This window comes from Neoasaia chiangmaiensis, assembly GCF_002005465.1.
Classification (GTDB): Bacteria; Pseudomonadota; Alphaproteobacteria; order Acetobacterales; family Acetobacteraceae; genus Neoasaia; species Neoasaia chiangmaiensis.
In genome coordinates, this window is the sequence record NZ_CP014691.1 from 1,207,968 (window position 1) to 1,987,500 (window position 779,533).

The following is a 779,533-nucleotide window of genomic DNA, read 5'->3' on the forward strand; positions in this document are numbered from 1 at the left end:
ACGCGCTCGGGGTAGAATTCCTCCAGCGCCTCAAGCTTCTCGCCCGTGCCGACCAGCTTGATCGGCGCGCCCGTCACGGCGCGCATCGACAGCGCCGCGCCACCGCGGGCATCGCCATCCATGCGGCTCATCACCACGCCGGTGATGCCGACCGCGTCATTGAAGTGCTGCGCCGTGTTGACGGCGTCCTGCCCGGTCATGGCATCCACGACCAGCAGGGTCTCGACCGGGTTGGTCGCGGCGCGCACGTCGCGCACCTCCTGCATCAACGCCTCGTCGATGGACAGACGACCGGCCGTGTCGAGGATGACGACGTCATACCCCTCGCGACGCCCCGTCTCCAACGCGCGCCTGGCGATCTCAACCGGCTGCTGGCCGGGCACGATCGGCAGGGAACCCACCCCGGTGCGCTCGGCCAGTTGCTGCAACTGCAACTGAGCGGCGGGGCGCTGCACGTCCAGCGATGCCAGCAGGACGCGCTTGCGCTCCCGCTGACCCAACCGCAGCGCGATCTTGCCCGAAGTCGTCGTCTTGCCGGAACCCTGCAGGCCAACCATCAGGATCGGCACGGGCGGCGCGGCATTCAGATTGAGCGGCACGGACCCGGCGCCGCCCAGCGCGTCGATCAGCGCATCGTTGACAATCTTCGCAACGGCCTGACCGGGCGAGATGCTATCCAGCACCTCATGCCCGACGGCCCGCTCGCGCACCTTGTTGACGAAGTCCCGCACGACCGGCAGCGCCACGTCCGCATCCAGCATCGCCAGACGGACCTCGCGCATCGCCTCCGTGACATCGGCTTCCGACAGCTTTCCGCGTTTGGAAAGACCCTCGAAAACACCGGACAGCTTACCTGAAAGCGAGTCGAACAAAGGAAACCCTAATCCCAAATGGAAACGCGCCACTGCGCGAGCCTTCGCGATGTGGCGTGTTCTGATCCGGCGGTCTGCCTATGAGACGCAAGACGATAAGTCAAGTCATATCGTCCCACGCCACATCAAAGGGCCAGAGGGCGTCGCTCAGTCGGGCTGCGGTGCGTCCACGTCGTCATGCGGCGGTTTCAGCAGGTCATGAATCTGCTGCTCCAGACCTTCCAGCTTGGCATGCGTGGCACGCGCCTGCGCCAGTTGTTGCGGCGTCAGGATATCATGCACCTGAATTGCATCGTCGATACTGGCCTGCTCAGCCTGCGCACGCAGCGCATCTTTCTGCTGGAACAGCGCAGTCAGCCTTGCGCGATCGACGGTGCCGTCAGCCATCAGCACCGCCGCGATCTGATCGTCGAGATCACGCTCACGATGCCATGACGCACGCATGTCACCATGATGCGATTTCCATAACGCATGCAGTTTCTCGCGCTGCTGCTTGGTCAGATCGATCCCCGCCAGCATCGGCATCATCATGCGCCCATGCGGGCCGTGCATTTCATGCGGCGGCGGTGCAACATCCTGTCCATGGGCAGCAGCCAGAAAAGCCGGAGCCGCTGCAAGCATGAGTGCGAAAAGGGTTTTCCTCGACATCGTTTCTCTCGTCCCAGATTGGATCGAACAGCCACACCGGGCTGCCTCCAGCGCAATATGGCAGCATCCACAGGAAGAAAATCGGGCGTTCGCGATACGAAATGTGAGGCATGTTTCTCTCGGGCGACACTTTAGTGACATCTCGAGAGTTGACGAATGCGGCTCCAGCAGCGCAAATGCGCGCGAACCGCCCGACGGTTCATGGAGAGGTGGCCGAGTGGTTTAAGGCAGCGGTCTTGAAAACCGCCGTAGGTGCAAGCCTACCGTGGGTTCGAATCCCACCCTCTCCGCCAATAACAGCACTGCAATTCAATTCCGACGCCGCAATAAACTGATGCCGATTGTAACAACCGCATTCAGTCAAAAGTTGCCGGCTCGACGACCCAGGGACCGCGCCTTCGGTCGTCCCTTCTATGCCTTGGCTGATGCAAGGAATGGCGCCAGGGCGCCCGCCAGATTCGGCAATGTGAGCGTTTGCAGCCAGATACGGCCCGGGCCGGTCAGTCTGGCCAGAAAAAATCCATCGCCACCGAACAGCTTGTTCCGGATACCCGGCAGCATCGTGATATCGAACTGAACGCTTTCCTCGAACATCCCGACATGTCCCGGATGTACATCGATTTGCTCACCAGGCGCGAGATCGTGCATCACGACCTCTCCGCCCAATTCGGTCCAGAACGTCCCATATCCACTGACGCGCTGGAGACGAAAACCATCGCCACCGAACAGCCCCGCGCCCAGTCTGCGCTGAAACCCCAGCTCGAGCTTGACGCCATCGGTCCCGGCGATGAAACCGTGGCGGTGTACGAGATAGCTGCGATGGCCGTCCAATGTATGTTCGTGAATATGACCCGGCATCTTCGCGGCAAACGCCAGCAGACCGGGCGCGCCCTCGGCCACATATTCAGTCATGAACAGGCCGCCACCGGCCAGTGCGCGGGAGACCGCACCCAGAATACCACTATTGCCGGCGCCCGACATCGTGGTGTGGAGCGTTATATGCGGACTTTTCCAAGAGAGTTCGCCAGTTTCGGCGACCAGACGCTCACCGGGCTGTAGCCAGACACGCAGCACCGGTAAAATACCACCGTCGATCTTGGTCTCCATGCGCGCCTCCCAAGGATATGCCCCCCGGAAGTCTCACATGGAACAATACAAAACCGCAACGGCATTCGCGCCTTGCGGATCAGGCGACGCGACGCGCACCTGAACGGCGATTGCCACCACCCGGCGCACCCGGCGGCCGGCCGTTGCCACGCGGGCCGTTGCGCTGACCGACCGGCAGACCACCGCGACCGCCACGCCCCCGGCCACCGCCACCACCCAGAACGGGCGGACGCAGGGTCGAGTTCTGGGCTGCCTCGGAATGATACGGATGATCGGTCACGACGGCGACCGGCTTGCCGATCGTCTTTTCAATGTCGCGCAACCATGCCCGCTGCTCGGGATCGCAGAGCGACACCGCCCAGCCTTCACGTCCCGCACGTGCCGTCCGGCCGATGCGATGCACATAACTTTCCGGCACGTTGGGCAGGTCATAATTGAAAACATGGCTGACATCGTCCACGTCGATGCCACGCGCCGCGATATCGGTTGCCACGAGCACCTTCACGGAGCCATCGCGGAAGCCCTTCATGGCGCGCTCGCGTGCACCCTGCGACTTGTTGCCGTGGATCGCTTCGGAGACGATGCCGTTCTTGTTGAGGAATTCCGAAACCTTGTTGGCCTCGTGCTTCATCAGGGTGAAGACCACGGCCCGCACAACCTTGGGGTTATCCACGAGCAGCAGCGTCGCGGCCTTCTTGTTCTCGGACTCGACGAACATGACCGCCTGCCGGATGCGATCCACCGTCGAGGACGGCGGCGTCACCTCCACCTTGGCCGGATCGCGCAATAGCGAATGCGCCAGATCCTCGATGGATTTCGGCATCGTGGCCGAGAAGAGCAGCGTCTGACGCTCCTTCGGCAACAATGCGACGATCCGGCGGATATCGCGCACGAAACCCATGTCGAGCATGCGGTCGGCTTCGTCGAGGACAAGGATTTCCAGACCGGACAGGTCGATGTGACCCTGCCCGATCAGATCGAGCAGACGCCCGGGCGCCGCCGTCAGCACGTCCACGCCATGACGCATGGCATCGACCTGCCGGCCCTGCCCCACACCACCGAAAATCACGGCATGCTTCAGCTTCATGTGCCGCGCGTAGGCCTTGAAGCTGTCGTCAATCTGGGCAGCGAGTTCACGCGTCGGAGCCAGCACAAGGGCGCGCGCCCCTTTCGCCGGCGCGCGGCGCGGATTGTTGAGCAGATGGTTCAGGATCGGCAGCGCAAAGGCCGCCGTCTTGCCTGTGCCGGTCTGTGCAAGACCCAGAAGATCGCGCCCCTCCAGCAGATAGGGGATCGATCCGGCCTGAATCGGCGTGGGCGTCGTGTAGCCTTCTTCGGCCAACGCGCGCTGGATCGGCTCGGCGAGCTTCAGTTCGGCAAAAGTCGTCGTCATATAAAGGGGGCGCCTCCTCGGGGGCGAGATAATCGACCGATATCGGCGGGTCTCGACCAGAACCGATTCAAGCGTCGCGTGATGGAACATAACCCCGCAGCGTCAGCAAAACCGAACTTCGGCCCTGCCTGCCGTTGCGATCACGGTCCCGACGCACAAACGTGTCGTCGAACGCCATCCACGGCATCGCCTTTCGCGCATCTGAACGGATTCGATCCATTCCGACGCGCGTCAGGGTTGGGAGCGCCACGATATAGGTGGCGCGGTATGCAACCGCAAGGCTTTTCCGCCAGCAGTTGCGGTCGGTCAGGCAAAACGATCGCGCAGGACGACTTCATCATAGGGCAGACGGGCGCCGTGCGGCGGCGGCGGTTCCGATCCCTTGCCGATGGCGACGAACATGACGATCTCATGATCTTCCGGCAGATTGATGATCTCGCCGACCTTCTTGAAATCGAAACCATCCATCGGACAGGTCTGTAATCCGTGCGCGGCAGCCGCGAGCATGATGGCATAGGCCGCCATGCCGCAGGAGCGGATGCCTTCGTCGCGCTGCAACTGCTCATTACCGTCGTAGAAGTGCTGGATCATGCCGACATACTTGTCCTGCATCTCCTTCGGCACGCCGGCCCAATAGCGCGAGGTATCGCGCTTCCACGCCTTAAAATCGGCGCAGAGGACGATCAGCGCCGCGCTCTCTTCCACCTGCGGCTGGTTCCAGGCCGCGGCCCTGATCTTCGCGCGCTGCTCGGCATCCTGCACGACGACGAATCGCCAATGCTGCACGTTGAAGGCTGTCGGCGCCGATTTCGCGGCCTCGAGAATGGCGCGCAATTCATCTTCCGGAATCTTGTATGAAGCATCGAAACGCTTGGTGGCACGACGCTCCTTCATCGCCTGCAGAATCTCGGTCATGTCGGCTGTCCTTCTGATTGTTCCATGGAAGTCGTACGATGTAATCGCGCCAGAAGCAACGCACCGTCCACGGAATCGCCGCACGGTGGCCGCAAAAGATGCTGCCACCGCACAGAAAGATAAGGCTCCAGCACCGGTCCAAGGCCACCCAGCAGGCATAGCGGAAGGCTCGCAAACGCCGCAGGCTTCAACAGCGCCGTGGCGTGAGCCTCGATTTCCGCCGCCGCCGCACGCATGATTGCCTGCGCATGCCCGCTGCCTCGTGCAGCGCTCGAGACGACCAATGGCGCCAGGGCGGCAAACTCTGCCGCACGGCGGCCGATAGCCCAGGCCATGGGGTCGCCTTCCGCCGCCAACGCCTGACGAACGCCCTCAGTCAGTGCATCGGGCTGAATCCGCTCATCATGCGCCTGAAGCATCGCGCTGACCGCCTGCCGCCCGATCCACGCGCCACTGCCTTCATCGCCCTGCGGGAAACCCCAGCCGCCGACGCGGCGCGTCAGCCTCGTCCCATTCGGATCATGCGACAGTGCAAAACCCACCGAGCCGGTGCCGATGGCGACAATCGCTCCGTCCGCGCCGCCATGGGCGCCAAGGCAACTGGTATGCGCGTCCGTCACCAGTGCCATCTCGGGCATATCGTCAGGTCGGGCAGACAGGAACCTCCCCCGCGCATCGGCCGCTTCCGTTCCCGCCAGACCCGCCGCACACCACAACCGTGCCGAAGCCGGCAACTCAGCGCGCAGCGGCGCGAAGGCCTGCCGCAACGAACGCCATGCCAGCACGGGCTCGACCGCGATATTCGCGCCGCCGCCACTTCCCTGCCCCACCAGTTCCCCTGCCAGCGTCGTCACGCGGACGCGGGTGCCCGTTCCCCCGCCATCGAAGCCGACGAGAAACTCCGTCATGCGTCGCGTCGCCGCAGAAGAAACAGGGCCTGTTCACCGAAGAGATTGGCCAGCCGGATAGAGCGGCGCCACGGCGCACGATCGCCAACCTCGTCGATCGCCAGCCAGCGGTCGACGACATATCCCTCCTCCTGGCAAAGCGCGAGGAAGTCCCGGATCGTGCAGGGGTGGATATTCGGGGTCTCATACCATTGCGTATGCCACACGGCGGTCATCGGCATCCGCCCGGACGTCAACAGCTGTAGGCGCAAACGCCAGTGCCCGAAATTCGGGAACGAGATTACGGCATGCCGCCCGATGCGCAACATCTGCCGCAGCACTTCGCGGGGCCTTTCCACGGCCTGCAACGTGCGCTGAAGGACCACATAATCGAAAGCATTGTCCGGATAGTGCGCCAGATCATGATCGGCATCGCCATGCATGACCGGCAAGCCATGCGCCACGGAACGCGTGACCTCCCGCATATCGATTTCGATACCGCGCGCGTCGCAACCGCGCGTCCGGAAAAGATAGTCGATCAGCGCACCATCGCCGCTGCCGACGTCCAGGACCCGTGTACGTGGCGCAATCATGCCCGCGATGAGCTTCTGGTCGAGACGCATCAGTGGGCCGCCTTCAATCCGGCATGCTCGGCCGCACCATTGATGAACCCCCGCACCGTCCGATCCAGGTCGGGCTCGTCGAGCAGAAAAGCGTCATGCCCACGATCGCTCTCGATCTCGACAAAGGACACGTTGACACCCGCGCGATTCAGGGCGCGCGCCATCAAACGCGATTGCGAGGTCGGGAACAGCCAGTCGGAACTGAACGACACGACGCAGAAGCGTGTCGCCACACCACGAAACGGTGCGGACAGGTCACCCTCATGTTCCGCGCTCAGATCGAAATAGTCCATGGCCCGCGTGATGGTCAGATAGGAATTGGCATCGAAACGCCGCACGAAACTCGACCCCTGATGACGAAGATAGCTTTCGACCTCGAACATCTCGCCGAACAGCGACGCCGTCCCGATAGTGCCGCCGGGCGTGCTTCCCGCCGATGCCTTGGGATCGCGCCTGACCCGACGTCCGAATTTGCGCGTCAATGCCTCTTCAGAAAGATAGGTGATGTGCGCCATCATGCGCGCCACGGCCAGCCCCCGCGCCGGGACAGCGTCATGCGCCCAGTAGCGCCCCGCATGCCATTCCGGATCGGCGAAAATGGCCTGTCGGCTGACTTCGTTGAACGCGATGTTCTGTGCCGAATGAAACGGAGCCGTTGCGATCGGCATGGCGGCGAAGACGCGTTCCGGATAGGTGGCGACCCATTCCAGCACCTGCATGCCGCCCATCGAACCGCCGATGGCCGCGAACAGACGCTCGATGCCGAAATGATCGAGCAGCAATGCCTGCGCCCTGACCATGTCCCGAATGGTGATGGGCGGAAACTCCGTTCCCCACGGCTCTCCCCTGGGGCCGATCGAACGCGGGCCGGTCGATCCCATGCAACCGCCCAGCACATTGATACAGATGACATGGAACCGATCCGTATCGATGGGCAGGCCAGGCCCCACCATGCGGCTCCACCAGCCCGGCTTGCCCGTCAGAGGATGCGTATCGCCCAGATACTGATCCCCGGTCAGGGCATGGCAGACGAGGATGGCGTTGTCGCGCGCCGCGGAAAGCGTACCATAGGTCCGATAGGCAATGTCCAACGGTGCCAGATGCTGGCCGCATTCGAGCAGCAGACCCTGTTCAAGCCTGAGAATCCCGGGGCGATTGGACGCTTCCTCATAGGGAAAGCGTGTGAGTGTGACGTGCTGCATTGCCATCCCGATCGGAAGTCCCGGCCGACGGCATGACCGGACGCCGCTTCCTATGGCACCGCTACGCCGCATTCGCAACGTGGACCAGGCGCACTGAACGGTCCCATGCTCCAAGACGTCGCGTTTGTTAACGGAAAAATAACGTCTTGGAAGAAAGTTTCTATTTCGTTAATGTATCAGTGACATGGCAAGTATTCTTCAGCGTCTTGGGCATTCCGGCTTGTTCGACGCGGCCTTTTACCTGACACGCAACCCCGATCTGCGTTCGCTGGGCACAGGCGCCCTTGCCCACTATCACCACCACGGCTGGCGCGAAGGGCGCAAACCCAACCCTTATTTCGATCCCGGCTGGTATCTTTCCCAAAACCGCGATGTGTCAGGCGATCCGCTGCTGCATTACGTCTGCCATGGCGAGCGCGAGGGCCGACGGCCAATCGCATGGTTCGACCCGGCCTGGTACGCGCGACAACATTGCGTCCCGGAAAACATGCTGGCCCTGGCGCATTATCTCGCCAATCGCCACCGGGCGGACATCCGCCCCCTGCCGGAATTCGATCCCGCCTTCTACCTGCGAACATATCCGGACGTCGCCGCCTCGGGTCTGGACCCGCTCGAACACTATATGATCCAAGGGTTCCGCGAGGTTCGACGCCCGTTCGAAGGGTTCGATCCCATCTTCTACCGGACGCGCTACCTGCGGCACGCGCCGGACACCAATCCGCTGCTGCATTTCATCGAACACCGCACGCGCCCTGGCGTCCATCCCGCCCTCCCGGAAGAAGAAACAACCATCCCGCGCGAGGTGCGACGCCGCACCCTGCCGGGACCGTTTTTCGAGGAGCGTCGCCCGCTTCCCGACAGCGCCATCCGGCGCGCCCGAGTGCTGGCTTATTATCTGCCGCAGTTCCACGCCAACCCCGAAAACGATCGCTGGTGGGGCAAGGGCTTCACGGAATGGACCAACGTGGCGCGCGGCATGCCGCGCTTTGCGGATCATTACCAGCCACGCGTGCCGCGCGATCTCGGCCATTACACGCTGGACGACCCCGACATCCTCGCGCGTCAGGCGCAGATGGCACATGAAGCCGGAATCGAAGGCTTCGTTTTCTATTTCTACTGGTTCAATGGCGCACGCCTGCTGGATGGTCCGCTGGAACTGCTTCTGGCCAACCCCACCATCGACATGCCGTTCTGCCTCATGTGGGCGAATGAAAACTGGAGCCGCCGCTGGGACGGGTCGGACAACGATATCCTGATCGCGCAGGACTATCGACCGGAAGACGATGCCGACCTCGTCGATTGCCTGGCGAGACACATGGCGGACCGACGCTACATCCGTATCGGCAGCCGACCGCTGCTGATGATCTACCGACCCGGCACGATCCCCGATCCGGTCACCAGCATCGGGCGCTGGCGCAACCTGTTCCGCGAACGGCATGGCGAAGACCCCATTTTCATCATGGGGCAGGCATTCAAGGACAACGACCCCCGTGCTTTCGGCATGGACGGCGCCATCGAATTTCCACCGCACAAGTTGCTGGACAGCTCCCCGCTCATCAACGAACGGCTGCATGTCCTGGACGATGACTTCACGGCCCAGGTCTACGATTATGGCGAGGCCGTCGATCAGGCCCTTGCCGCCCCGACGCCTGACTTCCCGCTGATCCGCACTGCCGCGCCATCGTGGGATAACGATGCCCGGCGGCAGGGGCATGGCCTCGTCCTGCACGGCTCGACGCCGCCGCTTTACGAACGCTGGCTGGCCGGGCTGGTGGAGCGCGCGCGCCGTGCCCCGTTCTTCGGCGAGCCGATCGTGTGCATCAATGCCTGGAACGAATGGGCGGAAGGCGCCTATCTCGAACCCGACCAGCATTTCGGCGCCGCCTATCTGAACGCCACCGCACGCGCCAGCACAGGCTTCGAGCATGCAAGGCGAAACGGCCGACTTCTGCTTGTGGGCCACGATGCCTTCCCGGCTGGCGCGCAAGCGCTTCTGCTGGCGATCGGGCGCCAGCTCAAGGCGCAGCATGGGGTCGATATCCTCTTCGTGCTGCTCGACGACGGCGCAATGATCGAGCGCTACCGTGCCGTCGCGCCGACGGAGATCCTGACGGCCGGCAAGGTGGCGACGCGACAGCGCCTGCAGGCGCTGCGTCAGGACGGCTATACCAGCGCCCTCGTCAACAGCGCCGCCTCGACGCCCTTCGCCGCCGACCTGCATGCGGCCGGAATCGACTTCACGCTCCTTCAGCACGAACTGCCCAATCTGCTGCGGCAACGCAATCTGCAGGCATCATTGGCGCATGCCTGCCAACTGGCACGCGACGTCATCGTTCCCGCCGCGTCCCTCATCGATCCCAGAATACCCGTCACCCCGACGATCCTGCCGCAGGGCCTTTACACGCCGGCTGTCTTCAGCCCCTCGTCGCGCGATGCGAAACGCGCCGGATTGGGTCTGGGCACACGTGACAGACTGATCGTCGGTGCCGGCTATGCCGATATGCGCAAGGGCTTCGACCTGTTCCTGCAACTCTGGCAACGTCTGCATGTCAGCGGCGCTACAGGTGCGCGTAATGTCGGCGCGACGCATTTCCTATGGATCGGAGATATCGATCCCAGTCTGCGCGAGGGGCTTGATCCCGATATCAGCCTGGCCATTTCGCTGGGCACCTTCCATATGCCGGGCCATTGCCCCGACATAACGCCCTATCTATGCGCAGCAGACGCTTTCGCGCTCACCTCCCGCGAAGATCCCTACCCATCGGTCGTGCTCGAAGCCCTGGCCACCGGCCTTCCATGCAGCACCTTCGCCCGCAGCGGCGGCATCCCGCAACTGTTGCAGCTTATCCTCACAGAAGGCGACGCCGGTCATGCCGTCGTACCCCAGGGCGATCTCTCCGCCATGGCACGCGCGATCATGACGGCCGCGCGAATCTCGGCATCGCGCGCCAGTAGTGAGCGCCGGCTGATCGGCCGCCGACATGCCGACAGGTTTTCGTTTCCCGCCTACGTCGAAACACTTCATCAATACCTTGCGCCGAAAACACCACGCCTTTCCATCGTCGTGCTGTCTTATAATTATGCGCGCTATCTGGCAGGACGCCTTGCCTCCATCTTCACGCAGCACGTCCCGGTTCTGGAAATCATCGTGCTGGACGATGCCTCGACAGACGACAGCGTGGCCGTTGCGCGTCAGGTCAGCAAGGAATGGCAACGCACCATCCGCATCGTCGCCGGCCGCCACAATTCCGGCTCCGTCTTCTCGCAATGGCGCCGCGCCGTCGAACGGGCGCGCGGCGACTGGATCTGGATTGCGGAAGCGGACGATCTCTCCGAACCGAGCCACATGGCAACGCTCCTCGCGGCTCTCGAACAGGCGCCTACAGCCGTCATGGCGTTCTGCGACAGCCGCTCGATCAATGAGGACGGCGCACCCGTCAGCAGCAGCTACAAGCCCTATTATGCCGAAAGCGTCGGCAGCCGCCTCGAACGCGACAGCCTGCACAAGGGACGCGCCTTCGTGCGTGAATGCCTGGGCGAACGGAATCTGATCATGAATGTGAGCAGCGCCATCTTTGCCCGCAAACCACTGCGCGCGGCACTGGCGCGCTGTCAGGACGAACTGGCCGAACTGAAAGTCGCAGGCGACTGGCGGCTGTATGTCGAATTGCTGGATCAGCCCAGGGCAGACGTCGTGTACGTCGCGGATGCCCTCAACATCCACCGTCGCCATGCATCCTCAGCCACCCATTCACTGGCGCTTGAACGTCATCTGGCGGAGATCGTCCGTATTCAGGACGTTATTGCCGCGCGGTTCGGTCAGGAGGACGATCTTCGCATGCGTCAGCATGCGTACCGCCGCGCCCTCATTCGACAATTCGGCCTGGGTCCGAGATCGATTGCCGCTGAGTAACGCCGCGGCATCCCGAAGGGGCGGCAACGGGTCGGCTGGCACCAGACCACGATATCGATGCGGCGACCGGCACGATCGACACCCCGCATCAAGAAACACCGCCTGACGAGGAGGAAAACGATACGCCAATAAAATTACCGCTCTTCATTTCAGATCGCGAATTGTGCCATTCTGACTTGCGGAAAGAAGCCATACAGATGCACATTCCGGCAATATAAGATGAACAATACAAGAACATAAAAACACCGAATCAGCAAAAAACTTTCAGTATCCTTGCTTGAATAGATCGTGAAATCATAGTTAATTAGCATTACACATCTGTGTTTTCTCAACGTGTGCCGGCAGGCGCATCGTCATAACATCCAATCAACAAGTCACGGGGAGCCTGCTCCGCCGTCTTCTGAGAAGGATGATATCGATGCGCTTCAAGAATTTTTTCTTCGCCGCCATTCTGGGTCTGGCGACGGTCGCCGCCTCCCCGAACACCCACTCCGACGCGAAGACACAGACCACCAAGGTCGCCAGCCTTCGTCAGTGGCCCGCCCCCAACGCAACCCGCGTCGCAAGCCTCCGCCAGTGGCCCGCCCCTAACGCAATCCGCGTCGCAAGCCTCCGCCAGTGGCCCGCTCCTAACGCAATCCGCGTCGCAAGCCTCCGCCAGTGGCCCGCTCCTAACGCAACCCGCGTCGCAAGCCTCCGCCAGTGGCCCGCCCCCAACGCAACCCGCGTCGCAAGCCTCCGCCAGTGGCCCGCCCCTAACGCAATCCGCGTCGCAAGCCTCCGCCAGTGGCCCGCCCCTAACGCAATCCGCGTCGCAAGCCTCCGCCAGTGGCCCGCTCCTAACGCAATCCGCGTCGCAAGCCTCCGCCAGTGGCCCGCTCCTAACGCAATCCGCGTCGCAAGCCTCCGCCAGTGGCCCGCCCCTAACGCAATCCGCGTCGCAAGCCTCCGCCAGTGGCCCGCTCCTAACGCAATCCGCGTCGCAAGCCTCCGCCAGTGGCCCGCTCCTAACGCAACCCGCGTCGCCTAACGCCAGTAATTTTTCAGAACAAACTGTTCTTCCGACACCATTGAGATGTTACAATCTCTATTATTGGGGTCAGCCACCGAACATTGCGTATTTCTTAGAATTAGCGCAGTATATCGCCAATGCGACGCTGCGCTCACATATTGCCATTGTTTGGCCTGATATTGATTGCGGCATGGGTATTTCCCAGCGTTGCCCAAACCATTTTGCCTCGTTTCTATACAAGCGCCAATGGAATCTCCGACCAGGAGATCCATTCCATATCCCAGCTTCATGATGGCCGCCTCCTCATCGGGTCGGAAAACGGATTCTCCATCTGGAATGGCTACAAATCCGTAAATATCGACAACTCGAACAATCCCAGATTGCGAGGCTTCGCTTTATGGTCGCTTGTCGACGATCACGATACTGTCTTCGTATCATACCTCAAACAAATTGCCGTTTTCCGACCTGCCTCCAGCCTGTCCACGTTCAGGAATTACAAGCTGGCATGGATCGGCCCCAGACTGAACGCCCAGTTTCCTCGCCAGGCGACCTTCTGGAAAGATGGCGTCATTATTGCTGGTGATAACAAACTTCTGTTCCTGAAACCTTACGGCGATAGTTACCGTCTGGAAGATGCGAATATCTCAAGTGGCCTGAAAACCGAATCCATACAGGACACGTCGGCAATATATACCGATACGCGGGAAGTATGGGTGGGCGGCCATCATGGTCGCTTTTGCGTGTTATCCTCCAATCTGCCGAAATGTTATGGTGTCATGAACGGTCTTCCCGACGAACGGGTCGATGACATCAACCAGCTCAGCCCGGGCATCGCTCAAATCAGAACAGTAAATCATCTGATTACACTGGACACGATGACAGGCCGTTCCACGAGCCATCGGCTGGAGTTCACACCCAAAAGCCTTGCCAATCTTGGCAATTTTCTAAACCTCTCTCCCAATGGACAAGGTGCATTCGTTACACAAATTGCCGGCGGCATTGCATCGGTTTCCCACAATCAGATCACCTACGAGCGTCTGTCTCTGGAACTATCATCGATCTTTCTCGGCCGGAGCTTCATTGACCGGCAACAAAACCTTTGGCTGGGAACGATTGGCAGAGGCCTTATCCGGGCTGTGGGTTTTCAGAGCATTACGAAATACGCAAAATCCACGGGCTTGTCCGGCAACAACATATGGCAGGTTTTACCAACAGATCACGATCTGGCATGGGTCGCCTCCGATGGCGGACTGGACTTGCTTGACTATAAAAATCAGCATTTCCTTAGACATTACGATATCTCATCTTATGCACTTACGATGGATCATTCGAACCATTTATGGTCCTCTACCGATCTTGATACAGTATTTTCTATCGACACAAAAAGCCTGCGCGAAAGAAGTTATCGGGTGTCAAACGTAAACCAGATACTTGTTTCAAAAAACAATACCATATGGTTTCTTACGCAAGAGGGAATATTTTCCCTCAACCCGGACAATTTTTCAACACATGATCCTCAACCGGAAATTTCCGGATCGGCCCCCAGCGGCATTTTTTCCGCAGACAATATCTTCTGGGTCATCATCAACGATCGAATTTACTACCGGCTGGACGACGGCATCTTCCGTAAACTCGATCTCCCTTGGCCAAAGCAGAACTTCCAACCGACAGCTCTCAGCATGTGTGGTAAAAATATTTTATGCGTCGGCGGCCAAGGCGGTTTGTTTCGGATAAAATATGAGAAGAATGTTTCTCGCGTCGTATCGATCGATGCATTCGAGGCGTTTCGATCCAGCACAATATACAGCCTTCTTACCGATCGCCGGCATTGGCTCTGGGCTGGCACGGAGCACGGCCTGTCCGTTTTCAACGGCACGGATTGGGTAACCGTCACGACAGCCGACGGATTGGCCGCCAATGACCTGAACCAGAACGCCCTTGCCGAAGGACCGGACGGCACGATCTGGGCCGGCACATCGAACGGCCTGTCTCATATCCTGCATCCTGACGATCTGTTTCATAAGCGCAATTTGCAGCCGTTCATCGATGCTGTCCAAATCGGCAACACAGATTATGCCGGGCAGCGAATCCCCTATCGATCGGCGCCCCTCACTTTTCATTTCGGCACACTGGATTTTCGGGACGACCTCGGCATTCATTTTCAATATCGGCTGGATGGGATCGACAACAACTGGATCGACACAGAAGGCAGCACCGCACGCTACCCGAACGTCCCTTCCGGCACCCACCGATTCGCCGTGCGGGCGATCAATGCCGACAAGCATCAAATCTCGACGCCCGTTTACTTCACTGTCATTATGGATGTTCCGATGTGGCGGTCCATACCCGTCATCCTGCTCTACGTTCTGATGGCCGTGGTCGTGGGATACGGCATCCAGAACTGGCGCCTCGATTACATTCTGCGCCAGACACACATCCTGGAACGCCGCGTGGCCGAACAAACGGCGGAACTGGCGCGACAGGCCAGAACCGACAGCCTCACCGGCCTGTTCAACCGTGGCGCCATCCAGGAAAAGCTGCAGGAACTCAAAAACGGCATACACTTGCGCAAGCATGTCTACATCATGCTGCTCGACATCGATTTCTTCAAACAGATCAATGACGTCCACGGCCATGTCGCAGGAGACGAAGTTCTGGTGGAATTCGCGCATCGCCTGACCGGCAGTCTACTGGCACATGGCGAGTATGCCGGTCGCTATGGTGGCGAAGAGTTTCTTCTCGTCCTGCTCTGCGCGCCGTCTCTCATCCAAAATCGCATCAAGACCATTCGCCAGGCCGTGACAACAGATATGTTTCCGGTGACTGGCGCGCTTATCAACGTGACTTTCAGCGCCGGCGTCACGCGCCTCGACCCCGGCGAAGACTGGCCGACAGCCATGAAACGCGCCGATCAGGCCCTGTATGCCGTTAAACACAGTGGGCGAAACGACACTTTTTTCGCGACCGAGTAGAACCTGCGCAACTCTTACAGCCGCAAACCTGACTGGACGCCGTATGACACAGCCGCCGGATCGCCATATCGTAAGGTGACGACTGCCCTTTCCCGGCAGTCGAAGACTTGTGGAAATCAGCATGACGACACTGATCCTGAAACCCGTCTCTCCAGCCGAACGATCGCAATGGATCGACGCATTTCATGCCGCCGACCCCACGCTGACCATCATCGACTGGGACGATCCATCGGTCCCTCCCGAGACAGTCGACTACGCATTCGCATGGCAACCGGAAGGCCGCCGAATCGCCGCCATGCCCAACCTTCGTGCCGTCATCAGCCCGGCGGCCGGGCTGGATCATATCCTGCGCGACCCCGCCTTCCCCCGTGACATGCCGCTCTATCGCATGGGCACGCAGGAGACCGTCGATCAGATGGGCGATTACGTATGCTGGGCAGCCCTGACACTCGTTCGGGACGCATGGCGATGGGCCGAAGCCCAGGCACGGCAGGAATGGTCGCCATGGCTCAATCAGACACGAACCGCCGCGACGACGACCGTGGGCGTCATGGGCCTTGGCGAACTGGGCCGCGCCACGGCGCTACGTCTCAAGGCGTTGGGGTTTCAGGTATGTGGCTGGGCGCGCAGCGCGCATCATATCGACGGTGTGGATACATTCGCCGGTGACGACGCCTTCATTCCCTTCCTGAACCGGACCGATATCCTTGTGAGTCTGCTGCCCGCCACATCACAGACCGCCGGCATTCTCGGAAAGAAGACATTTGCCCATCTACGCCCACAAGCGTCGATCATCAGCGTCGGGCGCGGAAGCCAGCTGATCGCCCAGGATCTCGTGGATGCGATTAACAGTAACGTTCTCCGTGGCGCCGTTCTCGACGTCGTTCCACAGGAACCGCTCCCGCAGGATTCCCCGCTCTGGACATGCCGCGGCGTAACGATCTCGCCGCATATGGCATCCGAGGCATCATACAGGGATCGTGCGGCTTATGCCGTATCCGTCATCCATCAGATTGAAGCGGGAAAACAGCCTGCGTTGCGCTACGATCCGGCGAAAGGTTACTGAGCCACACAGGCAGCGATATCCCGCGCCAACGCGTCGACGCGCGCTTCCTCCGCATCCCATGCGAACATGAAGCGCGCCGCACCCCCGATGAACTCATAGAACAGCCACCCGCGCTCGCGCAGCCGCAAAGCCGCCTGCGGCGGGATGGAGACGAACACCGCATTCGCCTCCACAGGGAAAACCAGCCGAATGTCGGGAATTCCAGCCAGCGCTTGGGCCAGCCGCGTTGCCGCCGCATTGGCATGGCGCGCATAATCCAGCCACACGCCATCCCGCAGCATGCCAACCCACGGCGCAGCCAGAAACCGCATCTTGGAAGCCAGTTGACCTGCCTGTTTACAACGATAGTCGAAACCTTCGGCCAACGTGCGGTCGAAGAAAATCACCGCCTCGCCGATTCCCATGCCACCCTTGGTGCCGCCGCAACACAGAACATCGACGCCGGCACGCCAGGTCATGTCCGCCGGGCGACATCCCAGCGCCGCAATGGCGTTTGCAAAGCGCGCGCCATCCATATGGAGCTTCAAGCCGAGATCGCGGCATGTGGCACTGATCGCGCGGATTTCATCGAGGCTGTAGAGTATGCCCGTCTCGGTCGGCTGCGTGATCGTCACGACCGCCGGGCGCGGAAAATGAATATCGCTGCGCCCCGTCGCCATGGCGCGGATCGCTTCCGGCGTCAGCTTGCCGCTGCCATCGGTGCGGATCGTCAATAGCTTGGCACCGTTCGAGAAGAACTCCGGCGCGCCGCATTCATCCGTCTCGATATGGGCCAGATCGGCCGCGATGATGCTTTCATACGAACGGCATAAACTGGCGAGCGCCAGGGAATTCGCGGCCGTGCCGTTGAAGACGAAGAACACCTCCGCATCGTGCTCGAAGGCTGCACGGAGTGCATCCGATGCCCGCAACGTCCATTCGTCCTGACCATAGGCGACGACCGACCCCGTATTGGCTTCCTGCATCGCTGCCCAGGCCGCCGGACAGATTCCCGCATAATTGTCGCTGGCGAATTGCTGCCCGCTCATGACGCCCCCTCTGGCACACATGCCTGTCCGTAATCATCCAGTACGTCGGCAATGGCCACCAGAACCATGGACCGCGCATGACGAGGGATGTGGCCCAGACGCACGCGTTCGTAAAGACGCGGCAGAAATTGACTCAGCAAGGGGTCCGGCAGTCCCGTCTCGGCCAGCCTGACGAACAGGGCCTCGATCGCGGCACGCGCAGCCGGGCGCGCCCAGTAATAACGAATACGATCGCTGTAACTGTAATGCCGAAGAAACGGTGCGCGCGCCGCGTCGTAATGCGCCTGCCAATATGACGGATCAGCCGCCATTTCCGCTTCCATCACCGCACGCAGGCGCTTTTCTCCCGGCGCCAGCACATCCGCAATCGCATCCAGGCCATACAGCGCCTCACGCATGGCGAATGTCAGGGCGGGACCAACTTTCAGGATCGCAAAACCATCTTCCACCAGACGCCGCAACCCGGCGACCGTCTGGTAATCGGTCGAATGCGCCTCAAAGGCGAGACCCGGCAGATCGTCCAGCGCCCCGATCAGACCGACGGCTTTTTCGGGGTGATAGAACACGACATCTTCCGCGCCGAACTCCACGCCGGGTTGCACCACCAACGCCAGAACACGCCGCCAGACATCTTCCGAAAGAACACGCGCGAACACCGCATGCGTGACGCCCGCCGTCTGTCGCGCCGCCTGCGGCGCCGTCGGGGCAAGATGATCCAGCGCCTCCAGCGCACCGCCCGGCACCGGCACTTCGGTACCGACGATATAGACCGCCTGCCCCGGTGCGACGGCTTCCGCACGCGCGGCCAACGCCGCCGCGCGCTCGGCGACGATCTCGTCCGCCAGAGCTGAAGGCTCCCCGGCGCACCCCATGCTGGCATCCAGATGCAGCTTCACGAAGCCGGCCGCCGCATAGGCTTCGATCATCGCCCCGGCACAGGCCATGGCCTCATCGGCAGGCAGATGCCGCCACGGATTCGGCCCCAGATGATCGCCACCGAGGATGATCCGTTCGCGCGGGCAGCCCACCTGACCGGCAATCGACCAGACCAGATCGCGAAAATCCACCGGCGTCATGCCGGTATAGCCGCCTTCCTGATTGACCTGATTGCATGTCGCCTCGATGAGCACCCATCCGCCGTCCCGCGCCGCCCGCCCGAGAGCCGCCTCCAGCACCAGCGGATGCGCCGAACAGACCGATGCGATGCCGCGCCGCCCACCCGGCGCCACGGCAGGATCATGCACCCCGCGGGCAAGAGACAACAGATGCGAGAGTGCGTCAGGCAACGGTCACGACCTTCGTCAGATGACGCGGCGCCAGAGTGTCGAGCCCCTTCATCCGCGCAACATATTCACCCAGCAGTTGCAGAACGGGCAAACAGGTCAACGCGCCCGCCTCCACGTCGCCGCCAACATCGAACGATACCGTTCCGGGACCGCCAAGTCCAAGAACCTTCGCACCCTTGCGTTGCAAGTCCTCGGCCAGCACCGCCTCTTCCTCGCGCGTGTCCGGATGATACATGAACACCACGAGCGAACGCTCGTCGATCAGGCTGATCGGCCCGTGGCGATATTCCAGCGGATGGTGCGCCTCGCTCTGGCTCAGGCTCATTTCCTGCATCTTGAGCGCACCTTCGCGTGCGACGCCGTAGTAGGAGCCGCCGCCGAGGAAGACAAAATGCGACCGCCCCTCGATCAGCCCCGGCAATACCGGATCGACAGCGTTCAGCAGCGCCTCCGCCGCGCGCGTCGTCTCCGGTCCCACCGTCACACCCGCGTAACGCAGTCCCATCAACAGCATGAGGCTGGCCGACGCTGTCATGACGATGCCTTCCTCCGGATGCGTCTCGGCTTCCACCAGACGGTCCGCCTCCCGGCACAAGGCACTACCCGGCGCGCAGGTGAATGCGACAACCGGCGTCCCGGCAGCACGACTGACCCGCGCTGCCGCGACCGTCTCTGTCGACTCGCCGCTGCGGGACAGCGCAACCACTTCCACCGGCGCTTCCAGCGGCACGTAATCACCCCGGCGACGCGTCCATTCGTTGCCCGGCACCGCGCGTGCGAGATGACCATGCGCATTCAGGGCTACGGCAATGGAATCCGCAATATGAACGGACGTCCCGCAGCCCACGACGACCTGCATCCGCTCCGACGATGGCGTTACATCGTTGGGCGCCAGCTTGTTCCACAGCGCAAATTGCTCACGAATTCCCCGTTCCGTCGCGTTCATCGATCCACGTCCTTCCATCAAGAAATGTTCTCGGCGTGCAGGGCCGCGCTCAACCGCGCGATCCATTGCGCATCGACCGCCCAGCCTGCAAGCGTCGCCGCCCGCAAGAGGCCGCCGCCAACCGGTGGCAGCAGCGGCATCGCCGGCGCGCCGAATTCGTCACTCAACCGTGCCAGGATATGCTGGCTCGATAAAACACTGCCGCCATAGCTCCATGACGTGGCGCCATCGCACCGCAGGACACGAAGATGCATGGCCAGCTGATCCGCCGCGGCATCCAGAATGCGTTTCGCCGTCGTGCAGCCTTGCGCCGCCAACCCATCGACACCCTTCGCCAGCGCCGCCACTTCCGCACGTGGCGATGTCAGCCGTGCATACCAGCACAGCAGCGCGCTCATCGGATCCGCAGTATCGCGGGCATCGATCAGCGACAGCAATGCCCGGACGTCCTGCGGCGGAATCGGCGCGCGCCCGTCGATCGCCTGCGACAGGACCGTCAGCATTTCACGCCCGATCCAGCAGGCACTTCCTTCATCACCGAACAAGGCGCCCCAGCCACCAACGCGCGCCTGCGCGCCATCCGCACCGACCCGCCAGGCCATCGAACCAGTTCCGGAAAGCAGCAGTATCCCCGGCTGACCCGCAAAGGCGCCCCGACACGCCATCTCGACATCGTTCATCACGCTCGTCGGCGCCGCGAGCATGGTGTGAACCAGGGCATCCTGCGCGGCCGTATGCTCGGCGTCCTCCCCGTATCCCGGCAGACCCAGCCCCGCAGCCTCAATTCCGTCCAGCAGATTCGTCAGCAACTCCGTCAGAACCGGCCGCCACGACGGGCCATCGAATGGATTGGTCCCCGCCGCGCGTCTGACTTCCGCGATGGTGCCATCCATCCGCGCGACAACCAGCAACGTCTTGGTACCACCACCGTCCACCGCCAGAACCGCTCTGTGCCAGGAAGAGATCATGCGTCGATCATCCCGGCGTCGCCGTCCACATCGACCGGCACACAGGTATGCGCAAGATTGCCTTGCGCCAGGCGGGCAATCCAATCCTCTGCAAGACCGGAATCCGTCACGACATGGGAGACATCTTCCAGCTTGCCGACCCGAAAGGTCGCGTGCTGACCGAATTTGCTACTGTCCATCAGAAGGAATTGCATCGTGGAATGACGAATCATCGCGGCATTCAGACTGGCTTCGTCACTATCCGGCGTCGCGATGCCGCCATCCGGCAACACGGCGCTGGCACCGAGGAAAAGCTGATCGAACCACAGCGCCTCGATACTGCGCTCGGCCAGCGGCCCCACGATACTCCGGTTCTCGTTCCGGATCCGCCCCGCCAGCAGGGAGATTTGCAGCTTCGGCGTGTCCAGAAGCGCATCGACAATGGCGATGCTGTTCGTGAAGACATTGAGCGGCATGGGCTCCAGCCGCAGACGTCGCGCCAGTTGCAGCACGGTCGTGCCGGAATCGAGAAATACCGACGAATGCGGGCGAATATGCCCATAGGCTGCTTCGGCGATGGCCCGCTTGGCCCGCAGACAATGACTTTCCCGCGCCTCGAAACCAATTTCCTGCCCGCCGGAATCGACGATTTCAGCCCCGCCATGCGTGCGCCGCACGAAACCCTGCTCTTCAAGACGTTGCAGGTCTCGGCGAATTGTCGCAACTGAGCTGTCGACGATCTGTGCCAGTTCATTCACGCCGGTTGCGCCATGACGATAGAGGTAGTGACGTATCTGCGTCAGGCGGTCGGGCTGCATGATTTCTCCCAAGGGAATGAGACGGCAGGAGATTGGCACCGTTTCGCCTCCCCCTCAATTCGGCAACAAAAACGATCATTGTCAAGATTGTTTGTGATCGTTCTTGATTGAAGCGTGGCCACCGTCATCGAGATTATGGAGGCCGTCATCGCCCGAATCGAGGCAGATGAGCCATGATAAGCGCATATATGGATCACATAACTTCACCATCAACGCATAAAAATCCATCATCAGTATCTTTTTTGATCGTTATTGATCGTTTTGGTCTTGCAATTGATATTCCAGCCGTGACTAAGCTGCTGCCATCAATCCGGGAGACCAGTCCATGCGCAAGGCACCCAGCCGTTCGAAGCCCCATTCCTGTCGTTCCGCCCGACTGCTACGTCGCACTGGCGCTACATTGCTTTGTTCGACGATCATGATGCCGCTGGCGCTTGGTGCAGAGCCCACGAACAAACCGTCAGGGCCGAAAGCCACGAGGGCCGGAAATGCCCGTGCCAACCCAGCGGCACCACGGCAGCACGCATCAAGCCCGACCAGCGAAAATATCCAGGTGGTTGGCGGCATCGGCAGTGCCAACGGCGTCACCAATACCACGGCTGGCGGCGGTCTCCTTCCTCCGGAAAAGTCACCTCAGGCACAGCAATCGGTGACACGCGATTTCATTGCGAAGCAGTCGCCCACCAGCAATCCGCTTTCGCTGATCCAGTATATTCCGGGCGTGACACTCTCGAACGCGGACGCGTTCGGCCAGTCCGACCAGAGCAGCTTCTATATGCGCGGCATGACGCAAACATCCGTCGGCTATACGATCAACGGCATCCCCGCCGCCGACATGTCCCATTACACACCTTACACATCCGAAGCGGCTGATACCGAGAACATCCAGAAAATCACGGTCCAGCAGGGTGTCGCCGATATCGCCATGCCCGTCTATAATGCCATTGCAGGCTCGATAAAGGAGACGCTGACCGATCCAGCGGAACATTTTGGCGGCAAGCTTGATCTGAGCTACGGCAATCATCAGGCCGCCCGCGAATTTCTGCGCCTGGACAGTGGCGAGATCGGCCACACCGGCATCAGGACATTCGCGTCCTATTCCTATGGCACACACGCCATGTGGCTCGGCCCAGGCCGCAGCCGCCGCTCACATATCGATTCAATGGCGCTGAAAGAGTGGGGCGAGGGTAACAGCGCACGAATTTTCCTGACATACAATCAGGCGAGCGAACCCTACTTCCTCAGCATCACGATGCCGCAATGGAAGCAATTTGGCCGCTCAGCCGCGTATTACGACCCGACATACACGCCTGGCGATTACAACTACTACAAGCTGAATAGCGAACAATCGCATTCAGTCATCATCGGCGCGCCTTTCACCTTCAATCTTGGCCATGGTCTGACCTTTGAGTCCGCACCGTATTATGTTCACATCCATGGCACGTTCAATAACGGACAGACGCAGGCGGAATATGGCTATAACGGCACGCAACCCACCGGGAATCTCAATCTCCCCGGCGCGGTAGACGGGTATGCCCCCGTCATGGCCATCGACAACTCCAATCAACATGCCGCCGGCTTCAACAACACATTGAGCTGGAAATACGGCCATAACGAATTGAAAGTCGGCTATTGGTACAATTATTATGACCAGACCGAATCTGCGCCCATCACACTGATCGGCGACAACGGCGAAGGCGAAAATTACTGGGGAAAATATCCGATCCGCGGACAAAACGGCGACCCGCTTCTACAGTTCAATATTCACCTTATTCAACAACTGAACTCGCTCTTCGTTTCCGACACCTACAAGGCGCTCAACGATAAACTGATCCTCAATGCCGGGTTCAAATACGTCATGATGTCCTATCATTCGACAAACCTGATTCCGGGTGACCTCTATAACTACGGCCGCAATGACGGGCAGCCTCTGCCGCAGGTCTCCGCCTCCTACCAGATCACGCCGCACGACCAGATTTATCTGGATGCCGCAACCGCGTTCAAGGAACCGCAAGGTATTCTTGTCTACGGAACATACTGGGACGGCTCGTCACCTACCGTCGATCTCGCACATTCAACGAATCTGAAGGCACAATATTCAATTTCGGAGGAAATCGGTTATCGCCATACCGGCCTCGTCAACATCACCGCATCATTCTTCAATTACAACTCGACAAACCGCCAGAGCTCGATCTCCAGCTACATCGGTGGCCGGCTGGTCTCCAACTATATCAATGCGGGTGGCCAGACATCGCGAGGTTTCCAGATTGCCGCAGGCCTGCGTCCCTGGCACGGATTCAGCCCATATGCGTCCTTCCAGTATCTGCACGTCACGACGGACAACAACCTGCCAAGGGGTGCGGATTACATTCGCAGCGCAGGCAAGATCGCGCCTTACAGCCCGAAATATACCGTCAACGTCGGCCTCTCCTATGACAACGGCCATTTCTTCGCCAACGGCTATATGAGCTATGTCAGTTCGCAATATTCAACATACATGGACGATCAGACCATGCCAGGTTATGCGATCGGCAACGTCACGATGGGGTATCGTTTCAAAAAACTCTGGATCGCCAAATATCCGCAGGTGCAGGTGAACGCGATGAACATCACGGATAACAAGTATCTTGCAGCGGGCAATGGTGGACTAAACGCCAGAACAACCAGAGGTGTTTTCGGCTCGACGATTTCGGGCAGTTCGCCCACCTATGTTATCGGCGGCGGCTTCGGACTCATCTTCTCCGTTTCGACAGGTTTCTAAGTTATGAGCATGAGAAGATTCACATCGGGCGTGTTTCTGGCCTCGGTCAGTCTGATGGCGTTTTCGAGCGCGCAGGCCGAGGATTCCACGGTCCTGAACCCTGGCACGCCGGTCGCAAGCCTGACGAATGCACAGCAGAGCTTTGGCAACAGTGCTGTCCGGCTTTCATGGATAAAGCGTGGCTCGAAACTCGTCGAACCGAAATTTACCGATCAGGCACATGGACAGACAATCGCACTGCGTGGGCTGTTCACTGTCAATCTCGCCAATGGAGAAGCCCTGACCAGTGCCGACCTGCCCCTGACACAGGCACCAAGGGTCGAGACGATAACACCCGATGTGAAAGCCTCACGCGCGGCAGACCACCTGCCCGGCCAAGCCGTCACCGCGCGCTTTGCCGATCCGCAAGGCCGCTTCACACTTGTATGGCGTGCGGAGCAACGTGAGGGGTCGCCCTATCTCCGCGAAAGCATTGCCTTGACGCCACGATCGCAGGCTTTGGCGATCAGGAACGTCGCCCTGCTGGAGGCGAACAGCAATGACGGCGAGGTCATCGGCGATGTTCAGGGCTCTCCGGTCTTCATTGATGACAGTTATTTCGGCATTGAAAATCCGCTGTCGGAAAGTCTGGCATTCAATGGCCGAACCCGTCTGACCCTCGCGCAGGCCCTGCCCATTCAGGCCGATCATGCCTTCACGGTCTCCGCTGTCGGCGGCGTCGTGCGCCACGGTCAGATGCGTCGCGATTTCCAGATATACGTGGAGCGCGAGCGTACCCATCCATACCGGCCGTTCCTCAATTATAATTCGTGGTACGACATCGGTTATTTCACCCCTTACACACAAGCGGACGCCGAAAATCGTATCAAGGCTTTTGGTGAGGAACTCGTGCGCCGCCGCGGTGTCGAACTGAATTCCTATCTGTTCGACGATGGGTGGGACGACCGAAGCGGCACCTGGCAGTTCAGCAAGGATTTCCCGCAGGGTTTTCGGCCGCTCTGCCAGCTTGCCTCGTCATACGGTGCTGCACCCGGCGTGTGGCTCTCGCCATGGGGCGGCTATAGCAAACCCAAGGAAATCCGCGTCGCCGCCGGACAAAAGATCGGTCTGGAAACGCGTGATGGTGGCTTCGACCTTTCCGGCCCCAACTATTATGCCGTCTTCCACAAGGCCGTCATGACGCTGCTCCGCGAGGACTGCATCAACCAGTTCAAGTTCGACGGTACGGGCAACGCCAATCAGGTCGCGCCCGACAGTGTCTTCAATAGCGATTTTGACGCCGCAATCCATTTGATCGCCGATATCTATCGCACTAAACCCAATACGTTCATCAACCTCACAACTGGCACGTATCCGTCACCATTCTGGCTGCGGACGGCGGATTCCATCTGGCGGGGCGGTGAAGATGACATGCTGCGCGGGGTCGGAACCAGACGTCAGCGCTGGATCACCTACCGTGATTCCGACACCTATCATAACATCGTCGTCAAAGCCCCGCTCTTCCCGCTCAATTCCCTCATGCTGCATGGCATCATCTACGCGCAGAAAAATCAGCGTCTGAACGACGACCCCGGTCACGATTTCCCCGACGAAGTGCATTCCTTTTTCGGCACCGGCACGGACGAGCAGGAACTCTACATCACGCCCAGCCTGCTGAAACCGGCCGACTGGGATGTCATCGCACAAACCGCGAAATGGGCCCGCGCCAATGCGGACGTGCTGAAGGACAGTCATTGGGTCGGCGGTGATCCGGGCCGTCTGGAACCCTACGGCTGGGCAGCATGGACGCCCCACAAGGCAATCATCACCCTGCGCAATCCGGATCAGACGTCTCGCAATATCCTTATCGAGCCGCGCAAGGTGCTGGAATTGCCGTCCGATGCACCGTCACATTATGCCGTCCATGCACTCTGGGCGAAATCAGCAGCGCCAAAAACCCTGGACGCCGAAACACCCGTCGTCATTCGACTGGCGCCATTCGAAGTCATGACGCTGGAGCTGACGCCGTAAGCCCCGTGCTCTCACGTCGCACCGCCCTGACCCTGGGGCTCTTCGCGCTCGGCGACCGTCTGGTGACATCGACGCAAGCCGCCACACGTCCGTCGGCAGCACGACCAGACGGACGTGCACACCGACTGACGCTGCATCCGGACGGCTTCCGTCTCGATGACGTCCCCTTTCAGATCCGCTCCGGCGAAATGCACCCGGCCCGCATTCCCCGTCGCGAGTGGGCCCATCGCATTGCCATGGCCAAGGCGATGGGCCTTAACACCATCGGTATCTATCTGATCTGGAACACGCTCGAAACGAGCCCGAATGTGTTCGATCTGCATACCGATCGCCGGAACTTCGCTGCTTTCATCCGCCTCTGTCAGGAAGCAGGGCTTTGGGTTTTCCTGCGTCCCGGCCCCTATATTTGCGGTGAGTGGGATTTCGGCGGCTTGCCACCCTACCTCCTCTTCGATGGCGACATCGCCTTACGCACACGCGACCCCGCTTTCCTCAGCGCCTGCGAACGCTATATCGCAACTCTCGCCCCGGTCCTGCGCCCATTCCTGTCCCAGAACGGCGGGCCCATCCTCCTGACGCAGATCGAGAACGAATACGCGTCGTTCGGTGGCGATATCGATTATATGCACTGGACACGCAACGCGTGGGAGCGCCACGGAATTCCGGGGCCTTTCACGATCGCGGACGGCCTGCCGCAACTACGCGAAAAGCGCATATTTCTCCCCGATTGTGCGATCGGCCTGGATGGCGAAAACAATATCGCCGACACCAGAGCGCTTGCGCCCGATGCGCCGTTCTGGATCAGTGAAGCCTATCCTGGCTGGCTCACGCATTGGGGTGAAAAAGCGATGGCACGCGTGGATTTCACCAAGGACTTCCACGCCATCCTGCGCGCCGGCGTCTCTTTCAACCTCTATGTCGTGCATGGCGGGACCAACTTCGGATTCGGCGCAGGCGCAAATGCACATCGCGACGGATCGTCCTTCCAGCCGGTGGTCACCAGCTACGATTACGATGCACCTATCGACGAGGCTGGCCGCCCCACGGCAAAATTCCACGCGCTTCGTGCCGCGTTATTGCAGGCAACCGGCACACCTGCCGCACAAGTGCCGAAACCGCCTGACATGACCGATTTTCAGGCGGTTATTCCCGCACATGTCGGCAGATTGGAAAATCTGCTGCCCCCACCCCTGCACGCGGAGCATCCGGTTTCGCTCGAACGTGGTTTGCGGCAGGGTCACGGCATGGCGCTCTATCGCGTCACGATACCGCCGAACATCGGCGGCATGCTCCGGTTACCTCCCGTTCACGACTACGCACGTATTTTTCTCGACGGCACCGATATCGGCACGATATCGCGCATGGTTCCCAACGATGCCGATACGATGATCCCACCGGCCGGGCATCCTCGTCGGCTGGATATCTGGGTCGATAGCTTTGGCCATATCGGCTATGGCGCTGCACTGGGGGATCGGAAAGGGCTCGATGGCCCTGTCACTCTGGGCAACCATATCCTCCACGACTGGCAAATATTCGGCCTGCCGCTGGGCGACCGTTTTATCGCCCAATGCGCACCATTGTCGCCAGACATAGATGCTCGCGGCTTTCTGTTTCGCGCCTCTTTTGACTTGCGCGCGCCGGGCGGCACATACGTGGATCTCAGTAACTGGAAAAAAGGATATTGCTGGATCAATGGCCATCTTCTGGGACGCTACTGGCATATTGGCCCTCAGCAGCGTCTCTACTGCCCCGCCGAATGGCTAAAGCCCAGCGGCAACGATCTCATGCTTCTGGATTATCATCAGAAAGAGCCCGCTCCGGTCATCGGAAAGACTTCTTTGGAGAACTGAACGCATCTTTCCGGACGGAATTTCCAGTCACCTCTCCGCGCGACATCGTCCAACAAAAAAAGGCCAACATAACGTTGGCCTTTTTTCCTGCATCGCCTCTAAAAATCAGAAGCCGGTAGAGAGCGAAACCAGCGCGGCAAAATTACCGCCCGTGAGATAGACAGGCGATCCTGCCGAAATCGCATTGCCGTAAATGCCGCGCCGCCCCTGCGCCGTCGCCGAGAAACTGCCGGGAGACGAGCGGTAAAGATTATTGCCGATATTGATCAGGTTCAGCTGAATTTTCGGCCCCTTCAGATGCGGCACATGCGGGAAACGATAACCAAGCGAAATATCGGACACGACATAATAGGGAATGCGCTGATCGTTCATGAACGTCGACCATTGCGAACCGACATAGCGAAGGTCGAAATTACCGAAGAAGTGCTTGTTGTCGTCATAGGACAGCCCGACCGAAGCCGTCCAATGCGGCGCCGCGACCATCGTTTTCCCTGCCGTCGGCAGATAATCGATGACGGAAGCGCCCGCTGCGTTTTTCGCGGATACAGGCACGTTGTTATCCAGCGTCGCATGCAGATACTGCGCCGAAACATACGGGCTGAAATGATGCCAGGGCTTCAGTCCCAGTTCGCCCTGAATGCCGCGCGACGTCTCGCCACCGATATTGATCGGCTCGGAAATCAGCATATTGGTATTGGGAATATAGGCGCTCGACGTGACCTGATGGTTCGTCAGGTTCATGTTGAATGCCGAAATCTGGAAATTGATTAACTTTCCGGTATGGCGATAACCGATTTCCTCACCGATCGAGTATTCCGGCTTCAGGCTGCCCGGCTGCTCCACGGCATGGGCGGAATTCGGATCGAAAATCTGGCTATAGGCCTCGACGGATTCCGGCGCGCGGAAAGACGTCGTCCCGTTCAGGTAGATCTGGTCGCGCGGCGTGATCTGATAGCTGGCCGAGAACTGCGGCAGAGGCTCGAAATAATTGCCGACAACCTTGTATGGATCCGCTCCGGGAACATCGTTGGTACCCTGACGCGCCACCATCGCCGCGCGGAAACCGGCGCTCAATGTCAGCTTGTCGTCCAGCAGCTTGAGCGTGTCCGCCAGATAGAGCGCATTCACCTGCTGGACGAAGTTGAGGTTATAGCCGCTCAACAGAGCGCCGCCCGTACCCGGTACGGTGATGCCGTAACGACCATAGGCGTTGGCAGCCTTGCCGGAAGGATCGACCACCGCAAAGGTCGATAGCTCCTCATGCGTCGTATACGAATACCAGTATCCGAACGACAGCGTATTACTCCCTAACGTCCAGTTGAGCGACGCGTTGATCGCACCGGTCTTCTGGTTCCAGGGATCGACACCCGCCGTCGTCAACATGCGCTGGCCGTTGGCACCGACATAGGAATTGGGCTGGTTCAGATCGCCATATTGCATCGTGCCGTAATAACCGCCCGACGCCGGAATATTCTCGCCACCCACCGACGGACCATTCTGATGCACGTAATAAGGCGTGACGTTCAGCGTCAGATTATGGGCAAGCGTGAAATGCATCGGCGCAATCACGTCGAGCGAATTCAGATTGCCGAAATTCAGTTTATAATACGTCGAGTTGCCGGGATAATAGGTCGGGCTATAATTGAAGCCCGTGCCATACTGCTTCCATTGCGCGGCCGTCGGTTCACGCCAGGTCGTCTGCTCCTGGCGGTTATATCCGAAAATCGCGGTGATGGAGTTATCCTCACCCCACTCCTTCACGAACTTCGAATCGATGTGATATCGTTCCGCCCCGCCCGGACCGCGCCAGTTGTTGTTCGACAGATGGGAGAATGATGCAAAGCCGCGAATGCCGGTATTGCCGATATCACCCGTATCGAGACGCAGGAATTCCTTGTTCGCGCTGTGCGTGCCACCCAGCAGGCTCAGATATCCACCGTATTGATGCGACGGATTCATTTCGGTCGCGGAAATCTGTCCACCCACCGCGTTGAACAGTGGCGCATCCAGATCGGGCGATCCCTGGGAGACGGTCACCGAACCAAGATTTTCCGTATCGACGAGCATCGACGTGTACGGCTCATAATTGATCGGATCCGCCAGTGGTGCGCCTTCGAACAGATAGCCGATCTGGCTTTCATTCATGCCGCGCATGGTCAGCGTATCGCCCGCAGTGCCCAGCGGGCTCTGGTTGGCATACACTACACCCGGCAGATTCGCGATCATCGACGAGATGTTGCCGCTTGGCGTCTGCTTGGCGATCCAGTCGCGCGTCACGCCGCTTTGCGAACGCGGCGCGGTCTGACGCGGCATCAAACCGCCACCCGGCGTCGTGTTCGTTACGCCATCGGCATGTCGTGCACTGCCCGACACCGCGATTTCTTCCGTCTGCGGCCCGGCCGGCCCCAACACACCACTCTCATTGCCATTATGCCGACGACGTAACGGCGCCGCAGCGGCATGCCCCTTGCCTTGCGCATGAACCGATTTCGATGACGCTGTCTGTGCTTTCGCCGAGGTAGCGGCCAGACCATTACCTGCCATCAGGGTGGCGCAACATAACAGCAGCCGACGATTCGATATGCGCATGGTTAAATCCCGTCCGTTTATTCAGCATTTGAACAAAATTGATCGCGGCAAACTTGGCCTGCCGAATGGACCGCAGTGGGTCACCTTTGGGTTCGGCAGCAAGCATCTGCAAAAACCTTATGCGGGCCATTACTGGATCGCAATAGTTTATTCCTGAAACAAAGAAATTTTTGTGACGACGCCATCCATGCCATCGCTGCAACCGTAACGAACGTTGCCCAGTCGTCATTTGAGATAATCAAGTCGACGGCCGACCAGTTAATATCTATCGCTGAATTAAGCGCCCTCTCCTATGCAGGATCATCCCGACACGGGTGACCGTGTCACTCGCCATTCCCGTGGAGCTTTTATGAAACTCATCATCACCCCGGATGCCGCCTCCGCCACGCATGTCGCGGCGCATCTGTTGGCCGACACGATTCGACAGCGACCCGATGCGGTTCTGGGACTTGCCACGGGGCGAACGATGGAAGGCGTCTATGCAGCACTGGCCGACATCCATCGCGCGGAAGCACTGTCCTTCTCCGGTATCGCGTCTTTCAACCTGGACGAATATGTCGGCCTGCCGCCGAGCGATCCACGCTCTTACCGACATTATATGCAGACCCATCTCTTCGATCATGTGGATGCCGATGAGCGCCATATTCATGTGCCCAATGGCATCGCAGCGGATTTGAAGACCGAATGCGCGGCCTACGAGGCCGCGATCCGCACGCATGGCGGCATTTCACTGCAATTGCTCGGCATCGGCGATACGGGACATATCGGCTTCAACGAACCGCCCTCGCCCTTCGATACGCGCACCCGCGTGGTGGAACTGGACGCCGCCACCCGTCAGCAGAACGCGGAAATGTTCGGCGGCGACCCCGATGCCGTCCCCAGTGAGGCGATCACCATGGGCGTCGGCACCATCCTGGATGCCAAGCGCCTGCTGATGGTGGCGACCGGCCCCGCCAAGGCCGATATCGTCGCGGCGGCGCTGGAAGGACCGATCACGCCGGATGTCAGCGCGTCGGCCATCCGTCTGCACGGCGATGTCGTCGTCGTATTGGACGAAGCCAGCGCAGGCGCCCTGTCGCCGGAAACCCGCGCTCTCGCGAACGCGGGCTGACCCCCCCCCCCTTTACTTCGAGGCGTTCACCAGCGCCTCGATACCCGGTAGAATCGCGATCATCAGGCCGCTTGGCGGCAGCGTGCTTTTCAGCGATGCGACATGGGTCGCGCAAGCCGCGAACACCGCCTGTTGCTGCGCGATCTGTTGCGCAGCTTTCACGCGCCATGCCTTGTTGTGGTGTCCCTTCTCCATCGCCTCCAGACCCGTCAGCGCCAGAGCCGAAAGCTGCTGCGAGACCGGTATGGCCGCCTGAAGTTGCGGTGTCGTGGCCACGACCTGATACGCGCTGGCATTCGCGGCATAAACATTCAGCATCGCGCGCAAGGGGGCCGCAACGCTCAGGTCGCCGGCCGCGTAACGCGACGCCAGACGATTGAACGCCATGGCGGAGAAACTGTCCGGCTGAGCGATCGCGCCCGGCGCATCCAGCATCTCGTCGCCATTGTTCGCCAGGCGATTCATGGCGTAATTCTGCACCGGAACGGTCGCATCCGTCAGTACCGTCAGCGGCTCGATATTGTCCGGCGTCATACGCGCCACCATGCGCGCCCGATTGCGCGATGCCTCAAGCCCGGTCGCTTCCAGTTCCGCCTGAATGGTCGGCAAACGACGTTCCATATCCGCCACGTCCCGCACGCTTTCCGGCGACCAGTAGCGTTCGGCAATGGCGATCGAACGTGGCCACAGGCGCGCATCCGTCATCTCGTCCGAGACGATCTCACTCCACAACGGTGCCTCGCCACCCAGCACCAGTTTCTTCTGCGCGTCGTCCAGCGGCGGTTCATTCGGGTCGAGCGTGAACGCATCGATCATCGGACCGGCTTTTACGCGGGCCTTCGCGCCCTCTTCCGGTGACAGACCATCCGCCTGCACATCGAACGGGTCGACGGCATAATGCTCCGCCGCCGGACGCAGCAGATCCAGATAATAACCCGACGAAACGACCACCGGATGACCGGCCCGTGTTGCGGAACCGATCCATTTCGATCCACGCCAGGCTTCCACGACCACATCCTTGGGAATCGGCGCTTCGCTGACCTCATCCCAGCCCATCATGATCTTGCCCTGATGGGCGAGAACCTTCTCGACCTCCGCCGTGAACGCCGCCTGCAACGCCGGCGCGTCCGCATAACCGTGCGCCTTCATGTACGCGGCGATCTTCGGATTGGTCGTCCATTGCTTCGACACCACCTCATCTCCACCCGAGTGGAAATAACGGTCGGGGAAGAGCGCTCCCATCTCGGCGTAGAGACCTGCGGCAAAACGCAGGACATCCGGCCGCGTCGGGTCGAACGCTGGATTGTTGAGGTTGAGATGTTGCGAACAGCTTGTGGTCGAACCTCCGCCACTGAACGCCGTCTGGCAGGTCTTCAACCATTCCTTCGTCAAGGGAACCGGTTGCTGCGCCGCCAGTTCCGGATAGGCTTGCAGAACCGACAAGGCATGCCCCGGAATGTCGAACTCCGGCACGATACGGATGCCACGATCCGCCGCATAAGCGACGATCTCGCGAATCTGCGCCTGGGTGTAATACTGATGATGACCGCCGATTTCCTGAAGCTTCGGGTAGCGGTGGCTCTCGACACGGAAACCGGTGCCGTCGCTTAGGTGCCAATGCAGCACGTTGAGCTTTGTCAGTTCCATCGCGTCCAGCTGGCGCTTGACGGTCTCGACCGACACGAAGTGGCGCGACACGTCGAGCATCAGCCCACGCCAGACGAAACGTGGCGCATCATCAATATGGGCATCGGCCAGAGTTACGCCCTGCGGCGTGTGCTGCACCAGTTGCAGCAGCGTTGCCAGACCACGAAGAACACCCGCCGGTCCGTTCGCCGTCAGCGTCACGCCATCCGCGCCGGCGTTCAGCGTGTAATGTTCATGTTCGTGAACGGTGAGGTATTCCGGGTCCCGTCCAACGCGAATATGCAACGCCAGCGGCGCGCCGCCCGCAGCCGATGGGCCCGTCAGTTGGTTCAACCGCGTCTGAAAACGGGCGAGCGCGCGTTTCAGGAGCGGCGTGGGCTTTCCACTGTCCCATACGACCTGCATACCTCCCGCAAGGGGCACACCACCGCCGTCGAACGTCGCGGATTGCGGCATTGGCATCAGATCCGGCGCCGCGCGCGCCGGACTCGCCCCTCCCAGCATCAGCGCCATTGCGGCGCAGGACAGGAACATTGCATATCGGGTTCGTTTCATATTCGATATATCCTTATGAATGATCGTATCTGTCAACGGTGTCGAGCGCAGCGCGAAGGGCCTCAATCACCAGAGGATCGGCCGGCGCACGACTCACACCAAAACCCAGGGCCGCGACGACTGGCGCATATTGCTGAACGGGGCCGCGACAGGACCCGTGCACGGCACCGACCCCCGTCTCCCGCACCAGCGCCACCACGTTCGCCGGATTGACGCCACCACCCGCCATAATTTCGATCCGCCCGGCTGCGGCTTGCGTCAGGGAATGCAGGACAGCGGCCCCTTCCGGTGCCGTCCTGGCACCGCCAGATGTCAGGATGCGCTCGAAACCAAGTTCGATTGCCGTTTCCAACGCCCGCAACGGCTCAGGCACCAGATCGAAAGCCCGGTGCAGCGTCCGCCCCATCGTGCCGCAAGCCGCACTCAGCCGTGCCAGCATGGCGATATCCAGCGTCCCATCGTCCCGGCTGGCCCCCAGCACGACGCCCGCCAGACCCGCCGAGCGCGCCGCGGCAATATCGCCGAGCATGACCGCTTCCTCTTCCGCATCGAACACGAAGTCACCCGCGCGCGGTCGGATCATCGCATAGGCCGGCGTCTCAAGGGTCACCGCCAACCGCATCAGCCCCATGCTGGGCGTCAAACCGCCAACCGCCAACGCCGCACAAAGCTCGACCCGCGCGACGCCCGGCACCTGCGCCGCATGCAAGCTCGCCACATCGTCGACGCACACTTCCAGTTCGATCATGCCTGAGGCTCCAGAGTTCGATGCGACGCCAGCAGCAGGCGCGTGTAGTCTTCACGCGGCGCTGCAAAAAGCGCGACTGTTTCTCCTTGTTCCACGATCCGGCCGCGCCGCAGCACGACCGCCCGATCGCAGAGAACACGCACCACCGCGAGATCATGCGTGATGAACAGGATCGACAACCCCAGATCGTCCCGCAAATCCATCAGCAGGTTCAGGATCTGGGCCTGCACGGAAACATCCAGCGCCGCCGTCGCCTCATCCGCGATCAGCAACGCCGGCTCGACAGCCAAGGCGCGCGCAATGCCGATCCGCGCGCGCTGACCGCCGGAAAAGGCGTGCGGAAGCCGATCGTAGACGGCATCGGACAAGCCTACCCGCGTCAGCAGTTCCGAAACACGCTGCCGACGCAGCGCTTTCGGCACGAGACGATGAATCGCCAGCGGTTCGGCAATCTGCGCGCCGACGGTCATGCGCGGATCGAGACTGGCGAACGGGTCCTGAAAAATCATCTGCACATGCCGTGCGCGACCGACATGCGCCGTGCCCTGATCGAGAACGATCTCTCCCCTCGCCACCGGTGTAAGCCCCACGATGCTGCGCGCAATCGTGCTTTTCCCGGAACCGGATTCGCCGATCAGCCCCACGATTTCGCCACGACCGACACGAAACGAAACGCCGTGAACGATCGGCACCGGGCGAGAGCGCCATAGCGCGCCGCCACGATACGCCACATGCAGATCGCGCACATCCAGAAGCGTCGTCATGGCGCCACCGTCCATTCGTCCGCGCGGCGGCAGGCGACATGACGCATCGCCAGCTGCATCGTCGGAATGGCGGCGACCTCGCATGCCGGTTGCACGGCAACGCAGCGCGACGCAAAGACACAGGATGTCGGGCGCATCCCCGGTGCGGGCACGGCACCCGCCATCACACGCAAACGCCGCCGCCCGCGCGGATCCGCGATCATCCGCGCCGGATCGGGCATGGAAGCCAGCAATCCGCGCGTGTATGGGTGGCGTGGCATTCGCAGAACGTCGTCGATCGGCCCTTCTTCCAGAAGTCGCCCGGCATACAGAACCGCCACCCGATCCGCGATAGCCGCCGCCGCGCCGAAATCATGCGTGATAAACAAGGTGGCGGTGCCGGTTTCCGCCGCCATCTCGCGTATCAGCGTCAGAATGCGCCCCTGAGTGCTGACATCCAGCGCCGTCGTGGGCTCGTCGGCAATCAGGAGTGCCGGGCGGGTGCTCAACGCCATGGCAATCATCACGCGCTGGCGCATGCCGCCCGACAGTTCATGCGGATAGGCACGCCAGCACTGCGCGGGATCGTTGATGCCGGTTCGCGCCAGCAAGGCCTCTCCGGCCTGACGAAGATCGGTTCGGCCCGACCGTTCGGCACGCGCCAGACATTCGCTCAGTTGCCTGCCAATGCGCATCGTCGGATTCAGCGCACTCATCGGTTCCTGAAAAATCATGCCGATGTCGCGACCGCGCCGCGCACGGAACTGCCTTTCCGACAATGTCGCGAGATCGAAACGGTCCTTGCCGTTCGAAAACAGTATCCGTCCCGCCGCAATCGTTCCGCCACGCAACAGGCCCATCACCGTCAACGCCGCGACACTCTTTCCTGAACCTGACTCACCGACGAGCGCCAGCGTCTCGCCGCGGCCGATACGTAGAGAGAGCCCCTCAAGCGCGGCGACTGCGCCGAAATCGACCCGCACCCCTTCCAGTTCGAGAACCGGCGTTCCCGTCATGTCGTGCCAGCGCGCGGCGTCTGCACGAAAACCGTCGGCGACCACGCAAATTCCGCGTCGAACGGGAAACAGGGCCGCCGCGTCTGTCGTCGCGGCAGATGCGCGACATCCTGATTCACCACACCATCCGATAGTGCCATGAGCGAGGGATTGGCCAAGGGCGCCAGATCCGGCGACAGATAGCCCGACTTCACGACCAGAATCCGCGCCGCAGCCGGATCGAGTCCCAGCCGCTGGAAGTCCGAGATGTTGTGATAAGGCCGTCGTCGCGCGGCAAGAACGATCGTGATGCCCCGATGCCGCACGACAGCCTCCCGCTCCGCAGGCTCGGCATGATCCTGCAAATGCACGACGGTGCATTCCAGCGACACGCGCACCCCGGCCGGATCAAGCCGCGCACCGATCGAGAAGGATTGTTGCCCCCCGATGCCAGCTGCAAACGCTTCCACGCAGGCGGCCGGATCGGTGATCGCCGCAACGATGACATCCTGCGCATCCTGCGCGGCCAGGGCGGACAACACATCCGCCCGGTCGCCGACACCGCCGCCGGTCGGGTTGTCGCCCGAATCCGCGATGATGGCCGGTTGCGTTTCCGCTTTCATCGCCCGCACCACGCAGTGCGCAATGCTGCCCGTTTCGCAGCCGAACACGAAATCGTGCCGGGCATTCCAGTACGCTTGCGCCAGTTCGCGCGCCGCCTGCTTCAGGGCCAGCTCATTTGTCCCCGTGATGACGGCGGATGCCGTTGCGCGCGGCTCATCCGCCCAGACGTATCCGACCATCAACGCCGCGTCCCAGATACCCGCCCGAGCATCGTATTCCGGCAGACGCGCGTAGAGGCTTTTCGCCGGCTCGTCCTCCGTGCTCGTCCTTTCGCCCGGCAACAGAACGGGTACCGGCGCCCAGACGATCGCCGGTCGAACACCCTCCTTCAGCGCGTCGACCAGCATATCCACGGCACGCCGCATCGTGCGTTCGACATCGATATGCGGCGCGGTGCGATAGGCCGAGAACATATCGAGCGAATCGATGATCGGCTGACTGACATTTCCGTGCAGGTCATAGCTCGCTGAAACGTAACATTCCGGACCGACAACATTACGCGCCGCAGAGATCCAGTCCACCTCGGCATCGTGCAGCCCCTCGACGAACATGGCGCCGTGCATGGCCAGATAAAGCCCGTCGAGGGGCAGGCTCGCTTGCAACCGTGTCAGGAAATCCGCCTTGAATGCTTCATACACCGCCCGGGAAACAGGGCCGCCCGGCACGGCGCGCGCATGCAGCAGTGGCAGGAAATCCGCATCGAAATCCTGGAGAAATGCGAAATACGGCATCTCCAGCATGTCGCTTCCGCGAAGAATACGGAAATCCTCCTGTTGCATCAGAACCGGATTATATGTGCTGCATTCCGTGTGAATACCGCCGAAGGCAATGCGGAATTTCCTGCTCATGTCCAATCGCTCCCGAACAGATAATGTTGGGCGGCCAGTCCGGCGGCACCCGTGGCGAAACTGTTGGCTTCCGCGCCACGCAATGTCAGCGCCGTCTGGACGCCCGCGCGCCGCAACACATGTGTTTCCATCTCCTGACGCAGCACGCGGCCAAAGACACTTTCCTTCAATGCGGGGTCGAGGATCACCACCACCTGGCTCGGGTCGAACATCTGCACCAGTTGCGCCAGCGCGATGCCCAGCGCCGTCCCGGCACGGTGCAGGATCGCCAGCGCTTCCGGATGGCCGTTGGCCGTCAATGCCACCAGTTCGGCAATATCCGTCGTCAACCCCACCTGCCGCGCCGCGCCGCGGATCGCCTGTAGCGACGAGACCGTCTCCAGACATCCCCGGTTGCCGCACCGGCAGGGCAGCGCGTCCTGCGAGCCGAATGCGATCGGTGAATGGGACAGTTCGCCCGCCCCGCCATGATGCCCACGATGCAGGCGTCCATTGACGATATGCGCGCTTCCGATGCCGTCCCCGACGAAAACCAGACTGAAATCCGGCCGGTCGCCCGTCGGGCCGAAGAGCTGCTCGCCCAGAATCAGGGCATTTGCGTCATTCTCCACAAAAACCGGCAGGCCGGTCAGGGACGACAGGCGCCCGGCCACATCGAGATCCACCCAGCCCAATGCCGCCGACGCCAGACAGACCCGCCGATCGCGCGAGACGAATCCCGGCTGCGCGACCCCGATGCCGGCAATCGGCCCGACATCAGGTCCTGCCTGCGCGCGCACGGTCTCCACCGCCGCCGCCAGTTGCGGAAAACAAATCGCGGGGTCGGCTTCCCGGCGCATCGAATGCTCGGCCAGCACACGACCATGAGGATCGGTGAGGACGACCGTCACCGGGTCCGTCTGCAATGAAATGCCGACGAAGCTTGCCGCGTCACTGCACAGGCCGAGCGTAACCGACGGTCGCCCCTGCCCGAAAACCAGTTCCTGCTCGCGCAGCACACCGCGTGCGATGAGGTCGCGCACCAGAAGCGTGACGCTCGCCTTGCTCAGGGCGAGGTTGCGCGCCAGATCGGTGCGGCTCATCGAACCATGACGGCTCAACGTGCTGAGGATGCGATGATGCCCGGCCGAAAACATGATGGAACCGCCTTGTGCGATGACCATCTTATTTCGTTTGATAAACCAAGTTCATGTCAATAGAACATCATGACGAATTAACAACGAGACCGTATTTTTTATCGTTTCGCGCGTTTTCGCCAACATTCCGTCCAACCGGAGACAATGTGTCGCGACGTCGTCTTTCCTTCAGCGCCGCCCTTGCCGCCACGTGCAAGACCGTCACCGCTTCGGCGGCGACGCTGACCGTCATGCTTGCCGAACCGCCACGCACCATGGACCCGGCCGATCAGAACGCAACCGCCACACGATCCGTCCTGGCGCCGTTCTACGAGAGTCTCGTGGCACAGGATGAACACGGCAATATCCAGCCCGCGCTCGCTACGGCATGGTCATCCTCGCCGGATGGCCGCGTCTGGCGCTTCACGCTTCGCACCGGCGTCTTTTTCCATGACGGCTCAATATGCGACGCGCCGGCCGCGGTCGCATCGCTCAATCGTCTTGTTGCGCCGGATGCGGCTCTCGCGGGGTCCGGCATCTTCCGCAAACTGATTTCCAGCGTGGAACGTGACGGAAACGATATCGTCATCACCCTGCACTCTCCCTATGCGGATCTGCTGCACCTTCTTTCCCAGACACAGGCCGCCATCGTCTCGCCCGTCGCGGCAACCTCGACACTGGCGCGCCATGCCGATGGCACCGGTCCCTATCGTTTCGGCGACTGGCAGGATGGCGAACGCGTGCGCGCGCTGCGCAACGACCGTTACTGGGGCGACAAGGCAAGGCTTGAGAGGATCGACTGGCGCTGGTCGCCGGAACCGTCCGTTCTGAACATGGCGCTGCAAACCGGCGATGCCGATGTCGTCATGCCGCTGGCCCCCGTATTCAGCCACCTGTATCGTGACAGCGATGTCGCACATGTCGACCGGCATCCGGGGGGCACCCAGTTCTGGGTCGCCCTGAACAACCGCCTCCCACCCCTGGACGATGCGCGCGTTCGTCGCGCCCTTGGGCTTGCCATCGATCGCGCGGCTCTCGTCGCTGGCCTTCTGCACGGAAACGGTACACCAGCCTGCCATCCACTGACGCCGGAAACGCCGGGCAACCTGCCCTGCACACCAGCCGACGGTCCCGATCTCCAGCGGGCCGCAGCGCTTCTCCGACAGGCCGGCCATGCCAACGGCTTTCCCGCGACCGTCATCGTGCAGGAGCCGGAGGAACCGATTGCCGAAGCGCTTCAGGCTATGTGGCGACCGCTTGGCATCAAGCTGGCGATCCGGCGTCAGGAAGCCGGCGTCTGGATGCAATCCGCCTTTTCAGGCCCTGCCGAAAAAAGAAAGACCGGTATCGGCATGATTATCTCGTCCTGGTCCGCGCCTTTCGTCGCCGATCTTCAATTGCGACCGCTCTACGCAAGCGCCAACAGCGCACCGGGCGGTGCCAATCTGGGATTTTACGCCAATCATCTGGTGGACGCCGCGATGGATCAGGCGGCCGCAACGCTGGACCCTGCCGAACGCACCGCGATCTATCGCACGATGCAAGGCCAGATCGCGCAGGACGCTCCCTTGTTGCCACTCTATATGCAGGACAATCTCTACGGCGTGCGTCGCAACGTGCACGGCGTCTTTTCGATGCCGGATGGCGAGATCGTCGTCAGCCGCGCCTGGAAAGACGGGCCATGAATACCGTTCTTCGCCGCGCCATGAACCTGCCCGTCATCATGCTGGGCGTTTCCGCCATCGTCTTCATCGCCATTCACGCCCTTCCCGGCGATCCCGCACGCCTGATGGCCGGCCCACAGGCACCGGAGGGCGTCGTCGCGGCCATCCATGAACGCCTCGGCCTCAATCAGTCCCTGCTCCACCAATACGGCCATTTCCTTCGCCACGCCCTTCAGGGCGATTTCGGCCTGTCACTTCGCGATGGCGCGCCCGTCGGTCGCATGATCGCCGGGCGATTGCCCTATTCATTGCTGCTGGGCGGCCTTGCCTATCTTCTGGCGATGGCCGTCGCCATTCCCGGCGGAATCGTGGGTGCGGTCTGCGCCAACCGCTGGCCCGACCACCTGCTGATGGCCATGACCCTCCTTGGCGCATCGCTCGCCAGCTTCTGGGTCGCCCTGATCGGCATGGAAGTCTTTGCCGTGCGCCTGCACTGGCTGCCGCTGATGGGTGCCGGAGACTGGCATCACGTCATCCTGCCCGTTCTCGTGCTTGCCCTGATGCCCTCGGCCCTCATCCTCCGCATGACCCGGACCGGCATGCGCGACATCCTGCGCCAGGACTATATCCGCACGGCGCGCGCCAAGGGCCTGTCGCCCATGACCGTCCTGCTGCGCCACGCCTTGCGCAACGCGATGATCCCCGTCGTGACCGTCGTCTTCCTCAATCTCGGCGGGCTTATCAGCGGTGCGATCGTGACGGAGACGGTCTTCGACTGGCCCGGCATCGGTCGCCTTCTGATCGACGCGGTGCGTTATCGTGATTATCCTACGATTCAGGCGATCACCCTGCTGTCGATCTTCGGCGTGCTGAGCGCCAATCTCCTGGCCGAGGCCATCATCGTCTATCTCGACCCGCGCATGCGGGGTCACAAATGAAGCGTCTGGCAGAATCGCGCTTCTGGCGTCACCACGCCGTCCTGACGATCGGCGTTTTGCTCTGCGCCATCGGTATGGTGCTCGCGGCGTTCGGCCCGCTCGTCCTGGGCGGCGATCCGGCTGCGCAGGATCTTTATCATGTGCTCCAGCCCCCCTCCCGCCTGCATCCCTGCGGCACGGACGCGTTCGGGCGCGACATCCTGCTGCGCCTGATCTATGGCCTGCGACTGACGCTGGGGGAAATTGCCGTCTCCATCGCGCTGGCCGCCGGTCTCGGCATCCCGCTGGGCCTGTTCGCCGGCATGTCCGCGCCGTGGATCGACCGTGGCATCATGGCCGCTTCCGACATCGTCTTCGCTTTCCCGGGCCTTATCCTCGCGCTGCTCGTCGTCAGCCTGCTGGGGCCGGGATTACTGCACGCGCTTTTCGCCATCGCCGCGTTCTCGCTCCCCGTCTATGCGCGGCTGGCGCGCAACCTTGCCGCCGGTCTGCGGCATGCCACCTATATCGAGGCCCTCCATGTCCTCGGCGCCAGCCGAACCCGTATCCTTTTTCACCACATCCTGCGCAACGCCGCCGGCCCGCTGATGGTGCAGATCACACTCAGCGGGGGCACCGTCGTGCTGTCCGCCGCCAGCCTGTCCTTCCTCGGTCTCGGCGCCCAGCCACCGATGCCCGAATGGGGCACGATGATGAGCGATGGCCGCAACACCCTGGGTGCGGCCTTCTGGCCCTGCCTGTTTCCCGGCCTCGCCATTGCGGCAACCGTCATCGGGCTGAACTGCCTTGGCGACGGACTGCGCGAATTTCTGAATGCACGTTCCGAACGATCCTGAGCATGACACCGCAAACCAAGCCCGTCTTCTGCGCCGATATCGGCGGTTCCTTCATCGACTGCGCGATCGTGCGGCATGACGGCACGATCGCCGACCGGCAGAAACTCCCGACCCCGATCCATGACCTGGATATGTTTCTGGCCACGCTGGAAGAGGCGACGGCGATCCATGACGATCTGGATCTGCATATCGCCCTTGCGGGATTGCAGGATCCGGAAAGCGGTATCTGCACCGCCGCCAACATCCCGTGCATCAACGGCGTTCAACTGGCCCGGCGCCTGTCCTCCACGCTCGATCGAACGATCCGGATCGGCAACGACGCCGACTGCTTCGCGCTGGCCGAGGCGCGGATGGGCGCGGGACGCAGCCATCGGAACGTCCTTGGCATCATCCTCGGCACCGGCGTCGGCGGTGGACTCGTGCTGGACGGCCGTCTCATCACCAGCGCCGGCGGCCTGACCGGCGAATGGGGGCATGGTCCGGTCATCCCCCACCTCCCCGGCATGGAATCGCATATCCCGTGCTTTCCATGCGGCTGCGGGCAGTGGGGCTGCATCGACACCATCGGCGGCGCACGCGGGCTGGAACGCCTGCACGCCTGGAACGGCGGGGAGAAGGCAGACAGCCGCGCCATCCTCGCCGCCTGGCGGCAGGGCGATCCGCTCGCGCGCCGCACGATCGAACACTACGTCACATATGTCTCCGCCGCGCTGGCGCTGGCCGTCAATCTCACCGGCGCCACCATCCTGCCGGTGGGCGGCGGCCTCTCGAATGCGCATGACCTGATCGAGGCACTCGACCACGCCACCAAAAAGCGTATCCTTCGTGACGCCGACGCAACATTACTCACGCCGTCCCGACTCGGGAGCGACGCAGGATTGTTGGGAGCGGCTTTTCTATGAAAGAGAACACGACGATGGCCACAACCTACCGCCACGTTGACGGCGACGGCACGGTTCCCGACCGCATCCCCGACGATAGCCTCGTCGGTCCCCACGGCTGGAGCCCACTGCTGATCGCCGCCATGATCTTCTTCGCCATGGGCTTCGTCACATGGCTGAACGGCCCGCTGATCTCGTTCGTCCGCGTTGCGTTTTCGCTGACGGATTTCAACGCCTTCTTCATTCCGCTCGTCTTCTATGTCTCGTATCTGCTCTTCTCCATCCCGGCCTCGATGATCGCGCGCAAGCTCGGTCTCAAGCAGGGGCTGGCGCTGTCGATCGTCGTATCGGCCATCGGCGTCGCGACCTTCGGCCAGTTCATCGCGTGGCGGATCTATGGCGGCGCCCTGACCGGCCTGCTCACCCTCGGCGCAGGCCTCTCGCTGATGCAGGTTGTCATCAACCCGCTCGTCAGCCTGCTCGGCCCGCCAACCCATGCCGCCAAGCGCATCGCGATCATGGGAATCTGCAACAAGTTCGCTGGCATTCTCGCCCCCATCGTTCTGGCGACGCTGGTCATGCACAATATCGGCGGAGTCGCCGCACAGGCCGCCGCCGCAACCGACCCCGCCGTGCGCGAGGGCATCCTCTCGAATTTCGTGCACGCGCTCTACTGGCCGTATCTCGGCATGGCCGCCATGCTGCTGGTCGTCGCGGCCATCGTCGCCGTCTCGTCACTCCCCAATCTCGAGGCGCCGCCGATCCCATCCTTGTCGGGAGAGGCCACGACATCCATCTTCCGCCCGCATCTGGTCTGGGGCTTCATCACGATGTTCCTCTATGTCGGGGCCGAAGTGATGGCGGGCGACGCCATCGGCACCTATGGCCAGGGATTCGGCCTGCCGCTGGACCAGACCAAATTCTTCACCTCGCTCACGCTCGGCGGCATGCTGATCGGCTACATCGCAGGCTTTCTCGTCGTGCCGCGCATCCTGCCGCAGGAACGATATCTCGAGCTCTCCTGCGTCCTTGGAATCGTGCTGACCGCGCTGGCCTTCCTGACACACGGTTACACGTCAGTCCTGTGCGTCGCGCTTCTTGGCGTCGCGAACGCCATGATCATGCCGACAATTTTCCCCATCGCCATTCGCGGCGCGGGCGCGGCAACGCCGCTGGCCTCCGCCCTGCTGGTCATGTCCTACAGCGGCGGCGCGATCATCCCGCAGTTCTATGTCCTGCTGAAGCCCTATCTCGGCTTTCAGGGCATGTTCGCCCTGCTGGTGCTCCCCTGCTATGCCGCAATCCTCGCCTATGCCCGGCGCTACGGTCGCGTCGGCCTGGGACCATTGCCGCTCGAACGGCGATAACGCCAGAACAGCGCGCCAAAGGCCGTCACCGGCACGGCCATCTGCACAGGGCGCAGGCGCGCAAAGAAGCGCGGCGCCTCCCCCCGCCGCGCCGATTGCGTGTCGATCGCGGCGGTCGCGGCATATCCAGCCGTCAGCATAAGCAACGACAGCCGACGAAACGGCACCAGCAATGACAGCATGCCCGGCGCGAAGATCGCCAGCATGCCGCCGATCTCACCGGGCAGCGGGCCGCCTTTCTCGCGGAAACTGTATCCGCGGTGCACGCCGGACAGGAAGCAGAGCAATCCACCACCCCACAAGCGGGTCGCCATGGCGACGCCTCGGCCCGCCCGCCTCGGCAGAAGAGCGCCGAGCAACGCCCCCACGATCATCGGCACCATCGCCAGCCAGCCGAAGAAAAACCCTTCCAACGGCGTGCGCGCCAACCCGTCTTCCGTGCCACGGCTCAGGTGCATTTCTCTGGCAGGCCCGCCCTGAAATGCGTTCGAAGTCCCTATGCCCGTATCGTTCATGCGTCTGGATTTCCTTTTACGCGATGGACTCGCGACAACGCACGATGCGGACCGAACGCTGCCAATCCCTCCCCAGATGACAGCGAGTTTAACGATGCCCGGTTTACAAGCACCTCTCCCGGCGACTAAGAAGCGTTCTTAACAATCACTCGGGATGTCGGATCGATGTACCTCAATGCTCTGCCCAAGGGATGCCATGCGGTGATCGACCACGTGGAACCACGCGGCGCAGCCGACCCCATCACAGCGCGCCTGCTCGAACTGGGCTTCGTTCCCGGCGAACCGGTGCAGATGGTCGCTCATGGCCCGATGGGGGCCGATCCGATCGCCGTTCGCGTCGGCACCACGCGCTTCGCCCTGCGCCGCGACGAAGCCGCCAGAGTGTATCTGCGCGACAACGCCTGATCCTCCATGGACGTTCGTGTCGCCTCGCTTTACGCGGCACTGGTCGGCAATCCGAACTGCGGCAAGACAGCCCTCTTCAACCAACTGACCGGCAGCCGCCAGAAAGTCGCCAACTACGCCGGCGTCACCGTCGAGCGTAAGGAAGGCCGCTTCGTCACGCCCGGCGGCCGGCCGGTGCGGCTGCTCGATCTTCCCGGGGCTTACAGCCTTGCCGCCACCAGCCCGGACGAAGACGTCACACGCGACGTCTGCCTCGGGCGACATCGCACCGAGCCCCGGCCCGAGCTTCTGATCAATGTGGTGGATGCCACCAATCTGCGGCTGCACCTGCGATTCGTGCTGGAATTACGGCAGTTGGGCCTGCCGATGATCCTCGTCGTCAACATGATGGATGAGGCGAAACGGCGTGGCATCTCCGTCGATCTCGATGGTCTCTCCCGTGAATTCGGCATGCCGGTCGTCCCGGCCGTCAGCGTTCGCAAGAACGGCGCGTCAGCATTGCTCGACGTTCTGGACCAGCCCCCGCCTCTGCCCCCGAAACCTTTGGGAGCGGACGTCGAAATTCACGCCGAGGTGCGTCGTCTCCTCGCGGCTTATGTCCAGCATTCGAAGCGCGACGGAGAGCTATTGGCCGATCGGCTGGATCGGTGGTTCCTGCATCCCGTTTTCGGCCCACTGATCCTGCTCGCCGTCCTGTTCGTCATGTTCCAGACGGTATTTTCCTGGGCGCAGCCGGTCATGGACCTGTTGCAGAACGGCGTGGCCACGCTGGGGCAGACGCTCGGCGCGGCCTTGCCGGACGGCGTCCTGCGCAGCCTCCTCGTGGATGGCGTGATCGCCGGCGCGGGCACGGTCATCACCTATCTGCCGCAGATCCTGATCCTGTTCCTGTGGATTTTGGCACTGGAGGAATCGGGCTACCTGCCGCGCGCGGCCTTCCTGCTGGACCGGATCATGGCAACGGCCGGGTTGAGCGGGCGATCCTTCATTCCCCTGCTCTCCAGCTTCGCCTGCGCCATACCCGGCATCATGGCGACGCGCACCATCCAGAACCCGCGCGACCGGCTCGTCACCATTCTCGTCGCGCCGCTCATGACCTGCTCGGCCCGGCTGCCAGTCTATACGCTGCTCATCGGCGCCTTCGTGCCGCACCGGCGGGTCTGGGGCATCTTCGGGCTGCAAGGGCTGGTACTGTTCGGGCTTTATGCCTTCGCCATCGTCAGCGGCCTGATCGTCGCGCGCCTCATGACCCACGGCGTCAAGGCCGCGGAACATCCGCTCCTGCTGGAACTGCCGCCCTACCGGCGTCCTGTCCTGCGCCACCTGGCACTGGGCCTCTGGCAGCGTGCCACCATGTTCCTGTCGCGGGTCGGCACGATCATCGTGACCCTCAACGTCCTGCTCTGGGCGCTTTCCAGCTTCCCGGCACCCCCTCCAGGCGCATCCGGCGCCGCCATCGACTGGAGCCTGGCGGGGCGCATCGGGCACTGGATGATGCCGATCTTCGCGCCGATTGGATTCAACTGGCAGATCTGCGTTTCGCTCATCCCCGGCATGGCGGCACGGGAAGTCGCCGTCAGCGCGCTGGCGACCGTCTATGCCCTGGGCGCGACGGAAGACAATGCGGCCGACAAGCTGGCGCCGCTGCTCTCGGCACAGTGGAGTCTGGCAACCGCGTTCTCGCTTCTGGCATGGTATGTTTTCGCCCCGCAGTGCCTGTCCACACTGGCCGTCATCCGACGCGAGACGAATTCATGGAAGGTCGTCGCGGGAACCGCGGGCTATCTTTTCGCGCTGGCCTATGGCGCGGCACTCGCCACATACCAGATAACACGCATGCTTACCGGAGGCTGATATGATCGAAGTTGTCATTGCCGCCATCATCGTCGCACTCTGCGCCGCCTATTGGGGCGCGCGCCTGTTCCCGAGACAATGGGCATCGCTGCGGGCAACAGCAGGGCTCGCCCCGAAAATGACCGCGGGCAACGCCAATAGCGCCTGTGGCGCCTGCAAGGCCTGCAAAGGCGGAAGCTGCCACTAAGGGCAGCACGCCGCCGTCAGCGGACCACGTTCTGCGGCGCGCTGTTCGTTGGTAGCACCACGCCGGCACGCAGGTAGGGCAGTGCGGTGCCCGGCGTATATCCCGCAGCGGTCCACGTCACCATGCTGGAGGGCGAAACACCCAATGCCTTCCACTGCGCCGCATCCTGCGGCGTGATGCTGTTGCGCTCCAGCATCCGTGCATCTGCATACGAATATCCCTGCTGCCGCCAGAGATCCGTCATGCCTGTAACGTGCATGCGGGTATGATCGATTTCAGGCTGGGAACAGGCTGAGACAAGCAGCGCGCCGGCAAGCGCCAACGGCATCGACAAGCGTATGGTCATGAGGTTCAGTCGCCTTTCATAAGCGACATATCCCCAGCCCGGCGGGTTAATCAATGCTCGTCGGCCAAACAGGCGTGACCAGGCCTCAGAACGTTGCAGGATCGGGACCGATGCGGCCACCGGATGTGTCCATCGCAGCGATCTTGCCCATGTCCTCATCATCGAGACGGAAATCGAACACATCGATATTCTCGTCGATCCGCTTCGGCGTGGCGGATTTCGGTATGACAATCAGGCCACTGTCCAGATGCCAGCGGATCACGACCTGCGCCGCCGTCTTGCCGTGCTTCCCGGCAATCGACGTGATGATCGGGTCGTTCAGCACCTGTCCTTGTCCAAGCGGACTCCAGGATTCCGTGCGGATATCGTGCTTCTCATGGAACGCACACAGTTCGCGCTGCTGGAATCGCGGGTGCAGCTCGACCTGATTGACGACCGGCACGACGCCCGTCTCATCGATGATGCGGGTCAGATGATCCGCCGTGAAATTCGAGACGCCGATCGAGCGGATGCGGCCCTCACGCTGCAGGTCGATCATCGCCTTCCAGCTCTCGACGTAGAGCCCACGTTTCGGCTGCGGCCAATGCATCAGGTAGAGGTCGAGAACATCGCGCTTCAACTTGCGGAGACTGGCCTCGAAAGCACGCTTGGTGGCGTCGTATCCCTGATCGTCGTTCCACAGCTTCGTGGTCACGTAGATATCGGGATGGCCCTCCAGACCGGCGCCGACACCCTCCTCGTTGCGATAGATCATCGCCGTATCGATCGACTGGTATCCGGCTTTCACCGCATGGCGCACGATATCGGCGGTCTCGTCGGCCGGCGTCTGCCAGACACCGAGCCCAAGCTGCGGAATCCGTTTACCGTCATGCAACGTGAGATGCAGCTGCTGCTCATCGCTCAGATCGGTTCCCACGCCAGCTTCGGCCGTCGTGGTGGAATTGTGGAACAGCTTGTCCGTCAGGGTCATGGGAAAATCCCTTTTGGCTTGAGGAGGATTTGCCCGAGGACAAAGGTTCAACGTCTCCGAAGTTCCCCGACGAAACCGTTCGTCACGCCTGCTGCGGGTGTTCGTCGGCCTGTGGCGTCTTGGCATGCCCGCCCTTGATCGCGTCGTCCGAAACCACCTTCGCCGTGACGGCGTCCGGCTGCGGCAGGCCGGAGACCTTGGGTTGACGTCCCATGATACGGTCTTCCAGACCGGCATTCAGCTCCGCGCCGAACAGCACGACATAAGCGCTGACGAAGAACCACATCATGATGGCCGCCACGGCGCCGAGAGGCCCGTACGTCGATCCGTAAGCCGCGAACCGCCCGACATAGAATGAGAAAGCGAGCGACGTGACGACCCAGAAGATCGTCGCCACGATCGAGCCGGGAACGATCCAGCGCCACGCCGCCGGAGCGCGGGAAGGACCATAGCGGTAAAGCAGCGTCACAGCCCCGAACACGAACAGCAGCATCAGCGCCGGGGCGCCCCAGTGGATCAGTGCCGGCACGCCATAGCTCATGAGAAGGCTTGCCGGGTAGGGCAGCGCCCGCAGGCTGCCGAAATGTGCCGGCAGGTAGTCCACGAGCGCCGGCAGCGCGACCATCAAGGCCAGCGTCAGGCATGCGCCCAGAACGGCGATGAAGGTGGTGCCGAGCGCCAGCGCCTGAAAACGGACGAAACTGCGCGCTTCCTCGAGCCCATAGGCGATGTTGAGCGCGGAGAGCACGGATTTGGTGCTGGCCGAGGCCGACCACAGCGCAACGGAGATCGAGAAGATCAGCCCGATCGTCAATGACGAATGCGGCTGGGAGATCAACGTATGAATCTGGTTGCCGATCAGCGTATAGGCCGTGCTCGGCAGAAGATGGCGCAGAACCTCCAGTTGCGGCTCGACGGTTTCGAGGTTGAAAGCAAGACCATAGACCGAGATCAGGGTGCTGATCGCCGGAAAGAGCGACAGCGTCGCATAGAAGGCGCAGCCAGCGGCGGCCAGGGAAACCTGGCTCGTGCCCAGTTCGCTGATCGTCTGCCGGAACACCAGTTTCCATCCCGCCCACGGCATGTGGAAGGGCGTGGCCGCACCCGTCCCCGGCGCATTCGGTCCTAGTTTCTGGGCCTGACGAATCCCTTCCTCATCCCGTTGAAGGCGGGCATCGTCGATCTGCTCCCGAAGTTGCGCGATATCCTTGCCGGACTGGGGGCGCATGGCGTCGGTCAAACGGGAACTCCTCACGAGCAGAACGTAACACGATACTGGATCATCATTACGCAATAGTGTCGGTTTACGTTCCCATAATATAATGCGGCAGACGATGCGACTGCGGCACGCAAATATGAAATTTTCGACGCAGTGAAAAAACCATGTTGCACACACGATGGTTTAGCCCCATATGGCCGCCCACGCAGCAACGCACGTGCCACTGGCCCTCTGTAGGTTACGCAACGACGTCAAGCGTTCTGGCAATCGGGTTGCTCTCATCGCGTCTCGGCGCGGGCAAGACGACCTCGACTTGATCGCCGGTCCGTTCGACCGTTTCGCAACACGCCGCTCCCGTCAGGACGGCCACCGGGAGGAGCGTCATGACTCCAAAGATCGCCCGCTATCTTGCCGAGCAGCAGCCGGCAACGCCTTGCCTCATCGTCGACGTGGACCGCGTCGCCGATCGTTATCATGCGCTGCAGGAGGCAATGCCTCTCGCGCATATCTATTACGCCGTGAAAGCCAATCCGGCACAGGCGATTCTCGAACGCCTCGTCGCACTGGGCTCGTCATTCGACGCCGCCTCCATCGGCGAAGTCCGCATGTGCCTCGATGCCGGTGCTTCGGCGGATCGGGTCTCCTTCGGCAATACGGTCAAGAAGGTCTCGGCCATTCGCGAAGCCTTCGCGCTAGGTGTTGATCTCTTCGTCTTCGATAGCGAAGAGGAACTGGCCAAGCTTGCCGAACACGCACCGGGCGCACGCGTCTATTGCCGTCTCGCCGTCGAGAACGAAGGCGCGGACTGGCCGCTGTCGCGCAAGTTCGGCACCACGCTGGACCATGGCCGCGATCTGATGCTGCGTGCCCGCACACTCGGCCTCGATCCGTACGGCCTGTCGTTCCATGTCGGCAGCCAGCAAACCGACACGGCTGCGTATGAGGCCGCCATCGCGCGCGTCGCCATGCTGTTCACCGATCTTTCGGCAGCGGGGCTGAACCTGCGCATGGTCAATCTGGGCGGTGGTTTCCCCGTTCGTTACCAGAGCGACGTTCCCGAGATCGACCAGTTCGGCCTTGCCATCGGCCATGCCATGACCCGCCACTTCGGCAACGACCTGCCGACGATGCTGATCGAGCCTGGCCGCTTTCTGGTCGGCGACGCCGGCGTTGTCTCGTCGGAAGTCGTGCTCGTCAGCCGTCGCGGCGGCGCCGAGACCGATCCGCGCTGGGTCTATTTGGACATCGGCCGTTTCGGCGGTCTGGCGGAAACGGAAGGTGAAGCCATCCGCTATCGCTTCCAGACGCCGCATGACGGTCAGGCGACCGGCCCGACAGTCGTCGCCGGCCCAAGCTGCGACGGCGTGGACATCATGTATGAGAAGCGCCGCGTAGAACTGCCGATGGCGCTGACATCGGGTGATCGCGTCGAACTGCTTTCGACCGGCGCCTATGTCTCAACCTACTGCTCGACCGGCTTCAACGGTTTCGCACCGCTGTCCGAGCACTATATCTGATACGGCACGCCGGTCTGGCGCAGGCGTATTCGCGCCGCGCCAGACCGTTATCCTCCGTCCCGTAGCAGCCCGACCAGGGACAGCGCGTTCGCGGCCGCCGCGCCGCGCGCCGTATTATCGAAGACGCACCATTGCGCTACTGGCGTTTCCCTGATCTGCCGCGCAAGATTCCCAAGATATTCCTCGCCATACGCCGAATAATAAATCTCCGGCGAACCATGCAGCCGGCGATAGACGAATCCGTCCCAGCCGCCGGGTTGGGCGGCTTCCGGCACGGGCAGCGGATCGGCCATGACGCGGGCAACATGATGACGGGCCAGCAGCGCCGCCGCTTCCGACGTGAACCAACTGGCGTGCCGAGGTTCGCAGACAATCGGTCCCGCGATTATCGTACGGAACTTTGCGAAAAATTCGGCGGCCAGCGCATCCTCGAACGACAGGCTGGGCGGCAATTGCACCAGCAACGGCCCCCGCTTCTCACCCAGACCGTCAACCGCCGCAACGAAATCGGCCATGTCCCGCGCCTCGACCGCCAGACGCGCGACATGCGTCCATGCCTGCGGCACTTTTACGGCGAAACGAAAGCCAGGCGGCACCGTTTCCGCCCAGCGCTCATATGTCGCCCGCCGATGAGGGCGATAGAATGAGGTATTGATTTCAACCGCATCGAACAAGGTGGCATAGCGAGCCAGATGACTCCCGCTCACGGGAAACAGGTCGCGATGATGCGGCGGCACGGCCCACCCCGCGCAACAGATACGAACTGACGTCACCCCTTCTCCCTTTCGATCAAATCGCGCAGAACCCCGATCATCGCAAACACCCTTGCCGGAGACGCCATGCAGCGCCGACAGTTCCTTCTCACGACGCTGGCCGCCGGCATGACGCGTGGCGCGCAGGCGCAGCAACAGGCGGGCGGACCCGGCCAGCGCAATGCCATCACGGACGTCGCCGGCCTGACGGTCGGACAGGCCCAGGACGAGCAGGTGCGCAGCGGTGTCACCGTGATTCTCCCGGACCAGCGCGCGACCGCCGCCGTGGATGTGCGGGGTGGCGGCCCCGGCACGCGTGAGACCGATGCGCTTGCGCCATGGAACCTCGTCCGCAGCGTGGACGCCATCGTGCTTTCCGGCGGCTCCGTATACGGTCTGGCGGCGGCCGATGGCGTGGCGGCATGGCTTGGCGCGCAGGGGCGCGGCTTTGCCCTCGGACACAAGAGCGGCGTTCCCGTATCACCCATCGTGCCGACCGCGATCCTCTACGATCTCGATGATGGCGGAAACAAGAACTGGGGCTTCAATCCGCCCTATCGTGATCTTGGCCTGCGGGCGGTGCGCGATACGCATTCGGATGTGGCGCTCGGCACCGTCGGCGCAGGATACGGCGCCACGGCCGGAAGCCTGAAAGGTGGCATCGGCACCGCATCGTATGTCACGCATGACGGCATCACGGTCGGCGCCATCGTCGCCTGCAACAGCGTCGGCAGCGTCGTCATGCCGGAAACGCGTCGCTTCTGGGCGGCACCATTCGAAATCGGGCGCGAATTCGGCGGCCTGGGCCTTTTGCCCGGCCATGCCGCAGCCGAGGATTGGGGCGATGCGAAGATCAACCCGTCTCCACGCGCCAACACCACGATCGCCTGCATCGCCACCGACGCGGATCTCGACTCCGACGAATGCAAACGCGTGGCGATCATGGCGCAGGACGGGCTGGCCCGTGCCATCCGCCCGGCGCATTCTCCGTTCGATGGCGACACCATCTTCACACTTGCCACGGCAAGGCGCCCCCTGCCATCCGGAGCCCGTGCCCTGCTGACGGCCCGGATCGGCGCGCTGGCCGGCGACGTGTTGGCCCGCGCCATCGCCCGGGCTGTCTACGAAGCCCGCCTCCCGCCGGGGATGGGCGGCAGAAGCTGGTCGATGCTTCGGGATTGAGGGCGGCTAATGCGCGGCCGTCTTCGAGAAGACGTTCATCACCACCACCCCGGCCATGATGAGCGCCATGCCGATCATCGCCGGTGTATCGAGCTTCTGTCCCTGCCAAAGCCAGGCCACCATCGCGATCAGTACGATGCCCACCCCAGACCAGATCGCATAGGCGATGCCCGTCGGAATGTCGCGTAAGGCCAGGGAAAGGAAATAGAATGCCGTGATATAGCCGCACGCCGTGATGAGCGTCGGCCACAGACGGGTGAAGCCCATCGCCTGCTTCAGGAACGAGGTCGCCGTAACCTCCGCCACGATGGCAATCATCAGATAAAGATAGGTCATGATGGCCTTCGCCTGTTGCGTCGCATTCCCTTTACAGTCGGCGGCAACACCTGAATACCGTTTACCTGACCGCCAGATTGCGCCCGACTATGCCACAGGCCATGCCGTGACCCGTCTCATCCTGATCCTGCCCTTCGCATTCCTGCTTGTTCCCCTGCCGTTTCTCGAACGCAGTTCCTGGACGCTTCTGGGCATTCCGGTCGTCCTGCCATGGCTGTTCGCGGCAATCCCGCTCACGAGTTTCTGCCTCTGGCTCGCCTATCGGGTCGGTTCATGATCCTTTCCTTCGCCGTCACGATCGGCCTGTCCGTGTTGCTGGCGCTATCCGCAGGACGCCGGACAACAAATGCCCGCGATTTCTTCGCAGCCGCCGGACGGCTGGGCACGCCCCTCTACTTCCTTCTGGCCGTCGGCGAGACTTACAGCATCGGTTCCCTCCTCGGCTTTCCGGGCGGGATCTACGCAAGAGGCAGCACGCTGGCGCTGTGGTTCGTCGGCTATATCCTGCTGGCCTTCCCCATCGGCTTCATTCTTTATCCGCGCCTGTGGCGCGCCGGTGCGGCCAGCGGCGCGGCAACCCTGCCCGACCTTTTCCGCGCCCATACGGGCAGCATCGCACTGGAACGCGGCGTCGGGGTGCTGCTTCTCGCCGTCCTACTGCCGCTGGGCGCATCGCAATTCATCGGCTTGCAGAATGTCGTGCGCGCCCTGGGATGGCAGCATGAGGCGCCGGCCGCGAGCCTGCTGGCAGCGATCGTCGCGCTCGCCTATGTGGGCCTGGCCGGGTTACGCGCACCGGCACGCGTGGCAGCGCTCAAGGATGCGCTCGTCCTCGGCGCGATCGCCGCCATCGCCATCGCGGCCCTGCTGCACTGGCCGCAAAATCCGACCGCCCCTGTCGCATCGGTTCTGCGCCCGACAGCCAGCCTTTCCAATGACATATTCATCGTCAGCACCATCCTGACCCAATCCATCGGCTTCTGCCTGTCACCACCAACCGTGGCGGCCGTCTTTGCCGCACGAAGCCCCGATGCCTTGCGTCGCGCGCAGATTTTCATGCCGCTTTATATGGCGCTGTTTCCACTTCTGCTGATCGTGGCGACCTTCGCGCTGACACATCAACCGCGTCCCCATGGCGCGGATGAGGCGTTCCTGAGCGTCGCCGCACAGTTATTGCCCGACTGGGGGACAGGACTGGTGCTGGCTGGCACAGCGCTCTCCGCGCTTGTCGTTCTCGCCGGCATCGGACTTGCCCTCGCCGCCATCGTGACGCGCAACATCGTCCCGCACTTGGGCGATAACGCGCAGCGCCGCTGGGGTTTTACCGTGATCGCGGCCTATTTTGCCCTCTCGGCGCTTGGCGCCGCTCATTTCCAGACGCTGCTGACACAGCTCAATACCCTGTTCTACCTGGGCATCGCCCCGATCATTCCGGCCACGCTGGCAATCGCCTGGGGCCGACCGCTTGCCCCCAAACGCATCGGCACCGGCATCGCTGCGGGGCTGATACTCGGCCTGACGCTGCGTTTCGGCGATGTGCCGCTTGCGGGCATGAATCCCGCCTTGCCAGCCCTTCTGCTCAGCGGGCTTGTCACGCTCAGTAAATGAACGAGACATTTCCCAGAAATGTGCGACCTACCGATGGCGTGACGCGATCATTGAACGGGTTCGAATAGTTCAGCCGGTTGGCCAGATCGTCGCGCAATTCCTGGGCGCGTATTCGCAATGTCATCGCCAGTGCCTTTGCGCATGCATCGTACCGCAAGACCCCTTTATGTCATTTTGTGTCTTTCACGCCACACCTGTCCCGCTCTGGGCGATTTTCGCGCTTTCTGCTAGCAACCACGACCTCGCGCCCCTCAGATCAGGACCGACCATGACCGTTTCCCCGATCCAGACCGATGTCGCCATCATCGGCGCTGGCCCGACCGCTCTCTTCGCGGCTTTCGAATGCAACATGCTGAAGCTGCGTTGCGTCCTGATCGACGCGCTCGACAGCATCGGCGGTCAATGCGCGGCGCTTTATCCCGAGAAGCCGATCTACGACATTCCCGCCCACCCCGCGATCGAGGGTGCGGATCTCATCGCCAAACTGGAAGCACAGATCGCCCCGTTCGATGTGCCGCGCCTGCTTGGCCAGCGCGTCGAGAAACTTGCCGGTCGTCGTGGTGACTTCACGCTGGTCACCAGCACCGGCCAGACGATTCAGGCCCGCGCGGTCATCATCGCCGCCGGCGCCGGCGCTTTCGGTCCCAACCGTCCGCCTCTCAGCGGTCTGGATGCCTACGAGAAATCAGGCGCCGTGCAGTATTACGTGCGCAAACGCGCGGATTTCACCGGCAAACGCATCGTCGTGGCGGGCGGCGGCGATTCGGCACTGGACTGGGCGCTGTCGCTCTCGGAAATCGCCGAGACGGTCTATCTTCTGCATCGCCGCCCGCGTTTCCGCGGCGCGCCGGAAACACTGGCGCGCATCGACGCGCAGGTTGCCGCCGGGCGGATCGAAAAAGTCGTCCCCTATCAACTGCATGCCCTGCACGGCGAAGGGGGCAATCTGCATGCGGTGGAGGTCGCGACCCTGGAGGGCGAGACACGCAGACTGGAAGCCGACACCCTCCTGCCCTTCTATGGCCTCTCGACCGATCTCGGCCCGATCGCGACATGGAATCTCGACAGCCATCGCAACGTCATTCCCGTCACGCCGTCCACGATGGAAACGTCCCTCTCCGGCACCTTCGCCATCGGCGACGTCGCGACCTATCCCGGCAAACTCAAGCTGATCCTGCAGGGCTTCAGCGAAGGTGCGATGGCCGCACATGCCATCCATCCGATCGTCCATCCTGACACCGCATTGCATTTCGAATATTCGACCAGCAAGGGCGTGCCGACAGGCGCTTGAGGCATGGCGAACTTTCGGCTTAGTGTCTCCGGCACAATGATCTCACTTCCTATCCTTTCATGAGCGCATCTCGCGACGGCGCCGGCGGCTGGCTGAGCATCGATCTGGGCGCCATCGGCACGAACTACCGTCGATTGCGCGAGCATGTCGGTCCCGCCACGCAAGTCGGTGCGGCCGTCAAGGCCGATGCCTATGGTCTGGGCGTCTCGAAGGTCGCACCGGTCCTGCATCGCGCGGGCTGCCGCAACTTCTTCGTCGCAACCGTCGACGAGGCGCTTGCATTGCGCACCCTGCTGGGACCGGATGCGACGATCTTCCAGTTGAACGGCCCCTTCGCCGGAAGTGAAGCCACGCTGGCCGATGCCGCCATAACGCCCGTTCTGAACAGCCCGGCGCAGATTGCGCTCTGGCGCGCTCTGGCGAAGCGCAGGACGCAGCGCCTGCCCTGTGCCTTGCAGATCGATTCCGGCATGTCGCGCTTCGGCCTGAACGAAGCCGATATCCTCGCACTCGGCAACGATTTTGCCGCTTTCGACGTCAAGCTGGTCATGAGCCATCTGGCCTGCGCCGATGAGCCCGACCATCGCCAGAACACGGCGCAACTGGCGACCTTCCGACGCCTGCGGCCACTTCTGCCTCATGCGCCCTCCAGTCTTGCAGCCTCCAGCGGCATCTATCTCGGCCCGGATTTTCATTTCGATCTCGTGCGCCCCGGCGTGGCCCTGTATGGCGGCAACCCGACACCGGATCGCGCCAATCCCATGCGCGGCACCGTCACGCTGAGCATACGGATGATCCAGGAGCGACGCATCGAGCCCGGCACCGCCGTCGGCTACAGCGCGCGTTTCGTCGCCTCCCGCCACAGCCGCATCGCAACGCTTTCCGCCGGCTATGCGGATGGCCTGCCACGCGCCGCCGGAGGGCGGGCCGTGGCCGTGCATCCCGAGCGCCCGGATGTGCCGTTGCCGATCGTCGGGCGCGTCTCCATGGACTGCCTGGCGCTGGACATCACCGATCTGGGCGAGATGCCCGTGCCACCGGGCACCGCTTTCGAACTAATCGGTCCGCATCGTCCGATCGATGCCGTGGCAGCCGGTCTGGACACCATCAGCTACGAGCTGCTCACATCGCTCGGCCATCGTTATCATCGCGACTATATCGAGAGTATGGAATGAAAATCATCGTCCTGGGAGCCGGCGTCGTCGGCGTTACGACCGCCTGGTACCTCGCCGAACAGGGACACGAAGTTGAAGTCGTGGATCGCCAGCCCGGCGTCGCGCTGGAGACCTCGTTCGCCAATGCCGGTCAGGTCTCGCCTGGCTATTCCACCCCATGGGCGATGCCTGGCCTGCCGCTGAAAGCCATGCGATGGATGCTGAGCAAGCATAGCCCGCTGGTAATTCGCCCGAAGCGGCCAGCCTGCCGATGGCGCGCTTCGTGACGCAGCTCCTCGCCAACTGCACGTCGAAATCCTACGACATCAACAAGGGCCGCATGCTGCGTATCGCGGAATACAGCCGCGATTGCCTCACAGCGCTGCGCCAGCTCACCGGCATCCAGTATGACGGCAGCCAGAACGGCCTGATCCAGCTTTTCCGGACGCAAAAGCAGGTCGATCATGCCCATGAAGACATGCGTCTGCTGTCGGAAAGCAATATTCCCCACGAACTGCTCGATGTCTCCGGCATCCTGAAATACGAGCCCGGCCTGGCCGGCGCACGCCAGCGACTGGCCGGCGGCCTGCGCCTGCCCGGCGACGAAGCCGGGGATGCCTATCTGTTCACGAAGCGCCTCGCTGAAATGGCTGCGGAAAAAGGTGTGACCTTCCGCTTCCACACGCAGATCGAGGCCGTCGAGGCTGCCGCGGACAACATCTACGGCATCCGCACCAGCGCGGGTCGCCTGACGGCCGACGCCTATGTCATGGCATTGGGCAGCTATTCGCCGCGCCTGCTGAAGCCCATCGAACTCGATCTGCCGGTCTATCCGGTCAAGGGCTACTCCCTGACCGCGCCGATCACGGACGAATCGCGCGTTCCGCTCTCCACCGTCAACGATGAAACCTACAAGGTCGCCATCACGCGTCTGGGCGATCGAATCCGCATCGGCGGCACGGCGGAACTCGCCGGCTGGCGCCTGCGCCTGAGCGAAGACCGCCGTGAAACGCTGGAACTATCCTTCTCGGAGATGTTCGGCGGTGCCGACCTGTCGCATGCGCGCTACTGGACCGGGCTGCGCCCGTGCACGCCGGACGGCACGCCGATCGTCGGCCCAGCCGGGCGCTACGGCAACCTCTGGCTGAACACCGGCCACGGCACGTTGGGCTGGACGATGGCTTGCGGCTCCGGGAAGCTTCTGGCCGACCGCATCAGCGGTCGTCGTACGGAAATCCCGGCACTCGACCTCTCGCTCGACCGCTACGCGGCATAAAAAAAGCGGGGCCGCAGTTGCGGCCCCGCTTCTTCCCGAACACTCAGGAAAAGATCAGTTTCCGGACTCGGAAGCCGCAGCGCGCGCCGGCGCCTTCTTGCCATGGTGCTTGTGGTGCTTGTGCTTGTGCTTCTTCGGCGCTTCGCTGGTCGGCGCAGCCGCATCCGGCGTTGCGGTGTCGGGCGTCGCCGCCGGTGCCGGTGCCGGTGCCGTGGTGGAGGGCGCCGGAGCGGTCGGAGCAGTCGGCGCTGCAGCCGGGGCGTCAGGGGACGGCGTCGTCTGCGCGATAGCCGGCGCCGCTGCCGCGAGAGCAAGCGTGGAAACGGCGGCGATCAGGCGGCGGTTGAGGATAGACATCGGGTAATCTCCGAAAACGAAAATAAACTATGGACTGCTGGCGAAACGAGCACGCTCTTTTCCTGACACGCCTACATCCTCGCGCATAGCCAACTGTCGATTACCATCTTTCGATTTACGCGTCGCGCATTAAACTTTCGGGTCACACGCCGAAAGTCGCAGGTTCGTCGTCAAGACGCCCCAATATAAACAAATTCATGTAAAGAGCGCGGCATTGGCACCACCAATGCCGCGCTTGCAATCGAGATCAGACAGCCGCCTTGGACTTTTCCATCCGCTTGCGCTCGTTCGGATCGAGGTAACGCTTGCGGATACGAACGGCGGACGGTGTGACCTCCACCAGTTCGTCGTCCTCGATATACGCGATCGCCTGCTCGAGGTTCATCTTACGCGGCGGCACCAGCAACAGCGCATCGTCCTTGCCGGCCGCGCGGATATTCGTCAGCTTCTTTTCGCGCACGCAGTTCACTTCGAGATCGTTCTCGCGCGAATGCTCGCCAATAATCATCCCGACATAGACCTTCTCGCCCGCATCGATGAACAGCGCGCCACGGTCCTGCAACGAGAACAACGAATACTGCGTCGACGAACCGTCTTCCGATGAGATCAACGAGCCGTTACGGCGGCCTTCGATCACGCCGACATACGGCTGGTAGCCCGCGAACAGGCGGTTCATCAGGCCCGTGCCGCGCGTGTCGGTCAGGAACTCGCCGTGGTAGCCGATCAGCCCGCGCGAGGGGATCAGGAACGTCAGGCGCACCTTGCCGCCACCGGACGGACGCATATCCTGCATCAGCCCCTTGCGCAGGGACATCTTCTCGACGACCACGCCCGAATACGGCTCGTCCACATCGATCAGAACCTCTTCGAACGGCTCTTCGCGCTCACCCGTCTCCGGGTTTTCGCGGAACAGCACGCGCGGGCGGCCGATCGTCAGTTCGAAGCCCTCGCGGCGCATCGTCTCGATCAGCACGCCGAGCTGCAATTCGCCGCGGCCGGCCACTTCGAACGCTTCGCTCTCCGGGCTTTCCGTCACCTGAATGGCGACGTTGCCTTCGGTCTCCTTGAACAGACGATCGCGGATCTGGCGCGACGTCACTTTCTTGCCTTCACGACCACCCAACGGCGAGTCATTGATGCGGAAGGTCATGGACAGCGTCGGCGGATCGACCGGCTGCGATTCCAGCGGCTCGGCCACTTCCGGCGAGGCGATCGTGTCCGGAATGGTCGCTTCCGAGAGACCGGCAACGGCGATGATGTCGCCCGCTTCCGCCTCGTCCACCGGCACGCGGTCCAGCCCGCGGAACGACAGCAGCTTCGTGATACGGCCCGTCTCGACGATCGAGCCATCGCGACGCAGCACGCGCACCGGCATGTTGACGCGCGCACGACCCTGATCCACGCGGCCCGTCAGGATGCGACCCAGGAAGTTGTCGCTCTCGAGAATGGTCGACACCATTGCAAACGGCGCTTCCGAGTCCAGGCCCGGCGTCGGGACATGGCGCAGGACAAGGTCGAACAGCGGCGAGAGGTCCTTCTTCGGTCCGTCCAGCTCCGTGTCGGCCCAGCCCTGACGACCGGAGGCGTAGAGCATCGGGAAGTCGAGCTGCTCCTCATTGGCGTCGAGCGCCGCGAACAGGTCGAAGATTTCCTCATGCACCTCGTCCGGGCGTGCATCGCCACGGTCGATCTTGTTGACGACGACGATCGGGCGGATGCCGCGCTTCAGCGCCTTGCCCAGCACGAACTTCGTCTGCGGGAGCGCGCCCTCGGCAGCGTCCACGAGGATGATCGCGCCATCCACCATGCTCAGGATGCGCTCGACCTCACCGCCGAAATCGGCGTGGCCCGGCGTATCGATGATGTTGATGCGCGTGTCTTTCCATACGACCGACGTGCACTTGGCCAGAATCGTGATACCGCGCTCACGTTCCAGATCGTTGCTGTCCATCGCACGTTCGGCGACGTGCTGATTGTCGCGGAAGGCGCCAGACTGCTTCAGCAGCTGATCGACGAGGGTAGTCTTGCCATGATCGACGTGCGCGATGATGGCGATGTTACGGATTTCCATGCAAGCGGTCCTGTTCGGGCTGGTGCCGAAGGTCATGCCCTGCCGGATCGGATGAACGATGCAGGGTCGGGTTTGACGGGTTGGCCGTCTTCTGCCCGGTTTCCCCGCGCGTTGCAATCAAAGGATGCTGATTACGCGCGTTCACCCGCGTTGAAAGGCGGAAAAAGACGTTCGAAACGATATTCGTCGCTATGCTGGCCCTTGAAGAAGTCGGCATTGCGAACTGTTTCCACCCAATGAAATCCCAGATGGCGCAACAATCCGGCCGACGCGACGTTGCGCGTGTCGACAAGGGCCTCCGCAATCGCGATATCCCCTCGCTTCTGCACGGCCTGCAACATGAGGCTGACGGCACGCCGTCCAACGCCCTGACGCCAGAACGACGGGAAGACGTGATAGCCGATCAGCGCCCGATCGCCCCGTAATGTCGCCTGCGTATAGCCAAGCAGTCCGATCTCGCTACGGATCGCCCAGTTCAGCCACACTTCATGCCCATCCGGGGGGCCACCGCCGGCCAGAAAAGCATACCGCGCCCGGAGAGCCGCGACATCCTCCGGCGGCTCCTCCGCGAGGTAAGTGTAGCCCCGGACATCGCAAAGACCCGGAAACATGCTTTCGGCATGAGACGGTGTCAGCGGCTCGATCACGATCCCCGGAAGCGGACAATCAGGCACGCAACGCGAAGTCGTCTTCAGGACGAGCCCCGATCTGCGTGATGATCGCGCCGGCCGCGCGATTGCCCAGCGCCGCGCAGTATGCCAGATCACGTTCCTTGGTCAATCCAGCCAGGAAACCGGCCGCGAACGCATCGCCCGCGCCAGTAGTGTCCACGACGGTCACCGTATCAGTTGGAACGTCGTGCCGCTTCCCGTCCGCCAGCACGACAGCTCCCTGCGCGCCACGCGTCACGGCGACCAGCTTCGTGTCACGCCCTGCCAGCGTCAGCGCCTCGTCGATATCCGCTGCATCGTAAAGCGCGCGAATCTCGTCCTCGTTGGCGAAGAGGATATCGATGTGACCGGCCACCAGATCGCGGAACGGGGCTTTGTGTCGCCCGACGCAAAATGAGTCGGACAATGTCAGCGCCACCTGCCGTCCCGCGCCGTGCGCCAGTTCCGCCGCATGGACGAAAGCCGCCTGGGCGCGCGGCTTGTCGAACAGATAGCCTTCCATATAGGTGATCGCCGCCGAACGAACGGTTGCCGCATCGACATCCTCCGGCCCGAACTCCGTGCAGATGCCGAGATAGGTGTGCATCGTGCGCTGCCCGTCCGGCGTGACCAGCACGATGCAGCGCGCCGTCGGCACATCCGCATCGGCAACCGGCGCGGACGGATAGGTCAACCCCAGCTCACGCAGATCAACGGCATAGTGACGACCGGCCGCATCGTCCGCCACCTTTCCAAGATAGCCGACCGACGCGCCGAGGCGACGCGCGACCACCGCCGTGTTGGCTGCCGAACCACCGCCCATCACGCGTGATGGCATGATTCCGGCCTCGATGCTGCGCGCCTGTTCGGCATCGATCAACGTCATGCCGCCGGGGGGCGATCCGAGGGAAGCCAGCGCATCATGCGAGACTTCGGCAAGCACATCGACGATGGCATTGCCGATGCAGAGCAGATCAAGCGTCGGCACGGGGGAAACGTTCATGAATTCTCCAGAAAACGGCTGAAAGGTGGCGTTTCGCCATCAAATCAACACGATCATAGGCAACGCAGGGTCCCACGCCAACTCCGCGACGGCAACGGGTTGCGGCTCGTGAAAAAAAGCGTCGGAAAAGCGACGCAAATCACGCGCCTCCGACTTGTCGCCGCCGCGCGGGAGCGTGTAAGCCGGGTTAAGTAGTGTTCGTCGCAGGTACACATGGCACAGGCTGCGACAGCCAGCCGCTTGCGGCGCCCGAACCGCCCACTTTCAGATCGCGCAGCGGGGTTTCCTTGTTCAGAAGACGCAAACCAGAAGACAACGCGACCGGCAACGCCCCGGCTTCAGGTCCCTCGGGTTCGAACGGCCCGAACCCGTCGACGCCGACCGGCAGCGCCAAGTCCCTTTTCCCTGAGCGTCCCGCCAGCGCCGACGCCCAAACCACCCCGACCACTCCGAAGGATACCGCCATGGGTCGCTCCCCGTTCCCGACGCCTCCGACCAACAACCCGCCGGCTGGCGCCCGTCCGAACGCGCCGACCCCGACATCCGCCGCTGCGCCGGGCGCGCCCACGCGTACCGGCGCGGTCGAGCGTCGTACGCTCGTCGTCGGTCGCGGCATCAGCGTCCAGGGCACAGTGCAGGATGCCGAGCGCCTGGTTGTCGAAGGCACGGTCGAAGCCAGCATGATCCATGCGGCAGAACTCTCGGTCGCCCAGGGTGGTGTTTTCCGAGGTGAGATCGAAGTCGAGGACGCCGAACTTGCTGGCACGATCGATGGCACGCTGACGGTTCGCGGTAACCTGACCGTTCGCTCGACCGGCCGCCTGATCGGCAAGACGAAGACGCGTCGCCTGCAGGTCGAGGATGGCGGCCAGATCACGGGCCATCTGGAAATGATTACGGAGGGCGCTGCTCGCCCACCGGCAGGCGAGTCGGTCGTGTCCAGCCGCCCGGCCGTACCGAGCACGGCAGAAACGGCGACCTCCTGATCTGCCATAAAAAGCGCCGGGTTCCCCCCGGCGTTTTTTTATTCCGGGCAGCTGTAGCGAAAAGCGTAACGATGCTTCGCTTCAGCGTCGATCGTCATGGTGCCGGAAAGCCCTTCCAGCCCATCAGTCCCGCTATCGGGGATGACGACGATATTCTGCGTCGGTGCCTGTCGATCCATGAGCCCATCATGACGCAGCAGAAAGCTGCCCCATCGCCCCGCCATCCGGCCCGTGATGCGCTCGATCAACACATAGGCTGCCGAACCTTCCACTGCTGTCCTGACGGCCAGCATCTCTCCGTGGCCCGTTCCCTCCAGAGCGCCATGGAAGGTCTTCTTCACGACAAAGCGCTCGATGCCATCGACTGCAGAAGGTTGCAGCTGCATGTCGATATCGAAGTTTCCTTCGGCCATGTGCACCATGATACGACGCCCCCTCTGATGTCCGAGACAACACATATGGGAACGCAGTCCAGCGGTCCGAAGTTGTCGGTCGGAAGCCCATAATAGCGCAATGGGTTTCCATCCGGACCAGACATCTGTCAGTCTTTCAGGCGCGCCGGTCGAAATCCTGTCGCCACCACATACAATTCGCTCGACTCCTTGCGCGAAGCCGGTGGTTTAACGTGCTTCACGGACGCAAACGCCAGCTTCATGGGCTCCAGCATCTGCTTTTCGGAGCCACCCTGAAACACTTTTGCGACAAATCCGCCACCTTCCGCCAGCACCTGCATGGCAAAGTCGAGCGCGCCTTCCGCCAGCCCCATGATCCGCAGATGGTCGGTCGGCGCATGCCCGGTCGTATTCGGCGCCATGTCCGACAGCACCAGATCCGCCGGTCCGCCCAACAATGCCTTCAACCGGTCGGGCATTTCCGGGTCCGTGAAGTCGCCTTCGACGATCTCCGCCCCTCCCACCGGATCGACTGGCAGAAGATCGACACCCGCCACGTGACTGGCGCCACGCTTGACGGCAACCTGCGCCCATCCGCCCGGCGCGGCACCGAGATCGATGATGCGCATGCCCGGCTTGATTAACTTGAAGCGGTCATCGATCTCGATCAGCTTGAAGGCGGCCCGTGAGCGCCACCCCTGCTTGCGCGCCGCAACGACGTAGGGATCGTTCAACTGCCGGTTCAGCCAGCGTTGCTGCGCGGTCGTGCGCCCTCGCGCCGTTCGGAGGGAAACGGTCTTGTTGCGACCCGCCGCAACGGCGGCGGCGTCGAGCGCCGCATCGTCGCCGCCGGGCGCGGACGTGCTTTTCAGGGCGCGCCCGGGTATGCGCTCGGGCTGTTTGGATGATGGACGACGCGGCGGTTTGTTCTTGCTCATGCGCCCCAGATAGCCGAATTCGCCCCATACACGCCATGCTTCGATGACGGTGGCGTACGCCGCGCGACGTTCGAGGGCGACCGCACATGGCCGATCGTCTCCATCTCACGCGCCATGCGGAACAGAAGCCCATCCCGCAGTCCCCGATCCGCAACCGTGACGGCCTCGACCGGCCAGAGCCGGTGGATGGCCTCGAAGATCGCGCAGCCGGGCAAGACATAATGATTGCGTTCGGACCCTACGCATGGATGCGTCGCCAGCCCGTCGGCACGGAATGCGCGCAGCGTATCGATGGCACCCAGCGCCGCCGCATCCGTCAGGACGATACCGTCGATCGCATGCCGGTTGTAGCGTGGAAGGTTGAGCGCAATACCGGCCAGCGTCGTGACCGTCCCGCTGGTGCCAAGCATGCCGACATTGGACCGGCCGATTTCCCGCCGAATATGATGCACGGCCTCGAAACCATCGAGTTCCGTCATGACATGCCGCACCATCGCCTCGTAATAGGCCGCATGCTCCTCGTCAGATGCGTCCGCAGCGGGCGCCGCAAAGCGCTCGGCCATGGTGATGACGCCCCATGGAATGCTGGTTGTGCCGGTCAATGTCTGGGCGCGGCGCGCGCGGTCGAGACGCAGCCATGCGATTTCGGTCGAGCCGCCGCCAATATCGAACAGGATACCGCGTTCGCGACGGTGATTGTTGGCATGAAGCAGGGCACCGCAACTGTCCATCGCCAGTTCGGCCTCTTCGCGCGGGCTGATGATGGCAATGTCCAGCCCGGTTTCAGCACGAACACGCTGGAGGAAAGCCCGCCCGTTCGCGGCGCGGCGACAGGCTTCCGTCGCAACGCAGCAGATCGCCCGGACCGGCCATTGGCGCAGTCGCGCCGCGCAGACATGCAGGGCACTCATGGTGCGCGCCATGGCGTCGTCGCTCAGCACCCCGGCGCTTTGCAGCCCCTCGCCCAGTCGCACCGTGCGGTTGAAACTGTCCACGACGCGGAAACCGTCGCCGCTGCGCACCGCCACCATCAAACGACAGTTGTTCGTGCCCAGATCGAGCGCCGCGAAACATCCGTTCGCACCGAGCCATTCAGCCCGTTCACGCGATGTCGCGTAACGCGGTGAAGCGTGCGGCTTGCCTTGGGCAAGCATCCGGTTCTCGCAAAAACTCATTTGGCGGCTCTCCCGATGCCCGCCAAGGACACCTTACATTTACACTGTGGAACGCCGCGTTGTTCGTCGCAAGAAGATTATGACAAAACAGTAAAATGATCCCTGTCTTCGTCCGGGATGGAAATGGGGCTTGCATAGCCTGCGTCACGATGCTAATTGCCCGCCACCGCAGAGCTTCTGGCTCTTCCGTCCGGTTTTGGGGGATAGTTTAGCGGTAGAACTACCGGCTCTGACCCGGTCAGCCCTGGTTCGAATCCAGGTCCCCCAGCCAACCGGCAAATCTCACAAAAACCAAAATCGCATTTCAATGCTGTTACGCAATCGCGGCATCATGGCAAGCGTCCTAAAGGTAACCAGGACGCGCATGAATCCGGAATCATACGATAGATCATTACTTAACAGTAATTAGTAATTCTATATCTTTTCGTCATTGTCAGCTTCCGTTTTACCCAGTTACACATCCAACTTGGTTACATTTCGCCAGCAGAGGCCGTCGATTTCCTGCGCGTGCACGTCACGCAACTCTATGGTGGATGGTGGCTGGACGCCGATATCCGGATTCGCGACGCCGAGGCATTGCAATTCATTGCCAGCCAGCAAGCCGGAAACGTGCTCTTCCTGACCGATAACGGCGTCGTACATAACGATTTTTATGGCACGGTCGCCAACAGCGCCATTGGCGCGGATTGCCTGCTATCGCTTTATCGAAACAGCTATCTCCATGCCGGCCTGTTCATTGCCTACAAGACCGGGCCGGGCATCTTCGGGCGTGCCGTCAATCGCCTCGCGCATCGGGCGCTTGGCGGCATAAAGCCTGCCCAATCGATTCGTATCTACGATCATCACGAATTCGATCGTATCATTCACCAGTTCGATACACCCTATAAGTCCCAGTTGCCTTCCTGGCACACCAGTTGAACGCCACTGACGGATGTCATCACATTTTTATTGACCCGCCGATCCAGATGACCCTGAGAACGTTCCCGAACATCATGTCATGCCGGGAACAAACCATCTGATGCCTGATCTGCGTCCATTGCCCCTCCTTGCTGTGGCGACCTCGCTCTTTTCTGCGACAGCCGCCGTGGCGGCGCCGACCGTTTTCGACCATGCGCGGGTCATCGACGGCACGGGACAAGCCGCGCGCCCGGACGTCAGTGTCGTCGTGGACGACGGACGCATCGTCAGCATCGGCGGCCAGGCACCTGCAAACGCGCAGCATATCGACCTCACCGGCAAGACGCTGCTGCCTGCCCTGATCAGCGATCACAGTCACGTCGGTCTGGTATCGGGCACCGGCGCGGCCAGCACGAACTATACACGCGAAAACATCCTGGCCGCGCTGAAGCAATATACGCAATACGGCGTGCTGACCGTCACTGCGCTGGGACTCAACAAATCGCCCCTTTTCGACCAGTTGCGCCATGAACAGCATGCAGGGGCAAATCCCGGCGCGGACCTTTTCGGCGTCGATCAAGGCATCAGCGCACCGAACGGCATCCCGCCCGCCAGCATGGTTCATGGCCTGGGACCGGATCAGATCTATCGCCCGACAACGCCCCTGGAAGCCCGCAAGGACGTCGATCGGATGATCGACGAGGGAACCGATCTCGTGAAGATCTGGGTGGACGATTTCCGTAACGATGTGCCGAACGGCAAGGTCTATCCCAAGCTCAAGCCCATCATCTATCGCGCGGCCATCGATGAAGCCCATAAGCGCCATGTGCGCGTGGCCGTGCATATCCACGATCTGGACGTCGCCAAGGCCGTCGTCGATGCCGGAGCCGATATCGTAGCGCACGGCGTGCGTGACAAGCCGGTGGATCAGGCCTTGATCATGGCCATGAAGCAGCGCGGCACATGGTATATTGCGACGCTGGACCTGGATGAAGCCAACTACCTGTTCGCGGAACACCCGGAATGGCTGAATAATCCGTTCCTGGCCGCCGGCCTCAATCCGGCGCTGCGTGCGCAGTTCGCCAGTTCAGACTGGCGGATCAAGACATTGGCCAAGCCGATCACACCCGCCTCACGTCATGCCCTGTCGATCAATCAACACAATCTGCTGATCCTGCACAAGGCAGGTATCCATATCGGCTTCGGAACGGATTCGGGAGCTGCCCCCACGCGTATTCCCGGCTTTGCCGAGCATCGCGAACTGGCCCTGACGGTTGCGGCAGGACTGACCCCGATGCAGGCGATCACGCTGGCCACAGGCAATGCCGCCGCCCTTTTGCAACTGTCCGATCGTGGCCTGATCGCCCCCGGCAAGCGCGCGGATCTGCTGATCGTCAGAGGTGCGCCGGATCAGGACATCACCGCCATCAATCATATCGATCAGGTATGGCAGCGTGGTATGAAGGTTAGCGGCGCGTTGGGAGAATAACTCCTCTCTTACGACGCTATTCTACCGGTAGAGGAAAAGAAAGATGTCGATATATCGTTTTGCGGCAGTTCTGACGGCTGGTTTTTCCCTTCTGTCGGTGGCCGCCGCCGCACCCATACACAAGAAGACCGCCCCGCCACCTCCAGCACAAGAGCATGCACCGTATCGCGACAAGACGGGCGATAGCTACGTCGACCGGCTGAATGCCGCACAGCTTCCGCAGAACTATAAGGGACCGGTCTATTATGCCGGACAACCGGTGCCGAAATTCCAAGCCGTGCCGCGTGGTCAACTCAACGATCTGCCAAAAGCAACGACTGCGCCCCAAGCCGAAACGCCGCCACATCCATAATCAGGACACATCACCCTCGTGGCGCAAAAGATCGCCGGGCTGACAATCCAGAGCCCGGCAAATCGCCTCCAGAGTCGAAAAGCGAATGGCCTTGGCCTTTCCAGTCTTGAGAATGGAAAGATTGGCAAGCGTCAGGCCGATCCGCTCCGAAAGTGCCGTTAAGGATATGCCGCGCCGTTGCAGTATGTCGTCGAGATCCACGACAATGGCCACGTCAGACGACCTCATCCAGTTCCTGGCGCAATGCCATTCCACGGCGGAACACCCAGGCCATGACGAATGGCAGGACGAGAAGCGCGACATCTCCCGCAAACGGCATATCCGAAGTCACCGGCACATTGCCGATATCGCCGTTCATCGCGTGATATGGCCGTCCCGTGGCGCCGTCCGTAATACCCTCGACGAAACCCAAAAGAAAATCGGGCATCCGACCGACAAGGCCCCAATAGCCGATCAACCGCAGCAGACGTATATTGTCGTGGACGAACACCTCGCTTCGCACACACCGGGCAGCGATTTTGGCGGTCAGGGCGAACATCTGCGCTTCGCAGATATACTCCACGACCAGACATAGTGCCTGCCAGGGAGAGAGAGCTGCACCCCAATGCATCGCCCATCCGAAACGCGCCACCAGCCAGTTCGGCGCCCATGCGTGAAGCATCTCAACGACATGAAATGCTGCCGCCACCCACGCCAATCCAGATGCAGCCTGCAGCACAGGATCGATCAGCTTTATCATATCATACGGATCGTCAGAGGATAATCCCGCTGCCTGTCGTTGCGAATCCTGCATGAGCATCACTCTTTCTGTCCTTCCCATATCGATATTCAATATTATTGATTTTCGATATGTCAACGACCTGTCCTACCTGCGCGTTGACCTGTCTCATGCCGAAAATGCGCGACCGGTCTTGCAGTCGTCGCGCCCAGAGCCTAGCTTATTCGGCCATAAGTGAAGCGAGCCGGGCTGTTCCGGCCGCGAAGTCGGCGCCCGTGCGCGGTGATGAGGTCAAACTCGGACACTGCGCGCGTGGGGCTTATGCGTTTTGGGGACACGTCGTGCAGAAGATTCCGATGACCGCCGGAGGGTTGACCCGCCTCGAGGACGAACTGCGCCGCCTCAAGAGCGACGACCGTCCTGCCGTGATCCGTGCCATCGCCGAAGCACGCGCCCATGGTGATCTCTCGGAAAACGCGGAATACCATGCCGCGCGCGATCGCCAGTCCTTCATCGAGGGTCGTATCCTGGAACTCGAGGAACTGATTTCGACCGCCGAGGTGATCGATCCGTCCACCCTCTCGGGCGATCAGGTGAAGTTCGGCGCCCATGTCGAAGTGGTCGACGAGGAAACCGACAAGGAAAGCGCCTACCAGATCGTCGGCGTTCATGAAGCCGACATCAAGCAGGGCCTGCTGTCGATCTCCTCCCCGCTCGCCAAGTCACTGATCGGCAAAAGCGTCGGCGACAGCGTTGCCGTACCCACGCCGGGCGGCGACAAGACATACGAAATCCTGACCGTCACCTATAAGTAAGACCATGCTCCAGAGAACGACCGAAACGCCGACATTCGCTGACATCGCCGCCGCGCATGCACGAATTGCGCCCCGGATCGTTCGCTCGCCCACCCTGCCGTGCCCGGCGCTTTCGAAGCTGACCGGGGCGGAGATCTGGCTGAAGCTGGAAAATCTGCAGGCCATCGCCTCGTTCAAGGAGCGCGGTGCGGCCAACAAGCTGGCGTTGCTCACGGAAGAAGAGCGTGCCCGCGGCGTGATCGCCGTATCGGCCGGCAACCACGCGCAAGGCGTGGCGCGTCATGCCAGCCTGCTGGGCATCGATGCGACCATCGTCATGCCCCGCTTCACGCCGACCGCCAAGGTGGAACGCACGCGCGGCTGGGGTGCCAATGTCGTGACGGAGGGCGAGGATTTCGCCGCCGCCAGCCTCGTGGCTGAGGAAATCCGCAGGCGCGAGAACCGCGTGCTGGTGCATCCGTTCAACGACCCTGCCGTCATGGCCGGTCAGGGAACGTTCGGCATCGAACTGCTGGAGGATGCACCGGAACTGGACGCCCTCGTCCTGCCGATCGGCGGTGGCGGCCTGATTAGCGGCACGGCGATTGCCGCCGCGCATATGCGTCCCGGCCTCGATATTTACGGCGTGCAGGTGGAGAGCCATGCGTCCCTTTCCGCCTTCCCGCAGGCGCCCGTGGATGTGCGGGGCGGATCGACGATCGCGGAAGGCATTGCCGTCACGACACTTGGCGACCAGTGCTACGAAGCGGCCCGCCCGCACCTGAGCGGCGTGCTGGTCGTGACCGAATTGCAGGTCGAATCGGCCATTGCACTGCTGGCGGAGCATGCCAAACAGGTCAGCGAAGGCGCCGGCGCCGCAGCGCTTGCCGCCGTCATGGCCTATCCGGACATTTTCCAGGGCAAGCGCCTCGCCCTGCCGATCAGCGGGGGCAATATCGGCACGCGCATCCTGGCCAATACGCTGTTGCGTGCCTTGCGTCGGGACGGTCGGCTATTGTCGCTCATCCTCCAGATTCCCGATCGCCCCGGCGTTCTGGCGGATATCGCGACACGCATCGGCAATGCAGGCGGCAACATCATCGAAGTGTCGCATCAGCGGCTTTTCGCCGCACCATCGGTGCAGACGGCCGAACTCGAAATCATGGTCGAGGCACGCGACAGCCGCCATGCGGACGCCATCGAGGCCGATCTGCGCGCCCATTACGTGCTGACGCGCGGCTGAAACCTAGAAATCGGGAGCATTGCTGATCGCAGCGTGCTCTTCCGCCAGATGGGCGTGAAGATCTCCGCCCGCCGCACGCGTCAGTGCCGCATCGGAGATGCCCGCCGCCTGCGCGGCGGTCCGGCACGCCTGCACCGCGCCCGGGATATCCACACCGGGCGCGACCAGTTCATTCTCGATCCAGTTGTCGAGCCACTCCTCGACGTCTTCCGCCGTCATGACGTCACCGCGTCCCGAATAACCTGTCCCCTGCGTCGCCGAGGCCGGGAACGATATAGCCCTTCTCGTTCAGGCCACGATCGATCGCGCAGGTGACGATCTTCACGTCCGGATGTCGTTCGTTCAGGTAGGCCACCCCTTCCGGCGCGGCCAGCAGACAGACGAAGATGATGTATTTCACGCCCGCGGCCTTTACACGGTCGATCGCGGCCGCCGCGCTGTGCCCTGTGGCCAGCATCGGATCCACCACGATGCAGTCGCGGTCGGCCACGTCCTCCGGCAGCTTCATGTAATATTCGATGGCTTCCAGCGTGTCGTGATCGCGGTAAAGTCCGATATGCCCCACACGCGCCGCCGGGACCAGGTCAAGCATTCCGTCCAGAATGCCATTGCCCGCACGCAGGATGGAAATGAAGCAGAGCTTCTTGCCGGACAGCGCCCGGCCTTCCATGCGCTCGATCGGCGTTTCGATCTCGACAGGCTCTGTCGCCAGATCGCGCGTCGCCTCATAGCACATCAGCAGGCTGAGCTCGCGCGTCAGGCGGCGAAATCCGGCGGTGGATGTCGATACCTGACGCAGCCGCGTCAGCTTATGCAGCACCAGCGGATGATCGAGTACAACGGGCGGGGTGGGGACGGTCGTTTCGCTCATGTGCACTTCCTACCGCATTTCCGCCGCTTTTGTCAGGCCGCCTGTATGTCAGGCAGGACGAAAATCGAGCGCCACACCGTTCATGCAATAACGTAGCCCCGTCGGCGCCGGCCCGTCAGGGAAAACATGGCCGAGATGGCCTTCGCAGTTCGCGCAATGCACTTCGGTCCGCACCATGCCCAGAGAGACATCGCGCGTCGTGGCAACCGCGTCGTCCTTCGGTGCCCAGAAGGAGGGCCAGCCACTGCCGCTATCGTATTTCTTGTCGGAATCGAACAGCGGCTCACCGCATCCCGCGCAATGATAAACACCTGGACGCTTTTCATCGTTCAGCGGGCTCGATCCCGGTCGTTCGGTGCCGTGTTCGCGCAAAACCCGCCGCTGCTCCGGCGTCAGGCCGACGCCACAGCCGGTCGTTCCACAATCAACGCTCATAATCCGCCTTCCTTCTCTCTTCCGGCGACATGCCCTGCCCGAATATCTGGTCATGGAATGCGTCTTCGCCAGATCGGCAAGGGAAACTCTTCGCGCAGCGCGCCGTTTCATTTTCACATCCGGTCAAGGGAGAACACAATCATGAGCGCGATGACAGACAAGATTTCCGGTGCGGCCAACAAGGCGACGGGCACCGTCAAGGAAAAGATCGGCAAGGCGACCGACGATACGGACCTGCAGGCCGAAGGCGCGGCACAGCGCCTGAAGGGCAGTGCGCAGAACGTCAAGGGTCAGGCGAAAGACAAGATCAACAAGATCTGATCGATCGTCACGAATCAGCCCCGGCATGGCGGACCCGGTTCGCCACGCCGGGGTTTTGTCGTATAATGCCTTCCTGACTTTGGAAGGCTTTCGACCATGAACGACCAGACCCTCTCCGTGCCGCGCCCTGTCATGCTTGTCATTCTTGACGGCTTCGGCGACAGCGCAGCCGTGGAGGACAATGCCGTCGCGCTGGCGCATACGCCGAATTTCGATCGGCTCTGGGATCGTAGCCCCCACGCCTACCTCCGCACCTGCGGCGAGGATGTCGGTCTTCCCGAAGGCCAGATGGGCAACTCGGAAGTCGGCCACCTGAACATCGGCGCAGGCCGGGTCGTGATGCAGGATCTCCCGCGCATCTCCCGCGCCGCACGCGATGGCTCTCTGGCGCAAAACCCCGCTCTGCTGGATTTCATCGAAACGCTGCGCAAATCGGGCGGTACCTGTCATCTCATGGGCCTCGTATCTCCCGGTGGTGTTCACGCCCATCAGGATCACATTGCGGCGCTGGCCCGTATCGTGACAGCCGCCGGCGTTCCCGTTGCCCTGCACCTTTTCAGCGACGGCCGGGATACCGCGCCCAAATCGGGCGAGGACGCCATCAGGCGGCTTGTTGCAGAGCTGCCGAAAGGCGCAACGATCGCCACGATCAGTGGCCGTTACTATGCCATGGACCGGGACAACCGATGGGAGCGCGTTCGCCTCGCCTACGACGCCCTGACCGAGGGCGCCGGCCCGAAAACGATTGATCCTCTCGCGGTCCTGCCAGAGCATTATGATCGCGACGTGACCGACGAATTCGTTCTTCCCACCGTCATCGGCGACTATTCCGGCATGAAGGACGGCGACGGCATCCTTTCTGCCAATTTCCGTGCCGATCGTATTCGCGAACTGCTGGATGCCCTCCTCCAGCCGGCTTTCGAGGGCTTTACACGGCCACGCCACATCCAGTTCGCCGCCGCCTGCGGCATGACACGCTACAGCGCCGATCTGGCATCGCTGATGAGCGTGCTATTCCCCAAGGAACCGATGATCGACCTTCTCGGCGACGTCGTCTCCCATGCCGGAAAGCGGCAACTCCGTATGGCGGAGACCGAAAAATATCCGCACGTCACCTATTTCCTGAACGGCGGGAAGGAAAAGCTGCTGGAAGGCGAAGAACGCATCCTCGTCCCTTCGCCCAAAGTCGCGACCTACGATCTCCAGCCCGAAATGTCGGCGCCGGAACTCACCGATCGCGCCGTCGAGGCGATCGATAGCGGTCGCTTCGACCTGATCGTGCTGAACTATGCAAATCCGGACATGGTCGGCCACACCGGCGTTCTCGCCGCCGCGGTCAAAGCCTGCGAAGCGGTGGATCAGGGTCTTGGCCGTATCGCCGACGCCATCGGGCGCGCCGGCGGCGCGCTGCTCGTGACAGCCGATCACGGCAATTGCGAAACCATGCGCGATCCCGACACCGGCGGCGTGCATACGGCGCACACGCTGAACCGCGTCCCGGTTCTCCTGGCCGGCAGGCCGGCTGCCACGTTGCACGACGGTCGTCTGGCCGATCTGGCCCCGACACTGCTGTCCCTGCTCGGCCTGCGGCAACCCGAAACCATGACGGGCGTGTCATTGCTCGACGCCTGACCGCGCGCATCCGCCCCATGGCATGGCCGCAACTTGCCGCCGCTCTGGTGCTGGCGGGTACGGCCGTGGCGGCGCCACATCACGCGCACCGCGCCGGATCGCCCGATCGGCACGCCCTCGATGCCGCCCGGAACGCTCACGCCGCCCTGCTACGACGTCAGGCCAATCAGGCGGCATTGATCGACGCCCGTCGCAAGGCCCAGAGGCAAGCGCAGGCCCGCGCCACACAGGATGCCGCGCGCACGCGAAACTTCGCGGCGCAGACGCGCGCGGCCACAGCCGAGCTTTCCGAGACCGAGACACGGATCAGCGCCCTGCAAGACGATATCGCCGCGCTTTCCACGCAGCAGGAGGAACTGCGACGCGACATCCGACACAACGCCGCCATGCTCCGCCCCCTCCTGCCTCTGGCGGAACGGCTTTCCATCGCACCGAGCACCTCGTTGATCGCAGCGCCGATCCCGCCCGATCGCGCCGTCGAAGGCCTGTCGATCATCGCCGGCCTGTCGGTCCTGACGGAACGCGCCGCGGAACGCCTGCACCAGCAACAGACGACTCTCGCGCTGAACGATGCCAGACTTAAGACACAAAACGACGAACTGGCGGCCCTGCGCCAGAAGCAGTCGGCGGAACGCGATGCGGCGGCGCAGCAGACCCGCCTCGCCGCCCGGGCCGAAAAACGCGCCGACGACGCCGTAACGCAGGCGCGCGCCGCCGTGGCCACTGCCACGGCGCAGGCCACGAACCTGCAGGACGCCATCGCCCAGATCGAAAAGACCGAAGCCGACGCGCAGGCCAGACTCGACGCCGAGGCCCGCGCGCTCCAGCAACGTCACGAAACGGCGAAGGCACGACGCGTGCAGGCACAGGCCAATGCGATGAGCACGACCAGCGGTCCCGGTCCGTCACGTGGAAACGGAACAGCCCCCGTCGCGGGACGCATCACCGTCGCCTGGGGCCAGACGACGGAAGCCGGGCCTGCAACGGGCATCACATATGAAACCCCCGGCGGCGCGGCCGTGCATGCGCCGTGTGGCGGCCGCGTGGACTTTGCCGGATCGTTCCGCTCGTTCGGCCAGATGCTGATCCTGGATTGCGGACGGCGCTATCGCTTCGTGGTGGCCGGACTGGGCACGCTTGCCGCCCGGAGCGGTCAGCCGATCACCAGGGGTGGTGCACTCGGGACCATGCCCGGCGGTACGGGGCACCTGTTCCTGCAATTGCGCCAGGGAAGCCAGAGCGTTGACCCACAACCGTTCCTCTAGGATGGTTTTGTGCAACGCTTCGACAGTTTAGAATGCACGCGTTATAGCTTTGCTAACGATCCGCCGCCTACGCTGCGACGACCGACCGGCATGAGGCCGGCGGCGCGTGCGAAGGAGAGGCCGGTTTCGAGGGATGATATTCATGAAGCTCCGCACAGGCCTGCTGCTCGGGACGGCATTCCTGGCCGGCATCACCACCGGTCCGTCGGTCGAACGCATGGCCGGACCGGCAGTCGCGCATCTGCTCGGCAACACAGCCCTGGCGCGCGAGGTGGCCGCCGACAACGACAACCATAGCGAAACACTCCGTCTGCTGACTCTTTTCGGCACGGTTCTCGATCTCGTCCGTGCGGAATATGTCGAGCCCGTGAGCGACAAGGACCTGATCAACAACGCCCTCGACGGCATGGTCAGCAATCTCGACCCGCACAGCTCGTATATGAACGAGAAGCAGTACAAGGACATGCAGGTCCAGATCAGCGGCAAATTCGGCGGTCTCGGCATTCAGGTGCAGGATCAGGACGGGCATGTCCGCGTCGTCTCGCCCATGGTCGGCACGCCGGCATCCCGCGCGGGAATCAAGCCGGGCGATTTCATCACCGAAGTGGACGGCAAGTCGCTCGATGGCATGACGCTCGATCAGGCGGTGACCAAGATGCGTGGCGATCCGGGAACCAAGATCACCCTGACGATCATCCGCGCCAAAGCGCCCAAGCCGCTGAAATTCACCATGACGCGCGAGATCGTCCATATTCAGGTCGTCACCTCGGCGCTTTACGGCAAGACCGGCTACATCCATCTCAACGAATTCGACGACGATACCGAAAGCGGCATGCATGCGGCCTACGACAAGCTGAAGGCACAGGCCGGCGGCAAGCTCGACGGGCTCGTTCTCGACCTGCGTCTCAATCCGGGCGGCAAGCTCGATCAGGCAATCGCCGTCAGCGACGATTTCATCCCCGAGGGCGAGATCGTCTCGATCCGTGGCCGCCATGCCGAGAACAACCATCGCTGGGACGCCAAGGGAACGGACATCACCAACCGTCTGCCGATCGTGGTGCTGATCAATGGCGGGTCGGCATCCGCCAGCGAGATCGTCGCAGGTGCGCTGCAGGATCATCGGCGCGCCGTGCTGCTGGGTGAGAAATCTTTCGGCAAGGGCTCCGTGCAATCCCTGATCCCTGTTCCGGGCAACGGTGCGGTACGCCTGACGACGGCGCGTTATTACACGCCATCCGGCCGTTCCATCCAGGGTCTCGGCATCGCGCCGGACATTCTGGTCAAGGAAAGCAAGGACGATGAGGGCATCGGCTATCGCGAAGCCGATCTGAAGCACATCATCACCAATATCGGCGGCAATCGCAGCAAGGCGCCCGTCCGAACCGATCTGCCGGCCATCGCGTCCTCCATTCCCGATGCGCCGCCGGCAAACTGGCCGAAATTCGACCTCACCAAGCCCAACACCGACTTCCAGTTGCAGGAAGGCCTCCGCGTCGTGCACGCGATGGCGGGACTGCCCCCCGGTGAATTGCCGAACGGCGCGGTCGAGAACAAGACCACGTCCAACGCCCCGTCGCCAACGCATGTCCAACAACACTAGAGGCAACAAACCGCGCCGGCCCGGCTTGCGTTCGGGCCTGCCACGGGCCGGCCGCGCATTGCTGGGATTCTGGGCCGTTGTTCTCCTCGGCGTGGCGGGTGGCGTGGGAACACTGGCCTATCTGGGGCCGCCGCCAAAACCGGCCGTGAAACCGTCGATAGCCATTGCCACGGTGCCCCGGCCCTCGGCCTCACGACCGGTTGCACCTCTGGCACTCCCCCGCCCCATCAAGGGACCGCATCTCGCCATCGTCGTCAGCGGTCTCGGCTATTCCGCCGAACTGACTGAAACAGCCCTGAAAACCCTGCCGTCACAGGTTGGTTTTCTCGTCTCGCCATATATCGCCGACCTGCCAGCACTGATCGAACGCGCGCATCATGCCGGACATGAGGTATTTCTTGATCTTCCCGTTCAGGGACCCGCGCCGGACATGACATCCATCGGACCGCATGGACTTGGCTATGGGAACGGCCCCGCCGAGGATATTGCCGCACTGCAATGGAATCTGGAACGGGCTCCCGGTATCGTCGGCGTTTCCGTTGCCGATCTTGCCCCTCCAGCCGTTGTTTCGGCGCCCGGCTTCGCATCCACACCTGATTTCATGCCAGTCGCCCGCGCCATCGCGGCCCGTGGCCTGATGGTCCTCCTCAACGGAGAGCAGAAATCCGGCCTTTCCCGCGATCTGCGGGCCGATACGCGACTGGAGATGGATGCGGACGCGGAAACGATCGATCACGATCTCTTCACCCTCGCCGACCGCGCCGCTCACGGCGAATTCGTGCTGACCACGACGGACACCATGACACCCGTGGGTCTGACACGTCTTGCCGCATGGCTTTCCAGTCTTCCGGGACGCGGTATCATCCTCGCCGCGCCGAGTGCCATGAGCATGCCGGACCTCTCCACGCCTGACCCATCGACGAATCCCGCATGATCGACCTCTCATCCCTCCCGTATCGACCCAATGTCGGCGCCATGCTGTTCGACGCGCGTGGCCACATTTTTCTTGCCCGCCGGGCGGACCTGCCCGACGGCATCTGGCAATGCCCTCAAGGCGGAATCGACCCCGGCGAGACGCCAGAAGAGGCCGTTCGACGTGAACTCGAAGAGGAAATCGGCACGACAAAAGCCGAAATCCTTGGCGAGTATCCGGAGTGGCTGTCCTATGACCTGCCACCGCACTTGATCGGCAAGGCTCTGGGCGGGCAGTTTCGTGGTCAGACGCAACGCTGGTTCGCCTTGCGTTTCCTGGGCAGTGACAGCGATGTCGTGCTGGATCGCCATCTGCCGGCCGAATTCGACCAGTGGGCGTGGGTCCCGCCAGACGAGATCGCGTCATTCAATCTCGGCTTCAAAAAAATACTCTATGCGACACTCGTCCCGGCGCTTTCGCGAATGGCGTCACCCCTCTGACGCTGGTCAGTCAACCAGTTCGAGCGATTGCGTGCGCACAAGCCGGGCATAGAGCCCGTCCGCCCGCAGAAGTTCGGCATGCGTTCCGGCCTCCACCGCGCACCCCTGACTCATGACGACGATCAGGTTGGCTGCTTTCACCGTCGCCAGACGATGGGCCACGATCAGCGTCGTCCGACCCTGTCGTAGATTGACCAATGCCTGCTGAACCTTGGCCTCGCTTTCGGAATCCAGCGCGCTGGTCGCCTCATCCAGCAGTAGCAGGCGCGGGTCGCGCAGCAATGCCCGCGCCAGGGCCACACGCTGACGTTGCCCCCCGGAAAGCCGCTGCCCGCCGGGTCCGACCAGCGTATCCAGTCCCTGCGGCAGCGTATCGGCAAAATCGACGGCTGCCGCCATCGCCGCAGCCTCGACCTCTTCCCGTGGCGCATCGGGTCGGCCGATACGGATATTGTCCAGCACCGACATGTCGAACAGCGTCGTTTCCTGGCTGACATAGGCAATCGCATCGCGCAGTCCGTCGAGCGTCAGATCGCGCAGGTCGATGCCGTCGAGGAGGATGGCACCGCGCGAGACATCGTGCAGACGTGGCACAAGCGAAAGCGCCGTCGATTTGCCGGCACCGGACGGACCCACCAGCGCCACCGTATATCCCGGCTGCACATCGAAGGAGAGGTCATGCAGACCGATGCGCCCGTCCGGATAGGCGAACCCGACCTTCGAAAACACCAGATGTCCATGCCCCGGCGGCAACGAACGCGCATCGGGACGCTGGGCGACCGCAGGCGGTTCGTCGATCACACCGAAAACACGCTCCAGCCCCCCGAGCCCTTCCTGCAAGGCAGCGTTCAGGGAACCGAGCGACCGTAGGGGGCGGGCCGCGGTCAGCAATGCCGTGATGAACGCCGTAAAATCGCCAAGCGTCGCGCCACCCATCGCGGCACGCCAGCCGGCAAAACCCAGAACCGCGGCGATCGCCGTGCCGCCAAGCACTTCCAGTACAGGATCGACGCGCGCCCTGCCCTTGGCGATGCGAAGGAAAGCATGATGCAGAAGGTCGAGTGACCGATCGACGCGCCGCGCCTCCGACTCTTCCATGCGATAGATGCGCACCTGCCGGGCCAGTGCGAAGCTCTCGTTGAGCAGTGTCGCCGTCATGCCGATCTGTTCCTGCATCCCGCCCGATGCGCGGCGCACGCGCTTGCCGAGGCGCTCGATCGGCACGGCGGCAACGGGATAGAGCACCAGCGCGATCAGGCTCAGTTCCCAGTCGGTGAAGATCATCGCGCCAACAAGCCCGATCACCGTCACCACATCGCCCAGGGCGTTGACGGCGCGGATCATCGCTTCCCGGATCGAGATGGCATCCGTCGTGAAACGTGCCGCCCACTGCGCCGGCGCCTCTTCCTCGATCCGCGCGATGTCGGCCAGGAGCGCATGCCGGAACATCCGCTCCTGAAGATGCCGGATCACCGCCAGCACAAGTCCCTGCACAGCGATCGTCTGCCCATACTGGGAGGCCGCCTTCAGGCTGGTCACGATCACGACGATCGCCGGCACCTGATAAAGGATGCGCGGATCGTGCGCCGCGAACATATCGACCGCCCGCTTGATGACGAGCGGATACAGCGCCGTCAGTCCCGCCGTCGCCACCGTCAGGAAAATGACGGTCATCACGCGGCTCGGCAGGCGCATCACCTCCTCACGCCAGATGCGATGCAGCATGCGCCGACCGCGTGGCGCTGTGGGGTCGATACGGGTCGGGCGTTGCGGTTCGGCGTTCATGCCCGACGTAGTAACGCCGTGCCGATGAGGGGGGAAGAGCAGGCGATGATCGAGTCGCCAGCCTTCAGTCGGGAGAGGCGGCCAGAACGACGTCCAGTTGCCGCAGACAGCCCGCCCGATCAGGCCGACATCCGGCCTCGATCCACCACGCCTCGACCTTCCGCAAAGCCTGCCCGACACCTGGCCCCGGCGTCGCGCCCGCTTTCACGGCATCGCGCCCCGAAAGAGGAAAAACCGGGCGCGGCAGGGCGACAAGCCGGGCGCGCAGATCGGACCACCCGGCATCGGGGCGGGCAAGTTCGTCAGCCTGCGCCAGCCATGTACGGTCAAGCAGGGCTTCGAGATCGGTCCTGGCGCAGGCGCGGCGCAGATCGTCGTCATCGGCACCCGGCATCAGAACATTCGACAAACGCATGGCTGTCAGCCGTGCATTCTGCGCACCGGACAGGCGCAGGATAGACCCCAGATCGGGCGCATCGCATAACGCACCCAGACGCAGCGTACCATCGGCGGGCGGGTCGCAATCCAGCAGCCGCCTGAACCGATCCATATGCAGATGCGCCGCAGGCAGACGGCGGACCAGCACGCCGGCATCCGCCATCGACGTCACGGCATGCACCGCTCGCGGCCCCGCCAGAATGCGCAGCAGTTCGGACGCCACGCGTTCGGCGGAAAGGGCATCGACCAACGATGAGGCGGCAATGATCGCATCAAGCGCGCCGCGATCGGGCCGCGTCGTGCCGAAGCGCGCATCGAAGCGGAAAAAACGGAAAATCCTCAGCGCGTCCTCGGCAATCCGCCTTGCCGGATCACCGACGAAACGCACGCGATGGGCCGCCAGATCGTCCCTTCCACCGAAGAAATCGTGAATCTCGCCGGATCGGTCGAGAGACATGGCATTGATCGTGAAATCGCGTCTGGCCGCGTCTTCTCGCCAGTCCTGCGTCCAGGACACCACGGCATGGCGCCCGTCCGTTCGGTCGTCGCGGCGCAGGGTCGTGATTTCATACGGCCTGCGATCGATGACGGCCGTGACGGTGCCATGCGCCAGCCCGGTCGGCACCACCTTGATGCCCTGCGCCTGCAAGGCCGCCTGCACCATCTCCGGCGGTTCCGGCGTGGCCATGTCGAGATCGTTCACGACGAGTCCGGCCAGCAGATCGCGCACACAGCCACCGACCAGCCGCGCCGCCGGCAGAATGGCCCAGAGGCGATCCAGTCCCTGGCGATCCGGCAGGGCGTCGAGAAGCATCACGGTCGAGAAGAATTCCTGAACTTACGAAAGCCGCGCCAACGGGAAGAAACGGTCCTGACTCCAGACGCCGAGGCACGGACGGCCCTTGCAATGCCCCGGCACGGCCAGGGCGGCAAGTTCGTAATAGACGGGTCGCGTCAACCGCGCGAGAATCGGCCATCGCCCTTCCCCGTCACGAATGCGCAGATAAGGCACCGGCGCGCTGTCCTCGCAGGTCGGGCGATCCCAGTCCACCTCGATGGGATGGTCGGGGCCCGCACAAATCACCTCATCGACATTCGTACGGAAACACAAGGTCTGGCGACGCCCGCATGTGCCGCGGAAATCCAGCTCCACTGCGGTGAAAGGCGCGTCCTCGACCTCGATCGATCCGCACTCCGTCGGCGTCTCCAGCCAGAATACGCCGTCCGGGTCGCGCTGGAGCATGGACGAAAACAGGCAGATCATCGGTTTTCGCCGAACCGGTGAACCGTTGTACAGCCACGTGCCATCGCGCCGTATGAGAAACGGCAGAACGCGCTTACGCATTCGTCTTGACTGTGAATCCGTCCCGGATATCGGAGAAGGCGCCATGCATGGAGCGCAAGCTGGCGCTTTTCGATCGATATCGTCGTTCAATTTTGTCTCCACGACCGATGGAAAATTCCTCTTACCCCCAAGTTGGGTTCGCTTGCGACTTGATGAAACCCCTTAAGCTGTCAGATTGAGGATATGAGCCAGATCGACCCCTTCTCGCCCACCCCCGATGACGACGCCGCACAGGCGGATCGGCTGGCCGGGCAACTGCAACAGATTCACGATGCGATCGCCCGGATCGTCCTGGGACAGCCCCGGGTCATCGAGCAACTTCTCGTGACCGTGCTCTCCGGCGGGCATGCGCTCCTGGTCGGCGCGCCGGGCCTCGGCAAGACGCTGCTGGTCAACACGGCGGCGCGCGTGCTGGGGCTGGACGCCAAACGGGTACAGTTCACGCCAGACCTGATGCCCTCCGACATCACGGGCACGGAGATCCTCGATCAGGACGAATCGGGGCGCCGCGCCTTCCGCTTCGTGCCGGGACCGATCTTCAGCCAGATGCTGCTGGCCGATGAGATCAACCGCGCCAGCCCCCGCACGCAATCGGCGTTGTTGCAGGCCATGCAGGAATACCGGGTGACGCAAAGCGGCGTCGAATATCCTCTGCCGCGCCCCTTCCATGTGCTCGCGACGCAAAATCCCATCGAACAGGAAGGCACTTATCCGCTCCCCGAGGCCCAGCTCGATCGCTTCATGCTGCGCATCCTGCTCGACTTCCCCGAGCGCGACGCCGAACGCCAGATGCTGATCGACACCACTGGCGCACCTCAGGCCGAGGCCACGGCGCTCTTCACGTCACAGGCGCTGATCGAGGCGCAGGCGCTCGTGCGTCGTCTGCCCGTCGGTGAAAAGACGCTCGATGCGATCCTGACACTGGTACGCGGCCTGCGACCGGAGACGGCCGCCAACAAGGAGGTGCGCGACGCCCTCGCCTATGGACCTGGCCCCCGCGCGGCGCAGGCGCTGATGCTCGCCTGTCGCGCCCGCGCCCTGCTGGGCGGTCGGCTGGCCCCCAGCCCGGACGATGTCATCGCCCTGGCCGAGCCGGTACTGGCGCATCGCATGGCGCTGAACTTCAGCGCACGTGCAAGCGACGTCAGCCTCGATGGTTTGATCGGCAGCCTCGCCAGGACGATCGCCTGAGCGTGATGGGCCTCCTCGATCGTTTCCGGGCCGCGGCGGGAATGGGCGCCCGTCCGGACCACGGCGCACCCCTGCGCGCGGCAGAAGGTCTGCTGCCGCCGCTGGTGGTGGACGCCGAGCGCATCGCCCGGCAACTGATGATGGGTGTGCATGGCCAGCGGCGTGCGGGCTCGGGCGAGGATTTCTGGCAATACCGCCCCGCCGATCCGCACGAACCCGCATCGCGCATCGACTGGCGGCAATCCGCGCGCGGCGATGCGCTCTGGGTCCGCGAGCGCGAGGCCGAAGGCACGCAGCAGGTCATGTTCTGGTGCGACCCTTCGGCCTCGATGGACTGGCGCTCCACCTCCGATCATCCGACGAAACGCACACGTGCCCAACTCTGCACCCTGGCCCTGGCAGCGGCCGTTCTGCGTGGCGGCGAACGCGCCGGCCTGATGACCGGCCCCGAATCGGGCCGCCATTTCAGCGGCGCCTATTCCCTGCCCAGACTGGCGCAGGGACTTGAGCATGCCGCCACCGCCCCGACACTGCCGCAGGCCGATCTGCTGCGTGCGCATGGCCAGCTCGTCATCGTCAGCGATTGCCTCTGGCCGCTCGAAAGACTCGATGCAACGCTCCGCGCCCTGAGCGCCCGCCCGGCGCGCACCCAGCTTCTGTGCATTCTGGACCCAGCGGAACTCGATCTGCCCTATCGCGGCCGGGTGAACTTCGAAGGCATGGAACACGACGGGGACATGACGCTTTCCGCCGTGGAAGAGCTGGCCGAGCCCTATCATCGCGCCATGACGACCCATCTCGAAGCGCTGCGCACCCTTGCCGCTGCCCACCGCACGACTCTCACCATCCATCAGACCGATCAAAGTCCCATGCCGGCTCTCCTTGCACTTTATGCACGACTTTCCGGCGGGCGGCTGTCGGCATGATTTTCCTCACCCCGCTGGCCTTGATCGGCCTTCTGGCGTTGCCGCTGATCTGGTGGCTGATCAAGGCCACGCCGCCGCTGCCCCGCACGCAGGTGTTCCCGTCCCTGATGGTGCTGCGTCGTCTCCATCCACGACGGGAAGACACGGTTCGCGCGCCGCTCTGGCTGCTGATCCTGCGCGTGACCGCCGCCGCGCTGCTCATCGTCGGGCTTGCCCAGCCGGTGCATCGTCCGCAAGAGATCGCCGCCGCCGGTCATTCCGGCCGCCTGATCCTGATCCTGGACGATGGATGGAGCGCCGCGCCGCACTGGAGCGAACGCCTGCGCGCCGCACGCGCGCTGGGCGACCGCGCCCTGCAACAGGGGCGGGAGGTAGTGTTGCTGCGCGCCGCACGTGGCGATGACGGCGCGCTGCCCGAACCGCTCGTCACGCGGGATGCCGCGCGCTTCGACGACACGGTCCAGCGTCTGCGCCCCGCGCCCTGGCCGGTCGATCGCCACGCCCTCGTTGCGGCACTGGCACAATTCAAGGCGTCCGGCGACAGTGTCACGATCCTTGCGGACGGTGTCGCGACCTCGGATGATACGGCGCTGCGACAGGCGCTGGACGGCATCGGCCCCGTATCGGACATGCGCTGGCCGGCCTGCGATATCGCCACGCTGGGCGCGACGAGCGGGGACGATCTGCATGTTCGCGTGTCGGCGCTTCCCTGCGGCACACGCCATTTCCAGGTTCGCGCGCGCAATGCGGAAGGCGGCACGCTCGGCGTCTATCCACTCGATCTGCCGGGCGGCGCGGCACAGGCGGAAGCCACGCTTCCCCTGCCGCCCGCGCTGCGCAACCAGACGGCACGCCTCACCTTGTCCAACGACGAAAACGCCGGCAACGGCACCGTCGGTCCGGCAACCATCCGCCTGCTGGACGAAGGCGATCGCCGCAGACCCGTGGGGCTGCTGTCGATGCAGGGGGACGACACGCCGCTGGTCGGGGCCGGCTTCTACCTGAACCATGCCCTTGGCCCGCTGGCGGAACTGCATCAGGGCACCGCACAGCAGTTGCTGACAGGCGCGCTCTCCGTCCTGATCGCGCCCGATGGCACCCTCTCGCAGGACAATACCCGCAAACGCGTCGCCGACTGGGTGCGCAAGGGCGGCGAGTTGATCCGCTTCGCCGGTCCCGCCCTTGCGGCGGATTCCGATACGCCGAATGTTGCCGAACCACTGCTGCCTGTCGCGTTGATGAGCGGCGTTCGCCAGCTGGGCGGTCCGATGTCGTGGGGAACACCGCAGAAGCTGGCGGCCTTCCCCGACGATTCGCCCTTCGCGGGATTGAACGCGCCACCGGAGGTCACGATCTCCCGGCAGGTGCTGGCCAGACCCGCCGCCGATCTGAACGACCACGTCTGGGCACGCCTGACCGACGGCACGCCGCTCGTCACCGCGACATCTTACGGCCATGGCGAGATCGTTCTTTTCCATGTCACCGCCGGTGCCGACTGGTCCAGTCTGCCGCTCTCCGGCCTGTTCCCGGACATGCTTCAACGGTTGATACAGCGCTCGGCAGGCCTGCGTGGCGGCGCGCCCGTCGCGACCCTGGCACCCGCCGCAACGCTCGACGCGGACGGCCTTCTCGGCGCACCGCCATCCGGGGCACGGCCACTGGCCGCCGCCGATTTCAGCAAGACGGTTCCAAGTGCGGAACATCCACCCGGCCTTTATGGTCCACGCGCGCAGCGCCGCGCCCTGAACCTGGGCGACAACATGCCGAACCTGATGCCGGAGCCGCGCCTTGGCACGCCGATCCTGCCGGTCGGCGCGCAGGCGGACCAGCCGATCGGGCCGATCCTGCTGGCAATCGGGCTGGTCCTGCTGTTGCTGGACCTGCTGCTGAGCCTGCGGCGACGCGGCCTGCTGGGTCGGCTGGCGGTGCTGGCGGCGCTGCTGCCGCTGGCCGGGCACGCCGAGACGCAAACGCCCCCTGACGTGCCCCCGGCCGCCCTGCAAACGCGCCTGGCCTATGTCGTCACAGGACACGACGATGTCGACGAGGCATCACGCGAAGGTCTGGCCGGCCTGTCCACATACGCATCCGACCGCTCCTCCGCCCAGCTCGGGCCGCCGGATGCGATACATCCTGGCCAGGACGATCTGGCCTTCTATCCGCTGATCTACTGGCCGGTCACGCCGGATACGCAGGCGGATGCGAAGCGCACGGCAGCGCTCAACTCATTCATGGCGCATGGCGGCATCATCCTCATCGACACGCAGGGCGCCGGTTCCGATCTGGACCCGGACGGCGCACACGAGGCCACGGCGGCCCTCAAGCGCGCGACAGATGGCCTGGCCGTGCCGCCGCTCATGAAACTCGACGATCATCATGTGCTGGGCCACACCTTCTACCTCCTGCACGATTTCCCCGGCCGCGTCGCGGGGCAACCGGTCTGGGTCGCGCGTGGCGGCGATGAGAGCCTCGATGACGTCAGTCCGGTCATCATCGGCGCGGGAGACTGGGCGCATGCCTGGGCCGTGGGCGCCGACGGCAACCATCCCTATGCCGTCATTCCCGGCGGTGACGAGCAGCGCGTGCAGGCCTATCGTTTCGGTGTGAACATCGTCCTCTATGCCCTGACCGGCAACTACAAGGCGGATCAGATGAAGGTGCCCGCCCTTCTGGAACGGATGGGCCAATGAACGTCTGGCATAATGTTGCTTTCGCGCCGTCCCTTCCGGTCTGGGCATTGGCCGCGTTCGGCGTTCTGTCGCTCGGATTCTGTGCCTATGGCCTGATCCGGCGCGCGCCGGGCATGTTCTGGCGTTTCGCCGCCATGCTCGTCCTGCTGTTCTGGCTGAGCGGGCCAAGGCTTCTGCATCCCGTCTTCCGGCCCGTCCCGCAGGACGTGCTGATGGTGGTGGATCATTCCCCCTCGATGGCGCTGCGTAACCGTCAGAGCATCGTGGACGAGACCGCAACCGCGCTTCGGGCCGCCGCCGCGCACCTGCCGGGCATGACCCTGCACACCGTCATCGCGCATGGCGGCGTTGGCCATGGCACGCGTCTGTTCGACGCGCTCGATCAGGCCGATTTGCCCCAGGGACGTTTCAGCGGCGCGATCCTGCTGACCGACGGCATGGACCATGACGTGCCGCAACGCCTGCCGGATCGCTTCCACAGCCCGGACGGCACCGCCCTGCCGCTGCACGTCCTGCTGAGCGGGCGCGGCGAGGAAACGGATCGCCGGCTGCGTATTCTACAGGCTCCGCCCTTCGCGATCGTCGGGCAGAAAGCCACATTGCGCGTGCAGGTGGACGATCTCGGCACGGACGGCCAGCCCCATCAGGCCGTGCTGAGCATCCGCGAGGGGCAATCGCCGCAACACGACGTGCCGGTCACGACCGGACAGCCGCAGGATCTGACCGTCCACATCCGCCAGCCCGGCGAGATGCTGGTCGGGCTCTCCGTCTCCGCGCTGCCGGGCGAGGTATCGGACATCAACAACCGCGATGTCGTGCGCATCAACGGCGTGCGCGACCGTCTTAAGGTTCTGCTGGTTTCCGGCACGCCCAATCAGGGCGAACGCGTCTGGCGCAGTCTGCTGAAAGCGGATCCCTCGGTCGATCTGGTACATTTCACGATCCTGCGGCCACCGGACAAGGATGACGGCACACCGCTTTCCGACCTCGCGCTGATCCCCTTCCCGATCAAGGAGCTGTTCCAGGACAGGATCAGACAGTTCGACCTCATCATCCTGGACGGCTTCCACAACGCCGGCATCCTGCCGCAGGAATACCTCGCCAATATCGCCGATTACGTGCGCGGCGGCGGTGGATTGCTGCTGACAGCGGGGCCGGAATTCGTGGAGGACGGCACGCTTCAGGATACACCGCTCAACACCGTCATGCCGGCCCATGTGCCGGGCGATGGCGTGGTGGTACGCAAATTCCAGCCGCAACTCACGTCACTGGGGCGCCGACACCCTGTCACGGCCGGTCTTCCCGATGCACCGACCGGCCCCGACAACGGCTGGGGACCATGGTACCGCGCCTTGCGCCCCGACCGGCAGCAGGGCGAGACGCTGATGAACGGGCCGGATGCACAGCCGCTGCTGGTGCTCGACCGTGTCGATCGCGGTCGCGTCGCGCTGCTGCTGTCCGACCAGCTATGGCTATGGTCGCGCGGCGAAGGCGGCGGCGGTCCGCAGCCCGAGTTGTTGCGCCGCCTCTCGCATTGGCTGATGAAGGAACCGCAGCTTGAGGAAAACCAGCTTCAGGCCACGATTTCCGACAACCGCCTGCTGATTACCCGGCACACGGCGGCGTCCGTCGTGCCACCCCCCGCACGGATCACGGCACCGGACGGGCACGAGCAGAGCCTGCCGCTGGTCAGGGCGTCGGACGGCGTGTTCACGGCCACCCTGGACGCCAACGGCCCTTACGGCATCTGGACCGTACGCGAGGACGGCCTTACCGCCTTCGCCGCGCCCGCTGTGACCGACCCGATCGAGCGGCGCGATTTGCGCGCGACGGCAAGCCTGCTGGCACCGCTGGCCAAAGCCAGCGGCGGCGGCGTGCAATGGCTGCCGTCAGCCGCCTCTGCGCCCGCCCTGCATCAGGTCACGCCCGGCACGGCACTGACGGGCCGAGACTGGATCGGCTTTCCCCGCCGTGTCGCGCAGGCGAATGCCGAGGCCCGGCCTACCGACCTTTTGCCGGCCTGGGCGGCGATGGCGCTGGCGCTGCTGCTGCTTTTCGTCGGCTGGCGTCGCGAGGGCCGTTGACGACGCGTCTTTTTCCTTTCAAGGGAGAGGAGTCGCGTCTCGCGTCGTCTTCGGCTAAAATCACGTTCATGCGCGTTGCAACACAGCCCCGGGTTCTCATGACCGCTCGTCCGTTTGCATTTCTTCTTCTGACTGCCACTCTCGCGGCGACACCCATGGTGTTCGTGCCGTGGCATGCCGCCCATGCGCAATCGGCCGACGATCAGGAGGCGGAACAGGAAGCCGAAGAGGCCCAGAAGAAGGCCGAAGCGCGCCGCGCCGCCAAGGCCGCCGCACCGCCGACCGCCCTGCCCGGCGCCGAATCGCAGGAACAGGAAAACGGCCACGCCAACGCCGATCTGAACCCGACGGCGGCCCTGTTCGACGCCATCAATCGCGGCAGCCTCGGCGCGGCGAAGGAAGCGCTCAATCGTGGCGCGGACATGAGCGGCAAGAACGTTCTGGACCAGACGCCGCTGGACATGGCGATCGACCTCAACCGCAACGACATCACCTTCCTGCTGCTCTCCATGCGGACCTACAACCCGGATGGCCGTCTCGCGACGACGACGACCCATGGCGCGATCGAGACCGATGAAAACGGCAACGGTCATCTGACGATCAAGGGCAGCGGTCGCCAGAAAGGCGCCGTGGCCGTCGCGGCGGGACCGCGTTACGATACAAATGGCGGCACGCCGCAGCCGGATATCGGCTTCCTCGGTTTCGCCGGGCGGTAACACCGGCGCCAGCCGCTCGAATTTCCGTCTTTTTCTCCGACGCGAAAACCTGAGCGCGCGTCAACCTGCCGCGCGCAACGGGTCGGCTTCCGTCCGCAGGATGTCGATCGGCGTCAACACACCGTCGCGCTCGAAATGCCAGAACGTCCAACCGTTGCAGGACGGCGCATTCGTCAACTGCGCGCCCAGCTTATGGATCGAGCCGCGTTGCGCCCCTGAAACCAGTGTGCCATCGGGCGTCACGGTGGCCCGCAAGCGACGTTGACGATCGAACAGGGTCGTGCCCGCCGGCAGGGCACCCCGTTCCACGAAACTGCCGAACGGAACGCGCGGCGCTTCCCGTTTGGCGGGCGTTATGGCCAGTTGCTCGTCCGGCAGGCGCACTTCACGATCCACACGTTCCTGTGCCGCTGCGATGTAATCGGGATGGCGCTCGATGGCGACAAAGCGGCGCCCCAGCCGCTTGGCCATGGCCGGGGTCGTTCCGCTCCCACAGAACGGATCGAGCACGAGGTCCTCCGGCTGCGTGGAGGCCACCAGCACGCGATGCAGCAGGCTCTCCGGCTTCTGCGTCGGGTGCAGCTTCAGCCCGTGCGCGTTCTTCAGGCGCTCGTTCCCCGTGCAGAGCGGCAGATACCAGTCGGAGCGCATCTGCACGTCGTCGTTGAGGGCCTTCATCGCCTGATAATTGAAACGATACTTGCTCGCCGGTCCCCGCGCCGCCCAGATCAGCGTTTCATGCGCGTTGGTAAAGCGCCGCCCCCGGAAGTTCGGCATCGGATTGGCCTTGCGCCAGACGATGTCGTTGAGAATCCAGAACCCGAGATCCTGCATGATCGCGCCGAGACGAAAAACATTGTGGTAGGAGCCGATCACCCAGATCGTGCCATCCTTGTGCAGTAGACGCCGCGCTTCCGTCAGCCAGTCGCGCGTGAAGCGATCGTAGGTTTCGTAATCCGCGAACTTGTCCCAGGAGTCATCGACGCCATCGACAATGCTTTCATCCGGCCGACGCAACTCCCCTCGCAGTTGCAGATTATACGGCGGATCGGCGAAAATGCAGTCCACCTGCCCGCCGGGCAGCGCGCGCATGGTTTCCACGCATTCGCCACGCAGAATCTGGTCGAAAGGCATGTCGGACGTCACGAGCAGGCAGCCTCCGCGCAGCAGGACAGATAATGACGCACCGGCGCGAAGCCGCGGCGATGATGCGGCGTCACGCCGACATCACGCAGCCCCGCGAGATGCACAGCCGTGCCATATCCGGCGTTGCGTTCCCAGGCATAGGCATCGTGCCGTTGTGCCAGACGTCGCATGGCACGGTCGCGCACGACCTTCGCGACGATCGATGCCGCCGCGATGGAAAGGCTGAGCCTGTCTCCGCCGATGATCGTGACAGCATCGCATGGGAGTTCCGGCGCACGATGACCGTCGACAAGCGCCGTTTTCGGTCGCGTGGGCAACCGCGCCACGGCGCGGCGCATCGCCAGATGGCACGCCTGCCCGATGTTGATCCGCTCGATCTCCGCAACGGAAGCCGCCCCCAGGGCGACCTCCACGTCAGCGGAGTTCAGCAGCGCATCGCAGGCCAGTTCGCGCCGCCGTGCGGTCAGACGTTTGGAGTCGTCGATGAGCGCGGCCAGTTCGGGCGATGGAATCCTGCGGAATATGACCGCCGCCGCCACGACGGGACCAGCCAGCGGGCCGCGTCCGACCTCATCCATGCCGGCGACGGGAACATCGGGAGCTCCATGCGCGGTCTCGTAAGTAAAGTCCGGCATACCACTCCCACCGTCCGACATCACACGCGCCGCAGGGTCGACGCTGTTTCGATCTTCCGAATCGCTTTTGAATCAAAGCGATCGGGAAATCAAATGCCGATTCGCTCGCCGGTGAAAAAAGCCATGCGATGGCGATGACCGGGCGGCGCAACGCATGGCGAACGTCAGCCCGCGATGTCGTCCCCCATCGAACGAGACATCAAACGTCACAAATCTTCCGGGCGCTTTTTGAAGTCCCGCTCAGACTTGCGTTGCACAAAGACAAAAAAACCCGCGCTTTCGCGCGGGTCGCAAAACAGGAAATAACCGGGCGTCGGGGTCGGTTATTTCTTGCGGCGGCTGAAGAAAATCGCGCCAATGATGGTGCCGATGACCGTCGCGATACCCAGCGAGATCAGCGGGCGGTCCTGCACGAAAGCCGTCGCGACTTCCAGCTTGCTTTCCGCATCGTCATACAGATCCGCGAATTCCTGCTGCGCCATGCCGGAAAGCTGATCGACCTTCCCGCTGGCCTGCAGCCCCGCGTCCCCCGTCAGGCCGCCGGCGGCGTCCTTCACCTTGCCCTTGGCTTCGTCCAACAGACCTTCAGCTTTCTTGCCCGTGGTATCGCTCATCATGTTCTCCCTTTTTCAATGGCCCACACGTGGTAATCTGCGAGCCTACGAAACGCAAACGAAGGGCCGGCAAAACGGTTTCCATGCCGTTCCGTCTTCACATTCGCAACAAACCGTCAGTCCTTTGCCATCTGTAACCACGCGTATGAATTCGTTGCGATATCTGAATTAGATTTTAGCTGACGCCATGTGCAGCACCGCCCAGATGTTTTATGAACAAGTCGCAAGGCGCGGCTCATGGCATAGCATCGCGCCAAGTTTCATGGCCCGCGTTGGATGGAAGACTGAACGACATGGATGAGCAGACGGCCCGCCCGCGCGACCGGCAGATCTCGGCCGACGGCGCAGACCGCTCGTCGAATACGACAAGCACGACCCGTCGCTCGCCCCGGCGGCGCCGGATCCTGATCCTGATTGGCATCGTCCTGATCGCCCTTATCCTCTTCGCGCTGCTGCGTCCGCATGCCAGGAACGGAAATGGCACTCACGGCGGCCGCCACGCGGCGAACGCTGCCAATGCGCCGGAACCGGTCGGCGTCGCGACCGTCAACACCGGCGACATGCCTGTTGAACTCACGTTGCTCGGCACGGTGGTGCCGATCACCAACGTTACCGTGCAGGCGCGTGTCAGCGGCCATCTCATGAAGGTCGAATTCACGGAAGGCCAGCACGTCAAGCAAGGCGACGAACTGGAACTGATCGATCCCCGCCCCTACCAGGCGGTCGTCGATCAGTGGGTCGGCACGCTGGCCGCCGATCAGGCGAATCTCGAAAAGGCGCGCATCGACAACCGGCGCTACCAGACGCTGCTCAAGCAGAACTCGACGGCGGCCATGACAGCCGTCGACCAGGCCTATACGGTCAAGCAGCTCGAAGGCACGGTCAAATACGATCAGGGCCAGCTCGATGCCGCCCGGCTCAACCTCTATTATTGCCATGTGCTGGCACCGGTCGGCGGCCGCGTGGGTATCCGTGGGGTCGACATGGGCAACTACGTCACCACCGGATCGACCGATCTGGCGGTCCTGACCCAGATGCAGCCGATTTCGGTGATCTTCACCCTGCCGCAGGACCAGCTGGCCCGCGTGGTCGACAGGTTGCGCGCCGTGCACGAACTGCCCGTCGCCGCATGGAACAGCGCCAACGAGAACAAGATCGCGGAAGGATCGGTGCGTGCGCTGGACAGCCAGATCGATACCTCGACCGGCACGGTTCGCCTGCGTGGTATCTTTGCCAATGAAGACGAGCACCTGTTCCCGAACGAGTTCGTCAATGCCCATCTGCTGGTCGATACTCTCCACAACGTCATGCTCCTGCCCAGCAACGCCCTGCAAACGGGTCCGGACGGGCAGTTCGTCTATGTCGTGCAACCCGACAGCACGGTCGCGGTCCGCAATGTGAAGGTCGGCATCGCCAGCAACGACACGACGGTCATCAATTCCGGCGTGCAGGTCGGCGACCGCGTGGTGACGGACGGCACCAATCATCTGCGTCCGGGCAGCAAGGTCTCGATCCCGCAGGAGAACACCGGCAACACGACCGCAGGATCCGGACAGACCGCGCCGCACAAGCGCGGCGCGCATCGCAACACCAACGGCCAGCAGAGCGAAGGCAATCCGCAGAACGCGCCGAGCGACACCGCGCCCCCGCCCAACGGCAACACGTCGGGCCAGTGATGCTCCTCCACCCAGCCGTTTGCCGCATCGTCCGGAGCCAGCCATGAATCCGTCGCGCATCTTCATCGAGCGCCCGGTCGCCACCAGCCTGCTGATGGTGGCGATCCTCCTGGCGGGCCTGCTGGGTTATCACTTCCTGCCGATCTCGGCCCTGCCGCAGGTGGAATATCCGACGATCACCGTCTCCACCTTCTATCCCGGCGCGGGGCCGGACGTGATGGCGACCTCCGTCACCGCGCCGCTGGAAACGCAGCTGGGGCAGATGGCGGGTCTGGACCAGATGACCTCGCAGTCCTCCGGCGGCGCCTCGGTCATCACGTTGCGCTTCGGCCTCGACATGTCGATGGACATTGCCGAGCAGGAAGTGCAGGCGGCGATCAACGAGTCCAACTCCCTGCTGCCGACCGACCTGCCGGCGCCGCCGATCTACGCCAAGGTCAACCCGGCGGACACGCCCGTGCTCACGCTCGGCATCACGTCACGCACCATGGCGCTGACGGACGTGGAAGACTACGTCAATACCCGCCTGCAACAGAAGCTCAGCCAGATTTCCGGCGTCGGCCTCGTGACGCTCTCGGGCGGCAACCGCAAGGCGATCCGCGTGCGGATCAACATCCCGAAACTGACATCCTACGGCATCGCCATCGACACAGTGCGCACCATCATCGGCACGGTGAACATCAACTCCCCGACCGGGACGTTCGACGGTCCCCACCGTTCGACGACGCTGCGCATCGACGGCCAGATCACCTCCACCGATCAGCTGATGAACCAGGTGATCGCCTATCAGAACAACGGCCCGATCCGCCTGCGCGATGTCGGCGAGGTCGTGCAGGGCCCGGAAGATACGCATCTTGCCGCGTGGTCGAACGACAAGCCCGCGCTCATCCTCAACGTGCAGCGCCAGCCCGGCGCCAACGTGATCTCCGTGGTGGACAGCGTGCTCTCCGCCTTGCCGCAGCTACGGCAGACTCTTCCGCCGGGCATCGAGATCACGCCGCTGACCGATCGCACGACCACGATCCGCGCATCCGTCGCCGACGTGGAATTCGAGCTTGCCATGGCGATGGTGCTCGTCGTGCTGGTGATCTTCGTCTTCCTGCGCAACATCCCGGCGACGATCATTCCCAGCCTCAGCGTGCCGCTGTCGCTGATCGGCACGCTGGCCATCATGTACCTGCTCGGCTTCTCGCTCGACAATCTCTCGCTGATGTCGCTCACCATCGCGACCGGCTTCGTGGTGGACGATGCGATCGTCGTGATCGAGAACATCGCCCGCTACGTGGAAATGGGAGAGGACCGCTATACCGCGGCGCTGAAAGGCTCGCAGGAGATCGGCTTCACCATCATCTCGCTGACGGTATCGCTGATCGCCGTGCTGATCCCCTTGCTCTTCATGAGTGACGTGGTCGGGCGCCTGTTCCACGAATTCGCCATGACGCTGGCCATCACCATCGTGCTGTCGGCCGTCATCTCGATCACACTGGTGCCGATGATGTGCGCCCGCCTGCTGGCCGAGCGTCCGCACGACGAGGAGCACGGCACGCGTTTCCAGCGCTGGTCCGCCGCGATGGAACGCCGGATCGATGCCGTCATCGCGGCCTACGGGCGTGGGCTGGACATCGTGCTGCGCCATCAGACCACCACACTGCTCGTCGCCATCGGCACGCTGGTCCTGACCTTCCTGCTGGCCGTGGTCATCCCGAAAGGTTTCTTCCCGACGCAGGACACCGGCACGATCCAGGGCATCACGGAAATGGCGCAGGCCGTGTCGTTCGAGGGGATGAAGCAGCATCAGCAAGCCGTCGCCACAGCACTCCTGCGCGACCCGGACGTGGCCAGCCTGTCGTCCTTCATCGGCGTGGACGGACAGAACATGACGCTCAACCAGGGGCGTCTCCTGATCAATCTCAAGCCGCTGGAAAAACGCTCCGCCAGCCTGCCGGAAATCCTGGCCCGGCTGAGCGATGAAGGGAACAAGGTCTCCGGCGCGAAACTCTATCTCCAGCCCATCCAGGATCTCTCGCTCGATTCCACGGTTTCCGCCACGCAATACCAGTTCATGCTGGAAAACCCGGATTACGACGCCTTCAAGACCTGGATTCCGAAGTTCATCGCCGCCCTGCAACAGGAGCCGTCGCTGGCCGATGTCACCTCCGACCTGCAGGCGGAAGGACTGGTCGCGCATGTCACGCTCGATCGCGCCAACGGCGCACGCTATTCCATCACGCCCCAGACGATCGACAATCTGCTCTATGACAGCTTCGGCCAGCGCCAGATCTCGACGATCTATACCCAGGCCAGCCAGTACCGCGTGATCCTCGAAGCCGATCCGCGCTTCCAGCACAACATCGGCAGCCTGAACCAGCTTTACCTCCCCGGCATTTCGAGTAGCATGGGCGGTAGCACCTCCGGCCCCACGCGCAGCCCGACTTCCGGCCTCGTGCCACTCAACCAGGTCACGACGCTGACGCGCGGCACCGCGCCGCTGCTGATCACGCATTTCGGCCAGTTCCCCGCCACGACGATCTCCTTCAACGTCACCAACGGCTATTCGCTCGGCACGGCGACCAACGCCATCGAGCGCGTGGAAAAGCAGATCGGCCTGCCGGCGGCGTTCCAGACGGCGTTCGAAGGCACGGCGGCAGCTTTCCGCGGATCGCTGAGCAACGAACTCTATCTCGTCATCGCCGCGCTGGTCGCCGTCTATATCGTGCTGGGAATCCTCTACGAGAGCTTCATCCACCCGATCACCATCCTCTCGACCCTGCCCTCCGCCGCCATCGGCGCGTTGCTGGCGCTGTGGCTGTTCGGCATGGACCTGGACGTGATGGGCATCATCGGCATCGTGCTGCTGATCGGCATCGTGAAGAAAAACGCCATCATGATGATCGACTTCGCGCTGGAAGCCGAACGGCTGGAGGGCCAGGCGCCGCTGGCCGCCATCCGTCAGGCCGCGCTGTTGCGCTTCCGCCCGATCCTGATGACGACGCTCGCGGCTTTCTTCGGCGCGTTGCCGCTCATGCTGGGTCACGGCGTCGGTTCCGAACTGCGCCGGCCGCTCGGCGTGTCGATCGTCGGCGGTCTGCTGCTTTCGCAACTGCTCACCCTGTTCACCACACCCGTCATTTACCTGCTGATGGATGACATCGCGAGCCGCACGCGTCGTGCGCTCGGCATGCGTCCGGCAGCGGCACGCCTTGCGGATCAGGCGGGCGAGTGAATCTCAGCCGCCCCTTCATCCTGCGACCGGTCGCGACCACACTCCTGACCGTCGCGCTGCTGCTCGGCGGCATCCTCGGTTATATCGGGCTGCCGGTCGCCGACCTGCCGGACGTGGACATGCCGGTCATCATGGTGCAGGCGCAGCAATCCGGCGGCTCACCGACGGAAATCGCCAGTACCGTGGCCGAACCGCTGGAGCGCCATCTCGGCGCCATTGCAGGCCTGACGGAAATGACCTCGCAGTCGATGGTCAACCAGGTGCGCATCACATTGCAGTTCGATCTCTCACGCGACGTCAACGGTGCCGCGCGCGATGTCGAGGCGGCTCTTCAAGGCGCGCGCGCGGACCTGCCCTCAAGCCTGCGCACCAATCCGACTTACCAGAAAGCCAATCCCAACGGCGCGCCGATCATGGTGCTGGCCCTGACATCCAAGACCCGGACACCGGCGGCGATGTACGATTTCGCCACCAACGTGCTGCAACAGCAGATGAGCCAGATTCAGGGCGTCGGCGGCATGGAGGTCGGCGGCGGCGCACTGCCTGCGGTGCGCGTGGAGATCAATCCGCTCACGCTCTACAAATACGGAATCAGCTTCGAGGACGTGCGCGCGGCGCTCACCTCCGCCAACGCACACACGCCGAAGGGCTTCATCGAGACCAATGGCCAGCGTTTCATGCTGGACACCAACGATCAGGCCACCAGCGCACAGGCCTATCGCGACCTGATCATCGCCTATCGCAACAGCCGCCCCGTGCGGCTCGCCGACGTGGCTTTCGTGCAGGACAGCGTGGAGAACCTGCGGACGGCCGGCTATTTCAATGGGCAGCGCGCGGTCGTGGCGATGGTCTTCGCGCAGGCCGGGGCCAACGTCGTCAGGACGATCGACCAGATCAAGGCCCGTTTCAGCCTTATTCGGACGGCCCTGCCGCCCGATATCGACCTGCATATCGCCGTCGACCGGTCACAGACGATCCGCGCTGCGCTGAGCGACACCAAACTGACGCTCGTCATCTCCGTCGTGCTGGTCGTGCTGGTCGTGCTCGTCTTTCTGCGCTCCCTGCCGGCCATCATGGTGCCGGCCATCGTCGTACCCACCTCCATCATCGCGACTTTCGGCGCGATGCGGCTGCTGGGCTATCAGCTCGACAACATGTCGCTGATCGCGCTGACCATATCGACCGGCTTCGTGGTGGACGACGCCATCGTCGTGCTGGAAAACGTCACGCGCTATCTGGAGGAAGGCGAACCGCCACTCCGGGCCGCCCTGCACGGCGCGGGCGAGGTGGCTTTCACCGTCATTTCCATCACCGTCTCGCTCATCGCCGTGTTCGTGCCGATTCTGCTGCTGGGCGGCATCGCGGGGCGGCTGTTCCACGAATTCGCCGTCACGATCTCGTTGACCCTTGCGATTTCGATGCTGCTCTCGCTGTCTCTCACGCCAATGATGTGCGCCATCCTGTTGCGGCCGCTCGCACCGGAGGAACGCGATCGCGGCATCGGCGCGCGAATCGAGCACGCCATCGATCACGTCACGAAGGCCTATACGACGTCGCTCGACTGGTCGCTTCGGCATCAGGGGCTGATGGTCCTGTCGCTGCCCGCGACACTCGTGCTGGCCGGCGCCCTTTTCATGAAGATGCCAAAAGGGTTTTTCCCGACCGAGGATACCGGCCTGATGATGGGCCATCTCGTTGGCGACGATTCCAGTTCTTTCGGCCAGATGTCGCAACGTACCGCCGATGCGGCGAAGACCATCGCGGCGGATCGCGATGTCGCCAATGTGGTGGGCTTTGTCGGGGGCCGTCAGGCCAATCAGGCCAATCTCTTTTCATCCCTCAAGGACAAGTCGGGCCGCCATGACGAGGTATCGCAGACCATCCTGCGCATCTCCCGGCATTTCGCCCATCAGGTCGGCGCAAAACTCTATCTGATGGAGCCCGGCGCGGTGCGGGCCGGCGCGCGAGGCGGCAACGCGTCCTATCAATACACGCTACAGGGACCGGACGCGGAAGAACTCTATCAGTGGACGCCGAAGGTCGTCAGCGCCTTCCAGAAATTGCCGGAACTGATGGATGTCTCGTCGGATGTGGAGGAAGGCGGATCGGCGCTGGATGTCAGGCTGATGCGCAACAACGAGTCCCGCGTGCAGATCACGCCGCAGCTCGTCTCCAATATCCTTTACGACGCGTATGGCCAGCGCGCGGCCTCCATCATCTACAAGCCGCTGAACCAGTATCGCGTCATCATGGAAGCCGCGCCCCGTTTCTGGGCGGACCCTGAGACGTTGCAGCAGGTCTGGGTCAGCACATCCGGTGGGACGGCGAGCGGCGCTGCCGCCTCCAACAACATCCGCGTCGTCAACGAGACCAGCACGGGTTCGGCGGCCACGACCGCCTCCACCTCCTCGCAGTCCTATCAGAACCAGATGGCAAACAGCCTGGCCGGTGGCGCCAACGCCTCCAGCGGGTCCGCCGTAACGACCAGCGCCGAGACGATGGTGCCGCTGTCCTTCGTCTCACGCATCACGCCCGGCACGACATCCCTGAGCGTCAACCATCAGGGACAATCCGTGGCGAGCACGATTTCATTCAACCTTCGTCCGGGCATGTCGTTAGGCCCGGCCATCAGCTCGATCAACGCAGCGCTGGTGAAGATGCACCTCCCCGCCGACATCCAGGGCGGTTTCGCCGGCAATGCCGCCCTTTTCCAGAAATCGGTGCAGGATGAGCCGCTGCTTATCCTCGCGGCGCTGGCCGCGGTCTACATCGTTCTCGGCGTCCTGTATGAAAGCCTGATCCACCCGCTGACAATTCTCTCCACCCTGCCCTCCGCGGGCGTCGGTGCGATCCTCGCCCTGCAAATCTGCGGCGAGGAGTTCTCACTGATCGCCATGATCGGCGTCATTCTGCTGATCGGCATCGTGAAGAAGAACGCCATCATGCTGATCGACTTCGCCATTCAGGAACAACGCGCCGGCAAGTCCGCGTTCGACGCCATACGCGAAGCGAGCCGCCTGCGCTTCCGCCCCATCATCATGACGTCGCTGGCGGCGGCTCTCGGGGCGGTGCCGCTTATCATCGGCAGTGGCTACGGCAACGAACTGCGGCGCCCCCTCGGCATCGCGATCCTGGGTGGCCTGTTGGTCAGCCAGGCGCTTACCCTTTATACGACGCCAGCCGTCTTCCTTCTGCTCGAACGCATGGGCGCCGCGATCCGCCGCGGTCTGCACGCCCTGGCCCACCCTTTCCGACGCTCACCACATCAGGATGTCACTTCAGGATGACCGCATCTTTCGCCTCCCGCCCGACGAAACGCGCCATGCTGTTGGGAGCCATCTGCACACCATTCCTGAGCGGATGCTTCATGGTGGGTCCGAACTACCATCGCCCCCATGCCGTGATCTCGGCGCATTTCAAGGAAGCGCCCCAGCCCCCGCCAGGCTGGACAACCGCCCAGCCCGCGATGGCCGAAGCCAACAAGGGAAAATGGTGGGAAATCTATAACGACCCGACCCTGAACCAGCTTGAGGATCAGGTCGCGCTCAACAACCAGAACCTGAAAGGTTACGAAGCACAGTTCCGTCGTGCCGAGGCGTTGATCGACTCGATTCGCGCGCAGCTTTTCCCGACGCTCAGTGGTTCGTTCAGCTTCCAGCGTATTGCGCGTGGTGGCGATTCGACGAGTGCTTCCAGCGGCACTCTTGTCCGCTACAGCAGCCAGGTCACCGAGAACACGTGGAATACAGGACCGACGGCGAACTGGGATCTCGATCTTTGGGGAAAAATCCGGCGGCAGATTCAGGAGCAGGTGACGGCCACCCAGGCAACGGCAGCCGAAGTCGCGAACATGCGGCTGTCTTATCAGGCGCAACTGGCGAACGATTACTTCGAGCTCCGCTATCAGGACAGCTTGCGCAAACTCTATGCGCGCAACGTCATCTACTATCGCCATGCCTATGATATCGTGGAGAACCAGCTCAAGGCCGGGGTTGCCGATCCGGCAACAGCGCTGCAGCAGCGGTATGTTCTGGAATCGGCGGAAGCATCGGAGACGAATGCCGGCGTGCTGCGCGCGCAATATGAGCACGCCATTGCCGTCTTGATCGGTCGCGCACCGGCCGACCTCTCCATCCCGGAAGGCGATCTGACAGACCGGTTACCACCGGTGCCCGTCACCGTCCCGTCCACCCTTCTGCAACGTCGCCCGGATATCGCGCAGGCGGAGCGGGAAATGGAGGAATACAATGCGGAGATCGGCTACGAGATCGCCGCATTCTATCCGGACGTCTCCGTCAGCGCGCAATACGGCTATAGCGGCAATCCGCTCCAGACACTGATTCAGGCCGCCACACGCTATTGGTCCCTTGGCGCATCATCGACCGAGACGCTTTTCTCCGGCGGGTCGCGCACGGCGGCGGTCCGTGAGGCGCGCGCGGATTACGACAATTCCGTCGCCAACTATCGCCAGACGGTACTGACCGCACTTCAGGGCGTGGAGGATAATTTCTCCAACCTGCGTATCCTGCGCCAGCAATACGGCCAGCAGCTTGCGGCGGTAACGACGTCACAGGAAGCCGTACGCGTTGCAATGAATGAATATCTCGCGGGCACGCAGGTCTATACCACCGTCATCAATGCCGAGCAGAGCGCCCTGCAATACGAGCAGACGGCGTTACAGATCCGCGAGCAGCTGGCGCTCTCGCACGTCGACCTGATCGAGAACCTGGGCGGGGGCTGGGATGTCAGCCAGCTTCCCAGCAAAGCCTCCTTGCAGACGAACAATCCGTTCCTTCCAGAATTCCTGCAGAAAACGAAGGAATAAAAAAAAGGGCTCCGAAAGGAGCCCTTTTTTGATGCGGCAAGCCCGATCAGGTTATGGACTTGCCGACGAATACGGCAATCACCAGGAACAGCACGAAAAGTGCGATGGCAATGAAGAACAGGATCTTCGCGATGCCGGCCGATGCAGCCGAAATGCCGGTAAAGCCGAACAAACCCGCAATCAGCGAAATGATGAGAAAGAAGATAGCCAGTTTCAACATGGGATCAGTCCTGGTGTTATGGTGACTGCGTAACGTTCTGAGAACTGCCCGGGTTCATCGGGCACGTCCACGCCCGATGAATATCCCTCCGATGAACGCAGCGACAACCGCCGCAACGGGGCGATCGGCCGTCAGGTCCCGTATCGTTTCCGTCACTTCATGCAGCAGGCGACAAAGGCGCGCATTGGCGTCGTTCAAGGGATTCCAATGGGCATCATCCTGCAAGGGCGTGACCCCCTGCTCCAGTTCCGATCTCAAATCCCCGGTCATTGCGCCAGCCTTCCAACATCTCGTTTAATAAAAAAAGGCTGCCCGGTAAGGCAGCCTTTCCGTCGTTTCATAGCCTGTATGCCAGACGACTTAATGACCGACAGCCGTCACGGTTTCACCGCGTGCGACAGCCTCTTTCGTATAACGCCGTGCTTCCGGCGAGATCGTAATGACCATCGTCATCGCGCCAGCCGACAGATAGATGACCGCAAACGTCCAGATCACACCTTCGAGACCGAAACCGAACACGCTCTCGCAAAGGCCGACAACGGCCGGGCCGACCCACGTGCTGGCGCCCGCGCCCAGCCCCAGGATCGACAGCGCCGCTGCCTTTTCCTTCGGACAGACCTGCGGCATGAGACCCGATAGCGGCACGAAAGCGGCTACCGTTGCCCCATAGAATGCGCCAACCAGCGCAGCCATCAGGAAGTTGCCTGGATACCAGGTCGGCACGTAGTAGAACAGCGGAATGGAGATGAAACCGCCGACGCAACCGAATACTGCCACCACGAAACGGTGACCCAGCGTATCGGCGATCATACCCGACGCCAGATTGAACAGGATGTTGCTGAGGAACACGATCGACAGCAGGTTCAGCCATTGCCCCTGCGTGAAATGCAGATGGTCGACGAAAAACGCTGGCATGATGGCCAGGAACGCGTATTCCGACGACGTATCGATCGTGCGCACGATACCGGCCACGACAGTCTTCGGCTCGCGCCACATGATGCTGATGGACCCGAAGAAAATGTCCTTCGTGTTCACGTGTTCCGGCAACAGACGCTTGGAACCTGTAGGCTCATGCGTGAACAACAGCGCGACGAGACCGCCGATGATGACCAGTCCCAGCGAGCACCAGAACGTCGCCAGTTCGCCGATTTCCGGAATGGCGTAGCGCGCGAACTGTGAGCCAAGCGTCGGCAGACCGGCTGAGAACGAGAACCAGAACCAGCCCGCTGCCGAGCCAAGCATGCTGGCCGGCGTGGCCGCGGCAATCCAGACGAGGAAGCCATAAGCAAACAGCGGGTAAGCGAAACCGCGCAGCGTATAGAAGGTCAGGGAGAGAGTGTAGTTATTGGGTCCCAGGCCAAGTCCGAGGAAACCGACTTCCAGTATCGCCCAGAGCACCAGACCGATCCACATGACCTTCTTGGGTCCGTAGAGATCCGAAAGTGGGCCGGCAAACCACGCGGAAATCATCACCGTGATGCCATAGGTGGTGAACAACAGGTTCACATCGCCTTGCGTGTGGCCATGGTGAAGCATGAAGGTATCGAGATACCCCGCTTCCACACCGTCACCGACCATGAACAAAAGCAATCCGACGAAGCCGAACAGCAATGGGCGGGGAATACCTAGAATATCAGCGATACCTCGTCGCTGAGGGGTCGTTGCCTCGGACAAAGAAGCTCTCCTTGGAAAAGCACGTGTCACGAGCGCCGTCCGACCTCATTGCCGAACCTTGCATGGGATCACGTGATGGCAAGGCCCTACGAGAGTGCTCGGGCCTGTCGATAAGCGCATCGGAACCGCGAAAAACGATTCGACCAACGAGTTGCTTGAAAGCAACCAAACCCGTCAAAAACGACAGAGTTCGTTTCGCGCTCGAGAAATCTTCCCGATCACAAAAGCAGGATCAGGAAAGGAATGTGGACCTTCTATCATCATGGTGACAAAAAAGAAACACAAAGTACAAAAAAAGGGGCTGTCCGATCATCGGACAGCCCCTTTTCCACGATAAGCATCTTTCCCAGGCAATACGGCTTTGTTTCAGCCGTGCTGCCTTTCGAACCGCCAGTTAAGCCGCGAGCGGCTCTTCACCGGTGCGGTTCTGAACCGGACCGCTGTCCTTGCCCTTCGCCTCGACATCACGCTCGACCATCTCAATGACGGCCATGTCGGCGTTGTCGCCATAACGCATGCCAGCCTTCAGAACGCGCGTATAACCACCCGAACGGCCGCTATAACGCTCGGCGATCGCCGAGAACAGCTTCGAGACGATCGTCTCATCGCGAAGCTGCGCGAACGCCTGGCGGCGAGCGTGCAGCGTGCCACGCTTGCCAAGAGTAATCAGCTTCTCGACGACCGGACGAAGCTCTTTCGCTTTCGGCAGGGTCGTCGTGATCTGTTCGTGCTTAATCAAAGCCACGGCCATGTTGCGGAACATGGCGGCGCGGTGGGACGAGGTAACGTTGAGCTTACGCCCAGCTACACCATGACGCATGGTCGTCTTTCCTTCTCAATAGGAGGCTTGGCTCAGAACGTCTCGTCGAGACGCTTGGCTAGTTCCTCAATGTTCTCTGGGGGCCAGGCCGACACGTTCATGCCGAGGGACAGACCCATGGAAGTCAGCACTTCCTTGATTTCGTTCAGCGATTTACGACCGAAGTTCGGCGTCCGCAACATTTCCTGCTCGGACTTCTGAACAAGATCGCCGATATAGACGATATTGTCGTTCTTCAGGCAGTTCGCACTACGGACCGACAGTTCGAGTTCATCGACCTTGCGCAGCAGATTCCGATTGAACGGAAGATCGTCGCGCGGCTCTTCATGACGCACCGGACGCGGTTCGTCGAAGTTGATGAACAGCTGGAGCTGATCCTGAAGAATACGTGCGGCCAGAGCCAGACTATCTTCCGGGGTTACAGCACCGTTGGTTTCGACCGTCAGCAGAAGCTTGTCATAGTCGGTCACCTGCCCAACGCGGGTCTGCTCGACCTTGTAGGAGACGCGACGAACCGGCGAGTAGATCGCATCGATAGGGATAAGCCCGATCGGCGCATCTTCGGGACGGTTCGCAGCGGCAGGCACGTAACCCTTGCCAAGATTGACCGTGAATTCCATGCCCAGCTTCACGCCGTCATCCAGCGTGCAGATGACCAGATCCGGATTCATGATCTCGATATCATGCCCGGCCTGAATCTGGCCGGCGCGCACTTCACCCGGGCCCGTGGCCGTCAGGATCATGCGCTTCGGCCCCTCGCCGTGCATGCGCAGCGCAAGCTGCTTCACGTTCAGGACGATGTCGGTCACGTCTTCCCGAACACCTGCCACCGAGGAGAATTCGTGCAGCACACCGTCAATCTGAATGGCGGTAACAGCCGCGCCTTGCAGCGATGAAAGCAGCACGCGACGAATCGCGTTGCCGAGCGTCATGCCGAAGCCACGCTCCAGCGGCTCGGCAACAACCGTAGCCGTTTGCGACGGCACCGAGCCGGGCTCGACTTCCAGCTTCTCCGGCTTGATGAGGGACTGCCAGTTTTTCTGGAGGACCAATGTCGTGGCCTTTCAAACAACGCATCCCGTCGGAGACCGACGGAACGAAGACCGCCCCGCAGGCGGCCGAACGAAGCCTAGAGGTGCAAGAAGCACCGACGAAAAACCGTAGCGCCGACCAACGGCAGGCGCCACGGATCCGTCAGACGCGACGGCGCTTGCGCGGACGGCAGCCGTTATGCGGAACGGGCGTCATATCGCGGATGGAGGTGATCGAGAAACCCACGGCCTGCAAAGCACGCAGCGCGCTCTCGCGCCCCGAGCCCGGACCGGAGACTTCGATTTCCAGCGTCTCCATGCCATGCTCACGCGCCTTGCGGCCAGCGTCCTCGGCAGCGACCTGCGCCGCATACGGCGTGGACTTGCGCGAGCCCTTGAAGCCCTGCGCGCCGGCGGACGACCAGGCGATCGAATTGCCCTGCGCATCCGAGATGGTGATCATTGTGTTGTTGAACGTGGAAAGCACGTGCGCAACACCGGAGATAATGTTCTTGCGCTCTTTCTTACGGATACGCGGAGCGGCAGCCTTAGCCATTTTGAGGTCGTCCTAAATTTAACGAGAGAGCGAAGATCAGCGTGTCGCTTTCTTCTTACCGGCGATCGCAACAGCCTTGCCCTTGCGGGTGCGCGCATTGGTGTGCGTACGCTGGCCACGAACCGGCAGACCGCGACGATGACGCAGGCCACGATAGCAGCCCAGATCCATCAGACGCTTGATGTTCATCGCCGTCTCACGACGCAGATCGCCTTCAACGCGATATTGCCCGTCGATCAGTTCACGGATCTTCACGATCTCATCGTCGCTGAGTTCGTTGACGCGCTTGGCGTCAGGAATTTCAAGTTTGCTGCAGATCGCTTGCGCGGTCGACGGCCCGATGCCGTAGATGTAGCGCAGGGCGATCAGCACCCGCTTGTTAGTCGGAATATTCACGCCGGCAATACGCGCCACGCCACTCACTCCCTACCTGCCCCGTAGGACAAGCTATTGTTCCCTGGCCCGGCGCATCCGGACCCGTTCCTTACGTCCGATCGTTTGATCGAAAAGAATTCGCCGTTATCGTTTGCGCCGCCCGTCAAACGGTATTCGATCGCAATGCAATGACAGCTGTGTCGAGGGCGCGCAATATACCGGCGAGCCCCCTTGAGTCAAACGAAACAGATCACATTTTCGTGATATGCATAAAAATGACCATTAACTGACCGGCTTGGCGCCAAGCTTCTCAAGATACTGATCGATCGCCGTCGCAACGGACTGAATCGACGCCATGCCATCAATGCGTTCCAAACGCCCTTCATCCTTATAGTAAGGCAGAATCGGCGCGGTCTGCCGCCTGTAGACGGCCAGACGATTGGCGACAGTTTCGCGATTGTCATCCGGACGCCGCGTGAATTCATGGCTTCCACAGACATCGCAGACGTTCGGCTTCTGCGTTGGCTTCAAGGTGTCATGATAGCTTGCGCCGCATTTGGCACACGTGAACCGTCCGGCAATTCGTTCGGTCAGTTCAGCTTCATCCACATCCAGCAACAACACGGCATCTATTTTCATGCCGCGTTTGCGGAGCATCGCATCCAGGGCCTCGGCTTGCGATTCAGTTCTTGGAAAGCCATCCAGAATGAAACCGCGCGCGCAATCCGGACGCTGCACCCGCTTGTCGATCATCGCGACCATCACGTCATCGGGGAGAAAGTCCCCCCGCGCCATGATCTCCTTTGCCTTGAGTCCCAACTCGGACCCGGCGGCCACCTCCGCGCGTAACATATCCCCGGTGGAGATCTGAACGAGTCCATAGCGCGCTTCGAGACGCTTTGCCTGAGTGCCCTTTCCCGCGCCCGGGGGGCCGAGGAGAATGATATTCACGGCGTTCTCCTCCCGCGCGGCATACGGCCTCCCGGCATGCGCTGTCCTGGCGTAGCACCTCGCGCACCACGCCCCCGCTGCTTGCGAATCAGTCCCTGATAGCGATGCGCCACAAGATGAGACTGGATCTGCGTCATCGTATCGATCGTGACGGACACAATGATAATCAGACTGGTGCCGCCAAAATAAAACGGCACATTATAATGGCTGATCAGTATTTGCGGCAGCAGACAGACCAGCACGAGATACAATGCGCCAATCGTGGTCAGTCGCGAAAGAATCCGGTCGAAATAGCTGGCCGTATTCGCCCCCGGTCGAATGCCCGGAATAAAACCACCCTGCTTCCGAAGATTTTCAGCCGTTTCTTCGGGATTGAACGTCACCGCAGCATAAAAATACGAAAAGAACAGGATCATGGCCGCATAAAAAGCCATGTAGAGCGGCTGTCCCTGCCCCAGTTCCTGCCCGAGAAAAGATAGCCAACCCGGCATCGCCTTGTTGTTCATGAAACCAGCGATCGTGACCGGAATCAGCAGAACGGACGACGCAAAGATCGGCGGAATGACGCCAGCCGTATTCACCTTCAACGGCATGTGCGTCGAATCGCCACCAAACATCCGGCTACCCACCTGTCGCTTCGGATATTGAATGACGACGCGTCGCTGCGCCTGCTCCATGAACACGATAAACGCGATCGTCAGGGCCGCAAGCACAAGGAATACGAGGACGAAGAAAGGCGAAAGCGCGCCCGTATATCCGAGTTGGAAAAGACTGGCCAATGCATGCGGCAGGTTCGCTACAATGCCCGCAAAGATGATGAGCGAAATGCCGTTGCCCACACCACGTGCGGTGATCTGTTCACCGAGCCACATCAGGAACATTGTCCCCCCGACGAGGGTCACGACACACGAGACAATAAAGAAAACGCCCGGCGTCACCACAGCGGTAGCGCCGTGGCTGGACATGCTCTCGAGCCCGACAGCAATTCCATAAGCCTGGAAAAGCGCGATCAACACCGTCAGATAGCGCGTGTATTGATTCAGCTTCTTCCGCCCCTGCTCGCCTTCCTTCTTGAGCGTCTCAAGCGAGGGTAACGCAGTCGACAGCAACTGAACGATGATAGAGGCACTGATATAGGGCATGATGTTCAGCGCGAAAACGGTCATACGACCGAGCGCACCGCCGGTGAACATGTCGAACATGCCGAGAATGCCGCCCTGGTGCTGCGCCAGAAGCTGCCCCATGACCGTGGCATCCACGCCGGGAACGGGAATATACGTTCCAAGGCGATAAATGATCAGCGCGCCTAGCGTAAACCAGATGCGCTTTTTCAGTTCCGTCGCTTTCGCAAAAGAACTCACATTAAGATTGGCGGCAAGCTGCTCGGCTGACGAGGCCATTCACCGGTCCTTTCACAAAAACAGCGTCGCCGCGCAGGCGCGGGACGCTGTCCAGGTCAACAATGGCACCCGCAACCGCAAGCACCGTGTCGTATATCGGATTAAGCGTCCGACGCGGCAGCTTCCGCTTTCGGCGCCGTCACTTTAACCGAACCGCCGACTTTCTCAACCGCTGCAATCGCAGCAGCTGAAGCACCGGCAACCTCGATATTGACGCCGTGGGTCAGTTCACCGCCAGCCAGCAGGCGAATACCGACATATTTGCCCGTACCGACCAGCCCAGCCTCGCGAAGTGCTGTTTCCGTCACAGTAGCATCAGCCTTCAGCTTGCCGTCCGCAATGGCGCGATCCAGCTTACCGAGGTTCACCGGCGCGAACTCCTTGCGGAAGATGTTCTTGAAGCCGCGCTTCGGCATACGCCGATACAGCGGCAGCTGACCACCTTCGAAGCCGTTCAGCGACACGCCTTCACGTGCCTTCTGGCCCTTGACGCCCTTACCGGACGTCTTGCCTTTTCCTGAACCGATGCCGCGACCAAGCCGCTTCTTGCGATAACGAGAACCCTCGTTATCGCGCAATTCATTGAGGTTCATATCAATCCTCCACCTGGATGAGGTGGGCAACCTTACGGATCATGCCGCGAACCGAAGGTGTATCCTCCAGCTCACGAACGCTTCCGATGCCGCGAAGGCCAAGGCCTGTCAGCGTCTGCTTCTGATCGGACAAACGACCAATCGCCGACGCGACCTGCTTGACACGCACTGTTTGACGCGTCTCAGACATTGGCCACCTCTGCATTCTCCTCAGCCGGCGCTTCGCGCTTGCCGAAAATCTCGGATGCCTTCTTGCCGCGACGGTTGGCAACCGAACGCGGGCTGGAGCAACGCTCCAGAGCAGCGAAAGTCGCCTTTACCATGTTGTGCGGGTTACGCGTGCCGAGCGACTTCGCCACGACGTCATTGACGCCAAGGGACTCGAACACCGCGCGCATCGGACCGCCGGCGATAATGCCTGTTCCGGCCTCTGCCGCACGGACAACGACCTTGCCCGCGCCGAAATGACCGAACGTGTCATGATGAAGGGTGCGACCCTCCTTCATCGGCACGCGGATCATCGTACGCTTCGCACGCTCGGTCGCCTTGCGGATAGCTTCCGGCACTTCACGCGCCTTGCCCGCACCGTAACCTACGCGACCTTTCTGGTCACCAACAACGACCAGTGCGGCGAAAGCGAAACGACGGCCACCCTTAACAACCTTGGCAACGCGGTTGATCGTTACCAGCTTGTCGACGAGATCGTCCGTTTCACGCTCGCGACCACCACGGCCGCCTTCTCTTGGCTCTCGTGCCATGTGTGATCTCCTTAGAACGAAAGTCCGCCCTCACGGGCAGCCTCTGCCAGGGCCTTGACCCGGCCGTGATACAGATAAGCACCGCGGTCGAACACCACAGCCTCAACACCCGCTGCCTTTGCGCGCTCGGCGATCAGCTTACCAACCGCGCTTGCCGCATCGACGTTCGCACCGGTCTTGCCGCTCTCACGGAGAGACTTTTCCAGTGTCGAAGCGCTTGCCAAAGTGCGACCAACAGCGTCGTCAATCACCTGTGCGTAGATATTCTTGCCCGAGCGGAAGACCGACAAACGCGGCCGGCCACCGCTCTTGCGGCGAAGCTGGAAGCGCAGCCGCTGACGACGACGCTCCTGCATACCATGCTGCGTAGCCATTACTTCTTCTTGCCTTCCTTACGACGCAATACTTCGGTCTCGTAACGCACGCCCTTGCCCTTATACGGCTCAGGCTTACGGAAGCTGCGGATATCCAAAGCCACCTGGCCGACACGCTGCTTGTCGTTACCCTCAACGGTGATCGCCGTCGGACGCGGCGTCGTGATCTTCACGTCAGCCGGAACGGGATAGACGACATCATGCGAGAAGCCGAGGTTCATGACCAGGTTGGAACCCTGCACGCTGGCACGGAAACCCGTTCCCTGAATTTCAAGCGTCTTGCTGAAGCCCTCGGACACACCCTTGATGACATTGGCGACAACGGCGCGCGTCGTTCCCCACATTGTCCAGGAATCACGTGACCGACCACCAACTGGCTTGATCGCGATCTTGCCGTCTTCCACCGTCGCTTCGATATGACGCGACAACGGAATGCTCAGCGAACCACGCTTGCCCTTGGCCGTCAGCGCGCCATTGGCCACAGCCACTTCGACGCCTGCCGGAATCTGAACAGGATATTTACCTACTCGTGACATGACGCTTCCTCAGAACACGCGGCAGAGGACTTCGCCGCCAACATTGGCAGCGCGAGCCTCGATGTCCGACAGGACACCACGCGGAGTGGAGAGGATGGACACGCCAAGACCAGCATAGACCCGCGGCAATTCCTTGATTTTGGAATAGACGCGACGGCCCGGCTTGGAAACGCGATGGATTTCCTTGATGACGGGCTGACCCTCGGAATATTTCAGCTCGATACGCAACTGAGCGACGCCCTTGCGCAGTTCCTCGGTCGAGAAACCACGAATATAGCCTTCGCGACGCAGCGCTTCGAGAACACTGACGCGCAGCTTGGAAGCCGGCGCGACACATGCCGCATGACGCGCACGCTGCGCGTTGCGGATGCGGGTGAGCATATCACCCAACGGATCGGAAAGAGACATCTTGCTTCCGCCTTACCAGCTCGACTTGACCATACCGGGAATCTGACCGGCAGATGCCAGATCACGCAGAGCCACGCGGCTCAGCTTGAACTTCCGATAATTGGCGCGCGGACGACCGGAGAGCTCGCAACGCAGACGCACGCGAACGCGCGAGCCATTGCGCGGGAGTTCCGCCAGTTTAAGCGACGCATCAAAGCGTTCCTCGACGGGAAGGCTACGATCCATAATGATATTTTTCAACGCGGTCCGCTTCGCCTTATCGCGCTGCGCCATATTGGCGCGCTTGGCGTTGCGGTTCACGGCGGAGACTTTTGCCATGCTAAATTTTCTCCCGGAACCTGTCGGGCCAATCCCGACGGTTTTCCAAACAGCGTGTCTATATAGGGAGCCGGCCTCGCTATTGAAAGCGAAAAAGACCGGCTCAACCCACTAAATCAAGCCGCGAACGGCAGATCGAAAGCCTTGAGCAGGGCCTTGGCTTCTTCATCGCTTTTCGCCGTTGTGACGAAAATGATGTCCATACCACGCACCGCGTCGATCTTGTCGTAGTCGATTTCCGGAAAGACGATCTGCTCCTTGATGCCCATGGCAAAGTTGCCACGACCATCGAAGCCCTTGTTCGCCGGCAAACCGCGGAAATCGCGGATACGCGGCATGGCGATCGTCACCAGACGGTCCAGAAATTCATACATACGCGCCCGGCGCAGCGTTACCTTACAGCCGATCGGCAACCCTTCACGGATCTTGAAGCCCGCAATAGCTTTCCGGGCAACCGTCTTGACGGGCTTCTGACCGGAAATGGCGGTCATTTCCGCCACGGCGGCATCAAGCTTCTTCTGGTCGCCGGCAGCTTCGCCCACGCCCATGTTCAGCACGATCTTCTCCAGCTTGGGAACCTGCATCGGGTTCTTGTAGCCGAACTGCTCACGCAGCTGCTCGCGCAATACGTCCTGATAGCGCTGTTGCAGGCGCGGCAGAACGCGTGTCGTCACTTCGCTCATCGTCGCCCCCTTCAGCCTTCGATGACTTCGCCGGTCGCCTTAGCGACGCGAACCTTGCGGCCGTCTTCCAGCTTGCGGAAGCCGACACGTGTCGGCTTGCCGCTTTTGGGATCGACCAACTTCAGATTGGAGATATGGACAGGCATTTCCTTGGAAACGATGCCACCGTCCTGATTCGTCCGACTCGGCTTGGTGTGGCGTTTCGCCACCGCCACGCCACGGACGACGGCCTTCTCCAGTTTCGGCAATACCGAAATCACTTCGCCGCGCGTGCCGCGCGACGAGCCGGAAAGCACCAGAACCTGGTCGCCTTTCTTGATACGCGCAGCCATTATAGCACCTCCGGCGCCAGCGAAATGATCTTCATGAACTTGCGCGCGCGCAGTTCACGGACGACGGGGCCAAAGATACGCGTACCGATTGGCTCCATCGACTTGTTGATCAGTACTGCCGCATTCTTGTCGAAGCGGATGGCACTGCCATCGGGACGACGAACCGGATAGGAGGTGCGAACGATCACCGCCTGGTGAACATCGCCCTTCTTGACCTTGCCGCGGGGGATCGCTTCCTTAACGGATACGACGATCACGTCGCCGACCGAGGCGGTCTTCCGCTTGGAGCCGCCCAGCACCTTGATGCACTGCACCTCACGTGCGCCGGAATTATCGGCGACGTCGAGATTGGTCTCGGGATGGATCATTCCTCAGTCCCCCTTATGCGGAAGCTTGGCCGGCGTCAGCGTCGGGGCCGAGAGCGGCTCCGTTACGCGTGACGACCGTCCAGGTCTTGCGCTTGGAGATCGGCGCGCACTCTTCGATGCGCACCGTGTCTCCGATCTTGCACTCGTTCTGTTCATCATGCGCGGCATATTTTTTCGAACGCCGGATGAATTTCTTATAGAGCGGGTGCATCACGCGACGATCAACAAGAACGGTTACCGTCTTGTCCATCTTGTCACTGGTCACTCGCCCCGTCAGGACGCGCCTTGGCATCGCCCGTCTCCTCTCAGGACTTTGCGGCGGACGTTTTTGCGCCCGCACTGGTCTTCGATTGATGCGCTACCGTCTTGATACGGGCGATGGCACGGCGCAGAACGCGAATGCGTCCCTGCCCCTCCAACTGGCCCGTGGCGGCCTGGAAACGCAGATTAAGCTGCTCGCGCTTCAGGTCGTGAAGAAGCGTCTGCAGTTCATCACCACTCTTCGCGCGCAGGTCAGCGACTTTGTAAGCGTCGGCCATATTACGCCTCCCCGATGCGCGTGATGAACTTGGTCTTGATCGGCAGCTTTGCCGCGCCGAGCGTCAGCGCTTCACGCGCGACTTCCGGTGGCACACCTTCGATCTCGAACAGGATGCGACCCGGCTTGACGCGGGCCACCCAATATTCAGGCGACCCCTTACCTGAGCCCATTCGGACTTCGGCAGGCTTGGTCGACACGGGCAGATCCGGAAAAATCCGAATCCAAACGCGACCGGCACGCTTCATGGCACGCGTAATAGCACGACGCGACGCTTCGATCTGTCGCGCGGTAATACGTTCGGGCTCCAAAGCCTTCAGACCGAACGCGCCGAAGTTCAGCGTCGTCCCGCCCTTGGCCAACCCATGGATTCGGCCCTTATGAGCCTTGCGAAACTTCGTCCGCTTCGGGGAAAGCATGGTCTCGTATCCTTATGCACCTTGCGGCGCTTGTCTCTTCTTCAGCCAGTTGAGTCAGGCGCAGCGATTAACGCTGCGGCGCCTGCTCAGCGGCACGACGGTCTTGCGCCAAAGGATCATGAGCAAGAATCTCGCCCTTGAAGATCCAAACTTTCACACCGCATGTGCCATACGTGGTCTTGGCGGTGGCGATACCGTAATCGATGTCGGCGCGCAATGTATGAAGCGGCACACGACCTTCACGGTACCACTCGATACGCGCGATTTCCGCACCACCAAGACGACCCGAACAGTTAATTCGGATACCCTGGGCGCCGAGACGCATCGCGGACTGAACGGCACGCTTCATGGCACGACGGAATGCAACGCGACGCTCAAGCTGCTGCGCGATGTTTTCGGCAACCAGCGTTGCATCGATTTCCGGCTTGCGGATTTCGACGATGTTCAGCGCGACATCGGTCTTCGCCATGCGGCTCAGATCCTTGCGAAGCGCATCAATGTCCTGACCTTTCTTACCGATCACGACACCAGGACGCGCAGCATAGATCGTCACGCGCGGCTTCTTGGCCGGACGCTCGATAACAACGCGCGACACACCGGCACCCGAAAGCTTGCGACGCAGATAAGCACGCAGCTTCAGGTCTTCATGCAGCAGGCGAGAATAGTCGCTGCCAGCATACCAGCGGCTATCCCACGTGCGGTTTACGCCGAGCCGGAGCCCGATCGGATTGACTTTATGTCCCATATCAGGCTGCCTTCTGCTCTGCTGCGTCCTGAGCCTTGCGGCCCTTCGGCGCCGGCGCTTCGTCCGCGGCGCGCTCGGCGACGACAATCTTCAGATGGCTGAAGAACTTCTCGACGCGCGCCGAACGGCCACGACCACGCGCATGAAAGCGCTTCATGACGATCGACTTGCCAACCTCGGCCGTTTTCACGACCAGCTGATCGACATCGAGCTGGTGGTTGTTCTCGGCGTTGGCCACCGCGCTTTCCAGGGTCTTGCGAACCTGCTGCGCGATACGACGACGCGAGAACGTCAGCGCTGCAATAGCCTTGTCAGCAGGCTGATTGCGAATCATTGCCGCCACGAGATTCAGTTTACGCGGGCTGATACGCATGTTGCGCGCGATCGCCTGCGCTTCCGTGTCCGCGAGCGTGCGGATATGCTTCGGCTTGCTCATGATCAGCCTCGCTTCGACTTCTTGTCGGAAGCATGCCCGGTGAAGGTACGCGTCGGCGAAAACTCACCGAACTTGTGCCCGACCATGTTTTCCGAAACCTGCACGGGCAGGAACTTATGACCATTGTAAACGCCGAACGTCAGGCCGACGAACTGCGGCAGAATCGTGGAACGACGCGACCAGATCTTGATCACCTCATTACGACCCGACGCGCGCGATGCTTCGGCCTTGCCGAACAAGTACCCGTCAACGAACGGGCCCTTCCAGACGGAACGTGCCATCTCTGTTTGCCCCCTTCTTACTTGCCGGTCTTGCGGCGACGGATGATCAGGCTATCCGTCTTCTTGTTAACGCGCGTCTTGTAACCCTTGGTCGGCACGCCCCACGGCGTGACCGGATGACGGCCACCCGAGGATCGACCTTCACCACCACCATGCGGGTGATCGACCGGGTTCATGACGACACCACGGTTGTGCGGGCGACGACCAAGCCAACGGCTACGACCTGCCTTGCCCATGTGCTGGTTCATGTTGTCGGGGTTCGAAACCGCGCCAACCGTCGCCATGCATTCACCACGAACCAGACGAAGTTCACCGGACTGCAACTTGATCTGCGCATAGCCGGCGTCCTTGCCCACCAGCTGGGCATAGGTTCCTGCCGAACGTGCCAGTTTGCCACCGGCGCCCTGCTTCAGTTCGATATTATGCACGATCGTGCCAACCGGCATCGCGGCCAGCGGCATGGCGTTGCCCGGCTTGACGTCCGTGCGTTCACCGGAAACAACACGATCGCCGACCTTCACGCGCTGCGGCGCGAGAATATAGGCCAGTTCGCCGTCGTCATACTTGACCAGTGCGATGAACGCCGTGCGGTTCGGATCATACTCCAAACGCTCGACAGTCGCGCTGACGTCGAACTTGCGACGCTTGAAGTCGACATAACGATAAGACTGCTTGTGCCCGCCGCCGCGGAAGCGCGAAGTCGTGCGGCCGTGATTGTTACGACCGCCTGACTTGTTCTTGCCTTCCGTCAGCGTCTTGACCGGCTTGCCCTTATAGAGCTCGCTACGGTCAATCAGCACGGTGCCGCGGGTGCTCGGCGTCGTGGGATTAAAGTGCTTGAGTGCCATGGTATCCTATCCCGCGTCAGCCCAGCTTTGCGGTCAGGTCAATGGACTGACCTTCAGCAAGCTGCACATACGCCTTCTTGATGTCCGAACGACGACCCGGACGGCCACGGACCATTTTGGTCTTGCCCTTCTGGATCAGCGTATTCACGGACACGACCTTGACGCCGAAAAGCGTCTCAACCGCCACCTTGATCTCCGGCTTGGCTGCATTTGGTGCAACCTTGAAGACCACCTGGTTCTTCTCCGAAAGGGCCGTGGCCTTTTCGGTGATGAGGGGTGCGCGAATGATGTCATACATCGCTTCACGCGACATGCGCTCCGCCTTGCCGCGGCGCGCGAGCACGTTTTCCGCCGTCATGCCAGGCGCTCCTTCAGACCCTCGAGGCCGGCGCGCGTCAGCACGAGCACATCGTGGTTGAGAATGTCGTAAACGTTCGCGCCGATCGTCGGCAGAACGTCGATCTTCGCAATATTGCGCACGGCGCGACCGAAAGCCTCGTCCACGGCACCATCGACAATCAATGCCGACGTCCAGCCCAGCGCACGCAGCTTGTTTGCCGCATCACGCGTCTTGGAGATGCCCGCCGCCGTATCGAGAACGATCAGCTTGCCGTCAGCAGCCTTCTGCGACAGCGCCGAGATCAGTCCCAGGCGACGCACCTTCTTCGGAAGGTCATAACCATGGTCACGAACGACGGGTCCATGCACAACGCCACCGGTCCGGAACTGCGGCGCGCGGAGCGAACCCTGACGCGCTGAGCCCGTGCCCTTCTGCTTGTAGGGCTTCTTGGTCGTGCCGGAGATTTCCCCCATGCCCTTCGTGCGATGCGTTCCGGCGCGACGCTTGGCAAGCTGCCAATGAACGACGCGAGCCATGATATCCGCACGCGGAGCGACCGCGAAAAGTTCCTCTGGCAGCGTCACCGAACCGGCGCTGCCATTATCGAGGGTCTTGATATCGTATTCCATCACCCTCAGTCCTTAACCGGCGGCCGCCGCGGTCGCTGCCGGATACGGCGCATCCGCATGGCGGGCCTTCTTGATCGCATCGCGAATCAGCACAAGGCCGTTCTTCGCGCCCGGAACGGCACCACGCACCATGATGACGTTGCGCTCTTCGTCGACAGCCGCAACCTCAAGGTTCAGCGTCGTGATGCGCTCGTCACCCATGTGACCAGCCATTTTCTTGCCCTTGAATACCTTGCCGGGGTCCTGGCGCTGGCCCGTCGAACCGTGCGAACGGTGACTGATGGAAACGCCATGGCTCGCCTCGAGGCCGGCGAAGTTCCAGCGCTTCATAACGCCGGCAAATCCCTTGCCTTTGCTGGTGCCCGTAACGTCCACCTTCTGCCCGACCACGAAATGGTTGGCCGACAGCTTCGTGCCAGCTTCAAGCACGGCATCTTCCGCCACGCGAAACTCAACGAGGTTCTGCTTCGGCTCCACTTTCGTGCGAGCATAATGGCCACGCATCGGCTTCGTGACATTCTTCACCTTGGCCTTACCAAGACCAAGCTGAACAGCCGTGTAGCCGTCACGCTCCTGGGTACGCGTGTCCACAACCTCGACATTGTCGAGATGCAGCACGGTCACCGGCACGTGGGTGCCATCTTCCTTAAACAGCCGGGTCATACCCAGCTTTCTTGCGATCAATCCGGTACGCATCGTCTGGACCTTAAAGTTTGATCTCGACATCCACGCCAGCGGCGAGGTCGAGCTTCATGAGGGCGTCCACGGTCTGCGGTGTCGGCTCGACAATGTCGAGCAGCCGGCGATGGGTTCGAATTTCGAACTGCTCGCGGCTCTTCTTGTCCACATGTGGGGAACGGTTCACGGTGAACCGTTCGATATGCGTCGGCAGCGGGATCGGACCCCGAACCTGCGCACCCGTACGCTTCGCCGTGTTGACGATCTCCTTGGTGCTGTTGTCCAGCACGCGGTGATCATACGCCTTCAGGCGAATGCGGATGTTCTGGTTGTCCATATTACCAATCGTCCAACTCAAAAAAGGTTCGGGTCTTACCCTGCTTTCCTTCGATGACCCCGAAAGGCGACCCCGGCCGGATCACTCCGACCGGGGCCCGCCAGTTCGGGACTTGTTAACTAATCAGGCGGAAATCGAAGCCACCACGCCGGCGCCGACGGTGCGGCCACCTTCGCGAATAGCGAAACGCAGGCCTTCATCCATGGCGATCGGCGCGATCAGCTCGACGTCCATCGCCACGTTGTCGCCCGGCATCACCATTTCGGTGCCTTCCGGCAGCTGAACAACGCCCGTGACGTCGGTCGTGCGGAAGTAGAACTGCGGACGATAGTTGGTGAAGAACGGCGTGTGACGGCCACCCTCTTCCTTCGTCAGGATGTAAGCCTCAGCCTTGAACTTCTTGTGCGGCGTGATGGAGCCCGGCTTCGCCAGGACCTGACCACGCTCAACGTCTTCACGCTTCGTGCCACGAACCAGCGCACCGATGTTATCACCGGCCTCACCGCGATCGAGCAGCTTGCGGAACATCTCAACACCCGTAACGGTCGTCTTGACGGTGTCCTTCAGGCCGATGATCTCAACTTCGTCACCAACGTTGATCACGCCACGCTCGACGCGACCCGTCACAACCGTGCCACGACCCGAGATCGAGAAAACGTCTTCGATCGGCATCAGGAACGGGCGGTCAACCGGACGCTCCGGCTGCGGGATGTAGGTGTCAACCGCTTCCATCAGTTCGAGCACGCGATCTTCACCGATCGTCGCGTCGCCATCTTCCAGCGTCACGAGAGCCGAACCCTTGACGATGGGGATATCGTCGCCCGGGAACTGATAGGAGGAAAGCAGCTCGCGCACTTCCATCTCGACCAGCTCAAGCAGTTCCGGATCGTCAACCTGATCGACCTTGTTCAGGAACACGACCAGCGCCGGCACGCCAACCTGGCGAGCAAGCAGGATGTGCTCGCGCGTCTGCGGCATCGGGCCGTCAGCGGCCGACACAACGAGGATCGCGCCGTCCATCTGCGCCGCACCCGTGATCATGTTCTTCACGTAGTCAGCATGACCCGGGCAGTCGACGTGAGCATAGTGACGGTTCTTCGTCTCGTACTCGACGTGCGCCGTGGAAATCGTAATGCCACGCGCACGCTCTTCCGGAGCAGCGTCGATCATGTCGTAGGCACGGTAGGTCGCACCGCCCGTCTTTGCCAGCGTCTTGGTGATCGCTGCCGTCAACGAGGTCTTGCCATGGTCAACGTGACCAATGGTGCCGATGTTGCAGTGCGGCTTCGTGCGTTCGAATTTTGCCTTTGCCATCGTTTTTCTCCAATACCCACCGCCGTGAGACGGCGGGGAAGACTACTCATTTTCAATGCCGACCAGCGCCACAACGCTGCCCGGACGCCCGCTAGCCGGTTTTTCTTACCAGCGATAGTGGCTAAATGCTTTATTCGCTTCCGCCATACGATGCGTGTCTTCACGCTTCTTCACAGCAGACCCGCGATTGTTGATCGCGTCGGTCAACTCATTGGACAGACGGTCCTGCATGGTGCTCTCACCGCGCTTGCGCGAGGCATCGATCAACCAGCGGATCGCCAGCGCCTGACGACGCTCCGTACGCACTTCGACGGGCACCTGATAGGTAGCACCACCAACACGACGCGAGCGAACCTCGACGGCCGGCTTCACGTTATCCAGCGCAGCATGGAACATGGCGACGGGGTCTGCGGACGCACCACCACGGCGACGCATCACTTCAAGCGCACCGTAGACGATACCCTCGGCAGTGGACTTTTTTCCATCGTACATCAGGGCGTTCATGAAACGCGTGATAACGATGTCTCCGAATTTCGGATCGGGAAGGATCTCGCGCTTGACGGCGCGATGACGGCGACTCATGCCTAATGTTCCTCTTACTTCGGACGCTTCGCGCCATACAGCGAACGACGCTGACGACGCTTGGCGATGCCCTGCGTGTCGAGCACGCCGCGCAGGATGTGATAACGCACGCCCGGCAAATCCTTGACGCGGCCGCCACGAATCAACACGACGCTGTGCTCTTGCAGATTGTGACCTTCGCCAGGAATGTAGCTCACGACCTCTTGCCCGTTGGTCAGGCGCACCTTGGCAACCTTACGCAGGGCGGAGTTCGGCTTCTTCGGCGTTACCGTATAGACGCGCGTGCAAACACCGCGCTTCTGCGGGCAACCCTGAAGGGCTGGCACCTTGTTCCGCTTCGCGGCAGGCTCGCGCCCCTTGGCAATCAACTGGTTGATGGTCGGCATACGCCCTTCCCGATCCTTGCTCATCCGCGCAACCGGGCAAAACCCGATCGCGACCCACAACAAAATTCGGCGCGCGACCTAACGTCGCCCGCCCGTGACACTTTTATCGCGTATGGCCTTAGCTTCTCCATCGTCGGAAAAGCGGCACCACATGCGCGCATGCTGTCTATATGACGGCCTTTGACGTCTCGTGAGACGGGGGTAGCCGAGGGCGCGGAACCTACGGCCGCTTGGCTGATAAGTCAAGCGCAACTCACAGAGTCGCACCGCCGATTCGCCCCATTTCCCCATTCAAAGACTTGCATACATAAGGGGCGAGGTTTCCCTCACCCCTGCGGCACGACAGATTACTCCGCCGCGTCGCTGATTTCCGGATTGCTCCGGTTGACGCGCTGGCGATCCTGGGACGCCGCCACCGCGCGAAGCTTGTTCATGACGCTTCCTGTCCCGGCCGGGATCAGACGTCCGACAATCACGTTCTCCTTCAGGCCGTTTAGCGTATCGACCTTGCCTGCCGTAGCCGCTTCGGTCAGCACACGCGTCGTTTCCTGGAAGGAGGCCGCCGAGATGAACGACTGGGTCTGCAGCGACGCTTTCGTGATGCCCTGGAGCACCGGCATCCCTTGAGCCGGACGCTCATTGGCCGCAAGCCGCTTGGCGTTCTCGCCCTCGAACTCGATACGATCCACCGTCTCGCCGATCAGGTAGGTCGTGTCGCCCGGCTCGAGGATCTCGATCTTCTGCAGCATCTGGCGAACGATCACCTCGATATGCTTGTCGTTGATCTTCACGCCCTGAAGTCGATAGACGTCCTGAATCTCGTTGACGAGATAGTCAGACAAGGCCTCGACGCCCATGACCTTCAGAATGTCATGCGGGACACGCGGACCGTCCACCAGCGGATCGCCCTTCTGGACGAAGTCGCCTTCCTGCACGGAGACATGCTTGCCCTTCGGGATCAGATAATTCGTCTCTTCGCCGGTCTCATCGTTCTTCACGATAATGCAGCGCTTCGACTTGTAGTCCTTACCGATCTCGATACGGCCGTCAGTCTCGGCGATGATCGCATGGTCTTTCGGACGACGCGCTTCGAACAACTCAGCCACACGCGGCAGACCGCCGGTGATGTCACGCGTCTTCGAACCTTCACGCGGGATGCGTGCCAGAACGTCACCGGCATGCACCACCGTGCCGTTTTCAACCGACAGCAGCGAATCCGGCGACAGGAAGTAACGCGCATCGTTGCCATTGGCGAGCTTGACGACGTTTCCTGCCTCGTCCTTGACCTGCAGCCGCGGACGAAGATCGACGCCCTTTGCGCCCTGCTTGTAGTCGACGACCACCTTCGACGTCAGACCGGTCACCTCGTCCATCCGCTCCACGAGCGTGATGGAGTCGATCAGATCGAGATACTCGATCGTGCCGGCCTGCTCGGTGATGATCGGCAGGGTGTATGGGTCCCACTCGGCCATCTTCAGACCGCGTGCGACGGCCTGCCCTTCCGTCACCATCAGGCGTGCACCGTAAGGCACGCGATAACGCGCACGCTCGGCACCCTTGTCGTCCGTCAGCAGGATTTCGCAGTTACGCGACATCACAACCGGCACGCCTTGCGAATTCTGCACGACGTTACGGTTCTTGATCGTCACCTTGCCGTCACGTGACGCCTCGACCATCGACTGTTCGGCACCACGAGTCGCCGCACCACCGATATGGAACGTACGCATCGTCAGCTGCGTGCCCGGCTCACCGATCGACTGCGCGGCAATGACACCCACGGCTTCACCGATATTGACCGGCGTGCCACGTGCCAGATCGCGACCATAGCAATGCCCGCAAACGCCAACACGGCTGTCGCATGTTAGCACCGAACGGATCAGAACGCTTTCGACGCCCGACTTTTCGATGACTTCCGCTTCGGCCTCTTCCACCAGCGTGTTGCGCGGATAGAGCACGTCCCCAGTGGCTGGGTTGATGATATCCGCCGCAATCGTACGACCCAGAATACGCTCGGAAAGCGACGAGACAACCTCACCGCCGTCCATCACCGCGCGAACGGTCAGGCCACGCTCCGTGCCGCAATCGTTCTCGACGATGATGCAGTCCTGCGCCACGTCAACCAGTCGACGCGTGAGATATCCCGAGTTCGCCGTCTTCAACGCGGTATCGGCCAGGCCCTTACGCGCACCGTGAGTCGAGGTGAAATAGTCGAGGACCGACAGGCCTTCCTTGAAGTTCGCGATGATCGGCTGTTCGATGATTTCGCCCGACGGTTTCGCCATCAGACCGCGCATACCGGCCAGCTGCTTCATCTGCGCCGGCGACCCACGCGCACCGGAATGGCTCATCATCCACACCGAGTTTGTCGGCTTGCCGATAACCTGGCGCGAAATCTCCTTCATCATCGCAGCCTGCACTTCATCCGTGCAGCGCGACCATGCGTCGACCACCTTGTTATAGCGCTCGCCCGCCGTAATCAGACCGTCCTGATACTGCTGCTCGAACTCCTTGATCTCCAAGGCGGTCCGATCGACCAGTTCCTGCTTCTCCTTCGGGATGATCATGTCATCCTTACCGAAGGAAATGCCGGCCTTCGCCGCATGACGGAAGCCGAGGCCCATCAGACGGTCGCAGAAAATCACAGCCTCTTTCTGGCCACAGTGACGATAGACCGCATCGATCACATCCGACACGTTCTTCTTCGTCAGCTGCTTATTGACCAGCGCGAACGGAATCGCGGAATGGCGTGGCAGGATCTGTGCGATCAGCGCGCGGCCCGGCGTCGTCAGCAGAATCTGCCGCACCACCTGACCGTCCTCGCCCTTCGTCTCCAGACGCAGGCGAATCTTGTCATGCAGCTTCAACGAGCCTTCCGTCATCGCCAGCTCGATCTCGGCAACCGACGAATAGGCAGGCGGACCGGCCTTCACGAGACGACCTTCCGCGTCATACTCCGCCACGTCCGGCATCGTATGATACTCCGGCACTTCCAGGCTGAGATAATACAGACCCAGAACAATATCCTGAGAAGGCACGATGATCGGCTTGCCGTTCGCCGGGCTGAGGATGTTGTTGGTCGACATCATCAGCACGCGGGCTTCCAGCTGTGCTTCGAGCGACAGCGGAACATGCACGGCCATCTGATCGCCATCGAAGTCAGCGTTGAACGCGGTGCAGACCAGCGGATGCAGCTGAATGGCCTTGCCTTCGATCAGGACCGGCTCGAACGCCTGGATGCCCAGACGGTGCAAGGTCGGCGCACGGTTAAGCATGACCGGGTGCTCGCGGATCACCTCTTCGAGGATATCCCACACTTCCGGACGCTCTTTCTCCACCATCCGCTTCGCGGCCTTGATGGTGGTCGCATGCCCGTACTTCTCGAGCTTCGAATAGATGAACGGCTTGAACAGTTCGAGCGCCATCTTCTTCGGCAAGCCGCACTGATGCAGCTTCAGTTCCGGGCCGACCACGATCACCGAACGACCCGAATAATCAACGCGCTTGCCGAGCAGGTTCTGACGGAACCGGCCCTGCTTGCCCTTCAGCATGTCGGACAGCGATTTCAGCGGACGCTTGTTGGCGCCCGTGATCGCACGGCCACGACGACCGTTGTCGAACAGCGCATCCACAGCTTCCTGCAACATGCGCTTTTCGTTGCGCACGATGATGTCGGGCGCACGCAGTTCGATCAGCCGCTTCAGGCGGTTGTTACGGTTGATGACGCGACGATACAGGTCGTTCAGGTCGGACGTTGCGAAACGCCCCCCGTCCAACGGCACCAGCGGACGCAGCTCCGGCGGAATGACCGGCACCAGGTCCAGAATCATCCATTCCGGCTTGGAACCGCTCTCCGAAAACGCCTCGATCAGCTTCAGACGCTTGACCAGCTTTTTCCGCTTGGCTTCGGACGTTGCGTCTTTCAGCTCCTGGCGAAGATGCACCTTCTCCGCATCGCAATCGATGCGCGTCAGCACCTTCTTGATCGCCTCGGCACCGATGCCGACCTCGATCCCGTCGTCACCATATTCGTCCATGGCGTCGAGATACTGGTCTTCCGTCAGCAGGCTGAACTGCTTGAGCGGGCTCGTACCGGATTCGAGAACCACGTAGCTCTCGAAATACAGGATCTTCTCCAGATCCTTCAGCGTGAGATCGACCATGAGGCCGATACGGCTGGGCAGCGATTTCAGGAACCAGATATGCGCAACCGGCGAGGCCAGCTCGATATGGCCCATGCGCTCGCGACGGACCTTGGCCAGCGTAACTTCCACACCGCACTTTTCGCAGACAATGCCGCGAAACTTCATGCGCTTGTACTTGCCGCAGAGGCACTCGTAATCCTTGATCGGACCGAAAATGCGTGCGCAGAACAGACCATCACGCTCCGGCTTGAACGTGCGGTAGTTAATCGTCTCCGGCTTCTTGATCTCACCGTAAGACCAGGAACGGATCTGCTCGGACGAGGCGAGCTGAATCTTGATCTGGTCGAAGGACAGGCTCTGCCCCGTCTGACCGAGAATCTTCATGAGTTCGTTCATGCGCCGAAACCCCACTGCGCGGTGCGCCCGGCCGAAGCCGGCGCCGCCGCGTTAGAAATAAACCGAGAGAATGAGCAGAGCGACATGCCTTACGAGCCGCTCTGCTCAAGATCGACGTTCAGGCCGAGAGACTTCAGTTCCTTGATGAGCACGTTGAAGCTCTCCGGAATGCCGGCCTCGAAATCGTCATGCTCACGCACGATGGCCTCATAGACCTTGGTGCGGCCGGATACGTCGTCCGACTTCACCGTCAGCATTTCCTGCAGCGTATACGCCGCACCGTAAGCCTCCAGCGCCCACACTTCCATCTCGCCGAAGCGCTGACCACCGAACTGCGCCTTACCACCCAGCGGCTGCTGCGTGACCAACGAATACGGACCGATCGAACGAGCGTGGATCTTGTCGTCCACGAGATGATGCAGCTTGAGCATGTAGATATAGCCAACGGTCGTCTTGCGCTCGAACGGCTCACCCGTACGACCGTCGATCAACTGCGACTGCCCGGACTTGTCCACGCCGGCCTTGGCCAGCATGTCCTCGATATCCGGGATCGACGCACCATCGAACACCGGCGTCGCGATCGGCACGCCCTTGCGCAGGTTACCGGCCAGCTCCATCAACTGCTCGTTCGGCAGGGTCGCAATATCGCTGGTGTAGATGTCGTCACCATAGACATCCTTCAGACGATCCAGCAGTTCCTGCTTCTTCTCGCCCGTGCGCTGATAATCGTCCGCCAGTCGACCGATATCCTGCCCGAGATTGGCACAGGCCCAGCCCAGATGCGTCTCGAGAATCTGACCGACGTTCATGCGCGACGGCACGCCCAGCGGGTTCAGAACCAGATCCACGGCTGTGCCATCCTCAAGGAACGGCATGTCCTCGACCGGCACGACGCGCGAGACGACACCCTTGTTACCATGACGACCGGCCATCTTGTCGCCCGGCTGCAGCTTACGCTTCACCGCCACGAACACCTTGACCATCTTCATGACGCCCGGCGGCAGTTCGTCGCCACGCTGCAGCTTCTCGACCTTGCTGTCGAAACGCGCCTGGATGCGCCCGACGGCAGCATCGAATTCACGGCGCAGCGTCTCGATCTCGGACATCACGCTGTCATCGGACACGACGATGTTGCGCCATGCACCACGCGGATGCTCCGCCAGCACGTCTTCCGTGATGACCGTGCCGGACTTGATGCCCTTGAAGCCCGCACCCGCCGTCTGATTGAGCAAACGCTCACGCAGACGATTCAGGAAACTGCGCTCCTGGATCGCACGCTCATCGTCCCGATCCTTCGTGAGACGCTCGATCTCGGCGCGCTCGATTGCCATCGCGCGCTCGTCCTTGTCCACGCCACGGCGGGAGAAGACGCGCACGTCAACGATCGTGCCCGTGGTGCCGGGCGGCAACTTCAGCGACGTATCGCGAACGTCGGAAGCCTTTTCACCGAAGATGGCGCGCAGAAGCTTTTCTTCCGGCGTCATCGGGCTTTCACCCTTCGGCGTCACCTTGCCAACCAGAATGTCGCCCGGATTCACTTCCGCGCCGACATAGACGATTCCCGCCTCGTCGAGGTTGCGCAGCGACTCTTCGCCGACATTCGGAATATCGCGCGTGATCTCTTCCTGGCCCAGCTTGGTATCGCGGGCCATGACCTCGAACTCCTCGATATGGATCGAGGTGAAGACGTCATCACGCGCGATCCGCTCGGAAATCAGGATCGAGTCTTCGAAGTTGTAACCGTTCCAGGGCATGAACGCGACCAGCACGTTCCGGCCCAGCGCCAGTTCGCCCAACTCGGTGGACGGACCGTCGGCAATGATATCGCCCGCATGCACGGTATCGCCCACGCGCACCAGCGGACGCTGGTTGATGCAGGTACTCTGGTTGGAACGCATGTATTTACGCAGACGATATATATCGACGCCCTGCGTTGCACCCGCGACATCCGTCGCCCGCACCACGATACGCGCGCCATCGATCTGATCGACGACACCATTGCGCTTGGCGACGATCGTCGCGCCCGAGTCGTGCGCGACGGCTGCTTCCATGCCGGTGCCAACCAGCGGCGCATCGGCACGTACCAGCGGCACGGCCTGACGTTGCATGTTCGAGCCCATCAGCGCGCGGTTGGCGTCATCGTTCTCAAGGAACGGAATCAACGCCGCGGCCACGGAAACAAGCTGCTTCGGCGAAACGTCACATGCCGTGACCTGCTCAGGCGGCACAAGGCGGAAGTCGCCTGAACGACGGACCGACACCAGCTCGTCGGTCAGTTCGCCCGTTTCCTTGTTCTGCTTCGCGTCAGCCTGCGCAACGATCAGCTTGTCCTCTTCCATCGCGGAGAGGTACTTCCAGCCATCCTGCAATACGCCGTCCTTGACCAGGCGATACGGCGTCTCGATGAAGCCGTACTTGTTCACCTTGGCATAGGTCGACAGCGAGTTGATCAGACCGATGTTCGGCCCTTCCGGCGTTTCGATCGGGCAGATACGACCATAATGCGTCGGATGAACGTCACGAACCTCGAAGCCGGCACGCTCACGCGTCAGACCGCCCGGGCCAAGCGCCGAAAGACGACGCTTGTGCGTGACTTCGGAAAGCGGGTTGGTCTGGTCCATGAACTGGCTGAGCTGCGACGAGCCGAAAAACTCGCGCACCGCCGCCGCCGCAGGCTTGGCGTTAATCAGGTCATGCGGCATCACCGTGTCGATATCGACTGAGCCCATGCGCTCACGAATCGCACGCTCCATGCGGAGCAGACCGACACGATACTGGTTTTCCATCAGCTCGCCGACCGAGCGGACACGACGGTTACCGAGGTTATCGATGTCGTCGATCTGGCCGCGACCGTCCTTGAGTTCGCACATGATCTTGACCGTGCGCAGGATGTCCTCCTTGCGCAGGACACGCAGCGTGTCCGGCGCATCGACTTCCAGACGCATGTTCATCTTCACCCGACCGACAGCCGAAAGGTCGTAGCGGTCCGGATCGAAGAACAGACCACGGAACATCGCTTCCGCCGTCTCCGGGGTCGGCGGCTCGCCCGGGCGCATGATGCGGTAGATGTCCACAAGCGCGTCGTCGCGGGACATGTTCTTGTCGACGGCGAGCGTATTGCGAATCCACGGACCATGCTGACCATCGACGGACAGCATCGGCAGTTCGGTGACACCGGCATCTTCCAGCGCGGCCAGACGTGCTTCCGTCAGTTCCTCGCCGGCCTCGGCGTAGATTTCGCCGGTATGCTCGTTGACGAGGTCATGCGCCACGAACCGGCCCAGAAGATCGGCACGACCGACGAGCACGACCCGCGTGTTCTCGGCAATCTTGCGCACGGCGCGCGCCGTCAGCTTGGCATCGGCTTCCGCGACGACCTCACCGGTATCGGCATCGTACAAGGGCTCAAGCAGCTTCAGGCCACGGAACGCCTCAGGATCGAACGGGCGCGCCCAACCCTTCGGCATCCGCGTGAAAGGCACTTCATTGTAGAAGTAGCCGAGGATTTCATCCTGATCCATGCCGCGGATCGGCATCGCATCGACATCGCCACCCTCTTCCGCCTTCGCAGCACGAGCAGCAATCGAATTCTCGCCCTCAAGGGCGTAAAGCAGAGTCGTGACCGGCAGCTTACGCTTGCGATCGATACGCACGTAAATCAGGTCCTTGGCGTCGAACTCGAAGTCGAGCCACGAACCGCGATAGGGAATGACACGCGCGGCAAAGAGATATTTGCCGGAAGAATGCGTCTTGCCCTTGTCGTGATCGAAGAACACGCCGGGGCTGCGATGCATCTGGCTGACGATGACGCGCTCGGTGCCATTGATGATGAACGTGCCATTGTCGGTCATGAGCGGCATGTCGCCCATGTAGACAGGCTGCTCCTTGATGTCGCGGATCGAGCGCGACCCCGTATCCTCGTCCACATCCCAGACGATCAGGCGCAGGATCACCTTCAGCGGCGCGGCGAATGTCAGACCGCGCTGGATGCATTCCTCGACATCGTATTTCGGCTCTTCGAGTTCGTAGGACACGAACTCCAGGCGACCACGCCCGGCAAAATCGTTGATCGGAAAGACCGAGCGGAAAACTTCCTGCAAACCCGCCTGCTGACGGCTATCCGGCGAGACGTTCATCTGTAGGAACGCTTCGTAACTCGCACGCTGCACGTCGATCAGATTGGGCATCGGTGCGACTTCGGGGATGCGCCCGAAGCTCTTGCGAATACGCTTGCGTCCCGTGAACGATTTGGTGATCGCGTTCATCTATCCCTGCCCCTTCGCACCAGACCTTCGGGTCGTCCGCACATGATCTTTCGCAAGACATGTCCGGCCGACCGGAACGACCGGTCGCATTCGACGTTTCCACATTTCAATACGGCTGTCCGACCGGCTATCATAAACCAATCCGCCGCAACGGCAAATCGGGCGGGAACCGTTGCCGACTCCCGCCCTGACCCGCATATTCCACGAAGTCCGGCAATACACGGATGCATTGCCGGACCGGCGGAATTCTTACTTGATTTCGACCTTGGCGCCGTTGTCTTCCAGCACCTTCTTGATCTTCGCCGCGTCGTCCTTGCTGACGCCTTCCTTGACGGTCTTCGGCGCGCCTTCGACCAGGTCCTTGGCTTCCTTCAGGCCCAGGCCCGTGATGCCACGGATTTCCTTAATCACGTTGATCTTCTTGTCGCCAGCGGCGGCGAGAACAACGGTGAACTCGGTCTGCTCTTCAGCCGGTGCGGCAGCAGCGCCCGGCGCAGCGGCAACAGCCGCCACCGGAGCAGCAGCGGAAACGCCCCACTTCTCTTCGAGCAGCTTGGAAAGCTCAGCCGCTTCGAGAACGGTCAAAGCGGATAGTTCGTCAACAATCTTGTTTAGGTCGGCCATGATGATGGTCCCTATATATGCACTGGTTTCTGGTTAACAATCCCGCCCCGCTCACGCGGCACGGTATCGCGTGATAATCAGGCTGCCTCTTCGCCCGTCTTGGCATAGGCGCCAAAAACGCGCGCAAGCTGTCCGGCCGGCGCCTGGACAACGCCTGCGATACGCGTCGCCGGGGTATTGATCATACCCACCAGCTTCGCACGCAGTTCGTCCAGCGACGGCAGTTCGGCCAATGCCCGGATACCATCCGCATTCAGCGTCTGCGCACCCAGGGCGCCACCGAGCACCACCAGCTTGTCGTTCGTCTTGGCGAACTCGACGATCACCTTCGCCACAGCCACAGGCTCATCCGCCCACGCAAGCGCGGTCGGCCCCTTCAGCAGCGGCAGGATGCCGTCGAATTGGGTCCCATCCAGAGCGCGGCTGGCCAGCCGGTTCTTCGCAACCTTATATGTCGCACCCGCCGCGCGAACGCGTCGACGAAGCTCCGTCACATCAGCGACCGTCAAACCCTTATTCTGGGTGACGACCACCATTGACGTGCTGCCGAACACGTTGGCGAGGAATTCGACAAAGGCCCGCTTTTCCGTACGGTCCAAATCCATTCTCCTCGTCAGCCGGAAAACCAAGGTCTTCCAGCCCGGTTACCCATGGCGCATCCCCATCAGGGGAAAACGCCGCTCGCCTGTCCTCGCCCGGAACCCAGTGCTGAGGGGATCTGAACCCCAAAACGCTACGCCCCGTCTGTCGCCCGCGAACGATGCCGTTCCTTAAGAGACTCCATGAAGCCTCACGTGCGGTCTCGGACAGGTTTGGAAGCAGCCGATCGCTCAGCCACCCCTACGCCGCCACGGCCGAAACCGTGACGTCATTTCAAAAAATCAGGCGCCCAGCGTGGTGACGTCGAGACGCAGACCCGGACCCATCGTGGAAGACAGCGCCGCCTTCTTCAGATACGTGCCCTTCGCACCCGACGGACGGGCCTTCTGCACCGCATCGACCAACGCGCGGATGTTCTCTTCCAGCTTGGCCGCATCGAAAGAAGCCTTGCCAACGCCAGCGTGGACGATACCGGCCTTTTCGGCGCGATACTCGACCTGACCCGACTTCGCCGCCGTGATCGCACCCTTGACGTCCATCGTCACGGTGCCGAGACGGGGGTTCGGCATCAGACCACGCGGGCCGAGGATCTTACCCAGACGACCGACCAGCGCCATCATGTCCGGCGTCGCAATGCAACGATCGAACGCGATTTCACCGTTCTGAACCTTTTCGGCCAGATCTTCCGCACCAACGACTTCCGCACCAGCCGCCTGCGCTTCCTCAGCCTTCGCACCACGTGCGAAAACACCGACGCGCAACGTCTTGCCCGTGCCATTCGGCAGGGAGATTAGGCCACGCACCATCTGGTCGGCATGACGCGGATCGATGCCCAGATTCAGCGAGATTTCGACAGTCTCGTCGAACTTCGCCTTCGCATTGCTCTTCACGAGGTTGATCGCCTCGTCCAGGGCATACGGCTTGTTGCGCTCGACGGTCGCGCGCGCAGCGTTCAGACGCTTGTTCTTGGCCATCAGATCAGCCCTCCACCACCGAAATGCCCATCGACTTGGCGGAACCGGCGAGCATGCGCACCGCACCGTCCAGGTCGTTGGCGTTCATGTCCTTGCCCTTCTCCGCGGCGATCTCGCGCAGCTGCGCGATCGTCACCGAACCGACGGCCGCACTCTTGCCGACCGTCTGGCTGCCCTTGGAGATCTTGGCGGCCTTCAGAAGGAAGTAGGTGTTCGGCGGGGTCTTGGTGATGAACGTGAAAGTACGATCCGCATAGGCCGTGATGACCACCGGAATCGGCATGCCGGGCTCGAGGCTCTGCGTCTTGGCGTTGAACTCCTTGCAGAACTGCATGATGTTCAGACCGCGCTGACCGAGCGCCGGACCAACCGGCGGCGACGGATTCGCCTTGCCGGCAGGAATTTGCAACTTGATGTAGCCAACGACTTTCTTGGCCATATCCGGGTCTCCTTATGGTTCGCCCGAACCGCGGTTCTCACGACGATGGGCACCAAAGGTGGCGCCCATACCTCTCCCGCGTTCCGAATTGAGAGGCGGCCCCTTACCGCCCCTGAGAGGGAGCTGTCAAGCCCCCGGCCACCTGCGGCAGCGCATAATTGCCGCCCAGATCGCCATCCGCCGGGGATTCATGTGTCTCGATCCCGCCGGCCGGCAGCGGATGATGCAGCCCCTCGTATTGCAGGGCGTGAATCGGATCGATCGACTTGATGCTGGGCAGTTCGCTGCGATCCCAGCCACCGCCAAGAGCGCGCACAAGACGCACGGTCGCCTGAAGCTGAATCGTCTGCGCCTGCACCTCGTCGATCCGGGCCACCAGCGCCGCCTGCTGTGCGACAACGACGTCGAGATAGTTCGTCAGCCCACCAGTATATAGCGCCATGGTCATGCGCTGCGTGCGCAAGGCCGCGGCCACCGCCTGTGCCTGGCGTTCCTGCTGAACCTTGAACTGGCCCGTCTGGCTCAACCCGTCTTCCACATCCTGGAATGCCGAAAGCACGACGGAACGGTAGTTATCGGCACTCTGGCGATACTGCGACCAGGCCCTTTGCAAGGCGGCGCGCCGCAGGCCACCGGTGAACAGAGGTTCCACGGCCTGCACGCCGTATTGCCACATGGAGTTCGCCAGATTGGCCAGATCGAACCCATTGTTCATGAAGCCGCCGGAGGCGCTGAACGTCACGTCAGGATAGAACGCCGCACGCGACACACCGATCGCCCGGCTCGCCGCTGCCATATTCCGCTCGGCAGCCGCCACGTCCGGACGACGCTCCAGCAATTGCGACGGCAACCCGGCGGCAACGTAAACATTGCCGAATCGCATATTCTGGGACGTTTCCGGAACAACATGGAATGCCGCCGGCACCGTATTGGTCAGAACGGCGATCGCGTGTTCCAGCACCTGCCGCTGCGCGACCGCGTTACTCTGCGACGCCATGGTCGAATAGAGCTGATCTTCCGCGCGCGAGACATCGAGCCCGGCCGCGATCGCACCACTCTGGCGCAGCTTCGTGATCTGCACCGCGGTCTGGTAATAGCGGATCGAGTCGGCATAAACCGCGATCTGGGCATCCAGCCCGCGCAGGCCGATATAGTCCGAGGCGAGTTCTGCCTCCAGGCTCAGCCGCGTATTGGCGTAATCCGCCGCCGAAGCCTGCGCGAGGTTCTTCTGCAACCGCGTGTTGTTACGGATGCGGTCCCAGAAATCCGGCTCCCACGTCGCAGCACCACTATAGAATTCACTCGATTCGTATGTCAGCGCCGTCGATGACGACCGCCACAACCGCGTCAGCGAGCTTTTGTATTTCGCACCCCCCGCGTTACCCGTTACCTGCGGATAGAGCTGGGCTTCGGTTTCACGCGCAATATCACGGGACTGCGTGAACGCTTCCGCCTGTGCCTGAAGGTCAGGATTGACCAGAAGCATGCGCCCCTCCAGCGCGTCCAGTTCCGGATCCTTGAACATCTTCCACCAGTCGCCGTGCGGCGTGCCGTCCGCCGGCCTGCCATCGGTCATGACGCCATGACCACGCCAGCCATTCGGGTAGAGATAGCTCGGCGGGTGATAATCCGGCGCCAGATCGCAGGCACTCAGCGATGCCATCAGCAAAGTGCCGAACGCCGCGCCCGTCCGGCGAAGCGCCCGCCGCCTGCGAACGCGGCGATGCTGCTTATGTTCATGCAAGATCATTGGCGCGCCCCGGCCTCCGGTGACGGACTGTTGTCCTCGGGCATCGCCCGGGTATCGTCATGAGGATTCGGCACGTTCCTGCGCGGCATGGCTGTCGCCTCGTTGTAGCCCGGCGTCGGCGGCTGGACGCGCACCTCCTGCCCTTCAAGCATGTCCGCCGTCGGATTGGCGACGATCTGGTCGTGCGTGGTCACACCGCCCAGAATCTGCACCGTCGTGCCGAAGTTGATGCCGACTTTCACGTCCACCAGATGGACGCGATTGTTAACGATCTCAACCACTTGCATGCCCTGGGCACGGAACAGCAGAGCGTTCTCGGGCAGGATCAGGACGGATGGATCACCCGGCGCCTCGAAATGCGCCGTCGCATAGGAATCGGGCCATAATGTCTGGTCATCGTTACCTACGGTCAATTCCGTCGTCACCGTGCGGGTTGCGGCGTTGAAGGCCTGCGCGGTCGCCAGGAATTCAGCCTGATACTCTTTGCCGGGATATTGCGGCACCGTCAGCTTCGCGCGCAACTTGTCGGAGATCACAGCTGCGTAATCCTGCGGCACGGAGACGAAGACGCGCATGCGATGCATATCGGCAACGGTGAACAGTTCCGATGCACTCCCGCGGGAGTTCACATCACCACCGCCGGCATTCACATAATCGCCGACATTGACCAGGCGCGACGTCACGACACCATCGAACGGCGCCACGATCTTCTTGAAGTTCTCCAGCGCGACGTAACGATCGACTTCATGCTGCGCCTGATCGACCTGCGCCTTCTCCGCCGCCGCGTTGGCCGCCTGAACGTCCACCTCCTGGCGGGATACCGCCTGGGTGCCTTTCAACGCCGCCCAGCGATCCGCCGTAATCACCGCCAGCCGGTAACGGGCCATGACCACATTGTAGTTCGCCTTCGCCGCCTCGTATTGCGCATCGAGGCTCGGCGTATTGATCTCGGCAAGGACGTCGCCCGTTTTCACGTGCGCGCCATAGTCCTTGTACCACATTTTCACGTAGCCGGAGACCTGCGCATAGATCGGCGCCTGATACCACGCCGCCAGATTGGCAGGCAGGTTCAGGTGACGCACCTTCGGCCCCGGCTCAGCCTGGATGAGCGAGACAGTGGGCTTGGACTCTTCATCGGCCTCACTGGTCAGGGCGCTGTAATGCGCACTGCGCTCGACGATGCCCCAGATCGCCAGGATGATGGCGATGGCGACAAGCACCAGCAGGATAAGCCGTGAGCGGCCGCTGCGATGCGGGGTTGGCTGGTGCACCTGGCTCACGCGTGGCCTCCTTCAGCGCCGCTTTCCTGCGGCTTCTTGTAATGCATGATGGCGAAAACACAGGGGACGAACAGCAATGTCGCCACGGTCGCCACGAGTAGTCCGCCAATGACGGCCTTGCCGATCGGCGCATTGTCGGAGTTGCTGATCGACATCGGGATCATGCCGATGATCATCGCCGACGCCGTCATGACGACGGGCCGGATACGCTCGTAACCGGACTCGATCGCCGCCTTGATCACGTCGCCATGCAACTCCAGTCGTTCCCGGGCAAAGGCCACGACCAGAATGGCGTTGGCCGTCGCCGTGCCCATGCACATGATCGCCCCCGTCAGCGCCGGCACCGACAGGGCCGTATGCGTCAGGAACAGGCTCCACGCGATTCCGCCCAGCGCGCCCGGCAGGGCCGTGATGATGACGAACGGATCGAGCCAGGACTGGAAGTTCACGACGATGATCAGATAGACCAGCGTGATGGACATCGCGAGACCAACGATCAACTGCACATACGCGCCGTTCATCGTCGTCGCCTGACCGCGCACCACCAACTGAGAACCATGCGGCAATTCGGACCGCATGCTATTGGCCACCCGCTCGACCTCGCGCGAGACCGTGCCGAGGTCGAGATCCTCGTTCGCGCCATACACATCGAAAACCGGCATGATGTTGTAATGCGCGACTTCCGCCGGCGTGCCGACCTGCTCGATATCCGCCAGCGCGCCCAGCAACTGCGGCCGCGCGTTCGTCGGATTGCCATCACCACGATCGATAGGCACCGTCTCCAGATCGTTCAGCGTCTGCAGATAGTTTGCTGGCGTCTGAACGTCGATCAACTGCGACGTGCCCTGGCGGTTCAGGTAATAGGTCTGCCCGACCTGCGCACTGCCCGACAGCACGACCAGCGCGTTCTGCGCCACGTCCTGCTCGGTGATGCCCGTGCCGAGGGCGAAGCTGCGACGGTTGTTGATCGCCAGCGTCGGCTGCGTCATCGGTTCCTGCACGACGACATCCGTCAGACCCGTGATGCGGCGCATCTTCTGAGCCAGTCGGTTGGCGAAAGCGAAGTTGCCATAAAGGTCGCGCCCGACGATCTGCACGTCGATCGGCGACGGCAGACCGAAGTTCAGGATCTTCGCCGTCAGGTCCGCCGGCTGGAACGTAAACTGCGTTCCGGGGAACGCGTCGATCAGCGCCCGCCGCACCTTGCGACGATATTCCGCCGTGGGGCTTTCGTCGTTCTTGAGCGAGATCGTGAGATCGCAGTCCTCCGTGCCGACGGTCGGCGTCGGGATGAACGCCTGGTTGAGCTGCGAGAACGGCAGACCGCAGTTATCCACGATCGCTTCCACCTGCCCCGGCAGGGTCTCGCGGATCTTCTGGTTCACCAGGCCGGAAATCTTGCCCGATTCCTCGATGCGCGTTCCGATCGGCGCACGCATGTGCATCTGCAACGAGCCGGATTTGATCTCCGGGAAGAAGTCCTGACCGATGAAATACAACAGCCCCATCGAACTGACGGCCGCGATCAGGAACAGGGTCACGAAACGCCCGCGGATCGCGATCAGCCCGATGAGCACCTCCTGATAACGCTCCCGGAAATTCGCGAAACCACGCTCGAAGCCCTGCTGGAAACGCCCGAAGAAGCCCTTCTTCTGCATGTCGTCATGGTTGCGATGCGCCGCCACCTGGGCCGCGAGCATGTAGTTGGCCATCGTCGGCACAAGTGTTCGCGACAGAATGAAGGAGGCGATCATCGCGAAGATGATCGCTTCGGCCATCGGCATGAACAGCCAGCCCGCAACGCCCGTCAGCTCGAACAGCGGCATCCACACGATACAGATACAGGTCGTCGAGACGAAGGTCGGAATGACGATCTGGTTGGCCGCATCGATGATCGCGGTCTCCAGATCCTTGTCCATCTCCAGATGGGCATCGATGTTCTCGATCATGACGGTCGCGTCATCGACGAGAATACCAACGGCCAGCGCCAGGCCACCCAACGTCATGACATTGATCGACTGCCCTGCCAGCCCCAGCCCGATCACGGAGCAGAGAATGGCCAGCGGAATGGACGTCGCCACGATCACCGTCGAGCGCCACGAGCCAAGGAACAGGAGCACCGCGAGGCTGGTCAGCACGGCCGCAATGACCATCTCACGCACGACGTCCTCGACCGAATCCTTCACGAAACTGGACGCGTCCGTCAGGATCTTGATCGAAACACCCTTCGGCAACGTGCTGATGATCTGCGGCAGCAGTTTCTTGACGCCCGCGACCACTTCGAGCGTCGAGGCATTGCCGCTCTTCATGATGACGATCAACACGGCCTGGTGACCCTTCACCAGCACCATGTTCATCTGCGGCGGCCCGCCACGATGCACCCAGGCCACATCGCGCAAATAGACAACGGAATTGCCCACCTGCTTGATCGGCATGTTGTTGAACACATCCACGTCGAGCGGGGCGGCGTTCGTATGCACCATGTAATCCAGCGCACCGATCTTCTGGTCACCGGCAGGCAGAACGATGTTCTGCGTGTTCAACGCCTTGGAGACATCGACCGGCGACAGATTGTGGGCCATCAGCTTGGTCGGATCGATATCCACCATGATGTCCGGCGCCAGACCACCATAAGGGTTCGGGATCGCCGCGCCCGCCACCGACACGAGCTCAGGCCGGATCAGATTGGACGCCATATTGTAGATATCGGAGCCGCTCATGTTCTGCGCGTTGATCTGCAGCGTCAGAACCGGAACGGAAGAGGCATTGTAGGTCAGGATCAACGGCGGCGTCGCACCCGTCGGCATCTGCTTGATGACAGTCTGCGAGACGGACGTGATCTGCGTCTGCGCCACAGCCGTATCCGTGCCCGGCTGAAAGAAGATCTTGACGATACCGCGGCCGTAATACGACTGGCTTTCGATATGTTCGATATTGTTGACCGTCGCGGTCAGTGAGCGTTCGTAATAGTAGACGACGCGACCGGACATATCTTCCGGCATTAGTCCCGTATAGGACCAGACAACCGCAACCACCGGAATGTTGATATTCGGAAAGACGTCAGTCGGCGTCGTGAAGATCGCCCGGATACCGAATATCAGAATAAGAATTGACAGAACGACAAACGTATAAGGCCGCTTTAATGCGGTAACGACAATCTCGTTCATGCCGACTTCCCGACGCGCAGACGCGGGAGATTAGCCGCATGCGCCATGACGCATCGGTTACTTCCAGGAAACATCGCGTAGCCCCTTCCAATCGGGTCCAGCAATACAGCCCCGACCGGAAACGACAAGGAAATTGGAATTTAAGTTTCGATGACGGCGCGGTTCTCGAGACTCGCCCTGTTACAGTGCGTAACGTCCTTCAAGACCCCATCGGCATCCGCCAACGCCTCGACGCCATGCCACGGGAAACCGATCTCGAAGATACAGCCCGGGTTTGTCTCACGCGTGCTCGCCGCCCGGATTGTCAGGCTGGCTGAGTGAAGACGCAGGATCGCCGAAACGAGGCTCAAGCCCAGGCCGCTTCCGGGAATATGACGACTTTTATCCGAACGGTAGAACCGCCCGAGCACCGCCGTCCTCTCACTTTCGGCAATACCGATACCCGTATCGGCGACGCTCAGGACCACGTCACCCTCTCCCGGCGCGGCATGTGCCCCATGGTTGAGATGTGCCGCGATCACCACGGCGCCCCCCGCCTGCGTGAACTTCAATGCATTGTCGATCAGGTTCGCCAGAACCTCGATCAACAAGTCGCGATCACCGAACACGAACAGGCGGTCGCGATCCTGCGTCTCCGACGTCAGGGCAATGCCCTGCGCCTCGGCGATCGGTTCATACAGATCGATGATGTCATCTACGATCATGCCGGCATCGACACGCGCGAAGCCTGCCCGCCGCCGACCGTTTTCGATCTCGCCGATACGCAGCAGTGCCGTGATGACCGAAAAGCACTGATCCAGATCCTGCGTCGCCTGCCCGATGACGCCGTTCAGGTAATCGGTATCGTGCGGCCGCGACGTCGCACGCTCCAGTCGGGCCCGCACGCGTGTCAGCGGCGTGCGCAGATCATGGGCGATGTCGTTCCCCACATCGCGAATCTCGTCCAGCAGGTGCTCAAGCCGGTCCAGCATCCGGTTCACCGATCCGGCCAGCCTTTCCAGATCGTCCCGCTCCCGCGCCACCGGCAGGCGTTCATGCAGATCACCATCCATGATCCGGTCGATGGCTTCGTGCATGATCTTCACGCGTGCCAGCGCGCGGTGGCTCAGGACGATACCGGTCATCAGTGCGAACGCCACGATCGGCAACACTGAAATCCAGACGGCACGGCGGGTCATGTAATGCAGTTCGGTCAACATATGCAGCGAATGCGCCAGCACCAGAACGCGATCGCCGGGCACGCGCACCGCGAGGAAGCGCATCTCGTAAGGTGCGTCTTCCGGCGGCTGCACGCGCAGCTGATGCACCTCCCCATCGATCACCAGACCATCCGGCCACGTCTTGATATCGCCGGCCAGCGGATGGAACCCGGAGTCGAAGAGCCCCGCGCCATTGAGGACGATGCGCAGATTGTCCCGCGCCCGCTCGCGGACCTCGTACTCCAGCCGCGCGGGCGTTTCATGCACCAGAACGTCCGCTTCGCGCTTCAGTAACACCTCCGAACGATGCGCCTCGAAATGCGACAACTGAACGAAGACCAGCACGAATTGCAGCACCATCGCGCCGATCATGGCGCCGACGACCGCCAGTGTCAGACGGAACGTCGCCGTCCGGAAGATATCAGCCCGGAACACGCAACATGAATCCGGCCCCACGAATGCTCTGGATCAACGGCGTCTCATCCGGCGCATCGACCTTGCGCCGCAACTTGCCGATATGGACATCCACGAGATTTGTCTGGGGGATGAACCGGTAATTCCAGACATCCTCAAGCAGCATCGTGCGCGTCAGCACCTGATTGGGCCTGCGCAGGAGATATTCAAGCAGGCGGAACTCGCGTGGCAGCAACTCGATCTCGCGCCCGTCGCGCCGGACGCTTCGATCGATCAGATCCATCTCCAGCGGCCCGACGCGCAACATCGTCGCACGCGTGTCGTTCGGACGACGCATCAGCGCCTCGAGACGCGCCGCCAGTTCGTCCATCGCGAACGGCTTCGTCAGATAGTCGTCACCGCCGGCTTTCAGCCCGCTGACACGATCGTCGACAGCCGACAGCGCGGAGAGGACCAGCACGGGCGTATAGATATTCTGCGCGCGCAGCTTCTCGATGACAGCCAGGCCATCGAGCATCGGCAACATCCGATCGAGGATCATCAGATCGAACGGCTCGCTGGAAGCCGCCTGCAACCCGGCGGTGCCGGTTTCCTCGTGTCGCACGGTGAAGCCGCGCGCCGTCAGCTCCTCGACCACTTCATTGGCGAGGCTCTCGTCGTCTTCCACGAAGAGAATGCGCGGCACCGATACCATCTCAGCCTTCGGCGCGTCCTGCGTGACATCGGTCATCATGAAGGCATGAATGACGAAACGAACGGGAATCCGACACTAAATTCGGTTTAAAGCTCATCGAATACTTCCACCTCCTCGTCCTGCGTGGCCGGTCCGTCGAGGTGACGCAGCTTCCGCCCCAGAACGCGCGTGCGCCGGCGCGCCTCGTCGATCGTGTTGCCCATGGCGCCCGCGCTGCGTGCCAGCTTGTCCAGCACGGCGTCCATGCGCAGCATCTCCTGTCGCGTCAGACCCAGCAGACGCGCAATGGCGTCTGTCCGGTCTTCCAGCGCCAACGTGACATATCCGAGATGAACGGTGCGCAACATCGCCGGAATCAGCGCGGGACTCATGACAATCACACGATGAACACGTCCGATCTCATCAATCAGTCCCGGAATACGCGCGATTTCCGCGTAGAGCCCATCCGTCGGCAGATAAAGCACGGCAAATTCGACGGTAAACGGCGGAAGGATATACTTCTCCGAAACCTTGCGCGCTTCCAGCCGCATGGCACTTTCAAGGCCCCGGCGCGCCGCACGCTCGGCATCCGCGTCCGCCCGCGCCACGGCATCCAGCAGCCGCTCGTAGGCTTCAGTCGGAAATTTGCTGTCGATGGCCAGACGCGGCGGCACAGCGCTGCGCACCGGCATGCGCAACGCGAACTCGACCACCTCTCCACCATCCCCCACGCGAAAATTGTGATCGTAGGCGTCTGGCGGCAGGACGTCGTCGAGAATGGCGCGCAACTGCGCCTCACCCCAGCCACCACGCGTCTTGACGTTGCCGAACAGGCGCTTCAGATCGCCGATCTGCGCCGTCACCGCCGTCACCTCGCCGATCGCCTTCTGCATGGCGGTGAACTGTTCCACAACACGCTGGAAGGATGTCTGCATCTGCCGTTCGACAGCGACGTGCAACTGCTCGTCAACCGATGCGCGTATCCGCTCAAGCTGCTCCGTATTGACGCGGGCCATCTCCCGCAACGCATCCGCCTGCGCCACGCGTGCATCGGCCTGATCCTGCCCCAGGCCACGCGTCAGGACATTGAGGCGATCGGCAATCTCAAGGCGAAACTGATCCAGTCGCCCGGCCAGTGCACGCTCCATCTCGGTCAGGCGCTGGCGTTGATATTCCGCATCCGCGTTCTGATCCGCAGCCGCACGATCCTGCATCGCACCGAGACGCATCAGCAGATCATGCGCACCACGATCGCGGCTGCCGGGCCTCAGCCACGCCGCGATTGCCGCAAGCAGGGACAGAATGGCAATCAGCCAGGCCAGGCCCGTCGTCCAGTCCATCCCCATCATGCTCTCCTCCGCAAACGACGCCTCTATAGGCGCTCCACAAGCGAAGGGCTATGCGGCATCAAGGCTGATGCACATTCCCATAGGACGCCGCACCAATGCCGGGACATGAACACGGATTGCCCAGCGGCACCTGCGTCGGCATCTTGCACGTGTAAATCCCCGCCTTGCAGGTATAGCCATAACCGACAACCTGCATGCCGGGCGGTGTCGGCCCCGGCGCGGCCGTGCCCTCGCACCCGGCCAACGCCCCGGCAACGCCCACCCCGATCACCGCCATGCCGATACCGCGCGCCATACGACCGATCATGTTCCTGTCCTCTTTCAATGATGATTGGCCCAAACGACAAAAACGAGGCCGGGTTCTCCCCCGGCCTCGTTCTAATCTGAAACAAGCAATTTTATGGCATACCATGCTGTGACGCGTTGGCAGGCGTTAGAACGTATCGCGCTGACGACCGCCGATCGCACCGGCAATGGCGGCGATGAACGCCCCGACCATCATCGAGAAACATGTATAAAACGCCAGTTCCGCCGCGGACTTGCGCGCCGTGTCGGCAGCCTGCTTCGCGTGGGCGATCGCATCCTGCTCCTGCGCAATGACCGCATCGACGCGCCGACCGGCTTCGTCACCCGGCACGCCGGCCTGCGCCGAGACCAGTTGCGTCAGATAGTCATAATCCGCTGAATTGAGTGGCCCACTCGCAGCCTTCGCCAAAACCGGTTCCACCAGCATGCGTCGCGCCATGATGCGCCCCGGCTCGGTCTCGGCGCTGGTCTGTGGCGAGCGGAACAGCACATTGAGCGCATAGGCGTCCACATGCGCAGACGCCACATGGTGCGATGCCGCCTGGCTTGCGTTTTTCAGAAGACCCGAGATGCCGCTACCCGCGACAACGACCGTCAGCACGGCTGCCAGAGCCCACGCCGTCAGGCCAGCCGCCGTATCGCGAAAGGTGACCTCCGTTGCGTGGACACCGCTCAGGTTCGGTCGCAGCCGCCCGGCAAGATAACCACCGAAAAAGGACGATACCCACTGCACCACAATCAGCCAAACAGCGGCGATGGCCGTGAAGGTCAGCGCGGTGGGGTTGTTGCCCGCATGTACCGATACGGAGGAGAAACCGAAGCCGACACCCAGCAGTGTCAGCACCACACCCGTCGCCGCCGCGACGACCGCACCGGCAATGACCGCGCCCCATGAAATACCGGCGCGCGGCGCCGCCACCTCACGATCTTCAACAAATCCCGACATGACGGGCGTCCTCAACGGAAGAACAGAAAAATAATGAGGATGATCGGCAACGGCACACCGAGAAGCCAAAGTAGAATAGGCATATATGTAATCTCCTTATCGCAGACGTAACATCCGCTCTGTCGGAAAGTTCATTCCCTATTCAGCAAACGCTCATCCTTGCGCCGCTCTTTCCTGCATCACCCGTTTCCGGGAACAGCGTTGAACAGCGCGGGCGCCTCGATCGGGAAGCGCACCAGCAGATAAGGCGGGACACGCATATCGTGCTTTTCATTGAATGACGGAAGCCGGTTCCACTGGCCGAACGTGCAGTAGATATGATCGTCCGTCGCGAAAATCCCGTCCGGCGACAGGGCGCGTGGATCGCGAATCATCATCTTGAAGCTGCCGTCCGGATCGCGGCGCAGAATGCAGTCATGTTCGTAGTTTGTCGTGTAAAGGCGGCCATGCCTGTCGAAACATAGCCCGTCCGCCGTGCCTTTCTCGCCCTCGTCCCTGACGGCCGCGCCCAGGGCCTCGTCGGTTGCGTTCATGTCCGAAAGCAAATCCACCGGCAGGCTGTAGAGACGCCGACTGGTCAGCGGCGCATAGAAAAGCCGCGTCTGGTCGGGCGTCAGGGCGATGCCGTCGATGCCGCCGGACACCAGCTGAGGGTGATGCGGAATATATTGCCGGGGCTCGCCTTCGACAATCGCCATGAAACCCGAAACCGGTTGCGCCGAAGGATGCGTGGTCAACACACGGCGAACCTTGCCACTGGCGATATCCGCGATCACCAGACCCGGACTGGTCCCGAACGAGGAGTCGGTCACGAAAACCATCCCAGCCCGACCATGCGCCAGGGACACGCGCAGATCGTTCATGTGACTATCCGGCAGGCGAACCGGCGCGTCGAGCAGGATCCTGTGCACGATCCGGTTCGTCTCCGGATCGATACAGACAATCTTGGCTGCGCCGTCGGGAATCGCATGACCGGCCAGCTTGCCATCGTCGATCGCCCAGATCCGCCCTTTCTGATCGAGCGTCATGCCATGGATCGACATCAGACGGTCCGCTGGCGCAGCACCCGATGGCAGGCTCAAGGCGGCCGAGGGATACGGGACGACCTTACCGTCCTTCAGTTCCCCCAGCGTCGCGCCGGGATGATTGACCGCATGCCGCGGGAAACCAACGAAAATCCGGCCGTTCGGCAGCACCACGATCCCGGACGGACCGGGCCCGTCGAAACGCGCCACGACATCGAACGCACCGTAAGGCTCCGTGCCACGATCCTCGTTTCCAGCCGCCCTGGCAGGCGGCACTGTCGCCGCTGCGGCCGCCGGCGTCATGGTGGCCGCTTGAAGAAAGAAACGTCGTTTCATGAACACTCCCGTTTTTCAGGCATCAACACATCATCCGACATAAGCATCGCAGAAACGCATGCGTTCAGTCACGTTTTGTCATGTTGTGCCTAATACGCAACAATGTCGAACAATGACGACCCTACGGACGATCCAGCAGTTGATATGTTATAACATGTGAGAATAAGAGAGCAGCACGATCACCACACAGCAAGTCAGGCCATTCGATGACCTCCTCGCCCTTCTCCCGCCGCGCCACCTACTGGCTTGCCGCTTCCGCGCTCGTTTCCGCCGGATCTGTGCCCTCTTTCGCCAGAGCGCAGACAACCACCACCGATCAGACGGCAACCCCTGCGCTGGCGAGCACGCCACAGAGTGCCCGCTCCGCTTTCGACGGCAACAGCCCGCGCCAGACCGTTTCGGAAGATGCAAAGCCCGGTGAAGAGCATATCGTCGTCAACGCGAAGCTCGACCAGCAGCGCGCCAACCTCCAGCCCCAGACCGGTGCCACGACCTACCGCTTTTCCCGTCGCGATATCGAAACCATTCCCGGCGGCGACAATGCGCCGCTGAACAGTGTCCTGCTGCAAGCACCCGGCGTCGCACAAGACAGCTACGGCCAGCTTCATGTCCGCGGCGATCACAACGAAATCCAGTTCCGGCTGGACGGCGTGGAACTACCCGAAGGGCTATCGGTCTTCGGGCAGGCCCTGATGACACGCTTCGCACATTCGATGTCGTTGACCACGGGCGCCTTGCCGAGCGAATACGGCTTCCTGCAAGCCGGTGTCATCGACATCACGACGAAGAACGGGAGCGCCGATCCCGGTGGCGACGCCTCGATCTATGGTGGCGCGCGCGACTACTTCTTCCCGTCGCTGCAATATGGCGGCCACGCCGGCAAATGGGATTATTTCGCCACTGGCGATTTCGTGCACGATCGCGTGGGCATCGAGAACCCGACGCCGAAATTCAACGCGCTGCACGACCTCAGCAACCAGTATCATTTTCTCGGCCACGCCCGTTACACCGCCGATGCTGACACGCGGATCAGCCTGACGGCCGGCGTGTCGAACGCGGAATATCAGCTACCGAACAATCCCGGACAGCAGCGCCAGTTCGCCAATCCCAACTTCCTGGGCAGTTCTCTGTCGCAGCAGGTCTATGGCAGCGTGGACAGCGACAGCCTGAACGAACGACAGAAGCAGATCACCGATTTCGGCATCCTGTCCCTGCAAAAGGATATCGGCGACAAGATCAGCCTCCAGAGCTCGGCGGTCGTGCGCTACAGTTCCCTTGGATATTCGCCCGACCCGCTGGGCGATCTGGTCTATAATGGCATCGCGCAGCGTGCCCAGCGCTCGGTCTTCTCGACCGGTTCGCAAACCGACGTGACATGGCGGGCGAACGCGCAGCACACCGTGCGCTTCGGCTACCAGATCTATGTCGAGCGCAATATCTCGAAAACCGATTCGACCGTGTATCCGCAAAGCGGCGTCGATGACGACGGCAATCCGGTTTACGATGGCACCACGGCCTCCATCCATGACGGCAATGGCCGGACCGGCTGGCTCTACGGCCTCTATGCCCAGGATGAATGGCGCCCTCTCAAGGGCCTGACCATCAATTACGGCCTGCGCTTCGACGGTGTGGACGAATACACGCATTCCAAACAGGTCAGCCCTCGCCTCAATATCGTTTACCAACCGTGGCACGGCGGCACGTTCCATGGAGGCTATTCGCGCTATTTCACGCCGCCGCCGTTCGAACTGGTCGGGGGCACGTCACTCAACAAATATGCCAATACCTCCGCAGCGCCCGGCACGCTGCAGGACAGCACCGTCAAGGCCGAACGCGATCATTATTTCGATGCCGGCTTCTCGCAGGAGATCCTGCCCGGCTGGCATGCGTCCTTCGACGGCTACATGAAGATCGCTAAAAACCTGATCGACGAAGGACAGTTCGGCTCGCCGATCATTCTTTCCGCCTTCAACTACCGCCGTGGCCAGGTACACGGCTATGAGTTCGCCACGGATTACGAACGCGGTCCGTTCAGTGTCTACGGCAACTTCGCCTGGTCGCGCGCCATCGGCAAGGACATCAACACCGCCCAGTGGAACTTCGATCCAGACGACCTTGCCTATATCCAGCACCGCTGGATCCATCTGGACCACGATCAACGCTGGACCGCGTCCGCTGGCGCAAGCTACACGGCCTTCTACAAGACCGGCCACCCCCTGCGCATCTCCGCGACCATGGTCTACGGCAGTGGATTACGGATGGACTCCGACATCCCGAATGGCGGTTCCATACCGCAATACGAGACATTCAATCTGTCCGCCGTGCAATCGTTTCAGGACCTGTTCCACATTCCGTTCCTCAAACGCACCCAGTTGCGTCTGGACGTCACCAATCTGTTCGACAAGCGCTATGAACTGCGCGATGGCAGCGGTATCGGCGTCGGCGCACCGCAATACGGACTCCGTCGTACGATCCTGACCGGAATTTCGCAACGGTTTTAACGAAAAGGGCGGCCTCGGCCGCCCTTCACCCGTAAGATCCGATCAGCCCGGCGCGCCGGTACCACCCGTAATCCCGAATATCTGGCCCGTGACGTAACTGCTTTCCGTCGTGGCCAGATGCACATAGATCGGCGCGATCTCGGCCGGTTGACCCGGGCGCCCCATCGGCACGGTCGTGCCATACTTCTCCACCGCCGACATCGGCTGGCCACCGCAGACCTGCAACGCCGTCCAGAAAGGTCCGGGCGCCACAGCGTTGACGCGTATGCCCTTCGGCAGAATCTGCTTGGCCAGTCCCTTCGTGAAATTCGCGATACCCGCTTTCGTCAGGGCATAGTCCAGAATGATCTCTCCCGGATTGTAGGCATTGCTCGACGCCGTGTTCACGATGGACGAACCCGGCGGCATATGCGGAATGGCCGCCTTGGTGATCCAGAACAACGCATAGAGGTTGGTCTTCAGCGTCCAGTCGAAATCCTCGGTGGACAGGTCGAGAATGCTCTCGTGATAATGCTGCCGACCGGCACAGTTCACCAGCGCATCCAGACCGCCAAGCTGCGATACGGCATCGGCCACCAGCTTCTGGCAGAATGCTTCTTCACGAATGTCGCCCGGCAATGCGACGGCCTTGCGTCCAGCCTGCCGGATCAGCGCGATGACTTCCCGCGCGTCCTCTTCTTCCTGCGGCAGGTAATTGATCGCCACATCCGCGCCTTCGCGTGCGAAGGCGATCGCCGTGGCGCGGCCCAGACCGGAGTCACCGCCGGTAATCAGCGCCTTGCGCCCTGCCATCTTGCCACTGCCCTTGTAGCTCTTCTCGCCATGATCGGGCCGAGGATGCATCTTGGACGCAAGCCCGGGCCATGGCTGCGGCTGTGCCGGGAAAGGCTCGTGCGGGTAGAGCTTGCGCGGATCGGCAAGCGGCGGCGCATCAGTCGATCCCTGTGACGTCGATTGCGCGCGCGCATTCCCCGCCATTACGCCCGCCAGACCGGCAGCCGCGCCAGCCAGGACACCCCTCCGGGCACCGGATGTCGGCGCGCTGTTCTGTTCCTGATCGCTCATCGTTCGTCCTCCGCGTTTTTCCGAAAGCAGGCACCGCGGCGCCTCTGTCAGAACCTGCAACCCCTGGATCGGAGAACGGTTGCGTATTATGTCTGCTCACGCCTCCGTGACGGAAACGATCGGTTGCATAGCAGCGCGATGTGACGAGCGCACAGCGCCATGTCCGGACTGCCGGTCTGCTTGCAGGCCAGTTCCAGCGCCTGCGTTTCCGCGCAGGCCCGCTGCAACAGCTCGACGGACCATCGATCCAGCGCCCGATTGAACCGCTCGGCCCGTTTGAAGAAGACCGGCGGCTTCAGTTGACGCATCGCATCCGCCCGCGTCTGCCCCTGCGCCATCGCCTGTGAAACCCGCAACAGACGCGTCAGGGCACCCAGACAGGCCCGCGCCACCGCAATCGGGCTGACACCGTCCGCCAGCGCACGCTCCAGCGCCATGTCCGCCACCGCCCGCTCGCCCGCCAGTGCGGCGGAGGTCGCATCCTCGAGGGTGGCGCCCGCCGCATCGCCGATGCAATCCTGCACATCGTCCAGGCTGAGCGTGCCATTCGGGCCGGCATAAAGGATCAGTTTTTCGATTTCGCCGCGCACGGCCACGCGATCCGCACCGAGCTGCCCGGAGAGCCAGCCCAGCGCGTCGCGCTCGATCCGGACACCCGCATCGCGCAGCATGTCGCCAATGGTGGCGGTCAGCGCGCGCCCCTCCTCGGGATAGCACCCGATCGCAGCGGCACGCGGCTCGGCCTCCATCGCCGCGCGCAGCTTGCCGCGCGCCGTCAGGCCGGGCGCCTCGATCACCGTCAGTGTATCCGAATCCAGCGTCAGCGCCCGCTTCAGGACCGGTAACAATGCATCCTGACCGTCCCGAACCCACACAGCCCGCCGACCGCCGATCAGCGATAGAGCGCCGACCTCCTCTTCCAGCCGATCGTGATGTTCCCGGTCCAGGGTCGCGACCCGGAAAGGATCGTCCAGACTCTCCGCCACGGTGCGCACAGCCTGGGCGGCACGCTCGCGGATCAGCCCGATATCGTCACCGTAGAGCAGGATGACACGCCACTTGCCCGCATCGGCCAGCGCCCTGCCCGTTCCGCGCGCGTCGATCTTCATACCGTCACCGGCATGTTATTCGCCGTGGTCGTTCATATCCGTGCGCCCTGTCGCCGCCGCCGGGAAACCGTCCGGCCCGGCCTTCTCATAAGGCTGCCCGTTCGCGTTGGGCATGGCGTTCGGGTCGAAATAACTCGGCACTTCGGCCGCATTGCCGGTCGCCGGCTTGTTGTGCGTGCGGAACCAGACCGCCACCTGCTGGGTAATGTTGGCCGCCAGGGTCTGGGCCACCCGCGTGTCGGTATTCTCCTGATCCAGCGTCTGCGCGAAATATTGCTCGAAGGTCGGGCTATAACCGTCCAGCGTCGAGGCATCGCCTTCCGCCAGCAGGCGGGGCGTCTGTTCGACCGTGAACAGACGCCAGTGCGCAGTGCCGAGTTCACGCGTCCGACCGGACGTGTTGTCGCCGTGAATGTCGATCGCCTGCGCGGAGAACCCGGGCGAGACCTGCAAGGTGTAGCCGTTCGGCTCCCGCGAACTCGCGCCACCCATCGCCTCCTGCAATGCGAGACGCAAAGCCTGCCCCGTCCGTTCAGGGATGTTGGCGACAAACACGTCCTGCATTTGCTGCGCCACTTCCGGCTTGCCGTTGCCCGTCGATCCATAAAGCGGCTGAAAACCGCAGCCGCTGAGGAAGGCCAGTGCGAAAACCGGAAAAAGACGCCGCATCGTTCTCAGCCCGCCACAACAAAGTTGACGATGCGATTCGGCACATGCACGCGCTTGACGATGCGCTTGCCCGCCAGCATCCGCGCCACGTTCGGCTCGGCTTCCGCCAAAGCCAGAACCTCGTCCGCCGCCGCACCCGGCGCGACGTCGATCGTCCCGCGCAACTTGCCCATGATCTGCACGCCCATCGTGATCCGATCCACCGCCAGCCACTGCGCTTCCGCCGTCGGCCAGGCCCGCTCGGTGACAAGCGCACCACCCGGCTCCAGCAGCGCCATCATGTCCTCCGCCAGATGCGGCTGCATCGGCGCACAAAGCAGGCACAGCGTCAGCGCAGCCTCACGACGCGCCGCCGCCAGACCCGGCGCGTCGGACTTCTCCGCTTCCGCCAGCGCCGAGGTCAACTCATGCAGACGGGCGACCGCTACGTTCGGCGTAAAACCTTCCAGCGCCTCTGTCACGGCAGCGATGGTACGATGCGTCACGCGCCGCAGGTCGTCACCACCCTCGCCATGAGCGCTGTCGCCCGCATCCCGCGCCGCGACGGTCGCCACGAGACGGAACAGTCGCTGGCCAAACCGCGCGGCAGCGGCAATGCCCGCTTCCGTCCACTCCATGTCCCGCTCCGGCGGGCTGTCGGACAGAACGAACCAGCGCGCCGTGTCCGCACCGAACCGCTCGATGATCGCGGTGGGCGACACGGTGTTGCGTTTGGATTTGGACATCTTCTCGGAACGACCGACGGTCACCGGTCGTCCGTTATCCCGACGGACGATCCCGTCCGCCGTGCGCTCCACGTCTTCCGGGGCCAGCCAGCCATCGGCATCTCGATAGCTCTCGTGCGTAATCATACCCTGCGTGAACAGGCCGGCAAACGGCTCGTCCACGGCGACATGACCCGTCTCATGCATCGCCCGCGTGAAGAAACGCGCATAGAGCAGATGCAGGATCGCATGCTCCACGCCGCCGATATACTGATCGACCGGCAGCCACGCATTCGCCGCCACCGGGTCCGTCGGGGTACTGACATGCGGCGCGGTGAAACGCGTGAAATACCAGGAACTGTCCACGAAAGTATCGAACGTATCCGTCTCGCGTCGCGCCGGCTTGCCGCATTGCGGACAATCGACATGCTTCCATGTCGGATGATGGTCCAGCGGATTGCCCGGTTTGTCGAACGTCACGTCTTCCGGCAGCACGACGGGCAACTGATCGTCCGGAACCGGCACGGCACCGCAGGTGTCGCAATGCACGACCGGAATCGGACAGCCCCAGTAACGCTGACGCGATATGCCCCAGTCACGCAGGCGCCAGTTGACGACACCACGGCCGACGCCCATGGCCTCCAGCCGATCGATGGCTTCGCGTTTGCCTTCGACAGTGCTCAATCCGTCCAGAAAGCCGGAGTTGAACAGCGTGCCGTCGCCGCTGACCGCCTGCTTGCCGATCGTGAAGGACGCGGGCTCCGCCCCGGGCGGCAGGACGACCGGTTTGACCGGAAGGTCGTATTTGCGTGCGAAATCGAGATCGCGCTGGTCGCCGCACGGACAGCCGAACACCGCGCCGGTGCCGTATTCCATCAGCACGAAATTGGCGATCCAGATCGGCGCGGTCTCATCCGGCGCAAACGGGTTGGCAACCCGCAAACCCGTATCGAAACCCCGTTTCTCTGCCGCCTCGATCGCTTCCTCGGATGTCCCGAGACGTTGGCATTCCACGACAAACGCCTGCGCGTCCAGATTTCCGGCCGCGACCTTCGCCGCCAACGGATGATCCGGCGCAATGGCAACAAAGCTCATGCCGAAAAGCGTATCGGGACGCGTCGTGAACACTTCCACCGAATCCAGATCGGCATCATAGCCCGCTGGCGGAGAGTGCAACGGAAAGCGCACACGCGCCCCTTCGGAGCGCCCGATCCACCGCTCCTGCATCGTCCGGACCCGTGCAGGCCAGCGATCCAGCGCCTGCAGACCGTCGAGCAGCGGTTCGGCGAACTTCGTGATCGCCAGGAACCACTGTGAAAGACGTTTCTTCTCGATCAGCGCGCCAGAACGCCAGCCACGCCCGTCCACCACCTGCTCGTTGGCCAGAACGGTCTGGTCGACCGGATCCCAGTTGACCGACGATTCGCGACGCTCGACCAGACCTTTGCGCCACATTTCGAGAAACAGCTTCTGCTGATGCCCATAGTAGTCGGGCAGACAGGTCGCGATCTCGCGCTCCCAGTCCAGCGAAAAGCCGAGACGTTGCAGCGTGCCGCGCATGGTCGCGATGTTGTCCATCGTCCATTGCCCCGGATGCACGCCACGTTCACGCGCCGCATTCTCCGCCGGCAGACCGAACGCATCCCAGCCCATGGGGTGCATGACCGAGAAGCCGCGCGCGCGCTTGTAACGCGCCACCACGTCACCCAACGTGTAATTGCGCACATGCCCCATGTGGAGTTGCCCCGATGGATAGGGGAACATCTCCAGCACATAATACTTCGGCCGGTCACCAGCCGGATGATCCTCGGCGGCGAAAGCACGCGTGCGCGCCCATTCCGCCTGCCAGCGCGGCTCAGCCTTGGCGAAATCGAAACTGGCCGTGTCTTGTTCGTTCATATCGTCCGTATCGTTGCGCCACCGCGGCGCCCTGTCAGTAGAAAAACGCGCAATCAGTTATCGCTGTGTCCGTTGTCAGCGCGAAGCTGGCGCGCGCGGGAAAGAATACGCGTCGTGATGTCGGAAACCGTGTTGTTGGCCGGCGCGGTATCCACCCATTCGCCGCCCTGGCGAACCTGCCGGAATACCGAGACCCGCAGCGCATCCGACCGCAGACGGCGATCGAGGATATAGGCTGCGATCTTGAAACGTTCGTCCGTGCTGGCCGGTGGCTGATACCAATCCGTCAGGATGACGCCGCCGACCGCATCGGCGGATGCGAACGGCATGAAGGAGAGCGTGTCCAGCGCGCCGCGCCACAGATAGGCATTCACGCCGCCCTGCAACTGGTCGTCACCACCCGTAGCGCTGCGATCAACGCCCATCAGATGGTTACGCGGCGCCGCGAGGCTGCTCGGATCGCGTGAACCACCGCAGGCGCCGAGCAGAAGCAGGGCGGCGAATGGCGCAAAACGAAAGACGGAGGGGAGAGAACCGGTCGGCTGCGAACGAGGCGTCATGTTGTCCCTATAGGCCGGCTGTAGGCGCGTGGCGGAATCCTCTGCCTTCATGAGCGGCCGAGGCTGGTTGGCCGACCTTCATATCCTGCCGGGGCCGCTGCGCCAAGCGCGCCGCGCCGACTGCTGTCAATCGGCGTTCAATCCCGCCTGGCGAAGGCCGGCTGCCAGCCGATCCCGTGCCATGGCGGGAAGATACTGATGCGCACCCATCACCTGCTCGACGGTCAGGCCCGGAATCAACGACAGAAGCTGTTCGCGCGCCATCGTCGTCTCGACCGCCATACCGGAGAAACCAAGCGCCGCGAGGTAATAAACCAGCACCGAGGCACGGCGTGGATACAGGCCCGTAATCATCGAGCCCATCTGGATGGCCGCCTTTTCCTTGCCGCAGAAAAACAGAACCTGAACCATCAGAGGATCGAGCAGCACGCCAACCGGATGCTCGGTGCGCATCCCGGAATATTTTTCAACCCGTTCCACGGCACGCTGCCGGTCGCCCTGGATCATCGCCACGAAGGCCTGCAACATGATGCAGATACCGAATGTTTCGAGCGCTTCAGGCGTGAGCATTTCTTCCATGGCCGCGAGCATCGCCTCCGCCCGCGATATCTGATGGGCGAAGCGACAACTCAGGAAAGCCACCAGAAAGCAGCCCGTTGGATTTTCCGGCCATTGCGCATAACAGGACTGCGCCTCGATAATCGCCTGCTCACCGTCACCTCCCGACGACTGACCGAGATTTTCCGCATATTGCGTATGCAATGCGAGCGCACGCGCCAGCGCGACAAGCGGCTGCTCCGGATCGACGCGCCTTGCCTTGTCCACCAGCGCCACGATCTCCAGCAGCAGCTGACGGTCACCACGCAACAACAGCATCAGCGCCCGTACCGACAGGCCGATAGCCGAGAGATCCTCTGCCGGACGGTGGGCCATCCGTCGCGCCTCGAACAGGAAAACGGCCCATTGGATGCTGGAACATACCGTGCCGAACCGGTGACGAATATCCGTGAAATCGGCCTCATCGCCCTGGGGCAACTCAATCCTGCTGGCCCAGATGATGCTGCCGTTCGGACGCAGGTCCAGGAGCCGGACCAGCAGCTTGCGCCGAACCGTGCCGTCTTCCCCGACCGCGTGCCGAATGATTCCGGTGACGGCGAAATCCACGCCACTGCGCCGCGCGGTATGCATATCATGGCGCGCCGAGGGATCGGGAGGCGTCACGACATTGAACACGTTGAGATTGACCAGCGCGACGCTCAGCGCGTCCAGCATGTCGTCCGCGTATTGCCGATCGTTCCCGGCCGCTTCGATCGGCAGGATCGTCAGGGTGGCGATTCGTCTGCTGACTTCGGGATTGGACATGTGCAGATGATCGGGCATGGCCGAATCATGCAGCAGCATGTCGCCGCCGTGCGAAGCAGGCGCCGGCGTCAACGGCACCGGAGATGCCCCATTGGCGGACGCAGCGCTCGCAGGCGCGGGCATGCGGCGCAGGTTGGCAATCAGGGCCATCGTCGCCGTGCCGGGTGACTGTCCGAGACGGGATTCGAACGTGCGGATGGCCTGTTCCGCGTAGAGAGCGGCCTGGGCATGCTCACCCTTGTATGCAGCCGCCTGCATGCGCGCGCGCCATGCCGCTTCGTTCAGCTCATCCATGTTGAGCAGTCGATCGGCGGCATCAAGAAGGATTTCCGGATCGTTCTGATCGCGCAGGACATTCTCAAGGAGCATCTGGATATGCCGCGAGATCCGCGTGCGCTGTTCATCCAGCCAGATATCGAAGGCCGGGTCGATGCCATTCAGTTCGCTGAGCAACAGGTCGGAAGGCGCGCCAAGCTCCTCGAAAGCCGACAAACCAGCCGTCAGGATACGTTCGGCATCCACCGACGTCAGCACCGGCTTGAGAGACAGCGCATGGCGCTGCACGTCGATGACATCGACACCCAGCGGGCTAAGCGCGTCCAGAAGCCGGTGAATTTCCTGCCTTAGCGAAGCACGCGCCAGATCGTCGGGACGGCGGCTCCAGAGAAGTTCCGACAGCCGCGACCTGTTCACCGGCTTTCGGTCCGCCAGTGCCAGAATCGCCAGAAGTCCTTTTGTTTTGCCACCGATCGGTAAGACACTCTCCCCCATCATCGTCCGCGCTTCCATCGAACCGATCAGACGCAAACGCAACAGGGTGGGATCGGTCTTGGGCAAGCCGCGCCTCCCAAGGTCGAACATGGCGGACACCTCTCTCAAAACAAATCGCGAACTAGAAGATTTTCATGAACTTGTTGCCGCTTCAGAAATCTATATCTCAAAAAAACGTCTGACATGAATGTTCGTGAACTACCCAATATCTGCCATTTTCTGCAAGCTCACAGAACAGTGAAAATGATTTCGCATTAATGTCGGTTAACGACAATTGTCGCTGGCCTAGAGAAGCCAGTCGTCGCATCTAGCGTTTGCAAGGCACTGGCGTTCCGCAGGAATCTATCGTCATAACATCGATGCGCACCATCGCGCTTGCCCCGGACCCTACGATCCGGTAGTGCTAGGGCCACGTGTCCGCGTAGCTCAGCAGGATAGAGCACAGGATTCCTAAGGCACGAATTGGGCGTCATGAAGGAAACTTCATGGTGGATCCACTCAAATTCGGGGAAAGCTGACGGTCGAAGACCCTGCCGATCCCGAGCCAAGCCCGATCCGTCGGGAAGGTGTAGAGACTGAACGGGTGGCGCCTGTCGACCGCAAGCCGGTCCATGGCGAAGAGACAGTCCAGACCACGAACGCATCGCACGATGCGGCGGCGAAAGCCGAAGTGGTATGAATCCTGGGGCCGTGGGTTCGAATCCCGCCGCGGACACCACAAGTCGCCGACTCGGCGCATGACACGTCGTAGATACGAAATCAAAACGAGAGGGTTCCGGACATGCCCGGCGCGAACAGCGCATGCAGCAGGACCAACACGAGAAGAATCGCAATCAGGACGCCGAACAATCGTCCGAACAAACGCAGCGCCACGACGATCAGGGCCAGCAGCAGCAATGCCAGGAGCGCGGTCTGCGCTTCCCCGCCAATGCCAATCCGCATCAGGGCAACGCGCGCGCCATGCTCGATGACGGCAATCGCCGCCACGATCAGACTGAACAAACCAACGATAAGCCCGACGATCAGGTTATAAAGGTGTTGCATATGCGTAATCTATCCGGGGGTTGATGACGATACCAGCCCGTTTCAAAGCATACCCGCCCCGCCTGTCATTCCCCGGACCTGATATCGAGGAGCCTCCGTGCCGAAATTACCCAGCTTTCTTTTCGTCTGCACCGGCAATATCTGCCGCTCTCCCCTTGCCGAAGCCGCAATGCGCAGCGAAGCCACGAGACGCGGCCTCAGCCTCGATATCGATTCGGCGGGAACGGGGTCCTGGCACATCGGCGATCCACCCGATCGTCGCGCCCGCGCCACCGCGCAGCGGCACGGCCTGACGATCGACGCCTATCGCGCCCGGCAGGTCGAGCCGGAGGATTTCGAACGTTTCGACCATATTCTCGCCCTGGACGAGAGCCATCGCCGCGCGCTCCTGCGCCTGGCCCCAGACAGCATACGCCACAAGATCACCCTGCTCCTCGACCATGTACCGAATCGCCGGGGCGAGGAAGTCGACGACCCCTATTACGGTCCGGATTCCGGCTTCGAAGCCACATGGCGCGACGTTGCCGAAGCGTGCCGCCACCTTGCCGCCGCCACGCTGGACGAACGCAACCGGTCGTGACCGGGGATACGCTCAACCTGCCGCGCCATGCCGCAGGGCTGCTCGATGGCGTGCTGACGGAAACATCGCCCGTCAGTGGCGGAGATCTGGCGGAAGTCTGGGCGATCGGCCTGCAGGACGGTCGGCGCGCCATCGTCAAGACCGGCCCCCTGCCCGCCATCGAGGCCGACATGCTGCGCGCCCTGCGACAGGCCGGCGCACCCGCCCCCAACGTTCTGGCAGTCGATGACCGGACGCTTGTGCTGGAGCGCCTGCCGGGCGGCGGCACGCTGCCAGCGGCCTGGTCCGATCTCGGCAGCGTCCTGCGACGCCTGCACGATGCGCCGGTCGCCGCTGCCGCAGGGTATGGCTGGGCAACGGATTTCGCATTCGGCACGCTACCGATCGTCAACGGCTGGCACGCGGACTGGGCCCGCTTCTGGCGCGATCATCGCCTGCTGACCCATGTTCCCCATATTCCGACAACGCTGGCGCATCGGCTGGAAGCGCTCGCCCGACACCTGCCGGACCGCCTGCCGGCGCATCCGCGACCCGTCCTGCTGCATGGCGACCTGTGGAGCGGTAACGTTCTGGTGTCTCAGAAACGGATCAGCGGCCTGATCGATCCTGCCTGCTGCATCGGCGCGGCAGAGGCCGATTTCGCCATGCTGACCCTGTTTGCGCGCCCGGACGCCGCTTTCTGGTCCGCCTACGGAGCATTCGACGCAGGCTGGCGCGAACGGATCGCCATCTACCGGCTTTGGCCGGCGCTGGTTCATCTGCGCCTTTTCGGCGGCAGCTATCACGGCATGGTGAGCAGCCTGCTCGATGCAATTCCGCTGTAATCCCTTTCGTTCGACAAAACATTACCGGCAATTTCGAAGGAAGACCGTTCATGCCTGATCGCACCGAAATCCTGATGATCGACCCCATGCCGGCCCCGATCACACAGCGACTGCAAACCTTCTTCACCACGCATCCTTTCTCCGGCATCGACGAACTGGGCGATCTCGCACCACGCATCCGCGGCGTCACCACAGGCGGTGGCAGCGGCCTGAAGCCGGAGATCATGGCGGCCCTGCCCAATCTCGAGGTGATCTCCGTGAACGGCGTCGGCACGGACGCCATTGATCTCGTGGAGGCAAAACGTCGCGGCATTCGCGTCGCCACGACGCAGGGCGTCCTGACCAACGACGTGGCGGACATGGCGATGGCGCTCATGCTCGACACCCTGCGCGGCATCAGCACCGGCGACCGTTTCGTGCGCGCGGGTCAGTGGGGCAAGCAACCCGTGCCGAATTCCCATACCGTGACCGGCAAAAGACTGGGTATCGCCGGCTTCGGGCAGATCGGTGGCGCAATCGCCACGCGCGCCGCGGCCTTCGGCATGGAGATCGCCTATTTCAACTCCCGCAAGCGCGAGGACAGCCCCTACGTGTTCCACGACAAGCTGGTCGATCTGGCCCGGAACGTGGATGTGCTCGTCCTCGCCGTCTCGGGCGGTCCACGCTCCAAGGGTATCGTCAACCGTGAAGTGCTGGACGCGCTGGGACCGAAAGGCTTCCTGATAAATATCGCACGCGGCAGTGTCGTGGATGAGCCGGAACTGCTCGCCGCCTTGCAGGAGAACCGGATCGCCGGCGCCGGACTGGATGTTTTCGCGCAGGAACCTCACGTGCCGGAAGCGTTCTTCAAGCTCGACAACGCGGTGCTTCAGGCACACCGCGCCAGCGCCACGGTGGAGACGCGGACGGCCATGGGCAATCTGGTGATCGACAATCTCGTCGCCTATTTCAATGGCCAGCCGCTCCTGACACCCGTTATCTGAAATATGCGACAAGTCGGGGTGCCGCGCTCATTCCGCGTGGCGCCCCGAATGATACGGCGTGTACTGCGCATGCTCGATCAGCCACACTCCGCCTTCCCGACGGAGGATGAAGCTGGCGATCATCGACCGATGGATGATCCGGCCCTCAAGCGTCAGGTCGAAAGCGAGCCGGACAGTCACGAGATCGATATGTCCATACGGCACAACGCTCGGCATCGACAGGGCGACGGAGGCAGGCACCTTGCCGCGCGGTTCATAAAACCGCAGCACATCGGCGCGCTTGTCCACATCGCCGACCGGCGATATTTCAGTGTAATCAGACGCCATAAGCAATGCCATTTTGTCAGGCTCGAATGCCACTTCGGCTTGCAGGAACTGATGAACGACATCGATGGCCTGCGAGGGCGCCGGCGTGCCAGCATGCGCCGGTAACGCACAGGCAGATACTGACATCAACCCGGCCAGTTTTTTTCGAATCGCCATGTCTAACCTCCTGACGAAAGACATGACGGGTAACTTTACCGTATCGATGACGCAATGACGCCGGATGACAGTTGCGACACCAGTCCAATGGCCCGCTATCCGGCGTGCGTCAGCCCTTCCAGCAACCGCGCAATCGCTTCCGCACCCGGATCGGGGATGGCACGCAGCTGCTCCTCCGGAACATAGGCCGCCCGCCCGGCGCGGGCCGGCATATCGCGCGTCGCATCCGCGCCTTTCCGGGCAGCGGTCGCCGCGCCACCCAGATCGCCCTTCTGTAGCGCGGCAACCGCCGGGATCAGGGCATCGAGCATGGTGCGATCGCCTTCCGACGCCCCGCCATAGTCCTGCATGCGCCGAACGCCCGCCTGCAACCCGGCGCGCCAGTCGTCCTGCTGACCCGCCGCCGCGAACATGATCGACAGGAGAACGCCGCTGGATCCCCCGGCATTGCGCGCCAGCAACCGCCCGATCGTGGCGCAAAGCTGGCGTGGCGAGGCCAGCGGCAACCGGTCGATATCCTTCAGGACCACACGTGCGGATTCGGCGAATGTCGATCCCGCATCGCCATCGCCGATCCTGGCGTCGAGGGCGTTCAGTTCCTTTTCGTTATCCACCAGTATCTTCGCCCCACGACGGATCAGCGCCTCGACCGTCGGGTTTTTCGATGCCGCATCGATGAAGGTCTCCGGCAACGCCGGCACGGGCTGCGTCCGCACAGCCTCGAAAGCGGCGATGCCCGGCCACGCCGCCGGTTCGACATCTGCCTGCAACGCTTCGGTAAACGCGGCAGTCGCGGGAATGGCGGAAAGCGAGAAGCCGTTCATGTCCAGCGAGGTCATCAAGGGTGCCGGTCCCACCACAAAAGCCAGACGTTGCGCCATATCGGTGCGGGAAACAGCGTCCAGAATCGCCTGCGCCTCGATAACCGGCACGGCACCGAGCAGATTGACCATCAGAACCTGCCGATCACCCGTCAGATGCTCCGCCAGCTTCTCCGCCGCCGCCACCACCAGATCATCCAGCCGCGCCATGTCGATCCGTTCGGCACCGGGCTCGCCATGGATGCCAAGCCCCAGCTCCGCCTCACCGTCCTCAAGCCGCGTTTCGTGCTCCGGGTCGTAGACATTCACATCCGTCAGCGCCAGACCGATCGAGGCCGTCGCGCCGATCGCATCGCGCGCCGTCTGTGTCACCGCCGCCAGAGTCGCCCCTTTTTCCGCCGCGTATCCCGCAACCTTCTGCACCAGCACGGTGCCCGCAATGCCACGTGCATTGCCGCCGCGCTCCAGCGCCACGTCATCCGCGACGATCACGAGCTCCACCTTGTGCCCCAGCGCACGCGCCTGCTCGGCGGCGAGACCGAAGTTAAGCCGGTCGCCCGTGTAGTTCTTGACGACCAGCAGGCACCCCGCCTCCCCCGTCACAGCCAGAATGGCCGCGAGAATCGCATCCACGCCGGGTGACGCGAACAACGCCCCGCAAACGGCAGCCGTCAGCATTCCGCGTCCGACGAACCCCGCATGCGCCGGTTCATGGCCCGAACCGCCGCCCGACACGATCGCAACTTTCGACTTATCCCAGTCGCGACGCAGCACCACATGGATGTTGTCGTGACCTTTCAGCCGACACAGATGCGCTCCGGCCGACGAGCGCAGAAGCCCATCGATGGCTTCCGTCACGATGCTGTCCCGGTGATTGTAGAAACGCTTCATGATGCTCCCCGCTCTGGACACGAAAATATCGTCGACGGGATAAACGCCATGACATCCCCGATCGGCGCGATCACCTTCACGCGACCTGCCCCGCAGCGGCACATTGACCGCCAGTCTGCCACCTGCAATAGTTCGTTACTCTAGCGGAAGAACATGGCGGAACATGCGGCAGACAGACCCGATACGCGTCACGCAGATGACGAAAACCATCGGCGAGCGAAACATCCTCGATCGTGTCGATCTCGATATTCCGCCTGGTGAGATCGTGGCATTGCTGGGACCGAACGGGGCCGGCAAGACGACGCTGATCGGCTGCCTCCTCGGCCTGCTGACGCCCTCCGCCGGCTCGATCACGCTGTGGGGCGAGCCGGTCGCCGAACTCAGCCCCGAAACACGCGCGCGCATCGGTTTCGTGCCACAGGCGCTGACGGGCTTCACATGGTTCCGCGTTCGCGAACTGATGGATTACCTCGCCGCCTACCGTGAACGCCCGAACGACCCGGAAGACCGGGTCTGGGAGGAATGGGCAGCGCTCGATCCCGCCGCACGCGTGAAATCACTGTCAGGCGGCGAACGGCAACGCCTCGCCATCGTCCTTGCCCTGCGGTTCATGCCGGACCTGATCATACTGGACGAGCCGGTCGCCAGCCTCGATCCGCAGGCGCGGCACGACTTCATGCGGCTCCTGCCGGAATATGCGCGCCGTCGCGGCGCCAGCGTGCTGATTTCCTCGCATATCATTTCCGATCTGGAGGATATCTCGGATCGGATCGTCATTCTGCGGCGCGGCCATATCCGCCTCAACATGACCATTCCCGAGATCATGGAATCCATCCGCGTCATCGCCGCACCACCACCCGCCGACTGGCCCGTCGAAATCCTCGCCAGCAACGATGACGGCACGACGTGGGTGCGCGGCTGGCGTTCAGAACTCGACATGGCCGCAGTCGAGCATGGCATGGCCGTCGACACCCCCGATATCGAACGTCTGTTTCTCGCGCTGTCCCGATGAAAGATACGTTGCACGCCTTGCGGCTTTATGCCTCGCCGGTCTTTTTCCGCGAAAACGGATCACTGGTGGGTGCGGGTTTCTATATCGTCCTGCTGGCCCTCCAGACCTTCTCTCATCTGCATGATACAAAGCTGTGGCAGCATGGGCATTTCCATCAGCCTACCACGTTGGCGACATGGTGGTGGCTCGCCCAGCAGATGCTGTTCGCGGGCATCGCCAATCAGTATTGGCGGCAGGTTCGCTCGCCACTGTCGTCGCTCTATCCCAGAATGCTCGCAGCGGAATACAGGGCGATCCTGATCGTGCTCGGTTTCGGCATCGTTGCGATGCTGTTGCCGATGCTGCTCGTCGGCGCACCGGCATTGAACGTCGCGGCGCTGGAGGCCGTTTCGCTGCCCATGACGCTCGGCAGCGATATTGCCGGGCCCAGGGTTCTGCGTTCCCGCATGCGTTGGCTGCGTCTCGCACTGATCATGCTCGTGTTCATCATGTTCATGATTCCAAGCATGCAAGACCGGATTCTGGAAGCACCCTGGTTCGTGGCACTCGGACTTATCGTGCTCGGCGCCACACTGGCCTTCATCGAATTGCAGCATTCTCCCGTGCCCGTCGATACGCCGACGGCGACGGCAGACAGCAAGGCGCGCCAGCAGAAACCGGCGCGAACCATCGGCCACCGCCCGGCCGCAGTGCTACGCGTGCTCAGCTGGCAGCCACCATGGACGAGACGCATGCCGGTCCCACAATCGTTCGACGCCACGGCACCGCTGTTGAGCATGCTGGGTATTATATCGCTGACCGTCGTCTTCATGCTGGGCGCGACAGCGTTCAACGCCGTATCCCACCGTCACTGGCCGCAATGGCACGATGCGCTCAGCGGTGCGCAGAGCGTGCCGCGCTTCATCTGCATGATCAGCGCGATGGGCCTGTCGTCATGGCTGCTGTCCCGGCGCGACTGGCCTTTTCTTTTCGTCCTCGGACCGTTCGGCAATCGCGCGGTCTTTACTCGCCGGCTTTATCGCGCGCACGCGTTCCGCGCCCTGCAGACCGTGACAATCACCGCGCTGCTCTCGACCGGCATCGCCTGCGCATCCGGCATGACACCCCTCTCGCGCCTGCCCGCCGCGACGGCGGCCATTGCCTGCGCGATGCTGGCCGCTGCCTACGTCCCGAGCCTGACGGTCTTCGCCACACGCGCGCCCCGGCCGGGCATCACGCAATTCCTCATCACCATCACCTCGACGATCGGCGTGCAGCTGGCGGTCGCATTCTTCCTCGAAACACACCATGTTCCCGTCTGGAGCTGGGCCATTGCCGCCATGATCGTGCCGTTCTGCATCGCGATCGACCGGCTGGCCCCCGCTGCACTCGCCCGCACCGACTGGCCGATCGAACCTCCGGCGCCATGACACCCACGCCGTTGCGGGTTTAGCGCCTGTAGACGTCCCGCAAGGCCGAGATTGTCCTGTCGACCTGCGCATCCGTTCCGATACTGATACGAATCCAGTTTTCCAGCGGCGTGAAGGCCCGGGCCACCACAATTCCTTGCGTGGCCAGCTGCGCACGCGCCTGCGAGGCTGCAATCGGGCTCTCGAAAAAGACGAAATTCGCCTCGCTCGCCGTATGTGACAGATGCAGATCGTCAAGCGCCTGCGTCAGACGCGTACGACTGGCAGCGATCCGCTCACGGACCGTGCGCACCCAGGCCTGATCCGCCAGCGCGGCACGCGCCGCGTCGATCGCCAGACTACCCAATTCGTGCGGATCGCCGAAGCCGGCATCGCGCAATGCCCGCGCCAGCGGTCGCGGTGCAAGCAAATAGCCGATCGGCAGGCCAGCCAGTCCATAAACCTTGTCCAGCGTCCGGAACACCGCGACATTCGCACCGGCGCGCGTCAGCGACACGGCACTTTGCGCCGCCGAGGAAAACTCCAGGTACGCCTCATCAACGATGACCAGCGTCCGCGTCGAGACATCCCGCAAAAACCGCCTGAAATCGCCCGGCGCGTTGATCGTGCCGCTCGGGTTGTGCGGATTGACCAGATAAAGCGCTTTCGTTTCGGCCGTAACGGCGCGCGCCAACGCCGGTAGATCGTTACGCAGATCGGGCCCCAACGGCACGCCTTTCACCGCCGTGCCAGCCGGACGGCCTGCATCCACGAGCGCGCCGTAACCGGGCGTCGAATAGACGAAATTGCCACCACGCTGCCCCGTCGTCGCCAGAAAGAGACCCAGCGGCGCCAGGATCTCGCCCAGGATCACCTGCTCGGTCGCCACCCCTTCGAGAGCCGCAATCTGCGCGACGAGGTCATCCGCCGCACCGGCATCGCCGTATCGGTTGACCGTGACTGTTGCCCGGCGCAACGCTTCGAGCACCTTCGGTGACGGGCCATAAGGATTTTCGTTCAACGAGGCCTGCACCGGCGTGATCGTTACCGCCGCCGAAGCCGGCAGGACACGACTGGCACCGGCTGCCACTGCAAGCGATGCGAATTGTCGTTTCGTTATCATGACCATCGGGCGTGTCTGCCTATCCTGAATTCCGGGAGATGAACCGCCAGCCGACCGTCAGAGGTCGTAGCTGACCTGTGCGTAATAAAAACCGCCATTGACGCCGATCTGGCTGGCCGACCCGTCATATCGTCCTGAGCCGTAATAACCGTTGACGGCAGGAATGCGCGTCGGGTACCGGTTGAAAAGGTTATTGGCGCCGACGGCGAGATGAAGCCGGTCGATGGGCCGGAAACCCAATTCCAGATTCGTGATCCAGCGTGGATGATTCGTGATCGAATTGAAATTCGTGGTCGAATACGCGTAAGGACCGTCATACCACGTCAACGCGTCCGTTGTCTGACCATATCGTTGCTCATGCAGAACGACATCCCAGCGGCCTGACGACGATTGCCAGCGACCACCGAAAATCAGCCTGTTCTTTGGTGTGCTGCCTGTCAGATAGGCGGCAGTCTGCGCATTCAGATCCGACAGGCCGTTCGCCAACGTATTCACATGCCGGATGGATGTATCGTTCGCGTTGAAGGAAACGTCCCAGTCGATGCGTCCGAACGATTCCCAGCGTGTCGTGTAGGTTGCCGTGATGTCGAGGCCCCGCGTGCGTGTTGCCGCGGCATTGGTGAAGAACGATGCCGAAACGTCATCCGGCGTCAGGCTCGACGATACGGCAATACCTTGCACGCGCAACGCCGCCAGTGCCGCATCGCCGGAAATTCCGGGCCCACTGACGATACGGTCGCGGATATCGATCTGATAGGCGTCCAGGGTCAGATGCAGATGCTCGATCGGCGAATATACCACGCCGGCCGTGATGTTCGTCGCATGCTCCGGCTTCAGCGGCGTGGCACCCAGCAGGCGCGCGGCCGCGGAGTTCGCGGCCAGCGTGCCACTGGCACTTTCCGGCCCCACGGCCAACGCGCTGTAGTACTCGTTGGCAAGGCTTGGCGCACGCGTGCCTGTGCTGAACGTGGCGCGAACCGCCAGATTCCGCGTGATGTCATAACGCGTCGAGGCCTTGCCGTTGAATGTATCGCCGAAATCCGTGTAGTGCTCGTAACGCCCCGCCAGATCCGCCTGCCAGTCGCGGGTCAGATGCGCCGAGAGATCGAGATAGGTGCTGTAGACGACACGCGAATGCGGCCCGGCATTGGATGGCAGAAGCCCCGCCTGCGCCTGGCTGCCGCCGTAGAGATAGGAGGCGGAACTGCCCACGCCGGTGCCGTATGTCTCGAAACGATGCGCAACGCCGGTGGCGATCGTCAGCGGACCAGCCAGCAGCGGAACATGCACATCCCGGCTCAGGTCGAATGTATTGTTGAGCTGCGTCGTGGAATAATCGGCCAGATGCACCGAAAGCGGCGTCGTGCCGGTGGCGGCATACAGACCGAGATTGGCCGTGTTGTTGAGGTTACTGTTGATGTAATCGCCGCCGTAATTCGATGACAAATCCCAGCGCCACCCCAGCAGGTCTTTGCCACGCAGGCCGATCGCAGCGGAGAAATCGTTCTCGGTCGCCGTCTGCTGCGGCGTAAAACCGTTCGGATAATATTCGGGCAGCCGCGTCGGCACGCGATAGACCTGCGCGATTTCGGTGAAACGATGCGCGTATGTTTCGGTCGTATACGCCTCGATTCCGTTGGCGAAGGTATAACCGCCATTGATCGCGAAGTCGTATCGCGTCGTCGCCGGATCGCCGACCACGCGCAACGTATGCGCGTCGGTCCGTTCGTCGATCCCGCTGCGGTTCGTATGATCCTGATGACGATAATCGAAGCTCAGATCGAGAAATCCCGACGACCCGATCTTCAGTCCTTTCTGCGCCCCTGCCTGCGCCACAAAGCCGTCACCCTCATATGTCTGGCCGATCTGGCTCCGCGCCACGCCGCCGTGATCCGAGGATTTGAGGATGATGTTGACGACACCCGCAATCGCGTCGGACCCGTATTGCGCGGCCGCACCATCCTTCAGAACCTCGATATGGTCGATCAGCTCCGGCGCGATCAGGTCGATATCGGTCGGCGTCGCGGAATCCGCGAACCCATCGGTATAGAGATAGGACGAATTATGCCGTCGCTTGCCGTTGACGAGCACAAGTGTCTGGTTCGGATTAAGGCCGCGCAAGCTGATGAAATCCGTCGGCGCCCCATCGAACTGCCCGACGGCTGGCCGCGTCACGGATGGCAACAGTTGCTGCAACGCCGCCGTCACGTTCGTCTGGCCGGTCCGGGCCTGCTCGCTCCCGGTGACGATATCGATCGGCGAAAGGCTGTCGCGCGCCTTCTTGTGGGTCTCGCGCGTTCCGGTCACGATCAGGCTTTCGTTCGTCGTACCGGTATCCGGCGCCGCGATCGCACCGGGCGCGGCATAACAGAAAGGCGTCGCCAAAGCGCAAAATCGCATCAGGGCATACCGTTTCGGCTGGCGCTTCATGACGTGCTTCCACTGCTCCTTTCGAGAACACCACGAAAGGGCGTTGCCGGGCCAATCAACGAATTTCGTTGGTGTTTCGTCTCCTATTCGAAATTAAACCACACTTCAATGGGAATTTTATCTTTCATACTGTATTCTGTCGTCTTTTATGAAAACCACTGCTCATCACGCCTTTTTTTGCCGTCGATCTGTCGCAAGAAATTTGCTGCCTCAGAACGTTTTGCGCCTTACCTTTCCCTTCATGTGCAATAAATCCATTCATCCATGAGCAGTGAGAGCAACGCCGCCGAGGTAGCGAGCGCCCCACCCACCCTTGACTCAAAAGTCCTGAAGATTGCCGCCGTGGTGGTGCTGGGATCGATCATGTCGATCCTGGATACGACCATCATCAATGTGGCCATCCGCGATCTGTCGCAGCATTTCCATGTCGGCATCAACACCACCCAGTGGATCGCCACCGGCTACATGCTCGCCCTGGCCGCCGTCATTCCCCTTACCGGCTGGGCGGCGGACCGTTTCGGCACGAAGCGGCTCTACCTGACCTCCATCGCGCTGTTCCTGGCGGGCTCCGCGCTTTCAGGCGCGGCATGGTCGATGAACACGCTCATCCTCTTCCGCGTGCTACAGGGCCTGGGCGGTGGCATGATCATGCCGGCAGGCATGACGATCCTCTCCCAGGCGGCCGGCGCGCAGCGTATGGGGCGCGTCATGGGCATCGTCGGCGTTCCAATGCTGCTCGGCCCGATCGCAGGGCCGATCCTCGGCGGCTGGCTGGTGGATAACGTCTCATGGCGATGGATCTTCTTCGTCAACCTGCCCATCGGCGCCATCGCGCTGCCGGTCGCCCAATATGTTCTGGCGCCGGACAAGCCAGGGCCGCAGCATAAACTCGACTGGCCCGGCGCCCTGATGCTTTCGCCGGGGCTGGCCGTCTTCGTGTTCGGACTGGCGGAAATCACCGCCGCCGGCTCGCTCGGCAACATAGGCGACGACGCCTGCCTGATCTCGGGCGCGATCCTGATCGTCGGCTTCGTCCTTCACGCCGCCCGACGCACGGATGCCCTCATCGATGTGCGCCTGTTCGCGCGTCGTCCCGTCGCCGCCTCCGCCCTGACGATGTTCCTTTTCGGCATGGCCTTCTTCGGCATGACCCTGCTTCTGCCGCTTTATTTCCAGATCGTCCGGCAACAGACTCCCTTTGGCGCAGGCATGCATCTGGCAGCGCAGGGAATCGGCGCCATGCTCGCCATGCCGCTGGCGGCGCGTCTGACGGACAGTATCGGTGCAGGCCGGATCGTCCTCGCCGGCCTCGGCACGGTGGCCATCGCCATGGCCGTGCTGAGCGACGTCCACGCCGACACGGCGCTCCCCCTGCTGGAAGGCGCCCTCTTCCTCAACGGACTCGGCATGGGCTGCGTCATGATGCCCTGCATGAGCGCCGCGATGGCCCAGCTTCAGCGTCACGAGATCGCCCGGGCCACCAGCGGCCTCAACGTGCTGCAACGCGTCGGCGGTTCGATCGGCACGGCACTGCTGACCGTCATCCTGGCCCATGAAATGACGCGCGCCGGTGCTTCCGCGCATCCCGGCGCCCAGACCGCCCCGACAGCCGACATGCTTCCGGCCATCAGCCACGCCTTCGGCCACACTATCCGCTTTTCACTGGGTGTCATCATCCTTGCCATTCTGGTCGCCATGCGCCTGCCGATGCGAAAAACCACATCGGAGGCGGAACGGCAGTAGACAAAACCGGAACTCTCCCCAAATCTGAAGGCCGCGTCGCGCGTAGAACACCGTGACATCCTCTTCAGACCTGCCGGAACCGATGCCCGATTTTTCTCAACACGCCATCCGCGTCCGTGGCGCGCGCGTTCACAATCTCAAGAATATCGACGCCGATATCCCGCGCGATGCCATGACGGTCATCACCGGCCTGTCGGGTTCCGGCAAGTCGTCGCTGGCATTCGATACGATCTACGCGGAAGGACAGCGGCGCTACGTCGAGAGCCTTTCCGCTTATGCCCGGCAGTTCCTGGAACTTATGGGCAAGCCAGACGTGGACTCGATCGAGGGCCTGTCTCCGGCCATCTCCATCGAACAGAAAACCACGTCGAAGAACCCGCGTTCGACCGTCGGCACGATTACCGAAATCCACGATTACATGCGCCTGCTCTGGGCGCGTGCGGGCGTACCCTACTCCCCCGCGACCGGCCTGCCGATCGAGGCGCAGACGATCAGCCAGATGGTCGACCGCGTCATGGCCATGCCGGAAGGCACGCGATTGATGCTGCTCTCCCCGGTCATCCGCGACCGCAAGGGCGAATACCGCAAGGAACTCGCGGAATTGCAGCGCAAGGGCTTCGCCCGTGTGAAGATCGACGGCGAACTCCACGATATCGCCGAGGCGCCGAACCTCAATCGCAAGCTGCGACACACGGTCGAGGTCGTCATCGACCGTATCGTCGTCAAGGAAGGGATCGAGTCACGTCTGGCCGACAGCTTCGAGACCGCCATCAATCTTTCCGACGGCCTCGCCTATGCCGAGGAGGTCAAACGCGACGGCGACGCCGAACCACCGGCCCATGTCGTGTTCTCCGCCAAGTTCGCCTGCCCCGTTTCCGGCTTCACGCTGGAGGAGATCGAACCGCGCCTGTTCTCCTTCAACGCGCCGATGGGCGCCTGCCCCGTTTGCGACGGCATCGGTACCGAGACGCATTTCGACGCGCATCTGGTCGTACCCAACGAGAAACTCTCCCTCGACGAAGGCGCGATCGCCCCTTGGCAGGATGCCAAGAGCCCCTGGTATGACCAGACGCTGCAAGCCCTCGCCAGGCATTTCGGCGAACGGATGGACACGCCCTGGGCCCGGCTGAAGCCCGCGACACGGGACGCCATCCTCAACGGCACCGAGGATTCGGTGGAGTTCACCTATCGCGATGAGCGTCGCGCCTATTCCATCAGCAAACCCTTCGATGGCGTGCTGAACAATCTGCGCCGCCGCATCGCGGAGACGGACAGCGTCTGGGTGCGCGAGGAACTCTCGCGCTACCAGTCCGCCCATCCATGCCACGCCTGCGGCGGCGCGCGCCTGAAGCCGGAGGCACTGTGCGTCAAGGTCGCCGAGCGCAACATCGCGGAAGCCTCCGACCTGACGATCCGGCGCGCCCTGGAATGGTTCTCGACCGTCGAAGCGACGCTGACGCCGCAGCGCGCCGAAATCGCCCGGCGCATCCTGCGGGAGATCACCGACCGGCTGCATTTCCTCAACGATGTAGGGCTGGACTACCTGACGCTCTCCCGCGGCTCCGCCACGCTGTCAGGCGGCGAAAGCCAGCGCATCCGCCTGGCTTCGCAGATCGGCTCCGGCCTGACGGGCGTGCTCTATGTTCTGGACGAGCCGTCCATCGGCCTGCACCAGCGCGATAACGAACGCCTGCTCGGCACGCTGGATCGTCTCAAGCGCCTCGGCAACACCGTCATCGTCGTGGAACATGACGAGGACGCCATCCGCGCGGCCGACTACCTCATCGACATGGGACCGGGCGCGGGCGCGCGTGGGGGCGAAGTCATTGCCGTCGGCACGCCGGCCGAAGTCGCCAAAAACAAAAAGAGCATCACCGGCGATTACCTCTCGGGCCGCCGCGCCATTCCCGTGCCCGAACAGCGCCGAGCTTTCGACCGCGAACGGGTGCTGACCCTGATCGGCGCGAACGGCAACAACCTGCACGATGTCACCGCACGTTTTCCCCTCGGCTGCTTCATCGCCGTCACCGGCGTTTCGGGCGGCGGCAAATCGACCCTCGTGGTCGATACGCTCTACAAGGCGCTTTCCCGCCAGCTGATGGGTTCCGGACAGACGCCGCTGCCCTATCGCGGCATCGAGGGGATCGAGCATCTCGACAAGATCATCGACATCGATCAGTCGCCCATCGGTCGCACGCCACGCTCCAACCCCGCGACATACACCGATCTGTTCGCGCCGATCCGCGACTGGTTCGCCGAACTGCCGGAGGCCAAGGCGCGCGGCTACAAGCCGGGACGCTTCTCCTTCAACGTCAAGGGTGGTCGTTGCGAGGCCTGCCAGGGCGATGGCGTGCTGAAGATCGAAATGCACTTCCTGCCGGACGTGTTCGTGACGTGCAGCACCTGCAAGGGCCAGCGCTACAACCGCGAGACGCTGGACGTGAAATTCCGGGGCAAGTCCATTGCCGATGTCCTGGCCATGACGGTGGACGAGGCCCTGCCGTTCTTCCACGCCGTGCCGCGCATCCGCGACCGGCTGGCGATCCTGCAACAGGTGGGCCTTGGCTACGTCGCCCTCGGCCAGCAGGCGACGACCCTTTCCGGCGGCGAGGCGCAGCGCGTCAAGCTCTCCAAGGAACTCGCCAAACGCGCGACGGGCCGAACCTTCTACATCCTCGACGAACCCACGACCGGCTTGCATACGGAAGACGTGCGCAAGCTGCTGGAAGTACTGCATGCGCTGGTCGAGCAGGGCAATACCGTGCTGGTGATCGAACACAATCTGGAGGTCATCAAGACGGCGGACTGGCTGATCGACATCGGTCCGGAAGGCGGCGAAGGCGGCGGTCGGATCGTGGCGGAAGGCACCCCGGAAGATATCGTGGCGACACCCGCCAGCTACACGGGGCGCTTCCTCAAGCCGTTGCTTCCCGTCGCCATCGCGGCACCGAAGAAGAAAGCGCGCCGGACGAAGGCCGGCGCCAGGGCGGACGCCTGAGCCAAGGCGTCCGAAAGCCTGACGCGGGCGCACGGCATATGACCGGGCGCCCGCGTCAGGCCTCGATCGGCATGCCTTCCCCGAGGAAGGCGCGGAACTGGTTTTCAACCGGCGCGATGTCGAAGCCCCCGGCCTCCAGCCAGTGGTCGTTGAAATACGTGCCCTGATAACGATCGCCGGAATCGCAGAGCAGCGACACCACCGAACCACGCTCGCCGCGCGCCGCCATGCCCGAGATCACACGGGCGCAAGCCCATGCATTGGTGCCGGTCGAACCGCCACAGGGACGGCCGATCCACGCCGACAGGACGCGTGCCGCCGCCAGACTCTGCACGTCGTCGATCACCTCGCATCGGTCGATCAGCGCGGGCTCGAAAGATGCCTCCACGCGCGGGCGACCGATTCCCTCCACCACGCTGCAACACCGCTCGACATGCCGCACCAGCGGATCGTTCAGATGGCGATGGAACACGGAACTTGCCGGATCGGCGAGGCAGAGCCGGGTGCCATGTCCCCGATAGCGGATATACCGGCCGATCGTGGCCGACGTGCCGCCCGTGCCCGCACCGCAGACGATCCAGCCCGGTATGGGATCGGTTTCCAGCGCCATCTGGCGATAGATGGATTCCGCGATGGAGTTGTTGCCACGCCAGTCCGTCGCGCGCTCGGCATAGGTGAATTGGTCCATGTAGTGGCCGCCAAGTTCTTCGGCCAGACGCAGGCTTTCGTCATGCGCCTGCGCGGCCTCCGCCACCAGATGGCAGCGCCCGCCATGAAAACGAATGGCTTCGAGCTTCTCCGGCGATGTCGAACGCGGCACCACCGCCACGAACGGCAAACCCAGCAAACGCGCCAGATAGGCCTCCGAAACGGCCGTGGACCCGCTGGACGATTCGATGATCGTCGTCTTCGGCCCGACCCAGCCATTGCACAAGGCATAGAGGAACAGCGAACGCGCCAGGCGGTGCTTGAGGCTTCCCGTGGGATGGGTGGACTCATCCTTCAGATAGAAGGATATCCCCGCGAAGCCCGGCAAGGGCACACGCAGCAGATGCGTGTCGGCGGAACGGTTGAAATCCGCCTCGATCTTCTGAACGGCACGATTGACCCAGTCGCGCTCCTGACCCGTCAGCGCAAAGCTTTTTCCACCCACGATTATCCTGCTTTCCCCTGTAACGTTGCCAGAACCAGTCCCGGCGACAGGATCTGCGGCAGAACCTGCCCATCGCCATGCGGCGGGTAATAGACGTAGAGCGGCACGCCGTCACGACCATGCGCGCGCAAATATGCGCCAATCGCCTCGTTCCGGTTCGTCCAGTCGCCTTTCATATACACGACGCCCCTGTCCCTGAACGCCGATTGCACGGCGCCCGTATCCAGCGCCACGCGCTCGTTGACCATGCAGGTGATGCACCAGGCCGCGGTCATGTCGATGAAAACAGGTTTGCCCTGCGCGCGCGCGGCATCCAGACGCGCCGTGGAAAACGGCACGATACCGGCCTGCGCGGTGGTGGCCTGCGTGGCCGGGGGTGCGACCGCATCCGCCGGTCCCGTGGCCACGCGCGACAGCACGACGAACGCCAGCGCAACGGTCACGACCGCCAGCACGCGGGAGAACACCACGCCGCGCGTCGGCCCATCGATCATCGCACGCCGCTGCGCCATGCCGAACAACCACGCGGCGAATCCCAGCGCCACGGCACCGCCGGTCGCCATCGCCACGACATCCGCCCCGCGCTGCAAGCCGGCCACCCAGAGCAGCCATACGCAGGTCGCCAGCAGCGGGAATGCCAGAAACTGCTTCATGACACTCATCCACGCGCCCGGACGCGGCAGACGGGACGCAACCCCCGGAACACCCGCAATCAGCAGATAAGGCGCGGCCAGCCCCAGCCCCATGGCCAGGAAAATCGCAATCCCCGCCCAGGCCGGGCCGCCCAGCGCCGCCGCGATGGCCGCGCCCATAAAGGGCGCGGTGCAGGGCGTGGCCACGACGACCGCCAGCAGGCCGGTCAGCACATCGCCGCCCAGTCCGGATTTCGGCACGATATCCTGCCCGATTCCGCCGGTCGTGATCTCGAAGACACCCAGCAGGTTCAGCGCCATAGCGAACAGCAGCCAGCAGACCGCCACGACGAAAACCGGTGACTGGAACTGAAAGCCCCAGCCCGCCGCCGATCCCGCCGCCCGCAGCACCAGCATAAGTCCGCCCAGCAGCGCGAACGTACCCATCACGCCGCCGGAATAGGCCAGGGCGCTTCGCAGGGCCACCTGCCGCCCCGCGCCGCCCATCTTCGCAACGGACAGCGCCTTCATCGCCAGCACGGGGAACACGCACGGCATCAGGTTGAGGATCAATCCGCCGAGGAAGGCGAACAGCAACATGCGCGGGAGGCTCGTCGCCGGGGCCGCAATCGGAGCCGCAACCGGGGCCGCCGTCGCGGCATGGACCGGGGTCGAAGCCGCGGCACCCGCTCCCGGCCTGGCGTCGATCCAGAGTGAACTGCTCTGGTCGGCGGCATCCTGCAACACGACAATGCCGGACATGTCCCCGTCGTGCTTCACGCCCTGCATCCATTTCAGGTGCAGCGCCAGACGCCCGTCCGTCACCTCGAATTTCTGCGGCGCCACCTGATCGATCACACCTGTCGTGGCAGGCATGAACCACGCCCGCTCCACCGATTGCGGTGACAGGCCCTGCCCCGTCAGGCTCAGCGTCCCGTCCGCCGCGATACTGGCCGCGAAAGGCGAAGGCATGGGGCGCGCGGCGGCGGCGCGGGCGAAAATCGCGCCGTCTTTGCCAACGCCGGGATCGTTCGGCGCAGCGGGCAGCGCCAACGTGAAATCGCCGCTCTCCGGCACGCAGGTCGAGGCGCAGACCAGCCATTCCGCATGCGCCTTGAGCGTCGCGCCCCCATTGCCATGCAATGTCAGGGCCTCCGGCAGCAGGACATCCCCCGTATAGGCATAGGACATGAGCCCGCCTTCGGAGATGCGCACCGGCGTCGGCCAGTCGATCCTTTCCGACTGGCCCCGACCGTCCGCCGTCACTTTCAGGGTGGGCGCCTCACCCGCATCGCCGGGGTTGAGCCAGTAGGTATGCCAGCCCGGCTTGAGCTTCAGGTGCAAGCCCACATGCAAGACCTGACCCGGGCCGATGGCATCGCGGTCCGACACCAGTGTCGCCACGTCGTGATCGGACGTCACGGGCGTGCTTTCGGCCGCATGCGCCGTCCCGCCCCATGCCAGGGGGCACAACGTCAGGGCAGCGAGCGCTCCCGTCAAAAATCCACGCAAGGACATGTTTCCCATCACGACAAAATCCAGTTCCACAAAGCGTCGGCGCCGAAGGTTTGCGCATTCCCGGTCCGTCGCGTCATACACGGATATATGAACGCCACGCCCGCTTCCACCAGTGTCTTCGTTTTGCCGGACCTTCCGGTTACAGCCGCACTTCCCGAATTGGAACGCGCGCTCGCCAGTGGCCGCAACGCCGTGCTGGTCGCGCCGCCCGGTGCCGGCAAGACGACATTGGCACCCCTGTACCTGCTTCAGGCCCCGTGGCGCACGGACGGACGCATCGTCGTCGTCGAACCCCGGCGCGTCGCCGTGCGCTCGGCCGCCCACCGCATGGCCTCGCTGCTGGGCGAGGAAACCGGCGATACCGTCGGCTTCCGCACACGCACGGATTCCGCCGTCTCGGCCAGCACCCGTATCGAGGTGGTGACCGAAGGACTGCTTCTGCGCCGCCTGCTGACCGATCCGCTGCTGGACGGCGTGGCCGCCATCCTGTTCGACGAAGTGCACGAACGATCGCTCGATCTGGACACCGCGCTGGCGTTCGCCCTCGACCTGCAACGCAGCTTCCGCCCCGAACTGCGGCTTGTGGCCATGTCCGCCACGACCGATGGCCGCGCCTTCGCCAGCCTGCTGGATGGCGAACTGATCGAAAGCGAAGGCCGCCAGTATCCGATCGATATCCGCCATGCGAAACGCGATATCGCCGCCCCGCGTGAACTGGCCGACACCATGGCACGCGCCGTTCGGGAGGCTTTCGAAACGGAACAGGGCGATATCCTCGCCTTCCTGCCGGGACTTGCGGAGATACGACGCGCCGAACGCGCCCTGGCCGACCTGCCGGCCCTCGTCCTGCCCCTGCATGGCGAACTCGCCACCACCGAACAGGACCGCGCCCTGCGCCCCGCCGCGCAACGCAAGATCGTGCTCGCGACGTCCATTGCCGAAACGTCGCTGACCGTGCCGGGCGTAAGGGTCGTCGTCGATGGCGGCTTCCATCGCACGCCGCGCTTCGATGCCGGATCGGGCCTGTCCCGACTGGAGACGCGCCGCATCTCGCGTGCCACCGCCACGCAACGCGCAGGCCGTGCGGGACGCGAGGCACCCGGCATTGCCATCCGCCTCTGGACGGAAGCCACGGGGCGCGCCATGGCCCTGCAGGACCCGCCCGAGATCCTGAACGGGGATCTCGGCGGTCATCGACTGGACGTCGCCGCCTGGCGCGCGGCAATGGGTACTCCGCCCGATGCCCTGCCCCTGCTGGACACACCACCCCAGGGGGCCGTTCAGGCCGCCGATGCCCTGCTGCGCGATCTCGGCGCGTTGGACGGTGCGGGGCATATCACGACGACCGGGCAGGCCATGGCCGTACTCGGCGCGCAGCCCCGGTTGGCCGCCATGCTCTGCGCCGCCCGCACAGCCGCCGAACAGGCCACCGCCGCCTGCCTTGCCGCCTTGCTGGAAGAACGCGACCCCCTGCGTCCCCGCCCGGCGCCCGGACAGCGCGCCATCACGCCCCCCGCCGATATCCGGGCGCGATTGGCGCTGATCGCGGGCGACGACCATGCCCCCGACGCAGACCGCGCCAGTCTGGCGCGCATTCGCCAGTCCGCGCAGCGTTATCAGCGACGCCTCCGCCTGAGTGGTCGGCTGGCGCCCGATCCCAATGCGGCCGCGGCCCTGATCGCCGCCGGCTTTCCGGACCGCGTGGCGCAGTCGCGTGGCGAACCGGGGCGTTACCGGCTCGCTGGCGGCGGCAGCGGACGCGTCGCCGCGAACGATCCGCTGGCACGCCATACGCTCCTTGCCGCCGCCGCGCTGCATGTGCGGACCGCCACCGACATCACGCTCGCAGCACCTCTGGACCCGGAGAACCTGCCGCGCGCCCTGATCGACCGTACGACGGAGCAGGTGGAAACGACACTCGACAGCACGACGGGAAGCATCGTCGCCCGCAAGCGCCTGCGCCTCGGCGCGCTCGTCCTGCGCGACCGGAACGTCACATTGGCGCCTGAGGAAGCCGCCACCCTGCTGTTGGCGCAAATCCGCGGCGACATCACCGGCACGCTGGACTGGACCGACGCCGCGCGCCAGTTCCAGGCCCGCCTGCTCCTCGCCCGCCAGCATCTCGATCCGGATATCCCGGACTGCGGAGACGAAAGACTGGCCGCAACGGTCGACGACTGGCTGGCGCCATACCTGTCGGGCATCACACGCCTGACGCAGGTCAAGGCCCTCGATCTCCTGAGCATCCTTCGCGCGCGCGTGCCTTACGACACGCTGATGCAGATCGACCGGACGCTACCGCCGGCGCTGGACACACCGGGCGGGCGCCTGTCCATCGACTACACCGCCGTCACACCCACCGTATCCGCCCGCGCGCAGGCATTCTACGGCATGCGCGAGACGCCCCGACTGGCGCACGGCAAGGTGCCGATCCAGTTCTCCCTGCTATCGCCCGCCGGGCGACCGCAGGCCATCACGCCGGACATCGCGGCCTTCTGGCAGACCGGCTGGCCAGACATGCGACGCGACATGCGGGGTCGCTACCCCAGGCATGACTGGCCGGAGAACCCGGCCGATGCCACACCGCCTCGCCCACGCGGCGCGCGTTGAGGCGGACGACGGCCCTAGCGCGGTGCCTGCGTCGTCGTATCGGGCTGGTTCGGGTTGGCGGTGGTCTGGGTGGTCGTCGTGGTCTGGCTGCCACCGAAAAGATTCAGCGCCTGCATCGGGCTGACGCCGAACCACAAGGCCAGCAGAACGACGATGATGATCCCGACGATACCGATGCGACCGCGCGCATTGCCCAGTGTCGACATCGTCCCGCCGCCCGTGGCGTTGTTGTTGGACAGGTTACGGTTGGGATTGTTCGAACCGGACATCGTTACTCTCCTCATCACCATGCGCCTAAAGACGCGGATCCGAAGTCGAGACGCCATGCCCGGTGAATAGTTGCGCCGGCATCCGAGCGAAGCAGGCGCGACGATATATTCCTTGTGCGATACCGTCAGTGATACTGGCAGGGGGCGCCGATCGTGGGCGGATTGGCGGACTGGATCACCATCAGCGTCACCGGATCGTCGCCGACATTACCCGCATTATGCCCCTTCTTTCCCTTATACGGTCCGCTGGGCATCGGTCTTACGTCCTGATCCTCGCCCAGCAACACATCGCCCTGGTTCAACACGATCTTCTGCCCGTCCATGCTCTGCACCCACCAGCTGCCATGCAGCGGGATGATCCATTGCGGCTTCGGGTCCGGATGCCATGCGCCGTTCCAGTGCGCGGGCTGGACCGTGAACATGATCGTCGCCGTCTGGGGCTTCATCGGATCCTGCCACTGCGGACCGGCAGGCGGCGACATGCTCTTGAGAAAGAAATGCGTCACCTCGCAATCGGCGAGATGGCTGATGCCGTCCTTGTCGGTCCAGAGATGATGATAATGCCGGACCGGATTGGGCGGATCGTCCGCGCGCGCCGCGTGGCCTACGCCTGTCGCAACCAGAAAGCTCAGGAGATACGCGGCGCGTCGTAACATGGGCGGTCGATCCTTCTTGCGGCGGAAAAGCGTGTCATGCCGCTAACGCCGCATATCGGGCGAAGGATCGTTCCCTGACGACAAATTATGTCAACCGCCCTGCAACGCCGCGTTGAGCACGGCCGCCAGACGCACGCCCGCCTGTTCCAGACGAAGCTGCATGATCGGCCAGACGATCGTCGTGTAATCCTGCCCCAGATCCGCACCGTGCCACTGCGGCAAGGCGCCATAAGCCACGCTGCGTGCCAGCGAATGACTTTCGTCGACCCAGTTGATCGTCGCATCGCGCATCTGCTGCGGCGTGAACCCGGCAACCCAGTAGCTCGTCTCGTCGGGTGTGATCTGGCGCGACAGGATGTCGGCTTCTTTCCGCGCCGCCGCGAAATCGATGCTGTAATGCGGCCCGACGTGCAGATCGGCCTGACGATCGATCACGCCCTCATCCCATAGCGCATGCAGGTTCATGTGGCCGTTATGGTCGCTGCCGAAATAGGTCAGCCGGACGTCGTTGCCGCCCTTGTCGTGGTCGTGCTCCGCGGCATGCAGGGGCTGATGCAGATCGCCGATCAGATGCACCACCCATTTCAGTGCCACCAGACGCTGCTGCGGTGACGCATGCACATCCGCGAGAACCGCCTCTTCCATCGGCAGCTTCTCCGTCACGCAATTCGTATCGGGGCAATCGCGTGACTGATCGTAGGCGGGATAGGCGACGTCGATATCCACATAATGCCATTTGAGCGTTTCCGGCATGCCGCCCTTGCTCTTGGGCACATGACCGATCGTATCCGGCCAGGAAGCGACCTGATCCAGACCATGGTTGCCTTCGAGCGCCAGCAAGGCCGTTGCCGCCTTCGCGGCCTCGGGCGTCAGACGATCCTGCGCGATATCAGCGACGATGGCGTGCCCGTACGGCCCCCACGCCCGCGCCTGCGGCACAAGGGCCGAAACGCCGAGACCGAGAAACACGGCCGGAAGAAAACGGGAGCGACGCAGCATCGAGTCATCCATGATAAAATTACACCGGTTTCCGCTGTGTCATTGTTCCGCCGGAATCACAACCGGAATCACAACCGGATGTTACCTGTCACAAAAACTCGATATCCCTGAATCGGCCAGGCGCTTATCCATTGATATGCCATGATTTCCCGAAACGGGAAGCGGCACGGCCTGCCATCATAACCAACCCGTGATGCACCGCTCCGTTGCGCCCTGGCAGCCTCCCAGCGTAGAGGACTCGGCCATCGCCAGAAAGTATTCGGAAAAATAGCTGGCGACGACATGAATAGGGCCGAAGTACGATAATCAACGCCGTCTATTCCATTTCAAGTCAGCCAGTATCGACCAGAACGGCGATTATTGAACACCGACCCTCGACATGCCCGCTCCGACGTCCGCAACCTCAAGGGTCGCCCATATCATGTCCGCATCCAGTCAAGTTCCGCCCTTCAAACCCCGCTACGAAAACTATATCGGTGGCGAATGGCGCGCGCCCGTCGAGGGCCATTATCTCCAGAACCCGTCGCCCATCAACGGGCAGGTTCTCTGCGAAGTGCCATCCTCCACCGCCGCCGATATCGAACTGGCGCTGGACGCCGCCCACAAGGCCAAACATTGCTGGGCCGCGACATCGCCCGCCGATCGCGCCCTCGTGCTGCTCCGCGCGGCCGACCGCATGGAACAGAATCTCGACCTCATCGCCCGTGCGGAAACATGGGACAACGGCAAGCCGATCCGCGAGACACTGAACGCCGATATCCCGCTCGCCATCGACCATTTCCGCTACTTCGCCGGCTGCATGCGTGCGCAGGAAGGGGGCATCAGCGAAATCAACGAAACGACGATCTCCTATCACTTCCATGAACCGTTGGGCGTGGTCGGGCAGATCATTCCCTGGAATTTCCCGATCCTGATGGCCTCGTGGAAGCTCGCCCCCGCGCTGGTGGCCGGCAACTGCGTGGTTCTGAAACCGGCGGAGACAACGCCCGCGAGCATCCTCGTGGTGATGGAACTGATCGGCGATCTCTTTCCGCCCGGCGTCCTGAACATCGTCAACGGTCTGGGCAGGAACGTCGGGGCGGCGCTGTCGAACAGCGATCGTATCGCCAAGATCGCCTTCACGGGCTCCACCGCGACCGGCAAGATGATCGCCCACGCCGCCGCCGAGCACATCATTCCCGCCACGCTCGAACTCGGGGGCAAATCGCCCAACGTCTTCTTCGCCGATGTCATGGACCATGACGACGACTACCTCGACAAGGCGCTGGAAGGCTTCACGATGTTCGCCCTGAACCAGGGCCAGATCTGCTCCTGCCCCAGCCGCGCCATCATCCATGAATCGATCTATGATCGTTTCATGGAGCGTGTCCTGCCCCGCGTGAAGGCGATCCGCCAGGGCAACCCCCTCGATCCCGAGACGATGATGGGCGCGCAGAATTCGAAGATGCAGGAGGACAAGATCCTCGGCTATATCGATATCGGCAATCAGGAAGGCGCCGAACTGCTGATTGGCGGAGCGCGCCCCGATCTCGGCGCGTCCCTGAACGACGGTTTCTATGTCCAGCCGACCGTCTTCAAGGGCAACAACAAGATGCGCATCTTCCAGGAGGAGATCTTCGGCCCGGTGCTGAGCGTCACCACGTTCAGGACCGAGGAAGAGGCCCTGGCCATCGCCAACGACACCGAATACGGCCTTGGCGCCGGCGTCTGGAGCCGTGACGCCAACACCTGCTTCCGCATGGGGCGCGGCATCCAGGCAGGCCGAGTGTGGATTAATTGTTACCATGCCTACCCTGCCCATTCGGCATTTGGCGGGTATAAGAAGTCAGGCATCGGTCGGGAAACCCACAAAATGGTTCTCGACCATTATCAGCAGACCAAAAACATGCTGGTAAGCTACAGCGAGAAGAAGCTCGGCTTTTTCTGAGCGACGTGGCCGGGGCGCGCACCATGCGCCCCCGGACTCAACCGCGTCGCCAGCCGGGAAACGTGGGAGAGTATACGTGTCGCAGAAGTACCGTATCGTGATCGTGGGCGGCGGCGTCGCCGGCCTTGCACTGGCCTCGCGCCTCGGCGACCGGATGGGCAAATCCGGGCAGGCCGAAATCACGCTCGTCGACAAAAGCTTCGCGCACGTCTGGAAACCGATGCTGCATTGCTTCGCGGCAGGCACGGCGCAGAACGAAAACGACCGCATCAGCTTCATGTCGCAGGCCAGCCGCCATCACTTCGAATTCTGGCCCGGCGAGATCACCGCGCTCGACCGCGGCAGCAAGACCCTCACCCTCGCGCCGGTCCTGGCGACGGACGGCAGCGAAGTGCTCGGCGAGCGCACCGTGCATTACGATGCCGTCGTGCTCTCGATCGGCAGCCGTGCGAACGACTTCCGCACGCCGGGTGTTGCCGAGCACTGCCTGTTCATCGACAACCTCGTGGAGGCCAACGGCTTCAACGAGAAGTTCCGCATGGCGCTGCTGCGCGCCTATGCCGATAACGAGGAACTCAACATCTCCATCGTGGGCGGCGGCGCGACCGGCACCCAGCTGGCGGCCGAACTGCACAAGGCGCTGGACCTCGTCTCGCTCTATTCCTTCGGCCAGAAACCGCCGAAGCTGAAGGTGACGCTGCTCGAGGCCGGTCCACGCATTCTCCCCGCCTTCCCCGAAAGCGTGTCGGAAGCCGCGACCAAGCAACTCGAGGCGCTGGACGTCACGGTTCAGGTGAACGCCATGGTCAGCGGCGCGGACGAACACGGCTTCATACTCAAGGACGGCTCCCGCGTGGAAGCCAGCCTGCGCGTCTGGGCGGCTGGCGTGAAGGCACCCGACGTCACCACCCGTTTCGGCGGCCTGACGCTGACGCGCTCCGGGCAGATCGAGGTCCGGCCGACATTACAGACCGTCGAGGACGATGCCATCTTCGCCATGGGCGACTGCGCCTTCATTTCGGAAGCCCCGGTCGCGCCGACGGCCCAGGCCGCCCGCCAGCAGGCACATCATCTGGCGAGACAGATTCCCGGCTGGATCACCGCCAGTCGTCCGCTTCAGCCTTTCGCATTCCACAACAAGGGCGCGATCGTGGCACTCGGCAGCTATAACGGCTGGGGCACCTTCTCCGGCGGCACCGTCTTCGGCGGCGGCTGGCTGCGCGGCCTGTCGGCGCGGCTGGGGCATCTCGCGCTCTATCGCCAGCATCAGTTCGAGATTTACGGGCCGTGGCGCGGCTTCGTGTCCTGCGTGGTCGACTGGCTCGACAACTTCGTACGCCCCTCCGTTCGGCTCGACTAGCCACTTTGTGGTATCGTCCGCACATGACGGACGTTACCACGCCAAGCCTCAGCCGCCGCTTCGCACTCTCCTCCATCGTCGCCCTCGGCGCCGCCGGTCTGGGCGCCGGCGCGCGGGCGGCGGACACCAAACCTTCCACGCCCGAAAAGCCGACGCCCCCACAGGCACCGGACGCGACACACAAGGCCGAGCCGAACGCCTCGCATCCCTCGCCCGCCGATCAGCCGGGCGGCACGTCGCACCCTGTCGTCAAGACGGAAAGCGATATCTTCTATCGTCCCACGATCCATTTCACGCCAACCATCGGCTTCATGAACGACCCCAACGGGCTGGTCTTCGACGGCACGAACTTCCACCTCTACTACCAGTATGACCCCTTCGCGCCTTATGCCGGCCACGTGCACTGGGGCCATGCCACCAGCAACGACCTGCTGCACTGGCAGGACCAGCCGATCGCCATTCCGGAAACCAAGGATGGCGAAGCCTTCACCGGATGCGCGGTCATCGACAGGACCAACGCCTCCGGTCTGTTCGAGAATGCACAGGGCGGCATGGCGGCGCTCTACACCCGCGCCAGCTCGCACAGACAGGCGCAGTATCTCGCCATCAGCCACGATAACGGACAAACCTTTACGGAACACGCGCACAACCCGGTGCTCGATATCGGCAGCAATTCGTTCCGCGACCCGCAGGTCATTTTCCATGAACCCACGAAACAATGGGTCATGGTCGTCGCCAAATCACGCCTGCATCAGATCGCGTTCTATGCCTCGATCGATCTGGCGCACTGGGTCCATCTCAGCGATTTCGGTCCCTCCGGCCTGTTCGGCGTCGACTACGAATGTCCGAACCTGATCGAGGTTCCACTGGAAGGCGGCGGCAGGCGCTGGGTGCTGTTCGTCTCCGTCAATCCGGGCGGACCGACCGGGGGCAGCATCACGCAGTATTTCGTCGGCGAATTCGACGGCACCCGCTTCATTCCGGACGATACGGTCATCGGCCTGACCGACTTCGCCAAGGATGCCTATGCGATGCAGGTCTACAGCAACATGCCGCAGGACGAAGCCGTATCGATCGCGTGGCTCGGCAACTGGCAATACTGTCAGGAACTCCCGACGCAGAGCTGGCGCGGCGCCATGACCTTGCCTCGCACCATGACGTTGAAACGCGATTTCGCCGGCTGGATCAGGCTGGCGCAGACCCCGCGCCATATCGAAACGCTGCGCGGCACGGCCATTCCCTTCGCCACCCGACGCATCGCCGCCGGATCGAGCGCGCAGGTCGCACTGCCGCCCGGCACGGCGATCGAACTCGCCATGAGCGTCACGGTGGACGAACGCCCGCACGACCTGCCGCTCGGCGACAAGGGGCGCACCGGTCGCTTCATCATCGTTTTCGGCAATGAGCAGGGAGAGACGCTGACGATCGGCTTCGATGCATTCTCCGGCCAACTCTGGCTGGATCGCAACGATCTCAAGGGCTTTGCCCAGCCGTTCTTCACCGGGCAGTTCTCGACCGTCCTGAATCCGGACGACCGGCATTTCGACATTCGCGTCATCCTGGATGCATCCACCCTGGAAATCTTCGCCAATGGCGGTCTGAGCGTCGGCACGGCACTGATTTTTCCTGCCGGGCCGCTCGATTTCCTCCGCCTCGAAGCAAGCGGCGCGGCCGCGACCGTCGAAAGCCTGTCGCTCTACCCGTTGAAGAAAACCATGCCGCGCGACACCGCCATCTGACGACTGCCCGCCCTAACGCTGGCTGCGGGCAAGCGCGTTCAACGCCGCAAGCGTCTGATCGAACTGCCCGTTCGCTTCGGCGAAGCGCAGCGGCCGGACGCGCTCGACAAGGATTTCCGCCGGCGTCGGCGTCTGCCCGAGCAGGGTCATCACCTCGTCGATATAGTCCTTCAGCGGCATATAGCCTGAGCGGCTTGCCTGTCCCGGCGTCAGGTCGGTCTGCACGCCGGGCGGCACGAGTTCGATGACCTCGACCTTGCCACGCAGGGCCTCCCGCTGCGCGACGGAATAGAAATGCATCGCCGCCTTCGTGGCGGAATAGGTCGGCGTATCGATCAGCGGCACGAAGGCCAGCCCGGACGTCACGTTGACGATCGCGGCATCGGGCTGTCTGGCCAGATGGTCGGTCAGCGCATTGGACAGGCGGATCGGACCGAGCAGATTGGTCGTGATCGTCGCTTCCGCATCGGCAAGGTCGCGGTGCGTATCCAGCACTTCGAACCGCATCAAACCGGCGTTATTAATCAGCACATTCAGTGCGGGAAAGCCTGCCGTCACGCGGGCCGCGAAGGATGCGATTTCCGCCGCGCTGTCGATGTCGAGCGTGACGGCGTGCATGTTCGCCCGGCCCTCACAGGCCTGTTTCAGCGCCTCCGCCCGACGCCCTGCGACAATCACCGTATTCCCCGCGTCGTGCAGGCGATGCGCCAGAGCCTCGCCGATGCCGGACCCGCCGCCTGTCATCAGAATCGTATTGCCGGATATTTTCATGCTCTTTCCTCCAACAGAAAAACATTGCGAGGCCGAAGGTGGACTGCATGCTTTCCAATAGAAAGAAGGCACCAAAAAGAATTATACTCACCTGAAAGAGAGTGAGATCGGCAACATGAAGTCCTACGATGAGCACGCCACCGCTCAAACACGGGAAATCGCGGAATCAACCCCGCCGGACACAGTCAATCCAAAGGTAGAAGCCCTGGTCACGGACCTGATCGGCCGCGTGGCCGACAAATGGACCATGCTGGTGCTTGAGACACTCGATGCGCACCGCACATTGCGGTTCACGGCGTTGAGTCGCCTCATCCCCGGCATCAGCCAGAAAATGCTGACGCAAACACTGCGCCGCATGGAGCGTGACGGCATGCTGTCAAGAACAGTCCACCCCGTCATTCCGCCGCATGTCGATTATTCCCTGACGGAACTGGGCGGGAGTCTGGGCGCGGCATTCTGTGGAGTCTGGATCTGGGCCGAGGAGAACCTGAGCAGGATCGAGACGGCCCGCGCGGATTTCGACCGGCGCACCGACATAGGCAAGGGCAGTTAGCCGGATTTTGGCGCACACGGGCCGGACGTCAGAACGTCCGGCCCGCGACCGGATCAGCGCGACGCGGCGCCGGTCGTGTTGGCGATGCCTTGCTGGACATTGGTCGCCGCCTGCGAGGTGTCATGTCCTACCGAACTCACGTCCTCGCCGGCACCGCGCGTCGCATTACAGGCCGCCAGAGACAGGCAGGCCGCCGTCATCAGGGCTGCCGACAGGGCCGCGCGCTTTTTCGTCGGACGGTTCACTTCATTGGTGGTCATACCATCGTTCCTTTCGGTTGCTTCGGCGGTATTAACCGCCTGAGAGCCGGGATGGTTGCACGTGCGGGAAGTCCGTCCGCGTCCCGGCGCCGGTTTCCGTTCGCTTCCGTTATGTTCTAGGGTGGCACGGATATCATGAGCCGGAGCCGATCATTGCCCTTTCCGTTGCGCTGTCTTGCGATGGCCTTATTCGTCGCATCCTGCATGTCCATCGCATACGCCGCACCACCGGATATCGGGCAGATCGACCGTCTGGCCGCACGCGTTCAAAAAGAGTTCAACGTCCCCGGCATCGGGATCGGCATCGTGCAGGACGGGCATGTCGTGCTGGCCAGGGGCTATGGCGTGCAGGACGGTCCCGGCAGCCCGCCGGTCGATGCGCGCACGCTGTTCGGCATCGGCTCCAACACGAAAGCCTTTACCGCCGCGGGACTGGGCGTTCTGGTCGATGACGGCAAACTTCACTGGAACGACCGGATGGAGGATGTCCTGCCCGGCTTCCAGCTGGCCGATCCGTGGCTGACGCGGGAATTTCGCGTCAGCGATCTCCTGACCCATCATAGCGGCATGGGCCTGGGCGCGGGAGACCTGCTGCTGTTCTCCCGCAGCAACTTCGCGCGCGCGGAGCTGCTGCCACGCCTGCGCGACATGCCGTTCACCGGGCGCTTCCGGCAGGACTACGCCTACAATAACCTGCTCTACAGCATCGCGGGCGTGACCATCGAACATGTCAGCCACGACAGCTGGGAGCACTTCATCCAGTCGCGGATCATCGATGCCGCCGGGATGCCGCGCTGCACCACACAATCCCCGACCCGGCCGGAACCGGGCTTCGTCACCGGGCATAGCGTCGAGGACGGCGTTCTGCGCGCCACGAAGATCGACCCCCTGATCGCCGCGGCACCCGCCGGCGGCATCGTGTGCAGCATCGACGGCATGAATGTCTGGATGCGCCTGCTGCTGGCCGGCGGCGTGGCACCGAACGGGCAGCGCATCCTTTCCGAAAAAACGCGGGACGACCTCTGGACGCCCCATGCCCTGCTTGATGTGCCGGACAACGCCGTCATGACGGGGACGCATTTCCGCGCTTACGGCTACGGCTGGTTCCTGGAGGATTTTCATGGCGCGAAGCGCGTCTGGCATACCGGCACCGTCTCCGGCATGGTCAGCCTGACATCCATGCTGCCGGAGGCCCATGCCGGCGTGGTGGTCCTCACCAACCAGGAAGATCATGCGGCAACGCAGAGCCTCGCCCTGTCCATCAGCGAGATGCTTCTGGGCGACAAACCCAACGATTGGGTCAAATATTATCGGGACCGGGAAAACCGGGATCAGGCCCGCCCGAAACCGCAATTCCGGTTCGTCACGCTCGATCCTGCGGAACAGCATGCGTTTGTCGGCACCTATCGCGATGCGTGGCGCGGCGATCTCATCGTCGCACAGGATACGGGCGGCCTGCGCCTGACCTTCAGCCGGGCGGACGGACTGACGGGCCGCCTGCAACCGCTGCCGCATGACCTGTTCGTCGTACGCTGGGACAATCGCGCGATGGACGGTTCGGATGATTCATACGTGCAGTTCCATCGCGACACGAGCGGCAAGGTCACGGACATGACACTGCGCGTGGTGGATCACGATTTCAGCTTCGACGTGCAGGACATGCACCCAATCCGGGTGGAAGCCCCCGACAGGAAATGACACGGCACTTTTCGCCTGCGAATATTTACCACAGGGCGTTTTCATGAAGAATCTCCTTCACAAACCGCTTCGTTTCGCCTTCGGACTGTTCTCCCGCGGTCGCGCCGTTTTCTGGCCCGTTCAGACCACGGATCGCATTGCCATCATTGCCACTGTCATATCCATTGCAGCGGCAGGCGCGACGGTCTGGTCCGCCTTCTTTGCGAAGGATCAGGCTTCCTCGGCGCGTATCAGCGCCAAGGCGGCGGCCGACAGCGTGCCCTACGCCCGCGCCTCCGCCGACGCTGCCGTCGAGACGCTTCGACGCTCGGACGAAAATTTGCAGATTTTTCTGGACCTGGACCGCACGCATCCTGCCACCATCGCATATGTGCCGGGCGCCGGGTTCTCGGTGAGCGTTTTTTCCGATGCCGTCATCGTCAATACAGGCGGCACGCCTGCCGTTATCACGGATCGTCTGGTGACGACCTATGCGGGTGCGGCCCAGTACAGCAGTCGGGTCGATATCTTCGATGGCGCGACCGGTCAGCTCTGGCCGAAATTCGCCGTCATCCGCCCCGGCGAACCGGTCCATCTGCGTCTTCGTGGGTGGATACATGCCGATGCGCCGCAATTCGGGAAGCTGATTAATTTCGTCTCAACTCTCTTTCCGGGCGGCGAGACGGCGCCGGGTCAGCAGGATCGGCAATTCGCGTCCCTTGAAGCCCTTCGGGATGAGATCTCCCGGCATGCACCACCGGACGTATCGGAAGCCCTCGACCGGCTTCTCTATGGCCCGGGAATCAACTCCCATTCGCTACCGTCCAGTCCATGGTCGGAAAAAGGCCAGACAGGCTTCAGCCGCATGACGCTTGTCCTGCGCACGGCAGCGTCACGCACCTACAAAAGCACGCCAAGCCTGTTCGCCCTCGGCCCGGACCCGTCAGGCTATATTCCCTGACGTGCGGGAAGGCTCTCCGTCGGGCCATCGCGCCCTTTACTTCGTCTGCGGTGTCGCCTGCATGACGAAATGCAATTCGCCACCCGCCAGAACATCCTTCTGTTGCAGGAAGAACCTCGGCAATGGATGACCGTTGAGCGTAACCGCACCGACATAGGGATGCGCGTCATCCAGATTATCGGCGGTTATCGTGAACGCATGCCCGTTGCCGAGATGCACGACAGCCTTCGAAACGAAGGGACGCCCGACGGCATATTCCCCGCTCGCCGGCGCCACGGGATAAAAACCAAGGGCCGTGAAAATATACCAGGCCGACATCTGACCGAGATCGTCATTTCCCGCCAGCCCATCCGGCCGCAGGGCATATTGCGTCTGCATGATCTGCGTCAGCCGCTGCTGCGTCTTCCATGGCTGACCGGCATAGTCATACAGATAGACAACGTGATGATCCGGCTCGTTGCCATGGGCATACCAACCGATCAGACCGCTGATGTCCTCGACATTCCTGAAGATCGCCGGATCGACCCTGGCATCGAAAAGCGCGTCGATCTTCGCGGTGAACTTCTCCCGACCGCCCATGGCCGTAATCAGGCCGGGAACATCCTGCGGCACATACCATGAATATTGCCAGGCATTGCCTTCCGTATAATCGCTGCCATAGGCCGCCGCGGCGGGATTGAACGGTGTGTGAAACTGGCCGTCCGTGGTGCGCGCCCGCATGAAACCGGTTTTCGAATCCCAGACATGGCGCCAGTTACGGGAGCGCCGCTCGAATTCATCGGCGATGGCCGTCTTGCCCATCGCGCGCGCCATCCGGGCCAGCGCCCAGTCGTCATAGGCGTATTCCAGCGTTTTCGAAGCCCCTTCCGCCTCCTTGTCGATCGGCACGTAACCGATCTTCATGTAATCGGCCAGATCGCCATAGGGACCGTAGGTCGCGCTGCGCACCATCGCCTTCAGCGCGGCATCGGCATCGAAGCCACGCACGCCCGCGAGATAGGCATCCGCGATAATCGGCACGGCGTGATAACCGATCATGCACCACGTCTCGAGCCCCTGATACGCCCATACGGGCAGCAGGCCGAACGGGCTGTCCTGCGCCGAGACCACCAGAGACCGCACGAATTGCGCACTGAGATCGGGACGCAGGATCGCCAGCAGGGGCTGCTGCGCGCGATAGACATCCCATGTCGACCATGTCGAATAGAAATCGAAGCCGTTCGCCTTGTGAACCTCGTAATCGGGGCCACGATAGTCGCCACTGGCATCCGTACTCAGCGTCGGCGCCAGCATGACATGGTACAGTGCCGTGTAGAACTGCGTGCGCTGGTCGGGTGTTCCCTGAACATCGATGACGGAAAGCGCATGCTCCCACGCCGCCTGCGCTTGCGCATGTCGCGCATCGAAATCCCACCCCGCGCCCTCGCGCGTCAGGTTGTCGATCGCATTCGCCTCGCTCACCGGGGAAATCGCCGTCTTGACCAGAAGCGGCGCTTTCAAGGCACCGAAATCGAACACCGCTTCGAGCGCACGACCGTTCTGCGCATCGTGATCGACAGGCTGATAGCCCGGTCCCTTGAAGCCCCTGTAAGGAACGTTCGTCTCCCGATTATACAGCGTGCGCGCCGTCATCGGCTGCGAGAAGCGCATGGCGAAACACAACACGCGCCCCGGCGCCCATCCCCGGGTCATGCGACAGCCGGACACCGTCCCGTCCGCGCCGACATGCAGCCGCGCCCAACTGACCTTGCCGGGATAATCGTAGATGCTCGGCCGCAGATCGAGCAGCACATGCGCCGGCTTTCCCTGCGGAAAGACATAACGATGCCACCCCACGCGCTTTCCAGCCGTCAGTTCCGCCCGGACACCATAATCGTCGAGCGTCACCGCATAATAGCCGGGCTTCTCCACTTCGGTCGCATGCCGGAAACGCGAACGATAACCACTGCCCGGCACAGCGGCGTCGCCCGGCTCCAGCCGCACGTCGCCCGCGATCGGCATCACCAGCACGTCACCCAGGTCGGAATGGCCGGCGCCGGTGAAGTGGGTGTGCGAAAATCCCATGATGGTGGGGTCGCCATACTGATAGCCGGCAGCCCAGGCATACGAATGTCTGAAATCCGTCATCGCCGTATCGGGTGAGAGTTGCACCATGCCGAATGGCACACTCGCGCCCGGATAGGTGTGGCCCGCCCCGCCGGTGCCGATCCGCGGATCGACGGCACCGATCGCGCGCTCATCCGCTTGCGCCGACCCCCCTGAAAGAACCGTCGAACCTGCAAGGATAAAGGCACACAGCGCGTAATATCTCATACGAAAGAACCCGGACTGAAAGAGAAATTCGACACCGGACACCGTTACGGACGATGCCCGAGCCACTCGAATTCGCCGATCTCCACGGCACGGGGATCGCGCGGTGTCCAGCGGTAGAAGCGATGGAGGTGCTGCTCATGGAGCAGAAACGGGCGAAGCTGATGGTTCCACGTGAAACGTTGTCCCGCCCGACGATCGATGACCGTCCAGTGCACGCCATCATCCGAAGCAAGCACATCCCATGCGGATGGCGCCCGCGACGGCGCATCGCTGGACGTCACGGTATAGGCCAGCACTGCCGACGGCGCCGGGAGCGTCAGGCCCAGGCCGCCCGGCGTCAATGTCGCTGCCGTCATCGAGTCATTGTCGAACGCCGTCGCCGGACCCTCGACATGCGCGCCCGCCATGTCCATGAGATCCCCCGCAGGATCGGGCCGCGCATTCCCGGCGGTAAGGGACGGCAGGGCCGCAGCCTCATCGGCACCCCATCGGGACGGGTGCGGCCCCATCACGAAATGCAGCTCTCCACCCCTGGCGATTTCGGCCTGCGAAAGCCACCAATGCGCGATGGGCCGACCATTGAGCGTTACCGACTGGATATAGCGGTTGTCGTCGCTCACGCCCGGCGCGCGTATCGTCAGTATCCTGTCCCGGCCAACAGACAGACGCATCGTCTCGAAGCGCGGCGCGCCGATGGCGTAGGTCGGCGTCCCCATGCGCAGCGGATAAAAACCCGCCGCGCTGAAAATCCACCAGGCCGACATTTCGCCATTGTCCTCATCGCCCGGATAACCCTGGCCGATCGTCGAGCCACGATACAGGCGGTTCATGGCATCGCGGATCTTGTCCTGCGTTTTCCACGGCTGACCGGCATCGTCATACATGTAGAGAATATGATGCGACGGCTGATTGCTATGGCTGTATTGCCCCATGCGAATATCGTGCATCTCGCGCATCTCGTGAATCACGCCGCCATAAGCCCCGACATGATAGTCACCCGGTGTCGTGAAATACGCATCCAGCTTGCGGGCCAGCCCATCGCGCCCGCCATAGAGGTTGGCAAGCCCCCTGCCGTCCTGCACGGGGTCGAAGGCCATCGTCCAGGCATTCGTTTCGGTATAGTCACCACCCCAGGCGAGCGGATCGAACAGGCCCTTCGCCACACGCCACGAACCGTCCGGCCTGCGACCGACGAAAAAGCCGACATCCCGGTCGAAGAGATGAACATAGTCCAGCGCCCGATTGCGCAGATACCAGGCTTCGGCCAGAAAATTCGTGCGCGCCGCGGAACCGGAAGGGGCGTTCGCCGCGAGATCGGCCGCCATTTCTCCCAGCGCGAAATCGTTCAGCGTCGCGGCATTGGACCAGGAAAGCGCCTCGTCCGTATCGGTATCCGTGAAACCGCGATAGGCGGAGCGGGCCAGCCCCTTGCGCCCGACGCCCGGATCGTCCGGCACGACCGTCGCGTCCTTCAGTGCCGCCCGATAAAAATCGGAAACGTCGAAATTCCGCACGCCCTTGCGCCAGGCATCCGCGAAGGCGACATCGGCGCTCGTGCCGGTCATCAGGTCCGCATAGCCGGGCGACGACCAGCGGGCGATCCAGCCCCCTTCCCGATATTGCTGCACGAACCCGTCGATCAGCGATCCGGCCTCATCCGGCGTCAGCAGCGCATAGGCCGGCCATGCCGCACGATATGTGTCCCAGAACCCGTTATTGACGTAGAGCGCCCCCGGTTCGATCCGTGCGCCGGTATGCGTTTCGCCATCCGGACCGACATGCGGCACGAACGGACTGGCATGCACCAGACGTGGCGCTTCAGGCGTACCGACATTTTCATGCGCCGCATTGGGATAGAGATAAAGACGATAAAGATTGCCATAGAGCGTGCGTTGCTCGTCGGCCCCGGCACCTGGAATCGAAACGCGCGACAAACGCGCGTTCCACGCATCCCTGGCGGCATTCGCAACGGCCTCGAAGGTCGCGTGGGGCGGCACTTCCATTTCGAGATTGCGCCGGGCCTGATCGAGGCTGATGAGCGATGTCGCAATCCGAACCTCGACTGGCCTGCCACCGCGCGTATCGAAAGACGCCCAGGCCTGCACGTCGTCACGCTTCTGGCCGGTCAGACGTCCTTGCGCCCTGGCGGGCCGGTCGAACACCAGATGGATGAACATCCGCGTCGCACCGGTTGAAAGACCGCTTGCGACATCCGTATATCCGTCCGCGCCTTGCCCATCCGGTGCGATGACGAAATGGCCGTGGTCATTGATATTATCGAAGGCCAGTTGACCCTCGTCGCCCGGATAACGGAAGCGCATGATCGCGGCATGGTCGGTCGGCGCGATTTCCGCCGTGATCCCGTTTTTCAGCGACACGGCATAACGATAGGGACGTGCCGTTTCGTGCTCGTGATCGAAAGCCGCCGCCCGTGCGGTCCGATCCGCCGAAGGCGGCGGGCCGCCCGGGACCGGCATGATCTGGAATGTCTGGCGATCCCCCATCCACGGGCTCGGTTCGTGGCTCAGCGAAAGCGCCTCAAGGCGCGGCAGGTTATCCGGGCCGTTGCGCTCCTGATACTGGTAAAGCCAGTTGGAATCGCCGCGCGTGACCGGTGTCCAGAAATTGAAGCCATGCGGCACCGCGACGGCCGGAAAATTATTGCCCCGCGAATACCGGCCATTGGCGTTCGTTCCCCGCCGCGTGTCGACCCGGTCGACCGGCGTTCGGGACACGCCGTCATCGTCGTTTCCAAGGGCGATATCATCGAGATAGAAATGATACGCCCCCGTTCCGGGTGCGCCCGAATGAACCTCGATGGCGGCAATCGTCCTGCCTGCCGCTACGGCGCCCAGCGGCACATCGACACGATTCCACTGGTTGGGATAGAGCGCACGTCCATGGCCCTGCCCGTCCGCCGTCAGCGACGCACCGGAGAGGTCGCGCGCGCCAAGGGCGGAGGCCCGGGTGCCGTCGGAAAAGACGACATCGAGCGCAGTGAACGTCGCCGGATCGGTCAGGGAACGCGGATCGGCGACCGGAAAGACCATGTAACTGAAAACACTGCCGGCCTGGACCGTAACGTTTCGCCCGTCCATTGGTCGCGCAATAACGGCCGAGATGGCTTTACCCGCCACATCGAACCGAAGAACGCCTGGACTGGTGAAGCCGCTATCCGGCCGCGCCGTCAGCACCTCGTCTTTCTGCGGACCGGCCACGACCGATGCGTGCCAGCCGACGCCTGACAACGCGCGGAATACATTGAAAGACACGACAGGTGCCGGATTTGCCAGTGCTTGCCGGCATTGCCCTTCCACACTCGCAAGCAGGAAAGGCAACATGACGATCCGGGAAAGGCCGCGTCTCATGGACATCCTTGTTTCACAATCAAACCGGGCACCTCGTCACGCCATAAACAGGCCCTCCAAAAACCAAGCACCGCCCCACAATCCTTGCAACGTCCTTTTTTCCAAAAGGCACGGTCGGGTTCGCTGATATTCCTCCATGAATCCCGTTTTCATCATCTCGCGAAACTGATTACAGTGCCGATATGACATCCAGAACCGCAGCCCTCGCCGCTTTCACCACAGCCCTGACATTCCTCTCGCCCGTAGCGCATGCCGCAACCGGCGATTCAGGCCCCATCGATCCACACCGAATGTCCACCATCATGGAAACCCTCGCCTCGGACGGCTTTCATGGCCGTGCACCGGGCACGATCGGCGAAACCGTGACCGTCCCGTGGCTCATCGAACAATTCAAGGCACTGGGTCTGGAACCGGGTGGCGAAAACGGCGGCTGGACGCAGACCGTCCCCATGCTGCGCACCCAGCCACTGGAACCCGCACGCATCATCGCCACAACCGGCAAACAGACACTCCCCTTCACCTTGCAGAAGGATATTTCGCTCTCGACACGCCTGCCGCAGGCGCGCATCCGCATCGATCACGCGCCCATGGTCTTTGTCGGCTATGGCGTTCACGCGCCGGAACGCCAATGGGACGATTTCAAAGGCGTGGACCTGCACGGGAAGGTCGCGATCTTCCTCGTCAACGATCCGGATTTCGATGCGAAACCGGACGAGCCCGTCGCCGGACGTTTCAAGGGTCGCGCGATGACCTATTACGGCCGATGGACCTATAAATACGAGGAGGCCGCCCGGCAGGGCGCCATCGCCGCGCTGATCGTCCACGATACGCCCAGTGCGTCCTACCCCTGGAGCACGGTCGTCGCCCCCGGGGGTCAGGTCTATGACGTGGAAGGCCATGGCGGCGAAACACCCGTGCCATTGCAGGGCTGGATCGAAGGCAACGCCGCCGCCAGACTCTTCGCACAGGCCGGGCTCGACCTTGCCGCATTGCGCACGCAGGCGCGCTCACCGGATTTCCGTCCCGTCGCGCTGGCGCACACACAGTTCTCGGTCGATCTGCCCTTCAAGGTCGATCATCTGAAAAGCCAGAATGTGCTCGCAAAAATCACCGGCGCCGCTTACCCCGATGAAACTGTCATGTTCGGCGCACATTGGGACGCTTTTGGCGAGAGCCGGAACGCGCAGGGCCAGACTGTCATCCGCCGGGGCGCGATCGACGACGGCTCCGGCATCGCCGGTGTTCTGGAAATCGCGCGAGCCTTCAAGAACGGACCCAGGCCGCAACGCACCGTACGCTTCGCCGCCTGGACAGGGGAGGAGCGCGGCCTCCTCGGCTCAGCGTGGTACGTGACGCATCCGCTGGCACCGCTGGAGAAAACCGCCGCCAATCTGACGATGGACGTGCTGCAAATGGCTGGCCCTGCCCGCAACGCCTTCGTCATCGGCGCCGGACAGGACAGCCTGCAGGACGATTTCGCCGCAGCCGCGCGGACGCAGGGCCGCACGACCCAGCCGGAAGCCATGCCCGAACGCGGCGCGTTCTATCGGGCCGACCACCTGCCCTTCGCGCGTGCGGGTGTGCCCGTGCTGGCCGTCATGGACATGGCCGGCAAGTTCGACCTGCTGAACGGCGGCACCGAAGCGGGCGGCCAGTGGCTCACCGCCTACATGGCCTGCTATCACCAGCCCTGCGATGCCTGGCACGCGGACTGGGACGTGCGTGGCGCGGCACAGGACGTGGAAGCCGTGCGACTGGTCGGCCACAAGGCGGCGTTCTCGCGCGACTGGCCAAGCTGGAAGGCGGGCTCGGAATTCGCCGCCATCCGCGCGAAAAGCAACGCGGCGCGCCAATAAGGCACGCCGTCCGACCAGAGGAATCAGGCCCTGGACGCGGCGTCGATCTCCAGCGCGCGCCGCGCCATCGTCACCGCGCCTTCCTTGCTGCCCGCGCCGCAGATGAAGCGTGCGGGATGCGCGAACACCGCATCCGCCACGCCGGACACCTTGGCCAAAGCCGTGGTCTCCAGCCCGCCCCAGGCCTCCGGCAGCGACACGCGCTGCCCGAAATCGCCACGGACCGGCGGCACCGCCTTCACGTTCCATTGCTTCGGCCCGGCGGGCGAGACGACATAGACCACCGGCAGGTCGCGCTCGAAGATCACCTTCTCCGTCGGCATGCCGGTATCCATGATGAGGATGCGCTTGTCCTCGGCCTGCTCATACGCCGCCACCACGCGATCCGCCGCCTTCAGGCTGGCGCGCACGCGATCGACCATATGCGTCAGATGCGCCGCCACGATACCGGCCGCATTGGCGAAACCCTGCGCTTCACGCCGTTTCGCCTCCTGCACCCCATAGACCTCGGCCGTATCCCAGGCCGGCCCACAGGCCGAGACGATATCCGCGAGCGACAGCTTGCCCATCTTCGCCACGCCGTTGTCGTCCTGATCGACCGGCACCACCAGCGAGCCGTCGATCGCACGCCAGATCGCCTCGGCCGTCGCGTCGTCCACAGGCGTCGCCACCAGATGGCGCACCGCCGCCAGACCGTAATCCTTCCAGAGCAGACCCGCCGCGCTATAGGGCATGCCGTCGTCGCGCAGCGGCTTGTTCTTCATGTGATGATCGTAGCGGCCACGCGCCGGTTCATTCACCGCGCCGACGTCGAAGACGATATCCGCCGCGCCGATCCGGTCCGGCGCGCGCGAACGCTCGAAACGGAGCCGATCGTCGGCGCTTTCTCCCAACACACGTCCTTTCAGGTCGCCGTGCGGGGCCAGGGCGTAATGAAGGATCACATAGCCCAGCGTCTCATCCGCATGGAAATTGCCCGAATGGGTCAGCGCCGTGATCGGGCGCGTGTCGTTCTCAAGCCCGACGGGCGTGTATTCTGCCATATGAAACCTGCCGAAAGATCAGTGGATTGCCTTGATTGTGCCCCGTCATGCCGCAGGACATCCCGTCAGACAATCGTTTCTCACCCCTCATGCAGCGGAAAATGACATGCGACGGATCGCCGTACGCCGATCTCACGCAGCTTCGGCACCTCGGCACGACACCGCGCCTGCGCGATCGGGCAACGGGTATGAAAGCGGCAGCCGGGCGGCGGCGAGATCGGGCTGGGCACCTCCCCGGCCAGCGGTGGCGGCAGTGGCCGGTCCGGACGCGGCACCGCCTCCAGCAGCGCGCGCGTATAGGGATGCGCCGGCGCGGCCATCACGGCCAGCCCCTCGCCTTCCTCCACGATCGTGCCGAGATACATGACCGCAATCCGGTCCGCCATCTGCCGCACCACCGCCAGATCATGCGAAATGAAGACACAGGCCAACCCCAGCCGCGCCTGCAGATCACGAAACAGATTGATGATCTGCGCCTGAACCGACACATCCAGCGCCGAGACCGGCTCGTCCGCCACAAGCAGCGACGGACCGAGCGCAATCGCCCGCGCGATGTTGAGGCGCTGGCGCTGCCCACCGGAGAATTCGTGCGGATAACGCGCCGCCGCCGTCTCCGGCAAACCGACCCAGTCGAGAAGCTCGCGCACCCGTGCCGCAATGTCGGGCCGCCTGTGAATCCGCAACGGCTCCGCGATGGCATCGCCCGCCATGCGGCGCGGATTGAGCGACGCATAGGAATCCTGGAACACCATCTGCATCCGTGCGCGCAAGGGCCGCATCCGCCGCTCCGATAGGGCGGTGATCTCCTGCCCCTCGAACCGGATCGAACCGGCGCTGACGCCGTTCAGCCCGACCAGCGCGCGGCCCAGCGTGGATTTGCCGCAGCCGGATTCCCCCACCAGCGCCAGCGCCTCACCCCGCGCGACGTGCAGGGAAACGCCCGCCACGGCCTGCAACACCCGACCGCCGCGCAGATGATAGCGCCGCTCCACGTCACGCGCTTCCAGCAGGATGCTCATGCCGCATACAGCACGCAGGCTACCTCCCGTTCGTCATGTTCGCGCATCGCGGGTCGTATGGCGCATTCCGCACGGACATACGCGCAACGCGGCGCGAACACGCAGCCCGATGGCCGGTCCTGCGGCGCGGGCGGCTGCCCGGCAATCGTCGGCAATTCGGCCGGCCTTGGACCGTCGAGCGGCGGAATGGCGGCGAGCAGCGCCTGCGTGTAGGGATGCAGCGGCCGTTGCAGCACCGCCTGCACCGGCCCGCGCTCCAGCACGACGCCGGCATAAAGCACCGCCACGTGCGTGCAGGCCTGCGCCACGACACCCATGTCATGCGTAATCAGCATGACGCCCGCGCCACGCTCGCGCAGCTTGCGCAGAAGCATCAGGATCTGCGCCTGCACCGTGACATCCAGCGCTGTGGTCGGCTCATCCGCGATCAGCAGCGCGGGCGAGCAGGACAGGGCCATGGCGATCATCGCACGCTGGCGCAAACCGCCCGAAAGCTGATGCGGAAAGCGCTCGGCCGCCGCCGCGGGGTCCGGCACCCCCATATCGCCCAGCAGCTGCACCGTGCGGGCCCGCGCAGCCCGACGCGACAGCTTTTCATGCAGCCGTATCTGCTCGTCGATCTGCGCGCCGATGCGTCGAACCGGCAGGAAGGCGGTCATCGGGTCCTGAAAGATCATGGCCACCTCGCGGCCACGCAATGCCCGCCAGTCGCGCTCCTTCTGACCCAGCAGCGACCGTCCGTCCAGCCGGATCGCACCCTGCGTCTGCATGCCCTGCAACAGGCCCATCACGCTCATCGCCGTCAGGCTCTTGCCGGAACCGGACTCGCCCACCACGCCCAGCGCTTCCCCACGCGTCAGGCCCAGTGAAACGCCATCCAGCAGCCGGCGCCCATCGGGGAGCGCCACATGCAGATCCTCGATCGCCAGCAACGGTTCAGCGCCCATGCCGCCCCTCCCTGATACGGGGATCGAGCAGTGCATACACACCGTCGATCGCCGCATTGGCCAGGACGACGAATACCGCCGAATACATCACCGTCGCCATGATCAACGGAAGATCCAGCGTATTGAGCCCCTGATAGGTCAGGCGTCCGACTCCCGGGAGGGCGAACACCACCTCCGTCAGCAGCGCGCCGCCGCCGACCAGCTGCGCGAAGTCGAGGCCGAACAAGGAGACATAGCTGAGCCAGGACAGTCTCAGCCCATGCCAGAGCCAGACCCGCGCCGGCCCCGCGCCCTTCGCCCAGGCCGTGCGGATGGCGTCCTCGCCCATCGCCGCCAGCAACTCGGCACGCAGCACGCGCGAATAAAGCCCGATGAACGACACCGCCAATGTCAGTGCTGGCAGGAGCAGGGCTCTCGCCCAGTTCCACGGGCTTTCGGCAAACGGCACGTAGCCCAGCGGCGGCACCCAGCGGAACAGCCATGTGTCGTGAAAGCGGTTTTGCGTCACGAGATTGACAACCTCGCCCAGCCAGAACACCGGGATGGATAGGCCGAGCAGCCCCATCGCCATGAGGAGCCTGTCCAGCCATGTGTCACGCAGCATGGCGGACGCGATGCCGATGCCCAGCGAAAGCCCCAGCCAGAACACCGATGCCCATAGCACCAGCGACAGCGTGACGGGGGCCGCCGCCATGACCTCCGGCACCACGCGTTCGCCATGATCGACGAAGGACGTCAGATCGCGCGAGACGAACAGCTTCTCCATCATGCGCACATACTGAACCGGCAACGGCCGATCGAAGCCGTATTCCGTCCGCACGCGCGCCATCACCTGCGGACTGGCCCCGCGCCCGGCGATCCGCGCCGTTGGGTCCGCGCCCGGCGTCGCGAAGAAAACCGCGAAAATCAGGACGGAGATACCGAACAAAACCAGGAGCATCTGCCCCGTGCGGGCCAGGAACGCCTGCATCATGACGCCCGCCCCCGACGCTTCGGATCGAGCTGGTCACGCAACGCATCGCCCAGCACATTGAGGGCCAGCACCGTCAGCACGATCGCCAGACCCGGCGCAATGGCGACGACGGGGCGCGTATACAACAGACCCTCGCCGTCCTGGATAATGCTGCCCCAAGATGCCGCCGGGGCCTGCACGCCCAGGGAAAGGAACGACAACGCGGATTCCGCCAGCAGGCAGAGCGCCGTCAGCAACGGCGCCAGCACCACCAGCGTCTCGATCAGGTTCGGCACGATCTCGCGCGTCAGAATGCGGAAATGCGAGGCACCCAGCCCGCGTGCCACCATGACGAATTCCGCGCGCGACAGGCTCAGGGCCCGTGCGCGCAAGGGCCGCGCGGCATATGGAATATAAACCAGCGCGATGATGACGATGGGAATCAGCAGATTATCTGCGGCGATCGTCACCGGACCCAGCCTGAGACCATGCCCGATGGTGACGATCGACAGGGATATCGCCAGCAGATAGACCGGAATCGCCCACAGGATGTCCAGAATGCGGCTCAGGACGATATCGACCCAGCCGCCGAAATAGCCCGCGCAGACGCCCACCGCGCCGGCAACCAACAGGCAAAGAACCGCTGCGGAAAACGAGATCAGCAGCGAGTTACGCCCGCCATACAGCACCCGTGCCGCGACATCCCGTCCCTGCGCATCCGCGCCGAGCGCATAGGGTCCCGGCCGCCAGTCCGGCCCGACCGGCGTCAGGCCCAGATGGAGCGGATTGTCGTTAGGCTGCATCAGGTCGATCGTCTGGCCATGGCGTATCGTCGTGCCAGCCACATCGGAGGTGAACGGGTCCACTCCGACCCATCCGGCATAAAGCGGCGCGGCCAGGCTTGCGCCCGCGACCAGCACGAGGGTTGCAAGCGCCAACATCGCGTCCCGCCGCCGTGCCAGATCGCGCCCCAGTCGCACCCATGCTCCCGTCAGCAAGGGGGTTGCGCTCCGTCTTCGAAAGTGCGGGCACCGCTTGGAAATTCAGGCATCTCGCACGGCCCCAGCAACTGCCCGATCTGGAGCACCCGCAAATCCGCTCCCGGTCGCCCGACGATCTGCATGCCGGTCGGCAGGCCCGACGGCGCGAAACCGCTCGGTACGGACAACACCGGCAGACGCGGCAGCAGATTGAACATCCCCGTCATCGTCGTCTCACGCAGACGTCCTTCCGCATCGGGCGGCGGGCTCGCATAAGCACCTTCCGCCGGCGGCACGTCCCGGGCCAGTGTCGGACAAAGCAGTGCGTCGTAACGTTCCAGAACCGGCTGCAAGGCATGCGCCATGCGCGTGCGGACCCATTCGCCCGCGCGCAGTTCCAAAGCGGAAACGCGCCGCCCGATCTCGATCAGCCGCCGCACGTCGGGCGACAGCATTTCCTCGCGTCCGGCGGCGGCATCGCCGTAGTTGAAGGCCAGCCATACCGCCCATTCGCGATCCCATGTCGCCGTCGCCTCGGCGGGAAATTTCAGCGACACGTCATCCACAATCACGCCGCGCGCCCGAAGCCGCTCCGCCGTCGCGCGCAGGTTCTCGGCAATCGCCGGTTCGACCGCATAACATCCAAGATCGACCGAGAGCGCCACGCGACAGCCGGCAACAGGCGCCGCCAGCCCTTCCAGGAACGCCACGGGCGGCGGCGCACCGGCGATATCGGCGTTATTCCGCCCCTGCACGACATCCAGAAACAGCGCCGCATCCCGGCAGGAGCGGGCCAGCGGCCCCCAGTGCGCCAGGGGATCGAAACGATTGGCCGCACCGTCGAACGGCACGCGCCCCCAACTCGGCTTCAGCCCGATCAGATTGCAGGCACTGGCCGGGATGCGGATCGAACCGCCCATGTCCGAGCCTTCGCCGAGCGGCGCACAGCCAGTCGCCACCGCAACGGCCGTGCCACCGGAACTGCCGCCTGCGCTGTAATCCGCATTCCAGGGATTGCGCGTCACACCCCAGAGCGGGCTGTCCGTCCGCCCCGACCAGGCAAATTCCGGCGTGGTCGTCTTGCCGATCACGATCGCCCCCGCCACCTTCAGCCGTGCCGCGATCAATGCATCATGCGTGGCGGCGCGACCGTCGAACAGGCGCGATCCTTCCGTCCAGACATCGCCTTGTGTCGGCGTCATGTCCTTCAACACGACCGGGACGCCATGCAGCGGCCCGAGCGTCGCGCCGCGTTTCAGCGCCGCCTGGGCAGCCTGCGCCTCCAGACGTGCGGCATCCTCGCGGATCGATACGAAATGGTTGAGCACATTCTGCATATCCTTGGCGCGGGTCAGCGCCGCATCGACGAGCGCCGGCCCGTCGATCTCATGTCGCGCAATGCCGTCACGCATCGCCACCGCATCGAAATGAAGCCAGTCAGGACCGGTCATTGCACCCACACCTGCGAAAACAGCAGCCCGAAGATATGCGTATAGAAATAATTTCCCAGCCGTTTCGACACGAGGATGGTTTCGTATTTCTCGATCATCGGCGCGGCGGGCGATTGCATGGCGATCCGCCGGTCCGCCTGTGCCCAAAGATCGGCGCGCTGCGCATCGGAAAGCGTCATGTCCGTCTTGGCGCGATCGATCAGCGCCTGGGTCTGCGCGTCGCAATAGCCAGGGATATTGATCGAACTGCTGGAACCGGGATGGAAATTTTCGCAGCCGAACAGATCGTCGATAAAATTGGACGGTGACGGATAGTCGGAAGACCAGTCCTTGATCGAGATCTGCACCCTGTTGCCGCTGTTCTGGATGTAGTCGAACATCACGGCAGGCGCGAGCGGTTTCATGGCCGCCTGATAACCAAGGCTCTGCAACGTATCGCGCAAGGCGTTGCCCATGGCCTTGTCCACGCTGCGATTGGCCACGATCAGCGTCACCTTCTGCCCCGCCGTGCCGCTTTCACGCACCAGTTCGCGCGCGCGTTCCATGTCCGGCGCCCGCCATTCCGGCGCGGGGTGCGCCAGATCGGCGCCCTTCGTGTAGGGGCAGCCGGTCATCCGGCCTGTCAGTTCCGGCGGCACCATGCCGCAGACAGGCCGGGCAATGGCCGATCCGCCATAGAGAATGGTCATCGCATGCCGGTTGAGCGCGTAATTGACGGCCTGACGCGCTTTCAGATTGTCGAACGGCGGCAGATGGACGTTCATCGGCGCGAAATAGATCGTCAGATGCGGCTCGATATGGGTCTGCGCCGTATACTGGCCGCCGATTTCGCCCAGGCGATCCAGCGGGACCGGATCATACTGCCAGTCGATCTGCCCGTTCTCGATCGCCGTCACCGCCGCCTCGTCTGTCATGCCGAAGCGATAGTCGATCCGGTCGACATAACCGTCCGGCTGCGCATCCTGACTCCACACATGGAAATACGGGTTACGCTCGGCGATCAGACCGCCTTCCGGATCGTAGGATGCGATACGATAAGGCCCGGTCGTGGGCACCGGCGTATTGCCGACATCGTGATCCGGCGTATCGGCGGGCAGGATGCTGGCATGGGTGAAGGCCAGCTTCATCAGGAATTCACTGTCCGGCTGGGTCAGATGGAACGTCACCGTGCGTCTGGCCGCATCGCCGATGACCCCTTGCGCCAGCGTGCAATGTCGCGGGTCGGCCAGACATGCATCCGCCCCCTTGATCGCGCCATAGAACGACCCCGCCGTCGGCGAGCCCACGCGGAAGATGCGGCGCATGGATGCCACGACATCCTCGACCGTCACCGGTCGGCCGTCGGAGAACCGAATGCCGGGCCGCAGCGTGAACACATAGGTCAGGCCACCATCCTGCGGTGTCGGCAGGCTCTCGGCCAGATCAGGCACCACCACGTCGCTCGCGGTCCCCCGCGCCTTGCGATAGCCCGTCAGACCATCATACATCACGGCGAACAGGTCGATATACACCGCCGTATAATTGATCTGCGGATCGAGCGTGCCGCCGGAGCCGACGGCATTCAGCCGCAACGTGCCGCCACGATGCTCATCCGCCGCCCGAACCGTGGCCGGCAGCGCCAGCAGCGCCGCCACCAGCATGAGAGAGCGCCGTGAAAACGCGTTCTTCAGGACGGGTGAAATAGGAATAGTCGCCTCGCTCGCTCGATTCATCTGCCGGATAGCCGGTGATCGCGAAAACATACGCATCTTTACGCGCCGGGTCATACCAGAGCCCGCTATGCAACGCATAAGCATCGCCCAGATGCCCGCGCAACCCGCCGCGATAACCGATATAGGGCAGATCGCCCTTGCCACGCGCATCGTGCCAGCCGGTCAGCCAGGCGATCGTCATGCCGTAACGGTTGAACGGCCCGGCGGTCCCCTCGCCCGTCGTGCCGTTATGGCCGTCGTAGCGCCATGTCGTTCGCTCCATCAGCGCTACCGTCTCCGGTTTGAGTATACGCACGCCGTCCAGTTCGCCACGCCCGATCAGCAATTGCGCCACGCGTGCCAGATCCGGCATCGAGATGCGCAGCCCCCCTTGCGGCGAGAACAACGTGCCGTTCGTCCCGGGCCGATAATGCGTCAACTGCCCTTCCGGCCAGCCGCCCGCCATATCGCCGCCCGCCGTCCGGTCGTCGGTCTCCGGCGTCCAGCCGGCGGCATCGCGATGATAAAGCGTGGACAGACGTTCCGGATGCGACAACGCATGCACATTGTAGCCACCTGCGATCTTCATCGGGTCCAGGATATGCCGCTGCATGTAACGGTCGAAACGTTCGCCGCTGACACGCTCGATGATCGTGCCGACCAGCCCGTAACCCAGATTGCAATACTCGAACCACGCGCCGGGCACCTTGTCGCTTCCCTTCGCGAAATGATCGCCCGTCGGGCCGGGATGGGCCGCATCGAACATCGCGGAGATCGGCCTGTCGGGCGGCAGCGTGTAGCCCTCCGCATCCCGCAGGCTGGACGTATGGTTCAGCAGCATCCGCACGCGGATCGGCTCGTCCGGAAAGGCCGGATTGCGGAGACGGAAGCCGAGGTAATCCGACACGTCCCGATCCAGATCGACCTTTCCCTGCTCCACGAGTTGCATCAGGCCGATGGTCGTCACGACCTTGGAGACGGAGGCCACGCGAAACAGCGTATCCGGCTGCACCGGCCATGCCCTGCCTGCCTGACGATGCCGAAAACCGCCGAAAAAACGGTAGCTTTCCTGCCCGTCATGCAGACGGATCGCGGCCAGCCCTTGCAACGGCTGCCCGGCAGACGACGTCAGGATGGCCGTCATGTCCCGATCGATATCGGGCTTTGCGGCCGGTGCCGCCTGGGCGGCGAAGCTGGCGAATGCCATGATGCCGACAAGTCGTTTCATGCGCCGCCCTCCGGCAGTAGTTTCTGTCGTGTGGTGATGTGCGGCGCGATCGCCGGGGCCGAGAACAACATCGGTCGCATCCGTCCGGCCAGCCAGTCCGGGAGCACATCGTCATAATGCGGCGAGCGCGGATCGTCGCTCTGCCCCGGCAGGTTGAGGTAAAGGGCGTTATCCCACGCCCCAACGTCACACACCATCAGATAGCTGGCGCCACCCGTCGCTTCGTATGGGTTGGCGACCTTGCGCGACGCATCGTACCATCGCGCCTGAACGGTATAGGCGTCGCCGCCGCTGGCGAAAGCGGGACCGCCAACCGGGGGGTAGGCTGCCGCCACCTGCGGCACCCGCGCCAACGAATGGCGGATGGTCACGCTGTGCAACGCACCCCAACGCCATGTCGCGGCATCCCCGCCCAGCCGGCGCGTCAATTCCGCCTTCGCCGCGCGCAATGCCGCAATCATCAGCATGTCCCGCGCGGCCACCGGGTCGCTTCCCAGCCGGGCATCCGGTGCCGTCAGAAGCCCCTCGGTCACGGTGACAAAGAGTTCAGGCACCAGATCGCGCAATTTTTCGGGCACGATGCGCTCGTGCAGCGCCCTGCCCATCTCCGTCCACCACACCTCATAGAGCGCCGCTGCGGCACTGTCGGCCGCCACGTTGCCGTCCCAGCCACGCAGCAGGGCCGTCTCGGCAGCCAGATCGGGCGCGTCCGGCACCAGGGCGGCGATTTCGCGCGCCAGACGCGACTGCGTATCGTGCTGCAAGGCCGCGCAATCCGCGACGCTGGTCTTCTCCCGCGCCGTCAGCACCTGCGCCACGCGCTGATAGCGATAGGGCGGGCTCCATTCGAAGCTGACGCGGTGCGCCGTCTGATCGTAGCCCGGCGGCAGGTTCATCTGGTTCGAGGACGCGAACCATCCCGGCGCGGGGTCGAGCACATGCGGCAGATCGTCCAGCGTCTGCAACCCGCGCCAGTCGTATCGGCCGTCGCCCGGGGCAGGCATCAGCCCGTCATGCCCCGAAGCACGGGCTGGCAGGCCGCCCGCCGCCTGCCAGCCGATATGCCCGTCCACGTCGGCGTAAAGGAAGTTCGTCGGGCTGGTGTGCAACCGCAGCGCTTGACGGAACTCGGTCCAGTCCCGCGCGAGATTGATGCCGATATTCGCCAGCAGGCCATTCGCGCCGGGCGCGAGCCAGGTCGCAGCGACCGCAACCGCCCGGTGATGTGCGGGATCCTGCGATATGACCGGCCCCTGCGCCGCGAAATGGAGCGTCGCCGTCTGGTCCGGTGCATCCTTGACGGCGATTGTCACGGTTCGTGCCACCATCGGCACCCATTCGCCATGGTGGAGATAATGATCGGGCCGCGCCGGATCGGTCCGCAGGACGAACAAATCCTCCTGATCGATATGGAAGTTGGTGCGTCCCCAGGCGATGCGGTCGTTATGTCCCTGCATGACGCCCGGCATGCCCGGCAATCCGCCGCCGATGACGTCCAGCCCCGGCGCGGTGAGATGCACGACGTGGCGGGGACCCGGCTGCCCGAAATCCAGGTGGGGGTCGTTCGCCAGAATCGGTCGCCCGGTCGTGGTGCGTCCCGGCGCGACAACCCAGGCGTTGCTGCCTTCGTTCGCACGACGTTGCACCGGCCGCCCGGCAGCATGCGCCGCACCCGATGGCGGCCCTTTCTGCAACACGCCGAACCAGCCCAGATCCGCTTCGCTCACCGCATGCACGTCGAGCCCATCGGGCACGCGAAGCGTCCAGGCCGGTTCGAGCGGCCGCATCAACGCGTCCATGTCCAGCGCGCCACGCGCCGCCAGACGCGCACGACGAATTTCTGCCTTCGTATTGCCTGTGGCCTCCGCCCGCACACGGATCAAATCGCGCAGCTCCCAGCGCAGGGGGCGATAACCGAAGATATCGAAAATCGGCGGCAACAGGGCCGGGTCGCGTTCGGTCGCATCCAGAAAGGCGTTGATGCCATCCACATAAGCCTGCGCACAGGCACGCACGCGCGGATCGAGCGCGTCCAGCTCCGCCTCGACATCGCCCTGGAACTGGAAGAGACGGCTGGCGGTATCCGACGGCACGAAAGCCGCGCCGAACACCGCCGCCAACGCGCCGAGCCCCTGACGATGATCGAAATCGAGCTGCAAGAGTCGATCGCGCGCCGCCACGTAACCGTCACCGAAATAGGCATCCTCGACGCTGGCCGCGCGGATATGGGGCACGCCGAAACGATCATCGGCAATCTCGATGGACGACCGGACACCCCGCACGCGTCGCACCGGGCCGCCGGTTGCGCATGCCGTCAGGAGCCCGGCAGCCCCCGCCAGCAGAACATGACGTCGGCGCAGCGATAATGATGAGTTCGATATCAGCACGTTCAACCTTTTATCGGTGCGTTTCATGAAGGTGCGAAAGCCGCCAGCGGCACGACCGGCCGCGTTCCCGAGGCGATGTCGGCGATCAGTTCGCCACAGGCGGGCGCAAGCGTGAAGCCCAGGGCACCTTGCCCGGTATTGATGAACATGTTCCGGTATCGTTCCGAGCGCCCGACGATCGGCAATCCCGTCGGGGTCGCCGGGCGGAAACCTGCCCAGGCTTCCGCATTTTCATAGCGTGACGCCTGCGGAAAGATGTCCTGCGCCAGGGCCTTGAGTTGTGCGATGCGACGCAGGTTGGGCTCGGCGTCCGCCGCGCCGATATCGACCATCGCCGCCGCGCGCAAACGGGTGCCGATCCGCGCATAGACCACGCGATTGGCGTAATCCGTCACGCTCACCTCCGGCACCGCGCCATCGGCATCCGGCACCGTCAGGCTGTAGCCCTTCAGCCCATAGATTGGCAGGTCGATCCCGCAGCGACGCAGCAGGGCCGCCGTCTCCAGCCCGGTCGCCGCCACGACGCCATCCGCCTCGACCGCCATGCCATTGACGTGAACGCCGATGCGATCCCCTTCGGCCACGAAGGACGCATTGCCGCGACGATAGGCAAAATGCGACATCGCCTCCATACGCGTCAGCAATGCCTGGCAGAACTGCGCGCAATCCGCGACTTCCTCACCCGGCGTATAGATGCCGCCGGCGAAACGCCCGTGTAACCCGGCCAATGCCGGTTCGATCCCGATGCATTCGCGGTCGTCCAGAACCTGCTGAAGTTCGGGCTGCACAATGTGTTTCGCCGCCGCATTCAGGGCGCGCCCCTGGCGGTGAATGATCAATTTGCCGGCACGTCGCCAGGCAAACGGTTCAAGTCCTTCGTTGCGCCATTCGCCCAGCGTCGTCTGCGCATGCAGTGCCAATGTCAGCAACTGTTCGGCATTGCGCCGGTTAGTCTCCGCACGACAGGCGCGAAGGAAAGCAAGGAGCCAGCGCCACTGCCGGAAATCGGCGCGCAATGTCAGCGCGATCGGCGAATCGGCCCGCCGCATCCATTGCAATGCGGCCAGCGGCACGCCCGCATCCGCAAGCGGGCTGACATAGCGATAGCTGAGCTGCCCGCCATTGGCGTAGCTCGCCTTGCGCCCCACACCGGCGGCGGCCTCGATCAGCGTAACGGCAAAGCCACGGCGCAAAAGCGCGTAGGCCGTCGACAAACCGACAACGCCGCCCCCCACAACCACCATCGTTTGTGACGGCTTCATGCAATCCGATATCCCGCCTGTTTTTCGATGGCGCCAGTGTAGCGAACCATCGCCGATCGCCCATGTCGGACTATGCGCCCGCCGTTAACCAAAAGTTATGACCGCGCGTTTTGCGGCATTTGACGGCTCAAAGCGGGCTGACAGGCGCATGGCCGCTGTCTTCGTTCCGGCCAAGCGCATCCAGTCGCGTCAGCATCGTCGCGAATTCCTCGCGCAGGATCGTCAGAAGATGCTGCGCAATCTTGCCGATCGCGTAATCCTCGCGAAACAGGACGCTACATTCGACCGACATCGGCGGATCCAGCATCAGTGGCGTCGGCAGTTCCGGGTCGTGCAATGCCGTGAAGGCATCGACGATGGTGCTGCCGATGCCCAGCTTCGTCAGTTCCGCCGCCATGTAATGCGTGCGAACCCGGATGGCGGGCGCCACCTCATGTCCCAACCGGCGCCAGACACTCCCGACCGCCCAGGCCGTCGGATCGTTGTCGCTCAGACCGATCCATCGCTCCGGGTCGATATCCTCGATCCGCACAGGTCCTTTCGTCAGGGTCGCATCCAGCAGAACGAGTGGCACGTCGGCGATTTTCTGCGATTGCAGCCCCGACGTGCGATGCTCGCCGAAAACAATGCCGAAATCGAGATCATGCTTTTGCAGACGACTCACGATGTCCGCGCCGTGCATTGCATCGACCGTCAGGAAATTTCCCGGAACACTCTCACGATAGCGTTGGATCACGCGCGGCACGATGCTCAATCCAAGGCTTGGCACGCATCCGATATGAAGTTCGTGACCGCCGCGTCCCAACCGCAGATTATCCGTCAGCCTTTTAAGGCTGCTCATCTGCTCGAAAATATAATTCACTCGCGGAATAATGATTTCCGCCTCACGCGTGGGCACCAATCGGCCGCCCGCGCGCTCGAACAGCGCAAAGCCCAGTGATTGCTCCGCATGGCGCAGAACCTTGCTGGCGGCGGGCTGCGAGACGTTAAGGACTTCGGCCGCTTTTCGCAACGATCCTGTTGCCATGATACTGTAGAAGACTTCGATATGTCTCAATCGCATGGATCGTGCCCCGCCCTTCGCCTCGGCACGTCAGGCCGATCCGCGATAGTATCAAAACGCAAGCGAAACGCGATGCCCTTCCGGTGCAACATACCGTCTTGCTCCGCTCGGAGCCGACATAAACCGCCCGAACGGGCGGATGGACCAGCGGCGGGGAAAGGTCGCTTTGTTACGGACCAGCATCGGAACCGCTCAGGGCAGGCCCTGCCCTGGCCGGTTATCCCCTACTGGTTGCGCCCGTAACTGACTTCCGTGTCCGGTGTCGCCGGATGCGGCGTCACATCCACGCCGCCTTCACGCGACGTCGAGAATCCCTCATCCGGGGGCGGTTCCCGATGGCTGCCAGGCGATGGCTCTTCGGCAATGATGGATGGTGGCGCGGCGCCAGCCAGCGCGGTCGGCGGCGGATGGTGCCGGCCATGCCCCTGCGGTCCGTTCACCGTTAGATCGGCTGCGGGCGGCCCGAACGCCGTGGTCATGCCGCAGGCGGATAGTCCGAGAACCAGAGTTGTCGAACCGGCAAACAGGGCGATAACGCGCGACATGGGCGCCATGCTACCAGCCTCATGCATCCGGCAGCAAGCGATGCCGGAATGCCCGTCGGCGCTTTCCATCCGATTGACGTCCGCCATCACATGCGACAAGCAACGCTCTACATATCGTCGAGGAGAAGACCCGCTTGTTCGAAGGCCCGCTGATGACCGCCGCCGACCGCCGCCGCGCATGGCGCGACAGCCTGTTTGTCGATCACGCGATTTTCCGCCTTCCCTGGACGAACCTGTCGACGGTCGTGCCGGGGCGTGTCTATCGGTGCAACCATCCAACGCCTGCGCGGCTTGCCCGATTACGCGGCAGGCTTGGCCTGCGCACGCTGATTAACCTGCGCGGTCACCGACGCTGCGGATCGGACGCGCTATCGCGACAGGCCGCAGCGGATCTGAATCTGACACATGTGGACATGGCTTTCGAAAGCCGCGGCGCACCACATCGCGATCGTATCCTGCGTTTCTACGATCTTTACAGGATCGTGGAGAAGCCGATGCTGATGCATTGCAAATCAGGCGCGGATCGCGCGGGTCTGGCATCTGGTCTCGTGGTGATGTTCGAAGGCGGCACGACTGCCCGGGCACTGCGCCAGCTTCATTGGCGCTTCGGGCATTTCAATCGCTCACGCACCGGTATTCTCGACGCGTTCTTCCTGCGTTTTCAGGCACAGGCAGAAGGGCGAATCCCCTTCATGGAGTGGGTGCGCAACGAATATGATGAAGTTGCCCTGAAACAGGATTTCGTCGCCGGAAAACTCGCCTCGTTCGTGACGGATCAGGTCTTGCGCCGGGAATAACGCTGTCCCGGCGTGCCCTGTTATCGTGGGTCAGCCCAGATCCGGCTCCTGGCCACTGTCGCCGGAGTACTGGCTGAGGAACACCTGACGCGGCGCGTAGCAATCCTCAAGCTCGAAGTTGATCGAAGGATGGAAAAGTGGCTTCGCCGGCTGTTCGAAACTGTCGGGAGACGGAAGGGGGATACGGTTGTCACACATCGTTAATCGCGTCCTGTCGAATATCTGAACACGATATACGAACATTAAATAACGTTAACAAGTTGCCGGGATCGTTATCACGGCCTCGTGATGCTTTGACGCCCGACCGTCTTATCTTGTCGCGTACAGGGCCAGTGTTCCATCGGCATCGACCTGCGCACGGACGCCATTATAGCCTGAGACGGTGGGATGTCCCGTCTCCAGCGGCTGCGTATGTGTATGCGTAATCACGACCACCGCGGCGCCGGAAGCTTCGCCTGCCCTGATCCCTGCTGGAGCGTCCTCGAAAACGACGCAATCGGAAGCCTTGAAGCCAAGCTTCTCCGCGCCGAGCAGGAAAGGGTCCGGGTTGGGCTTGCCACGCGTCACATCCTCCGATGTCACGACGACTTTCGGCATCGGCAGGCCGGCCACCTCGATACGGCGCAACGCCAGATCACGCGTGGCGGACGTGACGATCGCCCAGCGGTCCGGCGGCAACGATGCCAGAAACCGCGCGGCGTCCGGGATCGGGTTGATGCCGTCGGTATCCATCAGTTCCTGATCCGTGATCCAGCGTGCTTCCGCTTCCGGATCGATATTCGGCAGATTCTGGCGCTTGATGGTGTCGATCGTGCGAACGCCGTGCAATGTGGGCAGGAATTTATCGACATCCAGCCCATGCTTTGTGGCCCAGCGTGCCCAGACGCGCTCAGCGGCGATGATGGACGTCAGGATCGTGCCGTCCATATCGAACAGGAAGGCATCGAAGCGGCGATCGGGGAAAAGAGGATGTTCACTCACAGGGCGGCTCCGGACAATGGCAGGTTGCCTTTACCCTGCCGAAGCGAAACGCATCCGGCAAGGCAACGCACCATCAACCCGGCGTGTCGACGGCCAGTCGGCCCAGTGCCGGATCGTCCGTGAAGAAGCCATCCAGACCCAGATCGAGGTAGCGTTTGACTTCGGCAATCATGCCTGCCGGATTGCGCGCATCGGGGCCCGCGTCATTACGAAGCTGTTTTGGCAGGAAGCGGTTTTCCGGTCGCGCCGTATAGGAATGCACGAGCAGACCGGCGCGATGCGCATCCGTCACCAGCGTACTGGGCGCGCCCCAGGCGCCATCGGCGTCGCGCGGGATCAGGTCGGTGTTCGACGGCCCGATCACATCGGCATAACGGCGCACTTCGGCCAGACCCTGCGGTGTCATGAGATCGCCAAACGTGGTTTTCGTCCCGACCGCCAGCAGATCCGGCGGCGTCTGACGGCGTTCCCCCATCAGCAGCATCAGCCGCGCCTGTGGATTCACCGCGCGCACCTTGTCGCCCAGCATCCTGAGGTTGCCGGTTTCGAATGACTGGACTTCCAGCGGTGCCTGACGCGTATATTCGTGCGCCGCGATGGTGCGCAGGAACGTCGCCTCCGGATCGAAGCCGAGCTGGTGGAAATGGGTCGAGTTCTTGATTTCGGGGATCAGGCCGAACACCTTGCCCCGCGCTGCGGACTCCGCAGCCACGAAATCGATGACCTCCTCGAAGGTGGGCACGTCGAAATGCCCGTCATAACGCGTGTTGTGAACACGCACGGTGCCCAACCGCTCCCGTGCGCGCAATGTCTTGAGTTCGGCGAGCGTGAAGTCGGTGGTGAACCAGCCGGTCTCGCTTTGCCCGTCGATGGTCATCGTACGTCGGCGACCGGCGAACTCGGGCCGGTCCGCAACATCGGTGGTGCCCGCGATGTTGCTCTCGTGACGCGCGATCAGCACACCGTCCTTGGTCGGCACCAGATCGGGCTCGATGAAATCCGCGCCATCGGCCATGGCTTTGGCGTAGGACGCGAGCGTATGTTCCGGCCGAAGGGCAGAGGCCCCGCGATGGGCGAACACCAGCGGCCTGGGCGCGAGTGCCGGCGCGGCGCGTGCCTGGGCACAGAACGTCGCGAGACCGAGGCCGAGTGCCGAGCGGCGTGACAGCATGAAACGATCCATTACCAGTTCGCGCTCAGCGTAAGGAAGAACATGCGCGGCGCAATGGGATAGGCCGTGAATTGCCCGGCCGTCTGCGTCGTGCCGACGGTGGACCAGCCCTTGTCGTTCGTCAGGTTCGTGATGTTGCCCTGCACTTTCAGCGCCGGGATGTGGGGAATGCCATGGATGGTGTAGCCCGCGTTCACGCTGAACAACGCATAGGGGGATGCCCACATGTCGTTGGTGTAGGTCGTGTAACGCTTGCCGATCACATCGCCGACGAACTGTCCGGTAAAATTACCCCACATGGTCGTGGCCACGAATTTCTCGGACCAGTCCGGCATGCCCGTTACGTTGCGACCCGCCGTGTGCACGATGGTGGAGCCGGTCGCGTAATTGTCGTTATAGACCGACTTATTGTAGGACAGCGCGTTGTAGAACGAGAAATGCGGCCCGAACTGCGCGGTGAAGGAGAAATCCATGCCGTCGGTCGTGACCGAACCCACATTGGCCAGCGTCGTCGCCGAACCGATGATGGAGGACAGCGTCTGCGTCGTGGCGATCGCGACAAGGCGGTTCGAGAAATGAACGTGGTAGTATTCGACCTGCCCCTGCAAATCCGTCAACGGTCCCAGATTGACGCGATGATGCGACCGCAGGCCGGTTTCATAGGTCCATGACGTCTCGACCTTGCCGTGCTCCTTGAAGTTCTCGAAAGCCGCCTGGCTCGTCGCGCCCCATGGCGTGGCATTGCCGTAGCCGGCATCCTGATAGGAGCGCATGTTCTCCTGGATGTTGGCGAACCACTGCTCATTGGGCGTGATGTTCCACAATGCACCGAAGGCCGGCAGGAACGGCTTGACCGCTGCAATCGTGCCACCGGGCACGGTGACGGAGGATGCCGGCGAGAGCGAGCCCTTCTTGCCCGCCACCGGCAGGGTGCCGTTCGTGTAGACGAGTTCGGACTTGAACCCGGCCGACAGCGTGAAGTTCTTCGACACCTTCCACGCATCCTGCAAATGCGTGACCCAGGTGTTGGTATAGAAATTATTGGTGTACTGGTCGATCAGCGCGCCCTGCTGCCGTTCGTACGGCGTGGTCGGATTGGTGGCGCTGAGCGGATACCAGCGGCGAGCCTGTGTATTGTTGTTGCGTTCGTACCAGCCGCCCAGTTCGATGTTGTGGTTGCCGAGATGGTAATGCAGCGTGGAAAGAACACCGCCGCGATTGTCCCAATATTCGGTCGTGCGGGTGGCATAGCCGGACCCGCCGAATGTCGAACTCAGCTGGTCGTTGCTCTGATTCGGGAAATAGGCGCCGAACAGCGTCGGCAGGCCCGCCGCCGTGATCGGACCGGCAACAACGCCCTCTCCCAGGTCGTGATGGTAATAGAACTGGTTGTCCCAGTGCAGGTGGCTGTTGAAATCATGCGACCAGGCCAGATAGGTCAGGAAATCCTGACGCTGCGCGGCTGAATAATAATTGCGATAGTTCAGACCCGCCTGTTTGTATTCCGGCGATCCGTAATAGGACTTGGCGTAGTTGAAGTCCGGATAGGTGAACGGACGGACATACGTGCCGTAGCCGTTCGGCAACACGATGCCGTCCTCGTTGGGTTCCACCTTGTCCGACCAGTCGAAGAAATATGTCAGCTTGTCGCGGCTGCCGTCATGCACGAACTTGGCATTGACCTGATTGCCCCCCTGATGCCCGGCAAAGTCCCATGCGCGGGCGTCCTGGCGCGCCCATGACACGTAAGCCGAATTGCCATTGCCGAAATCGCCGGTATCGAAACGTGCGAATGTGCGGAAGGTGGACCAGCTACCGAATGTCTGGTTGAGTTGCCCGCCCATATGATGCTTGGGATCCTGCGACATGAATTGCAGCGTCCCGCCCAGATTGGAGGTCGAGGCTGTACCCAGCGCGCCCGCGCCGGTTGCGACCGACGCGCTGCCGACGTTCTCGCTGATGACGGCGCGCTGGGGCGAAAGGCCATTGAAATTGCCATAGGCCTGATCGCCCAGCGGGATGCCGTCGAGCGTGAAGCCAAGCTGATTCTGGGTGAAGCCGTGAATAAAAAGCGAGGCATTCTGCTCGTTGTTACCCCACGGATCGGCGTCGTTGTAGACCACACCCGGCAGGATCTCCAGTGCCTTGACCGGATTGATGCCCGGCAGGATGCGCTGGAGCTGTGCATGACCGAGGCTTTGTTCCGAACGCGTCCGGCGTGCCGTGGCGACGATCTCCTCGGCCGGCGCGGTCGAAACGCGGTCCTGCTTCCTGGTCGTATCCTTCGTGGTCGTGTGCTTCGTCGTGCTTTGCGAGGCGGCTCGGGCGGCATTCGAAGCCACGTTCAGCGCGACCGGTGCGCAGAACAGAGACAACAGAGCCAGGCGACGCGATGAGCGGAGGGGCATCAGATAATCCGGAATGAGTGACGTTTGCGCGGCGGAAGCTAAGCGCCGGTTCCCGGATTGTGTGTGAAGCTTCGATGAGAGCTTGATGACATCTCGATGAAACGAAAAATGGCGCGTCCAAGGACGCGCCATTTCAGCGATTCCATACCCGCAGAGGGAATGTTCAGAAGCGGTAGCCGATACCCATGCCGACGACTGTCGGATCCAGCGAGTCATGCGCCTTGATGAACGCCCCCGACCCACGGTCGTTCGCCCAGGCGTGGTCGCGAATGAACATCTGTTTGGCATCCACGTTGAAGAACCAGTTGCCGACCAGCTGATAATCGAAGCCGATATCCACCGACGGGCCGCCGGTGACGCCCACATTGAGCTTCTGCACCAGCCCACCGGCCGGCGACACGTTATGGAACCACGCCAGCGTCGCGCCGACACCGACATAGGGGTTGAAGCGCTTGTGCGGGCGGAAATGCCACGCGAAGGTAATGGTCGGCGGCAGGACCCATGCGCTGCCGACATCGACCTTGCCGAACGGCGTGCCTTCCGCTGCCACCTCGTGCCGCGAACTGGCAGCAATCAGGTCAACGGAGACGTTGTCCGTGAAGAAATACTCGAAGGTCAGCTCCGGCATGACCTGCCGCGTCGTCTTGATCCGGCCGGGAATGGCGGTGCCGTTCAGCCAGACCTTGCTGCTGGTATCTTCCGGCAAGACACCGAGCGCCGACAGCCGCACGATGAAGTCGCCGCGGCCCAGGCCAATCCTGGTGTTGGCGCATGTCTGGAAGATGCCGCACCTTCCGCCGCTGCTGACGGGCGCCGCAACCGGCTGCGCCACGGGAGCGGCCTGCATGCTGGCGGAAAGTGGTGCATTCACAATCGGTTGCGTCGTCTGCGCATGGGCCGCAGGCGTCAGCGCCGATGCCGACAACCATGCGCCCCCCAAGGCCGCGCCAAGAGCTTTCAGGGAAATCTTCATTGACATCATCCGTCATAAATTCGTTGCGGCCCTATGAGCACGCCCCCTTCACGAGTGCTTTGACCTGGATCAATAAGGTTGCATCAAACTGCGGAAGTGAGGACAATCGGCCACACCGGACGCAGGACGCGTTCCGGCCGATATCGCAAGAGGAGCGGCCAGCGTGCTGATGCGACCCCAGGATATCGCGACCCTGGCGAGCCATTGCGCCCGTTGTGGCGCGCGAGACAGAAGTATCTGCTCCGCGATCGAGGACGAGGACCTCAATCATCTGGCGGTTCATTCACAGCATATCGATGTTGCGGCTGGACAATGTTTCATCGAGCAGGACGAACTGGCCCGCGATTTCTTCGTCGTGACGGAAGGGCACGCCAAACTCTTCACACTGATGTCCGACGGAAGGCGGCAGGTGAACGGCTTCGCCGGACAAGGCCAGTTCCTTGGTCTGGCGGCAAACGAACGCTACGCCTTCAGCGCCGAAGCGCTGACGCCCCTTAAACTCTGCCGTTTCTCCCATGACGGCATGCGGCTTCTGACGGCACAGTTTCCCACCCTGGAACAACGCCTTCTCAGCGAGGCCTCGAATGAACTCGTCGCGGCACAGGGACGCATGCTGCTACTCGGCCGCAAGACGGCGCGCGAACGTCTCGCCAGCTTCCTGATAGAGCGCGGCGCCGGTTGCCACCAGGCCACGACCATCGAACTGCCGATGACGCGCACGGACATTGCGGATTATCTCGGCCTGACGATCGAAACGGTGAGCCGCACATTGAATGCGTTGCGACGGGATGGCCTGATCGACATCGACCACATCACGCGCATTCACCTGCGCAACCGGCACGCCATTGCCGCGCTGGCATCGGGCGAAGCAGCCTAGGCTCAGGCGATCGAAACCAGTCCCAGGGCGTGGCCGATCAAGGCATCGAGATCGTCGTCCCCGCTTTGCTGCCGCAAGGTATCCAGACGCCCGTCGACGGCCAGGGCCGCAAGACCATGCACAATACCCCAACGCGCGGCGAAGCGAGGCGCCTCCTGCGCGGAGGCCATATCGGCATCTTGCGCGCCGAGAAACGCGAAAGCCTCCCCTGACGTCTCTTTCAGGCGCGGGCGCGACCAGTCCAGCGCATCGCTACGGAACATGAGGTTGAACAGCGCCGGATGGGTCAGGGCAAAACGCATATAGGCTCTTCCCCTGCCTTGCACATCACTCCCTGCCGAATGCATTGCCTTTCCCAACGCGGCGAACCCGTCTGCCGCCAGTTCGGACAGCAATCCAGCCAGATTACCGAAATGCGGGTCGCCTGCCGTCGCTGAAACACCCGCCCGTCGCGCAATCGCGCGCAATTTCAGACTTGCGATGCCCTCGCCTTGCAACATCACATGCGCCGCGTCGAGCATGGCGCGTGGCAGGTCGCGAGATGAGGGCAATCCGGACGAGCGAGGCATTCGTACAACTCCAACTTACATTGCAAGTTTCCACTTGCAGCGAATGTATCGCTCCGCCAAACTTACGGTGTAAGTTTTAGGTGACAACATGCTGAACCGTCAAATACTGCTATCCGCCCTCTCCGAATTCGGTGCGCTGGCTCTCGTCTGGCTAATGGGACCCCACATGTCACCCCACCTTGCATTCGCGGCAACCGTCGGCGTGATAATGGTCAGTGCATGGCGCCGTCGCCGCGACGGCAGGACGCGCGCCTGGTGGACGATCAACGGGTTGGCGCTCTCATTGGCTTTGCTCCCCCTGCTGACGGACAAAATCGTTCAATCTTTTTATCAGGCTGCGTTGGCCAATATCCTCTGTGCCGGTGCCTTCGCATTCGGCGCTTCAGGTCCGCGCAGTCTGCTTCAGGAGTTTGCCGAAGCGCGGCAGGGTTTCAGCTTCGATCCGGGACGGACGGATATTTCGCATTTCCTGCGTCTGTATACCCTCGCCTGGACGGCATTCTTCGTCTTGCGCGCCAGTATCTGGGTACTTTGTGGTGGCCATGATGGCGCAGCGACTTTCCTTCAATTGGCCATGCCGCTTTCATTTGCCCTGATGCTGCTGCTGAGCTTCAAGGGCGCGTGGGTGTTTCGCATCATGCAACGCGTAGGACTTATTTCGTGATAAACCAGTCAGAACAACGAACTTCGATATGCTGATCGCCGTTCCTTAGGAAATCGCACCGCGCTACGCGACGTGTCTGACGAAAAAACTGCCGCACACATCTCGTCTCCATAAGGCCGTGTACGCGCGATCATGCCTTCGGGGGATAAGCGTGCTTCATGCCGCAGTTTCATGCCGTCACCGTGGTCAGTCTCTTCGCCGCGACCCTGTCGATGGTGAGTTACGTGCCACAGGCCTGGGACATCATCAGGTCCCGCAATACGGACGGAATTTCTGTAAAAACATATATCGTGACCGTCGCGGGTTTCGTGGCATGGCTGACCTACGGCGCGCTGATCCGGCAATGGGCCATCATTGGCCAGAACATCATCTGTCTCGGATTGTCGAGCTTCATCCTGGCGATGAAGCTCCTGCCCCAGCAGAAGAAGGAAGCCGTCGCCGAAACATTGACACCACCGTTCGTCGACGACACCGGGCCATCGGATCGAAAGGCACCGTCTTCCTGAATTGTCGCGTCGCCACACGTCTGGCCAAGGCGATCCCGCGAAACTATATCGGCCCCAGCCGTGCCGCACGACGACCGCACGACCGCCGGAAGGCCGGGCCTCGCCCGAACGCCACGTACCAGCAGGAGGGGAAGCGCGCCATGACCGACATGATGATCGCAAGTGAGATCGCGACCTTGCGCGAAACCGTGCAGCAATGGAAGCGCGACCGCCTGCGCGTGGGCTTCGTGCCCACGATGGGCGCCTTGCATGAAGGCCATATCAGCCTCGTCCGTCAGGCATTGCAGGCCTGCGATCGTGTTATTGTCTCGATCTTCGTCAATCCGACCCAGTTCAACGACCCGACCGACCTCGCCGCCTATCCGCGCACGGAACATGCAGACGGCCGGCTGTTGCACGCAGCCGGCGCACACATGCTCTACACCCCGGACGCGGCGTCGATGTATCCGTCCGGTTTCAGCACGACGGTTCACGTCAGCGGCCTGTCGGAAGGGCTGTGCGGTGCATTCCGGCCCGGGCATTTTGACGGCATGGCGACCGTCGTCACCAAACTTCTGATACAGACGCAGGCGGATTGCGCCTTTTTCGGCGAAAAGGATTTCCAGCAGTTACAGATTGTCCGCCGGCTGGTCACTGATCTGGATATCCCGACCGAGATCGTTCCCTGCGCCACATGGCGTGAAGCGGACGATCTTGCAATGTCCTCCCGCAATCGCCGCCTTACCGCGCAGGGGCGCGAAACAGCCGCGCGATTGCCAGCGGCCATGCGGACGGCGGCAGCGGCGCTCGCAGGCGGAAGCGCCGTCGGCACCGTTCTGGCCACGTTGCGCGCGACCCTCGAGCAGGCGGGATTCGAGCCGGTGGAGTATGCCGAACTGCGAGAGGCTGCCGATCTTCAACCCCAGGGCATCGTGACGGATGGCTGCCGCCTTCTGGTCGCGGCCTGGATCGATGGCGTCCGTCTGATCGACAATATGCCGGTCAGCCTGCGTTAGGCCGCCAACCGCCACGGCGCCAGAGGATATCGGTCTTGCCGTCATCGTTCGCATGACGGGCAAGCACGAACAGATAGTCCGACAGCCGGTTGAGAAATCGCACCGCCGATGCCAGGGAGGGATCGTGCAGCCCCACCACGCGCCGCTCGGCGCGCCGGGCCACCGTTCGCGCCAGATGCGCCCACGCGGCGCCCGTCGTGCCACCCGGCAGGACGAAGCTCGTCAGCGCCGCCTGACGATGGCGCAGGGTCTCCGTCTCCGCCTCCAGCCAGGCCGTCGCCTCATCGGGCAGGCTGGGTGTCCGACCGCTACCCGGAAGACAAAGGTCCGCGCCCAGATCGAACAACGCGTCCTGTAGACGAGGAATTGCCGTAACATCCGGCAGGGCGACACGCAACAGACCCAGCATGGCGTTGAGTTCGTCGACATCGCCGATGGCCTCGATACGCGCGGAATCCTTCGCAACCCGCGTGCCGTCGCCAAGCGATGTCTCGCCGCCATCCCCGCCGCGTGTCGTCACGCGATCGATCCGGACGTTCATCGCGGGTCAGCGATGACGATGCCGCACGGTGCGCCGCGTCGGCGCGATCGCCTCGGCCGTCGCAACGTGCCCGGCGATCATCTTCTGTGCCGAACCGGCAAGGGTCTTTAGATCCCCGTCTTTCGTGGTCGCGATTTCCTGCGCCAGCGACCGATCCAACGATACATGACCCGATTTGATATGCGTGAGGAAAGCGCTGTCGAATCGCGTGCCATACAGCTTGCCCAGACGGTCGATCATTTCCTGGTCCTCCCGCATCGGGCTGGCCGTCAGGGTGATGTCGTGCGGGCTGACGAGCTTGCCGAGCGCCGTGCGATCATCGGTATGGTCTTTCACCACCGTGGCGGCCAGGGCGCGGACGTCGTTACGGCCCGCATGCGTCGCCGCGAGATTGCCGAGCGCGATATCGACCAGATCGGCTTCGTTCAGCGTCTGCACGAACGATGCATCGGCCGTGTCCAGCGGCGCGGCCTTGGAAAGCGGCGGCAGCGGCGGGGCGGGCGGCGGTCCGGGATTACAGGCCGCCAGAGCCAGCAGCGGCAGGGCCGAGAGGGCGAGAAGACGATGACGCATCATAAGCGGCGAACACTCCTTCAGAAGGAAACAGGGACCGTCGGACTTGCAGCGACTGCGAAACCGGCGTTCGGTTAAGACTGTAAATGACCCTGCCCACGCCGGAGTTGCAATGGCCGACCTGAGCTTACCGTTCCGATGGCAACGCGCCGCCATCGCCTTCGCCGCGCTCTCCGCCGGTCTCGGCGTGGCGATTGCGGCCCTGAACGCCCATTTACCCGAACGTTTCCTGGTCCAGAACGGGCGCGAGATGGCCCAACGCGCGATCGACATGCAGATGTGGCACAGTCTGGCGCTCCTGATCCTGGGCCTGTGGGGCGCGCCCTTCGTTCGCGGCATCGCCGCGGGATTCGCGGCAGGCATCGTGCTTTTCTGCGTGCCCGTCTATTGCCTGGCGTTTCGCGGACCGGACATCGCCTTTCTCGCACCATGGGGCGGCACGACGATCATCGTATCCTGGCTGGCCCTCGCCTTCGTCGCGCTGCGTTACGCGCGGCGGCGATAGGCCCGCCATGCCACGATCCCCAGCGTCTGAAGGATCAGGGCCACGACGAAACAGACCCCGACGATGCCGACGAGGATCAGCTGCTCCCGCGCCATGCCGCTTTCCAGCCCGAAGATATGATAGAGCGACTGCCAGGCCGACGTTCCGACGATCGCCTGCATGCCACGACCGACCGGCGGCACGACGCGCACACTCGCCGCCAGCAGCAATGTCAGGATCACCAGCGTCAGGGTCCGCAACAGCGTCGTCTTGACGCTGACGTCAGCCGAGGCCATCTGAGATGCCGCATCGTTTGTTTTCGGCGTGGATTTCATCAAACCCCCGAGTTGTCACGTAATTTAACCGACAAGCGCCGCGTGCTGCGGTAGCTTTTCCAGCAACGCCCATGCAAGGCGTGATAATCATCCTGTCCTGCCCGATCAATCGCGGCGCAGGGCCAAGAAGGCATTGTTTTATGACGCTTCGTTCATTCGTCCTTGCGGCCGCTCTGCTCGCCGCTCCCGTCACCGCCATGGCCGCACCCGACGCCCCATCGGCCAATGCACCCGCCGGCCCGGCGACCGCCAGCACGAAAGTGCCGGCTCACGTGCCGCCGCCGCATCTGGACGCGGGACAGAACATCGCTCCGGCCCAGAATGTCTATCCGGACGTCGCCCTGGCCAAAAAGCAGGTGCAGGAGGCATTCCGCACCGCACAGAACTCCCATCGGAAAGTTCTGCTGGATTTCGGCGGCAACTGGTGCCCCGACTGCCGGATGCTGGCGGGCGTTTTCGCCGTGCCGGAGGTGAGCGAATGGCTCGAATCCAATTTCGTGGTGGTGCCGGTCAATGTCGGTCGCATCAACGAGAACCTCGATCTGGCGCAGCAATACGGCGTGACGATCCACGAAGTCCCGACGGTGCTGATCGTCACGCCTGACGGCAAGCTGCTGAACGCCGACGGCGCCAATACGCTCGGCAATGCCCGGGCGATGTCGCCGCAATCGGTGATCGACCTGATCGAAAGCTGGAACCAGCGTGGGTGAAAGCCAGGCGACTTTAGCATCGACGATCCGCCCGGATGAATTCAATGTCCGGGTCGTGGATTCCTGGCTGTCCGCCCTGCCGCATGATGGCGAAAAACTGCTTCTGTCGGACGACGACCGGCAGGCGTTGAGCCGGATCGCCGTGCCCGTTTCGCTCCCGGCGGCGGACATGCCGATCTATCATGAGCGGGACGCCGCGCAGGACGTGTTCCTGCTGATGAGCGGCCTGGTCCGCACGGCGCGAACCCTGGCCAGTGGGCGACGCCAGATCATCGCATTCCATTGGCCTGGCGACGTGTTCGGCCTGTCGGAGCACGGCGCCTATGTCAGTGACGCCGAGACGGTCGCGCCCACGCGCCTCGCCCGGCTGCCGATGCGCTATCTCGACGGCGCCTTCCTGCAACATCCGGCATTGCAGGGACTGTTTCTGGTCAAGACGCTGAACGACCTGCGCGAGACGCAGCACGAACTCGTCACCAAAAGCCAGAGCGACCTCCCCACCCGCCTCGCCTTCTTCCTGTTGCAATGTGTCGAGCACCCGGAATGCTACGATGCCGCCACGCAGGTCGTGTCCCTGCCGATCGCACGCGCCGATCTTGCGGATTACCTTGCCGCCGCCCCGGAATCCGTCAGCCGCGCGTTTGCGCAGCTTGAACAGCGGCGGCTGATCCGGCGGATCTCCCCGCAGAAAATCGCGCTGGACATGACGCGCATCGCACCCTTCTGCACGCTGGCGGACCGATAAGCCGCATTGCGCCCATCCTGCTTCCCATCGTATGCGCAAGGAACATTCCGAAAGCGAAGGTTTCTTTGATGAGCGATACGACGAGCGCCGGACGCGAACTTTCCTGGCGCGGCGTCATCCTGGGCGCGTTGATCACCCTGGTCTTCACCGCGTCCAACATCTATCTCGGCCTGAAAATCGGGCTGACCTTCGCTTCCTCCATCCCGGCCACCGTCATCTCGATGACTGTGCTGCGCGCCCTGGGCGGCGCCACGATCCTCGAGAACAACATGGTGCAGACCCAGGCCTCCGCCGCCGGGACGCTCAGCTGCGTCTTCGCGGCGGTTCCCGCCCTGCTGATGGTCGGATACTGGAGCAGTTTCCCCTATTGGCAGACGATGCTCATATCCTGTGCGGGCGGCATGACAGGTGTTCTGTTCACCATCCCGTTGCGCCGTGCGCTCGTCACGCAGAGCGACCTGCCCTATCCGGAAGGCGTTGCCTGCGCGGAAATCCTTCATGCCTCGTCCCCCGAGGGGGACAGGGAATCGGTCAGGGCATTGGCCACGGGCGGTATCGTCGCCGCCATCTTCACCTTCCTCAGCGGCGGTCTGCGCCTCTTTTCCGATGGCGTCGGGGCGACCCTTACCGCCGGCAGCGCGATCTTCCGCATTCATGGCGGCTATTCCCTGGCCCTGCTCGCCACGGGCTACCTTGTCGGAATCGGCGGCGGCATCGCCATGTTGCTGGGTGTCCTCATCGGTTGGGGCGTGGCCGTGCCATGGCTGACCGTGACGAACGGCAATCCGGAGCATCTCGCCCCGGCCGCGCTGGCGACGGGCCTGTGGCTGCATAAGGTTCGTTTTCTTGGCGCCGGGACCATCGCCGTTGCTGCCGTCTGGACACTGCTGGCGCTCATGCGGCCCGTGATGTGCGGCCTGTCCGAGGCACTTTCCGTCCGGACACGCGCCTTGGGCAACGATCTCGACCGCGACCTGCCGCCGACCATCATCCTCGGCCTCGGGGCCATCCTCGTCATCGTGCTGGGTATCCTGTTCACCTCCTTTCTCTGGCCTGCCGTGCCGCATGGTGCGGGCCTGATGGCGGCCGTGGCGCTCGGCCTCGTGGCCTGCGTCGCACTCGGTTTCCTCGTGGCGGCGGCGTGCGGCTACATGGCGGGCATCGTCGGGTCGTCGTCCTCCCCTATCTCGGGCATCAGCATCATCGCCGTCGTCCTGCTCAGCCTTGCCATCCTGGGCATGGAAAGCCTGAATCTTTTGCCCGCCGCCTTTTCAGCGGATCAGCAGAAGACCGCCATCGCCTTCGCACTCTTCGTTCTGACGGCGCTGACGGCATCCGCCGCCATTTCCAACGACAACCTACAGGACCTGAAAACCGGCCAGATGGTCGGTGCATCGCCCTGGCGCCAGGAGGTCGGGCTGTTGATCGGCTGCGTCGTGGGGGCGGTCGTGATCCCGCCGGTGCTGAACGTCCTTTATCAGGCCTATGGCTTCGTCGGGTCCATGCCCCATCCGGGCATGGACCCGGCACGCGCTCTGGCGGCGCCGCAGCCCGCATTGATGGCGGCTCTGGCGCAGGGAATTCTGCTGCATCGGCTGGACTGGGAGATGATCCTGATCGGGGCGGGTCTCGGCGTCGCGCTGATCCTGCTCGACCAGCTTCTGCGTCTGCGGCGGCTGGCGCTGCCGCCACTGGCGGTCGGCATGGGCATCTATCTGCCGTCGGACGTGTCGGTGACGATCGGCATCGGCGCCGTGCTGAGCTATCTCGTCCTGCGCACGGTGCGAAACCCGAAGGGCGAGAACAGCACGGGCACGATGATCGCCTCCGGTTTCATCGTGGGCGAGAGCCTGACGGGCGTCGTGCTGGCGGCCGTCAGCGGCGCAACGGGCGGCAGCGATGCATTGGCCCTGCCCGTGCCGGAGAGCTGGGCAACCGCCATTGGCGGGGCCGGTTTCGTTGCTGTCGCGGCCTGGTTCGCCTATCGTATTCGCGCGGCGGCAAACTAGGTCCGTCATTGCTGTGGAATTACAGAAGCGCGCGTGGCAAACGGGGAACCCTGCCGATCGGTGTGCAAGCGCCCGGACCGGATGCAAACTGCCCGTGGAACAATGACGAAAGATCCCATGACGCCTAACTCGAGCAATCCTGCGCCCGCAACCAAAGCAGCCTTCCGCGACGCGATGAGCCTGCTGGGCGCGCCTGTCGTTGTGGTGACGACGGATGGTCCTGCCGGACGTCACGGCCTTACCGTCTCGGCCATCTGCAGTGTCAGCGATACGCCACCCACGGTTCTGGTTTGCCTCAACCGGACAAACCGCTCCCACGAAGCTTTCCTTGCAAACCGCACGATCGGCATCAGCATCCTGGCCGCCCATCATGACGACATCGCATCCGCCTTTGCTGGCGGCACGCCGGGAACGGATCGCTTCGATCATGGCGTCTGGCGTCCTGCGCCGCATGGCGCGCCGCTGCTTGAGGGCGCGCTGATCGGCCTCGACTGTACGCTGGACGTCATCCAGAGCTCCGGCAGTCATGACGTGCTGTTCTGTCGTGTGGAAAACATTTTCCAGCACCCGGACCGTACGGAGAGCCGGGCTTCCGGCCCGCTCCATGCCCTGGCGTGGTTCGCGCGGCGGTTCCATATGCTTCCCCTCGCCCATCCAGCCTCGAAAACCGATACGAAGTAGTCGCATTCCGGAGCGCCACATTGCCGAAGGACAGGCGGGTTCGCAAGCATGGTGTCCCGGCGCGGGACGCAAGGGAAAAATCCTCGCAGTCCGTCGTCTGCCGCGCCTTGTGTCGTGATACCGCTCGCCGGGGCGATGCATGCCGGGCGTTAGCAGGATCCTCAGACAAACCGTCCACGCAGGAATCCCAACGCAGGTAGCGGCCGCCATGCACGCGGCAATTCAGCGCGCCTGATACTGCGGACCGAGTAACGGGGCAGTGGCTGCTGCTCGCCGATCAGGAATTGCGTGTAGGCCCGCACCTGCTGGGCGCGCCAATCACGGTCGGCCTCCGCCGCGCTCTGGCTGGCATGGACATCCGCAATGCGTGACTGCCGTCCCTGCTGGGCGATGACCGCCCAGAGCGTATCGACATTCGGCAAAGGGGGACGAAAGGCAATGATCTGGTTCACGCGAAGACAACTCCCCGGCAAGCGAATAGCGCCCCATGCAGCGCATTCGAAAGGGAACGCACGGCCCGGCCATGCTTTTCATCGACAGTGCCGACAGGACACGCACTTTTTTCCTATCGGATCACGGGCAGGCTGCCGGATCAAGTCGCCAGACCGTGCAAACTTGCCGAGTGCTTCGCCTGATTGTAAGCCGTTGCAAGACGGCACGATATGTCCATCCACTGTCCTATCACTCGCGAGGTTTCCATGCTGCGCCTTCTTGTCATCGTGCTATTTCTGGTCGTGCTGATTACTTTCGCGCTCAGCAACCCGGATCCGGAATCCTTGTGGGTCGTGTCCTATGGCTGGCAACTGTCGATCGGCGTCCTGACGCTGGGCGTGGGCGTTGCGAGTTTCCTGATCGGCGCGTTCGTCATGTGGATCGGCGAACTCCGACAGCGCAGCCGCGCCCGACGCGCCGAGAGCCAGGTCCGCAAGCTTGAATCCCAACTGATCGACCTGCATCAGCAGCTCGGCCGTTATACGGCGGCAACACCAGCCACGGCGACCGAGACACCTGCCGCCTACCCTGCCGCCACGCCTGGAATCTGAGCCCATGGCAGCAACCCGGCTGATCGTCGCGCTTGACACGCAGGACATGACGCAGGCGCGACAATGGGCAACGCAGCTCGACGGCCATGTCGATGCGATCAAGCTGGGTATGGAATTTACCTATGCGCAAGGGCTGGATGCGATCCGTCAAATAGCGGACGGCCGCACCCTGTTCCTCGATCTCAAGCTGCATGACATCCCTAATACGGTCGCCAAGGGGCTGACAAGTCTCGCGCCGTTGCAGCCGGCCATGCTGACCATCCATGCATCGGGTGGCCGGGAGATGATCCGCGCGGCGCGTGAGGCGGTCGATGCGGCCTATCCGGCTGATCGTCGGCCGCTCATTCTGGCCGTTACGGTCCTGACGAGCATGGACGCTGCGGCATTGCACGATATCGGAATCGACCGAACGCCGCAGGAGCAGGTCGTGCGTCTCGGACAACTGGCGATCGAGGCCGGGGCGGACGGGCTCGTTTGTTCCGCGCAGGAGATTGCACCTTTGCGGAACGCCTTGGGCAGGCGCCCGGTGCTGGTCGTGCCGGGCATTCGACCGGCCGGTAGCGCCTCGGACGACCAGAAGCGCATCATGACGCCCGCCCAGGCCGCCCGAGCTGGCGCGGACTGGATTGTGGTGGGGCGACCGATTACACGCTCGCCCGACCCGACCGCCGCCGCTTCCGCCATCCAGGCCGAACTGGCTGACGCCTGAAGAGAGCCGGCCATGACCATAGGCGTGAAAATCTGCGGGCTGACGGAAGAAAACGGGCTTCATGCCGCCATTGACTCTGGCGCGGACTGGATCGGCTTTGTGTTCTTTCCACGTTCGCCGCGCTTCGTTTCCATACGCCGCGCCACGGAACTGGTGCAAAAGATACCGGCAGGCGGGCCGGCGCGTGTCGGCCTGTTCGTCAAGGCCTCCGACGATGACATCGCCAGCGTCCTGACCGATGTCGAACTCGATGTGCTCCAGATTTACGACACACCGCAACGCGCCGAGGCCATTCGCCGCCGTTTCGGCCTACCGGTCTGGCAGGCCTGCGGGATCACCAGATCGGAAGATCTCCCACAGGCAACCGTCCTCGATGGTTTCGTGATCGAAGCACGTGCGGGCTCGCAGGCGACCAGACCTGGCGGTAATGGCCAGACTTTCGACTGGCGTTTGACGCGAGACTGGCCAGCCCCCGCGACGTGGCTGCTGGCCGGGGGTCTGACACCCGCAAACGTGGGGACCGCCATCGCGCAAAGTGGCGCACAGGCGGTGGATGTTTCGTCCGGGGTTGAAGCAAGCCTTGGCGTAAAGGATCCCGCGCTGATCCGAAAGTTCATTCAGGCTGCAAGAGGCTCTTGCCTTCCTGCCGGAAATTGATATGGTCCGCCCGCTCGCTGGAGAGATGGCCGAGCGGCTTAAGGCGCACGCTTGGAAAGCGTGTGTACGTTAATAGCGTACCGTGGGTTCGAATCCCACTCTCTCCGCCAGTTAATCCATTGAAAAATCACGGAAATCATTCTCACTAAAAGTGAGAGCGGGATTTCTCCAAAACTCTTCTCCAAAATGGAGAAACAGAATGCTTCTCTATCTGGTGGCGGTCATGGATTGGCACACGCGCAAGGTGCTGTCCTGGCGTCTGTCGAACACAATGGATGCGAAGTTCTACGTCGACGCACGCCGGGATGCGCTGGTGCGCTAGCCACCCCGCAGATTTTCAACATGGGCCAGGGTTCACAATTCACGACACCCCGGTTCACCGAGGTCCTGGAACGACGACATCCGCCGTGAGGCTCCTCGAGGCCTTGCCCGACAAGCCTCGCCATGTCGTCTGCGACAGGGGCTCGCGGCCGGTCATCCCGCCGAAACGCAACGAGTCACCCATCGCCTGTCCAAAATGGACGTATCGTCATCGCCCTCTGGCCGAGAACCTGTGGGCGCGTCTCAAAAAATGGAGAGCCGTCGCCACCCGATACGAGAAGACCGCAACATCCTTCCTCTCTGTGATCTGCATCACAGCCGCCGCAGATCATATCAAGACCTAACAGGCGCTAGAAATGAACCTGGGCCTTCAGGTAGATGTAGCGGCCAGCATAGTCATACATCCCGGGAGACGTGTTGTAATCGCCATTGGCATAGAAATTCGGGTCTCGTCCACCGATGTTCTTTACGCCGGCCGTTACGTTATAGCGACTGCCGTGGTAGGTCGCGAAGACATCATGATACCAGGCCTGATTCGTCTTCCACCACAGCGACAGACCGGGACCGTAAGCGGTATTCGGGTAATAATTAAAGCCGTCGATGAAGCGAATCATATAGGTAAAGCTCCACGGACCGTGCGTAAACGTCGCCGTTCCATTCGCCACCCATTTCGGCGGACCAGCGTCTGTCCCCAGATAGCTGATGAGAGGTTCACCATCCTGGCTTTGTTCTTTGTAGGACATGACGTCCTGAATATCGGCACCGAAGGACAGCGCATTTTCATAGCCGAGCGGTTGCACATACGATGCGTTTATATCCATCCCATCCTCGATGAACGCGCCGGTGTTGGTATGCAGGCGCGCAACCGGATTGAGCTGGCCGTTGATGTCGCGGCCGTTGAGAATTGAACAATAGCTGCTCGACAGGTTCACGCTTTCGTAACAGCCATTCAGTTCCGTCGGCAGCGATGGATAGCCAATTGTTTCGGTAATATGCGTATGAAAATAATCTATCGAAGCCGTGAAGCCGGGTAGCCAGCGCGGTGTCAGGATGGTGCCAATCGTATAGGTGCGGGACAGTTCAGGTTGAAGCTCAGGATTACCGCCCGTGGCGTATTTGAGCGAACCATTGGTCTGCTTGAAATTATTGGGATCGACCCCCTGCTTGCGGCAATTGGCTGCAATCGTAGGCTGTACTGCCGTATCGAACGTCGAGAGATAGGCACAGGGATCGCGCGTGCTTGTCAGGCTGACGACACGAGCGCGATAAAGGTCCTGGATCGTTGGTGCACGGAAGCCCGTGGAAATATTGGCACGAAAACTGATATCCTGCGTCGGCGCATAAATCAGACCGGCGTGCCAGTTATAGGTTTGTCCGAAAGTATTGTAATTCGAGAACCGGCCCGAGACCTCCGCCGAGAGGGCCTTGGCAGCCGGCAGATCCTTGAGCAGCGGAATGCTGGTTTCCCCGAATACCTCGGTGACGTTGTAACCGCCGCCCGTATCACCGCGCGCCAGATTGGAATTCAGTCCCGCCATATCCTCCGGCGACGCGTGGAAATAGCCGTCGAGGCTCCGGTGCTCGACACCAAGTGCGATGCCCAACGGACCATAGGGTAACTTGGCAAGATGTTTGTTCGCGACCGTGAACTGCACATCGCGCAGTTCTTGCCCCGAGGGTTCGACATCCGTGAAGCCAATATAATTCCGCGCCTGTTGAGACATGGCGCCATTATTCACGAACGGATTCCATGATGCACAACCTGCGACGCTGGCACAGAGACCGGGATCGTAATAACCCGCCGTCGAGCCGGCGCCGCCTGTCTGATGGAAGCCAAGCGCATTCTCCATATTACGCCAGTTGACGTCTTCGCTCTCGGAGTAATGATTGACGGTCTTGCCGTAGGAATAAAAGAAGTCATACGTCCAGCCGCCCGTATGCGGCAGAAGGCCCCGTGCACCACCTGTAAACTGGAAGGTGTTTATATTTTCGTAATCGTAACGACGACCAAGCTGAAACATCCGGTTATAGAGTGCCACGTCCTCGCCGAAAGGATTGCCCGGCTCGCCCGAAGGCACGACCATGGCCCCGGAATTGCCGTTCACAGTCGAGACTGGCGTGGCAATATACATGGGCGTGCCATAGGCCTGGCTTTGCGTATGGCTGTAATTCGCTGTCATGTAGAGCTGGAGATAACGGTTGACCTCATAATGACCGTTCGCCGCCAGTGTGCCGACCTGCTGTTCGGAAATGATCTGATTATCCTGAGAGTAATCGTAATTATCATTCCAGCTATAGGGGCTGTAGCTGCCATCGCCATTGGAGATTACGGAATGAGGCACGCCGTCGCTTGCACCGGCAAGTGGCCTGCCGCCGTTGAGTGCAGCGTAAACGGGACGCGGCCCATACTGGGAGCCGAAATATTGTGCGTCGCCGGGCGGGTTGTTGACCTTGGCCTCCTGCATCGCCCACTTTCTGGCATCCGCTGCCATGGGCGCCTGGTAATTGTAGGAGCCGGCAATCGTAAAATTGCCCTTATCGTGGTCGAAGTTGAAGCCATGGGCGATTGTCACCGCCGCAGTCTGATCGTCACCATACTCACTGATGCCGCCGTTGGCGGTCACTGTCGTGCCCGTAAAATTCTTCTTGAGGATGATATTGACCACGCCTGCGATGGCATCCGAACCGTAGGTCGTGGATGAGCCATCCTTGAGAATTTCGATCCGATCGATCATCGCGGGGACGATCGAGTTCATGTCGGGACAATCCGCCGCGCCGTTTCCGTTCACCATGCGATGTCCATCGAGCAGCACCAGGGTACGCGCCGTGCCAAGGCTGCGAATATTGAGGCAGGATCCACCATTATTACTATAGGTATTTCCCGAGAAGCCCATGGACGGGATATGCGCGAAGATATCGCCCGTCGTCATCGACGAGGATTGCTGGATCTGGTCTGCCGTGATGACCGTCACGGGCTGGATTTCGGCGGTCTCCTTCGCACCGAGATGGGTGCCAACCACCGTGATGGTCTCGCTGCGATCCGCTGTCGAGGTGCTCGATTTCGTCGTGCTTTTTGCACTGTTCCTGATCGCCTGCCCGGTCGTCGTGCCGGGAAGTGAGATGATCTGCGCGCGGGCGGTGACCGTCCAGCCTGCGGCGAGTGGCAAGGCAAGCGCAAGTACCGAGATCCGACGTATTGTCCCATTGTCCCGTTGCATAAACGAAGCTCCTTCCGCATGCACCCGACGTTCCGATATAGGAACGTTGCCTTAGAAGAACTTCGTCAGTCTATTGCAGAGTCGGCTGCAACCAATAACCTGTCGTTATCGCCTTGGGGAAAGATGCCCCGCTAATTTTCGACCGGTGCCCCCAGGCGGAAACCATATCTATGCCGTTTTGATGCCCGTGGTTGCTCTCCTCCTGCTGCTCTGGCCTCAAAAAACAACCAGTCCGATGCTGTCGAAATATGCGTAATGCTATCGCGGGCTATAAAATCGGGAACGACGGTACTTTTATGTGAACCATTCCGGAATGAGAACGAGAATGTCGTCAGAAATGGGACAGTAACGCTGCGAACACGCCCGTTCGTGAATTCAGCCTGGTCTTGATTTCGAAGCGCATAAAAACTGTTGCCGAACATAGCCCCGATGCGGCGGCAATGCTCATCTGGCGTCGAGCTGACAGGGGTTGTCGGGATTGCGCCCCTGCGCGGGTTGGCAACAAGGCTTTCCGAGGAATGGTCAAGAAATGGAAACGCAGCATTTATATCATTTCCATTTTTTTGGTTTTATTGCACGCTAAAAATACCGCTAACGCCGAGGGGAAACCTCCGCCCCGGTTCCACATGCCTGCCATATGAAAGATAGCGCCATGAACACTGCCCTCCCCCGCGACCCGACACTTCTGGTCGCCCGCGTCCTTCTGGCATCCCTCTTCGTCCTGATGGGATGGGGCAAACTTACCGGCTTCACCGCGACGGTGGGTTACATGGCGAACACCGGAGCGCCGCTTCCCGCCCTGTCCGCCATCATCGCCGTCATCACCGAACTGGGTATCGGCATCGCCCTCCTCGCAGGCTTTCTGACAACCCCGCTGTCAGTAATTCTGGCCATCTATACCATTGCAACCGCCTTCATCGGGCATCATTACTGGACGTTCAGCGGAATGGCGCGCTACGACATGTGGATCCACTTCTACAAGAACTTCAGCATCGCCGGCGGCCTGCTTGCCCTTGCCGCGACTGGCGCTGGACGCTTCTCCCTGGATGCATACCGCCGATAACGCACCATGAAGATCGGGAAACACAGGCTTTCCCGATCTTCTCTGGTACCGTCCTTTTCAGGACATAAGGTTATGCGGTTCCTGAAATCGTTCTCGAAGAGAGCGCCCGTACCGACCACTTCAAACTCGATCAAGCCGCGCCGATCGCCACGCCCGATGAACTGACGTAATATGACGGCATCATCGTCGGCTCCCGCCAGCCGGGCGGCAACGAACTGGAGGGGGCGACATTCCTCGGCCAGCATGTCGCGGGAATCGTACACAAACTGACCTGATCCCCGCTGACGCGAAGCGGATGGGCCATGGTCTGTGCCACATATCGTGGAGAGATCATGGCCCTTGCCTTATCGTGGCGGCACAGTCTCACAAGCCCGGGACCGCCCAGGGCGGGTGTTCGAATGCCGCGATCAGGTGCTCCAGGAAGGCATTCACCCGGAAAGGCCGGAGTGTGTTGCTGGAGGTCACGAGATACAGCGCAATCCCGGCAGCTTCCCAGTCGGGCAAAATTTCCTCAAAACTCCCGTCACGCAGTCCCTGCCAAACCATGAATTCCGGGAACAGACCAAATCCCAGATTGGCTTGTAGCGCGGGCAGAAAAGCTTCGGCATTATCCGCGCGGAAGCGTGATGCCTGGGACAGGACAAACTCCTCCCTGGTTCTCTTGCTTTTAAGACGAACCGTGCCGGGCGCGGAATTATTCGTATAAACGAAGCTCTTCAGCCCTTCGAGATCCCTTGGATGAGCTGGCCGACCGATGCGATCCAGATAGTCCGGGGTCGCGACCAATAGAAGGCGAACATCGCACAGGCGCCGTGCCCGTAACGAGGAATCCGCGAGGGACGCGATCCGCAGTGCGAGATCGAAACCTTCGGCCACAAGATCAACGAGAGAGTCGCTGAAATCGATGGTTATGTCGATTTCCGGATATTTTTCCAGAAACGCCGGCAGAACGGGGGAAAGGTGCCTGATGCCGAACGTGGTGGGAGCGGCAACCCGGATCAGACCGGATGGACGATGCGTGCCGCCTCGTGCCTCGCTCTCGGCGGCCTCGGCCTCTGCCAGAATGCGACTGGCATGGCCAATCAGCATGCGACCGGTCTCGGTCACGGACATATGGCGGGAATTGCGATTGAACAGGGCGTTGCCGAGCGATTTTTCGAGCCTGCTGATGGCCTTCGAAATGGTCGGTTTGGATAACTGAAGTTCCTCGGCAGCACGAGCGAATGATCCACGTTCGGCCACCTTGGCGAAAATGGCCCATGCTTCAAAATCTGGGAGCCTCATGCAAACAATCCCCGGAACCGGTCACGATCGAATATTTCCATATCCTCTTTCAGACGTCATGCCGTCGACCATACTTTTTGGAAAATCCGGGAAACGGTGCCTTTCCACCATTTCTATATGATGTCGTCGGCCAGGCTCCTACCCTGATCGTCAGACACGGTCATTCAGAAGGAGATCGTCCATGATTGAAGTTCGTCCGTTCGACAAACTGGGTCATGCCAATCACGGCTGGCTCGATGCAAAGCACCATTTTTCATTTGCCGACTACTTTGATCCGCAGCGGGTGCATTGGGGATCCCTCCGCGTCTGGAATGATGACACGATCGCGCCCGGCACAGGCTTCGGAACCCATCCTCACAAGGATATGGAAATCATCACCTATGTCCGGGAAGGCGCCATCACGCATCAGGACAACCTCGGCAACAGGGGTCGCACAGAAGCTGGCGACGTTCAGGTAATGTCCGCGGGAACCGGTATCCTTCATAGTGAATACAATCGTGAGCGCGTCACGACCCGGATCTTCCAGATCTGGATCATGCCGAACCAGCAGGGCCATAAGCCGTCATGGGGGACAAAGGCTTTCCCAAAAGACGAGCGTTCCGGCCAGTTCGTCATCCTTGCCTCGGGTTACGAAGGAGACGATGCCCTGCCGATCCATTCGGATACACGGGTTCTGGGCGCGACGATCAAGAGGGGGCAGAAGGCGGAATATAAACTCGGCGTCGACCGCCTCGGCTACCTTGTGCCCGCAACAGGATCGGTCGAAATCGAGGGCAAAACCGTCGAAACACGGGATGGGGCCGCGATTTCCGATACAGGCACACTGACGGTTCATGCTCTCGAAGACGCAGAGATCGTTCTTGTCGATACCACGATCTGAGAAAACCTGATGCGTCATGATCCTGATCGCAGGCTCTTCCGTAAGTCTGCGATCATGCGAAGCCGGTGTCGTCGGCGGCGGTGGCCCGGCAGGGCGGCTTCACATCAACACGTCCGTTTCACGGCATGGGGCCGCTCCGGCGATGCGACCGATACGACCGAGCCCCACTGACGAAAAAGCGGCTGAAGCGGCGGCGCGTCGATCGCGCTCGAGCGGCGGATACGACGGGCGATCATCGCCTTGCGAACGTCCATCCAGAAATGCCATTCGGCCCGGTCATCGCCCTGAAGCCCCCTGACGGCATGCCGGCATGCAATCTCCTCAGCCGCGACTGGAAACAGGAACAATAAGCGGCCAGCGGTTTTCGCCGGTGTGTTGACGATGAACGGGAGGATCAGGCGAGCGAGTTCCATGAGTTCTGTCTCCATCGATGCCGCATTTTCGGCATTCGGAACAAAACATGAACAAGCCCATCACGTCAAGCGATTCGGATTGAAACGCAAGTCGCCGAAACGACAAAGCCGACCAGAGAGGTCGGCTTCATGGAGGGTTAGAGGCGCACAGGCGCTACCGTCGCAATTCCATGCTGATCGGCCCCTCGCGACGCCCATGCGTGAACTGATCGACCATCGGATCACCGCTGTGCATCAATTCCGAGGCCAGCCCCTGCCATACCAGCTTGCCGTGATAGAGCATGGCGGCCCGGTCGCCGATCCGCTGGGCGGAGGCCATGTCATGCGTGATGGCGATCGCGGTGCTGCCCAGACGCTTGACGCAGTCCACGATAAGCCCATCGATCACCGCACCCATGATCGGGTCGAGGCCGGTCGTCGGTTCATCGAAGAACAGGATTTCCGGCGTGCCGGCAATGGCACGCGCCAGACCGACGCGCTTCTGCATGCCGCCCGAGAGTTCGGACGGTGCGAGCGCACCGACCGAAGGATCGAGACCGACCTGCTTGAGGATGTCGCCCGCCTGCGACCGCGCCGCTGCCCGCGACAGGCGCGGCGCGCGGTGATCGCCCTCCTTTCGGCGCTTGGCCCGCAAGCCGAAAGCAATATTATCCGCCACGCTCATGCTGTCGAACAGTGCCGCGTTCTGGAACAGCATGCCAATCCGCTGCACCAGTGCCTCCTGCCGCGCGGGCGAAGCGCGCAGGATATCCTCGCCATCGATTTCGATGCTGCCGGCATCCGGCACGATCAGCCCGAGGATGCAACGCAACAGAACGGATTTGCCACTGCCGGAGCCGCCGATGATGACGAAGGACGTCCCCGCCTCGACATCGAGGTCAATCCCGTCCAGGACCTTCTTGCTGCCGAAGGCTTTCGTCAGGCCGCGAATGCGGATTTTGGGTACAGTATCGTTCATTGTGCGAAGAACAGATCGGTCAGGAGGTAATCGAACGCCAACAGCAGGATCGAGGCCGCGACAACAGCGGCTGTCGTGGCCGATCCCACGCCCTCGGCACCGCCGCGACTGGTGTAGCCGTGGTAACAGCCCATCAGCGCGATGAGGAAGCCGAATACAGCGGCCTTCACCAGACCAACGATCACATCCAGCGGCTTGACCGCCGCGAACGTCGCCAGGATGTAGCTGTCGGGCGCAAAGCCCAGCTTGCTGGTGGAGACGGCGAAACCGCCGAGCACGCCAAGAATATCCGCGATGACCACGAGAAATGGCAACGCCAGCGTCCCGGCAAGCAGGCGCGGCGCCACGAGGTATTTCATCGGGTCGGTCGACAGCGTGCGCAGGGCGTCGATCTGGTCGGTCACGCGCATCGTGCCGATCTCCGCCGACATGGCAGCACCCACGCGCCCGGCCACCATCAGCCCTGCCAGGACGGGCCCCAGTTCACGCACGACAGACAGCACGACGATACCGGCGATCGCGCTCTGCACATGATACTGCGCAAATCCCGTATAGGATTGCAGCGCAATCACACCGCCCGAGAAAATCGCCGTCAACGCAACGACGGGCAACGAGAAGAAAGCGATCTCGATCAGGCTGGAGAAGAACACCCCCCAATAGAAGGGCGGTCGCAACAGGTGCGAGATACCAGCGAGTGCGAACAATGCCAGCGCGCCGGCCTTGCGCACCATGGCAAGAACAGCGCGACCAACCGCCGCAATGGGATCGAGCAGGAGATTCACGTCAGGAGCACGCGGCAAGCAGGTTCATGAACATGCCCTAGCGCGCCCCGAGGCATGCGTCAAAGCGATTGGACCGCACGGTCAGGCACGGATGCCTAAATCTGCTCCCGATCGAGTTCGCGGAACTGTCGATGAAGCTGGAAATCCTGCGAGGTGACATAACCTTCCATACGGGCGAGCCGCGGCTCCATCGCCTGCAGCCGCGCCAGAAGCTGCGCCACGCGCGGGTCGTCGCTCACGGCTTCGCCGCTGCGGGCGGCACCGCCCTCCGGGGGCCGCGCGAAAGGACGAAGGATTTCGCGCGCACGATCGTTGAACGGAAAGTCCCGCCGTTCCGCCGCGCGCTGCAACGCCGGCAGCACCCGACGCCGCATGACGAGGAACAATGCGACCAGCAGCAGGATACCCAGCGCCTTGTGCGGCAGCCATCCCGATGCCGCATGGTGATAGGAGGCCGTATTCACCGAAACGCTTATCGGGGGGATCGGGGGTATGGGGGGAATTGGCGGTATGGGCGGTATCGCGATGCGGCTGCCGGACGTCCGGGTATAGGCTGTCAGGAAATTCGCATTGGGCCCACCGACCGAACCGTCGGTTCTGAAAACAGTGCCATCCGGCATCATTATGCCATCGCGATCGATACGCGTCCCGTCCGGCAGCGCAATGTTATTCCCGGCGAATGCCGTCTGTTTCTCATTGCTGTAGATCGGGTGATGCGCGTTGATCGACCCGATCCCGCTGTTGAGACGCTGGATTTCGCCCGTCACCCGATCGAGCGTGACACTCGCCGTTCCGGTGTTCTCGACATAGGCCTGCCCGACGACACCATGCAGGCTGACATCCGCCACACCTGTATCCAGAAGCCCCAGCGTGCCGACGAATCCGCCGTTGATGCGCACATCGCCGGTGCCGGAGGTCAATATATTCAGGCTCGGCGACGCGGCTGCGCCGATCTGCACATCGCCAATGCCCGTGGAAATGATCGCCCCGGGGCCGATCAGCGCACCGACGCTGATATCCCCGCGCCCCGAATTGCGCACCAGCAGCGCCGACGCCCGGTCGACGCGCACGTCGCCGCTTCCGGCCGTGATCGCAATCGGTCCACCAATGCCGGAGATGCTGACATCGCCATCGCCAGAGCGAACGATGATCGCCGTCTGCGGCGCGACCTGCAACGTAGCCTCGCCGTCGCAGCTTTCACCGCGCAAAATCGTGTCGTTGCCGCTCGTCTCGAAGGAAACCCCGCTCGGCAGACTTTCCGCGGCGGCAACGCCCGACAACGTGGGACCGATGGTCACCCGTAAATCCGAAAGACAAGGTGCATTGAGGTAGAGGCGATGCGGAGCCCCGACGAATGCCGTCGCCAGATCGTCGGCATAGGCATGGCCCATCGACACGACGCCGATGGCAAGCAGAACTCCGAGGCGACGGCTCATGGTTGATCGTTCCCTTGACGGGCGGGTGGCGCAGACGGGGCCGCGGGTGGTGCGGGCTGAGGAGCCTGGACAGGTACTGTCCCGGCATTGGCCGCTTTTGCTTCCTGCCCCGGTGTCGGCACGTCGCGGGGCGCCGGGGCTGGCGCCGCCGGGGGGGACACTGCTGCCGTATCCTGCCGTGGACGAACGGGGACGGGGTGCGGCGTGGACGCACCCTGCTTTTCCCCGCCTGCGGGCGGCGGCGGTGCGGGCGCTGTCGGCGGAAGGGTTACCGGCGCGACGGGCGGGGGCTGTTGCACCGTGACCGGCGGGACGGGAGGACGATCGACCGGTGCAGCGGATGTCGGCGGCGGCGCAACGGGCGCGGGATCTGGCGCCTGAACCGTCTGTGGCGGCGCGGGGGGCGTCGACGATGACGGCGGCCTGATCCCGGAACCCGCCGCTGAACCCGACGGAGATGCCGCTGGAGGCGCTGCCGCAGCACTCGCAGGGGGCGCGAGCGGTGGGGGTGACGGGCCGATCCGCACGGGTCCGGTACCATTGCGGGTCAGCGGCCCATTCATGCGGGGAATTGCGACCAGACCCGTGCCGTTCGCCGTCACGGTGGCCGTGTTCGCGGTGCCCCCGATATCGATCGTCGCCGCGCCATCGGCCATCAATGTCAGCGCATCGATGCGGCCATCGGCGATCTCGAGATGACTGCTATCCGTCAGTTGTGCGGAAAACGCATCCAGATCGGCATGATCGGCCGTCATGACACTTGTGCCGCCCGCCACCACCTGCCCCGCACGATGCAGCGTGCGAACATGGACCTGCGCGCCGTCACGCATGTTCAGATCGAGCGATCCAACGCTGTCGGCATCCAGAATGCCGGAATCCAGACTGGCTTCGAGCGACCCGACCGCACCCGTCATCACGAAATGCGTATCGTGGCTGTCATGAATGGAAACGCCGATATTCGGCGCGACGAGAACGGAAAGCAGCGCATGCGGCGCGCAGCTCTTGCTGGCGATCACCACCTTGCTCTCGTTCTGGTCCTTGCTCGTGCGGATGGTCACATGCGCGGCACTTGCCGCCGACGCATCGAAGGACACGCCGTCCGACATCGCAGGATCGACACTGACCTGCACGCGCCCGATGCACGGCGTGCTGAGTTCGAGGTCCTCGCCCGACATCGTCACATGCTCGGCGCCATGCTCGGCAGGGCGCTCGGCGCGGGCGACGACGGGCATCGCCGCCGAGAAGCAGAGCAGACCCAGCCATGCCTTGGTTCGCAACAACATCACAATCTCACCGTGCCGCCCGGGAACGCCAGCCCGGCGCGTCCTCATCAAGGATACGTTCCAGATGGTCGATCCTTTCCTCAAGCCGACGTGCCTGAACCTGCGCCTGATCGAGCACAGCCCAGTTCTCCGGCGCATGAGCCTGCGCGCGACGTTCCCTGCGCCCTTCGACAACCAGCTTTGCAATATAGAAAGGCAAGCCGAAAATCAGAATGATCGCCACAAGGCCAATTATACTATCGTCATGCATCGCCCGTGCTCTTCTCGCGCATTTTTTCGGCCACCGCCGCCATCATTTCCGCTGTGTTCCTATCTCATGACGCATCGGCTTGGCCACTGGTGTTCCGCGCGCTCAGCTTCCGCTTGAGCGCCGCCAGTTCGTCCTCCACCGCCGCATCGGTCTCCAGGCTGGCAAGTTCCTCATGCAGGGTCGGCTGACGGCGGCCGGGCATTCCGCCGCGTCCCATGTCGTATACTTCCGACTTGCCCTCGAGTTCGTCCAGCGCGCGCTCGACCTGCTCGAATCGGTTCAGCGCGTTCTCCATGCGACCGTCATACAGCGTCTCACGCGTGCGCAGCCGGTTCTGCGCCGCCTTGTGCCGCAGGGTCAGGGACTTCTCGCGCGACTTGGCATCGGCCAGCTTGGCTTGCAGCTTGGAAATGTCCTCATGCTGCTGGTCCAGACTTTCACTGACCTGCGCGATCTGCCGCTCCAGCGCCGTGCGCGATTGCTCCACCGTGGCACGCGCGGCCAACGCCGCCTTGGCCAGATCCTCGCGGTCGCGGCTCAACGCCAGTTCGGCCTTGCGGCGCCATTCGTCTTCTTCACGCAGCATGTCGCGGGCGCGGCGTTCCAGCGCCTTGCGTTCGGCAATCATGCGCACCGCCTGGCTGCGCACTTCCACCAGCGTGTCTTCCATTTCCTGAATGACGAGCCGGATCATTTTCTCCGGATCCTCGGCCCCGGCGAGAATGGCGTTGAGGTTGGAGTTCACGATATCGGCGAGGCGGGAAAAGATGCCCATGGTAGTTCCTTCCTTAGGATGAGGAGATAAGCAGAAAACGGTCCGTCTTGTCAGCGGCGGCGATTGCGGCTGAACTGGTTCGGGTCTGAAACCTTTGCGATCTGACGGGACCGGCAGAAAAATGGCGCCCTCCGCCAAAAACGATGAAAACATGACGCCGATCGGCCAGTCGCCCGCTTTTACGGCCATGCTGGACCATGTCTCGCGTCTGGCACCGCTCGACCGCCCGGCCCTGGTGATCGGCGAACGCGGGACCGGCAAGGAACTCGTCGCCGCCCGGCTGGCCCTGCTGTCGCCGCGCTGGGACAGGCCGCTGGTCAAGCTGAACTGCGCCGCCCTGCCGGAAACCCTGCTGGACAGCGAGCTGTTCGGTCATGAGGCAGGCGCCTTCACCGGCGCGCAACGCCGCCGCCTGTCGCGGTTCGAACGCGCGGATGGCGGCACGCTGTTTCTGGATGAGATCGCCACGGCCTCCCAGTCCGTGCAGGAAAAACTTCTCCGGGTGATCGAATACGGCAGCTTCGAACGTGTCGGTGGCAACGAGCCGATCCATGTCGATGTCCGCATCATCGGCGCGACGAACGCCGACCTGCCCGCCATGGCCCGCGCCGGCACCTTCCGCGCCGACCTGCTGGACCGGCTGGCCTTCGATGTCGTCAATATCCCGCCCCTGCGCGCCCGGCCGGAGGATATCGACATCCTGGCCATGCATTTCGCCACGCGGATGACGGCCAGCCTGGGACGCCGCGTTTTCGCGGGCTTCGCCCCATCCGCCCACGCCACCCTGCACAGCCATGACTGGCCGGGCAATGTGCGCGAATTGCGCAATGCCGTCGAACGCAGCGTCTACCGCATGGAACGCCATGACCGGCCGCTGGAAGAGATCGTCATCAACCCCTTCGCGGCCACTGTCATGCCGCTGCCCGCCAGCAGCATCATTGCCGCGCCCCCGGCGATTTCCGAACCCGCCGAGCCGTCCGGCAGCGACATGCCGGCGCCGACGAGCGATTTCACCACCAAAATCCGGGCCTACGAACGGCGTCTGCTGGAACAGGCCCTTGTCGCCGCCCAGTTCAGCCAGCGCCGCGCCGCCGAAGCGTTGGGGCTGACATACTATCAGTTCCGGCATCACCTTCGTCTGCACGGTCTGGCCGACAAGGAAGCGAGACAGTCTCTGGGGCGCGCCAAACGCGCGGAATGAACGAACAAGCGGCATGACCCAATCTATGCAGGAAGCATGCCAAACCCGTTTTCCCCGTCGAATCAGTATTCAGGCAGCTTGAAAGTGGCGAAATCCACCAAAAGAAATGGCCATGCCCGCCATCCAGCAGTGTCCGGACCTACCGATTGGTCCAGGCAGCCTGCAACCCGACTCGACTATCCTGGATGAGGCGCGCCAGATCGCCATCGTAAAGACTGTCAGGCACGTTGCTGGAGAAAATTTCCACCGTGCATGCGCCGCGAAATCCGGCGGCATAGGTTGTGCGCAGTAGTCGCCCCAAGGGGATATCGCCCTGCCCCGGCACCAGCCGGTCGGTAAAGGAATGAGGCGTCCGCCAGTCGCTGACCTGCAACACGGTGATCTTCTGCCCGGCGCGCCGGATCTGCGCCTCGAGATCCGCATTCTGCCAGACATTCCAGAGATCGAGGCAAAGCCCCATCGCGGAATGCCCGACGCCATCGACGATGTCCATCGCCTGCCCGACGGTCCAGATCGCGCTCTCGATATTGAGCGATGTCGGATTAAGAGGCTCGAGCGCGATCGATACGCCCTGCTCGGCCGCGAACGGACACAGGGCGCGCAGATGACGGATGGTCTCGTCCATCACCCGGCGCATGTCGCCTTCCGGTGATGCGCCGGTGTTGACGACGAATACGGTGCCCGGCGCATAGGGTGCCAGCCTCCCGATACTGTCACGCAGCGCCGCGACCCGCGCTTCGGTCTCGTGCGGTTCGGGTGCCATGCGACTGCCGAAGAAGGTGCGGATTTTCGGCTGAACGGCACTGATGCGCATGCCGCTGTCGATAACGCTCTTCATCTGCGCATCGAGCCGCGCCGGATCGAGTTTCGCCTCGCAAACCTCGATCGCTTCGACACCCAATGCCGGATAGCGCGCCACATCCTCCTCGAAGCGCCAGGGCTGCGTCGTGAACTCGTTCATGCCGAACAGGAACGGCAACCCGGTCGGTGCATCAGACTGGCTCATGGGAAGTTCTCCTCGATATCATGTGCGGGAGAACAACGCATGCCGCCGAATGGTTACGTGAAAACTATGTCAGGCATTTCAGGGGCGCCCGATCGACCGGTAATCGAAACCTGCCGCGCGCATCGTCTCCGGGCTCCAGATATTGCGAAGATCGGCAATCGTCGTGCCGCGCATCAACTCGCGGAGCCGCTCCGGCGCAAGGGCGCGAAATTCGTTCCACTCCGTCAGCACGACAAGAACATCCGCACCATCGATCGCCGAAAGGGCATCGTCGCAGTATTCCACGCCCCGCGGCAGCAACGACCGCGCAGCCGCCATGCCCTGCGGATCGAACGCGCGGATGCTCGCGCCCTCGGCTGCCAGATGCGCAATGATCGGCAGGGACGACGCCTCGCGCATATCGTCGGTATCCGGCTTGAAGGTCAGCCCCAGAACGCCGATCGTCTTGCCATGCACCCCGCCCGCATGCGCGATGATGCGCTCGGCCATCGCCTGCTTTCGTGCCTCGTTGATTTCGACCGTCGCCTCGATCAGCCGCGTCGGCACGCCGGCATCCCGCGCGATCGCCGTCAGGGCGCGCGTGTCCTTCGGAAAGCATGACCCGCCGTAACCCGGCCCGGCATGCAGGAAGCGCCGGCCGATCCGCTGATCCAGCCCCATGCCACGTGCGACATCGTGCACATCGGCACCGACCTTCTCGCACAGATCGGCCATTTCGTTGATGAATGTCACCTTCATCGCCAGGAAGGCGTTGGAGGCGTATTTGGCGAGTTCCGCCGTCTCCAGCCCGGTCATCACGATGGGCGTCTCGATCAGGTAGAGCGGGCGATACAACGCGCGCATGATGCGCTCGGCATGAGCGCCGTCATCGCCATTGTCACGATCGATGCCGATAATCACGCGGTCCGGGCGCATGAAATCCCCGATCGCATTGCCTTCGCGCAGGAATTCGGGGTTGGAGGCGACGGAAAACGTCAGATCCGGACGTTCCTCTGCCAGGATGCGCGCCACTTCGCGACCGGTGCCGACAGGCACGGTGGATTTCGTCACCACGAGAAGACCTGTCGCGGCCATGCGTGCGATCTGGCGGGCCGCCTCATAAACATAGGTCAGGTCGGCGTGACCGTCGCCACGGCGGGTTGGCGTGCCGACCGCGATGAAAACGGCATCCGCGCCGTCGATCGCGGCTTTCAGATCGTCGCCGAAACTCAAGCGGCCTGCCCCGACATTGCCGGCAACGATCGCGTCCAGGCCGGGTTCGTAGATGGGAATACGTCCTTCGCGCAGGGCGGAAAGCTTTTGCGCATCGGTCTCGACAATCGCGACATCCGTGCCGAACTCCGCGAAACATGCACCGGACACCAGGCCGACATAGCCGCCGCCGATCATCGCAATACGCATGCTTTCCTCACTCCTCTTTTCAGGAAGAACGACGTAGCGCAAATGCGCCGAAGCGAGAAGCGACACGTCCGGCAACCATAAAGGACATTGCCCGATCAGTCCCAAAGCAGGCATATAAGGATGTTAGTACAAGACGACACTTTCCACGAAGCATTCGGGCTGGAATACTGCTATTGAGCAGTTATTGAAGACGGAAACGGCTCGGCGGCCATGAAGAAGAGACAGACACGCATCGCCACTGAACCTGACGTCGATTCCGAACTCGATGATTATCTGATCGCCGCAGCGGCACTCTGCCGGACACCGATCGCCGCCCTCCGCTTCTCCACGCAAAACCGCTCGCACATCGTCGTCCATTCGACATCGGCACACGAGGACGCGCCAATACGGGCATGGATCGACGCTTTTCTGACGAAGTGCGATGCTCCGCACGCCATCGACGATCCTTCCCGACATCCATCAGCCCACCACGACGACGCCACGCCTGACTGTCATGTCCCGAGGTTCTGTGCCGGCTGCCCCCTCCCCGGCTCTGACGATAACAGGCCGGATATTCTGTGCGTCTTCGATGCCGCCTCGCGTCCTTCAGACATTTCCGAACAGGAAACCGCGGGCCTTGCTGCACTGGCACGACGGATCAGGCATGCGCTCGATGTACGGAAAGCGGAAAAGCAACGGGCCTCGCGGGAAGTGGATGAAGCCCGGCGTCTCATCGCGTCGGAGCGGGCGCATCGCGCCCTGTTACAGCACTACCAGACGCAGCAGGATGCCGGAATCGCCGGCGGGATCGGCACGTTCGAACTGGATTTGCAGACGGAACGCATGAGCGTATCGCCGCAGATGTGCCGCCTTTTCGGCCTGCCCATCCGCGCGCGCTATCCCCTGCACGCCTTTGTCCGGCTGGTCGTCCCCGACGATCTCCCGCTTGTATGGGGCGCGGGCGAAATGCGTGCCGGCAAGGGGGCGTTGCAAGTCATCTATCGCATCCGCCGCGCGAATGACGGGGCGGAGCGCTGGCTCGTTCGCCGGGGCAGCTTCGAAGGCGATGAAGGCCGACCGCGCCGCATGATCGGCACGATCCACGATATCACGAAAGAGCGGGAGGCCGCCGATCGCCTGAACGCCCTCATCACGATCGGCGACCGGCTGCGCGACGCTTTCGACCGCCAAAGCGTCACCGATATCGTCACGCAGGGCCTTGGCGAAACATTGCGTGTCGGACGTGTCGGCTATGCGCGATACGATGCCGACCAAAAACATTTCACGGTCGAGCGCTGCTGGCATCCACCCACGATGCCACCCTTTGGCGAGAGCGCCATCGAGGCCGATTTTCCCATCACGATACGCTTCCTGAGCGGTGGCTCGATGTTGACGTTCGACGATGTCGACAGCGTGAGCTGGCTACAGGGCGAGCGTGACGTCTATCGCCGCCACGGCGTGCGGGCCGGAATCAGCATTCCGTTCATCGAACATGGCGCATTGAGCGGCATACTCTTCATCCACAATCCCGATCCGCGCCAATGGCTCGAGCGGGAGATGAACTTCGTTCGCGCGATTGCAGATCGTCTCGATATCGCAATGGCTGGCCTGAAGGCGCATGAGCAGCAACAGACGATCAATGAGGAAATCTCGCACCGCCTGAAAAACACGCTGATGCTGGTGCAGGCCCTCGCCCATCAGAGCCTGCGCGATGTCGCGGACCGCGAAGCCGTCAAGACGTTCAGCAGCCGCCTTATCACGCTCAGCAGCGCGCACGACATCCTGATGAAAAAGAACTGGCAGTCGAGCAACCTGTGCATGCTGGCGGAACGTGTTCTGGGAAAGCTCGGCTTCGACACACGACGTATCCTGCTGGAAGGGCCGGATGTGCAGCTGGGACCGAACACGACCACCGCCTTGTCCATGGTTCTTCATGAACTGACCACCAACGCCATGAAATTCGGCAGCCTGTCGAAGGACAGCGGTCAGGTGCGCGTCGTCTGGCATATCGACGCAACAAGCGTTCCGCCAACGCTCCACCTGCGCTGGAAGGAAAGCGGTGGCCCGCCAGTTACGCCACCCGCGCAAACGGGAACCGGCTCACGGGTCCTGAAAAATGGTCTGGGCGGTGGAGGTGGCCTGAGGCTGAATTTCGAACCCGACGGCGTTTGTGCCGAGTTATGGGTTCCGCTGGATCACGCCATGAAGGCGTAGACACTGGCTGATATCACACCGCTGGCGTCTTCTGCGTCGTTACATGACTTATCAGATGTAACGACGCAGCCGGCATTATTGAAACGGCAGGTAACGGAGCGAAAAGAACACCATGTTATCATCCGTATGTGGCGAACCACCCGCACCACTGAACGACGTCAGGTATGTATAAGAGTATTGTGCGCCGACTTTGACGGTGCCGTAATCTCCATGGAGATAAGTCCACCAAAAACCGGCCGTTCCCTGTACAACCTTGTTCAGGCTGCTTTGGCATGCTGTCGCGCTTTCGATGTCACAGCCACCCACATTGTAAAGCGGATTACCATAACCGTACGCTTTACTCCCGGCATTGAAGTAAGAACGGGAGCGCAGCATTTCGATGCCACCATAAGCGTAAAGCTGTAGCGCTTTCGTCGGATTACCATATACGCCGACCAAAGCATTAGCTGCCGGCATCGGCTTAACCTGCCCGTCCTTGCCGATCGTAACGTCAGGGATATTTGACGTGCCATAGCGACCGATACCCGTCCCTACGAGACCGGAAGCTTGGAAATAGAGCTTTTTGTTAATGAGCGGAAGGACCATGCCGCCGCCGCCGCCGCCAGCCACTGAAGTCTTGCTTTTACCGAATCCCTCATACGAGACGCGGCTGTGCGGGAATCTTAATAAACCGGTCAGTTCATAGTGTCCCCAACCCGGATCAGCCGCAAACTTCGCAACAATATCGGGCGCAACATCAGTCGAATAATTGGTGGACGGATTATAAACGTTAACGCCTGCATTTTGATATGTGTCGCTTTTCGCACCCGGTGGCACGTAGGCACCACCAGATCCTGGCGCGATAACCTGCTGCGGGTTCTCTACCGACAGACCGACATGATAATGGCCGTGATCAAAGCCCTTCACGATACGAACCTGGCTATTACGCGTCCAGTTGAAGCCTGGGACGTACTGGGCATCGACAACCAGTGGCACCTGTTCGTCACGTGCCGCCATGCCATGATTGAACATGGTGACAAGCGACCACGATTGGCCACCCAACAGGGTCAGATCGTCTGTATCATCGATCAACTGACCATAGAAAACACGTGCACGCAAAACATAACTATTCGATTGACGCGAATTAGACGACGATCCCGAACCTTGGAAATCGGTTTCGATATACCCTTGTGCCCGCAGCGTATTGGTAATGTCACCTTCCACCAGCGCCGCCAAACGGCTTTGACGCTCGGATTCGTGAAACTCATTCATGTGATAGTTCGGACTGTTCGCAAAAGGAATTGACCCGAAGTTTGACGAAATGTCCGATACGTTGTTCCGGCTACGAAAAATACTCGCAGCCTCCAAGTAACCGCCCAATGTAATGCGAACGCCGCCAATCTGAATTTGACCACGATGCAAGGGACCGTAAAGACTCTCGACATGCCCCTGCGGCGTCCCCGTAAGACGACCGTATGGCGTGTTCGCACTCGAAGCAGGCAGCAATACGTTGCTATTGTTATAACCGCCCCACGCTGTCGCCATACCTGGATTGTTAGGTGGCAACATAGACGGTGTCGCAACCGATCCATTAGTACGATACGCATTGCGCGCAGAATATGGGTCGCGCTCTTCAGTTATTCGCTGCTGCGCTAGCTGATCATGGATTCGCTTGATTTCACGATCGTGTTCCTTACGCATGACGGCGAGCTGCGCCTGCATCGCCTTGATTTGATGCTCCATCACAGCCAAGTCGTCGGCTTTCGCCGGGGCCGAATAAGCAAGAGAAGCTAGCGTCGTCGTTGCCAGCAGCACGCTCGACTTCACGCGGAAAGAAAAGGACATGGCCGTATGATTCGCCTTCAAGCGGTTACGTTCGACGGCTCCCTACAAAGATTTTTAATTTGGCGGTGCGAAGCTTTGATGACGGCGATATGACAGTTCCATGACACCCCCGCCCTTCCCTTGCACGTCCGCGATTTTCAGCGTGGCCTGACGGGCAAGCACCCGTCCTCTCTCAACCGGATTTTTGAATTCGTGTCTTTTTCGCAACAGGTTTCCCCACCGAGACGCCTGACCGGCGGACAGATCGTCCTGCTCGGCCTCGTCAGCACGATCGGTCCAATCTCCACCGACATGTATCTGCCGGCCTTCCCCCAGCTGGAGCGCGATCTCGGTCACGGCCCCGGTTCGGCACAGATGACTCTGGCTTGCTGGTTTATCGGCCTGGCCGTCGGCCAGTTCTGCCTCGGGCCGCTGTCAGACCGTTTCGGGCGACGCAATCCGCTGGTGATCGGTCTGGGTGTCTACACCCTTGCCTCGGTCTGCCTGGCGCTGACCAGCAACTACACCCTGTTCTGCCTGCTGCGCTTCCTCGCGGCCCTCGGCGGGGCCATCAGCAGCACGGCGCCACGCGCCATCGTGCGCGATGTCGCGACCGGACACGAAGCCGTTCGCCTGACATCGCAGCTCACGCTGGTCTTCGGTGTCGGCCCCATCCTGGCGCCGACACTGGGAAGCCTGCTGCTTCTGGCCGGCAGCTGGCGGCTCATATTCTGGAGTGGCGCCATCGCATCGCTGCTGCTGATCGTCGCCTGCCTCGTCATCCTGCCGGACACGTTGCCGCCGCAGTATCGGCGCGCCCTGCCACCGGTCGAAATCCTGCGGCGTTACAGCTTCCTGTTCCGGGAGCGCGTGTTCATATCGTCGGCACTCATCGCCAGCTTCAGTTCGTTCGTGATGTTCGCCTATCTGGCCAATGCACCGCTGCTCTTCGAACATATGCTAGGGTTCTCGCCCGGCGGGTTCGCAACCTTCTTCGGGATCAACGCCGCCGGCTTCATTCTGGCGACGCAGATCAACAGCCGCCTCGCCCATCGCCATTCGTTCATCAGGATCATGCAGGGCGGCATGCTGTCGGCATTGTCCTTCGGGCTGCTGCTCCTGCTCGTCAGCGCCACCGGCCTGTCCGGTCCCGACAATCCATGGCTGCTTTGCGCCCTCATCATCGCGACGACTTTTTCGCTTGGCTTCATCGGCCCGAACGCCACCGTTCTTTCCCTGACGCACCACGCCCATCAGGCCGGCTCGGCCTCGGCGTTGCTCGGCACGCTCAATTTCGCCGTCGGGGGCAGCAGCGGCATTCTGATGGCCTGCCTGCCGCCCAGTCATCTCAGTTCCACGGCCATCGGCATGCTGGCGGGCGTGGCCGGCATGTGGCTATGCAACTTCTGGCGCCGGCGCGATCCCGATCACGACGTTTTGCCGACTTGATACGTCCGCGAACCCGGCAGTAATATCCGAGCCATGGCCATCACCCTGAACTATGGCGCGCTTGCCGACACGCCGGTCGCGCCGTCCCCCTTCCCGCATGTCGCCGTCCCCGGCTTCGTCAGCGAAGCCGACCTGACCGCACTGGTCGCGGCCATGCCGGACATGCGATCGGGCGGGTCCTACCCGCCGGAGGGCCTCAACCTGTCGCCGCTCGTGGCGGATCTGGTCGCACAGCTTCAGGGCCCGCGTCTCAAATCGCTGATCGCCGCGAAGTTCGGCCTCGATCTGGACGATGCACCGACGATGCTCACATTGCGCGGCCGCACGCGGGAAAAGGACGGGCGCATCCACCGTGATTCGGACGCCAAGCTTGTCACGATCCTGCTTTATCTCAATCCGCAAAGCGCGGCATGGACAGCGCAGGAAGGCTGCCTGCGCCTCCTGCGTGGGCCTGACGATATCGAGGACTACGCGGTGGAGATTCCGCCGTCGCACGGCACGCTTCTGGTCTTCCCGAATGGCCCCGACACATGGCACGGGCACAGGCAATATGTCGGCACGCGCTATACGATCCAGCTGAATTACATGGCCACGAGCAACAAGGCGCGTTACGAAATGCGCCGCCATCGCCTGTCGGCGCTGCTGAAACGCCTGCCGCTGGCGGGCTGAACGACTAGATATCGGGGAAAGATTGATGGGTTATCGCGTTGCGGTCGCGGGCGCGACAGGGGCCGTTGGCCGCGAATTGCTGCGTATCCTGGCGGAACGTGACTTTCCGGTGTCGGAGGTCGCGGCACTCGCCTCGGCCCGGTCCGTCGGGCAGGAAATTTCCTTCGGCGAGAAAAAAGTCCTCAAGATCCAGAATCTGGAAACATTCGATTTCACCGGCTGGGACATCGCCCTGTTCTCTCCCGGCGGCGCCGTCTCCGCCGTGCATGCCCCGCGTGCCGCGAAGGCCGGATGCATCGTCATCGACAACACGTCGCATTTCCGCTTGGAGCCGGGCATTCCGCTGGTCGTGCCGGAAGTGAATGCCGATGCGTTGAAGAAGATGAAGCGCAACATCGTCGCCAACCCGAACTGCTCCACCGCTCAGATGGTCGTGGCGCTGAAGCCGCTGCACGATCTCTTCACCATCAGGCGCGTCGTCGTCTCCACCTATCAGGCCGTCTCCGGCGCAGGCAAGGACGGCATGGACGAATTGTTCGCCCAGACCAAGGGCAGCTTCGTGGGCGACCCGCCGACGATCGCGCAGTTCACCAAGCAGATCGCGTTCAACGTCATTCCGCATATCGACCGCTTCATGGATGATGGCGCGACCAAGGAAGAATGGAAGATGGCGGTCGAGACGCGCAAGATTCTGGACCCCGATATCCAGGTCTTCGCCACATGCGTCCGCGTACCGGTCTTCATCGGTCATTCGGAAGCGATCACCATCGAGTGCGAAGACCCCGTCGATCTCGCAAAGGCACGAGCCGCCCTGCGTGAAGCCGAAGGCGTCGTGCTGCGCGATGAACGCGAGGACGGCGGCTACGTGACCCCGATCGAATGCGTCGGCGAAGATGCAACCTACGTCTCACGCCTGCGGATCGACCCCACGGTGCCGAACGGCCTGGCGTTCTGGTGCGTGTCGGACAATTTGCGCAAGGGTGCGGCCCTGAACGCCGTGCAAATCGCCGAAGCGCTGATCGCGCTCGACCTCATTCCCCGCAAAGACGCCTGACCACACGATTACTTTTGCGTCAGGTAAGATTCGCCTGTTGCAACCGAGCCAGTCTGTGCCAAGTTAACAACAGACACGCATGTCCGCCCATTAACGTGGCGGACTGAACGGAGCTGGTGATGACTGTCATCGACGCGGTATCCCTCGGAGTCCTGGCCATGGCGCTGATCGCGTCGCAAATCGCGCGGCCGGTGCCACGGCCCATTCCTGTTCTTGCAAAGCATCGGCGTCAGGGCCGTTAAGGCTCTTTCCTCCGACGCTGCTCTGGCGCAGGATCGCGCATGGCTTTTTTTCATCGCGCCCCGCGCACACCCGTCCCGCAGGAGGGCCGGACAGGTATCCTTCTGCTCAATCTCGGCACACCGGACGATACCGGCTATCGGGCCGTACGTCGGTACCTGAAGGAATTCCTCTCGGACCGACGGGTTATCGAAGCCTCACCCCTGATCTGGCAGCCGATCCTGCAAGGTGTCGTCCTGTCGGTTCGACCGTTCCGCAGCGGTGAAGCCTATGCCCGTATCTGGGACAAGACCCACAACGCGAGTCCTCTGCGCGTCTATACGCGCGCGCAGGCCGAAGCCCTTCAGACACGACTCGGCACGGAAACGCCAGTCGCCTGGGGTATGCGCTACGGCCGCCCGTCCGTCTCGGATGCGGTCGATGAACTGATGGATCGCGGCTGCGACCGGATCATCTGCCTGCCACTCTATCCGCAGTACAGCGCGACGACCACCGCCACGGCCAATGACCAGTTCTTCCGTTCCCTGATGAAGCTGCGCCGCCAACCGGCCGTGCATACCATCCCGTCCTTTCCCGACCATCCGGCCTACATCAAGGCCCTGGAAAACAGCGTGCGGGACCGCCTGGCCGACTTGCCCTTCCGACCGCAGCGGATCATCGCCTCGTTCCACGGCCTGCCGGAACAGTATGTCGAAGCCGGGGATTACTATCCTCAGGATTGCGAGCGCACGATCGTCGCCCTGCGCAAGGCGCTCGACCTGCGGGACGAGCAGATGCCTGTCACCTATCAGTCGCGCTTTGGCCCCACGGAATGGGTGAAGCCCTATACGGCCCCGTTCGCCGAGGCCCTTCCGGCACAGGGCATAACGCGCATTGCCGTCATCATGCCGGGCTTCATGGCGGATTGCATCGAAACGCTGGACGAGATCGGCAACGAACTCCGGCATGCTTTCATGAATGCAGGCGGAGAAGAGTTTGCCCTCATCCCCTGCCTCAATGACAGCAAGGACGCCATCGACGTCATCGAAACGCTGGCCGTTCAGGCCATGAAAGGCTGGGCGACCTGACATCGCCCAGCGTGACAATCGTTATTGCGGCGGAGCGGCAGGCGCTGCGCCATTGGCGGGATGCTCGGCATCCCACAGGGTCGCCTTCTGCTCGTCGGTCTTGGCGTTGCGGTGACGTTCCAGCCAGCTCTGGTTAGGATCGGTCGGATGCTCCTTGTCCCAGAGCGCCGCCTTTTCCCGCAATCCCTTGCGATATTCGTGGCGCTTGACCATGCCCGTGGCGCAGCCGCCGGCAGCGCCCAGAACGCCGTGATGCACCATATGCCCGCCAACAGCGCCAACAGCGCCGTATTTCAGGCAGCCGCCCGGCTCCGCCATTGCGGGCGACACCAGCGGCGCTGCGGCAAGGAAGCCAACCGCGAAAACGGCATGACGGAAAGAGTTCTTCATAACCTTTGATCCTCATCAACGCGCTTTCCCCGCGCGTTCGATGGGAAGATGATGCTCTGTTACAAAGTTTGCAAGAGATGATCGTACTTGAATTCAGGCGCGTCCTGTCCTAAAGAGTTGGCATTATGCCAATGGCATATATCCGTCCTTCCATGACGTGATCCTTTCAGACTCTCAATTTCAGACAGGCCGACGCCCACCGGGCGACGGCCTTTTTTTATGGATGTTTTCCCATGGACCTTTCAACGATTCTCGCCGGGATTCCGGCACGTTACGAGCTTTATGCCGCGCTGCTCATCATTGCCTGCAAGGTGGTCACGATCTTCGTCCGACCGCCCGATGCGACATCCCGCTATGCTCCCCTGTTCAGAATCGTCTCGCTGCTGGCGATGAACATCGGCTGGGCCGCCAATCGCCTCCAGGTTGGACAGACCGGCATCATGGTGCCGCGTGTCCAAAGCGAACAGGCGAAGTCCGCCGTTGCCAATGCCGGCGTGCCCGTTCTCTCGAAGCATAAGCCGGGCTGAAACGACGTGCCCTCAACGGTGCGCAAATCCCATGCCGGCATGCCACGCCGCTCGGGCACGTCCTGACCGAACGCCATGACCGCCGCCGTTCGGCGCGGCGAAGGTGCTTTTAACCGGCTGGCCATCCCGGTCAGGCGGCATTGATGAGCCGCCCGCGCGGCCGCTCAGCATCGCCTGCAACAACAAACGCACCGAACAGACTGCCGATCCGGACATAGCGCCGCAAGGCCTTGTCCCCGGTCTGCTTTCGCATTGCCGACGGTGACATACCGCACCGAATTTTCCTGACCTTTGACTGGAACAAATCCATGTCCGAACGCAAACTCGGCAAGGCGCCCGCGCGCCATGATCCCCGATCCTATCGCCTCGGGCCCGTGCTGGCCGAACGGCTGATCGCCATCCCCGACAAGATCGACTGGGCGCCCGATGTCGCCTGGCCGATGTGGGGCAACGATACGCTCGGCTGCTGCACGCAGGTCTCGGTCGCCAGCGCGATCCGCTGCTGGAGCGGTGCGGCCCAGGGGACCGTCACGCTCACCACACCGCAGGTCATCGCCAATTACAGCGCCGAAAGCGGCTACGTTCCCGATACCCCCGCGACCGACCGCGGCGCGGTCGAACTCGACGTGCTGAACCACTGGTGCCGTGTCGGATACGAGCGGCCCGGCGCCATCCGCGACTATCTCACGGCATTCGGCACCGTCGAACCACACGAACGCGACGGCGTGCGACGCGCCATCGCGGCACTGGGCGGCCTGTATATCGGCGTGCAGGTGCCGAACTACATTATGCAGACGCGTGGTGACTGGGTCGTCGCACCGAACGCCGACCAGACGATCATCGGCGGTCACGCCGTCTGGCTGCACGGTTATGACGCGGACTTCCTGTTTTTCAACAGCTGGGGCCAGTCCCTGCGGATGGCCTGGGACTGGTTCGAAACCTACTGCGATGAGGCTTATGGGCTGGTCAGCCGCCAGAATTGGCTCGGCATCAGAAGCCGCTCGCCGCAGTTCGAGGATATCGACACCCTTCTGGCGGAGCTGCGCGCATCATGAAACGCCATCTCGCCGCGACAGGCGTCGCGATCCTCCTGACAGCGTGCGCCAGCACCGACTCGCCACCGAGCATCAGCTCCGCGATCGCGGGCATTCAAAACGATCTGGCCAATGCGCATGTCGTGGGCGTCGCGCATCCCACGACATGGACCGACACGCAAGCCAACCTGTTCAACGACATGATCCGCGCGCAGCAATGCGCGCAGAACCGGAGCGACCCGATTGTCGCGGTGCTCACCGGTCCCGTCTCGATCCAGTTGGTCGGTAGCTTCACCCACTCCGGCAACTTCGCGCTGGCCACGGCTGGCCTGACGATGCCCAGCATCACCGTGAACGGGGATGGCAGCCGGACGAAAAGCCAGCAACTGTCCCTGCCCGTGGCGTTCACGCCGCTCTCGGCCTTGCCGGACGCGGAACTGTCGCGCGCCCTCGCCTATGAAGCGGTGATGTTCGGCCTTCAGGCCGGGCTACAGGACGCCGTCGTCGCGCGGGAACGCTCTGCCATGCTGGTCGATCGCGATCTGCTGGCGACAAAAATCAGGGCGGCGATCAGTGACTTCAGCTTCCAGCATTGCCCGGCCGGGCCTGTTGGTCCCTTTGCAACCCTTCGGCAGGGCGCTCAACCACCGATCCCGAAACGGACACCGTCTTCCGGTATCAACTTGCCGAAGCCACCCCCGGATAAACCGCGATCTCAGGACGGGTCACGGTAATTTCATGGCCGCAACGGCATAAGGTCGGCATTCGCGAAACATAGTGGTAAATTTCAGACATGACGTCACGTTTCGCCTGCGATCTGGATACGCAATCTCTCCGCACGACTTTCCATCTTTCCGGCGAAAGCCCGGTCTGGCTGCCATCCCGAAACGTCACCCCCGGCCAGCCCGCGCCCGTGATTCGTGCAGGCAACCGTCCCGGTCATCGTCAGCTCGATCTCATGCTCTGGGGACTTGTACCGCACTGGGCAAAGGACATGTCCCGCCGCCCCTACAACGCCCGCGCCGAAACCGTGGCGACCAGCGGCATGTTCTGGGCGGCCTATCGTGCGCGCCGCTGCATCATTCCCGCAACGGGCTTTCACGAAAGCGCCCGATCACCGCGCTGGCTGAGCCTGCCGAACAATCAGATCATGGGTCTGGCCGCGATCTGGGAAAACTGGGAACATGAGGGCGATATCCTGCACAGTTTCGCCATCGTCACCGCACCGGCCGACGATCTCACACGCGTCACAGGCCGTCGCCTGCCCGTGCTCATTGCGCCACAGGATCGTGAAACATGGCTTACAGGGTCACGCGACGAAGCTTCAAGGCTGTTACATGCGCCGAAACCGCATAAGATGATTTTTGCTGACGAACCCATGGCGCCAAGGCCGGATGCCTCAACACCATCGAAAGGGACCAAGGGATGAGAAACGCCGATTATCAGGACTATGAAGACAGCCGAAGCCTGGAGTTGCGCAACCTGGTTGCGGAAGTGCGCGCCGATCTGGATGGGGCGCTACACAGGCAGGACCTGTCTCACGATGCGCGCGAAATGATCTCGGCGATTGCCGACAAGGTAGACGCCCTCGCCGATCTGACACGCGGCTAAGGCACAAGACCTGTCGAAGATATCGATGTCATTGCCGCATGAACCTCGATAGGGTTATGCCGACCAGCGCGCCGACTGGTAACAGGAACAGCGTGGCGACCACCGCCCCCGCGCGCTTCAGGGAAAGATAACGCCATGAGCGATAATCATTTTTTGTCGAACGTCACTGCGCAGGTTACGGAAGACGAAATCGCCCAGGAGTCACGTCAGGGCGAAGTCGAGGCGCCGTCGCGCCGCAGCGGATGGCTGCTGCTCGGCATACCGTGCGTCGCCTTCGTGGCGATCGTCATTTTCATGTATTTCTTCGGTTTCACCAATACGCATCTGGGCTGAGGCCCAGTCCGCAAAGAACCACGCTTTCATCATGCCTGTGACCGATTCTCGTCACATTGTCGCAGCAGTTTTCCCTGCGACAATGATGGAGGGCATGATGAAACATATCGTCTACGGTGTCGTCGGAATTGGCTGGCTCCTGATGATGTCGGTCTGACCCGCATTCAGCAGCCCGTCAGAACGTCACCACTTCCAACGGTGACCACGGACAGCCACGACGAACTTCAGCGCGATGCAGCGCTTCCAGCGTTCCCTTGCCGAGCGCCAGTGTGGCGCGATCATTCGGCGAGATCAGCGCGGAGAAACCGGCCTTCGGCGTTGGTGTCAGTCCGCTTGCGACGACTCCGCGCCGAGCGGTCGTCACTGACTGATTGAAACGAATGCCTTCGGCCAGATCCGTCTGTGCCAGCGCCTGGCACGAGAGCCCCGCATAACGGCTGTCGGCGACGTAGGTCGGCGCGATCTCCTCCGGAACGTATGTCGCCATCTTCTCCGACATGGAGCCGCATGCTGTCAGAAGCAGGAATGCTCCCCAATAAAAACACCGACGCACGCTGTCATCTCCCCCAATTCAGATGCCGTATTGCGCCATGAACCCAACGGGGTCAATCGCCGGGTTCATGCAACCATGCCCCGTTGAGCAACGGCGATGAAGCAGCGACCATCATCTGTAAACACAATCATCAAAGATTAAGAGATCCGCAGGCTTACACAGAGCACGGTGCTCACAAACGTTGCGTTGGAGGTCGTTTCGATCCAACACGTTGAAAAGCCCGACCGGATCGAGAGGGCGCGAACCTTGGCGCTTTGCCGCCTGCACGCGTAGGGCGCTTTCCCTTTTCAACATGTCTGCGCCAGGACCCTATATCCTTCATAGAAAGATGGCGTCTCGAGGTCGCCATGTTCGAGTGGTTAAGGCAAGCGGCGATTTTCCACGGTGAGAAGCCTTAATCCGGCCACCCCGGCAACGCGTGTTTAGTTCGCGCAATAATTAGGTCGATTACCTATAAAAAAACCGCCACCCGTTTAGATCGGGCGGCGGTCATGCCTGGTTCAATTGTCTTTAAACGATGAGCGCCGCACCATCACGTCCGCCTCTGGAAAACGTTTCGCCGCTGCACTGCCAGTAAGCGAGGCGTTCACCTTTTTTATCCATAATGCAAAACTACGTTGCGTGCATCGATATGGCGCCGAGTTTATCGGCTGCTTCTCCTTGGCATAACAGACAGCGCTCAAAGATGTTTTGACGATCTTTCTCGCTTCAATTTTCGTTATATCCGGTAGCCATACCTGCCCCGGCTGCAAATCTATTCGGCTCCGCATCACATCAAAACCATTTATTGTTTTTATTATAGATCTACATAGTATTTTATACCTTTTGAGCCGTTTATTACAAGACATACGCAAGTAAGCGCGGCCCAAATTGCAGTCCAGATACTACACGGCAATCGAAAATTCTGTTGCAACAGAGTCTATCAGGTAAGGACCGGCTGCCAGAACTTCGATGGCCAACATGCCAATATCGTCGGACAGTCTGGACGGCAGTTGAATGCGCGCGTGCCCGGTCGTCCACCGGCAGCGGTCGCTCTCAAGGCCATGCCATCCAGACAGTATGGGGTCACGAAGATGGCTGGCTATCTTGTAAGATGCCCCCGAATCAAACAGCGTCACGTTTCCAACGAGGACCCCAAGCTCCCGGCGGTCATCGACAAACGGCCCGACGGCATCAGATGGCTTCGCTGTGCGTGACACAAGCTGAACATGCTCGATCCCGGATGGCAGCGAGAACAAAGCAACGCCGTCGCGAAAGCGTTGTGGAAGCACAACTTGCCCGCATGGTGTGACAAGGTGCAGAGCGGCATTGTTCGTCACTTCAGCGGTAGGTAGCGACGGCAACCCAGCGCTGCGTGCACGATCTTCAAATGCCCGATATAATGGCTCGACCGTTTCACGATCAACGACAAGGGGCCCTGCGGCATCTGTCTCCCAAGATTGACGGCGCGAGAACAGCCGCACAACGTTTCCACCGGCATCATCAAAGTCACTGCCTGTATCCAGATACGTTTCCGTAGGCGTATTCTGCGCAACAATGATCGAATGACGCTCTGTCTTTACATGATGGCATGTATATTGTGTGACAGTTGTATCGTAAAAAATACTGGATCCATTGACGAACATCCGCACAGGCGTGAATCCGCCATTGATATACAGACAGTGTTCCGGCGTGATGTGCAAATCCCGATCAGGCACATTCGGCCCTAACGCGTTTTTCAGAACACACACTGGATAACCGGCCTCGGCAACCGGCAACCATGGGCGAACAGTGATGTGACGCTGACCGACCCAGATAACGGCGCGAGGCAATTTCTGACCATCTGCACCAATGGCCATGACCTGATCGCCGGCTTCGATCTTTTCGACCGCCTTCTGGCCTTTGACAGTCTCGATCAGTGTCCCGACGAGAAAGCACTTGCCAATATATAGGTTACCATTGCTGTTGCTGAAGGATAGAGGCCCCGTACCGGTAGTATAGTCTCCAGCAGCCAGTTGCGCTACCGGCGTGACATCCACAGTCGCAACTTCATTGCCATTGGCGTCATATGCGGTAATCGTTTGAACGCTCGAAAACAACCCGGGACTTGATATATTGTAATGCGCAATTGAAGATGATGTATTCTGAAATTCTATTTCATCTTTTGCCGGATCATAATTATTAATTGTCAAAGAACTGAGGTCAATCAGGTTGCCGCCTGCATTGGCAACGAATGTTCCACCCCCGACGCCAAAGTTGATGGTTGTGGCATCAAGTAGTCCGATCAAACCGCTACTGGCGCTGAAAGTGCCCCCGTCCGACAAATTGACGGTCAAACTACTGGCAGCGTTGATTGCACTACCACCTGCTGCCGCATTGGCCGTTCCACCGGCGACATTCAAAGTAAGTGCCGTCGCTGCTGATAAAAGTCCGCTATTGATGGAAACCGTCCCACCAACATAGACAGTTGGAGCACTCAGAAGCCCGACAGCACTGGAGATACTTGCCGTTGTGCCTGGCGGCACAATATAAGTCTCAAAATTCAATGCCCCCAGGCTGAAAGAGCCTCCATTACTTATGACGCTCGATGTATCGATATTATTTACGGAAGTATTAGACCCGTCGGTATTTTTTATGTTTAGGTCATAATAATCGGATGAAAGAAAGCCGGAAGGATAATAGGTAAAACTATAAATTGCGCCACTTGGAGTCGTGGATACAAAGCTTTCGCCGCTCATTTGATATCCAATCTCTAACAAGATTAATTTCTTCTTGATTAGGATTAATTTCATCTTTTGAATCAACGAATATTTTCATACGAACTATATTTTTAATCATTATTATGAACCGGAAAATTTATACGTGCCTGTTTTATAATGATTTATTTTTCTAAATTAATCAGATATTCACTATTTTTTATTTGGAGTTAACTATGTAATAACGTTTTTTAACGATACAAACCGATTCGAATTTTCTGATTCCAAACTTATAGCGGAGAAATAGTTCGAGATTTCGTGAGGTATGCCTATCAAGGAAAAGATGAAAACGCGGATCAAATCAATTTCGATTCGTTCAAGACGCCCAAAGAGTTTTCGGATGGCTTTGAGTACATTCCAGCAGAACACTCCGACTGCGGTCGGCCAACGTGCTAAAACGCACCGTTGCTTCGGTATCGAGTGTCTCGCAATGGGCCTAGCGCGGTTAACGCGACCGGCCACAGCGGTGCCATTGTATCAAGGTGGGAGCGATGAGACATTTCGTCCAAATGCCAGACCAATTCCGAGGTTTATCTTTAGGCTATCGATCAGCCCCTCAAGAATCGTCCCGTTGTCGAACGGCCGAGAGTCCCACCCATTGAGACTATCGGGTTTATGCAAGCGTACCGAAGCCCACGGCATGAAACGTCTATCCGGGCGGGGCGGTGACGTCTTTGACGACACCTCATATCTCCGGGCTAAACCCATTCAGCCACCACGCCGAAGCAGCCCATCACTGAGATGCGCTCCGGATGACGAGCACGCGTTAAATCGTGCGATCAGGTAGCAGATTGCAGTGGAATTCCCATCAAGGGCTTGAACGGCCTGTGCTCAATTGAACAGCCGTACCATTTTATCACTTAACGATAAGTGATTGAAAAGTCTGGTCGGAGTGAGAGGATTCGAACCTCCGGCCCCTGCGTCCCGAACACAGTGCTCTACCAGGCTGAGCTACACTCCGAACCGACGGATGGGGCTATAGCCGCCCCGGGCAGGGTCCGCAAGAGCCTGAGACGATTAAAATCGTGCCGTCTCGATATTAGGCTCCGACGGCGGCAGATGCTTCAGGCGCGACAGGGCGGTCGGCACATCCGGCACCACGTCATAAAGCTCCCGCGCGCTGGGACTGGCGAAACCCTGCTCGATGGCCGCATCCAGCGCGCCGACGACATGCCGCGCCCAGCCACCCACATCGACGATCAGGATCGGCTTGTCATGCAGTGAGAGCTGCCGCCACGTCAGGATCTCCATCAACTCGTCGAACGTGCCCAGCCCCCCCGGGAGGATCAGGAACGCCTCCGCCCGCGCGAACATCAGTGCTTTACGCTCGTGCATCGATGTCGTGACGACCAGATCCGTGACGCCATGATGCATGACCTCCCGCGTATGTAGAAAATCGGGAATGACCCCGCTTACCGCACCGCCGGCCGCCAGTGCCGCGCCCGCGACTTCGCCCATCAGCCCCACGGCGCCGCCGCCATAGATCAGGCGAATGCCCGCACGCGCCAGCCCGGCACCCATGTCACGCGCGGCCTGCGCATAGAACGGTGCGTTACCGTGGCGCGAACCGCAGAAAACGGCGGCAGCGGCGATGGTCATCGGCTCTTTCTCCTCACAGGAACGGTGCTTCAGCCTGCCCGCCGCATCGACGGGTACGTCGGGCAGGAAAGACTACCCCCGCTTGCGCGCGGACAATCGCAGCATCGCGCTTAGTCCGGCACCGATCAATGTCACGGCAGCGGAAAAAAGGAATAAAGCGGCATAGCCGGAGAAATGAATGATCATGCCAAGCAGCGGGCCGGAAATGCCGATCGCCAAGTCGAGGAAAACGGAAAAGGCGCCAAGCGCCGCACCGCGATTCTCCGGTCCCGCACGATCGACGGCCAGGACTCCCAGCGCGGGGAAGACAAGGGAGAAACCCGCGCCCACCACGGCAGCGCCCATCGTCGCCGCTTCCGGCGTGGGAAACAGGGCGAGGATCAGCAGCCCGAGACTTTCGACAATCAACGAAACGATCGCGACAGAAGCGCCACCCATGCGACCGATCTGCCGGGAGAAGACGAACCGCACCACGACGAAAACGATGCCGAACACGAACAGCGCCTGTGCCGCACCGTCCCAGCGATAGGCGGCGAAATACAAGGCCAGACAGGACGAGATCGCCCCGAAACCGACGGAGCCACAGGCCAGCGCGCTGCCATGTTGCAGAACACGACGGAAAACCGACAGAAACGGCATCGGTGGCGCGGGATTGGGAATGGGCGCGATCCCCTGATAACGCCGCGCAAGAAACCAGCCGGCCATCGGCATGACGGCGGAAAGAAGCCCGATAAGCGTAAGGCCGCCCCATAGCCCCGGCGCGTGTGACAACACCTCCCCGATCGTCGCCCCCAGCGCAATGCCGCCATAGGAACAGATCCCGTTCCATGAAATCGCCTGCGCCGTATGCATTGCGCCGACGCGGCGTATGTTCCAGACAATGACCGCCGTGGACGTCCAGCTTTCCGACCAGCCCAGCGCGATACGGCTTGCCATCATGACAAGCAGCGCAAGCACCGCGCTTGCCTGCAACAGGCTGGACGCAAAAAGAAGCAGGCCGGAGATGACGCAGATGAGCAGGCCACCAAGCACGACCGGCTTGGGACCGCCGGTATCGATCCGGTTGCCGGCAGATGCCCGCGATGCGAAAGTCGCAAAATATTGAAGCGAGACAGCAAAGCCGGCCAGCACGGTATTGAAGTGCAGCACGCGATGCACGACGACCGGTATGACGGCCATCGGCAAGCCGATATCGAGATAGACGATCAGATTGAAAACAACCACGGCGAGGATAAGCCGCGTCGGCGAAGCCGCCGTCGCATTCTGCGCCGCGCTCATATAATCAATGCTCCTCGAAGTCAGACATGGCGAGCATTCCCGCAATGCCACCACTTCCAGTGATAGAAAAATTGCGCCGCAGCGTCACGCCACGGCGCAGGCCTGCCGGGTCACGAATTAAGGATCAGAGGCCGACGAGCGATTGCGCGCGGGAGATGACCATATTGCAAACACGCTGCTTGAGCGGGTCCGTCAGGGACGAGACCGAAATCGGATTGCTCATGCCCGTCATCAACTGCCCCTGAGAGCCCGACTGGAAATCCGGCGTCCCAGCGACACCCGGTTGCGTCTGCAACTTGCCGAGTGCCGACGTGGCTGTCGGAGTCGTCGTCGCAAGGTTATTGCTCAGGCAATAGTTCAGCACGCCAGCGACATTGCCTGCGCTGGTCTGGTTCAGGCTCCCGACACCCATATTGCCGATCATGCCACCCAGCGCATTCTGCGCCGAACTTTGCGCCGCGGATGTCATGGCCGCCTGCGTCAGGGGACTGGACATCGTTCCCGCGCCATTGGACGCGCAGCCCGCCAATGTGACGGCAACGGCGATCGCCGCGCCCGCGAGCATGCTGGACATGGGCAGCGTAGAGCGAAACATCAAAAATTCCTCGCGATATGAAGCCTGTATCCGACCAACGCGAGATGCTGGAAAAAGTCGTCGAAAAAAGCCCAAAAAAATTCGTGTTATCTCGGGACGGTTGAGGCCGTCTCGTCGAACAACCCCTTCTGCCCCTCATCGGCTTCGCACGCCGCCAGGGCCGACAATGTCAGGCCCAGCAAACGCACCCCGCGTTCCACCGGAAAGATGGGCTGCATGGCCAGCAGCCCCTGTTCCAGCAGGTTGCGCTCGTTCGCCACAAGCCTGATCTGCGAGCGCGACCGGGTGATCTGGCGGAAGTCGGCGTATTTGACTTTCAACGTCACGGTCCGACCGCTGACGCCGCGCTTGTCGCAGGCGTCCCACAACTTGGCGGCAATCCGGGCCAACGCCGCCGCCGCTTCCGCCGGATCATGTACATCCTGCAAAAACGTCGTTTCGGTGCCGATCGACTTCCGGACGCGCGTCGCCTCGACCGGGCGTTCGTCGATCCCGCGGGCGATACCGTAATAGAACGCCGCCGCCTTGCCGAAATGTCCACGAAGATCCTCGATGCGCCAGGCGCGCAAATCCATGCCGGTGCGAATGCCCAGCCGGTGCATCCTCGCCGCCGTCGACGGGCCGATGCCGTGAAAGCGCTCGACGGCGAGGGAGGCCGCGAAATCGGGCCCCATCCGCGGCGTAATGACGAACAGCCCGTCCGGCTTGTTCTGATCCGACGCCAGCTTGGCCAGAAAGCGATTGTACGACACGCCCGCCGAGGCCGTCAGTCCCGTCTCGCGGCGGATATCAGCGCGGATACGCTCGGCAATGGCCGTCGCCGAGCCATATGTCGCCACGGCGTGCGTGACATCCAGATAGGCCTCATCCAGCGACAACGGCTGAATGATCGCCGTATAGCGCCCGAATATCTCATGAATCTGTGCCGAAACCGCACGATAGACCTCGAAGCGCGGCGGCACGAAAATCAGCGACGGGCAGCGTCGCGTCGCAGTTCCCGACGGCATGGCCGAACGCACGCCGAAGCGGCGAGCCTCATAGCTGGCAGCCGCCACGACGCCCCGCGCCGCGCCGCGCCCGACGGCCAGCGGCTTCCCCCTCAGGCTCGGGTCGTCGCGCTGCTCCACGGAGGCGTAAAACGCGTCCATGTCGATATGCAGTATGCGACGGATCGTCCGCTCGTTCGGATCGGCGCTCATGCTGGCATTCTGCCTGCATCACAGGAACAAAACAAGATCGATTGCCGCCAAGTCCTTGTTCTGCCTACACACGGGAATATGACATGGAAGTAATCTGTAGTTATGCTTTAAGAAATGTAAGGGATAGCGGCATTTCGATTCGAATCGCCGCCATAAGGCCCCGGCCTAGGTAGTGAAGACGATCAGCAATGAGTTTTGAGTCTCCGACGTCGCCTGAACGCCCGGATGCGCCGATTCTGGAAATGATCCGCATTTCCAAGACTTTCCCCGGCGTCAAGGCATTGCAGAACGTCTCCCTGTCAGCCTACGGCGGCGAGGTTCTCGCCCTCATGGGCGAAAACGGCGCTGGCAAGTCGACGCTGATGAAAATCCTCTCCGGCGCCTATGTGGCCGATGCCGGCGGAGAAATCCGGATCGATGGCAAGCCCGCCCGCATGGGCAGCCCCGCTGCCGCGCGCGATGCGGGAATCGCCATCATCTATCAGGAGCTGGCCCTGGCGCCGAACCTGACAGTGGCGGAGAACATCCATCTCGGCGCGGAACTGCGGCGCGGCGGCATGATCGATCGAGCCGCGATGAGCGAGGCCTGCCGCCCCCTGCTGGAGCGCCTCGGCACACCCTTCAGGCCCGAAACGCTGGTCGGCACCCTTTCGGTCGCGGAACAGCAGCTTGTCGAGATTGCCCGCGCCCTGCACCGCCAGGCCCGCATCCTCGTGCTGGACGAACCGACAACCGCCCTTTCGGCCCGCGAAACGGAACGGCTTTTCGCCCTCATCCGCCAACTGCGTTCGGACGGCATCGCCCTCATCTACATCAGCCATCGCATGGCCGAAATCGATGAACTGGCCGATCGCGTCGCGGTGCTGCGCGACGGCACCTATGTCGGCACGCTCGAAAAGCAGGAGATCAGTTCCGCCGCGATCGTCCGCATGATGGTCGGGCGTGACCTGTCGGGCTTCTATGTCAAGAACCGTTACGAAAAACCGGTCTTCGGCGAGACTGTTCTGGAAGTCGACGGCCTGACCGACGGCGCCCGCGTCAAGCCGGCCAGCTTCACGCTGCATCGTGGCGAGGTCCTCGGTATCGCCGGCCTCGTCGGCGCGGGCCGCACGGAACTGGCACGCCTGATCTACGGGGCAGACCCGCACCTCAACGGCCGCATCACGCTCGACGGCAAGCCGCTGGACATCAAGTCCCCGCGGGAAGCGCTGGACGCGGGCATCGCCTATCTGACCGAGGACCGCAAGGCACTCGGCCTGTTCCTGGACATGTCCTGCGCCAGCAATCTCAATCTTGGCGTCATCGGTCGGGACGCGCATGGCGGCGTGCTGGATCGCGCCCGGGGCAAAAGCCGCGCCAGCGGCGCCTTTTCCTCGCTGAAGGTGCGCGCCGCCAACACGCTGGTTTCCGTCGGCGGCCTGTCCGGCGGCAACCAGCAGAAGGTTCTGCTCGGTCGCCTGCTGGAAACCGGACCGAAAGTGCTGATTCTCGACGAGCCCACGCGTGGCGTCGATATCGGCGCGAAATCCGAAATCTACCGCATCATCGGCGACCTGGCCGCCAAGGGCCTCGGCATCATCGTCATCTCCAGCGAAATGCCGGAAATCGTCGGCGTGTGCGACCGCGTTCTGGTCATGCGCGAAGGCGTCATCACCGGTGAAGTCGGCGGCCCGGACGCCCCCGAAATCACCCAGGAGGCCATCATGGCCTATGCCGCGGGCATCAGCACCCAAACCATCGCGGCCTAAGGAGCAATCCGTCATGTCCAATACCCTCAACCCGACGGTTCCTCCCACGGAATCCGCATCCTCGATCCGCCATTCCGAACGCTTGCGCAGCGCCTTGCAGGCCGCCGGAATGCTGCCGGTGCTCATCCTGCTGGCAATCGGCTTCCATGTGTTCGGCGGCCATCGCTTCCTGAGCGGCCAGAACATCTCCATCGTCGCGCAACAGGCCTCGATCAACGTCGTGCTGTCAGCGGGCATGACTTTCGTCATCCTGACCGGCGGCATCGACCTGTCCGTCGGGTCGACACTGGCCTTCTCCGCCATGTGCGGCCTCATGGTCTCGCTGCTGCCCGGCCTGGGCTGGCTCGCCATCCCGACCTGCCTCGGCGCGGGCCTTCTGGTCGGCCTGTTCAACGGCGGACTCATCTCGGGCCTCAAGATCCCGCCTTTCATCGTCACCCTCGGCACCCTGACCGCCGTGCGCGGCCTGGCACGCCTGATGGGCGAGGACCGCACGATCTTCAATCCGTCCCTGTCCTTCGCGTGGATCGGCAATGACGGCATTCCGCTGTCGTCCACGCTGGTCATCCCCTGGCTCGCCGTCATCGCCCTCGCCGTCATCGTCGCCAGCTGGTTCATCCTGCGGCGCACCGTGCTGGGCGTGCATATCTATGCCATCGGCGGCAATCCCGCCGCGGCACGCCTCGCCGGCATCCGGGTCGGCGCGGTGCTGATGTTCGTCTATGCGCTCTCCGGCCTGCTGGCAGGCCTGGGCGGCGTCATGTCCTCCGCACGGCTCTATGCCGCCAACGGTCTGCAACTCGGCCAGTCCTACGAACTGGATGCGATCGCAGCCGTCATCCTGGGCGGCACATCGTTCGTCGGCGGCGTCGGCTCCATCTGGGGCACGCTGGTCGGCGGGCTGATGATCGCCGTGCTCTCCAACGGTCTGATCCTCATCGGCGTCTCCGACATCTGGCAGTTCATCATCAAGGGACTGGTCATCATCATCGCCGTCGCCCTGGATCGTTTCCGTCAACCCGCCGCGCGCACCTGACGCGCGGCCCCTTCCACCTCCAGCGTGCTGCTTTCCTCATTTCGGATCCAATCACCATGACGCTTAAATCCGCTCTTCTCGCCGGTCTCGCGGTTCTCTCCCTGGGCACCGCAACGGCGCAGGCCAAGCCGATCACCGGCATCGGCATTTCACTCGGCACGTTGGGCAATCCTTATTTCGTGGCACTCGCCAAGGGCGCCGCGGCCGAAGCGAAAAAGATCGCACCGAATGCCCGTGTCACGTCCGTCTCGGCAGACTATGACCTGAACAAGCAGTTCTCCCAGATCGACAATTTCATCGCCTCCGGCGACAACCTCATCCTGCTCAACGCCGTCGATCCGCAAGCCATCCTGCCCGCCATCAAGCGCGCCCAGAAAGCCGGCGCGATGGTCGTCGTCGTGGACGTCGGCGCGGCGGGCGCGAACGCCACCGTGCAGACGGACAATGTGGAAGCCGGTCGCATGTCCTGCGAATTCCTGGCCAAGCAACTCAACGGCAAGGGCAACGTCGCCATCGAGAACGGCCCGCAGGTTTCCGCCGTCACGGATCGCGTCAAGGGATGCAAGGCCGAACTGGCCAAGAACCCGAACATCAAGATCGTCAGCGACGACCAGAACGGCCAGGGCTCGCGCGACATGGGCTTCCAGGTCATGCAGGGCTACCTCGTGCGCTTCCCGGACCTTAACGGCGTCTTCACCATCAACGATCCCCAGGCCATCGGGAGCGATCTCGCGGCCAAGCAGTCGCATCGACAGGGCCTCGTCATCACCTCCGTCGACGGCGCGCCCGATATCGTCAGCGCCCTGAAGGACAAGACATCCGCCATCGTCGCCTCCTCCAGTCAGGATCCGTACCAGATGGGCATCAACGCCGTGGATGCCGGACAGGCGCTCCTCGACGGCAAGCTGAAGGACGGCAACGTCCAGTTCATGACGCCCAAGCTCATCACGCGCAGCAACGTCGACAGCTATCAGGGCTGGACCAACCACTAACCCTTTCCATGAGAAGGCGGGACGTCCGAAACGTCCCGCCGCATCGGTTCCTTGCCGCGTGCCGATGAGTTTGTGCTATCGGGGAGCCCTGAATTCCGTCACAGGCGCTCTCCACGCATGATCAGTCTTTTCGACCTTTTCAAAATCGGCATCGGCCCCTCGTCGTCCCATACTGTCGGCCCCATGCGCGCCGCCAGACGTTTTGCCGCCCACATCGGCAATCCCGGCGAAATCCATCGCATCCGCGTCACGCTCTACGGCTCCCTTGCCTGGACCGCCCAGGGACATGCGACGGACAAGGCCGTCATCCTCGGCCTTGCCGGGGAGACGCCGGAAGGTATCGATCCCGACGACGCCGATAACATCGTCCATTCCATCACATCGCATCGCCAACTGACGATCGACGGGCAGACAGTCGCGTTCGACCCCGCCACCGACATCGTCCTCGATCGCGAAACCAGACCGCCCGTCCACCCGAACACGCTCCAGTTCGAGGCGCTGGGAAACGACGGCAGCGTCATCGCGAAAGCGCGTTTCTGCTCGGTCGGCGGCGGCTTTATCGTTCCGGAAGAGGTGACGGAAACCACCACCTATACCCAGCCCGACATGCCGCACGACTTCACCTCCGGCCAGGAACTGCTCGACCGCACCCGCGAAAGCAAGCTGAGCATCGCCGGCGTGGTCATGGCCAACGAAAGCGCCCTGCGCCCCCGCGCAGAGATCGACGCCTATCTCGACCGCATTATCGATACCATGATGGCCTGCATCGAGCGCGGCCTTACCCAGCGCGGCACCCTCCCCGGCCGTCTCCATGTCCGGCGTCGCGCCGCCGCGCTTCATGAACGTCTGCAGGAAAGCGCTTTACGCAATCAGCGCCCGGCCCATGAAGTCATGGACTGGGTCAGTCTGTTCGCCATCGCCGTCAACGAGGAAAACGCCTCCGGTGGCCGGGTCATCACCGCCCCCACCAATGGCGCGGCCGGCGTCATTCCCGCCGTCCTGCGCTATTACCGCGACTTCTGTCCGGAGGCGTCCCGTCAGGGCATGCGCGACTTCCTACTGACGGCCGCCGCCATCGGCGGACTGTTCAAGCTCAATGCCTCGATCTCCGGTGCGGAAGTCGGCTGTCAGGGGGAAGTCGGCGTTGCGTCGTCCATGGCCGCCGCCGGACTGGCCGCCGCGCTCGGCGCCAATCCGCTCCAGATCGAAAATGCCGCCGAAATCGGCATGGAACACCATCTGGGCATGACCTGCGATCCCGTTGCCGGACTGGTGCAGATCCCATGCATCGAGCGTAACGCCTTCGGCGCGGTCAAGGCCATCAATGCCGCCTCGCTCGCCATGCACGGCGACGGCGCCCATCACGTTTCCCTGGATCAGGTCATCCGCACCATGGCCGAAACCGGTCGGGACATGAGCCACCGATACAAGGAGACCTCGCTCGGCGGCCTCGCCGTCAACTTCCCCGAGTGCTGAACCGAATACCGGGAACCGTCAGATCAGTCCCCGCGCGCGCAGCATGGTGAACGCCGCCAGCGTCACCATGCACGTAATGTCGTTACGCGCGATCATCGCCTCGAAATCGGCAAGCAGGACGGTATGGCATGTCATATCATCCTCCGTGCTTTCCCGATCCGTCGGTCCCTGCGTCAGTCCGCTCGCCAGAAAGACATGCCCCTTCTGGTTGGAATATCCCGCCCCCTGAAACATGTGTCCGGCATAGACGAGACGATCGGCGAGCAAGCCCGTTTCCTCACGCAGTTCCCCCGCTGCAACCTCTTCCGGCGTGGCATCCGGCCGGGACTCCCACATGCCCATGGGCAATTCCCAGAGACGTTCATGGATCGGGTACCGATATTGTCGCACAAGCGTCACCGTCGGGCCGGCCGAACCTTCACCCAACGGCAGGACGACCACGAACTCGCCACGCTCGACGACACCATAGAGCCCATCCTTGCCATCCGGTCGACGAATGATGTCCTCGCGCACGGCGGTCCACCGATTCTGATAGGCGGTGCGTGTTGAAATGACTTCGTAATGCGGTAGCGGCGGTTCTTTCGGCGTCATGGCGGAAAGCCTGAACCGCAACGCCGCAAATTTCAATCGCTTCCGTCGGCATCACGCGAAGGCTTGATCGAACCGCGCGCTCACAAACGGTGCGGACCGAAGAAAATGATCGCCGCGCCCAGAAGGCACAACGCCACGCCACCCAGATCCCAGCGATCCGGCCGCACGCCCTCTACAAGCCAGAGCCACAACAGGGCCGACGTGATGTAGATGCCGCCATAAGCGGCATAGGCCCGCCCCGCATCGGCGGCATCGACCCGTGTCAGCAGATAGGCGAAAAGCACAAGCGCCCCGCAGCCGGGAAAAAGCCAGACCGGCGACTTCGCCAGACGAAGCCACGCCCAGAAAGCGAAACACCCGGCAATCTCCGCCAGGGCAGCCGCAACGTAGATCACGACGTTCAACATGCGTCGGATCGTAACAGGCGGCAGGCTTTTCGTCTCCCTGTTCCGAATTAAGTATTTAATGGCTTCGGAGAAATTATACGGCCATAGACGCAAATATAAATAAATATGCCTACTGCCAGAATTCTCCTGTTCGGCTGACTTGAGTTCATGCCCGAAAGCCTCGGAAAACAGCGGATTTCGCCATGGCCCGATGCATCTGCAACGACGCCGGTCATCAGATTGTCGAACGCCATGCCGCCGACAATAATCTCGTGTGAAAAATCAGGAAATCCGTACGGAATCCTACCGGACATCATCAAGCCTGATTTCTAACCACGCATGACATGTTTTATTGGAGGAACTCACTCAGAAGCGGCACAACCCATTCCATAAATACCTGCAAGCGCCTCGATAGATGCTTGCGATGCGGATAGAGGATGCTCATTGGCAGTGGTGCCGCGGGCCATTCCGGCATGATCTCCACAAGTTCTCCCACAGCGAGATGGTGTCTCACGTCATAGGCCGGAATCTGGATCAACCCGAGACCGGCGAGACAGCACGCGATCGATGCCTCGGCGCTGTTCACCGTCACGCGTCCGGCGACCGGCATCGTATGCACCTCTCCACCATCCATCCATTCCCAGTCTTCCACCCGACTGGAGGCAGGCGATGCATAACGCACAACATGATGCGCCCTGAGATCGGCTGGATGCACCGGAGCGCCATATCGCTGAACATACGCCGGGCTCGCCACGTTGATGAGCGCCAGATCCCCGATCTTCCGACCGATCAGACCGGAATCCTGCAACGGACCAACGCGCAAAACGCAATCGATACCGTCCTCGATCAGATTGACCACCCGGTCGGTCATGCCGAGTTCGATATCGACCGCCGGATAGCGTTCAAGAAATGCCGGCAGCGCAGGTGCGACAATCAGCCGTCCGATCCGCCCCGGCAAATTGACCCGGAGCAAACCTTGCGGCCCGATTTCGTCCCGCCGGAACAACGCTTCGACTTCTTCCACATCCGTCACCAGCCTCACGCAATGATCGTAAAAAGCCGCACCGTTCGGGGTAACGGAGACCGATCGGGTCGTGCGCGCCAGCAATCGTGTTCCCACGCGCGATTCCAGTTCCTGAATTGCCGTGGAAACTGTCGAGCGAGGCATTTTCAACGTGTCGGCAGCGCGCGTGAAACTCCCTGTTTCAACGACTCGCGCAAAAATACGAAAAAGATCGATCCGGTCCAAAAACACCTCAACGCTGGGCTTGTTCGCGATCTGCGACATGTCCTGTCAGGAATGGCAGATTTATAAGCGCATTATGAATGATAACCTGCTGCAATGGAAAGCGTGGCAGGCACGCTCCGCAACCAATAGGAAAGCCGGACCATGGCGGATCATAGCATCAAGGGAAAAACCGTTCTCATCGCCGGCGGCGCGAAGAACCTTGGCGGGTTGATCGCCCGCGACCTGGCAGCGGCGGGCGCCAAAGCCATCGCCATCCACTATAACAGCGTGGAATCCAGGGCAGAGGCCGACAAGACGCTGACCGACCTGCGGGCCGCCGGAGTGCAAGCCGTGGCGATTCAGGCCAATCTGACGACGGCAGATGCCAACGCAAAACTTTTCGCCGATACCATTGCCGCCATCGGCAAGCCGGACATCGCCATCAACACGGTGGGCAAAGTGCTCAAGAAGCCGATCGCCGAGACGTCGGAAGACGAGTTCGACGCCATGTTCGCGGTCAATACGAAAGCTGCCTATTTCTTCATCAAGGAAGCCGGCCTGCATCTCAACGATAACGGCAAGCTTCTTACACTGGTGACGTCGCTTCTTGGCGCCTATACGCCGTTCTATTCGACCTATGCCGGATCGAAGGCCGCCGTCGAACATTTCACTCGCGCAGCCTCAAAGGAATTTGGCGCGCGCGGCATTTCCGTCAATGCCATTGGTCCCGGTCCGATGGACACGCCGTTTTTCTACGGGCAGGAAGCGCCGGACGCCGTAGCCTATCATAAATCCGCAGCGGCCCTCTCCGCTTTCAGCAAGACAGGGCTGACCGATATCGAGGATATCGCGCCGTTCGTGCGTTTTCTTGTCTCGGACGGCTGGTGGATGACGGGACAGACCATTCTGGTCAATGGCGGCTATACCACGAAATAGTCTTCCGGCCTGAAGACGATTATTCCGGGCATAGTTCTCGCATCTCGTTTTTGCAGTCCGTCTCTGAATGACGTTGCATCGAGGGTGACGGTCCATTGTGGAACCAACCACCCCGTTGTGCGGCACAATCGGGATGCCTCGTGTTGCCCGCAACCTGACGGGTAACGAAGGGACGATCGTTGAACCTTTTCCGGCGGGCGATCGCGTTGCCAGAACCATCGCCCTCGCCGTCGACATTGTCCGGCAATCCAGAGAACAGGCCCGGATTAGCAATTCATCCGGGACCATGACCCGGCTGTAGCAGGCGCCGCCGTTTTCGACACGGCGTCCGTCTCGCGCCCGTCCTGCAACCGGTCCGGGATCAGAAGCGGCACTACGGGGAAACCGGTATCCGCCTCAATTTAGCGTATATGTGACGTTGGTCCGGGCACGGCTCCAGACATTGCGCGAATGAGCGGACGCTCTCGTTATTTATTACCGACAGCCGGCATTCCGATCACGCGCTCAATCGCTCACCCACACGACGGGCCATAAAAAAAGCCGTGGCGTGAACCACGGCTTTTCGTATCGACACGGGACAGGCCGTCGTTACTGTGCGGCGTCCGCACCGGCATGCGTCTCCGGCGAGAACGTCCATCCGGCTCCGTAAGGCTGCGGAGCCTGACTGGAGAAGCCCGTCGTGCTGACATTCCAGGCAGCCGAGGCAATCGGCGTGCCACCCGTGCGCAGCTTCTGCACATCCGAAGCCGTCACGTTGCCATGCACCTCATTGCTCCAGGCATTCCGGATGAAGTTCGTGACATCCGCGATCTGCTGGTCGGTCAGCGCATGGCGATAACCCGGCATCGCCACCGAGGACGGCGCCGTGTTCGTCGGCGGCAGCACGCCACCGTTGACGATGACATTCACCAGCGATGTCGGGTTCTGGCTGACGATCACCGGATTGTTGTCCATCGGCGGGAACATGCGATTCACACCGCTGCCGTCGTTCTGATGGCAGACCGCACACTGATGCAGATAGACATCGGCCCCAGCATGACCGCTCGTATTGCCGGAAGCCAGCATTTCGGTCGTACCATGCGGATCTTTAGTTGCCGCGGCCTGCACCGGAACTTCCGGCAGACTCTTCAGATATTTTGCAACGGCATGGAGATCGGAGTCGGAGAAGTATTGCGTGCTCCAACCCACCACGTCCGCCATGCCGCCGAAAACGGCCGCGTGGTCGGTGCGCCCCGATTTCAGGAAGGTCACGATATCGTCCTCGGACCACCGGCCGATACCCTGAACCGGATCGCTGCGCAGGCTCGGTGCCACCCAGTTGTCGATCGGCGCGCCACCGGCCAGGAAGGCCTCGCCGCCATTGCCGTCGAGCGCCTTTTCCTGCAACCCGAAGCCACGCGGCGTATGGCACGCACCGCAATGCCCGGGGCCTGTGACGATGTATTCACCGCGCGCAACATCGCCCGACCCTTCGGTCGTGTTCATGGGCTGCGGCTTGGGTGCATACATCATGCGCCAGACGCCCAGCGGCCACCGCATGGACATCGGCCAGGGAATGGTCGACGCCTTGTCCGGCGAGTGAACCGCAGGAACGCCATGCATGAAGTAGGCATACAGCGCTGCGATATCCGCATCCGACATGCGTGAGAACGACGGATACGGCATCGCCGGATACATCGTGCTGCCGTCCTTGCGGATACCTTCCCGCAGGGCGCGCGTGAAATCGGCCAGCGTATAATTGCCGATTCCCGTTTCCTTGTCGGGCGTGATGTTCGTCGAATAAATCGTGCCGATCGGCGTGCCGATCTTCAGGCCACCAGCATATTTCGTGCCGTGAATGGCTGTGTGACATGCCACGCAGTCACCAAGACGCGACACATATTCACCGCGCGCCACGAGACTGTTGTCGGAATTGGTGTCCGGCACCGTCGTATCCTGCGCCCGGGCGCCGGCGACGGGGACAAGCCCCGTCGCAAGGGAGAGCAGGGCCGCGTAGGCAGCGGCTTTCGTCGTTTTTTTCATATCATTCACCGTTCAGCTACGTTTCGACCCAAGAACTTCGATCCGCCCGTTCTCGCGCTTCACGGTGTCCCCCCGTTCAGGAAGGTTGTGTTGGGCACGCCCTGAGGATTGTCACGCGCCTTCACCTCGGCATCGTAGCTCTCCTGCGCGCGCTTGATGATGAATTCCCGGATATGCTCGATCTGCGTCGGGTTCATGGACTTGTCGAAACGATCCATGCCGTAGGCCGTCAGTGCACCGCGACCAACAAGATTGTAGAACTTGTCCTGGCCACGAATGGCACCCGACCAGCGCAGATCCGGCAGCGTGCCACCAGAGATCGCGTTGTCGCCATGGCATGCCGCGCAATAGGTCTGGAACTGGAAGTAACCATCGGCCAGCGCCTGATCGTCAGCTTTCGCCGACTGCTCCGGCGGCTTGACGGGGAGGAAGCCCTTGTCGTTTTCCGGCGGCAGCTTGTCCTTGCCGTCCAGCGCGAAGGCGATGACACGGGAATGGTTGACCGTCCAGCCGGAGCTGCGCGCCGCGCCACCCAGGAAGAACGGATAGATGCCGCCCCAGCCCACTTCGACCGCGACATACTGCTTGCCATGCGCGGTATAGGTCACCGGCGGCGCGATAATCCCGCTCTGTGCCGGGAAGGTATAGAGGTCCTTGCCCGTGGCCGCGTCATAGGCATGGAATTCGCCACTCGCGAGACCCTGGAAGATCAATCCACCGGCCGTCGTCAGCAGACCGCCATTCCACGGCCCCTTATGATCGATCGCAAACGCCGGCGCCTGCTTTTTCGGGTCCCAGGCAATGATCCAGCCCTTCAGATCGCTGAAGAATTTCTTCTTCGCCGCGATATTCTCAGGCTTGTTGTCGTCCAGCAGCCCGATCTTGTTCATATCCAGACCGAGGTTCCAGCTGTCCGGATGGGCCTTGAAGCCGCCTTTCTGCTGGTCATAGACAAACGGCACTTGCTGCGCCGGGATGTAGACGTAACCGGTCTGCGGGCTATACGACATCGCCGCGAAGTTATGGCCGCCGAGATCGCCCGGAATGCCATACCAGGGCTTGCCGTTCAGCGTCCAAAGCGCGTCCGGATTATAGTTCGGGCGGCCCGTCTTCGGGTCGAGGCCATTCGCCCAGTTCTCGTAGACGTAGTTTTTGCCCGAGAGGAACTCACCCGTCTTGGCATCGAGGATGTAGAAGAAGCCGTTCTTCGGCGCATGGACGATCACATGGCGCATCTGCCCGTTGATCGGCATGTCGAGCGTCATGATCTGCTGGACAGAGGTGTAATCCCACTGGTCCATCGGCGTTTCCTGGAAATGCCAGACGTATTCGCCGGTTTCCGGCTTGATCGCCACGATGCTGCCCAGGAAGAAATTATCGCCCTTGCCGCCGGAACGGAACTTGTAGTTCCAGGGCGAGCCGTTGCCGACGCCGAGATAGACCAGATCCGTCACCGGATCGTAATTGATCGAGTCCCAGACCGTTCCGCCACCGCCCTGCTGCTTCCAGGCGCCATCGCCCCAGGTCGGATAGGCCTTGGACATCAGGATCTTGTCGGACGCCGCGCCATCGGGCTTGTTTTCAGGGTTCGGCACGGTGAAGAAGCGCCAGTCGAGCTTGCCCGTCTCGGCATCGAAAGCGGAAACGAAACCGCGCGCGCCGAATTCAGCACCACCGTTGCCGATGATTACACGTCCCTTGGCAATGCGCGGCGCGACGTCGATCGTATACGAGCGCTGATGACCGAGTTCGGCTTCCTTGGGAATGGTGTAGACGCTCCACACCAGCTTGCCGGTCTTCGCGTCCAGCGCGATCAGCCGTCCGTCGAACGTGCCGAAATAGACCTTTCCGTTCCAGTAGGCCGCGCCACGATTGACGGTATCGCAGCACCCCTTGTCGGCGATGTTGCCCGGCACCTTGGGATCGTAGGCCCAGAGCAGCTTGCCGGTCGCCGCATCGAGCGCCTTCATCTTGGACCAGTTCGTCGTGGCATACATCACGCCATCGACGATCAACGGCGTACCTTCCTGACCGCGATTCGTATCGAGATCGTAATGCCAGGCAAGTTTCAGGTTGCCGACATTGCTGGTGTTGATCTGATTCAGCGGGCTGAAACGCTGTTCGGAATAGGTGCGCCCGTAAGTCAGCCAGTTTTCCGGGTGATCGTCAGCATGCACGATCGCCGCACCTGTATCGCTCCCGGTGTCGCTTTGGGCAAAGCTGGTCGATACAAGAGGAAGTCCCGACGTTCCGACTGCGAGGCATCCAGCCAGAAGTAACGTCTTGGCGCTGAAGCGCTTCTTTGGATCTAATGTCATCGACCGCTTATCTCATCCTCAAAACAAGTAGATGAACAGAAACGGCCAAGAAACGGTAGACAGGATCAAACCGAATTTCGAGAACCGACCGTCGTGCCGTCCATCCAAAACTCATGTGGCGATACCTGCCACGACACCGGGTGCCACGTCCCCTTACGATTTGGTGAATAGCATTCCGATTACGCATACCTCAATGGAAAAACCTGTAGGAAATCGCCATTTACGCCACATTGCATTCCCCGGATCACCGCGTTTTTTACAACATGAAAATAGCGGCATAGATCCTAGAACCATAGAAAACATGCCTTTTTGCCCTTGTTGCGAATGCGTCTCGATATCTTGTGGCTCCTTTTTCCGCCATGCGCTCAACGCATGAGTTTGGCGCAATATCCTTTCTTTAATTTGAATGTCGTATCGAACCCCGCCGCTGAGCTGTACGGCTTGCATTGTCCGACCGCCCTCACCTTTATCGGATGCTTCCCACTTCCAGGAGGATGCCATGCTCAATCGATTTCTTTCCGTAACCATCCATCCCCGCATCTTCGGTCGCGGCCGAAACACTTCCGATCACATTTCCGTTAACACTTTGAAACAGAATTTACTTGGCCATTTCCTGATTTTGGCATTCTTCACCGCCATGGTTCGCCCAGCACATGCCGCGCCTGTCGATGGCACACTTTCCCTCTCCCATGCCCGCGCAGCTGCCATCGCCGCCGAGCGGCACGCCGAGCATCTCTCGACGCAGATCGTCGTCACCATCGTCGATGGCGGAGGCCATATCCTGCTGACCGAGCGCATGCCCGGCGCGCAGCTGGCCAGTCTCGAACTCGCGCATCGCAAGGCCATCAGCGCCGTCTATTACAAGCGGCCGAGCAAGGCATTCGAGGATGCACTGGCCGGCGGAAAGATGGCCGTGCTGGCGCTGCCGGACGCCATGCCGGCGGGTGGCGGGCTGCCGATCGTGCAGGGCGGCATCGTGATCGGTGCCATCGGGGTCAGCGGTGGCAACAACGCCCAGGATCAGGAGTCGGCCCAGGCCGGTCTCGATGCGCTTTCGATCGGAGACAAAACGCAATGACCACACCGGATGTGCCGCTCGATGGCGATCGCCGTCGCTTCATGGGTGGGGCACTGGCCACGGCGGCGCTCGCACTCATGCAAGGCACCAGACCCGCGCATGCCGCAACGGCCGACGACGCAGCCTTCCTGACGCTGTCGCGCGCCATCACGGGAAAGACCGACCTCAACGCCGAAACCGCAGCACGCCTGCGCCCCCTGCTGGGGCGCAGCTTCGACGGTCTGGACGCGCGACTGCGCCAGCTGGCGCCCCTGGCCGCGCAAGGCGCCACGCCGGAAGCGGTGGCGGATGCCGCCGAAAAAGCCGGTCTGAAGGACGATTTCTTCCGCATCCTGACGGCCTGGTACACAGGCTCGGCGAAGATCGGCCTCAATGCGCCGATGGTCGCCTATTACGAAGCCCTGATGTATCGGCCCACGCGCGATGCCCTGCCGGTGCCGACCTACTGCTTCGGCGAGCCGGGCTGGTGGACGCAGGATCCACCCCCGCTGGGCGTGCCGCTGGAAGCGCCCAAACCCGTCACGCCCCCGCCGCCACCGCCGGTCGCCGTGGAAACCAGGGCGCCGCCGACCACCCACGTCATCCCGCCCAAGCCCGTCTCCTCGCATCCCATTCCGAAAGGCCGATAAGTGGCTACCTCTTCGAGTTCCACCGGTGACATGCATGCCGATGTCGTCGTTGTCGGCACCGGTGTCGTCGGTGCCATGATCGCGCATCAGATGGCGCAACAGGGCCACTCCGTCATCATGCTCGAAGCGGGGCTGCGACGCCCGCGCGGCGAATTCGTCGAACGCTGGCGCGACATGTCGTTCTACAATCGACTGCATTCGGACTTTCAGGGCCTCTACCCACAATCCGAGAAGGCACCCGCCCCGCTCTATTTCCCCCCGAACGACTATGTCGGCCTGCACGGCCCCAACGGCTCGGCCTATCAGCAGGGCTATCTGCGCGTCGTCGGCGGGACGACATGGCACTGGGCCGCATCGTGCTGGCGCCATCTGCCGGTCGATTTCACCATGCAGTCGAGCTACGGCGTCGGGCGCGACTGGGCGATCTCCTACGACGAACTCGAACCGTATTACTGCCGCGCGGAAGAGGAGATGGGCGTCTCCGGCCCGCACGATCCGGCATTGCAATCGCCCGCGCAACGCTCCCGCCCTTATCCGCGCGATATGATCCCCTTCGGCTACGCCGACCGTCGTGTCGCGGAGCTGGTCAATCCGCACGGCTTTCAGGTCGTGCCGATTCCACAGGGCCGCAGCATCCAGCCTTATGGCGAGCGTCCCGGCTGCTGCGGCAACAACAACTGCCAGCCGATCTGCCCGATCGGCGCCATGTATAACGGCATCCAGCACGTCCAGCGCGCTGAGGCCCTGGGCGTGCGCGTCCTGGATCAGGCCGTTGCCTATCGTCTGGATACGGACGACCATAACCGCATCACGGCCGTCCATTATTACGACGCCGGGCATCAGAGCCATAAGGTGACCGGCCGCGCCTTCGTGCTGGCCTGCAACGGCATCGAAACACCGCGCCTCCTGCTGCTGGCCGCCAACGAGCGCAATCCGAACGGTATCGCCAATTCGTCCGATCAGGTCGGGCGCAACATGATGGACCACTCGGGCATCCACGCCACGTTCCTGGCCAACGAGCCGCTCTGGTTCGGGCGTGGGCCGGCACAGAGCAGCTGCATCGTCGGCGCGCGCGACGGCGAATTCCGCAGCAGATATTCCGCCAACAAGATGATCCTCAACAACATCAGCCGCGTCGTGCCGGCAACCGAGCAGGCTCTGGCCCTCGGCCTGACGGGCGAGGCGCTGGACAACGAAATCCGTCGCCGCGCGGCCTGCGGCGTCGATCTTTCCGTGAGCCTCGAACCACTGCCCGATCCGAACAATCGCCTGACCGTCAGCAAAACCCGCAAGGACCCCCACGGACTCGGCTGCCCCGACATCTATTACGATGTGGGCGACTACGTGCGGAACGGCACGCAGGCGGCAGTCGACCAGATTCGCCAGATCGCAGGCCTCCTCGGCGGCACGGAATTGCGCATCACCACCAACTACAACGCCAACAACCACATCATGGGCGGCTGCATCATGGGCCACGACCCGAAGGACTCGGTGGTCGACGGCAACTGTCAGGCGCACGATCACCCCAATCTCTGGCTGCCGGGCGGCGGCGCCATGCCCTCCGCCAGCGTGGTGAACACCACCCTCAGCATGGCCGCCCTCGGCCTGCGCGCCGCCGACTCCATCCACGCCGCGTTTCAGGCGACCAAGCTATGAGACGTCCTTTCCTGAATGCCCTCCGGGCCGCCGCCACCGTGCTTGCGATCGGCACGGCGACCGCCCAGACGACACCACCGGACGCGCAGATCGCGCGCGGGCGCTATCTCGCCACCGCCGCCGATTGCGCGGCCTGCCATACCAACCCCTTCGGCGGCAAAGCCTATGCCGGCGGCTATGGAATAGCCTCCCCGCTGGGCTCGATCTACGCGACGAACATCACGCCATCGAAACAGTATGGCATCGGCGATTATTCGCTCGCGCAATTCACCCGCGTGCTGCGCGAAGGCATCCGCAGGGATGGCGCGCATCTTTATCCGGCCATGCCGTATACATCCTATACGAAACTGACGGACGCGGACATCGCCGCACTCTACGCGTATTTCATGCATGACGTGGCGCCCGTGAACGTGCCCGGCCCGAAAACAAGCCTGCCGTTCCCGTTCAACATCCGCGCATCGATGATCGCCTGGAACGCGCTGTTCCTCGACGAGCACCCGCTCAGGAGCGATCCCAACGAGCCCGAAGCCGTCAATCGTGGCCGCTACATGGCCATCGCATTGGGCCACTGCGATACCTGCCATACGCCCCGCAACGAACTGATGGCGGAAAAATCGGATCGTCCACTGGCGGGGGCCGCCATCGCCTCATGGTACGCGCCGAACATCACCAATGGTCCGGCAGGCATCGGCGACTGGACCGAGGACGATCTCGTCCAGTACCTCAAGACCGGCGATGTGCCCGGCAAGGCGCAGGCAGCAGGTCCCATGGCGGAAGCCGTGGAACACAGCTTCCAGTATCTGACCGATGGCGACCTGCACGATATCGCCGCCTATATCAAACACGCCGCCCCGCTGCCCGATCTCGACCAGACCCAGCCGCGTGACGCCTTCGGCCACGCCGGTACGGACGAGGCCCTGCTGCGCGGCAACCCGCAGGTCCAGGATTCGGGCGAGCGCATCTATCAAAGCGAATGCGCCTCCTGTCACCGGCCGGACGGTCGCGGCAGCAATGACCATTACTATCCGCAGATCTTCCGCAACTCCGCCACGGGAGCGAATTCCGCCAACAACCTGATCGCCGCGATCCTGCTGGGCGTCGATCGCACGGTGGACGGCAAGCGCGTCTATATGCCGGGCTTCGGCGCATCCTCCTTCGTGCAGCCGCTCTCCGATCGTGAGATCGCGGATGTCGCGAACCATGTGCTCAAGCAGTTCGGCAACGCGCATGACCACGTCACGCCCGATCAGGTCGCAGTCATCCGGCAGGGCGGCCCGAAGCCTTTCATCGCACAGGTGAGCCCTTATATCCTGCCCGCCATGATCGGCGGCGGCATCCTGGCCATCCTGCTCGTGGCAGGGGGGATTGCGGTCTTCCGTCGGCGCGCCACGCGCTGACGGATAAAATACCATCGGTTCGGGATTTGTCGTTCGGTGATCCCCGCGCCATGTTGTGGGAATCATGGATGACGACGCCTATCTTCCCATCGCCCTGCGCCTCGATGACGCTGAAGCCCTTGTCGTGGGCGGCGGCGGCATCGCCGCGAACAAGACGAAGCTCCTGCTGGGTCGCTGCCCGCGCATTCTGGTCATTGCGCGCGACCTGAACGACGAGATGCGGCACTGGCAGGCAGCGGGCCGTATCGACATCATTGAATCGGACGCAACCGATGCGCTCCTGGAGGCGCATCTGCCGCGCCTGCGTCTTGTCTTCGCCGCCACGGACGATCGCGCCGTCAACCGGCGCGTTGCCGAACTGGCCCGCGCGCATCGCGTGCCTGTCTGCGTCGTGGACGATCCGGAACCCTCCACCTTCATCACGCCCGCCATCATCGATCGCCGCCCCGTGCAGATCGCCATTTCCACGGGCGGCGCCGCGCCCGTCCTGGCGCGGCGCCTTCGCACCCAGATCGAAACCCTCCTGCCCGACGGCCTCGGTGGCCTAGCCCGCTTCATGCGGGCCCAACGCCACTGGATCAGGACGAATCTGCCCGACATGATGCCACGGAAACGCGCCTGGGAAGACTTTCTGGACGGACCCGGCGTGGAGGCGGCCCTCGCCGGCGAAACGGAAAAAGCGCGAGAAATGCTGGCGGCGGCAGCCGAGCACGCCCCACGCCGGGGGGAGGCATGGCTGGTCGGCGCCGGCCCCGGCAATCCGGATCTGCTCACGCTCGGTGCCCTGCGCCTCATGCAGAATGCCGATAGTGTCCTCTACGACCAGCTTATTCCCGAATCGATTCTGGATCGCGTGCGCCGGGATGCCGAGCGCGTTTTCGTCGGCAAGCAGCGCAGCAGGCACACCCTGCCACAATCCGAGATCAACGCCGAAATGATCCGCCGCGCAAAAGCCGGCGAACGCGTCCTGCGCCTGAAGGGGGGCGATCCCTTCATCTTCGGGCGCGGCGGCGAGGAAATGGCGGCACTCACCGCCGCCGGTGTCAACGTGCGCGTCATTCCTGGAATCACGGCCGCCAGTGGCTGCGGCGCGGCAGCCGGTATCCCGCTGACGCACCGCGATTGCGCCCAGAGCTGCATTTTCGTCACCGGCCACGCCCGCGCGGACGGCACCCTGGACCTCGACTGGCCTTCCCTTGCCCGGCGCGGCCAGACACTGGCGGTCTATATGGGCCTGACACCGCTTGCCCAGTTTGCCGAAAACCTGCGCGCGCACGGACTGCCGCCCGACTGGCCTGCCGCCATCATCGAACGCGGCACGCGCACCGATCAGCGCGTGCATATCGGAACGCTCTCCACCCTTGCCCATCTGATCGAAACCGAAGGGATCGTCAGCCCGGCACTCACGATCATCGGCGAGGTCGTCAACTACCGCCTCAATGAATCCACTATGTAAACTTGTTAATAGTGAATTATGTCTTTGCACCTCTCTTGTTGATTGTTTAAAGACCCCCACGTAACGCATTCCTCCTTCAGCGCATGGGACGACTTTCTTCAATGGCGGTGACTCACGACGAACTGCACCATCTGGACGGCACGCCCGAAACGGCATTGCTGGCGGTGGCGCTGCGTATGTTGCAGGGGCGTATCGCTGTCGTTTCCTCCTTCGGCACGGAATCCGCCCTGCTGCTGGCCATGGCGGCGGAGATCGATCCTGCGGTCCCGGTCCTGTTTCTCGAGACCGGTCGCCATTTCCCCGAAACGCTGGCCTACCGGGATATATTGACGCAGCATCTCGGCCTGCGCGATGTCCGCAGCATCGCGCCCTCGCCGGGGGCGCTTGCCAGCCGGGACCCGCAAAACCAGCTGTCCCATTTCGACCCCGATGCCTGCTGCGCCCTGCGCAAGGTCGAACCGCTCGACACCATCCTGCCCCCCTTCGATGCGTGGATATCCGGCCGCAAGCGAAGCCAGGCCACCACGCGCGCGGCATTGCCGACGCTGGAGCGCCAACCGGACGGCCGGCTGAAAATCAATCCGCTGGCCAGCTGGACACCACGCGACATCGACGTGGAAATGACACGCCGCGACCTGCCGCGTCACCCTCTGGCAGCACTTGGTTACACTTCGATCGGCTGCGCGCCCTGCACGCGTCCTATCACGGAGGGCGAAGACCCCCGCGCCGGACGGTGGTCCGGGATGGAAAAAACCGAATGCGGCATTCACCAGCCGACATGAAAGACGAGAGAACGATGACCAACCTGGCGGAAGAACGCCCCATGGACGATCTCGACCAACTGGAAGCACAGAGCATTTTCGTCCTGCGCGAGGCCTATCGCAAGCTGCGCCCGCTGGCCCTCCTGTGGTCGCTCGGCAAGGACAGCAACGTCATGGTCTGGCTCGCGCGGAAGGCTTTCATGGGCCGCGTGCCGTTCCCCGTCATGCATGTCGATACCGGCAAGAAATTCCCGGAGATGTACAATTTCCGCACGGAATATGCGAAGAAATGGAATCTCGACCTGCTCCTTGGCGACTGCCCGCCGATCGAGGAGATCGACCCGTCCCTGCCGCCCGCCGCCCGCTCGGCAGCCCGCAAGACGGCCGGTCTGGCAAACCTGATCGACAGACACAAATTACGCGGCGTCATCGCCGGCATCCGCCGCGACGAACAGGCGACCCGCGCCAAGGAACGCGTCTTCAGCCCGCGCGGCGCCGGCCATCGCTGGGACGTGCGCAACCAGCCGCCCGAATTCTGGGACCAGTACGCCACGCCGTATGAAGACGGCATGCATATCCGCGTCCATCCGCTCCTGGCGTGGCGCGAAATCGACATCTGGCGCTATATCGAGCGTGAGAACATCCCCCTGGTCGACCTGTATTTCGCCCGGAACGGCAAGCGCTACCGCTCGCTCGGCGATCAGGACATCACCAGCCCGATCGACAGCGATGCCGCAACCGTGGCCGAAGTGATCACGGAACTGGAAACCAGCCGCACGTCGGAACGAGCCGGCCGTGCCATGGACCATGAAGCCGAAGACGCCTTCGAACGTCTGCGCGTGGCGGGGTATCTGTAAGATGGGAGACATCATGAACACCGCCGCGACCCCGGCAACGCTGCGCGCCGCGGCGACGCCGATCGTCATCGTCGGCCATGTCGATCATGGCAAGTCCACGCTGATCGGCCGCCTGCTGTATGACACCGACAGCCTTCAGGACGGCAAGCTGGCGCAGATCGTCGAGAGCAGCAGGAAACGCGGCCTGACCATCGAATGGAGCTTCCTGCTCGACAGTCTCCAGATCGAGCGCGATCAGGGCGTGACGGTCGATTCCACGCGCATCCCGTTCCGCCTGGGCGAACGGGAGTTCGTCATCGTGGACGCGCCCGGCCACCGGCAATTCCTGCGCAACATGATCACCGGCGCGGCGGACGCGGAAGCCGCCGTGCTCGTGGTGGACGCACAGGAAGGCGCACAGGAACAGACACGCCGCCATGCGATGCTGCTGCGCCTGATCGGCATCCGGCACGTCATCGTCCTCCTGAACAAATCCGACCTGCTGGACTTTGACGAAGCGAAGATCGCGCAGGCGGAAACAGATGTGCGCACACTGCTCGCCCGTCTGGAGATCACGGTGGAAGCCGTTATCCCGGCTTCCGCCCGCGATGGCGACAACATCGCCAGCCGCTCGGACAGGGCGCCGTGGTATCGGGGACCGACCCTGACGGAAGCCCTGGCCGACGTACCCCCGCCGGCATCCCGCCTCGCGCTGCCGTTCCGCATGCCGGTGCAGGATGTCTATCGCTTCGACGACGTACGCTATGTCGCCGGACGCATCGAGCGTGGCACCATCCATGTCGGGGACCAGATCGCGATCGGCGCCCAGGGGCAGGTCGCAACGGTCGCGGAAGTCTGCCGCTGGCATGCGCCAGTGCGCCCGGAAGCGGGCGCAGGCGAGTCCATCGCCCTGCGTCTGGAACCGGACCTGGTGCCGGACCGCGGCGACCTGCTTTTCCCGGCCCATGATCCGGCCGCCGCACCGGAACGCTCGGCGCGCATCCGGACGCGCCTGTTCTGGCTGCGTAGCGAACCGCTGCATGTTGGCGAAAGCTTCACGCTACGTCTGGCCACAGCCGAGCATGACGTCACGGTCACGAGCATCGACGCCGTGGTCGATCTGGACGACCTGACGCTGAACCCCGGCGACAGCGTGCCGCCGGATGGCTTCGCGGAGATCACCCTGTCCGCATCGCACGCGGTGCTGTTCGATCCCTTCTCGCCCGGCTTCGGCGACGGGCGCGGCGTACTGGTGGACCGCTACCAGCGCATCGTCGGCGGCGCACCGCTGATCGGTCCGGCAGCCCTGCCCGAAGGTGGCCACGCCATCCATCCCACGGCCAGTCGTCTGGATGCACAGGCCCGCGCGGCGGCACGCGGCCATGACAGCGCGGTCTTCTGGCTCACCGGCCTGCCCGGCTCGGGCAAGAGCACTGTCGCGCGGCAGGCGGAGACGGACCTCGCCGAACAGGGCATTCAGGCCACCGTGCTGGACGGCGATACACTGCGCGCCGGCCTGTGCAGCGACCTCGGCTTCTCCCCGGCGGACCGCCGCGAGAACATCCGCCGCGCCGCGCATGTGGCCCGGATACTGGCGGAAAGCGGTCAGGTGGTCATCGTGGCGCTCGTCTCCCCGCTTCAGGCCGACCGGGATCTCGCGCGCCAGATCGTGGGCGAGCGCTTCCACGAGGTGTTCGTCGACGCCACGCTGGAAACCTGCGAGGCACGCGACCCCAAAGGGCTGTATGCCGCCGCACGCGCCGGAAAGATCCCGGCATTCACAGGCGTCAGTGCGCCCTATGAGTCACCCGAAGCGCCTGAACTGCGTCTCCCCACGAACGGCACGACGGCAGAGAGCGTCGAGACGCTTGTCAGGTTCGTCACCGGGGAAGTGGGCCACGCATGAAGCGTCCGACAAGACTGGGCGCGGGCGAAAAGCTCGTCCTGACGGCCAACCGCCTTCTGGACGGTCATATTGTCTGGCGCGATGCGTCAGGCATATGGCATCCCTCGATCACGCACGCGGCCCTGCTTGACGCGGATCAGGCGGAGCACATCCTGGCCGGGACGAATGCGCAGGCGGAAGGGCTGGTCGGCATTTATGAAGTGGCTGTCCATCCGGCCTCCCCACCCATGCCGACCAGCGTGCGCGAGCGCATCCGCGCTTTCGGCCCCACTGTGCATCCGCAATTCGCCACGGAACTGGAATCATGAACGCGCCGATCGGTCACTACCAGTATGACAGCATCGACCGGGATTTCCTGGCTGCGCGCATCGACGAATTCGCCGATCAGGTGGCCCGTCGCCTGGACGGGCGCCTGACGGAAGACGAATTCAAGCCCCTGCGGCTGATGAACGGCCTCTATCTCCAGCTGCACGCCTACATGCTGCGCATCGCCATTCCATATGGCGTGCTCGACAGCCGGCAAGTGCGCATGCTGGCGGAGATCGCGCGCCACTACGATCGTGACTACGGCCACTTCACCACCCGGCAGAACATTCAGTTCAACTGGATCAGGCTGGAGGACACGCCGGAGATCCTGCGCAAGCTGGCCAGCGTGGACATGCACGCCATCCAGACCAGCGGCAACTGCATCCGCAACGTCACGTCCGACCAGTTCGCGGGTGCGGCGGCGGACGAAGTGCTGGATCCGCGCGTCCATGCCGAAATCCTGCGGCAATGGTCCACGCTGCATCCGGAATTCACCTTCCTGCCGCGCAAGTTCAAGATCGCCATTTCCGGCAGCCCGAACGATCGCGTGGCAGCGCGCTTCCACGATATCGGCATCATCGCGCGCCCCGGCCCCAACGGCCCCTTGTTCCGCATTTTCGTGGGAGGTGGCATGGGCCGCACGCCAGTCGTCGGGCAGGAAATCTTCGATGCCGTGCCGGAAGACGAACTGCTGGCCACGCTCGAGGCGATCCTGCGCGTCTATAACGCGTATGGCCGACGCGACAACATCTACAAGGCGCGCATCAAGATCCTCGTGCAGGCCCTGGGCATCGACGCCTATCGTGACGCCGTGCGCGCCGAACTGGCACGGATGAATCTGGACGACTACCGCCTGACACCGGCCATGGTGGACGCCATTCGCGCACGCTTCGCGACCCCCGAACTGGATGCGCCGGCGGATGCCGCAGAGCGCCTCGCAGCAGACCGCGCGCGGAACCGGACCTTCGACCGCTGGGCGCGCAGCAATACACATCCGCACCGCGCGCCGGGCTACATCGCCGTCACCGTTTCACTCAAGCCACCGGGCGGCATCCCGGGCGATGCGACATCCGCCCAGATCGACCGGCTCGCCGATCTGGCCGACACCTACAGCTTCGGCGAACTGCGCATCACGCATATGCAGAACGTCGTGCTGGCCCATGTGCGGCAGGACCGTCTGTTCGCCCTTTGGGAAAGCCTGCGGGAGGCCGAACTCGCCACGCCAAACGTGGGGCTGATCGGCGATATCATTGCCTGCCCCGGTCTCGACTACTGCGCGCTGGCCAACGCACGATCCATCCCCATCGCGCAAAAGCTCGGGGCGCGCTTCGGCGATGCCGATTTGCAGGAGCAGGTCGGCGCGCTGCGCATCAACATCTCGGGCTGCATCAACGCCTGCGGCCATCACCATGCCGGCCATATCGGCCTCCTCGGCGTCGACAAGCGCGGCGAGGAGTTCTTCCAGATCACGCTCGGCGGCCGGTCGGACAATCAGGCTGCGATCGGCGAGATTCTGGGTCCGGCCCTGCCGGAGGACGACACGGTCGATGCGATTGCCCGTATGGTCGACCGCTATCTCGTGATCCGCAGCACCGGCGAGACATTCCTCGACACCCTCACGCGCCTTGGTGACGCACCCTTCAAGGAGGCGGCTTATGAAAAGGCTTGATCTCAGCGGCCGCGCAACCGTCGGGTCCGTGGCCGTCCCGTTCGAGGAACTCGCCACGCAACCAACTGCCCGCGGAGTCGTCCTGACGCCGGACGTGGCATTCGAATCACTTGCGCCCTACCTCCCGCAGCTGGATCTGGTTGTCGTGACCTTCCCGATCTTTCGCGACGGACGCGGCTTCACGCAGGCCCGTGCCCTGCGCGAATATGGCGGGTTCACCGGCGAAATCCGCGCGACGGGACACCTGCTGCCCGATCAGGCCAACCACCTCCGCCGCGTCGGCATCGACAGCGTCGAGTTGCCCGATGATGCCGACCCATCCCCCTGGGAACGCGAGCGGCATCGCTTCCATACGGCATATCAGTTCTCCGTCGGCGGCGAATCCGGGCCGCTTTCCGGGCTGCGTCGGGCGTTGACCTGATCCAGCACCCCGCGCGCTGCCCGATTGTGCGGCGCGCCCGGTCGCCAGATGGCGCCATGCGCCATCGTGCTGCCTCACGACATCCTGACAGGCGGTGACCGCACGTCACGCCCCGAAGAGACTGATCCCGCCCTGAATGACGGGTCCATTCCCGCAATGCAGCTTCATATCGCCGGTTGACCGTCGCCCGCTGCATCTCGAACGCGCACGGGCATCACGTGAAACCCTCTGATCCGCCCGGCATCCGAACGAACCTGATTATGAACATTTCAAGAAACCGTTAACGCCCCTCTGTTCTCCTGAATATGGACCGTGAAGAAGGCGATGGTCAGAGACAGGGAAGATAACCCGCTATGCTTCACTTCGCACCGTCGTCCACAGGCTCACTCATCGCGCTTGGCCTTTGTTTCCTTCTGGTATGCATTTTCGAATTCGCCAATGGATTTCACGATACGGCGAACGCCGTGGCGACCGTCATCTACACGAACTCGCTCAAGCCCCGCGTGGCCGTCGTGTGGTCGGGTCTGATGAACCTGCTGGGCGTCATCCTGGGCGGCATCGCCGTCGCCTACGCGCTCGTCGAACTTCTGCCACCCGATGTGCTGACGCCGCCCAACGGTAATCCGGCCGTGCCGATGCTCGTCGCCCTGTTCGGCACGGCGCTGGCCTGGAACCTGTTCACATGGTGGTTCGGTATTCCGAATTCGTCATCGCACTGCACGATCGGCGCGCTGATCGGCATCGCCATCGGCGATTCGTTCATCCATGCGCGCGATCTCGGCCATAGCGTGGACTGGAGCCAGATCTGGAAAGTCCTGCGCGCCCTGGCCATTTCACCCCTGCTCGGCTTCTTCCTGGCGGGCCTGCTCTATCTGGTCATCCGCGCCGTCGTGCGCATGCCGGCACTCTACACGCCGCCCAAGCCGGACGAGGCGCCCAATCCAATCGTCCGCGCGCTGCTGATCCTGACCTGCACTTCGGTCAGCTTCTCCCATGGCAGCAACGACGGACAGAAGAGCATCGGCCTGATCATGCTGACGATCATCGGACTGATGCCCGCGACTTTCGCGATGAACCCCGCCCACCCGACCGATCGCGCCCATCTGGCGCAGATCGCCCTGTCATCCCGCCCCCTGATCGCGCAATACGACCGCTATTCCTTCAAACCCGATGCCCTCGCCTCGATCGATCGCCTGGGCACGCCGAGCAACCCGGCCACCCCGTCCGAAGTGCGTGGCGACGTCTATGAAATCCTCTCGGGCCTTCGCGCGGTCAGCGCCAATCCGGCCGCCTCGGGCCAGGAGAAGCACGACGCCGCGCGTCTGGCGGCCGACCTGCGTCCCGACGTGGAATACGCGCCTTACTGGGTGCGAGTCCTCAGCGCCCTCTGCCTCGGCATCGGCACCATGGTCGGCTACCGCCGCATCGTTCACACGCTGGGTGAAGGCATCGGCAAGCAGCATCTCACCCCCGCGCAGGGTGCCGCTTCCGAACTGGTCGGCGCCGGCCTGATCGCCTCCGCCGGTTACACCGGGCTACCGGTCTCGACCACGCATATCATCACCTCCGGCGTGGCCGGCACGATGGTCGCCGCAGGGTCCGGCATCAACATGAAGATGCTCGCCAAGATCGCACTGGCCTGGGTCTTCACCCTGCCCGTCACGATCACCGTTGCCGCAACGGTGTTCTACGTTCTGTCCTGAACGGCCGATACGACGAGGATCAATCCGACGCCTCCGGCTGCAACAGCAGCCGGACCTGACTGCGCAACGCGTCCATGGTGAAAGGCTTCACCAGGACGCGCATATTATCCTCGAGCACACGGTCCGCGAATACCGCCTGCTCCGCATAGCCCGTGATGAACAGCGTCCGCAGACCCGGTCGCACCACGCGTGCCGCATCGGCCAGTTGCCGACCGTTCATGCCACCCGGCAACCCCACATCCGTCACGAGAAAATCCAGCGCCCGGTCCCGGTCCTGCAGGATCGCAAGCGCCGAGAGGCCATCCGCTGCCTCATGCACGGTAAAGCCCATTTCCTGCAACGTCTCCCGCGCCACAAGGCGCACGGTCGGCTCGTCGTCCACCAGCAGAACATCCAGCGCCCCGACCGTCGCCAGATCGTCGGCCACCGCCTCCTGCGACGGGAATGTCTCCGACACCGCCTCGACCGGCAGATATTTCGGCAACATCAGGCGCACCGTCGTCCCCTGCCCGATACGCGATTCGATATCGACCCGCCCGCCGGACTGACGCGCGAAGCCATAGATCATGCTGAGACCCAGCCCGGTTCCCTGTCCCAGCGGCTTGGTCGTGAAGAACGGATCGAAGGCACGCGCCAGAATCTCCGGCGCCATGCCGACCCCGGTATCCGACACGCTCAGCACGAGATAGGGGCCGGGCATCAGGTCGCGGTCGCGCGCTTCCGTGCCGCGCAGGTCGCAATTGGTCGTGGTGATCGACAGGCAACCGCCATCCGGCATCGCATCGCGCGCATTGATGCACAGATTCAGCAGCGTGTTCTCAAGCTGGTTCGGATCGACCAGCGTCCGCCGCAGCCCAGGCTGCAATCGCACATCCAGCGTCACGGACGGTCCGATCGTGCCGCGAATGAGATCGATCATGCCCTCGATCTGCGTGTTCACATCCGTCGGGCGCGGATCGAGCATCTGCCGGCGCGAGAACGCCAGCAACCGATGCGTCAGGGCCGCCGCCCGGCCCGCGGCATTCTGCGCCGAGGCGATATAACGCATCAGCCCGTCGGTCCGGCCCTGGGCGATCCGCCGTGACAGCAGTTCGAGCCCACCGCCGATACCGCTCAGCAGATTGTTGAAGTCGTGCGCCAGACCGCCCGTGAGTTGCCCGACCGCCTCCATTTTCTGCGCCTGACGCAACTGCTCCTCAAGCTCGATCCGGTCCGTCACGTCACGACCGATGGAGTAGATCTCCGCCCCCTGCGGCACGCCGGACCAGTTATACATCCGCCACGTGCCATCCCTGTGCCGCAGACGCAGGTCAAGCTGCCGCACCGGCTGCGCCGCCCGCAGGCGCCGCATCGCCTGCGCCGCGGCCTCGATGTCGTCGGGATGGACCAGCGTCTCGAACGCCCGACCCAACAGCTCCTCCGGCGTGTAGCCCAGCGCATGGCGCCACGACGGATTGATCCGCCGCAGGCAGCCCAGACGATCGAACACCGCGAGAAGATCACCCGTGATCGACCAGATGTTGTCACGCTCGCGCGTGCGCCGCGCCACCTGCTCCTCAAGCGTTTCATTGATGCGCCGCAACGCGACCTGCGCGCGCGTCTGCCGGATCGCGGCCCAGGTGCGATCGGCAACGGCCTGCGCGAAAGCACTGTCACCCTCCGTCCAGTGATAGACACGCGGGAAATGCACGAACACGATGGCGATAAGCCGCCCGGCATCGATCAACGGCACGTTCATGAAGGCCCGTATGCCCAGCGCACGCAGCTGGGGCGCCGTGTCGACGGTGCGCGCATCGCTTTCGATGTCGTCGACCGCCACGACCTCACCGCGCTTCAACGCATCCACATACTGACCGTAGGCGGAGAAAGCATGCAGCCCGACGACGCTCCGCTGTATCGCATGCGCGCGCCAGTCGGCCTGAACCGTCACCAGTTCACGCACATCGTCCACATCGCCGAAGCCCGCCTGATCGGCCTTCAGCACACGCCCCAGCACCGCGCCGCACAGCCGCAGCATCTCGTCGATATCGTCCAGCGCACGCAGGCCGTCACCGAAGCTGACAAGCGCCTCCTGCCGCGCCGTCTCGCGTTTGCGCGCCTCGATATCCAGCAGGATGCCACACACCATCGGCGAGAGATCGCCCATCACGTGGTTGCGCCGCCCACTGGCCTCGATCCAGCGCCAGCCGCCGCCGGGCTCATGCACGCGGAACTCGACCCGGAACGCCTCGCTATGCTCGCGCGCCTGCATCAGCGCGCGATGGATCATGTCGATGTCCGACGCGGCAATACGCTCATAGAACATGCCCAGCGGCACACCCGTTTCCAGACGCGCCGGACTGATCCGCAACACCTGCGCCATGCGCGCGTCGCCCGTGATCTCGTCCCGCACCGGATCGTACCGCCAGGTGCCGAGGATCGCGCCGGCGTCGAGCGCGATATCCATGCGCTCGATCGCCTGATTGGTCAGCGTCTGGTCGCGCGCCACGCTCAGAAGCCGCTCCGGATGACCATCCTTGCCCAGGATCGGCGTGACGACCACCTCCCAGAAGCGCGCGTTGCCCTTGCCGGTCTCGGCATAGGCGCTGAAACGCCCGACCTGCCCCGCCTGCGCGGCGGCCAGCGCCTGTGCGGCAGCACGCTGCCCCGCCTCGCCTCGCCACAGCGACGTCCAGTCGCGGTTCAGCAACGGCGTCGGTGTCTCCAGCTCCATGGCGCGCAGGCCGCCCTCGCTGATGAAGGTCAGATACCCCTTCAGATCGTGCAACTGGATGACGTCGTTCGAACTCGCCAGCATCCGGTGCATGAATGCTTCGCTGACACGTAACGCTTCCTGTGCTTTCAGCGCCGCTGTCACGTCCACGACCAGCCCGCCATAACCGCCGTCACGTTTATGGCCTTCCCAGAGCAGATACCGCACGCTGTCGTCCGGCTGTCGCAAGGCGATGGCGCGTTCCGGCGTATCGCCCAGCCACGCGTCGATCTCCCTGCCGCCATACGTGCTTTCCGGCGGCACGCGCGCCGCAATCATCTCCCACGACACGCCCGCTTCCAGCATGTCGGCGGAAATGCCGAGCAATCCCGCGCAATGCGCATCGCCATGCAGCAACCGCCGTTCACCATCCCAGGAGAAGAAACCCAGAAGCCCGGTGCGCAACGCATCCGTCACCTGCTGGCGGCTCTCGCCCAGTTCCAGTCGGGTCTTTCGTAGCTGGGTGCGATCACGCAGCAGTTTGATGTAACCGATCTGCCGCCCATCGTCGTCCTCAAGGCGCAGCATCTCGCCCGATGCCCAGAAACGGCTGCCATCCTTCCGCCGATGCCAGCGCTCATCCGACGCACGCCCGGTTTCCCGGGCCTGCTTCATCTCGTGGTGCGGTCGCCCCGAGGCGACATCTTCCGAGACGAAGATGGTATCGATCCGACGTCCGAGAATTTCCGCCGCCGGCCAGCCCAGCACATGTTGGGCACCCATATTCCAGCCGGTGATGTGACCCTGTAGATCGAACGTGATGATGGCATCGTCGATCGCCCCATCCAGCATCCGGCGGCGATGATCCGCCTCATCTTTCAACACCAGCAGACGATGCCCGCTCGCCAGAACCTCCGTCGCCATCCGGGCGAAGCGCAAGACGGCCTGCCGGGCCGCCTCGTCCAGCGAGGCCCCGACGCACAACGCACCATGCAACCGGCGATCGCGCCGATGACGCATCGCGAACAGGGACCAGCCGGACAGGGAGGCAAGCCCCGCCTCCTCCGCCGTCGTCACGGGCCGCTCCGCGAGAAGCATCCGCACCCGTTCGCCTGCCGCCACCGGCCAGGCAGCATGCCCGCTCCCGGCCTCGGGAAAGAGGCGCACGCCGGAATCGTCGAAAAGCGCCATCATGACGCGACTGTCGCCAAGCCGGTCCGCTACGGACGCGACGATATCCGCCAGGGCGGCATCGATTTCGTCCGGATACGAGGTCACACTGCTTCTCCCGATCAATCCTGCCCAGTCAAACGCCACCCTGCCACGAAATCAACCGTTTTGGGCTTCTTCGTAGGTAATGACATCGAACTTGGACAAAACCGCCGATCCGAAAGCGGTCGAGATCGCCACATCGGTTGCATCCCGCCCGCGCGCCATCAGGATGCGCCCGATGCGTCGCCGGTTGTGGCGCGCATCGAAAGTATACCAGCGACCACCGAGATACACATCGAACCACGCCGAGAAGTCCATCGGGTCGTCGCAGGGCGGCACACCGATATCCCCGAGATAACCCGTGCAATACCGGGCCGGGATATTCATGCAGCGACAGAACGCTACGGCCAGATGCGCGAAGTCCCGGCACACGCCCACCCGCTCGTTGAAGCCTTCGAACGCGGTGCGCGTGGATCGCGCCTGCTGATAGTCGAATCGAATGCGCTCATGCACGTAATCGACGATCGCCTGCACCCGCGTCCAGCCGGGCGCGACCCCGCCGAACAGGGACCACGCGATGTCGGAGAGCCTGTCGGTCTCGCAATACCGACTGCCGAGCAGATAGACGATCACATCGTCCGGCAATTCCTCGACCGGATGCTGGCGCGCACCGGGCGCCTCGTCGTCAAGCGCGCCGGAATCCTCGACGGTGAACTCGGCCCGAACGCGCAGACCACCCGGCGGCGCCGTCACCCGCGTGCAGACGTTGCCGAACCCATCGCGATAGTCATGGTGCGGCACCGGCGGATCGAAATGCATGAGCTGCGGCGTCCGCAGATCATGGTCACGGCTCGGATGCACACTCAGCATCAATAACAACGGCGTCGAGAACTCGGTTGCGAAAGCGATATCGTAGCCGGTGCGAATGAGCATTGAGTCGTCCTTGTCGATTCAAAACGATACCATATTTCCGCGATACGGTCTTATGCGCCGTCTCTAGCGTTTTTCCGCCGGTCCCGGTTCCCCGGACCATTCACAAAGCCTGAAGATGTGGCACCGGCAACGCAGTGTCGGCGCTGGCGTCGGTGACGCGAACCGTGACATCCATGCCCAGGAAATCCGCCGGCAGGCCGTTCCATGTCCCGGCCAGCGGCACGGCCTGCCGCCAGTCGCGCACGCTGGCCACGCGAATGAGATCGCGCGATCCCACGATGCCGTTGGTCGGGTCGAAATCGACCCAGCCCAGCCCCGGTACGAACACCTCCAGCCAGGCATGCGTCGCGCCGCCGCCGTGATGATGCTCCCCGCGCGGCGAATAGAGATATCCGGTCACGAAGCGCGCCGCGAACCCCAGGCTGCGCACCGCCTCGATCATCAGAACCGCATAATCGCGACATGTGCCGGAACACAGCGCCAGCGTCCGCGCCGGCGACTGCGTGCCTTCCTCGAACCGCGCGCGGTAGGAGAATTCGCTGTCGATCGCCTGCGTCATGTCGCTCAGCAGATCCAGCGTCGGCGTCTCCGCACCCCGCAGGAAGCGCCGCGCCCATCGCCCGACCGCATGATCGGCGTCCTCGATGGAAGGTTCACGCAACCGGCCGAGATCGGGGCTTTCGGCCGCATCATAGCCGAACGGCCATGTCGCGGCGTATCGCGCCACGTCCGACTGACGCGGCGTCACGGGCGTATGGTCAAGCCGCAGGCGATTGACGACCCGCAGCTCCTGCGCGCGCATCGCCGGCGTGAATGACGTCACGACATTGCCGAAGACATCCTGCACATGCCGCATCGCCACCGGCGCGGGCGAAATCTCCACCGACCAGGATTGCAGGATCTGGTCGGCACTGTCGCGGGGACGGCCCAGAAGGCGATGCTCCCCGAAGCCGACGGAACGGCGGTAACGGTAGATCGTCGTATGTTCGACCGAAAGGATCGGCATTATCGATGCGCCCCGCCTGCGATGGGACGGACAGCATCGATATTTTTTCAGCCTAACGCAAGAAACCACTGCGCCATACGACGATCACAGCGATGCGGTGATGCCGCCATCGACCATCAGCACATGACCGTTGACGAAACTCGACGCCTCGGAAGACAGAAACACCGCCGCGCCGACCAACTCCTCGACCTGCCCCCAGCGCGCCGCCGGCGTGCGCTTGCTGAGCCAGTCCGTGAACGCCTCGTCGGCCACCAGCGCCGCGTTCATCTCCGTCGCGAAATATCCCGGCGCCAGACCGTTGATCTGCAAGCCGTGCCGCGCCCAGTCCGTCGCCATGCCTTTCGTCAGGTTCTTCACGGCACCCTTCGTCGCCGTGTAGGGCGCGATGCCGGGACGGGCGAGTTCGCTCTGCACGGAACAGATATTGACGATCTTGCCGCGTCCGCGCGGGATCATGTGCCGCGCCACGGCCTGGCCGACAAAGAACACGGCGTTGAGATTGGTCGAGATCAACGCATCCCAGTCGGCGCGGGGAAACTGGTCGAGCGGCGCGCGACGCTGGATGCCGGCATTGTTGATGAGGATGTCGATCGGGCCGATCTCATCCTCGATCGCCGCCACGCCATCGATGACGGCCGCCTGATCCGTCACGTCGAAAGCCCGGACCTGCGCGTCGATGCCCTCATCCCGTAGCGCACGCCGTGATTCGTCCAGGCGCTCCGGATCGCGGCCGTTGAGAACGACCTCCGCGCCATGGGCTGCCAGCCCGCGTGCCAGCGTCAGACCAATGCCCCTTGAGGCCCCGGTCACGAGGGCACGCCGCCCGGCGAGAGAAAATAACTTGGAATCCTGCAAGACCGTCTCCGTTATCTGCGACTAACGCTTTCCTGCTTAGCAGCGATGGCCGAGACGGGCAGGACAAGTCTTTGTGCGCGCCAGCACGATCACGAAACACCCGCCCCGGGCATCGTGCAGCGCGCACGCGAACCGGTTACGGCGTGCCGGTATCCTGCCGCTCGAAAGCGCCGGCAATGCGCAGATGCACATCGTCGCCCACGACCGGGAGATACTGCTTGATGCCGAAATCACCGCGCCGGATCGTGCCAGTCACCTCGAAGCCAACGGTGAACGCCTTGTCGATCGGATTGACGCCCGATCCCATCAGATGCGCCTTGAGCGTTACCGGACGCGTCACGCCATGCAGCGTCAGATTGCCGATCACCGTCGCGCTGGATTTGCCATTCAACGTGACGGAGGTCGATTCGAACGTCGCGTTCGGATATTGCGCCGCGTCGAACCAGTCCTTGGCCTTCAGTTCGTCCGTCAGCTTCGGCACGGTCGTCTGGACGGAATCGACCGGAATGGTCACCGTCAGTTTCGACGCCGCCGGATGTGCCGGATCGAGCACGAGCGTGCCCGACGCGTTCGAGAAGAGCCCGGTGTAATTCGTGAAGCCGAAATGCGAGAGCGAGAATTCGACCTGCGTATGACCCGGCTCGACATGGTAGGTGCCCGCCTTCACCGCGGTCGGGCTGGTGGACGCCACGCCCTGTGCGTGACCTGTCGAGACTGTGGCAGCAGCGAATACGGCGGCGAGAGATGCGGCACGCAGGGTGCGCGAGGAGATAATCATATTCTTGTCCATTCAGGGCAACGACCGATCCGTTGGGAACGATCGCCGCGTGCTCCGGTTTTTCCTGTTTGTGGGCAGGTCAGGCGTTCAGCGCACCAATCGCCGCCTCGGCCTGGTCCAGGGCCGACGCCCTGGCGTCCTCGCCCTTCGACAGCCCCTCGGCACGGATGAACGTGACGTCCGTCAGGCCGATGAAGCCCAGAACGGCCTTCAGGTAGCTCTCCTGATGATCCAGCCCCGCCGCCGGGCTTCCGGCCGAATAGATACCGCCACGTGCGGAGCCGATGAACACCTTCTTGCCGGATGGCACCAGGCCTTCGGGACCATTCGCGCCATAGCGGAACGTCTTGCCGGCGACCACGATCCGGTCGATCCAGCTCTTGAGTTGCGCCGGAATGGCGAAGTTGTACATCGGCGCGCCGATCACGATCACATCGGCTTCGAAAACCTCGTCGATATGACCGCTTCCCTGCACCAGATCGGCCGTCAGCGATGCATCGTCGACAATGGCGCCCTGAAAAGCCGCCAGATGGCCGCCGGACAGATATCGCAACGGGTTCGCGCCAAAATCGTGATGGACCACCGTCGCATCCGGATGAAGCGCCTTTTCACGCGCGACGATCGATGCCGTCAGTTTGCGGCTGACCGAATGATCGCCCAGAATGCTTGAGTCGATATGAAGAATTTTCATCAGAGCCGTTTCCTCAAGGGAAGCATTGATTGACACGGCTTATCTGTTCCACGACGGAAACCATGTGAACAGCCATGATATCTCGACATTATCCATCGGCATAACCGATGGACCGTCACTATCCCCACGCCTTGGGCGGCACCCAGCCATGTCCCGGAAAGCTCGCCACATCATCCCGCCGAAGTGAACCGGACGATAACGGCACCACCTCCCGGGGACAGGCACGCAGCCGTTCGATCAACCACCGCCCCGCCGGTCCCGGCGGTGTCGCGGCCGCATAGATCGCATGCATCGGCAGGACCAGCCCGTCGGTCGGGGCGTCTTCCACCGCCAGCCGCACAAGCCGCCCCTGCGCCAGATCGTCCTCCACCAGATGCAGCGGCATGCCACCCCAGCCCAGACCGTCCAGCAGGAACGCATGCTTGGCGAACAGATCGGCCAGCCGCCACGTCTGCGGCGAAAACACGCCCAGTTCCCGCCCCCTGGAAAGGTCGGAACGATCGGTCAGGACCAGCTGGACGTGGCGGGCAAGTTCCTGCTGCGGGATCACACCCTCATAGCCCGCCAACGGATGTCCACGTGCCGCCACCATCACCAGACGCACGGCCGTCAGACGTTCGGCCTTGATATGGGTCGGCATGACCGGCAGCGAACCGACAATACCAAGCCCCGCACGACCGTCGATCACCGGCTGGTAGGCCGCTCCCAAAGCCTCGACATACAGCCGAAGCCCCACGCTGGGGAAATGCTCCCGAAACTCCCGCGCCGCACGCGTAATGGCTTCCAGTGGAAAGAAAACATCCACCACCACGGCCAGCTCGGCTTCCAGCCCCGTCGCCATTCCCCTGGCGCGCGCCTTCATCCCGTCCACGCCACCGATGACATTGCGCGCATCCGCCAGCAGCGCCGCGCCTTCCGTCGTCAGGACCGGATAGCGTCCCCGGCGGTCGAAAAGCGCCACGCCGATCTGCGCCTCCAGCCCGCTTACCAGTTCGCTGACCACCGATTGGGAACGCCGCAGCTTGCGCGCGGCGGCAGAGAAACTACCCTCGTCCACTGCCGCCACGAAACCGCGCAGTTGATCCAGCGAAACGCCATCCAGCATGTTTGCGAATCTACCGTTCCGAACCCGATGACAGCATCATGCGAGCCCATTGAAAAGCGATGTCGAGAGATAACGCTCCGCGAACGACGGCGCGATCGTCACGATCGTCTTGCCTTCATGCTCGGGCAGCGCCGCCAGCCGTATCGCCGCCTGCAATGCCGCGCCAGAGGAAATGCCGATGGGAATGCCTTCCACCCGCGCACAGCGCCGCGCAGTGGCGATGGCATCCCGCTCGGAAACATCCAGCACGCCATCCAGCGCATCGACATCCAGTGTCTGCGGACGGAAGCCCGGCCCAATTCCCTGAATGCCGTGCGGGCCCGGTCCATCGCCGTTCAGAACCGCGCTTTCCGCCGGTTCGACGCCGAAGACCCTGAGGCTCTTTTTCCGCCGCTTCAGCGCATGGGCAATGCCGGAGGCCGTACCACCGGTTCCCACGCCCGCCACGACCACATCGACAGCCCCGTCAGTATCGGCCCAGATCTCCTCCGCCGTCGTCTTCGCATGGACCAGCGGGTTCGCATCATTGTCGAACTGGCCCGGCATCCAGGCATCCGGCAACGTCTCGACCAGTTGCTGCGCCCGCTTGATGGCGCCCGCCATGCCCAGTTCCGTCGGCGTCAGTTCGAGCTGCGCATCCATCAGCCGCATCATGCGGCGTCGCTCGATCGATGCACTTTCAGGCATCGTCACGATCAGCCGATACCCCATCGCCACGGCCGCGAATGCCAGCGAAATGCCGGTATTGCCGGATGTCGGCTCGACCAGCACGGTGCGCCCCGGCGTGATTACGCCCCGGGCTTCCGCATCGCGCAGCATGGCCACGCCAATCCGATCCTTGACGGAACCAAGCGGATTGAAGAATTCCAGCTTCAGCAGGATCCGCGCCTTGATGTCGTCATGCTCCGTCAGCCGCGGGAGCGCCACCAGTGGCGTGCCGCCGACCGTCTCGGTGATCGATTCATAAACGCGGCCGCGCGGCGCGGCGTAGTGCTGCACGCTTTTCGTCGTCTTTTTTCTTGCGCCCGTCACCGCCTGCTCTCTCCGTTCAGATATCAGGATTGCTATGCGCCGCCAGTATAAGGTGATTGCCGCATTCCGGCAAAGTTATACGCGGTTTTCACATATCGGCGTCGTAATTCAGAATACGGATACCCTGACCGAACCGACCGTCATCGGATCATCTTGCGAATGACACCCAGCAGTTCATCGATCGCCGCCTGGCCACCTTCGTCGCTCAGCGCGCGCCGGACGCAACCATTGGCATGACTGGAGAGAACTTCGATCGCGACACCGTCGAGCGCCGATTTGGCGGCCGATATCTGCGTGAGGATATCGACGCAGTAACGGTCGCTCTCGACCATGCTGCGCACACCCGCCACCTGCCCCTCGATCCGGCGCAGGCGATTGACCAGCGCCCGCTTGTTCGGCTGCGTCACCCGGCGAGGATCATCCGGCATCGCCGACATGTCGCAACATGCGTCCTGTTCGTCCTGCGCCATTTCTGCCCTCCGGTTCGGCTCCGGCCAAAGGCTTACGGCGTCAATGGCTTGAGGTCGAGCGCCTTCTCCACCAGCGGCCATGGCACGATGCCCACGCCATAGATCGCATTCAGGGCATCCGGCAACGTGGCCGGCGAACCTGGCACCCCCTTCTGCTGCGTGTATTCGGCGATCGTGCGATCCATCAGGATCTTGCCGGTGACATAGCTCGTGCCGTAACCCGGCTGCCGCAGATAAAGCATCTGCTCGAAACCGACCAGCGGCGTGTCCGGATCGGAATAACCACGCGGCGTATGCGCGGCATGGAACTTGCCCGCCATCGCCAGATCCATACGGTTGGCCTGCACGTAAAGCGACGCCAACCCCCGTGCCGCGCGATTGGCCAGCATGATCCAGACCAGTTCGCGCCCACGCGGCTCGCTGTCATACAAACCCGCGCGCATGACGAGTTCCTCGAACCCGGTCGCGAAACCCTCCGACCGTGCGGCATAGATGTTGAAAAGCGGGGCACCGGCACGCACCGGATCGGCATTCGGCTCGAAACGGATTTTCGCCAGTTCGACCCAATGGATATCGTGCGAATACAGCGGCAGCGGGTCGAGACTGGTCACGTTGCTGAAGAAGTCGCGCTCCCCCGGCGCCACGTAACCGATCTTCTGCGCCGCCAGCGCCGCACGATACCGAGCCTCATCAGGCGCGAAACGATTATCCATGACGAAATTCACGTATGTCGCCATTCGCGCATCGTCGAAGGCTCGATATGCCGCGGGCGTGCGATCCGCTTTCAGCGGCGGCAGCGCGCGATGATGCCACTCCTCCTCCGCCAGGGCGGCATCGGCGCGGGCCAGCTCGCGCTTCAACAACACGACCTGCTCCGCCCAGCTATACGGCACGCATTGCACGTGCTGCATATACCAGTCGTAATTTTCAATGCCGACGCCCGAAGGCCCATTTTTCGTCGGCGCCTGCGCCTTTACCCAATCGCGAAATTCCCGTGTCGCGACCATGGCGTCCTGCGCTGCCTTGCGCACCGCTTCCGGCGCCCCCTTCAGGCTCGCGTTTTCATGACCGTTGAAGGTCCGCATCGTCAGCGAGCCGTCCAGCAACTGCGACAGGATCTTTTCCTGATGCGTGAACGTGCGGTCGCCATAACGCCACAGATCGGCGGCATTGCTGCCCTGAAGATCGACCCGCGCCCGCGCCAGCAGACGAGGCACACCGCGCAGCCGGTTCGCCAGCGATGCCGCGTCCCCGGCACTCAGCGGATAGCGATATTTGAACAGGTCGATGACGTCCGCCGACTGTCCCTCATGCGCCGGGACATCGCTCTCCTCACCGAAAACCGTGCGGTAGAAAGACGGATCGCGCGACCAGGGCTGCAACACGCGCAAATCGAAATCCAGACCGTCAACCTCGGCGCGGATGAGATCGAGATCAACCTGGGATTCACGGTTATGCGCTGATGCGGCAAGCGCATCGATCCGACGACGATAAGGTTCGATTCCGGCACGTTTTTCGGATAGCGCCGCCGCACTGAAATCCGCCGCGCCATCCACCTGTTTCGGCACGACGAAGCGGCGCCAGTCCTGAAACAACGACACGACGGACGGCGCAGGCGCTCCTTCGGCCCGATGCTGTGGGCCGAGAATGGCAAAGGCGCCGCCTCCCGCCAGAATGAGAAACCACCGGGCAGAAGCGCGACGCCATGTCATGAAACGGAAAACCCTCTCAGAACTGTGCGGCAACCGTGCCGAAGAATTCACGCGGCGCCGCGACGAACAGGTTCGCGTTGTCGTCGCCCGACACCGACGCCGCGCCATAAACGCCGCCGATATAGTTGCGATTGAACAGGTTCGAGATACCGAACGATGCCTTCATGTTGCGTGCAAACCCGATCTTCCCGAAATCATAGGAAAGATTGAGGTTCGACGACCAGTAAGCCGGAATGTACTGATCGTTGATGTAGGTCATGGCGCGACGGCTCGTATACGTCGTGTTGAAGTTGAACGCCGCCTGGTGCCACGTATAGCTCAGGTTCGCCTTGTACATGAACTTCGGATAGTAGACCTGATGCTTGCCCTTGATGTTGATCGTCGTGCCGTTATAGGGCAGCGCCGTGTCTTCATAGGTCGCATTGTTCCAGCTGAAGCTGTTCGTGATCTCCAGCCCATGAACCGGACGGATCGCGCCCAGCACGTCCGCGCCGTTCATCGTTTCGTGCCCGACATTCACGAAAGCCGCATACACATTGTTGGTCGGACCGCTCGTGATCGCCGCCAGACGGTTGATGTAATCCGTGTGGTAGAAATCCGCGCTGCCCGTGAAGAACTCGGAGTTGTAGCGATAGCCGACAACGTAGTTCCAGGTCCGCTCCGGACGAAGCGTCTGCTTGCTGGCGTTGAAAACGCTCTGTGCCGGATTGGCCGCGGACCCCAGACCACCCCACGGATTGCCCGCGCTGGACTGCTGGCCGAAATCATAGGCCCGCATGTTCTCCGCGATGTCCCAGTAGACCTCGTGATGGTTGAGGAAGTGGTAGTCCCAGTTGAAGTGCGGCAGAAACGCACTGGCCGCCGTCAGGCTGCCGGATGACGGATGGCTGTAATACGTGCCGAAGCTGGATGCGAGCGCAGCCGTCTGGTCAAAGCTTGTTCCGCCATGCGTCGTCTGCGTCAGGGAACGGAAGCCGCCCGTCAGGGTCATGCCCTTCGTGATGTGCCAGACGTCCTGCAAATAGAACTGGAACGTATTTGTATTGAACGCATCCGAGTACCACGTCGTGGACTGGTTTGCGTAATAGTTGCTTTTCGAGTTGTGCGCGGCGTCCTGACCGTCTTCATAAATCCGCATCGGATAATTGAAACGATCGTTCTCATACCAGATACCCGTCTGGATATCGTTGTTGCGCAGCTTCACATCGAAGCTCTGCGTAAATCCCAGACGACGCACATCCGGATGCCCGGCCTCATCCGCCATCAGCACGCCGGAGGACGGCGACGTCAGGAACGGGTTGGTGCCCTGATACACACCGTTCGAGACATGGCCATAAGCCACGGTCTTCGAGGTCACATTCGGTGCGATCTGGAATTCGCCCGTCACTGCGGAGAGATAATTCCGCTGCTCCTGCGTACCATCATAAGCAAAATCGCCGACTTCATCGTTCGTGATGCCGTTCGGCAGGCCCGGCGGAATGCCGCCGTTCTGCGCATAATACGCGTATTCCTTGGCCTTGGCATAATCCGGCTTCAGATAGGTCGTGTTACGTCCGAGCCGCCGCCAGAGGTTTTTCGTCAGGCTCATGAAATTATACTGGTCGAAATTCGAATAATCGAAGACCGCCGTAATCTTTCCATGCTCGCCGACCGGCTGCACCAGCTTGAAATTCGCCTGATGCTCCTGCTGGTCCCCATAGCCTTTCCAGAGATCCTGCGCCGTACGGGCATAGGATGCGTAGAACTTCGTGCCGCTCGAGTTGAGCACACCGCTATCCGCCCGCGCGAAGGTGCGGAACATGTCATAGCTGCCGAAGGTCTGGCTCACGCGCCCACCGGCCCTGTCGTCCGGATCGGCGGAGGTAAACGTGATCGCACCGCCAAGGGTCTGGGCCGAAGGCGTGTCCAGCGCACCGGCCCCCTGTGACAGGGTCAGGCCCGACAGGTTTTCCTGAATTTCCATCTGGTCCACGCCGAGGCCGTTCCAGTTATGGAATCCCTGCCCGCCCATCGGAATGCCATCCAGCGAAACACCAAGCTGGGACTGGTTGAAGCCGCGGATATAGAGCGTGTTGGCGACGGTATCGAGACCGAAAGCATCGTCGGACGCGAAGTTGGCGCCCGGCGTGGTCAACGCCAGGATCTGCATCGGGCTGGTGCCGGAGACGAAATGGTCCATCGTCTGGCGGGTCACCATCTCCACCGCGCCATGCGATGCGATGCGATGCGCCGATACGACGAGCGATTCCGGCGAGTGGGATTCCATGGCGCGTGGACGACGGCGCGCCGTCGCGGCAGGCGCCCCCGCACCCGGCAGCGTTGTCGCAGCCGTGGTGTGCCGCGTACTGCGATGCGTCACATGACGACGGTGCTTCGTATCGGTCGTGGCGGCGGAAGCCCCTGAAACCGGCATGACAGCCGCAACGCACCACGACAGCGCCGTACCGGCCAGCACGAGATTCAAACGGTTTCGAGATGTCGATTGACGACAGGACGATGCCATAACGATCTTCGATCCATTCTTTTATGTGTGTCGAAAAAACGCAGCCGATACAGTCATTACAGGCGCGACGGTTGCGTAACGTTATGGGACCGACATCATAACCCGCAAGAGGATCGAATTACAGGATCATTACAATTATCCAATATCCAAAAATTCACAAATCACCTGTTGTAAGCTGGCCACATTGAAAAATGTGCCCGCAACATTTAGCGACAGTCATTAAATCGCCGCAAACACCGCCGGTCAGATTCCGACCTGATGACCGATCTCGATCATCCGCTCGCGCGGCAGGGTAAAGCGATCGGAAGCCCGGACGGCGTTGCGATACAGGAAGCCGAACAGCCATCGCCGCGGCGTCGTCATTTTGGGATTTTTTGGATCGGCCACAATGTCGTCGTCACCCGCGAAGAACAGCACCTTGCCCAGATCGATATGGCACCCCTCCATCTTCGCATCGTGGAGGGCCGCAAACAGGTTCGGGATCTCGATGAAGCCGAACCGAACGCCAATCTGCCAGATACCCTCTTCCACCCGTTCGGACTGGATGCGCTTGCCGGACGCGATGCGCGGCACCTCGTCGAACTGCACGTTCAACACGACTGTCTGTTCCGGCAGCGCATGGAATACGGCCACATGCCGCGTCACGATCGGCGGAAACGAACTGTCCGAACGCGCCAGGAACACGCCCGCACCCGGTGTCCGTGCGATCCGTCCCTGCCGAAGATCATCGCGCACCGCGTCGGCGCGCTCGCCCAACGGCGCCAGCCCCGCGCGCAGAAGTTCGATGCCGCGCCGCCACGTCGTCATCACCGTATAGACCGCGAAGCTGATCAGCAGCGGGACATAACCGCCCGCCGCAATCTTCAGGAGATTGGCCGTAAAGAACACGACATCGATCCCGCCGAAGAAAAGCGCCACCGGGATCGCTTTCCACAAAGGCCACTTCCAGCGCGAGCGCATGACGTCGAACAGCAGCAGCGTCGTCATCAACATCGTCGTGGAAACCGCCGTCCCGTAGGCGCCGGAGAGTTTATCCGAGCTTTTGAACATCAGCACGATGCCCAGGGTCAGCGCCATCAGCAGCCAGTTGATGACCGGCACGTAGATCTGGCCATATTCCGTATCGGATGTCTGGTGAATCATCAGCCCCGGAAACCATCCCAGCTGCATCGCCTGACGCGTGAGCGTGAAAGCGCCCGTGATGATCGCCTGGCTGGCGATGATCGTGGCCAGCGTCGCCAGGATGACCATCGGCAGGATCAACCCATGGGGCATCGTGGCGAAGAACGGATTGTTCCGGACCTGCGGATGCTGGAGCAGGAAGGCCGTCTGGCCGGCATAACTCAGAATCAGCATCGGCAGGACGATCACACCCAGGGACAACCGGATGGCGGGCCGTCCCACATGGCTCATATCGGCATACAGCGCCTCCGCCCCGGTGACGGACAGGAAAACGGCACCCAAGATCACGAAGCTCTTCGCGCCATGATACCAGAGGAAGGTCATGCCGAACCAGGGACTCAGTCCTTCCAGCACTGCCGGATTATGCAGCAGCGAGAACAGTCCGATCCCGCCCATCGACAGGAACCACAGCGCCATGATCGGCCCGAATACCTTGCCGATATGCGCCGTGCCGAGTGGCTGGATCATGAAGATGCCGCACAGGATCGCCACGGTGACCGGCAGGATATACGGATGCAGGTCGTTGGTGACGACACCAACCCCTTCGACCGCGCTCAGGACCGAAATCGCTGGCGTAATGGCGCCATCGCCATACAACAGCGCCGCGCCGAACAACCCGGCCGCCGCGAGCAGGGTCGAACGGTCATGCCATCGCCTGCCGAAACGCGGCCCCACCAGCGACAGCAATGCGAGGATCCCGCCCTCGCCATGGTTGTCCGCGCGCATCACCACGACAGCATATTTGAGCGCCACGACCAGCAGCATCGTCCAGACCAGCAGCGAGAAACCGCCCAGAAGCGTCTCCCGATCCGTCATGCCGGTGTCGTTGATGACCGTCTGAAACGTATAAAGCGGGCTGGTGCCGATATCCCCGAAAACGATGCCGAGGGCCGCCAGCGCGCTCGGGAGAAGTTTCTGCTGCTGTTCGTCGGCCATCATGCTCTCATCGTTCTGTATGGGCCTTCAGAGTCGGCCCCTGACGCCTGTCTTGCGGCATCCGAAGCGCTATCAACGTTACGACTCCGATCAGGGATCATCGGACAGGGAAACAATTCTACGCATGTCCGAAACGCGTCGATAAAAAGGAGACGAACGCCCGCAATTTCGGGGAAACTGTTTTCTTCGGCGGATAAAGCAACCAGATACCCGGCTCCGGCTCAACCGAGAATCCCCATCGCCGATCATCGAACAGCTGCACAAGCCTCCCCGCCGCCAAATCCGACGTCACCAGCCAGCATGGCAGCAGTGCCACGCCAAGCCCCGCACAGGCTGCCGCGCGCAAGGCCTCGACATCGTTGGTGCGCAGGACACTGTCGATCGCCACATGTCCATGCCGCCCGTCGGAACAGTGCCACCACCACCGCTCCGTGCCCTGCGTCGTCGCCCCAAGGCAAGGCAGATCATGCAACATGTCCGGCAGGTGCAAATCCGCCCCAGCGCCAACCAAATCCGGCCGCGCCACGATCAGGCTGGGCGCATGCGCGAGCCGGCGCGCCACCAGCGTCGAATCCTCAAGCACCCCGATGCGCAGGACCGCATCCAGCCCCGCCGCGATCGGATCGGGGGGCGTCTCGGTCAATGTCGCTTCCAGCCGCACATCCGGAAACGCCTTTAGGAACGCGCCCATGGCGGGCATGACGACCAGCCGCCCGAACGCGCCGGGCATCGCCACCTTCAGCACACCCTGCGGTCGCCCGTTCCAGTCGCGGGTCGTCTGTCGCGCCTGATCGAGATCGGCCAGCACCGCCCGGGCCCGCCCGAGGAACAACGCACCCGCCTCCGTCAGATGCAGACGACGCGTGGACCGGTTGAACAGCGCCGCCTGCACATCCGCTTCCAACGCCGCGACATGGCGCGAAACGGTGGAGACCTTCACGCCGTGCTCCAGCGCCGCGCGTGAAAAACTGCCCCGATCCGCGACGGCCACGAAATGGCGCATCGCCATCAGGTAATCCATGTCCGCCTCTCACGTTTTTGCGCGCACAGGCATGACAGCATACCCGCACAAACTGTCATCCTTATTCCAAGTGACTGACAAGACAAGAAAAAGTGACATATTTCCCACCCGGGATGATCCATTGTTGCGCCGGACGCAAAATTCCTGTGCCGCCGCGGATATCGATAGGGCCGCACGCGCGTGTCTATCTCCACCCCACGGCAATGCTTCGCCGCCCGACAGGAGATCGATCATGAATGTCGCCGTCCTCGACCGCACAACAACCGACGTTTCCACCCCCGGCAACGGTCGTTTCTATGAATACAGCAAGGCCGCCAACCCGATCCGCCCCAGCCTGACGCCGCGCATCCCCTACCATTTCTTCGCCCCCTCCCTTTATGCCGGGGGCGAAACGCGGATCGTGCCGCTCGATCTGAGCGAAGCGCTGAAATGTCCCTCTCCCGCAACCGGCCCCGGCCTGTGCGCCAATTTCGTGCGGATCATCCGGGGTGACGCACTGACGCTCCGGCCCAACGCCACCTCGATGGTGTTCTACGTCCATCGCGGTCATGGGCAGGCGCGCTGCGGCGATGTCGCCTTCGACTGGAAAGCCGGTGATTTCTTCGCCATTCCCGGCCCGACAGGCCTTGATCTGACCGCCGGCGATGATGCCGCGCTCTATGCCGTGAACGACGCGCCACTGCTGACCTATCTCGGCGCGACAGCGGACCATGCACGCTTCCGCCCGACCCTGTTCCGCGCGGAAGACGCCAACCGCGAACTCGCCGCCGCGATGAACGACCCCGCCGCCGCCGAACGCAGCCGTATCAGCGTCCTGCTGGCGGCCGATGAATTTCCACTGACGCGCACCGTCACCCACACGCTATGGGCGATGTACGGCATCATCGGCGCACATACCGAACAGAAGCCGCATCGTCACCAATCGATCGCCCTCGACTTCATCGTTGATTGCGCGCCGGGCTGCTATACGCTCGTCGGCCCGGAACTGGCGGCGGACGGCACGATCGCCAACGCCACGCGCGTGGACTGGGAATCCGGCTGCGCCTTCGTCACGCCGCCTGGCTACTGGCATGCGCATTTCAACGAATCCGGCGCTAACGCACGCCTGATCCCGATCCAGGATGCCGGTCTGCAAACCTACCTGCGCACGCTGGATATTCGCTTCACCTGATGTCACGAACGCTTTGGCGTGAGGCGCATGCGGTATCGGGTGGGCACCCTCGTCAGCCGTCATGCGTCACTGCATAAGCAGCTTTCCGGTGACCATGTCGCGTCGCCCTCCCGTGGAGCCCATCCCATCGTGTCGGATTACGTCAAACCCGCGCTCATTATTGCCAACATGATCGAGGCGGGCATCCTGAAAGCCGCCCTTCCGCTGCGCGACGTCATGATCCGCGCCATGCTGGCCGGGGCCTATCTCGCCTTCGTCACGACCATGGCATTCCTCGTCGCCGCGCAGACGGGCCAGTTCATCGTCGGCGCGGTCCTGTTCCCCGCCGGCTTCGCCCTCATCATCCTGCTGGGCATGGAACTGCTGACCGGCAATTTCGGCATGATGCCGCTGGCCTTCTTCGCCGGGCGCATCCCGCTCAGCGCCGTGTTCCGCAACTGGATCCTGGTGTTTGCGGGCAACCTGCTCGGCAGCCTGATCTATGCCGGCCTGTTCTGGATCGCCATCACCGATTGCGGCCATGTCGCGGGCGGCCCGCTGGCCGACAAGCTGCGCGCCCTCGCCGTCAGCAAGACCACCGCCTACGAAGCCTTCGGCGCGGCCGGCATGCTGACCGTGTTCGTCAAGGCCATCCTCTGCAACTGGATGGTCAGCCTCGGCTCGGTCGTGGGCCTTGCCTCCACATCGACCATCGGCAAGATCGCCGGCTGCTGGCTGCCGATCATGATCTTCGTCGCACAAGGCTACGAACATAGCGTCGTGAACATGTTCGCCATTCCCGCCGGCATGATGCTCGGCGCGCCTGTCAGCGTCGCCGACTGGTGGCTGTGGAACGAGATTCCGGTCACGCTCGGCAACCTTGTCGGCGGTCTCGTCTTTACCGGTGGCGCACTCTATATCACCTACCAGCATACACCGATCTCGAACCAGGACCCGGCCTCGCGCCCCGTCTGATCCGATATCGCCCAGACGCCTGAAACGATCAGCAGGAGAGCCCAACCATGGCCGAGCAGAAACCGCGTTTCGAGCCCTATAACCACCCCGCCGGCGGCTGGGGCGCGGCCAAGGCCACGGCCAAGGTACTGCTCGAGCAAAGCGTGGTGGCCAAGGGCTCTCGCGCTCTCCTGTCGATGAACAAGCCAGGCGGCTTCAAATGCCCCAGCTGCGCCTTCCCGGACCCCGACCGCGAGAAATCCCTCGAATTCTGTGAAAACGGCGCCAAGGCATTAGCGGTGGAAGCAACGAAGAAGCGCGTCACCCGCGCCTTCTTCGAGCAGCATACCGTCACCGAGCTCATGGCGCAGAGCGATTACTGGCTGGAGGAGCAGGGCCGCCTGACCGAGCCGATGCGTTACGACAGCGCGACCGACCGCTACGTTCCCGTTTCGTGGGACGATGCCTACGCGATGATCGGCGATCACCTGCGCGCGCTGGACAACCCCGACCAGGCTGAATTCTACACCTCCGGCCGCACCTCGAACGAAGCCGCGTTCCTCTATTCCATCTTCGTGCGCGCCTACGGCACCAACAATTTCCCCGATTGCTCGAATATGTGCCACGAGCCCACCAGTCGTGGCCTGCCAATGTCCATCGGCATGGGCAAGGGCACGATCGTCATGTCGGATTTCGACAAGGCGGAGGCGATCTTCGTGATCGGCCAGAATACCGGCACCAACTCGCCACGCATGATGAGCAACCTCGTCCATGCCCGCAAGCACGGCGTGCCGATCGTCGTGGTCAATCCGATGCCCGAACGCGCGCTGATCCGCTTCACCGAGCCGCAGGACCCGGTGCAGATGGCCACCTTCGGCTCCACCGCCATCGCCAGCGAATTCGTCCATATCCGCATCGGCGGCGACCTCGCCTTCATCAAGGGCGTCATGAAGGCGCTGTTCGAACGCGAGAACGCCGGCGAGAACATCCTCGACCGCGACTTCATCGCCGAGCATACAACGGGCTTCGACGCCATGCGCGAGGAGGTCATGACCCGGTCCTGGGATGACATCACCCGCATCTCCGGCATCGGCGAGGAACAGATCCGCCGCGTCGCGGATATCTATGCGCGCTCCAGGGCAACCATCGTGTGCTACGGCATGGGCATCACGCAGCACCAGCAGGGCGCGCGGATGATCCAGCAACTGGCCAGCTTCCTGATGCTGCGGGGCAATTTCGGCAAGCCGGGCGCGGGCATCGCGCCCATCCGCGGCCATTCGAACGTGCAGGGCGACCGGACCGTCGGCATCGACGAGAAACCGACCCCAGCCTATCTCGACCGCGTGCGCGATGTTTTCGGGTTCGAACCGCCGCGCGAACACGGCCATCATGTCGTGGAATCGATCAAGGCAATGATCGCGGGCACCGCGAAAGTGTTCATCGGGCTGGGCGGCAACTTCATCCATGCCGTGCCGGATACGCCCGTCGCCTATGAAGCCATGCGACGGCTGAACCTGACAGTCGGCATCGCCACCAAGCTCAATCGCGGCCATCTCGTGCACGGGCGCGATGCGCTGATCCTGCCTGTCATCGCGCGTTCGGAAATCGACCGGCAGAAGGGCGGCGTGCAGTTCATCACGATCGAGGATGCGATGTCGAACGTCACCTCGTCGAAAGGCATCCTCGAACCCGCCAGCGCGAACCTGCGATCGGAGATCGAGATCGTCTGCCGCATCGCCCGCGCCACGTTGCCGGACAGCGCCATCCCCTGGGAAAGCTATATCGACGACTACGACCTGATCCGCGACAAGATCGCCGCGGTCTATCCGAACATCTACGAAGGCTTTGTCGAAAAGATTCAGGACCCGAAGGGATTTCATCTCGACATCGCGCCGCGTCGCCGCGTCTGGCTGACACCGAGCGGCAAGGCCAATTTCCTTCTCTTCCCCGGCCTGGACGTGGACGACCCGATCGACGACCCCGCCATGCTGCGCCTGTCCACCATCCGCTCGCACGACCAGTTCAACACGACGATCTACAGCAACAGCGATCGCTATCGCGGCGTCTATAACGATCGCATGATCCTATTCATGAACGCGCAGGATCGGGCCGATCGCGGACTGCCGCCAAAGGCGCGCGTCGCGCTGGAAACCATCGCGGAGGATGGCATCACGCGTCGCGTCGATGGCCTGACGGTGCTGGACTATCCCATGCCGCGCGGCGCGATCGCCGGCTATTACCCGGAACTCAACCCGCTCCTGCCGCTGGGACATTTCGACGAAATCAGCGGCACGCCCGCCGCCAAGTCGATCCCGGTGCGCATCGCTGCGATCGAAACCGCCGGAACGGCATGAATCCGGATGTCGCCCTCCGCGTCCCGGGCCTGCGGGTCGGCCGGGACGCGGAGCCGGTTTCCCGCATGGTGGCCGAGGAAACGCCGATCAGCCTCGTCTTCAACGAACTGCATCCCTATGCCGTCATGATGGCCACGCCAGCCGATCTAGAGGATTTCGCGCGCGGTTTCGCCCTGACCGAACGCATTGTCTCCCGTCCGCAGAACGTGCGCGACACTCGCGTGCAATCGGTCGCGGACGGTCTGGAACTCCATGTCCAGATCGACGGGCAGGATTTCAGCCGCCTGCTGCAACGGGGCCGCCGCGCCATAACCGGTCGCACGGGCTGCGGCATCTGCGGCATCGACCGGATCGAGACGCTGGACCACCCGCGAACGATACTCCCCGCGGGTCAGCCGATCGCGATTGCCGCCATCCGGCGCGCGCTGGGCAACCTGGGAGACCATCAACCGCTGAACGCCGAAACGCGCATGGTCCATGCCGCCGCCTGGGCCGATCCGCAAGGCGATATCATCCTGACGCGCGAGGATGTCGGGCGACATAACGCGCTCGACAAGCTCATTGGCGCCGGTATCGCATCCAGCCTCGATTTCACCGACGGCTTCTGCCTGCTGACGAGTCGCTATTCCTTCGAGATGGCGGAGAAAACCGCCATCGCCGGCATGCGGATCGTCGCAGCCGTCTCCGCACCCACCGCGCGCGCCCTGCGCGTGGCGGAATCGGCCGGACAAACGGTTCTGGCCATCGCGCGCAGCGATAACCAGACCGTTTTCTGCGGCGCCGAACGTATCCTGTTCCAGTAAAAAGTAATCGATATGCTCTTTGACTTCGAAAGCGATTTTGCCGGCTCCCTGCGCTGCATCCCGATGATCGTGCGCATGAAGCTTGATCTCTGCGGCATCAAGCTCACCCTGCGGCAATGGAGCCGCTTCACGCATGAGGACCGCGCAGCCCTGGTCGATAAACCCGGCGAGACACCGACGGAACAGGCGGCCTACCGTCAACATGTGCTGGAACTCGTTCAGAGCCGCAGCGATGAACCCGCCCGCTTCCTGCCGCCTGAATCCCATGAATCCTGGCAGCAGCCGGACCAGATGCCGGACGACATCGCCCAACAGGCGGGCGCCGACGACATATCGCCTCCCACTGACACGCAATGGGCCAACCTCTCCCCCCTGCAACGCTTCGCCCTGATTAAACTCGCCCGCTCGAAGCACGAGAACGAGAATTTCGTCCCCGCCATGAAGGAATTCGGACTCCTTCCGTCGTGATGTGCGCTCCCAATTACCGGGGTGTCGAGAAAAACCGGGCACTGGCCCAGTCATAAAGCTGGAAATCCTGTCTGTTTGCATTCCGGAACGTTGCGGCAAGCGTGCCACCCAGTTCGTCCTCCAGTGCCGCGATACGCGTGTCCAGCTCCGCGCCGACCACACTCTGCGTCACGTTTTCACGAAATGACGCGAGATCGAAATCCACGAAAAACGGCGCATAACGCAGGCTATATATTTTCAGGGACTCATCGAAGCGCTCCACGATGCCCGCGAACCCCCAACCCGCAAGCAGACGACGCGCTTTCTCAAAGTCGGCCACGACAACGGCACGGCGCGTATGGTTCGGCCCGAACGCCGCACCAGAGAGATGAAAAACCTGATAGTTGCGAATAACCTGCGCCAGTTGTGAGTCATCCCTCATGTAATGGTCGACGAACCCGGCGAACGACTCCCTTTTCGCCACGCCATGCTGGGGCTGTTGCGGGTCCCGCCGGACAAAAGAATAGACGGATTTGGCCCGCAGCAACGGGTGGCGCAAGAAAACCATCGGATAGCAGCGCCGCGACGGCAGCGGTGGACGCCCCAGATGCGTCGATAAAGCCCGCAGACACGGGCGGCGCTTGAGATAGTCCGCCAGACGCCGGTGCGACAGGATATCATGCGCATGCTGCCCCTCGAATGTATCCCATGCGTCACCGAACTGTCGCTGCAAGGCCGCGTCCACGCTGGATCCGGCATTCTTGAAGATATGATAGTGAATAATGACGGCGTCGCGCTCAGTACGCACAGCGCGCGCAGACCAAAATTGAAACATGGCGGTCTCTTGAGATTATGTCCGGGTCAACCCGAACATACGCCCCGTCGAGCGCCGGTAACGTCATGTAATGTCACAAACTGCAATCGCTCTTGTGCGACGCCTTATTATTGACGGCCCGTCATGAAATACGCGCTTTTCGGATCGAAATTAGGGTTGTGAAACGGGTCGCGCGCAAGAATATCGCGGTGCCTCGCCTCAAGCCGCTGCCGATCCGCATCCAGCCGCGATCGCCGGCGTGGCGTATCGTCATCCTTCGCGCGCGAGAACGATTCGTAATGCAGGAATTGCGCCGCCGGACACACCACATTGAACAGGCCGCGCTCAATCAGCCGAAAGCAGAGATCGCTATCGTTATAGGCAATGGGCAGTTCCTCATCGAAGCCCCCCACGGCATCGAATTTCGTCCGTTCGATCATCAGGCAGGCCCCCGTTACGCTCGACCAGTCGTAATCCAGAACCGCCCGCATGAACGCGCCACAATCCTCCGCCGCGCATCCCTTCATGGCGTGAACAGGCCCATATCCGATGTTCATGACGCCGACATGCTGGATGCCCTGGCCCTCCGGGTAAAGCAGCTTCGCCCCAACGGCACCGATATGTTTCCGCTGCGCTAGCCCGGCCATGCGTTCCAGCGCATCCGCCGTTAGAAGCGTCATGTCGTCGTTCATGAACAGGAGCAATTCACCTTGCGCCCTCCGTGCGCCGATATTGTTCAGTTCAGCATAGTTGAACGGTCTGTCGTGCCGGATGACGCTCACCCTGGAATTTGTCGACAGGTTGTCGAGAATATCCCGCGTCTCCCCATCACGCGATCCGTTGTCCAGGATCACGAATTCCACGTCCTGCCAGGCGGCAACGTTTCTCACGGAGTCGATATTGCGCAACAGCATCGCACCATGATCGCGCGTCGGAATAATGATCGATATCAACGGCGTACCGGTCGCCGCGTAGACGACACGGAAATATCCCGGCGCTTCCGGCACGGGTTCGAGCCGCCCTGCCGCGCCGCGCCGCGCCAGCGCCGCCGTGCGGGCCATGACCCCGGGCTCCACCGCCGCCTGCCCGCGACGATGATAAAGCACCTTCGGCACATGCAAGATACGCTGCGCCCGCTCCGTCACCCGCAGCAGGACGTCCCAGAACGGTCCATCGGAACAAGCTGAAGATACGCCACCCGCATCGTCCAGCAATGTCCGCCGTATGGCGCAGGCATGCCCGATATAAGGCAGGCTCATCAGGGTATCGGGGGACCAGTCCGGCTTGAAATACGGCACGACCGCACCGTTTTCATCCAGAATATCCTCATCGCTGTAAACGACATCCGCCGATACGCTGGTGAGCGCGATATCCAGTTCGTACAAACAGTCTTCCGTAAGCTCATCATCCTCGCGAAGGAAAATGACGTATTCGCCACGGCTCTCCCGCCATCCGGACGCCATGCGCTCGACCATCGTGCCTTCGATCGCCCGGTAAACGATCCGCGTATCCTGCAACGCCTCCAGAAGAGCCTGAACCAGCGGATCGATCCGATCGGCAATCAGGACCCACTGCCAGTTCTCGTACCATTGGCAACGCAGGGACGCGACGAGCCGGATGATCGTCCCGAAATCGCTCGCGCTCAGGCCCATGACGATGGAGAACATGGGACCATCGGTTCTGGCACGCCCCGTCGATAACACCCGATCGTTCAGGCGCGCTGGCGGTCGATAGGTATATTCCGCGCCCGGGATGGGCACAGGCGCTGCCTGTTCGTCCGTCGCACGGCTTCTCCAGCGTCGTACCTGCTGGAAGCCGCGCCTGAGCGAGCGATGCACGATCTTTGGCACATAACGCGCCATATGCCGCACCGGCGATGTCACGCGCCACGCCGTGCTTTCCTCGATCTCCGAGAGGCGATGTTGTGACAACCGCGTCTCATGGCGCTGCGCCGCCAGCGCCACACGCAGTTCCGCGATCAGACGATCCCGTTCGCGAACCTCCTGTCGGGCAGCCAGCAAATCTTCAAGACATACCGGCAGAAGATCGGCGCTCCCCTCAATCATGCATGACGACCCCGGAATGAAAAACCAACACATTCATGAACCTGAATACCAGAACATCCTCAACATGTCGCATTCCGTGCACATCCTATCCCACACGAAACATTACGAAAAAATTCCCTCAGCCTCGCCATTACTTGCGAAAATCCGAACGCAATTTTGCCATAGTTTCCAAGAATGTTGGGATCGATCACGCTCATCGTTTCTATCTCCCGTATTTTTCGGATCTCCTCCACTATGAGCAGCCGCTGCAAACATGGCTGATACCCCTGCCATCACCCTTCATCAGCCCTCCATGCGAGAGTCCGACCTCCCTGCGGCATCGATCGCCACCGATGAAACGCCGGACGACATACATCTCTGGAAATTGCGGCGTGAATGCCGTGAACTTTCGACACGGCTGGCGGCCATCGAGAACAGCACCATCTGGCGCGGAACGGCGCCCCTGCGAGCGCTCATCGAGCGCCTGCCCTGGCTCGCGCGCATGGCGGCCATCGCAAGGCGACGCACACGTCGCGCAACGCCGCATGCTGACGAGGTCATCGCCGCGCCGAGGGAGCTTCGCCAGCATATCGCCGGGCTGCACGCACGCACCGCACATCGCGTCGAGGACGCGGTCGAGCCGATCACCTTCCAGACGGTCTCATCACCGCGCGTGTCCATCATCATCCCGACCTACGGTCAGGACGATTACACACTGCGATGCCTGGCCTCGCTGGCGCTACACGCGCCACAAACACCTTTCGAGATCATCGTCATGGACGATGCCTATCCCGACCGCGCCGATCCAGCCTTCTTCGCAAAACACGTCCGCGGCATCGAATTCCGACGCGCCGCGCACAATCTCGGCTTTCTGCGGACGTGCAACGCAGCAGCCGAACTGGCGCGCGGCGACTACCTGTTCTTTCTCAACAACGACACCGAGCCGATGCCAGGCGCGATCGACGCCCTCGTGGCCCTGCTGGACGAAACGCCCACGATCGGCATGACCGGCGCGAAACTGATCTATCCCAACGGCACGCTTCAGGAAGCGGGCGGCATTGTCTGGCGGGACGCCAGCGGCTGGAACTGGGGGCGTGGACAGAATCCCGAAAGCCCCGAATACAATTACCGACGCGACGTCGATTATATCTCCGGCGCCGCGATCATGCTGCGCCGCACCCTGTTCGAAAGCCTGCACGGCTTCGACGAGACATTCGCACCCGCCTATTACGAGGACACGGATCTGGCATTTCGCATCCGCCAGGCCGGTCTACGCGTCGTCTACGAACCACGCGCCGCCGTCATCCACTACGAAGGCATTTCCCACGGGACAGACGAGGCCACCGGTGGCAAGGCCCACCAGCGCGTCAACGCGCGCCGCATGCGCGAACAATGGGCCGAAGTGCTGGACCAGGACTATTTCGCCGGGCCGGACGACCTGCCGCGCGCCCGCGACCGTGCGATGCACCGCAGGATTATCCTCGTCATCGACCATTACGTGCCCGAACCCGACCGGGATGCCGGTTCACGAACGATCATGGGCGTTCTGCGCAGCCTCGTCGCCGCGAACTGGGTCGTGAAGTTCTGGCCGCAGAACCGTCTCTATTCACCGGTCTATACGCCCGTTCTGCAAGACATGGGCATCGAGGTCATCGACAGCCGATGGCAGGGCGACCTGGAAGACTGGTTGCTGGCGCGTGGCGATGCGCTGGATTGTATTCTGGTCAGCCGCCCGGCCGTGGCAAGCGCCTATCTCCCCGCACTGATGGCCTGCACCGAAGCGCGTCTCTGCCTCTACGGACACGATCTCCACGGCGTGCGGCTCCATCGACAGGCGGAACTGACCGGCGATCCCGATATCCTGCGGCGCGCCGAGACCATGGACAGGCAGGAATGTCGCCTCTGGCGCATTTTCGATGCATCGATCTATCTCTCACGGGCCGAAGCGGACATCGCCAGCAAGCTCGAACCGCGCGGAGACTATCGCGTGGTCGTGCCATACTGCTTCCCGACATTCACAGGCCGCGATCACGCCCCGGCAACGACCACGATCCTGATGGTGGCCGGGTTCGCGCATCCGCCGAACGAGGATGCGGCCTTGTTCATGGCCCGGCAGGTCCTGCCACTGATCCATGAGCAATGCCCCGAAGCGACACTGGTCCTTGCCGGCTCGCATCCGACGACGAAAATCCTGGCGCTGGCCAGTCCGAATATCACGGTGACAGGCTGGATCGACGACAAGACCCTGCACGATCTTTACCAGACAAGCCGCGCCGCCGTCGTGCCGCTGCGCTACGGCGCCGGCGTGAAGGGCAAGACCGTCGAGGCACTGCATGAAGGGCTCCCGCTGACGGTCACGCCAATCGGCGCGGAGGGAATCGAAGGACTGGACGCCATCCTGCCGATCTGCCCGGACGCCCGGTCGATCGCCGACGACCTGCTCCTGCTCCTGCGGGATGACAGGGTCTGGCTGGCGCGATCCCACGCACAGACGGATTTTGCCCGCGCGCATTTCTCCGAAGAGGCCATGCGGGAATCGGTTATCGCGGCGCTGATGCCCTGAACCCGATCCGGACTCAGGACTTCTTCGCCTTGACCTGCCCGATATGCGTCTCGCCACGCTGCGCCGCCAGACGCGTCTGGTGCTCGCGTTGCGCATAGCGCGCTTTCTGCGCCGCGCTGCGTGTGTCGTGGCAGGCCGGACAGCTGACACCCGGGTGATACAGTGGCGAAGCCCGGTCCGCCGCGTCGATCGGGCGGCGGCACGCGCGACACAGGTCGTAATCGCCGGGCATCAGGCCGTGGCGTACCGTGACGCGCTCATCGAACACAAAGCAATCGCCGTCCCACCGGCTTTCCTCCGGCGGGATCGTCTCCAGATATTTCAGGATACCGCCCTGAAGATGGAACACATCCTCGATGCCTTCCGCCTTGACGAAGGCCGTCGCCTTCTCGCAGCGAATGCCCCCGGTGCAGAACATCGCAATCTTCGGCGTCTTCCTTTCCGCCAGCAGCGCCTCCCGGCGCGCGCGGAACCATGCGGGGAAATCGCGAAAATGCGCTGTCTCGGGGTCGATCGCCCCCCGGAAGGTGCCGACCGCCACCTCGTAATCGTTGCGCGTGTCGATCAGGATCGTCTCCGGATCGTCGATCAGCGCATTCCAGTCCTCCGGCGCAACGTAATGACCGACCTCTTTCAAAGGATCGATGTCCGGCTGTCCCATCGTCACGATCTCGCGTTTCAGGCGCACCTTCATGCGCTGGAACGGCCATTCCCCGGCCCACGATTCCTTGACCTCGATGGCCGCACAGCCCGGCAGCCCACGCACATGCGCCAGCACGGCCTCGATACCGGCATCCGGACCGGCGATGGTGCCGTTGATCCCCTCCCGCGCCAGCAGCAGCGTGCCCCGCACGCCAGCCGTCAGGCAGCAATCCAGCAACGGCCCCCGCAACGCTGCCGGATCGGCGAAAGGCGTGAAGCGATACAGCGCGGCAACGCGAAAGGATGGAGCAGTCTGGGTCATGGTGCGATCGTCAGGGAGGTTATCGTATCGGGACGGCGCGCGAACTGATATCCCGCCACCGGCGTCTCGTGTCCATCCGCGTCAAGCTGCGTCACGCGCACGAGCCAGCCGGGATAAATCCGCCAGCCGATCATCCCGCCGCCTACAGTCATCCGATAGCGTTGGCCATCGATCGCACGGTCGGAGGAAACCGGAGCATACATCGTCGTATAGCCATTGATCGGCGGCACACCGAAAACGGGCAGCGTGGGATGGTCCGTGCCGAAATTATCGGTTCGGTCCTGCTGCCATGGCCCGATGCGATGCTCCCGGTCCCGCTGCGCCGCCTGCGCCAGTTCCAGAGCCGTTCGCGCCAGTTCATTGCACGGCGCACCCGCACGGCACCCACTCGTTTCGGCCTCAAGACGCACGGCGTAACTCTCTTTCACATGGCAGACCGGCGTCCACCGACCGTTCCGCCATCCGGACGCCCGTAGCGCACGCGCACGATCGCCCGCCCCACGCTCGTCCTCAACCACATAGGGCACACCGCGCACGCGACCCAGCCACAGCGTATCGTCCCAGCAGGGACTTTTCCTGATGCCGGCCGGGTAAGGCATCGGCTGGAGATGACCGTCGTTTCCGCTGACGAAACGCGTCTCGGCGCAGTGGAGCGTCCCGGCGACGCGCTGCAACGCGCCCAGTCTCCCCTCCACGAGATGATAATAGCGCAACGTGAAACTGGAATCATCGGGCATCAAATGCGCCGCATCCGGCGGCGCAGGCATCTCGGATGCCTCGACCGCGTCCGGCAGGATATCCTTCAGCCGCCAGTCCGCGCCCTTCCCGGGCAGCAGGGTCCGATGCAATGCGCCGCATAACGGATCGGGCGCGGAGCGTGCCGGTTGTGCCATGGCGCAGAAAAGCAGCACCCCAACAGCATGGCGGATCAGGCGGTCTGCCATCCCACCCCCACGAACGCCACGCGCCGTCCCTGCGCATCCTCGCGCAGCACGATCACATGCTGCTCCTCCAGATAGCTCAACTGCCGCCGCGCACGCCCCAGGGAATGCGTGCCATAGGCCCGCGCCAGCGCCGCATCGTCCGGGCATGGCAGACCATCCAGCGCCGCGCGCGCCAGCAGCAGCGTCACGCCCTGCACATCCTCCGGCAGCCCCGCCGCAATGGTTTCCGCCTGCCGCCATTCGTCGTCCTGTCGGCGCTCCGGCGCAATACCGGACCGGACGGCCGCCAGAAGCATGCGAAAGCCGCTCATATCGAGCACGTCACGGCCCAGACCCTCGATCCGCGCCCGAAGCTGGAAATCCTGATACAGCGTCGCCAGCGGACGGTAATCGGCCTCCGGCTCCGCCGCCACGGCGGACACCAGACGCCACAGCGTGTCCGGATCGGCCTCGATACGCGGCGCATCCTCCAGAACAACGGCCGGCGCACGCTCCGCGGCGAAAGCGTCCAGCTGCGCCAGCAGGTCCGGCGGCGGCACGCGCCGCTCGCGCGGGCGCGGCGCGGCATCCACCACCGGCTCCAGAATCAGGTCACGCATGTCCGCCGCCGCCCCGGCCTCGAACGGCATCAGCTTCGGCCCCGTGGCATGGCTCGCGGTCTCCACGCTGCCGATCGCAACCGACAGGGGCCGACGGCTCAGCGCCGGACCAAGCGCCATGAACTGCCCGCGCCCCAGATCGCGGAACGATTCCGCCGCCCGACGTTCCATGCCGAGCAGATCGGCGGCGCGCGCCATGTCGATATCGAGAAACGTGCGCCCCATCAGGAAATTGGAGGCCTCGGCCGCCACATTTTTCGCCAGCTTCGCCAGACGCTGCGTCGCGATGATGCCCGCCAGTCCACGCTTGCGGCCACGACACATCAGGTTGGTCATCGCACCGAGCGAAAGCCGGCGCGCCTCGTCGGACGTATCGCCACCCGCCACAGGCGCGAAAAGCTGCGCCTCGTCCACCACCACCAGCACCGGATACCAATAGTCGCGCGGGGCATCGAACATCCCGTTCAGGAACGACCCCGCCGCCCGCAACTGCATCTCGGCATCGACGGATTCGAGGTTCAGAACCACGGACGCCCGATGAATGCGCGCCCGCTCACCGGCTGCCCGCAACGTGGCCTCGGTCTGCGCGGCGGCATCGATCACCAGATGCCCGTATTTCTCGGCCAGCGTGACGAAATCGCCCTCCGGATCAATGATCGCCTGCTGCACCAGCGTGGCCGTCTGCTCCAGCAGGCGCCGCAGCAGATGCGACTTGCCGGAGCCGGAATTGCCCTGCACCAGCAGACGCGTGGCCAGAAGTTCGGTCAGGTCGAGCGGCACATCCGCGCCGTCACGGCCGCGGCCCAGGGAGACGGAGACGGTCATGCCCGCGTCCTACAGGATGTAGCCGCCGAAGTCAGCCACGCATCCACGCCTTTTGCGGTCGCAAGCCCGGTGGCGAAGCAGGCCTGCAACAGATAGCCGCCCGTTGGCGCTTCCCAGTCCAGCATCTCGCCCGCCGCGAACACGCCCGGCCTGTCGCGAAACATGAAATGCGAATCCAGCGCCGACGCCCGCACGCCGCCCGCCACCGAGATCGCCCGGTCCATCGCCTCGGTCGCGATCAGCCGCAACGGCGCGGCCTTGATCCGCGCCGCCAGCGCGGGCGCATCCAGATCCGCAACCGCGCCCAGCACGACACGCGCCACCGGCGAGAGGGACGCGCCCTTGCGCAACCGGTTGCTCAGGCTTTCGCGCGGGCGCAATCGCCCCAGACGCGCCGCCAGCGCGGCGGCGTCCATGCCCGGTCGCAGATCGACCGCGATCTCCGCCGCGCCATCCCGCGCGATGGCATCGCGCAGCGGGCCGGACAGCGCATAGATCGGCGCACCCTCGATCCCATGCGCCGTGAACGTCAGATCGCCCCGCGCGGCGCGCCCCCGATGGCGCAATGTCACGCCATGCAGCACGGCCCCTTCCGCCCGCGCCCAGCGCTCCGGCGGCCAGCCGGGCAGAAAGCCGCAATTGGATGGACGAAACGGTGCGACGACCGCCCCCGGCATGACAGTCGGCAGAAAGCCCGCCCAGGCGCCATCCGACCCGAGCCGCGCCCAGGACGCACCGCCCAGCGCCAGGACGGTCGCCGCCGGCACCTGCCGCACCATGCCATCCGGCGTCTCGAAAACCAGCGCGTCATCATGCCAGCCCCTCCACCGATGCCGCCCCGCGAACGTCACCCCCAACGCCCGCAGGCGCGCCAGCCAGGCGCGCAGCAATGGCGAAGCTTTCATTGATTCGGGAAACACGCGGCCACTGCTCCCGACGAAACAGGGCTGACCCAACCCTTCCGCCCACGCACGCAAGGCCTCGGGCGGGAAGTCGCGGATGGCGGGTTCCAGCCAGTCCCGCGCCGCGCCATAGCGATCGAGAAATGCCGGCAGGCCCTCGGCATGCGTCAGGTTAAGGCCACTGGCCCCTGCCATCAGGAACTTCCGCGCCGGATGGGCCATGCGATCGTGGACGACGACCCGATGCCCCGCCGCGGCAAGATACTCCGCGGCGAACAGGCCCGCCGGACCGGCGCCGATCACGGCGATGAAGGGAGAACGAGGATCGGACATGCAGCGCAACTATCTGGCGCGTCCCGCGTCCTTTGCCAACGCCCGATCGGCCTTGCGTGATCGCAACTTCATGATTTGGGAGTCGCAGGAAGCTGCGCGTAATGACGTTCAGGCCGAACGGCCGCCATTTCCCACCACCCCTTCAGCCACCATGCGCACGGGTGCTACAGGACTGACAATGATCGACCTTCGCAGCGATACGCTCGCCGACCTCCCCGCCCAGACCCAACGCTTCGCCTACGATCGCCAGGCCGTTCGGCCCGGCATCGTCCATCTGAGCGTCGGCAATTTCCATCGCGCGCATCAGGCCTGGTATCTCGATCGCCTGCTGGCGAAACCCGGCAACGAAGGTTGGGGAATCTGCGGCGTCGGCCTGATGGACGATGCCAACGAACGCCTGAAGAAGGACATCTTCCCGGCGCAGGACAATCTCTATACCCTCACACGCTACGCCGCCGACGGCTCATCCACGCATCAGGTGATCGGCAGCATGGTCGAGTACCTTTTCGCACCCGGCGACCCGGAAGCCGTCCTGGCCCGTATGGCCGACCCCGCCACGCGTATCGTCTCCCTCACCATCACCGAGGGCGGCTACAACCACGACCCCGCGACCGGCACCTATCGCCTGCACGCCCCCATGACACAGGCGGAACTGGCCGAGCCTGCCAGACCGCGCTCCGCTTTCGGTTATATCGTGGAAGCCCTCCGCCGTCGCCGCGACAGCGGCACGCCGCCCTTCACCGTCATGTCCTGCGACAACCTGCGCGACAATGGCGTCATCAGCCGCAGTGCGGTCATCAGCCACGCCATGGCGCTGGACGCCGATCTGGCGGACTGGATCGAGCAGAACGTCACCTTCCCCACGAGCATGGTCGATCGCATCACCCCGGTCGTGCACAAGGAAGACGCCGAACGCGTGAACGCCGAGTGCGGCGTCCATGACCGCCTGCCGGTGATCTCCGAGGATTTCGCGCAATGGGTCATCGAGGACCGCTTCTGCAACGGTCGCCCGCCGCTGGAAAGCGTCGGCGCGCAGGTCGTCGCAGACGTGCATCCCTATGAACTGGCCAAGGTGCGCATGCTCAATGCCTCGCACTCCATGCTGGCCTATCCGGGACAGCTCGCCGGACTGGAAACCGTTAAGGACGCGATCGACCACCCGTTGATCCACCGCCTCGTTTTCGATTTCATGACACATGACGTCCTCCCGATCCTGCATGCGCCCGACGGCATGAATCTGGAGACGTACCGCGATCAGATCATCGCCCGCTTCAGCAATCCGAAAGTCGGCGACCGTCTTTCCCGCATCACGGGCGACGGCCGCAGCAAGCTGCCGACCTTCCTGCTGCCGACCCTCGCCACCGTCGCCGAGCGCGGCGGCGATATCCGACGCATGGCCTTCGTCGTCGCCTGCTTCCTGCGCTATTGCGGCGGCCGGGACGACCTCGGTCGTGACTTCGAGCCGTTCGAACCCCACCTGACCGACGATCGCCGCGCCCTGACCGGCGACCCGGTCAAGGCGCTGACCACGCTGCCGATGTTCGGCGACATGGGGCTGACGCCAAGCTCCGTGATCGTGGAGATGACCGCGATCTACGCGCATGCCATCGCCGCGCAAGGCACGCTCACCGTCCTTGAGGAAGTCCTGCGCGTCGCCTCGCACGTCATGTAGGAGAAAATCGTGCCGGTCGCATCCCGTCGTGGAAGCGCCGGCCCCGTTCCCGCGTTGACCTTCATGGCAAGGGAGAATCACATGACACCCATCGCAAGGCTGGCCGCCGCTCTCACCATGCTGCTGGCTGTATCGGCCTGTAGCGATACATCGCCCTTCCGCGATCGCTATGCCGCGCCGGGCAGCAGCGCCAATCAGGGGCCGAGCATGCACGGCGCCTATGCACAGGGCGGCCCCGGCGGCGCCATGTGACAGGCCCCTAGATCAGACGACGCAACCGCATCCAGCGATACGCCTGCCCCGGCCACGCCATCGTCGGCGTGCCGGGGCGTCCCATACCGAAGCCATGTCCTCCATCGGGATACAGGTGCCGCTCGACCGGCACGCCACGTGCACGGCAGGCATCGGTCAGGATCGCCGTGTTCTCCGGATTCGCGATCGGGTCGTCTTCGGCCTGCGCCAGAAAAAATGGCGCGTCGCCAGCACGAATGTAGGTCTGGATCGACCACGCGGCACAGGCTGCCGCATCGGGCCACTCACCGAGCAGCTGCCGCCGCGTCTGCGTGTGACCGAACGGCGATTCGAGCGTCACCACCGGATAAAGCAGCATGACGGCATTCAGCCGGTCCGGAACACGATCGATCGGGTCCACCGGCTGGCCTGCCGGCCAGTCCTGCCTGACCGCATGCAGCCCGATGAGATGCCCACCGGCGGAAAAGCCCAACCCGCCGATCCGCCCCGGATCGATGCCATACGTCGAAGCCCGCGCCCGAACGAGCCTGACCGCACGCTGGACGTCCTGAAACGGCGCCATGGCGGTGTTCGTCCAACCCTCTCGCGGCAGGCGATAGACCAGCACGAACGCCGTGACCCCCAGCGTATTCAGCCAGCGCGCCGCCGGCATCGCCTCGCTTCCAAGATTGAGATGACGATAGCCGCCACCCGCCGCAATCAGGACCGCCGCCCCGTTCGGCCGGGCGGGACGGAACACGCCCAGCACAGGACGCGCGATATCGGTCGCCGAACCCCTCGCCGACACGATCGGCCTTCCTTCCGGACCGGGGCCAGCCGGTGACGATCCCGACCAAAGCGATACCGTCTCGGGAAAATCCGGCCATGAGAACAGAGGTTCAGCGGCAAGAGCCTGACGGCCCAGCAACCCGCCCATCAAGCCACTCAGAACAGGCCGCCGCTTCAGAACAGGTCGCGTCACGATCCGCCGCCCCGAACCGCACTGTAACTTTCCCGAGCCATCGCGCGAAGAAGATCACAGGACATGGCACACTGTCGCCCGGACAGTGGCGCCCCCAATGCAACTCCGTCAGCCGACGGCCAGTTTATGTGACAACCTTCTTTCGACGAGCGACCCATCATGACATCCACGTTCCCGTTCCGCCGCGCCGCGCGCGCCCTGTGTCTCGGCCTGCTGGCGACGAGCGCCCTGTCACTTGCCCCGGCACTCTCCCCCATTCCGGCGGCCTCGGCCCAGACGCTCGACAACGAAGGTCGCCTGCCGTCGCTCGACGGTGCGACGCAATGGCTCAACAGCCCGCCGCTGTCGCGCGACCAGTTGCGCGGCAAGGTCGTGCTGGTGGATTTCTGGACGTATTCCTGCATCAACTGCCTGCGCGAGATGCCCTATCTCAGCGCCTGGGCCGAGAAATACAAGCCATACGGCCTCGTCGTCATCGGCGTGCATGCCTACGAGTTCGATTTCGAAAAGAACATCGACAACATCAAGCAGGCCATCGCGCGTTATCACGTCAACTTCCCTGTCGCCGTGGATAACGACCGCGGCATCTGGAACGCCTTCCAGAACGAATATTGGCCGGCAGCCTATTTCGTCGATGCGCAGGGCCACATCCGCCATCATCATTTCGGCGAAGGTGACTACGCGGATTCCGAACGCATCATCCAGACCCTCCTGCGCGATGCCGGCGCGAAGAACGTGCCGACCACGCTCGTCAGCGTCGACGCAACCGGCGCGCAGGCCGAAGGCGACATGGCCGACATGCAATCGCCCGAAACCTATATCGGCTACGCCCGCGCCCAGAATTTCGCCTCCGCCGGCGGTGCCGTCCAGGATGAGACCAGTGATTACGCCGCCAGCAACACGCTGGCTCTCAATCAATGGGATCTGGGCGGCAAATGGTCCGTCAACGCCGAACATGCCACGCTGCACGCCCCCGGCGGCACGATCGACTATCGCTTCCACGCCCGCGACCTGCATCTAGTCATGGGACCGGGACCGAACGGTCAGCCCGTACCCTTCCACGTCACCATCGACGGCCACGCCCCCGGCGCGGCGCATGGCGCGGATATCGATGCAAACGGCAACGGCACGGTGACCGGCCAGCAGCTTTACCAGCTTGTCCGCCAGAATGGCGAGATCGGCGACCATACCTTCACCATCCGATTCGACAAGCCGGGCGTTCAGGCCTTCTCCTTCACCTTCGGCTAGGAAAGCCGGCGCTGCCTCAGCGCAGCGCCCCCAGCCCGCGCGCGATCGCCCATACGGTCCAGAGCACCCAGGCGGCGATCATCGCCCACGGTATGACGATGAAGATCGCGCCGACACCGAACGTCACCGCCGCAAGGCCCGAGACAATCGCATGCGCCAAGCCGATGGCCATCCACGCCAGCACGCCAAGCCAGAAAATCCGGATCTGCCAGTCGAACGTCTCACGCATCGCCAGCCCGTGCCGCCGACGGTGATAATAGGCAGCCGCGACGCCGATCACGGCAGGAAAAGCCGAGAAGAACGCAACGATATAAAGGATATAGGCCGTAAACGCCCAGAAGCGCCCTGCCCGATCGACCGGGCGGCCGCGATAGGCGCGGCTGTCGTAGCGGTCATAGAACGGATCGCTGTAAAAACTCTGGCTCATGATGAAATCGACCTCCATCGACGTGGTTTGTTGTCGACTTCCATGCTGCAAGTTTAATGCCAAACCCCCGAAATGGCGAAATCCGCCATTCCTGAGGCATATTCCAGCCCGTCCTGGCGATTATACTGTATGCAAACATGTCTGTTTAGGAGGGAGTTCAGACTGTCCGGTTTAGGCAAGACGAACTGAGAAGCGGCTGTCTCCGGCAACCCCCGGGCGGTTCAGCAGCGCGGCCCACGCCTCCTCGCTCTTCACATGTCAGCAGGATCGGCAAAATGCGCGGCGAGGCCGGTTTGGCCCGGCGCAACGTGGTCGGCCATGGTGTGGTGATTGGGAAAGTCGCCGCCGTTTTGCAACCGGAAGGGGATCGGCGCGTCGGTGAACAGCCCGGCGAGGCGCTTACGCCAAACCGCCTTGATCGCCTCTACTTCTTCCGCCGTCGAAACGTGAACCGTGCTATAGACCGCGTGCGTCGGAAGCACTTCCATGCCGGGGTAGAACAGCGCGCCATGGGTCAGCGGGAAGAGCAGTTGCTCGATCGGCCCGTTGATACCACGCGGGCCATAGTCTGCCGCCGGGCCGCCTGCAAGCACGTTGACCAGAGCCCGCTTGCCCTTGAGTATGCCCTCGCCGAAGCGGAACTGGTTTGATCCGTTCTGATAGCCGTAGGCGAAACCGAAGGCATAGACCCGTTCTATCCAGCCCTTCAGGATCGCGGGCACGCCGTACCACCACAGCGGGAATTGAAGGACCACAGCATCGGCCGCTAGCAGCTTCTGCTGCTCGGCGAGCACGTCGGGCGTCTGCTGTCCGCTTGCGTACGCATGGCCCGACTCCGCGATGAAAGACAGCCGCTCGGGATTATCACGCTCTGGAAAGTCGTCGGCGTCATACACCGCCTTCCACTTCATTCCGTAAAGGTCCGAGTGAACCACGGTGTGTCCCGCTGCCGACAACATCTCGGTGGTCACGTCGACCATCTGCCGTGTCAGCGAAGTGGGTTCTGGGTGCGCATAGACGATCAGTATGTTCATGGTCTGATGCTCCTACTGGATGCGTTAATCAGAATTCGACGACGATGTTGCCAAAGTAACTGCTGCTCTCCTTCAGCCGGCAGGTGCCGGTGAGTTTGGCGAGTGGGAGGGAGCGGTCGATCACCTTGCGTCCGTGGACGGCGTCGATCTTGTCGTGAGCCTCATATGAATTGCGGTGGGCGTGGATGATCAGAATGCGGCTCATGTCGGCGATGTCCTTCATGATCGGGATGGCGGGACGATGCACCCACGGGCAGTATATTTGAAATCGAATGATTTATATGCTGCCATCCATTCGATGGATATCGAACGTCTCGACCTTAACCTGCTTGCAACGCTCGACATGCTGCTGACCGAGCGGAACGTGACCCGTGCGGCGCGCCGGCTGAACCTCAGCCAGCCCGCCCTCTCGGCGCGGCTGGCACGGCTGCGGGCGGTGCTGGGTGATCAGCTCCTGCTGCCCGGGCCGCGCGGCATGGTGCCGACCGCGCGGGCGACCGCCCTGCAGAAGCCGTTGCGCGCGGCCCTGGACGGCGTGCGCGAGGTGGTGGTCACCGCAAACCCGTTCGTCCCCTCGACGGCGGAAGGCACTGTCGCGATCGTCGCCAGCGATTATGTTCAGTATGCGGTGCTGATGCCGCTGGTCCTTCGTCTCCGGGAGGAAGCACCGGGGATACGGATCGCCTGGCGCAATGCCGACGTTCAGGCCGGACTCCGTCCGTTCGAACAAGGCCTCGCGGACCTGCACCTCACGATCCCGCAGGACATTCCCGACGGCCTGCGCATGAGGCCGCTCTTCGATGAGGACTACGTTTCGATCGGCCGGGCCGATCATCCGGTCTTGCGGGGTTCGCTCGACCTCGAGACGTTCTGCAGCCTGGAACACATCATCGTCTCGCCCGAGGGCGGCGGGTTCTCGGGACCGACCGACGTCGCGCTGGCGGCCCTGGGACAGGCCCGTCGCGTCGTGCTCTCGGCGTCCGGCTTTCTGATGGTGCCCGAGATGGTCGCCCGCTCCGACATGGTCGCCCTCGTTCCGCGACGCATCGTGCAGGGGCGTGGCCTGCCGTTGCAGATCCTTCCACCGCCGATCCGCGTGCCCGGCTTCACCATCGCGATGGCCTGGCATGATCGCACCACCACACATCCGCTGCACCGATGGATGCGCGATAGGATCGCGGCCGTCGCTCAGACGACAACGTGAAGCCATGAGTGCCATGTTGCGCGACGGGACGTCGCGTCCGCTTTCCGGTCTTCTGCTCGCGCGTGTGAGCGTCCGAAAAGAGGGCATAACCAGCCATATTCGCAAACGGTATAATCGTCCTATCTCTCGGCCCAAGAAGGCATCAACGACCAAGTTCACGCAATTTCGTGCCACTGAGCAGTCGCTTCTCCATGACATCGAGCGACATGCCCTTGGTCTCCGGCACGAACAGATAGGTCAGCACGACGAAGACGGCATTGAACGCCGCGAAAAGCCAGAACGTCCCCGCCGTGCCGATCGTCGTCATCAACGTCAGGAAACTCGCACCGACGATCATGTTCGTGACCCAGTTCGTGAGCGTCGACAGGGCAATGCCGAGATCGCGCCCCTGCATCGGCTGGATCTCCGAACACAGCACCCACATCAGCGGCCCCGCGGACATGGCGAAGCCCGTGCAGAAGATCAGCAGCAGGAAGACCGCCAGCAACTGGGATGCCTGGCTGTTCATGCCATGTGCCAGCAGCGTGGCCAGCGCCGCCATGCCGAGCGCCATGACGGTGAAGCCGATATAGAGGATAGGTTTGCGACCCCATTTATCGACCAGCCCCACGGCAATGAACGTCGCCAGCATGTTCACCAGACCGATGATGGCCGTGCACCACATCTGGGAGGTGGCGTCGAAGCCTGCTTTCTCCAGAATATGCGGCGCGTAATACATGATGATGTTGATGCCCGCGAGTTGCTGCATCGCCTGCAACATGACGCCGAGAGCCAGCGAACGGCGGAAATTAGGGTTTTCGCGCAACAACTGCATGCCGTGCTGCTTGACTTCCAGCTGCTCGCGAATGGCGCGGATCTCCTGCGCCGCCACCAGCGGGTCGTCACGCAGGGACAGCAGAACCTCGCGTGCCTCCTTGTGCCGCCCCTGTATGATGAGCCAGCGCGGGCTGTATGGCAGGAACGTCACCCCCACCAGAAACAACGCCGCCGGAATTGCGGCCACGCCGAACATCCAGCGCCAGTCGCCGCTATAGGAGAAATAGGTGTTGGACAGGAAGGCAATGAAAATCCCGACCGTCACCATAAGCTGATAGGTCGAGACCATGGCCCCGCGCGTTTCCTCGCTGGCGATCTCAGACAGGTAGAGCGGCGCCGTGAAGGCGGAAAGCCCCACCGCCAGCCCCATGATGACGCGGAAGAACATCATCGACGGCACCGACCAGCACAGCGCGCAGCCAACGGAACCGACCACGAAAACCGCCGCCCCCAGAATGAGCGAACGCTTGCGTCCCAGCGAATGCGACAGCCACCCGGCACCCAGCGCGCCGACGGCGGCACCGGCCATCATCGCGCTCACCACCCATTCCTGCGCCAGCATCGAGGCATGGTAACGCTTGGCGAAGAAATCGAGCGCCCCCGCCACGACGCCGATATCGAGACCGGACATGAGCCCCGCCAGCGCCGCGACGACACCGATGACGATCATCTTGAAATTCGTTGCGTCGAAACCCGTGGAATCGACATCCTGGGTGATCGTGGACTGATCCGTTTGCGCATTCATGATGGGGCAAGGTCTCCTTATGTTGTTCGATTGGCCAATATTATCGGTCGGGCACGGCGGCTCGGATGGCGCCGACGGTCAAACCATTCCAGTTGCGCAGCGTCTGGTGGGCCAGTCCGTCCAGCACGGCATGATCGGCCTCCTGCAGGACGTCACCACCGAAACGACGGAGAAGTGCCGCCAACGCGACCTCCACCGCCCGGTTGCCGCCGTCATCCGCCTTGAGTGCAAAGCCCAGGCCAAGCTGCGGCAGGGCCGCGACCATCACGCCCTCGGCACCCATCTTGCAGAACAGACGCTCGCCGAAATGGCGCATCAGCACCGTATCGAAACGCCCGCTCCCCGCAACCATGAACGGCGCGGCCGCCACCGCCGCGCGCAATCGCGATGCCGCCGCGGCACGATCCGGATGCAGGCCGACGCCACCGCCGAACCGCGCGAAACCCCGCGCCAGCGCCGTTAACGGAATGGCATAGGTCGGCATGGAGCAACCGTCGATGCCGCGCATCGCATCCTCGTGCGCCGCGCCGGTCATCTCCGCCAGCACCGCCGTGGCCGCCTGCTGGACGGGATGATCCGGCGAAATATAGCCGGTTGGGTCGATGCCCTGATCGCAGGCGACGCAGATCATGCCGGCATGCTTGCCCGAACAGTTGTTGTGCAGCGGACTGGCCGCCTTTCCCTCGGCCGCCAGTTCGCGCGCCGCCGAATCCAGCGTCGGCCAGTGCGTGCCGCATTCCAGGCAACCGACATCGCGCCCCACGCGCGACAACATGCGCGCCGCCGTCTCCGCATGCGCCGCTTCGCCGTTATGGGAGGCGCAGGCCAGCGCAAGCTCGTCATCCGACAGGTTCAGGCGCGATGCCGTTCCCGTCTCGACCAGGGGCAGGGCCAGCAACGCCTTCACCGTCGAACGGGGATAGACCGCCGCCGCGACATCGCCCATGGACCAGACGACACGCCCCGCCGCATCCACCACGACCGCTCGACCGCCATGCCGCGACTCGACGCGGTCGCCGCGCAGGACTTCGGCGAGAACGCCATCGCTCATCAGAAGAATTCCCCCATTCCTTTCGTCACACGCCTAAAGCGCATCCACCGGCGACCCGGCACCCGTGAGCAGGTAGCACGGCGCGCCCATTCGCGCCGTATGATCGGGATCGGGCTCCAGCATGCCATCGACCAGCATGCGCCGCAGCTTCAGGACCACGGGCGGCGCTGCATCCTCGGCCGCCTCCGCGACCATGGCGATCCAGGACAGCAGCGCCGGACGCTCCGCCAGCACGACCGGCTGGCGCGCATCCACCGGCAGACCGCTTTCCCGCCACGCCGCCGCCGTATCGGCATCGGCCATCAGGTAAAGATAGCCATCCGGGCGCGACGCCGGACCGATCGACGCCAGCGGCACGCCGGCCAGCGGCGCTTCCGCCGGCACCAGATAACGCATCTGCGGCGTAACGTCGAATGCCGGCGATTCCTCCATCTGCCGTTCCACGCCGGGAATGTCGCCCGGCACCACATCCAGAGGCGCGCCCGGCTGCGGATCGGCGAACAGGTCGGCCTGCGCATCCGACCGTGTGGGGGTCGGCGCCGATGCGGCGCGGCGACGCGTGCGCCGCGCACCCCTGCCCCCCTCCAGCGCCAGACCTGGCGCCGATACGGGCGCGCCTGTCTCCGATGTCAGGGGACGGCGTCCTGGCATGCGGCACAGATGCCCTCGATTTCGATCGTCGCCGTCTCCATCCGGAACGACGCCCTGCTCGCCGCATGGGTCAATGCGACGCCGATCGCATTATCCTCCAGTTCACGCGCCACGCCACAGTGGCGACAGATCAGGAACTGCGCGCGATGACCGCACCCCTCGCCATGATGGCACTCCAGCCGGTGCGTGCACCCGACGAAAGCCGACAGTCGCTCGATCTTGTGAATCAGGCCATGCTCGGCCAGAAATTCCAGCGCGCGATAAACGGTCGGCGGCGCGGCGTTACGATGATAGGCCCGCAGATGGTCCAGCAGGTCATAGGCACCCAGCGGCTTTTCGGAAGACAGGATCAACCCCAGCACCTGACGCCGCGTCTCCGTAAGGCGCGCGCCATGCGTCGTGCAGTAGCGGTCCGCCTGATCGAGCCGCAGGGTCACAGCGCCGGAAAAGGCCTTTTCGTCAGCGACCAGTGTCGTATCCAGCATCGTTTTTGTCCTTCCCACCTTGCCGTCTCCTGCCGATCGCCCTTATACCCCGGCTTCACGCTGTTATAACATAACCAAAGCCGACTTATCCCCTTGTTGCGTCGTCCCACCCTTCCGCCATGGCTCGCCGGAGCCCTCTGCATCATCCTTGCGACAATGCCGAGGGTTGAGGCCGCCCCCGTGCGCATCGTCTGCGCGGAAGCGGTCTGGTGCGACATCGCAACGCAGATCGGCGGCCCTGCTGTCAGCACCGAGGCGCTCGTCGTTTCGACGCGGGCCGACCCGCATGACATCGCCACCACGCCCGCCATGGCGCGTGCCGTCGCGCAGGCGGATATCCTCGTCCTGAACGGGGCGGAATACGACCCCTGGGCCGGCGCGCTGGCCGAAGCATCCGGCGGGGAAGCGCCGATGGTCCTGAATGTCGGGCAGATCGGCCATTGGCGGGAAGGTGACAACCCCCACCTGTTCGACGATCTCGAGACCACGCGCCTCTTCGCCGCCCATCTCACAGCCGTGCTGACACAACGTCGCCCCGACGCGCAGGAGGCTCTCGCCCGGCGCGCCGATTCGTTCACCCATATCGTCGCCGGGTTGCAGACACGCGAACAGGCGATGGCGAACCGTCTCCGCGGTCGCACGGTCGCCATGACGGAACCGATCGGCGGAGCGCTCCTCTCCGCGCTCGGCATTCGCGTCATCGACGATCGCCTTGCTCTTGCGATGATGCACCGGAACGATCCCGCGCCGCGCGATGTGGCGATGGTCGAAGCCGCTCTCCGGACTCATCAGGTCGGAGCATTGATCGTCAATCCGAACGTGACGAACCCATCGGCGGACCGTCTGGCCGACGTGGCCCGGCAGGCGCGGGTGCCCATCATCAGCATGACGGAGATACCCCCGCCCGGTCGTCACTGGCAGGACTGGATCGGTGACCGGCTGGACGCTCTGGGCCACGTCACCGGCGCACCTTCGTGACGAATGCCGTCGTCTTTCATGACGTAACCCTGCGTCAGGGCGCGCGCGTGCTCGTCCGGCATGTCAGTCTGGCGCTGCCCGCCGGCGCCTTCGCCCTGCTCCGTGGCGCGAACGGCACCGGCAAGACGACACTGCTGCGCACGCTCATGGGCCTGCATCCTGTCGCCGAAGGCCACATCACCATCCTGAACGCTCCCCCCGCGCAGGCGCGCCAGCGCATCGGCTACCTGCCGCAGATGCGTCAGCTACCCGCACCGCAGCTCGAAGGCCGGGCACTGGTGGCCGCCGCATGGCGCGGCACACGCTGGGGCCTGCCCGTGCTCGGCCGCACCGGTCGCGCGGCTGTCGATCGCGCGCTCAGGCTGGCGGATGCCGAAAAACTGGCGCGTCAGCCCGTCGCCCAGCTTTCCGGCGGCGAACGCCAGCGCCTCGCCCTCGCCCAGACCCTGCTGAACCAACCACCGCTCCTGCTGCTGGACGAACCGCTGGCAGGGCTGGACACCGAACGGCAGGTGGAGACGGCCACACTGCTCGGGCGGCTGCATCGCGAGTCGGATATGACCATCCTGGTCTCCGTCCATGGCGAAACGGCGCTGGACCGTTTCGCCACCCACGAGATCATTCTGGAGGGTGCCAGCGCGGCATTGCGCGATGCTCGAATTTGAATTCATGCGCCACGCCTTTCTGGCCGCGGCGGCGGTCGCCCTGCTTTGCGGTCCGGTCGGCTGGTTTCTGGTCCTGCGCGGCCAGAGCTTCGCCGGGCACGCACTGTCGCACATCGCCTTCGCCGGCGCGACGGGCGCGGTGCTGATCGGCATCGCACCGTTGCTGGGCATGACGCTTGCCGCCGGCCTGGCGGGCATCGCACTGGGCTGGGAAGCACCGGCCGGCACGCCTCGCGCCTCGCGCTTCACATCCGGCCGCGACAGCGCGACCGGGTTGGTGCTTGCCGCCAGCCTGGGTGTCGGAACGCTGTTCCTGCAATGGAGCAACGCCCCGTCCAGCAGCGCGACGGCGCTCCTCTTCGGCAACGTGCTCGGCGTGAACAGGCTGACACTCCTCCTGCTGGGCGGCCTGACCACCACAGGCATCCTTGCCCTGGCCGTCATCGCCCGACCGCTGCTTTTCGTCAGCCTCGATCCGGACATGGCGGCGGCGCGCGGCGCGCCCGTGCGTCTGGTCTCGGTCGCGTTCATGGTGCTTGTCGCATTATCGAGCGCCGTCTGCGCGGAAGTAACGGGCATCCTGCTCGCCTTCAGCCTGCTGGTCGGCCCGGCGGCGACCATGCTCCGTCTGGGACTGGCGCCATGGCCGGGTGCGCTGGGCGCGGCACTGCTCGCCCTGGGGCTGGCATGGAGCGGTCTGGCGCTATCGTGGTGGACGGACGCGCCCGTCTCGTTCTGGATCGCCGCGCTGGCGGCGCTCACCTACTTCGCGGCGCGTTTCTACTGCGGCAGGTGCCAGTCGATATAGGTGACGAGCGCGATGAAGGCCGCGAGGATCAGGTGCATGATCAGCAGGGCGCGATAGCCGATCACCGGCACGTCGGACGTCACTTTGGGCGTTGGCATCGTCTTCGTCTCTTCCGGATTTCGGCACGCGATGAAGGGACGTGGGACCGATCCCCATGTCCATTCCTTCCGAATGGATCATGACAGTCCTGATGCTCATCGGCAAGCATCCGGCAGGAATCACCGATCGTTCACGCGCCGGAATGTGACAAAAGGCACGATAAACGTTATTCCTGCACAATCCGTGTTACGATGCAGCATGCACGAATAGCAGCGACACATCACGCACCGCTTCCATCGTTTCGATAGCGGCGCGCTCCCGCAACGATCGTTCCAACGGGAAACCTTCGTCATGCGCTGGAAAACCATTTCGATCACGAGCGGTTAAGGGAAACATGTCATACAGTAACGCTTCTTCAAGCCAGCCTCCTTCCCCCCCATCGGATCATGCCATCGAGGTGTCGCCGAACGCCAAGCTCGTCCTGATGCTCGCCGCCGTCGTGGCGGCCGTCTGCGGCGGCCTCTACGGTTACGATACCGGCATCATCTCCGGCGCGCTGCTGTTGATCAGCAAGGATTTCCATCTCAGCAGCAGCATGCAGGAAATGGTGACCTCCGCCATCCTGCTGGGCGCGATCATCGGCGCCTTCATCGCCGGCGGCCTGTCGGAGAAATACGGACGCCGCCGCTGCACCATGATCGTCAGCGCCGTGTTCGTCGTCGGCGCCTCCGCCTGCGCCTTCGCGCCCGATGTCTGGACCCTGATCGTCGCGCGTATCTTCCTGGGCTTCGCCGTCGGCGGCTCGACGCAGGTCGTGCCGATGTACATCTCCGAACTTGCCCCCGCGGAACGCCGCGGCGGATTGGTCACGATGTTCAACGTCGCCATCGGTCTGGGCATCCTGCTCGCGAATATCGTCGGTTTCGCAGCACGTGAGGCCTGGGGCTGGCGACCGATGGTGGGGCTGGCCGCCATCCCCGCCGCCGTCGTGTTCGTCTCGATGTTCTTCCTGCCGAAAAGCCCCCGCTGGACGGCGGAAAACGAAGGCATGAAGCGCGCCATCATCGAACTGGGCCGCATCCGCACCTCCAAGCGCGCCATCCGCAAGGAAGTGCAGGAAATGCGCGAAAGCGCGGAGAACGTCGACCCGCGCAACCGTGGCTGGCGCGGCCTGTTCCGCCCCTGGGTGCGTCCCGCGCTCGTGGCGGCGCTGGGCGTGGCATTCTTCACGCAGTGCGGCGGACTGGAGATGATGATCTACTACGCGCCGACATTCCTGCGGGATGCAGGCTTCGGCTCCTCCTCCGCGCTGCTGGCCTCGCTCGGCGTCGCCATCGTCTACTGCATCATGACCTTCACGGGCTGCATGATCGTGGACCGCGTGGGCCGTCGTCGCCTCATGCTCATCATGGGCCCGGGCTCGGTCGCCAGCCTGATCGGGCTGGGCATTGTCTTCGCCGCGCACCCCGCGCCGGGCAGCATCGGCTCCTATCTGGTCATCGTGTTCCTGCTGGCCTTCATGGCGTTCAACTCCGGCGGCATCCAGGTCTGCGGCTGGCTCCTGGGCGCGGAGATGTTTCCCCTCTCCATGCGCGGTCAGGCAACCAGTCTGCACGCCGCCATGCTCTGGGGATCGGACCTTCTGGTCACCGGCACGGCACTGACGCTGGTCAAGCTGATTACGCTCGGCGGCACGATGTGGTTCTATGCCGGCGTCAATCTGGCATCCGTGCTGTTCGTCTTCTTCCTCGTGCCCGAAACATCCGGCGCAACGCTTGAGGATATCGAACTGGCCCTGCATCAGAAGCGCTTCCGGCCCACGCGCGGGAACACCCGCATCGTGGAGAGCGACAGTGATTCCGTCGCCAATGCGGAGGCCGCGGCCTGACGGATCGCATGACGGCGGGGCTCACCCGGCCCCGCCTTCGTCAATTCATTACGGGGCTGGCCCTTTCCAGCCCGAACAGCGGCATATCGATCAGCATGCGTATCGCCAAAATCCGTCGCTACCCTTATGAGGGAGAAACGATGGAAGCCATAACTGGAAGCGATGAATGTTCGATATTGGGACACTGACGGAAGAAGACGTCGCGCACGATCCCGGTGCCTGGCACTACGCGACGCATCACGACCTGAACGCCCTGATGGCCATGTTCACCCTGGCCAATATCCTGCACACCGCACGCAAGACAAAAGAAGCCAGCCGCTTCTACCGCGTCGCCTACGACATGCACTCCAAAAACCCGACGCATTACCCGCTGGCGCAATCCCTTCTTCAGGTCCGCCTTCTTTGCCTGCTGAAATCCGGCATGCCGCTGCCGGACGAGGAACTCGAGGAACTCCAGACCCTGAGTCCCGCGATGTATCGCTACATCACCGGTATCCGCGCGGCATGGGCGGAAGGCGACAACGAACGCGCGCTCTCGATCATGGGAAGCTGCTACGAAGCGTTCCATACCGGAGAGGAATGCGACTGCCTCTATCTGGAAATCGCCCTGAAACAACAGGAGGAAATCTTTCATCCGTCCCGCCGGCCCATACCGGAAAAGCTCTATATGTTCTGGGACAAGGCGCCCCCGCCGGAAATCCAGCAGAACATCACCTATCATCAGGAACTGCTCGGCGCGGACTACAAGATCTATTCCTACGACGAAGCGGCCGCTTTCCTTGAGGATTTCTACGGCGCGGAGGCACGCGACCTGTTTCTCGGCGCACGACATCCTGCCGAAGCGGCGGATTTCTTCCGCGTGCACGCCATCAATACGCATGGCGGATGGTGGCTGGATGCCGACCTACGCCTGAAAGACGCCAGCGTCCTGAAGTCCAACCATGAAAACCGGTTCTACCTGACCGACAACTTCTACATCCATAACGATTTCTACGGCGCGATCGCGAATTCGCCGGTGACGGAAGACTGCCTGCTCTCCCTGTACCGTAACAGCTACCTGCATAAGGACCTGTATATCGCCTACAAGACCGGTCCGGGCATCTTCAATCGCGCCCTGAACAGGTTGATCTACCGTAACCTGTCATTTCAACGATCGGCCTCGGTCCGGGTCGATGGCCAGAGCCAGTTCCTGGCGGCCGTCGAGGAATTCGAGACCCCCTACAAGCACAACCTGCCGAACTGGCAGCTCTCCTGAGAAGAGCGGTGCCGATGCCCTGATCGTGGCATCGGCATCCGGCCATCAGCCCCCGAGTTGGGTTCTGAGTTGCGGCAGGATTTCGAAGAGATCCCCGACCAGACCATAATCCGCAACGCCGAAGATCGGTGCTTCAGGATCCGAGTTGATCGCCACGATGGTCTTGCTGTCCTTCATGCCGGCAAGATGCTGGATCGCGCCGGACAACCCGACGGCGATATAAAGGTCCGGCGCCACGATCTTGCCAGTCTGCCCGACCTGCATCTCGTTGGGCGCGAAGCCTGAATCGACCGCCGCGCGGGACGCGCCGATGGCGGCCCCCAGCCTGTCGGCAATCGGCTCCAGCAGCTTGAAATTCGCAGCGTCCTTCAGTCCCCGACCACCGGAAATCACCACCCGCGCCGATTCCAGTTCCGGCCGGTCCGACTTCGTCAGTTCGACGCCGACAAATTCCACATCCGGCACTTCGACGGCTGCGGAAACCTCCTCGATGCCCGCAGCGCCACCTTCGGACGCCGCCGGCAGGAAGTTCGCACCACGAACCGTCAACACTTTCTTCGCATCCCTGGAGCGAACGGTCGACAGCGCATTGCCGGCATAGATCGGCCGCACGAACGTTTCCGCATCGAGGATGTCAACAACCTCGGTAATCGGCTGCACATCCAGTAGCCCGGCCAGACGCGGCAGCACGTTCTTGCCGAATGCCGTCGCCGCTGCCAGCAGATGGCTGTAATCCGGCGCCCTGTCCGCGATCAGGGCCGCAATCGTCTCGGCCAGCGGCGGCAGGTCGGCATGCAGGACCTTGCGCACGCCCTCCACCCTGGCGGCAGCATCCGCGCCCGGTCCCACGACCAGCACATCCACCTCGCCGAAGGCGCGTGCCGCGGTGACGGCGGAACGACTGGCCTGCTTGACCGCGCCGTTTTCGATCTCGACCAGAACCAGAGACGTCATGTTCAGATCACCTTCGCTTCGTCACGCAGTTTTTCGATCAGCTCGGCAACATCACCGACCTTCACGCCAGCCTTGCGCACCGGCGGCTCCACGACCCTGATCGTCTCCAGACGGGGTGCGAAATCAACACCAAGCGTATCGGCGGCAATGGTCTCCAGCGGCTTCTTCCGTGCCTTCATGATGTTGGGCATCGTGGCATAGCGCGGCTCGTTCAGGCGCAGGTCGGTCGTCACGACGGCCGGCAGCGCCAGCCTGACCGTCTCCAGACCGCCATCGACCTCGCGCTTCACCTCGATCCGGCCATCCGCGACCGTCACGGTGTTGGCGAACGTGCCCTGCGGCCAGTTCAGCCTCGCCGCCAGAATCTGCCCGGTCGCGTTCATGTCGTCGTCGATGGCCTGCTTGCCCATGACGACCAGCCCCGGATTCTCCCGATCGACAACCGCCTGCAACAGCTTGGCAACGCCAAGCGGCTCCAGAGCCGCGTCGGTCTGCACCAGAACGGCGCGATCCGCCCCCATGGCCATTGCCGTACGAAGAATGGCCTGCGCATCCGTCACGCCGATCGATACGACGACGATTTCGCTCGCCACGCCTTTTTCCTTCAGGCGCACCGCTTCCTCGACTGCAATCTCGTCGAACGGATTCATCGACATCTTGACGCCCTGCGTCTCCACGCCGCTGCCATCCGCCTTCACACGCGGCTTGACGTTGTAATCCACCACCCGCTTGACCGGGACCAAAATCTTCATTGCCCTCACCCTGTCGACCTGGGAATTTGCGAAACGTTCTTAATACAGATTTACCGGCACGTCACATGCCCACCGGATAATTCGGACCACCCCCGCCTTCCGGCGTGCACCACTCGATATTCTGCGTCGGGTCCTTGATGTCGCAGGTTTTGCAATGCACGCAATTCTGCGCATTGATCTGCAACGCCATGTCGTTACCCTGCTGCACGGCCTCATAAACACCCGCCGGACAATAACGGCTCTCCGGCGAACGGAAGACATCCCAGTTGACCGTCCGCCACATCGACGGATTGCGCAGCTTCAGATGCGGCGGCTGGTCTTCCTCGTGATTGGTGCCCGAAAGAAACACGGAAGACGGCAGATCGAACGTCAGTTCGCCATCCGGCTTCGGATAATCGATCGGCGGGCTCAGGCTCGCGGGCAACGTGGTCTCGTTATCGGCATGGTCGAAATGCAGCGTCCACGGCGCGCGGCCACGCAGGATCATGCTGTCGATCCCCGCATAGAGCGCCCCGAGCTTCATGCCCCATTTCGCAAAAGCCGGCCGGATATTGCGGACACCGCGCAGTTCGTCCCACAGCCAGGACTGCCGCACCAGATGCGTGTAGGCGCCCGCCTCGCGCCGCTCGGCCTTCAGGGCCTGCGCCACAGCTTCCGCCGCGAGCATGCCAGACTTCATGGCCGTATGCGTGCCCTTGATCTTCGGCACATTCAGGAAGCCCGCCGAATCACCCGTCAGAACGCCGCCCGGGAAAGACAGACGCGGGATGGACTGCAACCCACCTTCCGACAAGGCCCGCGCACCGTAGATCAGCCGACGACCACCCTCGAAATGCGGCCGGAACGCCGGATGGGTCTTGACCCGCTGCATTTCGTTGAAGGGCGACAGCCACGTATTGCGGTAATCCAGCCCCGTCACGAAGCCATAGGAAACAAGGTTGTCGCCGAAGTGATACAGCCAGGCGCCGCCATAGGTCCTGTCGTCCAGCGGCCAGCCGAAGCTGTGCTGCACAAGACCGGGACGATGCTTTTCGGCCGGAATCTCCCAGACCTCCTTGACGCCGAGACCATAGGTCTGCGGATCGACGCCATCGCGCAGGCCGAACAGCTTCATGGCCTTCTGGCTGAGCGAGCCGCGCACGCCTTCCGCCAGGATCGTCTGCCGGGCGCGCAGGATCATGCCCGGCGCAAAATTCGGACCCTGCTCGCCCGATCTGGTGATTCCCATATCGCCGGTGATCACACCTGCCAGACGTCCATCCTCGATGAACAGATCGGCCCCCGCGAAACCGGGATAGATCTCGATGCCCATGGTCTCGGCCTGCGCCCCGAGCCAACGGCAGACCTCACCCAGCGACACCACGTAATTGCCGTGATTGTTCATGTGGGGCATCACGCGGTCGAGATAGGGGATCGCGTAGCTTTTGCTTTCGGTCAGGAAGAGCATGCTCTCTTCCGAGACCTGCGTGCGCAACGGCGCATCGCGATCCTGCCAGTCGGGCAGCAGTTCGGCGAGCGCACGCGGCTCGATCACCGCGCCGGAAACGATATGCGCGCCAACCTCGCTGCCTTTCTCGACAACGCAGATGCTCGCCTCCGGCATCAACTGGCGCAGACGGATCGCCGCGGACAGGCCAGCCGGACCGCCGCCGATCACCAGCGCGTCGAACTCCATCTCCTCGCGTTCGATAGCCGTCATGTTCTCGTCTCTCTTAAAATTCGCGGCGCGTAAACGTCCAGTAAAAGGGCGTGCGACCTTCACGCCAGGCTTTTGCCTCGTAACGCGTCGGCGACCAGCCTTCCGGGCGCTCGCCACGTGCCGGTTCCGCCATGTCGAACAGATCCTGCGCGCCCATCACCTCCGTCACCCAGTCCTGATAGACGGGATGATCGCTGGCAATGCGCCAGATCCCGCCCGGACGCAATACACGGGCGATCTCCCGAATATTCTCGGGATGCACGAAACGCCGCTTGGCATGCCGCGCCTTCGGCCACGGGTCCGGAAACATCAGATAGACACGCCCCAGCGCGCCATCCGGCAGGGCCTTGAGCAGCTGGCGTGCGTCATCGGGCCAGATGCGGAAATGCGCGGGTGGAACAGCCCGTTCCTCCTCGCCTTCCAGCACAAGCCGCGACAGAAGCGAACACAGCCCGTTTTCGAAGACCTCCGAGGCGATATAACCCACCGTCGGGTTCGCCTCGGACTGTCCCAGCGCGTGCTCGCCACCGCCGAAACCGATTTCAAGCCAGATATCGGCCGTATCACCGCCGAAAACAGCGCGCGGATCGTGCGCCCGCTCTTCCGTCAGGCGCAGGCGCGGCAACGCCATGTCCAGCAGACGCTGCTGGCGCGCGCGCAGGGGATGGCCGCGCTGGCGGCCATAAAGCCGCTCGGGTTGCGGCTTGAGGGTCGTTGTATCCGACAGTGTCAGAGCCTCAGCGGTTGAAGGCACCGCGCAGGCCATCGACCAGATCGGCGTTTTCCCACGTGAAGTTGTCCAGCGCCGGGTCCGGCACGCGACCGAAGTGACCATAGGCCGAGGTCTTGACGTAGATCGGACGGTTCAGGCGCAGATGCTTGCGAATGCCGCGCGGCGACAGGTCCATCAGCTCATAGAGAACCTGGCCCAGACGCGCCTCGTCCACATCCTTGCCCGTGCCGTCGAGGTCCACATACACCGACAGCGGCTTGGATACGCCGATGGCGTAGGAAAGCTGGATCGTGCAGCGATCGGCCAGACCCGAGGCAACCACGTTCTTGGCGAGATAGCGGGCGGCATAGGCTGCCGAGCGATCCACCTTGGTCGGGTCCTTGCCGGAGAACGCACCGCCGCCATGCGGGGCCGCGCCACCATAGGTGTCGACGATGATCTTGCGACCCGTCAGACCCGCATCCCCGTCCGGACCGCCGATGACGAAATTGCCGGTCGGATTCACATAGAATTCCTCCTCCGGGCACATCCAGCCTTCGGGCAGAACCTCGCGCACGACCTCGCGCAGCATCTCGCGAATGGTGTTCTGGCGCATGCCTTCGACATGCTGCGTTGAGATCACGACCGAGGTCGCGCCCACCGGCTTGCCGTCCACGTAACGCAGCGTCACCTGGCTCTTGGCATCCGGCAGCAGGCCCACGCCACGCGCATCGCCGTTCTTGCGATAGTCACGCACCTTCTCGAGGATCGTCTGCGCATAGAACAGCGGCGCCGGCATCAGATGCTCTGTCTCGCGCGTCGCGAAACCGAACATGATGCCCTGGTCCCCCGCGCCCTCGTCCTTCTCGCCCGCGCTATCGACGCCGACGGCGATGTCAGCGGACTGCGCATGCAGATAGGAGGTGATGTCGGCCGTCTTCCAGGAGAAACCTTCCTGATCGTAGCCGATGTCCTTAATCGCATCGCGCGCGCGCTCGATCAGCAGTTCCTGCGTGATGGCGGCCGGGCCGCGCACTTCACCGGCCAGGATAACGCGGTTGGTCGTGCACAGGGTCTCGCACGCAACGCGGGCTTCCGGATCGGCCTCGAGATAAGCATCCAGCACCGTATCGCTGATACGATCGGACACCTTGTCCGGATGACCTTCGGAAACGGATTCCGATGTGAACAGAAAATCGCCGTAGTTACGCATTGATCTTCCCGTGACCTCTCAGCAAGCGGGGTAGCGGCGCGGGGGCCGCAGGGAGATTGGACTGGGCCGAATGCCACATTCCGAAAGCGCACGGCTTGACGGAACTAGCCCTTCGGGTCAAGTCATTTGCAACAAGAAATCCGATTATGCCGCCTGCGCGCACGCTTCAGGTCAGGACATCGGCCATCGCATACAGCCCCGGCGCACGGCCATACAGCCATCGCGCGGCCTTGACGGCACCCTGCGCGAAAACCCGCCGGTCGAAGGCTCGATGGGACAGAACGATCTGTTCCGTGCCGGATGTCAGCACCAGACTGTGCTCGCCAACGACCTGCCCACCACGCAACGAGGCAAAGCCGATCTCACCGTTACCCCGCCTGCCGCGCCGGTCCACGCTCCGGACGTCGGCAAGCGACACGCCGCGTCCTTCCGCGACCGCCGCACCGATCGCCAGCGCCGTGCCGGAAGGCGCGTCGACCTTCTGGCGATGATGCATCTCCAGAATCTCGGCATCATATTCCGCGCCCGACAATGCCGCGCCAAGCTGGCGCGCCAGATCGAGCACCATCGTCAGGCCCGGCGCGAAATTGGCGGCCTGCAACACCGGAACGCGCCGTGACGCCTCAAGAACCGCCACTTCCGCCCTGTCATCCAGACCTGTCACACCGACAACCCAGGGGCATCCGGCATCAGCGAAAATGCGTGCGTGGTGGATCACCGTATCGGGGTGGGAAACGTCGATAATGACGTCGCAGGATGCGGCGAATATCGCAGCATCGTCCGTGATCTGCCGCGTCGCGTCGCATGTCCGCGACAGTCCCCCCGCGAGAATCTGCCCCGCCGCGGGAATTTCCACCGCGCAAAGGGCACCAAGACGACCTGTTATTCCGGCAACGCCGATACGGAGCTTGTTCATCCCGCCATCATAACCGGAGATCGCCGCGCCAGACCACGGGCTTTCATTCAAGCAGAAGCGCCCACCGCTCATGATCGCGCCACGCACCACCGATTTTCAGATAACGAGGCGAATAACCTTCCTTCTGGAAGCCGACCCGCCGAACGAGCGCAATGGACGCATGATTTTCGGGCTGGATATTCGCTTCCAGACGATGCAGGCCCAATTCCCGTGCCGCGTGGGCGCAGCTCTGGCGCAGCGCCTCGGTCATCAGCCCCCGCCGCGCATAGCCCACCATACCGTAATAGCCGAGATAGTCGCTACGAAACGTGCCCAGCACGATCTGACTGATCGTCAACACGCCGACAATGCCGTCACTGCGCTTGTCCCGTGCGACGAGCCCGACATTCGGCCCGCTGACGCCCTGGGTAAACCATGCCTCGAAGCCTGCCTGATCGGTAAAGGGCGATACCCACGGCGCATGGTAGTCGCGACTGGCAAGATTGGCCGCCACAAGCGCCGCCGCATCGGCCCGGCGCACGGGACTGAGCACTACGGCCACGACATCAGCCCCTTTGGAAACACGCCCGGAAAACGATCTTTAAAACGATCTTTAAAACGATCTTTTCCGGGCATCGGATCAGACCTTGCCCTCGAAGAAATCGCGGACCTTGGAGAAGAATCCGGCGTTTTCCGGACTGCCTTTCGCATGATCCTGCCCGGCTGCTTCCGTCTCGAATTCTTCCAGCAACTCCCGCTGACGCTTGCTCAGATGCGCCGGCGTCTCGACGACAACCTGAATATACATATCGCCCCGCGCGGATGAACGCAGGACGGAGAAACCCTTGCCGCGCAAGCGGAAGTTCTCGCCCGTCTGCGTGCCGGCCGGAATCTTGACCTTGCTGCGGCTGCCATCGATCACCGGCACCTCGATCTCCGTGCCGAGCGCCGCCTGCGTCATGCGCAGCGGCACGCGGCAATAGATGTTGGCCCCATCGCGCTGGAAGATATCGTGCGAACTGACGGCAACGTGGACATACAGATCGCCCGGCTGCACGCCCTTGCCGCCCGATTCGCCTTCGCCCGACATGCGGATACGCGTGCCATCCTCGACACCCGCCGGGATGCGGATTTCGATGGTGCGCGTTTCTTCTTCCGTACCGGTGCCATGGCAGAACGTGCAGGGATCGCGCACGATCTTGCCAGCACCATGACAGGTCGGGCAGGCACGCTCGACCAGGAAGAACCCCTGCTGCGCACGGACCTTGCCGGCGCCGTGACAGGTCGGGCACGTCGTGCTGCCCGCATCGGGATCCGACGACCCGGATCCGTCACACGCCGAGCATGTAACCCGCGTCCGGACCTCGACCGGCCTGGTGACGCCAGTGAATGCTTCGGTAAGGCTGATCTCGACCTGAACCTGAACGTCCGCGCCGCTCCGGCGCCCGCCGCCACGACGGCCACCCATCATGTCGCCAAACATCTGATCGAAGATGTCGCCGAGACCACCCCCGCCGAAGCCACCAAAGCCGCCAGCACCACCCATGCCGCCGCCCTCGAAGGCATCATGGCCGAAACGATCGTAGGCCGCCCGCTTCTGGTCGTCCTTCAGGACGTCATAAGCCTCGTTGACATCCTTGAACCGTGCCTCGGCTTCGTGATCGCCAGGGTTACGGTCGGGGTGATAACGCATCGCCTGTTTGCGATAGGCTTTCTTCAACTCGTCCGGCGTCGCGGTGCGCGACACTTCGAGAACAGCATAAAAATCGAGCTTGGTGGCCATCGGAGCCTCGGTCAGGGGGTCCAGAAAATCGAAGCGCCCGTCTCCGCCATGTCTGGTGGAAGAACGGGCGCCCGGAAGACGAAAAGTCTCAATGCATCACGGGGCGGGCGTATTCCCACACCCACCCCGCGGCGCAGATCAGTGCTTCTTGTCTTCCACGTCTTCGAAGTCGGCATCGACGACATTTTCATCCGCCGGACCGGCATGAGCCTCGCCACCCGGCGCACCTTCCGCGCCCTGACCGGCGCTGTAGGCAGCCTGACCGACCTTCATCGCGGCCTGCGTCAGGCGCTCCGTCGCGGACTTCAGCGCTTCCGGATCGGAACCGTTCAGTGCTTCGCGTACCGCAGCGATCGCGGACTCGGCATCGGCCTTGTCATTGGCCGCAACCTTGTCGCCCACTTCCGTCAACGACTTCTCGGTCTGGTGCACGAGGCTCTCGGCATTGTTACGCAGTTCGACCATCTCGCGCTTGGCCTTGTCCGCCGTCGCATTCGCTTCGGCTTCCTTGACCATGCGGTCGATATCGGAGTCGGACAGACCACCAGAAGCCTGGATCTTGATCTGCTGCTCCTTGTTGGTCGCCTTGTCCTTCGCCGAGACATTCACGATGCCGTTGGCGTCGATGTCGAAGGTGACCTCGATCTGCGGCATGCCGCGCGGTGCCGGCGCAATGCCCGTCAGGTCGAAATTGCCCAGCAGCTTATTGTCCGCCGCCATTTCGCGCTCGCCCTGATAGACCTTGATGGTCACGGCGTTCTGGTTGTCCTCGGCCGTCGAGAAGGTCTGGCTCTTCTTCGTCGGGATCGTCGTGTTGCGATCGATCAGACGGGTGAAGACACCACCCAGCGTCTCGATACCCAGCGACAGCGGCGTGACGTCGAGCAGCAGCACGTCCTTCACGTCGCCCTTGAGCACCGCACCCTGCACCGCGGCGCCGATGGCGACCACTTCGTCCGGGTTCACGTTACGCGCCGGCTCCTTGCCGAAGAACTGCTTCACCGTCTCGATGACCTTCGGCATACGCGTCATGCCGCCGACCAGGATGACCTCATCGATTTCCGACGGCGTCACCGAAGCGTCCTTGATCGCGGCGCGACACGGACCAAGCGTGCGCTGGATCAGGTCGTCCACGAGGCTTTCCAGCTTGGCGCGGGAGAGCTTGACCACGAGATGCTTCGGACCCGATGCATCCGCCGTGATGAACGGCAGGTTGATCTCGGTTTCCTTGGCCGAGGACAGCTCGATCTTGGCCTTCTCGGCCGCTTCCTTCAGGCGCTGCAACGCGAGCTTGTCACCACGCAGGTCAATGCCCTGATCGCGCTTGAACTCGTCCGCAAGGTAGTCGATCACGCGATTGTCGAAGTCTTCGCCACCCAGGAACGTGTCGCCGTTCGTGGACTTCACTTCGATCACGCCATCGGAGATCTCGAGGATGGACACGTCGAACGTGCCGCCACCAAGGTCATAGACCGCCACCGTGCCGGAGTCGCGCTTGCCGAGGCCATACGCCAGAGCCGCCGCGGTCGGCTCGTTGATAATGCGCAGGACTTCGAGACCGGCAATCTTGCCCGCATCGCGCGTCGCCTGACGCTGCGCATCGTTGAAGTAGGCCGGAACCGTAATGACCGCCTGGGATACCGGCTCGCCGAGATAGGCTTCGGCGGTTTCCTTCATCTTGCCCAGCACGAAGGCGGAAATCTGCGACGGCGCGTAGTTCTCGCCGCGTGCACGCACCCATGCATCACCATTGTCGCCACGCACGATCTCATAGGGGACCATGCCCTTGTCTTTTTCGACGGTCGGATCGTCGTAACGACGACCGATCAGGCGCTTGACGGCATAAAGCGTGTCGGAAGGATTGGTAACGGCCTGGCGCTTCGCGGCCTGACCGACCAGACGCTCGCCACTGCTGGTGAAAGCCACCATGGACGGCGTGGTGCGTGCGCCTTCGCTGTTTTCGATGACCCGGGTCTCGTCACCTTCGCGAATCGCGACGCAGGAGTTCGTCGTACCGAGATCGATACCGATAACTTTACTCATATGTATCTTCCTTTCAGCGGTGGAAGCCGGCCCTGGAAGGCACCGATCCCCACCCTCGTGATCGCCCCATCGCGGAGACGACCCATTTTCCGCAGGCTAACTTAAGAAAGCCCTAAAAGCGTTTCAAGCCTTACCCGCGATCTTTCGCAAGTCTCCGATCACGCCTGACCGGGCACCGATTCCGGCGATGCCTGCGCCGCGTCGGCCTCGGGCGTGCCCTTGGCAACCACGACCATCGCCGGTTTCAGCAGACGGCCATGCAACGTCCAGGTGGGCGTCCAGGCCTGCATGACAGTGCCCGGCGCATGCTGGTCGCTCGGCTGTTCGGCCATCGCCTGATGATGATTGGCATCGAACGGCTCGCCGAGCGGATGATTACAGGAAATCCCGTTACGCTCCAGAATGCCGAGGAACGAACGTTCCGTCCCCTCGAATCCTTCACGCAGTTTCGTCAGCAGGCTGTCCTCGCCCTCCACCTTCGCCGGCAGGGATGCAACGCCGCGCTGGAGATTTTCCGCCGCCTCGACCACGTCGCGCGCGAATTTCTGCACCGCATACTGCCGCGCATCGTCCACGTCGCGCTTGGCGCGGGCACGCAGGTTCTGCATGTCGGCTTCCGAACGCATCCATTTGTCGCGGAATTCCTCGACCTGCGCCTCCAGTTCCTGGATGCGGGCCGTCGCAGCCTGCATGGTCTCCTCGGGATTTCCGGGCGCCGTTTCATGACCGGCGCTCTCGCCCGCATGGGCCGGCGTCTCGGTGAAGTCGCTCGTGTTCTGGTCGTGTTCAGTCGTCATCGTGGTCGCAACCTCGAAATATCTGCCGCGGCGCCTCGATATCAGCGCGCCGCGCGTGTCCTGGGAAGCCCCGAACCGGCGCATCCCTCGTCAAAGGCGGAAGATGCCGTCCGGAGCGACGGATTGCAAACCGCCCCGTTTGGGCGCGGCCTCAGCTTGGGGTATAGGTGGCGGCGAAGCGCCGAATGCCAACCCCAAAAGTTGGATATCCATCGGTTTTACCGCATCTATTTTTCGTATCGGACGAACCCGTCATGGAGACGACCAAGCACACCATCGCCTTGGTGGACGACGACCGCAACATCCTGACCTCGGTGCAGATGACGCTGGAGGCGGAAGGATTCACCGTCCACACCTATACGGATGGCGAAGCCGCCCTGCAGGGTATCGCCGCGCGTCCGGTCAGCCTGGCGGTGCTGGATATCAAGATGCCGCGCATGGACGGCATGGAACTGCTGCAACGCCTGCGGGCGCGCTCACCCCTCCCCGTGATCTTCCTGTCATCGAAGGATGAGGAACTGGACCAGTTGATGGGCCTCCGGCTGGGCGCGGACGATTACATCACCAAGCCCTTCTCCCAACGCCTGCTGCTGGAGCGCATCCGCGCCCTCCTCCGTCGCCAGGATGCCGTCCGGGCGGAGGCCAACGGCATGGGCAGCGGCACCGGCGCGATGGTGCGCGGCAGCCTGACGCTGGACGAGACACGCCACCAGTGCCTCTGGGCCGGCAAGGACATCCCGCTGACCGTCACGGAATTTCTGCTGGTCAAGGCCCTGGCCACCCGGCCCGGCATGGTGAAATCGCGCGATCAGCTCATCGATGCCGCCTATGGCGAGAACATCTACGTGGATGACCGCACCATCGACAGCCACATCAAGCGCGTGCGCAAGAAGTTCCGGCAGGTCAACGACGATTTCAACCAGATCGAGACGCTGTACGGCATCGGCTACCGCTACAAGGAAGACTGACCCGTCATGGCGTCGCCCCGCGAGAAGCTGCTGAATGCGACGCGCGACGTCCGCCGGGAACGGCGCCTGTGGTTTCGCGCCAGAACCGCGCTGCGCCGCCTGATCGTCTCGGCACGCCAGCACCGTCGGCGAGATGCCGACGTCCTGGCCGATCCGGCATTCACCGCACGCACGCCCGGTCGGCGCGCCATGGCCCGACTGCGACGGCCCCGCCTTGCCTCGCCGTTGATGCGGCGAATCTTCCTGCTCAACACGCTGCCGCTGGCGATGCTCGCCGTCACGCTGCTCTTCCTGAACGATTTCCAGAACAGCCTGCTGGAAGCCGACGTCACCGCCCTGCGCGAACAGGCGCATATCTACGCGAACGCCATCGGCCAGACAGCCGTCGTGCGCCGCCCGGAGCGCCACCCGATCCCCGGCGACGAATTCGTCCTCGATGCCGCGACCGCGCGCCCCCTGCTGCTGCGCCTGACCGAACCGAGCCCCAACGCGCATGCCCGCCTCGTCGGCCCGGACGGCAAACTGGTGGCCGACAGCCGGGACGAGGCCGCCCTGGCCCAGCACGAACGCCGCCGCCTGCGGCCCGAACCGGCAAGCCGCACCGATCCCGCGCCAAACGCGCCATCGCAATGGGAGCCGCCGCACAACAACAGCATCGAGGTCGCCTATGACTGGCTGCTCTCGCTGCTGCCACTCTCCTCCCGCGAGGGGATCGTGACGCTGGATACGCCGGACGCACCGACACCCGACCCGGACACGAGCCCCAAGCGCGGCGCCAACCCGCCGGAGGCCGCGCCTTACATCCGCCGCACCTCGGCACGGCAACTGGTGGTGACCGTCGCCGAGCCCGTGGTGCACGAGGGCCAGACCGTGGGCGTCATCCAGCTGACGCGTCAGGCACAGGAAGTGGACCGGTCACTGTTCGCCGTGCGCTCGTCGATCGTCTCGCTTTTCCTGGTCGCGATGGCCGTCACGCTCCTGCTCTCCTGGTATCTTTCGCTGACCATCGCCCGGCCGCTCCTTCGTCTGGCCGCGGCATCGCACGACATGCGCGACGAATCCGGCCGCGTCGATTCCGTGCCGGAACCGCTGCTCGCACGACGTGACGAGATCGGCGTCCTCGCCCGCGCCCTGCGCGCCAGCGTGCTGGCCCTGTGGGCGCGCATGGACGCGATCGAGCGCTTCGCGGCGGATGTCAGCCACGAGATCAAGAACCCGCTATCCTCCATCCGTTCGGCGATCGAGACATTGCCGCGCATCGAGAACCGGGAACGCCAGCAACGGCTGCTCGGCATCATCAGCAATGATGTCAGACGTCTGGACCGACTGATCACCGACATCTCCGATGCTTCCCGCATCGACGCCGAACTGTCGCGCACACGACCGGAACCTCTGGCCGTCATGAGCCTGCTGGCCATCCTGGTAGAAATCCACCAGACGACACGCGCGGCGCGGGACCCGATCCTGAAACTGGAAGACGGTCGCGAGGACCCGGCACGACCGCTGAAGGTTCTGGCCGTCGAAGACCGGCTGGTGCAGGTCCTGCGCAACCTGATCGGCAATGCGGCATCGTTCTCGCCGCCGCTCGGTGTCATCACGCTCCGCGCCATCGGTCACGAAGGCTGGGCGGAAATCATCGTGGACGACCAGGGGCCGGGCATTCCCGACGGCAAACTGGAAGACATCTTCGACCGCTTCTACTCGGAGCGGCCCCAAACGGAGAATTTCGGCCAGCATTCCGGGCTTGGACTGGCGATCAGCCGGCAGATCATCGACGCACTGCACGGCACGCTGCATGCGGAGAACCGATACGATGCTGCGAGCCACGTTCTGGGCGCCCGCTTCGTCGTTCGATTGCCGCGCTCGTCATGAAACCGGATCGTCGGGGAGCCCGTCCGGCAGGGCAGAGCACCGACGATCCGCAGGGCGAAACATGTCAGCCATGCCGGGCGGTCGAGCCGAGATTGGCGAAGCGGACCTTGGCATCGGCTTCCTGCCGGGCCAGAACCTGACGCATCTGCCTCTGTGCATCGTGCTTGGCGTTTTCGACGCACTCGTCAACATCGGCGCTATACCGGTCGCTCGCCTGCACGATGCGATGACATACCGTCTCGGCCGCTGCGGCGACCTGGCGGTCAACCATGCGCCAGTTGGCCTCGTCACGCAGATCGACCTGCGAGATATTGATGTTCTGGCTGGCCTGGACCGGCGGCTCCTGCGCGAAAGCGGGCGCTGCGATCGTGGCGGTCAGGGCAAAAGCGGTGAGAAGCATGGAGCGGATCATGGAATTGACTTTCTTCATCATGCCCTGAAGCGACATGCCCGGGCTGCCATGACACTTGCAAGGAGCGTGCCAAACTGCCGAAGAAAGAAAAAATCCGCAGAAATCCCGCAGTTTGGGGGGCCCGCTCAGAAACTATCGCTCATCAACTGGTATCAAAAGCCAGAATGAGACGAAATCAGCCCTTTTTTGGTGTCAGCCGCCACTCTCCGCCGAAAAACTGAAGGCAATGCGCTGCCCCTCGTTTGGAAGGGATGTGACAAGGCGCAGGGTCATCGCAGCGCGCGCATTGCCCAAGGCTTCGAAAACGAGCGTCTGGTATTGTCGAAACGCTTCGATATCGCGCACCGTATAGGCGAAGTGGCGGACATCACGAAAAGTCAGCCCCCGATCCGCCAGTTGCTGCCCGACGCGCTCCAGCGCGAGACGGCACTCATCGGCAAAACGCGGCGGAATATCACCGTCGGGTGTCGTGCCGGCAATATCGATACCCGTCACGATACCGGGTAGCGCATGATCTGAGAAAGGATCTTCGTGCATGGCGCGCAGTGATAGACCAGACACGCCGCCTCTGGCGACCACCGAACGTCGAATATTTCTCCACGGCTGTTGCGCGAGCTGGGGAGAACAGGGCGTCCTTCTGACCGGCGCCCCCGGCAGCGGCAAATCCGACCTGCTGCTCAGACTGGTCGATGCCGGGTTCAACCTCGTGGCGGACGATCGCGTAGAATTGCGCATCGACGCACAAGGCGCATGGGCATCCCCCGCACCGAACCTTGCCGGCTTCATCGAGGTGCGCGGACTGGGCATCGTCCGCATGCCGTCCCGTCCCCACGCTGCGCTCGCGCTCTGCGTCGAACTCGGCGATTTCCCCGATGCACCGAGACTGCCGCCCGCCCTGCGCCATGCCGAAACCGGCCTGTGGCTTTTGCGCCTGGACGCACGGCGGGCCGGCGCGATCGCCGTGATCCGGACCGCCCTGCGCTGCCTGAACGGCGAATACGAGCTTTTCGCCGGCCTGAATGGCGCGGATGGCACGATTCTTCCGTTTCCTTACGGCATCGAAAACGGTTAGGGTCTTTTCGCCATGATGTTTTCCCACGCCACGCAGCGCGCCACGCCGTCGGCGCCGCGCCCCGGCCTTCGCCCATGATCCAGACCGGACCATGCCCCGAGGCGATACGCCGGGTCCTGATGGTGACCGGCCTGTCCGGCGCGGGGAAATCCTCCATCCTCCGCATCCTGGAAGACATCGGCCACGAGGTCGTGGACAATCCGCCCCTCGACGTGCTGGACGCGCTGGCTTCCCGTGCCGAAGCGCCGCTCGCCGTGGGCGTCGATGTCCGGACGCGCGGCTTCGAGGCACAGGCCGTGCTCTCCGCCCTCGCCCGCCTGCGGGAGCGACCGGACTGTCATGCGGAACTGCTGTTCGCAACCGCCGAGACCGATGTGCTGTTGCGTCGCTTCACCACCACCCGCCGACGGCACCCGCTCGACAGCAGCCCCAAGGCGAATCCCGGCCTGACGGCCGCCATCGAGCAGGAAGCCAGATTGCTGGCCCCTTTACGCGCGCATGCCGACCTGATCGTCGATACCTCCGACCTGCCGCCGCAGGACCTCAGGCGTCTGATCGAGACCCGCTTCGGACGCATGCGTGAAGGCGAATCCCTGACCGTGACGCTGATGTCCTTCGCCTATCCGGCCGGCCTGCCGCGCGAGGCAGACATGGTTTTCGACGCGCGTTTCCTGCGTAATCCGCATTACGACCCGCTTCTCAAACCCATGACGGGGCTGGACGAACCCGTACGAGAATACGTGCGCCAAGACCCCGATTATGAAGCATTTCTCGGCCACATTCTCGCCATGCTCGAACTGGTGCTGCCGCGCTTCGTGACGGAAGGAAAGAAACACGCCACCATCGCCATCGGCTGCACGGGAGGCCAGCATCGCTCGGTGACGCTGGTGGAGACGATCGCCGCCCATCTCGCCGGGGCGCAAAACGAATCGCTCTTGCAAGATGAACCGATCGTCGTCATGCATCGGGAACTGGCCCGGCAGGGGCGCAGCGTCTGGCGATGGGCGCGCGCGCCAAGACGGGACACGTTGCACGAACCATTGCGGACAGATCACTCTTGAACGCCTCGGAAAACTGCCGATATTGCACTCCGGAAGCTTCGTCAGGCCCTATGGCCGCCACGTCTTCCCGGAGAAAAATCGCCCGATGATCGGGATCGTTCTCATCACACATGGCCGCCTCGGCGAAGCCCTGCGCGAGATCGTCGAGCATGTCGTGGGCGCGCAACGGCAACTGGAGACCCTGGCGGTCGACCATGACGACGATGTCGCGGCCCTGCGGCCCGCCCTTCTCGATAGGGTGCGGCGCGTCGATACCGGCGACGGCGTGCTGGTCCTGACGGACATCTTCGGCAGCACACCCTCCAACGTCGCCCTTTCCGTACGTCGCGAAGGCGTCGTCGAGGTCATGGCCGGCGTGAACGTGCCCATGCTGGTGAAGCTGGCCAAGGCCCGCGCCCAGCGCGATCTGGATGCCTGCATCGAACTGGCGACCATGGCGGGACGCAAATACATCGCCGCGGCCTCCCAACTGCCCGAATCCTGTCTCCAGGGCGGCAAGTGCTGCGAAAGCGTGGTGGCCGGGACGATGAACCCGCAACCGGCGGCATCCGCCCCGATCATGCCGATGCGCCGCACCTTTCATTGATGGACGGGACCGACGCGATCACGAAAGACGTCGTTATCGTCAACCGTCTGGGCCTGCACGCACGTGCGGCGGCGAAGCTGGTCTCGCTGGCGGAGCGCTATCAGGCGGACATCGAAGTCTCACGCGGCGGACAGAGCGTGTCCGCCCTGTCGATCATGGGGCTGATGATGCTGGGCGCCGGGCGTGGCGAACAGGTCCGGCTGGCCGCCACCGGACCACAGGGCGATGCGGCGCTGGTGGCCGTCGCCGCGTTGATTGCGGACGGTTTCGGCGAACGTGACTGAACGAACGCGGCGCCGTCGGGAAGAAAGCGCCTCCACGGCCGATCATTCCCCTGAATCCGTTCCCTCAACGCGCCCGATGCGGCGCCTGCATGGCCGCAGCGTTTCCGCGGGTATCGTGATCGCCAACGTCGCGCTGGTGCAGGAACGCCCGCTCCCGACCATCGGGAACGCCTGTAGCGCCGATACGCCGGAAAGCGAACTCGCCCGTCTGGACAACGCCATCACCCAGACACAGCGGCAGATCACCAAACTGCGCACCAAGCTGGAAGCCCTGCCCGAGGAAGGCCGGGAGGAAATCGGCGCGCTGCTGGATGTCTATGAGCGGATGCTCGGCCATTCGCGGCTGATCCGCACGGCGCGCGCACGCATCGCCAAAGACCGGCTGACGGCCGAAGCCGCCGTCCAGCAGGAAAGCGAGACGCTGGCCGCCCTCGCCGGCCCCAAGCCCAACACGCCGGAGGAAGAGCGGGAAGCCGCCGCCCGGCGCGCCGGTGAATTCCGTGAGATCGCGCGGCGTCTGCTGCGCAATCTGACCGGCGTCTCGTTCCGTGCGTTCTCCAATCTGCCCGTTGGCTGCATTCTGGCCGCCGAGCAGCTTCGCCCGGCCGATGCCGCGCTGATCGACCCCACGCGCATTGCCGCCGTGCTGTCGGAAGGGGGCGGCGCGACCGATCATACCGCCATCATGCTGCGCGCGCTGAACGTGCCGGCGGTCCTGGCCGTCACGGACCTGACATCCGCCGTGCAGGACGGCGACCTCCTGATCGTCGATGGCGCGCGCGGCGAGATCGTCGTCAATCCGGACCCGGCGACGCTGGCCGAAGCACAGGCCGCCATGGCGGCGGAAGCACAGGAACGCAAGGGCATCAGCCGCCTGCGTCGCCTCCCGGCCCGCCTGACCGGTGGCGAGGACATCGAATTGCTCGCCAACGTGGAGCTGCCGGCCGAACTGCCGCTGCTGCGTCGCAACGGCGCGCAGGGCATCGGGCTGCTGCGCAGCGAATTCCTGTTCGACGAAGACCGGGAATGGCCGGACGAAATGGCGCAATACGCCGTCTATGCCGGCATCGTACGCGGCATGGACGGCCTGCCGACCACGATCCGCGTGCTCGACTGGGGCGGCGAGAAGGGGCTGGAGCGCCTCCGGATGCTGGGATATGCGGCGGCGGAAGACGGCGGCAACCCCGCACTGGGCATGCGTGGCCTGCGCCTGCTGCTGCACCATCCCGAAATCCTGCTGACGCAATTCTCGGCCATCCTGCGCGCCTCCATGGACGGGCCGGTGCGGGTGCTGCTGCCGATGGTCACCGCGACGAACGAGATCGTCACCGCGCGCGAGCTTTTCGAGAAAGCCGCCCGGCGCCTGCGCCGCAAGGGTGTGAAACTGCCATCCAGACTGCCGCCCCTTGGCATCATGGTGGAAACGCCCGCCGCGGCGATGACGGCGGACGCGCTGGTGCAGCACGCCGACTTCCTGGCGATCGGCACCAACGACCTGACGATGTACACGCTCGCCGTGGACCGGGCGATGACCATGGATTCCGACCTCTACTCGCCACTCCATCCGGCCGTCCTGCGCCTGATCGCAACCACGGTGAATGCCGCGCTGCGCGGGCATCGGCCGGTCTGCGTCTGCGGTGAACTCGCCGCCGATCCGCATGCCGTCGCCCTGCTGATCGGCATGGGCCTGCGATCCTTTTCCATGACGGCCAGCGCCCTGCCACCCGTCAAGAAGCTGATCCGCGCGCTGAGCCTGGAGGAGTGCGACACGCTCCGTCGGCAGGCGATGCTGGCGGACGATCCGCCGAACCTGCGCGCGGTGGTCAGAAATTTCCGTGGCTGACAGAACAATTTCCGCGCCTGACAGAACGATGTCGTTCGACATTCGCCAGGACGATCTTTCCAGCGGGCAGACACGCGCGCTCCTGGCGCTGCACCTTGACGGCATGCACGCCAACTCCCCGCCCGGCCACGTTTCCGCGCTCGATCTCTCGGGGCTGCAAACGCCCGACGTGACGGTCTGGTCGGCCTGGCACGACACCCGGATCGCGGCCATCGGCGCCCTGAAAATGCTGCCGGACGGCACTGCCGAGATCAAGTCGATGCGCACGCATCCCCTGTTCCTGCGTCAGGGCGCTAGCGCGGCGATCCTTGAACGAATCATCGCCGAAGCCCGACGGCGCGGCATGCAGCGGCTCAGTCTGGAGACGGGAAGCGGCCCTGCCTTCGAACCGGCACTGGCGCTATACCGGCGTTACGGCTTCACCAGCGGCAGCGCTTTTTCCGGTTATGAGAAAAGCGAATTCAACCAGTTCCTCCATCGCGATCTGACCGCGCCTCAGGCAAGCGGATCGGTCTGATAGAGCGTCACGCGCAGGCCACCATGCGGCACCGGCGCGCCCGTGGGCCGGAACGGTAATTCGGTCGCCCGCGCCAGACCGGCCTCCGCCGTGACGATCGCGACGCGCCAACCCGGAAACCGCTCTTTCAATACGCGCCCGAACGTCCGGTACAACGGCACGAGCTTGCCCTTGTCACCGATGCGCGTGCCATAGGGCGGATTGGCGATGACCAGCCCGGCCGGCCCTTCCGGCGGCTCCAGCTCGCTGATCGTGCCCTGCTGGAAGTCGGTGCGGTCCGTCACACCCGCACGCTCGGCATTGGCACGGCTCATCGCGATCGCCCCCGCATCACGATCGCGCCCGTGGAAGCGCACGCCCGGTGGCGACTCACGCCGAACGTCGCGCATGGACTGCCATGCTTGCGCATCGAAGGTCGCAAGATGCTCGAACGCGAAATGGCGTGAACGGCCGGGATTGAGCCGGGCCGCGATCTCGGCCGCCTCGATCACGAACGTCCCGGAGCCGCACATCGGATCGATCACCGTTTCGCTGCCGTCGAAACCACATTGCCGCAGGAACAGCGATGCCATCGTCTCGCGCATCGGCGCGCGATTGACAGCTTCCTTATGGCCGCGCCGATGCAGCAGCGTGCCGGACGTGTCCACGCTGATCGTGCACAGGTCGTGCTCGATCCGCGCCCGGACCACAATCCCGGCATTCTCGGGATCGCAGGGCGCGCCAAGCGTTTCGCGGATAGCCTTCCCGATCCGCTCCGCCGCCGCACCCGCATGATAGATGCGCGATGCCGCACTCGATGCCTCGACGCGGAACGGCACGTCGGGACGCAGCACGGCCGCCCACTCCACCCGGCGCGCGCGGTCGTCCAGATGGGCCAGATGTTTCACATGGAACGCATCGATCCGCGCCAGCACGCGCGTGGCGCCACGTATCCACAGGTTGGCGCGCCAGATATCCGGCCATCCGCCGCGCGTCACCACGCCGCCGGGCACGGCCTGCGGGCGCTTGAATCCCTTGAGACGGACCTCCTCGCAGAGCACCGCTTCCAGCCCCGGCGGGGCGGTCAGGAAAATTTCGAAATCCGTCTGTGTCGTCATGCGGCCTGCATGGCAGGATGACGCGGAAACGGCAACTCGGGCGTGAGCGGCAGCGGTCTATTCCAGAGCGTTGCTGCCGCTCTCGCTGCGTGCGCTCGTCACGCCCGGCACACGCATCAGCCCCGTCAGGAGATCGCCGTAGCCCCGCGGTCCGCGAATACGTATGACGATCGAGATCGTGCCGTCCTCCACGTCCCGCTCAAGCCGCATATGCCCCGTGCTGAAACCCAGTTCGCGGATGCGGGCCCGAACGCGGTCCGGCAGACCGGCATCGTCCACCCCGGCCACCGCCACGATGAAGCCGGGCTTCTTGGCACTGGGGAAGTGCCGCAACAGGCGCGGCGTGACGAACATGACGAACAGATATCCCGCCGTTGTCGCCAAAGCGAGCGCGGTCATCCCCGCGCCGCACGCCATGCCGAGTGCCGCCGTCAGCCAGATGGAGGCCGCCGTCGTCAGACCCCGCACCGCATCGCGCCGCATGAAGATCACGCCGCCACCGATGAAACCCAGTCCGGACACGATCTGCGCGGCAACGCGCGATGGGTCCAGCACGACCCGCCCCGGCGCCAGCACATCGTCGAACCCGTATTTCGATACCAGCACGAACAGCGCCGACGCCACGCCGACCAGCGTATAGGTGCGGAAACCGGCGCTTTTCTGGCGATATTCCCGCTCCAGCCCGACGATTCCCGCCAGCAGGAACGCCAGCCCCAGTTCGCCGAATTGCAGCCAGCCCTGCCCGGCAGCGGTGCCGAATGGAAGAAATGCATGCATCGACGGTGCGGCGCTCCCCGGAAATCGAGACGTTGACGACGGATAAAATACGCTTGCGACCGGATGACGGTTCGCCGCCGCTTCCCTCCATGGCACGAACCCTGTTGGATAGGCGTGCCAAAAACCGATCGGACCGTTTCCTGCATGACGACATCCCCCGACACCGCTTCCCAGCCTGCCGGCAGTCGATCGGCCCTGTTCTGGCAGATCGTCGCGGGCACCGTGCTCGGCCTGGGCGCCGGGCTGTGGCTGCCGGGGCTGGCCGCGCGGATGCATTGGGCCGTCGATCTTTTTCTGCGGCTGATCGTCATGGCCGTGGGGCCGCTGCTGTTCTGCATCATCACGCTCGGCATCGTCGGCGCGGGATCGCTGCGCACGGTCGGCCGGCTCGGCGTGAAGACGCTGATCTATTTCGAAGGCATGACGACACTGGTGATGGTCGTCTCGGTCGGCGCGGCGCTCCTGCTGCGACCGGGAACCGGTATCGCGTTCATGCCGTCGCCCGACGATCTCCATGCGGCCGAAGGCTACACCGCCAATGTGCGGCACCTTCATCAGGGCGGCGCCACCGGATTCCTGTTGTCGCTGGTTCCGCGTTCACCGATCGCCGCCTTCGCTGACGGCAACATGCTTCAAATCCTGTTCTTCGCCATCCTGTTTGGCGTCTGTCTCAATGGCATCGGCACCGCTGGCGCGCCGATCACGCGGTTGCTGGAGGCGACGTCGCAACTGTTCTCGCGCATGATGACTATCATCATCGGGCTGGCCCCGCTGGGCGTGTTCGGGGCGATGGCCACGACGACCGCGCGCTACGGCCTTGGGGCGATTGCGCATCTGGCCGGCTTCGTCGCGCTGTATTGCGCGGCCATTGCGCTCTTCATGGCAATAGGGCTCGGCGGCTGCCTGCGTCTGTGCGGCGTCAGTCCATGGCATTTCCTGCGCCATTTCCGCGAGGAGCTCGTCATCACCGCCACAACCACCGCTTCGGACTCCGTGCTGCCGAGCGTCATGGCCAAGCTGGAACACATGGGGGTCGCGCGTCAGGTCGTGGGGTTGGTCGTGCCGGCAGGTTATTCGTTCAATCTGGACGCGCTGTCGATCTATCTCGGCTTCGCCGTCGTGTTCCTGGCACAGGCGACCGGCACGCCCCTTTCCACATGGCAGATCGTCGTCATGCTCGCGACGGCCTCCTTCACATCCAAGGGCGCGCATGGCGTGCCGGGCATGGGGATCGTGATCCTGGCGGCCACCCTCGCCGCCGTGCCGGCCATCCCGCCTGCCAGCATCGTGCTACTGGTCGCCGTGGACTGGTTCATCGGCATCGCGCGGGCCGTTGGCAATCTGGGGGGAAACTGCGTGGCGCCCGTCGTGATGGCCGCCTGGGAAGGACAACTGGATCGCGACCGCGCCGCTGCTGTCCTGGGTGGCTTTCGAACCGAGGATACCAAAACGATCGTGTAATGGCCGTAGACAGCGCTACGGGCAGGCTCGTCCCGAGCGGAAAATGTAAACCGTTTCCAGTTTCTTGAGCTCCAGATCGATATCGGACAGATAGCGGCAGGCCTGAAGCTGCTTGGCCTGTCGACGACGCAGCGCGTAAATCCGACATCGCAGCGCTCTCTCATCCAGTGCGCTGGCATCGATATCCTTTTGAGACTTTCGTTCGCGTCGCTTGCCTGTATTGATCATCTGGAAAACATCGTTCCGCAGGGGTCGCAAATTGTCATCGTCCGTACGTATCCGAAACGACAGGACGCGTCGCGGGCCATGATCGGCCCGGAATGTAAACGACTGCATCCCGATACAATATCTTTACATCAACCGTCGCCTGCCGCCACTTCCCGGCAACAAATACACCAGTCACACGCGCATTTCCGGCAACATTGACGCTGTCGGGCTTTCATCCGAACGTCCTGGTACAGCACGTTATCGCTGGAAAACCGACAATCTTCGCCACCCCTGAAACGAACATAGGACACCCTGCCATACCTTCCGTTACCCATTGTCTCGGAAAGGTGTTTTCGAAAAACAATCAGAAACAGAAATGAAATACAAATTTGATTACATTTAATAACATATGTGCTTTCTTATTACTTAAAATTACAGTTTTATTATGTGCCAAAGAAGCAACACTTAATTTTGTTTTCTATGTTTGGTGCAAGCGCAATATTGCTGTTTCTTTATTATTTATGCGACTGCCTTGGAAATTCCGGAATCGATCCGAAAACTCCGAGCCACAGGTGCAAGATGATACGCAAAGACAACAGAAGGCGACGTATTGGCCCCTTGCTGAGTGCCACATTCCTTGCCGCACTATCAGGCGGTTACTCCAGCGCCAACGCTCAGGACACAACGGCTGCAGGGCCGGCAACCACGGTCAGGAAGCACGCGCACCATACGCGCGGCGCCGCCACAAAAAGCAGGCCGTCCGCCCCTTCCAGAACAGTCAACGCACGCCAACAGGCAGTCGCCGGCACGACGGTGTCGCACGCCATGACGCAGTCCGGCGCGACGCGTGACAACAGCCCATACGTGTCCACAAAGTTTCCGGCCGAGGCGGTCAGTTCCAATGCGGAAAACATCGTCGTAACCGGCTCGGCGTTGAGCACGTCAAACAATACCAGCGCCAATCCGGTCCAGATCGTCACCGCCAAGCAGATCCAGCAGACCGGCGCGACCACGCTCAGCGATTTTTTCCAGCGCCTGCCTTCGGTTGGGTCCTCGGGCACCTACAACACACAGACGAACGGCACGGACGGCGCGTCCTGCCTCGATCTTCGCAATCTCGGCGAGACGCGCGTCCTTGTCCTCATTGATGGCAAGCGGACAGCCATCAATGGTGATTCGAACTGCGTCGACCTCAATGCAATTCCAGTCCAGGCCGTCGCAAGCGTCGAAATCCTGAAGGATGGCGGCTCGGAACTCTATGGCGCGGATGCCGTGTCGGGCGTCGTTAATATCAAGCTCCGGCACGATCTGAACGATGCGAACGTGACGCTCCGCGGCGGCATCACCGGGCACGGCGACAACCAGACCGGGCTGATCTCCGCCTATAAAGGCTGGAATTTCGACCATGGGAAAGGCAATCTGACGCTGTTTGCGTCCTACATGTCGCAAGGCGGCGTGCAGCAGGCAGACCGCTCCTGGTCGCGCTCGAATATCCAGATAAACGACCCCCTGTCCGCCTCCAACGTCAGCTACGGCTCGATCATCACGCCGAACGGCACATTTTTCGGTGAGACAACGAACAATACCTATCTGGGTAACGGCAAGGGCGGCCTGACGGACTACACCACATCCGGCCGATATAATTACGGAAACCAGCAATCGCTGGTCAATGCGTTACAGAACTCAAGCTTCTCCGGCGATACGCATTACGACGTCAACGATCACCTCTCGCTCTACGCGAGCGTTCTTTACAGCCACAGGACGTCCATGACACAGATGGCGGCGGAACCCGTGGAAGGCAGCGTGCCACCGTCCACGCTGCCGAATTCCATTGTCATTCCGGAAGATTACCCTGGCAACAATACCGGCGAAGCACTTCAGATGTATCGCCGCATGACCGAATTCGGCAATCGCGAGACCCAGGCCGCCGTCGATACCGTGACCGGAAAATTCGGTGCGAATGGCGATATCTATGCCGGATGGAAATACGATCTTTCCTACACCTACGGCGCCAGCATGGCCACGACCCAGACGTCCGGCGTCGGCGACTACGCCAAGCTCCTGCAGGAATACGGTCTGGAAGAGGTAACGCCGGGCGACGCCAACAGCCTGCTTTATTATAATGCGAACTCATGCGCGGGTTCGAAAGGCTGCGTGCAATCGAACGTTTTCCAGCCGCTCTCCTCCGCGGCCGCGCAATATGCCAATTACACGACATACAGTCACAGCCATTACCAGTTGCGCGATCTGAACCTGCGCATCAACAACAACCACGTCGTGCATATGCCATGGTCCAATGGCGGCGATCTCGGCATCGCGCTCGGCATGGAACATCGTGGCGAACAACTGACCAACGACCCCGATCCGCTGGTCCAGAGCGGCGGGAGCCTCACCAACACCGTGGCGGCCACGAGCGGCGGCTTCAATGTCACGGAAGGCTATATCGAAGGCAAGCTGACCCTGCTCAAGGATGCGCCGCTCGCCCATGACCTGACAATCGACGGACAGGGTCGTTATTCGTCCTACAACACCTTCGGTTCGGCCTATAACTGGAAGGGCTCGATCGACTGGGCGCCGACGCGCGACATCCGCTTCCGCGGCACGATCGGCACGTCATTGCGTCAGCCAAACGTCTACGAGCTCTACGGCGGCACGACGCTGAGCTACAACACGGCCAGCGATCCGTGCGGCCAGGCATCCTCCTACGGTGCACGTTCAGCGATGGTCGTTGCCAACTGCGCGAAGCAGGGCATCAATGCCGCCACCTTCACGTCGTCCGGCTCCGGTCAGATCCCTACGCTGGAAGGGGGCAACAGCACACTGAAGCCGGAAGTCGGCCGCACTTATACATTCGGCACGGTCATCACGCCGCGCTGGATTCCGGGACTGTCGACCTCGGTCGAATACTGGCACTACAATATCTCGGACGTCATCAGCTCACTGTCGACCCAATATATCGTCGACAGCTGCTACACGGGAACGAACCCGTCCCTTTGCGCCGACGTCAACCGCCTCAGTAACGGGCAGATCAATACGGTTTCGGCACTCGATGAAAATCTCGGCGGCCTGCATACCAGCGGGCTCGACTGGGACCTGAATTATCGTTTCCGCGTCACCCGCAACGACACATTCACGATCGACAATAATTACCAGCAGTTGCTCAGCTACAAGGAGCAGCTCGTTCCCGGCGGGAAATACTATAACTACCTCGGCGCGCTCTTCTATCAAGGCGGCTCTGGGCAACCGCGCGTTCGCGACTACATGACCCTCGGCTGGCAGCACGGCCGCTTCGGCATCAACTACATGATGCAGTATATGGGCGGCATGCACTGGAACGACGGCTCGGTTTTCCTGACGGCAGCCTCCGCCGGCCGGTACAAGACACCGGCGATGGTCCAGCAGGACATTACCCTGACCTATAACTACAAGCGCTGGGCATTCGAAGGCGGCGTCAACAATATCGCTGGCAAGAATCCGCCCTTCGTCGCAAGCGCGGCGGACAACAGCGACGCGGCCGTCTACGGCAACTTCTATTATGGCCGATATTTCTTCCTGCAGGCCGGCGTGAATTTCTGATCGCCAGCACTTGCAGCAGGCTGCCACCGTGCCGTTGGCGGCCTGCTTGCCTATGGGGCGCCGCGCGCATTGACGCGCAGGCGATACAGCCCATGCGTCGCCGTCATGAACAGCGTACCGCCGCCCTCACCGCCGAAGCACAGATTGGCGCAGCGCTCCGGCAGCGGAATATGCCCAAGGACACAGCCATCCGGCGCAAAGACGCGCACGCCATCCAGGCCGGGCCCGTTGCCCCAGCCGCACCATAAATTCCCTGCGGAATCCGTGCGCATGCCGTCCATGAGGGCACCGGGCTCGTTTTCGATCAGCAGGCGGCGCTGCACGATATGCCGATGGTCCCGATCCAGCCGACACGCGGTCAGCCGGTTCGACACCGGCCCGGTTTCGATCACATAAAGAACCGCGCCGTCCGGCGAGAAGCAGAGGCCGTTCGGATTCTCGAAATCCTCCGCCATCAGACCGACGGTGCCATCCGGATCGACCCGATAAAGCCCGGTCGGCAATTCCGCCGCCGCCACGCCGCCGCCCTCGAACGCGCTCTTCAACCCGTAGTCGGGGTCGGTGAACCAGACGGCGCCGTCGAGCGGATGCGTGACGATATCATTCGGTGAATTCAACCGCCGGCCTTCGTAACGCTCCGCCAGAACGGTGATCGACCCGTCATATTCCGTGCGCGTCACGCGCCGTGCCTCATGCTCGCAGGTCAGCAACCGCCCTTGCCGGTCACGTGTATTGCCGTTGGGAAAATGCGCGGGCTGGCGGAAAACGGACACGCTCTGCGTAATCTCGCACCAGCGCAGGATGCGGTCGTTGGGAATATCGCTCCACAGCAGATACCGCCCATCCCCGAACCATACAGGCCCCTCGCCCCACGCCGTGCCACTCATCAGGCGATGCACGGCGGCACTGGGGAAGATCAGGTCGTTGAAGCGCGGATCGAACGCGCGCGGGCGGTTGGCTTCATCGCGCAATCCCAGGATCTCGATCCGGTCGGTATAGACGAAAGGTTGCATGTCAGTGCGTCACTTCGCCTTCCATGTGCTCGCCCGGCAGGACGGGCGGGCGATAGGCCAGAACGGCCGCCACGATCGCCGTGCCGACGAACACGCTGATCTCCATCGAATAGCCCAGCGAATACATCGTCGCGAACCATGGGATGAAGAAACCGGACAGGCCCTGCCCCATCGCCGCGGCGGCATAGCTCGTGCCCATGCCCAGCGAGCGCGTGGCGGACGGAAAACGCTGCGCCAGAAAGTGCGGCACCAACGCCCAGATGCTGTTGCCGAAGGCGCCGATGATGAATGCCGTCGAGAACATCAGCGGGAAGCTGTGCACCGTCACGAAGGGAATGATCGCCGCCAGCGTGATGAGGAAATACGTATAGATGACCGGCCGTTCGCCAAAACGCGTCGCCAGGGCGCCGCAGAGCGGCTTGCCGATCAGCGAGCCGATGCAATAGGCCGCGACCATCGGGAAAACCTGCCCCGGCGTCAGGCCATGCGTGGTGCGCAGCAGCGTGGGATAGAATGTGTAGAGAGCCGCGTTCTGGAATTGCAGCACCGCCATGAAGACGATGGCCTGAACGGCCGCGCCGTCGAGCCTGAACATCCCGCCTTTCGGTCGCGCGGCCTTCGCGCGCGGGTTCTTCTGCGCGGCCAGCCATACCGGGCTTTCCGGTACGCCGATGCGGATGAAGATCGCCAGAAGCGCGGGCACGATCCCCAGCACGAACAGCGCCCGCCAGCCGAAATGCGGCAGCACCACGGCCTGCGCCGCCGCCGCCGCGAAGAACCCGCATTCGTATCCCGCCATCATCAGCGATGACGCCAGTGTCCGCGCACGCGGCGGCACGCTCTCCATCAGCAGCGCCGCCGAGGCGGTCCACTCCCCGCCGAAACCGACGCCGAACATGAACTGGATCGCCACCATCAGCAGATAGGAGGATGCCACGGCCGTCGCGCCTGAAAATGCCGCGAACCACACGACACCGATCATGAAGGTCAGCTTGCGGCCGTAGCGGTCGGCCAGCCATCCCCAGCCCGTATTGCCCAGCACGCGCCCGACGCTCTGCGCGGTGATGATAAGCCCCATCGCCGTCAGGCTGACGCCCAGGCTCTTGCCCATGTCCGGCAGGCACAGCAGCAGCGCGACCTGATCGAACGCATCGAGAAACCACCCGAGGAATGCCGCCAGCGTGACACGCCAGTAGGGCCGCAGCAGCTGCGCGGGGCTCTGGCCCGAATCGTCGAATGCCGGTGAACTCGATAATGAACGCGCGAAATCAGCCATGAAGCAATCTTCCGGTCATGCCGCATCAGGAATCGATGGGCGAACAGTCAACGCGCTTAGAGGTTTCTGAAACATTACGTCAAATCCATCTTGCGTGAAGTCACGACACATAGTGGGATTCCGGGGTGGGATTCCGGGGTGGGATTCCGGGGTGGGATTCCGGGGTGGGATCCCGGGGTGGGATCCCGGGGCGTGCTTGCGGGCGCACGAAGCTGTCAGAACGTCCCATGCAACCTTTCCATGCCCAGACCATAAGAATGGCAACGATCATTAGCGAAGAAGGATGACCCATGGCCGCCGAGACCGTCCTGGACACGATGCTTGCCACGAAACCCGCGCCGATCCGCGGCGTGATCTTCGATATGGACGGCCTTCTGCTCGACAGCGAAACCCTGGCGATGGACGCGCTGGTCGCCGCCGGCGATGAACTCGGCTACGACATGCCCGCCTCCTTCTGCCGCCGGATGATCGGCCTGCCCGCCGACGACTGCCGCCGTCTGGTGCAGGACAATTACGGTGCGGACTTCCCACTGGAACAATTCTTCGCGCGTCAGGAGGTCCATCTGCGCAATTTCGTCGATACCGGACGGCTGGCGCTCAAGACCGGCGTCGAACCGCTGCTGGACCTGCTCGACCGCCTGAAGCTGCCGCGCGCCATCGCAACCTCTTCCAGCCGTTACCGCACCGACCACCATCTCAAGCTCGTCGGGCTGGACGGTCGTTTCGACGCCATCGTCACGCGCGACGACGTCTCACGCGGCAAGCCCAATCCCGAACCCTATCTCGCCGCCGCACGGAAGATCGGCATCGCACCGGAATTCTGCCTCGCCCTGGAGGATTCGCATAACGGCGCCCGCGCCGCCCATGCCGCCGGCATCCGCGTCATCGTCGTGCCCGATCTGCTGGAGGCCACGGACGAGATCCGCGGCAAGGCACTGGCCGTCGTGGACGACCTGCACACGGTGCGCGCCTATATCGAGCGCGCCACCGCCTGACGCGCCGCCTATCGGACAATATCCCGCAGGACGTCAGGCACGCTCTCGTCCGTCAGCCGCCGCAGCATCCCGGCAATGGCCGCCACCTGCCGTTCGTGATGCGGCAACGGCGAACCGAACACATCCTCCATCGCCAGGAATGCCTCCGCCTGCGCACGGTGATCGTGCCGGGCCTCGGCACAGATCCGGCGCAGCGTCCCGGCATGCGGGTCGGCGACGGCGAGGTCCAGCGCATCCTGTTCGTGCAGTGCGAACCAGCGTATCCATCCGGCGATCAACAGGGTCGCGCCGGTCGTCGGTCGCCCGGCCTCGATATTCGCCCGCATCGGCGCCAGCACGCGGGCCGCCATCTTGGCGGACCCGTTGCGCCCGATCCGCTCGGCCTGATGCACGATGGCGGGATTGCGGAAGCGTTCCATCAGCGCGTCGGCATAGCGCGTGATGTCATCGGGGGCGAACGCCACGCCGGCATTCTGCTCCTCCCGCATGAAACGTGCGGCGATGCGGCCCAGCGCCGGGTCGGTCGCCGCTTCGGCGATCGTCGGCAGCCCGGCCAGGGCGCCGATATAGGCCAGCAGCATATGCGCGCCGTTCAGCATCTGGAGTTTGGCGCGCTCGAAGGTCGCCACGTCGTTCGTGAACTGCGCGCCATGCGCCTCCCAGCGCGGGCGTGGTCCGTCGAACTCGCCGATCACCCATTGGAACCACGGCTCGGCCGGAACGGGTATGGCATCCTCCACGCCCCCCAGCGCATGGCGGGCGTCTTCGATATCCTGCGGCGTGGTGGCCGGCACGATCCGGTCCACCATCGTATCCGGGAAGCGCACGTTTTCGGCAATCCAGCCCGCAAGGCGCTCGTCACCACCCATCGAGGCGAAGTCCATCACGGCCTGCGCCAGCGTCCCGCCATTATGCGCGACGTTGTCGCAGCTGAGGATAACCGGTGGCGCGCCGCCTTGCGCCCGCACGCGCCCCAGCCCCGCCGCCAGGATACCCAGCGCGGTCCGGGGCGTGCCGCGACGCAGATCGGCCCGGATATCTCCGGCATCCGCGTTGAGACGACCATCCGCCGTCAGGTAATAGCCGCTCGCCGTCACGGTCAGCGTGACGATCCGCGTTTCCGGATCGGCCAGCCGCGACGGCAGATCGGCCCTTTCATCGCCGGCGAACAGCGCCTCGGCGATTGCCCCCATGACGGATACGACCGTACCATGCGGTTCGCGCGTCAACAGGCTGTAGAGATTATCCTGCCGGGCCAGCTGGTGCGACAGTTCCGGACGCCGCATGGTGGCCGAGGCGATCCCCCAGCGCAGCCCGTCCTCGCCCTCCGCCGCAATGGCCGCCTGCGTCGCCACGACCTGATGCGCGCGGTGGAAATTCCCGCATCCCAGATGCAGGATGCCCGGCCGCAGACGCGCAGTGTCGAAGCGGGGCAGATGGATATTGGCGGGCAGACGCGTCAGGCTGGCGCGGTCGAGCATGCGTTCGGCTCCTTCCGGAAATTTCGGTATCAGGAAGGAAAAAGGCTGTCCGGCGGCACGGTTTGCGATAAGGCCTCCCGGATCGGGACACGAAGCCGTGTGCCGTTGCGCTAGCCCGGCGCGGTGAAAGCCGCTTTCCAGTCCGCCGGCGGATTGCGCATGCCGCTGTCGTTGCGATGCCACCAGCCGCCGCCAAGAGCCTGGAACAACGCCACGCTATCCGAGAAACGCGACGCCTGCGTCTGGATCAATGTCAGCCGCGCCTGCATCTGAAGCTGCTGGGCGCTGCGCAGCAGCAGCGGACTGATATCGCCCGCGCTCAGTTGCCCGCGCGAGATCGTCAGGCTCTTTTCCGCCGCCATGTCGTTCTGCGCGCTGATCGACAGCGCATCCGCATCGTTCTGCAATGCCTGCATCGTATCGGCCACGTTCTGGATCGCGCCCAGCACCGTGCTGCGATATTGCGCGGTGGCGGCCAGAAGGTTGGCGCGGGCTTCCCGCTCCAGATGCAGCAGTTCGAACCCCTGGAAGATCGGCTGCATCACCATCGCGCCGATGGTCCAGTTGCCGTAACCGGGCGTGAAGAACTGGCTCATCGCGTTCACCGCCTGCCCCGGCGTCGCGGAAAGCTGCACGTTCGGCAGACGGTTGGCGATCGCCACCCCGACCTGCGCGCTGGCGGAATGCATCTGCGCCTCGGCCGCGCGGATATCGGGGCGCTGCTCCAGCAGCGCCGCCGGCAGGGACACCGGCAGGGCCGACGGCAGCCGGAAGGCCTCCAGCTTCGGTTCCGGCAGCGTCGCATCCGGGGTGGTGCCGACCAGCACCGCGATCTGGTCGTGCGCCTGCGCCTTCTGCTGCATCAACGGCGGCAGCGTCGCCTCGATCTGGGTCAGGGCGGCACGCTGCGCCATGACATTCGCCAGCGATATGTCGCCCAGCCGCTGCTGCGTCTCCATCACCTGCAACACATGCTGCTGGCTGTCGATGATCTGGCGCGTCGCCTCGATCTGCGCCTGCACGCTGGCCTGCTGGATCACCGCGAGCACGAGGGTGTTGATCAGCGTGTTGGTCGTGGCTTCCAGCTGGAAACGCTGCATCTCCGCCTGCGCGGCGGCGGATTCGATCTGCCGGCGCAACCCGCCCCACAGATCGGGCTGGTAGGAGATATTCAGCTGCAACGTATGGATGTTGTAGAGGTAGGCGTTGCTCCCCGGAACCGCCGAGAAGGCCCGCGACGTCTTGTTGCGCGTCGGATTGAACTCGGCCGAGATGCTGGGCAGCAGCGGGGCGCCCTGCACCTTCGTCTGCTCCCATGAAGCCTTGAGCGTCGCCTGCGCAGCCTGCAGGGACGGGCTGCCGGCCAGAGCGCGGGCCACCAGCGCATCAAGTTCCGGCACCTGAAACAGCTTCCACCAGTCGCCCGGAACATCCGCTCCGGAGACCAGACGCTGCGCCTGCCCCGCTGCCCCGGCACCAGCACTGGCATGAACATCGCCCGGCACCGCACCGTTTTGATACGCCGGATGGCCCGGCAATGTAGGCCGGTGGAAATTCGGGCCGATGGCACAACCCGACAGCAGGCAGGCCAGGGACAAACCGACAGCGCGACGCATCACGACGACCCTACCTTGCGCAAACGACGACGTTCGATGAAATGCTCGAGTTCGTAGAAGAACACCGGCAGCACGAACAGGGTCAGCAACGTGGCGATTCCCAGACCGCCGACCACGACCGTCGCCAGCCCGCGCTGCACGTCGGTGCCGATGCCGGTCGCCAGCGCCGCCGGCAACATGCCCATGCTGGCGACGGTCGCCGTCATCAGCACCGGGCGAAAACGCTCGCCGGCTCCCAGCAGAACGGCATTGTGCACGTTATGCCCTTCCGCACGATGACGATTGATCGACGCGATCATGATGATGCCGTTCTGCACCGCCACGCCGAACAACGCGATGAAGCCCACCGCCGTGGCGATGTTGAGCGTCTCGCCACGCAGATGCAGCGCCACCAGCCCGCCCAGCGTCGCCAGCGGCACGACGGACAGGACGAGCAGCGCATGACGCAGCTTGCCGAATTCCACGAACAGCAGCACCAGCATCACCGCGAACATGATCAGCAGCGCCACGCTCAGCCGCGCCTGGGCGCGTTCCTCCTGCTGGAAGCTGCCCGCCCATTCCAGGCGATACTGTCGCGGATCGAAATGCACCTGCGCGTTGATGCGCGCCTGTGCGTCCGCGAGATACTGCGACAGCGGGCGCTGGCCGTTATCCACCCGGATGGTGATCTGACGATTGCCCATCTCGTGCGCGATGTTGCTCTCGCCCATGTGCAGGCCGATATCGGCGATCGAGCCGAGCGGGATCGCCGCGCCGCCGCTGGAGCGCACCGGCAGGTCGCGGATGGTCTGCATGTTCTGCATGTCGTCACGCGTGATGTGCAGCGTCGCGTTATAGACGCGATCCTCCACATAGATCTGCGTGATCGCCGCATCGCCGATGCCGTTCTGCACCACATTGGCAACATCGCTCATATTGATGCCGTAACGCGCCGCCCGCTCGCGGTCCGGCACGATGTTGAGCTGCGGAATACGCGGCTCCTGGAAAATGGATGCGTTCGCGGTGCCGGGCACGTCGTTCAGGATATCGACGATCCGGTTGCCGATCCGGCGCAGTTCCTGGAAGTCGTTGCCATAGACGCGCAGCACCAGCGGGCTGTGCGCGCCACCCACCAGATCGCTCATGTTATCCTGGATCGGCTGGCTGATGCCGAAGCTGATGCCCGGAATCTGGTCGAGACGATGCCGCAGACGGCGGATGAACTGCACCTTCGTCTCCCCCGCCGGCCATTGATCGTATGGCTTCAGCCCCACCGGCATCTCGATATGCGATGGCGTCCACGGATCCGTGCCGTCGTCGTTACGGCCGAGCTGGGTCATGGCATAGGAGGTCTCAGGGAACTCCCGCACCGCATTGCGCAGTTCCCCGGCGATACGGCTGCCCGCATCCAGCGAAATGCCGGACGGCAACTGCACCTGAAGCCACAGGGCGCCCTCGTCCAGATCGGGCAGGAATTCCCGCCCGACGGTCACGCCGAGGAACACGACCAGCACCAGCGCCAGCGCGCCGCCGATATAGGTAATCATCGGGCGAATGAGCATATGGTTCAGCCCGCGCTCATACGCATGATGCAGGCGCTCGAGCGGACGGTTGTGCCAGATGCGGCGCGGCTTGCGCAGCGCCAGGAAACTCAAGGAGGGAATCAGGCAGATCGCGCAGGCGAGCGCGCCGATCAGCGCGAAGCTCACCGTATAGGCCATGGGCCGGAACAGCTTGCCCTCGCTGCCCTCGAACGCGAAAAGCGGGCTGTAGGCGACGATGATGATCAGCGTGGACGAGCAGATCGACCGCCCCGCGATTCGCGCCACGCGCAGCACGCCGGTCGGCGTCAGCGCCACTTCCGGCGCGTCCTCGCGCAGGCGCAGGATCGCTTCGGTGATGACGATCGCGCCGTCCACGATCACGCCGAAATCCACCGCGCCCAGCGAGAACAGGTTCGCCGCCATGCCCAGCAGCCGCATCAGCACGAACACGGTGGACAGCGCCAGCGGAATGGTCACCGCCGTCACCAGCGCGCTGCGCGGACTGCCGAGGAACAGGGTGAGAATAACCAGGACGAGGCCGATACCCTCGACCATCGTCTCGCCCACCTTGCGCGTCGTCGCCTGAACCAGATTGTCGCGGTCGATATACGGCACGATCCGCACGCCCAGCGGCGCGAGACGCTCCTGCAATCCGGCGACCGCGCGATGGACGTTATCGAGCACCAGCGAGGGGTTCTCGCCCGAGAGCATGGTGACGATGCCCTCGATCGTATCCGGATTGTGGTCCTTCCCCAGAATGCCCTCGCGCACCTGATGGCCGAACTGCATCTGTCCCAGATCGCGCACCAGGATCGGCGTGCCGTTATGCTGCGCCACCACGACGCCGCCCAGATCCTTGAGCGTGTGGATCATCCCCACGCCCCGCACGATATACGACTGCTCCCCGCGCGTGACCCGGCCGCCGGCGGCATTGATGCTGTTGCTGCTGATGGCATTCACGACATCGTTGACGCCGAGGCCATACCGCAGGAGCGCGCTCGGATCGAGCACGAGCTGATACTCGCGCGTCAGGCCGCCGAAATTGTTGACGTTGACGATGCCGGGAATCCGCTGAAGCGTCGGGATGACGATCCAGCGCTGGATGTCGGACACCTCCATCAGGTTCTTGCTGTCGGATTCGAGCGTGTAGCGATAGATCTCACCCGCCGGACCGGAGATCGGCCCCAGTTGCGGCGTCACCCCATTGGGGAGAGACGCTTCCGCCATCTGCTCCGTCACCAGCTGGCGCGCGGTGAAGACATCCGTCCCTTCGCGGAAGATCAGGGTAATCAGCGACAGGCCGAACGTGCTGCTGGACCGGCTTTCCGTCACGCCGGGCACGGCGGACAGCGCGCGTTCCAGCGGCGTGGTGATCTGCTGCTCCATCTCCTCCGCCGCCAGACCCGACACCTGCGTCGTGACCTGGACATTGACGGCGCCGAGGTCCGGATAGGCCTCGACCGGCAGCACACGCCAGGCATAGGCGCCCGCCAGCGCGAGCAGGACCGCCGCAACGAAGACGATATAACGGCGCGCGAAGCACGCCTCGATAAGCCGACCGATCATGCCGGCGCGCCGTGCGGAAGATACGTCATGAGGTCAGTCGTCATTCAGCAGGATGCCACCACGCACGATCACGCGCTCGCCCGCTTGCAGGCCAGAGACAACCCGCACATCGTCGCGTTCGTCATAGCTCACGTCCACGTTCCGGCGGCGGAACGTGTGCGGCGCCGTCTCGACAAAGACCGAAATCGTATCGTTGTTCATCAACAGGGCCGTCTTGGGCACAACGATCTCGGCCGGCTGGGGAATATCGATCACCGCCGTGCCGAACATGTTGGGCTTCAGGGCCATGTCCGGATTGTCACAGGCCAGCCGCGCGGTCATGCGGCGGGTATCGGCATGCAGCGTCGGGTCCACCGAGAAGATCGTCCCGCGGCAGCTCCTGCCCGGATAGGCATCGAAATCCGCACGCGCGGTCTCGCCGATCCGCACCTCCCCCATGGCCTCCTCAGGCACCGCCGCCTCGACCCAGACAACGGAAAGGTCGAGCAGGCTGATCTGGACGGTCGTGGTGTCGCCGATATATTCACCAACACCCATCGTCGTGCTCGCCACCATGCCGTCCACCGGCGAGATCAGCGGCACAAGCCCCTGCCGCGCCAGCTCCGGCCGCGTATTCAGGGCCGCCAGACGATGCTGGGCCCGCTCCAGTTCGGCCTGGGCCTGCATTTCGTCGTTCCGTGCCGCATCGACGTCCTTTGTCGCGTTGCCGCCGACGGCCTGCACGCCCTGCGCCCGGTGCAGGACACGATCCGCGTAGCTCAGCTGCGCCTGCGCCTTCGTCTCGTCGGCCACGGCCTGATCGAAATCGCCCGAGGCGATCTCCGCGAGGATCTGCCCCTTATGGACGGTATCGCCCGGGCGCACGTCGGCCTGAACGATTCGTCCCGTCACCGGCGCCTGCATGTCGATCGTCCGCCGGGGCTCCGCCTGCACCGTGGCCGGCACGCTCAGGCCATGCGCCTGAACCCGCGGTCGCACCGGGGCTACGATCAGCCGGCTCATGAGCGGCGAATCCTCGGCAACCACCAGCGCGCCATCGCGTTTGGTCATCATCGCGGGGGCTGCCGCCTGCGGCAGATGATGGTTCGAGCGCAACAGCGCGACGATCAAACCGATCAGGACGAGCGCAAGAAGGCCCGCCAGCGCCATGCGGCGCACGCTGTAAGAACGCATGCTTGTTGCGTAGCCTCTCGACCAGGGCCAGAACCGTACGCGTCTGGCGATACAGATAAATAATGTCCGAATGAAGTCGGCAAGGCTAACTGCCGGAAGCCTGATGGAATGCCAAGAGACTTTGCGTCATTCCATTGCACATCTTCAAAAAAAAGTAATGCTTCTTTCCGAAGGCCCGCATTCTCGCGGGTTCCCGCCCGGGCGCCCGGCCTTCAGTCCGCCTTGACGGGCGCCCCGATCGTCCGCAACGACCGCGGCCGCACCGGGCCGCCTAGCACGTGGCCGATCGGCGTCAGGGCGTCGATATGATCGCAGAATATCTTGAAGACGGCGAGCATCGGCACGGAGAGAAACGCCCCGGCAATGCCCCACATCCAGTCCCAGAACATCAGCGAGGCCATCACCAGCACCGGATTGAGCGTGAAACGCTTGGCCAGCAGCATCGGCGTGATCGTCTCGCCTTCCAGGATATGGATGCACAGATAGATCGCCGGCGGCACCAGCGCGTACACGAGCGACGGGAAAGAGAAGAGGCCGACGAAGAAATAGACGACGACGCCCGTCAGCGGCCCGATGATCGGCACATAGTTCAGCAGGAACGCCAGCACGCCCCAGAGCAGCGGGTTCGGCATGCCCGTCAGCCAGCATTGCAGGAAATTCAGCAGCCCGACCAGCACGTTCATGATGGTGATGGTCGCCAGATAGAGCGAGACATTGCGTTCGATCTGCGTCGCGATCTGCACGATGCGCCGCTTGTCCGCGAAAGTGGGCATGATCTCCACGATACGGCGCAACAGGCTGTCGCCTTCCGTCATCAGGAAGAACAGCATCAGCAGCATGGTCAGGAATTCGCCCATGAAGTTCCGCGTGCCCAGCAGCACGGACGAACCCAGGCTGGTCAGCGCCGCCGAACTGCCGGTTCCGTCCCCATGCGGCACGCCGATATGGCGCGGCGTCCCGGACGAGAACACGCTCATCGCGCGATAATAGGCGTTCTGGACGTCAATCAGCGAACCATGCAGGAAAGCCAGCTTGGTCTGCAATGCCGGCAGGCTCTGCGGCACTTTCGACAGCCACGCCGCCGCCGGCACCGAAATGGCCGTGCCGATACCGGCCACGACGACGAACATCGCCACGATCAGCAACAGCGCCGCCAGCGGTTTGGGCACGCGCAGGCGGCCATGCAGCATCCGCATCGGCGCGATCATCAACAGGTTCATGACCGTGGCGAACACGAACGGCAGGACGATATTGGCCGCGAAGTAGAGCGAATAGAAGACGGCGAGAATCGTCAGGATCAGGACACAGGCATCACGCAGCCCGATCTCATGACGCAACATCGCCCGATGGATCAGCCCCGCCTGACGGCGACCATCCGGATCCCCGGGCTGCGGCGCCACCCGCGCTGGGCTTGCCGCCGTCAGCTCAGGATCGAGCGTGTCATGCAGCGACTGCATCCCGGACATGGAGGAAACCACTTTCGGTCGGAGGGAAGATAAAGAAAGCCGGACCGTTCTTAGACCAACTCCATGGTCTTACGAGACAGGATTTCAGCAGTTGCCGCCGAAGTGATGCAATTCTCCAAAAAATGGCTTGATTGTCATCTGCGCCCGCTTCAGGGTCACGCTCGAACCCACTTTCGAAGGAGACAGATCATGGCTTGGAACACCCCGAAGGTCACGGAAATCCCGTTGGGCGCGGAAATCAATTCCTATGTCTGCGGCCAGAAGAAGTAAGGCTTTCCGCACGACCATGACGCATCGGGCGGCCTTTCCGTCATTGGGACGGAAAGACCGCGCGGTGCGTTGTTCACTGACTATCGCGGTCATGCTGACCGCCGGCCTGGCGATGGCGCCAGCCGCCTCGGCCGTGACCCGGCCCGCCTGCCGCCTCGATCCCGTCAGCTTCCGATCGCCGACGCAACCGCTGGATCATGCCCTGCGGCACTTCACCGACCGGACCCATTGCCCCGTTCTGATCGATCCCTCGCTCCTGACAGGGCGGGAAAGCCAGCCCCTCAACGGCGTGTTCGAACCCGCACAGGCCCTGAAGATGCTGATCGGGCGCAACGATCTGGAATTCGTTCGCGGACAGGATGGCTACCTTGTCCATCCCGTTGTCTATCATCCCGCACAACATATGCGCCTGACGGACTGACGCGCCTCAGACGCGCTGCACGAAGTCCGCCGTCAGATCGGCGATGCGCGACACGCCCAGCATCGCCATCCCCCGATCGATATCCTTGCCCAGCAGCCCGATGGCATGTTCAACCCCGGCACGTCCGGCAAGCGCACTGGCATAGAGGAACGGCCGGCCGACCAGCACGGCATCCGCGCCCAGCGCCAGCGCCGTCAGCACATCGCTGCCCTGCCGGAACCCGCCATCGACCATCACCGCCATCGTCCCGGCCTGCGCCTTGATCTCGGCGAACGCTTCCAGCGGCGTGATGACATGGTCCAGCAACCGCGCACCATGGTCGGACACGACGATACCATCGACGCCGATCCGCGCCGCGCGCGCCGCATCCTCCGGTCGCAGGATGCCTTTCAGCACCAGCTTGCCCGGATAGCGCGCGCGGATACGCTCGATATGGTCCCAGGTGAAACCTGACGAACCGCCGACGGCACTCAGTTCACGGGAGAAAAGACCCGGACCGTTCCCCGGCCGGATGTTGGCGATGCGCGGCTGGCGAAGGCGGAGAAAATTTCGCCCCGCCGTGCCGAACAGCCAGCGCGGATAGAACGCGACGTTGGCCGCCACGCGCAGGCGCGGGCGGATGGGCATGGTGTAGCCGGCGCGTGTTTCCGCCAGACGTTGCGCCGCGACCGGTACGTCCACCGTGATCACCATCACCTTGTATCCCGCACGGCTCACACGATCGACCATGCCGTCCACGATCGCCAGGTCGTCCGGCAGATAGGCGGCGAACCATGTCTCGGGGTTGATCCGGATGACATCTTCCAGCGGCGTGATGGAATTGGCGCTGAGGGAATACGGCACGTTCGCCGCACGCGCCGCCGCCGCTTCCAGACGGTCGGCATTGTACCGGATCATCGCCGCGCCCCCCGTCGGCGCGATGCCGAAAGGCTGGGCGTAACGATGGCCGAACAACGTAACGCCCGCGTCGCGCTGCGCGACATCCCGCAGGCGATAGGGCCGCAGCAGGAGTGAATCGAAAATCCGCCGGTTACGACGCAGGGAAAACTCCTCGCCCGCGCCGTTGCGCACGTATTGAAAAATCGCCTTGGGCAGGTGACGGCGCGCCGCGCTTTCGAAGTCGTGGAGGGCATATATTCGCTTCAGGCGGCGCGGCATGGCCATGATTCTTCTCTCGGAGATGACGATGAAGGTCCTAACCGTTCCCGGGGCGAAGCGGTTCGACTGATCGCGGGAGTTTGTGCTTGCCGAAAGAAATATGAAAAGATTCGTCCAAACGAGAAAATGGCTTGCATCCAGGGGGAAGGGTCTCTATCAGCGGCCCCCTGGCCCAAGGGGGCAATTCTGCCCAACAGGCTGTCTACTGGTTTTGGGGTACGTGATGAACGCACTTGCTCAACTGGGGATGGTATCGGGACTCCCGAGAGATAACCAGACGATCGCACCGGCTTCCTCTTACGAAGAGGAGCGCAAGGACTACTTTATTGAACGTGACGGCGAGCGGTTTGCTGGTCATCATCTGCTGATCGATTTTTGGGACGCGACGAATCTGGACGACCCGTCCAAGATCGATGCGACCCTGTGCGAAGCAGCGGTGACGGCGGGTGCCACGATCCTGCACAGCCACTTCCACCATTTCACGCCCAATGGCGGCGTGTCGGGCGTGATCGTGCTGGCCGAAAGCCATATCTCGATCCACACATGGCCCGAACGCAACTTCGCGGCAGTGGACGTTTTCATGTGCGGCGCCTGCGACCCGAATCTGACGATCCCGGTCATGCAGCGCCTGTTCCAGGCAGGCCGCGTGGTCGCCGACGAGCAGCGTCGCGGTCGTGAACCGGCTTCGATCGCAGCGTAATCACGCGCGATTTCCGCTGAACGGGAAGGCCGGACCGCAGGGTCCGGCCTTTTTTCTTGATGATCGGACAACGAGAAAGAAAGAGGCACGATGTCAGACTCCTGGATCAACGAGACTCTCTATCCCGACTGGGGCCAGCGCTTCCGCGTCAAGCGTGAACTGGCGCGTGTCCGCAGCGACTTCCAGGACATCGTGGTGTTCGAAAGCGAATCCCATGGCGGCGTCCTGGTGCTCGACGGCGCCGTCCAGATCACCGAGCGCGATGAGTTCGTCTACCAGGAGATGCTGACGCACGTTCCGCTTCTCGCCCATCCGGACGCCCGGCGCGTGCTGATCATCGGCGCGGGCGACGGCGGCGTGCTCAGGCGCGTGCTGCAACACGATACGGTCGAGAAGGCCGTCATGGTCGAGATCGACGGTGCCGTCATCGAACTCTCCAAAAAGCATCTGCCGGGCATCGCGGGCGACGCCTGGAACGATCCGCGCGCGGACGTCATCGTCGGCGACGGGATCGATTACGTCGCAAAGGCCGATGACGGCGCCTTCGACGTCATCATCGTCGACTCGACCGATCCGATCGGCGTCGGGGAAGTGTTGTTCACCGACGCGTTCTATCGCGATTGCGCGCGCATTCTCTCGAAAGAGGGCCTGATCGTGAACCAGTGCGGCGTGCCGTTCATGCAGGCGGACGAACTGCGTGAGACATCGCTGCGCCGGGCGAAATTCTTCCCGCATGTCTCGGCTTATGTCGCCGCCGTGCCGACCTATGTGGGCGGCTTCATGACGCTCGGCGTCGCCGCAAAGGGCGAAGCGCCATCCCGCCAGACGACGGAACAGATCCGCGCCCGCGCCGAGAAAGCCGGCATCCTCGGCACGACGCGTTACTGGACACCGGAGATCCACACGGGCGCCTTCAATCTGCCGCCCTATATCGCCGAGAACCTGCCGTCGAAAAACGCCTGAAGCCGTTCTCCTGCGGTGGTCACGACAGATCGCCGCAGTTCAGCCGCCGCGCCTATCGTGGCGCCGCGACACAACGATGGTCCCGAAACAGGGCCCATTCCTCACATTCGCGCCCATCCGGCAGGCGGCACATGCCGATCTCCCCCGATGGCGTGTTGACCGTCGTCAGATGGCCGCCCTGCCGTATGCAGGAAACGGATGCCGGATTGGCCATGCCGACGGGTCGGTGCTGCGCCGGGGACGCCGCGCAGCCCGATAGCACAACGGGTCCCGCAAGTGCTGCGGCGCCGATTGTAATCCTCAAGACGAGCGCTTGTTGAAAAACCGCACGCTACGCTGTTCGATCTTCAGATCGCGCACCGCGCTGGAGAATTTCTGGAAATGCGGCGTCTGGAGATGCGCATCGAAGCCCGTGCGCCCGGTGTAAACCTCATACAGAACGACGGTATTGCCTTCGTCCTGCGGCGTCAGCACCGTGAATTCCAGACATCCGGCCTCATCGGCGATCGAACGCTCGCTATCGTAGTAGCACATCTCGAGGAATTTGTCGTACGTCTCCGGCGTCGTCCCGAATTCGGCGATGATCGTCAGTGTCTCGGCCATGATCCCACTCCTTTTGAGGTTGCACCGGCGGCAACGCACGATCGCCGCGTTTCGATCCCTTTTTCATGATTGACGCGGCCATGACAAACCTGTCAGAGGAAGACCTTACCGATGACGGGAGAGACTGGCCGCAGGAGGCCGGCGCCGAAGGAGCAACCGCCCCGGAAACTCTCAGGCCAAAGGACCGACATCGGCTGGAACTTCTGGAAAGAGGCACGCCCACGCGCGTGCCCGCCGACGGGATAGCGATCTCAGGCAAACCGACAGAAGGGGCAAAGGCGCGTTAACCTCCCAGCGATGGAGTCCGTCATTGTCCGATACGCTTTCCCGCACGCCACTCCATGAACTGCACCTCGAAAAAGGTGCGAAAATGGTGCCGTTCGCGGGCTACGAGATGCCGTTGCAATATCCGGCCGGCCTGATGGGCGAACACCTGCATACGCGCCAGGCCGCCGGCCTTTTCGACGTCTCCCATATGGGCCAACTGCGCATCACGGCGAAATCCGGCGACCTGCGGGACGCCGCACTGGCGCTGGAGACGCTGATTCCAGTCGACATCGCGGGTCTTGCGCCGAATCGGCAACGTTACGGACTGCTGACGAACGACCGTGGCGGCATCATGGACGATCTGATGATCGCCAATATGGGCGACTGGCTGTTCGTCGTCGTCAACGCCGCCTGCAAGCAGGCCGACACGGCACATATGGAAGCCGCCCTCGGCGATCGCGTCGTGATCGAACGGCTCGACGACCGCGCGCTTCTGGCGCTGCAAGGCCCGCAGGCCGTGGATGTCATCGCGCCGCTGTGCCCCGCCGCCGCCGGAATGCGCTTCATGGACGCCATCGAGACGGACGTGGCCGGTGTGCGCTGCACGCTGACGCGCTCCGGCTATACGGGCGAAGACGGATTCGAACTCGGCATGAAGGCCGACCGGGCGGAAACCGTCGCCCGCGCGCTGCTCGCCGATGAGCGGGTGCTGCCGATCGGACTCGGCGCGCGCGACAGCCTGCGGCTGGAAGCCGGCCTGTGCCTCTACGGTAACGACCTGGATGAAACCACCACGCCGATCGAAGCCAACCTCGCCTGGGCGATGCAGAAGGCCCGGCGCGCCGGCGGCAGCCGCGCGGGTGGCTATCCCGGCGCGGATATCGTGATGGCACAGGCCGAACACGGCGTCTCCCGCCGGCGCGTCGGGCTGGGTGCCGAGGGCCGCGCGCCGGTCCGCGCCGGGGCGAAGCTGTTCGCCGATGCCGAAGGCCGGACGCCGGCCGGCGTCGTGACGTCCGGCGCCTTCGGCCCCAGCGTCAACGCCCCGGTTGCCATGGGTTACGTCGCCACGGAATATGCCACGCCGGATACGGCCCTGTTCGCCGAACTGCGCGGCAGGTTCGTGCCGATCCATGTCCGCGCGCTGCCCTTCGTGGCGCCGGGCTTCAAACGATAACGCCAACCTTACTGCACGGGAACGTTCTCATGGCCACCTACTACACCAAGTCGCACGAATGGATTCGCCTCGATGGCGACATCGCGACCGTCGGCATCACCGCGCATGCCACCGAGGAACTCGGCGAACTGGTCTTCGTCGAAGCGAAGGACGAAGGCACGGAACTCGGCCAGGGCGATGCCGCCGCCGTCGTCGAATCCGTCAAGGCCGCATCCGACATCTATGCCCCGATCGCCGGCACCATTGCGGGCTTCAACACCAGATTGACCGACGAACCCACGCTGATCGGCGCGGACCCGGAAGGCGAAGGCTGGATCTTCACGCTGAAAGTCGCCGATTCGTCGCAGCTCGAAGGCCTGATGGACGAAGCCGCCTACAAGGCCTCCCTCTAACGAAACGGATCCGGGAAGGCGCGCCTTCCCGTCGCGCGGGCCGCGCCCGCAAAGGATGAAGACGACCGTGACTCTCTGGCCCCAGCACGACGCCGACGCTTTCGCCACCCGCCATAACGGCCCCCGCCCCGCCGAAGTGGCCGCCATGCTCAGGACACTGGGCGTGGACAGTCTCGAGGCGCTGATCGAGGAGACCGTCCCCGCCGCCATTCTGGACCGGCGGGACAGCGGGATCGGCGAAGGGCTGACGGAAACCGAAGCGCTGGCGAAACTGCACGCCATGGCGGACCGCAACGTCGTCATGCGCTCGATGATCGGACAGGGATATCACGACACGATCCTGCCCGCCGTCATCCAGCGCAACATCCTTGAGAACCCGGCCTGGTATACGGCCTACACCCCTTATCAGCCCGAAATCAGCCAGGGCCGGCTGGAAGCGCTGCTGAACTTCCAGACACTGGTGCGCGACCTCACGGGTCTGGACATCGCCAACGCCTCGCTGCTCGACGAAGCCACGGCCTGCGCGGAAGCCATGGCGCTGGCGCAGCGCGTCGCCAGATCGAAGGCCAACGCCTTCTTCGTCGATGCCGATACGCATCCGCAAACGCTCTCGGTCCTGCGCACCCGTGCGGAACCGCTGGGCTGGGAACTGGTCGTCGGCGATCCGGCAACCGATCTCGACCCCACCGCCGTCTTCGGCGCGCTGCTGTCCTACCCCGGCAGCTCGGGCCAAGCGCGCGACTTCCGCGACGTGATCGCGACGCTGCACGATGCCGGCGCCATCGCGGCCCTCACCTGCGATCCGCTGGCGCTTGTCCTGCTGGAATCGCCCGGCAGGCTGGGGGCGGACATCGCCATCGGCTCGATGCAGCGCTACGGCGTGCCGATGGGCTTCGGCGGTCCGCATGCCGGCTACATGGCCGTGCGGGACGCCTATAAGCGTTACCTCCCGGGCCGCCTGGTCGGCGTCTCGCGCGACAGCCGCGGCAATCCGGCCTATCGCCTCGCGCTGCAAACGCGCGAGCAGCATATCCGCCGCGAAAAGGCGACCTCCAACATCTGCACCGCGCAGGTGCTGCTGGCCGTCATCGCCTCGATGTATGCCGTCTATCACGGCCCCGACGGCCTGCGCGCCATCGCCCGCCGCGTGCATCGCCTTGCCGCCGTGCTGGCGGACGGCCTGCACGCGCTGGCCGTCAAGGTCGAGACGACCGCGTTCTTCGACACGATCACCGTCGATGCGGGCGATTCCGCGCCGCTGGTGCTGGATCGCGCCCGCAAGGCCGGCATCAACCTGCGCGATATCGGCGCAGGCCGTCTGGGCATCGCCTGTGACGAAACGACGACCGCCGACGAGATCAAGGCGCTCTGGCGCTGCTTCTGCCCGGACGATGCGCGACTGGCCGCGCTGGAGGGCAAGCTGACCGCCCGTGACCGCCTGCCGGAGGGACTCGTGCGCGGCAAGGACTATCTCGCGCACCCGGTCTTCCACGCCCATCGGTCCGAAACCGATCTGCTGCGCTACATGCGCCGCCTGTCGGACTGCGATCTGGCGCTGGACCGCACGATGATCCCGCTCGGCTCCTGCACGATGAAGCTGAACGCCACGGCGGAGATGATCCCCATCACCTGGCCGGGCTTCGGGCGGATCCATCCCTTCGCCCCGGCAGACCAGACGCAGGGCTACGCGGCGCTTTTCGCCTATCTCGAACGCGCGCTCTGCGCCGTGAGCGGCTACGATGCCGTCTCCCTGCAACCCAATTCCGGCGCGCAGGGCGAATATGCCGGCCTGCTGGCCATTCGCGCCTATCACCGCGCGCGGGGCGACCTCGAACGCGATATCTGCCTGATCCCGGCCTCCGCCCACGGCACCAATCCGGCCTCGGCGCAGATGGTCGGCATGCGCGTCGTGGTCGTCGGCTGCGATGCCGCCGGCAACGTCGATCTGGCGGATCTGGATACCAAGCTCGCGCAACATGCGGGCCGTGTCGCCGCGATCATGATTACCTACCCCTCCACGCACGGCGTGTTCGAGGAAGGCGTGGTGGAACTCTGCGAAAAGGTCCATGCCGCCGGTGGCCAGGTCTATCTGGACGGCGCGAACATGAACGCCCAGGTCGGGCTGTCGCGCCCCGGCCTGTATGGCGCGGACGTCTCGCACTTCAACCTGCACAAGACCTTCTGCATCCCGCATGGCGGCGGCGGCCCCGGCATGGGCCCGATCGGCGTGAAGGCGCATCTCGCGCCCTACCTGCCGGGTCGCCCGGAAGCGGGCGCGGAGCATGCCGTCTCCGCCGCGCCGTTCGGTTCGGCGTCCATCCTGCCGATCTCGGCCGCCTACATCATGATGATGGGCGATGCCGGCCTGCGCCGCGCCACGGAGATCGCCATCCTGAACGCGAACTACATCGCGCATCGGCTGGAAGAGCATTACCCCGTCCTCTATCGCGGCAGCCGGGGCCGCACGGCGCATGAGTGCATCGTCGATCTCCGCCCGCTGAAGGACCGGGTCGGCGTGACGGTGGACGATATCGCCAAGCGCCTGATCGACCACGGCTTCCATGCGCCGACCGTCAGCTTCCCGGTGGCGGGCACCTTCATGATCGAGCCGACGGAATCCGAAAGCCAGATGGAACTCGATCGCTTCTGCGATGCGATGATCGCCATCCGGCAGGAGATCGCGGCCATCGAGCGCGCGGACATCGCGCTGGACGCCAGCCCGCTGCGCCATGCACCGCATACCGTCGCGGATCTAGCCGGCGAATGGGATCGGGCCTACGACCGCGCCACGGGATGCTTCCCGGGCGGCCCGACGGCGGCGAAATACTGGTCGCCCGTCAACCGACTCGACAACGCCTGGGGCGATCGCAACCTCGTCTGCTCCTGCCCGGACATCTCGGAATACGCCGAAGCCGCCGAATGACATGCCCATAAGGAACGGCAACGTCGTCTTGCCGTTCCTGACGGGGATGAGGCATGTAGGCGGTCATGACGGACAGGACGAACAGGGAAGACAGCACGGCGCTGAACAGCGTCACCGGTGACAGAAGCGCGCCACTGACGCGATCCAGCGATATCTTCTTTGCTGCCGTCGAAACGACGCGCATGCCGATGATCGTGACCGATCCGCACACGCCGGACAACGATATCGTCTTCGCCAACCGCGCCTTCCTTGCCATGACCGGCTACGACGCGCACGAGATCATCGGCCAGAACTGCCGCTTCCTGCAAGGCCCCGACACCGATCCCGGCACGATCCAGGCCATTCGGGAGGCCATCGCGAGCCGCACCGAAATCGCCACGGAAGTCCTCAACTACCGCAAGAACGGCGCCACGTTCTGGAACGCGCTGTTCATCTCCCCCGTCTACGACCCGCAAGGCGAACTGCTTTATTTCTTCGGCTCGCAACTCGACGTCTCCCGTCGGCGCGACGCCGAAGACGCCCTGCACCAGGCGCAGAAGATGGAGGCGCTCGGCCAGCTGACCGGCGGCATCGCGCATGATTTCAACAATCTGCTGCAGGTCATGACCGGTTATCAGGAACTGAACATCCAGGCCCTGGAGCGCGGCAGGCTCGATCCGCAGCGCCTGTTGCGCAATGTCCGCCATGCCAACGATGCCGCCCAGCGTGCCGCCAGGCTGACGCAGCAACTGCTCGCCTTCTCGCGCAAGCAGCGCCTGGAAGGTCGTGCACTCAACGCGAATGAAAGTATTCGTGGCATGCATGCGCTGATCGACCGTACGATCGGGGAACATGCCGATATCGAACTGGACATGGCGGAAGACCTCTGGAATTGCCGCCTGGACAACAGCCAGTTCGAAGTCGCCTTGCTCAACATCCTGATCAACGCGCGCGACGCGATGGCGAATACGGCGCGCAAGCGCGTGACGATCACCACATCGAACCACAAGATCGCCGAAAAACACGCGCGCGATCCCCTGGCGCCCGGTCGCTACGTCCGGATCGCCATTACCGATACGGGGTGCGGCATGCCCGAAGGCGTTCGCCAGCGGGTGCTCGATCCGTTCTTCACCACCAAGGGCGAGGGCCGGGGCACGGGCCTTGGCCTGTCGATGGTCTACGGCTTCGTCCGGCAGTCCGGCGGCACCGTGATTATCCATTCGCGCGAGAATGAAGGCACGACGATCGAGATGCTTTTTCCCGTCGTCGATCAGGCCAGCTTCACGCCGGCGATCAACGCGTTGCCGGAAATGAATCTCCAGGGCCACGAGACCATCCTGATCGTCGAGGACCGCGCGGATGTCGGCGACCTTGCCGAATCCTTCCTGGAAGATTTCGGCTACAACACGTTACGCGCCGAAAACGCGGAGGAAGCGCTCCATCAGCTGCGCAGCGAGGCCGAGATCGATCTCCTGTTCACCGACCTCATCATGCCCGGCTCCATGAACGGCGTGATGCTCGCCCGCGAGGCACGGCACCTGCGCCCGACGATCTCCTGCCTCCTGACCACCGGCTACGCCCGCGCCTCCCTCGAGCGCGAAGATGCGGGCGGCGCGGAATTCGACGTGATCGACAAACCCTATCGCAAGCAGGATCTCGGCCGGAAGGTGCGGCATATCCTCAATTCCATCGGCGGCGTCTCCTGACCGAACGCGTTGACGACGCGACGACATTGATTGCAGAGTGAAACGTTCGAATCCTGTGGGAACGGGCGTATCCTTTGCATGGCAGACCCTCTACAGCCCCCGACACCAGCGCCTTGCCCGATCTCGCGTGAGGAAGATCGGCCTTTCCCCATCCGTCACCACTGGATACTGCTCTGCGCCGTCATTTCCGCCACCGTCGGCAGCCACTTCGCTTTTCTGCCCGCCCCGTCCCCATCCAGCCTGACGCATCGTGCGGTGCTCGACATTCAAAGATCCGGGCAGCCTTCGGCAAAAGGATTTTTCGTGCCTTCATCCCTTATCCAGCGTCACGCGTTCCTTTTCGCCCTCTGCCTGATCTTCCAGATCTGGCTTGCGCATGCCTTCGCGTTCTTCACGCATGAATATGCCCATGCCGTCGTCGCGTGGGTTCTGGGCTGGAAACGCAATCCATTTGTGCTGCATGTGCCCGCCCCGTCCGTCATCCTGTTCCTCAGCCAGTGGGGCATCAACCAGGACGTGGACGAAGCGCCCATCTTCGGCAGCGGCCATGGGATCGACGCGGCACTGATCGCCGCCGCCGGCATGATCGTCGGCAACGGCTTCATCTCCCTGCCAATCGGGCGGCTGATATACCGTCAGGCCATCGCCCATGCCCGTCCCGGGCTGGCGCTCCTCGGTTTCTGGATCACCGCCGCCAGCGTCGGCAACTTCCTGTCCTATGTGCCGCTGCGCACATTCATCCAAGGCGGGGACATGGGGTCGGTCCAGCGCGGTTTCGGCTGGTCGCCCTGGATCGTTGTCGTGCTGTTCGGCATGCCGACGGCCCTGATGCTGGTCTGGTTCGTGCTGCGCATCATGCCAGAGACAGCCCGGCGGCTGTTCCCGTCATCCCGGGCGCGGCAGGTCGTGCTCGCCACACTGGCCGGCTTTTTCGTGTTCGGCTTCTATGGCTATGCCGGGTTTCTGGAAGGCGGCCCATGGGGCGCGACCATGTCGACCGTATCACTCTACGGCCTGTTTCCCATCAGCGTCCTTGCTGCGATCGGCCTGCTGCGCCGCCGGACCGCTCAGCGCCGGATCAGGATATAGTTGATGGTCAGGTCGATATCGAAGTGATCGCCCTTCATGTCCGGCGGCACGGGCGGCAGCTTCGCGTTCTGGAACATGCCCGTGGTGGCCGCATCCAGCGAATAGGACCCTGACTGCCCGGTCAGACGCACCGTCTTCACATGGCCGCTACGGTCCAGAACCACATGCACGGAGGACGGACCGTCCTCACCGTTATGAATCGCGTCTTCCGGGTAATACATATGCGAGCGGATCCAGCGGTCGATCTCGCTACCGTAATCCTCGCTCACGCCACGGATCGAATTATGCGTCGTATACGGCGCATTCAGCTGGCCGTTCGTCACCAGCGGACCCAGTGACATGTCGATCGGCGCGCCCGAGCCGCCATAACGGCCACGGCGCTGGCGCGTCGGCGCGGGCGCTTCGCCGAAAGACAGGTTCATCGGGTTGGCGAAGGGATTGTTGCTGCTCGAATGCGAACGGTGCGCCGCGTGATGCTGCGCATGCGTATGCGCCGTCGTGTTGCGCCCTGAAGGCGCCGTCCCCGGCGTGACATGGCTGACCTCGGGCGTCGGCGCCGGCAACTCGGCGGACGGCGCCTGCGGGATCGGCGGCGCGGTCGGCGCTTCGGGCGTCGGCGTTGCTGGAGTCGGGCGCGACTCGGCGGATTGCGCGGATTCCTTCTCCTCGCTCTCGGCACGCTGCTGCGCGGAAGGGTTCTGCGTCGGCACCGGATTGGTCTGGCCGCCCGGATTGTCCGTATGCGGCCCGGCCATGCCGCTCTTGGCCGGGGGCGCATCGAACATCATCTCGACCTGCGGCTGCTGCTGGCCCTGCGGCGTGCCATGGGCATGACGCGCACTTTCCAGCGCGATCAGCGCCAGCAACATGGCATGCAGCGCGACGGACGCCGCCAGCACCGTCGCAATACCGGAATCCTCGATCACCTGCGGCTTCATCAGCCCAGCCGTGGTGGGCTTCAGCCGTCGGTATCCCAGAAACGCCGGCACGAACGCGCCGATCAACCGCTCCCGCCCACCGGGCGCCGGCTGATGCACAGCCGTCTCCCGGTCCCGCGGCGCGAACAGCCGCGGCTCGCGCCGGGGCGGCTTACGACCCACGGGGGGCGTCTCGTCAATCAGATCGGCGGCCGCGTTCGTGGCCTGGGCGCGTTTCAGAATGGCACCTGCGCGGTCATGATACGGGCGTCATCGTGGCGGTTTCCGGCAAAGAAGTTTGTCTGGCGTTTCGGCTCGGGCATTGCGGCAGGGCCCTGGCCGGATCGCACCACGTCATGGTTTGTCACCAAAACTATCATGGCACTGAAACGCGGTGCTTGCCAAGCAAGAGAGACGCAACATGATGTATCATCGAACACGCGACAGGCCTGATAATGCACGATGTCTTTCCCGCCCATGATCCCGCATTGAAACAATGCCTGAGCACCGATCCGGATCTCGCGGCCCTCCTCGAGCGCATCGGTCCCTGCCGCCTGCGCGGCGATGACGGTATGGCGCCCTACGAAGCCCTGCTGCGCGCCATCACGGGGCAACAACTGCACGCCCGTGCCGCACAGGCCATCCTCGGGCGCGTCAAGACGCTGGCGGGCGGCGATTTCCCGACACCGGACCAGCTTCTCACCCTGCCGGACGCCGACTGGCGCTCCTGCGGGCTTTCCGCCGCCAAACTGGCCGCCATGCGCGGCGTCGCGCAGGCACGCCTGGACGGGCTGGTGCCCAGCCGGCAGGACGCCGACGGCATGTCGGACGACGAACTGATCGGGCGTTTCGTCACCCTGCGCGGCATCGGCCGCTGGACGGTGCAGATGCTGCTGATCTTCACCCTGAACCGCCCTGACGTCATGCCGGTGGACGATTTCGGCGTGCGGGCCGGATGGCGCAAGATCAAACGGCTGGAGGCGATGCCCTCACCCGGCGTCCTATACAAGGCAACGCTCGGCTTCTCGCCCTATCGCTCGGCACTGGCATGGTATCTCTGGCGCGCCTCGGAGGAAGGAAAGGCCGTGCAGAACCCACTGACCGGTTGAGCATTGATTCACATCATGGCCGGACAGGGAACGATCGGGCCATGGTGGCGTGGGACATCATGCCGAAGGAGCCGATCCATGTTCGCAATGCGCCTGAATTCGCCGCACACCCCGCTGGAACCCGTGGACCTCCCGGACCCCGAACCCGGCCCGGGCGAAATCCGCGTCAGGATCGGTGCCTGCGGCGTCTGCCGGACGGACCTGCATGTCGTGGACGGCGACCTCACCCATCCGGCCCTGCCCATCATCCCGGGGCATGAGATCGTCGGCCGGATCGACAGGCTGGGCGAGAACGTCACATCGCTGCACATCGGCCAGCGCGTGGGCATTCCCTGGCTCGGCCATACCTGCGGCCACTGCTATTACTGCACGCATGAGGAGGAGAACCTCTGCGATCACCCGATCTTCACCGGCTACACGCGCAATGGCGGTTACGCGACCATGACCGTCGCGGACGCGCGCTACGCCTTCCCGCTCGGCGAGAAAGGCGAGGACACCGATCTCGCCCCCCTGCTCTGCGCCGGGCTGATCGGCTGGCGCGCGCTGAGCAAGGCCGGGGATGGCAGAAATATCGGCCTCTACGGCTTCGGCGCGGCCGCGCATATCATCGCGCAGGTCCTGCGCTGGCAGGGGCGCCACTTCTATGCCTTCACCCGCCCGGGCGACACCAGGACACAGGACTTCGCCCGCTCGCTCGGGGCCGTCTGGGCTGGCGGATCGGACGAACTACCGCCGGAGCCGCTGGACGCCACGATGATCTTCGCGCCCGTCGGGCCATTGGTGCCAGCCGCCCTGCGTGCCGTGCGCAAGGGCGGTCGCGTCGTCTGCGCGGGCATCCACATGAGTGAGATTCCGGCCTTCTCCTACGATGACCTGTGGGAAGAACGCGAGATCGTCTCCGTCGCCAACCTGACACGACAGGACGGGCTCGATTTCCTGCACCTCGCGCCGGAAATCGGCATCAGGACGCAAACCACGCGATATACGCTCAAGGATGCCAATCAGGCGCTGGACGATCTTCGCCATGGGCGGTTCGAAGGCGCAGCCGTGCTCGTTCCCTAGCGGTTGAAGCACGAACAGTGCGTATCTACACTCCGCGCCGACCGCTTTCGCGGACCCAGCGACGGAGAACACCCTGATGGCCAGCCCCAAAGTGACATGGACGCGCGAGACAGCCGAAAACCGTCTTTGGGAAGCCGGGGTGGAAGTCGATACGGTGGAGGAGATGGCCAGCGGCCATGGCGCGGTCATCCGCACGCGCGACGGTCGGCTCGTGAATGTCTATAACACCGGATCGCTGGTCTGTCAGGGCAGGCTGATCGCCGAGACAAGGCTTCTGTTCGGCGCACCGCCCGAACGAAGCGCGGTGAAGATCGCCCAAGCCGCCTCACCTCTCCCGGCTCGTGAAGCCACGCGCACGGAACTTGTCGACCGCGACGGCCACAGTATCCGCATCACGGATTACGACGGCAAAACGCCGGAGCCCACGCCACCCTGGCTGTAGGCCAGATCATCGGATTGTCGAGAAGGAGATTTGCTGGGGCGAATGACGGGACTCGAACCCGCGACCACCGGTACCACAAACCGGCGCTCTACCAACTGAGCTACATCCGCCACACAGCAAGCCCGCATTTAGAGAAACGCAGGGGCGAAGTCTAGCCCCCGCGTCGCGGTTTTTGCAGGTAAAAATGCCGCCGGAGAAATCAGATTACCGGCACGCCGCCGGTCACCGCGATGGTCGCGCCGGAAATATAGCTCGCCTCGTCACTCGCCAGCATGACATACGGCGCCGCCAGTTCCGACGGCTGCCCCGGGCGGCCCAGTGGACTGTCCGCGCCGAACTGCCTGACGTGCTCGCCCCCCATCGTCGCCGGAATCAGCGGCGTCCAGATCGGCCCCGGCGCCACGGTGTTGGAGCGGATGCCCCTCTCGCCCAGCAATGTCGCAATGCCACCGCTGAAGTTCTGGATCGCCGCCTTGGTCGCGGAATAGGCCAGCAGCTTGGGCTTGGGCTGATCGGCATTGACCGAGACCGTATGAATCAGCGAAGCGCCCGGCTTCATGTGCCGCACGGCATGACGCGTCAGACGGAACACCGCACCGGAATTGGTGGCGAAGGTCTCGTCCCATTCGTCCTCGCTGACCTCGTCGAGGCTGTCGCGCTCGATCTGGAAGGCAGCGTTGTTGACCAGCACATCCAGCTTGCCGAACTCGGCCACCGTCTTTTCCACGATCTCGCGACAGACGGTGCGGTCCTTCACATCGCCCGCCAGCAGCAGCGCACGGCGCCCTGCCTTCTCGATCCAGGATGCGGTTTCCTTCGCGTCGTCCATTTCCTCCGGCAGGAAGGAGATGGCCACGTCAGCGCCTTCCCGGGCGAAGGCAATCGCCACGGCACGCCCGATGCCGGAATCACCACCCGTGATGATCGCCACCTTGTCGGCAAGCCTGCCGGATCCCCGATAGCTCTCCTCGCCATGGTCGGGTTTGGGAGTCATCAGGGCTGTCTGGCCGGGAATACGGTCCTGCAACGGCGTGTCGAACGGGGCGGAGGGATGATCGGTCATGAAGCGTGGTCCTTGGAAAAATCACATATTGCCGTGTCCGCGTCCAACGCGCCGCCGCATGCGATGTTCACCGAAAAACCAAAGGACAGATTGTCTTTCTTGCGAAGCGGCCGCTGGTTGCCTAGTTTACGCGGGCCATTGCCGCGTCGGGCCTGAATACGACGAACATCCCGTTCCACCGCATTGCGTCGAAAGGCTTTCATCGTGACGTTTGCTCGATACCGCGCTCAGTGGGCCTATAGCCCGCTGCGCGAGGTGCTGGCCGGTATGGTCGGCACCTTCGCCCTGATCCCCGAAGTCATCGCCTTCTCCTACATCGCCGGCATCACGCCCGCGACGGCGCTTTACGCCTCGTTCGTCATCAGCGTGGCCATCGCCATCACCGGCGGTCGCCCCGGCATGATCTCCGGCGCGGCGGGGTCGGTGGCGCTGGTCGCCGCCGCCCTCGTCCACCAGCATGGTGCACAGTACATGCTGCTCGCCACCCTGCTGGCAGGCTTCATGCAGATCGTCTTCGGCGTCCTGCGCCTGCATGTGCTGATGCGCTTCGTCTCGCGCGAGGTCCGCACCGGCTTCGTCAACGCGCTGGCGATCCTGATCTTCTCGGCTCAGGTGCCGCAGATGCTGCACGTCACATGGCACACCTACGTCCTGATCGCGGCAGGGCTGGTCATCATCTACCTCCTGCCGAAAATCAGCAGCGCCATCCCGTCCCCGCTGATCTGCATCGTCATCCTGACCGCCATCACCATGTGGTTCCCCATGCCGGTCCATACCGTGTCCGACCTCGGCGCCCTGCCGACCGGCCTGCCCAGCCTGACGCTGCCGCACGTGCCATGGACGCTCGAGACCCTCGGAATCGTCCTGCCATACGCTATCGCCATGGCGTCCGTCGGTCTTCTCGAATCCCTGATGACCGCCGGCGTGGTGGACGACGCCACCAACACGCATGGCGATCCGCGCATGGAATCCAGCGGGCTGGGCATCTCCAACGTGCTGGTCGGACTATTCGGCGGCATCGCGGGCTGCGGCATGATCGGCCAGACGGTCGGCAACCTGCGTTACGGCGGCCAGGGCCGCCTCTCCACCTTCACGGCGGGCGCCTTCCTGCTGCTCCTGATGGTCGTGCTGCACCGCTATGTCGCGCAGGTGCCCATGGCGGCGCTGGTCGCGATCATGATTATGGTCTCGATCAGCACGTTCTCCTGGACGTCCCTGCGCGAACTCACGCGCCACCCGCGCCTGTCGAGCCTGACCATGCTGGTCACCGTCGCCGTCGTGGTCGCCACGCACGATCTCGCGGCGGGCGTGGCCGTGGGCGTTCTGCTGTCCGGCGTGTTCTTCTCCTGGCGCGTGATGGGCCTGCTGAAAGTCGAAAAACATACCAGCGGCAGTGCCGACCTCTATATCGTGCGCGGTCAGGTGTTCTTCGCCTCGGCCGACGTGCTGCTGGACGCCATCGACTTCCAGACACCCTCCCGCGTGGTCGCCATCGCCGTGAACGAGGCACGCTTCTGGGACATTACCGCGGTCGAGACACTGGAGAAGATCGTCGGCAAGCTGCGGGATCGCGGCATCGACGTGTCCGTCGAGGGCCTCACGCGCGAACAGCACGGCATCATCGAGAATCAGTCGGAGGAACCGCTTCTGGCCATGTAAGGGCTGAAGCGCCGGGCCACGGCGGCAGCGCCGGAGCAGGGCGGCCGGATATCGAATCACCGACCGCCAGCTTCCCCCGGAACGCGGATTTTTTTATCTGCGGCCCCGAGGGCTTCGAGCGCGACATAATAGCCGGCTGCGTGAGGCCGGCATTGCGCCCGAACGCCTCCACCACGAGATCTTCGCACCCATCTCGCGGTGTCAAAGCCCTGTCAGGGCGTCATTTGCGGCCAGCCCGTCGCCGGACGATCGAAATGACTCATCAGGTCATGGTCCGGCGTATTCGTCAGGTCCTTGCTCTCGGACTTGATGAGCTTCTTCGCCACCGCCTTGGAGAGATGTTCGCGAATATCGTGCAGGACATGCGGCGGTGCCGAAAGGACCAACCCTTCCAGCGCGCTGTCCTGCTGAAGCGCCTGATTGATCTCCTGCGCGATCTCGCGCGCGAAACGTTCCTTTACCTGAGCGTGCGGATCGGTGCGCGGCTGCTTGATGGAACCGACCTCGCCGATCGCATCCGTCTCACCGCTATGGGCGCCGAACCGCTGGAACGTGCGAAGCTGCTGCCCGTCGAAACGCAGGAAGCGCGCCTTCTCGCCATCGCATACTGCATAAAGAACGGGGTCTTGGGTGGCCATGATCTGATCTTCCATTTCCTGTTGTCAGGCCAGGATTTAACGATCACGCCACCCCACGGTTGCCTCCCGTCGCGCGACTTCCCGCGCCAGGGCCACTCGTCATGCCAGTGCCAGCGCCTCATGCAGCAGGGACCATGTCGCACGATCGGGCGCATAAAGCAGGCCCTGCCCCGGCTGACCCGGATCATAGGGCTGCCCGTCGAACCGCGCACCATAGGCTCCGGCCTCATGCAGCATGAGCCAGCCGGGCAGATGATCCCATGGCAGACTACGCGTATAGAGCAGGAAATGCCCGCGCCCTTCCGCCGTCAGAAGATATTCATGCGCGGCGCAGCGAAAATCCCAGAGCGCCGCAACGCTCCGCAAGGTGCGATCCGCCTGTTGCGTGTCGCGTGTCGGCAGATTGCGCCACGCCGCCTTGCCGGTCAGGGCGGATAATGGCGCGGCGGCCGCCATGCGCAGATCGCGCAGTTTCTCGCCCGCCCGGTCGATCCAGGCCCCCTCGCCTCGCAAGGCGACGCCCGCTTCCATGCTGAGCGGATCGAGAATGACGCTGGCCAGCGGCACGCCATAGGACGCCACGGCAATCATCACCCCGAACAGCGGCACACCCGCCGCGTAGTTGGCGGTGCCGTCGATCGGATCGATGGTGATCGACAGCGGCGCATCCGTCAGCGCCTTTCGCAGGTCGGCGCGACGGGCGCAGGCCTCCTCACCGACTATCAGCGCATCCGGCCACATCTCCAGCAGCCGCGCGGTGATATGCTGTTCCGCGCGCTCATCGGCGATCGTCACAAGATCCAGCGCGCTGGCCTTGCTCTGAACATCGCCCGGCCCCAGCCGGCGGAAATGCGGCATGACGACCTCGCGCGCGGCCTCCCGCGCGATCGATACGATCCGCGCCAGCTCGGCACGCGTGACGTGCCCGATCAAATTGGCCATGACGACGCCTCCCTTGACGATCCGCCGAAACCGCCCATGATCGTGCCGGGCGTCACGCCTGTCCAGTGCGCGCGACGCCGATCACGGATTTATGCGGATCGCCTCACGCGGCATCCGGCAGCGTCGCCATGTCGATCACGAAGCGGTATTTGACGTCGGATTTCAGCATCCGCTCGTAGGCCTCGTTGATCTCATCCATCCGGATCATCTCGACATCGCAGGTGATACCGTGCTCGCCGCAGAAATCCAGCATCTCCTGCGTCTCGCCGATGCCGCCGATCAGCGAACCCGCAAAGCTGCGACGCTTCATCAACAGCCCGAACACCGAGACCGGCAGCGGGTCTTCCGGGGCACCCACCTGCACCAGCGTGCCATCCAGCTTCAGGCAGGCCAGATAGGCGTTGATGTCATGATTGGCCGATACCGCATCGAGGATGAAATCGAAGCTGTTGGCCTCCGCCGCCATCGCCGCGGAATCCCTGGAAATCACCACCCGATGCGCGCCCAGACGCTTGCCGTCCGCCACCTTGCTTTCGGACGTGGTGAACAGCGTGACCTCCGCGCCGAGCGCCACGGCGAACTTCACGCCCATATGGCCCAGACCGCCAAGACCCACGATCCCGACCTTCTGGCCCGGTCCGACCTTCCAGCGACGCAGCGGCGACCACGTGGTGATCCCGGCGCAGAGCAGGGGTGCCGCCGCCGCGAAATCGATGCTGTCCGGCACCCGCAGGACGAAATCCTGATCCACGACGATCTGACGCGAATATCCGCCGAACGTATGGCCTTTGCCGTCGGCCTCGGGGCTGTTGTACGTGAAGCGCGCGCCCGGCTCGCAATACTGCTCCAGCCCCGCCTTGCAGGAGGGACACTCGCGACAGGAATCGACCATGCAGCCAACGCCAACGCGATCGCCGACGCTGTATTTCGTGACCTCGGTCCCGACCGCGCGAACGATGCCGACGATCTCATGCCCCGGCACGCATGGAAAAACCGTGTTGCGCCACTCGTTGCGCGCCTGATGCAGGTCGGAATGGCAGACGCCGCAGTAATGGATGTCGATCTGAACGTCCGTGGGGCCGGGATCGCGACGTTCGAACGTGAAAGGTGCCAGCCGCGCATCGGCCGCGGTGGCAGCGTAACCTGTGCATGTGAACATGACGTCGTCCATCCGGATTATGTTCGAGAATCCCCGAATGATACGACGGTTCCAGAGCGGATAAAATCACACCGTGCCGATGGCGAAACGTCCCCGGCATCCGAACATTACTCGGCGGGCAGGAGATATCCCGGATGCAACTGCGCGAAACGTGCCTGATCTTGCTCGAAAAGCCGCACCTCGACCGTGATGTCGGTATCCCGATCCAGCCGCTCCAGCACCTCCCCATGAGCATAAAGCCAGGCCAGCGCCGCACCATCGGCAATGTTGATCCGCGCCCGCGCCAGCCGCATGGCGGCCGTCATCTTCGCATCCAGCGCCGAGAACAGGTTCGGAATACCCTCCCCCGTAATCGCCGAGATGGCCACCGTCCCCGTACCGCGCGGCACGGCTTCAATGCCGCCCACCAGATCGGCCTTGTTCAGCACCTCGATGCAACGATCCGGCCAGTGCTCGTCCAGCATGCCGTCCCGCGCCATGCTGGACAACACGCCGATCACGTCCGCCCGCTGCGCCGCACTGTCCGGATGCGCGATATCGCGCACATGCAGGATGATGTCCGCCTCCGCGACCTCCTCCAGCGTGGCGCGGAAAGCGGCGATCAGTTCCGTCGGCAGGTCGCTGATGAAACCCACGGTATCGGACAGGATGATCTGCCGCCCCGACGGCAACTGGAGACCGCGCATCGTCGGGTCCAGCGTCGCGAACAGCTGGTCCTGCGCGTGAACGGAGGCCCCCGTCAGCGCATTGAACAGCGTCGATTTCCCGGCATTGGTGTAGCCCACCAGCGCAACGACGGGGAAAGGCACCTTCTTGCGGGCCGAGCGATGCAGCCCGCGCGTGCGCCGCACCTGCTCCAGCTCCTTGCGCAGCTTCACCAGCCGCTCGTCCAGCATGCGCCGATCGGCCTCCATCTGCGTCTCGCCCGGTCCGCCGAGGAAGCCGAAACCGCCACGCTGGCGCTCCAGATGGGTCCAGAGCCGCACGAGACGCGAACGCTGATATTCCAGATGGGCAAGCTCGACCTGCAAAACACCCTCACGCGTCGCCGCGCGCGCGCCGAAGATATCGAGGATGAGCCCGGTCCGGTCGAGCACCTTGCAATTCAGCGCCCGCTCCAGATTACGCTGCTGCCCGGGCGAGAGCTTGGAATCGACGATCATGACCGTCACGTCGTCCTGCCGCACCATCTCGGCCAGCTGCTCGACCTGGCCGCTGCCGAACAGCGTGGCGGGGCGCCGCGCACGCAAGGCAAGGATCGCCTGCCGCACCACAACGAGCCCGATGGAAGCGGTCAGTCCCACCGCCTCTTCCAGCCGCGCTTCGGCCGCACGGAACTCGTCATGCGGCGTCGGCCGCTCCCAGGGTAGTATCACGGCTGCGCGTGTGGCAGGCGGCGTGGTGCTCGTCATGGCCAAGGTCGAGGCAATCCTTTCGCGTTATTTCATACCGAGTTGCGCCAGCTTCGCGTCCGCCGCCGCCTCGTCGCCATTTTCAAACAGGGTGACAGGCGAAACGGGCATGATCGTGCTGACGGCATGCTTGTAGACGAGCTGCGTATGCCCGTCCCGCCGCAGAATGATCACTTCCGCGTCGAACCAGGGAACGATGCCCTGAAGCTTGACGCCGTTGACGAGAAAGATCGTCACCGGCGCGCGGGCACGCTGGATGTGGTTGAGAAAAACATCCTGCACCGGCTCGCCCGGCGGCTGTTCATGCGGTGTGGCGGAGCAGGATTTGTTCTGGTTTTCCGGGCTGTCTTTGACCACGTCGGTCCTCAATCAAAAAGCGGCTGCCGATCCGACGACAGAGAATGAGGCCACAACGCATCACATCGGAAGAAAGCTGCAAAAGCCGGCTTAAGGGAATAGATCAGCGCCTCATCCACCGACCGTATTACGTTCTTCCTGCGTCACGCCCAACTGCTTGAGCTTGCGATGCAGCGCACTGCGCTCCATGCCGACGAAATTCGCCGTGCGGCTGATATTGCCGCCGAACCGCAACAACTGCACCTGCAGATATTGCGTCTCGAACAGATCCCGCGCCTCCCGCAGCGGCAGGCCCATCACGTCCGCGCCCGCATCGAGCCGCGCCATGGAAGGCGCACCCTGGCTCAGGCTCGGCGGCAGCATGTCCGCACGGATCGGATCGTTGCCGCTGCCGGGCATCATGATGAGCAGGCGTTCCATCAGGTTGCGCAATTCACGCGCATTGCCCGGCCATTCATAGGACTGCAACGCCGCCAGCGCATCGACCGAAAGCTCGCGAACCGACAGCCCCGCGTTCTCGGCATAACGCTGGAGAAAATGCTGCGCCAGACCGGGAATATCCTCGCGCCGCTCCCGCAGGCTCGGAATACGCAACGGCACGACCGACAGGCGGTAGAAGAGATCCTCGCGAAAGCGCCCCTGCTGGATTTCGGCCTGGAGATCGCGATTGGTGGTGGCGATCACGCGCACATCCACCTTTACCCGCGTCGCCCCACCAATGCGCTCGAACGTCTGGTCCTGCAGGGCGCGCACGATCTTGCCCTGCGTCTCCATCGGCATGTCCGCGACTTCGTCGAGCAGCAGCGTGCCACGATGCGCACGCTCCAGAACGCCCGTGCGGCGCATGGTGCCGTCAGGCTGCCCTTCCAGACCGAACAGTTCCTCCTCGAAGCGGCTCGGTGCCAGCGTGGCACAGTTCAGCGCCACGAAAGGCCCATTCGCCCGCTTGGAACGCGCATGAATCATCCGCGCGGCCACTTCCTTGCCCGCCCCCGCCGGACCGGTAATCAGCACGCGTGAGCCCGTCGGGGCCACGCGGTCGATCTGCGCCCGCACCGTCGCGATCGCAGCACCCTTGCCGAACAACGCCGTCTCCGCGCCGGAACGCAGCCGCAATTCCGCATTCTCGCGCGCCAGCCGCGCCGCCTCCAGCGCCCGCCGCACCACAACGACAAGCCGGTCCGTCTGGAACGGCTTCTCAATGAAGTCGTACGCGCCCAGTTGCAGGCTCGCCACCGCCGTCTCGATCGTGCCGTGGCCCGAGATCATCACGACAGGTTGATCGGGTTCTTCCGCCTTGATGACCTTGAGCAGTTCGATCCCGTCCATCCGGGAACCCTGCAACCAGATGTCCAGCACCACCAGCGACGGCCGACGTGCACGAAACGCCGCCAGCGCCTGATCGGACGTTCCGGCGCCACGCGTCTCATACCCCTCGTCATTCAGGATACCCTCGATGAGGAACCGGATGTCCGGTTCGTCATCGACGATCAGGATTTCATAGTCCATTGACCATCCTCATCAACGGCTCTTTCCTTCGATCTCGATCACTCGTCCACATTCGCCACGACGGCCTCACGCATCGGCAGCGTGAGCGTCGATACCGTGCCGCGCCCGTTCGGCCGGTCGTCCAGACGCACGGAACCCGTATGGTCTTCCATGATCTTCTTGACGATCGCCAAACCAAGCCCCGTTCCTTTCGGTTTGTGCGTCACATACGGCTCCGTCAAGCGGTGACGATCGCTCGACGGCAGGCCGATGCCATCATCGGCGACACTCAGCATCGCCTCCTGCCCCTCGATCCGCAACGCGACCAGGATATGGCCGATAATCCTGTCACGATCACCGGCACGGTGCTCCGATGCCTCATCCACGACGAAAGCATCCCCCTCTTTGGCAGTCATGGCAATGGCATCGGCGGCATTCTGCAGCAGATTGGTGATGGCCTGCCCGATCAGCCGCCTGTCGCAACGCACGATCGGCCCCTGCGCGGGCAGACCTTCCGTCTGGAACGCAATTTCGGGGTGAGCGTTGCGCTGCAGGATCAGCGCCTCCCGCACAAGCCGCGACAGATCCTCGTCCCGCAGCACCGGCTGCGGCATCCGGGCAAAGGCCGAGAACTCGTCCACCATGCGCCCGATATCGCCCACATGCCGCACCACCGTATCCACGCACTGGCTGAACGTCTCGGGATCACTGCTGATCTCGCGCAGGAAGCGGCGCTTGAGCCGCTCCGCCGCCAGCTGGATCGGCGTCAGCGGATTCTTGATCTCATGCGCGATACGTCGCGCCACATCGGCCCATGCCGCCTTGCGCTGCGCGGAGAGCAACGCCGTGATGTCATCGAACGTCACGACATATCCCGCCACGTCATCGCCGCGGCGCTCGGCGGCAATGCGCACCAGCAACGTCCGCCCGCTCGGCCCCACACTCGGCCCGTCGCCCAGCACATTGCCCGGATTTTCCGCGTCGATCTGGACTTCCGCCGTGCGTACCTGCTCCGGCGCCTCGCTCACCGCCGCCAGCAGCGCACCGAATTCCGGAACCGATTCCCGCATCGGACGCCCGATCGCCCCGCCGAGATCGCGGTGCAGCAGGCGCGATGCCGCACGGTTGGGCAGCTCGATCACCTGCGCCGCATCCAGCCCGACGACACCGGCCGACACGCCGGAAAGCACCGTCTCCGTGAAGCGCCGCCGCTCGTTGATCTGATCGTAGGCCACCATCAGTTCGGAACGCTGCCCGTCAAGCTGGTCCGTCATGCGGTTGAACGCCCGCGACAGGCTGGACACCTCATCGTCGCGCCCGTCATCGCGCGCACGACGCGCCTCCGGCACGCGCACGCTCAGATCGCCCTCGCTCACGCGCCGCGCCGCCAGAATCAGCAGGCCCAGCGGCCGCGCGATCTGGTTGGCCAGGATCAACCCCGTCAACATCCCGACCGTCAGCACGATCAGGCCCAGAAGGCCGAAAATCAGCACGAAGGTCAGCTGTATCTTCGAGCGATTGGCGTTCAGCCGCGCATATTCCGCCACGACCGCGTCGGTCTTGCGCATATGCTCCAGAATCTTCGGGTCCACGGGTCGCGTGATGACGAGCATCAGGCCGGAGTTCTGCCCCAGGCTCACGACGGCCCGCACCGTGCGCTCGTCGGGACTGTCCAGGATCGCGACATCCGAATTGTCGCTGTTGCGCACCAGATCCTCGGCGGCACGCGGCGGCAGCGCCAGCGCGTCCTGCCCCATCTGCCGCGCCCACAACCCGCCGGCCGCGATCACCTTGTCCTTGAACGGCTCGAAGACGACAGCTTCGTTCAGCCCGCGCTCCGTCGCCTCCATGTCGAGGATGGTCGTCAGGCGGCTCGGGTCATGCAGCAGATCGACACCGGACGCCTGATACATCAGATCGTCATTGGCCGTCGTAATCAGCGAATTCGCGAGCGCGAACGCATCGGTGCGGATATTCTCGTTATGCTCCTGCAAATACCCCGCCGCGACTTCCCGCGCCTCGGTCAGCGCCGTGTTCACGCGGTTGGAGAACCAGATCTGGATGCCATAATGAAAGAACAGGGCCGCCAGACCGCCGACCACCACCGTCGGCGCCACCGCGACCACCCCGAACAGCGTAATCAGCCGCACATGCAGCCGCGCCCCCGCCAGCCCGGAACGCCGCTCCGCCAACATGCGCCCCACGCGGCCGATCACCACGGCGGCCAGCAACAGGAACACCACGAAATCCAGCAGGAAGATCGTCGCCTCGATCTGCGGCCGATGCGCCAGCGACATGCCGCCGGCCAGCACCACGAACGTCGCAAATCCCAGACCCAGCGCCACGACCATCAGAATGGCCGCCGTGTTCAGGGAGGCCAGACGCGTCGAGAGGCGACGCGCGCCGAAATCCACGTCCGGCTGCAACCGCTGCCTGAAGGCGCGAAAGAAGGAACTCATCGGCGCACCACACAGCGCGCCGGTTCGATCTCCAGATCCCGAAGACGCTTGCGCAGCGTGTTGCGGTTCAGCCCCAGTATGGCCGCGGCACGGATCTGATTGCCGTCGGTCGCCTGCAACACCAGACGGAACAAGGGCCGCTCGACCTCGGCAATCACACGCGCATGAAGATTCTGCACCGGCGCGCCATCGTCGAGGAAAGGCGTCAGATAGCGGATGAGAAACGCCGCCAGCGCGTCCGGCCGCGTATCGGGCCGCATCTCGGGCAGGGAATTATCGGACATGAAACACGCAGACGATCCGGCGACGAAGGGAATCCGGCCACCCGCCGGATTCGCGAAACAGGCCCCCGCTATAGCATCGTTTCATGAGCAAGGTCTTAATTCAGGCCGCTTCCTGCGCATGATCGTCAGCCGCCGGGCCCTCGCGATCACGGCGGACGCCATCGGCGATCTGCCTGTCATAGAACGCTTCCAGCATGCCGATCGCTTCCGGCGCGCTGTCCACCTTGTTGATCGCCGCGCGAAACGCCGCCGATCCCGGCAGCCCGGTCGAGTACCAGGACACATGCTTGCGCGCCAGACGCAACCCGGGGCGCTCGCCGAAATGCTCCAGCATCATGCGATAGTGCCGTAACGCAATCGCCTTCTCCGTCGGCAGGTCGGGATCGGGCACATCCTGCCCCGAGCGAAGCGATTCGGCGACCTGCGCGGGAAACCAGGGGCGACCATAGCAACCGCGCCCGATCATCACGCCGTCCGCACCCGATGCCGCAAGCGCGGCGCGGGCATCACGGATGCTGACGATATCGCCATTGACGATTACGGGAATCGAGACGGCATCCTTCACCGTCCGGACAAAGCCCCAGTCCGCACGCCCGTTATAGAACATCTGCCGGGTGCGCCCATGCACCGTCACCATGCGAATCCCGACATCCTGCGCGATCCGCGCCAGAACCGGGGCATTCAGGCTGTTATGATCCCACCCCATCCGCATCTTCAGCGTCACCGGCACATCGACGGCCTTCACCGTCGCTTCCAGCAGCGCCGCCGCCTTTACCTCATCGCGCATCAGCGCCGAACCCGCCGACTGGCCGACCGCCACCTTCTTCACCGGACAGCCGAAATTGATGTCGATCAGATCCGCCCCATGATCGACCGCGATACGCGCGGCCTCCGCCATGGCAGCCGGATCGCAGCCCGCCAGCTGCACGGAGTTCGGGCCATTCTCGGCATTGCGCGCCATACGCAGAGTGTTCTCGTTCTCGCGCACCATCGCCCAGGACGCGATCATCTCCGACACCACCAGCCCCGCGCCCAGTTCACGCGACAACTGCCGGAAAGGCAGGTCGGTCACGCCCGACATCGGCGCCAGAATGACCGGCGTCCCGATCACGACGCCACGCCCCAGATCGATCGGGCGCAGCAAGGGGGCATGACCGCGAACCGGCGCGGTGGAAGTGTCGGCAATGCTCATGATGCCGCCAGAATACCCGATCGCATCCGGCCAACGCAATCGAACGATTCGGCAAATGCGGCACAATCACCACATGTTCAATGGCATTCCGGCAACAGTCCGACATGCAACCCACGGAAAACCCAGGCGCTGTTCTCACGAATTCGTGTCAATCGAGACAACAGGAACGCCCGACATGCCGCATATCGTCACCAACGACGGCACGCAGATCCATTACGAAAGCCATGGTCACGGCCGGCCGCTCGTCCTGATCCACGGCTGGACCTTCAGCGGGCGTTTCTTCCACCGCAACATCGCAGCCCTTTCCGAGCATGCGCGCGTCGTGGCCATCGATCTGCGCGGCCATGGCCGGTCGGACAAGCCGAAGCATGGCTATCGCATCCCCCGCCTTGCCGCCGATCTGCACGACGTCCTGCGGGCACTCGACCTGACGGACACGACCCTGCTCGGCTGGTCGCTCGGCTGCCCCGTCATCTGGTCCTATCTCGAAGTCTTCGGGAGGGAACGCGTGCGGGACGCCATTTTCGTGCAGCAGACGCCACGACAGTATTTCTCGCCGGAATGGAAGCTCGGCCACGCCGCCTGTTACGATCAGGCCGGCCTGGCCATCACCCAGCAGCAACTCACCAACGATCCGGCCGGTTTTGATCGCGGCAATCTCGCAAGCTGTCTCGCCACCGACCTGCCGCCGGAAGAGGAGAGAATGCTGCTGGCGGAAATGGCCATGAGCCCGTCCTTCGCGCGTGCCGCCCTGATGGCCGACCATACGGTGCACGACTGGCGCGACCTGCTCCCCACCCTCACCCTGCCGGCCCTGATGATGGTGGCGCGCAAGGACACGATCCTCACCCCGGAAGGCCCCGCCTGGGTCGGCGATCACATGCCCAACGGTCGCAACATGTTCTTCGACGACAGCGCGCATATGGTCTTCATCGACGAGACCGAAAAATTCAACCGCGCCGTGATCGACTTCCTCGGCGAGCCGCGCTGACGTCCGTCAGATCACGAAGCGTGCGCTCCAGGCCAGCGCACGAATACCATCGTCCGCGCGTAGCCTGACCCGCCCGGCCACCGGATCCTCGCGCCGCAGGCGCGCCGCCAGACGGTGCGACAGCTCGACGATTACCGCCGCGTAGATCCGCATCCGCCGATTGCGGATCAGGTTAGGCAGACGTCGCGCCTCGGCATTGAGTTCGTCCGTCCTGTCGAGCAGCCGGTCGAACACGCGTCGCAGCCCCGGCTTGCTGCGTGCCAGCCGCAGATCGTCGATCGTCACGCCTTCCTCCGCCAGCCACGGTCGCGGCAGGTAGCATCGGTCCAGCGTTCTCAGATCTTTCGACGCATCCTGAAGGTGGTTCAGCACCTGCAGGGCGCTGCACAACGCATCGGATGGCGGCAGCGTGTCATCGTCCTCGCCGTGCAGCTTCAGCAGGAAATGTCCCACCGGATTGGCTGAATAGCGACAGTAATCCAGCAGTTCCTCCCAGGAATCGTAACGGCTCTTCACCGCATCCTGACAGAATGCCTTGATCAGATCCGTCGCCGTCTCCAGCGGCACGCCGGTCTGCAACAGCACCTGACGCAGCGTGACGGCGGTCTGCGCATCGGCGCGCATCGGCGCCTCGCGCTCGCCACGGATCACCTCGCCCATGGCGCGCAGCCGCACGATCTTCGCATCCGGCGTCAGCCGCGTGTTGTCGACCATGTCGTCGATCACCCGCGCGAAATTGTAATAGGCATGGATCGGCGCGCGATAACGCCGCCCGATCAAAACCGTCCCGACGGGGAAATTCTCGTCGCCCGCCCCCTTGTCAGACGTGACATCCGCCTGCCCCCAGACGGATGCGACCGGCAACTTCGTCACGACATTCACGATGCATGCACCTCTTCGGTATAGGCCCGGTTCTTCCACTGCGCGCCACGACCACGATGATGGTCGATGGCCGAGCCGATCGTCGCAGCCGTATAGAATGCCGCCACCAGCGGCAACGGCAGAACACGCCAGAACGACAGCCCGAACCGGCGCAGCGTCGGCACGAAGGAGACCGCGCACAGCGCCGACGCTCCCAACCCGAACCACCGCGCCCGACCGCGCCCGAAAAGCGTCAGGAAGATCGGCACGAACCAGACCAGCCCCATGGCAGAAATCGTCAGCAGCAGATTGAGCGGCGAATAGCGAAGCTGCACATAGGCCGTGCGCGCGATCATGCGCCAGATGTCCGCCGCACCCCGATAGGGCCGCCGGGACCAGGCCAGGGTGCTATGTCCCAGATACAGCCGTCCCCCGGCGCGTTTGACATGCGCCGCCAGCGTGCAATCGTCGATCAGCGCGCCGCGCAACACCTCGACGCCCCCCACGCGCTCCAGCGCCGTCCGGCGCAGCAGGATCGTGCCCCCCGCCGCCCCGGCGATGCGGGAGGCCGGGTCGTTCACCTGCGTGAAGGGGTAGAGCATGGCGAAGAAATAGACGAATGCCGGCACCAGCCATCGCTCGGCCGCGCTCTCGCAGTTCAGCTTGACCATCTCGGAGACGAGATCGAGCCGATCCTCCTGCGCCTTCGCCACCAATGTGGCGATATGCGCGGGCGCATGGACGATATCGGCATCCGTCAGCAGCACGAACCCATCCGGCCGAAGCCGCTTCAACGCGGCCATTTCACCCTGATGCACGGCCCAGAGCTTGCCGCTCCAGCCCTCCGGTCGCGCCTGCCCCTCGATGACCGTCAGGCGACCGTCAGGATCGGGCACGGCACGCGCCAGATCGCCAGTGCCATCCACGCTGCCGTCATCGACGAGAACGACCGACAGCGGGCCGCCATAATCCTGCCGCAGCAGCGAGGTCAGGCACTCCTGGATCGACTCCGCCTCATCACGCGCCGGCACGATCACCACGACTTCCGGCAACGCCGCGTCCGTCACGTCACGCCGTTCCAGTTGCGGTCCACCATGCCAGAACCGACCGTGGGCGAAGACAAGCTTGAGCCACGCCACGAAGGCCGATGCACCTGCCAGCGTCGGTATCATACCGGATCGATCCGCCCATGCTGCCGGAACCAGGCGATCGCATCGGCCACCGCCTCGCGCGCCGGGCGCGGCGCGTAACCGAGATGTTCCTGCGCCTTGAGGGAGGAGAAATACATCAGCTTGCGCGACATCGCCAGCGTCTCACGCGTCACCCGGGGTTCGATGCCGAAGCCCCGCGCCAGCCACTCGGACCCGACCGCCACCGGCCACAGCCAGGACTGCCGGAGCCTGATGCGCGGCGGCTTGACGCAGGCAATCTCGCCAATCAGCGCGAAGAGTTCGCCCAGCGTGTAATTCTCGCCGCCGAGAATGTATTTCTCGCCGATCGTCCCGCGCTCCAGCGCCAGCGCATGCCCCTCCGCCACATCGTCGACATGGACGATGTTGAGGCCCGTATCCACATAGGCCGGCATCCGGCCGGAGGCGCAATCGACGATCATCTGCCCGGTCGGTGTCGGCTTGATGTCGCGCGGCCCCACCGGCGTGGAGGGGTTGACGATCACCGCCGGCAGCCCCTGTTCGCGCACCAGCTTCAGCACCTCCTGCTCGGCGCGATACTTGGAGCGCTTGTAGACGCCGATCACGTCATGTTCCTCGATCGGCGTCGTCTCGTCCGCCGGCGTGCCGTCCTTGGTCAGCCCCAGCGCCGCGACGGACGAACAATAGACGATGCGCTCGCACCCGGCCTGCTGCGCCGCCAGCATCAGCCGCCGCGTCCCTTCCACATTGGCCGTCATCATCGCCGCCGGGTTGGGCACCCATAGACGGTAGTCCGCCGCGACATGAAAAAGATACCGGCAATCCTTCAGCGCGGCCGGGAACGTTTCCGGCGATGTCAGATCGCCATTCACGATCTCGGCATCCAGCCCGGCGAGATTGGACCTGTCGGCGCCCGCGCGCACCATCAGCCTCAGACGGTGTCCGCGCTCCTGCAGCACGCGCGCGACGGCAGACCCGACGAAGCCGGTCGCGCCGGTTACGAGCGTATATTCGGCCATGATGTCGCGCTTGCTCCTCTGACAACCGCCAACAGCCATCGCAGACCAGGGCGGAATAGATCCTGTTTCAATTGCAACATACCGTTCAGGGCGCATCACGCAAACCGCCGATACCGCATATTCTCGTACGAACCCACCACGACCGGTGTGGCGGAATGCCCTCACCTGGTGTAAGCCGCGACCAGACGAACGCCGGAACACCGGTTCTCGTCCGCACCCGGCCCCCGGCTCACTTGCCCGGCTTTCCGGCCGCCTGCTCCTGTTTCACGGCCTTTCGGGGCCGATCCGGATTGCGACGTCGTTTTGAAGAAACTGACTTTCCTCCTCTCGCTTCTCGGCATTGCCGTCCTGACCGCCATCACAGCCTGGCTCGGTGTCGGCCCGGTTCTGGGCGCGATGCAACGCATCGGCTTCGGCGGTTTCGCGGCCCTGCTGGTCGGCCAGGTGGTCATCGACGTCGGCCTGGGCCTCGCATGGCTGCTGCCCTGCCCCGATCTGGGCCTGCTGCGCACCGTGAGCGCGCGCGCCGTACGCGACGCTGCGGGCAACTGCCTGCCATTCTCGCAACTGGGCGGCATCGTGCTGGGCATCCGCGCGACCTGCGCGGAACCCGACACCACGCACCACCGCCGCGCCGTGCAATGGCCGGAAGCCGTGGCCGCCAATCTCGTCGACATCACGACCGAGGTGCTGGGCCAGATCGTGTTCGTCCTGCTCGCCTTGCTGTGCCTCGTTGGGCATCAGGGCGGGGGGCGCTTCATCTGGCCGGTGCTCGGCGGGATGGCGCTGCTCTCGCTCGGCATCGCCGGATTCATCTGGACGCAACATCGCGGCGGCGCCGCCGTGCATCGCGTCGTTCAGTTCTTCGGGCAGCATATCGCCGCCGGCTGGCGCGACTCGCTGGTGGACAACATGGACGCGTTCCAGGCCCATCTCGACGATATCTGGCAGCGCCCCGGCCGCGTCGCGCTCGGCGCGACCATGCATCTCCTCTGCTGGCTCGGCAGCGCCGCCTTGAGCTGGTTCGCATTCCGCATGCTCGGCGCCGACCTGTCCTTCGCTGGCGCCATTGCGATCGAAGGCGTCGTCTGTGGCATCATGTCCGCCGGCTTCCTGGTCCCGGCCGCCCTCGGCGTGCAGGAAGCCGCCTATGTCGCACTGGGCATGATCTTCGGCGTGGACGCCAAGGTGGCGCTCGGCCTCTCGCTGCTGCGCCGTGGTCGTGACATCGCACTGGGCATTCCCGTCCTGCTGCTGTGGCAGATGTTCGAGATGCGCCGCCTGGGCCACCGCAACCGCCAGAATTACGAGGGCGCACCGCAGGGCTTCGACGAACCTCGTTCGCGTCGCGCCTCATGAAGCCGCTCGTCGAGACACTCTGCGTCATCGGGCCGGGCCTCATCGGCTCCTCCATCCTGCGCCGCGCCCGCCTGGAGCCCTCGATCGCGCGCCACCTGATCGCCGTGGATCGCGATGCCCATGTCTGCGATCGCGCCCGCGCCCTCAACCTTGCCGATGAGATCACGCAGGACGCAACCGCCGCCGTCGCAAATGCGGACCTCGTCGTGCTCTGCGTGCCGGTCGGCGTCATCCCGGTCGTCGCCGCGGCAATCATCCCGCATATGAAGGCCGGCGCCATCCTCACCGATGTCGGCTCGACACGCGGCAGTGTTGTCGAAGGCATCACGCCTTATCTGCGGCCGGACATCGCCTACGTGCCGGCCCATCCCATGGCGGGCACGGAGCATTCCGGACCCGATGCCGGCTTCGCCACCCTTTTCGAGAACCGCTGGTGCCTGTTCACACCCGCGATGAATGCCTCACCGGAGGCGATCGCGACGATGGAGGCTTTCTGGCAGGCCATGGGCGCGCGCCTGCGCCACATGGACGTCGCACATCACGACAAGATCTGCGCCATCGTCAGCCATCTGCCGCATCTGCTGGCCTTCACCATCTGCAACACCGCCGACACGCTGGCGGACGAACTGCGCGCGGAAGTGCTGGACTTCGCCGCGTCAGGCTTCCGCGATTTCACGCGTATCGCGGCGTCGGACCCGATCATGTGGCGCGATATCTTCCTGCATAACCGCGAGGCCCTGCTGGAAATGCTCGACCGTTTCTCGCAGGACGCCCAGGCCATGGCCGACGCGATCCGCCAGGACGACGAGGCCACCATCGTGCGCACCATCGAGCGCGGCCGCCGCATCCGTCGCAATCTCATCGAGAACAAACAGGCCTGACTTCTGCTGGCGATGGAATAACGTTTCCATATATACACATGTGCGCCGTTCCTCCCACAATGACATCGAAACAAAACGATATCAGGGAAGTCATCGCTGAATGTATATTATGCGTCGTCTGGGTCGGATCGCCTCACTTCTCTGCGTGACTGCAGCCTGCGCCCATGCGGCACCGCCTCCGAAAGACAACCCGCGCCTCAGGGCCCTGTTCGATGCGGATCAATCCGCGCGTGAAAACGGTCCCATCAACTGGACCATCCTGACCCGACAAGACGCTGAACGTCGTGCCGAACTCAGGAAAATGATGACCAATCACACCCTGTCGACCGGCCTCGACTATTACGAAGCCGCCTTCATCGAGCAGCACGGTCAGGAACCCGAAGATTTTCTCCTGGCCCACGCTCTCGCCATGGGTGCCCTTGCGAAAGGCTACACCGACGCCCGATGGATCGCGGCGGCGACCCTCGACCGATATCTACAGAATACCAAACATCCCCAGATCTTCGGGACGCAAACCATCCTCAGGACGAATGCCACAACACATCAGGAAAACCCGCCAACCCGCGAGCCTTTCGATACGACCCTCGTGCCGGATTCCCTGCGCCTGATCCTCGGCGTGCCTGACCTGAAGACCCTTGCTTCCCGACTTGCCGCAAAGGATTTCAATTCAGCGGAGGACGATAACTAGGACGCCACACCCGCCATCCGTCGAAAGCCCGCCGATCCCGGCGGGCTCCCGCAGCAGGTCTTACGGCAAATCCACCACGCGCAGCGTGTTCGTGGAACCCCGTTGCCCGAATGGCAGGCCCGCCATCAGAACGATCTTCTCGCCCTTGCGCGCGAAGCCTTCGTATTGCGCCAGCTCGACCGCCTGATCGACCACGCCCTCGACGCCGAAAATCGGCATCTCCTGCCCGACGGACTGCGCCCGAACACCCCAGACCACGGCAAGACGGCGCGCCGTATCGTCATCGGGCGTCAGCGCCAGAACGGGGCAATCCGGCCGCTCGCGCGCAATCCGCAACGCACCCTGGCCTGTCTGCGTGTAGGTGACGACAGCCGAAGCATGCACCGCCTGCGCCACATGCCATGCAGCTTCGGCGATCGCACCACCGGTGCTGCCATCGCGCTCGGGCCGCAACGCATGCAGGCGCGTGCGCCATTCCGGATCGCGCTCGATGCGCGCCGTCACGCGCGCCATGATCTCCACCGCCTCACGCGGATATTGCCCGGCAGCACTCTCCGCCGACAGCATGACCGCATCCGCCCCGTCGAATACCGCGTTGGAAACGTCCGAAACCTCCGCACGGGTCGGCGTGGGGCTGGTAATCATGCTCTCCAGCATCTGCGTCGCGACAATCACAGGCTTCCCCTGGCGGCGCGCCTCGCGCACGGCGCGCTTCTGCGCGACCGGCACTTCCTCCGGCGGCAGTTCGACACCCAGATCGCCGCGCGCGACCATCAACGCATCTGAAAGGCGAATGATGTCCTCCAGCCTTTCCATCGCCTGCGGCTTTTCCAGCTTGGTCATGATCCAGGCCGCACCATTGGCGATCTCGCGCGCCTCCTCCACATCCTCCGGCCGCTGCACGAAGGACAGGGCAATGTATTCGACACCCAGGGACAGCGCGAATTCGAAATCCCGTCGATCCTTCTCCGTCAGCGCCGGAATCGGCAGGATCACATCCGGCACGTTGACGCCCTTGCGGTCCGACAACACACCGCCGACCTCGACCACCGTCTCAAGGCTTCCCTCGCCGCGCGACAGCACACGCAGGCGCAGCTTGCCGTCATCGAGCAGCAGATGGCTGCCCGGCTCGGCGGCGCTCAGGATCTCGGGATGCGGCAATTTCACCCGATGGACGTCACCCGGCGTATCGTTGAGGTCCAGACGGAATCTGTCGCCCTTGCCAAGCGTCACGCGGCCATCGACAAACGTCCCGACGCGCAGCTTCGGCCCCTGAAGATCGGCCAGCACCGCCAGAGGGCGCCCCAGTTCTGCCTCGACATCACGAATGGCGGCATAGCGGGCCCCATGATCCTCATGGCTGCCATGCGAAAAATTCAGACGAAAAACGTCCGCTCCGGCCACGGCGAGCGTGCGAATCATGTCCGGCGTGGACGATGCCGGACCCAAAGTGGCAACAATCTTCGTTCGGCGCACAAGCGGCGCAGGGGTCAGGCGGTGCGAGTCGGTCATCATGGTCTCCGGTCAATCGGTCCGGTCAGCGGGAGGGTGGCCGTGCTCAGGAAGGCTGAATCACCTCGCCCGGCAACAGTCCCCAGAACAACCGCTTCGGCAACCAACCGCTATAGCCCTTCACCACCACACGACACCATCCCGAACCTTGCGGACAGGTCTTGATATTGCCGACCGTACCCGGCTGAAGCACCGCTACAACACTGCTGCCCTCGTCCGACTGGCTGTAGAGCATCACATCACCGTGCTGCGCCCGGGCTTCCTGCTCGGTCGCGACATGCCCCACCACGCGGGCATCGGCACGCCCGATGACATCGCCGGATTTCTCGGATGCCTCACCGGCCGCCAGCGGATGACCCTCCGGCGGCAGACCGGGAATGACGAACGTACGCTGGCCGACCAGCGTCGCCTGATGCACCCAGCCCTTGGTGCCGTCCGAATCCTCGATCAGGCGCCAGACATCGAACTCACGCTCCACTTCGACCGGCAGACCGCGACGATGATAGACCCACTCGATCGGATAGCGCTGTCCCGGCCCCTTGCGCAGATAAACCTTGTCGGCGCGCATCGCCGCGAAACGCGGCAGCGGCAGGCCCGTATTGGTGCCCTTGTCCTGCGGGGGCGCATCGGGCGCAGGCGGCGGCCCGGCAGGCACCTCGCCCGGCGCGCTGCCCGCCGCTCCGGTTGCCACGCCCGCCGCGGCACCCGCGGCCGCCCCCGCCGCGACGGCATGCGACTTCGCGCGATGCGGCGCATGGTGGGCAGGCGTGCGCGACGCGACCGTGGCCTCGTGATGCCGACCATGACGATGCGCGGCATGCGTTTCCGCCGCCTGCGGATTCGCCCCATGCGGCACGGCATGGGCCCCATGCGTCTTGCGCGCGCCTGTCTGCGCGTGCGCGGTCGCGCCATCATGCGCGGCAATGTGATGATGCTTGTGGTGATGCGGCGCGGTCTGCGCGACAGCGGCTGAAACACAGAGTGGCGACAGGACCGCCAACCATAATCCGAGACCGCAACGGTTGTTCTTCATGGCTGCATGGGTGCCAAGTTGTCAGCCAGAGGGCAAGAGGTCCGCTGCCCCATGAGCAGCGATTTTTCAAACGGCAATCATCTGCCCGTCGCCCGCCCGTTCAAAAAACCGGGTCACGCCGCAAACCGTCACCCCGTCGCACAGATCCGCCGCCGTGCACGCGGCCATGCGCAGACCGGATTCGCAGGCCAGAAGTTCGATCCCCAGATCCTGCACGGCCTCGCGCAGCGTCTCGAAGCCCGCGACGCCCCGCGCCTGGATGTCCGCATCGAACGCACTGCCCGACAGGCGGCGCCAGTCGCGGCATAGCGCGAATACCCCCAGCCCCCCGCCGAACAGCACCACCGGACGCCCCAGCGCCAGAGCCCCCGCCGCCATGACGAGCGCATGATGCGCGCGATGAAACGAGTCATCGGCCAGCGTTATGGCCAGCATCCGCGTCACGCTTGCCGCCCGTCGCCACAACCGGGACAATGCGGATCCCGCTCCAGCGCGAATTCCCGGAAACGCGTTTCAAGCGCATCCCAGCACAGCACGCGCCCCTGAAGCGAACGCCCGATCCCCAGGACCTCCTTCAAAACCTCCGTCGCCGCCATCGTGCCGATCACGCCCGTCACCGCACCGAGGATACCCGCCTGCCCGCAGGTCGGCGCGTCGCCTTCGGCGGCATCGGGATACAGACAGCGATAGCAGGGCCCGCCATGCTGCGGCCGGAACGTCGAAAGCTGCCCCTCGAACTGCGAGACCGCGCCGGAGACGAGCGTGCGCCCGTGCCGAACACAGGCATCGGACACCGCCTGTCGCGTCGCGAAATTATCCGACCCGTCGCAGACCAGATCATATCCCACGACAAGCTCGTCGAGATTGCGCGCATCGACGCGACAGTCATGGATATCGACCGCAATCCCGTCATTCAGCGCGGAAAGACGCGACCGCGCGGCGACGGCCTTTCGTTCGCCCAATGTGGAACCATCGAACAGAATCTGACGTTGAAGATTGCTCAGATCAACACGATCGTCATCGACAATACCGATCCGCCCCACGCCTGCTGCCGCCAGATAAAGCGCCACGGGGGAACCGAGGCCGCCCGCGCCGATCAGCAGTACGCTGCCCTCCCGCAGGCGCGCCTGCCCGACCGCCCCGACGGGCGGCAGCAGGATATTGCGGGAATACCGGCGCAGTTCATCGGTGGTGAACGAGAGATCGGGTAGTTCGATGGTCATGAAGACAACTTCGTCTTTCCGGAAGGATAAAAAATGCCCGGCTGCGCATTGTATTAATGACAACTCTGTCATCGCGACGTAGTATGGCGTCAATCCATACGAAGCGCCATCGACACGGCACATCCGTGCCGCACCTGACCCCGGTTTTTCCAGCGGAAATCCGGTTCGCTCTATGCCCCTAATGCCTGCCGCAGAGACATAGATATGAGACGCCTCGCCCGACTGCAATTACTGCCCGCGCACGGAATCGCCTTCGCCAGCCGTGCCATGCCGCAAACAATCGCCGCCCGCCCGCATCACTGGTTCGGTGCCTTTTTCCTGGCCGTCATCTGCGCCTACGCGCTCTCGCCGTTCATGGCCCTGTGGTCGATCGACGGCGCGCTGAAATCGCACGACGCGAACACGCTCGCCACGCATATCGACTGGAGCGCCCTGACCGACAGCCTGAAGCAACAGACGATCAGCGCGATCAACGGTCCGGCAGCGGCCGCCGACGATCTGCCGGATTTCGGCTCGTCCTTCGCCACCAGCGCAGTCTCCCACGCCATCGATACGCGCCTGACGACCGATTCCCTGCTCACGATGGCAACGCAGATGATGCCCGCCGGTCAGCAGCCTGCATCCTGGCGCGACCTGTGGTCGAAATTCTCGGCACGTTTCGTCGGGCTGACAGGCTTCGAGGCCCGGCTCGCCAGCCGACCGGGCCAGGCGCCCACCACCGTGCACATGAAGTTCGAGCACTGGCACTGGAAGGTCACGCGCCTGGAATTGCCGGCAGGGGCCTGACAGGCCCCCGTCACGTCAGGCCGCGGGCAGGTCCTCTTCCAGAACGATGATGTTGATGGCGTAGGACACCTCGCCCTCATCCTCGTCGCGATGCACCGTGCCGATCACCTCATCGTTGACCGCCAGTTCCACCGACAGGCCGGGGCGCGGCGGCGGATTGACCGTCAGGTTCGGCGAGCCGAGCAGACGACGCAGCGTCTTTTGCAGACGCGTGACTTCGGAGGCGGAGATATTGGCCATGATCGAATCTTTCCTCGGTGAGGAACGCCTCGGCGTTTCCCGTTAGTCGATGGCGTTGCTGTGTAGAGCATTGTCGCGGATCGTGAAACAGCCTGCCCCGCATTCGCCGCGATTGCGACACACCAAGGCCATACGCACCTCGCGAAATGGTGAGATGGCACTCCTCGCTTACCTCCTCACGCCGTTCTGGGCGGTACTCCTGCCAACGCATATGGCGGATGCGCAGGATATCGCCATGGCGACGCCTGACCCGGCACGCACCGAAACGGCACAGTCCCTGACGCAAAACCATGGGTGGGCCGCCTTCGCCCGCTCCCTCGCGCGCGCCGACGCGGCGCTGACGCCGAACCGGGTGCTGCCGATCCTCCGGCATGCACCGCCCCAGAACGTCCCGATGCTGCGCGCAGCCCTGCGAAGCGGCCTGACGCACGATGCGGGCCGCACGCTCCGCCTGCTCGACCCCGCCCGCGACGGCGCATTCAGCGGTCGCGCCGTCTGCGCCAGCGGAAATGCGGGATGGCGCCGGAGCATGGTCGACCGGCTCTCATCCGATCACGATATCGCCGACGCATTCCAGCATCAGGATTGCCTGGACGCCATTAGATACAATCCAGGCGGTTGATCCTTCCGCGATTGGACGGCATGTCTATTGCCATGCCCCGGCGGAACCTCCGGAACGTTTCGCCGCTATGATGATGACACTTCCTGTCTGCTTCACGCCGAACTGTTGCCACCACCTGCTGGAGAAACGATGATTTCCCGTACGCTTCGTGCGCTTTCCCTTGCCACCTTTGCCACCACACTCAGCGGCTGCGGATATTTCGACTCCAGGGCGGCACACCGCGCCCAGATCGCTATGGTCGGCATGACATCCTACGACCTGCAAGCCTGCGCCGGCATCCCGGCAAGCGTGAAGCAGCTAAACGACACGACGCAAATCTACCAGTATACCGGCACGCATACCCTGCCGACCTTCAGCGGCTCGACCCTGATTCCGGTTGCCGACATCTCGTCCGTCATCCAGGAATTCAGCGGCGGCGGCGGCACGACCTGCACGGCCGTCATCCGCCTCGACCATGACCGCGTCTCCGAAGTCCATTACACGGGCGACGATGACGAGGTCATCGGCACGGACGGCATCTGCTCGATCATAACGCGCGGCTGCGCCCGCCAGCCGGAAGCGACCGAGCGCAAGGTCAATGCCGGTCCGTTCGGTCCCGTTTCCGCCTTCGCACCGGCCAAGACGCCCAACCAGAACACGGATGCGACCTATTCCAAGCAATCCGGCGGCGTCATCACCAATCCGGACCCCAAGTCCACCAAGCCGGTCATCCTGCCCCGCACGCAGTAACGGCGGGCGACAGTCACGAAAGGCGGCGCGGCCCTATACCGTGCCCGCCGCGATCGCCGCCTTCATGCGCGCGATCGCATGCGGCAGCCCCACCATGATCGCCTCGCCGATCAGAAAATGGCCGATATTCAGTTCAGCCATCCCGCCGATCGCCGCGACCGCGCCCACATTCTCATAGGTCAGCCCATGCCCGGCATGGAGCTCCAGCTTCTCCGCCAGCGCGGCATGCCCGGCGATTTGCAGGCGCTTCAGTTCCGCTGCATCCGGCCGGTGGGCGTAGGCCCCCGTATGCAGTTCCACAACCTGCGCCCCTACCCGCGCCGCCGCCTCGACCTGCACCGGATCAGGATCGATGAACAACGAAACGCGAATGCCCGCCTGCCGAAGCCGTTCGATTTTCCGCGTCAGATCATCGGATTGCCCGATCACATCCAGCCCGCCTTCGGTCGTCACTTCCTGACGGCGCTCCGGCACGATGCAGCAGGCATGCGGTCGTAACGCACAGGCCAGCGCGACCATCTCCTCCGTTGCCGCCATCTCGAAATTCAGTGGCACCGGCAGATCGTGCCGCAGACGCTGCATGTCCTCGTCGCGGATATGCCGCCGATCCTCACGCAGATGCGCCGTGATTCCGTCCGCACCATGCGCCGCCGCCAGCAAGGCACCAGCCACCGGGTCCGGATGGCGACCGCCCCGCGCATTACGCACCGTGGCGATATGGTCGATATTCACGCCCAGACGGATCATGACGCTTCTCCCTGCATGAAATTCCGCCGATGCACCCCCATCTCACCGGCCAGCCGCAACGCCGCCAGCAGGCTGGAGACATCCGCGAGCCCCTTGCCGGCGATATCGAACGCCGTACCGTGATCGGGCGATGTCCGGACGATCGGCAAGCCGAGCGTCGCATTCACGCCCGACGCCATGTCGAGCGTCTTGAGCGGAATCAACGCCTGATCGTGATACATGCACAGCGCCGTGTCGTAACGCGCACGCGCCGCCTCGGTGAACATCGTATCCGGCGGCAGCGGCCCGAAAGCATCGATTCCATCCGCGCGCAGGGCCTCGATGGCCGGCACGATGATCGCGCCTTCCTCATCGCCCATCAACCCGTTCTCACCCGCATGCGGATTGAGCCCCGCCACCGCCAGACGTGGCGCCGCAATCCCGAAATCCCGGCGCAGGGCGGCGGCCGTGATCCGCCCCACCGCGACGATCCGCGCCGTATCCAGCGTCGCCAGCGCCTGCCGCAGGCTGACATGCACCGTCACCGGCACGACGCGCAAACGCGGCGAGGCCAGCATCATGACTTCCTCGCCCGGCCTGTCGCAAAGCGCCGCAAGGAATTCCGTATGGCCGGGATAGGGAAAACCGGCCTGCCGCAACACATGCTTGCTGATCGGATTGGTCACGACGCCCGACACGGCACCGGACAACGCCAGCTTCGTCGCCAGTGCGATGGATTCGATCACCGCCGCGCCGTTCGCCGGGTCGGGCTGGCCCGGCAACACTGCCGCGCCCAGCGTCAGCGGCAGCACCGGCAGGGCCGTGGCGAAAGCCGCCAGCGCCTCCCGCGCATCCGCGACCACCCTGACCGGCACGCGATCGCGCAACAACGCCGGATCGCCCAGCCAGACGAACGGCGTCGCCTGCGCCGTCCACGCCGCGGCGGTCAGTTCCGGCCCGATGCCCGCCGGATCGCCCATCGTCAGCGCGGGCAGCATGTCAGCGTGCCGTGGCGAGACGATCCAGCACCCGCACCCAGGACCGGACGCCCTTATGGAACGAGTCGAGACCATATTGTTCATTCGGTGAATGGATGCGGTCGTCGGACTGCGCGAAGCCGATCAACAGCGAGTCCACACCCAGCGCCTCTTTCAGCTCCGCCACCACCGGAATCGACCCGCCGGAACCGATGGACACCGCCGGCACGTTCCACTCATCGCTCAACGCCGCCAGGGCAGGCTTGAGATAAGGCCCGTCCTGCGGCACCGCGAAGCCGGATGACGCACCATGCGATGCAAACGTCACCCTGGCATCGGCGGGCAGGCTTTCGCGCACATAATGCCGGAAAGCCTCCCGCACCCGGGCCGGATCCTGCCCCGGCACCAGACGGAACGACACCTTCGCCATCGCCCTGGCCGGCAGCACGGTCTTGAAGCCATCATCCTCGTAACCACCGGAAATCCCGTTGATCTCGAAGGTCGGGCGGCTCCAGATCTGCTCGACCGCCGTATACCCCCGCTCGCCTGCCGCGACCGACAGCCCGACAGGCGCCAGCGTCTCGGCATCGTCGGGAAACAGCGTCTTCCACTGCGCCCGCACCGCGGCCGGCGCATCCGTCACACCGTCATAGAAACCCGGCAGCGTGACGCGCCCTTCCGCATCGCGGACCTTGCCCAGAATGCCGCACAGCAATTCGATCGGGTTGCGCGCCGCGTTGCCATACATGCCCGAATGCAGGTCGTGCGTCGCACAGTCGATCGTCACTTCCTCACCCACCAGACCGCGCAGGCCGGTGGTGATGGCCGGTGTCGTGCGGTTGGGCATGCCGGTGTCGCAGATCATCGCCACATCCGCCTTCAGCTCATCGGCATGCGCCTTGAGGAACGGCAGCAGATTCGCCCCGCCGCTTTCCTCCTCGCCCTCGACGATGATCGAGACCTTCAGCGGCAGCGCGCCATGCACGCGCTTCCACGCACGGCAGGCCTCGATGAACGTCATGAGCTGGCCCTTGTCGTCCGACGCCCCGCGCGCGACGATCACCTCGCGCCCGTCCGCTTCCTTGACGATGGCCGGCCTGAACGGATCGCTATGCCAGAGCGCGGCCGGATCGGTCGGCTGCACGTCGTAATGACCGTAGAACAGCACATGCGGCCCATGCGGCGCGCTGTCGTCATGCGCGACCACCATCGGATGGCCCGGCGTTTCCGCCACCCGCGCGGCAAACCCCAGCGACGCCAGTTCATCGCTCAACCACTCGGCGGCATCGCGACAGTCCTGCGCATGCCGCGGCTGGGCGGAGATGCTGGGAATGCGCAACAGCGCGAAAAGGCGTTCCAGGCTCTCGGGCATCGCCCGGTCCGCCTGCGCCAGAACCTGGTTGAGAGATTCAGTCATGATACCGCTTCCTGAGCGCGGGCCTGACGCAGGATCTGCTGCAGGCTCCGCTTGAACAAATCCGGCTTGCCGGCATGCTGCGCCGCCATCGGCGCACCGAAAGACAGCCGTTGCCACAACGGCTCGTTCTTATAAAGCCGCGCCACGCTCTCGGCGAACAGGACCGGATCCGTGCCCGCGACGAGACAGGCCGAATAATCCGGCCAGCCCAGTTGTTCGGCCACATCCGCGCCGAGCACCGCCGGCAATCCATGAAGCGCCGCGCGCGTCACCTCATACGGCAACCCCGCCGAAACGCGCGATGGCGCGATCAACACCCGATGGCGCTCATAAAGCGCCTCGAGATCCTTCGCCGGCACGATCGGCGCAATCCGCGCATACCGCGCCATCGCCGACAGATCGAGATCGTCCGGCTTGTAGCCCGCGACGGTCAGCGTCACCTCGGGCGGCAGCATGGCGTCCAGATGCGGCAACACGTCGCGGACGAACCAGGCCAGCCCGTCATGCGCCGCATCGCCCGACGCATGGATAGGCGTGGCGAACAGCAACCCCGCACGCCGGTCGAAATCCGCAACCCCCTCGATGATCGGCGCGACATGCCCCAGCACCGCCACGTTGTCGAAACCGACCGAACGGATCAGCGCCGCGTCATGATCCTGCAGGGCGACGATGGTCTGGCAGAACCACGCATCGCGCAGTTCCTCGCGCAGCTCCCGCGCCAGCAACGCCGGATCGTCAAGGCCGCCGACACGCCGCCGCGCATGGTTCTCGACACTCGCCAGCCAGCGCGCATCCAGGACGATGCCCTCCGACGGCAACACGGCGGCACTCTCATGCAGGTTGCCAAGGATGCGATGCAACGTATCGCTCCCCGCAATCCAGATATTGTCGAAACATCCGGCGCGTTCATGCAGGAAGCGCGTGAGTTCGGCGTGGCCCAGCCCCGCCATCACCTCGACGCCCTGCGGCAGATCCCGCTCCGTCCTCGAAAATTCCCCGTCTCCGCCGTCCAGCGCATACACGCTGACCCGCGCCCCCCACGACGCCATCGTCGCGATCACGTCACAGTCCCGCGCGAACAAACCGCCCCGGCGTCGCGACGGCATGGACGCGCCGACGAACAGCACCCGCGCGCCCTTCCCGCGCCACCGCGCCCGCTCCAGCAGTTGCGGCGCCTGCGGCGGCCGACGACGCAGCACCGCGCCGAACTGGCGCTGCAACGCGGCACGCCCCGCCGCCGGATCGGTATCGAGCCGATGTCGCGGCGGCGGCGCTTCATGGGAGAGGAAAGATGGCTCATAGCATATCTGCTTGCCGTGCGCCTGAACGCCCAGCCCGATGGCCGCCGCCAGACAGGCCGGGTCGTCGAAACCCTCCGGAATGCCGGTCGCCCGCAATGCCGCCGTCTCGACCAGCAGCGGACCCGACCCAGCCACGTCGCACAACCGCGAAAAGGCGATCGACGGCGCGAAAGACGCCTGCCCCGCGCCATAGACCGCAATCGTGCCGTCGCGGCAGACAACGCCCCCCGCCGCACCGACCGTCAGATCGTCCCGCAGCATCTGCCCGGTCACGGCACCCACGCCGCCATCCTGCAAACGCGCCAGCGCCGCATCCAGCGCGCCATAGGCCAGACGCGCGCCCGGTCGCAGCAACAGCACCGCCGGCGCGCGCGCATGGTCAAGCCCCGCGCGCCACCAGCCCCCAAAACCATCGCGCGGCGAAACACGCCGATGCGTCACGCCACGGAAAAAACGGTCGAGCACGCCCGTCTCGTCAGCCGACTCCGCATCCGTGACGATCACTTCGATCCGCCCGCCGCCGCCGTCATAAAGGGAGGCGAGCGTCTCGATCAGGATCGAAAAATCGTTGCGCGATGGCACGATCACGCTGACGACCGGCGTATTTCTCACCGTGAAATCGAGCGGCCCACGCACGAGAAGCGGCAGCATCGTCCGCGCATGGCTGGCCAGCAATTCCCGATGCTGCGCCGGCGAAAGCGGCGGTGCGTCCTGCGTCGCATCTTCCAGCGTTCCCTGCGTGGAGGTCGCCACCCAATGCGCGAAGATATCGCGAAACACCCCGCGCCGGACGGCCCTCACCACATCCGGGCGAACGCGATAGGCCGCAAGGTCCCAGTGCTCGACAGGCTTGCGTCCCTCATTCAGCCCGAAACGAAGGAAATGTTCATAACCGTTGCGCAGCCCCCCGTTCGCGACGATCGCCGCCACATCCGGATTGCTGGCGGCGTAGAAGGCCTCGCTGAAGAACGGATTGGGATCGAACGCCGTAGGCGTCGGATTCGTCAGGTAATGATGCAGGGGATGCGTGTATTCACCACGCGCCAGCGCCTCGGCCACCACGGGATACTGCGCAAGATACCATGCCGGATCGAAATACCAGGACGTCCGCAAGGCCGCGGCACCCGCCGTGCCCAGAAAGAACGCGAAACCGCCATGCCCGTGCGCGCCCCGCAACTGGTGCGCCTCGCACTCGGCACGGAACAGATCCGGATCGAAGAAAGGATGCCCGACACGCCAAGCACGATCCCCTTCGGTCAGATAGTGGTCGTAGCCATTGGCAAAACCCGCCTCACGCACGCTGCGTGGTGAGAGGTTGGGATTGACGCGGAAATATTCGTCTTCCGAAAACAGCCAATGCGGCGCGCGGGAGCGAAAGCCGCTCTCGCAATAATGCATGAAGCCGGAATCGAAAACGCCGTCCCGCACACCGCTCGCGACATCCGGATTACGCGCGAGGTAGAAATCCTCATCGAAAAGACAGCCCGGCACGTGCCCCAGCGCCGCACCCTGCTCCCGCCAGAAACGCGCAATCGCGGCATCGTCGGCATCCGCGACGCCCGCTTCCTGCAACGCCTGCGCGTATCGCCGACGATACCAGGCAAGGTCGAGATGCGCCCATGCCGGCGTATGACCGTTGTCGAACGCCGGCGCCGAGAAAAGGCTGCCCTGCGGCGCGATCGCCTCATCGAACGTGGCCATGGCCCCCGCCTCAGCCTTGCTTACGGCGCGCTTGCCACAGGGCGACGAAATCGACCGGCTGGATATTGATCGTGGGAAAACCGGCCTCGCGCACCAGATTCAGCAACACATTCCGCGCCCCCGGGAAAAGAAGGCGCGGCGCGTCGATCAGCAGCATCGTCTCGAGCACCTCCCGCTCGCTGGGCGGCAGGGCGAACAGACCGGAATAGGCGATCTCGGCCTCATACAGCGCGGCCGGCTCGGGATTCTCCTCGCTCGGCGGTGTCGTCAGACCACGCGCGCGCATTACCAGCGTGACCTCGAACGTCAGCTGGCGATCGGCAAGCTGGCGCGCGTTAACGTCAAGAACAAGCCCGATATGCGGACGCGCCGGCATGCTGGCGTAAACCGCCGGCGCATCGGGCACGTTCAGGGAAACGGAACGGACATACTGGTTGCCAACGCTCAGGGCCGGCGCACCGCCAGTCCCCTGATTGGCCCCGGAGAGCGTATCGGCGTGGCTGTGATCGGACATCGCGTCTTTTCTTTCCTGAACGGCAAATCACCAGACGCCCCATCCTGTGGCGGGACGTGTATTGTAGCGCCTTTGTGTCATGTCCTCCGGTTATTGGCCAGCCGACCTTTTCCACCAGCCGGACATTTTGTTTGCGCCAATTCGAACGAGATAGACAGGCTATTCATGAACCGGTGGCAGTCCAGTGAATACTTTTGACGCCTGCCGTCGCTCGAACGCTGATCGCCGTGGACGTGACATCAACAATCCTGACATCCGCGTCCACACCAATACCTGCGACGCTTACGACCGGCACTTTGGAAAACCACGGATAATTGCCCGGCCTCCTCGGTAACGCGATCCGCATAGTCCGCCCCGTCACCTCGGTTTCTCCCTGAAAAGTCAATCGACCGGAGGCGGTCATCTCGCCACCGAGATCACGCGCCAGACTTTGTGCAAGCTGGTTGTTGCCATAGTCGCGAACTTTTTGCCCTCCAGACCATGCCGCCCAAACGGTATCGATTTCCGATAAGGTATTCGCTTTGGGATTAGGGTGCTGCGGTTCGGCGAATTCGAATGCACAGTCAATCGGCGAATAGGACAGCACGTTTGTATCGCGCGCACGAAACTGGTCCGACGTAGAATCGACATAGACCAGTGATAATTCGCGTTCGGTCTCGGTGAAAACGTCGAATTTGACCCCGTCCAAAAGTATGTCGCCACATCCGACGAAACTCATATAGCGACGGCGGGGCCTTCCGTCTGGAATGGGCAGATGGTCCGTGTTGCGGTTGGCGATGTAAAAACCGCCACGCACGATGATGTTACGGCAATGCACCAGGTCGAATGCATACCCAAAACCCTGCCAATCGCATTCCATGAAATACCAGATGACGCTGCGGTAGGTCTCATCGATCTGGTCCCGCCTGTCTGGCGTCGCATGCACGCGCGCGCGCACCATACCCCAACCATTATAACAGGTGCAGGAATAGAAACGTTGTCCTTCAAGCGGGGAGCGGATGTCATAATTCCATCCCCATGTGTAATTCGCCACCAGCACATTGATGAAAACATATGTGAAGCAGCCTTGCGCAAATAGCGGGCTGCTGACGATCTCGAAAGCGGCCCCTGCCTGCATGGCAAAATCCGGGCCGAATACCGTTACATTCTCACAATGCCAGTTGCGTGGGCAGTCTACGATCCTAGCTGGCGCGGCCCATCTGCGAAGTGCAACACCTTGCCATGTCATCGCTGACTGCGGCGCATTCGCCGCAAAACGTACCGAAACGCCCGTTGACCCACTCCCACGGGCATTGCCGTCCTCAAGGCCGATATCCTGCAATTGAAGATAGCCCACAGCCGGTTTTGTATCGGTCCCATGTTGCAGCAGACCGTGACCACCAGGCTGCATGAGCAATGTCGTCAGATCCTGCCCCGCGCCGCGAAGCATGACATTGCAGGTACCAGTCAACAGGGGGCCGGAAAACAGAATCGTTCCGACAGGGAGATCGAAGAAGACGCATGGCGCGCCATTATAAGGTGATGCCGCGAATGCCTGATCGATGAACGATTGAAAGACAGCAAGATCATCGTGGCGCCCATCCAGAGCAGCACCTTTTTGTCGAAGAGCACTTTCGTCCACTCTGGCAACCGGTCCCGATGTCAACTCCGCAGCTTTCGCCGAGGCCGCCAACGATGCCGTCAGGCCCAATCCGACCAAGGCGCGACGGTTAAGGCTGGCATTCGGCGTGGACGTTTGACGGGTCATAAAGGCTATCTCGCTTCTGTAGATAAGAATTCGCCATACAACGCAGCAAGATCGCGCGCCTGATCGACCGATGTCCGAAGCTTCGATACAGGCGGTGGAGAAACACGAAAACGCGCCGGATCGTTGTCGATCCGACCAAGAATGTCTCGTAATCCGTCAGCTGTCGATACATCGACGTGGAACCCGTTAACACCATCATCTATAACGTCACCTATGGCTCCTCGCTGAGATGCCACCACCCAGCAACCGCAAAGCGCTGCCTCCCGTGTTACAAGACCAAAACTCTCCGGCCAGATAGATGGCGCCAGCAGGACGTCGATTTCCGCATACAAGGCTGTCACATCATTTTGCGGAGCCTTGCCGCGAAAGCTGACGGGCGTTGTGCCGAAATGCGCATGTCGCTCGTCGCCAGCAGACATCGCATGATCGATCGCCAACAACTCAAGATTGGCAAAACCGCCCTGCTGAAGCGCGATCTCGACCAGATCCCAACCCTTATGACGCGCCAAACCGCCGATGAAACCCAGACGGACCCGCCCTCCCGCCTCCCGTTTACGGGGCGCAGGTTCAAGCGGTGTAACACCATTTTCAATCACCCGAACATTGGGCACACCACATCGACGGTAAAGCGCGCCAAATGATTCAGAGACAGCCAGCACGGCGCTTGCCCCGAAAAGCGCAGGACGCAATCGTTCCATTCGCGCATGTGCCGCAGCACCACAATGGGCGATCGTGGCGAAGGGATCAGCGTAATCGTAAAGGCGTGCATGGCCCAGCTGATCAATTACAAACTGTTGGTCAGAAATCCACCATGCGTCGTGCACGGTAATACAATAGGGAATTCCACGTACCCGCGTGGCCTCCACAATACCGATGGTCAAACGTTGGATGCAATGGAAGTGCACGAGATCCGGACGCATGCGGTCAAGCGTAGCTTCGAACTGCGCAACCATTTCGGGATCGTCCGCGATGGCGTCCTTGTCCGGCACATCCAGCGCACCGACCGATGTGACGGCAATGCCATCCTGCACATGAAAGAGCGCTTGATGTGGCGTGCCATCGATCAGCGATGAAAAGACCTCGAGATGAAAGCGCTCACCTTCAAGACGTCTGAGATCACACATATTATCGTGAACGACACGGGTCGCACCACCGATCGCCTGCGGCGGGTAGAAAACATTCACGACCAGTGTTTTCAAGGGTGTGACCGTAGCGGGCCTTTGAACGTGAGGCACTACGCTCTTCGCAATAGCCTGACACGCCTGAGCCATCTGCGCAGGTCCATACAACGCAAAAGCCTGCTCCCGTGCTGTATCGCCGATCCGACGCCGCAAGGCTACGTCGCGCACCAGACGGTCCAGTGCAGAAACCCATTCCTGCATGGAACCCGCAAACAAAGCCGTTTCCTGATCACGCGCTACCGCACGATATCCGGCCGTATCGCTAAGAACGGACGGAATTCCGAACATTGCCGCCTCAAGCCACTTGATGCCACTTTTGGTATCCGTCACAACCGAAGGCGAAAGCAACGCAAGATTGATGTCGGCCGAAGCCAGAAGCGACCAATAACTCTGAACATCCTCGAGAACCGGCAGAAGCGTGATGTTGTCTCTCACAGTGTGAAGGCGGCTCGTTTCGGCAAGCGCCCCGATAATGCAGATTCTCACCCGCTTGCCGTGGCGCTTGGCGATCTCGATCAGTGCTGGCTCAAGTAGTACTTCAATATCCTCGCGATGCGCCTTGGTATTGCTCCCATAAAAAATGGTTATCGGTGCACCGTTCGGCTTCGGTGGGCGTTGTTCAAAAGCACGGACAGCCGATAAATGAGCATCACCCAGACCGTTGGGCAGAACAAAAACCTGCCCGTTCGGCAAAAAGGGCCGCATCAACGCAGCCAATGGCTCGGTCGATGCAATACCATGCGCACAAAGCGCCATGGCCTTGGCGAATAGAGGTGCTCCGAGCGCGAGCCCATAATACGTATCCAAGGTAATCGTGCCGCCATAGGACTCGAAGGCTTCAGGATAATGTTCAGACGCAAATATAGGGTCGTCGATATCGTAGAATGTTGCCATGCCCAGGGCACGCGCGAGGAGGATGGCGCGAACCGTGTCGGGGTAGGCAGGAACCCGGAAGAAAATCGCAGTATCGAACGTACCTGCCGTAGCCAGGAAAGTCGGCAATTCGCTTTGAAGATCGAATATGCGAACTGAATAACCTGCTCGTTCAAGTTGTTCACGACGCTGCGTGACGCGATAGAAATAGCATTGGAGCGGATATTTCAGGGTGATAATTGCGACACTTCGGATGCAAGGAAGCCGCTCCACAGGCGACGGCTCAATCTGTGGCAGCGTGTCCAAAAACGTCGAGATGAGCCCGCGCCCTTCGGCGACCTGCCCTTTCCGCGCCGCCGCCATGGCTTGCCGCCAAACACTATGAAACTGCTGTGTCTCAAGCTTTTCAGCGCGCTGGCGCAAAGCCATATCACCAGGCCAGCGCCTTACACCTTCCTGAATACGAACCCGTGCGACATCGAAAAGACCGAGTCTCTCCAGACATTCGGTTAAAAGAAGATATATCCGGGCGTCAGCATCACCATGATCGACCAATTCCATCAGCAACGATAGAGCCGCCGAATTCATCTCACGGTCGATATTGCAACATATCAGGGCGCGCGTATTGGCCGCAAAATCTGGCACGGCCACACGTATGCGTTCGCGAAGACGAAGCGCACCGTCGCGCTCTTCCCTGTCGGCGCTTCGCTCTCCCTTTGCAGCAACAGCATTAAGAAAACGTGCATTGACACGACTTGGCGTGATGAAATCGCTTCGATCACCCAGTAAGCCGGCGATCAGGTCGTCCACCATGACCCTTGCAGAACATTTGGCAGGATCGGGATCGCTCAGCGCACGAAACATCACAAGATCGATACCGTCGATCTTCAAAATATCGTCACCAAGCAGCCCCTGCAACCATCGAGCCTCGTTGGGTGGCGCGTGATGCAACGTGCCGACGCGCAACCAATGCCGATACGCATTGCCGACGCTGAACGGCATATCATTCAGCGTATGCGCGCGATAGAAATCCGGATCGAATCTTTCCCTTAGGCTAAAAGAAAACCCCTGCTCGATCCCACGCTCGCAAAAATGCCGAACCAAAGCAGCCGGATCGACATCGCCAATATCGGCCCGCACGCTCGGATTGATCTGCCAATACGCCCAAGGGTCGAAAAAACCTAGCGCCTGCCCGGAGAAACCGAGCGCACACCAATCCGCATATATCGCATCATCAACCCACTTCGGTCTTGAAAATTCCTTCTCCCTTTCATCAAGCCGCTGCTTCTGGCTTCGTATCTCGGCCGCACCCAGTTCAGCATCACCCGCCGCGCGACCAGCTTCGACGAATGCCTCGATACTGGCCTTCGTATCTCCTTTGAGCACAAGAAGGTTTGCCAGTTGCCACCATGGGTCGACGTCCTGCGGCGTCAGGCGGGTTGCCTGTCGATAAGCCGCTTCCGCTTCGTCAAGGTCGCCATGTTCCTTACAGGCATGACCAAGCTGCACCCAAATGGCCGCGCGCGACGGATCGAGCCTTAAAGCGGATCTATACGCACGCGCGGCGTTAACCCATTCCCGCGCCCGATTGTATTGATCGCCTTCCCGAACGTATCGCCGGATCGGAGCAAGGAAGCGGAAAGGCCGAAAAACCGTCATGATCGAGCAAGCAAATCCCGATAAAGCTTCAAAAGATCGCGTGCCTGATCGTCCGAACCACGGGACGGTCCCGATCGGTCCGGTGGCGACTGACGAAATCTCTCCGGGTCGGCGTCAATGACCTCAAACGCCCGAACCAGATCAGCAGGGGACAATGTGTCGATGACGAAACCGGTCTCACCATCAACAATGTCCGTACCCATTGCACCCTGATCACTTGCAATCACCCATAGGCCGCATTGGGCCGCTTCCCGTGAAACAAGCCCAAAGCTTTCCGGCCACGTCGATGGCGCCAGCAGAGCGTCCATATCCTGATAAAGAGACGTAATCTTCTCCGCCGGGACCTTACCTCTGATCGTAACCGGTGTTGTTCCCCAAACAGTTTGCAGTGGCGCGCCCGGGTCACGAGCATGATCGAGAATTGTCAGAGAGAGATTCGAGAAGCGTCGTGAACGCAACGCCGCCTCGATCAGATAAGCACCCTTATGGTGCTGCAAGCCACCGATATGACCCAGTCGCACACGCGGCCCGGCAACCGTCCGCTGCATGGACGCCAGTGGCGACACGCCATTGGCGATTGTCGTGACCTCCAGCCCGGCTTTCCGGTAAATCTCCGCGAAAGGCTCGGAAACAGACAGACGGCGCACCGCCCCTTTCAAAGCGGAACGCATTCGGGCGGCGCGTTCCAGACTGCGCGGCAAACCGATCCGGTGTGAATAAGGCTGCTCGGAAGGGTCACGCCCGATATCTGCGCTCTGGCCGTCTTCCTGAACCAAAAACGGAAAATCCGAGAGCCACCACGCATCGTGGATCGTCACGATATAAGGCACACCTCGCTTTCGGCATGCCTCGGCCACAGCCACGGAAAGACGCGGGAGACAATGGATATGCACCAGATCGGGCTTAAATAGATCAATGACCCGACCGGCGTGCAAATCAACCTCCGAATTGTAGGTCCGCCAGTCCATGTCGATTTCCTGCGGTGTCGCAATGCGGAAAACCGGCACACCGCGCCATTCGTCAAAACGCGTTACACCCCGATGGGCATTTTCGTCGTCGGACGCCAGCAATGCGAACTCGTAATCTTCCGATGCATGGTCGATCAGATAATCGAGATTGTCAGCCAATACACGCGTCGCGCCACCAATTGTCTGCGGCGGCGCAAACACATTGGCGAGCAGGACACGTGGGCGTGGCTTGACATCGGATAAAGCACGTAATGGCAGCCACGTCGGCGATTCCATCGCCAACTTCTCCTCCAGTTCACGACGCAATGCTGGATCATCACCCCGGACGTCAGACAACCGGTCAGCCACGGCCACTCGCAATTCCTTTAAGGAAGCAACAATATGCTCACCACCAAAAAGGGGCGCGTCGATCAATGCGATGGTCGGGACACCGTGCCACGCCGCTTCGTCCCGCAAAGAACGCTGATCACGCGGCTGATGACGTATGTCGAGCGCCAGAACGCATTGACCCAATGCCGCGAGCCGCTGGTCGAATGTCAGGAAATTATCGAGCCGCTCGATACGCTTCTCCAACCCTAATGGCAGGGGCAACGTAGGGTCCGCGCCTTCGAGTAGAAGCGTTACGTCCGGATGTTCGCGCAATATGACGCCTAGCTGCGCAAGCACAGTCTTCTGATCGAAGCGCAACGCATAGGGAGATTGTTCATCAGGTGCAGACTGCTCCGCCAACCTTCCGGTCAACGCACAGAATATCCGCCTAGCACCACCAGCGTTGAAATAGAGATCGCGAACATCGTCCAGCGCATCCATTAATGCCGAACGTCCCAGATGCGGCTGCACACCCAAAGTATTGAAACTGCTGACCAGAGCCGGAGTGGTCAGAATGCTCTCGTCACACAGGCATGCCGCATAGATCGAACGCAATGTCGTGCCAACCTCGCGACCATCCCGCGCCAGAAGGAAATTGCTCCAGGCCTGATCGGAAAGATCCGGCCCGTTTTCAGTCCTACCAAGTGGCCCCGCCCAGAAAACGCGGCGCACACCCGCCGCACCTGCGGTCAACAAAACATCAATGACCTGGGAGTCGATTTCCACTTCGTGAAAGACCGCAACAGACGCACCCGGCAGACTCTCAGTAAAAAGATCCAGTTGCTCACGCGAGAAAACCATGATGCGTCGTCCGTCTTTGCCGGACTTACGCAACAAGGCTTCCCAACGCGTTCGTTCGGTTATGACGCTTCCTGAAAGAATGAGGATCGGGCCACCTTCATGAGCGAGTCGCACGTCCCGTGGAATACCAATGCTAGCCATCTGTTGGACAAACAGCTTGAGGAAACGCTTGAAACGCGTATCGGGATGCGCTTTCGCACGAAGGTCCTTTTTAGGCAGCACATCATAGGAACTGGCGGCCTGGGAATCGAACCATGTCTGGAAGAGAACCTGACGAGCCTCGCGCCAGGGCTGGGTATCCTTCCAGATTAAACGGGCCGCCTTCAGGTATTTGAGGCCAGCCTCAAACGAACCCAAAGCAGCCGCAATACGCACGCAATTCAGATAACTCCAGCGATTGGGCGTATCCGTTTCAAGCGAGCGACTGAAAGCAGCAAGAGCCTGCTGTGGGGCGGCGCGGCCTTGATAAAAATCCCCAAGAGTATGCCAGACCAATCCACGACCCGGTTCAAGGCGGGTAGCTTCCAGAAGTGACGTCTCCGCAATATGGTACTGACCGGTCGCCGCCGCACGCCCAGCACGCGCTATCCACAGATCCGCACCGCCAACACCTTCGACCAGTTCTCCATGGCCCGGTTCCGCACTGTCCAGAAAGGCCTCAAGCAGTTCCACGCGCGTCGCGGTCCGAAAACGGTTCGGCTCCCGCCTCTGCATGACCTCCCATCGGAACGCACGCGGAAAATCCCGCTGTCCGATCAGCGCCTGCAAAACCGCCTCCTCTGATGGCGCGCGATCAAGCAGGCTGCCGGTCGACAACCAATGCCGATACGCGTCGACATCACCAAGATCCGCAACATCCGGATATCGGCTGCGATAGAATTGCGGGTCGAACTCTGTCGCGAGGGACAGCGGCGCCAAGCGTTCAATGCCACGTTCCGCCAGCGCAAGCGCAGCTTCGGCAACGTTCCGTGCCGGTTTACACCACTCGAAATTAAGCGCGTTGAATTCCTGCAAATCTATCTTGTGCAGCCAAGGCCCGCTGATCACGTCGTAACGATGCAACAGGATCACACGCGCCGGCGCCCCCTCGGCGTGCTGCTGCTGCTCTTCCGGCGTCAAAACGATAGTGCCGTTTTCGACGAGATCTTCGAATGCCGCATCGATCGCGCCAAAACTGTACAGATAAGGCCGTCCCGCCGCGCGACCGACATTCTTGTAATGCTCCGCCGCACGCCATGCGCATGGCTCAAGTACAGGAAGATCGGGGTTCGCCATGAAATACGCACCGGCATCAAATCCCGGCGGCATCTCCTGCATGAGCGTGCGATACTCTGCGCGCATCGCCGCTTCCGAACCATAACGGCCGACAAGCCTGCCATGTGTCAGATAATGATCTTCAAGCGCGCGATCATTGGGCAGGGCATGCAGATCGCGATAGAAACGGCGGTAGAAAGCGGGATCGAAACTCTCGTCTCCACCGCGTCGCGCTTCCTTTACCTGATGCCTGACCAATGCATCGAGCCGGGCATGACGATGCGGGTCGCGATCCGGCCGCATCGCCTCTCGCGCCAGACGAGACGCCGCGATCGAGCCAGGAATCCAATAGTCTTCGTCACGCGCCCGCGCATGGATTTGCTCATCCGTCATCTCCGGCGCGATGAGGACGACACTGCGGGTCTTCTCGCTGACCGCATCAATCTCGTAGACGTCACTCAACATCTGCTCGATCGTTGTGGCATTCGGATTCACGAACCGATCAATCAGCGGCGTCGTGAATTCCGACCAGAAGCCAGCTGCCGCCATCCAAAGGAAGACGATATCCGATGGATCCGACGCAACTGTCGCCAGAATTTGATGAGATGGATGATGCGGATCTTCCGCTTTTCCAACCTCATAGACCGGAACGGTCTTGCCCCCCCGTTGCTCAAACCCAAGCAGTGGACCATAAAGCGGATGCTTGAAGAACATTTCCAGCCAGGCAAAGCTTTCCTTCAGTATAGGAGGAAGAACGGCCTCACTTAACAAAGGTGCGTCCTGGAATATCACATGCGGAAGTGCCGTCTGGCTGTTGCCACTGTAGTTTCCATTCGTGGCAATGCAATGAAAATGAATGAGCGGAAGCGAACCGCCCAAATCGTCCAGCCCTTCCTGCAAAAAGAAGGTGTTGAGATCTCGAACAACTGTGCCGGAATAACCAACATCGCTGACATGAACACTACGATGACCGAAAAAACCAGCATCGCGCAAATAATTGAGTGCATCCCGCCGCTTGGCCATTAGCGCAAGCCGAATTTCTTCTGTCAGCCCTGCATCGACATATGCATCCAAAACAGTGAATGTGTCGGTTTTCGAATGATAGATACGATCGGGGTCAAGCGTCGGCGGTGTCGCCTCAATCCCCATGATGGTCGATAGCTGTCGAGGCGTCGCCTTACCAAGATGCAGCCAGAACGCATGCCCGATAGACTGCAGCAACCATTCACTTTGGAAATTGACATTGAGCCAGCACGTCGTCGCACGGCTCAGGAAAAGATCCTCTGTAGACATCGGCGAAAAAAATCGCGCGAAAAGCGGCAAATTCCACTGCTCGAGAACCTTGTGCAACAGGCAGCCGTCGCGACTGAGGAAAAACAGCTTGTCCGTGCCATCGCTTTGCGCATGCAACATGAGCTGTGCAAGAAACAGCTTCGACAGATCGCCGACTTCCTTGTGAATGTCCGGCCGACGACCATAATCCGGGCGCTCAATCTTCAATAGCGCGGCATGCGCCACGTGAATCGCCTCGGCACCGAGGCTCAACGGCATGGCGACATCCGAATGCGTATTGTCGCCGACATGAAGCGCATCGTCTGCCGATACGCCCATTGCCTTCCAGACATGTCCGAAGAGATTACCCGAGTGTTTGGTCAGATTCTCGTCAGCAGACACGAAAACCCGATCGAAGTAAGACAGCAATTCCGCTTTTTCGAGAATTTCCCGAATCTGTTCTCCAGAGAAATACATGTCGGAGACAGCAACAATGCGTTTCCCCGCCCGACGTAGCGCGGTCAGCATCTCAGCAGCACCGTCAACCGCGTAGAGATTTTGCCGGTCGATTTCGAACTCAAAAGCTGCCACCCGATGCGCCAGCGCCGTACTGCGTTCGGAATGACCCAGCCGCGCCGCAAAAAGCCGCGCCCACACATCTTCCAGACTCGGCTCTTCAATACGCACGTGCGCAGCCGTCTTCATTGCGTCCGTCGTCGCATAACGGGTGAGCGTCAGCGCGCCCGGCGCTTCCTTGCCGAACTGCCCCAGCAGGCTCAACGCAAAGGCACTGGCGAGGTCGTGAACCTCATTGACATTCAGATAGCGGCGGTAAACCAGCGTATCGAATACGTCGAACGACACCAGGTTCTGTTCGATTTCAAGCGTTTCGATTTCACACAAGCGGGAAATAGTCGTCATCGTTTTTTCTTGAGCCACTTTCGCGGAGAATTTTGGAAACGAAACGGCGCGTTCAGCCGTGGTCGAGATAGGATGGGTCGACAACAGTCTGCGCAAGCGACGGATCGAGTCGATAAGCCTGCTTGTAGGCCTCTCGGGCCTCTTCCCGTCGTTCGGCAAGCTTGAGGGCATGACCAAGCTGAATAAAGCTGTCAGCGTCAGTCGAATTCAGCGCAATCGCTCGTCGGTATGCGAGTTCCGCGTCATGAAGATAACCAGATTCCTTGAGCGCATGACCATATTGCACCCAGATGGCAGGCCGGTCTGGAATATGATTGATCGCTGCACGATAGCCCAGAGCCGCCTGTGCCCAGTCGCGCCGATCGCGTGCCTGATCTGCATGACGCATAAGCGTGCGCAATTTCGGACGTAATTTGAATGGAAAGATCATGTTTGACGCAACTACCTCGGCACCGTCTCGTCATAGGGAGAAACATTAGGCGCGCATTGAAAATAGCGCCACCGACGCAGGGCCATTCCAGCCGGAACGGGACGAATCAAACGCAGCGGCATCGTGGCATCAGCCCAGATGGGATTGACGGTAAAATCCGAACTCAGTTTTTCCTCTCCCCATATCTGCTCGAAAGCAGCACGCTCCGTCATATTCCGAGCATGCCGGAATGGGTCGAGATGGTCTAGGCCGCGTGAAACGGATTCATCATGACGAACGTCGATCAGCGGCGTCCAGATAACGCGCATGCCACGTGCGCGGAGCCTTAAACATAAGTCTATGTCACTATACGCAACAGGCAGCCGATCCGCATCGAACCCCCCGCTCTCAACGAAAACCGAACGCCGCATTCCCAGGAACGCCCCCGTTACCGCAGAGGCCTCCCGGGTAACCCCCCACCGTGCAAAATGGGCCAGGCTCTCCCGCGGCTCATGAAGTCCGTCATGGATGACGGAACCTTTCCAACCCAACAATACACCGGCATGTTGTATCGTATCGTCAGGATAAAGCAGCCTCGCACCAACGGCTCCCGCTTTCTCGAGACGCAGAAGCGCGTCAAGCGTCTCGTCCCATCCCTTTGTCAGCATCTCCATATCGTCATTGCAGAACAGAATGTTTGGTGTCTCGACCTGCGCCGCCGCCGCATTGTTCAACGCTGACCAGTTGAATACCTGATTGTTCGTCAGAATCCGCACACGCGGCAACAAAGCAAGCTCCTGAAGGGTTTTCAGATCGCTTGCATTGCTGGTTCCATTGTCGACGATGATGCATGACAAGCATTCGGGAAAGTGCGCTCGTCGGAACAGGCTCTCGACCATGCGGCGGCAATCTGCGGCATTGTCCCGCGTGCATATGATCGCCGTACAGGCTTCAGGACGATCCTCCGTCGCTCGCGATGGCAAATGAAAAGGCTCGACCGGCAGTTGTTCCGATTCACACAGGGTCGATACGAGCGCGTAAGGCACATGTGTCACGCCACGTGCATCCGCCAGCGCGGCCTCCACGATCTCGCGCGGCGCCAGATGCCGGTAGGTGCGCCAGACCTCGGCCGACAAGGCTAATGTGCCACCAACAATATCGCATTGTGAAAGCCATAGGCCGTCCGCCTCTGGACGAGCCAGAAGACGATACGGCTCGAAAGGACGCATCGTGTCATGCGTACGGCGAACTACCTCCTCGTCACAAAACGCGATGCCAACGCCTTCATGCGCCAGCGCCACGTCCATCCATGCGATCAGGTGCCGATGCGGTATGCGACCAGGCGCCAGCAGAATGATCCTATCCGCCGGGAGATCAGCAGCAAGCCCATGTTCATCCTCCGCATGGGAAACAATCTGTCCCAAGCTGGTCGGTCTATCCCATGCCTGACGCAATGCCGCGGACGCCCCCAACGTTATCACGTTGACAGGACGCGCAAGGCTGCTCAACGCGGCTATCTGAAACGCCGCCACGACCGGCGAGACATTGCGCTGCGGAACAACAATCGTCAGTCTCGATGTCGTGGAAATATTAACGGGCGGCGCGGGAAAATCAAAAAGCCTACGGAAACTGGCATAGTCCTCGGCTGGAAAAGCACTGAAGGACGCCACGTCAGGCAAGGCTCGCGCCATATCGTCAAGCGCCGCACGAATCCCATCCAGTGTAATTGCCATATGAGCAATCTGCTCACGTCCATGCGTATGCGCATAACCCGCAGAAGTCGAACGCTGCGCCTCCGTTTCGCCAGCAGCAAACAACTCCTGATGCGCTGCCATAAACCCATCATCTCGCCGGACCGCTTCGCGGAAGGAGGCAATTGCTGCCTTTCGACGCCCCATGAGATTATAAACATGCCCCAGTTGCAGACAGGCCTCTGCTTCATCCGGCGCCTCCGCCATGATCGCCCGATAGACAGCCTCTGCTTCAGGAAGACGTCCACTGTCCTTCAGCATGTTTCCCAACTGCATCTTCAAATCGAGTCGCCAAGGTGCAATCGTCACTGTCGCCTGATAGAAATAGGCACCCTCCACCGCATCCCCACGGTCTCGAGCCGCATCGGCGTGCCGCGTCAGGCGAGAAAGCCATTGCCGGGCAGGCCTGGGTGCCTGTTTCCAATAAGCGGCAGCATCCGGAACATGCCCCTTGCCGCCCAACGACTGCCAATCCGCCGCAATCGCAGCCGCGGCAGCATCCAGCGCTTCGAGTTCCTGAACAGCCGGACTCGCGCAGTTCCCGATTCCTGATGGGACCGCATGTTCATGACGCCTCTTCAAACGTCTTCCAGAACGGGAAAACGGTAAGCGCAACTTCATTGGCGTCCTCTTCTATCCATGCCCGGCCTGTGATGCTTCCTACGCTTGGCCCATGCCGCGATCAGAAAACGCACCTTTTAAGAAACGGGCTGGTGCATACGACCGACAAATACCATCCGTGCATTCCTGTCACGCATGCCTCGCCCATTTTCGCGACCAGATCGGAAAGATGGTATGCCCGTGTTGACGACATCGGGCAAATCATCGCGGGGCTTCCTTGTTACGGTATCGCCCCTTCGCCACCCTCCATCGAATTCAACCGCAAGAGTCGGCGCGACGACGCAGCCGCGCCGCGCTAGACCCCATTCAGGGCACGACAATTCGCCCGGCATCGTCCCTCACCCACGCAGGAGGCATCTTTCATGACATCCGCTCCCACGGCCGCCACCCGACCGCTCGCCACCGTCGAGCAGGATCCACGCTGGGCCCGGATCGTCGCACGAGACAGGAACGCCGACGGGCAATTCTGGTATTCGGTGCTGACGACAGGCGTCTACTGCCGTCCCTCCTGCCCGTCACGCCGCTGCAATCCCGCCAACGTCACCCTCCACGCCACACTCGCCGAAGCCCGCGCCACCGGCTGCCGGCCATGCCGCCGCTGCCATCCGGACGAGGTGGCCGCGCACCCCGTCCACCCGGCCATCGCCACAGCCTGCCGACTGATCGAAACGGCGGAGGAAACACCGACACTGGATGAAATCGCCACCGCCGTCGGGCTCAGCGCCTATCACTTCCACCGCCTGTTCAAGGCTGCGACAGGCATAACGCCCAAGGCCTACGCCGATGCACACCGCGCCGATCGCCTGCGTCGGGATATCGGCAAAAGCCGCACGGTGACCGATGCCATCCAAGCCGCGGGTTACGGCTCCAGCAACCGCTTCTATGACGACGCCACCAACCCACTCGGCATGACGCCCAGCCGCTATCGGGCGGGCGGCATACGCGAAAACCTGCGCGTCGCCACCGGCGCCAGCGCCCTCGGCACCGTGCTGGTCGCGACGAGCGACAAGGGAATCGCCGCCATCCTGATCGGCGACGACGCCGATGCGCTCAGGCGGGACCTGCGGAACCGCTTCCCGAAGGCGCAGCTCATCGACGGCGACGCGGATCACGCCAGGCGGATCGCGACCGTCATCGCCTTCGTCGAGGCACCGCAAATCGGCCTCGACCTGCCGCTGGACATCCGGGGCACGGCGTTTCAGCAATGCGTCTGGCAGGCCCTGCGCGCCATTCCGCCGGGAAGCACCGCGAACTACACCGCCATCGCCCAACGCATCGGCGCGCCCCGCGCGGTCCGCGCCGTCGCCGGTGCCTGCGCCGCCAACCCGCTGGCCGTCGCCGTGCCCTGCCACCGGGTCATCCGCACCGACGGTGCTCTCTCGGGCTACGCCTGGGGAACCGAACGCAAACGCAGCCTTCTGGACCGGGAAAACGGCGCGTCCAGGCCGCCACGGCCAACCACCCGCTGACCCAACCCTTCAGATCACGCCCGACACGCCCTACAATCCCCCGGGAAAGAACACGGAGCGGTTTGCCGATGATTACCAGAACAGCCGGTCGCAGCGCGGCCCTTGCCACACTTCTGTCCCTGCCGGGCAGCATCGTGCCGTCGCACGCCGCCACGCCGCTTCAGCCCGTCACGACAGTGCAGGGCTATGCGGACGCCCTGCACGCCGCATCCGGGGGACTCACACAAACACCCGCCTTTCCCACGCAGATCCCCGTCACCCAGCCCGTTTTCGCCTATGCGGACAGCGCCGATAGCGGGACGATCTCATTCGACCGCACGGCGGACTGCCACGGCGCGCATTACTGCAACATCGGCACGTTCCGGATCGACCGGGCAAGCATCGACCGGATGAAGGACATGAAAGGCCGGTCGATCACCCGCCGTCTGCGCGACGGCACGTTCTTCACCCCCGCCCATGTCATGGCGGACAGCTTCCCGGCCCAGCTGCAATGGCGCGCAGGCCAGCAGACCGTCACGATCTCCTGGGCAAACCTCCCTCCGCAGGAGGAACGCGCCACGCTGACCGCCATGCGGCATTCGGTGAAATAGCCGGTCAGGCCAGCGCCACCGCCGCCGCTTCCCGCACCAGCGCCGCGTCCGGTCGCACGCCCGTGTAGAGCGCGAACTGCTCCAGCCCCTGAAGCACCAGCACCTCGCCGCCATTGATCGCCGGCCGCCCCACCGCCCGCGCGGCGCGGATCAGCGGCGTCTCCACCGGTATGGCCACGACATCGAAAACAACACCCGCCCGCGCGATCATCGTCTCGGGAAAAGCCAGCGTCTGCGCATCCGCCCCGCCGGACATGCCCAGCGGCGTGACATTCACCAGAATCGCACCATCCGCCGCATCGCGCGGCAGATCCTCCAGCCGCGCCACCCAGTCCCAGTCGCAACGATCCGCCAATGCCCGGCCGACGCCCCCGTTCCGGGCAATCAGCGTGCCGCGCCGGAACCCGGCATCCCGGAACGCACAGGCCACCGCCTTGCCCATGCCGCCGCTTCCCCGCAGCAGGAGCGGCGCGTCCCGCGGCAGATCGTACTGCACGATCAAACGCTCGATGGCGATGTAATCCGTATTGTACCCACGCAAAACACCATCGGTGTTGACGATGGTGTTGACCGATTCGATCGCCGCCGCCGAAGGCTCCAGCCCGTCCAGCAGGGGAATGCACGCCTCCTTGAACGGCATGGAGATCGCACAGCCGCGAATGCCCAGCGCCCGGATGCCGCCGATCGCCGCCGCCAGATCCGTGGTGGTGAAGGACTTGTAGAGATAATCCAGCCCCAGCGCGCCATAGAGATGGTTCTGGAAGCGCGTCCCGAAATTGCCGGGCCGCGCCGAGAGCGACATGCACAGCGTCGTCCCGCGATTGATCGACGCCTTGCTGCTGAAATCCGTCATCGTTGTCTGGTCCGTATCAGAAATCGGCGCTGATCGTGCCGAAGAACTGTCGCGGCGCCCCCATCAGGAACGTCTGCGGGCTGCCGGTAAAGGAATTGCCGAGTTCGCCGGTGGTCGCGACATAGGTCTTGTTGAAAAGGTTGTAGATATTGAAGCTCGCCGTCACGTTCTTCAACACCGACAGCTTCCCGAAACGATAGCGCGCCCCGACATTGGCCAGGAAATAGCCCGGCACCTTCGCATCATCCGTATAGGTTATGAAGCGACGCGACAGGTAATTGCCATCGATATGCATGGTCCAGTCGCGCCACTCATAGGCGATGCTGCCTTTGTACATCAGCGTCGGATAATTGGGGATCAGCTTGCCCTTCGTCGGCTCCAGACCGGAGGATGTCTGCACGTTCTGATCGTAGGTCGAATGGGCATAGGAGATGGAGTTGTAGATCGACAGCCCATTCAGCGGCCGCAGCGTCACGCTGCCCTCCACGCCGTTCGTCGTCACGCCCCCCACATTCTGCACCGCCGTCGTCGGCGCGACGATCGGCCCGGTCGAGACCAGCTGCAACCGGTTGGAGAAGTTCATCCGGTAGGCGGAGAGCAGACCGCTCACCAGCGGCGTGGTGTAGCGATAGCCGCCCTCATAGACCCAGTCCGTCTCGGGCTTGAGCGTGCGCGCGGTGGCGGTGAACGCCTTCTGGTTCGCCGTCCAGGGCGTTGCGGAAACATTGGTACCGTAGCCGTCCTCCGGGAAGGCGCGCATGTTGTGCGACACGTCGAAAAACAGTTCCTGATGCGGCAGGAACCGCCAGTTCGCCGAAACCTGCGGCAGGAATGCATTCGAGGCCGTCAGCCGTCCCTGCGCCACCTCATTGCCGCCGTTCAACGCCGGAACCTGATTGATGACCTGATTGCCGGATCGCACCACCATGGAACGGAAACCCGCATTCACCTTCAGGTCCGGCGTGATGCGATAGGTGTCCTGAACGTGGAACTGGAACGTGCTGGTCTGCCACTTCTCCGCCCACGGATTGCTGAAGATATCGGTCGGAAAATGATCGGTCGGATTGCCGAGGGTCCCCTGCCCCAGCAGCGGCGTCGACGAGAAATAACGCCCCTCGGTGAACTGCCCGAACTCGTACCAGACACCCATGTTGAACGTATTGGCGCCATAACGATGCGTCAGCGCCGACAACGCGCCGCCGCGCAGGATACCCGGATTCTGCGTCCGCACCGATAGCGGCGAACCGTTGGGCGACGGCGTATAGGGCGTCGTCCACGTGCTGTAGCCACTGTCGCCATGACCGTAGAGCGTGGTCTTCCAGTTCAGATGCTCGTTGAGATTCTCATCCAGCGTCACGTCGCCGAGGAAATCCTGCCGGTTGGCCGTCCCGGCATAATAGGCCGCATCCAGCGGATCGCCCGTCTTCGCGATCTGCGGGCGGAACTTGCCCTGCGCCGCTTCATACGCCGCCGTGTAGTCCGGGTAGTAGTTCGACAGGTGCGACCCGACGGTATGCAGGTAATCCAGCGACATGTCCTGATAATCGAACTGCTGGATCGAACTCCAGTCGAAGAACGCCTTCAGGCTCGACCCACGCGCCAGCGGCTGCACGAACTTCGCATTGGCCTGATCGGAATAGTTGTACCCGCCGCCCTTCCACAAATTCAGCGATGTCCGCGCATAGGACACGTAAAACCGCGTGCCGGTCGCATTCAGGTCGCCACTGTCCAGCCGCACGAAGGTGCGGAACGTGCTGTTGCTGCCGAAGGTCTGCTCCACCGTGCCGCCACGCTGGTGCGACGGATCGCGCGAATGGAACTGCATCGCCCCGCCCAGATTGCTGGTGGAGGCCACGTCGATCGCCCCCGCCCCCTGGCTGACATCCACGCCGGACACGTTGTCCGTGGAGATCGCCCGCGTGATGCTCAGCCCGTTGTAGTTGTTGAACTGCTGGTCGCCCAACGGCACGTCGTCCAGCGTGAAACCAAGCTGCGACTGGCTGAAACCGCGCATGTAAAGGCTGGACGAGTATTCATAGGCGCCGAACGGATCGGCCGACTGATACATGACACCCGGCAGCCGGTTGAGCACCTTCATCGGCGAGGTGCCCGGCACCGTCTCGGCCAGCATCGTGCGCGTCACCGACGTCATCTGCCGCGTGGAGCCCTGACCATAGACCAGAATCGTCTCCGATCCCGCCGCGGGACGCGCGGCGGCAGCCTGCCGGGCGACCGGGCGTGCGGCAGCACGGCCAGCCGCCCCGCGCCTCACCGGCGTCCCGTCGGCGGATGCGGCCGAACCGTTGCGCCGTTCCGCTGCCGTCGCCTGCTGCGCGAAAGCACCGATGAGCGTCGGAACCATGATCGTGGTCGCGAACAACAATGCCTTTGTCATGACGAAATTCTTTCAAAAAAGATATTGGTTGTCGTAACGCAACATCCGTGATCGCAACCGGCACATGGCGGCCCACCCGGACCGTTCAGACGCTTGGGATAAAAACAGGGATCCGACCGATTCCGGAGCCTTCGACACACTGTCCGGCTCCCATCACGGCACTCCAACGGGCTCGTTCGTCACGCGTTCACATGCCCGCCGAGAATTGTCCGGATTTTCGGGTCCGTATGCCGCGCCGTAATGAATGGCAGCCCCACGCGCGACGCCGTCCAGCCGATGACATGCAATGCCGCCGCCACCGGCTCATGCCGCAAGGCGAGCGCCCAGCTGCGACAGTCGATCGCCGCGATATCCGCATCCCCCGCCGCCACGGCACGGAGGGAACGCCGATGCGAGCCGGTGTCGACACTGCCCGCGAAAAGCGTCATGTCACGTCCCGCCGTGGCAAGGTCATCGCGCAGGGACAGATATCCCGAAAGCGAATGCCCGGCATTGACGGCCAGGACCCGCCCTTCGAAGTCGGCCAACGGCAGCACAGCCCCCCGCGTGGCAGGCACGGCCGCCGCCCGCCCGACGTCCCGTCGCGCCACGACCGCGCTGCGGTATTCCACGCCGCTCCCGCCGGGGATGCCGTCATAGGCATTCTGCCCCACCACCACGACATGCGCCGACAGGCCGAGCGACATCGGCCCCCGGCACGTCTCGCCCAGCAGCAGGCGCGGATGACGCCACAACACGTCCAGATCGAGATCGTCCGGTGGCAACATCGCCGGGTCCGGCGCCAGCAAGGCACCATCGGCTGCGCGAATGCCGCCGGGCACGGGCGGCATGTCCGCGTTCCGCCGCACGAGGTCGCGCGGCGCCGCCACCCCGGCGGCAAGAAGGCGCGCGCGCAAGGCAGCCCAGCGCGCATCCACGCCCTGCCGAACCTCCGGCCAGTCATACATCGGCAACGCCGCGATGAAGGACATCGTCACGCCCCCTCGCGAAGCGGATGGGCCAGAGGCTCCTTGCGCCGCAAGAGATACTGGCGGGCTATCGCGCGATAGCCCCGGAACACATAACCGCCATTGACCGTCGTCCAGTGGCCCCGCTCCGCCCGATAGGCCGCCGGCAGCCGATACCACGGCAACCCCGGCCGCGCGTGATGAACGACATGGAGGTTGTTGTGCAGGAACAGGAACCCCAGCCACGAGCCCTCGACGATCACCGTCCGGCCGCTCGCCTCGCGATGCGACTGATGCTCGCAGAAGGACCGTATGGCGATCAGCGCCATCCCGCCATAAACGGGCCCTGAAACGTACAACCAGAACGGTATGCCGAACACCGTCTGGACAATCACCACCACCGGCACGAGCGACAGCCCATGGATCAGCCATGCCCGACGCACGGCACGATCCCCGGCCACGATACGCCGCAGGTCTCCCAGCGCGAATCGCACGCAGGCAATGCCCGGCCCCAGCAGAATGCGCCCCAGCAACGTGTTGTTCGCCGTCAGAAGCCACCGCTGGAAAACGGGCAGCGTCGCCGCACGGGCCGGATCGAGATAATAACTCTCCGGATCGTCATGCGGGTCGGTCAGCGTGCCATCCCGATGATGCAGCAGATGCGTCTCCCGATAGCGACGGAACGGATAGAAAACGCCGATCGGCAGGCCGACCAGGATTTCGTTCAGCCAGTCCAGCCGCGTGGGATGCCGGTGCGTCGCCTCATGCTGCAACGAGGAATGAAACGCCACCACCAGCGCCAGCAACACACATCCCACGACGCGATAACGCGCACACACAAGCGCACCCGCCGCCAACCAACCGAGATAACACAGGACGATGGCCAGAAAGGTGGGCCATTCGACGGACTGCCATCGTGCGCTTTTCAGAGACATACACCCCAACCGGCAAGAGCCATGACGAGATGCACAGATAAGCGTTGAATATATTATCAACAACGATTATTCGGTTAATTCATGGTGACAATTGTCACTTGTCACTATCCGTTATGGTTGTTTAGTCGCCTCCGATGGACAAGCGCATCGTCGCCCGGCACTTCCGGCAAAAACTGCTTTCGCTCCTGCAAGGCTCGAAAACAACGGCGTCCCGCTTCGCCCAGGATATCGGCGTGGACCGCTCGGCACTTTCCCAGTTGCTGTCCAACGAAACCGCACGCCTGCCACGCGCGGATACGCTCCTGCTGATCGCCCGCCATTTCAATGTCTCGACGGACTGGCTGCTTGGCCTGTCCCCCGATCGCCCGACAGAGAACGCGCCTCCCATCGGTCTCGAAATCGCGGAAAGCGATGCCTATTACGACATCCCCCTCCTCACCCGCTGGCATGCCGCCGCGACCGGCACGAAAATACGCTACGTCCCGCACCGCCTGCCCGACATCCTCCGCACGCCCGCCATCGTGCAATACGAATTGCGGGACAACGGCAACGGCGCCATCCCGAAGGCGGACGACATCGCCCGCAGCCTGGATTTCAACCGCCGCGCCGGCACCGACATGGAAGTCTGCCTCTCGCTACAGGCACTCGACGCACTGGCGAACGGCACGTTCCCCTGGGATGGTCTCTCACCCGGCGCACGGCACGAACAACTCCGCCACATGGCGCGCATGGTCGATGATCTCTACCCGTCCTTCCGCCTGTTCCTGTTCGACGAATGGGCGCTCCATTCGCTGCCCTACACGATCTTCGGCACCCAGCGCGTCGCGATCTACGGCGGCACCCTGTATGTCGTCCTGAAGGAACCCGAGGCCATCGCCCGCATGCAACGGCATTTCGACAGCCTGATCCGCCACGCCCGCATCCAGCCGCCCGACGCCGCCGCCTTCCTGCGCGACCGCGCCGATCGCGCCACACAGGACGAACCGATGGCAACACCGCATCAGGCGGCCAGCGCCCTAGCGCGCGACGCCCGCCATGACTGACGCACGATGGTCGAGATCGGCCCGGCGCGCCGCCTGCCGCGCGGATGTTCCACGCAACCCGATCGCATAGATCACCGCACTGGTCAGACCGACCGCCGCCGCCAGCACCAGCGCCGGAACGAAGGAACCGCTATACTGCGTCAGGATTCCCGTAACGGAAGGCGCCAGCGCCCCGCCGAGCGACCCCCCCATGTTCTGGAAAGCCTCGAACGTCGCCACCGTCCGTGTCGTCGCGAGAACCGGCCCCAGAACCCAGGCGCAGGTCATCGCCAAACCGCCCGCCGCCGTCGCCACGCACATCAACGCCAGCGATCCGCCGGCCCCCGGCCAATAGGCCGCACCGACCGTGGCGAATGCCGCGCACACCATGCCGGCCACGACAGGCAGCCGGCAGGCTTCCAGACGCGAATAACCCCGCCGCCCCAGAAAATCGGTGACGACCCCGCCCATCACACTGCCGACAAACGCCGCAACCTGCGGCAGCGCGGACAGCAGCCCCGCATTCTCCCCGGAGAAATGACGCGCCGTCTGTAAATAAGCCGGCAGCCAGCTGGCATAAAGCCACGTCAGATAAATGACCCCGACGAATCCGGAGAACGAGACCCACGCCGCCGGCTGCCGCACGATCGCGCCCAGCGTCGCCCCCAAGGAAGCGCCGACCGGCGTCGGACGCGCGACCTCCTCCGGCCCGGCAGCCCGCGCGGTCGAGGGGTCGCGATAGATTGCCCACCACGTCAGCCCCAGAACGACGCCCACCAGCCCCAGCGTCACGAACATGCTGCGCCATCCCCAGCCATGCATGATCGTCACCAGAATCGGCGGCGCAATCGCCGGCCCCAGCGACGCGGACGCATTGAACATCCCGATCGCCGTCGCACGGCGCGCGGGCGGATACCACAAGGTCAGGATGCGCGTCCCCGCCAGGAACAGCGGCGTTTCACCCAGCCCGAGAAACAGCCGGCTGACAAACAGCCCCGTCGCCCCGTGCATGAAACCCGACGCGATCTGCGCGGCCGACCAGAACACCAGCCCGCCCCCCAGCAACAACCGACCGCCCAGCCTGTCGGACAGGATCCCGGCCGGCAGCTGGAACAGCAGATACCCCCATGCGAAGGACGACAGCCCCCAGCCCAGCGCGACATAGGAAAGCCCGAGATCGCCCCGGATCGCCATGCCCGCGATCGCCAGCGCCGACCGATCGGCATAGCTGACACACCCGGCGATCATCAGCAGAATCAGCACAAGCCGCGCCATGCCCACCCTCGCACCGTCTGCCGCGCCCGCGTCGCGCCGCCCATCGTCAGGGGCCATCTGCATGCGTCATACCTTTCGGATTCCGGTCCCGGACCATGAGAAGATCATCGTCTTTCAACGATCTTTTGAAGACACACCGCGTTTCCACGGCGCGTCCGGCTGCTATGTATCCAAAACAGGCAGCACCCCCAGCTTGGCGCCATCTCGGTCGTCATAGCGGTCAAGGCTGAAGAAAGGATGAGATTAGTCATGGCTGATGCACGCATGAAAGAGCAAATCTCCCACAAACCCGGCTTCATTGCCGCGCTCGACCAGAGCGGCGGCTCCACGCCGGGCGCGCTCGCCCATTACGGCATCCCTGAAGGCAGCTATCATGGCGACGAGGAGATGTTCAGACTGATGCACGAGATGCGCTCGCGCATCATCACCGCCCCGTCCTTCACCGGCGACAAGGTCATCGCCGCCATCCTGTTCGAACGCACGATGGACGGCACGATCGAAGGCAAGCAGACGCCGAGCTACCTGTGGGAAGATCGCGGCATCGTCCCCTTCCTGAAGATCGACAAGGGCCTTGAGGACGAGAAGCAGGGCGTCCGCCTGATGAAGCCCATCCCGGGCCTCGACACGCTTCTCGCCCGCGCCGCGAAACTCGGCATCTACGGCACGAAGGAACGCTCGGTCGTCAACCTGCCCGACCGCGCGGGCATCGCCGCCATCGTCAAACAGCAATACGAGATCGGCGCCCAGGTCGCGGCCCACGGCCTCGTGCCGATCCTGGAGCCGGAAGTGCTGGTGAAAAGCCCCGACAAGGCCGGCGCGGAAGCCATCCTGCTCGACGAACTGACCAAGGGTCTGGACAGCCTGCCGGGCGACTACCCGATCATGCTCAAGATCACGATCCCCGAGAAGCCGGACCTTTACGCCGGGTTGATGAAGCACCCGCGCATGCAGCGTATCGTGGCCCTGTCCGGCGGTTACCCGCTCGACGTCGCCTGCGAGAAACTCAAGGCCAATCACGGCATGATCGCCAGCTTCTCCCGCGCACTGGTGGACGATCTCCGCGCCTCGATGTCCGACAAGGAATTCGACGACGTGCTCGCCAAAACCATTGCCGAGATCAACGACGCCTCGGTCAACAAACTCGCCAAGGCCGCCTGACGACGCCTGTCCTTCCCGGGAACATGTTTTCCCGGGCAAGGACAGCCATGCCGAAGCCGACTGTCCGAGGCCCTCACACGCCCGGAACGGCGTCCGGCCATCTCGATTTCCAACATGCCGACGCGATCGCACCCGTTCCGCCTCTGGCCCCGGGTGCCTCTCGGCATTTCCACGCCAGGAAGATTCCGCCATTAGCGGTGCATCCGCATCCCGGCCACAGGACAATAAAAAACCCGTTCAGGCATGAGAACCTGAACGGGCAAAGCCAGATACGGCTGTTCCGGCAGGATCAGGCCAACGCACGCACGGCAGGCGTCGCTCCCTCGACCCGATACGGACCGGCCGCGAGGATTTCGATCTGCAACGCGCCGACCGCATCCACCGCGCGGGCCCCGAGATGCAGTTCGGCATCGCCTGTCGTCCAGCGCATCGGCGCATTTTCACGCACGGACCAGCCCGACAGGGCTTCCGACGTCAGATGCGCATCGATGGCGCGCGTCTGGCCGGAATCCCACAACGTAACGGCCCCCACCAGCACGCCGAGCTCGCGACGGTCGTCGACGAAAGGCCCGATCACATCCGACGGACGACCAACGCGCGAGGAGATGCGAACGGCTTCCACACCGGCCGGCAGCATGAACATGACGCTGCGACCCGTCTGGCGCGCCGGACGCAGCACATGGCCGCAAGCCGTGGTCAGATAAAGATCGGCATCGTCCGTGGTCAGCGGCGCCGGCGCCATGTCGTAGCCAAGTGCCTCGGCCCGCGCGGCCAGTGCCGCATGAACCGGCTGCACACGCTCGGCGGCAACGACGAGCGGCGCGGCCGCCTCGTCCCAGCTGCGTGCGCGGCCCAGCCACACCACGTTGCCACCGCTCCTGAAGTTCCTGCGGTTGCCCGTATCGAGATAGGACTCCGTCGTCAGGTTCTCGGAGAAGAGCACCGCATGACGGGACGTCTCGACATGGTGATAGGTGTAATGCGTGATCGAACGATCATAGGCGATCGTCGCACCGTTGACGAGCATGCGGACCGGCACGAACGCATCATCCACGAACACGCAATGCTCGGACGTCACCAGCAGATCGCGCGCCGGCTGGTTCTTGCCGAATGCGTGCCGCGCGATGCGCACCGGATAGGCCGCCTGATCGTCCGGCAGGTTCGGCTGAACGACCGTATCGGCATACCCGCTCCACGTGACATCGAGCACGCTCAGGGCACCGTTTTCCAGAACCTGAACCCTGTCGCCGGCCTCGATGTTCTGGACCGCACGCTCGGAACCGTCCGCCATGCGGATCATCGTCCCGGTCAGGAAGCAGGGCTTGTGGTGATGATGGTGATGATCGTGCCCGGGGCGCCAGCCACCGCACTGGTTCCACCCACCGCCGCTCCAGCCGAAGCCGCCATCGTCCCAGCCCCAACCGGAAGGCAGCCAGTTCCCCGGACCCCAACCGCCGAAACCACAGGACGGTGTCCATACAGGCCCCCATCCGCCCGGTCCGGCACAGCCGAATACGGCAACGAAAGAGAATTCAATACCAAACATGTGGCAGGTTCCTCCCAGTAATGGAGGCGAACTCGGCGGTCGAACGTTCCAACGTTACGAACGCACGTGAAGATCAGCCCCGAATTACACGGAAGAAATCATGCTGCGAGACGATAAAAAAGCAGCATCTTCTTTGATTAACGTATTTGATGTATTTTTAATGGAAAATATCGCTGTACGTCAAAGTAATTCCGAGGTTTTTGTAGAATCCGCACCGTCATTATTTTTGAATTAACGATTGGAATCGGCCTGCGGGTCGTCGCACCTCCGACAGGCCAGACAATTATCGCCAACCGCCGCGTACGCGAGCACGTGCCGTCACCCTTCCGGCTTTCCCGGAAACGTCGCAACACGCCATTAATTCGATGAATGGAGATTCAGCCTGTCAGCGGAATTATTATCGCGCGAACAGGCAATACAGTCAGGAAAACAATACACATGGCAAACCAACCGGCCGTTACCGGCACAACCGGATGCACATGGCATGCCTGCACCACTCTACAGGCGTTCGACGACGTCAGCTTTCGTCCGACGACCCCATGCTCTTGATAAGATCGGCCATCCGCTTGCGAATGCCCTCGTCCGGAATGCGATAATACGCACGCACCAGTTCGATCGTCTCGCGCCGCGTGAACAGCCCGGCCTCGTCCAGCGGTGTCTCCGACCGCCGCGCAGGCGGCCCGCCGAAACTCGATGCGGCCTCGGCAAAGCCCATGGTGCTACGGGAGACGTTCTCCGCCGTGCCAACCTCGCCCGGCGCGCCGTCATAGAAAAACGTAATCGGCACATTCATGACACGCGCCATATCGGACAGGCGGCTCGCGCTCACGCGGTTGGCGCCCCGCTCGTATTTCTGCACCTGCTGGAACGTCAGTCCAAGCGCCTCGCCGAGCTTCTCCTGCGAGAGACCCATCAGATTACGCCGCAAGCGGATACGTTGCCCCAGATAGACATCAAAAGGGCCCGCCCCGGCAGGAGATTTGCCGCTTTCGCTCATGGTTGGGAGAGGCTTTCACGCTGCATCATAAGATCGACTTGATAGAACAACCCAAGATTGTCAACGTTAACCTTTTGGAAGTGATTACAACCGGCGGCGAATCAAGCTCGGCCATGCCAGAACAATGCAGAACAGCCCAAGCAGGAAGGGCGTCGCGCGGCCATGTCTGGAAAAAAACGTCGGCGGCAAGGGTGACGGCACGACAGCCGTCAGGACACCCTCCCGGCCCCACGGCAAACGCGCGGTCAACATGCCCGTTGCATCGTAGATCGCCGTGATGCCCGTGTTCGCATCCTGCACGACAGGCAGCCCCTCCTCCACAGCCCGCATACGCGCCGTTGCGAGATGCTGTCGCGGCCCCGCACTATCCCCGAACCAGGCATCGTTCGTAATGTTCAAAAGCCAGTTCGGCCGCGTTTGTCCCACCACATGGCCGGAGAAGATCACTTCATAGCAGACCATCGGCCCCAGCCCCTCGAAGCCCGGGAAGTTCCACGTCTTCAGGCCCGGCCCCGGCGTCAGCACCCCGGGCACCAGCTTTACCGGCACGAAGCGCGGCGCATATTCGCCGAAAGGCACAAGGGTGGACTTGTCGTAGGCGTCCAGAATCGTCCCGTCAGGGCTCAGGGCGAATGCACTGTTGAAGTAATGGCCCTGACCGTCATCGCGATCCGACCCGACAACGCCGACCGCCCCATCGCCGGCCCGCGCGATCATGCGCCGCGCCAGCTCATCCGCGTTCAGAAAGCCCGGAAAACCCGATTCCGGCCAGACATACACCACCGATCGTCCCGCCGCGTCCGGCAGCGCACGCGCCTGCGCCACGCCCGTCGCCGTCAGGCGCAGATAACGCCGAAAGGCGGAGACGGCATCCGCCTGCGTCAGGATGTCCCCCTCGCTGACATTGCCCTGCGTCAGCGCCACGACCGGATTGCGAACCGGCAACGGCCGGACCGACGCATGCCGCCATGCCCCAAGCCCCAGCCAAAGCCCCGCGCACAGACATACGGCCAACGCCCAGCGCCGCCCCTGCCATACCAGCAGACAAGCCAGCATGATGGCCAGGGTCAGACCGTCCACCCCGATCCACGCCGCCGGCTGGATCAGCCAGTCGCCGATCCGCCCCGGCCATTCCAGCACGCTCCCCGGCGGATTCCATGGAAAACCGGTGAACAGGAAAACACGCCCCATATCGGCCAGCGTCCAGAGACCGGCAAACAGCAGAACCCGCCGCCACCCCGCCGGCGCCAACCGGCAGGCAGCCGCCGGCAATGCCACGAAAGGAGCCAGAATCAACGCACAACCCGGCGCCGCGATGGGAATCGCCCACCAGAAATCATGGACGCGCGTCAAAATCGCGTCGGTCAGCCAGTAAAGCCCCGCCGTATTGAACCCAAGCCCAAACAGGAAGCCGTAGAGCGCAGCATATCGCCACGTCGCGGCATCCTCGGCGCAGCGATAGAGGAACAGCAGCCCCAACGAGAGCAATGGCAAGGCGAAGACCGGCGGAAACCCCGCCGCCGAGACAGCACCCGCCAGCAGCAACGTCAGAGCCAGCCGCCAGCCGCGCCAGGGAAGCACGGCACCGGATGCATTCATGAAAGTGAAATCCGTTGCCCGGCGTCAGTCCAGCGCGTCACGCAGACGACGTTCGTAATGACGGTAATATTTATCGGCCAGCAGCTCGCTCTTGACCAGAACGGCCACGTCCGTCGTGTTGAACTGCTCATCGACGACCGCACCGTCGCCGACATAACCGCCCAACCGCAGATACCCCTTGATGAGCGGCGGCAGTTTGCTCAGGCAACGCCTGTGGTCCAGCGTATGCGGATCGCCCCGCTGCATATCGACATACCGCTCCGGCAATGCGCGGATGCGCAACGCCGGCGGGGCAAGATGATTGTGATACAGATAGGTCAGCTCGTCCGCCAGGGCATTGGGGTCGGTCCCCGACAGGCTCGCGCAGCCAAACAGCACGTCGATCCGGTGAAGGAAGATGTAGGACGCAATCCCGCGCCAGAGAAGCTGCATCGCCGCGCGCCCGCGATAGTTGCGGTCCACGCAGGAACGCCCCACTTCCAGCAGACGCCCTGGAAATTCCGTCAGCACGGAAATATCGTATTCCCCGGCCGTGTAATAACGGCCGAGCTTCGCCGCCGCGTCGCTCCGCAACAGGCGATAAGTGCCGACCACACCCGCCGCACCATCGGATACGGCATGGTCGATGACCAGAAGATGATCCGCCGCCTCATCGAAATCGTCGATGTCGCGCTTCAGACGTTCCGTCTGCGCATTCGGCTTCGCGCCCATCTCCTCGAAGAAAACCCGATACCGCAGCGCCTGCGCCGCCTCGCGTTCCTCGTCGGTCGCGGCAATCCGGACACCGAGATTGCCGCCGCGCAGTTCATGGAAACCAGTCCGCTCCAGCGCCAGCGTCGACAGGGAGCTCATGGGCGCGCGGGCGCCCTCAGCCGGCTCGCCGATCGCGCCATCCAGAGCCAACGCACGCAGCAGCTGCGTGCGAGACGGAGCGTTGGTCATGCTTCGTCCTTGTTTCTTGAAAGCGGTTCATCCACGGAATGCCCGGCGGCGGGACGCCGTCCGAACAGCTCCAGCCGATGCGAAACCAGCTCGAATCCAAGCCGCTCGGCCAGCTTCCGGATCAGCGCGACATGCTCCGCATCCTCGAATTCCACGACCTTGCCACTATCGACATCGATCAGATGATAATGATGCCCCGGTTCGCTCGCCTCGTAGCGCGCACGTCCGCCACCGAAATCGCGCCGTTCGAGAATGCCCTTCTCTTCCAGCAGACGCACCGTGCGATACACCGTCGCGATCGAGATGCGCGCATCCAGATGCGAGGCGCGACGATAAAGCTCCTCCACATCGGGATGATCTTCCGCATCCGATAGAACCTGCGCGATGACACGGCGCTGGCCCGTCATCTTCAGGCCACGCTCCATGCACAAACGCCCGATCCGAGATTCCGCGCTCACGCGGCCAGGACGCTTTTCCTCAAGTCTCGCTTCCGATACCATAATTAGCGGCGTAGCCGAAAATCCAACGCGTTGCCAGTAGGTCAATCAACGAACCGGGCAACGGCACGGGATCGCCGGATCACCCCTCGTCGCGCCGCAGGCCCAGACCGATCTTGCGCGCGAGGGAAGAACGATGATTGGCATAGTTCGGCGCCACCATGGGATATTCCGCCGGCAGGTCCCAGCGTTCGCGATATTGCTGGGGCGTCATGTTATAGGCGGTCTTCAGATGGCGCCTGAGCAGTTTCAGCTTCTTACCGTCCTCAAGACAGATGATATAATCTGGAAAAACCGATTTCTTCGGTGAAACAGCCGGCACCGGTTTCTCGACCACCAGCGGGACTTCCGGCTTGTCCACATCTGCCAGGGTCTGCTGCACGGTGCCGATCAGTGATGGCAACGCCTCGCTGGAAACGCTGTTGCTGGAAACGTAGGCACGAATAATATCGGCCGTTAGCTTTTGAACGAGCATAGTTTTATCTGCGGATGTCATGTTACGGTACGGACCCCCAAATCTTATAATATAACTATTTGAATTATCTTGATGGCTCAAGCGATTGTTGCGAGGATTCAGTGGATTTGTGTAGCAATTCAACAACAGAAATCGATATCAGCAACGAAATCTGTCCAATGACGACTGTTTACGTCCGATTGGCGATCGACCGGCTTTCTGCGGGAAACTATTTGTCCATTCTTTTAAAAGGTACGGAACCGCATCGAAATGTCGCCGCCGCCATACGGGCGCTGGGCCACGATATCCTGCGCGATGAAACACTGGACGAGCAGGCCGCCCGTTACCGGCTGCTCGTCCGCAAGTCGGCTGCCAATACCAGCGCGTCGGCACCGTCCGCATAGTAGTTCCGGCGCGTTCCGCAGCATTGAAAGCCAAGTGCCGCATAAAGACCCTGCGCGGCCGGATTGCGATTCGACACTTCCAGGAACAGCCGCGCCACGCCCTGCCACGCCAGCCTCCCGATCGCCGCCTCGAGCAACCGCCATGCCACGCGGCGGCGACGCGCTGCCGGCACGACGGCCAATGTCAGGATTTCCGCTTCATCATGCAGGCGCCTGACCATGACGAAGCCAACCGGCACCCCGGTATCCGATGCCAGCAGCACGTCGGTTCCCGGTGTGTCCAGCAGGGCCTCGATCGCCCCGGCCGACCATATCTCGCCGCCGCTGAACGCCTCGGCATGCAAATCCGCCAGAACAGCGGCATGATGACGACCGACCGATTCGATCCTTGGCGCGGGCATGTCAGCCGACAGGCGCCGGTCGCAAACCCCCTTGCGGCGGCTTGGCCTCGGGCGCGTCGACATAAAGCGGCTGTGCCACGGGGCGCGGATCGCTCATCGCGGCGGCAAGAATCGCGGTGGGCGCGGGATGACGATATGGCAGCACGACGCGCCCAGCCCGTTGATCCTCACCCAGCCAATCGACCGCATCGCCCGCCAATAATCTTCTGCCGGGCGGCAGCACGATCTCCGACGGCGCATACGCCTCGACGCGCCCATCGCCCCAGTCGACGAAACATCGATTCCGACGCGCGACATTGATGCACACGGCATCCGCCGCATCGGGCATCGCCCGGAATGCCGCCCCGAGCGACACCCCTACCGCCGGACAACCGTAACCAGCCGCAAGCCCGGCTGCGAGCGACAGTGACGCGCGCAGCCCCGTGAAGGATCCAGGCCCGACGACGGCCACGATGGCATCCGGTCCCGATGGCCAGTCGGCTTCCCGCAGGATATCGCGTGCCAGAGGCGCGAATCGCTCCGCCGCGCCACGACCCGGAATATGACGTTCGCCAACAATGCGTCCGCCATCCAGCGCCGCCAGGAATCCCGCCGCGTCATCGCCCGCCGCCGCGCCATTCAGGACGAAGACACGGCGCGCCAACCGGTCGGCTAGAGACAAAGGCACGCCTCATCGAAGGCCAGCCGCGGTGCCCTTGCGGATTTTTCCGCCCCTTCAGCGTAACCCAGCGCAACAAGGAAATTGGCGCGCCAGCCCGTGTCGGCCAATAGCCCATCCTCCACGGCAAACGCATCGAAGCCGGACATCGGCGCCACGGCAAGTCCCAGCGCCCGTGCGGCCATCAGCAGATAGCCACCCTGCAACGTGCCATTACGGAATGCCGTCTCCTCGGAAAGCCCGACATCGGCGGCAAACCAGTCCCGCAGTCCAGCTTCCGTGTTCAGGCGCGGCAGATGCTCGAAGAAGAGTGGATCATGGCATACCACCACCACCACCGGCGCGGCATCGCACCGCGCCACGTTCCCGGGCGACAAGGCCGGATGCAGACGACGGCGCGCATCCTCTGTGGTCAGGAACAGGAAACGTGCCGGTGAACAGTTGCCGGATGTCGGTCCGAGTTTCAGCAGATCGTATAATTCGACGAGCGTTTCACGTGAAACGGGGCGCGACGCGAACGCCGTTGCCGTGCGCGCTTCCCGAAACAGACGATCGAGCGCCTCCGGCCCCACCGTCTCGTCCCGCTCGGCGAGTGCCGCGTCCTCCTGCGTCACAAGATGGGACAAGGCTCAGGCCTCGACCTGCTCGACCGCGACAACTTCCGGCACATAATGCCGCAGCATGTTCTCGACACCATGCTTCAGTGTCGCGCGCGAAGACGGACAACCCGCGCAGGCACCCTGCATCGTCAGACGGACAACCCCGTCCCGATAACCGCGGAAGACGATATCGCCGCCATCTCCGGCCACCGCGGGGCGCACGCGGGTATCCAGCAATTCACGAATCTGGCTGACGACCGCCTCATCTTCCGGCGCAATCGCCTCTTCCACTTCTTCGGCGCCATCCCCATCGATCACCGCAGCACCCGAGGTGAAATGGTTCGTCAATACCGACAACACCTGCGGCTTGAGCGTGGACCATTCGGCCTGCGGCAACTTGGTAACCGAGACGAACTCCGCTCCCAGAAACACACCGGCCACGTCATCAAGCTCGAACAACGCCGCCGCCAATGGTGAACGCGACCGCGCGGCGGCGGCATCCGCGAAGTCGGCCGTGCCCCGATGCCCCATCACGTCGCGTCCCGGCAGGAACTTCAATGTGGCGGGATTGGGGGTATCCTCGGTCTCGATGAACATGGCAATTGGTCTCACTGAAGTGACGTTCGACGTCAAACGATCTCTTCTTCCTGACATGAGCGATGCATCACCGTTCCGCAAGCCCTATCCGACCAGCCCGGTCTTTATTGCGCTCTTGACCGGCAGGACCACGCGCACGCTCAGCCCGCCCTGCGGCGCACGTCCCAGCGCAACGCTGCCATTCGCCCGCTCGACCTCCCGCTTGACGATCGCAAGCCCAAGACCAAGGCCGCCGGTGCGCCGCGAGCGCGATCCTTCAAGCCGGTAAAATGGCGTCAGGACACGATCGTACTCGCTTTCGGGAATACCCGGACCGCTATCCTCCACGACGATGGTGACCTGACCCTGCGCCTTTTTCGCCGTGACATACGCGCTGCCGCCATAATGGCAGGCGTTGTCGATCAGGTTGGCAAAGACGCGCTTCGTGGCCAGGGGACGCGCCTCGATCAGGCATCGATCCGGGCCGTTATAGGCCGTGTCGCGTCCCCGGTCGTGATGGGATTCCAGCAGGGTCATCAGCATCGCCGCCAGGTCGATCATGCGGGGCGGTTCGGGATCGAGATCGCCCGCGAGATAGGCGAGCACCCCCGTCACCATCGCCTCCATCTCCTCGATATCGGATTCGATGGCCGTCTGCGCCTCGGCATCGGCCAGAAAACCGACGCGCAGACGCAACCGCGCCAACGGCGTGCGCAGATCGTGCGAGACGGCGGCCAGAACTTCGGTCCGGTCGGTTATCAGGCGCTGGATGCGGATTTGCATGGCGTTGATCGCCCGCGCCAGCCCCCGCACCTCCTTGGGGCCACGCTCGTCCAGAGGTACCCAGTCGCCCTCGCCCGTCACGCCATCCGCAACCTCGGCCAAGGCCCGCAGCGGTGTACTCAACGCGCGCACGAGCATGGCTGCCGCGATCGCAACCGCGCCAGCCGTGATCGCGGCAGACGCCAGACCGCGCGTGACGTGTCGATGACGCAGGATATTCGGCGCCACGAAATCGAGCCGACTTCCATCCGACATGCGCAACATGCCGCGCACGCTGGTGGAAGACGTCGGCTGGGCATAGATTTGCAGTCCGGCATTCCCCAGCACACGATCGAGCGCGACCAGATTCTGTTCGAGCCGACGCAACGGATAAACCGGCGTTCCGGCTTCCGGCTGGCCGGCGGGATGCCACGTAATCGTCAGGCCGCTGTCGGAAAGCAGAACGGCCAGAACCGGCCGCTGGGTAACGGGCGTCATGTCCATGACGCGCAGATCGGTGCTCAGCGCCTCGCCGAGCTGGGCAATGCGCGCGTCGTCATCGATATAGGTTTCGGCTTCCTCGTAGAAGACGGCGCTGGCGATAAACACCAGAACAACCGCCGCGAGCAGGACCATACTGACCCGACCGACCAGACCGACCGGCCAGAGACGGATGCGACGCGGCGGCAGGGGCGGCATGATCGTCGTGCGTGTCAGACCCGCTCGACTTCCGCAACGAAGATATAGCCGAGCCCGCGGACCGTCCGGATCAGCGAATCGGCATCGTTGCCCAGCTTGCGGCGCAGACGACTGACCAGCACGTCGATGCTGCGGTCCGAGACATCCCCCAGACGTGTGCGGGAAAGTTCGAGCAGCCGATCGCGCGCGATGACCCGCTGGGGATTGTCGAGGAAGCTGATTAGCAGATCATGCTCGGCCCCGGAAATATCCACGGAGGCACCGGTCGGATCGGTCAGCTCGCGCCGGCGCAGATCGAGCGCCCAGCCGGCAAAACGAAGCGTCTCGCGACGGGCGCGTTCGGTCGGCGCAACCTGCTGCACGGCACCACGGCGCAGGACCGCACGCACGCGCGCCAGCAGTTCGCGCTGGCTGAACGGCTTGGCGACGTAGTCGTCCGCACCGATCTCGAGGCCCTGAACCCTGTCCCGTTCCTCACCGCGTGCGGACACCATAATGACGGGCGTCTGCGTCAGAGGCGTCTCGCCAGGATGGGAGATGCCCTGCCCGCCGCGCAGCGCGCGACAGAGATCGACGCCGTTCGTACCGGGCAACATGACGTCCAGAACAATCAGATCGACCGGAGCGGTCGATAGCGCCTCCCACATCTCATCGCCGGAGGCCACGCTTCGAACACGAAAGCCATCCCCCTGCAGAGCACGTTGAAGCAGTGTCCGCATGCCGGCGTCGTCTTCGACGACGAGAATGCGTGCGGGGAGATCGGAGGAAGATGAATTGCTGGTCATGAGGCGAACATGTCTACATCATCAATCAAGCAAAGGGGCAAACTTTTAGTTGAGCTCCACCCCTTTGACACGAATTTGGAACCTTACTTTGCCGCGCTCGCCGGTTTGGTCAATAGAAGCTCCCAAAGCTGCGCCAGGTCACGTTCGCCATTGTCGCCCTGAACCATATCGAAGGTCTTCTCGGCGTCGGTCGTCAGGCCGCCATCCATCTGCGCCATGCCATATTCGATGGTCGCAATGTTCGGATAGGCCGGCTTCTTGCCCAGGCCCTGCTGCATGAGCGCCAGGCCCGGCTGGACCTGACCGTTCAGCACCATGTTATAGCCGGTCGTCAGTGCCGGGCCGGCGTTCGGCGCCTTGGCCGCCGCTGCCGCATCATTGGCGAGACCGGCCTTCACCGTTGCCGCGCGGCTGATGAGCATTGCCCGCAGCTTGGCTTCGCGCGGGGCCGCTGCATCCTTGCCGAGCACCCCGTTCCTGTAGCCGAGGTTCAGCAAATTCACGCCAAGCTGGGGCACGTTCTGCTGCGCCGCGCGCTCCGCCATATCCATATAATCCGAAGGATCCTTTAGCGTGCCCGTCGTGGCGCGTAGGCGCAGCAGGTTCAGTTGCAGCGCTTCGGGCAGTTTCGGATTGGCTGCGAGGTTGTGGATCAGCGCTGCCCAGTAATCCGGCTTCGAATAATATTTCGCGAGCAGCACGTAGGCATGCGTTTCGTTGCCGGGGTCCTTGAGTTCACGATAACAGGTCGCCAGGAACTGCAGCTGGTTCTCTGTCGGGATCTGCCTGGCCTTGATCTCGGCATCGATCTGCTGCTGCTGTGCGGCGGCGGCGTTCTTGTAGTCCTTCTGCATGTAATAGGACTGAACGAGCAGCGTCTGCATCTGCGGATTGGGACCGGCAGCCTTCAGATAGCGCTGGATCGCCGGCACGGCGGCAGCATAGTTCTGCGCCTTGTAGGCCATGGAGGCCTGCGCCATCATCATCTGCTGCTTGGCGGCAGCCGGCGTCCGTGACGAGCCGATCAGCACGTCATAGGCCTTGATGGCGGCCGCCGTATCACCCGACTGGGCCGCGACGGCGGCGCGCATCTGCGCGATGGTGTAAGTCTCGTAATCCGTCTTCCCGCTTATCGCGTCAGCCGCGTTCACGTCGGCCATGGCCTTGGCATAATTCTTCGACGCCAGCGCGCTTTGCGCCTGCTGCAAAGGCTTGCCGACTTTGGCACTCAGTTCGTCCGCCGCGCGGGCGACGCCCGACACCGGAGAGATCGAGGGCATGACGGCACTGGCCGCAAGCAACGCGCCCGTGAATAGAGCGGCGCGGTGATGACGGATCAATCGCAACTTACTGTCCTTCCATGAACTGGTCCTGGCCAACGATGCCCAGTTTCGTGATCCCGAGGCGCTGCGCATCCGCAAGGACATGCGCCACCGTCTTGTAGTCGGCCAGACGATTGGGATGAATATGCATCTCAGGCTGGTCGGCCTGGTTGGCCGCTTCGCTGAAATGCGCCTGCAGATCCTGTTCGGTCGTCATCGGCTCGCCATTCCACGAGATGGAATTATCGAAATCGATCGCGACAGTAACAACCTTGGGCTGCTCCGTGGACGGCGGCGGATTGCCCTGCGGCAGATCCAGCGCCACGGAATGCGTCTGCAGCGGAATCGTGATGATCAGCATGATCAGCAGCACGAGCATGACGTCGATCAACGGCGTCGTGTTGATATCGACGATACCTTCGTCTTCGTGCGTGCTGTCCGATCCGACGCTCATGGCCATGACGGCATTCTCCAAAAGGCGAATTCGCCGCGTTGCATCGAACGACGGCTGTAAATCTGGGATCGCGTCGCCGGATCGATGATGACAACGATCCGGCTCGGCGTTCGGTTGCGCGCCCGATCAGTCCGGAGCGTGCGGCTGCTCGGTGATGAAGTCGACATGATAGATGCCGGCTTCCTGACAGGTCGCCACGACACGGCCTACCGCCTCGTAGCGCGCCTTGGCGTCGCCACGAATCTGGATTTGCGGCTGCGGCTTCATCACGGCGATCTTCTCGAGACGATCGAGCAGATCCTGATGACCACGCAGCGGCGCCTCGTTCCAGTAGGCCTGACCGTTCGCCGTCACAGCCAGCACGATGTTACCCGGCTTGGTCTGCGTCGGCTGGTTGGCGTCCTTGGGCAACTGCACCTTCACCGTATGCGTCGCCACGGGGATGGTGATGAGGAAGATGATGAGCAGGACAAGCATGACGTCGACGAGTGGCGTCGTATTGATCGCCGATACAACTTCGTCTTCGTCGCCTCCTCCTCCGACATTCATGGCCATGATCAGGCAACTCGCTCAGAAGTGGTGGTGGTGGTCGGCGTCGCCATGCGCCCCGTTTCCGGCGAAACGCCGTGACGGAAACCACCCAGCAAGACGGACTGGACGTCGGCCGCGAAGTTGCGGACGCGATCCATCGCACCCTTGTTGCGGCGGACGAGCAGGTTGTAGCCCAGCACGGCCGGAACGGCGGTGGCCAGACCGATAGCCGTCATGATCAGCGACTCACCAACCGGACCGGCAACCTTGTCGATCGACGCCTGGCCCGCGATGCCGATGGCCGTCAGTGCGTGATAGATACCCCACACCGTGCCGAACAGACCGACGAACGGCGAGGTCGAACCCACGGTGCCGAGGAAGGCCAGGCCGCCCTGCAGACGCGTGTTGATGGTGTCGACCGAACGCTGGATGGACATGGCCGTCCAGCTATGCAGGTCGATCGCATCGCGCATCGAACCTTCATGATGCTCGGCAGCAACAATACCCGTCTCGGCGACGTAGCGGAACGGCGAAGCCGGCTTCAGGGCGGCAGTGCCTTCCTGAACGGACCTCTTGGTCCAGAACTCGCGCGCCGCTTCCTTGGAGGAAGAGAACACCTTGGACTGCTCGAGGAACTTGGTGACCATGATGATCCACGTGCCAGCGGACATGATCACCATGATGATCAGAACGCCACGCGCAATCACGTCGCCATTGGCCCACAGGGCGCCCAGGCCATACGGGTTGCCCTGCGGCGCAGCCTCAGCCGGCGGAGCCGCGTCGGGAGCCGGCGTGGCGGGTGCGGCGGACGGTGCCGAACCGGCGTCGGCCGGCGGCGTCGACGGAGCAGCGGCACCGGCGTCCGGAGCCGGCGTGCCGGCAGCCGGCGGCGCGGAAGCATCCGGTGCCGCGGCAGGGGGCGCCGAAGCGTCGGGCGCGGGCGCGGCGGCCGGCGGCGGTGCGTTCGGGTCGGAACTGGGGGCCGCCTGCGCGAAGGCCGTGGCCGGCACGGCCACGCCCTGTGCGACGGCCAGCGTAACTGCCAGGGCCGGGGCGGCGAGAGCGGGAAGGCGGAACAGTCTCGTCATAAACTCCATATCCTCTGAAAAGAGCCCGCAGCGAGGGACTCTGGCAGCACCGCCTCATGAACCTCCCGAGGCGGCCCGTTTCGTTAAGGGAAGGTACCGGACGCCCCGGCACTTCCTGTTGTGAGCGACGCGCCGACCGTGCCGGCCTGTCGCTCGGTTTTCCGTTCGGACCGCGCCGGAGACGCGGCCCTTCTCATCTTCAGTCGCCGTCGCCCAGCGTGAAGTTGATGTGAAGCGTGTGGTGGTGCTCGACCACGGCCTGACCGTTACGGACGGCGGGCTGGTAGCGAGCCTTGCGCAGGAACTCCATCGCCGCCTCGACGAAGGCGTGACCGCCCGACGAATTGGTGACTTCGCAGTTCGACGTGCGCCCATCGGTGCCGATATCGCAGGCGACCGTTACGCTACCCTCGCGGTTTTCCTCCAGCATCTCCTCCGGGAAGATCGGCTTCGCACCGTTGATCGGCGCAGCACCTGCGGAATGATCCGGAACCGGCGGACCCGGCGGTGCGGCCGGCGTCGGCGGAGACGGCTGCGAGGCAGTCGCCGGCGGCATCGGCGCCGGCGGCTTCTCGTGCGTCACCTGCTTGATGACGTGATGCTGCGGCGGCGGCTGGATCTGGATCTTCGGCGGCGGAATATACGGCGGCGGCGGCGTCGTCATCTGCGGCGGTGGCGGCGGTGGCGGCGGCGGCGGCGGCTTCTTCGGCTCGGTGATGATCTGCGTCTTGATCGGCGGACGCAGATGCTGAACGATCGCCGATCCGAGCCCGTTGAGCAGGGCGTAGATCAAGGCAATGTGGAAGATCACCGCAATGGCGATGCCGACGATGTACTTCGTCGGGCTCCGCTGTTGCTCGGCGTAGTTCATCGAATGAGACCCTCCAAACCTTCGTTCCTCGTTGTCTGACCCTGCTTCGGGACAAGCGGGCGCCACCAGTATCGGCGCATAACCAAATCGTTTCACTTGGCGTTCGCTACGTCCCCGGCTCTTTCCGAGGCCGTCCCGAATACCGTTGCCATTCCCGTAAGGCATGGCACCTGTGCAATTTGGGCAAAACTATGATGCCGGTGTCAAGACGCTTTTATGTTGTAACAAAAAGCAACGCCGTAGAGCGGATCACGCGGATAGCCATATGCGCTGCGAGTTCCATCAGAAACGTTCAAATCATTGTCTGCAAGCGGAATATTAATGAAACGTCGATTTTAGGTCATAAAAAAAGCCCGGCACGCGGCCGGGCTCGACGTCTGTTGTTATTTTATTGCGCGGACGCACTGGCATCGGACCGTGTCGCACCCACGCGCTGTGCCAACGATGCCGACATGAAATCATCCAGCGAGCCATCGAGCACCGCGTCCGGGTTACCCTTTTCAACGCCGGTGCGCAGATCCTTCACCAGCTGATAGGGCGCCAGCACGTAGGAACGGATCTGATGACCCCAGCCGATGTCGGTCTTGGCGGCCTCCGTCGCGGCGGCAGCGGCTTCACGCTTCTGCAACTCCGCTTCGTAGAGACGCGCCTTGAGCATCTGCATGGCCGTGGCCCGGTTGCGGTGCTGGGACCGATCCGTCTGGCAGGCCACGATAATGCCGGTCGGCATATGCGTGATGCGAATCGCCGAATCGGTCTTGTTGACGTGCTGACCGCCCGCGCCGGATGCCCGGAACGTATCGACCTTCAGGTCCCCGTCGTTGATCTCGATCTCGATCGTGTCGTCCACCACCGGATAGACCCATACGGACGCAAAGGACGTCTGCCGACGCGCCGCGGCATCGAACGGCGAGATGCGCACCAGTCGATGCACCCCGGCTTCCGTCTTCAGCCAGCCATAGGCATTGGGCCCCGAGACGAGCAGCGTCGCGGATTTGATGCCCGCCTGCTCGCCTTCGCTGCTTTCCATCATCGTGACCTTGTAGCCGCGACGCTCCGACCAGCGGGTGTACATCCGCAGCAGCATTTCCGCCCAGTCCTGGGCTTCCGTGCCGCCCGCGCCAGAATTGACTTCCAGATAGCAGTCGTTGCTGTCCGCCTCGCCCGACAGCAGGCTCTCGATCTGGCGCGCATGCGCCTGTTCGGCGAGCTTGCGCAGGGTCGACACGGCCTCGTTGACCGTGTCCTGGTCGTCTTCCGCTTCCGCCAGTTCGGCGAGTTCGAGCATATCACGCGCATCGCGCTCGATCTGCTCGACGCCTTCCACCTGATTGGCCAGCATCGTGCGCTCACGCATCAGCTTCTGCGCGGCGTCGGCATCGTTCCAAAGCTCGGGGTCTTCGGCGCGGTGGTTCAGTTCCGCAAGACGGGTCTGTGCGACATCCCAGTCAAAGATGCCTCCTCAGCAGCGCGACGGACTGCTTGATCTGCTCGGATAGGGCCTCGGTTTCGGCCGACATGAAGAACTCTCCTCGAATAAGGGCTGCGGCTTAGTACAGGCCGCCCACGCCGATGTCACCCGTCTGCGCCGGTTGTTGCGCAGGCTGACCACTCTGGGCCACCGGGCCGCCATTCCCGGCGGCATTGCCTGTCGCCGCTCCATTTGGGGCCTGGCCCGGGCTGGGCAAGCCCTGCGCGGGCGCATCGGCCATATCCGTCTCCGAATCGGACACGTTCTCGGCACCGGTATCGGCGGCGGTGAGCGCCTCCGTGCCGGCGCCGAAGCCATGCAGCGCCACGCTCATGCCGGGCACCTGCCCGTTTTTGAACGCGTCCACGGCCATCAGGCGGCCGGTGTCGTAGCGCGCCAGAACGATGTCATCCGGCGCACGGAACGACAGGCGGGGACGCGATGCGAGCGCGACCTTCATCATCCTGTTCCAGATCGGACCGGCGATGCGACCGCCGTCCTCGTTCTTTCCCAGCGATTGCGGCGAATCGAACCCAACCCAGACCACGGTTACGATATCGGGCGAGAAGCCGGCGAACCACGCGTCATGGAAGTCCTGACTGGTGCCGGTCTTGCCCGCGATGTCCCGGTCGATCCCCACGCCAGCCAATGTGCCGGTGCCGCGCTTGATGACATCCTGCATCATCGTGACGATCTGGAACGCACTGTCCTCGCTGGCGATTCGCGGCCGCTGGTCGTCCACGACCGGCACTTCCAGGCTGCCGGGCGGTGGCGTGGCCGGCGCGGAGACGCCAACCGTCGGATTCGCAGGTGGGGTCGCCGACGGGTCGGCAGGCGGCGCATTGGGGTCGGCGGGCGTCGCATCGGGTGGTGGCGGGGGCGCCTGCATCATCGTGCCCAGCTTGAGGCCCGGCGGCTTCCAGATCACGTTGCCGTCACGATCCTGCACCGTATCGATCAGGGACGGCGGCACGATATGCCCGCCGGACGCAATGGAGGCATAGGCGGCGGTTTCCCGCAGGACCGTCGTTTCCACGGCACCCAGCGCGGCGGGCAGCACGTGGGGCATCTCCGCCACCAGCCCGGCCTTGATCGCCATGTCGGCGACCGATTTCATCCCCAGATGCGCGGCAAGGCGGATGGTGACGAGGTTGCGGCTCTCGCGCAGCGCGTCATGCAGCGTCGTCGGGCCCCAGTTGTCTTTCTCGTAGTTCTGCGGATGCCAGTCGCCATAAGACACCGGCGCATCCTCGAATTTCTCCGACGGCGGGACGCCCTGCTCCATCGCGTCCAGATAGACGAACGGCTTGAAGGAAGAGCCGGGCTGGCGAAGCGCCTGCGTCGCACGGTTGAACTGCGATTCGCGAAACGACCACCCGCCGACCATGGCAAGCACCCGGCCGGTCCGCACGTCCATCGTCACCAGCGCGCCTTCGACCTTCGGCACCTGACGCAATGCCACCCCGCCTTCCGCCTGCGGCTCGATCATCACCACGTCGCCGACATGGGACGAACGATAGACGTGCATCCACGCCTGATCCTTGCCCGCCAGGGTCGCGGTATGCGGCGCACCATCCTCGATCCAGCCGACACGGCCGGTCGCGGAGGACAGCGTGACCGCCAGCCGCCAGCGGTCCAGCATGCCCGGCGGCGGTTTCACGGCTTTCAGCGCCGCGACCCATTCGTCCTCGCTCGCCTTGCTGGAGAGCGTGATGCGCGTGACGGCGCCGCGCCAGCCGCCATGGCTGTGATCGTACGTCATCAACCCGTCGCGCAGGATCTGCGTGGCGTTGTTCTGCAGATCGGGATCGAGACTCGTATGCACGTCCAGACCGCCCTGCATGGCGCGGTCCTCACCGTATTGCGCGACGAGCTGTCGCCGAACCTCCGAGCCGAACCATTCGGAATTCGGCAGCGGCCCGAAACGTGGCGCGCCATGCGGGATCAGCGGTTCCTGCTGCCCGGCATCCGCATCCGCGCGGCTGATCGCGCCGATCTCCGCCATGCGCCCCAGAACCCAGTTGCGATGGCGCGTTGCGGCATCCGGGTGGCGATAGGGATTGTAGTTACTGGGCGATTTGGGCAGCGCGCCCAGGAAGGCGGCCTCAGCGTTGGTCAGCTGGTCGAGATGCTTGTTGAAGTAGGTCTGCGCCGCCGCGGCGACGCCATAGGCGCCTTCGCCCAGATAGATGCCGTTCAGATAGATTTCGAGGATCTTGTCCTTCGGCAGCGTCTGCTCGATCCGCACCGCCAGCAGCGCTTCCTGTATCTTGCGCTGCATGGTCAGCGAGTTGTTGTCGAGCACCATGTTGCGCGCGACCTGCTGGGTGATCGTCGATGCGCCGATCGGCCGACGCCCTTCCGGACGGTTGAGGTTGGTGATCTCCGCGCGCACGATGGCCAGCGGATCGACGCCGCCATGCGTGTAGAAATGCTGATCCTCCGCCGCGATGAAAGCGTTCTTCACCCGATTGGGGATGGCCGTGATCGGCACGTAGATGCGCCGCTCCGCCGCCAGTTCGGCCATCAGCCTGTCATCGCCGGTATAGATGCGGCTGACGGTCGGCGGCTGGTAATGGCGCAGGCTGTCCACGCTCGGCAGGGAGGCCGCCATCTCCTCGTATTGATGCCAGACGAACAGCCCGGCGCCGGTAACGCCCAGAATACCGATGGCCGCGACGATCGCGAGCGCCTGACGCACGCGCCGGAACCTCGGTCCCCGTGGCGGGTCGCCGTTGGGCGGGGCCGCCCGGCGACCGCCCGGCCGCGGCGGGTTGCCGCGCCCACCGCGACCGGCACCGAAAATTTCCCGCCGCCACATGGCAGGGCCGACACCGACGGAGACGAGCGCCGAGGAAGCAAGAGACGAAGAGCGGATCATGCCTCGACCTCTAGCATCGCGCGGGCCGTTCGTCGCCTCCTCCTTTTATGTCAATATCCGGGCATGACGCGCTGGTTCGCGCGTCATGGACATTGCGGACGACTACTGGCTTTTCTTCCAGGCGTCGCGGCCCTGCGTGTCGAGCGTTTTCATCTCGTCGTCCGAAAGCTCGATATCGACGGCGCGAACATTCTCCTCCAGATGATCGGCACTGCCCGTGCCGGGGATCGGCAGGATGACGGGCGAGCGCTTCAGCAGCCATGCGAGTGCGATCTGTCCCGGATCGGCGTTGCGGTCCCTGGCGATCTTGTCCAGATCGGTGCCCGGTCTGGCAAGGTCGCCCGCCGCCAGCGGCGCCCAGGGGATGAAGCCGATGCCGTTTTTGGTGCAATAGTCCAGCACGTCCTCGGATTTGCGATCGACCAGATTGAAGCGGTTCTGCGTCGTCGTCACCTTGAAGAACTGACTGGCCTTCTCGATCGTCGGGATATCGACTTCGGAGAGACCGACATGGCGGATCAGCCCTTCCTGCTGCATCCTGGCGATCGCCTCGAACTGCTTTTCCGCCGGACAATCGGGGCCGACGCGATGAAGCTGCCACAGATCGATCCGCTTGATGCCAAGGCGGCGCAGGGACATCAGCACGCATTGCCGCAGATAATCCGGATTGCCGACCGGCCGCCAGATATCGGGGCCATGGCGGGTCAGACCGCCCTTCGTGGCAATGACGAGGTTATCGTAGGGGGACAATGCCTCGCGGATCAGATCCTCGGACACGAACGGACCGTAAGAATCCGCCGTGTCGATCAGGTCGATGCCCAGCTCCCGCGTGCGTTTGAGCGTGGCGATGGCTTTCGCGCGGTCGGGCGGCTCGCCCCATACTCCCTTGCCGGTGATGCGCATCGCGCCGAAACCCAGCCGCACGACCTCGAGATCGCCGCCGATTTTGAACGTGCCTGATTTTCTGGCGTCAGGTGTGGACATGTTGCCGTCTCCTGGATGGTTTCGACGGCCTTAACGCGATGGCGGCGCATGTCGTTCGACTGGATTCGAAGTCATCCATGGCCGCCCCTGCACTGGACGTCACGGCGAAGACGATGTTCTGTTGATCTCATGACGCGATGCCGCGTTGCAGTTCGACACTCTCGTTGAGACTACCAAGGAACCCCGAACCCATGGCCCATGTCAGCCCTCATGCCGGCAAAACGCTCGATCGGTCGCAACTGGCGGACATCCCGGCGCTGATCGCCGCGTATTACGACCGCAAGCCGGACGCATCCGTCGCAGGACAGCGCGTATCCTTCGGCACGTCCGGCCATCGCGGTTCGTCGCTGCATACCAGCTTCAACGAGGACCATATCCTTGCCATCTGCGAGGCCATCGCGCGGCACCGCAAGGCGGAAGGCATCGACGGCCCGTTGTTCATCGGTATCGATTCGCATGCCCTGTCCGAACCGGCGCAGAAATCCGCCATCGAGGTCTTCGCGGCGCATGGGATCGAGGTCCGCATCGACGACAAGGGCGGCTACACCCCCACCCCGGTCATCTCCCATGCGATCCTGACCTATAACAAGGGGCGCACCGCCGGCCTGGCCGATGGCGTGGTGGTAACGCCGTCCCACAATCCGCCGACCGATGGCGGCTTCAAGTACAATCCGCCGAACGGCGGCCCGGCCGATACCGCCATCACCAAGGCGGTGCAGGACATGGCCAACGACTTCCTCGCCAATGGCCTGAAGGACGTCCGGCGCCTGCCCTATGAGGAAGCGAAGCAGGTATCGAGCATTCAGGGCTACGACTTCGTCACCCCCTATGTGGACGATCTCGAATCGGTCATCGACATGGCGGCCATCCGCGATGCGAAGGTGAAGATCGGCATCGATCCGCTGGGCGGCGCGGCGGTGGGTTACTGGCCGGCCATCATCGAACGCTACGGCCTGAACGCCACGGTGGTGAGCGACGAGGTCGACCCGACGTTCAGCTTTATGACGGCGGACTGGGACGGCCAGATCCGCATGGACTGCTCCTCCCCCTACGCGATGGCGCGGCTCATCAGGATGGGCGAGCAGTTCGACGTCGCCTTCGCCAACGATACGGATGCCGATCGCCATGGCATCGTGGCGCAGCCGGATGGCCTGTTGAACCCCAATCATTATCTGGCCGTCGCCGTCTCCTACCTCTTCCGCAACCGCCCGGAATGGAAAGCCGATCTGGGCGTGGGCAAGACTCTGGTGAGTTCGGGACTGATCGACCGCGTGACGGCCGATATGGGCCGGAAACTGGTGGAAGTGCCGGTCGGGCTGAAATGGTTCGTGCCGGGACTGATCGACGGCTCCCTCGGCTTCGGTGGCGAGGAAAGCGCGGGCGCGACGTTCCTGCGACGCGACGGCACCGTCTGGACGACGGACAAGGACGGCCTGATCCTCGGCCTGCTGGCCGCCGAGATCACCGCCAGGACCGGCAAGAACCCGAGCGCGCATTATCACGACATCATCGCCAGACTTGGCACGCCCTATTACGAGCGAATCGATGCGCCCGCCAACGCGGAGCAGAAAGCCAAACTCGGCAAGCTCGCGCCGGAACAGTTCCCGCTGGAGGAGCTGGCGGGCGAGAAGATCACCGCCAAGCTGACGAAGGCGCCGGGCAACGGCGCGGCAATCGGCGGATTGAAGGTGACGACCGAGAATGGCTGGTTCGCCGCGCGTCCGTCCGGGACGGAGGATGTCTACAAGATCTACGCCGAAAGCTTCAAAAGCCCCGAGCATCTGAAAGCCATTCAGGAGGAGGCGCAGGCCGCGATCTCGAAGGTCTTCGCCAGCTAGTCCCGCATGGGCTGCGGCGGCGCCATCCGCTGCCGTAGCCTCGGCGTCGCGAAATCGAGAAAACAACGCATTTTCAGCGGCATCTGCCCGCGTGGCACATGCAGCAGGCTGATCGGCACGGGCAATCGTTCGAAGGCTTCCAGAACGATGCGCAGGGCACCGTCGCGGACGGCCTGCGACACCTGATAATGCAGCAATTGCGCAAACCCGATGCCCCTGATGGCGGCGGACACGACGGCGTCCGTCGTCGTCACGGACAGTCGGGGCGTCACGCGCACGTCCGTTACACGCATCCGGCCCTTGCCGCGGAAACGCCAGATCGATGAGGACAGCGGCGTGTCCAGCCCGATGCACGGGAGTCCGGCCAGATCGTCCGGGGTCGCGGGCATGCCGCCATCGGCCAGCAGCGCGGGACTGGCGCACACCACCGCGCGCATCAGGCCGATGCGTGTCGCCACCATGGAACTGTCAGGCAGCGCGCCGATCCGCACCGCCATGTCCACATGCGCATCAACCAGATCCAGCGTGTGATCGACCAGGATCAGCCGAACGCGGATATCAGGGAACGCCGCCAGAAAATCCGCGACGACCGGCAGCACATGCAAACTCCCGAACATGACCGGCGCGGTGAGCACCAGCTCCCCTCTTGGCAGGGTGAACTCACCGGCCGCGGCCCGTTCGGCTTCCTCGACCTCATCCAGAATACGCCGTGCCGCCGCGACGTAGGCGATCCCGGCATCCGTCAGGGCGAGCCTGCGGGTGCTGCGCAGCAACAGATGCGTGCCAAGGCGCGCCTCCAGCGCCGAGATCTTCCGGCTCAACGTCGTCAACGGCACGTTGAGCCCGCGCCCGGCGGCGGAGAGACTGCCGGCATCCACGACTGTCACCAGCATCTTCATGGCATCGAGACGATCCATTCACTCTTCCATATTATGGTGGAATGCTTTCCGGAAATACCGGATTATGCCTGAACGCGACATGACGCAGGCTGCGTTTCCATACCGATGGAGACGACATCATGGCGCATCAGACCTTTCGAACCGTCGACGTGGACGGGCTGGACATCTTCTATCGCGAAGCGGGTAACGCCGCGAGACCGACGCTCCTGCTCCTGCATGGCTTCCCGACCGGCAGCTACATGTTCCGCGACCTGATCCCGCTGCTGGCGGACCGCTTCCACCTTGTGGCGCCCGACCTGCCGGGATTCGGCCTGTCGGCCATGCCGCCGCGCGCGCAGTTCAGCTACACGTTCGACAATCTGGCACGCGTCGTCTCACGCTTCACGGAGATCATCGGCCTCCAGCGTTTCGGGCTCTATATCTTCGATTACGGTGCGCCGACCGGCCTGCGCATGGCGTTGCGTCATCCCGAGCGGATCACCGGCATCGTCTCGCAGAATGGCAACGCCTATGAGGAAGGCCTGAGCGATGGCTGGGATCCCATTGCACGCTACTGGCGCGATCCGAACGACGCCAACCGCCAGGCGCTACGCACGTTCCTGACGCCGGATGCCATTCGCTGGCAATATGAACATGGCGTCCACGATATCGCGACCGTCTCGCCGGACGGATACACGCTCGATGCCGCCTTCATGGCGCGTCCGGGCGCGGATGAGATCCAGCTCGACCTCATGCTCGATTACGCCAGCAACGTGGCACTCTACCCCGATTTCCAGAACTATTTCCGGGTGCACCGCCCGCCGTTTCTGGCGATCTGGGGACGGAACGATCCGTTCTTCCTGCCCCCCGGTGCGGAAGCCTACCGTCGCGACCTGCCGGATGCCACCGTCCGGCTGCTCGACACCGGGCATTTCGCGCTGGAGACGCACGCGGAGACCATCGCCCGGGCGATCGGCGACAAATTCACATGACAGGGCCAGTCGGCACTCAGCCCAGCAGGCGACCGATCACCTGCGCCGTATAATCCACGACCGGCACGATGCGCCCATAATTCAGGCGCGTCGGGCCGATCACCCCGATCGCACCGACGATGCGCTGCGCCTCGTTACGCGCGGGCGCGACCACCATGGAGACGCCGGACATGCCGAACAGGCCGCTCTCCGCACCGATATAGATCCGCACGCCTTCCGAATCCTGCGCCAGTTGCAACAGGCGGAGCATCGTCTCCTGTGTTTCCAGCCGCTCGAACAGCATCTGGATCGTGGTCAGCCGTTCGATCTCCGTGATGTCGGTCAGCAGGTTCCCCTGACCGCGCAGGAATAGCGTGCCGTGGCTTTCGTCCCATGTCGCCAGACCGCTTTCGATGACGTTGGCGGCCAGCGCATCCAGTTCGTGACGGTCGGCCTGCATCTCCTCGGAAACGCGGGTGCGCAAGGCGGCCAGCGTCAGGTCCCCCAGACGGGCATTGAGGTAATTGCCCGCCTCCACCAGGGCGGAAGGCGGCACGCCCGGCGGCGTCTCGATCACGCGGTTCTCCACCTGCCCGTTCGCGCCGACGAGGATGACCAGAACGCGCGACGGGCCGAGCGCCACGAATTCGATATGCTTCAGGGCCGCATCGTTCTTGGGCGCCAGCACCAGCCCGGCCGCGGCGGAGAGGCCGGAGAGCATGGCGGATGCCTCGCCCAGCATGTCCTGCACGGAGCGCCCGCGCGGTTCGAGCCGCCGGGCGATCTGCTGGCGGTCATCCTCGCTAAGGCCACCGAACTGCAACAACCCGTCCACGAACAGGCGAACGCCTTTCTCGGTCGGCAGACGCCCGGCTGAGACGTGCGGGCTGAACAGGAGGCCGGCCTGCGTCAGATCCGCCATGACGTTTCGGATGGTGGCTGGCGAGAGGATGGGTGTCAGCCGCTGCGACAGGGTCCGGCTGCCGACGGGTTCGCCCGTCTCCACATACTGCTCCACGATCTCGCGAAGGATGGCGGCGGCGCGCGAATCCAGTCCGTGCGAAAGGCCGTTGAGATCGATCATGGCGTGGTTGCTCCCGCGACGGTGGCATTGCGACTGTTACACGATAATATAGGCGGCAATCCTGCCTTAAACGAGACGCGCGCCGGATCGTCTTGCGCGCCGATGCGTTCATCCCTGCTCTTCCCGCTTCATCCGCCTTCGTCGAGAGAGTTTTCATGCCACGCGTCGCGGCCGTTCATATCTATCCCGTCAAAAGCCTTCACCGAATTTCTCCCGACCATCTGGACCTGCGCCCCTGGGGGCCGGAAGGCGACCGGCGCTGGCTGGTGACCGACCCGGACGGCAACTTCATCTCCCAGCGCGAATGCAGCGCCATGGCGTTAATCACGCCGACCCCCACCGCCCTCGGCCTGACGCTCTCCCGCCGTGACATGGCGGATTGCGTGGTGCGACGACCCAACGACCATGCCCATCGGCGCCACGTGCGCGTCTGGGGCGACTGGATGGAAGCACGCGAGGCCAGCCAGCGGGCCGGAGAATGGCTGAGCGCGGCGCTGGGACGCCCCGCCCGCCTGGCCTACATGGACACGCCGGAAGCCGCGCGTATCCGCGATGTCGGCGGTCAGGCGAACCCGGTTTCCTTCGCGGACGAATACCCGATCCTGATCGCCAATGTGGCGTCGCTCGACGACCTCAACACCCGGCTGGACGAAAAGCTGCCGATGACACGCTTCCGCCCTAACATCGTGGCGGAGGATGCCGAGGCATGGGAGGAGGACGGCTGGCGACGCATCCGCATCGGCGAGGCGATCCTGCGCGTCGTCAGCCCCTGCGCGCGCTGCGGCATCACCTCGGTCGATCAGGAAACGGGCGAAATCCGTGACAGGAAGCAGCCGCTGGCCGCGCTGGCCAGCTTCCGTCGCGGACATGGCGGCGTGATGTTCGCGCAGAACGCCACCATCGAAACGCCGGGCCGAATCGCACCCGGCGATACCATCGAAATTCTCGAACGCGGTGAATCGAATCTGGGTTGATCGCTTCGGATATGGCAGGCCGATTCCAATCCACGAACTGTCCCGCTCGTTCCTCGACTGGACTGGCGGTTCCGGACGCGTGGCGTTAAGCGTGCCACACCTGACGAACCGACAAGGACCTTCCATGACCCGCCCTTCCGGCCGTGCCGCCGATGAAAACCGCGCCGTCAGCATCGAACTCGGCTACGCACGCCATGCCGAGGGTTCCGCGCTGATCCGGATGGGCGGGACGGAGGTGCTGTGCACGGCGTCGATCGAGTACCGCGTGCCGCCCTTCCTGCGGGGCAAGGGACAGGGCTGGATCACGGCGGAATATGGCATGCTGCCCCGTGCCACACATGCGCGCGGCAATCGGGAAGCCGCGAAGGGCAGGCAGTCCGGTCGCACGCACGAGATCCAGCGCCTGATCGCCCGGGCGCTGCGTGCTGCTGTCGATCTGAAGGCTTTGGGTGAAATGACGATCACGCTGGATTGCGATGTCCTGAACGCCGATGGCGGCACGCGCTGCGCCTCGATCACCGGCGCATGGGTGGCGCTCGCGGCGGCGCTCGACAAGCAGCAGAAGGCCGGCAAGCTGAAACGATCTCCCTTGATAGCGCAGATTGCGGCGATTTCCTGCGGTCTGACGGCCGCCGGGGCGGTACTGGATCTGGACTACATCGAGGACAGCAGTGCGCAGGCGGACGCCAATTTCGTTCTGACGGCCGAAGGCGGCATCGTCGAAATTCAGGGCACGGCGGAAACCGCCCCCTTCTCCGAGACGGCGTTCACCGAACTGCTGCGTCTGGCGCGATGCGGTACTGCCGCGCTTTTCGTGGCACAACGTCAGGCTCTGGAGGGCCTGTCATGAAGTCCGATCGTCGTCTGGCGCGTGGCGCGCGTATCGTCCTTGCCAGCCATAACAAGGGAAAGCTGGCCGAATTCGCCGCGCTGCTGAAGGAGAGCGGCATCACAGTCGTATCCGCCGCGGACATGAACCTGCCGGAACCCGACGAGACCGCGGACAGTTTCGAAGGCAACGCCGCGATCAAGGCGCTGGCGGCGGCAAGGGCGACCGGCCTGCCGGCACTGGCGGATGATTCCGGCTTCTGCGTTGCCGCGCTGGATGGCCGCCCCGGCGTCTATTCCGCACGATGGGGCGGCCCGGAACGGGATTTCGATGCCGCCATGGCGCGGGTGAATGTCGAGATCGGCACCGACCCCGACCGGCGCGCGGCATTCGTTGCCGTGCTTTGCCTCGCCTGGCCCGATGGCACGACGCATACGGTCGAGGGCCGTTGCGACGGCCACGCCGTCTGGCCGCCGCGCGGTGAGCATGGTCATGGCTACGATCCGATTTTCGTACCGGAAGGCGAGACGCGCTCATTCGCGGAGATGAGCGGCCCGGAGAAAAACGCCATCAGTCATCGTGGCCGGGCGCTGGAGCGGTTCCTTGCGGAGTGTGTCGCCTAGAGCCGTTCCACGTTAATCCGGTTCATATCCTGCTGCTTTGAAGAAATTGGTGCATTCGTCTGGTGTGAAGGCCTGAAGCACGTCTCCGACGGCATTCCAGAGTGCCGTGACGGTTCGTTCCGCCCTGCTGCGCAAAAGGGATTTGAGTTTGGAGAACGCCCTCTCGATCGGATTGAAGTCCGGGCTGTAGGGCGGCAGGAACACCATCGATGCTCCTGCCTGTTCGACGGCCCGACGGGCGCCCGGCATCCGGTGGGCGGGCAGGTTGTCGAGGATGACGATGTCGCCCGGTCGCAGGGCCGGCACGAGCACGCGCTCGACATAGGTCTGGAACACGGCACCGTTCATCGCCCCGTCATGCACAAAGGGTGCTGTCAGGCCCGTGGTGCGCAGCGCCCCGGTGAAGGTCGTCGTTTTCCAGTGCCCGTGAGGCACGCCCGAGCGGCATCGTTCGCCGCGCAAGGCGCGTCCCCGCAGCCTGGCCATCTTCGTCGACAGGCTGGTCTCGTCGATGAAGACCAGCCGCTCCGGGTCGAGATCGGGCTGCGCGTCAAACCAGTCCTCGCGCCGTTTCAGGACGTCGGGACGTTCCTGCTCCAGTGCATGGGCGGTCTTTTTTTGAACGTCCAGCCGCGCTGACGCAGCCACCGGCTGAGCATGCTGCGCCCGATCTCGACCGCATGCGCCTCGTGCAACCGCGCCGCCATCTCCACCCGCGTGATATCCCGGCGTGCTTCAATCAGCCCGAAGATGAAGGCCGCGTGGACATCCAGACGGGAGCCGCGCGGTTTGCCCTGACGGCGCGCCGTCCGCTCGCCCGTCTCGCGCTCTCGCCGCAGCCACCGGATCGCGGTAGCGATCCCGACATTGAACCGCGCCGCAGCCGCCCGGGCCGAAAGGCCGGACGCTCCCGCCGCCAGAACACGCACCCGCAGATCGTCACCATATGCCCAAGACATCGCCCTCTCCCTCAACAGAAAGGGTGAATCACAACCCACGCTCTTCGTCATCCCCCACGATTCATAGTTCAATGGACGCACTCTAAGAAATATTTTTTATACTTCTTCTGTCAAAATACTTACCACTCTCAAAAACTATTAAGCCATCATAAATATGAATGCCACAGAATTTTTCACTGAACGCATTTGGAGGAATATCTTGACCTGTGTGACACGCATGGAGTTCATCAATAAGAGATTTAGTATATTCAATGAATGTATTTTCTCTCAGCAAACCCCCTTCATAGTTTCTCCAATACGATGTATAAACGTCCTCTACGAAATATAAACCATTGTGTGATAAAGTTTTAGAAAATATTTCGAAGTTTTTTATTGTGTCATTCGGCATATGAGATCCATCATCTATTACTATATCAGGACAACCAAATTCTAAGAATAAATTCTCTCTAAAATGCTTGTCATCAATATTACCTTCTCGACAAAAAATTTGATTGCCATTATAGTCAGATTCTGTGATGCACACAATGATTGAAAACCCTCCTAAATATTTCCTCCACATTTCGGCTTGAGCTAAGGAATGATCGCCATCTATTATGAGAAATAATCTACACGGATTATTTTTATATTTGTGAAGGTACCTTTCGTAAATAGAAAAATACTGTGCGTTCTTTTCTATCTCGCCTATGGACACATTCTTAAAGGCTTCATAAAGACTCATTTTATATCCTATTATATTATAGATAGAATTTCTTCAGCTACCATTTTTGGATTCTCAATTACACTGTAGGAATTGAAGCCATTCCTATTCTCGAATTGCTGAGTTCCGGTCGTAGGAAAAAAATATCTACTGTTATTTTTCGCTATTTTATCGACAAGGAGGAAATTGCTATTGAGCAGATCGTTAGGAAGAATGCAAAAAATGTCATTTTCTCGCCCCGAGAAGGCGCTCACATGAAAAGCTGATGACGATGTTCCAATTACAACGCGCCTCTCTCGAAATAATTTTATCTGATCACTAAGAGAAAGAGTTTCTGGAGCCACAATATCTACATTGGCTCGCCTGAAAACATCAATGATCTCATTTTCATTTCCAATTTTTGTAACTCCTCCTCCCATAAGATGCTTACTCAGATAAACGGGGCGGTCAATATTATTTACCGTTGCGCCCTTCACCAATATATCACCGATACTTCGACACATTTGCCCATATACTCTATGAACATAATTTTGCTCTTCAAATGATGGTCGAGGAATTGTGATATGTTTAATTCTTACTGGTCTATCGAAGGTCGCCAGCTTGCTCTGGTTTATACCAACTGCATTCCAAAGTTGCATGCGATAATCAATATCAAACCAATTGCTGATTGGTCCATGACTATGGAAAATTACTGGCGAAGTAATATTTGTATATTCCAAGCACCACAATCTTGCTAATGAAGTAATTATAAAATGACCGAAATGATTTATTACCTGTCCGCCATAAATATAGTGATCCTCTGGCGCATACGGAATGTCATCGATCTTTAGTTCTGTCATTCCATTATCACATACAAGACGTCGATCAGGACCACGACAATACGCCGAAGCATCAATTAACGTACCATTTTTTGAAAAAATTCCCCAATGCCGATCGTGATCCAGATGTACTTTTTCGGCAAAAGGCACAAATATAACATCAAAGTGATCCTCCATTATAGGTAGTGACTGCACAAGATGACTTTTTCCCCATACTGTTTTAATATTACGAAGTATCATCTGATTTTCATTAATCTCTATGTTTAATAAGTTTCATCCCTTGTCATTCATAGACAGAGGGCATCGATCAGTCATGGCTATATCACATTGAGTTTGCTATCCAGTTCATTTAGCAAAAAAAGGGTAAGGCTTCTTTTCTGAGGCGAAAACTCTGCACTTAATCAGGAAGGTCAAGACGACCTTACATAACCAAGGAAAACAGAAGGTTAGATGTTTAAATGAGTTCTCCAAGAAAAATCTGGGCCTCTCTTCGATTACAGATAATTGTAATCAGCGCGCTCATGCTTCGGGAACTTCATACCCGCTTTGGTAGAGAAAACCTCGGATATCTGTGGATTATCGGAGAACCTATTCTATTCTGCGCGGGTGTTGCCATCGCTTGGACTGCCATACGCCCGGCACATGAACATGGATTGCAGACGACAGCAGTTGTTGTGACAGGATATGTACCACTTACAATGTGGCGCCATTGCCTGATGGTCTCAATAAGAGCCTTCGAAGCCAACGGCAGTCTTTTGTTTCACCGTCAGGTCACTCCATTGGATATCATTTTGTCTCGAAGCTTGCTAGAGATAAGCGGAACGCTAATAGCCGGCTTGATAGTGTGTTACGGGGCGATTTTACTTGGCTATATGCTCCCACCTCAAAATTGGGCGCTTTTGTACACAGGACTTATCTATCAATGCTTTTTTTCTTTTGCGACGGCGTTACTTGTCGCCTCTTTAAGCCAACGGTCGGAAATTGTAGAGAAATCAGTAAGTGTATTCTCTTATCTTTCTTTGCCTTTCTCAGGCGCCTTTTCCCTATGCAGTTGGCTTCCAGAACCTGCAAGAAAGTTTCTTCTATGGTCGCCATCCGTAAACAATATCGAAATGATTCGGGGGGGGCAATTTGGAGACACGATACACCCTTATTACAATATGCTATATGATGCATATATAACCTTCTTCCTTGTACTTATTGGCCTTTCCCTTACGTTGAGAGTTCGGAAATTTATAACAATACAGTGATTATTCACTATATTGTTATAACCTTCGATATCAGCAAGGAATGCGTTTGAGAAAAATTTCTTATGCTGGCGCTTTATTGCAGGGAGAACCTTTATAATAACCCTCGATCATTACAGTTGCCCATTGACCAGAGTAGCCATAAACCATGCGACTGACCCGATACCTGCCTGCCCTCTGCCTGATGACGCCCCTCGTCGCGCAGGCACAGATCACCCCGTCTTCCAGCGCGATCAATCTCGCGGGTTTCAACCTGCTGGAAACGCCGCAGGGGCACGCCGTTCTGGAACCATCCACGCAGGGGCGCGGCGGCACCATCGCATCGCCGGCAGGCGTGACGCTGGGCATGGATGCCGTGCGCTCCTCGAACTATCACACCGTGCGCCCGGCCATCGCGCTACAGGAGACGCAGCGTTTTCGTCCGCAGGATGGCGTGACGGTGTATGACGCGGCACTGCATCTGGATCGTCTTCCGCGCAGGGGCCACACGGTAATCGCCGAGATCACCGCCGACGACCAGCCGCGTCTGGAGCTGGCTGTCGAGGGCGATACGGTGATCGTCACGGATGCAATTCCCGGCGCGGCGCCGTTCAGGGCGGTGGGCGGCACGATCTCGCCATCACGCAATGTCGCCTACCGGATCGCGATCCTGCCGAATGGCGGTGTCGGCATCACGGTGAACGGCATCAAGGGGGTGTATGCACTACCGGTTCAGGAAGCGCTGAGCTTCCGCACGGGGCTGATGGTCAGCGACGACATCGGGCATCGTCCCGATATTGCTCAGGTCACCTTCATGCGGCTGACCAATACCCACCGCCCAACCATCGGCGGCACGATCTGATACCTGCGCCTCAGCCGGGGTAGAGTCGGCGCGCGACACGTTCCATCGTCAGACCCTGCACGACGATGGTGAACACGACGACGCCGTAACAGATGGGCAGAAGGAGGGCCCGCAGCTCCCCCGGCGGCAATCCCAACGCAAGTGAGACGGAAATACCGCCACGCAGGCCGCCCCAGGTCAGGACGCCCAGCATACGGCCACGGTCCCAATGCAGGAGATAGCCCGGCAGCGTCGAGAACAGCACGCTCAGGCAGCGTGCGCCCAATGACAAGGGGATGACGATCGCCGTCATCAGCATGGCCGTTCCGTCCGGCGTTACGTCCAGGATCTGCAGGCCGATCAGCAGGAACAACAATACGTTCAGCACCTCGTCGATCAGGTTCCAGGCCGAATCGAGTTCCCCGCGGGAAGCAGGCTCGACCGTCGCGCCATCGTTTCTGGCACCGAAGCACAGGCCCGCCACCACGACGGCGATCGGCCCGGACATGCCGAAGCGATTGGCCATGCTGAAAGTCCCCGTCGCGAGCGCGAGGGAAATCAGGAGATCGATATGCGCGTCGCGCTGGGCACGCAGAAGACGCAGGGCGATCCATCCGGTCACGGCACCCAGCAGGCCGCCGCCGATCGCTTCCCGGCAGAAGGCGACGGCCATGTCCGTCCAGACAAGATCGTGACGATCACCCGTCGCCAGACCGATCGTGACACCGAAGATCACGACGCCGACCCCGTCGTTGAACAGGCTTTCGCCGGCGAAAACAGCCTGTAACGGTCCCGGCAGCCCCAAACGCTTCAACATGCCCACGACCGAGACCGGGTCCGTCGGTGCAAGGATCGCCCCGAGCACGACGCACCAGCTGAACGGGATCGGCCGCTCAAGGAGGGAGCACAGGAGCCAGACCGCCGCCGCCAGAAAAACGACGGAGAGGATGGTGCCCAGAACAGCCAGCGCCGCGACGGAGGCCAGACGGGCGCGCAGATGCGCGAGGTTCACCTGCATCGCGCCGGCGAAAAGCAGGAAACACAGCGCGCCATTCAGCAGCGCCTGCGGCAGGTTGATGAGGCGCAGCGCCGTTCTCGGCCACGCCTGCAAATCGTAGGCGGGAATCAACGGGTTGAGCACCATCACCAGCATCGACAGCAGCAGGGAAAACACCAGCACGCCAATCGTCATCGGCAGGCGGAGCGTGTGATGGTTGGCCATGCTCAACAGGGTGGACAGCGTCAGGAGCACGGCGATCAGGGTAATGGTATCCATGGAACAGATGGCTGGCGGTTCCCCTGACGGACGTCAAGAAAAACACGCCCGCCGCTCATGCAGCCCGGTTCGGCAGCTTCGCCACCCAGTCGGCCACGGAATCTCCGCTGCCGATGTCATTCTGGATCAGTCCGTCGACCATGAATGTCGGGGAGACGTGAACACCGTTCTGCCGCGCGTATTGGCAGTGCCATTTGATGGCGCGATCGAGATCGGGAATGGCGAATGCCGCATGCAACGCGACGCCGCTATATCGTTCGAGCCGGGCGATGATATCGTTCGGCGTGGCGTTCATGTTCGGGCCACCGGCATGATGCTCGAATTCGAACGCCTCGCGATGCGCTCCGATCGCCGCCATGACGCGTTTGGCCGTTTCCCTGCCGCCGTCCAGCGTCGAAGCCGCCAGGATGCAGCGCGTCAGCACGCCGGAGAACATGTGCCATGGTTGCGATTGCAGGCGGATTTTCATCGTGACGCGATCGGCCCCGGCTTCGGCGAGAAAATCGTCGAGCTTGCCGAAAGCGCGGACGGAGAACGGACAGGTCGGCTCCAGAAAAACCTCGAACGTCAGATCGCCGTGTCCCCATACAAGTGGATCCGCACGCCAGTTCGTCTCAGTCATCGCTGGTTCCTTTGCCTGAAACCTATGATACGCTTGGCTTGCCCGCTCCGTTGCCTGACAGGTTCATGTTCCATGTCTGCTGCCGCTCGCGCCCACCCACTTCTCGCACTGCGCAATATTGGCAAGGCGGCGCTGGCGGATTTCAGGATTCTGGGCATCACCACCGTCGAGCAACTGGCGACGCAGGATGCCGACACGCTTTACGTGGCGCTCTGCCGCAAGACCGGCACGCGTCACGATCCGTGCGTGCATGACGTGTTCGCCGCCGCCATCCATCAGGCACGCACGGGCGAGGCGCTGAACTGGTGGCAGTTCACGCCGGCGCGCCGCGACCGTCAACAACGGGGCGATTTCCCCGCTGTCTGACTGATTCAGAACTTTTCGCCGACCATTTCCTCGCTCTTGCGCCAGAGCGCCTCGGCGCGGTCCGGGTCGAGCGCATAAGCCCGCACGCCTTCGTTCATCAGGCCGAGCGGCTGATCGTCCGGCACGATGTGGCTGACATGACAGTTCTCGCAGTAATGCGCACCGACGGCATCGGCATCCGCCACCACGCCGGCCCAGACGGACGTCGCCGCGCCCTGCGGCACGGTCTTGAACTGGAACGGCGGCTGGCCTTCCGCTGCCGCCTGTTCGTTGATCTGCGCCACCATGGCCTCGATCTGGCCCGCCGGCATATGGCGCGCAAGTTCGGTCATGATGCCACCGGGATGCACGGCCGTCGCGCGCACGCCGCGTGCGCGATGGCGCCGGTCGAACGCGACGGCAAAAAGAATATTCGCGGTCTTGGAACGACCATAGGCCACGAACGGCGCATATTCCGTGGTCCTGAAGTCGGGGTCATCGAGATCGACATCGGCGAAGCGATGGCCGGACGATGCGAGGTTCACCAGCCGCGCCCCATCGCGCAGCAGACCGGCAATCCGGTTCACGAGAACGAAATGGCCCAGATGGTTGGTGCCGAACTGCGTCTCGAAACCATCCTTCGTATAACCGAGCGGCGTCGCCATGACACCGGCATTGGCAACGATCAGGTCGAAGGCATCGCCGCGTGCGTTCAGGGCGTCGGCGCAGGCGCGCACGCTGGCGAGATCGGCCAGATCGAGTTCGACCACCTCGAAGCCGCCGCCGCTGTCCTGCGCGGCCTGCCGCACGACGTCCGTGGTCTTATCGGCCTTCGCCAGATCGCGCGCCGTGCCGATGACGTGCGCGCCGCGTGCCGCGAGCGCCCGTGCGGTCTCGATCCCCAGCCCTGCGGAAACCCCCGTCACAAGCACACGCCTGCCCTGGAGAGAGACAGTGCCGAGCACGTCGTCGGTCGTGGATGTCGCGCCGAAAGTTTGTGTCATGATAGGCTCCGAAAGAACGAGGGGCGCGCCGGGGCGTGTCCGAAAATATAAACGGAATGTTGTTCCGCTTATTATGTGCGGAGTGATATTCCGCTTAACAAGAGGGGAGACGTTTGTCCGACGCGAAAAAATCCGCCCGGCGACCACGCCGCGATGGGGCGGAGAACCGCCGGAAACTGATCGAGGCCACGAAAGCGGCGTTTTCAGCGGGGGAGCACGATGTTCGCATGGACGAGATCGCGCGCCGCGCCGGTGTCGGCGTCGGGACACTTTATCGCCATTTCCCTAATCGGGACGCCCTGATCGAGGCTGTCTATCGTGCGGAGGTCGAAAAGCTGGCCGACATGGCCCGGCAGCTGGCCCGGACCCATGCCCCGCTCGATGCCCTACGCGCGTGGATGCTGGTGTTCGTCGACTACGTCGCGGCCAAGCAGCTCATCGCGCCGGCGCTCAACGTGCTGGTCAGTGGATCGTGCACGCTTTACCAGACGACAAGCGACGTGATTACGACGGCCATCGACACGCTGACGGCACGTGCCGTGGCCAGCGGCGATCTGCGGGCCGACGTGGAGCCGATGGACCTGCTGCGCGCGCTTGTCGGCGTCTCGAACGTGGCCGCCGCGCCCGACTGGGCGGCAGGGGCGCGGCGACTGGTGGACATCCTGATCGCCGGTTCGCGGTCAGGCGCGCAACCGTAGCAGCAACCCGCCGAATCCCATGAAGATGGTGCCGGTGACACGGTTGAACAGGCGCTTCATGCCTGGCCCGGAGATGACACGGGCCACCCCCTGCCCACCGATGCCGTATGTCAGGAGCCAGAACATCTCGCTGATCATGAAGGTCGCGATCAGAATGACGAATTGCGGCGCGGATGGCGCGTGACGATTGATGAATTGCGGGAAGAAGGCAGCGGCGAACAGGAGCAGTTTGGGATTGCTGATCCCGATCAGGAAGCCGCCGCGATAAAGCTGGCGAAGAGACAGCCCGGGCGTCGCCAGCGTCTCGCCTGTCGCGGCAGGCGCATCGTGCACGGGCGCGCGCCAGGCCTTGATCCCGAGATAGATGAGATAGGCCGCGCCCGCATAACGGATCACGTCGAACAGGCGCGGCTCGGCAGCCAGAAGCGTACCGACCCCGGCAGCGGAGACCACCAGCGCCAGGAACAGCGCCGTCAGGCAACCGCCCATCGCGGCGAGACTGCGGCGCAGGCCGACATGCACGCTGCGCGACAGGGCATGCAACATGTTCGGCCCCGGCGTGCCCGAAAGAAGAAAGACGGTGACCGCGAACAACCACCACGTATGCAGCGTCATGCCAGTTCCCTTGTCATGTTTGCATGAATGGCAGGGCTGACTATCGCCCGATGCACGGCCCCGCGGCAATTTCCCGTATATTTCCGATGAATTAAATGTTATTCATTTTTCCAGGTCGTCTTTCATTCTGGAAGTGCGACTATTCGGTCTTTTTTCCTTCGCAGTGGCACTTTCCTGAATCACGCCTGTCGTGGATCGTCGCCCAGTCCACCGTGTGGCTTTGCCGCTGCGCGATACCGGACGCTGCCCCCTCAGACGTCGCAGGACTCTCCGCCGTTTTCACGTAGGGGAATCATGAAACAATGCATGCGACACTCCTGCCGTTCATCGTGCTTTGTCCCCTGATCGGGGGCGCTCTCCTTCTTCTTTCCGCCGGTCGAATGCCACGGCTCGCCACGGGTTTCGTCGGTGTCGGCTCCATCGGTCTCGCAGCCTTGCTGGCGGCATGGCAGGCCCGACTTTTCGCTTATCTTCCCGATACGGTCGGCAGCGTGCAGACACCGCTCTGGAGCTGGATGCACGGCGCGGGACTCGATATCCGGATCGGCTTCACGCTCGACGCATTGTCCGTCGTCATGATGCTGGTCGTCACGGGCGTCGGGTTCCTGATCCATCTCTATGCCTATGGCTACATGCGTGACGATCCCGATATCGCGCGCTTCTTCAGCTACATGAACCTGTTCGTCGCCGCCATGCTGGTGCTGGTCTTCGCGAACGACCTGCTGGGGTTGTATGTCGGCTGGGAGGGCGTGGGGGTCTGCTCCTATCTGTTGATCGGTTTCTGGTACAAGGAAGCCGCCAATACCGCAGCGGCGAACAAGGCCTTCGTCGTCACGCGCATCGGCGATGCGATCATGCTGTGCGGCCTGTTGCTGCTGGCCGTCCATGCCGGCACGCTCGATATCGCGACATTGACGCATCCGCAGCCGGGCGTCCTCTCGCCCCATATCGTCACCGTCGCCTCTTTCCTGCTGTTCGGTGGCGCAATCGCCAAATCGGCGCAGGTGCCGTTGCAGACTTGGCTGCCGGACGCCATGGCAGGCCCGACCCCGGTTTCCGCGCTGATTCATGCCGCGACGATGGTGACGGCGGGCGTTTATCTGATCGCCCGGCTGCATCTGCTGTTCGCGATGGCACCACTGGTCATGACGGCCGTCAGTGTCGTGGGCGTCGTCACGCTCCTGCTGGCGGCGGGTGCCGCGCTGGTGCAGACCGACATCAAGCGCATTCTCGCCTATTCCACCATGAGCCAGCTTGGCTACATGTTCCTCGCGCTGGGCAGCGGCGCCTGGGAAGCATCGATCTTCCACCTCGTCACCCATGCTTTCTTCAAGGCCCTGCTCTTCATGACGGCGGGCGCGATCATCCTGCGCCTGCATCATGAGCAGGACATCTTCAGGATGGGCGGGCTGGCACGGAAGATGCCGTGGATTACGGCCGCGTTCGTGGCCGGCTCGGCGGCTCTGGCCGGCCTGCCGGTCATCACGGCCGGATTCTACAGCAAGGAGATGATCCTCCAGAACGCCTGGCATTCTGATCCGCTGCTGTGGGGCGGGGCGCTGCTGGGCGCCTTCATGACCTCGACCTATATCTTCCGCTGCGTGTTCATCGTCTTTCTTGGCGCCCCACGCACCGAGCCCCATGGCCGCACGGGCTGGACGATGGCCGTGCCGCTCGTCTGCCTGACGGTTCTCGCACTGGCGGGCGGCATGATCGACGCCCCCAGCCCGCTGACGCCGGGCCATATGCTCTCGCGTCTCGTCTCGCCGTTCTTCGGCAAGCCGGGCGCGGAGGGCGCGACATGGCTGATGGTCGTCGGCTCGCTGATCCCGCCGATGGGCATCGTGCTCGCGTGGCTGATGTGGCGGTATGGCGATCGCATGCCGGCGATGAACCCGCTGGCGCGGCTGGCCCGCACCGGCTGGGGGTTCGATACGGTCTATGACCGTCTGGTGGTCACGCCGTTCGTGGCGCTCGGCCGCCTCAACATCAATGACATCTTCGATCGTCTCTCCACAGGGGCCGCAGCCGGCGCGGATGCCGGCGGCCATCTGCTGGGGCGGATGCAGAATGGACAAGTCCGCCGCTATGCCAGCTGGATCGCAGCGGGCACGGTAGCGGCCCTTTGCCTGGCGGTGTTCTCATGATGATGCTCCCTGCCCTGGTCATCCTCCCGCTGCTGGGCGGCATCGTCGCCTGGCTCGTCGGACGGAACGCGACCGATTCCCGCCTGCCCTGGTATGTCTCGATCGCCACGCTGGTGATCGAGACCGGGCTCCTGCTGGCCACCACCGTCGCGGCCATGAGCGCGACCGGACCATGGCTCGCGCATTTCTCCATGCCGTGGGTTCCCCTCCTTGGCATCGACGCGCGGCTGGACATGGACGGGCTCAGCCTCGTCCTGCTCTGGCTGTCCCTGATCCTGTCGTTCCTGTGTATCGTCGTCTCGGCCCGCGACCAGCATGAGTCGGGGCTGTTTCAGGCCATGCTGCTGGCCACAATCTCGGGCGTGAACGGCGTTTTCGTCGCCACCGACATGTTCCTGTTCTTCTTCTTCTGGGAACTGATGCTGGTGCCGATGTATGTTCTGATCCTGCAATGGGGTCATGAAGAGCGCCAGCGCGCGGCGATGAAGTTCTTCCTGTTCACGCAGGGTAGCGGACTGTTGATGCTGCTGTCCGTCCTCGGGCTTGTCTGGGTGCATTTCCAGCGCACCGGCGTGCTGACTTTCGATTACTTCGCGCTCGCGAACACGCCCATGTCCGCCACCCTGTCCATGGTGCTGATGCTGGGATTCTTCATTGCCTTTGCCGTGAAGCTGCCGGTCGTGCCGCTGCATATCTGGCTGCCGGACACCCACACGCAGGCGCCGACGGCGGGCAGCGTCCTGCTGGCCGGAATCCTGCTGAAAACCGGTGGCTACGGACTGATCCGCTTCGTCGTCATGCTCTTCCCCACGGCGGCGGCACATTTCACGACATGGGCGCTGGCGCTCGGGGTGGCCGGCATTCTCTACGGCGCCTGGCTGTCCATGGTGCAAACCGACATGAAGCGGCTGGTGGCCTATAGCAGCGTCAGCCACCTCGGCTTCGTGCTGATCGGCGTCTTTTCCGGCACACCGCTGGGCGTCGAAGGCGCGGTGGTGCAGATGGTGGCGCATGGGCTGAGCACGGGCGCGCTGTTCACCATCGTCGGCTCGTTGCAGGACAGGCTGCACACGCGCGACATGCGGCAGATGGGCGGCCTGTGGCCGATGCTGCCACACCTCTCGGCCATGGGACTGATCTTCTCCATCGCCTCTCTCGGCCTGCCGGGCATGGGCAATTTCGTGGGCGAGTTCCTGGTGCTGTTCGCGGTCTGGCATGTCAGCCCGCTGGCGGCGGTGCTCGGCACGGTCGGGCTGGTCCTGTCGGCCGTCTATTCGCTGACGATGATGGGGCGTGCGTTCTTCGGGCCGGAGCGGAAGGATCGTGCCGCCCTGCCGGATTTCGGCTTTCGCCCCATGGTGTTGCTGGGCGTCACGCTCGTCATGCTGATCGCACTCGGCACCTATCCGCAACCCGTTCTGGATCTGGTGACACCCGCGCAGGCGGCAAGCGCCCCCGGCACGGCGCTTCGTCCGATGCGCTAATCACAAGCCGGCCCTGCCGTGTGCAGGGCCGGCTCTTCCGGTCACGCGCCTGCGCGATCAAACGACTGACCTCTTAAATTATTTCTTATGCGTGTTGGTATTGCATCGTCACACTGATGCAGTCGAGACCTGCGCCATCGCAACATTGTCGTAGTATTCCGGCGTATTTTTCATTACCACCTGAAGGTTACAGAATGTAACCGAGCGGTATTACATTTCGTGTTCGATACGTATGTGTTACCTGTTTGCAATGGTCGCTTACAGATTCGACGTTACACATCACACGGCAACTTGACACAAAACGTTCATCAAGTGAATGAACTGTAACCCGTAACGAATACGAGACAGACAACGTGTGACGCACCGGCGCGCCCGACATCCAGGAATTCCGCGTTTATAACGAAAGATTTCTGGAAGCGATACGCTGCAAACTGTTTCAGTGGACATGACAAGCTCGTTGCCTTTGATGCCAGACATTTCTCGTTTGTCATGAGGCGGTTAACGAAAAACATAGTGGATAGATGTTGAAATGAAACACAATATCGCCAGAAATTTTCGGCGAAGCCGAACGTTGCTGCTGACCTTCTCCGCGATGAGCGGCATGACCGTCGTCCCGGCAATGGCACAGACCACGAGCGCGCCGACACATACCGTTCACAAGGCGCATGCGAAGAAAACGCGTGCGACCACCCGCACCACAACCACCACGCCCGTGGCGGCGGCACCGGTCGCGCCGGCAGGCACGGCCGCCAGCCGGAATGCCAGCGTGGTTTCGCAGACCGTGCCGACGGAAGCCGCGCCGGTCCGGTCCGGTTCGGAAAACATCGTGGTGACGGGCACGCTCTTCCGCGATCCGAATGCCACCAGCGCCTCGCCGATCACGCACATCACCTCACGCGATCTGCAGCAGCGCGGCATCAAGACCGTCTCGCAGGCCATGCAGCTTCTGTCATCCAACGGCGCGGGCAACCTCACCAACGCCTGGTCGGCGGGCGGCGGTTTCGCGGCCGGCGGCTCCGCGCCGTCCCTTCGCGGCCTGAGCACGGATTCCACGCTCGTGCTGATGGACGGCCAGCGCAACTCCTACTACCCCCTCGCGGACGACGGCGAACGTAACTTCGTCGATACGAACTGGATTCCGCAATCCATCGTCCAGACGATCGACGTCCAGCAGGACGGCGGTTCCGCGACTTACGGCGCCGACGCGGTGGCGGGTGTCGTCAACATCATCACCCGTAAGGAAATCAAGGGCTTCGAAGGCAACGCCGAAGGCGGCCTCAGCCAGCGCGGCGATTCGGGCCATCAGCGCCTGTATGCCACGTATGGTCATGGCGACCTGAACAACGACGGCTACAACTTCTACGTCAACTCCGAGTATCAGCAGGACGATCCGCTGTATTACCGCCAGCTTCAGGGGCCGTACAACAACGGCGACCTGACCGGCATCGGCGGGACGAACGGCAATTATAATATCCTGCAGGACGGCACGATCCGGAACTTCACCGGCACGCCGACCGCGCTGGTGCGCCCCAGCAATGGCGCAGGCGGCGGCGTCGGCCCATGGCAGGTGCTCAATCCCGCCGGATGCGGTGCGACGGGTGGCGCACTCGTTACAGGCACGCAGACTGCCGGTGACGGTGGCCGCAGCCAGGCCTGCACCATGAACTCGCAGCGTTACGAGCAGGTCGCGCCAGATCAGCGGCGCATCAGCGCCACAGCGCACTTCACGGCCAACGTGACCGAAAATTCGCAGTTGACCGCGATGTTCAACTATTCGCAGAACCGGACCATCGTCACGGGGACGCCTTACGGCACGTATGGCAGCACGTCCTATACCCAGGATTTGCAGGCCAACGTGCAAGGCACGCCGCTGCCGGCCACCTTGCCGAACGGTCAGCTTAACCCGAACGATCCGTTCGCAAGCCAGGGGCAGGCCGCCCAGATCGCCTATCGTTATGGCGACCTGATCCCGACGACGCAGGCGCTGAGCCAGAACTTCCGCGGCTCCGTCGACTATGGTGGGTCCGTGGCTTCCAAATGGGGTTCGGACTGGATTTACGACGTCAATTTCGTTGGCATGAACACGCTGCTCGATCAGCGCATCACGGGCGTGCCGACCATCAACGGCGAAATCAACGCGATCAACAACGGCACGTATAATTTCGTCGATCCGTCGCAGAATTCTCAGGCCGTTCTGAACTCGATCGCGCCGCCGAACGTCATTCATGCCCGCACGCAGGAATATTCCGGGCAGGCAACGCTGAGCAAGGGCCTGTTCCGCCTGCCGGGCGGTATGACGAAGCTCGCGATCGGCGGCAACTGGCGTTATGAGGCGTTGAACGACCCGAGCGCCAACCCGTCTCATCCGGACGATCCGGGCGAGCAGTACACGGGCTACATCAACCCTGTGAACGCGCGCGGTCATCGCTGGGTGGAATCAGGCTTCTTCGAAGTCAACCTGCCGTTCATCAAGATGCTGAATGCCGACGTCTCCGGTCGTTACGATCATTATTCGGAAGGCTTCAGCCACTTCTCGCCGAAGGTCGGCGTGCAGTTCAAGCCGTTCAAGCAGTTGACGCTGCGTGGCACGTTCTCCAACGGCTTCCGCGTGCCGAGCTTCGCGGAAACCGGCGGCTCGAACGTCGGCTACACGTCCTACACCATCACGAACCCGGCCTTCCTGGCGCAGCATCTCAATCCGGACGGCTCGATCGATCCGTATGCGCAGGCCTATCGTATCGGCAACAACACGGCCGGCAACCCGAACCTGCGCCCGGAAACCTCGACCAACTTCACGGGCGGCCCGATCTTCCGTCCCACGAACTGGCTGACGCTGAGCGCGGAATACTACTTCATCCGCAAGAACCACTACATCGCGCCGAACCCGATCGGTGTGCAGACGGTGGCGGATGCGTGGGTCGCGAATGGCAATGCAGGCCTGCCGCCGAACGTGACGGTCACGCCGGGCATCCCCGACCCGCAAAATCCGGGTGGATCGCTGCGCCCGGGTATCATCAACCTCGGCTACATCAACACGAACAAGATCTCCACGGATGGTGTCGATCTGTCGTTCGAGGCGCATTCCCGCCTGCCGGGCGCGCTGCATGATGTCCTGTGGTTCAGCAAGGGCACGGCTACCTATGTCCGCAGCCTGAACCTGACCCTGCCGGACGGCGAAGTGCAACATTACGCCGGCACGCTTGGCCCGTATGGCGCGGTGTCTGGCTCAGGAACGCCGCGCTGGCGCGCCAACTGGCAGAACAGCTTCACCTACAAGAAGCTGACCCTCACGCCGACCGTCTACTACACCAGCGGCTACAAGAACGTGGCCGAAGACCAGACGGGCGCGGACAGCCGCTTCGGCTGCGGTGACAACGTGCTGACCTCGAGCTCCTTCGTGCCGACGCGTTGCCACACCAAGTCGTTCTGGGACGTGGACCTGACCGTGAACTACAAGTTCAGCAAGCGCTGGTCCGCCTATGCCAACGTCTACAACCTGCTCGGCTTCCGCGCACCGTACGACTTCGGCACCTATGGCGGTTATCTCTACAACTCGTCCTGGGCACAGAACGGCGTGGTCCTGCGTTCCTTCCAGTTCGGCATGAACGTCACGCTCTGATCGACATCGTATGACCGGATGGGGCGTCCCTGCGCCGCCCCGCTCCTGAAAGCCGGCCCCGGTAATCGAGGCCGGCTTTTTTTATGGCCGGCAAACCGGCGTCAGAACCAGGTATCAGAACGATGTCGTGACGCTCAGATTGACCGAGCGCCCCATGACGCCGACCGGCATGAGATTGCCGCGCGCGATATAGTTGCCCAGCGCATAGCCGCCAAGCGGCTGATAGGCGCGCTGATTGAGCACGTTGTCCAGCCCCAGTTCGATCCGCGCCATCCGCCATTTGTAGGACGCGCTCAGATTCAGCAGCGCGTAACCCGGCGTGCGTGGCTCGGTGCGCAGCGCGTCGATCGAGCTCTTGCGCTTCACCAGCACGACCTCGGCGCGGCCCGTCAGGTCGCCGAACGTCTCGTCCAGCGCCACGAAACCGTTGGTCGGCATCTGGTGATAAAGACCGGTATGAGCATCCAGATCCTGGCCGCGCACCCAGTCGATCTTGGTGCTGAACACGCCCGTTCCCCAAGCCGGCGACGACCATGCCTGATAATGGCCGGAGGCATTGATGCCGTAGATCTGCGCATTGTGATTGACGAATTGCAGCAGGCCGAAACCGTTCGCATAGGTCGCGAGACGGTTCACGTTCACGTAGTGCTGCACATAGGTGTAATAGGGCTGCACCTTGACATCCCAGCGCTTCTGCCCGGCATCGTGCCAGTCGGCGGTGATCGACGCGGTATTGGCGATCTCCGGCGACAGGTTGTTGTTGCCGACGTAACCGTTACCATCGCCGAACCAGCCGATCATGGTCGCCGCCATCTGGCTGCGGCCCCATGCATAGCGCTCGAAGAAATTCGGCGAGCGTGTCTTGCGCGCGTATCCGCCTTCCAGCGAGAAGGTTTTCGCCGCGTCCCAGTGCGCCAACGCCGTGACATCGAAATTCACATCCGTGTGGCGATGGTCCTGCGCGTTGAAGGCATTGGCGGCCGCCGTGTCGGTGACGGTCATGTTCGACATCATGCCCATCATGCCGCTCATGCCCATCGTCGCCGTGCTGTAGGGCGATACGTTGCCGGTGTTCATCATTACCAGATCGTTGCGAATGCCAAACAATGTTTGGAAGCGCGGCGTCCAGCGCGCTTCCCACTCGGCGTAATCGCCCAGCCGGTCGCGCACGCCGCCATTGATGTTGTGGTAGGTGTCCGGCCCCATCATCATGCTGCCCGGCAGCGGCGGCCACCAGTCGTTCAGCCCCTGATGATCGAAGGAATTACCCAGTCGCAAGGTGTTCCAGCTGCCGAGCGGCAATGTGGCCTTGATGGCGTAGCCGGCCTGACGCGAATCGTCGTTCATCGGCATGCCGGTGTTCCACGTATGGCCGCCCTTGTCCTCAAGATCGTTCATCGCGTGCGAGACGCGCTGCCAGTAGCCGCGCACGTCCAGCGATCCCCAATCGAACACACCGCTATATTTGCCGTTCACGAAGGTGGAACGGTTATTGGTCATGTCCATGTACTGATTGGGAAAGCCCTCGTAAGGGGTATCCGTCTGGCCGAAGGTCAGGGCCAGAAGATTGCCGCCCTTGTGGAGCCCGGCGGTGACGCTATGGCTGTAGGTCTTGTAGGCGCTGGAAAGGACGGGACCGCCGCCGCCACCCATGTGGTAGTTTCCACGCTCGGCATAGGAGGCGCTGTAGTTCAGGCTGAGCAGATCGCTGGCGACCGTGGTGCTCAGGCCGCCTTCCCAGCCATTGCCGTTACTGTGATAGGCACCGCGCGCCCAGCCGGTGAACAGGATTTTTCCCCGTCGGGCGAATTTCGGATCGCGTCGTTCGACGCTGATCGTGCCCGCGATGCTGTCGCCCCCCATACTGACGGGCGTGATGCCTGCGATCGCCGTCGCATTCGCGACCATATCCGGCGAGATATAGGACAGCGCCGGATTCATGTGATTGGGACATGCGGGTTCGATCCGCACGCCGTCCACAATCGTCGCCACCCGGTCGTCCGCCATGCCGTTGATGACCGGCAGGGACGAGATCCCCCCTGCGCCATACAGGCTGACGCCCGGCTGGCGCGCGAAAAGTTCCGCGCTATCCGCGGAACTGAGCCGCCTCTGGCGTAAGGCTTGCGGGGAAAGGGAACTGGCAGCCTGCGGCCCGTCCATGAGCGGCGCGGTCGTGGTGACATCGAGCTCCGGCAGGTTGACGACCGGGGCGGCACAGGCGAACGACGGCGCGCCAAGGCAGGCGGCCATCAGCATGGCGCGCGTCAGACGACGCGGCTTTGCGACAAGAAAAACCATTGCAAATCTGTCTCTTCAATCGAACGAGCAAGACCCCGCAAGGCGGGGTCGGGAAATCAGCCGGTCGTGAAGAGTGCGGGCGGACCGCGTGCCAGTGCACGCTGCCACGGCAGCGATGGCGGGGCGCGCGCGGCCGCGAAACCGCGCATGATCCGCCGCACGAGGACGGTGGGCGCGGGCAGCGGCGGCAATGTCTGGAAAATGACCGGGCCAAGCGTCAGCAGCGGACAGAGAAAACAGGCGGCGTCCGCGTCGTGACCCGGCTTCCGGTGGTCCTTGGGCATGGCCATGCTGCCCATTGCCATGCCGCAATCCGGCGTCATGACGGCGGCCTGCGTCACCACATGGCCGGTCAGACGTTCCAGCGTCGCGCGCGGCATTTCGCCGGGACGGGCGGCCCCCATCAGGATCATCTGGCCGATCAGCCCGATCAGGACGAAGCAGGCCCAGCCGATGGCGGGCCGCATCAATCCTCCGGCAATTGCACGGCGTGCGGTCATGAAAGAGGCTTCTCGGCTTCCGAACACGGCTTGTCAAATCCGCGCGATGGGCACATTGCTGGACGCCATGATATCGGACCGTCTGACATCCGATCCCACGCAGGCGCTGGCGCGCCCGATCCGCCCGCCATCAAGGCAGGCGTTGTGGATTGCGCTTGGGGCCGTGCTGCTGGCGCACGCCATACTGATAAGCGTGCTGTTCAATGCGCGCGTGCATGTCGTGCCGCCGCCCGCCGAACGCGCGACGCAACTGATCTTCGAGTCGCCCGCACCGCCGCCATTGCGCGCGTTACCGCCGCCCGCGCCCCTGCCAGCGCCTTCCATGCCTGTCAGCCCGCCGGAAGCCCTGCCGGAAACCGATGCGCTCCCCGATGTCGGCGTGCCGCCGAAAATTGTCTCCTCACGACCCGCCAATATACCGCGGCAGCGATTGGCCGCACCCGCGACATCACATGCCCTCCCGCATGTCCCCGCCTATATTCCCTTGCCGGCGAATGCACCGACCGAAGCTGGCGACGGCGCGCGCAGAAATGCGCCGGCGCCGAACTGCGCGGCCCAGACGCCGCCTTACCCGGCCAGCGCGCAGGTCATGCATGAAACGGGCATGGCCGTCGTTTCGCTGGTTGTGGCGCCGGGCGGCGGCGTGGCGAAGGTGGAAATCGTCACCAGCAGCGGTTACGACGATCTGGATGACGCCGCCGTCGCCGCGGCACGTTCGGCGCGCTGCGTCAATGACGGCGGCCAGTCGGCAACGCTTCGGCTGCCGGTGCATTTCAGGATGGACTGACTAGAGAATGGCAGCAAGCCGGGCGCGGGCTTCGTCCGCATCCCGCGCGATCTGGGCCTTCAACTCGTCCAGCCCGCTGAAGCGGCGCTCTTCCCGAAGCAGGGCATACAGCGTCACGCCCAGTTCCTGGCCATACAGGTCGCCCTCGAAGTCGAAGATATGCACTTCAACCCGGCTTTCCTGACCATCGTTGATGGTCGGGCGACGCCCGATATTGGCGACGCCGGGCAATACCCGCCCATCCGGCAGACGCACCGTGACGGCATACACGCCGCGCGCCGGTTCGATATGCTGGCCGAGAGGGATATTGGCCGTCGGAAAACCCAGAAGCCGCCCACGCTTGTCGCCATGCGCCACGATGCCGGTAATGGTCCAGAACGTGCCGAGCTCTTCCACGACACGTTCCGGATAGCCTTCCTGCAGAAGCCGGCGAATGCGCGTGGACGAATAGGGACCACCGATATCGGCCAGCGGCGGCACGACCGTCAGCCCGATGTCCAGCCGCTCCAGCCGTTTCTCCAGAAACGGGATATCGCCACGGCGGCGATGACCGAAAGCGAAGTCCGGCCCGCAGGCGACGTGCCGCACCCCGAGCCCGGCATGCAGGACATCGTCGACGAACGCCTCGGGCGACAGATGGGAGAAATCCGCATCGAAGGGCAACTGGAAGACATGCTTCACGCCATGTTGCGTCAATGCCTGCTCACGGGCCGCCGAGGTCATCAGACGCAGTGGCGGGTCCTGCGGGCGGAACAGCTCGCGCGGATGCGGCTCGAAGGTCACGGCGGCAAGCGGCCGGTCGGGACGGGCGGCATGCAGCGTGCGCAACAGATGGAGATGGCCGCGATGCACCCCGTCGAAATTGCCGAGTGCCGCGACGGTGCCCCGCGCTTCCTTCGGTATCGCGCACCAGTCCGTATGCAGGGTCATGCCACCGGCAGCCCGAACTCTTTGGCCACGGCGGCAAGATCCACAGCCTGTGGCACGCCGGGATAGGGTCGGGTGTCGTCCTGCGCGCGCACCAGCTGGCAGATCCGCATGCCCGCGGCGCGCGCGGCATCGAGTTCCGCGCCGACATCGGAGAGAAACAGGATCTCGCCCGGCAGCACGCCGGCGCGCTCGGCAATCTCCGTATAGCTTTCGGCCACTTTCTTGCCGCCGATGTCCAGATCGTAGAACGCCTCGAACAGCCGCGTCAGATCGCCGACCTGCGTATGGCCATAAAGCTGGCGCTGCGCATTGGCCGAACCCGACGAATAGACCGCCAGGCGCAGGCCCGCCGTATGCCAGGCTTCCAGGGCGGGCGGCACATCATCGTACAGCCGGGCGCGCAGTTCGCCATCGTCGAAGCCCTGCTTCCACGCCAACCCCTGTAATGTCTTGAGCGGCGCGGCCTTGATGTCCCGCGCCATCCAGTCGCGGATGACATCCAGCGGCGCGCGACCGGGAAACTCGCGTTCGATATCGCCAAGCGCCACCCGCACGCGCGGATCGTCGCCCTGCGTTTCCAGCAGCGCGGGCAAGGTGCGGGCGGCATAGGGAAACAGCGTATCGCGCACGAACGCGATCGGCAGTGTCGTGCCTTCGATATCCAGCAGAACGAGACGGATCCTGCTCATGCGGCGGCCTTGTCCGGAATCTCCGCCGGGAAACGGCGCGCGATCTCATCGCCGGTATATTGCGCGACCCAGCCGGTCGTGTCCGTGAACACGCGCAGCGCCACCACATCCGGCGCAAGTCCCGCATCGAACCAGTGCGGGATACCCGCCGGGACGGAGATCAGGTCCCCCTGCGTGCACAGGACGGAATAGACCTTGCTGTCGATATGCAGGACGAACGCACCCTGCCCATGGACGAAGAAGCGCACCTCGTCCTCGCTATGGGTATGTTCGGACAGGAACTTGTCCCGCAGGGCGGACAGATCGGGCGTGCGCGCGTTGATGCGCACCACGTCCGCCGAACCGGCGCCCGTCTCGCCCATCAGGCCGTCCAGATAGGGGCGATAGGCGTCCAGCACCGTATCGGCATCGGCGTCCTTCGGCGGGACGACCGGCGCGTCCCATCGCTCGAAGCGAATGCCCAGAGGCTGCAACGTCTCGGCGATCTGGCGCGGTCGGTCCGTATCGAGCAGCTTCGTCTCGGGTGCGTCATCACGATAGATGGTCAGTCGGCTCATTGTTTCCGCCTTTCCAACTCACAGGCCAACAGGAATTCCAGACCTTCCAGCCGCGCCAGGGCGGTCGGCATGTCCGGCCCCCAGACATAGACACCATGCCCACGAATCACATAGCCGCCGGGCATTTTTCCCAAAAAAGGCGCCACAGTCGCCGCAAGGCGGGCGATGTCCTGATCGTTGTCGAAGATCGGCACATCGATGCTCGTCGCGTGCGTCTTCTGGCCTTCGAAGACCTTGAGCACCTCGTAATCCGTCAAACGGATCGCCGGGGCGGTCGCCGCCATCGATAGTACCGTCGCCGCCACCGAATGACCGTGCAGCACGGCGCCGGCACGTGGATCGTGCGCGTAGATCTGCGTGTGCAGGAGCGTCTCCGCGCTGGCCCGCTGCCCGTCCGCGCGTGGGCGGCCCGCCGGATCGATCTCGATCACGTCGTCCTCGGTCAGGAAACCCTTGTGGCCCCCGGAACGCGTGATCGCGATCCGCCCGTCGGCCAGCCGGCGGCTGATATTGCCCGCCGTGGCCGGCACCCATCCGCGCTGATCCATCCGCTGGCCCGCGCGCACGATATCCTGTGCCGCCTGTCGCCAGGCGGTGTCATGCTCCAACATGCCGAACGGGCGTTACGAGCGCGGCTGACCCGACGGGGTCGTGTTCGGCGCGGTATAGCTCGGCGCCTGGGTATAACCGTGCGGGTTCGGCGCGGGGATCTGGCCGTTCGGCGGCGCGGCGTGGTTGCCGTTCTCCAGCGACTCGTCGTCCGCCATATTCTTCTTGAACGATTTGATGCCCTTGGCAAAATCGCCCATCAGCCCGCTGATCTTGCTGCCGCCGCCGAAAAGGACGAGCACGACGGCAAGCACGACCATCCAATGCAGGGGACTCATGCTACCCATAATTCAATCTCCTCGCGGCGGTTGTGGCCGACATGGCCCGCGATCAACCTCTCACATGGCGCGATGTGCGGCATCTTGCAAGCTCGCCACATCATCGAGTGTGCGCGGCGCGATGAATCCGTAGGTCGGATACGGTCTGCGCCCGATCGTATGGATCGGCGCCCAATAGACGCGCACCAGCGACCAGTCGTTCGCCGGCGACACATCCACGACCGGCGCTGCGCGGTCGATCCGCCCCGGCTCCCAGTTGGCGTGCTCCACCAGAATCTCGCGCGGCGCCACCAGACGCCGCACGATGGAGACATGCCCGCTCGGCAGGCGCCCCGTTGCGCGAAACACCAGAACCTCGCCGGGTTGCGGCTGCTGCGAACGGCGGTATTTCCCCGCCGCGCCGCGCCACCAGCTGGCTGCCGGACCATAAAGCGCGAGGCCGGTGCGGGCACGGGCATATGGCGCGCATTGCAGACGCCCGTTGAAGCTCGCACGGCTGTATTCATAACGTGACGGCCCACCGCAGGCAGTCAGCCCACAGAGGGACAACAGGGTTGCCACGCCGAGCCATCTCATGAGGATTTAAGCATCAGAACACGATCCTCCGCTTCATCGGGGTCCATGGCCAGGGCGTTTTCCGCCACGTCCCGCCCGAAACCGTTGCGCGCGAAAACCGCGAGCGCCTTCTGATGCGCCAGGGGATCGGGGGACGGCGCATCCGGCCGACGGAAAGGCCCGAGCCGCCGCTTGCGCGCCAGAACCAGCGCGGCACCCAGTTCATGATCGCGCGCGTTGTCGTCGGCGCGTTCGCCCAGCGCCTCGTCCATGGCCGCTTCCAGAACCGGAGCATCGACGCCGCGCTGGCTGAGATGCATCGCCACGGCCCGGCGCGAACGGCCCGAACGCGTAAGGCCGCGGCTCCGCGACCGCGCGAAGGCGGCGTCGTCCACCGCGCCCAGCCCCGCCATGTCCCTGACGATACGATCGACGACCGGGCGCAGGGCGGAGACCGTTGTCTCGATGGCATCCATCGCCGTGCCCGCGCGTTCCGCCCGCTGTGCCCAACGGCGCAGGCGGCGCAGCAGGGCCTGCTCCAGCCCGTGCTCCGTCGTGGCGAAACGCGCCAGATGCGCGAGCGCGGCCTCACGCAGGCTTGCGGCGTCAGGCACGGGCGGCGGCGTGTCGCAGGGAACGGGCATGGCAGGCATAATGCCACGGATTCGTGGCGGAAGAATGGCTTTTGTTGCGTTCTGCGACGGGACGCTTGCCCGGCAAGGCAAAGAGGCATTAATTTGTTCGATAACTATCGAACCAAGGGAGGTCGTCGATGAGTGCATCCGATAATGTCTGGTTCATTACCGGCTGTTCGACCGGTTTCGGCCGCGATCTGGCAGGGCTTGTTCTCGAACGCGGCGAGCGTGCCGTCATCACCGCCCGCAATCTGGCGGCCATCGGCGATTTCGCGGAGAAATACGGCGAGCGCGCGCTGGTCCTGCCGCTGGACGTCACGAATGACGGCCAGATCACGGCGGCCGTCACCGCCGCGCGGAAGCGATTCGGCCGGATCGACGTGCTGGTGAACAATGCGGGCTACGGCTACCAGTCCTCTGTCGAGGAGGGCGTGGAAAGCGAAATCCGCGCGATGTTCGACGCCAATGTATTCGGCCTGTTCGCCCTGACGCGCGCCGTACTGCCGGTCATGCGCGCGCAGAAAAGCGGACGCATCCTCAACATCACCTCTATCGCGGGGCTGATCGGCTTTCCGTCTTCCGGCTATTATGCGGCCACCAAGCACGCCGTCGAAGGATGGTCGGACGCCCTTGCCGAGGAGACAGCACCCCTGGGCATCAAGGTGACCTGCGTGGAGCCGGGGCCTTTCCGCACGGACTGGGCCGGGCGCTCCCTTAAGCAGACGCCCAACGAGATCGAGGATTATCGGGAAACGGCGGGCGCGCGGCTGGCCGCGACGGCCGGCAACAGCGGCAAGCAGGCGGGCGATCCGCTGCGGGCGGCACAGGCCATGATCGACATCGCCCACAGCGATGCGCCGCCGCGCCATTTCGTGCTGGGTCGCTGGGGTTTCGATGCGGTGGTGGATCGCCTCGGCAAGCGACTCGATGAAATCAGGGCATGGGAGAAGCCCGGCGTGGAGACCGATTTCCCGGCGGAGGCTGCATCATGAGCCGCCTGTTCCAACCTCTCTCCCTCGGCGCACTCGAACTCGCCAATCGCATCGTGATCGCACCGATGTGCCAGTATTCGGCAGAGAACGGCAATGCGACCGACTGGCACATGATCCATCTCGGCACGCTGGCGCAGTCCGGCGCGGGGCTGTTGATCGTCGAGGCGACAGCCGTGACGCCGGAGGGGCGCATCTCACCCGCCGATCTCGGCCTCTATGATGACGCGAACGAAGCCGCGCTGGAACGTGTTGTCGAGGCTGCGCGTCGTTACGGCACGACCCCGCTCGCCATCCAGCTGGGTCACGCCGGTCGCAAGGCATCCTGCCGCAAGCCATGGGATGGCGGCACGCAGATCGCCCCGGACGCACCCGATGGATGGCAGACGGTGGCACCATCGGCGCTTCCCTTCGCGGACGGCAACGTGGCGCCGGTGGCGCTGGACGATGCCGGGCTGACACGACTGCGCGATGCTTTCGCGGAAGCGGCCCGGCGCGCGGCGCGACTGGGTTTCGTCGGCATCGAGCTGCATGCAGCCCACGGCTATCTGCTGCATCAGTTCCTCTCGCCATTGTCGAACCGGCGAACGGACCGTTATGGCGGCAGTCTGGAGAACCGGCTGCGCTTCCCGCTGGAAGTCTTCGACGCCATTCGGGAGGTTTTCCCGGCGGACCGCCCGGTCTGGGCACGCGTCTCGGCCACGGACTGGGTGGACGGCGGCTGGGACGTGGACGGCACCATCGCCTTCGCCAGGGCGCTGAAGGAACGCGGCGCGGCGGCGATCCATGTCTCCAGCGGCGGCCTCTCCCCGGCGCAGCAAATCCCGGTCGGGCCGGGTTATCAGGTGCCGCTGGCCGAAGCGGTCCGCAAGGCCGTCGATCTGCCGGTCATCGCCGTGGGCCTGATTACCGACCCCGAGGAGGCGGAAGCCATCCTGACCGAGGGGCAGGCCGATGCCATCGGCATCGCCCGCGCCGCGCTCTACGATCCGCGCTGGCCGTGGCATGCGGCCGCGAAACTCGGCGCGCAGATCGACGCACCGCCGCAATACTGGCGCTCGGAGCCACGCGAATACCGCAACCTGTTCAGGACGAAGCCGTAGGCCGCGAACCCCGAGGTGCGCAGCATGCGCCGCCTCGGGGGACGATGGCGTTTCAGTCGGCCGGGATGAAACGAAGCGTTCCCGCCCGGCGCGCCGGGTGGCCGGTATCGTTGGGGTGGTTGATCCCGTCCGTGACCGGCACCTCGGCGAAATCGAAGGGGCTTGTCCCGTCCAGACAGGCCACGTTCACGGCATAAAGATTCTGGTCGGAACGCCGCTGGTGATGCGTGTAGATGCCGCAGCGGGAACAGAAGAAATGCTGTGCCGCGCCGGTGTGGAAGCGGTAGCGCGTCAGCATGTTCTCGCCCTGCGTGATCCTGATGCCGCCCATCTCCACCGTGGCGACAACGGCGCCGCGCATGCGACAATAGGAGCAGGTGCAGCGCCGGATCGAGTTGAAGCCGTCGCTCAGCGTCACCTCGAAATGCACGGCGCCGCAATGGCATTGCCCATGCCGGGTTATCGCATCGTTCGCCATGCCGTTCGCACTCCCGTTTCCACCATCATGCCGTCAGATATCTCTACATCCCGACCTGAAAATGCCGGACCAGCCGTGCACCGACGTTTTCCGGTGCCTCACGGGTTGGAAAATGACCGATTCCGGGCATGACGATGCGCTCGAACGGACCGATGAATTTTCCTGCAAGCGACTCGCTGATTTCTGGCGGATTGACGCCATCGAGCGCGCCCTGGAAGTAAAGCGCGGGCAGCGCGAGCGTCCTTGTTCTCTCCAGTTTCTCGTCCAGCCATGTTCCCGCAGGATCCGGTTCGGCTTCGCCCCAGCGGGCGCGATAGCTGTGCAGCGTCACGTCGATCCAGTCGGGATTGTCGAATGACACCGCCACCCGTTCGAACGTGGCATCGTCGAACCATCCTGCCGGCGACCATGTCTCCCACATGATGCGCGCGAAGCCTTTGGGGTCCTTGCGCACGGTCTCGGACCCGATGCGCGTGGCCTGGAGCCAGTGATACCATTGCAGCCGGGCATGCCGGAACGAGGACATGACCCGCCCGCCCAGTTGCGGCGGCGAGGACAGCATGGCGATGCGCCCGACCCGCGCCGGCCAGCCGACAGCCAGCGCCGCCGCCGCGCTCGATCCCCAGTCATGCCCGGCCACGAGAAATTCACCGATATCCAGAGCATCCAGCAGCGCCACGGCGTCGAGGGCCACCATCGTCGTATTTCCGGTGCGCGGCGTATCAGACGCCCGAAAGCGCGTTGTGCCGAAACCGCGGATCATCGGCGCGATCGTACGAAATCCTGCCGCATTGAGAACCGGAATCACCGCGTCCCAGGTCGAGGCATCGTCCGGCCAGCCATGAAGCAGCAGCACAACGGGCGCCTCGGCCGGCCCGTCGTCCCGATAGGCGATGTCAAGCAGGCTGGTCTGGATCGTGGGCATGGTCGTTCATCCCATGGGACTGTCGAACACCGACATGGTCCTGCAACGGGCACCGGATCGAACGGTTCATTGCCCCCGTCCGAAGGGCCGCTCCCGGGACGGGCGCATCATTCATGCAGGCCGGGTGCCTCGCGCCCGGTGCGCGCGACATACTCCCCGTAACTGCCCTCATAGGAATGCAGGGCGTCGGGCGCCACTTCCAGAACGCGGTTCGACAGCGCCGCCAGAAAATGCCTGTCATGCGAGACGAAAAGCATCGTGCCTTCATACTCGCGCAGGGAGGTAATCAGCATCTCCTTGGTGGCGATGTCGAGATGGTTCGTGGGTTCGTCGAGCACGAGGAAGTTCGGCGGATCGTACAGCATCAGCGCCATCACCAGACGCGCCTTCTCCCCGCCGGACAGCACCCGGCAGACCTTGTCCACGTCCTCGCCCGTGAAGCCGAAACCACCGGCCAGCCCGCGCAGGGAACTCTGGGCCGCCAGCGGAAAGGCATCGTTCAGCGTTTCCAGCACGGTGCGATCGCCATCCAGCAGGTCCATGGCATGCTGCGCGAAATAACCCATCTTCACGCTGCCGCCGAGCGTGACAGTGCCGGCATCGGGCGCGCTGGTGCCGGTGACCAGCTTGAGCAGCGTCGACTTCCCCGCCCCGTTGATGCCCAGCACGCAGATGCGCTCCTGCCGCCGGATCATCAGATCGAGATCCTGATAGATCACGCGGCTGCCATAGCGCTTGTCCACGCCGCGCAGGGTCGCGACCGTATCGCCCGAGCGCGGCGCGGGCGCGAAAGTAAAGGTGAGCGTCTGGCGGCGGCGGGGCGGCTCCACGCGGTCGATCTTGTCGAGCTTCTTGACCCGGCTCTGCACCTGCGCGGCGTGCGAGGCGCGCGCCTTGAAGCGTTCGATGAACGCCACTTCCTTGGCCAGCATCGCCTGCTGGCGCTCGAACTGCGCCTGCTGCTGCTTCTCGTTCTGGTCGCGCTGTTCCTCGTAGAACTCGTAATCGCCCGAGAAACTGCGCAGCGCGCCGCCGTCGATCTCGATCACCTTGTTGATGACGCGATTCATGAAGGCCCGGTCGTGCGAGGTCAGGAGCAGCGCACCGTCGTGGCCCGCAAGGAATTTCTCCAGCCAGATCAGGCTCTCGAGGTCGAGATGGTTGCTCGGCTCGTCCAGCAGCATCACGTCGGGCTTCATCAGCAGGATGCGCGCCAGCGCCACGCGCATCTTCCAGCCGCCGGACAGACGGCCGACATCGCCGTCCATCATCTCCTGCGAGAATCCCAGCCCATGCAGCACCTCGCGCGCACGGCCGTCGAGGGCATAACCGCCGAGTTCCTCGAACCGGGCCTGAACATCGCCGAAGCGCTCGATGATGGCCTCGAGTTCGTCGAAACGCGCCGGATCGGCCATCGCGGCTTCGAGCGATGCCAGTTCTGCCCCGACCTCCGCCACCGGACCCGCGCCGTTCATCACCTCGGCGACGGCGCTTCGTCCGGACATCTCGCCGACATCCTGATTGAAGAACCCGACGGACAGGCCCCGATCGACCAGCACATTGCCCTCATCGGGCTGCTCCTCTCCCGTGACAAGGCGGAACAGCGTCGTCTTGCCCGCCCCGTTCGGCCCGACGAGACCGATCTTCTCGCCACGTTGCAGGGCGGCGGAAGCCTCGATGAAAATGACCCGATGGCCGTTGCGCTTGCTGATGTTGTCGAGCCGAATCATGGGGCCTCAGGAACTGGAAATGAATTTGGCCGCCTCAAGACCACGCCTGCCGGAGCACGGCAAGGCGGAAGGCGCATCATGGCGGCGCGGCGGCATCCGCGGTCGGTGGTGCATCGCGCCATTGCGAGGTCCGCAGGTCGAACGCGCAGACATGCGTCAGACGATGTTGCGCGATATCGTCCCGAACACGCGCCGGATAGGTGGGATCGTCGTAGCCGAACAGATTCCAGCCGGGCGGCGAGAAGCTGTCGATCCCGTTGAGGGTCGGAATGCCCCGCATCTCCGCGATGAACATCGCGTCCACGTTATGGCTGTATTGTGAATCGAAGCCGGGTGGCATTTTCGGGTCGGGCCGCGCATTGACGGCATAGAAACTGCGACAGTTTGCAGGCGCGGCCGGAATGGCGGCCAGCCGCGCATCCTCATGCGCCCGGACGAGCGAAAGCGGATTGTCGAGATTGATCTCCTCGATGACCAGAAAGACCAGCAGCGGCGCGACCGGCAGGAGGGTAAGCCGGCCACGCCGCGCCGACACCTGCCCGATGCGCATGATGGCCCTCATGGCCAGCAGCGTGACGGGAAACGTCAGGAACAGCTCGTAGCGACAGATCACGCGCACGGCGGGTGCGGCCGGGACGACACGATAGAACAGGTGCCAGACCGGATGCCCGTGCAGCCGTGTCGTCGCCAGCCAGGAGACGAACGTCGCCAACGCCAGCGCGCGCCAGAAGACCGATCGCCGACCCGACCAGCAAAGAACCGCGCCAGCCACGCCGCAGGCCAGCAACCCCCACGGCATCCCCATGATCTGTTCCGCATCCATCGAGAAATGCGTGCCCCAACGTTGCGACAGCCATAGGTCCCATCGGCCATAGAGCAGATTGCCCGGCCCCACGTTCAGCAGGCCGGTCAGGGCCGGGAGATAACGCGAGACCTCATGAAAATCGTGCATGCCGGTGCGTCGGGCAGCGGGCCAGTAAACATGCAGGAACGGCAGGAGACCGATCGCGAAGATCGCCCCGGCGAGCCCCATGGGCCGCCACGATCGCCGCATCCACGCCCGGGCGCGATGCCGTTCCGCTGGGGTGGCGAGCAACGCCAGGAACAACAACAGGAAAGCCGCGCCATAGGCGAAAAACCACGCCGTGTAGAACGCCGTCATCATCCATGCGGCATAAAAGACCGCAACGAGCGCGCCATATCCTGCCGCGCGCCCGGGCCGGTGCGGCGCGTTCCCGATGGCGATGCCGATCCAGAATGCCAGCAGGGGCGCGAAGCCCACGGAGAAAAGCTGCGCGTGATAGGCATTGGCGTAGCTGGCATTCGCGATGGTGAAGATCAGCGCGAACACCGCCGCGACCGGCATGGAGGCGCCAGCGAAACGGCGCGCGAACAGCACGAAGCCGAGAAAGCCCACGGCCTTGACGCCCATGTTGGTCAGGTCCGACGCCACGAACGCGTCCGCGCCGATGACGCGGAAAAAACCATAGGCCAGACCGTAGAGAAGATAGCCGTCGTTATATCCGACCGTATCCGGATTGGGAAAATACCAGAGGGTCCGGTCCCACGGACTGACGCCCCGCAGCACGTTGTGCCAGTGCTCCAGATGGGCGATCTCGATCAGCCCATCGATCCGGTCGCCGAAAACCCGCGCGAAAGCGCTTCGCAGCTGCTGCCGGAAGAAGATGACGAGCGCGAACAGGCCCGCCGACACGAACCACATCACGTCCGAACGGGTTCGGAAAAGCCATTGCCGCATGGCAAGGCTCTGTCAGGCCGTGGAATTTTTGTAAAGATGGGGGTTCGAGACACCGTGAAACGACCGGCGAGGAGTCCCTGCCCCATGACGACCCAGCACATTGAAGAAACGCTTTCGGCGTTGCCCCGCCGCTATCCCGGTCCGGGCGGCGGCGCGGCGATCGTCAGGGATGGGCAGGTGCTGGCGCGCCATAGCTGGGGCTTCGCCAATGCCGAAACACGGCGACCGTTCACACCCGCCACGCTGTTCCGCATGTGCTCCATCACCAAGCAGTTCGCCTGCGCGCTGCTGCTGGACGCGTTCCCCGACCCGACCGTTCTGGACCGCGATGTCGCGGCACGCCTACCGAACCTGACGGAAGCGCCGCCGGGCATGTTGCACCTCGCGCATAACCAGTCCGGCCTGCGCGATTACTGGGCCGTGGCGATGCTGCACGGCGCGCCGGTGGAATCCGTCTTCGGCGATGTCGAGGCGGAAAAGGTCATCCGTGGTACGCGCAGCCTGCATTTCCGGCCCGGCACGGCCTATTCCTATGTGAACCAGAATTTCCGCCTGATCTCCGATATCGTGCAGGACCGTCTGGGGCGCTCCTTCGCGGAACTGTTGCAGGAGCGGATATTCGATCGCCACGGGATGCGTCGCGCCTTCCTGGCCGCCGATACGCGCGCCATGCCGGATGGCACGACGGGTTATGAGGGCAGCGAGGCGACAGGCTATCGCGCCGCCGAGAACAACATCTTCTGGACAGGCGATGCCGGGCTGGGCGCGAGTCTTGATGACATGATCGCCTGGGAGCAGGCGATCGACGCGCAACGTGACGATCCGGAGGGTTTCTACAACCGGATGAGCGCACCGGTGGCTTTCGCCGATGGCGCACCCGCGCGCTACGGCTTCGGCCTGGCACGTTCCATGCCCTTCGGCCGCGCCGCCACGGGGCATGGCGGCGCGCTGCGCGGCTGGCGCAGTCACCGGCTGCACATCGCCTCCGCACGCCTGTCGGTGGTGGTGATGTTCAATCACATGTCCGACGCGCAGGGCGCCGCGCTGGAACTCGCCGCCGCCGCGCTCGGGGAGGCTGGTCCGCCCGCGCCGGTCCATGGCGAAAGCCGCCTGCCGGGCATCTGGTTCGAGCCGGAGACGGGCCTTGCCGTGCCCATCGACGAGGCGGCGAGCCGTCTGCGCATGCGCTACGCCTATCCGCCGGAAATGCTCGACCGGACATCCGCTGAGACGGCGGGCCGGGATGCGACGCGCCTGAAGCTCGATGGCCGCGACGACACCCTGACGATGGCGCGCCCGCAGGAAAACCGCGTCACCACCCTGCAACGCCGCACGCCTGGCGAGGGGCGGCACGACGTGGCCGGGCGTTACCGTTGCGATGAACTCGACGCGGAACTGACGGTCATTAACGCCGGTGGCAGCCTGTACGGCGGCTTCTCCGGCATGCTCGGAATCGGGCGAATGGAGCGCCTGCAACCGCTGGCGGAGGATCTCTGGCTCCTGCCCTGCCTGCGCGCGCTGGATCACTCGCCGCCGGGGCACTGGACCCTCGCTTTCGCGCGCGATGAGAACGGCGTCGTCATCCAAACGCGCGTTGGCTGCTGGCTGGCGCGCGATCTTTCGTATCGCCGCCTGCCTGATTGATTTGACGGCATCCCTGTAAATTTCGCATCATGGTGCGGTGAAACGTTGCTCACCCGCCCTGACGGTCGTTTCGGTCGACAGGTGCGGGTTGTCGTCGTTTCATGATCGCAATTCTCTGACCGGGCCTGAACAACGCCATGATTTCCGCTTTGATGCCGACCTTCAACCGTGCCGACCTCGCTTTCGAGCGTGGCGAAGGCGCATGGCTGATGACGGCGGACGGGCGACGATTCCTGGATTTCGGCGCGGGCATCGCGGTCTCCTCGCTGGGCCACGGACACCCCAGGCTGGTGAACGCCATCGCCGAACAGGCGGCGCGGGTGATGCACGTCTCCAATCTGTATCGTATCCCGCAGGCCGAGGCGCTGGCGCGGAAGCTGGTGGACAATTCGTTCGCCGACAGCGTGTTCTTCTGCAATTCCGGCGCCGAGGCCAATGAAGGCATGGTCAAGATGATCCGCCGGGACCAGGCCCGGCGCGGCCATCCCGAACGCACGCGGATCATCTGCTGCGACGGCGCCTTCCACGGTCGCACGCTGGCGATGCTGGCAGCCACCGGCAACCCCGCCTATCTCGACGGGTTCGGCGAGCCGGTGGCGGGCTTCGACCATGTGCCGTTCAACAACCTCAACAGACTGCGCGACGCCATCACGCCGGAGACGGCAGGCATCATGATCGAGCCCATTCAGGGCGAGAGCGGCATCAAGCAGGCCGACCCGCATTTCATGCGCGGCCTGCGCCAGGCCTGTGACGAGATGGGGCTGGTCCTGGCGTTCGACGAGGTGCAGACCGGCATGGGCCGCACCGGCAAGCTGTTCGCGCATGAGTGGTATGACGTGAAGCCCGACATCATCTCGGTCGCCAAGGGAATCGGCGGCGGCTTCCCGCTCGGCGCCATCCTGGCGACGGAGGAAGTGGCCTCGCACATGACGCCGGGCTCCCACGGCACGACCTTCGGCGGCAATCCGCTGGCCTGCGCGGCGGGCAATGTGGTGATGGACGAACTGATGGCGCCGGGATTCCTGGCGCATGTCCGCAAGGTGGGCGATGCGCTCGGCGCGATGCTCGACGGGCTGGTGGTCGAATGGCCGGAGATTTTCGAACAGGCACGCGGACGCGGCCTGATGCGCGGCCTGCGCTGCCGCCCGCCGGTCGCGACGGTGCTGAACGCCGCCATGCACGAGGGCCTGCTCTGCGTAACGGCGGGCGATAACGTCCTGCGCCTCGTCCCGCCTCTGGTGGTGACCGAAGAGGATTGCCGCACCGCCTGCGCGCGGCTGGCGCGCGCGGCAAAGGCCATGCTCGCGCATGAGAAAACCAATGCACGCACGGTGACGGCATGAGCGCGGCTCTCCCCCTGAATCTCGAGACGCCGATCCGGCATTTCCTCGAACTGCGCGATCTGGATGCCGCCACGCTGCGCGCCATCGTGGACGTGGCCGCCGGTGTGAAACGGATGCAACGCGGTCGCCAGCGCCCCCTGCATCCAGCGCAACCGCTGGCGGGGCGCACGCTGGGCCTGATGCTCTCGAAGCCTTCGACACGCACGCGCCTGTCCTTCGAGGTCGGCATGCGCCAGCTCGGCGGCGACGTGGCCGTCCTGTCGCCCAACGACATGCAGATCGGGCGTGGCGAGAGCCTCCCCGACACGGCGCGCGTGCTGTCGCGCTTTCTCGACGTGCTGGTCCTGCGCACCGGGAACGCCGCCAACCTCCGGCAACTCGCGGCGTGGAGCACGATCCCCGTCATCAACGGCCTGACGCCGCATTCGCATCCGGTGCAGATCCTGGCCGACATCATGACGTTCGAGGAGCATCGCGGGCCGGTGGGCGGCAAACGCTGGGCATGGATCGGCGACGGCAACAACGTCGCGACCTCGCTCATCGAGGCTGCCGCGCGCTTCGGCTTCTCCCTTACGCTGGCAACGCCCCTGAGCATGTCGCCCGATCCCGAAGTCGTCGGTTGGGCACGCGCGCAAGGCGCGGATGTCGCGGTCACGCAGAACCCGCATGAAGCCGTGCGCGGCGCCGATTGCGTGCTGACCGACACCTGGACCAGCATGTCGGACGAGGAATCCGTTATTCGGCTCGAAACGCTCCGCCCATTCCAGGTCAATGCCGCGCTGATGGCCGAAGCCGCGCCGAACGCCCTTTTCATGCACTGCCTGCCTGCCCATATCGGGGAGGAAGTCACACAGGATGTCTTCGACAGTCCCGCTTCCGTCGTCTTCGATGAAGCGGAAAACCGTCTGCATGCCCAGAAGGGGTTGCTGCTTTGGGTGCTTGGCGGTGCGAACTGGCGCGCGGCCGGACAGGAACCATCGCCGTGAACCGCCGTTTCGGCTGACCGGCAGACCAACGATACGCAAGGTTCGATGATCGACACACCGGCTTTCCTTGATTCGCAACGCCCCGACGTGCCCAATCTGGTCGTCCCTCGCGGTGTCACACCTTTCTATCTGGAAGGCAGACCCGTGCGCGGCCGGCTGGTGCGCCTCGGCGCGCTTGCCGACCTCTTGCTGTGCCGCCGGGAAAATCCGGACGGCGCGCTCGCGTTGGGTGGGCAGGCGCTCGCGCTCGTCGCGGGCCTCAGCACCGCGCTGAAATTCCAGGGATCGTTCTCGCTACAGATCAAGGGCGATGGTCCCGTCTCCCTCCTCGCCACGGACTGCACCGATACGGGCGATCTGCGCCTCTATATCCGCGCCGACTCCGATACGGCGGAAACCGCCGCGCCTGCCCTTCTCGGTGAGGGTTATTTCGCGTTCACCGTGGATCAGGGACCGGATACCGACCGGCATCAGGGCATCGTCGCCATCGAAGGGCAGGACCTGTCCGAGATGGCGATGCATTACTTCGCCACCAGCGAACAGCATGATTGCTGGGTAAGGCTCTTCTGCGCCCATACGCCGGAGGGCTGGCAGGCGGGCGCGCTGATCCTGGAACGAATCGCCGCCGATGGCGGTATCGACGGCGGAGAGCCGAGCACGGAGAACGACGACGCCTGGGAGACGGCCTGCGTCCTGGCCGACACGTTGACGGAAGGGGAGATTCTTGACCCCGTGCTGGATTCCGGCACGCTGCTCCATCGTCTTTTCGGCACGATGGATGTCCAGATCGATCGGCCGCGCGCGCTCGCCTATGGCTGCCGTTGCTCGCGCGCCAAGCTGTCGGGCATCCTCGATACCTTCTCCGGCGAAGATCTCGATCACATGGCGATTGACGGCACCATCGTCATGAATTGCGAATTCTGCAATATCGACTTCCGCTTCGCGCGGGATGAGGTCGGCGACCGACCCGACGACACAGCCTGAGAGCCAGCATCGCATGACTGACCAGCCCGTATCGACGCGCGTTCCCGAAGGAAGGTGGGACCTCCTGGAAGGCGTCACGCTCGACGGCCGACCAGTCACGACGCTTTACGACCGCTGGATGCCGGTCTCCTCCGTGCCCCTGTCGCGGGACGTGACATGCGTATTGCTCCGCGACGCGGATTCGGATCGCCTGTCGCTCTGGTATCTCGATGCCGGTCGCGCCTATCTCGGTCCGCATATCGAGGCACTGAACCGCATCAGCGCCGACGACGTCCTGGCGCCCGTCGCCCCGGCCCTGGCGGAACTGGCGCAATACAGCCTCGCCGGCAGGCCGCAGACGCCGATCGCGCCCGTACCCCCGATGCCCGCGCTGCTGGCGGAGCAACTGGCCGGCGCATGGGCCGTGCGCAACCTGCATGCGGTGTCCATCGTGCCGATCAGCCGGGCGGAAGCGGACGGCACGCTTTCCGGCCCCGGCGGACTGGTACTGGACGACCGCAACATGCGGCGCCTGCTGGACTCCCGTGTCGGAGAGGGACCGCTGGTCGTGGCATCGCCGTTCGATGCCGCGCCGCTCCGGGCCCAGACAATCATCGAGACCGCCGGCCTGACGATCCATCGCTTCTATGCCGCGGATCAGGACGCCGCCTTCTATCTGATCTGGCCGGTCAGCCGGACGGATGACCAGAAACCGGCCTTCTACTGTCCCCGCGCCCAGTTGATCGTCTCCGACCAGCCACAGGCGGGCCTGCTGCCGGGCCGGATTCTGGCCTGGTATCTGATGCATCCCGACCACGTGCGCGACATCGAGGAAGCGACGGATTTCCAGGCAACGGATTACGGGCTGGGCCGCGCTTCCGGACTGATGGACATATCCGACGCGCCCGAAACGCCGGAGGTCCCCGTCCAGGCAGTGCGCTCTCAGTCCGAGGCATGGTCGTTCCTTGCGGCCTCGGCCGCGGGAAAACCCGCCCGCCTGCCGGACGATCCGCCGCCACGGCAGGAGAAGACAGGGGAGACGACCGCCGCGCCGTCTGGACTTTTCAAACGTCTTCGCGCCTTCATGAAACGCGACTAGTCACCGACGCCTGTCAGAGAGATGGAGAGAGAATCGATGTGGAACATCTCGGGATGGCGGAAGGCCGCCGCTGCCTGCGCACTGGGCTTGCCGATCATGCTGACGGCCTGCGCCGGTGACGATTCGCCGCAGAATTTCCCGCCGCTGACCTACACCGCGCTTTCCCAGCTTCATCTGAACGTCGCCCATATCGATATCGTCGATCAGGCACCTGCCGGTTCCACGCCGGGCGACATCTCCGGCCGCGCACCCACGCCACCCGATCAGGCCCTTCAGGAAATGGCCCGCGACCGGCTGGTCGCCAGCGGTGAAGACGGCAACGCCACGTTCACCATCACCCGCGCCACCATCCTTCATGAACCCGGCGGCACGCTCCAGGGCGACATGGATGTGCATATCGACGTCCTGACACCCAATGGCCAGCATTCCGGCTATGCACAGGCCCATGTCAGCCGGACGCTGAACCCCGGCGATCAGGACCCGGAGTCGCGCAGTGTGCTCTATTCCCTGACCTCGCAGATGATGCAGGACATGAATGTCGAGCTGGAATACCAGATCAAGAAATCGCTGAGCGACTGGCTCGTCGATGCAGGCGGCGCTCCGCTCAACAATGCGGTCCAGCAGCAAAGCCTGACCGGCGGGCCAGGCACCGCCCCCCCCACGCCACCCGCCAGCGATGCCGCCACCCTTGCACCGCCCGTGGATGCCGGGGTTTCCGGTACCGCCGTCGAGCAGGCCAATGCCCCGCAACCCGACAGCGGCACGCCGACGACCGCGACGCCAGCAGCCACGCCACCCACCACGCCACCGGCAGCGCCCTCACAACCGGATGCCATTTTCCCCACCGGCGGCGATGACGTAACACCCGTCGCGGCACCGCAGGTTCATTCGCCGAAAGCAGGCGTCCTTCAGCTTCCGCACAGCCGGAACTGACAATTTTTCACATAAAAGTGACAGAAATAGAATGTCACATTGAGAACTTTCCTCGAAAACCATTCCCATGCGCTTTTCGAGGCCATATTCTCGCGAATACAACAAACGCCGCAGAAATATTGTAATACATACGGTGTTGCAACAACTCCCCATTCGCCTGCTCCGACAAGACGTCTCTGGACGAATCCGCCAAATCTGGTCCACATGACCGCGTCTTCGGAACGGTTGCGTTCCATCTGCCTACCTGAAACGGTCGCATTGTCGATCAAGCTGTTTGGAGACCCGCTTGTCGCTTCAACCTCCTTCACGTCGAACCTTTGTCAAAGGTCTGCTCGGCACGACGTCATTCTGGCTGGTTGGCGGCCATCAGCACTGGGCCCATGCCCTCGCGGCCGGAACACAGGCGCCCTACACACCGCAATATTTCACCGATGCGGAATGGGCATTTCTGGAAGCCGCCTGCGAACGCATTTTCCCGCAGGACGAACACGGCCCCGGCGCGCATGCACTCGGCGTGCCCGAATTCATAGACCGGCAGATGGACACCCCCTACGGACGTGGCGAACTCTGGTACATGTCCGGCCCGTTCCAGGAAGGCCCCGCCAATCTCGGCTATCAATTATCCCTGCCGCCCCGCGATCTCTATCGCCAGGGCATCGCCGGCGCCAATGCCTATGCCCGGCAACAGCGCGGTCATGACTTCGCGGATCTGGAGAGCCAGGCGCAGGTCGAACTCCTGACCGCCTTCGAGGGCGGTGCGGTCCACTTCAATCAGCTCTCGGCGCGCACCTTCTTCGAGCAGTTGCGCAAGAACACCATGGAAGGCGCCTTCTCCGACCCGATCCACGGCGGCAACCGCGGCCTGGGCGGTTGGACGATGCTCGGCTTCCCCGGCGCGCGCGCCGATTTCATGGACTGGGTCAATCAGGACGGCGCTGCCTATCCGTTCGGTGCGGTCTCCATCTCAGGCGAGACGGCGTAAGGAACAAGAAAAAAATGAGCGCAAAAAAAGCGGACGCCATCGTCATCGGCGCCGGCTGGGCCGGCTCGATCCTCGCCAAGGAACTCACGGAAGCCGGCCTCTCCGTCACCATGCTGGAACGTGGCCCCGACCGCAGCACGGCGGATGAAGGCGACTACCCGAACTCGATCGATGAATTGCGCGGCGCCATCCGCCACCGGCTGTTCCAGAACGTCGCGAAATCCACCGTCACCATCCGTAACACGGTCGATCAGACGGCACTGCCCTATCGTCAACTCGCCGCCTTCCTGCCGGGCGAAGGCGTCGGCGGCGCCGGACTGCACTGGTCAGGCGTGCATTTCCGCGTCGCACCGGACGACCTGGCACTCCGCAGCAATGTCGTGGCGCGCTATGGCGAGAAATTCATTCCCGAAGGCATGAACCTTCAGGATTACGGCGTCACGTACGAGGAACTCGAGCCGTTTTTCGACAAGGCGGAAAAGGTTTTCGGCACGTCGGGCGAACCGTACAAGATCAACGGTCAGGTCGCGGGTAACGGCAACGTCTTCGCACCGTCACGCTCGGACAAATTTCCCCTACCTCCGATGAAGGACGTCTATTCCGCCAGTCTTTTCCGCAAGGCAGCAACGGCAGCAGGTTATCATCCCTATTCCCTGCCGGCCGCCAATGCCTCGGCGCAATACACCAACCCCTATGGCGTGCAGATGGGGCCATGCAACTTCTGCGGCTTCTGTAGCGGCTATGACTGCTACATGTATTCCAAAGCCTCGCCGAACGTGAATATCCTGCCGGCACTGCGGCGCGATCCGAATTTCACCCTGATCACGAAGGCCCATGTACTGCGCGTCAATCTGGACAGCGACAGGAAAAAAGCCACCGGCGTCACCTATCTCGACCTCGAAACCAACAAGGAGGTCTCACTGGACGCCGATCTGGTGATCGTCGGTGCATTCCAGTTCCACAACGTTCACCTGATGCTGCTCTCCGGCATCGGAGAGCCTTACGATCCCGTGAAGAATACCGGCACCGTCGGCCGCAATTTCGTCTACCAGACCATCACCACCTCGCGCGCCTGGCTGTCGCCGCAGCAATATACGAACACCTTCGTCGGCGCAGGCGGCGCGGGCGTCGCGATCGACGACTTCAACAGCCTGAATTTCGATCACGGCCCGCTCGGCTTCGTCGGCGGTTCGCCGATCTGGGTCAATCAGGCCGGCGTCAAGCCGATCGCCGCCGCAACAGGCGGCGCGGGCGGTCACGCACCACGCTGGGGCGCAGGCTTCAAGGAAGCCATGATCGACACCTACCGCCACTCGCTGACGATGGATGCGCATGGCAGCAACATGGCCTATCGCGACGTCTATCTCGATCTCGATCCAACCTGGAAGGACGCCTACGGCCAGCCGCTGCTGCGCATGACGTTCACATGGAAGGATAACGACATCCGCATGAACCAGTATGTCGTCAGCAAGATCGAACCGATCATGAAGGAGATCGGCGCCACGCGTTACTCGCTCGGCAAGATGGCGAATAACGAAGTGTTCGATACGCGCCGTTACCAGACCACCCATCTGGGCGGGGGCGCCATCATGGGCGCCGATCCCAGAACCAGCGCCGTCAACCGCTACCTGCAAAGCTGGGACGTCTCGAACGTCTTCGTCATCGGTGCCAGCGCCTTCCCGCAAGGCATGGGATATAATCCAACCGGCATGGTCGCAGCGCTGGCCTATTGGGCCGCCTATCATATCCGCACCACCTATCTCAAAAATCCCGGCCCGATGGTGCAGGCATGAAAAAGACCCTCTCGCTGCTCGGCAGCGCGATCGCCCTCATCGCCACCGCCGCGCATGCGCAAACCCAACCGCCGGCAGATAACGACCTCGTCGCGCAGGGCCAGTATATCGCAGCCGCCGCCGACTGCTCGGCCTGCCATACCCTCAAGGGCGGCATGTCCTATGCCGGCGGCACGGCGTTCAAACTGCCGATCGGCACCATCTACGCCCCGAACATCACACCAGATCGCGAACACGGCATCGGCGCCTATACGGAAGCCGAGTTCTCCCGCGCGCTGCGTGAGGGCGTCCGGCGTGACGGCAGCAGCCTCTACCCGGCCATGCCGTATCCATCCTACGCCCGCATGACGGATCGCGACATCCACGCCCTCTACGTCTATTTCCAGCACGGCGTCGCCCCCGTCGCCAGCAGCCCGCCCGCGAACGGCATTTCATGGCCGCTGTCCATGCGCTGGCCCATGACGATCTGGCGTTCCATGTTCTCGCCGGACGTGCGCAAGGCGCAGCTCAACGTCCAGCGTGAATTCGAGGATTCCGCCACGGCCCGCGGCGCCTATCTGGTCGAAGGTCCCGCCCATTGCGGCGCCTGCCACACGCCACGCGCCGTCACGATGCAGGAAAAAGCCCTCTCCAACGCGGATGGCAACATCTTCCTGTCCGGCGGCGACACCGTGGACGGCTTCATTCCCGTCAACCTCCGCCAGGACAACCGCACTGGTCTGGGCCGCTGGACGGAAGACGATATCGTCGCCTTCCTCGCCACCGGCCGCAATCGTCAGGGAGAGTCCTTCGGCAGCATGAGCGAGGCCATCGAGCACGGCACGCAGCATCTGAGCGATGCCGACCTGCACGCCATCGCCAAATACCTCCTGACCCTCACGCCACGCCAGCCGAACGCGGCCGCCTGGACATACGACAAAGCCGCCGCCGACGCCCTGCAACATGGCGACGCCAGTGCCCGCGGCGCGCGCGTCTATGTGGACCATTGCGAAGCCTGCCACCGCTCCGACGGTCATGGCTACGCGCCGACATTCCCGCCACTGGCCGGCAATCCCGTCGTCATGAGCGATGCACCCGACTCGCTCGTTCATATCGTGCAAAGCGGCGCGGCACTCCCCGGCATGGAGAAAGCGCCCTCCTCGTTCGTCATGCCCTCCTTCAGCCGCAACCTGACGAACCAGCAGATCGCCGACGTGGTGACCTTCATCCGCCACGCCTGGGGCAATAACGCCGCCGAGGTCGATGCCGCCACCGTCGCGAAACTGGCGAAATCCGCACCGACGCCCGTGCTGAAAAACCCGCCGATTCCGCTCAACTGACAACCCCCGACGCTGTATCGCTTACGGCAGGAAGCGATACAGCACGCAGCCACGATACCCGGCACCACCGGGCGACACCGCCCCGGTCGCCGAAACCGCATAAGCCCCCCCGCCGCCGGCACCATATTTGGTGGCGGGCATGCCGGCATCCGCGCCGCAGCGGCCGCCACCACCCCAGGGGCCATCCGCGCCATAACCCGCGAACGTGCTCTCCCCGCTCTGGCCATCTCCGCCCCAGCCGCCACTCAGGTTCCAGATCGTCCCGCCGCTCGCCGCACCGCCGCCCCCACCGGCCGACCCCTGACTGGAGAAGAACGATCCCGGCGCACCGCCCGCCGCCTGAAGAAGCGTCTGCCCGCCATAACTGACGAGCGTCGTCCCACCTGTCGCCAACGCCGCGCCGCCCGCGCCAACCGTCACGTCCAGACCACCCGGCGTCGCGGCACTCACATCATAAACCCCCCAGGCATCGCCGCCCGAACCGCCACCCGAACCGGAAAACGACCCGCCCGTCGGTGTCGCCGCATTCGATGTCGAACCACCACCGCCACCACCGATCGCACGCAACTCAACCCGGCTGGCCCAGGCCGGCACATTCAACGTTCCGCCGACATCCATCAACGCCATCGGCGCCGTCGCCGCCCGTAGCGTTGTCAGTGTCGCCAGTTCCGGAATCGTCGGCCAGAACACCTTGCCCGGCACCGGCACGACACCCGCAAGACTGCGTGCATTCGCCAAAATCGTCAGCGTGTAGAGCGGCACCACCGTACCACCTGCCGGCGCAGCCGGCGGCGCCGTCGCCGCCACGAACTGCATGCCCCCCTGTCGACGTGTAGGCAGACCCGCACCGTTATTTCCCAGGCCCGCCAGGGTCCGGTCCGGATCATCAACGTTGAAGAACGGTAAAACCGTCTCGTCGACATCGCTCTCCGCGCAAAGCGCATAGATCGTGCACGTCACGCCCGCCGCAGGCATGGAGACAACCTGCGGCGCATCGTTGACATACTGCACGGCAATGGCCGTCGGATCGGCCGGCAAACCACCCCCGGCCCCGCCGATATCCGCGGCATCCATCACGCCCGGCGCAAGGATCGAACCAGCCCCGATCGTCACACTCAAACCCGTTGAGGACACGGAACAATCCAGCCCGCTCGCGGCCATCGCGCCGACGCCGAACAGCATCTCCGCAAGACGCCCCAGGCCATCCTTCACATAACGCCCCACGCGCAACATATCGGTATCCATCGGAATGGCACCCGCATAGACGATTGCACGATCCATCAGCCCTCAACCCTCAACCATGCCGAAACGCCCGCCGCCTTCACACGCCCGACCGCCGCGCCAACCGACGCAACGCTCGCCTTGCCCAACGCCGTCTCGATAAAAAACTGCCCGCCGAGCAGGCTGCCATATCGCAAACCCGCCGACCCATATCCGTAACCACCGCCACAACCCGGAACACCGATCCGCCCCAGCGCATGGCAATCCGCCGCATTCATCGGCTCGATGACCCGCGGCGCAGCACCGGTCACCGCAGTCACCGCCGCCAAGACCGACGCCCGCGTATTACGCGGCGCCACCAGATCGGCGGCAATACGCCGTCGAAACGATGCATCCGTTTCGGAATCATCACGGAAAACGGCGCCACCGAAATAATCCGCCGCCGCCATGTCCAGAAACGTGCCATCCATCGTCGCCAGTCGCGTCTGGGACACGACCTGGCCCAGCAACGTCCATATCGCGGCAAACACCGAGCCAAAGCCCAGGAGAACACCTGCCAGCACCGGCGCGGTTTCCACCTCGTCATCCTGCGGGGCAGGCGGAAACCAGCCATTCGGCAACAGCCGCCGCAAACGCCCCGCGAAATCCTGTGCTGATCCCGGCACGACACCGGTATCCCAAAGCGGCTTTCGGTCCGTCGCCTGCAATACACAGGCATTATTGTCCTTCAGGAAGGCCATCACCCGCCCGCCTGCGTCGGCAACAGCAACGGAATGCGAAATTCGCTGCCGTTGATATTGATGTGAAGAAAGCCACCCCCGGCCGTCCCGGCAATCGCCCCACCGGCATTGGAAACAGGCGAAGACATCTGCAACGCGCCACCCGCCGCCGGATAAAGCCCCAGATTGGCCGAACCCTCCGCGCCAGCCTGAACATAAAGTCCCGCCGCCTGCTGCCCGGTTCCCGCCTGCACCTGCAAGGTGTTGGTCGGGTTTTCATTAATCCCGACCGTAAAGACCGCATTGCCCTGCGCATCCTCCACGGCCAGCACATTATCCAGGAACTGGATACGCGACCCGGCATCGGCACTCGATACCGTCGAATAGACCATCGCACCCGTCCGGATGCCCTGAACGTTCTGCTCCGTCTCCGGCGTCTGCCACTGGATACCGTGATTCCGCGCCATGGAGATGGCCGCGCCATATCCCGCATCCGTACCATCGGTACCGCTCAGCGCATCCGCGCCGAAAATAATACCCGTCCTGAAAGCATCCGGATTGTTGACGAACACGATCCCCGCCTCGGCATCCGCCGTGCCGGATGTCTGTCCGCCACCCGCCCCCAACTGGATGCCGTACGTCCCGCCACCGCAATTCGGATGATACGGCGTCGAGGAGCCGGGCGCCCCCCCACCAAAATTGACCGCCTCCAGTTCCATGCAGAACGTCGGCTGGTAATCGACCCCCGCCAGACGCCATCCCTCGCCATAAAACGCATAGGCCGTCACCGTCGTCGGATTGGCCGTCTCATCCGCCACGCCCCAGGATGCGATCCCGATCGAACTCGGCACATAACCCAGCATCGCACTCGCCGTCCGCGCGTCGGACGTGCGCGATCCCGCAACAAACCCACTCGTGCCATACCGCGCCAGCGACGCACTCTGCGCATTCTGCATCGCCCACGGCCCGATCGACGTCCCGGCCATCAACGTCGAAAGCCAGTCCTGCGGCGTAACGTCGCGGGAACGTTCCGCCGGATATTCGGATGCGGCACCCACGAACAGCCTGTCGCCACGACGGTCGATCTTGCCGCCCTCATCGGCATAGAACGCCCCGCTCGGCGCCGATATCGCCGGAGCGCCCGCCACGTCGCTGAGCGTCACATTCAGCGTCTGCACCCCCGATGCATCCGCCACGACCAGAACCTCATCCCCCGAGACCGACACCAGCCTGGGATAGCTATTGAATGCAGGCATCATGCCCCCTGAATGACTTGAACCGTAATCGCACCAGGCACGATCGCCTGACGCGTCTGCGCGGGAACATCCTCCTGCCCGCCGTTCAACAGCACCTGCGTCACCGACAGGACCGGAACCCCCGCCCCGGCATAGGCAAGATAGGACAGCCGCCCATACGCGTAGCCGCTGCCAACACCGCACCCCGCGATGTCCGCCGCGATCGCCGCCTGCAATGTGCCCTGAACCTGCGCCACGTCAGCACTGGCCGCGACCGTCACGGTCATGGAAACATCCAGCGCCAGCACCCCGGGCCTCTGCACGGCAAAGCCCACGCCACACGCCCGCACGGCATCCACCGCCGCATAAACCTCCGCGACCAGCGCATCCGACGGCGCGCCCGTCCCGTCATCGATCACCGCCGTGAAATAGCCCGCACGCGCCACGCCATCCGGCGCCTGCCCATCCATCAGCGCACTGGTCATGTTCGTCTGCACCCCACCGATCGCATTGCCGATCGCCGCCGCACAGCCGGTCGCCTTCGCCGCCAGCCACAAGGGAAAACGCCCCCGCAACTGCGCATCCGTTTCCGTGTCCGAACCATTGGAGAACGCCGTCAGATTCGTCACGGCGTCGATACCCGCCACCGACGTCCCCATCAGGCAGATCGCACCAGCCGCCACATTGCCGCCGCTTCCGCTCACCACCGCCTGCACCGGCACGGCAATCGACCCCACCCCGGCCGAACGCACATAACCACCAACCCGCGCCGACCAGTTCGGGTCCGCACTGTCCTCCACAACCGTGAACGTCACGGCGGAAACGGTCCGCACCGTCACACCCGGCGGCACGACCGCCGATTGCCCGACCGAGGAAAAACACGTCATCGTCACCCGGCCACCCGCCGCCGTACCCGGCAGGCGCGTCATGCCGAAATCATTGACGAAACTGTCGCAGTCCACCCCGCTCGACGTCGCCAGCCGCGTGCGGGACAATACCTGCAAACACAGGAACTGAAGCCACAGCCCCACGCCGCCCACCGCCTCCATGAGCGCCCGACCGGGCGAGCCCACCGCCATGTCCAGTAACCGGGCGCAAGACGCCTGCGCCGTCGCCACCGACGTCGAAACGGTCGTGGCGAAAGATCGAAGTGTAAGAGGCATTCATGCACCCAAAATAAGAAAAGCGCCCGAACAGGCGCTTTCATTCAATCCATCCGTGAAATTTCATTCGGGCGTCAGAACGCGATATCCATGCTCTGCTCTTCCTGCGTCGCCACATCCGTATAGACGATCGAACAACGCACGATCCTGTCCGCGTCCGGCACGACCGTCACATCCACAGGCCTCGTCCGATCCACACCATCCTCAAGCGCCATCTGCGCCACGACCACACCCCGAATCATGGCGACAACAGCCGGATCACCCACCATGGACGGCAAACCGGCGCCATAATCCATCTGCCAGATGTAATCGCCCGCATTCGTGCATAAACGCCGCAGCAACCGCTGCCGGACCGCCTCCGCGCCGGATACGACCGCCAGCCCGCCAGCCGCTCCCAAGGTCAGATCCGCCCCCATCACATGCGCAATCGCGTTCATCCCACCGGTCGCCCCGTCATCTCATCGCCCACCGGATGCACATGCCCGTCCAGCGAATGCGCATCCGTCCGGACATCCCCACCGGAGACCGTCAGCCCCGATGCCGAAAGCACCGCCCGAACACCCCCGACCGACCAGGATACGGAACCGTCCCGCACAACCTGCACGGCGTCCCCCGCACCGCAGAAAACACCCTGCCGCGTCACATGCCACCAACCACCGCCCGTCGTCGCAGCACCCGCCACGCCTTCCGCCTCACCCGGCGGCGTTCCACATCCCGCCATCACCAGAAGCTCGCCCGGTTGCGCCACAAGCCCGGTCGCCGGCGACACCACAGGCGTCATCACCGTGTCGTAGACAACCCCGCTCACCACCCAGTGCTCGCCATCACCCTCGATCGGCTGCAACACGACATGCGTCCCCACCGCGCTCGGACAGGCCACGCGCAAATCGCCCACCTGCGCCATCGCCGCATCGGCAATCCACCCGGTCTCTACATCCTCCGGCTGCAAACGCACCTTCACCGCATGATTGGCCGGGTCCACGGCGGAAACGATCCCATGCACCACATGCGCCACACGGTTCACCACCGCCGCCGACACATAACGCTCGCTCATGCCGCCCTCCCGACGGAACGATCACGCAAGACCACCTCCTGCACGAACCCACCCGTCACCGATCCGCTCGAAATCACCTCATCGACGGACAGCGCCGCCGGCCATCCCGCCACCCCCGAACCACTGGCCAGAAAATGCCGCGGTCGAAGCGCAACCCGCCCCGGAATGCGCAGCCGGATATCTCCCCGATGCGCCGCGATGCGATGATATTTGCCGAGCGCAATCGCCTTCACATCGTCCAGACGTCGCCCCGGAACCCGAAAATGATGCACCGGCCCGCCGCCCGACGGCGCCACCGCCGAAAAATCCCGGCCGTCATAATAAATCTCCGTCCGGCTACGCTGCCGACTGTCCCAGGACGCCACATGCACCACCACACCATTATCCATCGTCAGATCCCGCCGACATGTGCGCGCCAGCATCGCCCCCGCCACGTCATGCACGACCGCGTCCACATCCGTTGCCAAAAATACCGGCCGCCCCACAATCGTCTGTCCGTCCGCGTAAAGATCGGCATTCGCCTCCCGCGCGACAAAAAACGCCAGGTCGAACGCCGTCTGGAACCGGTGTTGCGCCAACGCTGAAAATCTCTTGTGCTCGATCTGCCAGAACTGCCCGGTCATCCCCGACGCGCCATCGCCGAAAGCAATATCGGCACGCAATCCAACCCCCTCAACCAGAGCGGACACCAGTTCCGCCCCCGTCCGGTTCAGCCACGCTTCCTGAACCCGCGCATCCAGCAGCAACGACAGATAATCCCGGCATAGCAACGTGGCCCGATACGCTTCCGGCTGCCACTCCACCTCATCGGCCAGACCATGAAAAAGCGTCGTCCACGCATCATCCCCCCGCCGCACCTGCAACTGAAGATCAATGCGCGCCACAGTCCGTCCATCGAACCAGACATCACTCCCTCCCAAGGCGGAACGATCCACAGCCAGATCGATCTCCGCCGTGTCGCAACAGGCATAACGACTGGCCCGCACCGCGAATCGCAACACCGGCGTGCCCAAAGGCTCCACACCATTCACCAGCAGCCGCACCGCCCATCCCGCCGCGCCACTCATGCGGAGAGTTCCGGCAGGCCATCCGTCAGCATCGGTGCGGGAAGCGGCATCTCCAGCCAGACCGGCGCCACCAGCCCGGACAGATCCGGATCACCCAGCCCGTTCAACTGCGCAATCCGCCACCACTGCGTCGCATCCCCCAAATAAACCGCCGCCAGATGGAAAAGGGAAACATCCGCCGCCGTCACCTGAACCGCCATCATCAGACCCCCAGCCAAAAATATGAAGGCTCAGGCGCTCACCAACGGCCCCGACGCCGCAACGCCGCCCGCCTGCGCCACAAGAGCCGCCGCACGATTCACCAGTCCACCCGTATCGGCCGCAGCACTCGCCAGCCCGGCATTCGCCGTCAGCGCCGCCAACCCGTCACCATGCGCCAGAGACGCGTTCTCCAGGTTCGCTCCCGTCTGGCCCAGAACATCCGTCAAACCGCTTCCGGCCTGCGTCAGCCCCCCCAGCATCGCACCAACCGCCGCTGGCGAGGCCGCCAGATTGACGCCCCCCTGCGCAACACCGTTCACCACGCCCAGGGCATTCGTCACCCTCGCCACAGCCCACCGCCGCCCAACATCACCGCCAGCGGCGTCACCTGCCCCGCGATCGTCCCCACCTGCCCCGCCACCACATAAGCCGCACTGGAGGCCGTCCCGATCATGGACAACCCCGCACGCACGTCATCACCGACCTGCCCGCCCGCCTGCGCGCCCTCCGCACCAGCAGCCATCGGCGCCGTCGCCCGCTCCAACACCAGCGAATAGGAACACACCGCCCCCTTCGCCTGATAGGCGAAACGAAACTGCGCAATCCACACGGTGCAGGAAATCCCGGCCGCCGCAAAAGAAACCGGCGCGCCAGCTTCCCGCATCCGCGCCAGAACCATCGCCCGCGCCTGCGCTTCCGGCCCGACAAAACGCCCCTTCAGCGTCAGACGCTCCGGATCGTTGCCCACCGCGTCCACAACACGCCCACCGCCCAGCAGCCGATGCACCACCAGCTCCTGCCGACCGCCGAATACCAGTTCGTCCGGTACCTCCAGCCCCGTCAGAACCATCCCGCCAATCACGACCGGCGAGGACGCGCCCAGCCGCCCCACGGACCCGATCGCAGTCTCGACCGCCGTCAATCCCAGTCCCACGCGTCACCCATTCGCCCGCTGATCAAAACCCGATACTGCAACCCGCATATTGCGCCTGCGCCAGTTCATCGACACCACCGGACCGGCTGCGCAACGACAGCCGTCCGTCCTGTCGAAATCGCCGATCAACCGTCCAGACATCGGCAGCCACACCCCCGTCAGACACGAAAGACACACGGCCATCGGCACGCTGCAACATCTCCGCGCCCGACACTTCCGCTACGCCCGCGCTCGCAGCACTTCCCGCCTTGGCACGCCGCGCCAAAACCGGCGGCGGCACCACCCCGGCCTGACCTGAAAAACGCCCCATGGTCGCCACTGCAACAGCCCCGACCGCACCGCGCCACATCCGCGAAACCGGAACGGAAGCCGCCATCCGCCGCATCCTGACCGGCACAGATCGCGCAAATCCTCCCGCCCCGACATCCCGTCCGCCCACCGGCAAATCCGCCCGCCGCAACGACTCTTTCACCGCCACCCGCTTCACAAAACGCCGAACCGCGCCGCCAACCGCAACGCGCGCAAACACCGCCCGCCGCCCGGCAACAACAGGACTCGGACATCCGGCAACACGCTGCGGGACACGAAGCGTCGCCGCCTCCGCGGCCGCCCGCTCAGCCCTCCGCCACACAGCCGTCGCCGCCCGACCCATTGCCCCGCGATGGCCGGATATTGCCGAACCATCCTTCGCCGATGCCGCGGCCACGAACCCCGCCGCAACACGCCTGCCGGGAACCACATCCCACCCACGCAAGCGCTGCAAACGTACAAGCCATTCCAGCCGACGACCCGGCACAGTCACCATCCGCATCAACCGGAACTCCCCGCTATTCGGAACGATATCGCATCGTTCCCCAATCGAACACAGCGCCATCCTGCTCGGCGATCGCAACACAAGCCGCCATGCGCCTGGCCGTGGACCAACCGCGCATGACCTCCCAAGGCACCCCATGGCGGAGCAGATACAACATCTCCCGGAACAGGGGGTGCCGACTCAGTTTTTTGCCGAACGCGCCGTTTCGTTCCCGTGCGCCGCGTGTCCGTCCGCTTCATCGCCGAACAGCGGATGCAGCACGGCCACACCATCATTCCCGATCCGCCGCGCCAGTTCCTTCACTTCAGCCTTGCTCGCCGGCATCTGCACCGGCACACCGTCGATCGCCGTGACGGAACACACCATCTGCGCATAACTCAACCACGCCGAGGCCGAAGCCCCGTTCATGGCCGACCCCGCCGCCTCGATCAGATCCAGCATATCGCCCGGATCGATCTCGCGCAGCGTCAGACGACGCCCCGCCGCCGTCGCAATCTCACCCGGCAACCCGCTCATGAAATCTTCACCCGCGTCGATGCGAAGAAATGCACATTGTGATGGACCATCCCCTCCGCCTGCCAGCGATCGGTCTCCAGCGTCATCGACACACCCGCATATTCCCACGTGCTCGTCGTACCGTCCGGCTCGCTGACATACTGATAGATCGTCCCACTCCCGATCGTCCCGGCATTCCAGAACGCCGCCTCGACCGCCGCCACCAGATTGTCCAGATTCGCATTCGCCCGCGCGACCGAAAACGTGCCCCGCCACCCGTTAGGCGTATTGAACTCCACCGGCACGCCATTCAAAGGCTCCGCCCGCTGCACCCGCGTCAGCTGCAGCGCCTGGAACCCGGTCACATCCCGCAAATCCACCCGCTGTCCGTTCCACAGCAAGGTGATGCGGCAATCCCGCCCGATACTATACGGATTGACCATATTCAGACGCTCCCGCTCGACGTCGCCACGCTCACGGACGTGCCACCCTGCAAGTTCACGATGAATTTCTCGTTGATGCCCTGATAGCGAACCTGAATATCCGCCTGCACATAACCCAGCGCGATCCGCCCGGCACTGTTATTGCTGGAATCGCACACCACCGCATACGGCAGGACACCATCCGTCACACCCAGAATCCCCTGCGAAAGCAGGGACGACAAAAATCCCAGCAGCGTCGCGCGAATATCGCCAAACAACGTGTCGTTAATCACACTGCCAACATAGGAACCCATGCCGCCCGCCAGCGACCGCGCCAGATAATTGGTCAGCCGTGTATAATTATCCCCACAAACCGCTACATTGCCGGAAGAATTATGCCCGCAACGCACGGCCCAATACGCACCCCCCGGCGCCGGATTGCAGATCACATCGATCCCGGCCTCGAACAGCACAGCCAGATCCGCCGTCGAATACGCGGCACTCCCGCCGCTCAACCCCGCCTTCTGGCTGCCGACAATCCCCGCCAGCGGCTTGTTCAGACTCGAACGCTCCGGCGACAGCGCCGCCAGAATACCCGCCGCGAAAGCCTGCGGACTCACCAGCATCAGGCCATTGGTGTCGTCGTTCCACCAGATCCAGTCGCCGAACATCACCTTGACGACGTAGGAATCAAGACCGGACGCCGCCTTGGCGGACACCGCATTGCCCAGCGTGTCGCCCGCCGGGCCACAGGCCATCATGTAAATGCCTTCGCCCAGACCGAACGCCGCCTGCACCGTCCAGCAGGACGCATCCGTCACGCCATGCAACACCGCCAGCGAACATCCCTGCCCACGCAGCGCATACATGCCGGTGCGCGGAATCGCATCGCTCCCGACGAACGCCGCCGTCGACGGCACACCACCATCCACGCCACCCGCCAGCGTCACCGATCCCGCCACCAGCGCCGGCACGTCATCCGGCAACGCCACCGTCACCAACGCCGAACCATCCGCCGTCACCGCCGCGGCCAACGCCACCCAGTTCGCCCCCGCATACGTCATCACACCCAGAACAGGATGCGAGACAACCAGCGCAAAACCCTGCCCCGTCGCACTCACCGTCGCAACGATCCGGTTCCCCGCCGAACCCGTGCAGACAGCCGTCAGCGTCACACCGCCAAGCCCGCCAACCGCCGCCTTGTCCGTCCCGTCCGTGACACGCACCACGCGAAAAGCACGCGCGCCCTGCATCAGCGCGATATCGACCGCCAGACCCGCATCCGTCGCCAGCGCCTGCTTCGCCCCGAACGCCGCACGATAATCGCCCATGCTCCCGACCGGCACCGGCATCCCGACCGGCCCCCAGGCCGCCGTGCCGACAATTCCCATCACCCCGGAAGATGCGCCCGATAACGTCAGCGACTGCGGCTGCGCGATCTGCACATACAAATCCGGCACGGTCAGCGCCGTCGTATTCAGCGCCCCCGCCTGATAAATACGCGACATCGAATTTCCTTATTGCCCTGCGCCATTGCGCAAAAATTCATTCAGACCGCCTGCACGGTCCCGAACGCATCAATCGTCAAACCCGGATAGGCATCGACCGGCCCCATCCCCTGCGCCGCCAACGCCGCCACATCGCCCTGCCCCGCCGGTCGCGCCATCGCATCGCCAAAACCGACATCCCAGCCCGGACCGGCAACATCGCCCACACCGAACATCATCTGCGCCGACCATGCCGTCTGGCGCGTGTCGAATACCGTCCGGAACACCATGTCCCGCCGATAAACCGCCTGCGTCTGCATGTTATCGACATCGCCCGCCCCCTCGAACGACAGCTGCGCCTGCCCGCCATCCACCATCGGCAACCAGCTCAATGCCGCCAGGGAGGTATCCAGAACACCACCCAGCAAATCCCGGGCCGCCGCACTCGTCGTCCAGATCGAGACACGCAACCGCTGGCTCTGCCGACGCGTCACCCGAAAGGACTCGCCATAACCCGCCACCTGCCCGTCCAGACAACCGGACGGCACAATGACCCGCCCCCCTTCCGCACGCGCACCGGACAACCCCTGCGCCAGACCCGCCGCAATATCAGCCGCCGTCTCACCGCCGGACGCCGCATAGGCCGCCGTCGCCGAAACCGCCGAACCGCCCGACCACCGCAACCCGACAACGCCGCAGATCACCCCCGACAACGGCACACTCACCGTCGCCACCGCGCCACTGCACGACACCCCCACCGTCGGCGCAATCCGCCGCCCCACGGACCACGGGCGCCCCAACGGCTCGGGACACGCCCGATAACCGTCCATCGACGCCGCCACCGTGACGTAATCCACACTGTTGCGAACCGATTGCGCCGAAAACAGATCGCTCGGCAAAAGCCCCCCGCGTCGAACGATCGTTTGCCGCCCGGTCACCGACGGCGCCGCCATGCCATCGGGATAGATCAGCCCCGCGCAACGATAGGCCAGCGCCAGCGAGACATGCGAAACATCCGTCATCGCCCCTCACACCTGCTGTAGCGAAATAGTGCACCGAAAACCGAAATCCGACGTCTCCACCGCATTCATCGTGTAGGACGTGCCCAGATCCGTCGTCACCGTCATATACGGCAACAGCGCCACGCCCGGCAGCAGCGGCAGGAACATCGCGAACTGCCCCGGCCGCAACGACCCCGGCATCCCGCTGCCCTCGCTTTCCCCACGCGACTTCAGCCCTATCGACGCCGGACAACCCGCCACGACCAGCCCAGCCGTCCCCGCCACGCCACTGACCGAAACAACCCGGTTGCACAAAATGCAAAACGGCGGTCGCATCGCCTCCACGCGCGCCACGAAATAATCATCCGCGCCACATGTCAGGATATCCCCGGCCCGCACATCACCCGTATCCAGCAACGCATAACGAGACGGCACACCCCAGACCGCCGGTTTCGAAAAACCGAAATCCGCCGTATCGAACGCCATCATGGGCGTCGCATGCACCGCGCCCATCGGCGACAGCGCATCGGAAGGCCGATACTGCACCCCCGCTACCCCGAGATGCGCGGCCGCCCGCCCAAACCCCGCCGATACCCGCTGCCCGATCGTCGTGGCGTCCATGCCAGATCCACTCCCGCCACCATCTCAGATCACAACCCGGGAAACATCGCCCAGATCCGGCCCCGCCGGCACGCCCAGAAAGCCACATAACCGTCGGCGCCACATCGCGAACAATGCCGCCCGCTCCCGCATCTCGTCCGGATTGCGCCGCCACACCGCCGCCTCGGCCGTATCCAGACCGGCCGAAACATTCAGCAAAGCCGTCTCCAGCGGATAAATCTGGGAAAGATATTGCCGCGTCTGCACCAGTTCACTGACGGACAGATTGTTCATCCGCCATTCGAACGAACCATAAGCCGTAAAAAACCGCCACGAACCCTCGCCGCTGGCCGCAGCACCGATCGCCGGATAACCGCAAAAGCGGCGCAGATCCGTCTTCTCCGCTTCCGCCAGCGGCGCATCCGAAAAACCCACCGTCCCGGACACGCCGTCACTCCCTCTTTTTAATTCACCAGCCCCAGCGCGTCAGTCCCCAGACTCTCGATCACCACGCCACGCTTCAGATAGGCATTCGTCGCCGTCGGAATAATCGCCGCATCCGCCGTCACATCCGTCGGCAACGCAAATCCACCGATCCAGTACCAGGACTGCGCAATGATCTGCCGCAGACGATCCAGCGGCTCCCGCGTCACCATCGCCACACCATCAACCATCTCGATCAGCGCACGATCCGCATCCGGAATGTCCGAATGCCCGACACACGCACAATCGCCCTCGATCAGCGCCCCCTGCCCCAGCAACAACGCACGATGGATCGTCCCCGCACCCAGCGACGCCTGCTGCGGCGCCTCCGTCGTCGGAATGAAACGCACGCCCAGAAGCTCGATCACCTGACCCGAACGATATTCCTCCGAACCATAAGCCCCCCGATACAGATATTTGAAATCCGCATCCCGGAAGAGCGACAGCAACTGCAAATCGTCCAGATAACAGTGATACGCACCATCGATCATCGGCACGTTGTTGCGCCGCAACGCCGCAACGCCCGCCAGAACATTCTGGATACCCAGCGTATCCGCCGCCCCGGCCGCACTCGCCGTCTGCAACGCAGCCGTCGTCAAACGCCCGTTCGGACGCAAAACCAGCGGCGCCGTCGCCGCCACGACCGCATTGCCCTCGGTGCCGTCAGAAACGGAAACCGATCCGTCGAACGTCAACTGTCCGGAAACACCCCCCGGCGCGGTGGAGACATTCGTCGCATCCGCCACGACCGCCACAAGCGTATAAACGCCAGAGCCCACGGTCACCGTCATGCCCGCGCTGGCCCCGACACCCCTCACCTGCCCATTCTCGATGACGTTCTGGAAACCCCGCACATCATCGACCGAAACCGCACTCCCCGCCGAACCCAGCGTCGCCGTCACCCGCGTGTTGCCACCCAGATACCCGCCAACACCATTCGCCGCACCGCCAAACAGCGTATTGCGCGCCAACCGGTCGAGCGACTGCATCGCCTGAATGCCGTTCGTGCTCGCGTTCGCCAGAAACTGCGAGGCAATCCCCACGCCCGACGTCACCATGTTCAGATCGATCGTATCGCCATACTGGTTGATCGACAGCGTATATTGCTCGACGGACCAGCCACTCGGCGACAGCCCATTATCGAAATTCGTATTCCCACTCAGCAACATCGGCGTCGTCACCGGCGCCTTCAGGCTCTTGCGCGTCTTGGTCAGCGTCTCACCGATGGCATTGGGAAAAACCTCCCGATCCGCCACCTGCCGAAAACCAAGACGCGAGCGCAACCCGTTCTCGAACTCACGCGCCAGAAAACCCTGCTGGATCGCCGCCTGAAGCTGAACCGGGAAATTTTCGATACCCATATGTTTCGTTCCGATTTAATTATAAAAGAACACCCGACCTGTCGGCCGGTCAAAAATCAAAAACCGAAATTATTTTCCGGCCAGCAACTGCCATTTCCGCGCGGCATAATCCGCATCCGTCGCCTTGCGCGCATCGAACGGCGCCGCCTCGCCCGGCCGCGGCGCCACCGCCCCGATCGTGCTGCCGCTCGCCGTCCCCGGCACCACCTGCGCCGCAAACAGATAACCGCGCTCCCGCCGCACACGCTCCAGCGCCGCCGACGCGCCAGTCACCTGCCCATCCTCCCCCCGCACCACATCGCCACGGTCCATCAACCGCACCACATCGTCCGGATTATGCGCCCCCAGCCGCATCGCCTCCGCCCGCAACGCCGATGCGATGAGCACCTGATCGTTCTCCGCCTGCAAACGGGTCATCGCCGCCTCATGCGCCTCACGCATGCTCGCCAGTTCCGCCTGCGCCGCCGTCAGGAACTGGCGCAAGGCCTCCACATCGTCACTCATTCATTCTCACCCCGCTCATCGTCCATCACCGCCCCCTCGGGCATGGACGCACAAACCCGTCGCCATTCCGCCGCCGGGTCGGGATTGCCCGTCGCATTCGCGTAAAGACGCGCCGCCGTCTCACGACTCAAAATGCCGCCCCGCCAGGCCGCAACCAGCCCCTGCGCCAGAGACAGCAATTCCGGCTCGGACGGCGCAAACCACGGCGGCCAGTGCAGCGACAGGCCACCCGGATCCAGATCCCGGACCAACACCCCACCAAGCCGCAACCCACCGTCCAGAGCGGCGGAAAACCGGCACACCATCCGATAGAGCGGCAACAGTCCGCCCTCGCCATAGGCATGCCGCAGCCGATCCGCCAGCCAGATCAACGGCTGGCACATCATCTCCATCGCCCGCCCCGATTGCCCGGCACTCACCCGGTCGCCATGCGCCCGATTGCCATGCAACTGCTCCAGAACCAGCTGACGCAACTCCCGGTAATGCGAAAGCACAGCCCCGGCCGCATTGCCGTTGATCTCCAGCAACTTCGCATCACCCTCCGGCGGCAGGGTCAGCGCCGAAGCCGCACCCCCCTGCCGCACGGCACCATCCGAAAAACCACCCGTCTTCAACACCAGCGTCGGATCGGAACCGTATTTCAAACCCCGCCCCGCCTGGGACAGCAGGTAATCCGCCTCGATCACCGTATCGATCGCCCGCTCGAACGTACACTCCCCATCCGGCTCACCCATCCCGCCAGAGGCCAGATTACGGATCCAGACAATCGGCACGAAACCAAGCCCATGCCGAACCGACCGCGCCGCATCCCGCCCCTCGGCAACCTCCCCGACCGCCGAAGGACGAAAAACAATGCACTCATCGTCCGTCCAGACACGCTGCCACCAGAACCAGGCCCCCAGCGTGTCCGGCGCGATCGCATAACCCTGCGCCGCCAGATCCCGACCCTGCACCTGATATCGTTCGACCACCTCGCACAACGTGCCTCGCAACGCATCCCAGCGCGGCGTCAGATACGCCGTGTCCAGAACGGAAAGACGCGGCACATGCCCGGCAACCTCGAACAGGATCGCCACCGACCCGACCGACCCCCGTATCGCCGCATCCGTCATCAACGACGCCAATCCGACATCACGCGCGAAATCCGTCAGGCACGTCGCCGTCCGCCCGTCCGAACAGACAACCGACGGCCAATGCGTATCGCCGAACAACAGCGAAACCGACTCATCGACCACCGTCCGACATAAATTCGTCCGAACCGACGGCCTGCGTTGCGATAACGGAATATATTCACCCGCTCCGGATCGCTCGCGCGCGAACGGATTCGGCAAGACATCATATTGCGTGCCCCACAGAACACGCGACAGCGACAGCAACCGCCCCGCCCGCGCCGGCAAACCCGGCGGCGTCGCATACTGGCGCTGCAACGACAGCCAATCCATTCGATCATCCCAATGTCAAAGAACGAAAAATATGCGACCCCGCCGCCCTCAGCGCGCGAAAATCATGTTCTCCCCCCAGGCCGCCGCCGGGCGCGCCTCCAGCATCAAGGTGCTCAACCCCCAGACCAACGCATCCGCCCGGTCAGGCGACCGCGCGCCGCGATAACCCTGCACCGAAAAGCGACAAAGCTGATCCTCAAGCGCCACGAACCGACCATGATGGAAAACCCGCCCCGTCTCATAAAGTGCCGCCACCGGCTCCGCCCGCGCCACCTTGCCGCGCGCCGCCGACACCGTCTTCACCGCGGCCTGCGCCCGGACGCTGCGAATGGTCGCCTCCACCAGCGCACCGCCGAAATTGCGCTCCGCGATAATCCGCTCGGCGCCCCATTCGTCGAACGCCTTCAACGCCCGCGCCGCCCAACCCGCCGGCCCTTCCCGAACGGACGCATCCTCCAGAACATGCCCCAGACCCTCCGCATCCACACCGCACACCACAATGCCAATCTCATCGGACCGCACATCGTCCGGCCCGGATGCCCCGGAAGGATCCACCGCCACGACAATCCGCCGCATGCGCCGCGCCACATCCTCGCGCGTCATCGCCGTCACTTCAGGTCGACGCTGGAAAATCTCTAGTCGCCACAACGCCCCATCGACAGCCGCCTGATATTCCCCCAATAAAAAACGCCGCCGTTCACGTTCCGGCAGCGTTTCAAGACGCGCGAGATAATCCTCGCTCAGATTCTCCCGGTTCGTCCCGGGATTCAGGATCATCGTCGCATACGCCGATCGATCCTTCAGCGGCTCTCCGGATTTCGGATCGATACCCATCTCGAACAATCCGTAAAGCCAATGGTCCGTTGCAGGCGGATTGGCATCGATATATTCCCGCACCACCAGCCCGCAACGCTGCGCCAGTCGCGTCAACAACATATTCCGCGCACCGAAACTGATCTGGCTTGCCTCATTCAGATAAACCGTCGCAAATTCCAGCCCCAGGATTTTCTCGGTCCGTTGCGCATCGTCCAGACCGCCAAAATAAATCGACGATCCGTTCCCGAACGCCACAACGCAATCCTGCCGGTCGAACCGATACCGGACCGCCGGAAAACAAAGCCTCATCACCTTCGGAAACGTATCGCGCAGGATCGTGCTCCTGAGCGCCGTCAGCCGGAAGCGGAAAACACCATGCCGACTCCCCGGCGCCTTCAACGCCCGCACGACCAGCGCCCGCAGCAGGACAAACGTCTTCCCCGAACGCGACCCGCCACGCAGGAGTATATGCCGCGCCTCACCACCCAACAGACGGTTCGCCTCAACCTGCGCCGCGTTCAGCCTAAAGGGCGTCGTCATCCCGCCCGATCCTGATCGTCACCGCCTTGTCACCCTCGCGCGGCACATCCCGGAACAGCGACGGCCGATGCGCCCGAAGCAGAAAACGCATCAACCCATCGCTGTAACGACGCCGCATCATCGGCGATCCATGATCGTCGACAACCAGCTTCCCACCCGACAGAACCGGCTCCTCATAACCGCTCAATGCCCGCCGCCGCGCCTCGCCTTCCAGCGCGTCGACAGCCGCCTCCAGCGCATCCGCCCAGCCCCGCGCAAAATCCTCGTCCGTCTCGCGCCACAGATAAATCGTGCCGCGCACCACACCCGCAACCCGCGCGGACGCCGTCACATTCGCCGTCAACGCCAGATGATCCAGAAAAATCCGTTTCGCCCGCCGCACCCACGACGCACGCAACCGCTCACCCGCCGTCTGTCCCGCCTCCATGCTCCCTACCTCTCCGAGCCCTCGTCGTCCTGCCGTTCAAAACATCATGGCGCGCGGCACACTCTCCCGCCCGGCAACGCCAGCCCGCGACACAGGCCCGCCGAACGACCCCACCTCGCGCCGCCGCATATGCGCCTCCCGCGCCGAAGCCATCAGCGCCCGACGCCACACACCTTCCGCCACACAACCAATCCGCCTGATCCCGCGCTTCTCCCGTCGGCACGGAATCGTACGCAACCGCATATCCGCATGCGGCAATCCCGCCTCGGCCAGCTCGAACCACGCCAACGCCATATCCGCCCGATGTCGCAACTCGCCTTCCGGCACAAAAGGACACGCCGTCAGATATCGACCGTCAACAGAAATAATCATCATGTACTGCTTGGTCGAAAATATGATATCTCCCACAGCAAGATCATCCGTATTCGACATAACCCACGTCTCCAGACATAAAAAAAGCCGCCCTTGCGAGGCGGCTTTCATATGTATTTCATTATGATGAATCTATACTTTATCAGAGCGCATAAATCAAGAGCAATTTCTATGTTTTCCTTTTTTTCTGCGCATTACGATAAAAATATGCCAACTGCTCCAGCAGGAAAGCGCATTGCGCCGAAACCTTCATCCGGGCCCGCGCCTCCGAAAGATCCGGATAAAGATGCCGCGCCATCGCAGAGAACGACATCTCACGCCCCAGCATCATCTCCAGACGCACATGCGCCCCAAGCCCCAACGTCTCGCGTATCTCACTCACCCGCGCCGCACACTTGCCACGGCTCAACATCCACGTATGCACATCACCACGCACCGAATCGTCACGAACCTGGATCGGACGATCCACGACACCCAACGTGGCGAACACATATTCGCGGTTCCAACGATCCGCCGCCGTCACCTCGTCGTCGCCGATATCACCGGCATCGCGCAAAACCTGCACCGTCCCCAGCACCCTCAGCGCATCACCCGCCTGGCGAAACACATCCCGCCGCCGCCGCTCCGGCGTCGGCCCAACCGGCGACGTCTCGACCGGCGACGTCCCGACCGGCGACGTCCCGGGCGCTTCACATCGATCATCCCGCAATGTCATCATCAAACCATCCCCCGCCCGACGTAAAAATCGAACCCCGTCCTCAACCCTCGTTATCCAGCCGGGAACGACGCGCCTCCAGCGCCCCGATCGGCGGCAGCCCGGGGAAACGCGGCACCGGTCGCCGGGCCGCTTCATCCGTCCCCCACAGCGCCGACCAACTGACCGGATGCCCCGCCGGCAACGGCTCGGCGCTCTCCCGCTCGCAGGCCGGCGGCCGATTCGTCAGGGCCCGTCCCTCCCGCCTGACCGCCAGCAACCAATCCGCCGCCAGCAACGCCGCCACCGCTTCGGCCGATACGCGGCCAGTCCCGGTTCTCACATTTCTCGAGCCCATCGCCCTCAACTCCACCCAACCGCCAAAAAGTGGCAAAATGCCAATACCTTAAACAAAACTTCATGCTGGATTTGGCATAAAGCCATTGCTATGAATGCCATATGGCCAAACACAAGCGTCCTGACTCCCTCGCCACGCTTCAGCGTGCCATCGGCATGCGAATCTCCTGGGCAAGAGAACTCGTCATGCCCAACCAAAGCGAGTGCGCCCGCCTGCTCGGCGTCGACGCATCGACGCTGAACAAGATCGAGAAGGGAGACCGCGCGCCCAGCGTCTTCCTCATTGCCGCTTTGTCGAACCGCCTCCGCGTCTCGACCGATTTCCTTCTAAAAGGCGTTCTGAACGGACGAACGGACGAGGAACTGGCCCTGCGACTGGCCGCCCTGCACCCAGAGTTGGTGCTCCAGCAGCAAGACAAGGCGCCTCACACGGGCAAAAACACGCCTTTCGACATGCCTGCGCCGACCAAGAGACCAAATGGGGACCTCCACTGAACGAACCGTCTTCGATACCCATCTGGGATCACACTCCCCCCAATCGCCTGACCAACATCTAACGCTTCATCGTTCCAAAATCAAGAACAAAACAAGAACTAAACTTGGAACATGGTGTTGCATGTCGTTTCACTTTCCGCAGCCCCTGCTCTTCTAATCAGATGTTAGCCATTCATTCATCACGAAAAATCGATAAGGCATTTTCCGCGATTAACGTTTTATTAATGGCACTGTGCCATGGAGTCAAGTTGCAAATATGGCTATTTGCCAATGCCCGACACACAGTTTGCGCCTTCCCGGCAAAGGTTCCCGCCAGCGTTACGACAACGCCATAATATAAAACAACATTTATGCGACATTGTGTGTCTGCGGCGGTAGATTTGCGTCCAAACTTCTGCACATCAAAGTAAAACCACCGCCGTTTCCGGAACGGCACCCTGAGAATCACATCAACAGAACATGAAGCTGCGAACGTAATTTCCCATTCGCAGCAAGGGGTAAGACCATACATGAAATCCTCATGTAATCACGGACACCGTCACCAATGAACGCCATCGTCGTTACAGCGCTCCGGCGCCCGCTGACATTCGTCGTTCTGTCGATTCTCATCCTGATGTTCGGCATCATGTCGATCTTCAAAACCCCGACGGACGTCTTCCCCAACATCAACGTGCCGGTCGTCGCCGTCGTCTGGACCTATCCGGGCCTGCTGCCGGACCAGTTCGCCGGCCGCATCACCTACAACTTCGAACTGGCCGTCACCACAACGGTCCAGGGTATCGAACATATGGAGTCGAACTCCTATTACGGGCGTTCGATCGTCAACATCTACTTCCAGCCCGGCACCAACGTCGGCACGGCGGAAGCCGAGGTCACGGCCATCTCCCAGACCGTCCTCCTCGGCCTGCCCCCCAAAGTGCCCGCACCGATGATCATGGCCCTGAACCCCTCGCAGGTTCCCGTCATCGCCCTACAGGTCACATCGCAGAAACAAACGCCGTCCGACCTGTTCAAACTCGGCGTCATCGCCATCCGCCCGCTGCTCGCCACCGTCCCCGGCGCCGTCGTCGCCCACCCGAACGGCGGCATGGACAGCTTCGTGATGATCGCGCTGAACCAGGACCAGCTCCGCGCCCACCACCTCTCGGCCGCGGACGTGCAGCAGGCCATGCGCGACCAGAACATCGTCCTCCCCGCCGGCGACCAGAAGATCGACCAGACCGACTGGATGGTGCAGACCAACGCCGCCCCCGAATCGATGGACGACATCGCCAACATCCCGGTCAAACGCGTCGGCAACGCCGTGATCTACATCCGCGACGTCGCGGAAGTGTATCGCGGCGGCCATCCACAGACCAACCTGGTCCTCGTCAAAGGCCGCCAGGGCGTCGAGATGATTACCCAGAAAGGCGGCACCGCCTCCACGCTGGACGTCGTCTCCGCCACCAAGGCCCTGCTGCCCCGCCTGCGCGCCATCCTCCCGCCGGACGTCAACGTCTCGATCCTGACGGACGCCTCCGTCATGGTGAAGGACCAGATCAAGGACGTCGTGCAGGAAATGATCACCGCCGCCATCCTGACCGGCATCGTGGTCCTGCTCTTCCTCGGCTCGTGGCGCTCGACCGTCATCATCGCCACCTCCATCCCCCTCGCCATCCTGTGCTCGGTCATCGGGCTGGGCTGGGCCGGCCAGTCGATCAACGTCATGACCCTCGGCGGCCTCGCGCTCGCCGTCGGCATCCTGGTCGATGACGCCACCGTCATGATCGAGAACATCGATACCCATCTCGAAATGGGCAAGGACCTCGAACTCGCCATCATCGATGCCGCCAACCAGATCGTCATCCCGACCTTCGTCTCCACCACCTGCATCTGCATCGTGTGGCTGCCCCTGTTCGAACTCAGCGGCGTCTCCGGCTTCCTGTTCATGCCCATGGCCGAAGCCATCATCTTCGCGATGATCGCCTCGTTCATCCTGTCGCGAACCCTCGTGCCCACCATGGCGAAATACCTGCTCGCCGGCCACGTCCATACCGGCGAACACGGCCACGAACACGAAGCCATCCACGCCCCGAAACGCGGCTTCTTCGGCCGCTTCCAGCAAGGCTTCGAAATCCGCTTCAACAACTTCCGTGACGGCTACAACAACGTCCTCACCCGCTGCATCGAACGGCGCGGCATGTTCGTCGGCATCTTCCTGCTCTGCTCGCTGGCCTCCCTGACACTCTACGCCTTCGCAGGCCGCGACTTCTTCCCGGAAACGAAATCCGGCGCCCTGCAAATGCATTTCCGCGCCCCGCTCGGCACCCGTATCGAGGTCGCAGGCCGCATCGCCGCGCTGGTGGACGACCGCATCCGTCAGGACCTCCCGAACAAGGTCGACAACATCATCTCCAACTGCGGCCTGCCCGAAGGCCCGCATAACCAGGCCTTCATGCCGACACCCACGATCGGCACGCAGGACTGCGATCTCACGATCGCCCTGAAGGATGAACAGTCACCCGTCTGGAACTACCGCGCCCTGCTGCGCAAGGATCTCTCCGCGCGCTTCCCCGGCACGGTCTTCACCTTCCAGCCCGCCGACCTGACCGCCAAGATCCTGAACTTCGGCTCGCCCTCGCCGATCGACATCCAGATCGCCGGCCCCAGCGCATCGGACAACTACGGCTACGCCAAGCACATCATCGGCCAGATCCGCCGCGTGCCCGGCGCCGCCGACGTCACCATCCAGCAGACGATGGAAACACCAACCCTCATGGTGAACGGCAACCGAACCTTCAGCCAGGCCACCGGCATCACCGAAAACGATCTCGCCACCAACGAACTGCTGACCCTCTCCGGCTCCTCCGTCGTGGACCCGCAGTTCTGGCTCGACCCGGAAGACAACGTCACCTTCCCGCTAAACGTCTATACGTCGCAGGACCAGCTCACCCACCTCAACGACCTCTACACGATCCCGGTGGACAAGGGCGACGGCGACCCGACGGACCAGACCCAGCTCCTGGGCGCCATCGCGGACGTCCTCGCCACCGGCACCCCGGGCGAGGTCTCCCACTTCAACTCCATGTCGGAGATCGACATCTACGTCTCCGCCGAAGGCACGGACCTCGGCTCCGTCCTCAACGGCGTCAACGATGTCCTCGCCCGCGACCACAAGAACGTGCCGCGCAGCTCGGACGTCACCGTGCACGGCCAGGCCACCACAATGCACAGCGCCTACAGCCAGCTCGTCTTCGGCCTCGCCGTCTCCGTCGTGCTGATCTACCTGCTCATCGTGGTGAACTTCCAGTCCTGGCTGGACCCGTTCATCATCATCACCGCCCTGCCAGGCGCTCTCGCCGGCATCGCATGGGCACTGTTCCTGACCGGTACCCGCCTGTCGGTCCCGGCCCTCACCGGCGCCATCATGTGCATGGGCACGGCAACGGCCAACTCCATCCTCGTGGTCTCCTTCGCCCGTGAACGGATCGAAATCCACGGAGACGCGCTGAAAGCCGCCGTCGAGGCCGGCTTCGGCCGCATCCGCCCCGTCATCATGACAGCACTCGCCATGATCGTCGGCATGGTGCCGATGGCCACCTCCAACTCCACGAACGCACCGCTCGGCAAGGCCGTCATCGGCGGCCTGATCGTCGCCACGATCTCCACGCTGCTGTTCGTCCCCTGTGTCTACGCTATCCTCCACAACCGCTCTTCGCGTCAGAAGGAAGTCATCTGATGGCCACCTCCCCTAAACTCATCGCCGTTGCGGGAGGCTGCATCCTCGCGCTCTACGTCGGTTTCATCGTCGTGGAGAAAACCCACGCCGCCGCCACCCTCGCCGCGGAGACGGACACCAACGCCGTCCCGGACGTGTCCCTCATCACGCCCAGACAATCGCCTTCGAAAGTCGCCCTCAACCTGCCCGGCACGATCGACGCCTGGTACCAGGCCCCGATCTACCCACAGGTCTCCGGCTACGTGAAAATGTGGTACAAGGACTACGGCGCCCACGTGAAAGCCGGCGACGTGCTGGCCGAGATCAACGCCCCCGCCCTGGACGCACAATACGCCCAGGCCAAGGCCGACCTCGCCTCCGTCATGGCAAAATACAACCTCGCCTCCGTCACCGCCGAACGCTGGCGCGCCATGGGCCGCTCGCAATCCGTCTCCGGACAGTCGGTGTCGGTCTCCAATGCCAACGAACAATCCGCCAAGGCTGAAGTCGACGCCGCCCAGCGCAATGTCGACCACTTCGAAGCCCTGGAGAAGTTCAAGACCATCGTCGCCCCGTTCGATGGCATCGTCACCGCACGCGGCGTCAGCGTGGGCGACTACGTCAGCAGCGGCGGCGGCAACCTCAACGCCACCGGCGGCGCATCGGAACTCTTCACCGTGGCCGACACCCACCGCCTGCGCCTGTTCGTCTCGGTGCCGGAAGTCTTCGCCTACGTCCTGCAACCCGACATCACCGCCGAAGTCAGCGTCCCCCAATACCCGGACCGCAAATTCACGGCCCAGTTCCTGACCACCGCACGCGGCTTCGACCCCAACACCCGCACCGCCATCACCGAATTCACGATGGACAACGCCAATCAGGAACTCTGGCCCGGCACCTTCGCCTCCGTCGCGCTGAAGGCCAACAACGAACATTCGCACCTCTACGAACTGCCCTCCAGCGCCCTCGTCTTCCAGGAAAAGGGCATGCAGGTCGCAACCCTCACATCCGACAGCCACGTGCATTACAAACACGTCGTCGTCGGTCGCATGGCCGACAGCTCAACCGAAATCCAGGGCGGCATCACACCGGAAGACCGCGTCATCGACAACCCGCCCGCCGACCTGCTGGAAGGCGACAAGGTCAACGTCGTCCAGCCCGAACGCGGCTACAACCAATCCGGATTCGGTGATTCGAAATGACCCTGCCATCCCTCCGGCGCGGCATCCTGGCCTGCGGCTCGGCACTCTCCGTGCTGGGCCTCTCCGCCTGCGATCTCGCCCCCGCCTACCACCCGCCCACCTTCGTCGTCCCGGCAAGCTGGCACGGACAGGCCCCATTCCAGCCGGCAACGCCCGCCGACAACGTGCTCCCCACCAACTGGTGGACCGTCCTGCGCGACCCGCTGCTGAACGACATGGAAGCCAGACTGACATCCGAAAACCCGGACCTGCAGGCCGCCGCCGAACGCTTCATCCAGGCCCGCGCCCTCGTCGTGAAGGCACGCTCCGCCCTGCTGCCGCATTTCGGGCTGGGCGCCGGCGCAACCGATAACAAACAGTCCGCCGATCGCCTGTTCCGCTACAAGGGCAACATCACCGAGACGGACGAGGAATATCACGGCCTCGCCAACTGGGAGCCGGACTTCTGGTCGGAAATCCGCAACCACGTCCGCGAGCGCAAGCAATACGCGCAGCAGAAAGCTGCCGACTTCGCAATGTCCCGCCTCAGCCTGCAAGCCGAACTGGCCTCGGACTACGTCGAACTGCGCGGCTACGACGCCCAGATCGCCATCTACAAACAATCGATCGGCTACTACCAGAAAGCCCTGCAAATCACGCAGAACCAGCTGCAGAACCAGGCCGCGCCACGCCTCGACGTGGCCCGCGCCCAGGCGCAACTCTACAGCACGCAGGCCTCGGAACTCGATATCGAAGCCGCCCGCGAGGTCACGGAGCACGCCATCGCCGTGCTCACCAACGCCGCACCCTCCAGCTTCCATATCGCCCCGACCCAGGTCATGGGCTTCTCCCAGCCCCATATCCCCACCGGCCTGCCCTCCGAACTGCTGCAACGCCGTCCGGACATCGCCTCCGCCGAACGCAACATGGCCCAGGCCAACCGCGAAATCGGCATCGCCCGCGCCGCCTTCTACCCCCACGTCTCGATCATGGCCGGCGGCGGCTTCGCCCAGAACGGCTTCGACCTCGCCAATCTCGCCAACTCGCTATGGACCTACGGCGCGTCCTTCGAACTGCCGATCTTCGAAGGCGGCCTGCGTCGCGCCGAACTGCAACGCTCCTGGTCCGCCTATCGCGAAACGCGCGACGAATACCGCGGCACAGTCCTCGCCGCCTTCCGCGAAGTCGAAGACGGCCTGTCCCGCACCGATCGCCTGAACAAGGAAAACCAGGCGCTCGAAAAAGCCGTGGACGCCACGCTGGCCACCCAGCAAATGACCATGACCCTCTATCAGGGCGGCGTCGGCACCTATCTGGAAGCCATCTTCGCCCAGGTCCAGACGCTGGAAACCCGCATCCACCAGATCGAGATCGCAACCCGCCTCTATCAGGCCGATGTGAACCTGATCCGCGCCCTCGGCGGCGGCTGGAACGTCAAATCCCTGCCGACGATGGACCAGACCCTGTCCATGGACCCGCTGCAATACGACAGTCTCCACCACCCGGCCCCGGTCGGCGGCGTCGATATCTCCCAACACCCGGAGAATTTCGAAAACCTCGCCAACCCGGCGCCAACAACCCCGGCAGCCGCCACCGGCCAACAGTTACGCCCCATCAACACCAACACGATGCCATAAAAAAGGCGGCCTCCCGGCCGCCTTTTCCCATTCAGGCCCGCACATCGGCCGCAGCCTCAACCCGGCCCGTCATAGCCGTAGCTGCCCTTGCCAAACCCCACATTCCCGAACCCGTCGCCCCGGAACTGCCGCGATCCCGTCTCGCCATAATCCGGCCCGCAGGATACCAGCAGCGCCGCCGCCACGATCCCCAGCAAAAAACGCGCCCGCACCCGCTTCGTCATCGCATCATTCTCCTTCGCCCCATCATGCCGCACCGCCTCCCCCGAAGACGACAGGAAAAAGGGAACGACCGCAAAAAACGCAGGCCCCTCACAACCCAATGGCCGTCAGTAGCCCTGCGCGCCCCTCATCCCGCACAAAACCCAGCAACACCGCCGCCGCCATCGCCCGCGCCCGCCCCGGCAAATCCGCATCGCCAATCTCCCCCGCCACCCAGAACGAGATGCAACCACGAAAACCCAACGCGAGATAATCCGGCAAATGCGCCCGCGCGACCGCCATCAGCGCCGGCCGCACCCCATCGAAATCCCCCAGCGCCGCCGCCCACAACGCCCGCGATCGCTCGGCGACATGCCCAACCTCCACCTGCGGTCCGCCCAACGACCCAATGACATGCCGGTTAACCACAGGCTCCTCCAGCAGAACCGCAACCGCCACGCCAACCGCCGACAACACGCACGCCGCCGCATCGCCCACCGCATCGCCCGGCATCGTCATCGCCGCGCAACGCCGCTCCATCTCCCCGATACGCCGCGCCGACAACGCCTGCATGATCGCCGCCTTGGACCCGAAATAATTGAACGGCGTCGCAAAGCTGACCCCCGCCGCACCAGCCAGATCCCGCATGGAAAAATCCGCCGTCTCACCGGAACGAAGCAACTGCTCGGCAGCATCCAGAATCCGGTCACGCGTCGCCACACGACCATGCGCGGAAATTGACTTGATATTCGTCATGCCGTTTTTATATCATGATATAATTTCAACGTCACGAAACCAGAAACCATGTCCGATACATCCTCCCTGACCATCCTCATCACCGGCGTCAGTTCCGGCCTCGGCCGCGCCTTCGCAACCGCCGCCCTCGCCGCCGGCCACCGCGTGATCGGCACGGTCCGCCGCCCGCAGGATGCCGAAAGCTTCAAAGCCCTCGCACCCGAACGCGCCCACGCCGTCGAACTCGACGTCACCGCCTTCGACACCATCCCGCGAACAATCACCCACCTGCAACATACGCTCGGCCCCATCGACGCCCTCGTCAACAACGCCGGCTACGGCCACGAAGGCGCGCTCGAGGAATCCTCGCTCGATGACCTGCGCCGGCAATTCGACGCCAACGTCTTCGGCGCGGTGGCCATGATGCAGGCCGTCCTGCCCGGCATGCGCGAACAGCGGCGTGGCCGCATCATCAACGTCACCTCAATGGGCGGCTTCATCACCATGCCCGGCCTGAGCTTCTATTGCGGCAGTAAATTCGCCCTCGAAGGCATCTCGGAAGCCCTGGGCAAGGAAGTCGCCCCCTTCAACATCCACATCACCGCCCTCGCACCCGGACAGTTCCGCACGGACTGGGCCGGACGCTCGATGGACCGCTCACCCCGCAGCATCCCGGACTACGACACCGTCATGACCCCCCTGCGCGCCGCCCGGCAGGCCAAAAGCGGCAACCAGCCCGGCGATCCCGCACGCGCCGCACAGGCCCTGCTGCAACTCCTCGCTGCCGACAATCCACCAACGCGCCTCTTCCTCGGCGAAGACGCACTCGATCTCGTCACGGCAAAACTCAACGCCATGCAGGACGACATCACCCGCTGGAACGACCTCTCCCGCTCGACCGGCTTCCCAACCTGACAGACAAAAAAAGCGTGATGCCCAGCTTCAGCGGGCATCACGCTTCGCAAAACACCATCCGGGAAACAGCCACCCGCTCACGCGCGGCATCCCTAAATCAATCACCAACGATCAATCAGGTCGGCCACCGGCTCCCCTCACGGAAAGCAATCCGGCACGGCACCCTATTGCCCGGTTTTTCCATTATCCGGTTCATTCCCCTTCTCCGGCGCCTCATCCTGCTGCGGACTGGTATCGGGATACGGCTCGAAAGGTTTGTCATTATCAGGCGAGGCAGGATTCTTGGGTTCCGGCATGTCGGCCTCCATGGTGAGAAGACTCAAGCCAGATCACGCACGATAGTTGCGAGACAAACACGCAATCGATCCCGATGGCATCTCATCAGGACAACCGCAGGCCACATCGTGGATCGCCTCAATCCCGACAGGCCGCAAAATATCTGGAAATCAGGGAAAGCAGAATGCCGTGGTGAACCGGGTGGGACTCGAACCCACGACCATTCGATTAAAAGTCGAATGCTCTACCGGCTGAGCTACCGGTTCAACGCGGGGCCTCGGTATCGCACAGGCCCCGCCACGTCAACCGACAAAGCGCAGATAATCAGGCCTCGGGACGCATGGACACGATCACGTCCGGGTCCTTCACCATGCCCGACGAACCCGATCCACGCTTGATCTGGTCGATATGCTCCATGCCTTCGACCACCTCGCCCGCAATGGTGTACTGCCCGTCGAGCGACGGCACCTTCTCGAACATGATGAAAAACTGGCTGTTCGCCGAATCCGGATTCATCGTGCGCGCCATGCCCAGCGTACCACGCTCGAACTTCGCCTCACGCGTGAACTCCGCCTTCAGGTCCGGCAGGTCGCTGCCACCCGTGCCGGTGCCGCTCGGATCGCCACCCTGCGCCATGAACCCTTCGATCACGCGATGAAACTTCACCCCGTCATAAAAGCCCTGCGCGGACAACGTGCGCAGACGCTCCGCCGCCAGCGGCGCCAGATCGGGACGCAGCTTGATTACCACATCACCCGTCTTGAGCTTCATCACCAGACGATCTGCTGTCTCGGACATCGCAATATCAACCTTCAAACAAAACAGGCCCGAACATCGAACCCTCTACCCCCTATGTCGCGCCATCCCGCAACTTGGACAAGACAAGCGATGCAGTATTCCGCGGCACAAACTTATCAATCGCGCCGCCCAGCCGCGCGATCTCCTTGACGATCCGGGACGCCGTGGTCCGCTGCTCCTCGCTCGCCAACAGGAAAATCGTCTCGATCTCCGGTGCCAGACGCCGGTTCGCCCCCGAAAGCTGCGCCTCGAAGTCGAAATCGCTCACCGCCCGCAAACCACGCACGATGCACGTCGCACCATGGTCCCGAACCGCCCGCACCAGCAGCGTATCGAATCCCACAACCTCGATCGCCGCCCCACGGGACAACCCGGCCGTCTCCTGCCGCACGGTCCCGATCCGCTCGTCAAGCGTCAGCAGCGGTCGCTTGCCCTCATTGACCGCCACCCCCACCACCAGACGGTCAAACAACGCCGACGCCCGCACGATGATGTCCAGATGCCCGAACGTGACCGGATCGAACGTCCCCGGATAAAACCCGACCCGCAAGAGATCAGACCTCGCCCGCCGGACCGCCTTCCGGCGCAGCACCCGGCACAGCGTCCGGGGCCGCGTCAGGCACCCCGTTCGGCGTATCGCCCTCACCCACCGCCGCGTCACCTTCGGTCGCCGGCCCATCGGGCAGCAGCGCGTCGTCACCCTCCTCGCCCTCGGCCTCCATCACCGGAAACACGCTGGTCAGGCGCTCCTCGTCGCCCACGCGGCACAGCGTCACACCGCTGGCCTGCCGCGCCATCACGCGGATCTGCGCCACCGGCGTCCGGATCAGACGGCCCACATCGGTCACCATCATGATGTCCTCGCCATCCAGAACCGGCAGCGTCGCCACCACGGCCCGACCGCGCTTCGGATTGGTCAGCGTCATGTTCGCGATGCCCTGCCCACCGCGCCCGCTGACACGATAATCATAGGCCGAAGACCGCCGCCCGAAGCCGCCATCCGTCACCGTCAGCAGAATCTCCTCCTGCCGCTCCAGCTCCTCGAAACGCTCCGCCGTCAGATCGCCGCCGATCTCCAGGTTCTCACCCGAATCATCCGCCGCAACCTCCTCAATCTCCTCACCCTCGTCGGACTGCGCCGCCAGGGCCCGCCGCTTCGCATTCGCCGCCTTCAGATAGGCCGCCCGCTCCTCGACACTCGCCTCGACATGGTTCAGCACGCACAGCGAATTCACCTCGTCACCCGACTGCAAACGGATACCGCGCACGCCCGAACTGTCACGCCCGGCAAACACGCGCAGCGTATCGTCGAGAATCTGGAAGCGGATGCAGCGCGCCTTCCGCGTCGCCAGGAAAACATCCTGCCCCTCGCGACACGTCGCCACGCCGATCAGGCTGTCCCCCTCGTCAAGCTTCATGGCAATCAGCCCCGAAGCACGAATGTTGCGGAAATCGCTCAACCGGTTACGCCGCACATTGCCACTCGCCGTCGCGAAGACGAGATGCAACGGCTCCCACAACGTCTCGTCCTGCGGCAACGGCAACACGGCGGTGATCGAATCCGTCCCCAGATCCGGCAACAGATTCACCAGCGCGCGCCCCTTCGCCGTCGGGCTCGCCTCCGGCAAACGCCACACCTTCTCACGATACGCCTTGCCACCGGAGGAGAAGAACAACACCCACTGATGCGTATGCGCATTGAAGCTGCGCACCACCACATCGTCACCCCGACGTCCCGCCGCCGTGCGCCCACGCCCACCACGGTTCTGCGCCCGGAAGATGTCCAGCGGCGTACGCTTGATGAAGCCATCGCGCGTGATGGTCACCACCATCTGCCCCGGCTCGATCAGGCTCTCATCGGACTGATCGCCCAGCGCATCGGAAATCTCGGTCATGCGCGGCGTCGCAATCTCCGCCCGCACCGCCACCAGCTCATTTCGCATCACTTCCATGCGGCGAATGCGGCTGCCGATGATCTCCAGCAACTCGTTGATCTTGGCCGCGACCTCGCTCAACTCGCCCTGGATCTTCTCACGCTCCAGCCCGGTCAGGCGTTGCAGGCGAAGTTCCAGAATGCCGCGCGCCTGCGCCTCGGTCAGCCGGACCTTGCCATCCTCGACAATATTGCCCTCGTCATGGATCAGCTCCAGCAACGGCAACACATCCGCCGCATCCCACTGCCGCGCCATCAGCGATTCACGCGCCGTCGCCGCATCCGGCGCACCGCGGATCAACGCAATCACCGCATCGATATTGGCCACCGCCAACACCAGACCCACCAGCAGATGCCCCCGATCGCGCGCCTTGTTCAGGTCGAAGCGCGACCGGCGCAGAATCACGTCCTCGCGGAAGCGGATGAACGCCTCCAGAACGTCCTTCAACCCCATCGTGCGCGGCTTGCCATCATCCAGTGCCAGACAGTTCACCGCGAACGACGTCTGCAACTGCGTGAAACGATAAAGCTGGTTCAACACCACTTCCGGCGTCGCATCGCGCTTGAGCTCGATGACGATCCGCATCCCCGAACGATCGCTCTCGTCGCGAATGTCGGAAATCCCCTCGATCTCCTTCGCCCGCACCAGATCCGCGATCTTCTCCTGCAACGTCGCCTTGTTCACCTGATACGGAATTTCCGTCACGATGATCGCCTGACGATCCTTGCGGATGTCCTCGATCTCCGCCCGCGCCCGCATCGGGATCGACCCGCGCCCCGTCTCGAACGCCTGCCGGATGCCGCGGCGCCCCATGATGATGCCACCCGTCGGAAAATCTGGCCCCGGAACGATCGCCATCAGCTCATCGAGCGTCATCTCCGGATTCTCGATCAGCGCCAGCGTGGCATCCACGATCTCGCCCGGATTATGCGTGGGAATGTTGGTCGCCATGCCAACCGCGATACCCGACGCACCATTGACCAGCAGGTTCGGGAACGCCGCCGGCAACACCTTCGGCTCGCTCTCGCTCTCATCGTAGTTCGGCTGGAAATCCACCGTATCACGGTCGATATCGTCCAGCAGGAACGACGACGCCCTGGCCAGCCGGGCTTCCGTATAACGCATCGCCGCCGGGCTATCGCCGTCGACCGAACCGAAATTCCCCTGCCCGTCGATCAGCCGCACCCGCATCGACCAAGACTGCGCCATACGCACCATGGCATCATAGATCGAACTGTCGCCATGCGGATGGTATTTACCCATCACGTCACCCACCGCGCGGGCCGACTTGCGATAGGGCTTGTCCGCCGTGAACCCGCTCTCGCGCATCGCATACAGGATGCGCCGATGCACCGGCTTCAGCCCATCGCGCACATCCGGCAACGCACGCGAGACAATTACCGACATCGCATAAGCGAGGTAGGAGGAACGCATTTCCTCCTCGATCGTCACAGGCATCTGGTCGATCGGTTCAAGCGGATTGGGCTGATCGGTCAAATCGGTCAAGGCAGGTCCATCAGTCTTGTAACGTCACGCTTCAACAACCGCGCGACAGAGGCATCCAGACTAGCACATCGCACCGCAAGTCCCTAATCCCCCCGGCGTTTTCAGCCCCCTCCAGCGCGTTTTGATAATTTTCGCCATAACCACTAGATATCGCCCATCCCAGGCGCCAGTCGCCACGTGCCGCCACAACCGCGACCCGGCCACCAACCCAAGCCCACTCCCCGTCCGATAAGCAGGCCCATGACCGATCAAAACGTCCTCGCAGGTCATCCTCCCGAAAACGCCTTCCCCGCCGACCGCGACGAATGGCAAGCCATCCTCGACACCGTCGCCCCGGCCGTCCGCGCCGAAGTGGCCACAACCGTCACCCGCCACGCCGAACGCTGCGCCGATATTTTCTACAAGACCCTGCTTCGGCACCCGGACGCCGCCACATTCCTGTCGCACGACGTCATCAACGTCCAGCTTCACCACGCCCTGACCAATTGGCTCAGGACCCTCTTCCCCGAGAGTGCACCCGATCTCGACACGCTCATCAGGATCCAGCGCCACATCGGCCTGGTCCATGCCCGCACGCGCGTGCCCATCCACGTGATCCTCCACGGCGCGCGCCTGCTGAAATACGAACTGCGCCACCACCTCTTCGCACGCCAGCTCCCACCGCAGACACTCTCCGCCGCCATCGACTATACGGAGACGATGATGGACCTGGCCATCGAGGTCATGAGCCAGGAATACGTCCTCGACCTCACGAAGGAGATCGAGGACGACGAAGCCTACCGCCTCATCACCCTCAGCCAGGACGTGGCCCTGGAACGCGAAACCCAGCGCGGCGCCCTCCTCGAATGGGGACAGAAAGCCGTCCTCGGCATCTTCGGCGCCGCGACAGGCCCCATCCAGTCGCTCGAAAACGCGCCGTTCGGCCTGTGGCTCAACCACAAGGGCAGCCTGCTGTTCCCGGCCAATGCCGGCCTGCGCCAGATCCAGTCCAACGTCCGCCACATCGACCGGACCCTCCTCCCCGGCATCACCGCCGAAACACCCCCGTCACTCGACAAGGTCAAGGATCTCCAGGCCGCCCTCGATGAAATCCGCTTCCTGCTGGACGAACTCTTCAGAAAACACGAAGCACTCGAAAACGGCCGCGACCCGCTGACCCGCGTGCTCAGCCGGCGCTTCCTGCCCAGCATCCTCGGCCGCGAAGTCACATCCGCCTTCCACCGCAACACGCCCTTCAGCCTGCTGCTGCTGGATATCGACCACTTCAAGACCATCAACGACCGCTTCGGCCACACCAGCGGTGACACCGTCCTGCGCCACATCGCCGAACTCGTCGTCACCTGTAGTCGCGGCAACGATTTCGTGTTCCGCTACGGCGGGGAAGAATTTCTCATCGCCCTCGTCGAAACCAGCGGCCACGACGCCGAACTCACCGCCGAGCGCCTGCGCGCCCGCATCGAGGAAAGCCCCATTCTCGGCCTCGGCGACGCACCCGTCCGCGTCACCGCCTCCATCGGCGTGGCCACCTTCGACGGCCACCCCGACTACACCCACCTCATCGAAGATGCCGACCGCGCCCTCTACCGCGCCAAATCACTCGGCCGGAACCGCTGGGCCACCGCCTGACGGCGATCAGTCGCCCTCCACCGCCCTCACCGTCCAGCTGGCCTCCCACGTCTTTCCGGGGCGCAGATGGATATTCCCCGGTTTCGCCGCAAAATCACCGGCGAAACCCTGCGGCGTCGCATAGCCATGCCACGGCTCGATACACAGGAACGCAGCCCCCACCTTCGTCCAGACACCCAGCTCCGGAAAGCCCTGCCAACCCACCTCGATCCCCGTGCCCTTCGGCCCCACGAACCGCACGCTGTCACTCAGGATCGGCTTGAAAATCACCGCATCGTCCTCGAACAGCGCGTCGGACAGTGCCAGCTCCCGCCCGACCACCGGCGTCGGCTCGGCCTCGGCACGCATCAGCCCACCCTCGACACGCCGGATCGGCGCAACCTCCGCCCTGTCGAAAATCAGCCTGTGCGCCTCACGCGCCGCCCCGGCCTCCTGCGGCCAGGCAAAGGCCGGATGCGCCCCGACCGAGGCATGCAACACCGCTTCCCCATCCGGATTGTGCAGCGCATAACCGACATGCAGCCGGCCATCCGTCACCCGATAATTCAGCCGCAGCCGGAACGCCGCCGGGAAAATGGCCCGGCTCGCCTCATCGTCGGCAAGCTCCAGCACACAACCGTCATCCGTCCGCTCGACCCACTGAAACACGCGGTCGCGCGCGAAACCATGCTGCTTGAGCCGAACCTCCCTGTCGCCCCAGGGCAGGCGGTCATCCGGAATCCGCCCGACGATCGGAAACAGCACCGGCGAATGGCGCGGCCAGGGGTCCACCCCCGCCCATAGCAACGACCGCGCCCCATCCCCCACGACATCCAGCGCCACCAGTTCCGCGCCCGCCGCCGTGACGGTCGCCGTCAACCGCCCATCGCCGAATTCATGCCGGTCGCTGCCCATCGTCGTCTCTCCATCCGTCCATTTTTCAACGCCACGGATAAGGGGCGCGTCCACCCGCGCGCGCAAGGGACAGCAACCGGATTGTGATCGCGGCAACCCGCCGCGCCATCAGAAGAAAACGTCGCGCAAAGGCCCCAGATAAGCCGCCAGATCGACCCGCAACGGCATCAGATAGGCATTGTCCCCCCGCACCTTCGCAAAGTTCAAAACTTCGCGCGCGAACGCCACATTGGCATCGAGCCCCGTATCGAAGTCACGCGGAAACACCACGTGATTGACCCGCTCCCAATACGCGCGGGACTTCGGCCCCACCACGGGCGATACCCCCCAGAACACCGTGTCATCCGCCAGCCACTCGGCGCTCAACTCCAGCATCCGCCGGTCGAAAAGCGGCTGCGTGAAAAATCCCGCCGCACCGGCGTCTCGCTTGCGCTGCACTTCCTCCAGCTCAAGATACGGCGCCCGCCGATACGGATCGAACGCCGCATACACCTTCAGGTGCGGCGCCTCCCGCCGATACCGCGCAATGATCTCGATACTCGTGTTCGGATAGGTCCGATGCGTCTCATCCGGCGGCGGATCGCCCGCCACCACGAGAATCTCGCGCAGTTCCGGCTCCCCAGCCCCCGGCAACGGCCCATCCGGCGCGATGTCGGTCGCGCGGATGTGCGGAATCACCCCCGAAGCCCCCGCCGAACGCAGGGCCGACGCCCCTTCCCAGGACCGCAACGGCATCCGCAGCAAATCCGGCAGATTGACATCCGTCATCTCCGGCAGCGCCTCCCGCGCCGCGGCATAATCGTCCAGCAACCGCGCCCGATCCCGCGGAATCAACTCGACCGCAAGCCGCCTCATGCCGGCACATCCAGCTGCGCCCGCGCCGCCTGCAACGTGTTGTGCAACAGACAGGCAATGGTCATCGGCCCCACGCCACCCGGCACCGGCGTGATATGCCCCGCCACCTGCCGCGCCTCGTCGAACGCCACATCACCCACCAGCTTCGTCTTGCCACCCTCGGTCGGCACGCGCGTAATCCCCACGTCGATCACCGTCGCACCCGGCTTGATCCAGTCGCCACGCACCAGCCCATGCTTGCCCGTCGCCACGACCAGGATATCACCCTCCCGCGCCAGCCCACGCGTATCGCGCGTATCGATATGCCCGATGGAGACCGTGCACCCCTCACGCAGCAGCAACTGCGCCATCGGCTTGCCCACCAGATTGGACGCCCCGATCACCACCGCATGCAACCCGCGCAACACCGACAGCGTCTCCTGCAACAACAACAGGCAGCCCAGCGGCGTGCAGGGCACCAGCCCCGGCACCCCCAGACTCAACCGCCCGGCATTCACCTCGCCCAGACCATCCACATCCTTGGACGGCGCAATGGCATTGGTCACCGCCACCGGATCGATCTGCCTCGGCAGCGGCAACTGCACCAGAATCCCGTGAATCTGCGGATCGGCGTTCAACCGCGCCACCAGATCCAGCAACTCATCCTGCGGCGTGGACTCCGGCAGCATGTGCATGAACGAACGCATCCCGGCCCGGTGCGTCTGCAACGCCTTGTTGCGCACATACACCTCACTGGCCGGATCGTTGCCCACCAGCACCACGGCCAGACCGGGCAACCCGCCCGTGCGCTCGCGCAGCACCTCGACCTCCGCCTTCACCCGGTCGGTCAAACGGCGCGCAATACCCTTGCCGTCGATAAGATTTCCGAAAGAAGCTGGCGAATCTGTCATAAGTCCTCGGATGGAAAGCAGGACGACGATGATGCAACATCAACCGACATCCAAGATCGAACGGGGAACCAACGTGAGCGAGGCAATACGCAAGAACTTCGCCAGTGACAACATCGCACCGGCCTGCCCGGAAGTGATGGACGCCATGATAAGGGCCAATTCCGGCCCCGCCCCCGCCTATGGCGGCGACGAACAGTCCACAACACTCGAAGCCCGCTTCGCCGAACTCTTCGAACACGACCTGCGCTGCTTCCCCATCGCCACCGGCACCGCCGCCAACAGCCTCGCCCTCGCCGCTCTCGTGCCGCCCTACGGCGCCGTGCTGTGCGACCAGAGCGCCCATATCGCGAACGACGAAGGCGGCGCGCCGGAATTCTTCACCCACGGCGCCAAACTCATCACCATCCCCTCGGACGACGGCCGCATGCTGCCGGACGCCCTGCAAACCACCATCGAACTGAACCGCGAAGGCGGCATCCAGTCCACCCCGGCCCGCGCCCTCTCCCTCACCCAGGCCACGGAATGGGGCACCGTCTACAGCCTCGCCCGGCTGCGCGAACTCACCGCCATCGCCCGCCAGAACAACCTGCCGGTGCATATGGACGGCGCACGCCTCGCCAACGCCGTCGCCCATCTCGACTGCTCCCTCGCCGACATCACCTGGAAACTCGGCATCGACGTGCTCAGCTTCGGCGGCACCAAGAACGGCGCCATCGCCGCCGAGGCCGTCCTGTTCTTCAACACCGCCCTGGCGGAGGATTTCATCCGCCGCATCAAGCGCGGCGGCCACCTCTGGTCCAAACAACGCTATCTCAGCGCCCAGCTCCTGCCGCTCCTGCACGACAACCTCTGGCTGAAACACGCCCGACAGGCCAACGCCATGGCCCAACGCCTCGCCCACGGCCTCCGCCGCCAGCCCGGCGCCAAACTCCCGTTCGAGGTCCAGGGCAACGAAGTCTTCGTCGTCCTGCCCGAGCCCCTCGTTACCCAACTGGAAGCCGCAGGCTACGTCTTCTACCGCTGGCCCACCCCAGCCGGCGTCGACGGCACGCTCATCCGCCTCGTCACGCACTACGCCACGGAACAGACGGATGTGGACGCCCTGCTCGCCAGCCTCTGACAAACAGCCCCTGAAAACAAAAATCCGCATGGCGTCACCACCATGCGGATCGAAAATGCCCGAAAGAAGCGCCGACCTTACGCCCGGCGCGCAACCGCCGGCACATCCTGCATGCGATACGGCCCCGCCGTCACGATCTGGACCGACAACACACCCGCATCGCCGGACGACCGCGCCCCGAGTTCCAGCACCGCCGCACCATCCGTCCAGCGCATCGCCGAATGCTCGATCGCATGCCAGCCCGGCAAAGACGCATCCTCCAGATGGGAACGGATGCTCCGCGTCTCGCGCGGATCCCACAGCGTCACCTGCCCGACGAGAACACCCAGCATCCGTCGGTCGTCGCAGAACGCTCCAACCGCATCCGCCGGGCGATCGGCACGGGAGAACAGCCGCACGCGCGTCACGCCAGCCGGCAATTCGAACACGACCTGCCCGCCCTGCTGCCGCACCCGGCGCAGCACCGCGCCATTCTCCGCCGTCGCCACCAGATCGGGATCGTCCGTCGTCACGACGCCGGCATCGCAATCCAGCCCGAGAGAGGCCGCCCGCGCCACCAGACGCCGATGCACATCCCCCACGACCGCGACATCCGTCACCAGCGGCGCCGCCGCATCCGCCCAGCTCATCCCGCGCGAGACGATCGAGACCACGCCGCCGGAGGAGAACGCCCGCCGGTTGCCCGTATCCAGATAGCTCTCCGTCGGCAGATCCTCGGCGAAGATCACGCTATGAACCTCGGCCTCGACATGGAAATAACGATAGGACGCGATCGTGGTGTCGTGGAAAATACTGCCGCCATTGACCAGCATGCGCACCGGCACGAAGCCGCCATCGACATAAAGGCAATGCTCCGGCGTCACCAGAAGATCGCGGCTCGGCACGTTCTCGGCAAAGGCTCCCCGCACGATCCGCACCGGATAGACCGCATCGGCACGCCCCGCCGCCACCTCGACATCCCGGTGCCCGACCCAGACCACCGTACGGTAATCCGTCCCGGCACCCGCAACCGCCAGCCGATCCCCGACCACCAGCGCCTCGACCGCCACATTCCCACGCTCGGTGCGAATCAGCGTGCCCTCCAGGAAGCACGTCTCCGTCCCCGTCGTGTCGATCAGCCAGTCACCATTCGCATCCGTCGAGAAGGACGTATGCTCGGGCACGAAACCATCGGCCGTATGAATATTCGTCAGGCTCAGAGTCTTGCCGTTGTCGAGCGTAATGGTCAGCGTATAGCCGCCATCCTGATTGGCCGAATAAACAGCGGAAACCGGCTTCTCGCCCGCCGTGACATTAATGCCGAACGCCGTGTTCGGCCCGACATTGTTGAACGCCGTGCCGATCGAATTCTCATAACCCGTCAGCACAACCGTATTATGGGAACCATCGAAATCAACCGTGTTCCCCGTCGCATAGAAACCCGCATACAGCGTGCTGTCATTCGACAAATTCACGGCCGACATGTCGACGCGCACCGGCGCGCCCGGCGTGCCCGGCGTGCCCAGCGTCGAATGATCGAGATCGAGCGTCCCGCTTCCGGAAAGGCGCGAACCGTCAAGCACGACATTCCCGTCATTGTTGCGGATCGTCAGCGTACCTTCGATTTCCGTCACGCCACCGAGTTCGACACGCGCCGCCGTATCGATCACCAGCGCGCCATTGCCACGAATTTCCACACCCTGCGTCGCAAACACATAGCTGTCGGAATTCTGCCCCGCCGGCGCCGTAACGGTCAGGGTCGCGTTGTCATAGATCGACAGGCTCGTGAACTGCCGGATGTCCGGCTGGTCGGCCACGACATACAGCGGCTGCGACGCCGTGCCCTGCAACACACCCTGCTCGCAAACCTGCTCCTGCGGCGTGTTGCCAAGCGACCAGTTCTTGTCGTCGCCCCATTCCGCCGGCTGGCTCGCCGTGCCCGCACCCGTGAAATGATTCGCGGCACTGGCATTGTGGTTGCTGTAACCATTCGTCGAATACTGCGCCGGATCGCCGCCCGCCTGCACCAGGCCGGTCACGATATTCTGCAACTGCGCATGAATATCCGACTGCGCATAATTCGCCGGCGTCGCCGCGGCATTCGTGTCCGTGATTACATAATCGCCGGCGGCATCGCGCCCGATCGTCGCCGCACCCGGCACAAAACCATCCGCCACGCTGATCTGCGACAGCGTCAGCGTCTTGCCGCCCGACAGATCGATGACGAGTTCATACCCGTCATTCGACCCCGCCTGAAACGTCGCCTTCACCGGCACGACACCATGCGCGCCATTGATCGCGAAATGCGTGTTCTCGGAAACGCCGCTGAACGCCGTGTTGATCGTCGATTCATAACCGTTCAGAACGATCGTGTTCTGGCTCGCCGGATCGAACGTCACAGACGCGCCATCGGCATAGAACCCGGCATACAGCGTGCTGCCACCCTGCATCGTCACATGCATCGACTCATCGATGTTCACCGGGTTGGCTTCACTGCCAAGCGTCGAATTGATCAGGTTGAGCGAACCGTTCCCGCTCAGACGATTGCCGTCGAGCACGACATGGCCGTCATTGTTCCGGATGGTCAGCGTCCCGGACATCTCCGTGAACTGCCCCAGCTCCACCGGAGACGCCGTATCGACGATCAACTGCCCCGTCTGGAAAATCTGGAAAGACTCCGCGGAGAACACATAGCCCGCACTGTCCTGATCGCCGGTCGCGGTGATCTTCAGCGTGCCATAATCGCCGATCGTCAGCGAATGAATCTGCCCGTAAGCAGGTGCATTCGCCACCGCCACACCCGGCTGGTCCGCCGTCCCGGAAACATTGGCTTCCTGGCAGGTATCACCCTGCGGCACAGCCCCACCCGACCAGTTTTCCGCATTGTAAAAATCGTCGGAAACCGACCCATTCCAATATGTCATCGATACGCGCGCCATCCTGAGGGAAACGAATGCGCACTCGCAAATCGGCGAAAATCACGGCTCGTCGAGCAGAGTGCTTGCGCAGCATTGATATGTAACGGGACATTTTCCGTCCCGTTATTAATGAATTAATATTCGAATATTACGTTAATAACGCATCAAACAAAATGTAATCACGGCACCAAGGCCAATCATCATCATATTGCTGATTAATATTATATGATTTACGGAAAACCTCAGCGTCATTTACCACGCCAGGAAAGAACTGGTCCGTCTCGCCCAGTTCCGGAATTTCAACCCGACCGACTCCGGGGCCCGTCCGGTGGCGTCGCCCCATCACGCCGTTTCGGCAACCGGGAACCCCGGTTCCCCCTACTTCCCCCGCGCCAGCTCGACCCGCTCGCCATCCTCCAGCGACGCCGGCGGATTGATCACCACCATATCCCCCGGCTCAATCCCCTTCAGCACCTCCAGAACCGTGCCGAAATCCCGCCCCGCCGTGATCGTATGCAACTTCACATGCCCGTCCGGCATCACCGTCGCCACCCGCTGCCCTTCCGATCGGAATAACAGGGCATTCGCCGGAATCCGCACCCCCTCGGTCGCCGCCCGCACCCCGAAATGCACTTCGACATACCCGCCGGGGAACAACTCGCCCTTGTCGTTGTCGATCCGTAACTGAACCAGCAACGTCCGCGTATCCGCCGTCAACGCATCCGCCGTGCTCAACAACCGCGCCGGAAAATCACGCCCGGGATATTCCGGAAAACGCAGCATCACCTGCACCCCCGGCCGGATCGCCGCCGCATAACTCTGCGGCACCTGCACATAAACCCGCAACCAGCTGACATCCGCCACACGGAACAACGGCGGCCCGCTGCTGTCCCCGGCGGCAATCAACCGCCCGATATCCGTGTTGCGCGCCGTCACCACACCGTCGAAGGGCGACTTGATCTTCTCGAATCCCACCAACTGCTCCAGACGCTGCACATTCGCCTGATTCGAATTCACGGTGGACGCCCGCGCGGACGCATCACTGCGCGCCTGATCCGTCTCCTGCTGCGATACCGCGCTCATGCCCACCAGCGCCTGCGTCCGATGCGCCAGAACCCCGGCAATCCGGCTGTTGGCCTGCGCCCCCGTCAAATCGGCCCGCGCCTGCAACAATTGCTGGTCAACCTCCGGGGAATCGATCTCCGCCAGAACCTGCCCGGCACGAACATGATCGCCGATATCGACATGCCACACCTTCAGATACCCGTTGGTCCGCGCATAAATCGTCGCATCATAGGCCGGACTCACACTCCCCGGCAGGACGATCTCCTCCACATCCGGCGCCTTGTCGGCCTTCACCGTCACCACGCTCGGAACGGCCGCCGCATCCGCCGAATGCTGCAATTGCCGATGCGCCGCCAGCCGCGCACCAATGCCCCAGACCGCCAGCCCGAGCACCACAACCACCATCACAACCAGCCAAAAGCGCCCGCGTCTCATGACCGCCCTCCCGCCGGCGCCGAATGCGCCGCCCCTTCCCGACGTCCATGCACCAGACTGAACACCAGCGGCACGAACATCAGCGTCGCCGTCGTCGCGAACAGCAACCCGCCAATCACCGCCCGGCCTAGCGGCGCATTCTGCTCGCCACCCTCGCCAAGACCCAACGCCATCGGCAACATGCCGATCATCATCGCCAGCGCCGTCATCAACACCGGCCGGAACCGCCGGAACCCCGCCTCCGCCGCCGCCTCCGCCGCGCCCACCTTCGCCTCGGCCATGTAGTCCCGCGCGAAACTCACCACCAGGATACTGTTGGCCGTCGCCACGCCGATGCTCATGATCGCCCCCGTCAACGCCGGCACGCTCACCGGCGTGCGCGTCAGGAACAGCATCCACACAATCCCGGCCAACGCCGCCGGCAACGCGGAGATAATAATCAGCGCATCCGTCCAGGACTGGAAATTCACCACGATCAGCAACAGCACCAGCAACGTCGCGAAAGCCAATCCGGCAAACAGGGCATGAAACGCCGTGCCCATCGTCTGAACCTGCCCCCGCACCGCGATATGCGCGCCCCGGGGCAACTCGTCGCGCATCTCATCCACGATCCGCCGCACATCCGCCGCCACCGCACCCAGATCCCGATCCTGCGTCGTCGCATAGATGTCGATCGCCGGCGCCACATTGTAATGCGTCTCCATAGACGGCCCGACATTGCGCCGGATCGTGGAAAAAGCCCCCAGAATCTGCCGCTGCCGGCCATCGGCCGTCACGACGGGAATATTGCGCAGGCGATCGAGCGAATTGAGCTGATATTGCGGCGTCTGCACCACCAGCGGATACGACACGCCATTTTTCGGACTGAGCCAGAACGACGGACTGGTCTGGAAACTCCCGCTCAGGGACGCCAGCATGTCGTTGGCGATATCGCGCTGCGTCAGCCCGATCTCCTGCACGCGCGAACGATCCACCCGCACATCGAATTCCGGATAATCCTCCGCCTGCTGCAAATGCGCATCCGCAATCCCCGGCACATGACTCACCCGCTTCAGCAATTTCTGCGCGAAAGCAAAATTCCCCGGCAGATCGAACCCGCTCACCTGCACATCAATCGGCGACGGAATGCCGAAATTCAGAATCTGCGTGACGATATCCGCCGGCAGGAACGCAAACGTCACACCGGGAAACGCACGCGGCAACTCCACCCGCAAACGCCGGATATAATCGGCCGTCGGACGATGATCGGGCTTCAACGTAATCATCACATCCGCATCTGCCGCCGTCGTCGGCGCGGAGGTGCTGTAGGTCAGATTGATCCCGCTGACCGGCAAGCCGATATTATCGACGATATTCTCCACCTCGCCGCCCGGAATCACCCGGTGCACGGCCCGCTCCACCTCATCGCAAAGCCGTGCCGTCTCCTCCACGCGCAACCCCGCATGCGCGCGCAGATGCAGCTTGATCTGCCCACTATCGACGGACGGAAAGAAATCGCTCCCCAGCCACGGGAAAAGCGAGAGCGATACCCCAACACCCAGAACCACCGCCAGCAACACCCGCCCGCGCCGCGCAAGCACCCCCTCCAGCACCTGCCGATACCGCTCCCGAACCGCCTCGAACCCATGCTCGAAACGCTCCTGCGCCCTCGTCAGCGGATTACGCGACGGCGCCCGGTCCTCCCGCTTCTCATGCTTGCGCAACCAGTATTTCGCCAACGTCGGCACCAGCGTGCGCGACAGGAAATAGGAGGCCAGCATCGCGAAACTGATCGCCTCCGCCAGCGGCACGAACAGATAACGCGCCACCCCGCTCAGGAAGAACATCGGCATGAACACGATGCAGATGCACAACGTCGCCACCAGCGCCGGCACCGCAATCTCCTGCGCACCATTCAGGATCGCGTCCTCGACCTCCTCGCCCTCTTCCAGATGCGCATTGATGTTCTCGATGGCGACCGTCGCATCATCCACCAGAATGCCCACCGCCAGCGCCAGCCCGCCCAACGTCATGATGCTGATCGTCTGGCCCAGCGCATACAGCCCCAGAATCGCGCAGATCACCGAAAGCGGGATGGAGATCACGATAATCACCGTGCTCCGCCAACTGCCCAGGAACAGCAGGATCATCAGCCCCGTCAGCGCCGCGGCAATCACCCCCTCGCGCACCACGCCGGAAATCGCCGCCTTGACGAACAACGACTGATCGCCGATCGGCGCAATCGTCAGCGCCTTCGGCGACGCCGCCCGGATCGACGGCAACCGCGCCTTCAGATCGCTGATGATATCGAGCGTGGACGCATTGCCGGTCTTCTGCACCGTCATCAACGTCGCATTGCGCCCATCCACCCGCACCACATTCGTCTGCGGCGCAAAACCATCCCGCGCATGCCCGATATCGCGGATATAGGTGATCGTCCCATCCGATGCCCGCACCGGAAAATCATTCACCTCCGCCGCATCCACCGCACTGCCGTTCAGCCGCACATTGTATTCGAATTCCCCCACCTTCTCGGTGCCGGAGGGAATGATCAGGTTCTGCGCATTGACCGCCGCCACCACATCCTGCGCACTCACACCCCGCGCCTGCATCTTCGGCTGGTCCAGATCCACCTGGATCTGGCGCGTCTTGCCACCATACGGAAACGGGATCGACGCACCCGGCACCCCCGCCAGCTGCGTCCGCACGAAATTATTCGCCAGATCGTACAGCCCCTGATCGGGAATCGTCCGGCTCGACAGCGCCAGCTGAATGATCGGCACGCTGGACGCATTGTACGCCAGCACGAAAGGCGGCGTAATGCCCGGCGGCAACTGCCGCAGCATCGTCTGCGCCACCGCCGTCACCTGGCTCATCGACAGATCGACATTCGCCCCTTCGTGGAAGAAAATCTTGACGACCGCCACACCCGTCAGCGACTGCGACTCGATATGGTCGACATCGTTAACCGCCACCAGACAGGCACGCTCGAACACACTGGTAATGCGACCGCCCATCTCCTGCGGCGGCAAACCATTATAGGTCCAGATCACCCCCACGACCGGTATCGTGATGGCCGGAAAAATATCCGTCCCCATGCCCAGAACCGCATACGGCCCCAGTATCGCCAGTAAAATCGCCAGAACGATGAACGTATAGGGCCGATCGAGGGCGAGCCGCACAATCCACATAAGCTGCGATTTCCCTTGATCGTCGGGCGGTATCCAACGTCTTCGCCGTGGCCTTCGCCAGCCACAGCCGCCCGGAACGGTCGCGATTCATAACGCGACAATTAACACGGTGTAATACACAACTCCGTGCGACCGATGAGGAAAAGTCTTGCGATGTATCTTAAGATAGTACACTCATAAGATATATCGAAGGAGAGCACACATGCACTTCCACCACCACATCCGCCACGCCATCGGTCGCCACGGCGGCTTCGGCGACGGCTTCGGTCGCCGCTTCGGCGGCCGCTTCGGCAAACGCCACGGGGACGACTTCCCCGGCGGTCGCAAACTCAACGCCGAGGAACTCCAGCTCGTCATCCTCGCCCTGCTCGCCGAAAGCCCGGCCCACGGCTACGAAATCATCCGCCGCCTGGAGGAACGCTCCAACGGCTTCTACAAGCCTAGCCCCGGCATGGTGTACCCCGCCCTCACCTATCTGGAGGAAATCGGCCAGACCGCCGTCACGCAGGAAGGCACCCGCAAACTCTACACCCTGACGGAAGAAGGCCGCACGCACCTGAAAGCCCATCAGGCCCAGGCCGAAACCATCCTCGACCTCCTCGCCCGCATCGGCAGCCGCATGGCCGACGTACGGGACGCCTTCGCCGGCCTGCACGACGCCGACCCACAGGCCGCGGACAGCCTCCACAAGGCCCGCCACGCTCTCAAGAGCGCGCTCTACCGCCTGCGCGGCTGCACCCCCGTCGAAGCCCGACGCATCACCGACATCCTCAACCGCGCCACCGCCGAAATCCTTGGAAAGCCCGATTGATGAACCATATCGCCCGCACGCCGCTGCGCGTCCGCCACCCGCTCCGCCTGCGCCGCATCCACGTCGCGCACGTCATCCCCCTGTCCCGCAACATGCAACGCATCGTCTTCACGGGCGACGACCTGCACGACTTCGCCACCGCCGCGGCGGACGACCACGTCAAACTGTTCTTCCCCCGACCCGGCACACAAAATCTCACCCTGCCGGACCTCGGCGCCGATCGCCGCACCACACCCGATCCCCGCGTCATCGCCCGCGACTACACCCCGCGCCGTTTCGACCCGGAAACGCGCGAACTCACCATCGATTTCGTCCTGCACGACGCCGGCCCCGCCACAAGCTGGGCAGCCCAGGCCAGACCGGGCCAGACACTCGGCATGGGCGGCCCCAAAGGCTCCTATATCGTGCCGGAAGACTACACCCATTACCTCCTGATCGGCGACGACACCGCCCTGCCCGCCATCGCCCGTCGCCTCGCGGAAATGGCCCCCGGCACACCCGTCACCGTCCTTGTCGAAACCCTGGCGACCAACACGGACTACCCCCTGCACACCGCCGCCCAGGCCAGCATCCACCGCTGCCGCCCCACATCGGCAAACAGCAACACCATGCCGGAACTCGACCGCACCCTGCGCCGCATCATCCTGCCCTCAGCCGATACGCATGTCTGGATCGCCGCGGAGATCGACACCGTCCGCCGCCTGCGCGACCACCTCATCCACGAGGAAGCCATCCCCCGCACCCAGATCCGCGCCGCCGGCTACTGGCGCCACGACACCCCCAACGGCGGCGCCCGCGTGGAGGACTGACCAGAGGACTGACCACAGGCGCGCCCCTCACACCCCATCCGGCGTCCACCCCGGCGGCGCCATCTCGAACCCGTCGAAGGAAAACGCCGGCGCCACCACGCAACTCACCAGCACCCAATCCCCATCCACTTCCGCCGCCTGCCATTCGCCGGGCGCCACCACGGCCTGCGGCAGTTCCCCTGCCGCCCAGTCCGTCCCCAGCCGCCGCGTCCGCATCACACCGTCCCGCGCCGTCAGCAACCGCAACGCCGCCCCCGCATGATGCAGCCAGATCTCCGACGCATCCACCCGATGCCAGTGCGATCGCTGCCCGCGCGCCAGCAGATAATAGATCGCCGTCCCCGCCCCACGCCCACCGTCGGCCGACGGCGCCCGCCACGTCTCACGATACCACCCACCCTCCGGGTGCGGCTGCAATCCCAGACGTTCGATCAGGTCTTCCGCGCGCATGTCCATCATCCCTTTCATCCCAACACATCAGGAAACAAGCACACCGTCGTCACGTTGATCGTCAAGCAACAAAAGCAGGCGAAACACGGCCTCGAACTGCGCAGGAAATTCGATCGCGGCGGCACCGAGGTCGGCGTCAAACGCGCCCACCAACTCATCGACCAGCACGCGCTGGACGCCGCTGAGGTCAAGGCCATGCGCCATGTCCGCCATCAATCAACCGATATCGGCCCGCACGCCACAGACAAGTTCTCACACCGACGACGAAACAGAAAAAACGCGGGTCTGCTCGACCTTGTAGGAGACGCGACGAACCGGCGAGTAGATCGCATCGACAGGGATAAGCCCGATCGGCGCATTTTGGCGATTATACCATTTGCAAACATGTCTGTTTAGGGGGGAAAGGAGACGATCAGCTAACGAGTTATATGAACGTGATAACTGACGTCCATTGCAGCAGCGCTTCTCGAACCTAAGTTCTTTGAAGAAGACACCTTCTGCTTGGATAGGCGTCGATCAAGTGTGTACCAGAAAGCGCTCAGCAATAAGACTACTGGCCGGAGGTGATACGGATCTTGCAGGAATCATGAATTTTCCTACGCCTATCGAGCCACACTAAAATTGCAGAATAGGAACTTGGCTAGCCGCATGGATGAGAAGAAATGACGGCCAGCATGTACACTTAATTCGGTTCATGGCGTTCTCCGAGCGAATGCTTCGATCTGTGCGCCCAGATCAGGGCGGGACCCATCGAGCATTTCGGCCAGCCGTCCGTCCTTGGTTATCAATGCCACAGCAGGGATCTGTCGAATACCGAACCTCGTAAAGGCTTGATTGTTTTCATCCAGCAGTATCCGAAATCCGGGACCGAACAGGGTGCGGAACGAAGCCATATCTGCTGGTTCAGTCCAGAGTTTCGCGCCGATAACCTTCCAGTCGAGCCTGGAGTTTGTGACAAGTTTCTGTGCAATTTCTCGTGTGCGGGCACAGTTTCGGGCGGTCGGCGGATCCATGGTAGAAAGATAGCTTTCACACCAAGGCGCGGTAAACAAAACGACCTGAGGCCGTGTTGCGCCCTCTGGACGTAAGGGCACTGCAGCCTGCGTAGCGTCGCTCAGTGCCAGAGTTGGTACTTCGGCTCCAACGGCCAGAGGCGGGGTAGGTGTAACATCCGCAAATTGAAGGTGCGCTGTTGTACGGGGTTTGGCGACAACGCGTTCAAGTGCCGCCTCGAGTGCTGCACCATCCTGATGGCCGAGATAGGCCAGTCGACCATCACGGTCGATCAGTACGTGCAGAGGCGTGGCGCGGATATGGAGCCAGTCGCTCAGCCTTCCGTCATCGACCACAACTGGCATGGTTAGACTTGCTTTTCTGACAAAACTGACGATTTTGTCATGTTTTTCTCCAAAACCGATATCCACGGCAACAATACTCATGCGTGACTTATAACGCTGGTAGAGCCGCTCAAACCCAGGCATCTGGGCCCGACAGGGAATACAATAGGTCGCCCAAAGCTTGAGATAGACCGGGCCTTTGTGAGCCAGTTTCACAAGGTCCAGTGTCTGGCCATCAAGTGTTTGCCAGCTCAGGCCAGGGACAGACTTACCTATCATTTGAGAGAGGGTCGGATCTTCAGCGACGAACGCTGCAGGGTCTGGCGCGGGAGATGTGTTCGCCCATACAGAGTGAGGCGCAGACGTTATGAGAAGCGCTGCGAGAGCCACAAGTCCATATCGAAAACCAGGCATGAGAGAGGTCCGTGTCATTGTTGGAGAGAACACATAGCGAGTGGCAAACAGCGCCTTAACAATCGCTGGCAAGGAACTGCTAAAGCGTCGAGTGCATCAAAGTGAGAAGTTGTCGGCAATCGGCTTCGACCCGTTCCGAACGAACGTTGGCAACGCCAAGCAACACGCCAGATCTTGCTCGTGAGCCCCTGGCAAACCATGCGGAAAGAGGCGTTACCCCAAGAGAAACAGTCCGTGCCTGATGCGCCAGTTGAACGTCATCAAAGCCGGAGGGCAAAGGCAGTACAAGCGACAGGCCAGCGCTTTGCGGTAACGAGGCGCCGCATCGAAGCAAAGTATCGCGTAGCAGATCACGGCGTTCGGTGTAAGTTTGGCGTGTACGGCGCAAATGCCTGAAATAATGTCCTTCGCGCATGAAATGCGTTAAGGCGATCTGCACGGCGTTGTTAGGCGGCGTCGCGAGCCACCAGGCTGTCTCGGTCAAACGCTTTACGAGTGCCTGGGGGGCGACAACAAAGCCAAGTCCGATCATGGGAGCGAGTGTTTTACTGAATGTTCCGATATGGATGACACGGTCGGCGCCGTCGCCCGCAGCAAGTGCTGGGGACGCTTGGCCATCCAAGTGAAGCTCAGCTAGATAGTCATCCTCAATGATCCAGCTGTTGTTTTGCCTGGCCCAGTCAATTAGAGCTCTGCGTCTTTCGGGACTCAGTGAGACACCCGTTGGGGCCTGCTGGCCAGGTGTGACGAGCGCCAAAGCTGCTGCAGGCGCTATAGTATGCCCAAGTTCCACATCCAGCCCCTCGCGATCCACGGCTACAGGCACGGGGTGTACACCTGCGCTTTCGAGCGCCAGACGCGTGATCGGAAAACCCGGGTCTTCCACCCATGCCTGCTTTCCAGCGGAATCGATGGCCCGCAGCACCATGGCGAGCCCACTCCTGAACCCGGTCGTAATCAGTATCTGCTCTGGCGAGCAGTACACCCCCCGCGCAAGAGCAAGATGAGAGGCGAGCGCGGCCCGTAATTCCGGCAGACCACACGGATCCATCACGCCAGTATTCAGCGCCGAGGCCTGTACCCCTCGCCGGTGCATCCGAGCCCAGAGAGTAGCCGGAAAAGCGTCATGCGCGGGAACACCCATTTGAAAAGCAAGTGGACGGTCGGCTCGTTGCTGGAATAAAGCCAGCGGACCATCATCGTCAATGGAGGTCACCCCACTTGGACCAGAATTGCGCTGGATTGCGGGAGGCATGGGCATTAAAATCGGGAGGACTTCTACCACACGCGTCCCAGCAGCTTTTGTGGCGCAAAGGAGCCCGCGATCAATCAATCTGTCGTAAGCTGTGCGAACCGTCCCGCGCGCAACGCCCAATTGGGTTGCGAGGTCACGCCAGGATGGAAGACGACTGCCTGCAGGAAGAACCCCCAAAGATATGGCTCTCTCAATGTGCAGGGCGATCTGTTCGTTCAGGGAGTGTGCGCTCTGCCTGCTGAGTGTAATTGCCGCAAACGGAGCGAATAGCTCGGTCATGTCAGACACACAGCCTCATGCGTTGTCCCCAACCTGGAGGTTTGCCTGTTGAGCTTGGTGTTTTGCAAAGAAACCGAACTTCAAGTTTGAGAGAACCTGTTTGAGCTCTGCGTGCTGTTCGGATTTGCAACGAACAGCTGTGCCTTGCACAGGCACAAAGTGCAAATCACAAAGCCCGATGCAATTCAGGACCGCCTTTAGATAGGGGGTAAAAAAATCGGGCTGCTGTGCACCGTCACCGAAGATCATGCCGCCGGCGGCAACGCCGATAAGTACGGGTCGATCTTTGACGAGCCCCACTTTGCCGCTGGGACGCACGGTGAAGGTCCGGTTCACGCGCACTACGTGGTCGAGCCAGGATTTGAGGGCAGCAGGTACTGTAAAATTATGTACGGGCGTACCCACCACTAGGATATCGGCTGTTTCGACTTCCCGAATCAGAATATCGGACAGCGCAGTCGATCCCCGCGCCGTACTCTCACTGCTTTTAGGGGGACTGGTGAGCAGTGTTGCATAGTCTGCATCGGGAGGAGAAAGAGTACTGATATCGCGCATGACCACAGTTACTCCAGGCCAGAGCGTAGAGAGCCCCGCGACAATCCCCGCTGAAACAAGGCGGCTTTGCCCATCAGGGCGGGGGCTACAATCGATATGAAGAATCTGCAACGAGTGGCACCGCGTGTGTTTATGAACGTCTCTGTGTCATCGCCCTATCAGACATGCAGCGACAGGCCCAAGAATGTACTATTTGAGTGTACCAAGTCTCCTGATCATGCCGTAGTAGCCAAATGTCCCGCTCTTAGGCTCAGGACCTATTAATTTGATTGCGGAAATCTGATGCAGGCTCTGTGAGGAGACTGAAGATGAGCGATCTATTTTGGCTGACGGACGAGCAGATGGAGCGTCTGCGGCTGTTCTTTCCCAAGAGCTACGACAAACCACGCGTTGATGACCGCCGTGTGCTGAACTGCATCATTTTTGCAAACCGCAAAGGTCTGCGATGGCGTGATGCGCCTCGGAAATACGGCCCACACAAGACCCTGTACAACCCCTGGAAGCACTGGGGCACCACGGAGATCTTCACCCGGAGGATGGACTGACTGGCTGCCTGAAAGGCAGAGCCTCAGACCATCATGATTGATGCGACGTATCTCGAGGCGCACCGTACGGCTTCGAGCCTGCGGTTAAAAAAGGGGATCAGGACGGACGACCGCTGATTTTCATGATTGTGGGGCAGATCAGCGATTATACCGGGCGGCTGCCTCGCTGCAACCGTCATCTTCTGGCTATGAGGCCCAAGCGGATATGAGAACCTTTGAGAGAATAGTCGGAAGCGTATGCTAAGGTTTTCCTCATTTAAAAAAACGGAATATCCTCATTCCTGAGAGCGTACGTCACGCAAACGAGAGATTTTCGAAATAATGCTTATAGACAAATATGTTCCGAGCTTTCATTTTCGTGAACGGCACACGCTGGAAATAAGCGCGCAAGCTTCTGATGTGCTTCGGGCCGCCATAAATTATCAGCCAGATAATGATCCAATCATTCGTGCTGCTATTGTCATTCGGGAATTTCCCAACAAGATCATTGATCGAATTAAAAGAAATTCACTTCCGGCCAGACGACCATTCAGTCTGAGAAACTTTACTATTCTGGAGCATTTAGAGGATCGCGAAGTGGTTCTGGGCCTCGCTGGCCGCTTCTGGCAAGCAGACTACGGACAGGTTCCTTTGCAAGACAGTGAAGATTTCATGCGTTTTAACGCTCATGGTGCAGCCAAGTTGGCTCTAAATTTTTCTGTCGAATGTCTTGGTAACAACCGGACGCGCCTCGCTACCGAAACGCGCATCTGTTGTCTTGACGTCGAGGCAAAGCGAAAATTTACGCCTTACTGGTATCTGATACGTCCGGTCAGCGGATTGATAAGACAAAAGATGCTTGGGAGCATCGGGCGCACGGTCACGGTTTAGTAGTCTGGTTGTACAGACACTGTTTCATGGCCAACACGACACCCCAGAGACAGAACAACGCCCCACTGTAAATCACATTTCCAAAACCGATGGAAACACTCCGCGCCTATTGATCTTGCAAAAGCTCATACATATGGATGTCCAAAATTATAGCCCGGATTGCAGCTTTGGCGCGGCAGTCGTCCACATAGGTTGTCAGGACGGACGGTTTAAGGTGATACGTTGCCCCCAAAAGCATGCGGCGGCTCTTAGGTCACGTAAGCGACGCAATCGACCGCGCCCAAACAAGGGCGCCACAGCACAAACATAGTGCAACATGGAAATTGAATTTTAAATCCATCATGTCCGCAATGAGGAAATTAGCGTGGCCATCTGAACGGCAGAGATGAGGCGTAACCAGCCATATCCACAAACAGTATAATCGCCAAAAAAAGGGCGGCCCGAAGACCGCCCTTCCCCAAAACCGTTAATGCAACAGATTACTGCCCGTCGCCATCATCGCTGTCGTCATCCGGCGCGTTCGGCGACACCGCAATGAACAACTGCTGCCCATCGCGCAGAACACGCAGCAGGATCGGCTGCTTGGCCTTCAGCACGCCCCGTACCGCCGTCATCACCGCCCGCGGATTCTCGACCGTCGTGGTGCCGACCGCCTGAATGATGTCGCCCGGCCGGATGCCGGCATGCTCCGCCGCCGAACCCTGCGCCACATCGCTCACCACCGCGCCATGCACCGTCTCGTCCACGCCCAGCTGCTGCCGCAGATCGGGCGAAAGCGGCGCCAGCGATACGCCAATGCGCCCGCTATTGCCCTGATCCGAATCATCCGACCCATTGTCGTTATCCGAACCGCCCTTGCCCTTGGCCATGTTGCCAACCGTCACGTCGATCGTCGTCGGCTTGTTGGCCCGCAGAACACCCAGCGTCGCCTTCGATCCCGGCGCCATGGACACCACATGCACCGCCAGATCATGCCCGTCCTTGATCGGCTTGCCATTCAGCGTGGTGATCACATCGCCACTCTTCACGCCCGCCTTGTCCGCCGGCCCCTTCGGATTGACACTCGCCACCAGCGCGCCCATCGGCGGCGCACCCGGCGCGCTCGGCTTCAGCCCCAGCGCCTGCGCCATCGTCGGCGAGATGTTCTGGTCCGTCAGGCCCAGATAACCACGCACCACATGGCCCGTCTTGCGAATCTGGTCGACCACGTTCTTCACGGTGTTGGACGGTATCGCAAACCCGATGCCGATCGACCCGCCGGACGGCGAAATAATCGCCGCGTTCACGCCGACAACCTTCCCATCCTGCGAGAACAGCGGCCCACCGGAATTGCCATGATTGATCGGCGCATCCGTCTGGATGAAATCGTCATACGCACCGGAATTGAGGTTACGCCCCCGCGCCGAGACGATACCCGCCGTCACCGTGCCACCCAGGCCGAACGGATTGCCCACGGCCACCACCCACTCGCCCGGCTGCACCGCATCGGAATCGCCCAGCTCGATGAACGGCAACGTGCCATTCGGCTTGATCTTCAGCAGCGCCACGTCCGTCTGCGGATCGCGCCCGACCACCTTCGCCGGCAACGTCGTGCCATCGTCCAGCGTCACGGAAACACGCGTCGCCCCGTTCACCACATGGTTGTTCGTCACGATGTAGCCATCGCCGGAGATGATGAAGCCCGAACCCCGCGCCTCGACCGTGCGCTTGGGCTGCTGCTGCGGCATCATCTGGAACGGGAAGGGAAACGGGAACGGCATCCCCTGCTGCCCCTGGTCCGGCATCCCGCCACCACCGCCACCTTCCTCCTGCGCCGCCACATCCGCACGGATATGCGAGGTGATCGACACCACCGCCGGCTTCACCTGCTTCACCAGATTGACGAAGTTGGGCAGCGTCTGAACCTGCGTCTGCGGCTTGATCGGACCTTGCGCATGCGCGACAGGCGCATGGCCCAGACCGGCCAGAAGCGCCGGAACGGTCGCCAAAGCAAGAGCTCGACGGAATTTCGAAGGCGCGGTGCGCGGGCGAAAGACGTTGGGCATGGTGTTTCCGCATAAAAGCCGGGAACCGGCATGAAACCTGAACGGCCCCGTCAACAGGACAGGCCCGCAATCAACCGAAGCTGATCGCTCGGCAATATGGTGCGGTTCCCCTCAAACCCCAAATAACCGCCCGTGAAAGATCAGTAAGACATTTTTCGTCAAACGTTTCACCGCCCTTCACCGCCCCCGCAACCCACCGAAAAACCCGCGCAACAACACCGCACTCTCCCCGGCCCGAACACCGCCCACCACCTCCGGCCGATGCAGGCAACGCGGCTGCTCGAAAATGCGCGGCCCGTGCTCCACCCCGCCACCTTTCGGGTCATACGCACCGAAAACCACCCGCCGAACCCGGAAATGAACCATCGCCGCCGCACACATCGGACATGGCTCCAGCGTCACCACCACCGTGCATCCCGTCAGCCGCGCATCCCCCAGCCGCCCCGCCGCCTCGCGCATGGCCAGCAACTCCGCATGCGCCGCCGCATCGCACCGCGCCTCCACCTCGTTGCCGCGGATCGCCAGAATCCGCCCCCCGGCATCCAGCACCAACGCCCCCACCGGCACCTCGCCACGCCCCGCCGCCGCCCGCGCCGCCGCCAGCGCCCGGCCCATCGAATCCACCGTCACGACGCCGCCCGCCAGGCCAGAATTCGACATCCGGCAAAATACCCTTCTAAATCGACCCGCGCCGCCCGCCCCCGCCAGCCAACGGAACAACGACCAGAACAACGACCCCGCCGGAGAGAACGACCATGACCAACGCCATCGATTTCCAGGACACGCATTATGTTCATCGCTGGTCCGCCGAAAATCAGCACGAATACACACCCCCGAAGCAAAGCGATCTCGCAACCTGGCAAGACATGCTGACCTTCAACAACTACCCCGACACCCACACGCCCGAAGCAATGGCAGCCGTGGCGAACAGGGTGCTCGGAATCTACCAGCAAAACGGCCATATCCTGAAAACCGACGCCAGACCCGCCACCCCGGAACAACCAGCCGCCTATTTCGCCGCCGTCACCTTCTCAACCCCCGACTTCGTCGAAATCGTCTTCGCCCGACTCCAGCTGGTCGACGGCACCGGAAAATCCGTCATCTACTCACACCGCTTCTACGGCGATATCCAGCAGACCAGCCAACAGGCCGGCCACTGGCTCGAACAGAACGCCGCCGCCACGGAAGCCGCACTAATGACCCCCATCCACCTCCTCGAACCGACGCATCACGACTAGGCCCGACCGCATGCCCGCGCAAAAACCCCTCATCGGCGTCACGCTCGACGCCGAACCCGGCGCACCCGGCGCCTTCTCGCGCTTCCCCTATTACGCCCTGCGCCAACACTATCTGGACGCCATCACCCACGCCGGCGGCATTCCCGTCGCCCTTGGCCACCACCCCAACCACGCCGAAGCCCTCATGGCCCGGCTCGACGGCCTCGTCATCACCGGCGGCGCCTTCGATCTCGACCCCGCCCTCTACGGCGAGGCACCCCATCCCCAAACCACGCCCCAACCACAACGAACCACCGCCGAACGCGCCCTCCTGCGCGCCGCCCTCGCCCGCGACCTGCCGATCCTGGGCATCTGCGGCGGCATGCAACTCCTCGCCGTCGCCTTCGGCGGCACTCTGATCCAGCACATCCCCGACACACACCCCAACGCCCTGCCCCACGAACAACCCAACCCGCGCGACGAACCCGGCCACACCATCGCCATTACCCCCGGCACACACCTCGCCACCATGACCCACGCCACCACGATGCGCGTGAACTCCTCCCATCATCAGGCCGTCCGAACCCCCGGCGCACTGCGTATCAGCGCCCACGCCCCCGACGGCATCATCGAAGCCGTCGAACACCCCGAACACCCCTTCCGCCTCGGCGTCCAATGGCACCCCGAGTTCCTTATCGACCCCGCGGACCGGAATATTTTCGCATCTCTCGTCGAAACCGCACGATCCACCGCCTGAACGCGGCATTCCACACGTGCACCCGCCACCGAAATCCGCTATCCAGCCGCCGACGCAGCCGCACCAGGACCCATCATGACCGACGACGCCCCATCCAACGCCCCCGCCGACAAAGGCGAGCGGATCGCGAAATGGCTCGCCCGCGCCGGCACCGCCAGCCGGCGCGACGTCGAACGCATGATCGAGGAAAGCCGCATCCGCCTCAACGGCCAGCCCGTCACCCACCCCGCCACCTTCGTCCAGCCGGGCGACATCGTGCAGGTGGACGGCAAGGTCGTCGGCGCGGCCGAACACACCCGCGTCTGGCGCTACCATAAGCCCGACGGCCTCATGACAACCCACCGCGACCCGCAAGGCCGCCCCACCGTCTTCGAATCCCTCCCCGAAGGCATGCCCCGCGTCGTCAGCGTCGGCCGGCTGGACATCAACTCCGAAGGCCTGCTCCTTCTGACCAACGACGGCGCCCTTGCCCGCCGCCTGGAACTGCCGTCCAACGCCTGGGTCCGCCGCTACCGCGTGCGCGTCTTCGGCGTCGTGGACGAACGGCGCCTCGCCGCCCTCGCCAAGGGCTCGGAATTCGACGGCATCCAGTACGGCCCGATCGAAGCCGGGCTGGATTCGAAAAAAGGCGACAACGCCTGGCTCACCGTCTCCCTCCGCGAAGGCAAGAACCGCGAAATCCGCCGCGTCATGACCGGCCTCAACCTGCATGTCAGCCGCCTCATCCGCGTCTCCTACGGCCCCTTCCAGCTCGGCACACTGCAAAAACGCGAACTGGAGGAAGTCCCCGGCAAGATCCTCCGCGAACAGATCCCCGGCCTCGCCGCCCCGGCCCGCGCACGCACCCGCGCCAGACGCATCACGCCCGACACCACCCCCGACACACAGGAAGACTGATGCGCATCGTCGGCGGCGAACGGCGCGGCCTCACCCTCCGCGCCCCCGCCGGGCACACCACCCGCCCCACCGCCGACCGCACCCGTCAGGCCCTGTTCGACATGCTGCTTCACGCCCCATGGGGCGGCCGCGACCTGTTCGGCAACGCCGCCGTGCTGGACGTCTTCGCCGGCACCGGAGCGCTGGGACTGGAAGCCCTGTCACGCGGCGCCCCCCACGCGACGTTCATGGAAAAAGACCCCGCCGCCCGCGCCGCGATCGCCGCCAACATCGCCGCCTATCGCGCGGAATCCCGCACCCGCCTGCTCAACGCCGACGCCACGCGCCCACCCCGCGCCCCAACGCCTCACGCCATCGCCTTCCTCGACCCACCCTACGCACAGGATCTCGTCCCGCGCGCCCTGGACGCCCTCGCCCGACAGGGCTGGCTCACGCCAGACGCCCTCATCGTCGCCGAAACTGGCACGGACGAGCCGCCCCTCGCCATCGAAAACCCTCTCGCCGACCGCCGCTTCGGCGCCGCCCGGATCACGATCTGGCGCAACGCCGGATAAGCGGGCCTATACTTTCAGCCCACATGCTTTCATTGTAACGGCCAAGCGTGCCGCCACCCCGCCGCACGCGTCAGGGAGGCCACAGATGTCGAACCAGAACACGAACGGCGCGGCCGTCTCACGCAACCCCGCCACTGGCGAAACCCTCGCCACATACACCTTCCAGACCCCGCAGCAGATCGACCGCCTGCTCGACGACAACACGGCAGCACGCACCCTCTGGCGCGATACCCCCATGAACGAGCGCGTCGCAACCTATCACCGCCTGACCACCATCCTGCGCGAACGTCAGGACGCCCTCGCCGCCACCATTACCGCCGAAATGGGCAAGACGATCGACGCCAGCCGCGCCGAAGTCCGCAAATGCGCCGATACCATCGACTGGGTCGCCGATAACGGCCCCGCCATCCTGGCCGACGAACCCGCCCCCATCGACGGCGACGACACCGTCTACGTCTCCTTCCTGCCCATCGGCACGATCCTGGCCGTCATGCCCTGGAACTTCCCGCTGTGGCAGGCCATCCGGGCCGCAGGCCCCATCATGCTCTCCGGCAACGGCTTCCTCCTGAAACACGCCCACACCACCATGGGATCGGCCTTCGCACTTCAGGACGCCTATGAGGCCGCCGGCTTCCCGAAAGGCCTGTTCGCCAACCTGAACGTCGCCAACGACACCGTCGCCCAGGTCATCGAAGACCCACGGATCGCCGCCGTCACCGTCACAGGCAGCATGCGCGCCGGCTCGGCCGTCGCATCGACAGCCGGCAAGGCACTCAAGAAAAGCCTCCTGGAACTCGGCGGCACGGACGCCTTCATCGTCCTGGCCGACGCCGACATCGAACGCGCCGTCGAGGTCGGCATCCAGGCCCGCTTCCAGAACGCCGGCCAGGTCTGCCTCGCCGCCAAGCGCTTCATCCTGGAACAGCCGATCGCCGAGGAATTCACCCGAAAATTCGTCGAAGCCGCAAGAAAGGTGAAAGCCGGCGACCCGCTCGACCCCGCCACCACCATCGGCCCGATGGCCCGCGGCGACCTGCGCGACGAACTCCACGATCAGGTCGAACGCACGCTCGGCGCGGGCGCACGCCTCCTGCTCGGCGGCCGGAAAATCGACGGCATCGGCAATTTCTACGAACCCACCGTGCTGGCCGACGTGCAACCCGGCATGGCCGCGTTCGACGAGGAAACATTCGGCCCTGTCGCCGCCCTCACCACCGCCCGCGACACCGAACACGCCATCGAACTCGCCAATACCAGCGAATACGGCCTGAGCGGCAATATATGGACAGCCGATATCGCCGCCGCCCGCCAGATCGCGCGCCGTCTCGAAACCGGCGGCGTCTTCATCAACGGCTTCTCCGCCTCAAATCCCCGCATCCCCGTCGGCGGCGTGAAGAAAAGCGGCTACGGCCGGGAACTATCCCATTTCGGCCTCCGCGAATTCACCAACCCCCAGGTCGTCTGGGCCAAAACCCACCCCTGACGACACACCCGCCATCCCCGGCATCGAGACGGCCACACAGGACGCGCCCCAACGTATGGATGAATAACCCGGTGAGCGTATCTGATTGCATGACTTGACCGTCCAGAGACGTGGCATCTGCATCGGTCCTTCGATCGTTGGCACAGCGTCGGCCGATGGTGGAGGACTACTGGCGGCGCTGCGATCCGGCCTTCATGGACGGAGCGGGCGCCGAGAGCTTCTCGGCGTTCCTGTCCCGTGTCCGTCTCCTGCGCGCCCGACTGCAGGACGCGTCCGAGGCCTTCATCGTCGTTTTCGCCCATGGCCAGGTCATGCAGGCGCTTCGGCTGATCACGGCAATGCCGGACGCCGACAACGGGACTGTCATGGCGCTCTTCCCGACCTATGACCGGGATAACCCGATCGCCAACATTCAGGTGATTGTCCTGTCAGGAGACGACATCGTCGACTGCACCGTCAGCCTCTGAGCCGGGGACAGGCTGCCGGCAGGCCAAAAAGGGGGTGTGATTTATCACGCCTTTCGATCGGTTGGGCACGATCAGGCGACAGACAAGGCATTCAGAGCCGTGCGGTAATAGGCCAACCTTTCTGCCAGAGCATTGTGACCGCCATTGATCGCCCGTGTCAGACGGCGGTTGACGTGTTCGATACTTGAGGGATCCTCAGGATCCAGGCTATCCGCAACGGTGTTGAGATGCTTAAGGCGGGCGAAGAAAAATGCCGCCACGTCCATGTCTGTTCCCGGATCGTCCTCCAGAATTGATGGTCTTGAAGTCAGGGGCAGATCGAGGCCCTGGCCTACCTTGTTGTAATTGTCTCTTCCTGTAATCTGAATTCCGCCCCTTCCGCGATAGTTATATCCATCTCCTACCGTATTGTTTCCCAGATCACGCCGGTTTCCGTACCAATAATCGAAGTAGTCGCGTTGTGAGGTCGCAGTATGTGCGGGTCTGTCTGAACCCGGCAGATGAAAACCCTTGCGTTTCGTCCAGCCTTCATGCGTGCGTCGCAATTCGAAACTTTCGACAGCCAGTTGCGACAGAAAGGCCGCGGCCCTGAAGGACGTGTTGATCGCATAAACGCCCATGGCTGCATTCAGGGGAGCGAAATAGCGCACCGGGGCATGCGGCATGATGCGACGCAGGGTCAGAAACGGTATGGGCAGTACATTTCCTGAATATGCTGTGGCGGCCATGGCAATACTTAACCCTCGGTTAAGGAAAGAAACCATCAGGTATCTCGAAGTCGTAAGGTGGCGTTTCAGCATGAAGACCGTCCCGCCGGAAAAGGGAGGGGCCAAGACTGGATAATGTGCCTCCGTGGCAGGCCAGATTAGTGACCTCCTTATCGCCCCGTGCCACGGCAACGCCACCGACGAGCGTCGTTTCATCATGCTGCCCCCAGCGTCCGCTCGCGCGGAAGATGGTGTAGCGAAGTCCTTTCCTGATGAACGTGACATAGGCCCCCCCGCCGCCTGAAAAAGTCAGCGTATCGGCGTTAAATGCGGGTGAAGCCGTATCGTCATCAGCGGGATAGGACATTTCGACATTGCCCGGTTTGCCGAACCTGTAATGCAACTTCACACCGTCCTCGCAGATAGAGACGACCCCCTTGTCTGTCTCGCAGGAGAACACCGCGCGTTCCCGACTGGCGCAGAGGCCGGTATTTGCCCATCCTGCCGTGGTCGGCCCCAGAATAGATATAAACAGCAATGGTACAAAAATGCGGTACGCCATGTTCGCTGCCTCCTGATCCCGTCATCCTCCGATTTTTTACCCTGCTTGTGCCAAGGGTGTGAAGTGCCCCTTGAACGTCTGGTAGCCCTTACCCTCTCACAGACGGGCCATTACCTAGGGGCCTCACTAAATATCTGTTCTAGGGCCTGTTAGGTCTTGAATAACGGAACGGACTGCATAGCTGCTGATGATGAGCATGATGCAGTCTGTCTTTTCCGATACCGCATGGTCCATATGGGAGCCTTTAATCGAGGAAGTGCGTCCGAAGAGGAAGACCCCACCGAAAAACCTTCGACGGACGATCTCCGCGATTTTCTGGCGTCATCAGAACGGCGCGAAATGGCGCGCCCTTCCGTCTGAGTTTGGTCCCTGGTGGATTGCCGCACAGTTGTTCATTCGCCGGTCGAAGCTCGGTGTGTGGGAGCGCCTCTTTGAAAAGCTCAAAGACAGGGATCAGGCTCTCGGCATGGTCTTTCTCGATGGCACGACGATCCGTGCCCATCACAAGGCGGCCGGGGCCGCCAAAAAGGGGGATACAGAGGACGCCTCAGGGATCGTGAGGCGCCTGGCCACTCACGTGAAAGCTTTGGCACCAAGGTCTGCGTAGCTGCGGATGGACATGGCAGGGCAAGCCTTGAGCAGACGGACACTGACGGACGAGCAATGGAGCCGGATCGAAGGCCATCTTCCCGGCCGGCTCGGAACGCCCGGGCGGAGCGGCGTTGACAATCGACTGTTCGTGGGTGCGATCTTGTGGATGGCCGGCAATGCGGCGCGCTGGCGCGACCTGCCAGACGTGTTCGGCAAATGGACCGCGGTCCACGCTCGTTTTCGACGTTGGTCACACGCGGGTGTCTGGGAAAGACTTTTCCATGCCCTGGCCGATACGCCGGACTTCGAATATGTCCTGATCGACAGCACCATCTCGAAGGTTCATGCCGATGCGACGGGCGCAAAAGGGGGCTGAAGTTGCCGCCATCGGTCGTTCGCGCGGCGGCCTGACGACCAGGCTGCACGCTGTCGTCGATGCGATCGGCCTCCCGCTGCGGCTCCATCCGACGCCGGGACAATACGGCGACCGACCCCAGGCCGAGGCTCTCCTGTCCGGCCTGCAGGGCGTCGGCCATGTCATCGCCGACGCCGCCTTACGACGCAGACCCGCTACGCGCCTTCATCGCTGATGATCTCGGCGCAACCGCGCAGATCAAGGCCAATCCCAGCCGGGCCAGCATACCTCCGATCAACTGGAGCCTCTACAAGGAGCGCCATCAGATCGAATGCTTCTTCAATAAACTCAAACGCTTCCGCAGAATCGCCTTGCGATGCGAGAAAACGCTCACCGCCTTCATGGGCTTCGTCCATCTCGCATGCTCCATGATCTGGATACGCTGAATGCAGACAGCGCCTAGACGTCGAGATCAGCTTCGGTCTGGCAAGGGAGACGAACAGCCACGGAATTTGTACAGACAAAAGAATGGAAAAAATCACGCGCGGGTGTCCTGATGAACACATCTCGCACCACCCGCTGTCAACGTGCTTTCCCCGGACCAATCTCCCCATGCCACTGATCGTATGACAATGCTGAAATATCTCTTCCACGAAGGATCCATCGATCTCCCGGAAGGCACTCGTGATGACAGTGTTCAGATTTTCACGATACCCGTCCCGGACGTTCTCCCCTTAAGCCTTACAATCCGCCGGCAAGTTCGCTTGCCAGAGATTGCCCTGGCCGATTGGGCAAGCGCCGATCTGACAGAACGCGGACGTCGAGATTCCACTTTCGCGCTACATTGGCGTCGGGCGCATTCCTTTTCGGGTCGGTCCAGCGTGATTGCGGCAACGTCCTATGACAGGGGCAATGAAACGGTGGGCCAACGGATTGTTTATGTCGACAACGGACGCACCTGCATCATACTGACGATCAGCGTCCCTGGAGAATTTCAGTCGACGCAACTGAACATGACCAATAGCGTCTTCGGAAGTCTTCGGCTCACCGATCCCGAGTAACACACGCAAAGGTCAGCACATCATGCCCGACGCCAGACCCGCGGCACGGATTTCCGATATGCACGAATGTCCCGAGCATGTTGGCGGCCCCATCATGCTAGGCTCTCCGAATGTCTTCATCGGCGGACTGCCAGCCGCGCGCATCGGCGATATGGGCCTGTGTGTCGGACCTGAAGACGCTATTATTGAGGGATCGGCAACGGTATTCATCAATGGCCGTCCTGCGGCCCGTATGGGCGATATGACGGCTCACGGGGGCGTCATCATCGGAGGCTGCCCGACTGTTCTCATCGGAGATGGTGTCAGTTTTGGGAACGGCAGCTTCCCCGGCGCTCCCTGCCCGCGCAAGGCCGCCGCCGCAGGGGCGCCGTTCTACGAACCGTCTTGAGCCAGTCTGCCGCGAGCGCGGTCAAGTCCGTCCTGGACTCGATTCGAGAAAGGATTGCCCGATGGGGAGATGGCCCGGTTCATGTCGCCATGGATGGGGCACTCTTTGATGATCTTCCCGATATGCTCCGGAGGGCCGACTTCGAAAGCCGCCCTTTGTTTATCGAGCAGTCCGACCCCAAGATGCGCCGTGACGGCCCACATGCCGTCGTGTTTCCGCGCGAGCGTCTGGATGACTTCCTGATACTGCCCGACGTTACAAAAGGCGGTGTTTTCTGGAATGTCCCCAACTGTGACGCCATGACGTTCTACCGACATCTGCGAGGGCTGAACATGGCGCGACTGCCGACGCCGGCAACTGTCGAGCTATCGTCCGGCAGAAAGACGCGTATGGTCGTATTTCGCCACTTCGATCCCGCAAGTGTTCTGGTGACGCTGCCGGTCATGACGCCGACGCAGAGGGCGCGCATGTTCGGCCCCGCGCACGCTTTGCTCTTGGATACCCAGAGCCGGCAGGGCACGCTTGAAGCACGTCGCCGCAATAATTGGCCAGATGCTGAAAAAGGACCGCTCACCTTCAGCCGGGCACAAATGGACCAGGTCTCGGATGCCATGGTCGCGCGATCCCGCCACAACGTCATGGAATTTCTGAGAAGGGAAGCACCTGGCAGCACGAGCGATGCGTCCGACGACGTTCTTCTGTTTTTCGTCAAAGAAACGGAGCGACTTGCGCGCCACTGGGGCTTGACCACCGAGAAAGGCTTTAAGGCCTTCGCATGGATCCGGCTCCGGTCAAATGGAGAGGCCTTCGAGATGAACGATGTAAAAGCGTTCATCACTGACGGTCAGGCCGCTCCTGACGAACAGGCCCACGCCATAATGCAGGAGGTCATGCGGCGGGACCGGAAGGGGGCTGAGCGATGAGCGGCAGCGATAGGCTGCCGGAAGGCAATCTTTCCAGTGTCTCGGGCAAGATCGAGGGCACGGCTCCGACTTCAAAACTGACGATCCTGAACTCGTCAAGCAGCCTTTCGACGTATCAGGCTACGGACGGAAGTCTTTTCGGTCGCGTGACACAACCCGATATCTCTCCTGGAGTGCACCCGTTCGCCAGTTCTGCGAACTCTTCGGTTGACGGCGGCAGCTCGAACGCAACCATCAATACAGGCAACGATATTTTTAACCGCTCGATGGCACCACCCGTCCCGAGCGATACGAAGAGTTCAACGGTCGATACCGGAAAGAGCGCGGGGCAAGCCGCGTCGCAGTCGGGACGCGCCAATCCGGGAGCCGACGCAGGGCCAACGCAAAAGGCGCCGTCGCCGACCGTGAAAAACGGCAAACCAGATAATAGTTCCACAAGACGCGAGGACGGACCCTGCGTCACCTGCGCAGCAGAGCGTCCTGAAACGACCGATGTTACGGCAGAAAAGCATGCAGAGCTTATGCAGTGGGAAAAATTCCGGACGGGACTGGAAGCGGCATCAGCGGCGTATCAGCCTCCCGAAACGCGTATAGCGCCTGCAGGATATCGAAATGCGAATGCGGAGGATTTGAACAGCCTTGGTTTACGGGAAGATATGCTGGAGCATCCCCTCAACAAAGGCAGGAAAACAGAGTTTCGCGCGGCCGTCTTCATCCATCGGGAAACGGGAGATGCGATTGTCGCTTTTAAGGGAACGACGTCCTGGACGAAATGGCCAACCCTTAGGAGTCCGCATATTTTGGGTCAGGATGTAGCACAAAATTTGAGGCAGGGTCTCGGCCGGGAAAGTTTTTACTACACTCAGGCTCAATTTATAGCTGGGCAAATTCAAAGATATGCAGCCGGTCGTAATGTTGTTTTTGTCGGGCACTCTCTGGGTGGCGGCATGGCCTCCGCTGCCAGTCGGGCCACGGGGCTCCCGGCGATCACCTACAACGCGGCCGGACTTCATGCCAGGACGGTGCCCTATATGCAGGGAAATCAGATCGACGCCGTCTCTCTGAAAGGGGATGCGCTGACCTGGCTGCAACGGCACCTGCCAATGCCAAAGGCGGCGGCAGATAAGGTCTGGGAACTGGATCCGGGAACAAAAACGACCAGTCTGGCGGAAAAAATGCCCATATTGAAGAATGGCCTCTATCACATGGGCGGCTACATCAAGAAGGCGATCGGCGAGAAAATAGAAAGTCTCGAATCCCTGCTGAATGGAGGAAATTGACGTGGGATGGTTTGGAAAGAAGAAGTCATATGATGGCGAACTGATAGACGCCATCATGGGGAGCGAAAGAAAGGAAGCTATGGATCTTGTTAAGTCTGGAGCAAGTCTTGAAGAAAAATACGACAGATACGCCGGTTCAACGCCTCTGCTCATGGCGTCAGCAACGGATCAATGGGATTTGGTTGAATTTTTTATCGAATATGGAGCAAATATTTGGGCGTACAGTAAATTTGGCATGAATGTTGGTGACTATGCTGAAGGCAGTCGCGTTATACCTGACTGCCCCGAAGGTCAGGCTTTGCAGCGCGTCAGGGCAATCCTGCACCAGCGAGGCTTCCCTTCCCCGGCACCGCACCCAAAGGAGGTCGTACGCCTGGCCGCGGAAGGCAAATGGCCGCCTGCGGGGGCGCATTGAAGATGGAGGCCCCACGCAATCATCTTTCGATCGCTCTTCCGGAAGGCTGGCGCGATGAGTCGACAATCCTCATCAAGGCACCGGTCATCGACATGAGGATGCCGTTCGCTCCCATCTTCGGCACCCAGCGGGAGCCGCTCCCCGAGGACTTCGTCGGCATGGGATACGAGGGCCTCGAGCTCTATGCCCAGCATCATCTTCGGTATCTGAAGCGGGAGTATGAAAACGTCGTTGTCGAGGCCGATCCGGCCAATTCGCTGGATCGTTCGATGCGCGAGATGATCGTGCGGTGCGACCTCGAGGAAATGACCGTCACGCAGTGGATCACCCTTTCATACTGGAATGAGGCAACCGTTCTCATCACAACAGCTGCGGCCGGCTATCTGGATTTCCCCTCTCTGGAGCAGACATTTCGACGACTGCGTGAAACCTTGCGCATTTCATAAGATGGGCCTTCGGAAAAGCCGGACTTGTGCCAATGACCCGCAAGAGCTGTGCGATGCGCGGGAAACGTGTCATTTCAGGGGCCGGCTGCCGTTGAGGACGAAGAAACGCCTTTCGTGTAATCAGCCTTTTAGGATCACGTCCACTTGATCGGGTTGATATCGTTCTGCGAAAACGCCGTCCGCCGGGACGATCCGAGCGCGGCCATTACGTTTCGCCTGGTAAAGTGCCCGGTCCGCACGACGAATGATTGAGTTCCAGCTATCCCCCTCACCTGCGACCGCAACACCAGCACTGACGCTCAGTGTCAGGGTCAACCCTTCGATCGCAAACGGACTGGCTGTTGCAGTGTCGATGATGGCAGTGACCCGTCTGAATCCGTCAGAACCACTCTGCGGCACGAGAAGCACATATTCCTCTCCCCCATAGCGTCCAATGGTTTCGTCGGGGGCGAGCTGATGGCGGAACCGCTCGCCCAAGGCGACCAGCGCGGCGTCACCGACCAGATGGCCATGCGTGTCGTTGAGCCGCTTGAAGTGATCAATGTCGATCAGGCTGACCGCCAGTCGTGGCACGATCGTGCCAGTCAGCGCCTTGGTCAAGCTTTCCTGCACGGCCGCCCGGTTCAACAGCCCCGTCAGGCCGTCATGGGTAGCACGGTAAACAAGCTGCCGGGATTGAGCTTCAAGGGCGGCATGGGCGTCCAACAAGTCGGCTGTCTGCGCCCTGACTGTAGCTTCGAGCCGGGCGCGCTGTTGCATGAGGTAGCGGGTCCGCAGCCGTAGCAGAAGCCATCCAGTCCCTATCAGCAGGACAACGTAACCGGCATAGGCCCAAGGCTGTCGCCACCATGGCAGTCTGATGGTGATCACAAGTGTGATCGGATCCGATGGCGCACGCGTGTCCGGATCGACCGTCTCGATCAGCAAGCGGTGTTGGCCCGAGGGAAGGGCCGGGTAGACAAGGTGATCGGTCGAGAGTGCCTGCCAGCGGGGGGCGATGCCTGCGATCTGATAACGAAAGAAGGTCCGCCCACCGCGCCTTCCGCCAAGGAGACCGATCCAGACATCAAGCCGAGGATGTGCATAGGGAAGCATCTCGCCGTGATAGGGAACACCATCGACCGTCACTTTCTGAATCGACGGATGGGGCGCATCCAGCTGCCACAGGATGTCAGGTTTCAGAATGTGCGACAGACCTTGGGCGGTACCGATCCAGATTGAACCGTCCGCATCTTCGTAAATGCTGTCCTGCGCCACGTCGTTACCGACAAGGCCGGATGTCACATCAGCGGAGACCCATTGCCCATCATGCAGGATCGCAACCCCGCTCGACGTTCCAACCCAGACGTTGTTGCGCCGGTCCACCATGACAGCGGCGATCGTGCGATCCGGGAGGCGATCCGGATCGATTTTGGTGACGCGGGGCTGAGGTGTGGTGGTATCGACCCGAAAGAGACCATCCAGAGTGCCGACCCAGACCGGTCCGCCGGGCCGATGCGCCAGGGTCTCCGTGTTAACCTTCGGCTCCCCCCATTGCCGGACGAACGGGCGCATGTCCTCGCCGGGCCGTTTGCGCCAGAGCATTCCGCTCCCGGTCAGCCAGATCGTGCCGTCCGGATCGATGACCAGATCAGTCAATGAGGTGTCATGCGCGCTGCTTAGAACGGGCATCGGCCGGGTGCGGCCGTCGTCTTCCAGACGATATAGGCCGTTCCCGGTTGCAACCCATGCCGTGCCATCCGGCGCGGTGTGGACCGTTGAAATATCCGGGAATGGATATTCGGTCTTCGCACCCGTGCGCGTATCGAGCCGGACCAGAGTACTGGCGTTCACCGACATCCAGAGGATACCTGGCCGTCCTACAGCCAGAGACTGTATACTCCGGTTCTCGAAACTGGGACGAGGCGGTTTGCCGGGCGAAAGAAGATCGAGCCCGCCATCCGTGGCAATCCACAGGCGACCATCTTGCGCACGGATAATTCCCCAGACGACACCGTTGGACAAACCACCCAGCCGGGTCAGGTTATCTATAGCGCCCCAGCCCACATACTGGCGGACCCCCTCACCCAAAAGGCCGAGCCAGATAGAACCGGCCTGGTCGATGGCCATGGGCAAGAGCTGATTGAAACCATCAGTGAGCGTGATCGCATGCCAGACGCCATCATGCCGCACCGCGACGCCATGAACGGCCTGCGTTATCAGATCGCCGTTTGCAGCCCTATCGATCCGTAAGAAGCGAGAGAGGCCATCGAGAGCCGGCACGTTGTCCGGAATCATCTCAAGACGGACAGACGCCTGCTGCGGATCAAGGATGGCGGCGATATTGCCGGTTCGGACGATCACACTTCGCCCGCTTGTGGCGAGGAAACCACCCCAGCGTCGCGTCGGTAGCCCTTCCTGCGCCGCCCAGCAGTGGTCACGCGTCGCACCAAAGACACAGATGCGTCCATCGTGGTCGCTCACCCAAAGATCAGGGCCATTGCCATAAACGTCCAATGGGGTGCGCAAGGAACGATTGGCGCGTGTTATTTGAGGCGGAGGGACGATGAATTTTGGTTCAGCAGGAACATCAAGCGACAGATACAGAAGATCATGCCCGGTCGAGACCGCCACGCCATTCCCAAAGGCACTTAAAGCCGAGGTCTGCACATAGCGACCGTTAACCGGAAGGGCGATTGTCCTGAAATGGAGGCGCACCAAAGAAAATGGAGAGGGATCTTGCGCGACCAGCAGTCGGTTTTCCTGCGAAGCAATGATGGTTCGAGCGTCTGGCCCAAGTGTGATGTCGTTCACGGCCGTACTATCAGGCAAGCCCTGCTCGGCTCCGAGCGGCAGAAAGCTGTGACCGTCAAAGACGAACGACGCTCCCTGGGTGGTCGCAATGATCGCGCCGGACCTCGTTTCGATCAGATGATCCGGGTCGAGGTTCGTCAGGCCAGATGTCTGATTGAACAGACGCGATGATAAAGACTGAGCATAGGACGTAGAAATAATCGCCAGATAGAAACAGGCAATGAGGATACCGTATGTTGTTACACGATTCACAACCTGCTGTTCCTGTAATCGCCCGAACAATTTCTAGGAGATCGTTTACAGCATGTGAGTGATTGAGGTAAGAAAAAACGAATGCATCGTCCTGATGCTTTATACTCCGAAAAAAGCCCCAAACTCTCGCGAGTTCAGGGCTTCACACAAGTTATCAGCGCGGTCCCGCAGGGTGCAGAATGAATGTATGCACCCCGCTCGACGTGCTCGACACAACAGGCGCGTTGGGTGCGGCAGCGGACGCAGTATGGGCGACAGCAGCGCCCGCGAGCATGACGACGGCTGCAAGACTCTTGGCATTCAAGTAACGCATCATGGTACTCCGTTTTCAGTAGGGGATGGTCCTTCTGACAGGACACTGCTCAAATAAAATGAAAAGAGATTAGAATCGAGTTAAAACGTGCTTTTTAGTTTCAAATCAGACATGCAATATAAGTATCTACCAAATAATATTAGTACTGTTAAGGTTAAAGATTTTATTTTTAATAAATCTACGCCTTTTGCAGTGAAAATCCCCTGAACATTTATGGCGTCTATCCTGTCTGCATCCAGAACTGCATTTACATTCGCCTGCGCGTATTGAACCTATGGGTGCCATCAAACCCCGGGACCAAACATCTAAAGCGCTGAAGCCTGCCTGCGTCTGCCACTCCCATCTGGACTACGGCAGCCCTTTCAGCCTGTCGCCGCACATCCACGCATGCGACCCGTTGGGCGACCATATCGCGGCTGTGACACGATCACCCGGATATAAGCCCTCGCGTGATCCGAAACAGACACCCTCGCCTGCTCCCAAGCGCGCAGTATCCCTAATGCGACGCAGAAGCGCACGGCGAACTCTTGTTGTGACAGGACCAGGTTCGAGCGTCATGCAGACAAGCCGTGCGCTCTGTTGACGCCACTGGCAGACTTGCCGAAACCGATCGTGTCAATGCCTTGATGTGGACTCATTGTGGCACGCTGCTGGCGCCTATCATACACCCAGCCTGCCCGGAGATGCAGAGGAAGCTAGGTCATGCCACCCGGATGTGACATTCAGATTTTCACGGAAACATCGTGACTGCCGAAAGAACGGCGCTGACGGTGATGGGAACGCGGCGCAACAGCCTGATGAATGAGGCGAGGCGCAGGCGCCGTTTCGTCACTGACGATGTCGATATTCAGACTGGCACGCGCGCTGCTGCCAGAATGGGGCCGCCCTGCGACGCTTCCACGAGAATAGCCGAACGAAGGTCCGGATTGCGCGCATCTGGCATCCGATAGCTGTGCGATCCGCCGCTAAAAGTGCCGAGCACGGTGACCTGCCGCACGAGGTTGCGATGCGGGAGAACCCGCCCACCGTTCTCGCCGCGCAGGATCGGTACTCTGATAATCTTGGGATCGAAACGCACCAGCACGACAAGCGCCGTTCCGGCATGGCCGGAAATCGTCACGTCGAGACCCGAGACGACGATCCGGGGCCCACCCTCGCCACGATCGGCCTGAACGATCGTGCGTTCAAGTTCTGGCCGGTCCGCCCCGACTGTATCCGCGCGGCCGTTGACGACGATCTCCGGCGTGAACACCTCGCGCCGATGGAACGCGTGAGCATAATCCCACTGGCGCGCCGTGAAAGCCGGTGCGCTGAACGTATCTTTCCAGCCGAGATCGTCCCAATAGGTTACTTCCCACGACAGGGTCAGCAGATCGGGGCGATCGGACAATGCCAGAAGATTGGCATTCGCAGGCGGGCAGGACGAACAACCCTGGCTTTGGAACAGCTCCACCACGGTCGGGTGGTCCGGGTCCGCAGCCATGGCCGGTACCGATGTGCCGACAAGCGCCAACATGCCGCCCAGTGCGGTGGATATGACGCTTTTGCGCTTCATGAATACGCCTGCCAGCCGGATAATGCGCGAAGCCCGGCTTAGTTCGGCTTCGCCATGCTGTCCTGCGGCGCGGCCATCGCGTTGTCATGGCTCATGCTGTCGTGGCTCATGCTGTCGTGGGACATCGCGTCCTTCTTCATGCCGTGATGCCCCATGCCACCATGCTTCTTCATGCCGCCATGAGACATGCCGTTATGCGACATCGCATTTGGAGCCATCGCATTCGGGGCCATCGCATCGTGCGCCATGCCGTTCTTCGACATGCTGTCATGCGCCATCGCGTTCGGCGCCATCTGGTTCGGGGCCATGGCATCGTGCGACATGGTGTCCTGTGCGTGGGCAACGCCACCCAGAGCGACGGCGGACGAGAAAGCGGCGGCAATGGCGATATTGCGAATAGACATGGTAATTTCCTGATCTGTCGATGATGTGGAGGCGGAAACATTCCGCCTCTCTGTTCTATTCTTCGGTGAGGCCCGTCGTCGGGTTACAGGGGCGCGTCTTTTTTTATGACCCGCCAAACCAGTCGTAACCCTGATCTTCCCAATAGCCGCCCGGAAAGCGATTGGTGACCTCGATGGACGCGAGATATTTCGGATTCTTGTAGCCGAGCTTCGTTGGAATCCGGACCTTCATCGGCGCGCCATAGGCAGGCGGAAGGGCACCGTCTCCATAATCCAGCGCCAGTATGGTCTGCGGATGCAGCGCGGTCGCCATGTCGATGCTCGTCGAATAATCGTCGAAGCAGCGAAAATTGACATATTTCGCACGCAGATCCGCGCCGACCCTTTGCAGGAACATCGAAAGCGGCACACCGGACCAGTCGCCGATCGCACTCCATCCCTCGACGCAGATATGGCGTGTAATTTGCCGTTTCTGCGGCAGCGCGCGGAACTGCGCGAGCGACCACGGGCGTCTGTCCGACACCAGACCGTCAACCTCCAGGCGCCACCCAGCGGGATCGACAGTGCGAACCTCGCTCTCGTCGTAATAGGCGTTGAACGGAAAAGGATGCGTGATCCTGGATGCGTCGAATTCCCGCGCGAGCCGCTGGCGGCTGAACAGCATGGCCTGCATCCGGTCGGTGAAACGCGACATCGCGCTGAGCGCACGCTCCACGGATGGCTCGTCGTCCAGCGCACAGCCGGACAGCATCGACAGCCCACCGAGCGACAGGGCGCCTTTGAGCATCAGACGGCGCTCGATCCGGCGCAGTTCGGGGGCGATCGCCGAGCGATCGAGGCGGTTGTGACTCATCGGGCGGCCCCCTCCTGAATGCTCGCTTCCGGCGCCGCGCTGGGACGGCGGCCGAACACCATGCCGAACAGGGTCGACGGCACGAGCAGGGCGAGCGCGATGTGAATGACGAGAAAGGCGACGATCAGCGTCATCATCGCGAAATGAATGCGGCGGGCGATATCGTAACCGCCGAACAGCCATGTCAGCCATCCAAGCTGCACCGGCTTCCAGATGGACAGCCCGCTTGCAACAGTCAGCAGGGCGACAATCAGCACGCCGGTATAAAGCAGCCGCTGGACAGCGTTGTAATGACCGGCGGCATGGGACAGCCTGAAGCGCAGCGCCTGCGCCATATCACGACCGATGGCGCGCGGGCCGACGGGCCGCAGATCGCGGCGGAAATGCCCCGACAGCACGCCATACCCCATGTAAACGACACCGGCAGCCATCAGCACCCACATCGCCGCGAAATGCCAGGCGATCCCGCCGCCCAGCCAGCCACCCAACGTGGCCCAGGCCGGGAATTCGAAAGGCAGGATGGGCGAGGCATTATAGATCTGCCAGCCACTGCCGATCATGGCGAGCATCGACAATGCGCCGATCCAGTGGGTGATGCGAATAACGGGCGATGGCGTGCGACGCGGTCGCACGCGGCGTGATGAGAGCATGTCCGGACTTTCCGACTGAATGGTCAGGCGTTGATGCGGATGCGTTCGTCGGTCAGGCGCGAAAGGTTACAGTTTCCGCCATCTCCTGACGGAAATAAAAAATTCTTCTTGCCCGCGTAACCGGACAGGGAATTTTCGCGAAGAACGCTGTGACAACCCAAAACAAGGGGGACACAACATGACATCCCGCCGCCAGTTCTTTCTTGCCGCCGTTGCCATGGCGGCATTCGGCCGCGCACGGGCCACCGGGCATTATCCCGTCACGCATACCGACGCCGAATGGCACCGCCTGCTGACGCCCGCGCAATACAATGTGCTGCGCGAGGCAGGCACCGAAATGCCGTATTCGAGCCCATTGCTGACTGAGCATCGCCCCGGCCGCTTCGCCTGTGCCGGATGCGACACGGCAGCCTTCGACGCCCGCACGAAGTTCGACAGCGGCACCGGCTGGCCGAGTTTCGACAGCGCCCTGCCGCACGCCGTGCAGGAACGTGGCGATGACAGCCTGGGCATGGAACGCACGGAGGTGCGGTGCGCGACCTGCGGCAGTCATCTCGGCCACGTGTTCGATGACGGACCGCAGCCAACGGGCCTGCGCTACTGCATGAACGGCGTGGCACTCTCGTTCCATACGGCCTGAAGGAGCTGAAATCATGACACGATCAGGACTTTTCGGCGTTTCCCTGATGGCGCTGACCACATTCGGCGCCGCCTGCCACACGGCAATGGGCGAACCCGGTCCCCATATTCTTCCGGCACCCGTCCTGGCGGAACCGGCACCCGCGACGCACCATGCCAGCGCCGTCTTCGCGGGTGGCTGCTTCTGGGGCGTGCAGAGCGTGTTCGAACATATCCGTGGCGTGACCGCGACCCGCGCGGGTTTCGACGGCGGCGCGCGCGACACGGCGGATTATGAAACCGTCAGCAGCGGCGATACGGGACACGCAGAATCGGTCGAAGTCGATTTCGATCCGACGCAGGTCAGCTACGGCACGCTGATGCGCATCTTCTTTTCCGTCGCCCTCGACCCGACACAGGTGAACCGCCAGTTCCCGGATGACGGCACGCAATATCGCTCCGTGCTCTATACCCGCTCCACCGAACAGGCACGGGAAGCGCACGCCTATATCGCACAGCTCGACGCGGCGCATGTCTTCGCGCGGCCCATCGCAACGCAGGTGACGCCGGATCATGGATTCTACCCGGCCGAGGCGGATCACCAAAATTTCGCGGCCCGCTATCCGGATCACCCATATATCGCTACATATGACGCACCACGGATCGAGGCGCTGCACGCGTTGTTCGCATCGTCCTGGCGCCCGCAGCCTGTGCTGACGCTGGCCGACGATGGCGGGAGCTGACTCCCGCCGTAACCAGGGATGGAGGGTTCGTGACGGAAGCGGATTGGAGCCGCTGGATGGCAGCGGCTCAGGCCGGCGATGCCGATGCCTATCGCCGCGTGCTCGCCGAGGCGCAGGCATGGCTGAGACGCTTCTTTCTCCGGCGCCTGCCGCCATCCATGGTTGACGACGCCGTGCAGGACACGCTGCTGGCCGTTCACGAGAAACGGCATACATTCAATCCGTCCCAGAAGTTCGGTCCCTGGATCGCCGCAATCGCCCGATACAAATGGATCGACCGGTTGCGGGCCACCAGCCGGGTGGACGATGCACCGCTCGACGACGACCTGCCGGTGCAGGATCATGAGGAGCAGGTGACGACGGCCCATGCGCTGGAGCGCCTGCTCGGACAGCTGAAGCCCGCGCAGGCGGAAACCATCCGCCTCGTCAAGCTGCGCGGATTGAGTATCGAGGAGGCGGCACGCCAGACGGGACAGTCCGCCACGCTGGTCAAGGTCAACATTCATCGCGGTCTGAACCGCATGAATGCTTTAGTAATGCGAGGTAGTGATGTCGACTGATCCCTTGATCGATCGGCTCGCGACCGGCCTGCGTCCCGTCAGACGGCGGACGCCGTGGCGGGACGCGACGATCCTGCTGGCGCTGGGCGCGATCGAGATCGTCTTCGTGCTGAAGCTGGGCCTGATGCGTCCGGATATGCCGCACGCCATGGGAATGCCGAGCTTCTGGTGGAAGGCCGTGAGCCTGGCCGTGATCGCCGCCGTCGGCGGGACGACGGCGCTCCTGTCCCTCGATCCCACACGCTCACCACGACGGGGTCTGCGCATCGTGGGCATGCTCGCCCTCGCGGCGCTCGCGCTCGGCTGGCTGGTGGATGTGCTTCAGGCCGGTCCCGCCGTGCTCTGGCAGCGGCTCGATCCGACGCACGGCATCGTCTGCGCACGGAAAATCGTGGAATTATCCCTGCCGGCGGTGCTGGCACTCGGCCTGTTCGCGCGGCGCGGCGCACCGGTGGATGCGCGCGGCACGGCCTGGGCAGTGGGCATCGCCGCCGCGGCCTTTGGCGCGCTGGCCTTCGTGCTGGCCTGTCCGTTCGACGACCCGCTTTATGTCGCCGTCTGGTATTCGGCGGCCTGCGGCGTCGTGACACTCGTGACACGTCTGGTCCTGCCGCCACTGACCCGCTGGTAGGGTGAACACCGCCATCCGGATCCGGATGGCGGCCGAGGGCCGGTTTTCAGCGGGACCGGTCCACGAAACATCAGCCTTGGGCAAGCCGGTCCTGCGTTTTCGTCTCGAAGTCGGACGCATCATGGCGTTCGTGCAGCTGGCCTGACGGCTCGCCGACCATACGGTTGACCATTCGACCACGCCGCACGGCCGGGCGTTCGAGCAGCCGGTCCGCCCAGGCCCGGACATGCGGATAGTCCTGTACATTCAGGAACGTGGCGGCATCGTTATACATCCAGCCTTCCACGAGGCCGCCATACCATGGGAAGATCGCCATATCGGCAATCGTGTAATCATCGCCTGCGATGAACGGGCTTTCGGCAAGCCGTCGGTTGAGAACGTCGAGCTGACGTTTGGCCTCCATGGTGAAGCGGTTAATCGCGTATTCGATTTTCTCCGGCGCATAGGCATAAAAATGCCCGAAGCCGCCGCCGATATACGGACCGCTTCCAACCTGCCAGAACAGCCAGTTGAGACACGCCGTTCGACCCACGATATCCTTCGGCAGGAACGCATCGAATTTCTCGGCAAGATACAGCAGGATGGAGCCGGATTCGAACACATTCAGCGGCCTGTCCAGACTATGATCCACGAGCGCCGGAATCTTGGAATTCGGATTCACGTCGGTAAAACCGGAACCGAACTGATCGCCCTCCCCGATGCGGATCAGCCACGCATCATACTCGGCGCCCGCATGACCCGCCGCCAGCAGCTCTTCCAGCATGATCGTGACCTTCACGCCGTTCGGCGTCCCCAGCGAATAGAGCTGGAGCGGATGGCGACCGACAGGAAGCGCCTTCTCATGCGTGGGGCCTGCGACCGGGCGGTTGATGCTGGCGAATGCGCCACCATTCTGGGCATTCCATGTCCAGACCGGCGGCGGCATATAGGTGTTCGATGAAGACATGTAACGGACCTTTCGCGATTATGCCGGGAAATTCGAAGGATAGAGCGCGCGCAGCGCTTGCTCGTCCATCTCGCTCTTGAAGGTATGGGTGGCCATGAGGGCGCGGGCACGGGCAACGGCCGGACGTGCGTTCACAAGGTTCATGAAGCGCACCAGATTAGGCCAGGGTGCCAACGGTGTGTCTGACCCTTTCATCACGCGCGGCGCGCGGTCGAGCCAGCCCCATGCCGACATATCGGCGATGGTATAATCCTCACCGACGACGAAGGCGCGGCCTTCCAGATGGTCGTTCAGCACCTGATAATGCCGCTCTATCTCCCGCCGGTAGCGGTTGACGGCATAATCGAGCCCGCCGGGCGCGGCATACTGGAAATGCACGGCCTGACCGGAAAACGGGCCGAGGCCGGTGCCCAGAAACATCAGCCAGGACAGGAGCTCCGGACGGTCGGCATCGGTGCCGAGGAACCGACCCGTCTTTTCAGCCAGATAAAGAAGAATGGCCGTGGAATCGAAGACGCGCGCCTCATGGCCGCCGGGGCCGTCCGTATCGACGATGGCCGGAAGCTTGCCGTTCGGATTGATCCTGCGGAAAGCCGGCGCGTGCTGCTCCCCCTTGCTGGTATCGATCGGCACGGCTTCATAGGGAAGTCCGGCCTCCTCCAGGAACAGCGCGATTTTCGCGGGGTTCGGTGTCGGGTGGTAATAGAAGCGGATCATGGGCGTCCATCCTTTCGATATGTCGGCCGGGATACTCATGGTGGGAAAAATGACGACTGTTGTGGAGAAGACCGGTGCGGGACCGGCGTTTCATTCAGCCGCAGGGATCGTTCCCGCAGGACGAGCATTACCCCGTCAGAGGCCGGATCGGGCGCCAGCGCCACCTCAGGCTCTTCCGATCGAAGCGCCACCGTCGATATGCAGGGTCTGCCCCGTCATGAACGATGCGTCTTCCGACAGCACGAACGCGATCGCCGCCGCCACTTCCTCCGGTCTTCCGAACCGCTTCATGGGGACGCCCGACAGATAGCGTTTTTCACCATCGCTGCCGGGCATGTTGTTGGCGCGAAACAGTTCGGTCTCCGTCGGACCAGGAGCGACGGTGTTGACCGTGATCCCGGTCGTGGCAAGTTCGAGGGCCCACCCCCGCGAAAAACTGATCAGTGCCGACTTCGCCGCGGCATAGGCGGTCCGTTGCACGGCCCCAAGGGCTGTCAGGCTGGATATGTTGACGATGCGTCCCCAGCCACGCGCCTTCATCCCCGGCAGAAAGGCCTGGGCCGTCAGGACAGCCGGGTGAAGATTGACCCGCATGACCTCGTCGAGAGCGGACAAGGAAACCTCTTCAAGATATTGCGCTCTGACGAGGCCGACGTTGTTGACGACACCATCGACATCGTACCGCTCCGCGAGCTCGGCGCACAGGCGTGCCGTTGCATCGCTATCGGCAAGATCCGCCTGCACAAGGGTGCCAGGAAAGCCATCCGTGCGATTGCGCGCCAGGCCGATGACGCGATGGCCCTGCTTCGCCAGATTATGCGCCAGAGCAAGACCGATGCCCTTGCTGGCGCCGGTAATCAGAAAGGTTCGTTGCATTGTCAGGTCTCCGGGATTGGGCGGGAGGCGGCGAAAAAGAGATCGCAGACCAGGTCACGTCGCGTTTCGACGCCTGCGGTCCCCTGCCTTTTTTCAGAGGAGGCCGCGATGTCCGGCGTAACCGGCCGTCTTGTCCAGGCCGCGCTCTGCGATGATCGTCGTTGCGATCGGCAAAACGCTCGAAATCGCCGGAAAGCCGACATAAGGGAGCATCTGGATCAGCGCTTCCTCGATCTCGCGAAGCGGCATGCCATGATCGAGCGCGAAATTCATATGCAGGCCGAATTCATGCGGCTGTCGCAGCGCCACCATGACCGTCATGGTGATGAGACTTCTGCGCGCCTGATCCAGGCCATCGCGCGTCCAGATATCGCCAAAAACGTGATCGATGGCGTATCCGGCAATATCGGCCCCGAACGTGTTGGACGCGGCGGCGGCGGCAAGCCGCTCGGACGGCGCAGCCCCCATCAGGGCGCGTGTTGCCGCATTGCCTTTTTCTCTCGGTGTCATCGTCTGTCTCCCATTTTGCAAAGCCTCTTTCCACGGCACCTGACGTGCGCCGGGCCGAAGCGATCGCTCGAACCGACCCGGCGCGCCGGATCAGGCCGTGACGCTCGCCGCCTTGCGCAGGGCCGGCAGCATGTCTTCTGGCTCCGGGCGGCGGGTATAGTCCGGGTTGACCTCGGCATAGAGAATCACACTGTCCTGACCGATCACGAAGCGGCCCGGCATCGGCAAGGTCCAGCTGTCGTCACCGTTGAAGCCCGGCAGATCGTTCTTCAGGTTCCGGTAGAGTTCGACGAGATAATCCGGCAGCGCGAAACGCAGGCCGAATTTTGCGGCCACATCGTTATGCGTGTCCGACAGGATCGGGAAATCAAGCGCGTTCTGGCGCACCGACTTGCGGCTGTTGACCGCCGTCTGCGGCGAGATGGCGATCAGGTTCGCGCCAAGTTCGCGGAACGACGGCAGCGCGGCTTCGAGCGCCTGTAGTTCCATGTTGCAGTAAGGGCACCAGACTCCGCGATAGAAACTCACGACCAGCGGGCCCTTCGCCAGAAGATCGGCGGAGGAAACGGGATTGCCTTCCGGATCGTTCAGCGTGAAACCCGGGGCCCTGTCACCGGCCTTGAGCGCCTTCTCGGCAGCACCGGCGGCAATCAGTTCGGCAGTGGCACGGTGCATCACCTCGATGACCGCATGCGGCACGTTATAGGGCGGCTTGCCGGCTTCGAAATCGGCCTTGAAAGCATCGAGTTTTGCCTGAAGTGACATGGTCGTTTCCTTTGTCAGTCGTTGCGATATGCTTGAGATAGAGCGGTCTGCTGCATGGGGGATGACGGCTCGGACGACTATCGGTCATTCCGGGCCGGAATGGGGTCTCAACCCACGGATTCAAGCGCCGGATAATCGGTGTAGCCATGCGCATCGCCGCCGTAGAAGGTCGAACGGTCATACGGGTTCAGCGGCAGATTGCGTCGCAGACGCGCCGGCAGATCGGGGTTGCTGATGAACGCCCGCCCGAAAGCGACGGCATCGGCGTCGCCCGCCCGGATGATCGCCTCGGCACTGGCGCCATCGAAACCGCCGGCGGCGATGAGCGTGCCGCTGAACGCACCGCGCAAATGCCGGGCCGCGACCGCATCGCTCTCGGCGATCAGTTCCGTGCCCTTGATGCGCGGCTCGACGACGTGGAGATAGGCGATGCCCATTTCGTCCAGCTTCTCCGCGACATAGCCGAAGGTCTCCTGCGGGTTGCTGTCGGACATCGAACCGTAAGTGCCGCTTGGGCTCAGCCGCACGCCGACACGGTCCGCACCCCACACATCGATGGCCGCCTGCGTCACTTCCAGCAGGAAGCGCGCGCGGTTTTCGATCGGGCCGCCATATTCATCGGTGCGGTGGTTGGTGCCGTCCTGCAAAAACTGGTCGGGCAGGTAACCATTCGCACCGTGGATTTCCACACCGTCGAAACCGGCCGCTTTCGCACGCGCCGCGCCCTGGCGGAACTGCTCGATCACGCCGGGAATTTCATGAAGCGCCAGCGCACGCGGCATCGAGAACGGCGCCGGCCCGTTCGGCGTGTAGGCATCGCCTTCCGCCTGGATGGCGGAGGGGGCCACGGGCGCGCCACCGTCCGGCTGAAGATCGCGGTGGGACTGCCGTCCGACATGCCAGAGCTGCATGACGATCCTGCCGCCGCCGGCATGCACGGCGTCGGTCACCGTGCGCCAGCCCTCGATCTGCGCATCGTCGTAAATGCCGGGCGCCCCGGCATAACCATATCCCTCCCGCGCGACAGGCGTGGCTTCGGACACGATGAGGCCACCATGCGATGTGCGCTGGGTGTAGTATTCGCGCATGAGCGCACCGGCCTTGTCACCGGGTTCCGAACGCATGCGGGTGAGCGGCGCCATGACGACCCGATGGTCGAGCGACAGCGCACCTGCCCTGAAAGGCGTGAAAAGCATGGACATGATGTTTTCCTTGATGGGGATGATGTCAGTCTTGCGGGACAAGCGCTTCAACACGGGCGATGCCGCGTTGCACGGCCGGGCGTGCTTCGACCGTTTCGTACCAGCGGGCGACATGCGGTGCGTCGTCGAACGTCACGTTGGGAAAGCCACGACGCCACAGCCAGCCGAAATGGGCGATGTCCGCGATGGTGAAGTCCTCCCCGGCAACAAAGGGACGGTCCGCCAGCACGCCATCGAGCACGCCCAGCGTGCGTGTCGCTTCAGCGGCGAAACGCTCGATGGCAAGGGGCTGAGGCTCGGCGGCAAAGCGCTGGAAGAAGCCGGACTGGCCGAAAGCCGGACTCAGACCGGAGGCGTGAAAGAAAAGCTGCTCGAAAACGCGGGCGCGCTCCTCGCCACCGGCCGGCAGGAGCCGCCCGGTTTTCTCGGCGAGATAAACGAGGATTGCCGCCGATTCCGTAAGGACGAACGGCTCGCCGCTCTCGGGCGTGTCGACCAGGACCGGCACCTTGCCGTTGGGATTCAGCCTGAGGAACGCCGGCGTCTTCTGTTCGCCCTTGCGGACATTGACGCCGTGCAGCGTATAGGAAAGCCCCAGTTCCTCCAGCGCGATCGGCACCTTGACGCTGTTGGGCGTCGCGAAAGCATAGACATCAAGCATCGTCGTTTTCTCCTTCTTGGCGGGCTTGCGGGCCGGAGAGGACATGCCCGACCAACGCCAGCAGGGCATGAAGCGGGCTGCCGGTGAGCTGGAAGGCGAGCATGCCGTGCGCGATGGCCGGTTCGGACGCCGCGACAATGAAGGGTCCGAACATCGGGTCTTCTTTCTCTCTGGCCCGGCCTGTCCGGGCGAAGAAGACGATATCGTCCATGCCGCTCGACATGGCAGTCGTCTCGGGGCGATAAAGGTCATTCCTCGGAGGAATGGCATGGACCGATATCAGGCAATGACCACGTTCGTGCGCGTGGTGGAAACAGGCTCGTTCTCAGCCGCGGCACGTCAGCTTGGCGTGGGGCAGCCGGCGGTCTCCAAGACCGTGGCGCAACTCGAGGCCCGGCTTCAGGTCAGCCTGCTGATCCGCACCACGCACGGCCTGACGCCGACCGAGGCCGGGCAGAACTTCTATGAACGCGCGCGCAACGCCATCCAGGAGGCGGACGAGGCGGAACGCGCCGCCAAAGGGGCGGGCATCGGGCTGTCCGGGCGATTGCGGGTGTCGGCGGCGACGACGTTTTCGCGCCTGCATGTGATTCCGAAATTGCCTGAGTTTCTGGCGGCGCATCCGCAACTCGATGTCGATTTCCTCCTCGACGACCGGATGATCGATCTCGTGGCGGAGGGCGTCGATATCTCCCTGCGCATGGGCGCGCTTTCCGATTCCACCGCCGTTGCGAAAAAAATCGCGACCGGCCGGCGATCGGTCATCGCAACGCCCGCCTATCTGGCGCGCGCGGGAATACCGCGGCACCCTGCGGATCTCGCGAACCACGACACCGTCATCTACAGTCAACTGCCGAGCGTCTGGTCGTTCACGCGGGATGGGGCGGCGGTGTCGGTTTCCGTCTCGGGACGGCTGCGCGTCAGCGCCGCCGAAGGATTGCGCGCCGCGATACTGGCGGACATGGGCCTGACCATCACGTCGGACTGGATGTTCGCACCGGAACTGGAACACGGCGCCGTCGTGCGGGTGCTGGAAGGATGGTCGTTGCCCCCCATCGATCTCTGGGCCGTTTTTCCGGCCGGTCGCATGATGACCGCGAAAGCACGCCAGTTTGCCGAATTCGTCGGGGATCTCATGAATTCGACGCCGTGAACGGTCCCGCCACCCACTCTCAGAATGGAAGCTCCCGCCCGGCGACACCGGCATGTCGTTTTACGTGTGCAAGCGCCATGTCGATGGCGAGTTCCAGCGGACGGGTTTCGCGGCTCGTTTTCGCCAGAACTATTCCGCCCTGGACCGCCGCGACCATCGCCACGGCCATGGCAGCGACATCCGTATCGGCGTCCAGCTGACCGGCCCGCCGCATCCGGCACAAGCCGTTCTCAATGACACTGCTCCAGCTTGAAAAGCTTTGCCTGAGCTGAAGCCTTGCTTCTTCCGACCGTGTTGCCAACTCGTTGGCCAGCGAGCCGATCGGACAGCCGCCAATGCCGCCACCGGCCCGGAACGCCGCAATAATCATGTCGCCCCATGCACGCAACGCGACGAAGGAATCCAGCGCACCGAGGGATTGTGCGTTGGCGGCCACGATCCGACTGGTTTGCAGGTCAATGACATCGCGGATGAGCGCCTGTTTATTGGCGAAGTAATGATAAAGCTGGGATTTGCTGGTGTTCGTCACGTCCATCACAGTGTCGAGGCTCACGTTTTCAGCGCCGTGCAGATAAATCAACTCGGCGGCCGCCTCGACGATACGCTGCTTCGTCGCCGCGCCACGGGGCGTCAACGGGCGGTTTGCAATCGTCCTCTCGCGGGTCATGGCTCAATTCCACCATAATGGACTGGACAGTCCATTCCGGAAGTCGCATGCCACGACGCCATTGTCCATATCAACGAGGACGAAAATGACAGGACAGCTCAAGAACGGCGATATCTTCCCGGATCTCGCGATCCCGAAAGTCGGGGGAGGCACACTGCGCCCGGCGAAAGACCTCAACGAAAAATATAGGGTTATCCTGATCTACCGGGGTCACTGGTGCCCGTTCTGCAATGAACAGATCGCCGCATTCGCGCAGGCCGCCAACGTCTTGTCGGAGGCCGAAATCGACGTAATGGCGTTCTCGGTGGATGACGAAGCGGCGTCGGCCATGTTTGCCGCGAAACATCACTGGCCATTCCCACTGGGCCATTCCGCCGACGTTGAGACAATCGTCGAAAACACCGGAGCCTATGACATGCACCACCCCAGCCGAGGCCATTTTCTGGAAACGACCGGCTTCATCCTCGCACCGGATGGCTCGATCGTGAATGCCGTGTATTCGACCCGCGCCATCGGACGCCTCGTTCCGGGAGACGCGATCCGGCTGGTCGCGTTCATGCGTTCGTTATCGAAATAAAACGCCGGCCCAGCTTTCAAAAAAAGGGCGCCCGGCATCATGCCGGGCGCCCGAAAATCACGACGCGTTGCCGGTCGGCTTCGTCCATTCATTCCCCTTCATGAAATCGTCGAGGGGCGTGTGAACAATGTGGTTGGTGTAATTGCTCATCACTTTGGTGGCGACGCCCAGCACAACCTCAAGCACGTTGCGGCGGGTGAAACCGGCATTGATAAAAGCGTCGACATCGGCATCCGCGACCTGGCCGCGGTTGCGGACAACCAACGTCGTGAAGTGATGGAGCGCTTCCAGCTTCGCATCCGGCAAGGGCTTGCCGGCACGCAAAGCCTCAATCACGCCCGCTTCCATCTTCTGCATTTTGGCCAGCGTCGTATGACCGGCCATGCAGTAACGGCACTCATTCTCGTAGTTCGAGGTGAGGTAAACGACCTGCTGCTCATGAGCGGTCAGTGTCGTCTTGGAAAACAGATCCCAAAGCGCCGTGTAGCCTGCCAGCAACTCCGGTGACTCGGCCATGTAGGATTGCAGGTTGGGCACGAAGCCGAAGGCACCCTTGACACCCTCGAAAATGGGGCGGGCCGCTTCGGGAGCGGTGTCGGTCGTATAAGCGGTGAATTGGGTCATTGGTCTGGTTTCCTCTCTGCCAAGGATTAGGTGACGGAGAGGAACTTGATCGATCGATTGCCGTGATCCTAGGGAGCGTCCGGGACTAACGCTTATGCCGCGCTGGAATAAGCAGAGCGCTTTCAGACCTTTCGCCTCATCCTCGTCGCCCAGTCCGGCAATCGGCGGGTTTCAAACAGGCCGTAACCCGCCAGAACGCGCAGCACCTCAAACAGCGCTACGCATCGTGTTTCATTAAAGCGTGACGTTCACGCCGAACTGGAAGGAACGCATGATCACGCCCTTCTGGGACCAGGACGAGTTGTAGAGATATCCGCCATAGGTCGCGTAATCCAGCGGTGCGCGGAAACCCAGCAGATTGTAGACGTTCGCATACATCGACCACCTTTTATTGATTTGATAGTTGACGGTCATATCGACGTCCCAAAAACCCTTGACGCGGCACTGGGTCGGATAAGCCGGCCCGTTCACCTGCACGCTCGCGCTGCCCAGGGCATTGGCACAGCTATGGCTGTAAAGCCCGTTGGCACCAGGCGATGCCACGCCGGAGTCATCGGCCACCGTTTTATAGCCGCTGGTGTAGTAAACCGTGGGCGTCACCGACAGGTTTTTGTAGGCAAAGGTGTTGGCCCAGTTGGCCCGCCAGCGCGGCGTGCCCGAAGCGGAAACGGCAGCGTAAGGCCCCAATGTGCCAGCAAATCGATAGACCGATCCATCCGGATTGACCTGATTGAAACGCCGCACGAAGGTCGCCGAGCCATTGCTGTACCACAGGATATTATGCAGAGCGCCTGGCAGATGGGCGTGCGCACTGATCGACATGTCAAAGCCATCCGTCATCTGGCTTTTGGCATTGATATATTCACCAGCAACATAGGCCGGGGCGGCCAGCGCATTCGGGTAGTTGCTGTCCTTCGGACCCTGGACGACAGTAATCCCGGCAGGCATTCCCGCATTCGTCCCACCGTTCTCAATCCACTGATTGAAATATTCGTTCGGGTTCAGAATGCCACTCGTGATATAGTGGTTTTTCTTGATGTAGTAGTATTCGAAGGAGAGCGTCATCCAGTTGGTCGGCTTGAAAACCGGGCCAATGGTATAGCTGGTCGATACTTCCGGCTTCAGGTTGGGATTGCCGACGTTCAACTGTCCCAGATAATTGCCCGACTGAACATAAGAGTCGTTACCATGGGTGTTCTGCCACGCCTGCACGGCGGGGCTGGTGCCCCAGGAGACCGGCACGAAACCTTCGGTCTGACCACCGGTTTCGGCAAAGCTCGGCACGCGGAACCCGCGATTGAAAGTGCCACGCAGAGTGATCTGCTTGATGGGTTTGAACTGAAAGCCGACTTTTGGCGAAAAGTGGCTGAAGCCTTCCGAATAGTGATCGAAACGACCCGATGTATCGATATTGAACTGCTTGACGATCGGCGCGCTGACTTCATAGAAGCCGGCTTCAACCCAGCGGTGGCCAAACTCGTCGACCGGGTTGTAGCTGGCCCACTGATTACCCGGGTTGTTCAGATCAAGCGGGTTGGCATTGGGATCGTTGACGGCTTCGTAGCGGATATTGCCGCCAATCGCCAGGCGCGCCATGCCGCCAGGCAGCTTGAACAGGCCTTTGCTCAACGTCGCCTGTCCGGAATACTCCTGTGAGCGTGCATTGATGGTCGCGGGCGGCATGATGTAGTTTATGACGCTCTGGGAATTTTGCGATGGGTTAACGAAGTTATACGTCCCATTCGTGATGGCGTTTTGCAGATGGCTGATATAGGGCTCGCCGGTCTGCACCTGATTGAGCAGGGTATTCATCCCCACAAAGTCGGCATTGTAGTCCCAATCCGACCCCCAATCGGAATGCGCCCAACCGGAATACCGAACCGATCCACGGAAATTGTTGGAGGTATCCGAGTTGACGGGAATCTGGTGGAACAGGCCGACCGCCTGAGCATCTTCGTGTTGTGCGGCATAAGGGTCATTCGGGTTGAGCTGACCGTTGGGCAATTGCCAGGGCAGAACCGTCGGGCTCGTCGTCACAAGTTCTGACTGCGTGGCCGCAGCATAGGCAGAAGGCGTTCCGGTAGTGACCGTGCGCGCCTGTGACCAGTTGAACATTGCAACCAGCTGGGAATTATCCGTCACATTCGCCGTGAAATGCGCAGTCGCGCTGACACGACGTATATCCGGTGCGATCATCGAATACTGCTTGGCATTCTGCGTGCAGGCCTGCGTCGTCGAGGTATCGCTTCCCCCCGTGAAGCCGGTACCCGTAACGGGCGGCAGACTGCCGCATCCAGCGGCAGGATTGAGCAAACCATAGCCCCCAACGCCCGCGCCATTAACGAACGGACGTGCAATCGCCGTAGGTGTGGCGCCGGTATAGGTCGAATTGAACTGGTTGGTGCCCGGCATCAGGGTATTGGTGTTGCCATTCGACCCACCGATGCCGGTCAGATCGCCATTGTTAAAGGGCGATTGCAACTGCCGGTAATAAAGCGGATCGTCCTGCTGATACTCGGAGTTGACGTAAAAATTGTAACCGTCGTTGTTCAGATCACCATGGCCATAGGTCGCATACAGGCGCTGATGACCCGCATCGCCACGCTGCGTCAGGCCACCTTCGGCATTGCCTTCGAAGCCCTTGATCTCCTTACGCGTCGTGAAGTTCACAACACCCGCAACGGCGTCAGCACCGTATGTCGCCGACCCGCCATCCTGCAGGACATCCGTACTTTCCAGGATCGACTGCGGAATCCAGGTTGTGTCGACGTAATTTCGCTCGCCATCGTCAGCAAGCGGATAATAGGAGTTTCGCTGTCCATCGATCAGCACAAGCGTCGAATCGGTGCTGAGACCCCGCAATGAAGGGGCCGAACCGCCCGGTGAAAAGCCACCCCCGGCGCTCCACTGGCTGGTGAGATTACCCGCACCGTTTGACGAGAGTTGCTGGACGATATCGTTGGCCGTCTTCAAGCCACGCGCCGCCATGTCCCGACGTGTGATGTGCGTAATCTCCGATGAACTCGTCGCATTCGGGTCATGAAAAAGCGTGCCGGTGACGACGATGTTCTCATTGCCTGAAGACGCGACCGGGAGTTGTGTCGCATCAGTCTGCGCTTGGGTCACGGTAGCCTGACGAGCCGATGTCACCCCGGTCGCAGATGCAGGGGCTGTTTGTTGCACAACCGGAGCGACGACCGGCTGCGCGGCCTGCGAAGCAGGATGGTGGTGCCGCTTGTGATTAGGCGTGGCCTGCGAAGATGTTGTGGCGGAAAACGCCGAGTGCGTTGACAAAACGGTCGCACCAAGCAGCAGGAGTGTTCGATGGGCCTTGGTGTAGGTCATTGTGAGAGACATCGTAAAACTTTGCATACCAAGATTGCGGACTATGTCCGATGTGCGGCAAAGTTGTTCAGCGTTTCGCGAAGACACAATTAAATTGTTGCCACCCAGGATCATTCCGATGTCGTTCGGGAGATTATGTTGCAAATAAGACACGATTTGACTTGAACGAAGGATTGCTACGCGCCCGCTTGGAAAATCACGCGTAGACATTTCAGCGCATGAGATGAGCGCCTATGGAGACGAAGATCATATTCTGTGACACGTCGAGGCGACGCTCGTCATCACGCACGAGCCGCCGCCAACCGGTCATCCAGCCGAAAGTCCTCTTGACCACCCAGCGTCGCGGCAGCACCTCGAAACCCTTTGTTCCGACGCGGCGGCGGATAATCTCGACGATGAAATCCAGATAGGTCGCCTTGCCCATCAACTTCAAAAGGGCATAAGCGCCATCCGCAAACAGATGCTTCACCCATGGCCAACGCCTGCGGATTGCATCCAGGATCATCTGGGCGCCGGCACTGTCGGAGATATCGGCCGAGGCCCAGATTGACCATCAGCAGGCGCCCGTCCGTGTCGATAGCAATAGGGCGCTTGCGTTCGGCGACCTTCTTGCCGGCATCGTAACCCCTTGTCTTTGCATGAGGTGCCTTGATGCTCTGGCTGTCGATCACCGCCGCTGTCGGACTGGCCTCGCAACCTGCCTGCTCCCGGTCGAGGCATCGGTTCAACGTCATGAATGGTCTGGAACAGGAACCGTCGCGCCAACTCACGAAACCAGCCATTAGACCGTGCGCCAGTGTCCGAAATGGATCGGCAGCATGCGCCAACCGCACCCTGAACGAACAAGATAGCGCACCGCGTTGATGACCTCGCAGAATTCACCCTCCCCTTGGACAGCCACGACGCCCAGGGTCTGGCATCAATGGCGCGATCCGCTCCCGTTCCTCATCGGTCAGATCAGACGGATAACGCTTCGTCTTGCGCGTCATGTTGGCCATTCGGCCTCGTTGTTCTGGCGTCCATATCCAGAGCCTGAATCACATCAGACGAATCTTCCAAACAGACTCTGAGGGCGGGTTCGCGCATTGTAAATACCTGAACGAACTCAACACGAAACCAGATAACAAATTATCACTGGTTCAAGTATATTTTCTCCAGTTTTTGGAAATATTCTGACATTTTCTCATATTTTTGCTCGGAAGTATGTCCCCAGAAATGAACGAATCCGGAGACGTCGCGCAATGTTTCCGGATCATTGCTGACATATTTTGCATATTTGGATATGCACGATGTATCTACATTGTATATCTTATAAGACAGATAGTTTATAACCTCCTGGTCCACCCAGACATTAAAACCCCTTCCATATGATTTTCCAATGTTTGTAATAGTTCTGCGGGCAATATCGAAAAAATCCTTTACTACACCATTTTTTGTGTTCGGGATGATAATCGTTCCACCATTATATCCAGCGGCATAGCTACTGACTTCAATATGGTCGAGTTGTATCAAGCCGGCACCAATTGCCGGATGAGTTTTCAACCGGTGAAAATCCTCCAGAGCCGCACATATTTTCCCAGATGCCGTTGCCTCTACCAACATCGGCTCCACAGGCCTGTCAAAAACAATATCCGGGTCAAGATACATTATCGGCTGATATTCTTTATACATCTCCTCGTTTATAATACTGAACTTCGAAGAAACATACCCAACGAAATCTTTCGGATACTTATTGTCAACCTGAAGTCGAGAAAACGGCAGTTCGTCACAAAGCGTCCGTATGTGCTCAATATTGCTGTCGGTCATAACAACAATCTTTCCACTAAAATCACCGAACTTTCGCAGCGATTTAATGCAGATACTCAACTGGTCCATGACGCTTTTACTTGAGTATGCCGTGATGTAAATCAGAGGGTTATATAATGAAAACAGTTCCACCTTCCAGGAATCGACAAACGCCCTCAACTGAAACTCACCGAAATCCTCAATTTTCTGGCGTCGAAAATCAATATCGAATGGCCCTATGGACATCAGGAACGGACTTCCGAAATATATTTCGGAGCCTGCATACAAATTCCCGTTACGTCTGGACACCCAGCTTTTGGACAGGGAAACAGCGACCTTGTCGAGCAAGGCCTCATCCAGCAGCATAAACTTCTCCCATAAGCTTATACTGTCTCTCGAGAAGGAAAATAAACTTTCGTCGCCAGATGACCTATAGTCGTAGCATAAATATTTCTTATCGTTGCTTATGAACGAGAAGGTGTTGTCCTCTTCGTTGTATTCAGCAAAAACTTCTCCAAAAGGTGAAATATAGCACAATATAGGCTCAATGTCATTTTCCATGAAAATGAAACGGTCTTCTTCATTTCCCAGGTCGATTTTTATATTCACCCGTACCGAAAATTCTTTTTCAACCTTTGCGATATCTGTGAAGTAGAATGATCCGTCTTTGTAATGTGCCACCTTGCATGCATGGTTTAATAAATACATATCTTCCTGCACAAAAATCATGTGGGGTTGGGAGAAAATCTTGTTTTTAACGCCGTCGCCTTATACCCGCATTCCATAAAAATTAGGAAGTGACGCTATTTTTATAGCAACCATTCCTCCGGCCAATCTCGAAAGATTTTATCACAGAAACTGGTCAAAAAGAGTAAACCCGACATAATGAATGATACTGCGGCACCCCAGATTCGGAAAATGGAGAGTATTAATACGCGGACCCCTGTCCTCTCGTTGGACAGTCTTCTTCTCCGCCGCGTCATTGCGTCTTTCGTCCCCAAATGGTTCGATCGTCTCCTGGCGGCCGGCGTTACGGTCTTTCTCCTGGCCGGCATTCACACGGAAATGGAAAAAGCAAATCTCCCCGCCATCATCGCTCTCGGAATTTTTACCGGAGCCATAATAGCCCGTATCGCTCGACACTATACTTCAGCGCGCCTGCGATTTCACGAAACATATGGCCCGCTTACCGCGTACATGAACCCGATTACGCGCAAAAACTATACCGCCGCCATTCATATAACAACCTGCGGCATCATGACCGTGATCGCGACAATCCTGGACTACCGTTCAGCTATACCCGTCCTGACGGGCTATATTTCAGCAAATCTCGTTCCCCTTCCGTCAAAAACCCGCGCGCCGCTCTCACCCCCACGCCAACGACGCTTCCGGTTCCCCACCTTCCGCAACGGCATCGCCCAGGCCATCGTCATCCTCGCCACCACCGCCGCCCTCAAGAGCGTCAGCCCACCCCACATCCTCCTCCCGCTTTTCGGCATCGCTGCCTTCCTGTCCCTCGCGCACCTCTCCCGCATGGACCACGCAACAATCCGCTTCATGGCCATCGCCGGCCTCGGCTGCGCCACCACCCTCCGGCACCACATTCACGGCCTGCTCGGCTTCGCCACCATCATGCTCCCCGCCGCACCCTGCCTGCTCGGCGCAGCAGGCTTCGCCATCACCGGCGGCCTGCTGACCGTCAGCAGCATCACGGCCGTCCTCACCGTCTTCCTCCACCGCCTCTACAACCGCCGAACCTGCGACGCCCTCCTGACCCTCATCCTCCTCGCCTACGTCCTCACCGCCGCCTTCTTCATCGCATCCGGCCCCGTCGGCATCGTGTCCATCCTCCTCCTCGTCACAGCCCTGCTGCTGACCGCACTCCACCGCATCGCCCGAACCCGAACCTGGCGCCTCCCATGACCAACCCGCATCTCACCCTCCGGAACGTCAGCGTCGCACGCGGCACCCGTCTCGCCGTGCAGGACATCTCCCTCTCCATCCACCGCAGCCAATGGTTCGGCATCATCGGCGCCAACGGCTCCGGCAAGACAACCCTCCTGCGCGCCACCGCCGGTCGCCTGCCCTTCGCCACAGGCACCTGCACCCTCGACAACACCGACATCACGACGAACCGCGAACACCGCGCCCGCCACATCGGCTTCGCCCCACCCGCCGACACCCTGCCGGACGCCCTGCGCGTCCGCGAACTCCTCGGCTTCGTCACGCCGGACCCCGACACCTTCACCAGGCAACTCGGCCCCCTCGGCCACGCCCTCGGCCTGTCGGACATGCTCGACCGCTGGATCGGCGACTGCTCCGCCGGCATGCGCCAACGCGTCGCTCTGGCCCTCGCCTTCACGACCGACACAGGAACGGTCATCCTGGACGAACCCTTCAACTGGCTCGATCCCGTCGCCACCTACGACCTCAAACACGCCCTGCAAGCCCGCGTCGCCCAGGGCCTCACACTCATCACCGCCCTGCACGACCTCACCACACTGGCACAATGCTGCACCGGCGGCGCCATGCTCGCGAACGGCCGCATCGTCCTCAACCTCACCGAACACGACCTGTCGGACGCCAACCATGACCTCCGGGATTTCGAAGCCCGCACCATCGAACGCCTGCGCCACTGAACCACCACCCCGCTGCGACAACGCCACCAAAGACAGCGGACACCCCACCTGGGCCACCTTTCTTTCCTGCCGAAAAAGCCCGTTCCGCCATAAAATCCCCTCACGAACCCTCTATCGACGATCCCGACCCGAAACTTTCCTTCTGTTCTTAAGCACTTCGCGGCTATAGTTCATCCAAAGCCCGAATGCAGCAGAGTCCCGCCGCCGCCCACGCGCCACGGCTGGCCCATGATGACAGGATCGCGATACTTGGCCTCGTTCAGCCGACTCACCACCCCCGGTATGACCTCGCCGAAGCTTCGCGGGCAACTCCGTGCCCGCCTCGCCGAACTCGGCGGCCTCGGCCTGCTCGTCCTGGCCGCCGCACTGGCCGCGGCATTGTGGAGCTACAACCCACTCGACCCGTCGTTCAACACCGCGACCGGCGCCGCACCAACCAACCTCCTGGGCCAGATCGGCGCCTCCCTCGCCGACGGCCTCGTGCAATGGCTGGGCCTGGCCAGCGGCCTGCCCATCGTCGTGCTCGTCGCCTGGGCCTGGCAGATCGCCCGCCACCACCGCCTCGGCGCCCCGCTGGTGCGCCTGTTCTCGCTGATCTTCCTGCTGCCCGTCTTCGCCGCCACGGTCGCCTCCATCCAGGTGCTCATCCCCGCCCTGCAAACCACTTGGCCCGCCCGCGCCGGCTTCGGCGGCCAGATCGGCCTCAGCCTCGCCCAACGCGCGGTCGGCGCCGGACAGGCGGAACTCGGCCACGCAGGCAGCCTCGTCGGCGTGGTCCTCGGCGCGCTGCTGCTTCTGCTGCTCCTGCCACTCTCCATGGGCCTGACACGCCGGGAATGGAATTTCCTGTGGCGCGGCGCGAACACCCTCGCCCGTCAGCCCAACCGCATCGTGCAACGCCTCAACGGCAAGTCCCAGGCCACCCCGCCGGACTGGCGCCAATACGAGGCGCAATACGCCCCCCGGACCGATTACGACGCCCCGCGCGCCGCCGATCCCGCCCGGCGACGCCCCTTCACCCCGGCCAATACCGGCTGGCTGCAACCCCCGGGCCAGGACGACGAACACGCCTTCGCCGAAGCCACCTCCCGTCGCGCCGCCACGCCGGAGGAACCCCGCCCGGCCCCCTCGAACCCCTATGCCGACCAGCTCGCCCGCATCGCGCGCGACCGGGAGACGCCCCCCGCACCCCTGCCCGCCGAACGCGGTAACGGCCGTTTCGAAGGCCCGGCCACCCACGCCCCCGTCGCCGAAACGGCACAGGACACGATGCTCATGCCACCCCCGGCCGACACGCTGGCGGATGAGGACGAGGACAACGACACGCCGGAGCCCATCGGCACCTTCAAGCGCGGCTTCTTCAGCCGCCTGCGCGGCGAACGCCCCGCCGAGCGCGAACCCGCGCGCCCCACACCCGGCCCGTCGAGCTGGGAACCTTCCGACTGGAAACTCCCCTCGCTCGACCTGCTCAAAAAGGCCCCACCCCACGCCAATACCGGCCCCTCGCAGGAAGTGCTGCAAGCCAATGCCCGCCTGCTGGAAACGGTGCTGAGCGACTACGGCGTGCAGGGCCAGATCGGCGATATCCATGCCGGGCCGGTCGTCACGCTCTACGAACTCGAACCCGCACCGGGCATCCGCTCCGCCCGCGTCATCGGCCTGGCGGACGATATCGCCCGCTCGCTCTCCGTGCTCAGCGTGCGCATCGCCACCGTGCCGGGCCGCAACGTCATCGGCATCGAAGTCCCCAACGCCTCGCGTGAGACGGTGTATTTCTCGGAACTGCTCGAAGCCCCGGAATGGCGCAACGCATCCGGCCAGCTCAGCCTCGCCCTGGGCAAGGACATCGCCGGCAACCCCGTCTATGCCGACCTCGCCCGCATGCCGCACCTGCTGATCGCCGGCACCACCGGCTCGGGCAAGTCGGTCGGCGTCAACGCCATGATCCTCTCGCTGCTCTACCGCCTCTCGCCGGAAGAGTGCCGCCTGATCATGATCGATCCCAAGATCCTCGAACTCTCGATCTACGACGGCATCCCCCACCTGCTGACCCCCGTCGTCACCGAACCCAACAAGGCCGTCTCCGCCCTGAAATGGACGGTGCGCGAGATGGACAAGCGCTACCGCTCGATGGCCCATCTCCAGGTCCGCAACCTCGCCGGCTACAACCAGCGCGTCCGAGAGGCCCGCGCCTCCGGCGAACTCCTGACCCGCCGCGTCCAGACCGGCTTCGACCCCGAAACCAACCGGCCGGTCTTCGACGAACAACAGCTCAACCTCGAAACCATGCCCCATATCGTCGTCATCATCGACGAGATGGCCGACCTCATGATGGTCGCGGGCAAGGAAATCGAAGCCGCCGTCCAGCGCCTCGCCCAGAAAGCCCGCGCCGCCGGCATCCACGTCATCATGGCCACCCAGCGCCCGTCGGTGGACGTCATCACCGGCACCATCAAGGCCAACTTCCCCACGCGCATCTCCTTCCAGGTCATCAGCAAGTTCGACAGCCGCACCATCCTGGGCGAACAGGGCGCCGAACAGCTCCTCGGCCAGGGCGACATGCTGTTCATGCAGGGCGGCGGCCGCATCACCCGCGTCCACGGCCCCTTCGTCGGCGACGCGGAAGTCGAGGACGTCGTGGCCGACCTGCGCTCCAAGGGCGAGCCGGTCTATAACGACGACGTCATCGCCGGACTGGAAGAGGAAGCCGACGCCAAGAGCAGCAGCGGCAACGGTGGCAGCGGCGGCGGCTACGACGCCGAAACCAGCCTGTTCGACCAAGCCGTGCAGATCGTCGCGCGCGAAGGCAAGGCCTCCACCTCCTTCATCCAGCGCCATCTCTCGATCGGCTACAACCGCGCCGCCAAAATCATCGAACAGATGGAAAAGGAAGGCATCGTCAGCGCCGCCAACCACGTCGGCAAACGCGAGATCCTGGTCCGGCGCACCACAGACGACGACGAATGAAACCCCCGCGCCGTCGCCCCAACGGCGGCAACCACAAGGACAATCACAGGGGTGGCCACAGGGACAGCACCAACAGACCGGACGGCGAACGCGCCCCGCCCCTCTTCCCCTACCCGATCCTCTACCGCTCCCCGCGCTTCGTCGTCGTCGAGAAGCCACCCGGCCTCCCCGTCCATCCCGGCCCCCGCACCACGCGAACCCTCGAAGACGCCCTGCCCGCCCTCAGCCGCCGCCCGGACGGCCCCTGGCTCGCCCACCGGCTGGACGCGGACACCGCCGGCTGCGTCCTCATCGCCCTCCGCAAACAGGCCCTGCTCGACGCCCAGGAATGCTTCCGCGCCCATCGCGTCGGCAAGACCTACTGGGCCGTCGTGACCGGCAGGCCCGCCAGCGAGAGCGGCACGATCGACATCCCCCTCGCCCGTCAGGACAGCCCCAGCGGCTGGCGCATGATCGCCACCCCCTCGCCGGACGCCCAACCCGCCCGAACAGACTGGCGCACACTCGGCCACGCCAATGGCCTGACATGGCTGGAACTCACGCTGCACACCGGCCGCACACATCAGGCCCGCGTCCATTGCGCCGCCCTCGGCTGCCCGATCCTCGGAGACCCGCTCTACAATCCCGAAAAAACCACCGCGCCGCTGCACCTGCTCAGCCGTCGCCTGCAACTCACACCCGGCACGGAACGGATCGACGCCACCGCCACGCCACCGCCCGCCATGGCCGACACACTCGCCCGCCTCGGCTACCGCCGCGAGGAAAGCAGGAACCAGAGCCGGAAAACCAGCGTCTCGGACGGCGTCTGACGCACCAGCCCGCGCCACCGGCGCAAGACCCGCCAGCGCGCCCGCACACCCTGCGACAGACACGCCCGCAAATCCGAAAGAATCGCCCGCGCCGTCGCATCCAGCCGCTCCGGCCGCGCCGACAGACGCACCACATTGGCGTCGAAAATCGCCATGAACATATTCGGCCCACGCCGCAACGCCGCCCAGCCACGCCACATCCAGGAAGGATGCGCGCCGACCGTATTGCCGCTATGCTGCCGATAATAACTGACACAACGCGGATCAGCCGCCACGCGCCCCCCCGCCGCCGTCACGACGAGATACGCCCACCAGTCGTGCAGAACCCCGGCAGGCGGGCCGAAATCACGCAACAGCGCCACCGCCGCCGCATTCAGTACGATCGTATGCCCCGTGGCGATATTCTGCGTCAGCGCCGCCGCGAACCCCGGCGCCCGCCGAAAAACCGCCGATTCCGCCCGTACCTTCAGGGCCGCATCCGTCAGATATTGCCGCCCGCAATACAGGATCGGCCGCTCCCCGGCGGCCCCGGTGCCCATCGTCGCCATCGCCCAGGCCAGCTTCTCCGCCCGCCAGACATCGTCCTGATCGGCAAACGCCACGCAGGCCCCCACCGGCACCCCGGCAAGCAACGCCATGTAGGAATCCGCAATCCCCAGCCGCCCCGGATGCGACGTGATCTCCACACAACGCCCGGCCCCACGATGCGCCTGAAAGGACAGCATGATGGCCCGCGATGCATCGTCCGATCCGTCGTCGCGCCAGTAAACCACCCAGTTCGGGTCCGTCTGAGCCACGATGCTGTCAAGCTGATCGTTGAGGAACGCCTCCCCATTATAAACGGAAAGCAGGATCGCGACCGGTTGCCCGACACGCCCACCCTGCTCCTCCGTTCCACGAACCATACGCGGTAACCATCGGCGCGCTGCACCGCTCTCAGACATCGCCAACCCTACCGCGTCGCGGTCATCGTCAGCCGGCCATCACGGCGCGGCGAACAACGTCCGTACCGTCCGCGCCACACTCTCACGCCAGTCCGGCAACGTCACGCCGAAAACCCGCGTCAGCTTGCCGCAATCCAGCCGCGAATCCTGCGGTCGCTTCGCCGGCGTCGGCCAGTCCTCGGTGCGGATCGCCGTCACGCCCGGCATCGCCTGCCCATGCTCGCGCGCCTCTTCCAGCGCCGCCACGGCCAGACCATGCCACGTCGTCTCACCCTGGCCACTGGCATGATAGATCCCGGCATAGGAATCCTGCCAGCCACCCTGCTCGATCCTGCCGATGATCGCCAGGATCGCCGCCGCCAGATCGTCCGAACTGGTCGGATTGCCGCGCTGGTCACCCACCACTTTCAATTGCGGGTTCTTCGCGCCCGCATTTATCATCGTCTTGACGAAATTCTTGCCATGCGCCGAATAAACCCACGACGTCCGCAGAACGATACTGCGCGGATTGGCCGCCAGCACCGCCTGCTCGCCCTCAGCCTTCGTGCGGCCGTAAACCGTCTGCGGCGTCACTGGATCGGTCTCCAGATACGGCGCGCCCTTGTCCCCGGCAAAAACATAATCGGTCGAGACATGGATGAACGGAATGCCCGCCGCGGCGCAGGCCCCGGCCAATGCCGCCGGACCACTGTTATTGGCCCGCTCCGCGCCTTCGGTCTCGGTCTCCGCCAGATCGACCGCCGTCCAGGCCGCCGCATTCACCACCACCGCCGGGCTGTATTTCCCGACAGCCGCCGCAATCGTCTCAGGCCTGTCGAAATCGAACTCCGGTCGCCCGACCCGCACGATCCGCGACCCGCCGAGATTGACCAGCGACGTCGCCAGCTGCCCGTTACCGCCCGTCACCAGGATCGGGCCCTGCATGTTCTCAGCCATCAGTAATGGAACCACCCCTTCGCTTCGGTGAAATGCGGCGCCACCAGATCCTTGTCGGACAGCACCGCCTCCTCCGGCTTGATCGGCCAGTCGATGCCGATATGCGGACAATTCCAGATCACCGCCCGCTCGGACGCCTTGTCATAAACGTCGGTGCACTTGTACTGCACCTCGGCATTCTCGGTCAGCGTCACGAAACCATGCAGGAACCCCGGCGGCACCCAGAGCTGCGACCAGTTCTCCTCGGAAAGCTCCGCCGCCACCCACTTGCCATAGGTCGGCGATCCCGTCCGCGCATCCACCGCCACGTCCCAGATCGCACCCTTCGTGCACCGCACCAGCTTGCCCTGAACATGCGGCGACACCTGGCAATGCAATCCACGCACAACGCCCTTCTGGCGCGACAGGCTCTGATTGTCCTGCACGAACGGCAGATCGATCCCCGCATCGGTCATCCGATGCAGGTTATACGTCTCGGAAAAGAACCCCCGATTGTCACCGAAACGCGGCGGCGTCACCAGAATGACGTCGGGAATCTCAAGCCGTTCAACCTTCATGCACTCAGCCTCGCTGCTGGATAAACTGGGGAACCGTCGTCAAAGCGCGCCGACGGCCCGTTCGTTTCCCCGTCCAGTTCAATGATTGGGATGCTGCCCATGATCGGCAAGCTCGAAAAGCATCCGCCCCAACTCCGTCTTTTTAACTTTCGTCGCCAGTTCACGGAGCTGCGCCTTGTCGATGAACCCCATGCGGAACGCCACCTCTTCCGGCGATCCCACCAGCATGCCCTGACGGGACTGGATGGTCTGCACGAACGTGCCGGCCTGCATCAGGCTGTCCGGCATCCCGGCATCCAGCCACGCACAGCCACGACCCAGACGATCGACCTGCAACGTGCCCTCCTCCAGATACATCCGGTTCAGGTCGGTGATCTCAAGCTCCCCGCGCGGACTCGGCTTCACCTTCTTGGCCAGTTCGACCACCCGTTTGTCGTAGAAATAAAGCCCCGTGATCGCCCAGTTGGACTCGGGTTTCTCCGGCTTCTCGACCACCTCCAGCGCCCGGCCGCTCTCGTCGAACGACACCACGCCATAACGCTCCGGATCGCGCACCTGATAGGCGAACACCGTCGCCCCCTGCGGCCGCTTCGCCGCTGCCCGCAACAGAACGCCCAGATGATCGGCGAAGATCAGGTTGTCGCCCAGCGCCAGCGCACAGGCCGAATTCTCCAGCCAGTCCTCGGCAATCAGGAACGCCTGCGCCAGACCGTCCGGCGAAGGCTGCTCCCGATACTCGAACCGCACGCCGAACTGCGAACCATCGCCAAGCAGGCGCTGGAACTGCGGCATGTCATGCGGCGTCGTGATAATCATGATCTCCCGAATACCCGCCAGCATCAGCGTGGAGAGCGGGTAATAGATCATCGGCTTGTCATAGACCGGCAGCAACTGCTTGGACGACGCCAGCGTCATCGGATGCAACCGCGTCCCCGACCCGCCGGCCAGGATGATGCCCTTCATGGGCGCTGCGTTCGTGATCGGTGTCGTCGGCATCAGGCGTTCGTCCCCAGGCGCTGGCCCGTATAACGCCGGGCGCGAATGCTCTCCCACCAGGCGCGGTTGTCGAGATACCACTGCACGGTCTTGCGAATGCCCGTCTCGAAATCGTGCTTCGCCTTCCAGTCCAGAGCCTGCTCCGCATGGCTCGGATCGATCTCATAGCGGAAATCATGCCCGGGCCGATCCGTGACATAACGGATCAGGCGCTCGCGCGGCCCCGCCGGATCGGGCAGCAATTCGTCCAGAATGCCGCAGATCGCCTTGACCACCTGCAGATTGGTGCGCGGCTGGCGCGCGCCGATCGCATAGGTCTCGCCCGGCTCGCCACGCTCCACCGCCAGCACCAGCGCCTCGGCATGGTCCTCGACGAACAGCCAGTCGCGGATGTTCTCGCCCTTGCCATAAACCGGCAGCTCCTTGCCCTCGATGGCATTGATCGTCACCAGCGGGATCAGCTTCTCGGGAAAGTGCCAGACGCCATAGTTGTTCGTGGTGTTCGTCACGAAAGTCGGCAGGCCATAGGTATGATACCACGCCCGCACCAGATGATCGGAAGACGCCTTGGACGCCGAATACGGGCTGCGCGGATCGTAGGGCGTCGTCTCGGTGAACGGCGGGTCGTTCGGCTCCAGATGCCCGAACACCTCATCCGTCGAGATATGATGGAAGCGGAACGCCTTCTGCCCGTCCGCATCCAGACCGTTCCAGTATTTGCGCGCCGCCTCCAGCAGCGAATAGGTGCCGACGACATTGGTCTGCACGAACACACCCGGCCCGTCGATCGAACGGTCCACATGGCTCTCCGCCGCCAGATGCATCACCGCATCCGGACGATACGTCTCGAACAGCCGCGACATCTCGACGCCATTGACGATATTCGCCCGAACATGCTCGTAACGACCGCTCGACGCCGCCTCGGCCACCGTCTCCTCGGAGGCCGCGTAGGTCATGCAGTCAACATTCACCACGCTATGGTCCGTATGCCGTATCAGATGCCTGACCACGGCAGACCCGATGAACCCGCAACCGCCCGTCAACAATATTCGCATCTACAAACCTCATCCCGACAGCATCCGGTCGGCAAACATCGATGTTGAACCGCAACACGCATACTACAGGCTCGGGACAATAGAGCAACCAACCCTCCTGCACCTCACCGCCGAACCTGCAACACCCCCTCGCCCGATCCGGACGATTGCTTTAGACCACTGGCAAACACGGCGCTCACCCGGCCTGCGCGCCGACGGACGGAAGGGAAAATCCATGCTGGCGGAAGACCTCACACGATCCCTCCTCGATACACTCGAACGGCCCGACCTGCGCACCATCGCCGGGCCCCTCGATATCCGCCTCGAATCCACCCTGCCCATCCCCTTCCGCGTCGCCGATACCCGGATTCGCCTCGGCCGCCCCACGCTGGATCACCCCGAACTCGCCGCCACCATCCTGCGCCACGCCATCGAACTCGGCCGCCTGCGCCACGACACACCGGAAATCGACGCACCCCTCGCCGTCTTCACCGCCGCCCGCATCGCCGCCCTGTTCCACGACCTGGACGCCAACCCCGCACCAGCCCCCACGCTCCCCTGGCTCGCCCCGCTGCGACAGGACACCCCGCCCGATCCCGAAACCCTCGCCCGGCTCTGGCCCCTCCTCGCCGCCGCCCTGCCCGATGCATCAATTAGTATCGATACCGAAACATTATCCCGCCGGCTCGCCCGCGCATGGCCCCATCTCGGCCCCACCGAATCCCTGATGGCGGAAGGCGGGGACGCACGCCTGAAAGTCGATCCCCAGACCGGCCTCAACCGCTACGGCTGCTCGCACCGTCCCCGCCCCTGGGCCATCACCTTCGCCTCATCCACCGCGTCCTCCCTTTCCGAACGCGGCTTCGGCGGCGCGGAAAACGCCCGACGCACCATGGTCGCCGCCCTCCTGCACGACACACCGCCGGATGACGCCCGCCAGAACATCGTGCAGGCCGCCCGTCGCGGCATCGCCCGATGTTACAGCCTCGACAACCCCGAGCAGGTCCTCCTCGCCGCCTCCGGCACGGACTGCGAACTCGCCGTCCTCGCCATCGCCGCAAGCCACGCCGATGGCCGTCCCATCACCAACATCCTCGTCGCCCCGGACGAAACCGGCAGCGGCGTGCCCCTCGCCGCCGCCGGACGCCACTTCGCCGCGGACGCCGCCAACGGCCACAGCGTCGGCAAGGGCCAACTCATCGACGGCTTCCCGCAGGATACACGCCTCATCGGCATCCCCATCCGGCAGGACGACGGCACACCGCGCAGCCTCGCGGAGATCGACGCCGAATGCATCGCCTCCATCGCGCAGGAAATCGCCCAGGGCCGCCATGTCGTGCTGCATCAGCTGGACATGTCCAAAACCGGCCTGATCGGCCCCAGCGCCGCCTGCCTGCACACGCTGCAAGCGCGACACGCCCACCATCTCGATATCGTCGTGGACGCCTGCCAGGCCCGCCTCGAACCCACCCGCATCCGCGACATGGTCGCGCGCGGCATCATGGTGATGATTACCGGCTCCAAGTTCTTCACCGGGCCACCCTTCTGCGGCGCCGTGCTCCTGCCACCGGCCATCGTTACGCAACTCGCCCACGCAACACTGCCGGCCGGTCTGCGCGCCTACGCCCATCGGGGCGAATGGCCCCGACTGCACCCGAACCACCCGCTGGACGACGGCGCCAATCTCGGCCTCGCCCTGCGCTGGCATGCGGCACTGGCCGAAATGAACGCCCTGGCCGCCTGCCCGCCAGACCACATCCGCACGACACTGCAACGCTTCCTAGACGCCGGGCGCACCGCGATCGACAACCACCCCGACCTGACCCTGCTCGAACCGCCGAAACTCGACCGCCCACCGATCGACGGCCGACCCGTCTGGGACGACGTGCCGACCATCCTGTCATTCCTGATCCGCGACCCGCACCAGCCCCACCAGCCGCTGGAACTGGAAGACGCCCGACGCCTGCACCGCTGGCTCAATGCCGACCTCTCGCCCTGGCTCGCCGGAGACTGCGCCGCCCGCCTCTGCCATCTCGGCCAGCCCGTGCCGGTCAACACACCGGAACTCGGGCCCGACCGGCTGGCCGGCGCCCTGCGCCTGTGCGCCGGCGCGCGCCTCGTCTCCGGCGAGCCGTCCCATGCCGGCCTCAACCACGAAGCTCGCCTGACGCGCGAACTCGCCGACGCACAACAGACCCTGCAAAAAATCGCCCTGATCCGCGAGCACTGGGACCGGCTGCACAGCATCGATCCCGTCCCGCACTACGCACCCGTCAATCCAGAACGAAAGCTCTCATGACCCAACCACACGGCCATTTTCTCGATTCCATGCAACTGCCCGACGGCGTAACCCGCTTCTGGCTCATCCGGCACGCCCTCGTCGAACCGGCGGCCCGCCTGCGCCTCTACGGCAGCCTGGACGTCGATCTCTGCACGGAGACACTCGGCCTCCAGCGTCCCTATTATGCCGCCCTGGGCCGCCGCCTGCCCGTCGACGCGGAATGGATCGCCTCCCCCCTGACGCGCACGCACAAGACGGCGCAGGCCATCTTCGACGCCGGCTACGGCCCGCGCGACCTCACCATCGAACCCCGCTTCATCGAGCAATCCATGGGCGACTGGCACGACCTGCCGCACGGCGACCTGCCCGGCAAGCTCCGGCAGAAAGCCCATCATTTCTGGTCAACCTCCGCGACCGAACGCCCACCCGGCGGCGAAAGCATGCTCGACGTCTGCGCCCGCGTCGCCCATGCGCTGGACGACATCGCGGATCGCAACGACGGCCGCAACACGGTCATCGTCAGCCACGGCGGCGCCATCCGCGCCGCGCTCGCCCACGCGCTGCAAATCCATCCGGACACCGCCCTGCGCTTCTCGATCCAGAATCTCTCGCTCTCGATCATCGAACGCATCGGCCCGCTCTGGCGCGTCGTCGCCGTCAACGAACTGCCCACCATCGCCGACTGAAAACAGGCTCGCGCCCATGGTCCCACCCCAACGGGGGCCATGACCAGACGGCACGGCAGATCGCTCAGGCGAAACAGCCAGACAGAACAAAAACATCATTTTCAAAGGAAAAACCGGAGCGGGGCATGGTGGGCACACAAGGGCTCGAACCTTGGACCCGCTGATTAAGAGTCAGCTGCTCTACCAACTGAGCTATGTGCCCATAGCCCCGTTCCGATGAGCGGGCTTTTAACAGCCCTCCGCACCGGGCTCAACCCCTATTTTTGAAGTTTCCGTCGCCGAAACGGAAATTATTTATACTCGGGATTGAGCAGACGCAGAATGCCGTCGAACTGGTCCAGCGTCCGATAATCCACCCGCAGCGAACCGCCCTTGCCATCGAACTGGATATGCACCTTCAGCCCCAACCGGCTCGACAGATCGCGCTCCAGTTGCAGGATCTCTCCATCGCGCGGCGTCGCCTCCACACGCGCCTTCTCCTTCGGCGCCTGCTGCGCGAGCGCCTCCGTCTGCCGCACGTTCAACTGCCGGGCGATCACCACCTGCGCCGCCGCCACCGGGTCCGGATGGGACAGAAGTGCACGGGCATGCCCGGCACTCAACAACCCGTCACGCACTAACGCACGCACCGCTTCCGGCAGGTTCAGCAAACGCAGCGTATTGGCGATATGCGAGCGCGACTTGCCCACGGCACCGGCCAGTTCCTCCTGCGTGAGCGCAAAATCGCTCATCAGGCGCTGCAATCCCTCGCCTTCTTCGATGGCATTCAGATCGGCCCGCTGGAGATTCTCCACCAACGCCGCCGCCATGGCATCGGCATCGTCGAGCGGGCGCACATGCACCGGCACCTCGTGCAGACCCGCAAGCTGCGACGCCCGCCAACGCCGCTCACCGGCGATGATCTGGAAACGACCATCCTTCTCCGGGTTCGGCCGGACAAGGATCGGCTGCAAAACACCACGACTGCGGATCGAATCCGCAAGTTCGGACAGGCGCTCCTCATTCATGTCCAGCCGGGGCTGGAACGGACCCGGCTCCAGCAGGTCGATCGGCAGGCTCGAAGAAAACTGCGCCGCCTCCGGCGCCTGGCGCGAAACCTTGGCAAGCTGCGTTGCCTGCTCACCCAACAACGCTGCCAACCCGCGCCCCAAACGCGGCGACTCCTTCTTCGCCATGCCCTACGCCCCTTTCTCCGAACGCGCCGTCACTTCATCCGCCAATGCCAGATAAGCCGCGGCCCCGCTACTGCGCCGATCGTATTGCAACACGGAGCAACCATGGCTCTGCGCCTCGGATATGCGGATATTGCGGGGGATCAGCGTCTCCAGCACCTGCTCGCCGAAGAAACTGCGCGCATCCGCCGCCACCAGTTCGGACAGATTGTTGCGCCGATCGTACATGGTCAGCACGATGCCCGCGATATGCAGATCGGCATTGAACGCCCGCCGCACCCGCTCTACCGTCTTGACCAACTGGCTGATCCCCTCAAGGGCGAAGAACTCGCACTGCAACGGGACGAGCACGCCATCGGCGGCCACCAGCGCATTCAGGGTCAGCAACCCCAGGCTTGGCGGACAGTCGATCAGGATCACGTCGTAACGACTGTCGAGCGCACGGAGCGTTTCGCGCAGACGATATTCCCGCCTGTCCCCGGCAATCAGCTCGATCTCGGCACCGGCCAGTTCGTTATCGGCCGTGATGATGTCGAGATTATCCAGCTCGGTCCGTCGTGGCAGATCGCTCGCCGGCACTTCCTGCATCAACGCCGCATAGGTCCCGGTCTGGCGTTGATCATACCCGACGCCCAACCCCGTCGAGGCATTGCCCTGCGGGTCGAGATCGACCAGCAGCACACGCTGTTTCACGGCCAATGCCGCCGCCAAATTGATCGCCGTCGTCGTCTTGCCGACGCCGCCTTTCTGGTTCGTGACGGCGATGATGCGCGCCGCCTTGCTCTTTTCTTTATTCGACACGCCGGATGTCGCTCACCTTAATAATCGCACCTTGGCCATCGGTGCGGCTGTTCAAAATCGTGTGGCTCATGTGCCAGTCCGCTTCCGCATCGGTCAACTCGCCCGCGAGGTTTTTTCCCTTCAAAAACAACGCAACGCCGTTCGGCGAAAGCAACGGCGCCGTCCAACCCAGCAGAACGCGCAGCGGCGCGAGCGCACGCGCAGTGACGAACGGCGCCGGATCGAGATCCAACGTCTCGATCCGCTGGGCCAGGACCTGCGCCTTCACACCGCATTCGCGGGCAGCCTCACGCAGGAAGGCCGCCTTTCGGCGGTCGGATTCGACCAGCACCATTTCGGCATCCGACGCGATACCGACGATGATGCCCGGGAACCCCCCGCCCGATCCAAGGTCGATGACGCGGCTCCCCTGCGGGATCATCGGCGCAAGTTGCAGCGAGTCCTCGATATGGCGCGGCCAGAGATGCTCGATGTCGCGAGGACTGACGAGATTGATCCGCGCATTCCACTTCACCAGAAGTTCGGCGAACACATTCAGCCGCGCCGACGTTTCACGTGAAACATCCCTCATGCCGCGCACCGCAGATGAGCCAGAAGTGCCACCAGTGCGGCAGGCGTCACACCCGGCACGCGCTGTGCGGCGGCAAAATTTGTCGGGCGCGCCGCCATCAGCCGCTCGCGCATCTCATTGCTCAACCCGCCGATCGCCGCGTAGTCCATATCCTGCGGAAACACCATTTGCGCTTCATTCGCCAGTTGTCTGATTTCCCGGCTCTGCCGCTGAAGATACCCACCATATCGCGCCTCGGTCTCGACATGCCGTCGAACGCGCATGGGCAATCCGGCGAACCATGGCGCCAGATGGTCGAGCACCTCGGGCGTCGCCCGTGCGACCAGAACGTCACGCAGGCTCCGGCGACGCCCATCCTGCGACACGGCCATGCCGGCATCGCGCAGCGCGGCGGGCGTGTGGGCTTCCGCTTCCGCACGATGCATCGCATCGTCAATCGCCGCACTCTCGGCCGCAAAAGCCGCCGCACGTTTTTGCCCCACGCATCCCGCCGCAATACCGCGCGACGTCAGACGGAGATCGGCGTTATCGGCGCGCAGAATCAGCCGATATTCGGCACGCGAGGTAAACATCCGATAGGGCTCGGTGATTCCCTGCAATGTGAGATCATCGAGCATCACGCCGATATAGGCCTCGCTCCGCTCAAACACGATCGGGGCCTGACCGGTGCTGGCGCGCGCGGCGTTGAGACCGGCCATGAGCCCCTGCGCCCCAGCCTCCTCATACCCCGTGGTGCCGTTGATCTGCCCGGCAAGATACAGCCCCGGCAGACGCCGCAATTCGAGGCTTGGGTCGAGCTCTCGCGGATCGACGTAATCGTATTCCACCGCATAGCCCGGCGTGACGATGCGCGCTTTCTCCAGCCCGGGGATCGAGGCCATCATCAGGGCCTGCACATCGGCCGGCAGGCTTGTGGAAATGCCGTTCGGGTAAACGAGATCGCCGCCCGGATTACCGGGGAGCCCTTCCGGTTCGAGAAAGATCTGGTGCCCGTCCCGCTCGCCGAACCGCACCACCTTATCCTCGATCGACGGGCAGTATCGCGGCCCCCGCCCGGCGATCGCACCGCCATACATGGCCGATCTGGTCAGATTGTCGATGATGATCTGGTGCGTTCGGGGCGTGGTCGTGGTGATCCGGCAGGCCACCTGCGGGTTGTCGATCCGCGTGGTCAGCGTGCTGAACGGTTCCGGCGTCGCATCACCATGGTCCGGGGCCAGCGCTTCCCAGTCGATGCTGTCCCGGGCAAGACGGGCCGGCGTACCGGTCTTCAGGCGCCCCATTCGCAGGCCCAATGCTTCGAGCCTGCGCCCCAGTGCCGCCGCCGGACGCTCGCCGACGCGCCCGGCTTCCTCCTGCACATGACCGATATGAATGACACCGCGCAGAAAGGTGCCGCTCGTCAACACAACGCTGCGCGCGGCGATTTCCGTTCCATCCGCGAGAACGACCCCGGCAACGCGCGCGCCGTCCATCCGCAGGTCGGTGACTTCGCCTTCCCGCAGTTCCAGATTGGCCGTTTCATCGAGCAGATCGCGGATGGCGCGGCGATACAGCGAGCGATCGGCCTGCGCGCGCGGACCCTGCACGGCCGGTCCCTTGGAGCGGTTGAGCAGCTTGAAGTGAATGCCCGCGCGATCCGCGGCAATGCCCATGAGGCCATCCAGCGCGTCGATCTCCCGCACCAGATGTCCCTTGCCGACGCCGCCGATCGCCGGATTGCAGGACATCGCGCCGATCGTGGCCAGGTTCTGGGTCAACAACAGCGTACGCGCACCGACACGCGCCGACGCCGCGGCGGCTTCGCAACCCGCGTGGCCGCCCCCGATGACGATCACATCATACGCGCTCACAACACGACCTCACTTCCCGATACAGAACTGACCGAACACCACATCCAGCAACGACTCGACATCGACCTGCCCGGTGAGACGACCCAACGCCCGCATGGCCAGACGCAACTCCTCGCCCCTCAACTCGGCCCACTCGGCCTCCGACGCCAGTGCGAGATGCTGCGCCGCCTCCTGAATGCCGGCCCGATGGCGCGCCCGCGTCAATGGCACGCCCGCCCCGGACATGAGTGTGCGAATCCGCTCACGCAAAAGATCGCGCAGCGTATCGAGCCCCGCGCCGGTCGTGGCGCTGATGCCTAGCACATCCTCCGGCGCGGGTGCGAGGTCCGTTTTGTTGCGCACGATGATGGCATCCGGCAGCAGCGGCGCCGGGCGCTCATCGGCATACAGATGCACGACGAGATCGGCTTGTTTCACGTGAAACATCGCGCGGCGAATACCCTCTGCCTCGATCTCGTCCTCGGTCTCTCGCAGACCTGCCGTGTCGATCAGCCGCAGCTTGATGCCATCCAGAATCCAGTCCACGGCGATCGCATCGCGCGTCGTGCCCGCACGTTGCGTCACGATGGCTGCGTCGTAACCCGCCAGGGCGTTCAGCAGGCTGGACTTGCCCGCGTTCGGCGCGCCGGCGATCACGACCGTGATGCCGCGCCGCACAAGCTCGCCCCGCTGGTCGGCCAGATGCAAGGCCATCTCGGCCTGCAACGCGGCACGCTCCGCTTCCAGCGCGGCTTCGACCGCATCCGGCAGGGTTTCATCCGGGAAGTCGATCAGCGCCTCCTGCTGCGCCAACAGGCGACGCAGACGTTCCGCCCATTCCTGATACAGGCGGCTCAGCGCACCATCCGCCTGCGACAGGGCCTGTCGACGCTGGGCCGCGCTTTCCGCCTCCACAAGATCGGCCACGGCTTCCGCCTGCAACAGGTCCAGACGCCCGGCCTGCACGGCGCGGCGCGTGAACTCGCCTGGTTCGGCGGGACGCGCGCCGAGTTCGGTCAGGGCCAGGGACACGCCCTCGATGATGGCCGGACCGGCATGGAGATGCAGTTCGAAGCTGTCCTCCCCGCTATAGGAGCGCGGACCCGGCAGCCAGAGCACCACGGCTTCATCGAGTATTTCGTTTCTGTATCGTATCGGTCGGAAGCTTGCACGCCTTGCCTCGGGCAGCATTCCGCAAAGAGCGCGCAGGATCGTCCCGCACCCTTCGCCGCTGACACGCATGACGGCGATCGCCGCACGGCCCATGCCTGTGGCGACGGCGAAAATGACGGGTCCGCCCGCGTTCCTCGTTCGATCATCGGTCATGCCGATGCTATAACCCATCTCATGCCACAACTCTCCCTTCATTCTCCGCTCGGTCCCCTCACGATTTCCGAGGACGAGGGCCATATCGTCGCCCTCGACTGGGGATGGGGCCGGGATCAGGCGGAGACGCCGCTCCTGCTGCGCGCGCGTGACATGCTGGATCGCTATTTCGATGGCGAGGCCGTTGTTTTCGACCTGCCGCTCGCACCATTCGGCACTGCCTATCGGCAACGTGTCTGGCAGGCGTTGCAGACGGTCCCGCATGGCACGACCACCAGCTATCAGGCCCTGGCTGCCCGCGTTGGCGGGTCAGCGCGCGCCGTTGGCGGTGCGATGGGCGCGAACCCGATCCCGATCATCATCCCCTGCCACCGTGTTCTGGGCGCCAGGGGGCTGGGCGGTTATTCCGGCATGGGCGGGCTCGACGACAAGCGCATCCTGCTGACCCTCGAGGGGTATTTCGACGACTGACCGCGGCGGGTTCCTTTCACGTCTTCGGGATATCGGATGAATTCGGACCGGCCCGGTGCATCTTCCATGACCGCTGTGACGTTGGGGCCATTACCACCAATCCCGGGGTGCATCGATGCCCCCATGTGGGAGATCTGGTCATGGCAAACGAACTCTTCATCGCCTTCTTCGATTCACTGGCCGGCGCTCAGGCTGCGACCGATGATCTGCTGGGCAACGATGTCCGGCCCGAGAGCATTCGCCAGTATGCGCTCGACGCCAATGCCCGCATCGACGGCGAGCCGGACCCCGGCACGGAAATCCACCGCAAGGCGAGCGTCTGGTCGTGGCTGCTGAACGACCGGCAGGACACGACGGATGAGGAGCGCGCGCGGCACAACGCGCTTTACGAACAGGCCCGGAAGGGCGGACAGGTGGCCGTGACGGTCCTGACGGCGGACTCGGTCGCGACCTATATCGTGAAGCATATCCTCAACGATCACGCGCCGAGCCAGATGCAAAGCCGCCCGGTAAAGGACGAGTCATCGCCGATCGTGGAAGGCCTGACTCCCGTCTCCAGCGACCAGTTCAGCCCCCAGGGCTCACTGGGTGCCATGGTGCAGGCCGCAAAGACGCGCGCGCAACGCGCCATGCATGGCAACGACGCTTTTTCCTATGTCGAGCCGACGCATGGGGGATTGCTGGACCCCACCCTGCAATCGCCACGCGACCCGGCGGAGAACAGGCCACAGACCCGTTCCGACGATCACGCCCCGGCACGCCCGACGCGCTGATCGCGCATAAAAAAAGCCCGGAGTTTCTGGCTCCGGGCTTTCTGTCTTCAGTTGTTCATCGCATCGAAGAAGTCCTGGTTCGACTTGCTGTATTTGAGCTTGTCGAGCAGGAAGTCCATTGCGTCCATCGTGCCCATCGGCGCGAGGATACGGCGCAGCACCCACATCTTCGACAGCGTGCCGCGATCGACCAGCAGCTCTTCCTTACGCGTGCCCGACTTGGTGATGTCGATGGCCGGGAAGGTGCGCTTGTCGGCCAGCTTGCGATCGAGAATGAGCTCGGAATTGCCGGTGCCCTTGAACTCTTCGAAAATGACTTCGTCCATGCGCGAGCCGGTATCGATCAGCGCGGTCGCGATGATGGTCAGCGAGCCGCCTTCCTCGATGTTGCGCGCCGCGCCGAAGAAGCGCTTCGGGCGCTGCAGGGCGTTGGCGTCCACACCGCCGGTCAGCACCTTGCCCGACGAGGGCACGACGGTGTTGTAGGCGCGGGCCAGACGCGTGATCGAATCCAGCAGGATGACGACGTCGCGCTTGTGCTCGACCAGACGCTTGGCCTTTTCCAGCACCATTTCCGTGACCTGCACGTGGCGGGTGGCGGGTTCGTCGAAGGTGGAGGAGACGACTTCGCCGCGCACGGAGCGGGCCATGTCGGTCACTTCTTCCGGTCGCTCGTCGATCAGCAGGACGATCAGGAAGACATCCGGATGGTTGGCGGAAATCGAGGAGGCGATGCTTTGCAGCATCACGGTCTTGCCGGTGCGCGGCGGAGCGACGATCAGTGCGCGCTGGCCCATGCCGATCGGCGTGACGAGATCGATGACGCGCGGCGTGTAGTCGCGCTGGTCCTTCTTGCCCTTCGCCGGGGCCTCGACCGGGCCGGTCGGCTCGACTTCCATCTTCAGGCGGCGCTCGGGGTAGAGCGGCGTCAGGTTATCGAAGTTGATGCGCTGGCGGACGGATTCCGGCGCCTCGAAGTTGATGGTGTTGACCTTGAGCAGCGAGAAATAACGCTCGCCGTCGCGCGGGGCGCGAATCTGGCCTTCCACCGTGTCGCCGGGGCGCAGGCCGAAGCGGCGCACCTGGGTCGGCGAGATGTAGATATCGTCCGGGCCGGGGAGATAGTTGGCTTCCGGGGAGCGGAGGAAGCCGAACCCGTCGGGCAGGATTTCCAGCGTGCCTTCGCCGTAGATCGCCTGGTCGTTATCGGCCAGGGTCTTGAGGATGGCGAACATGATGTCCTGCTTGCGCATGGACGATGCGTTCTCGATCTCCAGGCTTTCCGCGTAAGCGAGCAGATCGGAGGGGGATTTTGCCTTGAGGTCGGCGAGATGCATGAAGGGTGCCTTGAAATTGGCTGGTCGGTGAATCCAGAGACACGGGGAAGGACGAAAATCCGTTATCGTTCGACGATTGCTGACGGTGTTTCGTGAATATGTCGGCCTTGACCAACGAACCGTCGGGCGAAGCGGATATGTCCGTGCGTGAAATGCAGGGCGGCAGGACGCCGCTCGTAACGGGCAGAAGGATTACGCCCGGGCCGAGGCCGCGTCAAGCGGCGTGTTGATCGCTCAGCGCCAGGGGGCCAGCCAGTATTCGCCATCGGTGACTGGCGGGCTCATCAGCCCCACCGTCACGAGGATGGCCGGCAGCGTCCTGTCCTCGGTGCGGTAATGCCCGGCGAGCAGGTCGCGTCCGCAGGTGCCCTGCATGTCGAGTGCGACGGGAAGTGCCACATGCAGCGTGCAGGCGGCGGGGCGGCGTGCCGGATCGGCCGCCTCATCGATGCTGCCGGTGAACGGCGCGGCGGCGAGCGGCCGGTTTTCCGCATCCAGCGCCACGACTTCACCGCTCAGCCGCGCGCCTTCCGGATGCATGCCGACCAGCACGCGTGACGGCTTGCGCCCGTCCCGGACGATGGTCTGGCCCAGCCCGACATGGCTCTGGGAATAGCCTTCGAAACGCCACGGTTCCTGCACGATCCGATCGACGAGTTGCTGCGGCGTGGCCGGGGCGGGCGCCGGGGCGGCGGCGGCCAGCAGGGTGCCGAGGACAAGCGGCAGGCCGGCGGCGGCGAAGCGTGTGAATTGAGGCATGTTCATCGGTCTCCAAACCATCCGCGACGCCAGAAGAAACCCAGCGGGACGATGACGGAGAGAGCCATCAGTCCCAGGCAGTAATAATAACCGTAATGCCAGTCGAGTTCCGGAATGTTCTTGAAATTCATGCCGTAGATGCCGGCGATCAGGGTCGGTGCGATGCCGACGAAGCTGACGACGGTGAGCAGTTTCATGCCGTCGTTCTGTTCGATGCTGATGAAGCCGAGCGTTGCGTCCAGCAGGAACTGCACCTTGTTCATGTTCTGCGCCACGAAGTCGTTCAGGGAGGCGATGTCGCGCCCGGCGACTTTCATCCGCACCTGCAACGGGCCGGAAAGGGTGTAGTGACCGCTATCGGCCAGGAAGATGCCCATGCGATCAAGGCCGAGCAGGCTGTCGCGGATGTAGGAGGCCAGATCGCCGCCGCGGCCGAGGCGACGCAGTGTTTCACGCAGCATTTCCGCGGAGCGGGCGCGCCGGCGGGGCGTATCGGCGGCGAAGACCTTGCGCGAGATATCGTCGAGTGTGCGGCCCAGCCCCTCCAGCACGTCGGCCAGACGATTAATCATGGCTTCGAGCAGGATGACCATGATCTCCGGCGCATCCGGCGCGGCATTGTCTTCGGGCCATTCCGCGACTTCGCGGCCCGTGACGTCGAAAGCGGTGTAGTCCGAATAACGCACGGTGATGACGAGGTGATCGGTCAGGACGAGACCGACGGGGAAGGCCGTCGTTTCCCCACCGTCGTGGCGCCGCACCAGAGGTGTCGAGAGATAGACCACGTTGTCGCGCTTGTAGTGGCGTGACGAGCTTTCGATCTCCTCCAGTTCCTCCCGGCGTGGCATGGTCAGCCCGGTCAGGCGCTGGGCGCGGGAGAGTTCCTCGGGCGTGGGGTTGATCAGGTCCAGCCACGCGGCATGGTCGATGTCGCGATCGTCGATGATTTCATGCGCCGTCGTACCGGGTGGGCGGGCAAGGAACATTCCGGGTCTCCCAATTGGCCTGCCCTCAATGTCTCGTTCTGTTGCTGGGTGCAAGGGATGCGATGGACGCCGGGGCGCTCCCTCTGGTATCGCAGACGACCCGAGATGGATCGGACACGAGGACACGCCACGATGAGCACGACCGCGACCCCCCAGACGAGCGCGCCGGCGCAACCGAACAGCCTGCGCACGGGCCCCGATGCGCGGGGACGCTTTGGCACGTTCGGCGGCCGGTTCGTTGCCGAGACCCTGATGCCGCTGGTTCAGGATCTGGAGGCCGCCTACGACGCGGCGCAGGCCGATCCGATGTTTCACGTGAAACTTTCCTATTATTTCCGCGACTATGTGGGCCGTCCCAGCCCGCTGTGGTTCGCGGAGCGGCTGACGGAGACCCTGGGCGGCGCCAAGGTCTATCTGAAGCGTGAGGAACTGAACCACACGGGCTCGCACAAGCTCAACAACGTCATGGGGCAGATTCTGCTGGCCCAGCGCATGGGCAAGACGCGCATCGTCGCGGAAACCGGCGCGGGACAGCACGGCGTGGCGACGGCGACGGTGTGCGCGCTGTTCGGCATGAAATGCGTGATCTACATGGGCGCGACCGACGTGGAGCGGCAGAAGCCCAATGTTTTTCGCATGCATCTGCTGGGGGCGGAGGTGAAGCCGGTGACGGCCGGTGCGGGCACGCTGAAGGATGCCATGAACGAGGCGATGCGCGACTGGGTCGCGAACGTTTCGGACACGTATTTTCTGGTCGGCACGGTGGCGGGACCGCATCCCTATCCGCGCATGGTGCGCGATTTCCAGTCCGTCATCGGGGAGGAGACGCGCACGCAGATGATGGAAGCGGAGGGCCGCCTGCCGGATTACATCGTCGCGGCCATCGGGGGTGGTTCGAATGCGATGGGCATTTTCCATCCGTTCCTCGACGAACCCGAGGTGAAGCTGATTGGCGTCGAGGCTGCCGGGCTTGGGCTGGATAGCGGCAAGACGGCCGCTTCCATCTCACGCGGGCGATCCGGCGTGCTGCATGGCAACCGCACCTATCTGTTGCAGGATGAGAACGGCCAGATCGAGGAGGCGCATTCGATCAGCGCGGGGCTGGATTATCCGGGCATCGGGCCGGAGCATTCCTGGCTCAACGATATCGGGCGTGCGGAATATGTGGGTGTCACGGATAGCGAGGCGCTGGAAGCCTTTCAGCTTCTGACGCGCACGGAGGGCATCATTCCCGCGCTGGAATGCGCGCATGGGCTTGCGCATGTCATGAAACTCGCGCCGACGCTGGATAAGGACAAGATCATCGTGCTCAACGTCTCCGGGCGCGGCGACAAGGACATCTTCACGGTGGCCAAGCATCTGGGAGTGGATCTGTGAGCCGTATCAAGACCCGTTTCGACGCTCTCAAGGCCGAGGGGCGCGGGGCGCTGATCCCCTATCTTCAGGCGTTCGATCCCGATCTGGAGACGTCCCTCGAACTGCTGAAGGCCATGCCTGCTGCGGGGGCCGATCTGATCGAGATCGGCGTTCCGTTCTCCGATCCGTCCGCCGATGGGCTCACCATTCAGGCGGCGGCGTTGCGCGGCCTGAAGGCGGGCGCGACGCTGACGCGCGTGCTGGAGATGGTGAAGCGTTTCCGTGAAGGCGACGATGCCACGCCGATCGTGCTGATGGGCTACCTGAACCCGATCGACAGCTACGGCCCGGCGCGCTTCTGCGCCGATGCGGCGGCGGCGGGTGTGGATGGGCTGATCGTCGTCGATCTGCCGCCGGAGGAGGCCGACCTGCTGGAGGACGACGCGCGGGCGAACGGGCTGGATATCGTCCGGCTGGTCGCGCCGAATACGTCTGACGCGCGGCTTCGGCAGATCCTGCCGGAGGCGAGCGGGTTCATCTATTACGTGAGCATCACCGGCATCACGGGGACGCGGACGGCGACGGAAGACGAACTGGCGGCGGCCATGCCGCGCATCCGGGCGGTCAGCGACCTGCCGGTGGCCGTGGGTTTCGGCATCCGCACGCCGTCGCAGGCGGCTGTCGCATCGCGCACGGGCGATGCGGCGGTGGTGGCCTCGGCCCTGATTACCACGCTGGCCGCGACGCTGGACGACGGGCGCGCCACGGACCAGACGGTGCCGCGCGTCCTGGGCCAGTTGCGGGAGCTGGCGGAGGCGGTGCGCGGCTGATTCAGGCCTGTTTGCGCAGGGCCAGGCCGAACATCACGGCGGAGACGCCGGCGATGATGAGTTCGATGGCGATCAGCGTGCCGATCAGGAACAGGCCGGACCAGGGCAGGGTCGCCCAGATGAGGATGCCGACGAGCAGCGTGATGATCGCGCTCAGCAGGATACTCCACCAGTTGCCGACGGTGCGGTGTCCGCTGATCCAGACCGCGCGGGCGATGCCGGCGAAGATCAGGCAGCCGGCCAGGAAGGCGGTGAGGAAGACGGAGCCGGTCGCGGGCTCCTCGATCATCAGCAGGCCGCCGAGGATGTAGAGCACGCCCCCGAGTGCGGCGAGCCACTGGTTCTGCACCGCAACGCGGCGATGGGCGAAGACCTGCGCCAGTTGCGCGATGCCGGCGACGACGAGCAGCACGCCGAGCACGACGACGCTGGCGAGGGTGGCCATGACGGCGTCGATCCATGCCAGGACGCCGAGCACGACGAGCACGACGCCGATGGCGATGAACGTCTCCGGCCGCAGGCTGGGCATCGGGCCGCCGCCGGGGAAACCGGACGGAAGGTTGCGGAAGTCTGACATAAGGGCTCCTTCTATTGCGTGTGGAAAATGATCCTCGGGCACTATAACGAGCGGCGTGGGCTTCGGATTGCGCGGGACACTGGTATTGCTTGCGTGGCGAGGGTAAAACGCGCGCCCAAGAGAATGAACATGCGGGGCGCGGAGCCTTCCTCCCCCCTTTCCCACCGCCTGTGGAGAATGATGAGATGAGTTGGCTGACCGATTACGTGCGCCCCAAGATTCGCGGCCTGTTGCAGCGCGAAGTGCCGGATAATCTCTGGACGAGTTGCGAGTCCTGCTCGCAGATGATTCTGGTGCGCGATCTGGAGAAGGCGCAGAAGGTCTGCCCGCATTGCGGCCATCACATGCGCGCCAGTGCGCTGGAGCGTCTGGCCTGGACGTTCGACAATGGTGAGTTCACGCGGATCGAGCTGCCGAAGGTGCCGGTCGATCCGTTGGGGTTTCGCGACAGCAAGCGCTATACCGAGCGCCTGAAGGAGCAGCGCGCCAAGTCGCATCTCGATGAATCGATGGTGGTGGCGCACGGCACGATCGGCGGCCAGAACGCGGTCGTGGCCGTGATGGCGTTCGAGTTCCTGTCGGGCACGATGGGTGCGGCGCTGGGTGAGGCGTTCGTGGCGGCGTGCCGCCTGGCCGTGTTGCAGAAGGCGCCGCTGATCGTGTTCACGGCATCGGGCGGGGCGCGGATGCAGGAAGGCGTGGTATCGCTGATGCAGATGCCACGCACGACCATCGGCGTGCAGATGCTCAACGATGCGCACCTGCCCTATATCGTGGTGCTGACGAACCCGACGACGGGGGGCGTTTCGGCCTCCTTCGCGATGCTGGGCGACATCCAGCTGGCCGAGCCGGAGGCGCTGATCGCCTTCACCGGGCCGCGCGTCATTCAGGACACGGTGCGCGAGAAGTTGCCGGAAGGTTTCCAGCGTTCGGAATATCTGCGCGATCACGGCATGGTGGACCGTGTGGTGAAGCGCACGGACCTGCATGAGGAACTGGGGCGGCTGATCGGGCTGCTGACCAAGCAGGTGCCCAATGCCACGCCGGGCGCCACGCTCGAGACGGCGGCCTGACGGAAGGCTTTTTTCCATGAACGCGACGGGCGCGCCGGTGACATTGAGCGACGAATATCAGGGCCGCGCCGGCGCGATCCTGGGGCGGTTGCAGGGGCTTTATCCGAAGCTGATCGACCTGTCGCTCGACCGGCTTCACGGTCTGCTGGCCAGGCTGGGCCATCCGGAGCGTGCGCTGCCGCCGGTCGTGCATGTGGCGGGCACCAACGGCAAGGGCAGCACCTGCGCCAATCTGCGCGCCATTGCCGAGGCGGCGGGATGGCGCGTGCATGTCATGACCAGCCCGCATCTGATCGACGTGACGGAGCGGTTCCGCCTTGCCGGGAAGCTGGTGAGCGAGGACGCGCTGGTGGCGGCGCTGGAGGAGGTCGAGCGCGTGAACGGGGATGCGCCGATCACGGTGTTCGAGGTGCTGACGGCGGCGGGGTTCCTGCTGTTTTCACGCACGCCGGCCGATCTGGCGATCATCGAGGTCGGGCTTGGCGGGCGGCTGGATGCGACGAACGTGATCGACCGGCCGGCGGCCTGCGCGATCACGGCGATCAGCCTGGATCATCAGGCGTTTCTCGGGGATACGCTGGACGCGATCGCGGCGGAGAAGGCCGGGATCATGAAGCCGGGCGTGCCCGTGGTCTGTGCGCCGCAGCGGCCGGAGGCGCTCGCCGTGTTGCGGGCGCGGGCGGCGGCGGTGGGAGCGCCGCTCTGGGTTCTGGGCGAGGATGTGCGTATTTCGGGGGCGAGCGCCCTCGCCTATTCCGATCCGCTGGGCGAGCTGTCCCTGCCCGCGCCGGCGTTGCGTGGCCCGCACCAGCACGACAATGCGGCGCTGGCCGTGGCGGCGTTGCGAGCGAGCCGCCTGCCCCTGCCCGACCGTGCCTGGGCCGGCATTGCAGCGGCGCGCTGGCCCGCGCGGATGCAGCGGCTGACGGGCGCGCTGGCGGCGCGGTTGCCGGATGGTTGGGAGCTTTGGCTGGATGGCGGCCACAATCCCGGCGCGGGTGACGTGCTGGCGGCGGTGCTGGCGGACTGGCGGGATCGGCCGGTGCATCTGGTGGTCGGGATGAAGCAGAGCAAGGATGTGCGCGGGTTTCTCGACCCGCTGCTGTCGGGTGCCACGACGGCGCAGGCGGTGGCCGAGCCGGGGCAGCATCTGGCGCTGGGGGTGGATGAGATCGTGGCGGCGTCCGGTGGCCGGGCGGTGCCGGGACCGACGGTTGGCGCAGCGCTGGCGCGGTTGCGGGCGGCGGGTGGCCCCCCGGCGCGGGTGCTGATCTGTGGCAGCCTGTATCTGGCGGGGCTGGTATTGGCGCAGGATGGCGCGGTGCTGGACTGACATACGCGGATGTCATGAAACGACATAAACGCGGGAATCGCTGATCGTCTTTCCTGAAAAAAGGCGATCGCGATGACTATCCTGATCTATCTGATCGTCGCGCTGGGTGGCGTGATGACGTCCATCCAGTCCGGCACCAATGCGCAACTGGCGAAATCTCTGGATCGGTCCTGGATGGTGGGACTATTCACCGGGGCGCTGACGGCGGCGGTGCTGGCCGTGGTGACGCTGGTTTCGCGCGAAGGACTGCCCAGCAGCGACAGGATCGCGGCGACGCCGTGGTGGGCGTGGACCGGGGGTTTGTGTGGTGCGGTTTACGTGGTGAGCACGCTGTTTTTTGCGCAGAAGCTGGGATCGGGCGTTTTCACGGGGCTGACGGTGACGGCGGGGATCGGGCGTTCCTGGGTGGGGCGTTGATGATTGGCGGGCTGGTGATGGTGTCCCGCTTCTGACGTCCGATGCCGCGCCGGAGGGGCGGCATCGGGGCGTGGGGCGTCAGTTCATCAGTTTTTCCTGCAGGTAGGTCATGGTCAGGGCCTGCGTGCGGGCGGATTGCTTGAGATCCGCGCCGGAGCCGTGGCCGCCTTCGGTATTTTCGTAATAGTAGAACGGCAGTTTCATCTCCTCCATCCGCGCGGCGAATTTGCGGGCGTGCTGGGGGCCGACGCGGTCGTCCTTGGTGGTGGTGAAGATGAAGGGCTCGGGGTATTTCACGTCCGCCTTCAGGTTCTGGTAGGGCGAGGTTTTCTGCCAGAAGGCCATGACGGCGGGGTCGGCGTTCACGTCGCCGTATTCGCCCTGCCAGGACGCGCCGGCGGCGATTTTCGAGATGCGGATCATGTCCAGCAGCGGGACCTGGATGACGACGGCGTTCCAGAGTTCCGGATGTTCCGTGAATTCCACGCCCATCAGCAGGCCGCCGTTGGAGCCGCCCTCGATGCCGAGGCGGCGTGGCGAGGTGATCTTGCGGGCGTCCAGATCCTTCGCGACGGCGGCGAAATCGTCGTAGATGACCTGTCGTCTGGTGGCGAGGCCGGCGTCGTGCCATTTCGGGCCGAATTCGCCGCCGCCGCGGATATTGGCCAGCACGAAGGCCCCGCCCCGCTCCAGCCACAGCTTGCCGATGGTGGCGGAATAGTAGGGCGTTTCGCTGACCTCGAAGCCGCCATAGGCGGTCATGAGGGTGGGTGTCTGGCCGTCGTAGCGGATATCTTTCCGGTGGACGATGAAATACGGGATTTTCGTGCCGTCCGTGGACGTGGCCTCGAACTGTTCCACGATGTCCTGCGTGGCGTCGAACTGCGCGGGCAGTGTCTTGACGGGTTCCAGCGTGCCTTTGGCCGTGTCCGACAGGTAGAGGGTGGAAGGTGTGAGGAAGCCGCTGGCGCCGAGGAAGGCGCGGTCGGATTTCACGTCGGTCGAGCCCCAGGAGATGGCCAGGTTGTCGGGCAACGGCAGGGTCTGCGTGCGCCACTGGTCGTGGGGATGGGGCTTGAGGACGGTGGCGCGGCCCTGAACGTTGTGCAGGGTGGCGAGGAGGACGTTGTTTCTGGTGGAGGTATGGCTGTCCATCGCGTCCTGCGGGCCGGGGGCCCAGACGGGTTTGGGGTCGAGGTTCTGCGGGTCGGCCAGCAGGGCGTCGCGGTTCACGGCGACGAGGGCGCCGGCGGGGTGGCCTTTCCAGGGTTCGTCGAGGGAGAGGATGACGCGGTTGTCCACCAGATCGACCACGTCCACCTTATCGGGGATGGCGAGGCGCTGGACGCCTTTGGGGGTGATGACGAAGGTCTGGTGGCGGAAGGTGTCCAGCGGGCGGACGATGATGGCCAGTTGGCGCCCCTGCCCGTCCTGCAGGACGGCGGGGGCGACGCCGTAGCCGCCGTCGTTTTTGTCGCCACGGTAGATTTCGATGGCCTGATCCAGTGACTGGCCGCGGGTGAGGCGTTTGACGATGAACGGGTAGCCGGAGGGCGTGACGTCGCCCGGTGTCCAGTCCGTTGCGATGAGGAGGTGGTTGGCGTCTTCCCACGCGATCTTGTGCTTGCCGCGCGGGAGGTGGAAGCCGTCCGGGACGAAGAGCTGGCGTGCGAGGTCGAATTCGCGGACCTCCACGGCGTCTTCCCCGCCGTTGGAGAGGGAGATCAGGCAGCGGTTTTCGTCCGGTTCCAGGCAGTTGCGGCCGCGCAGCACCCAGCTTTTGTTCTCCGCCTTGCCCAGCGCGTCGATATCCAGGACGGTGGACCATTGCGGGTGGGCGGTGCGGTAGCTGGCCAGTGTCGTCTTGCGCCAGATGCCGCGCAGGTGGTCCGCGTCTTGCCAGAAATTGAAGATCTGGCCGTGGGTGAAGGTTGGGGCCGGGATGCGGTCCTTGTTGGCGGCGACGGCGAGGGCTTGATCGTAAAGGGTTTTATAGCGCGGGTCGGCTTGCAGCCGCTGGGTGGTGGTAGCGTTGTGCGCGTTGACCCAATCCATGGCGCGGGGGGATGAGACGTCTTCCAGCCAGATGTTGGGGTCGTCCAGGGTGGCGGCGTGCGCGCCGGCGATGGCGGTGGAGGCGAGGAGCGCCGTGGCGGCGAGTTTGTGGCGGAGGGGCGACAAGGGGTGGGTGTCCTTCTTTCCGTGGCGGACGGCGTTGTTACGGAAAGAGAACAGCGGGTTTTGGGGTGGAGGGCAAGGGCCGTTTATCCGCGATGGCGTGGGGTCATGGAGAGGCCGGTAAGCGGTCGTTATTCTCGGGAATATCGTTATTGGAATATTGCGGCGGTCCGCTGAGATAATGCCCGTTACCGCTTCGCAAGGGATTCAGGAGCATGTTCTGCGGACGGCCGGAGACGACCGCGGGATTATTTTCAGGGTGGGACGGGGCGGAGCCGGTGTAAACTCCGGCGCAGCCGGACAGGCCGATCAGTGCCACGGCGGCGCATAGGGATGTTTTGTGAAATTTGTTTCGTTCAGGGGTGGTGGTCGGATTCAGAGTCTCGCGTGGAAATTTCATTTTTACTTTTCCTGATACGCTTATGCGATGCTTTCATTTTTATGATCGGTTTTTATTTTCGGTTCGAATATAGATTGTTTTGCTTAAACAACATTTTTCGTGCCGAGCCGGGCGTGCTTTTGGCGGAGATGGGGGGTGAGCGGAATGTCCGCTGTCAGGCAGCCAATTTGAGATGGCGGACATTCTTACGGCCACCCTACTTTGACGGCTATGCGCATCTCAGACATTCAGGTGCCTGTATGAGCTTTCCGCCATTGGGCATGAGCATCGCTATAGGCAGCATGACCGGACTCAGCGGACAAGCGACCGGCAGCTAAGGGCTTTACGATGTTGTTGGCTACCGCCCGGTAATTGATGGATTTTTCTAGGTCCAGAAGCGGAACGAAGAATAAAGCAAGCAGTCCCAACGACCATTGGGACAAATATAGGGGGGAGAAAGACCCTCGTAATAACTCTGTTATACGTTATTGATATCTACTCGGCCACCGCCTGGAACATCTCAACCTGTGTCATGTAGCAGGTTAGATCGGTCGACTCTCCAGTTGATACCGAATCGTAAGCCGCTTGTAGCTTCGCCGCTGGCGTACCCTTCGGCATAAAGCGGAACACGCTCGCGGCAAGATAGTCCTGCCGTTCTTCGAAGGCGAGCCAACGCCTGCCCTCAATTTCGGCGACCGAACCCGTGGTGTTCGAGCCCGCGAAGATATCGAGGACAGTGTCACCGGGATCAGTCAGGAAACGGATGAAGAACTCGGGCAGTCTGGCCGGGAAACGTGCCGGATGCCGATCAGCACCCACCAGCTTACAACCTGCCACGTATCCGCCGTTCGATTCCGTGTTGGGGATCTGCAGCAGGTTGGACGGGATCGCGCCGCCGTTGTCTTTGGCAAAGCCTTTCCCTATATCATGACCGGAAGGACGCACGGCCGGTTTATAGAATTTGTCCGGATCTTCCATCAGCTTACGCATGCGGTCGGAGTATGGCGCGAGAACCTTACTCACATCTGCCTTCGGCCACTCGGTCTTGGAGAACCACCAAAGGTTGTTAACCGAATCCTTGGCGCGAATCTTCCGCTTGTTTACCCACTCGATCGGGCTTGGCAGCTTGGCCGGATTGAACCAGTAGAAGTCCTCCGCGAGGAAAAAACCGATCTCGTCACAGAAACGAATCGGCAGCCGGAGATGATAGAGACTGCGCGCCGGAACGCCCTTCTGATAGGCTCCGCCCACGTCCATAACGAGGCTACCAGTCGGCTTCAGCTTGGCAAAGACGAGACGAGCGAAGTCCATCAGCCAGTCGAGGTAATCGGCCTGATCCAATCCGCCATACACCTTATGACGTTGAAGGGCGAATGGCGGCGAGGTCATCACCAAATCGAGACTATCGTCGGGCAATGCCTCAAGAAGCTGACGCGAGTCACCGCAGTATGCCGCACCACCTAAGGTCGTGTAACTCGGCCGTAGTCCTTCGATTTTGAAACCCGCCAACAGACAATCCTCTCAATCACACCCATAGTGTGTAGACTCATAGTGGTCTTTTTTCAACCCTGCGCGGGTGAAATTGTGTCCCTCGAATCCTGTACGTGAAGCTGTCGCGGCCAACCTGCGCAAGATGCGGGCAGAGCGCAACCTAAGCCAAGAGGCGCTCGCCGATTTGGCGGGCGTCCACCGCAATTACCTTGGTGGCATCGAACGGTGCGAGCGGAACGTCGGTTTGGATAACCTTTCGAAACTGGCCTCGGCCCTTGGTGTGACGGTTGCGGAGCTTGTCGGCTGATGGCGAAGCACCCCGACTGGGATAAGCTCGAGAAGCTCATGCCCGCCGTGCGCGAGTTTCAGGCGCTCGCGAGCGAACACGGCATCGACGACGTGTTTCAGGACAATGGCGGCAAAATTCTACAAATGCTGCTGGCGCTGAATCTACAGGGAATTCCTGGCCGTGAGGGCAACGACGCGGTCGATATTGAAGGCCGAGAGTATGAACTTAAAAGCGTCAACATCCATTTAACCGCGGGGTTTTCCACGAACCACCATGTCAACATTCCAATCATAGAAAAATATCGTCAGGCGCAGTGGGTATTTGCGGTTTATGAAGGGATCGAAATGCGCCGCGCCTTTGCTGTAGCCACTGAAAAGCTTGAAGCGCATTTCTCCAAATGGGAGAAACAGCGGACGGAAACCGGAAAAGACATCAATAATCCGAAAATCCCGCTCAATTTTGTCTGCAATAACGGCGAGACACTTTATGACGACGGCAGGCCGCTCGATCTTAAGGCGGCCGCTGCCATTCGTCGCGAACGCACAAAGGAATCTGCCAATCGGCGCAAAGCTAAAGCCGAAGCTGTTGCTGATCTCAGGGGCGACCCGGCAGTAGGCGACAACCCCGTAGCAGTCGTGCGCCGACGAGAGAAGCGTCAGACTAGATAGTTTCCTGCTGAGCCATTTACTGCTTGCCCTGATCCTTGCGCACAGGCACAGCCATCCAGCACGTAGACAAATATGATAAAGAAGAGGAGCCGGGCGTCTACGAATTAGGCGACGGCACAGTCTCAAGCTCGGCTGAAAAGCAACCTACAGATTATCACAGCTTTTGGGATGCAGGGAACGACGGTTGAACGACCGGCATGCCGGCGAGAGCAGCATTGCATCTTCTTGCTTGAAGCCTCCGGTCAAGACCGGAGTGGACAGCGGAATACCCGCTGATGAAATCGGTTAGCAAAAAGCTGACATTCGAATGCATGATGCTTGAAACCACCATGCGCCCTTTATTGTGGGCCACGATCATGAACTCCTTTGCGTCGCAGCCTTGCTAAGGGCTTGCGGGCGGGAGAGTTCATGAAAGGCGGGGTATCCATTTCGTCAGGTTTGGGCGGGCGGGAGGCCCGCGCCGCGTTGGGTCGGGTCAGAAGGCGGTGGAGATCGTTCCGGTCATGGTGAAGCGTGGCGTGACCATGAAGGAATTGCCGTAGCCGGTGTAGGACGGGCGGCTGGCGTTCCAGACGGTGCTGGTGTCGTTACGGCTGTAGATTGCGCCCATGGCGCCGATGCGTTCGATCGAGCCGGTGAGGTTGGTGAAGTTCAGCTTGAAGGTGGGGGATTTCACGAAGCCGAAGGGCTTGAAGTGGTAGCCGAGGGAGAGCGTGTCGGTCACGTAGCCGGGCATGCGCTGGTCGCCTGCGACGGCGACGTTCTGGGGGCCGGTGTAGTGCACGCTGGCGTTGGAGAAGAAGCCTTTATAGACGTAGGTGAGGCCGAAATTCGCCATGACGTGTGGGGCCATGATGGCCTGTGTGCCGGCGGAATGCAGCATGATGTTCTGGTAGGGGTCGAAGACGTTCGAGTCCTGCGAGGCGTGGAGGTATTCGACCGAGGCGTAGGGGCTGAAGCCGTGGATGGAGCGGCCGGCGATCATGAAGTCGAAGCCGCGCATCTGCTGGTTGCCGATGGAGAACGGCGAATAGTTGTTCATGCCGATGTATTGATCGACGATGCGGTTGGTGACGTTATAGTTGAAGAACGACGCGTCGATCATGAAATACTGGTTGTGGTAGCGCCAGCCGAGTTCTTCCTTGATGGAATACTGGTTTTTCGGAATCGCGACGTCGGTGTAGAGCCAGCCGAGATCGACCTGGCTGGGCTGGCGGTAGTCGCCTTCGACGTTGAGGTAGACCTGGTTCTGGTCGTTGATCTGGTAGCCGATCTGGAGTTGCGGCAGGGGTTCGGTGCGGTTGGCGGACTGGCGACCGAAATAGTCCTTGTTCCAGGTATTGGACATCACGAACTTGAAGCCGCCGTGGATGGTCAGGCGGTCGTTGAGATATTTCGCGGTGTCTTCGATGAACAGGGAATGGATTTCGTAACCGGCGTCCTGTTTATCGTCGTCCGAATAGCGGAAGGCCATGTTGGACGGGTTGGGGGCGCCGCCGCCGGGGAGAGCGTAGCTCTGCGGGTAGGATTGCAGGGTGTAGTTGTTTTCGTACCAGTAGCCCAGCGAGATCGTGTTGTGGCTGTCCGGCTGCCAGTTGAGGCGGGCGGTGGCGCCGACCTGTCGTGTGGCGTTCTGGTCGAAATAATTGATGAGGTTGCGTGTGGCGCCGTTGGCGTCCGTCACCGGGTCGAGGGGTGAGGCGTCGTAGCCGGTGCCGTAGCTGAAATAGGGCTGGAGGTCGAAGGAGAAGTGGTCCGGCAGGGCGATATGGATCGGCGCGGTCAGGAAGACCTGGTTCCAATGATCGTTGTTGTTTTTCCAGTAGTTGGGATTTGCCGGGTCGGCGGAGCGGCCGTAGCCCTGGCCGGTGTGTTTGTAGGCGTAGAATTCCTGCGCCGTCGGGTAGTTGTCGATGACGAAGTTTTCGTTGTTCCAGGAGACGAAGGCCTTGGCGTAGGAGCCGTTCTCCCAGTCTTTCTGCATGCCGAAATCGATGTGTTTGCGGTCGTTGATGCCGGAGCCGATCCAGCTGCGGGTATGGGTATTGGAGAAGGAGAAGAAGCTGCGCACGCCGGTATGGCCGATTTCGCCGGATTCGAGGCGGATGAATTCGCGCGAGAGGTTGTTGGTGCCGTAGGAGAAGTCCACGAGGCCGCCGAATTTCCTGTCCGGCGTGTGGGAGGTTTCCTGCAGGACGCCGGCGGCGGCGGAGATGACGGGCAGGTTGGTGGCGGCGCTGCCGGGGGTGAGGCTGACTTCCTCGAGGTTTTCGGAATCGATGTTTTCGGAGAGGTATTTGGCGGCGGCGGCGGGTGCGCCGTCGAGCAGCAGGCCCATATCGAGATCGGTGAGGCCGCGGGTCTGGATCTGGCCACCTTCCATGCCGTAGGCGTCCGGCTGGGAGACGTTGACGCTGGGCAGGGTCTGGATGAGGTCCAGCGCGTTGCTGGTGGGCGAGCGCATCTCGATATACTGCTTGTCCACCGTCTGCACGGCGCGCGGGGCGGTTTCGATGCGCATCATGCCGCCGCCGCCGTTCAGGGCGCGGCGGGAGGTGACGACGGAGATGGTTTCGGCCTGGCGCGCTTCCATGGCGCGGGGCTTCGCCGGAGCGGCTTTCGGTTGGGCGACCTGCGGTTGGGTGGCCTGTGGTTTGGCCGGGGTTGTCTGGTGGCTGCGGCGATGTTTGGCAGGTGTCGTCGCTGCCAGGGCGTTTGCGCCGGTCATGCCGATCAGACACGAGAGCATGTAGAGCCGTTTTTGACGCAGGGCGCGGCGAACTGCCATGGAAAGAACCTTCAATCAGTAAAACCCGGGGCCGCCCGTGACGGGCGACTTTGTTTATCGGGAAAAACTGACCGTCTCGGCAACAAAAAGACAGATTTGTGACAGCGATCGCCAGTCGCCCGTTGCCAAAAGATCACGTTCGGAACGTTACGCGTCGATATCCAATCCGATATCCAGTGCGGTGACGCTATGGGTGAGCCAGCCGAGCGAGAGGATATCGACGCCGGTCTCGGCGATGGAGCGCGCGGTTTGCGGCGTGATGCCGCCGGAGGCTTCGGCGATGGCGCGGCCGTCGATCATCCTGACGGCGTCGCGCAGGGTTGGGGGTGGCATGTTGTCCAGCAGGTAGGCGTCCGCGCCGCCGGCGTCGAGGGCGTCTCGGAGCTGGTCCAGCGTGTCCACCTCCAGTTCGATCTTCATCAGGTGCCCTGCCCTCTCCCGCGCGCCTTCCAGCGCGGGGCGGACGCCGCCGCAAAGGGCGATGTGGTTGTCCTTGATGAGGATGGCGTCGTCCAGCCGGTAGCGGTGGTTCGAGCCGCCGCCGGCCTTGACGGCGTATTTCTGCAGGGCGCGCATGCCGGGCATGGTCTTGCGCGTGCAGCAGACGCGGGCCTTCGTCCCCTGCACGGCTTCGACGACGGTGTGGGTGGCGGTGGCGATGCCGCTGAGGTGGGAGAGCAGGTTGAGGGCGACGCGCTCGCCGCCGAGCACGGTTTCGGCTCTGGCCTCGATGACGGCGAGTATATCGCCGGGCTGGACGACGTGGCCGTCATTGCGTTCGCTGTGGAAGCGGGCATGGGTGTCCAGCAGCGAGAAGGACAGGCGGGCGGCGCTCATGCCCGCGACGACGCCGTGCTGACGGGCGCAGAAGATGGCGCGCAGGCGTTGGCCGGGCTGGGCGATGGCCTGGGTGGTGGCGTCGCCGCCCGTCCCGAGGTCCTCGAGCAGGCCGGCGCGGACGATGGGTTCCCACATGATGTCCGGCAGGGGGGAGAGATTCATCCGACGCGCTCCAGCGGTTGCGGCATGACATGCGACAGGGTGATCCGGCGGCGCAGCGGGGCCGTTGCGGGATCGGGGAAATCGGTGCGGTGGTGGCTGCCGCGGCTTTCGCGGCGCAGCAGGGCGGCGCGGGCGATCAGCGCGCCGACGAGGGCGTGATCGTCGGTTGCGACCCAGGGTGTCAGGCGGTCGAGCAGGCGGGACAGGCCGGGGGCGTCCCGCAGGATGCCGGCCTCCGCGCTCATCCACACGCCGATATCGCGGGCTGTGTGGTCCGGCGCGGGGCCGGTGGGCATGGCGTGGTCCGTGGCATCGACCGGGGCGAAGCGGTGGCCCGACCAGTCCCGCGCGACGTCGCGGCCGGTCAGGAAGGCTTCGAGCAGCGAATTGCTGGCGAGGCGGTTGGCGCCGTGCAGCCCGGTGCAGGCGGCTTCCCCGCAGGCCCAGAGGCCGTCGATGCTGCTGCGGCCATGAGGGTCCGTCGCGATGCCGCCCATGTGGTAATGGACCGCCGGGCGCACGGGGATGGGTTCGCGGGAAGGGTCGATGCCGGCGGCGCGGCAGGCGGCGTCGATGCCGGGGAAATGGGTGCCGAAATGCGGGCCGAGGGCGGTTCGGGCATCGAGAAAGACGCGGTGCCCGGCGTGCTGGTGGGCGGCCACGGCGCGGGAGACGACATCGCGCGGGGCGAGTTCGTCGGTGAATCGCGCGCCGGTTTCGTCGATCAGCGTGGCGCCGGCGCCGCGCACGGCTTCGCTGATGAGCGGGCGGCGGCCGATGGCGGCGGTGTCCAGCGACGTGGGGTGGAACTGCACGAATTCCATGTCCGCCAGTTCCACGCCGGCGCGGGCGGCGGCGGCGAGGCCGAGGCCGCGATTGCCGCCGGGGCTGGTGGCGGCGGCGTAAAGCGCGCCGGTGCCGCCGCTGGCGATGGCGCAGGCGGTGGTCGGCAGGAAATGATTCAGGCCGTCGTGACGGAGCCAGACGCCGCGCAGTCTGCCGTCCGGGGCGTCGAGGCCGCGCAGGGTGGCGCCTTCCAGCACGACGATGCGGGGGGTGGCGCGCACGCGGTCGATCAGCGCGCGCATGATGGCGGCGCCGCTGCGGTCGTGCGCATGGGCGATGCGCGGATGGGCGTGGGCGGCTTCGAGATGCAGGTCGAGCGTGCCGTCCGGGCGGCGGTCGAAGGCGACGCCCCAGTCCAGCAGGCGCTGGATGGCGGCGGGGCCGTCCTGCGTCATGTGGTGGACGGTCTGCGGATCGCACAGGCCCGCGCCGGCGGCGAGCGTGTCGGCGGCGTGTCGGGCGGGGCTGTCCTGCGGGTCGAGGGCGGCGGCGATGCCGCCTTGCGCCAGGGCGCTGGCGGCATCCTGGCCCAGCGGGCCGGGGCTGAGCAGGACGCATGGGCCATCGTAATGCAGCGCCACCGAAAGCCCGGCGAGGCCCGCGCCGGCGATGACCGGCAACCCGGCGAGGCGGGAGAGGTTCATGGCGTCAGATCGCCAGCATGCGTTCGACGGCGCGCCGGGCCGCGGGAAACAGGTCGGCGGGGATTTCCACCGGCGTCGTCATGGTTTCCAGGGCGTGGCGGATGGCGGGCAGCGTGATGCGCTTCATGTGCGGGCAGAGGTTGCAGGGACGCACGAATTCGGTGTGGGGGTTCTGGGTGGCGAGGTTGTCGCTCATGGAGCATTCCGTCACCAGCAGCACTTTCTTCGGCTGTTCCCGGGCGACGAGATTCTGCATGTCTGCCGTGGAGCCGGAATAATCGGCTTCTGCCACCACTTCCGGCGGGCATTCGGGATGGGCGAGGACGACCACGCCGGGGTGCATGCGGCGGTACTGGCGGACTTCCAGCGGGGTGAATTTTTCGTGCACCTCGCAATGGCCCGGCCAGGTCAGCATCTCGATGCCGGTCTGCTTCTGGATGTTCTTCGCCAGGAATTCGTCCGGGATCATGATGACGCGATCGGTGTTCCATTCGCGTGCCACGGTTTCGACCACGCGTTTGGCGTTGCCGGAGGTGCAGCAGACGTCCGTTTCCGCTTTCACGGCGGCGGAACTGTTCACGTAGGTGATGACGGGCACGCCGGGATAGGTGCGCTTCAGGGCGCGGACGTTCTCGGCGGTGATCGACTCGGCCAGGGAGCAGCCGGCGCGGGAATCCGGGATGAGCACCGTCTTGTGCGGGTTCATCAGCTTGGCGGTTTCGGCCATGAAGTGCACGCCGGCCATGACGATGACCGACGCATCGGTGTTCTGCGCCTCACGCGCCAGGGCGAGACTGTCGCCGCGGATATCGGAAACGCAGTGGAAGATTTCCGGCGTCTGGTAGTTATGCGCGAGGATGACGGCGTTGCGTTCGCGCTTGAGCCGGAGGATGGCCTCGATATCGTCGGCGAAGCGCGTCTCCCAGTCGGCGCGCGTCATGAGACGGGCGAGCGGCGCGAACAACGCGTCACGCGGTGGGATGTGGATCGGCGCGAACTGGTCCATTTTTCCTCCGGTTATGCTCATTTGGAGCATAAGTAGGATATAATGTTTGGTCGCGATAGCAATTGGGATGTGAATCGGATCTGTCAAGCGCACGGTTGCGTGAGTGAAGGTGGTTCGGGAAACGCCATTACGCGGTCATAATCATGTTGCCTGTATGGATTTCATCGACGGGCGGGCGGGTTATGAAAGAAAGTGGCGGACGGCGGAATGCCGGCATCGATATACTGCGTGGGCTGTCGATCCTGATCGTCGTTTGCCACCACATCAGTTTGCGCGTGCCAATCCGGCATACGGCGCTCGCGGATTTTTTGCCCGCGCCGGTGATCCGGATTCTGGGCCGGGGCGGCGGCGATGCCGTGACGATGTTTTTCGTGTTGTCCGGATTTCTGATCGCCACGCGCTGCCATGAGCGGTTCGGGGATTTGCGCTCGATCTCGCCATGGGTATTCCTGCGCCATCGGGCGGCGCGGATTTTGCCGTGTCTTCTGGTGTTGCTGGCCGTGTTGTCGGTGCTGGCGGCAGTGGGGCCTGACTGGTTTCGTTTCAGGCAGCCCGGGCAGTCGGTAGGGGGTGCGGTTTTTTCCGTGCTGACGTGTTCGTTCAACTGGTTCGAGGGGAGAACGACATGGGCGCCGGCCAACTGGGATGTCCTGTGGTCACTTTCCATCGAGGAGGCGTTTTATCTGGCGTTTCCGTGGATCTGTCTCATGCCTTCGCGGGTGCGCATGATATTTCTGGGCGCCTTGATTATTTTCGGCCCGATCGACGATATTTTATTGCGCGGTGCCAATGAGATATGGCGTGAAAAGGCTTATTTTCCCGGTTTCGGGTCGATTGCGGCGGGGGTTGCCGCGGCGTTGCTGGCGCGGCGTCTGACGTTGTCGGTTCGCATGTGCCGGGGTTTTCTCGTGCTGGGCGCGGTCATGGCGCTGCTGGAACTGGGCGACGATGGGGTGATCTGGCGTCATCTCGGCGTCTGGGTTGTCTGGCTGCTGACGTTCGGCGTGGCGCTGATGCTGCTGGGTCTGGATGGCCTTGGCAGGGCGGGACGACGCACGGCGCCGACCGCTGGCACGCACTGGATTCAGGGTTGTGGGCGCCTGAGCTATGAAATTTATCTGACGCATATGTTCATCGTCATGCCGGCGGTGATTTTATTCGGGAAATTCGGCGGTACGGCGGATCGTGCAGGCTGGCTGGTTTATGGGCTGGTTCTGCCGATGGCGTGGCTGCTGGGGGCGGGCGTTGCCGCGATATGGTCCCGCCCGGCAGCACAATGGCTGGATCGCCGGGCGGGAAAGCAGCGCGGGAGCGCGCTTTCTCCCGTCTGAAATAGGGACTGGATTAAATCCGGTAAAACTGAAAATCGTTTCGATATAATTTCTTTATCATGTCCCTGCCCCGGTTTTTCCGGGGCAGGTTTTTTTGGCCGTGTGATGGCCGTGCGTTTTTTACGAACGCGGATCGGGCTTGTTCGCGACCGGCCAGGCGGCCTGTGCGAAAATCTGCCCGTAATTATGGACCTCGGTGATGAAGGTCTGCTCATCCTGAAGGACCAGCTTCACCGTCGGGGCCAATGTGCCGCCGATCCGGTATGTGGCCGGATCCTGCGGATTGGCCGAGCCGGGTTGTGGCAGCGTGTCGATGAAGGACTGCACATAACCCTGCGGATCGACGAAATGGCTGTACGTCTCGAACGGCGCGGAGGACGGATTGCCGAGAACCAGTCCCGAGGCGTTCAGTGGCACGTAAGGCCCGAAAATGCCTTTACGCGAAACGAAACCGTAAATGCCATCCGGCCCCGTGCTGTTGCCGGTAAAGGTTGAATGATGGCTGATCGTGAACAGATAGGTCAGGCCGTTCTGGAACACGACATGCGGGCGTTCGGTCTGGTCGTTGACGCCGAGCGCCGTGACCAGGGCGGGCAGCATCGTCCAGCGCAGGCGGGAGAAATCCCCGCTTTGGTAGGCGCCGTCTTCCAGCCGCGCGATGCCGATGGCCGCGGCACCATATTGCGCGCCGGCCGGCACCGTCGTGGCCGGGGGCACCGGGCCCATCTCCGCCGAGCCGATGGTGAAGTCACCGCGCATGCCCGGGACGTTGCCTTCGAACAGGGCGTAGATCTTGCCGTCCGTCGGGTTCAGGAAAACGTGCGGATCGCGGAAATCCCAGTAGGGATCCTCGCCGATATTGGCATAATTGATGCCGTCCGCCTCAAACATGTCGGTGCAGACATCGAAGCCTTCGAACCATACGCCGGTATCGTCCGCACGGATGGTGCCCTGCGTGTGCGACGGCACTGACTGCGCCGGCGTGCCGTTGACGGAGGTGTAGAACAGATCGACGGTATTGTCGGTCTTGTCGCGCATGACGGCGCAGCCGGACCATTCCCAGTCGCGCTTGTTGGCGCCTTCCGCGATGACGCGGCCGCCGAAGGTCCAGTCCTGACCGTTCCGGCTGTAATAATAGGCGATGTAGGAGAAATTATTGCGATTGTGCCAGCCTTCCGGCGTGTCGCCCGTCGCGGCGCGATCGGCCACGAGGCTGAACATCACATACCAGCCTTTGAACGTGACGGTGTTGCCGCGAATATCGCGCAGCGACCATGTGTCCCATTGCCAGACGTTCGGATTGATGACCGGGAAATTATAATCGATCACCGGCATGGTGGTGGTCGGATCGTCCGTATGAATTTTCATCGCATCGGCGATCGTCCAGCGCGACGTATATTGGCTATTTGCCACAGCTTCGACGGCATTTTTATCGATATCGTTCATGAAGAACTCCAGACATAAAAAAATCCGCCCGGTAAGGGGCGGATTTATTGGTATTCTGTGTAGTGACCTGATATTTAGTTGCTCGCATTGGAGCAGTTCACGGCGCTTATCCGATAAGGCCATTCGTGCCAGAGGCCGGCTTTTGCCGCCCGTTGTTTTTGGCACTATGCCATTCTTATAACAATGCTGCGCGCGGATGCAAGCCTTATTTTCAGAAGGTTCGTTTTTTTGAGGATATCCCGGCATCTTTTTGTCATGAAACCGGATGTCCGAAAGCGGCATTATGGCCTGTCAGCAGAAGGGTGCCGCCATGTCCCACGCGATGCCACAGGATCGGAATGGTGATCCGCAGCCCGAGCAGACACCGGCGCCGTCACGCCCGGACCATCCGGCGGACCCGGATAACGAGACGTTCGACATGCCTTGTGAGGAGATTCCAGCATGACCCGAATGACTGTTTTTGCGAACCGGGAACACGCCACCCGATTGTTTGTTGCGGGCGTGACGCTGGGGGTGCTCGTGATGTCCGGCGGGTGTCATAGTGGCGCGCCGTCCCGGGAACAGCCCAGTGTAGGGCCGGGCGGAATCAATGGTGGCACCGGTCCGGGCAGCACGGCCGAGCCGGGTTATGCGACGCCGCCGATCCATACGCCGCAGCATGGCGAGAACTGAAGGCTGTTCGCTGAATATTCCTGAACCTGTTTTTGCAGGAGGCTCGCGCGAACGCATTTTCGCCGTTCGTGCATAATCGTTATTTTATCGATACGATTGCGCGGCACGTTACGGCTGACAATCGCCTTTTTTGGCATGACGAGAAGCAGAGACCCGTCGTCGTGACGGCATGAATGCTCCTGAAACACCGGTTGGCCAATCCTGTGTATTCGGAATGCGCCTTGCAGAAAGTTGCAGCAAGAATCCTGGGAAAGAGGAGATTTTCTAAAGCGTGAAACACAAAGAATTATAGAACTTGTGCAGACACGTGACGCTGTTGACTCACCACTTCCTGGCGGAAGGAAACGACGCGCCTTGAATGACGTCCCGAAATCGGAGAGCCGTAATTCGCAGATTCTTCAGCTTCATGAAGAGGAGCTGACGGTCGAGCGCGTATCGCACGTGACAGGTGAGGTTCGCGTCTCGATCACGACACAGACACAGGCGCATGAAGTCCGGGAAATTCTTGCGCGGGAGCGTGTCACTGTCGAGAATGTGCCGGTTGGCAGGATTGTCGACGAACTGCCCCGACAACGCCAGGAGGGCGATACGACGATCATTCCCGTTGTTGAGGAAGTCGTCGAGGTGCGGAAGCGTTATCGAATCCTTGAGGAAGTGCATATCAGGCGTGTCGCTGGACACGTCGTGCATGAAGAGTTGATCGATCTTCACCATGAACGCGTGTCCATCCAGCGGAATGGGCAGGACGCCGACGCGTTCGATATGTTTTCAACCAGTCCGGTACAGCAGGAATCAGAAGCCATGAGCAGTGAAACAATCGTTGCTGTTTTTGATGAGCCCACCGCTGCATTACGTGCCATTGAGGCGCTTGAGAGCGCGGGTGTCCCGCGGAATGCCATCCATCATTATGACCGCCATAATGAAGTCGAAGGCGAGAATATCGGCGATGCCGATGTGGAAACGCACCATCAGACCGGTTTCTGGAGTTGGCTGACGGGCAGCGACACCGGTCGCGAGCACCACGCCTTTTACGATCAGACGGTGAAGAGCGGTGGGACTGTCGTCACCGTCGTAACCGACGCGGCGCAGGCGGATCGGATCAACAGCGTCCTGCAGGAACATGGCCCGATTGATCTGGATGAGCGCCATTCCGAATATAGCGCTTCGGGTGTCTATGGCGAGGGCTTGCCGGGCACGGCCACTGGCGATACCGCGAATGCCGATCGCGCGACGCAGGACCATACGTCCAGCGAGCAGGTCATTCCCCTTGCGGAGGAAGAGCTTGAGGTTGGCAAGCGGGACGTGGACCGTGGGACGACGCGGGTGCGGCGTTACACGGTTTCGCGGCCTGTCTCCGAGCAGATCCGCCTGCGCGATGAGTCGATTTCCGTGCTTCGGCGGCCGGTCGAACGTGATCGCGCGGTTGGTGCGGACGCGTTTACGGACCGGGAAATCAGTGCGACGGAAGTTGATGAGGAGGCCGTCGTTCACAAGAGCGCCCATGTCGTGGAGGAGGTCGTGCTGAAAAAGGATGTCAGCCAGCATGACGAAACGATTCAGGATACGGTGCGCCGCGAGGAGATCGAGGTCGATGGCCCGAAAGGGCATGATGTGAGCAAGATAGACGACGGCAGGACCTGATCTCTCGGGCGTTATTGTTTCTTGTGGGAAGTGCCGTGAGGGATTGTCGCGGCACGACCGGCGACGGGTCTGCTCCAGCTTGCCCCAGATAACAGTGATAGAATGCTGGTGTCTGGGTATTTGCCGACGTGGTCGGCGCTAGGGCCTGTTAGGGCTTGAAAGCGCTCGCTTTCTGCATAGCTCTTTGTGATGAACATGATGCAGTCTGTGATTTCCGATGATGCGTGGCGGGTCTGGGAGCCTTTGATCGAGGCGGTGCGGCCCAGGGGTAAAACACCGCCATGCAACTTGCGTCAGACGGTGTCGGCGATCTTCTGGCGTCACCAGAACGGCGCGAAATGGCGATCTATCCCCTCTGAATTCGGCCCCTGGTGGACCGCAGCCCAGCTTTTCATTCGATGGGCAAAACTCGGCGTCTGGGAAGCACTCTTCGAGCGAGCAAAAAACCGGGATCCAGCCCTGGGCATGGTCTTTCTCGATGGCACGGACATCAGGGCGCATCACAAGGCGGCGGGAGCGGCCAAAAAGGGGGATTCCGAAAGAGCCGAAGCAATTGTCAGGCACTTGGTCGCTCGCCGACAGCCCGCATGCGCCACTGCGCTGGGCAGCGGAGATCGCGGCCGGTGTGGCGGTCAAATATCGCAACGATCCGGCGCTGCCGATCACCCAGGTGCTGCTGACCGTCGCGCCGCCATCGCAGGAAAACGACTGGTCCTTCACCGAGCAGGACTCGCTGCTCTATGAAGGACTGTCGGTCTTCGCGGTAGCGGATGACGGGACCGTCTCGGTCCTGCGGCTGACCACCACGTATCAGACCAATCCGGCCGGTATGGCCGATGATTCGTATCTCGACGTCGAGACACTGAATACGCTGGCCTATGTGATCCGCGTCACGCTGACGACGAGCGCCGGCCGCACGAAGGTCGTGCAGGTCCGCCTGCAGATCGCCCAGGGCGTCGCCTCGATGGCGCCGGTCGTGCCGTTGCTTCCGGGCGGCAATTTCATCCCTCCCAACGCCATCGTTCTGCCGAACGGGTCGGTCCTGGTGACTGGTTCCGGGCAGGCTCTGACCATTTGAGGCGCCCATGAGCGGAACACAGCAACAGGTGGTGTCGCCAACGGCGCCCAACGAAATTACAGCGATCACCGAGCTTCAGCCCACCGATACGGTCCTTCTTGTTCGGGGCAATAATGTCTTCCAGATATTGTTCGGTCAGCTGACGGCTGCAGCGCTTCCACTCAGTGGAGGCGAAATTTCGGGCGGCCTGAGCGTTGCCAGCGCGCCGGCGGAGGAAAACGATGTCGTTCGGCTGCAGAATCTGACGCAGGCCCTGTCGACCAGTGGTCTCGCATCCTATGCCTCTAAAGCCCAGACAGCCGCGACGAATGCTGAAAATTCTGCTCAGGGCGCAGCAAACGCGGCCGCTACAGCGGTTTCGGGGCAAAAAGGTGCGCCACTCGGTGTCGTTCCGCTGGATGTCAATGGTGCGGCGATGCTGTCTGGCCAGTCGGTACTTCAGCATGACGCGGCGACCGGTGTTCTTACCCTGAATGTCGCCGGCCTGAAGGTCGCCTTCGGTGTCGGCGACGATCCCGGCGCGTCTGGCCAGATTTGGGCCGCTGACAGCGGCTATCTCCGTTATTCGATTGGACCGGCCACATGAAGCGACAGGTTTCGTTTGCAATTGCGACCGTTGTCGCATTGGCTTTGGGTTCGGCTCATGCCGCGCCGGGCATCCTGGCGCAGGCGACCAGCGCCGCGCAGTCTCTCGGGCGCTATGCGCCGATGAAGCCGCCGGGTGGGCTTGATCTGGCCACACCGCTGGGCGGTGCAACCGGTCCCGCGCTTCAGGCGTTGGTTCAGACGGCGAATAATTCCGCCCAGCTGGATGCGAATCAGAACGTGACGAATCCGCTTCTTTCGACGCAGGCTCAGATCAACGTCAACGGCTCGGCGTATTCGCAGATGGCGTCGGGCGATCTGTCGGCGATCGGCGGCGGATATGACGCGTCGTTCATCGGCGGGATTGCAGCGCAGACCTTGCCGGGCTCCCCTTATGGTTCCGGATATGCGCAGCCCGGTCATCTACAGATCACCGGCAATCCGTCCGGCCCCTTTAACGCCGGCTGCGTGCTCTGCCTTGCGGAAGAGCCGACCGTCCATCCGGGCATGCCGATCTCTGGTCAGGACTTCCGGGGTGGCTTCGTCTCGACGCATGACGCCGTGCAGTTCGAGCAGGTGCCGACGAACGCCATGGCGCGCATGATCCTGGCTGTCGATCACTACACCGCGACAGCCGTCGTGCTGAAAACCGCCCTGACGGCGGCCCAGATCGCACAGATCCATTCGGGCATGTATATCGTCACCAACTCGGTGCCGGGCGGGGCCACGCAGACCGCGATCGGCGATGCCAGCCTGAACGGTGCGCTGCCTTCATTCCAGAACTACGCCGGGAATGTGCAGAGCGTCTCGGCGGACGGCACGACGATCAACGTTTTTGGCTGGGCGCAGGAGCAGCAGCAGGGTGGCGCCGTGCCCAGCACGTCGTCGCTCGATACGGTCTGGGACCCGGCCACGACATCACCGGTCGTCTATCTCGGCATGCCGAACAAGACCTTCGGCCAGAACACTTACCTGCAATATGACGGCAGTCGCGGTGGTCAGGGCGGCAGTGCCGCCACGTCCCTGATCCATCAGATGGAGTGGAACGAGGTCGATGAGATCGTCAACAACACCGCCAGGGACCGGGAGGTCAGCGTCCACGGCCTGACACTGACGACGAACGCGAACAGCCCGACCCAGCTGACGAATGACAGCTACCATCTCTATCTGGCGGGCGGTCAGCAGACCTATATCAGGATGTCCCCGCAATGGTGGTCGGTTCCGATCCGATCCGACCAGATTTTCGTCAACGCCCCGCAAGGTCCGGCGCTGACGGCCGGCGCAACGCAGGTTCTGACCTCGTTCGGGCAGTCCACGAATACCGGCGGCAACACGTGGGCCGCGCATCACATGATCCGGCTGATGGCGTGGAACACGCGAAACGTCGCAGACGATGGGACGAGCTATACCAATATTACGACGAACCTCGGCGTGGGCGTCGACGGCACAGCCAGCACCGTGCCAAGCCAGATACAGGGACACCTTGAGTTTACGCCGGCCGCCAACCCCTACGGGCTGTCAATCTGCTCGAGCGGGCAAAGCGGCGCGACGTGCAGCATCCAGCTCGATAACTATGGCAACCCCAACGTCATCCAGCAACTCAACCTCACAAAAGGCGGCTGGCTTAACTTCGCCGACAAGTACGGCAATGAAGGCGGCTGGATACAGCCGCCGAATGGTTCGGATACGACCGGGGCGACGTCCGTCAACGAGATTGATGTTCACTTCCCGGCAGCCAACGGGTTGCTCAATATCCTTGGCGCCGCGCGCACATACGCGCTTTCGGTAAGCGCGGCCGCGTATAATCCAGCCACGACAAGCGGCTCTACCACGACAGCGGCGTCGGTGTCCGGCCAGGGCACCTACCAGACGTGGAACCAGCTGCACTCCGGTTCAGCCAACACGGAAATCATCAACATCGCTCCGGGCGGTGTCACCGGGGGATTTTCATTCTATGCCGTCAACTCCGGCGCGGACCCCACTACAGCCACGGCCCTTTTAAGCATGTCAGCACAGAACGCGCGTTTCAGCACGGATGTGTTCGTCGGCAACGGCAAGGCGATCCATCTGCCGGATGGGCAAGGTGGCGATGCCTATATCTACAATGCCGGGAACGGCACGGTTGGGATTGGCGGCGGCAAGCTTGGCCTTGGTGCGCAAGCATCTGTAAGCGCCAACGGAACGCAGTGGAGTTTCGCTGGCCCGATCGCCGTGCCGGAAACGGAAGTGTCTGGCCCCCTTCAAACCTTGGCCCAGATCAAGGCCGCCACGCATTACGAGGGCGACGAGGTGTGGTGCCACGATTGCCTCAACAGCGGACAGGCGACCGGCAAAGGAACGGGACGGAAGGTCTGGCGTGACAGCGCCGGAACGTGGCGAACCGGCGATGGCGCGGTAGCCGCGAACTGACATCCAGCCGCCCCACCCGGGCGGCTTTTTTCTGCGCTAAACGATATGTGGTTGCCCTTGAATACCCTGCGCTTCCTTTGCTTGGCGCCATCGATCGAGGCTCTCGCGCAGCGACGTGCCATTCTCGGATGTCTGGCCGGCCATCCCGGGGGCTATTATCTCCGGCCGCGCGTTGTCGAATGTCGAGAGCGCACACCTCAATGGACTCATTGCCCAGGAGGTCTCAGCGCGTCAGACGGAGAATGCGCGTATTCAGGCACCGCACGTTCACACTGGCCAAGGGCAGGCATCCGGTCCGGTCGGTATCGGACACGTGTCGACGCCGAGTGAAGCGGCCTCGACGGCCGAAACGGTGCCGCAGGCGTCATCCACGCCGGTCAAAGCCCCATCAGAGTCAGCGGAGCCAAAAGCGACCGAGGGCGAGAATGCTGCCGCACATGATCCGGATCCGGCGACACAACACCAAGAATAGAGTTTGGGGCCAAGCTTGGGGCCAAAATGATGGCCATTAGCTCAAAGCCTAGTCATATCAATGTGTTATGATTGGGATTATGGTGGAGCCAATCGGAATCGAACCGACGACCTCTTGAATGCCATTCAAGCGCTCTCCCAACTGAGCTATGGCCCCGCCAGATCAAAACGGTTTCCTTGGGGAGAAACCGTGGCGGGGGTATAGCGGGGGCCGGACGTGCTGACAAGCGGCAAAAACCGATTTTTTATGTTGCGAGGATGCCATGTGCGCGCAGGGCCTGGAACAGGGGCAGGCGTGGCAGGCCGAGCACGGCGTCGTAGGTGCCGTCGATGGTGGTGAAAAGCTGGGCGCCGCGGCCTTCCAGACGATAGGCGCCGACGCAGTCGAGGAGTGTGGCGCCTTCCGCTGCCAGATAATTGTCGAGGAAATGTTCGGAGAAGGCGCGCATGGTCATGCGGGGCGTTTCGAGATGGGACCACAGTGGCGTCGAGCCTCGGAAGAGGACGATCGCGGTATGAAGGGCATGCGTGCGGTTGCGCAGTGCGAGCAACTGCCGCCGGGCATGCGGGAGGTCTGTCGGCTTGCCGTAGATTTGTCCGTCGCATGACAGGATCTGGTCGGCGGCGAGGATGATGGGATCAGCGCCATGGTCGCCGTTCACAGCATGGGCGGCCAGGCGCGCCTTGGCGTGGGCCAGTTCGAGCGCCATGCGGCCGGGCGTGGCGCCGCCTTCCGTCAACTGGTCGCGCAGGGCCGCCTCATCGAGGGGCACGGGGTGGGGTCGGACAGTCAGGCCGCTTTCCGTCAGCAACTGGCGTCGAATGGCCGAACCGCTTGCCAGAACGAGAATCGGGTCGTCTTGAGAAGTGTCGGCGGGCATGAATAGTACGACTCCAGTACTTGAGGTGGGTGAAACCCTGTCGATGAGTACCGTCAGTACTGGGGTACATGGGGACAGTACTGCAAGCGGGGACGCGCGGTACCGAGTACTGGGGACGGTACGGAAAACGTCGATGACGGTGGGTTGTACACAGCCTTCCTGGGGATTTTTCGGGATAGAATCGTGGAGCGAGCGGGGGACCGCGATTCGTTGGTTGTACACAGTGTGGGAAAGTCGGGGTACGTTTTCGGAAAGACGGGTACCCCGTCATCCACAGGGCTTATAACCTCCGCAAGGATTTCTTTCTTTATTCTTTCATGGTTAGTGATCGGCCATGGATCGCGAAAACTCTCTTTCGGCGTCGGCGAAAACGGCGTCCAAACCGCTGCTGCGGGTCCTCCAGGGCGAGGCCGTCTGGCCGCCGCCGGTCTGGCTGATGCGCCAGGCCGGGCGGTATCTGCCGGAGTTCCGTGCGTTGCGGGACAAGGCGGATTTCATGACGCGCTGCATGACGCCGGATCTGGCGACCGAGATCACGCTGCAGCCGATCCGGCGTTATGCGATGGATGGGGCCATCCTGTTTTCGGACATTCTGGTTCTTCCGTGGGCGCTGGGGCAGAGTCTGGATTTCGTCGAGGGCACGGGGCCGGTTCTGGAACCGATCCGCGATCGCGCGGCGCTGGCGCGGCTTTCCGCCCAGCGGGTGGCGGAGGCGACGGCGCCGGTGCGCGAGACGTTGCGACGGCTGGCGCAGGCTTTGCCGTCGGCCACGACGCTGCTGGGTTTCGCGGGCAGTCCGTTCACGGTGGCGTGCTACATGGTCGAGGGTGGCGGTTCGCGGGAGTTCGCCGTCACGCGGGATATGGCGCTGAACGATCCGGCGTTGTTCGATGCATTGCTGGATTTGTTGACGGAGACCACGGCGGAGATGCTGATCGGGCAGATCGATGCCGGGGCTGAGGCGGTGATGCTGTTCGACAGCTGGGCGGGGTTGTTGCCGCCATCGCAGTTCCGCAAGCATGTGATCGCGCCGACGCGGCGGATCGTCGAGCGGTTGCATACGGCGCGACCCGGCGTGAAGGTTATTGGTTTTCCGCGTCTGGCGGGAGTGATGGCGGCGGAATATGCGCGGGAGACGGGCGTGGATGCGCTGGCCTGCGACACGGGGGCGGATATGGCCAGGATTGCCGCCGAGGTGCCCGCGACCTTGCCGTTGCAGGGTAATCTCGACCCGCTGATCCTCAAGGCCGGTGGGGAGGCCCTGACGACTGAGGCGCGGGCGATCCGCGATGCCATGCGGGGGCGGCCGCATATTTTCAATCTCGGCCATGGGGTCGTGCCGCCGACGCCGCCGGAGCATGTGGCGGCGCTGGTGGAGACGGTGCGGGATGTTTCGGCATGACGGCGTCGGCGCTTGATGCGGCGGGCGTGCTGCGTCTGGTGATTTTCGATTGCGATGGGGTGCTGATCGACAGTGAGGGTCCGTCCAACCATCTGATTGCCGAACTGGCGCGGGAAGCGGGTCTTTCGATGAGCGGCGCGGAAGCGGAGGCCCGTTTCGCGGGCAAGGCGTTGCCGCAGGTCCAGCGCGAGCTGGAGGCGGAGAGCGGGTGCGATCTGGGGGCGGGCTGGGTCGATGACGTGCAGGACCGGCTGGTGGTGCTGATGCGTCATGCGGCCGAGCCGATCGACGGGGCCGGGGCGATGCTGGCGGGGTTGCGCGATCTGGGCGTGCCGCATCGGGTGGGGTCCAATTCGTCGGTCGATGAAATGGAAGCCAAGTTCGGGCGTGTCGGGTTTGTGGACCATTTTCCCGCGACGCGGGTGCATTCGGCGCGGGACATGGGGCGGCCGAAGCCGGACCCGCATGTGTATCGGCATGCGGCGTCGGTGGAAGGTGTCGCGCCTTCGCAATGCGTGGTGATCGAGGATTCCGACACGGGCGTTGCGGCGGCGCATGATGCGGGGATGGCGTGCGTCCTGTTGCGGGCGGCGGGGCCGTTGCCGCCGCATGTCTGGCCGGGGTTGCGGCGGATAGGCCATCTGGACGAGCTGGTGCCGCTGCTGCGTGATGTTCTGCGGAGTCAGGGGCGATGATGGCGCTTCTGCCGTGGCTGAACTGGCTGAAAGCGTTTCATGTGATGTCGTTCATCGCGTGGATGGCGGCGACGTTCTATCTGCCGCGGCTGTATGTCTATCACTGCCAGACGGCGGTGGGATCGCCGGAGAGCGCGCGGTTCAAGGTGATGGAGCGCAAGCTGTTGCGCGGCATCATGACGCCGGCGGCGATCGGCACGCTGATTTTCGGTGGGTTGCTGGCGGGCATACCGGGGGTGATTGACTGGCATGCGCCCTGGTGGTGGGCGAAGCTGGCGGGTGTTGCGGGGCTGTTTGCCTTCCATGGTGCCTGCGCGCGGTGGCGGCGCGACTTCGAGGCGGATCGCCGGGTGCATCCCGAGCGGTTCTATCGCATTGCCAATGAAGTGCCGACACTGCTGATGGCGCTGATCGTCATCATGATTATCGTGCGGCCCTGGAGCGGCTGACCGGGAATAGATCAGGGCGTGCGTTGGCCCAGCAGCCGCTCGATCGAATGTGCCGTGCCGCGCATGTTCGTTGCGGCGGTGGCGCTGAGCGTGCGCCACATGGTGGGGGCTGCCGCATGATAGACGCCGTCGAGCCAGAGGATCGCATCTTCCTGTTCGGTCGAGCGGGCGATGCAGCGCATGGCTTCGATATCGTTCTTGCAGCGTTGCAGGACGGTGCGGTGGGTCAGGTCGGCCAGCAATGTGCCGAGCAGGATACCGGCCGGTGCTGCCGCGCCGGCCGGTGGCAGGATGAGGCCGGGGGTTGGCGATGTCAGCCCGGCCTGTCGGGCGATGGGTGCGAGCACGTCGGCCACGCTTTCCAGCCCGACCGGAATGATGCCGCGACGCAGCATGTCGGACCAGAGGGCCGGTGCGCCAGAGACGCCAACGATCTCGAGTGGGATGAATGCGGTCCAGGCGCGGCCCGGGATGCCGAATTTCTGGAATGTATCAACGTGGTAATCGCGGATTGTTCCCCAATAAAGACTGTCAGTGCGGTCTTTTGCCTGTGGGGCAAAGCGATGTTCAAAGTCACTTATCATCAACTGATAGCTAATTTGCAGCCAAAGAGCTGGCGATAAAGGGTGTCCCCAGTTTCCTGCGATAAACTCGGCGAAGAAACGCGCAGTTCGTCCCGAGATTAGAGATTGATTGACAACACCCAAGGCCAGTTTGCCATAGGGATCGCCGAAATGGGCCAATGCCCTGTAATAGGCATCTCGGTCTCGCCTGGAATATGCAGTGGACAGCACAGTAAGCAAATCCGTGTCACAACTCATATCGCTCTGCCTTTATGATTGTTTAGCGAGGGTCGCGAATTTCCTTTTGACGTCCGTCATGATGTCGAACCACGAATTGATCCGGTGTCGCGGATAGCCGATATCCAGAAGTAAATGGCCCAATACAAATCGCTCCGAGCATTGGGGTACAATTCCGTCTCTGTCGCAGACCAGGGTTACTTCCGGCAGATTTGAAATCAGAACATAGACATCTTTATTCGGCAGAAAGAATGCAGCTTTGTTATGAATAATCTGCCTGATCCCGTGGCCGGCCGGAATGGGAAGCGAACTGGCTTCCGGGGAAGTCAGGGCAATTGCCATAGGACGATCCAACGGTTCTTTTCTGGGATTGGCGGATGCCACACGTGCAAGAAGGTATCTCGCGAGTTTTTCGTTATTATCGAGGGGATTGCCCAAGGCACCGAGGATGCGCAAGGCATCGTCGTCAAGGCCTCTGGGATCACCGATCCATGAAGGCCATGACACGCGGAGGAGAAATTCGGCGTCCGTGCTGCCTGCTGGTGGGACGATGCCGTCCATGAAGTCATCGGCCGGGATCGATAGCGTGATCTTGTGGCGGGATTTGTCCTGTGGGTCCGACAGGAAATAGGTGACGGGCGCGGAAGATGGTCGGGCCTGATCTGTATCTTTCGCAAAGACGGTTTTCGGCGTGCCGGCAAGTATCAGGAGGGCGAGCATTGCAGAGGGGAGCATCGCTTTGATCATGGTTGCAGGGTTCTGCCTTATGATTGTTTAGCGAAGACCGCGAATTTCTTTTTGACGTCCGTCATGATGTCGAACCACGATCCGACACTGTGCCGAGGAAAGCCGACTTCGAGGACAAGGCGATCCAGATCGAACCGTTCGGCGCATTGCGGCACGACGCCATCCCTGTCGCACGAAAGGGTCATTTCCGGCAGTTTCGACATGACGACATAGACGTCCTTGTTGCTGAGAAAATCAGCCTTGTTATGCACGACCTGCATAATACTGTGACCGGACGGGATAGGTAACGGACCCGTCTTGGGCTGGGCCAGATCGACAGGAATGGGTCGATCTACTGGCGCCTGCCATGGCTTGGTTGTGGCGACATTGACCAGAAGTGTTCTTGCCAGCGTATCGTTACTGTCGCGGGAATTTGCGACGTCCCCAAGGATGCGCAAGGCATCGTCGTCAAGGCCTCTGGGATCACCGATCCATGATGGCCATGATACGCGGAGGAGAAATTCGGCGTCCGTGCTGCCTGCTGGTGGGACGATGCCGTCCATGAAGTCATCGGCCGGGATCGATAGCGTGATCTTGTGGTGGGATTTGTCCTGTGGATCGGACAGGAAATAGGTGACGGGCGCGGAAGATGGTCGGGCGTGATCCGTGTCCTGCGCGAAGACGGTTTTCGGCGCGCCGGCAAGTATCAGGAGGGCGAGCATTGCATAGGGGAGCGTCGCTTTGATCATCACGGCAAGGTGCGGCACGCATGCGCGGGGTGTCAACGACGGTTTTTACAAATGCGCCTGACTATTTCATCAGTAATACTTCCGGAATCTGCGGGAAATTCCCGGCCAAGGCCGGGGAGAATTGAAATTGAGTGGCGTCGACAGGTGGGCAGGCCTTAGTCCTTCGTCGCGCGTGCCAGGCTTTCCGGGGTGATTTCCGCGATCGTGCGGGCGCCGGTCAGGGTCATGGCGACGCGGAGTTCCTTTTCGATCAGGTCCAGCAGGTTCTCCACGCCGGCGCGGCCGTTTGCCGCTAGCGCGTAGATGAAGGCACGGCCCAGCAGGACGGCATCGGCGCCGAGGGCGATCATTCGTGCGATGTCCAGGCCGGAGCGGATGCCGGAATCGGCGAGGATCTTCAGGTCACCCTTCACGGCATCGGCGATCGGCGGCAGGGCGCGGCAACTGGACAGGACGCCGTCGAGCTGGCGACCGCCGTGGTTGGAGACGACGATCCCGTCCGCGCCGAAGCGCACGGCGTCACGCGCATCGTCCGGATCGAGGATGCCCTTGATAATCATCGGTCCTTTCCAGACATCGCGGATCCATTCGAGGTCCTTCCAGCTGATCGACGGGTCGAAGTTGTTGGCCAGCCAGCCGATATAGTCTTCCAGCTTCGTCGGGTGGCCGCGATAGGCGGAGATGTTGCCCAGATCGTGCGGCCGTCCCCGGAGTCCGACGTCCCAGGCCCAGCGGGGGTGGGTGAGCGCCTGAAGATAGCGGCGCAGGGGTGCGTGCGGGCCGGACATGCCGGAATGGGCGTCGCGGTAGCGTGCGCCGGGTGTGGGCATGTCCACGGTGAAGACCAGCGTGTTGATGCCGGCTGCCTGCGCGCGCTCCAGTGCATTGCGCATGAAGCCGCGGTCTTTCAGCACGTAAAGCTGGAACCAGATCGGCACGGGGCTGCGTTTCTGCACTTCCTCGATCGGGCAGACCGAGACGGTGGAGAGTGTGAAGGGGATGCCCTTGCGCGCGGCCGCGCGGGCCGCCTGCACTTCGCCGCGTCGGGCATACATGCCGGTCAGGCCCACGGGGGCCAGGATGGCCGGGATCAACAGCCTGCGACCGAAGAGTTCGGTCTCGGTGCTCAGCCCGTCCACGTTGCGCAGGATGCGCTGGCGCAGGGCCAGGTCCGCCAGATCGGCGACGTTGCGGCGCAACGTGTGTTCGGCATAGGCGCCGCCGTCGATGTAGTGGAAGAGGAAGGGCGGGAGTTTTCGGCGGGCGGCTTCGCGATAATCCGTCGTCGCAGAGATAATCATCGGGACTGGGAGCCTCAAATCCATGGGAATGTGCCGGGCTCGACCGTCCGGCGAAGGGCAAGGTGCGCCGATCGTCGGACAGGGTCTAATATATGGTAGAAGCCCGTTCCATATGTTTGCCGTATGGATTGCGATCGGACGTCTTGCAGGACGGGGCGTTTCCGGCGCGCCGCCCTGTTTTCAGGCGTTGACGGTCGCAAAAACGTGTTTGCGGCGGGTCGGGTTATTTAAGGGATGGCAGTCGTCAGGAAACGTCAGTCGAATGTGCGCTGCGTCAGTTGCGCGCAGAGTTCGGCGCGGTGATCGCGGTCCAGTGTGTTGACGTTGAACGGGTTGCCCGTGTGCTGGAGCAGCCCCTGCCCGCCCAGCGAGTAATAGGGATCGGTCCTGACGTCCGCGCGTGCTGCGAGCTTGCGGCCGACGACGCGTGCTGTCGTGCCGCCTGCCAGATGGTTGCTGACGCAATAGGCCATCATGCCCGCGACGTTGCCCGGTCCGGCATGATCGATCGCGGGCAGGCCGAATTGGTCGAGCGTATCGGGTGTCTGCGCCGTGTCGATCATCTGGAAGCGTGGAACGGATTGCGTGCCGACGGTGGGGGTCGATGCCGGGTTGACGAGGCCCGGCTTGAGCAGGTCCTGGGCATGCGCGCCCATGGTCGGGGCAAGCGCGAGGGTGGCGAGGACGGCGAAGCGACGGGCGATCATGGGAGGGCCTTTCATGGGGATGGACGGGGCGGTGCCGGAGGGTCAGTAACCCGAACCGGCGATGAGGGCGGTGACGATGGCGCGCCATTCGTCGTCCAGGCTGCCGTGGTGCATGGTGCGGCGTGCGCGCCGGTACCAGTAGCGGGCATTGGCGTTGTCGCCTTCCCGGCGGTGGAGCCAGGCGTGGACCCAGTCGGAATCCGGCTCGCCCTCATGGGCCTGGACGATCTCGTGCGCTTCCGTCCAGTCGTTCTTGCCTGCCCACCAGAGCGCGCGCAGGCCGTGGCCGATATGCTCGGGCGGCACGTTATGGTCGAGCGTGTCGAGATAGGTCGATAGCGTCAGGGTCACGAAGCTTTCTCCCAGTCGTAGGAGACGCCGGTCAGTCGTTCCGAGGCGTCCCACAGGCGTTTCGCGAGGCCGGGATCCGATGCGTCGGGTGGAATCGGCGCCGGTCCGGGCGGTCCGCGCCGTTCTCCCCGGCCCTGGGGGCCATAGTAACCACCATCCAGCGCGTTCGGGGAGAGGGCTGCGTAAAGCAGCGGCTCCGCGCCGTGGGCGACATCCTGGCCGAGGGTACGGAAGACCGCGCTGCCGACTGTTTTCTGGACCGTGCGCAGGATCTGCTGCGCCCTTCCCTTGCCGCTGCCCAGGGCGGCGCTGTTGGCGATGATGTCGCTCATGGCCCAGCCGGGATGTGCCGCGCGGGAGTGGATCCGGCCGCCATGGGCGCGGGCGCGGCGGTCGAGTTCCAGCGCGAAGGAGAGGTTGGCGAGTTTGCTTTGGCGGTAGCGGCCGAAGGCGGAATAATGGCGCTGGGCGTTGAGATCGTCGAAAGGCAGCTTGCCTTTCCATGCCGCGAGGGAGGCGACGGTCACGACGAGGCCGTGGCCCTGCGTCAGGCGTGTCAATAGCTGGCCTGTCAGGGCGAAATGGCCCAGATGGTTGGTGCCGAACTGGAGTTCGAAGCCGTCTTTGGTTGCCAGACGTCGTGCCGGGCCCATGACGCCGGCGTTGTTGATGAGGATATCGACCTGCGGGGCCTTGTCGTTCAGGGAGCGGACGAAGGCCGCGACGGAGGCGAGCGAGGCGAGATCCAGCGGCAGGAACTGCACGTCCGCGTTCGGCACCAGGGCGCGGAGGCGATGCAGCGCGGCTTCGCCCTTGGTGGGATTTCGGCCGGTCAGGATCGTGCGCGCGCCGCGCTCGGCCAGTCCTCGGGCGGTCTCGAAGCCCAGCCCGCCGGTGGCGCCGGTGATGACGGCGACCTGTTCTTCGAGGCGCGGCATCCTGTCGAGGCGCCAGGCGTTTTTCGTGGTCATGACGAGGCCTTTTTCCTGCGGTTCCAGCCGCCACCGTGTTCCTCCTGTTCCGCGTCGCGAAGGGCTTCCTCGGTCAGGCGCTTTTCGTTGCGCTTGAGGAAGACCAGGGCGATGCCGAGGGCGATGGTGACGATCGTCCCGACGCCGATCGCCAGGGGGCCGGACAGCCTGAGGATTTCGTGGCCCAGGAGATAGGCCCCGATCGCGTAGCCGCCGGCCCAGGCGATGCCGCCGAGCGCGTTGTGCCAGAGAAACGATCCCCAGGGCATTCGGTTCGCGCCGGCCAGCAGGGCGACGAACACGCGCAGCACGGCGACGAAGCGGCCGACGAAGACGACGAGGCCGCCGTGGCGTTTGAAGAGATAGCGGCCGAGTGTCAGGCGGTCTTCCGTCAGGCCGACTTTCTTGCCGTAATGTTGCAGCAGGCGGTAGCCAACGGCGCGGCCGATCAGGTAGCCGAAATTGTCGCCCATGATCGCGCCGGTGACGGCGGCCACGACGATCCAGCGGATTTCCATGTGATGGGTGCTGGCGGCGTAGAGCGATGAGCCGATGATGATGCTTTCGGCGGGGAGTGGCAGTCCCATGCTTTCGAACATAACCACGATGCCGATGACGCCGTAGCCGTATTCGTTGAGCAGGTGTTGCAGGAAGTGCAGCAGCGTCGGGATCCTCGCCTGATGGGTGAACGTGAAAAGCAACCCAGCCTGACCGGAAGTCAAGACGCCTCGCCAAGAAGACATTTCATGTTTATTTTGAAGGTTATGTCCGATCCTGCCCGTTCTTCGTCCCGTTCCGCCGGCTTCTGGTCTTCCTGGGTCACGCCGGAACTCGTTGCCGGGCGCACCATTGGCCTGTCCGATCTACAGGTTGCGGGAGACCGCGTGTACTGGCTGGAAACGCGGCCGCAGGAAGGGCGGGTGATGCTCGTCTCCTGCGATGCGGGAGTGGAAGGGCGGCCGCGTGACGAGCTTCCGCCAGCCCGTGACGTGGGGTCGAGCGTGCATGAATATGGCGGTGGCGGCTATGCGGTCGCGCCGGATGGGCGCCTCGTCATCAGCGATCGGCGGGAAAACGGCGTCTGGCTGCGCGATGGCGATGGCTCGTGGCATCGGCTTGGTGGCGCGTCGGGCAGCCGCTATGCGGATTTCGCTTTCGATCCGGCGGGTGACGGCGTCTTTTGTGTATGTGAGGCGCATGACGGGCCGGGTGAGCCGGTGGCGTCGGTCATGTGGTTCGGTCATGACGGGGTGGCGCGGGTGCTGGCATCGGGCGCGGATTTCTATGCCGCGCCGCGTCCCTCTCCCGATGGCGGATTTCTTGCATGGATCGAGTGGGACCATCCGGACATGCCGTGGGACGCCACGCGATTGCGGCTGGCATCGCTGGCCCGTCCGGGTGACGGCCTGAGACTGGCCGAGGCGCGCTGCCTGATGGCGGATGTGCCGGCATCCAGCATTGTCGAGCCGGTCTGGACGCCGGATGGCGGGCTGCTGGCCAATTCGGACGCGCTGGGTGGCTGGCGTCCGGTCCGTTTCGATCGTCGGGATGACTGGCGGGGAGAATGGCTGCCCGACCCGCGTGCCGAGGTCGGTCTGCCGCACTGGATTTTCGGCCAGAGGACGCTGGCGCCCCTGCCCGATGGTCGCCTGCTCGCGCTGGGCATTCGCGATGGCCTGAACAATGTGCTGCTGCTGGAGGATGGTGTCTGGCGCGATGTGGCGCTGGGCGCGCCGGTATGGTGTCCGTTGCCGGTCGGCCATGATTTCGCGTGGATCGACGCGCCGCCGGATCGGCCTTCGGCTGTGGCGGTCGGGCGACCGGGGATGCCGTTGCGCCGGGTGCGCGCGGCGCTCGCCCTGCCGGATGGTGTCGTGGCGGCGGATATCGCCGTGCCCTCGCCCCTGGTCTTTCCGACGGCCGGTGGCATGCGGGCTCATGCGCTGTTCTATCGTCCGGCCAGCGCCAACGCCTCGCTGGCGCCGGATGAGAAGCCGCCGCTGGTGGTCATGGCGCATGGTGGCCCGACCGGGCGCGCCAATCCGGCCTTCTCCTTCAAGGTCCAGTGGTGGACGTCGCGCGGTTTTGCCGTGCTGGATGTGAACTATCGGGGTTCGACGGGGTTCGGACGGGCCTATCGGCAGGCGCTGGATGGTGCGTGGGGCGTGGCGGATGTGGAGGATTGCCTGCATGCCGTTGCCTATGTGCTGGAGGAAGGTTGGGCCGATCCGGCGCGCGTCGTCATTCGTGGCAGCAGTGCCGGGGGGCTGACGGTGCTGCAATGTCTGGCGCGATCCCGGCTCTTCGCGGCGGGGACGTCGCTTTATGGCGTGACGGATCTGCGGGCGCTGGCGCAGGAGACGCACAAGTTCGAGGCGCGATATCTGGACCGGTTGATCGGTCCCTATCCGGGCGCGGAGGCTGTTTATCTCGCGCGGTCGCCGGTGACGCATGCCGGTGGCATTTCGGCGCCCGTCCTGTTCCTGCACGGCGATCAGGACCGGGTGGTGCCGCTCGGGCAGGCGGAACAGATGGTTGCGTTACTGCTCGGGCAGGGCAACCGGGCGGAGATGCATGTCTATCCGGAGGAAGGGCATGGTTTTCGCCAACAGGCGACGTTGATGGACAGTTTCGAGCGCGAGGCTGCTTTCTACCGGGATATCTTCACAGCCGCCGGATAACGCGGAAGGCGGTCAGCACGGCCATGGTGCCGATGATGACGACGCCGAGGGACTGGCCGTAGAGGATGCCGATCGGCCCGTAATGCGCGCCGATCCAGACGAAAGGGATCGTCCCGAAGGTCGCGCGCCCCCAGTTGAAGCCGGTGGAATAGAGCGGGTGGCCGAGATTGTTGAAGGCCGTGTTGGCGACGAACAGCAGGCCGATGAAGAAGTAGCTTGCCACCAACCAGCAGCAGAACAGGCGCACGATGTCCGCGCCGACGCCGTGGATGCCGAAAAGCTGGATGACCGTGTTGTGGAACACGGCGAGTACGGCCCATGTGGTCAGCACGCAGAGCGCCGTCAGCTTCAGTGCCGCGCCGAGCGTTTCGCGCACGCGGTGGGGCAGGCCGGCGCCGAGATTCTGCGACATGATCGGCCCGACGGAGCCGGTCAGCGCGAAGACCAGGGCGAAGGCCACCGGCACGATGCGGTCGATCGTGGCCTGGCCGGAGATGGCGTTCAGGCCGAAGCGGGACATGAAATGCGTGGTGAACAGGGTGCCGATCGGCGTGGCGAGGTTCGTTGCGATGGCTGGCAGCGCGACCTTGCCGATGCGCCGGGTAGCGGGGCGGATGGCGCGCCGTCTGGGCCGTTCGAGCATGTGATGGCCGCGCAGGCTGACGAAACCGGCGACGATGACGGCGGAGCGGGACAGCAGGGTCGAGATCGCCGCGCCGGTGAGCGCCCAGTGCAGCACGAAGATCATGATCGGGTCGAGAATGGCGGAGGCGATCGCGCCGACCAGCGTGACCTGCATGGCGCGCCGCGCATCGCCGACCGAGCGCAGCAGGGCGGACTGCGCCATGCCCATGCAGACGAGCGGCAGGGCTGGGGCGACGATATGCAGGAAATGCGCGGCCTGCGCGCGTGCCTCGCCAGTGGCACCGAGCAGGCCAAGCAGCCAGTCGGCGAGCAATGCGGTGGTCATGCCCAGCACCAGCGCCGTGCCGAACATGACGACGAGGAAGGCTGACGCCAGCCGCCGGGCGCGGCGGGCCTGGCGTGCGCCGATCAGCCGGCCCGTGACGGCGCCGAGGCCGATGGTCATGCCGATGGAGACGGCGATCTGGACGTAACCGATGGCGCCGGCGAAGCCGATGGCCGCTGTCAGCGCCGGATCGCGCAGGCGCGAGATGTAGTAGAAATTCAGCAGGTCGACGGCGAAGACCGCCATCATGCCGATGGCGCCCGTGCCGGCCATGACCGCGACGTGGCGCATGATGCTGCCGGTGACGAAACGCGCCGGCCGGGTGGCGCGCCGGTCGATTTCCGGGGCGGGTTCGGTCGGTCGGGTCGAGAGAGTCGTGGACTGGGACATGTTTGTCTGATTTTGCACCGGACGGCGCGTCGGGGAAATGCCTGATTTCAGGAAAAAACGACGACGCACCGGATTTATCGATCGTCTAAATCATTTGTTAACGCCTGGCCGGCAAGAATACGTTTCGGGCGGTCTCGCGCCCTATGGATGAGCACCATAAGGCAGGGATATTTGGACGATGTCTATTTTCGGTTCGGTGACGACGGCGGTCAGTGGTCTGAATGCGCAGTCCAAGGCATTCAGCAATCTGAGCAACAATATCGCCAACAGCCAGACCGTCGGATACAAGGCGACATCGACCTCGTTTCAGGATTACGTCACGGGCGAACAGGATTTTTCCTCGGCGATCGGTGGCAACGACACCGTGCAGGCCAATACCGACCAGCATAACGACATGCAGGGTACTGTCAGCGCGAGCACGAACAGCCTGGCGCTCGCTATTTCGGGCAATGGCTTCTTCAATGTTCAGGAGGTGAGCGGAAACGCCAACAGCGCGACGCCGGGTTTCGATACGCAGCAGTATTACACGCGGAATGGCGATTTTTCGCAGAACGCGCAGGGATATCTGGTCAACACATCCGGTGCGTTTCTCGACGGATACCAGGTCGATGCACAGGGGCAGATGAGCACCAGGCTGGCGCCGATCCAGATCAGGGACGTGGCGTTCAGGCCCACGCAGAGTACGACGATGACGCTCAGCGGCGCGATCGGCGCACTGGGAAAAACCGGCCAGACCAACACGTCACAGGCGACGGCCTATGATGGCAACGGCCATGCCCAGCCGGTCACGCTCAACTGGACGCAGAATGCGACGGACGCCCAGACCGGCGCCCAGCAGTGGACGGTCAGCAATGCGGCCAATCCTGCCGATGCCACGACGGTGCGCTTCGACAGCAGTGGCAAGCTGCTGGCCGTCGGCGATACGACCGGCAGCGGCGAGACAGGAAGCTTTTCGTTCAAGGGATCGCCGCAGGACATGACGGTCGATCTCGGGACGATCGGTGGCGATGCGGGCGTGACGCTGGCGGGTGTGGGCGGGAATGTCCAGAATGGCCTGCCGATGACGACGGACAGCGTGACCTCCGGCAATTATCAGGGGCTGGCCATGCGTTCGGATGGATCGATCATGGCCACCTTCGATAATGGACAGTCGCAGCTTGTCGGCAAGATTCCCCTGGCCACCTTCGCCAACGTCAATGGGCTCTCGCCGCAGGACGGGCAGAATTACGTCGCGACGGCCGCCTCCGGTGCCGCGACGCAGAACGCGGTTGGCGTGGGGGGAGCCGGCGCGCTCGATACGGGGTCGGTCGAAGGCTCGACGACCGATCTGACGAACGACCTATCGCAACTGATCGTGGCGCAGCAGGCCTATGGCGCGAACACGAAGGTCGTCACCACGGCGGACCAGTTGATGCAGACCACGATTGCGATGATCCAGTAATCCTGAGAGCGGCGGTGGCGAAACCACGATGAGTCTTTCCGCATCCCTTTCCATTGCCACCAGCGGCCTGAATGCGGCGCAGTATGCGATGAACGTGGCGTCGCAGAATGTCGCGAACGCTGGCACCAGCGGCTACGCGGCAGAAACGGCCAATGTTCGCGCGCGCGATACGAATGGTGTCGGTAGTGGCGTTAATGCCGGTCCGACGACGCTTGCGACCGATGCGCCATTGCAGAAGGCATTGCTGACGCAGAATGCCGAGACGGCATCGCTCTCCGCGCAGAACGCGGCGTTATCCGCCGTGAGTGCCGTTCAGGGTTCCACCACGGCGGCGGCGGGCAGCAGCGGTACCTTACCGGATCAACTCGGCAACGTTCAGTCCGCGATGATCGCGTTGGTGGCCACGCCGGATAGCGCCACGGCGCAGCAGAACGTCGTGGCGGCGGCGGGAAATCTCGTTTCGACCGTTCATACGCTGGCGGACACGTATCAGCAGCAGCGGCAGAATGCGCAGGATGCGATCGTCGGGAGTGTCGGGTCGATCAACACCAGCCTGACGACGATCGGCACGCTGTCGACGCAGATCATGCGCTTGCAGTCGCAGGGCGTCAGCACGGCCGATCTGGAGAACCAGCGCAACACGGTGGTGACGGATCTGTCGAACCAGCTATCGATCTCGACGCAGGTGGTGTCGAACGGGGACATGAGCGTCAGGACGGCCGATGGTCTTCTGTTGCCGACGCATGACATCGATGGCACGACGAACGGTGCGATTTCCAGTCAATGGCCGCTTTCCACGTCGGCGGCCACGGTGACGGTCGGGGCCGCCTATCCGGGGACGTCGGCGGCGAATGCCCTGCCGGCGGTCACATTGGTCGGGCGGGATGTCACGAGTCTGATGCGGGGCGGCACGCTTGGCGGCAATATCGCCCTGCGGGATACGACCTTGCCGACCATGCAGGCGCAGCTGGACTCGTTTTCCTACACCCTGGCGTCACGGTTTCAGCAGCAGGGGATAGGTCTTTTCAGTGGGTCCAATGGCTCGCTGCCCTCCGCCGCTGGCGATGCAACGGCGCCCGATGGGACCGTGGGTTTCGCGCAGGATCTACAGGTCAGCCGGGGTTATGCCGGTAATGCCAGTGCGCTGGTCAACGGCTCGAAGGGCGACACGACGGCGCTCCAGAACGTTCTGGATGGCGGTTTCGCCGGGGGGCAGGTTTCGGCGCCCGTCTCCGGGCTTGGCATCAACGGCAATCTGGCTATCGGCTACGATGGGGCGCAGGGGCTTGTGGCGCTTTCGACGAGCATGACCGCGGCGCAGGCTTCGGTCATCAGCGATGTTTCCGGCAATCTGGACACGGCACAGGCGACGCAGACAAGCCTGAGCGGGAAGCTCGGCAGCGCGACGGGTGTTTCGATCGATCGCGAAATGGCGAATATCGTGACGCTGCAAAATGCCTATACAGCAAACGCCAAGGTTGTTTCGGCCGTGCAGTCGATGTTCCAGTCCCTGCTCAACGCGATCGGAGGCTGAGGGTGAGTGGCGTCATTTCGGCCTATGGCCAGCAGACGGCATCGTTGTTTCTGGATCGTGCCGTTACGACGCTGGCGTCTCGCCAGCAGGCGTTGCAGACGCAAGCCAGCACGGGTGTTCGATCGGATTCCTATGCGGGGCTCGATACTGGGCGTATGCAGGCCTTGTCCCTGCAACCGGCGCTGACGCAGATCAGGAGTTGGAGCGGCAACGTGACCACGGCGCAGAATCGCCTGTCGGTAACGCAGAACGCTTTAACGCAGATCGGCACGCTGGGTGACCAACTGACGACATCGCTGGCTGGGCTGTCCGGTCATCCGGACAAGGCAACGGTCGATGCTGCGGCCTTGCAGGCCCGGCAGGCGCTGCAATCGCTTGGCGGCCTGCTCAATGCGCAATCCGGCGATACCTATGTGTTCGCAGGACAAGGCGGCAATACGGCGCCGGTTACCACGACGGATTTATCGGAGAGCGATCTGGCGCATCGTATCGCCGTGGCCGTGCGGCAGGACGGCAGTGGGGATGCGGCGGGCATCCTGTCGTCGACCTTGACGATGGCGGGCGCGACGGCTGCCGGATCGCCGTTCTCCGCAGGACTTTCCGTCTCGCCGCAGCAGGCCGCGGGTCAGGCCTACAAGACTGCCATCGGGCGGGGCGAGGTCGTGACGGCGGGTATGACGGCGACCCAGGGGCAGGTCGCCAGCGACACCTCCACGGGATCACCGATGCGTGATCTGATGCGCAATCTGATGGTGGTGGCGTCCCTGAACGACGCGTCTGTCGGGACATCGGCGTATCAGGGTCTGATACAGGGGCTGGCGTCGTCCAACCAGACCGTGACGTCGGGGTTATCCGACGTGGCCGGGCAGCTTGGTATTGCGCAGGACACGCTGACTTTTCAGTCCAGTAGCCTCGATCAGATGACAACAGCGCTCACCGCGCAACTGGGCGACAGCAAGGATGCCGATCTTGCCGCGGTTTCAACACAGCTTACGCAGACGCAGAACCAGCTTGAGGCGTCCTACAGTATCATTGCCAATATGAAAGGAATGACGCTGGCGAGTTACCTGTAGTTTCCCGACCGTCAGGCGGAAACCGCCTGCTGTGCCGCGCCTTATAGATTTTGCAACAAAGTCTTCCAGGGAGCGCCATATGACGAACGCGGCAGAGCCGACGCGATGGGAGAAACTTCCGTTTTCCGACGCGCCGCCGGTGGCGCGGACGCATGCCCGGGCGGTGTCGCTTGGGGCGGTCGAGCCGACGCAGGACATGCGTGTGCTGGTGGTCTTCAGGCCGCAAACGCCTTTTTCCCTGCCGTGTCAGGCATTGTCGCGCGCCGCGTATCGGCAGAAACACAGCACATCCGATGCGGTGATATCTCGTCTGCGCACGCATGCCGAGACGTGCGGCCTGACGGTCGAGCGGGCGGACCCGGCGGCGCACCTGTTGATCCTGCGCGGCACCTGCCAGCATGCTGTTGCGGCGTTCCGGCCCGCGGGCCTCGGGCTTTATCGCGCGGGAGATCGGGAATTCATCGGGCGCGAAGGGGGCTTATCCGTGCCGGAAGGCATGGCGGGCGATATCGTGGCAGTTATGGGGTTCGACCATCGACCGGTGGCGCGTCCGCATTACCGGCGTGCCGCAAGCCCGAATGCCGCATCGACCAGCTATACCCCGCCGCAGGTCGCGGCGCGTTACGGATTCACGTCGGAGCCGGGCACTGGACAGACCATCGGTCTGATCGAACTGGGGGGCGGCTATGACGCGACGCAGATGGCGGATTATTTTCATCAGCTTGGGGTCGATCGCACCGGCAGGTTGGCATCGGTTTCCGTGGGGGGTGCCGGCAATGCGCCGGGTGATCCCAATGGCGCGGATGGTGAGGTGCAACTGGATATCGAGGTGGCGGGATCGGTCGCGCCCGGGGCGGATCTTGCAGTGTATTTCGCCTCGAATCAGGGAAGCGGCTTTTACGAAGCTGTGTCGACGGCAATCCACGATCAGACGAATGCGCCCGATGTCATTTCCATCAGTTGGGGTGGCCCGGAGAGCGGCTGGTCGGCGCAGGACATGAATGCGATGGATCAGGCGTTCCAGAGTGCGGCGACGTTGGGCATCTCGGTTTGTGCGGCTTCAGGCGATAGCGGCGCGGATGATGGAACGAGCAGCAAGGTCGTGGATTTTCCCGCTTCCAGTCCGCATGTGCTGGGATGCGGTGGCACTTCCTTGCCGAAATCCGGTCCGGAGGTCGTCTGGAACGACGGTGCGCATGGTGGTGCGAGTGGCGGGGGCTATAGCGGGCATTTCGCAAAGCCGTCCTGGCAGACCGCCAACAGGAACAGCATGCGTGGCGTGCCGGACGTTGCGGGCAATGCCGATCCCGAGACCGGCTATCAGGTGGTGATCGACGGGCAATCGAGTGTGATCGGTGGCACCAGCGCCGTTGCGCCGCTTTGGGCGGCGTTGATCGCCAAGGCCAACCAGCAGGGTACCAAGGCCGGTCTTCCCGGGGCAGTTCTTTATCGGCGTGCTGTCGATTTCAACGACATCACCAAGGGCAACAATAATGGCTATAGCGCCACGACGGGATGGGACCCGGTGACCGGGTTGGGATCGCCGAAAGGGGCGGCGATCGTCCGTTTACTGGGCGGCAATCACGCCGAAACATGACCTTGGGCGGTTGAAGGCCGGCGGGTCGGCGGCAGTGCGGTCAGGAAGGGGATGTTGCCGTTTCGTAGCGGCGATAGACCCATGTGGCATCCTCGTGGCGGTCGACGGCGTCCAGAACGCGTTGGTGGTGGGGTGAACGCGCGCAGACCGGGTCTGTGGCGGCCGCGTTTCCCGTCAGCGCCAGGGCCTGACAACGGCATCCGCCCCAGTCGACCTCGCGCTGGTCGCATGTGCGACAGGGCGCGGGCATCCAGTCCGTGCCGCGGAACAGGTTGAACAGCGGGGCATCGTTCCAGATGGTGGCCAGGGACTGATCGCGAACGTTCGGGAATGCCACATCGGGGATAGTCTCGGCGGCGTGGCAGGGCAGCACGCGACCGGATGGCGAGATGTTGACGAAACGCTGGCCCCAGCCGCCCATGCAGGGTTTGGGCTGGTCGGCGTGGTAGTCCGGCGTGACATAATCGATGGCGAGGGCGTGGCCGTAATGCGCGCGGGCGGCGTCGACGGTGCGGGTGGCTTCTTCCAGCTGTGTGCGCGACGGCATGAGCGCATCGCGGTTGCGCAGGCCCCAGCCGTAATATTGCGTATGGGCGATCTCCACGCGACCGGCGCCGAAATCATGTGCCCAGTCGATCATGGCGCGGATGCGGGCGACGTTATGGCGATGCACGACGAAATTCAGGGTCAGTGGCATGCCTTCGGCCTGAAGCAGGCGGACGGCTTCCAGTTTTTTCGCCTGGGCGCCACGCAGGCCGCCGATGGCCTCCGCGCCTTGCGTTTCGACATCCTGGAAGGAGAGCTGGACGTGGTCCAGCCCGGCATCGCTCAGCACCCGCAGGCGGGCGGCGTCCAGCATGACGCCCGATGTGATGAGGTTCGTGTAGAGATCCAGCTTGCGGGCGTGGGCGACCAGTTCCGGAAGGTCGGGCCGTGCCATCGGTTCGCCGCCGGAGAAATGCACCTGCAAGACGCCGAGTGCCGCGGCTTCGTCCAGCACGCGTCGCCATGTCGCCGTGTCGAGTTCCGCGTTGCGGCGTTCCAGATCGACGGGATTCGAGCAGTAGGGGCAGGCCAGCGGGCAGCGGTGGGTGAGTTCCGCCAGCAGGCTCATCGGCGGCGGGGCGTTGGTCATGCGATCAGCACGCGTTTGTCGGTGAGGTCGGCGAGCAGGGTCAGGACATCGCGTTCGATGGTCTCACGCGGGGCCTGATAGACCCTGGCGAGATCGTCGACGATGGTGGCGATGGAGCGTTCGCCATCGACCCGTTGCAGGACGGCGGCGGCGATCGGATCGGCGACGAAGGCCTTTTCCGGTGCCTGGATCAGCCAGACATCGCGCGTTGTATCGTGACGCAGACGATGGCCGCGCGTGAAACGTGGCGTTGCGTTTGCGTCGAGCGTCATGATGCGAAGGCTTCCGGCGTTTCCCGACCGCGGAACACGCCCGGTGGCGGATGGCCTTCCATATAGGCGTGTTGCAGGGCATCGAGCATCGACCACAGGACCGCGCATTTGAATTCGAGTGCGCCGATCACCTCGGCCTGTCGTTCGGCCGTGCGGGCATGTTCGCGGACATAGGCCAGGGCGAAATCGGAGTCGCGCGGGGCCTGGGTCAGGCGCGGGGTGAAATAGGCGAGTGTCTTTTCCGAGATGAAGTCGTAGTGGCGCAACATGCCCGAGACGCGTTCGCTGATAATGGTGGGTGAGAACAGTTCCGTCAGGGAGGAGGCGATGGCGGCCAGAATCGAGCGTTCGCGGACGAAATGCACATAGGCCTCGACGGCGAAGCCGGTGGCCGGGAGCGTGCCGCGCAGGCTCTGGACGTAATCGCGCGACAGGCCGAGGCCGTCCGTCAGGGCCAGCCAGCGTTCGACGCCGCCGGTGCCGGGTTCTGTGCCGTCATGGTCCTCGATCCGGCGGCGCCATTCGCGTCGCAGGTCGGTTGTCGGCAGGCGGGCGAGCAGGGAGGCGTCCTTCGCGGGGATGCTGGCCTGATAGTAGTAGCGGTTCAGGGCCCAGGCCTGCACCTGCGTGCGGTCCAGCTTGCCGTCGTGCAGGGCACGGTGGAACGGGTGGCGGTTATGGTAGCGCGCCGCGCCGATATCGCGCAGGTGCTGTTCGAGCGCATCGGGGGAAAGGATGGTCATGCGGCGTCTCCGAGCGTGAAGCGTTGGCCGTCCTGACCGACCTGCCAGCCTGCGGCCTCGACGATGGCGCGTTCCGGTGTTTGTGGCAGCAGGATCGGGTTGGAGTTGTTGATATGGATCAGCACGCGTTGCGCAGGCGCGTCCGGCAATTCCGCCAGCACGCCGCCGGGACCGGAGATCGAGACATGGCCCATGCGTGCGCCGGTCTTGGGACTGAGGCCGGCGCGGATCATTTCGTCGTCCTGCCACAGTGTGGCGTCGAAGAAGACGATATCGGCATGGCGGACGCGGTTTTTGACATCGGGGGTGATGTGGGCGCAGCCGGGTATGAAGACAAGGCGGTGCGTGCCGTCCGTGATTTCCAGCCCGATGGTTTCGCCGGGCTGACTGGGCTGGTTCTCGGCATAGAGCGGGGCCTTGCCCGGCACATCGAAGGGGCTGACCGTCAGGCCGGACGGTGTGCCGTCCGTGTTCGGCAGGTTCAGGGACTGGCCGGGGAGCAGGCGTTTGCGCGGCACGAGAGCGGGGTCGAGCGCACCGAAAATCGGGTTGGCCTCGAGCTGGGCGTGGGTGGTGGCGGTGGCGTAAAGGCTCAAGGCCTGGCGTTCGCGCAGGGTCAGCAGGCCGGTGATGGCGTCGATTTCGCCATTCGTGAGCAGGACGCCCTGGATCGGGGTCGAGCGGGGGGCTGTTCGGGGATGGAGGGCTGGTGTGGCGATGATCTGAGCCCGCAGGTCGGGCGCGGCGTTCAGCACGAACCAGTTCCTGCCGTCGGCGCTGACGGCCAGCGAGGTTTGCGTGCGGGCCGGCGCATCGCCGGTGAAGGCGGCGCGGCAGCCGGTTGCGGCGGAGTTCCATTGCGGAAAACCGCCGCCTGCGCCGCTGCCGAGAATGATGGCATCGATCATGGGATGCCTTGTTAGAGCAGATCGCGCCCGCATGTCACCGTGCGGGCGCGATTGTGCGGGCGATTACCGGTCCATCGCCGAGTAGGTGACGTTGCCGGTGCAGTTCACGGCCGGTGCGCCGGATGCCTGCGATGGCAGTGTGACGCTGAGTGTCACGTTGTTGTGCGCCAGGTCGCGCCCGTAGGTCAGCACCCAGGCGGACGACGTGCTGCTGGTGCTGTCGTCCGGCTTCTGGGTCTTGGCATTGCCGTTGTTGCCGCCATCGGCCGGCAGCACGACCTGGGACGAACCGGCATAGGCCATCCAGATGCCTTTGAGGCGCCAGTGTGCCGCATCGTAACCGTCCACGCAGGCGAGATCGCCTGAAATCATGACGCCCAGGGCGCCGCCGGCGTTGGAAAGCGGACCGATATAGTTCGAGCCATCTTCCGCCGCGCCACTTGGCGTGATGGGAATGGTCGCGGCGCTCGTGCCGGAACCGCGCACGGACATCCGGCTCGACGCGTGCAGCCCGTCGGCCCGGGACACCTTGGCAGCGGGGGTTTGCGAGGATTTGGTGGCATGCACCACACCAGTCCCGTCAAGGATCAGGCCGCATGTCGTGTCTGTCTGTCCGTAGTTGCACAATCCGATACCAGTGCCATTGGACTTCGGGTTGAGTTCGATATGCTCCTGCACGGTGCCGTCCATCGCGGGGGCTGTACCCTGCGATGAATTGCCGTCCACCTGCACGCCGATGTTCGTCGTGATATGCGCCCATGAGCCCGTGGGGTCCTCGCCCGTCTTGCCGTTGGTGTCGGCTGCGACGTTGCGCGTGTTCCAGATCGTCGGGCGCACGGTATGGCGCGGCCAGCCGCCGTCGCACTCGTAGCCGGCGCGGTCGCACATCGTCCAGTCGGCCATCACCTGCGTGTCACCTGCATTGTAGGTCGGGCCGCCATAGCCGTTCACGCGGTAGGACTGGCTGGAGAAGGGCTGCGTGAAGTATTCGCCGCTCGCCTGATAGCCGACGAGGTTCGGACCGGCGGAATAGTAGTTGTAGCTTCCCGCCGCGGGCTGCTCCGCCGCGCCGGACTGCTTGGTGAACACCACCGTCTGGCCGTGGATGATGGATTGTCCTGTGGGATCGTAGTTCCACAGGTCGGCTTCCCACGCCTCGCAGTCGCGCAGTTGCTGGTTGCGGTTGCCGGTCGGATAGTTGATGTCGCCGGGCGCTGCCGTGGGGCTGGGGCCGGGTGCCGAGCACAGGGTGTAGTGGTTGAATGCCTTGGTGTAGACGCCGAACATCAGCGCCGGTGCGCCGAACTTCGTCCATGTCGTGTCCAGCGTGGGCGTGGAGCCATCCGTTGTGGTCTGGCCGGGAACCTGATTGCTGTCGCTGTCACCGCTGCCGAACACGCGCCAGCCATCCACGGTGATGCCCGTCACCAGTCCGGCGCTGTTGGTCTGCGCGGTCTGCATCGTGCCGACATAGGTCGAGATCGCGCATTTGACGCAGCCGATCTCGTTGGTCATCAACCGTACCTGCGGGTGGGCCACGATCCAGGCCGAGGCGTCGGCGGGCAGCGGGTTGGCGAAGGTCGCGCCCGTGGCCGTGAAGCTCGGCGTATGGTCGAGGCCATCGCTCGGCACGGGCATGACGTTGGTGGCCGTCGCCGCCGTGGCGGTGAAATACGGCGTGGCGCCGCCCGCCTGCTGCACGATGCCGGCGGCGTCGAAGTTGTCGTAGTTCGGAATCTGGGCGGCGCTGCTCGGGCCGATGCCCGCGGCCTGTCCCTGAACGTTCTGCGAGCCCATCATGAACTGCGCGCAGGTGCCCATGTTGCCCCAGGAATAGGGGAAGCAGTGCTCGTTGATCGGCACGCTGTCATATTCCTGCGAACCGCCGAAGCGCATCTGCTCCGGTGGGGAGGCCCAGTCCGTCACCTGACCGCCGCTATAGGTCGCCAGCAACGAGTTGTTGCCGCGTGCGACGGAATAGCCACCGACCTGTGCCGAATTGGACAATGTCGAGAGCCATTTATGCGTTCTCATCGGCGCGAGACGGAACTGGGATGACACCGTGAGCGCGGATGTTGCGATCGGTTGCGTAAGCGTGCCCGTGGCGTCGAGTCCTGCTACGCCGGATGGACTGTTCAGGCTTGCGGTCTGAAGGAAATTATCGACATTGACCTGCGGACAGGCCTGGGGATCTCCTGCTGAGTCCAGACCGCAGATCTGGAAGAACGGCACGGTGTCGTGCCATGCGCCGTCATTGCCTTTATAGCTCGGCACGGAGACGGTGCCGTTACTGGCAACGCCCGATACGAGCATGACCGGATGAAACTGTCCGTTCTTGAGATAGCCCGACGGAATATTGGCGTTTGCGTGCGGGGTAGCTGAAATCACGAAAAGAAGAGATAAAATAGACAGGTAGGTGAAAAACGATATTTTCATTATGCGCCATTTCACTTGAAAATCCGAGCGTCTGGGGATCACCACGAGAGAGGATACCACACGCATCATGGCATAATGCCACATATGATTGCGCGTGTCAATAAAAAATATATATGACTTGGTCAAATAAATGGAATATTAATATTTCAATAGTTAATGAATGTGAATTCAAAAATGTATGACGTAAAAAATACTTTTGCGAATTACTTGTCTTCATAAGAAAGCTTCGTTGTCCGTCGACACTCGGGCCGAATGGCGCTGTCGCAACGGCTTTGTTAGAGTTATCGGCGAATGAATGCATGGGGTGCAGGACGTTCATGCGTGATCCGGGTTACGGAAGGGAAGCGGTGAGGCATAAAGACAGTGGATATCGCGGATAACCCGACACGATGGTGTGCCTGCTCTTTCGTTCGGCATGATTTCGAGCCATTACTGTGGCCGATCGGACCAACTGATACGGCTTTCTCCCGTTACCGTAGAACCGAACTTCGCCATGCATCGACTGAACCCCGTTTTCTGCGCTGAGATATCCTGACATGAAGATAAATCTGGTCGCTTGTGCGCGAGATGAGATCAAGAACATCAATGAGTGGCTTGTCTTTCACCGGGCGCTTGGTGTCGACAAGATCTATCTCTATTGTAACGACGATGACCCGACGCCGATGCTGAAAACGGTTTTCCCGTTCACGCAGGGGCTCGACCCGTTTGTCGAGTTCATCCATTTCACCGGCGAAGGTGAGCAGAAGTTGATGTACAAGCATTACATCAACAATCTCATGCGATCGAATTGCTGGATCGGCTTCATCGACATCGATGAGTTCATCACCATCAAGAATGGCGGCACGCTCGGTGATTTCCTCGCCGGTTTCGAAGGCCGCGATGCCGCCCATCTGTGCTGGTTCAATTTCGGGCCGGGCGACAACATCTACGATCCGCCGGGTTTCACGACGCAGTCCCTGACCCGGCGCAATCGCCATGCCATGCCGCATGGCAAGGTCTTCATCAAAAGCGATGTCATCGACCGGGATTGGATATCGGAAGGATACGGGACGTTCTTCCATGGCTTCGGCGATCTGGGGCTGGAACGCAAGCACAAGCCCTTCAGTAGCAAGACCGCCGATATCGCGACCTGCTGGGGCGATGATTTCTATCATCATTATGAAACGAATTTTGGCGGATATGCCCGTGAATACTCCGCCACGATGCAGGATATCGCCTATCTCAGCCATTTCCAGATGCGGTCGTTCGAGCATCTGATCCGCCGCGCCAAACGCCGCATCAGTGGCGATTTCGCCGATCAGTCTCGTTGGCGCGACATGGTTTTCCATAATAATTTCTGGGACAGGATCGCGCCGGACAACGAGGTGGAAGATCTGTTCCTGCGTGACTGCGGTTTGCTATCGACCCGATTCCTCTCGTCAGGCAAGGACGGAAACTGATGCGTTTTGCTGTTATCTTCAAAGCTCATGTATGGAATGAGACTGTCGAGCGGCAGTTTGAACGCCTGCGTTCGCATGTCACGCATGGCGACATTTATATTCTGGGCGATGGCGACGCGCATCATACTGTTCTGCCGGAAGGGGACCATGTCGTCTCCTACAGCCAGAGCGATCTGGATCGGATCGGTCTGGGACAGACAGGCAGCTTCTGGGCCAATGGCGACTATCAGACGATCCTGTTCTTTCTCGACAGGCCGCAATACGATTACTACGTGACGCTGGAATACGATGTCGGTGTATTTGCCGATATCGACCGGATCGTCGAGCGGATGCATGAGAACAATGTCGATGTCATCGCCGAGAAACTGCCGAACGATATTGCGCACTGGCCCCATCTGGGCTGTTGCATCGATTTCTACAATTTCCACGATATCAAGCCGGGCCTGTTCTGCATTTCCTTCTTCTCGAGAGCGTTGATCTCGGCGATTTATGCCCGGCGCCTGCAGCAGGTCAAAAGAAAGCGTTTGCTCAATACCAACCTGTTTCCCCTGGGCGAGGCCGTCATGGGATCGGAAGCGGCGCTGTCAGGCCTGAAGAGCGATCTGCTGCGCAACTATTGCGGGTCCCTCGATCATTATCACTGGAACATGGGCATTTCGGAGGAGATGCTGGCGGTCTTGCCGCACGAGGATACGTTCATCCATCCGCTGTGCGATGACGACAAGGTGGTGCGGAGCAACACGACGGACGATATTGTTCGGGTTGACGATCTGCTTCTGCTCAAGGCGGCGCATGTCAAGAGGCTGGATTTCTTCGCCAGGCTCTACGGCCTGCCGGAAAATGACGATGCCGATCGGCGTCGTGTCATCGCAGTCGCGGCGGAGACGCTGGATGAAGCGCCGCATATCGGTTTCCTGAAGGAAAAAATTCTGCGGAGCGGATTGATCGCGTCCCAGAGCTCCATCTCGGACTACTCCCGCCATCAAGGGGAAGCACAGGATTTGCTGCGTGCCTTTCCCAGCGGGGGCTACACGATCCATACAGAGAGGGAAGAAGGCGCGTTCTGGCGTTTCGACAGTGCCGAACCCGTCTTCGTCCGGCGCATCTACGTCTATGACCGGGCGGATATGCAGCGCTGGTATCAGTACGTCGTGAAAGCTGCTGATGAATTCGGCCGGGAGGAAACGCTTTACGCGAGCGAGAACTTCGAATTCCTGGGCGACCTCTACTGGGGGCCGCGCATTTTCGACATTAACCGGGCCATCACCAGCTTTTCGATCGGGACGATCGGCGAGGGCATGTTGCATCTGGACAGCGTCATCGTCACCGCCTGAGCGGCGCCCGACATCACAGTCGGGTGAGACGCATTGCAATATTGCGCGTGGCTGTCCGATCATGCGGCGTAGATCCGACGTCGACGACGAGAGGAACGCGCATCGTGCAGCGACGCACCTTCAACACCGTTCTGGCTGGTCTCGGCCTTTCGCTGGGTCAGGGGCGGGTTCGCGCCGTGGCGGCAACGCCCGTGCGGGTCGAGCATTTCATCCTTCAGCCCAATGGCTGGGTGCCGAACAACCAGACGCTTCCCGTCATCGTCTATCGCAATGCCCTGCCGGTTTCGGGTGACGATCCGGCCAGTGCTTTCGAGGACCTTTTCCAGCGCAATGGCTGGCCGCCGCAGTGGCGTAACGGCGTCTATTCTTTTCATCATTACCATACGATCGGTCATGAAGTGCTGGGCTTTTCCGGTGGTTCCGCGCGGCTGATGCTGGGCGGTCCCGATGCGCGGGAGGTGGCGGTGCGCGCGGGCGATATCGTCCTGCTGCCGGCGGGAACGGGTCATCAGAAAATCACGTCGGACGAGGATTTTGCAGTCGTCGGCGCCTATCCGCCGGAGCAGGGTTTCGACATCGTTCGGGCGGCGCCGGATGCGACGCAGCGCGCGCGACTGGCGCGCCTGCCCTTCCCGGCGACCGATCCGGTGGCGGGAGGCGACGGCCCCATAACCAGAGAGTGGCACTATTGATGAAGCGATTGACCCGCCGTGGAACCTTGAAAGCGCTGGCCGGCGCATGTCTCGTCGCCTCCGTGCCGGTCGCGCGTGCCGCGCCGTCGCTTCGGATCGGTATCATCGGCGCGGGGCATGTCGGCAGCACGCTGGGTGGTCTGTGGGTGAAGGCCGGTTATCACGTCATGTTCGCCGCGCAGTCACTGGACCAGCCGCGTGACGTGGCGCAGTCTCTGGGGCCGTTGGCCTCGGCTGGCACGCCGGCACAGGCGGCGGCGTTTGGCGACGTGGTGTTCCTTGCCGTGCCGTATCGCGCCATTCCGTCGCTGGGGCCGCAACTCAGCCCGATCCTGCGTGGCAAGACGGTGCTGGATGCGACCAATCCCTATGGCTTCAGGGATGGCGCGATTGCCCGGATTGCGGCGACGGATGGCGCTGGCATGACGACCCAGCGCTATTTCCCGGGCGCGCATGTGGTGCGCGGTTTCAACTCGGTGGATATGAGCAGCATCGCGAGTGAGGCGCATCGTACGCCCGACCCGCTTGCCATTCCGATTGCGGGCAATGATGCCGCGGCGTTGAAGCAGGCCGCCGAACTGGTGACGGCGGCCGGGTTCACCCCGGTCGTGACGGGCGATCTGGCGAGCGCGCGGTTGTTCCAGCCCGGCAATCCGGGTTTCGAGCTCGAAAGGGATGCTGCCGGATTGCGGGCGGCGCTTCACGTATCGCCATAGGGCCGGTGTTCACATCAGGTAGAGATAGAAGGGGATCGCGGCGAAGACGGCCCAGGTGACGAGGAAGACGATGGGTGCGCGCATGGCGAAGCGCGCCCCTTCCTTGTCGCGGCGCATCAGGTCGCGCATGTCGTTTTCCGTGGTCGCCAGCGTGAAGTCCTGCAGATGGTGGCAGCGCGTATGGAGGCTGTGTTCCTTGGCCTCCCATTTGGAAATGGCCGCGTAGGCCGCGCGGATGCCCGGCCATGCGAGCAATGCCAGTACGAAACCCAGCACGGCCAGTAGGGGCGGGATAAGCAGGACCATGTTGTCGCCCCAGCGTTTGGTCGAGCCTGTCATGGCGGTGGCGTAGGCGATCACCAGAAAGCTCTGGGAGGCGAGCAGGGCGTGCAGCCGACCGTTGACCACCTCGCTTTCGAAGCGGATTTCCGCCCGGTAGAAGGCGAGAAGCTCGCTTTCCGAGATTGGCGCGCAGCTGACGTTCTGCTGTTCTGGCGAAAGGTCGGTCATTCAGGGTGTCTCATTTTGCGATATGCCAGGGCTTCTTCGGGCTATTCTGCTCCAGTACAACACGGCAATACGTCGGGATCGGGGCCGGGATTTCGAACGCGCGAATGTGATGCACCGTACGGGCTTTCTGTCGTGACCTGATGAATCGTCCGGCGCAAGTTGCGCGCACCATTCATGGCGGGAAACTGCCATCGACAGCGTGGAACAGCATTATCGATCATGTCGTATTGGCGCATGCCCTTTCGGATTGCGTGGTTGGACGTCCCGGCTCTCAAACGCATCATCGTGCCGTTCTTTTCACTGAATTCTCTCATGCCCGGCACGGACCGGGTCCTGCTGGCGCAGGGCATTGTCTCGTCGTTGACGCTGGTATCGGCTGTATGTGTGTTCGGGCCGAAACTCGGGCCATCGGCCTTGTTCGGGGCGATGATCGCACAATGGGAGGCCGATCGTCCGCTTCGTGCCCGGCTGGGCTGTGCGCTGCTGGTTGGCGGCATCATGACGGGGACGATGGCGCTGGGCGTTCTGATCGCGCCTTATCCCTTCCTGACAGTGCCGGTCGTGGTGGCGTTCATCCTGCTCATGACGACGGGTTATTATTCCTTCGTTCTCACGCGCGGGCCGGGGCCGCTGCAACTCTTCTACGCCGTGGCCATCGGCAGTTACCTGGGGCAGTTCGGCTCGATCGGCTGGCAGGTCACGGACATCACGGCCTGTGCGGTCGCCGTGGCGGGTGTGCTGGCGGTGGTGGCGATGGTTTTTGCCCCGCACGGTCCGGAAGAGCGCGCGGTCGCGCAGGCGGAGCAATCGGTTGCGGTGTTCGTGCGCGGGGTGAACGAGACGATGAGCGCGCGCGTGCGTTCGGCCGAGCGGCATACCGCTTATGCGGCGGTCAATCGTGGCTGGCTGACGCTGCGCGCGGCTGGCAGGGGGCTGTGGGGACGTCGACAGGCACATGTTGATCGCATGATCGCCGCCAACCGCCGCCTGTCCCTGCGGATCGTGCAGGACGCCTATCCGCATGTCGATCCGGACGACGTGGGTTTCAGCACGCCGGCCCTGCGCGGGCGACCGACATGGTGGTGGCTGGTGCGCGCCAATTTTCATCGTGATTCCGTGGCGTGGTTCACGGCCGGGCGGGTCGGGCTGGCGGGCGGCATCGCCGGTGGGCTGACGCAGGTGTTCGGGCTGGGTCATCCCTATTGGGCGATTTTGTCCGCGACCCTGATCCTGCATCGCTGGATCGGTCGTCTGGCGACCACCACGCGCGCGCTGCATCGGGCGGTCGGCACGTTGCTGGGTCTGGGTCTGGTGGCCGCTGTCCTGTCGTTTCACCCCGATGCATGGGACATCATCGCCATCGTCGTAATTTGCATCATCGCGCAGAACTTCCTCGTGCAGCGCAATTATGCGCTCGGCATCGTCTTCGTGACGCCGATGGCGCTGCTCTCCATCGAGGTGGCCGGTCAGGCGGGACCGCTGTCGCGCCTGATGTCCGACCGGCTGACGGAGACGGTGATCGGCGCGACGGTGGCCATCCTTGTGACATGGAGCACCGGCCTGCACAGGCCGCGCGACATGATGCGCGCGCGCTTTCGGCGCAGCCTGCGGGCGATCCGCCAGGTTCTGGGCTGTCTCGTCAGGGCGGAGGCGGCAGCGCCCGTCGGCATCCATGCGCGTGTCGTGCTGCAATATGAACTGTTGACGACGCTGGCCGTGCTGACGCAGGCGGCGGAGGACGATCCTTCGCTCGTATCGTGGCACGATGTCGAGGTGGCGCTGGCGGATCTTGGTTATGCCGCCCTTTCCGCCTGCTGGCTGCGGGACGCGCGGGCGCTGGTGTCACCGCAGGCGGCGCTGGCCGATCTGGAGGCATTGTCTGAAAGGCTCTGCCTGACGAATGACATGCCCGCAGCGTTGCGGGAGTTGACGCGCGCATTGGGCGGCGTCCGTGCCCGGCTGGCCATGCGCCCGGCTTCATGACGGCGTGCAAGCGGGCGATTGCCGGAGGACCATGCGTTCAGGGGCGGTATTTTGGCGCGCGCTTCTGGCATCGCGCGTTTCGCGAGGATAATGTCGTGGCATGACGATGAAACATGCCCTCGCCGCCTGTCTGTTTCTCCTGACCGCGCCGGTGGCGTGGAGCGCGCCCGCGCCGCTTGCGCCCAGGGTCATTGTCGTGGCCGGTTGGGAAAACGGTGCGGATACGGGTGACGCGCCGGGCGAATATCAGGACTGGGTCGAGCGCGAGCATCTCGATACCGTCGTGCCGGTGCGCGGCGGGCCGGACAAGCCGATCCTTCGCCGCAATGCCGAGGGTGTCTATGGTCTGGTTCTGCGCAATGGCGCCACCGACCTGATGACGCTGGCGCTTGATCCGCATTTCGATCTGCACAAGACCTACTGGATCTTCACGGGCATTTCCGGCGTGGATCCGAATGTCGCCTCCGTCGGCAGCGTGGCGTGGGCGCGCTGGGTCGTGGATGGCGACGCCATGCGGGAAGTGGATGACCGCGACATTCCGAAAGACTGGCCGTACGGGCTTTATGCCATCGGGGCGGACCGGCCGAACGCCCTGCCCGTCGATGCCAATCATTATGGCTCCGTGACGGATGTCGCACAGCTCACCAAGGCCTATCCGCTCAATCAGGGGCTGGCGCGCTGGGCTTTCGCGCTGAGCCGACAGGCGGCGATGGTGGACGATCCGGCGATTGCCGCGCGCCGGGCCGCGTGGAAGGGTTTCCCCAACGCGCAGAAGGCGCCTTTCGTGATGATGGGCGAAACGCTGGGCGCGCGTCGGTACTGGCATGGCGCGTCGCGCAATCGCTGGGCGGAGGATTGGGTCAGGCTCTGGACCAGGAACCAGGGCACATTCGTGATGACGAACGAGGAGAGCCAGACCAACCAGGGCGAGATGCGCCTGCTGGCATCGCGCGGTTTCATCGATGCGGATCGCGTGATGGTGCTGCGTTCGGCCAGCAATTTCGACATGCCGCCGCCGGGCGTGCCGATCACGCAGTCCATGGGCGATGAAGGGCCGGGGCAGAACGTGGCTTTCGACAATAACGAGCGCGCGGGTGCGCCGGTCGTTCAGGCGTTGATTGCGCACTGGCCGCGTTACCGCGACCATATTCCGACCGCCGACTGAGGAGCGTGATGTCGGAGGGTTCGGCACCCGGCGCGATCGGATTCGATCCGTTATCCCCGGGCGCGCCGTGGACGCTGGCGCTGGCGCCGTCCCGCTGGACGCAGGACTTTCTTGCCCAGGGCCGACGGCTGGTCTCATGGCTGCCGGTCGGCTGGGGTCTGGGTGCGATCGCCTATTTCCTGCCGCGATCGGAGCCGGGTTTCCTGACCGCCGCCGGTCTTCTGGCGGTCGGGCTGATCCTGACGATCCGGGGCTGGCACGCGTTCTGGCCGCGCTGTCTCGGGCTTGCGCTCTGCGTGCTGGCGTTGGGCTTCCTGGACATGCGCTGGTGCGCGCATCGTCAGGCGCCGATGCCCGCCCTGCCCTCGCGCGCCGTAGTGTTGAGCGGAGATGTGCGGTCGGTCGTCGTGATGTCGCCACGCATGGATGGTGACGCGCCGGGACGACGCATCGTGCTGGACCGTGCGGTGTTCGAGACCGGCGTCGATATCGGGATGATGCCGATGCGGCGGGCGTTGCGTCTGCGGTTGCGGGATGACGATGCTGTCGATCTCCGGCCCGGGGCGCATGTGCGGTTGCGCGCCCTGCTCCGCCCCCCGCCCTTTCCTGCCTTGCCCGGCGGGCGGGATGCGCAACGCATCGCATGGTTCGACGGCTCGGCGGGAGGCGGCTACGCGCTGGGCGATGTTCGTGTTCTGTCGCAGGGGCGCGCGCCTCTGCTGGAGGGCCTGCGCGAGCGTATTGCCGGCATCGTGCAGGCCGCCCTGCCCGGCCAGTCCGGTGCGATTGCCGCGACGCTTCTGGCGGGCGAGACCGGGGGGCTTTCCGTCGGCACGCGCGACGATTTCGCCGCTGCCGGGCTGGCCCATCTGCTGGCGGTGGCCGGGCTGCATCTGGGGCTGGTCATGGGGTGTGTCATCGCCACGCTGCGATTTGCGATGGCGGCCTGGCCGTGGATCGCCCTGCGCTGGCCGTGCAAGGAGATCGCCTGTTCCATCGGGCTGGCGGGCGGTGCGGGATATGTGCTTCTGACCGGTGCGCATCTGCCCGCCATCCGCGCGCTCGGCATGGCGGGGCTGGCCACGCTGGCCCTGTTGCTCGGGCGGCGGCCGCTTTCCCTGCGCTCGCTGTCGCTAGTTGTCTGGGCCATTCTGATCGTCGCGCCGCAGGATGTTCTGGATGTCTCGTTCCAGATGTCCTTTGCCGCCGTTCTGGCGCTGATCGCCGGCTATGACGAATTGCGCGATCCGCTGATGCGCCTGCGGGGCGATGGGCGGTTCGCGCGCGTTGCGTTGTCGCATCTCGTCGCACTGGGACTGACGAGCCTGCTGGCCGGCGCGGCGACGCTTCCCGTCAGTCTGGCGCATTTCGGCATGCTGCAACCATGGTTCGTGCTGGCCAATCTTGTCGCCGTGCCGATTGCGGCGGTGTGGATCATGCCGTGCGGGCTTCTCGCCCTGCTTGCGATGCCGTTGCATCTCGCTGGCGTGCCGCTGGGTTTGATGGGCGCGGGCATCCGCGTGGTCATGCATCTCGCCCATGGCGTGGCGGGATTGCCGCTGGCCTCGCGCGCGGTGCCGATGATGCCGGGGTGGGGCCTGCTGCTTTACCTGCTGGGGTTGTGCTGGTTGTGCCTGTGGAAAGGTCCGGCGCGTTGCCTGGCCTGCGTGCCGATCGTTGTGGCGCTGGCCGCGCCGTGGATGGCGGCGCGGCCGGACGTGCTCATCGCGCCGGATGCGGGTGCCATGGCGGTGCGCATGGGCAGCGTGCTGGCCATGGGGCCGGTCAGCGGGCTGGACCGGCAGGTGGTGTCGGACTGGATGCAGGCGACCGCCCTGCCCGTCACGCCGCTTTCCGGCTGTGCCGGGGGCCTGTGCCGTGTGGGATCGGTTCTTCTGCGCCCGGACGATCGGCGGGATGGCAGCGTGCTGCCGCCCGGGGACGCTTGTCGTGGCGTGGGCCTGTTCGTCAGCCAGTCGCCGGCGCGGGAGGCGTGCCCGCAAGCTGTCGCGATCGACCGGTTCTCCGTCTGGCGGGACGGCGCGTATGCGGCCTATGCGATGCCGGGTGGCTGGCGCGTCGTCTCCGACCGGGCATGGCGCGGCGCGCGGCTCTGGGTGCCGGCGCCCGGTGGGCATGGCATGCCGAATTTGCCGATGGCCGTGGCGGAATAGGGGCCGTGTCGATGCGCCGTTCTACGGACTGGCGGCATCGGAAAGGCGATCTTCCAGAGCAAGGGAGATGGTCCGCCGCTGGGCGGCGCATTCCGTCGCCAGAAAGTCGAGAAGTGCCCTGACGGCGGGCGACAGGCCCCGTCGCGACGGGAAGATCGCGTGGACTGTGCCGGCGCGGGGTCGCCATCCGGGCAGAACCTGCACCAGACGTCCTTCCTGCACGTCCTGCCAGACCATCATGGTGGGAAGCTGCACGACGCCGATGCCGATCAGCGCGGCCTCCCGCAGGGCGGTCATGTTGTCGGTAATCAGGCGCGGTTCGTGGAAGATCATCGCGGTCTCGCCATCCGGCCCTTCCAGATTCCAGCCGTGGCTGGCGGGGCCGGTATTGAAATCGAGGCTGGGCAGGCTGGTGAGGTCCGCCGGCGACGGAAGTGGCGAGGGCACCAGCGACGGCGCGGCGACCAGGCATTGCGTGCTGCTGTCCAGCACCCGCATGACGAGGTTTTCCGGCTCGAGCGGTGGGAAACGCACGCGGATGGCGAGATCGAGCTCCTCCTCGCGCGGGTCGACACGGCGGTTCGTGCTGTCCAGCTCCAGGGTCACGGCGGGATGACGGGCGATGAAGCGGGCGAAGAGCGCGGCGAACTGGAAGTTCAGCAGCGTGACGGGACAACTTACCCGGATGACGCCGCAGGGTTCGGATTGCAGCTGTGCGATGGCCTGTTCCGCCGCTTCGGCCTCCTGAAGGATGGCGGTGCAGCGGTCGAAGAAGGCGCGACCGGTTTCGGTCACGCTGAAATGGCGGGAGGATCGCTGGATCAGCAGGGTATGCAGCCGGTCCTCAAGCAGGCGCACGCGTCGGCTGAGGAGCGATTTCTGGATACCAGTGGCGCGCGCGGCGGCGGCGAAACCGCCATGGCGCACGACCTGGGCGAAATAATAAAGATCGTTGAGATCCTTCATCGTTCTATCAGTAGAACGCTGTGTCTGATCTGACAATCTTCACGACGATCCCGGGGCACCGCATCTTCAGCACAGACGGGAGATGCGCTTCGTGCTGTCTCCGGCTGCAAGGAGGATGGCAATGCAGAAGAAAATTCTCGGCCGCTACGGAAACGACCGCGGCCACTGGGTCGGCGACGGTTTTCCGGTTCGTTCCCTGTTTTCCTACAATACGTTCGGCGAGCATCTGAGCCCGTTCCTGCTGCTCGATTACGCGGGTCCGCATGTGTTCCGGCCGACCGAAAGCCGCCGTGGGGTGGGAGAACATCCCCACAAGGGCTTCGAGACGGTGACGATCGTCTATGACGGCGAGTTGGAGCACCGCGATTCCTCCGGTGGCGGTGGTGTCATCGGGCCGGGCGATGTGCAGTGGATGACGGCGGGCAACGGCATCCTGCATGAGGAATTCCATTCCGCTGCCTATGCGCGGACGGGGGGCGAATTCCGGATGGTGCAGCTCTGGGTCAATCTTCCGGCGAAGGACAAGGGGACGCCTGCCGCCTATCAGACGCTGCACGCCGCGGAGATTCCCGCTGTTTCGCTGCCTGACGATGCGGGCCGCCTGCGCATCGTCGCGGGGTCGTATGCGGGGCGTCAGGGACCGGCGCGGATTTTCTCGCCGCTCAATGTCTGGGACGGCACGCTGCATGAGGGTGCGCAGGTCACGCTTGAATTGCCGGAGGGGCACAATACGGCCATCGTCTCTCTCGAGGGGCGGTTGATCGTCAATGGCGTGGAGGAACTGGATAACGCGCAGTTTGCCCTGCTGGGCCGGGACGGCACGGCGGTCACGCTCCAGGCTGCTCAAGCCGCCAGCTTTCTTGTGCTGACCGGCGCGCCGCTGAACGAGCCGATTGCCGGTCATGGTCCGTTCGTCATGAACACCCGTGAGGAGATCCGTCAGGCCATCGAGGATTTCAGCAACGGTCGTTTCGGTCATATGACGGCCGCCTGAAACCGGTCGGTATCGGCATGACGCGGAACGGTGCCGCGACGGTATCGGAAATGATCGCCGCCGTTGCGCATGTCGCCTGCCAGAAAAGAGGGAATTGCGATGTCAGGGAAAACATCACGTCATTTCGTGACGCTTCTGGGAAGTCTGCGTCGGGGTTCCCTGAACGGGATCGTTGCGCGGACGCTGCCGCAACTGGCGCCGGCGGGGATTGAGATTTCCATGCTGGGGTCGATCGGCGATTTGCCGCTCTACGATCCGGATTTGCAGGAGCGGGGCTTTCCCGCGCCGGTTCTTGCGATGGCCGAGCGGATCGCGGCGGCGGATGGTTTGATTATCGTGACGCCGGAATACAACTATTCCGTGCCCGGTGGGCTGAAGAACGCCCTTGACTGGCTGTCACGCATCTCGCCGCAGCCATTGGCCCGCAAGCCGGTCGCCATCCAGACGGTTTCCCCGGGTGCGATCGGCGGCGCTCGCGCGCAGTATCATCTGCGTCAGAGCCTGGTTTTTATGGATGCCATCGTTCTGAACAAGCCGGAAGTCATGATCGGGCAGGCGGCGGAGAAGTTCGACACGGCGCGGCTCGAACTGACGGACCAGCGCACGCAGGATTTCCTCGCTCGGCAGATACAGGCGCTGGCCGATCTGGCGCATGTCGTCGGGAAGCCGTCGGCGGTATAAGCGGCGGACAGGCGAGCACAGTATTTTTCAGGCGCCGGCCCTGTCGATGCCGCGCACCATCCTGTCGAGGACGGTGCGCATGGTGGCGTCGTCCAGTTGCATTTTTCCGTCGAGTTGCAGTGTGGCCAGACCATGAACCAGCGACCAGCAGCCCAGTGAGGCGACTTCCGGCTGGTGGGGCGTTACCTGCCGGACCCGGTTCGCCAGAACGGCGAAGGCCGAAAGGTCGTCGGCGTTCGGCGTCCAGCTTGCCTTGTGCGCGGCGAACATCAGGCGGAACAGGGCCGGGTTCGCCTGCGCGAACGAGATATAGGCCGCGCCTTGTTCCACGATGGCGGCGATGCCGTCCGCGCGCCTGTCCGCCATGGCGACGGCGGCGCGCAGGCCTTCGAAACCACGTTCCACGACGGCGCCGAGCAGGGCCGCCTTGTCGGCGAAGTGCCGATAGGGCGCCATGGCCGAGACGCCGGCCGCCCGTGCCACGCCGCGCAGGCTGATGTCGTCCGCGTTTGCCTGAAGCTGTTCCATTGCCACGCGGATCAGGGCCGATCGTAAATCCGCCGGGTCGTTCATTCTTGTTTACACCGTATACTGAATGCGTTATGTTTACACTGTAATCAGGGGGCGATCATGCAACAAGCACCGTGTCGTGAAACCGTGGATCTCTCCGGCTATCCGGACCTTGTCGTCATTCTGCTGGGCCTTCAGGCTCGACGTCTGCGTGCGTTTCTTTCGCTGCGCGATGTGGGGCGTGGTCTGGCCGCCATCCAGCGCACCCCGCCCGATGGGCTCCTGTCCCATCAGTCGTTGCGTTTCGGCTGGAACCACGTCGGGTTCCGGCAGTATTGGCGGGATTATGAAAGTCTGGAGGCGTTCACGCGCGCCGCGCCGCATGCCGACTGGTGGCGGCATTTCATGCAGCAGGGGCGTGGATGCGGCTTCTGGCATGAAGCGTATAGCGCGCGGGGTGGGATGGAGGCGATCTATGTCGACATGCCGCAGCGTACCGGCTTTGCTGCCTTTGCGCCGGTCGTCGCGCCGGAGGGGCGCCGGCGCTTCAGCCGTGCCCGTCTGGCCGAACATGCGGGGCGGGCAGCGGCTGTCTAGCGTTCAGAGACCTTCGACGAGTGTTGCCCGATAGGCGGCGCCCTTGAAACGGTGTTCGCGGACGCGTTTGTAATCCGCGCCGTCGTACCAGGCGAGGGCAGCGGCCTTGTCCGGGAACTCGACGATCACCACCCCGTCCGGACCCTCGCCCTCGAGGTTTTCCTGCGCGCCATAGGCGGCGAGGATCTTGATCGGGTGGCCCTTGAAGGTCTCGCCGACCGACTGGCTGTAGGTATCCATTTCCGCCTGGTCGAGGATGCGTTCGCGGGTGAAGACGATATAGGTGGCCATGGGGTGTTTTCCTTTCGGTTGGTGAAATCTAGGTACGCGGTTCGTGGACCGGGCACCTGTTGAGGTCGCTGCGCAGCCCGACGGATACGGGATAGAGTACTCGTCTGGCGCGCATGATGTTACCGAGCGGGCGGTGTGCCGTCAGCCCATGCCATGGTGCGAAGGAAAGTCCGTCATCCATCTCGCGCGAAAGGCTTTCCGACCAGCTTTCCTGCGGCGGCACGTCGATCGTGGCGACGGGAAGGTAGGGGTTGTGGTCTTCCGGCCAGACGGCGGCGGCGTTCTCGATCGGGTTGCGTTCGAGGTCGCGGCAGAGTTGCGCGCGCAGTGTCCAGCGACCGCCCTCCCGGTAGAGGATTTCGCGGATTTCGGTGCGGATGGCGTCCGGGTCACGGCGCAGGTCGACGCGTCGATCGGTCAGGGCGCGGAAGCTGTCCGATTCCGGCACGATATCGAACTTCGCCATGTATTGGCCGAAGCGGAACGGCACCTGCGAGCAGAAGCGATCGCCCAGCGGGTTGGTCGGCGCGTAGCCGCCCAGAAACGCCAGCAATGGGCTCGGTCTGGCGCATTTCGCCAGAATTGCGTTGATGGCGCGCAGGATATGGGAGAGTGCCGCCTTGGCCCATTCCATCCGGTCGGTCGTCAGGGCGAGAAGTCTCATGCCGGAAAGGAACGATTTCGCATCCGGCGTGGCGAAGGCGGGGCCGTTGGCGAACAGGAAATCCTGCGTCGTGTCGTTCTCCGATCCGGGAAGGCGCTCACCCCGCACGCCGATGATCTTGAGCGCGAAGCCGCGCGGGACGGAGACGGTGTCGCGCAGCGGATCGGCGGGGATGGATGACAGGCGCACGCGCGCGGCATAAGTGCCGGGTTCGGCGAACAGGCCCTGCGCCAGTTCCGGCGGCAGGTCGGGATGCACCCGGAATTCGCCATGCAGCAGCGCGTGGCTCTTGGCGTGGACGCCGCGTTGCGCGTGGCCCAGATCACGATGGGTTTTCGTGATGATTTTGCGGAATGTCGCGATCAATGCCCGGTGGGTGCGGTCTTCATCGGGTTGGGGCGTTTCCACGTCCGGGAAATAGGGCAGGGGTGCGGACAGCATGGGGCAGGATCCGTGCGGGAGAGGCGATCCTTCGTTAACCGGTTGTCTCCGCCAGGGTTGCCTCGGGCGCGTGCAGGGTGCGCCGCGCCTTCTTCTCCGGGTAGCGGCAGGGCTCGTAGCCCGCGCAGTGCCAGCATTCCGGACTGCGTGCCTTGCAGACATAGCGGCCGTGCAGGATCAGCCAGTGATGGGCGGGGCGCAGCATGTCCGGTGGGATGCGTTCGACCAGCCCTTCCTCCACCTGCCGCACGTTCTTTCCCGGTGCCAGGCCGGTGCGGTTCCCGATGCGGAAGATATGGGTGTCCACGGCCATCGCATCGTCGCCGAAGGCCACGTTCATCACCACGCTGGCGGTTTTCCGGCCGACACCCGCCAATGCCTCGAGGCTCTTGCGATCGGCCGGGACCTCGCCGTCATGCTTTTCCAGAAGCTGCTGGCAGAGTTTGAACACGTTGCGTGCCTTCGCCCGCCACAGGCCGATGGTTCTGATATGCCGCGCGATGCCGTCCTCGCCCAGTGCGACCATGGCGGCGGGCGTGGGGGCTTCGTGGAACAGGCCGGGCGTCACCTTGTTGACCGACTTGTCCGTGGCCTGGGCGGACAGGACGACGGCCACCAGCAGGCCGAAGGGGCTGGTAAAGGTGAGTTCGCTTTCGGCGTTCGGGTTGGCTTCGGCCAGCGCGGTGATGAAACGCCTGGCTTCCGGCCTGGTCATGGGGCGCGGCGCGGTGGTGGCCATTCTTTTATCCTTGTCGCGGTTGCCTGTGGAGAAAGCGCGGCCCATATAGCGCGGTTCCCACCAAGCGAAACCCGATGATCCACGGCATGTCCAGCCCCGTGGAGGAGCCGATGCGTGTCTGACGAAACCACTGCCCCGATGACAGTCCAGCGAGAGGCGCGCAATCCGCGCGCGGTGTCGTTCACCGGCGTTCTGTCGTTCGTCATGCGGCGCTGGGTGGAGCATCCCTGGCAACTGGCGCGGACGTTGCTGGGCATCGGCCTTGCGACCGTCACGGATATCGTCATGCCGCTTCTGGCCGGGCGGCTGGTCGGCGATGTCTCGCGTCATGACGGCGGCCTGCCGCATGATGCGACGCAGATCGCCCTGCGTCACGATGCGATGTTGACGGTCGGCGGGTTGATCGCGCTGGGTATCGTCGGGTTGCTGGGCCGGCGTTCCTCCTTCATCGGCATCACGCATCTGACGCTGGCGATCATGACCGACGTGGCGGCGAAGGCCTTCGCGCGCGTGCAGCGTTTCTCGACCGACTGGCACGCCAATACCTTCGCCGGTTCGACCGTGCGCAAGCTGACGCGCGGCATGTGGGCGATCGACACGATCGACGACACGCTGTTGCTGCTCATCATCCCGGAGGTCGTGGTATTGTGCGGCACGACCGTCGTGCTGGCCATCCGCTCGCCGCTGATGGGGGGCGTGCTCGCGGTTTCGGTCGTGCTGTTCACGTGGCTGTCGGTCGCGCTCACGCTTCGCTATGTCGCGCCTTCCGCGCGCGCGTCCAACAAGTGGGATACGCGGATGGGCGCGGCCATGGCGGATGCCATCACCTGCAATGCCGTCATCAAGGCGTTCGGCGCGGAAAAGCGCGAGGAGCGCCGTCTGTACCGTACGTTGCGCGCCTGGAGCCGGCGTACGGAGCGCACGTGGATACGCGGCACCAATAGCGGCAACCTCCAGAATCTGGCCTCGCTGGCCATGCGGATGCTGCTGATCGCGCTGGCGGTGTATCTGTGGTGGAACGGCGCGGCGGGGCCGGGCGACGTGGCCTATGTGCTGACGATGGTGTTCCTGGTGCAGGGCTATCTGCGCGATCTCGGCCAGCAGGTCAGCCAGCTCCAGCGATCCGTCAACGAAATGGAGGAGCTGGTGGCGGTCTTCGACCGCGAGGCGGGGGTCCGGGATGCAGCCGACGCCGTGCCGGCGCATTTCGCGCATGGCGATATCCGTTTCGACCATGTGCTGTTCCAGTATCCGGGCCAGAAAGCGCCGCTTTATCGGGATCTGAACCTGGAAATCACGCCCGGCTCCCGCGTGGCGCTGGTAGGGCCGAGCGGTTCGGGCAAGACGACGCTCACCAAGCTGTTGCAGCGGCTCTACGATGTGACCGGCGGCCGGATCCTGATCGACGGCGTGGATATCGCGACCGTCACGCAGGAGAGCCTGCGGGCGCATATCGCCATCGTGCCGCAGGAGCCGTTGCTGTTCCATCGCTCGCTGGCGGAAAACATCGCCTATGCCCGACCGGGCGCCACGCAGGCGGAGATCGAGGCGGCGGCGCAGCAGGCCAATGCCGCCGCTTTCATCGAGCGGTTGCCGGAAGGCTATGCGACGCTGGTGGGCGAGCGTGGCGTGAAGCTTTCGGGTGGCGAGCGCCAGCGCGTGGCCATTGCGCGGGCGTTCCTGGCCGATGCGCCGATCCTGATTTTCGACGAGGCGACGTCGAGCCTGGACTCGGAGTCCGAGGCGCTGGTGCAGGACGCCATGGCGCGGCTGATGACGGGCCGTACGGTGATCGTCGTCGCGCATCGTCTGGCAACCGTCATGGAACTCGACCGTATTCTGGTGTTCAGTCGTGGTGAGTTGCGTGAGGACGGCACACATACCGAGCTGATCCGCCGGGAGGGCGGGATCTACCGACGGCTGTTTGAATTGCAGTCTCTGGAGGGGTAGGCTCGACCGGCGAACGCGATGTTCCGTTCCGGCACGCAGGGAGGCCGAGATGAGTTTTCGCACCGTTTTCCTCGATCAGGCCGGGGTCGCCGATCCGATTGGAATGGCCCTGCGCGATTATGCGATGGCGTATGCGTTTCCCGTCATGGCGGCATCGGTCTCCCGCCCGGCCGCCGCGCCCGCGCTGGGGATCGGCGCCGGTTCGTGCAATGCGGCGGCGCTTGTCGATCCATCCCGATGCGCCGATCCCGAACTGGCTATCCGCCGATGCCAGCCGTTCAGCCTGCGTGATCCCGCGAGCGGGGAGGTGCGGCAACTCGGGCTTGTTTTCGGTAATTCCCGTCTCTTTACAGGGCTGGATCAGATTCCCCTCAGTGACCCGTCCCTTCAGCGTCGGACCGTGACGGCGCGTACGCCGTCGCGGAGCGGTGACTATGAAGAACATGCCGAGCAGGTGGCCATCCGCACGGCGGAAGCGCGGCAATTGCCCTTCTGGCGTGATGAAAACGGCGAGTGTCATATATTCTGTACCCTGGCGGCCTGCGACCGCTGCGCGGCATGGATGACGCGACGCCAGGAGCGATGGGTTTATCATGTGGGGCCGTTTTCGGCGAACTGGCGCTGACCGGCAGGCGCACGGCACCATGCAAATGGCCGTATTTCGTTGACATCGCCGGGCAGGCCGGGTAGGACGCGCGCCATTGCCGGGAACGTGGACGTGCCGGCTGCGATCGGATCGGGTTCTGCATCCCGTGGTCGCGGCTCATGGTGCGCGCCCGTCTTTTCCAATTCGGGAGAAGGCCTACCGGCGCAACAGACGGCCCGCTGCGCAGCATAGGGCAGGCCGGAAATCGAAGGTGGATCCTTGCCATGAGCAAGCGCCAAGAGAGCAAGTACAAGATCAATCGCCGTCTCGGCGTCAATCTGTGGGGCCGTGCGAAGTCGCCGGTCAACAAGCGCGAATACGGCCCCGGCCAGCACGGCCAGCGCCGCAAGCAGAAGCCGTCGGACTTCTCGGTCCAGCTGATGGCCAAGCAGAAGCTGAAGGGCTATTACGGCAACATCAGCGAGAAGCAGTTCCGCAAGTATTACGACGAGGCCGTCCGCCGCAAGGGCGACACGTCGGAGAACCTGATCGACCTGCTGGAGCGCCGCCTGGATGCGGTCGTCTATCGCCTGAAGTTCGCGATGACGCCGTTCGCCGCCCGTCAGTTCGTCAGCCATGGCCACGTGACGGTCAACGGTCGCCGCGTCAACATCCCGTCCTTCCTGGTGCGCGATGGCGATGTGATCGAAGTGCGCGAGAAGTCCAAGCATCTCGCCGTCGTGCTCGACGCGGCGCAGTCGGGCGAGCGTGACGTGCCGGAATACATGGAAGTCGATCATCGCCAGATGAAGGGCAAGTATATCCGTTCGCCGCGCCTGTCGGATGTGCCCTATCCGGTGCAGATGGAACCGAACCTGGTCATCGAGTTCTACTCGCGCTAATTTCGGGTCTTACGACCGAGTTTTCAGGCGCCGGGCCGGGGTTTACGCCTCGGCCCGGCGTTTCTCGTTTTAACGTCAGGTATCCCGCATGTCCGAAGCCGCTTCCGCCAACGCCACGCCCGCCGCCATCGGCCGGGAAATCGCGCGCCGTCGTACCTTCGCGATCATCTCGCATCCGGATGCGGGTAAAACGACCCTGACCGAGCGTATCCTGCGTGCTGGCGGCGCCATCCAGCTGGCGGGTAACGTGCGCGCGAAGGGCGAGCGCCGTCGCACGAAGTCGGACTGGATGGGGATCGAGCGGGATCGCGGCATTTCCGTCGTGACCTCGGTGATGACGTTCGAATACGGCGACTGCGTCTTCAACCTGCTCGATACGCCGGGCCATGAGGACTTCTCGGAAGATACCTATCGCACGCTGACGGCCGTGGACTGCGCCGTGATGGTGATCGACGCCGCCAAGGGCATCGAGGCGCGCACGCGCAAGCTGTTCGAGATCTGCCGACTGCGCGACATTCCCATCGTCACCTTCATCAACAAGATGGACCGCGAGGCGCAGGACAGTTTCGCCCTGCTGGACGAGATCGGCGGGACGCTGGCGCTGGATACGGCGCCCGCCACGTGGCCTGTTGGCCGGGCGGCGCAGTTCGTGGGCACCTATGACCTGCGCACGCGCGAGCTGCATGGTGCGGCGGCGGAACTGCCGCAATCGGATGCGCGGATGATCCAGCTTTCCGAGGAACTGGAGCTGGTGCAGGCGGCCCTGCCGGAATTCGACCGCGAATCCTTCGATGCCGGTCATCTCACGCCCGTTTTCTTCGGCAGTGCGATGAAGGAGATCGGCGTCACCGATCTGCTGGATGCGCTCGTGGCCTATGGTCCCGCACCGCGCGCCCAGCCGACGGAGACGCGCGACGTGCGGGCGGATGAGGAGCAGGTGACGGCGCTGATCTTCAAGATCCAGGCCAACATGGACCCCAACCATCGCGACCGCATGGCCTTCGCGCGTATCTGTTCGGGTCGGCTGACGCGCGGCATGCGTTTGCGGCATGTGCGCACCGGCAAGCAGTTCGCGCTGCATACGCCGCAATTCTTCTTCGCGCGTGACCGGCAACTGGCGGAGGAAGCCTTCGGCGGCGATGTCGTGGGTATTCCCAACCACGGCACCTTGCGTATCGGCGATACGCTGTCGGAAAGCGAGGACCTGCGCTTCACCGGCGTGCCGCACTTCGCGCCGGAAATCCTGCGTCGCGTGCGTCTGGACGATGCGATGAAGGCCAAGAAGCTGCGTCAGGCGCTGGTGGAACTGGCGGAGGAGGGTGTCGTGCAGCTTTTCCGCCCGCAGGACGGCCTGCCGCCGATCGTCGGCGTGGTGGGCACGCTTCAGCTCGACGTGCTTCAGTCGCGGCTGAAGGGCGAATATGGCGTGACCATCGGTTTCGAATCCACGCCTTACACGATGGCGCGCTGGGTGACCGGTGACCGGGCGCGGATCGAGACCTTCTCCATGGTCAATCGTTCAGCGATGGCGGACGATCTCGACGGCGATCCGGTATTCCTGGCGAGTTCCGCCTTCATGATGCGGCGCACGGCGGAGACCAATCCGGAACTGGCCTTCCACGATATCAAGCAGATCGGCATCGGCGTCGGCTGAGACGCACGGTCGTTACCCGATGCGCGTCCTGGTCGTTTACAACCCGACCGCCGGCCGACGGCGGCTGGACCGGTTGCGACGGTTTCTCGATGTCCTGAGGTCGCACGGGGTCGAGGTTCTCGTCTCGCCCACGCGCCATGCGGGCCATGCGCCCGAACTGGTTCGGGCGGCGGCGGGCGAGGGCTTTACGCATGTGATCGCCGCCGGGGGTGATGGAACGATCGGTGAGGTCGCGGCGGGGCTGATGGACTGGCCGTTCGTCGAACGGCCGATACTGGGTATTCTGCCGCTCGGCACCGCGAATGTTCTGGCGCATGAGATCGGGGTGGCGTTCCGGCCCGATCGCAATGCCGCCTCACTTCTCGCGGGGCGGGTCGCCATGCTCCATCCGGGCCTGTTGCAGGCCGGCGGTCAGACGCGGCTGTTTCTACAGATGGCCGGTGTGGGGTTCGATGCGCAGGTTGTCCATCGACTGTCCCTGCCGCTGAAGCGACGGATCGGACGGAGCGCCTATGCCGTGCAGTCGTGCCGTGAGGTGGGGCGGTATCCTTTCCCGGTCCTCGACGTTACGCTGGATGGTCAGCGTCATGCGGCTTTCGGCGTTATCGTTTCCAAGGGCCGCTACTACGGTGGGCGTTATACGATCGCGCCCGACGCGACGCCGCATGCGCCCGGTTTCTCCGTGACGTTGCTGGATCGGGGCGGCGCGGTGTTCGCGACGAAGGCGGCGCTTGCATTGCTGGCGGACCGGGGTGGCGCCCTGGGCGGGACACGGCGCATTCGGGCGCAGCGGATCGAGGTGGCGTCGTCCATGCCCGTGCCCGTTCAGTGCGATGGCGATCCGGCGGGCCATACGCCGGCCGTCATGACGGCGGCGATGGAGAGCCTGCGGGTGATTGTATAAGGCCTCAAGGGGCGTTTCGTATCAGTCCCGAATAATGCGGATATCGGCATCGACGGTGCTCAGCGAGACATGATCGCGACCCTGCCCGATTGTACCGGTGGCCTGAATGGTCTTGTGCGGCTGGCCATGCGAATTGTCCCAGTCGGGGGAGACGGTCTGCTTCAGGGCGAAGGGTTCCTCGATATGATAGCGGCCCTCGTTCTGCCGGCTGAAGGAGAGACGGGCGTCGATCGTTCCATTGAAGTCATGCGGGACATGCAGCGTGATGTCGCCGCCGAGGGCTGAGAGTGTTACGGTCCGCGGTGTTTCTTCCGGATGCAGGCCGACACTGATATTTCCGCCCGCACTGGTGACCGAGACCGAACCGGATGCCGTCGTCACGGACGTATCGCCGCCCGATGTCTTGACGAAAAGCGGCCCTGCGACCTGACCGATCGTGACATCGCCGCCCTTGCTGGACACATCCACGGCGCCTGTCGCGGTATCCAGACGAAGATCGCCGCCCATCGTCGCGAGATAGGCCTGACCGGCGACATGTCCCAGATGGATATTGCCGCCCATCGTCTCCAGACGCGCGCCGCCGGGCGCATCGGCGATGTCGATATCCTCGCCCATCTTGTGCATGACGACGGGCGCATCGGCGCTCCATGCCGTGGCAGTGGGCAGTGCCGCCAGCGCGGTCATGGCGCCGATGGTGGCGAGGGCCAGGGGATGACGGATGCGACGCGGGAAAAGGGTGATCGGCATGGGTCTTGAGAATCCTTGTCGGAAAAGGCGCGATGATGCGTTACCGTTCTTATGCAAGATCGATGCCAGACTCGGAAAATACGAACCGGTCCGTCTTTCGAAACCTGTTCCGGTGAACGAAATGGCGCATGACGCCATTTTTTCCTTATTCCTCACCTGAGAGTGGTGAGCAGGCCACGACGGCGGCGCGTCCCAGCACGATCATGCGTCGCGCCGCCACGGCGCCGCCGGCCATGTCGCCGGCGACATGCGCCAGCAGGGGCGAGCTCAGCACGGCATGGGCGGCGGTGTTGACGGCGGCTTCCGTCATGGCGGTGGCGGAGGCTGAAAGCGCGGTGCGGCGGAGCAGGCCCAGCGTTGCCAGAAAGCCGGGGCGCACGCCGTGCAGGGCGGCGATCTGGCGGATCAGGCGTGTGGCCCGCCATGCGATCAGCAGCACGACCAGCGAGGGCGCGGGCGTTGCCGCGATGCCCGCGACGACCTGATAGGCCGCCTGTCGGCTCATGGCATCCGCCCGGATCTTCAGCGGGGTGCTCAGTCCGCTGCGCAGGAGCGCCAGCACGGCATCGGGATCGTTCTGCGCGTCGACCGCCGGGCGCAGCGCCGCGCCGCCCTCGACCCGCGTCAGCCAGAGGCGTGCCGCATGCAGACGACGGTGCGCATCGTCGGATGCCAGGTCGCGGCGCAGCGTATCGACGCCATGCAATGCGGCCAGTCCACGCAATTCGCCGAAAATACCGGCCAGAACGAGGCCGAACCCGATGATGGCGACGACGAGGGTGGTCACGCCCAGCCAGGCTGCGCGGGAGAACTGCGCGGCGACGAAGTTGCCGGTCTGAAGCGCCGCCAGACCCAGTGCCAGGACGGCGAAGCCCGACAGGATGAGCATCGGCCCGCTGAGCATTCGGCCGGGTTTCCAGCGCGGGGGTGTCGCTTCCGGCGCCGGTGCCGTGGCGATGGCCATGCGTTCGGCGCGCTGGTCTTCTGTCTCGATCCGTGGGCGGACGGGAGGACGGTCGCTCACAGGACGTCCTCCAGCAGGAAGGTCAGGAGATCGTCCAGCCCGATATTCGGCATGCCGCGCCGGTCCATCGGCAGCCGGGCCGGTTCGAAATCCGGCAGGGCCAGGAAAGGATGCGTCCAGAAGGCGGGGCCGGGCGGTTCGGGCGGCACTTCGCCGGGGTACGATCGGGTCAGGCGATCGTCGCCGAGAAGACGACCGCGCACGGCGGAGACCGGATGACCGTCCAGCGTCCAGACGAAGTCCTCGGTGCAGCGGAGGCTGGCGATGGCGAAGGCTTGCGCCCGGGCCTGGCTGCGCCGGTCCGGCGCGCTGTCGGTCAGATTGCCCATCAGGGTGCGCAGGTTGTGTCGCTGGCGTTCGGCAACGTGATCGGCCTTGCTGGCGACATAGGCCACGCGTCCGATGGTCGGTGGCGGCAGGCGGCCGCGGAACAGGGCGCCGATGGTGCTTTGCCAGCTGTTCTGCCAGCGCAGCGCGTCCGCCGCCGCGCCGAGCGCGGTCCGGGCATCCGCGAAGGCCGCAGGGCCGGTGTGCAGGGCGCTCAGGATGTCCGCCACGACGATGAGCCGGTCGATCCTGCCGAACAGCGTGTCCATCAAGGTCGTCCGCATCTGGTCGACATAGGCATCGAACCGCTGTTGCAGCAGGCTTGCCAGCGGTGACGCGTTATCCAGCGGGAAGAAGGCCATCCAGGCCGGTTCCGCGCCCGGTCCGGGCATCAGGAAGCGGCCGGGTTGCAGGAAGGACAAGCCGTCCTGTTCCCGGAGAGACCCCAGAAGTGTCCGGTAGAGGCGATGCCCCGTTTCGGCCAGTGCATCGGATGCCTCCGCACCCTTGGGTAGCGCGCGGACGAAGGACAGGAATGCCCGCGCCGATTCATGCGATGGCGTGCGTTCCAGTCGGGCCAGCGTGTCGCGCGACCAGTCGGCGAAGCTCTGGCGGGCCATCGGCAGGTCCAGCAGCCATTCGCCGGGATAATCCAGGAATTCGATCCGGACCGGCCGCCGACCGCCGGTGCGCTCGATCTCCAGCGCCAGTCGCGCGACGCTGTCCGTCCGGGCGGGCCAGTGCGGTGGATCGCCGGCCAGCGCGGCGCGCATGCGGGCATAGGGGAACTGCGGGATCGGATCGGCGCCGGATTCGGCGATCGTTGCGCGGCGGACCCGGCCGTTCAGGGCGCCGGGCGCCAGAAGGACGCTGGCCAACGCCGTCAGCAGCACCGTCTTGCCGGCTCGCGCCAGGCCTGTCACGCCGACGCGCACGACCGGCATGCGCCAGTAGTCGCGCGGGTCCTGCCGCAGCCATTGCGTCATCGTCGGCGCCAGCGCGTTCCAGGCCACCTGATTGCTCCCGTTGTTTTCCTCGCATCGTTACAGCGCGCCGCGATGCGATAAGATGCACGGCGCGGCGTCGTGGCTTGATCCCGCATGACGCGCGCGACTATGGAAAAGCATTGTTCGTGCGTTGGGAAGGGACACAAGGAATACATGCGTATTGCCACCTGGATGGAACGCTCCGGCGTCGCCTTCGGCACGAGCGGGGCCCGGGGCCTCGTCACCGCGATGACGGACGCTGTCTGCTTCGCCTACACGGTCGGATATCTCCGGCATCTGGAAACGCTTGGCGAGTTCGCGTCCGGACGACCCGTCGCGGTGGCTGGCGATCTGCGCCCGAGCACGCCGCGTATCCTGACGGCGTGCGTCGCCGCCATCCGGTATCTCGGTGGCGAGCCGGTGTTCTGCGGTTACGTGCCGACGCCGGCGCTCTGCACTTATGCGTTCGCACGGAGCATGCCGTCGCTGATGGTGACTGGCAGTCATATCCCGGCCGATCGCAACGGCATCAAGTTCAATCGCGCGCATGGCGAGTTCCTGAAGCAGGATGAACTGGCCATGCGCGAACAGGATGTCGACCTGCCGGCAGGCTGGTTCGATGATGCCGGTGCGCTGGTCCATCCGGTCGAATTGCCGTCGGTGACCGAGGTCGAGGATGCCTTCATCGCGCGTTATCGCGATTTCTTCGGTGATGATGCGCTGTCCGGCCTGCGGTTGGGCGTCTATCAGCACTCCGCTGTCGGGCGCGATGTGCTGGTGCGGCTGGTCGAGGCTCTGGGCGGCGAAGCCGTCCCGCTGGGGCGGGCGGAGAGTTTCATTCCCGTGGACACCGAAGCCGTCCGGCCCGAAGATGCGGCACTGGCGCGTCAATGGGCCGCCGATGGCCGCTTTCATGCGATCCTGACGACGGATGGTGACTCCGATCGTCCGTTGCTGGCGGATCGTGATGGCAACTGGCTGCGTGGCGACGTGCTCGGCATTCTGGTTGCGCGTTATCTGGAAGCGGGCAGCGTGACGACGCCGGTCAGCAGCAATACCGCGCTGGAGAAGGCCGGATTTGCGCAGGACGTGCGCCGCACGCGTATCGGCTCGCCATTCGTCGTGGCGGCGATGACGGATGCGGCGGCGGCCGGGCTGCTCCCGTCCATGGGCTATGAGGCCAATGGCGGCTTCCTGCTGGCGAGCGATATCGTGCGCGACGGTCGCACGTTGTCGTCCCTGCCGACACGCGATTCCGTCCTGCCGATGCTTTGCGCGCTGCTGGCGGCGCGGGCGCATGGCGACGATCTGACGGCGCTGGTGGCGTCCCTCCCGCCGCGTTACACGCTGAGCGACCGTCTGGTGGAGATGCCGACGGCACGGAGCCAGGCGCATCTCGCCGTCCTGCGCCGGGACCCGGCGGCGGGTGCGGCGAGGCTCGGCTTCGTCAATGCCTGCGGTCCGCTGACGCATGTCGACGAGACGGATGGGCTGCGGATGACCTTCGCCGGTGGGGACATCATCCACCTGCGGCCCTCCGGCAATGCGCCGGAGCTGCGGGTCTATGTGGAAGCCGACAGCGTGGCGCGGGCCGCCGATCTCCTGAAGACCGGCATTGACGCCGTGGGGACGTGGCGGAACGACGCGCCCGTTTAAGGCATGTCGTCCATGGCCTTGCCGCCGAAAGGGGTCGTCATCCGTCTGGCGACCCGTGACGAGGCGATACTTCTGCCGACGGTCGAGAAATCGGCGGCGCAGGCTTTCCGCCGATATCCACGGCTCGCGTTTGTCGCCGAGGGCGCGGTCCTGCCGGTTGCGTCGCACCATCGCTGCGTCGAGGCCATGACATGCTGGGTCGCGGTGGCCGAGACCGGCGGCCCACCGGTTGGTTTTCTGAGCGCCACGGTGCTTGATGCCGACATGCATGTTCTCGAAATGTCGGTTGCCGCCGAATGGCAGGGGCGGGGCATTGGCCGCGCGCTGCTTGCCGCGTGTCGGGACGACGCCACGGCACGTCGCCTGCGGGCCGTTACGCTGACGACGTTTCGGGATGTCCCCTGGAACGCGCCGTTCTATCGCAGGCAGGGATTCAGGTTTTTATCCGAGGGCGAGGAACACGCCCGGCTGAGGGCCGATCTGGCGGCGGAAGCGGCAGACGGCCTCGCTGTCGAAAGCCGCTGCGCCATGGTGCTTCCCTTGCGGAAGATGGCCTATTAGAGCAGCGGCGCGTCTTCCCCGGTCATTTCACGCCGGATGATCTTCATCGGCACCAGCCCGGCGCCGAGCAGTCCATCGTGGAACGCCGCCAGCGAGAAGGTGCTGCCCTGATGGGCGCGCATGTCGTCTCGCAGATGCAGGATCATCAGCTTGCCGAGCGTATAGGCGTAGTATTGCGGGTCGGCGGTGCCGCGACGGGCTTCCTTGTAGGCGGCGACCGAGGACTGATGGCATTCGTGCTGCATCATGGTCGTGGCATCCGCCAGGCTCATGCCCTGCGCGTGCATGCCGAAGGCCGCCAGGAAGCGGCAATCGCGTAGCAGTGCGTCCTGAAGCTGCATGAGGTGCAGTTTCGGGTTTGCCTGATCGAAGCCCTGCTCGATCATCATCTGTTCGGTATAATGCGCCCAGCCTTCCGTCGTGGCGTAGGAGGCGCTGGCGCGGCGCACGAGTGACCATTGCGGGTTGGCCCGCAGATAGAGGCCCTGCACGAAGTGACCCGGCATGGCTTCGTGGACCGTGATGTTCAGCAGGGCGGGGCGATTGAAGTCCTCAAGCGCTTCCTGCGCCTGTCTGGCGCCGAGATGCGGATCGATCGGCGTGACGTAGTAGAAGGACGTCGTGGCGTGGGTCTCGAACGGGCCGGGCCATTCCGTCGCCGCCGTGATGAGGGAGCGCTCGAAACCCGGCGTGTCCAGAACCTCCGGCAGGGACATTGAGGGCAGATGCAGCAGATTGCGCGAGACGACGAAATCCTGCGCCTGTTTCAACTGGTCCAGAACGGTCCTGTTCAGGTTTTCCGCTGTCGGGTGATCCTCCCGCACGGTCGCCAGGGCCTGATCGGGATGGGCGGGATCGACCATGCGTTCCGCCGCGATGAAGTCCGCCTGATCCTTCCGCAGTTGCGCCTTGCCGGCATCGACGATCCTGTCGAGCGGCAGGTCCACGAGATCGGTCGCCAGCATGGCGCGCATCGTATCGGCGCCCAGAGCGAATTGCCCGGTGGCTTTCAGCCCGTTCAGGAAATCACGGTAGCGGGCCAAGGCGGCGAGCGTGGTCTGCGTCGTCGCCTTGAGTTGTGTCTGGAGTGTCGTGTCCGAGACGCTGGCGAAGGCTGCCGGCACGTTCTTGCCGACGAAATCGAAAGAACCGGCCAGGTCCTCCCGGGCGATTTCCAGAAAGACCGGTGGCACGTCGGCCAGTTGCTTCTCGGCCAGCGCCAGCAGGGCGGGAATCTGGCGTTCGCGGGCGATGACGGCGCGCATCCGCACCGGCAGGGGCGCGAAATCCCGGTCGATCAGGCCGTAGAGCGATTCCGTCGCCAGCGAGACATAGCTGTCCGGCATGCGGCGGAAGGGCTGGATGCGCTCGGCGTCGATCAGTTCACGGTCGATCACCGCCACGAGGATATCGCGGTCGTCCTGTTCGCGCTGCGGCAGGGTCGAGACATCCAGCGCGGTCAGGGCCGCGCGCTCACGATGCAGACGTGCCGCCTGGCGGGCGATGAAGGGCAGGGAGACGTCGTCCAGCCGCGTATCGTATCGATGGATGCCCGCCGATGTGGCGTCCGATGGCTTGGCCGACCATTCGGCCTCGTAATGCGCCTTTTCGATGGCTCGGAGCGACGGGGCCGCTTGCGCGGCGGTGGCGATCAGGGCGGGGAGCGGCAAGGTCGCGCACAGGAGACGGCGCAGGCGATTTCTTATCATGATCGCAACGATAGGCGGCTGTTCGGCTGCTGGCAATCGGTGCGTCATGGTCAGAACCACGTCCGGATGCCGAAAGTGAAGCGGGTTGTGCCGGTGGCCTGCCCTTGCGCGCGGACGATATGCCGGGCCTGCGCCAGCGACCCGGCATAGGTGACGGCGACATAGGGCGCGAACTTGCGGGAGAATTCGTAACGCAGGCGCAGGCCCGTATCGATGTCCGAAATGCCCGCGCCGACCTGACGCGATGGATCGGCCCTGGTGTAGAAATTGATTTCCGCCTGTGGCTGAAGGATGAGGCGGTTGGTGATGAGGATGTCGTAGGAGCCCTCCAGACGGGTGGCGAAGCGTCCCCGGTCGCTGACATAGCCTGTGGCCTGCACCTCGAAATTATAGAGCGAGAGGCCCTGGATGCCGAAAGCGCCCCATGTGCGCGTGGGGCCGTCGTCCAGATCGGCGCGGACGCCCCCTTGCAGGTTGAAATAGGTGGAGATGGCACGGCTGTAGAGCAGTTCCTGATCGCCGTCGCTCAGGCGTCCATGGTTCAGGGTGCCTTCGCTTTTCAGCCAGAGGCGGTTGTAATCGCCGCCGTACCAGGCTTCGCCATCCCAGCGGAAGTCCGCGCCGCCGGGGGCGTATCGTCCTTCGAACTCGTCCAGAAGGCCATGGAAATAGGTGCGCTGGTCCATGACCGGCATGATGCCGTCGATATAGGCGGGCGGCGTCGTGCCGTTGTTGCCGGATGACATGGTCATGCCGGACTGCGCATGGGCGGCGAGCGGCAGGAGGGCGATCCCGATGAGGGCGATAGGGCGGGTCTTCATGCCACGATCACCGTACGGAACATGCCCAGATCCATGTGATACATCAGGTGGCAGTGAAACGCCCATCGACCGGGCGCGTCGGCGGTGACGAGATAGCTCAGCTTCGAGCCGGGCTGGGAGATGACGGTGTGCTTGTAGGGGCGGAAATCGCCCTGGCCGTTTTCCAGTTCGCTCCATAAGCCGTGCAGATGGATCGGGTGTTCCATCATCGTATCGTTGATGAGGGTGAAGCGCACGCGCTCGCCCAGACGCAGCATGACGGGGGCGGCCTCGGAAAATTTCCGGCCGTCGAAACCCCAGATGTAGCGCGTCATGTTGCCGGTGAGGTGTATGACGATCTCGCGCGTGGGCGGACGCAGGTCGGTGCCGCGACGCAGGGCGCGCAATTGCCGGTAGTTCAGGACGCGCCGGCCGTTGTTCTCCAGCCCGTCGCCGGGACTGCCGAGGCGGTCGATCGGCATCGCGGCCACGTTCTGGTTCTCGACGTTGAGCGGCGGTGGTCCGGGGTCTTCGATCACCGGTTTTGCGGCGGTGGCCGGTTTGTCATGCGGCGGCATGTCCATGTCGGGCATGTCCATGTCCGGCATATCGTCTTTCGGGGGCTGGGACATCGGTGCCTGGGAGGCCGGTGCTGGCGGCATGGGCATGGCATGATCGTGCATCGGCATGTTGCCCATCCCCATGTCCACCATGGTGCGAACGGGCCGGGGGTCCATCGGCGGCACGGGGGCGCTCATGCCGTATCGCGGGGCGAGCGTGCCACGGGCGTGGCCGGTGCGGTCCTCGCTCTGGACGAAGATCGTATAGGCGCGTTCGTCGCGCGGCTGGACGATCACGTCATAGGTTTCGGCCACGCCGATCCGGAATTCGTCCACCGGCACGGGGACGATGTCGTTGCCGTCCGCCTGCACGACCGACATCTCCAGACCCGGAATGCGCACGTCGTAGAACGACATAGCTGAGGCGTTGACGAAGCGCAGGCGGACCCGCTCACCGGGTTTGAACAGGCCGGTCCAGTTGGCGTCCGGCGGCAGGCCGTTCATCAGATGGGAATAGATGACGCCGCTGACATCGGAGATATCCGTCGCGGCCATGCGCATCCGCGCCCATTGCAGGCGGTTGCCGATGGCGCCCATCAGGCCCTGTTGCCGGGCCTGCCCGAACAGCGATGCCACCGTGCGTTGGCGAAACGAATAGTAGTCGCTGTTCATCTTAAGATTATCGACGATGTCGGCAGGAGGCACATCGCTCCAGTCCGACAGGACGATGGAATAATCGCGGTCATGGGCAATCGTATCGCCGCCTTCGGGATCGATGACGATCGCGCCGTAAAGCCCCTGCGCTTCCTGTCCGCCGGAATGGCTGTGATACCAGTAGCTGCCGCTTTGCCGGACGGGAAAGCGGTAGGTGAAGGTCTCGCCCGGCGGGATGCCGCGAAAGCTCAGGCCGGGTACGCCGTCCATGTCGGCGGGCAGGCGGATGCCGTGCCAGTGGATCGAGGTCGGCTCATCCAGGGTGTTCCGGATGTTGAGCGTTACCGTGTCGCCCTCGCGCCAGCGCAGGACGGGGCCGGGCACGCCGCCATCCACGCTGGGGGCGTTCAGGAACTTGCCGTCGATATGCAGCGGCGTGCGGCCGATCGTCAGGTCGTAGCGGTCGCGCGCGATCGGGGGCACGACGCCCGGGTAGGGGCGTGGCGTCCGGGCGAAGGCGTGTGGGCGTGCGGCGAGGGTGGACGCGCCGGCGGCCATGAAGGTGCGGCGCGCCAGCGCGGGACCGCGTGGGGGCGAAGGGACAGGCATGATATCATTCCGTCATCGGAGCGACGCGGCACGTCAGGTGCGCGTCATGCGGGAATTGCGACGATCAGATGATATGAATGCGTGGTGGACGCAGGGGTGAGGTGGGGCCGGTGCCGAAAGGGGGCTTTTCCTGACGGATGGCATTGTGGATGCGTCGCTGCGGACGCCATGGCGCTGTGACGCGCTGTTCGACGGCCAATGCGACGTTGACCGGCGCGCTGGTGTTGCAGTGCATGCAGTCATGATGCGCGGGCGATGGCTGGTGATCGCCGCAGCAGGGCGCGTGGGCCTGATGAGCGACCGCGGCAGGCGGTGGCATGGTTCGTGCGAAAGCGGTTCCTGCGGTCAGGCAGAGTAGCAGGCAAAGTCCCAGACGCCACATGGCGGGGCGACGAAGCCACGGAACGATCTTTCGCGCAATGCGGAACACGGGAGAGCGTTATCCTTCCTGGGGCGAGCAGCACACCTGTTGGCGGGAATATAACCCGACAGGATATTGAAAATTGAAGTGTATTCGGGACGAGGCACAAGGAAAGCGTTTTTCAGCCGATTTTTCAAGAACCCCCTGGGGGTATCTTGCATGCGCTTTCCGAACGGCCCATGTTTTCTTGGGAGAAATGAGGAAAACCGTCATGAGTGAAACCGTCACCATCAAGGTCGAAGGCATGTCCTGCGGGGGGTGCTCCAGTCGTCTGGCCAAGACGTTGAGCGCGATCGATGGCGTCGCGTCGGCCGACGTCAGCCATGAAGCCGGGACGGCTGTCGTGGCCTACGACCCGGCGCGCACGCGGCCGCAGGCGCTGCATGATGCCATCGAGGATGCCGGGTTCGACGTGGCGGTCTGATCGCGCCGACGGCAGGGAGGGCGTGTCATGTCGCAGGAACTGGATTTCGTCGTCGAGGGGATGAGTTGCGCGGCCTGCGCTGCGCGGATCGAGAAGGTGCTCAACCGGATCGACGGCGTGGCGGCGCTTGTAAACTTTGCCAATGCGCGCGCGCAGGTCGATCTGGCGGAGGACGCGACGCCCTCGACCGTCGTGGAGGCGGTGCGCCGGAGTGGCTTCGATGTGGCGGGGCGCGAGGTCGATCTCTCGCTCGGCGGGATGAGCTGCGCGGCCTGTGCCGCGCGGATCGAGAAGCTGCTCAACCGCCTGCCCGTCACGGAGGCCAGCGTCAATTTCGCCGCCGAGCGGGCGCATGTGCGTTTCGTCCCGGGGATCGTCTCGGTCGAGGATATGATCGGACGGATCGAGAAGGCCGGGTTCACGGCCCGACTGGTTGATGACGAGGTGCCGGACGATCCGGCGGTGCGGCGTGATGCGGCGTGGCGGCGGGAGCGGCGCGATTTCGTCATCACCGCGTTGCTGGCCGCGCCGCTGTTCATCGAGATGGCGGCGATGTTCGCCCATCGCATGCTGTTGCCGCTCTGGATGCAGTTCGTGCTGGCGACGGCGGTGCAGGTGTTCGGCGCGCGGCATCTTTATGGCCGGTCCTGGAATGCGGTGCGGGGCGGTTCCGCGAACATGGATGTGCTGGTCGTGCTGGGTACCGGCATCGCCTACGTGTTCAGCAGTGTCGTCTTTCTGCTGGGGCTGCATCAGCCGGTTTATTTCGAAGCCAGTGCGACGATCATCACGCTGATCTCGCTCGGACGGCTTCTGGAGTCGCGCGCGAAGAACCGCACCAGCGCCGGAATCGAGCGCCTGCTGCATTTGCGGCCGGCGATTGCGCATGTTGTCGATGGCGAGGCGATCATCGACCGGCCTGTCGCATCGCTGCGGGTGGGCGATGTATTCGTCGTGCGACCGGGAGAAAGCGTTCCGGTGGATGCGTGCGTCGTGGCGGGGGCCTCGGACATCGACGAATCCATGCTGACCGGCGAAAGCGTGCCGGTTCTGAAGCGGGAGAAGGACGAGATTTTCGCCGGCACGATGAACGCCAACGGCACGCTGCGCGCGCGCGCGACCGGCGTCGGGGCCGATACGGCGCTGTCCCGGATCGTGCGGATGGTCGAGCAGGCACAGGGGTCGAAAGCCCCGATGCAGCGTCTGGCGGACCGGGTTTCGGGTGTTTTCGTGCCGGTGGTTCTGGGTCTGGCGCTGCTGACGTTTCTGGTGGGCTGGGCTGTCATCGGGTCCGCTTCGTGGAGTCTGATATCCGCCGTGTCGGTTCTGGTGATTGCCTGTCCCTGTTCGCTGGGGCTGGCGACGCCGACGGCGATCATGGTCGGCACCGGCAAGGGGGCGCAGGCCGGTATCCTGTTCCGTCATGCCGAGGCGCTGGAGCGGGCGCAGAAGCTGACGACGCTGGTGCTGGACAAGACCGGCACGCTGACGGAAGGCGCGCCGTCGGTCAGTGACGTCCGGGCGGCGCCGGATGTCGGGATCGCGCGGCTGCTGGCGGTGGCGGTGGGTCTGGAGCAGGATTCCGAACACCCGCTGGCACGGGCCATCGTCGCGCACGCGGCGGCGGAGAAGGTCGCGCCGGTTTCGGTGAGTGGTTTTCAGGCCGTGCCGGGGCAGGGCGTGACGGCGCAGATCGATGGACAATCCGCACGGCTGGGTGCGCCGCGCTTCCTGCGCGAGAACGGCGTGGCGCTGGATGACGCGCGGATCGCCGACTGGGAAGCGCAGGGCAGGACGGTGATCGCCGTGGCGCTGGGCGATCGTCCGCTGGGCCTGATCGCACTAGCGGACCGGTTGCGCCCGGACGCGGTGGCGACGGTGCGGGCGCTGCATGATCGTGGGCTGCGGGTTGTCATGCTGACGGGTGACAACGCCCGGGCGGCCGCCCGTGTCGCGCAGGAAGCGGGGATCGATGACGTGATGGCCGAGGTTCTGCCGGGCGAGAAGGCGGACCGCGTATCGGCCCTGCGGCGGGATGGGGCGGTGGTCGGCATGGTGGGAGATGGCATCAACGATGCGCCCGCGCTGGCGGCGGCGGATATCGGCTTTGCGATCGGCGCGGGTTCGGCCGTGGCGATCGATACGGCGGATGTGGTGCTGATGCGCAGCGAGCTGACGGGCCTGCTGGATGCGCTGTCGCTTTCGCGGGCGACGCTGGCGAAGATCCGGCAGAACCTGTTCTTTGCGTTCGTCTATAATCTGCTGGGTCTGCCGCTGGCGGCGCTGGGACTGCTCAACCCGATCGTGGCCGGCGCGGCGATGGCCATGAGTTCGGTTTCGGTGGTGAGCAATTCGCTCCTGCTCAACCGCTGGCGGCCCCGGCAGTTGGCGCGTACGGCTGGCTCGCGCTAAGGAGGGAGATGACGCGAGCAGGAGAACCGGAACCGATGCAGCAGACGATCGCACGCCGTGTGGCGCAGGGGCAGGGTCTCGAGCCGGCGGATGTGGTCGTTCGCAATGTGCGGTTGTTCGATCTCGTTACCGGCGATCTGATCGACACCGATATCGCCGTATGCGGTGACACGATCGTCGGCACGCTGGGGCGTTACGAGGGGCGGCGCGAGATCGACGGGCGTGGCCGTATCGCGGTGCCGGGCTTCATCGACACGCATCTGCACGTCGAATCCTCGCTGGTGACGCCTTTCGAGTTCGATCGCTGCGTCCTGCCGCATGGTGTGACGACCGCGATCTGCGACCCGCACGAGATGGCGAATGTTCTGGGGACGGCGGCGTTCGACTATTTCCTGGCCTGTGCCGAGCGTACGGTGATGGATCTGCGCGTCAATCTTTCCAGCTGCGTGCCGGCCACGCCGATGGAGACGTCCGGCGCGGCGCTGGTGGCGTCCGACCTGCTGCCCTATCGGGACCACCCCAAGGTGATCGGGCTGGCGGAATTCATGAACTTTCCCGGCGTGCTGAACGGCGATGCCGGCTGCCTGGACAAGCTGGCGGCTTTCGCGGGCGGGCATATCGACGGTCATGCGCCCCTGCTGCGCGGGCGGGCGCTGAACGGTTATCTGGCCGCGGGTATCGCGACCGATCATGAAGCGACGGCGGCGGACGAGGCGCTGGAGAAGATCCGCAAGGGCATGACCGTACTGATCCGCGAGGGGTCGGTCTGCAAGGATCTGGCCGCGCTCGTGCCGTTGCTGACGCCGGAGACGGCGGCGTTCTTCGCGTTCTGCACGGACGACCGCAATCCGCTGGAGATCGCCCATGAAGGGCATCTGGATTTCATGATCCGCACGGCCATCGCGCGTGGCGTGGCGCCCGTCGCGGCCTATCGCGCGGCATCGCTGACGGCGGCGACGGCCTTCGGCCTGCGCGATCGGGGCATGATCGCGCCGGGGAGGCGGGCGGATATCGTCCTGCTGGACGACCTGCGGGAATGCCGCGTGTCGGACGTGATCTCGGCGGGGCGGCTGGTGGACGATGCGTTGTTCGCCGCGCGGGAGATCGTGCCGCCGGTCGGGCTGGAGAGCGTCAGGCTCGCGCGCGCGGTGACGGCGGCGGACATGGCGGTTGCGGGCGATGGGCGCGACATGCCGGTGATCGGCATCGTGCCGGGGCAGATCATCACCGACTTCCTGCGCGATGATCTGCCGAGCGCGGATGGCGTGGTTTCGGGCGATCCGGCGCGGGATATCGCCAAGGTGTGCGTCGTGGCGCGGCACGGCATGAACGACAATATCGGGCGCGGTTTCGTGCGCGGGTTCGGGCTGCGGGAGGGAGCGCTGGCGTCCTCCGTCGGGCATGACAGTCACAATATCTGCGTCGTCGGGACGAATGACGCGGATATGGCGGCGGCGGTGAACCGGCTGGCCGCGACCGGTGGCGGGTTCGTGGCGGTGCGCGACGGCGAGATCGTGGCCGAGCTGGGGTTGCCGGTGGCGGGGCTGATGAGCGATGCGCCGTTCGAGACGGTGCGCGATGCGCTGGTCGAGCTGCGCCGTGTGGCGCGCGGCCTTGGCGGTGCGCTGGAGGAGCCGTTCCTGCAACTGGCTTTTCTGCCGTTGCCGGTCATTCCCCATTTGAAGATCACCGATCGCGGGATGATCGACGTTTCGACGATGACGCTGGTCTGATCCTTGCCGCCGATGGCACGATATCGGTTCGTTCTGCCGGTCGCGCTATCGGTGTTGCTGCTGGTCATGCTGGGGGCGTTGGGAACCGGGCGCTATGCGATCGCGCCGGTCCACATCGTGCAGGCGCTGGCGGGGGGTGGCGATGCGACGACGCATGTGGTCGTCTGGCAGGCGCGTCTGCCGCGCCTGCTGGCGGCGGCGATGATCGGGGCCGGACTGGCGGTGAGTGGCGCGACGTATCAGGCCGTGTTCCGCAATCCGCTGGTGGCGCCCGACCTGCTGGGCGTGCTGAGCGGTGCGGCATTCGGCGCGGCTTCGGCAATCCTGCTGGGTGCATCGGGCGCGGGCGTGCAGGCGGGAGCGTTCGGCGGCGGCATTCTGGCCATGGCGACGGGGCTGGGGGTGGCACGGCTGCTCGGTGGCGGGGGATTGCTGGCGCTTGTTCTGGGCGGGCTGATCGCCAATGCCATTTTCACGGCGCTTGTTTCCCTGATGAAATACGTGGCCGATCCGCAGGATCAGCTGCCGGCCATCGTCTACTGGCTGCTGGGCAGTCTGGCGCAGGTCGGCTGGGGGCAGATCGTCTGGCTGACGCCTGCGCTGGTGTTGGCGCTCGTGCCGCTGCTGGCGGCGGGGCGGATCATGGACGTCCTGTCGCTGGACGATGACGAGGCGCGCAGTCTGGGTGTGCCGGCCCGGACGTGGCGGCTGGCGGCCATCGGGTTCGCGACGTTTCTGGCCGCGCTGACCGTTTCGGTTGCGGGCATCATCGGCTGGGTCGGGCTGCTGACGCCGCATCTGGCGCGGCTGCTGGTCGGCGCGCCGCATCGGCGGATGGTGCCGTTGAGTGCTGTTCTGGGGGCCGTGGGTGTGGTGCTGGCCGATACGGTGGCGCGCACCCTGACGCCGGGCGAGATACCGCTTGGCATGTTGACGGAACTGTTCGGCGCGGTGGCTTTCGTGCTGGTCCTGCGTCGCTTGCGGCAGGACGTGGCCTGATGGCCACGATTGCCGCCGGGGGCGTGGTGTTCGGGCGGGAGCGGCCTGTTCTGCGTGGCATCGACTTCGCGCTTTCCGGCGGGGAGATGGTCGGGCTGCTGGGCGTGAACGGCGCGGGAAAGAGCACCTTGCTGCGGGTTCTGCTCGGTTTGCTGGCGCCGCAGGCGGGCGTGGTGCGGCTGAATGGTGTGGCGCTGTCCGGCTGCCGGCGTTCGGCGATCGCCCGTTCCATGGCTTATGTGCCGCAGGGTCAGGATAGGCGGCTGTCCTTCACGGTTGCGGAGATGGTGATGCTCGGCCGGGTGCCGCAGGCCGGGCTGCGCGGTGCGGTGTCCATGCGGGATCGTCGGATCGTCGATCAGGCGCTTGAACGCCTGGGACTGCATGCGCTTGCCGGGCGGCCCTGCAATGCGCTCTCGGGCGGTGAGTGGCAGCGTGTGTTGCTGGCGCGCGCACTGGCGCAGGACACGCCGATCCTGATTCTCGACGAGCCGTTGAGCGGGCTGGATTACGGGCATCAGCTTCGGCTGCTCGACCTGTTGCGGCAACTGGCATGGGAGGGGAAGGCGGTGCTGCTGACCTCCCACCGGCCGGAGGAGCTTTTCGCGCGGGCGGATCGCGTGGCCGTGTTGCGCGATGGCGTGATTGCGGCGGATGGCGCGCCGGAGGTGGTGATCGAGGCCGCGGCGATGTCCGCGCTCTACGATGTGCCGCTGCGGCAGGTCGATGAGGGGCGGCATCGGTTTTTCTATCGGGCGGAGGCACCGGAAGGATGAGGATTTTGTGGAAGCGAATGCTGGGGGCGTTGCTGCTGCCCGGCCTGGCGCAGGCCGCGCCGCCGCAGCGCATCGCCGATGCGTGGTATGCGCATAATGCCACCCTGATCCTGTTGGGTGCCACGGACCGGATCGTCGCGACGGTGGATGACCCGAAGCGTGTGCCGTGGATGTTCCACATCAAACCGCAACTGGCGCGCGCCAGTTTCGTCCCGACGGAGGCGATGAACGCCGAGGAATTGCTGCGTCTGCGGGCCGATCTGGTGTTCGTGACGCGCTCCGGCCATTCGGCGCCGGCATTGCGGGCGGCGGGGCTGAACGTGGTGGAAGAGGGGTTCAGCACGTTCGATGGTCTGCTGGACTGCGTGACGTCCACGGCGGCGTTGCTGGAGGACCCGAAGGCGATGGCGCGCGCGCGGGATTACCGGCAGGCGTTCGAGGCCGAGCTTCGGGATTCGGCGGCGGTCGCGCATGAGCCGCCGCGCGTGCTGCATGTCCAGTCGCTCAGGCCGTTGAAGGTCGATGGCGACGGCACGATCATCGATGCGTGGATTCGCCATGCCGGTGGCATGAATGCCGCCATGGGCGTGCATGGCAACATGCAGACGGTGACGATCGAGCAGGTTCTGGCCTGGAATCCATCGATCGTCATCATCGGCGCGCGGGCCGGCGACCCGGGGCAGCTGTCGCACGATCCGCTCTGGCAACGGGTGGCGGCGGTCCGGGATGGGCATGTGTATCGCAATCCGGAGGGGGTGTTCCCCTGGGATCGCTACAGCCCGGAAATGCTGCTGCAATTGCAATGGGCGCGGGATATCGTCCAGAAAGGCGGCGTGGATCGGCCGGCGATGATTGAGCGTATCCGTTCCTTCTATCGGCGTTTCTATGATAGCGCGCTGGATGCGTCGGATGCCGGGCGTATTCTGGATGGGTTGCCGCCGGTGCCATGAATGTAACGGCGTGAAACGACAGGTGATGCGGCGGCGGCGCTGCTTTGCGTTACTGTGCCGTTTATGTCACATGAAAAATTTAATTCTCCACGATGAGCCGTCATGTCAGGTTTCTTTCTGTCGTCCTGACAGTTGGTCTGGGTGGTTCGGGCCATGCAGCGCCGGCGAATGCCGGATATTTCATGCCGCGCCGTGCGCCGCCGCCTACGGGTGATGTGACGACGGGGACAAGGGCGCTCATACCACCCGGTAATCCGGGTGCCTCGGTCGTAATCGATAATGTCGCGTTTCCGGCCATCACGCCGCAGGAAATCGCGGCGTTCGACAGGAAATCGATCGACAGGATCGGCCCGTTCGACGTGCAGAGCCGTCACGATTCGCCGTTGATGGAGGAGAAGGGCGTGACGATGACGCTCGCCTATCCCGTCAAGGCCGTGCCGGGGCTGGATCTCGTGGCCAACCTGTTCGGCGGCCATCGGGATACGCGTCTGGGCGCGGCGGCCGGTTCGGCGGCGGTGACGGGCGGCATCCGCTTTCGCTGGTAGCCGCCGCGCAGGTTGAAATCTAGTGCTGTGCCGCCGGGGAAGCCGGGGGTGCCGAAGCGTTCTGGCCGGATTTCTCGGAGACGGTGACGTTAGGATTGACGGTGCGGTTGGTCACGTCGAACGACACGGCATCCATGGTGGTGACGTCCACGTCGTCCCCGACTTTCAGCGTCGCGAGGAAATCCTGCATCGGTTTCTGATGGATGGCGACGGTGCGTGTCATGTCGTCCGGATCGGTGAACGTGACGGTGTGGTGCGGCACGTCGATGGCCAGGACATGCACACGCTGACGGCGGAAGGAAATCAGCGTGCCGTGCGGGTGGCGATGCACGTAACCTTTGGCGGAGGAGACGGTGGATTCAGGTGCCGGCGCGTCGGGCGGGACGATCTCGGCATCGATCGTCTGGAAGAAGCGCAGGTTGATCTGGTCGCCCGGTTGCAGGTGCGGCAGGTTATGTGCGCCTTTCGGCACGTTCACCGTCACCAGACCGCCGGTATGATCGCGCAGCAGGACATTGCCGTTCCCGGAATCGACTGTCTCGACGACCGCGCTCGTGACCTGATTGCCGGTAATGGCCGATGCCTGTGCCCACGCGTGGGGTGTCAGGACGGTCGGGGCAGCGGCCAGTGTTGAAGCCAGAACCAGAGCCGCAAGCGGGCGGCGCAATGCGTAAGCCAATGACCATTTCCTTCTGACGAATGCGTAGCCGCGTGGCGTCATGCGTCACGCGCATACCGATCTTGAAGCAAATCGTCGTCGGATAAAATGCCGGTGCGCGTGTTTTTGATGCGACGGCTCAGATCGCCGTGCCTTCGTCGTCGTCATCGGGTTCGATGGGGTCATCGCTCAGGCCGCCATCATCCTCCCATTCGTCGCCGTCATCGTCGGTGGGCAGGGAGAGATCGTCCTCGTCCTCCTGCAGGCCGCCGTCGTGTTCGTCGCGCAGGCCCGGCGGGTCCGACGCGAGTTCGGGATTATGGGGATGCTTCGGCAGTGGTGGCTGGTTCGATGTGTCGGGCATGATCTCTCTCCCGCTTCGACAAGCCATCAATGAAGGACGGGTGAGGGCGGTTGCCGGGAGAGGAAAAAATATCTGCTCATCGGCCCGGCGGGGCTGGAAAGACACGGACAGGTGGCGCGCCCGCTGGTCAGCGGCGTCGCAGGCCGGTGCCGGGGCGACGTTTCCGGCGCTCGGTTCGATGGACCGAAGGGTTTGTTCGTGGGGCGGGTCGATCGGATGAACCTGGAAAGCCACGTCGATGACCTGTCGCAGGATGGTGTCCCGCGACAGGGACCGGATGACGTCTTCCGGGGTGCCGACATGCAGGTCGAAGGCGGTCAGCAACTGCGTTTGCGACAGATGTTCCGTGTTCACCCCGTCGGCCTGTCCGGCGTGGGTCATGATGCCCCGGAACCGTTTCAGGCCGGTTGCGACCAGCGGCGTCGCGGTCGTCGGCGACGAAAACGCTGCGGGAGGCCACGATCCGGGGCGCGGCCTTCGTCGAGAAGGCGGGTGAAGAAGTTATAGGCGGGTGCGGCTGGCGGGGGCATGAATGAACAGGCCTTTCCGGAGCGGCGAGGTTAGCCCAGCAGATGGAAATAACGGATTGCGAACCACATGCCGATCAGCAGGACGATGCCGCTGACGACGACTGGCAGGATCAGGCCGAAGACGATGCCGCTGCGGGTCGGGGGCGGTTCGGCGATGCCGGCCTGCCGTTCGATCGCGTCGGCTTCCGCGTCCGGGTCGGTCCATTCATAAGCCATGGGGTTGTTCCTCCTTGTGGAAAACCGTTCCTTAGGCGTCATCCGATCATGGATTGAGGCTTTCGGCCACCTTTGAAACCGGCAGGTCCGTGAGGTCGGGCGCGCGCAGGATGTCGACCTGTCCGGGTGTCCGCCCGACGGGTGCCGTCAGGCGGGGGTTGCTTTCGCCCGAGAAGAGCACCGTGGCGCGGCAGCCCATGGCGGCGGCCAGATGCATCGGGCCGGTATCGTTGCCGATCGCCCGTTGCGCGCGCGCTGCCAGACCGCCGAGCGCCGTCAGGTCCGTTTGTCCGGTGAGATCGAGTGCCCGTGGGCATATCGATGTGATCGTCGCGGCTGTTTCGCTGTCCGCTGCCGTGCCGATCACGACCGGGCGGATGCCGCGTTCGGCCAGCCGCAGGGCGAGTGCGCCGAAATGCTTCGCCGGCCAGCGTTTGGCGGGGCGATGGGGTGCGGCGCCGGGGACCAGCAGCGCGTAGGGCTGGTCGAGCCGGGGGCCGGCATCGGACAGCCATGTCAGGTCCGGATAGGGAACGGGCGCGATGCCGGCGCGGATCAGCTGGTCCCGCTGGCGTGCGATGGTGTGCATGTCGTCCCGCCACGGGTTGTCGTGCGGCAGCGTGCAGCCCGGCGCGATGCCGGACCACGGCGGATTGCCGGCGAGGCGGAAATAGCGCGAGGAGCGTCCGGAGGTCTGAAGGTCGAAGACGCGGTCGAAGCCCGCCAGTGCCTGACGCAGGCGCCAGATGCCACGGAAATCGTGCCAGGCGGGACGCGTGTCGATGACCACGCGATCGAACCATGGACTGGTTTCCGCCATGGCGCGATAGGGCGAGGTGGTCAGCAAAGTGATCTCGGCGTGTGGAAATGCCGCGCGGATGGCGGCGAACGGCCCGAAAGACAGCACGAAATCGCCCAGCGCGCCGAGCTTGATGACCAGAATGCGCAACATGCTCCCGTTCTAGCGCGCGCGGGGCGCAGATGATACGCCAGCGATCACGACGAAACCGGACCTGTCCATCATGACCGAATCGAAACCGCTCATCCTCTCCTTCGGCAGCGTCAATATCGACGTTACCGCCCGTGCGCGCCGACTGCCGCGCCCCGGTGAAACCGTGCATGCCCATGGCTATACGCTGGGCCTGGGCGGGAAGGGCAGCAACCAGGCCGCCGCGGCGGCGCGACTTGCCGCGTCCCTGGGCTTGCATGCGGCGCTGGTGGGGCGGGTCGGGCGCGATGCGTTCGGTGCGCAGGCACGCGCCGATCTGGAACGCTTCGGGGTCGATCTTCAGGGGCTGCGCGACGATGCCGGAAATCCCACCGGCCTTGCCCTGATCGGCATCGACGATGGTGGTGAGAACAGCATCACCGTCGCGGGCGGGGCGAATATGGCGATCGACGAGAGCGACATCGTGGCCTCGGCCGGGTTGTTCGATGCGGCGCGCGTCCTGCTGTTGCAGCTTGAGATCCCGCAAGCGGCTGTTCTGGCGGCCGCGCGACACGTCAGGCGCCGTGGTGCGATTGTGGTGATGGACCCTGCGCCGGCACCGGAAGAGGGCTTGCCGGAGGCGCTGTGGCCGCTGATCGACATCATCACGCCCAATGAGAGCGAGACCGCCAGATTGACCGACATCGAGCCGCAGACGGCTGACGAGGCCGCTGCGGCGGCACGGCAGCTGGTGGCGCGCGGTGCGGCGGGCGCAGTCGTGAAGATGGGTGGTCGTGGCGTCTGGTGGCAGCACGGTGATGACGGCGGCTTCGTACCGCCGTTCCGCGTGACGCCGATCGACACCGTGGCGGCGGGGGACTGTTTCAATGCCGGGCTTGCCGTGGCGCTGGCCCAGGGACGCGACCTTGCCGGGGCGACACGCGTCGCGGCAGCGTCTGGCGCCCTGGCGACGACGAAACATGGCGCGGCGGATGCGGCGCCCACATGGCCGGAGGTCTCGGCCATGCTGGAAGGTGGCTGAGGGGCCTATGCCTGCCAGAGGCCGTGCGTCTTGTGCCATTCCTCCAGCGATTGTTCGGGGTAGCCGTCGAAGGCTTCATCGCCTTCCCGTATATCGGGCGTCACCCAGTCGGCCTTCGAGCCGAGCATGATGTGAACGCGCGATGGCGGAACGGGCAAGGGCGTGTCGATGACCCCGGCTGCCGGATGCAACAGTGCCGGCCAGCGGGCGTCGTAAAGCCAGAGCGCCGTGCCGCAGCTGCCGCAGAAATGGCGTTCCGCCGCGCTGTGCCTGACATGTCCGCCGTGACGGCCGGTCACCGCATGCGCCATCTGCTTTCGATGATGCGGATCGTGCAGTTTCAGCGTATCCGCCATGCCGGAGAGGTTGATGGCATAGCCGCCCGTACCTGCTGTCTTGCGGCAGATGGAGCAGTAGCAGAGTTGATAGGGCACGGGGGCCTGGCTCTGCACGGAAAAGGAAATGGCGCCGCACTGGCAGGTGCCTTCGAGCAACATCGGCATGAGAGTCTCCTGATTTCCCGAACGGACCGGGCTGCGTGAAACTTTTGGCGCGCCCGACGCCTATCAATAATGTCAGAAGGGGAGTGCAGGTTCATGTCCGAGGACGAACATCGCTGGTCAGCCGAGGTGACCGAGCATAGCGACGCCATGGACATCGAACATGGCACGTTCAGCCATGACGATCCGCATGAGATCGCCCTGGCATTGAAGCATGCTGCCGAGAGCAGCGAACGGCGGAAAAGCGATCCGTTCCGTTCGGCCATGTCGATGCTCAACTTCTACATCAATCGTGCCGGCAAAAACCTCTCCCGGGCCGAGCACGAGAAACTGGAACGCACGAAGCCCGAACTGCGGAAGGTGTTCGGGCGGCCGCCGGAATGACGTGCGGGCCTCAGGCGGCCTCCGCTTCCGCGCGGATGGCCGCCGCCACCCATTCGGCCACGCGGATACCGTCGATCCCGGCGGAGAGGATGCCGCCCGCGTAGCCCGCGCCCTCGCCAGCGGGGAACAGGCCGCGCCAGTTCGGGTTCTGCCCGGACGCGTCCCGCGCAATGCGGATCGGGGAGGAGGTGCGCGTTTCCACGCCGGTCATCACGGCGTCGTTCATGGAAAAGCCCTTCAGCTTGCGTTCGAAACGCGGCAGGGCCTCGCGAATGGCCTCGATGGCGAAGTCCGGCAGGCTGAGTGACAGATCGGTCGGCGTCACGCCCGGCCTGTAGGACGGCACGACGCTGCCCAGGTGCGTGGAGGGCCGTCCCGCCAGAAAATCGCCGACGAGTTGGGCGGGGGCCTTATAATCGCCGCCGCCTGCCTCGAAGGCCGCGCGCTCCCACTGGCGCTGGAATGCGACGCCGCCCAGCACGTCGTCGGGAAAGTCGCGTTCCGGCGTGACCTCGACGACGATTCCGGCATTTGCGTTCCGTTCCGCGCGCGAATACTGGCTCATGCCGTTGGTGACGACCTGATTGGCTTCCGACGTGGCGGCCACGACGGTGCCCCCTGGGCACATGCAGAAGGAATAGACCCCGCGACCGTTGCTGGCGTGGTGCACCAGCTTGTAGTCGGCGGCGCCCAGCAGCTTGTGTCCGGCCTGGGGGCCGAAGCGCGCCGTATCGATCATGGACTGCGGATGTTCGATCCGCACGCCGATGGAGAACGGTTTGGCGTTCATGGCCACGTCGTTTTCGCGCAGCATCTCGAAACTGTCGCGGGCGGAGTGGCCGATCGCCAGCACGACGTGGGAGGCCGGCAGTTCGGTGCCGTCCGCAAGGCGCAGGGCACGGATGCGTCTGGGCGTGCCGTCGCCGATGATGCCGTCCACCCGGGTGTTGAACCGGTATTCGCCGCCAAGGCGTTCGATCTCCGCGCGGATATGTTCGACCATCGAGACGAGGCGGAACGTGCCGATATGCGGTTTGGAAACGTAGAGGATTTCTTCCGGTGCGCCGGCCTTGACGAATTCCTCCAGAACCTTGCGGCCGAGATGGCGGGGATCGCTGACGCCGCTCCAGAGCTTGCCGTCCGAGAACGTGCCTGCCCCGCCTTCGCCGAACTGCACGTTGCTTTCCGGGGTGAGGACGGATTTGCGCCAGAGCGCGAAGGTATCGACCGTGCGCTCCCGCACGACCTTCCCACGTTCCAGAACGATCGGGCGCAGGCCGGCCTGCGCGAGGATCAGGGCCGCCATCAACCCGCAGGGCCCCGCGCCGATCACGACCGGGCGCGGTGACTCCGGCGGTGCTTCCGGCAGGTGGTAGCGCGTATCGGGCGTGCGCTGGACGTTGGGATCGTCCGCGAAGCGCGCCAGCACGGCTTCCTCGTCGTCGACCTCGACATCCAGCGTGTAGACAAGCATGATGTTGCCGCGTTTACGGGCGTCGTAACCACGGCGGGCGATGTGGATGTTGCGGATGGTGGATGCGTCGACTTTTAGCTTCTCGGATATCATTGTCATGAGAGAGCTTGGCGCATCTTCTAACGGTGCCTGGATTTGATTTAATCTTATCACTGTAATTGTGCTCTAGCAGAAGAGATTTAGAAAGCGTTTATCTTTGTATCTAAATGGGTATTAGCCGAATTAGCCATTCCGCAGGCATATTTTTTGACATATGCGACGGTTCGTAGTAAATTTTCTAGACTGGTTCCAAAGTTATATTCCTGAGAAAAATCTCTGAGGGTTATTCTGCGTGTCTAAATACAGTTATTGCCTTGTCGCTTGCGCACGTTGGGAAACCGACACAATTCAGGAATGGCTTCTGTATCATCGATCTATTGGTTTCGAGCACGTCTACCTTTACTGCAATGATGACGATGCCTCGGAATTATATGAAAAAGTCATGCCTTTCAACATGGTGGACAAGCCTTTTGTGACGTTCAATCACCACCATATTCAGGGTGACCAGAAAGGGATGTACAATCATTTTCTGGATAAATATGCTAAAGAGACAGAATATTTCATATTTTTGGACGTAGACGAATTTATCTGCATTAGAAATATCAATAATATAGACAACTTTGTAAAAGGCGGATTTAGAGATTGTGATGATATATATTTCAACTGGCTATCATTTGGGCCCAACGGTCACTTAACCCGACCCAAAGGTTCTGTTCTAGAGAATTACACAAGACGTGACAAAAGCCCATTTGTTTTGACAAAGCATCTTGTTAAAACAGCGTCTTTCTTCGAGAAACAAAGCCGCGATCATTTACCTCCGCCTTTCCATCATGCATTCTCTGCGTCGGAAAATTGGATAGCAAAGAACGTCTTGGGTGAAGATATGATGACATATCTTAGCTCCGATCATGCTACGCAGGCACACTACCTTTCAATGGACAGGAGAGGCGAACGGATTATTGAGACCGCCTGTATTTTTCACTATGCGTTCAAGTCGCTCGATGATCTGGAAAGACGGGTGCGTCGAGGCCTGAAAGGCGCTTTTGTGGGCCAGAAAATATGGCAGGATGCATTTGACTCTGAAAGCTATGTATCACTTTTCGAAAGTCTCAATACTGTTGAAGATACATATTTACAAGAATATTGGAATGGATTGGTTTTAAATGGTGTTTCGCAGAGGACGCTGCCCGGTAAAGCCATCTCGCTTAACAAGGCAAGACTTGGCAATGCCAGTCAGAGTTCTGTGTCTAAATGGTCTCTAAACGAAGACCCACAAATTGAAGCGCAAGGCGCCATAAGCGGCTCACCTACTGGCGGGTATCAATTTCATACTGATGCTGACGATACACCATGGTGGGCACTAAAATTTCCCGAAGTCACCGAGATATCGCAAATTATAATCTATAATAGAATGGATGTTCCGCACAGAGCAAACAATATCGTTGTCGAATGTTGTTCTGATGATGGAATCTGGCAAGAGGTAGGCGCCTGGAATTCCGACACGCCATTTGGCGGTATTGATGGAAAGCCTTTTGTTATAGATATAGAAGAAAAAATCAAGATAAACGGAATAAGAATTCGTGGATTATTCAAAGACTACTTGCATTTAGATCAAGTTGAAATATATTGATTCTGAGGAAGGTATGAAAGCATACAAGAAGGACTTGAGCTCCTTAATGGTCTTGAGTCATAGTCCTGATGTTCACATATATCAAAACGCCTTATATGTTCCAAAGAGATTCAACTTTGATCCTGACGTTGGTATTTACACCGAAGTAGGATTTCTTGTTCCGCAAGCAGCGCTTTTCCATAAAAGGCCGATGGAGACGAAGGGACATAGCAGTATCAGTTCTTTGGATATGACCCTAGAATATGATATCTGCGAGAGCGCATTTTATGTTGGACATATCGACTTACATTATGGGCATGTAATTACTGAATTTTTATCGCGCCTATGGGCTTTAAGAGATTATAGACGAGATAAACAAAAACTCCTGTTCCATTCTATATATGATGAAGAGACTGTCTTTTCTTGCTCTTGGTTTGTTGAACTTTTGGCGTTGTGCGGACTTTCTCGAGATGACTTTCAATATTTTTGTGTGCCGACAAGAATAAGGAAATTAACAGTTCCATCGCCCGCTTTTGGTGAGAATAATTTCGTCTATAAATCGTTCTCAGATTATTGTTCTCAAGTAGGTCGGTTGATCGAAAAAGAAAATCGCAAAAAATATTTTAATAAGAACATTTGGTTGGCTAGGTACAAACTAACAAAAGGAACTTTTAAGTTATCAAATGAGGAAGAATTGTGTAATGAACTTATTAAATACGGATTCAAAATTGTTTTCCCGGAATTTTTGTCTGTGTCGGAGCAGATATCACTATTTAATTCAAATGTTGTTTGTGGGCTCATAGGGTCCGCATTTCATACGTCCATTTTCCAAAAAAAATCCAGAATTGTCTGTCTTACTAAAAATCAGCCTTCAGAGAATTTTATTCTGATGGATGCTGTTAGTGATGCTGATGCAACCTATCTGGATTACCCATTGTCGGATGCTGAACAAGACAAAAACTTTTTTTATACTCAGAAGTGCGAAAACATATCTGATATTGCTCAGATAATATTTAAAGAGTGTCAAAATAAATTAGAAAAAATCGATACGAAAGAGGACTTGTTGAAAGAAACTATCAGAAATTATGAAAATGCCGAGTTAAAAAAAATCGATGAACGTTTTCGTAGAGCAATACCGGGAAAAATAAAAGAAAGGGCCCGTTTTCAAGAATATGAAAATCTAACAGGAGAAAAATTTTTACTAAAAACTGAGCAGAGCTCTGTTTCAAAATGGTCTAAATATATGGATCGAAATAAAGAATCTCATCGTGCATTGGAATTATCTACTGATTTAGATCATTATATTCATACGGATGAAGAAGAAAATCCATGGTGGTCAATAAGTTTTCTATTTTCGTGTGACATAAATGAAATAGTTGTTTATAATAGGATCGATAGCGTATTTTTGGCTTCAAAATCTAATGATATAATTATCAATTTCACTTATGAAGACGGAATTTCAAAGGATGTTTATTTACGAAAATCATCAATCCCATTTGGCGGAATGGATGGACATCCTTTGGTTTGGAAACCAATAACTTTGGAACGCTCTGTAAAAACCGTTAAGTTAGAGCTGAGGAAAAAATCGTTTCTTCATTTTTCCTACATTGAGATTTTTGGGCGACGATCAGCATAAACCTTGCCTTTCAGAGCTGTGAGCGTAATGGCATGCACCACCACCACCACCACCACCACCACCATCCCACGACCTACGGCAGCGCTTTCGCCATCGGCATAGCGCTCAACGTCGCCTATATTCTCGCCGAGGTCATATGGGGCGTCTGGGCGCATTCCCTGTCGTTATTGTCCGATGCGGGGCATAACCTGTCCGATGTGCTGGGGCTGGGGGGTGCCTGGCTGGCGCAGCATCTGGCGGCGCGTGCGCCTTCGGCCCGGTTCACGTATGGTCTGCGGCGCTCCACCATTCTCTCGGCGCTGGGCAATGCGGTTCTGCTGCTGCTGGTGACGGGCGGTATCGTCTGGGAGGCTGTCCAGCGTCTGGTTCATCCTGCGCCGGTGGCGGGGATGACGGTCATGGTTGTGGCGTTCGCCGGTATCGTCATCAACGGTGCGACGGCGTTGCTGCTCATGCGCGACAGCCATCATGACCTGAACATGCGGGGTGCCTTCCTGCATATGGCGTCCGATGCGCTCATGTCGTTCGCTGTGGTCGTGACTGGCCTTGTCATCATGCTGACGCGCTGGACGGTGCTCGATCCGATCGTCAGTCTCGTGGTGTCCGGCGTGATCGTCTGGGGCACGTGGTCGCTTTTGCGCAAATCGCTGGATATGGCGCTGGATGCCGTGCCTGCGCGTATCGATCCGGCTGCCGTCGATACCGCGTTGCGGGGGCTGACGGGTGTCGCGGATGTGCATCATCTGCATATCTGGTCGCTCAGCACGACGGAAACGGCGCTGACGGTGCATCTCGTGGTCGATGAAAGCTTGACGACGGATAATGCTCTGCTCCACACCGCAACGCATATGCTGATGCACCAATTCGATATCGCCCACCCGACCTTCCAGGTCGAGCGGGGCCACTGTGCCACGCACGCGTCGGATGTGTGTGCCGTGCCGCACGCCTGACGCGGATGCGACCGGACGGGAAGCTGCGTCTGGGCTGGTGGTCGCTTGCCGTCAGCCTGCTGGTTCTGGGCCTGAAATATCTTGCCTGGCGGGTGAGTGGCAGCGCCGCGTTACTGTCGGATGCGATTGAGACGATCATCAACGTGGCGGCGGCGATCGGTGCCTTGTGGGCGCTGACGGTCGCGTCCCGGCCGCCGGACGAAAATCACAATTACGGGCATGAGAAGGCGGAGTATCTGTCCGCCGTCATGGAGGGGGTGCTGGTCATTCTGACGGCGATCGGCATTGCCGTCGTCGCCTGGCAGGACTGGTGGACGCCGACGCCGCTGCTGGCGCCGTGGCGGGGTGTGGCGCTTAACGCGCTGGGTGGCCTGGTCAATCTGGGCTGGGGGCTGGCACTGGTGCGGGCGGGTCGCCAGCGGCGTTCGCCGGCATTGACGGCCAATGGCCGTCACGTGATTTCGGATGTCTGGACGACGGTTGCGCTGGTGATCGGCGTCTCGCTGATTCCGATTACCGGGTATTTGCGGCTGGATGCCATCATTTCCGGCCTGGTGGCTGTCAACGTGCTGCGCGTGGGCTTCGAGATGACGCGTCGTTCGATTGCCGGGCTGATGGATGAAGCGCCGGGATCGGAGATGATGCAGGCGGCGAGGGCGGTGATTTCCGAGACGGCCGAGGGCGCTCTTGAGGCGCATGACCTGCGTTTCCGCAGCGCGGGGAGCATCAGCTTTATCGATTTCCATCTTGTGGTGCCGGGGGAGATGCGGGTTCAGGATGCGCATGTCATCTGTGACCGGATCGAGCATGCGCTACGGCGGCATTTCGGACGTGCCGTCATCCATATTCATGTCGAGCCGGAAGACAAGGCCAAGCAGACGGGTGTGCCTGTCGTACCATAAACGGCACCTTTCATGACCGTAACCTCGATTATGCTGGTGCGTTGCTTGACCCGGGACTGGCAATCCTGTCAGGACCGGGCCCAGGGCGCCGCCGGACCGGTTGTCGTCTTCTTGGGCATCTTGATGGGAACGCCATGAGACCGAGCACCGCGTTGCGGCAGAGCAATCGCATTCAGTATCTTCGTCGGTCGGCCCGTGTCACGACCACGCAGTGGCGACGCACGTTGACCTACTGGCTCGGTGCGATTCTGGTGGGGATTGTCGCCGTCGGCTTTGCCGAGGCTGCCGACTGGGCTGCGCGCGCGCGGTCGCGCATGGTGCATTGGGACCCGTGGATCATGGTGGTGGTCATCCCGGGCGGGCTGGCGTTGTCCACCTGGCTGACGCGCCGGTTCTTCCGGGGGGCGCAGGGCAGTGGCATTCCCCAGACAATCGCGACGCTGCACATCGATAATTTCGGGGTGGTCGACAGGGTTCTGTCGCTGAGGACGGCTTTCGGCAAGATCCTGCTGACGACATTCGGCTTGCTGTGTGGCGCGTCCATCGGGCGTGAAGGTCCGACGGTGCAGATCGGCGCGTCCATCATGCATGCGTTTTCGCGCCTGCTGGGCCATTCGAATGTCACGGCCAAGCGCGGCGCCATTCTGGCCGGTGGCGCGGCGGGGGTCTCGGCGGCGTTCAACACGCCGCTGGCTGGCATCGTCTTCGCGATCGAGGAACTTTCCCACTCCTTCGAGCAGCGCACATCCGGCACGATGCTGACAGGCGTGGTGCTGTCGGGTGTCACCGCCATCGCGCTGGTCGGCAACTATACCTATTTCGGCCATACGGACGTCGATGTGCCGATCGGCATTTCATGGATCGCCGTGTTGACCTGCGGGATCGTCGGCGGTCTGGCCGGCGGATCGTTTTCCGCGATCCTCATTCGTGCCTCGAAAGGCATTCCGGGTGCCCTGGGCCGTTTCATCATGCAGCGTCCCGTTGCCTTCGCGGCGTCCTGCGGGTTGGTGCTGGCGGTTCTTGGCCTCGTCTCGCACGGGGCGACCTATGGCACCGGTTATGCCCAGGCCCGGGCGATCATCGATGGGTCGGAGCACTACCCGGCGTCCTTCTTCATCCTGAAATTTCTGGCGACCATCGTGTCGTACTGCTCCGGCATACCGGGCGGTCTGTTCGCGCCGTCCCTGGCCATCGGCGCGGGCATCGGCGGCTGGATCGAGCAGTTCCTGCCGCATACCACGCCCGGCGCGGTGGTGTTGCTCGGCATGGTCGCGTATTTCTCCGCCGTCGTGCAGGCGCCGTTGACCGCGACGGTGATCGTCATGGAGATGTGCGACAACCAGCAGGTGACGCTTGCGCTGATGGCGACGTCCTTCCTGGCGTTCGGCGTGTCACGGATGATCTGCGCGCATGCGCTGTATGGCGCGCTGGCCGATCGTTTCATGGATACCGTGGATCGCGCGCCGGTCACGCGCCGGCCCGCGACGGAGAGCCGTGGCGCGAATGCGACCGAGACGCTTGTCGGTGAGGTTCAGGGCAAGCCCGACGCTTCCTGATCCGATGCACGTGGCGTCAGGCTTGGCGTCATGGTCCGGCGTTCCCACATGCACGTCATGACACCGTTCTCGATCCTCGATCTCTCCCTTATCACGGAAGGCGGCGACGTGGCGGGCGCGCTGCGCCGTTCTCGCGATCTGGCGCAGCACGCCGAAGCGCTGGGTTTCGACCGCTACTGGGTGGCCGAGCATCATGCCATGCCGGGCATCGCCTCCGCTGCGACGTCCGTGCTGATGGGCTATCTGGCCGAGGGGACGCGGAAGATCCGGATCGGCGCAGGTGGCATCATGCTGCCGAACCATGCGCCGCTGGTCATTGCCGAGCAGTTCGGCACGCTGGCCGCCCTCTATCCCGGTCGCATCGATCTGGGTCTGGGGCGCGCGCCGGGAAGCGATCAGGTCACCGCCCGCGCCTTGCGTCGCCGTATGGATCGACAGGACGACTTTCCGCAGGATGTTCTGGAGCTGCTGCATTATTTCGAGCCGCCCGTGCCGGGGCAGGCTGTCGTGGCCACGCCCGGCGCCGGATCGGATATTCCGGTCTGGCTGCTGGGCTCGTCGCTCTATTCGGCGCAACTGGCGGCGGCGATGGGCCTGCCTTTCGCGTTTGCCTCGCATTTCGCGCCGCAGATGATGGATGAGGCGATTGCGCTTTATCGCCATCGCTTCCAGCCCTCGGCGCGCCTTGCGCAGCCGCATGTCATGCTCAGCGCCAATATCATCGCCGCCGATACGCCAGCGGAGGCTGCACGGCTGGTCACGTCGTTGCAGATGTATTTCGTTGCCTTGCGGCGGGGCCGCCCACGCGCTTTTCCGGCGCCGGTCGATCCGGAAAGCCTGCACTGGACGGATGTGGAGCGCGGCCTTCTGGATAGCGTTCTGTCATGCTGCTGGGCAGGCGATCCGACCCATATCGCGTCGTCGCTGCGAACGTTCATTGCGCGCTACAGGCCTGACGAACTGCTGGTTGCCGCGCCGATCTACGATCATGCCGCCCGCCGGCATTCGATCGGCCTGACGGCGGCGTTGCGTGAGGCGTTGTAGCGCCGCCGTTATTTGTTGAACGTCTGCTGGAAGCGCCCGGCGAGCGCGCAGGCGGCTTGGATGATGCCCAGATGGCTCAGGCCCTGCGGCGTGTTGCCGAGATACTGTCCTGTGGCGGGGTCGATCATCTCCGCGATAATGCCGCAGTTCTTTGGGAGCGCGCCGAGGAAGTCTTCAAAGAGCTTCTCGGCCTCCTTTCGGTGCCCCAGGAGGGTCAGCCCTTCGACCATCCAGCAGGTGCAGGCCAGGAAGGCACCTTCTTCCTCCGCCATACCGCTGTAGCGATAGAGGAAAGGACCGCGCCCCAGTTCGCTGCGGATGGCCTGGAGGGTCGAGAGCATGCGCGCCTTGCCGTCGAACCCGAACGGTACGGCCAGTGCGAGGGACGCATCCAGCTTGTCGGTGCCGGGGTAGAACGTGTAGGCCTGTCGTGTCTCGGACCAGCAGTTCTCATTGATCCATTCCACGATGCGCTGCGCTTCGCGTTGCCAGCGTGGCAGGCAGTCCTTTGCGATATGGCCCCTCTCTGCCAGGGCGCAGGCCCGGTTCAGCGCCTGCCAGCAGCTGATCTTGGACATCGTGTAGTGCTGGCGGTCCGTCAGTTCCCAGATTCCGGCATCTTTCTCGTGCCAGCGATCGGCGCAACGGTCTGCCAGATCGGCCAGCAGCTTGGCGCTCTTTTGGTCCAGGATATTGCCGTCGGAGACGAACAGCGATGCCGTCTCGAAGATATCGCCATAGATGCCGTGCTGATGCTGAAGGCTGGCACGGTTGCCAATGACGACGGGGGTGGAATGACGGTAACCTTCGATCTCCTCCAGCATGACCTGATCGTTCACCGGCTCGCCGGAAAGTGCGTACATCACCAGGGGGCCATGCTGGTTCAGCCGGTGCATCAGCCACGCAAAGGCGGCCTTGGCCTCCGGCATCGCGCCGATCCGCAGGAATGCCGCCGTGACATAGGCGGCGTCGCGTATCCAGGCGTAGCGATAATCCCAGTTCTTGCAGCCGCCGATGCGCTCGGGCAGGGAACTTGTCGCGGCGGCGGCGATTGCGCCGCTTGATGAATACAGCAGAAGTTTCAGTGCAAGGGCGCTGCGACGGACGACGCTTTGATAAGGGCCTTCGTAGCGCACATCGGCGGCCCATTCGCGCCACGCATGGTCGCTGGTTTCGATGCGTTCGTCGATCTCCGTCAGGAGCGGGATGCCCAGCGGTTCGTCATCGGCCGCCTGAATGGCGACGAGCGTATGGCTGCCTTCCTTCACGGTGAACTCGGCTTCGACCGACTGATCGACTTCGTGCAGGATCCGCACGTCATCGCTCCGGCGCAGGAGCGCGAGCACGGAACCGATATGGAAAATCGCGCCGTTGGGGTTTGGCTGGATCCAGGGTGAGACGCGACCGCCGCGCGTGCCGAGGCGCAGGCGCAGTGCGAATTTCACATGGCCCCTGATGCCTTCGACCCGACGACCGAACTCGGTCCAGGGCAGGCGACCGGCCAGACTGCTGTTGAGTGACTCGGTGATCCGCGCCTTGCCGCTTGCCGTCGTCACGACGCTTTCCATCACGTTGCTGTCTGGATGATAGTGACGGCGAACGGTAAAGGACTCGACGGGCCGGAGCTGAAAGAAACCGCCGGCACGATGCATCATCCGCTCGAAGAGTGGGGGCGAATCCAGATTTGGTACGCACCACCAGTCCACGCTGCCATCGGGCGCGACCAGTGCGACAGACCGGCCGTCTCCCAGGGCAGCGTAATCCTCGATGAGCCAGAAGCCGTCGCATGGGCCGGATGGCGTGAACGGTTCGGCCAATGCGGAGATATCGTAGGAACGCATGCCTTATCGGCCTTTTTCTGTTCGAGTTCATTCAAACTCGAACGGGACGACGATGGTTTCGTTGACGTTTCCGTCACCGGGAACGTGTGTCGTCCGGCATGATACGGCGTGATCGGGATATGGGGAGAATGGTGGACCCGAAAGGATTCCGACAAATCTTGAAAATCAACGCACTAGAAGCACAAACCATGAAAACTAGCGCATTGAAAAGAATGACTCTTTTTTGGCACTGTCAAACCACTTTTCCCTGTACACCGCCACCCGAATGTGAGATTCTGTGTGGGCTGCGGCGGTGTGGATGGACACACAATAGGTTAGGCGAGAACCCTTGAGTCGAAAGTCAGATTTTATCTGGTCGAGTAAGCCTAAAAGACGCAAGCCGGTATCAAGCCCGGTCCGCAGCACCACCGCCCCGACTATAGGGACGGAGACGCGCACAACTCAGGAGCGCGGCAGTCGGTGGAAGACATTCGCCATGAACGTCGCGAAGGCCCACATGCCAAGGAAGGCCGCAACACGCCGCGTCCTCGGCATGCGCAGGACCGCCGCTACCGCTTGCAGGACGCCGATAAATCCGACGATGGCCGTGAAGTAATGGATGACCCAGTAGAACGAGTAGAACCGGCTGGTCGTCACGATCCACTGCCACTGCCACTGCCAGTGCCAGACGGCAAGCGCGGCCCAGCCGAACAGGACGTAGGACATCAAAAGGTCGATCCAGGGCCAACCTCTCGCGCCGCGATAGCGAGCGATTGCTGCATCGGCGGCGGCCAAAGACGTGGTGAACCGCCGCACGTCATGCGACGCTAGTGGTGGTAACCCGCCCTTTTTCTGCCGTGGCGGACACGACCGCGACGCAGGGCGCGGCACGCGACTTTTGCGCCCAGCTTCTTCGTTGCCTGCTCGGACGGCATGTACGATCTCGAGGGCGTGGTGATCGGGGGACAGCGCGACGACGACACCGGGGAAGGGTGGGACCCGTCGGGCACGTTCACCCTTTTCGACGAACAGGGCGCCATTCTCGACGTGAATGGCTGGCGCGCCACCGAACTGAAATTCGTCATTCATATTGCGGCAGAGGAGCAATAGCCGATGTTCGTTCTTACCGATTCCTGGTTTCAGGCAGTCACGGATAACCTCGTGCTTCGCGCTGGCCTCGCCCAGACTTTCGATCGCTGTGCTGCCGCTCGTGCCTTCTGGGAGACGCATCTCATGCGTCTTCATCTCGACCCGCTGCCGGGTGGGCCGCCGCCGGAGTGCATGGTGCGCCTCGACGAGCGTCCCGTGACCCCGATCGCCCTCGTGGTCAGCGGACGCCGGGACACGGCTTGCGACGATTTCGACCTGTCGGGGCCTTTCCTGATCGTCACCACAAAGGGCACGATCGAGCGCTGCGAAAGCTGCCTCCTCGAGATCGTGAGTGCTGTGATGTCCGATCTCGAGATTTGAACCGTCCCGGGATTGGCGGAGGCCCTTTCTCCTGAGAAGAAGGTCTGACGAGCAATCCCGCGAAGAAGGAACGATCACCTACTCGCATTGTGGTGGGTTGATGCAGTGATTGTGAGGTGACAGAAAAATGATCCTGTAACTTATTCTCTCCTGCGCAGTTAAGCAGCACGGCTTAACGAAGAGCGCTTTATGACACCGAATTCCTTTGCCGCTGTTGGTGCTGATAACAGTATTGGCGTTCCGAGCCTCAATCGGGCGTTGTTCGCCCTATGCGCACTCAACTTCTTCATGGCGGATGTTCAAGCGGGCGTCGGACCCTTCCTGGGCGTTTTCCTACAGCGGCATGACTGGCAGACAGGGCCGATCGGTACCGTAATGACGGTCGGCGGAATTGCCGGAATGATCGCCACGATCCCGGCGGGTGCGTTCATTGACCAGACAAGGAAAAAGCGGCTACTCGTCATCGTGGCGGCGCTGTGCACCATCTCCGCTTCAATTCTGTTGCTGACTTCACAATCGGTGGCCGTTGTAACGGTCAGTCAGCTCGCAACTGCTGTGGCAGGTGCTGGAATCGGGCCGCTGATGACGGGCATAACGCTCGGGATCGTGCGCCAGAAAGGCTTTAATGCACAGATAGGGCGTAATCAGGCGTGGAACCATGCGGGCAACATGGTGGGGGCAGGACTTTCCGGTTGGCTGGGGTGGCGGTTCGGTCTGTCAGCGATTTTCTGCCTCGAAGTCGTATTCGGCCTGTTCGCCATGTCCGCTGTTCTTCTGGTTCCGGAAAGATCCATCGATCACAGGGCCGCGCGTGGACTGGGAGACGAACAGGCTCGTGATGACGGCAGGGCCGAAGGGTTAAAGTCATTTCTGCGACACAGACCCCTGCTCGTCCTGGCAGTCTGTCTATGCTTTTTCCATCTCGGCAACGCAGCGATGTTGCCGTTGTATGGCATGGCGGTCGTTAGCGCTGGCAAAGGCAATCCGGCCATGTTCACCGCGCTGACCGTGGTGGTCGCTCAAGCTGTGATGATCGTCGTTAGTCTTCTGGCCATGCGCTTCATCAGAGCGCGCGGCCACTGGATCGTTCTGCTCTTGTCGTTTGCCGCCCTGCCGTTGCGTGGCCTGGTCGCGGGAAGCTTCATCCAGCATTGGGGCGTGTGGCCGGTGCAGATCCTCGATGGTATCGGCGCAGGACTCCAGAGTGTTGCCGTGCCTGGCCTGGTGGCACGTCTTCTGGACGGAACCGGGAGGATCAATGTCGGCCAGGGTGTCGTCATGACCGCGCAAGGAATTGGAGCGAGCCTTTCTCCTGCGCTGGGAGGGTGGCTCGCCGAGGATCTGGGATACCCGTTCGCCTTCTATACTTTAGGCTGCTTTGCCGTCGTGTCGCTGGGGCTGTGGATAGGCTCGGCATCGACCGTGCGTTCCGCCGGACATGTGCCTGCATGATGCTCCATCATGAGGCGATCTGGACGATCGCGGTTCTGGCAACGGCGGGCGTCATCATCCGGCCGTTCCGGGTCCCGGAGTGGGTGTGGGCAGTGACAGGGGCGGCGCTCCTCATGCTGACAGGACTGATTCCGTTCTCCATGGCCGGGGCAGGTATTCTAAAGGGTGACGATGTCTATCTGTTTCTGATTGGTATGATGCTGCTCAGCGAGACCGCCCAGGCAAACGGCCTGTTTGAATGGATAGCGGCCTGGGCGGTCGATCATGCCGCAGGTTCGATGGTGAAATTGTTCACACTCGTCTATCTGGCGGGTGTCCTGGTGACGACCTTCATGTCCAACGATGCGACGGCTGTCGTGTTAACCCCGGCGGTGCTGGCAGTGGCGAACAGGGCCAGGGCCGATCCGCTTCCGTTGCTGTTCGCATGTGCGCTCATTGCCAATGCCGCCAGTTTCGTCCTGCCGGTCTCAAACCCGGCAAATCTGGTGCTGTATGACGGTGCGCTTCCTGCTCTCGGGTCGTGGATGGTGTCGTTCGCGCTGCCGTCGCTCATGGCAATTGTCATGACCTATCTGGTCTTGCGCGTCACTGAACGAAAACACCTGAGCCAGCGATGTGCGTCTCAGGTTGACGTGACGCCGTTGACGCGAGGTGGCAAGGCAGCCTTCGGAGGAATCGTGCTGACAGCGACCCTGCTTATGATGTTCTCCGCGCTCGATCGGCCTCTCGGATTGCCGACGGCGCTTGCTGGCATTGCGACAGCTCTGGGAGTGTCCGCGTTGGCGCGACGGTCGCCATTTGCACTCGCGCGCAATATTTCATGGGGCATTCTCCCGCTCGTGGCGGGGTTGTTCGTTCTGGTCGCGGCGATCGATAGTACCGGACTGGTCGGACATGTTTCCCAATTGCTTAAGGAGGCGGCAAGGACCGATCCTGCGACTGCCGCTTTCGGGTCTGGCACCCTTCTGGCCTTCGTCTCGAACATCATGAATAACCTGCCAGCCGGATTGATCGCCAGTGAGGCAGTCGCTCAGGCTCATGCGCCGCAGCTGATGGTTGATAGCCTGCTGATAGGCGTGGATCTTGGCCCCAATCTTTCCGTGACAGGGTCTTTGGCCACAATCCTCTGGCTCCAGGTTATCCGCCGCGGACGCGAAGATGTCGGGTTCCTGCAATTTCTGAAGGTGGGCGCCCTTGCCATGCCTGCTGCGCTGTTCACCGCTCTTGGCGCGCGACTATTGATCGGATGAAACGGGGTTATCGGAGACTGAAGCCATGAATACTGTTGCGGCGTTTTCCTTCATCTTTGCGGCGGGCATGTTGCAGGCCGTAGGCGCCGTGATGAACGGCGCCCTAAATAAGGCCGTGGTCAATCCATGGCTTGCCACGGCCATCTCCTTTCTACTGGTGCTTTTCCTCGCGGTAGCATTGTTCGTCTGTATGCCGAAGCCGCTGCCATCAACCGGCGATATGTCCCAAATGCCCTGGTGGGCACCTTTAGGCGGAATCACAGGGGCGGTCGCCGTGTTTGCCGGGCTCCTTCTAATTCAGAAACTAGGTGCCGGACCGGTGAATGGCATCACAATCACGGCTAATATCCTGGCCAGTCTCCTAATAGACCACTTTGGATTGCTGCATATGGAACAGCATTCTCTCAACCCCTATCGTGTTGCGGGTGCAGTCCTAATGATCGTTGGCGTGACGTTAATTGCCAAATTCTAAACGTAACCTGCAACCGCGCCGCACCGTCTGGCGCGTCGGCGAAGTGTGACGACGGGTCGTATTCTTTCAGCCTGCACCATCGAGGTATCTGCTTGCACCATTGCAGGGTTGTGCAGCGGTTGTGAGGTGATATTATGGAGAGGGGCAGAGTGGTTTTTTGGTGAACAAGGCCTTGGGGCGCGAAAAATAACTGCTAGCGCCCTCATGCCAGACCTAAAAATCCCGGCCAAGTATTACGTAAACCGGACATCATTCAACCCAAGTTTTTATCCGGCATAGCGCACGGCCTCCACGAACAGCTTGAACGCCGCCGACGCGTTCCGCCGGTTCGGATAATAAAGATGGTAACCGGGAAGATCTGGGGTGAATTTCCCCAGGACATGGATCAGATGCCCGGTGTCGATATCCGCCTGCACCATATCCCGTGGCAGGTAAGCCAGCCCATGCCCGTCCAGGGCGGCATCGCGGATAAGGTCGATGGTATTGAGCGTCATCTGCCCCTCCAGCCGCACCCGCGTTTCCCGCCCACCGCGCATCAGACGCCAGCCATTGACGGTCTGCGATGTCGGCAGCCGCAGATTCACCGCCTTATGCTCGACAAGCCGTGCTGGAGAGGTTGGCACCGGGTGGGTGCGGAAATAGTCCGGTGATCCGACAATGGCCATGGGGATATCCGGACTAATTCGCACGGCAATCATGTCTTTCGCAATCTCGCCGCCCAACCGGATGCCAGCGTCGAAGCGATCTGCCACCACATCCGCCAGTCCGTAATCGATGGTCACGTCCACGCGGATATCGGGATTGTCTCGCAGAAGCTGCTTCACGCCGGGAAGGAGAATGGTTTTCGCCGCATGTTCCACGGTCGTCACCCGGATGGTGCCCGATGGACGGTCCCGCAAATCACCCAGAGAGGCCACCGCCGCGTCCAGATCATGCAGCATCGGGCCGAGCGTCGCGAGCAGCCGCTCGCCCGCTTCCGTCGGTGCCACGCTGCGGGTGGTGCGTGACAGCAGGCGCATGCCCAGCCGTTCTTCCGTCCGCCGCACGATCTGGCTCAGACCGGACTGTGCAATGCCAAGACGACGGGCCGCCTTGGTGAAGCTGCCTTCCTCGGCCACCACGACGAAAGCTGCCAGATCGGCGATTTCATCCCGCCTCATTCATCACTCCAGTGATAGGGACATGACGGATTATCCGTCTAATCCGCGCAATGGGTTTGTCGTACCATGCTTTCATCAACAGGAGACAGACCATGCGGGCCGCACCCTACGCGGGGAATCCCGTAGACCAGCTTCAGCAAAAGCATGTGCGCGCTCTGGTGGCCAAGGAGTCCCCGTCGCCCGCGACCGCAAATAGGGTGCTTCGCCTTCTGCACCAGCTTTGCCATCATGCGATTGAACTGGGGTGGATCGACACAGACCCGACGAACGGTGTCCGGCGTATCGCCGCCAAGAGCAAAGGCATCCACCCTTGGACAGATAGTGAAATCGCTTCCTACGAGTCGCACTGGGCGACCGGGACTCGTCCAAGGATTGCCCTGGCACTCCTTCTTTTCACCGGTCAGAGGCGCTCAGACGTGGTGCGCATGGGGCCATCGGACGTTTGGCATGGCGGTCGCGTCCATCAGCAGAAGACCGGGGCGGCGCTCATAATCCCCCTTCATGAAGATCTGAAGCGAGAGATTGATGCAGCACCAGCGGGAAAGACGTTCCTCATGACGGACCGTGGGCAGCCCTATTCGGTCAACGGCTTTTATAACTCATTCGTGAATTGGGCCAAGGAAGCGGGATAGCCGAGCGGGTGCAGCCCCCACGAATTGCGCAAGGCCGCCGCGCGCCGGTTGGCCAGTATACAAGAGCCGTTGACCAAAGGAATCTTGCCCGCGACGCGATGGTCTTAATAGCAGGATTGTCAAACCCTGCTACCGATGCACAAACCTTGGCGGAAAACTGCGGGGAAATTGACCAATGGCGGACCCGAAAGGATTCGAACCTTCGACCTTCGCCTTCGGAGGGCGACGCTCTATCCAGCTGAGCTACGGGTCCACGCGCCTCTCATAACCAATCCCGTGCCGCGACGCCAGCCCTGCGAGACGAATTGTCGTCCCGGTTGTCAAAGCCTCGTTTTTTTGTGACGGGTGGCATAGTGACGGCTGGCGTCGTTTTTGCTTTGCATATGGAAAATCGTGATGAATCAGGAACGTTTTCCATGCCCGACGCCGCACCCTTGCCGAACCGACGCCGTTTCCTGGCGGGCAGCAGTGCGACCGGACTCGCAACCTTGCTGCCCGGCGCAGCGGAAGCCGCGCAGAAAGGGGTGCTGACCGGCTTCGATCTGGCGCGGCGGCAGGGATTTCCCATGTTGCGGCACGGTCCTTTCGGGCTGATCGCCAATCCGACCAGCGTCGATGCGACGGGTGTGCATATTGCCGATATCCTGCATGAGACGGCGGGCGTGCCGCTCGCGGCGATGTTCGGGCCGGAACACGGTTTCCGGGGCTCGGCGCAGGCGGGGAAATCGGAAGCACGCAGCCGCGATGCGCGAACCGGCCTGCCGGTTTTCGACATCTATGCGAAATCGGGCGATGCCCTGACGGCGATCTTCCGCGCGGCGGGCATCGGTTGTGTCGTGTTCGACATTCAGGATGTGGGCGTGCGTTTCTACACCTATATCTCGACGCTGTTCGACAGCCTCGTTGCCTGCGCGCGGCTGGGTTACGAGATGATCGTCCTCGATCGCCCCAATCCCATCACGGGCCTGGACTGCGCCGGACCGGTCATGCAGCCGGGCTACGAATCCTTCATCGGTCGCGCCGCCATTCCCATCCGGCACGGCATGACGGTGGGCGAACTGGCCCGGTTGTTCAACGCGGCGTTCGTTCCGGCATTGGCAGGCCGTCCGGCACGGTTGCGGGTCGTGGGCATGCAGGGCTGGTCACGCGATATGTGGTATGACCGGACGGGGCTGATCTGGGTTCCCCCCAGCCCGAACATGCCCAGTCTGGAGACGGCGATCGTCTATCCCGGCACATGTCTTTTCGAGGGGACGACGTTATCGGTCGGGCGTGGGACGACCATGCCGTTCGCCTATCTCGGTGGGCCGGAGGTCGACGGGGCGGCATGGGTGGCGGCGCTGCGGCGGCGCGCCCTGCCCGGCTGCGTGTTCCGGGAGACGTATTTCACGCCGGGCTTTTCGCGGCATGCGGGCGAGACGATCATGGGGCTCGAACTGATCGTTACGGATCGGCAGGCTTTCGCGCCGATCCCGACGGCGCTCACCATGCTGTCGGATGCGTTGCGGCTGGCCGGGAAACCGTTCTGGTCGGACGGGGGGCGGACGTTCGACCTTCTGGCCGGCGACGGTGATACGCGTGCGATGCTGGAACGCGGCGTGGCGCCGGAGCGGATCGTGGCGGGATGGCAGCCTGCGCTGGACCGTTTCCGCGCGCGGCGATCGGGCTATCTGCTCTATTCCTGAGGCGTGTCGTCAGGGATCGCCCGCGTTCCATGCGGCGGCGGCGATGTCGCCGCCCGATGGCAGTGCGTGATCCGGCCGCAGGATCCATGCGGCGATGTCGGCCGTTGCGCGGGCGCCCGCGCGGTCTCGCAGCAGGAGATGATGACCGCCGGGGATCTCGTCACGCCGGACGGCGTGGGGCAATGCGCGCCAGAACCGCGCCATCGGGCCGGGTGGCACGAGCTGGTCATTGTCGCCATAGATCGCGAGAACCGGCAGGCGGGCATGTGTCGCGCCGGCGCGTGCCGCGGCCATGAGTTCAACCAGGCCGTGCAGGGCATGCAGCGTGCTGCTGTGCAGGGTCAGCGGGTCGAAATACAGGCGACGCAGCGCGGCGAGATTATCGCTGGGCACGATCCGGACCGGCAGATCGCTGCCATCGAAGCGCCAGTAGGGTGCGACGGCATCCATGACCGCCAGGGTCGCGCGGGAAGCATCGTCCAGCCGCCAGACGGCGGGTGCGACGAGGATGGTGCCTGCGATCGGGGTGGGATCGGGTTCCTCGTCCAGCCGCAGGGCGACCGCGCCGCCCATGCTCTCGCCCATGACGAAAAGCGGCGTTGCGGGATACTGGGCGTGCAGCCAGGCGGCTTCCTCCCGCGCGTCGGCGACCATGCGTTCGGTGCTGGTCCAGCCGCCGCGGCCGGGTGCCTGACCGAAGCCGCGCTGGTCGGGCGCGAAGATGGCGATACCCTGCCGCACGAGTTTGGGGGCGGGCATTTCCCATGCATCCCGGCTGTCGCCGAAGCCGTGCAGCGCCAGCACGATGGCACGGGGTTGCGCGGGCGGGCGCCAGATGCGCACGGGAATACGGGCGCCGTCCGAGAGTGTGAGCGTCGTATCCGGCGGAATCAGCGCGGCTTCCTGGCCATGGGGATGCGGGACGCGGCGGGGCGTGCCGGCACAGGCGGAGAGCAGGGCCGCCAGCGCGCAGGCGGCGAGAATGCCGGTGCGGCGTTTTGAAAAGAACGTGAAACGGCCTATCATCGGCGCAGTATCCGCTGTCCTGCCGTTTCGGCCAAGCGCCCGAAGGGGAATGTTCTTGTCTTATCCGTTCCTGATCCGTTTCGACGGGCATCGCGCATGAGCGACGCGCCGCATCTGGTCCTTGTCGATGGGTCCGGCTTCATTTTTCGGGCGTTTCATGCCCTGCCGCCCATGAGTAGCCCTGAGGGCGTGCCGGTCAACGCCGTGTTCGGTTTTACGAACATGCTGACGCGTCTGCTGCGCGATCATGTCGGGACGCATCTGGCGGTGATTTTCGATGCGGGGCGCACGACGTTCCGCAACGAGATCGATCCGCGTTACAAGGCGCACCGGCCGGAGCCGCCGGAGGATCTGATCCCGCAATTCGCGCTGATCCGCGAGGCGACCGCCGCCTTCGGCGTGCCGGGGATCGAGCTGGCCGGCTGGGAGGCGGACGATCTGATCGCCTCCTATGCACGCGCCGTGGAGGCCGTGGGCGGGCGTTGCACGATCGTCTCGTCCGACAAGGATCTGATGCAGCTGGTCGGGCCGAAGGTCGAGTTGCTGGACCCGATCAAGCAGAAGCCGATCCGTGCCGAGGAGGTGATGGCCAAGTTCGGCGTGACGCCGGACAAGGTGATCGAGGTGCAGGCCCTGATGGGCGATTCCACCGATAACGTGCCGGGCGTGCCGGGTATCGGGCCGAAAGGCGCGGCGCAGCTTGTGCAGGAATATGGCGATCTGGAAGCGATCCTTGCCGCCGCGCCGACGATGAAGAAGTCCAAGCGGCAGCAGGCGTTGCTCGACCATGCCGAAGACGCACGGATTTCCAGACGGCTGGTAACGCTGGCCTGCGATGTGCCGCTGCCGGAGCCGCTGGAGGCGTTGGGCACGCGCGATCCCGAGCGCGACACGCTGCGGGCATGGCTGGACAGGATGGGTTTTCATTCGGTGATCCAGCGCATGGCGCTGGGCGCGGCCGCGACACCACGCACGGCCGATGAAGAGACGGCTACCGCACCTGTAGGCGATGCGCCGTCTTTCGGGCCGTATGAGACGATCACCGACCTGGAGGTGCTGGATCGCTGGATCGATGCGGCGCGGCAGGCCGGTCGCTGCGCCGTGGATACGGAGACGGACAGCCTGAACGCGCGGACGGCCAGTCTGGTCGGCATCTCGCTCGCGACGGCGCCGGGCAAGGCGGCCTATATTCCGCTGCGTCATGACGGCACGCTGGAACAGCCCGCGGGCCATCAGCTGGCAGTGGACGACGTGCTGGCCCGGCTATCGCCCCTGCTGGCCGACGACACGGTTCTGAAAATCTTCCAGAACGCGAAATACGATCTGCTGGTGTTTGCAAATGCCGGGGTCGAGACGATCGCGCCGATCGACGACACCATGCTGATGTCCTACGCGCAATCGGCGGGCGAGCACGGTCAGGGCATGGACGAACTGGCGCAGTTGCATCTCGACCATACCCCGATCAGCTACGACACCGTGACGGGCACCGGCCGCAACCGGATTCCCTTCGCGCGGGTGCCGCTGGACCGGGCGACCGCCTATGCCGCCGAGGATGCGGATGTGACCCTGCGGCTCTGGGATGTCCTGCGCCCCGGCCTGCGGGCGCGGCAGTCGCTGGTGGTCTATGAGCAGATGGAAAGACCGCTGATCGGCATTCTGGCGGGGATGGAACGCCTTGGCATCAAGGTCGATGCGCCGGAACTGCGCCGCATGTCCGCGGATTTCGCGCGCCGCATGGCGGAGATGGAAACGGACATCCACCGTCTTGCCGGGCGCAGCTTCAACCTCGGATCGCCCAAGCAGCTGGGGGAGATCCTGTTCGATGAGATGGGCCTGCCGGGCGGCAAGCGCACCAAGGCGGGGGCGTGGGGAACGGATTCGTCCGTCCTGCAGGAACTGGCCGATAGCGGGCAGGAACTTCCCGCGCGGATTCTGGAATGGCGGCAGTTGGCCAAGCTGAAATCGACCTATGCGGATGCGCTGGTCGAGCAGATGGATGACGGTTCCGGGCGGGTGCACACCTCCTTCCAGATGGCGGTGACGACGACGGGGCGCCTGTCCTCCAACGAGCCGAACCTCCAGAATATCCCGATCCGGACGGAGGAGGGCGGACGCATCCGCCGCGCCTTCGTGGCGGAAGAGGGCTATGTGCTGGTTTCGGCGGATTATTCGCAGATCGAACTGCGCCTGCTGGCGGATGTGGCGGATATCGGCCCGCTGAAGGAAGCCTTCGCGTTGGGGCAGGATATCCATGCCCGCACCGCGTCCGAGGTGTTCGGCGTCCCGCTGGAGGGGATGGACGCCCTGACCCGCCGCCGGGCGAAGGCCATCAATTTCGGCATCATCTATGGTATATCGGCCTTCGGGCTGGCGCGGCAGTTGCAGATTCCTCCCGGCGAGGCGCGCCGTTACATCGATGCCTATTTCGCGCGCTATCCCGGTATCCGCGACTATATGGACAGGACGCGAGAGGAAGCGCGCGCCCATGGTTTCGTCACCACACCGTTCGGGCGGCGATGCTATGTGCCGGGCATTCGCGAGAAGAACGGCGCGCGGCGTGGTTATGCCGAACGTCAGGCGATCAACGCCCCCTTGCAGGGCGGCGCGGCGGATATCATCAAGCGGGCGATGGTGCGGTTGTCGCGCAGGCTGCCGGGTTCGGGGCTGGATGCGCGACTGCTGTTGCAGGTGCATGACGAATTGCTGTTCGAGGTCCGGCGCGAGGATGCGCAGGCGCTGGCGGAACTGGCGCGACAGGAGATGGAGCAGGCCGCGCGGATTGGCGTGCCGCTGGTGGTGGAAACGGGTATCGGGTCCAACTGGGCCGAGGCGCATTGAGCGAAAGAAAACGGATGAGCGGTAAAAAGACGTGGAGCGCCCGACGCGTTCTGTTGGTGGCGGTTGTGCTGGCGTTCGCGTTGGGCTGGACGGGTTTTCGCGTGGCATCGCGTTACGGCATGCCGCTGACGACGAACGGCAATGAGGTCGGCGGCTCGTTCCGTCTGACGTCGCTGGGCGAAGGCAGCGTGACGGAAGGCGATTTCCGGGGCTACTGGATCCTGATGTGGTTCTTCGACACGCATTGCCCGAAGGACACCTGTGGCCCCGTGCTGAAAACGATGAGCGATGCCTATGTGGCGCTGGGCAAGGACGGTATCCGCGTGGCGCCGCTGGTGGTCACGCTGGACCCCGTCAATGACGAGGCGAAGCAGCTTCAGGACTATGTGCTGCCGCTGGGGCATGAGGATGTGCCGCTGACGGCCGCGCCGAACATGATCGAGCGGGTGGCGAAGGAATTCCATGCGCCGATCGAGACCATCAAGGCGCCGGACGGCACCACCTATCACCGTCCCGCGCCGCGCATCGTCATCATGGATCCGGCCGGACATTATGCCGGCACCGTGGATGCGGATATCGGCACGGACGGCCTCGTGTCCCGGTTGCATGAGCTGGCGCATCACGGGTGATGCGTCGGCCTGACCCCTGGCATGACCTTTTTATCATGCCGGGGCCATCTGCCGTCACGTGACGTGCCGACCGCCGGGGCACTAAGGTCATTCCGGGGAACACAGAGACGACACGCCCGGCGTGTCGACATGTCATTCCCGGATCGCCGCGGCGGATGCTGTTGATGTTCCTCCCGCAACGTGTCGCGGCGGCACCGGGAGACGATCCCGGCTGGAGGCAATATAATGGCCCGACAAGCAACGGTTGCGATTTTCTCAAACGCCAAGGAAGCGCAGGCAGCCGCCGACGATCTTCTGGGCAAGGAGATCGAACCTGACGATATCAAGCAATATGCGCGCAAGCCCGATCGTTCGACGGCTGCGGCGATCACGCCGGCGAATGAACTCCAGTTGCACAAGAGCTTCTGGAACTGGCTGAGCGGCAGCAAGGAGACGGAGGAAGCCTACGACGAGTATCATGGCCGCTACGACAAGGTCGTGCATGATGGTGGGGTCATTCTGACGGTTGTCGTGGATGCGGCCCTTCAGCCCGTTGTCGATGGTGTCTTGCGTAGCCACCACCCGACGGACCTTCTGGTCAGGGCGTCCTGAAATCGGTCTGTCGCCTTTAAGGATTACGGCTCTTTAATATAAACTATGCGTGAAGCGCCGTCAGGGCCGAACTCCGGATCGGGTGTTGCGCTTGGAGCGTCAGGATTCAACTGGAATCCGCGGATGATCGTTCCGCCTGCGGGCGTCATCCGGCTCCGTGCCACAACCCTTCCGGGGGCGACCATGACCGATGAAACCATTGTAGCCATTTTCGATTCCGCCCGTCGGGCGCAGACGGCGGCTGACGACCTGATTGTCAACGACGTTTCGCCATTCGACATCAAGCTTTATGCACACGAACCGGAACGCACGATCGACGAGGCGCTGCGTGCCGAGAACGAGATGCACCGTCGGCGCAGTTTCTGGACATGGCTGATCGGCGATAGGGAGGCCCGCGATACCGACCATCGGCTCCATCATGCATTGTATGACAGGACGATCGGAAAAGGCCGCGCCCTGTTGACGGTGGTTCCGGGGGCGCGCCCCGGCAAGGGGCGCATCATGATTATGCTCCGCGCGCACAAGCCGCTCGAAATCGTCATGCGCCCCGCCGCCGTGCCCCGGACGGTGAAGCCGCGCGACTTCATCAACGATATTGACGAAGCGGATGGTGCGGTACGGATCGACATCGGGGCGATGGGACATGTCAGCGTCACGCCGCAACCGCGCCAGAAATACTGATTTTTCGGATTTTGGCTGGGGCGGGAGATCGGTCCTGCCCTGCCCTGCCTTGCTTGATGGTGCTGCGACCTAGGCACGTCGTCTGACAACACAGGGCTTGTTTGCCTATAGGGTGGGCAAACCTCTTAAAGTCCCGAATATGACTGCATGGCGGACGACTAATTCCTGAAAATCCATTCTGCAATTTTGGTACTGGAATTGCAGGCTGAGAATCTCGGTTATGGAATTTACCTATTCCGGAAAGGTGTTTTTTTGGAGTAGAGAAAGTGGATATTTTACAAAGAGCCAAATATTTTTGGATAAACCCAAGAAGAAAAAATGTTTACAATTAAAGCCACTATTACTGTAACGACAAGAAATGATGCTGTAGAAATAAATCTTTTCTTTTTTAAACCTATTGAGTTTATTCTATCTTGGTCACCAAGCGTGAAATCAATAAGCATGCGGGGGCCGAGTAAAGAAACATTTTTGTATATTAAATCTATTAACATTTCAATTATTGCATCCGATATAATTGAAATTGCAAAGCAAAATAGAACTATAGATGTTAGTGTGCTTGGCCCATATTTGTGATGTATAACGTTTATTGAGGCCCCGATAAAAGGGGATGCTTTCAGTATCACAGGGGAAAAAGATCGGAATTTTCCCTCTATTTTCCTAAAAAATTTTACATATCCACTTTCTATTTGTTTTGGTAGGGAATTAACCCATCCATTTATTGTTGCGCTTAATGCTTGAGCTACCATATAATCTGAGTATTCAAGAGACATTTTAATTGCAGGCGTGCCAATAAAACCTCTAAGAAAAAACGGAACGCTATCATCTCTTTCATCAACTTCATCTTTATCTATAACAATAGACACTTTATATCTTTGAGCAAAATCTTTAACTGTTTCTATTTCTGCCGGAAGAATAATTAAAAATTCCATTTCATACGAAATGGTTGATGTTTGCTCTCTAGAGCTCATGTCTGCAATTTTAAATAATTGGATGCTATTAAATGTTCTAGAGCCGTGCCTTCGTTGCACATGAACAACTTCTTCGTGACTTCCTACTATCTTATATTGAACAATAGTTTGGTGCATCATTGCATGCAAATTAACAATATCACTCGGTTTTAGCGTGTATCCCCCATTGAATATTCTATTAATTCTGTCAACTTTTTTTGTTATTTTATGAAATATCGCTTGGTATGCTCCAAATGGAATTAATTCATCGTTTATGAATACAGGACGACTAGAGAGATCTTGAGAAGAACCAGGAATCATTTTTCGCAAATCCGGCAGTTTTACTACAAAGTATAGAATTAATTATGTTTTAGAAATTAACAACATCAAATAAATAAAAAAGTTGTAAAAAATAATTTGATGAGTTATGTTTTGTAATTCTGAGATAGATTGAGATTTCTGGCGGTATTATAAAGCCGTGAAAAGCAGACAAAAAATAACTGTAATGTTTCTCCAAGAAAAAATTAAAAATAAACCATATGGAGTTTGGTTATTATTGAGTATCTATATCAAAGAAATTTTTAAGAAATAAAAAGATTAATTGATATATATTTGTATAATAAAAGTTGTCCTTTCTAAGGAAAAGATTTAGCTGTCATCAGCTCGGATGACAGACTTCAGTTCAGGAAGCTGCTGAAAAAGATTCAATCCGGAGATGAGCTTGTTGTGATGAAGCTCGACCGGCTGGGAAGGTCCATCCTTGATATCCTGACGGATTAGTCAGAATCTGAGGGGCCAAGGCGTCTCTATCACCTTCCATGGCGTGGGGACCATCAGGGATGACATGATGGGAAGCATCTGCTGTCCTTTACAGAGTTCGAACGTGCTCTGATGATCGAGCGCGCCCAGTCTGGCAGAAAGAGAGCCACGACCAACGGTTAAACTCTCCAGCCCGGCCAGAGACACTATCAAGCGATGTTATGAGCGTAAGGCAGGAACTGCATTGGCAAAAGAATATGGGATTGGTTTGCCGACTGTTCGGAGAGGTGCAGCAGAAAGCTGATTTCAGGGGCCTACAGAATCCCTGAATTCGTCTGGACTGTCGCTTCCGTTATTCCCGGAGCGGCTTTTTTCCGGGCCATCAGCGTTCGATTTATCGGTGCTTGGCTGGGGCGGGAGGATTCGAACCTCCGCATGGCGGAATCAAAATCCGCTGCCTTACCACTTGGCTACGCCCCAAGACGTGGGAGGCTTTTTAGTGCGGAGGCCGGTAAACGTAAAGCCGTCTCGTCAGCATTAATTACGATTCGAGTTCAAGGGGATGGTCCGGCACGCCGCCGGTCGCCCCGGCGGCTTCGGCCATGCGCTGCGTGGCCGAGGGGCGCAGCAGCGAGAAGCGTTCGGCGCGGTCGAGCGCCTGATCGAGGGCCGCCATCGTGGAGGACAGGTCAAGACTTTCGTCCTTTTCCCAGGCGCGCAGCGTGTAGGCCCAGATTCCGGCGATACCGTTGACGGCGATCTTGCCGCGCAGCCCTTCCGTATCCACGCCCGCGACGTCGGCGATCCATTTCATCGTATCGAGCGTCAGGACGGCCATGAGCGCGGCGAGGGGCGGATCGTAGGGGAGTGCGTGCAGGACGGCGCGGATGCCCTCGCGATATTGCTGGAACACGTCGAACCGGCGCATCAGCAGGTCGAACACGCGTTCGCGCACCGTGATGCCCGCGCCGTCGTCGCGCAGTGCCGATTCGTCGGCGATGCGGCCAAGGCGTGTCAGCAGCATGTGCTTGAAGGGAAAGCGGGCGCGCACCGCATCGACCGGCAGACCGGCTTCCCGGGCGGCATCGACGAGTGTCAGGCGCCGCCATCCGGACATGGCGGCGAGATTCATCGCGGCGTCCAGCAAGGCGTCATCGAAAGCTTCCAGGTCGGGTTCGGTCGGCGGTGCGTTATGGTCTTGTGGCACGACTGGTCGTTCCCTTCGCGAAAGCGTTGATTGGCCTGGATATAAGCGCGCGTATCGGGGCGCGGTTCATGGGAGGCGCGCCTGTCATTGCGCAAGTTCCCGCGCGCGCGCCGCAGCGGCGGAGATGGCCTGGTCGATGGTCTTCGGCCATGCCTCGGACGTCATGAGCACGGACAGGGCGGCTGCCGTGGTGCCGTTGGGGCTGGTCACGTTCCGCCGGAGCGTATCGCTTTCTTCCGGCGAGACGGCCAAAAGGGCGCCCGCGCCGGAGACGGTCCCGCGCGCGAGCAGCCGCGCGGTTTGCGCTGGCAAGCCATGTGCGAGGCCGGTTTTCTCCAGCAGTTCCGCGAGAAGGAAGACATAGGCCGGGCCGCTGCCGGATATGGCCGTCACGATGTCGATCTGTGCCTCGTCCGTCACCCATGCGACCGCGCCGACGGCACTCAGCAGGGCTTCGGCCTGCGCACGGCGGGCTGGCGAGACATCGTCGCTGGCATAGGCCCCGGTGATGCCCTGCCCGATCTCGGCGGGGGTGTTGGGCATGGCGCGCAGCACCGGCGGTCGGCAGCCGGAACGGCCGGCGATGTCCCGCAGGCCGGCGACCGTGCGACCGGCCATGACGGAGATGAGGACCGCGCCGGGCAGCCAGGGCGCGATGGCGGCGATGGCGTCGGCTGCCGCAACGGGCTTGACCGCGAGGATGATGAAGTCGGGCTGGAAATCCTGCGGGATGTCCGCAGGTGTTTTCGCGACCCGATGTGGTGCTGGAACGGCGGTGCCGTGCCGGTCCAGCACGACGGAGGGGGCCAGCCCCTTGCGCAGCCACCCCGACCACAGGGCGCCGCCCATTTTCCCGCGTCCGACGAGCAGGACGCGCGGCAGGACTGGATCGGTCATGCTTCGCCGGCGCAGTCCAGCATGGCGGCTTCAAGGGCTTCGGCGGGGGATTTGCCGCCCCAGAGCGTGAACTGGAAGGCAGGATAGAAGCGCTCGCATTCGGTGAGGGCGATATCGATCATGTCTTCCATGCTTTCGGATGCCAGGGAGGTTGCGCCACGCAGAAGGACGGCATGGCGGAAGACGGGCATGCCGGTGTCGAGATCGAGGCTGAAATGCCCGATCCAGAGGCGTTCGTTGGCCAGCGCAATGAGTTCGTAGAGCGCGCGGCGGCGGTTGACGGGTGATTTGAGGTCGAAGGTGCAGGTGAACTGCATGGCCGAGATTTCGCGCGACCACGAGAAGTAAAGGCCGTAATCGCACCATTTTCCCGGTGCCTCGGCGGCCATTTCGGAATCGTTGCGGCGATCGAAAGCCCATTCGTAGCCGTTGACGATCTGTTCCATCAGATCGAGCGGATTGGCGTCCTGCGAGACGGGGGAGGAGAGGGAAACGGCGGGCATGGACGAACTCCCTGAACCGTGCGGGCAACCCGGCATCCGAGGGCCGGGCTGGCGCTCCTGATGTCTGTCGTTCGCGCCGACGCGGAATGTCGGCGCAGGCTCACGTTAAGTAGCTCATTGCCGTTTCGCAAGTATCGACGCGGCAACGATGCCTTGGCTCAGCCCTGCGGGCCGTCGCCGTGATTGTCGTGGTGTCCGTGATTGCCTTTGCGGTGTTTCTCGAGCTCGTGAAGGCGTTCCTCGATGGTGGCGAGGCGTGCCTCGGCGTCTTCCTGGCCGGTCCGGGCGTGGGCGGCCATCTCGCGGACGATGTCGAGTTCCTCCCGTCGGACGAGATCGAGCGAGGCCAGCACCTCGTCGATCCGGCTACGGACCATGGACTGCACTTCCTCGCGCAGGCCATGAAGGGCGGAAAAGGCGCCACCCGCGACCCCGGCGAGGTCGTCGAAAAAGCGTGGCCGTTCTGGCATGGCCGGTATCTCCCGTTCCGCGCGGCGGGGCGCGCCTTGTTCTGTTGCGATCGGTCCCGCGATCCGATCGCCAAGCTGCACCTCTTGGCCGCAGCATGCAACGCGACATATGCGGCGAAGATACGGCAAGCGTGATTTCCCCGTGGCCCTGTGGCTTGGAGGTTGCTTCGGGGCGTCTTATACAGTGTTCATGATTATCGTCACCGGCGGTGCCGGATTTATCGGCTCATGCCTGCATGCGGCGCTCAAGGCGCGGGGGAAGCAGACGGTCGTCGTCGATCGGCTGCGCGATGGCGGCAAGTGGCGCAATCTGGCGCATCATGCGCCCGATCGTATCGTGACGCCGGAAGAACTGCCGGGCTTTCTGGACGCCGCCCCGGCTGTGGAGGCGGTTTTCCACCTGGGGGCGATCAGCGCGACGACGGCGCGCGACGGCGATCTTGTCTGGTCCACGAATGTCGTGCTTTCCGAAACCCTGATGAACTGGTGCGCGGCGCGGGCGGTTCCTTTCATCTATGCGTCCTCCGCCGCCACTTATGGCAGTGCCGATCGGCCGGAGCTGTTTTCCGATGCGCCGGCGCGGCTGGAGACGTTGCGGCCGCTCAATCTCTACGGCTGGTCGAAGCATGTGTTCGACCGGCATCTGCTGGCGGCCCGGGACCGGGGCGAGGCGATGCCGCCGCAATGGGCGGGGCTGAAGTTCTTCAATGTCTATGGCCCGAACGAATACCACAAGGGCAGCATGATCTCGGTCGTGAAGGTGAAATACGACGAGGTGATGCGCGGCGGCCCGGCGCGGCTGTTCCGGTCCGACCGTTCGGACATGGCCGATGGCGCGCAGGTGCGGGATTTCATCTGGGTCGGCGATGTGGTGGACGTGCTGCTGTGGTTTTACGACCATCCCGGCGTCAGCGGGCTCTACAATTGCGGCACCGGTGTTGCGCGCACCTATCTCGATCTGGCGCATGCGGTGTGCGATGCGGCTGGCAAACCGCGTGAGGTGGCATTCATCGACATGCCGGAGGCATTGCGCGGGCAGTATCAGTCCTATACCTGCGCCGATCTGACACGTCTTCGCGCGGCGGGATGCGATATTGCGTTCACATCGCTGGAAGACGGCATTGCACGCTATGTTCGCGACTATCTCGCGACGCCCGATCCCTACGTATAGACGGACCCCATGACCGCTTTCCTGATGCCGTTCCCCCAGTTCGACCCGGTGGCGATCCATCTCGGGCCGGTTGGCATTCACTGGTATGCCCTGGCCTATATCGTCTCGCTGGCGGCGGGGTGGATGATCGCGCGGCGCCTGTGCGCGCTGGCGCCGGTCGTGGCGACGCGCGAGCAGGTGGACGATTTTGCATCCTGGGCCGTTCTGGGCGTCGTTCTGGGCGGCCGGCTGGGGTACATCCTGTTCTACAAGCCGGGTTTCTATCTCACGCACCCGCTGGCCATTCTGCAGGTCTGGTATGGCGGCATGTCGTTTCACGGCGGGGCACTGGGTGTGATTATCGCGCTGGCCTGGTTCTCCTGGAAGCAGAAGCTGAACTTTCTGGCGTTTTCGGACCGCATCACCGCCATCGTGCCGCTGGGGCTGGGCATCGGGCGCTGCGCCAACTTCGTGAACGGCGAATTATGGGGGCGCCCGGCCTCGCCCGATCTGCCGTGGGCCATGGTTTTCCCCTATGGTGGGCCTCTGCCGCGTCATCCGTCCGAACTCTATGAGGCATTGGCCGAGGGGCTGGTATTGCTGACCGTCACGCTGCTGGCTGTCAGCCGTCCGTGGGTTCGGGTGCGGTTCGGTTTTTCCTCCGGGCTGTTCCTGTTCGGCTATGCCGTGGCGCGTTGCTTCTGCGAGATGTTCCGCGAGCCCGACAGTTTCATCGGTTTTCTGCCGTTCGGCGTGACGATGGGGCAGGTGCTGAGCGTGCCGATGGCGATCGCGGGCCTCGGCCTCATGGCCTACGGCATGCGTCACCCGCGCGCGGTGGCCGCTCATGCGTGACATGCCGCGTGGCTGGGTGATTCCGACGGCCAATCTTGCAGATGTGCCGCATGGCTTTTTCACCCGTCGGGGCGGGGTGTCTCCGGCCCCGTTCGACAGCCTGAACTGCTCCCTGTCTTCCCGGGATCTGGCGGAGAACGTCGCGACCAACCGGACGCGCGTGGCGGCCTATCTCGGCGTGGCGGGCGAAGCGCTGCTGGGGCTGACGCAGGTGCATTCGAGCGATGTCGTGACGGTGCGGCGCGGTGCGGCGCTTTGGGCGACGGGGCGCGGGCTGCGTGCGGATGCGCTGGTGAGCGACGATCCGAACGTGGCGCTGGGCGTTATCACGGCGGATTGCGCGCCAGTGCTGTTTGCCGACGATGACGGACATGTCGTGGGTGCGGCGCATGCCGGATGGCGTGGTGCGGCAGGCGGCATATTGGAAGCGACGGTCGAGGCCATGCGGGCGCTGGGCGCGCGCGATATCCGCGCGACGGTGGGGCCGTGCATCGCGTCGACGCGTTATGAGGTGGGACCGGATATGCGGGCGGCCGTTCTGGCCGTCGATGCGCAGGCGGCGCGCTGGTTTCTGCCGGCGGCGCGGCCGGGCCATTTCATGTTCGACCTGCCGGGTTATTGTCTGGCGCGACTGCGGCGCGCCGGTTTGCGCCGGATCGAGGCGCTGGGTCTCGACACCTTGCGCGACAGACGCCGATTTTTCAGCCATCGTCGCCGGACATTGGCTGGTGGCGGGGCGATCGGCCACCAGATTTCCGCCATTCGTGCGGCCTCCCGCTGATCTGATCGAGTTTGCCGATGGTTCGTCGTTTCCTTGCGCTTTCGTTGCTGTCCGCATCGTCCCTGATACTGACGGGTTGTCTGGATATGCCGCATCCCTTTGCCGATCCGGGGCGGGAGGCCGCGCGTCTGGCGCTCAACACGCCGCCGCCGCGTCTGGCGATTCCGACGCCGTCCGAATCCCTGCTGGATGATGGCGCCGCGCAATTATGGGCACGGGATATGGCGCAGGCGATGCTCGATCAGTCCGTTCCCGCGACGGCGCAGGCGGTCAAGCCGGGTGACTGGTGGCTGAAGATGACGGCGACGCTCGCGGGCGGGTCGGTCGTGCCGCATTACACCGTCATGACGCCGAAAGGAGAGGCGCGCGGACAGGAAAATGGCGCGCCGGTTTCGGCGGCCGTATGGTCGAAGGGCGACCCGGCGGCGCTGGCGCAGATGGCCCAGCTTGAAGGGCCACGTGTCGCGGCGGTGTTGACCGGCATTCAGGCGGACATGATGCAGCATGATCCGCAAAGCCTGAAGCGCCGTCCGGCGCGCGTGTATTTCTCCGGCGTGACCGGCGCGCCGGGGGATGGCAATGTCAGCCTCGCGCAGGCGTTCGTCACGTCCTTTCCCGATGCGATGGACCAGTTGCAGCAGGGCGCGAAGGGCGCGGACTATACGGTTCGGGGTGTCGTGCGCCTGAGTGACGGTCCTGTCGGCATGACGGGGCATCCGCAGCAGCATATCGAGATCGTCTGGCATACGGTGGCGGCTGACGGGAAGGAGGCCGGGGCGGCGACGCAGTTGCACGAGATCGATGCCCATTCCCTCGATGGGGCTTGGGGAGATGTCGCGGCCGCCGCGGCGGAGGAGGCCGCGGGCGGGGTGCGCCAGATCATTTCGAATTATTCCGGTCGCGATCACAAGCCACTGCCGCCGCCCGGCCAGGCGCGTCCGTCATAGAACGGGGCCGATCGTCGCCAGCACGTTGTTCCAGAGCACGCGCCAGGTGGGCCAGGCCTTGACCATGTCGATGGTGATCTCCTGGCTGGCGTCCAGATAATGTTGCTGCCGTTCACGGACCTGTATCGTGAAGGCGGGATCGAAAAGCAGGATGTTGTTCTCGAAATTCAGGTCGAAGCTGCGTCGATCCATGTTGGCCGAGCCGATCAGCGTCGTTGTGCCGTCGACGGTCAGGGATTTGGTGTGCAGCAGGCCATGCGGATATTCGAGAATCCGCACGCCGGCTTGCAGGAGTTCGAGGTAGTAGCTGCGGCTGGCGCCGGCAACGATCCATGAATCGTTGCGTTGCGGCATGATCAGCGTCGTGCGCACGCCGCGATGGGCGCTGGCGCGCAGGGCGGTCTGGATGGCTTCGTCCGGCACGTAATACGGGGTGGTAATCATCAGTTCGTCGGTCGCCGAATCCATGAGGGCGATGAACATCTCCGGCATGGCTTCGTAGCGCGTGGCGGCCCCGGAGGCGACGACCTGCGCCACGAAGCCGGGTTCCTGCGGCACGGTTGCCGAGGCGAGCAGAGGGGTGAGGTCCTCGCTCGTCTGGGACATCCAGTCGGTGGCGAACAGATGCTGGTTTTGCAGCGCGACCGGGCCTTCGAAGCGCGCGACCAGATCGACCCAGGGGGCATATCTGGCTTTGACGCGGAATTCGGGATCGGCGCAGTTCTGGCTGCCGCAATAGGTCACGCGGTTGTCGATGACGACGACCTTGCGATGGTTGCGCATGTCGAATCGCCCGTGCAGCGGGCGCAGCAGGATGCTGCCGATGGGCAGGGCGCGCACGAGTTGCACGCCATCCTGTGCCATGTCGCGCCAGGCGCGGTGATGGATGAGTTTGCGCGAGCCGAGATCGTCCGCCATGACGCGGCATGTGACCCCGCGTCGCGCCGCGCGCCGCAGGGCTTCGACCATCTTCATGCCGTTATGGTCGGTCAGCCAGATATAGAAGCAGATATGGACATGTTGCCGGGCGCGATCGATATCGGCGACCATCGCATCGATGGCGGCATTGGAATCGGCCATCAGGGCGGCGCTGTTGCCGCCCATGGGTGGATAGCCGTTGATGGACTGGCCCATGCGGAAAAGCGGCACGGCGCGCGGTGGCAGGCGATAGGCGTCTTCAACGTCCAGCAATGTCTCGCTCGTCTTGCCGGGAATGGGGACCTGGCGCATCGCGGCGTGGATGCGTGTGACCAGCGCACGGCCGGGATTCGTCTCGCCGAGCAGGAGATAGGCCAGTATGCCCACGATCGGCAGGGCGCCGATGATGGCGACCCATGCAATGCGTGACGTGGGTTGGCGATGAGGCCGCAGAAGGGCGCGAATGATGAAGATCACCTGCAGCGTGAAGACGCTTGCCGGGCCGAGCCAGTGCCAGTTCATGCGGTATGTTGCTTCCTCGATGGCGTGTGGAAGGGAGACGGGGCTTGGACAGGAAAATTCATTGCGCGTACGGCGGATGACAATCTTGCGTCACATTGCTAGAACGCCATCGCGTAAGTCCATAGCCCGCAGTTCCAGGGCATCGACGCATCCGACCGGAGCCGTTTCGCATGAAGATCGTTGCCTGCAACAGCAATCTCCCGCTGGCGCGCGCCGTCGCGCAGGAGCTTCGCCTGCCATTGTGCAAGGTTTCCGTCCGGCGGTTCGCGGATGCGGAAGTGTTCGTCGAAATTCAGGAGAACGTGCGCGGCGAGGATGTTTTCGTCATCCAGAGCACCTGTTCGCCGACGAATGACAACCTGATGGAGCTGCTCATCATGCTGGACGCGCTGCGGCGCGGTTCGGCGCGCCGGGTGACGGCGGTGATGCCGTATTTCGGCTATGCGCGGCAGGATCGCAAATCGGGACCGCGCACGCCGATCAGCGCCAAGCTGGTGGCCAATCTGCTTGTGGAGGCGGGCGCCAACCGCATTCTGACCATGGACCTGCATGCGATGCAGATTCAGGGTTTTTTCGACATCCCGGTGGATAACCTCTATGCCGCGCCGCTTTTCAAGCGCGATATCCATGCGCGTCATGACGGAGAGAACCTGATGATCGTGTCGCCCGATGTCGGTGGCGTGGTGCGGGCACGACAGCTGGCGCAACGCCTGAACACCGATCTGGCGATCATCGACAAGCGCCGCGAGCGGGCGGGTGTTTCCGAGGTGATGAACGTGATCGGCGATGTGTCCGGGCGTTATTGCATTCTGGTGGACGATATCGTCGACAGTGGCGGATCGCTGTGCAATGCGGCGGAAGCGCTGATGAAACATGGTGCGGCGGGGGTCGAGGCCTACGTGACACACGGTGTGTTGACCGGCAGCGCCATTGAACGGATCGGTGGTTCGCCCTTGAAGATGCTGACATTGACCGACAGTATTCCGGCAACCGAGGCGCTGGAGAACACGCCCAACATCCGCCAGATCACCACGGCCAATCTCCTGGCGCGCGCGATGAGCGCCGTCGCTGACGAAAGCTCCGTTTCGTCGCTGTTCGATTGAGGAATTCGCGCATGCTGCTGTCCCGCCCCTACTGGTATCTTCGTCACGGCGAGACGGACTGGAACGCGCAGGGGCTCTCTCAGGGGCGAACGGATATTCCACTGAATGCAACTGGCGAGGCGCAGGCGATCAAGGCCGGCGAACGCCTTGCCGCGCATTGGCGCGATGGCGCCTCGCCGATCACGCGGATCGTTGCCTCGCCGCTCAGCCGTGCATTGCGCACGGCCGAGGCGGCGCGCGATGCGATTGCGACGTCGAGCGGCGTGGAGCTGCCGCTGACGACCGATCCGCAGCTTGAGGAGGTCTGCTTCGGGGAGAAGGAAGGCCATCCGATGGGGGATTGGTACGATCCCTGGATCGAAGGCAGGTTCCTCCCGCAGGGATGCGAACCTTTCGCCGAACTGACGGCGCGGGCCGCCGGTGCGGTCAATCGGGCGCTGGAAGGTGAGGGCATGCCGCTGATCGTGGCGCATGGCGCGCTTTTCCGGGCGTTGCGGGCGGCGATGGGTTTGCCGATCAACGTGCGCCTGGCCAACGCTGTCCCGCTTTACATCACGCCGGGGGCGGAAGGCTGGAACATCAAGGCTTTTTCCGAGTGAATCGTGCCGATTCGGTTGCGGGCGGCGGGGTTTTCCGCTAAGGCCGCCCCTCGCGTCGGCACCCCTGGAGGCTGGCGCGCAACCGATAAGGAAATTTTCAAGTGGCTACGAATCTGACGACTCTCGAAGTCTCTTCGCGCGCGAAGGCTGGTAAGGGGGCAGCGCGCGCAACGAGACGTGCCGGTCTGGTGCCCGGCGTGATCTACGGTGCCAAGCAGGAGCCGACGCTGATCCAGATCGATCCGCGCGTGATCCTCAAGGAGATGGTGCGTGGCGGCTGGCGTTCGCGCCTGTATGAACTGCCCGTCGACGGCACGCCGGTGCGTGCGCTGATGCGCGAAGTTCAACTGCATCCGGTGACCGATGCGCCGATCCATATCGACTTCCAGCGTCTGGCGCCGGGCGAGAAGGTTCACGTCACGGTTTCCATCCATGTGACCGGCGAAGAGTCCGCACCGGGCATCAAGCGTGGTGGCGTGCTGAACCTGATCCGTCATACGGTTGAGGTTCTGGCGGATGTGGACAACATTCCGGCCAGCTTCAATGTGGATCTGAGCAAGCTCGACATCCATGACAACGTGCGCTGGGACGATCTGGAAGGCACGGAGCATGTTACGCCGCTGTTGCAGATCCCGAACTTCGTGATCGCGACCATCGCGCCGCCGACGGTCGATGCCGAGATGGAAGCCGAAGCGGCCGCCAAGGCTGCGGCGGAAGCGGAAGCCGCCGCCAAGCCGGGTGCGAAGAAGAAGTAAGACCGAACGTTCATGGCGGGGATGTTGCTTTGGACCGGGCTCGGCAATCCGGAGCCCGGAATGCGGCGTCACCGCCATAACATCGGCTTCATGGCGGTCGACCGGATCGCCGAGCGCCATGGGTTCGGCCCGTGGCGCAATCGTTTCCGCGGCGAAACCGCGGACGGCGTCATTGCCGGACAGAAGATCGTTCTGCTGAAGCCGATGACGTATATGAATGCGTCCGGCGACAGCGTGCAGCAGACGGCACGCTTCTACAAATTGCCGGTGGCCGACATCACCGCCTTTCATGACGAACTGGACCTTGCGTTCTGCAAGGTGCGGGTGAAGCGCGGCGGTGGCGCGGCGGGACATAATGGCTTGCGGTCGATGGACCGGACGCTGAACGATCAGAATTATCAACGCGTGCGTCTGGGCATCGGGCATCCGGGCCACAAGGACCGCGTGACCGGCCATGTGCTGGGCGATTTCGCGAAAGCGGAACAAAACGAACTCGAAGCACTTCTGGATGCGGTGGCCGATGCGGCGCCGTTGCTTGCCAAAGGCGAGCCGGAAGCGTTCATGACCAGAATTGCCATGCTGTGTGGGGAGAAGCGCTGATGGGTTTCAATTGCGGCATCGTCGGCCTGCCCAATGTCGGCAAATCGACGCTTTTCAATGCATTGACCGAGACGGCGGCGGCGCAGGCGGCGAATTATCCGTTCTGCACGATCGAGCCGAATGTGGGTCGTGTGGCGGTGCCCGATCCGCGGCTGGCGAAGCTGGCGGAAATCGGCAAGTCCCAGAAGATCCTGCCGACGAGCCTGGAGTTCGTCGATATTGCCGGTCTGGTGCGTGGCGCATCCCGTGGGGAAGGGCTGGGCAACCAGTTCCTCGCCAATATCCGCGAAGTGGATGCCATCATCCATGTGCTGCGCTGCTTCGAGGATGACGACATCACGCATGTGGAGGGCGGCGTCGACCCGGTGCGCGATGCGGAGATCATCGAGACCGAGCTGATGCTGGCCGATCTGGAAAGCCTGGAGAAGCGCGAGACGCAGTTGCAGAAGCGCGCGCGCGGAAACGATCGCGAGGCGCAGCAGCAGCTTACGGTCATGCAGCCGTTGATCGCGGCGCTGCGTGACGGCAAGCCCGCGCGCACGGCGATTCCTGCCGGCGAGGAGGAAACGGCGCGTCGTTTGCAGCTGATGACGACGAAGCCGGTCCTTTATGTCTGTAATGTCGAGGAGGGTTCGGCCTCCACCGGCAACACGCATTCGGAGGCCGTGCGCAAGCGGGCGGAAGCCGAGGGCGCGGCGGTCGTGGTCGTTTCGGCGGCGATCGAGGCGGAAGTCAGCCAGTTGCCGCAGGAGGACCGCGCCGAATTCCTCGAAGGGCTCGGGCTTCATGATTCCGGTCTGGATCGGGTGATCGCGGCGGGTTACGGCCTGCTGGGTCTGCGGACCTATTTCACGGTCGGGCCGAAGGAAACGCGCGCCTGGACGATCACGGCGGGCACGAAAGCGCCACAGGCCGCTGCGGTCATCCATAACGATTTCGAGCGTGGCTTCATCGCTTGCGAAACCGTGGCGTATGACGACTATGTGGCCTGCAAGGGGGAAGCCGGCGCGAAGGACGCGGGCAAGCTGCGGATCGAAGGCAAGGAATATGTGGTGCAGGACGGCGATGTCCTGCTGTTCCGCTTCAACGTCTGAGGCCTGATCCCGCATTCCCGATGCAGGGCGCTGACCGGGATAGGGAACGTGACATGAAGATCGCCATCGTCTGCGACTCGTTCAAGGAAAGCCTTTCCGCTTTCGACGTCGCGCATGAGGTCGAGGTCGGATTTCGGACGGTTTTCCCGGATGCCCTCTATATCAGGCGGCCGATGGCGGATGGCGGGGAAGGCACGGCGGCCATCCTTGCGGAAGCGACGGGCGGACGATTGATCCACCGTGTCGTGCGTGGTCCGATGGGCGCGGCGGTGGAAGCGCGTTTCGCCATTCTCGGGGATGGGCGGACGGCGGTGGTCGAACTGGCGGAGGCCGCCGGGCTGGCATTGGTGCCGCCCGTGCGACGCGACCCCTTGCGGGCGACGACATATGGCGTCGGGGAATTGATCCTTGCGGCGCTGGACGAGGGTTGCCGCCATATCCTGCTGGCTCTGGGTGGCAGCGCCACGAATGACGGTGGCGCGGGCATGGCCCAGGCGCTCGGGGTTTCCCTGCGTGATGGGAGGGGGCTTGAGTTACCGCCCGGCGGCGCGGCGCTGGCCGAGGTGGCGACGATCGATGTGACGGGCATGGATGCGCGGCTGGCGGAATCCCGGATCGAAATCGCCTGCGATGTGGACAATCCTTTGACGGGTTCCTTGGGAGCCTCTGCGATCTTCGGTCCGCAGAAGGGGGCGACGCCGGAGATGGTGGCGCGACTGGATGCGGCATTGGCGCGGTATGCGGCGCTTCTGGAAGCGACGACAGGTCGCGCCCTGGCGGACCTGCCCGGAATTGGCGCGGCAGGCGGGACGGGTGCGAGTGCCGTGGGGTTGTTCGGCGCCGTCATGAGGCCGGGTGTCGATATCGTCATGGAAGCATTGCGGCTGGAGGATGCGATCCGGGATGCCGATCTGGTGGTGACGGGGGAAGGCCGGATCGACGGGCAGACCTTGCAGGGCAAGGCGCCGATCGGCGTGGCGCGTCTGGCGAAGCGGCATGGCGTTCCGGTCGTGGCGCTGGCCGGCTCGCTGGGCGACGATGCCGGGGCTGTGCACGATCACGGCATCGATGCGGTGTTCAGCGTCGTGAACCGGCCCTGTAGCCTGGATCAGGCGCTGGCGGAAGCGGCCGTCAACGTGCGGCGCACGGCGCGTAACGTTGCGGCTGCGATGGCGCTGTTTCAGCCACGTCGCCAGTAGTCGTATCGGTAGGCCTTGGCGAAGCCGAGCTGGTCGTAAAGGCGCATGGCCGCAAGGTTGTCGGCAAGGACCTGTAGATAGGCATGCTGCGCGTTGCGGACGTATCCCCAGTTGCAGAGTGCGTGCATCAGCGCCTGCGCATGGCCCTGATGCCGGTTCGGCGCCGCGACGGCCAGTTCGAAAAGGCCGAGGTGCCCCTGTTGAAGCACGGCCAGCCCCACGCCAACCAGACGGCCATCGGCATACCGCGTGGCGAATGCGCAGGGGGTCTCGATACGCGACAGGATGTCGGCGTGACCCCGGCGTGCGCGTTCCGTCAATCCGGCGGCATGGGCCAGGGTGGCCAGCCAGGTTGCGGTTGGCGCGGGTTCCACGATGATGCCGGACGGGGCGGTCGTGGGAGACAGATCGCGCAGCACAGGACCCAGGAGGGCTCGAAAGGGGCGTAGCCAGCCTGCCGCAGGCGATCGGCGGTGTCGAATGTGGCGAGGTCGGTCAGGCGGAACAGGGGTGGGAGACCCTGCTCGACGTAATGTGTCTCGATCGCGGGCAGGAGCGTGCTGAAATCGGCGGATGGCGAGAGGGGGCTGGCGCTATTGGCGCGTTTCGTGTGGCCATCCGAGGTGCGCAGCATCCATCCGTCGAGCATTGCGGTGTGGCGTGCGGGCCAGGCATGCGCGGCGTATTCCTCCAGTTCGCGGATCTGTGCGAGGGAAATCATCGCGCTTGGGATCGAAACGGTTGCCATGATACCTCTGGCAATGCTGGATGGGCGTCGTGTGATGCGTCTGCTGTCCGAAGGAGCTTAACATGGATACGGTTGCGGCTGAGAAGAGCGGCATCGGCGCTTTGACCGGCCCGGCGCGTCAGGCTGCGCGCGCATTGGCGACCTCGACGACGGCCCGGCGCAACGATGCCCTGATGGCGGCAGCCGCTGCCTTGCGTGCGCGACAGGCGGAGATTCTTGCGGCGAACGTGCAGGACGTGGCGGCCTCCACGGCCTCGGCGGCGTTCCGGGACCGGCTGACGCTCAATCCGGCACGGGTCGAGGCGATGGCGAAGGGGCTGGAGGAGATCGCGGGATTACCCGATCCGCTAGGGCATGTTCTGGCGGAATGGACGCGTCCGAACGGTTTGCTGATGCGTCGGGTCGCGGTGCCGATCGGCGTGATCGGCATGATCTACGAAAGCCGTCCGAACGTCGGCGCCGATGCGGCGGGATTGTGCATCAAGTCCGGCAATGCGGTGATTTTGCGCGGCGGATCGGAAAGCCTGCATTCGGCGCGGGCGATCCAGACATGTATCGAGGACGGGCTGCGCGCGGCGGGTCTGCCGGTGGCGTGCGTGCAGATCGCGCCGGATGCCGACCGCGCGCATGTCGGCGCAATGCTGACGGCGGTGGGCGCGATCGACCTTATCATTCCGCGTGGGGGGAAATCGCTGGTCGAGCGCGTTTTGCGTGAGGCGCGCGTGCCGGTTCTCGCGCATGCGGAGGGGCTTTGCCACACCTATGTTCACGCCGCCGCCGATCCGGACATGGCGCGCAGGGTTCTGGCGGATGCCAAGATGCGGCGCACCGGCATCTGCGGTGCGACGGAGACGTTGCTGATCGACGCCGCCATCGCGCCATCGCTGCTGCCGTTGCTGGTCGAGGACCTGAGCGCGCGCGGGTGCGCGTTCGTGGGCGATGCGCGCGCGCAGGCGATCGTGCCGGGTCTGCCGCCCGCCACGACGCAGGACTTTGCGACCGAATGGCTGGACGCCAAGCTCTCCATCGCCGTGGTGGATGACGTGGCGGCGGCGCTGGCGCATATCGCCCGTTATGGCAGCCAGCATACCGAGGCGATCGTCACTGAAGATGCGGCGGCGGCGGCGACGTTCCTCAACGGCACGGACAGTGCGGTCGTGATGTGGAATGCGTCCACGCAGTTCTGCGACGGTGGGGAGTTCGGATTCGGTGCGGAGATCGGGATCGCGACGGGCAAGCTGCATGCGCGCGGGCCGGTCGGGCTGCAACAGCTCACGACATTCCGCTACGAGGTGCGCGGCAACGGGCAGGTACGCGGCTGATCCCGTCCATTCCGACATATGGCGACGGCCGGAACATGGCGATCGGCGTGCTGGGCGGTTCGTTCAACCCGGCGCATGTGGGGCATTTGCAGCTTGCGCGCTACGCGTTGCAGCATCTGCGGCTGGATCAGGTCTGGCTGATGGTGTCGCCGGGCAACCCGCTGAAATCGCGCCATGGCATGGCGCCGTTCGCCGCGCGGCTGGCAAGTGCGACCCGGTTGGCCGATGGGCGGCGCATCATCGCCACGGATATCGAGGCGCGTCTTCATCGTCGCTACACGGTGGAGACGATGGCCGTGCTTCGGCAGCGCTTTCCGCGGGCGCGATTCGTCTGGCTGATGGGGGCCGATGGTCTGGCCTCCCTGCCGCGCTGGCGGCGGTGGCAGGATCTGGCGAGGCTGGTGCCGATCGCCATCCTGCCCCGGCCCGGCAGCAATATCGGCGCGCTGGAAGGCCTGGCGGCGCATCGATTGCGGCATACGCGACGGCCGCCGCGTCGTGGGCCGGTGCTTGCGCGCTATAAAGGTTCAGCCTGGACTTTTCTTCCGGCCCCGCAGAACGGTATATCGGCGACAGCGTTGCGCGATTCGGGCATGATTGCCGACGCGCCCTGACTGCCATGATGAACCGGAGTGCGAGCCATCGCCAGGAAGCCGACAACCGATACGCCTGCCACGCCCGCACGACGGACTGGCAAATCGACAAAATCCCCCGCCGCCTTGGCTGAAGCCGCCAAATCGGCCGGAACGCCGCGCAAGAAGGCTGCGGCGGCTGGCCCCAAGCGTGGCCAGCGCGTGACGCGTGAAGCCGCCGAGCGCGAGGCGCTGGAGAAGGCGCTTGCCGTCATCACCGCCAGCCTCGAGGCGGACAAGGCGGAGGACATCGTCGTCCTCGATCTCACCGGCCGGGCGAGCTTTGCGGACCGGATGGTGATCGCGACCGGTCAGGTCGATCGTCAGATCACGGCCATGGCGACGCATCTCGAGCGCAAGCTGAACGAGGAAGCCGGCATCAAGCGGGTGTTGATCGAAGGCGCCAACGGCTCGGACTGGGTGCTGATCGACGTGGGCGACATCGTCGTGCATCTCTTCAAGCCCGACAGCCGCGTTCTGTATGGGTTGGAGCGCATGTGGGGTGCGGATTTCGACGCGACCGATTCGGACGATTCGGTCACGACGCTCTGACCGTGCGGTTGATCGCGATCGGCCGGATGAAGGCCGGTCCGGAGCGCGACCTGCTCGATCGTTATGCGGCGAGGCTGCGGCCGCGTCTGGATGTGACCGAGATTGCCGAAACGCGCGGTTCGGCGCTGGAGATCCGGCGTCGGGATGCGGCATCGCTGCTCGGGGCCTGCCCGGATAACGCTCTTGTCGTCGCGCTGGACGAGGGGGGAGCCACGCCGGACAGTCTCGAATTCGCCGGGATGATGGTGCGGTGGCGCGAAACCGGGCGACCGCTCTGTTTCCTGATCGGTGGTGCGGAGGGACTCGAATCCAGCGTCATCGACCGGGCGGATGCGACATTGTCCTTCGGGCGCATGACGTGGCCGCACATGCTGGTGCGTGGCCTGCTGGCGGAGCAACTCTATCGGGCGCAGGCCATCAATACGGGCCATCCCTATCATCGGGCCGCCAGACCCCGGGATTAGACACCCGGTCGTTGAGTCAAAAAAAAAGCCCCCGGGTTTTCCCGGAGGCATTCAAAGCGGTCTTCGGGAAATCGGGCCGATGATTATCGGATATTGCGGTTCGGCGCGTCGATCGCAAAGGCGTCGTCTGGCGCCTCGGCTACTTCCGTGGACGCCATCGGGTGACGCAGGGCGTCGAAGTTGCCTTCGATCGCACGATGGGTTGCGACGCGGCGTGTGGCAAAGGCCGGCTGGACCGTGGCCTGGACCGGCGTGTTGCTGGCCATCATCACGCCATTGTCGGGACGGCCATAGATGAAGCCGTAGGTCGGGTAGATGCTGCCGTAGTCTTCGCTACGACCGTTCAGCGCCACCCGCACGGCGCTCCAGTCGTTGTTGGGCGAGACGTCGATGACATGCACGTTACGGGAAATGCCGCGCTGTGCCCAATGGGACTGGTCGATGACGATGGTGCGGCTATCCTGAATTTCTTTCACGACGGCGACATGACCGAGCGGCATCCGGCGCGTGGCGCGGAAGTTCAGGACCGAGCCGGGCTCCGGTGCCGCGCCGCGTGCATAGACGCCGCGTGCGTTATACCACCAGTCAGCGGCGTTCCCGTGCAGGATGACATCCGACGCCGTCTTGGCGAAAGCGACGCACTGGATGACGTGACCGACGCTGTAGTGGCGACGCGCCACGAAGCGGGTGTGGTGGAAGTTTGCGTGGCGGACAAACCGATGCCGGGCTTCGGCCGACTGGCTGCCCATGGCCATTGTAAGAAGCAATGAAAGGATTGTCAGAGAAGAAAAAATGGGCCTGCGGCGTGATTTCAGGCAACTTCTCTGCGTCACGTTCATTATTTCCCGGATGGCGTCTTGTCCCGAGATCAGAGCTAACAGGGTTTACGCAACCCTGGCAAGCCGTGTACGCATCACTTGGAAATAATTTGTGTGGTTTTGGAGCGACAGTTAGCTGTTGCCGCTCCGCCTCACTTTTGAAGCCGACAGATTACTTGGTCGTCACCAGCATGATTTCGACGGCCATGCGCGGATCGGCGAGAACGGCCTGCACGCAGGCGCGTGCCGGGGCCTGACCTTCCGGCAACCAGGCGGTCCAGAGTTCGTTGAGAATGGCGCGATCGTCGATGTTCTTCAGCCAGATCTGCGCTTGCAGGATGCGCGTATTGTCCGTGCCGTGCCGTTCAAGCAATTCGTCAAGCTGGGAAAGCACGTCCGCTGTCTGTGCCTTCATGTCCGCATCGAGGTTTCGGGCGACGATGCCCTGCGTGAAGACGAAACCGTGATATTCGACGGCCTTGGACAGGATCGGGTTGGGTTCGGTGCGCAGGATGCGGCTCATGGTATGGCTCCTCTGAAATCGTCTGTGTCGATGGCGGCGGATTGTGGTTCGGCGCGCCCATGCGGTCAACCATGGGGCCGCATGCTTGCATGGCGGCGGCGGGCACGGTATCGCGCGGGGGCCATAAGGCAACCGATACAAAGAGGGAGATCGGGCCGATGCGGGTTCGGACCGTTCAGGTGACGCCGC

The 779,533-nt window shown here is 63.0% G+C and carries 728 protein-coding genes, 10 tRNA genes, 10 pseudogenes and 2 riboswitches (2 of these 750 only partly in view); of the genes and pseudogenes, 309 read left to right on the top strand and 439 right to left on the bottom strand.

The window, feature by feature from the left end; genetic code table 11:
- Both ffh and A0U93_RS05755 read right to left on the bottom strand, forming a co-directional pair.
- Positions 1-872: the 5' portion of a signal recognition particle protein gene (gene ffh / locus A0U93_RS05750; protein WP_077806499.1), read on the bottom strand. 529 nt of this gene lie to the left of the window's left edge; the window shows 872 of its 1,401 coding nt (coding positions 1-872); the start codon lies at positions 870-872; its stop codon lies off the left edge, out of view.
- A 147-nt stretch (positions 873-1,019) separates the two neighbouring features.
- The gene (locus A0U93_RS05755; protein WP_169852702.1) at positions 1,020-1,520 is read right to left on the bottom strand and encodes a Spy/CpxP family protein refolding chaperone; all 501 of its coding nucleotides are present in this window, start codon (positions 1,518-1,520) and stop codon (positions 1,020-1,022) included.
- Between the two features lie 203 nt (positions 1,521-1,723).
- On the opposite strand from A0U93_RS05755, the gene A0U93_RS05760 reads away from it, so the two are divergent.
- Positions 1,724-1,813: transfer RNA gene (locus A0U93_RS05760), tRNA-Ser, on the top strand.
- A gap of 118 nt (positions 1,814-1,931) precedes the next feature.
- Here A0U93_RS05760 and A0U93_RS05765 read toward each other — a convergent pair.
- The 6 genes from A0U93_RS05765 to metX all read right to left on the bottom strand — a co-directional run bounded on the left by A0U93_RS05765 (position 1,932) and on the right by metX (position 7,647).
- Entirely contained in the window at positions 1,932-2,627 is a 696-nt protein-coding gene (locus A0U93_RS05765) for an AIM24 family protein (RefSeq protein WP_077806501.1), read from the bottom strand.
- 79 nt (positions 2,628-2,706) lie between these two features.
- On the bottom strand, positions 2,707-4,020 hold the full coding sequence (locus A0U93_RS05770; protein WP_077806502.1) for a DEAD/DEAH box helicase: 1,314 nt from the start codon (positions 4,018-4,020) through the stop codon (positions 2,707-2,709).
- Positions 4,021-4,326: 306 nt separating this feature from the next.
- Complete coding sequence (locus A0U93_RS05780) at positions 4,327-4,935, bottom strand: nitroreductase family protein (RefSeq protein WP_077806504.1); 609 nt, start codon at positions 4,933-4,935, stop codon at positions 4,327-4,329.
- Positions 4,932-5,843 carry a BadF/BadG/BcrA/BcrD ATPase family protein gene (locus A0U93_RS05785; RefSeq protein ID WP_077806505.1) on the bottom strand — a complete coding sequence of 304 codons (912 nt, stop codon included), beginning with the start codon at positions 5,841-5,843 and terminating at the stop codon, positions 4,932-4,934. Before A0U93_RS05785 ends, A0U93_RS05780 begins: the two co-directional genes overlap by 4 nt.
- Entirely contained in the window at positions 5,840-6,445 is a 606-nt protein-coding gene (gene metW, locus A0U93_RS05790) for a methionine biosynthesis protein MetW (protein ID WP_077806506.1), read from the bottom strand. Before metW ends, A0U93_RS05785 begins: the two co-directional genes overlap by 4 nt.
- Complete coding sequence (gene metX / locus A0U93_RS05795; protein WP_077806507.1) at positions 6,445-7,647, bottom strand: homoserine O-acetyltransferase MetX; 1,203 nt, start codon at positions 7,645-7,647, stop codon at positions 6,445-6,447. Before metX ends, metW begins: the two co-directional genes overlap by 1 nt.
- A gap of 184 nt (positions 7,648-7,831) precedes the next feature.
- Here metX and A0U93_RS05800 point away from each other — a divergent pair, with 184 nt between their 5' ends.
- The 3 genes from A0U93_RS05800 to A0U93_RS05815 all read left to right on the top strand — a co-directional run bounded on the left by A0U93_RS05800 (position 7,832) and on the right by A0U93_RS05815 (position 16,610).
- Complete coding sequence (locus tag A0U93_RS05800) at positions 7,832-11,560, top strand: glycoside hydrolase family 99-like domain-containing protein (RefSeq protein ID WP_077806508.1); 3,729 nt, start codon at positions 7,832-7,834, stop codon at positions 11,558-11,560.
- A 1,149-nt stretch (positions 11,561-12,709) separates the two neighbouring features.
- On the top strand, positions 12,710-15,544 hold the full coding sequence (locus A0U93_RS05810; RefSeq protein ID WP_077806510.1) for a ligand-binding sensor domain-containing diguanylate cyclase: 2,835 nt from the start codon (positions 12,710-12,712) through the stop codon (positions 15,542-15,544).
- A gap of 121 nt (positions 15,545-15,665) precedes the next feature.
- Positions 15,666-16,610 carry a 2-hydroxyacid dehydrogenase gene (locus tag A0U93_RS05815; RefSeq protein ID WP_077806511.1) on the top strand — a complete coding sequence of 315 codons (945 nt, stop codon included), beginning with the start codon at positions 15,666-15,668 and terminating at the stop codon, positions 16,608-16,610.
- Here A0U93_RS05815 and A0U93_RS05820 read toward each other — a convergent pair.
- From A0U93_RS05820 to A0U93_RS05840, 5 genes are read right to left on the bottom strand one after another with little or no spacing between them, the layout of a single operon-like run.
- Complete coding sequence (locus tag A0U93_RS05820; RefSeq protein WP_077806512.1) at positions 16,604-17,638, bottom strand: threonine aldolase family protein; 1,035 nt, start codon at positions 17,636-17,638, stop codon at positions 16,604-16,606. The two genes, A0U93_RS05815 and A0U93_RS05820, sit on opposite strands and share 7 nt — an antisense overlap.
- Positions 17,635-18,924, bottom strand: coding sequence for a class II D-tagatose-bisphosphate aldolase, non-catalytic subunit (locus A0U93_RS05825; RefSeq protein ID WP_077806513.1), 1,290 nt, complete (start codon positions 18,922-18,924; stop codon positions 17,635-17,637). Before A0U93_RS05825 ends, A0U93_RS05820 begins: the two co-directional genes overlap by 4 nt.
- Positions 18,917-19,870, bottom strand: coding sequence for an SIS domain-containing protein (locus A0U93_RS05830; protein ID WP_077808360.1), 954 nt, complete (start codon positions 19,868-19,870; stop codon positions 18,917-18,919). The genes A0U93_RS05825 and A0U93_RS05830 overlap by 8 nt, the downstream gene beginning before the upstream one ends.
- Before the next feature lie 17 nt (positions 19,871-19,887).
- Complete coding sequence (locus A0U93_RS05835) at positions 19,888-20,838, bottom strand: N-acetylglucosamine kinase (protein ID WP_077806514.1); 951 nt, start codon at positions 20,836-20,838, stop codon at positions 19,888-19,890.
- Positions 20,835-21,635 carry a DeoR/GlpR family DNA-binding transcription regulator gene (locus A0U93_RS05840; RefSeq protein ID WP_077806515.1) on the bottom strand — a complete coding sequence of 267 codons (801 nt, stop codon included), beginning with the start codon at positions 21,633-21,635 and terminating at the stop codon, positions 20,835-20,837. The genes A0U93_RS05835 and A0U93_RS05840 overlap by 4 nt, the downstream gene beginning before the upstream one ends.
- A gap of 325 nt (positions 21,636-21,960) precedes the next feature.
- Between A0U93_RS05840 and A0U93_RS05845 the strand changes: the two genes are divergently transcribed.
- The 3 genes from A0U93_RS05845 to A0U93_RS05855 are packed head-to-tail and all read left to right on the top strand — an operon-like array spanning position 21,961 to position 28,256.
- Complete coding sequence (locus A0U93_RS05845; RefSeq protein ID WP_077806516.1) at positions 21,961-24,396, top strand: TonB-dependent receptor; 2,436 nt, start codon at positions 21,961-21,963, stop codon at positions 24,394-24,396.
- Positions 24,397-24,405: 9 nt separating this feature from the next.
- Positions 24,406-26,406 (top strand): alpha-galactosidase, encoded by a 2,001-nt coding sequence (locus A0U93_RS05850; RefSeq protein WP_077808361.1) that lies wholly within the window; start codon positions 24,406-24,408, stop codon positions 26,404-26,406.
- Positions 26,407-26,411: 5 nt separating this feature from the next.
- The gene (locus tag A0U93_RS05855; protein WP_077806517.1) at positions 26,412-28,256 is read left to right on the top strand and encodes a beta-galactosidase; all 1,845 of its coding nucleotides are present in this window, start codon (positions 26,412-26,414) and stop codon (positions 28,254-28,256) included.
- A gap of 105 nt (positions 28,257-28,361) precedes the next feature.
- On the opposite strand, the gene A0U93_RS05860 is transcribed toward A0U93_RS05855, so the two are convergent.
- Positions 28,362-30,845 carry a TonB-dependent receptor gene (locus A0U93_RS05860; RefSeq protein WP_077806518.1) on the bottom strand — a complete coding sequence of 828 codons (2,484 nt, stop codon included), beginning with the start codon at positions 30,843-30,845 and terminating at the stop codon, positions 28,362-28,364.
- Here A0U93_RS05860 and A0U93_RS16380 point away from each other — a divergent pair.
- Both A0U93_RS16380 and nagB read left to right on the top strand, forming a co-directional pair.
- The gene (locus tag A0U93_RS16380) at positions 30,844-31,002 is read left to right on the top strand and encodes a hypothetical protein (RefSeq protein WP_169852703.1); all 159 of its coding nucleotides are present in this window, start codon (positions 30,844-30,846) and stop codon (positions 31,000-31,002) included. The two genes, A0U93_RS05860 and A0U93_RS16380, sit on opposite strands and share 2 nt — an antisense overlap.
- Before the next feature lie 192 nt (positions 31,003-31,194).
- Complete coding sequence (gene nagB / locus A0U93_RS05865) at positions 31,195-31,956, top strand: glucosamine-6-phosphate deaminase (protein ID WP_077806519.1); 762 nt, start codon at positions 31,195-31,197, stop codon at positions 31,954-31,956.
- Positions 31,957-31,968: 12 nt separating this feature from the next.
- Here nagB and A0U93_RS05870 read toward each other — a convergent pair whose 3' ends face one another.
- Genes A0U93_RS05870 through A0U93_RS05895 form a run of 6 tightly spaced genes read right to left on the bottom strand, consistent with a single transcriptional unit; the run spans position 31,969 to position 39,252 of the window.
- On the bottom strand, positions 31,969-34,158 hold the full coding sequence (locus A0U93_RS05870) for a beta-N-acetylhexosaminidase (RefSeq protein ID WP_306345246.1): 2,190 nt from the start codon (positions 34,156-34,158) through the stop codon (positions 31,969-31,971).
- Between the two features lie 13 nt (positions 34,159-34,171).
- Positions 34,172-34,906 (bottom strand): copper homeostasis protein CutC, encoded by a 735-nt coding sequence (locus tag A0U93_RS05875; RefSeq protein ID WP_077806520.1) that lies wholly within the window; start codon positions 34,904-34,906, stop codon positions 34,172-34,174.
- Positions 34,903-35,670 carry an ABC transporter ATP-binding protein gene (locus tag A0U93_RS05880; RefSeq protein WP_211274051.1) on the bottom strand — a complete coding sequence of 256 codons (768 nt, stop codon included), beginning with the start codon at positions 35,668-35,670 and terminating at the stop codon, positions 34,903-34,905. Before A0U93_RS05880 ends, A0U93_RS05875 begins: the two co-directional genes overlap by 4 nt.
- Positions 35,667-36,665 carry an ABC transporter ATP-binding protein gene (locus A0U93_RS05885; RefSeq protein WP_077808363.1) on the bottom strand — a complete coding sequence of 333 codons (999 nt, stop codon included), beginning with the start codon at positions 36,663-36,665 and terminating at the stop codon, positions 35,667-35,669. The genes A0U93_RS05880 and A0U93_RS05885 overlap by 4 nt, the downstream gene beginning before the upstream one ends.
- A complete protein-coding gene (locus A0U93_RS05890) occupies positions 36,662-38,116 on the bottom strand; it encodes a M81 family metallopeptidase (RefSeq protein WP_077806522.1) in 1,455 nt (484 codons plus the stop codon). Before A0U93_RS05890 ends, A0U93_RS05885 begins: the two co-directional genes overlap by 4 nt.
- The gene (locus A0U93_RS05895; RefSeq protein WP_211274052.1) at positions 38,113-39,252 is read right to left on the bottom strand and encodes an ROK family transcriptional regulator; all 1,140 of its coding nucleotides are present in this window, start codon (positions 39,250-39,252) and stop codon (positions 38,113-38,115) included. Before A0U93_RS05895 ends, A0U93_RS05890 begins: the two co-directional genes overlap by 4 nt.
- A 146-nt stretch (positions 39,253-39,398) precedes the next feature.
- Here A0U93_RS05895 and A0U93_RS05900 point away from each other — a divergent pair, with 146 nt between their 5' ends.
- Genes A0U93_RS05900 through gluP form a run of 5 tightly spaced genes read left to right on the top strand, consistent with a single transcriptional unit; the run spans position 39,399 to position 44,917 of the window.
- Positions 39,399-40,916 (top strand): ABC transporter substrate-binding protein, encoded by a 1,518-nt coding sequence (locus A0U93_RS05900; protein ID WP_169852704.1) that lies wholly within the window; start codon positions 39,399-39,401, stop codon positions 40,914-40,916.
- Complete coding sequence (locus A0U93_RS05905) at positions 40,913-41,833, top strand: ABC transporter permease (RefSeq protein WP_077806525.1); 921 nt, start codon at positions 40,913-40,915, stop codon at positions 41,831-41,833. The genes A0U93_RS05900 and A0U93_RS05905 overlap by 4 nt, the downstream gene beginning before the upstream one ends.
- Positions 41,830-42,669 (top strand): ABC transporter permease, encoded by an 840-nt coding sequence (locus A0U93_RS05910; protein WP_077806526.1) that lies wholly within the window; start codon positions 41,830-41,832, stop codon positions 42,667-42,669. The genes A0U93_RS05905 and A0U93_RS05910 overlap by 4 nt, the downstream gene beginning before the upstream one ends.
- Before the next feature lie 2 nt (positions 42,670-42,671).
- Positions 42,672-43,571, top strand: a complete 900-nt coding sequence (locus A0U93_RS05915; protein ID WP_077806527.1) for an ROK family protein — start codon at positions 42,672-42,674, stop codon at positions 43,569-43,571.
- A gap of 14 nt (positions 43,572-43,585) precedes the next feature.
- A complete protein-coding gene (gluP, locus tag A0U93_RS05920) occupies positions 43,586-44,917 on the top strand; it encodes a glucose/galactose MFS transporter (protein ID WP_077808364.1) in 1,332 nt (443 codons plus the stop codon).
- On the opposite strand, the gene A0U93_RS05925 is transcribed toward gluP, so the two are convergent.
- The gene (locus A0U93_RS05925) at positions 44,872-45,432 is read right to left on the bottom strand and encodes a DUF3429 domain-containing protein (RefSeq protein WP_077806528.1); all 561 of its coding nucleotides are present in this window, start codon (positions 45,430-45,432) and stop codon (positions 44,872-44,874) included. The genes gluP and A0U93_RS05925 overlap by 46 nt on opposite strands.
- A 165-nt stretch (positions 45,433-45,597) precedes the next feature.
- Here A0U93_RS05925 and A0U93_RS05930 point away from each other — a divergent pair, with 165 nt between their 5' ends.
- The 3 genes from A0U93_RS05930 to A0U93_RS05940 are packed head-to-tail and all read left to right on the top strand — an operon-like array spanning position 45,598 to position 47,878.
- The gene (locus tag A0U93_RS05930; RefSeq protein ID WP_077806529.1) at positions 45,598-45,837 is read left to right on the top strand and encodes a FeoA family protein; all 240 of its coding nucleotides are present in this window, start codon (positions 45,598-45,600) and stop codon (positions 45,835-45,837) included.
- Positions 45,838-45,843: 6 nt separating this feature from the next.
- On the top strand, positions 45,844-47,691 hold the full coding sequence (gene feoB / locus A0U93_RS05935) for a ferrous iron transporter B (RefSeq protein WP_077806530.1): 1,848 nt from the start codon (positions 45,844-45,846) through the stop codon (positions 47,689-47,691).
- Position 47,692: 1 nt separating this feature from the next.
- Positions 47,693-47,878, top strand: coding sequence for a hypothetical protein (locus A0U93_RS05940; RefSeq protein WP_077806531.1), 186 nt, complete (start codon positions 47,693-47,695; stop codon positions 47,876-47,878).
- Between the two features lie 16 nt (positions 47,879-47,894).
- Here A0U93_RS05940 and A0U93_RS05945 read toward each other — a convergent pair whose 3' ends face one another.
- The 4 genes from A0U93_RS05945 to A0U93_RS16385 form a co-directional block, all read right to left on the bottom strand.
- Positions 47,895-48,344 carry a hypothetical protein gene (locus A0U93_RS05945; RefSeq protein ID WP_147150736.1) on the bottom strand — a complete coding sequence of 150 codons (450 nt, stop codon included), beginning with the start codon at positions 48,342-48,344 and terminating at the stop codon, positions 47,895-47,897.
- A complete protein-coding gene (locus A0U93_RS05950; protein WP_077806533.1) occupies positions 48,310-49,194 on the bottom strand; it encodes an aldo/keto reductase in 885 nt (294 codons plus the stop codon). The genes A0U93_RS05945 and A0U93_RS05950 overlap by 35 nt, the downstream gene beginning before the upstream one ends.
- A gap of 82 nt (positions 49,195-49,276) precedes the next feature.
- Positions 49,277-50,434, bottom strand: a complete 1,158-nt coding sequence (locus A0U93_RS05955; protein ID WP_371862835.1) for a YihY/virulence factor BrkB family protein — start codon at positions 50,432-50,434, stop codon at positions 49,277-49,279.
- Between the two features lie 217 nt (positions 50,435-50,651).
- The gene (locus tag A0U93_RS16385; RefSeq protein ID WP_169852705.1) at positions 50,652-50,798 is read right to left on the bottom strand and encodes a hypothetical protein; all 147 of its coding nucleotides are present in this window, start codon (positions 50,796-50,798) and stop codon (positions 50,652-50,654) included.
- On the opposite strand from A0U93_RS16385, the gene A0U93_RS05960 reads away from it, so the two are divergent.
- Entirely contained in the window at positions 50,797-51,930 is a 1,134-nt protein-coding gene (locus A0U93_RS05960) for a type III PLP-dependent enzyme (RefSeq protein WP_077806534.1), read from the top strand. The genes A0U93_RS16385 and A0U93_RS05960 overlap by 2 nt on opposite strands.
- Before the next feature lie 47 nt (positions 51,931-51,977).
- Here A0U93_RS05960 and A0U93_RS05965 read toward each other — a convergent pair whose 3' ends face one another.
- Positions 51,978-52,703, bottom strand: a complete 726-nt coding sequence (locus A0U93_RS05965) for a DUF72 domain-containing protein (protein ID WP_077806535.1) — start codon at positions 52,701-52,703, stop codon at positions 51,978-51,980.
- A 66-nt stretch (positions 52,704-52,769) separates the two neighbouring features.
- On the opposite strand from A0U93_RS05965, the gene A0U93_RS05970 reads away from it, so the two are divergent.
- Entirely contained in the window at positions 52,770-53,864 is a 1,095-nt protein-coding gene (locus tag A0U93_RS05970) for a P1 family peptidase (RefSeq protein WP_147150739.1), read from the top strand.
- 6 nt (positions 53,865-53,870) lie between these two features.
- On the opposite strand, the gene A0U93_RS05975 is transcribed toward A0U93_RS05970, so the two are convergent.
- Positions 53,871-54,200 carry a DMT family transporter gene (locus tag A0U93_RS05975; protein WP_077806536.1) on the bottom strand — a complete coding sequence of 110 codons (330 nt, stop codon included), beginning with the start codon at positions 54,198-54,200 and terminating at the stop codon, positions 53,871-53,873.
- On the opposite strand from A0U93_RS05975, the gene A0U93_RS05980 reads away from it, so the two are divergent.
- Both A0U93_RS05980 and A0U93_RS05985 read left to right on the top strand, forming a co-directional pair.
- Entirely contained in the window at positions 54,199-54,477 is a 279-nt protein-coding gene (locus A0U93_RS05980; RefSeq protein WP_147150741.1) for a DUF3311 domain-containing protein, read from the top strand. The genes A0U93_RS05975 and A0U93_RS05980 overlap by 2 nt on opposite strands.
- Entirely contained in the window at positions 54,474-55,808 is a 1,335-nt protein-coding gene (locus tag A0U93_RS05985; protein ID WP_077806538.1) for a sodium:solute symporter family protein, read from the top strand. Before A0U93_RS05980 ends, A0U93_RS05985 begins: the two co-directional genes overlap by 4 nt.
- Here the strand turns inward: A0U93_RS05985 and A0U93_RS16920 are convergent.
- Complete coding sequence (locus A0U93_RS16920) at positions 55,798-55,932, bottom strand: hypothetical protein (RefSeq protein ID WP_255318265.1); 135 nt, start codon at positions 55,930-55,932, stop codon at positions 55,798-55,800. The two genes, A0U93_RS05985 and A0U93_RS16920, sit on opposite strands and share 11 nt — an antisense overlap.
- Positions 55,933-56,076: 144 nt before the next feature.
- Between A0U93_RS16920 and A0U93_RS05990 the strand changes: the two genes are divergently transcribed.
- The 3 genes and pseudogenes from A0U93_RS05990 (at position 56,077) to A0U93_RS06000 (ending at position 59,529) form a co-directional block, all read left to right on the top strand.
- Positions 56,077-57,099: an NAD(P)/FAD-dependent oxidoreductase gene (locus A0U93_RS05990; protein WP_077806539.1), complete on the top strand. Its 1,023-nt coding sequence runs from the start codon at positions 56,077-56,079 to the stop codon at positions 57,097-57,099.
- A 59-nt stretch (positions 57,100-57,158) separates the two neighbouring features.
- Positions 57,159-58,274 (top strand): alanine racemase, encoded by a 1,116-nt coding sequence (alr, locus tag A0U93_RS05995; protein WP_077806540.1) that lies wholly within the window; start codon positions 57,159-57,161, stop codon positions 58,272-58,274.
- A pseudogene (locus A0U93_RS06000) lies at positions 58,271-59,529 on the top strand (D-amino acid dehydrogenase). Before alr ends, A0U93_RS06000 begins: the two are co-directional and overlap by 4 nt.
- A 54-nt stretch (positions 59,530-59,583) precedes the next feature.
- Here A0U93_RS06000 and A0U93_RS06005 read toward each other — a convergent pair.
- From A0U93_RS06005 to A0U93_RS17100, 5 genes are all read right to left on the bottom strand, one after another.
- Positions 59,584-59,886, bottom strand: coding sequence for a hypothetical protein (locus A0U93_RS06005; protein WP_077806541.1), 303 nt, complete (start codon positions 59,884-59,886; stop codon positions 59,584-59,586).
- A 247-nt stretch (positions 59,887-60,133) separates the two neighbouring features.
- Positions 60,134-61,957, bottom strand: coding sequence for a translational GTPase TypA (gene typA / locus A0U93_RS06010; protein WP_077806542.1), 1,824 nt, complete (start codon positions 61,955-61,957; stop codon positions 60,134-60,136).
- 131 nt (positions 61,958-62,088) lie between these two features.
- Positions 62,089-62,631 (bottom strand): GNAT family N-acetyltransferase, encoded by a 543-nt coding sequence (locus tag A0U93_RS06015; RefSeq protein ID WP_245825122.1) that lies wholly within the window; start codon positions 62,629-62,631, stop codon positions 62,089-62,091.
- Positions 62,624-63,610, bottom strand: a complete 987-nt coding sequence (locus A0U93_RS06020) for an adenosine kinase (protein WP_077806543.1) — start codon at positions 63,608-63,610, stop codon at positions 62,624-62,626. Before A0U93_RS06020 ends, A0U93_RS06015 begins: the two co-directional genes overlap by 8 nt.
- A 187-nt stretch (positions 63,611-63,797) precedes the next feature.
- On the bottom strand, positions 63,798-64,076 hold the full coding sequence (locus tag A0U93_RS17100; protein ID WP_211274053.1) for a hypothetical protein: 279 nt from the start codon (positions 64,074-64,076) through the stop codon (positions 63,798-63,800).
- On the opposite strand from A0U93_RS17100, the gene A0U93_RS06030 reads away from it, so the two are divergent.
- Positions 64,075-64,596, top strand: coding sequence for a bactofilin family protein (locus A0U93_RS06030; RefSeq protein ID WP_077806545.1), 522 nt, complete (start codon positions 64,075-64,077; stop codon positions 64,594-64,596). The genes A0U93_RS17100 and A0U93_RS06030 overlap by 2 nt on opposite strands.
- 38 nt (positions 64,597-64,634) lie before the next feature.
- Here A0U93_RS06030 and A0U93_RS06035 read toward each other — a convergent pair whose 3' ends face one another.
- From A0U93_RS06035 to A0U93_RS06045, 3 genes are all read right to left on the bottom strand, one after another.
- Complete coding sequence (locus tag A0U93_RS06035; protein WP_077806546.1) at positions 64,635-65,018, bottom strand: DUF3224 domain-containing protein; 384 nt, start codon at positions 65,016-65,018, stop codon at positions 64,635-64,637.
- A 119-nt stretch (positions 65,019-65,137) separates the two neighbouring features.
- Positions 65,138-65,926 carry an RlmE family RNA methyltransferase gene (locus tag A0U93_RS06040; protein ID WP_077806547.1) on the bottom strand — a complete coding sequence of 263 codons (789 nt, stop codon included), beginning with the start codon at positions 65,924-65,926 and terminating at the stop codon, positions 65,138-65,140.
- Positions 65,923-67,101 carry a Ppx/GppA phosphatase family protein gene (locus A0U93_RS06045; protein ID WP_255318266.1) on the bottom strand — a complete coding sequence of 393 codons (1,179 nt, stop codon included), beginning with the start codon at positions 67,099-67,101 and terminating at the stop codon, positions 65,923-65,925. Before A0U93_RS06045 ends, A0U93_RS06040 begins: the two co-directional genes overlap by 4 nt.
- A 197-nt stretch (positions 67,102-67,298) precedes the next feature.
- Between A0U93_RS06045 and A0U93_RS06050 the strand changes: the two genes are divergently transcribed.
- The 4 genes from A0U93_RS06050 to A0U93_RS06065 all read left to right on the top strand — a co-directional run bounded on the left by A0U93_RS06050 (position 67,299) and on the right by A0U93_RS06065 (position 69,839).
- Positions 67,299-67,372: transfer RNA gene (locus A0U93_RS06050), tRNA-Gln, on the top strand.
- A 236-nt stretch (positions 67,373-67,608) separates the two neighbouring features.
- Complete coding sequence (locus A0U93_RS06055; RefSeq protein ID WP_174807217.1) at positions 67,609-68,019, top strand: hypothetical protein; 411 nt, start codon at positions 67,609-67,611, stop codon at positions 68,017-68,019.
- A 100-nt stretch (positions 68,020-68,119) separates the two neighbouring features.
- Positions 68,120-69,487 (top strand): amidohydrolase family protein, encoded by a 1,368-nt coding sequence (locus tag A0U93_RS06060; RefSeq protein ID WP_077808368.1) that lies wholly within the window; start codon positions 68,120-68,122, stop codon positions 69,485-69,487.
- A 43-nt stretch (positions 69,488-69,530) separates the two neighbouring features.
- Entirely contained in the window at positions 69,531-69,839 is a 309-nt protein-coding gene (locus A0U93_RS06065; protein WP_077806549.1) for a hypothetical protein, read from the top strand.
- On the opposite strand, the gene A0U93_RS06070 is transcribed toward A0U93_RS06065, so the two are convergent.
- The gene (locus tag A0U93_RS06070) at positions 69,840-70,052 is read right to left on the bottom strand and encodes a helix-turn-helix domain-containing protein (RefSeq protein ID WP_077806550.1); all 213 of its coding nucleotides are present in this window, start codon (positions 70,050-70,052) and stop codon (positions 69,840-69,842) included.
- Between the two features lies 1 nt (position 70,053).
- The gene (locus tag A0U93_RS06075; RefSeq protein WP_169852706.1) at positions 70,054-70,632 is read right to left on the bottom strand and encodes a DUF2975 domain-containing protein; all 579 of its coding nucleotides are present in this window, start codon (positions 70,630-70,632) and stop codon (positions 70,054-70,056) included.
- A 266-nt stretch (positions 70,633-70,898) separates the two neighbouring features.
- Here A0U93_RS06075 and greA point away from each other — a divergent pair, with 266 nt between their 5' ends.
- Both greA and A0U93_RS06085 read left to right on the top strand, forming a co-directional pair.
- Positions 70,899-71,372 (top strand): transcription elongation factor GreA, encoded by a 474-nt coding sequence (gene greA / locus A0U93_RS06080; protein WP_077808369.1) that lies wholly within the window; start codon positions 70,899-70,901, stop codon positions 71,370-71,372.
- Positions 71,373-71,376: 4 nt separating this feature from the next.
- Positions 71,377-72,594: a threonine ammonia-lyase gene (locus A0U93_RS06085; RefSeq protein WP_077806552.1), complete on the top strand. Its 1,218-nt coding sequence runs from the start codon at positions 71,377-71,379 to the stop codon at positions 72,592-72,594.
- A gap of 3 nt (positions 72,595-72,597) precedes the next feature.
- On the opposite strand, the gene A0U93_RS06090 is transcribed toward A0U93_RS06085, so the two are convergent.
- The 3 genes from A0U93_RS06090 to msrB (A0U93_RS06100) are packed head-to-tail and all read right to left on the bottom strand — an operon-like array spanning position 72,598 to position 73,900.
- Complete coding sequence (locus A0U93_RS06090) at positions 72,598-72,813, bottom strand: hypothetical protein (RefSeq protein ID WP_077806553.1); 216 nt, start codon at positions 72,811-72,813, stop codon at positions 72,598-72,600.
- A 4-nt stretch (positions 72,814-72,817) separates the two neighbouring features.
- The gene (gene upp / locus A0U93_RS06095) at positions 72,818-73,465 is read right to left on the bottom strand and encodes a uracil phosphoribosyltransferase (protein ID WP_077806554.1); all 648 of its coding nucleotides are present in this window, start codon (positions 73,463-73,465) and stop codon (positions 72,818-72,820) included.
- 48 nt (positions 73,466-73,513) lie between these two features.
- Positions 73,514-73,900, bottom strand: a complete 387-nt coding sequence (gene msrB, locus A0U93_RS06100) for a peptide-methionine (R)-S-oxide reductase MsrB (RefSeq protein ID WP_077806555.1) — start codon at positions 73,898-73,900, stop codon at positions 73,514-73,516.
- Between the two features lie 141 nt (positions 73,901-74,041).
- Here msrB (A0U93_RS06100) and A0U93_RS06105 point away from each other — a divergent pair, with 141 nt between their 5' ends.
- The 6 genes from A0U93_RS06105 to A0U93_RS06130 all read left to right on the top strand — a co-directional run bounded on the left by A0U93_RS06105 (position 74,042) and on the right by A0U93_RS06130 (position 80,131).
- Positions 74,042-74,221 carry a CsbD family protein gene (locus A0U93_RS06105; RefSeq protein ID WP_077808370.1) on the top strand — a complete coding sequence of 60 codons (180 nt, stop codon included), beginning with the start codon at positions 74,042-74,044 and terminating at the stop codon, positions 74,219-74,221.
- Positions 74,222-74,317: 96 nt separating this feature from the next.
- Entirely contained in the window at positions 74,318-75,853 is a 1,536-nt protein-coding gene (gene gpmI, locus A0U93_RS06110) for a 2,3-bisphosphoglycerate-independent phosphoglycerate mutase (RefSeq protein ID WP_077806556.1), read from the top strand.
- Positions 75,854-75,870: 17 nt separating this feature from the next.
- The gene (locus A0U93_RS06115; protein ID WP_077806557.1) at positions 75,871-77,118 is read left to right on the top strand and encodes a murein hydrolase activator EnvC family protein; all 1,248 of its coding nucleotides are present in this window, start codon (positions 75,871-75,873) and stop codon (positions 77,116-77,118) included.
- Positions 77,119-77,260: 142 nt separating this feature from the next.
- Entirely contained in the window at positions 77,261-78,718 is a 1,458-nt protein-coding gene (locus A0U93_RS06120) for a S41 family peptidase (protein WP_077808371.1), read from the top strand.
- The gene (locus tag A0U93_RS06125) at positions 78,702-79,652 is read left to right on the top strand and encodes a divergent polysaccharide deacetylase family protein (RefSeq protein ID WP_077806558.1); all 951 of its coding nucleotides are present in this window, start codon (positions 78,702-78,704) and stop codon (positions 79,650-79,652) included. Before A0U93_RS06120 ends, A0U93_RS06125 begins: the two co-directional genes overlap by 17 nt.
- A complete protein-coding gene (locus tag A0U93_RS06130; RefSeq protein ID WP_077806559.1) occupies positions 79,649-80,131 on the top strand; it encodes an RNA pyrophosphohydrolase in 483 nt (160 codons plus the stop codon). Before A0U93_RS06125 ends, A0U93_RS06130 begins: the two co-directional genes overlap by 4 nt.
- A 6-nt stretch (positions 80,132-80,137) precedes the next feature.
- Here the strand turns inward: A0U93_RS06130 and A0U93_RS06135 are convergent, their stop codons facing one another.
- The 3 genes from A0U93_RS06135 to A0U93_RS06145 all read right to left on the bottom strand — a co-directional run bounded on the left by A0U93_RS06135 (position 80,138) and on the right by A0U93_RS06145 (position 83,699).
- On the bottom strand, positions 80,138-81,916 hold the full coding sequence (locus A0U93_RS06135) for an ABC transporter ATP-binding protein (protein ID WP_077806560.1): 1,779 nt from the start codon (positions 81,914-81,916) through the stop codon (positions 80,138-80,140).
- Between the two features lie 64 nt (positions 81,917-81,980).
- Positions 81,981-83,168 carry a CCA tRNA nucleotidyltransferase gene (locus A0U93_RS06140; protein ID WP_077806561.1) on the bottom strand — a complete coding sequence of 396 codons (1,188 nt, stop codon included), beginning with the start codon at positions 83,166-83,168 and terminating at the stop codon, positions 81,981-81,983.
- A gap of 24 nt (positions 83,169-83,192) precedes the next feature.
- Complete coding sequence (locus A0U93_RS06145; protein WP_306345244.1) at positions 83,193-83,699, bottom strand: DUF1285 domain-containing protein; 507 nt, start codon at positions 83,697-83,699, stop codon at positions 83,193-83,195.
- Positions 83,700-83,882: 183 nt separating this feature from the next.
- On the opposite strand from A0U93_RS06145, the gene A0U93_RS06150 reads away from it, so the two are divergent.
- The 5 genes from A0U93_RS06150 to A0U93_RS06170 all read left to right on the top strand — a co-directional run bounded on the left by A0U93_RS06150 (position 83,883) and on the right by A0U93_RS06170 (position 91,306).
- Positions 83,883-84,890, top strand: a complete 1,008-nt coding sequence (locus tag A0U93_RS06150) for an AAA family ATPase (RefSeq protein ID WP_077806563.1) — start codon at positions 83,883-83,885, stop codon at positions 84,888-84,890.
- 5 nt (positions 84,891-84,895) lie between these two features.
- Positions 84,896-85,816, top strand: coding sequence for a DUF58 domain-containing protein (locus A0U93_RS06155; protein ID WP_245825126.1), 921 nt, complete (start codon positions 84,896-84,898; stop codon positions 85,814-85,816).
- Positions 85,813-88,506: a DUF4159 domain-containing protein gene (locus A0U93_RS06160; RefSeq protein WP_077806564.1), complete on the top strand. Its 2,694-nt coding sequence runs from the start codon at positions 85,813-85,815 to the stop codon at positions 88,504-88,506. The genes A0U93_RS06155 and A0U93_RS06160 overlap by 4 nt, the downstream gene beginning before the upstream one ends.
- Positions 88,503-90,590, top strand: a complete 2,088-nt coding sequence (locus tag A0U93_RS06165; RefSeq protein WP_077806565.1) for a hypothetical protein — start codon at positions 88,503-88,505, stop codon at positions 90,588-90,590. The genes A0U93_RS06160 and A0U93_RS06165 overlap by 4 nt, the downstream gene beginning before the upstream one ends.
- Positions 90,591-90,688: 98 nt before the next feature.
- Positions 90,689-91,306, top strand: a complete 618-nt coding sequence (locus A0U93_RS06170; protein WP_077806566.1) for an ankyrin repeat domain-containing protein — start codon at positions 90,689-90,691, stop codon at positions 91,304-91,306.
- A gap of 60 nt (positions 91,307-91,366) precedes the next feature.
- On the opposite strand, the gene A0U93_RS06175 is transcribed toward A0U93_RS06170, so the two are convergent.
- From A0U93_RS06175 to A0U93_RS06185, 3 genes are all read right to left on the bottom strand, one after another.
- Entirely contained in the window at positions 91,367-92,440 is a 1,074-nt protein-coding gene (locus A0U93_RS06175) for a site-specific DNA-methyltransferase (RefSeq protein WP_077808374.1), read from the bottom strand.
- 8 nt (positions 92,441-92,448) lie between these two features.
- The gene (locus tag A0U93_RS06180) at positions 92,449-93,087 is read right to left on the bottom strand and encodes a ribonuclease HII (protein WP_077808373.1); all 639 of its coding nucleotides are present in this window, start codon (positions 93,085-93,087) and stop codon (positions 92,449-92,451) included.
- Positions 93,088-93,410: 323 nt separating this feature from the next.
- The gene (locus A0U93_RS06185; protein WP_077808375.1) at positions 93,411-93,701 is read right to left on the bottom strand and encodes a CsbD family protein; all 291 of its coding nucleotides are present in this window, start codon (positions 93,699-93,701) and stop codon (positions 93,411-93,413) included.
- A 293-nt stretch (positions 93,702-93,994) separates the two neighbouring features.
- Here A0U93_RS06185 and A0U93_RS06190 point away from each other — a divergent pair, with 293 nt between their 5' ends.
- From A0U93_RS06190 to A0U93_RS06205, 4 genes are read left to right on the top strand one after another with little or no spacing between them, the layout of a single operon-like run.
- On the top strand, positions 93,995-95,377 hold the full coding sequence (locus tag A0U93_RS06190) for an efflux RND transporter periplasmic adaptor subunit (RefSeq protein WP_077806567.1): 1,383 nt from the start codon (positions 93,995-93,997) through the stop codon (positions 95,375-95,377).
- A 43-nt stretch (positions 95,378-95,420) separates the two neighbouring features.
- The gene (locus A0U93_RS06195) at positions 95,421-98,600 is read left to right on the top strand and encodes an efflux RND transporter permease subunit (RefSeq protein ID WP_077806568.1); all 3,180 of its coding nucleotides are present in this window, start codon (positions 95,421-95,423) and stop codon (positions 98,598-98,600) included.
- Positions 98,597-101,887 carry an efflux RND transporter permease subunit gene (locus tag A0U93_RS06200; protein ID WP_077806569.1) on the top strand — a complete coding sequence of 1,097 codons (3,291 nt, stop codon included), beginning with the start codon at positions 98,597-98,599 and terminating at the stop codon, positions 101,885-101,887. The genes A0U93_RS06195 and A0U93_RS06200 overlap by 4 nt, the downstream gene beginning before the upstream one ends.
- Positions 101,884-103,425: an efflux transporter outer membrane subunit gene (locus tag A0U93_RS06205; protein ID WP_077806570.1), complete on the top strand. Its 1,542-nt coding sequence runs from the start codon at positions 101,884-101,886 to the stop codon at positions 103,423-103,425. Before A0U93_RS06200 ends, A0U93_RS06205 begins: the two co-directional genes overlap by 4 nt.
- 46 nt (positions 103,426-103,471) lie before the next feature.
- On the opposite strand, the gene A0U93_RS06210 is transcribed toward A0U93_RS06205, so the two are convergent.
- The 48 genes from A0U93_RS06210 to A0U93_RS06445 form a co-directional block, all read right to left on the bottom strand.
- Positions 103,472-103,645, bottom strand: a complete 174-nt coding sequence (locus A0U93_RS06210; RefSeq protein ID WP_077806571.1) for a DUF1328 domain-containing protein — start codon at positions 103,643-103,645, stop codon at positions 103,472-103,474.
- Between the two features lie 54 nt (positions 103,646-103,699).
- Positions 103,700-103,915: a hypothetical protein gene (locus A0U93_RS06215; protein WP_077806572.1), complete on the bottom strand. Its 216-nt coding sequence runs from the start codon at positions 103,913-103,915 to the stop codon at positions 103,700-103,702.
- A 90-nt stretch (positions 103,916-104,005) separates the two neighbouring features.
- Positions 104,006-105,319: an MFS transporter gene (locus A0U93_RS06220; protein ID WP_077806573.1), complete on the bottom strand. Its 1,314-nt coding sequence runs from the start codon at positions 105,317-105,319 to the stop codon at positions 104,006-104,008.
- A 394-nt stretch (positions 105,320-105,713) separates the two neighbouring features.
- Entirely contained in the window at positions 105,714-106,139 is a 426-nt protein-coding gene (gene rplQ / locus A0U93_RS06225) for a 50S ribosomal protein L17 (RefSeq protein WP_077806574.1), read from the bottom strand.
- A gap of 32 nt (positions 106,140-106,171) precedes the next feature.
- Positions 106,172-107,191 (bottom strand): DNA-directed RNA polymerase subunit alpha, encoded by a 1,020-nt coding sequence (locus A0U93_RS06230; RefSeq protein ID WP_077806575.1) that lies wholly within the window; start codon positions 107,189-107,191, stop codon positions 106,172-106,174.
- Positions 107,192-107,333: 142 nt separating this feature from the next.
- The gene (gene rpsK / locus A0U93_RS06235) at positions 107,334-107,726 is read right to left on the bottom strand and encodes a 30S ribosomal protein S11 (RefSeq protein WP_077806576.1); all 393 of its coding nucleotides are present in this window, start codon (positions 107,724-107,726) and stop codon (positions 107,334-107,336) included.
- A 36-nt stretch (positions 107,727-107,762) separates the two neighbouring features.
- Positions 107,763-108,140, bottom strand: coding sequence for a 30S ribosomal protein S13 (gene rpsM / locus A0U93_RS06240; protein WP_077808376.1), 378 nt, complete (start codon positions 108,138-108,140; stop codon positions 107,763-107,765).
- Between the two features lie 243 nt (positions 108,141-108,383).
- Positions 108,384-109,052, bottom strand: a complete 669-nt coding sequence (locus tag A0U93_RS06245) for an adenylate kinase (protein ID WP_077806577.1) — start codon at positions 109,050-109,052, stop codon at positions 108,384-108,386.
- Positions 109,049-110,452 (bottom strand): preprotein translocase subunit SecY, encoded by a 1,404-nt coding sequence (secY, locus tag A0U93_RS06250; protein ID WP_077806578.1) that lies wholly within the window; start codon positions 110,450-110,452, stop codon positions 109,049-109,051. The genes A0U93_RS06245 and secY overlap by 4 nt, the downstream gene beginning before the upstream one ends.
- A gap of 101 nt (positions 110,453-110,553) precedes the next feature.
- Positions 110,554-111,045 (bottom strand): 50S ribosomal protein L15, encoded by a 492-nt coding sequence (gene rplO, locus A0U93_RS06255; protein WP_077806579.1) that lies wholly within the window; start codon positions 111,043-111,045, stop codon positions 110,554-110,556.
- A gap of 1 nt (position 111,046) precedes the next feature.
- Complete coding sequence (rpmD, locus tag A0U93_RS06260) at positions 111,047-111,235, bottom strand: 50S ribosomal protein L30 (RefSeq protein ID WP_077806580.1); 189 nt, start codon at positions 111,233-111,235, stop codon at positions 111,047-111,049.
- Positions 111,228-111,803 (bottom strand): 30S ribosomal protein S5, encoded by a 576-nt coding sequence (gene rpsE, locus A0U93_RS06265; RefSeq protein WP_077806581.1) that lies wholly within the window; start codon positions 111,801-111,803, stop codon positions 111,228-111,230. Before rpsE ends, rpmD begins: the two co-directional genes overlap by 8 nt.
- Positions 111,804-111,814: 11 nt before the next feature.
- Positions 111,815-112,177, bottom strand: a complete 363-nt coding sequence (rplR, locus tag A0U93_RS06270) for a 50S ribosomal protein L18 (RefSeq protein WP_077806582.1) — start codon at positions 112,175-112,177, stop codon at positions 111,815-111,817.
- Positions 112,177-112,713: a 50S ribosomal protein L6 gene (gene rplF / locus A0U93_RS06275; protein WP_077806583.1), complete on the bottom strand. Its 537-nt coding sequence runs from the start codon at positions 112,711-112,713 to the stop codon at positions 112,177-112,179. The genes rplR and rplF overlap by 1 nt, the downstream gene beginning before the upstream one ends.
- Positions 112,714-112,722: 9 nt before the next feature.
- Entirely contained in the window at positions 112,723-113,121 is a 399-nt protein-coding gene (gene rpsH / locus A0U93_RS06280) for a 30S ribosomal protein S8 (RefSeq protein WP_077806584.1), read from the bottom strand.
- A 12-nt stretch (positions 113,122-113,133) separates the two neighbouring features.
- Positions 113,134-113,439: a 30S ribosomal protein S14 gene (gene rpsN, locus A0U93_RS06285; protein ID WP_077806585.1), complete on the bottom strand. Its 306-nt coding sequence runs from the start codon at positions 113,437-113,439 to the stop codon at positions 113,134-113,136.
- Positions 113,440-113,555: 116 nt separating this feature from the next.
- Entirely contained in the window at positions 113,556-114,122 is a 567-nt protein-coding gene (gene rplE, locus A0U93_RS06290) for a 50S ribosomal protein L5 (RefSeq protein ID WP_077806586.1), read from the bottom strand.
- An 11-nt stretch (positions 114,123-114,133) separates the two neighbouring features.
- Positions 114,134-114,454 (bottom strand): 50S ribosomal protein L24, encoded by a 321-nt coding sequence (gene rplX, locus A0U93_RS06295; RefSeq protein WP_077806587.1) that lies wholly within the window; start codon positions 114,452-114,454, stop codon positions 114,134-114,136.
- Positions 114,454-114,822 (bottom strand): 50S ribosomal protein L14, encoded by a 369-nt coding sequence (gene rplN / locus A0U93_RS06300; RefSeq protein ID WP_029604145.1) that lies wholly within the window; start codon positions 114,820-114,822, stop codon positions 114,454-114,456. Before rplN ends, rplX begins: the two co-directional genes overlap by 1 nt.
- A gap of 13 nt (positions 114,823-114,835) precedes the next feature.
- A complete protein-coding gene (gene rpsQ / locus A0U93_RS06305) occupies positions 114,836-115,114 on the bottom strand; it encodes a 30S ribosomal protein S17 (protein WP_077806588.1) in 279 nt (92 codons plus the stop codon).
- 13 nt (positions 115,115-115,127) lie between these two features.
- On the bottom strand, positions 115,128-115,361 hold the full coding sequence (gene rpmC, locus A0U93_RS06310) for a 50S ribosomal protein L29 (RefSeq protein WP_077806589.1): 234 nt from the start codon (positions 115,359-115,361) through the stop codon (positions 115,128-115,130).
- Between the two features lies 1 nt (position 115,362).
- Positions 115,363-115,779, bottom strand: coding sequence for a 50S ribosomal protein L16 (gene rplP, locus A0U93_RS06315; RefSeq protein WP_077806590.1), 417 nt, complete (start codon positions 115,777-115,779; stop codon positions 115,363-115,365).
- A gap of 67 nt (positions 115,780-115,846) precedes the next feature.
- Positions 115,847-116,524, bottom strand: a complete 678-nt coding sequence (rpsC, locus tag A0U93_RS06320) for a 30S ribosomal protein S3 (RefSeq protein ID WP_077806591.1) — start codon at positions 116,522-116,524, stop codon at positions 115,847-115,849.
- A gap of 1 nt (position 116,525) precedes the next feature.
- Positions 116,526-116,960, bottom strand: coding sequence for a 50S ribosomal protein L22 (gene rplV, locus A0U93_RS06325; RefSeq protein ID WP_077806592.1), 435 nt, complete (start codon positions 116,958-116,960; stop codon positions 116,526-116,528).
- 2 nt (positions 116,961-116,962) lie between these two features.
- Positions 116,963-117,241 (bottom strand): 30S ribosomal protein S19, encoded by a 279-nt coding sequence (rpsS, locus tag A0U93_RS06330; protein ID WP_077806593.1) that lies wholly within the window; start codon positions 117,239-117,241, stop codon positions 116,963-116,965.
- A gap of 17 nt (positions 117,242-117,258) precedes the next feature.
- A complete protein-coding gene (gene rplB, locus A0U93_RS06335; RefSeq protein ID WP_077806594.1) occupies positions 117,259-118,089 on the bottom strand; it encodes a 50S ribosomal protein L2 in 831 nt (276 codons plus the stop codon).
- A gap of 16 nt (positions 118,090-118,105) precedes the next feature.
- Positions 118,106-118,402: a 50S ribosomal protein L23 gene (locus A0U93_RS06340; protein ID WP_147150794.1), complete on the bottom strand. Its 297-nt coding sequence runs from the start codon at positions 118,400-118,402 to the stop codon at positions 118,106-118,108.
- A gap of 41 nt (positions 118,403-118,443) precedes the next feature.
- Complete coding sequence (rplD, locus tag A0U93_RS06345) at positions 118,444-119,058, bottom strand: 50S ribosomal protein L4 (protein WP_077806596.1); 615 nt, start codon at positions 119,056-119,058, stop codon at positions 118,444-118,446.
- A 12-nt stretch (positions 119,059-119,070) separates the two neighbouring features.
- Positions 119,071-119,754 carry a 50S ribosomal protein L3 gene (gene rplC / locus A0U93_RS06350; protein WP_077806597.1) on the bottom strand — a complete coding sequence of 228 codons (684 nt, stop codon included), beginning with the start codon at positions 119,752-119,754 and terminating at the stop codon, positions 119,071-119,073.
- Positions 119,755-119,764: 10 nt separating this feature from the next.
- Entirely contained in the window at positions 119,765-120,073 is a 309-nt protein-coding gene (gene rpsJ / locus A0U93_RS06355) for a 30S ribosomal protein S10 (RefSeq protein WP_077806598.1), read from the bottom strand.
- Between the two features lie 123 nt (positions 120,074-120,196).
- Positions 120,197-121,387 (bottom strand): elongation factor Tu, encoded by a 1,191-nt coding sequence (gene tuf, locus A0U93_RS06360; RefSeq protein ID WP_077806599.1) that lies wholly within the window; start codon positions 121,385-121,387, stop codon positions 120,197-120,199.
- Positions 121,388-121,492: 105 nt separating this feature from the next.
- Positions 121,493-121,969, bottom strand: a complete 477-nt coding sequence (rpsG, locus tag A0U93_RS06365; protein WP_077806600.1) for a 30S ribosomal protein S7 — start codon at positions 121,967-121,969, stop codon at positions 121,493-121,495.
- Positions 121,970-121,983: 14 nt separating this feature from the next.
- Complete coding sequence (gene rpsL / locus A0U93_RS06370) at positions 121,984-122,355, bottom strand: 30S ribosomal protein S12 (protein WP_077806601.1); 372 nt, start codon at positions 122,353-122,355, stop codon at positions 121,984-121,986.
- A gap of 347 nt (positions 122,356-122,702) precedes the next feature.
- Positions 122,703-126,893 carry a DNA-directed RNA polymerase subunit beta' gene (gene rpoC / locus A0U93_RS06375; protein ID WP_077806602.1) on the bottom strand — a complete coding sequence of 1,397 codons (4,191 nt, stop codon included), beginning with the start codon at positions 126,891-126,893 and terminating at the stop codon, positions 122,703-122,705.
- Between the two features lie 89 nt (positions 126,894-126,982).
- The gene (rpoB, locus tag A0U93_RS06380; RefSeq protein WP_077806603.1) at positions 126,983-131,158 is read right to left on the bottom strand and encodes a DNA-directed RNA polymerase subunit beta; all 4,176 of its coding nucleotides are present in this window, start codon (positions 131,156-131,158) and stop codon (positions 126,983-126,985) included.
- A gap of 249 nt (positions 131,159-131,407) precedes the next feature.
- Positions 131,408-131,782 (bottom strand): 50S ribosomal protein L7/L12, encoded by a 375-nt coding sequence (gene rplL / locus A0U93_RS06385; protein ID WP_077806604.1) that lies wholly within the window; start codon positions 131,780-131,782, stop codon positions 131,408-131,410.
- Positions 131,783-131,859: 77 nt separating this feature from the next.
- Complete coding sequence (rplJ, locus tag A0U93_RS06390; protein WP_077808377.1) at positions 131,860-132,381, bottom strand: 50S ribosomal protein L10; 522 nt, start codon at positions 132,379-132,381, stop codon at positions 131,860-131,862.
- A 282-nt stretch (positions 132,382-132,663) separates the two neighbouring features.
- Positions 132,664-133,356 carry a 50S ribosomal protein L1 gene (rplA, locus tag A0U93_RS06395; RefSeq protein ID WP_077806605.1) on the bottom strand — a complete coding sequence of 231 codons (693 nt, stop codon included), beginning with the start codon at positions 133,354-133,356 and terminating at the stop codon, positions 132,664-132,666.
- Positions 133,357-133,360: 4 nt separating this feature from the next.
- Entirely contained in the window at positions 133,361-133,795 is a 435-nt protein-coding gene (rplK, locus tag A0U93_RS06400; protein WP_077806606.1) for a 50S ribosomal protein L11, read from the bottom strand.
- 103 nt (positions 133,796-133,898) lie between these two features.
- Entirely contained in the window at positions 133,899-135,458 is a 1,560-nt protein-coding gene (locus A0U93_RS06405; RefSeq protein WP_147150796.1) for an efflux transporter outer membrane subunit, read from the bottom strand.
- A gap of 83 nt (positions 135,459-135,541) precedes the next feature.
- Positions 135,542-136,825, bottom strand: coding sequence for an efflux RND transporter periplasmic adaptor subunit (locus A0U93_RS06410; protein WP_077806608.1), 1,284 nt, complete (start codon positions 136,823-136,825; stop codon positions 135,542-135,544).
- Positions 136,822-139,992 (bottom strand): efflux RND transporter permease subunit, encoded by a 3,171-nt coding sequence (locus tag A0U93_RS06415; protein WP_077806609.1) that lies wholly within the window; start codon positions 139,990-139,992, stop codon positions 136,822-136,824. The genes A0U93_RS06410 and A0U93_RS06415 overlap by 4 nt, the downstream gene beginning before the upstream one ends.
- 140 nt (positions 139,993-140,132) lie before the next feature.
- A complete protein-coding gene (locus tag A0U93_RS06420) occupies positions 140,133-141,626 on the bottom strand; it encodes a sensor histidine kinase (protein ID WP_077806610.1) in 1,494 nt (497 codons plus the stop codon).
- Positions 141,613-142,338 (bottom strand): response regulator transcription factor, encoded by a 726-nt coding sequence (locus tag A0U93_RS06425; RefSeq protein ID WP_077806611.1) that lies wholly within the window; start codon positions 142,336-142,338, stop codon positions 141,613-141,615. The genes A0U93_RS06420 and A0U93_RS06425 overlap by 14 nt, the downstream gene beginning before the upstream one ends.
- A gap of 47 nt (positions 142,339-142,385) precedes the next feature.
- Positions 142,386-143,627 (bottom strand): DNA recombination protein RmuC, encoded by a 1,242-nt coding sequence (locus tag A0U93_RS06430; RefSeq protein ID WP_245825127.1) that lies wholly within the window; start codon positions 143,625-143,627, stop codon positions 142,386-142,388.
- 58 nt (positions 143,628-143,685) lie between these two features.
- Entirely contained in the window at positions 143,686-143,934 is a 249-nt protein-coding gene (locus A0U93_RS06435) for a hypothetical protein (RefSeq protein ID WP_147150749.1), read from the bottom strand.
- Positions 143,935-144,060: 126 nt separating this feature from the next.
- Positions 144,061-144,879 carry a hypothetical protein gene (locus tag A0U93_RS06440; RefSeq protein ID WP_077806612.1) on the bottom strand — a complete coding sequence of 273 codons (819 nt, stop codon included), beginning with the start codon at positions 144,877-144,879 and terminating at the stop codon, positions 144,061-144,063.
- Positions 144,880-145,058: 179 nt separating this feature from the next.
- Positions 145,059-146,240 (bottom strand): SMP-30/gluconolactonase/LRE family protein, encoded by a 1,182-nt coding sequence (locus tag A0U93_RS06445; RefSeq protein WP_077806613.1) that lies wholly within the window; start codon positions 146,238-146,240, stop codon positions 145,059-145,061.
- A 206-nt stretch (positions 146,241-146,446) separates the two neighbouring features.
- Here A0U93_RS06445 and A0U93_RS06450 point away from each other — a divergent pair, with 206 nt between their 5' ends.
- Positions 146,447-148,741: a TonB-dependent receptor gene (locus A0U93_RS06450; protein WP_077806614.1), complete on the top strand. Its 2,295-nt coding sequence runs from the start codon at positions 146,447-146,449 to the stop codon at positions 148,739-148,741.
- Positions 148,742-148,783: 42 nt separating this feature from the next.
- Here A0U93_RS06450 and A0U93_RS06455 read toward each other — a convergent pair whose 3' ends face one another.
- The 7 genes from A0U93_RS06455 to A0U93_RS06485 all read right to left on the bottom strand — a co-directional run bounded on the left by A0U93_RS06455 (position 148,784) and on the right by A0U93_RS06485 (position 157,924).
- Positions 148,784-149,806 (bottom strand): SDR family oxidoreductase, encoded by a 1,023-nt coding sequence (locus A0U93_RS06455; protein WP_077806615.1) that lies wholly within the window; start codon positions 149,804-149,806, stop codon positions 148,784-148,786.
- A gap of 86 nt (positions 149,807-149,892) precedes the next feature.
- Entirely contained in the window at positions 149,893-150,915 is a 1,023-nt protein-coding gene (gene holA, locus A0U93_RS06460; RefSeq protein ID WP_077806616.1) for a DNA polymerase III subunit delta, read from the bottom strand.
- A gap of 15 nt (positions 150,916-150,930) precedes the next feature.
- Positions 150,931-151,584: a hypothetical protein gene (locus A0U93_RS06465; protein ID WP_077806617.1), complete on the bottom strand. Its 654-nt coding sequence runs from the start codon at positions 151,582-151,584 to the stop codon at positions 150,931-150,933.
- 5 nt (positions 151,585-151,589) lie between these two features.
- Positions 151,590-154,187 (bottom strand): leucine--tRNA ligase, encoded by a 2,598-nt coding sequence (gene leuS / locus A0U93_RS06470; protein WP_077806618.1) that lies wholly within the window; start codon positions 154,185-154,187, stop codon positions 151,590-151,592.
- 53 nt (positions 154,188-154,240) lie between these two features.
- On the bottom strand, positions 154,241-154,747 hold the full coding sequence (locus A0U93_RS06475) for a DUF3576 domain-containing protein (RefSeq protein ID WP_077808380.1): 507 nt from the start codon (positions 154,745-154,747) through the stop codon (positions 154,241-154,243).
- A gap of 126 nt (positions 154,748-154,873) precedes the next feature.
- On the bottom strand, positions 154,874-156,970 hold the full coding sequence (locus A0U93_RS06480) for a BTAD domain-containing putative transcriptional regulator (RefSeq protein WP_077806619.1): 2,097 nt from the start codon (positions 156,968-156,970) through the stop codon (positions 154,874-154,876).
- Between the two features lie 669 nt (positions 156,971-157,639).
- Positions 157,640-157,924 (bottom strand): hypothetical protein, encoded by a 285-nt coding sequence (locus tag A0U93_RS06485; RefSeq protein WP_077806620.1) that lies wholly within the window; start codon positions 157,922-157,924, stop codon positions 157,640-157,642.
- Positions 157,925-158,021: 97 nt separating this feature from the next.
- Between A0U93_RS06485 and A0U93_RS06490 the strand changes: the two genes are divergently transcribed.
- From A0U93_RS06490 to A0U93_RS06500, 3 genes are read left to right on the top strand one after another with little or no spacing between them, the layout of a single operon-like run.
- Positions 158,022-158,504, top strand: a complete 483-nt coding sequence (locus tag A0U93_RS06490; RefSeq protein ID WP_077806621.1) for a low molecular weight protein-tyrosine-phosphatase — start codon at positions 158,022-158,024, stop codon at positions 158,502-158,504.
- The gene (locus A0U93_RS06495) at positions 158,501-159,328 is read left to right on the top strand and encodes a fructosamine kinase family protein (RefSeq protein ID WP_245825129.1); all 828 of its coding nucleotides are present in this window, start codon (positions 158,501-158,503) and stop codon (positions 159,326-159,328) included. The genes A0U93_RS06490 and A0U93_RS06495 overlap by 4 nt, the downstream gene beginning before the upstream one ends.
- A 50-nt stretch (positions 159,329-159,378) precedes the next feature.
- Positions 159,379-160,311, top strand: coding sequence for a 2-hydroxyacid dehydrogenase (locus A0U93_RS06500; RefSeq protein WP_077806623.1), 933 nt, complete (start codon positions 159,379-159,381; stop codon positions 160,309-160,311).
- A gap of 27 nt (positions 160,312-160,338) precedes the next feature.
- On the opposite strand, the gene A0U93_RS06505 is transcribed toward A0U93_RS06500, so the two are convergent.
- Both A0U93_RS06505 and A0U93_RS06510 read right to left on the bottom strand, forming a co-directional pair.
- A complete protein-coding gene (locus A0U93_RS06505; RefSeq protein ID WP_169852708.1) occupies positions 160,339-160,794 on the bottom strand; it encodes a nuclear transport factor 2 family protein in 456 nt (151 codons plus the stop codon).
- A gap of 95 nt (positions 160,795-160,889) precedes the next feature.
- Complete coding sequence (locus A0U93_RS06510; RefSeq protein ID WP_077808381.1) at positions 160,890-162,506, bottom strand: dihydroxyacetone kinase subunit DhaK; 1,617 nt, start codon at positions 162,504-162,506, stop codon at positions 160,890-160,892.
- Between the two features lie 163 nt (positions 162,507-162,669).
- Here A0U93_RS06510 and A0U93_RS06515 point away from each other — a divergent pair, with 163 nt between their 5' ends.
- Positions 162,670-163,518 (top strand): ABC transporter ATP-binding protein, encoded by an 849-nt coding sequence (locus A0U93_RS06515; protein WP_077806625.1) that lies wholly within the window; start codon positions 162,670-162,672, stop codon positions 163,516-163,518.
- Positions 163,515-164,927, top strand: coding sequence for a hypothetical protein (locus A0U93_RS06520; protein ID WP_077806626.1), 1,413 nt, complete (start codon positions 163,515-163,517; stop codon positions 164,925-164,927). Before A0U93_RS06515 ends, A0U93_RS06520 begins: the two co-directional genes overlap by 4 nt.
- 19 nt (positions 164,928-164,946) lie before the next feature.
- Here the strand turns inward: A0U93_RS06520 and A0U93_RS06525 are convergent, their stop codons facing one another.
- Together A0U93_RS06525 and A0U93_RS06530 are read right to left on the bottom strand one after the other, a co-directional pair.
- Positions 164,947-166,029, bottom strand: coding sequence for a pyridoxal phosphate-dependent aminotransferase (locus tag A0U93_RS06525; RefSeq protein ID WP_211274054.1), 1,083 nt, complete (start codon positions 166,027-166,029; stop codon positions 164,947-164,949).
- A gap of 57 nt (positions 166,030-166,086) precedes the next feature.
- A complete protein-coding gene (locus A0U93_RS06530) occupies positions 166,087-168,459 on the bottom strand; it encodes a TonB-dependent receptor plug domain-containing protein (RefSeq protein WP_211274055.1) in 2,373 nt (790 codons plus the stop codon).
- A gap of 264 nt (positions 168,460-168,723) precedes the next feature.
- Here A0U93_RS06530 and A0U93_RS06535 point away from each other — a divergent pair, with 264 nt between their 5' ends.
- Together A0U93_RS06535 and uvrA are read left to right on the top strand one after the other, a co-directional pair.
- Positions 168,724-170,202: a DHA2 family efflux MFS transporter permease subunit gene (locus tag A0U93_RS06535; protein WP_077806628.1), complete on the top strand. Its 1,479-nt coding sequence runs from the start codon at positions 168,724-168,726 to the stop codon at positions 170,200-170,202.
- Positions 170,203-170,284: 82 nt separating this feature from the next.
- Positions 170,285-173,200 carry an excinuclease ABC subunit UvrA gene (gene uvrA / locus A0U93_RS06540; protein ID WP_077806629.1) on the top strand — a complete coding sequence of 972 codons (2,916 nt, stop codon included), beginning with the start codon at positions 170,285-170,287 and terminating at the stop codon, positions 173,198-173,200.
- Positions 173,201-173,255: 55 nt separating this feature from the next.
- On the opposite strand, the gene A0U93_RS06545 is transcribed toward uvrA, so the two are convergent.
- A complete protein-coding gene (locus A0U93_RS06545; protein ID WP_245825131.1) occupies positions 173,256-174,353 on the bottom strand; it encodes a PLP-dependent cysteine synthase family protein in 1,098 nt (365 codons plus the stop codon).
- A gap of 2 nt (positions 174,354-174,355) precedes the next feature.
- Positions 174,356-176,512, bottom strand: a complete 2,157-nt coding sequence (locus A0U93_RS06550; RefSeq protein WP_245825132.1) for a protein-disulfide reductase DsbD family protein — start codon at positions 176,510-176,512, stop codon at positions 174,356-174,358.
- A 78-nt stretch (positions 176,513-176,590) separates the two neighbouring features.
- Here A0U93_RS06550 and hrpB point away from each other — a divergent pair, with 78 nt between their 5' ends.
- Positions 176,591-179,113: an ATP-dependent helicase HrpB gene (gene hrpB, locus A0U93_RS06555; protein WP_077806631.1), complete on the top strand. Its 2,523-nt coding sequence runs from the start codon at positions 176,591-176,593 to the stop codon at positions 179,111-179,113.
- Between the two features lie 14 nt (positions 179,114-179,127).
- On the opposite strand, the gene A0U93_RS06560 is transcribed toward hrpB, so the two are convergent.
- The 3 genes from A0U93_RS06560 to A0U93_RS06570 all read right to left on the bottom strand — a co-directional run bounded on the left by A0U93_RS06560 (position 179,128) and on the right by A0U93_RS06570 (position 181,049).
- On the bottom strand, positions 179,128-179,382 hold the full coding sequence (locus A0U93_RS06560) for a neutral zinc metallopeptidase (protein WP_077806632.1): 255 nt from the start codon (positions 179,380-179,382) through the stop codon (positions 179,128-179,130).
- A gap of 125 nt (positions 179,383-179,507) precedes the next feature.
- Complete coding sequence (locus A0U93_RS06565; RefSeq protein WP_077806633.1) at positions 179,508-180,038, bottom strand: cupin domain-containing protein; 531 nt, start codon at positions 180,036-180,038, stop codon at positions 179,508-179,510.
- Between the two features lie 90 nt (positions 180,039-180,128).
- Entirely contained in the window at positions 180,129-181,049 is a 921-nt protein-coding gene (locus A0U93_RS06570; RefSeq protein ID WP_245825134.1) for a S1/P1 nuclease, read from the bottom strand.
- Positions 181,050-181,458: 409 nt separating this feature from the next.
- Between A0U93_RS06570 and exaC the strand changes: the two genes are divergently transcribed.
- The 3 genes from exaC (at position 181,459) to A0U93_RS06585 (ending at position 186,063) form a co-directional block, all read left to right on the top strand.
- Positions 181,459-182,964: an acetaldehyde dehydrogenase ExaC gene (exaC, locus tag A0U93_RS06575; protein WP_077808385.1), complete on the top strand. Its 1,506-nt coding sequence runs from the start codon at positions 181,459-181,461 to the stop codon at positions 182,962-182,964.
- 76 nt (positions 182,965-183,040) lie between these two features.
- A complete protein-coding gene (locus A0U93_RS06580) occupies positions 183,041-184,324 on the top strand; it encodes an NAD(P)/FAD-dependent oxidoreductase (RefSeq protein ID WP_077806634.1) in 1,284 nt (427 codons plus the stop codon).
- A 23-nt stretch (positions 184,325-184,347) separates the two neighbouring features.
- Positions 184,348-186,063: a glycoside hydrolase family 32 protein gene (locus tag A0U93_RS06585; RefSeq protein ID WP_077806635.1), complete on the top strand. Its 1,716-nt coding sequence runs from the start codon at positions 184,348-184,350 to the stop codon at positions 186,061-186,063.
- 12 nt (positions 186,064-186,075) lie between these two features.
- Here the strand turns inward: A0U93_RS06585 and A0U93_RS06590 are convergent, their stop codons facing one another.
- Positions 186,076-186,834 carry an SDR family oxidoreductase gene (locus A0U93_RS06590; protein WP_077806636.1) on the bottom strand — a complete coding sequence of 253 codons (759 nt, stop codon included), beginning with the start codon at positions 186,832-186,834 and terminating at the stop codon, positions 186,076-186,078.
- A 115-nt stretch (positions 186,835-186,949) separates the two neighbouring features.
- Here A0U93_RS06590 and A0U93_RS06595 point away from each other — a divergent pair, with 115 nt between their 5' ends.
- The gene (locus A0U93_RS06595) at positions 186,950-187,387 is read left to right on the top strand and encodes a winged helix-turn-helix transcriptional regulator (RefSeq protein WP_077806637.1); all 438 of its coding nucleotides are present in this window, start codon (positions 186,950-186,952) and stop codon (positions 187,385-187,387) included.
- A 53-nt stretch (positions 187,388-187,440) separates the two neighbouring features.
- Here the strand turns inward: A0U93_RS06595 and A0U93_RS06600 are convergent, their stop codons facing one another.
- Positions 187,441-187,647, bottom strand: a complete 207-nt coding sequence (locus A0U93_RS06600) for an entericidin (RefSeq protein ID WP_077806638.1) — start codon at positions 187,645-187,647, stop codon at positions 187,441-187,443.
- Positions 187,648-187,851: 204 nt separating this feature from the next.
- On the opposite strand from A0U93_RS06600, the gene A0U93_RS06605 reads away from it, so the two are divergent.
- Positions 187,852-189,345 carry a serine hydrolase gene (locus A0U93_RS06605; protein WP_169852709.1) on the top strand — a complete coding sequence of 498 codons (1,494 nt, stop codon included), beginning with the start codon at positions 187,852-187,854 and terminating at the stop codon, positions 189,343-189,345.
- Positions 189,346-189,388: 43 nt separating this feature from the next.
- Positions 189,389-190,285, top strand: coding sequence for a hypothetical protein (locus A0U93_RS06610; RefSeq protein ID WP_077806640.1), 897 nt, complete (start codon positions 189,389-189,391; stop codon positions 190,283-190,285).
- Positions 190,286-190,321: 36 nt separating this feature from the next.
- Here the strand turns inward: A0U93_RS06610 and A0U93_RS06615 are convergent, their stop codons facing one another.
- Both A0U93_RS06615 and A0U93_RS06620 read right to left on the bottom strand, forming a co-directional pair.
- Entirely contained in the window at positions 190,322-192,598 is a 2,277-nt protein-coding gene (locus tag A0U93_RS06615; RefSeq protein ID WP_077808386.1) for a GH92 family glycosyl hydrolase, read from the bottom strand.
- A gap of 44 nt (positions 192,599-192,642) precedes the next feature.
- Positions 192,643-195,966, bottom strand: a complete 3,324-nt coding sequence (locus A0U93_RS06620) for a GH92 family glycosyl hydrolase (RefSeq protein WP_245825136.1) — start codon at positions 195,964-195,966, stop codon at positions 192,643-192,645.
- 182 nt (positions 195,967-196,148) lie between these two features.
- Between A0U93_RS06620 and A0U93_RS06625 the strand changes: the two genes are divergently transcribed.
- Positions 196,149-197,822: a M28 family metallopeptidase gene (locus A0U93_RS06625; RefSeq protein WP_077806642.1), complete on the top strand. Its 1,674-nt coding sequence runs from the start codon at positions 196,149-196,151 to the stop codon at positions 197,820-197,822.
- A 23-nt stretch (positions 197,823-197,845) separates the two neighbouring features.
- Here the strand turns inward: A0U93_RS06625 and A0U93_RS06630 are convergent, their stop codons facing one another.
- The 12 genes from A0U93_RS06630 to A0U93_RS06685 form a co-directional block, all read right to left on the bottom strand.
- A complete protein-coding gene (locus tag A0U93_RS06630) occupies positions 197,846-198,865 on the bottom strand; it encodes an MYG1 family protein (RefSeq protein ID WP_077806643.1) in 1,020 nt (339 codons plus the stop codon).
- An 80-nt stretch (positions 198,866-198,945) separates the two neighbouring features.
- A complete protein-coding gene (locus A0U93_RS06635) occupies positions 198,946-199,884 on the bottom strand; it encodes an ABC transporter ATP-binding protein (protein ID WP_077806644.1) in 939 nt (312 codons plus the stop codon).
- Positions 199,881-200,831, bottom strand: a complete 951-nt coding sequence (locus tag A0U93_RS06640; protein ID WP_077806645.1) for an ABC transporter ATP-binding protein — start codon at positions 200,829-200,831, stop codon at positions 199,881-199,883. The genes A0U93_RS06635 and A0U93_RS06640 overlap by 4 nt, the downstream gene beginning before the upstream one ends.
- On the bottom strand, positions 200,821-201,804 hold the full coding sequence (locus A0U93_RS06645; RefSeq protein ID WP_077806646.1) for an ABC transporter permease: 984 nt from the start codon (positions 201,802-201,804) through the stop codon (positions 200,821-200,823). Before A0U93_RS06645 ends, A0U93_RS06640 begins: the two co-directional genes overlap by 11 nt.
- The gene (locus A0U93_RS06650; protein WP_077808387.1) at positions 201,801-202,724 is read right to left on the bottom strand and encodes an ABC transporter permease; all 924 of its coding nucleotides are present in this window, start codon (positions 202,722-202,724) and stop codon (positions 201,801-201,803) included. The genes A0U93_RS06645 and A0U93_RS06650 overlap by 4 nt, the downstream gene beginning before the upstream one ends.
- 50 nt (positions 202,725-202,774) lie before the next feature.
- On the bottom strand, positions 202,775-204,214 hold the full coding sequence (locus A0U93_RS06655) for an amidase (protein ID WP_077806647.1): 1,440 nt from the start codon (positions 204,212-204,214) through the stop codon (positions 202,775-202,777).
- Positions 204,211-205,854 (bottom strand): ABC transporter substrate-binding protein, encoded by a 1,644-nt coding sequence (locus A0U93_RS06660; RefSeq protein ID WP_077806648.1) that lies wholly within the window; start codon positions 205,852-205,854, stop codon positions 204,211-204,213. The genes A0U93_RS06655 and A0U93_RS06660 overlap by 4 nt, the downstream gene beginning before the upstream one ends.
- Positions 205,802-207,133 (bottom strand): serine hydrolase domain-containing protein, encoded by a 1,332-nt coding sequence (locus A0U93_RS06665; protein WP_077806649.1) that lies wholly within the window; start codon positions 207,131-207,133, stop codon positions 205,802-205,804. The genes A0U93_RS06660 and A0U93_RS06665 overlap by 53 nt, the downstream gene beginning before the upstream one ends.
- Positions 207,130-209,547 carry a penicillin acylase family protein gene (locus A0U93_RS06670; RefSeq protein WP_077806650.1) on the bottom strand — a complete coding sequence of 806 codons (2,418 nt, stop codon included), beginning with the start codon at positions 209,545-209,547 and terminating at the stop codon, positions 207,130-207,132. Before A0U93_RS06670 ends, A0U93_RS06665 begins: the two co-directional genes overlap by 4 nt.
- On the bottom strand, positions 209,544-210,782 hold the full coding sequence (locus A0U93_RS06675) for a D-amino acid dehydrogenase (RefSeq protein WP_174807219.1): 1,239 nt from the start codon (positions 210,780-210,782) through the stop codon (positions 209,544-209,546). The genes A0U93_RS06670 and A0U93_RS06675 overlap by 4 nt, the downstream gene beginning before the upstream one ends.
- Positions 210,783-210,909: 127 nt before the next feature.
- Complete coding sequence (locus tag A0U93_RS06680; RefSeq protein WP_077806651.1) at positions 210,910-211,845, bottom strand: LysR family transcriptional regulator; 936 nt, start codon at positions 211,843-211,845, stop codon at positions 210,910-210,912.
- A 224-nt stretch (positions 211,846-212,069) separates the two neighbouring features.
- Entirely contained in the window at positions 212,070-212,399 is a 330-nt protein-coding gene (locus A0U93_RS06685) for a hypothetical protein (protein WP_147150755.1), read from the bottom strand.
- Positions 212,400-212,524: 125 nt separating this feature from the next.
- Between A0U93_RS06685 and A0U93_RS06690 the strand changes: the two genes are divergently transcribed.
- Positions 212,525-213,187, top strand: a complete 663-nt coding sequence (locus A0U93_RS06690) for a tyrosine-protein phosphatase (protein WP_077806653.1) — start codon at positions 212,525-212,527, stop codon at positions 213,185-213,187.
- A 30-nt stretch (positions 213,188-213,217) separates the two neighbouring features.
- On the opposite strand, the gene A0U93_RS16390 is transcribed toward A0U93_RS06690, so the two are convergent.
- The 5 genes from A0U93_RS16390 to A0U93_RS06715 form a co-directional block, all read right to left on the bottom strand.
- Positions 213,218-213,385, bottom strand: coding sequence for a hypothetical protein (locus A0U93_RS16390; RefSeq protein ID WP_169852710.1), 168 nt, complete (start codon positions 213,383-213,385; stop codon positions 213,218-213,220).
- Positions 213,386-213,496: 111 nt separating this feature from the next.
- On the bottom strand, positions 213,497-214,168 hold the full coding sequence (locus tag A0U93_RS06700; protein ID WP_211274056.1) for an HAD family hydrolase: 672 nt from the start codon (positions 214,166-214,168) through the stop codon (positions 213,497-213,499).
- Positions 214,169-214,241: 73 nt separating this feature from the next.
- Positions 214,242-215,339, bottom strand: a complete 1,098-nt coding sequence (locus tag A0U93_RS06705; RefSeq protein WP_077808390.1) for a glycerophosphodiester phosphodiesterase family protein — start codon at positions 215,337-215,339, stop codon at positions 214,242-214,244.
- Between the two features lie 11 nt (positions 215,340-215,350).
- The gene (locus A0U93_RS06710; protein WP_077808391.1) at positions 215,351-217,747 is read right to left on the bottom strand and encodes a TonB-dependent receptor; all 2,397 of its coding nucleotides are present in this window, start codon (positions 217,745-217,747) and stop codon (positions 215,351-215,353) included.
- 163 nt (positions 217,748-217,910) lie between these two features.
- Positions 217,911-218,720, bottom strand: a complete 810-nt coding sequence (locus A0U93_RS06715; RefSeq protein WP_077808392.1) for an OmpW/AlkL family protein — start codon at positions 218,718-218,720, stop codon at positions 217,911-217,913.
- A 169-nt stretch (positions 218,721-218,889) separates the two neighbouring features.
- Here A0U93_RS06715 and A0U93_RS06720 point away from each other — a divergent pair, with 169 nt between their 5' ends.
- Entirely contained in the window at positions 218,890-219,597 is a 708-nt protein-coding gene (locus tag A0U93_RS06720) for a Crp/Fnr family transcriptional regulator (RefSeq protein WP_077806655.1), read from the top strand.
- A 2-nt stretch (positions 219,598-219,599) separates the two neighbouring features.
- Here the strand turns inward: A0U93_RS06720 and A0U93_RS06725 are convergent, their stop codons facing one another.
- Positions 219,600-220,166: a TetR/AcrR family transcriptional regulator gene (locus A0U93_RS06725; RefSeq protein ID WP_077806656.1), complete on the bottom strand. Its 567-nt coding sequence runs from the start codon at positions 220,164-220,166 to the stop codon at positions 219,600-219,602.
- Positions 220,167-220,254: 88 nt separating this feature from the next.
- On the opposite strand from A0U93_RS06725, the gene A0U93_RS06730 reads away from it, so the two are divergent.
- The 3 genes from A0U93_RS06730 to panC all read left to right on the top strand — a co-directional run bounded on the left by A0U93_RS06730 (position 220,255) and on the right by panC (position 222,331).
- Positions 220,255-220,830 (top strand): hypothetical protein, encoded by a 576-nt coding sequence (locus A0U93_RS06730; protein WP_077806657.1) that lies wholly within the window; start codon positions 220,255-220,257, stop codon positions 220,828-220,830.
- A 158-nt stretch (positions 220,831-220,988) separates the two neighbouring features.
- Positions 220,989-221,336 (top strand): SemiSWEET family sugar transporter, encoded by a 348-nt coding sequence (locus A0U93_RS06735; protein WP_077806658.1) that lies wholly within the window; start codon positions 220,989-220,991, stop codon positions 221,334-221,336.
- Between the two features lie 140 nt (positions 221,337-221,476).
- Positions 221,477-222,331: a pantoate--beta-alanine ligase gene (gene panC, locus A0U93_RS06740; RefSeq protein WP_306345243.1), complete on the top strand. Its 855-nt coding sequence runs from the start codon at positions 221,477-221,479 to the stop codon at positions 222,329-222,331.
- On the opposite strand, the gene A0U93_RS06745 is transcribed toward panC, so the two are convergent.
- Both A0U93_RS06745 and A0U93_RS06750 read right to left on the bottom strand, forming a co-directional pair.
- Positions 222,318-222,872 carry a cob(I)yrinic acid a,c-diamide adenosyltransferase gene (locus A0U93_RS06745; RefSeq protein WP_077806659.1) on the bottom strand — a complete coding sequence of 185 codons (555 nt, stop codon included), beginning with the start codon at positions 222,870-222,872 and terminating at the stop codon, positions 222,318-222,320. The genes panC and A0U93_RS06745 overlap by 14 nt on opposite strands.
- 6 nt (positions 222,873-222,878) lie before the next feature.
- Positions 222,879-223,448, bottom strand: a complete 570-nt coding sequence (locus A0U93_RS06750) for a DUF4142 domain-containing protein (protein ID WP_077806660.1) — start codon at positions 223,446-223,448, stop codon at positions 222,879-222,881.
- A 109-nt stretch (positions 223,449-223,557) separates the two neighbouring features.
- On the opposite strand from A0U93_RS06750, the gene A0U93_RS06755 reads away from it, so the two are divergent.
- Positions 223,558-223,950 (top strand): DUF423 domain-containing protein, encoded by a 393-nt coding sequence (locus tag A0U93_RS06755; RefSeq protein ID WP_077806661.1) that lies wholly within the window; start codon positions 223,558-223,560, stop codon positions 223,948-223,950.
- Here A0U93_RS06755 and A0U93_RS06760 read toward each other — a convergent pair.
- Positions 223,932-224,225: a hypothetical protein gene (locus A0U93_RS06760; RefSeq protein ID WP_077806662.1), complete on the bottom strand. Its 294-nt coding sequence runs from the start codon at positions 224,223-224,225 to the stop codon at positions 223,932-223,934. The two genes, A0U93_RS06755 and A0U93_RS06760, sit on opposite strands and share 19 nt — an antisense overlap.
- 179 nt (positions 224,226-224,404) lie before the next feature.
- Between A0U93_RS06760 and A0U93_RS06765 the strand changes: the two genes are divergently transcribed.
- The 4 genes from A0U93_RS06765 to A0U93_RS06780 all read left to right on the top strand — a co-directional run bounded on the left by A0U93_RS06765 (position 224,405) and on the right by A0U93_RS06780 (position 228,409).
- Positions 224,405-224,974 (top strand): thioredoxin family protein, encoded by a 570-nt coding sequence (locus A0U93_RS06765; protein WP_245825138.1) that lies wholly within the window; start codon positions 224,405-224,407, stop codon positions 224,972-224,974.
- On the top strand, positions 224,967-225,719 hold the full coding sequence (locus A0U93_RS06770) for a Crp/Fnr family transcriptional regulator (protein WP_077806663.1): 753 nt from the start codon (positions 224,967-224,969) through the stop codon (positions 225,717-225,719). Before A0U93_RS06765 ends, A0U93_RS06770 begins: the two co-directional genes overlap by 8 nt.
- 68 nt (positions 225,720-225,787) lie before the next feature.
- Positions 225,788-227,728 carry an OPT family oligopeptide transporter gene (locus A0U93_RS06775; protein WP_077806664.1) on the top strand — a complete coding sequence of 647 codons (1,941 nt, stop codon included), beginning with the start codon at positions 225,788-225,790 and terminating at the stop codon, positions 227,726-227,728.
- A gap of 117 nt (positions 227,729-227,845) precedes the next feature.
- Complete coding sequence (locus tag A0U93_RS06780; RefSeq protein WP_174807220.1) at positions 227,846-228,409, top strand: flavin reductase; 564 nt, start codon at positions 227,846-227,848, stop codon at positions 228,407-228,409.
- A 161-nt stretch (positions 228,410-228,570) separates the two neighbouring features.
- Here A0U93_RS06780 and A0U93_RS06785 read toward each other — a convergent pair whose 3' ends face one another.
- Positions 228,571-228,861 (bottom strand): hypothetical protein, encoded by a 291-nt coding sequence (locus A0U93_RS06785; protein WP_077806666.1) that lies wholly within the window; start codon positions 228,859-228,861, stop codon positions 228,571-228,573.
- 246 nt (positions 228,862-229,107) lie between these two features.
- Here A0U93_RS06785 and A0U93_RS06790 point away from each other — a divergent pair, with 246 nt between their 5' ends.
- The 6 genes and pseudogenes from A0U93_RS06790 to A0U93_RS06815 form a co-directional block, all read left to right on the top strand.
- Complete coding sequence (locus A0U93_RS06790) at positions 229,108-229,452, top strand: LapA family protein (protein WP_077806667.1); 345 nt, start codon at positions 229,108-229,110, stop codon at positions 229,450-229,452.
- Between the two features lie 4 nt (positions 229,453-229,456).
- The gene (gene pyrF, locus A0U93_RS06795; protein WP_077806668.1) at positions 229,457-230,161 is read left to right on the top strand and encodes an orotidine-5'-phosphate decarboxylase; all 705 of its coding nucleotides are present in this window, start codon (positions 229,457-229,459) and stop codon (positions 230,159-230,161) included.
- A 12-nt stretch (positions 230,162-230,173) separates the two neighbouring features.
- The gene (locus A0U93_RS06800) at positions 230,174-230,818 is read left to right on the top strand and encodes a phosphoribosylanthranilate isomerase (protein ID WP_077806669.1); all 645 of its coding nucleotides are present in this window, start codon (positions 230,174-230,176) and stop codon (positions 230,816-230,818) included.
- A 19-nt stretch (positions 230,819-230,837) separates the two neighbouring features.
- Positions 230,838-230,928 (top strand) — tRNA-Ser (locus tag A0U93_RS06805).
- 86 nt (positions 230,929-231,014) lie between these two features.
- Positions 231,015-231,208: pseudogene (locus A0U93_RS06810) on the top strand (DDE-type integrase/transposase/recombinase); the annotation flags it as partial.
- 14 nt (positions 231,209-231,222) lie between these two features.
- Positions 231,223-231,483: pseudogene (locus tag A0U93_RS06815) on the top strand (transposase); the annotation flags it as partial.
- A gap of 6 nt (positions 231,484-231,489) precedes the next feature.
- Here the strand turns inward: A0U93_RS06815 and A0U93_RS06820 are convergent.
- Positions 231,490-234,357: a TonB-dependent receptor domain-containing protein gene (locus A0U93_RS06820; protein ID WP_077806670.1), complete on the bottom strand. Its 2,868-nt coding sequence runs from the start codon at positions 234,355-234,357 to the stop codon at positions 231,490-231,492.
- A 652-nt stretch (positions 234,358-235,009) separates the two neighbouring features.
- Here A0U93_RS06820 and A0U93_RS06825 point away from each other — a divergent pair.
- Entirely contained in the window at positions 235,010-235,420 is a 411-nt protein-coding gene (locus tag A0U93_RS06825) for a DoxX family protein (protein ID WP_245825140.1), read from the top strand.
- Between the two features lie 130 nt (positions 235,421-235,550).
- Here the strand turns inward: A0U93_RS06825 and A0U93_RS16570 are convergent, their stop codons facing one another.
- Together A0U93_RS16570 and A0U93_RS06835 are read right to left on the bottom strand one after the other, a co-directional pair.
- Positions 235,551-235,754, bottom strand: a complete 204-nt coding sequence (locus A0U93_RS16570; RefSeq protein ID WP_077806672.1) for a hypothetical protein — start codon at positions 235,752-235,754, stop codon at positions 235,551-235,553.
- Between the two features lie 29 nt (positions 235,755-235,783).
- Positions 235,784-236,704, bottom strand: coding sequence for a LysR family transcriptional regulator (locus A0U93_RS06835; protein ID WP_077806673.1), 921 nt, complete (start codon positions 236,702-236,704; stop codon positions 235,784-235,786).
- A 181-nt stretch (positions 236,705-236,885) separates the two neighbouring features.
- Here A0U93_RS06835 and A0U93_RS06840 point away from each other — a divergent pair, with 181 nt between their 5' ends.
- Positions 236,886-237,584, top strand: a complete 699-nt coding sequence (locus A0U93_RS06840) for a pirin family protein (protein ID WP_077806674.1) — start codon at positions 236,886-236,888, stop codon at positions 237,582-237,584.
- 104 nt (positions 237,585-237,688) lie between these two features.
- Here the strand turns inward: A0U93_RS06840 and A0U93_RS06845 are convergent, their stop codons facing one another.
- The 7 genes from A0U93_RS06845 to pspA all read right to left on the bottom strand — a co-directional run bounded on the left by A0U93_RS06845 (position 237,689) and on the right by pspA (position 243,481).
- On the bottom strand, positions 237,689-237,997 hold the full coding sequence (locus A0U93_RS06845) for a hypothetical protein (RefSeq protein WP_147150759.1): 309 nt from the start codon (positions 237,995-237,997) through the stop codon (positions 237,689-237,691).
- A 154-nt stretch (positions 237,998-238,151) separates the two neighbouring features.
- Positions 238,152-238,955 carry an ABC transporter ATP-binding protein gene (locus tag A0U93_RS06850; protein ID WP_077806676.1) on the bottom strand — a complete coding sequence of 268 codons (804 nt, stop codon included), beginning with the start codon at positions 238,953-238,955 and terminating at the stop codon, positions 238,152-238,154.
- Positions 238,952-239,737 carry an MlaE family ABC transporter permease gene (locus A0U93_RS06855; protein ID WP_077808396.1) on the bottom strand — a complete coding sequence of 262 codons (786 nt, stop codon included), beginning with the start codon at positions 239,735-239,737 and terminating at the stop codon, positions 238,952-238,954. Before A0U93_RS06855 ends, A0U93_RS06850 begins: the two co-directional genes overlap by 4 nt.
- A gap of 95 nt (positions 239,738-239,832) precedes the next feature.
- Positions 239,833-241,173 carry a hypothetical protein gene (locus A0U93_RS06860; RefSeq protein ID WP_077806677.1) on the bottom strand — a complete coding sequence of 447 codons (1,341 nt, stop codon included), beginning with the start codon at positions 241,171-241,173 and terminating at the stop codon, positions 239,833-239,835.
- Positions 241,170-242,504 (bottom strand): hypothetical protein, encoded by a 1,335-nt coding sequence (locus A0U93_RS06865; RefSeq protein ID WP_077806678.1) that lies wholly within the window; start codon positions 242,502-242,504, stop codon positions 241,170-241,172. Before A0U93_RS06865 ends, A0U93_RS06860 begins: the two co-directional genes overlap by 4 nt.
- Positions 242,464-242,706, bottom strand: a complete 243-nt coding sequence (gene pspB / locus A0U93_RS06870; protein ID WP_077806679.1) for an envelope stress response membrane protein PspB — start codon at positions 242,704-242,706, stop codon at positions 242,464-242,466. Before pspB ends, A0U93_RS06865 begins: the two co-directional genes overlap by 41 nt.
- A 64-nt stretch (positions 242,707-242,770) precedes the next feature.
- The gene (gene pspA / locus A0U93_RS06875; protein WP_077806680.1) at positions 242,771-243,481 is read right to left on the bottom strand and encodes a phage shock protein PspA; all 711 of its coding nucleotides are present in this window, start codon (positions 243,479-243,481) and stop codon (positions 242,771-242,773) included.
- A 121-nt stretch (positions 243,482-243,602) separates the two neighbouring features.
- On the opposite strand from pspA, the gene pspF reads away from it, so the two are divergent.
- Positions 243,603-244,682, top strand: a complete 1,080-nt coding sequence (pspF, locus tag A0U93_RS06880) for a phage shock protein operon transcriptional activator (protein ID WP_077806681.1) — start codon at positions 243,603-243,605, stop codon at positions 244,680-244,682.
- 139 nt (positions 244,683-244,821) lie between these two features.
- Here pspF and A0U93_RS06885 read toward each other — a convergent pair whose 3' ends face one another.
- Both A0U93_RS06885 and A0U93_RS06890 read right to left on the bottom strand, forming a co-directional pair.
- Positions 244,822-245,688 (bottom strand): sugar phosphate isomerase/epimerase family protein, encoded by an 867-nt coding sequence (locus tag A0U93_RS06885; RefSeq protein ID WP_077806682.1) that lies wholly within the window; start codon positions 245,686-245,688, stop codon positions 244,822-244,824.
- Positions 245,689-245,766: 78 nt separating this feature from the next.
- Positions 245,767-247,089 carry a UDP-glucose dehydrogenase family protein gene (locus A0U93_RS06890; protein ID WP_174807221.1) on the bottom strand — a complete coding sequence of 441 codons (1,323 nt, stop codon included), beginning with the start codon at positions 247,087-247,089 and terminating at the stop codon, positions 245,767-245,769.
- A gap of 210 nt (positions 247,090-247,299) precedes the next feature.
- Between A0U93_RS06890 and A0U93_RS06895 the strand changes: the two genes are divergently transcribed.
- Positions 247,300-249,282, top strand: a complete 1,983-nt coding sequence (locus tag A0U93_RS06895; RefSeq protein ID WP_077806683.1) for a PAS domain-containing sensor histidine kinase — start codon at positions 247,300-247,302, stop codon at positions 249,280-249,282.
- Positions 249,283-249,357: 75 nt separating this feature from the next.
- Here A0U93_RS06895 and A0U93_RS06900 read toward each other — a convergent pair whose 3' ends face one another.
- Positions 249,358-251,106, bottom strand: coding sequence for a hypothetical protein (locus A0U93_RS06900; RefSeq protein WP_077808398.1), 1,749 nt, complete (start codon positions 251,104-251,106; stop codon positions 249,358-249,360).
- Positions 251,107-251,298: 192 nt separating this feature from the next.
- Between A0U93_RS06900 and A0U93_RS06905 the strand changes: the two genes are divergently transcribed.
- From A0U93_RS06905 to hemH, 5 genes are all read left to right on the top strand, one after another.
- Positions 251,299-252,534 (top strand): multidrug effflux MFS transporter, encoded by a 1,236-nt coding sequence (locus tag A0U93_RS06905; RefSeq protein WP_147150764.1) that lies wholly within the window; start codon positions 251,299-251,301, stop codon positions 252,532-252,534.
- A 33-nt stretch (positions 252,535-252,567) separates the two neighbouring features.
- Positions 252,568-253,203 (top strand): 2OG-Fe(II) oxygenase family protein, encoded by a 636-nt coding sequence (locus tag A0U93_RS06910; protein ID WP_077806684.1) that lies wholly within the window; start codon positions 252,568-252,570, stop codon positions 253,201-253,203.
- A gap of 25 nt (positions 253,204-253,228) precedes the next feature.
- On the top strand, positions 253,229-254,257 hold the full coding sequence (locus A0U93_RS06915) for an aspartate-semialdehyde dehydrogenase (RefSeq protein ID WP_077806685.1): 1,029 nt from the start codon (positions 253,229-253,231) through the stop codon (positions 254,255-254,257).
- 119 nt (positions 254,258-254,376) lie between these two features.
- Complete coding sequence (locus A0U93_RS16925; protein WP_264960658.1) at positions 254,377-254,499, top strand: hypothetical protein; 123 nt, start codon at positions 254,377-254,379, stop codon at positions 254,497-254,499.
- A gap of 39 nt (positions 254,500-254,538) precedes the next feature.
- On the top strand, positions 254,539-255,564 hold the full coding sequence (hemH, locus tag A0U93_RS06920) for a ferrochelatase (RefSeq protein WP_077806686.1): 1,026 nt from the start codon (positions 254,539-254,541) through the stop codon (positions 255,562-255,564).
- A gap of 21 nt (positions 255,565-255,585) precedes the next feature.
- On the opposite strand, the gene A0U93_RS06925 is transcribed toward hemH, so the two are convergent.
- The gene (locus A0U93_RS06925) at positions 255,586-255,954 is read right to left on the bottom strand and encodes a hypothetical protein (protein ID WP_077806687.1); all 369 of its coding nucleotides are present in this window, start codon (positions 255,952-255,954) and stop codon (positions 255,586-255,588) included.
- A gap of 233 nt (positions 255,955-256,187) precedes the next feature.
- On the opposite strand from A0U93_RS06925, the gene A0U93_RS06930 reads away from it, so the two are divergent.
- Positions 256,188-256,481, top strand: coding sequence for a hypothetical protein (locus A0U93_RS06930; protein ID WP_077806688.1), 294 nt, complete (start codon positions 256,188-256,190; stop codon positions 256,479-256,481).
- A gap of 12 nt (positions 256,482-256,493) precedes the next feature.
- Here A0U93_RS06930 and A0U93_RS16155 read toward each other — a convergent pair whose 3' ends face one another.
- Positions 256,494-256,697, bottom strand: coding sequence for a hypothetical protein (locus A0U93_RS16155; RefSeq protein ID WP_149026867.1), 204 nt, complete (start codon positions 256,695-256,697; stop codon positions 256,494-256,496).
- 92 nt (positions 256,698-256,789) lie between these two features.
- Between A0U93_RS16155 and A0U93_RS06935 the strand changes: the two genes are divergently transcribed.
- The 6 genes from A0U93_RS06935 to A0U93_RS16930 all read left to right on the top strand — a co-directional run bounded on the left by A0U93_RS06935 (position 256,790) and on the right by A0U93_RS16930 (position 259,616).
- Positions 256,790-257,536 carry a C1 family peptidase gene (locus tag A0U93_RS06935; protein ID WP_077806689.1) on the top strand — a complete coding sequence of 249 codons (747 nt, stop codon included), beginning with the start codon at positions 256,790-256,792 and terminating at the stop codon, positions 257,534-257,536.
- Positions 257,533-258,249 (top strand): hypothetical protein, encoded by a 717-nt coding sequence (locus A0U93_RS06940; protein WP_077806690.1) that lies wholly within the window; start codon positions 257,533-257,535, stop codon positions 258,247-258,249. The genes A0U93_RS06935 and A0U93_RS06940 overlap by 4 nt, the downstream gene beginning before the upstream one ends.
- 59 nt (positions 258,250-258,308) lie before the next feature.
- Complete coding sequence (locus tag A0U93_RS06945) at positions 258,309-258,944, top strand: SOS response-associated peptidase (RefSeq protein WP_077806691.1); 636 nt, start codon at positions 258,309-258,311, stop codon at positions 258,942-258,944.
- Positions 258,941-259,126 (top strand): hypothetical protein, encoded by a 186-nt coding sequence (locus A0U93_RS06950; RefSeq protein ID WP_077806692.1) that lies wholly within the window; start codon positions 258,941-258,943, stop codon positions 259,124-259,126. The genes A0U93_RS06945 and A0U93_RS06950 overlap by 4 nt, the downstream gene beginning before the upstream one ends.
- Positions 259,127-259,261: 135 nt before the next feature.
- Entirely contained in the window at positions 259,262-259,459 is a 198-nt protein-coding gene (locus A0U93_RS06955) for a hypothetical protein (protein WP_077806693.1), read from the top strand.
- Between the two features lie 31 nt (positions 259,460-259,490).
- The gene (locus tag A0U93_RS16930) at positions 259,491-259,616 is read left to right on the top strand and encodes a hypothetical protein (RefSeq protein ID WP_264960657.1); all 126 of its coding nucleotides are present in this window, start codon (positions 259,491-259,493) and stop codon (positions 259,614-259,616) included.
- A gap of 18 nt (positions 259,617-259,634) precedes the next feature.
- Here A0U93_RS16930 and A0U93_RS06960 read toward each other — a convergent pair whose 3' ends face one another.
- From A0U93_RS06960 to dinB, 7 genes are all read right to left on the bottom strand, one after another.
- Entirely contained in the window at positions 259,635-259,958 is a 324-nt protein-coding gene (locus A0U93_RS06960; protein ID WP_077806694.1) for a hypothetical protein, read from the bottom strand.
- Between the two features lie 938 nt (positions 259,959-260,896).
- Positions 260,897-262,795, bottom strand: coding sequence for a Hint domain-containing protein (locus tag A0U93_RS06965; protein WP_147150768.1), 1,899 nt, complete (start codon positions 262,793-262,795; stop codon positions 260,897-260,899).
- Positions 262,796-263,631: 836 nt separating this feature from the next.
- Positions 263,632-263,708, bottom strand: a tRNA-Pro gene (locus tag A0U93_RS06970).
- A gap of 56 nt (positions 263,709-263,764) precedes the next feature.
- Positions 263,765-264,346: an LOG family protein gene (locus tag A0U93_RS06975; protein WP_077806696.1), complete on the bottom strand. Its 582-nt coding sequence runs from the start codon at positions 264,344-264,346 to the stop codon at positions 263,765-263,767.
- Positions 264,347-264,418: 72 nt separating this feature from the next.
- Complete coding sequence (locus tag A0U93_RS06980) at positions 264,419-265,624, bottom strand: MFS transporter (protein WP_077806697.1); 1,206 nt, start codon at positions 265,622-265,624, stop codon at positions 264,419-264,421.
- 124 nt (positions 265,625-265,748) lie between these two features.
- Entirely contained in the window at positions 265,749-266,219 is a 471-nt protein-coding gene (locus tag A0U93_RS06985; RefSeq protein ID WP_077806698.1) for a DUF2501 domain-containing protein, read from the bottom strand.
- A gap of 86 nt (positions 266,220-266,305) precedes the next feature.
- Complete coding sequence (gene dinB / locus A0U93_RS06990) at positions 266,306-267,418, bottom strand: DNA polymerase IV (RefSeq protein ID WP_077806699.1); 1,113 nt, start codon at positions 267,416-267,418, stop codon at positions 266,306-266,308.
- A gap of 188 nt (positions 267,419-267,606) precedes the next feature.
- Between dinB and A0U93_RS06995 the strand changes: the two genes are divergently transcribed.
- From A0U93_RS06995 to A0U93_RS07010, 4 genes are all read left to right on the top strand, one after another.
- A complete protein-coding gene (locus A0U93_RS06995) occupies positions 267,607-269,166 on the top strand; it encodes a sugar ABC transporter ATP-binding protein (protein ID WP_245825142.1) in 1,560 nt (519 codons plus the stop codon).
- Positions 269,167-269,179: 13 nt separating this feature from the next.
- Positions 269,180-270,202, top strand: coding sequence for an ABC transporter permease subunit (locus tag A0U93_RS07000; protein WP_077806700.1), 1,023 nt, complete (start codon positions 269,180-269,182; stop codon positions 270,200-270,202).
- 56 nt (positions 270,203-270,258) lie between these two features.
- Entirely contained in the window at positions 270,259-271,194 is a 936-nt protein-coding gene (locus A0U93_RS07005; protein ID WP_077806701.1) for an ABC transporter substrate-binding protein, read from the top strand.
- 117 nt (positions 271,195-271,311) lie between these two features.
- Positions 271,312-272,670 carry an L-serine ammonia-lyase gene (locus tag A0U93_RS07010; RefSeq protein WP_077806702.1) on the top strand — a complete coding sequence of 453 codons (1,359 nt, stop codon included), beginning with the start codon at positions 271,312-271,314 and terminating at the stop codon, positions 272,668-272,670.
- An 18-nt stretch (positions 272,671-272,688) separates the two neighbouring features.
- On the opposite strand, the gene A0U93_RS07015 is transcribed toward A0U93_RS07010, so the two are convergent.
- The 3 genes from A0U93_RS07015 to A0U93_RS07025 form a co-directional block, all read right to left on the bottom strand.
- Positions 272,689-273,261, bottom strand: a complete 573-nt coding sequence (locus A0U93_RS07015) for an NUDIX domain-containing protein (protein WP_077806703.1) — start codon at positions 273,259-273,261, stop codon at positions 272,689-272,691.
- A gap of 80 nt (positions 273,262-273,341) precedes the next feature.
- On the bottom strand, positions 273,342-273,668 hold the full coding sequence (locus tag A0U93_RS07020) for a YnfA family protein (protein WP_077806704.1): 327 nt from the start codon (positions 273,666-273,668) through the stop codon (positions 273,342-273,344).
- Positions 273,669-273,996: 328 nt separating this feature from the next.
- Positions 273,997-274,896, bottom strand: coding sequence for a LysR family transcriptional regulator (locus tag A0U93_RS07025; RefSeq protein WP_077808400.1), 900 nt, complete (start codon positions 274,894-274,896; stop codon positions 273,997-273,999).
- A 141-nt stretch (positions 274,897-275,037) separates the two neighbouring features.
- Here A0U93_RS07025 and A0U93_RS07030 point away from each other — a divergent pair, with 141 nt between their 5' ends.
- Positions 275,038-275,811, top strand: coding sequence for an SDR family oxidoreductase (locus A0U93_RS07030; RefSeq protein ID WP_077806705.1), 774 nt, complete (start codon positions 275,038-275,040; stop codon positions 275,809-275,811).
- Between the two features lie 588 nt (positions 275,812-276,399).
- Here A0U93_RS07030 and A0U93_RS07035 read toward each other — a convergent pair.
- The 3 genes from A0U93_RS07035 to A0U93_RS16160 form a co-directional block, all read right to left on the bottom strand.
- A complete protein-coding gene (locus A0U93_RS07035; protein WP_077806706.1) occupies positions 276,400-277,833 on the bottom strand; it encodes a cytochrome c in 1,434 nt (477 codons plus the stop codon).
- A gap of 59 nt (positions 277,834-277,892) precedes the next feature.
- Complete coding sequence (locus tag A0U93_RS07040) at positions 277,893-280,151, bottom strand: PQQ-dependent dehydrogenase, methanol/ethanol family (protein WP_077806707.1); 2,259 nt, start codon at positions 280,149-280,151, stop codon at positions 277,893-277,895.
- Between the two features lie 153 nt (positions 280,152-280,304).
- On the bottom strand, positions 280,305-280,652 hold the full coding sequence (locus tag A0U93_RS16160; protein WP_147150769.1) for a hypothetical protein: 348 nt from the start codon (positions 280,650-280,652) through the stop codon (positions 280,305-280,307).
- 85 nt (positions 280,653-280,737) lie between these two features.
- On the opposite strand from A0U93_RS16160, the gene A0U93_RS07045 reads away from it, so the two are divergent.
- The 13 genes from A0U93_RS07045 to A0U93_RS07100 all read left to right on the top strand — a co-directional run bounded on the left by A0U93_RS07045 (position 280,738) and on the right by A0U93_RS07100 (position 293,969).
- Complete coding sequence (locus A0U93_RS07045; RefSeq protein WP_245825144.1) at positions 280,738-281,229, top strand: GlcG/HbpS family heme-binding protein; 492 nt, start codon at positions 280,738-280,740, stop codon at positions 281,227-281,229.
- Positions 281,226-281,858 carry a sugar dehydrogenase complex small subunit gene (locus A0U93_RS07050; RefSeq protein WP_077806708.1) on the top strand — a complete coding sequence of 211 codons (633 nt, stop codon included), beginning with the start codon at positions 281,226-281,228 and terminating at the stop codon, positions 281,856-281,858. The genes A0U93_RS07045 and A0U93_RS07050 overlap by 4 nt, the downstream gene beginning before the upstream one ends.
- The gene (locus tag A0U93_RS07055) at positions 281,859-283,514 is read left to right on the top strand and encodes a GMC family oxidoreductase (RefSeq protein WP_245825146.1); all 1,656 of its coding nucleotides are present in this window, start codon (positions 281,859-281,861) and stop codon (positions 283,512-283,514) included. It begins immediately after the preceding gene.
- The gene (locus A0U93_RS07060; protein WP_077806710.1) at positions 283,511-284,911 is read left to right on the top strand and encodes a cytochrome c; all 1,401 of its coding nucleotides are present in this window, start codon (positions 283,511-283,513) and stop codon (positions 284,909-284,911) included. The genes A0U93_RS07055 and A0U93_RS07060 overlap by 4 nt, the downstream gene beginning before the upstream one ends.
- A gap of 64 nt (positions 284,912-284,975) precedes the next feature.
- Positions 284,976-286,367 carry a siroheme synthase CysG gene (gene cysG, locus A0U93_RS07065; RefSeq protein WP_077806711.1) on the top strand — a complete coding sequence of 464 codons (1,392 nt, stop codon included), beginning with the start codon at positions 284,976-284,978 and terminating at the stop codon, positions 286,365-286,367.
- Positions 286,368-286,468: 101 nt separating this feature from the next.
- Positions 286,469-287,149 (top strand): phosphoadenylyl-sulfate reductase, encoded by a 681-nt coding sequence (locus A0U93_RS07070; protein WP_077806712.1) that lies wholly within the window; start codon positions 286,469-286,471, stop codon positions 287,147-287,149.
- Positions 287,150-287,190: 41 nt separating this feature from the next.
- A complete protein-coding gene (gene cysD, locus A0U93_RS07075; RefSeq protein ID WP_077808402.1) occupies positions 287,191-287,985 on the top strand; it encodes a sulfate adenylyltransferase subunit CysD in 795 nt (264 codons plus the stop codon).
- 13 nt (positions 287,986-287,998) lie between these two features.
- Complete coding sequence (gene cysC / locus A0U93_RS07080; protein WP_147150771.1) at positions 287,999-289,870, top strand: adenylyl-sulfate kinase; 1,872 nt, start codon at positions 287,999-288,001, stop codon at positions 289,868-289,870.
- The gene (locus tag A0U93_RS07085; RefSeq protein ID WP_077806714.1) at positions 289,867-290,178 is read left to right on the top strand and encodes a DUF2849 domain-containing protein; all 312 of its coding nucleotides are present in this window, start codon (positions 289,867-289,869) and stop codon (positions 290,176-290,178) included. Before cysC ends, A0U93_RS07085 begins: the two co-directional genes overlap by 4 nt.
- Positions 290,175-291,845, top strand: a complete 1,671-nt coding sequence (locus A0U93_RS07090; protein ID WP_077806715.1) for a nitrite/sulfite reductase — start codon at positions 290,175-290,177, stop codon at positions 291,843-291,845. The genes A0U93_RS07085 and A0U93_RS07090 overlap by 4 nt, the downstream gene beginning before the upstream one ends.
- The gene (locus A0U93_RS07095) at positions 291,832-292,266 is read left to right on the top strand and encodes a DUF934 domain-containing protein (RefSeq protein WP_077806716.1); all 435 of its coding nucleotides are present in this window, start codon (positions 291,832-291,834) and stop codon (positions 292,264-292,266) included. Before A0U93_RS07090 ends, A0U93_RS07095 begins: the two co-directional genes overlap by 14 nt.
- A gap of 48 nt (positions 292,267-292,314) precedes the next feature.
- Entirely contained in the window at positions 292,315-292,446 is a 132-nt protein-coding gene (locus tag A0U93_RS16935; RefSeq protein WP_264960655.1) for a hypothetical protein, read from the top strand.
- A gap of 173 nt (positions 292,447-292,619) precedes the next feature.
- Positions 292,620-293,969 carry an inorganic phosphate transporter gene (locus A0U93_RS07100; RefSeq protein ID WP_077806717.1) on the top strand — a complete coding sequence of 450 codons (1,350 nt, stop codon included), beginning with the start codon at positions 292,620-292,622 and terminating at the stop codon, positions 293,967-293,969.
- 19 nt (positions 293,970-293,988) lie between these two features.
- Here A0U93_RS07100 and A0U93_RS07105 read toward each other — a convergent pair whose 3' ends face one another.
- The 13 genes from A0U93_RS07105 to A0U93_RS07165 all read right to left on the bottom strand — a co-directional run bounded on the left by A0U93_RS07105 (position 293,989) and on the right by A0U93_RS07165 (position 312,097).
- A complete protein-coding gene (locus A0U93_RS07105; protein ID WP_077806718.1) occupies positions 293,989-297,939 on the bottom strand; it encodes a PAS domain S-box protein in 3,951 nt (1,316 codons plus the stop codon).
- Between the two features lie 51 nt (positions 297,940-297,990).
- Positions 297,991-298,806, bottom strand: coding sequence for a transglutaminase-like domain-containing protein (locus A0U93_RS07110; RefSeq protein ID WP_077806719.1), 816 nt, complete (start codon positions 298,804-298,806; stop codon positions 297,991-297,993).
- 100 nt (positions 298,807-298,906) lie between these two features.
- A complete protein-coding gene (locus A0U93_RS07115; protein ID WP_077806720.1) occupies positions 298,907-299,812 on the bottom strand; it encodes a transglutaminase family protein in 906 nt (301 codons plus the stop codon).
- Between the two features lie 84 nt (positions 299,813-299,896).
- On the bottom strand, positions 299,897-300,667 hold the full coding sequence (locus A0U93_RS07120; protein WP_174807222.1) for an SDR family oxidoreductase: 771 nt from the start codon (positions 300,665-300,667) through the stop codon (positions 299,897-299,899).
- A gap of 136 nt (positions 300,668-300,803) precedes the next feature.
- Positions 300,804-301,445, bottom strand: coding sequence for a YceI family protein (locus A0U93_RS07125; protein WP_077808403.1), 642 nt, complete (start codon positions 301,443-301,445; stop codon positions 300,804-300,806).
- 79 nt (positions 301,446-301,524) lie between these two features.
- Positions 301,525-302,136 (bottom strand): FMN-dependent NADH-azoreductase, encoded by a 612-nt coding sequence (locus A0U93_RS07130; RefSeq protein WP_077806722.1) that lies wholly within the window; start codon positions 302,134-302,136, stop codon positions 301,525-301,527.
- 118 nt (positions 302,137-302,254) lie between these two features.
- Positions 302,255-303,241, bottom strand: coding sequence for a LysR family transcriptional regulator (locus tag A0U93_RS07135; RefSeq protein ID WP_077806723.1), 987 nt, complete (start codon positions 303,239-303,241; stop codon positions 302,255-302,257).
- Positions 303,242-303,277: 36 nt separating this feature from the next.
- Positions 303,278-304,273 (bottom strand): cysteine synthase A, encoded by a 996-nt coding sequence (gene cysK / locus A0U93_RS07140; RefSeq protein WP_077806724.1) that lies wholly within the window; start codon positions 304,271-304,273, stop codon positions 303,278-303,280.
- Between the two features lie 140 nt (positions 304,274-304,413).
- Positions 304,414-304,743 (bottom strand): metal-sensitive transcriptional regulator, encoded by a 330-nt coding sequence (locus tag A0U93_RS07145; RefSeq protein WP_077806725.1) that lies wholly within the window; start codon positions 304,741-304,743, stop codon positions 304,414-304,416.
- A gap of 32 nt (positions 304,744-304,775) precedes the next feature.
- The gene (locus A0U93_RS07150; RefSeq protein ID WP_077806726.1) at positions 304,776-306,455 is read right to left on the bottom strand and encodes a DUF885 family protein; all 1,680 of its coding nucleotides are present in this window, start codon (positions 306,453-306,455) and stop codon (positions 304,776-304,778) included.
- A 16-nt stretch (positions 306,456-306,471) separates the two neighbouring features.
- Positions 306,472-308,721, bottom strand: coding sequence for a TonB-dependent receptor domain-containing protein (locus A0U93_RS07155; RefSeq protein WP_245825173.1), 2,250 nt, complete (start codon positions 308,719-308,721; stop codon positions 306,472-306,474).
- Between the two features lie 480 nt (positions 308,722-309,201).
- The gene (locus tag A0U93_RS07160; protein WP_077806728.1) at positions 309,202-311,079 is read right to left on the bottom strand and encodes a potassium transporter Kup; all 1,878 of its coding nucleotides are present in this window, start codon (positions 311,077-311,079) and stop codon (positions 309,202-309,204) included.
- 115 nt (positions 311,080-311,194) lie between these two features.
- On the bottom strand, positions 311,195-312,097 hold the full coding sequence (locus A0U93_RS07165; RefSeq protein ID WP_077806729.1) for a LysR family transcriptional regulator: 903 nt from the start codon (positions 312,095-312,097) through the stop codon (positions 311,195-311,197).
- A 232-nt stretch (positions 312,098-312,329) separates the two neighbouring features.
- On the opposite strand from A0U93_RS07165, the gene A0U93_RS07170 reads away from it, so the two are divergent.
- From A0U93_RS07170 to A0U93_RS07190, 5 genes are read left to right on the top strand one after another with little or no spacing between them, the layout of a single operon-like run.
- A complete protein-coding gene (locus tag A0U93_RS07170; RefSeq protein WP_077806730.1) occupies positions 312,330-313,268 on the top strand; it encodes a cupin domain-containing protein in 939 nt (312 codons plus the stop codon).
- 27 nt (positions 313,269-313,295) lie between these two features.
- The gene (locus A0U93_RS07175; protein ID WP_077806731.1) at positions 313,296-314,222 is read left to right on the top strand and encodes a formate/nitrite transporter family protein; all 927 of its coding nucleotides are present in this window, start codon (positions 313,296-313,298) and stop codon (positions 314,220-314,222) included.
- Positions 314,223-314,269: 47 nt separating this feature from the next.
- On the top strand, positions 314,270-316,555 hold the full coding sequence (locus A0U93_RS07180) for an FdhF/YdeP family oxidoreductase (RefSeq protein WP_077806732.1): 2,286 nt from the start codon (positions 314,270-314,272) through the stop codon (positions 316,553-316,555).
- A complete protein-coding gene (gene fdhD, locus A0U93_RS07185; protein WP_077806733.1) occupies positions 316,552-317,358 on the top strand; it encodes a formate dehydrogenase accessory sulfurtransferase FdhD in 807 nt (268 codons plus the stop codon). The genes A0U93_RS07180 and fdhD overlap by 4 nt, the downstream gene beginning before the upstream one ends.
- A 12-nt stretch (positions 317,359-317,370) precedes the next feature.
- Positions 317,371-317,826 carry a nitrate reductase associated protein gene (locus tag A0U93_RS07190; protein ID WP_077806734.1) on the top strand — a complete coding sequence of 152 codons (456 nt, stop codon included), beginning with the start codon at positions 317,371-317,373 and terminating at the stop codon, positions 317,824-317,826.
- 13 nt (positions 317,827-317,839) lie between these two features.
- Here A0U93_RS07190 and A0U93_RS07195 read toward each other — a convergent pair whose 3' ends face one another.
- On the bottom strand, positions 317,840-318,640 hold the full coding sequence (locus A0U93_RS07195; protein ID WP_077806735.1) for a sulfotransferase family 2 domain-containing protein: 801 nt from the start codon (positions 318,638-318,640) through the stop codon (positions 317,840-317,842).
- Between the two features lie 107 nt (positions 318,641-318,747).
- The gene (locus A0U93_RS07200) at positions 318,748-320,685 is read right to left on the bottom strand and encodes a glycosyltransferase family 2 protein (protein ID WP_147150774.1); all 1,938 of its coding nucleotides are present in this window, start codon (positions 320,683-320,685) and stop codon (positions 318,748-318,750) included.
- A 253-nt stretch (positions 320,686-320,938) separates the two neighbouring features.
- Here A0U93_RS07200 and A0U93_RS07205 point away from each other — a divergent pair, with 253 nt between their 5' ends.
- A complete protein-coding gene (locus tag A0U93_RS07205; RefSeq protein WP_077806737.1) occupies positions 320,939-323,227 on the top strand; it encodes a glycosyltransferase in 2,289 nt (762 codons plus the stop codon).
- 13 nt (positions 323,228-323,240) lie between these two features.
- On the opposite strand, the gene trhO is transcribed toward A0U93_RS07205, so the two are convergent.
- The 4 genes from trhO to A0U93_RS07225 are packed head-to-tail and all read right to left on the bottom strand — an operon-like array spanning position 323,241 to position 327,794.
- Positions 323,241-324,191 (bottom strand): oxygen-dependent tRNA uridine(34) hydroxylase TrhO, encoded by a 951-nt coding sequence (gene trhO, locus A0U93_RS07210; protein WP_077806738.1) that lies wholly within the window; start codon positions 324,189-324,191, stop codon positions 323,241-323,243.
- A complete protein-coding gene (locus tag A0U93_RS07215; RefSeq protein WP_077806739.1) occupies positions 324,188-325,135 on the bottom strand; it encodes a hypothetical protein in 948 nt (315 codons plus the stop codon). The genes trhO and A0U93_RS07215 overlap by 4 nt, the downstream gene beginning before the upstream one ends.
- Entirely contained in the window at positions 325,120-326,559 is a 1,440-nt protein-coding gene (locus tag A0U93_RS07220; protein ID WP_077806740.1) for an ATP-binding protein, read from the bottom strand. The genes A0U93_RS07215 and A0U93_RS07220 overlap by 16 nt, the downstream gene beginning before the upstream one ends.
- Positions 326,556-327,794 (bottom strand): TIGR03862 family flavoprotein, encoded by a 1,239-nt coding sequence (locus tag A0U93_RS07225; protein WP_077806741.1) that lies wholly within the window; start codon positions 327,792-327,794, stop codon positions 326,556-326,558. Before A0U93_RS07225 ends, A0U93_RS07220 begins: the two co-directional genes overlap by 4 nt.
- Here A0U93_RS07225 and A0U93_RS07230 point away from each other — a divergent pair.
- Both A0U93_RS07230 and A0U93_RS16395 read left to right on the top strand, forming a co-directional pair.
- Positions 327,793-329,466: a mannitol dehydrogenase family protein gene (locus tag A0U93_RS07230; RefSeq protein WP_169852711.1), complete on the top strand. Its 1,674-nt coding sequence runs from the start codon at positions 327,793-327,795 to the stop codon at positions 329,464-329,466. The genes A0U93_RS07225 and A0U93_RS07230 overlap by 2 nt on opposite strands.
- Before the next feature lie 81 nt (positions 329,467-329,547).
- Complete coding sequence (locus tag A0U93_RS16395) at positions 329,548-329,718, top strand: hypothetical protein (protein ID WP_169852712.1); 171 nt, start codon at positions 329,548-329,550, stop codon at positions 329,716-329,718.
- Between the two features lie 7 nt (positions 329,719-329,725).
- On the opposite strand, the gene A0U93_RS07235 is transcribed toward A0U93_RS16395, so the two are convergent.
- Positions 329,726-330,679 (bottom strand): alpha/beta hydrolase, encoded by a 954-nt coding sequence (locus A0U93_RS07235; RefSeq protein ID WP_211274059.1) that lies wholly within the window; start codon positions 330,677-330,679, stop codon positions 329,726-329,728.
- A 159-nt stretch (positions 330,680-330,838) separates the two neighbouring features.
- Here A0U93_RS07235 and A0U93_RS07240 point away from each other — a divergent pair, with 159 nt between their 5' ends.
- Positions 330,839-331,927, top strand: coding sequence for a thioredoxin family protein (locus A0U93_RS07240; RefSeq protein ID WP_077806744.1), 1,089 nt, complete (start codon positions 330,839-330,841; stop codon positions 331,925-331,927).
- Positions 331,928-331,943: 16 nt separating this feature from the next.
- Here the strand turns inward: A0U93_RS07240 and A0U93_RS07245 are convergent, their stop codons facing one another.
- The 3 genes from A0U93_RS07245 to A0U93_RS07255 all read right to left on the bottom strand — a co-directional run bounded on the left by A0U93_RS07245 (position 331,944) and on the right by A0U93_RS07255 (position 333,611).
- Positions 331,944-332,354, bottom strand: a complete 411-nt coding sequence (locus tag A0U93_RS07245) for a hypothetical protein (protein ID WP_147150776.1) — start codon at positions 332,352-332,354, stop codon at positions 331,944-331,946.
- A gap of 251 nt (positions 332,355-332,605) precedes the next feature.
- On the bottom strand, positions 332,606-333,388 hold the full coding sequence (locus A0U93_RS07250) for an NAD(P)H-dependent oxidoreductase (protein WP_077806746.1): 783 nt from the start codon (positions 333,386-333,388) through the stop codon (positions 332,606-332,608).
- Positions 333,389-333,416: 28 nt separating this feature from the next.
- Positions 333,417-333,611 (bottom strand): hypothetical protein, encoded by a 195-nt coding sequence (locus A0U93_RS07255; protein WP_149026868.1) that lies wholly within the window; start codon positions 333,609-333,611, stop codon positions 333,417-333,419.
- Positions 333,612-333,686: 75 nt separating this feature from the next.
- Between A0U93_RS07255 and A0U93_RS07260 the strand changes: the two genes are divergently transcribed.
- Positions 333,687-334,592, top strand: a complete 906-nt coding sequence (locus A0U93_RS07260) for a LysR family transcriptional regulator (protein ID WP_077806748.1) — start codon at positions 333,687-333,689, stop codon at positions 334,590-334,592.
- A gap of 142 nt (positions 334,593-334,734) precedes the next feature.
- Here the strand turns inward: A0U93_RS07260 and A0U93_RS07265 are convergent, their stop codons facing one another.
- From A0U93_RS07265 to A0U93_RS07280, 4 genes are read right to left on the bottom strand one after another with little or no spacing between them, the layout of a single operon-like run.
- Positions 334,735-336,153, bottom strand: coding sequence for a sugar porter family MFS transporter (locus A0U93_RS07265; protein WP_077806749.1), 1,419 nt, complete (start codon positions 336,151-336,153; stop codon positions 334,735-334,737).
- Positions 336,154-336,193: 40 nt separating this feature from the next.
- Positions 336,194-337,204: an asparaginase gene (locus tag A0U93_RS07270; protein WP_077806750.1), complete on the bottom strand. Its 1,011-nt coding sequence runs from the start codon at positions 337,202-337,204 to the stop codon at positions 336,194-336,196.
- Positions 337,205-337,237: 33 nt separating this feature from the next.
- Complete coding sequence (locus tag A0U93_RS07275; RefSeq protein WP_077806751.1) at positions 337,238-337,855, bottom strand: hypothetical protein; 618 nt, start codon at positions 337,853-337,855, stop codon at positions 337,238-337,240.
- A complete protein-coding gene (locus A0U93_RS07280; RefSeq protein ID WP_077806752.1) occupies positions 337,834-338,340 on the bottom strand; it encodes a Fur family transcriptional regulator in 507 nt (168 codons plus the stop codon). Before A0U93_RS07280 ends, A0U93_RS07275 begins: the two co-directional genes overlap by 22 nt.
- A gap of 156 nt (positions 338,341-338,496) precedes the next feature.
- Between A0U93_RS07280 and A0U93_RS07285 the strand changes: the two genes are divergently transcribed.
- The 3 genes from A0U93_RS07285 to A0U93_RS07295 are packed head-to-tail and all read left to right on the top strand — an operon-like array spanning position 338,497 to position 340,791.
- Complete coding sequence (locus A0U93_RS07285) at positions 338,497-339,318, top strand: metal ABC transporter solute-binding protein, Zn/Mn family (protein WP_077806753.1); 822 nt, start codon at positions 338,497-338,499, stop codon at positions 339,316-339,318.
- Positions 339,315-339,983 carry an ATP-binding cassette domain-containing protein gene (locus A0U93_RS07290; protein WP_077806754.1) on the top strand — a complete coding sequence of 223 codons (669 nt, stop codon included), beginning with the start codon at positions 339,315-339,317 and terminating at the stop codon, positions 339,981-339,983. The genes A0U93_RS07285 and A0U93_RS07290 overlap by 4 nt, the downstream gene beginning before the upstream one ends.
- A complete protein-coding gene (locus tag A0U93_RS07295) occupies positions 339,970-340,791 on the top strand; it encodes a metal ABC transporter permease (RefSeq protein WP_077806755.1) in 822 nt (273 codons plus the stop codon). Before A0U93_RS07290 ends, A0U93_RS07295 begins: the two co-directional genes overlap by 14 nt.
- On the opposite strand, the gene A0U93_RS16940 is transcribed toward A0U93_RS07295, so the two are convergent.
- Complete coding sequence (locus A0U93_RS16940; RefSeq protein WP_255318267.1) at positions 340,764-340,889, bottom strand: hypothetical protein; 126 nt, start codon at positions 340,887-340,889, stop codon at positions 340,764-340,766. The two genes, A0U93_RS07295 and A0U93_RS16940, sit on opposite strands and share 28 nt — an antisense overlap.
- Positions 340,890-341,224: 335 nt before the next feature.
- Here A0U93_RS16940 and A0U93_RS07300 point away from each other — a divergent pair, with 335 nt between their 5' ends.
- Together A0U93_RS07300 and A0U93_RS07305 are read left to right on the top strand one after the other, a co-directional pair.
- Positions 341,225-342,718 carry a sugar porter family MFS transporter gene (locus tag A0U93_RS07300; protein ID WP_245825148.1) on the top strand — a complete coding sequence of 498 codons (1,494 nt, stop codon included), beginning with the start codon at positions 341,225-341,227 and terminating at the stop codon, positions 342,716-342,718.
- 166 nt (positions 342,719-342,884) lie between these two features.
- Complete coding sequence (locus tag A0U93_RS07305; RefSeq protein WP_077806756.1) at positions 342,885-343,973, top strand: glycosyltransferase family 32 protein; 1,089 nt, start codon at positions 342,885-342,887, stop codon at positions 343,971-343,973.
- A gap of 45 nt (positions 343,974-344,018) precedes the next feature.
- Here A0U93_RS07305 and A0U93_RS07310 read toward each other — a convergent pair whose 3' ends face one another.
- The 10 genes from A0U93_RS07310 to A0U93_RS07355 form a co-directional block, all read right to left on the bottom strand.
- Entirely contained in the window at positions 344,019-344,927 is a 909-nt protein-coding gene (locus tag A0U93_RS07310) for an electron transfer flavoprotein subunit alpha/FixB family protein (protein WP_077806757.1), read from the bottom strand.
- A 2-nt stretch (positions 344,928-344,929) separates the two neighbouring features.
- Entirely contained in the window at positions 344,930-345,679 is a 750-nt protein-coding gene (locus A0U93_RS07315) for an electron transfer flavoprotein subunit beta/FixA family protein (RefSeq protein ID WP_077806758.1), read from the bottom strand.
- A 61-nt stretch (positions 345,680-345,740) separates the two neighbouring features.
- The gene (locus A0U93_RS07320) at positions 345,741-347,378 is read right to left on the bottom strand and encodes an electron transfer flavoprotein-ubiquinone oxidoreductase (RefSeq protein ID WP_077806759.1); all 1,638 of its coding nucleotides are present in this window, start codon (positions 347,376-347,378) and stop codon (positions 345,741-345,743) included.
- Positions 347,379-347,391: 13 nt separating this feature from the next.
- The gene (gene trmB / locus A0U93_RS07325; protein ID WP_245825174.1) at positions 347,392-348,105 is read right to left on the bottom strand and encodes a tRNA (guanine(46)-N(7))-methyltransferase TrmB; all 714 of its coding nucleotides are present in this window, start codon (positions 348,103-348,105) and stop codon (positions 347,392-347,394) included.
- A gap of 10 nt (positions 348,106-348,115) precedes the next feature.
- Positions 348,116-349,303, bottom strand: a complete 1,188-nt coding sequence (gene metK / locus A0U93_RS07330; protein WP_077806761.1) for a methionine adenosyltransferase — start codon at positions 349,301-349,303, stop codon at positions 348,116-348,118.
- A 166-nt stretch (positions 349,304-349,469) separates the two neighbouring features.
- Positions 349,470-350,240, bottom strand: coding sequence for a 4-hydroxy-tetrahydrodipicolinate reductase (gene dapB / locus A0U93_RS07335; protein ID WP_255318270.1), 771 nt, complete (start codon positions 350,238-350,240; stop codon positions 349,470-349,472).
- 22 nt (positions 350,241-350,262) lie between these two features.
- Positions 350,263-350,760 carry a GNAT family N-acetyltransferase gene (locus A0U93_RS07340; RefSeq protein ID WP_077806763.1) on the bottom strand — a complete coding sequence of 166 codons (498 nt, stop codon included), beginning with the start codon at positions 350,758-350,760 and terminating at the stop codon, positions 350,263-350,265.
- A 78-nt stretch (positions 350,761-350,838) separates the two neighbouring features.
- Positions 350,839-351,981: a molecular chaperone DnaJ gene (gene dnaJ / locus A0U93_RS07345; RefSeq protein ID WP_077806764.1), complete on the bottom strand. Its 1,143-nt coding sequence runs from the start codon at positions 351,979-351,981 to the stop codon at positions 350,839-350,841.
- Between the two features lie 138 nt (positions 351,982-352,119).
- A complete protein-coding gene (gene dnaK, locus A0U93_RS07350; protein WP_077806765.1) occupies positions 352,120-354,024 on the bottom strand; it encodes a molecular chaperone DnaK in 1,905 nt (634 codons plus the stop codon).
- Between the two features lie 158 nt (positions 354,025-354,182).
- Complete coding sequence (locus A0U93_RS07355; RefSeq protein WP_077808405.1) at positions 354,183-354,821, bottom strand: nucleotide exchange factor GrpE; 639 nt, start codon at positions 354,819-354,821, stop codon at positions 354,183-354,185.
- 254 nt (positions 354,822-355,075) lie between these two features.
- Here A0U93_RS07355 and A0U93_RS07360 point away from each other — a divergent pair, with 254 nt between their 5' ends.
- Both A0U93_RS07360 and A0U93_RS07365 read left to right on the top strand, forming a co-directional pair.
- Positions 355,076-355,789, top strand: a complete 714-nt coding sequence (locus A0U93_RS07360) for a response regulator transcription factor (protein WP_077806766.1) — start codon at positions 355,076-355,078, stop codon at positions 355,787-355,789.
- Between the two features lie 189 nt (positions 355,790-355,978).
- The gene (locus tag A0U93_RS07365) at positions 355,979-357,661 is read left to right on the top strand and encodes a stimulus-sensing domain-containing protein (RefSeq protein ID WP_077808406.1); all 1,683 of its coding nucleotides are present in this window, start codon (positions 355,979-355,981) and stop codon (positions 357,659-357,661) included.
- Between the two features lie 64 nt (positions 357,662-357,725).
- Here A0U93_RS07365 and A0U93_RS07370 read toward each other — a convergent pair whose 3' ends face one another.
- Both A0U93_RS07370 and A0U93_RS07375 read right to left on the bottom strand, forming a co-directional pair.
- Positions 357,726-358,073, bottom strand: a complete 348-nt coding sequence (locus A0U93_RS07370) for a UrcA family protein (protein ID WP_169852714.1) — start codon at positions 358,071-358,073, stop codon at positions 357,726-357,728.
- Between the two features lie 192 nt (positions 358,074-358,265).
- On the bottom strand, positions 358,266-358,610 hold the full coding sequence (locus A0U93_RS07375; RefSeq protein ID WP_077806768.1) for a hypothetical protein: 345 nt from the start codon (positions 358,608-358,610) through the stop codon (positions 358,266-358,268).
- Here A0U93_RS07375 and A0U93_RS07380 point away from each other — a divergent pair.
- From A0U93_RS07380 to A0U93_RS07405, 6 genes are all read left to right on the top strand, one after another.
- Positions 358,609-359,145 (top strand): HPr kinase/phosphorylase, encoded by a 537-nt coding sequence (locus A0U93_RS07380; RefSeq protein WP_077806769.1) that lies wholly within the window; start codon positions 358,609-358,611, stop codon positions 359,143-359,145. The genes A0U93_RS07375 and A0U93_RS07380 overlap by 2 nt on opposite strands.
- A gap of 74 nt (positions 359,146-359,219) precedes the next feature.
- Entirely contained in the window at positions 359,220-360,206 is a 987-nt protein-coding gene (rapZ, locus tag A0U93_RS07385; protein WP_077806770.1) for an RNase adapter RapZ, read from the top strand.
- Between the two features lie 85 nt (positions 360,207-360,291).
- Positions 360,292-360,792: a PTS sugar transporter subunit IIA gene (locus A0U93_RS07390; RefSeq protein WP_077806771.1), complete on the top strand. Its 501-nt coding sequence runs from the start codon at positions 360,292-360,294 to the stop codon at positions 360,790-360,792.
- A complete protein-coding gene (locus tag A0U93_RS07395; protein WP_077806772.1) occupies positions 360,792-361,076 on the top strand; it encodes an HPr family phosphocarrier protein in 285 nt (94 codons plus the stop codon). Before A0U93_RS07390 ends, A0U93_RS07395 begins: the two co-directional genes overlap by 1 nt.
- A complete protein-coding gene (gene ptsP / locus A0U93_RS07400; protein ID WP_371862837.1) occupies positions 361,069-362,919 on the top strand; it encodes a phosphoenolpyruvate--protein phosphotransferase in 1,851 nt (616 codons plus the stop codon). The genes A0U93_RS07395 and ptsP overlap by 8 nt, the downstream gene beginning before the upstream one ends.
- Before the next feature lie 28 nt (positions 362,920-362,947).
- The gene (locus A0U93_RS07405; RefSeq protein ID WP_077806774.1) at positions 362,948-363,436 is read left to right on the top strand and encodes a GNAT family N-acetyltransferase; all 489 of its coding nucleotides are present in this window, start codon (positions 362,948-362,950) and stop codon (positions 363,434-363,436) included.
- On the opposite strand, the gene A0U93_RS07410 is transcribed toward A0U93_RS07405, so the two are convergent.
- Positions 363,415-364,533: a THUMP domain-containing class I SAM-dependent RNA methyltransferase gene (locus tag A0U93_RS07410; RefSeq protein WP_077806775.1), complete on the bottom strand. Its 1,119-nt coding sequence runs from the start codon at positions 364,531-364,533 to the stop codon at positions 363,415-363,417. The genes A0U93_RS07405 and A0U93_RS07410 overlap by 22 nt on opposite strands.
- Positions 364,534-364,590: 57 nt before the next feature.
- Positions 364,591-365,310 carry an MgtC/SapB family protein gene (locus A0U93_RS07415; RefSeq protein WP_077806776.1) on the bottom strand — a complete coding sequence of 240 codons (720 nt, stop codon included), beginning with the start codon at positions 365,308-365,310 and terminating at the stop codon, positions 364,591-364,593.
- A gap of 144 nt (positions 365,311-365,454) precedes the next feature.
- Between A0U93_RS07415 and A0U93_RS07420 the strand changes: the two genes are divergently transcribed.
- Positions 365,455-366,771 (top strand): cation:dicarboxylate symporter family transporter, encoded by a 1,317-nt coding sequence (locus A0U93_RS07420; protein WP_077806777.1) that lies wholly within the window; start codon positions 365,455-365,457, stop codon positions 366,769-366,771.
- 15 nt (positions 366,772-366,786) lie between these two features.
- Here the strand turns inward: A0U93_RS07420 and A0U93_RS07425 are convergent, their stop codons facing one another.
- Complete coding sequence (locus A0U93_RS07425; protein WP_147150781.1) at positions 366,787-366,999, bottom strand: hypothetical protein; 213 nt, start codon at positions 366,997-366,999, stop codon at positions 366,787-366,789.
- Between the two features lie 558 nt (positions 367,000-367,557).
- On the opposite strand from A0U93_RS07425, the gene A0U93_RS07430 reads away from it, so the two are divergent.
- Positions 367,558-370,554, top strand: a complete 2,997-nt coding sequence (locus A0U93_RS07430; protein ID WP_077806779.1) for a TonB-dependent receptor domain-containing protein — start codon at positions 367,558-367,560, stop codon at positions 370,552-370,554.
- A gap of 50 nt (positions 370,555-370,604) precedes the next feature.
- Here A0U93_RS07430 and A0U93_RS07435 read toward each other — a convergent pair whose 3' ends face one another.
- Both A0U93_RS07435 and A0U93_RS07440 read right to left on the bottom strand, forming a co-directional pair.
- Positions 370,605-371,567, bottom strand: coding sequence for an SMP-30/gluconolactonase/LRE family protein (locus A0U93_RS07435; protein WP_077806780.1), 963 nt, complete (start codon positions 371,565-371,567; stop codon positions 370,605-370,607).
- A gap of 1 nt (position 371,568) precedes the next feature.
- Positions 371,569-372,843: an MFS transporter gene (locus A0U93_RS07440; RefSeq protein WP_077806781.1), complete on the bottom strand. Its 1,275-nt coding sequence runs from the start codon at positions 372,841-372,843 to the stop codon at positions 371,569-371,571.
- A gap of 290 nt (positions 372,844-373,133) precedes the next feature.
- Here A0U93_RS07440 and A0U93_RS07445 point away from each other — a divergent pair, with 290 nt between their 5' ends.
- Positions 373,134-373,838, top strand: coding sequence for an HAD family hydrolase (locus tag A0U93_RS07445; RefSeq protein WP_245825150.1), 705 nt, complete (start codon positions 373,134-373,136; stop codon positions 373,836-373,838).
- 8 nt (positions 373,839-373,846) lie between these two features.
- Here A0U93_RS07445 and A0U93_RS07450 read toward each other — a convergent pair whose 3' ends face one another.
- The 5 genes from A0U93_RS07450 to A0U93_RS07470 form a co-directional block, all read right to left on the bottom strand.
- Positions 373,847-375,319, bottom strand: a complete 1,473-nt coding sequence (locus A0U93_RS07450) for a mannitol dehydrogenase family protein (RefSeq protein WP_077806782.1) — start codon at positions 375,317-375,319, stop codon at positions 373,847-373,849.
- 110 nt (positions 375,320-375,429) lie between these two features.
- Positions 375,430-376,935 (bottom strand): efflux transporter outer membrane subunit, encoded by a 1,506-nt coding sequence (locus A0U93_RS07455; protein WP_077806783.1) that lies wholly within the window; start codon positions 376,933-376,935, stop codon positions 375,430-375,432.
- A complete protein-coding gene (locus A0U93_RS07460; protein ID WP_077806784.1) occupies positions 376,935-380,024 on the bottom strand; it encodes an efflux RND transporter permease subunit in 3,090 nt (1,029 codons plus the stop codon). The genes A0U93_RS07455 and A0U93_RS07460 overlap by 1 nt, the downstream gene beginning before the upstream one ends.
- 33 nt (positions 380,025-380,057) lie before the next feature.
- Entirely contained in the window at positions 380,058-381,197 is a 1,140-nt protein-coding gene (locus tag A0U93_RS07465) for an efflux RND transporter periplasmic adaptor subunit (protein ID WP_077806785.1), read from the bottom strand.
- A 212-nt stretch (positions 381,198-381,409) separates the two neighbouring features.
- The gene (locus A0U93_RS07470) at positions 381,410-382,663 is read right to left on the bottom strand and encodes an AI-2E family transporter (protein WP_077806786.1); all 1,254 of its coding nucleotides are present in this window, start codon (positions 382,661-382,663) and stop codon (positions 381,410-381,412) included.
- 189 nt (positions 382,664-382,852) lie between these two features.
- On the opposite strand from A0U93_RS07470, the gene pqqA reads away from it, so the two are divergent.
- Entirely contained in the window at positions 382,853-382,933 is an 81-nt protein-coding gene (gene pqqA, locus A0U93_RS07475; RefSeq protein WP_023978294.1) for a pyrroloquinoline quinone precursor peptide PqqA, read from the top strand.
- A gap of 91 nt (positions 382,934-383,024) precedes the next feature.
- Positions 383,025-383,354, top strand: a complete 330-nt coding sequence (locus A0U93_RS07480) for a hypothetical protein (RefSeq protein ID WP_169852715.1) — start codon at positions 383,025-383,027, stop codon at positions 383,352-383,354.
- 6 nt (positions 383,355-383,360) lie between these two features.
- On the opposite strand, the gene A0U93_RS07485 is transcribed toward A0U93_RS07480, so the two are convergent.
- Positions 383,361-384,518 (bottom strand): alpha-hydroxy acid oxidase, encoded by a 1,158-nt coding sequence (locus tag A0U93_RS07485; RefSeq protein ID WP_077806788.1) that lies wholly within the window; start codon positions 384,516-384,518, stop codon positions 383,361-383,363.
- Between the two features lie 217 nt (positions 384,519-384,735).
- On the opposite strand from A0U93_RS07485, the gene speD reads away from it, so the two are divergent.
- Together speD and speE are read left to right on the top strand one after the other, a co-directional pair.
- Complete coding sequence (speD, locus tag A0U93_RS07490; RefSeq protein WP_077806789.1) at positions 384,736-385,212, top strand: adenosylmethionine decarboxylase; 477 nt, start codon at positions 384,736-384,738, stop codon at positions 385,210-385,212.
- Between the two features lie 90 nt (positions 385,213-385,302).
- The gene (gene speE, locus A0U93_RS07495; RefSeq protein WP_077806790.1) at positions 385,303-386,175 is read left to right on the top strand and encodes a polyamine aminopropyltransferase; all 873 of its coding nucleotides are present in this window, start codon (positions 385,303-385,305) and stop codon (positions 386,173-386,175) included.
- A gap of 52 nt (positions 386,176-386,227) precedes the next feature.
- Here the strand turns inward: speE and A0U93_RS07500 are convergent, their stop codons facing one another.
- Both A0U93_RS07500 and A0U93_RS07505 read right to left on the bottom strand, forming a co-directional pair.
- Entirely contained in the window at positions 386,228-386,479 is a 252-nt protein-coding gene (locus A0U93_RS07500) for a putative hemolysin (RefSeq protein WP_306345242.1), read from the bottom strand.
- Positions 386,476-386,778: a putative quinol monooxygenase gene (locus A0U93_RS07505; RefSeq protein ID WP_077806792.1), complete on the bottom strand. Its 303-nt coding sequence runs from the start codon at positions 386,776-386,778 to the stop codon at positions 386,476-386,478. Before A0U93_RS07505 ends, A0U93_RS07500 begins: the two co-directional genes overlap by 4 nt.
- Positions 386,779-386,883: 105 nt before the next feature.
- Positions 386,884-386,975, top strand: a riboswitch (glycine riboswitch).
- A riboswitch (glycine riboswitch) is annotated at positions 386,976-387,055 on the top strand.
- 33 nt (positions 387,056-387,088) lie between these two features.
- On the opposite strand from A0U93_RS07505, the gene gcvT reads away from it, so the two are divergent.
- The 5 genes from gcvT (at position 387,089) to A0U93_RS07530 (ending at position 394,311) form a co-directional block, all read left to right on the top strand.
- Entirely contained in the window at positions 387,089-388,222 is a 1,134-nt protein-coding gene (gene gcvT / locus A0U93_RS07510; RefSeq protein WP_077806793.1) for a glycine cleavage system aminomethyltransferase GcvT, read from the top strand.
- A gap of 29 nt (positions 388,223-388,251) precedes the next feature.
- On the top strand, positions 388,252-388,614 hold the full coding sequence (gene gcvH, locus A0U93_RS07515) for a glycine cleavage system protein GcvH (protein ID WP_077806794.1): 363 nt from the start codon (positions 388,252-388,254) through the stop codon (positions 388,612-388,614).
- Between the two features lie 55 nt (positions 388,615-388,669).
- Positions 388,670-391,537: an aminomethyl-transferring glycine dehydrogenase gene (gene gcvP, locus A0U93_RS07520; RefSeq protein ID WP_077806795.1), complete on the top strand. Its 2,868-nt coding sequence runs from the start codon at positions 388,670-388,672 to the stop codon at positions 391,535-391,537.
- A gap of 65 nt (positions 391,538-391,602) precedes the next feature.
- Positions 391,603-393,222, top strand: a complete 1,620-nt coding sequence (locus A0U93_RS07525) for a histidine kinase famiy protein (RefSeq protein ID WP_077806796.1) — start codon at positions 391,603-391,605, stop codon at positions 393,220-393,222.
- 303 nt (positions 393,223-393,525) lie between these two features.
- Complete coding sequence (locus tag A0U93_RS07530; RefSeq protein WP_170233441.1) at positions 393,526-394,311, top strand: hypothetical protein; 786 nt, start codon at positions 393,526-393,528, stop codon at positions 394,309-394,311.
- On the opposite strand, the gene A0U93_RS07535 is transcribed toward A0U93_RS07530, so the two are convergent.
- Entirely contained in the window at positions 394,290-395,411 is a 1,122-nt protein-coding gene (locus tag A0U93_RS07535; protein WP_245825151.1) for an energy transducer TonB, read from the bottom strand. The two genes, A0U93_RS07530 and A0U93_RS07535, sit on opposite strands and share 22 nt — an antisense overlap.
- Positions 395,412-395,683: 272 nt before the next feature.
- On the opposite strand from A0U93_RS07535, the gene A0U93_RS07545 reads away from it, so the two are divergent.
- From A0U93_RS07545 to A0U93_RS07555, 3 genes are all read left to right on the top strand, one after another.
- On the top strand, positions 395,684-396,337 hold the full coding sequence (locus A0U93_RS07545) for a DNA-3-methyladenine glycosylase family protein (protein WP_077806800.1): 654 nt from the start codon (positions 395,684-395,686) through the stop codon (positions 396,335-396,337).
- A 78-nt stretch (positions 396,338-396,415) separates the two neighbouring features.
- Positions 396,416-397,399: a zinc-dependent alcohol dehydrogenase family protein gene (locus tag A0U93_RS07550; RefSeq protein WP_077806801.1), complete on the top strand. Its 984-nt coding sequence runs from the start codon at positions 396,416-396,418 to the stop codon at positions 397,397-397,399.
- 76 nt (positions 397,400-397,475) lie between these two features.
- Positions 397,476-397,841, top strand: coding sequence for a hypothetical protein (locus A0U93_RS07555; RefSeq protein ID WP_077806802.1), 366 nt, complete (start codon positions 397,476-397,478; stop codon positions 397,839-397,841).
- A 34-nt stretch (positions 397,842-397,875) separates the two neighbouring features.
- On the opposite strand, the gene A0U93_RS07560 is transcribed toward A0U93_RS07555, so the two are convergent.
- Positions 397,876-397,951: transfer RNA gene (locus tag A0U93_RS07560), tRNA-His, on the bottom strand.
- Between the two features lie 89 nt (positions 397,952-398,040).
- On the bottom strand, positions 398,041-398,904 hold the full coding sequence (locus A0U93_RS07565) for an SDR family oxidoreductase (protein WP_077806803.1): 864 nt from the start codon (positions 398,902-398,904) through the stop codon (positions 398,041-398,043).
- A gap of 204 nt (positions 398,905-399,108) precedes the next feature.
- Here A0U93_RS07565 and A0U93_RS07575 point away from each other — a divergent pair, with 204 nt between their 5' ends.
- Positions 399,109-400,563 (top strand): SulP family inorganic anion transporter, encoded by a 1,455-nt coding sequence (locus A0U93_RS07575; protein ID WP_077806805.1) that lies wholly within the window; start codon positions 399,109-399,111, stop codon positions 400,561-400,563.
- Between the two features lie 212 nt (positions 400,564-400,775).
- On the opposite strand, the gene A0U93_RS07580 is transcribed toward A0U93_RS07575, so the two are convergent.
- The 9 genes from A0U93_RS07580 to dusB all read right to left on the bottom strand — a co-directional run bounded on the left by A0U93_RS07580 (position 400,776) and on the right by dusB (position 410,494).
- On the bottom strand, positions 400,776-401,201 hold the full coding sequence (locus tag A0U93_RS07580) for a host attachment protein (RefSeq protein ID WP_077808408.1): 426 nt from the start codon (positions 401,199-401,201) through the stop codon (positions 400,776-400,778).
- 99 nt (positions 401,202-401,300) lie between these two features.
- The gene (locus A0U93_RS07585) at positions 401,301-402,143 is read right to left on the bottom strand and encodes an inositol monophosphatase family protein (RefSeq protein WP_077806806.1); all 843 of its coding nucleotides are present in this window, start codon (positions 402,141-402,143) and stop codon (positions 401,301-401,303) included.
- A 103-nt stretch (positions 402,144-402,246) separates the two neighbouring features.
- Complete coding sequence (locus A0U93_RS07590; RefSeq protein WP_077808409.1) at positions 402,247-403,302, bottom strand: NAD(P)-dependent alcohol dehydrogenase; 1,056 nt, start codon at positions 403,300-403,302, stop codon at positions 402,247-402,249.
- Between the two features lie 107 nt (positions 403,303-403,409).
- Complete coding sequence (gene hflX, locus A0U93_RS07595; protein WP_077806807.1) at positions 403,410-404,714, bottom strand: GTPase HflX; 1,305 nt, start codon at positions 404,712-404,714, stop codon at positions 403,410-403,412.
- Between the two features lie 27 nt (positions 404,715-404,741).
- Positions 404,742-404,996 carry an RNA chaperone Hfq gene (gene hfq / locus A0U93_RS07600; RefSeq protein WP_147150810.1) on the bottom strand — a complete coding sequence of 85 codons (255 nt, stop codon included), beginning with the start codon at positions 404,994-404,996 and terminating at the stop codon, positions 404,742-404,744.
- A gap of 186 nt (positions 404,997-405,182) precedes the next feature.
- The gene (gene ntrX, locus A0U93_RS07605) at positions 405,183-406,580 is read right to left on the bottom strand and encodes a nitrogen assimilation response regulator NtrX (RefSeq protein ID WP_077806809.1); all 1,398 of its coding nucleotides are present in this window, start codon (positions 406,578-406,580) and stop codon (positions 405,183-405,185) included.
- A 38-nt stretch (positions 406,581-406,618) separates the two neighbouring features.
- Positions 406,619-409,018, bottom strand: a complete 2,400-nt coding sequence (locus A0U93_RS07610) for a sensor histidine kinase NtrY-like (protein ID WP_077806810.1) — start codon at positions 409,016-409,018, stop codon at positions 406,619-406,621.
- Complete coding sequence (locus A0U93_RS07615) at positions 409,015-409,302, bottom strand: helix-turn-helix domain-containing protein (protein WP_077806811.1); 288 nt, start codon at positions 409,300-409,302, stop codon at positions 409,015-409,017. The genes A0U93_RS07610 and A0U93_RS07615 overlap by 4 nt, the downstream gene beginning before the upstream one ends.
- 100 nt (positions 409,303-409,402) lie before the next feature.
- Entirely contained in the window at positions 409,403-410,494 is a 1,092-nt protein-coding gene (dusB, locus tag A0U93_RS07620; RefSeq protein ID WP_077808410.1) for a tRNA dihydrouridine synthase DusB, read from the bottom strand.
- Between the two features lie 175 nt (positions 410,495-410,669).
- Between dusB and A0U93_RS07625 the strand changes: the two genes are divergently transcribed.
- Positions 410,670-411,485: an alpha/beta fold hydrolase gene (locus tag A0U93_RS07625; protein WP_077806812.1), complete on the top strand. Its 816-nt coding sequence runs from the start codon at positions 410,670-410,672 to the stop codon at positions 411,483-411,485.
- A gap of 6 nt (positions 411,486-411,491) precedes the next feature.
- Here A0U93_RS07625 and hpnC read toward each other — a convergent pair whose 3' ends face one another.
- From hpnC to hpnA, 3 genes are read right to left on the bottom strand one after another with little or no spacing between them, the layout of a single operon-like run.
- Positions 411,492-412,367: a squalene synthase HpnC gene (gene hpnC, locus A0U93_RS07630; protein WP_245825153.1), complete on the bottom strand. Its 876-nt coding sequence runs from the start codon at positions 412,365-412,367 to the stop codon at positions 411,492-411,494.
- On the bottom strand, positions 412,364-413,518 hold the full coding sequence (locus tag A0U93_RS07635; RefSeq protein WP_077806813.1) for a glycosyltransferase: 1,155 nt from the start codon (positions 413,516-413,518) through the stop codon (positions 412,364-412,366). Before A0U93_RS07635 ends, hpnC begins: the two co-directional genes overlap by 4 nt.
- Positions 413,515-414,516, bottom strand: coding sequence for a hopanoid-associated sugar epimerase (gene hpnA, locus A0U93_RS07640; RefSeq protein WP_077808412.1), 1,002 nt, complete (start codon positions 414,514-414,516; stop codon positions 413,515-413,517). The genes A0U93_RS07635 and hpnA overlap by 4 nt, the downstream gene beginning before the upstream one ends.
- Positions 414,517-414,819: 303 nt before the next feature.
- On the opposite strand from hpnA, the gene A0U93_RS07645 reads away from it, so the two are divergent.
- From A0U93_RS07645 to A0U93_RS07655, 3 genes are all read left to right on the top strand, one after another.
- Positions 414,820-415,875: a lysylphosphatidylglycerol synthase domain-containing protein gene (locus A0U93_RS07645; RefSeq protein ID WP_077806814.1), complete on the top strand. Its 1,056-nt coding sequence runs from the start codon at positions 414,820-414,822 to the stop codon at positions 415,873-415,875.
- Entirely contained in the window at positions 415,872-416,756 is an 885-nt protein-coding gene (locus A0U93_RS07650) for a prephenate dehydrogenase/arogenate dehydrogenase family protein (protein ID WP_077806815.1), read from the top strand. Before A0U93_RS07645 ends, A0U93_RS07650 begins: the two co-directional genes overlap by 4 nt.
- A 100-nt stretch (positions 416,757-416,856) precedes the next feature.
- Positions 416,857-417,444, top strand: coding sequence for a hypothetical protein (locus tag A0U93_RS07655; RefSeq protein ID WP_174807223.1), 588 nt, complete (start codon positions 416,857-416,859; stop codon positions 417,442-417,444).
- 60 nt (positions 417,445-417,504) lie between these two features.
- Here A0U93_RS07655 and pyk read toward each other — a convergent pair whose 3' ends face one another.
- The 4 genes from pyk to A0U93_RS07675 form a co-directional block, all read right to left on the bottom strand.
- Positions 417,505-418,956, bottom strand: coding sequence for a pyruvate kinase (pyk, locus tag A0U93_RS07660; RefSeq protein ID WP_077808413.1), 1,452 nt, complete (start codon positions 418,954-418,956; stop codon positions 417,505-417,507).
- A 46-nt stretch (positions 418,957-419,002) separates the two neighbouring features.
- Positions 419,003-419,989 (bottom strand): SH3 domain-containing protein, encoded by a 987-nt coding sequence (locus tag A0U93_RS07665; RefSeq protein WP_077806816.1) that lies wholly within the window; start codon positions 419,987-419,989, stop codon positions 419,003-419,005.
- A 66-nt stretch (positions 419,990-420,055) separates the two neighbouring features.
- Positions 420,056-420,463, bottom strand: coding sequence for a hypothetical protein (locus tag A0U93_RS07670; RefSeq protein WP_245825155.1), 408 nt, complete (start codon positions 420,461-420,463; stop codon positions 420,056-420,058).
- Positions 420,430-421,212 carry a HesA/MoeB/ThiF family protein gene (locus A0U93_RS07675; protein ID WP_077806818.1) on the bottom strand — a complete coding sequence of 261 codons (783 nt, stop codon included), beginning with the start codon at positions 421,210-421,212 and terminating at the stop codon, positions 420,430-420,432. Before A0U93_RS07675 ends, A0U93_RS07670 begins: the two co-directional genes overlap by 34 nt.
- A 204-nt stretch (positions 421,213-421,416) precedes the next feature.
- Here A0U93_RS07675 and A0U93_RS07680 point away from each other — a divergent pair, with 204 nt between their 5' ends.
- Positions 421,417-421,998, top strand: a complete 582-nt coding sequence (locus A0U93_RS07680; RefSeq protein WP_077806819.1) for a DUF2939 domain-containing protein — start codon at positions 421,417-421,419, stop codon at positions 421,996-421,998.
- Positions 421,999-422,013: 15 nt separating this feature from the next.
- Here A0U93_RS07680 and A0U93_RS07685 read toward each other — a convergent pair whose 3' ends face one another.
- Complete coding sequence (locus tag A0U93_RS07685; RefSeq protein ID WP_077806820.1) at positions 422,014-422,238, bottom strand: DUF3126 family protein; 225 nt, start codon at positions 422,236-422,238, stop codon at positions 422,014-422,016.
- 82 nt (positions 422,239-422,320) lie between these two features.
- Here A0U93_RS07685 and A0U93_RS07690 point away from each other — a divergent pair, with 82 nt between their 5' ends.
- Positions 422,321-422,860 (top strand): hypothetical protein, encoded by a 540-nt coding sequence (locus A0U93_RS07690; protein WP_211274060.1) that lies wholly within the window; start codon positions 422,321-422,323, stop codon positions 422,858-422,860.
- A 129-nt stretch (positions 422,861-422,989) separates the two neighbouring features.
- Positions 422,990-423,589 carry a hypothetical protein gene (locus A0U93_RS07695; protein WP_174807224.1) on the top strand — a complete coding sequence of 200 codons (600 nt, stop codon included), beginning with the start codon at positions 422,990-422,992 and terminating at the stop codon, positions 423,587-423,589.
- Positions 423,590-423,622: 33 nt separating this feature from the next.
- Here A0U93_RS07695 and A0U93_RS07700 read toward each other — a convergent pair whose 3' ends face one another.
- The 10 genes from A0U93_RS07700 to A0U93_RS07745 all read right to left on the bottom strand — a co-directional run bounded on the left by A0U93_RS07700 (position 423,623) and on the right by A0U93_RS07745 (position 444,012).
- The gene (locus tag A0U93_RS07700) at positions 423,623-424,336 is read right to left on the bottom strand and encodes a pyridoxine 5'-phosphate synthase (RefSeq protein ID WP_077806822.1); all 714 of its coding nucleotides are present in this window, start codon (positions 424,334-424,336) and stop codon (positions 423,623-423,625) included.
- The gene (gene pdxA, locus A0U93_RS07705; RefSeq protein WP_147150787.1) at positions 424,333-425,313 is read right to left on the bottom strand and encodes a 4-hydroxythreonine-4-phosphate dehydrogenase PdxA; all 981 of its coding nucleotides are present in this window, start codon (positions 425,311-425,313) and stop codon (positions 424,333-424,335) included. Before pdxA ends, A0U93_RS07700 begins: the two co-directional genes overlap by 4 nt.
- A gap of 1 nt (position 425,314) precedes the next feature.
- The gene (locus A0U93_RS07710) at positions 425,315-426,709 is read right to left on the bottom strand and encodes a M20/M25/M40 family metallo-hydrolase (protein WP_077806824.1); all 1,395 of its coding nucleotides are present in this window, start codon (positions 426,707-426,709) and stop codon (positions 425,315-425,317) included.
- Positions 426,706-429,711, bottom strand: coding sequence for a glycosyltransferase (locus tag A0U93_RS07715; RefSeq protein ID WP_077806825.1), 3,006 nt, complete (start codon positions 429,709-429,711; stop codon positions 426,706-426,708). The genes A0U93_RS07710 and A0U93_RS07715 overlap by 4 nt, the downstream gene beginning before the upstream one ends.
- 10 nt (positions 429,712-429,721) lie before the next feature.
- Positions 429,722-430,225, bottom strand: coding sequence for a protein-export chaperone SecB (locus tag A0U93_RS07720; RefSeq protein WP_077806826.1), 504 nt, complete (start codon positions 430,223-430,225; stop codon positions 429,722-429,724).
- 163 nt (positions 430,226-430,388) lie between these two features.
- Complete coding sequence (locus tag A0U93_RS07725; protein ID WP_147150788.1) at positions 430,389-431,621, bottom strand: hypothetical protein; 1,233 nt, start codon at positions 431,619-431,621, stop codon at positions 430,389-430,391.
- A gap of 356 nt (positions 431,622-431,977) precedes the next feature.
- The gene (locus tag A0U93_RS07730) at positions 431,978-435,685 is read right to left on the bottom strand and encodes a glycosyltransferase (RefSeq protein WP_077806828.1); all 3,708 of its coding nucleotides are present in this window, start codon (positions 435,683-435,685) and stop codon (positions 431,978-431,980) included.
- On the bottom strand, positions 435,682-441,270 hold the full coding sequence (locus tag A0U93_RS07735; RefSeq protein WP_169852716.1) for an HAD-IA family hydrolase: 5,589 nt from the start codon (positions 441,268-441,270) through the stop codon (positions 435,682-435,684). Before A0U93_RS07735 ends, A0U93_RS07730 begins: the two co-directional genes overlap by 4 nt.
- Positions 441,271-441,322: 52 nt before the next feature.
- Positions 441,323-441,658 carry a tetratricopeptide repeat protein gene (locus A0U93_RS07740; protein WP_169852717.1) on the bottom strand — a complete coding sequence of 112 codons (336 nt, stop codon included), beginning with the start codon at positions 441,656-441,658 and terminating at the stop codon, positions 441,323-441,325.
- 53 nt (positions 441,659-441,711) lie between these two features.
- Complete coding sequence (locus tag A0U93_RS07745; protein WP_174807225.1) at positions 441,712-444,012, bottom strand: glycosyltransferase; 2,301 nt, start codon at positions 444,010-444,012, stop codon at positions 441,712-441,714.
- A gap of 401 nt (positions 444,013-444,413) precedes the next feature.
- Between A0U93_RS07745 and ada the strand changes: the two genes are divergently transcribed.
- Positions 444,414-445,520: a bifunctional DNA-binding transcriptional regulator/O6-methylguanine-DNA methyltransferase Ada gene (gene ada, locus A0U93_RS07755; RefSeq protein ID WP_077806833.1), complete on the top strand. Its 1,107-nt coding sequence runs from the start codon at positions 444,414-444,416 to the stop codon at positions 445,518-445,520.
- Positions 445,521-445,588: 68 nt separating this feature from the next.
- A complete protein-coding gene (locus A0U93_RS07760; protein WP_077806834.1) occupies positions 445,589-446,110 on the top strand; it encodes a hypothetical protein in 522 nt (173 codons plus the stop codon).
- A 4-nt stretch (positions 446,111-446,114) separates the two neighbouring features.
- Here A0U93_RS07760 and A0U93_RS07765 read toward each other — a convergent pair whose 3' ends face one another.
- The 4 genes from A0U93_RS07765 to A0U93_RS07780 all read right to left on the bottom strand — a co-directional run bounded on the left by A0U93_RS07765 (position 446,115) and on the right by A0U93_RS07780 (position 451,240).
- On the bottom strand, positions 446,115-446,963 hold the full coding sequence (locus A0U93_RS07765) for a shikimate 5-dehydrogenase (protein ID WP_077806835.1): 849 nt from the start codon (positions 446,961-446,963) through the stop codon (positions 446,115-446,117).
- A 16-nt stretch (positions 446,964-446,979) separates the two neighbouring features.
- Positions 446,980-449,358 (bottom strand): TonB-dependent receptor domain-containing protein, encoded by a 2,379-nt coding sequence (locus tag A0U93_RS07770; RefSeq protein ID WP_077806836.1) that lies wholly within the window; start codon positions 449,356-449,358, stop codon positions 446,980-446,982.
- A 179-nt stretch (positions 449,359-449,537) separates the two neighbouring features.
- Positions 449,538-450,329 (bottom strand): PhnD/SsuA/transferrin family substrate-binding protein, encoded by a 792-nt coding sequence (locus A0U93_RS07775; RefSeq protein ID WP_174807233.1) that lies wholly within the window; start codon positions 450,327-450,329, stop codon positions 449,538-449,540.
- A gap of 2 nt (positions 450,330-450,331) precedes the next feature.
- Positions 450,332-451,240 carry a fatty acid desaturase gene (locus tag A0U93_RS07780; protein ID WP_077806837.1) on the bottom strand — a complete coding sequence of 303 codons (909 nt, stop codon included), beginning with the start codon at positions 451,238-451,240 and terminating at the stop codon, positions 450,332-450,334.
- Between the two features lie 134 nt (positions 451,241-451,374).
- On the opposite strand from A0U93_RS07780, the gene A0U93_RS07785 reads away from it, so the two are divergent.
- Positions 451,375-452,283: a helix-turn-helix domain-containing protein gene (locus tag A0U93_RS07785; protein WP_077806838.1), complete on the top strand. Its 909-nt coding sequence runs from the start codon at positions 451,375-451,377 to the stop codon at positions 452,281-452,283.
- Here A0U93_RS07785 and A0U93_RS07790 read toward each other — a convergent pair.
- Positions 452,257-453,600 (bottom strand): MFS transporter, encoded by a 1,344-nt coding sequence (locus tag A0U93_RS07790; RefSeq protein ID WP_077806839.1) that lies wholly within the window; start codon positions 453,598-453,600, stop codon positions 452,257-452,259. The genes A0U93_RS07785 and A0U93_RS07790 overlap by 27 nt on opposite strands.
- Before the next feature lie 186 nt (positions 453,601-453,786).
- On the opposite strand from A0U93_RS07790, the gene A0U93_RS07795 reads away from it, so the two are divergent.
- Entirely contained in the window at positions 453,787-454,695 is a 909-nt protein-coding gene (locus A0U93_RS07795) for a fructose bisphosphate aldolase (RefSeq protein WP_077806840.1), read from the top strand.
- 289 nt (positions 454,696-454,984) lie between these two features.
- Here A0U93_RS07795 and A0U93_RS07800 read toward each other — a convergent pair whose 3' ends face one another.
- The 6 genes from A0U93_RS07800 to A0U93_RS07825 all read right to left on the bottom strand — a co-directional run bounded on the left by A0U93_RS07800 (position 454,985) and on the right by A0U93_RS07825 (position 460,772).
- Entirely contained in the window at positions 454,985-456,241 is a 1,257-nt protein-coding gene (locus A0U93_RS07800) for a Hint domain-containing protein (RefSeq protein ID WP_077806841.1), read from the bottom strand.
- Between the two features lie 517 nt (positions 456,242-456,758).
- Positions 456,759-457,238, bottom strand: a complete 480-nt coding sequence (locus A0U93_RS07805; protein ID WP_077806842.1) for a helix-turn-helix domain-containing protein — start codon at positions 457,236-457,238, stop codon at positions 456,759-456,761.
- Positions 457,239-457,322: 84 nt separating this feature from the next.
- Positions 457,323-458,837 carry an apolipoprotein N-acyltransferase gene (lnt, locus tag A0U93_RS07810; RefSeq protein ID WP_077806843.1) on the bottom strand — a complete coding sequence of 505 codons (1,515 nt, stop codon included), beginning with the start codon at positions 458,835-458,837 and terminating at the stop codon, positions 457,323-457,325.
- A 24-nt stretch (positions 458,838-458,861) separates the two neighbouring features.
- Positions 458,862-459,689: a GNAT family N-acetyltransferase gene (locus tag A0U93_RS07815; protein WP_077808416.1), complete on the bottom strand. Its 828-nt coding sequence runs from the start codon at positions 459,687-459,689 to the stop codon at positions 458,862-458,864.
- 86 nt (positions 459,690-459,775) lie between these two features.
- Complete coding sequence (locus tag A0U93_RS07820) at positions 459,776-460,279, bottom strand: Fur family transcriptional regulator (RefSeq protein WP_077806844.1); 504 nt, start codon at positions 460,277-460,279, stop codon at positions 459,776-459,778.
- Positions 460,280-460,358: 79 nt separating this feature from the next.
- Positions 460,359-460,772 carry a MucR family transcriptional regulator gene (locus A0U93_RS07825; RefSeq protein WP_077806845.1) on the bottom strand — a complete coding sequence of 138 codons (414 nt, stop codon included), beginning with the start codon at positions 460,770-460,772 and terminating at the stop codon, positions 460,359-460,361.
- A 137-nt stretch (positions 460,773-460,909) separates the two neighbouring features.
- Here A0U93_RS07825 and A0U93_RS07830 point away from each other — a divergent pair, with 137 nt between their 5' ends.
- Positions 460,910-461,134: a hypothetical protein gene (locus A0U93_RS07830; RefSeq protein ID WP_077806847.1), complete on the top strand. Its 225-nt coding sequence runs from the start codon at positions 460,910-460,912 to the stop codon at positions 461,132-461,134.
- On the opposite strand, the gene A0U93_RS07835 is transcribed toward A0U93_RS07830, so the two are convergent.
- From A0U93_RS07835 to A0U93_RS07900, 14 genes are all read right to left on the bottom strand, one after another.
- On the bottom strand, positions 461,074-461,535 hold the full coding sequence (locus tag A0U93_RS07835) for a GNAT family N-acetyltransferase (protein ID WP_077806848.1): 462 nt from the start codon (positions 461,533-461,535) through the stop codon (positions 461,074-461,076). The genes A0U93_RS07830 and A0U93_RS07835 overlap by 61 nt on opposite strands.
- 1 nt (position 461,536) lies before the next feature.
- The gene (gene tsaB / locus A0U93_RS07840; protein WP_245825156.1) at positions 461,537-462,202 is read right to left on the bottom strand and encodes a tRNA (adenosine(37)-N6)-threonylcarbamoyltransferase complex dimerization subunit type 1 TsaB; all 666 of its coding nucleotides are present in this window, start codon (positions 462,200-462,202) and stop codon (positions 461,537-461,539) included.
- Positions 462,187-462,765 (bottom strand): malonic semialdehyde reductase, encoded by a 579-nt coding sequence (locus A0U93_RS07845; RefSeq protein ID WP_077808417.1) that lies wholly within the window; start codon positions 462,763-462,765, stop codon positions 462,187-462,189. The genes tsaB and A0U93_RS07845 overlap by 16 nt, the downstream gene beginning before the upstream one ends.
- A gap of 57 nt (positions 462,766-462,822) precedes the next feature.
- Positions 462,823-463,389 carry a NifU family protein gene (locus A0U93_RS07850; protein WP_077806850.1) on the bottom strand — a complete coding sequence of 189 codons (567 nt, stop codon included), beginning with the start codon at positions 463,387-463,389 and terminating at the stop codon, positions 462,823-462,825.
- Between the two features lie 84 nt (positions 463,390-463,473).
- Positions 463,474-464,829 carry an ATP-binding protein gene (locus A0U93_RS07855; RefSeq protein ID WP_077806851.1) on the bottom strand — a complete coding sequence of 452 codons (1,356 nt, stop codon included), beginning with the start codon at positions 464,827-464,829 and terminating at the stop codon, positions 463,474-463,476.
- A 14-nt stretch (positions 464,830-464,843) separates the two neighbouring features.
- Positions 464,844-465,614, bottom strand: a complete 771-nt coding sequence (locus tag A0U93_RS07860; RefSeq protein ID WP_077806852.1) for a response regulator — start codon at positions 465,612-465,614, stop codon at positions 464,844-464,846.
- An 83-nt stretch (positions 465,615-465,697) separates the two neighbouring features.
- Positions 465,698-466,894 carry a tetratricopeptide repeat protein gene (locus A0U93_RS07865; protein ID WP_077808418.1) on the bottom strand — a complete coding sequence of 399 codons (1,197 nt, stop codon included), beginning with the start codon at positions 466,892-466,894 and terminating at the stop codon, positions 465,698-465,700.
- A gap of 67 nt (positions 466,895-466,961) precedes the next feature.
- Positions 466,962-467,396, bottom strand: coding sequence for an ExbD/TolR family protein (locus tag A0U93_RS07870; RefSeq protein ID WP_077806853.1), 435 nt, complete (start codon positions 467,394-467,396; stop codon positions 466,962-466,964).
- A gap of 120 nt (positions 467,397-467,516) precedes the next feature.
- Positions 467,517-467,945 carry an ExbD/TolR family protein gene (locus tag A0U93_RS07875; protein WP_077806854.1) on the bottom strand — a complete coding sequence of 143 codons (429 nt, stop codon included), beginning with the start codon at positions 467,943-467,945 and terminating at the stop codon, positions 467,517-467,519.
- 2 nt (positions 467,946-467,947) lie between these two features.
- Entirely contained in the window at positions 467,948-469,009 is a 1,062-nt protein-coding gene (locus tag A0U93_RS07880; protein ID WP_077806855.1) for a MotA/TolQ/ExbB proton channel family protein, read from the bottom strand.
- Between the two features lie 199 nt (positions 469,010-469,208).
- Positions 469,209-469,880: an energy transducer TonB gene (locus tag A0U93_RS07885; protein WP_077806856.1), complete on the bottom strand. Its 672-nt coding sequence runs from the start codon at positions 469,878-469,880 to the stop codon at positions 469,209-469,211.
- 388 nt (positions 469,881-470,268) lie between these two features.
- A protein-coding gene (gene prfB / locus A0U93_RS07890) for a peptide chain release factor 2 (protein WP_147150790.1) occupies positions 470,269-471,400 on the bottom strand; the annotation gives its coding sequence in 2 pieces (ribosomal slippage) (positions 470,269-471,330 and positions 471,332-471,400; 1,131 coding nt in all).
- Positions 471,401-471,430: 30 nt separating this feature from the next.
- Positions 471,431-474,172, bottom strand: coding sequence for a penicillin-binding protein 1A (locus A0U93_RS07895; protein ID WP_077808419.1), 2,742 nt, complete (start codon positions 474,170-474,172; stop codon positions 471,431-471,433).
- 162 nt (positions 474,173-474,334) lie between these two features.
- Positions 474,335-475,216 carry an aldo/keto reductase gene (locus A0U93_RS07900; RefSeq protein WP_077806859.1) on the bottom strand — a complete coding sequence of 294 codons (882 nt, stop codon included), beginning with the start codon at positions 475,214-475,216 and terminating at the stop codon, positions 474,335-474,337.
- A 191-nt stretch (positions 475,217-475,407) separates the two neighbouring features.
- Here A0U93_RS07900 and pgm point away from each other — a divergent pair, with 191 nt between their 5' ends.
- A complete protein-coding gene (gene pgm, locus A0U93_RS07905) occupies positions 475,408-477,054 on the top strand; it encodes a phosphoglucomutase (alpha-D-glucose-1,6-bisphosphate-dependent) (RefSeq protein WP_077806860.1) in 1,647 nt (548 codons plus the stop codon).
- Here the strand turns inward: pgm and A0U93_RS07910 are convergent.
- Complete coding sequence (locus A0U93_RS07910) at positions 477,051-477,971, bottom strand: LysR family transcriptional regulator (protein ID WP_077806862.1); 921 nt, start codon at positions 477,969-477,971, stop codon at positions 477,051-477,053. The genes pgm and A0U93_RS07910 overlap by 4 nt on opposite strands.
- Before the next feature lie 101 nt (positions 477,972-478,072).
- Here A0U93_RS07910 and A0U93_RS07915 point away from each other — a divergent pair, with 101 nt between their 5' ends.
- A complete protein-coding gene (locus A0U93_RS07915; protein WP_077806864.1) occupies positions 478,073-478,924 on the top strand; it encodes an alpha/beta fold hydrolase in 852 nt (283 codons plus the stop codon).
- Positions 478,925-478,940: 16 nt separating this feature from the next.
- On the opposite strand, the gene hrcA is transcribed toward A0U93_RS07915, so the two are convergent.
- Positions 478,941-479,987, bottom strand: coding sequence for a heat-inducible transcriptional repressor HrcA (gene hrcA / locus A0U93_RS07920; RefSeq protein ID WP_077806865.1), 1,047 nt, complete (start codon positions 479,985-479,987; stop codon positions 478,941-478,943).
- Positions 479,988-480,142: 155 nt separating this feature from the next.
- Between hrcA and A0U93_RS07925 the strand changes: the two genes are divergently transcribed.
- The 3 genes from A0U93_RS07925 (at position 480,143) to rdgB (ending at position 482,413) form a co-directional block, all read left to right on the top strand.
- Positions 480,143-480,961, top strand: coding sequence for an MOSC domain-containing protein (locus A0U93_RS07925; RefSeq protein WP_077808420.1), 819 nt, complete (start codon positions 480,143-480,145; stop codon positions 480,959-480,961).
- A 124-nt stretch (positions 480,962-481,085) separates the two neighbouring features.
- Entirely contained in the window at positions 481,086-481,811 is a 726-nt protein-coding gene (rph, locus tag A0U93_RS07930) for a ribonuclease PH (RefSeq protein WP_077806866.1), read from the top strand.
- Entirely contained in the window at positions 481,808-482,413 is a 606-nt protein-coding gene (rdgB, locus tag A0U93_RS07935; protein ID WP_077806867.1) for an RdgB/HAM1 family non-canonical purine NTP pyrophosphatase, read from the top strand. Before rph ends, rdgB begins: the two co-directional genes overlap by 4 nt.
- A 12-nt stretch (positions 482,414-482,425) precedes the next feature.
- Here the strand turns inward: rdgB and A0U93_RS07940 are convergent.
- From A0U93_RS07940 to A0U93_RS07945, 3 genes are all read right to left on the bottom strand, one after another.
- Positions 482,426-483,372 (bottom strand): IS630 family transposase gene (locus A0U93_RS07940; protein ID WP_147151276.1). Its coding sequence is split into 2 segments (ribosomal slippage): positions 482,426-483,033 and positions 483,033-483,372, totalling 948 coding nucleotides; the frame shifts between segments, so codons are not numbered across the junction.
- 82 nt (positions 483,373-483,454) lie between these two features.
- Positions 483,455-484,090, bottom strand: a complete 636-nt coding sequence (locus A0U93_RS16165) for a hypothetical protein (RefSeq protein WP_147151012.1) — start codon at positions 484,088-484,090, stop codon at positions 483,455-483,457.
- Positions 484,091-484,101: 11 nt separating this feature from the next.
- A complete protein-coding gene (locus tag A0U93_RS07945) occupies positions 484,102-485,127 on the bottom strand; it encodes a glycosyltransferase family 61 protein (RefSeq protein ID WP_077806868.1) in 1,026 nt (341 codons plus the stop codon).
- A 218-nt stretch (positions 485,128-485,345) separates the two neighbouring features.
- On the opposite strand from A0U93_RS07945, the gene A0U93_RS07950 reads away from it, so the two are divergent.
- Entirely contained in the window at positions 485,346-486,137 is a 792-nt protein-coding gene (locus tag A0U93_RS07950; RefSeq protein ID WP_077806869.1) for an ABC transporter permease, read from the top strand.
- Positions 486,138-486,282: 145 nt separating this feature from the next.
- A complete protein-coding gene (locus tag A0U93_RS07955) occupies positions 486,283-486,975 on the top strand; it encodes a hypothetical protein (protein WP_147151015.1) in 693 nt (230 codons plus the stop codon).
- 10 nt (positions 486,976-486,985) lie between these two features.
- Here A0U93_RS07955 and A0U93_RS07960 read toward each other — a convergent pair whose 3' ends face one another.
- Together A0U93_RS07960 and A0U93_RS07965 are read right to left on the bottom strand one after the other, a co-directional pair.
- Positions 486,986-488,230: a cation:proton antiporter gene (locus A0U93_RS07960; RefSeq protein WP_077806872.1), complete on the bottom strand. Its 1,245-nt coding sequence runs from the start codon at positions 488,228-488,230 to the stop codon at positions 486,986-486,988.
- A 55-nt stretch (positions 488,231-488,285) separates the two neighbouring features.
- The gene (locus A0U93_RS07965) at positions 488,286-488,852 is read right to left on the bottom strand and encodes a DsbA family protein (RefSeq protein ID WP_077806873.1); all 567 of its coding nucleotides are present in this window, start codon (positions 488,850-488,852) and stop codon (positions 488,286-488,288) included.
- Positions 488,853-488,924: 72 nt separating this feature from the next.
- Here A0U93_RS07965 and A0U93_RS07970 point away from each other — a divergent pair, with 72 nt between their 5' ends.
- Positions 488,925-489,218: a helix-hairpin-helix domain-containing protein gene (locus A0U93_RS07970; RefSeq protein ID WP_077806874.1), complete on the top strand. Its 294-nt coding sequence runs from the start codon at positions 488,925-488,927 to the stop codon at positions 489,216-489,218.
- A 5-nt stretch (positions 489,219-489,223) separates the two neighbouring features.
- On the opposite strand, the gene A0U93_RS07975 is transcribed toward A0U93_RS07970, so the two are convergent.
- On the bottom strand, positions 489,224-490,201 hold the full coding sequence (locus A0U93_RS07975; RefSeq protein ID WP_077806875.1) for an SDR family NAD(P)-dependent oxidoreductase: 978 nt from the start codon (positions 490,199-490,201) through the stop codon (positions 489,224-489,226).
- 113 nt (positions 490,202-490,314) lie between these two features.
- On the opposite strand from A0U93_RS07975, the gene A0U93_RS07980 reads away from it, so the two are divergent.
- Positions 490,315-490,899: a TetR/AcrR family transcriptional regulator gene (locus A0U93_RS07980; protein WP_077806876.1), complete on the top strand. Its 585-nt coding sequence runs from the start codon at positions 490,315-490,317 to the stop codon at positions 490,897-490,899.
- Here A0U93_RS07980 and A0U93_RS07985 read toward each other — a convergent pair.
- Positions 490,882-491,514, bottom strand: coding sequence for a LysE family translocator (locus A0U93_RS07985; RefSeq protein ID WP_077806877.1), 633 nt, complete (start codon positions 491,512-491,514; stop codon positions 490,882-490,884). The two genes, A0U93_RS07980 and A0U93_RS07985, sit on opposite strands and share 18 nt — an antisense overlap.
- Before the next feature lie 302 nt (positions 491,515-491,816).
- Here A0U93_RS07985 and nuoL point away from each other — a divergent pair, with 302 nt between their 5' ends.
- The 3 genes from nuoL to A0U93_RS08000 all read left to right on the top strand — a co-directional run bounded on the left by nuoL (position 491,817) and on the right by A0U93_RS08000 (position 498,764).
- Positions 491,817-493,661 (top strand): NADH-quinone oxidoreductase subunit L, encoded by a 1,845-nt coding sequence (gene nuoL, locus A0U93_RS07990; RefSeq protein ID WP_077806878.1) that lies wholly within the window; start codon positions 491,817-491,819, stop codon positions 493,659-493,661.
- The gene (locus A0U93_RS07995; RefSeq protein ID WP_147151016.1) at positions 493,658-495,145 is read left to right on the top strand and encodes a complex I subunit 4 family protein; all 1,488 of its coding nucleotides are present in this window, start codon (positions 493,658-493,660) and stop codon (positions 495,143-495,145) included. Before nuoL ends, A0U93_RS07995 begins: the two co-directional genes overlap by 4 nt.
- 529 nt (positions 495,146-495,674) lie before the next feature.
- Positions 495,675-498,764, top strand: a complete 3,090-nt coding sequence (locus tag A0U93_RS08000; protein ID WP_245825158.1) for a TonB-dependent receptor plug domain-containing protein — start codon at positions 495,675-495,677, stop codon at positions 498,762-498,764.
- 114 nt (positions 498,765-498,878) lie between these two features.
- Here A0U93_RS08000 and A0U93_RS08005 read toward each other — a convergent pair whose 3' ends face one another.
- On the bottom strand, positions 498,879-501,062 hold the full coding sequence (locus tag A0U93_RS08005) for a TonB-dependent receptor (protein ID WP_077806879.1): 2,184 nt from the start codon (positions 501,060-501,062) through the stop codon (positions 498,879-498,881).
- Positions 501,063-501,118: 56 nt separating this feature from the next.
- Positions 501,119-501,562: a DUF2946 family protein gene (locus tag A0U93_RS16400; RefSeq protein WP_169852718.1), complete on the bottom strand. Its 444-nt coding sequence runs from the start codon at positions 501,560-501,562 to the stop codon at positions 501,119-501,121.
- On the opposite strand from A0U93_RS16400, the gene A0U93_RS08015 reads away from it, so the two are divergent.
- A complete protein-coding gene (locus A0U93_RS08015; RefSeq protein ID WP_169852719.1) occupies positions 501,561-502,349 on the top strand; it encodes a TonB family protein in 789 nt (262 codons plus the stop codon). The genes A0U93_RS16400 and A0U93_RS08015 overlap by 2 nt on opposite strands.
- Here the strand turns inward: A0U93_RS08015 and A0U93_RS08020 are convergent, their stop codons facing one another.
- The 7 genes from A0U93_RS08020 to A0U93_RS08050 are packed head-to-tail and all read right to left on the bottom strand — an operon-like array spanning position 502,350 to position 506,620.
- Positions 502,350-503,279, bottom strand: coding sequence for a bifunctional riboflavin kinase/FAD synthetase (locus A0U93_RS08020; RefSeq protein WP_077806883.1), 930 nt, complete (start codon positions 503,277-503,279; stop codon positions 502,350-502,352).
- A complete protein-coding gene (gene mtnC / locus A0U93_RS08025) occupies positions 503,276-503,968 on the bottom strand; it encodes an acireductone synthase (RefSeq protein WP_077806884.1) in 693 nt (230 codons plus the stop codon). Before mtnC ends, A0U93_RS08020 begins: the two co-directional genes overlap by 4 nt.
- A complete protein-coding gene (locus tag A0U93_RS08030; RefSeq protein ID WP_077806886.1) occupies positions 503,965-504,525 on the bottom strand; it encodes a 1,2-dihydroxy-3-keto-5-methylthiopentene dioxygenase in 561 nt (186 codons plus the stop codon). The genes mtnC and A0U93_RS08030 overlap by 4 nt, the downstream gene beginning before the upstream one ends.
- On the bottom strand, positions 504,522-505,136 hold the full coding sequence (locus A0U93_RS08035; RefSeq protein WP_077806888.1) for a methylthioribulose 1-phosphate dehydratase: 615 nt from the start codon (positions 505,134-505,136) through the stop codon (positions 504,522-504,524). Before A0U93_RS08035 ends, A0U93_RS08030 begins: the two co-directional genes overlap by 4 nt.
- A 12-nt stretch (positions 505,137-505,148) precedes the next feature.
- Positions 505,149-505,421, bottom strand: coding sequence for a twin-arginine translocase TatA/TatE family subunit (gene tatA / locus A0U93_RS08040; RefSeq protein ID WP_169852720.1), 273 nt, complete (start codon positions 505,419-505,421; stop codon positions 505,149-505,151).
- Positions 505,422-505,472: 51 nt separating this feature from the next.
- Positions 505,473-505,988 carry a CHAP domain-containing protein gene (locus tag A0U93_RS08045; protein WP_077806891.1) on the bottom strand — a complete coding sequence of 172 codons (516 nt, stop codon included), beginning with the start codon at positions 505,986-505,988 and terminating at the stop codon, positions 505,473-505,475.
- Entirely contained in the window at positions 505,985-506,620 is a 636-nt protein-coding gene (locus A0U93_RS08050) for a regulatory protein RecX (protein ID WP_077806892.1), read from the bottom strand. The genes A0U93_RS08045 and A0U93_RS08050 overlap by 4 nt, the downstream gene beginning before the upstream one ends.
- Positions 506,621-506,739: 119 nt before the next feature.
- Here A0U93_RS08050 and A0U93_RS08055 point away from each other — a divergent pair, with 119 nt between their 5' ends.
- Positions 506,740-507,594 carry an oxidoreductase gene (locus tag A0U93_RS08055; protein ID WP_077806893.1) on the top strand — a complete coding sequence of 285 codons (855 nt, stop codon included), beginning with the start codon at positions 506,740-506,742 and terminating at the stop codon, positions 507,592-507,594.
- Positions 507,591-508,694 carry an NADH:flavin oxidoreductase/NADH oxidase gene (locus tag A0U93_RS08060; RefSeq protein WP_077806894.1) on the top strand — a complete coding sequence of 368 codons (1,104 nt, stop codon included), beginning with the start codon at positions 507,591-507,593 and terminating at the stop codon, positions 508,692-508,694. The genes A0U93_RS08055 and A0U93_RS08060 overlap by 4 nt, the downstream gene beginning before the upstream one ends.
- Positions 508,695-508,746: 52 nt before the next feature.
- On the opposite strand, the gene A0U93_RS08065 is transcribed toward A0U93_RS08060, so the two are convergent.
- From A0U93_RS08065 to A0U93_RS08080, 4 genes are all read right to left on the bottom strand, one after another.
- On the bottom strand, positions 508,747-509,172 hold the full coding sequence (locus tag A0U93_RS08065) for a GFA family protein (protein WP_077806895.1): 426 nt from the start codon (positions 509,170-509,172) through the stop codon (positions 508,747-508,749).
- 43 nt (positions 509,173-509,215) lie between these two features.
- Positions 509,216-510,097, bottom strand: coding sequence for an alpha/beta fold hydrolase (locus tag A0U93_RS08070; protein WP_077806897.1), 882 nt, complete (start codon positions 510,095-510,097; stop codon positions 509,216-509,218).
- Positions 510,098-510,204: 107 nt separating this feature from the next.
- Complete coding sequence (locus A0U93_RS08075) at positions 510,205-511,827, bottom strand: ABC-F family ATP-binding cassette domain-containing protein (RefSeq protein ID WP_077806900.1); 1,623 nt, start codon at positions 511,825-511,827, stop codon at positions 510,205-510,207.
- A 76-nt stretch (positions 511,828-511,903) separates the two neighbouring features.
- Complete coding sequence (locus A0U93_RS08080) at positions 511,904-513,586, bottom strand: hypothetical protein (RefSeq protein WP_077806901.1); 1,683 nt, start codon at positions 513,584-513,586, stop codon at positions 511,904-511,906.
- Positions 513,587-513,670: 84 nt separating this feature from the next.
- Between A0U93_RS08080 and A0U93_RS08085 the strand changes: the two genes are divergently transcribed.
- From A0U93_RS08085 to A0U93_RS08125, 9 genes are all read left to right on the top strand, one after another.
- The gene (locus tag A0U93_RS08085; RefSeq protein ID WP_077806902.1) at positions 513,671-515,230 is read left to right on the top strand and encodes a D-aminopeptidase; all 1,560 of its coding nucleotides are present in this window, start codon (positions 513,671-513,673) and stop codon (positions 515,228-515,230) included.
- A gap of 137 nt (positions 515,231-515,367) precedes the next feature.
- Positions 515,368-516,573 (top strand): aspartate aminotransferase family protein, encoded by a 1,206-nt coding sequence (locus tag A0U93_RS08090; protein ID WP_077806903.1) that lies wholly within the window; start codon positions 515,368-515,370, stop codon positions 516,571-516,573.
- Positions 516,570-517,559 (top strand): ornithine carbamoyltransferase, encoded by a 990-nt coding sequence (gene argF / locus A0U93_RS08095; protein WP_077806904.1) that lies wholly within the window; start codon positions 516,570-516,572, stop codon positions 517,557-517,559. The genes A0U93_RS08090 and argF overlap by 4 nt, the downstream gene beginning before the upstream one ends.
- 45 nt (positions 517,560-517,604) lie before the next feature.
- Complete coding sequence (gene hslO, locus A0U93_RS08100; RefSeq protein ID WP_077806905.1) at positions 517,605-518,543, top strand: Hsp33 family molecular chaperone HslO; 939 nt, start codon at positions 517,605-517,607, stop codon at positions 518,541-518,543.
- 13 nt (positions 518,544-518,556) lie between these two features.
- Positions 518,557-519,621: a hypothetical protein gene (locus A0U93_RS08105; protein ID WP_077806906.1), complete on the top strand. Its 1,065-nt coding sequence runs from the start codon at positions 518,557-518,559 to the stop codon at positions 519,619-519,621.
- 36 nt (positions 519,622-519,657) lie between these two features.
- Positions 519,658-520,554: a hypothetical protein gene (locus A0U93_RS08110; RefSeq protein WP_077806907.1), complete on the top strand. Its 897-nt coding sequence runs from the start codon at positions 519,658-519,660 to the stop codon at positions 520,552-520,554.
- Positions 520,555-520,840: 286 nt separating this feature from the next.
- The gene (locus A0U93_RS08115) at positions 520,841-521,536 is read left to right on the top strand and encodes a gluconate 2-dehydrogenase subunit 3 family protein (protein WP_245824773.1); all 696 of its coding nucleotides are present in this window, start codon (positions 520,841-520,843) and stop codon (positions 521,534-521,536) included.
- A gap of 14 nt (positions 521,537-521,550) precedes the next feature.
- Positions 521,551-523,329 (top strand): GMC family oxidoreductase, encoded by a 1,779-nt coding sequence (locus A0U93_RS08120; RefSeq protein WP_077806908.1) that lies wholly within the window; start codon positions 521,551-521,553, stop codon positions 523,327-523,329.
- On the top strand, positions 523,326-524,648 hold the full coding sequence (locus A0U93_RS08125; protein WP_077806909.1) for a c-type cytochrome: 1,323 nt from the start codon (positions 523,326-523,328) through the stop codon (positions 524,646-524,648). Before A0U93_RS08120 ends, A0U93_RS08125 begins: the two co-directional genes overlap by 4 nt.
- Positions 524,649-524,669: 21 nt before the next feature.
- Here A0U93_RS08125 and A0U93_RS08130 read toward each other — a convergent pair whose 3' ends face one another.
- The 25 genes from A0U93_RS08130 to A0U93_RS08245 form a co-directional block, all read right to left on the bottom strand.
- Positions 524,670-525,929 (bottom strand): glycine-rich domain-containing protein, encoded by a 1,260-nt coding sequence (locus A0U93_RS08130; protein ID WP_077806910.1) that lies wholly within the window; start codon positions 525,927-525,929, stop codon positions 524,670-524,672.
- Entirely contained in the window at positions 525,929-526,609 is a 681-nt protein-coding gene (locus tag A0U93_RS08135; RefSeq protein ID WP_077806911.1) for a hypothetical protein, read from the bottom strand. Before A0U93_RS08135 ends, A0U93_RS08130 begins: the two co-directional genes overlap by 1 nt.
- Positions 526,609-527,844 (bottom strand): hypothetical protein, encoded by a 1,236-nt coding sequence (locus A0U93_RS08140; protein WP_077808424.1) that lies wholly within the window; start codon positions 527,842-527,844, stop codon positions 526,609-526,611. The genes A0U93_RS08135 and A0U93_RS08140 overlap by 1 nt, the downstream gene beginning before the upstream one ends.
- Positions 527,844-528,986 carry a baseplate J/gp47 family protein gene (locus A0U93_RS08145; RefSeq protein WP_077806912.1) on the bottom strand — a complete coding sequence of 381 codons (1,143 nt, stop codon included), beginning with the start codon at positions 528,984-528,986 and terminating at the stop codon, positions 527,844-527,846. Before A0U93_RS08145 ends, A0U93_RS08140 begins: the two co-directional genes overlap by 1 nt.
- Positions 528,987-529,060: 74 nt before the next feature.
- Positions 529,061-529,423, bottom strand: a complete 363-nt coding sequence (locus A0U93_RS08150; RefSeq protein ID WP_077806913.1) for a hypothetical protein — start codon at positions 529,421-529,423, stop codon at positions 529,061-529,063.
- On the bottom strand, positions 529,420-530,040 hold the full coding sequence (locus tag A0U93_RS08155) for a baseplate assembly protein (protein ID WP_077806914.1): 621 nt from the start codon (positions 530,038-530,040) through the stop codon (positions 529,420-529,422). The genes A0U93_RS08150 and A0U93_RS08155 overlap by 4 nt, the downstream gene beginning before the upstream one ends.
- Entirely contained in the window at positions 530,037-531,107 is a 1,071-nt protein-coding gene (locus tag A0U93_RS08160; protein ID WP_077806915.1) for a hypothetical protein, read from the bottom strand. The genes A0U93_RS08155 and A0U93_RS08160 overlap by 4 nt, the downstream gene beginning before the upstream one ends.
- Positions 531,104-531,310, bottom strand: a complete 207-nt coding sequence (locus A0U93_RS08165; RefSeq protein ID WP_077806916.1) for a hypothetical protein — start codon at positions 531,308-531,310, stop codon at positions 531,104-531,106. Before A0U93_RS08165 ends, A0U93_RS08160 begins: the two co-directional genes overlap by 4 nt.
- Positions 531,311-531,337: 27 nt before the next feature.
- On the bottom strand, positions 531,338-531,649 hold the full coding sequence (locus A0U93_RS16765) for a hypothetical protein (protein ID WP_245824775.1): 312 nt from the start codon (positions 531,647-531,649) through the stop codon (positions 531,338-531,340).
- Positions 531,646-532,242: a hypothetical protein gene (locus A0U93_RS08170; RefSeq protein WP_245824776.1), complete on the bottom strand. Its 597-nt coding sequence runs from the start codon at positions 532,240-532,242 to the stop codon at positions 531,646-531,648. Before A0U93_RS08170 ends, A0U93_RS16765 begins: the two co-directional genes overlap by 4 nt.
- A 22-nt stretch (positions 532,243-532,264) precedes the next feature.
- Positions 532,265-533,053, bottom strand: a complete 789-nt coding sequence (locus A0U93_RS08175; protein WP_077806917.1) for a hypothetical protein — start codon at positions 533,051-533,053, stop codon at positions 532,265-532,267.
- A 183-nt stretch (positions 533,054-533,236) separates the two neighbouring features.
- A complete protein-coding gene (locus A0U93_RS08180) occupies positions 533,237-533,572 on the bottom strand; it encodes a hypothetical protein (RefSeq protein WP_077806918.1) in 336 nt (111 codons plus the stop codon).
- A complete protein-coding gene (locus A0U93_RS08185) occupies positions 533,569-533,994 on the bottom strand; it encodes a hypothetical protein (protein WP_077806919.1) in 426 nt (141 codons plus the stop codon). Before A0U93_RS08185 ends, A0U93_RS08180 begins: the two co-directional genes overlap by 4 nt.
- A 2-nt stretch (positions 533,995-533,996) precedes the next feature.
- Complete coding sequence (locus A0U93_RS08190; RefSeq protein ID WP_077806920.1) at positions 533,997-535,481, bottom strand: phage tail sheath protein; 1,485 nt, start codon at positions 535,479-535,481, stop codon at positions 533,997-533,999.
- Positions 535,482-535,522: 41 nt separating this feature from the next.
- Positions 535,523-536,482, bottom strand: coding sequence for a hypothetical protein (locus A0U93_RS08195; protein WP_077806921.1), 960 nt, complete (start codon positions 536,480-536,482; stop codon positions 535,523-535,525).
- Positions 536,483-536,488: 6 nt separating this feature from the next.
- Positions 536,489-537,082, bottom strand: a complete 594-nt coding sequence (locus A0U93_RS08200) for a hypothetical protein (protein WP_077806922.1) — start codon at positions 537,080-537,082, stop codon at positions 536,489-536,491.
- Between the two features lie 24 nt (positions 537,083-537,106).
- Positions 537,107-537,508, bottom strand: coding sequence for a hypothetical protein (locus A0U93_RS08205; protein ID WP_077806923.1), 402 nt, complete (start codon positions 537,506-537,508; stop codon positions 537,107-537,109).
- 17 nt (positions 537,509-537,525) lie between these two features.
- Complete coding sequence (locus A0U93_RS08210; RefSeq protein WP_077806924.1) at positions 537,526-538,905, bottom strand: DUF4043 domain-containing protein; 1,380 nt, start codon at positions 538,903-538,905, stop codon at positions 537,526-537,528.
- A gap of 69 nt (positions 538,906-538,974) precedes the next feature.
- Complete coding sequence (locus A0U93_RS08215; RefSeq protein WP_077806925.1) at positions 538,975-539,409, bottom strand: phage scaffolding protein; 435 nt, start codon at positions 539,407-539,409, stop codon at positions 538,975-538,977.
- On the bottom strand, positions 539,406-540,851 hold the full coding sequence (locus A0U93_RS08220; protein WP_077806926.1) for a phage portal protein: 1,446 nt from the start codon (positions 540,849-540,851) through the stop codon (positions 539,406-539,408). Before A0U93_RS08220 ends, A0U93_RS08215 begins: the two co-directional genes overlap by 4 nt.
- A 48-nt stretch (positions 540,852-540,899) precedes the next feature.
- On the bottom strand, positions 540,900-542,207 hold the full coding sequence (locus A0U93_RS08225; protein WP_174807258.1) for a phage terminase large subunit: 1,308 nt from the start codon (positions 542,205-542,207) through the stop codon (positions 540,900-540,902).
- Positions 542,191-542,634 carry a hypothetical protein gene (locus tag A0U93_RS08230; RefSeq protein ID WP_077806927.1) on the bottom strand — a complete coding sequence of 148 codons (444 nt, stop codon included), beginning with the start codon at positions 542,632-542,634 and terminating at the stop codon, positions 542,191-542,193. Before A0U93_RS08230 ends, A0U93_RS08225 begins: the two co-directional genes overlap by 17 nt.
- 36 nt (positions 542,635-542,670) lie before the next feature.
- Positions 542,671-543,066, bottom strand: a complete 396-nt coding sequence (locus tag A0U93_RS08235; RefSeq protein ID WP_147151021.1) for a hypothetical protein — start codon at positions 543,064-543,066, stop codon at positions 542,671-542,673.
- 109 nt (positions 543,067-543,175) lie between these two features.
- Entirely contained in the window at positions 543,176-543,724 is a 549-nt protein-coding gene (locus A0U93_RS08240) for a hypothetical protein (protein WP_245824778.1), read from the bottom strand.
- A 40-nt stretch (positions 543,725-543,764) separates the two neighbouring features.
- Positions 543,765-544,058: a hypothetical protein gene (locus A0U93_RS08245; RefSeq protein WP_077806929.1), complete on the bottom strand. Its 294-nt coding sequence runs from the start codon at positions 544,056-544,058 to the stop codon at positions 543,765-543,767.
- Between the two features lie 101 nt (positions 544,059-544,159).
- Here A0U93_RS08245 and A0U93_RS08250 point away from each other — a divergent pair, with 101 nt between their 5' ends.
- Entirely contained in the window at positions 544,160-544,552 is a 393-nt protein-coding gene (locus A0U93_RS08250) for a helix-turn-helix domain-containing protein (RefSeq protein WP_077806930.1), read from the top strand.
- 172 nt (positions 544,553-544,724) lie between these two features.
- Here A0U93_RS08250 and A0U93_RS16170 read toward each other — a convergent pair whose 3' ends face one another.
- Positions 544,725-545,063, bottom strand: a complete 339-nt coding sequence (locus tag A0U93_RS16170) for a hypothetical protein (RefSeq protein ID WP_147151023.1) — start codon at positions 545,061-545,063, stop codon at positions 544,725-544,727.
- A 33-nt stretch (positions 545,064-545,096) separates the two neighbouring features.
- Between A0U93_RS16170 and A0U93_RS08255 the strand changes: the two genes are divergently transcribed.
- The 3 genes from A0U93_RS08255 to A0U93_RS08265 are packed head-to-tail and all read left to right on the top strand — an operon-like array spanning position 545,097 to position 551,067.
- Positions 545,097-548,270, top strand: coding sequence for an efflux RND transporter permease subunit (locus A0U93_RS08255; protein WP_077806931.1), 3,174 nt, complete (start codon positions 545,097-545,099; stop codon positions 548,268-548,270).
- Positions 548,270-549,451, top strand: coding sequence for an efflux RND transporter periplasmic adaptor subunit (locus tag A0U93_RS08260; RefSeq protein WP_077806932.1), 1,182 nt, complete (start codon positions 548,270-548,272; stop codon positions 549,449-549,451). Before A0U93_RS08255 ends, A0U93_RS08260 begins: the two co-directional genes overlap by 1 nt.
- On the top strand, positions 549,448-551,067 hold the full coding sequence (locus tag A0U93_RS08265; protein WP_077806933.1) for an efflux transporter outer membrane subunit: 1,620 nt from the start codon (positions 549,448-549,450) through the stop codon (positions 551,065-551,067). The genes A0U93_RS08260 and A0U93_RS08265 overlap by 4 nt, the downstream gene beginning before the upstream one ends.
- A 56-nt stretch (positions 551,068-551,123) precedes the next feature.
- On the opposite strand, the gene A0U93_RS16405 is transcribed toward A0U93_RS08265, so the two are convergent.
- Together A0U93_RS16405 and A0U93_RS08270 are read right to left on the bottom strand one after the other, a co-directional pair.
- Complete coding sequence (locus A0U93_RS16405; RefSeq protein WP_169852721.1) at positions 551,124-551,291, bottom strand: hypothetical protein; 168 nt, start codon at positions 551,289-551,291, stop codon at positions 551,124-551,126.
- A gap of 88 nt (positions 551,292-551,379) precedes the next feature.
- A complete protein-coding gene (locus tag A0U93_RS08270; RefSeq protein WP_077806934.1) occupies positions 551,380-552,024 on the bottom strand; it encodes a TetR/AcrR family transcriptional regulator in 645 nt (214 codons plus the stop codon).
- Positions 552,025-552,072: 48 nt separating this feature from the next.
- Here A0U93_RS08270 and A0U93_RS08275 point away from each other — a divergent pair, with 48 nt between their 5' ends.
- On the top strand, positions 552,073-552,918 hold the full coding sequence (locus A0U93_RS08275) for an oxidoreductase (protein ID WP_077806935.1): 846 nt from the start codon (positions 552,073-552,075) through the stop codon (positions 552,916-552,918).
- 164 nt (positions 552,919-553,082) lie between these two features.
- On the opposite strand, the gene A0U93_RS16575 is transcribed toward A0U93_RS08275, so the two are convergent.
- From A0U93_RS16575 to gyrA, 5 genes are all read right to left on the bottom strand, one after another.
- Positions 553,083-553,241: a hypothetical protein gene (locus tag A0U93_RS16575; RefSeq protein WP_211273989.1), complete on the bottom strand. Its 159-nt coding sequence runs from the start codon at positions 553,239-553,241 to the stop codon at positions 553,083-553,085.
- 143 nt (positions 553,242-553,384) lie between these two features.
- Positions 553,385-553,460 (bottom strand) — tRNA-Lys (locus tag A0U93_RS08280).
- Positions 553,461-553,518: 58 nt separating this feature from the next.
- Positions 553,519-553,992 (bottom strand): peptidylprolyl isomerase, encoded by a 474-nt coding sequence (locus tag A0U93_RS08285; RefSeq protein ID WP_077806936.1) that lies wholly within the window; start codon positions 553,990-553,992, stop codon positions 553,519-553,521.
- 52 nt (positions 553,993-554,044) lie between these two features.
- Entirely contained in the window at positions 554,045-554,542 is a 498-nt protein-coding gene (gene coaD / locus A0U93_RS08290) for a pantetheine-phosphate adenylyltransferase (RefSeq protein ID WP_169852647.1), read from the bottom strand.
- Between the two features lie 4 nt (positions 554,543-554,546).
- A complete protein-coding gene (gene gyrA / locus A0U93_RS08295; RefSeq protein ID WP_371862858.1) occupies positions 554,547-557,384 on the bottom strand; it encodes a DNA gyrase subunit A in 2,838 nt (945 codons plus the stop codon).
- 288 nt (positions 557,385-557,672) lie between these two features.
- Here gyrA and A0U93_RS08300 point away from each other — a divergent pair, with 288 nt between their 5' ends.
- Positions 557,673-559,058 (top strand): diguanylate cyclase, encoded by a 1,386-nt coding sequence (locus A0U93_RS08300; RefSeq protein WP_077806939.1) that lies wholly within the window; start codon positions 557,673-557,675, stop codon positions 559,056-559,058.
- Positions 559,059-559,064: 6 nt separating this feature from the next.
- Here the strand turns inward: A0U93_RS08300 and A0U93_RS08305 are convergent, their stop codons facing one another.
- From A0U93_RS08305 to folD, 3 genes are all read right to left on the bottom strand, one after another.
- The gene (locus tag A0U93_RS08305; RefSeq protein ID WP_077806940.1) at positions 559,065-559,952 is read right to left on the bottom strand and encodes an aldose 1-epimerase family protein; all 888 of its coding nucleotides are present in this window, start codon (positions 559,950-559,952) and stop codon (positions 559,065-559,067) included.
- A gap of 108 nt (positions 559,953-560,060) precedes the next feature.
- Positions 560,061-560,807 carry a 5,10-methylenetetrahydrofolate reductase gene (locus A0U93_RS08310; RefSeq protein WP_077806941.1) on the bottom strand — a complete coding sequence of 249 codons (747 nt, stop codon included), beginning with the start codon at positions 560,805-560,807 and terminating at the stop codon, positions 560,061-560,063.
- On the bottom strand, positions 560,804-561,697 hold the full coding sequence (gene folD / locus A0U93_RS08315) for a bifunctional methylenetetrahydrofolate dehydrogenase/methenyltetrahydrofolate cyclohydrolase FolD (protein WP_077806942.1): 894 nt from the start codon (positions 561,695-561,697) through the stop codon (positions 560,804-560,806). The genes A0U93_RS08310 and folD overlap by 4 nt, the downstream gene beginning before the upstream one ends.
- Before the next feature lie 28 nt (positions 561,698-561,725).
- Here folD and A0U93_RS08320 point away from each other — a divergent pair, with 28 nt between their 5' ends.
- On the top strand, positions 561,726-562,817 hold the full coding sequence (locus tag A0U93_RS08320) for a threonine aldolase family protein (protein WP_245824780.1): 1,092 nt from the start codon (positions 561,726-561,728) through the stop codon (positions 562,815-562,817).
- 77 nt (positions 562,818-562,894) lie between these two features.
- Here the strand turns inward: A0U93_RS08320 and A0U93_RS08325 are convergent, their stop codons facing one another.
- The 3 genes from A0U93_RS08325 to A0U93_RS08335 all read right to left on the bottom strand — a co-directional run bounded on the left by A0U93_RS08325 (position 562,895) and on the right by A0U93_RS08335 (position 570,384).
- Positions 562,895-565,720 (bottom strand): Hint domain-containing protein, encoded by a 2,826-nt coding sequence (locus A0U93_RS08325; RefSeq protein ID WP_245824782.1) that lies wholly within the window; start codon positions 565,718-565,720, stop codon positions 562,895-562,897.
- Positions 565,721-566,092: 372 nt separating this feature from the next.
- On the bottom strand, positions 566,093-567,214 hold the full coding sequence (locus tag A0U93_RS08330; protein ID WP_077806945.1) for an efflux RND transporter periplasmic adaptor subunit: 1,122 nt from the start codon (positions 567,212-567,214) through the stop codon (positions 566,093-566,095).
- A complete protein-coding gene (locus tag A0U93_RS08335; RefSeq protein ID WP_077806946.1) occupies positions 567,211-570,384 on the bottom strand; it encodes an efflux RND transporter permease subunit in 3,174 nt (1,057 codons plus the stop codon). The genes A0U93_RS08330 and A0U93_RS08335 overlap by 4 nt, the downstream gene beginning before the upstream one ends.
- Before the next feature lie 202 nt (positions 570,385-570,586).
- Here A0U93_RS08335 and A0U93_RS08340 point away from each other — a divergent pair, with 202 nt between their 5' ends.
- A complete protein-coding gene (locus tag A0U93_RS08340; RefSeq protein ID WP_077806947.1) occupies positions 570,587-571,195 on the top strand; it encodes a PadR family transcriptional regulator in 609 nt (202 codons plus the stop codon).
- Positions 571,195-572,004 (top strand): siderophore-interacting protein, encoded by an 810-nt coding sequence (locus A0U93_RS08345; protein WP_077806948.1) that lies wholly within the window; start codon positions 571,195-571,197, stop codon positions 572,002-572,004. Before A0U93_RS08340 ends, A0U93_RS08345 begins: the two co-directional genes overlap by 1 nt.
- 27 nt (positions 572,005-572,031) lie before the next feature.
- On the opposite strand, the gene A0U93_RS08350 is transcribed toward A0U93_RS08345, so the two are convergent.
- The 6 genes and pseudogenes from A0U93_RS08350 to A0U93_RS08370 all read right to left on the bottom strand — a co-directional run bounded on the left by A0U93_RS08350 (position 572,032) and on the right by A0U93_RS08370 (position 576,405).
- A complete protein-coding gene (locus A0U93_RS08350) occupies positions 572,032-572,463 on the bottom strand; it encodes a cupin domain-containing protein (protein ID WP_211273990.1) in 432 nt (143 codons plus the stop codon).
- A gap of 18 nt (positions 572,464-572,481) precedes the next feature.
- Positions 572,482-572,667 (bottom strand): hypothetical protein, encoded by a 186-nt coding sequence (locus A0U93_RS16410; RefSeq protein ID WP_077806949.1) that lies wholly within the window; start codon positions 572,665-572,667, stop codon positions 572,482-572,484.
- 51 nt (positions 572,668-572,718) lie between these two features.
- Positions 572,719-572,817, bottom strand: a pseudogene (locus A0U93_RS17105) (DNA-directed RNA polymerase subunit alpha); the annotation flags it as partial.
- 329 nt (positions 572,818-573,146) lie between these two features.
- A complete protein-coding gene (locus tag A0U93_RS08360; protein ID WP_077806950.1) occupies positions 573,147-574,223 on the bottom strand; it encodes a redoxin domain-containing protein in 1,077 nt (358 codons plus the stop codon).
- A gap of 61 nt (positions 574,224-574,284) precedes the next feature.
- Positions 574,285-575,739, bottom strand: a complete 1,455-nt coding sequence (gene pdxR / locus A0U93_RS08365; RefSeq protein WP_077806951.1) for a MocR-like pyridoxine biosynthesis transcription factor PdxR — start codon at positions 575,737-575,739, stop codon at positions 574,285-574,287.
- 15 nt (positions 575,740-575,754) lie between these two features.
- Entirely contained in the window at positions 575,755-576,405 is a 651-nt protein-coding gene (locus A0U93_RS08370) for an FMN-dependent NADH-azoreductase (RefSeq protein ID WP_077806952.1), read from the bottom strand.
- A gap of 197 nt (positions 576,406-576,602) precedes the next feature.
- Here A0U93_RS08370 and A0U93_RS16770 point away from each other — a divergent pair.
- Together A0U93_RS16770 and A0U93_RS08380 are read left to right on the top strand one after the other, a co-directional pair.
- A pseudogene (locus A0U93_RS16770) lies at positions 576,603-576,994 on the top strand (transposase); the annotation flags it as partial.
- Between the two features lie 166 nt (positions 576,995-577,160).
- Positions 577,161-577,709, top strand: a complete 549-nt coding sequence (locus tag A0U93_RS08380) for a hypothetical protein (protein WP_077806953.1) — start codon at positions 577,161-577,163, stop codon at positions 577,707-577,709.
- Positions 577,710-578,188: 479 nt separating this feature from the next.
- Here the strand turns inward: A0U93_RS08380 and A0U93_RS08385 are convergent, their stop codons facing one another.
- Together A0U93_RS08385 and A0U93_RS08390 are read right to left on the bottom strand one after the other, a co-directional pair.
- Positions 578,189-579,754, bottom strand: coding sequence for a Do family serine endopeptidase (locus A0U93_RS08385; RefSeq protein WP_077806954.1), 1,566 nt, complete (start codon positions 579,752-579,754; stop codon positions 578,189-578,191).
- 177 nt (positions 579,755-579,931) lie between these two features.
- The gene (locus A0U93_RS08390) at positions 579,932-580,414 is read right to left on the bottom strand and encodes a nucleoside deaminase (protein ID WP_245824784.1); all 483 of its coding nucleotides are present in this window, start codon (positions 580,412-580,414) and stop codon (positions 579,932-579,934) included.
- Between the two features lie 95 nt (positions 580,415-580,509).
- Here A0U93_RS08390 and A0U93_RS08395 point away from each other — a divergent pair, with 95 nt between their 5' ends.
- The 6 genes from A0U93_RS08395 (at position 580,510) to A0U93_RS08420 (ending at position 585,129) form a co-directional block, all read left to right on the top strand.
- Positions 580,510-580,992 carry a hypothetical protein gene (locus A0U93_RS08395; protein WP_077806955.1) on the top strand — a complete coding sequence of 161 codons (483 nt, stop codon included), beginning with the start codon at positions 580,510-580,512 and terminating at the stop codon, positions 580,990-580,992.
- 10 nt (positions 580,993-581,002) lie between these two features.
- Positions 581,003-581,728, top strand: a complete 726-nt coding sequence (locus A0U93_RS08400) for a gamma-glutamyl-gamma-aminobutyrate hydrolase family protein (protein WP_077806956.1) — start codon at positions 581,003-581,005, stop codon at positions 581,726-581,728.
- 75 nt (positions 581,729-581,803) lie between these two features.
- Positions 581,804-582,625 (top strand): pseudouridine synthase, encoded by an 822-nt coding sequence (locus A0U93_RS08405; protein WP_077806957.1) that lies wholly within the window; start codon positions 581,804-581,806, stop codon positions 582,623-582,625.
- Positions 582,625-583,179, top strand: coding sequence for a 16S rRNA (guanine(966)-N(2))-methyltransferase RsmD (gene rsmD / locus A0U93_RS08410; protein WP_077806958.1), 555 nt, complete (start codon positions 582,625-582,627; stop codon positions 583,177-583,179). The genes A0U93_RS08405 and rsmD overlap by 1 nt, the downstream gene beginning before the upstream one ends.
- Positions 583,180-583,264: 85 nt before the next feature.
- Positions 583,265-584,662, top strand: a complete 1,398-nt coding sequence (locus A0U93_RS08415; protein ID WP_077806959.1) for an NAD-dependent succinate-semialdehyde dehydrogenase — start codon at positions 583,265-583,267, stop codon at positions 584,660-584,662.
- Positions 584,663-584,799: 137 nt separating this feature from the next.
- The gene (locus A0U93_RS08420; protein ID WP_147151027.1) at positions 584,800-585,129 is read left to right on the top strand and encodes a histidine phosphatase family protein; all 330 of its coding nucleotides are present in this window, start codon (positions 584,800-584,802) and stop codon (positions 585,127-585,129) included.
- Positions 585,130-585,200: 71 nt separating this feature from the next.
- Here A0U93_RS08420 and A0U93_RS08425 read toward each other — a convergent pair whose 3' ends face one another.
- Both A0U93_RS08425 and A0U93_RS08430 read right to left on the bottom strand, forming a co-directional pair.
- Positions 585,201-585,893: a glycoside hydrolase family 19 protein gene (locus tag A0U93_RS08425; protein WP_211273992.1), complete on the bottom strand. Its 693-nt coding sequence runs from the start codon at positions 585,891-585,893 to the stop codon at positions 585,201-585,203.
- Complete coding sequence (locus A0U93_RS08430) at positions 585,877-586,398, bottom strand: hypothetical protein (RefSeq protein WP_077806962.1); 522 nt, start codon at positions 586,396-586,398, stop codon at positions 585,877-585,879. The genes A0U93_RS08425 and A0U93_RS08430 overlap by 17 nt, the downstream gene beginning before the upstream one ends.
- Before the next feature lie 199 nt (positions 586,399-586,597).
- On the opposite strand from A0U93_RS08430, the pseudogene A0U93_RS08435 reads away from it, so the two are divergent.
- From A0U93_RS08435 to A0U93_RS08475, 8 genes and pseudogenes are all read left to right on the top strand, one after another.
- Positions 586,598-587,028: pseudogene (locus tag A0U93_RS08435) on the top strand (transposase); the annotation flags it as partial.
- A 4-nt stretch (positions 587,029-587,032) separates the two neighbouring features.
- Positions 587,033-587,790 (top strand): annotated as a pseudogene (locus A0U93_RS16180) (IS5 family transposase).
- Positions 587,791-587,976: 186 nt separating this feature from the next.
- Entirely contained in the window at positions 587,977-588,405 is a 429-nt protein-coding gene (locus A0U93_RS08450) for a DcrB-related protein (protein ID WP_169852723.1), read from the top strand.
- 22 nt (positions 588,406-588,427) lie between these two features.
- Positions 588,428-588,793 carry a PAAR domain-containing protein gene (locus tag A0U93_RS08455; RefSeq protein WP_077806966.1) on the top strand — a complete coding sequence of 122 codons (366 nt, stop codon included), beginning with the start codon at positions 588,428-588,430 and terminating at the stop codon, positions 588,791-588,793.
- Positions 588,790-589,716: a DUF4123 domain-containing protein gene (locus tag A0U93_RS08460; protein ID WP_077806967.1), complete on the top strand. Its 927-nt coding sequence runs from the start codon at positions 588,790-588,792 to the stop codon at positions 589,714-589,716. Before A0U93_RS08455 ends, A0U93_RS08460 begins: the two co-directional genes overlap by 4 nt.
- Positions 589,713-590,996: a hypothetical protein gene (locus tag A0U93_RS08465; RefSeq protein WP_077806968.1), complete on the top strand. Its 1,284-nt coding sequence runs from the start codon at positions 589,713-589,715 to the stop codon at positions 590,994-590,996. Before A0U93_RS08460 ends, A0U93_RS08465 begins: the two co-directional genes overlap by 4 nt.
- Positions 590,983-591,411: an ankyrin repeat domain-containing protein gene (locus tag A0U93_RS08470; protein WP_147151030.1), complete on the top strand. Its 429-nt coding sequence runs from the start codon at positions 590,983-590,985 to the stop codon at positions 591,409-591,411. The genes A0U93_RS08465 and A0U93_RS08470 overlap by 14 nt, the downstream gene beginning before the upstream one ends.
- Positions 591,387-591,857, top strand: coding sequence for a DcrB/PsbP domain-containing protein (locus A0U93_RS08475; protein WP_077806970.1), 471 nt, complete (start codon positions 591,387-591,389; stop codon positions 591,855-591,857). Before A0U93_RS08470 ends, A0U93_RS08475 begins: the two co-directional genes overlap by 25 nt.
- Positions 591,858-591,977: 120 nt before the next feature.
- Here A0U93_RS08475 and A0U93_RS08480 read toward each other — a convergent pair whose 3' ends face one another.
- From A0U93_RS08480 to A0U93_RS08505, 6 genes are all read right to left on the bottom strand, one after another.
- On the bottom strand, positions 591,978-594,902 hold the full coding sequence (locus A0U93_RS08480; RefSeq protein ID WP_077806971.1) for a ligand-binding sensor domain-containing diguanylate cyclase: 2,925 nt from the start codon (positions 594,900-594,902) through the stop codon (positions 591,978-591,980).
- Positions 594,903-595,056: 154 nt separating this feature from the next.
- Positions 595,057-595,218 carry a hypothetical protein gene (locus A0U93_RS16415; protein WP_169852724.1) on the bottom strand — a complete coding sequence of 54 codons (162 nt, stop codon included), beginning with the start codon at positions 595,216-595,218 and terminating at the stop codon, positions 595,057-595,059.
- Positions 595,219-596,062: 844 nt separating this feature from the next.
- Complete coding sequence (locus A0U93_RS08490; RefSeq protein WP_077806972.1) at positions 596,063-596,770, bottom strand: DUF1223 domain-containing protein; 708 nt, start codon at positions 596,768-596,770, stop codon at positions 596,063-596,065.
- A gap of 38 nt (positions 596,771-596,808) precedes the next feature.
- Positions 596,809-597,174, bottom strand: coding sequence for a pentapeptide MXKDX repeat protein (locus tag A0U93_RS08495; RefSeq protein WP_077806973.1), 366 nt, complete (start codon positions 597,172-597,174; stop codon positions 596,809-596,811).
- Between the two features lie 103 nt (positions 597,175-597,277).
- A complete protein-coding gene (locus tag A0U93_RS08500) occupies positions 597,278-598,027 on the bottom strand; it encodes a molybdopterin-dependent oxidoreductase (protein ID WP_077806974.1) in 750 nt (249 codons plus the stop codon).
- Positions 598,024-598,677 (bottom strand): cytochrome b/b6 domain-containing protein, encoded by a 654-nt coding sequence (locus A0U93_RS08505; RefSeq protein ID WP_077806975.1) that lies wholly within the window; start codon positions 598,675-598,677, stop codon positions 598,024-598,026. Before A0U93_RS08505 ends, A0U93_RS08500 begins: the two co-directional genes overlap by 4 nt.
- Before the next feature lie 178 nt (positions 598,678-598,855).
- Between A0U93_RS08505 and msrB (A0U93_RS08510) the strand changes: the two genes are divergently transcribed.
- From msrB (A0U93_RS08510) to A0U93_RS08525, 4 genes are read left to right on the top strand one after another with little or no spacing between them, the layout of a single operon-like run.
- Positions 598,856-599,317 carry a peptide-methionine (R)-S-oxide reductase MsrB gene (gene msrB, locus A0U93_RS08510; RefSeq protein WP_048849175.1) on the top strand — a complete coding sequence of 154 codons (462 nt, stop codon included), beginning with the start codon at positions 598,856-598,858 and terminating at the stop codon, positions 599,315-599,317.
- A 13-nt stretch (positions 599,318-599,330) separates the two neighbouring features.
- The gene (msrA, locus tag A0U93_RS08515) at positions 599,331-600,038 is read left to right on the top strand and encodes a peptide-methionine (S)-S-oxide reductase MsrA (protein WP_077806976.1); all 708 of its coding nucleotides are present in this window, start codon (positions 599,331-599,333) and stop codon (positions 600,036-600,038) included.
- Positions 600,039-600,067: 29 nt separating this feature from the next.
- A complete protein-coding gene (locus tag A0U93_RS08520; RefSeq protein ID WP_077806977.1) occupies positions 600,068-600,598 on the top strand; it encodes a sigma-70 family RNA polymerase sigma factor in 531 nt (176 codons plus the stop codon).
- A complete protein-coding gene (locus tag A0U93_RS08525) occupies positions 600,588-601,229 on the top strand; it encodes an NrsF family protein (RefSeq protein WP_077806978.1) in 642 nt (213 codons plus the stop codon). The genes A0U93_RS08520 and A0U93_RS08525 overlap by 11 nt, the downstream gene beginning before the upstream one ends.
- 70 nt (positions 601,230-601,299) lie before the next feature.
- Here A0U93_RS08525 and yghU read toward each other — a convergent pair whose 3' ends face one another.
- The 8 genes from yghU to A0U93_RS08565 form a co-directional block, all read right to left on the bottom strand.
- Complete coding sequence (yghU, locus tag A0U93_RS08530) at positions 601,300-602,175, bottom strand: glutathione-dependent disulfide-bond oxidoreductase (protein WP_077806979.1); 876 nt, start codon at positions 602,173-602,175, stop codon at positions 601,300-601,302.
- An 18-nt stretch (positions 602,176-602,193) separates the two neighbouring features.
- The gene (locus A0U93_RS08535; RefSeq protein WP_077806980.1) at positions 602,194-602,892 is read right to left on the bottom strand and encodes a glutathione S-transferase family protein; all 699 of its coding nucleotides are present in this window, start codon (positions 602,890-602,892) and stop codon (positions 602,194-602,196) included.
- Between the two features lie 165 nt (positions 602,893-603,057).
- On the bottom strand, positions 603,058-603,768 hold the full coding sequence (locus A0U93_RS08540; RefSeq protein ID WP_077806981.1) for an SDR family oxidoreductase: 711 nt from the start codon (positions 603,766-603,768) through the stop codon (positions 603,058-603,060).
- Between the two features lie 93 nt (positions 603,769-603,861).
- Positions 603,862-604,278 carry a carboxymuconolactone decarboxylase family protein gene (locus tag A0U93_RS08545; RefSeq protein WP_077806982.1) on the bottom strand — a complete coding sequence of 139 codons (417 nt, stop codon included), beginning with the start codon at positions 604,276-604,278 and terminating at the stop codon, positions 603,862-603,864.
- Positions 604,279-604,368: 90 nt separating this feature from the next.
- Positions 604,369-605,043, bottom strand: a complete 675-nt coding sequence (locus tag A0U93_RS08550; RefSeq protein ID WP_077806983.1) for a peroxiredoxin-like family protein — start codon at positions 605,041-605,043, stop codon at positions 604,369-604,371.
- 107 nt (positions 605,044-605,150) lie between these two features.
- On the bottom strand, positions 605,151-606,245 hold the full coding sequence (locus tag A0U93_RS08555; protein ID WP_077808429.1) for an alkene reductase: 1,095 nt from the start codon (positions 606,243-606,245) through the stop codon (positions 605,151-605,153).
- Positions 606,246-606,270: 25 nt separating this feature from the next.
- Entirely contained in the window at positions 606,271-606,906 is a 636-nt protein-coding gene (locus tag A0U93_RS08560; protein ID WP_077806984.1) for a glutathione S-transferase family protein, read from the bottom strand.
- Complete coding sequence (locus A0U93_RS08565; protein ID WP_149026872.1) at positions 606,899-607,117, bottom strand: hypothetical protein; 219 nt, start codon at positions 607,115-607,117, stop codon at positions 606,899-606,901. Before A0U93_RS08565 ends, A0U93_RS08560 begins: the two co-directional genes overlap by 8 nt.
- A gap of 57 nt (positions 607,118-607,174) precedes the next feature.
- On the opposite strand from A0U93_RS08565, the gene A0U93_RS08570 reads away from it, so the two are divergent.
- A complete protein-coding gene (locus A0U93_RS08570) occupies positions 607,175-608,059 on the top strand; it encodes a LysR family transcriptional regulator (protein ID WP_077806986.1) in 885 nt (294 codons plus the stop codon).
- A gap of 19 nt (positions 608,060-608,078) precedes the next feature.
- Here the strand turns inward: A0U93_RS08570 and A0U93_RS08575 are convergent, their stop codons facing one another.
- Positions 608,079-608,726: a TetR/AcrR family transcriptional regulator gene (locus tag A0U93_RS08575; RefSeq protein ID WP_077806987.1), complete on the bottom strand. Its 648-nt coding sequence runs from the start codon at positions 608,724-608,726 to the stop codon at positions 608,079-608,081.
- Between the two features lie 85 nt (positions 608,727-608,811).
- Between A0U93_RS08575 and A0U93_RS08580 the strand changes: the two genes are divergently transcribed.
- Complete coding sequence (locus A0U93_RS08580) at positions 608,812-609,303, top strand: redoxin domain-containing protein (RefSeq protein WP_077806988.1); 492 nt, start codon at positions 608,812-608,814, stop codon at positions 609,301-609,303.
- Between the two features lie 57 nt (positions 609,304-609,360).
- On the opposite strand, the gene A0U93_RS08585 is transcribed toward A0U93_RS08580, so the two are convergent.
- The 5 genes and pseudogenes from A0U93_RS08585 to A0U93_RS16420 form a co-directional block, all read right to left on the bottom strand.
- Positions 609,361-609,927, bottom strand: a complete 567-nt coding sequence (locus tag A0U93_RS08585) for a carboxymuconolactone decarboxylase family protein (RefSeq protein ID WP_077806989.1) — start codon at positions 609,925-609,927, stop codon at positions 609,361-609,363.
- Between the two features lie 234 nt (positions 609,928-610,161).
- Positions 610,162-613,284, bottom strand: a complete 3,123-nt coding sequence (locus A0U93_RS08590) for a TonB-dependent receptor plug domain-containing protein (RefSeq protein WP_245824786.1) — start codon at positions 613,282-613,284, stop codon at positions 610,162-610,164.
- 199 nt (positions 613,285-613,483) lie between these two features.
- Positions 613,484-614,297: pseudogene (locus tag A0U93_RS08595) on the bottom strand (IS5 family transposase).
- Positions 614,298-614,403: 106 nt separating this feature from the next.
- Positions 614,404-615,786, bottom strand: a complete 1,383-nt coding sequence (locus tag A0U93_RS08600; RefSeq protein ID WP_077806991.1) for a hypothetical protein — start codon at positions 615,784-615,786, stop codon at positions 614,404-614,406.
- Positions 615,787-615,906: 120 nt separating this feature from the next.
- A complete protein-coding gene (locus A0U93_RS16420) occupies positions 615,907-616,200 on the bottom strand; it encodes a hypothetical protein (protein ID WP_147151032.1) in 294 nt (97 codons plus the stop codon).
- Between the two features lie 54 nt (positions 616,201-616,254).
- Between A0U93_RS16420 and A0U93_RS08605 the strand changes: the two genes are divergently transcribed.
- The 4 genes from A0U93_RS08605 (at position 616,255) to A0U93_RS08620 (ending at position 621,472) form a co-directional block, all read left to right on the top strand.
- A complete protein-coding gene (locus A0U93_RS08605; RefSeq protein WP_147151034.1) occupies positions 616,255-616,980 on the top strand; it encodes a hypothetical protein in 726 nt (241 codons plus the stop codon).
- Entirely contained in the window at positions 616,977-617,696 is a 720-nt protein-coding gene (locus A0U93_RS08610; RefSeq protein WP_077806993.1) for an ATP-binding cassette domain-containing protein, read from the top strand. The genes A0U93_RS08605 and A0U93_RS08610 overlap by 4 nt, the downstream gene beginning before the upstream one ends.
- A gap of 282 nt (positions 617,697-617,978) precedes the next feature.
- Positions 617,979-620,663: a DNA translocase FtsK gene (locus A0U93_RS08615; RefSeq protein WP_077806994.1), complete on the top strand. Its 2,685-nt coding sequence runs from the start codon at positions 617,979-617,981 to the stop codon at positions 620,661-620,663.
- Entirely contained in the window at positions 620,660-621,472 is an 813-nt protein-coding gene (locus A0U93_RS08620; RefSeq protein WP_077806995.1) for an RluA family pseudouridine synthase, read from the top strand. Before A0U93_RS08615 ends, A0U93_RS08620 begins: the two co-directional genes overlap by 4 nt.
- On the opposite strand, the gene A0U93_RS08625 is transcribed toward A0U93_RS08620, so the two are convergent.
- The 5 genes from A0U93_RS08625 to rfbB form a co-directional block, all read right to left on the bottom strand.
- The gene (locus A0U93_RS08625) at positions 621,412-622,416 is read right to left on the bottom strand and encodes a glycosyltransferase (protein ID WP_245824787.1); all 1,005 of its coding nucleotides are present in this window, start codon (positions 622,414-622,416) and stop codon (positions 621,412-621,414) included. The two genes, A0U93_RS08620 and A0U93_RS08625, sit on opposite strands and share 61 nt — an antisense overlap.
- 39 nt (positions 622,417-622,455) lie before the next feature.
- Positions 622,456-623,352 carry a dTDP-4-dehydrorhamnose reductase gene (rfbD, locus tag A0U93_RS08630; protein WP_077806997.1) on the bottom strand — a complete coding sequence of 299 codons (897 nt, stop codon included), beginning with the start codon at positions 623,350-623,352 and terminating at the stop codon, positions 622,456-622,458.
- Positions 623,352-623,909 carry a dTDP-4-dehydrorhamnose 3,5-epimerase gene (gene rfbC, locus A0U93_RS08635; RefSeq protein ID WP_077806998.1) on the bottom strand — a complete coding sequence of 186 codons (558 nt, stop codon included), beginning with the start codon at positions 623,907-623,909 and terminating at the stop codon, positions 623,352-623,354. Before rfbC ends, rfbD begins: the two co-directional genes overlap by 1 nt.
- A 78-nt stretch (positions 623,910-623,987) precedes the next feature.
- Positions 623,988-624,872, bottom strand: coding sequence for a glucose-1-phosphate thymidylyltransferase RfbA (rfbA, locus tag A0U93_RS08640; RefSeq protein WP_147151072.1), 885 nt, complete (start codon positions 624,870-624,872; stop codon positions 623,988-623,990).
- A gap of 32 nt (positions 624,873-624,904) precedes the next feature.
- Entirely contained in the window at positions 624,905-625,960 is a 1,056-nt protein-coding gene (gene rfbB, locus A0U93_RS08645) for a dTDP-glucose 4,6-dehydratase (RefSeq protein ID WP_077807000.1), read from the bottom strand.
- 214 nt (positions 625,961-626,174) lie between these two features.
- Here rfbB and A0U93_RS08650 point away from each other — a divergent pair, with 214 nt between their 5' ends.
- Both A0U93_RS08650 and A0U93_RS08655 read left to right on the top strand, forming a co-directional pair.
- Positions 626,175-628,238 (top strand): hypothetical protein, encoded by a 2,064-nt coding sequence (locus tag A0U93_RS08650; RefSeq protein WP_077807001.1) that lies wholly within the window; start codon positions 626,175-626,177, stop codon positions 628,236-628,238.
- Positions 628,235-628,906 (top strand): histidine phosphatase family protein, encoded by a 672-nt coding sequence (locus A0U93_RS08655; protein WP_077807002.1) that lies wholly within the window; start codon positions 628,235-628,237, stop codon positions 628,904-628,906. Before A0U93_RS08650 ends, A0U93_RS08655 begins: the two co-directional genes overlap by 4 nt.
- Positions 628,907-629,032: 126 nt before the next feature.
- On the opposite strand, the gene A0U93_RS08660 is transcribed toward A0U93_RS08655, so the two are convergent.
- From A0U93_RS08660 to mnmE, 6 genes are all read right to left on the bottom strand, one after another.
- Positions 629,033-629,108: transfer RNA gene (locus A0U93_RS08660), tRNA-Lys, on the bottom strand.
- An 88-nt stretch (positions 629,109-629,196) separates the two neighbouring features.
- Positions 629,197-630,081, bottom strand: coding sequence for a ParB/RepB/Spo0J family partition protein (locus A0U93_RS08665; protein WP_077807003.1), 885 nt, complete (start codon positions 630,079-630,081; stop codon positions 629,197-629,199).
- A 3-nt stretch (positions 630,082-630,084) separates the two neighbouring features.
- A complete protein-coding gene (locus A0U93_RS08670) occupies positions 630,085-630,879 on the bottom strand; it encodes a ParA family protein (RefSeq protein ID WP_077807004.1) in 795 nt (264 codons plus the stop codon).
- The gene (rsmG, locus tag A0U93_RS08675; protein ID WP_077807005.1) at positions 630,869-631,450 is read right to left on the bottom strand and encodes a 16S rRNA (guanine(527)-N(7))-methyltransferase RsmG; all 582 of its coding nucleotides are present in this window, start codon (positions 631,448-631,450) and stop codon (positions 630,869-630,871) included. The genes A0U93_RS08670 and rsmG overlap by 11 nt, the downstream gene beginning before the upstream one ends.
- A complete protein-coding gene (mnmG, locus tag A0U93_RS08680) occupies positions 631,447-633,303 on the bottom strand; it encodes a tRNA uridine-5-carboxymethylaminomethyl(34) synthesis enzyme MnmG (RefSeq protein WP_077807006.1) in 1,857 nt (618 codons plus the stop codon). The genes rsmG and mnmG overlap by 4 nt, the downstream gene beginning before the upstream one ends.
- Before the next feature lie 9 nt (positions 633,304-633,312).
- A complete protein-coding gene (gene mnmE / locus A0U93_RS08685) occupies positions 633,313-634,608 on the bottom strand; it encodes a tRNA uridine-5-carboxymethylaminomethyl(34) synthesis GTPase MnmE (protein WP_174807261.1) in 1,296 nt (431 codons plus the stop codon).
- Between the two features lie 21 nt (positions 634,609-634,629).
- On the opposite strand from mnmE, the gene A0U93_RS08690 reads away from it, so the two are divergent.
- The gene (locus A0U93_RS08690) at positions 634,630-635,079 is read left to right on the top strand and encodes a methylated-DNA--[protein]-cysteine S-methyltransferase (protein ID WP_077807008.1); all 450 of its coding nucleotides are present in this window, start codon (positions 634,630-634,632) and stop codon (positions 635,077-635,079) included.
- Positions 635,080-635,219: 140 nt separating this feature from the next.
- Positions 635,220-635,852 (top strand): hypothetical protein, encoded by a 633-nt coding sequence (locus A0U93_RS08695; protein WP_077807009.1) that lies wholly within the window; start codon positions 635,220-635,222, stop codon positions 635,850-635,852.
- Positions 635,853-635,899: 47 nt separating this feature from the next.
- On the opposite strand, the gene rho is transcribed toward A0U93_RS08695, so the two are convergent.
- From rho to A0U93_RS08710, 3 genes are all read right to left on the bottom strand, one after another.
- A complete protein-coding gene (rho, locus tag A0U93_RS08700; RefSeq protein ID WP_077807010.1) occupies positions 635,900-637,189 on the bottom strand; it encodes a transcription termination factor Rho in 1,290 nt (429 codons plus the stop codon).
- A 234-nt stretch (positions 637,190-637,423) separates the two neighbouring features.
- Positions 637,424-637,948 (bottom strand): hypothetical protein, encoded by a 525-nt coding sequence (locus A0U93_RS08705; RefSeq protein ID WP_147151036.1) that lies wholly within the window; start codon positions 637,946-637,948, stop codon positions 637,424-637,426.
- 2 nt (positions 637,949-637,950) lie between these two features.
- Positions 637,951-638,934 carry a magnesium transporter CorA family protein gene (locus A0U93_RS08710; RefSeq protein ID WP_077807012.1) on the bottom strand — a complete coding sequence of 328 codons (984 nt, stop codon included), beginning with the start codon at positions 638,932-638,934 and terminating at the stop codon, positions 637,951-637,953.
- Between the two features lie 132 nt (positions 638,935-639,066).
- On the opposite strand from A0U93_RS08710, the gene trpB reads away from it, so the two are divergent.
- Complete coding sequence (gene trpB / locus A0U93_RS08715) at positions 639,067-640,311, top strand: tryptophan synthase subunit beta (RefSeq protein ID WP_077807013.1); 1,245 nt, start codon at positions 639,067-639,069, stop codon at positions 640,309-640,311.
- Entirely contained in the window at positions 640,308-641,120 is an 813-nt protein-coding gene (gene trpA, locus A0U93_RS08720; protein WP_077807014.1) for a tryptophan synthase subunit alpha, read from the top strand. Before trpB ends, trpA begins: the two co-directional genes overlap by 4 nt.
- Before the next feature lies 1 nt (position 641,121).
- On the opposite strand, the gene A0U93_RS08725 is transcribed toward trpA, so the two are convergent.
- Positions 641,122-641,697, bottom strand: coding sequence for an HdeD family acid-resistance protein (locus A0U93_RS08725; protein WP_077807015.1), 576 nt, complete (start codon positions 641,695-641,697; stop codon positions 641,122-641,124).
- A gap of 185 nt (positions 641,698-641,882) precedes the next feature.
- Here A0U93_RS08725 and accD point away from each other — a divergent pair, with 185 nt between their 5' ends.
- The 3 genes from accD to A0U93_RS08740 all read left to right on the top strand — a co-directional run bounded on the left by accD (position 641,883) and on the right by A0U93_RS08740 (position 644,520).
- Entirely contained in the window at positions 641,883-642,770 is an 888-nt protein-coding gene (gene accD, locus A0U93_RS08730) for an acetyl-CoA carboxylase, carboxyltransferase subunit beta (RefSeq protein ID WP_077807016.1), read from the top strand.
- 16 nt (positions 642,771-642,786) lie between these two features.
- Entirely contained in the window at positions 642,787-644,103 is a 1,317-nt protein-coding gene (locus A0U93_RS08735; protein WP_077807017.1) for a bifunctional folylpolyglutamate synthase/dihydrofolate synthase, read from the top strand.
- A 72-nt stretch (positions 644,104-644,175) separates the two neighbouring features.
- Positions 644,176-644,520 (top strand): DMT family transporter, encoded by a 345-nt coding sequence (locus A0U93_RS08740; protein ID WP_077807018.1) that lies wholly within the window; start codon positions 644,176-644,178, stop codon positions 644,518-644,520.
- Positions 644,521-644,598: 78 nt separating this feature from the next.
- Here A0U93_RS08740 and A0U93_RS08745 read toward each other — a convergent pair whose 3' ends face one another.
- The 3 genes from A0U93_RS08745 to A0U93_RS08755 all read right to left on the bottom strand — a co-directional run bounded on the left by A0U93_RS08745 (position 644,599) and on the right by A0U93_RS08755 (position 648,586).
- Positions 644,599-646,701, bottom strand: a complete 2,103-nt coding sequence (locus A0U93_RS08745) for a prolyl oligopeptidase family serine peptidase (RefSeq protein WP_077807019.1) — start codon at positions 646,699-646,701, stop codon at positions 644,599-644,601.
- Between the two features lie 103 nt (positions 646,702-646,804).
- On the bottom strand, positions 646,805-647,098 hold the full coding sequence (locus A0U93_RS08750; RefSeq protein ID WP_077807020.1) for a hypothetical protein: 294 nt from the start codon (positions 647,096-647,098) through the stop codon (positions 646,805-646,807).
- A gap of 474 nt (positions 647,099-647,572) precedes the next feature.
- The gene (locus tag A0U93_RS08755; protein ID WP_245824789.1) at positions 647,573-648,586 is read right to left on the bottom strand and encodes a DNA-methyltransferase; all 1,014 of its coding nucleotides are present in this window, start codon (positions 648,584-648,586) and stop codon (positions 647,573-647,575) included.
- A 67-nt stretch (positions 648,587-648,653) separates the two neighbouring features.
- On the opposite strand from A0U93_RS08755, the gene A0U93_RS16425 reads away from it, so the two are divergent.
- Positions 648,654-648,875 (top strand): helix-turn-helix domain-containing protein, encoded by a 222-nt coding sequence (locus A0U93_RS16425; protein ID WP_255318291.1) that lies wholly within the window; start codon positions 648,654-648,656, stop codon positions 648,873-648,875.
- Positions 648,875-649,525: a PDDEXK family nuclease gene (locus tag A0U93_RS08760; RefSeq protein ID WP_169852725.1), complete on the top strand. Its 651-nt coding sequence runs from the start codon at positions 648,875-648,877 to the stop codon at positions 649,523-649,525. The genes A0U93_RS16425 and A0U93_RS08760 overlap by 1 nt, the downstream gene beginning before the upstream one ends.
- 475 nt (positions 649,526-650,000) lie before the next feature.
- Here A0U93_RS08760 and A0U93_RS08765 read toward each other — a convergent pair whose 3' ends face one another.
- From A0U93_RS08765 to nadA, 4 genes are all read right to left on the bottom strand, one after another.
- A complete protein-coding gene (locus A0U93_RS08765; protein WP_077807022.1) occupies positions 650,001-652,313 on the bottom strand; it encodes a TonB-dependent receptor in 2,313 nt (770 codons plus the stop codon).
- Between the two features lie 147 nt (positions 652,314-652,460).
- Positions 652,461-653,315 (bottom strand): carboxylating nicotinate-nucleotide diphosphorylase, encoded by an 855-nt coding sequence (gene nadC, locus A0U93_RS08770; RefSeq protein ID WP_077807023.1) that lies wholly within the window; start codon positions 653,313-653,315, stop codon positions 652,461-652,463.
- Positions 653,312-654,805, bottom strand: a complete 1,494-nt coding sequence (locus A0U93_RS08775) for an L-aspartate oxidase (RefSeq protein ID WP_077807024.1) — start codon at positions 654,803-654,805, stop codon at positions 653,312-653,314. Before A0U93_RS08775 ends, nadC begins: the two co-directional genes overlap by 4 nt.
- 4 nt (positions 654,806-654,809) lie before the next feature.
- Positions 654,810-655,811 carry a quinolinate synthase NadA gene (gene nadA, locus A0U93_RS08780; RefSeq protein ID WP_077807025.1) on the bottom strand — a complete coding sequence of 334 codons (1,002 nt, stop codon included), beginning with the start codon at positions 655,809-655,811 and terminating at the stop codon, positions 654,810-654,812.
- Between the two features lie 182 nt (positions 655,812-655,993).
- On the opposite strand from nadA, the gene A0U93_RS08785 reads away from it, so the two are divergent.
- Positions 655,994-657,142, top strand: coding sequence for an acyltransferase family protein (locus tag A0U93_RS08785; RefSeq protein WP_077808430.1), 1,149 nt, complete (start codon positions 655,994-655,996; stop codon positions 657,140-657,142).
- A gap of 120 nt (positions 657,143-657,262) precedes the next feature.
- On the opposite strand, the gene A0U93_RS08790 is transcribed toward A0U93_RS08785, so the two are convergent.
- On the bottom strand, positions 657,263-658,588 hold the full coding sequence (locus A0U93_RS08790; RefSeq protein ID WP_077807026.1) for a glycoside hydrolase family 68 protein: 1,326 nt from the start codon (positions 658,586-658,588) through the stop codon (positions 657,263-657,265).
- A gap of 310 nt (positions 658,589-658,898) precedes the next feature.
- On the opposite strand from A0U93_RS08790, the gene A0U93_RS16945 reads away from it, so the two are divergent.
- The 7 genes and pseudogenes from A0U93_RS16945 (at position 658,899) to A0U93_RS08825 (ending at position 664,973) form a co-directional block, all read left to right on the top strand.
- Entirely contained in the window at positions 658,899-659,033 is a 135-nt protein-coding gene (locus A0U93_RS16945) for a hypothetical protein (RefSeq protein ID WP_264960599.1), read from the top strand.
- Complete coding sequence (locus A0U93_RS08800) at positions 659,030-659,260, top strand: hypothetical protein (protein WP_077807028.1); 231 nt, start codon at positions 659,030-659,032, stop codon at positions 659,258-659,260. The genes A0U93_RS16945 and A0U93_RS08800 overlap by 4 nt, the downstream gene beginning before the upstream one ends.
- A 354-nt stretch (positions 659,261-659,614) precedes the next feature.
- Complete coding sequence (locus A0U93_RS08805) at positions 659,615-660,901, top strand: DUF2382 domain-containing protein (protein WP_147151038.1); 1,287 nt, start codon at positions 659,615-659,617, stop codon at positions 660,899-660,901.
- Positions 660,902-661,108: 207 nt separating this feature from the next.
- Positions 661,109-661,513, top strand: a pseudogene (locus A0U93_RS16775) (transposase); the annotation flags it as partial.
- Positions 661,455-661,979: a hypothetical protein gene (locus A0U93_RS16185; protein WP_169852648.1), complete on the top strand. Its 525-nt coding sequence runs from the start codon at positions 661,455-661,457 to the stop codon at positions 661,977-661,979. The pseudogene A0U93_RS16775 and the gene A0U93_RS16185, both read left to right, overlap by 59 nt.
- A gap of 7 nt (positions 661,980-661,986) precedes the next feature.
- The gene (locus A0U93_RS08820) at positions 661,987-662,565 is read left to right on the top strand and encodes a hypothetical protein (RefSeq protein WP_077807031.1); all 579 of its coding nucleotides are present in this window, start codon (positions 661,987-661,989) and stop codon (positions 662,563-662,565) included.
- The gene (locus A0U93_RS08825; protein ID WP_077807032.1) at positions 662,562-664,973 is read left to right on the top strand and encodes a hypothetical protein; all 2,412 of its coding nucleotides are present in this window, start codon (positions 662,562-662,564) and stop codon (positions 664,971-664,973) included. Before A0U93_RS08820 ends, A0U93_RS08825 begins: the two co-directional genes overlap by 4 nt.
- 552 nt (positions 664,974-665,525) lie before the next feature.
- On the opposite strand, the gene A0U93_RS08835 is transcribed toward A0U93_RS08825, so the two are convergent.
- A tRNA-Ala gene (locus tag A0U93_RS08835) sits at positions 665,526-665,601 on the bottom strand.
- An 88-nt stretch (positions 665,602-665,689) separates the two neighbouring features.
- Complete coding sequence (locus A0U93_RS08840) at positions 665,690-666,325, bottom strand: Maf family protein (RefSeq protein ID WP_077807034.1); 636 nt, start codon at positions 666,323-666,325, stop codon at positions 665,690-665,692.
- A gap of 334 nt (positions 666,326-666,659) precedes the next feature.
- Between A0U93_RS08840 and hemE the strand changes: the two genes are divergently transcribed.
- The 3 genes from hemE to hemJ are packed head-to-tail and all read left to right on the top strand — an operon-like array spanning position 666,660 to position 668,871.
- Complete coding sequence (gene hemE / locus A0U93_RS08845; protein WP_077807035.1) at positions 666,660-667,727, top strand: uroporphyrinogen decarboxylase; 1,068 nt, start codon at positions 666,660-666,662, stop codon at positions 667,725-667,727.
- A complete protein-coding gene (locus tag A0U93_RS08850; protein ID WP_077807036.1) occupies positions 667,724-668,422 on the top strand; it encodes an HAD family hydrolase in 699 nt (232 codons plus the stop codon). Before hemE ends, A0U93_RS08850 begins: the two co-directional genes overlap by 4 nt.
- Entirely contained in the window at positions 668,419-668,871 is a 453-nt protein-coding gene (hemJ, locus tag A0U93_RS08855; protein WP_077807037.1) for a protoporphyrinogen oxidase HemJ, read from the top strand. Before A0U93_RS08850 ends, hemJ begins: the two co-directional genes overlap by 4 nt.
- A gap of 11 nt (positions 668,872-668,882) precedes the next feature.
- On the opposite strand, the gene A0U93_RS08860 is transcribed toward hemJ, so the two are convergent.
- The 8 genes from A0U93_RS08860 to A0U93_RS08895 form a co-directional block, all read right to left on the bottom strand.
- Entirely contained in the window at positions 668,883-669,455 is a 573-nt protein-coding gene (locus A0U93_RS08860) for a hypothetical protein (RefSeq protein ID WP_077807038.1), read from the bottom strand.
- A 249-nt stretch (positions 669,456-669,704) separates the two neighbouring features.
- Positions 669,705-670,418, bottom strand: coding sequence for a hypothetical protein (locus A0U93_RS08865; RefSeq protein ID WP_147151042.1), 714 nt, complete (start codon positions 670,416-670,418; stop codon positions 669,705-669,707).
- A gap of 17 nt (positions 670,419-670,435) precedes the next feature.
- Positions 670,436-671,182 carry a hypothetical protein gene (locus tag A0U93_RS08870; RefSeq protein WP_077807040.1) on the bottom strand — a complete coding sequence of 249 codons (747 nt, stop codon included), beginning with the start codon at positions 671,180-671,182 and terminating at the stop codon, positions 670,436-670,438.
- A 119-nt stretch (positions 671,183-671,301) separates the two neighbouring features.
- Positions 671,302-672,447, bottom strand: a complete 1,146-nt coding sequence (lldD, locus tag A0U93_RS08875) for an FMN-dependent L-lactate dehydrogenase LldD (RefSeq protein WP_077807041.1) — start codon at positions 672,445-672,447, stop codon at positions 671,302-671,304.
- A 254-nt stretch (positions 672,448-672,701) separates the two neighbouring features.
- Positions 672,702-673,154: a hypothetical protein gene (locus tag A0U93_RS08880; protein WP_077807042.1), complete on the bottom strand. Its 453-nt coding sequence runs from the start codon at positions 673,152-673,154 to the stop codon at positions 672,702-672,704.
- A 42-nt stretch (positions 673,155-673,196) separates the two neighbouring features.
- A complete protein-coding gene (locus A0U93_RS08885; protein ID WP_211273995.1) occupies positions 673,197-673,559 on the bottom strand; it encodes a hypothetical protein in 363 nt (120 codons plus the stop codon).
- Positions 673,502-674,476 (bottom strand): SDR family oxidoreductase, encoded by a 975-nt coding sequence (locus tag A0U93_RS08890; RefSeq protein WP_077807044.1) that lies wholly within the window; start codon positions 674,474-674,476, stop codon positions 673,502-673,504. The genes A0U93_RS08885 and A0U93_RS08890 overlap by 58 nt, the downstream gene beginning before the upstream one ends.
- On the bottom strand, positions 674,473-675,075 hold the full coding sequence (locus A0U93_RS08895; protein WP_077808431.1) for a DedA family protein: 603 nt from the start codon (positions 675,073-675,075) through the stop codon (positions 674,473-674,475). Before A0U93_RS08895 ends, A0U93_RS08890 begins: the two co-directional genes overlap by 4 nt.
- 147 nt (positions 675,076-675,222) lie before the next feature.
- Here A0U93_RS08895 and A0U93_RS08900 point away from each other — a divergent pair, with 147 nt between their 5' ends.
- A complete protein-coding gene (locus tag A0U93_RS08900; RefSeq protein WP_245824791.1) occupies positions 675,223-677,157 on the top strand; it encodes an alpha/beta hydrolase family protein in 1,935 nt (644 codons plus the stop codon).
- Here A0U93_RS08900 and A0U93_RS08905 read toward each other — a convergent pair.
- Complete coding sequence (locus A0U93_RS08905; protein WP_147151078.1) at positions 677,141-678,418, bottom strand: MATE family efflux transporter; 1,278 nt, start codon at positions 678,416-678,418, stop codon at positions 677,141-677,143. The genes A0U93_RS08900 and A0U93_RS08905 overlap by 17 nt on opposite strands.
- A 277-nt stretch (positions 678,419-678,695) precedes the next feature.
- Between A0U93_RS08905 and flgE the strand changes: the two genes are divergently transcribed.
- The 4 genes from flgE to A0U93_RS08925 all read left to right on the top strand — a co-directional run bounded on the left by flgE (position 678,696) and on the right by A0U93_RS08925 (position 684,162).
- Positions 678,696-679,958, top strand: a complete 1,263-nt coding sequence (gene flgE, locus A0U93_RS08910; RefSeq protein ID WP_077807045.1) for a flagellar hook protein FlgE — start codon at positions 678,696-678,698, stop codon at positions 679,956-679,958.
- 28 nt (positions 679,959-679,986) lie between these two features.
- Entirely contained in the window at positions 679,987-681,492 is a 1,506-nt protein-coding gene (flgK, locus tag A0U93_RS08915; RefSeq protein ID WP_077807046.1) for a flagellar hook-associated protein FlgK, read from the top strand.
- A gap of 2 nt (positions 681,493-681,494) precedes the next feature.
- Positions 681,495-682,565: a flagellin gene (locus tag A0U93_RS08920; protein WP_077807047.1), complete on the top strand. Its 1,071-nt coding sequence runs from the start codon at positions 681,495-681,497 to the stop codon at positions 682,563-682,565.
- Between the two features lie 79 nt (positions 682,566-682,644).
- Positions 682,645-684,162: a S53 family peptidase gene (locus A0U93_RS08925; RefSeq protein WP_147151047.1), complete on the top strand. Its 1,518-nt coding sequence runs from the start codon at positions 682,645-682,647 to the stop codon at positions 684,160-684,162.
- A 40-nt stretch (positions 684,163-684,202) separates the two neighbouring features.
- Here the strand turns inward: A0U93_RS08925 and pqqE are convergent, their stop codons facing one another.
- From pqqE to A0U93_RS08950, 5 genes are all read right to left on the bottom strand, one after another.
- Positions 684,203-685,297, bottom strand: a complete 1,095-nt coding sequence (gene pqqE / locus A0U93_RS08930) for a pyrroloquinoline quinone biosynthesis protein PqqE (RefSeq protein ID WP_077807048.1) — start codon at positions 685,295-685,297, stop codon at positions 684,203-684,205.
- Entirely contained in the window at positions 685,294-685,569 is a 276-nt protein-coding gene (pqqD, locus tag A0U93_RS08935) for a pyrroloquinoline quinone biosynthesis peptide chaperone PqqD (protein WP_077807049.1), read from the bottom strand. Before pqqD ends, pqqE begins: the two co-directional genes overlap by 4 nt.
- Positions 685,566-686,312: a pyrroloquinoline-quinone synthase PqqC gene (gene pqqC, locus A0U93_RS08940; RefSeq protein WP_077807050.1), complete on the bottom strand. Its 747-nt coding sequence runs from the start codon at positions 686,310-686,312 to the stop codon at positions 685,566-685,568. Before pqqC ends, pqqD begins: the two co-directional genes overlap by 4 nt.
- Entirely contained in the window at positions 686,309-687,220 is a 912-nt protein-coding gene (gene pqqB, locus A0U93_RS08945; protein ID WP_077807051.1) for a pyrroloquinoline quinone biosynthesis protein PqqB, read from the bottom strand. Before pqqB ends, pqqC begins: the two co-directional genes overlap by 4 nt.
- Positions 687,221-687,283: 63 nt before the next feature.
- On the bottom strand, positions 687,284-689,608 hold the full coding sequence (locus A0U93_RS08950) for a hypothetical protein (RefSeq protein WP_149026873.1): 2,325 nt from the start codon (positions 689,606-689,608) through the stop codon (positions 687,284-687,286).
- Between the two features lie 584 nt (positions 689,609-690,192).
- On the opposite strand from A0U93_RS08950, the gene A0U93_RS08955 reads away from it, so the two are divergent.
- The 4 genes from A0U93_RS08955 to A0U93_RS08970 all read left to right on the top strand — a co-directional run bounded on the left by A0U93_RS08955 (position 690,193) and on the right by A0U93_RS08970 (position 693,837).
- The gene (locus A0U93_RS08955; RefSeq protein WP_077807053.1) at positions 690,193-691,095 is read left to right on the top strand and encodes a glycosyltransferase family 2 protein; all 903 of its coding nucleotides are present in this window, start codon (positions 690,193-690,195) and stop codon (positions 691,093-691,095) included.
- A complete protein-coding gene (locus A0U93_RS08960; protein WP_077807054.1) occupies positions 691,095-692,429 on the top strand; it encodes a hypothetical protein in 1,335 nt (444 codons plus the stop codon). The genes A0U93_RS08955 and A0U93_RS08960 overlap by 1 nt, the downstream gene beginning before the upstream one ends.
- 104 nt (positions 692,430-692,533) lie before the next feature.
- Positions 692,534-693,121, top strand: coding sequence for a cupin (locus A0U93_RS08965; protein WP_077807055.1), 588 nt, complete (start codon positions 692,534-692,536; stop codon positions 693,119-693,121).
- A complete protein-coding gene (locus A0U93_RS08970) occupies positions 693,121-693,837 on the top strand; it encodes an NADPH-dependent F420 reductase (RefSeq protein WP_147151051.1) in 717 nt (238 codons plus the stop codon). Before A0U93_RS08965 ends, A0U93_RS08970 begins: the two co-directional genes overlap by 1 nt.
- A 9-nt stretch (positions 693,838-693,846) precedes the next feature.
- Here the strand turns inward: A0U93_RS08970 and A0U93_RS08975 are convergent, their stop codons facing one another.
- Complete coding sequence (locus tag A0U93_RS08975; RefSeq protein ID WP_077807057.1) at positions 693,847-694,347, bottom strand: hypothetical protein; 501 nt, start codon at positions 694,345-694,347, stop codon at positions 693,847-693,849.
- A 219-nt stretch (positions 694,348-694,566) separates the two neighbouring features.
- Here A0U93_RS08975 and A0U93_RS16950 point away from each other — a divergent pair, with 219 nt between their 5' ends.
- The 3 genes from A0U93_RS16950 (at position 694,567) to A0U93_RS08990 (ending at position 699,669) form a co-directional block, all read left to right on the top strand.
- The gene (locus A0U93_RS16950) at positions 694,567-696,330 is read left to right on the top strand and encodes an FUSC family protein (protein ID WP_211273996.1); all 1,764 of its coding nucleotides are present in this window, start codon (positions 694,567-694,569) and stop codon (positions 696,328-696,330) included.
- 100 nt (positions 696,331-696,430) lie between these two features.
- On the top strand, positions 696,431-697,495 hold the full coding sequence (locus A0U93_RS08985) for a purine-nucleoside phosphorylase (protein ID WP_077807059.1): 1,065 nt from the start codon (positions 696,431-696,433) through the stop codon (positions 697,493-697,495).
- Positions 697,496-697,503: 8 nt separating this feature from the next.
- A complete protein-coding gene (locus A0U93_RS08990) occupies positions 697,504-699,669 on the top strand; it encodes a ComEC/Rec2 family competence protein (protein ID WP_077807060.1) in 2,166 nt (721 codons plus the stop codon).
- Between the two features lie 21 nt (positions 699,670-699,690).
- Here A0U93_RS08990 and A0U93_RS08995 read toward each other — a convergent pair whose 3' ends face one another.
- Entirely contained in the window at positions 699,691-700,635 is a 945-nt protein-coding gene (locus A0U93_RS08995; protein ID WP_077807061.1) for a LysR substrate-binding domain-containing protein, read from the bottom strand.
- 121 nt (positions 700,636-700,756) lie between these two features.
- Between A0U93_RS08995 and A0U93_RS09000 the strand changes: the two genes are divergently transcribed.
- Both A0U93_RS09000 and A0U93_RS09005 read left to right on the top strand, forming a co-directional pair.
- A complete protein-coding gene (locus tag A0U93_RS09000) occupies positions 700,757-701,629 on the top strand; it encodes a pirin family protein (protein ID WP_077807062.1) in 873 nt (290 codons plus the stop codon).
- 99 nt (positions 701,630-701,728) lie between these two features.
- Positions 701,729-702,310, top strand: a complete 582-nt coding sequence (locus tag A0U93_RS09005) for an NADPH-dependent FMN reductase (protein WP_077808435.1) — start codon at positions 701,729-701,731, stop codon at positions 702,308-702,310.
- 27 nt (positions 702,311-702,337) lie between these two features.
- Here A0U93_RS09005 and A0U93_RS09010 read toward each other — a convergent pair whose 3' ends face one another.
- Positions 702,338-702,883 (bottom strand): TetR/AcrR family transcriptional regulator, encoded by a 546-nt coding sequence (locus A0U93_RS09010; RefSeq protein WP_077807063.1) that lies wholly within the window; start codon positions 702,881-702,883, stop codon positions 702,338-702,340.
- A 57-nt stretch (positions 702,884-702,940) separates the two neighbouring features.
- Here A0U93_RS09010 and A0U93_RS09015 point away from each other — a divergent pair, with 57 nt between their 5' ends.
- Positions 702,941-703,417, top strand: coding sequence for a monooxygenase family protein (locus A0U93_RS09015; protein ID WP_077807064.1), 477 nt, complete (start codon positions 702,941-702,943; stop codon positions 703,415-703,417).
- A 3-nt stretch (positions 703,418-703,420) separates the two neighbouring features.
- On the opposite strand, the gene A0U93_RS09020 is transcribed toward A0U93_RS09015, so the two are convergent.
- The 3 genes from A0U93_RS09020 to nth are packed head-to-tail and all read right to left on the bottom strand — an operon-like array spanning position 703,421 to position 705,552.
- Positions 703,421-703,708 (bottom strand): DUF1330 domain-containing protein, encoded by a 288-nt coding sequence (locus A0U93_RS09020; protein ID WP_077807065.1) that lies wholly within the window; start codon positions 703,706-703,708, stop codon positions 703,421-703,423.
- 28 nt (positions 703,709-703,736) lie between these two features.
- Positions 703,737-704,813, bottom strand: a complete 1,077-nt coding sequence (locus tag A0U93_RS09025) for a catalase family protein (RefSeq protein ID WP_077807066.1) — start codon at positions 704,811-704,813, stop codon at positions 703,737-703,739.
- 34 nt (positions 704,814-704,847) lie between these two features.
- Positions 704,848-705,552, bottom strand: a complete 705-nt coding sequence (gene nth, locus A0U93_RS09030; protein ID WP_371862855.1) for an endonuclease III — start codon at positions 705,550-705,552, stop codon at positions 704,848-704,850.
- A 138-nt stretch (positions 705,553-705,690) separates the two neighbouring features.
- Here nth and A0U93_RS09035 point away from each other — a divergent pair, with 138 nt between their 5' ends.
- The 5 genes from A0U93_RS09035 to A0U93_RS09055 all read left to right on the top strand — a co-directional run bounded on the left by A0U93_RS09035 (position 705,691) and on the right by A0U93_RS09055 (position 711,548).
- Positions 705,691-707,502 carry an ABC transporter ATP-binding protein gene (locus A0U93_RS09035; RefSeq protein WP_077807067.1) on the top strand — a complete coding sequence of 604 codons (1,812 nt, stop codon included), beginning with the start codon at positions 705,691-705,693 and terminating at the stop codon, positions 707,500-707,502.
- 49 nt (positions 707,503-707,551) lie between these two features.
- Positions 707,552-708,127, top strand: a complete 576-nt coding sequence (locus A0U93_RS09040; RefSeq protein ID WP_077807068.1) for a cytidine/deoxycytidylate deaminase family protein — start codon at positions 707,552-707,554, stop codon at positions 708,125-708,127.
- Between the two features lie 245 nt (positions 708,128-708,372).
- Positions 708,373-708,990, top strand: a complete 618-nt coding sequence (gene rpsD / locus A0U93_RS09045) for a 30S ribosomal protein S4 (RefSeq protein ID WP_077807069.1) — start codon at positions 708,373-708,375, stop codon at positions 708,988-708,990.
- An 88-nt stretch (positions 708,991-709,078) separates the two neighbouring features.
- Positions 709,079-710,644, top strand: a complete 1,566-nt coding sequence (locus A0U93_RS09050) for a peptide chain release factor 3 (protein WP_077807070.1) — start codon at positions 709,079-709,081, stop codon at positions 710,642-710,644.
- A 19-nt stretch (positions 710,645-710,663) separates the two neighbouring features.
- Positions 710,664-711,548, top strand: a complete 885-nt coding sequence (locus A0U93_RS09055; RefSeq protein ID WP_077807071.1) for a diacylglycerol/lipid kinase family protein — start codon at positions 710,664-710,666, stop codon at positions 711,546-711,548.
- A 21-nt stretch (positions 711,549-711,569) separates the two neighbouring features.
- Here A0U93_RS09055 and A0U93_RS09060 read toward each other — a convergent pair whose 3' ends face one another.
- The 3 genes from A0U93_RS09060 to A0U93_RS09070 form a co-directional block, all read right to left on the bottom strand.
- Positions 711,570-712,295 (bottom strand): DUF4097 family beta strand repeat-containing protein, encoded by a 726-nt coding sequence (locus tag A0U93_RS09060; RefSeq protein WP_147151054.1) that lies wholly within the window; start codon positions 712,293-712,295, stop codon positions 711,570-711,572.
- A gap of 145 nt (positions 712,296-712,440) precedes the next feature.
- Entirely contained in the window at positions 712,441-713,319 is an 879-nt protein-coding gene (locus A0U93_RS09065) for a DUF697 domain-containing protein (RefSeq protein WP_147151056.1), read from the bottom strand.
- Positions 713,316-714,659, bottom strand: coding sequence for a YcjX family protein (locus A0U93_RS09070; RefSeq protein ID WP_077807074.1), 1,344 nt, complete (start codon positions 714,657-714,659; stop codon positions 713,316-713,318). The genes A0U93_RS09065 and A0U93_RS09070 overlap by 4 nt, the downstream gene beginning before the upstream one ends.
- Positions 714,660-714,824: 165 nt before the next feature.
- Here A0U93_RS09070 and A0U93_RS09075 point away from each other — a divergent pair, with 165 nt between their 5' ends.
- Both A0U93_RS09075 and A0U93_RS09080 read left to right on the top strand, forming a co-directional pair.
- The gene (locus A0U93_RS09075) at positions 714,825-716,288 is read left to right on the top strand and encodes a phosphomannomutase (protein WP_174807262.1); all 1,464 of its coding nucleotides are present in this window, start codon (positions 714,825-714,827) and stop codon (positions 716,286-716,288) included.
- Positions 716,289-716,300: 12 nt separating this feature from the next.
- Complete coding sequence (locus tag A0U93_RS09080) at positions 716,301-716,849, top strand: GNAT family N-acetyltransferase (protein WP_147151058.1); 549 nt, start codon at positions 716,301-716,303, stop codon at positions 716,847-716,849.
- On the opposite strand, the gene A0U93_RS09085 is transcribed toward A0U93_RS09080, so the two are convergent.
- The 4 genes from A0U93_RS09085 to A0U93_RS09100 form a co-directional block, all read right to left on the bottom strand.
- Positions 716,846-718,558, bottom strand: coding sequence for a DUF885 domain-containing protein (locus A0U93_RS09085; RefSeq protein WP_147151080.1), 1,713 nt, complete (start codon positions 718,556-718,558; stop codon positions 716,846-716,848). The genes A0U93_RS09080 and A0U93_RS09085 overlap by 4 nt on opposite strands.
- A gap of 50 nt (positions 718,559-718,608) precedes the next feature.
- On the bottom strand, positions 718,609-719,310 hold the full coding sequence (locus tag A0U93_RS09090) for a copper resistance protein B (RefSeq protein WP_245825181.1): 702 nt from the start codon (positions 719,308-719,310) through the stop codon (positions 718,609-718,611).
- A 65-nt stretch (positions 719,311-719,375) separates the two neighbouring features.
- Complete coding sequence (locus A0U93_RS09095) at positions 719,376-721,181, bottom strand: copper resistance system multicopper oxidase (RefSeq protein ID WP_077807078.1); 1,806 nt, start codon at positions 721,179-721,181, stop codon at positions 719,376-719,378.
- Between the two features lie 64 nt (positions 721,182-721,245).
- Positions 721,246-721,611: a hypothetical protein gene (locus A0U93_RS09100; RefSeq protein ID WP_077807079.1), complete on the bottom strand. Its 366-nt coding sequence runs from the start codon at positions 721,609-721,611 to the stop codon at positions 721,246-721,248.
- 202 nt (positions 721,612-721,813) lie between these two features.
- Here A0U93_RS09100 and A0U93_RS09105 point away from each other — a divergent pair, with 202 nt between their 5' ends.
- The 7 genes from A0U93_RS09105 (at position 721,814) to A0U93_RS16785 (ending at position 729,441) form a co-directional block, all read left to right on the top strand.
- Positions 721,814-722,026 (top strand): heavy-metal-associated domain-containing protein, encoded by a 213-nt coding sequence (locus A0U93_RS09105; RefSeq protein WP_077807080.1) that lies wholly within the window; start codon positions 721,814-721,816, stop codon positions 722,024-722,026.
- A 27-nt stretch (positions 722,027-722,053) separates the two neighbouring features.
- Positions 722,054-724,438: a heavy metal translocating P-type ATPase gene (locus A0U93_RS09110; RefSeq protein WP_077807081.1), complete on the top strand. Its 2,385-nt coding sequence runs from the start codon at positions 722,054-722,056 to the stop codon at positions 724,436-724,438.
- Positions 724,439-724,473: 35 nt separating this feature from the next.
- Entirely contained in the window at positions 724,474-726,171 is a 1,698-nt protein-coding gene (gene ade / locus A0U93_RS09115) for an adenine deaminase (protein WP_077807082.1), read from the top strand.
- 12 nt (positions 726,172-726,183) lie between these two features.
- The gene (locus A0U93_RS09120) at positions 726,184-727,170 is read left to right on the top strand and encodes a FecCD family ABC transporter permease (protein ID WP_077807083.1); all 987 of its coding nucleotides are present in this window, start codon (positions 726,184-726,186) and stop codon (positions 727,168-727,170) included.
- Positions 727,170-727,946 carry an ABC transporter ATP-binding protein gene (locus A0U93_RS09125; RefSeq protein WP_077807084.1) on the top strand — a complete coding sequence of 259 codons (777 nt, stop codon included), beginning with the start codon at positions 727,170-727,172 and terminating at the stop codon, positions 727,944-727,946. Before A0U93_RS09120 ends, A0U93_RS09125 begins: the two co-directional genes overlap by 1 nt.
- Positions 727,943-728,896, top strand: a complete 954-nt coding sequence (locus A0U93_RS09130; protein ID WP_077807085.1) for an ABC transporter substrate-binding protein — start codon at positions 727,943-727,945, stop codon at positions 728,894-728,896. The genes A0U93_RS09125 and A0U93_RS09130 overlap by 4 nt, the downstream gene beginning before the upstream one ends.
- A gap of 92 nt (positions 728,897-728,988) precedes the next feature.
- Complete coding sequence (locus A0U93_RS16785; RefSeq protein WP_077807086.1) at positions 728,989-729,441, top strand: hypothetical protein; 453 nt, start codon at positions 728,989-728,991, stop codon at positions 729,439-729,441.
- 19 nt (positions 729,442-729,460) lie between these two features.
- On the opposite strand, the gene A0U93_RS09140 is transcribed toward A0U93_RS16785, so the two are convergent.
- The 5 genes from A0U93_RS09140 to A0U93_RS09155 all read right to left on the bottom strand — a co-directional run bounded on the left by A0U93_RS09140 (position 729,461) and on the right by A0U93_RS09155 (position 732,161).
- Positions 729,461-730,120 (bottom strand): preprotein translocase subunit YajC, encoded by a 660-nt coding sequence (locus A0U93_RS09140; protein ID WP_077807087.1) that lies wholly within the window; start codon positions 730,118-730,120, stop codon positions 729,461-729,463.
- A gap of 118 nt (positions 730,121-730,238) precedes the next feature.
- The gene (locus tag A0U93_RS09145) at positions 730,239-730,844 is read right to left on the bottom strand and encodes an LLM class oxidoreductase (RefSeq protein WP_077807088.1); all 606 of its coding nucleotides are present in this window, start codon (positions 730,842-730,844) and stop codon (positions 730,239-730,241) included.
- A 17-nt stretch (positions 730,845-730,861) separates the two neighbouring features.
- Positions 730,862-730,993 (bottom strand): hypothetical protein, encoded by a 132-nt coding sequence (locus A0U93_RS16955; RefSeq protein ID WP_281251195.1) that lies wholly within the window; start codon positions 730,991-730,993, stop codon positions 730,862-730,864.
- Positions 730,994-731,023: 30 nt separating this feature from the next.
- Entirely contained in the window at positions 731,024-731,209 is a 186-nt protein-coding gene (locus A0U93_RS09150; protein WP_077807089.1) for a hypothetical protein, read from the bottom strand.
- A 46-nt stretch (positions 731,210-731,255) separates the two neighbouring features.
- Positions 731,256-732,161: a glycosyltransferase family 9 protein gene (locus tag A0U93_RS09155; RefSeq protein WP_077807090.1), complete on the bottom strand. Its 906-nt coding sequence runs from the start codon at positions 732,159-732,161 to the stop codon at positions 731,256-731,258.
- Positions 732,162-732,231: 70 nt separating this feature from the next.
- On the opposite strand from A0U93_RS09155, the gene A0U93_RS09160 reads away from it, so the two are divergent.
- Entirely contained in the window at positions 732,232-733,179 is a 948-nt protein-coding gene (locus A0U93_RS09160; protein ID WP_077807091.1) for a ribokinase, read from the top strand.
- 5 nt (positions 733,180-733,184) lie between these two features.
- Here the strand turns inward: A0U93_RS09160 and A0U93_RS09165 are convergent, their stop codons facing one another.
- Complete coding sequence (locus A0U93_RS09165) at positions 733,185-733,682, bottom strand: GFA family protein (RefSeq protein ID WP_077807092.1); 498 nt, start codon at positions 733,680-733,682, stop codon at positions 733,185-733,187.
- A 93-nt stretch (positions 733,683-733,775) separates the two neighbouring features.
- On the opposite strand from A0U93_RS09165, the gene A0U93_RS09170 reads away from it, so the two are divergent.
- Entirely contained in the window at positions 733,776-734,063 is a 288-nt protein-coding gene (locus A0U93_RS09170; protein ID WP_077807093.1) for a DUF3175 domain-containing protein, read from the top strand.
- A 10-nt stretch (positions 734,064-734,073) separates the two neighbouring features.
- Here the strand turns inward: A0U93_RS09170 and A0U93_RS09175 are convergent, their stop codons facing one another.
- Complete coding sequence (locus A0U93_RS09175; protein WP_371862859.1) at positions 734,074-735,630, bottom strand: NAD(P)/FAD-dependent oxidoreductase; 1,557 nt, start codon at positions 735,628-735,630, stop codon at positions 734,074-734,076.
- A 238-nt stretch (positions 735,631-735,868) separates the two neighbouring features.
- Here A0U93_RS09175 and A0U93_RS09180 point away from each other — a divergent pair, with 238 nt between their 5' ends.
- The 6 genes from A0U93_RS09180 to A0U93_RS09205 all read left to right on the top strand — a co-directional run bounded on the left by A0U93_RS09180 (position 735,869) and on the right by A0U93_RS09205 (position 743,273).
- Entirely contained in the window at positions 735,869-737,206 is a 1,338-nt protein-coding gene (locus tag A0U93_RS09180) for a glycosyltransferase family 2 protein (protein ID WP_077807095.1), read from the top strand.
- A gap of 13 nt (positions 737,207-737,219) precedes the next feature.
- Positions 737,220-738,821, top strand: a complete 1,602-nt coding sequence (locus A0U93_RS09185; RefSeq protein WP_077807096.1) for a glycosyltransferase family 61 protein — start codon at positions 737,220-737,222, stop codon at positions 738,819-738,821.
- Between the two features lie 32 nt (positions 738,822-738,853).
- On the top strand, positions 738,854-739,771 hold the full coding sequence (locus tag A0U93_RS09190) for a cation diffusion facilitator family transporter (protein ID WP_077807097.1): 918 nt from the start codon (positions 738,854-738,856) through the stop codon (positions 739,769-739,771).
- Between the two features lie 5 nt (positions 739,772-739,776).
- Complete coding sequence (locus A0U93_RS09195) at positions 739,777-740,673, top strand: cation diffusion facilitator family transporter (RefSeq protein WP_077808438.1); 897 nt, start codon at positions 739,777-739,779, stop codon at positions 740,671-740,673.
- Between the two features lie 134 nt (positions 740,674-740,807).
- Positions 740,808-742,229: a chloride channel protein gene (locus A0U93_RS09200; protein WP_077807098.1), complete on the top strand. Its 1,422-nt coding sequence runs from the start codon at positions 740,808-740,810 to the stop codon at positions 742,227-742,229.
- A gap of 57 nt (positions 742,230-742,286) precedes the next feature.
- Positions 742,287-743,273 (top strand): LLM class flavin-dependent oxidoreductase, encoded by a 987-nt coding sequence (locus tag A0U93_RS09205; protein ID WP_077808439.1) that lies wholly within the window; start codon positions 742,287-742,289, stop codon positions 743,271-743,273.
- Positions 743,274-743,281: 8 nt separating this feature from the next.
- Here the strand turns inward: A0U93_RS09205 and A0U93_RS09210 are convergent, their stop codons facing one another.
- Together A0U93_RS09210 and A0U93_RS09215 are read right to left on the bottom strand one after the other, a co-directional pair.
- Entirely contained in the window at positions 743,282-745,114 is a 1,833-nt protein-coding gene (locus A0U93_RS09210) for a glycoside hydrolase family 15 protein (RefSeq protein ID WP_077807099.1), read from the bottom strand.
- A 441-nt stretch (positions 745,115-745,555) separates the two neighbouring features.
- Positions 745,556-745,819: a hypothetical protein gene (locus A0U93_RS09215; protein ID WP_147151060.1), complete on the bottom strand. Its 264-nt coding sequence runs from the start codon at positions 745,817-745,819 to the stop codon at positions 745,556-745,558.
- A gap of 207 nt (positions 745,820-746,026) precedes the next feature.
- On the opposite strand from A0U93_RS09215, the gene A0U93_RS16430 reads away from it, so the two are divergent.
- From A0U93_RS16430 to A0U93_RS17110, 6 genes and pseudogenes are all read left to right on the top strand, one after another.
- Positions 746,027-746,203 (top strand): hypothetical protein, encoded by a 177-nt coding sequence (locus tag A0U93_RS16430; protein ID WP_169852728.1) that lies wholly within the window; start codon positions 746,027-746,029, stop codon positions 746,201-746,203.
- 3 nt (positions 746,204-746,206) lie between these two features.
- Entirely contained in the window at positions 746,207-746,563 is a 357-nt protein-coding gene (locus A0U93_RS09220; protein WP_077807101.1) for a hypothetical protein, read from the top strand.
- 189 nt (positions 746,564-746,752) lie between these two features.
- Positions 746,753-748,015: an MFS transporter gene (locus A0U93_RS09225; protein WP_077807102.1), complete on the top strand. Its 1,263-nt coding sequence runs from the start codon at positions 746,753-746,755 to the stop codon at positions 748,013-748,015.
- Positions 748,012-749,265 carry an arsenic transporter gene (locus A0U93_RS09230; RefSeq protein WP_077807103.1) on the top strand — a complete coding sequence of 418 codons (1,254 nt, stop codon included), beginning with the start codon at positions 748,012-748,014 and terminating at the stop codon, positions 749,263-749,265. The genes A0U93_RS09225 and A0U93_RS09230 overlap by 4 nt, the downstream gene beginning before the upstream one ends.
- A gap of 22 nt (positions 749,266-749,287) precedes the next feature.
- Positions 749,288-749,737 (top strand): annotated as a pseudogene (locus tag A0U93_RS09235) (DMT family transporter); the annotation flags it as partial.
- On the top strand, positions 749,731-749,862 hold the full coding sequence (locus tag A0U93_RS17110; RefSeq protein WP_371862860.1) for a DUF3761 domain-containing protein: 132 nt from the start codon (positions 749,731-749,733) through the stop codon (positions 749,860-749,862). The pseudogene A0U93_RS09235 and the gene A0U93_RS17110, both read left to right, overlap by 7 nt.
- A 141-nt stretch (positions 749,863-750,003) precedes the next feature.
- Here the strand turns inward: A0U93_RS17110 and A0U93_RS09245 are convergent, their stop codons facing one another.
- Positions 750,004-750,897 (bottom strand): LysR family transcriptional regulator, encoded by an 894-nt coding sequence (locus tag A0U93_RS09245; RefSeq protein ID WP_077807105.1) that lies wholly within the window; start codon positions 750,895-750,897, stop codon positions 750,004-750,006.
- A 92-nt stretch (positions 750,898-750,989) separates the two neighbouring features.
- Here A0U93_RS09245 and A0U93_RS09250 point away from each other — a divergent pair, with 92 nt between their 5' ends.
- Positions 750,990-751,529 carry a tyrosine-type recombinase/integrase gene (locus A0U93_RS09250; RefSeq protein ID WP_147151062.1) on the top strand — a complete coding sequence of 180 codons (540 nt, stop codon included), beginning with the start codon at positions 750,990-750,992 and terminating at the stop codon, positions 751,527-751,529.
- A 176-nt stretch (positions 751,530-751,705) separates the two neighbouring features.
- Here the strand turns inward: A0U93_RS09250 and A0U93_RS09255 are convergent.
- Positions 751,706-751,782 (bottom strand) — tRNA-Arg (locus tag A0U93_RS09255).
- 163 nt (positions 751,783-751,945) lie between these two features.
- On the opposite strand from A0U93_RS09255, the gene A0U93_RS09260 reads away from it, so the two are divergent.
- Entirely contained in the window at positions 751,946-753,214 is a 1,269-nt protein-coding gene (locus tag A0U93_RS09260; RefSeq protein ID WP_077807107.1) for an exo-beta-N-acetylmuramidase NamZ family protein, read from the top strand.
- 9 nt (positions 753,215-753,223) lie between these two features.
- On the opposite strand, the gene A0U93_RS09265 is transcribed toward A0U93_RS09260, so the two are convergent.
- Entirely contained in the window at positions 753,224-754,240 is a 1,017-nt protein-coding gene (locus tag A0U93_RS09265; RefSeq protein WP_077807108.1) for an alpha/beta fold hydrolase, read from the bottom strand.
- A 96-nt stretch (positions 754,241-754,336) separates the two neighbouring features.
- On the opposite strand from A0U93_RS09265, the gene polA reads away from it, so the two are divergent.
- From polA to A0U93_RS09285, 4 genes are all read left to right on the top strand, one after another.
- Positions 754,337-757,078, top strand: a complete 2,742-nt coding sequence (polA, locus tag A0U93_RS09270; protein WP_077807109.1) for a DNA polymerase I — start codon at positions 754,337-754,339, stop codon at positions 757,076-757,078.
- 14 nt (positions 757,079-757,092) lie between these two features.
- Positions 757,093-757,707: an SCO family protein gene (locus tag A0U93_RS09275; protein ID WP_077807110.1), complete on the top strand. Its 615-nt coding sequence runs from the start codon at positions 757,093-757,095 to the stop codon at positions 757,705-757,707.
- A gap of 225 nt (positions 757,708-757,932) precedes the next feature.
- Complete coding sequence (locus tag A0U93_RS09280; protein WP_077807111.1) at positions 757,933-758,298, top strand: hypothetical protein; 366 nt, start codon at positions 757,933-757,935, stop codon at positions 758,296-758,298.
- Between the two features lie 123 nt (positions 758,299-758,421).
- A complete protein-coding gene (locus A0U93_RS09285) occupies positions 758,422-758,979 on the top strand; it encodes a hypothetical protein (protein WP_077807112.1) in 558 nt (185 codons plus the stop codon).
- Between the two features lie 275 nt (positions 758,980-759,254).
- Here the strand turns inward: A0U93_RS09285 and A0U93_RS16190 are convergent, their stop codons facing one another.
- Positions 759,255-760,247 carry a hypothetical protein gene (locus A0U93_RS16190; RefSeq protein WP_147151064.1) on the bottom strand — a complete coding sequence of 331 codons (993 nt, stop codon included), beginning with the start codon at positions 760,245-760,247 and terminating at the stop codon, positions 759,255-759,257.
- 381 nt (positions 760,248-760,628) lie between these two features.
- Between A0U93_RS16190 and A0U93_RS16790 the strand changes: the two genes are divergently transcribed.
- Positions 760,629-760,706: a hypothetical protein gene (locus A0U93_RS16790; RefSeq protein ID WP_245825183.1), complete on the top strand. Its 78-nt coding sequence runs from the start codon at positions 760,629-760,631 to the stop codon at positions 760,704-760,706.
- Between the two features lie 384 nt (positions 760,707-761,090).
- On the opposite strand, the gene A0U93_RS09295 is transcribed toward A0U93_RS16790, so the two are convergent.
- From A0U93_RS09295 to A0U93_RS09315, 5 genes are all read right to left on the bottom strand, one after another.
- Positions 761,091-761,165, bottom strand: a tRNA-Gln gene (locus A0U93_RS09295).
- 61 nt (positions 761,166-761,226) lie between these two features.
- Positions 761,227-761,892 carry a TetR family transcriptional regulator gene (locus A0U93_RS09300; protein WP_077807113.1) on the bottom strand — a complete coding sequence of 222 codons (666 nt, stop codon included), beginning with the start codon at positions 761,890-761,892 and terminating at the stop codon, positions 761,227-761,229.
- An 84-nt stretch (positions 761,893-761,976) separates the two neighbouring features.
- Entirely contained in the window at positions 761,977-762,789 is an 813-nt protein-coding gene (proC, locus tag A0U93_RS09305) for a pyrroline-5-carboxylate reductase (protein ID WP_077807114.1), read from the bottom strand.
- A complete protein-coding gene (locus A0U93_RS09310) occupies positions 762,786-763,292 on the bottom strand; it encodes a type III secretion system chaperone family protein (protein WP_077807115.1) in 507 nt (168 codons plus the stop codon). The genes proC and A0U93_RS09310 overlap by 4 nt, the downstream gene beginning before the upstream one ends.
- 158 nt (positions 763,293-763,450) lie before the next feature.
- On the bottom strand, positions 763,451-763,762 hold the full coding sequence (locus A0U93_RS09315; RefSeq protein WP_077808441.1) for an accessory factor UbiK family protein: 312 nt from the start codon (positions 763,760-763,762) through the stop codon (positions 763,451-763,453).
- A 190-nt stretch (positions 763,763-763,952) separates the two neighbouring features.
- Between A0U93_RS09315 and rfaD the strand changes: the two genes are divergently transcribed.
- From rfaD to A0U93_RS09335, 4 genes are read left to right on the top strand one after another with little or no spacing between them, the layout of a single operon-like run.
- Entirely contained in the window at positions 763,953-764,933 is a 981-nt protein-coding gene (gene rfaD, locus A0U93_RS09320; RefSeq protein WP_077807116.1) for an ADP-glyceromanno-heptose 6-epimerase, read from the top strand.
- 9 nt (positions 764,934-764,942) lie between these two features.
- Positions 764,943-765,767, top strand: coding sequence for a prolipoprotein diacylglyceryl transferase (gene lgt, locus A0U93_RS09325; RefSeq protein WP_077807117.1), 825 nt, complete (start codon positions 764,943-764,945; stop codon positions 765,765-765,767).
- Positions 765,760-766,548, top strand: a complete 789-nt coding sequence (gene pgeF / locus A0U93_RS09330; protein WP_371862856.1) for a peptidoglycan editing factor PgeF — start codon at positions 765,760-765,762, stop codon at positions 766,546-766,548. The genes lgt and pgeF overlap by 8 nt, the downstream gene beginning before the upstream one ends.
- 17 nt (positions 766,549-766,565) lie before the next feature.
- The gene (locus A0U93_RS09335) at positions 766,566-767,495 is read left to right on the top strand and encodes a hypothetical protein (protein WP_077807118.1); all 930 of its coding nucleotides are present in this window, start codon (positions 766,566-766,568) and stop codon (positions 767,493-767,495) included.
- On the opposite strand, the gene cls is transcribed toward A0U93_RS09335, so the two are convergent.
- The gene (gene cls, locus A0U93_RS09340) at positions 767,490-768,935 is read right to left on the bottom strand and encodes a cardiolipin synthase (protein ID WP_077807119.1); all 1,446 of its coding nucleotides are present in this window, start codon (positions 768,933-768,935) and stop codon (positions 767,490-767,492) included. The two genes, A0U93_RS09335 and cls, sit on opposite strands and share 6 nt — an antisense overlap.
- A gap of 170 nt (positions 768,936-769,105) precedes the next feature.
- Between cls and A0U93_RS09345 the strand changes: the two genes are divergently transcribed.
- The 6 genes from A0U93_RS09345 (at position 769,106) to A0U93_RS09370 (ending at position 774,285) form a co-directional block, all read left to right on the top strand.
- Complete coding sequence (locus A0U93_RS09345) at positions 769,106-770,038, top strand: ribose-phosphate pyrophosphokinase (RefSeq protein WP_077807120.1); 933 nt, start codon at positions 769,106-769,108, stop codon at positions 770,036-770,038.
- Positions 770,039-770,049: 11 nt separating this feature from the next.
- Positions 770,050-770,637 (top strand): histidine phosphatase family protein, encoded by a 588-nt coding sequence (locus A0U93_RS09350; RefSeq protein ID WP_077807121.1) that lies wholly within the window; start codon positions 770,050-770,052, stop codon positions 770,635-770,637.
- A gap of 101 nt (positions 770,638-770,738) precedes the next feature.
- A complete protein-coding gene (locus A0U93_RS09355) occupies positions 770,739-771,392 on the top strand; it encodes a 50S ribosomal protein L25/general stress protein Ctc (protein ID WP_169852729.1) in 654 nt (217 codons plus the stop codon).
- Positions 771,393-771,413: 21 nt separating this feature from the next.
- A complete protein-coding gene (gene pth / locus A0U93_RS09360; RefSeq protein ID WP_077808444.1) occupies positions 771,414-771,992 on the top strand; it encodes an aminoacyl-tRNA hydrolase in 579 nt (192 codons plus the stop codon).
- On the top strand, positions 771,992-773,086 hold the full coding sequence (gene ychF, locus A0U93_RS09365) for a redox-regulated ATPase YchF (protein ID WP_077807122.1): 1,095 nt from the start codon (positions 771,992-771,994) through the stop codon (positions 773,084-773,086). Before pth ends, ychF begins: the two co-directional genes overlap by 1 nt.
- A 53-nt stretch (positions 773,087-773,139) precedes the next feature.
- The gene (locus A0U93_RS09370; RefSeq protein ID WP_077807123.1) at positions 773,140-774,285 is read left to right on the top strand and encodes a glycerate kinase; all 1,146 of its coding nucleotides are present in this window, start codon (positions 773,140-773,142) and stop codon (positions 774,283-774,285) included.
- Here the strand turns inward: A0U93_RS09370 and A0U93_RS09375 are convergent.
- Together A0U93_RS09375 and A0U93_RS16435 are read right to left on the bottom strand one after the other, a co-directional pair.
- Positions 774,267-774,704 (bottom strand): GNAT family N-acetyltransferase, encoded by a 438-nt coding sequence (locus tag A0U93_RS09375; protein ID WP_169852730.1) that lies wholly within the window; start codon positions 774,702-774,704, stop codon positions 774,267-774,269. The genes A0U93_RS09370 and A0U93_RS09375 overlap by 19 nt on opposite strands.
- Positions 774,602-775,033, bottom strand: a complete 432-nt coding sequence (locus A0U93_RS16435) for a GNAT family N-acetyltransferase, cg3035/Rv0428c family (RefSeq protein ID WP_169852731.1) — start codon at positions 775,031-775,033, stop codon at positions 774,602-774,604. The genes A0U93_RS09375 and A0U93_RS16435 overlap by 103 nt, the downstream gene beginning before the upstream one ends.
- 62 nt (positions 775,034-775,095) lie before the next feature.
- Between A0U93_RS16435 and A0U93_RS09385 the strand changes: the two genes are divergently transcribed.
- The 4 genes from A0U93_RS09385 (at position 775,096) to A0U93_RS09400 (ending at position 778,003) form a co-directional block, all read left to right on the top strand.
- Positions 775,096-776,355, top strand: coding sequence for a glutamate-5-semialdehyde dehydrogenase (locus A0U93_RS09385; protein ID WP_077807126.1), 1,260 nt, complete (start codon positions 775,096-775,098; stop codon positions 776,353-776,355).
- A 35-nt stretch (positions 776,356-776,390) separates the two neighbouring features.
- Positions 776,391-776,969: a nicotinate-nucleotide adenylyltransferase gene (locus A0U93_RS09390; protein ID WP_245824793.1), complete on the top strand. Its 579-nt coding sequence runs from the start codon at positions 776,391-776,393 to the stop codon at positions 776,967-776,969.
- A gap of 105 nt (positions 776,970-777,074) precedes the next feature.
- Positions 777,075-777,539: a ribosome silencing factor gene (gene rsfS / locus A0U93_RS09395; RefSeq protein WP_077807127.1), complete on the top strand. Its 465-nt coding sequence runs from the start codon at positions 777,075-777,077 to the stop codon at positions 777,537-777,539.
- 2 nt (positions 777,540-777,541) lie between these two features.
- Positions 777,542-778,003, top strand: a complete 462-nt coding sequence (locus tag A0U93_RS09400; protein WP_077807128.1) for a 23S rRNA (pseudouridine(1915)-N(3))-methyltransferase RlmH — start codon at positions 777,542-777,544, stop codon at positions 778,001-778,003.
- Positions 778,004-778,086: 83 nt separating this feature from the next.
- Here A0U93_RS09400 and A0U93_RS09405 read toward each other — a convergent pair whose 3' ends face one another.
- Both A0U93_RS09405 and A0U93_RS09410 read right to left on the bottom strand, forming a co-directional pair.
- Entirely contained in the window at positions 778,087-778,842 is a 756-nt protein-coding gene (locus A0U93_RS09405) for a CHAP domain-containing protein (RefSeq protein WP_371862857.1), read from the bottom strand.
- Between the two features lie 151 nt (positions 778,843-778,993).
- Positions 778,994-779,344: a RidA family protein gene (locus A0U93_RS09410; RefSeq protein ID WP_077807130.1), complete on the bottom strand. Its 351-nt coding sequence runs from the start codon at positions 779,342-779,344 to the stop codon at positions 778,994-778,996.
- Positions 779,345-779,502: 158 nt separating this feature from the next.
- Here A0U93_RS09410 and A0U93_RS09415 point away from each other — a divergent pair, with 158 nt between their 5' ends.
- Positions 779,503-779,533, top strand: the 5' portion of a protein-coding gene (locus A0U93_RS09415; RefSeq protein ID WP_169852732.1) for an MBL fold metallo-hydrolase. The gene runs 611 nt beyond the window's last position; the window shows 31 of its 642 coding nt (coding positions 1-31); its start codon is at positions 779,503-779,505; the stop codon falls past the right edge of the window.

Bases quoted from the DNA above. Each gene is read 5' to 3' on its own strand.
- A0U93_RS09095 (WP_077807078.1), bottom strand. From the start codon at position 721,181: ATGCCTGTCCCTTCGCCCCCACGCGGTCCCGCGCTGGCGCGCCGCACC.
- A0U93_RS07760 (WP_077806834.1), top strand. From the start codon at position 445,589: ATGATTACCAGAACAGCCGGTCGCAGCGCGGCCCTTGCCACACTTCTG.
- A0U93_RS07555 (WP_077806802.1), top strand. From the start codon at position 397,476: ATGGCCAGCCCCAAAGTGACATGGACGCGCGAGACAGCCGAAAACCGT.
- A0U93_RS08060 (WP_077806894.1), top strand. From the start codon at position 507,591: ATGAGCCGCCTGTTCCAACCTCTCTCCCTCGGCGCACTCGAACTCGCC.
- A0U93_RS05780 (WP_077806504.1), bottom strand. From the start codon at position 4,935: ATGACCGAGATTCTGCAGGCGATGAAGGAGCGTCGTGCCACCAAGCGT.
- A0U93_RS09315 (WP_077808441.1), bottom strand. From the start codon at position 763,762: ATGCCAGAACGGCCACGCTTTTTCGACGACCTCGCCGGGGTCGCGGGT.
- A0U93_RS08620 (WP_077806995.1), top strand. From the start codon at position 620,660: ATGAAACCCCCGCGCCGTCGCCCCAACGGCGGCAACCACAAGGACAAT.
- A0U93_RS09055 (WP_077807071.1), top strand. From the start codon at position 710,664: ATGCGCGTCCTGGTCGTTTACAACCCGACCGCCGGCCGACGGCGGCTG.
- rpsG (WP_077806600.1), bottom strand. From the start codon at position 121,969: ATGAGTCGCCGTCATCGCGCCGTCAAGCGCGAGATCCTTCCCGATCCG.
- A0U93_RS08905 (WP_147151078.1), bottom strand. From the start codon at position 678,418: ATGCGCCACGTCGCGGTCATGGCCGGCACGGGCGCCATCGGCATGATG.
- rdgB (WP_077806867.1), top strand. From the start codon at position 481,808: ATGAAGTCCGATCGTCGTCTGGCGCGTGGCGCGCGTATCGTCCTTGCC.
- A0U93_RS07375 (WP_077806768.1), bottom strand. From the start codon at position 358,610: ATGCACGAAGATCCTTTCTCAGATCATGCGCTACCCGGTATCGTGACG.
- A0U93_RS06910 (WP_077806684.1), top strand. From the start codon at position 252,568: ATGGCCATCACCCTGAACTATGGCGCGCTTGCCGACACGCCGGTCGCG.
- A0U93_RS08490 (WP_077806972.1), bottom strand. From the start codon at position 596,770: ATGAAGCGCAAAAGCGTCATATCCACCGCACTGGGCGGCATGTTGGCG.
- rpoB (WP_077806603.1), bottom strand. From the start codon at position 131,158: ATGAACGCGATCACCAAATCGTTCACGGGACGCAAGCGTATTCGCAAG.
- rsmG (WP_077807005.1), bottom strand. From the start codon at position 631,450: ATGAGGGATGTTTCACGTGAAACGTCGGCGCGGCTGAATGTGTTCGCC.
- A0U93_RS09130 (WP_077807085.1), top strand. From the start codon at position 727,943: ATGAGGATTTTGTGGAAGCGAATGCTGGGGGCGTTGCTGCTGCCCGGC.
- A0U93_RS08140 (WP_077808424.1), bottom strand. From the start codon at position 527,844: ATGCCTGCATTCAATAGCTATCCCAGGCTGGTGTCGGTCTCGGGGGAT.
- A0U93_RS07860 (WP_077806852.1), bottom strand. From the start codon at position 465,614: ATGACCAGCAATTCATCTTCCTCCGATCTCCCCGCACGCATTCTCGTC.
- A0U93_RS06950 (WP_077806692.1), top strand. From the start codon at position 258,941: ATGAGAAACGCCGATTATCAGGACTATGAAGACAGCCGAAGCCTGGAG.
- A0U93_RS06730 (WP_077806657.1), top strand. From the start codon at position 220,255: ATGCTGAACCGTCAAATACTGCTATCCGCCCTCTCCGAATTCGGTGCG.
- A0U93_RS08235 (WP_147151021.1), bottom strand. From the start codon at position 543,066: ATGTCGAATACGGATGATCTTGCTGTGGGAGATATCATATTTTCGACC.
- A0U93_RS07680 (WP_077806819.1), top strand. From the start codon at position 421,417: ATGAGACGCCTCGCCCGACTGCAATTACTGCCCGCGCACGGAATCGCC.
- A0U93_RS06120 (WP_077808371.1), top strand. From the start codon at position 77,261: ATGAAGCTCCGCACAGGCCTGCTGCTCGGGACGGCATTCCTGGCCGGC.
- A0U93_RS08775 (WP_077807024.1), bottom strand. From the start codon at position 654,805: ATGAACCTCTCCCGCCTCGCCGGGTTGCCGGTCATCGCCGGCGCGGGC.
- A0U93_RS08740 (WP_077807018.1), top strand. From the start codon at position 644,176: ATGACTATCCTGATCTATCTGATCGTCGCGCTGGGTGGCGTGATGACG.
- A0U93_RS06155 (WP_245825126.1), top strand. From the start codon at position 84,896: ATGGGCCTCCTCGATCGTTTCCGGGCCGCGGCGGGAATGGGCGCCCGT.
- ada (WP_077806833.1), top strand. From the start codon at position 444,414: ATGACATCCGCTCCCACGGCCGCCACCCGACCGCTCGCCACCGTCGAG.
- A0U93_RS09210 (WP_077807099.1), bottom strand. From the start codon at position 745,114: ATGCGTTCCTACGATATCTCCGCATTGGCCGAACCGTTCACGCCATCC.
- A0U93_RS08330 (WP_077806945.1), bottom strand. From the start codon at position 567,214: ATGAGACGCGGGCGCTTTTGGCTGGTTGTGATGGTGGTTGTGGTGCTC.
- A0U93_RS08190 (WP_077806920.1), bottom strand. From the start codon at position 535,481: ATGTCGCGTATTTATCAGGCGGGGGCGCTGAATACGACGGCGCTGACC.
- A0U93_RS08195 (WP_077806921.1), bottom strand. From the start codon at position 536,482: ATGACGGATGTTTCGCATGTCTCGCTGGCGCTGGCCTATCGTTGCGCG.
- A0U93_RS09335 (WP_077807118.1), top strand. From the start codon at position 766,566: ATGGTTCGTCGTTTCCTTGCGCTTTCGTTGCTGTCCGCATCGTCCCTG.
- A0U93_RS06745 (WP_077806659.1), bottom strand. From the start codon at position 222,872: ATGAACGTCCGGATCGATCGCGTGACGACACGCGGCGGGGATGGCGGC.
- A0U93_RS06030 (WP_077806545.1), top strand. From the start codon at position 64,075: ATGGGTCGCTCCCCGTTCCCGACGCCTCCGACCAACAACCCGCCGGCT.
- A0U93_RS07625 (WP_077806812.1), top strand. From the start codon at position 410,670: ATGCCGCATATCGTCACCAACGACGGCACGCAGATCCATTACGAAAGC.
- A0U93_RS06535 (WP_077806628.1), top strand. From the start codon at position 168,724: ATGAGCAGTGAGAGCAACGCCGCCGAGGTAGCGAGCGCCCCACCCACC.
- A0U93_RS06790 (WP_077806667.1), top strand. From the start codon at position 229,108: ATGCTGCGCCTTCTTGTCATCGTGCTATTTCTGGTCGTGCTGATTACT.
- A0U93_RS08285 (WP_077806936.1), bottom strand. From the start codon at position 553,992: ATGTCCGAGACAGCAGATCGTCTGGTGATGAAGCTCAAGACGGGTGAT.
- A0U93_RS08925 (WP_147151047.1), top strand. From the start codon at position 682,645: ATGACGAACGCGGCAGAGCCGACGCGATGGGAGAAACTTCCGTTTTCC.
- A0U93_RS06075 (WP_169852706.1), bottom strand. From the start codon at position 70,632: ATGCAGGATTCGCAACGACAGGCAGCGGGATTATCCTCTGACGATCCG.
- A0U93_RS07300 (WP_245825148.1), top strand. From the start codon at position 341,225: ATGTCATACAGTAACGCTTCTTCAAGCCAGCCTCCTTCCCCCCCATCG.
- hpnA (WP_077808412.1), bottom strand. From the start codon at position 414,516: ATGGCCGAATATACGCTCGTAACCGGCGCGACCGGCTTCGTCGGGTCT.
- rpsL (WP_077806601.1), bottom strand. From the start codon at position 122,355: ATGCCGACCATCAACCAGTTGATTGCCAAGGGGCGCGAGCCTGCCGCG.
- A0U93_RS09105 (WP_077807080.1), top strand. From the start codon at position 721,814: ATGAGTGAAACCGTCACCATCAAGGTCGAAGGCATGTCCTGCGGGGGG.
- A0U93_RS07050 (WP_077806708.1), top strand. From the start codon at position 281,226: ATGACCACACCGGATGTGCCGCTCGATGGCGATCGCCGTCGCTTCATG.
- A0U93_RS07090 (WP_077806715.1), top strand. From the start codon at position 290,175: ATGAACGCGCCGATCGGTCACTACCAGTATGACAGCATCGACCGGGAT.
- A0U93_RS07430 (WP_077806779.1), top strand. From the start codon at position 367,558: ATGATACGCAAAGACAACAGAAGGCGACGTATTGGCCCCTTGCTGAGT.
- A0U93_RS09080 (WP_147151058.1), top strand. From the start codon at position 716,301: ATGGCCTTGCCGCCGAAAGGGGTCGTCATCCGTCTGGCGACCCGTGAC.
- A0U93_RS06860 (WP_077806677.1), bottom strand. From the start codon at position 241,173: ATGAGCCGTCGCCTCGGAGTTCTGCTTGCCATCGGCGTCGTGTCGATG.
- A0U93_RS06850 (WP_077806676.1), bottom strand. From the start codon at position 238,955: ATGAACGATACTGTACCCAAAATCCGCATTCGCGGCCTGACGAAAGCC.
- typA (WP_077806542.1), bottom strand. From the start codon at position 61,957: ATGGAAATCCGTAACATCGCCATCATCGCGCACGTCGATCATGGCAAG.
- A0U93_RS05925 (WP_077806528.1), bottom strand. From the start codon at position 45,432: ATGAACGATACGGGCATAGGGACTTCGAACGCATTTCAGGGCGGGCCT.
- A0U93_RS05765 (WP_077806501.1), bottom strand. From the start codon at position 2,627: ATGGAGACCAAGATCGACGGTGGTATTTTACCGGTGCTGCGTGTCTGG.
- A0U93_RS06895 (WP_077806683.1), top strand. From the start codon at position 247,300: ATGAAGAAGAGACAGACACGCATCGCCACTGAACCTGACGTCGATTCC.
- A0U93_RS06755 (WP_077806661.1), top strand. From the start codon at position 223,558: ATGGCCGACCTGAGCTTACCGTTCCGATGGCAACGCGCCGCCATCGCC.
- secY (WP_077806578.1), bottom strand. From the start codon at position 110,452: ATGGCCTCGTCAGCCGAGCAGCTTGCCGCCAATCTTAATGTGAGTTCT.
- hemE (WP_077807035.1), top strand. From the start codon at position 666,660: ATGGATCGCGAAAACTCTCTTTCGGCGTCGGCGAAAACGGCGTCCAAA.
- A0U93_RS06660 (WP_077806648.1), bottom strand. From the start codon at position 205,854: ATGCTGGTGGCGGCGCTGCTGGCGCTGCCGGCCACGGTTCGGGCGGCG.
- A0U93_RS07040 (WP_077806707.1), bottom strand. From the start codon at position 280,151: ATGACATTAGATCCAAAGAAGCGCTTCAGCGCCAAGACGTTACTTCTG.
- A0U93_RS07960 (WP_077806872.1), bottom strand. From the start codon at position 488,230: ATGGATACCATTACCCTGATCGCCGTGCTCCTGACGCTGTCCACCCTG.
- A0U93_RS07855 (WP_077806851.1), bottom strand. From the start codon at position 464,829: ATGCCGCCCCTGCCGCCGCGTCGCATCCGTCTCTGGCCGGTCGGTCTG.
- rfbD (WP_077806997.1), bottom strand. From the start codon at position 623,352: ATGGCTGAGAACATGCAGGGCCCGATCCTGGTGACGGGCGGTAACGGG.
- rplF (WP_077806583.1), bottom strand. From the start codon at position 112,713: ATGTCACGAGTAGGTAAATATCCTGTTCAGATTCCGGCAGGCGTCGAA.
- dnaJ (WP_077806764.1), bottom strand. From the start codon at position 351,981: ATGGCCACCAAGCTCGATTTTTATGCTGTTCTCGAAGTGTCGCGCACC.
- A0U93_RS09405 (WP_371862857.1), bottom strand. From the start codon at position 778,842: ATGAACGTGACGCAGAGAAGTTGCCTGAAATCACGCCGCAGGCCCATT.
- rfbA (WP_147151072.1), bottom strand. From the start codon at position 624,872: ATGAAGGGCATCATCCTGGCCGGCGGGTCGGGGACGCGGTTGCATCCG.
- A0U93_RS07765 (WP_077806835.1), bottom strand. From the start codon at position 446,963: ATGACGGATTTCAGCAGCAAGGCGTCGATCAATCGCGGGACGACGCTG.
- A0U93_RS08465 (WP_077806968.1), top strand. From the start codon at position 589,713: ATGAGCGGCAGCGATAGGCTGCCGGAAGGCAATCTTTCCAGTGTCTCG.
- lgt (WP_077807117.1), top strand. From the start codon at position 764,943: ATGACCGCTTTCCTGATGCCGTTCCCCCAGTTCGACCCGGTGGCGATC.
- A0U93_RS08300 (WP_077806939.1), top strand. From the start codon at position 557,673: ATGACCGATCAAAACGTCCTCGCAGGTCATCCTCCCGAAAACGCCTTC.
- A0U93_RS07360 (WP_077806766.1), top strand. From the start codon at position 355,076: ATGGAGACGACCAAGCACACCATCGCCTTGGTGGACGACGACCGCAAC.
- folD (WP_077806942.1), bottom strand. From the start codon at position 561,697: ATGACAGATTCGCCAGCTTCTTTCGGAAATCTTATCGACGGCAAGGGT.
- A0U93_RS09345 (WP_077807120.1), top strand. From the start codon at position 769,106: ATGAAGATCGTTGCCTGCAACAGCAATCTCCCGCTGGCGCGCGCCGTC.
- A0U93_RS08550 (WP_077806983.1), bottom strand. From the start codon at position 605,043: ATGTCACTTCAGGCAAAACTCGATGCTTTCAAGGCCGATTTCGAAGCC.
- A0U93_RS08850 (WP_077807036.1), top strand. From the start codon at position 667,724: ATGACGGCGTCGGCGCTTGATGCGGCGGGCGTGCTGCGTCTGGTGATT.
- rph (WP_077806866.1), top strand. From the start codon at position 481,086: ATGACCCGCCCTTCCGGCCGTGCCGCCGATGAAAACCGCGCCGTCAGC.
- A0U93_RS07280 (WP_077806752.1), bottom strand. From the start codon at position 338,340: ATGCTGGATACGACACTGGTCGCTGACGAAAAGGCCTTTTCCGGCGCT.
- A0U93_RS08210 (WP_077806924.1), bottom strand. From the start codon at position 538,905: ATGGGTATCGAAAATTTCCCGGTTCAGCTTCAGGCGGCGATCCAGCAG.
- A0U93_RS08350 (WP_211273990.1), bottom strand. From the start codon at position 572,463: ATGATGGACATGCGCGCGGAAGACCTGATCGAACGTCTGGGATTGCAG.
- A0U93_RS09120 (WP_077807083.1), top strand. From the start codon at position 726,184: ATGGCACGATATCGGTTCGTTCTGCCGGTCGCGCTATCGGTGTTGCTG.
- A0U93_RS07925 (WP_077808420.1), top strand. From the start codon at position 480,143: ATGCCACGCGTCGCGGCCGTTCATATCTATCCCGTCAAAAGCCTTCAC.
- A0U93_RS16955 (WP_281251195.1), bottom strand. From the start codon at position 730,993: ATGCCCCCGCCAGCCGCACCCGCCTATAACTTCTTCACCCGCCTTCTC.
- A0U93_RS06445 (WP_077806613.1), bottom strand. From the start codon at position 146,240: ATGAAACGACGTTTCTTTCTTCAAGCGGCCACCATGACGCCGGCGGCC.
- A0U93_RS08335 (WP_077806946.1), bottom strand. From the start codon at position 570,384: ATGTGGATTGTGCGGCTCGCCCTCGATCGGCCCTATACGTTCATCGTT.
- A0U93_RS06455 (WP_077806615.1), bottom strand. From the start codon at position 149,806: ATGAGCGATCAGGAACAGAACAGCGCGCCGACATCCGGTGCCCGGAGG.
- A0U93_RS07580 (WP_077808408.1), bottom strand. From the start codon at position 401,201: ATGGCCACCCAAGACCCCGTTCTTTATGCAGTATGCGATGGCGAGAAG.
- A0U93_RS06765 (WP_245825138.1), top strand. From the start codon at position 224,405: ATGACGCTTCGTTCATTCGTCCTTGCGGCCGCTCTGCTCGCCGCTCCC.
- A0U93_RS08825 (WP_077807032.1), top strand. From the start codon at position 662,562: ATGAAGCGACAGGTTTCGTTTGCAATTGCGACCGTTGTCGCATTGGCT.
- A0U93_RS06160 (WP_077806564.1), top strand. From the start codon at position 85,813: ATGATTTTCCTCACCCCGCTGGCCTTGATCGGCCTTCTGGCGTTGCCG.
- A0U93_RS08820 (WP_077807031.1), top strand. From the start codon at position 661,987: ATGAGCGGAACACAGCAACAGGTGGTGTCGCCAACGGCGCCCAACGAA.
- A0U93_RS06890 (WP_174807221.1), bottom strand. From the start codon at position 247,089: ATGCGTATTGCGATGATCGGCGGCGGCTATGTCGGCCTGGTGTCCGGT.
- A0U93_RS08380 (WP_077806953.1), top strand. From the start codon at position 577,161: ATGCTTATAGACAAATATGTTCCGAGCTTTCATTTTCGTGAACGGCAC.
- A0U93_RS08225 (WP_174807258.1), bottom strand. From the start codon at position 542,207: ATGACGACGCCCTTTAGGCTGAACGCGGCGCAGGTTGAGGCGAACCGT.
- A0U93_RS07230 (WP_169852711.1), top strand. From the start codon at position 327,793: ATGCAGCGCAACTATCTGGCGCGTCCCGCGTCCTTTGCCAACGCCCGA.
- A0U93_RS08020 (WP_077806883.1), bottom strand. From the start codon at position 503,279: ATGACCCTGCATACGGACTGGTGCGCGATACCGAAGGAAGCGCGGGGC.
- A0U93_RS08245 (WP_077806929.1), bottom strand. From the start codon at position 544,058: ATGGGCTCGAGAAATGTGAGAACCGGGACTGGCCGCGTATCGGCCGAA.
- A0U93_RS07305 (WP_077806756.1), top strand. From the start codon at position 342,885: ATGTTCGATATTGGGACACTGACGGAAGAAGACGTCGCGCACGATCCC.
- rplX (WP_077806587.1), bottom strand. From the start codon at position 114,454: ATGGCTGCGCGTATCAAGAAAGGCGACCAGGTTCTGGTGCTTTCCGGC.
- pth (WP_077808444.1), top strand. From the start codon at position 771,414: ATGTTGCTTTGGACCGGGCTCGGCAATCCGGAGCCCGGAATGCGGCGT.
- A0U93_RS09000 (WP_077807062.1), top strand. From the start codon at position 700,757: ATGCAGAAGAAAATTCTCGGCCGCTACGGAAACGACCGCGGCCACTGG.
- A0U93_RS08070 (WP_077806897.1), bottom strand. From the start codon at position 510,097: ATGCCCACGATCCAGACCAGCCTGCTTGACATCGCCTATCGGGACGAC.
- pspB (WP_077806679.1), bottom strand. From the start codon at position 242,706: ATGCATGACGATAGTATAATTGGCCTTGTGGCGATCATTCTGATTTTC.
- A0U93_RS09195 (WP_077808438.1), top strand. From the start codon at position 739,777: ATGCGACCGGACGGGAAGCTGCGTCTGGGCTGGTGGTCGCTTGCCGTC.
- A0U93_RS07150 (WP_077806726.1), bottom strand. From the start codon at position 306,455: ATGACATGGCGTCGCGCTTCTGCCCGGTGGTTTCTCATTCTGGCGGGA.
- A0U93_RS07265 (WP_077806749.1), bottom strand. From the start codon at position 336,153: ATGAATGCGCAAACGGATCAGTCCACGATCACCCAGGATGTCGATTCC.
- A0U93_RS16410 (WP_077806949.1), bottom strand. From the start codon at position 572,667: ATGGCGGACATGGCGCATGGCCTTGACCTCAGCGGCGTCCAGCGCGTG.
- A0U93_RS09005 (WP_077808435.1), top strand. From the start codon at position 701,729: ATGTCAGGGAAAACATCACGTCATTTCGTGACGCTTCTGGGAAGTCTG.
- A0U93_RS17100 (WP_211274053.1), bottom strand. From the start codon at position 64,076: ATGGCGGTATCCTTCGGAGTGGTCGGGGTGGTTTGGGCGTCGGCGCTG.
- A0U93_RS07425 (WP_147150781.1), bottom strand. From the start codon at position 366,999: ATGATCAATACAGGCAAGCGACGCGAACGAAAGTCTCAAAAGGATATC.
- proC (WP_077807114.1), bottom strand. From the start codon at position 762,789: ATGACCGATCCAGTCCTGCCGCGCGTCCTGCTCGTCGGACGCGGGAAA.
- rplA (WP_077806605.1), bottom strand. From the start codon at position 133,356: ATGGCCAAGAACAAGCGTCTGAACGCTGCGCGCGCGACCGTCGAGCGC.
- rfbB (WP_077807000.1), bottom strand. From the start codon at position 625,960: ATGCGAATATTGTTGACGGGCGGTTGCGGGTTCATCGGGTCTGCCGTG.
- A0U93_RS08890 (WP_077807044.1), bottom strand. From the start codon at position 674,476: ATGACCACGAAAAACGCCTGGCGCCTCGACAGGATGCCGCGCCTCGAA.
- A0U93_RS06570 (WP_245825134.1), bottom strand. From the start codon at position 181,049: ATGGATGACTCGATGCTGCGTCGCTCCCGTTTTCTTCCGGCCGTGTTT.
- A0U93_RS06525 (WP_211274054.1), bottom strand. From the start codon at position 166,029: ATGATAACGAAACGACAATTCGCATCGCTTGCAGTGGCAGCCGGTGCC.
- A0U93_RS06955 (WP_077806693.1), top strand. From the start codon at position 259,262: ATGAGCGATAATCATTTTTTGTCGAACGTCACTGCGCAGGTTACGGAA.
- A0U93_RS07585 (WP_077806806.1), bottom strand. From the start codon at position 402,143: ATGGCCAATTTGATCGGGCACGTCACGCGTGCCGAGCTGGCGCGGATC.
- A0U93_RS07030 (WP_077806705.1), top strand. From the start codon at position 275,038: ATGGCGGATCATAGCATCAAGGGAAAAACCGTTCTCATCGCCGGCGGC.
- A0U93_RS06610 (WP_077806640.1), top strand. From the start codon at position 189,389: ATGAAGAATCTCCTTCACAAACCGCTTCGTTTCGCCTTCGGACTGTTC.
- A0U93_RS08475 (WP_077806970.1), top strand. From the start codon at position 591,387: ATGGCCGCCTGCGGGGGCGCATTGAAGATGGAGGCCCCACGCAATCAT.
- A0U93_RS06915 (WP_077806685.1), top strand. From the start codon at position 253,229: ATGGGTTATCGCGTTGCGGTCGCGGGCGCGACAGGGGCCGTTGGCCGC.
- metX (WP_077806507.1), bottom strand. From the start codon at position 7,647: ATGCAGCACGTCACACTCACACGCTTTCCCTATGAGGAAGCGTCCAAT.
- A0U93_RS06170 (WP_077806566.1), top strand. From the start codon at position 90,689: ATGACCGCTCGTCCGTTTGCATTTCTTCTTCTGACTGCCACTCTCGCG.
- A0U93_RS08180 (WP_077806918.1), bottom strand. From the start codon at position 533,572: ATGAGCGGGTTGCCGGGTGAGATTGCGACGGCGGCGGGGCGTCGTCTG.
- A0U93_RS07710 (WP_077806824.1), bottom strand. From the start codon at position 426,709: ATGACTGAATCTCTCAACCAGGTTCTGGCGCAGGCGGACCGGGCGATG.
- A0U93_RS07830 (WP_077806847.1), top strand. From the start codon at position 460,910: ATGACGACTGTTTACGTCCGATTGGCGATCGACCGGCTTTCTGCGGGA.
- A0U93_RS08230 (WP_077806927.1), bottom strand. From the start codon at position 542,634: ATGGAGGCGGGACAGACGGCGGGTGAGCGGTTGCGTGCGTCGTGGGTG.
- A0U93_RS09155 (WP_077807090.1), bottom strand. From the start codon at position 732,161: ATGTTGCGCATTCTGGTCATCAAGCTCGGCGCGCTGGGCGATTTCGTG.
- A0U93_RS16165 (WP_147151012.1), bottom strand. From the start codon at position 484,090: ATGAGTCTTTATGAAGCCTTTAAGAATGTGTCCATAGGCGAGATAGAA.
- A0U93_RS09220 (WP_077807101.1), top strand. From the start codon at position 746,207: ATGTTCGTTCTTACCGATTCCTGGTTTCAGGCAGTCACGGATAACCTC.
- A0U93_RS07795 (WP_077806840.1), top strand. From the start codon at position 453,787: ATGGCTGATGCACGCATGAAAGAGCAAATCTCCCACAAACCCGGCTTC.
- A0U93_RS07135 (WP_077806723.1), bottom strand. From the start codon at position 303,241: ATGCTGGATGGCGTTTCGCTGGATCAACTGCGCGGTTTCGTGGCGGCA.
- A0U93_RS08610 (WP_077806993.1), top strand. From the start codon at position 616,977: ATGACCAACCCGCATCTCACCCTCCGGAACGTCAGCGTCGCACGCGGC.
- A0U93_RS09200 (WP_077807098.1), top strand. From the start codon at position 740,808: ATGAGACCGAGCACCGCGTTGCGGCAGAGCAATCGCATTCAGTATCTT.
- A0U93_RS09230 (WP_077807103.1), top strand. From the start codon at position 748,012: ATGATGCTCCATCATGAGGCGATCTGGACGATCGCGGTTCTGGCAACG.
- feoB (WP_077806530.1), top strand. From the start codon at position 45,844: ATGGACGTTCGTGTCGCCTCGCTTTACGCGGCACTGGTCGGCAATCCG.
- A0U93_RS07240 (WP_077806744.1), top strand. From the start codon at position 330,839: ATGACATCCACGTTCCCGTTCCGCCGCGCCGCGCGCGCCCTGTGTCTC.
- A0U93_RS06530 (WP_211274055.1), bottom strand. From the start codon at position 168,459: ATGAAGCGCCAGCCGAAACGGTATGCCCTGATGCGATTTTGCGCTTTG.
- A0U93_RS06150 (WP_077806563.1), top strand. From the start codon at position 83,883: ATGAGCCAGATCGACCCCTTCTCGCCCACCCCCGATGACGACGCCGCA.
- ychF (WP_077807122.1), top strand. From the start codon at position 771,992: ATGGGTTTCAATTGCGGCATCGTCGGCCTGCCCAATGTCGGCAAATCG.
- A0U93_RS16945 (WP_264960599.1), top strand. From the start codon at position 658,899: ATGTCCCACGCGATGCCACAGGATCGGAATGGTGATCCGCAGCCCGAG.
- A0U93_RS06595 (WP_077806637.1), top strand. From the start codon at position 186,950: ATGAAGTCCTACGATGAGCACGCCACCGCTCAAACACGGGAAATCGCG.
- A0U93_RS07800 (WP_077806841.1), bottom strand. From the start codon at position 456,241: ATGTTTGGTATTGAATTCTCTTTCGTTGCCGTATTCGGCTGTGCCGGA.
- A0U93_RS07270 (WP_077806750.1), bottom strand. From the start codon at position 337,204: ATGAGCGATGGCGTTCTCGCCGAAGTCCTGCGCGGCGACCGCGTCGAG.
- A0U93_RS05870 (WP_306345246.1), bottom strand. From the start codon at position 34,158: ATGAAACGAACCCGATATGCAATGTTCCTGTCCTGCGCCGCAATGGCG.
- msrB (WP_077806555.1), bottom strand. From the start codon at position 73,900: ATGAGCGTTGATTGTGGAACGACCGGCTGTGGCGTCGGCCTGACGCCG.
- A0U93_RS06045 (WP_255318266.1), bottom strand. From the start codon at position 67,101: ATGAGTTTTTGCGAGAACCGGATGCTTGCCCAAGGCAAGCCGCACGCT.
- A0U93_RS07420 (WP_077806777.1), top strand. From the start codon at position 365,455: ATGACGACATCCCCCGACACCGCTTCCCAGCCTGCCGGCAGTCGATCG.
- flgK (WP_077807046.1), top strand. From the start codon at position 679,987: ATGAGTCTTTCCGCATCCCTTTCCATTGCCACCAGCGGCCTGAATGCG.
- A0U93_RS06475 (WP_077808380.1), bottom strand. From the start codon at position 154,747: ATGACGCCTCGTTCGCAGCCGACCGGTTCTCTCCCCTCCGTCTTTCGT.
- A0U93_RS07785 (WP_077806838.1), top strand. From the start codon at position 451,375: ATGGACAAGCGCATCGTCGCCCGGCACTTCCGGCAAAAACTGCTTTCG.
- rplN (WP_029604145.1), bottom strand. From the start codon at position 114,822: ATGATCCATCCCGAGACCAATCTCGACGTCGCCGATAATTCCGGCGCA.
- A0U93_RS07165 (WP_077806729.1), bottom strand. From the start codon at position 312,097: ATGGATTACCTGATGGCGATGCGCCATTTCGTGGCCGTCGCGGATCGG.
- A0U93_RS08900 (WP_245824791.1), top strand. From the start codon at position 675,223: ATGTTTATTTTGAAGGTTATGTCCGATCCTGCCCGTTCTTCGTCCCGT.
- A0U93_RS06615 (WP_077808386.1), bottom strand. From the start codon at position 192,598: ATGAGATATTACGCGCTGTGTGCCTTTATCCTTGCAGGTTCGACGGTT.
- A0U93_RS16430 (WP_169852728.1), top strand. From the start codon at position 746,027: ATGTACGATCTCGAGGGCGTGGTGATCGGGGGACAGCGCGACGACGAC.
- A0U93_RS08535 (WP_077806980.1), bottom strand. From the start codon at position 602,892: ATGATCCGCTTCTATTACCACCCGACACCGAACCCCGCGAAAATCGCG.
- gpmI (WP_077806556.1), top strand. From the start codon at position 74,318: ATGAACGACCAGACCCTCTCCGTGCCGCGCCCTGTCATGCTTGTCATT.
- gcvH (WP_077806794.1), top strand. From the start codon at position 388,252: ATGGCCACCTACTACACCAAGTCGCACGAATGGATTCGCCTCGATGGC.
- A0U93_RS08690 (WP_077807008.1), top strand. From the start codon at position 634,630: ATGCCACAACTCTCCCTTCATTCTCCGCTCGGTCCCCTCACGATTTCC.
- A0U93_RS08975 (WP_077807057.1), bottom strand. From the start codon at position 694,347: ATGACCGACCTTTCGCCAGAACAGCAGAACGTCAGCTGCGCGCCAATC.
- A0U93_RS08455 (WP_077806966.1), top strand. From the start codon at position 588,428: ATGCCCGACGCCAGACCCGCGGCACGGATTTCCGATATGCACGAATGT.
- A0U93_RS08065 (WP_077806895.1), bottom strand. From the start codon at position 509,172: ATGGCGAACGATGCGATAACCCGGCATGGGCAATGCCATTGCGGCGCC.
- A0U93_RS07655 (WP_174807223.1), top strand. From the start codon at position 416,857: ATGTATATTATGCGTCGTCTGGGTCGGATCGCCTCACTTCTCTGCGTG.
- A0U93_RS06405 (WP_147150796.1), bottom strand. From the start codon at position 135,458: ATGGCATCGCTGAGTGCCTGCGATCTGGCGCCGGATTATCACCCGCCG.
- pyrF (WP_077806668.1), top strand. From the start codon at position 229,457: ATGGCAGCAACCCGGCTGATCGTCGCGCTTGACACGCAGGACATGACG.
- A0U93_RS09035 (WP_077807067.1), top strand. From the start codon at position 705,691: ATGACAGTCCAGCGAGAGGCGCGCAATCCGCGCGCGGTGTCGTTCACC.
- A0U93_RS06085 (WP_077806552.1), top strand. From the start codon at position 71,377: ATGCTCCAGAGAACGACCGAAACGCCGACATTCGCTGACATCGCCGCC.
- A0U93_RS09280 (WP_077807111.1), top strand. From the start codon at position 757,933: ATGGCCCGACAAGCAACGGTTGCGATTTTCTCAAACGCCAAGGAAGCG.
- A0U93_RS06090 (WP_077806553.1), bottom strand. From the start codon at position 72,813: ATGACGGCGGAAGACGTCGAGGAGTGGCTCGACAACTGGATCGAGAAT.
- A0U93_RS08555 (WP_077808429.1), bottom strand. From the start codon at position 606,245: ATGTCCATGCTTTTCACGCCTTTCAGGGCAGGTGCGCTGTCGCTCGAC.
- pqqD (WP_077807049.1), bottom strand. From the start codon at position 685,569: ATGACGCTCGACGCAAACGCAACGCCACGTTTCACGCGCGGCCATCGT.
- A0U93_RS08600 (WP_077806991.1), bottom strand. From the start codon at position 615,786: ATGATTTTTGTGCAGGAAGATATGTATTTATTAAACCATGCATGCAAG.
- A0U93_RS06175 (WP_077808374.1), bottom strand. From the start codon at position 92,440: ATGCCTTTCGACCAGATTCTGCGTGGCGAATGCGTGGAAACCATGCGC.
- A0U93_RS07010 (WP_077806702.1), top strand. From the start codon at position 271,312: ATGATCAGTCTTTTCGACCTTTTCAAAATCGGCATCGGCCCCTCGTCG.
- A0U93_RS07900 (WP_077806859.1), bottom strand. From the start codon at position 475,216: ATGTCCACACCTGACGCCAGAAAATCAGGCACGTTCAAAATCGGCGGC.
- A0U93_RS06430 (WP_245825127.1), bottom strand. From the start codon at position 143,627: ATGATGGGGATGGACTGGACGACGGGCCTGGCCTGGCTGATTGCCATT.
- A0U93_RS07130 (WP_077806722.1), bottom strand. From the start codon at position 302,136: ATGAAAATTCTTCATATCGACTCAAGCATTCTGGGCGATCATTCGGTC.
- A0U93_RS08425 (WP_211273992.1), bottom strand. From the start codon at position 585,893: ATGGTTTCTTTCCTTAACCGAGGGTTAAGTATTGCCATGGCCGCCACA.
- A0U93_RS08955 (WP_077807053.1), top strand. From the start codon at position 690,193: ATGAAGATAAATCTGGTCGCTTGTGCGCGAGATGAGATCAAGAACATC.
- A0U93_RS06925 (WP_077806687.1), bottom strand. From the start codon at position 255,954: ATGAAGAACTCTTTCCGTCATGCCGTTTTCGCGGTTGGCTTCCTTGCC.
- A0U93_RS08725 (WP_077807015.1), bottom strand. From the start codon at position 641,697: ATGTCAGACTTCCGCAACCTTCCGTCCGGTTTCCCCGGCGGCGGCCCG.
- A0U93_RS05970 (WP_147150739.1), top strand. From the start codon at position 52,770: ATGCAGCGCCGACAGTTCCTTCTCACGACGCTGGCCGCCGGCATGACG.
- A0U93_RS08705 (WP_147151036.1), bottom strand. From the start codon at position 637,948: ATGCCTCAATTCACACGCTTCGCCGCCGCCGGCCTGCCGCTTGTCCTC.
- A0U93_RS08405 (WP_077806957.1), top strand. From the start codon at position 581,804: ATGACCGACGACGCCCCATCCAACGCCCCCGCCGACAAAGGCGAGCGG.
- A0U93_RS08695 (WP_077807009.1), top strand. From the start codon at position 635,220: ATGGCAAACGAACTCTTCATCGCCTTCTTCGATTCACTGGCCGGCGCT.
- yghU (WP_077806979.1), bottom strand. From the start codon at position 602,175: ATGTCTTCATCGAACACCTATATGCCGCCGCCGGTCTGGACATGGAAT.
- msrB (WP_048849175.1), top strand. From the start codon at position 598,856: ATGACATCCCGCCGCCAGTTCTTTCTTGCCGCCGTTGCCATGGCGGCA.
- A0U93_RS07485 (WP_077806788.1), bottom strand. From the start codon at position 384,518: ATGGCCATGCCGCGCCGCCTGAAGCGAATATATGCCCTCCACGACTTC.
- pqqC (WP_077807050.1), bottom strand. From the start codon at position 686,312: ATGACCATCCTTTCCCCCGATGCGCTCGAACAGCACCTGCGCGATATC.
- A0U93_RS07850 (WP_077806850.1), bottom strand. From the start codon at position 463,389: ATGTTCATCGAGACCGAGGATACCCCCAATCCCGCCACATTGAAGTTC.
- A0U93_RS06190 (WP_077806567.1), top strand. From the start codon at position 93,995: ATGGATGAGCAGACGGCCCGCCCGCGCGACCGGCAGATCTCGGCCGAC.
- A0U93_RS08110 (WP_077806907.1), top strand. From the start codon at position 519,658: ATGTGGAACATCTCGGGATGGCGGAAGGCCGCCGCTGCCTGCGCACTG.
- A0U93_RS08120 (WP_077806908.1), top strand. From the start codon at position 521,551: ATGAGCGCAAAAAAAGCGGACGCCATCGTCATCGGCGCCGGCTGGGCC.
- pgeF (WP_371862856.1), top strand. From the start codon at position 765,760: ATGCGTGACATGCCGCGTGGCTGGGTGATTCCGACGGCCAATCTTGCA.
- A0U93_RS07455 (WP_077806783.1), bottom strand. From the start codon at position 376,935: ATGCGTCGCGCTGTCGGTTTGTCCCTGGCCTGCCTGCTGTCGGGTTGT.
- A0U93_RS07895 (WP_077808419.1), bottom strand. From the start codon at position 474,172: ATGTGGCGGCGGGAAATTTTCGGTGCCGGTCGCGGTGGGCGCGGCAAC.
- A0U93_RS07015 (WP_077806703.1), bottom strand. From the start codon at position 273,261: ATGACGCCGAAAGAACCGCCGCTACCGCATTACGAAGTCATTTCAACA.
- A0U93_RS06195 (WP_077806568.1), top strand. From the start codon at position 95,421: ATGAATCCGTCGCGCATCTTCATCGAGCGCCCGGTCGCCACCAGCCTG.
- A0U93_RS06500 (WP_077806623.1), top strand. From the start codon at position 159,379: ATGCCTGATCGCACCGAAATCCTGATGATCGACCCCATGCCGGCCCCG.
- A0U93_RS05840 (WP_077806515.1), bottom strand. From the start codon at position 21,635: ATGCAGCCCGACCGCCTGACGCAGATACGTCACTACCTCTATCGTCAT.
- A0U93_RS08035 (WP_077806888.1), bottom strand. From the start codon at position 505,136: ATGTTGGAGCATGACACCGCCTGGCGACAGGCGGCACAGGATATCGTG.
- A0U93_RS09225 (WP_077807102.1), top strand. From the start codon at position 746,753: ATGACACCGAATTCCTTTGCCGCTGTTGGTGCTGATAACAGTATTGGC.
- A0U93_RS06485 (WP_077806620.1), bottom strand. From the start codon at position 157,924: ATGCAACACCTTTATAACCTGATCGTCGGGCTTATCGTTGGTTTGTTC.
- A0U93_RS06945 (WP_077806691.1), top strand. From the start codon at position 258,309: ATGACGTCACGTTTCGCCTGCGATCTGGATACGCAATCTCTCCGCACG.
- A0U93_RS08080 (WP_077806901.1), bottom strand. From the start codon at position 513,586: ATGCGGCAATGGCTTTTCCGAACCCGTTCGGACGTGATGTGGTTCGTG.
- A0U93_RS07950 (WP_077806869.1), top strand. From the start codon at position 485,346: ATGAGTTCTCCAAGAAAAATCTGGGCCTCTCTTCGATTACAGATAATT.
- rplL (WP_077806604.1), bottom strand. From the start codon at position 131,782: ATGGCCGACCTAAACAAGATTGTTGACGAACTATCCGCTTTGACCGTT.
- A0U93_RS05800 (WP_077806508.1), top strand. From the start codon at position 7,832: ATGGCAAGTATTCTTCAGCGTCTTGGGCATTCCGGCTTGTTCGACGCG.
- A0U93_RS07085 (WP_077806714.1), top strand. From the start codon at position 289,867: ATGAAGCGTCCGACAAGACTGGGCGCGGGCGAAAAGCTCGTCCTGACG.
- A0U93_RS06725 (WP_077806656.1), bottom strand. From the start codon at position 220,166: ATGCCTCGCTCGTCCGGATTGCCCTCATCTCGCGACCTGCCACGCGCC.
- A0U93_RS08155 (WP_077806914.1), bottom strand. From the start codon at position 530,040: ATGAGCGAGCGTTATGTGTCGGCGGCGGTGGTGAACCGTGTGGCGCAT.
- A0U93_RS09390 (WP_245824793.1), top strand. From the start codon at position 776,391: ATGGCGATCGGCGTGCTGGGCGGTTCGTTCAACCCGGCGCATGTGGGG.
- A0U93_RS05990 (WP_077806539.1), top strand. From the start codon at position 56,077: ATGACCGTTTCCCCGATCCAGACCGATGTCGCCATCATCGGCGCTGGC.
- A0U93_RS08215 (WP_077806925.1), bottom strand. From the start codon at position 539,409: ATGAGTGACGATGTGGAGGCCTTGCGCCAGTTCCTGACGGCGGCGCAG.
- A0U93_RS08960 (WP_077807054.1), top strand. From the start codon at position 691,095: ATGCGTTTTGCTGTTATCTTCAAAGCTCATGTATGGAATGAGACTGTC.
- A0U93_RS07215 (WP_077806739.1), bottom strand. From the start codon at position 325,135: ATGGCAGACCGCCTGATCCGCCATGCTGTTGGGGTGCTGCTTTTCTGC.
- A0U93_RS08995 (WP_077807061.1), bottom strand. From the start codon at position 700,635: ATGAAGGATCTCAACGATCTTTATTATTTCGCCCAGGTCGTGCGCCAT.
- A0U93_RS06600 (WP_077806638.1), bottom strand. From the start codon at position 187,647: ATGACCACCAATGAAGTGAACCGTCCGACGAAAAAGCGCGCGGCCCTG.
- A0U93_RS06715 (WP_077808392.1), bottom strand. From the start codon at position 218,720: ATGAAGATTTCCCTGAAAGCTCTTGGCGCGGCCTTGGGGGGCGCATGG.
- mnmE (WP_174807261.1), bottom strand. From the start codon at position 634,608: ATGACCGATGATCGAACGAGGAACGCGGGCGGACCCGTCATTTTCGCC.
- A0U93_RS06125 (WP_077806558.1), top strand. From the start codon at position 78,702: ATGTCCAACAACACTAGAGGCAACAAACCGCGCCGGCCCGGCTTGCGT.
- A0U93_RS07865 (WP_077808418.1), bottom strand. From the start codon at position 466,894: ATGCCCTCGATCTCTCCGGTGTCGGGCGTCGCCCGCGCGGCGGACGAA.
- A0U93_RS08735 (WP_077807017.1), top strand. From the start codon at position 642,787: ATGAACGCGACGGGCGCGCCGGTGACATTGAGCGACGAATATCAGGGC.
- A0U93_RS09020 (WP_077807065.1), bottom strand. From the start codon at position 703,708: ATGGCCACCTATATCGTCTTCACCCGCGAACGCATCCTCGACCAGGCG.
- A0U93_RS07070 (WP_077806712.1), top strand. From the start codon at position 286,469: ATGGCGGTGACTCACGACGAACTGCACCATCTGGACGGCACGCCCGAA.
- A0U93_RS06670 (WP_077806650.1), bottom strand. From the start codon at position 209,547: ATGAAACGCACCGATAAAAGGTTGAACGTGCTGATATCGAACTCATCA.
- A0U93_RS08305 (WP_077806940.1), bottom strand. From the start codon at position 559,952: ATGGGCAGCGACCGGCATGAATTCGGCGATGGGCGGTTGACGGCGACC.
- A0U93_RS08125 (WP_077806909.1), top strand. From the start codon at position 523,326: ATGAAAAAGACCCTCTCGCTGCTCGGCAGCGCGATCGCCCTCATCGCC.
- A0U93_RS06165 (WP_077806565.1), top strand. From the start codon at position 88,503: ATGAACGTCTGGCATAATGTTGCTTTCGCGCCGTCCCTTCCGGTCTGG.
- A0U93_RS08395 (WP_077806955.1), top strand. From the start codon at position 580,510: ATGACCAACGCCATCGATTTCCAGGACACGCATTATGTTCATCGCTGG.
- A0U93_RS06040 (WP_077806547.1), bottom strand. From the start codon at position 65,926: ATGAGCAAGAACAAACCGCCGCGTCGTCCATCATCCAAACAGCCCGAG.
- pyk (WP_077808413.1), bottom strand. From the start codon at position 418,956: ATGACCGACTCGCACCGCCTGACCCCTGCGCCGCTTGTGCGCCGAACG.
- A0U93_RS06510 (WP_077808381.1), bottom strand. From the start codon at position 162,506: ATGAAGCGTTTCTACAATCACCGGGACAGCATCGTGACGGAAGCCATC.
- A0U93_RS08275 (WP_077806935.1), top strand. From the start codon at position 552,073: ATGTCCGATACATCCTCCCTGACCATCCTCATCACCGGCGTCAGTTCC.
- A0U93_RS05875 (WP_077806520.1), bottom strand. From the start codon at position 34,906: ATGATCGAACTGGAAGTGTGCGTCGACGATGTGGCGAGCTTGCATGCG.
- A0U93_RS08220 (WP_077806926.1), bottom strand. From the start codon at position 540,851: ATGGATTGGCTGTCGTTGCAGCGCCAGTATGCGACGCCGCCGGGTTTG.
- A0U93_RS16390 (WP_169852710.1), bottom strand. From the start codon at position 213,385: ATGTGTGACAACCGTATCCCCCTTCCGTCTCCCGACAGTTTCGAACAG.
- A0U93_RS08505 (WP_077806975.1), bottom strand. From the start codon at position 598,677: ATGCTCTCATCACGCCGCGTGCGACCGCGTCGCACGCCATCGCCCGTT.
- A0U93_RS07635 (WP_077806813.1), bottom strand. From the start codon at position 413,518: ATGATACCGACGCTGGCAGGTGCATCGGCCTTCGTGGCGTGGCTCAAG.
- A0U93_RS05845 (WP_077806516.1), top strand. From the start codon at position 21,961: ATGCGCAAGGCACCCAGCCGTTCGAAGCCCCATTCCTGTCGTTCCGCC.
- A0U93_RS06760 (WP_077806662.1), bottom strand. From the start codon at position 224,225: ATGGCCTCGGCTGACGTCAGCGTCAAGACGACGCTGTTGCGGACCCTG.
- A0U93_RS08605 (WP_147151034.1), top strand. From the start codon at position 616,255: ATGAACCCGATTACGCGCAAAAACTATACCGCCGCCATTCATATAACA.
- A0U93_RS06340 (WP_147150794.1), bottom strand. From the start codon at position 118,402: ATGTCGCGTGAAGCGATGTATGACATCATTCGCGCACCCCTCATCACC.
- pdxA (WP_147150787.1), bottom strand. From the start codon at position 425,313: ATGCTGCCCGCGCTGACGATGGGCGATCCGGCGGGCATCGGGCCGGAA.
- A0U93_RS08865 (WP_147151042.1), bottom strand. From the start codon at position 670,418: ATGATCAAAGCGATGCTCCCCTCTGCAATGCTCGCCCTCCTGATACTT.
- A0U93_RS08310 (WP_077806941.1), bottom strand. From the start codon at position 560,807: ATGAGGCGGCTTGCGGTCGAGTTGATTCCGCGGGATCGGGCGCGGTTG.
- A0U93_RS07915 (WP_077806864.1), top strand. From the start codon at position 478,073: ATGGCGCATCAGACCTTTCGAACCGTCGACGTGGACGGGCTGGACATC.
- speD (WP_077806789.1), top strand. From the start codon at position 384,736: ATGAACGCACTTGCTCAACTGGGGATGGTATCGGGACTCCCGAGAGAT.
- A0U93_RS05885 (WP_077808363.1), bottom strand. From the start codon at position 36,665: ATGACGGGAACGCCGGTTCTCGAACTGGAAGGGGTGCGGGTCGATTTC.
- A0U93_RS06020 (WP_077806543.1), bottom strand. From the start codon at position 63,610: ATGAACGTTTCCCCCGTGCCGACGCTTGATCTGCTCTGCATCGGCAAT.
- A0U93_RS08090 (WP_077806903.1), top strand. From the start codon at position 515,368: ATGATTTCCGCTTTGATGCCGACCTTCAACCGTGCCGACCTCGCTTTC.
- A0U93_RS16380 (WP_169852703.1), top strand. From the start codon at position 30,844: ATGGTTAAATCCCGTCCGTTTATTCAGCATTTGAACAAAATTGATCGC.
- A0U93_RS08895 (WP_077808431.1), bottom strand. From the start codon at position 675,075: ATGTTCGAAAGCATGGGACTGCCACTCCCCGCCGAAAGCATCATCATC.
- A0U93_RS07815 (WP_077808416.1), bottom strand. From the start codon at position 459,689: ATGAGCTCCCTGTCGACGCTGGCGCTGGAGCGGACTGGTTTCCATGAA.
- A0U93_RS16435 (WP_169852731.1), bottom strand. From the start codon at position 775,033: ATGGCAACCGTTTCGATCCCAAGCGCGATGATTTCCCTCGCACAGATC.
- panC (WP_306345243.1), top strand. From the start codon at position 221,477: ATGACCGACATGATGATCGCAAGTGAGATCGCGACCTTGCGCGAAACC.
- A0U93_RS05850 (WP_077808361.1), top strand. From the start codon at position 24,406: ATGAGAAGATTCACATCGGGCGTGTTTCTGGCCTCGGTCAGTCTGATG.
- A0U93_RS09245 (WP_077807105.1), bottom strand. From the start codon at position 750,897: ATGAGGCGGGATGAAATCGCCGATCTGGCAGCTTTCGTCGTGGTGGCC.
- A0U93_RS08565 (WP_149026872.1), bottom strand. From the start codon at position 607,117: ATGGACGATATCGTCTTCTTCGCCCGGACAGGCCGGGCCAGAGAGAAA.
- A0U93_RS05950 (WP_077806533.1), bottom strand. From the start codon at position 49,194: ATGACCCTGACGGACAAGCTGTTCCACAATTCCACCACGACGGCCGAA.
- A0U93_RS06560 (WP_077806632.1), bottom strand. From the start codon at position 179,382: ATGTCCGGTTCGAACAATCCCAACCGTAACCTGTCCAACAACAACGCC.
- A0U93_RS07035 (WP_077806706.1), bottom strand. From the start codon at position 277,833: ATGAAAAAAACGACGAAAGCCGCTGCCTACGCGGCCCTGCTCTCCCTT.
- A0U93_RS08760 (WP_169852725.1), top strand. From the start codon at position 648,875: ATGGCGAAGCACCCCGACTGGGATAAGCTCGAGAAGCTCATGCCCGCC.
- A0U93_RS16950 (WP_211273996.1), top strand. From the start codon at position 694,567: ATGTCGTATTGGCGCATGCCCTTTCGGATTGCGTGGTTGGACGTCCCG.
- A0U93_RS16405 (WP_169852721.1), bottom strand. From the start codon at position 551,291: ATGACGAAGCGGGTGCGGGCGCGTTTTTTGCTGGGGATCGTGGCGGCG.
- pqqE (WP_077807048.1), bottom strand. From the start codon at position 685,297: ATGACCAACGCCCCGCCGCCGATGAGCCTGCTGGCGGAACTCACCCAC.
- A0U93_RS08495 (WP_077806973.1), bottom strand. From the start codon at position 597,174: ATGTCTATTCGCAATATCGCCATTGCCGCCGCTTTCTCGTCCGCCGTC.
- A0U93_RS08105 (WP_077806906.1), top strand. From the start codon at position 518,557: ATGACTGACCAGCCCGTATCGACGCGCGTTCCCGAAGGAAGGTGGGAC.
- A0U93_RS09060 (WP_147151054.1), bottom strand. From the start codon at position 712,295: ATGCCGATCACCCTTTTCCCGCGTCGCATCCGTCATCCCCTGGCCCTC.
- A0U93_RS08985 (WP_077807059.1), top strand. From the start codon at position 696,431: ATGACGATGAAACATGCCCTCGCCGCCTGTCTGTTTCTCCTGACCGCG.
- trhO (WP_077806738.1), bottom strand. From the start codon at position 324,191: ATGACCCAGACTGCTCCATCCTTTCGCGTTGCCGCGCTGTATCGCTTC.
- A0U93_RS08800 (WP_077807028.1), top strand. From the start codon at position 659,030: ATGACCCGAATGACTGTTTTTGCGAACCGGGAACACGCCACCCGATTG.
- A0U93_RS07180 (WP_077806732.1), top strand. From the start codon at position 314,270: ATGGCCGAGCAGAAACCGCGTTTCGAGCCCTATAACCACCCCGCCGGC.
- A0U93_RS06185 (WP_077808375.1), bottom strand. From the start codon at position 93,701: ATGAGCGATACCACGGGCAAGAAAGCTGAAGGTCTGTTGGACGAAGCC.
- dnaK (WP_077806765.1), bottom strand. From the start codon at position 354,024: ATGAGTAAAGTTATCGGTATCGATCTCGGTACGACGAACTCCTGCGTC.
- A0U93_RS09110 (WP_077807081.1), top strand. From the start codon at position 722,054: ATGTCGCAGGAACTGGATTTCGTCGTCGAGGGGATGAGTTGCGCGGCC.
- cysC (WP_147150771.1), top strand. From the start codon at position 287,999: ATGAACACCGCCGCGACCCCGGCAACGCTGCGCGCCGCGGCGACGCCG.
- A0U93_RS05820 (WP_077806512.1), bottom strand. From the start codon at position 17,638: ATGAGCGGGCAGCAATTCGCCAGCGACAATTATGCGGGAATCTGTCCG.
- A0U93_RS07245 (WP_147150776.1), bottom strand. From the start codon at position 332,354: ATGAGCCAGAGTTTTTACAGCGATCCGTTCTATGACCGCTACGACAGC.
- A0U93_RS05785 (WP_077806505.1), bottom strand. From the start codon at position 5,843: ATGACGGAGTTTCTCGTCGGCTTCGATGGCGGGGGAACGGGCACCCGC.
- A0U93_RS07315 (WP_077806758.1), bottom strand. From the start codon at position 345,679: ATGAAGATTTTGGTCCCGGTCAAGCGGGTGGTGGATTACAACGTCAAG.
- A0U93_RS06550 (WP_245825132.1), bottom strand. From the start codon at position 176,512: ATGGGAAACATGTCCTTGCGTGGATTTTTGACGGGAGCGCTCGCTGCC.
- A0U93_RS07790 (WP_077806839.1), bottom strand. From the start codon at position 453,600: ATGCAGATGGCCCCTGACGATGGGCGGCGCGACGCGGGCGCGGCAGAC.
- A0U93_RS08270 (WP_077806934.1), bottom strand. From the start codon at position 552,024: ATGACGAATATCAAGTCAATTTCCGCGCATGGTCGTGTGGCGACGCGT.
- nagB (WP_077806519.1), top strand. From the start codon at position 31,195: ATGAAACTCATCATCACCCCGGATGCCGCCTCCGCCACGCATGTCGCG.
- A0U93_RS08005 (WP_077806879.1), bottom strand. From the start codon at position 501,062: ATGGTTTTTCTTGTCGCAAAGCCGCGTCGTCTGACGCGCGCCATGCTG.
- A0U93_RS06935 (WP_077806689.1), top strand. From the start codon at position 256,790: ATGTCCGAACGCAAACTCGGCAAGGCGCCCGCGCGCCATGATCCCCGA.
- rplB (WP_077806594.1), bottom strand. From the start codon at position 118,089: ATGGCACTCAAGCACTTTAATCCCACGACGCCGAGCACCCGCGGCACC.
- A0U93_RS05755 (WP_169852702.1), bottom strand. From the start codon at position 1,520: ATGTCGAGGAAAACCCTTTTCGCACTCATGCTTGCAGCGGCTCCGGCT.
- A0U93_RS07445 (WP_245825150.1), top strand. From the start codon at position 373,134: ATGGCCGCCGAGACCGTCCTGGACACGATGCTTGCCACGAAACCCGCG.
- A0U93_RS08400 (WP_077806956.1), top strand. From the start codon at position 581,003: ATGCCCGCGCAAAAACCCCTCATCGGCGTCACGCTCGACGCCGAACCC.
- A0U93_RS08320 (WP_245824780.1), top strand. From the start codon at position 561,726: ATGATGCAACATCAACCGACATCCAAGATCGAACGGGGAACCAACGTG.
- A0U93_RS06180 (WP_077808373.1), bottom strand. From the start codon at position 93,087: ATGCCGGACTTTACTTACGAGACCGCGCATGGAGCTCCCGATGTTCCC.
- rfbC (WP_077806998.1), bottom strand. From the start codon at position 623,909: ATGAAGGTTGAACGGCTTGAGATTCCCGACGTCATTCTGGTGACGCCG.
- A0U93_RS06655 (WP_077806647.1), bottom strand. From the start codon at position 204,214: ATGACCGGTCCTGACTGGCTTCATTTCGATGCGGTGGCGATGCGTGAC.
- A0U93_RS07970 (WP_077806874.1), top strand. From the start codon at position 488,925: ATGTCTGCTGCCGCTCGCGCCCACCCACTTCTCGCACTGCGCAATATT.
- A0U93_RS06720 (WP_077806655.1), top strand. From the start codon at position 218,890: ATGCGACCCCAGGATATCGCGACCCTGGCGAGCCATTGCGCCCGTTGT.
- A0U93_RS16400 (WP_169852718.1), bottom strand. From the start codon at position 501,562: ATGACCGCACGCCGTGCAATTGCCGGAGGATTGATGCGGCCCGCCATC.
- A0U93_RS06415 (WP_077806609.1), bottom strand. From the start codon at position 139,992: ATGAACGAGATTGTCGTTACCGCATTAAAGCGGCCTTATACGTTTGTC.
- A0U93_RS16570 (WP_077806672.1), bottom strand. From the start codon at position 235,754: ATGATCTCTCCACGATATGTGGCACAGACCATGGCCCATCCGCTTCGC.
- A0U93_RS07685 (WP_077806820.1), bottom strand. From the start codon at position 422,238: ATGGCCAATATCTCCGCCTCCGAAGTCACGCGTCTGCAAAAGACGCTG.
- A0U93_RS06505 (WP_169852708.1), bottom strand. From the start codon at position 160,794: ATGGCGATTCGAAAAAAACTGGCCGGGTTGATGTCAGTATCTGCCTGT.
- A0U93_RS09250 (WP_147151062.1), top strand. From the start codon at position 750,990: ATGCGGGCCGCACCCTACGCGGGGAATCCCGTAGACCAGCTTCAGCAA.
- A0U93_RS08050 (WP_077806892.1), bottom strand. From the start codon at position 506,620: ATGCCTGCCATGCCCGTTCCCTGCGACACGCCGCCGCCCGTGCCTGAC.
- A0U93_RS08015 (WP_169852719.1), top strand. From the start codon at position 501,561: ATGAAAGAGGCTTCTCGGCTTCCGAACACGGCTTGTCAAATCCGCGCG.
- A0U93_RS07780 (WP_077806837.1), bottom strand. From the start codon at position 451,240: ATGTCTCTGAAAAGCGCACGATGGCAGTCCGTCGAATGGCCCACCTTT.
- A0U93_RS07285 (WP_077806753.1), top strand. From the start codon at position 338,497: ATGCCGAGGGTTGAGGCCGCCCCCGTGCGCATCGTCTGCGCGGAAGCG.
- A0U93_RS07720 (WP_077806826.1), bottom strand. From the start codon at position 430,225: ATGTCCGATCACAGCCACGCCGATACGCTCTCCGGGGCCAATCAGGGG.
- A0U93_RS06665 (WP_077806649.1), bottom strand. From the start codon at position 207,133: ATGAAACGACTTGTCGGCATCATGGCATTCGCCAGCTTCGCCGCCCAG.
- pqqA (WP_023978294.1), top strand. From the start codon at position 382,853: ATGGCTTGGAACACCCCGAAGGTCACGGAAATCCCGTTGGGCGCGGAA.
- A0U93_RS08165 (WP_077806916.1), bottom strand. From the start codon at position 531,310: ATGATGGCGGTTCAGGTGACGGCGGCGGATGTTTCCCTTTTCCATCTG.
- A0U93_RS07885 (WP_077806856.1), bottom strand. From the start codon at position 469,880: ATGAACTACGCCGAGCAACAGCGGAGCCCGACGAAGTACATCGTCGGC.
- A0U93_RS09350 (WP_077807121.1), top strand. From the start codon at position 770,050: ATGCTGCTGTCCCGCCCCTACTGGTATCTTCGTCACGGCGAGACGGAC.
- A0U93_RS08150 (WP_077806913.1), bottom strand. From the start codon at position 529,423: ATGAACGCGATTGCGCATGTGATGGGGGCGGATCTGACCTTGGGAGCG.
- rpsE (WP_077806581.1), bottom strand. From the start codon at position 111,803: ATGGCACGAGAGCCAAGAGAAGGCGGCCGTGGTGGTCGCGAGCGTGAA.
- A0U93_RS16160 (WP_147150769.1), bottom strand. From the start codon at position 280,652: ATGGCATCCTCCTGGAAGTGGGAAGCATCCGATAAAGGTGAGGGCGGT.
- A0U93_RS06130 (WP_077806559.1), top strand. From the start codon at position 79,649: ATGATCGACCTCTCATCCCTCCCGTATCGACCCAATGTCGGCGCCATG.
- A0U93_RS07465 (WP_077806785.1), bottom strand. From the start codon at position 381,197: ATGCGTTCTTACAGCGTGCGCCGCATGGCGCTGGCGGGCCTTCTTGCG.
- A0U93_RS06035 (WP_077806546.1), bottom strand. From the start codon at position 65,018: ATGGTGCACATGGCCGAAGGAAACTTCGATATCGACATGCAGCTGCAA.
- A0U93_RS06940 (WP_077806690.1), top strand. From the start codon at position 257,533: ATGAAACGCCATCTCGCCGCGACAGGCGTCGCGATCCTCCTGACAGCG.
- A0U93_RS05910 (WP_077806526.1), top strand. From the start codon at position 41,830: ATGAAGCGTCTGGCAGAATCGCGCTTCTGGCGTCACCACGCCGTCCTG.
- A0U93_RS05890 (WP_077806522.1), bottom strand. From the start codon at position 38,116: ATGAGCAGGAAATTCCGCATTGCCTTCGGCGGTATTCACACGGAATGC.
- A0U93_RS09040 (WP_077807068.1), top strand. From the start codon at position 707,552: ATGAGTTTTCGCACCGTTTTCCTCGATCAGGCCGGGGTCGCCGATCCG.
- hemJ (WP_077807037.1), top strand. From the start codon at position 668,419: ATGATGGCGCTTCTGCCGTGGCTGAACTGGCTGAAAGCGTTTCATGTG.
- A0U93_RS05815 (WP_077806511.1), top strand. From the start codon at position 15,666: ATGACGACACTGATCCTGAAACCCGTCTCTCCAGCCGAACGATCGCAA.
- A0U93_RS05770 (WP_077806502.1), bottom strand. From the start codon at position 4,020: ATGACGACGACTTTTGCCGAACTGAAGCTCGCCGAGCCGATCCAGCGC.
- fdhD (WP_077806733.1), top strand. From the start codon at position 316,552: ATGAATCCGGATGTCGCCCTCCGCGTCCCGGGCCTGCGGGTCGGCCGG.
- A0U93_RS08240 (WP_245824778.1), bottom strand. From the start codon at position 543,724: ATGATGACATTGCGGGATGATCGATGTGAAGCGCCCGGGACGTCGCCG.
- A0U93_RS08540 (WP_077806981.1), bottom strand. From the start codon at position 603,768: ATGCAACGAACCTTTCTGATTACCGGCGCCAGCAAGGGCATCGGTCTT.
- A0U93_RS07910 (WP_077806862.1), bottom strand. From the start codon at position 477,971: ATGGATCGTCTCGATGCCATGAAGATGCTGGTGACAGTCGTGGATGCC.
- A0U93_RS07020 (WP_077806704.1), bottom strand. From the start codon at position 273,668: ATGTTGAACGTCGTGATCTACGTTGCGGCTGCCCTGGCGGAGATTGCC.
- polA (WP_077807109.1), top strand. From the start codon at position 754,337: ATGAGCGACGCGCCGCATCTGGTCCTTGTCGATGGGTCCGGCTTCATT.
- A0U93_RS05895 (WP_211274052.1), bottom strand. From the start codon at position 39,252: ATGTTTTCGGCCGGGCATCATCGCATCCTCAGCACGTTGAGCCGTCAT.
- A0U93_RS07195 (WP_077806735.1), bottom strand. From the start codon at position 318,640: ATGTTTCAATTTTGGTCTGCGCGCGCTGTGCGTACTGAGCGCGACGCC.
- A0U93_RS08200 (WP_077806922.1), bottom strand. From the start codon at position 537,082: ATGGACGCCACGACGATCGGGCAGCGGGTATCGGCGGGGTTTGGGCGG.
- A0U93_RS16395 (WP_169852712.1), top strand. From the start codon at position 329,548: ATGACACCCATCGCAAGGCTGGCCGCCGCTCTCACCATGCTGCTGGCT.
- A0U93_RS09075 (WP_174807262.1), top strand. From the start codon at position 714,825: ATGGAACGCTCCGGCGTCGCCTTCGGCACGAGCGGGGCCCGGGGCCTC.
- A0U93_RS16920 (WP_255318265.1), bottom strand. From the start codon at position 55,932: ATGACATTGCGAATACGCGCCCAGGAATTGCGCGACGATCTGGCCAAC.
- A0U93_RS09010 (WP_077807063.1), bottom strand. From the start codon at position 702,883: ATGAACGACCCGGCGGATTTACGATCGGCCCTGATCCGCGTGGCAATG.
- A0U93_RS06635 (WP_077806644.1), bottom strand. From the start codon at position 199,884: ATGAGCATCCTGCTGGAAGCGCGTGACGTGGAGCGGCGCTATCATCTG.
- A0U93_RS05960 (WP_077806534.1), top strand. From the start codon at position 50,797: ATGACTCCAAAGATCGCCCGCTATCTTGCCGAGCAGCAGCCGGCAACG.
- mtnC (WP_077806884.1), bottom strand. From the start codon at position 503,968: ATGAGCAGGATCCGTCTCGTTCTGCTGGATATCGAAGGCACGACACTG.
- A0U93_RS08570 (WP_077806986.1), top strand. From the start codon at position 607,175: ATGGACCGATATCAGGCAATGACCACGTTCGTGCGCGTGGTGGAAACA.
- gyrA (WP_371862858.1), bottom strand. From the start codon at position 557,384: ATGCCTGTGACGATCGAGGAGGAAATGCGTTCCTCCTACCTCGCTTAT.
- A0U93_RS07155 (WP_245825173.1), bottom strand. From the start codon at position 308,721: ATGGAATCCCACTCGCCGGAATCGCTCGTCGTATCGGCGCATCGCATC.
- A0U93_RS06205 (WP_077806570.1), top strand. From the start codon at position 101,884: ATGACCGCATCTTTCGCCTCCCGCCCGACGAAACGCGCCATGCTGTTG.
- hrpB (WP_077806631.1), top strand. From the start codon at position 176,591: ATGAACGCCACGCCCGCTTCCACCAGTGTCTTCGTTTTGCCGGACCTT.
- A0U93_RS06515 (WP_077806625.1), top strand. From the start codon at position 162,670: ATGCGGCAGACAGACCCGATACGCGTCACGCAGATGACGAAAACCATC.
- cls (WP_077807119.1), bottom strand. From the start codon at position 768,935: ATGAACTGGCACTGGCTCGGCCCGGCAAGCGTCTTCACGCTGCAGGTG.
- A0U93_RS07470 (WP_077806786.1), bottom strand. From the start codon at position 382,663: ATGTCCGGGATGCAGTCGCTGCATGACACGCTCGATCCTGAGCTGACG.
- A0U93_RS08575 (WP_077806987.1), bottom strand. From the start codon at position 608,726: ATGACCCGCGAGAGGACGATTGCAAACCGCCCGTTGACGCCCCGTGGC.
- A0U93_RS07205 (WP_077806737.1), top strand. From the start codon at position 320,939: ATGGCTGATACCCCTGCCATCACCCTTCATCAGCCCTCCATGCGAGAG.
- rplC (WP_077806597.1), bottom strand. From the start codon at position 119,754: ATGCGTACCGGATTGATCGCAAGAAAGCTGGGTATGACCCGGCTGTTT.
- A0U93_RS07250 (WP_077806746.1), bottom strand. From the start codon at position 333,388: ATGAACATACTGATCGTCTATGCGCACCCAGAACCCACTTCGCTGACA.
- A0U93_RS08135 (WP_077806911.1), bottom strand. From the start codon at position 526,609: ATGGCCTTCCTGAAGGACAATAATGCCTGTGTATTGCAGGCGACGGAC.
- A0U93_RS06800 (WP_077806669.1), top strand. From the start codon at position 230,174: ATGACCATAGGCGTGAAAATCTGCGGGCTGACGGAAGAAAACGGGCTT.
- A0U93_RS06995 (WP_245825142.1), top strand. From the start codon at position 267,607: ATGAGTTTTGAGTCTCCGACGTCGCCTGAACGCCCGGATGCGCCGATT.
- A0U93_RS07565 (WP_077806803.1), bottom strand. From the start codon at position 398,904: ATGACCGATCATCCCTCCGCCCCGTTCGACACGCCGTTGCAGGACCGT.
- A0U93_RS07695 (WP_174807224.1), top strand. From the start codon at position 422,990: ATGATTTCCCGTACGCTTCGTGCGCTTTCCCTTGCCACCTTTGCCACC.
- A0U93_RS07805 (WP_077806842.1), bottom strand. From the start codon at position 457,238: ATGAGCGAAAGCGGCAAATCTCCTGCCGGGGCGGGCCCTTTTGATGTC.
- A0U93_RS08615 (WP_077806994.1), top strand. From the start codon at position 617,979: ATGACCTCGCCGAAGCTTCGCGGGCAACTCCGTGCCCGCCTCGCCGAA.
- A0U93_RS08765 (WP_077807022.1), bottom strand. From the start codon at position 652,313: ATGGCAGTTCGCCGCGCCCTGCGTCAAAAACGGCTCTACATGCTCTCG.
- A0U93_RS07945 (WP_077806868.1), bottom strand. From the start codon at position 485,127: ATGATACTTCGTAATATTAAAACAGTATGGGGAAAAAGTCATCTTGTG.
- rapZ (WP_077806770.1), top strand. From the start codon at position 359,220: ATGATCCAGACCGGACCATGCCCCGAGGCGATACGCCGGGTCCTGATG.
- A0U93_RS07060 (WP_077806710.1), top strand. From the start codon at position 283,511: ATGAGACGTCCTTTCCTGAATGCCCTCCGGGCCGCCGCCACCGTGCTT.
- A0U93_RS08415 (WP_077806959.1), top strand. From the start codon at position 583,265: ATGTCGAACCAGAACACGAACGGCGCGGCCGTCTCACGCAACCCCGCC.
- A0U93_RS07355 (WP_077808405.1), bottom strand. From the start codon at position 354,821: ATGACGACTGAACACGACCAGAACACGAGCGACTTCACCGAGACGCCG.
- A0U93_RS08255 (WP_077806931.1), top strand. From the start codon at position 545,097: ATGAACGCCATCGTCGTTACAGCGCTCCGGCGCCCGCTGACATTCGTC.
- A0U93_RS08265 (WP_077806933.1), top strand. From the start codon at position 549,448: ATGACCCTGCCATCCCTCCGGCGCGGCATCCTGGCCTGCGGCTCGGCA.
- A0U93_RS08545 (WP_077806982.1), bottom strand. From the start codon at position 604,278: ATGACACCGAGAGAAAAAGGCAATGCGGCAACACGCGCCCTGATGGGG.
- A0U93_RS06065 (WP_077806549.1), top strand. From the start codon at position 69,531: ATGTCGATATATCGTTTTGCGGCAGTTCTGACGGCTGGTTTTTCCCTT.
- A0U93_RS07460 (WP_077806784.1), bottom strand. From the start codon at position 380,024: ATGATCGGTCGGCTTATCGAGGCGTGCTTCGCGCGCCGTTATATCGTC.
- A0U93_RS08345 (WP_077806948.1), top strand. From the start codon at position 571,195: ATGAACCATATCGCCCGCACGCCGCTGCGCGTCCGCCACCCGCTCCGC.
- rpsN (WP_077806585.1), bottom strand. From the start codon at position 113,439: ATGGCAAAAGTCTCCGCCGTGAACCGCAACGCCAAGCGCGCCAATATG.
- A0U93_RS07275 (WP_077806751.1), bottom strand. From the start codon at position 337,855: ATGCCAGGACGCCGTCCCCTGACATCGGAGACAGGCGCGCCCGTATCG.
- A0U93_RS08970 (WP_147151051.1), top strand. From the start codon at position 693,121: ATGAAGCGATTGACCCGCCGTGGAACCTTGAAAGCGCTGGCCGGCGCA.
- A0U93_RS07880 (WP_077806855.1), bottom strand. From the start codon at position 469,009: ATGACGAGACTGTTCCGCCTTCCCGCTCTCGCCGCCCCGGCCCTGGCA.
- metW (WP_077806506.1), bottom strand. From the start codon at position 6,445: ATGCGTCTCGACCAGAAGCTCATCGCGGGCATGATTGCGCCACGTACA.
- A0U93_RS08325 (WP_245824782.1), bottom strand. From the start codon at position 565,720: ATGACATATTGGAATGGGTCGGTTTCCGACGATTTTTACAATGCGGAA.
- A0U93_RS07370 (WP_169852714.1), bottom strand. From the start codon at position 358,073: ATGATCCGCTCCATGCTTCTCACCGCTTTTGCCCTGACCGCCACGATC.
- A0U93_RS08390 (WP_245824784.1), bottom strand. From the start codon at position 580,414: ATGTCGAATTCTGGCCTGGCGGGCGGCGTCGTGACGGTGGATTCGATG.
- lldD (WP_077807041.1), bottom strand. From the start codon at position 672,447: ATGATTATCTCTGCGACGACGGATTATCGCGAAGCCGCCCGCCGAAAA.
- rplO (WP_077806579.1), bottom strand. From the start codon at position 111,045: ATGAACCTCAATGAATTGCGCGATAACGAGGGTTCTCGTTATCGCAAG.
- A0U93_RS05930 (WP_077806529.1), top strand. From the start codon at position 45,598: ATGTACCTCAATGCTCTGCCCAAGGGATGCCATGCGGTGATCGACCAC.
- A0U93_RS09170 (WP_077807093.1), top strand. From the start codon at position 733,776: ATGTCCGAGGACGAACATCGCTGGTCAGCCGAGGTGACCGAGCATAGC.
- A0U93_RS08990 (WP_077807060.1), top strand. From the start codon at position 697,504: ATGTCGGAGGGTTCGGCACCCGGCGCGATCGGATTCGATCCGTTATCC.
- dusB (WP_077808410.1), bottom strand. From the start codon at position 410,494: ATGAGCATTGCCGACACTTCCACCGCGCCGGTTCGCGGTCATGCCCCC.
- A0U93_RS07160 (WP_077806728.1), bottom strand. From the start codon at position 311,079: ATGATGGCCGACGAACAGCAGCAGAAACTTCTCCCGAGCGCGCTGGCG.
- A0U93_RS06425 (WP_077806611.1), bottom strand. From the start codon at position 142,338: ATGATGACCGATGTCACGCAGGACGCGCCGAAGGCTGAGATGGTATCG.
- A0U93_RS08075 (WP_077806900.1), bottom strand. From the start codon at position 511,827: ATGATTCGGCTCGACAACATCAGCAAGCGCAACGGCCATCGGGTCATT.
- A0U93_RS06960 (WP_077806694.1), bottom strand. From the start codon at position 259,958: ATGTCGGAGAAGATGGCGACATACGTTCCGGAGGAGATCGCGCCGACC.
- A0U93_RS16155 (WP_149026867.1), bottom strand. From the start codon at position 256,697: ATGTCCGGATCGGCAGTCTGTTCGGTGCGTTTGTTGTTGCAGGCGATG.
- A0U93_RS06105 (WP_077808370.1), top strand. From the start codon at position 74,042: ATGAGCGCGATGACAGACAAGATTTCCGGTGCGGCCAACAAGGCGACG.
- rplR (WP_077806582.1), bottom strand. From the start codon at position 112,177: ATGGCTACGCAGCATGGTATGCAGGAGCGTCGTCGTCAGCGGCTGCGC.
- A0U93_RS07505 (WP_077806792.1), bottom strand. From the start codon at position 386,778: ATGGCCGAGACACTGACGATCATCGCCGAATTCGGGACGACGCCGGAG.
- A0U93_RS05940 (WP_077806531.1), top strand. From the start codon at position 47,693: ATGATCGAAGTTGTCATTGCCGCCATCATCGTCGCACTCTGCGCCGCC.
- A0U93_RS05905 (WP_077806525.1), top strand. From the start codon at position 40,913: ATGAATACCGTTCTTCGCCGCGCCATGAACCTGCCCGTCATCATGCTG.
- A0U93_RS09050 (WP_077807070.1), top strand. From the start codon at position 709,079: ATGTCCGAAGCCGCTTCCGCCAACGCCACGCCCGCCGCCATCGGCCGG.
- pqqB (WP_077807051.1), bottom strand. From the start codon at position 687,220: ATGATCGATGCCATCATTCTCGGCAGCGGCGCAGGCGGCGGTTTTCCG.
- A0U93_RS08625 (WP_245824787.1), bottom strand. From the start codon at position 622,416: ATGTCTGAGAGCGGTGCAGCGCGCCGATGGTTACCGCGTATGGTTCGT.
- A0U93_RS07730 (WP_077806828.1), bottom strand. From the start codon at position 435,685: ATGACGGTTTTTCGGCCTTTCCGCTTCCTTGCTCCGATCCGGCGATAC.
- rplP (WP_077806590.1), bottom strand. From the start codon at position 115,779: ATGCTTTCCCCGAAGCGGACGAAGTTTCGCAAGGCTCATAAGGGCCGA.
- A0U93_RS08385 (WP_077806954.1), bottom strand. From the start codon at position 579,754: ATGCCCAACGTCTTTCGCCCGCGCACCGCGCCTTCGAAATTCCGTCGA.
- A0U93_RS09090 (WP_245825181.1), bottom strand. From the start codon at position 719,310: ATGACCATGTCATCCGGCAACAACGGCACGACGCCGCCCGCCTATATC.
- cysG (WP_077806711.1), top strand. From the start codon at position 284,976: ATGGATGACGACGCCTATCTTCCCATCGCCCTGCGCCTCGATGACGCT.
- A0U93_RS06215 (WP_077806572.1), bottom strand. From the start codon at position 103,915: ATGACCGGGGATTTGAGATCGGAACTGGAGCAGGGGGTCACGCCCTTG.
- A0U93_RS07365 (WP_077808406.1), top strand. From the start codon at position 355,979: ATGGCCCGACTGCGACGGCCCCGCCTTGCCTCGCCGTTGATGCGGCGA.
- A0U93_RS06465 (WP_077806617.1), bottom strand. From the start codon at position 151,584: ATGCGGCGTCTTTTTCCGGTTTTCGCACTGGCCTTCCTCAGCGGCTGC.
- nuoL (WP_077806878.1), top strand. From the start codon at position 491,817: ATGCATGCGACACTCCTGCCGTTCATCGTGCTTTGTCCCCTGATCGGG.
- rpsJ (WP_077806598.1), bottom strand. From the start codon at position 120,073: ATGGACAACCAGAACATCCGCATTCGCCTGAAGGCGTATGATCACCGC.
- upp (WP_077806554.1), bottom strand. From the start codon at position 73,465: ATGAGCGAAACGACCGTCCCCACCCCGCCCGTTGTACTCGATCATCCG.
- A0U93_RS06650 (WP_077808387.1), bottom strand. From the start codon at position 202,724: ATGTTGGCGCTTGCAACCCTCGTGCTGGTCGCGGGCGCAAGCCTGGCC.
- A0U93_RS07310 (WP_077806757.1), bottom strand. From the start codon at position 344,927: ATGACGTCTCTGGTTCTGGTCGAGATCGAAAACGGCGCGGTCAAGCAG.
- A0U93_RS06780 (WP_174807220.1), top strand. From the start codon at position 227,846: ATGACGCCTAACTCGAGCAATCCTGCGCCCGCAACCAAAGCAGCCTTC.
- A0U93_RS07615 (WP_077806811.1), bottom strand. From the start codon at position 409,302: ATGTCCGATAATTCCCTGCCCGAGATGCGGCCCGATACGCGGCCGGAC.
- A0U93_RS09025 (WP_077807066.1), bottom strand. From the start codon at position 704,813: ATGCTGTCCGCACCCCTGCCCTATTTCCCGGACGTGGAAACGCCCCAA.
- A0U93_RS07665 (WP_077806816.1), bottom strand. From the start codon at position 419,989: ATGAAGAACAACCGTTGCGGTCTCGGATTATGGTTGGCGGTCCTGTCG.
- A0U93_RS06680 (WP_077806651.1), bottom strand. From the start codon at position 211,845: ATGCGATTGAGACATATCGAAGTCTTCTACAGTATCATGGCAACAGGA.
- A0U93_RS07770 (WP_077806836.1), bottom strand. From the start codon at position 449,358: ATGACAAAGGCATTGTTGTTCGCGACCACGATCATGGTTCCGACGCTC.
- A0U93_RS16785 (WP_077807086.1), top strand. From the start codon at position 728,989: ATGAGCCGTCATGTCAGGTTTCTTTCTGTCGTCCTGACAGTTGGTCTG.
- A0U93_RS07410 (WP_077806775.1), bottom strand. From the start codon at position 364,533: ATGACGACACAGACGGATTTCGAAATTTTCCTGACCGCCCCGCCGGGG.
- tuf (WP_077806599.1), bottom strand. From the start codon at position 121,387: ATGGCAAAGGCAAAATTCGAACGCACGAAGCCGCACTGCAACATCGGC.
- A0U93_RS05980 (WP_147150741.1), top strand. From the start codon at position 54,199: ATGATGGCCTTCGCCTGTTGCGTCGCATTCCCTTTACAGTCGGCGGCA.
- A0U93_RS07005 (WP_077806701.1), top strand. From the start codon at position 270,259: ATGACGCTTAAATCCGCTCTTCTCGCCGGTCTCGCGGTTCTCTCCCTG.
- A0U93_RS07415 (WP_077806776.1), bottom strand. From the start codon at position 365,310: ATGCATGCATTTCTTCCATTCGGCACCGCTGCCGGGCAGGGCTGGCTG.
- A0U93_RS07220 (WP_077806740.1), bottom strand. From the start codon at position 326,559: ATGACCGTCTCCGTCTCCCTGGGCCGCGGCCGTGACGGCGCGGATGTG.
- A0U93_RS07200 (WP_147150774.1), bottom strand. From the start codon at position 320,685: ATGATTGAGGGGAGCGCCGATCTTCTGCCGGTATGTCTTGAAGATTTG.
- A0U93_RS06735 (WP_077806658.1), top strand. From the start codon at position 220,989: ATGCCGCAGTTTCATGCCGTCACCGTGGTCAGTCTCTTCGCCGCGACC.
- A0U93_RS08710 (WP_077807012.1), bottom strand. From the start codon at position 638,934: ATGTTCCTTGCCCGCCCACCCGGTACGACGGCGCATGAAATCATCGAC.
- A0U93_RS08860 (WP_077807038.1), bottom strand. From the start codon at position 669,455: ATGATAAGTGACTTTGAACATCGCTTTGCCCCACAGGCAAAAGACCGC.
- A0U93_RS08130 (WP_077806910.1), bottom strand. From the start codon at position 525,929: ATGGATCGTGCAATCGTCTATGCGGGTGCCATTCCGATGGATACCGAT.
- msrA (WP_077806976.1), top strand. From the start codon at position 599,331: ATGACACGATCAGGACTTTTCGGCGTTTCCCTGATGGCGCTGACCACA.
- A0U93_RS07700 (WP_077806822.1), bottom strand. From the start codon at position 424,336: ATGATCCGTCTGGGCGTGAATATCGACCATATCGCCACGGTGCGTAAT.
- pspA (WP_077806680.1), bottom strand. From the start codon at position 243,481: ATGGGCATCTTTTCCCGCCTCGCCGATATCGTGAACTCCAACCTCAAC.
- A0U93_RS05915 (WP_077806527.1), top strand. From the start codon at position 42,672: ATGACACCGCAAACCAAGCCCGTCTTCTGCGCCGATATCGGCGGTTCC.
- rpsS (WP_077806593.1), bottom strand. From the start codon at position 117,241: ATGGCACGTTCCGTCTGGAAGGGCCCGTTCGTTGACGGGTACTTGTTC.
- rpsD (WP_077807069.1), top strand. From the start codon at position 708,373: ATGAGCAAGCGCCAAGAGAGCAAGTACAAGATCAATCGCCGTCTCGGC.
- holA (WP_077806616.1), bottom strand. From the start codon at position 150,915: ATGAAGATCGACGCGCGCGGAACGGGCAGGGCGCTGGCCGATGCGGGC.
- A0U93_RS08160 (WP_077806915.1), bottom strand. From the start codon at position 531,107: ATGAGTGGCGCGGCGGGATGGGCGGTGCGGCTGCTGGTGAATGGTGTG.
- A0U93_RS06900 (WP_077808398.1), bottom strand. From the start codon at position 251,106: ATGTCCTTTTCTTTCCGCGTGAAGTCGAGCGTGCTGCTGGCAACGACG.
- A0U93_RS16385 (WP_169852705.1), bottom strand. From the start codon at position 50,798: ATGACGCTCCTCCCGGTGGCCGTCCTGACGGGAGCGGCGTGTTGCGAA.
- A0U93_RS07835 (WP_077806848.1), bottom strand. From the start codon at position 461,535: ATGCCCGCGCCAAGGATCGAATCGGTCGGTCGTCATCATGCCGCTGTT.
- A0U93_RS08000 (WP_245825158.1), top strand. From the start codon at position 495,675: ATGAAACACAATATCGCCAGAAATTTTCGGCGAAGCCGAACGTTGCTG.
- A0U93_RS16170 (WP_147151023.1), bottom strand. From the start codon at position 545,063: ATGTATGGTCTTACCCCTTGCTGCGAATGGGAAATTACGTTCGCAGCT.
- A0U93_RS09190 (WP_077807097.1), top strand. From the start codon at position 738,854: ATGCACCACCACCACCACCACCACCACCACCATCCCACGACCTACGGC.
- A0U93_RS07955 (WP_147151015.1), top strand. From the start codon at position 486,283: ATGCGACTGACCCGATACCTGCCTGCCCTCTGCCTGATGACGCCCCTC.
- A0U93_RS07435 (WP_077806780.1), bottom strand. From the start codon at position 371,567: ATGCAACCTTTCGTCTATACCGACCGGATCGAGATCCTGGGATTGCGC.
- A0U93_RS07775 (WP_174807233.1), bottom strand. From the start codon at position 450,329: ATGTCCTTCATCGCGGCGTTGCCGATGTATGACTGGCCGGAGGTTCGG.
- A0U93_RS08250 (WP_077806930.1), top strand. From the start codon at position 544,160: ATGGCCAAACACAAGCGTCCTGACTCCCTCGCCACGCTTCAGCGTGCC.
- trpB (WP_077807013.1), top strand. From the start codon at position 639,067: ATGAGCACGACCGCGACCCCCCAGACGAGCGCGCCGGCGCAACCGAAC.
- A0U93_RS07110 (WP_077806719.1), bottom strand. From the start codon at position 298,806: ATGCTCATTCGCACCGGCTACGATATCGCTTTCGCAACCGAGTTCTCG.
- A0U93_RS16935 (WP_264960655.1), top strand. From the start codon at position 292,315: ATGGCGCCATGCGCCATCGTGCTGCCTCACGACATCCTGACAGGCGGT.
- A0U93_RS06210 (WP_077806571.1), bottom strand. From the start codon at position 103,645: ATGTTGAAACTGGCTATCTTCTTTCTCATCATTTCGCTGATTGCGGGT.
- A0U93_RS07320 (WP_077806759.1), bottom strand. From the start codon at position 347,378: ATGACGGCTATCGAACGCGAGGAGATGGAGTTCGACGCGCTGGTGATC.
- A0U93_RS07260 (WP_077806748.1), top strand. From the start codon at position 333,687: ATGGATATCGAACGTCTCGACCTTAACCTGCTTGCAACGCTCGACATG.
- metK (WP_077806761.1), bottom strand. From the start codon at position 349,303: ATGCGTAACTACGGCGATTTTCTGTTCACATCGGAATCCGTTTCCGAA.
- pgm (WP_077806860.1), top strand. From the start codon at position 475,408: ATGGCCCATGTCAGCCCTCATGCCGGCAAAACGCTCGATCGGTCGCAA.
- nadC (WP_077807023.1), bottom strand. From the start codon at position 653,315: ATGAATCTCTCCCCCCTGCCGGACATCATGTGGGAACCCATCGTCCGC.
- A0U93_RS07875 (WP_077806854.1), bottom strand. From the start codon at position 467,945: ATGGCCATGAATGTCGGAGGAGGAGGCGACGAAGACGAAGTTGTATCG.
- hslO (WP_077806905.1), top strand. From the start codon at position 517,605: ATGATCGACACACCGGCTTTCCTTGATTCGCAACGCCCCGACGTGCCC.
- A0U93_RS06825 (WP_245825140.1), top strand. From the start codon at position 235,010: ATGAACACTGCCCTCCCCCGCGACCCGACACTTCTGGTCGCCCGCGTC.
- A0U93_RS08340 (WP_077806947.1), top strand. From the start codon at position 570,587: ATGCACTTCCACCACCACATCCGCCACGCCATCGGTCGCCACGGCGGC.
- A0U93_RS07525 (WP_077806796.1), top strand. From the start codon at position 391,603: ATGACGGACAGGACGAACAGGGAAGACAGCACGGCGCTGAACAGCGTC.
- A0U93_RS07545 (WP_077806800.1), top strand. From the start codon at position 395,684: ATGCACGATGTCTTTCCCGCCCATGATCCCGCATTGAAACAATGCCTG.
- A0U93_RS06835 (WP_077806673.1), bottom strand. From the start codon at position 236,704: ATGAGGCTCCCAGATTTTGAAGCATGGGCCATTTTCGCCAAGGTGGCC.
- nadA (WP_077807025.1), bottom strand. From the start codon at position 655,811: ATGGACCAGTTCGCGCCGATCCACATCCCACCGCGTGACGCGTTGTTC.
- ntrX (WP_077806809.1), bottom strand. From the start codon at position 406,580: ATGGACTATGAAATCCTGATCGTCGATGACGAACCGGACATCCGGTTC.
- rplV (WP_077806592.1), bottom strand. From the start codon at position 116,960: ATGAGCAAGCCGAAGCATATCCGCACGCTCGCGGACACGGAAGCGCAG.
- A0U93_RS16415 (WP_169852724.1), bottom strand. From the start codon at position 595,218: ATGATGCGTTACTTGAATGCCAAGAGTCTTGCAGCCGTCGTCATGCTC.
- A0U93_RS05880 (WP_211274051.1), bottom strand. From the start codon at position 35,670: ATGACGACGCTTCTGGATGTGCGCGATCTGCATGTGGCGTATCGTGGC.
- gluP (WP_077808364.1), top strand. From the start codon at position 43,586: ATGGCCACAACCTACCGCCACGTTGACGGCGACGGCACGGTTCCCGAC.
- A0U93_RS05975 (WP_077806536.1), bottom strand. From the start codon at position 54,200: ATGACCTATCTTTATCTGATGATTGCCATCGTGGCGGAGGTTACGGCG.
- A0U93_RS07965 (WP_077806873.1), bottom strand. From the start codon at position 488,852: ATGACTGAGACGAACTGGCGTGCGGATCCACTTGTATGGGGACACGGC.
- rpoC (WP_077806602.1), bottom strand. From the start codon at position 126,893: ATGAACGAACTCATGAAGATTCTCGGTCAGACGGGGCAGAGCCTGTCC.
- A0U93_RS05860 (WP_077806518.1), bottom strand. From the start codon at position 30,845: ATGCGCATATCGAATCGTCGGCTGCTGTTATGTTGCGCCACCCTGATG.
- A0U93_RS07820 (WP_077806844.1), bottom strand. From the start codon at position 460,279: ATGGTATCGGAAGCGAGACTTGAGGAAAAGCGTCCTGGCCGCGTGAGC.
- A0U93_RS06620 (WP_245825136.1), bottom strand. From the start codon at position 195,966: ATGAGACGCGGCCTTTCCCGGATCGTCATGTTGCCTTTCCTGCTTGCG.
- rplE (WP_077806586.1), bottom strand. From the start codon at position 114,122: ATGAGCGAAGTGACGACACGCGTTCTGCCGCGCCTGCAACAGCGCTAT.
- A0U93_RS07590 (WP_077808409.1), bottom strand. From the start codon at position 403,302: ATGTTCACATGCACAGGTTACGCTGCCACCGCGGCCGATGCGCGGCTG.
- rfaD (WP_077807116.1), top strand. From the start codon at position 763,953: ATGATTATCGTCACCGGCGGTGCCGGATTTATCGGCTCATGCCTGCAT.
- A0U93_RS06645 (WP_077806646.1), bottom strand. From the start codon at position 201,804: ATGATGCAGGCGTTCCTGGCCCGCACGGGGCAGATGCTCCTGGTTTTG.
- A0U93_RS08585 (WP_077806989.1), bottom strand. From the start codon at position 609,927: ATGACCCAATTCACCGCTTATACGACCGACACCGCTCCCGAAGCGGCC.
- A0U93_RS16190 (WP_147151064.1), bottom strand. From the start codon at position 760,247: ATGATTCCTGGTTCTTCTCAAGATCTCTCTAGTCGTCCTGTATTCATA.
- A0U93_RS06450 (WP_077806614.1), top strand. From the start codon at position 146,447: ATGACCTCCTCGCCCTTCTCCCGCCGCGCCACCTACTGGCTTGCCGCT.
- rpsH (WP_077806584.1), bottom strand. From the start codon at position 113,121: ATGTCTCTTTCCGATCCGTTGGGTGATATGCTCACCCGCATCCGCAAC.
- A0U93_RS16930 (WP_264960657.1), top strand. From the start codon at position 259,491: ATGCCTGTGACCGATTCTCGTCACATTGTCGCAGCAGTTTTCCCTGCG.
- uvrA (WP_077806629.1), top strand. From the start codon at position 170,285: ATGCCCGATTTTTCTCAACACGCCATCCGCGTCCGTGGCGCGCGCGTT.
- A0U93_RS06675 (WP_174807219.1), bottom strand. From the start codon at position 210,782: ATGAAGCCGTCACAAACGATGGTGGTTGTGGGGGGCGGCGTTGTCGGT.
- A0U93_RS09215 (WP_147151060.1), bottom strand. From the start codon at position 745,819: ATGTCCTACGTCCTGTTCGGCTGGGCCGCGCTTGCCGTCTGGCACTGG.
- argF (WP_077806904.1), top strand. From the start codon at position 516,570: ATGAGCGCGGCTCTCCCCCTGAATCTCGAGACGCCGATCCGGCATTTC.
- A0U93_RS05985 (WP_077806538.1), top strand. From the start codon at position 54,474: ATGATCCTTTCCTTCGCCGTCACGATCGGCCTGTCCGTGTTGCTGGCG.
- rpsC (WP_077806591.1), bottom strand. From the start codon at position 116,524: ATGGGACATAAAGTCAATCCGATCGGGCTCCGGCTCGGCGTAAACCGC.
- A0U93_RS08085 (WP_077806902.1), top strand. From the start codon at position 513,671: ATGACGACCCAGCACATTGAAGAAACGCTTTCGGCGTTGCCCCGCCGC.
- A0U93_RS16940 (WP_255318267.1), bottom strand. From the start codon at position 340,889: ATGCCAACGCCCAAAGTGACGTCCGACGTGCCGGTGATCGGCTATCGC.
- A0U93_RS08500 (WP_077806974.1), bottom strand. From the start codon at position 598,027: ATGAGTCACAACCGCCTCGATCGCTCGGCGATCGCCCCCGAACTGCGC.
- A0U93_RS08430 (WP_077806962.1), bottom strand. From the start codon at position 586,398: ATGGCGTACCGCATTTTTGTACCATTGCTGTTTATATCTATTCTGGGG.
- cysD (WP_077808402.1), top strand. From the start codon at position 287,191: ATGGACGATCTCGACCAACTGGAAGCACAGAGCATTTTCGTCCTGCGC.
- A0U93_RS09185 (WP_077807096.1), top strand. From the start codon at position 737,220: ATGAAAGCATACAAGAAGGACTTGAGCTCCTTAATGGTCTTGAGTCAT.
- rpsQ (WP_077806588.1), bottom strand. From the start codon at position 115,114: ATGCCAAGGCGCGTCCTGACGGGGCGAGTGACCAGTGACAAGATGGAC.
- hflX (WP_077806807.1), bottom strand. From the start codon at position 404,714: ATGACGAGCACCACGCCGCCTGCCACACGCGCAGCCGTGATACTACCC.
- A0U93_RS07870 (WP_077806853.1), bottom strand. From the start codon at position 467,396: ATGGCCATGAGCGTCGGATCGGACAGCACGCACGAAGACGAAGGTATC.
- A0U93_RS09265 (WP_077807108.1), bottom strand. From the start codon at position 754,240: ATGATAGGCCGTTTCACGTTCTTTTCAAAACGCCGCACCGGCATTCTC.
- A0U93_RS08650 (WP_077807001.1), top strand. From the start codon at position 626,175: ATGCTGGCGGAAGACCTCACACGATCCCTCCTCGATACACTCGAACGG.
- A0U93_RS08665 (WP_077807003.1), bottom strand. From the start codon at position 630,081: ATGGCGAAGAAGGAGTCGCCGCGTTTGGGGCGCGGGTTGGCAGCGTTG.
- A0U93_RS07995 (WP_147151016.1), top strand. From the start codon at position 493,658: ATGATGATGCTCCCTGCCCTGGTCATCCTCCCGCTGCTGGGCGGCATC.
- A0U93_RS09275 (WP_077807110.1), top strand. From the start codon at position 757,093: ATGAGCGGTAAAAAGACGTGGAGCGCCCGACGCGTTCTGTTGGTGGCG.
- A0U93_RS07395 (WP_077806772.1), top strand. From the start codon at position 360,792: ATGGACGGGACCGACGCGATCACGAAAGACGTCGTTATCGTCAACCGT.
- A0U93_RS07390 (WP_077806771.1), top strand. From the start codon at position 360,292: ATGATCGGGATCGTTCTCATCACACATGGCCGCCTCGGCGAAGCCCTG.
- A0U93_RS07000 (WP_077806700.1), top strand. From the start codon at position 269,180: ATGTCCAATACCCTCAACCCGACGGTTCCTCCCACGGAATCCGCATCC.
- A0U93_RS08590 (WP_245824786.1), bottom strand. From the start codon at position 613,284: ATGTCTCTCACAATGACCTACACCAAGGCCCATCGAACACTCCTGCTG.
- flgE (WP_077807045.1), top strand. From the start codon at position 678,696: ATGTCTATTTTCGGTTCGGTGACGACGGCGGTCAGTGGTCTGAATGCG.
- A0U93_RS06435 (WP_147150749.1), bottom strand. From the start codon at position 143,934: ATGATCGGTCGTATGGCGCGCGGTATCGGCATGGCGGTGATCGGGGTG.
- A0U93_RS09145 (WP_077807088.1), bottom strand. From the start codon at position 730,844: ATGACCCACGCCGGACAGGCCGACGGGGTGAACACGGAACATCTGTCG.
- A0U93_RS07715 (WP_077806825.1), bottom strand. From the start codon at position 429,711: ATGGCCACGTTCGATGAGGCGATCGCGCCGCAGGGCAGCCTTTTCTCG.
- A0U93_RS07610 (WP_077806810.1), bottom strand. From the start codon at position 409,018: ATGAGTTCCTTCTTTCGCGCCTTCAGGCAGCGGTTGCAGCCGGACGTG.
- A0U93_RS06685 (WP_147150755.1), bottom strand. From the start codon at position 212,399: ATGGCGCCCATGTCGCGCGTTATCGCCCTGTTTGCCGGTTCGACAACT.
- A0U93_RS07450 (WP_077806782.1), bottom strand. From the start codon at position 375,319: ATGCTCGACCGCGCCAGCCTGACGCGTCTGCCCGCCAATATCCATCTG.
- A0U93_RS08450 (WP_169852723.1), top strand. From the start codon at position 587,977: ATGCTGAAATATCTCTTCCACGAAGGATCCATCGATCTCCCGGAAGGC.
- A0U93_RS09160 (WP_077807091.1), top strand. From the start codon at position 732,232: ATGACCGAATCGAAACCGCTCATCCTCTCCTTCGGCAGCGTCAATATC.
- A0U93_RS08145 (WP_077806912.1), bottom strand. From the start codon at position 528,986: ATGCCTCTTACACTTCGATCTTTCGCCACGACCGTTTCGACGTCGGTG.
- pspF (WP_077806681.1), top strand. From the start codon at position 243,603: ATGGCGCCCTCCGCCAAAAACGATGAAAACATGACGCCGATCGGCCAG.
- A0U93_RS06440 (WP_077806612.1), bottom strand. From the start codon at position 144,879: ATGTCGGGATTTGTTGAAGATCGTGAGGTGGCGGCGCCGCGCGCCGGT.
- A0U93_RS06640 (WP_077806645.1), bottom strand. From the start codon at position 200,831: ATGGGCGCTGAACCGTTGCTGGCGATCGAGGATCTGCATGTGGCGCTC.
- A0U93_RS07095 (WP_077806716.1), top strand. From the start codon at position 291,832: ATGAAAAGGCTTGATCTCAGCGGCCGCGCAACCGTCGGGTCCGTGGCC.
- A0U93_RS06005 (WP_077806541.1), bottom strand. From the start codon at position 59,886: ATGTCTATCCTCAACCGCCGCCTGATCGCCGCCGTTTCCACGCTTGCT.
- dinB (WP_077806699.1), bottom strand. From the start codon at position 267,418: ATGAGCGCCGATCCGAACGAGCGGACGATCCGTCGCATACTGCATATC.
- A0U93_RS07405 (WP_077806774.1), top strand. From the start codon at position 362,948: ATGTCGTTCGACATTCGCCAGGACGATCTTTCCAGCGGGCAGACACGC.
- A0U93_RS07125 (WP_077808403.1), bottom strand. From the start codon at position 301,445: ATGATTATCTCCTCGCGCACCCTGCGTGCCGCATCTCTCGCCGCCGTA.
- A0U93_RS06710 (WP_077808391.1), bottom strand. From the start codon at position 217,747: ATGCCCCTCCGCTCATCGCGTCGCCTGGCTCTGTTGTCTCTGTTCTGC.
- A0U93_RS07825 (WP_077806845.1), bottom strand. From the start codon at position 460,772: ATGACATCCGCAGATAAAACTATGCTCGTTCAAAAGCTAACGGCCGAT.
- A0U93_RS05835 (WP_077806514.1), bottom strand. From the start codon at position 20,838: ATGATCTCTTCCTGGCACAGAGCGGTTCTGGCGGTGGACGGTGGTGGT.
- A0U93_RS09205 (WP_077808439.1), top strand. From the start codon at position 742,287: ATGACACCGTTCTCGATCCTCGATCTCTCCCTTATCACGGAAGGCGGC.
- A0U93_RS06565 (WP_077806633.1), bottom strand. From the start codon at position 180,038: ATGTTACGACGCGCCGCGTATCTCCTGAGCTTTCTGGTTGCGACAGGC.
- A0U93_RS06840 (WP_077806674.1), top strand. From the start codon at position 236,886: ATGATTGAAGTTCGTCCGTTCGACAAACTGGGTCATGCCAATCACGGC.
- A0U93_RS09015 (WP_077807064.1), top strand. From the start codon at position 702,941: ATGCAACAAGCACCGTGTCGTGAAACCGTGGATCTCTCCGGCTATCCG.
- A0U93_RS08750 (WP_077807020.1), bottom strand. From the start codon at position 647,098: ATGAAATTTCCACGCGAGACTCTGAATCCGACCACCACCCCTGAACGA.
- A0U93_RS08260 (WP_077806932.1), top strand. From the start codon at position 548,270: ATGGCCACCTCCCCTAAACTCATCGCCGTTGCGGGAGGCTGCATCCTC.
- A0U93_RS07550 (WP_077806801.1), top strand. From the start codon at position 396,416: ATGTTCGCAATGCGCCTGAATTCGCCGCACACCCCGCTGGAACCCGTG.
- hrcA (WP_077806865.1), bottom strand. From the start codon at position 479,987: ATGATCGATCTCAACGGCCTTTCGCACGGACTGGATTCGCGCGCCGCC.
- A0U93_RS06845 (WP_147150759.1), bottom strand. From the start codon at position 237,997: ATGGAACTCGCTCGCCTGATCCTCCCGTTCATCGTCAACACACCGGCG.
- A0U93_RS07735 (WP_169852716.1), bottom strand. From the start codon at position 441,270: ATGACGACTATTTCCCGCTTGTGTGAAATCGAAACGCTTGAAATCGAA.
- rpmD (WP_077806580.1), bottom strand. From the start codon at position 111,235: ATGTCTGAGACGCGTCAAACAGTGCGTGTCAAGCAGGTCGCGTCGGCG.
- tatA (WP_169852720.1), bottom strand. From the start codon at position 505,421: ATGGGTAGCATGAGTCCCCTGCATTGGATGGTCGTGCTTGCCGTCGTG.
- A0U93_RS07295 (WP_077806755.1), top strand. From the start codon at position 339,970: ATGCTCGAATTTGAATTCATGCGCCACGCCTTTCTGGCCGCGGCGGCG.
- pdxR (WP_077806951.1), bottom strand. From the start codon at position 575,739: ATGACCGAGCTATTCGCTCCGTTTGCGGCAATTACACTCAGCAGGCAG.
- A0U93_RS08560 (WP_077806984.1), bottom strand. From the start codon at position 606,906: ATGCTTGATGTCTATGCTTTCGCGACGCCCAACAGCGTCAAGGTGCCG.
- A0U93_RS08045 (WP_077806891.1), bottom strand. From the start codon at position 505,988: ATGAGATGGCTCGGCGTGGCAACCCTGTTGTCCCTCTGTGGGCTGACT.
- A0U93_RS09410 (WP_077807130.1), bottom strand. From the start codon at position 779,344: ATGAGCCGCATCCTGCGCACCGAACCCAACCCGATCCTGTCCAAGGCC.
- A0U93_RS08470 (WP_147151030.1), top strand. From the start codon at position 590,983: ATGGAGGAAATTGACGTGGGATGGTTTGGAAAGAAGAAGTCATATGAT.
- speE (WP_077806790.1), top strand. From the start codon at position 385,303: ATGTCAGACTCCTGGATCAACGAGACTCTCTATCCCGACTGGGGCCAG.
- A0U93_RS05810 (WP_077806510.1), top strand. From the start codon at position 12,710: ATGCGACGCTGCGCTCACATATTGCCATTGTTTGGCCTGATATTGATT.
- A0U93_RS09285 (WP_077807112.1), top strand. From the start codon at position 758,422: ATGATCGTTCCGCCTGCGGGCGTCATCCGGCTCCGTGCCACAACCCTT.
- rsmD (WP_077806958.1), top strand. From the start codon at position 582,625: ATGCGCATCGTCGGCGGCGAACGGCGCGGCCTCACCCTCCGCGCCCCC.
- A0U93_RS08175 (WP_077806917.1), bottom strand. From the start codon at position 533,053: ATGCGGATGGTGACTGTGCCGGGTCGTCGGCTGGAATGGCTTGTACGT.
- A0U93_RS09175 (WP_371862859.1), bottom strand. From the start codon at position 735,630: ATGATATCCGAGAAGCTAAAAGTCGACGCATCCACCATCCGCAACATC.
- A0U93_RS06630 (WP_077806643.1), bottom strand. From the start codon at position 198,865: ATGGCAGAATACACGCCCGTCGGGCTTGAGAACGACACGCGCCCGATC.
- A0U93_RS05830 (WP_077808360.1), bottom strand. From the start codon at position 19,870: ATGAACGCGACGGAACGGGGAATTCGTGAGCAATTTGCGCTGTGGAAC.
- A0U93_RS08030 (WP_077806886.1), bottom strand. From the start codon at position 504,525: ATGAGCCGACTGACCATCTATCGTGATGACGCACCCGAGACGAAGCTG.
- A0U93_RS08840 (WP_077807034.1), bottom strand. From the start codon at position 666,325: ATGCCCGCCGACACTTCTCAAGACGACCCGATTCTCGTTCTGGCAAGC.
- A0U93_RS09385 (WP_077807126.1), top strand. From the start codon at position 775,096: ATGGATACGGTTGCGGCTGAGAAGAGCGGCATCGGCGCTTTGACCGGC.
- A0U93_RS07170 (WP_077806730.1), top strand. From the start codon at position 312,330: ATGAATGTCGCCGTCCTCGACCGCACAACAACCGACGTTTCCACCCCC.
- A0U93_RS08055 (WP_077806893.1), top strand. From the start codon at position 506,740: ATGAGTGCATCCGATAATGTCTGGTTCATTACCGGCTGTTCGACCGGT.
- exaC (WP_077808385.1), top strand. From the start codon at position 181,459: ATGTCCGCATCCAGTCAAGTTCCGCCCTTCAAACCCCGCTACGAAAAC.
- A0U93_RS06140 (WP_077806561.1), bottom strand. From the start codon at position 83,168: ATGCTTCTCGACGCCCTGCCGGATCGCCAGGGACTGGATCGCCTCTGG.
- rpmC (WP_077806589.1), bottom strand. From the start codon at position 115,361: ATGGCCGACGCTTACAAAGTCGCTGACCTGCGCGCGAAGAGTGGTGAT.
- A0U93_RS07145 (WP_077806725.1), bottom strand. From the start codon at position 304,743: ATGGCGCAGGACGAACAGGACGCATGTTGCGACATGTCGGCGATGCCG.
- A0U93_RS08360 (WP_077806950.1), bottom strand. From the start codon at position 574,223: ATGACACGGACCTCTCTCATGCCTGGTTTTCGATATGGACTTGTGGCT.
- A0U93_RS09150 (WP_077807089.1), bottom strand. From the start codon at position 731,209: ATGGCTTATGAATGGACCGACCCGGACGCGGAAGCCGACGCGATCGAA.
- A0U93_RS07650 (WP_077806815.1), top strand. From the start codon at position 415,872: ATGAAGCCGCTCGTCGAGACACTCTGCGTCATCGGGCCGGGCCTCATC.
- A0U93_RS06135 (WP_077806560.1), bottom strand. From the start codon at position 81,916: ATGAACGCCGAACCGCAACGCCCGACCCGTATCGACCCCACAGCGCCA.
- A0U93_RS07480 (WP_169852715.1), top strand. From the start codon at position 383,025: ATGCTGACCGCCGGCCTGGCGATGGCGCCAGCCGCCTCGGCCGTGACC.
- A0U93_RS09310 (WP_077807115.1), bottom strand. From the start codon at position 763,292: ATGCCCGCCGTTTCCCTCTCCTCCCCCGTCTCGCAGGACGCCAATCCG.
- A0U93_RS09125 (WP_077807084.1), top strand. From the start codon at position 727,170: ATGGCCACGATTGCCGCCGGGGGCGTGGTGTTCGGGCGGGAGCGGCCT.
- A0U93_RS06590 (WP_077806636.1), bottom strand. From the start codon at position 186,834: ATGAAAATATCCGGCAATACGATTCTGATGACAGGCGGCGGGTCCGGC.
- A0U93_RS07975 (WP_077806875.1), bottom strand. From the start codon at position 490,201: ATGACACAAACTTTCGGCGCGACATCCACGACCGACGACGTGCTCGGC.
- A0U93_RS08580 (WP_077806988.1), top strand. From the start codon at position 608,812: ATGACAGGACAGCTCAAGAACGGCGATATCTTCCCGGATCTCGCGATC.
- A0U93_RS08790 (WP_077807026.1), bottom strand. From the start codon at position 658,588: ATGAACGATATCGATAAAAATGCCGTCGAAGCTGTGGCAAATAGCCAA.
- A0U93_RS09260 (WP_077807107.1), top strand. From the start codon at position 751,946: ATGCCCGACGCCGCACCCTTGCCGAACCGACGCCGTTTCCTGGCGGGC.
- A0U93_RS06480 (WP_077806619.1), bottom strand. From the start codon at position 156,970: ATGTTCGACCTTGGGAGGCGCGGCTTGCCCAAGACCGATCCCACCCTG.
- A0U93_RS06115 (WP_077806557.1), top strand. From the start codon at position 75,871: ATGGCATGGCCGCAACTTGCCGCCGCTCTGGTGCTGGCGGGTACGGCC.
- A0U93_RS06520 (WP_077806626.1), top strand. From the start codon at position 163,515: ATGAAAGATACGTTGCACGCCTTGCGGCTTTATGCCTCGCCGGTCTTT.
- A0U93_RS06585 (WP_077806635.1), top strand. From the start codon at position 184,348: ATGACGGACGTTACCACGCCAAGCCTCAGCCGCCGCTTCGCACTCTCC.
- A0U93_RS07100 (WP_077806717.1), top strand. From the start codon at position 292,620: ATGCTTCACTTCGCACCGTCGTCCACAGGCTCACTCATCGCGCTTGGC.
- leuS (WP_077806618.1), bottom strand. From the start codon at position 154,187: ATGAACGAACAAGACACGGCCAGTTTCGATTTCGCCAAGGCTGAGCCG.
- A0U93_RS08525 (WP_077806978.1), top strand. From the start codon at position 600,588: ATGTCGACTGATCCCTTGATCGATCGGCTCGCGACCGGCCTGCGTCCC.
- rplK (WP_077806606.1), bottom strand. From the start codon at position 133,795: ATGGCCAAGAAAGTCGTTGGCTACATCAAGTTGCAAATTCCTGCCGGC.
- A0U93_RS07440 (WP_077806781.1), bottom strand. From the start codon at position 372,843: ATGGCTGATTTCGCGCGTTCATTATCGAGTTCACCGGCATTCGACGAT.
- A0U93_RS06975 (WP_077806696.1), bottom strand. From the start codon at position 264,346: ATGACCATCGCCGCTGCCGCCGTTTTCTGCGGTTCGCGCCACGGTAAC.
- A0U93_RS07380 (WP_077806769.1), top strand. From the start codon at position 358,609: ATGGCGCGCAGTGATAGACCAGACACGCCGCCTCTGGCGACCACCGAA.
- rplQ (WP_077806574.1), bottom strand. From the start codon at position 106,139: ATGCGTCATGGTGTAGCTGGGCGTAAGCTCAACGTTACCTCGTCCCAC.
- A0U93_RS08655 (WP_077807002.1), top strand. From the start codon at position 628,235: ATGACCCAACCACACGGCCATTTTCTCGATTCCATGCAACTGCCCGAC.
- accD (WP_077807016.1), top strand. From the start codon at position 641,883: ATGAGTTGGCTGACCGATTACGTGCGCCCCAAGATTCGCGGCCTGTTG.
- rho (WP_077807010.1), bottom strand. From the start codon at position 637,189: ATGCATCTCGCCGACCTCAAGGCAAAATCCCCCTCCGATCTGCTCGCT.
- rplD (WP_077806596.1), bottom strand. From the start codon at position 119,058: ATGGAATACGATATCAAGACCCTCGATAATGGCAGCGCCGGTTCGGTG.
- alr (WP_077806540.1), top strand. From the start codon at position 57,159: ATGAGCGCATCTCGCGACGGCGCCGGCGGCTGGCTGAGCATCGATCTG.
- rpsK (WP_077806576.1), bottom strand. From the start codon at position 107,726: ATGGCTAAGGCTGCCGCTCCGCGTATCCGTAAGAAAGAGCGCAAGAAC.
- hemH (WP_077806686.1), top strand. From the start codon at position 254,539: ATGGCTTTTTTTCATCGCGCCCCGCGCACACCCGTCCCGCAGGAGGGC.
- A0U93_RS06985 (WP_077806698.1), bottom strand. From the start codon at position 266,219: ATGTTTCGCTCTACGCTGCCCATGTCCAGCATGCTCGCGGGCGCGGCG.
- A0U93_RS06750 (WP_077806660.1), bottom strand. From the start codon at position 223,448: ATGATGCGTCATCGTCTTCTCGCCCTCTCGGCCCTGCCGCTGCTGGCT.
- A0U93_RS06865 (WP_077806678.1), bottom strand. From the start codon at position 242,504: ATGAGGACGCGCCGGGCTGGCGTTCCCGGGCGGCACGGTGAGATTGTG.
- lnt (WP_077806843.1), bottom strand. From the start codon at position 458,837: ATGAATGCATCCGGTGCCGTGCTTCCCTGGCGCGGCTGGCGGCTGGCT.
- A0U93_RS08880 (WP_077807042.1), bottom strand. From the start codon at position 673,154: ATGATCGCCCGTCGCTTCGCCGTCCTCGCCACCCTCGCGCTTGCCCCG.
- A0U93_RS07225 (WP_077806741.1), bottom strand. From the start codon at position 327,794: ATGTCCGATCCTCGTTCTCCCTTCATCGCCGTGATCGGCGCCGGTCCG.
- A0U93_RS07985 (WP_077806877.1), bottom strand. From the start codon at position 491,514: ATGACGCTGCATACGTGGTGGTTGTTCGCGGTCACCGTCTTTCTTCTT.
- A0U93_RS06625 (WP_077806642.1), top strand. From the start codon at position 196,149: ATGACATCCAGAACCGCAGCCCTCGCCGCTTTCACCACAGCCCTGACA.
- A0U93_RS06705 (WP_077808390.1), bottom strand. From the start codon at position 215,339: ATGCTGTCACGCCGCTCGGCACTCGGCCTCGGTCTCGCGACGTTCTGT.
- A0U93_RS06145 (WP_306345244.1), bottom strand. From the start codon at position 83,699: ATGCGTAAGCGCGTTCTGCCGTTTCTCATACGGCGCGATGGCACGTGG.
- A0U93_RS06930 (WP_077806688.1), top strand. From the start codon at position 256,188: ATGGACCTTTCAACGATTCTCGCCGGGATTCCGGCACGTTACGAGCTT.
- A0U93_RS06605 (WP_169852709.1), top strand. From the start codon at position 187,852: ATGTCCATCGCATACGCCGCACCACCGGATATCGGGCAGATCGACCGT.
- A0U93_RS06885 (WP_077806682.1), bottom strand. From the start codon at position 245,688: ATGAGCCAGTCTGATGCACCGACCGGGTTGCCGTTCCTGTTCGGCATG.
- A0U93_RS07740 (WP_169852717.1), bottom strand. From the start codon at position 441,658: ATGCGTCATGCAGATCAGGCACGCGATCGGCGCGACTGGGCACAGGCG.
- A0U93_RS16925 (WP_264960658.1), top strand. From the start codon at position 254,377: ATGACTGTCATCGACGCGGTATCCCTCGGAGTCCTGGCCATGGCGCTG.
- A0U93_RS06775 (WP_077806664.1), top strand. From the start codon at position 225,788: ATGAGCGATACGACGAGCGCCGGACGCGAACTTTCCTGGCGCGGCGTC.
- A0U93_RS09165 (WP_077807092.1), bottom strand. From the start codon at position 733,682: ATGCCGATGTTGCTCGAAGGCACCTGCCAGTGCGGCGCCATTTCCTTT.
- gcvP (WP_077806795.1), top strand. From the start codon at position 388,670: ATGAAGACGACCGTGACTCTCTGGCCCCAGCACGACGCCGACGCTTTC.
- A0U93_RS08185 (WP_077806919.1), bottom strand. From the start codon at position 533,994: ATGGTCAATCCGTATAGTATCGGGCGGGATTGCCGCATCACCTTGCTG.
- A0U93_RS07190 (WP_077806734.1), top strand. From the start codon at position 317,371: ATGCTCTTTGACTTCGAAAGCGATTTTGCCGGCTCCCTGCGCTGCATC.
- A0U93_RS09370 (WP_077807123.1), top strand. From the start codon at position 773,140: ATGAAGATCGCCATCGTCTGCGACTCGTTCAAGGAAAGCCTTTCCGCT.
- A0U93_RS08785 (WP_077808430.1), top strand. From the start codon at position 655,994: ATGAAAGAAAGTGGCGGACGGCGGAATGCCGGCATCGATATACTGCGT.
- A0U93_RS06060 (WP_077808368.1), top strand. From the start codon at position 68,120: ATGCCTGATCTGCGTCCATTGCCCCTCCTTGCTGTGGCGACCTCGCTC.
- A0U93_RS09085 (WP_147151080.1), bottom strand. From the start codon at position 718,558: ATGATAAGAAATCGCCTGCGCCGTCTCCTGTGCGCGACCTTGCCGCTC.
- A0U93_RS07675 (WP_077806818.1), bottom strand. From the start codon at position 421,212: ATGACCATCGAACTACCCGATCTCTCGTTCACCACCGATGAACTGCGC.
- A0U93_RS06820 (WP_077806670.1), bottom strand. From the start codon at position 234,357: ATGCAACGGGACAATGGGACAATACGTCGGATCTCGGTACTTGCGCTT.
- A0U93_RS07255 (WP_149026868.1), bottom strand. From the start codon at position 333,611: ATGAAGGACATCGCCGACATGAGCCGCATTCTGATCATCCACGCCCAC.
- ade (WP_077807082.1), top strand. From the start codon at position 724,474: ATGCAGCAGACGATCGCACGCCGTGTGGCGCAGGGGCAGGGTCTCGAG.
- A0U93_RS06980 (WP_077806697.1), bottom strand. From the start codon at position 265,624: ATGAGCGCGGCGCAGAATGCGACGGCGGCTTCGCCGACGCGGCTTATC.
- nth (WP_371862855.1), bottom strand. From the start codon at position 705,552: ATGGCCACCACCGCGCCGCGCCCCATGACCAGGCCGGAAGCCAGGCGT.
- A0U93_RS07115 (WP_077806720.1), bottom strand. From the start codon at position 299,812: ATGCCGATCCTTTCGGTCGAACATACGACGATCTACCGTTACCGCCGT.
- A0U93_RS07175 (WP_077806731.1), top strand. From the start codon at position 313,296: ATGCGGTATCGGGTGGGCACCCTCGTCAGCCGTCATGCGTCACTGCAT.